Origin of the sequence: Fictibacillus sp. b24, assembly GCF_030348825.1 — a bacterium.
Taxonomy (GTDB): Bacteria; Bacillota; Bacilli; order Bacillales; family Fictibacillaceae; genus Fictibacillus.
This window is the reverse complement of the sequence record NZ_JAUCES010000005.1, coordinates 2,936,569-3,859,314: the sequence shown is the minus strand read 5'-3', so window position 1 is coordinate 3,859,314 and position 922,746 is coordinate 2,936,569. Positions and strand designations below refer to the sequence as shown.

The following is a 922,746-nucleotide window of genomic DNA, read 5'->3' as shown; positions in this document are numbered from 1 at the left end:
GAGGAGGCTCACCGCACGCCCCCCGGAAAGCGAGCACCTGGAACGGAAATCAACCACTAACTACTTTCATACTTATAGATTTTAAAAACTTCAACTTGGCAGACAAACCCGGGTTGGGAGGGAATTTATGTTACCAATCGCAGATTTTAATATATTTAATTACATCACACAAATCATTGATATTTTATTAGTGACCTACGTAATCTACAAGCTGATCATGCTGATCCGCGGAACAAAGGCGGTTCAACTTTTAAAAGGGATCAGTGTGATTATCGTTGTTTGGTTTCTAAGCAGTTCGTTCGACCTTCGTACGATGTCTTGGCTGATGGATAAGGTGATTACATATGGATTACTCGCTATCATTATTATTTTCCAGCCTGAGCTAAGACGTGCGTTAGAACAGCTTGGACGAGGAAAGTTCTTCTCTCGTACAGGTCTTCCTGAAGAGGAAGAAACGGAAAAAGCAATTGCTGCCATTGTGAAGTCAACTAACTATATGTCCAAACGGCGTATAGGGGCTATTATGTCGATCGAGCGGGAAACGGGATTGAGTGAGTACGTGGAAACAGGTATTCCAATTAAAGCCCATCTCACTTCTGAGCTTTTAACCAACATATTTGTTCCGAACACACCGCTTCATGATGGTGCTGTTATTATAAAGCAAAGTCAAGTATACGCGGCTGGCTGCTATTTACCGCTAACGGAAAGTCCGTTCGTATCGAAAGAATTGGGAACAAGACATAGAGCTGCATTAGGGATTAGTGAGGTAACAGATGCAGTAACCGTTATCGTTTCTGAGGAAACTGGTACGATTTCTCTCACGAAGAACGGAGAAATCTATCGGAATCTGGACGAAGAGTCTTTAAGAAATTTGTTAAACGCAGAATTGATTATTGCCAATAAGTCCACTTCCTCAAACCGCTGGAATTGGAGGGGAAAGAAAAATGGACAAACTCCTTAGTAGTTCATGGTTTGTAAAAATTATTGCTTTCCTCCTTGCTCTTATGATGTATACGATCGTAACGATGGAAACACAGGAAGAAGCCGCAAACCGTTCCATATTCTCAAAAATGTATACGGAAAGTGAGACCATTCAAGACGTACAGATCAGACCGTATTTTGATGACGATAAATACGTCTTGACCGATCTGCCTCCATCCGTTGACCTGACGCTAACGGGTTCGAGCCGTTTGATCACAAAAGCGACAAAAGTGGATAAGGAATTCGAAGTATATATTGATCTAACGAATATGAAGCCTGGAAACAAGCGGGTAAAAGTACAAGTACAAGGATTGCCTGACGGTGTAAAAGCGAAGATTAACCCTGATTACGTAGATGTTATTCTTCATAATAAAGTAACCAAACAAATGAACGTCAATGTGGACTTAAAGAATACGAGAAAGCTGCCAGACGGATATACAGCAGGTGACATTGAGTTCTCGCCAAAAACGGTGAACGTAACAGGACCAGAGGGAATGATCAATCAGATTTCATTTATTACGGGATTTGTTGACGTAGGCGAAGCTGATGAACCTATTCAAACTAAAGTACCTCTACGTGCATACAATCAGCAAGGGGACATAATCGATGTACAGATTAATCCGGGCGTAGTAGATGTTTCTGTACCGATTAAAAAACCTAAGAAAACGGTACCGATCTCAATTGGTACAAAAGGTGATTTAGAAGAAGGGCTGACTCTTCAATCCATCACTTCTGATCCGAGTGAGATCACTTTAACAGGAACAACAAGTTCACTTGATAAATTCGATTCATTTAAAGAAATATCAATAGATTTAAGCAAAATCAAAAAAGATACTACACTCACCGTTGATGTTCCGGTTCCAGATGGAATCGATTCTGTGTCTGTTAAAGAAGTAACGGTAAATGTAAATGTCGAAAAAACAGATGTAGGAACTGAAACAGAAGCAGAAACAGAAGCGGATCAAGAGCAAGAGACGACACGAACATTTAATGATGTGCCATTAACACTGCTCGGGGTCAATAACGAAAAGCAGGCAACCATTTTAGATCCGGCAGATGGTGTTGTAGATGTTACGGTAAAAGGCAAAAAGAGTGTGCTCGATTCACTTAAAAAGTCTGATCTGCAAGGAATTGTAGATGTGAGTACTCTTGAACAAGGAACACATGAAGTGAAAATAGATTGGAAAAATCCTGGGGATGTTGAGCTGGCAGGTACAGTTCAAGAAGCCAGCGTGGAAATTCAAACAGAGACTAGCAGTCAATAGTTGAAGGAGAGAGCAATAATGGGAAAATATTTTGGTACTGACGGAGTAAGAGGAGTTGCAAATACAGAGCTTACACCTGAACTAGCTTTTAAATTAGGGCGTTTTGGCGGATATGTTTTAACAAAAGACACAGATAAACCTAAAATTTTAATCGGACGCGATACGCGAATTTCCGGTCAAATGCTAGAAGGTGCTCTAGTTGCAGGCCTTTTATCTATCGGTGCAGAAGTTATGCGTTTAGGTGTGATCTCAACTCCTGGAGTTGCTTTTCTAACAAAAGCACTTGGCGCACAAGCTGGAGTTATGATCTCAGCATCACATAACCCAGTTGCGGATAACGGAATTAAATTCTTTGGAGCTGACGGATTTAAACTGTTAGATGAGCAAGAAGCAGAAATCGAAGCTCTTTTAGATAAAGATACAGATGAACTGCCTCGTCCTGTAGGCGGTGACCTAGGATCTGTCAGCGATTATTTTGAAGGCGGACAGAAATACATGCAATATTTGAAGCAAACGATTCCTGGAGACTTCTCAGGACTTCATATTGCGCTTGATTGTGCTCATGGTGCGACATCTTCTCATGCACCTCACTTGTTTGCTGATCTTGAAGCAGATATCTCAACGATGGGAACAAGCCCAAATGGCTTAAATATCAACGAAGGTGTCGGAAGCACACACCCTGAAAAGCTGGCAGAACTCGTAAAAGAAAAAGGCTGTGACATGGGGCTTGCTTTTGATGGAGACGGAGACCGTTTGATCGCGATCGACGAAAAAGGAAATATCGTCGATGGTGACCAGATCATGTTCATCTGTGCGAAGCATCTTAAAGAACAAGGCCGTTTAAAGCAGGATACAGTCGTATCAACGGTTATGAGTAACTTAGGATTCTATAAAGCGGTTGAAGCAAATAACATGCAATCTGCACAAACAGCTGTAGGTGACCGTTATGTAATGGAAGAAATGCGTAAGAACGACTTTAACCTTGGAGGTGAACAGTCTGGGCATATCATCTTCCTAGATTACACAACAACAGGTGATGGACTTCTTTCTGGAATCCAGCTTGCATCCATTTTAAAAGCTACAGGCAAACCGTTATCAGAACTTGCTGGCGAGATGGCAAAATTCCCTCAGCTTTTAATCAATGTAAAAGTAGCCGACAAGTCTAAGCTAAATGGCAATGAAGCGATTAAAGCAGCGATCGACAAAGTAGAAACAGAACTTGAAGGAAACGGCCGTGTGCTTGTTCGTCCTTCTGGAACTGAGCCGCTTGTACGTGTAATGGTCGAAGCTCCGACAGAAGAACTTTGCCAAAAGCATGCAGATGAGATCGTGAACGTTGTAAAAACAGAGCTTGTCTAAAAAAGGGCTAAAAAGTCCCTCATAAAATAAAAAAGGGCACGAAACATATGCATATGCGGCTCACACAACGGGCTGTCTATGCATATTTTTTTATTATGGAACTTTATGTTTCAAGTTTTTCTAAAAACGGGAAAGAATAAGAATTGACGGTTTTGAAAAACCCGTGTATGATTATTTTTGTTTACTTCAAATAAAAGGAAGGAGTTTACAGCTAATCATTCATCCAAAGCGCCTGAACTGCTGACCGGAAAAAAGCAGTTGACGAGGAAGAGGTTCATCGATATTTCGGCGGATGCCTCTCGGAACATCACTTCCGTAAGCTTTTGTTCAAACCAGGTAAGGTAACTTCCTGTACAAAGACGAAAGCAAGTGAAAAAAATAAAAATAGAGAACATAGGTGGGGTTGTGAGCCCCGCTCACGGCCCCCCTTATGAAAGCCGTCAGCAGAGTGTGATGGCTTTAAGGAGGACGTTTATTTATGTGTGGAATCGTTGGATATATTGGAAATAATGATGCAAAAGAAATTCTATTGCGCGGATTGGAAAAATTAGAATACCGCGGATATGACTCAGCAGGAATTGCAGTACTAAACGAAAGCGGCGTTCATGTATTCAAAGAAAAAGGCCGTATTGCAAATCTGCGTGAAAATGTTGATCTAGGTGTAGAAGCATCCGTTGGAATCGGACATACACGCTGGGCAACACACGGAGTTCCAAGCAAAGTGAATTCACATCCACACCAAAGTTCAACAGAGCGTTTTACACTTGTACACAACGGTGTAATCGAAAACTATGAACAGGTGAAGAAACAATACATTTCAGGTGTTGAACTATTGTCTGAAACAGATACAGAAGTTATCGTTCAGTTAGTAGAGTACTTTGTTAATCAAGGCATGGAAGTGGAAGAAGCATTCCGCAACACATTGTCTGAGTTAAAAGGTTCTTATGCGATAGGATTAATCGACAACCAAAACCCTGAAACCATCTATGTTGGTAAAAACAAAAGCCCGTTATTGGTAGGTAAAGGTGAAGGCTTCAACGTTATTGCAAGTGACGCGATGGCAATGCTTTCTCAAACAGATCAATACGTTGAATTAATGGATAAAGAAATCGTAATCGTGACACGTGACAGCTATACGATCAAGACTCTTGATGGTGAAGTGGTGGAACGTGCACCTTACACAGCAGAACTTGATGCAAGCGACATCGAAAAAGGCACGTATCCTCATTTCATGTTAAAAGAAATCGACGAGCAGCCTTTCGTAATGCGTAACATCATTAATCAATACCAAAACGAAAATGGAAATCTTAAGCTTGATGACGATATTCGTGCTGCGATGAAAGACGCAGACCGCGTTTATATCATCGCTTGCGGAACGAGCTACCATGCTGGCCTTGTTGGTAAACAGCTGATTGAAAACATTGCAAACATTCCTGTTGAAGCACACATTGCGAGTGAGTTTGTTTACAACATGCCGCTTTTATCTGAAAAGCCGTTGTTCATCTTCATCTCACAATCTGGTGAGACTGCAGATAGCCGTGCTGTTCTTGTTGAGATTAAAAAGCTTGGCCACAAAGCATTAACAATCACAAACGTTCCGGGATCAACGCTTTCTCGTGAAGCAAATTACACGCTTAACTTGTATGCTGGTCCAGAAATCGCAGTAGCATCAACGAAAGCTTACACGGCACAAATCGCAGTGCTTGCGATTCTGGCTGTTGACTCTGCTCGTGCAAAAGGAATCGAGTTAGACTTCAACCCGCTTCAAGAGCTTGCGATCGTTGCAAACGCTATGGAAGTACTTTGTGACCAAAAGGAAGAGATGGAGAAGATCGCACGTGAGTTCTTAGCTGTAACACGTAACGCATTCTTCATCGGGCGTGCTGCTGACTTCTACGTATGTTTAGAAGCTGCACTAAAATTAAAAGAAATCTCTTACATCCAAGCAGAAGGTTTTGCTGGAGGAGAATTGAAGCACGGTACGATTGCATTGATCGAGGACGGTACGCCAGTTATCGCTCTTGCAACACAAGAGCATGTTAACTTAAGCATCCGTGGTAATGTAAAAGAAGTAGCGGCACGTGGAGCATACACATGCGTGATCTCTATGGATGGACTGCAAGAAGAAGGCGATCGCATCGTTCTTCCGAAGATCCACCCATACTTGACTCCGCTTGTATCTGTACTTCCAATGCAGCTGATCTCTTACTACGCAGCGCTTCACCGCGACTGTGACGTAGATAAGCCGCGTAACCTGGCTAAGTCAGTAACAGTAGAATAATCTATATTTCACTAAAAACATCATCTCCAATTTTGGAGATGATGTTTTTTTATCTAGAAATTTAATACACGAACAGAACGAGCAATGAATGAATATTATGGATATGTTAGCGAAGAGGAGGATGGTATATGGGTTTTGCCAAAATTCTAAAATGGAAAGAGCTTGCATCATTTAGGAATGAGCTAGGATTATCTATTCCTGTCAACGTCAGGATTGGAGGTTCAAAAGCCTCTATTGAACTTACCTCATTCGAGTCCGTACAGCTATCTGTTAAAGATGATCAGGAGGTTTTATATGATTGGACTTATCATCAAGGAAAATTAAATGAATTCATCAATGCATATGACAACTTTAAAATACAATGGGATATAGATTATACAGAAGAAGAATTAAAAAAATTACTCATAAAATACAATGAACTTAGAAAATCTCTGTTCTCTGGGAAAATGGATACCGATAAACCTGATTATTCATTTTTTCATTTTGCGTGGGATCTGGATAAACATATTAAAAAGCATATCTGGGATAGTGAAGAATTTAAAGATCATATAGGTGTAGGTTCCGGAATTAGGAATGATTCGTTCCAGATAAGATACTATGTAACCAGGGACAGCTACACTCTAAATGTAGATTTTGACGATAACGGTATATACATTGTAACAATGGAACCACCATATGAATTCCCGACATATTTGCGTCATAAGCCAGAAAAAGACCCTGAACTCGTAAAGGCTCAAGAAAGAGATAAAGCTATTTTAATGAACTTAACTCATTTTCTAAAGCCATTGCTGGATAACTATCAGTGGGTAAAGCAAGAAGATGAGGATGAATCATATATCATAGACCTCGAAGATGAATCATCTATTTCAGAAAGCAGCACATATTAGGTTTGAGTTAAACCAGCGTATCTATTATCGGCTAAGTAATAATAAGAAAGAATCAAAAAACTCATCTGCATCAAAGATGAGTTTTTTATATATTTTTACATTCTTCGTTCGTTTGAAAGCTTGTTTAATTCTTTTGAAAGCTGACCGAATAAAATGAGCCGATACATACGAAAATCAGCACGCAATGACCAGAATGGATGGCCAAAGGTAGCGGGTTTGTTTCCTTCAATAAAAAAATGGCTAAACCATGCGATCCCGTATGCGACAACTGGTGCTGCCAGCAGAAACCATGGACTTTTCCAAACGGCGAGTATGATGAAAATAAATACAAATGAAGTGCCGACAAAGTGCCATGCTCTCGTGGAAGCTTTGCTGTGCTGTGAAAGATAAAACGGCCAGAACTCCTCATAATTGTTAAACCCCATATTTAAAACCTCCCTTGTTCGTTAATATTCTTCTGACTGAAAGAAAAACCCTTTATTCAAAAAGGGATAAACATTATCTTGAGGAAGAATATAGTTAGACGAAAAAAAGATTGACCATGTGGTGCACAACACGGTTTATGATGGAATGGCAGGTGGTGGATGATGATGTATCGAGTAAGTGAGTTTTCAGAAATGACGGGATTGAGTAAAGAAACGCTTAGGTATTATGCAGAAGTGAAGCTGCTTGAACCAGTATATATCGATCCTAATAATAAGTATCGCTATTACGATAATGGTTCCTACTTAATTGCGATGATACTAGTCAGTCTAAGAAAATTCAATTTTACTATTCAAGAGATGCTAACCGTCATTGAAGATGAATCCTTTGAAAACTTAGAGCACATCCTGAATCAAAAAAAGAAAGACATTCAAAAGAAAATCGAGAATCTATACAGCACAATAGATGAAATTGATCAATTTCTAAAATGGGGAAAAGAGGGCGATGACAATGCTGACATGGAAAGAAGAGAAGACGATACCAGCAAACATTGAAAAAGTTTGGGAACTATTTTCAGATGAGAATCTGCAAAGAATCATGCCGAACGTTGTGGAGCATACACCGATCGAAAAGAAAGAAGGTGTGGTGGGATCTACGTACAGACAGTCTTACAAAGAAGGTCGTAGAATAGAAACGTACACTGTTGAAACGTTAGGGTACGAAGATAAGGAGAATGAAAAGCACTTAGCCATTGGTTTTAACTTGGCAAAAGCCTTTGAAATCCAAACTGCGTTTACTCTCATCAAAATAGACGAATCGAAAACTCGTTTTATCTATGAAGGATCTAACAAGGGCATCAACTTTTTAGGGAAAGTGATGCTTAAAATCGCAGGTGACAAAAACAATAACAAAGTCGTGCAAGATTTTATGGATAAAGTTGAAAGAGAAAGCCTGGCGAATGCCACTGCTTAAATTAAAGTGTAATGCATAACATAATGTTTTATATTCCATCCTAAAAGGTAGATATAATAGAGCCTAACTTTAAGGAGTGGATGACATGGATAAAGAGCAGATAAAAAATAAAGTGTTTGATGTACTAGAAAAAAAACAAACGGGCGTGCTGGCAACAGTTAAGAACAACAAGCCGCATTCCAGATATATGACTTTTTTTCATGATGGCCTGACATTCTACACGCCTACGAGTATTGATACCCATAAAGCTGAAGAAATTCAAGATAACCCGAATGTTCACGTACTAGTCGGTTATGAAGGCGAAGGGTATAATGATCCGTATCTAGAGATTGAAGGCACTGCTACTATAAGAGACGATCAAGGTTTGAAAGAAAAATTTTGGAACGATCAGATGAAACATTATTTTGAAGGACCCAATGATCCAAACTATATTCTGCTTGAAATTAAACCAAGTCTTATTCGATTAATGAATGCAGGAGAACATGAACCACAAATTTTAGAGTTATAAAAAGTCGGCCTCTCTTTGAATAAAAGGGAGGCCTTTGTTCGTCTGATTTAATAAGGACTTTCCCTACCATAGCCATACAACATATAATTTTCCTATTATTGTAAAAACAAAGCAGGTTGATTATACTTTAAACAGACTGAATATTCTATATTATTCAAACGAGGGGGAGTTTAAATGAAAAAGATATGGGGTGCGATTGGTCTTCTAGCACTTTTAATCGGCTGCTCTGAAAAGGATATTGATCAAGAACCTAAATTCACAGTGAAAGATGCCATTAATAAAAATCATGTGGTGATTCAGAACCTGTCTGATAAAGAACATGAACTTATGACAGGGGCGACGAAAGCAGAACACCTTGTTCCCATGTTCGCTTTTTTAGACGATGTGAAAGCAAATAAAGAGAGTACACTGCAGATAACGGTTTTTCCGAAGAGCGGTGAGCCTACAACAAGCGAATTGCATTTCATTAGCAAAGATAAAACCGTTTTTACAAATAATAATAAAACCTTTGCGATGCCCATTGGTGAGATTGAATGTATGAATATTATGGACTCCAACAGAAATTTAGCAGTAGATGGATGCAACGGGGAATATAGTAACGTTTTAGTTATTCCATTTGGTTCAAGAGAATACAATCTAGCAAAAGTAGAGTACAAAAAGATAAGCAACAAATAGGGGGATGTTATGCCATACATTTTAAGAGATAGCATGCTTTCTTTGATTCTATCTGTAATTGGAATCATACTGCTTGGCGCGGTTCCATTCATGTTCACTGGGATGACCTTTAATACGAGCGGTTATTTGAATGGAATAGCAGAATTGTTTAAGACCATGATAAGTCCAGGAGAGATTATGTATTTTACGCAGAGTGGTCCATACCCGCTTTTTCCTAACATGTGGGGAATATACGGCTACTCATTGACCATTCTGTTTTCTGCATTTTTCATAGCCCTCCTTGTAGCACTTGTATTTGCGCTCATCATTTTTATGCTGCCATCACGTTTAAAAGATAAAATACGTGTTTTTTCCTTTGTTTTTGAATCAATACCTGATGTGTTAATAGCGATAGGTATTCAGTTTTTTATTATCTGGTTTTTCAAAAAGACAAATATTCTTTTGTTTCAAATTGTCACACTTTATGATCAAAAAACCTATGCTATTCCCATTTTTTGTTTAACGGTATTGCCGACTCTTCTAATCTTAAGAATACTGCTGTTTAATATGGAAGAAGAACTCAAAAAACAATATATTGATACAGCGAAAAGTAAGGGGATCGGGGGTTTCCGCATTCTATGGCGTCATGTTTTACCAAACACACTGCTTAGTGTGTTTCATCAATCTCGTAATATCCTTTGGTTTATGCTGTCCAATCTATTAATGGTTGAATATCTGTTTAATATATACGGAATTACAACTTTAGTAAGAGAAATGGGAAATCCGGCAATCTTTACGATCTCCATGCTTTTATTGTTTATACCCATGTTTCTATTCTTTACGGTTCTCAGGATGATTACATATAAATGGGTGGGTGAAAAATGATGAAAACACTATGGAAGCAGCCTTTCTTTCTAGCGGGTTTTCTATTTGTCTTTTCATTGCTCGCCTTTAGCTTGTATCACCATTTTGTGATGGGAAATGAAATCTATGAAAATCAGATTGTCTATGAGGGTATTAATCCTGTTGATAAAGCACCTTTTGAGCCATCACGTGAGTATTGGTTTGGCAGCGATCGGATGGGGGCGGACCTGTTTTATCAAATCATATCAGGTGCAAAATACACATTGGGTATTGCTTTTGTTGCTAGTTTACTACGAATCATCCTTTCGTATTTTGGCGGAATACTATTATTGAGTGCGGGAAAAGCCCTTCCGTTCATTAAGGGCTTAGGACAATCGTTTTATTATATCCCTTCAGCCCTCCTCATCTTTGTAATCGTCGCGCCAATCATTGCCGCAGATCAGTTCACATTCTGGGAGAAAGTATATTTTGAGATGCTTTTAATCGTATTAATTGCCGTACCGAACACGGCGATCTTAATAAAAGAAGAAATTAGCCTGATTCAGCGCGAAGAATTTATAACGAGTGCAAAATTGATGGGCGGAAGTAAGCTTCGAATTTTGTTTAAACACGTTATGCCTCACTTATGGCCAAAACTCGTTCTTATGTACGTGCAGCAGGTTATTGCCGTATTGCTTTTGCTTGCGCATCTTGGCATATTAGGTTTGTTTTTTGGAGGTACGATTTATCGGGAATTCTCACAAGAGTTTGAAATCCCCGTATCGGTTTCTAACGAATGGTCAGGCCTTTTAGGTGGCTATTATTATCAGCTTAGACTTGCACCATGGCTTGTGTTTTTTCCTGTAATGAGTTTTGCTGCTGTGATAATGGCATTTAATTTTATGGCTGAAGGTATTAAGCGAGCGGGAGATCAACTTCCTGGTGGCAAAAAGATGATGAAGAACGAAGAAAGACATGTCCAACATGGATCAGAAAATTTCTCCTTTGTTTTTCTGGATGAACGAAAAACAAGTTAAATAAAAAGACAAGAGCAGCAACTCTTGCCTTTTAAAAAATACTATCTCAACGTCGCACCGATGATGATGAGAAGGATAAAAAGCACTACAATTAAAGCGAACACTCCGCCGCCACCGTATCCCTTATAGCCGTAGCCACATGGGGTGTAGCAACCGTATCCGTATCCAGGGTAACCCCAGTTACGCTGTTGTTGTCTCTTTCCAAACATGCTGTAATTCCTCCTTCTTTCTTGTGCCTTATGCTTTCAACATAGTGTATGTCCCAGGGGGAGGAGTGACATGGACAAAATCCTAATAATAACGAAAAAGTTTTTTATATAAAGGAGGTCAAACTAATGTGTGAAGTGTTAAGTGAATATAGAAGTTTTGTAAACTATCTGGAACAGCTAAAAGGCTTGCCGGAAGAATTTTGGCTTCAACCAATAAAGGAAGAAAAGTGGTCGACAGGTGAAATTATAGCTCATATCAAAGCATGGGATATCTTTGTATGGGATGAAAGATTTGCGTATTTTGTAGGTCGATCGAACCTGCCGCCCAAAAAAGTTGATGTAGAAGAGATTAACAGAAATGCTGCAAACGAAGCTAGGTCAGGAATCTCTAAGAATCAGCTTATTAATGAAGTGATCGAGTGTCGCCTTGTACTCTCTAAAAAGCTTGAAGAGTTGCCAAATGAGATTTGGGAAGAGAAAATCCAAATGGAAAATAGCACAATTACACTATGCGAATATATCAAGGGTATGGTGGAGCATGATCATCATCACAAGATTCAAATCGATAAATTCCTTATATCTAAAGGGTTTGAGCTCAATGGACAGATTGTGTAGACACTTAGGAAATAACGTCGAATTTCCCCGGAAATTATCTTAGGAAATAATGGTAATTATACTAAGAGCTTCTGCCAAGACAGAAGCTCTTTTTTTCGTTAACATAAAGGAAGGGTGTTTTTGTAGTTTCTTTTCTAAATGTACTTTTCTAATAGATTGTTGCTTTCTAATATTATCTTCTATGATCGTTGATTGGAGTGTAAGATGCGAGACTCCTGCCGGACAGGCGGGCAGGTGAGACACTTAAGAGTGAAACGTACGAATGTGGCTCACCGCCTGCCCCGCGGAAAGCGAGCAGTCTGGAACGGAAATCAACCACTTCCAAAGCTAGAAACAATCTCTTAAAAAACATCCTAATAATAACAAATTAAAGAGGACATATGGATACAGTTACTCACACATTATTTGGTTTAACGTTGTATGGTGCAGCTAATAAAATGAATATGGATAAGTCTCATAAACGGGCTTTGTTATTTACAACGGTTGTCGGGAGTCAGATTCCTGATATTGATGTTGTCGTTAACCTTACTGAAACGGGACGTATCATGCAGCAGATGTGGCATAGAGGATTAACGCACTCTTTTTTCCTTATTCCTGTTTGGGGCATGATTATCTATCTACTAAGCAGGCTGTTATTCAAAGTAAAGGATCGAAGGATTTTTTACTGGGCTATACTCGCAGTGTTTATTCATGACACGAGTGATCTGTTCAACACATGGGGAACGGGATATATTGAGCCTTTCTCGAGTTACCGTGTAACGTTTGGTACGATCTCGATCGTTGATTTTGTATTCTGGTTTCTTATGCTTGCTGGATTTATCGTGTCTCGGAAAAAAGAAGCAGACAGTCGCTATAAAGTGTTTAGAGTGGTATGGCTTCTAATGATTGCTCACGTTGCTGTTCAATCACTTCAAGGTTATGTCATTTATAATGAGGCAAAAGATAAGTATGAAGATGTCGCTTTAGCAGCTGGTTTTGTTCCTACACAATTTCAAGTGATCGGAAAAAAAGGCAATGAAGTTGAAATCGTAAAAGATAGTATTTTTATCAAACCGCAGTTGGAACATCGCTTAGTTTCAAGTGATGAAGCGGACTTAGAACCGCTTTTTGAAGAAAATCCTCGGGCCAAGACACTTTACGAATGGTCGCCGTTTGTAGTCGTAGTTGAAGAAGACGAGAAACTAGGAATTTACGATCCTAGATTTTATCGTAATGGAGAATCTTTTTTATATGAGTTCATAGAAAAGTAACCCGCTATAAGAGACGGGTTACTTTTTCGTTTACTCTGTTGTCTGTGTACTTGTTGCTCCTGCTGTTCCAGCCTCTGTCCCAGTCGTATCACCCTCAGGCGGGGGATCCGTTGCAGGAGGTTCAGTAGGTGGAGGTTCAGTTGGCGGCGGATCAGCAGGAGGTGGCTCGGTTGGCGGTGGCGGCTCCGTTGGAGGATCCTTTGGTTCAGGATCTGTTCCTGTTCCAGGCTCATCTTGTGGCGGAGGTGGATCTGCCTTATCATCTTTTGGCTTCGCCGGAGGAGGTTCTGGTTTTTTTTCTTCCTCCTTCTTTTTCTCTTCTTCTTGCTTTTTCTCTTTTTTCTTTTCCTCATTTTTCTTCTTATCTTTATCTTTGTCATTATCATTTGACTTAGAATCTTGTTTCTTTGGTGCTTTTTTTGGTTTAGGTGGAGCTGTCATTTCTTTTAGTGATGTACCTTTAACGATAAGCTCTTTTACGGTGTTAGGACCATTTCCGCTTTTGGTGATATACCCCGTGTCTTTATTGATATAAACTTCCTCAACAGACTTTGGTTTTGTAAACCCAGCTGTCTTTTTATCTTTTGAAACTTCTGAAACAATGGATTTAAAGATATACTTTGCAATCTTTTGGTCTTCTGGCGTTAAATAGGTTTCTGCAGTGGTTTTGTCATAGCCAGTCCAAACGGCTGCTGTGTAATTTGTTGTATAGCCCGCAAACCAAGAATCACTTGAACCTTTTTCATTATTAATTTCTTCAGGCAAGTTTGTCGTTCCTGTTTTTCCTGCTACTTCTAAACCAGGGATGGCAGCCAGTGTTCCAGTCCCGCGCGTAACCGCATCTTTTAACATATCGGTAATCATATATGCAGTGTAATCGTGCATAGCTGCTACAGGCTTAGATTCGTACTTAGCTTCATAGCCGTCAGGATATTTTACTTTGCGCAGAGTCGTAGGCTTATGGTAAACACCTTGATTACCGAATGCTGTATAAGCTCCAGCTAGTTCCAGAGGGGAAGGACCATTTCCAAACCCGCCGATTGCATATGCTGGATAAGCTTGTTTAATCGGTATGCCTAACTGCTGAGCAAATTTTACGGCATCCTCTGAACCGACCTCCATAAAGGTTTTTATCGCAGGGATGTTGTAAGACTTTACGAGTGCTTCACGCATGGAAACATCACCATGAAACTCGTCATCCCAGTTTCCTGCTTCCCAACCATCAATTTCTAATTCCTCGTCTTTTATCTGTTTATACGTAGACCACTTAAACTTTTCTATCGCAGGGCCATAATCCAATATCGGTTTTATGGTAGAACCCGGCTGGCGTTTAGTATCAGTTGCATAATTGAATCCTTTTTCAACATTCTGTTCACCGCTTGTTCGATTTCCACCTAACGCACGGATTACGCCAGTCTTTGTGTCTAAGAGAGCAACCCCAGCTTTGAACTTATCGCTCGGGTATTTTACAAATTCTTCTGTTGATAATACTTTCTCGGTATGAGCTTGTGCTTTTGGATCAAGGGTTGTATAGATCTTTAACCCGCCTTCATAGATGGCGCGTTCAGAAATCCCTTTTTCCTTCAATTCTTTTATAACTTGCTGAATAAAAGCGTCATACTTTAATCGCTGCGCTTTTTCTTTTGCAAGTGAATCGGTTACAGAAGTGCTTACGGCTTCTTCTTTTTGCTGTTTTGTTATTGCACCATTTTTGTACATAAGCTGCAAGACGGTATTGCGCCTTTCTTCCGCAACTTCAGGGTGGAGAAAGGGATCATAGCTGCTCGGTCGTTGAGGCAATCCTGCGAGTAGAGCTGCTTCGGCTGGTGTTAGATCTTTTAAAGGTTTGTTGAAGTACGTCTTAGAAGCAGTCGCAACACCATAAGCTCCGCTGCCAAAGTAAATCTTGTTTAAATACATTTCTAGAATTTCATCTTTTGTGTACTTGCGTTCGAGTTGAATAGCAAGGTAAGCTTCTTGTACTTTTCGTTCGATCGTTTTGTCTGAGGATAATACACTGTTCTTAACGACTTGTTGAGTAATCGTGCTGGCACCTTCTGCACCAAAGCCATCTTGAACATTGGCTACGGCAGCTCCTACAATTCGCTTTACATCGATTCCCATGTGTTCTTTAAACCGGACATCTTCTGTTGAAATGAAAGCTTGTTGGACCAGTTCTGGAATATCATTGATCTTTGCATATTCCCTTCGTTCAGCGCTTGTTACATACGTAATAAATTCATCATTCATGTCATAGATCATGGATGATTTCGGATCTTGCAAGTCTTCTTCTGTCAGTTTCGGAGTGCCGTTTACGTAAGCGTAAATCATGGCGCCGCCGAATGTTACGCTGGATAAGAAAAAAAGTAAAGTAATGATAGCAGTTCGTCGAATCCAAAGCGAGCGTTTCTTTTTCTGACGAAGCTCTGTTCTTTTCGCCACAGCCCTCTTCCTTTCTTTAGGGTACTATCCTTGATTTACCCAATACTTGTATAAATAAAACAGTTTATAAAATGATTGGAGGGGAATCGGATAAAGGAGAGGTGATCTTATGAAAACACAGACAAAAGAGAGAGCGCAGATTATTTACTCCATGTTGGAAGAAATTCAACGAAACAAGACTATAAGTGAAGAACAGATTAATAAGTTAACAGAAGTAGCACAACTATTAAAAGAAGATGTAGAAATAGGCAAAAAGACATCGGGAGTATTAGATGATCTGACTCAATTTGGAGAGAAAGCTTTGCAATTATCATCTGATCAACAACTGAATGACTATTATCAACAAGAAGAACAAAAAATAGAAGAGTATTACGAGCATTTTAAGATGCTGTTTGAATGAGCAGAAAAAAACTGATTCATAAGGTACGTTAAGTCCTTTTGAATCAGTTTTTTTTATATGGAATAATGTATTTTCCATGTTATTACGAGCTGTGAGTGAAACCGTAAAATTATAGCAAAGTTTTGTCGAACGAATATGTTGGTCAATCTTGGATTCTTTTAATAAAATTTAATAAAACGACCAGTCGTTTTTAAAAGTTAATAGTTGAGGAGTGATCGCAGTGTTAGTCATCAAACGGTTTAGTGAGTTATCTTTCAATGAAGCAATCTCGTTATGGAATGAATCATGGAAACACTATTACTCTGATATGACGATGGATCTTAATCGTTTTTTGCAGAAGGTAGCGGGAGAAGGCATTTCCTTAGAAAAATCGGTTGTAGCGGTTTATGATGGTAAACTTGCAGGTTTCGTGCTAAACAGTTTCCGAACGATTAATGGAAAACGTTATGTGTGGAACGGCGGCACAGCGATCGCTCCTGATTTTAGAGGAATGGGAATTGGCAAAAAGTTAATCACCGTTTGTCTAAATATATATGAAGAAGAAAATGTAGATATAGCGAGGCTTGAAGCGATTAAACAAAATGAAGCAGCAATTAAGCTATATAAGCAAATGGGTTATCAAATTTTTGAAGAATTAATTTTTCTGCAGCATGAAGGTTCGGTTTTAAGCTTAAAAGAGAGAAATACGGATATACACGTAAGAGAGGCAAGCATGCAGGAAATCCAATCGTTATCATTTTATAAACCTGTTACAGCATGGCAGACGCAGTTTCCTAGTCTAAAAGATTTTACAGGCTTGCTGGCGATTAAAGGTGATACTCCGTTAGGTTATGCAGTTTATAAAAAGGGATACAAAGAGACTGGAGAGCTTGGAGGCATCGTACTTTATCAGTGTGAGACCGACTTGCAGCATCCAAACGAACAAGAAATCGTTGCTTCTCTTGTTCAAAATGCATTCGCTCCACTAGATGCATCTGTTAAAAGAATCACCATGAACATCCCTAAAAAAGATAACGCATTAAACCGTATGTTAACAGAATCAGGATTCACTGCTTTAGTTGAACAAGTGCATATGGAACGTCCTATAAAAGCAAAGAGTGAAGCGAAGGGAGTAAAAACTTTTTCCGAAATAGACTGAAAACTCTGTTATACTTATTTAGGAAGACGTGTCATAAATGGAGGAAGCATCATGCCTAAAGTTTCAGCTCAGTATAAAGCAGAGAAACGCAATCAGATTCTTGAGAGCGCCTTGAAATGCTTCGGTGAAAAAGGGTATCAAGCTACGATTATTGATGATATTGTAAAAGACTCAAACATTAGCAAAGGTGCAATCTATAACTATTTTGCTAGCAAAGAGGAGATCTACCTGCAGCTATTAAAGCAGCGTACAGATCGTTTTTTTGAAGATATGGAACAAGAGAACGCTTCTCTTACAAGTGCTAACGCAAAACTTGCGAATTTGTTCAAACGCTTTAAAAAGCAAGAGTTAAAAGAAGATGATCAGCAGACTATGAGAGTATACATCGAATTCTGGCTCTATGGTTCAAGGCAAGATGATTTAAAGTCCATTCTTGCGGAAAGATACAATAGATTCATTGATTACATCGTCAACATTATCATTGAGGGCCAGGAAGCTGGAGAGATCAATGCAAAATTAGATCCACAAAATATTTCACGCATCTTTTGGGCTGTTCGTGATGGAAATGTTCTTCACTATTCATTTTTAGGTGAAGAAGAACAGTATCGCAACGCCTGGGATACCATTGAAGAAATGTTTTTAAGCTATGTAAAAAATAAATAATAGAGAGCTGTTTTCGTAAGCTTTGGTGCTTTTGGAAGTAGTTGATTTCCGTTCCAGGTGCTCGCTTTCCGCGGGGCAGGCGGTGAGCCACATTTGTACGTTTCACTCTTAAGTGTCTCACCTGCCCGCCTGTCCCGCAGGAGTCTCACACCCTCCACTCCAATCAACTTTTCAATGATGAATAGAAACAAAATGCATCAACAGCAATTATTTAGAAAATAGCATAAATAAAAAGACACCTATACCTGGTGTCTTTTTTGATTGGTGGCTGGTTTTGTCTAAGCAGAACCTCTTTTGTTGGTAATTATCGACAAATTGGTCCTATCGAGATACGCAAAATAAGAGTAGACTTAGAAGTAACATGTTTGTAATGTAACTTTTTATGAGTAAATACGACTACATAATTACATAGAGACAGGGGGCCATCTGAAGTGAAAGAAACGTTCGACCGGTTGTATGACGAGTATCATGCAGCTCTATTTCAATTTCTTTTTTATATGGTACGAAACCGTGAATCTGCAGAAGACCTTGTACAAGAAGTTTATATCCGGGTATTAAACGCATACGAAAGTTTTGAAGGCAAGAGTTCAGAAAAAACATGGTTGTATTCCATCGCCAGGCACGTGGCCATTGACTGGCTGAGAAAACAATCAAGACGCAATAAACGATTTCTATTTTTTGATATTAAAGAGAGTGAAAATGTGCTGCGAGACCAGGATCCCCTTCCAGAAGAGTTAATTGCCAAGAAAGAGTCTTATCGTGATTTATACAAAATGATGAAATGCTGTTCACTTGATCAGCAGCAAGTGCTTGTACTTCGGTACATTCAGTCATTATCGATCTCAGAAACTGCGCAAATTTTAAGTTGGACCGAAAGTAAAGTGAAGACCACCCAGCACCGGGCTATAAAAGAATTGCGCAAATGGCTGGATCAGCAACCGGGCCTGGAGGAGGAATTGAAAGATGGAACAAATTAAGTGGAACGATGAAATTATTGAACAGCATCTTAAGTCGATGCCCCCTATAAAAGATCGTCAATCCAAGCAAGAGCTCTTTCTTAAGGTTCAGGCAAAGGTTGAATATAAGCATCAAAAAGGAAAAAAACTTCCTACATGGAGCCTTCCTGCACTTGCCACAGCATGTGCGCTCGTATTATTTGGTATCTTTGTTCCAGAAATAATGAAGAACGGCGGACAAAAGATGGAGAATTCCAAAATGGCGCAACACGATGGAGATATGGAAGGAAAATCCGCTTATGATTCTGCTGGAGGTAATGATCAAAGTAATGCAGGTATCATGAAATCAGAAACACCTGTTGCCTATCACGCTCCTCTATTGAAAAAAGACATTGAATCATCAAACAAAGACTGGGTAACGGTAGGTTATCTGGATGAGCAGGCGCAGCTTGTGATACCGGTGAGTTTTTTAACAGATAAAGATTATTACTTAAATAAGGTCAATGATCAGCTTCAAAAGTTTAACCCAAGCGATGCTGGTTTAGAGAGTAGTCCTTTAATAAAAGCTAAAATAACTGAAGAGGAAGAAACAGTAGTTGTTGATTTCCAGTCAGGATCGGTTAATGAAGCAGAAGAGCCACTGATGAAGGCATTAATTTCAATGACTTTTGCAAACAACGGGGAGAAAGCAAAGGTGGAATTAAGAACAGATGGGCAGCCGGGTTATGAATTCCCGCGTTTTGGTTCAGTTAAAGAGTGGGATCTCGCCGTTCCTGGAGCTCCTCACTACCGTTACGATGCACCGTCAAGTGATGCTTTTATCGTTAGTCTGTTCTCAACAGGTCAAGACGCGGAAACAATGCCAAAGGAGTTTGAGGACGCTCTTGAAATGATGGATGATGAACAAGAGCGCGGACTTAAACCGCTTTTGCCTAAGGACATTGCACTTGCAGTAAAAGAAATCAACAAGGATTATGTTGAGATTACTTTCCCAGATACGATGAAGCTCTCAGCAGATAATACCGAGGATCTCATGATGATTGATGCCATCCTCTTAACGGCTGAAAGTTACGGTTATGAGTCTGTGAAGTTTACAAATACAAAACTAGATACAATAGGTCCCTATCACCTAAATAAACCCATTGTAGAAGTAACCGGAACCAACTTTTATCATTATCAATAGATTGTCGAAAAAGGCTGCAATTTGCAGTCTTTTTCTTTTGGAAAGATAGTAACTTTGCGTCTCAGCCCATCGACTAATGAAGTGAAAGAGCTAATATAAGAGAGGATGTTAAACATGAAACGTATTCTAGTAGCATTTGTTTCATTAGGGCTCGCAGCCATGTTGATCTTAGGCGGTGTATCAGCAGCTAAAGCATCTCCATCCTATGACCAAGAAGTAACAGAGACAGCCAAACTCTATAAAGGCACTCCATTTAAATGGGGAGGAACAACACCTAAAGGGTTTGATGCCTCAGGTTTTACAAAATATATATACAAAACAACTGTGGTTAACAAGAACTTGCCGCGAACGTCAGCTGAACAATACAAAGGCGGAAAAGCCGTTGCAAAAGGAAAAGAAAAACTAGGTGATCTCGTTTTCTTTAAAACGAATGGAAAAAGTGTTTCATTTGTAGGAATCTATATGGGGAATAAAGAGTTTATTGCGGCCACTTCTAAAGGTGTCCGGGTTCAGTCTCTTAACACGAAATATTGGAAAGATAATTATATGGGAGCTAAGAGATATCTGCCGTAAATTCAGTGTCTGAAGCCCTTAACTAAAAGATTGTAGCTCAATGCTAATTGTATTCATACTCATCCTTGATAGGGTGATTGGAGTGGAAGGTGAGAGACTCCTGCGGGACAGGCGGGCAGGTGAGACACTTAAGAGTGAAGCGTCCAAATGTGGCTCACCGCCTGCCCCGCGGAAAGCGAAGCACCTGGAACGGAAATCAACCAGCTTAAATAGATTTTATGAACTGTCCTCGACGTTGAGGGCAGTTTTTTGTAGGAAATCTTCTAATTTTGTATATTTGGTAAATATTTTAAAATGTTACTTGTTTTTCCTTTTGTACCATACTACAATAACCAAGTATTGTATTAAAAGCAGGCCTTATTTACTAATAAAGGCAGCAGGGGATGGAGGAAGGGAAATGTTGAAACTGACCTGGTTTTCTTTAAAAAATCGCTCGGCCATCGTGATTATGTGTTTGTTGATTTCTGCATTAGGGGTTTATGCAGGACAGCGCTTACCGATGGAGTTTTTGCCGAGCATTGATAATCCGATGGTTACGGTCACAACCTTAGCAGATGGAATGGATTCAGAAACGATGACTGACACCATTACAGAACCGATGGAACAAGACCTTCGTAACATAAAAGGTGTTGATACGGTTACATCTGTTTCTGGGCAAGGAATTTCAAAGATCGATCTAACGTTTGATATGAATTCGGATATGAAAGAAGCAGCTAGAGAGGTAGAACGAAAGACAAACAACTTCCCACTTCCAGAAGGGGTTAACAAACCTTATGTTATTCAGTTAAATACGTCCATGATTCCGATTATGGATTTAACACTTAATAAAGATGGAGCATTTACAACCCAAGATTATAAGCTGATTGAAGAAGAAGTCATTCCACAGCTTGAAAGTGTTGAAGGTGTTTCCGATGTAGCGTTATACGGAAAAGCTACTCGTGAAATAACCTTGCAGCTCGACAGCACTAAGCTTCTTGAGAAAAAAGTAGCAGCGCCGCAGATCTTGGCTGCACTTCAAGGAAAAGATGTTTCACTTCCAGCTGGAGATGTGACCCTTGAAAACAAAACAAACACGCTCCGAGTAGTGGGTGAGATGAAAGACTTGGAAGCATGGAAAAACATCGCTGTTGCTCCAGGTGTTTTATTGAAAGATGTAGCAGAACTAAAGGATGAACAACGCTTAGAGTCCTTTACACATGTTGATGGAAAAGACGCTATGTATATGTCTGTTACGAAAGAAGCAAGCGCAAACGCTGTTCAAATCGGCGATGATGTACGGGATAAGATGGAAGAAATCAATAAGCAGTACGGTGATTCGTTCAAACTGAATGTTTTTTACGCAACATCAGATTCCGTATATGATTCTGTAATGAGCATGGCGAAAGAAGTTGCATTAGGAGCACTGTTTGCATCCATAGTTATCTTGCTTTTCCTTCGACACTTTAAATCAACGGTCATTGCCGTTATTAGTATTCCGCTTTCTATTTGTCTAACGCTCTTTTTGCTGCACCAATCAGGCATCACTCTGAACATATTAACGCTTGGTGGTCTAGCGGTTGCAGTTGGAAGATTAGTAGATGATAGTATCGTAGTTATCGAGAATATTTTCCGGCGCTTACAAACGGGTGAGCGATCGAAAGAACTAATAGTAGATTCGGTGAGAGAAGTGGCAAAAGCAATCACTTCCTCGACAATTACAACGATCGCTGTATTTTTACCAGTTGGACTTGTTGAAGGAGCACTTGGCGTATTCTTCCTGCCTTTTGCACTAACGATGGTATATTCACTTCTAGCATCGTTACTCGTAGCCCTGACAGTTGTTCCTTTAATGAGCTACAAAATGCTTAAAAATGTAAAAGAGCATACGCCAAAACCACCAAGACGCTACCTTAATATCTTGAATTGGTCATTGAACCATAAATGGATCGTAAGCGGGATTTGTGTTCTGCTTTTCGCAGGATCTATTGCACTTTATGTAGTAATGCCTGCAGGATCAATGGCATCTGCTGATGAGAGTATGGTGAACGTAAGCATTGAATATCCTGAAGACACGTCGCTCGATACTGTAAAATCGGGCACATATAAACTGGAAGAATATATCAATAACTCTGATGATGTGACAGCAAGCTACTCTCAAGTTGGGGTTTCAAGTGAAATGGCACAATGGGGAGCGGCTCAAGGGAACAATATTGCAAGACTTGTTGCCAAGATGAAAAAAGGGGCAGACACCGAAAAGTTTGTAGAAGAAATTAAAGCATTAGAGAAAGAATATGCACCAGCTACCATTTCAGCGGGTATGGCAAGCATGATGGGTGGAAGCTCAGATGCCATTAGCTTGAACATCACAGCTGAAAAACAAGCAGATCTTGCTCCAATGGCTGAAAAGCTTACGGCAGAACTTAAGAACGTAAAAGGTCTTGAAAATGTTCAATCTAACAATGAAGATCTGAAGAATGAGTGGATTTTAAATGTTGATCAAAGTAAAGCACAGGCAGCAGGCTTAACACCAGCTGAAGTCGCACAGCAAGTTAGAGGATTAACAGGAAAGAGTCCAGTTGGACAGATCACAATCGATGATATCAAACTTCCCGTAATGATGAGTTACGATTTAAGCAGCGTGACTAATCGGGACGATTTATTGAAAACGACAATTCTATCACCTGTAAAAGGACCTTTGCTATTAAAAGATGTAGCAGATTTAGAGCTTCGACCTGCAAAATCACAAATTTTCCGTAAAGACAGTAAAGAATATTTGCAAGTTACAGGAATCATCACTGATAAAAACGTTAAGAAAGTAAATGCGGATGTTGCCGCTATTCTAAAGGAACTTGAAAAACCAGCGGGTGTTTCAGTTGCATTAGGCGGAGTGGGTGAAGAGATGAATGAACAGTTTATGGACCTATTCTTAACGATGGGTGCTGCTATTCTGATCGTTTACTTAATCATGGTTATCACATTCGGCCAGGCACGCGCACCGTTTGCGATCCTTTTCTCGCTACCATTCGCGGCAGTTGGTGCCGTTTTAGCACTTGTTATTACACGTATTCCAGTCGACATCTCCTCTCTGATTGGTGCTCTAATGCTGATCGGTATCGTTGTAACAAATGCGATCGTGTTCATTGACCGCGTTCAGCAGCAGCGTGAAAAAGGATTAAGTGTGAGAGAATCCATTTTAGAAGCGGGATCAACCCGCTTGCGTCCTATATTGATGACAGCAGTTGCAACGATTTGTGCGATGCTTCCATTGATGTTTGGCGAAGAAAGCGGCAGTCTTGTATCAAAGAGCTTGGCGATCGTGGTTATCGGCGGTTTGTCGGTATCGACACTTCTAACACTCGTTGTTGTGCCTGTAATCTATGAAATGCTAGCTAACATTGGAAATCTATTTAGACGTAAAAAGAGAAAGCAGGCTGAGAAAGCAGCTTAATAAGTTTACAATGAGACCACCTAAAGTGCTGAAACATGGCATTTAGGTGGTTTTTTATTGGTCTGGTTTGGTTAGATTCCACCTCAAAAGGGTCATACTGTTAACGATGAAAAAGAGGTGTAACAGATGACCATTATTAAACTTGGATTTGTAGCGATGAGTATGGAACTGCAAAATGCTTCTCCATCAAAAACGATGACGTATAAACAATTCAGCCAGCTTCAAAATAGAGAGGCGGGTTTAAGAAAACTAGAGCGCATATCGCTTGCCAATATAACCAATACAATCAGGGTTTTAAAGCATGCAGTGGCAAATGATGTTACCTTTTACCGCATGACATCCCGCATCATTCCACTGGCGAATCATAGTGAACTGCTGGATTGGGATTATATTAGTCCTTTAACGGATGCACTTCATGAAATGGGAAAGTACGCAAAACAGCATAACATGAGACTGGATTTTCATCCCGACCATTTCGTACTGATCAATTCTCCGAAAAAAGAGGTTCTAAAAAACTCGCTCAAAACTTTGCAGCTTCACTATAAACTATTAAAAAATATGGGCATCGACACAGAACATCGATGCGTGATGCACGTTGGCGGAAATTATAAGGAAACAGATGTAGCCCTTGAAAGGTTTGTGCAGAATTGGGGAAGTGTCCCTTTACCCATTCAAAAAATGATCATGCTTGAGAATGATGATACGTCTTTTTCAATGGCTGACGCTCTATATCTTTGTGAAAAGCTCCAAATTCCACTTGTATTTGATTACCATCATCATTTGGCTTTTCATCAGGATGAAAACTGGGTACAGCACTGGCCTCGTGTAGTGGATACATGGAAACGTTCACCACTTTCGTTAAAGATGCATATATCCAGTCCAAAGAATGAGAAACAATTTAGAAATCACGCAGACTTTGTGGATGTGGAAATGTTCTTTGATTTTTTAAAAGAAGTAAAAGGCAGTGTTGACGAGATGCACTGCATGATCGAATCAAAGAAAAAGGATTTAGCTCTTTTTCAACTCATGAGAGAAATAAAGAAAAGATCAGATGTCGAAATAATAGATGGAGCGTCGTTTCGACTAAAGTAAACCTTTGCTGAGGCAGAGGTTTTTTATTTTCCGGGAAATTTGTCGAAAAATTTGTGAAACAAAGAGATTGACTAAACAAATTTCTTGAAACTATAATTAAGATACTTAGTAAACAAAAATGTATAAAAAGTATATGATAAAGAATAATGGATGATTTCGAGGAGGAACAAACATGAAAAAAGTAGCAATGATTACAGGAGCATCAAAAGGTTTAGGGAAAGCCCTTACACACTATTTTGCACGTGAAGGATATAACTTAGCGATTTGTTCAAGAAATGAAGAGGCCATCGGTAAAATAAAAAAAGAAGCGGAGAAGCTGGGGGCGGATGTATTAGCAATACGAGCAGATATGTCTAAAGCAAAAGATGTAGAGCGGTTTGTTGCACTGACAGAAGAGTATTTTGGCAAAATAGATGTTTTGATCAATAATGCTTCAATTCTAGGACCTAGCCCTATGCCTTACTTACTCGATTATCCAGAGCAGGACTTTGAAGAAGTTCTCCGCGTAAACACGATCGGGCCGTTTCTCGTGACAAGAAGAGTGCTTCCAATCATGCTTCAAAAACAGAAAGGCAGCATCATCAATATCACCTCAGAAGCTGGGGCTACAGGATATGCGGGGTGGGGTGCTTACGGCATCTCAAAATTTGCACTTGAAGGACTAACAGAAACGTGGGCAGACGAAGTGGGTGAGTCAGGCGTTCGTGTCAATATGGTCGATCCTGGAGAAATGGATACTGATATGCATAGGCTTGCTGTACCAGACTGCGATTACGAGCTTGCAAAGCCAGAAGAGATTACAGCAGTATTTGGCTACTTAGCATCAGACGCATCATCTCATATTACAGGGAAGCGTTTTGAGGCACAGTCCTTTCAATTAGAGGGGAGTGAATTCTAATGCAATCTGCCATGAAGTTTGAACTTCCTGATGAACTAAATGCAAAGCAGCCGCCAGAAAGACGTGGGTTACGCAGAGATTATGTGAAAATGATGGTGCTCAACAAAACAACAGGCCAAACCAATCACACGCAGTTTTATCAGTTGGATCGTTTTTTGAAGAAAGGGGACCTGCTTGTCCTTAATGCAAGCCGCACCGTTCCAGCGGTTTTAAAAAGTAAGAAAGAACTGGACGGAACAGAGGTCGAGATTAGACTTGCTCACAGGAAAAATGAATCCATATGGGAAGCGCTCCCGGTAAGCGGAAACGTAAAGAAGGATGACGTGATTCGCTTTTCGCCGACTCTAACAGCGACTATTATTGAGCAGTCCGATGATACACCTTTTGTTTCACTAGCCTTTAATCTATGCTGCTCCTCACTTTTTGACCAGATATATGATTTAGGAGAGCCGGTAAGATACGAGTACATTCAGGAACCTTGGAATCTAGATTACTATCAAACGGTTTTTGCCACAATACCAGGTTCAGTGGAGATGCCTTCTGCTGGTCGCGCATTTAGCTGGGAGCTTCTGTTCCGTCTGCAGAAAAAGGGAGTGAAGATTGCATACATTACGCTTCACACGGGACTTAGTTACCTGCTAGATGACAAGTGGCATAAAGGACCTGATAAGAACTTTGAAAACTATGAAGTGCCAAAAGAAACAGCTGAGCTTATTCTAGAAACGAAGAATGCAGGTGGCAGGATCATCGCAGTAGGCACAACGGTCGTAAGGACTTTAGAAACCGTCGCTATTGAAAAAGGAATGCTGCAGGCAGCAAGTGGTTGGACCAACCTATATATTACTGAAAACACGAAACTACAAGTGTGTGATGGCTTGATTACTGGCATGCATGAACCAGAAGCGAGTCATCTTCAGCTGCTGTCGGCATTTGTGGATCGTGAAAAACTGTATAGCGCTTATACCGATGCCATTCATCAACGCTATCTCTGGCACGAGTTTGGCGATATGAATCTCATTTTGTAGGAACTTGTTATGTTGCATCATGTGGGAATATACGTAAGTGACATGAAGCGGTCTAGTGAATTTTATGAGTTGATCTTACCCGTTACAGCAAAAGAAAAGCTGACCTGGAATGATACGGAGCTGCTCTTTTTAAAAGGAGAAGGATTTCAGATTGAACTCATACATGCAGCGTTTGATCATGCTGCAACGCATATCGCATTTAGCGTTACCTCTGTAACAGAAAAAATCAATGAGCTGAAACAAGCAGGAGTAACGCCAATAGAAGGACCTTATGAACTTCCGAACGGATGGAGTACGGTTTTTTATGAAGGTCCGGATGATGAAGAAATAGAATTTATATGTACTACTAAACCCTCGATTCGCTAAAATGAGGGTTTTTATTATGAAAAGGGTTCTGGATAGAAATATAGAATTGGAAGGTAGAAGAATTATTTGGGGAGGGTGAAAAATGATTGTTTACGAAACGGAAAAAGAGATTGAGTTACTAGAAAAAGAAATTTTTGAGAAAAAGGCTAAACTGATAGAGCTAAAGAAAACCGTACCTCAACAGCAGGTGGAAAATTATCATTTCTTGAATTCAAACAACTCAACCGTAACGCTGCTGGACTTGTTTGGGGAAAGTGACGAATTAATGATTATTCATAACATGGGACAGAGCTGTTCTTATTGTACGATGTGGGCAGATGGTTTTAGCGGTGTATACCATCACATTAAGCGAAAAGCCCCATTCTATCTCTCTTCTCCAGACGTTCCGGAAGTGCAAACTCGTGTTGCTATGGAGCGAGGATGGACATTCCCTATGATTTCAACAAAAGAGAATACGTTCAAAAAAGATTTAGGATTTGAGAAAGATGGAGTAAAGTACCCTGGCGTTTCAACATTTAGAAAAGATAGTCAGAATAACATCTATCATGTGGCAAAAAGTATTTTTGGTCCAGGAGACGATTTTTGTTCAGTGTGGCCGCTAATCGAACTTCTTCCTTCGGGTTCAGAAGGATATAAGCCGGTAAAAGATCTCTAACTATGAAAAGCTTTTATTAAAAACGGGCCATCGGGCACTTGTAGCGAGCGATATGCTATAAGCAGGTTTGTACGATTGTAAGGTACAGATTTATACTCAATATAAAGGGTATCACCAGCTGCATAAACAAGCGCATAACGAGCTTCAGCCTGCGCATTACATCCTAAAGCCCCAGGATTCACAAAATGTGTTTGATCAATTTTAAAATCATGAACGATATGATGGTGCCCAAATCCTATAAAGTCATAGGGAAGCGAGTGCCCAAAAAGAGCATGCATAGATTTAGTATCGGGTTGGCTAATAATTGGCATAAAGGGATCTTCGGAAATGGGAGATTCCTTTTTTCCACTTTTAAAAGGATAATGGGTAATAAGAAACCGAATATTCTCCTGCTCAAACTTCAGTTCACGAGGAAGTTTGTGCAGTTTGTTAGCATATCTATCTTCAAGATGATTTGCAATCCACTGATGATGTTTCTTAGCATGGAAATGGCTTTCTGGATAAGGAAGACCAAACTTCAATGAAAGAACCGCCTCGTCATGATTACCTGTAACCATATCAACAGAGGGAAGGTTAAACAAAAGCTCTAACACCTCGTTCGTAAAAGGTCCAATTCCTATCATATCGCCTCCACAAATAAAGCGTCTTGCACCAATTTTAATAGCATCATCAACCACCGCTTGTAAGGCATCTATATTTCCGTGAATATCGGTAAAGTATGCAAAAAGAAGCTTCAAGATATTCCCACCTTTGTATTCTTATGAATTATTATAAAAGAGGGTTAACATTTGAACAACAGTTTTGAGGTGAGGTAAACGATGAAAAGAAAGGTAGTGTTTATTTTTGACATACTGCTTTTCCTGGCAGCCTTCTTAGGTCTGGTGTATTGTGTTTTCTATAGAAATGAATGGCTGAGCATTCAATTTGCCACTTTTTTAATTGTTGCAATCAGCAGTGCAATTAGAATAACAACAGATATAAAGGATGGATTTTATTAAAAATAAAAAGTCGGTACCAGGGGATTGCCATTCATAATCATAAAAATAAATAATACTTCTTGCAGGAAATGATTAATAGAGAGCGTAAAAGAATTCTTATAAACATTTTAACCATAGCAAAGTGTTTAGCGTTTGATAGATTTAATAAATAGTAGGAGAAAAGAAGAAATGACAACCCCAGAAGGAATTCATCATATAGAAATAAATGTTCATAATTTGACAGAGACAAGAGCCTTTTATGATTGGCTTATGCCAGAATTGAATTATTCTCTTTTTCAGCAATGGGAAAAAGGCTTTAGTTACAAAAACGGAACTGCCTATCTCGTATTTACACAAACAGAGGACCATTATAAAGAAATACCTTTTCATCGGAAGCGTTCAGGACTTAATCACCTGGCCTTTTGGGCTAAATCACGTGCCCAAATAGAGCAACTTCGTGTACAATTGAAGAAGAGAAATATTTCCTTTTTATATGAAGACAAGTTCCCTTTTGCAGGGGGAGAAAGTCATTACGCATTATTCTTTGAAGATCCAGATCGAATAAAAATTGAAATCGTGTCGCCGAGGTGAATAAAGATATGATTGAACAGGAAAAAGAAACAAAGCAGAAAAGTGAATGGATTAGTTGGTTCAAAGCCATCGGGTTTGCATTAGTCTTTGTTTTTGTTACAAAAGCCTATTTCTTTGCCCCGTACATGGTAGAAGGAGCTTCCATGTCACCTACATTGCACGATCAGGAAAAGTTATACGTTAATAAAATCGTTTACGCCTTCTCTGAACCGAAAAAGGGTGAGATCGTCATAATAAAAGGTGACGATAAACGTTATGTGAAACGGATAATCGGAGTTGAAGGAGATATTATTCAAATGAAGAGTGACGATCTCTACGTAAACGATAAAAAAGTACAAGAATCGTACCTGCAGGAAAATAAGTCGGAAGCGAAAAACCTGGGAGTGTACTTAACGGAAGATTTTGGTCCGATAAAAGTGCCAAAAGGCAAAGCGTTCGTAATGGGTGATAATCGCCTAAACAGTATGGATTCGCGAAACGGTCTAGGTTTGATTGAATTAAATTCAATTGAAGGACGTTCAGAAGTAGTCATTTACCCGTTTTCTGAAATGCGGGCTACTCAATAAAAAAGTGCAGCCCCGCTGCGCTTTTTATTATTTTATAAAGGAGTATGTTCAATGAACCGATGCAAGTGGAGTGAAGAGAGTGAGATGCTGCAGCAGTACCATGATAACGAATGGGGTAAATGGGTTGTCGGGGACAATGAGCTTTTCGAATGCTTAACGTTAGAGTTGTTTCAGTCCGGTTTAAGCTGGAAAACAATTCTTCACAAACGGGAGAATTTCAGAAAAGCATTCTTAGAGTTTGAAATAAAAAAGGTAATGCTGTTTGAAGAAGAGGATATAAAGCAATTACTAGCAGACGCAGGAATCGTTAGGCATAGAAAAAAGATTGAAGCGACGATTGAGAATGCTAAAAGGGTAAACGACATAGTTAAGAAGTTTGGCAGCTTTGAGGTATTTTTAAACGAACTGCCTGATGGGAAAGAAGATAAACAAAAAACACTGCAGAAGACGTTTAAGCATGTAGGATTAACAACAGCGGAAAGCTTCCTTGAGGCAACCGGGAGAATACCTGCGTCACATAGTGAACATTGTTTCGTTACAATCAAATAAGAGGCATTTCTTACTTGTCCTGCATAAGCTAAAGCGGGAGGTATGACGATGCCTTATGAAATCTATATTTCAACAGCAAGAAAAAGACTCGCCCTCGTAAAAGATGGGAAAGTCATTAAACGCTATCCCATTGGAGTGGGGAAATTGCTGACACCTACACCGACTGGAACATATACCATTATCAATAAAGCGCCTAATCCAGGTGGCCCATTTGGAGTGATGTGGATGGGGCTCTCACGGCCGCACTATGGCATACATGGCACAGACAACCCATCGTCCATAGGCAAAAACGTATCCAAAGGTTGTGTGCGCATGCATAACAACCACGTATTGGAACTATCTAAAATTGTGCCGATTGGAACGAAGGTAGTGATAAGGGCATAGAAAAACCCCCAGTTCAAAATTGAACTGGGGGTTTTCTAACAAGTGATTTTATAAAGAATTTATATATTTAGCGCTTCTAATTGTAGGACTATCGTCAAATGCTAAATTAGAACTACTTCTAATAGTAGGTGAATCATCAAAGGCTAGTTTGGAAAATTTTCTAATAGTAGGTGAATCATCAAAAGCTAATTTAGAAAATTTTCTAATAGTAGGTGAATCATCAAAAGCTAGTTTGGAAGATTTTCTAATAGTGGGTGAATCATCAAAAGATAATTGTACCTTATTAATTTTAGGTGAATCGTCAAAAGTAAAAGATGAACTCATGTTTGATGAGAGAACTAAACCTAGTGCAAGAGTAAGAACCACTAGTTTCTTCATTTTTTTTCCTCCTAGTATTATACTATATTTTTCCTTGCGTTATTTGCAATTCGATAATATGTGCTAGCTTTTTTATAGAGTGCTTGGTCAAAATAAACATCAGCTAGCAATTCTGAATACTTCGCTACATATTCCCAGTTACTTCTGTTTTCAAAAAAACTAATAACGTCTTTACTAATTAAAGATTCGAACTTCGCATCGTAGTTTTCATTTATTTGGTATTGAAGAACCTTTAGATGATAATATACTTCTAAATCGTTATTAGAATATTTATATCCTTCTTCTACATATTCTTCAGCTCGTTTATAATCTTTAAGTTTTAAGTATTCAGTAGCAAGCAAAAATAATGTTAATGCTTTTCTTTTCTTGGTTTGACTGTTTCGATATTCAAGACTTTTTTTAAAGTAATCTATCGCCTTAAGGTGTTCATTTTTGCACGATGTTACATAACCTAAATTATGGTAGATAACACCACTCATAAATTCATCTTTAAATGACTTGGAGTACTTAAGAGCATTGTTTAAATGGTATTCTGCTAAATCGTAATTTTTAGCTCGTCTATAACTAATAGCTAATAGTACCTGGCAGTCGGCACTTCTGCTGTAATTATATTCCTTGTCAAATATTGAAATAGCTTTAAAAGCATAAGTAGTAACCGAATTTATTCTCATTAAAAAATTATAAGTAAGTGCTAATAAGTAATATAAAATTGCTATCTCGGTTTCTATAATATTTAAACTTTTACCCAACTCTCCTTCAGCTAATTTTAGAAATTGAAGTGCGTCATTATATTTCTCGCTATAATTATAGTGCATACCTTGTAGTAAGAAATAATTAAATTTTTGATCTTGAGTCAGTTGGTCAAAAACCTTTTTCACTTTTTCTAAAGCTAAATTTGCTTTTTCTAATTCGGGTAAATCTTTTACCATATAATACTTTGCTAAATATAGATTAAAAGTAATCATTATCTCAGGATGTGTAACATGATCAATTTTACTTTCAACTTTAGGAAAAAAATTTATCGCCTCGTCAAACTGCCTATTAACCATCATCATATTCCACTCATTCAACATTTCGAGGATCTTACTCTCATCCACTTCCTCGGGCGAAATACCCAGACGTTCACAAAGCATGTTAATGACTTCTTCGCTTGATTTGGCGTCCCCTTTCTCAATTTTACTCAAGTATGAGACAGAGCAAATTCCCTGTGCCAGCTCTTCTTGGGTTAGGCCCTTGGTTTTCCTATAATATCTTATTCGTTGACCGACCATAAAATCCCCCTTTCAGAACTTGGGAAAATTGTCATGCAAGACCCCTAATAAACAAGTAACTATCCTACCATTTTTCCCAATACAGAATAAACGCATTGTTTGATAAGATAAATATAACAGAAAATACAAAGTTTTTGCTAGAAATTGATAATTTTGAAAAAACGTTTTACATAAATCCTATGTCAGCATGGGGCCGGCGTCAAATATGAAGGGAGAGAGTACAATGGCTAAAATGTATAAATTATCATCACGAGCTGCAGAGAAGAATGAATCGCTGTACGTCTCACGTGATCCTGAACAGGCCGGAAGTGTAGTAAGAAATGAGGAAGGTGCTTTTACCTACTCCGATGTATTCATGGACAAACAGAAAAATTACTGGTTCTCCAAAAAGGTAGAAGATCAATCCAAGGATCATAAGCTCTTCATTTTTGACTATAAGAACGGCTGCTTAAAATCTCAGATCGTTAAGGGGCAACCTAACTTTTATGAATTTGAATCGTGTGTCGTTGTAGCTTGTGAGGGTGATGGTTCAAAAGGCTCAGTATTAATTTTTTCTAAAAATGAACCTGAACTCTTGAAAGAATGGAAAGTGAACGGGTACCTGTGGGAAGTTGAGATGAACCAAGATGTTCTGTACATTTCCTCTTATATAGTAGAAGAAGATCAAGCGGTTCTTTATATCATCCGCAACGGCAAGAAAAAACGCATCAACCTTGGTAGCAACATGGCACCGACTGATATTTTATGTCATGAGAATCTTGTCTACGTTTCCGGTGCACCTGTACTAAACGGAGATCCTAAGAAAATCATGGTGTTAAATGAAAAGGATAAAGTCGTTACAGAATATAAATTATCTATCTCACCTCGTGCACTATACCAGGTAGATGACCACCTGCTTGTTTATGAGCTGGACCTGGCAACGGGTAAGAGTGAGCGAATCGTATATATTGATATGAAGACAGGAGAACAGAAGGAACATGAAATTCCTCATTCAAAGATCGTTGAATGCACAAATGATTCTCTGTCACTTTTAGAACAAAACAGCAAAACGCTATATATTTGGGACCATTGTAACCGCAGAATCATTAATACCCAAAAAGTAGCAGATCAGTCTAAAGTCATATAATTGTTGAAAAATCCTGTGTTGCTGCACAGGATTTTTTTATTACCTTAAGAAAGTAACATGAAAAGGGGGAGATTAGATGAAGTGGCAAGGTGCAAGCTGTATTTGTGTGCATGATGGGAAGCTGTTAATGGTCCTGCAAGGATTACCTCAAGAGGAAAAAAGGTGGAGCGTTCCGTCTGGCGGAAGAGAAGGAAACGAAAGTCTTGAGGCATGCTGTATTCGTGAAGTGTGGGAAGAGACGGGTTATGTGGTGAAGATTATCCAGAAACTACATAGTAAAGAGGGTATTTCACAAGGCATCCATTACAATGTGCAATACTTTTCTGCTGAAATGATCAGCGGATCCCCGGCAATTCAAGATCCAGATGGTTTAATCTACGATATAAGATGGGTATCCTTGGAGGAGTTAGACACCCTTACTTTGTCGTTTCCAGAAGACCGGGTATTGTTGTGCAGTTACTTGTCTCAGTCTGAGAATCTAACTTAAGGTTTACCTTGTTATCGAAAGGGAAATCTATTTTGGAGGAGGATTGAAGTGAAACCAGTTTTCGCTACAAAAGAGAATCTTCAAAGTTTACTTGATTGGTGTAAAGACGCACCTGAATATCAAAAATCTCTTTCTACCTATATAGAAGATCGTGACGACACGGCTGTAGTGATTTTAAAAGATGGTACAGAATTAGCTGCAATTGGCTTATTAAAGGTAATGACAACGGAAAAAACAGGGTCGATTTGGTTGTATACGAAGAATCCTAAGCAAAACCATCCGGAAATGATGCAGTTTTCACTGAAATGGTTGAGGCAGAAAGGCGCAAAGGATTATACGGTTGTATAAATATATAAAAAATATAGATAAAATAAAGGATGGATCAAGAAATGGAACAGACAAGTGTATATGATTGGAAATGGTACCGTCATGATTGCCATAATGATACCATTCATCAACTAATATCGAACAACAAAGGCTGTAAGAATTGGCTTGAGAATATCCAGAATGAAAAAGTTAATTATTTACGCATTGAAAAAGAGGACAATGGCGAGCCGATAGTTAGAGGTTCTTTAACATACAAACAAGACCCTGAGAATCAATCTGACTTCGAAATCTTTCACTTTTATATAAGACGACAATCTCTTATCACGGTAGGACTGGACCTTGCTCGAATTGAGGGTGATTACAGGGAGTCATGTAATCATTTGATTTTAGAGGAAAAGACACCAGTAGAAGGTTTTTTAATTTTGTTAGGTGAGTTGATAAACCATTTCCTGGACGGTATAGACGAATTAGAGTTCAAACTAAAGGAACTCCAAAGAGATGTTCAGCAAAATAACCATACAACATTATTGAACAGTATTTACGATCGCCGAATTGAACTGATTAACTGGAGTGACTTAACGCTTCCTGTTCATGAAACACAGCTGGCCATAAAAGAAGCATTTCTTGATGAAATCACGGAAACGACGGCTTACAAGAGGATTGAAACAAGAATTGATCGTACAACAACGCTTCTATCTCATTACAGGCAGGATATCGACACTTTATTAAACTTAGAAGAGGTTCTCTCCTCACATCGCGGTAATGAGATCATGAAGACGCTGACGGTGTTTACTGTCATATTCACCCCTGCGATGGCGATCGGGGCAATTTGGGGAATGAACTTTAAAAACATGCCAGAGCTTGAGTGGAAACTAGGCTATCTGTATGCCATGATTCTAATTGTAGCATCTACACTAGCTATTTATCTGTGGTTACGTATGAAGGGCTGGACTGGAGATTTATTAACAGGAAAGAAAAACAAGAAGCATTTTGACTAAAAAAACTGTGGAAATGTACGATAAATAAGAGGAAACAGGCGAATTTTGTCGAACGGTATCAATTGATAAAAACGCCTGTTTTTTTATGGCGACAATTAATGTATTTCATTTTGATTTCAACCACAAAAGAAAACATAAATCATACGAAGAGTTATGGAGATTAAATGACTAACGGGAGCGGAAAGAAATGAAAAAAATAAGCCTTTTTCTTGTTCTTTCACTTGTTATGCTGATGCAGACTCAGTTTGTACAAGCGGCGGGTGAGAACACACCAGAAATAAAAAGCGAAAGCGCCGTAATGATTGATGCTAAAACAGGAGATATTTTATATCAAAAAAATAGCTCAGAACAAATGTATCCAGCGAGTATTACAAAAATCGTTACAGGCATTCTGGCTATAGAATCAGGCAACTTAGATGATTCCGTTATTGTTAGCAGTGAGGCAGTTAAAGCTGATGGAACGCGAGTATATCTTCTTGAAGGAGAACACGTGCCATTAAAGAAACTTGTGCAAGGATTGCTGATCAACTCAGGAAACGACGCAGCAATTGCGATTGCGGAATATGTAGCTGGTGATGTAGCTTCGTTTGCAGATGAAATGAATGAATTTGCTAAAAAAGTAGGAGCAGATAACACTCATTTTGTTAATCCAAATGGACTGTTTGATGTAGAACATTATACGACAGCTGAAGATATGGCGAAGATTACTCAGTATGCGATGAAAAATGATGTCTTTCGTGAAATCGTAGCTACAAAAGAATTGCCTTGGGTAGGTGAAGGATGGGACACGACTTTACGAAACCACCACCAATTATTGTGGGACTATCCAGGAACAGTAGGTGTAAAGAATGGGTATGTTGATGAATCCAAGCATACTCTTGTTACAGCTGTTTCTCGTGATAACTTAGATGTAATCATCGTCACGCTAAAAGCTCCCTCAAGCCGCGCTGCTTATTGGGATACAATGGCGATCGGCGACTACGGATTTGCAAACTTCGAAAGACAAACCCTTTCTGCTGGAAAAAAGATTGAAGCGGAAAACGGAAAAACATATGAACTAAAAGACGATTTAACCGTTACTTTGCCTAAGGGGGAAAAACCGATTCAGAACGTTACTGCTGATGGTGAACTGCAACTGAAGGATTCGAGCGGAAACTTGCTGCTGACTCACACGCTTTTTAAGGAAAAGAAAAAAGAAGCGCCGGCAGCAGCTGAGACGGAAGCGGTTGAGGAAGTAGACTCATCATTTATGCAGAAGATTGTTAAAGCAAGCATATTCTTATATTCTGGATTACTTCTGCTTCTGGCCTTTCTTGTGATCTTACGCATGCGCAGCCAAAAACAAAAACATAGAAAAATGAGACATGTAGCTCGCAGTTACGTGAAATAAACCGTCATTAGGCGGTTTTTTTATTTGCTTGAATGAGTTGAATTTACTGAACAATAGTGTTATCGGCATGAACGAGAGAAAAATCAACAAAGTTTAATGAATATCAACCAAGTTCAGATGTATATCAACAATATCACAGTAAATATCAACAAAAGATAGGACAACGACCATTTATAGTATATAATTACATTAAATTACAAAATTCGACAGTCGGAGTTTCATACATGATACGTAATATAAAACTAGCTCAACTATTTATTATTGGGAGTGCCTTCATTCAGGCTCTCCATCATTTTTTTATAGAACGAATGGAGCACTTTTTTATTTTTATTTTCTTATTTCTTATCGGATATCTACCAGCATGGGGCATTAATCAATTGCAGGAACAATGGACTAAATTAGTCTTTGTTCTGTGCAGTGTCTATATCGTTGCACTGTCGTATTTCTTTGTGTCTTATCCAATTGTGCAAGCGGCGTATTTCTTTTTGCCCGTCTCTGCCCTTTTATTAAATGATAAAAGACTGTACTATGTTTCAAGTATTGGCGGGTTGTTGACGTATCTGCTGCTAGCGAAAGAATCGCTAAGTGACTATCTTGCTTTCATATCGATTTACATCGTCTTTTGCCTTCTTCTATTTATGGCCCAGAAAGTCGTCTATCAGTCTGTAGCAGAAAAAGAGGCGATTCAGCAAGGGGTAAAAGCATTTTCTTTAGCAGTTGAAGCAAAGGACGTATATACCCAAGGACATTCTAAAAGGGTAGCTCTTTATTCAATGATTCTTGCTAAACACGGGTCTTTTAAAGAAGTTGATCTTAACGAACTGGAATTAACCGCGCTGATTCATGATATCGGAAAGATCTCAACGCCTGATGCTGTACTTATGAAAAACGGTAAGCTTACAGAAGAAGAATACGAAATCATGAAAAAGCATCCTGTTGACGGTATGCTGCTAGCTAGGTCGTTCGGTTATTCTGAACGGGTGCTGACGGGAATTCTACATCATCATGAAAGGTACGATGGTCGTGGTTATCCGTATCAAATAGCAGGACAAGATATACCCATTTACTCTCGAATTTTGGCAGTTGCCGATTCTTTTGATGCAATGACAAGCAACCGTGCTTACCGCAGAGGGATGACCCCATGGGAAGCAAAAAAAGAGATCGAGAATCAATCAGGGAAAATGTATGACCCTTTTATAGTAAAAGTCTTTATGAGTGCTTATTATGATATGCTTCTGATCTGTGAAGAGAACACAGAAGCCTCTTTAACTGACATTTCGGCACAAAAAGAGATATCTGCTGGATTATTCGAAGGAAAAAACAGTTAAGCTGAAGAAACATAATAGATGAAGTGATTATACATAACAGGAGGAAGAAGAAATGAATGCGACTGTTTCTTTAACTGAGACTTTATTGGAAGAACTATATGTTGTTGTACGAACGACGAATGGTCTATTAAAGAAAGCGAATCCTTCTGTTTATGATTTTCGTCCGGCTGAAAATATGCGCTCTTTCTTAGAACTTGCTAACCACTTAGTTCAGATCCCGCATATAGATCTAGCCATTCTGCAAGAGAAAACAGAAGATGAAGTTCGTCAGCTGGAAAAAAAGTTATCTGCTGGAAATGTAGCCGAACTGACGCATGTTTTAGAGGAAGGGTACCATTTAGTTAAATCGTACTTTTTATCACTTTCAGAAGAGGATTTTCTGCGAAAAGAAACAAAAGCGTTTTATGCAGAAAAAGGCGCCACACAGGCAAAGTGGCTCGTGGAAATTGTAACGCATGCTTTTCATCATAGAGCACAGTTGTTTACCTATTTAAAACAGACAAAACACGAAGTGAATATGTTTGACTTGTATTAGAAGCACTGGTGTTCCTGCCGGTGTTTTTTTCTTTAAGCTCGACTTCCAATGATTCTTCCTGTAGTATGGGTGGTTCAATTAAAAGATGCTGCTTAGCAGATTTACTAGCAGGAAAAAAGAAATCGTTATTGAATCTTTTATGAGATAAATAATTGGTATTGTTAAAATACATCTAAGAGGTGATGTTTCGTGTACACCGTTTTTTCAACATTTGATGTTCCAAATGATAAAGCAGAAGAAGTAATCAATATATATAAAAACCGCTCAAGATCTGTTGACGAAGCAGATGGCTTTGTAGACTTCTTATTATTGCAAAATGATAAAAGAGCGGGTGAGCTTACCGTGCAGCTCATATTTTCTACAAAAGAAGATTATTTGAAATGGGTAAGAAGTGAAGAATTCAAAAAGATTCATGATCTAGAGAAGAAATATCCAGATAAAGAATTGGCGGCTGTCGTACCAACTGTAAAACAATATAAGGTGGTTGCCAAATGACGGAATTTGACATAAATGCTATGGTAGAAAGAGTAACTGAGAAAATTTACGAAAAAGATCCTACACTTGTTGAACGATATGGTGATAAAGGCAGAGCGAAATGCATTGAAGATAATCATCACCACTTCAAGCATCTAGAAACAGCATACGAATTGGACAACAGTACTTTCTTTACAGAGTACGCTGTTTGGTTGAACGGTATTTTGCAAAAGTTCGGGATGAGTGTAGAACTACTAATGGATAATTTCAACTTTATTATAGATGTTTTGCGAGATGAACAGCAAAAACATACGCAAGAAAATACCCGTATTGGTATTTATATTGACTATTTAAATCAAGCGAATCATGTTCTGAGTGAAAAATCAGCAGCGCATTAGACAAAGGAGAGGGTCCAACCATGGCTATTTCAGAAGCGGAAAAACTGGCTCGGCTGTTTTTAGAAGGCAATCATGCTGAAGCATTGCGTTTCATTAAACAGCAGCCTGATCAAAATCGCATGGTTTTATTTCGAGACCTGTTTACTCCTGCAATGTACATGATTGGAGACCTCTGGGAAAATAATGAGATTTCTGTTGCAGATGAACATTTAGCAACAGGAGTTTGTGATTTTGTTCTTTCCAGGCTCTTTCAAGTGTCAGCGGATGAAACAAAACGCGAAAAAAAAGCGATGTTTCTGTGCTTGCAAGGTGAACAGCATTATCTTGGAATTAAAATGATAAATAGTATCTTCGAAGAAAAGGGCTGGGAAACAAAATACTACGGAGCAAGCCTTCCTCTAGAATATGCACTGAAATCTGCTCTGCAATGGAAACCAGAAGTCATCGGACTCTCGGTATCCATTGTATACAATCTGCCTGTGCTTAAAAACTATGTTAGAACCCTGTCAGCTCTTCCTAATAAGCCGGCCATTTTAGTAGGTGGAAGACTTACGGAAAAGTATGATTTAGATCCATATGTTAACAACCAAGGAATCATAATAAAAAACCTCCAACAGGCAGAACAATGGCTGGATGAGTATATAGAAGAGAGGATCAACGCCTAAAGATGAGCTGTGGATTACCAGTACCTTACGTAAAAATGAATAAAGATGGCGTTATTCTTATCAAATCTTCAAGAGCCGCTGACCTGTTAGGTATGCAAGTAGATACTATTCGTGATTGTTTTGATGAAGAGAGTCATAACAAACTAATGAAGTTTATGATGCCTTTTAGCGGTGAAAAAACATTTGAAGCCAATATTAAGGCCAAGGATCAGCCTTTTCTTCTATGTGATGTTTCTATTTCGTGGGAAGCAGAATTTGCACACGTTGTATTTATACCAACAGGCAAACATGTTCAAGGACTTGAAGAAAAGCTGCTGGAATTAAGAATGCGGCTATCCTCGACTGACTTTGAACTTTTTGAGAAAAAAGAAGCGTTAGAAGATGCGATGAAACGTCTTGATGAGTTATCAGGTCCATTTATTCCTATTTCTGAAAAGATGGCATTTGTGCCGTTATTCGGAGACATAACAGAAAGTAAGATGATCACTGTTACAGGGAATGCCCTAAAAACTGCTTATGAAGGTCAGTTTGAGGAAATCTTTTTTGACTTGTCAGCCACTGGCGAAATGGATGAAAGCGGCGTACAGAAATTAAGCGAGCTATTCCGGATGCTTCATTACATGAATGGGAAACCCGTTAAGATTATTGGCGTTAAGCCTAAACACGCTAGGCAGCTGAATTCACTGGATGTGGATTGGCCAGTATATTTTGAAACTTCATTAAAAGAGGTTTTGATCGAACATCTCCAAATAGATAAATAAAAGGCTGTTTTTGCAAACGTTGTTGCTTTTGGAAGTAAATGATTTCCGTTCCAGGCTGCTCGCTTTCCGCGGGGCAGGCGGTGAGCCACATTTGGACGTTTCACTCTTAAGTGTCTCACCTGCCCGCCTGTCCCGCAGGAGTCTCGCACCTTGCACTACAATCATTGAACATAGAAGACAACATTTGAAAGCAACAATCTTTTAGAAAAGAGCGAAATATAAAAGCACCTCGACGCTACGAGGTGCTTTTTTACATGGACAGAAAGTATAATTTGTTAGCCGGTTCGAAAGCCCAGCTAATTATAAAGGCTTGGAAAGAGACCTGTTCTCTTATCTACCATCTTTTTTCTTTCTGTGAAGTGAGGCTAGGATGATGGGTGCGAGAGCGGCTCCGCCAATCAATCCGAAGATGTGGCCCATAACATTAATCCGTGCGTTTAAAAAAGTAGTAACTAAGCTGATCCCAAGGACAACTAAAAGAATTTGCGTATTCGCTCGATCAATATACTGCCTGTGGTTATATAGCATATAAACATAAATACCGAACAGTCCAAAAATCGCTCCTGATGCACCAATATGAGCATATGAAAGCGGCAGAAGCAAAAGTGTAGCGATGTTTGCGATTAAACCAGCACCTACATACCCGATAATAAACCGTACCTTGCCTAAAATGCCTTCGAGTGCAGGGCCGAACAAAACAAGGGAAAACGAATTGAAGATTAAGTGGCCAGCAGCTTCATGTGTAATGATAGGTGTGAACAAGCGCCAGTACTCTCCAGCAGAGATGTAATAATTTGACCCGACCATAAAATGATACAAAGAGGTGCTAAAAGGGGTAAAATTAATAAATAGAAACACAATAATATGGGCGGCGATTAAGAAAGTTACGACTGGATAGCGCCTGGTAAAGGTTTGAAAGCTTTCATCTCTTATAAACATGTAAGAATATCACCCTTTTTTATATGAAGTGTTTACATACCGATTCGTCTTATTTCAGTTTACCATGTACAAGGAATTAGGGCGAAAGATATAGCTGCAGAGGAGTATTTAACAATGATTGTTGGAACAGGCATCGATATGATTGAATTAAAAAGAATTAAGCGGGTTGTTTCTCATCAGCCTCGGTTTCTAGAGCGTGTATTAACACCGTTTGAACAAAAACGGTTTCAATCTTTAAATGGAAACAGAAGGTATGAATACTTGGCCGGCAGGTTTGCAGCTAAAGAAGCGATGGCTAAAGCACTTGGAGTGGGTATTGGTGCAGAACTTTCATGGCATGACATGGAGATTAAGTCGGACGAAAAAGGGAAACCGTTTTTGACATCCCCTTATCCTTATTTATGCCACTTATCCATTTCTCATACGAAGGAACATGCAGTGGCGCAAGTGATTTTAGAAAGCTCGTCAAGCTAGTCTGCATATTGTCCAGGGTTGTCTCATATATTGTAATGCGGTAGAAGGGGTAGTCCTTTGCAAGATGCAGAGTTAGTCCCCCTTCAATGTCGAAATTACTTTGGGACAAAGGGGATGGCAAAAAATGAAGAAAACACTGTCAATGATTTTGACGGCGTTCATGATCTTACTGGTTCTGTCAGCATGCGGTGAACAAAGCCAGAGTGATGTTCTGGATTCTTTGGAAGAGAGAATGGAATCCATGACAGGCTACAAAGCTGAAGCCAAGATGACGTTAAGCACAGGTGAAAAGCCACTAACGTACGATTTAGAGATTTGGCATAAAAAGCCGGATTTTTACCGTGTCAGCTTAAAAAATGCTGAAAAAGATCAAAGTCAGATGATTCTGCGCAACAAAGACGGAGTATTCGTGCTAACACCAGCTCTAAATAAAAGCTTCCGATTCCAAAGCGACTGGCCAGAAAACAATAGCCAAGTGTATTTGTTCCAATCACTTATTTCAGATATCCTAAACGACACGGACAGAGGATTTAAGACGAAAGAAAAAAGCTATGTTTTTCATACAAAAACAAATTACCAAAACAAAAACTTGTATCAGCAAGAAATCACACTTAACAAAGAGCTAGATCCAAAACAGGTCCGCATCATGGATCAAGACCAAAAAGAGCTTGTGAGACTGGATTTCTCTAAAGTTCAGTTTAACGCTAAGTTTGATAAAAACTCTTTTGATATGGAATCCAATATGTCGAGCGCGCAGTTCGAGATCCCAACTTTTTCAGGTGCTGGAGAAGAATTTGAAGTGCTGTATCCGACTTACACAGCTAACTTAAACATCGTTAACGAGCGAGAAGTCGTTCAAGGTGAAGATGATTCTAAAGTGGTATTAAACTATGCAGATGCAGAAGAAAATAAATCTTTTACATTGATGCAGCAGAAAAATAACGCTGTGGAAACAGCATCGCGACTAACGATGTCAAGCGGTGAACCGGTTGATTTAGGGTTTACAGTAGGAGCGATGACGGACCAGTCGATCACTTGGAATTATAATGGTGTTGATTATTTCCTTGCTTCCAATAATTTAGGCCAAGAAGAGCTAATGGCTATTGCACGATCTGTATATGGAGAGGCTATTAAATAATTCCTACATTATTATAGTACGATATGAAACAGGCTGGCGAAGACGCTAGCCTGTTTTTGCTTTGTTGTGAGGGGTATATGAGGACAGCAGTTTGAGCAAAAATTGTCGAGGTTTGTACACTCGTGGATATATGTCCAAAACTTTTGGATTGAGGAGCAAAACTCGTGGATAAACTCTTAAAACTTTTGGATTCCGCACATGAATTTTGAATTAATGCAGCTAAATACCCTTTAGGTATCAATGTTTTTAATGAAAAACCGCTTAAGATAACCGTCATATACTTACATAAAATGGCCTTTGAGGGTAAAATAGAAGGCAACAATCAAGAATTAGCAGGGAGGCAATCATATGGATCAACATCATTTTTATCGAGATACGTGGGCAGAAATAGATTTGGATAAAATCAGCCGAAATATAAAATCATTTAAGAAGCATCTCCCTGACCAAAAAATAATGGCTGTTGTTAAAGCAAACGGATATGGACATGGCGCTTATCAGATCGCACGAGAAGCGTTAGAGTCAGGAGCAGAATGGCTCGCTGTAGCGATGCTTGATGAAGCGTTAGCTTTAAGAAAACAAGGTTTAACTGCACCGATTTTAGTTATGAACCGGGTCCGTCCCGAATATGTTAATCTTGCGGCAGAAAATGAGATCTCTTTAACAGTCTTTCAGAAAGATTGGCTGGTTGAAGCAGAACCGTATTTAAAGGATACGAACCACCAGCCTTTGAAAATTCATATTAAGATTGATACGGGTATGGGCCGTGTAGGAATATGTGATGAAAGCGAGCTTCATGAAATTTCTCATTATACGAATCGCTCTGCGAAATTTCATCTTGATGGTGTTTTTACACATTTTGCTACAGCAGATGAATGGGAATCCGATCTTTTTGAGGAACAAAGAAAGAAGTTCATTAAATATATAGACTTGCTTCAAGAGTGGGGAATGAAGCCAGCCCTCATTCATAGTGCGAATAGCGCTGCAGCTTTGCGAAAAGTAGAAGGTCCTTTTAATCTCGTTCGTCTTGGCATCAGCATGTATGGATTAGCACCTTCTGGAGAATTAAAGAAAGACTTGCCGTTCTCATTAGAAGAAGCGTTTAGCCTTCACTCACAGCTCATTCATGTTAAAAAACTGATGCCTGGAGATACTGTAAGTTATGGAGCTACTTATACAGCAAAAGAGGAAGAGTGGGTAGGCACCCTTCCGATCGGTTATGCTGACGGGTGGCAAAGAAGACTTTCACCGGGTGCATCTGTTCTGATTAAAGGCGAGCGTATGCCGATAATTGGCCGAATCTGCATGGATCAGTGCATAGTAAGGCTTCCAGAAAGAATGATTGTTGGTGAAGTTGCTACATTAATAGGCAGTCAAAAAGATGAGAGAATAGAGATTGATGAGGTAGCGGGGATAGCGAAAACAATAAATTATGAAATTCCGTGTCTCATTTCTGCTCGAGTGCCGAGAGTTTATGTGAAAAATGGTCGAATTTCAGAAAATATGAATGTAATTCTAAATTTTTAGCAGAATATTAGAAGGACTATTAAAAATTTTGTAGAATAAATAACTTGAAATCGCTTTGCAAATGGAATATTGAAGTGATAAGATTATATGTGGTTAAAAGGAATTTGATCGTAGTATAGCTTTGCGCTGGAGGTGTATGTTGTGTCCGAATTGAACACAAAACGAATAGTGATTAGTCTTCCTCAGAAATTATTAAGTGAGGTTGATCGTGTCATTAAAAAAGAAAATTTGGACCGCAGCGAATTTATCCATCAAGCTACTGAGATGTTTCTTCGCGAGCGGAAGAATAAGCGTCAGTTTCGTGATGAGATGAGACAAGGTTACATGGAAATGGCTAAGATCAATCTAACGATTGCCTCAGAAGCATTTATGTTAGAGGAGGAAGCCGATCATACCTTGGACCGCTTAGTTAGCGGGGTGTAGTCCTTGATAGTCAAACGCGGAGACGTTTACTTTGCAGATCTTTCACCGGTAGTTGGTTCAGAACAAGGCGGAATTCGCCCTGTACTGATAATCCAGAACGATATCGGAAACCGTTTTAGCCCTACTGTAATAGTTGCTGCAATCACAGCCCAAATTCAGAAAGCAAAACTACCAACACACGTTGAAATAGATTCTAAAAAATACGGCTTTGAACGGGATTCAGTTATTTTGCTTGAACAGATCAGGACGATTGACAAGCAAAGATTAACAGATAAAATAACACAACTGGATGAAGACATGATGCGCAGGGTAGACGACGCATTGCAGATCAGCACAGGTCTGGTTGATTTTTAAATCTCATATCACAATTTAGGAAACTGTCTGACAGAATGTCTGGCGGTTTTTTATTTTATCTACTGTTTATTACAAAAGTGAATTTATAACATGGATTACGCTTTCATTTTTACAGTTTTTTGTATTGCAGCTTTTGGTATATTTTGTTCACTTTCTTCACTGACAAGTTGATTGTAGTGGAAGATGCGAGACTCCTGCGGGACGAGCGGTCAGGTGAGACCCCTAAAGTCGCAAAGCGGCAGGGGGCTCACCGCACGCCCCGCGGAAAGCGAGCATCTGTAACGGAAATCAACCACTTTCAATAGCACGAAGCATAAGCAAAAAGCTATAAAAAACAACTGGAAAAAAATACATGTTTAACAATTGTCATCTTGGGTTATATATCCAAAGTTAGAAAAAGAGTAAACATTGCACAATATATACAGAAGTGAAATAATAGATATTGATACTAAAAGTAGTGGGGGTGCAAGAAAAATTGGACAACTTGATTGTACAGATGGTCAATGAGAATCAAGAGACCCTAAAAAATAATTGGCTAAAAGAAGTCAACCTCTTTAAAGAAAAGGAACTAGCTGGGACTACACTTAAATTTAGTGATGAGACCGATCAGCAGTTTTTTAAAATGTTAATTAAACACATTAATTATCATGATATATCTAAAGATGGAACACTTGATGAGTTTTTTGACCAAGTGCTTCATACAGGCTTACCTTTGAGCTATATAACACAAGGACTTCAAGCTGCACGCCGTGTTATCGTCAACTTTTTAGTTCAGACAGATATGGACAAAGAAAAGCTTGCGTCCGTATATAGAGAAATCGACAGATGGTTAGATCCTATTCTTAACCAAGTGGTGGAAAATTCATCTCAAATTTGGGAAAGAACCGTTTCTATCCAAAAAACAGCATTATTAGAACTTTCCGCTCCGCTTATCCCGGTTTTCAACAACATCAGCGTCATGCCTCTGATTGGTTCCATTGATACGGAACGTGCAAAGCTGATCATGGAAAACCTTTTAAACGGAGTGATTAAATATCGCTCAGAAGTTGTGCTGATTGATATTACAGGTGTTCCAGTCGTGGATACGATGGTAGCCCATCATATTATTCAAGCGGCAGATGCTGTGCGTTTATTAGGATCAACATGTATCCTAGTAGGAATACGACCTGAAATTGCACAGACTATTGTAAGCCTGGGTATTGATTTAAGTCTATTCCCTACGAAGAGTACTCTTCAAAAAGGCATGGAAAACGCACTGGAGATCACAAATCAGCAGTTAATTAGCAATAAATAGGGAGTGAGGGAAAAAAAAATGAGGATTCCTATTTTAAAATTGCACGAATATTTATTGATCACCATTCAAGTAGAAATGGACGATCAAACAGCCCTTCAATTTCAAGAGGATTTGCTTAACAAGATTCATGATACAGGGGCAAAGGGAGTTGTTATTGACTTAACGTCAGTAGACATGATTGACTCCTTTATTGCAAAAGTTCTTGGAGATGTGGTGAGGATGTCAAAGTTAATGGGAGCTCAAGTTGTATTGACAGGAATACAGCCCGCAGTTGCTATTACTTTAATTGACCTTGGAATTTCAATGAGGGAAGTTTCGACAGCACTTGACTTAGAACAGGGGCTTGATAAATTGCGTCTGGAACTGGAGGGATGATTATGGACATCCAATCCTGTGTTGAAGTACGCAATGAGTGGGACATCGTAAGTGCCCGTCAACTTGGAAGAAACATGGCTAAAGAGCTTGGTTTCGGAAATGTTGATCAAGCCAGAATCACAACAGCGATTTCCGAACTTGCACGTAATATCTATTTATATGCCGGTCGAGGAAAGATTTGCATCGAACCGATCAATCAATTAGGAAAAAAAGGACTGCGAATCGTAGCCTTAGATAATGGTCCTGGAATCCGAGAAATCCGAAAAGTTATGGAAGATGGCTATACGACTTCCGGCGGATTAGGAGCTGGATTGCCAGGCGTGAAGCGTTTAATGGATGAATTCTCGATAGAGTCCACGGTTGACGTGGGAACGGAGATATCTGCTACTAAATGGCTTCGTTAGGAGGAGAGCTCTTGACTGCAAAGGACGCACTAACTGAACGTTACCAAGATTTATTATCAGTCTATCTAAAAGCCAAAACCGAGACGACACTCTATAAAGCCCAGCAATTTAGCAGGAAACTGCTGGAGCAGCAGATATCACCCGAGGATTTAGTGAGCTTACACATTCAAGTAATGGACGAGCTTTTCCCGGATATGTCGGAAGAGATGAGAGACTCTTTTGACTTTCTGCTTGAATCTATGATTGGCTATGGCTTCGCTTACCGCGAACATCAAAGTTTGCGGGATAAACAGCAACAGTTGGAATCTGAAATTGAAGTTGCCGCAAGCATGCAGCAAACATTGCTGCTTAGCGATGTACCTGAATTTGACGAGTTGGACATTGGGGTTGTAAGTGTTCCGGCTAAAAAAATGAATGGTGATTATTATAATTTTGTTAAAAGCGGCAACAGTCTCAGTGTCGCTGTAGCTGACATCATTGGCAAAGGCATACCCGCTGCACTCTGTATGTCTATGATTAAATACGCGATGGACAGCTTGCCTGAAGAACAGATGAAACCTCATCTTCTGCTGGAAAATTTAAACCGTGTTGTTGAACAAAATGTTCATAGCAACATGTTTATTACGATGTTTCATGGTGTATATGAACCGGAAAGTCATAAATTCTACTATGCCGGTGCCGGTCATGAACCAGGATTTATTTACAATGCAAAAGAAGATAAGTTTCATGATCTTATTGCTAAAGGCCTTGTTCTCGGGGTTTCTCGCACAACAACCTATCATCCGTATGAAAAGGAGATAGAAGTTGGAGATATGGTCATCCTGCTTTCAGATGGAGTGACTGAGTGCAGGACGAGTAAAGGGTTTATCGAAAGAGAAGAAATTGTTTCTCTCATTCGTAAATATATGGATCTACCCTCTCAAAAAATTGTTGAGAATGTATTTCAGGAGTTGGATCGGCTTCAAGGATTCGAGCTCAGAGATGATTTTACTTTAATTATTTTAAAAAGACTGGTTTAAACAGTATTCAATTAGGGTAAAGGTACCGTATGGTTCCATACAAAGCTTGGGGGGAAAACAATGAATTTACAAATTAATCAAGGCCAAATAAATGAAACATATGAATTAAAACTTACCGGGGAAGTAGACGCATATACGGCTCCGAAACTTAAAGAAGTTATGCTTCCGTTAACCGAAAAAGAAGGAAACGTCGTAATCGTAGACCTTTCTGGTATCGAATATATGGACAGCACAGGATTGGGTATTTTTGTAGGAGCTTTAAAGTCTTCTAAAGCCAACAATAGCTTTTTAAAGCTTAGAGGCATGACTGAACGTGTAAAACGCATCTTTGAAATTACTGGTTTAACTGAGGTAATGGACATCGAAAGCGGAGTAAAGGGGGAGGCGCTATGAGAACAGCGTCCGACTATATTGAAATGAACGTTCCGGCAAAGCCGGATTATGTGGGAGTAGTCAGATTAACGATTTCTGGTCTGGCAAACCGCATGGGTTTTGCGTTTGATGAAATTGAAGATATTAAAATTGCAGTTTCAGAAGCCGTAACGAATGTTGTAAATCATGCTTACACTGAAGGAGATCATGGCCAAGTTCGCATTGGCTGCAATATACATGATGACCGTATGGAAATTACGGTTGTCGATCAAGGAAAAAGTTTCGACGTTGAATCTATCTCAAAAGATCTTGGCCCTGTAGATGGTAAATCAGTTGATCAACTGCATGAGGGAGGTTTAGGCCTCTTTCTGATAGATACACTAATGGACAAGGTAGAAATAAGCAGTGAAGCCGGTGTCGTTGTAATGATGACAAAGTATCTTCACAGAGATGAGGTGGAGGAACATGTCGACAGAATCTCACCAGCGCCTTCACAGTAAAGAACAGGTCTATGCATGGATTGATGAACTGCAGCAAGATCCTAAAAATGAAGAAATTCAAACAAATCTTGTTTTGCAGTACCAAGACTTAGTACATTCTCTTGCACGAAAGTTTTCTAAAGGGAAAAGCATCCATGACGATTTAGTTCAAGTCGGCATGATTGGTTTGCTTGCAGCTTTTAGAAGATACGACAAAACGTTTGGCAGATCTTTTGAATCATTTGCCGTTCCAACAATTGTTGGGGAAATTAAACGTTTTATTCGTGATAAAACATGGAGTGTGCATGTACCGCGTCGTATTAAAGAATTAGGTCCGAGAATCAAGAAAGCCGTTGAAGAACTAACGACTCGCTTGCAAAGATCACCTAAGATCTTTGAGATCGCTGAGTTCCTGGAAGTTTCAGAGGAAGAAGTTCTAGAGACGATGGAAATGGGTAAAAGTTATCAAGCTCTATCCGTGGATAGCTCTATTGAAGCGGATCAGGAGGGAAGTACGGTTACACTTCTCGACTTAGTGGGATCCAACGATGATGGTTTTGATCAAATCGATAAAAGGCTGCTTTTGCAGAAAGCATTTGCTGTTCTTTCTGAACGTGAACGTGAAATCTTACAGTGTACGTATTTTGAGAACCTAAGCCAAAAGGAAACGGGAGAACGTTTAGACATATCCCAGATGCATGTTTCTCGACTGCAAAGAAGAGCATTAGAAAAGTTAAAAGAAGCGTTGCGAGTATCGCCTTCGGAGGCACTTAGATGATCGAACACTATCAATTTAGCAGAGCATCTGTTTCCTCTTATCAGAAACCTAAAAAGGGAAATGATCTTTGCGGAGATAGTTTTTACGTGAAAGAAACGGAAGATTATTTGATTTGCGCCGTTGCAGATGGTTTAGGGAGCGGCAAAATGGCGAAAGAGGCTTCAGGAGCTGCTACTGACATTATTGATCAGCATCATCATGAATCAGTGGAACAGCTGATGCATCTTTGCAATGAGGGGTTAAGACATACTCGTGGTGCTGTAATCGCAATTGTTAAAGTCGATTATAAAAATCACACAGCCACTTATTCAGGTGTAGGTAACATCCGTTTTATGATCTCTGCTGAAAGACAAAGAGCCATACACCCTTTAACGAAAGCGGGTTTTCTTGTAGGAAAGCCTGAACGATTTAAAGTACAGGACTTCAAGTTTGAAAAAGAGTTAACGTTAATGCTTTATTCCGATGGTATGGATATTCATACTCAAAGCCGTTCACTGTTAACGAAAATGATCTCGCCGAAAGAGTCCGTCATTTTTATAAGTGGATTGCCTCAGGATATTAACGATGATGCTACATGCATCGTAGGACAAATAAATATTAGTTAGCTAAACATCATCCATATCAAGATTTTAGGATGGTGTTTTTTGTTTTTAAATTTTTTCTTAAGGTCCTTTTCAAAATATGCTGCTCGGAAAATTTGTTCTGAGTTCTTCTTTGATAAGGTGATTGTAGTGGAAGGTGCGAGACTCCTGCGGGATAAGCGGTCAGGTGAGACCCTTAAGTCGCGAAGCGGCAAGGGGCTCACCGGCTGCCCCGCGGAAAGCGAGCAACCTGAAACGGAAATCAACATCATACAAAAGTATCAATGGAATTTTTACGGAGCAACTTCATTGGTTTATACTAGTACTAATTGATTGAAAAAGGAGTGTTCTTATTGGGACAACCTATTAGTGAACAAGCATTGAGAACAATGGAACAAGAATTAAGTGTAAAGGGCAAACAAATTAATCAAGTTATTGCTCTTTTAGAAGAAGGAAATACAGTTCCATTCATCGCACGTTACCGAAAAGAATTAACAGGCGGTCTGGATGAAGTACAGATTAAAGACATCATGGATCGATGGACGTATTTGCAAAACTTAGCGACTCGAAAAGAAGAAATTATTCGTCTTATCGATGAACAAGGAAAACTTACTGAAGAATTAACAGCTGCCATTTCGAAAGCTCAAAAGCTTCAGGATCTAGAAGATATTTACCGTCCTTATAAACAAAAAAGAAGAACTAAGGCAACGATAGCCAAAGAAAAAGGACTGGAACCACTAGCGCATTGGCTGTTGGAACAAAACAATGATAATCCACTAACAAAAGCTGCAGCATACATAAACGAAGAAAAAGAAGTGCTTTCAGCTGAGGATGCTTTAACAGGTGCAAAAGATATCATTGCTGAAATGCTGTCTGATGATGCAGATATGCGAAAATGGATCCGCGAAGATACATTTTCAAAAGGTGAAATCAAAACGGACGGTAAAAATACCGAAAATGATGAGAAAAAAGTATTTGAAATGTACTACGAATACCAAGAACCGATTCGAAAAATCGTTCCACATCGAGTTTTGGCGGTTAACCGAGGCGAGAAAGAAAATATTTTGAGAGTAAGTATCGTAACTCCATCAGAATTGATTCTTTCTAAGATGGAGAGAAAAACAATCAAGCGTTCCAGTTCGCCAGCTGCAGTTTATATCCGTGAAGCGATGGAAGACGCATATAAGCGGTTGATTGCTCCTTCCATTGAACGTGAAATCCGGACCGCGCTTACTGAACAAGCTGAGGAACGCGCGATTCATATTTTTTCTGAAAATGTGAGAAGCCTTTTGCTGCAAGCTCCGCTGAAGGGGAAGGTAGTTCTTGGCGTCGATCCTGCATATCGAACAGGATGCAAACTAGGTGTAGTAGATGAAACGGGAAAAGTCCTGCACATTCAAACCATTTATCCTACACCGCCGCGGTCAGAGGTTGAAAAATCTGCTGCCATTGTGAAAAAGTTGATCGAACAATACGATATTGAAATTGCTGCGATTGGAAATGGTACAGCATCACGTGAAACAGAACAGTTTATTGCTGAAACACTTAAAGACCTAGAGAAGTCAGTGGCCTACGTAATTGTAAACGAAGCGGGTGCGAGTGTTTATTCGGCATCAAGTGTAGCGCGTGAAGAATTCCCTGACCTTCAAGTTGAGGAAAGAAGCGCTGTATCTATTGCACGAAGACTTCAAGATCCGTTAGCTGAACTTGTAAAGATCGACCCTAAGTCAATTGGGGTTGGTCAGTATCAGCATGATGTTTCCCAAAAAAGACTAGGGGAAGAAATCTCATTTGTGGTTGAGACTGCCGTTAACCAAGTAGGTGTTAACGTAAACACAGCATCTTCTTCATTGCTTCAATATGTTTCAGGTTTGTCCAAAACAGTCGCACAGAACATTATCTTAAAACGGAATGAAGTCGGGAAATTCAAAAACAGAACAGAACTTAAGAAGATTCCGCGTCTCGGTGCGAAAACGTATGAGCAATGTATTGGGTTTCTGCGAGTGGTTGATGGGAATCAGCCGCTTGATCAAACGGGCATACACCCAGAAAGCTATCCAGCGACTAAAGCATTATTAAAGGAACTTGGTTTTACCCCGGCTGATATTGGATCAGAGGCTCTGGCGGAAAAATTAAATTCCCTATCACTAGATCAGACATCTGAAAAACTGGATATTGGAGTACCAACTTTAAAAGATATTATCGAAGGTCTCACTAAACCAGGAAGAGATCCACGTGATGCTTTTTCGGGACCAGTGCTTAAAACAGATGTTCTTAAGATGGAAGACTTATCACAAGGGATGGAACTGCAAGGTACCGTTCGTAACGTCGTTGATTTTGGAGCGTTTGTAGATATCGGTGTTAAACAAGATGGGCTTGTGCACATCTCTAAGTTAACCAATCGTTTTATTAAGAACCCAATGGATGTTGTAAGTGTAGGACAAGTTGTAACCGTATGGGTAGATTCTGTAGATGTAGCTAAACAACGAATCGCCTTAACGATGATTGCTCCTAAATAAGACAACGTGTGGAAAAGCAACAACAAGATAAAGCACTTCTCCAGTAAATTACTCTTCACTGGAGGAGTGTTTTTTGTTATAAAAGAACCAGCACTGATTAAGTAAGCGGATTTGGTAACGATCTTTTTGGTAATAAGCACGACGGAGCTGTCTTTTAAACCATGTTGGCATATAGAGAACCTCCTTGAACTTCCCAATCCGTTATTTGTGTATTAGTCTATGTATAGTAGCTTGTTGATGTGAACTTGAAATATAAGGAGCTTGACCATGACTGACGCGGAATTACAAAAACTTACCGAAGAAATCTCCCTTCAGTTCTTCGATAAACCGTTTCGCCACAGAGCCAGATTTAATAAAAGGCTGCGAACAACAGGAGGACGATATCTTCTAAGATCTCATGACATAGAAATGAACCCGCATCTTTACAAGGCATTCGGCATGGAAGAATTGATCGGGGTTATTAAACATGAGCTCGTGCACTACCATATGCATATAGAAGGCAAGGGATATAAACATGGTGATTACGATTTTAAGTATTGGCTGAATAGAGTAGGCGGCTCTCGCTTCTGTCAGTCCATCCCTGAAAAAAGAAGAGCAGAGAGTTATAAATATCAATATATATGCGCAGACTGTATGCAGTCTTATAAAAGAAAGAGAAGAATTGATACGAAAAAGTATGTATGCGGAAAGTGCCGTGGAAAATTAAAACAGGTTTCTTTAAAATAGAGTATTGACTTCGATTATAGGTATGTGGTAATTTAATTAAGTCGCTGTTAGACATACCTTTTACATAGCTTTCTTAACAAGGTCGTTAAGGTAGCTAAAGCGATAAATGCTCAGAAAAAAACTTCTAAAACAGGTTGACATCTGACGCTGAAACAATTATGATATTAATTGTCCTTAAAAGACATTCCACAGTAGCTCAGTGGTAGAGCTATCGGCTGTTAACCGATCGGTCGTAGGTTCGAGTCCTACCTGTGGAGCCATACAGAGAAGTACCCAAGTGGCTCAAGGGGCTCCCCTGCTAAGGGAGTAGATCGCTAACGCGGTGCGAGGGTTCGAATCCCTTCTTCTCTGCCATGTGGCCCGTTGGTCAAGCGGTTAAGACACCGCCCTTTCACGGCGGTAACACGGGTTCGAATCCCGTACGGGTCACCACTTTATAACATAATAAAGTATACCTATAGATAGATGGACTCGTGGTGTAGTGGTTAACATGCCTGCCTGTCACGCAGGAGATCGCCGGTTCGACCCCGGTCGGGTCCGCCATTTTTTCTAAGGTGTTGGGCTATAGCCAAGCGGTAAGGCATCGCACTTTGACTGCGACATGCGTTGGTTCGAATCCAGCTAGCCCAGCCATTTTTTCTTTTTAAGATAAGTGTTTAAAATATAAACACTAAACCTTATTAACAATAAGAGCCATTAGCTCAGTCGGTAGAGCATCTGACTTTTAATCAGAGGGTCGAAGGTTCGAGTCCTTCATGGCTCACCATTTTCAAATTAATATGCGGGTGTGGCGGAATTGGCAGACGCGCTAGACTTAGGATCTAGTGTCTTTGACGTGGGGGTTCGAGTCCCTTCACCCGCACCATATTAATTTCTTAAATAAGTTGCAGTGCTCATGCGCTGGCATCTAGCCGCGCGGTCGTGGCGGAATGGCAGACGCGCTAGCTTGAGGGGCTAGTGGGGGTATCCCCGTGGAGGTTCGAGTCCTCTCGACCGCACCAACTTTTACAAATAACATATAATGCATTAAAATAGGCGCCCTTAGCTCAGCTGGATAGAGTGTTTGACTACGAATCAAAAGGTCGGGAGTTCGAATCTCTCAGGGCGCGCCATATGTCGGGAAGTGGCTCAGCTTGGTAGAGCACCTGGTTTGGGACCAGGGGGTCGCAGGTTCAAATCCTGTCTTCCCGACCATTCTTTATGCGGGTGTAGTTTAGTGGTAAAACAAGAGCCTTCCAAGCTCTGGTCGTGAGTTCGATTCTCATCACCCGCTCCATTTTTTACGGGCCTATAGCTCAGCTGGTTAGAGCGCACGCCTGATAAGCGTGAGGTCGATGGTTCGAGTCCATTTAGGCCCACCATATGATCGTAAAAATGATCAAAAAAGATTTTAAAAAAGTGCTTGACTTTATAACTTCGATTCGGTAAGATGATAAAGCTGTCTCGAAAAAAGACAAGCCAAACAAGTTCTTTGAAAACTGAACAAAAGAAATAGGTAAGGAATTAAGAATTAATTCCGTCAGTTTTAAATCGAGCAAGACAAACACTTTTATGGAGAGTTTGATCCTGGCTCAGGATGAACGCTGGCGGCGTGCCTAATACATGCAAGTCGAGCGAATGAAGAGGAGCTTGCTCCTCTGATTTAGCGGCGGACGGGTGAGTAACACGTGGGTAATCTGCCTGTAAGACGGGGATAACTCCGGGAAACCGGGGCTAATACCGGATAACAAGAGAAGAAGCATTTCTTCTTTTTGAAAGTCGGTTTCGGCTGACACTTACAGATGAGCCCGCGGCGCATTAGCTAGTTGGTGAGGTAACGGCTCACCAAGGCGACGATGCGTAGCCGACCTGAGAGGGTGATCGGCCACACTGGGACTGAGACACGGCCCAGACTCCTACGGGAGGCAGCAGTAGGGAATCTTCGGCAATGGGCGAAAGCCTGACCGAGCAACGCCGCGTGAGCGATGAAGGCCTTCGGGTCGTAAAGCTCTGTTGTTAGAGAAGAACAAGTACGAGAGTAACTGCTCGTACCTTGACGGTACCTAACCAGAAAGCCACGGCTAACTACGTGCCAGCAGCCGCGGTAATACGTAGGTGGCAAGCGTTATCCGGAATTATTGGGCGTAAAGCGCGCGCAGGCGGTCTCTTAAGTCTGATGTGAAAGCCCACGGCTCAACCGTGGAGGGTCATTGGAAACTGGGAGACTTGAGTGCAGGAGAGAAAAGTGGAATTCCACGTGTAGCGGTGAAATGCGTAGAGATGTGGAGGAACACCAGTGGCGAAGGCGGCTTTTTGGCCTGTAACTGACGCTGAGGCGCGAAAGCGTGGGGAGCAAACAGGATTAGATACCCTGGTAGTCCACGCCGTAAACGATGAGTGCTAGGTGTTGGGGGGTTCCACCCTCAGTGCTGAAGTTAACACATTAAGCACTCCGCCTGGGGAGTACGACCGCAAGGTTGAAACTCAAAGGAATTGACGGGGGCCCGCACAAGCAGTGGAGCATGTGGTTTAATTCGAAGCAACGCGAAGAACCTTACCAGGTCTTGACATCCTTTGACCACTCTAGAGATAGAGCTTTCCCCTTCGGGGGACAAAGTGACAGGTGGTGCATGGTTGTCGTCAGCTCGTGTCGTGAGATGTTGGGTTAAGTCCCGCAACGAGCGCAACCCTTGACCTTAGTTGCCAGCATTCAGTTGGGCACTCTAAGGTGACTGCCGGTGACAAACCGGAGGAAGGTGGGGATGACGTCAAATCATCATGCCCCTTATGACCTGGGCTACACACGTGCTACAATGGATGATACAAAGGGTTGCGAAGCCGCGAGGCCAAGCCAATCCCAAAAAGTCATTCTCAGTTCGGATTGTAGGCTGCAACTCGCCTACATGAAGCCGGAATTGCTAGTAATCGCGGATCAGCATGCCGCGGTGAATACGTTCCCGGGCCTTGTACACACCGCCCGTCACACCACGAGAGTTTGTAACACCCGAAGTCGGTGGGGTAACCCTTTTGGGAGCCAGCCGCCGAAGGTGGGACAGATGATTGGGGTGAAGTCGTAACAAGGTAGCCGTATCGGAAGGTGCGGCTGGATCACCTCCTTTCTATGGAGATTATGAAACAGCTTCGACTGTTTCGTAAGTACACCTATTCTTCTTTTGTTCAGTTTTGAGAGAACTAAATCTCTCTACTTTATATGTTCTTTGAAAACTAGATATCGACATCCAAACAATATGCAAGGCAGATATATTATTTATCTGCGCCAAGCAAGATCTTGATGTGTAAACATCATATAAGGTTAAGCTAGAAAGGGCGCACGGTGGATGCCTTGGCACTAGGAGCCGAAGAAGGACGGGACGAACACCGATATGCCTCGGGGAGCTGTAAGTAAGCATTGATCCGGGGATTTCCGAATGGGGGAACCCACCATCCGTAATGGGATGGTATCCATATCTGAATACATAGGGTATGAGAAGGCAGACCCGGGGAACTGAAACATCTAAGTACCCGGAGGAAGAGAAAGCAAATGCGATTTCCTGAGTAGCGGCGAGCGAAACGGAAACAGCCCAAACCAGAGGGCTTGCCCTCTGGGGTTGTAGGACACTCTACATGGAGTTACAAAGGAACGAAGTAGGTGAAGCGGTCTGGAAAGGCCAGCCAAAGAAGGTAACAGCCCTGTAGCTGAAACTTCGTTCTCTCCTGAGTGGATCCTGAGTACGGCGGGACACGTGAAACCCCGTCGGAATCCGGGAGGACCATCTCCCAAGGCTAAATACTCCCTAGTGACCGATAGTGAACCAGTACCGTGAGGGAAAGGTGAAAAGCACCCCGGAAGGGGAGTGAAATAGATCCTGAAACCGTGTGCCTACAAGTAGTCGGAGCCCATTAACGGGTGACGGCGTGCCTTTTGTAGAATGAACCGGCGAGTTACGATCCCGTGCAAGGTTAAGTTGATAAGACGGAGCCGCAGCGAAAGCGAGTCTGAATAGGGCGACATAGTACGTGGTCGTAGACCCGAAACCGTGTGATCTACCCATGTCCAGGGTGAAGTTCAGGTAACACTGAATGGAGGCCCGAACCCACGCACGTTGAAAAGTGCGGGGATGAGGTGTGGGTAGGGGTGAAATGCCAATCGAACACGGAGATAGCTGGTTCTCCCCGAAATAGCTTTAGGGCTAGCCTCGCGGCAAGATTCCTGGAGGTAGAGCACTGATTGGACTAGGGGCCCCCACAGGGTTACCGAATTCAGTCAAACTCCGAATGCCAGAGAATTATCCGCGGGAGTCAGACTGCGAGTGATAAGATCCGTAGTCAAAAGGGAAACAGCCCAGACCATCAGCTAAGGTCCCAAAGTATACGTTAAGTGGCAAAGGATGTGGAGTTGCCCAGACAACCAGGATGTTGGCTTAGAAGCAGCCACCATTTAAAGAGTGCGTAATAGCTCACTGGTCGAGTGACTCTGCGCCGAAAATGTAACGGGGCTAAACGTATCACCGAAGCTATGGCTTGTACCGTATGGTACAGGGGTAGGGGAGCGTTCGAAGTGCAGCGAAGTCAGACCGGAAGGACTGGTGGAGCGCTTTGAAGTGAGAATGCCGGTATGAGTAGCGAAAGACAAGTGAGAATCTTGTCCATCGAAAGCCTAAGGTTTCCTGAGGAAGGCTCGTCCGCTCAGGGTTAGTCGGGGCCTAAGCCGAGGCTGAAAAGCGTAGGCGATGGATAACAGGTTGATATTCCTGTACCACCTCCTTTCCGTTTGAACAATGGGGGGACGCAGTAAGGTAGGGTGAGCGCACTGATGGAATAGTGCGTCTAAGCAGTTAGGCTGTTGGGTAGGCAAATCCGCCCAACGTGAAGGCTGAGCTGTGATGGCGAGGGAAATTTTAGTACCGAAGTCCCTGATCCTACACTGCCAAGAAAAGCCTCTAGTGAGGAAAGAGGTGCCCGTACCGCAAACCGACACAGGTAGGCGAGGAGAGAATCCTAAGATGATCGGGAGAACTCTCGTTAAGGAACTCGGCAAAATGACCCCGTAACTTCGGGAGAAGGGGTGCTCTGATAGGGTTTATCGCCCGAGAGAGCCGCAGTGAATAGATCCAAGCGACTGTTTAGCAAAAACACAGGTCTCTGCGAAACCGCAAGGTGAAGTATAGGGGCTGACACCTGCCCGGTGCTGGAAGGTTAAGAGGAGGGGTTATCCTTACGGAGAAGCTCTGAATTGAAGCCCCAGTAAACGGCGGCCGTAACTATAACGGTCCTAAGGTAGCGAAATTCCTTGTCGGGTAAGTTCCGACCCGCACGAAAGGTGTAACGACTTGGATACTGTCTCAACGAGAGACCCGGTGAAATTATAGTACCTGTGAAGATGCAGGTTACCCGCGACAGGACGGAAAGACCCCATGGAGCTTTACTGCAGCTTGATATTGGATTTTGGTACAGCTTGTACAGGATAGGTAGGAGCCTGAGAAGCCGGAGCGCCAGCTTCGGTGGAGGCGTCGGTGGGATACTACCCTGGCTGTATTGAAATTCTAACCTTGAACCGTGATCCGGTTCGGAGACAGTGTCAGGCGGGCAGTTTGACTGGGGCGGTCGCCTCCTAAACAGTAACGGAGGCGCCCAAAGGTTCCCTCAGAATGGTTGGAAATCATTCGCAGAGTGTAAAGGCACAAGGGAGCTTGACTGCGAGACCTACAAGTCGAGCAGGGACGAAAGTCGGGCTTAGTGATCCGGTGGTTCCGCATGGAAGGGCCATCGCTCAACGGATAAAAGCTACCCTGGGGATAACAGGCTTATCTCCCCCAAGAGTCCACATCGACGGGGAGGTTTGGCACCTCGATGTCGGCTCATCGCATCCTGGGGCTGAAGTAGGTCCCAAGGGTTGGGCTGTTCGCCCATTAAAGCGGTACGCGAGCTGGGTTCAGAACGTCGTGAGACAGTTCGGTCCCTATCCGTCGCGGGCGCAGGAAATTTGAGAGGAGCTGTCCTTAGTACGAGAGGACCGGGATGGACACACCGCTGGTGTACCAGTTGTTCCGCCAGGGGCATAGCTGGGTAGCTACGTGTGGACGGGATAAGTGCTGAAAGCATCTAAGCATGAAGCCCCCCTCAAGATGAGATTTCCCATCACGTTAAGTGAGTAAGACCCCTTAGAGATGATGAGGTTGATAGGTCTGGTGTGGAAGCGTGGTGACACGTGGAGCTGACAGATACTAATCGGTCGAGGGCTTATCCTTAAAATGCATAACGTTTGGAAACGTCGTATCTAGTTTTGAGAGAACATACTCTCTAAACTTAATAAATCATGGTTAACGTCATGATAAGGTCTAGTGATGATGGCGAAGAGGTCACACCCGTTCCCATACCGAACACGGAAGTTAAGCTCTTCAGCGCCGATGGTAGTTGGGGGTCTCCCCCTGTTAGAGTAGGACGTCGCTAGGCAAATGAGGAAGATGGATGAAAATCCATCTTCTTTTTTTGTGTTATGAAAGATTGAGGGATCTAGAAAGAGAAAAAGGAAGAAGATGGCCGCAACCATCTTCCAGCACGCTATATTCTTCAGCATAAGCTCCCAAAATCCAACCAAAAGCAACACTTCAGCTCTTACAACGACCATCCAAGCATCAATCTCACCAAAACAATCCTGATTTCGCCCTCAAAACCTCTCCACATCAACCCGACCAAACATAATTTCACGGTAATCATCTATATTTTCACGGATAAGTGTCATAATTTCACGTATAAAAATTATTATCCGATTTTCGACACCAATTGCTATTAAATACCGAGCACGTTACCAACTGGACTCCTATTAACTAAACTCCTCCACTACAATTAGAGTACAAGCAAATCCCCACACCTTATTTCCACAAAGATTTATGCTACACTAGAAACTAAAAACAATGGGGAGGCCATATATAATGAAAAACGTTCATTTTGATACTTCCAGTGTACATGCTAGTGGTCATAAAAGTGTAAAGTCGGTAAGTAAAATCAATCCGATCTACCAGACATCGGCTTTTTCTTTTACGGACTTAGATGATTTAGAGGATTATTTTAGAGGAAAGAACGATTACTTATATACAAGAATGAACAATCCCAACCAGAATGATTTTGCGAATGGTGTGGCTCAGCTGGAACAAGCTCCTGCGGGGGTCGTGACTTCATCGGGTATGTCAGCCATTTTAGTCGGCATCTTATCCGTTGTTCAAAGCGGTGATCATATCTTAGCATGTGATGATCTCTATGGAGGAACATATCAGCTTCTCTCTGATGATTTAAGGAGCTTTGGAATCGAGACGACATTCGTTTCCTTTAAAGATACCGATGAAATAAAAAGAAATATTCAATACAATACAAAACTGATCTATTCTGAATCCATAACAAATCCTCTGTTGCGTGTAGAAGATCTAGAGTCACTTGTTGCAATTGCTAAAGAACATAATCTTACAACGATGATTGATAACACTTTTGCAACGCCTTATGTGTTACAGCCGTTCACGAAGGGTGTAGATTTAGTTGTTCACAGTGCAACCAAATATCTGAATGGGCATAGTGATGTTACAGCTGGAGTTGTTGTCGGCAGGGAAGATCTCGTTGTAAAAGCACAAGCAAAAATGATTCATCTTGGCTGTAATCTTGGACCGTTTGATGCGTGGCTGGCTTCAAGAGGATTAAAGACGTTAAGCGTGCGTATGGAGCGTCATATCTCTAACGCAACCGAATTAGCACGTGAGCTAAAAGAAACAGCAGGAATTAAAACAGTATACTATCCTGAGTTTGTGAGCGAAACCGGGAATTCATCCATTGTTACAATCGAACTTGACGAACAAAGTGATGTGCATACATTCTTTAAATCTTTGGATTGGGTTCATATTGTTCCAACTCTAGCGGGTGTTGAAACAACTGTATCCTATCCATTAGGGACGTCTCACCGTTCATTGCCAGCAGAGACGTCTGAGAAGCTTGGAATAAACAAAAATGTAATCCGTATATCAGTTGGAATTGAAAACATTGATGATATTTGTGAGGTATTCAAAAACGCTGCTGAAAAAGCCCTAAAGGTATAGTACTTTAGGGCTTTAAATTGTAATAAAAACGAATTGTCCAACTTTGTCGAATTATGATATGATATCCGAGTGAAAGCGCTTCATCATATACATCAAGGGAGGCATAAAAATGAAGCCGAAACAAGAATTACATCGAGGGCTCGAGGAAAGACATATTACGCTTATGTCACTCGGAGCTGCTATTGGGGTTGGCTTATTTTTAGGTTCAGCTTCAGCGATTGAAATGGCGGGGCCAGCAATTTTACTTGCTTATGCACTCGGTGGATCCGTAATGTTCATCATTATGCGAGCACTAGGGGAGATGGCGATTCATCAGCCTGTTGCAGGGTCTTTTAGCCGATATGCAAAAAACTATATTGGACCACTGGCTGGTTATTTAACTGGCTGGAATTATTGGTTCTTATGGATCGTAACATGTATGGCGGAAATAACAGCTGTAGGTATTTATATGAAGATGTGGTACCCAGATGTGCCAACATGGATTTGGGCGTTAGCCGCATTGGTCATCATGGCCAGCGTTAACCTTCTTGCGATTAAAGCGTATGGAGAGTTTGAGTTCTGGTTTGCTTTAATTAAGATCGTTGCCATCGTATTGATGATTGTTACAGGTTTAGGCATGATTTTATTTGGTTTTGGTAACGGTGGCGTTGCGACAGGAATCAGTAACCTTTGGGAGAATGGCGGATTTGCTCCGAATGGAGTGCAGGGAATCCTCATGTCCATGCAAATGGTTATGTTTGCATTCTTAGGGATTGAGATGATCGGTGTAACAGCAGGAGAGGTAAAGAATCCTGAAAAATCGATTGCTAGAGCCGTAAACACTGTTTTCTGGCGTATCCTTTTATTTTACGTTGGGGCATTATTTGTTATCATGTCCATCTATCCGTGGGATCAGATCGGAACGCAAGGAAGTCCGTTTGTACTTACATTTGAAAAAATCGGTATCGGACAAGCTGCTGGTATCATTAACTTTGTTGTTCTAACAGCAGCATTATCAAGCTGTAACAGTGGGATTTTCAGTACAGGTCGGATGCTGTTCAACCTGGCAGAACAAAAACAAGCACCAGCAGGCCTTCATAAAGTAAGTAAAACAGGTGTACCGTCTGTAGCCGTATTAGTTTCTGCTGCAGCACTTTTAATTGGTGTAATCCTGAATTACTTAGTTCCTGAAAAAGTATTCGTTTGGGTGACAAGTATTTCAACGTTCGGAGCGATTTGGACGTGGTCCATTATCCTCGTCTCACAACTTAAGTTCCGTAAAGGTTTAAGTGCAGAGGAAAAGAAAGCATTGAAATTTAAAGTGCCGTTCTTCCCTTATGGATCATATATCGCACTAACTATTCTTATTTTCGTGGTGGGAATCATGGCATACTTCCCAGATACACGAATTGCATTGATTGTTGGGCCGTTCTGGTTAATATTACTAACAGTTATCTATTATGCAAAAGGGTTTAACAAACGCCCTGAAAACAACAATAAAGCAGCATAAACAGTAGGCACTGGAAATAAATAAAATTTCCGGTGCCTAATATTTTTAAAACACTTGCATCATACTAATAAACGTGATATATTAATAAATGTCCGAAACAGTTGTTATCTAAAACCAGAAAAACAACATTTTATAACGTCGCGGGGTGGAGCAGTCTGGTAGCTCGTCGGGCTCATAACCCGAAGGTCGCAGGTTCAAATCCTGTCCCCGCAACCAATTTTTATTAAATTTTATTAAAACAATAACTACATCAATTACATACAAGCTGGACCCGTGGTGTAGTGGTTAACATGCCTGCCTGTCACGCAGGAGATCGCCGGTTCGACCCCGGTCGGGTCCGCCACTTTCAAAAAACGAAACAAGGTTTCGTGTTTTTTTATGTCCAAAAGTAAGTTAAACTAAAAATATACTACTGTCACCTTAGGAGTTTTATTATGATCCTAAGGCTTTTTTATAATTTGATTTGGCTATAGGCTATAGGTTGTAATTATAAGATTTCAAGTTTTTGATTTGTTTTATTACTTTTCTTCATTGATCTGTTGATTGAAGTGAAGGGTGTGAGACTCCTGCGGGACGAGTGGGACAGGTGAGACCCTTAGAGGCGCAAAGCGGCAAGTGGCTCACCGCCCGCCCCGCGGAAAGCGAGCACCTGTAACGAAAATCAACCACTTCCAAAAACAACAAAGTTAAGGCCAGAGAGAGGAGCTCATCTATGATTAAAGATGAATTTGACTGGATTAAAAGCATCACACCTCAGCACTTCTTTCAAAAAGAACTAGTGGCAGGCATTGGTGATGATGCTGCTCTTTTCTCTGTGAGCGAACACATGGACCAAGTAGTATGTGTCGATACAATGGTTGAAGATGTCCATTTTACAAGAAATACGTTATCACCCTATCAAGTGGGTTTCAAAGCGCTTGCTGTGAACGTAAGTGATATTGCAGCGATGGGCGGTATTCCTCAGTTCTATTTAGTCTCTATTGCTATTTCTCCAGACTGGAACGAAAAAGAGCTGCAAGAGATCTATGAAGGAATGGACGAACTAGCGAAGACATTTAATATAGATCTCATTGGCGGAGATACCGTTTCAACAAAAGGACCTCTTGTATTAACGGTGACGGTTATTGGAAAAGTAGAAAAAGGAAGACATCTTTTCCGAAGCAATGCAAAGCCGGGTGATTCCGTATTTTTAACAGGCACAACAGGTGAATCTGCTGCAGGGCTCAACCTATTACTCGAGAAAACAAGGCATTCCGTTTTTACAGATAACGAGAAACAGTGGGTTCAGCAGCATCAAATGCCTACTCCTCATATTCAGCAAGGAAGAATTCTCGCTAAGAGTGGTTTTCGAGTATCACTGAACGATGTTAGTGATGGAATTGCAAGTGAACTAAATGAGATTGCAGAATCAAGCGGTATCACGATACATATCCAGAGTGACAAACTGCCCGGCAGTCCATCTTTCGCTGAATTACAAGAAAATAATAGGCTTACCCACCAATTATATGGGGGAGAAGATTATGTGCTGGTTGGAACGGCTGCTAAAGAAGACTTTGTGAAACTGGCTGCAGCATTCCAAAAACATTCCCTTCCCCTATATGAAATTGGGAAAGTTGGAGAAGCTGGTAAGACAGCCGTTTATCTGCATAAAAAGAATGAGGAGCCAGAACTTCTCGAGAAAAAAGGTTTTAATCATTTTAGGGAAAGGTAAGGAGAAGGCATGATTACATATCATTACAAAACGAAGTCAGCGGAAGAAACGATGTCTTTTGCGGAAAAGCTAGGCTCTATTCTTCAAAAAGGAGATGTGCTTACTCTTGCTGGAGATCTTGGAGCAGGTAAGACGACTTTCACAAAAGGACTCGCAAAAGGACTCGGGATTACGCGCACAGTGAACTCTCCTACTTTTACTATCATTAAAGAATACAAAGGCCGGTTGCCGTTATATCATATGGACGTGTATCGTTTAGAAGACTCTGATGAAGATCTAGGCTTTGAAGAGTATTTCTCAGGTGACGGAGTCTGTGTGGTTGAGTGGGCAGTTTTTATAGAAGAGTATTTGCCAGAGGAGAGATTGGAGCTCGTGATATCAAATAAAGGCGATGAAGAGCGCGAGATACAAGTAACACCTATCGGCAACAGATACGAAGAACGTGTTAAGGAGATTATGTAATGAAAGTTCTTGCAATAGATACATCCAATCTTGTGATGGGGATCTCTGTATTGGATGAAGGAAAAGTGCACGGTGAGTATATTACAAATTTAAAAAAGAATCATTCGATACGAGTCATGCCAGCAATTGAAGAAGTGCTTAAAGAGACAGGCGTAAAACCTGCTGATCTGGGTCGAATCGTGGTTGCCAAAGGACCAGGATCTTACACAGGAGTTCGAATCGGCGTAACAATCGCAAAGACACTCGCTTGGACGCTGAAAAAAGACCTTGTAGGTGTCTCGAGTTTAGAAGTCTTAGCTCAAAGCGGTAAATATTTTGACGGGTTTGTGGTGCCGCTATTTGATGCGCGCCGTACGCAATTATTTACAGGGCTTTACGGCCAAGATGAATCAGGAGAATTTCAAAATCTTTGGGAGGACCGGATCATTTTATTAAGTGATTGGCTGGAAAAGCTGAAAACATTAGATAAGAGAATTTTATTTGTTGGAAACGATCTTCCACTGCATCAGGATACGATAAAAGAAGTGTTAGGAGATCAAGCAGTACTTGGGACTGTATCGGATCATAATCCGCGGCCGAGTGAACTAGGCCGTATCGGAATGTTGAGAGATCCGGATGATATCCATTCATTTACTCCAAGCTATCTTCAGTTGGCTGAAGCAGAAGTGAACTGGCTGAAGTCACAGGGGAAGTAGGGATAACTGATGGGAGAGGCTTATACATTCAGGTTGGCAAAAGTAAGTGATATTGATGATATTTTAGGGATTGAGCAAGCGTCGTTTACCGTTCCTTGGTCCAGAGAAGCTTTTTATAGAGAGATTGTTGAGAACCAATTCGCCTATTACCTCGTGATTGAAGATTCCTTTCAGCCGATCGGTTATTGTGGAATCTGGCTTGTTATGGACGAAGCACACGTAACGAATATTGCGATTCTGCCGTCGTACAGAGGGAGACGGCTTGGGGAAATGCTCATGAAAGAAGCCATTAAGCTTGCGAAAGCACAGGGTGCTCGAACGATGACGCTAGAAGCGCGCGTAAGCAATCATGTTGCGCAGAAATTATATAAAAAGCTTGGATTTGAAGCAGGCGGTATTCGAAAAAACTATTATAGCGATAATGGTGAAGATGCTTTAGTAATGTGGGTGGAATTATGATAAAAAATGAATTGATATTAGCGATAGAAACAAGCTGTGACGAAACAGCTGTTGCGATTCTAAAGAACGGCACAGAGGTGCTCGCAAACGTTGTTGCCTCTCAAATAGAGAGTCATAAACGATTCGGCGGTGTCGTTCCTGAGGTGGCGTCACGCCATCATGTGGAACAAATTACGATCGTGATCGAAGAAGCCTTGAATCAAGCGGAAATTGAGCCTTCGGATTTAACAGCAGTCGCTGTAACAGAAGGTCCTGGGTTAGTCGGCGCGCTGTTGATCGGTGTTAATGCTGCTAAAGCATTTGCCTTTGCACACGGCTTGCCGCTCGTTCCTGTGCATCATATTGCAGGACACATCTATGCAAACCGACTTGTAAAAGAGATGACTTTTCCATTGCTGTCCCTAATCGTTTCTGGCGGACATACCGAGCTTGTTTTAATGGAGGAGCACGGAACATTTAAAGTAATCGGTGAAACGAGGGACGATGCAGCAGGGGAAGCGTATGACAAAGTGGCGCGAACGCTGAACATGCCGTACCCAGGCGGTCCTCATATCGATAAGCTGGCGCAAGAAGGGGAACCGAACATTGACTTGCCTCGAGCTTGGCTAGAACCTGATTCACTTGATTTTAGCTTTAGCGGGTTGAAGTCTGCAGTAATCAACACGGTTCACAATGCAGCGCAGCGCGGTGAAGTGATTAAACCAGAAGACTTAGCAGCAAGCTTTCAAGCGAGCGTTGTGGAAGTGCTTGTGGAAAAAACGTACCGTGCTGCAGAGCAATATAACGTGAAGCAAGTATTGCTAGCTGGTGGAGTAGCAGCAAACAAAGGTCTTCGCCAAACGTTAGAGAAGCGGTTTGCAGGAACACAGTATGACCTAGTGATTCCACCGCTGCACTTATGCACAGATAATGCGGCTATGATTGCAGCAGCGGGCAGTGTTGCGTATCAAAAGGATACGCGAGGAGACATGTCATTAAACGGTGTACCAGGACTTGATTTAGAAGCACAATAAAAAGGTAAGCTCTTTTCCTAATGGGGAAAGAGCTTTTTTATTTATCGACCGAAGTAGACCCCATTCGACACAATACCCCTTATTTTTTGTGGAAAAGTTATACACAGGATTGTGGATAATGTGGACAGCGCTTTTGAAACATTTGAAATAAAGGGTTTATGTTATACACAATTCACATAAAGTATACACATGTTCGTGTGGATAAAGTGGATAACTTTAATTTAACAATGAAATCCACAAGTCGAACTGTGGATAAATGAAAAAGCTGACATGCCTCACAACTTTGTGAGGATGCCAGCCTTTAGTTTATGCGTTCTGCAGTTCTTCCCATTCTTCCATTAAGGATTCCATTTCTTCGTTCAACTTATCTAGCTGTGATTGGAACTCTTGTGTTTTTTCGTAGTCTTGGAATACTTCTGGTTTACAAAGCTCGCCCTCTGCGTAAGTTATCTTGCTTTCGAGCCCTTCTAAAAGACCTTCGATTTCCTCAATGCGGCGCTGGCGTTTTCGATCTTGTTTTTTCGCTTCTTTATCGATCGAGTTTTTTGCACCGTTCACCTGGTTTGAGGAAGGTGTGTTTACTGCGTTTTCTGCTTTCTGACGCTCAGCAATTTCTTCCCGGGCTTTCATCTCGTTCTTTTTCTCTGTGTAATAGTCGTAGTCACCCAAATATTCGGTCATACCGGTTGGTGCGAGTTCAACGACCTTCGTTGCGATGCGGTTTATAAAATAACGGTCATGCGACACGAATAGGATCGTACCTGGATAAGAAATTAGTGCTTGTTCTAGAATTTCTTTGCTATCCAAATCCAAATGGTTCGTCGGCTCGTCCAGAAGAAGGAGGTTCCCTTTTTCCATCATAAGCTTTGCAAGTGCAAGCCGTGCTTTCTGACCACCGCTTAACTCCGTAACAAGCTTCAGCACATCGTCACCGCTAAACAGGAACTGTCCGAGTATGGAACGAATCTCTTTTTCCGTTTTTTCCGGATAGTCATCCCACAGTTCGTTTAAAAGTGTTTTGCGTGAATGGAGGTCCGCCTGTTCTTGGTCATAGTGAGAGATCTTCAGCCCGCTGCCATAGCGTATATCGCCCGATATGAGCGGCAATTTTTTTCGAATGACTTTTAGCAGAGTCGATTTGCCGATTCCGTTCGGTCCGACAATCGCGACGCTATCCTGGCGGTTAACTGCTAATTGAACGTTTTTAAATAACGGTTCATCGTCTTCATAACCCGTGCTCACATTCTCCAGTTTCAGCACGTCATTGCCGCTTTGTTTTTCAATATCAAACGAGAACGAAGCAGACTTTTCAGCACCAGCGGGACGCTCTTTCAGCTCCATCTTCTCAAGCTGCTTACGACGGCTTTGAGCTCGTTTCGTTGTAGAAGCACGCACAATGTTACGCTGAATAAAATCTTCTAACTTCGCCACTTGATCTTGCTGCTTCTCAAACTCTTTCATCTCTTGAGCAAATCGCTCTGCTTTTTGCTCGAGATAGCTAGAATAATTTCCTACGAATCGGAATGATCGCTTTCTCGATACTTCATAAACAGTCGTTACAATCTTATCAAGGAAATAACGGTCATGGGAAACGATCAATATACCGCCTGGATAACTCTGCAAATACTGCTCAAGCCACGTTAGTGTTTTGATGTCTAAGTGGTTGGTCGGCTCATCAAGAATAAGAAGATCCGGCTTCGTTAAAAGGAGCTTTGCCAGCGCAAGGCGTGTTTTTTGGCCTCCGCTCAGCGTATTGATCTTCGTATCGCGATCAAAATCGGCAAATTGAAAGCCGTGCAGCACCGTGCGGATCTCAGCTTCGTACTGATAGCCGCCTTCATCTTTAAACGTGACTTGCAGTGCGTCGTAGTCTTTAAGGAGGCGTTCGTATTCAACTTCATTTTCGATGACTTCCGGATCGCCCATACGCGCTTCCATCTCACGCAGCTTTTTCTCTTTTTTACGAAGATCTTCAAAAACAGAAAGCATCTCGTTCCAGATTGTTTCATCAGAGTCCAGCCCGGCGTCTTGCGCAAGGTACCCTGTCTTAACGTCTTTAGGAATCATGATATGACCAGAATCATAGGAATACTCACCAGTTATTACACGAAGAAGCGTAGACTTGCCAGCACCGTTTCTTCCAACTAAAGCAATGCGCTCACCTTTTTGAACCTCTAATTTTATATTCGATAAAATGACGTCCGCACCAAAAGACTTCGTAACGTCCTGAACTTGTAAAATAATCATTTCATTCACCTCTGTAAAAACGGGTGGTTTTACTTAAAGACTCTGTTTCAAAAGATTGTTTTACTTAAAAATGCAGTAAAAATACTTCTTTGAAAAGTTGGTTGTAGCGCAAGGTGCGAGACTCCTGCGGGACAAGCGGTCAGGTGAGACCCTTAATGGCGCAAAGCGGCAAGGGGCTCACCGCCTGCCCCGCGGAAAGCGAAGCGCCTGAAGCGGAAATCAACTACTTTCAACATGCAATCAGTCTTTAAATAACAATCAAACCCTGTCTACTTAGTAGTTTAGCGTAGTTTGGAGATTCGCGCCAACAAAGGGAATGTTCAACATTTTGCAATAATTACAAGTAAAATCATAACGACAATAAAAGCGGTTTCGTGTATATTCATCATGAGGAGGGGTTTTATGACAGAGTTTACCCATTTTAACGAAGAAGGCCGTGCTCGAATGGTCGATATTTCGGAAAAAGAAACATCTCACCGAACAGCGATAGCGGTAAGCGGGGTAACCGTTTCAGAAGAAGTCTTCCTTAAAATTAAAGATAATGGATTTAAAAAAGGGGACGTTCTAGCCGTAGCGCAGGTCGCTGGAATCATGGCTGCCAAAAAGACCTCTGACTGGATTCCGATGTGCCACCCACTATCACTTACAGGTGTTGATCTATCCTTTCACTGGGATGAATTGGAGAACCGCAACTATAAATTAAATATACAAGCTGAAGTTAAAACAAAAGGAAGCACCGGCGTTGAGATGGAAGCATTAACTGCGGCTTCTGCTGGAGCTCTTACCGTCTATGACATGTGTAAAGCGGCAGATAAAGGAATGGTGATCGGGCCTACATACCTTGTGTCCAAAACAGGAGGAAAGAATGGTGACTTTCTACGTTCTTCAAGCCCTGACAAAGTATGATACAATAGGAATAGATAAGCTTTCTACACATGGAGGGCTCCATATATGAACCAAGAACAGTTAAAAATACCACATGCAACAGCAAAAAGGCTGCCCTTGTATTATCGTTTTTTGAAAAACTTATCATCTTCCGGTAAACAAAGGGTATCTTCAGCTGAATTAAGTGAAGCGGTTAAAGTAGATTCTGCAACGATTCGCAGAGATTTTTCCTACTTTGGCGCATTAGGTAAAAAGGGTTATGGCTACAATGTAAATTATCTGCTGTCGTTTTTCGCGAAAACATTGAACCAAGACGAAACAACAACAGTGGCGTTAATTGGAGTAGGTAACTTAGGCACTGCCTTTTTGCACTACAATTTCACCAAAAATAATAATACAAAGATAGAAATCGCATTTGATGTAGATACAGCAAAAATCGGTACAGAGATAGCGGGAGTACCCATCTACCACACGGAAGACATCGAGCAAGAACTGCAGAAGCGGAACATCGATGTTGCCATTCTCACAGTACCAGTAGGAGCGGCTCAGCCGATCGCGGATCAGCTCGAGCGCGCAGGTGTAACGGGGATATTGAACTTTACACCAGCCCGGTTAACGGTCTCGCCAAAAATTCGTGTGCATCATATTGATTTAGCCGTTGAATTACAATCGCTAGTTTATTTTATGAAAAATTACTCTTAAACCAAGGAGGTAATCGTTATGTTAGGACCAGGAAGTATCGCAGTAATCGGACTTGCAGCGCTTGTTATGTTTGGGCCAAAGAAGCTGCCTGAGCTAGGGAAAGCTGCAGGGAAAACGCTTCGCGAGTTCAAGAATGCTACAAAAGGCATGATGGACGAAGAAGATGACAACAAAAAGGAAAGCGAACAACTGAAGAAGTAAGGATGTTTTTCTATGACCTCTGAAAAAAATATGTCGCTATACGGTCACATTGGCGAATTAAGAAAGCGTATCATGTGGGCAATTCTAGCCTTCTTTTTGTTCTTGATCGCAGGATTTTTCTTAGCAAAGCCCGTAATCGTATATCTGCAAAGTGATCCAATTGCAAAGAACATTCAGATGAACGCTTTTCATCTAACTGATCCACTGAATGTCTACATGACGTTCGCCTTCTTTATCGGGCTCGTCTTATCAGCACCAGTGGTCTTATATCAGCTTTGGGCATTCATCAGCCCTGGGCTTTACGAGAACGAAAGAAAAGTAACGTTGATGTACATCCCGATCGCGTTTGTACTCTTCTTAACAGGACTTGCCTTTTCTTACTTTATTCTCTTTCCGTTCGTCGTAAGCTTTATGGGAAATGTCGCTGAGGCCTTAAGTGTTGAAGGAGAATACGGAATTCAGGAATACTTCTCATTCCTATTCAACATCACACTGCCGTTCGGACTGTTGTTTCAATTTCCGGTATTGATCATGTTTTTAACAAGGCTCGGTATCGTAACACCTGATTTGTTAAAGAGCATCCGGAAGGTAGCCTACTTTGGTATCTTAGTAGTAGCCGGTCTCATCACACCGCCAGAACTGTTGTCACACTTGATGGTCACATTTCCGCTTATACTTTTATATGAGATTAGCATTATCATATCGAGAACAGCGTACAAAAAAAGAATGAAAGCAGAAGTCGAAGCCCTCGTGAAGGAACGAGAAGCTGAGGCGGAATCCGCTTTTCATGATTAAAAAAGAGGATTGCTCCAACGTGGAGGATCCTCTTTTTTTGTGAAAAATTAAAGTGGACAGTAAAACGAGCAGAGTGGACAGTAAATTTACAAAAGTGGACAGTAAATCAGCGAAAGTCGACAGTAAGCTCTGTAGAGGAGGCTGTGCATGGGAGCCATTTTCTGTTGATGACGGTAATCTGTCCAATTGAAGAGAGAAGCTGTCCAATTCAGCCAATAATCTGTCCAATTCAAAATTCACCACCATCACACAAAAAAACTGCCTCCATCAAGGGGCAGTTTTTGCTATTATTTCTTCTTCCGTTTTCTTTTTAAGTGGTTGTTTAACGCGAAATAGCGGATGGCATTGGCAAAATCAAAGGTTGCTACGACCATCGTAATGATCGTCCAGAAGCTCGTCATGCCGTACTCGTTAGAGTAGTGGACCGCCAAGTATGTAAAGACAAGTCCGATCCCTAAATATAAAAATGCCATAAACAGTGGTGATGTCTTCATAATAGTCCTCCAATAATCAATTGCGCTGTTTCTAGCTGCTTTTCCATCTTCTGAATCTCGTCAGCAAAGAATACTTGAACGATCAAAACGAGCGTATTCATGGCAACGTGTGCCGCGATTGGAACAATGAGGCGTTTTGTGCGAACATACAGGTATGCGAACGTGAAGCCCATTGCCGTATAGATTAACAAGTGTGTAAAGTCCGCATGAACAGCAGCAAAGATTAGAGAACTGATCAAAGCAGAAATAAAGAAATTAAAGCGTTTATGAAGAGAGCCGAAAATAATCTTTCGGAAGATAATCTCTTCTAGTATTGGCCCAACGATGGCCGTTACAATCATAAAATATTTAACGTTTTTCACGATTTCAACAAGGTTTTTCGTATTTTCAGATCCTGGCTGAATGCCAAACAGATTCATTTCGATCATGCTAGCGATAATCTGTGCGGCATAAGCCATAAAAATTCCGATGATCGACCATAGGACAGCAGAACCTCTTGATACGCGCTCAGAGTCTCTGTGCCTGCTTTTCATTTCAGGAATCAGCATGTAAAGGATGATAATAAGAGCGGCAATGAAACTGATCGTTCCCCACATTCCAAATAGTTGTTTTCTAGGAACACCAAGTTCGTTTAGAAGAGGAACTCCGATGTAGCCTGAGAATTGCATAGCGATATATATGAAGATGATCCACCAATATTTTTTCTTCAAATTACCTTCTCCTTTACTTCCGCACCCAAGAATTTAAGTCTGATACCTCTTTATATGCTTACCCATTTTAACATAGAATAGGCAGGGCTCGCGAGGATATCGAATTTAAGAAGAATTCAGATTAAATTTTAAATTTCCCGCTTGCAAAATTTTTTAGTTTTATTTATTATTAGAAATGGAGTTAGCACTCACTAACTAAGAGTGCTAATAAGAAATTCTTTTAACTATTTAAGGAGGGTGTTTCACTTGTTAAAGCCATTAGGTGACCGTATTATTATTGAGCTTGTAGAAGGTGAAGAAAAAACTGCAAGCGGCATTGTATTGCCAGATTCAGCAAAAGAAAAGCCTCAAGAAGGAAAAGTTGTTGCTGTAGGTACGGGCCGTGTGACGGATAACGGCGAGCGTATCTCTTTAGAAGTTTCTGAAGGAAACACGATTATTTTCTCAAAATACGCTGGTACAGAAGTAAAGTACCAAGGTAAAGAATACTTGATTCTTCGTGAGTCTGACGTATTAGCGATCGTAGGCTAATCGTTAGGTAACTTGGAAGCTTCAATATTTTGAAGCTACATAAATAAAGCATATGTAAGTCACTAACTTATAAAATTAATGGGAGGGTTTTTACATGGCTAAAGATATTAAATTTAGTGAAGACGCACGCCGCTCAATGCTTCGTGGTGTTGATGCGCTAGCGAACGCTGTAAAAGTAACACTTGGACCAAAAGGACGCAACGTTGTGCTTGAGAAGAAATTCGGTTCTCCTCTAATCACAAATGACGGTGTGACAATCGCAAAAGAAATCGAACTTGAAGATGCATTCGAAAACATGGGTGCTAAGCTTGTAGCTGAAGTTGCGAGCAAAACGAACGACGTAGCAGGGGACGGAACAACAACTGCAACCGTTCTTGCTCAAGCGATGATCCGCGAAGGATTAAAGAACGTAACTAGCGGAGCAAACCCAATGGTACTTCGCAAAGGGATCGAAAAAGCGACAGCTGCTGCTGTTCAAGAATTAAAAGCGATCTCTAAACCAATCGAAGGCAAAGAGTCTATCGCGCAAGTTGCGGCGATCTCTGCAGCTGACGAAGAAGTAGGACAATTGATTGCTGAAGCGATGGAGCGCGTTGGAAACGACGGCGTTATCACAATCGAAGAATCTAAAGGATTCACAACAGAGCTTGAAGTGGTTGAAGGTATGCAGTTCGACCGCGGATACGCATCTCCATACATGGTAACAAACTCTGACAAGATGGAAGCAGAGCTTGAGAACCCGTACATCCTTATCACAGATAAGAAGATTACGAACATCCAAGAAATCCTTCCAGTTCTTGAGCAAGTGGTACAACAAGGGAAATCTCTATTGTTGATTGCTGAAGACGTTGAAGGTGAAGCACTTGCTACATTAGTAGTTAACAAGCTTCGCGGAACATTCAATGCAGTAGCTGTTAAAGCTCCTGGATTCGGTGACCGCCGTAAAGCAATGCTAGAAGACATCGCAGTACTAACTGGCGGTGAAGTAATCACAGAAGAGCTAGGTCTTGACCTTAAGACTGCGAACATCACGCAGCTTGGTACAGCTTCTAAAGTTGTTGTTACAAAAGAGAACACAACAATCGTTGAAGGTGCTGGAGACTCTTCTAAGATCGCAGCTCGTGTTAACCAAATCAAAGCACAACTCGAAGAAACAACTTCTGAGTTTGATAAAGAAAAATTACAAGAGCGCTTAGCGAAATTAGCTGGTGGAGTAGCAGTAATCAAAGTTGGTGCAGCTACAGAAACTGAACTAAAAGAGCGTAAACTTCGTATCGAAGACGCACTAAACTCAACGCGTGCAGCGGTTGAAGAGGGTATCGTATCCGGTGGTGGTACAGCTCTAGTTAACGTGCTAAAAGCGATCGCTCAAGTAGAAGCGACAGGCGACGAGTTAACAGGTGTGAAACTAGTACTTCGTGCACTAGAAGAGCCAGTTCGCCAAATCGCACACAACGCAGGTCTTGAAGGATCTGTAGTGGTTGAGCGTCTGAAGAACGAAGAAATCGGAGTTGGATTTAACGCTGCTACTGGCGAGTGGGTAAACATGTTCGAATCCGGAATCGTTGACCCAACAAAAGTTACACGTTCAGCTCTACAAAACGCAGCATCCGTATCTGCTATGTTCTTAACAACAGAAGCAGTAATCGCGGATAAGCCAGAAGAAAACGCTGGCGGCGGAATGCCTGACATGTCCGGCATGGGCATGGGTGGAATGGGCGGTATGATGTAATTTACCCCTTAAACCCTTGATATATTGGGGTTTTATAATAGAGAAAGTTAAATGCTAACAGGTTGCTAACATTTCTCTTTTAATCAGATGCTTCTCATAAGTTGAGCAAACTTGTGGGAAGCTTCTTTTTTCATTTCTTTAGTAACATGCAAGTAGACATTTTTTGTTGTCTCATCATCACAGTGACCAAGTCGATCCATAATTTCCTCTAACCCTACCTTGGCCTCAGCTAATAATGAGGTGTGAGTATGGCGTAAAGAATGGGGGAGTTAGTTCTTGATTTAAGCCAGCTAACTTCAGTAATCGTGCCATTCTGTTTTCTACAGTCTTAATAAAGACTGGATAGCCTAGCTGTCTCTCTTTCTTAGCAAGAATAAATCCTTCATCATGATATGCTTCACCACATTTCAACCTAACTTTCTTTTGTGATAACATATGCTTCTTAAGAGCGCTGATAACCTCTTATTCTACTACTATGATTCGTCTTGATTTTCTGGTCTTAGGTGTTACTACCTGTATATTCCAGTGTGTTATTTGTTGGATTGTAATAGGTTTTCGTAATACTAATGGTGTTTTTTCAAATTCAATATCTCTCCATTTAAGTGCTACTAATTCGCCAACACGCATTCCTGTATAAGAAAGAGTAAGAAAGATTAAATAATCTAAATCTAATCCTTGATTAGCTGATGTTTGCAACAGTTTTGCTAACTCTTCCTTTTCCATATACTTTGGAATTTCTTGCTCTTCTAATTCCTCAATATTTTTTCTATCTTTTTTTACATAAGCGAATACTGTTGGATCATTTTTAATCAATCGCATTTCAATGGCCTTCTTGAAAATCTTTCTGCCAGTTCGATGTACACCATCCAATGTGTTGTCAGCATATCCTTTTTCTTTTAAGTCATTTAAAGCATCTTGATATCTTTTAGGTGTAATATCCTTTAGCTTTAAAAGAGAAAAGTAAGGCAATAATTTATTGATTTCATGCTGTCTAATACGAATAGTCTCAGGTTTTTCGTATTTTTTTCGCTATACATTGGAAGCCATTCGCTTGCGAAATCTTTAAATAAGGTGTTTTGCTCTTCTACATACAAACCTTGATTGATCTCATACAGAAGTTCATTAGCATCTTCTTCAGCTTCTGGTCTAGTACGAAAACCACCTTTTGTTTTTTGTTTTCTTTTACCTGTGACTGGGTCTCTCCCGATATCGATTACGAAATGCCAGGTAGAACCGCACGTGCACCGTTTTTTGTTGCAAGTACAGCCTCTACGAAAAATGCTTCCTTTCATGTTCCATACCTCTTTTCTTAGTGTAGTGTTTTTCAATGGTTATCTATTATTTCCACTGTTAATGAAGTGAATACTTTTGTCCATGTACTTAAATTGCGGGAACAGAGAAATAAGCAAGTGGTTATATTAGGAAATAAAAGAAGATGTGTGATGAAAACAGAACATATCTTGATTTTTTGATATAATAAGACTGTAAATAATTTGTAAATTGCACTTGAAAAGGAGATATATAAATGGCGGTTATAGGATTTGAGGAAAAGCTATGGGCAGCAGCAGATAAGTTAAGAAATAATATGGATTCAGGAGAGTACAAGCACGTCGTATTAGGTTTAATCTTTTTAAAATATGTATCTGATTCTTTTAATGAGAAATGGCAAGAATTAATGGATTTAGATCCTGATTTCGCAGAAGATCGTGATGCATATATGGCAGAAGGTATTTTTTGGGTACCATCCAATGCGCGCTGGTCTTTTATCGCAGAATATGCAAAAACACCTGAAATTGGCAAAGTCGTTGACAACGCTTTAGATGCAATAGAGAAAGAAAACGATACTTTGAAGGGAGTATTGCCAAAAAGCTATGCACGTCCTGAATTAGACAAGCGTATTTTAGGTGAAATTATTGATTTATTTACAAATATGAATGTTGGTGGTAGTGAGGCTAAGGAAAAGGACGTTCTAGGTCGTGTTTATGAGTACTTCCTAGGGAAATTTGCAGCGAATGAAGGAAAAGGTGGAGGAGAGTTTTATACTCCTAAAAGCGTTGTTAAATTAATGGTTGAAATGTTACAACCATATAAAGGCTATGTATATGATCCTGCTTGTGGAAGTGGTGGAATGTTCGTTCAATCGTTAAAATTTGTAGAAGAACATAGTGGTAGTAAATTTGATATTTCTGTTTATGGGCAAGAGTCAAATCCAACAACATGGAAACTCGCAAAGATGAACTTAGCTATACGTGGAATAGAAAGTAATTTAGGTTCGAAAAATGCAGACACTTTTCACAATGACTTACATAAGACATTAAAGGCGGATTATGTATTGGCTAATCCCCCTTTTAATGACAGTGATTGGGGACAACCTAGCTTATTAGATGATCCTCGCTGGAGGTATGGAACACCACCTGCTGGAAATGCAAACTATGCGTGGTTGGAACATATGATTGATAAATTAGGTCAAAATGGTAAAGCTGCAATTGTTTTATCAAATGGTTCCCTTTCATCCAACACTTCAAGTGAAGGGGAAATTCGAAAGAATATAATCGCCGCAGACATTGTTGAAGCAATAGTGGGTTTACCCGATAGATTATTTTACACCACTGGTATACCTGTTAGTGTTTGGATATTAAATCGTAATAAGAAACATAAAGGTAAAACATTATTCATTGATGGTCGAAAGCTTGGTACTATGGTTAGTCGTAGTTTGCGTGAATTAACAGATGAAGACATTAGAAAGATTGCTGATACATTTATAAATTGGCAGAATGATATGACATACGAAGACCAACAAGGTTTTTGCAAAGAAGCAACAATAGAAGAAATACAAGCTTTTGATTATTACTTAACTCCAGGACGTTATGTAGGCTATAGTGAAGAAGACGATGATGGTGAGGTTTTTGAAGAAAAGATGCAGAGGTTAACGTCTATGCTTTCACAACATTTTGAGGAATCAACGGAGTTAGAAAAAGAGATTCGAAAGCAATTGGCGGTGATAGGTTATGACATGGACTAAAGTGAAATTAGGGAATTATATTGATGTGTTCACTGGTTACCCTTTTAAAAGTAAGGAATTTAATATAGATGGTTTAGGGATGAGGTTAGTTCGTGGGAAAAATGTAACTAAAGGGAATTTGAGGTGGGGAGACGATACTAGGTATTGGGAAGATATAGATGAAAATACAAAAAAATATCTATTAAAGGAAGATGATGTAGTTATTGGAATGGATGGTTCTTTAGTTGGTCAGAATTATACAAGGATAAAAAAAGGTGACTTGCCATTATTACTTGTACAACGAGTAGCAGCATTACGTGCTAAAAAAGATATTAATCAAAAATATATTTATTACTTAATTGATAATACCAACTTTATTAATTATGTTAGTTCTATTAAGACAGGAACATCAATTCCACATATTAGTGCAAAACAGATAAAGGAATTTGAATTTTTCTTACCACCCTATCAAGAACAAATTAGGATAGTAGAATTATTAGAACCGCTCTATCAAAAAATTGAGGTAAATAATAATATTTCTAAATCCTTAAATGATATAGCAAATGCTATTTTTAAAAATTGGTTTTTAGATTTTGATGTCCTAGATGTTGATGGTTTATCTTTTAAAACAAGCAATGATAAGCTAGTTGATAGTGAATTAGGATTGATTCCTAAGGGATGGGAAATAAAAAAAATAGGTGATTTTATTAATATTACTGATTATGTTGCCAATGGAAGTTTTGCTTCATTAAAAGAAAATGTCAATACATCTGATGCAAATGGTTATGCAATTTTAATTAGACTTGTAGATTATAAAAGAAATTTTAAAGGTCCCTTCGTATATGTAGATGAAAAAGGATATAACTTCTTGAAAAAATCAAAGTTAAATGGTGGAGAGATTATTATCTCTAACGTTGGTGCAAATGCTGGAACAGTATTCAAAGCACCTAAGCTGGAAAAACCAATGACTCTTGGACCTAACAGTATTATGTTAGAAGACAATAAATATAATAATTTTATTTATTATTATCTTACAAGCCATAATGGACAAGAAAGTATTAAGGGGATCCTAGGTGGTAGTGCACAACCTAAATTTAATAAAACCGATTTTAGGAATTTAAAGATAATTCTACCTTCAGATACTATAATTGAAAATTTTAATAAGATAATGGACCCAGTTGTGAGTAGGCTTCAGACAGTTTCCCAAGAAAATAATAAAATAAAAACATTGAGAGATAGCCTTTTGACCAAATTAATAGCAGGTGAAATACGTATCCCAAAAGCTGAAGAGGAGGTTGAGGAATGTTTACAGAAGAGCAATTAGAAAATGTTGTTTTAGAATATTTTCAAGAGCTCGGATATGAATACCTCCATGGTAGTAGGCTACCAAGAGACATTAAAGAAGTATTATTGTTTGACCGTTTGGAAGCAGCACTAATGAAGTTGAACGAAGGGTTATCTACAGATGTTATTCGTGAAGCGATCCGTAAAATTCGGACGTTCGATACGAATGATGTGTTTACTAACAACAAAGTGTTTGCGAAATATTTAACAGAAACTGTTGAAGTATCTGAATTTGTTAATGGGGAAACGATTTATCATCGTGTTTCTCTAGTTGACTGGGATAGCATTGATAATAATGATTTTCTAGTAGTAAATCAATTAGAAGTTCTTGAAAAAGGTGGTTCGAAAATACCTGATGTAGTTGTGTATGTTAATGGTATGCCTTTAGTTGTGGTTGAAATAAAAAGTGCATCTCGAGAAGAGGTAACAATTGAAGATGCCTTTAAACAATTAAAAAACTATATGAATGTACACATTCCTTCACTATTTTATTATAATGCCTTTCTAATGATAAGTGATGGTATCGACACAGAAGCAGGTACAATTACAGCTTCTTTTGATCGTTTTTCTGCATGGAAAAAGATAAATACAGAAGATGCGATACTTGAAAATCGTCCACTAGATACGATGATGTATGGACTGTTTGAGAAACGAAGAATGCTAGGTGTAATTAAAAATTTTATTCTTTTTACTAATGACGCTAAAATAATGGCTGCATATCATCAATATTATGGTATGAGTAAGGCTATTGCTTCTACAGTTCGAGCAACACAGACAGATAGACGTGCTGGAGTAATATGGCATACGCAAGGTAGTGGCAAAAGTTATTCCATGGTGTTTCTATCAGGGAATTTAGTTAAGCATGAAGGGTTGAAGAATCCTACTATAGTTATTATTACTGATAGAAATGATTTAGATGGACAGTTATTTTTAACTTTTTCTGGTGCTTCTGACTTCTTAAGACAGTCTCCACTTCAAGCAGACAGTAGAAGTCATATTAAAGACCTCCTTGAGAATAGAAAAACTGGTGGAATTATTTTTTCTACAATACAAAAGTTTGAGGAAGAAACAGGACTTCTATCAGACCGTGAAAATATAATCGTTATGGTTGACGAAGCCCATCGTACACAATATGGAATTGATGCAAAGTATGACCTTACGACAGGCGAGCAGAAATATGGATATGCGAAGTATTTACGAGATTCATTACCAAACGCTACATTCATTGCTTTTACAGGAACACCGATAGAAACTACTGATAAATCAACAACAGGATTATTTGGCGAAGTAATAGATGTTTATGATATGACTCAAGCTGTTCAAGATGGTGCAACAGTTAAGATATATTATGAATCTAGGTTAGCGAAAGTTAAACTAGATGAAACACAGATGAGTGAAGTGGATAAGGAATATTGGCGTATGCAAGTAAATGAAGGTGTAGAAGACTACGTCATTGAAGAAAGCCAAAAACACTTATCAAGAATGGAATTAATAATTGGTGATAGAGACCGAATTAAACAAGTTGCAACTGATATTATTAGCCATTATGAAGATAGAAAAGATCTTGTGGCAGGTAAGGCTATGATAGTTGCTTACTCTCGCAAAACAGCTTTCACTATGTATCAAGAATTAACCGAACAAAGACCTGACTGGGTAGATAAAGTTAAGATTGTCATGACTGCAAATAATCAAGACCCAGAGGAGCTTGCAAAACTAGTCGGGAGCAAGCAAACAAGAAAAGACCGAGAATTAGAGTTTAAGGATGTTACTAGTCCTTTTAAGATTGTTATAGTTGTAGATATGTGGCTAACAGGTTTTGATGTGCCTTCCTTAGACACTATGTATGTAGATAAACCAATGAAAGCTCATAACTTGATGCAGGCTATTGCTCGTGTTAACCGAGTTTATCCAGGTAAAACTGGAGGACTCGTTGTAGATTACATTGGCTTGAAGCGTAACTTAATGGAAGCTTTGAAAACTTACACAAGTCGTGACCAAGATAAAGTACAGGAAAATGAGCAGGCAAAAGTTATTGCGCTGAATATCTTAGAAGTTCTACGTAATCATTTTCATAAATTTAATTATAATGCGTTTTTTGGAGAGAGTGATAAAAAGCGCTATGAAGTTATTCGAGATGGTGCGGAATATTCTCAGGTTACAGAAAAAAGAAAACAACTATTTTTAACGGAAACCAAGAAATTAAAAGATGTTTATAAAATATGTACAGGTTTGTTATCCAAAGAAATTAAAGAAGAAATTGCTTACTTTATTGCAGTTCGTTCCTTTATTATGAAATCATCTAATAAAGGTACACCAGACTTAAAAGAAGTAAATGAACGTATTTCAAAAATATTAGAAAATGCGATACTTGAAGATGGTGTTATGGTATTAACCGAAGCTACATCAAATGAAAGTTTTGATCTTTTAAATGAAGAAAACATAGCAAAACTTCAAGCAATTCCACAAAAGAACATAGCAACAAACATCTTAATGAGGGTAATGAAAGAAAAACTCAAAGATGTAAAGAAGAAAAATATGACGGTAAGCAAAAGTTTTTCTGAACGCTTTAAGAAGATAATCGAGAAATACCACAATAGAAACGACCATTTAGACGTCTATGAAGTGTTTGAAGAGCTTCTAAGGTTTAAAGAAGAACTAGAAGATGCAATAAATGAAGGTACACAGTTAGGTCTATCTTACGAAGAAAAAGCATTCTTTGATGTACTAGGCTCTGATCCAGATATAAAATCTTTGCTTCAAGATGAGACGTTATTGAATATTGCTAAAGATTTAGCAAAGACAGTAATGGAACATCGTTCACATGATTGGGATAAGAAAGAAAGTGCACAAGCAAGAATGAGATTATACATTAAAAAGGTTCTTCGTAAATGGGATTATCCACCTAACAAAGAACCTAAAGCTGTTGAGGATGTATTAGAGCAAGCTAAGTTGCAGGCTGCTAATATGTAGGTATCATATATGTTTTGATTTAGGCACTCATTTCGGGTGTCTTTTTCATTATCAGTACACTTGGTAGGATGAAGGTCTCTCGGGATGTGCACTTTTTAGGGGTAGCGGGTTATGACTATGAAAAATACCCACCCCCGTCTCAGGAATCAAAGAGATTCTAGGACAGAGGAAGTAGTTTTCAAAGGGTGTAACACTTTTAGTGCAAAGCTGGGAACCCGATGATGCTGCTGTTTAATACCTGAATCTCTTCAACTTGTCATTTGCTATAAAAGCATATGTAGTTTCGCCCACATATATCGTGACAAGCACCATTGGTCGTAACCAATCGAAACTCCAACCGAACCGTTACTGCAAGAAGTCGTTCCCACTTCTCTAAGTCTAGCAATCCAGTCATAAACAGCAGAAAGACCTTGCCTAATGATTGCTACGTTGATTTTCTGCATCGGCTCAACTCACCTTACCTCTTTTTTATCGTGATTTAAGGGCATTCCCACGTAAAACAATATGTAATTATAGTAGTTTTTTCATGTCGACTCTACTAAAACGACAGCGTTTTGACAGAGGGTGCAGCTCTGACCTAAGTAGGATTTTTCTTTGTGAGTATAATAAAACCTTTTGATTTTAAATAAACAAGTTTTAACTACAGGGATTTTTATGTCGAATTATTGGTAAATATAGGTTTTAGGGTATAATGAGATTTGAATGGGTCTCTTCTGTATTGAATAATCTATTAAAATATGAAAACTTTAATTAGAGAGGTGATAATACATGACAGAGGAAGAATATTTATTTTCACTTAAGCAATATCTACAACATGATAATCAGCTTGAGCTTTTACAATTATTAGCTAGCTCAGAAATAACTTTTGATAAAACCAGCTCATTTACAACTAAGTCATGGCAGTGTAAGGAGTATGTTGATATAAGAGTACCAATTACTTTAAAGAAGGAGGTTCAAAAGTATGAGAGTTATTTAAGGGATGTTTATGCGGAAATTTATATTGAGACTCCAGAGTACGATTTTTTTGGTATTAATATCAAGGTACTTCCGTATAGAAGTACAAATAGTGAATTAGATAGCTTTGAGAAAAAAATTAAAAATCCTAATATTATATATGATAATTGGCTTTCTTAAAAATGGAGAAGGGTCTGCTACGGAAATTGTGAATTTTGAAAAGAACGTAGTAAACGTAGATAAAGCTCATAGACGCTTGGATGGGCTATACAAATACACTCGAAATAAAGAGAAACTATTTGAAGGGTTTGGCTTTGAGAAATCTAACTTACATTTTGCTTTTTTGGATATTATTAGGCAAGTTATGATTCTGGCCACCCTACAGGAAATTATGTTTTAGATTTGGATTTAAATACTATATTTTCACAATATCAATTGTTGTATGAAAAGTTACATAAGTTGATACAACAACTACAAAGTAATAGATAAATTAGATGGCTTTATGATAGATAGTTAAATCTCTCATAAGAACTATACGGGATAAAAGATAAAGGGGATGTATATAGTTTGATAGAATTTAAAAGGAAAATTGGTTGGTTTTTTATAGCTTTTTTGTTTTTTTATTTTATAGTACTTTTGGTGATTACCCCTAAGGAATATCTGACATTTTCATATGTTACTGACTTTACTAAACATGGGGTCATACATATTCTGGCTATTTCTTTGGCCATTGGTTTTCTGGTAGTATTTTCAATAGCTAAGAGGTACGATAATATTCTAGGGGCAAAGGAACATAAAAGGTATATTGGGCGACTATTTCTTAACAACCCTCTTAATAGGAGGGCTACATACATAATAACGGCTATGATCTTAGGAGCAATTATACAAGTTATTTTTACCATAATAAACATTAAACTTATGCATTCAGGTTATAGTCTGGGAATATGGGCTTTGTTGCTGTTTTGGGCTATTGCATATACATTTAGTAAAGATATTTCATCAATGCTATCACCTAAATTTAGAAACTTTACTTTTTGTGCTTTAATAGTTATGTTTAGTGCTTTATTTTTATCAATATTGTGGAACAAAGAGGCGCAAACAATCTTTTACAATTTAACTGCTTATTTTTCAATATTTTGGTTTATTGTGCTTATGTTTAAGAAGTAACATCTAATCTACTTTCCTTACTTCATTTGTATTAATAAGCGAAATAGATTTTAACTCACCAACACCCTTGTGTTGCCACATACACTCTGGACATATTGAAGCGATGCACAATAAATGTGCATCGCTTTTTATATCGTCAAATTACATATATCTCGTTACTTGCTAACAACATGCTAACATTTCGCTAACGAAATACAGTAAATCGAACTAATCCAAGTTAAAGATGTTACAGTTCTTACTTGTCAAAAGCTGATATTACGAGCTTGTCCTCTACTATGGTTAAACATATTACACCATGAAACTTAATGGGCGGCATGATGTAATAACGCCAAAGCCCTTGGTAAGCTTTATTTGAAATTTTAAAGCCTCTCGATTTATGAGAGGCTTTTTTTGTGATTAGCTTTATAGATTAGATACATAAGTATTAATCCAATATTAAATCTTTACCTTGTTCACGTAATTTTTTCAATGATGTAAGCATATGATCTATTTGCTCATCCGAATGTCTCTCCCATGAGCCTATTTCAGCTATTATTTTCAAAGGGGACATAGACCGATAAGAGCGAGTTGGGTTTTCAGGGAATTTTTTGTCAGTCAAGTTCGGATCATTTTCAAATTCACCTAATCGCTCTACAATGTATATTCTTTCTTTTGATGTTGAAGTTACTAATTCAGCACCCCATTTAGCCGCATCTAATGTTGCCGTGAAATAGATATAGTTTGATTTTTTGTCTTGGTAATTAGATAAGTGATGTGGTTCTAAAAGATCTCCAATTGCAAGTTCCGCTTTCGTACCGTGATAGAATGGACCTTTATCTAGGAAATCTTTTTTATCGTTCATACCGATACACCTCTCATTATTAGACTTGTAATTAACAGTTTAGGGCAGGAACGTTGGAAAAAACAGCCTATAAATCCCTTGATATTCATAATATAATGAAAGTAAAGAGAATGGTTTCGAACGAAATAACCTTACTTAAATAAAAAAGGCTTCTCACAGTTCAAAACAACTTGTGAGAAGCTTTTTCAACTATTTGTAATGCTATTTCTCAACCTTCTCCCCAAAAGCCTCCGGAATCATCGTAAACCCTTCAATCACCGTATCTTCTTCCACTTCAATCATAAGGTAACGTTTACCGCTAAGCTGCACTTGTTTCACATACCTTAAATCTTGTGGACTAATTGAAATTTTAGCTACCTTTGTGTCAATCTTAATAGACTTTGAGTTGTATTTAGGCACCACACTGCTAGCTTTAATTTCATATTTATCATCATCAATCACTTTTTGGAAAGCTGATTCAACCTTTTCCACACTAATGTCTTCAACACCGCTTGCTTTCAAAACGCGCTCAACGTCCTTGGAGTCTAGTCGTGGGTGTTCTTCCTCTTCATTTTCTTCGATCATCCGATTAATCTCTTCATACACATTGGAGAGAGTGGATGTATTTAATTGATCTCGCGTTACGTCTTTAATAATTTCTTCAAACACGATCTTATCGTCTTTCGCCGTCATGATTTCTTCGCCATTTAAAACGTCCACTATGAATTCATAATCGGGCTCATGAACTTTGCCTGCTGAATACAGGATATGGTTCACGTCTGCCGCATTATCACTGAAACAAGGGAAGAGAAATCCTCCGATCGGCGCATTAAGATTAATAACAGGATCTACCACGAAATTGTACTTAAACTCTTTTTCCACATAATCAAAGAGCAGTTCTTTCTTCGGTTCTTGAGTATTGTTTATGCTGCACAAAATAAAGGGGAAGGAATAGACCGCATCTCGTTCACTAATCTCCGCCTCATCATTTTTGCGCTTTGTCGGCTTATAGTATTCTCCCTTAATAAAGGTAATAACAATATCCTTTTCATATTGCCTGTTTAAAAGCATTTTCCCCACCATTTGAAGCATGCGCTCTTTCCAGTCTTCCGTATCACTTGCAAGCAGTCCTTGATGCAGAATGAGCTGGCTGTTATTTTCAGCATCCCTTTTGAATTTAAGTTCAAAGAGCTTTTCATCGAGATTTCCACCAAGCAATTTTTTAAAGTTATTGAAAAAGAGTTCTTGCTGCTCAGCATCTAGCATCTCAAAAGGCTGACTCACGTGATGATAGATCTCGCTTGATTCTTTCGTGATATACACATTAAATATGCTGGAGATTTTGAGCAAATCATTTTCTTTTTTGAACTGTTTTCGTATTTGAGCGATATCTTTTTTATTCATGCTTCTATACACTCCTAAGAATTTATAAGTAGTCTTTTGATTTAGGCACATTCATTTCTCTAAACAAAGTGTATCAACAAAAAACACCCCGTTAAAGTAGTCTTTTTTTCTAAGTACTACTTTACAGGGTGCAATGAATTCTTTCTAAAATAAAATTCTTTTCTTAATACGAGCTACAAGCGGAACTACGATAAGTCCAGCGAATCCAACTTGCAAAACGTTTCCTGGAATGGATCCGAAAGGCTGAACCCAGTTGCTATAAAGCACAACTTCCGCAAAATAATAGCCTACCACTTTAATGAGCATAGCTACGACAACTGCCATGGAATAGACGATTACTCGTTTGCCAGGTACTTTTTCAGAGATAAGACCAGCTACATAGCCCATTGCTCCAACGATGATGAACGTGAACGGAGCCCAAATCGTCCAGCCGGATAGAAGGTCAAATAATCCCATCCCGAAAGCCCCAGCAATAGCACCTGTTCTTCTGCCGAAGACGAATGCTGCTACGAATAGAGGAATGTTTCCTAAGTGGATAAGACCGCCGTTTCCTGCAATCGGAAGCTTTATGTTGATGAACATCGTTGCAACAAGAGTCAGTGCAACGAAAAGTGCATTAATCACTAATGTCTTTGTTTTAGTAGATTCTATTGATGAGTATGTTGTATTCACATCATTACCTCTTTCTTTTTTATAGTTATTACACAGCTTCAAGAGAAGTGTATTTTAATCTAGTCATCCATATCGATGGAATTTTCCCACTTATCCATTATATCTATCTCTTACTGTTAAGAAAATAGCTATTTTTTTGGTAGTTTTAAATAAAATATTTTTATTATGGTGTTTAAGAAGGGGCAGAGATAAAAATGAAGAACTCTAAGTAACATAGACGTATCGATGGTGTTCACTTCGAACTTCTATAATAGACTGCTTAACCGCTTATTAAAGGTGTATCGCATGGCGATACACCAGCAAATAGATATGTATGAAAAAGGAGGCCCGATATGCGACGTGATATACAAGTGAATGAACGAGCGTTTTCTTCCAAGGAAGTGGCAGAAGAAGTGGGGATCGCCACTCCTACAGTTCGGAAGTATGGCCAAATCTTAGAACGGAACGGATACGAGTTTTTGAAGGATGGAGATCGCCGTATCTTTGTTCAATCTGATATTGAAGCGCTTATATCGTTACGCGATACAGACAAGCCATTAGATGATACAGCGAAGGATCTTGTGCGTGACCAAAACGAAAGATTACAAGAAACCAGCACAACAGACGTAGCGCTACCCGATACATACCAAAATCTACCACAAGACCCCCATCAGTTAAGAGAGGTCTTAATGGTGTTAGCTAATGAACTGGCAGCTACAAGGGAAATGAACGTCCAACTTACAAACGATATGTCACAGCTTAAACTTACAGTGTCGAGACTCCAGCAAGATCACCATGTTATAAGTTCTACTGTTGGAAATGCAGCACAAAAGACCAATGCTAAGATTGAAACATTAACGAGACAGCAAAAAGAGCATTACGAAACATTGCTCGAACAAGAACAACAAAAAAGTGAACTTCTACAAAAAGAAATACAAAATATGAGAGAAGAACAGACAAGAGAGTGGCGTTCTCAAAATGATTTTAATAAGCGTTTAGAAGAAGCGATAGAAAAACCAAGAGACAAATGGGGAGGATTTCTTTCCTTATTTCGCAAGTAGATTTTTATGTATCGCCTAGCGATATGAGCTATGGGTTAATAGTGGAACTCCATGTATTTGCGAAATGCTTCTTATAAAAGTAACAGGAGATAAGGATGAATCACATAGCATAAGACGATATGGAAGCTTAAGGAGATGAAAACCATATCAAGCTTATAGCGTCATGCGATATGGATCTTCTTTACTAAAGTGTTATAGATAGTTATGTAGTTAAATATAGATAGCATATCGCTACCCGATATGCAGAAAAAACCCTTGTGGTCACAAGTTTACAGTCATTTCCCGAGAAATATCTACAAATTTTGCGTTCTTATCGACAAATTGTAAAAAGAGTTCCTAGCAGTTATTGCTGCTAGGAACTCTTTTGTTTTATTTAATGAAAATCTTCACATGATCATACTGTTATCAGAGAATGAAGTGATTCCGCAATGTTTTTTTACTTATACATCTGTTCGAAATTATATTCATTATTACAATCTCCCGAATTTTCTCTTTTTTTGTAAAAAAAACAAGGAATACCACTTCTGTGATGCGAATTATTAAAGGAAGAAAAAATATATCTAATAGAGAGACAGAAATGTTAGAGGGGAGTCTATCATGAACGCTAGAAATGAAAAGACATACGAATATCATCCTCAACTTAGAGAAGTAATCGCAAACGTAGAAAAAGTTATGGTAGGTAAAAAGCAGGTTACAGAGTTAACACTTGTTTCGTTATTAGCAGGCGGCCATGTATTACTTGAAGATGTACCAGGAGTAGGGAAGACGATGATGGTTCGTTCCATCGCAAAATCGCTTGGACTTACCTTTAACCGTATCCAGTTTACACCTGACCTATTGCCGTCGGACATGACGGGGGTTTCGATATATAACCAAAAAGATATGAGCTTTGAATTCAGACCAGGTCCACTAGTTGGAAACGTAATTTTAGCGGATGAGATCAATCGTACTTCTCCTAAAACACAGTCCGCACTATTAGAATCTATGGAAGAAATGAGCATGACCGTTGACGGCCAGACGCACATTTTGCCCGATCCGTTTTTAGTAATGGCTACACAAAATCCGATTGAATATGAAGGAACATATCCGCTTCCTGAAGCACAGCTTGACCGATTCTTAATGAAGCTTACGATGGGGTATCCGACACCAGAAGAAGAGTTTAATGTCCTAAACGTGATTGGAAACGAACACCCGATTCACCTTCTTAAACCAGTCATCTCATCAGAAGAGATCACAGAATTGAAGGCAGCGGTCAAAAATATTTATGTATCGGATTCGATCAAGCGATATATCGTCGATATGATCAACCGCACGCGTAATCATAAATCAATTGCTCTAGGAGTAAGTCCGCGTGGATCACTCGCTTTATTAAAAGCGGCACAGGCATTTGCACTTCTCATGAACCGTGACTTTGTCATCCCTGATGATGTGAAATATTTGGCACCGTTTATTCTTGTACACCGTGTGCTTTTAAAACCTGAAGCCCATTTTGAAGGTATAACCGCCCAAGAAGTGATCAAAGATCTTTTGGCACGCGTTCCTGCACCAATCCATAAGGAACAACACGCGTAATGAAAGCATTTCTCAAAAAAATTTGGGAACGTTATAAAACACCAATTGGGTTTTCAGGGATTATATTCTTACTGCTAGTTACGTTTTCTTTTGCCATGTTTCAGGGAGGATTCGTCAGCTGGTTTTTATTTTACAGCGTTCTTCCTCTCGTTCTTTATTCCATTACTATGGCGTTCTATCCCATTCAGAGGCTGAAGATTGAGCGCTATATTTCAAAAAGCAAGCTGATGGCAGGAGAAGAAGTGGAAGTGACGATCGTCGTTAAGCGGCGCAGCAATTTTCCGCTCTTTTATGTCGTGTTAGAAGATGTTCTGCCAGAGATTTTGCTGCGTGAAACACGATACGAAGGCAATACGCATCAAGTTCAGTCCCGCATCCTAATGTTTCCGTTGTTCCGAAAACATATGGAATATTCGTATACGATCAATCCTGCGCCACGCGGGTTATTTAAGTTCGACCACATTCAAGTGAGCACCGGCGATATCTTTGGATTTGTATTAAAAAGCACAACTGTATCCGTCAAAGATCAAATCTTTGTGTATCCTCAATATCAAGAAATTGAGCGGTGGGAAACGGGCAAGATGCTTCAAACGGGTATGAAAAAGGTAGGTAAACGTTCGTTTACAGATTACACGTCTACTGTAAGCGTTCGTGATTATGTAGCGGGTGACAGAATGAACTGGCTGCATTGGAAGGCGAGTGCAAGGTCGAATAAGCTGCTGACAAAAGTGTTTGAGCAGCAGCGGAATGATGATTTTGTAATCGTTTTAGACCATTGTGAAAAAAGTTATGACACAAACGATTGGCTATTTGAACGAGGTGTTTCACTTGCTGCGTCACTTGTTCATTACTCGATCTCTAAAGGTGGTTCAATCGGATATCATCCTTTACAAGGAAAAGAAATCTCGATGAACATTGGGGTTGAGCAAGAGTGGAGAATTTTTCACGAACTTGCAAAAGTGAAAGCAAATGTGACGGATCATTTTGAAGAACGTCTAAAGCAGAAATACATGGTAGGGCATATGGAAGGAAAAACGGCTCTCATTATTTCGCCAAATCTTTCCGAGTACACGATGAAAACATTGGAACTCTTAGCATCCAGACAGCAAACGAATGTTATTTTCTTTTATTTAGCGCTGGACCAGAAGCTTAATAGCCAAGATCTCACGTATATTTCAAGGATCAGGCAGTTTGGTGTTCCAATAACACCGATCACAGGGTCTGACTTTAACGAATCGCTGAAGGCAGGTGGTATGTATGCCTCAATCTAATCAGCAGCAGGCTTCAAATCTGCATGTTTTAGTTCTTTACGGATTAGGATTTCTTCTTTTATGGGAATGGTTGAGACCGCTTAAAGAAATTACAACAACGAGCGATATCCAAATATTTGTGATGTACACGTTCTTTTTGTTTATTGTGACGTATTTTCAGCTGCCATTCTGGATCTCTTTTCCGGTGAAATTGGGTGCTCTGTTGTACGCCCTCCACTCTCTTTACTTTTTTGATGTGTTTTTATCCTTTAAGTGGGTTCCGTTTTTGATAGAGGATATTCAATACAACTTGGGTCTATTTTCGGAGCGAAACTGGAACGATATGACGTCACTGACCCGAAGTTTGTTATTTTTTGTACTGCTGTGGCTCGTGAGTTATTTGATGCATTATTGGCTTGTCCAAACGCGCCGTATCTTTGTGTTCTTCTTGATTACCGTAATCTATATTTCCATTCTCGATACATTTACAGTCTATGATGGGAAATTCGCGATCATCCGTACCGTGTTTATCGGCCTGATTCTTATCGGCATCTTAAGAATGATGAAGATTATTGAAACGCAAGGCTTTTCCCTATTGAAAGGGAAGTTTCCGATTCTATGGGTGGCACCCCTCTCAGGGGTCATCGCCTTGTCATCCGTTCTAGGATATGTGGCACCAAAAGCGTCACCGATCTGGCCAGACCCTGTTCCGTTCATTCAGAATATGTCTGGTAAAGAAGATGGAGAAGGATTAGGAAAAGGTTCGGGAATCGCTAAAATTGGTTATGGGGAAAATGACAGCCAGCTCGGAGGTCCTTTTCAATTCGACTATACGCCAATCTTTAAAACGTTCGATAACGGAAGGCATTATTGGCGAATTGAAACGAAAGAATTCTACACGGGAAAAGGGTGGGAGAATAAGATACCAACCCAGGCTGTAGCTGTTGAACCTGGTCTTCCTGACGCAGATACGGATTACACACGAATCTGGGAAGACGGACTTCAGATGGAGGACCACAAAGCACGAATCGAAGCTGAAAAAGGAAAAGAATACTCTTTTCTTATGATTCCTGGAAAGCTGAAAAGCATTAAGGGAGGTTCAGAAACGAACTTTCAGTTAGATGGTGTGAGTGGAAAGATTTCTACGTTTCGAGCAGGAAAAGAAGAAAAGCTTTCTACTTACGAAATGGATTATCAGCTGCCCGTCTTAAAGGAAGAACAGCTAAAAGCTTCAACGAATCAATATCCAGAGTATGTAACATCCAATTACTTGCAGCTGCCAGAATCGCTACCGCAAAGGGTTAAAGATCTTGCCCAAAACGTAACTGCGAGTCAACCGACCATTTACGATAAAGTCAAAACGGTTGAAGGGTATTTTGCAAAAAATGGGTATGGTTATAACACGATTGAAGTAGCTGTGCCAAAGGGTAATGAGGACTACGTTGATCAGTTTCTTTTTGATACAAAAAAGGGCTATTGTGATAACTTCTCAACATCCATGGTCGTCATGCTGCGATCTGTCGGCATTCCAGCACGCTGGGTGAAGGGTTTTACACCAGGTACATTTGAGGCATTGAATGATGGTCTTCGCGAATACACCGTTACAAATGCTAACGCCCACTCTTGGGTAGAGGTGTATTTTTCAGGAATAGGATGGGTGCCGTTCGAGCCGACACGCGGATTCGATAACCCGTTCCAGCCGGAAGAAGATCAGCAAAGCTCTGCACCTGCTGCAGCAGTTCCTGATCAGCCTGAAAAGCCTGAAAAAGACCTTGCGAAAGAACAGGACTCTAACTCAAGTAAGGACTCGAATTCTGGTTTCACTTTAAAATCAGCAGGAATTGGAGCAGCCATATTACTAGGAGCAGTTATGCTCATCGCTGGACTGGCTTACTTGTTCCGCAGAAAATGGCTCCGACAGTATACGATTTGGCGTTATAAACGCAAGCAAGGCTCCGAAACGTTTGAAGATGCATTTGAACGATTGCTATGGCTTTTACGCGTGTATGGCATTAAAAGAAGACCTGCATTTACACTGCGAGAGTACGCACTTTACGTGGACCGGGAGCTTGATACGAAGGACATGAGAATCCTTGCAAAAGCGTATGAAGGTGTTCAATTCAGTCCAAATAAACGAACAGATCTATGGAATGATTTTCATAGAGAATTGTGGGAAAATTTAATTAAAAGAATCCGCCCTTGACCGCTATAACAGGCATTGTTAGAATGTCTTTAAGATTATAGCGTCAGATATTATTCTCCTTCGTATATCCTCGATAATAAGGTTCGAGAGTCTCTACCGGGTTGCCGATAACGACCTGACTATGAAGGCAGGATTCTTTATAGCTACATTTTAAGGAATTCTGCCTTTGTTTTTGTATGTAGAAAACAAGGGTAGAATTCTTTTTGTTTATAAAGTTAGACAAGCTGACGGATACTATAGCTGACACTAATAGATGGGGTGAGTACATGAGCGTAACGAATGATTTGCACGTAATGAGCGAAATGGTCGTTGTGTTAGATTTCGGTGGACAATACAATCAGTTGATTGCACGTCGTATCCGTGACTTAGGAGTATACAGTGAATTGCATCCGCACACTACAACAGCGGAAGAGATAAAGAAGATGAACCCAAAAGGAATCATTTTCTCTGGTGGACCTAACTCTGTTTATGCAGAAGGAGCACCAGCTTGTGATCCAGCTATTTTTGATTTGGATATCCCAGTGCTTGGTATCTGTTATGGTATGCAGCTGATGAGCTACCACTTTGGCGGTAAAGTAGAGCGCGCGAGCCACCGTGAATACGGAAAAGCTTCCATTAATATTACGAACACAAACAAGCTTTATGAAAACCTTCCAGAACAACAAGTCGTATGGATGAGCCATAGTGACTTAGTTGTAGCGCCACCAGAAGGTTTCGTAACAGACGCAACAAGTCTTTCTTGTCCTGTAGCGGCGATGAGTGATGTGTCTCGTAAGCTTTACGGTGTTCAATTCCACCCAGAAGTACGTCATTCTGAGTACGGCATCGAGTTTCTAGATAACTTCGTAAAATCCGTTTGTGAATGTGAAGGCAACTGGACGATGGAAAACTGGATTGAAGATGAAATTCAGAAGATCCGTGACGTTGTTGGCGATAAAAAAGTAATCTGCGCAATGTCAGGTGGAGTAGACTCTTCTGTTGTAGCAGTACTTGTTCATAAAGCAATCGGTGATCAGCTGACATGTATCTTCGTTGATCATGGACTTCTTCGTAAAGATGAAGCAGATCAAGTTATGAAGACGTTCAGTGAAGGATTCAACATTAACATCATCAAAGTTGATGCAAAGGACCGTTTCCTTGGCAAACTTGAAGGTGTATCAGATCCAGAGAAGAAGCGTAAGATCATTGGTAATGAATTTATCTATGTATTTGATGAAGAAGCGTCTAACCTTCAAGGCATCGAGTTCCTTGCTCAAGGAACGCTATACACAGATATCGTAGAGAGCGGTACAGCGACAGCACAAACGATCAAGTCTCACCATAACGTTGGCGGACTTCCAGAAGACATGCAGTTCAAATTGATCGAACCTCTTAACACACTATTTAAAGACGAAGTTCGTAAAGTAGGTACAGAGCTTGGTATTCCTGAACACATCGTTTGGCGTCAGCCGTTCCCAGGACCAGGTCTAGGAATCCGTGTTCTTGGTGCAATTACGGAAGAGAAGCTCGAAATCGTTCGTGAATCAGATGCAATCCTTCGCGAAGAAATTTTGAACGCTGGATTAGATCGTGACGTGTGGCAATATTTCACGGTACTTCCTGACATCCGCAGTGTAGGTGTTATGGGTGATGCTCGTACGTACGATTACACGATCGGAATCCGTGCGGTTACGTCGATCGACGGAATGACTTCTGACTGGGCTCGTATCCCTTGGGACGTTTTAGAGAAAATCTCTACACGTATCGTTAACGAAGTAGATCACATCAACCGCGTCGTTTATGATATTACTTCAAAACCACCTGCAACAATCGAGTGGGAGTAGATCTAAAATGCGAAAACACGAACGATTATTGTAAAATAACATAAAATCATTCGTAAAAATGCTTGACGTACGACAAAGTTCGACCTATACTCAAGTAGTAAATAAAAACTAAATGTATTTCCTACGTATAAATTCGGGGATATGGCCCGAAAGTTTCTACCAGACTGCCGTAAATGGTCTGACTACGAAGGATTTTTGAAACCTCACGCATGTGCTCTATCTACTATTTATGTTCTTTTTGCATATGCATAGTTTCATTAACTCTTACGTATTCAGACCCAGGGGCTAGTCCCTTGGGTCTTTTTGTTTGTTTGAACTGAGCTGTTTTTGGAAGTGGTTGATTTCCGCTCCAGGTGCTTCGCTTTCCGCGGGGCGGGCGGTGAGCCCCTTGTCGCTTTGCGCCTTTAAGGGTCTCACCTGTCCCACTCGTCCCGCAGGAGTCTCGCACCTTGCGCTCCAATCAACTTGTCAATGAAGCAAAGTTCAAACACCTCGAGTCATAAGCGACTTTTGGAGTAAAGGTTTATACGTAGATCGAGTATAGGGGGATATAGAGATGGAAAAGTATTTTGGCTTTAAGGAGTTCAACACTTCTTACAAAAAAGAAGCAACAGCAGGATTAACAACTTTCCTTGCGATGGCTTACATTTTATTCGTAAATCCGATGGTCCTTGGTGACGCGGGTATGGATAAAGGTGCAGTATTCACCGCAACAGCACTCGCAGCGGCTCTCGGCACACTGTTCATGGGAATCGTAGCGAAGTATCCGATCGCACTCGCTCCAGGTATGGGACTAAACGCATTCTTTGCTTACTCTGTAGTTCTAGTAATGGATATCCCGTGGCAAACAGCACTTGCTGGGGTATTGATGTCTGGTATTATCTTTATTTTTATTACATTATTTAAAATTCGCGAAACAATCATAAACGCCATTCCGCAAGATCTTAAGTTTGCTGCAGCATCCGGTATCGGTTTGTTCATCGCATTTATCGGATTGAAGAATGCAGGAATTATCGCACCTAATAAAGCTACACTAGTTTCTCTAGGTGATTTAACGACTGGCCCAACGCTACTTGCAATCTTCGGCTTTATCGTGACAATCTTAATGATGATCCGAAACATCCGTGGAGGAATCTTCTATGGAATGGTTATCACAGCAGTAGTAGGTATTTTTGCTGGATTAATTGACAAGCCAGACAAGATTGTTGGTGCGATCCCGAGCCTTGCACCAACATTCGGACAAGCTTTCTCACATTTCGATCAAATTTTTACAATTGATATGATGATTGTCGTTTTAACATTCTTTATCGTTGATTTCTTTGATACAGCAGGTACGTTGATGGCGGTCGCGTCACAAGCGGGAATCATGAAAGACAACAAACTGCCTCGTGCAGGTAAAGCACTTCTTGCTGATTCATCAGCGATCGCAGTTGGAGCTATCCTAGGAACATCATCAACAACAGCTTACATCGAGTCAGCTTCAGGTGTAGCAGCTGGTGGACGTACAGGATTCACATCCGTTGTAACCGGCGGATTGTTCTTACTAGCACTATTCTTCTCGCCGTTATTAGTGGTCGTAACACCTTCAGTAACAGCACCTGCACTAATTATCGTCGGGGTGCTCATGGTATCCGTATTAAGCAAGATTAAGTGGGATCGCCTTGAGATTGCAGTTCCAGCATTCTTAACGTTGATCGCAATGCCGCTCACGTACAGCATCGCAACAGGTATCGCATTAGGATTTGTGATGTACCCTCTAACAATGACGGTTAAAGGACGTGTAAAAGAAGTTCACCCGATCATGTGGGTCCTCTTCATCATCTTCATCAGTTACTTCGTATTTTTAGTTGAATAGAGAAAAACATCAGAAGGAATGTCCAAAATCGGGCATTCCTTTTTTGTGTGTGGAGGAAAACAAATGAAAAAGGGAGCCGATAACTTTAAGGAAGAAGGGTGCGGAAAATACGTTTCTTCATTATAATAGTGTGCAGAATGAGCAATAAGGAGAAGTGGGGAAATGGAAATCGTATGGAGCGTTTGGTTTTTTATCTTAGGTGCAGTGCTAGCTTCATTTGGAGGAGTTATCGGATATCGATTGCCAAAAGGTATGAAGGTAATAGGTATGGAGAGATCACAGTGTGATCACTGCGAAAGACAGCTGCACTGGTATGAGCTGTTTCCGATTGTTTCTTTTCTTGCGGCACGCGGCAAATGCAAGGCATGTCAGAAGCGGATTCCGCTTTTATATACGATGGTTGAGGTTGGGACGGGTGCTCTCTATAGTTTCTCATACATAAAGTACGGTTTCTCGGTAGAATTGTTGCTAGCATGCTCGCTCGTTTTGTTATGCGCGATTATTACGGTTTCTGATCTGTTGTACTTCATCATCTCAGATAAAGTGCTGATCGTGTTTTTTGTGTGGTTTCTCGCGTTGCAAGTGATTTTCGAATATAGAGGCTGGGTGGATGCTGTAGCGGGTAGTCTGCTCGGGTTTTTGTTTTTGTTGCTGTTAGCCATCCTTTCTAAAGGTGGAATGGGGGGCGGAGATATTAAGTTGATGGGCGTGTTGGGGCTGGTGCTAGGTTTTCAGGGTGGATTTTACACATTGATGATTGCTTCTGTAATTGGTCTGATTATAGGGGTTATTGGGCTGATTATGAAGAAGTATACTAGAAAAACAGCGATCCCTTTTGGCCCTTATTTGGCATTGGGTGCTTTAATTACATTTTATTTTAACGAATACTTAAATTTTCATATATAAAATACAATAGTACTATAGTCCAGGTCCCTCTTTACTAACTTGTAAAAATTGTCCATTCTATATAGTCAATCCTTAAAATTGTGGGTTATTATGAAACAATATAAGCGTTGTACGGTATAGGAGGATAATGATGAAGGTTAAATGGTTAACATTTTGGATGTTTGCGATAGCGGTTTTACTATTACCTCTACAGCATGTTATTGCGAGTTCTGCAGTTAAAGGGGAGATTGAGTACACAAAAAATCAATTAACTCCTACACTCGAACAAGGGGCTAAAAAGAATCCTGATCCTAATGATCCGAACAATCCTAACAATAATGGGAATGGCGGCGGTGAAAAAGAGGACGGCAAAGAAGAAGATGACCGTCCTTGGTGGGAAAAAGCAGCAGATGTAGTAGTGGATAAAGTTAAAAAAGGAACAGAAACAGTAGTTGACGCTGTAACAGATGCAGGTGAATACATAAGTGATAAGACGTCTGAAATAGTAGATGCCACAACAGAGTGGTGGAATGAACGTTCTCTGCTTGAAAAATCTTTAATCATCGTCGGTGTTATTGCGACAGTGGTAACACTTGGAGCTGCAGCAGGTGTAATCTCAGCGGGTGCCGCGTTAACGATGGGCGTTATGGGTGCTGCAAACTATGCGTTGTATGCTGCGACTACGGACAATGTTAGTTTCTGGGGCGGCCTAATGTGGGGCGGACTTGGAATGGTAGGCGGAGGGATCGGACTAGCTGCAAAAGGTGCGAAATTCCTTGCCCCTGCCCGTGCAGCACTTAGCAGCGGAAAAGCAGCTGTAGCAGGAAGACTAGCTTCTTTCGTTCCTGCAGCAATTAAAGGAAGTCGTTTTTATCCAGTGATAGCTGGTGCAGCACGTGCGATCATCCCAGGTATGATGAAAGGTGCCGTGGCTGGATCGGGTCTCGCTGTATACACACATATGGCGAAATGGGCCATTACAGGTGAAACTCCAAACTGGGGTGAAGTTGGAAGAGACGCTATGATTTGGGGAGCAAGTGGTGCTGTAGCTGGGGGAATGTTCAAACCAGTCGCAAATGCGGCATCACGTTTTGTAAGTAAAGGAAAAGCAATGATTGCAGGTGCTTCTACAAGTGCCGGGTCAGAGAGCGTAGTAAGTGACTGGCTTGAAGGTAAAGGAATCGATCTGAAGAAAGCGGCAATCGCAGCATCTGCTGTTGTTGTATTGGGTGGAGCAGGCGTACTCGCAACCCAAATGACAAATAAATCGGTTAAGCAAGTAGCGACCACGACTGAGCTAGCATCGGATACGATGAAAGTTGCGAAGGCGGATGATGGAGTACAGGCTGGGCAAAATGGTAGTGCTGAAGGTAAAGTGAATTCATCGGCAAATACAGCGGATAAGACATCCGAAAGTACAACTACAAAAACAGCAGATCAGACAGGGCCTTTAGCTTTAGATTTGCAGTACTTCAGCAGTAAAACAGATTCCAAATCTATTACAGATAGTGTAATCAATACAAAAACATCACAACAATTAAAAACATTACTAAACGAAAAAGGCATTGATGATGTCTACTTCCAGAGTTTATTACATCCTGAAAGAACTCTAAATTCATCAGAAACAGCTTTAGTTAATCAAGTTCGAGAAGAATTATCTACAGTAGCTAGTGGAACGATGATGCAGAAGGTAATTCCTGAAAAAGATATATACCAATATTTATATAATAAGGATTATACAGGTACTAGAGGATTCGTTACTACAAAGGAACACGCTGATGGTCTTATAAGCTTAGAAGATATATACAAAGGTGAAAGATTAGATTATTCTAATACACCTTTTAGAATTACAGAAGAAGTTGTCGAATATCCATTTCATATTGTAAAATCTGATGGATTCTATGGAGTATTTCACTACAAAGCGGATCCTTCATTGTTATCAACTCCAAATTGGAATGCAACACCTGAAAATTATCCGTTTACAGGAAGAGGTTTCACAGGAAGTAAAACGGAAATAATTCCGGAGTATTATCAAGAAACAAAACCTTTTGAAGATGGTGATTTACTTTTGGTTAAAAATGATAAAGGTGAAGTGTTTGCAGAACTTGTATTTAAGAAAAACAAAGGTTGGGAAATAAATGAAAATAAATAAAATTAAAGAGAATGGTTTATACGCTATATATTGTAACAAGGAATATGAACTTATTATAAGAGAGAATAAGTACCTTCTTTTTAGTACAGATAATGAGGATTTTGAAAAAAACGGATTTACTTTTTATGAAGATGCTTCAGGCAATATAGATAAAGATATGTTTATTAAAAAAGTTAATAGTGAAGAAATTGATGAAGCATATAATGTTAGAATGTACGGTGTTTATAAAGGTCATGAATTTTTTATCATGAGAGAAAATAATGGTGAAGTACTAATAACAATTTCTAGTCCCAGAGAAGTTGAAATAGCTAAGGATCTAGACTTCAAGTTTGTGGAACCTTTTGTATATGATAAAAAAGTGTTAATTGACGATTTAGATGAAATTATAGAAAAACAAGAGAAAGTTTACCTCGATTAAGTTAAAAGTACAGCTTGTGATATTGATCATAAGCTGTTTTTATTATAGAGAGCGTCTTTAGCGACTGGCTTTAAGGAATAGACATTGATCTGACCAAGTTGCAAATGATTTTGAAGATGGAGATATGTTTCTTAAATTCGAGACTGTAATGGAAAGGTTCAATATACCCTCTTATTCGATGAAGAAAAGAAAGGGTGGATTTTAGTTGAATAAAAATAACATTAATAAAAAAGGCTTGTTTGCTATTTATGAAAATAAAGAATATAAACTCATAAAAAGGGGACATGAATATTATATTACTAGCCGGGATTCTTCTGATTTGAAGAAGGGTTTTGAGTATTATGTAAATGTTGCAGGTCAGATTAATACAGATATATTTATGAAAAAGGTTAATCAAAATGATATACAAGAAGCTTATAAAATTGAAATGTGGGCTAAATATAAAGGTGAAGAGTTCTATATTATGGGTGAAGATAATGGAGAAGTACTAATTACAACGAGTAATTGCGATATTGCTAAGAAATTAGATTTTAAGTTTGTAGAACCATTTGTTTATGATAAACATGTTCAAATTGAAGACCTCGATGAAATTATTGAGAAACAAGATAAAGTCTATTTAGACTAAATTTGAATAAAACAGTTCGATGATATAATTATCTCGAACTGTTTTTTTTATGTCCGACCCACTTTTATTCTTGATCAACAGTTGGTTCATTGAAAAGAAAAATATTATCAATGATATTTTCAATTTAGAAAGGTAAGAAATTAAAATGTTAGATATTCATAAAGGAAAATTAGTTATTAATAAATTACAGTTTGTAGTCGACAAAAATTTAAATAAAGAAAAATTTCTTTATTCTCCTCTCTCCAAACTAATTTTTAACAAGTTCGAATCGGCAAATTGGATAAGTTATTCGATACAGCCGCAGTATATAATGGGAAAAACATTTGGTTTAACATTTACTTTTAAGGATTCTATATTTCAAACACTTGCACTAAGTTATAGTGAAATGAAGGAAATACCTTATGATAAAGAAAATGAAGAAAAAAGGAAGGCAGTTCATGATGCGTGGTTACAAGAATTATTTGGAGAGCCACATGAATATGGCCCTTTTTGGACTAAATATAAATTTACTTGGGGTTCAATATCATCTAGTTTAGATCCTAGGGCAGGACAAAGTATAATATACTTTGCATTTGAAACAGATTAGTTTGACTCAACTATATAGAGTATATAGAGGTGTTCTATGAACGATAAAACGATGTTAATTAAACAGCTCGAAAAAGTAGTAGAATTGTTAAATCAAAAAAGAATAGAAGAACCGACAAGAATGCTAGATTTAATCGTTTCTAAATACGAAAAGGCACTAAAAATAGTAAATTCTAAAAGTGTAAGTGAAATTACATATGCAGATTTAAGCATAAACGGCAGTGTGAGGGCTTATGTAGATGCCTATAGTGATTGGTTGAATCCAATGTTAGGTGAAATGGATAAAGCAGAAAAGATGGCTGAAAAATTACTCCCTCGGAGGTAAATATGGATGTGAAGTTCGGTAATTATGTAATTTATAAATCATCAAGAGAATATAAAGCAATTAGAACGGGAGATCAAGTTGAAATTGTATCTAAAAATCCAGAAGATCAATTTGCAGGATTCGTGAAATATAGTGAAGGATACATTAAAACTTTAGATTTAAAAGATATAACAGCAGCTAACCGTGTCCAAACAATGGCAAAGTTTAAAAACAGAGATTTCTTATTACTGTCTAGTAAAATGGGATATTCCTTAATTACATCTGGAGACGTTAATGATCATCAATTACTAGACTGGGGCTTTGAACAAGTTAATAAGGGAGAGTACAGACTTGAGCACGTTAAACAAGAAAAGCTAGACAAAGTATGGGAAGTTAGAGAGCCAATCTGGCAAGATATTATAAAAAATAATAAAGATTTGTGGAAATTCTAATAGATCTAGATACTCCTCATTCTTGTATTTGTACTCTTCTAAAACCTTAAATGCATTCATGGCATTTGAGGTTTTTTGCATTTCCAGAATTTTGTTGACTTGTATTTAACCTCTTTTTTAAAAAAGGAACGATAGTACTATAAAAATTATATTAATTTACATGTTAATTATTTCCTGCGTATAACTTTGTTTATTGTAATTTAGTAGGAATTAGGCTGCATTCCTTTGATGGTTAAGGGAGAAGGGCGGGCATTACAATTTCACAAAACGAAGTATGAAGTCCTTTAAATTAATAAAGTTAGTATGAGGGTTTTGTCGAAAAAAATCGAATCTCAACAACTATAGTAAAATAGTCTCAAAAAACCTTTAGAATTGTTGTTATAAAAGCATTTTAACGCGTTGACGTGCTTAAAAAAACTGTGGTACTTTTTCGTAGTATAGAATTTGACAAAATATGCACAGAAAAGTCTGTTGATGGAGTGGAAGTTAAAAAATGATTGATGCAAAGAGAAAAGCACTCATATTTTTATCATTAGCATTTATATTAGCAATTGTTACAGCTGGACTAATACTTAACGAGATTAAACAGGCTCAAACGGCTATGGGTGAGACAGTTGAAGTGGCTTCGGCTAGTAAAGACATCGGATCAAACCGTGAGATTAGCGAAGATCAGATTGAATGGATTGAGATGCCTAAATCCAGTGTTGTGCCCTCATTTATCCAAAGAAAAAATGATCTAGATAAGAAGATTGCCCTCGTTAATATAAAGAAGGGCGATATCCTCTCCAAGAACATGTTGAGAGGGGATGTTGATATCCCGGCAGATCACCGTGTTGTAATGTTGAACCCTACGGAGAATGTGCTGATTGATGAAGAAGTTACGCCAGGTGACATTGTAGATGTCATTGTATCAACAGAGGAAAAAGAAGGTCTGAAAACACAGCGCCTCCTTAAGAATGTATCTGTCGTTCAAGCGGCAACAATGCCGACGAAAGATAATCCTGATGCAAAACAAATAAAGGTTTCTTTAACTGTTCAAGATGCAGAGCAATTGATTCATTACCAAAACAAAGCGAAACAAATTCGTGTGTTGCTTGTAAACACCATTGCTGAAGAGGCAGGCGAACCAGCGAAAGAAACAACAGCTCCTGAGAAGGCTCCTGCAAAACAGCCGGCTCAAGAAAAACCAAAAGCTCCAGCACCAACACCAGCTCCAAAGCCTGAACAACCCGCATCCAAGCCAGCGAACTAATGGATGATGTTAAGAAAGGAAGTCTAGTCATTCATGAATAAATTAAAAGCACTCATTATATCTACCAATGAAAATCTCATTACACATTTAAAAGGTTTGTGTGAAAAGCACTCAATTGATGTTGAAAGTATATCAGAATGGAAGAAGTCATTTTCCGATACGTCTACATATTCCTATTACTTTATTGATGAAGAGACCGTTACAGATGATCAAAATATTTCCGTCCATTCTTTAAGCTACCTGATTGGAATCGTGCAGAATCCTTCATTTGAAATGGTCAGGTCTTGGATGAACAAGGGTGCAAATGATGTTGTTGTACTGCCAGAAGATCGTAACCGGCTAGATGAGTTTATCCAAAATACAAAAGAAACAGCTCAAGCACGTGAAACGAACTATACCAATGCTGGAAAAATTGGTGGTAAGGTAAGTGCATTTTATAGTGCGAAGGGCGGTTCAGGCAAAACATTCCTAGCAGCTGCCATCGCACAAGCTTTGCAAGTACGACATGATCAAAAAGTAATTGTTATTGATCTGAACGCACAATTTGGTGGTTTAGAGTCCATGTTAGGGTTAGAAGTAAGCCGTTCATACGCTGACTTGCAGCCTGTAGTAAAAGAGCTTGGCATTCACCATATCGAAAATGTAGCTTTTAAGGATGAAAGAACAGGAAATCTTGTCATGCTAAGTCCAGCTAATCCAGCAAAAGCGGAAGATATTACAGAAGAGTTAATCTCCAAGCTGATTCGTATTTGCCGTCAAAGTTTTGATCATATCATTCTCGATCTTCCATCAAGTATCAATACGGTAAGTTTTACGGGACTAAATGAAGCAGCTCATATCTATTACGTTCTTACACCGGACAGCCCAGGATTAAAAGCTTATAAAACAGCTGAAGATGTATTTCAGCGATTCCAATTGGGCAATAAAGAAAACCTATCTGTCATTATTAATCGCGCGCACGCGAAGAACGAGTTAACAGAAAAAGATTTAGCTGAAGTTGTACCGCGGCCTATTATCGGTAAAGTGAGAGCTGACTTCTTTAACATTCAGCCTAATATCAACATGGGAACACCTTTTTACTTAAAAAAGAAAGAGAAGCCAGGATCTAAGGCTTTGAAAGATATTGTTCAACTCGTAGAAAAAAGCATGAAGTAGGTGATGACTGTGTCCTGGTTAAAAACAGCTGCACAACAGAATGCTACCAATGATAACTGGGATATTAATGACCAGAGTATCGACCATTGGGTGAAGCATTTTAAGTCAAGGTTAATAAAAGAAGCTAATCTTGAATCCATAACGGTGTTAACTCCTCAAGAGAGAAAACAGACGATCGAGCGTTTGATTTCTCAAATGATCCAGGAAGAACGAATCATCATTCCTCAGATGGAGATTGAGGAAATTATTGATCAGATCATCAACGAGTCTGTTGGTTATGGTCCGCTGGAAGTACTTCTGCAAGATGATTCGATTACAGAAATCATGGTAAATGGTCCGAGGGAAGTTTTCATAGAAAGAAACGGAAAACTTGAAAAAACGAATATACGGTTTAAGGATAATCAGCATGTTAGGCATATTATCGATCGTATTATTGCTCCTCTTGGCCGAAGAATAGACGAGAGTTCTCCGATGGTAGATGCAAGATTGCATGACGGCAGCCGTGTGAATGCCATTATTCCTCCAGTAAGTTTAGACGGACCATCAATGTCCATTCGTAAGTTTAATAAAAAACCTTTTACTTTACAAAACCTGTTATCGTTCGGCACGTTTTCAGAGGGGATGGGAGAATTCCTCCAAACAGCTGTAAAAGCGAAATGTAACATTTTAGTATCCGGGGGAACAGGCAGCGGTAAGACAACGTTACTTAACGTATTGTCAGATTCGATCCCACTTGGTGAACGTATCATCACCATTGAAGATATGGCTGAACTGCGATTCTCTTACAACAACTTAATTCGAATGGAAACAAGACCTCCCAATATGGAAGGAACAGGCGAAATCACGATTCGCCAACTCGTAAAGAATGCTTTGCGTATGAGACCCGATCGTATTATTGTCGGAGAGGTGCGTGGAACAGAAGCATTAGATATGCTTCAAGCGATGAATACGGGTCATGAAGGATCTCTTACAACCGTCCATGCCAACACACCAAAGGATGCACTTGGCCGATTAGAAGCGATGGTCATCATGTCAGGACTTCCGCTAACCGTAGATGTCATTCGAGGATATTTTGTAGGAGCGCTCGATCTCATCGTTCAGACAAATAGACAAACGGATGGAAAAAGAAAGATTACCAGCATAGCAGAACTAGTTGAAGTGGATGGACAAGTACATGTGAAAGATATTTTTAAATACGTACAGCAAGGTGTAAAAGAAGATGGCTCTGTTATCGGCCAATTTGAAGCAACGGGTTATGTACCTGAAGCTCTTAATAAAATTAAAGCTTTTGGTTTAGAAGTTCCAAAAAACTTGTTCGAAAAAGGGGCGATGAAATAATGGTTGCGTGGTTAGCCCTTTCCAGTACTTTTATTCTCTTCATATTAGCATTCTATTATTTCAGAGTTGCCTCAAGTAATAAAGATACAAAGAAAAGAGTTGCGACATGGTTTGAAGGAGAAAGAAAGATTGAAAGAAAAAGTGTTGTACTGCTCATCGGAGACAAGTACGACAAATCAGAGCTTGCGGAAGATCTCCAAAGAAAACTAGTGCAAGCAGATCTAAAATTAAAGCCTTCTGAATACATGGGCATCTATTTTATGACATTTGCATTTATCTGGTTTGTGAATCACTTTTTGCTGAAGTTAGATTTTCCTTTAGATGCAACACTAGCTTATTTCATCGTCTGGTTAGGTTCTAAAATGTTCCTGAATTCCAGACAGAATAAAAGAAGTGAAAGTTTCAATAAACAACTGCCAGAAGTGTGCCGGATGATGAGTAACGCGATCAAAGCCGGTCTAACGATACCTCAAGGAATTGAGTTAGTCGGAAGAGATATTAAAGCACCTGCTGGCCCTGAGTTTCAGATGATGGACCAGCAGCTCAGACTAGGTGACGATTTTGAAGAAGTAATGGATCGTTTTAGAGAACGGGTGCTAAGTAAAGACCTAAACATCTTTGTGAGCACCATTCTCATTCAGCGTAAAGTAGGGGGAAACCTCACTGAAGTACTTTCTCTAATGGCACAAACGCTGGAAGAACGAGCAAGAGTAAATAAAGAAGTGGATACGGTAACAGCTGAATCGAAGTTCGTTGCTTATATTCTACCGATTATGCCGCTTATGATGGCGATGATGATGAACTTGTTCATTCCAGGATTTCTAAATCCGCTGTTTACTCCTTTAGGACTTATTCTTCTAGCTGTTTTTCTAGCTATGCAAGGGTTCGCCTTCATGCTCATAAAAAAAGTTACAAAGATAAGGGTGTAGCGGTATGAATCCAAATACGAGTTCACTAGCTGTATTGGCCATCGCCTTCATATTATTATTTCTATTGATAAGCTTTATCTACATTTGGATCTTTATAGCTAAGAAATCCAATCTTCATAAAGCATTAAAAATGGAAAAGAAGAAAAAGAAGCAAAAAAGAAGCAGGTCCGGCTTGTTTATGGATCCGTTGTTAAAAGCAGCGGATTATGCTAAACCAACAGCCGTAAAATATACATTTTTTACGAATAAATCCCAGGAAGAACGATTACTGGTACTAGCTGGAAGTCCGTATGGTTTAACGCATGAACTTTTTCATAGCCTTCGTTTTGTCCTGGCTTTAGGACTTCTTATGTACTCTGTGCTTTATTTACTGCTAGGACTGCCTTTTGGTTTAATGGGAATGCTTTTCCTTCCTCTGATCGGTTACTTTGGTCCGATCGTCTGGTTGAATTTAAAAGCAAAAGACAGGCAGGAGCTCATCAGTGCGGCGATGCCAGATTTCCTTGATACCGTCAGCGTTACCTTATCAGCAGGCGTTGGAATCGATCAAGCATTGCACCAAGTTACTAAGCAATTTGACGGCCCCTTAATAGAAGAAATAGAGCAATTTAATCGAGAAGTAGATTTAGGTGTTCCTCGTAAAACAGCTTACATGAATCTTTTAGCGAGGAATAAGTCAAAGGAGCTGGAGATGCTGGTTAACTCCTTGCTTCAAGGACAAACATTGGGAGTTCCCGTTTCAACGACATTTAGACTGCAAGCGGAAGATCTGCGTGCTATGAGAGGATTTAAGGCAAAAGAAAAGGCTGCAAAAGCAAGTCCTCAGATTACACTGATCACTACATTTTTTGTAGCACCAGCCGTTTTTGTACTAATTATTGGATTGTTATTTTTAAATGTTGTGTATAATCCTGGCGCTTTCGGATTGGATATTTTATTCGATTAGCCAGATGTAAAAATAAAAAAATAGGCTGTTTTCTAAATGAATGTTGCTTTTGATCCATTTGATACCTCGTTGAGAAGTTGATTGGAGTGCAAGGTGCGAGACTCCTGGGGGAGCAGCGGGACAGGTGAGACACCCAACGTGCAAAGCATGGGGTGGCTCACCGCACGCCCCCCGGAAAGCGAGCACCTGGAACGGAAATCAACCACTTCCAAGAACAACAAAGCTTACGAAAACAAGCAAATAAATAAAACTAAGGGAGAGATTTTCATGATGAACAAATTATATGCTAAGGCACAAAACAAGATGGAAACATACAAAGGATATGTAAAGAACGAAGAAGGCGCGCAAGCACTTGAGTGGATCGCATTAGGTACTGTTGTTATCGCTGTTATGGCAGCAATCGCTACAGGTGTTTCTGGAAACGCAAGTGGTTTAGGACAGGCAATCATTAGCAAGTTGACTCAACTTATTAATGGTATTAACTAATTCCAGATGAAGCGGCTAAACTTTACAAAATACATTCAAAACCAGAAGGGATCACAGCTAATCGAATTTGTGGCTGTGTTCCCTATGGTTATATTCGCCATGCTTTTCATATGGCAGATGGCACTAGTGGCCTATACCGTTGTCGTTTCAGAAGCAGCAGCCAGGGATGGTGCTCGTGTCGCCTCTGTAGAAGGTGATTATCAAGCGACTGTTCAAAAATCAGCATCTGGACTGGATGTTCGTGCAACACATAGTTATGGAAGCAGTTCATACGGAGAAGAAGTAACCGTCACCGTTACCTCCAAAGTACCAACTGTATCTATACCTTTTGTAGGTAGAATCAATTATTCACTCAATGCGGATGCAACCATGCCGATGGAGGAGGATGAAGCGGATGAAGATTAAGTGTGTTGATAATGAAAAAGGAAGCACCCTTTTAGTTGTCATGGGGTTATTAATAGCCTCGATCTTCATTAGCTTCATCTTTTTTGATTTCTTTACGACGTTTGCGACAAAACGCGTAAGTCAAACAAGTGCTGATGCAGCAGCTCTTGCGGCCTCTAATGAAGCAAAAAAGGTTTATGATGAAGAACTGTCTAAAGAGTTGAAAGACCGCATGGAGAAATTAAAAAAAGATGCGGATAAAGAGAAAGATAAAGAAGGCAAAGAAGAGGGAGAAGAACCTCCTGTTGAAGATGATGGTTTATTAGGCGGTATCTTTGATGGAGTGGGAAAAGAAATGCCTCCCGATTTAGAGGAATGGCTTGAGGACCCAACTGTCGATGTAGATTTAAATGATGCGCTTAAATATTTGTTTGAAGAAGATGAAGTTAACGATATCGCTTGCGGTGCTATCAATGAAAATCGTAATCGTATTGAAGAAGCCGCTAGGCATTATGCAACCAAAAATAAAAGCGATGACGTTGAGGTCGAATTCTTCTATAACAACGCTTTTCAAATCTATGTGGAAGTAAAAAAAGGAGCTGAATTCGTGACTGTTGATGAAGAAGCATTAGGAGATAACAATCAGGTTAAAGCAAATGGTTCTGCAGTTATTCAGGCACCTAAAGGGATGAATATCGTTTGTAATTAAGAATCAGTCCTTTTATCTTATTTCTTTCTAAAAGGTAAAACGGGTCAAAAATTTTCGTGGAAACTCTTATTAACATCAATGTTCTCAATGATTTTTATTGCGTTATCACTTATGAAAAAGCTTATAGATTAATAACCATATAAGGAGATCACCCATGAAAACGATGCTGAAAAGCAAGCTTGCTTTAAGAATATTTCTTCTATGCTTAATTGCAGTACTTTCTGCTTGTTCTGATTCTGAATCGGCTTCTACAAAGGAAAAAGAAGAGAAGAAGACAGAAGAGAAAAAAGAAAAGATACCAGAAGCAGCTACTAAAGTGGAAGATATGATTAATGAAGGGCCAGGCTTTGCTCTTGAAAAAGAGAATGAAGAGATAAAGAAACAGCTAGAGAAATATCCTAAAAAGTTAAACGGTGAAGACGCATATAATCTAGCTGTTTTTCTTGGGGCAGCTGAACACCAAAAAGTCTTTGAACTATATGATGAATACAATCCTGGGTTTAATGATGTGGAAGGCGCGCCTGGCAGTGATGCTAAACCTCGAAATTTAGTACTTCTTCTAGATTCAAGCGGAAGCATGAATGGAAAAGTAGATGGCGGCGTTAAGATGGATTTGGCTAAACAGGCTATCTCTAATTTTGCTTCAAAAGCGAACAAAGAAGATCAGGTTATGCTTCGCGTTTACGGACATAAGGGTACAAGTAAGGACAGTGATAAGAAGCTTTCATGTGAAAGTCATGAGGTGGTTTATCCATTATCGAGCTATGATCAGGGTAATTTTTCTGATTCACTAAATAAGTTTAAGCCTGCCGGATGGACCCCGATTGCTGGATCCATTCAACAAGTGGAAAAAGATCTAGCTGGTCAGGCGAATCCAGGCATGGAAACGCTTCTTTACATAATCAGTGATGGTGTGGAAACGTGTGATGGAGATCCTGTTGAAGCGGCACGCGCGCTGCACAACTCTTCTTTAAAAGCTCAAGTGAACATCATCGGATTTGATGTTGATGATAAGGGCCAACAGCAATTGAAAGCTACCGCAGAAGCAGGCGGTGGCGAATATAAAACAGTGCGTAATGCGAGCGAGCTTAACAGTATCTTTAAAACATTAATGGAACAAGCATGGGAAGGAATCAAAAAAGACCAGTGGGCAGCGAACTCTGGTACACAAGTAAACTATGCTTATGTAGATAAATTAGAAGTATTGAACGAATTGAAATTCAGAGTATCTGATGTTGTCTCAACAGAGGCAATGGGACTAAGTAATATGATAGGTGCCATGGAACAAGAAAAGATGATTACTTTAGAAGAGGCAGAGAAAGCAAGAGCTAAGGTGAATGAACGAGAAGAAAAAATTAATACGTATAATGAAGAGAAGTTTGAAGAGCTTAAAAAGCAAACGGATGAAGAGAAAGATAAAGCTTTTAAACAAATTAATAATTCTTCACAAAACTAACGAACAACTTGAGAGATGGAAACCCCATCTCTTTTCTTTTGAATGGTTCTTTTCTAAAAGCTTGTTGCTTCCAAACCTCATTTCATCTGTGACAGTTGATTGGAGTGGAAGGTGCGAGACTCCTCGAAAATTAAACTTCAAATTTTCTTCGTGCGATGTGTCGCTGCCGAAGCCTTCCTTGTCCTGCGGGACAGGCGGGCAGGTGAGACACTTAAGAGTGAAACGTAAAGAATGTGGCTCACCGCCTGCCCCGCGGAAAGCGAGCACCTGGAGCGGAAAGCAACCACTCCCAATAACATCAAAGGTTACGAAAACGCCCTTTGAATAAACCCCGAGGAGAGTAAAGAAATGAAAACCAAGATTACGAGTTTGCTTCTAATTTCCATGGCCCTGACCCTGACCGCTTGTAGCCCTGATCAAGACTCTTCTACTAAACCATCAATAGAAGAGAAGAAGGACAAGTATACAACTCTTGCTGAGGAAGCGAACAAAGAGGAAAAGCTTGAGAAGCTAGAACTCCTTCCGTATGCAGAAGAAGTGGAAGCGACGATATCCAGCCCCAAGTACAAAGAGTTTACAACAAACTCAACCGTACTCATTAAAGGTAAGGCGAAAAAGTACAGCGGCTTTAAGTCTGACCATGTATGGATCAAGGTGAGAAGTGATGAAGATGGACCGAATGGACGGGAATTTAGTTATTACGCTCCTATAAAAGAAGGTAAGTTTGAACAGAAGGTCCAGCTGTTTAACGGAAAAGGTAATTACTCCGTTAAGGTGAGTGTGCCGAGTGATACGGCTGAAGACTATTATTACGACATTGCTTCATTTGATGTGGAAAACGTGAACCCTGAGATCAAGCGTGATGTTGCGTTTACGAAGAACGCTTATAAACACGGTTTAGTGTTAAATAATTCCATAAATGGGTATATGGAAAGAGATGGTTTCTTCGAGTTGGCTGGTGAAGTTGCGGAACTTGGTGTGGGACAGCTTATGGTGGAGCTCAAAAAAGAGAGTGAATCTACCAAGATTATGATTCCGATTAAGGATGGAAAATTCACGAAGAAAATTCCGCTTTATTATGGTGAAGGTGTTCATGAAGTTCAAATCATGACACCAAAAGAGGGAATGACAGATTTTTATTCAGAAGCGGCAAATTTGTTTGTTAAAAATCTATCAAGTGATACCTTTCAACCTATTAATTACTCCTCGGCCTATAAAGAAAAAGGATTTAACTTGGAAACCCCTGAAGTTAGCGGTGAAAAGGCAGATCTAACATATACGATCAAAGGAAGTATCGATCCTAACGGAAAAGACGCCAACAAAACGGATGTTGTCTTTGTACAAACCACAAAGGGTGACTTGAAAGCCATGTATGCCATTCCGGTCGAGAATAATGAATTTAAGGGAGAGTTCTTTCTTCGTTTTGGGCCTGGTGAGTATGAGATTTCTGTTATGGCTCCTGATTTTATGTCGACAAATGGGTATATGCAGTATTTTGTTGGTGTTGCTGGATTTACGGTAGAGAACACAAATGCTCAAGATCAGCGATTTACGCTGCCTTCAAGAGGAATTCAATCGGATGCACCTCAAATAAGAAATTTAGCATCTCAGCTGACGAAGAATAAGAAGACTGAAAAAGAAAAGGCGCTTGCTGTATACGAGTATGTCGCTAAAAACGTAAGCTATGATGTGGATAAGTTAAATAATCGTACATTCGAGTTTGATGACAGTGCATTAAAAACGCTGGATGAGAAAAAGGGCGTTTGTCAGGACTTTGCTTATTTAGCGATAGCTCTGTTACGAGCAAGTGGAATGGAAGCGCAGGTGGTAACGGGATATGCTGGCCAAAATCATGCGTGGGTAGAGACGAAAGTGGACGGACGCTGGTTGACGATGGACCCAACATGGGGATCAGGTTACTTACAGAACAACAAGTTCGTACCAAAATTCACGATGGAATACTTTGATCCAAAACCAGCAGAGTTTCAAAAAACACATAAAAAGGAAGAAGTGGAGTTCTAATTAAATATCTGAGGTGCCTGTTATGTCTAAAAAAGAAAAGCGATGGAGACGAGTCTATTTATTTCTTTACATCTTAATTTACGGAATGGTTGCACCGTTAAGTTTAATTCTCTTTTTTATAGGAGAAGAATCATTTCCGTTTTTTATCATTCCAGTCGTACTGGCACTACCAGCTATGAAGCACAATCATATCCAGAAGATTAGAGAAAAAGAGATGGGTGCTTAGTCATTCATTGAGGTAGAGGAGAGAAAAATGAATCGGTCTACAAATTTTGTGCTAGCCCAAATTTTATTTGTCATTCTTCTATTAACAGCATGCTCAACCGAAAAAACAGCATCGGACTCAGAACCAAAGAAAAAAGAGCCTAAAAAAGAGACAGTTGAAAAAGCGCCGACTGAACCTGAAGAGATGGTTAAACAGGGTGCTGGTGAGCATTACGAAAAGGTAAAGGATCTTGAAGGTGATGATTTAGATAAAGAAATTAAAGAACTTACGAAAGACTTCCCAAAAGATATGAAAAGTGAGGATGCCTATAATCGAATCATTGCAGCATTCGCGGCGGATCATCAGCTAGCTTTTCAGGAGTTAGAGGACTTTGACATTACGTTTGAAGAAGTAGAGGCGTACGAGAAGTATAGTGAAGAAGATGGAGAGGAAAAGAAAGAGGGTCCTCTTAATGTAGTTATCCTTTTAGATGCCAGTGGTAGTATGGCAGGAAAAGTTTCAGGAACGGACAAAATGACAGCGGCGAAAGAAGCCCTAAAGAAGTTTGCAGGTGGCTTGCCTAAGGACGCAAACGTTTTGCTTCGTGTTTATGGCCATAAAGGAAGTAATGATGATAAGGACAAGAAGTTATCATGTGAGAGTACAGAAGTCATGTACCCTCTAGGAGCTTATGATGCAGGTGCTTTCCAACAATCTCTTTCTAAGTTCAAGCCAACCGGCTGGACGCCGCTCGCAGCATCCATTGAAGCGGCAGAAAAAGACCTTCAAGGCAAAGAAGGAAACAACGTAGTTTATATTGTGAGTGATGGAATCGAGACATGTGACGGTAATCCGATAGAAGCGGCGAAAAAACTGCACAAATCGAACATTCAAGCAAAAGTAAACATCATTGGGTTTGATGTAGATAACGAAGGACAACAGCAACTAAAGGCGGTAGCCGAAGCGGGTGGCGGCGAATTCCAATCCGTTTCATCGCAAAAAGAACTTTTCGATGAAGTAGAGTCGAACTGGTCAAAGGCGATGCATGATGCAAGAATCAATTGGAGCTTGTCTATGGATTCATCTAGCGTGAATTGGAGCAGTTCGGGTAAAGGTCATTCCATGAGAAAAGTGTATTCAAAAATGTTGGATAGCATCTCTGATGAATTTGAGTTGCTCCGAAGCGTAAAGATGGAATTATATAACCAAAAAAAGATGACTAATGAAGAATTGGACAAGTTAGATAAACTCATTTTTAGCAGATATGAAAAACTTAGAGAATACAGCACTAACAAACATGATGCTAAGCAAGCTGCTCTAGATAAAGAAACGGATAGAGTACTAAAATTAATAGATGAAAACGCAGAAAATGCCAGAGTAGAATAGGGGGCTGTATCTTGAATAAACTGAAGTTTTTAGCAATGGCTATAAGTATAGGGATAATTGTCACTGGGTGCAGTAGCAACGAATCAGCTAGTAATAAAGAAGTTCAAAAACAGGAGAGTAAAAGAGATAAAGAATCTGTCAAAGTTACAGATAAAAAAGCCCAAGCTCCTAAAGACCAGGGTGATTATGAAGTATGGTACGAAGGAGAAGCCGATCGTAAAGGGAAACTGATAACGGTTAAAGGGCAAACAAACCTCATTCCGGAATCCAATCTATTAATAGTGATGGATAGTGTGGAAGATACCCTTATTGGTGGTACAGATAAAGTGCAGGTTAAAGATGATGGTACTTTTGAAACCGAACTAAAAATTCCAAAAAGCTCAGAAGGTTTAATAGAAGTAAAAATAAAGTTTGATCCTCATACGGATAATCAACCGATTAAAGATCATTATGGCGAGAATGGTGAAAAGCTTAAAGGGCCGTTTATTAGATTAAATGAAGAATCAGAAATGCAGCGTAATATAACGCTTTTAACATTAGAAATCCCTCAGGATGAATCAAACGCATCCGCTAAAATAGAGAAGCCTGAGTGGGACAAGCCTGAAGATTACGGCTCTCCAACAGTACGAATAGATGAACCGGACATTCAAAAGGATGATAAATATCTCTATATAGAAGGGAAATCAAATTTGTTAGAGGGGACGAGATTAAAAGGGAGCTTGGATATCCCTAATTATATTGTCTCCGGATTAGCGGATGTGGCTGATGTTAACCCAGACGGATCATACAAATTAGTCATTGAAAAACCTTCAAGCATAAACAAATTAAAGGATATTAAGGAATACGAAGTGGTTCTTAATGTCGATCCTTCCTTTAGTCAGTGGAAATCAAACTTAGAAACTTACGGCGTAAATGGCGAGAAGTTTCTAGGTGATTATGTTGTCGACCGTAATGGAAAAAAAGAGATTGAAAAGCGGCTTTCAATCTCAGAATAATTAGTTGCCCGATGACTTCTTGGTTACCGGGCTTTTTAATATGTTTAACAACTGTACAATTAGAGAAAAATGAAACAAGAGAAAGGCGGGATTCATACATGAGCTATGAAGATTTAGCATTACATACAGATAAGTATCAGATTAATATGATGTACGCCCATTGGAAAAATGGAACGCATAATAACATTCGAGTATTTGAAGCCTTTTTCCGAAAAAATCCGTTTAAGAGCGGGTACGCCGTTTTTGCGGGGCTAGAGCGAATTATTCGCTATTTGGAGCACCTTCATTTTACTGAGGAAGACATCGAATACTTAAGAACACAAGAAGAGCAATATGAGGAAGATTTTTTGGGGGAATTAAAAAACTTCAACTTTACAGGTGAGCTATTCTCTGTAAAAGAAGGAACAGTTGTTTTTCCGAATGAGCCGTTGATCCGTATTAAGTGCCGGGTGTTTGAAGCACATCTTTTAGAGACAGCCCTTCTAAATTTCATGAACTACCAAACTCTGATTGCTACGAAAGCTGCCCGGATTCGTCATGTAACCCCGGATGATCAATTGATGGAGTTTGGAACACGTCGTGCTCAGGAAGCAGATGCAGCGATTTGGGGTGCACGTGCTGCATACATTGCTGGTTTTGATGCAACTTCAAACATGCGTGCTGGTAAGCTCTTCGGAATTCCTACGAAAGGAACACATGCGCATGCTTGGGTTCAAGACCACGATACGGAAGAGGAAGCTTTCGAACGGTTCGCTGAGGCACTGCCTGATCAAAGTATTTTGCTAGTGGATACGTATAATACTTTAAAAAGCGGAGTACCTAACGCAATAAAGGTCGGCTTAAAGATGAAGGAAGCGGGTAAATCGCTAAAAGGCATCCGGTTGGACAGCGGTGATTTGGCTTATCTTTCAATCCAGGCACGCAAAATGTTAGATAAAGCGGGTCTTACCGATGTAGTAATCGTAGCAAGCAATGACTTAGATGACGATGTGATTACAGACTTAAAGGCACAAGGTGCTAAAATCACATCATGGGGAGTTGGAACACAGCTAATTACAGCAGCCGACCAGCCTGCACTTGGCGGTGTTTACAAAGTGGTAGCAAAATATGAAGATGGAGAGTACGTTCCAACCATTAAGATTTCATCTAATGTAGAGAAAATAACTACACCTGGCTATAAAAAGGTATACCGTATTATTAATGCGAAAGGAAAAGCGGAAGCAGATTACATCGCAATGGATGATGAGGTGCTTCCTGAAAAAGATATTAAGCTTTTCGATCCGGTGCACACCTATAAAAGCAAGATCGTGTCTTCTTTTACAGCAGAAGAACTGCTTCAGCCTGTTTATATAGAAGGAAAACTTGTATATGAGCTTCCTAAATTAGAAGAAATCCGCCGTTATCATCAGGAACAGCTTCAATTGTTCTGGCCTCAGCATTTAAGGAGACTGAATCCGCAAGAATACTATGTCGATCTTTCTGTAGACGTGTGGAGAACGAAAAACGACCTTTTAGAGAAGTATTCTTTATAAGTAATGAGCCTCTTTTCGACATGAAAAGAGGTTTTTTAATAAAATCTTTAAAAAAGCGTTGACGGTCGGCCATATCGCTGATATAGTAATAAACGTTGTTGCTTTTCTTACATAACTTCGACAAAAACAAACATAAACTTTTAAAAAAGTTGTTGCTTCGCAAGAAGATATGTGTTAAGATAGTTTTTGTCGCTGCTTTAAGAGAGTGACGCGATAAAGAAAAAAGTTCTTTGAAAACTGAACAAAAGAAATAGGTAAGGAATTAAATTTAATTCCGTCAGTTTTAAAATCGAGCAAGACAAACACTTTTATGGAGAGTTTGATCCTGGCTCAGGATGAACGCTGGCGGCGTGCCTAATACATGCAAGTCGAGCGAATGAAGAGGAGCTTGCTCCTCTGATTTAGCGGCGGACGGGTGAGTAACACGTGGGTAATCTGCCTGTAAGACGGGGATAACTCCGGGAAACCGGGGCTAATACCGGATAACAAGAGAAGAAGCATTTCTTCTTTTTGAAAGTCGGTTTCGGCTGACACTTACAGATGAGCCCGCGGCGCATTAGCTAGTTGGTGAGGTAACGGCTCACCAAGGCGACGATGCGTAGCCGACCTGAGAGGGTGATCGGCCACACTGGGACTGAGACACGGCCCAGACTCCTACGGGAGGCAGCAGTAGGGAATCTTCGGCAATGGGCGAAAGCCTGACCGAGCAACGCCGCGTGAGCGATGAAGGCCTTCGGGTCGTAAAGCTCTGTTGTTAGAGAAGAACAAGTACGAGAGTAACTGCTCGTACCTTGACGGTACCTAACCAGAAAGCCACGGCTAACTACGTGCCAGCAGCCGCGGTAATACGTAGGTGGCAAGCGTTATCCGGAATTATTGGGCGTAAAGCGCGCGCAGGCGGTCTCTTAAGTCTGATGTGAAAGCCCACGGCTCAACCGTGGAGGGTCATTGGAAACTGGGAGACTTGAGTGCAGGAGAGAAAAGTGGAATTCCACGTGTAGCGGTGAAATGCGTAGAGATGTGGAGGAACACCAGTGGCGAAGGCGGCTTTTTGGCCTGTAACTGACGCTGAGGCGCGAAAGCGTGGGGAGCAAACAGGATTAGATACCCTGGTAGTCCACGCCGTAAACGATGAGTGCTAGGTGTTGGGGGGTTCCACCCTCAGTGCTGAAGTTAACACATTAAGCACTCCGCCTGGGGAGTACGACCGCAAGGTTGAAACTCAAAGGAATTGACGGGGGCCCGCACAAGCAGTGGAGCATGTGGTTTAATTCGAAGCAACGCGAAGAACCTTACCAGGTCTTGACATCCTTTGACCACTCTAGAGATAGAGCTTTCCCCTTCGGGGGACAAAGTGACAGGTGGTGCATGGTTGTCGTCAGCTCGTGTCGTGAGATGTTGGGTTAAGTCCCGCAACGAGCGCAACCCTTGACCTTAGTTGCCAGCATTCAGTTGGGCACTCTAAGGTGACTGCCGGTGACAAACCGGAGGAAGGTGGGGATGACGTCAAATCATCATGCCCCTTATGACCTGGGCTACACACGTGCTACAATGGATGATACAAAGGGTTGCGAAGCCGCGAGGCCAAGCCAATCCCAAAAAGTCATTCTCAGTTCGGATTGTAGGCTGCAACTCGCCTACATGAAGCCGGAATTGCTAGTAATCGCGGATCAGCATGCCGCGGTGAATACGTTCCCGGGCCTTGTACACACCGCCCGTCACACCACGAGAGTTTGTAACACCCGAAGTCGGTGGGGTAACCCTTTTGGGAGCCAGCCGCCGAAGGTGGGACAGATGATTGGGGTGAAGTCGTAACAAGGTAGCCGTATCGGAAGGTGCGGCTGGATCACCTCCTTTCTATGGAGATTATGAAACAGCTTCGACTGTTTCGTAAGTACACCTATTCTTCTTTTGTTCAGTTTTGAAGGAACTTAACTTCCTTTAGGGGCCTATAGCTCAGCTGGTTAGAGCGCACGCCTGATAAGCGTGAGGTCGATGGTTCGAGTCCATTTAGGCCCACCATTTTCATAATTTCATTATCCCATTAAGGGGCTTTAGCTCAGCTGGGAGAGCGCCTGCCTTGCACGCAGGAGGTCAGCGGTTCGATCCCGCTAAGCTCCACCATTGCACATCTTACGATGATGCATTTTTAAATTGTGTTCTTTGAAAACTAGATATCGACATCCAAACAATATGCAAGGCAGATAGATATTTATCTGCGCCAAGCAAGATCTTGATGTGTAAACATCATATAAGGTTAAGCTAGAAAGGGCGCACGGTGGATGCCTTGGCACTAGGAGCCGAAGAAGGACGGGACGAACACCGATATGCCTCGGGGAGCTGTAAGTAAGCATTGATCCGGGGATTTCCGAATGGGGGAACCCACCATCCGTAATGGGATGGTATCCATATCTGAATACATAGGGTATGAGAAGGCAGACCCGGGGAACTGAAACATCTAAGTACCCGGAGGAAGAGAAAGCAAATGCGATTTCCTGAGTAGCGGCGAGCGAAACGGAAACAGCCCAAACCAGAGGGCTTGCCCTCTGGGGTTGTAGGACACTCTACATGGAGTTACAAAGGAACGAAGTAGGTGAAGCGGTCTGGAAAGGCCAGCCAAAGAAGGTAACAGCCCTGTAGCTGAAACTTCGTTCTCTCCTGAGTGGATCCTGAGTACGGCGGGACACGTGAAACCCCGTCGGAATCCGGGAGGACCATCTCCCAAGGCTAAATACTCCCTAGTGACCGATAGTGAACCAGTACCGTGAGGGAAAGGTGAAAAGCACCCCGGAAGGGGAGTGAAATAGATCCTGAAACCGTGTGCCTACAAGTAGTCGGAGCCCATTAACGGGTGACGGCGTGCCTTTTGTAGAATGAACCGGCGAGTTACGATCCCGTGCAAGGTTAAGTTGATAAGACGGAGCCGCAGCGAAAGCGAGTCTGAATAGGGCGACATAGTACGTGGTCGTAGACCCGAAACCGTGTGATCTACCCATGTCCAGGGTGAAGTTCAGGTAACACTGAATGGAGGCCCGAACCCACGCACGTTGAAAAGTGCGGGGATGAGGTGTGGGTAGGGGTGAAATGCCAATCGAACACGGAGATAGCTGGTTCTCCCCGAAATAGCTTTAGGGCTAGCCTCGCGGCAAGATTCCTGGAGGTAGAGCACTGATTGGACTAGGGGCCCCCACAGGGTTACCGAATTCAGTCAAACTCCGAATGCCAGAGAATTATCCGCGGGAGTCAGACTGCGAGTGATAAGATCCGTAGTCAAAAGGGAAACAGCCCAGACCATCAGCTAAGGTCCCAAAGTATACGTTAAGTGGCAAAGGATGTGGAGTTGCCCAGACAACCAGGATGTTGGCTTAGAAGCAGCCACCATTTAAAGAGTGCGTAATAGCTCACTGGTCGAGTGACTCTGCGCCGAAAATGTAACGGGGCTAAACGTATCACCGAAGCTATGGCTTGTACCGTATGGTACAGGGGTAGGGGAGCGTTCGAAGTGCAGCGAAGTCAGACCGGAAGGACTGGTGGAGCGCTTTGAAGTGAGAATGCCGGTATGAGTAGCGAAAGACAAGTGAGAATCTTGTCCATCGAAAGCCTAAGGTTTCCTGAGGAAGGCTCGTCCGCTCAGGGTTAGTCGGGGCCTAAGCCGAGGCTGAAAAGCGTAGGCGATGGATAACAGGTTGATATTCCTGTACCACCTCCTTTCCGTTTGAACAATGGGGGGACGCAGTAAGGTAGGGTGAGCGCACTGATGGAATAGTGCGTCTAAGCAGTTAGGCTGTTGGGTAGGCAAATCCGCCCAACGTGAAGGCTGAGCTGTGATGGCGAGGGAAATTTTAGTACCGAAGTCCCTGATCCTACACTGCCAAGAAAAGCCTCTAGTGAGGAAAGAGGTGCCCGTACCGCAAACCGACACAGGTAGGCGAGGAGAGAATCCTAAGATGATCGGGAGAACTCTCGTTAAGGAACTCGGCAAAATGACCCCGTAACTTCGGGAGAAGGGGTGCTCTGATAGGGTTTATCGCCCGAGAGAGCCGCAGTGAATAGATCCAAGCGACTGTTTAGCAAAAACACAGGTCTCTGCGAAACCGCAAGGTGAAGTATAGGGGCTGACACCTGCCCGGTGCTGGAAGGTTAAGAGGAGGGGTTATCCTTACGGAGAAGCTCTGAATTGAAGCCCCAGTAAACGGCGGCCGTAACTATAACGGTCCTAAGGTAGCGAAATTCCTTGTCGGGTAAGTTCCGACCCGCACGAAAGGTGTAACGACTTGGATACTGTCTCAACGAGAGACCCGGTGAAATTATAGTACCTGTGAAGATGCAGGTTACCCGCGACAGGACGGAAAGACCCCATGGAGCTTTACTGCAGCTTGATATTGGATTTTGGTACAGCTTGTACAGGATAGGTAGGAGCCTGAGAAGCCGGAGCGCCAGCTTCGGTGGAGGCGTCGGTGGGATACTACCCTGGCTGTATTGAAATTCTAACCTTGAACCGTGATCCGGTTCGGAGACAGTGTCAGGCGGGCAGTTTGACTGGGGCGGTCGCCTCCTAAACAGTAACGGAGGCGCCCAAAGGTTCCCTCAGAATGGTTGGAAATCATTCGCAGAGTGTAAAGGCACAAGGGAGCTTGACTGCGAGACCTACAAGTCGAGCAGGGACGAAAGTCGGGCTTAGTGATCCGGTGGTTCCGCATGGAAGGGCCATCGCTCAACGGATAAAAGCTACCCTGGGGATAACAGGCTTATCTCCCCCAAGAGTCCACATCGACGGGGAGGTTTGGCACCTCGATGTCGGCTCATCGCATCCTGGGGCTGAAGTAGGTCCCAAGGGTTGGGCTGTTCGCCCATTAAAGCGGTACGCGAGCTGGGTTCAGAACGTCGTGAGACAGTTCGGTCCCTATCCGTCGCGGGCGCAGGAAATTTGAGAGGAGCTGTCCTTAGTACGAGAGGACCGGGATGGACACACCGCTGGTGTACCAGTTGTTCCGCCAGGGGCATAGCTGGGTAGCTACGTGTGGACGGGATAAGTGCTGAAAGCATCTAAGCATGAAGCCCCCCTCAAGATGAGATTTCCCATCACGTTAAGTGAGTAAGACCCCTTAGAGATGATGAGGTTGATAGGTCTGGTGTGGAAGCGTGGTGACACGTGGAGCTGACAGATACTAATCGGTCGAGGGCTTATCCTTAAAATGCATAACGTTTGGAAACGTCGTATCTAGTTTTGAGAGAACATACTCTCTAAACTTAATAAATCATGGTTAACGTCATGATAAGGTCTAGTGATGATGGCGAAGAGGTCACACCCGTTCCCATACCGAACACGGAAGTTAAGCTCTTCAGCGCCGATGGTAGTTGGGGGTCTCCCCCTGTTAGAGTAGGACGTCGCTAGGCAAAGAAGGTGGGACGAACTTTATGTTCGTTCCATCTTTTTTTGTTTTAAAAAGGCTGCTTTCCTTTACCTTTTTATTATTAAATAGCTAGAAATATAAACTTTAGAATCATTGGAAAGTTGAAAACAGTACATTCGGGATATAAATAACGAGTTTTTATGAAAGCAAAAAAGTCTAAATTACTTGTCTCAACATTTATAAGTCCTCAAATGAATTTATAAGTCTTCAAAAAATTTTATAAGTCTTCACCAAAGTTTATAAGTCCTCAAAAATATTTATAAGTCTTCACCATATTCCTACCTCAACCCCTGAGATTAAAACCATCTAAAAGGAAACTTGGCATCTGCCAAGCTTTAATTTAATCTATAAAGTAACCTCGTTGAACCTCGTATTCAAACCCAGAATGGAAACTTTGGCATTGGCCAAACTTCCTACTAAACTCCCCTAAAAACGTCAACTGTTTTTGCATCTATTCTCCAGTTTCCAACTTGTCCAAAAAGTGTTATTCTTAACGAAGTATTTTTCACCTTGGGAGGCTTGCCATCATGTTGGATAACGCATTTGTTATGGTTGGGATCATATTATTGATCAATATTGTGTACGTTTCGTTTTTTACGATCAGGATGATCCTGACGCTTAAAGGACAAAGGTACCTGGCTGCTTTTATTAGTGTGTTCGAGGTAATTATCTATGTGGTTGGGCTCGGGCTTGTATTAGATAACTTAAATGAGATTCAAAATCTGATTGCGTATGCGGTTGGTTATGGAATTGGTGTTTTAGTAGGAATGAAGATTGAAGAAAAGCTGGCACTTGGATATACTACGGTTAACGTTATTACAACTGATCTTGCAGGCGGACTGCCGAACGAGCTTCGCAACAAAGGATATGGTGTTACAAACTGGCTTGCAGAAGGTCGTGAAGGACAGCGTTTGATGATGGAGATCTTAACATCGCGAAAATCAGAAATGAACCTATATAATACAGTAAAAGATTTGGACCCGAAGGCATTTATTATTTCACATGAGCCGAAAGCGTTTCATGGCGGATTTTGGGTCAAGGGCATCAGGAGGTAACAGATGGATAAGAAACCTTCTAAGAAGAAGTTTTCTGTTGAAGCAGGAGAAACCATTTCCGATTGTCTGGATCGTATGGCCAATGAGGGCTATACGCCAGTACGCCGTATGGAAGAGCCTGTTTTTCATGAAGTGAAGCGTAATGGAAGAATGGAACCAGAAGTAAAGGAACAAAGGATTGTTTTTGAAGGTAAACTCATCAAATAAGAGCAAAACACGAACATTAAGTATTTTATGATACATAATGTTCGATTTTTGTTGACAAAACAAAACGTCCATTGCTACAATAAAACCAGAAGAATAAAGCCCTCATATAATTTCGGGAATATGGCCCGTAAGTCTCTACCTGATGACCGTTATTTCATCAGACTATGAGGGAAAGCATCTTTCTGTCTATTTTTATCGGATACGTATGTCCAGTTGGCTGCTTTCTCTCATATTTAGGGAGAAGCATACTAACTGGACTTTTTTATTTTTTCTGACAATAAGGAGGCTGCCATGGCTAAAGTTGGCGTGATCATGGGAAGTGTTTCAGATTGGGAAACAATGAAAGAAGCGTGTGACATTCTAGATGAACTCGAAGTAGCTTACGAGAAAAAAGTGGTTTCTGCACACCGTACACCAGATCTCATGTTCCAATACGCAGAAGAGGCGGAACAGAGAGGTATTGAGGTAATCGTAGCTGGAGCAGGCGGTGCAGCTCACTTGCCAGGAATGGTTGCAGCAAAAACGATTCTGCCTGTTATCGGTGTACCGGTTCAATCCAAAGCGCTTAACGGTATGGATTCACTTTTATCCATCGTTCAGATGCCAAAAGGCGTTCCTGTTGCAACGGTAGCCATCGGCAAAGCCGGAGCAGCGAATGCAGGACTTCTAGCTGCTCAGATGGTAGCGGTACATGATGAAGGAATAAAACAGCGGTTAAAACAACGCCGTGCTACAGCACAACAAATGGCGATTGAAAGTAGTGAGCAGCTTGTATAAAACAATACGACCACAACAAACAATCGGAATATTAGGCGGAGGACAGCTCGGCCGCATGATGGCATTAAGTGCAAGAGAAATGGGCTTGAATGTTGTTGTTTTAGAGCCAGGTGAGAATTCACCATGCGGTCAGGTCGCGGATCAGCAGATTGCCGCGGCTTATGACGATCGCGAAGGCATCAAAGAGCTTGCAGAACGAAGCGATGTTGTCACATACGAGTTTGAAAACATAGATGCAGTTAGTGCGAACTGGCTGGAAGAGAATGCGAACTTACCACAAGGAAGCCGACTCTTGGCAGTCACGCAGCACCGTTTAAAAGAAAAAGAAACGCTTCAAAAAGCAGGTGTACCTGTCGCACCGTATCGTCCAGTAACAGATTTCAGCTCGTTACAAAGTGCAATTAAAGATTTAGGTTACCCTTCTGTACTCAAAACGTGCAGAGGCGGTTATGACGGGAAAGGGCAGTTTGTGATCAAGCAGGAAAGTGACCTTGAGATTGCAGCAACACTTTTAGAGAAAGAGACAGATTGTGTGCTGGAAGCCTGGGTTAATTTTGAAAAAGAAATATCTGTGATCATCACAAGAAGTGTGAGCGGTGAGGTTAAATCGTTTCCAATCGCAGAGAATATACACAAAGATAATATCCTGCATAAAACAATCGCACCGGCACGCATCACAATCGAAACTGCGGATCAAGCAAAGCTCTTAGCGGGGTCAATCGCAACGGAACTAGAGCTTGTTGGAACGCTTGCCGTAGAGATGTTCGTCGCAAAAGACGGTACGATCTATGTAAACGAACTGGCGCCGCGTCCGCATAACTCCGGGCATTATACAATCGAAGCGTGTGAAACTTCACAATTCGATCAGCACGTGCGCGCAGTATGCAACTGGCCGCTCGGCAACACGGATTTAATAAAACCAGCCGTGATGATCAACATTTTAGGAGAACATCATGAGACTGTGTTACGCGAGATCGAAAAATTAGGAGAAGCGAAACTGCATCTGTACGGAAAGAAAGAAGCGAAAGCGAAACGTAAGATGGGGCACATCACGGTTTTAGGTGATACGATTGAACAGGCACTTGAAAAAGCTGAAAAAGTGTCCGCACTATTTTTAAGTGATAACAAAACGGAGGTAACACAATGATTGAACGCTATACACGCCCTGAAATGGGAGCGATTTGGACAGATGAAAACAAGTACCAAGCATGGCTTGAAGTAGAGATTTTGGCTTGTGAGGCTTGGGCTGAGCTAGGCGACATTCCAAAAGAAGACGTAAAGAAGCTTCGCGAAAATGCATCATTTGATATTAACCGTATCTTAGAGATTGAAGAAGAAACACGCCACGATGTTGTTGCATTTACACGAGCGGTATCTGAAACACTTGGGGAAGAGCGCAAATGGGTGCATTACGGACTGACTTCAACAGACGTAGTTGATACAGCACTATCTTACCTTTTGAAACAAGCAAACGATATTTTAGCAAAAGATCTTGATCGTTTTGTCGAGATTCTCGCTGAGAAAGCGAAAGAACATAAATATACCGTTATGATGGGTCGTACGCACGGGGTTCATGCTGAGCCAACAACGTTCGGATTGAAGCTTGCTCTATGGTACGAAGAGATGAAACGCAACGTAGAACGCTTTAAGCAAGCGTCTGACACGGTTCGTTTCGGTAAAATCTCTGGAGCGGTTGGAACGTATGCCAACATCGATCCTTTCGTTGAAAAATATGTGTGTGAAAAGCTAGGTCTAGAAGCTTCACCGATCTCAACTCAAACATTGCAACGTGACCGTCACGCACACTACATGTCAACGTTGGCGCTTATCGCAACGAGCATTGAAAAGTTTGCAACAGAAGTTCGCGGCCTTCAAAAGAGTGAGACGCGTGAAGTAGAAGAGTTCTTTGCAAAAGGTCAAAAAGGATCATCTGCTATGCCGCATAAACGCAACCCGATCGGATCAGAAAACATGACAGGATTGGCTCGTGTGATCCGTGGTTACATGATGACAGCGTATGAGAACGTATCACTATGGCATGAGCGTGATATCTCACATTCATCAGCTGAGCGTGTAATCTTACCTGATGCAACGATCGCATTGAACTACATGCTGAACCGTTTTGGAAACATCATCAAGAACCTAACCGTGTTCCCAGAAAACATGAAGCGCAACATGGATCGCACATACGGATTGATCTACTCACAGCGTGTACTTCTCAAGCTTATCGATAAAGGCATGGCACGTGAAGAAGCATACGACACAGTACAGCCAAAAGCGATGCAAGCATGGGAAGAAGGCGTACAGTTCAGAACATTAGTAGAAGCTGAACAAAAAATTACCGAAAAACTAACACCTGAAGAAATCTCTGAATGCTTTGATTACAGTTACCATCTGTCACACGTAGATACGATCTTCGACAGATTAGGACTTTAAAGGGATTTATAAGAAGGATCTTTAAAGATTGTTGTTTTAGGAACGCTTCATTGACAAGTTGATTGGAGTGCAAGGTGCGAGACTCCTGCGGGATCAGTGGGACAGGTGAGACCCTCAAAGGCGCATAGCGGCGAGGGGCTCACCGCCCGCCCCGCGGAAAGCGAGCATCTGGAACGGAAATCAACCTCTCTCAAAGACAACAATGTCATACTAAAAAAGCTTTTAAGAAGTACTTCAACTAAAAAGAGAGTGATATTTTGAACTCTCTTTCTCTTTGCCTTTTTTAAAAGATCGAATATTAGGAATCTTCATATAACGGAGGGGTCAGGATGGAGAAGCTAGAGCAGCTATACGAAGGAAAAGCGAAACGCATCTACCGCACAACAGATGAAGAAGTAGTGTGGGTAAGCTACAAAGACTCAGCAACAGCATTCAACGGTGAAAAGAAAGCAGAAATCGCAGGAAAAGGCAGACTGAACAACGAGATCTCTTCCATACTATTTGAACTGCTGAAAGACAAAGGCATTCAGTCTCACTTTGTAAAACGCATTTCAGAAACAGAGCAGCTCGTTAAGAAGGTAACCATCATTCCCTTAGAAGTGGTTGTTCGCAACATCGCAGCAGGTTCTTTATCAAAGCGCACTGGGATTCCTGAGGGACAAATCCTTCCGCGAACAATCATCGAATTTTACTACAAAAATGATGATCTTGGAGATCCACTTATTACAGAAGAGCACATCGACATCATGAATTTGGCTGCGAAAGAACAGCTCGATCAGATTTCAGAACAAGCCATTCAAATCAACGAAGTGCTAACATCTTATTTTGCTCAGGAAAACGTAAAGCTCGTTGATTTCAAGTTGGAGTTCGGAACAGATGCAAACGGAAACTTAATGCTCGCTGACGAAATTTCTCCCGACACATGCCGTTTATGGGATGCAGAAACGAACGAGAAGCTCGATAAAGATGTATTCCGCCGTGAATTAGGAAGTTTAACAGATGCTTATGAAAAAATACTACAACGTCTAGGAGGCCTATCATGTACAAAGTAAAAGTGTATGTAACGTTAAGAGAGAGTGTATTAGATCCACAAGGCAAGGCAGTGATGAGCTCGCTTCATAAAATGGGACAGTCAGAAGTTGAAGATGTACGTATTGGTAAGTATCTGGAGTTAACACTTCAAAAAGGCGACTACGATCTAGATGAGAAAATCGTTAACATGTGTTCTAAACTTTTATCCAACCCGGTTATTGAAGACTACCGGTATGAGGTGGAGGAGGTTGTCGCACAGTGAAGTTTGCTGTAATCGTTTTTCCAGGATCAAACTGTGACACAGATATGTATCATGCTGTAAAAGACGAGCTCGGCGCAGAAGTTGAGTACGTTTGGCATGATGCAACGAACTTAAGCCAATTTGACGGTATTTTATTGCCAGGCGGTTTCTCTTACGGAGATTACCTCCGCACTGGCGCCATCGCGCAATTTTCAAACGTAATGACGGAAGTTGTAAAAGCAGCTAAAGAAGGAAAACCAGTTCTTGGCGTTTGTAACGGATTTCAGATTTTATTGGAAACAGGACTTTTACCAGGAGCGATGCGCCGCAACGAATCATTGAAATTCATCTGCCAGCCGGAAGAGCTAGTCGTTGAGAACACATCGACGATCTTCACGACTCAGTACGAAAAAGGAGAAGTGATCTCCGTTCCTGTGGCGCACGGTGAAGGCAACTATTATTGCGATGAAGAGACGCTGCAACAGCTAAAGGCAAACAATCAGATCGTATTCACGTATAAAAATAATCCGAACGGATCGGTTGAAAACATTGCGGGTATCACGAACAAAGAGGGCAATGTACTCGGTATGATGCCGCATCCGGAACGCGCGGTCGATGAGCTTTTAGGAAGCAAAGATGGTCTTAAATTATTTCAATCTATTGTGAAGAGCTGGAGGGAACGTTATGTCGCTGCAACATGAACCAACAAGTTCACAAATTAAAGAGCAAAAATTATACCGTGAGATGGGTTTAAGTGATTCAGAGTTTGAACTCGTAGAAAAGATTATCGGCAGATCTCCTAACTGGACAGAAACAGGACTGTTTTCTGTTATGTGGAGTGAGCACTGTTCTTATAAAAATTCAAAGCCTGTTCTAAGCAAGTTCCCTACGAAAGGTGAGCGCGTACTTCAAGGTCCTGGTGAAGGTGCTGGAATTGTGGATATCGGTGACGGTCAAGCGGTTGTTTTCAAGATCGAATCTCATAACCATCCTTCAGCAATCGAGCCTTACCAAGGAGCTGCAACAGGTGTCGGCGGAATCATCCGTGACGTTTTCTCGATGGGAGCGCGTCCGATCGCGATGCTGAACTCGCTTCGTTTTGGAGAGCTAGAATCACCGCGCGTGAAGTATTTGTTCGAGCAAGTGGTAGCGGGGATCGCAGGTTACGGCAACTGTATCGGAATTCCGACGGTTGGAGGAGAAGTTCAATTTGACCCGTCATATGAAGGCAATCCGCTCGTGAACGCGATGTGTGTGGGTCTGATCGATCATAAGGATATTAAAAAGGGTCAAGCGAAGGGTGCTGGCAACTCTGTGATGTACGTTGGGGCGAAAACTGGCCGTGACGGAATCCACGGTGCAACGTTTGCATCTGAAGAGCTTTCTGAAGCATCAGAAGAAAAGCGTCCGGCTGTTCAAGTTGGAGATCCTTTTATGGAGAAACTTGTTATGGAAGCATGTCTAGAGCTGATTCACAATTGTGATGCACTTGTTGGGATTCAAGATATGGGTGCGGCAGGCCTTACAAGTTCGTCTGCTGAGATGGCCAGTAAAGCGGGTATGGGAATCGAGATGAACCTTGATCTTATTCCACAGCGCGAAACAGGAATGACAGCATACGAGATGATGCTATCAGAATCTCAAGAGCGCATGCTGTTAGTTGTTGAAAAAGGCCGCGAACATGAAGTAGAAAAGATCTTCGCAAAATGGGATTTGGACTGTGTAACAGTTGGAACGGTTATCGAGGAACAAGTACTGCGCCTCACTCATCAAGGTGAGATCGTAGCAGATGTACCGGTAGATGCTCTTGCAGAAGACGCACCAGTTTATCATAAGCCATCAAAAGAGCCGGCTTATTATGCTGAGTTTCAAGCGCAAGAAGATTATATCCCAGAGATTACTAGCTTCAAGTCTACATTGCTATCTCTTCTGAAGCAGCCGACAATCGCTAGCAAAGAGTGGGTTTACAACCAGTACGATTATATGGTGCGAACGAATACCGTTGTTGCACCTGGATCGGATGCGGCCGTTGTAAGAATTCGAGGAACGAAGAAAGCTTTAGCGATGACAACAGATTGTAACTCTCGCTATCTATATCTTGATCCTGAAGTTGGCGGTAAGATTGCTGTTGCTGAGGCAGCTCGTAATCTCGTATGTTCTGGTGCACAGCCGCTTGCTGTTACAGACTGCTTAAACTACGGAAATCCTGAAAAGCCAGAGATCTTTTGGCAGCTTGAAAAGTCGGCTGACGGTATGAGCGCCGCTTGCAACAAGCTTGCAACGCCAGTGATCGGCGGAAACGTATCACTATATAACGAAACAAACGGTGTAGCCGTTTACCCAACGCCAGTTATTGGAATGGTTGGTTTGATTGAAGATACGAAACATATTGTGACGCAAGATTTTAAAGAAGCGGGAGACATCATCTACCTAATCGGTGAGAGCAAAGCAGAGTTCGGCGGAAGTGAGCTTCAAAAGATGAAAGAAGGACGCATTTTCGGTAAAGCGCCTCACATCGATCTAGAAGTGGAAGAAACAAGACAGCGTGATCTTTTAGCGGCGATTCAAAAAGGACTGATCGCGTCAGCTCATGACGTTGCAGAAGGTGGATTGTCTGTAGCACTTGCTGAGTCTGTGATGGACGGTAAAGTAGGAGCGAGCGTTACGTTAACAGATGAGCCGATCGGCAGCCTTTTCGGTGAATCTCAATCCCGTTTCTTAGTCACTGTAAAACCAGAAAATCAAGATGAGTTCCAACAGCTTGTAAAAGACGCAAAAATCATAGGTTTTGTACGTTCTGAGAGCGGTCTAGCGATTGATAATGAGCAGGGTGAAGAGCTGTTATCCTGTACGCTCCAGGAGATGCAAGACGCCTGGAAAGGAGCTATTCCATGCTTGCTGACATCAAAGGCTTAAACGAAGAATGTGGTGTTTTCGGTATTTGGGGTCACCCGGATGCTGCGCAACTAACGTATTACGGTCTGCACAGCCTGCAGCACCGCGGACAAGAAGGAGCGGGAATCGTTGTAACAGACGGTGAACGTTTACGCATTCATAAAGGAAGCGGCTTAGTAAACGATGTGTTCAGCAAAGGCGAACTAGAAGGATTGATCGGACATGGTGCAATCGGTCATGTCCGGTATTCCACGGCAGGCGGCAATGAGCTTGCCAACGTTCAGCCATTATTGTTCCGTTCGCAAACGAGCTCACTTGCTCTTGCACATAACGGAAACTTGGTGAATGCCAATGCGCTAAAGCATCAGCTGGAATCACAAGGCAGCATTTTTCAGACAACATCGGATACAGAAGTTCTTGCTCATCTGATTAAGCGAAGTGGTTACTTTACACTAAAAGAAAAAGTGCAAAACGCATTAACGATGCTAAAAGGCGCGTATGCATTCTTAGTCATGACAGAAAACGAAATGATGGTAGCACTGGACCCGAACGGACTGCGTCCATTGTCTCTAGGCATGCTTGGTGATGCGTATGTAGTCGCTTCTGAAACGTGTGCGTTTGACGTAGTTGGAGCAACATACGTGCGTGACGTGCAGCCAGGAGAACTTCTTATCATTAATGAAGATGGGTTAACGGTTGATACGTTCTCAACATCTGTTCAGCGCTCCATGTGTTCAATGGAATATATTTATTTTTCAAGACCAGACAGCAACATTGAAGGAATCAACGTTCATGCGGCGCGTAAAAGCCTTGGGAAAAAGATGTTTGAGGAAGCACCGATCGAAGCGGATGTTGTAACAGGTGTGCCTGATTCCAGTATTTCAGCTGCAATCGGTTATGCAGAGGCATCAGGCATTCCGTATGAGATCGGTTTGATCAAAAACCGCTATGTTGGCCGAACATTCATACAGCCTTCTCAAGAGCTTCGTGAACTTGGTGTAAAGATGAAGCTTTCACCGGTTCGAGGTATCGTAGAAGGCAAGCGTGTCGTGATGGTCGATGACTCAATCGTACGCGGAACGACGAGCCGCCGTATTGTGAAGATGCTGCGTGCCGCGGGCGCGACAGAGGTTCATGTGCGGATTACCGCACCGCCGATTGCTCATCCATGCTATTACGGCATCGATACGTCAGAGCGTGCAGAACTCATCGCTTCTAAGCATTCCGTTGATGAGATTCGTGAAATTATCGGAGCGGATTCATTAGCTTTTATTTCGGTTGAAGGGTTGATGGAGGGCATCGGACGCTCGAATGCAGAGCCGAACTGCGGGCAATGTTTAGCGTGTTTTACAGGACGATATCCGACAGAAATTTACCCAGATACGGTTTTACCATATGAAAAAGAGCTTGTTTAAAGGGGGAGAAGACGATGGCAGAAGCATATAAGCAAGCAGGAGTGAACATCGAAGCAGGTTATGAAGCGGTGAATCGCATCAAAAAGCATGCGCTCAGAACAAAGCGCCCAGAAGTGCTGGCAGGACTAGGCGGATTTGGTGCAATGTTCGATCTATCAGGCTTCTCGCATAAAGAGCCTGTGCTCGTTTCAGGAACAGATGGTGTAGGGACAAAATTGATGCTCGCATTTGCTGCTGATAAGCATGACACGATTGGTGTTGATGCTGTTGCCATGTGTGTGAACGACATTGTAGCGCAAGGCGCTGAACCGCTGTATTTCCTGGACTATATTGCTTGCGGCACACTTCACCCTGAGAAAATTGAGCAGATTGTAAAAGGAATTGCAGATGGCTGCGAGCAGGCAGGATGCGCACTCATCGGTGGTGAAACAGCGGAAATGCCTGGCATGTATAACAGTGAAGAGTATGATCTTGCTGGGTTTACTGTTGGAATTGCAGAGAAATCAAAGCTTATAAACGGATCTTCAATCAGTGAGAACGATGTATTGATAGGGCTTGCTTCAAACGGGCTTCATTCCAATGGTTTTTCGCTCGTTCGTAAAGTTTTATTAGAAAAAGCTGGTCTTGATTTGAACGAGCAGATTGAAGGCTTTTCTAAAACGCTTGGTGAAGAGCTTTTAACACCGACGCGAATTTATGTTAAATCATTGCTCGAAGTATTTAACCAGTTTGAAGTAAACGGTGTTGCCCATATTACAGGCGGTGGTTTTATTGAAAACATTCCGCGTATGCTGCCTGAAGGTCTTGCTGCAGAAGTGGACTATGGCTCATGGCCGGTTCCTGCAATCTTTGATCTGATCGAGGAAAAAGGGAACTTGACACGTAAAGAGATGTTTACGACGTTTAACATGGGAATTGGTATGGTGCTCTCGGTTTCAGAAGAAAATATGCTTCCAATCATCCGTCTTTTAGAAGAAACAGGTGAAAAACCTTACATCATCGGGCGCGTTAAACAAGGTGAAGGTGTGATCTTTGGCGGAGGAAGTATCGAATGAGAAAAATAGCTGTATTTGCTTCTGGAAGCGGAAGTAACTTTCAAGCGATCATAGATGCGGTTGTTGCAGGAGAGCTTCAGGCGGACATTCAGCTTTTAGTGTGCGATAAGCCAGGAGCAAAAGTGGTGGACCGTGCACGAAAGCAAGGTATTCCTATTTTTACGTTCATGCCAAAAACCTTTGCAACAAAAGCTGACTTTGAAAAAGAAATCGTAAGTGAGCTGCAAGCGTACGGAGTGGAATTCATCATTTTGGCAGGTTATATGCGACTGATCGGCGAGGTTCTATTAGGCGCTTACGAAGGCAGGATCGTCAATATCCACCCATCCTATTTGCCTGCTTTTCCTGGTAAAAATGCTGTCGGACAGGCGCTGGAAGCGAATGTTGCAGAAACAGGTGTAACCGTTCATTATGTAGACAGTGGGATGGACACTGGACCGATCATTGAACAAGTAAGAATCCCCGTATTGCCTGGCGATACAGAGATTACGCTGCAGGAGCGTATACAGAAAGCAGAACACCAATTGTACCCAGCCATCATCAACAAACTATTACAAAAAGACACCGTAGGAGGCATCGTACGATGAGCATCAAACGAGCACTCATTTCAGTATCAAACAAAGAAGGATTACTTCCCTTTGCAGAAAAACTAGCCAGTCACGGCGTAGAGATCATCTCTACAGGCGGAACGAAAAAAGCGCTACAAGACGCGGGTATCCCTGTAATCGGGATTTCTGAAGTGACTGGTTTTCCTGAGATCATGGACGGACGTGTAAAAACACTTCATCCTAAAATTCACGGCGGCCTTCTTGCTGTCCGTGACAATGATACACATAAAAAAGCGATGCAAGAAAACGAGATTTCGCCGATTGATCTTGTTGTCGTGAGCTTATATCCATTTAAAGAAACGATCGCGAAAGAGGGGACAACTTTTTCTGATGCGATTGAAAACATCGATATCGGCGGACCGAGTATGCTTCGTTCTGCAGCGAAGAACCATGCATACGTAACGGTGGTTGTAGACCCGAAAGATTATGGTACAGTTGCGGGTGAACTTGAGAGTGCAGGGGCGGTAAGTGAAGAAACGCGCCGCAGACTTGCAGCGAAGACGTTCCGTCACACAGCAGCATATGATGCGCTAATTGCTGAATATTTAACAACTGCTGTAGAAGAAGAGCATCCAGAATCGTTTACAGTAACTTATGAAAAGAAACAGGATCTTCGTTATGGCGAGAATCCTCATCAGAAAGCAGCTTTTTATGCAACACCTTTGAGTTCAACGCTTTCTTTAACAGATGCTGAACAGCTTCACGGTAAAGAGCTTTCATATAACAACATCAACGACGCAGATGCAGCGCTTTCTATTGTAAAAGAGTTCACTGATCCTGCAGTTGTTGCCGTTAAGCATATGAATCCATGTGGAGTGGGAACAGGTGCGACCATTCTTGAAGCATATACAAGAGCTTTTGAAGCGGACCCTGTTTCAATCTTCGGAGGAATCATTGCAGCTAACACTGAAGTGGACGCTGAAACAGCTCAGAAGTTAAGTGAGATCTTTCTAGAAATCATTATTGCTCCTTCGTTTACAGATGAGGCGTTACAGATTCTAACGAAAAAGAAGAACATCCGTTTATTAAAATTAGATTTTACAGAGAGAAATGGTATCGTGAAAAAAATCACAACCGTTTCTGGCGGAATGCTCGTTCAAGATGAAGATGTATTCGGATTAGATGATGCGAACGTCACGATTCCTACAAAACGTCAGCCGACTGAGCAAGAGTGGAAAGATTTGAAGCTTGCGTGGAAAGTTGTAAAGCATGTTAAATCAAACGCGATCGTTTTAGCTAAAGATGAAATGACGGTAGGCGTTGGTGCAGGTCAGATGAACCGTGTTGGCGCAGCTAAGATTGCCATTGAACAAGCAGGCGATCGTGCACAAGGCTCAGCATTAGGATCAGATGCTTTCTTCCCGATGGATGACACGGTAGAAGCAGCGGCACGCGCTGGCGTAACAGCAATCATCCAGCCAGGCGGATCCATCAAGGATGAGGATTCTATCAAAAAAGCAGACGAACACGGAATTACGATGGTATTCACAGGAGTAAGGCACTTTAAGCATTAATCCTTTTCAGAAGGTTGTTTAGCTGAAAGTAGTTGATTTCCGCTCCTGCGTCTACAAATTTATGCTAACGAAGTGACTTCCTCGTCGCATGCCTTGCGAGAAGCTTCTCATGTGGCAGGCAACCTTACGCTACAATCAACTTGCTAGAAGAAGAAAAGAAAACGTCTTAAAAGCAACAATCTTATAGAAAAGGGTCTTTCCTTTTCTTCTAAGATGGGTTGATAGGAGTGCAAGGTGCGAGACTCCTGCGGGACAGGCGGGCGGGTGAGACACTTATACGTGAAACGTACGAATGTGGCTCACCGCCTGCCCCGCGGAAAGCGAGTACCTGAAACGGAGATCAACAGCTTTCAAAAACTTCGAAGCTAATAAAGGAGGTAGCATCCATGAACGTTCTTGTAATTGGGAAAGGTGGACGTGAACATGCACTCGTGTGGAAGTTTGCGAATAGCCCGAGTGTTACACAAGTGTTTGCTGCACCAGGAAACCCAGGTATGGCGGAACAAGCAACGTGTGTTTCCATAAAAGAAAACAACATTGATGAGCTTGTGTCTTTTGCAAAATCTGAAGAGATTGCTCTGACGTTTGTAGGTCCTGAAGTACCTCTTCTAGACGGGATCGTAAATCGTTTTAAAGAAGAAGGACTTGTGATTTTCGGTCCTTCAAGAGAAGCTGCACAGATTGAAGGCTCAAAATCGTTTGCAAAAAACCTTATGAAAAAGTACGGTATTCCAACGGCATCTTCTGAAACGTTTACGGATTACGATAAGGCACTTTCTTATGTACGAGAGAATGGGGCGCCGATCGTATTAAAAGCGGATGGACTTGCTGCGGGCAAAGGCGTTATTGTAGCTGCAACACTAGAAGAAGCTGAAGAAGGACTTTACGAATTGATGGTAGACAAGCGTTTTGGGGCGGCGAGTGAAAAAGTCGTCGTTGAAGAATTTCTTGAAGGTGAAGAGTTTTCATTAATGTCATTCGTACATGATGAGATCGTACTTCCGATGGAAATTGCGCAAGATCATAAACGTGCCTATGACGGTGATAAAGGTCCAAACACAGGGGGAATGGGGGCATATTCTCCTGTGCCGCAAATTCCAGCATCCGCTGTTCAAAAAGCGATTCAAGAAATTGTACAGCCAACGGTTTTAGCCATGAAACAAGAAGGAACACCTTTTACTGGAATTCTATATGCAGGCTTGATTTTAACATCAGAAGGTCCAAAGGTGATCGAGTTTAACGCGCGTTTTGGTGATCCTGAAACACAGGTTATCCTGCCTCGGCTGGAAAACGATCTATCAGAGCTGTTATTATCTCTGTTAGACAGTAAAAAGCCGGAGCTTCAATGGTCTGAAGAATCCGTACTTGGCGTTGTTCTAGCTTCTGATGGATATCCTGTTTCATCCTCTGAACCTCAAGTGATCGAAGGACTTCAAAATATAAAGAACGAAACGAGTGTGTTTCATGCAGGTACGAAATCTGCGGATAATTCTCTTAAAACAGATGGCGGCAGAGTGCTATTAGTTGCTTCTAAAGGAAAATCGCTAAGTGAAGCACAAGAAAAGGTGTACGCTGAAATGAGGAAGATTACGTGCGAAGGATCATTTTACCGTAAAGATATCGGGTTTAAAGCTATTTCACACGTTTCTTCTTAATAAAAACATACGAGATGGCGATAATTCCGCCGATGAGCAGGATATATAGAAATGCGGTGTCCATTAAGTATTCTGAGCTCATGGTTCTGTTGACCTCCTTTTTAAAGTTTTTGGCTGACTGACAGCGGACTTCATTCTCCGCTCGTTCGTCAGCCTTCTTCTATTGGATTAGGATGTGATGTTGCTGAATCTGTGTTGGGTGCTGCTGTCTGTGTCAGTTTAGGCGGTTGGATGATGGACAATGGTTTCCAGCGACGCAGCAGCTGCATGCCAACGAAGATTCCAATACCAGCTGCAGCATAAGTTACATAAGGTACTGCACTTTGACCGCCATCAGCAAATTCAAACAATCTGCCTCCTAAAGAGTTTCCGATCGCTTCACCTATACCAGTAAAAACACTTGCTAATCCAAAGAACATTCCAAGAAACTTTGCCGCTGCAAGCTGAGATATAGAAGTATCCAATGTCGGCATGATCAACATCTCACCTGTAATAAAGATAAGCCCGGCAAACACGAAGAAAAACAGCGTATTCGCAAAGTACAAGCTTCCAAGTGATAAACCGATGCAGATCGTTCCTAAACCTACAGCAGTTAAGGGGTGGATGTTGCGGATGATATTTTTGGTGATAAGTGTCTGCACTAAGATAACCGTGATGCTATTAATGGTCCAAATAATGCTGATATCTTTTCCGTTGGCCAACACATTTTCAGCACGAAGCGGAAGCACTAAAGCGAACTGAACGTAAAGTGCCCAAACAAAGATCGTAGCGATAACAAACATGAGAAAGGGAATGTTTTTTAACGCTTGCCTGTACTCACTCCATTTCACCTCACCGCAATTCTCATCCCCGCACCCTGGCGGCAAGAAGAACCAGCTGATCATGCTCGCGCCTAAATAAATGACAGCAGCCGTAATAAAAATTAGCCTCGAATTATTTGTAAACAAGGCAAACACCATTAACCCCGCAATTGCCATACCGATATTTGCGAAAATACCACGAAGTGAAAACGCAGTAGACCTCATGTCATCTTTCACGAGTGAAGAAATAAATGCTTTCGTTGAAGGTGCGTTTAGCCCTAGACCTAATCCGCTAACTGCTGCTGTTAACAGAATGAGAGAATAGGTTGAAAAATAAGCGAAACCAATTAGCCCTCCAGCTCGTATAAGAGCACCTAATGCAATAATAAAACGCCTGCCTGTCCGGTCAGCAAATACGCCGCCGACCACACTTCCGACCTGCATAAAAACGGAAATGACAGCTAGCGTAAACCCAATCTGTGCTGCCGTTAAACCTGTTTCCACCTTTAAAAGGATGGGCAATACAGGCAGAACAAGATAAGAACCTAGATGAGTAATAAAGACAACGACCAATAAACTAAAAAGCGGTTTGTTGCCTTTTAAAATAGAATGAGTCGGCATGATGTTCCCCCTTCGGATTAAGAAGGATTAAAAGGTGAACCTTCCTTTGCGATATTACCTAGATCCATGTCGTTCATTTCTTTGCTTTTGTGAAGCAGATCCGTCATTGGGCAGTAGCGAACGATTCCTTCTGCCACTTTCATTGCCGCCATTAGTATCATTAAAATATACGATTCTTTGTATGGCTTGCGTGTAAGTTTTGCCGTATAAACCGATAGCAGTGTTAAGCCGGCAATAATCCGAATCATGCTGTTAACTAAACCAATATTTTGTCTCATAAAGATACTCCCTTCGATTTCACCAATTTGCTTGATGAATATGGTATTCTTGAAAAAACGAAATTTTCAGAGAAGACAGGTGATCCAACATGAACCAACACATCGCGTTTTGGACAAAAGCGCAAATGCGCAAACAAGTGGCTGTCATCCAAGGTGAATCGGCACCGTCACTTGTCTTAAAAAACGCTGTTTATTTAAACACAGCCTTAAAAAAATGGGTAAAGGCAAATATTTGGATACTTCAAGACCGTATTATCTATGTGGGCGACAAGCTGCCTGCAAAAGACTCCGGAACGGAATTTACGGATCTCGAAGGTAAGTTTGTTGTGCCTGGATATATTGAACCGCATTGTCATCCGTTTCAACTTTATAATCCCCAGTCGCTCTCCCGATATGCATTGCAACGCGGGACGTCTGTATTTTTAGCCGATAACTTTATGCTGCTTTTTGAAATGAGTATTTCGAAAGCGCTTTCTTTTATGGAAGACGTGAACGATCTGCCGTCTAATTTCTTTTGGTGGTGCCGATATGACGCGCAAACCGAGCTTTTAGAAGAAGAGAATTATTTCTCTGAAAAATCGGTTAGACAGCTGCTTGAAAGCCCGTATGTTCTTCAAGGCGGAGAATTAACAAGCTGGCCGCGCGTACTGCAAGGTGATGATACATTGCTTCACTGGATGCTGAAGACGAAGAAAGCGGGTAAGAAGATCGAAGGCCATCTGCCAGGTGCATCAGAAAAAACGTTAACGGCGATGACATTGCTCGGGGTAGATTGTGATCATGAGGCAATGACTGGTACGGAAGTGATGGACCGATTGAACGCTGGGCTCCAAGTATCTCTTCGTTATTCATCGATCCGTCCAGATCTGCCTAAGCTTTTACGCCAGATGAAAGAAGAAGGCATCACGAACTATGAGCGAATCTTTTTTACAACGGACGGTTCAACACCAGCGTTTTATGAAGAAGGTGTGACTGATAAAATGCTTGAGATCGCGCTTGAAGCTGGAATCGATCCAGTTGATGCGTATATGATGGTTTCCTATAATGTGGCGAGATATTATGGCCTGGATCACCTTTTTGGAATGGTGGCTCCTGGACGTGTGGCGCATTTGAACATTTTAGATGATATTTCGAATCCTCTACCTGTTTCTGTTTTGGCTAAAGGAAAATGGATGAAGCGTGATGGTGAGGATGTTAGTGAAGACAAAGACTTTGCGTTTGATTGGGAAGGGCACGGTATACGAAAAAGAGAGATCAATTGGGATCTTCACGACGAAGACTTTCAGTTTTCTGGTCTCGTTGGAATAGAAATGTACAATAGTGTCATTACTCGGCCATATAATGTATCGATCAATCCTTTTTCTGAAGAAATTAACGAAGAATCGGATGAGTGCTTCTTAATGCTGATTGATAAAGATGGCAAGTGGAGAACGAACACCATCGTGAAAGGTTTTGCCAAGAATCTGTATGGCTTTGCGAGCTCCTATTCCAACACCGGAGATCTGCTCATAATCGGTAAGAGCAAAAAAGATATGGCAGTGGCGTTCGAGCGATTGAAAGAGGTCGGCGGTGGCATCGTGCTTGCTGAAAAAGGCGAGATCGTTGCTGAAATAAAACTTCCGTTAGCGGGAGGAATGTCGAATCTTGGTATAGAAGAACTAGTACAAGAAGAAAAAAGGCTGACGAATGCCCTAAGAGAGCGCGGGTATCAGTACGAAGATCCAATCTATTCTCTTCTGTTCTTTTCTTCCACACACTTGCCATACATCCGCATTACGCAAAGAGGCATTTACGATGTAAAAAAGAAAGGGTTACTCTTTCCTTCGATTATGCGTTAATATAGAAAAGGATTGGGCAAAATAATACGATACAAAGGTAGTGAGCCCAATGAAAAAGTGGTACATCATCTTGATGGCGATCATCACAGTATTAACGCTGTCTGCATGTAAAGACGCAAGAGATAAAGTATTAGAAGACGGTAAAGTAGATAAAGCTGAAGCATCTGATTCAAAGAAAGATAAAAAAGAAGAGACCTACGCTTCTGTATTTCCGCTGACTGGCTTAGGAACGAATGATGAGGTCGACCACCGGGCGGTTGCTGTTATGGTAAACAACCACTCGAAAGCAAGACCTCAATCAGGACTTCATAAAGCAGACATTGTGTACGAAGTATTAGCTGAGGGGGAACTTACTCGTTTTCTAGCGATTTTCCAAAGTGAAATGCCGGACGTGGTAGGCCCAGTTCGGAGCGCAAGAGACTATTATATTGAACTCTCAGAAGGCTACAACTCGTTATTCGTAGCACATGGCTTCAGTCCAGAAGCGAAAGAGATTCTCTATAGCGGCAGAGTCGATCATTTGAACGGAATGGACTATGACGGCAGTCTTTTTAAACGAGCTGATTTTAGAAAAGCACCTCACAACTCTTACATCACCTATGAAAATATTGAAAAAGGGATGAAGAAAATCGGAGCTGAAGACTCGGATGATCTAGACATGCTTCCGTTTCTTACGAGTAAGGGTGCTTCAGATATAGAGGGAACACCAGCGGATGAAGTTACGATTTCGTATAAAGGTGGAGATACGGTAGGTTTTACGTACTCTGATAAAAAGAAGACGTACGCGAGAAGCAGCAACAATGAACCGACTATAGACCGCGAAACCGAAACGCCAGTCACTGTAAAAAATGTATTCATTGTTGAAGCGGCCCACCGTGTAATCGATGATGCCGGCAGACGTGAGATCAACTTAACGTCAGGCGGAGATGCTATTCTAATACAGAACGGTGTCGCACAAAACATTTCGTGGAAAAACGATAACGGAAGAATCGTTCCGGACGGCGGGGCGTTTGTTCCGGGTAAAACATGGATTAACATTGTACCGAGTGGCATGGCAGATTCGGTTAAGATGCATTAAAAAAGGAGTGCATGTTACATGCAAATTGATAAACTGCGAGGAAAAGCGCTAGATCAGCTGTTTGAATCAGTTCTATCGCTAAAAGATATGGAAGAATGCTATCGTTTCTTTGATGATCTTTGTACGATGAACGAGATTCAATCTCTGGCGCAAAGACTTGAAGTAGCGCGCATGCTGCGTGAAGGAAAGACATATCACAAGATCGAGAGTGAAACGGGTGCGAGTACTGCGACGATTTCACGCGTAAAACGCTGTTTGAATTTCGGAAACGACGCTTATGCGATGGTGCTTGACCGCGTTCATGAAGAGGAAGAAGCGAAATAACCTGCCAATTTGGTGGGTTTTTTTGTTAGTGCTTGGAGGCGGGAGAGTGGAGTTAATTGTTGTGTATGCGGTCGTATTATGATGGATTTTGTAGACTCGCCGATATATGGCCGAAATTCGCCGGATTAACTCAAAAACTCGCCGTATTATAGGCGAAACTCGCCGGAATAATGCCAGAATTTCTAGTATTATGTTCAATTGCCGAGCCAAAACATCTTTTTATTGACAAAATGTAATACACTTATTATATTTGTATGTACAAACAACATAAAAATGTAAAAGAGGTGCTTCAAATGCCCGAAAAGTATCTAGAAAACTGTCTGTATTTTACCGTGAACAAGCTTTCTCGCGTTATTACAAAAATGGCAGAGGAATCGTTCAGGCCGACTGGCATTTCTCCAACGCATGGTTTTCTCATGATGCTTGTGAACAACAAGCCTGGGATTTCACAATCAGAATTGGCGGAAGAACTTCATATGACACCAAGTACGATTACGCGATTTGTTGATAAGCTTGTCGCTAAAGGACTTGCAGAACGCAAAGTGCAAGGGAAGATGTCGCACATCCATCCAACACAAGCTGGCATCGAGATTCAAACCGAACTCGAAAAAGCGTGGAAGGACTTATTCCGAAACTACTCTGATATTTTAGGAGAAGAAGAAGGAAAAGCACTAACAAAAGCTACGCATCTTGCAGCAGGGCAGCTCGATTCTTAAATGAGCTCTCTTTTACAATAATAGTTGTTTGTACAACCAAATGAAAATAAAAAATAGTGCTCTTTTCAAACAGATTGTTGCTTTTAATTTTTTGTTCACTTTCTTCACTGACAAGTTGATTGGAGTGGAAGGTGCGAGACTCCTGCGGGACAGGTGGGCAGGTGAGACACTTAAGAGTGAAACGTACGAATGTGGCTCACCGCCTGCCCCGCGGAAAGCGAGCAGCCTGGAGCGGAGATCAACTACTTTCACAAGCATCAATGTATACGAAAACAGCCTAATACAAAGGAGAGCTATAAATGAAAAAAACATTAGTCATCATCGCGCATCCCAATCTACAAACATCTACCGTAAACAAAAGATGGGCTGAAGAAATTGAAAAGCAAGACCATGTAACGGTACGCAAGCTTTACGATCTATACCCGGATGGAAAAGTAAACGTTGAAGATGAACAGCGCATGCTGCTGGAGCACGATCGCATCGTACTCCAATTTCCGTTCTATTGGTACAGCTCGCCGTCACTGTTAAAAGAATGGCAAGATGCTGTGCTTTTATATGGATGGGCATATGGACCTGGTGGAGATTCACTTCATGGAAAAGAGTTAGTGATTGCGATTTCAACAGGAGGTCCGCAAGTTTCTTATCAAGCAGGAGGCTACAACCACTATTCGATTAGTGAACTGCTGAGACCGTTCCAAGCGACTTCTAATTTAATCGGAACTCGTTACATTGCGCCATTCGTATTCCATAGTGCGATTCGTGCATCAGAGGAATCGGTTGAACAAAGCGCAGCAGAATACGTCTCTTACGTTTTAAATCCTGAAATATAATTTAGTTAAATTCATTTTTCATCAAGCTCATCTGGACTTGGTCGCGGCAATTTCCGCGGATCCATTCAGCCTGCCGGACAATGCCTTCTGCCTGAAAGCCGAGCCGGCGGGCGAGCTTGATGCTTTTTTCATTTTGAACCGCGGCGCGAAGCTCAACACGGTTCAGCATTAACGTATAATACGCATACATAAGCATTCCTCTTACCGCGCGATGAGCGATTCCGCGGCCCTCAAATCCTGTACCAACCCAATAACCGAGCATGCCGGACTGGTTGTGCCATTTTAAATCATACAAAGCGACAGAACCTGCAACTTGTCCGCGATACCAAATAAACAGAACGATATCGGTCTGTTCTTTCATCTTTTTATTTACTGTTTTAATAAACTGTTTCATTTCACCGTTTGACTGTGTATAATCCACCCAGCTGATCCACGGGCCTAGGTGCCGCCGTGAATGCTCGAGCAATCTGTAAATGGCATCTGATTCTTTAACGTCTGCTTGCTTTAGCATGATTTCATCGTCAATATGCCACATAAGCACAGGCATTCCTCCTAAAAACGAGTATGAACTTCACAATCTTTCCACATGATGAATCATAGAGTGAGAACTTTATTTTTGATATAATGCAGAAGTACAGAATCGGCCTGTTGTAAATAGCAGGCACGGGTTGTTTTAAATAGGAAAGGAAGAACACAATGTTTGATTATCGTAAATGGAAGCATGTGTTTAAGCTTGACCCAGATAAAGAGATCAGCGAAAGCGACCTTGAATTGATTTGTGAGAGCGGAACGGATGCTGTTATCGTTGGCGGATCTCTTGGGGTTACGCTTGATAATACATTGGACCTTATGTCGCGCATCCGCAGATATGCGGTTCCTTGTGTGCTTGAAGTATCCAACATTGAATCACTAACACCAGGATTCGATTTTTACTATATACCTACCGTATTAAATGCGAAGGATGCTAACTTTATAACAGGTCTTCACACAGAAGCTTTAAAAGAGTTCGGTGACATCATGAACTGGGACGAGATTATTACAGAAGGTTATTGCATCTTAAACCCGGATTGTACGGCAGCTGAGCGATCGAGTGCTGACACAAGTCTCTCGGAAGATGATGTTGTAGCATATGCCCGCATGGCCGAGAAAATGTTCAAGCTTCCGATCTTTTATTTGGAATACAGCGGTACGTATGGTGATGTTAATATCGTAAAAAAAGTGAAGAACGTGCTTGAAGATGCTGTTTTATATTATGGAGGCGGAATCACATCAGCTGAACAAGCGGGTGAAATGGCAGAATTCGCTGACACGGTAGTAGTCGGGAATATCATCTATGACGATCTAAACGCAGCTATTGAAACGGTTAAAGCCGTTAAGGGTAAAAGTTGATAAAATCTCAAAAATGAGTGAAAATAAATAAAATAAGAATATATGTTCGGGCGGTGAAGTGAAAATGAGTATGCATCAAATGATTGAAAAGCTATTAACAGGACTGAATCCTGAGCAAAAAGCAGCGGTAAAACATACAGACGGGCCATTGTTGCTGATGGCTGGTGCGGGAAGCGGCAAGACGAGAGTGTTAACTCATCGTATCGCTTATTTAATGATGGAAAAAGAAGTGGCACCGTGGAACATCTTGGCGATCACATTTACGAATAAAGCAGCAAGAGAGATGAAGGAAAGGGTCGCTAAGATCACTGGACCAGTAGCAGAAGAAATCTGGATTTCTACGTTCCACTCTATGTGTGTTCGTATTTTACGCCGCGACATCGATCGAATCGGAATTAATCGTAACTTTACGATTTTAGATGCGACAGATCAATTGTCTGTTGTAAAAGCGGTATTGAAAGATTTGAATTATGATCCGAAAAAGTACGAGCCTCGCGGAATCTTAAGTGCCATTTCATCCTTAAAAAATGAACTGAAAACGTCAGCGGATTTTGCAAAGGTGGCGAACGGCCATTTTGAAGGTGTTGTGAGTGAAGTTTATGAAGGCTATGAAAAGCGTCTAAGAAAAAATCAAGCCTTGGATTTTGACGACCTAATCATGACGACGATCCACCTTTTTGCGAAGGTTCCTGAAGTGCTCGAGTTTTACCAGCGCAAGTTTCAATATATTCACGTGGATGAGTATCAAGATACGAACCGCGCGCAATATATGCTCGTTAAGATGCTTGCAGACCGATTCCGCAACCTTTGTGTTGTAGGTGACTCCGATCAGTCGATCTACGGCTGGCGCGGTGCGGATATCGCGAACATTCTATCCTTTGAAAAAGACTACAATGATGCTGAAGTCATTTTATTAGAGCAAAACTATCGTTCTACGAAAAAGATTCTTCAAGCTGCAAACAAAGTAATCGAAAACAACATGAATCGTAAGCCGAAGAATCTTTGGACAGACAATACGGATGGCGCTAGCATCACGTATTACCAAGGTGACGATGAGCAAGGCGAGAGCTACTATGTAACAGGCAAGATTCGTGAAGCTGTAACTTCTGGCAAACGTTCTTATAATGACATCGCGATCCTGTATCGAACGAATGCCCAGTCCCGTGTTATCGAGGAAGTTTTGATCAAGTCGAACATTCCTTACAACATCGTCGGCGGCACAAAGTTCTATGACAGAAAAGAGATCAAAGACATCCTTGCATACCTGCGTCTTATTTCGAATCCTGACGATGACATTTCACTTCAGCGTATCGTGAATGTACCAAAACGCGGAATCGGTGCTTCATCCATGGATAAAGTGGTGCAATATGCAGCGAACAATGACCTATCCATGTATCAAGCTCTCCAAGAAGTTGAGCAGATCGGTCTAAGTGCCCGTGCAACGAACTCTTTAAGAGAGTTTTCTGAGTTTGTAACGAACTGGACGCGCCAGCAGGAATATCTTTCTGTGACAGAACTCACGGAAGAAGTGTTAACGAAGACAGGTTATCGCGACGCACTTAAAGCGGAGAAAACGATTGAAGCACAAAGCCGTTTAGAGAATATCGATGAATTTATTTCCGTAACGCAAGACTTTGAAAAGAAGCAGGAAGACAAATCGCTGATCGCTTTCTTAACAGACTTAGCACTTGTTGCGGATATCGATAAGCTTGATGAAGATGCAGCAGATGATAAGCCGAAGGAATCGGTTGTGCTTATGACGCTTCACTCTGCAAAAGGTTTGGAGTTCCCGGTTGTTTTCTTAATGGGGCTTGAAGAAGGCGTGTTCCCGCATAGCCGTGCTCTTTTTGAAGAAAACGAGATGGAAGAAGAGCGCCGTCTGGCATACGTTGGAATCACGCGTGCAGAAGAAGAGCTTTTCTTAACAAATGCTAGAATGCGTACTCTTTATGGCCGCACAACGACGAATCCGGAATCGCGTTTTATCGCTGAGATCCCTGCTGATCTGATTGAAACGGAAGTAAAAGAAAAACCTTCTGTTCCTTGGGGCGGTGGTGCTCGTTCAGGTGGAGGAGCAACGCCAACATTCATGGCACCGAAAAAGAAAATGGTTACACCTGTCTATCAATCTTCTGGCGGGGAAAAACTGGAGTGGAGAGTAGGCGACAAAGTCAAACACCGTAAATGGGAAACAGGAACGGTTGTGAGCATGCGTGGTGAAGGTGATTCACTGGAACTTGATATCGCATTTCCTCAACCAGTTGGTGTAAAAAGACTGCTTGCTAAATTTGCCCCGATCGAAAAAGCGTAACGAAAGAAGGAGTGGAACGGGTTGAACGAAGAACATGCGAAAAAACGCATCCTGGAACTCCGGGACATGCTAGAAAAATATAATTACGAATATCACGTACTCGATAAACCTTCTGTACCTGATGCTGAATATGATCAGCTGATGAAAGAGCTGATTGAACTTGAAAACAATCATCCAGAACTCCATGACGAGCATTCGCCTACATCACGTGTAGGCGGTGCTGTTTTGGACTTTTTTGAAAAAGTCGAGCACACTGTACCGATGCTGAGTCTCGGCAATGCCTTTAATGATCAAGATCTGCGTGATTTTGACCGTCGTGTACGAGATGGTGTTGGTTCTAATGTTTCGTATGTGGCTGAATTGAAGATTGATGGATTGGCCGTGTCCCTTACTTATGAAGATGGCCGTTTCATTCGAGGCGCTACGCGCGGTGACGGCACAATCGGTGAGGACATTACGAATAATTTAAAAACGATTCGCTCTATCCCGTTTAAGCTGAAAGAACCTGTTATGCTCGAAGTGCGCGGTGAAGCGTTCATGCCGAAAAAATCTTTTCAAAAGCTGAATGCCCACAGAGAAGAAGAAGGACAAGAGCTTTTTGCGAACCCAAGAAATGCAGCAGCGGGTTCATTGCGTCAGCTTGATCCGAAAATTGCTGCAAGCCGTAACCTTGATCTTTTCCTTTATGGTGTTGGAAAGCTTGATGGCCATACGGTCGATTCGCATGACGAAAGCTTAACGTACTTAAGTCACTTAGGTTTTAAAACAAATCCTGAGTGGAAAAAGTGCGGGAATATAGAAGAAGTCATTGAGTATGTGAACAGCTGGCAAGAGAAACGCCCAGATCTTCCATATGAGATCGATGGAATTGTGATTAAGGTAAATTCATTGTATCAGCAAGAAGAGCTAGGGTTTACAGCGAAGAACCCGCGCTGGGCGATCGCATATAAGTTTCCTGCTGAAGAAGTGGTAACAAAGCTTGAAGGAATCGAGTTGAATGTCGGCCGAACAGGTGTAGTGACACCGACGGCATTGCTGCAGCCCGTTTTAGTAGCGGGTACGACTGTAAAGCGTGCTTCCTTACATAATGAAGACTTGATTCGGGAAAAAGATATCAAGATTGGTGATTATGTAGTTGTGAAAAAAGCAGGTGACATCATTCCGGAAGTCGTAAATGTGATTACTGAACGCCGCACGGGTGATGAAACCGATTTTAATATGCCGACAGAGTGTCCAGAATGCGAAAGCAAACTTGAGCGATTAGACGGTGAAGTAGCATTGCGATGCTTAAATCCGCAGTGTCCCGCACAGATCCGTGAAGGGTTTATCCACTTCGTTTCCCGCAATGCGATGAACATTGACGGACTTGGCGAAAAGGTAGTCGCACAGCTTTTCAAGGAAAAATTAATTGAGAACTTTGCAGATTTATTCAAGCTAGAGCGCGAGAAACTGTTAGAATTAGAACGTATGGGTGTGAAGTCAGCAGACAATCTGCTTGCTGCGATTGAAAAATCAAAGGAAAACTCTTTAGAGCGTCTTCTTTTCGGTCTAGGAATCCGTCATGTCGGGGCAAAAGCCGCAAAGACGGTCGCGCAGCGTTTTGAAACGATGGATGGCTTGATGAGTTCTTCTAAAGAAGAACTTTTAGCTGTAGAAGAGATCGGTGAAAAGATGGCTGACTCGATTCAGCTTTACTTTTCAAAGCCTGAAGTAAAAGAACTGATGGAAGAATTGAAAAATCTCGGCATGAACATGGAGTATAAAGGGCCGAAGCTTGTAAAGGTTGAGGATCTAGATACGCCGTTTGCTGGAAAAACCGTTGTGTTAACGGGTAAGCTTTCAATCTTAACGCGTAATGATGCGAAGGAACAACTTGAGCGTTTAGGAGCGAAGGTGACCGGAAGCGTAAGTAAGAATACAGATATGCTGATCGCGGGTGAAGATGCAGGCTCTAAGCTTGATAAAGCGAAGACGCTTGGCATTGAAATATGGAATGAGCAAAAATTGGTGGACGAGCTTAACAAATAAGATTGGCGAGAGCTAACCAACAATATTAGAGGAGTGTCCGTAATGATGAAACGGGTTGGACTCCTTTTCTTAAGCACTGTACTTGTTTTGACCGGCTGTTTGGGGAATGATGAGCTGGAAAAAGAAGAAAAGGTCGTGCAAGAAAAGGGGAAAAAGGAAGAAAAAGCGATTATTACAGGGGAGATTAACACTGGTGAAAAGTACTATCGAAGCATTTTTCCGTTCGAACCAGGTGGAGCCCGTGGTGTAATCCGTTTTGGTGTTGATAACCGTCTAGATATTAACGAGTTTGAAATGGGCTTAATGCGTATCGCACAAGACACGTTCAACACGGACAAATATTTTTTCCAAGAAGGACAGTTTCTCAATGAGCCAACGGTAACAAACTGGCTAAGAAGAGCTGATGAAGAACCAGGAAAAAGCAAGAGTGAGTTTGACCAAACTGGTCTGAACCCTAAATTAGGTGCAAAAGTAGCCCAAAGTGATAGTGGATATGTTGATAAGATACTTGAAGCAAACAAGAACAACCCTAAGTACCTTTCCTATGTACTTGAGCATAACTACCTTGTTCAAAGCGGTGACGGCAAAGTAAAACTTGGCGGTGTTGTAATCGGATTGTCTTTTAACTCAACGTATTATTACAATGTGAACAAAGATAGCCTAATCTATCCAGGTGAAGTTAAGCTTGACCGTGCCAGGGTAAAACAAGAGGCTCAGAAAATTGCCGGACAAGTGGCGAGCCGTTTGCGTACGGATCCAAAACTAAAGGATGTACCGATCGTTTTTGCTCTTTATCAAGAAGAAGAGCGCGACTCTGTAACTCCAGGAAACTTTTTTGCGTCAGGTGTTGTAAAAAAAGGAAGCAATTCGATCAGCTCTTGGGAAGACGTGGATGAAGACTACCTATTGTTCCCATCAGATACAGCATCTAAAAAGAAACGCAGCGACTACGAGAAGTTCACGACTTTTAAATCAAAGGTTCAAGAATATTTCCCGAACTTTATCGGTGTAATCGGAAAAGGGTTTTATAAGGACGGAAACTTAGAGCGTATCACGATTGAAATACCCGTTCAGTTCCGCGGTAAAGCAGAAATCATCTCCTTTACTCAGTTTGTTGCGACTTCCGCGCTGGGAGAACTGCCGAATGTGCCAGTAGAAGTGTATATTGGCTCAGCCGTTGATCAGCCAGAAGCGCTTATCGTAAAAGACGAAACAACGCAAGAAGAACCGTTTGTGCATATTTACCGTAAATAGAGATTTTCAAAACCCGCTGACTTTAAGGTTAGCGGGTTTCTTTGATGTTTTATACAATTGTTGTTTGTTAGTGGAGGGGAGGGGTATTGAGAGAGGTGTAGTTAGTCGAATTATGTCATCTCGCGGATATATGAGCAAAACTCGCGGAAATAAAGCTGAAACTCGCGGGATTAAACCAAAAATTTCAGGAATTATGACTCGAATTTCTTGAATTAATGCCTTGAATACCCTGAGTGGTATGTACACTAGCCGCACTTTTCCTAAATAAATCGAGTATTCTGGAGCGGAAATTAACCATTTTCAATGTTGTAAAATTAACCTTGGAAAAATATGCTTCTTAAATAACAAAATTCATAATTATTCGGACATTCATCCCAAATTTCACCTCAAACCATACAAAAACATACTAATCATTCATCATAAAGAAAAAAGATGCATAAAGGGGCTTCATCCCTTGAAAATAAAGAATTCTGACTATTTTCTGTTTGTTTGAACAAAACGTAATGTTCATGTAGAATGAACGTGGGAAACCCAATAATGAAAACGCTTTAATAGGAGGGGAATTTATTATGACACGTGAATACCGTCATGAACCATTTATGGACTTTTCAGTTCCTGCAAACAAGGAAGCTTACGAAGCAGGCTTGAAACTTATTAACTCAAAGCTTGGTACAGAGTTTCCGCTTGTTATCGGCAGTGAAAAAATCACGACAGACGAGAAGATTGTTTCTATAAATCCAGCTAACAAAGAAGAAGTGATTGGATCTGTTTCTAAAGCGACTCAAGATCATGCTGAGCAAGCGATGCAAGCTGCATTAACAGCTTTCGAATCTTGGAAAAAGTGGGATCCTGAGCACCGCGCGAACATCTTGTTCCGTGCAGCAGCGATCATCCGCCGCCGTAAATATGAATTCTCCGCTATGCTTACAAAAGAAGCAGGTAAGCCATGGAAAGAAGCAGATGCTGACACAGCTGAAGCTATCGACTTTTTAGAATACTATGCACGCCAAGCGATCAAACTTAAAGCTGGACAACCAGTAGTAAGCCGCGAAGGCGAAATCAATAAATTTAACTATATTCCACTTGGAGTAGGTATCGTTATCTCTCCATTTAACTTCCCGTTTGCGATCATGGCAGGTACTGCAGCAGCTGCGTTCGTTTCTGGTAACACGGTATTGTTGAAGCCAGCGAACTCAACTCCAGTTATTGCAGCGATGTTCGTTCAAGTGATGGAAGAAGCAGGACTTCCTGCAGGCGTACTTAACTTTGTTCCTGGAAGTGGAGCAGAAATCGGTGACTACCTAGTAGACCACCCGAAAACACGTTTCGTATCCTTCACAGGTTCTCGTGAAGTTGGCTGCCGCATCTATGAGCGCGCAGCAAAAGTACACCCTGGCCAAATTTGGTTAAAGCGTGTAATTGCTGAAATGGGCGGAAAAGATACTGTTGTTGTTGACCGTGACGCTGATCTTGAATTAGCAGCTAGCTCAATCGTTTACTCTGCATTCGGATTCTCTGGACAAAAATGTTCTGCTGGATCTCGTGCTGTTATCCACCAAGACGTGTATGATGAAGTTTTAGAAAAAGCTGTAGCTCTTACTAAGACTTTAACAATGGGCAACCCTGAAGAAGTTGGAACTTATATGGGGCCTGTAATCGACCAAGCTTCTTTCAACAAAATCATGAAGTACATTGAAATTGGTAAAGAAGAAGGCCGTCTGATGACTGGTGGAGAAGGCGACGACTCTAAAGGTTACTTCATCCAGCCAACAATCTTTGCTGATGTAGATGAAAAAGCTCGCTTGATGCAAGAAGAAATCTTTGGACCAGTTGTAGCTGTATGTAAAGCTCGTGACTTCGATCACATGATGGAAATCGCAAACAACACAGATTACGGTCTTACAGGTGCACTTCTTTCTAACAACCGTGAGCACATCGAGCGCGCGCGCGAAGAGTTCCATGTAGGTAACTTCTACATCAACCGGGGATGTACAGGTGCAATCGTTGGATACCAGCCGTTCGGCGGATTCAACATGTCTGGAACTGACTCAAAAGCAGGCGGACCAGACTACCTAACACTTCACATGCAAGCAAAAACAACTTCTGAAACACTATAATTTCGAAATTGTAACCCTTTCTCGCCTGAGAAAGGGTTTTTTTTCTGTGGGGAATTTCCTTTATAAGTCTTCAAAAAAATTCATAAGTCTTTACACAATCTGCAAACAAAAATGGATTATACATGCCGCTTCAGGAGAAGTTAATCGTATAACGATATGGAAGCAGGTGTGAAAATGTCAAAAGATAAAGAGCAAAAGAAGAGTCTTCCTGAAGTCGATCTAGATGAAACGATGCCGCACCAGATCAGTTCTCCAGACTTCAAGGAAACAGGTATGAAGATGCAAGCGCCATTTGTAAACGAACATGGCGTAGTAATCGGAGATAGCTTTTACGATTCGTCCAATTCTCCTCTCAACAACTGGAGTACGGACACGGATCCTGAAGTTATGGCAGGAGAAGAGTGGGTGCATCCTACGAACGATATCGGTTGGAACACAAATATGAACCGCGATCTCATCGAAAAGAAGTCACCGCCAAAAGAAGGCATGCTCCGGCATCCGACAAAAGATTCGAGCTACGGAAAAGACTAAAAACATTCGGTAAAGCAACCGGGTGTTTTTCTTTTGGTGTTCAACACTATGTAGTAAGATGAACATAACAAATAAGGAGGTTACAAACATGGCATATTTCGCAGCAATTTTACATATGGAAAAACCGGAACTCAACCAAGAATTCCGTCAGGCGCACCTTGATTACCTAGCAGAACTTGTGGCACAGGATAAGGTTCATTTAAAAGGACCATTCTTGGATGGAGCAGGCGGTATGGTGGTTTACAAAGCAGAGTCACTAGACGAAGCTCAAAACTTAGCGCAAGAAGATCCTTACGTAAAAGAAGGAGTGCGCCGCTTAGAACTTCATGAGTGGGGAATTTAAGTTTATTTTAGAAGATTTGAATACAAATATGGAAGAATCTACGTTAGAGTAGATTCTTTTTTCTATTCGAGGGAATTTCGGTGCTGTTTTTACTGCGCGAGCGCTGTCCTCAGGTGGTGACGGTGCAATCTCAGGTGGTCACGCTCGTCTTAGCGGTGTTTAAAGCCCTTTTACAGGTGGTAACAACCGATTTAGCGGCGAACGCGTAATAAAATATAAAAACACGTACCGTAAAACGAGCGCAATCCTGAAACCAGCTACAAATCCAACAAAAACCCTCGAAAATAACTCAATTCCGTGAATCTTCCCTCCTCAAGTTGCTTACAGGGCAAGCTTTTTGTTATCATCAGAATAATACTTTTCGTATAAGAAGTCTTGGAGGTGGCATGCTTGTCTCGAATTTCGAAAGAACAAGTGAAACACGTGGCGCATTTAGCCAGGTTAGCCGTTACGGAAGAAGAAGCCGAACTGCTTACTGAACAATTAGATAAAATTATCGGGTTTGCGGAAGAATTGAACGAACTTGACACAGATAACGTGGAGCCGACTACACACGTATTGGAACTGAAGAATGTCCTTCGTGAAGATGAAGTGAGAAATTCTGTATCAGTAGATGAGGCGATGAAAAATGCGCCAGCACAAAAGGACGGCCAGTTTAAAGTTCCGAACATTTTGGAGTAGGAGGAAAGACCACGTATGTCGATTTTAGATAAAAAGATCTCAGAACTGCATCAGTTATTACATACAAAAGAATTGAGTGTAACTGACATTGTGGATGCGACGTTTGACCGTATTCATCAAGTAGATGATAAGGTAAAAGCATTTTTAACATTAAATGAAGAATACAGCCGCATTAAGGCTAAACAATTAGATGAGAAACTTGTTTCCGGTGCTGACAGAGGACTGTTATTTGGTATGCCGATCGGAATCAAGGATAACATCGTAACAAAAGGGATTCGTACAACATGTGCGTCTCGAATTCTAGAAAACTTTGAACCGATCTATGATGCGACCGTTGTTGAACGCTTAAATCAAGCAGACACGATCACGATCGGAAAATTGAACATGGATGAGTTTGCGATGGGGTCATCGAACGAAAACTCAGGATTCCACCCTACACACAATCCGTGGGACCTATCATGTGTGCCAGGCGGTTCTTCAGGTGCGTCTGCGGCGTCCGTTTCAGCAGGAGAAGTTCTTTTCTCGCTAGGCTCTGATACGGGCGGATCGATCCGTCAGCCAGCCGCATTCTGTGGTGTTGTTGGATTAAAGCCAACGTACGGCTTGGTTTCACGATATGGTTTAGTCGCGTTTGCATCTTCACTAGACCAAATCGGACCTGTAACACGTAACGTTGAAGACAATGCATACTTGCTGCAAGCGATCGCAGGAAACGACCCGATGGATTCTACTTCTGCAAAAGTAAATATCCCTGATTATCTTGCCTCTTTCACAGGTGATGTAAGAGGGCTTAAGATTGCTGTGCCAAAAGAATATCTTGGTGAAGGTGTAGAACCGGGCGTTAAAGAACGCATTATGGAAGCGTTGAAGGTGCTTGAGAGACTTGGAGCAACTTGGGAAGAAGTATCTCTGCCGCATTCTCGTTATGCTCTTGCAACGTACTACTTGCTGTCATCATCTGAGGCATCTGCTAACCTTTCACGCTTTGATGGTGTTCGTTACGGACTGCGTTCAGATAACAGTGACAACTTGATCGAAATGTACAAGCAGTCCAGAAGTGAAGGGTTTGGTGAGGAAGTAAAACGCCGCATCATGCTTGGAACGTTCGCGTTAAGCTCTGGCTACTATGATGCTTATTATAAAAAGGCTCAAAAAGTACGTACGCTGATTAAAGAAGACTTTACGAACATTTTCGAAAAATACGATGTGATCATCGGGCCGACAACGCCATCTGCATCGTTTAAATGCGGTTCTATGACGAAAGATCCGTTAACGATGTACATGAACGATATCTTAACGATTCCGGTTAACTTAGCTGGTGTGCCTGCGATTTCTGTACCTTGTGGATTCTCAGATGGACTGCCGATCGGACTTCAAATTATCGGTAAGCATTTTGACGAGAGCACGATTTACCGCGTAGCACATGCGTTTGAGCAGGCAACAGATCATCATACAGAAAAGCCGAAGCTGTAGGGGGTGCAGAAGATGAGTGAATTTGAAACGATAATTGGATTAGAAGTACACGTAGAATTAAAAACAAACTCTAAGATTTTCTGCGGCTGTTCTACAAACTTTGGTGCTCCGCCGAACACGAATGTTTGTCCAATCTGCTTAGGACACCCTGGCGTGCTGCCTGTTGTGAACCATCAAGCCGTAGATTTTGCGATGCGTGCAGCACTTGCGCTAAACTGCGAAATCAATAGAGAAACAAAATTTGACCGCAAGAACTACTTTTATCCAGACAATCCGAAAGCGTATCAAGTGTCACAGTTTGATAAACCGATCGGTGAGCACGGCTGGATTGAGATTGAAGTTGGCGGAAATAAAAAGAAGATCGGTATTACACGCATCCATATGGAAGAGGATGCTGGAAAGCTGACGCATACAGCAGACGGCTCCCTTGTTGACTTGAACCGTCAAGGAACGCCACTTGTTGAGATCGTATCGGAGCCCGATATTCGTACGCCTGAAGAAGCATATGCCTATTTAGAAAAGTTAAAAGCCATCATTCAATACACGGGTGTATCGGATTGTAAAATGGAAGAAGGTTCGCTGCGCTGTGACGCGAACATCTCTATCCGTCCAGTTGGTCAAGAAAAGTTCGGAACAAAGGCAGAGCTTAAGAACTTAAACTCGTTTGCTTTCGTTCAAAAAGGACTGGAACACGAAGAGAAGCGCCAGCGTGAAGTGGTTTCAGCAGGAGGAGAAATCCTTCAAGAGACGCGCCGCTATGATGAAGCGTCAAAAACGACAATTCTTATGCGTGTAAAAGAAGGATCTGACGACTATCGCTATTTCCCTGAGCCTGATCTTGTGTCCATTTTTATTGATGAAGAATGGATGGATCGTGTGAAGTCTGACATTCCAGAACTTCCAGATGCGCGCCAAAAGCGTTATGTAGGTGACTTCGGACTTCCAGAGTACGATGCGAAGGTTCTTACGATGACAAAAGAGATGGCAGATTTCTTTGAAGCGACACTCACGGCTGGTGCAGATGCGAAGCAGGCATCTAACTGGATCATGGGTGAAGTGAGTGCTTATTTAAATAACGAAGGCAGAGAGCTCGATCAAACAGCTCTAACAGCTGAAGGTCTTGCTGGCATGATCAAGCTGATTGCAAACGGGACGATCTCGAATAAAATTGCTAAGACTGTTTTCAAAGAGTTGATTGAAAACGGTGGCGATGCAGAGAAAATTGTTAAAGAAAAAGGTCTTGTGCAGATCTCAGATGAAGGCGCAATCCGCGAAATCGTCGTGAAGATCCTCGATGCGAACGAACAGTCTGTTGCCGACTACAAAGACGGCAAAGAAAAAGCGGTTGGATTCCTTGTTGGACAAGTGATGAAAGAAACAAAAGGGAAAGCAAACCCTCCGCTTGTAAACAAGCTGATTGTGGAAGAACTGAAAAAGAGATAAAACAACAAAAATCCTCCTTTAAAGGGAGGATTTTTTTCTTTAATACAAAAAGAGCATAAGTACACTTGTAACTATACCAACCCAAATGCAAAGGATAAAGCAGTATCCCATGATGTCTTTTATCTTCAAACCAAGTACTCCTAAAAGAGGGAGAGCCCAGAACGGTTGAATTAAATTTGTCCATGCATCTCCCCAACCCACAGCCATAGCTACCGTAGCTGGATCTACCCCAAGTTCTAAACCAGCTGGGATCTGGAGAGGACCTTGAAGTGCCCATTGACCACCACCAGAAGGAGCGAGCAAGTTCACTAATCCAGCTGACCAATATGTGAAAATATCAAAGGTTTCTTTAGATGCTATTGATGACATCCATTCAATAATACCTGCTCCTAAACCAGAACTACCAAGCACCGCAATTATCCCTGCATAAAAAGGGAACTGCAGTATTATTGGTGAAATCGATTGGGTTGCTTCTGTAAACCCCTGAGCAAAATTGTTTAGTGAACCATGTAAAAGTAAACCAAGGGATAAAAAGAAAATATTAATTATATTTAAGTCCAGACTCCGGCCATTAAAAAACTCGTATGCGCAATAGAAAATTCCAATTGTACCAAGGGTAATACCTAAAAAAGGTGTCCATTCAAGTTTTTCAGCAAGTGTTAAGTTTTGTTTAGAGGGTTTATCAATTGTTTCATTGGTAAAGTGACTTGGATTAAAACTTACAATGTTTTTCTTGGGAGCCATAAGTACGATTATAATAGGTAATGTAATTAGGAGTGATAAAAAAATAATGATGGTGGACGTACTGAATATTGTTTCAGAGGTAGGAATAACACCCATAACATCAGCAAGGAAGTGATCTTCTGTAGCTATGGTTAACCCGATTGAACTTGAAAGACCAGCGCTATATAAAGCAGTAGGAGCATAGGCGGCAGCTACTAGAAGAGGGAAATGAGCTTTAGAATTCTTCTTTGCAACTTCTTTAGCCATAATTGCACCTACAACAACAGCTAAACCCCAGTTTATGTAATAAGCTAGTGCACTGATAAGGAACGTTAGAATATATGCTTTTTGTGGGGAATTAGCTAATTTAGCGATGGATTGTAAAGTCCTATTCATGAAAGGAACACTTGCCAGAGTCATACCGGTAACCATTAATAATACCATCTGCATGGTAAAGGCTAAATAAGTCCAGAATCCATCTCCCCATGATTTAACAATCTCTTGGGGTTTAGTAGGATTAATGAAAAATGCTATAAGAAATACGAACAATGTAAGTAATACTGCAATAACAAATGCGTCAGGTACATACTTTTGAGACCAAGTAGATAAATAGTCAGCACTTTTAGTAAGGAATGTTTCATCTTTCCGAAACTTTTCTTTTTTAAAATTGAGTTCCGTGTTATTCATAATAGACAGCCTCCTTTCAAATTTATATATATAATTCTTCCTTTTACAAAATTATCCTTTTAAATTAAAAAAATCGCAGCGCTTTCGCTACGATTTAAATGTGATATGAACTGCGGACGAAAGTTTATGCTATAACTCCAGATAATTCCGAAGTACATAAGAGATTTGCTTACATTTGGGGTGGTCTTTGAGGTTTGACAGCAGCCCTTTTACTATAGCTGGACTTAGGCTTGGCTCTTGAACGTGCTGTTTCAGCAGAATTAAGGATTCACTCTCAGTAGACTCTTCAACTTCTTCTATTTTTTGTTCAATAATTTCGATGAGTTGCTCCTTCGTACCTTCTTCTTTCGGCATTTCGTTAAATGATTGGTAAAGCTCTTCAGAAATAAAAGTTGTCTCAGAATGCCTCGCAAGCAAACAGGTCTTTTCTGCAAGTGACCCGCTTAATAAATTCAGGTCCAATGGTACGTTAAAGAATAAAAATAGATGTGAATAGGTATGCAAGAAGCCTTTTACACAATAAATGAGATCATATTTTGTATGTCTGACTTCCTCGCCGTATAAACGCTCCAACATCCCTAAAATAATTTTATCGATTAGTTTGTCATAGTGATGCATTTTAGTAATGAGTTCTTCGTTAACGGTTTGCGATTGTTCTTTTATAAAAATTTTGGCAAAATCAGAATGCCTTTGAAAGGAATGAAACGCAGCTTTGTAAAATTCGTTTAATAGATTTTTGTCGTTATTATGATTTTTGACTACATGGTCAATACCTGAGATGAATTCCAGCATAAAGTGATCTATCAGTGCAATGATCAATTCGTCCTTTGACTTGAAAGATAAGTAAAAAGCACCTTTGGAAATACCGGCATGTTCGGTTATCTGCTGTACAGAAGTTGCTTCGAAACCTTGTTTTGCAAAGAGTTCAAGGGCACTTTCCATAATTAATTGTTTTTTACTCATTTCATCGCTCCTAATATATTTCATTGACAAATGACCGACCAGTCATTAGTATAAGTAATTGAGTTTGATAAGTCAATTAGGGGTTGGTGGACTAATGAAAGGTTTAGTTAATTTCGTCCTGATGAATAAATTAGCCGTATGGCTGCTTACCATCATTATAACAGTTTCGGGTATCTACTCAGGCACACGAATGAATATGGAAACAATTCCGGATGTTTCGATTCCTTATTTAATGGTGATGGACGTCTATCCTGGGGCAACTCCAGAGAAAGTAATGGAAGACGTTTCCATGCCAATAGAGAAAGCGGTTGAAGGTCTTGAAGATGTAAAAGCCGTTTATTCGAATTCATATTCAAACATGTCAAATATTCAAGTGGAATATGAATACGGGATAGATATGGATGAGGCAAAACGCGAATTGCAATCTGCGCTTGATGCGGTCGAATTGCCGGAGACAGCACAAGAGCCGACCGTTACAGCGATCAGCATGAATATGATGCCAGTAGCTGCGCTCAGTGTAAGCAGTACGAAAGAAGATATTGTTGAATTAACTTCAACAGTTGAAGAGATTGTTCTTCCAAAGATCGAGAAGATCGATGGAGTTGCATCAGCTAAAATTACAGGTCAACATATTGAAGAAGTAGACCTTACATATAAAAAAGATAAGATGTCTGAGTATGGTCTAACAGAAGATAAAGTGAAAGAAATGATTCAAGCAAGCAACATGGCGGTCTCTCTAGGACTGTATGAGTTTGAAAAAGGTGAAGAAGCGGTTGCGGTAGATGGTAAGTTCATGACTTCAGATGAATTGAAAAATATGATGATTCCAGTCACACCATCTGCAACAAATCCAACTCCATTTGTAAAACTTAGTGAAATTGCAGATATCAAAACAGTCGGAAAAGTAGAGTCAGTTTCCCGAACAAACGGAGATGACGCTATCGCGATTCAGATTGTTAAAGAACAACAAGCCAACACGGTTGATGTTGTAGACAGTGTCAAAAAGTTAATTAAAGAAGAAAAATCAAAAATAGATGGTCTTGTGATTGATGTATCTCTTGACCAAGGTAAACCGATAGAAGAATCCGTAACAACCATGATTGAAAAAGCAGTATTCGGAGGATTAATCGCGGTATTAATTATCTTACTGTTCTTGCGTGATTTTAAATCAACGATTATTTCAATTATTTCTATTCCAGTTTCGATTTTCATGGCATTATTGATTCTTAATTGGATGGAGATTACGCTGAACATCATGACGCTTGGTGCGATAACAGTCGCAATCGGCCGTGTAATCGATGACTCCATCGTAGTAGTAGAAAATATTTACCGACGTCTTCATTTGAAAGATGAGAGGTTAACAGGACGTGCGCTGATTCGTGAAGCAACTGTTGAAATGTTTAAGCCGATCCTGTCATCAACACTCGTAACCGTTGCTGTATTCGCTCCGCTTATTTTTGTTGGAGGTATGGTTGGCGAGCTGTTCGCACCATTCGCGTTAACCATGACGTTTGCGCTAGGTGCTTCCCTGATTGTGGCCATTACGATCGTACCTGCATTATCCCACTTCTTATTCAAAAAGAAGTTATATAGTGAAAAGACAGAAGGCAACCATAAAGAAGCTGGTAAGCTATCAAATTGGTACAAAGGAATTCTTAACAAATCACTTAACCATAAAATTATTACTTCACTTTTAGCCGTAATTTTATTAGCGGGAAGCTTAGCATTAACACCAATTATCGGCTTCAGCTTCATGGGCAGTGAAGAAGATAAAGTTATGTATTTAACATACACACCTGAAGCTGGTGAGCTTAAGGATGAAACACTAGCAAACGTTGAAGAATTAGAAGAAGAAATGCTTAAGCGTGATTATATCGATATTGTTCAAATCTCTGTTACGGAAAACGCTGATCCGATGATGGCTATGGCGGGCGGCGGAGCAGGCGGTGCATTAATGTACCTCATCTTTGACCCGGAAATGGATAACTTTCCAGAAGTTCGTGAAGAGATAGAAAACTATGTAGCAGACATCGGGCAATCAGGAGAATGGAAGAGTCAGAACTTCGCTGCATCGACAGGTCCTGAGAATGAAGTCAGCTATACGTTTTACAGTGAAGATTTGAATAAGCTTAATAAAGCGGTAAAGATGGCAGAAGATGCCATGAAAAAGAACAATCAATTGGAGGATGTTACTTCAAGCGCGAAGGATGCGTTTGTTGAGCACACTTTTAACGTCGACCAAAATGAAATTCTAAAATATGGACTGACAACAGGTCAGATTGTAATGATGCTGAATCCTGTAAAAACGGATGATGTATTGACGACGATTGAAAAGGACGGTGATACGCTAGATGTTATCGTTCAGCAGGAGCAAACAAAACAGCCTAAATCGGTGGATGATATTTTGGCAAGGCAAGTACCGACAGCGCTTGGTACAACAATGCCGTTATCTGAGCTTGTAACAGTTGAAAAAGGAACAACGCTTAATACACTTGCCCGAAGCAAAGGGGAATACTACGCAACGGTTTCAGGTAAAGCAATAGGCGATGATATATCCAAAGCCTCTTCGGAAGTCCAAAAAGACATCGATAAACTGGATATGCCTAAAGGGGTTACAGTTGGAGTAGCCGGTGTGCAGGCAGATATGACGGAAACATTTACACAGCTTGGAGCAGCAATGCTTGCGGCAATTGCGATCGTATACTTCATTCTTGTCGTAACATTCCGTGAAGGCGTTGCACCATTTGCAATCCTGTTCTCACTGCCATTTGCTGTGATTGGTTCATTTGTCGGTCTATTGATTGCAGGTGAAACCATCTCCGTATCTGTTATGATGGGACTGTTAATGTTAATCGGTATTGTAGTGACAAATGCTATCGTTCTTGTAGACCGCATCATTCATATGGAACGCGAAGGAATGAGTATGCGTGAAGCGATTCTCGAGGCGGGAGCAACGCGTCTTCGTCCAATCTTAATGACAGCCATCGCAACAATCGGAGCGTTGATTCCGTTAGCAGTCGGTTCAGGCGGTGGCGGGCTAATTTCAAAAGGCCTTGGTATCACCGTAATCGGAGGATTAGCAAGTTCTACGTTATTGACGCTAATCATCGTACCAATCGTGTATGAAGTTTTATCCAAAATATTTAAAAAGAACCGTAAAGAAGTAGAAGAAAATTAATGAATAAGCCCTGCAAGTTGACAGTCAACTTGCAGGGCTTGTTGTTTTTATGTGTTCCAAAATTCTAACTCGAACAAAGGAAAAGCCAACTTTAATAAATTTTAATCGAATCTTTTTGTACTCTAACTACTTCCGCAACCGCCTCCGCAACTGCTTCCACAGCTGCTGTCACTGCCGCTGCTGTCATGACTGCCGCTATCATCACGGTGATTGCCGCAACCACTTCCGCACGCTGTCGTGTTGCCAGAGTAATAGCTGGATGCTGGACTTAATTTTCCCATGTACATCTCGTATTGTTCTGAATGGTGATAAGAATAATAAAGCATCGCCCCAGCTAGTATAGGTGCACTATCAATGGAATGAGGGGACACTTTCAATCCTTTGTAGGGATCGTGTGCTTTAGAGATGCGTTTAATATCGCCTTTGATCTTCGTCAAGAGCGAATGAACCGTATCCTGATCTGCGTTTTCTCTAAAATACCTTTTTCCTAGCTCCTCAACAGATAATGTGTGCAGTTCCTGTAAAAGGCCTTGGTGGAGAGGATGTTGGAAGAAAGTACCCCATGCGATATGAGTGAAATCGGTAAACGTAAAAAGTTTAGCGTACAGAAGGTCAAACCATGCTCTTCCGTGCGGATCTGGTTCCACTGCATCATTAGGAGCATGATGAATGTGCTCTCCGCAAAGATCAGACGAAAACTTTTCGTATTCTTTCGTATACATCAGCATCTCGTGCCAGATCTCATCGACCTTTTTACTGAACATCGGTACATTATTTAAAAGCGAGCACATGATAAAAAACCGTTGAAGTTCGTAAAAGGTGGCTTCAAAATAAGCTTCTGTAGCCTTTGAACTTTCAGCTAAATATCTTCGCTTAATTTTTTCTTTAAACTCATGAGGAAGAGCTCGCTCCATTTTTCGAACTGTTTTTTGCAGTGACAGGTCATCTCGAATTCCTAGTTGAGGCGGCAGCACCGTCATTTCTGCAACCTTTTGATAGTTCGGTTTTGTTGTGTATTTCAGCACAAGCGGAGCAATTACGGCAATCGCTATAAATAAAAGTATCAGTTCAAACATCGTTGGCGCCTCCTTTAACTTCTCCTATCAAACAGCTATATTCTTAATCTCTCTTTTCATGATAATATAAGATGTAAAAATTGTAAAAAAGTGGGTGTTTTTTAATGACTATCATTTTGTTAGCAGGAATTGTGTTCACCATTATTCTTTTAACAAAACAAAGAGAGTTTGCTTCAGCAGGTATTGTAACGAACATTAGCGATAAGTTACAGAGAAGCAGCTTAAGTAAAAATTATTTGTTTGCCGGTGCAGCCTTGTTTGCAGCAAATGCCGCTTTGTTTGCCATTGCATTTGTAATCCTTTTTTTCATACCATACGGTTCAACTTTTGGTTTACTGTTGTGCATACCATTAAGCTTAATTACATGGCTTGTTTTTTCTGAAATTTGGAGTGGGTCTTTGAAAGACAAAATTAAGATGGCTGGAATAGGAAACTCTTTTTTTCTTTTCTTTATTGGCTGGATTATGTGGTATTACACAACGCTTGAACCTGCCTATCCAGGAGATGACCTATTTATGGCATGGATAGGTGCAGTAATTGCGGTAATTGGAAGTTTGGGTGCTATGTCGGTGAGTACGTTTGTGCTGTTAAAGAACAGCTCTTGAAAGTAGTAGATTTCCGCAAGTACAAAAAAGGCCAGCCCGCGCCAGCCATCCACTTTTAAATAAAACTCACCTGTTTTTCAGTATTCTCAATCTCAAAATCTTTAATGTTGATCATATTTGCTGATACATAATGATCGTTCCCGACGTGTACCAGCTGAGGCGGATATAGCGGCTTCTCAGGCAATATGATCGGCTCACGATATGGGTTTCGCCGCTCTGGATCGGCTACAGGGATAGAAGCGAGCAGTGATTTTGTATAGGGATGTATCGGGTTGCGATACAACTCCTCTTTTGGAGCTAATTCGATTAAATGGCCCAGATACATAACGGCAACACGATCACTCATATAATGAACCACACTTAAGTCGTGCGAGATGAACAAGCAAGTTAGATTCATCTCTGTCTGCAGATCTTTTAATAGATTGAGAACTTGAGCTTGAACGGAGACATCTAGAGCGGACACAGGCTCATCTGCAATTATAAACTTTGGCTCTAGCATCAGGGCTCGTGCAATGCCCACCCTTTGACGCTGACCTCCTGAAAATTCGTGAATTCTTTTTTTATACGAAGATTTTGGAAGGCCTACTTTTTCAAGCATGCTGAGTGCTTTATCGGTTCGTTCTTTTTTGGACCCCATCTTTTGAATGAATAAAGGCTCCTCAAGAATTTCTCCCACCGTCATTCGGGGGCTTAACGATTCATATGGATTTTGAAAAATCATCTGAATTTCTTTACGGTAAGGTCGAAGCTTTCCTTCATTCAGCCTAGTGATCTCTTTGTCTTCAAACCATATTTGTCCATGCTCTGGTTTATATAGACGCATTATTGTACGGCCAAGCGTTGTCTTGCCAGAACCAGATTCACCTACAACCCCAAGCGTTTCTCCTCTATGAATGTTTAGTGAAACACCATCCAATGCCTTATGAACACCAGAGTTGTCTATAAAATATTTTGATAGATTCTGCACTCTTAACAATAGGTTATCCAATGGCAACTACCTTCCTTTCTGAATCGTAGAAACGGACATAATGCAGCGGCTCTACTTCAACTAGGGAGGAGGGAGTGTTAAAAGAACTGCTTTCGTAAGTATACGTTTCAGGCGCAAACCTTCGGCCGTTATAGCCTGTATCTTCAAACGTATAATCCTGGATGCTCTTTAAGCGCTCCTGGCCATTTTCGGGATTAGGAATACTACCGATTAGTGCCTTTGTGTAGGGATGTACAGGATTTTTAAATATTGTATACACATCTGCTGACTCCACTATATGACCGCCTAACATTACATAAACCCAGTCAGCGTACTCTGCCACCACGCCGAAATCATGGGTAATCAAGAGAACAGAGGCATCAAGGTTCGTTTTGTAACGATCGATTAGGTCAAGAACTTGCCTTTGAATCGTAACATCGAGTGAGGTAGTAGGCTCATCAGCAATAATGAGTTTCGGTTTACACGAGATTGCCATCGCGATAAGAATACGCTGTTTCATACCGCCTGAAAGCTGCTCGGGGTATTGGTTATAAACATGGGCAGGATTTTGAAAACCTACCTGTTCTAGCAAGTGAAGAGCTTCTGCCTTAAGGTCAGCTTTTGGCAGCAGCTTGTGGTATTTGAGTCCTTCTGTAATCTGTACGCCGACCTTCATGCCAGGATTAAGGGAGGCGATGGCATCCTGAAAAATCATAGAGATCTCATTTCCTCTGATTTTCCGCATCTGTTTTTCTGATTGCTTCAGAAGGTCTTTACCGTTAAAAATGATGGATCCATTTTCAACGCTGCCGTTAACAGGCAAAAGGTTTAATACCGAAAGAGAGGTGATACTCTTTCCAGATCCAGACTCTCCAATTAGTGCAACGGTCTGCCCTTTTTCTATTTGAAGACTAACGCCATTTACCGCTATAATCTTTTCTTTTTTCTTTTTGAAAGAAACTTGCAGGTTCTCAATTTGTAAGATATGTTGATCCATTTCTTGCACCTCCTTATAACTTGTTTGTTTCCTCAACACCGTTTTGAATGCCTTGAATGATTAAATTAAGAGCTAAAATCGTAACCGCAAAGCATGAAAGAGGGATTAAGATCACCCACGGTGCAGCTTGCAATTTCATAAATGACATTCCGATAATGCCAGACCATTCACCAGCTAAAGGAATATCTACAAGCTGCACGTTTAAGGGATCTCCCAACGCCAATGTTTCAGCTCCTCCAATAAAAATAGCCAATACACCTAAATGAGCCAACAGAATTAACACTTGAATCATTTGCTGAGCAAACAATAGAACCAATCGTGTAGAAAGCTCAGGGAGTAAGTGTTTGTAATACACGTAAGGTTTCTTAGCTCCGATAGCAAACGTGTTATTTATATAATCTTTATTGAGAATGTCCTGAATTTCTCGTGAAAAAGTTGAAATCAGTGTAGGTACACCGATACAGATTAAAACAAGGCACTGCATCACAAGCAATTCTGTAAAACTTTTACGCTCCATTGCATGCTTCATCAATAATGAACTCATAAATATGTAAGCTAGAATTGTTGTTGGAATGGTAAGTGTTGCTGATACAAGATCGTTAAGAAAGGCATAATTAGCTTTTGGATTAATTAACGTAATGCCAACGGCTGCTACAATTCTAAAAAATGCGATAACAAACGCAATTAATATCGTGTACTTTGCACCATCTACAATTTGATAAAAAAGTTGTTTGCCATATAAATCTGTACCAAACGGTGGAGCTTCTGATGGTGAATAGGGAATGAAATCAATAATACTTCCATTTTCATCATATTTAAAATCCATTAGTTTCATAGCTTCTGATCTTTTGACATCCAATATGTCGGTCCAAAAAAAACTGAAAATCAGTAAACTCATTATAAATAAAAGTCCGATTAAAAATTGAGGCTGTTTTGCCAGTTTTATAATCATGCAGCGATCTCCTTTTTTTGTGTCTTATTTACCGATGCATTGTAATTATCCGCGAATTCAAACAGTACCGAAAAAGGGATAGCAATAAATAGTGCCGTTATTAAAAACGCTGCGCCCTTCGTATTCATTAATAGATACATAATTCCGTTTAAATTGTATACATACTCTACGATAAATAAGTTAGAGAGCATGAAAACAAAGATTGTCTTTGAATATTGCAAGAGGCTTCTTAAAATATTTCTAAAAATATGTTTTAATGTAATGTAAAAACGGCTGAGTCCCATAGCCCTTGCAACCGTTACATAAGGTCTGTACTGTTCTTCTTTCATTAATAGCAGCGTAATTTTAAACAACTGAATGGCTGGGACAATGGATAGAACAATAATAGGAAGCAAGTAAATGGGATTATTGTAGTCATTATAAAAATAGATGACAATTCCCGTCTTTTTGTATAGATATACGATAAAAACCTGCAATGCAGCTACGATAAATAAATCTGGCAAGGATTCTAATATGGTTAAAGAACCATAAACGATTCGCTGAAGAAATCTTGGAAGCATTGTTGTGATGAAGGTAAGGACTAGTGCTGCAAATAAACCTAGAAGAAGAGCGGCAAAGAAAATTTTCATAGAGTAGAAAAACTGATCATAAATTTCAGGAAACATGTCACGGGTAACGGTTAAACCCTTCATAGAATAGACATAGACCTCTTGATGCAGCTGGGTGTTAATACCGAAAATAAGTGCAGGAAGAATACTAATAATCAGAATGCCTAATACGGTTGACCTCAGCCGCCTCAAATAACTATGGACTGAAAAATACATATCACACCTCAGTTCGAAAAAAATATTTACTGTACTGCACTTTTTGTTAAGCTGCATTTTCACCCATATGTTTTTTTACAGATGCATTATAGGAATCTGCTATCTCAAACAGCACTGAAAAAGGAAGGGCAATAAATAGGGCAGTCACTAAAAAAACAACACCTTTTGTATACAGCAGTAAGGTCAAAATTCCGTTTAAATTGTATACGTATTCCACGATAAACAGATTGGAAAGCATGAAAACAATAATGGGTTTAGCATACTGGACGAGACTCGTCAGGATGTTTCTAAAAACATGCTTTAATAGGATGTATAACGTGCTTAACCCCATAGAGCGAGCAACTGTTACATAAATCTTGTGCTGCTCTTCACTCATTAATAATAAAGTGAGCTTAAATAACTGAATCGTAGGAACGATAGACAGCACGAGAACAGGAAGAAGATAAATTGGATCATTAAAACCATTGTAAAAATGAATTAAAATACCTGTCTGTTTGTAGATATAGACTATACATACTTGTAAAACAACGACGATAAACAAATCTGGAAAGGATTCTAACGTAGTTAAAACACCATAAATAATCCGCTGAATAAATCTTGGGAGCATCGTCGTAATGAAGGTTAAAATCAAGGCAATCAGCAAACCGATAAATAAGGCTAAAAAGAAGATCGTCATTGAGTAAAAGAACTTGTTAAAGATTTCAGGAAATACATCACGATTTACCGCCTGACCTTTATACGAATATGTGGTATAAATCCATACCTTTTCTTGCAGATGAAAGTTAACTCCAAACAAAATAGATGGAAGAGCACTGATGACAAGGATACCTAGAACAGTTGAGATAAATCGTTTGGAATAACTGCGGAAAGAAAAATTCATTCTACACCTCCTATTGATAAATAATTGCAACAATAAATTACCAAAAAATTCCTCGTTAGTTATTTGACGAATAACTTACCGCGATTAATTCAAAAAAAATACTGGATATTCTCCAGTATTTTAAAAGTTTATGAAACTAGTTTAATGATAGGCAGCAACACTAACTGTGTAACGATATGCACCATCATGTGTGCAATCATGGCGTACTCCAATCCCCTTTTCCAATAAAGGTAACCGAACAGCACAGCTAGAACACCGTTTAAAATAAATGCACGTGCAATAAGGAGTGAAGTAAGCTCTCCAAAAAATCCTTGTGTTGCCGGCAAGTGTCCAGCAGAGAAGAGAAGTGCAGCAAGTATGATTCCGGTCCAATAAAAAGATGATGGAATGGTATCTCTACTTTTCTTAAATAAGAAAGATAATAGCCAAACAATAAGTGTCATAAGGAAAAGACGCATTAGAATTTCTTCGACGATCCCTCCGTAAAGGACACCGGCAATTGTTGCTTTCCACCATACAGCGCTTTCTCCTGAGCCGAGTTTTGGAACATGAGGCTGAAAAACAAACAAGTCAGTTAACACCATAAATACAGCACCAATCGCTCCCCCAATAAGTGCAAGTTTTAAGGAGCCGTGATTCAGAACAGGTTTCTTTTTTTCAACAATCCAAGTCTGCAAGAGCGGAAGTGAAAGCCCTGTACGATTCGTCAGCTTTAAACCGATCCAGGCTAAGACAGTGGATAGAATGCCGATTTGTAGAGCAGCGAGCATGATACCTATTGGGGCCGGAATTCCAGTTGCTTCTATAATTTTTTCGTATTCTGCTTCACCTAAAGTATTTCTTAACATTTCCATTTGAAAAGGAACGACAAATGCCCCTGCAATCAATCCGAGTAAACCAAGAAAAAGAGCTAATCTAAAATACTTCACCTCAACAACCCCCAATCATCTTTTGCATTATTAAACTTATGTTAACCGTGAAAAAAGACAGGATACTATGATCCCATCTTTTACAAACCACCGTTGCCTCCAGAATGATGATTTTGCTGTGAAGAGTTCCAGGCAACTGCATTATTGATTTTATTGTTACCGCTCAAATGCTGCTCTGCTACATAATGCTGGTTATATCTTTTGTAACGCTGTTTTGTTCTCCAATGTACAATAGCGGTTAGAAGGAGAACAGCTCCGAGAGGTACAAAAATATACAGCCAAATCATAAACAATACTCCAACTAAAATGTAAAGTACTGTAGTAAGCGTATGAACGAATCAGTTAGATATGCTTATAAAGCAGTAAATCGTCTACAAACTGACCATTTAAATGAAATTCTCCAACAAGTCGTCCTTGCTCTAAATAGCCGCATTTTTTGTAAAAGCGTATTGCCTTTTCATTCGTTGATAAAACCCGTAGTGACAGCTTTGTTTTACCATTATCTTTTGCTGATTTTTCAACAGCCAGCATAAGCTCTGTTCCGATGTTCTGGCCATGAAAATCGGGATGAACAGCAAGCGCCACGTCTGCTACATGCAGATTGGACGGGATGGGGAATACATCTTTGTAAAAGATATAGCCGCACACTCTTCCGCTGCAGCGTGCAACAATTTGACTGCCCGCAGGAAACTGCCGTCCGTAATCCTGTGGAGAATCCCATCGGATATTAGGAGCAGGTGTGGTCTGTTCATTCCAAACAAGATGATCGATTTCGACCAGGCCTTCATAATCATCTGGGGTTGATAGTGAAATTTCTAACGTGAGTTTTTCCATCGTACACTCTCCTCTAGATAGAAAGTTCCCTATTGAGATGAGAAATTCCTTTAAGGGGTCTGTCCCGGGTCTGTCCCGGGGACAGACCCGGGACAGACCCCCTACAATTTAGACACAATTTTAACACATACTGGCATATTCCTTCTTTGCAATTTCAGACACGTATTACTATAATATAAGAGGAATCGGCAGAAGCAGTCCAAGTACGGGCTGTTTTTTGTGGTTATACAGGAGATAGATTTAGGTTAAAACGTTATAGAGAAGTCACATAATGAAGGTGAAAGATATGAAACGAGCAAGACTGATATATAATCCAAGTTCCGGAAGAGAAACAGTTAAGAAACAGCTTCCATATATACTCGACAGACTAGAAAATGCAGGCTATGAAACATCTTGTCATGCAACAACACCAGAAGATGGATGCGCTACACGTGCGGCGCGCTCAGCAGGGGAAAGAGGTTTTGACCTCGTTATTGCAGCTGGTGGAGACGGCACAATCTATGAAGTGGTAAACGGACTTGCAGGTCTTGAACAACGTCCGATGCTTGGAATTATTCCAGCAGGTACAACAAATGACTTCGCGCGTGCAGTAGGCGTTCCACGTACCATTGAAGGCGCATGTGACGTTCTTTGCGGAGGAGTCCATATGCCGGTAGATATCGGTAAAGTAAATGAGAAGTTCTTCATTAACATCGCGGGTGGCGGACGTATTACAGAGCTTACCTATGAAGTTCCTAGCAAGCTTAAAACGATGATTGGTCAACTGGCTTATTTCTTAAAAGGGATTGAGATGCTTCCATCAATTCGTCCTACATATGTAGAGATTGAGTTTGATGATAAAGAGAAATATGAAGGTGAGATCATGCTTTTCTTAGTAGCAAACACAAATTCTGTTGGGGGCTTTGAAAAGCTTGCACCATCATCTGAATTCCATGACGGTCTTTTTGATGTTATCATTTTAAAGAAAACAAACTTGGCCGAGTTTGTCCGAATTGCATCCCTTGCGATAAGAGGCGAGCACATTCACGATGACCACGTGATTTATAAAAAAGCGAAGCGTGTTAAAGTAACGCCTCGCGAAAAGATGCAGATCAACTTAGATGGAGAATTAGGCGGCATCTTGCCTGGTGAGTTTGAAAACTTGCACCATCACTTTGAATTATTAGTTCCTAAAGATCGAATCAAACCAGAATAAATGCAAACGAGATCGAACACCTAAGGCAATGAAAAGCTGAAGGTGTTCTTTTTTTATGGGGGGAATACAGGTGAAGAACAGTACAAACGTTACGAAATATAAGGTGCTTGCACCACTTTATGACATGTTAATGGGTAACCGCTTATTTCGAAAAGCACGTCAGCAAGCTTTTTCAGAAATTCGTATAAATAGAGGAGACTCGCTTCTTTTAGTAGGGGTTGGTACAGGAGAGGATTTTGCTTTCCTTCCACACCATGCTTCAATAACCGGTATCGATCTTTCTCCTGATATGTTAAGAATAGCCGAAACGAAAAAGGGGCAACTGGACATAAATCTTCTGCAAATGAATGCAGAAACGATGGATTTCTCTACCCAAAAGTTTAATGTTATCGTCTTAAACTTAATCTTAAGTGTTGTTGAGCATCCTGAAAAAGTACTAGAGAAAAGCTTGAAGTATTTAGAGCATGGAGGAACACTTTTAATATTTGATAAATTCGTAGAATCCAATAAAAAGCCAAACTTGCTAAGAAGGGGATTAAACATAGTTACATCAGCGATCGGTACCGACATTAATCGCGATTTTAATGCAATAAAAAATGGCCTGCCTATTGAAATACATAAACAGTATCAAACGGTATATGGGCTGTATACAATCATAGTGGCACGTGAAAAGTATACAACTAACGATATATCAGAATAGTCCTTTAACAGTACCTTGGATTTATCCCTTTGCAGGATTGTCTTATCCTTTATTATGTTAGAAAATTAAAACAATTCATAATTTAGGAAGCGGAGGGGTTTGGGTCATGAAAAAATTTCTATCAATGTGTTTAACGGTGATGCTTGCCGCTGCATTTTTTTTACCGCAGCAAAATGCTAAAGCCGCTGCTGGCTTAGAGGTAGATCAAGAGCTTACTAAGGTACTTGGCGATCTTACATCTAATGCGCTCGTCGAAGCGGTTGTTTCGTACGATACGCTTCCAAGTTCGAGTGATGTATTAGCGTTAAAAAATCTTGGGCTTGAAACAAAAACGTTCAGCAAACTGCCGATGGTTGCTGTTAAAGGGACGAAGCTGGAGTTAACTTCTCTTTTATCAAGCAGCTTAAATGCGAAATCGGTCTACTACAACAAAGATTTAAACTTCTTAATGAAAGACAGCCGAAAGTTAATTGGGGCAGAACGTGTATGGGAAGAGTTAGGATACACAGGTAAAGGAACAACAGTTGCTGTCATTGACAGCGGTATTGATGCAACTCAGGCTGATCTCCCTTTTGGTGAAGAAAAAGTTATTCAAAATGTAAAGTTTCTAGCAGGAGATTTGTTCTCAAATGAGCCATTGTATCTTGAAAATGTTCAAAATACAGATACTTCGTCAGGCCATGGTACACATGTTGCTGGTACCATTGCAGGACTCGGAACAGCGAGTGAAGGTTTATACAAAGGTATTGCACCAGATGCAAAGCTCGTTGGCCTTAGTACAGGAGAAGGAATCAATATCTTCTGGGCACTTGAAGCATTCAACTATGTGCTAGAAAATCATGAGAAATACGGAATTAATGTTATATCAAACAGCTGGGGAACAACAGGCGACTACTCAGAGAACGATCCGATCAATGTTGCAAGTAAAGCGGCGCATGACGCTGGAATGGTCGTAACGTTTGCGGCAGGTAATGAAGGACCGGACGATAACACATTAAATCCATACTCAGCAGCACCTTGGGTTATATCAGTTGCTGCAGGTACGAAAGATAAGCAGCTAGCAGACTTTTCATCCCGCGGGGTAGAAGGTGATAATTTGCTTCACCCGGATATTACAGCACCAGGAGTGGACATCGTTTCAACAAAATCAAAAACTGGCGTGGTTATGAACGCACTTGGTTCAGTAACAGATGCAGAATATATTGCGCCGGAACACCTTGCAAATTACACAACTGCAAGCGGTACAAGCATGGCTACCCCTCACATTTCGGGTGTTGCAGCACTAATGCTTGAAGCGAACTCGAACTTAACACCGGATCAAGTTCTACAAATATTAGAATCAACAGCTGATCCGATGGCAGGATATAAGCTTCATGAAGTTGGAGCAGGATACGTGAACGCGTATGAAGCGGTAAAGGCAGCAGGTAACTAAATAGATACTAAGAACAAGAACAGGCCTACTACCTAGGTCTGTTCTTTTTACATATTGCCATTTGGTGTCCACTAACAGTTATGCTACAATCAGTAAAGCATAAGTGACAAAAAGGGACGATGACAATGACAAAGGCTGATTTGCCTGTTCATAAAAATGAGAGTTATGAAGTAGATATTGTAGATTTAACCCATGAGGGAGCGGGAGTAGCTCGTGTAAATGGGTTTACTTTGTTTGTGCCAAATACACTACCTGGAGAGCGAGCGAAGATTAAGGTTGTTGGGGTGAAAAAAGGATTTGGTTTTGGACGTTTAGAAGAATTGATTGAAGAAAGCACCGAACGTGTTGAACCGCCTTGCCCAATCTATAAATGGTGTGGAGGCTGTCAGCTGCAGCACTTATCATACGATGGCCAGTTAGAATACAAACGCAAGCAAGTAGAAGATGTGCTCACAAGAATCGGAAAACTGGAGGGAGTACCCGTGCTGCCAACACTTGGCATGGGCGACGAACCTTGGCGCTATCGCAACAAAGCGCAAGTACCTGTTGGTGAACGTAACGGACGAATCATTACAGGGTTTTACCAAAAGCGAAGCCATGAGATTGTAGAGATGGATAGCTGCATCATTACAGGTGATACGAACGATGATGCCGTTCAAGCTGTAAAAGAAATCGTAAACAAGTACAGTATAACTGCGTATGACGAAGAAAAACATAAAGGCATCTTGCGTCATATTATCGCTCGATACGGTAAAACGACAGGCGATTTGATGATTGTACTTGTAACAAACGGAAAAGATATGCCACAGCGTAAAAAGATTATTGAAGATATTCGTGAAGCACTGCCAGAGATAAAATCAATCGTGCAGAACGTCAACTCAAAACGCACGAACGTGATTTTTGGTGAAGAAACAAGAGTACTCTGGGGGGCGGAGTACATCTATGACTTTATTGGTGACATCAAGTTCGCCATATCAGCGCGCTCGTTTTATCAGATTAATCCTGATCAAACGAAAGTGCTTTACGATCAAGCGTTACAATACGCTGAGCTGAATGGAGACGAAACAGTCATTGATGCGTATTGCGGAATTGGAACGATCTCACTTTTCCTCGCTCAGCAAGCAAAGAAAGTGTATGGTGTTGAAATCGTTCCGGAAGCGATAGAAGATGCGCGACGCAATGCCGAGCTGAACAACATTACAAACGCTGAGTTTGCCGTTGGAAAATCAGAAGACGTAATTCCTGAGTGGAAGAAACAAGGTATCACGCCAGATGTAATCGTCGTCGATCCACCGCGAAAAGGCTGTGATGAGGAGCTATTAAAAACCATCATTGAAATGAAGCCAAAGCGTGTTGTGTATGTGAGCTGCAACCCTGCAACACTGGCACGTGATCTGCGCATTTTAGAAGATGGCGGATTCAAAACGCAGAAAGTTCAGCCGGTTGATATGTTTCCGCAGACGACACATGTGGAAGCAGTTGCGCTGCTCGAGTTAGAATAACCCGCTTTTTCATATTGAAAATCCGAATGCGGAGGTTTGTTATATGGATGCAAATAAAAAATGGCTCTCTATTCCCAAAGATATTAGAAGCCAGCTTATAAAAAATGTATTCTGTGCAAATTGTATGGATGAAGTTACTATCGTTGGTTTTACAATTGAAGATGATAAACATGGAATTGTCTTAAATGGAAAGTGTCAGCAGTGTGGGCATCAAGTGACAAGATTTATTGAATCTGAGTAGTGATAATAAAAGTGAGTGAGCCTTCATGAGGGGGCTCACTTCATTTTTTTATTTTAAGTTTATTATATGTATCCTTAGTGGTGGCCTGTGGATACTCACGAAGTAAGTGTGTCTCCAGTTAGGTTTGAATGAAATCTGCCATTGTGGCGCAAGTTGTGTTGTGATAGTAACACAATAGTTTAAGAAGAAGTAGGTCACCGATAAGGGAGGAACCTACTTCTATTTCTTTTGTTGGAGTTCTTCTTCCTTCGATTCATCAAATGATGTGAGATTTTTTCTGAGGGGTTGTTCAATTTACTGAGAATGTAAGTGGTGACGAGAAAAGTAACTTAGAAGGGAGGATACCGAATTTTAACAGTTGGCCAGTTATTGTTTTTCAAAAGGCGATATGCTAGAATCATGCTTGGGAATGATAATTATTATCAATAAGAGTTTTTTAGAATTTTTTAAAATGTAATAATAATCGTGTCTCGATGTAAATTTGATGTACTGGTTGAAAGTTGCCCATTTTAACTTCTGCAAGCCAGACTCTATGACTACTTAAGAAGACAAGCTAAAGTTAGTATTTTTGACAGTAAAACCATAATCTCCGAAGAGACTGGAAGATTGTTAGATATATAGAAATTGTTTCTTCCCAAAATGCAGAGTCAGTCATTATGGAAAGGGTGTAAATGATGAGAAACATCGAAAAATATAGAAATGCTTTTATTAATGTGTTGGAACTAGAGGAAGATGAAGTAGTTGAGAATTTAGAATTAGCAGAATCAGCAGAATGGGATTCAATTGCCCATATGGGGCTAATTTGTGAGATTGAGGATGTATTTGATGTCTCATTAGACTCAGAATGGATGACTGAATTCAATTCTTACCAGTCGGGAATTGAGCTATTGGAACGTTTGGGAGTGGACTTTATTAATGAATAGCTTCAAAAAAATGGAGCAGTTTGGAAACCGCACCGCTGTATATGCTGACCGAGAATATTCTTACTCTGAAATGGTAGAAATATCTGATGCAATCTGCGGTGATGTGGGTGAAAGAACGCTCGTTTTTTGTTTGTGTTCAAATAATAAAGAGTCTTTATTTGGCTACGTGGGCTTTATTAGAGGTGGCGTTGTGCCCGTGCTTTTGGATGCATCCATTCATATGGATCGGTTACGCAGACTGATTCACCTTTATAAGCCTGCATACATCTGGGCGAGTAGTGAGAATCAAGACCTTTTAAAGACTATGGATTCTTCATTTGTATATGGAGATTACACATTATTTAAATGTCCAGCCTATTTCCAACATGATCTTTATGAACATCTTGCCCTCCTCTTAACGACCTCTGGAAGTACGGGGAGCCCCAAATTTGTTCGTTTAAGCTATGAAAATATTTTTGAAAACGCTGAATCAATAGCAAAGTACCTTGATATCAATGAAAGCGATAAACCGATCACTACACTACCAATGAATTACTCCTACGGGCTTTCTATTATTAACAGTCATTTCATATGTGGAGCCACCGTCGTTGTAACGGGGGCATCTATCATGAGTAAGGAGTTTTGGAATTTATGTAAGGAACAGCAAGTCACAACTTTTGGTGGAGTTCCTTTTGTGTATGAGATGCTTGACAGGCTGAAATTTGAAGAACTTAATCTTCCAAGTTTAAAAAAACTAACTCAGGCTGGTGGGAAATTGAGCGAAACTCTATCCCGCAAATTTGCTAATGTGTGCAATCAGAAGGGGATCCAGTTTATTACAATGTACGGTCAAACTGAGGCGACAGCGCGGATGACCTATTTACCATTTGAAAAGAATTATGAAAAAGCCGGAAGTATTGGTATCGCTATTCCAGGTGGAGAGCTGATGCTTCAAGATGACAAGGGAAACAAAATTACAGCACCTCATTTGATAGGCGAATTGATATACAGAGGGCCGAATGTTTCCTTAGGGTATGCTGAGTCATTATTCGATCTTTCGAAAAAAGATGAGAATAACGGTGTTTTGCATACAGGGGATATGGCTTACTTTGATGAGGATGGGTATTTCTTTATATCGGGACGCATCAAAAGAATGATTAAAGTGTATGGAAACCGTATCAGCCTTGATGATGTAGAAGCGTTTTTACATGAGCATGGCCACAATTGTATCTGTGCTGGAACGGATGACCAAATGTATATCTACACATTAAGAGAAGATTATGTTCAGATAAAAAAAATAGTCAAAGAAAAATTAAGCTTAAAGGGTTTTAAGATTATGAGAATTGAGGAAATTCCACGTAATCATTTCGGAAAAATTCTCTATTCAAACCTTCCTAAACTTGGCTAATTTATAGTCGGTAATCTCTAAGACCGACCAACATCTGTTCAACGCGTTGCAATGCCACTTGTGCATGATTTCTAGTTCGATTTAACAGAAAAATTATATGTTGATTTATTATCAGGTGATTGGATGACTTTTATATCAATTGAGTTTCTTCTATTTCTCGCAATAACCGTTTTGTTGAATTATTTAATCCCCCATCGATTGAGATGGGTTCTTTTATTGGTTGCAAGTTATGTTTTTTACGCTAGTTTAAGTATTCAATTTATACTTTTACTCTTAATTAGCACAGCTTTTACTTATTTTACTGGAATCTTCATTGAAAAACAGGAGACAAAAAAACAGAAGAAAAAAGCCATGGTCGTTGGTATTTCTGTATTGTTGTTTTTTCTTGGTTGGTTTAAATATTTAAATTTTGTGAATGAATCGCTTCGGTCGATGGCAACTTTCATGGGTTGGAATTATTCGATACCCTACCAAGAGATTGTTCTGCCATTAGCCATTTCATTTTATACATTTCAGGCTGTAAGTTATCTTGTGGATATTTTCTATGGAAAGCAAAAAGCTGAAAGACATTACGGGTATTTTTCGGTCTATTTTGCATTTTTTCCACAACTGGTTGCAGGGCCGATTGAACGTGCCAAAAAATTAATTCCACAATTGAAAGTCGAACAGCGTTTAAACTATGAAAATTTAGTCTATGGAATGAAAAGAATTGCATGGGGTTTCTTTAAAAAGACATTAATTGCAGATCGACTAGCTCCAATTGTTTCAAGTGTTTACGATAGTCCTAACCCGTCTGGTTCAGAAATCGTACTAGCTACTATATTATTCTCGATACAGTTATACGCTGATTTTTCAGCCTGCAGTGACATTGCCATCGGTAGTGCAAGAATGCTGGGAATCAATTTAACTGAAAACTTTAAGCAGCCGCACTTTGCCGTTTCGATTTCAGATTTTTGGAGCAGATGGCATATAACGCTCTCCACATGGCTTAGGGATTATATTTTTTTCCCGTTATGTAAGAGGAAAAAGAAGAGAAGTGAAATTTATTTTGCCATTGTGATTACGTTTTTAGTAAGCGGCATATGGCACGGAGCCGCTTGGACTTTTGTATTATGGGGTCTCATTCATGGGTTTTATCGTGTGTTTGGAGATGCAACAAAATCTTATCGTGAAAGTATGGCTTCGTTTATTCGATTGGATAGAAGCCCAGTGCTCCATAGGTGGTTGAAAATTACAATAACCTTCCTGCTCGTTTGCTTTTCCAGAGTTTTTTTTCGATCGGATACCGTAGCTCAAGCATTTGATCATGCAAAACTTTTCTTAAGCATCAGCTCTTGGAGCCCGGTGGGTATGATTAAAGCTTTTGAGATTTTTCCGTTATTTGATCTGCTACTTTTCATTTTTTTCTTTATTATTCTACAACTGTTTCAATATATAGAAAGAAATAATGGTTCGACATGGGAATTTCTATCAAAGCGCTCCACATTTACTAGGTTGGCATTTTATATTTTTCTTATTTTTTCAGTTCTTGTATTAGGTGTTACAGGTGATGGATTTGTTTATGGTGGATTTTGATACAAATACAACTTCCATGTGTAGTTTAGGTGAAGATTTGATAAAAGAAACACGGTGTTGAAAGGATTTGCTATGGTACGATTATTCATCAAGTTAACAATTATCATCGGTGTTGTTATCCTGCTTTTTATGCCTATCAATCAATTTGTTAAGGATTCATATGATTACAATATTGACCATGAAATACTGGCATTTAAGAAACAACCACATCCCGTTGATATCATCAATCTAGGTGCATCTCATTCGATGTATGGTTATTATTTTAAGCCTACTGGTTTGTCCCATCTGGACTTAGCACTACCTTCTCAGACCATTCAATACGACTCTAAATTGTTGAAAGAGTATGGTGAGCATCTTAAACCTGGTGGTGTCGTTCTCGTTTCCATCTCTCAAATGACTTTCGCCAATTCTGAGGCTAAGAACATTGGGAACTATTATAGGGTTTTGGATCGAAGTGATATTGAACCATATAATATGATTGATTATTACACTTACTCGTACTTACCTGGGACAAATACTGGGAGTCTTAGCTCTGCAATCACGGGTAAATTAAAAGACTTAAGATGGAATTCTCATCAACCTTGGTCAAATAATGGTAAAGATTATTCGGGAAGAAAGTATGAAAAAATAGAAGAACAGTACCGGGAAGCAATAGAAAACAATAACATTGAACCAAATGTAAAGCAGTTAAGAGAAATTGTAGATTATTGCAGCAAGAAAGGCTACAAAGTAGTATTGACCATTGAGCCAGTACATCAGTCTTACCTTGAATATTTCGATGAAAAAGTAATGAATAGACTTGTTTTTCAACATTTAGAAGCTCTTAATTTAGAGGTTCCATTATTAAATTATATGAGTGATCCAAGGTTCGTAGACAAAAAAGAATATTTTATAGATTCCGATCATTTAAACAGAGAGGGAAGAAAAAAGTATTCTTGGATCGTGTACGAGGAACTGAAGAGAATGGGTTATTTATCATAACCACTGAGAAGCTTTTAGCGTAATGCATTAACTCGTCGTGGGTTGGCGTCAACAATGATTTGTTTATTCAAAACTATCCTAAGAGCCTTATTCCATGTGATGAGGCTTTTTTGGTGCTTTAACAATTTTCCATAAATTATACATGTACAGTGATTGATATTGAGTTAACAATCATGATATAAGTGTAAAAGAATATTTATTTAACCGGGATTTTGAAATTGCACTATAGTGAGAGGAATTGAGTTTGAAATGATAGATAATTTTTGGCGGGATTTACCGCGTCCATTTTTTGTACTTGCACCAATGGAAGATGTGACAGATGTTGTTTTTCGTCATGTCGTAAGTAAAGCTGGCCGGCCAGATGTGTTTTTCACAGAGTTTACAAACTCCGATAGCTATTGTCATCCTGAAGGGTTGAAAAGTGTCCGTGGTCGTTTGACATTTACCGAAGATGAACAGCCGATGGTGGCACATATTTGGGGCGATAATCCAGAATACTTCCGCCAAATGAGCATTGGTATGAAAGAGATGGGATTTAAAGGCATTGATATAAATATGGGTTGCCCTGTACCGAACGTTGCTTCAAGAGGAAAAGGGAGCGGGCTTATTCTGCGTCCGGAAGTAGCGGCAGAACTGATTCAGGCGGCAAAAGCAGGCGGATTGCCTGTTAGCGTGAAAACACGACTTGGTTTTAAAGAGATCAATGAGTGGGAAGCGTGGCTTACGCATATTTTAGAGCAGGATATTGCTAACCTTTCTATCCATTTACGTACAAGAGAGGAAATGAGTCTTGTAGATGCTCATTGGGAGCTTATTCCTAAAATCAAAAAGTTACGTGACCGAATTGCACCGGATACACTGTTAACCATTAATGGAGACATTCCAGATCGGCAAGTCGGGCTGGAGCTTGCTGAAAAATACGGTATTGATGGCGTAATGATCGGGCGTGGAATCTTTAAAAATCCTTTTGCTTTTGAAAAAGAGCCAAGAGAGCATAGCAGCAAGGAATATCTAGATCTTTTAAGACTTCAGCTTGACCTTCAGGATCAATATGCGGAAGAAGTCCCGCGTTCCATCACAGGGCTTCATCGCTTTTTCAAAATCTATGTAAAAGGATTCCCTGGAGCTGCTGAATTGAGAAATCAGTTGATGAACACGAAATCAACAGATGAAGTGAGAGCGTTGCTTGATAACTTAGATCATTGATAACTACTAAAGAATATAGAGAATACAGTGTAAAACAGTATGTAACTTCACGAGTTACATACTGTTTTTTATTTTTTTCTTCAAGTCTAGAGTCTGAGGCCATGAAAGGTGACTAAAACGTATAGGAATAGAGGGAAGACGATACCCCCTGCAGAATAGAATATGCAATATTGTTAAAGCAAGGAGGGTTACGTTATGAAATTACTGCTCACATCTGCAGGCGTGAATAACAAAACCATACATGACGCGTTGATTGATATGCTCGACAAGCCGATTGCTGACTGCAACGCCCTGTGTATACCTACCGCAATGTACGGACACCCCTGGGTGGGACCTGGCGTGAAAACCTGGGAATTCATCAGCGGTAAAGAAGAAAATCCTATGGTTAATCTAGGCTGGAAGTCCGTAGGTATACTGGAGCTCACAGCGCTGCCAAGCATTGACAAAGATCGCTGGGTGCCGCTGGTACAGGATACGGACGTTCTGTTGGTTTCAGGAGGAGATGCTCTCTATTTGTACCACTGGATGCAACAGTCCGGCCTTGCAGAGCTCTTGCCGTCACTTCGCTCAGTATATGTGGGAATGAGCGCAGGAAGCATGGTGATGGCACCTCAAATTGGAGAATTCTTCATTGGCTGGACTCCATCAGGAGGTGAGGATAAAACACTCGGGTTTGTCGATTTTGCAATGTTTCCACACCTCAATAACAAGATGCTGCCTGGGAACACCATGGCAGCCGCAGAGCGATGGGCAGCCGAGATGCAGGGGCCAGCGTATGCCATTGATGATGAAACTGCCATTAAAGTGATCGATGGAGCGGTCGAAGTTGTATCCGAAGGGCATTGGAAACTGTTTACGCCTTGATTTAACTTTAGCGCTAGTATTTTAGATTAACCTTGAATGTGCCGAGAAAAAATCACGTAAAATTTCTAGTTTTTTGGGATTTAGTGATGGTTGCAAAGTTAGTTCTAAAGTAATGTAGCTCATAATTCACACTTATTAAAACTAAAATCAGAATAAAGATTCGAGATCAGAAGAAGGAGAAAGCTGGATAAAAACCTGCTAACTCCTTCTTTTTAATGGGTTAAAGGCTAATGAAAGTTTTCTATTATAAATTACTAAGCAGTGATTTTCCATTTTTTATTTGGTAGATTCTACCTACACAACCCTAATATAATCGGCGACAATTATATTTTCGTAAAATTAAGATAATTCTTATTGTTCATTCGAAACTTTTTCTTCTCATCTATAATGAAAACTATCCAATTAATAGGAGGTATTACATAGTGAAGAAAAAGCTTTTAGCACCTGTACTTTTGTCGTCAGCGCTGTTGGTAGGCTCAATTCCCGTAAACGTCCTTGCACAACCTATTAACTCTAGTGAAGTTAATGTACAAGCTTCTAAGGCGTGGAATAAAAAAGCGAGTGTTCCTTTTTTTGTGAAGGAGCTTTCTGCGGAAAAGTTCTCTTCTAGCAGTTCTTCTAATGCCTTAAATTATTTGAAGAAAAATCAAGATAAGATCGGGATCATCAATCCTGACAAAAATTTAAAAGTGAAAAGTGTACAAAAAGATGAACTGGGTATGACTCATGTCCGCTTTAATCAGGAAATTAATGGAATTCCTGTAGAAGGATCTGAAGTCATTGCCCATTTTAATAAGAACGATGAAGTAGTATCTGTGAACGGAAGAACAAATCAGACTCTTGCAATTGAGGCAGTGGATACAACTGCTTCTATCAGCAGGGAAGCAGCACTTCAAGCAGCATTATCGTCTGTTAACGCTCCAAGAGAACTGACATATGACCCAACTTCTGAGCTTGTTGTCTACCCTTTTGAAAAGAAAAATCATACCGCGTATAAAGTGAATGTTAACTTCATGGGTGATGAGCCAGGAAACTGGTTTGTGTTTGTTGATGCTAAGTCTGGGAAAGTAATTGATAAGTATAATGGCTTGATGCATGTGGATGAAAATAAAACACAAACAGGCTCTGGAAAAGGTGTACATGGAGAGCACAGAAAATTACATATCACCCGAGTGAAGGAACCGAATTCAGGAACAAAGTTTGCTTTAGCAGACTACTCACATGAGAATCTTGAAGGAATCTTCACTTATGATGCTACAGCTGATTGGGATTCCAGCAATGACGCACTATATACAGGGAATTCTGCGTCCTTCATTAGCGACTATGATCGTGCTGCAGTTGATGCTCATTATAATTCTGAGAAGGTTTATGAGTATTATCTAAACGAACATGGCCGTAATTCTCTAGATGGAGAAGGAATGGCAATTAATTCTTATGTACACATGGGTGTCGATTACAATAATGCATTCTGGAATGGGCGTTATATGGCCTATGGAGATGGCGACGGTGAGTTTTTCATTCCATTATCAGCAGGTCTTGACGTTGCGGCCCATGAAATGACTCATGGTGTGATTTCCCATACTGCGAATTTGGCTTACCGTAATCAATCTGGAGCACTTAACGAATCATTCGCTGACGTTTTTGGTGCACTTGTTGACGACAGTGATTGGGAAATGGGCGAGGACATTATGGCGCCAGCTGCAAAAGCGGATGGTGTAACAAGACTGCGCAGCTTAAGTGATCCAAACAGTGTTGTCGTAAGTAATCCGCAAAGAGCAGCTTACGGAAGCGGAGTTTATCCAGCTCATATGGATGAATATTATAACATGCCGCTTAATGTAGATAATGGCGGTGTTCATGTTAACTCTTCTATTACAAACCACGCTGCATACTTGATTGGCCAAGAGCTTGGAAGGGAAAAGTTAGGTAAGATCTATTATCGTGCTTTATCTGTTTATTTAACTTCAAATTCTAATTTTAGCGACGCTCGCCAGGCTCTCGTTCAGTCAGCTAACGATCTTTATGGTGAAGGAAGTGCCGAAGAGACTGCTGTTAATGCAGGATTTGATGCGGTGGGAATTTACTAAAAATATTTAAAATCCGAATTTTTTATCACATATGCACCTCAAGAGAACTTCTTGAGGTGTTTTAATAATATTCAAATAATTACAACTTTTATAAATAAATTGTAATCTATCGAAATACCCACTATAATACTATTTATTAGGAAGACAGTTGTCTTTTTCAGGTGGAATATATTAGGCGTGCATTTATTTATTGTCCCTTGTAAAAGACTTTAGTTTATCGCAGGTTTTTGAGATTAAACAGCTTTACAATTCTAACTAGATTGGTGATGACATCTATGAAACGTATACTGAAAAAGTGGAATCAGATAAGTCTTGTTAAACAGATCATTATAGGATTGATTGTTGGTATTATCCTAGCTGTAACGATTCCGCAAGCAGCAAAACCTGTTGTTATTTTTGGCTCATTATTTGTAGGTGCTCTAAAAGCCATTGCACCTGTGCTTGTATTATTTTTGGTCATGTCGGCTATCGCTCAGCATAAGGCGGGCCATCAGACGAACATGAAAGCAATTATTTTATTTTATCTTTTAGGAACATTTCTAGCTGGATTAACAGCTGTTCTTGCAAGTTTTATTTTCCCTGTAGGTCTGACACTTGGTAAGGGCGCAGAAGGTGTAACCCCTCCAGGTGGTGTTGTCGAAGTACTCAAAACGTTGTTGTTGAACGTTGTTGATAATCCATTCAACGCTTTAGTTAACGCAAATTATATTGGCATATTAGCATGGGCAGTACTATTAGGACTTGCCTTAAGAAGTGCTCAGGAAACGACAAAGACAATGATCGCTAATGTTTCTGATGCTATCTCTAAAATTGTTACTTGGGTCATTAAGTTTGCACCACTAGGTATCTTAGGATTGGTGTTTGAATCCATTACTGCAAACGGAATAGATTCTTTATTGAGTTATGGTAAATTGCTAGGACTTTTAATTGGTTGTATGGTATTTGTTGCGTTGGTTGTGAACCCACTTATTGTTTTTGCAGCAATAAGAAAAAATCCTTATCCTCTTGTTTTCAAATGTTTGAAAGAAAGCGGAATAACAGCATTCTTCACACGCAGCTCAGCTTCTAATATTCCTGTAAACATGAAGTTATGCGAGAAGCTTGGTTTGGACAAAGATAATTACTCAGTATCGATTCCATTAGGAGCGACGATTAATATGGCAGGTGCTGCGGTTACGATATCTGTTTTAACCCTGGCAGCGGTTCATACACTAAACATTCAGGTTGATCTTGGAACTGCTATTCTTCTAAGTGTCCTATCCGCTGTATGTGCTTGTGGCGCTTCTGGGGTTGCTGGCGGATCGCTGTTATTGATTCCTCTTGCGTGTAGTTTGTTCGGTATCCCGGGTGATGTTGCGATGCAAGTAGTTGGTGTTGGTTTTATCATTGGTGTTTTACAAGATTCTTTTGAAACAGCACTAAATTCATCAACAGATGTACTGTTTACAGCAGCAGCCGAGTACAAAGAGTGGCGTAAAGAAGGAAAAGAGATTAACATTCAAAAAGCAGCATAATAGATAGATGGCACCTGAAACGTTGTTTATGCGTTTATGGTGCCTTTTTTGTTTGCGTAATTTTCTTGTTTTAAAGGAATTATGACGATTTGTATGGAATAACATGAGTGGATTTATTTTTAAAAATCAGGAGGTTACTCATGGGAAGATTAGTTCATTTCGAAATCCATGTGGATGATATGGAGCGGGCAATGAAGTTTTATGGAGAGGTGTTCGGCTGGTCGTTTCAAGATTGGAGTGAATATGCCGGAATGCCTTACTACGGTGCAGTGACAGGTGATGATAAAGAAATGGGAATTAACGGAGCTTTGATGAAAAGGCAGGGCCCGCCGCCTGAACCGAATCAAGCTTTAAACGGATTTTCTTGTACGATGGGTGTTGCAAGTTACGACGAAACGGAAACGAAAATTCTGGAGCAAGGCGGAAAAGTTGCGATGCCGAAGTACGCGCTCCCAGGAATGGCGTGGCAAGGATACTACATAGATACAGAAGGCAACATTTTCGGCATTCATCAGCCTGATGAGAATGCGAAATAATGGAAAAACAGACAGCACCTTTAAATACGGGTGCTGTTTTTTCTTGTTTGTCAGAGATCATGCTAAATCATGGTAGTAGTGAGTGATTGCTGTCAGACACTTGAAAACATGCTAACGAGAAATTATTGGGATTAACGTGAAATTATCGAAATTAATGTGAAATTATTGAAATTAACGTGAATATAATTCATTTACCGTGAATATATTTTTGCACGTTTTCCCCGAACACACATTTACATAAAAATGTCCTTCTCAGGAGCACTTCCACAGATCATCTTCTTTATTTCCTGAAATAATACCCAAAGTGCCTCCCCTAGTTTAAAAAAGTACAGATAATGTTAAAAGAGTGCTAATGATAGCGCTTTCAAACCCTCTTTTTCCGTAGCTATAATTAACTTGTAAGTATTTAAAAGAGGGGGAACGAAATATGAAGAAAAGTAAATTAGTATCTCTAATGCTAGCGGTAATCATGCTTATGCTTGTTGCAGCTGGCTGCAGTGACAGCAATAGCAAAGTAAGCGTTGGTATCGTATTGCCTACAAAAGATGAGCCGAGATGGGTTCAGGATGAACAGCGCTTTAAAGATGCGCTTAAAGGTACAGAATATACGACTGAAATTCTGTTCAGCCAAGGGTCTTCTGCCAAGGAAAAAGAAAACGTTGAAACGTTGATCAACAAAGGCATCGATGTACTTATTATCTGTCCTCAAGATGGCGATGCTGCAGCAGCTGCAGTAGAAGCTGCGAAGAAGGATGACATTACGGTTATCTCTTATGACCGCCTTATTACAAATACAGATGCAGTTGATTATTATGTAACATTCGACAGCCTTGCAGTAGGTGCAGCGCAAGGGCAGTACTTAATCGATAATGCAAAAGGTTCTAACACACCGCTTTACCTTTATGCTGGGGCTGCTTCTGATAACAACGCATTTCTGTTCTTCGAAGGCGCTTGGAAAGTTCTTCAGCCTAAGATTGCTGATGGCACATTCAAAATCGCTAACTCTAGTGAAGCTGAGGCTTTAAAAGACAAAGCTGAACTTTCTCGCGATGAGCTAAGTAAGATCATCGGTCAGGTTACAACGAACTGGGATGCAAACGAAGCAAAAAACAAAGCACAAACTCACTTGACTGCGGCTAAAGCAGACATGAAGGGCGATGTTGCCATCCTTGCTCCAAACGATGGAACAGCACGTTCAATCGCTGATGTGTTTGGATCTGACAGCGCGGTTTCTAGCTACCTCGTAACTGGACAGGATGCAGAGAAAGCTTCTATTCAATACGTGATTGATGGTAAACAATCTATGACTGTGTTCAAGGATGTTCGTACACTTGTAAAGGATGCAATGGGAATGGCTGTTGATATCCTTGATGATAAGAAGCCTGAAACAACTGGTTCTTATGACAATGGAAATGTAGAAGTTAAAGCAAAGCAAACAAACGTTATCGTTGTTAACAAAGAGAACGTGAAGAAGGAACTTATCGATTCTGATTACTACAAAGCTGACGATTTTACAGGGCTTGAATAAGAAAATAGAAGGACGAAGAATAGTGATAGATCCTGCGTCTATCACTATTTTTCACAATTAAGTCAACGGTTTGGCTAATGGAGGGATCATGATGAGCGGATATATTTTGGAGATGAACGAGATCTCCAAATCGTTTACAGGAGTGAAAGCGCTCAGTAATGTAAATTTTAAAGTGAGAAAAGGTGAGATACACTGCTTGATCGGAGAAAATGGAGCAGGGAAATCAACGCTGATGAAGGTGCTTAGCGGTGTATATCCTTATGGAACGTATGAAGGAGACATCGTGTTTGAAGGAAGTGTTCAGCAGTTCAATAAGATCAGTGATAGTGTTCAGACCGGCATCGTCATCATCTATCAAGAGCTTGCTTTATTTCCCGATCTCACGGTTTATGAAAATATTTTTGTAGGCAACGAGGTTAAGCGTGGAAACCTAGTCGACTGGAACCAGACGATCGCAGAGGCAAAGAAAATGCTGAAGCGGGTGGGGCTCGATGTTAATCCTGAAACACTCGTGAAGGACTTGAGTGTAGGAAAGCAGCAGTTGGTCGAAATTGCTAAAGCATTAAGCAAAGATGTTAAGCTGCTTATTTTGGATGAACCGACTGCCGCGCTGAATGAGGATGACAGCGAGAATCTCTTAAAACTTCTAGGTGAACTGAAAAAACAGGGCATTACGAGTATTATGATTTCTCACAAGCTGAAAGAAGTTATATCTATTGCGGATCAGGCGACGGTCCTGCGTGATGGGAAAACGATCTGTACACTGGATGCTTCTAATGGAGAAATCTCAGAAAACATGATTATCAAAAACATGGTCGGGCGCGATATTGATGATATTTATCCGAAGAGACCAGATAAGAAGATCGGTGAAACGATACTCGAGCTTAACAATTGGTCCGCTTATAGTACCGAGCTTGGCAGACATGTCTTAAAGGATATCGACTTTCATGTAAAAAAGGGAGAAATCGTCGGGATCGCTGGGCTTATGGGCTCTGGACGAACAGAGCTTGCACTGAGTGTGTTTGGCAATCCGAAAAATTACAAATTAGAAGGTCAGCTAAAAGTATCAGGTGTGGAAAAAACGTTCAAACATACGAGTGATGCGATTAAGTCTGGTATTGCTTATGTTACAGAAGATCGAAAAGGTGACGGGCTGTTTCTTATTCAGGATATTAAGAACAACATTACAGCTGCAAACCTCAACGAAGTCGCTGATAAGGGAATCATTAACGAGAATGAAGAGGTAAAAAGAGCAACGGAATACAAACGATCGATGTATATTAAGGCATCTTCTTTAGAGCAGACGGTTGGTAACTTGAGTGGAGGAAATCAGCAGAAAGTATCACTAGGAAAGTGGCTGTTTGTTGGGCCAAAGCTGTTGATTTTGGATGAGCCGACACGAGGTATCGATGTAGGCGCCAAATTTGAGATCTATACCATAATGAATAAATTAATCAGCGAGGGTATGAGTATTATCATGATTTCTTCTGAACTGGGTGAAGTGCTGGGAATGAGTGATCGTGTTTATGTTATGGCGGAAGGAAGAATGAAAGGTGAGCTGCCGATTGAAGAAGCCAATCAAGAAAACATTATGCAGCTTGCTACGCAATAGGGGGTTAACACATGGAATTTATCAATGAAGCAAGATCGTTAGTGAAAGAGAATATCCGTGATTATGGGATGTATATTGCCTTGTTTGTAATTATGCTTACTTTCTCCATCATGACGGATGGGCTGTTTATGTCTTCTCGTAATATTAGTAATCTATTAGATTCCACGGGTTACATTGCTGTACTAGCAGTGGGAATGACGCTTGTCATCGTTATCCGTCATATTGATTTATCTGTTGGGTTTGCAGCTGGATTTCTAGGTGCAATCGCCGCTATTCTTTTAACAAAGATGGGGCTGCCTGTTTATGTGACCATTCCAGTAATCCTTGTGTTTGGAATCTTTATCGGTCTGTTTAATGGTTTACTGATTGCAAAATACGCCATTCCTTCGTTCGTAGCTACACTTGCAGGTATGCTTATTTTCCGCGGTGCGCTATTGCAAGTAACAGAGAAAACGGGGACGATCATTATTAAAGACGATGCGTTTAACGCAATCGGAAACGGATTTATTCCTTCTCTTATGATTGTAAATGGCCTGCATCTCTTATCTCTTATTCTAGGTTTACTATCAATCTTATTCTATATTTACAGCGAGATCTCTACGCGCCGTAACAAGATTAAATATCAGTTTGATGTTGTTTCCAAAGGGATTTTTACTTTCAAACTAGTCTTTGTTTCAGCAATCATTGCTTATGTTACTTGGATTTTAGCGGGTTATAACGGGTTCTCCTGGACGGTTGTCATCATGCTGCTTGTCGTTGTGGTGTATCATTTTTTAACAACGAAAACGGTGTTGGGACGTCACATTTACGCGGTCGGAAGCAACCCGGAAGCTGCGCACTTAAGTGGAATTAACGTTAATAAAATCACTTATATGGTATTTGGTTCTATGGGTATGCTTGCTGCGCTCTCAGGTATTCTCTTTACATCACGACTTCAGTCGGCTACGACAACAGCAGGAACTCTTTTTGAGCTTGATGCCATCGCAGCGGCTTATGTTGGTGGTGTATCTTCTGCAGGTGGCGTAGGGAAAGTAACAGGTGCCATCATTGGTGCCATTGTTATGGCTTCTTTATCAAGCGGTATGAACCTTCTTGGAGTTGGGGTTTCTATGCAGTACATGATTAGAGGCGGCGTGTTGGTCGCAGCCGTACTTTTTGATGTGATGACACGTAAAAAGAGAGGATAGCCAAAATCGCAACAAATTTTGGGAAGAAAGTGGAGACATCATGCTAGAAGATGTCTTCACTTTTTTAACGCTTAAACACCTATCATATACCTATAATTGGTAAATGAATGAGCATTCTCATCAAGTTCATTATGATAAAATAAGATTAGTAAATTATCGGAAAAAAAGGGGATACTTCACTTGCGCAAAGCTGGATTAATCTTTCTGAGTCTTATATGTATCTTCCTAAGTTATTTAACGTTTACAACGGCACAAAAAGCGTTTCAGTCTGATTGGAAACTGCCTGCTGCCTCATCTCAGAAAGAGGACCGTTTTCGTATTGTACTCATCACTCAAGAACTGGAAACACCGTTTTGGGATAAGGTTGGAAAAGGTGCTGCACAACAAGCTGAAAAGGACGGAGCTAGCCTTGAAGTATGGGGAAGCTACGGCAAGAACGAGGATGATTTTCTGAAAAAGCTGGAGATTGCCATTCAGTCGAAAGTGGACGGCATTATCGTACAAGGTCTGGATACCGATAGATTTAAAGAATTGACCAAAGTTAAAGCCGCGTTTTATGGCATTCCTATCATTACGGTTGCGAATGACGTACCAAAGGCAGAAAGTTTCAGAAAAACGTACGTTGGCTCGGATCAGCACTTGGCTGGAAGAATGATTGCGAAGCTCATGCTATCAGACATGGGACAGGAAGGAAATCTCATCTTATTAAGTGATAGCCAACAAGAGTATTATCAGGAGCAAAGGCTTACAGGCATTAAAGAGGTGCTTCAAAGCTTTCCTAATGTAAAAACGGTATATGCAGAAACACCTGAGGCGAGAGAGCAAGTCATCGCAAAAACAAGAGATCTGTTGAATCAGTACCCGGATGCGGACAGTTTTATTGCCGTGAACGCTAATATTGCTGGAGCTATGATTCAAGAGATCGGCAGACGCGGACAGGTAGAGCCCTATTTTATTTATTCTTTTGATGATGGATCTGAATCGATCACACTGCTTAACCAAAAAAAGTTGGATGGTGTGATTGAGCAGTCACCAGAGATGATGGGGAAAAAAAGCGTAGATGTTTTAATGCAATGGTTGGAGAATGAGACGGTTCCTCTTGATGCGGATGGGTATTTAAGCGAAATTCGAATGATAAAGGCGATGGATGAGAAATGAACAGAATTCAGAAGAAAATATGGATGCTCGCATCAGTCGTTCTGATCATCATGGCCGTAATTTGGATAGCGCTTACCTACTATAATCAAAAAACGCAAAATCAATACAATGATATTTTACAGCGATATTTGAGCATGAATTCAGTGACGAGCAGCAGTCAACAAATGGTCACCGATCTTAATAACTTCTTGCTTGAACCGTCTGAAGATAATTTGGATAACCTTAATCATAGCAAAGAAAAACTTAACGAGGCAAAAATGGAAATTGGGAAACTAAGAAATTCAGAAAACGAATTTGCTCTCATAAACTACATGAACCTTGTTGACAGTTTGATTGAAACTACAGACCGTTCGCTTATGTTCTATGCTGAGTCCGACACCGAGACCTCAAACAAAGAGTTCACAGAAGCAACGCGTCTCTCAAAGTACATATCAGAAATGACGCTTACGTTAATTGACACAGAGCTGAAGACTTACGAGCGATTTTACAGAGGAATTATTGATCAATCTGCTGAATTTAAGAAGCTGGGAATTTGGCTTATGCTTCTCATAACACTTCTGTTGCTGGTGATTACATATTGGTTTAGTTTAAGTATCACGAGACCGGTGCAGCAGCTGACTCTTGCGGCGAATGAGCTGTCTGCAGGACGATTTGACAAAGAGATCAAGGTTGAGTCAAACGATGAAATCTCATTTCTTGCTCAAACCTTTAACCGAATGCGGATCAATATAAATAACCTATTTCAGGAAATACAGCAGAAGGCGCAGCTTGAGCATGAACTGCAGCAAAGCAAGCTTCTGTTGCAGGAGAGCCAGCTTAAGAATCTTCAAAGTCAGATCAATCCTCACTTTTTATTTAACACGCTAAATACGCTCTCGAAGAAGGCTTATTTGGAAGGATCAGAAGAAACAAGTGACTTGCTTGTAAGTGTGGCCGGTCTCTTAAGATACAACTTAAAATGGCTAGATAAATCCGTTACGCTTCAGGATGAAGTCATGGTGATTCAGCAATACATGAACATCCAAAAAGCAAGGTTTACTGACCGGCTCACATTGCACCTCGATATTGATCAATCATGTTTAGACGTTCAGATTCCAGGCCTGACTCTGCAGCCTATTATTGAAAACGCTGTGATCTATGCGGTTGAGCCAAGAGAAGATGGCGGGCAGGTCTGGCTTCGAATCAAAGATGATGATGACATGGTGATCATTGAAGTGGAGGACGATGGACCTGGCATTCCTGAGAATATAAGAATACAGATTTTAAAGGGTGAGCTTGTCGAGACGAATAGTACTTCAACAGGAATAGGGTTTACCAATGTTGTGAAGAGGCTTCAACTTTTTTATGGGATGGAAAACCTGATGGATATTCAAAGTGAGATGGGTGCAGGTACGAATGTGTTAATAAGAATTCCAAAAACGAGGGGGATTGAACAGCATGCTCAAACTCTTGATCGTTGATGACGAGCAGATTGAACGGGAAGGGCTGCAGGTCATTCTGCAAAAGGCGTTTCCTGATATCGAGATTCATCAAGCGAAAAATGGAAAAATCGCTGTGCAAGCAGCAGCTGAATTAAATCCTGACTTAGTAATGATGGACATTCAGATGCCAGGAATGAACGGTCTTGAAGCCATTCAGCAGATTACATCTACTAATCCTTTCATTAAGTTTGTGATGATTACGGCTTTTGATATGTTTGATTATGCTCGCCAGGCAATCAAGCTAGGTGTGAAGGATTACTTATTGAAGCCGAGCAGAGTGAGCGAGATTGAGGAGACGGTCGGAAAGGTGTTGAAGGAGATCACTGAAGAGCGCAGATCTCTTGAAGTTTTAGAAAAAACGCTGCCGCTTGTCGAAACGGATGTCGTAACTCAGCTTTTGTTCGATCATGTACATGAAGTGCACTTGGATATGCTCGTTGATATGCTCGACATTTCTTCAACCGATGAACCGTTTGTAATGAGTATTCTGCTTCCAAAAGGCGGGGAAAACCTTTATTCGTTGGTCAAAGAAAAGGTTAGGAAATCAACGAGTGGGTGGGTTGGTGCATTGTATGGCCGACAGCTACCCATAATCGTTTTTCGAAAACCAGGCTGTTCTTTCCGTTCACAAGCGATTTCCCTTGCAAAAGATATTCTCTCTCTGAAAAAAGTAAGTTCAGGCGAGGTATGGTTCATAGGAATTGGAAACGTGTGTCATTCTTTAAATCAAGTTCGCCAGTCTTACCAGGAATCTTTAATTGCCACAATGGATACCTCACTGCCTGTGAAATACCGATTTTATCATGATGTTCCAGTGCTTGAGAGTACAGAAGACAAACATCAATCCAAACAGCGTGAAAAACAGTTTTTCGATGAGATCCGATTAGGAAAGTGGGATGAGGTTCATAAGAATGTGATGGATTTAATTCAACGTTGCTCGAATGAAGGAGCAGATTTGCTCCAAACGCAACAGCGTGTCCTTGAATTATTTTGGGTAGCGGCAAGAGTGATGAGCGAAATGGGAGTGGAAACTGAAACACCTCTTTTTTCCTATCAATCTCAGGACTACCGTCAACTTCGGTCCGAATCAGAGCATCTCTTAAAACAAGTGAGAACTTCGTACGAAGAACATTATGAACAGCTTGAGGCGGATACGATTCATCAGATCAAACAATATATTGTAAAACACTCACATGAAGATATATCTCTTGAGGCATTAGGAAGAAAAGTGGGCTTAAGTCCAATTTATATCAGCAAGATGTTCAAAGAAAAGCTAGGGATCAACTATATTGATTTTCTGACAGAATGCCGAATTGAAAAGGCAAAGAAATTGATGGCAGATCCAGAAAAAAGCTTAAAAGAAATTACGTTTGAGGTTGGGTATCACGAACCAAATTATTTTAGCAAGGTGTTCAAAAAAATGGTTGCGCTTTCACCTACAGAATATCGCAGGGCTGTTCTTGGCAGAAAAGGATGAAGGCACGTAAAAAGGAGCATCATCAATGGGTAGAATCGTAAATCGTGTAAGCCTCATCCTATTGTTCATAGTATTGATTTGCGCAGGTTTAGCCTGCGAAAAAGACAGTACGAGTAATGGCACACTTGGAAAAGCGATCCCTTCTAAAACTGAAAAGATAAACAGCAAATCAATGATAGAAGAAAAAATTAAGATTGGCTTTTCTATGGATACACTATTGGAAGAACGCTGGCTTAAGGACAAAGATCTCTTTAAAAAAGCCGTAGAGAATCTTGGGGCAGAAGTAGAAATTTTAGCAGCGAATGGGGATGATTCCGTGCAGATTGCTCAAGCTGAAACACTCATTCAAAATGGAGTCGATCTGCTTGTTGTCGTTCCTCATAATGCTGAAGCAATGGCGGCGATCGTCAAAAAAGCCCATTCAGCTGGAATTAAAGTGATGGCTTACGACCGCCTTGTCAAAAATGCTGACCTCGACATGTACGTATCTTTTGACAACGAAAAGGTAGGAGAGCTTCAAGCAAGAGCGATAACAAAGCTAGTTCCGAATGGAAAGTACGTGTATATAGGCGGGGCCGAAACGGATAATAATGCTCATCTATTCAAAAAAGGAGTATTTCGAGTCTTACAGCCGTTAATTGATAAAGGAGTTATTACGGTTGTATACGATCAGTGGTCCAAAGATTGGACACCTGCTAATGCCTTTAAAAATATGGAGTCTGCACTGAAAGCTAATGGAAATGAGATCAATGCCGTAATTGCGGCGAACGATGCCACAGCCGGCGGTGTCATACAAGCGCTTGAAGCACAAGGGCTTGCAGGGAAAATTCCCGTAGCTGGACAAGATGCGGAGCTTGCGGGAGTGCAGAGAATCGTTACAGGTACTCAAGTAATGACGGTTTATAAACCCATTCAGGCATTATCAGAAAAAGCTGCAGAATTGGCCGTTGAAATGGCAAAAGGGATACCTATCAAAACAGAGCGAAAGATAAATAACGGAAAAATTGAGGTCCCATCTGTTTTGCTGTCTCCGATCGCCGTCGATAAAGGAAATCTTGACGAGACGATCATCGCGGACGGATTTCATTCTAGAGATGATGTATATGAGAGCCAGGATAAATAATCCTTGTTGCAGCTGTTGAGTAATCTTCAGTGGCGGCGAGGATTTGTTTTATTTTATTCAAGTTAAATTTAAATACGGCTGTGTCAATCACATCAGGTGCCCATAACATGTTAGTAAACTTCATCTAACAAGGAGCATGTTATGTATAACCACTATAATTATAGAGTTACTCCAAGTGTTGTTGCTTTTGCTAAGGGAGATGTTACAGGAGATCGTGTGCCAGATGATGTCTTTTTAACGGGTACTAAGAGTCAGGACAGTCCATTTATTGAGAACATTACGCTTCATGTGAAGGACGGAAGAACAGGGGCGCAAACAAGAGTGCCTCTATCTGAAAATGCGGGCTACAATCCAACTCTGTTTCTTGGTGATTTTACAGGTAACGGTGTTTCAGATGTGTTAATCAGCATTAATTCTGGCGGCAGCGGAGGATTCATGTATCATTATGTATACTCGTTTATCGGAAACAACCCTCAAGAGATGTTTAATTTCAACGTATACAATGCCACTTTTGAATATGATGTAATCTATGAGGACAACTACAAAGTCAGAGTTGTCAGTAAGAGTAATGGGAAAACCTATATAATTGATATTTCGAAACGAGATTCAGAATATCTAAACGAAATATATGATAAAAATGGCAAGCTGAAGAAACCGATCACTGGCTTTGTGAATCCTTTGAGCGGATTATATCCCATCGACTTCAATTATGATGGGGTATACGAACTTTCCGCATATCAAAAGATAGCAGGGTTATATAACGCAGACGCACTAGGTTATGTGGTGAACACGTTAGGATGGAAGGACAATCGGTTTGTTCTACAGAATCAATATGTAGCGATTTCAGGAACATAATAAAAGAGATCTAGCCTTCTGAAAAGGTTAGATCTCTTTTTGGTATAGACATTTTTGTTTATGCATTCATGCTGTAGATCGTCCAGGATAAGTAGGTAGCAAATGAACTCCAGAGAAGATACGGAATAAGCAGCCATCCTGAGACTTTTCTTAAACGACTTGCATAAATGACTAAAAGCAAAGTGGTCACAGCGATCAAAAATGCATCAAAGGTAGCTAATAACAAATCTTTTTGTGTGAACTGAAAATAACTGAAAGCCTGATTCAATACATAATTGACTACAAAAAGAATCCAAAAACTAATTGGTTTAAAACCATATTGATTGTAAATAAGAGTAGCGGATAAGGCGATTAAAGTAAACAATACAGTCCAGATCATGCCGATTGTTTGCCCTGATGGAGTCCATGATGGCTTATTTAGTGCGTCATACCACTCCTTGTCGATGGGAAACAGAATACTGGAAACATAGAACGAGGCAAAGATAATAATAAACACGGCTATACTGGATTTTTTCATGATTACCTCCTGAGTTGTAGTGTAAATAGAGCAGGCAGTAGACTGCATTTCTTAGAATTATACTTTTCCCTTAATAAATTATTATTAAAACAGAAGCGTAACTTTTGCTTTTCTGAATTGTGGGTATTAATATAATAGTTACTTTAAAAAAGAAAGTTATTAAGTGATTAAATAAAGAGGTGGAAAGCAGCATGATGAACGAAAAATACGCACCATTATTTAAAACATTTAGCTTTAAAAATGGTGTAGAACTTAAAAACCGAGTTGTGATGGCACCCATGACAAACTTCTCATCCAATCCTGATGGAACAGTAACTAACGAAGAAATCCAATATTATGAGCGCCGTTCTGAAGGTGTTGGCATGGTGATCACAGCTTGTACAAATGTAACAGCCAATGGTAAAGGATTTCCGGGAGAGTTTGCAGGAGATACGGATGACATGATTCCGAGTCTTCGCCGTTTAGCTTCTGCTATTCAAGCAAAAGGTTCAAAAGCAATTCTTCAGATTTTTCACGGCGGCCGTGAAGTACCGCCTGAGCTAGTTCCAAACGGCGATGTGGTAAGTGCAAGTGATATTCCTTCAGCTGAAGGCAAACCAGTGCCTCGCCCGTTAACTTCTGATGAGGTAGCTTCGGTCATACGTGATTTTGGAGAAGCGACAAGGCGCGCTATTGAAGCTGGTTTTGACGGTGTTGAAATTCATGGAGCGAATGGTTACTTGATTCAGCAGTTCTTTTCTCCGCATGCTAATCGTCGCGAGGATCAGTGGGGAGGTTCATTAGAAAAGCGTATGGCGTTTCCACTTGCTGTAGTAGATTCTGTTAAAAAAGCAGTGGCAGAACACGCTGATGATACATTCATCGTGGGCTACCGCTTCTCACCAGAAGAGCCGGAAACACCTGGAATCACGATGGCAGACACATTAGCACTTGTTGATGCATTAAGCGTAAAGAATCTAGATTACCTGCACGTTTCTTTGATGGATTTCTGGTCAGAGCCTAGACGCGGTGTAGAAGATACACGTCCTCGTATTGAAATCATTAAAGAAAGAGCAGGAGACCGTGTTCCAGTAATCGGTGTCGGATCAATCTACACGGCAGATGATGCTATAAAAGCGCTTGAGACAGGTGTTCCGCTAATCGCCCTTGGCCGTGAACTGATTATCGATCCAGACTGGGTACAGAAGATAAAACAAGGCCGAGAATCAGAAATCGTAACAAAGATTGATAAAACGAAACAAAAAGAATTGGTTGTTCCAGATCCATTATGGAACGCAATCATAAATTCACCAGGATGGTTTCCTGGAGTTGAATAAGTAGAAAAGAAGCAGGAGATGATCCTGCTTCTTTTTTTAAGTTTTTTCTCCAATGTGGAGTTGGAAGTTTTGTTACAATAGACGAAAAGAAATAGTTTTAGCAAATTGCTAGTACCGAACTATTTATAAAGGGTTGATGTAAATGGAGAATTTAAAGAGTATTTTTGAAAAAAATGAGTTTAAGTTAACGAAAGAAACGAGCAAAGCATTTGAATACGAAAACATACATACAAAAGATGTAATTTATTTGTTGCCAAATAAAGAGATTAGTATCGTATTACATCCAGAAACGGTTGAACAAAATAACGGTTTAAGACATATAAGTCATGGTGTTTTTAATAGCACAGCTCTTAGTCTCTTTCCTAAAAGGGTCAATACAGGTCAAAAACCTATAACATTTGGGTATTCATTTAAATTTAAGACTGAAAGTGAGCTTGAATCTTTTTTAGCAGCAATAAATCTTGTTGTTTTTCATGCATAAACTTGTTTAATTTCCACTTAGAAAAATACAAACCATTCGCTCCCTTTCATAGGGAGCATTTATTTTAATATTAATCATATAATAGGTGACGTATAATTTGAATTGAATGGAAGATTTTTCTTTTTAAGGAGATATTCAATGATTATTGATTGCCATTTTCATGTGGATGAAAAAATGTTAACTTTAGAAAAAATGATAGAAGGAATGGATAGAAACAATGTTGATAAAACAGTTTTAATTCCACCTATGAATGAGACAATGTTTGAAATTGATAGTATTTTCCAACATAATTTACAGCGCTTATTTCGTTCTTTAATATTAAATGTTCCTCAAATTGGGCTTAAAATTTATGATGGTCTTGTAAAGGATGGACGGTTAAAACTTTATGGAAATTCATATGAAATTTTTTCTATGCCCAATAACGAAATAGTCGCTTCTGCAATTGATAGATTCCCAGACCGTTTCCTCGGCTGGGCAGCAGTAAATCCAAAGGTGCCTTCATCATTAGAAAAACTGGAAAACTATCTTAGTAACTCTAGATTTATCGGTGTGAAAGCTCATCCTTTCATGCACAGTTATAGTATTAAAGAACTTGATAGGGTTGCAGCTATGTGTGAAGAAATGAGAAAACCTATAATTATACATCTATCATCAGAAAAGGAATCCTATAAATATCTTCCTGAGAGATATCCACAACTTAAAATTTTATATGCACACGCAGGTCTACCGTATTGGAAGAAACTATGGAAATTCATTAAGGATAAGCCTAATGTGTATGTTGATACCTCAAGTGATTATTTAACTCCATCTATAGTGAAGATGGCAGTGGAATATTTGGGATATAAAAAAGTATTATATGGATGTGATGGACCGTATGGAATGAAAGAATTTAACAAATATGATTACTCTCATAAAAAATCATGGATTGAATCACTTGAGATTCCTGATACTCAAATTAAGTGTATCCTTGGGGGGAACTTTTTAGAGTTAGTTAAATAGGTTAGACTTAGTTGTAAAGAGTTTTCAACTCGATAAAATACAGTCAGAAGTTAAAAGGTGTTAATATATGAAAAAAATCATTGTCATTGGTGCAGGGATTCTAGGAGCATCTACTGCTTATCACTTAGCCAAATCCGGTGCTGAAGTGATAGTGGTGGATCGGCAAGATAGAGGACAGGCAACGGATGCAGCCGCTGGAATCGTATGTCCTTGGCTTTCGCAGCGCCGAAACAAAGCGTGGTACAAATTAGCAAAAGGTGGTGCGCGTTATTATCCTGAACTCATTCAGCAACTTGAAGCTGATGGTGAAACGGATACGGGGTATAAACGAGTAGGTACACTCAGTTTGCATGCAGACTCAGAAAAACTTGAAAAAATGGCAGAACGAGCAATGAAACGAAGAGAAGATGCGCCTGAAATTGGGGAGATTACGATCCTTTCACCTGAAGAAACAAAGAAGCGTTTTCCTCCTCTATCTGAAGAATACGGCTCTGTTTTTGTAAGTGGTGGAGCTCGCGTGAATGGCCGAGCGATGCGGAATGCGTTAGTGCGTGCAGCGGCTAATAATGGTGCGACATTCTTAAATGGCAACGCAACTCTAATCCATAAAAATAATGTTGTTGTTGGAGTTACCATTGAGGGTAAAGAAATACTGGCAGATGAGGTTGTAGTCACAGCCGGTGCATGGTCAAACGAGATCCTGCAGCCGCTCGGAATCACCTTCAAAGTAACTCCGCAAAAAGCACAGATTATTCATCTGCAGCTGCCTCAAACAGAAACTGATTCTTGGCCTGTCGTAATGCCGCCGACAAACCAGTACATCTTAACATTTGATGACAGAGTGGTTGTTGGCGCAACACACGAAGATGAAGAAGGTTTTGATGATCGGGTAACTGCTGGTGGTGTACATGAAATTCTTACAAAAGCATTAGCTGTTGCACCAGGTCTGTCAGACGGAACCATCCTTGAGACCAGGGTAGGATTTCGTCCGTTCACACCAGGATTTTTACCTGTTATCGGACCTTTGCCTACCTATAAAAAGATATGGATTGCAAATGGACTTGGAGCATCAGGCTTAACGAGCGGACCTTATCTTGGTGCAGAACTCGCAAAGCTTGCATTAGGAAAACCATCCGAGCTTGATTTATCAGATTATGATGTTGCAGGTGCAATAGAATAAAAAATGCAGAAAGACAACTTCACTGTGAGAGGTTGTCTTTTTATATGGAACTTCCTATAGGCGTTAGACTGAAATGAACAAGATACTCATTAACTTCAAACCTATCATAAATTTTTTTGTTGATGCAAAATCTGAAGATTAAATCGTTCGTATCACTGTCAGATAACGAATAGCCTGCTGTTTCTAAAAGTTCTTCTGTATTCTCTTCGTTCAACTCCAAAGCCAAAGCTAGCGCAAGGATCGTATTTTTCTTTGGCCGGTAATCTGATTTTGAGCGTATTTTTGAAAAATGCTTTCGGTCTAAACCAGCCTTTTTGTAAACCTCTGTGTCCAAAACATCTTTCTGATCAATAAGTTGAAAAAGTTTTTCCTGAAGTGTGGGCTTCCGATTTTTATGAATAAATTCGTCCAATTCAAAACGCAGGCTGTTTTCTTCTAGACTTTCTTCCATGATTTCGGAGGACTTGCAAACTTCTAATTCCATTATTAAGCGTTCATTAAGATACGTTTCTAATTCTAATAAAAGCTTTTGATCAAGCATAGAGACATCCTCCTTAAATGTCGCTTTAAAGGCGACCATGAGCTGGATAATTCTAGCTATTATTATAGCATGACAAATCATTAGGAGATGGTTAAGGATGAATAAGAAGTTAACAGAGATCGTGTTTTTGCTGGATCGAAGCGGTTCTATGTCAGGGCTGGAGAAGGATACAATTGGCGGGTTTAACTCATTTGTGAAAAGACAATGTGAGCTTGATGGAGAAACAGTTCTTACTGCGGTTCTTTTTGATGATCAGTATGAAGTTCTTTGTAGCGGTGCGCCTGCAAAAAGCGTTCATTTAACCAGTAATGAGTATTATGTCAGGGGAACTACAGCTCTTTTAGATGCTGTAGGCAAAACAATATTGGATGTGGGTTACAGGCTTTCACAGGTAAATGAAGAGGATAGACCCGGAAAGATAATCTTTGTTATTACGACTGATGGTATGGAAAATGCGAGTCATGAATTTTCATATGAAAAAGTAAAGGATCTGATCCGTCACCAGCAAGAGAAGTACAGCTGGGAGTTTATCTTTATGGGCGCTAACATTGATGTGGCGAAAGAAGCGGAAAGCATAGGGATTAAAGAGGAAAATGCTTTTCACTTTGAAGCCACCAATGATGGAGTAGAGAATATGTACACGATTATGAGCGAGCAAGTAACGGAAAGAAGAAAATAATGGTTTGGTATTAGGCAGTTTCCTCGGTAAAGGGAGCTGTCTTTTTAATTGTAATCAAAAACAATTTATTGCATATATTGGTAATATATAGTACATTACATATGTAATGTACTATAGTGGTAAGTTGGAGGTGAAGTACAATTGCTGCTGAATGCTGACAGTATGAAACCGATTTACGTTCAGATCGCTGAATGGCTTGAAAATGAAATCTTAAATGAAACGATTCAAGCAGATGAAAAGGTCTATTCACAATATCAATTAGCTGAGATGTTTAATGTAAATCCAGCCACAGCAGGGAAAGGCATAAACCTGTTGGCTGACGATAACGTTCTTTATAAGAAGAGGGGACTAGGTATGTTTGTAGCAGCAGATGCACGAAAGATCATCCTCAGAAAAAGAAAGAATTCCAAGTTGAACACACTGGTGAACGAACTAGCGAGAGAAGCTGTTCAATTACAAGTGGAGGTCGATGAGCTTGTGACGATGATTAAAGATACACACCAAAAGATAAAGGAGGAGCAAGCATGAATGTAGTGGTATGTAATGATCTGACAAAGCAATATGGGAAATCAAAAGTGATTAACTCTATGACCTTTCGATTAGCGGAGAATAAGATTACAGGTTTAATTGGACGCAATGGAGCAGGAAAGACAACGCTATTAAAAATCATTGCAGGTTATCTTCATCATTCTTCTGGTGACATTCAAGTCTTCTCAGAGAATCCATTTAATAATCTAAAAGTTTCTGCTAATACCATTTTTATAGATAACGAAATGAGTTTTTCTCAAGGATTAACGTTAAAAGAGCTGCTTGAAACTGCGGGGAACTTTTATCCGAACTGGGATCACGATTTAGCTTTGCGGCTATTTGATTATTTTGCTTTGAATCCAGGACAGTATCATGGAAATCTCTCAAAAGGGATGAAAAGTACTTTTAATATGATCATCGGATTAGCAGCGCGCTGCCCACTCACGATTATGGATGAACCTACGAGCGGTATGGATTCAGGTACAAGAAAAGACTTTTATCGAGCACTGCTAAAAGAGTACATTTCTCACCCGCGAACCATTATTTTATCAAGCCATTTACTAGATGAAGTAGAAGATTTGTTAGAAGATGTATTGCTTATTAAGTCAGGTGAAAAATGTCTTCATCTGTCCATTGATGCGCTAAGGGACTATGCGATTGGTGTTCGCGGTAAAACAGAAAAGGTACAGGAGTGGATCGATAGAATTGAAACCATTCATGTACAGGATATTGGCGCTAATCTCTCATACGCGGTTGTTAAAAATGATCGTTCCATAAAAGAGCTTGAGGATGCCAGAGGCTTAGGGCTAGAAATCACGCAGGTTTCTGCAGAAGATATTTGCAGTTATTTAACAAGTAAAACAAAGGGTGGGATCGATCATGTATTTAACAGAGGTTAAAACTTGGGACATTGTGAAGAAGCAATACCGCTATAAGTTGAAGTCATACTTTGGGGTTTTTACTTCTTTAATTATGATTCAGTTACTCGCGATTTTTTTCTCCTTTAATGGAAATGGTATGAGCGGTAGTACATCCAATTCTATATCTTACGAAGTCAATTATTATTCAGGTGACATTATATTAGTGTTTATGATGATTTGGGCGTTTATTACAGCGATCATTATAACGACCAAAGCTTATCGCTACGATGATTTTTCATTTATTACAAACCGTAGGATCAGCCACTTTTCGAACATTCTTTTTCTACTATCTGCCAGTATATTTGCAGGATTATCCGTTTACTTTTCTACCCACCTTTTTCAAGTTCTTGCATTTTACTTAAAAGACAATTTCTCAATTATCATGGATACGCTTCCCTTTTTGACATGGGTTACGGGGATCAGTGCATCTGTCCTTTATATCTTTCTTTTTGCTAGTGCGGGTTATTTTATTGGAATTTTAATTCAATTGCACCGAGGTTTTCTCTTCATTATTCCAACCTTTGCTTTTGGTGGTTTAATCATGGATGGTCTTGGTGGAAACCCTACGTTATTCATGAATGTAAGTAAGTTTTTTGGAGCTGAAACTTCATTTGCCCTGTTTGCCGTAAAAGTGTTGGTAGTATCTATCGTCTTATTGCTCTCTAGCATAGGGATCTCTAACCGAATGGAGGTAAGGAAATGAGTATTATTGTATTGCTGATACCGATTATATTTTTTGTGCTGATTACTTTTGGAATAGGCACTTACATGTTCAATAAGAGAAGAGGCGGACTTCGCAAAATAAAGTGGCTGCTTGGAGGGTATACGGTCGTATTGTTGCTAGCGACTGCTATTTCTTTTACGCTGCTGCCTCAAAATGTTACAGAAGGAAAGATGGTAACAAGAAGTGAGATGGACAAAGTTCAAGAGGCTCAAAGTAAAGTACTAGAGCGTGCCTTTAATGGTAAGCTCGAAAACTTCAAAGGTACTTTTTTAGAAAAAGAAAACTGGTCGTTCCCCACTAAAGAAAACACATTAGATGTAAATATGATTGATAAAGAAATGTATGGAATCATGGTGTTTGTTGAAAAAAAGAAGAATAATGACGGTGTTATAGAAGCTGCCCATTATTACGGAAAATCCTATATTGATGGCATGGATTTTACAGATAAATTAGAATCTCCTTCTCTAGAGTTTGATGGAAAGACGCTCTCTATAAAAGCTCCTAAGATGTTGGAAGTTAGTTTTACTAAATTCTCTCAAGGTTTTGCATTTAGTCAGTTTTCTGGTACTGGTAATGCATTTGAGGATCGTCATACATCTGTAATGGGGAATGACTTTATACTTTTAAGTGTACCCCGTGATTTGAAAATCAATGGTGATGTGAATTATGTGAATAAATAGGAGGAGATTTTGGGTTGGAAAACAAAAACGTATTATTTGAAGCCTATCAACATGCTAAGTATCAGGTGACGGGTCATGGGAAAAGAGATATATCCGTCTTGGTAGATGCATTAGACGCAGTTTCAAAAAAACAAGAAAGTGATATGTACGGGAAAGGGCATATTATTGAAGATTTTCAAAAGAAGTTGGCTGCCTATCTAGGCAAAGAATCTGCCGTGTTCTTTCCGAGTGGAACGATGGCTCAGCAAATCGCGATGCGCATATGGTGTGACCAAAAGGGGATGAAAAGAGTAGCTTATCATCCGTTATGTCACTTAGAGATTCATGAAGAAGATGGTTTGAAAGAGTTGCATCATATCGAACCAGTGCTTCTAGCTGATGAAAATAGAATCATTAAGCTGGATGACGTGGTTAATATGAAAGAAGAGGTGTCTTGTTTACTGCTTGAACTTCCTCAGCGGGAAATAGGCGGACAGCTACCAACATACAAAACACTTCAGGCGATTTCAGATTACTGCCGTAATAAAGGAATTAAGCTTCATCTAGATGGAGCGAGACTTATTGAAATTCTTCCATACTACGCTAAGACTGCAGCTGAAGTTTGTTCTCTTTTTGATAGTGTTTATATTTCGTTCTACAAAGGGCTCGGAGGCATTGCAGGAGCGATATTAGCGGGACCACAAGACTTTACTGAGGAATCAAAGGTTTGGAAAAGACGCCATGGCGGTGATCTAATCAGTCTTTATCCTTATATCATAAGTGCTGATTTCTATTTTGATCAACGCATTGATAAAATGGATAGTTATTTTAGTGGCGCAAAGGAATTGGCTGATCTTTATAACACTTGTGAAGGCGTACGTACACTGCCAATAAAGCCTGTATCTAATATGTTTCACGTCCACTTTCATGCATCGAAGGATGATGTAGAAACTATTTTAGCAGAAACCATTGATGAAACAGGGATTGGTTTAACGGGACACCTTAGAGAAAATAGTGAGAAAAGCTGCTTTTTTGAAGTAAGTATTGGTGATAACTATTCAAAAATTCCTAAGAACGATTTAAAACAAGCATTTATATTACTCAATAAGAAGCTGAGAGAAAGAATGATAGCGTAATTGGAAGAAGTTGATCTGTTTGGAAAGTGAATTGTCCAAACAGATCAACTTATTTGTTGCTGTAAAAGCCTGCTGCGTGAAAAAGAATCATAGGTGATCGGGAATTGAAGGGAACTGCGAGTAAAGTTCAGCAGCCTGAGTGGAATTAGCTAAACTTGCGCGCAGACGAGATTCAACTGCGCGAACGTGTAATAAATAAAGACACTTTTTAAAGAGATGGTTGCTTTCAAACCTAATTTCTTCTATGACAGTTGATTGTAGTGTAAGGTGCGTGCCTGCCACATGAGAAGCTTCTTGCAAGGCATGCGACGAGGAAGCTCACTGCGATAGCATTAACTTGTAGACGCAGGAGCAAGGGACTTTTTTATAAGGGGGCAGGTGAGACACTTAAGAGTGGAACGTACGAATGTGGCTCACCGCCTGCCCCGCGGAAAGCGAGCAGCCTGAAACGGAAATCAACCCTTTCAAGAGCAACTAAGCCTGCTCCTAACAAAAAGAACTGCTCTAACAGCAGTTCTTCATTATCAAATATTTAGTTATTCTCTGGATCTGTATCGTCGTTATAAGCGCCAGGTGCTTGTTTTGCATTGAACGTCCAATCTACTTGGAGCTTATCTCCTTGGAATTGGTTTTGATCTTCGCCATTATCAACGAACTGGAATAATACGAACATTTTTTCTTTCTCGCCTGGAGGAATTCCGTCAGGACGCTGTGTGGTACCTACAAACTCATCAATTGCTGTTAGATCAGGCTGTTGTTCTTTAAGTTGGGCTAGAGTCGTCTCAACGACAGGTACAGTTGCACTGCTCGTGTTGTACATGATTGTTACTTTAATGTGGTTTGCAAGATCATCTGTATTATCAGCTTTTGCATCTTCAACTGTATATTTCGTATCCAGCAATACTTGATAGATGTCTAGAGAACCTTTGTTTTCAAACGTAAATTCACGGTACACTTCATCGCCAGGTTTAATGTTGTCAATGTTAACAACGGCGTTTGGATTTATGGAAAGATCCAATGTACCTGATGCGAATGTGTTTTTTGTCTCAAACGTGTCACTAAAGTAAGCGAACGTTCCTCCGCCCATTAATGATAGACCAAGTGCTGCTGTCATTACCCCTTTACTTACTGTCTTTGTAAAACCCATTTTCTCAACCTCCAATAGTAGTATGTAATCAGATTTATTAAACTCGTATGTATGTTAGATACATAGAGAGCTAACCTAAATTTATGCTTTTTCCACATCTAATTTTCTAGCTGCATTCACAATAGAAAAGACAGCTGAACCGAATAGAAAAAGCCCTGGAATAAATAATAATAGAGCAGAAGCTTCCTTAGATTGAGTCACATTTAACGCATAGCCTGCGTAGGGAATTGTAAATCCCGTATAGCTCCCGATTACATCATTTGAAGGCACGGACCACATATCGGCCCCGTCATTGTTATCCCCTTTAGTATCATAAGAAACTTGTCCATTTTTATGATGAACACCAACGATTCTGTGAGTGATCAGCTTGTCTTCCATTTGAAAGGTTATGATTTCTCCTTTTTTAAAGGAGTCAGGGTTTTCTGCTTGTTTAATAGAAATGATAGATCCTGTTTGAAAGATAGGTTCCATTGACCCAGATAATACAGCTTTTATCTGATAGCCGAAAACGGAAGGTTCAGCTCCTGAAACGCGTGAAGATAGAATCATAAAAGCGAGCAAACAAATGACAACAACGAAGGCACTACTCATTAGTTTCATTGTTATTTTTAAGACTTTTTTCATCATGTTCTGGCACTCCTTCGTTTTGGTCTAAGATCTCTGTCTTATTTGCAGAGGGTGTTGCCTCTGGAGCTTCTCCAAGCTCTTCGGAAGATTGAGTACTTGCCGCATCTTCCAATTTTTTAATGCGTAACTCAATAGAGAAACGATATTTTTCCATGTATTGAAAATCAATTGTTTGCTTAATTTGCTTGGCTTTCCCATCTATTTCATTCCAACCCTCTAGGACAAATCGGTATGTATTCTGATCTAGTTTTCTAACTTGTTTATGATAGGCAGCTAGCTCATTGTACTCGTTTTCAAATCTAAATAATAAAGACCGCAGTTCCCGTTCCTTTACTGTGAGGTCAGCTAATGCTTCCTTTAACTCTTGTAAAGTTGAATCATCTGATACTTGCGGAATGCTTTCGTAAACAGAGAGCATGTCCACATGTATTTGTTTAGCGCTTCGGGTCAGCTTTTGAATGGTGGACGGGAAAACGATGGCAGCTGAAACTTCAATCGGTTTTAGCAGGGCATTACTTGAAAATGCTGCTTCTGTTTGGCCGGCAATTTGTGCTCCGCAATAAAAGGAAACAGAGCATAATCCTATTAGAACCAGCCCATTATGGAATTTGCCCATCACATTCAGCCCCCCTCATCTCGTTGGTTAGACCCTATTATTACAGAATTATTGGAAGATTGTTATTGGGTTAATCGCATGAAAAAACATAGAGATTTTTTGTCGAATGTGGACACAAAATCTATAAAAGCCCGAAAAACCGTACGAAATTTAACCCAATTGACCACTTTTACAATCTTCTTAATAATTGGAATTATTCCGGAAGCACATTATGAAGAAGAGGTGAATGGGTTGAAGAAGAAAAAACAAAAAAGCTTAAACAAGAAAGTGGTCATTCCAGCCGTTTTAGCATTATCGGTTACACTTGGTGGTTTTTCAGTACCTGGATCCAGTGCAAGCGCAAATACGTCATCCGTGTTATTCCAAGCACCTGAAGGATTGAGCAAAGCTGAGATCGTAAAAGCTTATTTGCAATCACAAGTGGTTTCAGAGGTTGGTGCAAGATCAACATCTTCAATTGGTGATCAGTTTAAGATTGTAAGTGAGTTTGCAGATAGTGCGACAAATACATACCACGTTCGTACTGTTGAGCAGTATAATGGCATTCCGATCTATGGCAGTGGACAAACTGTTGCTCTGGATGCAGATAACAACGTGTATGCTTCTTTTGGTAAGGTAACTCAAACATTAGCGAGATCCATTATTCCTACTGAACCTTCTATTACAAAGGAAGACGCAGAAGGAACAGCTAAAGAGCAAGTGGTATCGCAAATAGGAGAAGTTAAGAATTATGACGGAGTAGAAACAGAACTAACGATCTACCCGCATGAAGGAAGAAACTACTTAACGTATTTAGTAAAAGTTTCAACTTCTGTTCCTGCGCCAGGCTACTATCATTATTTTATTGATGCAACTACTGGTGAGATCATTGACCATTTTAATGCAGTCCATGAAGCTGATGCGCCAGCGGTTACACCAATTACTGGTCGAGGGTTAGATGTTTTTGGTAAGATTCAGAACTTTATTGCTGTAAAAGACAATGTTTCAGGTAAAAGCTATCTTCATGGTGCAGCAATTGCTGGCGGAACTACAACGAATCCGAACATCGTACCGGTTCATACTTTTAAAGCGAATCGAATGGGAGAGACTGTTTACCTTCTTTTATCTGGACTTTTTGGATTTACCGGTTTTGAAGTTGAAACAGGAACATCTTTCTTTGCTGACCCTGCGGCGGTTTCTGCACATTCAAACTCAATCAAAGTAAATAATTACTACCAAAGTATTCATAAACGTAACAGTATTGATGGAAAGGGAATGCCGATCATTAGTACTGTACACATTGGATCAAAATGGAATAATGCTGCTTGGAACGGAAAGCAGATGCTCTACGGTGATGGGGACGGTATTCTTTTCAGCTCACTAGCAGGAGCGATGGACGTTGCGGGGCATGAGATGACACATGGTGTAATCTCCAAGACTGCAAACCTGACATACCAAGGAGAATCCGGTGCGATCAATGAATCCTTGGCTGATATCTTTGGTGCCTTGTCTGAAATGCATTCACATGGATTAACGAGTCCATCTGAATGGGAAATGGGTGAAGATATTTTCACACCGAACGTCCCAGGTGATGGAGGATTACGTTCAATGAGTAATCCAAAATCTAAGAAACTTTCTTCTGTTTATGGGTTAAAAGACAATGCTTATCCAGATCATTATGAAGACCGTTACTTAGGTGAGTTAGATAAAGGCGGCGTTCATATTAACAGCTCTATCAACAATAAAGCGGCTTACCTGATCTCAGAAGGCGGCGAGCATCGTGGAGTTAAAGTTACGGGTATTACGCGTTCGAAAACAGAGAAGATCTTCTACCGTGCTTTAACAAACTATCTTGTACCGTCTTCAGGGTTTAAAGAGATGCGTGCTGCAGCAATCCAGTCAGCTCGTGACCTTTATCCAGATCGTAACGGTGCTCCGTCAAATGAAACGAAAGCAGTTATCGCCGCATACGATGCGATTGGCGTGCCAGCACAATAAAACACTACAAATCCACGAGAGAGTAATCTTTCGTGGATTTTTTATGGGAAAATAGTAGGTATTAAGACTTAAAAATATGACCTTAGAAGGGAGAAAACCTATTTGCAAAGAAACTTTTATTATTAAACATTTGTTCATGAGGAGAGACATCTATGATTGAGGGAGAAATTATAAAGTTTTATCGTAAAAAAAGAGGACTTTCTCAAGAACAACTAGGAAAAGACATTTGTACAACAACACATGTCAGTAAAATTGAGCGAGGACAGACGAAGTACTCAACAGAAATTATTGCTTTATTTTCAGAGCGCCTGGATATCGATATACATAAGGAGATCGAGTTCTTTCAAAGCATGGAAAAGAAACTCCACCAGTGGCATAATTCTATCATCATGCAAAGGATGAAAGAGGTAGAGAGAACCAAAAACGAATTGGATCAATTTCCAATCATTCAGTTCTCAAAACATGCAGCACTATATCAATTGGTCTTGGCTCGATATTACCTGTTGAAAAAAGAGATTCCAAAAGTAGTTAATATCATAAACAAATTAAATAATGAGCACCTGAGTCCTTATGAGGAAAATATGCATAAGCATGTAACAGGTATTTATTACTTACAGAAATGCAACGATTTCCTTATAGAAAATCGTAAAAAAGCTGTGGAGATCTTAACGACGATAAACATGGACGTCTATGGAAATGAAGAATGCTGCTATCATTTAGCAATGGCTTATCAATGGGTTGAATCCAAAACAATGGCATATATAAATGCCAAAAAAGCGGTGGACTATTTTAAGAGAAACAATAACTTCTCTAGAGCCATTCAAGCAGAATCGTTAATGCTGCTTCAAATAGAAAGTGCTACGATACATGATTTTGAACAAAAAGTAAGCCGATACCATCAATTGATACAAGATAGCGATACCTTAAACGAGATCGGTATTATAGGCATGCTGCTGCATAATCTTGGACTCGAATATTTTAAAAGAAAAGACTATAAGAATGCTCATATCTATTATCAAAAAGCACTAAAGATGGCTAACAAGAAAACAGCGATTTACTTAAACCGTCTATATAATTTTTTGGATAACAGCATCGATGGGGAATTGCAATCACGAAAACAACAATTGAAGAGCGCAGAAGAGGGGTTTACGGCTTCCAAAATTATGAAGCACTATTTATACCTCCATTTATTTCAGCTTCATCTATTCTTAATAAAGGGAGAGATGAAATCTTATTTTGATTACTTAGAAAACATAGCACTTCCATTCTTTCAATCTGAAAATCAATTTAGTAGAGTCGAAAAGTTTGGAAAGCAATTATATCATCATTATGCGGACACGAAGCAGTATGAAAAAGCAGTGAAGATTGCAAGCTTGTTTCTAAATCGAGATTAATAGACTACTTTCAAGATGGGAAGGGAATGCTTCCTGTCTTTTTTTTATAAATTTTATATTGAAACTTATCATTTGAAGGAGTATAATTTCAAATAACGAAAGCGCTTTCGATAAAGAGGAGATAACTAATGGCTACAATCTATGACATTGCAAAAAAAACGGGATTTTCAACGACTACCGTTTCAAAAGCACTTAATAATTACTCAGATGTGAGCGAAAAGACGAAAAAGAAGATATTGCAAGCAGTTGAAGACATGGGTTATCTGCCAAATGCTCACGCGCAATCTCTTTCGACGAAAAAGTCTTGGACAATCGGTGTGATGTTTTCGGAAGCTAATGAGGTTGGAATGAAGCACCCGTTCTTTAGTGCGATAATAGAAAGTTTCAGAAAACAAGCAGAACGGGAAGGATATGATTTAATTTTTGCTTCCCGAAATCTGCGTAATCGAGATATAAGCTACTTAGAACACTTTTCTTATCGAGCTGTGGATGGAATTGTTGTGATTTGTTCTGATCCACAAGATCCGCAAGTACAAGAGATGATTAACAGCGCCATTCCTATTGTCGTTATTGATATGAATAATCAAAACTGCAGTTTAGTGTTTTCGGACAATATTGAAGGCGGCAAGCTAGCTGTAAATTACTTAAACTCACTGGGTCATACGAAGATTGCACACATATCGGGGGACCCATCTACAGATGCCGGTACAGAGCGGATCAAAGGGTACAAGAAAGCAATGAGTGACTTAAAGCTTCCGATACTTGAAGGTTATTTGATAAATGGCGGTTTGTTTTCCATCGAGGAAGGTCGAGCAGCCATGGAAAAACTTCTATCTTTAAAGGATATGCCTACAGCTGTATTTGTAGCTGGAGACCATATGGCAATCGGAGCCATAGAAGCGATCAAGGAAAAAGGGTTGAGAGTGCCAGAGGATATTTCAATTGTTGGGTATGATGACATTGAAATGGCAGCATACATTACCCCTAAATTAACAACAATCAAGCAAGATACTGATTTAATAGGTTTTCAAGCAGCAAAGTTGCTGATGGAACAAATTTCTCAAAAGAAAAAGCTGATCACATCTAAATGTTTGCCAGTAGAACTGGTCATCCGAGAGTCTTGTTCGCAAAAAAAATAAAGAAAATTTTTTTCGGGCTTTTCGAAAGCGGTTTCGAATATTTTTTTAAACGGAAACGAAACCGCTTTCGCAAAAATAAAAATAATGCAAGGGGAAGGGGTATTTGAATGAAAAAGAAGTTAAGTATGTTTTTAGCTTTAATGCTGGTAGTAGGGTTATTTGCAGGTTGTTCTAGCGATTCAAAAACATCAGGCAACGGAAAGAAAGACGTTGATTTAAGAATTTGGTCATTTACAGATGAGCTTAAGAAGCCTATTAAAACGTTTGAAGAAAAAAATGGCGTAAAAGTAGAATTAACGATTGTGCCAATTGCAGACTATCCAACAAAGTTAAAGCCAGTATTGGAAAGTGGAGTTGGAGCACCTGACGTATTCACAGGTGAGATTGCCTTTTTAAAACAATGGGTTGATGCAGGTTACTGGGAAAACTTATCAGAAAAACCGTACAACGCAGATGAGTTATCTGATAAATACGTACCATATGTATTCGATCTAGGAAAAGATAAAGATGGCGATGTACGTGCATTATCTTGGCAAACAACTCCAGGAGGAATTTATTATAAGCGCAGCATTGCGAAGGAAGTATTAGGGACAGACGATCCAGCTCAAGTTGGAGAAATGATGAGCTCTATGGATAAAGTATTTGAAGTAGCTGAAAAAATGAAAGAAAAAGGCTATAGCATGTTCCCAGACGAAGGTTCAATTCGCTGGTTCGCACAAGGTGACAACCCACAGCCATGGGTGAACGATAAGAATGAATTGCAGCTGACGGAAGAAAAAATTGAGTACATGGATTATTCTAAAAAGCTTCGTGATAACAGCTACACAGCTCTTGCTCCTGAATGGTCTCCATCATGGTTCGAAGGAATGGATAAGCCTGTTAAGGTAAAAGAGGGTGGAAAAGAGAAAGAAACTCAAGTATTCTCTTATGTTCTTCCAACATGGGGCCTTCATAGCGTTTTAAAAACAAACGTAAAAGAGTCTGTTGGAGATTGGGCTGTAACAAGCGGTCCGACACCATATTTCTGGGGTGGAACATGGCTTGGAGTTTACAACAAGTCTGACAATAAAGAACTTGCTTATAAATTTGTAAAAATGATGACTCAAGATGATGAATTCTTAACTTCTTGGAGTAAAGAAACTGGAGACGTCTTATCTTACCTTCCTGTTACAAATGCCATTAAAGATGACTTTAGCGATAAGTTCTTAGGTGGACAAAACAACTATCAATTCTTCTTGGAGCAGTCAAAAGAGATTACTCCTGGAATCGTAACAAAGTATGATCAGCAGTTAGATACGCTCTACGGAAATGCTGTTCAGCAGTATGTAACTGGTAAAAAATCAAAAGAAGCTGCGATTAAAGAATTTTATCAAAAAGCACAAAATGCTTACCCTGACTTAAAAGTACCTAAGAAATAAGAAAATTTTTAAGTGTGTGAGTGGCGGAGAAACTACTCTGCCACCGCACAACTATTGAAAGGAGGAGGGGAGATGAAGAATCTAAACAGATACGGCTATTATTTTATTGCCCCATTTTGGATCATCTTCTTAGTGTTCAGCATCTATCCAGTCGCATTAACGTTTTATTACAGCTTTACGAATTATACAGGCAGCGGTGAAGCCCAAATTGTGGGACTCGCTAACTATAAACGCCTGCTGACGGATACGTATTTTGTAGAAGCCTTCTTTAATACGTGGAAAATCTGGGGTGTGAACTTTGCCCTTCAAATCGGCCTGGCTCTCATTCTAGCTATGATCTTTTCAGATATGAGATTGAAGTTAAAAGGAATTGCATTTTTTAGATCCATCTTTTATCTTCCTAACTTAATTACAATCAGTTCGGTGGCTCTATTATTTGGTATTTTACTAGATTGGCAACATGGTTCACTTAATATGATGCTGTTGAAACTCGGCGTTATTTCGGATCCGATCAACTGGCTGAACGAACCAACAAGCGCCCAGCTTTCTGTATCGCTTATCTTGACGTGGATGTGGTTTGGTCACTCATTTATTGTTGTAATGGCAGGGGTATCGGGTATATCCAAAGACTATTACGAAGCAGCATTAATTGATGGTGCGAATCGCTGGCAGACGTTTACAAAGATTACGATTCCGCTATTAAAGCCTATCCTGCTTTATATCATGATTACCTCGCTTATTGGAGGTCTTCAATTGTTTGATCTGCCAATGCTTTTAACAGATGGAATAGGATCACCTGACGGATCGCTTAATACGATGGTGCTCTATTTATACAATCAAGCCTTTAAATATAACAACTATGGATATGCTGCTGCTGTAGCGTATGGCTTATTTGTTATTACTCTCATATTCTCTGCGTTCATCTTTAAAGGGATGTATGGGAAAGAACGTAAACAACCAAGGCAGGTGTAAAGCATGATAGGAAAAACTGCGGTAGACAAAACCTTTTCTAACGAAGTGAAAAAAAAGAGTGTAACTGAAACAAAACCGAAACCAAAAAGAAGCATACCTAAACTAATTCTATACATCGTACTTAGTTTGATGGCTATTGTTTGCTTCATTCCGTTCTTAATGATGCTTGTCAATGCGACTCGCTCAAATGAGGCGATTTTATCCGGTTTTACTTTAATACCAGGAAGTTCATTAGTTGAAAACTATCAAACGATGATGAGCTACATCAATATTTGGGCGGGTTTTAAGAATAGCTTAATTATTTCTGTGCTAGTTACGTTATTATCTGGATACTTTTCAGCGTTAACGGCTTATGGCTTTGCTTTTTATATTTTCAAAGGCAAGAATGCGATGTTTATTTTCATGCTAGTGATGATGATGGTTCCTGGTCAGCTGGGGTTGATCGGTTTTTATGAGTTAAGTAAAAATTTAGGGATTCTTGATACGTATATACCGTTAATCGTACCCGCAGTGGCGAGTCCTTTTGTCGTGTTCTTTCTTCGCCAGTATATTACAACGACACTTCATCCGAGTTTGATTGAAGCGGCACGAATTGATGGCGCAAGTGAATTTAAGATTTTTCACACGATCGCAATTCCCATCATGATGCCAGCAATCGCAACAATGTCGATCTTCACTTTTATTGGTTCTTGGAACAATTACATCTTGCCATTAGTTGTTCTATTTTCACCGGAAAAGTTTACATTGCCAGTTTTAATGGGATTCCTAAAGGGATCACAAGTGGCTCAAAACCTTGGATCCATGTATTTAGGAATTGCCATATCAGTTGTACCAATCATGGTTGCTTTTCTATTTTTATCAAAATATATCGTCAACAGCATTTCAGCAGGTTCTATAAAAGAATAGAGGAGAGAAACAAATATGCACTTTAAAGATTCGTTCGTTTTCGGAACAGCTACATCATCTTATCAGATTGAGGGAGCTCGTCTTGAAGGAGGCAGAACATTTTCAATCTGGGATACGTTCTGTGATGTACCAGGAAAAGTATACAAACAGCATAACGGAGGCGTAGCGTGTGATCACTACCACCGCTTTGAAGAAGATATTCAGCAGATCAAGAAACTTGGTGTAGAAACTTACCGCTTTTCTGTTTCCTGGCCACGTATTTTCCCTGAAAAGGGAGTATATAATCCAGAGGGAATGGCGTTTTATAAAAAATTAACGCAGCGTTTGCATGAAGAAGGAATCAAACCTGCCATTACCCTTTACCACTGGGACCTTCCTGTATGGGCTCATGAGGAAGGCGGATGGGTGAACCGTGAATCGGTAGAATGGTTCATGGACTTAGCAAAAGTATGCTTTCAAGAGCTTGATGCTGAAGTTGACTCATGGATTACGCATAACGAACCGTGGTGTGCTGGTTTCTTAGGCTATCATCAAGGATTTCATGCACCGGGCCATACAAACATGGATGAAGCCGTTCGAGCTGTTCACCACATGCTTCTTTCACACGGAAAAGCAGTTCAATGGCTAAAGAATGAAATGCAGTCCAAAACACCGATCGGGATTACGCTGAATCTATCACCGATGTATGCTAAATCGGATTCTGCAAACGATCAGCTTGCTGCTAATAATGCAGACGGCTACTCAAATAGATGGTTTTTAGATCCTGTATTCAAAGGGCAGTACCCGGTTGACATGATGAATCTGTTTTCCAAGTATGTTCACTCCTATGACTTTATTCAGAGTGGTGACATGGAAATCATCGCAACTGATTGTGATTTCTTTGGCATTAACTATTACAGCCGAGGCTATGTGGAATTTTCAGCAGCAAATGACTTCTTGCATAAAGGAGCTCATTCTGATTATGAAAAGACAGGCATGGGCTGGGATATCGCTCCGGAAGAATTTAAAGATCTGATCAGAAGACTTCGCCAAGAATACACGGACCTTCCTATTTACATTACTGAAAACGGTGCAGCTTTTGATGACACTCTTGAGAATGGAAGAGTGCATGATAAAGATCGTGTAGATTATATCGAGAAGCATCTGCAAGCTGTTTCAGACCTAAACGACGAAGGAATGAATATTGAAGGATATTACCTATGGTCACTAATGGATAATTTCGAGTGGAGCTTCGGTTATGACAAGCGCTTCGGAATCATCTACGTAGACTTCGATACTCAGGAGAGAATCTGGAAAGACAGTGCGTACCGATATGCGGAGATTGTAAAAAACAGAGGCAATCATAACAGCAGCAAAGATACCGATGCTGTAACGGTTAGCTAATTCTTTAAATTATATCTGATTCACTGATGAGCCCCTGACTTTGGTTAGGGGCTTTTTTATTCTGTGTAGAATTTTCCTGTGTGGGGAAGATAAATAAACATAGGAGGGATATTGATGAAGGATGATAAAGAAGAAAGAATCGATCAAGAAACATCAGCCGGGTTGAATGAGCTTGTTGAGATCATAAATGCAAAAGGCGATGCGGGTGAACTGAAAGAAATCGTTGATAAATACAAAACCGAAAACGAACATTCACCTTTATGCAACGATGACTTTTTCTATGCCGATCTAAGAGCGATTGCAGAAGATGGTGCTAAGGAAGATTAATTTTACTGAATTTCGAAAGTATATTGTTTCTTATAAGTTTTATTAAAAAAGCTGGCTTAAAAGGCATAAAAATGACCTTTGAAGTCAGCTTTCATTTTGAGGATGTATATCTGGCTGAAATAAAAATCAGTGAGGCTAATATATAGTGATATGCGTGAAACGAGGGCATTCTTGAGCGTAACAGGGTCTAAATTGAGTTAGAGAATATACCAAAGCATAACGTGAACTAGTTGGCGTAAAACATAAGCAATTATGCGTAAAACTAAAGACTTATTTTAAGAATATTCAGAATAAATTATTGAATCTTACATAATCGCCACCTATACTAATGAATAACATTTTATAGGAGGGGTGTCATTTGAGAGGAAATTGGATTAAAATCACATTTTTCTGCTTGTTAGGAATCCTCGTGGTTGCAGGGTTAAATTTCAATCTTGCGGGAGCACAAAAGGAAGGAACGATTAATTGGAACGGTAAAAATTTATCAACCGTTGAAATGAATGGTAAGAATTATGTTTCTGTCGAACAGGCTGCTGAAGCATCTGGTTATAAAAAAGGTGTAAAATCAAACAAATTCTATATGCAATCTAGGCTTGATTACATCCAAAAGAAAGGAATAATCAGGGTAGGTACGACAGGAGATTATAAACCTTTTACATACTACAACGAGGAAACCAAACAGTATGAAGGATATGACATCGAAGCAGCTAAGTTAATGGCTAAAGACCTTGGTGTAGATATTAAATTTGTCAGAACATCATGGCCAACACTAATGAGTGATCTATTGGATAACAAATTTGATATTGCTGTTGGCGGGATTAGCCGAAATACAGAACGACAAAAAGATGCACACTTTACTCAACCGTATTTGAATGATGGTAAAGCTCCATTAATTCGGAAAGAAGATCAGGAACGTTTTAAAAGTTTAGAAGATATTGATCGTCCAGATGTAACGATTGGTGTGAATCCAGGAGGAACAAATCAGAAGTTTGTTGATGCTCACATTAAACAAGCTAAAGTAGTTGTCATAAATAATAATCTCGATATTCCGCCAATGGTCGCTAAAGGTGAGGTAGATGTCATGATTACAGATAGTGTAGAAGCTATTTATTATGCGGGGAAAGATTCGAGACTTTATGCTGCTCTTACTGATAATACCTTCACTAAAAGTCAAAAAGGTTATTTAATGCACCAAAACGATGCAGTTTTCCAAAACTGGGTTAACTTATGGATGGATGAGATGGAGCTTCAGGGAGAATTTGACCGTTTAAAATCAGAGTGGATTTACGGTAAATAAGAATAACTGAAATTTAAAACTCAAAGCTCCTATGCTTTGAGTTTTTGATAGCCTTGTAAAGCGTGATGAACAATTTTTTGAGAAGAAACGGGCTGGTGGATACACTTTAGAGCAGTTTTCATGCCCGCTAGCAGTTGTTTGTTATGAAACAACCTTTGTACGCAATGAGCAATCTCATCTGTTGATTCTGCAATTAGTGCAGCTCCATGTGATTGAAAATGTTTTGCATTTTCACTTTCCTGGCCTGGCACTGGCTTATATAAGATAAGGGGCAGGTTAAGGGCTGCGGCTTCTGTTATGGTGATACCACCTGGTTTTGTAATCAAACAATGGGACAGTTTTAAGATTTCATGAAGCTCTTCTACATATCCAAACAATCGGAAAGTTTCGGGATATTGAACTGCGGTTGGCAAGAGTTTTTCATATAAATCATTATTCTTACCGCAAATCACTATGATTGTTAGGGAAGGGTCCTGAAGCAAACGCTCAGCCAATTGCTTTACATTCTTAAGGACACCCTGTGCGCCAGCAAGAATGGTAACTACATGGCTGCTGTGAGAGACTTCATATTTATTTAAGATCACTTCTTTATTTATAAATTGGTAGAAACCAGACCGAATCGGAATGCCGCTTACAGTAATTTTATTTTCATCCACTTGATGTTTCATCAAACCTTGTTTAACTGAATCAGACGCCACAAAATAGTGGTCGATGGAAGGATTAATCCAAAAAGGATGAGCGAAATAATCCGTAATTACGGTATAGATCGGAATGTTATAGCGTGATTTTTTTAGTAAAAAAGGAGCAGCATGAAGCGGAAAAGTGGTTATGACGAAACGAGGGTGATGTTTCTCGATCAGTTCAATGAAACGCTTGCGGCCTAAGTAACGGGAAAACTGGGTAATCGTCGTTGCGTTCAGCTTGTTCGTTCCATAATAGAACCATTTATAAAAAGAAGAGCCATGAGAGAAGCTTTTGATAAAAAGAGACTGTGTAATCTGAGCCATGATTGGATGAGCCTCTCCGAATAAATCTGAAATGATAGGTTCGTACCCTTTACTCTTAAGCTCTTCGGCGAGAACATTTGCGACCTGAACATGCCCGCTTCCATAGTTTGCGGTTAGAATTAATGCATTTGGACGTATCAATCAGAAAACCTCCCCATTCTTTTGAAATAAGAATAACAGGGGTTTTTAAACGCAATATGAAGGAGATAAGAATGTTTTGTAAAAAGTAAAAATGATTAATGATACAATAAGGGAGATTTATAATTCAATAAGATCCAGTAATCATGGTGTCTGTTGCAGACTTAATAGGGAATCTGGTGAGAATCCAGAGCTGTTCCCGCAACTGTAAGTGCTGACGAAATAAGCAAATCCACTGTTTAACGATGGGAAGGGCTTAGAGTAGGCATAAGGCACGAGTCAGGAGACCTGCCGTGATTATGTCGTTGATCTTCTTCGGGAGTTGGGAAGATAAGACGTAGGGTATTTTAATAGATTTGTTTTGTGGTCTGTTTATTATGCTGCGTGTTAATCCATCCTTTGTGATGGATTTTTATTTGCGTCTAATCTGTTTTTAAACCAACTCCCTCTACTAAACTAGGAGTGTTCAAACTCCAGAAAAGAGGTATGGTATGGAACAGCAGTTGTCAGCAAACGTTTCACGAACAATTCAAACAAAGTTGGTTTTACCCCCTGATACCAATCACATGGGAACGATCTTTGGCGGTACCGTTTTATCATACATTGATGAAATTGCAGCCATAACAGCAATGAAGCATAGCAAGAAAGTGGTTGTAACAGCATCCATTGATAATGTAAACTTTTTATCGTCAGCTAAAGTCGGCGACATCCTCATTTTAGAGGGAGTTGTGATCTCAACGGGAAGAACTTCAATGGAAGTCTACGTAAAAGTAGAGTGCCAGAATTTAGAGACGGGAAACAGAACGTTAAACACAACGTCTATCTTAACAATGGTAGCAATCAATCAAGATGGAAAGCCATCGCCCGTACCAAGCGTGATACCAGAAACAGAAGAAGAGGCTGCTTTTTTTGACAGTGCTCCATTAAGAAAGGAGCGGCGTCTGTTGTATAAAAACGCAAACGCCTAACAAGAAACGCCTGAAGAGAGGGAGAATTCCAATGAAAGTGAAGAATATTATATTTGTGATATTGGGATTCTTTTTCCTTAGTTTAGGAATGGTAGGGATTGTATTGCCATTGATTCCAACAACGCCATTTCTACTTCTGGCATCGTATTTCTTTGTAAAGGGGTCTAAGAGATTTGAAGTGTGGTTTAAAGGCACCACTATATATAAACAGCACCTCGAAGAGTTTATCAAGGAACGCTCTTTGACGCTCAGAAAAAAGATTATGATTAACCTGTTCGCAGACTCCATGATTGCGATTGCCTTTATAATGGCTGAGAGTACCATGGTAAGAGTTATTTTGGTTCTTATTGTATTGTATAAGTACTATTATTTCATTTTTAAAATTAAAACGGCCTAAAGTTAATGAGTCTGACCCAACAGTAGTACCATCTCTGGGGTTTAGGCTCTTTTTTTAATGGAGAATAATGGTGGCAGATGTATAAGGATGAAGTACCTGTGCTGGAAGAGACGCTGAAGAGAACGGTTTGCCTATAAAAGACATCCATAAAAATATTAACGTTAATATCAATCTTCACAAAATAAAAATGACCCACAAAGGCTCAGTCCTCACCTTTATAAGTCATTTCCATCTCTAAGATAATGGTTTTGAACATAGCCACCAATCGTAACACTGAATTTCTCCAGATTGCGCTTGATCGGCACGCTTTTTGGCTTCTTGAACGGTACTAGCCGGTGGTACAATTAAGCGGTCTCCGATAAGTTCATTTTTTGGCCAGTTTGCAGGTGTTGCAGCCTTATTGGCATCAGCAGTTTGCAAAGCTTTAACCGCTCGCAATATCTCATTAATGTTACGCCCGACATTCTCGGGATACGTAAGAATCATTCTAATTTTTCCTGTGGGGTCCACGATATAAACACTTCGAACCGTTCTTGTGCCCATCGTAGGATGAATCATCCCAAGTCTCATCGCCAATTTGCCTAGACTGTCCGCGATAATAGGAAAGGTGATCTCAACTTTTAAATTTTGCTGAATCCACTCGATCCACTTAAGGTGAGAGTACACCTGCTCTACAGATAAACCGATTAAGTATGTGTTGAGCTTATTAAATTCAGGCATAAGTTTTTGGAAGGCAACAAACTCTGTTGTACATACAGGGGTAAAGTCACCAGGATGGCTAAAGAGGACAAACCAATGACCTTGATAGCTTGTTGGGAGGACAAGTTCCCCAAGGGTGGTATGAACTGTCGTCTCCGGAAATTGATCTCCAATAAAAGGCTTTGTAAATGCTTGTGCAGAATCCATTTCGCTCCCTCCTTATCTTTGTTGGTTTCCCATCATCTTGCTCTTTTTTAGCAGCTGAGACTCTCCTGTTTTCTCCCACTCTTCAACTTGCTCGATGGCTTGCTCTGGTGTGAACCCTTGACCAACCAGGACACCAGATAAAATAAACTCCTGATATAAGTGAGTAAGGTTAATCCCTTCTTCCGTTTCTTTTAAAGCTCTTTTTACAAGAGGATCAATATAGGTCACCCATTTATCTGCGACACTCTGAGTTTGAGGCGCCGGTGCGCTAACTGTTTGAGGAAGACGGGATGAACCTGGCTGACTGTTAAAGGTATATAAGTAGTTGTACTTAGCACTGTGCTTAATTTCGTCTGTAATAATGTTGAACAGAATGTCTCGATAGTATTGATTAGGAAGTCCTTGCCTGATTACACGGTACTTTTCCACAGCTCGAAGTTCTCCAAAAAGTGCTCTAACAAGTCCATCTTTATACGATTTAGGCTTTTGAAACTCTTCACCATTGGCAGGTGGCACTTCTTGACCTGTGATATCTTTATAAATCATTTTGAAAAGCTTGTTATGCCTTTTCTCATCATCACGTATAGATGCAATAATTAATTTCTCTTCATTTGTCGGTGCTTGTGAAATTAAATACTCATAAAACAGCTGATCTTCTCTTTCTCCTGCAACAGCCTCTTTAATAAGCTGAAGAGATAGTTGCAGAGCCTGCTGCTGACTGGTGCCTTGCTGTTGCTGCTGTTCTGGATTCATATAGCTCATGTGTATACCCTCCAAAAAATAAAGTCGCCATAGTCTATGCAAATGCCCAACATTTGTTGTTTGTTCGATTGTTTTCATTTGCGGAAACAGCCTTGAAAATCGATTCATGCAACTTAGTAATAAGAAAACGCAGCTTAGTTCGGAAGAGATTTACTGGCGGAATTCGCTGACATATACTGAATCCACAAGGTAAAAAATAGCCGAGGGAGGGTGGAGGATGAAGATTACCATCATAGAAAATGACGATGCACAAGAGCTTGAAATTGTCTTGAAATGTAAAGAGATGAACGAGGAAGTAATCAAAATTTTAACGTCACTTAGATCGTTTGAACGCAAAATAATGGGTTCCATAAATGAAAAAACCTATTTGCTTTCACCAGATGATATCTATTACTTTGAATCTGTAGATAAGAAAAATTTTGCTTATACGAAAGAGCGCGTATATGAAGTTTCGATGAGACTTTATCATGTAGAAGAAATGTTCGGTGATGGTCATCTTTTTAGGGCTACTAAATCGACTATCATAAACCTGGATAAAGTCAAAACCATTACACCTCGATTCGGGGGCAAGGTAGAAGTGATGCTTGAAAATGGAGAGAATATGATCGTATCCAGACAATATGTACCTAAGCTGAAAGAAAAATTAGGATTTTAGGAGGCGCTGAGTATGTGGAAAAAAGTAATGGAGTTTATGGTCGATTTTAAAATGATGATGAGTTTGTTCTTCTCAGCAGGGATCATTATATATGTAATTTTTGGTTCCATAATGGGAGTGAGGGAAATTCCTTTTGAACTCATCGTGCAAATCTTTTTCTTAAGCATTCTTGTCACGGTGTTTCAGTATTTGTTTTGGAATGAGAAAAGTGCAATCAAGCTGTCAGGTGCTACTAAAGTATTTATTCAATATATATTGCTTGGCCTTGTGTTATTCGGCATGTCACAAATGTTTCATTGGTTTAGCGTAGGATCAGCAACTTTCTATAACATGCTGATTCTGTATCATGTCATCTATCTTGGCGCGATCTTTGGGTTTTCGATTTACTTTAAAGTACTTGGTATGAAATTTAATCAAAAGATACTTAGCTTTAGAGAAGAAAATCAAGGTAAGTAACGCTGAAAATAAGAAAGAGGATGACCGCAAAGGGCCATCCTCTTGCTATTGTGCGTCTTTACGCAACTTTATCCACTTTTTCCGCTTTCTCATCAAAAAGATAATTCTTAACAGCGTTTGTGGATGACTTCGCTTTTTTTACAAACAGCGGATTCAATACTGCAACAGCAGCAAAGTTAGCCATTAATCCCCAGAAACCTTCATAGATTCCTAGAGAAGTTCCCGTTGAATAGACGGTAAACGTAACCGCTAGTCCAACAAGCAAACCGATGATTGTTGCTTCTCTTGATTGATTTTTCCAAAACAAGCTGATCACGATCGCAGGGAAGATCTGTACCATTCCGGATACGCCAAGCAACTGCAAGGAAACGAGAGCCTGCGGAAACACAAGACCAAATAATAAAGCGAGTCCAATAACAACGAAAACCATGCCGCGTGTTATCATCGTCAATTTTGCACCCTTTACTTTCGGATTGATAAGATCACGGTAAATGTTGTTCGCAAAAAGGTTAGATGCACCGATTGCCATGATGGAACATGGAATGAGTGATGCAAGAGCGATCGTCGAATACGCTAAGCCTTGACCGATACCGCCGTAAGACGTTTGAATAAGTGCCAGCAATGCAAAGCGCGGATCTGTACCGTCCGGCAAAACTAGGAATGCGATAAAACCAAGGAAAACAACAAGGATTAAAACGATATTGTACAGAGGCAGAAACAGTGCATTTTTTCGTATAGCATCAGCACTTCTTGCTGTAAATACGCCTGTAGCTGCATGTGCCCACATAAAGAGAGCGAGTGATGAAACGAAAGCCGCTGTAATGAACCAAGGTATACCTTTTGGTCCTTCCGTAGGAATCGTTAAAAGCTGAGGAGCTTCAGTGACGATCTTATCAACCATAGGGTTCCAGCCGCCAAAGTGCATGATTGGTAATGATACAACCATAAACAGCATGATCGCCCAAACGAGAACATCTTTAATGATTGCTGTATAAGTCGGTCCTTTAATACCGCTGAAGAACGTATAAAGAGCAACGAGCAAGAACGAAGTGATCACGACCACTTTTACATTGATAAAACCTGTTCCAGCAACTTGCAGCGTATCTTGAATACCGCTCAGTTGCAGACAGATATATGGAATAAGCATAAGTACGCCGACAATGGCAATTAAAGAAGAAAGGAGCTTTGAATCAAAACGCTCACGTGCATAATCTGCTAATGTCGTAAGTTTATGTTCATTCGCCACTTTCCATAGTTTCGGAAGGAAAAAATACGAGATAAAGTAAGCAAGAACAGAATAGGGAATCGCAAAGAATGCGAGACTTCCCGCCGTATATGCAGTACTCGTCAATCCTAGAAATGTATAGGCTGTGTAAAGGTCAGCCCCGACAAGAAACCAGACAAGTAAACCGCCGAAACGTCTTCCTCCGACAGACCATTCCTCAACAGAGCTGCGGGTAGCTTTGTCTCTGCCTGCAATAAACCCGATCAGAACGACTGTTAAGATGATAAACATTGTGATAGACAGTGCTGTAAGATTACCTTGCTGCATTTAGTCCAAGCCTCCTTGTGATTTCTGTAGTTGATAGATGCCAAAGGTGCATAAAGGAGTTAAAACAATCCATAAAAACAGCCAAAACTGAAGAAACGGAAGTCCTAGAACAATAGGATCAATTCGGTTAGCGAACGGTAAAACGACCAGCTGCGCGATAAATGGAGCAGTAATGAATAAAATCATTAATAATTTCTTCATGATGCACTTGTCCCTTCTCTGTGGTGTTTTTAGAAATATAATGTTCACAATCATAACAGCTTAGAATGGAGGGGACAAGAGGAATTATATAAATTTTTAAAATATTTAATATTATTTGATAATGAAAGGGTTTACAGAGTGAAATGAAGACAAAATGGAGCAGTTTCGGCAGGTTAAACGTGTTGTAATTTATACAGGGAGGGGTATCCTGACAGTTAATACGAGAGATTTTTGAATTAATTCCTCAAATTTCGATGTTAATCCAGCGAGTTTAGGCAATAATACGGCGAGTTTTAGGTATATATCGGCGAGTCGGCATAGATCGACAAACTCGATCGCTCCTATACCCCTCTAACTCCAATCCACAAATTCCGAACCACCATCGACAAAATTTTTCGGATGGGTTTTATTCTTCTACAAGCCACAGTGCTTGAGAAAGCATCCAAAGAAAAAAGCCGGCCCTCCATCAAAAGGCCAGCTTACCCCAAAATCAATTTCACCACCACAAATATGGCTTTACAACCATAAACCACAGCATGATCATCAATAATGCGATATATATCCAAACGGCTCGCTGCAGCTTATCTGACAGCTCATTCTTATCCATCCCGTCATCATGAAACTTACGAAGCGTAGGCGAAAAGGCACGCGCCAAAAAGAACAGTGAGCAGAAGAGGATAATCAATGTTATTAAAATCCACGGTGTATCCCACGTCCACGGTCCCGATAGAACGAGAAATGCGCCTGATAAAACCAAAACGTGACCCGCATGTTTGGCGAGCCAAACGACAAAACGAAATGTGCCAAGGTGAGCGTTCATCTCATCACCTGCAGCTGTTCGCAGTTTTTTTATCAATGGAAATAGGATAAAAAACGGCCCGATTGAAATGATTACGCTTAAAATATGGATATATAATAAAACCCGATACAAAAAATCCATTGCGTTAAATATTAGCCTTTAACAGGACTGAATTCGTGAACCCAAACTTGCATATGCGGCAGCCAAGGCATGCCTGGGTGATACGAAAGAATAGCATTTTTATACTCTTCTACCGATTCAAATCCTTCATGCTGGGCGTGCTCATCTGTTAATTCACCAAGTGATTGACGGTACACATTGTTCACTACAAACTTATGACCTTGTAATTCCATAATTTCACCAACATCTGCATATCTTCCGTTACGGCGTGTTGCAGTCTTCTTGCCTTCGATTACTTTTGCAACATCCTCAGGCATCGTTACAAGTCTTTCAATAGAACATGTTTTTGGCGGCAAATTGTTGTTTTCAAGATTTGTCATATGTAAAAACTCCTTTTCTATTTTCTCCATTTCCTAATGTATCACACTTCATGAATAAGTCTGTCTATTTTTTCAAATAAGAAAACGGTAAGAAGTGTCTTTGCTATGTGGAGAGCGTACCTTTATAATCAAGAGATAACGAAACTTGAGGGAGGCCACAAACGTTTTGACACAGGTTTTAATAGAAAGAGCAAAACAATTGTTAGAGTTGCATTACGGCTATTCTTCTTTTCGGACAGGACAGGAACAAGCGATTCAATCGGTTCTTTCAGGTGAAGATACCCTATGTGTCATGCCGACAGGTGGAGGAAAGTCGATCTGCTACCAAATTCCTGCACTCGTTTTCGAAGGAACAACTATTGTAATCTCACCCTTAATCTCTTTAATGAAAGATCAAGTAGATACATTGCTTCAGTTAGATATTTCCGCAGCTTTTATCAACAGTTCGCTGACAGCCGCAGAAACGAGAGACACAATTGAGAAGGCGAAACGCGGAGAATATAAGCTCTTGTATATTGCGCCAGAACGGCTAGAGTCTTATGACTTTATGAATCACTTAAGACAGTTAGATATTCCTTTAATAGCAGTAGATGAAGCTCACTGTATCTCGCAATGGGGACATGATTTTCGTCCAAGCTATCAGCGCATTCAGCGGATGATCGGAAATCTGCCGAACCGTCCAGTCGTCTTAGCATTAACGGCTACAGCAACACCTAGAGTTCGTCAGGATATTTGCTGGTCGCTTGATATTGATGAAAGCAAAACGGTATTAACCGGATTTGAACGGGAAAACCTTTCATTTTCTGTTATTAAGGGACAAGACCGGCTTTCATACTTAAAAGAATTTATTAAAAAGAACGAAAAAGAAGCGGGTATTATTTACGCCGCAACCCGAAAGACAGTAGACCAGCTCTATGAACAACTGAAAAAGAGTGGCATCAACGTTTCACGCTATCATGCAGGTATGATTGATCAAGAACGGATGGGCCAGCAAGAGCAGTTTCTCCAGGATGAATCGTCTGTTATGGTGGCAACCTCAGCGTTTGGAATGGGAATCGACAAATCGAACATTCGCTATGTGATTCACTTTCAGCTTCCGAAAAATATGGAAAGCTATTATCAAGAAGCAGGCCGTGCCGGGCGTGATGGATTACCGAGTGAGTGCATTCTGCTGTATTCTTCCCAAGATGTTCAAGTGCAGCGTTTCCTGATCGATCAATCCAGTGAACAAGATCGAATGGCACAAGAGCTCGAAAAGCTTCAGCTTATGGTTGATTACTGCCATACGGAAAACTGTTTGCAGCAGTCTATCGTCCGATATTTTAGTGATGAAGAAATACCAGCGTGCGGCCGCTGCGGCAACTGTACGGATGCGCGTGAGAGTATTGATGTGACGCGAGAAGCTCAGATCGTGCTGTCATGCATCGTAAGGATGGGGCAAAAGAGATTCGGCAAAACATTGATTGCGCAGGTTTTAACGGGATCCAAAAATAAAAAAGTGCTAGATTTTCAATTTCATAAGCTTCCGACTTACGGGATGATGAAAGAAAAAAGCAGTAAAGAAGTAACGGATCTCATTGAGTTTTTCATTTCACAAGAGATCATTGCCGTTGAACATGGGACATTCCCGACTCTTTACATAAAAGAAAAGGGAAAAGAAATACTGATGGGCAAAGAACAAATTATGCGTAAAGAAGCGGTCATAACAAAACAAGTGGCTGTGGATGATCCGTTATTTGAAGAGCTGCGAAACGTTCGTAAGGCGATTGCTGAACAGGAGAATGTTCCGCCGTTCGTTATTTTTGCGGATACAGCTTTAAAAGATATGTGTGTGAAACTACCTGAATCGAGAGCGGAGTTTTTAAATGTAACAGGTGTTGGCCAAAGTAAGTTAGAGAAATATGGCGAACGGTTTATCACTAAGATCTCTGAATATTTGGCTGAGAATCCAGATCGAAGAGAAAGTGCGGATAAAAGCACTGTTGCGACGCTACCTGCCAAAAAGGCAACTACAGACTCTCATCTAGAAACATACACCTTTTATAAAGATGAAATGTCAGTAGAGGAAATTGCGGACCATCGTAAATTAGCTGTGAGTACGGTAGAAAATCACTTAGTGCAATGCATGCAAGAAGGGATGGACGTTCATATGGAACATTTGATTCCAGATGAATATGTCTCAGAAATTGAACAAGCCGTGGAGCAAGCTGGCGGAGAAAAGCTAAAGCCAATAAAAGAATTACTTCCTGAAGAGGTAAGTTACTTTATGATTAAAGTGTACTTGCTGCAAAACGAAATGAAGAAACGGGTGACATGATGAAGAAGAACGTCCGATTAAAAGTAAAACCTTCCTATGTAAAGGGTCTTAAAACTGGCTATCCACTGATTACAGAGGATGCTGTACAAAATATTAGCAGCGTAAAAGAAGAAGGAACAATTATAGAACTTTTTGATGAAAAGAATGCCTTCCTTGGAAAAGGATATTACGGCAAGCAAAATAAAGGCCGAGGGTGGGTTCTCACACAAAACTCACAAGAACTGATTGATCAGAGCTTTTTTGAAAAGAAGCTGAAAAAAGCAATAGATAACCGACAAGACCTTTTCAACAATTATGAAACGACTGCTTTTCGTGTATTTAACGGTGAGGGAGACGGAATCGGCGGACTGACGATCGATCACTACAACGGATTCTATGTTCTAACTTGGTACAGTGAAGGCATCTATACATTTAAAGATGAAGTCGTTGCCTCTCTTAAAGAACATGTAAAAGTAAAGGGCATTTACGAGAAGAAACGTTTTGCGGTAAAAGGAAAATATATTGAGGATGACGATTTTGTTGAAGGTGAACGCGCACCAAGCCCGTTAATCGTACGTGAAAATAACATCCACTTTGCGGTTTACCTAAATGAAGGTGCAATGGTTGGCGTTTTCCTGGATCAGCGTGATGTGCGAAAGACGATACGTGATCAGTACGCAAAAGGAAAAACGGTTTTAAATACATTCTCTTATACGGGTGCTTTTTCTGTTGCTGCTGCACTCGGAGGTGCTGTTAAAACGACAAGCGTAGATCTGGCCAACAGGAGCCGCAGCAAAACGCAGGAACAATTCAGCGTAAATGGTCTGAATTATGAGGATCACGATATTATTGTAGAAGACGTGTTTAACTATTTTAAATATGCAGTTCGAAAGCAGTTATCTTTTGATCTTGTTATCCTTGATCCCCCTAGCTTTGCCCGTTCTAAGAAACATACGTTCAGTGCAGGAAAGGATTATCCAGAGCTGTTGGCGCAAGCGATTCAGATTACAGAGGATAACGGTGTAATTGTTGCGTCTTCTAACTGTGCAACGTTTGGTATGAAAAGATTTAAAGAAATGATCTCTGCAGCTTTTAAGCAAACAGAGGGTAATTATAAAATTTTAGAAGAATTCAAGCTTCCGCAAGACTTTAAAACGCATAAAGAGTTCAAAGAAGGAAACTACTTAAAAGTTGTGTTCATACAAAAATTAAGTTAACAGGCGAAAGGGGATCTCGATATCGATGAATAACGATCGCCGTATACTCATTATGACTTCCGTATCAGCAGAGAGGGACGCTATTTTAAGAGGGTTGGGGACAGATGCGAGAATTGATGTAGTCTTAGCTGGTGTCGGACCGATCTCAGCTGGCATTCAGACAACGAAAGCATTGCTGACGAATGACTATGACTTAGTAATTAATATGGGAATTGCTGGAGGATTTCGTGGTAAAGCGGAAGTCGGTTCACTCGTAATTGCTGATGAGATCGTATCCGCTGATCTTGGAGCCGAATCTCCTGATGGATTCATCACTTTAGACGAACTCGGTTTTGGTGCTTCAACTCGTATTAAAGCAGACAGTGAAATGGTGATGCTTTTATTAACGTCATTAAAGCTTTCAGGAGCAGCTGTTCAACTTGGCAATGTTCTTACGTTGTCTACGGTGACAGGTACTTCCGATACAACTGCAGAGCTCCTTAGACGTGAACCGAATGCAGTGGCAGAAGCGATGGAAGGATACGGAGTCGCATTAGCCGCACAGGAATTTGGAAAACCTGTACTTGAGATTCGTTCCATATCAAATCCAATCGGTCCGCGAGATCGTTCTGCTTGGCGTATGAAGGAAGCGTTCGATACACTAGAGAGAGTCAGTAAAGTTATCGCGGAGGTTTTGTTATGAGTAAAATGAGTATTGCTTTTTCACCTTGTCCGAACGACACGTTTGTTTTTCATGCATTGGTTCATGGCCTCATTCCTGGGGCTCCTGAATTTGATGTTACATATGCAGACATTAATATTACGAACGAGTTAGCTGCTGAATCAGACGAACTTGATATATTGAAAATCTCTTATGCCGCGCTTCCATATGTGTTGGACAAATATGCTTTAATACCATGTGGCGGTGCCCTTGGACGAGGCTGTGGTCCATTGGTTCTTGTTAATGAGCCAGGTGATGTTACCCCTGACATGCTATCAGGAGCAAAAGTGGCTGTTCCGAGTGAACGTTCAACAGCGTATATGCTGTTCCGTTTATGGGCGGCTCAAAATGTTCCAGGTGGAGTAGGCGAGATTATCGTAATGCCTTTTAATGAGATCATGCCCGCTGTAAAAGAAGGACGCATCGACGCAGGTCTTGTGATCCATGAAGCACGCTTTACGTACCAAAATTACGGGCTGAACCTGTTAGCTGATATGGGAAGCTGGTGGGAAGAAGATACAGGTCTGCCAATTCCATTAGGAGCCATTATCGCACGCCGTTCGCTAGATTTAGAGTCTATTAGTGAGTGGATTCGCAAATCGGTAGAGTACGCGTGGCAAAATCCTGAGGCATCAAAAGCCTACGTGATGCAGCACGCCAGTGAGCTTTCAGAAGACGTAGCGAAATCCCACATCGATCTGTATGTGAATGATTTTACCGCTGACCTTGGGGATAAAGGCTTCGAGGCGATCACGACACTCCTGAACCGTGCAAGTGAAGAAGGCATTGTGCCTAAGAAGGATTATACGGAACTACTGAAAATTTAAGAGTGGACAAATTAATTCTTAGATTGGACAAATTAGTTAATAAAACAAGAGTTAACCACTCGCGGCACCTGAGCATACCTTATAACGAGAAGAAAAATCTGTTATAAGGAGGCGCAATATGTCTAATACAAACGTATTAACACTCATTGGGGCTTTATTAGCTGGGTATTTTCTGCTTGCACTTCCACTAGGCGGTACATTTTTAGCTGCGTTCGGTCCAGCAATTAAAATTATTGCTATTCTAACTGTTCTTGTTTTTGGATTTGTTTTAATCTATTTAGGACTTCGGGATATATTAAGAAAATAGATGATATTACAAAACCCGCTGATAAGTTAGCGGGTTTTGTTTTCTTATTTTGGAAGCAATTTTTTTAGTTCATCAGTAAACTTCTCCACAAGCTCAGGCCGTCCATGAAATTGTGCAGGTGTGTTTTGGAATAGCTTAATGAACCAGCCTGTTTCTTTTTTAACTGCAACAACGGTATGATGTGTATTCAGCTCTGGAGAAAGCTCGGTTTTTCCCATAGGAATCATTCCTGCAATTGCCCTAAGGATGACCGCATCTTCGCTTAAAAAGGAAACGTTCTTCACTTTTGCATAATAAGGAGGGGTAGGGAAGCTGCTGAAAATCGGCTCCAAATGTGAATATACTTCATCAGGACCGAACGCCTGGCTTCCATCATAACCGATCATCTCACCGTCTTCTGTAAAATGATCAGCCATACCACGTGCGTTTCGCTCATTCCAAGCGTTCAAAAACTGTTGATACAAATTTCGAATTTCCTGTGTTGCCTCTATGTTCATAGCCAGTCCTCCATATGTAAATTAGTTTTAATCATCATAACAAAAAAACAGCCACCAACAAAAATGGTGACTGAATCAAATGTCATTTTTGCCTTGCAGTGGCTAGTCGATCAATTTCTTGGTCAAGCCTGCTTTGAATAGCATCTAATTTTGTAAAATCCATAGCTGCAACATAAATCTTCTCGAGATCATCATGCTTATTTTTTGCATCTGCTAAAAAGCTTATGGCTTCCTTCATTTTCTGTGTATAGCGGCCGCTGATTTCTTTAAGGCTATCAAAATATTTTTCATCAGTACCAGGTTTAATGGTCTTTGCATACATATCAACAATTGTATCTCCTTTGCGTTCAGGGAAATACTCGTGAGGAGCAGTGCTGTCAAAAATCGCAAATCCTAGCTCTCTTACTATAATCATATCGAGACTATTAGGATCGAATCCGCAATGATAAATCTCCACATCATATCCCGAAGCTTCAGCATTGGCTGCTAATTTCTTTAATAGCGTGGATTTACCTGATCCTGGCCGGCCCTTTATAAGGTACCGTTTATTCAATCCCTCTGTCAGGTTTGGAACAAAGTCTACAGCTCCCTTAGGAGTAGCGGCTCCTAAGAAACGGTGATATACGTTTGCTTGTTTATTAACTTTTTTAGAAAAAAACTTATGCATTAATTCATCGGTAAGTTTATTTGCTTTGTTATAATCCATGTTCATAATATAAATTTCTTCCCATTCATCATGAATGAGGAGTGCTTCATGAAAAGTTTCATACGCTTTTAGGAAATCAGCAGAGATTGACTCTGATAGCTGAAGAATTTCTTTTTTACTCTTTGCAAGCTTTTTTGAATCCCAAGCTTCCCCTAAGTTTACGTATTCTTCAATTGCGCCTGGAGCTTTAGGTTCAATAACGTGAGGCGCCGTGCCGTCAACGATTCCAATACTTAGTTCCCGAAGGATAACTCCGTCAATTGACCCGTTGTCAGAAGCGCAATGAATGTATTCTACATCATAGCCCTCTTCGTTCCACCTTTTGCCGATCGATTTCATTAACGTAGATTTGCCTGTACCGGGGCCGCCTTTAAGGATAAAAAGACGATCAAGACCACTAAGATTGGATGAAAATAAGTTGTGAAAACCTCTTGCCGTATTGCCGCCAGCATAATAGTTTAGAATTTTTCCAGTCAATGTTCAAAACACTCCTCTTATGTGTAGTTGTGTTTCTACAAGCATGTTATGTAAGGAGGAAAGAATAGGTGATAGCCTAAAAAAACACATTTATTATTTAAATTGTTGAAATATGATGAAATAAAAAGAAATTTTACGAATGAAGGAGTATGATTAGCAAAAGAGTAATAAATTCACCGTAAATCACATAAAATTGATTATTCTGAATATTTAAATAAAATTTAGAATGAGTTAATATGTAATTAACAAAGAAACACCACCTTTACAAAAGGAAGGCGTGATTCCAATGAAATAAGTTAGCGAAGCATATCAAATCACATCCAGATAGAAATCAGCCTGTGAAAACTGATTTCGAGATGTGTGGATATGTGGGAACGCGCAAATACACATTACGAAAGAGGTTGATTCCAATGACGTATGTGAGCGAAGCATGCTAAGATCGTGTTGCAGATGGAAATAGCCGGTGAAAACTATTTTCGCAGCATGTGGGCATGTGGGAAATTACCGAGGTAAAGGAAAAAGTAAAAAGGAAAAATAAGATCTAATGCAAGGCAATTGATTGAACGAACAATTAATTGAAGTCTAGTTATGGGACAAATAACTAGCATTTGTGTATTAGGAAGAAAGGAAAGAACGTTTAAGTGAATAAAGTGAGTTTAAGTTAAAGGCGCTGTTTATGTGATGTATACATATTCAGCGTCTTTGTTTTGTGAAACAATAGAAATATAAAGCATGATATTTATATCGTTATGGAAGATGAGGGGTTATTTTTTATGGAAACTTTACTTATTTATAAGGATGGTTCTTCTAATAAGTTTTGGAAAATAAACCAGACAGGAAACTCTTATGTCGTTACCTACGGAAAAGTGGGGACTATTGGAGCCATAAAAACAAAAACATTCGACTCCGAAGAGAAATGCCGTAAAGAAGCTGATAAACTTATCCGATCTAAGATAAAGAAAGGGTACGTCCACGCAGAATCAAGCGATTCAGTATTAAAAGATTCAACCATGACAGAAACTCTGTTTTGGGAGCTGATCGATAAATGTAAAGAAAAAGGCGATGATTCCGATGAGCAAATGGAATGGCTGATGTATCAGCTCTCAAAAAGACCTGTAAAAGACATCATCATGTTTGATGTTATATTGAATACATACTATACAAAGTCATACACATCTGATTTATGGGCTGCAGCATACATCATAATGGGAGGATGTTCTGATGATTGTTTTGATTATTTTAGAGCTTTTCTGCTATACCTCGGAAAAGAAGCTTACGAGGCTGCTATAAAGAATCCTGAGTCACTGCTGCCTTATTTAAAACTAATAGAAGAGCAAGAAGAAATACCGCAGCTTGAAGAGCTATTGTCTGTTGCGTGTGAAGCATATGAAGAAAAAACTGGCCAAGATTTTGAAGAGTACCAAGACTTATATGACAAGTTAACCAACGAAAATCAAAGCGAACCACCAGAAATTGAATTTGATTGGGATGAAGATGATGAAGAAGGACTAAGAAAAAAGTTTCCCCTTTTATGGGAAGCTTTTGGAGAAAGGCCAATTGAGTACTAATTCAATCACATAAAAATCAAAACTCACCATCAATTTTAGAAGGTGAGTTTTTTTATAAATGATACTTTTCTAAAAGGTTGTAGGTTATGAAATTTTTTCCTTCACTGCAAGTTGATTGTAGTGGATGATGCGAGACTCATGCGGGACAAGCGGTCAGGTGAGACACTTATACGTTAAACGTACGAATGTGGCTCACCGCCTGCCCCGCGGAAAGCGAGCATCTGGAACGGAAATCAACTACTAACAAGTGCATACGAAAACAGCTTTTTAAAAAAATACGCCTCAAGTCCTAGAACACATTACTTCTCGAAGCCATGGTGATTTTAGGAAGGTTTCGATAAGGTAATAATAGAAACATATTATATATGAACAATTTTTATTTAAAACGAAACTCTCAAACTTGTACGAACGTATGAATAAAAAAGAGTTTATGTCAGGAGTCGATTACAATGAACGGATTTTTAGCCTTTTTTATCCGCATGTTTGTTGCCATTCCAGCTTCAGCAGGAGTATGGCTGGCTAGTATTATCGGATATGACCAGACTTACCTCATGTCGTCAGGAATTGCAGTAGCCGGTGGCGCTGCCGCATACACAGCAACGGGACTTCTTCAAAAGCAGCGATTCCTCAGTGAACATCAATTATCGAGAAGAGAATATAAATACATCAGAAAAAATTTAGACGAAGCGAAGCCTAAGATCTATCGGCTGCAAAAAGCATTGCTTTCTGTCCGAGACCTTCCCACATTAAAACAAAGAGCCGATCTTGTTCGTGTAGTAAGGAAGATACAAAGCTTAACTCAGAAAGAACCACGACGTTTTTATTTAGCGGAACAGTTTTATTTTTCACATTTGGATTCAGCGGTTGAACTCACTGAAAAGTATATGTTTTTATCATCACAGCCGCGAAAGACGAAGGAGTTAACCCAATCGTTAGTGGAGACAAAAAGAACGCTCGACGAACTGAAAGAGTATATCGAAAAGGATTTATACCAGGTTTTGTCAAATGATATAGATGACCTGCATTATGAAATCGATGTGGCGAAGTACTCCATTAAGTCTCTGAAAGATTCACAATCCATAAAAAAGGCAGGAGATATAAATGAAAGAAAATAATGCACCGCGCATTTATAATACAGATGAACCAGCAAATCTAATGGATGACTTGCTGGCAAATCCTTTTGGTGATAAGCAAGAATCTGCAGTTCCAGCGAGTGAGAATAAGCAGGTTCGGTTAATAGATGTGCTACCAGAAGAAAACAAGGAAAAAGCTTATCAGTTAGCAAAACAGATTGACCCTACTAATCACCAGACGATGATTACGTATGGTGCACCGGCTCAGGCAAAGCTGCATTCCTTTTCAAATACGATGCTCGAGCACGTGAAAAAGAAAGATACAGGACAGATCGGTGAAATCATTGGAGATTTGATGAGAAAGCTTCAAGATGTTAATCCTGAAGAACTAAAGTCAAACAAACCAACGTTAATCGGACGCATGTTCGGAAAGCTTTCAGGCTCTGTTCAAGAAGTTCTTTCGAAGTATCAAAAAACAGGCGCTCAGATTGACCGCATTTCTGTTAAGCTGGACGGAAGCAAAAATGTGCTCATGTCTGATATCGTCATGCTTGAAAAGCTGTACGATAATAATAAAGAGTACTTCCAGGCACTGAATGTCTACATCGCAGCTGGGGAATTAAAGTTAGATGAGCTTAATCAAGTTACGATTCCTGAGATGAGAAAAGTAGCAGAACAGACGAACGATCAAATGAAGTTTCAGGAAGTTAACGATATGGTACAGTTTGCTGACCGCTTAGATAAGCGAGTTCATGACTTGAAACTAAGCCGTGAAATCACGATTCAGAGTGCACCGCAGATTCGACTCATTCAAAACACGAATCAAGCACTTGTTGAAAAAATACAGTCATCAATCATGACGGCGATTCCGCTATGGAAAAACCAAGTAGCCATTGCTCTGACGTTGATCAGACAGCGAAATGCTGTAGAGGCTCAAAAACAGGTATCCAAAACGACGAACGAGCTTTTACTAAAAAATGCAGAGATGCTAAAAACGAATACGATTGAAACCGCTAAAGAAAACGAACGAGGCTTAATTGATATTGAGACGCTGAAGAAGACGCAAGAAAATCTTCTTTCAACACTCGAGGAAACCCTTCGTATACAAGAAGAAGGGCGTATGAAGAGACGTCTTGCTGAAGAAGAGCTGGCAACGATGGAGATTGGGTTAAGACAGAAGCTGCTAGAAATTAAAGGTGAATAATTAAAGAAGGAGCTAATTCCATTTTATGCGGATTAGCTCCTTCGTTTTGTTATGCTGTGAAAATTTATGAAGCCTTCACTTCAACCTCATCTAATGCTGAATGTGTACGGCTTAAGCTGCTTAAAGCCATTCCGACTGCCGTACCAACTAAAGCTGGAAGAATCCACTGTAACCCCATAGAAGATAGAGGGAGGATGTCTTTCATCACTTGTACTGGACCTAGATCTACTCCGAATGCAGCCAAACCGTCCATCAAGGCGAATACTCCTGTAAATAGAACCGCACTGCCGTACACTTTTTTTGGATTTTTAAAGAAACGATTAAAAAACGTAAGTGCAATTAATACGATCGTTAATGGATAGGCTGTGACCAAAAACGGTACCGACACTTTAAGAATTTGGTTCAGTCCTAGATTTGATAGAGTAAAACTTACTAGTGTAACGAGTAAGACTACCGTTTTGTAGCTGACACTTGGAATTAATTTTGAAAAGTACTGACCGCATGCTGTCGTTAAACCAACAACTGTAGTAAAGCAAGCTAATGTAAAAATAAAGCCAAGCAGAGCTGTTCCGCTTTTACCTAGTAAAAGAGTGGAAGCTGCAGAAAGAATGTCCGTACCATTTTCAAAAGTACCGGCTGCAGCCATCTTTCCGCCGATTAATCCTAAGCTGACATAAACAAGTGTTAGCAACGTACCCGCAATCAAACCTGCTTTTAGTGTGTAGTTGGTTAATTGCTTTCGATCCTGAACGCCTCTTTGCTGAATCGCCGTAAGTATAACAATACCAAAAGCGAGAGCAGCAAGAGCATCCATTGTGTTGTACCCTTCAATGAAACCTTTTGAAAAAGCTCCGGATTGATAGTTAGCAGATGGTGATTGAAGTGGAGCATCAAGTTTAAAAAACCCTACCGTACAAAGAACAACCATCGATAAGAGAAGAGTTGGTGTAATCCAGCGTCCCATATATTTCTCCATTTTTGATGGATTAAGGCTGACTGCATAAACCAGTGCGAAAAAAGTAACCGTGAATAATAAAAGAATAAGTGCTGCATTCGAATTATTGCTCAAGAACGGTTTAAGCCCCATTTCATAAGCAACGTTTGCATTTCTCGGAATGGCTAGGAATGGCCCGATACTTAAGTAGATGACTACCATAAAGACGGTGCTGAAAACGGGATGTACGCGATTGCCTATCGTTTGAACGCCTCCTTTTACAAGGGAAACGGCAAATAATACGGCAAAAGGAAGTCCGACTCCTGTCAGAATAAAGCCTGCCATCGCAAGCCAGTATGAGGATCCTGCCTCAGCTCCCAAAAATGGAGGGAAGATGAGATTTCCTGCTCCAAAAAACATTGAAAATAACATAAGTCCAATAAAAACGGTGTCCATCTTTCTCATAAGTAATCTCTCCTTTTATTGTTTTAAAACATAAAAAAACCCGCCCCTATAGAAGGGACGAGTTATCGCTCGCGTTACCACCCTAATTCCGCAGCTCATGAAAAGCTTACGGCACTCAGTCAACGTACAAACATACGTGTTCCCTTGTAACGGCGGACGGCCCGTCAAAGCTTACATGTCAGCTTTGCATCTCAGAGATGATTTTCGGATAAGAACTGAACATCGGCTTTCACCAAGCGCCGATTCTCTGGGGAACAGTGATCAAATCTTACTCTTTCTCGTCATTGATTTTAATATTAATTGTAAATTTATCACCCTAAAAGAAGAAAGTCAACAACAAATTCAGAAAACATTGAAAAGTTGAAACAGTCAGTGTCAATTCCATCTGCTTCTACACAATGACCCAGCGTAAGATAATAATTTATAAAAATAAGCCCATCACAACGGTGTTATGATATGTTCCTCTAATAAAATTATCCTTCTTCAACAAACCTTCCTTCTCAAAACCCAGCTTCTTATAAAGATCAATCGCCTTCGTATTATTTTCATTCGTTACGAGACTAATTTTCTTTGTAATTCCATTTTGTCTTGCCCACATCACAAACTCATTCATTAAAGCTGTTCCCAATCCCATGCCTGTGTATTTTTTTGAAACTACAATACCAAGTGTTCCTACATGTTTGGTTCGTTCTTTTTGTGAGGAGTTAATGGTTGCAATGCCAATAATTTTAGAATCGATCGTAGCAAGCAGCATGATAGAATTCGGTTCCTGTGAAGTGGCTGTGATGTAGTCTTTATAATCTTTAAGCTCTCGTTTAAATTCATTTGCTCCAAAGGATAGATAATCACTTTCACCGCCAACCACGTTATAAAAGTCAATCATGTTTTGAGCATCATCACTCGTGGCTTTGCGTATATAGACGTTATTAAGGTTGCGCATAATTTCAGCTTCTTTCTTCTATGTATAAATTAAATATAACCTACTATTCTATTCGTGATACAAGCTAAAGATCCATGATTTTTTGATTAAATTTTTTAACAAAGTTGTAATGCAACTCCTGTTCCCTTGCATAGAATATGAGGATTTGTTATTTCACTAAAGAACAGGAGAGAAAGAATGAAAACGAAAAAGATATGGATTGGATTACTCATGTTTTGTTTTATGTTCTTACTAGTGCAACCAGCAAAAGCAGCAGCGTCATCTTTAATTATCATAAACAAATCGACAAACCAGCTAGCGTATTTCGAGAATAATAAATTATCAAAGGTATTTAAAGTAGCAACAGGTAAACTGCCATCTTATACACCAGAAGGAAAGTTCAAAATCGTAAACAAAATCACAAACCGGCCTTATTATACAGGTAACATCCCAGGGGGAGATCCTCGAAATCCGTTAGGCAATAGATGGCTCGGATTAAACGCTAGAGGAACTTGGGGAACAACTTATGCGATCCATGGGAACAACAACGCGAATTCGATTGGTAAATATGTAAGCGCAGGCTGTATTCGCATGTACAATAATGAGGTTCAATGGCTGTATGCCAGAATAACCGTAAATACACCAGTGGTCATTACGACTTCAGGCAAAACATTTCCTGCGCTGGCTGCAGCAAATGGATACAAAATTACGAACGGTTCAACTGTACCTGTTGTTTCAGTGGTAAATTTGAAAAAGGGTAGCCGTGGCGCAGAAGTTATGGAGCTTCAACGCAGACTTACTAGCTTAGGATACAATACAAAAGGAATTGACGGCGTATTTGGAGCAAATACAGATGCGGCTGTGCGTCAGTTTCAGAAAGCTAAGAAGCTAACAGTAGATGGAATTGTAGGACCAGCGACTAAAAAGGCATTGGGGATGTTTTAAATATTAATTAAGATCAGCCTTTAGTAAAAGGCTGATTTTTTTGTGACAAGTTTAAATATTCCGTTGACACCTTTAGAAATATCCAATAAAATGAGAAACGATATTGATAATCATTTTCAATTAAATGATACGCTTTAAATAAATTATTAAACAACTGTTTAAAGGAGGGCGAAACAAGTGTCTAGACTATATGCTGAACATTTACAAATATCATATGGTGAACGAGACATAGTAAAAGATCTTAACATTTCCATTCCAGACGGGAAGATAACGACAATCATCGGACCGAATGGCTGCGGAAAATCGACGGTTTTGAAAACGTTGTCGCGTATACTTAACCCAAAATCAGGTGTTGTTTATCTGGATGGTAAAGCCGTTAGCAAAGAATCTACGAAAAAAATCGCGCAAAAGATGGCCATATTGCCACAGTCACCTGATTCTCCAGAAGGGCTTACGGTTGGAGAACTTGTTTCTTACGGAAGGTTTCCTTATCAAAAAGGTTTTGGCAAGCTTTCCAAACGTGATTTTGAAGTCATTGACTGGGCTTTAGAAGTTACAGGAGTTTTAGAATTCAAAGAGCGCGCAGTAGATGCTCTTTCAGGTGGTCAGCGCCAACGTGTATGGATTGCGATGGCATTAGCTCAAGAAACGGATATTATCTTACTTGATGAACCGACTACATATTTGGATCTATCTCATCAGCTAGAAGTTCTTGAGTTGTTGCACCAGTTGAATCGAGATGAGAATAGAACCATCGTAATGGTTATTCATGATTTGAACCATGCAGCTCGTTTTGCTCACCATATGGTCGCAATGAAAGACGGATCCATCTTAAAAGAAGATACGGCTGAAGAGGTAATGACCCGTACGGTCCTGCGAAATGTCTTTAACATTGATGCTGAAATTGGCTTAGATCCAAGAACGAGAAAGCCTGTATGTTTAACGTATGATCTCATCAAGAATGTTAAATTGGTTGAAAACTTGGCGTAAGTATTCGCCTTTCTTTTTTACAGTTAATTGAGAATGATTTTTATTTAACAAATATAGGGGGATAACAAAATGAAAAGAACAACAAAACAATTACTCGTTAGCTTTATGACATTACTTTTGGTGTTTGTACTAGCAGCATGCGGTAATAAATCAGAAGAAGGTGCAAGTTCAGGGGAGAAGGATTCTCCAAAGAATGAAACAAGAATCTATAAAGACGAGAAAGGTAAAGAAATAGAAGTGCCAGCTGAACCGAAACGTGTTGCAATGCTGGCTGCTACATATGCTGGTAATTTGCTAGATTTAGGCATTACTCCGGTTGCTGTTAATGAATATCCAAAACAAAATAAATTCTTCGGTAACAAACTAGACAAAGCTGAAGTGGTTACAGCTGATTCTTATGAAAAATTATTAGAATTAGATCCTGACTTGATCATCACGTATTCTGATGATAAAAACATCAAGAAATACGAAGAAATTGCTCCAACCGTAACAATGACATATGACAAGTATGATTACATGGAACAGCATGTTGAAATCGGTAAAATGGTTAATAAAGAAAAAGAAGCAAAGACTTGGGTTGAAGAGTGGAAGAAGAAAGCAGCTGACGCTCGTGAAAAAGTAAAGTCAGCAATCGGTGAAGACAAGACGTTCATGGTTATGGAAGCATACGGTAAAGATATGTATGTTTACGGTAAGAACTGGGGTCGTGGAACAGAAGTTATCTATCAAGCTCTTGAACTTAAAGCTCCTAAAAAATTAGAAGAAGATGTTTTCGGTCCAGGATGGAAAGCTATTTCTACAGAAGTAATCCCTACTTACGCTGGAGACTATATTTTTGTTGGATCAGGTGCTGGTAATCCAGACAATTCATTCATGGAGTCAGATGTGTGGAAAGAGCTACCGGCAGTTAAGAATGGTAACGCAATTAAGTTTGATTCAGAATCTTTTTATTTTAATGATCCAATTTCTCTAGAAAAAGAATTAGACATTATTGTTGAAGAGTTAACGAAAAAGAAATAAAAAGCTTTTAAAAAAGGGAAAACGCCATGTTCAAAACAAAAATCAAGCTCATAAAAGATAATAAAGTGTATTCGAGACCAGCAGTGGGTTCAGCGATTCTTTTGATGGGGTTCGCTCTACTCTTGTTAAGTATTGGGCTTGCGATATCAGTTGGCGCAGCCAAGATCAACTTTCTTACGGTTTGGAATTCTATCCTAAACTATGATCCTACGAGGGAAGCTGACCGTATCATTGTAAGTCTCCGATTACCAAGGGAGCTTGGTGCAGCAATTGTTGGTGCTGGGTTTGCAGTAAGTGGGGCAATTATGCAAGGGATGACCCGAAATCCGTTAGCAGATCCTGGTTTGCTTGGTTTGAACGCGGGTGCAAGTTTAGCACTTGCATGTGTATTTGCTTTTAACACAGGAGCAAACTATCTTACGGTCATGGTTATTTCCTTTATAGGTGCAGGAATTGGTGCAGCGATGGTATTTGGATTAGGTTCAATGAGCCGAGGTGGATTAACGCCGATTCGAATTACGCTTGCTGGTGCCGCCGTTTCTGCACTGCTTTCTTCGTTGGGAGAAGGGATTGCTTTATACTTTAAGCTTTCTCAAGACCTTGCTTTTTGGACAGCCGGCGGGGTATCCGGAACCAACTGGGAACAGTTAAAAATCATTGTACCTGTTGTCATTGTTGGGATTGCGGTTGCTGTTATGTTCTCAAGGCAGCTAACGATTCTGAGCTTTGGTGAAGAAGTGGCAAAAGGTTTAGGTCAGCGGACTTTATTAACAAAATGTATTCTGATGACTGTCGTATTAATCCTAGCCGGCGCGGCAGTTTCCCTTGTTGGTGCCATCGCCTTTGTCGGTCTGATGGTCCCTCATATTGTGCGATTTTTAGTGGGAACCGATTATCGCTGGATCATTCCTTGTTCTGCGATCTTTGGAAGTGTGCTGATGGTTTTAGCGGATACATTTGCTAGAACGGTAAACGCTCCATATGAAACACCAGTTGGTGCAGTAGTTGCCATGATCGGTGTTCCTTTCTTCCTTTACCTTGCAAGAAAGGGAGGGAGAAAACTGTCATGATGAATGCGCGTCAGATTAAGAGAGTAAGAGTAGCAACGTTTGCAGCGATTTCTTTGTTGATAGCCATTTTTATTGTAAGTGTGGCAACTGGTTTTGCTTCATTAACTCCTTCAGAACTATTCCGAACGATTATTGGACAAGGAACACCGAGAGAGAATCTAATTCTTTTTGAGTTTAGGTTACCACGCATATTTGTTGCAATCCTTGCGGGGATGGGGCTCGCAGTGTCTGGTGCTATCCTGCAAAGTATTACGAAGAACCCGCTTTCAGATCCTGGTATTTTAGGAATTAATGCTGGTTCTGGTCTGATGGTTGTGGTGTACATCATGTTTTTTACGGTAGAATCATCGAGTTTTCTATACGTGTTGCCGCTATTTGCTTTAGCAGGCGGATTGGCAACAGCTGCTGTCATTTATGTGATGTCTTATAAAAAAGGCGAAGGTGTTGAACCAACGAGGCTAGTTTTAGTCGGTGTTGGATTGGCTGCAGCGCTATATGGGGCAACATTAACGTTATCAACACGATTAGATATGGAAGACTACTCATTCATGGCGAACTGGATGGCGGGTAGAATATGGGGTGATGATTGGATATTTGTTCTGTCGTTGCTGCCATGGATACTGTTGCTCGTTCCATATACGATGTTTAAGTCCAATGTGCTAAACACATTGAACCTGCATGAGAATGTTTCAGTTGGTGTTGGCGTGAATGTAGGAAGAGAAAGAATTCTTCTGATCATGGTTGCGGTAGCGCTTGCTTCAGCATCAGTAGCGGTTAGTGGCGGAATTGCTTTTGTAGGACTCATGTCTCCTCATATCGCCAGATCACTCGTTGGTCCGCGTCATCAAGCGTTCCTTCCTGTTGCAGCGTTAATAGGAGCTATTCTTTTGCTTGCAGCAGACACGATAGGAAGAGTCATCTTAGATCCAAGCGGCATCCCTGCTGGAATCATCGTAACCATCATTGGTGCACCGTACTTTATGTACCTTTTGGCAAAAAAATAAGAAGTGAAAATCAGTCCTTCATTATAGGGCTGATTTTTTTATTTTTTTAAAAACTTTTTCCACGCCCCACGGTCTAATATATAGGTAAGGGGTTAGGAGGCGAGAAGTTGGAGACAGAAAATTTAGTGAAGAAAGCCATTAAAGGGAATGATGAGGCGTTTTTGCAGTTAATTCAGACCTATAAAGTAGATTTATATAAAACAGCAATATCTTTTCTGCGTAATGAAGGTGATGCACTCGAAGCTATTCAAGAAGTCACATACAGGGCGTATAAAGGGATCAGGAAGTTAAAGAAATCTTCCTATTTTAAGACTTGGCTCATGCGAATTATGATTAATTATTGCAATGATCAGTTGAAAAGCAAAAAACGGATTGTAAAAAATGATGAGATGTTGAACTCATTAGGAGTCTCAGAGAATCATACGGAGATTGAATTAAGGGATGCCATGCTTGGCCTCGACGAAAGGTCACGTGAAATTCTCACGTTAAAATATTTTCATGATTTGAAAATTAAAGACATTGCGGATACGCTGCAATGTCCGGAAGGTACTGTGAAAACATGGCTCAATAAAGCGTTAAGATCGCTGCGGGAAAAGCTTGAAGAGAAAGGAGGTAATCTAGATGTTTGAAAAAGAAGAAGAAAAATTGAGCGACTTAAAGAAAGAATTTGATGACATCCCCATTTCACTAAATTCTATCGATAACGCCATTATGGCAGGGTTTCAAAAGGCAAAATCCGAAGAACGAAAATACAGCCGAAAGAAAAGAAACATTTATAGTTTCATAGCAGCAGCACTATTACTAATAGGAATATTTTCTTCCATTCGTATATCTCCTGCATTTGCAAGCTACATGGCAGAGATTCCGGGTATGGAAAGGATCGTGAATATGATTCGCGATGATAAAGGAAGAATGGCAGCTGTTGAACATAAGTACTATCAGGAACAAGGTGCTTCTGATAAAAAGGATGGTTTAAAAGTTACCATTGATGGAACGATATCAGACGAAATGGGTATTGTACTGTTTTACACCATTGAATCAAAAGAAAAGTTGAAAGAAATTATGTTTGATAACGTTAAGATTAGAGCGAAAGACGGAATGGTTTTGGATGAAGCGTTTAATACTTTAGGTGATTTCCACTCATCTGATAAAGGAGAGAATACTTTTAGCGGTGAAATTGAATATTTCTTTGAAGTTCCCATTGCTCCAACAGAATACATTGTTGATCTTGAGATAAAAAACAAAAAATTTTCTATTCCGTTTTCGTTAAAAGAGTTTAAAGAAAAGAAGGAATACGCTGTACATCAAACGATGGAACTAGAGGGGCAAAAGATTAACATTGAAAAAGTAACGATATATCCGCTAAGAGCTGCAGTAAAGCTAAAAATGGATCCTAGCAATAAAAAACAAATTCTTCAGCTTGAGGATTTGCGAATTGTTGATGAGAACAATGAAGTGTGGGGAGGAATTACGAATGGAATTACTGCATCGGGTGATAAAGATTCAGAGCAAGAAATCTACCTCCAAAGTAACTATTTTAAAGAACCGAAAGAATTATATCTAGTTTTAAATACAGCTCAAGCAATTGACAAAGACAATGCAGTCGTCGTGGTAGATACAGAAAAGATGAAGATCTTAAAACAGCCTGCTGGAAACAAACTTAGTAACGCCAGAAAAGAAAACGGGCAACTTGTTTTTGATCTTTCTGTTAAGAAGAGCAAAAATTATTCAGTGATGGGCTTCGGTACGATTAGAGATTCAAAAGGGCAGGAGATCCAATCACATGCCCAATCTATGAGTGCTGATGAAGAATCAAATACGAAGCAAGTTGGAATAGAACTTCCGATTATAAAGGCTGAACAAAATCCAATAACAATAGAACTAGATTTTTATCCTTTGTGGATTAAAGGCAACGAGAAGATAAAAGTTAAATGATCTATTACAGGTGGCCTTTACTAAAGGCTGCCTTTTTTGCGTTAACTCTCTCAACGCTCTATAATTCAAGTCAGTAGTTCAAGAAGAGGTGATTGTAATGAGACTGGATCATACAGGAATTGCGGTAAGAAGAATAGATGAAGCGATAGAATTTTATACAAACGTTTTAGGCGGTAAGCTGACGGAACGATACACGAGTGAAAAGCCTGGTGTTGAGACGCATATCGCCGTGATTGAGCTTGAGAATCAAGTCATCGAACTGCTTGAGCCAACAAGTAAAACTTCACCGATTGAGCGTTTTATACGCCAAAAGGGAAAAGGAGTTCATCATCTCGCTTATGAGGTGGATGATCTGCTTCAAACGATTGAAGAGTTTGAGAGCAGGGGCTATACCTTTTTAAAAGATACGTTTCGTACCAATCCTTATGGCAGACGATTAATATATATGAATCCCGCGTATTCGCAGGGGCAAATTATTGAACTGTGTGATTATCCAGAAAAGAAGAAGGAGAGCTAACTTGAAAAAGTCAGTTCTCTTTTTGCCTTTTCATGTGAACCAAATTTCTTTACAATGAATTATAAGAATATTCTGTAAAGGGTGATGATATGAAATGGACTGCTGATCTGGAACAATTTCCGTACCCGTTTAAGGGCTCAACCTACCGCTATTCCAACAACTCCATCCCGATGCATAAACCCATTAGCGTTGAGGTCACCTCAGATTATAAAAAAGAAATGCTTCTAAAGAGGAATCTTTTAACTTATCATCCTGAACGCTGCTATCAATCACTTCCGCATACCATGACAGGACAGTGGGAAATCGTTGAACTTGTTATTGACCATCTCGCAGCACATTATCCGAATCAATTTTCAGTAGAGAAAAGGAATACAATTTGGATTTTTTCTAATAAGATTTTGGACGATAAAATAGAATTCGTCTTTGGTGATGAAAAGTCACTGCCGTGTGAGCCGTTAGCTTTTATAAGCCATCATGTGCAAGAGGATTTAATTCTAATGATGCAGCGTGACGGTGACTTGTATCTAGATGCAGGGCAGCTTTGTTTTCCTGCGAACTGGTCGCTTGCCTTTAACTTAGGTATGAAGTTCAAAAGCATCCACCATCCCATTCCAGGCTTCAAAGAAGAAGGATTGGACGATCGGATTTTACAGTTTCTAATGAGATTAGAAGCAGGGAACCCATGGGAACGGAAAAATTGGTCACTGATGGCAGGTGACAGGCTGGATACTTCACTAGAAACCTTTGATCAATGGGGTCAGCTTCGTAAACAAGTTACAAAAGAAAATGCAGGAAAGCTTGTTCATATTCGAGTAGAAGTTCAGAAGTTATTCAGATTGCCGCGAACTAACAGCATACTTTTTACCATTCACACGCATTTACTGCCTTTAGAACAGCTGGCTGCAAATTCGGAGTGGCTGCAGCAGTTTTATGATATTCTTTCTGAACTTCCTTCACACATTGCTGATTACAAAGGTATTTCCCTTTATAAAGATGCGGTGTTGGATTACTTGGAAAAACAGCTGGAACGAGTGAGAGCCACATGAAAAATGAAGCTGTTTTTATCAATGGAAAAAGAAAGTATATTTTTTGTGGAGATGATCAAGGTTTAAAACTGTTAAGCAGCGTGATGGAAAAGGTAAATGAAGAAGGGCTGACTCATGAACGGTTTCTTCTCTCAGATTTTAAAATGTCCTTGTTGGAAGATTTCTTGAAATCTCAAAAGATGGGCACCTTTCTCTACGTGGCATTACCATCTTCAGAGCTTCAGCAATTTCTTAAAGCTGTAGAGGATATCGGTTTTTCAGATGAAGACGTGCAATACATTGGATATGGGGAGGAAAAATTTTCTGTGTTTTGCTGCCGTTGTCATGAAATCAACACGTCCAATAATGAGCAGAAAAGGCTGTATTGTCATCGCTGTGGTTTAGAACTTGAAGTTTCAGACCATTATTCTGCCATGCACGACGCATTCCTAGGCTATGTTGCAAAACTATAGGAGGTGGGCTTAATTGTATAAAGAGGCTACATTATCAGTTCAAATCACCTCTATTGTGCAAGAGACGGAGCATGTTAAGAAGTATATCCTAGCTCCGGCAAAGGGAAATAAACTTCCACGATTTAGTGGTGGTTCGCATATCTCAACTTACCTTGAAACAGCAAATGGATTAGTAGTTCGGCAATATTCGCTAACTAGTCATCCCGACGAAACTTCACAATATGAGATAGCCGTTCGTTTGAGTGAGGATTCTAAAGGGGGATCACGTTTCTGGCATCAATCAATGAAAGTTGGAGACAGTCTGCACATCAGTTATCCAAAAAATCATTTTCCGCTCAGTTTTAAAGCAAGGCATCATGTTTTTTATGCGGCTGGAATAGGAATTACTCCATTTCTATCAATGATGCATGAACTTATGACCAAAGGATTCTCTTTCGAACTTCATTACGCTTCCAAATCAAAACAAAATTGTCCGTTTTATGAGTTTTTAACGAAGCATTATTCTGGGCAATGTCATTTTTATTTCTCAGAAGAAAACCACCGTATGTCTACTTCATCTCTAGAAAATCACCCCATCGGCACTCATGTGTATTTTTGTGGTCCTGAATCTTTTATAGAACAATTTTTAAAAGCGGCCAGAGATTTAGGCTATCCTAAAAAGTCTGTACACCAAGAAAGATTTTCACCACCTCAGCTTAAACGTGTAAAGCCCTTTAAGATTTCACTCAAAAGTGGAAAAGAAATACGGGTAGATAAAAAGCAAACATTATTAGATGCTCTACTGCAGCAGGGTTTGAATGTTCCTTATTCATGTAGAGTTGGACGATGCGGAACGTGTGAACTGCCGGTCTCAGAAGGGGAAATCGATCATTATGATTTCTTTCTTAGTGAGGATCAACAAAATGCCCAGAATTGTATTTTAGCCTGTGTTTCACGAGCAAGGTCAGATAAACTAGTGATTGAGATTGAATAAGTTAGTGTTAGAGAGGTTCTATGTAAGGGAAAAATGGGGAGTAATCAATTGATCATGAAACAAAGATTGGTAGATTAGCTTTAATCGTGTAATTTTAGGGTATATTGAATCCATACCGTTCTTGCTGTAAGCTTATATTAAACAAAAGTTAGACAGGATGTATGAATGATGTACCTTACGATAAAAGAAACGGCTGAATACTTGTCAATGCCAGAGGCGGTCGTAGAGAGTCTTATTCAACAGAATAAGATTCGTGCTATTTTTGACGGGAATCAGCATCTTATTAATAAAGAGCAGTTCAATACACATTTTGAGCAGCTTGAAAAATATAAGAAGATGGTTGAGGAATACTTGAGTGAACCCATTCCTGAAGATTGGGATGCAAAAGACGAAGACTAAATTTACGATAAAAAAGGGTAGATGGGGAGAGTGGGAAAGAAATGCATAGAGATAAGGCGCTGCATTCTTTTTTAATTGAAAAAACATGGCAGCTGACGGAAGATTGGTACCGATCAATTGATAAATCACAGGCCACAGGGGTATATGCTTCCACTAATCCCGAAACAATTAAAACGCTTAAAGAGCAAAATCATGAATTTCATGTACATTTTTGTGAGGTATTTGTAACAGAAGAAAATAAATTCCTAAAAGATTTTGAAAAATGGGTGCTTATGATTGCTCAAGATGATGAGCACTTGAACACACCCGTTACAGTTATCATGAAAGAATTTTTCAATGTCCAAAAACAATACCTTCTTCTAATAAAAGAATTCGTTAGCCTTCATAAAGGAGAATACTCTCAAACCACTATTGATGCTTGGAACAACATTACCATAGAAACTTTTAATAAAATCGTCACGTGGTTTGTTGAGGAAAACCAAAAATACAGTCAGGAAAAATTAATTGCACAGCAAGAAATGATTCACGAATTAAGTTCACCAGTTATTGCACTTAATAATCATATGGGGCTGTTGCCGTTAATTGGGATCATTGATACGCAAAGAGCAAAGCTGATCGTGGAAAATACACTAGAACAGTGCACGGAAAAAGAAATTACGCATCTGTTCATCGATCTTTCTGGTGTCTTGATTATTGATACGATGGTGGCTCAGCAAATCTTCTCACTTATCGAAACACTAGGCCTAATTGGAGTGAAGTGTACGTTATCTGGAATTCGACCAGAAATTGCTTTAACTGCAGTTCAGCTAGGTCTATCCTTTGAAAAAGTTTCAATTAAATCGAGTTTGGCTCAAGCGATTGGTTCACAACAATAAAAAATGAATGTCAAAAAACCAGGGAAACCTGGTTTTTTGTATTGTTTGGCATGTGTTCAAGCTTCCTTCTCATAAACTGCAGTGTATGTCAGTTACTTAAGAGGGTGTTGAAGTTGGATAACTTTAAAGGATTAACGGGGGAAATTGTCTTACCGGGTGACGAAAAGTATGAAGAAGCACGGCAAGAGTGGAACAGAGCAATTCAAAAGTTCCCCAGTATTATTGTTTATTGTTGTAGTTATGAGGATGTTAGCAATGCGATAAAGTGGGCGCAAAAGCACAGTGCTGATATTCGAATTCGTTCTGGCGGACATCATTACGAAGGATACTCAATTGGTAATGGTGTGTTAGTCATTGATATAAGTCGTTTAAATGCTGTGATTGTTGATGAAAAACGAAATCTAGTAACAATGCAGGCAGGAATTCAAAACAAAGATTTGTACGATGCTGTCGGATCAAAAGGCTATCCGTTTCCTGGAGGGACGTGTCCAACTGTAGGGGTTAGCGGTTTTGTTCTTGGAGCAGGATGGGGATTCTCTAGCAGGTTATATGGTTTAGGCTGTGATAGCTTGGTGGAACTTGAGATGATCAATTATAAAGGTGAACGATTAAAAGTGAACAATAAAGAAAACAGCGATCTATTTTGGGCGTGCAAAGGAGCAGGTGGAGGGAATTTTGGAGTAATGGTTTCTATGACATTTAAGCTCCCGCCAAAGGTAGATCAAGTAACGTTGTTCCAGTTATACAAACCAAATGCCACAACAAAAGAACAAAGGGAATTTTTAAGAATATGGCAAAAGTGGCTGGTCAATTTAGATAATCGAATGACACTCAATACGAGCTTGTACAACTCTTCTTCTGAAGGTCTAGCTATTTATGGCAGAGGATTTTTTTATGGAACAAAGGAACAGACAGAAAAGCTTCTGAAGGTATATAAAAAGATAGAAGGCTTACAAATCTCAGCAAAGTCTTTAACTTTCTTAGAAGCTGTTCGGGAAATAGAGTCAACGTATCCTCCTTATGAAAAATTTAAATCAACAGGCCGTTTTGTTTATAAAGAGTATGACAGAGAAGAATTAGAGGCAATCGTAAGTCTTGTGAGAAAGCCTGCTAAAGGTTCAGTTTATGCAGCACTTACTGTGTATTCAATGGGTGGCCAGATTCGGAAGGTGAGCAAAACAGATACCGCTTTTTATTATCGAAAAGCCCGTTATATATTAGGTATCCAATCCGTATGGGAAGATCCGCTCGTTGCCAAAGAAAATAAAAAATGGGTAGAAAAAAGATTTAACTATTTAGAGACAATCACAAAAGGTTCTTTTGTAAACTTTCCATATCGCGATCTAAAAAATTATCAAAAAGCGTATTTTGGGAGAAATGTTGAGAGACTTCAAAGAATAAATAAAAAGTATGACCCGAGAAGCGTGTTTTCTTTTCCACAATCCATTCGTTGAGATAAACTAGAAGTAGAGATTTGTATAAAAAGGAGTTTTTTTTTTGAAGATATTGAAGTTTCTATTCTTCATTGCTGTACTTGCTTCTATCTATTATTTAATAACATTGGAATGGAAAAAGAGAAATACACCATTGCCGACAGAACTGCATCCTATTGTTGCTGAAAATAGAGATATCCTTATTCAAAGAGCTGCTTCAAAAGGAATTAACATTGTGATTACTGATGATTTTCGTTCTGCAGAAGAGCAGGATCGATTATATGCGCAAGGACGATCAAAAGAAGGGACAATCGTTACCCATGTAGAGGGTGGAGAATCTTATCATAATTATGGTTTAGCCATAGATTTCGCCTTAAAGTTGGATGACGGTACCGTTGTTTGGGACCTAGAACGCGATGGTAATCAAAATGGGAAATCGGATTGGATGGAAGTGGTTCAAATTGCAAAGGAAAGAGGCTTCGAGTGGGGTGGAGATTGGAGTGGTTTCAAGGATTATCCACATTTGGAGATGGACTTTGGGTTGAGTATTCGGGAGTTGCAATACGGAGAAAGACCACCTAAAACAAAAGAATAAAATATCAGGAGACTTAGGCTAAGCTTAAGTCTTTTTTTAGTGCAAAAGTATCGTTAAAGGAACACAATGATAGATTAATATTAGTTTATTTTTGGTAAATAAGGGTATTAAGAATGTGGAAAAAACTTACTAATTTATTAGGTACTCCTACTTAGATGTTATTAAGATGTTAGGACTAAAGTAAGTAAAACAGCTTATGGAGGTACAGGTCATGAGTTTTTCAGACACGTTAAATGACATTTACCGCAGTTTGGCAAGCAGCTCTGCTGATATAGATGAAAAAATAGCAAGGCTGCAGCGAGCTAAAAGTGAAATTGTTCAAGAACAAAATATAAGTCAGCAGGAGATACGCCGAATTCTTGAGCCTGAGCTTGGAACTTTGTGGACGGGAAACAGAGCAAGAGCGTTTGACGACTCTAGGGAAGAAGCTCACCGTACAATGCAGGGAATTGTAAATGAAGATTATAGTGATTACCAACAATCGATTGATATGAAAATTACCCTCCTTCGTGCGGAGAGAAGCGCACTAGATGGGTTAAGCCATATGGCAAATGAAGCGAGTGAACTGTTGAATAAGGGAGAAGAAGCTTTTGAAGAGTTAGGAAATAAACTTGATGATCTGAAAAGGAGGTTATTCTAGTGCAGACAATTAAACTCCAATTTGAAGACGTAATTCAGCAGTTATCAAATGCTCAGCGTGCCTTGGATGCTCTTACCCTGCCAAATCCTTCTGCAGCAGCACTGGGAAAGAATGAGCTACAGTTTACAAACGAATGGTTAGAGCGAGAAGGCAATCTTCATAACATGATTCTTGAGTATATGAACGTTGTAACGAAAAATATTGAAGATACGAAAGCGAATGTTGAAATATTGAAGAATCAGGACCAAGCAATTTTTAGGAATAAGTAAAGAGAGGGCATTGGTGATAATGGTAAGTAAAGTATTTGAAGCAGCCACATTACAATCTGCAACTACAGAACGAGCCCAACAATACGAGAGTCTAAAAGAGCAGTTTTTAACACTAAAAAAAGAGTTTGGTAACATTGTAGATAATCATGATTTCGAAGGACATGGAGCAGAGGCAATAAAAGGGTTCTATCAAGGGCAGATGGATGTAGTCGATGCCTGGATTCGTTTTCTTGATACGAGCGTTAGCTTTTTTAAAGGGATACCAGGAGATACTGAGGATGTTGATCTTTCTGGGGATACCTTAGTGCAAGTTCCATTTTTGGATGACAATGTGGAACGAGCTGGGAAAGTGGCTAAAGAAATGGTGGCAGAGCAACAAGATGCACTGCAGCGTATTTTTAATGGTATCAGTGATTTGGTGTCTCTTTCTGTTTTTTCAAAGGATAATTTCGATGATCAGATGGATCAAAGTGAAAAGAAACGTTCAGAAACGGTAGAGAAAGTAAACGAACTCGATCAAAGGTTAAGTCAAGAATATGCTTACTCTCAAAATCAGGAGCAGCACATTTACGGCCTGTTTGCTCAGCTAATGGAAGCGACCAGGCGGGGTGAAAACATCTCTCCGCTCTACTTCAATGCTGAGGCGTACCGTTCGAGTGAAGTGTATAAGGGAATCAGCCAAGCTGAACAAGATACGTCTGCATATCTAGCATCTAAAAAGAAACAGCAAGAAGATAGAGAGATTGCTAAGAAAATAGAAGAGATGGAAAATAGACCATGGCATGAAAAAGCATGGGATACGGTTTGTACCTTTACGGGTGAAGTAACCGGTTATTATGATACAATTCGAGCTTCAACAGGCGTTGATCCGGTAACCGGACGCAAGCTATCTGAGGCAGAGAGGATTACAGCAGGTGCGATGGCCGCAGCTGGATTTATCCCTGTCATCGGTTGGGCAGGGCGGGCAGCTAAGGGTGGAAGTGCCATCTACAAAACGGTGAGAGCTGTAAATACTGCAGATCACATGTTGGATTCCTACAAAACAGCGCAAGGGCTAAGCAGGCTTCAAAAAGCAGAATACGGAATTTATGGACTCGTGTCTGCAAATGGCTTTGGTGAATATTTTACAGGGAAAGACATGTTCGGAAACGAATTAACCGAAGAGCAAAGAAACCAGAGTCTTTTTAATGCATTTGCTATTGCTGGTGTGGGCAGTGCAGGGTATGCGTTGGATGATGTAGCTTTAAGAAATAAAAATTATAATACTCCTCCAGTTGCAGCAGATTTAACTGAGGTTCCGCGAGGTAGATATGCAGATCGTTTAGACTATTTGAGAAGTAAATACGGTAGCTTAACTAAAGAGGAACTACATGCTCGAATAAATAAACCTGGAATTAGGAGGATGTTAAATAATTATAGTCCGTCCCAAAAAGCACAAGAGTGGCAAGGTGTATTTCCTTATGTGGGTACAGATGAATATATTGATAAAGTATATAAAAAAGGAACTATACTATATGCTGGGGAGCCTTATCCCACTGGTTATTTTTCCACTAAGGAAGCAATCGAGGCAACTGGTAAAGATGCTAAGGTGATTTTTGAAGGATTGCAAGTTAAACCATACTGGCAAAAGGGAATGGATCACGCCATTTATAGAGGGCAAATGGGCGCTTATAAACTTAACATAGATTTAATAGGAGCAAATGGAATTGCCAAAAGTAATCCGCAGTTTGGACAGGGTGGCATGGAACAAATTTTTATGTCAGACTTTAATGAGTTAGTTCATAATAAGTATATTACTAGAGTGGATAATGCTGAAATACAACTTCATAATGTAAAGATTACCTATGAAGAGTATGAATTGATGTTAAATAAAATTCAATAATAAAAAAAGGTGATAATCTTGTCTACTAATACTTTTAAGATAGATATTCATGGAGTAACCATTGATAACAATACTATGAAACAAGAATTTATTAATAAATTTGCGAGTTATTTATTAAGTACAAATATCAACTCTAAAATGTTTGTATTTAAGGATCCTGTTTTAATTAATGAATTGAATTTATGGATAGTTGTACATTTTAAAAATAATTCTGTTTCCATCATTGAATTGGAGAATGCTGATGAGTCTTTAAAAAATAATTACGGCAACTGGTCTAATTATAATGTTGAAAAAAAGAAAGAGAGTCATGATCTATGGTTGAAAAAGAACTTTGGTGAACCTTCCGATAGAAAAGGAAATTCTATTATTTATTACTTCCCTTTTTGCCAGATCATCTCATACATAGATGAGAAGAGTGGAGAAGTAGGAATAGCTATTGAATACAAGTAATAGGGTTTAGATAGCTCCATAACACAGATGCGATTTATTATGGAGCTGTGGTTTTGCCAGTATATTTGAACGAAGAAGAAGGGAAACAGGTTTTCCCCGAGGATCATTGTTTGCCTCTTAGCTGGCATGATATCGTTGTGAACTGTAAAAAATTCAATGCTGAATCCGCTTTTCTACAAATGAGTCATGAAGAGCAAGTTGGTCTTGGATATCCTTATTTGAAACAGTTAGAAGGTAAGAGTTGGCCGCATGCCGCTGCAAGTTGGGCTTTAAAGATTTGGTTTGCTGGGGCTTTTTTAGGACTTTTTATTACTTACGCGATAGGTAGTCTCAATGAATGGCTGATTGCAATTTATGTTTGGCTAGGCATTATTATTTTTATTACTGGAAAAGGGAGGGTCCCCAATGTAGGAACTCTCCCTTTTATAATTAAAGCTTAAACGAACTCTTCAGTGATACAATCTCGTTAAACACAATTTTGTCGTCAGTCGTATGCTTTGGATCTACGTTGAAGTAGCCGTGGCGGAAGAACTGGAACTTGTCTTGAGGTTTCGCGTCCTTCATGTTCGCTTCAATAAATCCTTGTTTTACAATAAGTGAATCTTTGTTCACGTAATCCAAGAACGTTTTGCCTTCGCTATCTTCTTCATTTTCCATATCTGCATCTGAAATGAGCGGCTGGTACATACGGAACTCAGCTGGTACGGCTTGTGTCGCTTCAACCCAGTGAAGTGTTCCTTTTACTTTACGGCCTGTAAATCCAGTGCCTGACTTTGTTTCTACATCGTACGTGCAATGAAGTTCAACCACATTGCCGTTTTCATCTTTTATAAAATCTTCGCATTTAATGAAGTATGCATGCTTTAAGCGAACTTCGTTGCCAGGGAAGAGTCGGAAGTACTTTTTCGGAGGATCCTCCATAAAGTCTTCACGCTCGATATAAATTTCACGAGAAAATGGAATCTGACGTGAGCCCATTTCTGGATTCTCTGGATTGATCTCAGCATCCAGCATCTCAACTTGTCCTTCAGGATAGTTTGTGATCACTACTTTTAACGGATCAACAATTCCCATCGTACGAGGTGCTTTCACTTTTAGATCTTCACGGATAAAATGCTCAAGCATCGCCGTGTCGGTTACACCAGAACCTTTTGAAACACCAGCTGCTTTTACAAACTCAACGATTGAGTCAGGCGTATAGCCTTTACGGCGTAAACCAGAGATCGTCGGCATGCGTGGATCATCCCATCCGTCCACATATCCTTCGTCTACAAGCTGCTTTAGTTTACGTTTGCTCATTACCGTGTTCGTTAGTCCTAGGCGGCCGAACTCAATTTGCTGCGGCTGGCTGTCCATCTCACATTCTTCAACAACCCAGTTGTATAGAGGACGCTGATCTTCAAATTCAGTTGTACAAAGCGAATGTGTTACGCCCTCAATCGCATCCTCGATCGGGTGAGCGAATGCATACATCGGATAGATGCACCACGTGTCACCGGTATTGTGATGGGTAGCATGAGAGACACGATAAATGACTGGGTCACGTAAGTTAATATTAGGTGAGCTCATGTCGATCTTTGCACGAAGTACTTTTTGTCCGTTCTCGAACTCGCCTTTACGCATGCGGTCAAAAAGATCCAAGTTCTCTTCAACAGAGCGGTTGCGGTAAGGACTTTCTTTGCCTGGTTCTGTCAGTGTTCCGCGGTATTCACGAATCTCGTCTGCAGTCAGGTCATCCACATACGCTTTTTCTTTTTTAATTAAAAGAACGGCACGAGCGTACATTTCTTCAAAATAATCAGAAGCAAAGCGTAGGTTCTCCCATTCAAATCCTAGCCACTCAACGTCTTTTTTAATTGCATCAACGTACTCTTGATCTTCCTTCAATGGGTTAGTATCATCAAAGCGCAGATTGGTTTCTCCGCCAAACTCATCCGCAAGTCCGAAGTTGATTACGATTGATTTTGCATGTCCAATATGAAGATATCCATTAGGTTCTGGAGGGAAACGAGTAACGATTTTCTTGTGTTTTCCGGATTCCAGATCGTTTTGGATGATTGTTTTAATAAAATTAGAAGAACTATTCTCCATCCCGTATCAAGCCTTTCCTTATATGTAAACTAAGATATACTTTACATTATAACAAAAATAAATTTCAACTAAACGTATTCTTTTGGGGTTAAGGAGATTATTTAACAAAGAAATGGTGGGATCAACATGAATGTCATTGACTTGCATTGCGATGCATTATTAAAACTATGGGAAACGGACGGTAAGCTGCGTTATGCAGATGCACCACAGCTTGCTACAAATAAAGAGCGACTAAAAAAGGGAAAAGTGAACGTTCAGTTTTTCGCTATTTTTATAGAGCCGTTTATTCCGAGTGATCAAAAATTTCAGTCTGCTCTTCAGCAAGTGGATTGTTTTTATAAGGAAGTCCTCGGTAAAAACCCAGAGATGAAGCATTTGAAAAATTGGTCTGATTTTCATACCTTAAAAGATGGAGAAATCGGGGCGGTGTTAACGCTTGAAGGAGTGGACGCAATTGGTGATGATCTTACAAAGTTAAGCATATTGCACCAACTTGGCGTCCTCTTGATTGGACTTACATGGAATCACGCGAATCTCGCGGCAGACGGGGCACAGGAACCTCGTGGAGCAGGACTTACGGTGTTTGGTAAAGAGGTTGTTAAGTTCAATAACAAGCATCAAATTCTAACAGATGTTTCCCATTTATGTGATCGTGCCTTCTGGGACGTTATGGACATTGCCAAATATCCTTTAGCAAGCCATTCTAATTCACGTGCTCTATGTGATCATCCGAGGAACTTAACGGATGAAATGGCGAAAGAGATGTTCGGTAAAGGAGGAGTGGTGCATGTTGTTTATAACCCTCCATTTACTAAAAGCGAGGGCTCGTCCAGCATCTCTGATCTCATTAAACACATCGACCATTTTTGTGGACTTGGTGGTGTGAAGCAGATTGGTCTAGGTTCGGATTTTGATGGAATCTCGCAACTTATTACGGACTTAGAAGACGCATCCAAAACCCAAAACTTAATAAATGAACTGTTGAAACATTATTCAGAGGAAGAAGTACGAGGATTTGCTCACCAAAACTTCTTAAACTATCTTCCAAAACCAACAGATAAATAACAAGAGAAAGCATTTGACGCAAACGTGTCAGATGCTTTTTCTTCTTTTTATATAGGTGTACGCATAGCTTTTATGGAATAGAAAAGTGAAGGGGGATTCTTGCGTGTATTACCCTGGATATCAAAATACCATGAGTGAACATTTGTATCGGCAAGCGAAGACAAACCGCATGACTGTAACAGGTGAAGGAACTGTGTCAGCAACACCTGATCAAGCCATCATTACAATAGGAGTCATTAATGAAGGTCAAAATCTAAGTGCAGCGCAAAAAGAGAATGCAGATAAAACAGCTGCTGTCATACAAGGGATGCTGTCCCTCGGCATTTCTCAAAGTGACATTCAAACGTCTAGTTATCGTATCGACCCTCAATATAACTATGAAAATGGCCAGCAAATATTTAGAGGCTATCGTGTAGAGCATCAACTGCAGGTAACAGTAAAAGATATTCGTAAGACAGGTCAGGTGATTGACACAGCTGTTGCAAGCGGTGCTAATTCAGTTTCTTCTATACAGTTCACCGTTTCCAACCCCGACGCTTTTTATAACCAAGCGTTAACATTGGCGATACAAAATGCTCAGCAAAAAGCAATTACGATGGCAAGAACATTGGGTGTCACACTGCAGCCTGTTCCGGTTGTGGTACAAGAAATATCTCAACAGCTTCCGCCTAGACCAATTCCATTTCAAGCGGCTATGCTGGCACAAAGTGCTGAAACTCCCATACAGCCGGGTGAGAATAGAATTACTGCCACTGTGAAAGTCGAATATACGTATAGCTAGGACAGGTATAAATTGACAGATATGTGAGGTGGGATTTATACTTAACCAAATGGTTAAATATAAATCCGATAATTTAAATGATGTATTTTCTGTTCTGTCTGATCCTACGAGAAGAAGTATCATCGAGCAGCTATCAATTGGGGAGAGGAGTGTTCAAGAGTTAGCGGAACCTTTTGATATGTCGCTGCCTGCCATCTCTAAGCATTTAAAAGTATTAGAGAGTGCAGGTCTTGTCACGCACCGAAAAGATGGGCGTTATCGCTACTATTCGATACAGCCAGAGGCAATGGACGGAGCCTGTGAATGGATGGAGACACTTAAACAGCTATGGACAAAATTTGAAGGTATGTTTTGTTGCAGCAAAAATAAAAAGCAGTGAAGTGTATGTTTGGAGAGTGAAAAATGGAAACCCAGCAAGAAATTATAAAGGTTGAAAGACTTGTGAAACGATATGGAGACTTTACTGCAGTAGATGGCAGTGAGTTTTCCGTACATAATGGTGAAGTATTCGGACTGCTCGGACCTAATGGAGCGGGGAAAACGACTACGCTTGAGATGCTGGTTGGACTACGGAAGCCTGATGAAGGAACAGCGATCGTTGGTGGTTTTGATATTACAAGAGAGCTTGATCAAGTGAAAGAAGTCATTGGCGTACAGCTTCAATCTACCACTCTTTTTGAGCTGTTAACGGTTGACGAAATTCTTCATCTCTACGGAAGTTTTTACCGTGAACATATCTCAATTCCTGAATTAATTGATGACATGCTTTTAACAGAAAAAAAGAATAGCAGAATCAAAGGGTTGTCTGGAGGACAGAAACAGCGGCTGGCCATTGCACTTGCACTTGTGCACGATCCGCAAATCATATTCTTAGACGAACCGACAACTGGGCTTGATCCACAGGCACGCCGTACTTTGTGGGATATTATTTTGCGCTTGAAAGACAGAGGGAAAACGGTTGTGCTGACGACTCATTACATGGATGAAGCACATGTGCTATGTGACCGCATCGCAATCATGGATCAAGGAAAGCTTATTGCGCTGGACACGCCTAGTGAACTCGTTAAAAATCTCCAGTCGGATAGTGCTGTTGAATTCCGGTTTAACGAAGATGAAGTGGATGTGAATTTGTTAGAGGTTGACGGGGTGAAGCAAGTGGGGAGTCAGAAAGATGTTCATGTTTTGTATACGGATGACTTGCAGAAGACGTTAACAAGTTTAATAGCTTTAGCTTCTGAAAAAGAACTTAAACTCGTAGACTTACAAACGAGAACAGCAACTCTTGAAGATGTATTTATCCATATGACAGGAAGAAGGTTAAGAGAAGGATGAGATCATACTATTTACTAACACTGGCTCAGCTTCGAATCTTCCTCAGAAACCGTCAAGTCCTGTTCTGGACACTCGCTTTTCCTATCGTTTTGATGGTGATGTTAGGTTCGTTCTTGGGAAATGGCAGCGGTGTATCAATCACGGCAGCTGTTGTAGATCAAGACCAAAGTGAACAGTCCAAGAACTTGATAGAAGAATTTAAAAAGACTGAAGTTGTGTCGCTAGAAGATAATTTTAATGAAAAAGACGCATTAGATAAGCTGAAAAAAGGGGATTTAACGTTAGTTATTACCATTCCAAAAGGTTATGGAGAAAGTCTTTCGGCTGAAAATAAGGCAGAACCATTTAAACTGCCAATCTATTATAATGAAACGAACATGGCAATGTCACAGGTCGGACTTCAGCTCGTTAATAATACGGTTGATTCAATCAGTAAAAAACAGGTGAATTATCAGCCGGTTGTGGTTACAGAATCTAAAGGCGTAGAAGCGCTAAATCTGCGTTACATCGACTTCCTTGTACCTGGTATTGTGGCAATGATGATCATGAGCAATAACATGAACGGTGTTGCAGGTCAGATATCTTCTTGGCGTGAACGGGGGATCCTCCGCCGAATGCAAGGTACGACGCTTAAAGCATCTACATTTATTGCCGCACAGATTACAGCTCGTTTCATGCTGAACGGTTTACAGGCGATGATTGTACTCGCTGTAGCCTGGCTTGCATTTGGCATTGAAGTCAGAGGTTCATGGCTTACCATTATCGCGTTCGTTACGCTGGGAACGTTAGCGTTTATGGCGATCGGATTTATTATTGCCGGTATTGCAAAAACGCCTGAGAGTGCAGGACCAATCGCGGGATTCTTGTCTTTCCCAATGCTGTTTCTAGGTGGCGTATTCTTTCCGATAAGAGACATGCCTGAATTCCTGCAGCCAATCGTACAGATTTTGCCGATTGCTCATTTAAGCCATGCATTGCGTGAAACCATGAACGTTGGAGCTTCTTTACTGGATCTTGGCATGGAAGCAATGATTCTAGGAGGATGGCTGATCGGAGCGTTTATTGTAGCAAGCTTTACGTTTAAGTGGGAGTAAATTGCTGAAAAGAAAGAGGAGAACTATATGAACACACAAAATTATAAAAATCATGCACGTATGCATCCAATCTATCACTATGTATTGTCATTGCTAGTGCTTGGGGGATTAATTGCGAGTATTGTTTATTTGTTTAAAGCGGAGGATATGTTCTTAGCCGTAATTTTATTGGTCATGTCATGCAGTCTGCTAGTTACGTTTGCTTTATTGCGACTGTACCCGCTAAAAGCTCAGGATCGTGCTATTCGTGCAGAAGAGAACCTGCGTTATTACGTGCTGACAGGGAAACTTCTACATGCAGGTCTTACACCCGGGCAGATTGTGGCGCTGCGTTTTGCACCTGATGAGGAATTTCCGAGCTTAGCTGAAAAAGCAGCGGCAGAGAACATGAAGCCAAAAGAGATCAAACAAGCAATTACGAACTGGAAAGCGGATCATAATAGAATTTAATTGGAAGCCTGCAGATTTTTGGGATCTGCAGGCTTTTGTGTAGGGTAAGCGTTTAGGTAAGTGAGTTTATTGGTTTGAAAGGAAGATGAATTATGGCTAAGAAAAAAATATTAGTGAGAGATACTGATCCAGTCATCTACAGGATAACAGGGTATCTACCGATTATTGTGATTATAATTGGTTGGCTGTTTTTTCTCTACGACAAACGTAAAGTAAATGAATATCTTAACGATTTATTTCTAAGTTGGGAAGAGATCATCATCTACACGATGTACATACTAGAAATGCTAGGAATGGCCATAACGCTGTACTTTATTATTATGCTTATATTTAAAAGTAGAAATATGCTTTACTTCAGTCCTGTTCCATTTTCTCTATTAATTCTTTCATTACTTACTCTTCCAAGTCTCCTGCTTTCAGCTGTTATCTATAGTTTTATCATGGATGACGCAAAAGTAATCTGGATCCTTTTGTTAACCATTCTACCGATTTTAATGATATTTATATACAAAAAAATGCCGGCCTTAATCTGGTTAATTATTGCTGCCTTAACGGGATTTATTATAATGACCCTGCCTTTATTTATACGGGAAACACTCGCATACCACATAACTGATTATCGACCATATAGAAATCTCCTAGCATCTAATTGCATGTTCTATTTCAGTTTGTTGATATCTTTTTTTGTGATAAGGGAGTACGTTGAGAAAAAATGAAGTAAGCCTAGTGGAGAGGAGAATAGAAAGCGCATGGGATTATCCATGCGCTTTATTTTATATAGGCTGTATTCGCAAACAAAATAAACAGTCTATGAAAAAACAAAAAGACTGCAGACTTAGGAATAAAGGATGAGATGTTCTTAATAAATCTTTTAAAAACATTTTCAGTAAGCAAAAAGTATCGTAAATTTTCAAATTTATGGTTTCGTAATTTCCATAAAAGGGCAAATATAGGTGTATTTATCCAAATGGACTTTCGGGACAACCGACCTTTATAGGTCGTTGTTTATAAAAATAAAATCACAAGGGAGAGAAGAAGATGTCAGGTATTATTCGCGTTACACCCGCAGAGCTTGTCGATATGTCAGGCCGATATTCAAATGAAAGCAGTCAGGTGGGAGATCAGATTTCAAGATTGAATGCCATGATTAGTCAATTAGAAGGAATGTGGGAAGGGGAGGCAAGCAGAGCTTTCAGCCAGCAATACGAATCATTAAAGCCATCGTTTCTTCAAATGCAACAGCTTCTCGAAGACATCTCTACACAATTAAACAATACTTCTAGAGCTCTTGAAGACGCTGATAACCAAATCGCAAGCCAAATTAGAGGGTAGCTTCACTATTTAAGTCATGTTTTATAGGAGCGCCTTCAACACTATAGGCGCTCTTCACTTTTTGAGGTGATTATTTTATGTACATTGAAGTTACGGTGGATCTAAAAAATTATACGGGAGAAACGTTTGATCTTCGTTTATCAAACTTTCATTCTGTCAAAAAAGTAGTTGATATTGTATGGCAGACAAAACAGATTCATGTTCCGCCTAGAGATGGCTTCTGGGTGCGTGTCCCAAATAAAAATATAGTGCTTTCCGGCAATCAAAAGCTGCTGGAGCACGGAATAATGACAGGTGACCGGTTTGAAATCCTTTGAGGGGGGCTAAGCAATGACTGAAAAAAATCAAACCTACTTGGAACAAAGTTTAGAATCCCAGATAAGCAGAGATGAGGATTCTATTACTTTTGCGTTTCAAAAAGAAAAAATAAAACTAGATGATGTTATAGAAATTGATTTGTTGAAGGAACTTGATTCTGACATTCAAAGGTCTATTTTATTAGAAGATGATGAACTAAAAATCAAAATTCACCCTCATGCCCGTTATCGATTTTTTCCCGAGTTAAAAAGTAAAAATGAAAGAAGTAAATGGATGTTTGCTTTTCAGCTCGTTAAAAAAGTAAAGGAACATGCGCTAACGCGTTTGCACCTTGTGGTATGTCCAGAAAACATCGTCTTTGATCAAAGTTTAACACCTTCCTTTCTTCATTATGGAGTAAAAGAGAGCATACCTCCTTATGAGGCCGACTATGAGAGAGTTTGGAAAGAACTGAAAGCAACTGTTGCCTTCGTAGTTGATGGTAAATTTGCATTTCAGGATTATCTAAAGCTTCATGAAACGATAGAGTTATCTTCTGTCGCTAAAGAAGTTATAGAAGCCGAAAATATTGATGCACTTATACAACTGATTCAGAAGAAATTAGACGAACTAGATGAGAAAGATAAATTGATTTTAACTATTCCTCAGAAGAAGTGGAGAATCACTCGATATGCAGCGTTAGGTTTATTAATCTGCTTTATCCCTGCTCTCATCTATACTCTGTACTCCTTGTTTTTTCTACAGCCAAGACAGGAAGCGTTTGTTAGCAGCAATGAACATTTTCTTGGGAAGGAATACAGTGATGTCGTTGAGGTCATGTCCGATTATGAAGTAGAAGATATGCCTAATGTCGTTCAATATCAGCTTGCCTCATCTTACATAATTAATGAATCGCTGACTGAAGAGCAAAAAGGAAATATACAGAACACTGTTACTTTACAATCTGATCCTTTTTATTTTCAATACTGGATTCATATTGGAAGAGGAAACGCTAAGGAAGCACTGGATATCGCTCGGTCGTTAGAGGATCAAGATCTTATTATGTTCGCTCTCATTAAATATCGTGAAGAATTAAAGTCTGATGATGAATTGAGCAGTGAAGAAAAACAGCAAAAAATAAAAGAAGTACAAGCAGAGATCGATGAATATCTTCAGGAACAAGAAGCGCTGAAAGAAGAAGAAGCTCGAGTAGAAGAGGAAGAAAGACTGGCGCAAGAGCAGGAAGAAAAAGAGCAAGAAGCTGAAGAGCAAAAGGCAAAAGAGGAAGCAGCCTCTGCTGAAAAGGAGAAGAATCCTGCAGCTGCGCCTAAACCAGCAACTGCAAACTAGAGGGGGTGAAGTATGAACAAACTATGGGTATTTCATGATAAGACTTACCAACACATACATCTAAAAAAAGACTCTTTTCGTTCACTGACAATTGGCCCTGCCATTCAAGATACTGTCACAGTTTTAAACTTTCCTTTTAGTAAAGGATCTTTAACGATAAAGCAAGATGGAGAGAAACTCGAAATTCTTCAAAGCGGCATAAATATCGGTTACGTTACAGAGAACGCTTCATACGATTTATCTGATGGCACCCAAACATTATCACTTTATTTGACACCGGATATTGAACACCAAGAAACCTTTTATCTTGGGTTTAACAAAGAATATACGTTCGCAGCGACAAATAATGCACACGTTATTCATCATTCAAAGGATCTTGTATCAGAAGAAGAATCTTTTGTATTAATAAGAGCGAGAGAAAGATGGATGATCTCGCCTAAGAGTGATCAAGTGTATTTGAATGGTCATAAAATAACAGGATTGACTTCTTTTGAGGTGGGAGATCTATTATTCTGGCCATTTATGTCTCTTAAATTAATAGAAAAAGATTTGCTGCAGATCTCAAGTCAGGAAGAATTCACTTCAAAACTGCCCATTGCCAACAAACCTGTTTCTGAAATGAGCAAGAAATATCCCAACTACCGAAGAACGCCCAGGATGGTATTTGAACTTCCAAAGGATAAGGTCACGTTGTCTTTTCCATCACAGGAAGGAGAAAATCCAAATAAGGGACTTTGGTTAATTATCATGCCTCCTCTTTTAATGATGATTGTTATGGGGATTGTAGCCATCATACAGCCGAGAGGAATCTTTATCATCATTTCGATGGTGATGTTTGCTACTACACTTGTCACTTCTTCGGTGCAGTATTTTAAAGAGCGAGGGAATTTTAAAAAACGAAAAATCAAACGTAAAAAAGTATACAGCTTATATCTAGATAATAAACGGAAAGAACTAGAAGAATTAGCAGATAAGCAAAGAAAAGTACTTCACTATCATTATCCCCCTTTTGAGCAGATGAAATATTATACAGAGCAGATTTCAGATCGTATTTGGGAGCGAACATCAGAAAGTCATGACTTTCTCCAGATTAGAATTGGAACGGGTAACGTTCCTTCAAGCTATACTCTTTCTTTAAACAGTGGAGATATGGCGAACAGGGAAATCGATCATTTATTAGAACAGTCGCAAAAAATGGAAAAGGTTTATAAAGAAGTTAAGAACGTCCCAATCACTGTTAATTTATCAACTGGTGCTATGGGACTTATTGGAAAAGAATCGATTATGAAAAGTGAACTTCATCAGCTCATAGGGCAATTAGCTTTTTTCCATAGCTATCATGACGTTCGTTTTATTTTCATTTTTAATGAAAAAGATTATAGCGATTGGGAGTGGCTGAAATGGCTTCCACATTTTCAACTTCCAAATTCACATGCTAAAGGGCTTATTTATAACGAGCAGACAAGGGACCAATTATTGTCCTCTGTTTATGAAATAATCCGAGAACGTGACTTAGAAGCAGGTGATGGAAAAGAGAAAATAAGATTTTCACCTCATTTGGTATTTATCATTTTAGATCAGCAGATAATGACTGAGCACGTATTGCTCGAATATTTAGAAGGAGAATTCTCGCATCTGGGTATATCGGTGATTTTTGCTGCTGAAACAAAAGAGAGCCTGAGTGACAACATACACACTCTTGTCCGATATATAAATGACTCAACTGGCGACATCTTGATTGAGGACAAGAAAGCAGTTCAAATTCCGTTTAAACTTGATCATCATAATGGGGAAGGAAACGAAAAATACGCTCGAACCTTAAGAACATTAAATCATCTTGTAGGAATGACAAACTCTATTCCAAACAGTGTATCTTTTTTAGAACTTTTTGGAGCTAATGAAGTAGTCGATCTTCCAATTGAACATAATTGGACGACCAGAGAGTCTTCTAAATCATTAGCCGTACCGATCGGGTTAAAAGGCAAAGAGGATATTGTAGAGCTGAATCTGCACGAAAAAGCTCATGGACCACATGGACTGTTAGCAGGTACGACGGGATCTGGTAAAAGTGAGTTCTTACAAACGTACATTTTGTCTCTAGCTGTAAATTTCCATCCCTATGAAGTCGCCTTCTTACTCATTGACTATAAAGGTGGGGGAATGGCCCAACCATTTAAAAACATGCCTCATCTTTTAGGTACGATTACGAATATTGAAGGAAGCCGTAACTTTACTGCAAGAGCACTAGCTTCTATAAAAAGTGAATTGAAAAGAAGACAGCGGCTTTTTGACAAATATCAAGTCAATCACATAAATGAATATACAAGCCTTTATAAGCGCGGAGAATCAAATGAGCCAATGCCGCATTTATTCCTGATTTCTGATGAGTTTGCCGAGTTGAAAAGTGAAGAACCGGAATTCATTAAAGAATTGGTAAGTGCTGCAAGGATCGGAAGAAGTTTAGGTGTTCATCTTATACTTGCTACACAAAAACCTGGTGGAGTAATCGATGACCAAATTTGGAGTAATGCCCGTTTCAAGATTGCACTGAAGGTTCAAGATGCGGCCGACAGCAGAGAAATTATAAAAAATGCTGATGCTTCTTCTATTACTATAACAGGCAGAGGATATCTCCAAGTTGGTAACAATGAAGTATACGAATTATTCCAATCTGCATGGAGCGGTGCACCATATTTGGAGGAAACAATCGAAAATGAAGATGAAGTAGCACTTGTAACAGATTTAGGTCTTATTCCCTTATCGGAAGTAACGTCAAACGCTAAAAATAAAAAAGAAACTGAAGCAGAGATTGACGTTATCGTCGACCGGATTGAAGAATTGCAGAAAACACTGGGAATTAAAAAGCTAAATAGTCCGTGGCTCCCTCCATTAAACAGTCGTTTAATCCATCTAAACGAGTTTGAAGAAAAAGATCACGAAGTCTATTTAGGAATGGTAGATGAACCAGAAAAACAGTCACAAACACCTTACATATACCGCTTAATGGATGATGGAAACATCGGTATCTTCGGTTCATCTGGCTATGGAAAGTCACATTCCGTTATGACGCTCTTATTATCAATGGCATCTAAGTTAAGTCCGGAAGAGATTCACTATTATCTTTTTGATTTTGGTAACGGGTCTCTATTGCCGCTAAGGCAGCTTCCTCATACGGCTGATTATTTTTTAATGGATGAAGAGAGAAAAATTGAGAAGTTTATGAGGTTCTTAAAAGATGAGATTGCCGATCGAAAACAACAATTCCAAAAAAGCGAAGTAAGCAGCATTAAGATGTATAACTCTCTTAATAAAGAGAAACTGCCAATTCTTTTTATTACAATCGATAACTTCGATCTTGTAAAAGAAGAGATGCAGGACCTGGAGATGCAGATGACACAATTTGCACGTGATGGACAAGCGTTAGGAATCTATATGATTTTCACTGCTACAAGGATTAACGCGATCAGGCAGTCTCTAATGAATAACCTGAAGACGAAAATTGTGCATTATTTAATGGACCAATCAGAATCTTACACTGTACTTGGAAAGGTTCCTTTTTCACCAGAGCCCATACCAGGAAGAGCAATCATTAAACGAGAAGAAGCTTATTTCTCACAAATTTACTTGCCCGCTCGTGGAGAAGACGATTACGAACTACTAGAAAATATGAAAAAAGATATTCAAGGAATCGCTGATAAGTATTCAGCTAGTGCAACTCCTCAACCGATTCCAATGCTCCCTTCTGAACTAACGATGGTGAACTTCACTCAATATACAAAAGGGAACCAAAGGTCAGGTATACTACCAATCGGGCTTGATGAAGAGTTTGTGCAGCCTGTTCATATGAACTTTCTTAAAAATAAACATTGCGTCATTGTAGGACAGACTCAAAAAGGAAAAACAAATGCGTTAAGAGTCATGTTAAATACCATTCTTCTTCAAGAAACTGAAAGAATAGGTATGTTTGATTCAGTTGACCGCGGCCTTTCTAATTATGCTGGAGAAGAAAAAGTAGATTATCTTGAAACGAAAGAACATATTTCAGCGTGGCTTGATGAATCTGAAGAGATATTTAAACAAAGAGAGCGCGAGTACTTAGATGCATTATCAAGAGGAACCCTATCGGAACAGCCGTTTACACCATTATATTTTGTGATTGATGGCTATTCTAGGTTCATTCAAACAACTGATAGTATGATTCAGGACCGCTTATCGAAATACATGAAAAATTATAGCCATCTTGGATTTAATGTCATTGTCTCAGGTAATAACAATGAAATTACAAAAGGATTTGATCTGTTTACAAACGAGGTAAAACAAATACGCCAAGCGCTCGTGTTGATGAAGAAATCTGAACAAAGTCTATATACCTTGCCTTATAACAGAAAAGAAGAAGATATTCATGCAGGTTTCGGTTATTACGTAGAAAATGGCAAAGAAACAAAAATACAAATTCCTCTAAGTGTCATTGAAAGGAAGATATACACATGACGAACTCATGGAAATATGGGATAAAGATGTTTCTTGCGATAGCTATTATTCTAGTGTTTCCCCAGCTCTTTATGCACTTCATTGGGGATAATCCCATGCAGGCAAAAGCAAACGGCACCCGATCAATAGCCATTGTAAACGAAGATCTTGGTTCAGAAGAGGAAGAGAATCCACTTCAATTAGGCAGGGAAGTACCTGCTATTTTGGAAGATGGATCAGAGTATAAGTGGACCGTAATCAGCAGAAGTGCGGCAGATAGCGGCTTAAAAAGTAATAAATATGATGCCGTTGTCTACATTCCATCTAACTTTACATCTAATATTCTAACCTATAATGAGGCTCAGCCGACTAAAGCTGACTTTCAATATACGGTTCAATCACAGCTTACTGCAGTTAATAAAGAAAAGATATTACGAGAGTTGGACTTTGCGGGTAATCGGTTAAACAAACAGATGACATCATTATATTGGAACTACGTTTCTCAAGACATGGAGGATGTCAGAAAAGAATTTGATCGTATTCTTGAGAAAGAGATTGAATTTCAAACGACGATGATTAGTTTTTATAAGCCTAGTTCTGGTGAACTTGCTGCGGAACTTCAAAGACAGAAAGATATGCTTGTGCAGCTTCAGTCTAGTATGAAGCAGGCGGATGAGACATCCCCAAAACGAGCAGGGAATTTAGAACAGTTTGAACAAACGCTCTCATCTTTTGTTCAATATGTTGAAGTATATAAAGAGTACCAGGGGAATCAGCAAAAATTACTAAGTGAAGCACAACAGCAAAATCTAATGTTCATTAATACAGGTAAAGAGAGTTTTGCAGCTAGACAAAGTGAATCTAGACAAGTTTTTAGTGAGCAGGGCGATAAATTTATAGCTAATATGTCGGGGATTAACGAATTGTTGGAAGGGAACAACCAATCTATTTCAATTTTAAATGATGAACGTTATAAACAAGTAGATCGGCAAAAAAGTGAAATGGCCACCATTCATAATGACATCATAGATGCTTATATTCAGCAACAGCAACAAACAGAACTCCTTCAGTTAGAAGGAGAAATCAGTAGAGTACGTGCAGGAATAGGTGGGGGAGGATCGGGTGAAGGTGGAGAATCAGAAAATCCAGGGAATCCAACAAACCCAGATATACCTATAGATACAGGAACCCCAATATCACCAAGCTTTGAAGAGGAACTAAATAAGCTTACTGAAATTAGTGAGCAATTTCTTCAAATTATTAATGTACTACAATCACTTCCAGAACCTAGAGATCCAATAATAACTAAATCTATTGAAGATTTAACAAATCTATCCAATCGATTAAATGAAGTAAAAGAAAGAATAAAAAATAAAGGGAATCAGGATGGCTGGAAAATAGAATATGATAAATTACTTCAGGCCTATGAATCTCTATTATTAAACCGGAATGAGATTTTAGAGGTGAATAAGAAACTAGTAGAATCAAACAACAATCTAATGAATGCAAATAAAAAATTAAAAGAAAACAACTCCAAATTATTTGAAGAAATTCGTGCTAAGGAGTTGGTTCTTTTAGATCTTAATAAGAATTTAAATCCTGCAATATTTACTCCTGCTTTAGTAGACGGGAAGTTAGACGGTGTACTTTCTTATTATGGGTTATTAACCGAATACGAGTCTGTACTTAAGAGATCTGGTGCTTCAACGAAAGAAACAGTACTTGGAAATGCTGATCTAAACAATCGAGTACAACAAGCATTAAATGTGAGTGAGGATGAAAAAGAAAAATGGGATGAACTTCAAACTAAGTTTCCTGTTACTCAACAAGAAATGAAGGGTCTAGGGAATTCTTTTTCTACTTTTAAACAAGATTATCAAATAAGCCTAGATGAGCAGCAGCAAGAGTTGATGGGCAACATTTATTCAATTGAAGAAAGTGCAAACAATGTTTTAATGAAGCTTCAGGAATTACAATCTAATGAACCATTACCAACTGGTGAAGGTTCACAATTAATTACAAATCAGCAAAGCATTAATCAAGAGGTAGCAATGATTAATGATCTAATGGCATCAATAGGGGAAAGACAAGCGTCTGTTGTAAATTACACAGGTGAACTACAAGGAAGAGTTAACAGTGTTCAAAAAGATGCAACCGTGTTAAATGAAAAATGGACCACAAATGTTGCATCTACAAAACTAGTACGAGATGATGTATTCAATGTACTCGGGAACACGTATTTAGATGGTCAGAGTAACGGTTACGTTTATGAATATCTAGCGAATCCGTTAAAAGTGACGGGTAATAATCCACAGCTGGAATCTGAAGCTGTGAAAGCTGTTCCGCCAGTGGTAATTCTGATCGTAATCTTAATTAGTGGTTTACTAATCGGCTATTTTAGTCATTATTTCAGTCCACTCCCGTTTTTAGTGAAAAACTCTATTTTCGGACTATTAAACTTAATCGTGGGACTAGTTATTAGTTTGTTTGGATTAGAAATATACTCTTTATCTAATACAGACTCCATACAGTTTTCCATCTTTACTATTCTGTTGTTAACGGCTGCATCAACACTTGTACGGTCAACCTTTAATATAGGATCATTTGTTGGATGGATGGCTAGTATTGGTCTAATTTTATTCTTTGTCAGCCCTTTACTTGCGTTAGCCGCACCTAACTTCCAATATGAGGATCCAATGTCTGCGATCTACATGTCCATTCAATATGGAGCGGATAATGATTATCGGATAGGTTGTTTCTTCTTAATAGGCCTCATTGCTATTCTGTCATTGATTCCGTATGCTGTTCAATTATGGAGAAAGCCTCCTAAGAAAAATAATACGGATCAGGCACATGAAGCTTATTAAGCAGATTTTAATAATGTCAGTTGTTTCCCTGATCTTCTTAGGACCTAACTCTGCTTTTGCCGGTAAAAGTATTAATGAACTAACTCCAAATCAGTATGAAAAAAACAATAATAAAGAAGATGCTGTTTTGAAGGAGTCACTAACAGATATAAAACAACGATTGCCAGAAGAACAAAAAGGTTTAACGTTTACCAAGGACGCGGAAAACAAGTTTGAAGATGTAAAAGATGGACTTTTCTCTCAAACAGTCACGTCCATCAATAATAGCATTACTTCTAAAGCTAAAAAGATGGGTCTTTTTTCTAAAGAGAAAGAAGATGTCCTATCCATATCCGCAGACAATGAGAATAAACAAAGCTTGAGTGATTCCGTTATATCAATATCTATGATTTATATGATATTAATTGTGCTTGGTATCCTAGTAATGGTGGTATTACTCATGACTGGAACAAGAAGAAACTCAAGAAATGAAGGAAACCTTCTTCAATAACAAAAAGCTAGTTCTTAAGGTTTTATAACCTTTAAAGAACTAGCTTTTTTATTAGACTGTCTTTCTTTCAATCAAACGCACCTGTATTTCCTCATGTGAAACTTCATCGCCGTTTAATGCTTGATTAAAGAGCTTCTCTCCTACAAGTGTAAGAGGGACTTCTAATGTTGTGATGTGCATCACTTTTGAAATGGGCTGGTTGTCAAAGCTCATAATGGCAAGCTCTTGTGGAACCAGTATGTTTTGATCTCTGCAGCTTGCTAAGATTCCTGCAGCTACTTGGTCACTTGTAACAAGTAAGGCAGTGGGACGGTACTTCATCTGTAATAACTCTTCTACAATCTTATATCCATCTTCAACGTTAAAACTGCCTGAAAAAACAAAACTAGGTTCATAAAGTAATTCGTGTTTTGCTAAAAAACCTTTATACGCAGCATCTCTTTGGCTGCTGTTCGTTCCTGATTGACGTCCTATCGTGTAACCAATCTTTTTATGCCCTTTCCCGTACAGGTAATCAAGGGCTATATTGAAGCTTTTATAATGATCAACAAATGTGGAAGAAACATTTTTATTCCTTGAATCTTCACATAAAATAATGGGGCCATATTCTGAATACTCCTCAATGACTTTCCACTCACAAATTCTTGAACAGATGACTAGTGCATCAATTAGTTTATCTTCTAGCATCTTTAAGGCTTCTATCTCTTTATTTTTTTCATAGTTAGTCTGAATCAAAACGAGTTTGTAGTTGTGAGCCAAAGCTGCGTTTGCTATTCCCTCTATTAAAAGTCCAAAGTATGGGTGGTTTGAAAAAGGAACAACTACTCCGACTAAAAATGTTTTCCCTGTACTTAAATGAACGGCATTGATGTTTCGATGATAGTTGTATTTCTTCATTGCTTCTTTAACAGCCGAGACTTTTTCAGCACTAACATATGGCTGGTTGTTGATCACACGGGACACGGTGGTAACGGAAACTCCAGCCATTTTAGCAATATCTCTTATATTAGCCATGCGTTCACCTGCTTCTGAAAAAGTTTTTCTTGCTTTGAAACGCGTTTCATACCATACGCTTTGCGTAAGAAGATAAGGAGGGAAAAGTATGTTGATTTTTTCAGGAATTATAAGTCTGATCGTTATGTGCCTCTCTATAGTCATTTTTTCTTCGTTTCCCGTTTCTTTGCATGAAAAAAGCGGATCTAAAAAATTGAGGACAGAAAAAAAGGATCCATTCAGTTACTTATTTGAGGTTTATGGTGACTAATCCATAGCTCAATTGTAGTAACATCTGTAAACTTGTTCAACTCCATTGCCGAAAATAGATACAATCAGTTAAACTGTAAAAATATTAACTATCCGTTTTTGGATAGAATGATGGTAAGTAATTAATTGGAGAGTATGCTTAATGGAAATGGAGAACCAAGAAACTTATGACATAATGGCCGTTTGTCTATTAGCGGGCAAGATTATGCTGCAAAGTGGAGCGGAGACATATCGTGTAGAAGATACAATGATGCGCATTGCGGCTTCTTTTGGTGCTTATCAATCGCATCCTTATGTAACACCAACAGGTATACTTTTTTCAGTCGAAGGTTCAGAGCCTACAAAAACAAAGCTTATTCGAATTGTGGAACGTACAACAGACTTAGAGAAAGTAGCCCAGGTTAACGGAATATCGCGAAAAATAAGTGCTGGGGAATACACAATCGAAGAAGCGTACAAAGAACTTAAGAAAATTAGTGAATCAGGATCTCCTTATTCACTCTGGATTCATGTGTTAGCTGCAGCCATTTCTTCAGGGTGTTTCTTAATCATGTTTCAGGGGGATTGGGGAGACTTTGTCCCTGCTTTTATTACAGGGGGATTAGGTTTCTTATCTCTTTTGTATTTTCATCAGCTCGTTCCTATTAAATTTTTCTCAGAGTTTTCTGCTTCACTATTAATTGGCCTGCAGGCACACTTGTTTGTCTCAACAGGAATTGGCGAAGAACTTGATAAAATCATTATAGGTTCAGTAATGCCGCTTGTCCCTGGATTGCTCATAACAAATGCTGTTCGTGATTTGATGGCTGGACACCTGATCTCGGGACTGGCTAAAGGCGCAGATGCGTTTTTAACAGCTTTTGCAATTGGAGCAGGAATCGCAGTTATGTTTTCATTTTTTTAAGGAGGAGCGTTTTCGATGACGATTGTTGAACAAATTATTACAAGTTTTATCGCGTCGGCGGCTTTTGTTATTATTTTTAACGGGCCTAAACGCTCACTATTTCATTGCGGACTAGTTGGTATGATTGGTTGGATCTTTTATTTTCTCTTAGAATCAAATGGGGTGGACATGGTATTAGCAACCGTTATTGCGGCGTTTTCAATAGCCATAGCTTCACAATATTTTGCAAAAAAATATAAAACACCTGTCATCATTTATAGCGTAGCAGGAATAATACCACTTGTTCCAGGGGGTATAGCCTATAATGCGATGCGAAACTTTGTGCAGAATGATTATAACTTAGCCATTAATTTAGCAGCAAAGGCTTTTATGATATCAGGCTCTATTGCCATAGGACTCGTTTTTTCGGAGGTTATTAATCAGATCATACGAAAATCAAAGCTGAAGACGATTGTAAACAAATCACAGTAAACGTGTAATGAATGTTGATAGGCTAAACCATCTGATAACCGGATGGTTTTTTTGTTGCCTGCTAAAAAGCAAAGAGTTTGTCTGTGAAATATGATAAGGCTTTTGCGTAAGTTAATTAGATTTGGCTGGGATTGGGATAGTTGGATTTTGTCGAAATTTATCAACTCGCCGATATATGGACAAAACTCGCTGGATTATAGTTAAATCTCGCCGGATTATGTCTGATATTTCTAGAATTAAATCAAATATTTCTTGAATTAGTTATAATTATACCAGCCAGGGTATAAGGGGAACCCGTTCTGAGAGCCTTAGCTACACCTATTTTGGTTCTTGCGCATACAACTCTTTAATTTAAGGAACAAAAACGGTAATTTTCGTGCTGAAATTAGATGGATTTACATCGAAACGCATGAATTATAAGACCCTTTCACTTTACTGCTTACATTCTACTATTAATTTGTTGGATTCTGGGATTCAACTAGTAACTTGTACACGACTAAAGATACAAATGTCCATACTGGAAAGAATTTTATCTTGTTTTCTTACCAAGGCTAACGTCATAATAAGATAATAAAATTGTTCATATATTGTCACAATTTGTAATCATATATGATTTATTTTATAATTAAAAATAGATAAAATTTTCAGTCAAATACAAGGGGGTAAAGTTTTTGAGCAACTTTGAAACGTTTGTAGGAGATGCAGTCGCGATTCTTTGGAGTCAGCCGATGATTTATTTTTGTTTAGGTGTAGGGCTATTATTTTCAATTTTAACTAGATTTTTGCAAGTGCGGCACTTTAAAGAAATGATCAAACTTATGATGGAAGGTAAAAGTTCGAAAGCTGGTGTTTCCTCTTTCCAGGCTTTAGCGATCGCGCTTTCTGGCCGTGTAGGAACAGGTAACATTGCGGGAACAGCAACAGCGATTGGCTTTGGTGGACCTGGTGCAGTATTCTGGATGTGGATGATTGCATTTATTGGTGCGTCCAGTGCATTTGTTGAATCAGCACTTGCTCAAGTATATAAAGTAAAGCAGGATGGAGAGTATCGTGGTGGACCTGCTTACTATATTGAAAAAGGAATCGGCTGGAAGTGGTACGGTATCATTTTCGCCATTTCAGCATTAGCTGCTATGGCATTACTAATGCCTGGAATTCAGTCAAACTCCATTGCTGCAGGGCTTGATAATGCTTTTAACATCAATCCATCTGTGACGGGTATTTTCTTAGTTATCATTTTAGCGGCTATTATTTTTGGTGGTGTTAAACGTATTGCAAATGTTGCACAATACGTAGTTCCATTCATGGCAATCGGCTATGTATTAGTATCGTTAATTATCGTTGCTTTTCATATTCCGCAGGTTCCAGAGGTGCTTTCTCTTATTTTCAGAAGTGCATTCTCATTTGATTCTGCATTTGGCGGAATTGTTGGTTCAGCTATTATGTGGGGAGTTAAGCGCGGTATTTATTCCAACGAAGCAGGACAAGGTACTGGTCCTCATCCAGCTGCAGCTGCAGAGGTGTCACACCCTGCGAAACAAGGTTTAGTTCAAGCATTTTCTGTATATATTGATACATGGCTTGTATGTACAGCTACGGCATTCATGATTCTTTTTACAGGTATGTACAATGTTCAAAATGAAGCAGATAAAACGTTTATTGTTGAGAATATTCCTAACGTTGAAGCAGGTACTGCATTTACACAAGAAGCGATTGAATCTGTACTACCTGGTTTCGGTTCTGGCTTTGTTGCTGTATCACTATTTTTCTTTGCGTTTACAACAATTATGGCTTACTACTATATTGCAGAAACGAATATTGCTTACCTCATGCGAGGCCGGAATAACAGAATTCCGATGTTCTTGCTGAAGATTGTACTGTTGGGAACAACGTATTATGGAGCTGTAAAGACGGCAGACCTTGCTTGGGCACTAGGAGATCTAGGTCTTGGTATCATGGTTTGGCTGAACTTGATCGCCATCTTAATTTTGGCAAAGCCAGCACTTCGTGTATTAAAAGATTACGAAGAGCAGAGAAAAGCTGGACTCGATCCGGTCTTCGATTCTACAAAACTTGGCATAAAGAATGCTGAGTATTGGGAAGGCGGATATAAAGAACCTGCTAGCCATTCAAAAGAAAAAGTATCATAAATGACGTTAAAACAGGCTGTTTTTTACAGCCTGTTTTCTTTATGGGTTTAAATTACCTTCATTACAGGAATTCTTATAGAAAAGACATAACAGGAGTGGAGGCAGACCTTTGATCAATCTACTTAAAAAAGGAAATAAGTCGTCTGGAATTGCCGCATTAGGAAACACCGTACTCGCTATCGCTAAAGGAATTGCTGCCGCAGTTAGTGGAAGTGGTGCCATGTTTGCGACAACACTGCATTCAGCTGCAGATGCCTTAAACCAGGGATTCGTCTTTTTCGGAAGTGCTCTTTCTGAAAAAGAACCGACCAAGAAATTTCCGTCAGGCTTCGGCCGTGTTGTTAATCTTTTCGTACTGGTTGCTGTGATCGTCGTTTCAATCATGGCTTACGAAACGATATTAAAAGGGTGGAAGCTCATACAAGATCCGCATCCTTCTACAAATCTATTATTAAATATTGGAATCATGGTATTAGCCATCTTGGTAGACGGATTTATTTTAATAAAAGCAATGAAGGAAATCGTACATGAAACACGAAGTGATGCGACAGGGTTAGGAATCGTAAAAGAATCCTTTAAAAATGTTGCCCTGGCTGCACCGCCAACCCGCTTAGTATTTTACGAAGATTTAATTGCCACATCAGGTGCATTGCTTGCTCTGATTTCAATCGTACTTGCAGACTTAACGGGTGCTTATATTCTGGACGGAATCGGAACACTGTTAATTGGTATATTGCTTGTAGTTGTAGCGTTTAAACTTGGCATCGAAAACACTCGAGGGTTAATCGGTGTCGCTGCACCAAAAGTGGTGGAAGATCGAATTGCAGAGACGATTCTTTCAGATAAGGACGTTGTAGATATTAAGGAACTGCGTATTCTGCAAGAAGGGCGAAGATATCATGTTGAGAGCTACATCGAGCTAAAAGAAGGATTTACGCTGGCTGATGCTGATGATATAAAATTCCGTGTAAGAGATACGCTGCTAGAAGACCCTGATATCGGTGACGTTACAATGGGAATTCTGGAAACGGACCATGTGAAAACGTGGCCGAAAGAAGCTGACATTGAAGTGAATGGAGAAGAAGATGTGACCGAGAAAACCCGCTAGCATACTAGCGGGTTTTCGTTTGCAAAGTCTCTTTTCTAAAGATTGTTGCTAGAGGCATTTTGTTCAATTCTCTCCTTTGACAAGTTGATTGGAGTGCAAGGTGCGTACCTACCACCTGAAAGACTTCTCGCTAGGTATGCGACGAGGAAGCTTACTACGGTAGCATTACTTGTAGACGCAGGAGCAAGAATACTTTCTTGACTCGGCAGGTGAGACACTTAAGGGCGCAAAGCGGCAAGTGGCTCACCGCACGCCCCGCGGAAAGCGAGCATCCTGGAACGGAAATCAACAACACTCATCTTCATTAATGATCAAGAGAAGTCGAAATAGTTAATTATTTTCATAAAAAAGGATAAAATAGTAGTAGATTGTTAAGTTTGTTAAACATCGGTGACGTTCGGGGGCTAACTTATGTGGAGAGTGTTTTCTTATTTAAAAACGTACCGGTTCGCGATCGGAGCAGCTCTTTTTTTGACTCTAATGGAACTAGGAGTTGAATTACTGCAGCCATTAATAATGGCAAAGATCATTGATGACGGTATTTTAAAAAGCGATTTGAGTGTAGTTAAGTTTTGGGGAACAATGATGTTTGGTCTTGCATTAGTTGCTTTTGCAGCAGGAATTGCGAACTCGTTTTTCTCAGCTCATGTCAGTCAAAACTACGGTTTTGATATAAGGCGGCTCGTGTTTGAAAAGGTGCAGTCTTTTTCGTTTGTGAATTTTAATAAATTTCCTGCTTCATCTTTAATCACTAGGATGACGAATGATGTGACACAGCTTCAGAATACCGTATTTATGAGTTTGCGGATCATGCTGAGAGCACCGCTTTTATTAGCAGGTGGAGTGATCATGTCTCTTATCGTCAATTGGAAGCTGGCTATGGTGTTAGTAGTGGCATTGCCGTTTCTATTGTTTTTTCTAAAATGGGTTCTTGGAACTGCCGGCAGCATGTTTCGGGATGTGCAAGATAAACTGGATGGCGTGAATCGTGTTATGCGTGAAAACTTAATGGGAATGCGGTTAATTAAGGCTTTTTTGAGAAGAGACTTTGAAAAAGACCGCTTTGAACAGGCGAGCGACGATTTAAAAGTACGTACCGTTTCATCTCTTAGATTAATAGAAGTTTCAATTCCAGTCTTGTTGTTCGTTATGAATATTGGGATTTTGTTCATCCTTTGGTTTGGTAGCCGACAGGTGAACTTTGGCACGATTGAGGTAGGGGAAGTTGTTGCGATCGTAAACTACTCTTTCAGAATTTCATCCGTTCTGACGATCATTTCTTTTATTATTATGGCTTTTTCTCGTGCAAAAGCGTCAGCTCAACGTATTGGGGAGGTACTAGATACGGAAGTGGATCTGATCGAAGCCGCAGATACTGACCAGTCACTATCATTGAAACAAGGAGCAGTGGAATTTAAGAATGTTTCTTTTTGCTATCCGGAAAGTGATGTACCTGTTTTGCAAAATTTATCTTTTTCAGTAAAGCCAGGAGAGACGTTAGCGATCCTTGGTTCAACGGGTTCTGGAAAAACCTCGCTTTTTCAGCTGGTGCCTAGACTTTATGATGTTACAGCTGGTGAAGTGCTGGTTGACGGTAATAATGTAAAGGATTATCCGATTGAGACACTCCGAAAAGGAATTGGTGTTGTTCCACAGGAAGCAGTGCTATTTACAGGTTCAATTTCTGAAAACATCGGCTGGGGAAAAGAAGGAGCAAGTCAAAATGAAATTATTATCGCAGCTAAAGATGCTCAAATTCATGAGACAGTAGAAAAACTGCCAAATCAATATGATACAAGAGTAGGACAACGGGGTGTTAACCTTTCTGGCGGGCAAAAACAAAGATTGTCCATTGCCAGAGCGTTAGTCCGCAAACCGAAAATTTTAATGCTGGATGATAGTACAAGTGCACTGGATCTTAAGACAGAAGCAAAGCTGTTAAAAGCGTTAAGAACCTATTCATGTACAACGTTTATTATTACGCAAAAAATAAGTACAGCAATGGAAGCCGATCATATTCTGCTTTTAGATGATGGTGCCGTAGAGGCCTGGGGAACACATGAAGAACTCCTTAAAACATCACAGCTGTATGTCAGAATCGTGCAATCTCAGTTTGGGGAGGAGGACTTTCAGCATGTCAAAGGGTTCAAACAGACCTCATCCACATAATCATTTATTTGGAGAGAAAGTAAAACCGAAAAACTGGGCAAGTACAATAAGGCGTATTGGAAGCTATTTTTCTAGTCAGAAATGGCTGTTAAGTTTGGTGCTGCTTATGGTGATCATAAGCTCTGCATTAAGCTTGCTCGGACCTTTTTTAATCGGAATGGCCATTGATTCTTATATTGTAAAAGAGAATATGGACGGATTAAATAAATTGCTGATCGGCCTTGTTTTTGTCTTTGTCGGCCAATCTCTTTCCATCTGGCTGCAAAACTATTGGATGATTGGAATTGCACAGGATACCGTATTAAAAATGAGAAATGATTTATTTAATCAATTTCATCGGCTCTCGATTTCATTTTTCGATAAACGGCAGCACGGTGAATTGATGAGCCGGATTACAAACGATATTGAAAATGTCAGTTCAACATTAAATAGTTCCTTCATTCAAGTGTTCTCCAGCATCCTCACGCTGATTGGAACTGTTGGTGTAATGATTTATTTAAGTCCTATTCTAACGCTCATCTCCCTATCAATCGTCCCCTTGATGTTCTTTGGATTAAAGTGGATTACAAAAAGAACAGGTGCAAGGTTTAAAGAACAGCAAAGAAATTTGGGTGAGATCAACGGTTATATTGAAGAAATCACTTCTGGACAGCGCATTGTAAAATCTTTTTCACAGGAAAAGAGAGTCATTGAAGAATTTATGGTAAAAAATGAACGCTTGAAAGAGTCGGGGTATTGGGCTCAGACGTTCTCGGGTTTTATTCCTAAATTGATGAACGTTCTAAACAATGGAAGCTTTGCTTTAATCGCGGGGATCGGGGGAGTTCTTGCTCTGAATGGAAAAGTATCCATCGGTGTAATCGTCATATTTGTTGAGTATTCGAGACAGTTCACACGGCCTCTTAATGATCTGGCGAACCAGTTTAATACGCTTTTGTCAGCTGTTGCAGGGGCAGAAAGGGTTTTTGAGATTCTAGATGAATCACAAGAAGAAATGGATGAGACAGGTGCTATTGAGCTGTCTTCTGTAAAAGGAAAAGTAGATTTTATTGACGTTGCTTTTTCCTATGAAAAAGATGAGAACACGGTAAGCGGATTGAGTTTTTCTGTAAAAGAAGGAGAAACAGTTGCCCTAGTTGGTCCGACTGGTGCGGGTAAGACGACTATTGTGAACCTGCTTTCACGGTTTTATGATGCAGATTCTGGTCAGATCCTGATCGATGGGAACGATATAAAGAAAGTAAAACGCAGCTCACTTCGAAGTCATATGGGATTTGTACTGCAAGATTCCTTTTTGTTTGAAGGAACGATAATTGAAAATATACGGTACGGAAGATTAAATGCTACAGACGAGGAAGTTATTGCAGCTGCTAAACTGGCTAATGCTCATTCGTTTATTACAAAACTGCCAAAGAGCTACAAAACGGTATTGAACCAAGAGGGAAGCGGCATCAGTCAAGGCCAAAAACAGCTCTTATCAATTGCACGAGCCATTTTAGCAGATCCTTCTCTTCTTATTTTAGATGAAGCAACAAGCTCTATAGATACGATTACAGAGATGAAAATACAAGAAGCCTTGCAGCGCTTGATGCAGGGGAGAACGAGTTTTGTTATTGCACACAGATTGAACACGATACAGCAAGCCGATCAGATTCTTGTTCTCCAGGACGGGGGCATATTTGAAAAAGGAACTCATGAAGAATTGTTGAATAATAAAAAGTTCTATTATTCTTTGTATCATAGCCAGCTGAAGCAAGATGCTTAACGCTGTCGATAATTACTACTTAAGTCTTATAAAAACAATGCTTTAGTCATAAAAAAAGGGAGATTCTTGGAGGAATCACCCTTTTTTTGTCGTATTCTTTAGACAAGCCATTTGAACTGGGGAGTAGACGATGATTGTAGAAAAGCTGCTTTTACATGTATTAATTGTACTTGTACCAGTATTAATCTATAGCTTAATGATCGAAAATCGAAAAATTGGAAAATCCCCATACTTTTTAGGTTTCTTATACGGAGCATCGGCATCTCTTAGTATGTACTTTGCTTATTATGATGCATCGCTATACTGGGATTTGCGTTATGTTCCAGTCGTTTTGGCTTTCTTTTACGGTGGTCCGATCTCTGGGATAATCACGATCACTGCGCTTATGATAACAAGAACATCGATGGGCGGGGAAACACTCTTTTTAGCTTACATAACGGCAGTGCTTTCATGTGCGGTCCCATACTTAATGTATAATTATTTTTGGAAATCCCCACCGAAAAAAAGAATCTCTCTCTCTATTATCATAGGGTCTTGGCCAGCTTTTGTTCAGCTTATCATCCTCTTGATTTACCTTTACTTTAATAAAGGGTTCGTCGAACTTAATCAAAAATTGCTTTTATACATAACCGTTTTTGGCATGATACAAATAATAACTGTTGTTCTTACCGCTATTTTAAATGAAGCTGTGATTGAGCGTAATCTGATGAAAGATGAGATCAGGCGCTCTGAAAAGCAGCACACGCTCGGTGAACTTGCAGCCTCAATCGCTCATGAAGTTCGAAATCCTTTAACGGTTGTCAAAGGCTTTCTACAGTTAATGGAAGGTGAGGACGAACGGCATAAGAATTATTATCCCCTCATTTTAAGTGAGCTGGGAAGAGCGGAGAACATTATAAGTGATTATTTGAATTTTGCTAAACCAGAATTTAAGAAGATTGAATCGTTTTCTCTTCCGCTTCTTGTTATGGAATTAAGTATTCTATTAAATCCTTATGCTCTAAAAGAAGGGATATCGCTGACTCATACCATAGAATCAGATGCTGTTATTACCACGGATCGTAATCAATTAAAACAAGCGCTGATCAATATTTTGAAAAATGCTGTTGAAGCAACTCCAAAAGAAGGGCGAGTTTCGATTAAGCTCATTGAAGATGGAGAACATGTAAAGATGATCATAAGGGATACGGGGAAAGGAATGACAAAGGAACAGCTTTCGCGTGTAGGTTCTCTGTTTTTTTCAACAAAAGAAAAAGGCACTGGATTAGGCACCATGGTGTCTGCTCGCATCATTGAGTCTATGGGGGGAAGAGTGGATTATACGAGCAAGCTGGGCAAGGGAACAAAAGTAAGTGTAACCATACCTTTAAAAATGATGTTTGATGAACAGCCGGTTTAAAATTGGTTATAAAGGGGAAAATGCTGAGAAGAGGTGAAGCAGCATGGATAACTTTATGTCTGATCTTTTTCGGTTTTTAGGCGGCTTCTTAAATGTCAGCTTATTATTAGTAGTCATTATTGTTATACTGATCGTTCGAAAAGCTAGAAAGAAAAAGCCGAAAAATGAAGAAGAAGACTATCTTAATCATAAAGAAAGACATTCAAAAGAATAATATTCGAAAAGCCTGCAGAATCTGCAGGTTTTTTTTAATTTGTCGAGTTTTATGTTTTATGTTTAAAGTTTATTTCATTTAAATATTTGAGAAGGTTTTCCATCTTTTTCGTCGAAACTACTTACATACCATATGTGAATTCGCACACATCAAGAGAACTTGTTTTTGAGTGTGTTTTTTATATCTTTTAAATTTGCCAATCGTTGAACACTCATCGTATAATTTTTGTATAATGCTATGTATATATTTTGTAAAGTTAGAAGGAAGGTATGTAAACATGAAATCTGTAGCTGTAATTGGTGCGGGACCTGGTGGGTTGACGGCAGGGATGCTTTTAGCCAGCAAAGGTTATCAAGTAACAGTATACGAGAAGCAACCGTTTATCGGAGGACGTACTTCTGCTTTACATAAAGATGGTTATACGTTTGATCGAGGTCCTACTTTTCTGAACATGCCTCACATCTTGGAGGAAATGTTTCACCTAGCCGGCCGGCGATTAGAAGATTATATAGAATTAAAAAAGCTTGAGCCTATGTATCAGCTTAAATTTAAAGATGCCGTAATAGATGCTACGACAGATCAATCGGTTATGTATCAAAACATTGAAGAAGCTTTTCCGGGTAATGGCGAAGGTTACAGATGTTTCATGAAGAAAGAAAAAGAAAAATTTGAAGCGTTAATGCCTATTTTGCAAAACAAGCATGATTCGCTTTTGGATTATCTGCAGCTTAAATTTATAAAAGCATTACCAAAGCTAACGATTACGGATTCTCTGCATGATCAGCTCTCCACTTATTTCTCAGACGAAAGACTGCGTCTTGCTTTCACGTTTCAGGCGAAATATTTAGGTATGTCACCGTGGGAATGTCCTGGTGCGTTTACGATTTTATCTTATATGGAACACGCATATGGGGTATATCATCCTGTCGGCGGTGTTAATAAGATCACAGAAGCAATGGCAAACGTCATCAAAGAGTATGGCGGAAAAGTCATTACGTCATGTGGAGTGAAAGAGCTGGCTATTGAAAAAGGGAAAGTTAAGGGGCTTCAGCTGGATTCAGGTGAAACGGTGTATGCCGATGAAGTGATCGTTAATGCAGACTTTGCACACGCCATGGAAAAGTTGATGCCTAAAGGTTCTACGAAGAAGTATACGAGCGACAAATTAATGAAGAAGAGCTATTCTTGCTCGGCGTTTATGCTGTATGTTGGCGTGAATAAAAAATACGATCTGCCTCATCATACTATTGTTTTTTCAGAAGACTATAGAAAAAACGTCGAAGAGATTACGAAGAAAAAAATCTTATCTCAAGACCCATCCATTTATATTCATAATCCTTCTGTTACAGATCCAACGCTTGCTCCTGAAGGGAAGTCGGCTCTATACATCTTAGCACCAGTTCCTAATAACTTCAGTATGATTGACTGGGAACAGCACAAGCATAAGTTTAGAAAACTGGTTCTTCAGCAGCTTCAGGAACGAACAGAGTTTAAAGATTTGGAGAAGCATATTGAAACAGAGCATTTGTTCACTCCGCTTGATTGGGAAACGCAGCTTCAAGTTTATAAGGGAGCAACGTTTAACCTTGGGCATCAATTAACTCAAATGATGTACTTGCGACCGCACAATAAACAAAAAGAGGTAGAAGGGCTGTGGCTCGTAGGTGGAGGAACACACCCCGGCAGCGGTTTGCCTACCATTATGGAATCGGCTCGGATTACGACAAGAATGATGACAGAAAAACATAGTGCTATGGAGGTTAAATCAGTATGAATGCTGGGATAGTTGGCGGAGGGATAGGCGGCTTAATTACGGCACTCTACTTAAAAAAGCAAGGTAAGGAAGTTACGATCTATGAGAAAAGCTCTAGCCTAGGGGGCAGGCTGAACTTTTTTAAAAAAGAGGGATACAGAATTGATAGTGGACCAACCATCGTTCTGCTGCCTGAGATGATTTATGAAATCTTAGGTGAGATTGGCATTGGGCGTGAAGAATTAGAATTAATTCCTTGCAACCCTATGTACAAGTTGAACTATCCAGATGGATCTCACTTTTATAAAAGAAGTGATCTTCCTGGACAGTTGAATGAAATTACTAGAATGTATCCTGGTGAAGAACAAGGTTTTTTGAAATATGTAACGGATATGTATGAACGATTCCATCAAGGAAAAACAGCATTCTTGGACCGTTCCTTTGTGAACAAGAGGGATTTTTGGACACCTAAAAATCTGCATACACTTACAAAACTGAAAGCCTATCAATCCGTTAAAAAACTAGCAGAAGCTTATTTTAACCACCCTAGAATGCAGGAGGCTTTTTCGTTTCAGACACTGTATATTGGCGGATCACCTGAAAATTCCCCTGCTATGTACTCGCTCGTGCCGTTCAGCGAGCATGCTCATGGCATCTGGTATGTAAAAGGCGGATATGCAAGTATCGTAGATTTATTACAAAAAAGACTTGATGAACAAGGTGTGCATATTAAAGTGAATACTCCTGTGAAATCCTTATCTTTAAAAGGAAATGCATGTAACGGTGTGGTCACAAAGGAAGGCACTCAATTGCACGATATGGTTATTTACAATGGTGACTTTCCAGGAATTCATAATCTCATTCCAGGTCCTAAGCCAATTAAAAAAACCTTCGAATCTTCTTCCGGATGCTTTCTGTTGTACCTAGGGCTTGATCAGACATATGACGAAGCAGATGTTCATCAGTTCTTTATGACTGATTTCTTTGACGAACATATGCAAGAAGTCTTTGTGCGTAAAAATCTGCCGCGAGATCCCGCAATCTATACGTTTTATCCTTCTAAGATAGATCCTTCTCTTGCTCCAGAAGGAAAAAGTGTACTTTACGTGCTTGTTCCTGTTCCATCAGGAGATACAGTGGATTGGGAGTCTGAAAAGCAAGCTTACGCTGATTTTATATTGAAGCGATTGGAAGGCAGAGGATATCCAGGGTTAAAGGAAGCTATTGTTTGGAAAGAGATTCGAACACCAAATGACGCACTCACAGATGGGTTATACCAAGGAGGCAGCTTCGGTATTGCTCCAACGTTAAAACAATCTGGTGTGTTTCGGCCTCAGATTAAACCTCTGCCATATGAAAATTTGTATGCAGTTGGTGCATCCATACATCCTGGTGGAGGTGTACCAATCGTAATGCAGAGTGCAAAACATCTCGCAAAATATCTTGAAAGGGCGTGAAACAATTGGTAACGGTTCAGGAATCTTATTCTTATTGTGAAGAAGTCATTAAAATTCATTCTAAAACATTCTATAAAGCATTTTCATTTTTGCCTGAAGAGAAGAGACGTGCCGTTTGGGCCGTTTACTCATTTTGCAGAACTGTAGATGATATTGTAGATGAAGGTGAGCGGCCCCTAGAAGAGCTTGCTATTTTCAAAGTACAGTTTCAGCAGTTCCTAAAAGGGGAAATTCCTGCATCCAAACCAATGTGGATCGCACTGCAGCATGTTTTTCAGCAGTTCGAGATGGATGAACAAGCGTTTCTGGATATGATCAAAGGACAAGAAATGGATCTATACAAGACGCATTATGAAACCATAGAAGAGTTGGAATACTACTCTTACCATGTGGCTAGCACGGTTGGCTTGATGCTGCTGCCAATTCTTGCTCCTGAACATAAAGATGTCCTTCGGGAAGGTGCTATTTCTCTTGGGATTGGGATGCAGTTTACAAATGTACTGCGTGATGTTAGAGAAGACTTAGATCGCGGCCGATTGTATTTGCCTTTAAGCGTAATGGATGAACATGGCTATACAGAAGATGACTTGAAAAAAGAAGTGGTCGATAATCGATTTATTGCTGCATGGGAAAGCATAGCGCTTCGTGCGGAGGTGTTTTATGAGAAGTTTAACGAAACACTGGAGCATTATCCGATTGATGCAAGGATGCCTGTTCAGCTGGCGGCCATTTATTATCGGGAGATTTTAAACAAAGTCCGCAAGCAAAATTATAAAGTGTTTAGCAGCAGAGCATTTGTATCGAGTGAGGAAAAAGGAGATCTTTTAAAGAAGATTGCTGTGAAATGATTATTTAGTTTTGTTATTTTAGGAAGCTCTTGAAAGAGTTGATTTCTGCTCCAGGATGCTCGCTTTCCGGGGGGCGTGCGGTGAGCCTCCTAGCGCTTTGCGCTGTTAGGAGTCTCACCTGTCCCGCTGATCCCCCAGGAGTCTCGCACCTTGCGCTCCAATCAACTTGTCAATGAAGAGAAGGGCAAAAACTCTTCAGTTAACAGATATAGGAAACACAAGAAACACAACATAAAAAGAGCTGGAAAACAGGTTCAGGGGAGCTGTTTTTCAGCTTTTTTGTTATTTCTGTGTATCTATACTTTTTAAAGCGCTCTTTTCTATTGCTTTCAAATGTTGTCTTCTATGATTGTTGATTGAAGTGGAAGGTGCGAGACTCCTGCGGGACAGGCGGCAGGTGAGACACTTAAGAGTGAAACGTACAAATGTGGCTCACCGCCTGCCCCGCGGAAAGCGAGCACCTAGAATGGAAATGAACTACTTTCAAAAACAACACTGAAAAGCAAAAGCTGCCTACTTATTATTCAATACTAAAGAAACAACACCATATGTTCTTCGTCTATAAACTGACCATCCACTTTTAGTGCTTTTTCTTCGTATCCATATGTTTTAAAACCTAGTGCGGTATAGAGGTTTTTTGCTTTTTCATTATCAGCTGCTACGGTTAGATTTAATTTTTCAATAACAGGAATGCTTTTTGCATGCTCGATGGCAGCTTTCATGAGAGCCTTTCCTGCTCCTGCTTTACGGTTCTCGGTACTTACATACATGGCATAAATGTTGCCTCTATGCTGCATCTTTAACACTTTTTCTTGAACTAAGGTAACGTTGCCGATGAGTTTCCCTTTAACAAACATACCAAATGTGTAGCTTCCCTCTTCTTGTAATCTTTCTGCTACTTGCTTTATTGGTTCTTTTCTTTGCAATGCTTCTTCATAGCTTGAAGAGAAAGCTTCGGGGCTTAATTTCAGTGCCTCTAGGCGAAGCTCCCAGTAGGCTTCTGCGTCTTCGGGTTTTAACAGTCGAACTTCCATGTTCCATCCCCCAATATAGTTTTAGAAAATAGTGTACCACAAAATGGAAAGTGTATGAAAGAAGTAATGAAAAATGAGCAAACGCCAGAGGGCGTTTGCTCATTTTTGAGGATTTATGATAATTGTGTGGGGTCAGACCCCTTTTAGCACTTCACGGGCGACATTGCGGCCGCTGATGATTACCATCGGAGAGCCGCCGCCAGGATGTGTCGTACCCCCAGCAAAAAACAAGTTGTTAATATCCTTAGAACGGTTAGAAGGGCGCAAAAATGTGTTTTTTCGTTTATTAGCGGATATACCGTATAATGCCCCTCGAAACGCTCCGAATTTACACTGAATATCATGCGGAGTGATCATTCTTTCCTGAACGATATGTGGTCTGATGTTCAGACCGAACGATTCTAAGCGATCATATACAAGGTTTTTGTAACGTTCATATTCAAGATTATTCTCTTGTTGGTTATTACGAATGGGTGGCGCGTTAACCAAAATAAACAGATTGTCCCCGTCAGGTGAAACGGAGGGGTCTGTTACGGAGGAATTTGAGATATAAATCGTTGGATCTTCTGGATACTTGCCATTAAACAAAGTCTCAAATTCTTGTCTGTAGTCTTTTGAAAAATACACTTGATGGTGAAGCATTTTATCCAGCCTTTTGTTTAGACCTGCTAACAGCACAAAGGCAGAGATTGAAGGAGAGTAACTCTCTACTTTCTTATTCGTCATAGAAGGTCTATAGTGCTCTTCTACGAGCTTGGGATACGCTTCTAATAGATCACCGTTCATTACAACGGCATCAAATTCAACTTCATCACCATTCGATAGTATAAGTGTTTTAGCGTGATTGTTCTTCACGTGAATTTTTTTAACCTCAACACCTGAATACAGATGAACACCGCGTTTTTCTGCTAATTGCGCCATACTTTCAGCGATTTTTACATTGCCTCCTTTAACGTAATATACACCTTGAATCATCTCTAGGTATGCAATTAATGCAAACGTCGCAGGAGCATGGAAAGGTGACGAACCAATATAGGTCGCATAACGGTTAAAGGTTTGGAGAAGCAGGGGGTGCTTAAAATACGCATTGTGGAAGCTATCCATATTTTGCATCGGCCTTACCTTCATAAAAGCGCGAAAAAGAGAAGGAGACAGGTAGTCTTTCATACTTGTAAATGTTCTTGGGAAAAATTCTTTTTCAGCTAAATGATACAAACGCGTTACCTCATCAAGGTAATCAGGATATTTTTGTGCAGCATATGAATCAAGTTTATGAAGCTGACTCACCACTTCATCGAGGTCAGTAGACATATCAAACACTTCACCGCTGCTGCTTATGTTCCGAGTATGTGTTTTTAATGGTATCCATTCAAAATAGTCTCTAGGATTTTCACCAGCATCTACAAATACTTGGTCAAAAACTTGAGGCATCGTGATTGTGTTAGGTCCAAAGTCAAACGTGTGGGTACCTAAAGTAACAGGCATCAATTTTCCGCCAAAATGATCGTTTTTTTCATAAACATGAACTTCGCAATTCTGCAAAGCAAGTGAAATAGCGGCTGACAAACCGCCGAGACCGCCTCCGATAACTGCAATTTTTTTCATTGATAAAGACGCCCCTTCCATTCGTAGCCTTGTTTTTTTAGCCCGCGCCACATAGAGGCGTTCATAAGAACCACCAATCCTATTGCTGATAACGGCATGAGCAAGGAAAGGAATGGTCTTTGTCCCGTCAATAAGTCCACATATGCCTTTTGCATTACGGTGAGCAGGTACGGCATGACCCATAACAGTTGATGAGTGACGATGCCGTAAATCGATAACAGTAGTGGTGCTATGTAAAAGACGCTATAAAAGAGAGATAAAAATATAACGAGTAAGATAGATCGCCCTAACCCTGGAAAAAGATTCTTCGTAAATCCGTTCCATACTTCTTTATTGCTGCGGTACATATAACAAGAAACGTACTCCGTAACGTTTGCAAGCACAACACGGTAATTTGATCGTTTCATTGCTTTTGCTAAGTCTACGTCATCTACGAGCGAACTTTTTATCACAGCATGACCGCCTATACCGTGATATGCCTCACTTTTAAACAGCATAAACGCTCCGTGTGCGGCTGTTGCTGGAGGCCACTTCATTAAATTTGCAAGAAAGAGAGGCAGATGAAACAGTATTACGAAATGCTGCAGTGGAACAATAAGTTTCTCGAAAAACAAGGAAACAGGGAATCTTGGAAAACCTGAAAGCAGACTGGCTTTGCGTTTTTTTAATAATGTGAGTGAAGCTTGAATCGTTTGGGGATGCAGCCGAACATCTGCATCTACAAACAGCAGGTAATCGCTTGAATCTGATTGACTAAGCTGGTGGCATGCATGAACTTTTCCAGCCCAACCAGAGGGGAGCGGCTTACCTTGTATAACCGTAAAACGCTCGTCACCATCAATTTGCTCAAGAAGCTTCTTATATGTTCCATCATCAGAGTGATCATCTAAAATTGAAAACGAAATGTTACGATACGTCAGTCCTTTAAGTGTAGAGACAAGTCCGGCGACATTTCCCTCTTCATTACGCATCGGTACAAAAACAGCAACCCTCTCTGAATGATCAGCCCTTGGTGAGGGCTTTTTTAGAGAGGGTAAAAAGAAACTATTTATGATTGTTGCTGCCAAAAAGGTTAAGGAAAGCGCAATAAAGAAGACTATCAAGAATATCACCTTTTTCCAGGACTGTATGCTGTGTTGTTATGAAGCTCTAATGGTTTATTTTTTAATCGATACAAACTCAATATGGCTAAACTTAATACCGTCACACCGATAGATGCTAAATAAAGTTGTGATGTGAATCCTAACAAAATAAACATGCTCATGACCATGATGAAAACAGCTAGAGTGCGAGAATGCCAGTATGGATGAGTGCTTGTTGTGGTTTTCTTTGCAGCATACAAACCAATCACTAATAGGACATGAAACAAGCTAGCTAAAAGAAACCAGCCAACAAAGTTTTGAAAAGGAATTCCATAATAAACCCCGGAGCCATCCCAAAACCAGTATCCTTTCACAAGATAAGCTACTGGATCAATGATACCGTCCATCACAACCGCAATGAGCGCACCCGTTATGATATAGAGTGGCAGCCGTATTGCTTCTTGAGCCTGAAACGGCTTTACAATACCACCAGCGAGTGCGTGAGAGACTGCTAATATCATCACCCACGCAAAGCCGATAGCTATCGGAACACTTAACCAGTTTAATCCCAGTTTGTCGCTATAATCATAGTGGCCGAAAATTACACCCGTTTTTACCCCGATACTTTCTGCTACAATACTTCCGATCAGAACAATGACCGTGAAAATGGCACCGAAAACACCATATGTCCGATAAAAATAAAGGCCTCCTAAAATGCCGCATAATATCAAGAACACACTGTTTGCCCACTCCAAAGATGGAGGGAGAATATCAAAAACGAGAAGTATTAACCCTACGCTGTACCAAAAGATAAAGAACCGGAAGAGTGCTTTATCTAAGGTGCCATGATGTGCTGTTTGCAATATTACCCGATCTCCTTTGAAACTGTTTTTAAATCTTCTCCAATTAAATCTGCTGTCAGCTGACCCGATAGCGTTACCATTGGTACACCACCGCCAGGGTGTGTAGATCCTCCGACAAAATATAGGTTTGTAAATTGATTGCTTCGGCTAGGAATCTTAAATCCACCATTCATCTTCCGGTCTGTTCGAATGCCATAGATGGAACCGCCATTCGGTCCGTACAGCTCTTTTAACGTGTCAGGTGTAAATGTATATTCCCACTCCACATGCTGTCTTAGATCAGTCGCTCCCATTCTTTCGAGCTTGTTCAGCACGAGTTCACGGTAGCTTTCAAGGTTGCTTTCCCATGTTTCTCCTTCTTTTAAAGGCGGAACATGTGTAAGGACGAACCAGTTATCTTTCCCTTCAGGAGCTTGGCTAGGGTCAGATTTTGAAGAAATACCTACATACACTGTAGGGTCATCAGCTAGAATACCAGTGTTAAAGATCTGATCGAATTCTCTCTCCTGACTTTGGGAGAAGAAGAAGTTATGATGAGCAAACTCATCGTACTTTTTATCGACACCAAGCAGCAATACTAATCCAGAAACGGTAGGTTCAAACTTGCTAAGATCTTCCGCCGCCTTTTTAGCCTGCGGGTGGTTGGAGAGAAGCGTCTTATAAGCTGGAATAGCTTCTAAGTTAGATACAACGATATCTGCATAAAGCTCATCTCCGTTCTCAAGCTTCACGCCTTTAGCCGTCGTGCCTTCCGTTAGAATGCCAGCCACTTTATGGTTCGTTCGAACATCAACGTTGAGTTCTTGTAGAACACTCTTAATAGATTCGGCGATTTTATACATGCCGCCTTCAACATAATAAATGCCAAGGCCTAATTGAACATGAATCAGCTGTGAGAGAACAGCTGGAGCTTGGTATGGGGAGGAACCGATATACATGATGAAGAAATTAAACAGTTGTTGCAGATGCTTGTCTTTAATAAACTTCTTCGTTGCCTGATCCATAGATTTAACGGGATCCATGGCGAGAAGTTCTTTGAAACTATGAAGAGCACGCAGGTCGTTCAATCCGGATAAGCTTTTCTTATAAAAGCTCTTCATGCTTAGCTCGTACATCTGGCTGCAATAATCGAGATATTTGAAAAATGAGGCCGCATCTTGCGGGTTTACTTTGCCAATTTCTTTTAGCATCTGAGGCAGATCGCTCGTCACATCAATAACGGTGCCATCTTCAAAAAAAGTTCTCCATTGTGGTTCGATGCGCTGGATGTTTATGTAGTCGTGGATGTTCTTTCCAGCAGATTCAAAAAGCTGTTCAAGCACCCAAGGCATCGTTAAGATCGAAGGCCCTGTATCAAACGTGTACCCTTTACCAGATCGCTGATTAAGTTTACCGCCAATACGCTCATTTTTCTCGAGTACAGTTACCTCGTGTCCATCAGCTGCTAAACGAAGAGCTGCTGATAATCCTCCAAGTCCGCCGCCTACAACTAAAACTTTTTTCTTCATCAAACTCCTCCTCGGTATTGGTTATAAAAAGTTACTAGTGTTTCTTAGCTGTTGCTGTACGACTGTTCATCTGTATTGTATAGTTTATGTACAACGGTTGTAAAATTATTGGACACTTAATAAGCACATCATGTAAAAATTCCTTTAGTTTTCAGTTCTTGACTGAAGTTGGATATTCCTCTTTTTTCAAGAATTGTTTGAAAAAAGAATACAAAGCCCAAGCTGTAAATAAAAGGTTTAAAAAAGGAGACAGTCGACATGTTTTCAACCATTATATATTTGTCAATCATGTGGCTTTGTGGGTGGTGCATGCTTATGAATATCCGTGTCCTAACCTTAAGTACTCCCAGACGATCCCAGTCTGTTTCGGTTATTATTCCCGCTCGGAATGAGGAGGCAAACTTGAGAAATTTATTGCCTTCTTTATTGAACCAAAGTGTGAAGCTTCATGAAATTATTGTTGTTAATGATGATTCTGAAGATAGGACAGAAGAGGTTGCACGAGAGTCGGGAGTAACTGTAGTAAAGCCTGATTTTCTTCCGAGTGGGTGGCTAGGTAAACCTTGGGCTTGCTGGAACGGAGCAAACCATTCATCTGGAGATCTTTTGTTATTTTTAGATGCGGATCTTACACTGGAAAAAGACGCAATAGAACGTTTATGCAGCGAATGGGAATCAAGAGGCGGCATTATTAGTGTTCAGCCTTATCACCAAATGAACTCTGCTTCAGAAAGACTTTCTTCTCTCTTTAACATGATCGTGATGGCGGCTATGCAAAGCTTTACATTGTTTCGTAAAAAACCTGCTGGTGCGTTTGGCCCTTGTCTCCTGATTGATCGAGAAACCTACACGAAAATTGGAGGGCACGAAGGAATTAAACATCAGGTTCTTGAACATATGGAAATGGGAAGGGTTGCTTTGTCACAGCAGGTTAAGGTTACTTGTTTTGCAGGGTATGATGCTGTTTATTTTCGAATGTATCCAGAAGGGCTGAAATCCTTGTTTTATGGATGGTGTAAAAGTTTTGCGCTAGGTTCATCTAAAACGCCTTTGATGCCTCTGATATTGTCTGTAGCTTGGATCACGGGAGGAATCAGTTTAACTCTTCAGCTGCCATTTTTAGTTTTTCAAGAATTTAGTGAAGTCGTTGTTTGGTGCATCTTTTATATACTCTATATGATTCAAATTAAGCTATTGATGCGGAGAGTGGGTACGTTTACATTTCTGACGGCATTATGGCACCCTGTACACTTTTTATTCTTTTCGATGGTGTACGTTTGGTCTTTTGTTTTGAGTGCGATAAAAAAAGAAGTAAAGTGGAAGGGAAGAGAAATTTCCGTTTCAGAAAAAGGAGATGTGTAGATGCTGGTTGAACTTTCGCCGTTTTGGACGATTGTGATTAATATTTTTGCCTGGCTAGTTCTTCATTTAAGTGTGGCATATATCATACACAAAATCCCGTTTTCCTATTTAACAATAGAGCGGAAATGGGACTCACCTTTTAAATGGGAAAGAAACGGACAAAAGTATGAAACGTTAGGAATACGCAAATGGAAAACCATCCTGCCAGATGGTGGTGATTTTTATCGTGGAGGTTTTGCAAAGAAAACCCTAGAGAAGGATTCTGCTGAATATTTATCTCAATTTTTAGCGGAAACTCGTCGTGCTGAATTGACGCACTGGCTTTCCATGCCGCCTGCCTTATTATTTTTCTTATGGAATCCTGTGTGGATTGGAAACATCATGATTGTCTATGCGATTTTGTTTAACCTTCCATTTATATTTATCCAGAGATACAACAGGTTTAGATTGATTCGGATCCTAACCTTGAAATATAGATCGCTTGAACGAAAAAGGAGGAGAGGTGTTGGATAAGTTGGATCATTCGAAGGACCTTACAGAAAAGCGAAAAACAGAACATATTCATATTAGTTTAAATGAAGACGTTGAAGGCAAAAACATTACAACTGGTTTAGAGGAATATCGCTTTGTTTCGAATGCATTGCCTGAACTTTCTTTTGACGAGATTTCTCTTTCGGCTGCCTTTTTAGATAAAAAGCTGCGTACACCTTTCTTAATCAGTTCGATGACAGGCGGAACTGAAACTGCCTATAAGATCAATCGGAATCTAGCAATGGCTGCTCAAGAAAAAGGGTGGGCAATCGGCCTAGGTTCAATGAGAGCTGCAGTGGAGAATGAGGATCTTGGCTTTACGTTTCAAGTTCGCAAATGGGCGCCTGATGTACCAATTATCGCGAATATTGGTGCTGTTCAGCTCAATTATGACTTTGGATTAGCACAGTGTAAAAAAGCAGTCGAGATGGCGGAAGCCGATTTTCTTGTATTGCACTTGAATACCTTGCAGGAAGTTTTCCAGCCAGAAGGAGATACGAACTTCTCCAATCTGCTTTCTAAAATAGAAAAAATCTCGCGTTCTTTACATGTACCGGTTGGTGTAAAAGAAGTAGGAATGGGAATTGATCAAGAAACTGCTGAGAGACTTATATCAGCTGGGGTTCAGTTTATTGATGTTGCTGGAGCAGGCGGAACATCATGGATCCAAGTGGAGAGTTTCCGTTCAAAAGATGACATAAGAAAAGAAGCAGCAAAGGCCTTTTTGGATTGGGGCATTCCAACTGCCGAAAGTATTGTTGCCGTTCGGAATGAGAATAAGAATATTCCGCTGGTCGCGAGCGGTGGATTAAAGCACGGTGTTGATGCGGCAAAATCAATTGCATTAGGGGCAAATCTTGCAGGGTTTGGGCGATTGCTCTTACATTCAGCAGTAGAAAAAGACGCTGATGCATTGCTCGTGCAATTGGAACGAATTGAATTTGAGTTCAAAGCTGCCATGTTTGGGATTGGTGCTGAGAGTATTGAAGAACTTGCTAAAACAAAACGGCTGGTTAAGAAATCATAAAAAAGCGCTCCTGTTTTTGCAGGAACGCTTTTTGTTTTCCTTATTTTAAATCATCTAATGTTTCTTCCATGTCATCAAATTGGTTTTGTACTTTTCTAGAAGGATTTTTCGTCAGTAAGCTTACGATAATAATTGCAATTAAGCTTAAGAAGAATCCTGGAATCATTTCGTATACTTGTTCTTTTAAGTCAGGGAACTGTACCCAAGTTAGTACTGTAACAGCACCAACGACGATACCTGCTAGAGCTCCCCACTTCGTCATCTTCTTCCAGAACAGACTTAGCAGAACGAGTGGTCCAAATGCCGAACCGAATCCAGCCCAAGCATAACCAACTAGGCTAAGGATTGTGTCACTAGGGTTTAATGATAATAATACGGCGATAACAGCTACCACTAAAACGGCGACTCGGCCAATCATCACTAGTTCCTTTTGAGATGCATCTTTCTTAAGGAATTGCTTATAAAAGTCTTCTGTTACAGAAGAAGAAGTAACCAACAGCTGAGATGAGATCGTACTCATGATTGCAGCTAGTATCGCAGCTAATAAGAAACCAGTAATTAACGGGTGGAATAACAGATTCGCAAATTCGATAAATACTGTTTCAGGATCAGCAAGTTCTCTTCCTTCTCTAGCAAACCAAGCTACACCAATCAATCCTGTTAGAGATGCACCGATAAGAGAGATAATCATCCAACTCATACCGATTCTTCTTGCTGTTTTAATATCTTTAACAGATGTAATCGCCATAAAACGAACGATAATGTGCGGCTGACCGAAATATCCTAATCCCCAAGCAAGTAAGGAGATAAGTCCAAGAGTTGTAAGCCCTTTTGTTACTTGTAGAAGTGAAGGATCAACTCCGCGAACCGTATCAATTAACGTTTGTGTGTCACCAATGTCAGTAAAGGCAACAACGGGTACTAAAATTAAAGCGATGAACATGATACAGCCTTGAACAAAATCTGTCCAACTCACTGCCAAGAATCCACCAAACAGTGTATAAGCTACAACTACCCCAACTGTAATAAGCATACCTGTTAGATAAGTTGTACCGAATGCACTTTCAAATAGTTTTCCGCCTGATACTAGTCCAGCGGATGCATAGAGAGTAAAGAAGATAATGATAACGAGCCCTGATACGATACGTAAGATTTTCTGCGTATCGTTAAATCGGTTTTCGAGATAGTCAGGAATTGTGATCGAATCATCAGCTACTTCCGTATACGTTCGAAGGCGAGGGGCTACTAAAATATAGTTTAAGTAAGCACCAACAGTTAATCCGACAGCGATCCAGATACTGCTGATCCCATCAGTAAACATCGCACCCGGGATACCCATCATCATCCAGCCACTCATATCAGAGGCACCAGCTGATAGTGCGGTTACAGCGGGACCAAGTCCTCTGCCGCCTAACATGTAATCATTCAAATCAGATGTTTTTTTGTAAGCCCAGTAGCCTATGTAAAGCATACCGGCCATGTAAATAACTAAAGAAATAATAACTCCTGTTTGCATGTAAAAATTTCTCTCCTTTTCTTTTTTCATGAAATGGGTCATGTTAGTTTGCTCAACGGATGACTTGTTTATGAAAAAGTTGGCAGGTTGAAAAAACTTGAGCTTTTTTGTGCAAAAAAGAGCTTGCGTGGAAAAACTTGAAGTCAAAAGCGCGGTAGAAATACGCAATAAAATCTTACTGGGTGTTTTGCTTATCCAGTATCAACAACAAGAAAAAAGCAAAGCCGATTAATTAATTGAAAATAGCGGCATCCGTTTTGAGCAAAAACGTGCCCACTCCTTTTCAGAACATGTTTATCACTATAACAAAAATGAAGAAAAAACCCAAATGATATGGGAAAGATGCTATTCTGACAGGGTTAAGCTACAATAGAAATAAAGACTTTGACCTAAGGAATGATATTGTTTTGAGTATCTTATTAGTAGAAAATTTATATAAAACATACGGTGAAAAAACACTTTTTGATAATATTTCTTTTTCAATCAATGACAAACAAAGAATCGGTTTGATCGGACCGAACGGAACGGGCAAGTCGTCATTATTAAAAGCTTTAGCAGAAATCGAACCAGCTGAACGCGGAACGCTCTCTCATGCCAATACGTTTCAGATTGAGTATGTGGCACAGGAGCCTGAATTAAATGAAGAGCTTTCTGTATTAGAGCAGATCTATTATGGAGATTCACTCATTATGAAAACGATGCGTGAATACGAGCAAGCCCTTATTGATTTGGAATCAGATCCATCAAATGAAAAGAAGCTGAAGCGTTTGATGAACAGCCAGCAAAAAATGGATGGGAATGAGGCATGGGAAGCCAATACTGTTGCAAAAACGGTGTTAACAAAGCTTGGTCTGCGTAATTTTTCACGGCAAGTTAAGCATTTAAGCGGTGGGCAAAAGAAACGGGTTGCTATTGCAAAAGCACTGATTCAGCCGGCAGATCTGCTGATTTTGGACGAGCCGACGAACCATCTGGATAATGAGACGGTCGAATGGCTGGAAACATTCTTAGGAAACTACAAAGGTGCGCTACTAATGGTTACCCATGACCGTTATTTCCTAAACCGCGTAACGAACCACATTTTTGAACTCGATAACGGTAAGCTCTATGTCTATGAAGGCAACTACGAAACATATTTAGAGAAAAAGGCTGAACGCGAAGAGATTGCCCTGCAGAATGAAGATAAAAGGCAGAACACGCTTCGACGAGAGTTAGCTTGGCTCCGCCGTGGTGCAAAAGCACGAACGACAAAGCAAAAAGCTAGAATTCAGCGCGTGGAAAGTCTGCAAGAAGAAACAGGACCAGCAGCAAAAGGGTCTGTAGAATTTGCGATCGGTTCACAGCGTCTTGGGAAAAAAGTGATAGAAGTTGACGGACTGAGTAAGAGCTTAGACGGAAAAGAGCTTGTTAGGAATCTGGATTATTTGATTGTTCCTGGTGAACGTCTTGGGATTATTGGACCGAACGGAAGCGGAAAAACTACATTATTGAATATGTTAGCTGGAAGAACGACACCAGACGCAGGTTCAGTCGAAGTCGGGGAAACGGTTAAGATCGGCTATTACACACAAGATCATGAAGAGCTGGACGGAAATCTACGAGTTGTCGATTATATAAAAGAAACAGCACAGATCATCACAACCGTTGATGGACAGACGATTACAGCCGAACAGATGCTAGAACGCTTCCTTTTCCCACGCTATATGCAATATACGTATATCCGCAAACTTTCGGGTGGAGAAAAGCGCCGTCTGTATATGCTAAAAGTTTTAATGGAAGAGCCGAATGTTCTGTTTTTGGACGAGCCAACGAACGACCTGGATATTCAAACTTTGGGCATTCTTGAAGAATACTTAGAAAATTTCCCTGGAGTCGTGTTGACAGTTTCCCATGACCGCTATTTTTTAGATCGCGTCGTAGATCACCTGCTTGCTTTTGAAGGGGCTGGAAAAGTTGTCAGGTTTCAAGGAAGCTATTCGGATTATATGGAAGAGAAAAAAGAGCGGGATGAAGAGGCGGCGGCTGTGAAGAAAGAAGCAGCTGTAGTGGATGATGCCCCTTTATCACCGCGCAAAGAAAAGAAGAAAAAGCTTTCGTATAAAGAGCAGCAAGATTGGGATACGATTGAAGACCGCATCATGACCTTAGAAGAGAAAAAAGAACAGATTGAAGCTGCAATTGTTGCAGCAGGCAGTGATTTCGGCAAGATCAGCGAACTTATGGAAGAGCAGAAAAAAATAGAGAGCGAGCTGGAAGCTGCGATGGAGCGGTGGGAAGAGCTTTCGCTTTTGGTTGAAGAGTTGAATAGTTGATTTTGTTAGTGTAGTTGGTTAAGTGGACACCTCTTGCTTGAAGGCGAGGGGTGTTTTTTATGAGGAAACTCGGCCGTGGCCGAGTAACTCTCAACCTGAATGCAGTCCCCTTTGTCGAAAGACTCAATAAATCTCATTTAGACTCAATAAATTAAAAATAGACTCAATAACTTCAGAATAGACTCAATAATCTCATATCAGACTCAATCCACTCTATAAATAGATAAAAAAGTTTTTAGCGACAAACAGGAATATTGTGGAATTATGGCGAAAGCATAGTAAATTGTTATTCATACCAAAAGAGGTGATTAATTGATTATTAAAAATCGTTCCAAATCGCTAAAACTGCTAAAACTTGAGGTATTGCTAGAGAGGACATCTTTAAGTCATAAAAGGCGGCAGGATTTTGAAGCAGAATATGCAAAGAATTTTGCGGGCTATAAAGGTGAGGCCTCCTTGGATTACTACCTTAATGGTCTTGTGGGAAAAGACTATCATATTTTTCATGATATTCGTCTCCCTAGGGATGAACATCATAAATACTTTTTTCAAATCGATTGTTTGGTAGTGCATCCTAATTTTTTTGTGCTCTTAGAAGTGAAGAACTTAATTGGCAACCTTTACTTTGATCACCAGTTTGATCAAATTATTCGAACAAAAGATGGTGTGGACGATACTTTCTCTGATCCTGTAAACCAGGTCGAATTACAAAAACTGCACTTTTCAAAATGGTTGGTACAATATAAGTTTCCGAAAGTCCCCATTCAAACCTTCGTAGTTGTTACAAACCCAAAATCTTTCATTAGAATTTCACCCAAATACGGAACAAAAGCGAATAAGATTATTCGAGGAAATGAATTAGCTAAAAAATTGAATGAGTACTCCAATCATTCAGCTGATTTTACATTATTTAAAAAAGACGTAAAAAAATTATCAAAACAAATTATGAAAGACCATACTCCGAACAATGTAGACATTTTGAAATCCTTCAAAATACAAAAAAACGAAATAATTACAGGCGTTGAGTGTCCGTTATGCAAAAAATTCGCTATGATACGAACGCATGGAAATTGGTTCTGTACATCTTGTCAGAATAAATCAAAAGGTGCTCATATAAAAGCGATACAAGATTATGCACTTTTATTTGGCGAGACCGCAAAGAATAAAGAATTAAGAGAATTTCTGCATATTGATTCGAGAACAAGTTTAAAAAAATTGATGATTTCTATGGATATTCCTCCAATTGGTACTACTAAGGCTGCCACATACACCTTACCGCTTCCCAAATAAAAACCCCCACCAAATAGTGAGGGTCTCAGAATTAAAACACCTTAGTCGTCCAGCTTTCACAATTCCAGACGTCGTTAGCTACTTCTTTATAAAATTCAGGTTCATGGGAGATCAAAAGGACGCTGCCTTTGAATGCTTTCAACGCGCGCATTAACTCATCTTTTGCCTCAACGTCCAAGTGGTTCGTCGGCTCATCCAGTACTAATACGTTATTTTCATGGTTGATCAGCTTACATAAACGAACCTTCGCTTTTTCTCCACCGCTAAGCACTTCAACTTTACTCTCGATGTGTTTTGTCGTTAGACCGCACTTCGCGAGAGCAGCGCGTACTTCATGATGAGAGAATCCAGGAAACTCACTCCAAATTTCTTCAATACATGTGTTATAGTTTGCAGATTTCACTTCTTGCTCGAAGTATCCGATCTCCAGGTTTTCGCCGCGCTCAACCGATCCCGAAACGGGCTTGATTTCACCTAGGATGCTGCGGAGCAATGTTGTTTTACCGATACCGTTCGCACCGACTAAAGCAATTTTTTGACCGCGCTCCATGCGCAAGTTCAGCGGTTTTGACAATGGCTCATCATAACCGATAATGAGATCTTTTGTTTCAAAGATCAGCTTGCTTGGAGTACGCGCTTCTTTGAAGTTGAACTCTGGCTTTGGTTTTTCTTTAGCAAGTTCAATAACATCCATTTTATCAAGTTTCTTTTGTCGAGACATCGCCATGTTTCGAGTGGAAACACGTGCTTTATTACGTGCAACGAAATCCTTCAACCCAGCAATTTCTTGCTGCTGGCGTTTAAACGCTGCTTCCAGTTGAGACTTTTTCATCTCATGTACGGATTTGAAGTGATCATAGTCACCGACATAGCGGTTCAGCTCTTGATTTTCCATGTGGTAGATCAAGTTAATAACGCTGTTTAAGAATGGAATATCATGCGAGATCAAAATAAACGCATTTTCGTATTCTTGGAGATAGCGTTTCAGCCACTCGATATGCTGTTCATCCAAATAGTTTGTTGGCTCATCCAGCAATAGAATTTCTGGCTTTTCTAATAAAAGCTTAGCGAGCAAGACCTTTGTTCGCTGTCCACCGCTCAGGTCGTGAACGTCACGGTCTAAACCGATATCATCAAGACCTAGTCCGCGTGCAATTTCTTCAACTTTCGCATCAATTACGTAAAAGTCATTGTTTGTTAGTGTATCTTGAATTACACCAACGTCTTCAAGCAGCTTTTCAAGCTCTTCAGGTGTTACTTCACCCATTTTTTCGTACATGCTGTTCATCTCAGTTTCCATGTCGAGCAAGTATTGAAACGCGCTCTTTAACACGTCACGAATAGACATTCCTTTTTGGAGGACCGTGTGCTGATCCAAGTATCCTACACGCACTTTTTTAGCCCACTCAACTTTACCCTCATCAGGCTTTAATTTTCCTGTAATTATATTCATAAAGGTTGATTTACCTTCACCATTCGCACCGATTAAACCGATGTGTTCTCCTTTTAAAAGACGGAAAGACACATCATTAAAGATCGCTCTGTCGCCAAAACCATGGCTCAAGCCTTGTACCGTTAGAATACTCATCTATATAACACCTTTTCTGTCAGTAATTTGTACCCTCTTGATTATAGTATTGAATGGGGAAGGAACTCAATAGGTGCGTGCCGAATCGGAAAAAGAAAAAGCACCCATGGAAGATTTTCCAAGAGTGCTGTGCAAATTATTTATTCCTGCTCACCAGTTCGGTTTTTAAATGCTTCTTTTGTAGCAAGATTTACTGAATCTGTTTCGTCGCTTTTCGCAACGAGTCTGTTTTGCAGTGTATTATCAGGAAATCTTCCTGGATGTCCTTGTTTTTTGTGTTCAAAGGATTTTCCGCGTGCCATGTTTTTCACTCCTCATCTCTTTACACCATATTGTGTCCAAGAGAAGAGCTGATTATGAAGATTAAAAAGGTTTTACCACCATTAAAATAATAAGTAAGACAGCTAAACCGTGCAAAGAATATACGTAAGGATCGAGTTGCTTATCGACCGAACGATATGAATCTGGAAGATCATCACCTTCATGAGAACCAAGAATTTCACTCATCTGCTTTTGTTTCTTAGGAATAATACCAATAACAAGAACTTGTGCTAATACATAAATAACCAATGAAGCGATGTACCATACTTCGCTAAATAATGAAGTATTTAAATAACCTAATAAAAGTCCAGTCGCAAGAAGTGTTAAGCTGCCAATCTTCGGCAATGTTTCAATCTTAGTGTTTACCTCGAGTGCATAGCGTGCCTGACTGGCCGTTTTAGCAAATTTTGTAACGACTGGCATGGCAAAGCTTGCACCTAAGCCGACAATGGCGGCCAAGACATGCAGCAATACGAGTGCGCCATAAAGAGTCATCCATTTTCCCCCTTTTAATATGTATGAATAAATACCTACCTTCAATTTATTACGCTATACAGGAAAATAGTCCTTCTTTTAAGTAGTGACTTTTATCCTGATTATAAAAGGAGTTCATTAAATGGAAACAAAACATGAAATCAGGCAAAAAGTGTGGAATAAGCTGACTGAAGAAAAATTAGGAAGATTTCCGTTTCCCTTAACGAATCGTATACCTAATTTTAAAGGGGCAGAGGCGGCTGCGAGGTATATAACAGAAATGAAACTGTATAAAGAAGCAAATGTGATCAAGGTGAATCCAGATTCGCCGCAGCTGCCACTTCGAGCGCAAATTTTAAAAGACGGAAAAATGCTTCTCGTTCCAACCCCTCGTTTAAAAGACGGCTTCATTCAAGTAAAACCAGAGTGGGTTCCGAAAGGGGAGGAAAGAAAAGCAGCGAGTCTTTCGAGCATTTTGAATTATGGAAGAGTTTTGCCTCTATCGCAAATGCCAGAAATTGATTTGATTGTTGTCGGTTCGGTGGTGATTCATCGTGATGGCAGACGGCTTGGAAAGGGAGAAGGATACGCTGACAGGGAGTATGCAATCATTCGGGAGCTCGGCAATAAAGAAGTGCCAGTGATCACTTCGATTCAAAGTGCACAGCTCGTGGAAGATGAAATCCCTGTTGATGTTTTTGATTTAACAGTCGACTGGATTGCTACGGAAAAAGGGTTGATCGAAACGTGTTCTCCTTATCCTAAGCCAACAGGGATCGTTTGGGATGAAGTGAGTGAGGAAGACATGAACATCATGCCTGTTTTAAAAGAAATTAAGGATCTGACAGCAAATAAGCGTTAGAACATTGTTGGCACTTTAAAATATTCAAGCGGATTCTCTGTGCCGGCAGGAAAAACGTTAAGCTGGCGTAAAACTTCTTCAGCGAATTGGATATAGTTTGAACCTGTTGCTGTGATTACATTTTGGTCAAGCACGAGATGTTCTTCACATTTATTGCTCCAGTTCATAACAGATGTATAGCGTGAGTCATCTTCAGTAAGAGAAGCTGTATATTGGATATGATTTAGAATACCAGCTGCACCTAGCAGGGCAGGTCCTCCACAGATTGCGCCAATCAGCTTGCCTTTATCAAAAAAAGCACGGATCATTTCTGTAACCATCGAATTTTCGAGAAAAGGAAATGGTGTACCTCCAGGGATAATCAGAGCGGAATAATCATCTGTTTTGACTTCGTTTACCGTTAGATCAGGTTTGATTTTAAGCTTTCCTGCTGATGTGACTGTATGGATGGAAGAGTTAGGAGAGCATGTAACAAGTTCATATTCTGATCCGCTCAAGCACGTATTTAAAATAGCTACTTCAAATTCTGCAAAAGAATCATAGACAAACAATAGAACCTTTTTCATATGAGTTACCTCCAGTTTTAAATAACCTATATCCAAATTTTAGCACCTGCTCATAGGAATTTGCTACAAAAACAAGCATAAATTGATTTGAAGGTGAATATATCTAATCACAACTAAATATTTCTTCTTGTGAACCGAGCATAAACACACTAATGACTTGCTTATTTTATTTGAAAGCTTGTCTTTTTTTTGTGTGAGGAGGTGGAGGCTAAAAGTAATCCCGCAGTAATTCCTACTTGACATATAGGTTTTATTGTATTAATTTATTTTAGTTAACTAAAGGGGGGACTTGTAGGTGACTACTTACTTAGTTTTATCGAACATTGCTATTATGCTTATTCTTTTAGGTGTTTTGTATTACATGCAAAAAAAGCACGTTTCTTTCTCAAAACGTGTGTTTACGGGTCTTGGATTAGGGATACTTTTTGGCCTTGGACTTCAGTACGGTTATGGAGCTGATTCAGAGGTAGCTGCTAAATCTACTGACTGGTTCAACTTAGTTGGTGGAGGGTATGTAACGTTCTTAAAAATGATCGTAATGCCGCTTGTGTTTATCTCGATCCTTTCAGCGTTCACACGATTGAACTTAAAAGGGAACATCGGAAAACTTAGCGGATTGATTATCGCAATCTTAATCGGAACAACAGCTATTGCGGCAGTTGTCGGTATTGCTACATCCGTTGCTTTTGATCTGGAAGCTGTTCAGATTGAACAAGGTGATGCGGAAACAGCACGTGGTGAACAAATGGAAGGTACTTTTGCAGAAGTAAAAGACTTAACGCTTCCGCAGCAGATTCTTTCATTATTACCAGCGAATCCGTTTTTAGATTTTACAGGAGCTCGTCCGACATCAACGATTGCAGTCGTAATCTTTGCAGCATTCCTTGGAGTTGCATATTTAGGGGTAAAGCGTAAACAAGAAGAACATGCAGAATTGTTTGCTAAGATTGTTGATGCCTTCTATTCTGTAATTATGCGTGTTGTAACATTGATTCTTCGTTTAACACCATACGGAGTACTTGCATTAATGACGAAAACGGTAGCACTTAGTGATATGGGTGCGATCGCCAAGCTTGGTAAATTCGTTATCGCCTCATATGTCGCGCTATTGATCATGTTCGGAATTCACTTATTATTAATAACGTTCGCTGGTTTAAGTCCAGTAACGTATATGAAAAAGGCATTCCCAGTTCTATCGTTTGCCTTTACTTCTCGTACTAGTGCCGGGGCACTTCCATTAAACATCCGTACACAAAAGAGCATGGGTGTACCTGATGGAATCGCAAACTTCTCAGGTTCGTTCGGCCTTTCAATCGGTCAAAACGGGTGTGCTGGAATCTATCCTGCGATGCTTGCGGTTATGATTGCACCGACTGTTGGAATCGATCCATTGTCACCATCATTCTTATTGACGCTCGTTGTAGTTGTGGCGCTTAGTTCATTTGGTGTTGCTGGTGTTGGGGGCGGAGCTACGTTTGCAGCAATCCTCGTGTTGTCTGCGATGGATCTTCCAATTGCCTTAGCAGGTCTTTTGATCTCTGTTGAACCGCTTATCGATATGGGCCGTACTGCAGTTAACGTAAGTGGTGCGATGACGTCAGGTCTTTTAACAAGTAAAGTTCAGAAGCAATTAGACACAGACGTTTACAACGACAGCGAAAACCAAGTCGAAGTAAGTGCTTAGCCAGTAAATGAAACGATCTTGCCTCTCTGGCAGGGTCGTTTTTTATTTGTAAATTTTTCATATGAAGGTGTGAATTGGAGGTTTTAAGGGTAAAAATTAAAAACTGAACTTTCAAATAGCACAAGATTCTTTTCCAGCTCATGAAGGCTCTTCCATATTAGTGAACATTCTATGGCAAAACTGTGATAAAGTTGTGAGCTTTATTTGAAGTAATCGTGACATTTGTTAGGGAGCCGGTCACATTTACTAGGTTTCTGGTACTATGAGGGCAAAGGTTTTCTGTCATTTTGATTTTGCCTATGATATCCATTGTGATTTAATTCACAATCCATTATAATCACTTTTGGTTCGTTTTTATTAGGCAAATTAAATGCTTGTAAATAGAGAAAGGAAGGTGGACCTGGTGATGCGACGGTTGAAGCCGTTTTTACCATTCGGGTTAATGATGGCCGTGTTTATGCTAAGCGGCTGCAGCGATATGATTGTTTTAGATCCAAAAGGACCTGTAGGAGAAGAACAGAAGGATCTCATCATGTATTCTATCTGGTTTATGTTATTTATCCTGCTAGTTGTTTACGCACTTACTGCTTTTATTGTTTATAAATATCGTGATCGTAAAAATCATAAAGGCTATGATCCTGATAACGAAGGAAGTCATCTTCTTGAAACGATTTGGTGGATCATTCCGATTATTATCGTTATTGCATTATCGATTCCGACGGTTAAGAGTATCTACTCTCTAGAAGGACCTCCTGAGGAGTCGAAAGATCAAAAGCCATTGGTGATTCATGCAACATCTGTAAACTGGAAATGGGTATTCACATATCCAGAGCAAGATATTGAAACAGTTAACTATCTTCATATTCCTGAAGATCGGCCTGTTTTGTTCAAACTGACTTCTGCAGATTCTATGGCATCTTTTTGGGTTCCTCAATTAGGTGGCCAAAAGTATGCGATGGCTGGCATGGAGACAGAGCTTTATCTGCAAGCTGACGAGCAAGGCACGTATGAAGGACGTAACTCCAACTTTACAGGAGAAGGGTTCACTGATCATACGTTTGATGTTATGGCTATGTCTGATGCAGAGTTTGAAAAATGGGCGAGTGAAACAAAAGCTGAAGCTCCAGAACTTACAAAGGGCCAGTACGACAAGCTGATGCTTCCTGGTCACGTGAAAGAAATGACTTTCTCTTCAACTCATCTAGATTGGGTAGACCACTCTAAAAATGCAGAATACGCGTTAGATGCTCGCGAACGTTTAGGTTATGAAGAGAAGATTCCTCACTCAAGAGCAGCGAAGGAAGAAAAGAAAAAGCGTGAAGAAGAGATGAAGAAGCAAGAAGAATCAGAGTCTCATGGGGATTCTCATGCCCATTAACAGAGGAGGCATTTCAATATGAAATGGGATGAATTTTTCGTAACAGGCGACCCGATGATTTATGGTGCTGACGTATCCATCGTACTAACGATGGTGGGTATCCTGTTCTATCTTACTAAATATAAAAAGTGGAAATGGTTGTGGGACGAATGGCTAACAACGGTTGACCACAAAAAACTCGGTATTATGTATATCGTTTCCGCTGTGCTTATGTTGTTCCGTGGTGGTGTCGATGCACTATTAATGCGTACGCAGCTCGCGGTTCCAGAGGCGAAGTTCCTCGATTCACAGCACTATAACGAAATCTTTACAACACACGGTACGATCATGATTATCTTCATGGCGATGCCGTTCTTGATTGGTTTGATTAACGTCGTTGTTCCATTACAGATCGGGGCACGTGACGTAGCTTATCCTTATTTAAACGCAGTTAGTTTCTGGACGTTCTTTATCGGTGCGATGTTATTTAACATCTCATTCGTTATCGGTGGTTCTCCATCAGCAGGCTGGACGAGTTACATGCCGCTTGCGAGTAACGAGTTGAGCCCAGGGCCAGGACAGAACTACTATCTGCTCGGTCTGCAGATTGCAGGTATCGGTACACTCTTAACGGGTATTAACTTCTTAGTTACGATCCTTAAGATGCGTGCACCGGGAATGACATTGTTCCGTATGCCAATGTTTACTTGGTCATCACTTGTAACAATGGTTATCATTATCTTCGCTTTCCCGATTCTTACTGTTGCACTAGCACTTATGACATTTGACCGTTTATTCGGAAGCCATTTCTTCACTCTGCAAGGAGCAGGAATGGATATGCTTTGGGCGAACCTTTTCTGGCTATGGGGTCACCCAGAGGTATATATCGTAATACTTCCGGCGTTCGGTATGTTCTCTGAGATTATTTCTACGTTCTCTAGAAAAACGTTATTCGGTTACAAAGCCATGATCTGGTCTATGCTTTTAATCGCAGGATACAGCTTCTTGGTTTGGGTCCATCACTTCTTTACGATGGGTTCAGGAGCACTTGTTAACTCTGTATTCTCTATCACTACGATGGCGATCGGTATTCCGACAGGGGTTAAAATATTTAACTGGCTGTTCACAATGTACAGAGGTAAGATTCAATTTACGACACCGATGCTTTGGTCACTCGGATTTATCGTGAACTTCGTAATCGGTGGGGTTACAGGTGTCATGCTTGCCATGGCAGCTGCTGACTATCAGTACCACAACACATACTTCCTAGTATCTCACTTCCACTATGTGTTGATCGCTGGTACAGTATTTGCTTGTTTCGCTGGTTTAATCTACTGGTATCCGAAAATGTTTGGCTACAAGCTGAACGAACGTATCGGTAAATGGGTATTCTGGATTTTCACAATCGGATTTAACGTATGTTTCTTCCCGCAATACTTCCTTGGTCTAGACGGTATGCCACGTCGTGTTTACACGTACAGTGAAGAGTCTGGCTGGGGCCCATTAAACATGGTATCTACAATCGGTGGATTCATGATGGGTATTGCCTTCTTAGTTCTTGTTTACAACATGTACTACAGCTTCCGTTTTGCGAAGCGTGAATTAACTGGAGACGCTTGGGATGGCCGTACGCTTGAATGGTCTACTCCATCAGCAATGCCTCCTTTCTATAACTTTGCTAAAATCCCGGAGGTAACAGGTCTTGACCACTTCTGGAGACAAAAGCAAGCAGGAAAAGTTGAGAAGTTAACAGCTAATGAACTTAAACCGATTCATATGCCTAGCAACTCTGGTGTACCGTTCATCATGGCATCATTCTTCTTCGTTGCCGGATTCGGTATGGTATTCGACTGGATGTGGATGGCGATCGTTGGATTGATCGGTGTATTCGGAACATTGATCTACCGTTCATTCGAGTATGATGACGGGTATTATGTAAGTGTTGAAGAGATTATTGAAACAGAAAAGATTTCTAAATAAGGAGGCGTGAAAAAATGGCACATGCAGAAACACACGACCCCAACACGCCTTTAGAGTATCGTTCGGAGATTGGGCGTCTAAACATTCTCGGTTTCTGGATTTTCCTAGGGGCAGAAATTGCGTTATTTGCAACATTATTTGCAACGTATATGGTTTTAACACATCGTATCGCAGACGGACCTGCTCTAGGTGAACTATTTGAAGTGAAGAGTTTGTTGATTCAGACGTTTTTGCTTCTAACAAGTAGTTTCACTTGCGGACTTGCGGTTCATGAGATGCGCCGTCACAATGTTAAAGGTTTGATCACGTGGATGGCCGTAACACTCGGACTTGGTCTCGGGTTCCTTTATTTCGAGATTCAAGAGTTCTTACACTTCATTCATGAAGGTGCAAACATTGGTACGAGTGCAGCATGGTCAGGATTCTTCGTTCTTGTAGGTACTCACGGTGCTCACGTAACGTTCGGTATCTTCTGGGTAACGATGGTCTTGATTCAAGTAGCTAAGCGTGGTCTTACGCCAGCTACTTCTGCAAAAGTTTTCATCACCAGTCTTTACTGGCACTTCCTAGACGTAGTGTGGATCTTTATCTTCACAGCCGTTTATCTGATGGGGATGGTGACGCATCATGGCTAATAAAACTGCAGCAAATGAACACCACGGTTTTCCGTGGAAACACTTAATCGGATTCGTGCTGTCCATCGTGCTTACACTTTTCGCATTATGGATCGCACTTGAAACTGATTTATCATTGACTTGGATTCTCATTATTATTTTTGGGTTTGCATTTCTACAGGCTGCCCTGCAGCTGTTAATGTTCATGCACGTAACAGAGAACTCGACAAAGAGTAATCTCACAAGCCGCGTGCAGATCGGTAACATATTGTTCGCAGCGTTCGTTGCGATCGTTATCGTGATCGGTTCTGTCTGGGTAATGACAGCAGGCCACGCAAAGCACGATAAAGATCAGCATGCCCCGAAGACTGAGAACCATGAAAATCACGGTTCTCATGGTGGCGGAAGTGAACATGATTCTGGTGAACATGGAAGTCATGAATAAGATATGATTTGAAAAACCTCTTGCTGGATTGATGGCAGGAGGTTTTTTTGTTTGAAAATGAGGCTCTCGTCGCACGAGAGCCTTCATTATTTTGTCAGTTAGATTTAGAATTAGGGTTTACGAGCGATTTTTAAGGTTTACGAGCGATTCCAGAGGTTTACGAGCGATTCTTGAGGTTTACGAGCGATTCTTGAGGTTTACGAGCGATTCTTGAGGTTTACGAGCGATTCTTGAGGTTTACGAGCAATTTTTAAGGTTTACGAGCGATTCCAGAGGTTTACGAGTGATTCCTGAAATTTAAGTGTGTTTCGGAAATTTTGTGAACGTAATATTATTTTCAGGTGGGATATGGCAGTGTGTAAACTCTTCCTTTATAGCCTCCAGTATGAGTTAAATTCATATTATCAAGCAGCCTCTTGGCCGTATGCCTGGATGAAAGACAAAGAAAATCACAAAATTGCTTATTAGTGATGCTTTGACCATATAAAAGAGCATAATCTGAAAGCGTATTTAGGTGAAGATCTTTAGACTTATATGAACATTTAGGACAATGCCAAGTAGCCTTCTTCCTCACCACAGGCATATAAAAGCACTCAGTACAATAAACGCCTTTGATAATATCTTCTTCTTCAATCTGATACCTTTTTAGTAAGTCAGGGTTTTCTGGAGTATGATGTCGAACGAGCATCTTTGACAGTTTGCCAACCTCTTTTTTCGTTAACTTTTCCTCTCCATACATCTTATCTATGACTTTAATTCTTTCCTGCAAATAAGGACTATGCGTAATATATTGAGGGACTTCTTTATTCGAAGGAGGGGCCTTAATGATGGTTCTAGGATTGCTCATCACAACTAGAGAACGGACGGGAATGGGAGGTATACGATTCTTCGCCATCCATTCGATCAAATGGGATTGCTGGCGTTTCACTTGAAAGATAGGATTTTTAAAAGCTTCTTCAGTGCCGTCATCCTTCAATCGGATGACCTGGTTGAGGTGGTCAAAAACTAATGTTCCGGTAATGTACTTAACTTCGAGGTTCACGAGGTAACGAGGGGAGAGGAGCAAGGTGTCAATTTGAAAATAACTATCGTGCGCTGACAGCCTTAAATCATGGACAACGGAAAATTCCCGGAAAGGTTTCAGAAAATAATCATTCGATTGCTCACCGAAGTGTCCGGCTAATCTGCCACTCAACTCATCTTCTATCGATAAATACCTTTGGTGATGCCTAATAATTCTACGCTGCATAACCTCGAGCTTTTTAATCCTAACAGATTTCGTACGATTTTTAATTAACATAAACGACCTCCTTTATATAAAAAAATTCTTCCACATTAGCTAATTTACCTGCACCGTTTCTACAAAAATATACAAAAAAAGACAGCCCCAAAAGGGACTGCCTACTAACTCATTACCTAACCTGTCCATCACCAGTCATTCTATACTTAATCGTCGTTAATGCTGGTAATCCCATCGGTCCGCGGGCATGCAGTTTCTGTGTAGAGATTCCGATCTCAGCTCCAAATCCGAGCGCTGAGCCGTCTGTAAAACGGGTCGAGGCATTATGGTATACAGCTGCTGCATCCACAAGATTTAAGAAATGCACAGCGTTCTCTGCATTCTCAGTCACAATCGCTTCTGAGTGCTTGGTGCCATAACGCTCGATATGAGAGATAGCCTCTTCAACAGAACTTACCACTTTAACAGCAACTGCTAAGCTTAAATACTCTTCTGCCCAGTCTTTTTCGTTAGCCGGCACCACATCCGGCAATACCTCTGCAGCTTTTTCATCACCATGTATTTCAATACCGTGCTTTTCAAAAAGTTCCTGAACTCTAGCAGCATTCTTCACCAGCCAAGCTTCATGGAAAATAAACGTCTCTGCAGCATTACAAACTGCTGGTCGGTCGGTTTTAGCGTTTTCCATGATTGCCAGCGCCTTTTCCACGTCTGCAAACTGATCCACATAAACGTGACAGTTACCCACACCTGTCTCAAGAACAGGAACTGTTGCATTTTCGACCACTGTCTTGATGAGCGCACCTCCGCCACGAGGAATCAGCACGTCAATATGTTCTTTCATCGTAAACAATTGTCCCGCCGCTTCTCGATCGGTAGAAGCGATAAATTGTACAGCTGCTTCAGGAATCTTTGTTGCGGACAATGCCTTATGAATAACAGACACAATTGCGGAATTAGAGTGAATCGCGTTCGATCCGCCTTTCAGAACGATCGCATTACCTGATTTCAATGCTAAACCCGTTGCGTCTACTGTTACATTCGGACGAGCCTCGTAGATCATTCCGATAACGCCTAGCGGAACGCGTACTTGTTCAACTTTTAGTCCGTTATCCAGTGTCCAGTCTGATAAAATCTCGCCAACAGGATCCTTTAGCTCAACAACCTCACGCAAGCCATCTGCAAATTCTTTCACACGCTTTTCGGTTAATCGCAAACGATCCATCAAGGCTTCAGAAAAGCCTTTATCCTCGCCGTTATCCAAATCTTTTTTGTTTTCTTTTAAGATAAAATCAGATTCTTTTTCTAAAATATCTGCAATCGTTAATAATGCTTCGTTCTTTTCTTTTTCACTTAACAGCGCTAGCTTTTTAGAAGCTTGCTGTGCTAATTTTGCTTGATCCTTAACGTTAATTTGTTTGGTTGTACTATTAAAAGTACTCATCCAACGCCTCCTTGAATTTTTAAATCATTCCATTTTAGTTTCTCAAACTTAATGAATAGGAACTGCCAAACGAGTGTGGCAGACTAGATCGTTATTGTTGATCGCCTCTTCAGGACCAACATCGTTCAATTCATGGCTTGAAATTCCTTTAATCTTAATCAGCTGCTTAGACGAATAGTTGGAAACGCCAAGACCAACTTCATTTCCATCCAAGTCCTTAATGCGAACGACAGAACCTTTTTTGAAATGGCCGCTCACATAACGAATGCCAGTAGGGTAAAGGCTTTTAAGTTCATCAATGCCTTGTTTGGCTTTATTTGAGACAACAATCTCGCCTTCTGGACCTGAGTGAAAGGCAATCCATTGGCGCTTAGTATCAAGGTTGAACTCGTTTTTATCAGGTACAAAATAAGTACCACGAGCATTACCTTCGACCGCCTCGTGAATAATGCCTGTTGAAGTAGCATTGCCAAGGAATGACGAGATACCCGATGCCATGGCAATCTTTACAGCATCGATTTTAGAACGCATACCGCCAGTTCCCACTTCACTGCCTGGTTCACCTGCTGATTCTTCAATTTCTGGTGTGATTTCATTCACTCTCGTTAGTAACTTCGCTTCTGGATTTTTTCGAGGGTCTTCTGTATACAGACCGTCAATATCAGATAGAATAATGAGCTGGTCTGCATCAACAAGACCTGCAACTTTTGCTGAAAGCGTATCGTTGTCACCAAACTTCAAGCGTTCAACGGTAACAGTGTCATTTTCGTTTACGATCGGAATGATACCACGGTCTAAAAGTACATTTATTGTGTTACGAGCATTGTGATAGCGGTCACGATCGGAAAAATCACTTCTTGTAATCAAAATCTGTGATGCGGTATATCCGTGCGAAACAAATCGTTCAGAATAAGCTTCCATTAAAAGACCTTGTCCTATAGAAGCTGCTGCTTGTTTTTCTGCTAAAGAAGTTGGTCGATTTAGACAGCCTAATCGTCTATAACCAGCAGCAACTGCACCAGATGATACAAGTAACACTTCATGACCATCATCTTTTAATTTCACAACTTCATCCACTAGTCGTTCAAGTTTTCGTCTGCTGATATCTCCAAGTCTGCTAGTTAAAGAACTAGATCCAATTTTAATTACAATACGTTTATTCATTGAATTATTTAAATCCATATCTAGTTAAAATCACTCCTGTTTTGTTAAGTGTTAAATTTGTTTTCCGGTCAAAAATACAACGGTAACGAGTATAACATGGTGAAATTTAAACACAACAGGGTTTGATGAGATAGTGTAGAAAACGGGCAAAAAGTGAAGAAAACGGAAGAAAAGAGGGTTATTTATAACATAGGGTGTGAGAGGGTGACAGAAAGGTGCAAAGCCATGTATACGAAGAAATTTCAAGAGATAATTTTTCCATAAAATGCAAAAACCCCTCTGAAAAAGAGGGGATTAACGTTAATAATTAATATTTAGCTTTTTCCATTTTACGTTTCGCCAGATATGGACGACCCCATACGATGTATGCTGCGTAATGAGCAAATACGACGTTTGCAATGAAGACTGTGATGAAGAAACTATGAACGAATAAGCTTAAGCTGTCATTAGCCATAAATAACACAACGTAAGTCCATAACAGGGCGATGAACGGCGTTTGCCATAAGGCTAACTTACGACTATCATTCCACAAAAATAGCGGTGTGGCAGTCGCTACGAATAAGTAAACCATAAAAACATCCATTACTAATCAACCCCTTGAAGTATTGTTTGCGCTTACAATTTTGACGAAATAGCGTCTAAAATGTGAACGATTTGTTACAATTAGTATACCACAATAGGAGAAAAATGCCACATGGATTTGTACATTTTTTGAAAATTCAAGTATCTGTACTAAAAAAAGAACTCAAAGCCTTGGGAGGACATCGAGTTCTTATAAGATGAAATTATAATGGATAACGCCAAAATCTTTCGTTTTTTACCCATTCTAGCATAGCAGGATCTTTTTCTACGCTATCAACGAGCCATTGGGTTTGTGATCTATGCGCTTTAATGCAATTCATTTTTTCCTCAAATACATCAGAGATATCCGTTACGATGTGTGGAGCACCTAGTTCCGCCTCAGAATTTTTTGCGAAAGCCACGCATAAAAGTTCAGGACGTTCCAGCTCCGGCATGCTCTTAACGGCACGAACGACAGCTCTTGCTGTAGCTTCGTGATCAGGGTGAACACTGTACCCCGGATAAAAAGTGATAAGTCTTGCTGGTTTCACTTCTTCTATAACGGATAAAAATTGGTCCGCTAAGAACTTTTCATCTTCAAATTCTACCGTCTTATCCCGTAATCCGAACTGCCGCAGATCTTCAATTCCTACTGCCGCACAAGCATCTTCCAGTTCTTTTTGACGAATAAGAGGGAGGGATTCACGTGTGGCAAACGGGGGATTTCCCATGTTTCTTCCCATTTGACCAAGGGTTAAGCAGATGTAGGTAACGGGTAATCCTTTTTTTGTATGTTGAGCAATCGTTCCCGACACCCCGAAAGCTTCATCGTCTGGATGAGGGAAGATCACTAATAAATGATCGTTCATCATGTAACCTCCTTATACATCAAATGGGGTAGAGCTAAGCTGAAGAGCTACTGCCAGACGGCCTTCTTGATCATGGCCAGCCATCAGCAACCTTCCTTCAGAATCAATTTCCCAGTGTGTTAATCCTTCTGCATAAATCCATCCCAGTTCGATTTTTAAGCCGACTCTAAAGGGACCGTTGCCCATGATTTTTCCTGACAAGGGGGTCACTTTTCCATTTCGGATATATGCGTTAACTGTAAGGACACTATCGTTATTGTGATTGGCATAAGCACCATTTGTTGTTTCTAAATGTAGATAAAGTTCTTTTCCAATAAGCTGATCCAGCGTGTTCTGGACTTCATTGGCTTGTATGAGCTGCATACCTTCACACTCCTGTGCAGAATAGATGTACTTATTATAATTCAAAACTCAAAATAACGTGTATGATATGCCTATGTTTTGTTTATTCTCTGTTGTTTGAAAGTAGTTGATTTCCACTCCAGGTGCTCGCTTTCCGCGGGGCAAGCGGTGAGCCACATTCGAACGTTTCACTCTAAGTGTCTCACCTGCCCGCTTGTCCCGCAGGAGTCTCGCACCTTGCGCTCCAATCAACTTGTCAATGAAGTAAAGTAAAACCAATTTTTACACCATTAGAGGCTTACCCATCTATTGCTTCTAATTTGTAGTGTATGTATCTTCCTACTACAAAAATAAAAAAGAGACTAATCAACAAGATCAGTCTCTCCATAAATTATTTGTTTAATTTCTCGCGGTAAGCGCCATGCCAAGTTGGTCCTACGTATTTGTTTAATTCAAAACCTGCTGCGATCGCTTCTGTGATGAAGTCTTTAGCAGTGAGGATCGCCTCGCGTGCAGGTTTTCCTTTTGCAAGCTCAGCAGTAATGGCTGCTGAGAATGTGCAGCCGGCACCGTGCGTCCACGTTGTTTCAATTCTATCAGATTCTAGTACTTCGAATTCTTCTCCATCATATAAAACGTCAACGGCACTTTCATGGTCTAATTTTCCGCCGCCTTTGACGATTACATATTTCGCTCCATTTGCTTGAATCTTTTGAGCAGCTTCCATCATTTGTTCAACCGTTGTGATTGGTGCCATTCCAGCAAGCTGTGCTGCTTCAAAAAGGTTTGGCGTAACAACTGTTGCTTTAGGAACGAGTACATTTTGAAGTGTGCTCGCAAGTTCTGGGTGAAGAGGCTCAGCACCTTTACAAACCATAACCGGATCAACCACTACATTTTGAAGATTATGCTTCTCAATTAATTCAGCCGTTGTTTGGATCACTTCAACAGAAGCAAGCATACCTGTTTTAAGTGCATCAACACCAATTCCGGATACGACTGTTTCTAATTGTGCTTTAAAAAGATCGAGTGGAAGCATGAATACTTCATGAAACCATTCACGGTGCGGGTCTTGAGCGACCACGACATTTAAAGCGGTCATCCCGTAAACGCCTAGCTCCTGGAACGTTTTTAAATCGGCTTGAATACCAGCGCCGCCGCTTGTATCCGAACCTGCAATTGTAAGTGCTTTATTAGGTGCCATCATTAAAATCTCCTTTATTCTCGTTTCTCTACCTGTAACAGATTATAGCAAAAGATAAAGGGAAAAGGAAAAGTTGAGGATTACCCAATACAGGTAAATCGCACCAGTGAAAACGTATCCATTGACTTATTTGTATATACAGGTTAAATTGATTTCAAGATATGTATATACAAGTTAAGTGTTTTATGTAAACGCTTGTACACATTTGATTAAAGAACTAGTTTTCATCAAATGATAAATAAGGGTACAGAGGTATAAGACTTTTTTTATCACGTTGTATGGAAACGGTTTCTAGGAGGGAACATTATGAGCAAAATTCGCGAATCAGCTGAACAAATCGTCGAAGCTCTTGGCGGTAAAGAAAATATATCAGCAGCAACGCACTGTGTTACTCGCCTGCGTCTCGCGCTAAAAGATGAAGGGAAAGTGGACGAGAAAGCGTTGGAGGAAATTGATCTAGTAAAAGGATCTTTCTTCACAAACGGCCAATATCAAGTCGTAATCGGTCAGGGTACGGTTGATAAAGTGTACAACGAGTTTATCGATATCACAGGAACCGGCCGAGCTTCTAAAGAAGACATTAAAGACGAAGCGAGTAAGAAGCTTAATCCGCTTCAACGAGCGATCAAAGCTCTTGCAGATATTTTTATCCCGATTCTTCCTGCCATCGTCACTGCAGGTCTATTGATGGGTATCAACAACATCCTTACAGGTCCAGGAATTTTTTATGATGAGAAATCATTTATAGATGTTCATAAAAACTGGGCAGATCTAGCTGGAATTATTAATTTAATCGCGAACACCGCATTTGTATTTTTGCCAGGACTGATCGGCTGGTCAGCGGTTAAGAAATTTGGCGGAAGTCCATTACTTGGTATCGTTCTTGGATTGATGCTTGTCCACCCAGACCTTTTAAATGCATGGGACTATGGTAAGACGAAAGACATTCCAACATGGAATCTATTCGGACTTCCGATTGAAAAAGTCGGTTACCAAGGTCAAGTTCTGCCAGTATTAATCGCATCTTATGTTCTTGCAAAAATAGAGCTTTTCTTGAAAAAGCGAATTCCTGATGCATTGCAGCTTTTATTAGTAGCGCCGATTACACTATTAGTTACAGGATTTTTAGCATTTATCGTTATCGGGCCGATCACGTTCTCAATCGGTAATGCTGTTACGGACTTTTTCGTATCCATTTTTGATAACTTTGCTTGGTTAGGCGGATTGATCTATGGCGGTTTCTATTCATTGCTCGTTGTAACAGGAATGCACCATACGTTCTTAGCGGTCGATCTGCAGCTTATTTCAAACACAGGCGGCACATTCTTATGGCCGATGCTTGCACTATCTAATATCGCTCAAGGTTCGGCTGCACTTGCTATGTTTGTCGCATCACGTGACGAAAAGCTTAAGGGACTAGCTGGAACTTCAGCATTATCCGCTTACCTTGGAATTACAGAACCAGCGATGTTCGGGGTGAACTTACGCTTCCGTTATCCGTTCATTTTCGCAATGATCGGTTCTGCAATTGCAGGTATCGTGATTACGATTGCCGGAGTCCGCGCATCATCTATTGGTGTCGGCGGTATTCCAGGATTCCTATCAATTCTGCCAGGCAGCTGGGGATCATTCTTTATCGGGATGGGGATCGCACTCGTCGTACCATTTGTACTAACATACATTTATGCAAAAGTTAAAAAAGCCAAGTAAAACAAATTAACAGGAACAACCGGGAGAGCAGCACGTATTTCCGGTTGTTTTCATGACTACTACAATTTTATGGCGGTGGAAAATATGAAGAATGAACCATGGTGGAAGCGCTCGGTCGTTTATCAAATCTATCCAAAAAGTTTTAATGACACGACAGGTAACGGAACAGGAGATATACAAGGAATTATAGACAAGCTTGATTACCTTAAGAATCTAGGAGTAGACGTATTATGGCTGACTCCTATCTATGACTCTCCTCAGCGCGACAACGGCTATGATATTCGTGATTATTATAAAATCTTTGAAGATTACGGCACGATGGAAGACTTTGATCGTTTACTGGCGGAAACTCATAAGCGAGATTTAAAAATCATTATGGACATCGTTGTGAATCATACAAGTACAGAACATGAATGGTTTCAAGCTTCACGACTATCAAAAAATAATCCTTACCGTGACTTTTATATTTGGAAAGACCCTGTTGAAGATGGAGAGCCTACGAACTGGATATCGAAGTTTGGAGGATCTGCTTGGAAACTTGATGAGGAAACAGGTCAATATTATCTCCATCTCTTTGACGTAACTCAAGCAGATTTAAATTGGGAAAACACTGAAGTTCGTCAAAAGGTATATGAAATGATGAACTATTGGTTTGAAAAAGGGGTAGATGGATTCCGTCTGGATGTGATCAATCTCATTTCAAAAAATCAAGAATTTCCAAACGACGATGGATCGGTACCTCCTGGTGATGGACGTAAATTCTACACAGATGGACCGCGAGTACACGAATATATGCAAGAGATGAACCGTGAAGTTTTCTCAAAATATGACGTACTTACTGTAGGGGAAATGTCATCAACCACAATCGATAACTGTGTAAAATATACAAACCCCAATCGGAACGAATTAAGCATGACTTTCAACTTCCACCATTTAAAAGTGGATTATCCAAACGGTGAGAAGTGGAGTGTCGCTGATTTTGACTTTTTAAAGCTTAAAGAAATCTTGTCAACGTGGCAAGTTGAAATGCATAAAGGCGGCGGTTGGAACGCTCTATTTTGGTGTAATCACGATCAGCCGCGAATCGTTTCCCGTTATGGTGATGACGGGAAGTATCGAGTTGAATCAGCGAAAATGCTCGCAACAACCATCCACATGATGCAGGGGACACCTTATATCTATCAAGGTGAAGAATTCGGGATGATAAATCCAAAGTTTGAGTCTATCGACCAATACCGTGATGTTGAGTCGTTAAACATGTTCAACCTATTGAAAGAAGAAGGACGCAGTGAAGACGAGATATTAGAAATCCTAAAACATAAATCACGAGATAATTCGCGTACGCCTGTTCAATGGGATAACAGTGACAATGCCGGTTTCACGTCAGGTGAACCTTGGATTCCAGTAGCCCAGAACTATAAAGAAATTAATGCAGAAGCTGCAGTTAACGATCAAAATTCAATTTTTTATCATTACAAAAAATTAAATCAGCTTAGAAAAGAAGTGGACATAATAACATACGGCGATTACGAGCTGATTTTAGAGAATCACCCTGAGATCTTTGCATATGTTCGTAACGCAGAGAATGGGGAGAAACTGCTGGTCATTAATAACTTCTATGGAAAAGAAGCAGACTTTAATCTTCCTGAAGATATCGATGTTTCAGGTCTAAATTCAAATGTGTTGATCAGCAATTACGAGTCTCTGCCAAAAAATATATCTTCATTTACATTAAGACCGTATGAATCTGTCGTTTTTCACTTAAGCTGATTTTAAGATTGTTGAATTTTATTTGACTTCATTGAAGGTTGATTGTAGTGCAAGGTGTGAGACTCCTGCGGGACAGGTGGGCAGGTGAGACACTTAAGAGTGAAACGTTAAGAATGTGGCTCACCGCCTGCCCCGCGGAAAGCGAGCACCTGGAACGAAAATCAACTACAATCATTTAAAAATAATGCTACAATATTCATGGTGAATAATGATGCGAAAAAATAAATTTCAAGAAATCTATCAAGAACTATCAACTCAAATACAAGAAGGTGAGCTGCGTGCGAATACGCAGCTTCCTTCAGAACATGACCTTGCTGACCGTTACGATACGTCGAGAGAAACGGTCAGAAAAGCACTCAACCTCTTATCCCAAAACGGATTTATTCAAAAGATTCGTGGTAAAGGCTCAATCGTCTTAGAAACAAACAAGCTCAGCTTTCCTATTTCTGGTCTAGTCAGCTTTCAAGAGCTTTCAGAAACGATGGGGAAAAGCAGTGTAACGACCGTTCATGATTTCGGACTGATCGAGCCAGACCAATTTTTACAGCAGCAGCTGCAGACAGATTCAGACGAGCTGATATGGAAAGTTCTTCGTTCGAGACAAATTGATGGTGAGACCATCATTTTGGACAAAGATTATTTTTTAAAAAAATATGTTCCAAAGCTTTCGAAGGAAATTGCAGCTAGATCCATTTACGATTATTTGGAGAATGAGTTAGGATTGAAGATCAGTTTTGCAAAAAAAGAAATCGTGGTTGTAGATTGTACGGAAGAAGATAAGAGATTGCTGGATCTAGGCGGCTTCAAACATATCGTAGTCGTGAAAAACTATGTGTACCTGGATGATGCCAGCCTTTTTCAATACACAGAGTCACGCCACCGATTAGATAAGTTCCGATTCGTTGATTTTGCGAGACGGGGAAGATAGATAGAAAAGGAGCAGGTAATGAAGCCTGCTCTTTTTTGTCTTTAATAACTCGCTTGATTGTTATGTCTTGTACTAATTGATGTCACCAACATAGGTTTGTCCTATGTATTTACTATCATTAATCTGCTGAATCATAGGAATTAGTTCTTTCGGAAAGAAATTAAACTCAGATAGTTTAGAAATAGGCAGCCAAACAATACCGAGTTGAGTTGAATCGGGTTCATTGGGTGAAAACTCGTCAAGAATTCCTTCATCAATCTTCACATCAAAAATATGCTCAACGATGTGTGCTTGGTTATTTTCTTGCTGCTCGATGATGTGGTTTTTACTAATGAATTCTCGAACCCATAAGAGGGGACCTACTCTTACCTCCACACCTATTTCCTCAATGCATTCTCGCATAACTGCATCTGGCAGTGTTTCATGAAATTCCTGACCACCACCCGGTATAACATATTTGCTGCTGCCCTTAATTCCTTTTTCTATCGTTAACACGTGGTTATCTTTAATAATCAATGCTTTTACAGAACTTCGAATTTTGTACAATACCAATCAGCCTCCGTTCAAATTCTCTTCTTTAATTTACCATGCTGGTGATGTTGACAGCTTCTATAAAGTCCGTTATCATGAGAAACAGTTACACACACACTTCAACGCATAAAAGCGTTTAAGTGCAATAGTGAATTAATCTTTTGATTAATACGAACGGAGAGATTCATCATGAAAAGACAAATGACATTGCCAGTGGCACTCGTTTTATTTGCAGCGATCTTTGCTGTTATGTTTACGAGTCTTGTATATATAAAAGTAGAACCTCATATCCCGTTATTAGCCTGTTTAGTATTGCTCGGAGCTGTAGGTGCAGCGTTCGGAGCTCCGTGGAAAACGATTGAGAAAGGAATACTAAACGGCATCATATCAGGATTGCAGCCGATTATGATCTTATTGACGGTCGGACTTGTCATTGCCAGCTGGATGTTAAGCGGAACAGTCCCGACACTTTTGTTTTACGGAATGGATATCATACAACCAGAGTGGTTCGCAGTAAGTGCGCTGTTCATTACGGTGATTGTCTCTACATTTACTGGAAGTTCTTTCACCACAGTTGGTACGGTGGGTGTAGCACTGATGGCAATCAGCCACGTACTGGGCGTTAATCCTGCATTAGCAGCGGGTGCCATTGTATCTGGTGCATGCTTTGGAGATAAGATGTCACCACTATCTGATTCAACGAACTTTGCACCTGGGGTTGTGGGAGTAAATATGTTTGAACACATCCGTCATATGATGTGGACGACTGTTCCTGCATTTATTTTAACAGCTATCGCTTTCTTTTTTCTCGGAGGAAATGGAGGCAGCGCAAATCTTCAAGAAATCAAAGAAATTCAATCCGTGCTTTCAAGTGAATTTCCAATTCATGCCTTAACACTTGTGTCACCGATCGTTGTTTTGGTTTTAGCATTCCGCAAACTGCCGATCATACCTATCTTGTTAACCGGAGTAATTGTTTCAATTGCAGTAGGATTTTTCTTAGTGCCTGATCTGACATTGCAAAAAGTGATCAATGTGATGCAGAACGGATTACAGGCTGAAACAGGGAACGCGACAGTAGATAGCATAGTCAACAAAGGTGGACTGATGGCTATGATGTGGTCGATCTCACTTGTTTTAGTAGCTCTAGCATTAGGTGGAGTCATTCAAGCTCTTGGAATGTTCGATCTGTTATTTGGAGCAGTAAAAGACACAACACAAAAAGCTGGTAAATTGATTGCGACAACACTAGCTTCTTCTGTTGGGATCAATTTGCTTGCAGGTGAAATGTATCTTTCAATCCTTTTACCGGGCCAGGCGTTAAAAGATGCTTATGTAAAATCGGGAGTTCCATTAAAAAACTTATCTCGAACAGTAGAAGATGGTGGAACACTTGTTAATCCGCTCGTACCTTGGAGTGTAAGTGGTGCATTCTTCGCTTCAACCTTAGGGGTATCCGTTGTTGAATATATCCCATTTGCTTTATTCCTATGGCTATCACCAATGTTTACGTTATTATTAGCGTTCACAGGTTGGAGTATCGGTCAAAGTAAAAGTGATGAAAAAAATAATGAACATGCAGCAGCATGAAGCTGAAGAAGCGTCCTATTGACAGGACGCTTTTTTTGTTGACAATATTAACAATTATTATTATCATTATCGATAACAATAACAAAAGGATGGTTTTATGAATCAAAAAAGTAAAGCGGATTTAATTTTACATCCTGTTCGCATGAAGATCATACAGCACCTTGCAAAAGGTTCAGCTACCGTTTCGGAATTAAGGGGATGGATATCAGATGTCCCGCAAGCCACACTATATCGACATTTAAACGTACTTAATAAGAACGAGATCATATATGTAACAGACGAGAGAAAGGTCCGTGGTGCTGTTGAACGGACTTATGCGCTTGAACAGGATACGGCATACATTTCAGCTGAGGAAGCAGCTAATCTTTCAAAAGAAGAACACATGAAGATGTTTATGACGTTTATATCCAATATTACTGGAGACGTTGAAGCTTATTTAAATGGTGATACAAATCTAAATACAGACATATTTGGGTATAATCAATTAGATCTTTATTTAGATGGAGAAGAGTGGGAAGAATTGAGCCGTGGTATGCAGGAGCTAATCAGTAAATATGTTCCTAACAGGCCTACTAAACGAAATAAAAAGGTTACGCTCGTGCAGATGTTAGTGCCAGAACCAAAAGAGAAACAATAAAGGCAATAGAAAGGCTGATATATTTTGCAGAATGATTTATACTTTGCATATAAGCAATTTCCAACATCAGGAACCGTTATCGATAATGATAACATTCATTTAAATAAAGCAGGTGATAGTAGATGAATATGACACGATTTTATAGAAATTTGTTTGAATTGAACGGTCATCCCGTTATAGCACGTTCATTAAAAAGATTTGCTCAGTCCAAAGTAAGTAAACCTTTAATCCCGCATTTTGTTAAATTGTACAAAATCAATATTAACGAGGCGACCCGTCAACTTCATGAATATAGCTCACTTCATGACGTTTTTGTACGTGATTTAAAGCCAGATGCGCGCCCGATTACATTAGAAACTAATGCGTTTGTGAGTCCGTGCGACGGCGTTTTATCCGTTGTTGATGAGCTTACAGAAGAAAGCCGTTTTACTGTAAAAGGACAAGAATATACAGTTGCTGAACTTTTAGGTTCTGAAACAGAAGCTAGGAAGTATTCTGGAGGACAAGTATTTGTTTTTTATTTAAGTCCTACAGATTATCACCAAGTACATGTTCCAGTGGATGCTGAAGTTGAGTCGGTATATACACTTGGACGAGAGGCTGCACCAGTTAATGAACTAGGTTTACGCCATGGCATTCGGCCGTTGACCCGCAATTACAGGCTGGTTTCCAAACTCAATGCGGCTGGTCAACCACTTGCACATGTTATGGTAGGTGCGTTGAATGTTAATACGATTGAACGCACGAATCATGAGCCTGTTGTTAAAAGAGGAGATTCGTATGGATATTTCTCATTTGGTTCAACAGTTGTACTATGTATTCCAAAAGGAGCGTTAAACTTCACTGGCAAAAAGGGCTCAGTCAAAATGGGTGAGATCCTAGGACAATGGATTCCAAAGGGAATATAAACAGCACACAAAAAAAGAACACGCTTAAGCAGCGAGTTCTTTTTTGTCTTCTTGTACTTCTTTCTTCAAGCCACCAGCAATTAGAGCAGTCACGATAGAACCGATTAGAATCGCTAATACATAAAGCAAAGGGTTTCCATTTACGATCGGAATGACGAACGCTCCTCCGTGCGGGGCCGGAAGTCCGATTCCAAACACCATTGAAAGCGCACCAGCTATAGCTGAACCTGCAATTGCAGCAGGGATTACACGGCCTGGATCGGCTGCTGCGAATGGTATTGCACCTTCCGTAATGAACGAACCTCCCATAATGTAATTTGTTTTGCCTGCTTCTCTTTCAGCTTTTGTATATTTCTTTTTAAAAATGGTAGTGGATAAAGCGAGCCCTAGCGGCGGAACCATTCCACCAGCCATGATCGCAGCATGTGGAGCAAAGTTGCCAGCATCAATCATCGCAATTCCAAACGTGAAAGCTGCTTTATTGATAGGGCCACCCATATCGACCGCCATCATTCCGCCTAAAATCAAACCAAGCAAGACAAGATTGCCAGTGCCCATTCCTTTCAACCAAACGGTTAATGCGTCGTTCAATGCTTTTACAGGTTCAATTACAATGAACATCATAATAAGACCGGTTAAGAGAATGCCGAATAGTGGATATAAAAGGACAGGTTTGATGCCTTCTAACGAGTTAGGCAAATTGCTGAAAAGCTTCTTTAACCCGATTACAAGATAACCAGCTAAGAAACCAGCGATCAATCCGCCTAAGAAACCAGCACCACCAGTTGCTGCCATAAATCCTCCAATCATACCTGGTGCGAATCCAGGTCTATCCGCTATACTCATCGCGATAAATCCAGCCAGCACTGGAATCATAAGAGCAAAAGCGTTGCCTCCACCAATTGTACTTAGTGCTTCAGCGATCGGGTGATAAGAAGGGTCTTTAGGGTCGGCTGCATTAATGCCAAAGATAAATGAGATAGCGATTAAGATCCCGCCTCCAACGACAAAGGGAAGCATGTTGGAGACGCCGCTCATCAAGTGTTTATAAAATCCGCTCCTTCCAGGACGAGCAGTCTTCGAATCTTCGTCAGACGAAGATTTCCCAGTACTTTTGTATATAGGTGCATCTTGCTTCAGTGCTTTTTGGATAAGCTCTTGTGGCTTTCTAATACCTTGTGCAACGGGAACTTGAATGACATGTTTACCATTGAAACGTTCCATATCCACCTGCTTATCTGCCGCGACAATGATTGCATCTGCTTCTTCAATGTCCTTTTTAGTAAGCTCATTCTTCACTCCGCTGGACCCATTTGTTTCAACTTTAAGGAAAACATCCATTTCCTTTGCTTTTGCTTTTAAAGCATCAGCGGCCATATACGTATGAGCGATTCCAGTTGGACATGCCGTAACAGCAAGGATTTTTTGTTTAGAAGAGGAAACGATGAGATCGTCGTCTTTCTCCATCTCTTTTTCTTTTGCATCAATTGCTTGTAAGATTTCTTCAGCTGAGCTCGCAGAGTCAAGTCTAGATCGGAATTCAGCATCCATTAGGAAGCTGGAAAGCCGTGAGAGAGTCGCTAGATGATCATTGTTAGCGCCTTCATAAGCGGCAATCATAAAGAATAAATGCGCGTTCTGACCATCTAGAGATTCATAGTCAATCCCGTTTTGTGAGCGGCCGAAAGCGATGGCAGGCTCCTTGACCGCATTTGTTTTTGCATGGGGAATTGCAATTCCCTCACCAATACCCGTCGTGCTCTGACTTTCTCTTGCTAGAATCGCCTTTTTATATTCATCTTTGTCATTGAGTTTGCCAGCAGAGTCCAGTTTTTCAATAAGTTCGTCAATGACGGCTTCCTTGGATTGTGCTTCTAAAGATAGTAAAATTGTACTTTTTGTTAGTAAATCAGTGATTTTCATAATAACTCCTCCCTGAAGTTAGCAGTTAGCTCTTCAATAAGAATCTGTTTTCGCAAAATTTCAGCCTGTTTTTTTGTGCAAAGGTCTTCTGAAAATGCAGTAGCACTCCCAGCAGCAACTCCGTATTGAAACGCTGCTCTCATTTCACTTTCTTGAATGATTTGAGAAAGGAATCCTGCTACGACAGAATCTCCAGCACCAACAGAGTTTTTTACCGACCCGACAGGCACGTTAGCAAAAAGTACGTCATCTTTACTTATGAAAAGTGCACCTTCTCCTGCCATAGAGACAATTACATGCTGAACGCCTTCTTTAAGCAATTTTTTGCCATAAATAATGGCATCTTCTTTATTTTCAATCGTGACTTGAAAAAGATCACCGAGTTCATGATGATTCGGCTTGATTAAGAAAGGTTTATGTTTAAACGTTTTTCTTAAAGCTTCTCCAGATGTGTCGATAACTGCTTTAATCCCTTTTTGATTACATTTTTCCGTGATGTGTGCGTAAAAATTATCCGAGATGGAGGGTGGGATACTTCCTGCTAAAACGAGAATATCGCCTCTGTTCATCTCATCAAGTTTTTGAAATAAGGAATTTTGCTCTTTTTCCGTGATCAAAGGCCCCTGCCCGTTAATCTCTGTTTCTTGCTGAGCCTTGAGTTTCACATTAATTCTTGTAACTTCTGAAACATCGATAAAATCGTGCAGAATTTCCTCATTTGTTAAAAAGTCTTTAATGAAGGCACCTGTAAAGCCGCCTGTGTAGCCAAGTGCCGTACTCTCGATGCCTAAACGTTTAAGCACTCTTGAAACATTTATTCCTTTTCCGCCGGGATATATGTGTGCGCTTTTAGTTCGGTTTAATTGGCCTTCTTTGAAATCTTCTACGCTTGCTACATAATCGATGGATGGATTGAGTGTGCAGGTGTAAATCATGGTGTCACAACCCTTATGTCTGTTTTGTCTTGATAATCGTAAGCAATTTCTTCGTCAATTTCATTAGTGATAATGATAGCTTCGTTTAATTCGGCTACTTTTGAAAAAGATGCTTCGTTAAATTTTGTATGGTCAGCTAGTACGAAAGCTTTTTGTGAAAGCGATATAGCTAGTTGTTTAACCGCAGCTTCTTCTGGATCTGGTGTAGTAAATCCGGCATGAAGATGAATGCCGTTTATTCCAAGAAACACTTTATCGAATCGGTACGAACTTAAGCTATTTATGGCTGCACTTCCAACGAGTGCTTTTGTTTTAGATTTTACGAGACCACCTGTTAAATAGGTTTTAATCTCGTAATCGGTCAAAGCTTCAAGATGGGAGATCGCATTTGTTACGACAGTTACTTCTTTATCTTGTAAAAACGGAATCATCTTCAGCGTTGTAGTACCTGCATCAAGGTAGATGCAATCTCCGTTGTCAATTAAGTCAGAGGCAAATTGTGCGATTTTTTCTTTTTCTGAAGAATTTCTCGCAGATTTTTCTACTACACTCAACTCTTCGCTTTTTTGATGAAGAAGAGAAGCACCGCCGTGTACGCGTTTTAATTTTCTTTCTTTTTGAAGCTGGCTTAAATCTCTTCGTATCGTAGATTCAGAGGACGCTGTTGCATCAACTAATTCTTGTATGGTTACGACTTGTTTTTCTCCTAATACTTCAATGATTTTACGATGTCTTTCAGGTGTTAGCATCCTGACACCTCCATAGGTTCAGTTTCGTTGACACCATTGTAACGTAAGCCCTTACATTTTTCAATCAAAATCAATCATAAATAATCAAAATCAATCAATAATAATCATATCCAAAAGTATCCATCCACTTTGCTATAATAATGGAAATGTCGTAAAAATAGAGAAAGTAGTGAGTGGAATGACAGATATAGAATTAAACACAGATTATCCGAAAACAAAAGTTTCATTAGCAGATGATCTTCGGAAATTGGGATTGAAGAAGGGGATGACGGTTATCGTCCATTCAAGCTTAAAGTCTTTAGGGTGGGTGATCGGCGGTCCTGTTGCCGTCATTCAGGCTTTAATGGACGTCCTAACTGAAGAAGGTACATTAGTCATGCCAACACATACTGCTCATTATTCAGATCCTGCAGGATGGCAGAACCCGCCAGTACCAAAAGAGTGGTGGCCAGTGATTCGAGAGGAAATGCCAGCTTTTGATCCTGAGATCACTCCGACCTATTTTATGGGAGCTATTGTTGAAGCATTTAGAACGTTTCCAGGTGTGTTAAGAAGCAATCATCCGACAGAATCGTTTGCTGCTTGGGGAAAGAATAAAGAAACAATCATAAACGGTCATACATTAGATTTTGGTTTGGGTGAACAATCACCGCTTGGAAAAATGTACAAAATGGATGGTTTTACATTGTTATTAGGTGTTGGTTATGATTCGAACACAACAATGCACCTTGCTGAACACCGTATACCGAATCTCAAAACAGAAGAAAATGCAGGCCCATTTTATAAAGAGGGAAAAAGAGTTTGGGAGACGTTCACTCAGGTAATTTATCGAGAAGAACTATTTGAGGAGATCGGAATGGCATACGAAAAAGCTGATTATCCCGTAAGTATAGGGAAAGCTGGGCTCGCGGAATGCAAGTTGATTCCGCAAAAAGAAATAGTGGATTTTACTATGAATTGGCTGCTACAGCATGATAAGAGCAGCAAGCCTATTAATCACGCATAATGTTGATTGAATGAGGGTATGTTTATAAGCAAATCCAATGAAATGAGGGAATTGCTATGAGACGTTCCGTACCCGCTACAATTATTTCATTTATTGTTGGTATCATTCAGCTTATCTTAATTTTACGATTCATTTTTCAACTGTTTAATGCAAATGAAGGAGCCGCATTCGCACAGCTTATTTACGGACTTAGTCAACCGCTGCTCTTGCCGTTTGCAGCCATTTTCCCTAACATAGAGCTTGCCAACGGCTTTGTGGTTGAACTGTCCACGATCATTGCAATTATTGTATATGGTGTAGTCGGCATGCTTCTGAAACGACTTTTCTCTGTTAGAAAAGAGCCTGTTCATAAGGAGACCGTAATTCGAGAAGAACCTAGAATTCAAGACGACCCGAATGTACGTGAAAAAAGAATCATTAGAGAAAGAAGATAACTAGCAAAAAGCGCACATCGCGAAAGTGAGATGTGCGCTTTTTCTTTGACTTTCTTAAGGCTATTCTCTAAAGGATTGCTGCACTTTGGAATTTCTCTCTTCCTATGCAAGTTGGTTGTAGCGCAAGGTGCGAGACTCCTACGGGACGAGCGGTCAGGTGGAGACTCCTAATGGCGCAAAGCGGCAGGAGGCTCACCGCACGCCCCGTGGAAAGCGAGCAACCTGGAGCGGAAATCAACTACTAACAACAAAAGCAACCTTGTATACGAAAAGAGCATTTTCTCCCAATACTATGTATTACGCAATCGTAATGACCTCGTACTTCGCAGAAAGCTCTACAAAATGTGCCATTCCAGAAATTTCTCCGGCAGCAAGTTCCTTTTCCACGTTATAATGGTCAACACATGTTTTGCAACCGAACACTTTTACGCCTTTATCTTCCATTTCCTTAAGATGCAACGAACAAAGAGATTGTTCTGTGAGACAGTAAACGCCACGGTTCATAAAAAAGATAGCAGCTGGCAAGTCCGATTGTTGCTTTAATACCGTAAAATACGTTTCCATCACGTTTTCACCAAGAGCAGAGTCGTTACCAGTACCAAATGAATCTGTCGTTACAAGAATGATTTTATTTTGCATTTAAATCACACCTCTCTATTAAACTTTTGGCGTTAGCCAAGGCTCATTATGTGAATTATACCATGCTTTGTTTACGCAAAGTCACACTTTGGTATGCTAATAAGAGGAGGGTGATCTATGTGAATGAATCTCTTTTTACTGTAATTGAAAAAGAAGAAGGGCGTCGCGCAACCTTTGAAGTCCTCGAATATAAACAATTGCCCGTTACTAGTGCGGGATCAAGTTCTTCGTATTATGCAAAAGAAACAGGAATTACGTTAAAACAAGTCCGGATTACGTTACGACAAGGAGCTGTGCAGGCTGAAGCGGGGGCACTGCAGTTTATGAAAGGTGACCTTGGGCTGAAAAGCAATGCTGGCGGAGTAGGCGGATTTATGAAGAAGATGGCATCCAACATCTTAACAGAAGAATCTCTATTTAAACCCCTATACGAAGGAACAGGCGAGATCTACCTGGAACCTTCTTACGGCCACTATTTATTATTGAATTTAAACGACGAAGAAGTGGTGGCAGATCGGGGAATGTTTTATGCTGCGGAGCCTTCTGTCCAATTAGGCGTGGCAAGGCAAAAGCTCACTTCCTCTATAAAAGGTGACGAAGGGCTGTTTCAAACCAAACTGAAAGGATCAGGCTTTTGTGTTCTCCAAAGTCCAGTACCACTGCAGCAAGTTATGAAGGTACAGCTTCATAACGAAAAACTCCAAGTGGATGGCAGCTTCGCGCTCTTAAGAAAAGGGGATATTGATTTTTCAGTAAAACGAGCTTCCTCTTCTATTATTGGGTCTGCTACTAGTGGTGAAGGATATCTTCATGTTTTTGAAGGAACGGGTGAGGTTTGGCTGGCGCCAACATTAGGCAAATAGAAAAAGAGCTCCTTTTCTCTAAAAGGAGCTCTTCATTTTTGTTTACTAACCAAATTTCTGCTGTTGTTGCCGTTACTTTTTACAGGCGTTTCAGCCATCATCGCTAGGAACATCAGCAGTACCATTGCTGCCATTGCTGTTCATACGATTACTGCCTTTATCGCTGTTTTGGTCCATGACTTGAATCGGAACGGTTGGATTCATCACTTCCCCGCCGTTTTTGTTGACGGCTATCGTGAGAATTCCATTCGTATATTGAGCTTTAACATCTTCATTTCGAAACATAAAAGGCAGCTGAACGAACCGCTCAGTTCGTTTCATAGCTTTTCTTTCTTGAAAATGCCCCGTTCTCTTATTTTTCATCGACCGAATTTCTTCTCTTTGGGCTTTGATTTGAAGTCCTTGGTTGAGAACTTCAATCTGAATATCTTCTGGGTTATATTCTTTTAAGTTTGCATAAACTCGATAATCTTCCGCTGTTTCTTCTGTATCAACCTCAAAAGACATTTGTTCCGCATATTGCTCGAATTGGGACAACCCTTTACTTACGAACTGCTCAAAAGATTTTAGCCAGTCATCCATAGAACGGTTATTAAAAAAAGGCATCAATGGACCTTTGTCAAACATCCGTATTCCCCCTACGCATTGCCGGCATTGTTGGAATCAAAAACATCAGGATCCAGCGTATTTGTAGCACTGACCACATTTATTGTTTGTATAAAGTTCCCTGTATTTCCTCCGCCAGAACCACTGTATCCCTTGCCTGTCGTTTTTGGATTGATTACTAATGTATCACCGAAATTCACAACCCCTTCTGCTGCATTAATGTTAATAGGAGCAACAATTAAACAGGGCACTTCAGCACCCCCCTTATTTTTATTTACGAGTGTGACGTCGTCCTTTACAGATAAGTTATGTAGGTAGAAGCCTAAAGGTGAATGTTAAGTACAGGAACAGAAAGATGGGCGAATGCATACGATGTGGGGAGTACTTGAAAGTGGGGATGAACGTATATGCCAGCTATAGTGGGATCTATATCAGTAAACTCCATATCCAGCGGCAGTATCCTTCATGTAGGCGATGTCCAGACGATCTGCCCTGTTAGTTATGCAAAAACGTATGCAGGAGCGGGTTCCTTTAACACGGGTGATAATCTTCGTGTGCACAATGGCTACAACGTGACGTATACGCAAGATCCTGATGTGAATGACAACACTGCAGCAGCAAATTTTTAAACGACAAGCAAATTCCTTAGGAAGAGGGCATACATCTTACTAAGGAGCTGATCGTATGAACGAAGAAAGTAACTATTATCTTAGTAAGCTTCAGCAGATGATACAAGATCAAAATGACAAGATCAGAGGTATGGAGCTTCAGATTCAAAAGCTGCAAAAACAAATGAAAGAACTTTCTTCAAAACCTCAAACGGTAGAATATAAGTTTGATCAGTTAAAAGTCGAGAAGCTCGAAGGGACACTTCATATCGGTCTTGGGCATTCTGCGGAAAGCAAAGACTTGATCGAACAGTTCAATATTGGCCAGAATACAGTTCAAATGCCGGGAGAAATGAAGCGAAGTTCGATCGAAAATCCAAACTACCGTGAGATGATCCAAGTAATGGATGGCTTTTTCGAAAAAGAAGCTCCTGTTTATTTAAAATCTCTTGAAAATAAAATGAATGTTCCGTTAGATGAGAACTATCGGATCTTCATACTCGAAGATGTGCAGCGTCAAGTACCAGGGCGGATCAAACACTACCTTACAAAATATGAACCTAAAGATGAAAGAGGCAGAAAAGATATCATTCAAAAAACCAAAGAGGACATCTATCGCGGAATCGAAACATTTATCGTTCATTTAAGAGATTCCAAATCTAATGGAGGTGACGAGAATGAAATTTTGCGTAACCAACCATGAGTTGTATGTCGGAGAAATCAGCATCATTGGTGTGGGTTTATCGTCGGTTGTATTAATTGGAGACTCAGATTGCATCAGTCTTGGTTCAGCTTTTGACACACCGCCTGAATCACTTGTTTTAGGAACATCACTCGTGCCGCTATAGAGGTGTGCTATGTACAGAACATCAATTGTCGATTGTGTTAACCTTAATTCACTTGCTTCATCTTCCGTTTTTCAGACGGGAGATTCAGATAAGATCAATTGTTATTCTGCCGCACTTGCCATACAAAGGGAAAGTACAAAGTTTGGTACTTTTAATGTTCCTTACAGTAAATACAAAGTTTTTTCACAGCCTGTTTTAGTGCCTATATGTCCGCCATACAAGATCAAAGAAACGTATAACGCGAACTCTTTTATTAGAGTGGGGAAAGTTGATATTCTTGGGGTGTCTAGTTCAGCGCTGCTCCATATCGGCTCAGTCAATGACATAAAGCTGCAATCTCGAGTAAAGCATGTTCGTAACTTCTTAACCAATCCTTATCCGGAAAATGAGGAGGAGGAAGAATGAATCTTTTTGTTAGTCAGACGATCGTCATCCAGCAAATTAGAGTCGATGGTATACAAAATTCATCTGTACTCCAAATAGGGAGTGCAGGAGTGATTCAGCCGATTTCGCAATTATTTAACACAGGCGGTTTTACAGGTCCTGCCCCTCAGATTCCGGATCCAGATAATCCTTCTGTTCCTTTAGGGCCGCCTTCTTAAGAGGTGATTGAATTGGACACTTGGAAGCAAATGATGGACTGGAAAAGGATGGCTGAAGAATATTTTGGGGATCAGTTTTTTACCCCTAACCAAGGTACGAACACCGATGCAAGAAATGAGAGCCCTCTTTGCAACATTTACGAAACCCCTCAGGAAATATGCTGTGTATTGGCTCTTCCTGGTTTGAATCGTACAGAAGATGTTGAGGTCATGGTCGATCCATTCAAACTGACTGTTCAAGGGAAATTGTCATTGACGATGGATTCCTATAGACTCAATGCCGAAGAATTTCAGCTTGGTGAATTTAAACGTGAGGTCACACTCCCTGTAAGAGTACTGCAGGAACCTGTTCAGGCTTTTTATCGGAAGGGGCTATTATTTATTCGTTTATTAAAAGACTCTCGGCCTGGAGCGAACCAGCGAAAGGTAAATCTGAATTGGGTGCAGGAATGATGCGAGGATGCTTGACTGATTCATAGGATATCGCTTACAATTTAGAAAAATAACGGAAGGAACAGGTGTATACGTCCAATGCGCAATTAATCTTATTTTAGCCATTTACTTGAATAAAAAAGTAGAATGCTAGATAGGATTTCTCTGCCCATTTTTAGGACTTTACAACAGCCTGTTTTTTGTTGCGAAAAACGTGTAATCACGTTTTTTAGTGATATAATTTCGGCTTGGGCAGACCTCTCTAGTCATAATGGGAGGTTTTTTTTATGCTTTTATTAGAAGCTAACAGACTAGAAAAGTCATATAAAGGAAGATTGATCTTAAGACAAACTGAGCCATTGCAGCTTTTTTCTGAAGATCGTATCGGTTTGGTCGGAATGAACGGAACAGGAAAATCCACTTTCTTAAAGCTGCTGACAAGAATGGAGGATGCAGAAGCAGGATCTGTACGTCATTACGGGTCATTTGCTGTTGTGAGCCAGTTCGATGACGTGGAGAAGGCGATAACCGCCAAAAGTGAAGGAGTTTGGGACCTTAACGGGAAAAAGTATGAGACGATGAGCGGCGGTGAAAAAACACGTACTCAGATTGCTGCTGCACTTGAACTAAATCCTGATATCCTCATACTTGATGAACCCACTTCCCACCTGGATGTGGAGGGAATGGATCAACTAGCAAAAGTTCTTAATCACTTCAAGGGTGCAGTGTTACTCGTTTCTCATGACAGAGTGTTTCTCGATATGGTGTGCACAAAGATTATCGAGCTAGATCAGCAAACGTTCACAGCTTATACAGGCAATTATTCAGAATATCTAATCCAAAAAGAACAAAAAAATGAGCGCCAGCAGTTCGAATATGAACAGTATATAAAAGAAAAAGCAAGGCTTGAGAAAACGGCGAAAGAAAAAGCGTCAAAAGCAAAAGGTATGAAAGATAAACCCGCACGCATGTCCTACAGTGAAGCGAAGTTAGGAAAGGGTAAGCTTCAGGGGGCGAAACGGTCACTTGAAAAAAAGTCAAAGGTAATCGAAAAAAGAATAGAGATGCTCGATAAAAAAGAAAAACCAGTGGAGCAGCAAAAAGTTGAATTTAATATACAGCGCTTCTCCGTTATTCATGGTAAACAGGCAATCTCAGTAAAGGAACTCTCAGTCGGGTTTGATCACCGACAGCTATTTCAAAATCTATCGTTTACAATAAAACCAGGGATGAAGGTTGTTTTAACAGGAAAGAATGGAACAGGAAAATCAACACTGCTCAAAGAGATCTACAGAGGCAATGAAAATATTATAAAATCTAAACAACTTAAAATCGGTTATTTTCATCAGCATCTAGATCTATTAAATCCTGCCAAAACCATTCTTGAGAACGTCATGGAAAACAGTTTATACGATGAGAAATGGGTAAGGACTATACTGGCCAGAATGCTATTCAAACGTGATGATGTATTTAAAAAAGTCGAAGTGTTAAGCGGTGGAGAAAAGATGAAGACGGCATTAGCAAAGCTGTTTTTGAGTGATTATAACTTGTTATTGCTGGATGAACCTACGAACTATCTGGATCTTTTCACACGAGAAGCGCTGGAAGATGTCTTGATGGCTTACCCGGGAACTTTTATTCTTGCTACTCATGATAGAAGGTTGATCGAAAAGACGGCAACACATATCTTGGAGTTGCAGCCCCCAAAAGCAATATGGTTTGAGGGGGATTATAACGAATTTAAAAGAGCGGGTGTTAAGCAGGTAACAAATGAATCTGCTCAAGAAGAAGTGATGCTTAAACTGCAGTTGGAGAAGACTGAGCTAATCAGCCAGCTTTCCATCTGTACGAATGAAAGTGAGAAGGTTAAGCTGGATCATCGATACGAAGAGGTTCTTAGTGAATTAAGGAAGCTGAAGTCATAAGAAAGAGCCGTTCCAAAGGAGCGGCTCTACTTATTTTTATCTGCTTTTACAGGTGGTTCTTCTTGATCAGTGATTCCTGAATCATAGCTGATCTGTCTTAAATCTTCTTCGTCGGCAACCGTACCTCCAGCCATTCCTTCGTTTATCATCCTGTCGATGTCCAAATAAAGATCTTTTTTGCCTTCATATTCTTTATCTTTTTCATTCATGTTCTTCCCAGCCTTTCTTTTATAGTACATCTCTAGGTTGTCCTGTTTTGAAACTTTCTTGCGTACCAATCCGTATGAGAAGGTAAGGTGACATGAGGAACGAGTAGAGTAGATTATGAAATTAAAAAGAAATGAGGAGATCGTATGAAGAAAACATTAATTGCTGTTCTTTTATCGTTCAGTGTTTTAACAGGTTGTTCAGCAGTAGAAGACGTGACAAACGGTATTAATTATGTTCCAGCAGCAACTGAATATATAAATGATGTACAACAATTTTCAAAAGACATCCCTGGCTTAGCTGAAAAGGCAATATCTGATCAAAATGCCCGTGTTGAACTAGAAAAAGCGCTTCAAGATATGAATGCAGATATAAAAGAATTTAACGGACTGACACCTCCGTCCGTTTTTGAAGATGTTCATAACCAGGTGATGGACCATAATCAGACGTTGCAAGATGGAATTGATAATTATTTAACTGCCGTAAAGAACGGAGAATTAAGTCCGGATTTCTTGAAGGAAAGTGGTTTGTTAGATGACATAGCGGTTTACACCGACTTGTTAAATGATATTAAGAAGCTCGGGGAGTAATACTTTCTTCTCAAGTTACTCACTTTAATCACTAATTTTTTTAAAATTTCATGTTACATTTCGACTAATTTCGGGAATATGACAATGAGATAATTGGTGAGGGTGGGTAAATATAATGGATGACTATCATATGAAGATTGAAGATTACATGCAGTTGTTGAAGAAAAGATACAAAAAAGGCAGGATTCAAGCGAAACAATATCGCAAACGGTTGGAGCTTATACACCTATGGCACGTACGGGGCGTTGTTAAAGTGCCAAAGGAATAATTAACAAAAGACATATCTTTGACGATAAATGTATAAACACGACTAGTCTTGGCAGGTGCAGCATGTTTCCAATAAATACTACATTCGTAAAGCTTGAGCATACAAAATATGATTATATGTTTCATATTGCGTTTGCCGTTCTTTTCTGTTTATATAGTTTTTTACTTCTTTTTTCCAGCAAACTGCTGGGTTTTTTGTTTTTTATTTATGGTTTAGTTTTGTTAGGCTTCACCGTCTGGAAAGGGATAAGAATTATATACTCGATTCCCGGAGTACTGCTGGGCTTAACCATATTATTTTTCAGCAGATTGTTTTGGATCGGCGCATTTCAAATCCTGCCAGTGTTCTTTTATGAGATCTTTCAAGTTGTATTTTTTCTTGGATTCGGTTTCGGAATCGCCTTGTTGTACAGCTTGACATGTAAGGCAGCTCCGTTTTCAAATAGAATTCAAAGACACGTGGTTCATGGAACGTACTTTGCTACAGGAATTTTGCTTCTTCCATATACGTGGATCTTTAGCTATGGAGCGATAATGCAAAGTAACTATAACAGTCTAGTGTGGGCAGTGCTTATCCTCATCTTGTGGGGGATTTTATATGTGGTACAGTTAATCACATTTCCAAACAAAGCAATGGGTATGGCGCTTTACGCTGTTAATATTGGCGTTGGATGCTGGACGGTTTATAGATGGATAGCGATTTTAACATAAGAAAAGAGAAGCCATAATCGGCTTCTTTTTTTTTACACGATCAGAAAGTATAACTTGTTAACACGATGATTTTTGACGTGGCAACAAGTTTAGGATCTCGGTATAAGCGCAACTATGGCTGACGCGATAAAGGCTAGGCGTCAGCCAAGTTTTCTTTAACGGCTTCTTAATTTAGCGAGCAAGTGCAAGATCTCAAAATACAGCCAGATCAAAGTGACCATAAGCCCGAATGCTCCGTACCACTCCATATACTTAGGTGCACCTCGATCTGCACCATATTCAATAAAGTCAAAATCAAGTACAAGATTCAGTGCGGCAATAACGACAATGAATAAGCTAATTCCTATTCCGATCGGACCTGTACTGTGAAGGTAAGGTACACTCATTCCGAAAAAGCCTAAGATAAAGCTAGTAATGTAAACAAGCATAATTCCCATTGTTGCTGAGAATACAATCAATCGAAAGTTATGAGTAACTTTAATGATCCTAAACATATAGGCAAGCAGTAAGGCAAACAAAGTTCCGAATGTTAAAGCTACAACTTGCAATGTAATTCCGTTAAATTGCGACTCGAAGCTTGCTGATATTCCTCCAACAGCCAGGCCTTCCAACGCTGCGTAAACGGGTGCAAGCAAAGGAGCGGTTTTAGGAACGAAAGCAACGATTAAAGCTGTAACGAGTCCTCCAACCATACCGATAACAATATAATGACCAACAGGATTTCCTAAACGATATTGGTACCATGTAAATATCGCTGTTGCCATCAATACAATCAGCAAAGCAAACGTCTTATAGACGGTTCCTGACAATGTCATTCTATCACTAAAAGACGTTCCTCTAAATTTATCAAAAGTTGAACCTTTTAAAGCAGGATTAGCACTTCTCATATAAAGACCTCCTTAGCCTCTCTAAATGAAATATACGATATTTTATCATTAAAGTTTCATGTACAGTTTTGGAAATCTTAGTTGCTCTTGGCAGTGGTTGTTTTTTGTAATAGAATGCTCGCTTTCCAAGGATGTGCAAAACATTTTTAAGACAAAGTTCCTCTTGCTTTTAATTGAAATATTGGCTTGATTAGGAAGGATTAACTATTTTGGACAAAGACCGACAAATATTTCATGAAATGGATGTAATATATAGATGAAAGAAGGGAGGTGAATTTATGCGAATACCAAACCTCATTATGCAGAGTTTGATCGCGGGTGCCGTCCTTTTTATACCTGCAGAAGTTTTTGCTGAAAAGGAAACTACAGCGAAACAGAATCCAGCTGCTGAACAAAATGCTCAATCAGCTGTCCAACCAGAAAAAGCAAAAGAACAAACTTCAGAACGAACGGCAAAACAACCAGAGAAGAAATCGAAAACACAGCCTTCTGACGTAAATAGTAAGAAAGCTGATGTGAATAGACCTGACTCTAAAGGTTCTGAAAGAAGTTCCGAAGTTAGGCAAGCAAATCCAGCTGGTGTTTCAAAACAGAAAACTGTTCAGCATACAAAGAACTCAAGCGGGATAAAAAAATCAGTTCCTCAAAGACAATCTGAAAAGAATGTTCCAATAAAGCAGCCTCAAATTAAAAAGGCTGAAACAACAAAAGTCATACATAGAAAATCACCTTTAATCAAAAAAGAATTGTCTAAAGAAACAGTTAAGGAACAAAGTAAGAATGGCGTTTTAAAGAATGAGAAAGTTAAACAGAAAAAGGCTGTGTCTAAACTTCCTCAGAATCTGCCATTTAAACCAGTTCCAAAACATCAAGACTCTAAGGCGATTCCTGCGACCTCAGGACAAGGATCGTCCCATTCATCCACTAACACGGATGGCGGGACAGGGACAGCGTCTTTAGCTAATGTAAAAGCTAATTTAGTTCTGCCGTTGATCTTTGCTGAAAGTGAAAAGGTTTCTGTGTATTTTAACAGAATGGACCTCTTGAGAAGTCAATGGGTGAACGCACCGCCATCGAAACCACCGGAAAAAAGCTCTTTAATTTTTCAAAAAGATTGTGTGATGTAAAACAACTATCTGAAAATTTAAGGAGCGAATTATAATGAAAAAAGTCAACCGTACATTTGTAAAATCTTTAGTATTTGCTGGAACATTAACTCTTGCAGCTGTTGTAGGAACTGGTGCTGCTGAAGCGGCTGGTCATAAATCTGAGAAAGCAATTGCTGTTCAGAACGCAAAAGCATCTCAAGGGAATGTACAAGCTAAAGATGAGAACTTTGCAAAACCTGCTAAGGTAACAGTAAAGGTTCAAAAGCCAGCTAAAGCTGAAAAACCAGTTAAAACTGTAAAAAAGGCTAAACCAGTAAAAGCTGAAAAGCCTGTACAAGACAAGAGTCATTCTCAAGCAGCTGAACATGCAAGTGAAACTGCAAAGAAAAACGCTGCTCCAAACTCAGCTGTTCATGCTGTACCTACTAAAACAGAAGAGCCAGTTGTAACAGAACCTGTAACTGAAGAGCCAACAGAAGAAGTTGTAGTGCCTGTTGAGGAAGAAGTAATTGAAATTGAAATTCCTGAAACAGATACTGAAGAAGGTAAAACAGAAGATACAGTGACTGAAGAAGAGGATGCTACTCGCAACGAAGATTCTGATGTTGACTCTGACGAAAAAGTTATTAAAGAAGATGATGAAGACGAAGACTCAGAAGATAAAGCTGTTCAAGAGGAAAATGAAGATAATCCAGTTAAAAAAGAAGATCAACCAGATGTAATTGCTGACGAAGATGCAGTGAAAGAGGATGACGATTCTGACGAAGAAGATTCTGAAGATGTTGAAGAAGTAAAAGAAAACAAATCTCTTCAAAACAAAATGAACTCTAATGCATTTGAGCGTTCAAGTGAAAACGCAAAATTGCATGCTGCACCAAACGCTGCTGTACATGCTGAGACAACAGAGGAAGTACCAGCAGAAGAAGAAACAACTGAAGAAGCTCCAGCAACTGAAGAGACTGTGACTGAGGAAGAAGGAACGGAAGAAGCTCCGGCAACTGAAGAGACAACGACTGAGGAAGAAGTAACGGAGGAAGCTCCAGCAACTGAAGAGACTACGACTGAAGAAGAAGTAACTGAGGAAACAACGACTGAAGAAGAACCAGAAGTAAAAGAAAACAAATCTATTCAAAACAAAATCAATTCTAATGCATTCGAGCGTTCAAGTGATAACGCAAAATTGCATGCTGCACCAAAAGCTGCTGTACATGCTGAGGCAACAGAAGAAGTAACTGAAGAAGCTCCGGCAACTGAAGAGACAACGACTGAGGAAGAAGTAACTGAAGAAGCTCCGGCAACTGAAGAGACAACGACTGAGGAAGAAGTAACGGAAGAAGCTCCGGCAACTGAAGAGACTACGACTGAAGAAGAAGTAACGGAAGAAGCACCAGCAACTGAAGAGACTGCGACTGAAGAAGAAGTAACTGAGGAAGCACCAGCAACTGAAGAGACTACGACTGAAGAAGAAGTAACTGAGGAAGCACCAGCAACCGAAGAAACAACAACTGAGGAAGAAGTTTCTGCACTTTTGAACAAGATTCGTTCATTAGCATCTGAGCACGCTTCTGAAAATGCAAAGCTTCATGCAGCAATCAACGCGGCAATTTTAGCAGTTGAAGATGTTATAGAAGAAAATGCTCCTGAAGTGGTTGAAATTCCAGCTACTGAAGAAGATACAACTGAAGAAACAGTTAAAATTGTATTAGAAACGGAAACAAAATAGTAAAAATGAGGTCAGGGATTCGCGGTCCCTGGCTTTTTTGTACTGAAATTTTCTTTTATAAGTCTTCAGAAAATTTTATAAGTCCTCAAAATTTTTTATAAGCCCTCAAAAAAATTTATAGGTCTTGAAGTTGAATTTATAAGTCTACCGCTTTAATTCAGCTTTCTAGCCAACATCATGCAGTTACTAAATATTCCAACGTTTTCTTTTATGTAATCGGGGAAGTATATTCTTATGATGCAAGGAGGTGGGTTGATTGTTAAAAAAGGGTGACCGTGCACCAGAATTCACATTGCCATCCACATTGAAAAAAGATATTTCGTTATCAGACTTTAAAGGGAAGAAAAATGTCCTTGTGGCTTTTTATCCCTTGGACTTCACACCTGGCTGAATAAAGGAAATAACCTCTTGGAAAGAGGATTACCAACGTTTTAAAGATGCCAATACAGAAGTGCTAGCGATCAGTGTTGATCATATTTATTCACATAATGTTTTTGCTGCAGCACTTGGAACCCTTCCGTACCCACTTTTAGCAGACTGGCATAAGAAAGTTACAAAACAGTTTGATGTATTAAACGAAGAAAATGGTACTGCCATTCGATCCTGCTTTGTTATTGACCAGAATGGAGTTGTTCAATTCTGCAACTACACATTCGATGCCAATGAAACACTTCAATATGAAGAAGTATTTAAAGCTTGTGAAACATGTGGAAAGGAAGAGTAGCTATGGACCGCGAACGAAAAAATAGCAAACCATATGAAGATCCAACTGCTCATGCAGAACAGGAGATCAATGCCTATTTTTATGATGAAAATCAAGAAACGGATGGACATCCTACTGATTACATGAATAGTGAGATGCCAGCTGTTAATATAGCAAAACCAGATGACGAAAAATAAGGCTGCTTGAATAGCAGCTTTATTTTTTTGCTATATCCTGCATATCTCATGAAACCGGCAACATAGCAGTGATGTTGTGTTACTATATAGAAGAAGTATGCTGATATAGGAATAGGAAGGAACGGCTTAATGAATATTTTTCTTACCGGAGCAACTGGTTTTTTAGGTGGTCGCTTAATTCAAAACTTGGCACGTGAAGGTCATACTCTTTATGTGTTGGCGCGAAACTTACAAAAAGCTGAACAGCTTCTTTTGAAGACGGCTGATTTGAACGGCGATATTCATATTATTCAAGGGGACATTACACTCCCTCATTTAGGTATGACTCAAGATACAGAACAAGAGCTTGTTGGTAAAATTGATGCTTTTTATCATATGGCTGCTCTTGTGAAGTTTGATTTAGATCTTAAAGATGAACTTTTTCAAATAAATTATACAGGTACACGCCATGCACTCCATGCAGCAAAGAAAATGGGCGTTTCCCAATTTTATTATGTAAGTACAGCTTATACACTTGGAAAGGACGAGTATGCAAAAGAAGAATTGCATGACTTGGGCAACAACTTTAACAACCCGTACGAAGAGAGTAAATGTAAAGCAGAACACCTATGTATGGAGTATAAAGACTGCTTTAATGTAACGATTTTAAGACCAGCAATCATTATCGGGGACTCAGAGACAGGGGAAGCAGATTCCAAATTCACGTTGTACGGTTTGCTTAGAAGTCTTGAAGTATTTAAAAAGAGATTTCAGCGTAAAGGTATGGGCGACCGTGTGTTTCACTTGCTTTGTGAAAAAGGTAGTACACAAAATCTTGTACCGGTTGATTATGTGGCAGATGTTTTGTCAGGTGTCTTGAAAAAAGGCAGGGAAAATAACATATACCATATTACAAACAGCAATCCGCCATTAAGTGCTGATGTTTTTCAGATCATGAGAGACAAAGCAGGTCTCGAACTCTTTAAACTTGCTCCGTATGATTATGAACCATTCTTGAACGAAGAGGAAAAGCTGTTAAACAGTGTCATAGATGTATATAAAAATTATCTGAATCGAAACATTACATTTGATGACGCAAACACGCAGGAATTACTAAAAGAGATAGAAGCTAAACCCTTAAATATGGATATGGCCATGATTAAACGAATCATTACCGGATACAAAGGAGATTCTGTTTCAAAATAAAAAATATGCATCTATTTACAAATTATGCATATACTGCTATAGTTGAGAAGTAAAGTAATTCTAATGAAACCCAAGGAGGGATGTATGATGAGACAACTTAATGGATTGACGTCAGAGAGTGTATTTCATGTACAGCCTATTGGGACAATGAAGAAACGCAAATAGTTTTTTGCGTTCTTAAATCTTCGTTTAAATTTGTCATCTAACCATGGGCTGTACATACAGTGCCATGGTTTTTTATATGAAGAAGGGGTATTTGTGAACCCATCTTTCTGTAAAGAACCTAAGTAGATAGGTTCTTTTTCTTTTATAAAAAAATTGACAACATTTATTCGGAGGGTATTACATTGAATTTAAAATCACTAGGTTGGAATCAAACATTTGAAGAATCATTTAAAGCATATGAAGATCATAATCTTGTTCCAGGTAGAATTAGTGTGGAACATAAAGGGCTGTACACCGTTCTTACCGAACACGGTGAAATGCTAGGAGAAATTACTGGGAAAATCCGTTTCAACGCCACAGGAAGACATGACTTCCCAGCGGTTGGAGACTGGGTTGCAGTTCAGGCCAATCCGCAAGAAGGGAAAGCATATGTACACGGAATCCTGCCGCGAAAGAGCAAGTTTTCTCGAAAAGCAGCTGGACTCACCACAGATGAGCAGATTGTAGCGACTAATGTAGATACTGTTTTCTTAGTAAATGCACTAAACCAAGACTTTAACCTGCGCAGACTCGAACGCTATCTATTGATGGCTTGGGAAAGCGGTGCAACTCCTGTTATCGTACTGAGTAAAGCGGATATTTGTGATGACATACAGAAATATATAGATGAAGTAGAAACGATTGCTTTTGGTGTTCCGACATTTGCGGTAAGTGCGGAAACAGGAGCAGGATTAGATGCTCTTTCTTCCTATATCACGGAAGGAGAAACAGTTGCCCTCTTAGGTTCTTCTGGTGTTGGTAAATCAACGCTTGCGAACAAACTATTTGGATCAGAGGTATTAAAAACAAATGTTATTCGCGAAGAAGATGGCAAAGGGAAGCATACAACGACTCACCGCGAACTGCTCGTACTTGATAGCGGAGGGATTTTAATTGATACGCCGGGAATGAGAGAACTGCAGCTGTGGGAAGGCGATAACAGCTTAAGTCATAGCTTTCAGGACGTTGAAGGATTTGCAGAACAATGCCGTTTCCGTGATTGTACTCATCAAAATGAACCGGGATGCAGAGTGCAGGAAGCGATTGAAACGGGTGAGCTTAGCGAAGACCGCTATAACAGTTATGTGAAATTACAACGTGAGTTAGCATACTTTGCGCGAAAAGAAGATCAAAAGTTAGCGCTTGCTGAACGGGCGAAGTGGAAAAAAATCGCAGGTGACCGTACGCGTGTTCACCGGAAATAGAAGGTATTGAAAAGGAATGACTCCACTAGTGGGTCATTCCTCTTTTTTTGCTTCAAAAATATGTTTCTGTACACTTGAAAAGAACAAAACGCAATTTTGAAAATCTGATTCGAACATTTAAAATTATTAAATGAAACATATTCACGTTAGCACCCATATATCAATAGATTTATAATTTTAAAAAGGATTTTCATACCGAGCTATCAAATAAAGAAGATAGAGGAGGGATGAAATTGTCTCAAGTTTTTACGATCCAAACGCATCAAAGAGATGAAATGTATGAAATTACGAGTACACTGCAGGCCTATCTTGAAGAGCAGCGGGTGAACGATGGTGTTATGTACATATATTGTCCGCATACAACAGCAGGGATTACAATCAATGAAAATGCAGATCCCGATGTTGTGTCAGATATGCTCATGCGACTGGACGAAGTGTATCCGTGGGAACATCCAAAGTATCGTCATGCAGAAGGAAATTCAGCTTCTCATTTAAAGGCAAGTACAGTTGGTTCATCGCAAGTTGTATTCATCCAGAACGGCAAGCTTCTCTTAGGAACGTGGCAAGGTGTTTACTTTTGTGAGTTCGACGGACCTCGTAAACGAAAGTATCATGTGAAAATTCTTGTAAATAAATAAACTTGCTCAAGATTCACTGAACATCTCAGTGGATCTTTTTTAAGCGCTCTTTTCTAAAAGATTGTTGTTTTCAAATGTTGTTTTCAATGATTAATGATTGAAGTGCAAGGCGCGAGACTCCTCGAAAATTAAACTTCAAATTTTCTTCGTGCGATGTGTCGCTGCCGAAGCCTTCCTTGTCCTGCGGGACAGGCGGGCAGGTGAGACACTTAAGAGTGAAACGTTAAGAATGTGGCTTACCGCCTGCACCAAGGAAAGCGAGCAGCCTGGAACGGAAATCATTCACATCCTTCCTACTTTAGTTGTAGACCTATCAAACAACAAAGAAATATGTTGAATATTAGGGAAAACTTTTAAATTTAATATAAATAATCTATTTTTTCTAAAATTTAGTTGTCTATTCTCTCATATTCATGTACTATTTTTTTAAATAGTAGCAATAATCAAAATATTTATACAAGGGGGATTTTAGGTGGGGATTAAGAGAGGGTTAAAAGTATTAGCAGCTTCTGCATTATCACTAGGACTTTTGGCAGGCTGTAATGCTTCTGGAGGATCAGAAGGCGGCAGTGGGGGAGGAAGCGGAAAAGTAATTAAAATCGCAACGCAAACTCCTTTATCTGGTGGAAGTGCAACACTTGGTGAATCTATTAAGCTAGGCGCACAACTTGCATTGGAAGAGAATAAGAAGAAGTTTGAAGACTTAGGGTACAAGCTTCAGCTTCAGCCGTATGATGATCAAGCAGACCCTAAAAAAGGTGTTGCCAACGCACAGCTTATCGGATCAGATAAATCAATCCTTGGAGTAGTTGGACACTTGAATTCAGGCGTATCCATCCCGTCATCTGAAGTTTATGAAAAGTATAAAGTGCCGATGGTTTCTCCAGCGAATACCGCAACGGAGGTAACAGATCGTGGTCTTAAAACCGTAAACCGTATCGTAGCACGTGATGATTTCCAAGGTCCTGCAGGTGCAGACTTTGCGATTAATAAATTAGGAGCTAAAAAAATCTTCGTTATCCAGGACAAAACAGCTTATGGAACAGGACTTGCAGATGCGTTCAAAAAGGCAGCTGAAGATGCTGGAGCTGAAATACTTGGTTACGAAGGAATCACTGTTGGTGAAAAAGACTTTAATGGTGTACTTACACAAGTATTGTCAAAGAAACCTGACTTAGTATTCTTTGGCGGACTGTACACGGAAGGCGGTCAGTTGATCCGACAAGCTCGTGACAAAGGAATTGATATTCCATTCATGGGCGGAGACGGAATGGATTCTTCCACGCTTGTTGAAATCGCAGGCGACGCTGTACAAAACGTATACTACACATCTGTTGCAGCTGACGCTAGCAAATCTTCAGATGGCCAAGCATTCTCTTCTAAATACAAAGAGAAGTTCAACAAGAACGTAGAATCCTACTCAGCTTACGGCTATGATTCTATGAGCGTTCTCTTAAAAGGTTTAGAGGCAGCGATCGAAGGAAGTGACGGAGATCTTCCATCCCGTGAGAAGGTTGCAGAAGAAGTTCGTAAGATTCAAGACTTCCAAGGTGTTGTTACAAAAGTCGGCTTTGATGATATCGGTGACAACAAGTTCGCAAAAGTTTACATCTACAAATTCAGTGAAGCTAAATATCCAGGAGTTCAAGAAGGCGAAATCAGTAAGTAAACCTATGTTTACAAGAGAGGGAATGACCCTAAAGGCCATATCCCTCTTCTTTTTTACACATATACTCCCTAGTTGTGAAAGAGAGGAATATTTATGTTAGCTGAAATTTTACAAAGTCTGCCTCAAGTACTTGTAGACGGAATAGCTCTAGGTGCCATTTACGCTGTAATTGCTCTTGGTTATACGATGGTTTATGGAATATTAGAACTTATCAATTTTGCACACGGTGAGATTTTTATGACAGGTGCTTTTATAGGGGTAGCTATGCTTATCCTGATGACAGGAATGGGCTGGTTGGCCGCTATGCCTGCCATTCTCGCCTTAATCCTCGTGCTTGTTGTTACATCGATTCTCACTGGTTTCATGGGTGTTGGCATTGAGCGGATGGCGTACAGGCCACTTAGAAATTCGCCTAAACTTATTACGCTGATCTCAGCAATCGGTGTTTCGTTTTTGCTGCAGGATCTCGTACGTTTCATTACAGAATACAAAAGAGGAAACTATATTTTAACAGGGCCCTCCATGTTCAATGAGAAATTTTCTATTAAATTTTCTAGTATCTCGTCATCCTTCAGTGATGCATTCTTTAAAACATCAACATTAATCCTGATCATTGCTGTTGTCATTATGATGATTGGATTAGACTTTTTCGTTAATAAAACGAAATGGGGCATGGCGATGCGGGCAGTAGCTCAAGATCGTGAAACGGCATCTCTCATGTCTATTAATGTGAACAAAGTCATTTCTCTTACCTTTTTTATCGGTTCAGCATTAGGCGGAGCGACAGGCGTTCTGTTTGCTGTTCAGTACGGAACCATCGACCCGTATATCGGCTTTATATTAGGATTAAAAGCATTTACGGCCGCTGTACTCGGAGGGATTGGAAATATTCGTGGTGCTATGGCTGGCGGACTTATGTTAGGTATTTTAGAAATGTTTGCAGCAGCAAATCTGCAGATATTAACAGGCGGCATCTTTGGGGCTGAGTATAAAGATGTATTTGCATTTGCAATCTTAATTATCGTATTGATTTTTAAACCAGAAGGACTGTTTGGCAAAGCAGTTACTGAGAAAGTGTAGGTGAAGAGCCATGCAAAAGCTGACAAGTAAATTAAAAGGCAACAAGCTGGCACAAATTATTCTGCTCGTCCTTTATGTATTGGTAACTTCGTTGAGCCTGTATCTTGCTCAAGCCTCAGTTACAGCTTTTCTTTTGCTTCTATTCTCATTATTGATTCTGTACTATACAGAATTGCCAGACCGCCTAAAATGGCTGATCGCCGGGATTGTACTGATTGGAGTCATTCCCTTTGTTTCTAGTACAGGACCAGGCTATCAATCTTACATGGAAGTTGCTACAGTAGTTGGAATTTATGTGGCGATGGCCTTGGGACTTAACATTGTAGTCGGATTAGCAGGTTTGTTGGATCTCGGATTCGTCGCTTTCTTTGCGATTGGAGCTTATACGTATGGGATTTTCGCAACAGGACAAGCTGCTAACTTTATGCCTTTCGGAACGTTTCCTTTATCAGGTGAAAGCTTTTGGATCTTTATATTAATAGGATGTTTTGTCGCTGCACTTTTCGGAGTCTTACTAGGAATACCTGTACTTCGTGTAAAAGGAGACTATCTGGCTATCGTTACGCTTGGTTTTGGAGAGATTATCAGAATCGTTTTCAACAACCTTGATAAGCCTGTAAATATTACAAACGGAGCAATGGGCTTAGCGTCTGTTAAACCGCCAGAAATATTCGGGTATCAGTTTGTTTATCCAAATCAATTCTACTATATCGTTCTTGCCATCTTGTTCTTCGTCATTTTGGCTGTTAGAAGATTTGAGTTTTCTAAAATCGGCCGTTCTTGGAAAGCGGTAAGAGAGAACGAAATTGCTGCCCAATCAGTGGGCATACATCTCGTGCGGACGAAGCTATTAGCATTTGCAATAGGGGCATCTTTTTCAGGAATGATGGGGGTTGTGTTTGCGGCGAAGCAGACGTTTGTTGACCCTACAAGCTTCACATTGCTAGAGTCCATCACCATCCTTGTAATGGTTATTTTAGGAGGAATGGGCAGTGTACCAGGTGTCATCCTAGGTGCGGCTGTAATTACGATACTCAATCTGCAGGTGCTTACTGAAGTAACAAATTATTTAAATCAATTGAGTCTGGATGGTGTTATCAGTTTCCCTGAGGCACTAGCTCCAGCCAAAATGCAGCGATTTATCTTTGGTGCGATTCTAATTATATTTGCTATCTATCGCCCTCAAGGATTAATCCCTGCTAAAAACCCTGTGTTTGATGAGGAATCACTTAAAGAGGGTTCGAAAAAGCATAGAAAAGAAAAGATCACGGTGGAACCTGACAAAGGTTTTCAGGCTTAAGGGGGCGATATAAACATGTCAATCTTAACGGTTAGCAATCTTACAAAACAATTTGGCGGTCTTGTCGCCGTAAATTCAGTGGATATGACAGTTGAAAAAGGCGCCATTACAGCAGTAATCGGTCCTAACGGGGCGGGTAAAACTACCTTTTTCAACTTGATAACAGGGGTTTATCAGCCTGATAAAGGGAATGTGCAACTCGGGTCAACTTCTTTGGTCGGATTAAAACCGCATGAGATTTCGAGACACGGAATTGCCCGGACCTTCCAAAACATTCGTCTTTTTTCAAATATTACAGTTTTAGAAAATGTGATGGTAGGTTTGCATAAGCAATTTAAAGCAGGAGTTGTCGGGACGTTATTCCAAACAAAAAAAGTTCGAGAAGAAGAGCAGCTGGCACAGGAAGAGGCTTACCATTGGCTTGAATATGTCGGTCTGGCTCAGCATTTAAATGAAGATGCTCAAAATTTATCTTATGGGGCACAGCGCAGGCTGGAAATTGCACGAGCGCTTGCTACAAAACCAAAGCTGCTTCTTCTAGATGAACCAGCAGCTGGAATGAACCCTAGAGAAACACGCGAACTAACAGAGTTTATTCACCGCATGAGGGAAGATCTAGATGTAACGATCGTATTAATCGAGCATGATATGAAACTTGTTATGGAGATCTCTGAACAAATCTTTGTATTAGATCACGGTGAAAAGATTGCTGAAGGAAAGCCTGCCGAAATCCGCAATAATGTAAAAGTGATTGAAGCTTATCTTGGAAAAAGTGCCGTAACACCAGCGTAAGGAGGAAAACGATGAGTATTCTGCAATTAAAAGATGTAAACACATTTTACGGTGGTATTCATGCGCTAAAGGGAATTAGCATCTCTGTTGAAAAAGGGGAAATCGTTACATTAATCGGGTCTAACGGTGCAGGGAAATCCACAACATTAAAAACAATCAGCGGTCAGGTTCTGCCAAAAACAGGTTCAGTGATCTATGAAGGAAAAGACATCTCTAAACAGCCTGCTCATATTACGGCTCAAACGGGAATTGCCCACGTTCCTGAAGGCAGAAGAATTTTTCCGAGGTTAACGGTAAAAGAAAATCTTGAGATGGGTGCTTTTATTGTAAAAGATAAGAAAGTCATTAAAGAACGAATGGAACAGGTCTTTGATTACTTTCCAAGATTAAAAGAGCGTTTAACTCAAAAGGGAGGAACAATGAGCGGTGGTGAGCAGCAGATGCTTGCGATGGGCAGGGCGCTCATGTCCAAGCCTCGTCTCTTGTTGCTAGATGAACCTTCAATGGGCTTAGCGCCTGTAATTGTGGAACAAATCTTTGATATTATCAGTGACTTAAATAAAGAAGGCATGACGATTCTTTTAGTGGAACAGAATGCGTTCCAGGCTTTGCAGATCGCTCATCGTGGATATGTTCTCCAAACTGGTGAAATCGTGATGGCAGGTCAAGGAAATGAACTCATTACAAATGAGTCTGTTCGAGAAGCTTATCTGGCTTAATTTCAAAAGGCTGTTTTCGTATTCTTTGTTGCTTTAGAAAGTAGTTGATTTCCGTTCCAGATGCTCGCTTTCCGCGGGGCAGGCGGTGAGCCACATTCGTACGTTTCACTCTTAAGTGTCTCACCTGCCCGCCTGTCCCGCAGGAGTCTCGCATCTTGCACTCCAATCAACTTGTCAGTGAAGTGAAAAAGCAGAGGGTTGAAAAGACTACATATAAAGCCCATAAAGCCCATACCAAAGTAAGCAGTGATTTCATTTAATCATAGGATGCTGACTATTCGAGTGAATTTTACCTTTATTAAAACAATGTATTAATACCAAAACTGCATAATTAAAGAACAAATAAAACCGGGTATGGTCAGGCCCGGTTTTCTTAATGTGTATATTGTCCCTTTATTATTGGATGAAATTGTTATACCTTTAAAGGTAAGACGAAAGGGGTATGATTGATGATTAAAGTACTCTTTGTTTGCTTGGGCAACATATGTCGCTCTCCGATGGCAGAAGCTGTTTTTCGAGATATTGTAAAAAGAGAAGGACTATCTGAATTCATTTCAATCGACTCTGCCGGAACAGGAAACTGGCATGTTGGTGAACCACCTCATGAAGGAACAAGGAACATTTTAAAAGAAAACCAGATCTCATATGAAGGTCAAACAGCTCGTCAGGTTAAAACAAATGATCTTACTCAATATGATTATATTATCGGTATGGACGCTGAAAACATTGGCAATATGCATAAGATGGCTGGCCAATCAAAGACAGGGATGATCGCTAGGCTCTTGGATTTTGTACCTGAAAATGAGTATGAAGATGTTCCAGATCCATATTTTACGGGTAACTTTCAAGAAGTTTATGACCTCGTAACAGCAGGTTGTGAAAGGTTATTAATCGAAATAAAAAATAGAGAGTCATTATAAAAGGAGAAATGAAATGGGAGAGATCAGGCAGTTATCACTAGAACACGAAGTGCGTGAGGCGTTTCCTGTAATGAGCCAGCTTCGAACACATCTTTCAGAGGACTTATTTTATGAGTTGTTTCTTCAAATGCAAAAAGAAGGCTATACGTTATTTGCAAATTTTAATGAAGGTAAGGTTGTTGCATTGGCTGGATTTGCGATTCTTACAAATCTCTATGATGGAAAACATGTTTATTTGTATGATCTCATTACAGATTCAGAAGAACGATCAAAAGGGTATGGAGAAGAACTGCTGGCATTTTTAGAGTCATACGCTCTTCAAAATAATTGCAACTGTGTTGCTTTAAGTTCTAATGTCAACCGCTTGGACGCTCATCGTTTTTATGAAGAAAAAATGCATTATGAGAAACCGAGTTATGTGTTTAAAAAGAGATTCTAAAATAATAAAAAAGCTGGTTCAGGAAGATCATATTATGATCAACTTGAACCAGCTTTTCTTTACGTAATGACTATGTGTTAGTGATTCTTATTATGCACGGCTACGCATGCTGCGCATGATAAAGCTTACGATAAGTACGACTACGATTGCACCGATAATAGCTGGAATAATCGCAAATCCTGCTACCATTGGTCCCCAATCTCCTAACAATAATCCACCTAACCATGCACCAACAAAACCTGCGATGATGTTACCGATGATTCCGCCTGGTACGTCACGTCCTGTTAAAAGACCTGCTAACCAACCGATGATTCCTCCAATTATAAGTGCCCATAATAAACTCATGTAAAATTCCTCCTTTTTTTTGTGTGTTGTAATATGGAATTATTCTTAAGTTACCCATTATAAAAAATTATAAACTTATCCTAAAAAAAGTTTTTATCACCCTTATGAAAGGGAATGATAAAGGGACTATACAAATACGTTAGGGGTGAGAAGAACATTGACATTATGGCACATACTTAAAAACATGAAAGCTAAATCGTTTGGAATCGAGTTCATGCATGGTTTCAAAAGAGGAGATGTAACAGGGCTTGCAGCACAGCTTGCTTATTATTTTCTGCTCTCCCTTTTTCCTTTTCTAATCTTCTTATTAACATTAGGTGCTTTCTTTATTGAACCTGCTGAAGCGCTTGATCTGCTTGAACATTTTGTACCAGCAGAAGCCATGGACTCTGTAAGGGAAAATTTACTTGCCGTATTAGAAGGAAGAAGCGGCGGCCTTTTATCGATTGGTATCTTAGCTACCATTTGGTCTGCGTCTAATGCCATTAACGCCGTCATTAAAACGCTTAATGAAGCATATGGGGTAGAAGAATGCCGAAGCTTTATTAAAACAAGACTGTTAGCTATCTTTTTAACTTTTGGAGTAATTTTTGCTTTTATTATTGCATTGGTTTTCCCGGTTTTCGGTAAGATGCTCGGCAATGCTACTTTTTCTTATTTAGGTTTAAGCGATGAATTTTTACAGATATGGGGAGTATTGAGATGGTTGATTAGTTTCCTCATTATTTCTACAGTTGTTTCTATTCTTTATTATCTTGCTCCATGCAAAAAACTGAAATATAGTGAAATTTGGTACGGTTCTCTTGTTGCAACTTTCTTATGGCAGATCGTATCATTCGGATTCGCTTTTTATGTTGATCATTTTGGTAATTATTCAGCTACTTATGGAAGTATCGGTGCCATTATTGTTTTAATGCTGTGGTTTTATTTGACGGGTATCGTCTTATTGTCTGGTGGTGTCCTTAATGCAACCTTTCACAAATATAAGATTGATTTTGCCAAGAAAAGGGGCTTGTTAAAGGCTGAATCCTAGGAAAAGCTAATAGTACCTTATCGTAAGGAGGTATTATTGATATGGGAAAAAGCAATAAACAGACCCACAACAATAAGAACAACAAAAATGACAGTCAGCATAAAACGAGCAAATCTTCGAACAAAAAGAATGACTTTCATTAATCTAAGCGATTAGTCAAAAAGCTGTCCTATAATGGGCGGCTTTTTTTACATAGATGCGCCAAAGAACACCTTCAGAACGGTGAATCCACTAGTTTAGACCTTAAATCCACGAGTTGTGCCCCCTGAATCCTAAAAGTTTTGCCTTTAATCCAGAAATTTTGGCCATATATCCACGAGTCTGAAATCCTCGACATGAGATTACGTCTTATCAAGATAAAAACAAAAAGCACAAGTTTTTGAACGGTTTTACGAAATGTTTATTGGGCATTGATACATGTGTTATAATGATTCTCGTTATGCTTGAATAGAAAGGGAGGGCGATAAGGATGGAAGAACTTATTCTCTCATTTATTGAGTTTTTAAAACAATTCTCGTATTTAGGACTAATTGTTGCACTTACATTTGAATTTGTCCCAGCAGAGCTTGTATTGCCGCTTGCAGGGTTTTGGGTATATGAAGGTGATATGAATTATTGGCTCGCCGTCCTGGCAGGAACGGTTGGTGGCACATTTGGCCCGCTCACGCTTTATGCTTTAGGCAGATATGGCGGCAGACCGTTTTTGATTAAATATGGTAAATATGTGTTTATTAAAGAAAAGGAAATTGATGCTGCAGACCGCTTTTTTGATAAATATGGTGCAGGGGTAGCCTTTTTTGGACGTTTTCTCCCAGGCGTCAGAACAACGGTCTCCGTTCCATGTGGCATGACTAAGATGAATGTATGGGTCTTTTCGATCTACACGTTTATTGCGATGTTTCCAATTACAGCGTTCTACATCTATCTTGGGAAACAGTTTGGACCTCAGTGGAAAGATGTTGGAGCAAAGGCAGAAGAATACATGCTGCCAGTAGCTGGAGTTATTGTTGTAGCCACCATTTTATTTTTTGTTGTAAAAAAGACACGTAAAAAAACGACAGCTTAAAATGTAGAAAATTACTGGAGAAAAGTTTGTGTCTTTTACCTGTATCTCCTTAAGAGCTTTGCGTGTTACACTAAAAAGGCACTTATGGGAATTTCTTTGAAAAAGGCAGGAGAAAGGCAGTATGAAAAAAGTCAGAGTGATATTTAGTATTTTAGGGGCACTTCTTTTTATCGTGTACTTTGCCGTTCTTATTAAGGCCACGCTTTTTTCGTTTAACGAATATGTGTATGGAAAATCAGCCAATCTTGTTTTATTCGATAGCATTAGGCTGATGTGGAGAAGCCACGATTATTGGCTTATTTTTAAGAACATCATCGGTAATGTAATACTGTTTTTGCCTTTTGGTCTGTTGCTGCCTTTAATATTCCGGGTGTTTAATTCATGGCGATTCATGTTTGTACTCGGTTTCGGTACGAGCTTTTTGATCGAAATACTGCAGTATGAGTATGCAAAACGCATCTTTGATATTGACGACATTCTTTTAAACGGAATAGGCGCAATGACAGGGCTATTTGTTTATAAGTTTTTAGCGTTATTGTTTCGTTTTATTGAACGAGCTTTCAAATAAAAATATTAGATCCAAAATAAAAACCGGGCATCTAGACTGACTTAGTCATTTGGGACAATAATAAAACACCTGTTAGGCTGCCATACTACCAATTTCAATCGGGGTGTGGTAGCCTAATTTTTCTTGAATTCGCTCTTCATTATAATATTTCATGTATTGATCTACTTTTTCCTTCACTTTATCTACGGTTATAGAATTAAACTTCACATATTGGAATTCTTCAGATTTTAGATTTGAATGGAAAGATTCAATAACGGCGTTATCCCAACAATTTCCCCTTCTGGACATACTGCTAATTAATTTACTTTCTTTTATTAACTGCTGATACGCATAAGATGTATACACACTTCCTTGATCACTGTGAATAATAACCCCTTTGGGGTTTCCTCGTGATTCTAAGGCAGCTTTTAAAGTATCTGTCACCAGAGGTGCTTGTTGATGCGTATAGAGCTTGTACGCCACAATTTGATTATTGAATAGATCCATAATAGTTGAAAGATACAATGTGCTTGAACCATATTGAATATACGTAATATCGGTTACCCATTTTTGATTGGGCAAAATGGCTGAAAAATCTCTCTGTAAAAGATTTGGTGCGACAATGATGGCTTGTCCTTGAGATTTCCATTTTCTCTTTGGCTTTACACGGCACTGTAGATGATGCTTTTGCATAATGCGTTGGACAGAATTTCGATTCAAACTCATTTGATATCGACGCTTTAGTAGATGCTTAATTTTCCTATGACCATACCGGTATTTCGTCTCTTCACAAAGAGAGATAATAGCCTTCTCGGATTCAGATAACCCTTTAGATGGAGCTGCTAACCATCGATAGTAGGTTGATTTTGGAACATTTAAAGCAGATAGAATAGCTCTAACGGTGTATTTTTTTCTTAATTTCTTTACCAAACGGAGAACTACTTCTTTTTCAGCTCCTTTTCGATCTCCAAATACTTTTTTAATATTTCATTCTCCTGTTTGTAGTGATTAAATTGACGTTCTTTCTTTTCCTCTTCACTAAGGGAGTTAGGTCCAAGACCATAAGAGTATTGCTTACCGATAGGTTGATCGAACCGATGTACTTCATTATCTCGATACCATCTCATCCACGTATTAATTTGGGACACATTTTTGATTCCATACTTATCCATGATTTCTTCGTTGGAAAATTGCCCACTCATTTTATCTTTAACAACAGCCCACTTTGTTTCTTTTGAATAAACGTTTTTGCCCATGCAAAAACACCTCCGATTTTTCACTTTTAATAAGTGTATCATTTCGAAGGTGTTTTATTGTGTCCCATCTACCTAGGTTAGTCTAATCCGCCCGGTTTTTTGCATGCTTATTTTGTTTCTTTTCCTAACACACGGTTAACACGCTTTGTAAGCATCTTCATTCCGTCTCCACCAGCTTGATAGTGACGAAGCTTTCCTTCTGCATCAAAAACGTAATAAGCTGGAACATACTCGTTTTCGAATGCATCTGTTAAAGCATGGTCGTTATCAACAAAGATCGGCTGTGTAATGTCGTGTTCTGCTGCTACTTCTTTAATTTGGTTGATATCCAAGTCTTTTTCAGAACGAGGCATGTGAACAGCGATAACATTCAGCTCATCTTTGTAGTCATCACGAAATTGATTGATGTTAGGCATCGCTTCCTTACATAATCCGCAGCTTACCGACCAAAAGTGAATTAGAGTCGGCTTATCTCCAATTAGATCGCTTTTAGAAACTTCTCCATTGATCCATTCTGTTGCACCGCTAAGTTCAGGCATATCTGAACGTAATCTCATCATACAAATCTACTCCTTATTTTGAATCGTCTAATTCTAGTTTAAAGAATGTTTAACTAAAGTCAAAATTCCTGCTTTTATTATATGGAGTAAAAAGAAAAAAATATGTTTTAAGCAGATTTAGACGCTAAAGAAGATTGTGGCTTATTTTTCATGAAAAGAATAGGTAAACAAAGAATAAATAACATTCCGCAGATGGCAAACACAAAAGCCCCGCCTTTAAACAAGCTGATAAAACTTCCACCGATTAACGGACCTGCCATACTACCTATGCTGAAACTGATTCCTGCTAAAATATTTCCTGCAGGAAGGTGATATTTAGGCAGCAAATCACTCATGTAGGCTATACCGAGTGAGAACATGGAGCCAACGAACATTCCTGATAAAAAGAACAATGAGATAAGGATCCAAAAATTGTTCATGCTCCAGTAGGTTGCTAAAAACGAGAAAAAACCGGATACAAAAGAAAAGATTAGAATCGGCTTTCGTCCCCATTTGTCACTTAATATGCCTAAAGGCAGTTGAAATACGAGGCTTCCTAGCACGAATGCCGGCAAGAGTACGGCTACCCAATCCAGGCTGATTCCGTTTCGAAGAGCAAAGACTGGGAAAGAGCCGTGCAGTGTTGCTTCTAAAAAACCGTAAGCAAATGGCGGAAGCAAAGAAACCCAAGCGATTTTTAACACATCTTTATAACGGTCAATTGCTGTTACACCAGCAGTACGTGCTGATTCCGTCTCTGGTCTTTCATTCCGAATCGTGGTCATTAGGATAAAGGAAATCAAACAAAGACCAGCTGCGAGCCAAAAAGGAAGGTTCTCGTTGATCTCTAACATTTTTGTCATAAGGGGCCCGATTCCAAACCCAGCACCAAATGCGATGCCATACAAGGAAATGTTGCGACCCCTCTTATTCTCTGGACTGTTTGATGTAATCCATGTTTGGGTAGAAAAGTGGAGCATATGATCTCCAATGCCAATCAGGAGTCTTAACACAAACCAAAACCAAAAGACTTTCCAAACCGGAAACATAGCAAAACAAAGAATTACGGCTAGAAGACCTGCTAGGATGAGGGGCTTATAGCCAAATCTTCTAAGCGGCTTCTCAATAAAGGGAGAAGCGATCAGAATACCAATATAAAGAGCGGTTGCATGGAAGCCGTTTAACGAAGCAGACGTTCCATCTTGTTCAAAAATAACCGCGATCAAAGGAAGTAGCATTCCTTGTGCGAAACCGGAAATAAAAACGATGCTGACTAAGACTGAGAATCTATACGTTGAAAGCTGCATGAGCATCTCCTTTTCAAAACAAACTAAAACCATTGTACAATGGAACTTGTAAAAAGTTGAGTATAAACTTAAATAGAGGAGATGCGTAATTTTGGAATTTAAAATGACCGAAAAAGGCTTTGAGACTTCTGTAGATTATGGAACGCTTCAGATCAGCGGTGATGCGGAGTATGGATACAGACCGTTTCAATTACTTGTTTCTTCTGTAGCTGTTTGCAGCGGTGGAGTTTTACGGAAAGTTCTAGAGCGCATGAGAATGACTTATGAAGATATCAGAGTACAAGCTAAAGTGACACGAGTGGAAGACGAAGCAAACAGAGTTTCTGATATCCATCTTCACTTTGTGATTAAGGGAAGCGAACTTTCTCAAGAAAAAGTTGAAAAAGCGTTAATAGTAACAAGAAAAAACTGTTCCATGGTTCAATCTGTTAAAGATAGTATAAACGTTACAGAAAGCTTTGAGATTGTAGCATAAATGAAAAGCACGAGCACCTCGGTTCTTAATGGATCGGGGTGTTTTATTTTCCAACAATACCCGAAGTAATCCAGAGGTCCAGCATGGATAAATTTTGAGGGATAGAAAAAAATAGGGTAAAGGAGGATGTTATGAAAAGAAGAATTTTTATTATTATATTTGTTATGCTTTTTGTATTGACGAATACAGCAATTGCAGCAGAGAAAACAAAACAGCAGCCAGAACAAAAGCCGGCAGAAAAAACAGAGAAGATAGAAAAAGCTGCTCCAAAAGCAGATATAAAGATGCCTAGCTCTGTTCTTAGCATATCTAAAGAGAACACGTATCCAAACTCTGCACAAGATCTTCCGTACTTGGAGCCGAGCAAGCTAGCTAAAGCGATGCTTAAAACTTCGGATGTACCGATCACAAATCCAGATTTGATCCGATTGCTTAATGAGTCGAGCATCAATGCTTCAAAAGTAGCTTTTTGGTACCGCGCAAAAATTTACTTAGGACAATGGCCGTTGTCTTATCAGTCCACGGAGACTACGGTGAACTGGGAACATCAAAAGATCAACACGAATCGTTTAGATAACAGAGGAGCAAAATCAGTTGCTAAATTATATTTCAACCAAACCGCACATAAAAAAGTAAGCGGCGGTTTGACAGCTTCTATTCCTAACAGTGAAGCGGTTCAAAAGATGATGCTGATCTCAGCGGCAGAAAAGTCAAAGCTTCCGTTGTCGTTCCAAACAGCTGTTGGAGCAGGAACAAAGAAATCTAATGTGTACCATGTATCACCTAAACAAGTGGGGTACTTACACAGTTACGTTCCAGCGGTAAATGAAAGAGGACGTGTTACGTATGGTGAAGTGTATATCGTTTTAAAAGGCGGCAAAAGAGAGATCGTCATTCAAAACGTAACGCAGCAAGGAATTGGTGCTTGGATCCCTGTTCAAGACCACGTATCGTTTAGCTTCCATACAAGCAATATGTAAAAAGGACAACCTCTGATGGCTGTCCTTTCTTTTTTTGCCTTTGTTATCTTTCGAAAGTGTCTGATTTCTGCTCCAGGTTGCTCACTTCAAACAACTTGTTAAAGGCAGAATCCAAAAGCAACAATCTTTTAGAAAAGAGTCAGTGCAAAAAAAGGAGGCACAGCTGCCCCCTTCATTAAAAAAGCTTAACAATGGTCAACCCATTGTTCACTCCAGTCTTGTATCGCATTGATGATTGATTTTAAAGAATTTCCTTTATCCGTTAGTGAATACTCAATTCGCACAGGTGTCTCAGGGTAAACATTGCGTTTTACAATTCCCACAGACTCTAATTCCTTCATGCGCTCAGTAAGCATACGATCACTCATCTCAGGAATTTGGGACTTAATATCTTTAAATCGTTTAGGTCCATCCATCAAAACGCGAATGATGAGTCCTGTCCACTTTTTACCGATAATATCCATGGCTACTTCGTATTTCGGACACATAGTGCTATAATCCATTATCATTCACCTCTATTAGTACAAAGCTAAAACTTCAGTATATAATTTCCTATTATTATACGATTTAAACTTACTTTTGTAAAGTTTATAACTTTTTAACGCTTTAAAGCTTAGACGTGTTCAACATAAAGTCGGTGTCCTTGTAGTAAGAGTGTTTAACGAGTACGTTTGGTCCCAAACATTGAACCGCAGGACAGTGGCAGCTAAGCTCTTTTGCAAGCGCTGAATCACTCCAGGTTTTATAAGCGTCGAGCAAGTTTGTATCTTTAATGTTCCCGAGTGCCGGAGCATCTCCGAAATCAGTCACAATGATATTGCCATCAAACAAGTTAATGTTTAGTCTTGAACGTCCGTCGGGATCGTTACGTACTGTAACATTTTCTTCTGATCGGAGCCTTTTGATGAGTTCTAGATCTTCTTGATTATTTGAACATGAATAAAAAGGAAGAGTTCCAAAGAGCATCCAAGTTTCTTTATCCCGAACATCAAGCAGATGATGAATACTTTCACGCATTTCATCTAGTGAAAGGGTCTCCAGTGCACTCGCAAAGTCACTAGGGTACATCGGGTGAATTTCATGGCGCTGACAGCCCATCTCGAGAACATGTTTATGTATGTCTTCTAAATAGGGAAGAGTCTTTTTGTTGAGCATTGTTTCAGCCGATACCAAAACACCTGCTTTAGTCAGTGCTTTAGCATTTTCAACAAGGCGGATAAAATAAGCTTTACGTTGTTCGACAGAAGGTTTCTTATCCATCATCGCAAAGCCCGTGTCAGAAAACTCCTCCAGCGTTCCCCAGTTATGGGAAATGTGAAGTACATCTAAGTAAGGAATAATTTTTTCATAACGCGCTAAATCTAAAGTTAAATTTGAGTTAATCTGTGTGCGTGCACCTCGTTCTTTAGCGTACTTTAATAGGGGCACAACATAGTTTTTAACCGATTTTAATGACATCATCGGTTCGCCGCCAGTGATACTGAACGCTCTTAACTGAGGGATCTCATCAAGTCTTTTGATGACAAGGTCCAACGGAAGAGGTTCAGGATCCTTGGTTTGTAAAGTGTAACCGACAGCACAATGAGCACAGCGCATGTTGCAAAGAGTCGTTGTTGTAATTTCGATATTGGATAGCTGCAATCTTTGGTGCTCACTCATATCTAAATAAGCTTCCCACGGATCATAATCTGGGGTTATCGCTTTTAAATTCGTTTTTAATACCATTTAACTATTCTCCTTCACGACCAAAATGGACAATTTCTATCTTAACTGAACGTACGTTAAAGAAAAAGGCTAAACTTATGTTGGCAAATGCTTAATTCTGTATTGGCAAAATCGGCTGGCCTTGTTAAAGTAGAGTGGATGGAAAGGAGAGATCAACATGGGTAACTCTATTCAGGATAAATCCTCTCAAAAAGAATATATTAAAAATCGTATTGATTTATTAGTTGATGTTTTAGATTCTATAGATGCTGAAACAGCTGGAATTGAAGAGATCGACAGAATTATTGGAATGCTTGATGACTTAGAAGAAAAGTGCAAACAATTCCGTCACGATTGGGAAGAAAAATAAGCTGAAATCCGTTTCTTTACTAAAGAGACGGTTTTTTTTGTTATAATGGACTCATTAATAATTTTGATTACGCTTACAATAGCAAGTCATAAAGGGGTAGTGAAGAGATGGAGAAATTTCAAGAAAGCATGTACAAGCTGATTGTTGAAACATCAACTAAATTGCCAAAAGACGTTCGCCGTGCGATTCTTGCTGCAAAGCTTAAAGAAAATGCAGGTACACGCGCTGCGATGTCCTTAGATACGATTACAGATAACATTTTAAAAGCAGATGAAAATGTATCGCCGATCTGTCAGGACACAGGACTTCCTACTTTTAAAATTAAAGTTCCTGTAGGAGCAAATCAGATTAAGATGAAAAAAGCAATTCGCCAAGCGATTGCAGACGCAACCAAAGATACGAAGCTGCGCCCGAACTCTGTTGACTCTATCACAGGTGATAACAGCGGGGACAACCTTGGTGATGGTACGCCTGTTATTAAGTTTGAGCAATGGGAAGAAGACTATATTGATGCACGATTGATCTTAAAAGGCGGAGGTTGTGAGAATAAGAATATTCAATACAGTCTCCCTGCTGAGTTAGAAGGATTGGGCCGTGCCGGAAGAGACTTAGATGGTATTCGTAAATGTATCATGCATTCTGTTTATCAAGCACAAGGCCAAGGTTGCAGTGCCGGATTTATCGGCGTAGGCATCGGTGGAGACCGTACTTCTGGATATGAGCTAGCTAAAGAAATGCTGTTCCGTTCAGTAGATGATGTTAATCCGAATGAAAACCTTCGCAAGCTTGAAGAGTATGTGATGGAGAATGCCAATAAGCTTGGAATCGGTACGATGGGCTTTGGCGGCGAGACAACGCTATTAGGCTGTAAAGTTGGCGTAATTAATCGTATTCCTGCAAGTTTCTTCGTTTCTGTAGCATACAACTGCTGGGCTTATCGCCGCTTAGGAGTGAAATTGAACGCTGAAACAGGCGAGATCCAGGAATGGCTGTATCAAGAAGGCGAAGAAGTAGATTTCAATAAAGCTGAAGAAGAAGCAGCTGCAGCTTTAGAACAACAAGAAGAAAAAACAAGAAGCGTAACGTTGGAAGCGCCGATTACAGAAGAGCAAATCCGCGAGCTGAAAGTAGGAGACGTAGTTACGATCAATGGTATGATGCATACTGGCCGTGATGCGATCCACAAGCACCTTATGGATAATCCCGCACCGATTGATCTTAACGGACAGATCATCTACCACTGTGGTCCGGTAATGGCGAAAGACGCTGAAGGCAACTGGGTCGTAAAAGCAGCAGGACCAACAACAAGTATTCGTGAAGAACCTTATCAAGGGGATATCATGAAAAAGTTTGGTATCCGCGCAGTAATCGGTAAAGGCGGAATGGGTCCAAAAACGCTTGCTGCTCTTAAGGAATATGGCGGTGTTTATCTAAACGCAATCGGCGGTGCAGCGCAATATTATGCGGAGTGTATGGAAAAAGTTGAAGGTGTTGATCTGATGGAATTCGGTGTTCCAGAAGCAATGTGGCACATTCGTGTAAATGGATTTACAGCAGTTGTAACAATGGATTCCCACGGAAACAGTCTTCATGAACATGTTGAAAAGTCATCTTTACAGAAGCTCGAGCAGTTTAAAGATCCAGTATTTAAATAAATTTGTTTTGAAAGCCACAGTTCGTGGCTTTTTTCTTTTTTTCAGCAATGGAAACTTCAAGTCAGTTAATACATGCTCGTCCAGCGGCACATAGTGCACGCTGGATGAGCGATTCTCAAGATTTATGAGCGATTCTCAAGATTTATGAGCGATTCTCAAGATTTATGAGCGATTCTCAAGATTTATGAGCGATTCTCAAGATTTATGAGCGATTCTCAAGATTTATGAGCGATTCTCAAGATTTATGAGCGATTCTCAAGATTTATGAGCGATTCTCAAGATTTATGAGCGATTCTCAAGATTTATGAGCGATTCTCAAGATTTATGAGCGATTCTCAAGATTTATGAGCGATTCTCAAGATTTATGAGCGATTCTCAAGATTTATGAGCGATTCTCAAGATTTACGAGCGCTATGTCACATTCGAATTCATACTTAATATTACTTCCTTTATATCCCTAGCATGCTTTTCTTTATTTACTGCAAAATAAAGGTATAGGCTGTCGTTTGAAGGAGGATGTATTATGAGAATCAACCGGCTCCTGTACCTAATATTGGTTTCTATTTTATTTTTTGCACAAACACATGTTATTTATGCTCAACGAGGAGTATCTAATCAAAAGCTTGAATGGTACTTTGAGAAAAAGGGGGAAGAAAAGCCTCCTGTTACTGACGCAAGATTTATGGAGCTCATTCAAAAATACGATAGTCTTTTTATCGGGGATCCTGCTAAGAAAGACATCTATTTAACATTTGATAACGGATATGAAAACGGTTATACCGATGATGTTTTGGATGTATTGAAGAGAAAGAAAGTACCTGCTGCCTTCTTTGTAACCGGACAATTTATGAAGACTCACCCTCACCTAATAAAACGAATGGCTGAAGAAGGGCATATTGTAGGGAACCACTCATACCACCATCCAGACCTTACCCAAGTATCCGATGCTCGATTGAAAAATGAGCTTGAAAAAGTAAAATTAAGATACACTGAGCTGACTGGCAGAACGGATATGCACTATATACGTCCTCCAAGAGGTGTATTTAGTGAAAGAACGATCATGCTTGCAAAACAAGAAGGCTATACACATGTGTTCTGGTCACTTGCTTTTCTGGATTGGGAAACCGATAAACAGCGTGGTTGGGAATATTCGTACAACCAAATCATGAAGCAGATTCACCCTGGCAGTATTATGCTGCTTCATACTGTTTCAAAAGATAACGCTGATGCGTTAGAGACAACGATAGAAGCTCTTCAAAAAAGAGGCTATACGTTTAAGAGCCTTGATGATTTGCAAACAAATAAATCTGCGCCGCCTTTATTGTTTCAATGATTTGTGCCTTTGTTTTAAGACAAAGGTTCTTTTTTTTGAAGCTCTTTTCTAAAGGATTGTTACTTTTAAAGTTAGTTGTTGTGCAGGCGTATAAAAAAACGCTCAAAATCTGACTCGACTTTGTAGGCGAGAATAGAATTTAAGCGTCTTTAAATGAATTTATTTTACTGCTTTCAACTCCACATTATCTAAAAAGATCGTGTGTGTCCCTATTGGGGATTGAGTACTTTTCCCAAGAAGGAATTTAAGTGACATCGTATCTGTTGCTGAAGGAGTAAAGGTATAAGTATAGTTTTTTTCTTCAGCTCCTACTTGTACTTTTTCATTAAAATATCTGTTATATTGTGCGTTTTCGAGCGTCACCTCTATGTCACGAGCAATTTCTGAGCGTGCTGTAAAACGTAACTCATACTGAAGTCCTTCAACTAATGCAAGATTGGCTTGCTCTAGAAGGACACTCCAAGTTTCATTTCCTTCGTTGACAATGCTGATTTTAGCTTGTTCATTTTCACTCTCTACACTCGCAGTTGCATCAAAATGGACATAGTTGCTCCAGTTAGACAGACCAGAACTAAAATCTCCATTTTGCAAAGGATTCATATCCACCTCTGTTTTTAAAACAATATCATCCAAATAAACATCTGCAGAGTCTCCGCCTAAATAGAAGATCAACTGGCTGTTAGAGTCTGTTTCCCCAGTATGCTTGAACTTCATTTCGAATTGATTACTTTTTTTGTTTAAGTCCATCTCCTGAGGAGTTATATACGATATATTGCCATCCTCATTCAATAGCGCGATCTTAATTTCCCGGTCTTTATCTGCTCTGCCTTTGAAGGATAAAACATACTCATTGTCTTTAATCAGTTGAATCCCTTTTTGGACAAGGTATTTATCTGTTGCCTTAGAAGGATGTCCTTTTAGTTTCGCATGAAATTCACGTGATTCCTCACTTACAGTCGCTTTATCTTTCTTGTTATTTGATTCAAAACTCCAATATGTCAAACGATCCATACTGCCCTGATCGAAGGTTCCGTTATATACATGATTGCCGTCTTTAAGAGGGGTTTTTGAAGCAGCCTCATCAATCGGCTCGTTTGTAACTTCTTCTACACGTACGTTACCAATCCACACAGGAGCCGTTCCGTTATTTCCAAGATTGAATTCAAGTCGAGCAGCTATATCCGTTTCAGCGAGCATATCAAAAGTAAAAGCATAAGATTGAAGGCTGTCACTTAGCTTGATGGATTCTTCGTTGGAATATTTGCTCCAGCCTCGATCAGCTCCACCTCCTGCTTTCACAACCATTTGTCGATCAGCCGTTGACTTTGCATCAAAACTGACTTTATATTTTCCGCTTTTACCAAGTGATACATTTTGGATGGCTTGGACAGAGTGTAGAAAGGAGCCTGGTGTAGCAGTTGAAATTTTAGCGAAATTCTTGTCATTGATTGGCTCAATGTCTACAGATGCTTCACCGCCAAAGTCGGGAAGAGTAACAAGATTCCAGTACAAGTTATCTAATGTCTGCTCATTCTGTGTGATGAATGTAAAAGGCTTTTCAAAGTTCCCATCATAGATTAAATTTCCGTCAGCTAATGGTTGTTTCGCATCTGCAGGCAATTCTACAGGCTGTGGTGTTGGCTCTACTGGATCACGGTAGTCACCATTTTTTAAATCATAAACACGGACGTAATCGATCTCCATTTGTTGTGGAAAGGTAGTCGTTTCATCGGGGTCTCCATCAAAATGGCCACCAACTGCAAGATTCATGATTAAATAAAAGTTTTGATCAAATGGAGCTGGGTATGAAAAATTTATAGGATTGTTTTGATTTTTTGCGTACCATGCATTTTGAGTTTGATACAGCACTCCATCTACGTACCATCTGATCTCACCTGGTTCCCACTCTACAGCATATGTATGCCACGTATTAATTCCTTGTCCTTCAGGCAGCACATATTCTTTTCCTGTATAGCGATTGTTTGGCCACGTTTCCCCATAATGAATGGTGCCCGCTACTACATTTGGTCTGCTGCCCCAGGCTTCCATGATGTCGATTTCTCCTGAGGCGGCCCATCCGCCGTATTTATCTTTTTCAGGAAGCATCCAAAGAGCAGGCCAAAAGCCTTTTCCAGTAGGTAATTTAGCACGGAGCTCATATCTTCCATAAGTTTGGCTAAATAACCCTTTTGTTTTTAGTTTAGCAGACGTGTAATCATATGTTCCTGTATCATCAGTGGTGGTTTCTTTTTGAGCACGAATGACTAATTTACCATCTTTCACAAAAGAGTTGTCTTTAGAATTCGTATAATATTGTTTTTCATCGTTACCCCATCCAGGGGCCACATTATTACCATCTTCATCTTTGATCCAATTTCCAATGTCGTGCGTCCATTTATTAGGATCAATGTGAGGTTTGTTGAATTCATCCGACCAGGTAAGAGACCATTTTGGTTTATGCTGCGTTTTATTTTTCACAGAATCAGCACCTTCTTTCGGAGTTGCAGAAACACCGTTAGGTATAACTAATAAAGCACTCAATAAAAATGCACAAGTTTTCTTCAAAGAATTTTCATCCTCCTTATAAAATTGAATTCATCTTAAATCGAAAGCGGTTTCGAAAATAAACGAAAGCGCTTTCGTTTATTTATTATACAAGGTAATAACAATGATTCAATCTGACTTTAGATTTATTTTTGATTTTCTAAAAATAAAACTGTGTTTTTTAAATGAATTGAAGTTGGTAGAAGCGAGCGGTTTCGTCTACAATAAGAAAAGCCACTTTAGCTAAGAAACGAGTGATAAAGATATGAAAAATACGAAGAAAGAAAGTCCCATAATGAAAGTTGGTCAGACAGTACCCATTTCCATTAAACGTATGGGTATTAATGGTGAGGGAATTGGATTCTATAATAGGCAGGTTGTCTTTGTGCCAGGTGGGATTCCGGGTGAAGAGATTTCTGTTATCATTACAAAAGTTTTTCCTAATCGAGCAGAAGGAAAAATTAAAAAAGTATTTAAAAAATCCAAGAACAGAGTAACACCACCATGTCCGATCTATGAAACGTGCGGTGGATGTCAGATTCAGCATATGACCTACTCAACACAGCTTAAAGAAAAACGAGATATTGTTGTACAAGCTTTCGAAAGATACACGAAGATTTCGAAAGATAAGCTGAATGTGAGTAAAACGATTGGAATGGACGAGCCTTGGTCCTATCGAAATAAGTCTCAATTCCAAGTAGCTAAAATCGATGATACCGTTATTGCCGGACTGTACAGCAGCAATTCACACAAGTTGATTAACATAGATCATTGTCTTGTACAGCATGAAGATACGAATATCGTGACAAATAAAGTGAAACAAATTATTCGTGATCTAAACCTATCTGTATATGACGAAAGAAAACGAACAGGAAGCATTCGTACGATAGTTGTGAGAACCGCTTTTCGTACTGATGAGATTCAGCTGGTCATCGTAACGGCAACAAATGAACTTCCGAAAAAAGACCTTTTTGTTTCTGAGATTAAGAAAAGACTTCCTCAGGTTACATCCTTTGTTCAGAATGTTAATGAAGAAAAAACATCGCTCATCTTTGGAGAACTGACAGAAGGGATCTATGGAAAGGAAACAATTACAGAACACTTAGGTGACATGAGTTTTGAACTTTCTGCACGTGCCTTTTTTCAATTAAATCCAGAGCAAACCGTCAAGCTGTATAACGAAGTGAAAAAACAAGCGAAACTTACGGGAGAAGAAAGAGTCGTTGATGCCTATTGCGGTTCAGGAACAATCGGTATGTGGCTTGCAAACGAAGCAAAAGAGATTAGAGGGATGGACATTATAAAAGAATCCATCTTGAATGCAAAAGAAAATGCAGAGAAGCATCATATAACAAATGCACATTATGAGGCCGGAAAAGCTGAGAAATTGCTGCCAAAATGGTTAAAAGAGGGTTGGCAGCCTGATGTTGTAGTGGTAGATCCTCCAAGAACCGGGTGTGATCTTGCATTCTTAGAAACGGTTGTAAAAATTAAACCGAAAAGAATGGTTTACGTTTCATGTAATCCATCAACATTAGCAAAAGATGTCCACATGTTGATAAGTAACGGATTTGAAGTTGAACAAATCACACCTGTGGATATGTTTCCGCAAACTGCTCAAGTAGAGGCAGTTTGTACATTAGTACGTAAATAAAGTATGTAGATTTAAGTAAACCGTTGTTGCTCTTGAAAGTGTTGATTTCCGTTACAGGTTGCTCGCTTTCCGGGGGGCGTCCGGTGAGCCACCTCGGCGCTTTGCGCCCTTAGGTGTCTCACCTGTCCCGCTGATCCCCCCCCCAGGAGTCTCGCACCTTGCACTCCAATCAACTTATCGAGGAAGAATATGAACAAAATTAACAAAAACATCATTTTTAAACAACATTCTAGTATACAACTTGAGAGGAGAGTACTTCGTGAAAACTGAAAAAGAAAAGATGTTAGATGGCGAGATGTACCGGCCAGACGATCAGCAGCTTATGGATGAGCGTACTCGTGCAAGGAGACTTACTAGAGAATACAATATGACCACAGAAGAAGAATTGGATAAGCGAAGTGAACTAATAAAAGAGCTTTTCGGTTCAACAGGTAAGAATATAGGAATCGAACCAAACTTCAGATGCGATTATGGCTATAACATACATGCTGGTGAAAACTTCTTTGCTAACTTTGACTGCACCATTCTAGATGTTTGCGAAGTAAGGTTTGGGGATAATTGTATGCTCGCACCAGGCGTTCATATTTATACGGCTACTCATCCATTAGATCCAGTTGAACGAAATTCAGGCGCTGAATTCGGCAAGCCTGTGGAAATAGGCAATAATGTTTGGCTTGGTGGAGGTGCGATTATCAATCCAGGAGTGAAGATTGGGGATAACGTAGTCGTTGCATCTGGAGCGGTTGTAACTAAAAATGTTCCTTCCAATGCAGTAGTTGGGGGAAACCCTGCGAAAATTATTAAAACACTCGAAATTAAATAATAAATTTAAAGCTTTAAAAATTCAGAAATATACACACTATCCACATGCTTTTCCACAGAAAATGTGTATAACTTATATGATTTGCACATATTTGCACAATAATGTTTCATCATACTAAGCAATTATTCACAATATCCACAAACCTGTGTATAACTTTATCCACAACATAAAAAATGTATAAGATTTCTATATTAAAAAAAGACCTGCTATCCCAGCAGGTCTTTTCGCACTTAGCGACGGCCGTTTTTTTGGCGTCGGTCAGCGGCTTGTGCACGTGCTTGTGCTTCAAGATCGTTTTGATCTGCCAATTCACTTGAGTACTCGACGTCAAGTCCTTTGGCTTGAGAAGCTTTAGCATTGTTGTGCGATGGGGACTTTCGGTTACGTTTTTCCACACAAATACCTCCTTAAAGATATCACGATGTTTGAAACGTAAAACAAAAGCTAGTGAGGAACTTGTCCTCACATATAGAATGTGCAGTTTTTAGGATTTTATTAAAGGAATTATCATCCTTTTTACGAATAATCCTCGTTCGTCATTTCTTTTTGTTCTGCAGTTGATTCTGCAGATTTTATTTCTTCCTTGTATAGGATTTCTTGTGTTTTGGTTAAATCGTTATTTCTCTCTTTTGCTTCTTGTTTGCTGCTTTTCATGATCATACCTCCTAATTAAAATAACACCACCTTCAAAAAGTGAAGGTGGTGTTAGTATGTGCAGAGCACGCCGTCATGTTACCTGTATTAAGCTTCCTTTAACTGTTCTTCAACAATTTCAAGAGGCTGTGTCTGTGTGCGAAGCTGATGCATGAGGTAGTTATCTTTTTCAATCTGATATAAGTTGTAAATATCTTGGCCTTGGTTGAGCTGATCGTAAACGTCTTTTCTTGTTTCGTTTGCAAGGGTAACGTAAGGAATTTTCTCGGCTGCCTTTTGTGACCGGACATTAACTTTACGAATACGCATAAAAACAGTGTGGATATCCTTCTCATAAAACAACTCAGAAAAGAAGGCTTCTTTTGCTAAAGAATTATAACCTTTTCCAAAATAAGGCTGACCAATCCATGTTCCAAGGAAGCCATAGCCATCTTGGACATCGAATAGATTAATGGTGCCGATTGGATTTTGCCACTCATCCAATATCGTTCTGGAGATAATCTTTCCTTGTTCTTCTTCCTCTAGCGTTTGCTTCGTCAGGAACATAAACTCCTCAAAAGAAGCAGCTTTTTGGCGTACAAAAGGGAAGACTTCTGGGTGCACCATTAAATTGTAAAGAACATGACTCTCCGTTAAATCACGCTTTTTCAACAATTTAATCCCTCCTAGAGGGCAGAAGTATCCCCCACCCTCGAATTAAGAATAAAAATTAATTCGGGGTGGGAATCGAACCCACTAGGACCAGTCAAAGCTGGTGGCGCACCAATTGCCTTCCCTTGCTCAATATTTAATTTATAAAAATAATTTTTACTTTAGCTATTAGAGCGACTTTTAAATTTTCCCGGATTCGATAATCCGCATGTTGCTCTTCTTGTATCATAAGACATTTTTTTAAAAAAGAAAATAGTTATTTTGTAGATTTTTTGTAAATTATTTCTCCGTCAATCATGGTCATTACAGGGTTTGCAGAAAAGTGGAAAGGATGCTCGGTCCAAAGGGATAAATCAGCATCTTTTCCTGGCTCAATACTTCCTACACGATTATCAATTCCAAGGTTTCTTGCGGGTGCAATCGTAATCCCTTCAAGTGCTTTCTTTTCACTTAGACCTTCCCGTACAGCAATGGCTGCACAAACATTTAGATATTGAATAGGAACGTAAGGATGATCGGTCGTAATCGAAACTTCAACATTATTTTCAGATAGTATGCGATATGTGTCCCATGTCTTGTTTTTTAGTTCGATTTTTGATTTTCGAGTTAAAGTTGGTCCAACACTCACTTTTAAGTTTAGATCCTTGAAAGCATCAGCAATCAAATGGCCTTCTGTACAATGTTCAATTCGAAAATCAAGGTTGAATTCTTCCGCAAAACGAATAGCAGACAGAATATCGTCAGAGCGGTGCGCATGAATTCGAACGGGTATTTCACGGTTTAATGCAGCTGCGATCGGTGCGACACGCAGATTATCTTGGTATGCTGAGTCTTTCGCTTGATAAAAAGCCTCACGAAGCATACCCATGATACCCATGCGGGTGATGGAATCATTATGACGGCCGCTGTGAATGCGTTTTGGATTTTCTCCAAGCGCTATTTTCAGACCGGCTGTTTCTTTAATGATCATTTTTCGAATGTCATTACCATGCGTTTTGATAACAGAAGTCGTTCCACCAATCACATTAGCACTTCCTGGCATAATATGCGCGGTAGTGACTCCAAAACGAACAGCATCTTTAAAGGCAATATCTAACGGATGACAGCCATCAATGGCGCGGATATGAGGGGTAAGCACTTCATGGGTTTCATTTGCATCATTACCAGCCCAGCCAGTACCTTCATCATAAAGTCCCAAGTGAGTATGGACATCAATAAATCCGGGGAGAAGATGAAGGTTTTCAGCTGAAATAACATCCATTTCAGATGTAGGTTCTATATGCTTTTCCACAGCTAGGATCTTGCCGTTCTCTACAAGAACATCTCCTTTTTGCAATTCATTGCTCGTAATAGGATAGACTTTTGCTTTTTGGATTAATATTTTCATTATGTGTCACCTGATAAATTATTTTTATTATCATTGTAACAAATCATGTAAAGCCCCCTTTAGATGAGGATAAGTAAATTGAAAACCATTGTTCAGTGCTTTATCGGGAAGCACCTGCTGCCCTTTTAAAATCAGCATGCTCATTTCACCGAATAGAAGCTTAAACGCGATCGAAGGAGCAGGAAGCCAATGTGGGCGATGCATGACGTCACCTGTTACTTGACCAAACTCTTTCATCGTAACAGGGTGTGGAGCAGTCACATTCACGGGACCTGAATATTGCTCGTTTTCGATTGCTGCTTTTATAAGGTTTGCCAGATCTTCAACATGAACCCACGATACCCATTGCTCACCTGAACCAACAGTTCCTCCAGCAAAAAATCGATAGGGAAGACTTAGCTGTGGAAGTACTCCGCCATCCCTGCCTAAAACGAGCCCAAATCTTGTATATATTGTTCTGCAGCCAAGACTTTCTGCACCTTTTGCTTTTGTTTCCCACGCTTTAACCACTTCAGCTAAAAAATCCGTCCCATGAGTTTCCGTGTCTTCTGTAAATACTTCTGTTTCAGATGTTCCGTAGTATCCGATCGCAGATGCGTTCACCCAAACAGAAGGAGGCTCTGGTAATTTTTCAGCGAGATTCAATAGCGATTCTGTTGCTTTTAAACGGCTGTTTAAAATAGTTTGTTTCTTTTCATCTGTCCATCTGCCATTGATGGATTCGCCAGCAAGGTTGATAACAGCATCGATTCTAGGAAGCTCTTTTTCGGGCGTGCTGTGAGGAGTCAGCCACTCTATATACGTGACATTCTTTTGTTTCGGTTTGTTTTCTGGATTACGAGTAAGAATGAAGATTTTATAAGTACTTTGCATCAATTGAGTGATATGTTTTCCAATGAATCCTGTGCCGCCAGAGACCAAAATGTTTTTCATATTAAACTCCTCTCAACTTTATCTTTATTAATAATTATCTTTTCTTATTCGATTCCCTTGTTTACCGGTCTCTAAAAGGGGTATTTTTTCAAACTGTACAAGCAATTATGTTAAACTAGAGTGTGAAAGAAGGTGGGTAGATGGTTGTCATAACAAGGATTTCTGCTCAGCAAAAAAACGATGAACGATTTAATATTTTTGTACAAAAAGGAACTAAGGAAGAGTTTGCATTTAGCGTAGACGCTGATGTACTAATAAAGTTTCAGCTGCAAAAAGGGATGCAGATCGATGAAAAAGAATGGGAAGAGATCATTGAGGAAGATCAATATCGAAAAGCCTTTAACAAAGCTTTGCATTATTTATCTTTCCGAATGAGGACCGCTCATGAGATTGAAGAATTTTTAGAAAAGAAAGAAGTACCGCAGCCGACGATTAAGAGGGTCCTGCAGAAACTGTCTGAATACGATTTTGTAAACGATAAGACCTTTGCGAATGCTCTTGTTAAAAGCCGCATGAATACATCATTTAAAGGGCCGGGTATGATTCGGCAAGAGCTTAAGAAAAAAGGAATCAGTGAAAGTCATACAGAAGAGGCGCTGAATCAGTTCAGTTTTGATGAACAGCTTGATGCGAGTATAAAGTTTATTCAAAAACAATTTTCAAGCAGAGCTAAGCGTTCTGAAAAGGAACAGAAACAAAGAATTGCTCAGCAGCTTCAGCAAAAAGGATTCATGTGGGAAGTGATCGAAATGGCGTTTCAAGAAGCTAAGATCAGTCAATCTGCTGAAGATGAAAAAGAAGCCTTGCTCACTCATGCTCGAAAAGCTCATCTTAAATATAAAAAGTATAGCGGATATGAGTACGAGTCTCGCATGAAGCGTTTTTTATACAGCAAGGGCTTCGATTCTGATGTTATTTCTGAGCTGCTAAGCGGGGACGAGCTTAACGATCTATAAAGATCTCACTTCGATTGTCGTCTTGTTCAATAATTAGTTCTGCAATTTTTTCAGGGGATTTTAAACGTGATCGGTCACTGATATGATCGGAACCGTCCCAAAACGGAGTATCCATTCCTCCCATATAGACAGCGGTTGGATAAATGCCAGTGCCATCCCATTCTTTAACAAGGCTCTCCGTAAATCCTCTAACAGCAAACTTAGACGCACAATAAACAGATTCGTTTACTTTACCGCGTAAACCAGCTGTAGAGATAATGTTCATTACCTTGCCATATCCCTGCTTTTTGAAAAGGGGAAAAGCCGCCTTTGTTGGATAAATCGAACCATACACGTTGGTCTCCATCATTTGACGGATGTCGCTTTCAGATAATTCGTTAAAAGGCTGAAAAATACCCGTACCAGCGTTGTTGATTAATAAGTAGACGTCTTCATTGTGAAAAATGGACCCAAGCACCGATTGCACCTGTTCATAATGTGTTACATCACAGACTTTATACGATACGGTATTTTCGCTGCTAGTTGAAAAGGTCTGTACAGCTTGTTTTAATTTTGCTTCTGTGCGGCCAATCAGGCACACGTTGAAATCTTTATAATATTGATGGGCTAAAGCAAGACCGAGACCTGAACCGCCGCCCGTTATAATTACAGTTTTGTTCAAAATTATCACTCCTATGTAGTTAAATCTCAAGCATTTATAGGGTACAGAAAAGAAAGGAAGTATTCAAATGGAAAAAAGGTTCAGTGAGATGACAGAAGCTGAAATTAAAGCCGAGATTGCTTCGCTTCGTGCAAAAGCACAAAAAGCAGAACAAATGGGCATGGTAAGTGAGTACGCTGTTCATGAACGAAAGATCGCGATGGCAAAATGCTATCTGATGGATCCTTCATCAATCGAAAGCGGAAAAGAATACAGCATTCAGGGAGACCCTGGCTCAACCTTTTCTGTATTGTATCTTAATGGTATTTTTGCCTGGGGCTACAAAAATAAACAGAGTATACTTGAAGCATTGCCAATTTCGGTACTTGAGGCTTAAATGTGCCATATTGCTTTAGAAAGCAGTTGATTTCCGCTCCAGGATGCACGCTTTCCGCGGGGCAGACGGTGAGCCCCTTGCCGCTTTGCGCCGTTAAGGGTCTCACCTGACCGCTTGTCCCGCAGGAGTCTCGCATCCTTACGCTCCAATCAACTTGCAAAGAGGAATCCTGATTTCTGTTACAGGATGCTTGCTTTCAACAGTCTGTGTAGGTGTATTTGTAAATTAAAGGCCACAACATCAGTTTACTAAAAAACATAAATAAAGAAGCGATATCAAGACCGCTTCTTTATTCGTCACTATGAACGCTTACGTGTTTGAATTTCAAGCACATAGTTATTTAATGCTTGCTGGGTCTCCCCGTTCACTTGATTATACGCATGCTTCGAGTTGGCACGCGGTGAGTGAAAGGGGTCAGAATACTTACCGTTAAATCGCGTTGATGAGAAGTAATCTTTCTTGTTCAACTGATTCACCCCCCAGAATGAAATTCATAACCGCAAGAGTTACTGATCATCTCGGTGTTGATTGGATAAAAACATTCGCTCCTGTGGATGGTCACGAATGGATCCATCTGGCCGTTTAGAAGAGAACTCTTCTTTTGATCTCGGCTCACCTGAGAAGGAGATCCGATTAGGGAAGTTTTTCGATTTGTTTCGCATGTGTATTACCTCCTTTATATCGGTTCTCAACTAGTATGAAACGTGACAGAACCCTTTATGTGACGGGACTTTCTTTAAAAATTGGATAAGGAGGGAGAATAATGGAAGAGCGTTTTGACAGATTGGCTAAACAACTGCAAAAAATGAACCCTACCCTTAGTTATCAGGAAGCAAGGGAATGGGTGGAAGGTTTATGGGAAGATTTTGAGTCCACACGTGCAAAAGCGGGATGGGAGTATGAAGGGCAAGAGGTAACCGAGAAAATGGTAACACAGCTTATTACTTCCTATGGACATAAACTGCATGAGTATTTTTCCAGCAATCCAAAATTTCAGCGATTCATTAAAAAAGACGGGCCTATTCATTAAGCCCGTCTCTTTCCTTATTCGTTGTTGTTAATTAGGTCGAGCGGAGAAAACTCCATCTTCTTTTTTAGGCGGTCCTCAGAATACACCCAACCTGTAAAAGAAGTAATGATGTTTAGGTTCTCATCCAGTTGAACCATTGCGACAAAAGGATAATGACCTTTGCTTCTATATCGTAAGTCTATAAACTGAACCAAATGACCATGATCGTTCTTTTCGACTTCCCATCTGTGTACTGGAGAAAAGGAAAGAAAGGCAGATATGTTTTTATCTTTTTTAGCCGCGTCAATCAGTTTTGATTTTGGAACGGGCAGACGGTCAAATGTATCCCAAACGGTAATTTTTCCGTTTTTTAGACCAGCTACAAAAAATTCGTGCTTGGATTTGATGGCCAGATGATATTGTCCCCATCGAATGGTCGGACTGGCGTAAATTTCTTCTGCTTCTGGAATTTTTTTAAGAACGATCGTGTTTACGCGCTGTCGGGCAATGATTCGTATGATGTAGTAAAAAACGAGTATCACGTAAACGGTAAGAAACGTGTAGCCAGGATTAACTCCAATATACCAGAGCAGCAGCCCGGCTATATGCAGGAAGAAGATAAAGGGATCAAAGATGCTGATCACACCGAGAGCAATCCATTTCTTTGAAACAGGATACAACGCTTGAGTGCCGTAAGCATTGAATATATCGACAAACACATGCAGGAAAACAGCAATTGCTGTCCATAATAAAAGCTTTCCGTTATCTGCTTCTGGGACAAATAAAGAGATTCCGCTAAACAGCAGAAGAGGCCAGATAACGAGCGCAGGCAGTGAGTGTGTAAGACCTCTATGGTTGCGGATATAAACCGCATTATTTTTTAATTTTAATACCGTGTCAAAGTCTGGAGCTTGAGAGCCGATTAGTGTCCCGGCAAGAATGGCTTGGGATGTCGCTGGATCATTTGCAATTGCAGGGTCGAGCATTGCCAATCCGCCTAATCCCAGCCCCATCACAATATGTGTGCCTGTATCCAAGGCGATCACCTCCTATGTAGGAATGGAGTGAAATAGAATGTTAACTGTTTTTATGGAGTATAAAGTAAGTCCGGATTCCATTCAATTTTATGAGACACAAATGCCTTTTGTGATAAAAGAGCTTAAGGTGTGCGGTGCATCAAATATTCAGTGGTATAGGGCGGCAGACCAGCCTTCACTGTATGTTGAATGTTTCCAAGTCAAGAATCGAACCACGTATGATACCATTAAGAAAAATCGAACGGCCCTAGAGCATCCTGTTTTTTCAAAACTAAACGAATGTGTGACAGGTGGAGTAGAGAAAATCCATTGCTGGGCGTTTGAAAAGCTGAACACAAAGGAAGATTTATAAATTGAACACAACAAGTAATAGTTTATTTTCCCTCGATGCTTCATATGTGAAACAATTTCAAGATCATTTATTAACATGGTACAACGATAACAAGAGATCTTTGCCTTGGAGAGAAAATCAGGATCCGTACCGTGTCTGGGTTTCGGAGATCATGCTGCAGCAAACAAGAGTAGATACGGTAATTCCTTACTTCGAGCGATTCACTGAATTGTTCCCAACCCTTCAAGACCTTGCTTATGCAGACGAAGAAAAAGTTTTGAAAGCGTGGGAGGGTCTAGGTTATTATTCCCGAGTTCGAAACTTACAAACCGCCGTAAAAGAAGTATGCGAAAGTTATGGTGGAAAAGTACCGAATACACCTAAAGAAATCGCCGGATTAAAGGGAGTCGGCCCTTATACAGCAGGAGCGGTTTTAAGCATAGCGTATGGTGTACCAGAACCTGCTGTTGACGGAAATGTTATGCGTGTTTTATCACGAATTTTGCTCATTGAAGAAGATATCAGCAAACCAAAAACCCGTGTGACTTTCGAAAAAGCAGTGAGAGAGTTGATATCACACGAAGATCCTTCTTCTTTTAACCAAGGTTTAATGGAGCTTGGCGCTATAATTTGTACTCCAAAATCTCCAGCATGTTTGCTGTGTCCGATGAGAGAATTGTGCCGAGGCTTCGAGAGCGGAAGACAAAGAGAACTTCCGGTTAAGCTAGGAAAAACAAAAGTAAGAAAAGCGAAGATGATAGCTGGGGTGTTGGTGAATGACGACGGCCGTTTGTTGATTCATAAGAGACCGGCTGAAGGGCTTCTCGCCAACATGTGGGAATTTCCGAATACAGAGTATGTTGGTGAAAACAAACAAGCAGAGATTTCTGCTTTGGAAAGCTATGTGGAAGAACAGTTAAATTATGAAGTGACAGCAGAAGAAAAAGCAGGCTACATTGAGCATGTTTTTTCACATCTGAAGTGGGAAATTCAAATTTGGCAAGGGAAGGTTAAGTGTAGGGAAGAAGACAGAACTCTGCCTGCTGATTGGAAATGGGTCAGTGTGGACGAGCTGGATGCGTACCCGTTCCCTGTCTCTCACCAAAAAATTATTCGGCTCATAAAGGAGGCGTTAATTGTATGAATTTAGAACTTGAAGGAAAAACGGTACTAGTTACAGGCGGTTCAAAAGGAATCGGTCAAGGAATTGCTTATGCTTTTTTGAGTGAAGGAGCAAAAGTAGGGATCGTTGGGCGTAACTTGGCAGATTTGGAAGCGGCGCAAAAAGAGGGTATTGAGATTTTTCAAGGTGACGTAACGAACGCTGGGGATCGTGAGCGAGTGATGAATGAGTTTTTAGGTAAGTTTGGCACGATCGACATTTTAGTTAATAATGCAGGCGGAAGCAACGGATCTTCAGTTATGGAAACGAGCATGGAACAGTTTGAAGAAGCTATGCACTTGAATTTTTTATCGGCTGTAGATTTGAGCAAGAAAGCTGCAGCGATAATGAGCGGGAATTCAGACGGTGGAGCTATTATTAACATTTCGTCTATTTTTGGACGGGAGTCTGGCGGCAAACCTACTTACAATGCGAGTAAGGCCGCAATGATTTCCTTTACGAAATCTTTTGGTGACGAGATGATTAAGAAGGGCATACGTGTGAATGGCGTAGCTCCAGGATCTATTTTGCATGAAACAGGAAACTGGAAAAAAAGATTGGAACAAGATCCATACAAGATCAATTCGTTTGTGGAAGAGCATATTTCCGCTGGACGATTTGGAACAGTGGAAGAAGTGGCCAATGTAGTTGTTTTCTTGGCATCTAAGAAGGCATCCTGGGTCGTTGGGAGCACGTTGAACGTGGATGGCGGCCAGTCATATAGCAATTTTTAATGGATATGAAAGAAAGCAAGCCCCAGCGATGCGCTGGGGCTTGCTTTTATGCTCGCTCGGGAAGTTTTGTGCTCGTCCAGCGGCATATTCATGCACGCTGGACGAGCGATTCCCAAGGTTTACGAGCGATTCCCAAGGTTTACGAGCGATTCCCAAGGTTTACGAGCGATTCCCAAGGTTTACGAGCGATTCCCAAGGTTTACGAGCGATTCCCAAGGTTTACGAGCGATTCCCAAGGTTTACGAGCGATTCCCAAGGTTTACGAGCGATTCCCAAGGTTTACGAGCGATTCCCAAGATTTATGAACGACAACACAACAACAATAACCTGGCGCTCTCAGTATATAAGATCAGTCGTACTTAACCTCAGTACCATGCGTCCAATCAGCTTCGTTACGCTTCAATCCCCCGCGAGCTTCTATTTCCTTGATGATCTCTCTGTGCATGCTTGTTCCTTCCTCGTTTAAATAAGGAGCCATCTGCTGCAAGGAGTGGTGGAAATACGCGAGTTCTTCATCTTTCCAGTCGTTCTTGCCAGTCATACTTAGTTCGGTCATATCTCTTCCTACATACATCGTGCTGTCCCTCCTTAAAATAGTGTAATCATTCATTTATCCCCCATATTTATAGGTTTTAATACTGGAAATATATAATAAAAAAATCACTTATAAAATTTGATTAGCCCGGGTAAATTATATTTCGTGGAGGTGAAAAACATGGACAAACAACAACAACAAAAACAACAACAGCAACAACAAGCTCGTCAAAAGCAACAAAACGCTCAACAACAAGCTGGTCAATCTTACGGGACTGAGTATGCTAGTGAAACTGACGCACAACACGTTCGTCAGCAAAACCAACAGTCTCAACAAGGTAAGAACCAACAACAAAAATAACCTCTATCCAGGAATGCTCCCTAGTCACTAGGGAGCATTTTTTGGTTTTTCATCATTTTCATCCACATTTTATTACATACGTTTTCTATACATAACCTATGGGAATACTAGTGACGAGTGAATTATCTGAAAAAAGGCGCTTATTTTTTTAAAAACAGGGACAAGTACATTTCCAAACTATTCTTAAAACGATATAATAAAGAAGAGAAAAAAAAGCGTGTGTTTTGAAAGAAAGTAATGATCGGGAATAAAAACGTGAAAAAAATTGAAGAACGAGGTTTATGAATGAAGCTGGTGAATTACCGACAAATGGTTATAAAGAAAGGAGATTTAACAACTCAATAGGTAACATTAGCTTCCGGAACTCGGGCAGAAAGGAGAGAGAGATGAGTTTTCCTGCAACCGGAAGTATAATCAATATTCAAAGCTACAAACATAACGGCTATCTACATCGGAATTGGGAAGATACTGTTATTTTAAAAGGTACTCCTAGTCAGGTGATATGCGGTAACGACCGGATCCTTGTTACTGAATCTGACGGACGTCAGTGGCGGACGAGAGAACCTGCAATTTGCTATTTTAACGCGAAGCAATGGTTTAATGTGATCGGTATGATTAGAGAAGACGGTATCTATTATTACTGTAACTTGGGATCCCCATTTATGTGGGACAAGGAAGCATTAAAATATATTGATTATGATCTTGATATTAAAGTTTTTCCAGATGGGACTTATATCTTATTAGATGAGGACGAGTATGAACTTCACAAAAGAATGATGAGGTATCCGAGTCAGCTTGATACAATTATTAAAAAAAATCTTCAAGAATTAATCTTGATGGTTACCCAAAAAAAGGGCCCATTTGAACCAGGATTTGTTGAACAATGGTATGAAAGATATTTAGAATTCCGATAAAAAGGAAAACCTGTTGAAGAGTCAGCAGGTTGTCCTTTTTTTAAATAAGGTTAACTTGGCGCTTTGCCAAGTTTTCTTTTTATGATGGAAAGAATGGTGTGATGAAATGGATAGTATTAAACGTTATTTAATTTTTGTAAAACCTTACAAATGGCAAATTTTCTGGACCATCTTAATTGGGCTCGCTAAGTTTGGTATTCCTTTATTAACACCGCTTATTTTAAAATACGTGGTAGATGATATCATCCAGGTATCAATACCCATGGATGAAAAGCTAAACAAACTGTACTGGCTGATGGGAGGAGCAGCACTCATATTCGTTGTGATGCGGCCTCCTATTGAATATTGGAGACAATACTATGCGCAATGGGTTGGTACAAAGGTTTTATATGACATTCGAGACAAGATGTTCGATCACATTCAGCGCTTAAGCCTGCGTTTTTACTCTAATAACAAATCTGGTGAAATTATCTCAAGAGTGATTCATGATGTAGAGCAAACAAAGACATTTGTCATTACGGGTCTTATGAATGTTTGGCTGGATATGGCTACCATAATTATCGCGGTAGCAATCATGTTTTCTATGGATTTTTGGCTGACGATCGTGGCATTATCCATGCTGCCGGTCTATGCGTTTTCAGTAAAGTTTTTCTATGCACGTCTTCGTCAATTAACAAAGGATCGTTCCCAGGCACTTGCTGAAGTGCAAGGTCACCTGCATGAGCGTGTTCAAGGAATGTCTGTTATTCGAAGTTTTGCACTCGAAGATCATGAGCAGATTCAATTTGATAAGCGAAACCGAAATTTTTTAAATCGGGCGATGGATCATACGAAATGGAACGCAAAAACGTTTTCTGTTGTAAACACTGTAACCGATATTGCTCCGCTGCTTGTTATTGGATTTGCGGCGTACCAAGGAATACAAGGAAATATTACAATAGGGGCTCTGGTTGCGTTCGTTGCCTATATGGACAGGTTGTACAATCCGCTTAGACGGCTCGTCAACTCATCTACGACACTTACACAATCGATCGCTTCTATGGACAGGATGTTCGAGTTTTTAGATGAGTCGTATGATATTGAGGACTCACCAAATGCGAAACCGTTAAAGTCGGTAAAAGGTGCGTTAGAATTTGAAGATGTTTCATTCACCTACAATGAGGAAGAAGCAGATGTGTTACATAATGTTTCCTTATCAGTAACGCCAGGTGAAACAATCGCTTTAGTTGGCATGAGCGGAGGCGGTAAGTCTTCGTTGATCAGTTTGATTCCGCGTTTTTATGATGTTACGGAAGGAAGTATTAAGCTCGATGGAACGGATATTCGCGACTATCAGGTTCGAACGCTAAGAGATAATATAGGTATGGTACTTCAAGATAATATTCTTTTTAGTGAATCAGTTCGAGCAAATATTCTTATGGGGAATCCAGAGGCCTCAGATGAACAGATGATTGCAGCTGCCAAAGCGGCAAATGCACATGAATTCATAATGAGTCTGCCTGAAGGCTATGACACAAAAATTGGAGAGCGTGGCGTTAAGCTTTCTGGAGGTCAGAAACAGCGCGTTGCGATATCACGTGTCTTCTTAAAAAATCCGCCGATTCTAATTTTAGACGAAGCGACGTCAGCATTGGATCTTGAAAGTGAACATCTGATTCAAGAAGCTTTAGAAAAACTTGCAAAGGATCGGACGACTTTCATTGTGGCGCATCGCCTTTCTACTATTACTCACGCTGATCGCATTATCGTTATCGATCACGGCAGAATTGTTGAGATCGGAAAACATAAAGAATTGATGGAAAAACAAGGACCGTACTACGATTTGTTTACGGTACAGCAACTGGTATAAATAAAGCAGAAAAGGTCGGCAGATGCCGGTCTTTTTTTATTTGTTTAAAAATGATCCTTGAGAGCGTAAATTATAGCAAAATCTTAAAGCAAACATCCTAAATTTCGCACTACACCTAAGATTTAGCCTTACAGCCATGCGCAGAATTCCATTCGATATCGAAAAATGCCTATATTGTTTGGTGATGCGTGAAAATCGCCATGATGTGCGCGTAAAGGGTTGGTTTGTGCGCGTAAATGAAGCTCAGCTGAGCGTAAATCCCATTCAACTGCGCGGATGTGTAAAAATAACAAAAAACAAGTGTAACGAAAAGAGAAAAACTCTCTTTTTTTATTGGCTATGACCATTTCACCCATAAACATCCTTTGAGCGAAAGTGATGTATAAGACCTACAACAGAAGATGTAATTGTCGAACATTCTGAAAATTTAATATTGTCAAAATGTCAGAGTAGTGTCATAATTCTCAACAGAGAAGTAATATTCTAGGAAATTTGACAGCTTAGAGAAAGGAGTGAGATCTCATGGGAAATCCTGTTTTAGAAGTTAAGAACTTAAGAACTTCTTTCCTTACAGATGATGGAGCAATTCCAGCCGTTGACGGTGTCGATTTCCACGTCAATCCTGGTGAAGTACTAGGTATTGTGGGGGAGTCCGGCTGTGGAAAAAGTGTTACGTCACTATCTGTAATGGGACTAGTACCTACCCCGCCTGGGAAGATCGAAGGAGAAATTCTCTTTAAAGGTGAAAATCTTGCTTCTGCACCAGAAAAAAGAATGCGGCAAATAAGAGGCAATGAGATTGGAATGATATTTCAGGAGCCGATGACAAGTCTGAATCCGGTTATAACAATCGGAGACCAGCTTATTGAATCACTGCGCATACATAGAAAATGGTCAAAAAAAGAAGCGATGGGTAAAGCCATTGAAATGCTTAAGCTAGTAGGGCTTCCACGGGCAGAAGAGCTTGTAAGAGAATATCCGCATCAGTTATCAGGAGGTATGCGTCAGCGTGTCATGATTGCGATGGCCATGATCTGCGACCCAAAACTTCTAATAGCGGACGAGCCTACTACCGCTCTGGATGTTACGATTCAAGCTCAAATTTTAGATCTGATGAAACGATTAAACAAAGAAACTGACACCGCAATCATGATGATTACTCATGATTTGGGGGTTGTTGCTGAAATGTGTGAACGCGTCGTGGTTATGTATGCCGGAAAAGTAGTAGAAGAGGGAGCGGTTAAAACCATCTTCCAAAATCCGAAGCATCCATACACGGTTGGATTGATTAAATCAGTACCAGACATGAGAGAGAAGGTAGGAAGATTATATTCCATACCTGGAAACGTACCGAAACCAGGCTCGATTACAACAGGATGTTCTTTTGCACCGCGTTGTGAACATGCCGGAACACGGTGTATTGCCGAAACTCCTCAACTGAATACTCAAGAAGGCAGTCATCAAGTAAGATGCTGGCTTTACGAGGATGGGAAAGGAGTGAACCTGCATGAGTCAGACACAGCCATTAGTTAAAGTAGAAAATTTAAAGATGCACTTTCCGATCAAAGGCGGAATATTGAGCAAAACAGTCGGTGAAGTAAAGGCGGTAGATGGAATCTCTTTTCACATAAAAAAAGGAGAGACACTTGGCCTTGTAGGAGAAAGCGGATGCGGCAAGTCCACTACTGGACGGATGCTGTTAAGACTTTTAGAACCTACAGAAGGAAAGATCTACTTCGAGGGCGAAGATATTACGAAATTATCTACAAGTGAAATGAGGAAGAAACGCCGTGAGATGCAGATGGTGTTTCAGGACCCATTCGCATCGCTTAACCCGCGTCATACGGTTGAGAAGATTTTAGAAGAGCCTTTAATCGTTCATGGTGTAAAAGATAAAGCAGAACGAAAAAGACGAGTAAAAGAACTGCTTGAAGTAGTAGGACTCTCAAGCTGGCACGCGAAGCGATATCCTCACCAGTTTTCTGGGGGACAAAGACAGCGTATCGGAATTGCACGTGCACTTGCGGTGAATCCGAAACTTATTATCGCGGATGAACCTGTATCAGCTTTAGATGTTTCCATACAATCTCAAGTGCTGAACCTTTTACAAGATCTGCAGAAAGAATTTGATCTTACGTATCTGTTTATCGCACATGATCTTGGTGTAGTACGCCATATCAGTGACCGAGTGGGAGTTATGTATTTGGGTCATATAGTAGAGCTTGCTGATAGTGAAAAGCTGTACGATGATCCAAAACATCCATATACACAAGCTTTACTGTCAGCTGTTCCAATTCCTGATGTTGAGCATCGAAAGGACCGTGTCATCCTGCAAGGGGATGTTCCGAGTCCATCAAATCCGCCTGCTGGCTGCCCGTTTCATACACGGTGTCCTGCAGCGATGGAGCATTGCGGGTCAGTTAAACCGGTATTAAAAGAAGTTGCTGAAGGCCACTACGCTGCTTGCCATTTATACGAATAAGGCAAGCGCGTACATATAAAAAAAGGCACTACTAAAATGAGAACTGGGGGAAAGAAGATGAAGAAAAGTTTATGGACTTTATTTGCTTTAATGCTAGCTTTATCTCTTGCGTTGGCAGGGTGTTCATCATCAGGCGGAGACAGCAGCAAGGGTGGAGACGACGGTAAAGTCGATCCTAACAATGTAATGATCTACGGACGCGGCGGGGACTCTGTTGCACTTGATCCGGCAGTAGTTACAGACGGTGAATCTTTCATCGTAACAGAACAAATTTATGAGCCGCTAGTAAACTACGGAAAAGATAACACAGATATCGTTCCTGGTCTTGCAAAAGAGTGGGATATCTCAGAAGATGGATTAACTTACACGTTCACTCTTGAAGAAGGCGTTAAGTTCCATGATGGCGAGAAGTTCAACGCTGATGCAGTTGTAAAGAACTTTGACCGCTGGGCACAAAGTAAAGACGGAGAGAAATTTGCATACTACGGATCTATGTTTGGTGGATTTGAAGGTGACGAAGGCCACGTAATTAAAGATGTGAAAGCTGATGGAGACTACAAAGTAGTTATTACATTGAGCAAACCTCAAGCTCCATTCTTAAAGAACGTTGCTATGAGCCCGTTCGCAATCGCGAGCCCTAAATCATTAGATGGCGACAAGCTAAGCAAAGAGCCAGTTGGTACTGGACCTTTCAAATTCAAGAGCTGGAAGCCAAACGATACGATCGTTCTTGAAAAGAACGCAGACTATTGGGTAAAAGATATGCCGAAACTTGATGGCGTAACTTTTAAAGTAATCAAAGACAACTCTTCTCGTTTGAATGCACTAACAAAGGGCGAGATCGACTTAATGGATGCTCTTAATCCATCTGATATGAAAAAAGTTTCTGACAACGGAAAGCTACAGTTGTTCGAGCGTCCTTCAATGAACGTTGGTTACCTAGGATTTAACGTTGAAAAAGCACCGTTTGATAAAAAAGAAGTACGTCAGGCGATAAGCCACTTGATCGACAAGCAAGCGATCATCGACAACTTCTACGAAGGAACAGCTGAGCCGGCTAAAAACCCAATGCCTCCTTCAATCGCTGGATACAACGATGAAATTCAAGACCGTGAGTATGACGAAGCAAAAGCAAAAGAACTTTTAGCTAAAGCTGGTTTAGAAAAAGGCTTTGAGATGGATCTTTGGGCAATGCCTGTAGCACGTCCATACATGCCGAACGGCCAAAAAGTAGCTGAAGCGATTCAAGCAAAACTTGCAAAAGTGAATATCAAAGCGAACATCGTTACATTTGAGTGGGGTACTTACCTTGAGAAAGTTCAAAAAGGTGAAGCACCAATGTTCATGTTAGGTTGGACTGGTGACAATGGAGATGCGGATAACTTCCTTTATACGCTTCTTGATAAAGACACGATCGATTCTAACAACTACTCTCGTTATGCGAACGAAGACGTTCATAAGCTTTTAGTTGAAGCTCAAACGACAGCTGATGAAGCAAAGCGTGAAGAGCTTTACAAACAAGCACAAGTTATTATCCATGAAGATGCACCATGGGTACCACTTGTTCACTCTAAGCCGCAATTAGCTGGAGCAAGCAAGATCAAAGGATTCGTACCACATCCTACTGGTTCTCAATCTTTCGCGGATGTATCTTTCGAATAATGTATGGCGAGGAGTATGGCCTAATATAGCCAGCTCCTCTTTTTTTGGAAAACAACTCGTAACCTAACATACTTGTAATTCTTCTTAAGAAAGAGGTGACCCTATGTTTGCCTATACGATCAGACGGTTAGCAACGCTCGTTCCTGTATTGCTTGGAATGACATTTATCGTGTTCATGATGATTCGTGCTATCCCGGGTAATCCAGCACAATTAATATTAGGGCAACAGGCCACAAAAGAAGCCGTTGCATCTTTAACGAAGCGACTTGGGTTAGACCAACCTTGGTACACGCAATTTATAGATTATTTAACAGGTCTTTTTACAGGAGATCTAGGTGTTTCTCTTAAAACAAATGTTGCGATCTCGGAGGAGATCTGGCCGTATTTAGCTGCAACGATTGAACTGGCTTTTGTAGCGATGGTCATTGCCATTGTAATTGGTGTTAATGCAGGGATCATTTCTGCTTGGTTCCAAAATTCTTGGTTTGACTATACAGCGATGGTTCTTGCACTAATTGGTGTATCCATGCCGATCTTCTGGCTTGGCTTGATGGAGCAATATGTATTTTCTATCCATTTTGATCTATTGCCAACAACTGGCCGTGACAACATTCGTGTTCCGGTGGATCCGATCACACACTTGTATTTAATTGATACATTGATTCAAGGAAGAATGGATCAGTTCGGTGAAGTGGTTAAGCATCTTATCTTGCCGGGTGTTGCACTTGGTACGATTCCGATGGCGATAATTGCACGTATGACACGATCAAGCATGCTTGAAGTAATGCGTTCAGATTATATTCGTACAGCTCGTGCTAAAGGGATGAAAATGTTCTGGGTAGTGTACAAGCATTCATTGAAAAATGCTCTAATTCCAGTAGTGACTGTCATCGGACTGCAGACAGGACTGCTTTTGGGCGGAGCGATCCTGACGGAAACGATTTTCGGATGGCCAGGGATTGGGACATATATTTACGATGCCATCTCGTATCGTGATTATCCTGTTATCCAATCAGGAATCCTAGTTGTCGCTACAATCTTTGTATTAATTAATCTACTCGTTGATTTGCTGTATGCAGCAATTGACCCGAGAATTAAATTCAAGTAGGAGGGATTAGAGAATGTCAGAACTATCAAGATCAACACCTCCCGTAGTCCCGCAGCCACAGCATATGCCTGTGGAACCTGTGGAAGACAAAGTAATCTCTCCTTGGAAAGATGCATGGAGAAGCTTTAAAAAGAATAAAATCGCTCTTGTTGGATTATCCATCGTATCCTTGTTCATCGTGGTGGCGATATTTGCCGATCTGCTAGCACCTTATAACTATAGTGATGTTGAACTAAAGGATAAACATATTGCGCCATCTGCTGAACATTGGTTCGGGACAGACGAATTTGGCCGTGATATCTTAAGCCGCGTGATCCACGGAGCCCGTATCTCCTTATGGGTAGGTTTCTTCTCGGTAGCCGGATCCGTAATCATAGGTTCCTTGCTTGGAATTGTGGCAGGTTATTATGGAAAATGGATTGACGGCATCATATCTAGAATTTTTGATATTTTGCTAGCGTTCCCGAGTATCCTGCTTGCTATCGCAGTAGTTTCTGTACTTGGACCATCACTGAAAAACGCTTTGATCGCGATTGCTATTATTAACATTCCGACGTTCGGACGCTTGTTGCGCTCCAGAGTGCTTAGTGTAAAAGAAGAGGAATATATAACAGCAGCGCGAGCGATCGGTATGAGTGATTTTAGAATTCTGATTCATCACATTCTGCCGAACAGTTTAGCTCCAATTATTGTTCAAGGCACGCTTGCCATCGCAACGGCAATAATTGAAGCAGCTGCGCTTGGATTCTTAGGAATGGGAGCTCAGCCGCCAACTCCTGAGTGGGGGAAAATGCTCGCAGATTCAAAAGATTTTATTATTCAAGCACCATGGACAGTTCTTTTCCCTGGTCTTGCGATCATGTTAACGGTACTCGGATTTAACCTGATGGGTGACGGTTTGCGTGATGCACTCGATCCAAGAATGAAGAGCTAGTATGATGGATTAGAGAGGAGGCTTGGCATTGGCCAGGCTTCTTTTTTTATGTGGTTTTTTCTAGGAGGGGTTCTAGGTTGTATTTGCGAGATTTTGTGGAACCTGTTGTAGGGAGCTTAAGAGATCGAAGCAGATGGTTAGTTTGGTCACTAGTTTTTAAGTGTAAATATTTCATACAATCTCGGTTAGATATTTGAGTAGAAAATAAATAAGCATAATCCTGCAGAGCTTTAATATGGGCAGTTTTTGAAGAGTAATTACAGGGGAGACAATGCCAAGTTCCCCTTTTATAATTCATAATAGATTGATCACATAACGGACATAGCACACCAGTTAATAAGTCTTTTTTATCGATTTGAAAAAATTCACATATATCTGGATCAAATGATGAATTTACTTTTATAAAAAACTTAGATAGTTTTTTAATTTGTTTCGGTAAAAAAATAGTTTGAGGGTGCTTTTGACTGAACTCATGGAATTTTTGTTGAAGGCTTGTGCTCTTAATTACTTTTTCATAAGTTTCTTTATATGTAGGAGAAGCTTCGATGATTGCATGTGGATGAGTCATAACAACGAGTGATTCAATGGGGATAGGAGAATATTTTTGTTGAAGAAGAATTTCTTTTAGGTGATAACTTTGGCGTTTAACCTGTTCAATTGGATTAGAGAAGGCTTCTTTTTGTCCATTATATGTTCTGATAAGCTGTGAAAATTTATCGTCAAAGTATAAGTGTCCGGCTAAGTTTTTTATTTCTAAAATTGTAATGAAGTTTGGAGTCAAAATTAAAGTATCCATTTGAAAGTAATAATGGTCATGGAGAATTCGGATTCCGTGGAGTAAATTCATGTTGGTTTTTGGTAAGTAGCGATAAAAATAGTCTAATGATTTTTCACCGGTGTGGCCAGAGGAGTAATTTCGTAATTGTTCTTGAAGTAACTTTTGCTTAATATGATTTTGTGGAATTCTTCTAATTAATTTGGATAATTTGGTTACAATAGGTGGGGTTTTTAAAGCATTTTTAATAAAAAACGCTCCTTTCATTCTTCACAATATTTTACAACATTAGTTTGTTGCACTTTAAGAATATGTGCAAATCCTAATATTCTTTATTTAAAGCATAAATCTAAATAATCCCTGAAATTTCATCTATAATCCCGCGAGAAATGAGGTTAATTCCGCGAGTTTTTTCCAAAATCCCGCGAGTTTTTAACGTATTCCCGCGAGTCTATATTCTACAGCATTACCGCATGCTTGATCCGGGCCTCCCAGTACATAACACAAACAAAAAGCCAGCCCTATAAAAAGGACTGGCTCAACGATCAATCCATATTCATCTAATCTTCCAATCGCTGATCCAGCTGTACTTCGCTGTCGTCCTGGTGGTAATTTTTAAAGCTTTCCACCAAGGTGTTCAGGTGCTCAAGCTGATCAGCGTAATCAATAATTAATGCAAATACCGGGAACAGTTCAATCCACTCTTCGTTCTCCGGGTTTTTGTAATAGCTCATGATGCATTTCATGAGGGCTTTCTTATTGATGGCGTCATCCATATCATACGTATGCTGTGCCCGAATTTTATCTGTATACTTTAACAGCAGCTGTTCATGGAAGTTCGTTAATCCATCAAGCTTGATTTGAATCAATTCTTGAAGAGGTTCGGGCATATTGTGCAATTCGTTTTCATGACGGTGAAGACTCTTCAACAGTTCTAGTGCTTTGTTTGTTGTTTGAATCATCTGTCTGTACAGAACAAGCTTGCGTGTCTTCGAATACTTGTTGCTTCTAAAATACGTACGTTCCTCTTTGTACAGTAGATAATACTGATCCATTTTAAAACGGTTTTCCTTTAAATGAGTGAGATCCTCTTTGATGGCAATATGTTCTGAAGCATGCCGGGTGATCATGCGGATCCATTTTATGATCTCGTCGGTATGATCTGAGATTTTATAATACAATTTTGTTTCATATTTAGGTGGCATAAATACCAGGTTCACTAAGAATGCTGATAGGACACCAAGCATAATGAGCAAAAAGCGATCAATCGCAAAACCGATAAAGTTTTCCGTATGGCTTTCCATGATTACGATCACGGTAACGATTGATAACGGAATGGTTTTTTCAATCTTCATTTTTAAGTTCGCTGCAATAACGAGTACAACAACGAATCCGATAACAAAAGGGTTGTTGCCTAATAATAAAACAAAAATAATGGCAAATATGGCACCAACGAGGTTACCTTGAACTTGTTCTAGAATGGTTTGATAAGACCTGTAGATGGATGGCTGAATCGCAAATGTTGCAGCAATGGCTGCATAGACGGGCTGATCCAATTGAAACAGCATCGCTAGGTATATCGATAAAGATATGGCTAAACCCGTTTTGATCATTCGGGCTCCTAATTTCATAACTGCGATAATTCCTTTCTCATAAAAAATGTTAATAATCTCAAACACTATAAACTGTTTCTAATGTTTAATCAAGTGAAAGTGTGTTAACACATTGTGAAAGTTACAGACTTACATACCGTATGAAAAATAAAGCTCTATTATTACAGGTTTTCCCTTAAAGCAAAAAAAGAATCCGTACGATGACGGATTCTTTCAAAACTTAAAGACGGCTGAATGCTTTTCCTGCTGCTTCAATCGTAGCAAGAACGTCTTCCTCTGTATGTGCTGTTGTTAAGAACATCGCTTCATATTTAGAAGGAGCCAGGTTGATACCTTCGTTAAGCATATGTTTGAAGTACCTGCCGAAAATCTCTCCGTCTGTCGCTTCTGCCTGAACATAGTTCTCAATTGTTTCATCAGTAAAATAGAGGGTCAATGCGCCTTTCAAACGGTTGATGGTAACAGATACGTTATATTTCGCAGCCTGTTCTAGCAATCCTTTTTCCAAAATCGCGCCTAAGCGGTCCATTTCTTCGTAAACACCTTCTTGTTGAAGAACTTCTAAACATGCGATTCCAGCTGAGATCGATGCCGGATTTCCAGCCATTGTTCCTGCTTGATAAGCAGGTCCGAGCGGTGCCACTTTTTCCATGATTTCTTTTTTACCGCCGTATGCTCCAATCGGAAGGCCACCACCGATAATTTTCCCGAGTGCTGTCATGTCTGGTTTCACACCGAGTAAATCTTGAGCACCACCATACATAAAACGGAATGCAGTAATCACTTCATCATAAATGACAAGTGCGCCATGCTCGTGGGTAATATCGTTAACTGCTTGTAAGAATCCTTCTTTCGGTTCCACAATTCCAAAATTCCCGACGATCGGCTCAACTAAAACAGCAGCAATTTGGTCACCCCATTTTTCCATTGCGGCACGGTAGGCTTCAACATCGTTGAACGGAACGGTAATCACTTCTTGAGCAATTGATTTTGGTACACCTGCTGAGTCTGGAGTTCCAAGTGTAGATGGGCCGGATCCAGCGGCAACTAGTACTAGATCAGAATGGCCGTGATAACAGCCTGCGAACTTGATAATTTTATCGCGCCCAGTATACGCACGCGCAACACGGATGGTGGTCATTACCGCTTCTGTTCCAGAGTTTACGAATCGGACTTTATCCATAGCAGGCATAGCTTCTTTCAGCATTTTAGCGAACTTCACTTCAAGGGAAGTAGGAGTTCCGTATAGTACGCCGTTTTCAGCCGCTTTAACGATCGCCTTTGTGATATGAGGATGAGCATGTCCGGTAATAATAGGACCATATGCAGCAAGATAATCAATGTAACGGTTGCCGTCCTCATCCCAAAAATAAGCACCTTGTGCGCGCTCCATAAAAACGGGTGCGCCGCCGCCAACTGCTTTAAAGGATCTGGATGGGCTGTTAACCCCGCCGACAATATGTAGAAGTGCTTCATCATATAAAGCTTCAGATTTTGTGTGATTCATATCTATATATACCTCCTGTAAACGATATCTATTAAGTTCAATAAGTATTGTAGCATGAATAATCATCATAAACAGGGATGGAAAACTCTGCATAATAGTCTCAACTATTTGAGTTTAGGAAGACGATTAGAGTAAACTTATCGAGTGCTTGAGTTTCTATTACGGAAACTCCATATTTTGCATTAGCAAAATTGGGAGCTTAACAGTCAAATGAGTTGGTATTTGTTAAAGCTCTTTTCTAAAAGATTGTTGCTTTTGGGTCTGTTCATTTTCTTCAATGACTAGTTGATTGGAGCGCAAGGTGCGAGACTCCTGCGGGACAAGCGGTCAGGTGAGACACTTAAAAGTGAAACGTTACGAATGTGGCTCGCCGCCTGCCCCGCGGAAAGCGAAGCACCTGGAACGGAAATCAGCACATTCAAACAGAGACAGCGAAAAAAATTACGGAGGCATTTTTATGCAGAACATTATAGATGTACAGGGTTTAAGGAAAGAGTTTAAGTCCTTTTCGAGCCGTTCTGGTTTGAAGGGGGCGTTTCGTGATCTTTTTACACGAAACTATACGATTAAAACAGCTGTAGATGATATCTCTTTTACGATTAAAAAGGGAGAGATGGTCGGTTATATCGGAGAGAACGGTGCTGGTAAATCTACATCTATTAAAATGTTGACGGGCATTCTTACACCGACTGATGGGAAGATTGTCGTGAATGGCATGAATCCCCATAAAGAGCGGGAGAAGTTCGTGAAAACGATTGGTGTTGTTTTCGGCCAAAGATCACAGCTCTGGTGGGATATCGCCGTTCAGGAGTCGTTCAGGCTGTTAAAGAAGATATACAATGTTCCAGATCAGCAGTACGAAGAGCATATGAAGGATGTCATTGAAACGCTTGATATCGGGCCGTTGCTCGACAAGCCAGTACGAAAGCTATCACTCGGGCAAAGAATGCGCTGTGAATTAGCTGCAGCTCTCATTCATAATCCACCGCTTCTTTTCTTGGATGAGCCAACGATCGGACTCGATGTTCTTGTTAAACTTAAGATTCGTGAGTTTCTAAAAAGAATTAATGAAAAGTACGGTACGACGATTCTGCTAACGACACACGACCTTTCCGATATTGAAGCGCTTTGTGAGCGGGTAGTAATGCTCGATGAAGGCAAAATCATTTATGATGGGCCGTTAAAAGAGCTTCGTGAAAACTGGGCAGAAGGAAAGCAGATTCAGTTTCAGTTCAGTGAAGAAACAACATTGGAAGAATTACAGCTACTCACACAAGAACATCTAGTTGTTTGGGAAAAAGGAGAGAGCGATCTCGTTTGGGTAGCCTCAGTTGATAGCGATGAGACGGTGATCTCAGGAGTAATAGGTAAAGTGACGGCTTCTAAAAAGATTGCGGACTTAAAGATTCTCGAGATCTCGACAGAAGAGATTATTCGAAATATTTATGTTGAAGGTGCTGTTCGTCATGGGTAAGTATATCGAGATGATTCGCATCCGCTTTTTAATGATGCTTGCATACCGGACAAACTACTACAGCGGAATTTTAATTTACAGCATCAATATTGGTGCGTATTACTTTTTATGGAGTGCCATCTATGGCGGGAAAGAGAACATTCAAGGTCTGTCCATCACACAGATGACAACGTATATTGCAGTTGCGTGGATGGCGCGTGCGTTCTACTTTAATAATATCGACCGAGAAATTGCGATGGAGATTAAAGAAGGAAAAGTAGCAGTCGAGATGGTTCGACCTTATCCCTATTTAAATATGAAGATGATGCAAGGTCTGGGAGAGGGGATCTTCAGACTTTTATTCTTCTCAGTCCCTGGAATGGTAATCGTAGCTCTCGTGTTCCCAGTGGAATTGTCAACGAACATGAGTACATGGTTATTCTTTTTCCTGTCGATTATTTTTAGTTTTATCATTAATACGCAAATTAACTTGCTTGCCGGAATCGCCACTTTCTTCTTATTTAATAATGATGGTCTGATTCGTGCAAAACGTGTAGTGATTGACCTCTTTTCTGGACTTATCCTGCCGTTAAGCTTTTATCCGATGTGGGCACAGAACGTGATGAGCTACTTGCCGTTTCAAGGAATCAGCTATATACCAAGCATGATTTTTACAGAAGGATTTAAAGGGTCGCAAATATATGAAGCCCTGATTAATCAAGCTGTTTGGTCACTGCTTCTTATCATACCTGTGTATGGGTTATGGATTTTAGCGAAGCGGCAGCTTGTGGTTCAAGGGGGTTAGAAGCAGATGGACTATATTTCGATCTTTTTTCAGTACGTTGCACAATATTTAAAAACAAGACTGACTTATCGCGCGGACATGGTGGTAGAGATTTTTTCGGATCTGTTGTTCCAAGCAGTTAATCTCGTGTTTATCCTTGTTGTTTTCGGACATACGAGTCTTCTTGCGGGCTGGAGCAAGGATGAGATGATCTTTATTTATGGATTTTTCCTTGTACCATTTTCGATCTTTGCCTCTTTCTTTAATATTTGGGATTTCACGGATAGATATATTGTTAAAGGTGAGATGGACCGTATACTTACTAGGCCGGTTCACAGCTTGTTCCAGATCGTGTTAGAACGAATGGAACTGGAATCGCTTTTTGGTGTGATAACAGGATTAGTGGTTATGTTTTATGCGGGCGATAAGCTAGGTTTAGAGCTCAGCTGGTATGATCCGTTTATTTTTATCCTGCTTGTTATTGGCGGTGCGCTCGTATATGCAGGGATCTTTATCGCCCTGGCAACAATCGGGTTTTGGTCAGACTCAAGAACTGACATTATGCCGATGATGTACAACATCGGAAACTATGGAAGATATCCTGTTGATATTTACAACAAAGTAATCAAGTACGTGTTAACGTGGATTCTTCCGTTCGCATTCGTCGGTGTTTATCCTTCTTCCTATTTTTTAAAAAGGGAAGAGTGGTACACGTATGCCTTTTTAACACCTGTAGTTGGACTAGTCTTTTTCTTAATAGCTGTAACGTTATGGAACGTTGGGGTAACAAAGTACAGAGGTGCAGGAAACTAAAGAAAACCGTTCTCCAAAAATGGGGAACGGCTTTTTTTAATAGATTGTTTGTTGATCAAATCTTTTTTCAAGGCTTTTAGTCATGATATTAACACATAAGATTAACAAGGTATAAGCAACCACAGGAATCATAACAATAAAAGGTTCAAGCATCAGTTCCCGGTGATACATGCTGATTAGCCCAGTCCATTCGTTCGAAACAGTAGAATAGTTGTTAAATTGATCATGCTCTTGTCCTGACGTAATCTTAACCCCTCCAATAAATAAATGATAGATAGCCAAGTGGAGCATTAAGGTAAGGACTTGCGAAAATTGCCTGCCGGCGAGGACGAATAGTCGAGGCCATAAATGTGGCAGAACATGGCGCTTGGTAATTTGTAAAGAGGATGATCCCATGTGTTTTGCGCAAGTAACATAATCATTTTGGGTTAATGAGTCAGCTATTTCTGCAATTATTTTAGCTAGTGGGAAGATGCCTACTGCAACAAGAACAACCAATTGGATAACCAAAGTTTCTGTGAAGTTGAGAACCGACTGTGTTCTAAGCTCATAAAAAAGAAGCGGAGATAAAACAAGCAGTATGATTAATGATTGAGGGACATAATGAAAGCCCTGCAACAGGCCGCTTACCCAGTTGTTTTTAAACAAACGTTTAAAAATAAGTCCACCAATAAATGAAAGCAGCATTCTTAAAAGTGTAATAACAAGAGCGAAAAATACCGTATATTTAGCCCCATCTACTATCGCATAAAATAAATCTTTGCCATTTCGGTCTGTACCGAACCAATTATCTGCAGATGGACTGAACGGTGGAATATCGAGTGATCTTTGATTAAAATTGTAACGAAATTTCTCGGCAGACGGTTCGGGCATTAGAGTTGGAACAACAATACTTATAATGATAATGGTAGTCAGGAGAACTGTTCCTAAAGAAAAAGCATTTATTTTACGCAGCATTTGAAATCCTCTCTTTCTTAATAAACATCCTTACCCCTTTTACCGCTGCAAAAAGAGGAAATGCGATAAGCATCAGCAGCATAGCCCTCGTTTCCGCTGGCTGCTCACTAAGCAAAATTTGTATAATTCCATTCATGTTAAAGAGATATTCTAGTATGATCAAATGGCTAAAAAGCAGGAGCATGATATACGGTAGATGTATAGAAAGTTCTCGAAGTGTATTTTTTAAAAGATGATGAAAGACAATTTGTGAATTAGCCAGTCCCTTTGAACGTGCGAAGGTAATATAGTCTTTTTCAATTTCAGCTTGCGATAGTGTTAACTGCATTCTGAACAAATAAATAGCCGGTACAATGCTCAGTGTTATAACCGGTAATAGAAATGAAGGTTCTTTGCTAGATGTGAAAGGATTTGCTGCAAGGAATCCAGTTTTTTTATAAATCCAAACAACAGCCAATTGGATGCAAAATACAAAAAATAAATCCGGAAATGCTTCGAGAATCTCACTAATTCGTAAAGCAGCTGTCTTGAATGAAGCCGGAAGCAGTTCTGCTATCCACCCCAGAAAAACAGCGATGATGAATGCAGCTGCAAAGCTAATCAGCAGCATGCTTAATGTATAAAAAACGATATTCCAAATCTCAGGAAACAAAGGTTTTTCATAGATTTCATTAACAAATTTGTATGAAATATTTACGGGCATTGGCTCTAATATCATATTTTGAGAATGGATATACAAAGTAAGAGAGTCTGGTCTTATGAGAGTTGTAAGTACCTCCAAAACAGACTCTACGTATCTCAAAATACTAAAATTAATGCGGTTTTGGTCAGCAATGAAAGAAGGAACTGTGGCAATAAGAATAATACTTATACTTAGTAAAAATAGTTGTTGAAGATCTAAAATTATCTTCCTCATATAACAGCTCCCCTTTTCAAGTGAGATCAGGTATAAAGATATATTCATCTAAAACAGGCTGCTGCATAAATTGAGCAACATCTGTACGAAGTGATTCTAGTCTGTCTCGTTTACCGGTGTAGAACACGTAGTAGCCTTTTCTTTGTGTAACGGCTAAACCGCATGAAAGCAATTGCTTTAAATGATTCGATACGGTAGCTTCAGTAAGATTGTATTTATGAGCTAGCTGTTTTGTGCTGTATGGATGGTGAAGCAAGTCTTGTAGGATCTTAAGTCTTGTTGGTTCACTGAGTGCCTTTAATAAGGTAATTAAGTCTTCAGGTGGTTCATGGTTTTTTTCAGAATCGGGTACAGCAACATGAAGGGCAATAGCGACACGATCTTGGTTGCAGCAAAGCATGACGTGTGGCGTAGCAAATGTAGATGGCTGAATTACGAGTTTGGGAAACTCTTCAAACGAAAACGTGTAAACGTCATTCTTCTTAATTTTTATAGAATCAGAAGTAACAGTTACATCTGGATGTATGCTGTTTAAACTTTCGATTTTGGAGTCATTCAGTTCTTTCTTAAAATTTTCAGATGCTCTTGCAATCCAAGGAGTAATTCTGAAAAGCTCTTCAGCAAATAAGTAACGGTTGTATTCATAAAAAAAATCACAGAACTTTCTTTTCCAGTCCGCAGCATGTAAGAGTATGTCTTTTTCAATTGAATGAAGAGGTGCTGATGCAGGGTTGTTTTTCCACTTTAACAAAGAGTCGCTGCCATATCTCTCACCTAGCATGAGATAGGAAAACGTTAGGTCTGGTAGGAGAGCTAGACGTTCGATGGCTTCTTCAACTGTTGATTCAAAAAATTGAAATTCATTTCGAATGTTAACAAAATACATCCAGTCATAAAAATGCGGTCCCCATTCTTTGACTAAAAGTAAAAGATCTTGTGGTAATTTCTTTTCTGCTTTTTCAGCCCATGCAAGCCGATAAGGGTGGTGAGCAGGATTTTGAATAACATGAAGACTCATTATCATCTCGTTAAAAGGAGAAAAATCAATCGATACAAGTGCCACTTAAATCGTCCTCTCATAATGCTATTTTTTTCATTTGATTAGTTCAATACCTAATTAGTTTTTTAAAACTCCAAAATTACAAATAATTTACATTCTAATGGGTAATAAGTCAATGATTATTTTTCTGGACTTAAGACCTGATTTTCAACAAATCAAACCTAATTGCTACAAAGTATCCTTAGAAATCTTGTAAGATATGAACATACTTACATTGCATAGCAGAAATGAGGAAGATATAAATGAAAATCATGGTTATAGCAGGGAGCCCAACAGCAGAATCCAGAACAAGAGGAATTGCACAATATGCGGCTGAAGTTCTAAGGGAGTTGAATGTTGAAGTTTTATATTTTGATGTAGGAATCGATAAATTGCCTCTATTCACAGGGGATGCATCATCAGCTCAGAACGATACCGTCAAAAAGCTGGCTGAGTATGCTGAGCAAGCAGATGGATTCTTCGTAACGAGTCCTGAGTATCATAGCGGAATTAGCGGGGCTTTAAAAAATGCTCTAGATTTCTTAGGAGGCAAACATTTTAAAAACAAACCTTCAGCTATTGCTGTTGCAGCAGGCGGCGGGAAAGGCGGAATAAATGCACTTGCCAATTTGCGCACGGTGCTTCGTGGTGTTTACAGTCTCGTGCTGCCCGATCAATATGTGGCAGATCCGGTGAACTTTGATGAAGGCAATGTGTTAGTGGATGAGCTGGCTCAAACACGCGTCCGTGAACTGGCAACTCAGTTAAAAGAACTGACAGAGGTCGTCTCTGTTAATAAAGCAAAATCTTAAAAGCGGAAGACGGTGTTTGTAATTCTCCCTTGGAAGTGGTTGATTTCTGTTTCAGATGCTCGCTTTCCGCGGGGCAGGCGGTGAGCCTCTCACCTGACCGCTTGTCCTAGCCGAGAGTCTCACACTTGCACTCCAATCAACTTATCAAGGAAGCGGATCGAACCAAAATGCCTCTTAAGCAACAATCTTTTTAAAGAGAGAAAGACAGCCAGCATAAGCGGGTTGTCTTTTTTTGCTTATAAGGCTGTCCTATTACATCCAACCTTTTCATATGATGAAATGAGGTGGACTGAATGGAAAAAGCCGTTTTAATAATCTTACTTATAACAACTTCAGCTCTTATTGTCCGGAGTATTTGGATGCTTTTTAAACATCCCGGGATAAAAGAACATCTGATGCCGGTGAGTCATCTGCTGATTCTGTTTATCGTATATGGAACGATCATTTCGGGATTTGGACTTATATATGCACTCATATCATTAATGGGATATCCCGTCATAAAATTAGAACTGAATCAAAGTGATTTTTTTTCTTTTATAGAAGCTTGCATCTATTTTAGCAGCACGACGATACTTTCGGTTGGATATGGAGACATTGTTCCCGTCGGGGCAGGAAGGTGGATAGCTGCTCTTCAAGCACTGATCGGATATTTGCTGCCCATCGCCTTTGTACTATCTTCGGTTGTTCACCACAACAAAATGGCAAAATAGTTGTTTGAAAACAAAGAAATAGGCTACCCTTTAAGAAGAATGATTAAGGAGGGCCAAATAATGACAATAGAAACAGGAAGTAAAGCACCAGACTTCAAATTGCCAGCAAGCAGCGGGCAAGACGTTCAATTATCAGACTTTAAAGGAAAAAATGTCGTTTTATATTTTTATCCAAAAGACATGACACCAGGATGTACAACACAAGCGTGTGACTTCAGAGATCGTCATGCTGATTTCGAAAAGCAGAACACCGTTATTATCGGGGTTAGTCCAGATCCTTTAGCGCGCCATGATAAATTTATCGAAAAGCATGGTTTGCCATTTATTCTATTGGCAGATGAAGAGAACAAGGTTGCAGAGCTTTATGAAGTATGGAAGCTGAAGAAGAACTTTGGTAAGGAATACATGGGCATTGAACGCTCTACTTTTATTATCGATGGCGATGGGAATATCGTGAAAGAGTATCGAAAAGTAAAAGTGAAGGATCATGTAGAAGATGCACTGGAATTTATAAAAGAAAACCTGTCATAGAAAAAAGCCCTCGAGAAATCGGGGCTTTTTAACTTTCCTGAAGTTCGTTTACTGGTATGTCCATTTCATTATCTGGCTGTTCTCTCGTATAAGCTCTTGCTGTTTGATTGTTTTCGTCTACTGATTGAAGCCATACTGGTGTTCCATTGTGCAGGACTTCTATTTCTTTTTCCGATTCAATGATCTGCTGAGCGCGTGAAATATTCATGTGTTGATTCACCTCCACGCTTGTTATTATGCAGCAGGGGCTAACACTCTATGCTTTTCATTCATAATAAATAGGCATAACGGATTATGAGTGATAAAATAAAATAGTGCGAATTTTATAACATATATTGTCGGGGGTATACATAATGAGAGATGAACGTTTAACGACGTTAGCAAGAACTTTGCTGACACATTCACTTAAGGTTGAAAAAGGGCAAAAAGTACTGATTACCTCTTTTACAGCTGGCAAGCCGCTTGTAAAAGAACTCGTTCAAGAAACATACAAGATGGGAGCTTATCCTTACGTACAGCTTGCTGACGAAGAGATTTCCCGTGCTTTGATGCTGGGTTCAACAAAAGAGCATACGGAAGCGCAAGTGAAATGGGATCTAGCTCGCATGGAAGATATTGATGCTTATATCTCTATTCAATGTAAAAATAATGATTCTGAGTTCTCTGAAGTTCCTAGCGACATCTTTCAGATGAAAGCAGAGCTGAATAAGCCTGTACAAAACTTGATCATCAATGACCGCCAATGGGTATTGCTGAACTATCCTACAACAGGTCTCGCTCAAATGGCTAAAATGAGCTTAGAAAAGTTCACTGATTTTGTACTTGATGTGTGCAACGTAGATTATAAGGCGATGGCGGAAGCGCAAAAACCGCTTCACGCTTTAATGGAACGTACGGATAAAGTTCGCATCACGGCTCCAGGTACAGATCTAACTTTTTCAATTAAAGGAATTCCAGCTGTCATGTGTGCGGGTGAGAACAACATTCCTGATGGAGAAGTGTTTACAGCACCAGTAAAAGATAGTGTCAATGGAACCATTACATACAACACGCCTTGTCCTTACCATGGCACAACTTTCAATAATGTAAGTCTTACGTTTAGAGATGGGAAAATTGTTGAAGCCACTTCTGATAATACAGAGAAATTAAACGAAATCTTTAATACGGATGAAGGCGCTCGTTATGTTGGTGAGTTTGCGATTGGTGTGAATCCGTTAATTCAGCATCCAATGGGAGATATTTTATTCGATGAAAAGATCGGCGGAAGCATTCACTTCACACCTGGAAGAGCTTATCAAGATGCATACAACGGAAACGAATCAGGCATCCATTGGGATATGGTGTTGATTCAGCGCCCAGAGTACGGTGGAGGAGAAATCTATTTTGATGATGTATTAATCAGAAAAGATGGCTTGTTCGTTCTGCCAGAACTTTTAGGACTTAATCCAGAGAATCTTAAATAAACACTCTTTTCCAAAAGATTGTTGCTTTCAAATCTTGTCTTCTATGATCGATGATTGGAGTGTAAGGTGCGAGACTCCTGCGGGACAGGCGGGCAGGTGAGACACTTAAGAGTGAAACGTACGAATGTGGCTCACCGCCTGCCCCGCGGAAAGCGAGCATCCTGGAACGGAGATCAACCACTATCTAAAACAACAAAGCGTTTCAAAACAAAACAGCAACAATTTAAAAAAAGCGGGGAGCACGTTCCCGCTTTTTCTAATCCATTAAAAGAAGGTGTTTCTCATGATTCTTTCAAGTGCAAGATTAAGAGAAGAGATAAAAGACGAGATAAAGAAGCGTTTTCCTGAAGAAGAGTTCCGCTTTTACAACAACATGAAAGAAGCTAAGGCATATCTTGAACAAGCCGAAATCCTACTATCATACGGAGAAGATTTGACAGATGAATTGGTTGCTGAGGCGAAATCCCTTAGATGGATCATGGTCATTTCAGCAGGTCTTGATAAAATGCCTTTTGAAGCCCTGGAAAAACAAGATGTTCTCATCACGAATGCAAGAGGCATCCATAAAACACCAATGGCAGAATATACGATTTCGATGATGCTTCAAGTGTCACGCAAGGCGAGTCTGCTTTTAGAAAATCAAAAACAGCATACATGGGATCGGAAAGTCCCGATGACTGAGATTTCTGGAAAGACTCTCGGTATCCTAGGTACTGGTGCAATCGGCTGTGAAATAGCGAGGCTTGCAAAAGCGTTCAATATGAGAACAATAGGCTTTAATAGAAGCGGACATCCTGCTGAAAACTTGGACTTAATCGTAGATAAAGAAGGAATCAATAAGCTGTATGAAGAAAGTGATTTTATCGTAAATGTTCTTCCATCTACACAACAAACTCATCAATTTGTAGGAGAAAGAGCGTTTTCCCTCATGAAAGAGAGTGCAATATTCATCAACATTGGCAGAGGGACGACAGTAAATGAAGAAGAGCTTATTCAAGCACTGCGAGAAAAGGAGATCAGCCACTCTGTACTCGATGTGTTTGAAAAAGAACCATTACCAGAAGAAAGCCCGCTTTGGGATATGGAGAACGTAACGGTTACTCCACACTTATCAGGGATTTCTCCACAATATCAAGAAAGAGCCATTGAAATCTTTTGTGATAATCTTACTTCTTTTAGAAAAGATAAAAGTGAAGAGATGGTCAATATCATTCCATATGACCGGGGGTATTAATATGAAAATATACACAAAAACTGGAGATAAAGGAACGACTTCATTAATTTATGGAGAACGCGTTTCTAAAAATGATGTGCGTGTAGACGCATATGGAACGTGTGATGAGGCAAACAGCATGATCGGCTTTGGTGTCAGCCTAATGCCCAAGGAGGATTGGGCGGAGAAAGCAACGGTAACTATGCAAAAAGTACAAACCGTTCTTTTCCATGTTGGTGCAGAACTGGCAACACCTGCAGGGAAAGAAGTAGCGTGGAAGTTGAAAGAAGAGGATATCCGTTTTCTTGAAGAAACCATCGACGAATGGCAAGCGGGACTTAAACCTCTTAAACAGTTTATACTTCCAGGAGGTTCACCATCAGCAAGTGCTTTTCATACAGCCCGTACGATTGCGAGACGAGCCGAGCGAATTGCTGTTGGAATAGATGGCGTTAATCCATTAGTGATGTCTTACTTAAACAGACTGTCTGACTTTTTGTTTATTGCAGCAAGATATGTAAACGAAAAGATGAAGGTGAACGAGCCTGTTCTGCACGAAGATCATTCATAAAACTGCGCTTCAATTGACAAAACCTGTAGGTAGCAGTAGACTAATTATAACGATTACAAAGTAAGAATTCTTAAAGAAATGGGGTGCATGACGATGTCTAGCGCAAAAATCAGTGCGGCAATTGACAACTTAAAATCAGCAGGTGTTCGTATAACGCCTCAGCGTCATGCTATCTTAGAGCATCTTATCCAATCAATGTCCCATCCAACAGCTGATGAGATCTACAAGGCGCTGGAAGGGAAATTTCCTAATATGAGTGTTGCAACAGTCTACAACAACCTTAGAGTTTTTAAAGAGGCGGGTCTTGTTAAAGAACTGACTTACGGAGACTCATCAAGCCGATTTGATTGTGTAACAACAGATCACTACCATATCATCTGTGATTCGTGCGGTAAGATTGTGGATTTTCATTATCCTGGTCTAGACGAGGTTGAGAGTCTCGCAGAATCTGTAACAGGCTTTGATGTAGGACGTCACCGTATGGAAATTTACGGAGTATGCCCAGATTGCAAAAGAAAACATTAAAAAAAAGCTGACTTCCCATACGGTGAGTCAGCTTTATCTATTTTCTTTGCGCATTTGGCGTTTAGAATTATATTTTTCATCAAAATCTTCGCCTTCAAGACTTTTATCCATCGTAAGCGGCTGATTACAGGACATGCAAGCATCTACACGACCTAATACTTTTGTGACCTTACCACAGTTCGGACAAACCACCTGTACAGCTTGGGTAGAGATCATTCCGATCCAGAAGTAAACACCAGCGCTGGCGATTGTTGCGATAAACCCAACCACCATAAAAATTGACATAACGACAAAACTTGTCTTGAAAAACAGGCCAGCATACATGATGATAATACCTATAAACACTAGGCTTAAGGCAAACGTACGTATTTTATTAATTTTGCTCGTATACTTTATCATACCTGTCCCTCCTCCGTTCATTAGTATAACATATGAACTCTCTAGAAAAGAAAAAGGATTTCTTTATTTGATGTTGAAAGATAACAAACAGGATTTTGTTAAAATGGGAGATGACCTTCATGGAAGATATTTTACGCCCGCTATATCAAGAGAGAGCAAGCAACGAAAACACACTAGGTGTTCTTTTCGTTGAAAAAAACAAAACATTCAGCCCTGGAACCGATCACTTTGACTGCGTTCTTCTTATAATAGTAAAAGAATCAGATCAACCTTGGATGATTAAACACTATGAATTCGAATCAGGATCGGCTGCTCTGCATGTTGTAACAGAAGGCCTTCTTAATTCCTGGCTGATGCTAGGATCTAATAGAAGAGCTGTAGACTGGGTAATGAACGGCAAAGTTCTATTTAACCGTAACGAATACATAACGAGATTGCGTGACCGGCTGCACGAGTTTCCGGCAGAAGAAAGAACACATAAGATTGGCCTTGAGTTTGCAAAGCTGCTCCGTCGTTATAATGATGGAAAAGAACTATTTCACTCAGGTCATTATTTAGATGCATTTAACAACATCATGCATGCTCTTCATCACCTTGCTCGGTTATCGGTTATTGAACATGGATACTATCCTGAAGTTACGGTATGGAATCAGGTTAAAGTGATACAACCGGAAATCTTCAAGTTATATGAAGAACTCGTCACAGGTGAAGAATCCATTGATAAACGAATTGAACTTCTATTACTTGCATCTGAGTTCTCGCTCTCTTCAAAAACCAAATTAGGTGCCAATCACTTGTTAGGTGTTATTAAACAAAAAGAAGAGTGGGCTTATCATGAATTAATGGAACATAGTGAGGTTCAGGACTATGCTATTGATCTTCCGATGATTCTTAATCACTTAAAAGACAAAGGTTATATTAAGACGGTTAAACGAGAAACAAAGAGCAAGAACCTGTACCATCGCTACTACGCAATAAAAGAATAAACTTTTTTATAAAAAGGTGTTGACCTGTTTATCTATATCGTGCTATATTATTTCTTGTCGCTGCGACACACAGAAACAATGTTGCAGACGGGAAACACGATAAAAAAACAGGTTGACATCTTCTTTTTAAGATGCTATCCTAATAAAGTCGCCAAAACGAGCGACAAGCTAAAAACACACAGTTCTTTGAAAACTGAACAAAAGAAATAGGTAAGGAATTAAGAATTAATTCCGTCAGTTTTAAAATCGAGCAAGACAAACACTTTTATGGAGAGTTTGATCCTGGCTCAGGATGAACGCTGGCGGCGTGCCTAATACATGCAAGTCGAGCGAATGAAGAGGAGCTTGCTCCTCTGATTTAGCGGCGGACGGGTGAGTAACACGTGGGTAATCTGCCTGTAAGACGGGGATAACTCCGGGAAACCGGGGCTAATACCGGATAATAAGAGAAGAAGCATTTCTTCTTTTTGAAAGTCGGTTTCGGCTGACACTTACAGATGAGCCCGCGGCGCATTAGCTAGTTGGTGAGGTAACGGCTCACCAAGGCGACGATGCGTAGCCGACCTGAGAGGGTGATCGGCCACACTGGGACTGAGACACGGCCCAGACTCCTACGGGAGGCAGCAGTAGGGAATCTTCGGCAATGGGCGAAAGCCTGACCGAGCAACGCCGCGTGAGCGATGAAGGCCTTCGGGTCGTAAAGCTCTGTTGTTAGAGAAGAACAAGTACGAGAGTAACTGCTCGTACCTTGACGGTACCTAACCAGAAAGCCACGGCTAACTACGTGCCAGCAGCCGCGGTAATACGTAGGTGGCAAGCGTTATCCGGAATTATTGGGCGTAAAGCGCGCGCAGGCGGTCTCTTAAGTCTGATGTGAAAGCCCACGGCTCAACCGTGGAGGGTCATTGGAAACTGGGAGACTTGAGTGCAGGAGAGAAAAGTGGAATTCCACGTGTAGCGGTGAAATGCGTAGAGATGTGGAGGAACACCAGTGGCGAAGGCGGCTTTTTGGCCTGTAACTGACGCTGAGGCGCGAAAGCGTGGGGAGCAAACAGGATTAGATACCCTGGTAGTCCACGCCGTAAACGATGAGTGCTAGGTGTTGGGGGGTTCCACCCTCAGTGCTGAAGTTAACACATTAAGCACTCCGCCTGGGGAGTACGACCGCAAGGTTGAAACTCAAAGGAATTGACGGGGGCCCGCACAAGCAGTGGAGCATGTGGTTTAATTCGAAGCAACGCGAAGAACCTTACCAGGTCTTGACATCCTTTGACCACTCTAGAGATAGAGCTTTCCCCTTCGGGGGACAAAGTGACAGGTGGTGCATGGTTGTCGTCAGCTCGTGTCGTGAGATGTTGGGTTAAGTCCCGCAACGAGCGCAACCCTTGACCTTAGTTGCCAGCATTCAGTTGGGCACTCTAAGGTGACTGCCGGTGACAAACCGGAGGAAGGTGGGGATGACGTCAAATCATCATGCCCCTTATGACCTGGGCTACACACGTGCTACAATGGATGATACAAAGGGTTGCGAAGCCGCGAGGCCAAGCCAATCCCAAAAAGTCATTCTCAGTTCGGATTGTAGGCTGCAACTCGCCTACATGAAGCCGGAATTGCTAGTAATCGCGGATCAGCATGCCGCGGTGAATACGTTCCCGGGCCTTGTACACACCGCCCGTCACACCACGAGAGTTTGTAACACCCGAAGTCGGTGGGGTAACCCTTTTGGGAGCCAGCCGCCGAAGGTGGGACAGATGATTGGGGTGAAGTCGTAACAAGGTAGCCGTATCGGAAGGTGCGGCTGGATCACCTCCTTTCTATGGAGATTATGAAACAGCTTCGACTGTTTCGTAAGTACACCTATTCTTCTTTTGTTCAGTTTTGAGAGAACTAAATCTCTCTACTTTATATGTTCTTTGAAAACTAGATATCGACATCCAAACAATATGCAAGGCAGATATATTATTTATCTGCGCCAAGCAAGATCTTGATGTGTAAACATCATATAAGGTTAAGCTAGAAAGGGCGCACGGTGGATGCCTTGGCACTAGGAGCCGAAGAAGGACGGGACGAACACCGATATGCCTCGGGGAGCTGTAAGTAAGCATTGATCCGGGGATTTCCGAATGGGGGAACCCACCATCCGTAATGGGATGGTATCCATATCTGAATACATAGGGTATGAGAAGGCAGACCCGGGGAACTGAAACATCTAAGTACCCGGAGGAAGAGAAAGCAAATGCGATTTCCTGAGTAGCGGCGAGCGAAACGGAAACAGCCCAAACCAGAGGGCTTGCCCTCTGGGGTTGTAGGACACTCTACATGGAGTTACAAAGGAACGAAGTAGGTGAAGCGGTCTGGAAAGGCCAGCCAAAGAAGGTAACAGCCCTGTAGCTGAAACTTCGTTCTCTCCTGAGTGGATCCTGAGTACGGCGGGACACGTGAAACCCCGTCGGAATCCGGGAGGACCATCTCCCAAGGCTAAATACTCCCTAGTGACCGATAGTGAACCAGTACCGTGAGGGAAAGGTGAAAAGCACCCCGGAAGGGGAGTGAAATAGATCCTGAAACCGTGTGCCTACAAGTAGTCGGAGCCCATTAACGGGTGACGGCGTGCCTTTTGTAGAATGAACCGGCGAGTTACGATCCCGTGCAAGGTTAAGTTGATAAGACGGAGCCGCAGCGAAAGCGAGTCTGAATAGGGCGACATAGTACGTGGTCGTAGACCCGAAACCGTGTGATCTACCCATGTCCAGGGTGAAGTTCAGGTAACACTGAATGGAGGCCCGAACCCACGCACGTTGAAAAGTGCGGGGATGAGGTGTGGGTAGGGGTGAAATGCCAATCGAACACGGAGATAGCTGGTTCTCCCCGAAATAGCTTTAGGGCTAGCCTCGCGGCAAGATTCCTGGAGGTAGAGCACTGATTGGACTAGGGGCCCCCACAGGGTTACCGAATTCAGTCAAACTCCGAATGCCAGAGAATTATCCGCGGGAGTCAGACTGCGAGTGATAAGATCCGTAGTCAAAAGGGAAACAGCCCAGACCATCAGCTAAGGTCCCAAAGTATACGTTAAGTGGCAAAGGATGTGGAGTTGCCCAGACAACCAGGATGTTGGCTTAGAAGCAGCCACCATTTAAAGAGTGCGTAATAGCTCACTGGTCGAGTGACTCTGCGCCGAAAATGTAACGGGGCTAAACGTATCACCGAAGCTATGGCTTGTACCGTATGGTACAGGGGTAGGGGAGCGTTCGAAGTGCAGCGAAGTCAGACCGGAAGGACTGGTGGAGCGCTTTGAAGTGAGAATGCCGGTATGAGTAGCGAAAGACAAGTGAGAATCTTGTCCATCGAAAGCCTAAGGTTTCCTGAGGAAGGCTCGTCCGCTCAGGGTTAGTCGGGGCCTAAGCCGAGGCTGAAAAGCGTAGGCGATGGATAACAGGTTGATATTCCTGTACCACCTCCTTTCCGTTTGAACAATGGGGGGACGCAGTAAGGTAGGGTGAGCGCACTGATGGAATAGTGCGTCTAAGCAGTTAGGCTGTTGGGTAGGCAAATCCGCCCAACGTGAAGGCTGAGCTGTGATGGCGAGGGAAATTTTAGTACCGAAGTCCCTGATCCTACACTGCCAAGAAAAGCCTCTAGTGAGGAAAGAGGTGCCCGTACCGCAAACCGACACAGGTAGGCGAGGAGAGAATCCTAAGATGATCGGGAGAACTCTCGTTAAGGAACTCGGCAAAATGACCCCGTAACTTCGGGAGAAGGGGTGCTCTGATAGGGTTTATCGCCCGAGAGAGCCGCAGTGAATAGATCCAAGCGACTGTTTAGCAAAAACACAGGTCTCTGCGAAACCGCAAGGTGAAGTATAGGGGCTGACACCTGCCCGGTGCTGGAAGGTTAAGAGGAGGGGTTATCCTTACGGAGAAGCTCTGAATTGAAGCCCCAGTAAACGGCGGCCGTAACTATAACGGTCCTAAGGTAGCGAAATTCCTTGTCGGGTAAGTTCCGACCCGCACGAAAGGTGTAACGACTTGGATACTGTCTCAACGAGAGACCCGGTGAAATTATAGTACCTGTGAAGATGCAGGTTACCCGCGACAGGACGGAAAGACCCCATGGAGCTTTACTGCAGCTTGATATTGGATTTTGGTACAGCTTGTACAGGATAGGTAGGAGCCTGAGAAGCCGGAGCGCCAGCTTCGGTGGAGGCGTCGGTGGGATACTACCCTGGCTGTATTGAAATTCTAACCTTGAACCGTGATCCGGTTCGGAGACAGTGTCAGGCGGGCAGTTTGACTGGGGCGGTCGCCTCCTAAACAGTAACGGAGGCGCCCAAAGGTTCCCTCAGAATGGTTGGAAATCATTCGCAGAGTGTAAAGGCACAAGGGAGCTTGACTGCGAGACCTACAAGTCGAGCAGGGACGAAAGTCGGGCTTAGTGATCCGGTGGTTCCGCATGGAAGGGCCATCGCTCAACGGATAAAAGCTACCCTGGGGATAACAGGCTTATCTCCCCCAAGAGTCCACATCGACGGGGAGGTTTGGCACCTCGATGTCGGCTCATCGCATCCTGGGGCTGAAGTAGGTCCCAAGGGTTGGGCTGTTCGCCCATTAAAGCGGTACGCGAGCTGGGTTCAGAACGTCGTGAGACAGTTCGGTCCCTATCCGTCGCGGGCGCAGGAAATTTGAGAGGAGCTGTCCTTAGTACGAGAGGACCGGGATGGACACACCGCTGGTGTACCAGTTGTTCCGCCAGGGGCATAGCTGGGTAGCTACGTGTGGACGGGATAAGTGCTGAAAGCATCTAAGCATGAAGCCCCCCTCAAGATGAGATTTCCCATCACGTTAAGTGAGTAAGACCCCTTAGAGATGATGAGGTTGATAGGTCTGGTGTGGAAGCGTGGTGACACGTGGAGCTGACAGATACTAATCGGTCGAGGGCTTATCCTTAAAATGCATAACGTTTGGAAACGTCGTATCTAGTTTTGAGAGAACATACTCTCAATATAATTGGTTCAGTGATGATGGCGAAGAGGTCACACCCGTTCCCATACCGAACACGGAAGTTAAGCTCTTCAGCGCCGATGGTAGTTGGGGGTCTCCCCCTGTTAGAGTAGGACGTCGCTGAGCCATACATATTCCACAGTAGCTCAGTGGTAGAGCTATCGGCTGTTAACCGATCGGTCGTAGGTTCGAGTCCTACCTGTGGAGCCATATTGGAGAGCTGTCCGAGAGGTCGAAGGAGCACGATTGGAAATCGTGTATACGGTCAACCCCGTATCAAGGGTTCGAATCCCTTGCTCTCCGCCAGATACATACTCTCTAGCTCAAACAACTGGCCCGTTGGTCAAGCGGTTAAGACACCGCCCTTTCACGGCGGTAACACGGGTTCGAATCCCGTACGGGTCACCATTTTATACATAACCAACTTAAAATATGGAGGATTAGCTCAGCTGGGAGAGCACCTGCCTTACAAGCAGGGGGTCGGCGGTTCGAACCCGTCATCCTCCACCATTTAAACTTTAGTATCATATTTATATCATCGCGGGGTGGAGCAGTCTGGTAGCTCGTCGGGCTCATAACCCGAAGGTCGCAGGTTCAAATCCTGTCCCCGCAACCAATTGGACTCGTGGTGTAGTGGTTAACATGCCTGCCTGTCACGCAGGAGATCGCCGGTTCGACCCCGGTCGGGTCCGCCATTTTTATCAAAACGGTGGTTTTAAAACACCAAGAATTTTATTCTTGGCTCGATAGCTCAGTCGGTAGAGCAGAGGACTGAAAATCCTCGTGTCGGCGGTTCGATTCCGTCTCGAGCCACCATTTTTTTTGCCGGTTTAGCTCAATTGGTAGAGCAACTGACTTGTAATCAGTAGGTTGGGGGTTCAAGTCCTCTAGCCGGCACCAGTTTTTTCTTCCTTAATTGGAATAAAAAACGTATTGAAAAACAGGGTGTTTATGTTTTATAATAAAACCTGTCTTCATTTTGTGGAGGGGTAGCGAAGTGGCTAAACGCGGCGGACTGTAAATCCGCTCCCTCCGGGTTCGGCGGTTCGAATCCGTCCCCCTCCACCATCTTTTAAATCCTTATACAGGGGCATAGTTTAAAGGTAGAACGAAGGTCTCCAAAACCTTTGGTGTGGGTTCGATTCCTACTGCCCCTGCCAATTATATACTGTGGCGGTCGTGGCGAAGTGGTTAACGCATCGGATTGTGGTTCCGACATTCGGGGGTTCGATTCCCCTCGTCCGCCCCATTAATATTTAAAGTGTTGGGCTATAGCCAAGCGGTAAGGCAACGGACTTTGACTCCGTCATGCGTTGGTTCGAATCCAGCTAGCCCAGCCATTTTTATTTTTATAACATAAGATACCTTTAACAGCATATTATAAGTTAATTAAAAAAGTTAATTAAATGTTTGCGGAAGTAGTTCAGTGGTAGAATACAACCTTGCCAAGGTTGGGGTCGCGGGTTCGAATCCCGTCTTCCGCTCCATTTTTATATTCTGGCGGCATAGCCAAGTGGTAAGGCACGGGTCTGCAAAACCCTTATCCCCCGGTTCGAATCCGGGTGCCGCCTCCATAATTCCAATTCAAAAAAGATTCAAATGCCGGTGTGGCGGAATTGGCAGACGCGCACGACTCAAAATCGTGTTCCTTCTGGAGTGTCGGTTCGACCCCGACCACCGGTACCATTTTACTTAACTTAACATTTAAACTTAAAACTTCTCACGTTTGTGGGGAGTTTTTTTATTGTTGTTTGTGGGCGGAACTGAAGCTCTACTGCACGTAAATGTCATTCAGCTGCGCGCAAATGCCGGGTAGCTGCGCGAACTAAAAAATACGACTAGGAAAACCAGGAGTGCTGTCACAGTTATTTATAAATCAAAATGATCAAAAGGAGGACTGAACGATGGAAGATTTCTTCGCTGAGATGAAAAATGATTTAGGAATATCCTTAAATGCTGTTCAAAAAAAAGCGGTCTTACAGACGGATGGGCCTCTTCTATTACTAGCATCGCCAGGATCAGGGAAAACAACTACTATCATCATGCGTATTGGTTATTTAATTAAGCAAAAAGGGATAAATCCAAATCGTATAAAAGCTGTTACATTCAGTAAAGCCTCGGCAAATGATATGAAAGATCGATTCATGCGGTTTTATCCGGATCTTCAGCCAGCAGACTTTTCAACCATACATAGCTTTGCTTTTGAAGTAGTTAGAAATTATTACAGAGGGATGGGGACTTCTTTTCGAATTATTGAAGGTGAGCAAGAGTTAGGCGAGAGTGCAGCGCGGGATGAAAACATTCAGTTGAATAAAAAGTTAATATTGAGAAACTTATTTAAGTCAACAGTAGGTGAGAACATAACAGAGGACCAAATGGAGGAGCTCGTCACCTATATCAGCTACGTTAAAAATAAAATGCTGCCTAAAGATAAATGGTCAACCGTATCGTGTGATGTTCCTAAAGCAGAACAAATTATTATTCAATACGAAGAATTTAAGCGTGCAGACCGAAATCAAATTTTATTGGATTTTGATGATATGCTTACAGTTTGTAATGAGGTATTAGGAAATAATGAGAAATTGCTGAGTCTATATCAGCAAAGATATGATTATATTTTAACGGATGAAAGTCAGGATACGTCGCTGGTGCAGCATTCCATAATAGAAAAGTTAGTATCAATTCATAAAAATTTATGTGTTGTAGCCGATGATGATCAATCGATTTATAGCTGGAGAGGTGCTGAGCCTTCCTATTTGCTTGAATTTAAGAAGGTGTATCCTGAAGCAGTTATACTTTTTATGGAACAGAATTACCGCTCTACACAAGACATCGTGAATGTTTCTAATCAGTTTATTAAACGAAATAAGAATAGATACGAAAAGAATATGTTTACAGAAAATCCTCCGAATAAACCTATTGAAATAAGAAAACTTATCAATTTTAATGAACAATCCAAATACTTGGTTAAGGAACTTAAAGATGAAGATGATTTAAAAGAGATCGCCATTTTATACCGTAACAATTCCTCATCCATTGGCTTAATGAATGATTTTGACCGTGCAGGGATTGCATTTTATATGAAGGATGCTGATAATCGTTTCTTTTCACACTGGGTCGTTCAGGATATATTGAATTTTATGCGCATGGCTTTTACCGATAAGAGGCCAGATATTTTAGAAAAGATACATTTAAAATTTAATGGCTATATCAGTAAACAGCAGATGAGTGCTTTAAAGCAATTGAATACGAACGATTCTGTATTTGATAATTTGCTGAAGCATGTAAAATTACAGGATTACCAAGTTAAGCTATTGAAAGCAAGCCAAGAAACATTTAAAGAAATGAAAGAGATGAAGCCGCTTCAGGCTATTCGGGTAATCAGGGATCGGTTAGGTTACGATAAGGCTCTGGAGAAGATATGTAAAAGTCTTGGGTTTCGTATTGATTATTTAATTGGCATTTTAGATACTCTTGAAGAGATTGCGGCAGATCTAAAGAGTCTTGAGGATTTCGCAAAAAGACTAAAGCATCTGGAAGCTGTTTTAAAGACAGCCAAAAGGAAAAAGGGACAAAATGCTGTTACGCTCTCAACATTTCATAGCTCAAAGGGTCTTGAGTTTGAGAAGGTATATATGATTGACTTAGTACATGGAATCATTCCTTCTAGTGAAGACCAAACTGACAGCGGTTTGATGGAAGAATCGGCTCGCCTTTTTTATGTAGGAATGACGAGGGTGAAAAAACAATTAAAACTTATTACTTATGGTTACCGGGACGGGAAAAAGGCAGAAGAATCCTTATTTGTTGCTGATGTTAAGAACATTATCAATCCTCCTGATCTATCTGCATCTAAAGAAGCTATAACCCAGAAGAACATAAGAATAAGAAGAGAAGTTGGATCAAGTAATCGAGAAAAGATAAATGGAGTTCCTTACAATCCTAATGCTATTCGAGAAAAGGAAGCATTACGTACAGGTATTACGGTTGTACATAGGGTATTCGGAACTGGAGAAATTACAAATGTGGATGAGGAATATATTCATATGAAATTTCCCTCCAAAGAAAAAAAGCTATCTATTAAAGCTTGCTTAGATATGGGGTTATTAGAGCCCATGATAAAAGAAATTTAGTGAAGCGAATGCTGTTTTCTGCAGCGTTCGCTTTTTTCACACAAAATAGATCATAACTCCCATAAATATTTTAATATTTTACAATTTTCTGATTAGTAAGAAGGATTTATCCTTGTTTATTAGAATTATACATTCTAGTAGATGTGAATACTCATTCACTTCTATCAAAAAATGTTTTTATTTTGTATAAACGGGGGGAAAGGGATGAGTGTCTTTCGCTTATTTTTGGCTGAAATGGCAAAGCTGGCAGCAAAAAAAGGGGTACTGATTTCAGTGATTGCTGCTTTGCTCGTACCGGTCGTCTATGGTGGTATTCTTTTATCACCGACATGGGGACCGTACGATAATTTGTCGAACTTGCCAGTTGCAGTGGTCAACAAGGACAAAGGTGCACTGTCTAATGATGAGCCGATCAATGTAGGACAAGATTTGGTCGCAGATTTAAAGAAAGGCCAGGATCTTGGATGGGACTTTGTTAGTTCTGCTGAAGCTAAAAAGGGTCTTGATAGCCTGAAGTATTACATGGTTATTGAAATTCCTGAAGACTTCTCACAGAGAGTAACTACAGTTTTAGAAGATAATCCGCAAAAACTTGAGTTAAGGTACATTCAAAATGAAGGTTTAAACTTCATGGCGGCGCAGGTAACGAGAAGTGCGACAGAAAAGTTAAGAGAAAAACTTGGGGATAAGATTACAGAGAAGTATGCGAGCAACATGTTTGCAAGTCTCGGAGATGTTTCTGACGGATTTCAAAAAGCAGCAGACGGATCGGGGAAACTAAATACAGGTATTACTGATCTTCATGACGGAACGAGCTTACTTTTGGAATCGCTTACAAATAAGGCGACTGATATTTCGAAATTAGCCAATGGCGCAAAAGAGCTTCAAAATGGAACTGGACAAATGGTTAATTCTTTATCAGCTAAGCAAGCGGATATCAGCAAACTCGCGAATGGATCTCAACAGCTAAGTGCTGGGACTGCAGAAATGCTTCAATCTCTGCAAGCAAAATCAGGCGATATTTCAAAGCTAGCTGCTGGTTCTGAAGCAGCAAATGAAGGTACTGGATTATTATTGCAAGGGTTGAAGGACAAGCAATCAGGCATTAAAGATCTAGCCGCTGGAGCGAAGCAGCTTGGAGATAATATTCCTCAATTAAAACAGGGTACATCTGGAGTTCTTACAGGATTAAAAGGGGTTCAAAGTGCGATAAAGAGTGAACTCGCACCTGGGACACAAGCTGTTTCTGCAGGAGTGAATACGGTAGTAGATGAATCTAAACAACTGGGAGCTGGTCTCCAAGTTTTATCAGCTGATCTTCAGGCTTTCTTAAAGCAGCACCCAGAACTGCAGACAGATCCTGCTTTTATGAAGATATTTGGTACGAGCCAAGCGTTAGCTCAAAAGACTGCTGATCCAGCTAAAGGACAACAGCTGGCTGCTCTTCAACAAGGAGCAGCATCAATCGCTGCTGCGTTCACAGCGAATGAAGTACCTAATCCAAAATCTTTGGCAGACGGTGTAAATCAACTCGTGGCTGGTCAAACTCTAGTTGATAACGGAGTAACAACGCTAAGCGAAAAAGTTCCTCTTCTTCAGCAAGGAACGGCTTCTGTTGAAAGCGGTTGGAACACGATGGTCGGTAAGGTTGGCGAGCTACACGCAGGAACTTCCCAAATCGCTGCAGGAAACCAATCGGTTAATACGGGCTGGACAGCGTTAACGACAGGGGTTACTCAGTTAAATGATGGGGCAAAGCAAATCTCAGCGGGTAACTCTACAGTTGAAAAAGGCTGGCGCGATCTGACAGCCGGTGCAACGAAAATTAACTCTGGGATGTTACAGGTGAAGGATGGAAACACTTCGGTTGAAAAAGGCTGGGGTGAATTGACTGACGGAGTAACGAAGCTAAATGATGGTGCGGGACAATTAAATGATGGAAGCAACGAGCTCTCAACAGGTCTTAAGGATGGAGCAGAAAAAACGAGCGCGATTAAAGCGGCTACCGATAAAAATTTAAGCATGTTCTCATCACCGGTAGAACTGAAAAGTGAAACGGTAAACAAGTATCCGCTATATCGTGATTCGACGGCACCATATGTGCTTTCACTCGCATTATTTGTGGGGATTTTGATTATGTCACTGTTCATCAACTTTAAGAAGCCTGAAGGTATTTCAGCAATCTCATGGTTCGGAGCTAAGTTCATGAACCTTGGCGCACTTGCGATTGTACAGGCATTGCTTCTATCTACTGTCGTTCTGCTTTTCTTACATGTAAAAGTTCAGAACCCAGTTGGATTTATAGCTTTTGCTGTTTTTGTGAGCATCGTGTTTACAGGCATCGTATTATTCTTTGCTTCATTTGGTAACATTGGACGCTTTATCGCATTTGCCCTTGTGATTCTACAGCTTTCAACAACAGGAGCGAACTTGCCGATCGCTATGCTTCCAGAGAACTTGCGTGCATTAAGTGAGTTTTTACCTTTCACCTATTCGATCGCTGGTTTTAAAGCGCTCATTACGTTGAATCATACAAGCTCTGCTTTTGCGAACATGAGTGTCTTGCTTATCTATCTACTTGCATTCAGTCTTTTGTCGATAGCAGTATTCATGTTTACAAAAACGAAAAGTCAGCCACAAAAACTGGATTTAGCGAGCTGATCACAAACTGTATAATACGAATAAAAAGTTCCTGGCTCTCAGCCAGGAACTTTTTTTGAATCTTCTTCTTGTACCCTGAATATGTAGGTGTAAAGGAGGTCATCTAAGGTATGTATAGAGATCGGCGTGCAACGATTTGTCTGATACTAATTACTATCTCCTTGGTTTCCATAACTTTTATTTCGGCAGATATCTTTCACTATATGCATATGATAAATGGCTTGTTGATAAGAATATTCCAATCTTTAAGGCTGCTTGTTGTCATGTTTATTCTTTTAGTGTTTTCTATCCTTGTATTATTTCGATATTTATAGAGATGTTCACACGCCCCTTATTTAAGGGGTTTTTATTTTGTGAGAAAAGCATAATGCTTTATTAATAAAATAAAGTAAAGATAAAGCACTACATACTTTTGGCTCAATAGGGGGTAAGAGAATGAAGGTTGATTTATCTGTGTTTAATAAGAAGTGGCTGTTATATATCTTAATCTCTCTTTTGTTAGTGATTGTTAGTTCTTTATGTGCGCACTCGATCGGGTATAACAAGGCTTCAATACTGCTTCAAGGTAAAAAGGTCATAGCAGATGAAATTGACGGTGAAATCAAAGAGTTGAGAAGTGAGCTAAGAAGTATGGAAGAAAATGTGGAAGCGATGATGGAAGAGGAAAGCAATAAACAAGTTGAATTGGATGATCTGCAAATGAAGTATGAAGAAGTTTCAGAGTTGGTTAGTCAAAAGGAAAACATTCAAAAAGAAGTGGATACGTTAGTGAGTCAAGTCGAAGAAAAGAATGGTGAATTAAACAAGATCAGCGGTGAGATTGCAAATAAGAAAAGTGAGCTTGATAAATTAAATAAAGGCATATTAGCAAAAAAGAAGGAACCCAGAACTTTGGTTGCCGGCGTCTTTTTAGCCGGAAAAGATATTCCTCCAGGACGGTATAAAGTAGAGCCGGTGAACGGATTTGGTAACTACTTTGTAAATGGCGGTAGTAAAGTAAATATCATCTTAGGAAGAGGAGACGATCTGTTCCTTCCTGAATATGTGTTTGAACTGGATGAAGGAGACGAAATTGAAGCCACTCTGTCTGTAAAATATACGCTTGTTGAGTAAAAAGGGCTTGGCTGTAACAAAAATTCAAATTTGTTTAAAAGAACTTGTCATAAATGTCCTATATGCTGCTTATATATAGAACAAGTTAGTTGTAGGTTTTAATGCAGGGCTTCGTTGATCCAATGAAGCCCTGCATTTTTTTGTTTTTCATGTTGATGAGCAATGAATACGGCGAGTTTAAGCAATAATCCGGCGAGATTACATAATAATACAGCGAGTTTAAACAATAATCCGGCGAGTTTTCATCGTATATCAGCGAATCGACAACTTTCACCATTAATCGACCGCAGGCAGAAGCTCCATAGAATAGAACTTGTAATTGAGTTACCTAAATGATTTTGATCTCAGCACTTCCGCCATTCACTTGAGTAAACATCTTAGCCATTGACTCCAATAATTGGCGAGCTTCATTCTTATCCATAGAGGGCTGCAAATAAACGATATGTAGCGCGTTACGTACCGTTTCGTCTACCATCGTACGCTTAGAGTCTACAATCGGACTTCCAAAAGCCCCAGCGGAGTCAGCGGACAGCAGTTTGCCTTCCATGTTCATCTCACGTCCGTTCAAGCCCTCATACGAATCTTCAGCAACACCAATACGAATCTCCACATCACCCTGAATCTGATCAAGATTGTATAGACCGATCGGAATGGCAAAACGAATGGAGAAAAAATTATTCACGTCGACCCCAGAATTGATCGGGGGAAGATCCTTACCGCCTAAAACGCGTCGCAACAATGCTTCTGAAGCAGGCCGGTATCTTGATGGATCAGTGCCTAGCGTTTTAAAAACAGAGCGATATTCAGCGACACCAGGGTAGTCTGCAGCGGTCTTTTCTTCGAGACGCATCGATTCTGTGAAAAGTTGGAATCTTCCCTTTATCATTTGCGGTGACTCGCTAATCGCGATATCATGGTATGTAATTGTGCCTATTTTAAAATTCGGGACAAGTTCGTTTATTTTTGGAGAAATTGTAATCATCATCGAACCCCGTTTCAGTTTTATATATAATTGTAGTTTATCATAAGTGTGAAAAATAAATGTAAAGGAGGGATATGCGTGACAGGTGCCCAGTTGAAGGAAGAGATTGTTGCATATAGTAAAGAAATCGGAATTGACAAAATTGGCTTCGCACAAGCGGATGTTTTTGTTGAGCTAAAAGAACGTCTCCGATTACAGCAAGACCTTGGCTATCAATCAGGATTTGAAGAAAGTGATATTGAAAAAAGAACAGAGCCTGAACGACTGCTTTCGGGTGCTTCAAGCATCATTTCTATCGCTCTAGCATATCCTTCCAAAATGAAAAACGCCCCGAGAAGCATTAAGGGAGAACGAAGAGGTATTTTTTGCAGAGCATCATGGGGGAAAGATTACCACCATATATTAAGAGAAAAGCTCTCATTGCTGGAGGCTTTTATTATAGAAAAAGTTCCAGAAGCGAATGTGAAATCAATGGTAGATACAGGTGAACTGTCAGACCGGGCTGTTGCTGAGAGAGCCGGGATCGGATGGAGTGCTAAAAACTGTGCGATCATGTCTCCAGAGTTTGGTTCATATATGTATCTCGGAGAAATGGTTACAAATATAGCACTTCCACCAGACACGCCAATGGAAGATCAATGCGGTTCATGTAATAAATGTGTTGAGGCATGTCCGACAGGTGCACTCGTGCAGGGAGGACAGCTCGATTCGTCTAAGTGTATTGCATTTTTAACCCAAACAAAAGATTTTTTACCTGACCGATATAGAGACAAATTAGGCAATCGGCTTTATGGCTGTGATACATGTCAGACGGTATGTCCTGAGAACAAGGGAAAAGATTTTCACCACCACGTTGAGATGGAACCTGACCCAGAGATTGCAAAGCCACTATTAAAGCCCTTATTGTCTATGAGTAATAGAGAGTTCAAAGAAAAATTCGGGTATGTTTCAGGCAGCTGGAGAGGGAAGAAACCGATTCAGCGCAATGCGATTATTGCTTTAGCTCATTTTAAAGATGAAACTGCTGTACCAGATCTTGTAAACTTATTAACCCATGATCCTCGGCCTGTCATAAGAGGGACTGCAGCATGGGCCATCGGTAAGATAGGTGGAATGGATGCAGAATTGGAACTATTGTCTGCAAAAGAGCGTGAAAAAGACGATTTGGTAAAGCTAGAGATAGAAAAGGGACTGAAAATGGTTCGAAATCAAGAAATTTCGTAATCGCATATGTTCGAAGTGTCCGATATAGTAAGGTCAAGTAATGAAAAGAAGGGATAATTATGTGTCAGATTAAAACGTTACTCTATTACGAAGAAATGGAAAGCGTAATCGGACCGTTAACAATCATTGCAACGGAGAACGGAATCTGCCGTCTCGATTTTGGTTCAATGGAGGATAACCTTCCATCTTTACGTTCATGGATGGCTAAACATTTTATTAAAGGAGAACTTATACACTCTCCTGTGTATTTGGAAGATGCCATTCAACAATTACATGCATACTTTGCAGGCAACCTGCATGAGTTTAGCGTGAACTATGATTTATTTGGTACCGTTTTTCAAAAAAAGGTATGGAACCAGCTTTCGAGTATTCCTTATGGTGCCACTTGTTCATACAAGGAAGTTGCTCAAGGCATTGGTGCAGCTAAGGCCGTTCGTGCTGTAGGAAGCGCGAATAACCAGAATCCTGTACCAGTATTTATTCCGTGTCATCGCGTCATTGGAAGCAATGGAGCACTTGTAGGATACGGCGGAGGATTAGACAAGAAAGAAATATTATTATCAATTGAACAGAATAGCTGTAAGAAGACATCCTAGAGCCCTTAAAGGGTTCTTTTTTTTGATATCCCACTCATATGTTAGTAGAAGCAGGAGGGATGTCTGATGTGGATGGAAACACTTAAAGCTTATATTCAAAACCAATCGCAGTGGATGATTCATGCAGATGCAGATGGAAGAGGCTTCTTTTTACGAGAAGAACAAGAAAGTTTTATACGTAAAAAACAAATGTACACCGATAGAAATGCGTATATCGTGAACAATCAAACGAACGGAAGTGTTTTGCGAACGACAGAAACAGAAGGCAAAGTTCAGGTAGATTATTTGGTTCATTATAGTTTCTTGATTAAGCATGGCTTTGACTTTTATGTAGAAGAGATGTCTCAAGAACGGCGAGCCATTTTTGAAGATGGTGACATGAAAAGTGATGAACCGGTTAACGTTGAAGGGAATTATCGTGAACTGCCAAAAATAGAACGTGAAAATGAATCGATCGCACCAACGAAAGGCGGATATGACAGACTTGCTGCGGTAAGATATGCAGAGCGATGGTGGAATACGTTTAATCCTGCTTATAAATCATTTGAGAACGATTGCACGAATTATATTTCACAAAGCCTTCATGCCGGCGGAATTCCGATGACATCTCAATCCATTAAGTCTAAAGGCTGGTGGATGCGAAACAATTCCTGGAGCTATAGCTGGTCGGTGGCTAATGCACTTAGGTGGTATTTGAGCGGATCAAAATCTAGTCTTCAAGCGCAAGAAAAGTCTGCAGCTCACTTGTTATTGCCGGGAGATGTAATCTGCTATGACTTTGATGGTGACGGGCATTATCAGCATACGACGATTGTTGTTGCAAAGGACCCTTCAGGTGAACCACTCGTAAATGCACATACGACAAACAGCAGAATGCGGTATTGGGGCTATGAAGATTCAACGGCGTACACAAAGCGCATTCAATATAAATTTTTTCATATTCTATAAGGGGAAAGCTTGCCTTCTAAAGAGTGATATTCCTAAAAAAGTGCTATAATAAGTACTTGTTGGAATATTGTTTTTGAGGTGAGCTTTTTGGCTATACATGTTGTATTATTTGAACCGTTAATTCCTGCAAATACAGGAAATATTGCACGTACATGTGCTGGGACCGGCGTACACTTGCATTTGATTCATCCACTCGGTTTTTCTTTGGAAGACAAATACTTAAAGCGTGCCGGACTTGATTATTGGGAGCATGTAAAATTGTTTCATCATGATTCTTTGGATGCCTTTTATAGTGAATATCCAGACGGTGAGTTTTATTATATAACCAAATTTGGTGAACAAACATACTCAGATTTTGATTACTCAGATTCAGAGAAGGATGTCTTTTTTGTTTTTGGAAAAGAAACGAAGGGACTTCCTAGAGAAGTGATTGATGCGAACATGGAAAGATGTTTGCGCATTCCAATGAATGAACATATTCGTTCATTAAACTTATCGAATACAGCAGCGATCTTAATCTATGAAGCTCTGCGCCAGCAAAGTTTTGGAGAGTTGAAATAAAAGAGCTGTGGAATTATTTTGTAAACCGTGTTGCTTTTGAAAGTAGTTGACTTCCGTTCCAGGTGTTCGCTTTCCGCGGGGCAGGTGGTGAGCCACATTTGTACGTTTCACTCTTAAGTGTCTCACCTGCCCGCCTGTCCCGCAGGAGTCTCACACCTTGCACTCCTGTCAACTTTTCAATGAAGAGAATGAACAAACACAATGAGCGACAACAGTATTCTTTTCGAAAAAGAACAAAATAAAAAAACGTCCTTGTATGAAAAGGGACGTTTTTACTTCCATATGTACATGGATTAGTTTTTTCCAGGACGATCGTTGTAGCCTGCTGTAAAGATGGCAGTCAGGAAGGCGAGCATCACGAGTAGGATGAGGATAAAATCCATTTGAACTCCTCCTTTGAAAGTAGTCTTATTCTTTCCATTCTCTCTACTCATTATAAATGAAAACGGTTTTCATGGGAATGCATTTCTGCGAAGATTTAACATTTTGAGGGGATTCGTGTTGCGCTAATGAAGAAAAACGTTTATATGACAGGGTATCTTCCTCTGTTTTCTATTATCCTGTTCAGCTCTAGTTTTGCCATTTATTTTGAAAGACTTTTAATCGATAAGCTAAAATACTTTGGGGTTTATCAAGGAATGCAGGAGCTGTTTAAAGATCATGTGATTCACCTATCTGTCGGCTTTTGCTTATTTTTATTGTTCTTTATGGGGTTTGCCGCTCTGAAACTATTATCCGATACATTGACTCACTTAAGTTTGTTCTTTTTTTCGAGTGATTCGGAAGGGACTCTTCTTCAGCAAGGAAAGGGCGGGGGATGGTTCTTTTTTGCTGGCGGTATGCTTGCCATTATTTTGAACCACTCTGTGCTGCTTATATGTATCGTGTTTGTTGCAGCATCACTAGTGTACTTCTTTTATCTTTTATTGAGAATCGGCGGGAGTTTAACCACAGTGGGCATCATCGGCATGGTATTTATGCATTTGTTCTTTTGGACAGGCTTCATTCTGCTCGTTGTTTATACGGTGATGCGTCTTTATAATGCATTCGTTGCGGCGATTACATAGCCCCGAATTGTCCTATTGGCAGACTCGCGGGTATATCATAAAAACTCGCGGGATTATTGCTATTTTTCGCGGTATTTACTCAAGATCTCGCGGAATTAATTTGGAAACTCGCGGGATTACCCTAGATTTCTTTAATTTGCCGTATAATAAGTACCCAAGTACCAGCTAAAAACCCTGTCGCTCAATAAGTGACAGGGTTCTTCATTCATTTCTGATGTGCTTTTATCATAATATCTCGCCAAATCATCACTTCCGGTGACAATCCCTCAATAAATCGAAGGCTGCTCGGTTTATCCCGGCCCACCCAAACTCCAGCCGTATATCGATCTGTCAGCCCTACAAACCAAAGATCTTTCACATCGTTTGTAGTGCCTGTCTTTCCGCCAATATAGGCTGAACCTGAAAAACGAGCATCCCTTGCTGTTCCAGAAAGCGTAACTCCTTCAAGCATCTCCCGCATAACGGTGTTTGTCTTCTCACTCCACACTATAACAGGCTGATCGTCCCATTTATACAAAACCTCTCCGCTCTTATCCTTAACAGAAGTTATCAATCTAGGTTTAATATAAGTTCCGTTAGAACCGAAAGTCGTATATGCACTAGTCAGTTCGAGCGGGGAAAAGCCACTGGTAAAACCGCCGAGTGCACTTGCAAGCTGATGATCTTCTCGCATAACAGACGAAAATCCAAAGGAATCTAAATAAGAAAAAGCTTTTTCAACACCTGTTTTCTTTAGTGCTCGGACAGCTGCTGTATTTATTGAACTTGCCATCGCTTTTTTTAATGAGACAGTCCCGTAAGAAGCCCCGCCGTAGTTGTTTGGACAATAATTACCTTCACAGATCTTCGCTGCAGAAATAAGTGAATGCGGTTTTGCGCCAAACACATCAACATAAGGCCCATAGGCGAGGAGTGGCTTTATGGAAGATCCAGGCTGACGCTTCGCTTGATAGGTGCGGTTAAATTCTTCTAACCCGACATTCTTTCCCCCAATCATGGCAACAATTTGTTTTGAAGCATGATCCACAACAACGGCGGATCCTTCCACTCCTTTAAAAGGCAAACGGCTATTAACAGCCTGCAAAGCTTCTTTTTGCAGTCTGGAATCTAATGACGTTTCAACAACAACACCGCTTCGCAACAGTTCATCTCGTTTACGGACAAGGGCATCCGCTGTTAATCCCTTATTACTTGGAGCTCCAGCCAGCAAGCTTAGCAGTTCCTCTTTTACGTAACCAACTACTTCAGGGAAGGGAGCAACCTGCTGTGAAACATTTATTTTAATCGGTTGTTTAACAGCTGCACCATGCAATTCTTCATCAATAAACTTTTGTTCTTTCATTTTATCTAAAATCCATTTTTGCCGTTTCTGTGTGTTGTTGAGCTTTGTTAGGGGATTATATAGTTCCGGATTATTTGGAATTGCTGCAAGCAGTGCGGATTCCCCTAATGTAAGCTTCCCAGCAGGTTTACTAAAGTAATAACGGCTCGCTTTCTCAATACCGTACACACCGTTTTGAAAATAGATGGTATTTATATAAAGCTCGAGGATCTCCTCTTTTGTTAGCTGTTGTTCAATTCGGTAAGAGATTAGTAATTCTTTTAGTTTCCTGTCATATGTACGTTCATGTGTTAAAAAGAGATTGCGGGATAGCTGCTGTGTAATCGTGCTGCCGCCTTGCTGGATGCCGCCGTCTGTTGAGTTGGCTATAAATGCGCGAGCAATCGCTTTCCCGTCTATACCGTGATGCTGTAAGAAGTATTGATCTTCTGTAGCGATAAACGCTTGGCGGATATATTCGGGAATTTGTTTATAAGACAAATAAATACGGCTTTCTTCACCTCTGAATTCGAAAAGAAGGTTTCCGTTTTGGTCGAGAAGACGACTGTTCTCATCAAGGTTAATACTTTCTACCTTAGCGAGCGTTTGAACAGCTTTTTGAAACGGAATATAGTTTTCGAATTCATTTCTTAAACCAACAAATGAAAAGAACACGACACTTAGTAAAAAGAGCACCGCGACAAGGCCAAGCTTTTGGTTCATAATACTTTCTCCGTTTCAAATCACAATGATAAACATATTTTACCATGAAAGGGATAATAGAATTTCTTCGTTTTTAAAATAAAAAATCACTATTCAAACAGAATGATTACGGACATCCCCGCATAGAGTAGATTAACACTTGATGGAGCCAATACAATCAAGGAGGTACTCATGGATATTTTATCGAGAATCCAACTGCATCGTGAAGAAGAACAGCGTTTAGCCTGGGAAGGTACCTTCGCTGAATACCTTGATATTTTACGAGATCGGCCATTTGTTGCCCAGTCTGCGCATTCAAGAGTATACAACATGATCAAAGATGCTGGAATTTCAGAAAAGAATGGTCAAAAGGTGTATCATTTTTTCAGCGATCAAATTTTTGGTTTAGAAGAATCGATTGAAAGACTTGTTGAAGAGTATTTTCATCCTGCCGCTAAACGCCTTGATGTCCGTAAACGTATATTGTTGTTAATGGGGCCAGTATCCGGTGGTAAATCCACTTTAGTTACGATGTTAAAAAGAGGATTGGAGCAATACACAAAAACTCCTGCGGGAGCGGTTTATGCGATCAAAGGTTGTCCGATGCATGAAGATCCGCTTCATCTCATTCCGCAGCACCTGAGAAAAGAGTTTTATAATGATTATGGCATTCGTGTTGAAGGAAGCTTGTCACCGTTAAATACGATGAGGCTTGAACATGAGTATGATAATCGCATTGAAGATGTAATGGTAGAGCGCGTCTTTTTCTCTGAAGACAAGCGAACTGGAATCGGAACGTTCAGTCCATCTGATCCGAAGTCACAGGATATCGCTGATTTAACGGGAAGTATCGACTTCTCAACGATTGCTGAATATGGATCTGAATCTGATCCTCGTGCTTATCGTTTCGATGGTGAGCTGAACAAAGCGAACCGAGGGATGATGGAGTTTCAAGAAATGCTGAAGTGTGATGAGAAGTTCTTATGGCACCTTCTTTCACTCACACAAGAAGGTAACTTTAAGGCGGGTCGTTTCGCACTGATTTCGGCTGATGAGCTTATCGTAGCTCATACCAATGAATCGGAGTACAGATCCTTTATCGCTAACAAGAAAAATGAGGCGCTGCATTCCAGAATTATCGTGATGGGTGTTCCATATAATTTAAAAGTTTCAGAAGAAGAAAAGATTTATGCAAAAATGATCTCTGAGAGTGACATGTCGCATGTTCACATTGCACCTCACGCGTTAAGGGTAGCAGCGACCTTCTCAGTATTGACGCGATTAAAAGATTCAAAGAAACAAGGAATGGATCTGTTGAAGAAGATGAGATTGTATGATGGGGAAATAGTTGAAGGGTTCAATCATGTGGATCTTGAAGAATTGAAGAAAGAATTTTCGGATGAAGGCATGTCAGGTATCGATCCAAGGTATGTGATTAACCGTATTTCTTCAGCCATTATTCGTAAAGAGTCACCTTCTATCAACGCGTTAGATGTTCTGCGTTCATTAAAAGACGGGCTTGATCATCATGCATCCATATCGAAGGAAGATAAAGAGAGGTTTATTAACTTTATCTCGGCAGCTCGTAAAGAGTACGATGATATTGCGAAGAAGGAAGTACAAAAAGCGTTTGTTTACTCGTATGAAGAGTCTGCAAAAACGCTTATGGACAATTACCTCGATAACGTTGAGGCGTATTGCAATAAAAATAAGCTTCGTGATCCGCTTACTGGTGAAGAGATGAGTCCTGATGAAAAGTTAATGAGATCGATTGAAGAACAGATCGGGATTTCAGAGAATGCCAAAAAAGCGTTCCGAGAAGAAATACTTATTCGAATTTCGGCATATGCAAGAAAAGGAAAGAAATTCGACTATAATTCTCATGAGCGCCTAAGAGAAGCGATTCAGAAGAAATTATTTGCTGATCTTAAAGATGTTGTAAAAATTACAACATCGTCTAAAACGCCTGATGAGTCACAACTGAAAAAGATTAATGAAGTTATCGCACGGTTGGTTGATGAGCATGGCTACAATTCAACTAGTGCCAATGAACTACTAAGATATGTAGGAAGTTTGTTGAACCGATAAAATAGCAAAACACACCCTGGACACGATAAAAGGTTGTCAGGGTGTGTTTTTTTACAAAAAAATGGGGAAAACTAAACAAATTCTCAAAGGAAATTGACCATCATGTTTATGATAAAAATAATTGAACTTGTATTTACTTATTTAAAAATGGTAAATTGATACTAATAAGCTAACTAAAGGAAGTGAGCTGTATGAGCTCGGCTCGAAAAGAAAGAAACGGATTAGTAGATTGGATTAAAGCAATTGGAGTTGCACTTATTCTTGCTATTATTATAAAAAAGTTTCTAATTGAACAATATGTTGTATACGGTGAGTCGATGATGCCTACGATTCAAAATGGAAATCGGCTGATCATCAATAAGATTGGCTATGAAATCGGAAATCCAGAACGGTTCGACCTTATTGTGTTTAAGGCAAACCCGAAAGAGGATTATATAAAACGAGTAATCGGTCTGCCCGGAGATCATATTGCGTATAAAGATGACAAACTGTATATCAACAACAAGGCAGTAGCTGAACCTTACTTGCAAGAATTTAAACGGTTTGCTGGCAATCGGACATTGACTGGGAACTTCACACTCGAAGAAATTACAGGACATGACACTGTTCCAAAAGGCAAGATCTTCGTACTGGGCGATAACAGGCTGCATAGTATCGACAGCCGCCATATTGGCTTTGTGGAAATGAAAGATATTGTAGGCGAAGCAAATATCCGTTATTGGCCAGTTGATGAGATGAAAGTTTTTAATGGTTTTAAAAAGGAATAAATGGGGAAAATTTTCTTTAAGAGGTGAATCCCTATGACAAAACAAAATAATGAACCAAAACGAAAAAATAGTTCAATGGCTTCTAACTTTGAAGAAATGAAGGAACATGGCAAAGTAATGGAACATGTTTCAACGAACGAAGAAGTGCGTAAGAGCGGGAAAACGCCAGATCCCCAGCAGCACGACAAAAAGGAATACAACAAATAACAAAACAGGCCATCTTTTCTTTTATAGAAAAGAGGGCTTTTTTTATCGTGAAAGTTTAGCAATTATAAGGAGTACGTGCATATGATAGAGTAACCAACCCTTTTTTTCTGATAAAAGCTGATTCATAAATACAGGATATGTCCTGGGTTGATCAAGAAAAAGCAGCATTGCATCTTGCTGCTCTAGAGGGGGATTAGCAATGAGTGAACCGGATAAGAACAATTTTGTTGTGTCTCAGGAAAACTGGTCCCTCCACCGAAAAGGATATCAAGATCATCAAAGGCATATGGAAAAAGTGCAGGAAGCCATTAAAAACAACTTGCCGGATTTGATAAGCGAAGAGAATATCATTTTATCCAACGGACGTGATGTTATTAAGATTCCAATCCGTTCAATGGATGAATACAAAATCCGATACAACTACGACAAAAACAAGCACGTAGGCCAAGGTGACGGAGATAGCCAGGTGGGGGATGTAGTAGCCAGAGATGGACGTGCCGGACAAAGCGGGGCTGGAAAAGGAAAAGGACCAGCAGGCGATAAACCAGGTGTAGATTATGCAGAAGCAGAGGTCTCGATATTAGAATTGGAAGAGATGCTTTTTAAAGAATTAGAACTGCCGGACCTTAAACAAAAAGAACAAGATCAAATCGTGTTAGAAAAGATCGAGTTTAACGATGTTCGAAAAAAAGGACTTATGGGTAACGTAGACAAAAAGAGGACCATCTTAACTGCGTTTAAACGAAATGCGTTAGTCGGTAAGCCGAGTGTAGCACCTATTCATAATGACGATCTTCGTTTTAAAACATGGAACGAAGTCATAAAACCCGAATCCAAGGCTGTTGTATTGGCTATGATGGATACATCTGGATCGATGGGAATTTGGGAGAAGTATATGGCACGAAGTTTCTTTTTCTGGATGACACGTTTTCTGCGTTCGAAGTATGAAAAAGTAGAGATTGAGTTTATCGCTCACCATACAGAAGCAAAAGTTGTTTCTGAAGAGGACTTCTTTAATAAAGGAGAAAGCGGGGGAACGATTTGTTCTTCTGCATATCGGAAAGCTCTTGAACTCATCGAGACGAAATATTCTTCAAGCCGTTATAATATCTATCCGTTTCACTTTTCGGATGGTGATAACTTAACGAGTGATAACGCAAGGTGTGTGAAGCTCGTTCAGCAGATTATGGAACATTCCAACATGTTTGGTTATGGGGAAGTAAATGCATATAACCGCCACTCCACTTTGATGAGTGTGTATAAGAATATGGATAATCCGAAGTTTAGCCATTATATTTTAAAAGAGAAAGCCGATGTTTATCATGCCATGAAGAGCTTTTTTAAGAAGAATGAAGTGGGTGTTTAATTAGTACCACTGTCGGTGATGAAGGTAGTTGATCTCCGTTTCAGATGCTCGCTTTCCGCGGGGCAGGCGGTGAGCCACATTCGGACGTTTCACTCTTAAGTGTCTCACCTGCCCGCCTGTCCCGCAGGAGTCTCGCATCTTACACTCCGATCAACTTTTCAATGAAGAAATAATCAAAAAGGGCTCAATAGCAGCCATCTTTTAGAAGAGAGCTCTCAGGTAGCATTCTAAGAAACATTCTAAAAAGAGCTTTTGAAATCAAAACAAAACACCCGCATCCATGTATTGGATAGCGGGTTTTGTTGTTGAAACCAGCAGAATTACATATAACTAAGGATATGTTTTATGGACGAAAAATAAATTTTAAGGGGTGTGAGATTTGAAAATAACTACAAGGTTAGCAGCGTTCTGTTTAAGCGTGCTGCTGATATTGGTGGCAGTGCCGCAAAAGGCTCATGCAGACTGGTTTGATCCGCTAACCATCCACTTTTTAGATGTAGGGCAAGCTGATTGTATACTGATTCAAGCTCCCAATGGCCAAACCATGCTGATCGATGGTGGAGATGAACATGATGCGGAAAAGATTATCACGTACTTAAAGAGGGAAGGTGTGACTCACCTTGATATTGTTGTCGCAACTCATCCTCATCATGACCATATCGGATCATTGGATGATGTCATTCGCGAGTTCCCAGTCAGTGTTTTGTACATGCCGAACCTTCCGTACGATACAAAATATTACCATGATCTTTTTCGAGTGATAAACGAAAAACAAATTCCTGTTGATCGAGCGAAAGCAGGAGTTAATTTCAAGATGGGTTTTTCTGTGAAAGTTGAAATGTTGGCACCAAAAGGCTCGTATTACAAACACATCAATGATTACTCAGCGGTGATAAAAATTAAGCATGGCAAAAAGAATTTTCTATTGATGGCAGATGCAGGAGCTGAGGAAGAAAGAGAGATCCTAAGCCGGGGCGGCTATAAAGCGGATGTTATCAAATTAGGACACCATGGGGCTAATACAGGTACAACCATGGAATTTTTGAAAAAAGTAAAAGCTAAAACAGCAGTTATATCGGTCGGACGTAATAACCCCTATCAATTTCCATCAAAAGAAGTGTTGTATCGGTTAGATAACCGGAACATGACGGTATATCGCACTGATCAGCTTGGTGCCATAATCGCAACAAGCAATGGAAAAAAGATTATGTTTAGAACAAATGTGCTTCACTAATGGAGACTTCATTGATAGTAGTAGGTCATAACAGCCTTAAGAAACCAGTTTTCTTGCGTCTTTATGAAAAGTTTAAGAAAATAGGATAAAACGCATAAAGATGGGATGGGGTTACCGTGATCAAAGCACTTGTATTTGATTTTGATGGAACAATCCTTGATACAGAAACTCAGCATTACAATGCTTTTCAAGAAATGTATCAAGAACATGGAAGCGACCTGCCTTTAGAAGTTTGGGGAGAGTGTATCGGTACCCATTCTGAATTTAATCCGTACGAATATTTAGAGAGGCAGATCAACAAGAAGTTAGATCATGACAAGCTAAGAGCAAAGAAAACAGAACGGGCTCTGACCCTAATCTCAGAGCAAAAGCCTTTGCCAGGTATAGAGGATTATCTTGAAGCTGCAAAAGAGCTTGGATTAAAGATTGGACTTGCCTCTAGTTCAACAAGAAAATGGGTAGAAGAGCATCTTGGGAGAAGTGGTTTAATGCATCATTTTGAAGTGATTAAAACGGCAGATGATGTTGCCCACGTTAAACCTGACCCTGCCCTTTATATTGAGGCAGTTAAAGCGTTAGGCGTACAACCAAATGAAGCCATCGCTTTTGAAGACTCTGTAAATGGATCAGTTGCTGCTAAAAAAGCGGGACTTTATTGCGTGGCGATTCCAAATCCCGTAACAAAGCATATGACCTTTAGCGAAGTGGATCATCAGATGGAATCTATTGCAGAGATGAAACTGACAGTACTTATTGAGCAAGCTGAGAAAACAGATAAGTAATATGATCGAAGTATGTGGAATTAACCATATTACCTTAAGGGTTTCAGACTTACTGAAATCTGTTGAATTTTATAGAGGTATTTTAGGTGCTAAAATCATTCATAAAGGGAATACAGATGTATACTTGGATTTCTGCGGAACGTGGATATGTTTACTTGAAATCAAAAATGCAAAACCTATGAATAAAGATCAAACCGGTGTAGATCATGTTGCTTTTTCAATTAAAGAAGAGAAGTTCCCAAGAGCAGTAAAACAGCTTAAAGAAAACAAAGTACACATCACAAGAGGGCCTTTAGAAAGAGGCGGAGGAATGACGGTCAGCTTCACAGATCCTGATGGCAATGAGCTTGAATTATTTACAGGCTCACTCTATGAACGGATGAAAAGTTGGAAGTAATGATTAGAAGCAGGTTAGAGGAGTGGATAGCATGAGTGAGATTGATGTATCAAAATTTGAGAAAAAGATAGAACTGCGAAACATTGAGTTTGAGGATATAGATGAGATTTTAAAGCTTCAGCAAATTTGTTTTCCTAATAATATGGAGCCTTGGGAACGCGATCAATTAGAGAGTCATCTTCGTATTTTCCCAGAGGGCCAGTTTTGCGTAACGTATGAAGGAAAGATTGTTGGGAGCTGCTCAAGCTTAATGCTGAACTTCGATGAGTATGATGATAAGCATACGTGGGACGAGATTACAGACAAGGGCTACATTACAAATCACGATCCTGAAGGTTTTAATTTATATGGCATTGAAGTTATGGTTCATCCTGAATATCGGCGAATGAAGATTGGTGCTCGTCTATATGAGGCACGAAAAGAGCTGGCAGAACAAAAAAATCTTAAAAGTATCATTCTTGGTGGAAGAATTCCAAACTACCATAAGCATTCTAAGGAAATGACACCGAGAGAATATGTGAGAGAAGTCATTCAACATAACATTTACGACCCTGTATTAACCTTTCAGCTAATGAATGGCTTCACCGTTATGCGTTTGAATAAAAGCTATCTTCCAGATGACAAACAATCTAACGCATATGCAACGCTTATGGAATGGAACAACGTTGATTATATTCCTAATAAAACGAAGAAGCACTTTAAGACGAGTGAACCGGTTCGAATTACGACCATTCAGTACATGATGAAGACCATCGAATCATTTGAGGATTTTGCTACCCAAGTAGAATATTATACAGATGTTGCTTCAGATCAAGGGTCAGATTTTGCGGTTTTCCCTGAACTCCTTACAACACAACTGCTATCGTTCTGTGAAGAAAAGAGTCCTAGCTTAGCGATTCGAAAGCTGACAGAGTTTACAGAGCAGTACATTGAACTATTTACGAACCTTGCAGTACGGTACAACGTAAATATTATCGGGGGATCCCATTTCGTTGAAGAAGATGGAGATATCTACAATGTTGCTTACTTGTTCAGACGTGATGGTACGATTGATAAGCAGTATAAAATTCATATAACACCAAACGAACGTAAATGGTGGGGAATAACGGCAGGAGATAAAGTTCAAGTATTTGATACAGATTGCGGTAAGGTTGCAATTTTGATCTGCTATGATATCGAATTCCCAGAGCTTTCACGTATCGTGACAGATCAAGGGGCAAAGATCATCTTTACACCTTTCTGTACAGAAGATCGCCAAGGATACCTCCGTGTCCGCTATTGTTCGCAAGCCCGTGCGATTGAAAATGAAATTTATACTGCAATTGCAGGAACAGTAGGTAACTTATCACAAGTGGAGAACATGGACATTCAGTATGCCCAGTCAGGTATCTTCACACCGTCCGATTTCTCATTCCCAAGAGACGGAATCGTAGGGGAATGTCATCCGAACATTGAAACGGTTGTAGTAGGCGATGTTGACCTAGAGATTTTAAGAAGACAGCGTAAAACAGGTAGTGTAACTCTTCTCAGAGATAGACGATTAGATCTGTATAGTGTTGTTCAAAAAGATAAAAGTAAATAATAAAAGGAAAGCGGTAAAGCAAATGATGCTTGCCGCTTTTTTTCTATTTCTCGGGAAATATCGTGAATCATGTCAAATAAACGTAAGCTGATCTCGGCAGGTTTTATTTTTATGCTGAAAGCGGTATAATAAAGGCCGTATTTAATAGATATGGCAGGAATAACTCGATTCATATCGAAACTAAATAAAAATCAACATACATAATTTTTATAAACTAGAAGGAGGCAGTACTATGTCCTGGGAGACAACTTATGAAAAGTGGATACAAAATGAAAAACTGGAACAGCCATTACAAACTGCATTAGAAGGAATGAAAGAAAACAGGACTGCACTTGAAGACTGCTTTTATAAAAACCTAGAGTTTGGCACTGGTGGTATGCGCGGGGAAATCGGACCAGGTACAAACAGAATGAACACATATACAGTTCGAAAAGCATCATTAGGACTCGCTCACTTTATCGAAGAGCAAGGGGAGAAAGCAAAAAAGCGCGGAGTTGTAATCGCTTATGATTCGAGACATCAATCCCCTGAATTCGCTATGGAAGCTGCTAAGACATTTGCATCACAAGGAATTCAAGCTTATGTATTTGAAAGCTTAAGACCAACTCCTGAATTATCTTTTGCTGTTAGATATTTAAAAGCGTATAGCGGTATTGTTGTTACAGCAAGCCACAACCCTCCGGAATATAACGGTTACAAAGTATATGGTCCAGACGGAGGACAGCTGCCTCCAAAAGAGGCTGATGAAGTTATTGAAAAGGTAAACGCTGTTGAAGATGAGCTATCTATACAAGTTAAGCCAGAAGAAGAGCTAAAGAACATCGGCTTGATCCAAGTTGTTGGTGAAGAGATCGACAAAGCATACATGGAACAGCTAACAAAAATCAGCTTGAACCGTGAAGTGATCAAAGAAATGAACGACTTGAGCATTGTTTTTACGCCACTTCATGGGACGGCAAACATACCTGTAAGAAAAGGTTTGGAGCAGTTAGGATTTACAAACGTAACGGTAGTAAAAGAACAGGAACAGCCAGATCCAAACTTCACTACAGTTAAATCTCCAAACCCTGAAGAGCATGCTGCATTTGAACTAGCTATTAAGTATGGGAAAGAAGTTAATGCTGATATCTTGATGGCTACAGATCCAGATGCAGACAGAGTAGGGATTGCGGCAAAAAACAGTTCTGGTGAGTATGAGATTTTAACGGGGAATCAGACTGGTGCACTTATGATTGAGTACATTCTTTCTCAACGTAATGAGAAAGGCAGTCTTTGTTCCAAGGGAATCGTCTTCAAAACAATCGTAACTTCCGAACTAGGGCGAGTGATTGCTGAATCTTACGGATTAACGTGTGAAGATACCCTGACAGGTTTTAAATTTATTGGTGAAAAAATTAAAGAATACGAAAAGAACGGAAAACATACTTTTATTTTCGGATATGAAGAAAGTTATGGTTCTTTAATCGGAGACTTCGTGCGCGACAAGGACGCTGTTCAAGCATGTTTAATGGGAGCAGAAATGGCTGCTTATTACAAAAAACAAGGGAAAACACTTTTTGATGCGTTAACAGATGTTTATGAAAAGCACGGATTCTACAAAGAGGATCTTGAGTCTCTCACATTAAAAGGTAAGTCTGGTGCAGAACAAATCGAGGGTCTACTGGCAGGCTTCAGAGCTGACATGCCACTTGAGATCAATGGCCAGAAATTAGTGATTTCAGAGGATTACAAAGCAAGCATTCAATATAATGTAGAGAAGAATGAAAGTAATGACATTCATCTTCCGAAATCCAATGTACTTAAATATCAATTGTCAGATGGTTCTTGGTTCTGCGTAAGGCCGTCAGGGACAGAGCCGAAAGTGAAGTTTTATTTTGGTGTTCAAGCCGATACGAATGAAAAAGCTAACAATACCTTATTGAACTTGAAAAAAGCCGTTATGGATTTGGTTCATGAAAGAATGCAAAAAGTGGCACAATAAAAAGGACGAATGGCTGAAAGGCAAATGTCTCTCAGCCTTTTTTTCTCCTAGTTGACAAGTTATTAAAACAGGTGTAGTATACCCCTATAGGTATTTCATGAAGAGGAGGTGCTGATTTGGAATACACACAAGAAATGAAAAATCGTCTAAAAAGAATTGAGGGTCAAATACGCGGAGTGCTGCGTATGTTAGAAGAAGAGCAAGATTGTAAAGCCGTTATTACACAGCTTTCTGCTTCACGAACTGCTATTGATCGTACGATTGGATTAATTGTCGGCACGAATCTTGAACAATGCTTGCGTGATCAAATGGAAAGCGGAGAAGAAATGAACTCCGATCTGGTTAAAGAAGCCGTTCAGCTTCTTGTAAAGAGCCGCTAATATCTGTCATAAGCATCGTCTGTTGACAGATTCTCTTTTGTCGTTTAATATACCCCTATGGGTATTTATGAAGTGGAGGTGACAGTTTGAATATTACGGAAAAAGCAATTGAGTACATTCATGGAAAATCTGTTGCTCCATATAGAGTAAGAATATTTAAGGCTGGCTTTGGCTGAGGCGGACCCCGAATAGGTGTTGCCCTGGATGGGTCACATAAACAAGATATTGTCATTATGTTAAATGATATTGAAATAGCTATTGATCCAGTTATAGAACCATTCATGAAAGATGCAATCATTGATTTAAACCAAATATTTTTTATCAAGCAACTGTGTGTTAGAAGTAATAATATTGGATCGTGCTAAATTTTTTTAGTTTTTAATATACCTGTACGGGTATAAGTATTACGTATCATACATTCTTTAAGAGAGGGGATAATAAACGGTGTCTTTTAAAACAATTGAACCACAAGAAGTAAAACGTTTAATGAAAGAAGGAAATCAGTTAAACATCATTGATGTTCGTGAAAACGATGAAGTTGCACAAGGCATGATCCCAGATGCTAAGCATATACCGCTTGGGGAGATTCCTTATCGATTGAACGAATTGGATGCAGCAAAAGAATACATTATGGTTTGCCGCTCTGGAAAACGAAGCGAGAAAGCTTGCAGTGTTCTAACTGCTAACAATTTTAGAGTCATTAACATGACTGGCGGCATGCTTAGTTGGAACAACGAAACAAAATAAAGACTATGTGGAGGTTTGAATAAATGAGTATTAAAGTAGATCAAGTTTTAGATTGTAAGGGATTATCTTGTCCATTGCCAATCGTACGTACGAAGAAAGCAATGGACCAGCTTGAAGCAGGTCAGGTCATTGAAGTTCAGGCAACAGATAAAGGTTCATTGGCTGATATTCAAGGGTGGGCTAGAAACACAGGAAACCAATATCTAGGTACAAAAGAAGATGGGGATGTTCTTAAGCATTATTTAAGAAAAGCGAACCCTGGTGAAGTAAAAGAAGCAGCTAAGTTTGAGCATACGATTCAAAACGATGAATTAGAAAAAGCTTTGGCTGAGAATAAAGAAGACATGATTCTGCTTGATGTTAGAGAACCTGCAGAATATGAGTTCAAACGTATACCTGGGGCAGTATCTATTCCTTTAGGAGAACTTGAAAGCAAATTAGACACACTTGATAAAAACAAAGAAATCCATGTGATTTGCCGTACTGGCTCAAGAAGTGATATGGCTGCTCAAGTTTTATCTGAAAAAGGTTTTGAGCGTGTGAAAAATGTATTGCCAGGAATGTCAGAATGGACTGGAACAACTGAAGGAGGAAATCAATAATGGCTAACAAAACTGCAATTATCGCAAGTAACGGAAGTGCTTTTGATGCATACAAGGTATTCAACATCGCAACAGCTGCCGCATCTGCAGATTATGAAGTAACGATTTTCTTCACATTTGAAGGTCTGAACTTAATTCATAAAGAGGGCTATAAAAACTTGCCGCTGCCAGCAGGAAAAGAAAATATTGCTGAAGGATTTAAAGCAGCAAATGTTCCTTCAATCCCGGAACTGGTTGAAATGGCTGTAGAAATGGGCGTTAAGATCATCGCTTGTCAAATGACGATGGATGTTATGAATCTGAAAAAAGAAGACTTTATCGACGGAATTGATGTTGGCGGAGCAATGATGTTCTTAGATTTCGCAAAAGATGCAAACATGACATTAACATTTTAATTCTAATTAAAAATTTTAAAACAAATTATACCTGGGGAGGTATTTAAATGGTTAAAGCATTATCAGCTAAAGAAGTAGCAAAACGTGTTGTAGAAGGCAAAATGTTTATTCTAGACGTTCGTAATGAAAGTGATTTTAAAGACTGGAAAATCGAAGGAAAAGGAATTGAGTCGATCAACCGTCCTTATTTCGATCTAATTGATGGTGTAGAAGATGTATTAGAACACCTTCCAAAAGAAGAAGTATTAGTTGTCTGTGCGAAAGAAGGATCTTCTGTAATGGTAGCAGAGATGCTTGATGAAGCAGGTATTAAAGATGTGTATTACCTTGAAGGCGGTATGAAAGCCTGGAGCGAATACTTGATGCCTGTGAAGATCGGCGACTTAAAGGATGGAGGCTCTATCTATCAATTCAACCGAATCGGTAAAGGCTGCCTTTCATATCTCGTAGAATCAAACGGTGAAGCGGCAATCATTGATTCCGCTCGTACGATTGAAGCTTACGAAGATTTTACTAAAGAACATAATATTGAAGTTAAGCACATGATTGATACTCACCTTCATGCTGACCACATTTCTGGCGGACGCCGTCTTGCGGAAAAAACGAACGCAACGTACTGGCTGCCTCCAAAAGATGCTGAAGAAGTAACGTTCTCTTATGAAGCATTAGAAGAAGGCAAAGACATTTCGATCGGTAATACAAAGATTGAAATTCAACCGCTATATACACCAGGTCATACGATTGGAAGTACGTCTATGATCGTTGACGGACAATACTTGCTATCTGGAGATATTCTATTTGTGGATTCAATCGGACGTCCAGACCTTGCTGGTAAAGCTGAGGACTGGGTGAGTGATCTGCGTGATTCTTTATACAACAAATACAACAATCTTTCAAAAGATCTAGTGGTATTGCCAGCTCACTTTGGTAAAATCAGCGAACTTGATGAAAAGGGTGCTGTTCAAGCTCCTCTAGGAGAGCTATTTGAAAAGAACGAAGGATTAAACATTAAGAGTGAAGATGAGTTCCGTAAGGCTGTAACAGAAAACTTACCGCCTCAGCCAAACGCATATCAAGAAATTCGTGAAACGAACATGGGTAAAATCGATCCATCAACTGATGAACAGCGCGATATGGAAATTGGTCCAAACCGCTGTGCGATCACTGAATAAATAAAACTTAAATTACTAGGAGGTTCTTCAAATGAACGTAAAACAAACTTTAGATACAAAAGGGTTATCTTGCCCAATGCCAATCGTAAAAACAAAAAAAGCTATGGATACTATTTCTAGCGGAGATATCTTGGAAGTACTTGCAACTGATAAAGGTGCAGTAAACGACTTATCAGCTTGGTCAAAATCATCTGGTCATGAATTGTTAGAACACAAAGAAGAAGACGGCGTATTCAAATTCTATATTCAAAAAGGTTAATCATGCATGAGGGGGTATGTTCACATGCCTCCTTATGACATGTAAATCTAGGGGTTAATTATGAGGAGGAGATTTTATAATGGAACAACAAACACAAGATAAATCAACAATGGTCGTATTCAGCGGTGACCTTGATAAAGCGATGGCAAGTTTTATTATCGCAACAGGAGCAGCTGCTATGGGGAAACAAGTAACAATGTTCTTCACTTTCTGGGGATTAAACATCTTAAGAAAAGAAGAATACGTAAATGTGAAGAAAACATTCATGGATAAAATGTTTGCAAAAATGATGCCAAGAGGACCTGAAAAGCTTGGTATTTCTAAAATGAACTATGGCGGTCTAGGCGGAAAGATGATGAAGTATACGATGAAAAAGAAAAACATCGTGACGTTAAAAGAATTAATTGAAATGGCTCAAGACCTGGATGTGAAAATGGTTGCTTGTACAATGTCAATGGATGTTATGGGGATTACGCAAGATGAACTTATCGATGGTTTAGACTATGCAGGTGTAGCTTCATATCTTGCTGATGCAGATGAATCAAAAATCAACTTATTTATCTAATCAAAACAGTCATGGGGAGGTGAAGTCATGGAAATAGGATTCATAATAACGATTTTTCTTATTGGCTTTATAGGTTCTTTTATATCCGGGATGGTAGGAATCGGCGGATCAATTATCAAGTATCCAATGCTTCTATATATTCCAGCAATGTTAGGCTTCACAGCATATACGGCTCATGAAGTTTCAGGTATAAGTGCTGTTCAAGTATTCTTTGCTACGATAGGTGGAGTTTGGGCTTATCGTAAAGGAGGCTATTTGAACAAAACGCTCATTATTTATATGGGTGGAGCTATTCTGTTGGGGAGTTTCATCGGCGGATATGGATCACAGGGTATGTCAGAGGGGCAAATTAATATTGTGTATGCAGTATTGGCAACATTAGCTGCTGTGATGATGCTCATTCCGAAGAAGGGCATCGATGAAATTCCGTTAGATCAAGTTACGTTTAATAAATGGCTTGCAGCGGTACTGGCATTTATCGTAGGGGTAGCAGCAGGTATCGTAGGAGCAGCGGGAGCATTTATACTTGTACCGATTATGCTCGTTGTTCTTAAAATACCAACTCGCATGACGATTGCTACATCACTTGCTATTACATTTATTTCTTCTATTGGTGCGACAATCGGTAAGATTACCACTGGGCAAGTATTGTTATGGCCGGCTATCATCATGGTTGTAGCAAGCTTGATTGCGTCTCCGCTTGGAGCTCAATTCGGTAAAAAAATAAATACGAAAATCCTTCAATTTATTTTAGCAGCACTTATTATCGCAACGTCCATTAAGATTTGGTTAGATATTTTAGGATAATTGCAAAGAAAAAATCCGTCTTATATTCAGGCGGATTTTTTCTATATCTTTATTAAATCTTAATGTTTGTAGTGTGTAATGGATCACAGAGGTGAGAGTATATGGATATTATTCAAATTGGAAACATGCCTGTATCTATACAGACGCTTTCCTTCTTTTTAAGCTTGGGAACTGCTTTAATAGGCTTGCTGCTGATCAGCCATTATTTAATTGCTGGAAATTACAAACCGGCATATAAGTGGTTATTTTCAGGTGTTATTAACTCGTTATGGATTTGGAAACTCAGTCCTATTTTATTTCAGCCTTTAGAGACTATTAAACATCCGTTTACACTTTTATATTTTACAGGTGGAACGAAAGGCGTTCTGCTGGCTTGTTTGTTTTTTATTGGGGATAGCATATGGAAAATTTATAAACAGCCACAATTTATTATTTCTTTTATATCACAAACCGTATTGTTATGGATGATTGGAAGCGGTGTGTATTTAATTTGGAATCATACTCTTGGATCTTCAAATGAGGGTACTGAAGTTTTTCTGATTCTGATGATTGTAATGGTTGTGTGGTACTTGATTACAAGCAAGAATATCTTGTTGATTGGGACGTTTTATGGGCTCTCGGGTGGTGTTCTTTCTTTGCTTTATGACTATGCTCCCGAACTATATTTCATTTCTGGCAGCTTCTTTTTTGTTCTATATCTTTTACCTTTATCAAATCTTAACAAAAGGGAAGCACAATATAGTCAGGAGGTGGTGAAATGGAGAATGTAACCGTTATTTTTGCTTTAACAGCAGGCGTACTTTCCTTTTTTTCTCCATGTATTTTTCCTTTGATTCCCGCTTATACAGCTCATTTAACTGGCGGAACAATCAATGGGGGCAAAGTTTTAGTTGATAAACAGACAGTTATGATTCGTTCACTATTTTTCATTCTAGGTTTTAGTGTGATCTTTGTACTTATGGGAGCTTCTGCAAGCTGGATTGGACAGCTGATTGCCTCGTATCGTGAAACGGTTGAGAGAGTAAGCGGATTATTAATAATAATTTTCGGATTACAAATGCTAGGTTGGCTTCAATTGAATTTTCTAATGAAGACGAAAAGCTTCAACTCTTCTTCAAAACCGAGTGCAAATCCGTTTAGTTCATTCTTGATTGGCTTAGCCTTTGGATCAGGATGGACGCCTTGTGTCGGATTGGCTTTATCATCCATTCTGCTAATGGCAGGTTCTACAGAGACTGTATACTCTGGGATGTTTATGCTCTGGATCTACTCTTTAGGCTTAGGGATACCTTTTTTAATTATCTCGTTTACACTTACTTATTCGTTTAAAACAGTAAAATCAATCAGCAAAATTTTACCCAAGCTTTCAAAAATTAATGGAGTTATCTTATTAGGAATGGGACTGCTGTTGTTCACAGGACAGATGCAAATAATCAGTTCATGGCTTTCAAGCTGGTCATGGGCACCGTAAGAGGGGAGATCATCCATGTTTAAGAAAAATATTTTTGCCATAATTGTTATCTTAGGTTTAGCGGGATATACCTTTTATGATTTACAATTAAAAGAAGATAAAAAAAGTGCTGAAGCTGAAAAGACTGCACAACAGCAGGAAACTTCATCAGAAGCATCATCAGAAACACAGGAACCTGAACAAGGGACAGCAGAACCATCAGGGGAAACAGGTGTGAATGAAGGAGATATCGCTCCAGATTTTACGATGAATACGCTTGATGGAAAAGAGGTCAAGCTATCGGACTATAAAGGAAAAAAAGTAGTATTGAATTTATGGGCAAGCTGGTGCCCGCCTTGTAAGGCTGAAATGCCTCACATGCAAAAGTATTATGAAAAAAATAAGGATAAGATGAATGTCGAGATTTTGGCTGTTAATTTAACAACTATGGAAAAAGACCAGTCAAACATTCAAACTTTTGTTGATGATTATGGCTTAACATTCCCTATACCCCTTGATGAAACGGGAGATATAGGTGTAACGTATCAAGCGTTTTCGATTCCGACGACGTATATGATTGATACAACAGGAGTTATTCAGAAAAAGATTGTAGGTCCGATGAATGAGGAATTCTTATCTGATATGGTAACACGTTTAAAATAAAGGGTGTTTTGTGATGGAACTTAAGGGAAAGTCGATTATGATCGTAGAAGATGATCCTAATATTCGAAACTTGATAAAAATATACCTTGAGAATTCAGGTTATGAAACATATGAGGCGAGTGACGGCAGCGAAGCCATGGATACTTTCTTAAAGATAGATCCATGCTTTTTAGTCGTGGACTTAATGCTTCCTTCTGTTAGTGGAGAAGAATTAACGGAATGGATCAGAAAGGAACAAAAGAGCGAGATACCCATTATCATGGTAACGGCGAAAACGGCTGAACAGGATAGAATTAGCGGCCTAAAAGCAGGTGCAGACGATTATGTAACTAAACCATTCAGTCCTGCAGAACTTGTAGCACGTGTAGAAGCGGTCTTAAGAAGAACGGCTCATAGATGCAACAAGATTTCTTTCAACGGGCTGACGCTAAAACCTTTTAAAGGAGAAGCAAATTTTTCAGGTGAAAAACTCTCCCTGACGCCTCACGAGTTTCGCCTTTTGTATATGTTCATGCGCCACTCAAACCAAGTGCTTTCGAGGGAACAGCTTTTGAACGAACTATATCCGAAGCAGGAAAAGGCAGTGGTAGACCGAACAATTGATGTTCATGTCGCAAATTTACGAGAAAAGCTGCGCAAAGTATCAGGCAAACCATTTATCACAACGGTGCGAGGAATGGGGTACCAATTTGTGGCGTACTAAATTCACTCAAATGAGTCTTTTTGTAAAGCTTGCTTTAATTAACGCAATGGCTTTAGGTGCAGTAGTGTTATGGTCAGGTTCAGCGATTAAAGACTATGCATGCTTACTTGTGAATGATTATGAAATTAACGGCCCGATTTTAAATAGCGAACTGCACATTTATTTTTTGCAGATCAGTATTATCGCTTTTTCAATTGTCTTCCTTTTGTATTTTTTATTCTTAAAACGTTTAATCGATCCATTAAAGAATTTGACTCAACATGCAGCTTTTATTAAAAAGGGCGTCTTTCCTGAACCATTGCCTGTTACCAGTCAAGACGAGTTAGGAAAGCTTTCAGAAGCATTTAACAATATGGCACAAACTCTTAAAAAGAATGATGAAAAAAGAGATCAGATGCTCAAGGATATCTCTCATGAATTAAGAACACCTTTAACAAACTTGAACGGATATTTAGAAGGACTTCAAACAGGAATTATAGAACCTACACCTGCTCTTTATGGAATATTGCTGAAAGAGTCTAAAAGATTAACTCGTATGGCTGAACAAATTAATCAGCTAGAAGGCTGGACTAATTTCCATCAAGAAAGCCAGATGCTCCCCGTTCAAAAAGTCATAGAAGATGCTCTGGACAGCTTCAATCTTTCATTTGAAAAAGCAGGAATATCCGTTGATTCCAACATCGAGAAAGGAAACGTTTATGCAAGTGAAGATGCCTTGAAACAAGTGATGTCCATCATGTTAGAAAATGTATGTTTTTATGATGAAGGAAGTTGGGTAAAGATAATAGGGGCGGTACGAGGGAAGATGTATCGAATTGAATGGCATAATAAAGGGCAGTTCATTGACCCTGACCATTCGGAAAAAGTGTTTGAACGGTTCTATCGAGCTGATTTTTCTAGAACCTTGAAGACGGGAGGATCTGGCCTTGGATTATCGATTGCAAAAGAAATCATAACCATGGCGGGCGGCAGAATAGGTCTTCAAACGGACGGAACTGAACACTGTTTTTGGGCAGAGATCCCTTTATCTGATAAGGAGGAATTTTAATGTTTCATTATACAGTCGAAACTGCAATGACAATGGATGAAGCGGCTCTAAAATTAGAGGAAAATTTAAAAGAAGACCAGTTTGGTGTTTTGTGGCAGTTTGATGTAAAAGAAAAGCTTCAGGAAAAAGGGTTAGATTTTAATGATGATTTTCTTATCTTTGAAGTGTGTAACCCAAAAGAAGCAAAAGAAGTATTGGCAGAGAATAAACTAATGGGTTATTTTCTTCCTTGTAAGATCGTACTTTACACAGAGAAAGATAAGACAAAGATCGGGATGCCTAAGCCGACTGAGTTTGTAAAATTGTTGAATGATAAAAATCTCGAACAAAAAGCAATTGAGATTGAAAACCGATTGGTTACATGTATGGATAAAACAGTTTCATGAAAAAGAAGCCTTAAAAAGGGCTTTTTTTTATATGCTTTTATAGAAGTTAATCGAGCGGATGAGGGTCATTGTCATCGTTGCAAAGCCTACAGAAAGAATCGTCACAAGCGAATAGAATAGAATTCCTTCTCCCATTACATAAAGTCCTGCTATGATGACCGCAGCATCAATCAAAAAGATGACCATGCCCACATTAATTGAAAACCAGCGGGATAAAAAGAGCGCGATTAAGTCGGTTCCACCCGTACTCGTTTCATGTCTCAGCATCCAGCCAATACCTGTTCCGATGAAAAGTCCTCCAATAATGGACCCTTCCATTATAGAAACAGAAAACACACCTCTTAAAGGTGACAGAAAATCTATAATGAAGGACGACACTAATAATCCATGTACACTATTTATAAAATAGCGGCGTTCCAGTTTCCACGCTAAAAGATAGATGGGAATACTTAAAATGATAATCGTAAGCCCTACTTTATATCCCCATACATATTTAACGAGAAGACTGATGCCAATCATCCCGCCATCCAAGAGATGAAAAGGGACAATGAAACCATTTATGCCAATACCAAGCAACACACTGCCAAGGAAAATAGCTACTGTTCGTTTAATCATGGCACTCATCCCTGTCTATGATTATTTCTACATAATATGCGTGATTGTCCAAGAATAGTCATGTGCACAGGGTGTTTGTCCGTGTCTCTTTTTCTCTTTTTGCATGTAATAGTATAGAAAGCCCCTTGTTTGCAGTGCAAAATAGGGAAGGTGAGTGTTGTGAAGGACTTCAGAAGAGCTGCAAAACGTCTTTTGGAGAGACAGGTCGTGGTGGATACAGCGAATCAATCTTACGAAGGCAGACTAAGAGCAGTTGAAAGAGACTATATTACGTTATGTGTAATGAGCTGTGATCAAAAATATAGTGACCAGATTATTATTCGCATTGCAGAAATTGTTGCCTTATCCACCCTTTAATCAAAAAAAATCCCTTGCATATTTATTATGCAGAGGGATTTTTTTGCTATTTTTTTGTGAAACCTAGCGTAACCGGTTGAGTTTGTTGAGGGGGTGCACAGCATAGTGATAGATCTCGTGCATCTCCTGCTGATTCAAATTCTGAGTCTTCTTTTGTATAGAAGATCTCCCATGCGTTGCCGTCTGGGTCGTATACCCATACTTTGTCTTGAACAGCATAACAGCACGTTGTGTTCATCTCATCTATTAAGAGCAGTCCTGCTTCTCGAAGTCTTTCGCCCATGGCAAGAACATCTTCTGTGTTGTTTACTTGGAATCCTAGATGGTTGAGTACACCATCTTTTGCAAAAGGGCGTACATTTAGAGAAAAATGAAGAGCAGGCTGATCAAGCTCGAATTTTGCATAATTGTCTTTTACTTTTGTAGGTTCAGTGCCAAAAAAGCTTTTGTAGAATTCAAGGGATTTTTCTAAATCTGAACAGTTAACAGCGACATGCATGCGTTGTATCATAATGTGAACTCTCCTTTTTTATGAAAGTCTGTGCTTCTGAAAGTAGTTGATTTCCGCTCCAGGATGCTCGCTTTCCACGGGGCGTACGGTGAGCCTCCTGCCGCTTTGCGCCATTAGGAGTCTCCACCTGACCGCTCGTCCCGTAGGAGTCTCGCACCTTGCGCTCCAATCAACTTGTCAAAGAAGCGATTGAACAAAAAGATCTAAAAGCAACAATTCTTTAAAATAGCCTTTTTGAAAGACTGTATAAAGAACCTTAGTATGATTTGTTACTCTAAAAGTGATTGATTTCCGTTTCAGGTGCTCGCTTTCCGTGGGCGACCCCCTTGCTACTGCGTCTCCAAGTAGACTCTGCCGATAGCTTCCTCCTATGCCTTGCAAGCAATCAACTTGTCATGAAGAAAGTCATTGTTACTGACCCAAAAGCAAAGCATCTTTTAGTTCGCAGTCTATGAAATAATCATTAACCATAAATAGAGGCCGGTTAATGTGATGAAAAGTGTTGGTATGGTTAAGATGATCCCAATCTTGAAATAATAGCCCCAAGTGATTTTTACACCTTTTTTTGATAACACGTGCAGCCATAGAAGTGTGGCTAGCGACCCGATCGGTGTAATTTTAGGTCCTAAGTCTGAACCGATAACATTTGCGTAAATCAAGGCTTCACGAACAACACCAGATGTTTCCGTTCCTTGAATAGCTAGAGCATCGATCATAACAGTAGGCATGTTGTTCATAACAGATGATAATACAGCCGCTAAAAAGCCCATCCCTATTGTAGCAGCGAATAATCCTTGATCGGCAATGACTTGAATCCAGCTGCCGAGCATGTCAGTTAGTCCTGCATTACGCAGTCCATAAACGACTACATACATACCGATAGAAAAGACAACGACAGTCCATGGTGCGTCTTTTACCACTTTTTTCGTTTGAATAGCTGGACTTTTACGAGCAACAATTATAAAGAAGAGTGCTGCTGCACCAGCAATAAAGGAAACGGGAACGCCGATAAACTCACTCGTTAAATATCCGACTAGAAGTACAGCAAGAATTACCCAAGATAACTTGAAGAGCTTTTCATCACGGATGGCTTCTTTCGGTTGTTTGAGCTGTGAAAGATCATAATTTTTTGGAATATCTTTTCCGAAAAAGATAAGTAAAACAATCATACTTGCAAATAAAGAAAAGAAGTTCGGCACAATCATGCGGCTTGCGTATTCAACGAACCCGATGTTAAAGAAATCAGCGGATACGATATTTACTAAGTTTGAAACAACAAGTGGCAGTGAAGTTGTGTCTGCGATAAATCCACTCGCCATAATAAATGGGAGCACCATGGATTCTTTAAAATTGAGTGCTCGAACTTGAGCGAGTACGATTGGTGTCAGAATTAGTGCTGCACCGTCATTCGCAAAGAATGCCGATACTGCAGCTCCGAGTAAGATGACATACGTAAACATCTTCTTTCCGTTTCCGCCTGCTAACCTCGCCATATGTAAGGCGGACCATTCGAAGAAACCAATTTCATCTAAAATAATTGAGATGAGGATGATCGCAACAAATGCTAATGTAGCGTTCCAAACGATGCCGGTAACGGTCCAAACGTCAGCGAATGAAACCACTCCAAGAAGAAGTGCTATAATGGCACCTGCTGTAGCAGACCAGCCGATCGATAGACCCTTTGGCTGCCAGATAACAAAAATAATCGTAACTAAAAATACAGCGAAGGCCATAATCGCCATGCTGTCCATATAAATTCCCCCAATTTCTCAAGTGATACTAAGTTAACAGCAAACTTTTCCGCCTGACGCTTTTAATTGCTCTATTTTTTCTGACATGTCAGGAAGGGCTTCTAAGTTGCCTTTAATAAAAGGATAGATTTCTCCATCAATGGAGTAGAAAATCCATTGGCTGTTGCGTCTTTCCTTAACGAGTTTAGCTTGCTTTAATTTTCGTAAATGCTGTGAAATACTAGGTTGTGTCATTTTTAAAATATCAACTAACTCACATACACATAATTCTTCGTGGCGCAGTAATGCTAAGATATTCAAGCGCGTTTTATCTGCCATAGCTTTATAACATTCTGTTAACTGATCCAGTTCCATATCGATCTCACCTCATTAGTATATAACCATATGTTTATATAAAATGTCAAAGAATATATAAATAAATATTGATATAAGGATATACTTATATTATGATGGTCTCGAAAGAAGTTCTTTTACTACAGGAGGTTTTTTAAAATGGCTAAACCAATCATCTATTTCCTTTGCACAGGAAACTCTTGCCGTTCTCAAATGGCTGAAGGATTCGGACATCACTATCTTGGAGATAAATATGACGTATATTCCGCTGGGATTGAAGCGCATGGAGTAAATCCAAACGCAATCAAGGCGATGAAAGAAGTAGACATCGATATTACGAATCAAACTTCAGATGTAATTGATAAAGAAATCTTAGAAAAAGCAGATCTAGTTGTTACACTTTGTGGTCATGCAAACGATGTATGTCCAGCAACACCACCACACAAAACACGTGAACATTGGGGATTTGACGATCCAGCAGGGAAAGAGTGGAGCGAATTCCAGCGTGTACGTGACGAAATAGCGGCACGTATCAAGCGTTTTGCTGAAACAGGAAAATAACATTGGACAAGCTCAGGACAAATTAGTTCCTGAGCTTTTTGTATGAAATTCCTCATTTCGTTCATGTTACTAATGAGGTGATTCATGTGATGCGTTGTATTCTTTTCTTATTAAGTTTTGTTTTAATAATGATCAATCAGCCGCAATTAGCAGAAGCTGCTGATGATAAAGCAGCCTTCGTTCGGAAAGATGGCCTTTGGCTAAAAGAAGGTGAGATGGAGCGTAGGATTGTTCAAGAACCGAACGTTTCCCATCCACGTTTTTCAAGTAACGGGACATATATCAGCTATGTCTCAGGGAATCACAAGGAGTTATGGGTGTATAACCGTGTTACTCGATTAAATAGAAAAGTGTTTGATGGAGATGTGAGTTTAACGAGGTGGTCTCCCTTCGAATCAAAGCTCGCATGGAAAAGCGGGAGTGTATTAAACGTAATTGACCTCTCAAAGCCTTCTTCATCTTTTCAAAATGTCATTCTAGGAGCAGGCAATTATAGTTGGGCACCTGATGGTAAAGGATTTGTTGTATCGTCATCTGCTAATTTAGAACCAGATGGATGGAGTCCGGTTCGACTATTCTATGTTCCAGTGAATGCAAATGGTGATTTAAAAAAAGTGCAGAACATTACTACGCTGCCAAAGATGAGTCAGACTTTCTTTGCGATTGGTACGACTGAATTCAAGTGGGGATTGGATAATCAATGGTTTGCATTTATCGCATGTCCGACAGCTTCCATGTCAGCTGACAGCAATACATTAATGGTTGTCTCATTAGATGGTTCCCGAACGAAAATCATTGGGAATATGTTAGATCAGCCGAATTGGTTTCATTGGTCTCCAAATAAAAAGAAGTTGGCATTTATTAAAGGAATCGGCCGGCTAACATCTGAAAATAAACGGTTAACCCTGTGGGATGCTAAAAGCGGCAGGGAAACAAACCTTGGATTTGATGGATATGCCGATGGTGATTTCACTTGGAGAAACGATAAGGAGATAGTAGTGAGCAGACAGATCGAATGGGGCTGGGATGTACCTGAAGAAAAAAGATCAAAGCCGTTTTTAGCAAGTGTAAATGTTGGAGATGGAAGTGCAAAGAAGTTAACGAAACCCGGTCTTTTTGAGGCAGATGTTTATCCGAAAACGCTCGTAAGCGGTGATCTTGCTTGGGTAAGAACAAGTATTCATACTGCAGAAGCAAAAGTGATGATAAAAACTGCTAGCGCCCAAAAAGAAAAAGTATGGATTGAAAAGCTGCGTACACCTCAAGATTGTTCAGGCTGGGCGTGTATGATAGATATTTATCAAGCAAGATAAAGAATAAAGGCGAATTCCAAGTGGGGAGTTCGCCTTAATTATTTGTACCCGTCCGATTTTTCCGTGCTGTTTTCTCATGAATGCCTGTTTTCTTTCATACAGTTAGAAGTAAGGAAATAGCAGGAGGGGGAAAATATGAACTGGGAACTGCAAAATAAAGAGCTTGAAAAAGCAATTGCTGAAATTACGGAGATCGCTGACCACTTTGGCCTTGATTTTTATCCAATGCGGTATGAAATATGTCCTGCAGATATTATCTATACATTTGGTGCATACGGGATGCCAACGCGTTTTTCTCATTGGAGTTTCGGAAAACAGTTTCACAAAATGAAACTTCAATATGATTTAGGGCTAAGCAAAATTTATGAGCTTGTTATTAACTCAGATCCTTGTTACGCGTTCTTGCTTGATACCAATTCGCTCATTCAGAACAAATTAATTATCGCCCACGTTCTCGCGCATTGTGATTTCTTTAAAAACAATGTTCGCTTCTCAAATACAAGAAGAGATATGGTCGAGTGTATGACTTCGACGGCCGAACGTGTGGCTATGTACGAACATTTGTATGGCAAAAAAGAAGTGGAAGAGTTCTTGGATGCCGTTCTTGCTATACAAGAACATATAGACCCTTCGCTCGTAAGAAACAAATTAAGTTATGTATTTGAAGACGAAGAAGATCTTACGCCGAAGAAAGAAACACCTTACGACGATCTATGGAAGCTAGATGATAAAAAAGGTCCGAAACCAGTACTTAAAAAGAAAAAATCATTCCCACCGCAGCCTGAAAAGGACATATTGCTTTTTATTGAACAATACAGCCGTGAACTTGAAGAATGGCAGCGTGATATTTTATCCATGATGAGAGAGGAAATGCTATATTTCTGGCCTCAGCTTGAAACGAAAATCATGAACGAAGGCTGGGCTAGCTATTGGCACGCCAAAATCCTGCAAGAGATGGATTTGACCTCACACGAGACAATAGAATTCGCGAAACTAAACGCGGGTGTTGTGCAACCTTCAAAGACTTCGATCAACCCGTATTATTTAGGGCTACAGATCTTCAAAGACATCGAAGAACGCTACAACAATCCAAACGAGGAATTGTTGAGACAAGGCGTGAAACCAGGTTCAGGGCGTGAAAAGATGTTTGAAGTGCGTGAACTTGAATCTGACATGTCCTTCATCCGAAACTATCTCACTAAGGATCTCGCTCAGCGGGAAGACATGTACTTGTTCCAAAAGCAGGGTAAAGAATACAAGGTAGTCGATAAGCAGTGGGAAGAAGTCCGAGATCAGCTCGTGAGTATGCGGGTAAACGGTGGATTCCCATACATTACGGTTAATGACGCAGATTATATGAAGAATGGAGAGCTCTACCTCAATCATAGCTTTGAAGATATGGAGCTGGATGTGAAGTATCTTGAAAAAGTGCTTCCTCATCTTCATTATCTCTGGGGGCGACCTGTTCACATGGAAACGAGAATTGAGCAGAAGCCTGTATTGTTTACGTATGATGGGAAAACGGTGCATCGAAAGTATTTATAATGAAATAAGCACGCAGCCGCGTGCTTATTTTTATTTGAGCCTATAAATCTTAAGTATTTGATGAATTATCAATAAAGTATTTTGAAAATATTATTAGGGAATTACATCTGAGTTAAATTGCACCTGGGGGCATAATATACGATATAAATAAAATGAGGTGAATAAAAATGGCTAATATAAAGTTATTTAGAGCTATTTATATTCCAGAGACACCGTTTGTAAATGGAGTATTAAAGCCTAAAAAGGCAAGGAAATATAAATTTGAATTATTGAAAAGTGAAAAAGTAGTAAACAATCTATATCATCTTATTTTTAAAAAGGATGAGAAACTAATTCACAGTTATTATTTTGAGAATATAGAAGATGAGTTGGAAAGATACTTGTTTGTGGAGAATAATGAATTATATGATGACTTTATTTCACAGTTTTGGGGCGGCGGACAAAGGTACTGGGAAAGTGGAATGGACGTTTATTTAGATTTAAATCGTCCTGAAGAGGTATTTGAACAGTTAACTCATGTATATAACAATAGTTTTTATGAGGAGGATGAGCCTACGCCATTAAGCCATATTTTCGGTCAACAAATGTGGCATAGCAACGCCTATCTTATTGCCAATCGAACAGCTTTATTGGAACTAAAAGAGGCGATTGATGTTGCCTTAAAGTATAAAGAAACACGATTAGGCTTAATGCCTTCTGATGGTGAAGGATATGATTTATTTATAAAATGTGTTGAAGATGATTTTAAATGGGAAGAGTTAGAAATGCCTTATCATGATAGAGAATGTTATGTACCTGATGAAAAAGTAGAGCTACCTCCGCATAAGATTTTTAAAAATTATAAACTTTAGACGGTAATATATCTTCTGATAAAGTAATGATCTTTATTCAACAAACGTAGCAGGTTTGTTGAATAAGGAATAGATAAGTATTTAAGATTAAACTTAAGTTAGGGGTAGAATTGTGGATGACAAACTTATGGAAATGCCTTTTCCAGAACTTATCTCAAAATTAGCAGTATCACCTTTATTCATTGTAGTGGTACTAGTGGCTATTTTAAATGTAATTCTTAATAGAAAAGATAAGGGATGTTTTAATTTTTTATCGATAATAGGTTCTTGGATATATATTTTTATGTATGTATTAGCACTGTATTTCTTCTTCGTTAGAAACAAATAGATATTCAACATACGGGTGCGATAGTTGAAGATTCAGAGAACTGCTCACGCAGCTCTTTTTTACTTAACTAACAGCAGTTTAGTTTAAGAACATATTTGATAAACTTAAAGAAAAAGAAGCTAGGTTGAGATAAGAAAAATGTATGATTTTAAACACGAGTCCGAAAGAAAAGAAAAAAAGTTTAAGATATACCTTTATTTATTTTCTATCACTGTTTTAATAAATACATTCATTGATTTTTTTGACTTGGGAATTGAAAAAGTTTCTGAATTTCGTGTAGTTATTAGTCTCTTAATTTATGTTGTTATCCTTTATTTTGGATTGCGTAGGAAGTTATGGGCTGAGGTTATAATTAAATTTTTTGTCTGGCTAAATATCATTTTATTGTTAATCATTATAAATGCTAAGGTTTTAGGATTATAGTTCAAAATAATGCTAATTGTTCTTCCAGAAATGGGTGCGATTATTGAATAAGCTATCTAAATAATGAGTTCGACCTGAGATCCTTAGGAGAAGGAAGGCTGGGCTAGCTACTGGCACGCCAAAATCCTGCAAGAAATGGATTTAACCTCTCATGAGACGATCGAGTTTGCGAAACTGAACGCTGGAGTTGTCCAGCCATCAAAGACATCGATCAACCCGTATTATTTAGGCTTACAGATTTTTAAAGACATTGAAGATCGCTACAACAACCCCAACGAAGAGCTCATCAGACAAGGTGTAAAACCTGGTTCTGGTCGTGAAAAAATGTTTGAGGTTCGTGAACTAGAGTCTGATATGTCGTTTATCCGAAATTACCTAACCAAAGATCTCGCTCAGCGGGAAGATATGTATCTATTCCAAAAGCAGGGCAAAGAATACAAGGTAGTCGATAAGCAGTGGGAAGAAGTCCGAGATCAGCTCGTAAGTATGCGAGTAAATGGGGGATTCCCATACATTACAGTTAACGATGCAGATTATATGAAGAACGGAGAACTATACCTCGTTCATAGCTATGAAGATATGGAACTCGATGTGAAGTATCTGGAAAAAGTACTGCCGCATCTTCATCATCTCTGGGGAAGACCTGTTCACATGGAGACAAGAATCGAGCAGAAGCCTGTGCTGTTTACGTTTGACGGGAAAACGGTGCATCGGAAGTACCTCTAAAATTAAACAAGTGTTTAATAAGAACGATAAAAAGCACGCTTTTGGCGTGTTTTTTATTTTGGAAACATCGAATATACACAGCTTTACTTGTTCGTTCTAAACACTATATAACAACTCCATTGGAGGTTTCAATTTAAACTTGCGCTATTATTAACCTGCAAGGAGTTTGGTACGTTTGATTAGATGCAACTCTGGAATAGTATAAAAAGAATTTGAACTAATAAATACTACTATGAGAGCTGCAAGTTGATATAATTAGTGCAAAAAAGGGTGCTTGAAGGAGTTCGTCTATTCTTAGTAACTCTTGATGTTCAGACCAGTTGTAAATCTACACACCTCTGTTGGAACGGACAGGCTATCCTTTAAATTTGGGTCCTAGAAGTACAAAGAGTGAGATTTTGAAGGAATAAGCAGACGTGAAGAGGTGATTAAGAATGGCTAATGTAAAGTTATTTAGAGCTATTTATATTCCAGAGACACCGTTTGTAAATGGAGTATTAAAGCCTAAAAAGGCTAAGAAATATAAATATGTATTATTGAAAAGTGAAAAAGTAGTAAATAATTTATATCATCTTATTTTTAAAAGGGAAGAGAAAGTAATTCACAGTTATTATTTTGAGAATATAGAAGATGAGTTGGAAAGATACTTGTTTGTGGAGAATAATGAATTATATGATGACTTTATTTCGCAGTTTTGGGGCGGCGGACAAAGGTACTGGGAAAGTGGAATGGACGTTTATATAGATATAGATCGTCCTGAAGAGGTATTTGAACAGTTAACTCATGTATATAACAATAGTTTTTATGAGGAGGATGAACCTACGCCTATAAGCCATGTTTTTGGTCAACAAATGTGGCATAGCAACGCCTATCTTATTGCCAATCGAACAGCTTTGTTAGAACTGAAAGAGGCGATTGATGTTGCCTTAAAGTATGAAGAAACAAGATTAGGCTTAATGCCTTCTGATGGTGAAGGATATGATTTATTTATAAAATGTGTTGAAGATGATTTTAAATGGGAAGAGTTAGAAATGCCTTATCATGATAGAGAATATTATGTACCCGATGAAAAAGCAGAGCTTCCACCGCATAAAATTTTTAAGAAATATAAACTTTAGAGGGGAGTTGTCACGAACAGGTTCAATTATTGAACAAGTTACCTTTATTAGATGATTTAGATGTGAGATTCCTTGAATAACGAACGCTGTACTAGCTATTCGACGCAAAAATTCTCTATGCACCAGCTGCACCTGGTAGGAGTCTGTTTTTTTATGAATTACCTGGGGGGATAGTATGAACTATTTGTTTATTGGCTTCGGTGGTATTGTAGGAGCCCTGTTGCGTTATTATGTTGGACTGATGGTCGTACATAAATCTTTAGCGGGGTTTCCAATCTCTACATTGGCAGCAAATTTACTCGGTTGTTTTGCTTTAGGATGGTTCACTACTAGAGTCGCTAATCATAAGATAATGCGTCCAGAAATCATTTCTGGATTGGGGACAGGATTAATCGGATCATTTACAACTTTTTCTACTTTTAGTGCAGATACGATGCTATTAATACAAGATAACCGTTTAGGCACAGCCTTTTTATATGTATTTATTAGTTTGTTTGGGGGCTTGTTATTATCCTGGGCAGGTCACCGTTTAGGAGAAGTGAGACATAACAGCAAAATGAAGGGGGATGTATCATGATTTCTAGTGTCCTTGTTGCGACGGGCGGTTTTTTTGGTGCCATTTCCAGAGCTGCTGCGTCTAAAAAGATTAATCAATATAACAAAAGGGAATTGCCATTAGGCACTTTACTAGTTAACTTGGCAGGATCATTTCTTTTAGGAATCTTAATAGGAATCAACATTAACCATTCTTTATTTTTGCTTTTTGGAACAGGTTTTCTTGGTGCGTTCACAACTTTTTCAACATTCAAGCTAGAAAACATTCAGCTTCATATTAAAAAGAAATGGAAAACATTTTTTCTCTATATAGGCCTCAGTTACAGTTTGGGAATTCTTTTAGCGTTTGCAGGTTTAAAGATAGGTTATTCTCTATAAAATAGAGATTCCTCTGGCAGTAAAATATTATGATTCTTCGTTACTTGCAATTGTTCCTGTCATCGTGGGTGCTAAACTTATATTTGTGTAGACTGACCTGTAAGTTGAGGAATACATAAGAAGGTTCATAACGTGTAGAAGGTGAATGGTGTAATGAGGCAAATAGTAGATAAAATAAAACACTGGGCAAAAGAGATAAAAAGACAGCTCTATGTCTTATATTTAGTCTCCCGACACCAGGACGTTCCGATTTATGCGAAAGCATTGGCAATCACTATTGTTGCATATGCATTAAGTCCTATCGATTTAATTCCTGATTTCATTCCGTTATTAGGCTTTTTGGATGATATTCTTCTTCTTCCTTTAGGAATCGTCATCGTATTTCGATGGATTTCTCCATCGGTTCTAGAAGAATGCAAGAAGCGGGCTGCTGACCAAAACAAGAGGCTTCCGAAGAATTGGATAGCAGGCGGAGTGATTTTAACCATATGGGTGACTGTTTTAATTTTACTAGTAAAAAAAGCAGCAGAGTTATAATCATAGTCATTGTGTCTTAACATAAGATGTATCATTTTTTTACCTGGCTAAAAATTGTTACTATTAAATAGACACAATTGTTTATATTGGATAGGCACACAATCTATTAAGTAAATGAGGAATAAAAAAATGGATATCCAAAAAGATAGTCAGACTGTAGATTCCAAATTTATTCAACAGCACCTTGCGAACGAAAGAACGTATTTAGCATGGATTCGGACTGCAATAGCAATAATAGGAGTTGGTTTTGTTATTGTAAATCTTCATTTTACATTGCAGGATAAAATCTCTCATACGGCTGATCTAGTGGCAGTATTCCTTGGGGGATTAGCCTTTTTATTAGGAACAGCTACAATCCTGTTATCTTCCTTTGAATATACGAAAAAAAGAAAATCCATTAACCAGCAGACGTTTAAAGCTTCGCATAATTTAATCATGATTCTATCCAGTTCATTAGTTGTTTGCTTAATCGTAATGGGCGTTCTATATATCATTTATGTCATAAATAAAATGTACTAAAGAGCTTGAGGTACCACAGCTGAAACCACAAGCCTATTAGGTGCACTAATATTGAAGACTTATAAATTTGTATGATGACCTATACTACCCTAAACAATGATAAAGACCACTCTGATCTGAGTGGTCTTATTCTATTGTAAAATTTTACAATATTGTGAAACCTGCTGGTTATCGATTCTATTACATGTAAAAAAATGTATAATTAAATTAGAACAATCGTTCAATTTTAGAGAGGAGCTTTCGATTCATTGAGCAAACGTCGTTACAACAGTGAAACTGCAAAACAGGAAATCATGGAAAAAGCCTTTTTGATCTTTTCTCAAAAAGGATATACACAAACTTCTGTGGCAGATATCTCTAAAGCTTCTGGTTATAGCAAGGGACACATTTATTATCACTTTGAAAATAAAGAAAAGCTGTTTGTATTATTAGCCCAAAGAACGATGAAGGATTGGTACACAAAATGGATGACAAAGGAACCAGCGTTTTCTTCGGCTATTGAGAAGTTGTATGGGATGGCTATGCATGTTCTCTACAATTATCAGACACCTTTGTTAAAAGGTGGGCAAGAGCTTGCTTCTAATTCTGATTCAAGTCCTGAATCTATCAAGCAGCTGTACGAATTGGCAGTCATTCCTATGGGAGCTTATCGTGCCATTCTTTTAGAAGGTATAGAAAATGGAGAATTTAAGAATGGCAATGTAGATCAGTGGACGGTGTTAATCGGCACGTGGCTTGGAGGACTCTGTCAGCTTACCAACACGCAAGAACTTCATAGTCTTGAACCACTTTTTTATCAAGCTGTTTCAATATTTTTAGAGTCTATCAGTAATTGAGAGATGTGAAATAAAATTGATGTATAGGGGCGATTGATGTGATGGAGAATAGAAAAATTGCGATCGTAACGGGTGGAGCTTCGGGTATCGGCCATGCGCTTTGTAAGGAACTTGTGTCACAAAACGTTTTTGTAATTATTACAGACATCAATCAAGTAAAAGGAAAACAGGTTGAAGAAGAGCTAAATAAAGAATCGATAAATGCTAGATATCAGTACTTAGACGTAAGAGATGCTGAAAGTGTAGAAAGTGTAATTACAGCTATATTCAAAGAGTTTAGCAGGCTAGACTACCTTTTTAACAATGCGGGAATTGCTATGTACGGTGAATTATATGATATGACTTTTGAAGACTGGAGAAAGGTTATGGACGTTAATCTTTGGGGAGTCATTCATGGTACGCAAATTGGATATAACATAATGAAAAAACAGGGTTTTGGTCATATTGTAAACACTGCATCTGCTGCAGGACTTGGACCATCACCCGTATCCTCAGCTTATGGAACTACAAAACACGCTGTCGTTGGCTTAACTACATCGCTCCATTACGAAGCAGAGGAATTCGGAATAAAGGTAAGTGCACTTTGTCCTACGTTCGTGGACACCCCGATTTTAGAAGAGGCGAGAGCAATTAACATCAATAAAGCGGTTATTATGGAGCAATTTAAAAAGCAAAAGATGATGGCGCCAGAGAAGCTGGCAAAAATCACATTAGACGGCATACATAAAAACAAACCTATTATATGCCCAATGCCGATGCGCAAAGCGATGGATATCTTTTTCACACTCGTTCCCTCAGCACACAGAGGACTTATGCGGATCGTTTGCAGAGTGAGTAGAAAAGCTAGAATATCATAAAGAAGTTATAGTCAAGAACTGCACTCGCTAATGAGTCAGTTCTTATTTTTATTTCGTCACCCAATCATCCGTTATAATACAAGTACTAAACCTTTTGGGGGAGTTATTGTGAAAACCATTTTAATTGTGGAAGATGAACCAAAGTTATCGGAGGTTGTCTCTTCTTATTTGAAGACGGAAGGGTTTAATACACTTGAAGCTCTAAATGCAAATGATGCATTAAAACAAATTAAAAATCATTCTATTGATTTTGTGGTTCTTGATCTTATGCTCCCAGATATGAGTGGAGAAGAACTTTGTCAAAGAATCAGGCAGAAACATACATTACCCATTCTAATGTTGACTGCAAAAGTTAAGGAAGAAGAGCGTATAAACGGCCTGGCTCTCGGTGCTGATGATTACATGGCGAAACCTTTTAGCCCGCGTGAACTTGTGATGCGTATTAAGACGATTTTACGCCGTTCAGGAAATGGGGAATTACTTGCTGAGCAGATTACATATAACGGAGGAGAACTAAAAATTGATGCTAGTAAACAAGAGGTGTTCGTAAAGGGAGAACCAGTAAATCTTACGCCTAATGAATACAAGTTGTTGCTTACTTTTGGCAGGCATCCTAATCGTGTTTTTTCTAGGGAAGAGTTGGTGGAGAAAATTTTGGGTTTTGATTTTGAAGGAGATAGCAGGACCATTGATCAGCACGTGAAAAATCTTAGGTATAAGCTGGAGATCGACCCTAAAAACCCTAACTATATTGTTACTGTGTTTGGTGTAGGTTACAAGTTTACAGGAGGCGGTCATGTTTAGAGGACTGCATGCAAGATTAACCGTTATATTTATTTTGGCCGCGTCATCTATACTCGTAATTGCCGGCCTTATTATCATGTATGAGGTTCATTACCACATCACGATGTTTCAAAGAGATGTGCCAGAATTTCAAAGTATTCAGCCCTTAACCCATCATTTTGAAAAGGCCTTATTAAGTTCTGTTCTCTGGACTTCGATAGGTGCCATTATTCTGGTTTGTATTATAAGTTATTTTGTGGCGAGAAACTTATCAAGACCACTGGTGGAGATGAGAAAAGCGGCTGAAAAGATGTCAAAAGGTGAGCTCGAAGTAAGGATAGAAACGCTAGGAAATGATGAACTCAATGAACTTGGAAATTCCCTAAACCTGCTAGCTTCTAAACTTCAATTACAGGAAACATCTCGAAAAAATATGACATCCGATATCGCTCATGAACTAAGGACACCTTTAGCCACTATTAAAAGTCACTTAGAGGCCTTTGAAGATGGTGTTTTCCTACCAACCTCAGATCGAATACATTCTCTTAAAGAAGAAATTGAACGCCTTATTTCTTTAGTTCAAGATCTAGAGCATTTAACAGCCATGGAATCGCCAGAATTCTCATTAAATAAGAAACAGGAAAAACTGAATTCTATCATTAATAAAAGTATGGATGCCGTTGCAGGAGCGTTTGTGCAAAAGGAGGTAACACTTCATTCAGAATTGCAGCCTAACATAGAACTAAATATAGATGCAAAACGATTTGCACAAGTATTAATAAACTTGTTAAGTAATGCTCTTAGATATACACCGGCTGGAGGAATGGTGATTATTTCTACTCATACAGATAAGGACTCTGTTTTCCTTTCAGTTAAAGATACTGGAATCGGTATTCCAAAAGAAGAGATTAAACAAGTGTTTGAACGTTTTTATCGTGGAGAAAAATCCAGGAGCAGAGAACACGGCGGAAGTGGGATAGGCTTAACCATTGTAAAAAGGATTGTCGAAGCACATGATGGGCAAATTTGGATCAACAGTGGGTCTGGAAAAGGGACAGAAGTTAATATGAAGTTTAATAGGGAAAAGGCTGGCATTTAACTTTAAAGTGCCAGCCTTTTGGGCAATTGCGTTTACGTTTGGGAGCAAAGGTGCTGCCTCTGTTTTTTGTCGAAAAGCCTATAAAATTTTTTAAGGGCCTAAAAACGCTTTTGAAGGCCCATAAATTTTTTTCAAGGACTATAAATAGGTTTAACAGCCTTGCCTTATACAGCTTATTCAGCTGATAGCTCGCTTTCGGTAACCCACTTATGATTGGTTACTTTTTCACCACCGGTAGTAGGAGTATAATCTACCATGTAGACTGTGGTTTGTTCCGCAGAATCAATAACTGCCTTTGCCCCTTTCATACCTTTCATATGGTCTGCGTTAAGGACGGCTTCGGTGCCAGCAGCTAGAGGTTTATCTCCTGCATCTTTAATTTCCTCATGAATCACCCACTTGTGGTTTGTCACCTTTTTACCGCCTGTTGTTGGTGTGTAGCTTACCGTGTAAACCGTTGTATCATAAGCTCCTACAATTGTCGCTTCCGCACCATCCATGCCTTCCATATGATTAGCTTTAATTATGGCTTTGCTGTCCACTTTAAAGGTAGGATTATCTGCATTTTTCAATCCTTCTGGAACTTCACCAGATCCAGAGTGATTCATGTCTCCATGATCCATACCACCGTGGTTTTCTTCGCTTTCTTGTGGTTTTTCTTTTGTTTGATCATTACCACACGCCGAAAGTACGAGTGAGAATGCGAGCAGTAGGATGGCAATTAAGTTCTTTGTAATCTTCATTTTGTATCCTCCTTTTACAATAGGGTTTCCTTGACTTCAAAAAAATACCAGGTTATTACATTCATATATTGAGCATAACAACTAGTTGTGAAGAAGTTGTGAAGAGTAATATCAAATTATTTTGATTTAATGGTTGCAAATTAGAAAATAAAGGATATACTGTAATTACATCAAAAGTATTTGATGTTAGGAGATGATGATGTGAAAAAGGAAATACCTTTAATAAACAATATGAATTTTTCTAAAAATGACCTTGAGAAATACGAACAAAAGTTTAAGGCACTTGCCGATCAACAGCGATTGCAAATTATTAATATTTTAGCTTTGAAAGAGAGTGTTTGTGTGTGTGATTTGACACCGATTATCGATATGCCACAATCCAAACTTTCTTATCACTTAAAAATTCTGTTAGAAGCTGACTTGATAAAGAAAGAAAAAAGGGGAACCTGGAATTATTATTCGTTGAATGTTAGTGAGCTTAAGGGACTATTATCAAATCAGTTATGCTGCGTATTTCTACCATCTTGTTGTTAAGAGAAGTACTACAATTTGTAGTACTTCATTTATGAATAAAGCATCAATTTTTTTTGATATATAGATCAAATTTTTTTAATGTAACAGGAGGAGATTTTAATATGAATACTTACTATCTTGAAAAGATGATGGAGATAAAACAAAGAGAAATGGAGCAATTAGCAGCAAAAGAAAGCTCGAGATCTCATTTCACTAAAAAGAAAAATTTAGCTCTATTTGCTACTTCACTTTTTTCAAAGAAGGAGACAAAACAATCGAATCAAGTTTGCTGCGCTTGATAACAAAGGAGAAGACAAGTCATGTGGATGGAAACATTTAGAAGTTTTTTGAGTATCGCATTAGAACTAACCGTTCTGTTTGTTGCTATTTCTTTTATCATCAACCTGCTTCAATCGTATATCCCTTATGAAAAAGTGGAGAAACATCTAAGTGGTAAAAATAAAGGTTTAGCTGCACTCTTCGCCTTGATTTTTGCCTTTGTCACACCATTTTGTTCATGCTCAACTATCCCTGTCATTGTTAACATGCTAAAAAAGAAGATGCCTTTTTCAATAGTTATGATCTTTCTATTTGCATCACCTGTACTAGATCCAACAATTATTACCATCATGGGAGTCATACTTGGCTGGAAAGTAACAGTGCTCTACACGATCATTACAGCTATCTTCTCTGTAATCATCGGCTTCTTATTGGACGCACTTGGCTTTGAGAAATCGGTGAAGAATGTGGTGATGACTGGGTATGAAGAGGAAACGAAAAAACTCAATGTAAAAAGAGCTCTTTTTGAAACCTTTAACTTGATGAAAAGTGTTTATCCCTACCTGATTGCAGGTGCTGCAATTGGAGCGGTCATTCATGGTATTGTGCCAACTGATTGGATTGCAAGTACTTTCGGAAGTGATAAATGGTGGATCATCCCCCTTGCTGCGGTTATAGGCATTCCTTTATACATCAGATTATCTAGTATGATTCCAATCTCTCAAGTTTTGATCGCGAAAGGAATGGCTTTAGGACCTGTAATGGCCCTTATGATTAGTTCTGCGGGTGCTAGCTTACCAGAGCTCGTACTTTTAAAGTCAATTTTCAAAAAGGAGCTTGTCATTACTTTTGTTATCTCGGTCATTACTATGTCTACGGTATCAGGATTTATTTTCTACATCATTTAAAAAAGTAGATGAGAGGAGGTGAGCAAAGATGAATTTTATCATTAAACTGATGGGCAGTAAAAAGGAAAAAGATAGTGGATGCTGCAAAATTGAGATTAAAGAGATCGATGTAGTAGCAAATGAATGCTGCAGCAATGATCGTGAAGAGGAAAAGTGTTGTGAGTAAATATGTTGCTTGTAAATAGAAAGAAACTGCCATGAATAGCAGTTTCTTTCTCAGTTTTTAAACAATTGTTTAAAAAAGCGACATCAACAACCCTCCGACTGCTCCTGTAACAACGATTACCCAAGGAGGCAGTTTCCAATAAACAAGCATGCTAAATAGGATAGCTGCGAATGCAAAGTCGATTGGTTTTAAGATAGTGCTCGTCCAGATCGGTTTATAGAAGGCAGAGATTAATATTCCGACTACGGCGGCATTTACGCCCATCAGCGCACCTTTTATCTTCGGATTGCGTCGCAGCATGTTCCAAAACGGAAGGGAACCTAAGATTAATAGGAACGCAGGTAAAAATATCGCAAACGTTGCGAGTAGTCCGCCTTGCCAGCCGTTCATCACAGCTCCAATATAAGCCGCAAATGTAAACAATGGACCAGGTACTGCCTGTGCAGCTCCGTAACCAGCTAGGAAAGCTTCCTCACTTATCCAACCAGTTGGAACAAATTCACGCTCTAGTAATGGAAGTACAACATGACCGCCTCCAAATACTAAAGAACCTGAACGATAAAAGCTATCGAAAATAGCAATCCAGCTGATGGATGTGCTCTCTCTTAGAATTGGCAATATAATGAGCAGCGCAAAGAATAACGTTAAGCAAATAACAGCGAACTTCTTTGAAATAGGAAACTCGTACTTCGTATCATCGCTTTCGTTCTGCTCTCGATATAAAAGAAATCCTAAAATTCCAGCAACAAGAATGACACCAACTTGTGAAAAAGCAGTTTGCCATAGCAACGTTCCAACTAACGCAAATAAAGCGATCGTTTTTCTTTTTAGATCTGGTGTTAATTTTTCAGCCATTCCTAAAATGGCATGTGCTACTACCGCAACAGCTACAAGTTTCAAGCCGTGAATCCAGCTTAGGTCGGCTACATTCAAACCTTGAAGGATAAGCGCGAATAAAACAAGTGCAATAACAGAAGGGAGGGTAAAACCGATAAAGGATACGATTCCGCCTAGGACGCCTCCTCGCATAACACCAATTCCTATCCCTACCTGACTGCTTGCTGGTCCGGGCAGAAATTGACATAGAGCAACAAGGTCTGCGTAGCCTTTTTCATCCAGCCATTTTCTTTTTCTAACATATTCTTCATGAAAGTACCCTAAATGTGCGATGGGTCCCCCAAAAGAAGTCAAACCAAGTCTAGTTGAAACGAAAAGGATTTCTAACAATGTTTTTAAACGATTATTGTCACGCTTCAATGTATTTCACCTCTTAATCCTTAATTTCTTTAAATAACTCATATGCTTTTGTTCTGGCTTCAGATAAAACGATTTTGCCTTTTTCAGTAGCGGTATAATATTTTCTTATTTTCCCTTCTACCTTTTTGTCTTCTCTGATTAAAAGGCCGTCTGCCTCCATGGAGTGAAGAATTGGATAGAGAGTACCAGTACTTATGTTGTAGCCGTGTTCTTTAAGTTCTTCTAACATCCAAACGCCATAGATGGGGTGTTCCAGTGCATGGTGCAGGATGTGAATTTGAATAAAACCAAGAAACAGTTTTCGCAAAACTTTTTCTTCCATAGAATCACCGCCTAAGTAGAATTACAATATCGAATACCTATATCGGTTTTCGAAATCATGGTAACATGAGGATCTTTGTCTTTCAAGTGAGTACCTTTAATGTTTACATAGTCTTAATATTTATCTTTATCTTTATATTTCTTGGTCAAAAGGATGTTCTGTTAAAGAATGTTGTTTACGTTTGTATCTTCTCTTCTTTGACAAGTTGATTGGAGTGTAAGGTGTGAGACTCCTGCAGGACAGGCTGGCAGTCCGAAAAGTGGAAGTGGCTCGTTCAGCCCCGACAAGCAAAAGGTGAATGAGCTAGGAAGGCGCACTTTGCCTTCTGGATCATTTAGCTTTTGACCTCGAGGGGCTAGACACTGCAACTAGACAGGTGAGACACTTAAGAGTGAAACGTACAAATGTGGCTCACCGCCTGCCCTGCGGAAAGCGAAGCACCTGAATCGCAAATCAACTCCTTAAGAGACCTTCGTTATTCATTATTTTATTATTTTCACAGCTTAGCCATTTACTGGTTTTTTAATGATACAATCATTAAAGGTACGACATTAAAACTATATTTTTTGAGATGGAGTGAAGCAAATTGAAATCAACATTAACGGTTGCTCATTATCTAAAAGAAAATGCTGAACTTCTAGCTAATAAAATCGTTGATGATATTATTAAAAAGTTTGGCTTTCAGGTAAGTGAGGAAGACATCAATCAAGCAATCATAGTGTATGCTGAATTTTTATCGTTTTTAAGTGAATCTATTGATTGTGAAGAGGGTTCAGTACCTGAGCAACTCCTGAAATGGAGCAGGGAGAACGGGGAAAAAACAGCCGCCAAACATCACAGAATTTCAGATATATTAATTCGTTATCCTGACACGCGTATGGTGTTTGCAGACTTTATTCTAAATGTTAGTGCAGAATTTGGGCTGTCTACAGAAGATGTGATTTTAATTCTTAAGCGTGTTCATCATATGCTTGATGTGAGCATCAACGAAACGGTTCTTGCCTTTGAGCGAAAGTCAGAAGAGATTTTAGAGAAAACAAAGACAGAGCTCCGGGAACTATCTACACCTGTCGTTCCGATCGAGAATGGACTGGCTGTCTTGCCATTGATCGGCACCATTGACGCTGATCGAACAGAGCATCTTATGAATAATGTGCTCCCTAAAATCCCTGATCTTCAAATTGAACGTTTAATAATGGACTTCTCAGGAATCGTCGATATCGATTCTGAAGTAGCTTCTCATATTTTTAATATATACCGTGTATTAGGTTTATTAGGGATAGATGTACTGGTGACGGGTTTGCGTCCTGAGCTAGCGATTAGTGCGGTTTCTGAAGGAATCGATTTTTCATCTATAAAAACTTTTGCAAATGTAAAACAAGCGATTAGTGCATTAAACAAATAAACTAGCATGCTAAGCGTGCTAGTTTATTCTTTATACTTTTGGCTTCCAGCATGAACGATCTGAACAGAAACTTTTACGGAATCTAATGAATCGCTCTCTAACGCATACTTTTTAACTAAAGACGGTGATTTCCGATAAGTAGAACGAGTTAGATTGTAAAGGTCGCTATTGATAGAAACACCGTTTAAGTATGTTTGCTGGATTTCTGTCTTTATTTCTTGCACAATTTTTTTCTCAAGTGCCTTACGTGGGACAATATCTAAATTCTCATCGATTGTTGCTTTAGCTTTCACTTCAACTGTGTATTTCAGCTCTTTTTGAACAGGTTCTTTTAAACGAATTTTGTATTTTTTAACTTCAACCTCTACAACAGTGCCCCCTAGCGCAACTTCTAACTTGTTTTCTTTTTCTTGAGGTGTTAACCACTCCAATCCGAAAAGTTCCTTATGATTTAGCTTTCCTTTAAAATTCATTTTATTAAGCACATAGCCTCCGTTAATAGTAGGCAACATCGGTTTATCTTTATCTTCACGCCATTTTCCTTTTACTAATTTTACATTAGGAATAATCGCTGACCCGAACGGTTCGCTGCCATCCCGTAACAGCATCTGCATAGATAGTGGGTTAACAGAGTGGTTTCTTTTCAACATATTTTCTGGATGAAACAATACTTTGTAAGTGGGTGCTTGCTTAAAAAAAGACTTCGCTTTCAATACATCGTGTATTTCTTCGGACGTACCGTAAACCCATGATGTAAATCGAATGAGAGGATCATGCCCAAGGTGAGAAATAACGTCTTTCAGCTTTTCGTTTATAACCCTCTCGCTAAACAGAATCACTTGCACATGTCCATAATATAGTGGATATTGAGAAGATTTCTCTAACTTTCTAAAAGCCATAGTGAGAGTGTCGCCTTCTTCTCTCCCTACTAAAACAGGAGAGTCAGCTGTCTGGGCACCGCCGCCTTCTTGTTTAGCTATAGACGAAAAGATTGCCGATTCTGTATAAACGATATACTTTCCATCTTTGTAATCCACACCTAAAGCCTCTATATAGAGCTGTTCATTGATTCCTCTAGAGCCCCAACAACCTGTAAGCAATAGACATAATAGAGACAAAACGAACGACATCTTTGTTTTAATTCTCATTGCTATCACCTTGGCGAGTAGAGTCTTTTGGATACAGGTACGAAGATCTTTTCTTCATGAAAGTAAAAGGAGCTTTGAAAAATGTTTTAAACGTATCAGCCGCATTTGGTGCAGCTAAGGATTCAATATATGGATAGTCAAAGGAACGAAGGGAACTTACCAACAAGAATATGCTAAGCATAGCGATGAAAAATCCAAACAGTCCAAACGTTGCACACATAATAAGGGTATATATACGCAAAAAAAGCAGATTCCCACTCAATGATTGATTAACGAAGGTGTAACTGGCAATCATCGTTATAGCTACAACAACAAGTGTTGTAGGAGAGGTTAACCCTGCCCGGATTGCCGCATCCCCAACGATTAAACCTCCTAAAACGGCAACTGTCTGACCAACAGCCCTAGGAAGTCTTGCGCCTGCTTCTTTAAACAATTCAAACAAAACGACCATGATCATCATTTCAAGTGGTAACGATAACGGTAATCCTGTTCGAGAGAGTGTTAATGTCGCTAGGAGAGGATAAGGCAGCTGATCTGGATGAAAGGTTGTCAATGCAACCCAAAGCCCAGGTAAAGTAACGGTTGTGAAAAGCCCTGTGAATCGAAGAAACCTTTCAAATGAAACCATGTAAAAACTTGCATGTGCGTCTTCTGGAGATTTCAATGTAATCGCAAGAGAAGAAGGTCCGATCAGTACTGTAGGCGAACCGTCTACAAGAATAACAAATCTTCCTTGAATGAGTGATTGGACTGCAAAATCCGGACGACCTGTATTATCAAGCAGGGGGAAAATAGAAAATACTGAATCAGATAATGCCTCTTCTAGTTCACTGCTTGATACGAGTGCGTCTACATCGATCTTAGAGAGACGCTGTTCGACACGTGTCACGAGATCAGGGTCGATGATGTCTTCAATAAATAGTAGAGAAACAGCCGTTTGGCTCCTTTTCCCAATCGTAAAAGACTTGCTGTTGAGTGAAGAAGTTTTTAAACGTTTACGGATTAACGCAAAATTAATTTCTATATCTTCAATAAAACCGTCTCTTGCACCACGTATTGAGATTTCCGTATTCGATTCTTCTGGTGTTCTCTTTGGTGTATTTGCAAGATTGATGGCATATAGAGAATTGTTTTCAGAACCGATTAATAATACTTGTCCTGAAAATAAGCTATGCTCAATCTTTAGTTTGTTTGCTGCATCAATTTTGATTTCGTGAACCACAAACCGATTTTCTAAAGAACGAAAAAGATTTGCATCACCTTGCTCAAATACGTCATTTAAGAAGGGGAGCAGGATTTTTTCTAAAAGAGGGACATCCACTAGCCCTTTACAGAACATCAGGGTGTAATCAGTGGATTTCGCTTTTTCTGCAAACAAATCTTTTTTTACTACAACATCTGTTGAATGTGTAAACCAGCTAAGAAGTTCAGTAATTTTTGTATTTTCTTTACGGTGGATAAACTTCATCACAGATACCTCATTTCTTAACGAGAACATAGAGACAGATAATCGAAATAATGGGCAGCATCACATAGAGCTGTATCGGAAAGAAGTAATGATACAAAAAGTTAAAAATAGAAATGTTTGAAATAGGAGCAAGGGTATAAGCAACTGCAAGCAGATATAGGGAAGCAACTACCCATATCCTGTGTTTCTTTACATCAATCAGTTTTGTAACTAAAAACATCAATAAACTCACTCTGATAAAAGCACCAGAAATCCATTGGAAGATGGAAAGGAAGTCCATCCTTGTGATCTCTTTACTGATCGTTAGAAGCTTCCATTGCTCAAAAGCAGGATATCTTAATTTATTGGCTTCATAAGGGCCAAACTCTGCTATGGCTGCCATAGTTGGTCCTAACATTAGTCCCATTAAAACAAAACTCACAAAAAAGATGTGTTTCCATTTCAGAGTTTTATGTGTGTGATGTACAAGGAATAAAAGCGTACTTAACTCTGTCAATCCCGATAAAACATACACTCCACCTTTTAACACAGGAGACCAGCCATTTTCTGCAATGGGCAATAACATCGAATAGTCTTTATGCTGAATGTTTCCAATTGCAATAAAGAAACCGAATGTTACAACTAACGGTAAGGCAATCAAAGCTACCATGCTTAATTCTTGAAGTCCTTTATAAGTCCCGAAAAAGCAGAGCAATCCTAACAAAATACAAAGAGCAAGAGGAGGGCTATCCATTAAATAATTTGTTTTAGTCCATGTGATGGTATCTCGGAAAGTGATCGTTGCATTTAAGAAAAAGTAAAGGATAAACACACCGCAAAGCAGATAGAAAGGGAGAGGACCTAGTCGTTTTTTTATAAAATCTATAAAATTTTGATTTCCTAATTTTTTTAAAACGGAACCGATAAGCAGAATAAAAAGGATGTAAGGAACAAGAGAAAGAAGAATACTTACCCAAGCATCTCTTCCTGAAGCTGATAATATGACGGGTATGATCAGAACATGATTTACCAGGCCGGATGAAAGAATTAATAGAACATAAATATGTAATGGAGTTACTCCAGATTGAATTCTCATACGTTCCTCCGGTCACTTAAATATGAGTTAGTATTGTATTAATTTAAGGGCATTATTCTATGGTGAAAATATAAATGGGGAAAAGGTGCTTAATCTCAATCACAATTGGAATCCCGCAAATTCATATGTTTTTTCCGCGAGTTTAGGCTAGATTTCCGTAAATTTACAACTTAATCCCGCGAGTTTACTTTAAATTTCCGCGAGTTGCTAAAAAGACTAGATTCGCCATTGCTCTTGGCCAACAAAAAAACTCAAACAAAAGATCGGTCTTTTGTTTGAGTCATTACTTCGCTTTATCTGTTATGTAGCGTATGTAACCTTCACGATGTCCGCCTTGATCAATAATCTTTCGTACATAATAGGGATCTTTTAATAAACCGTTCTGTTTATCAAGTTCAATCCACTTCTTGATTTCAGGGTCCTCGTTCAATTCTTTAAACCATTCTTCATTTTCTAACTCTGCCCATAACTCATGGATATCTGGGTCTTTTATCTTCAACACATGCTTTTGGATAATCTCAATAAAAAAACCAACAGTCAATAAACAAAGAAATAAAAAAAGTAACATATATAATCTCAGCCTCCACTCTTAACATACCAAAATGATCCCATAAAAAATAGCACGCTGATTCAGCGTACTATTTCTTGTCGTTATGTTTTTTAATAATTTCTTTTAACTCTGACCAATCGGTTAAACGTGGCATGTCCAAGTGTTTATTATAGTTCTGGTGCCTTACGTATAGCTGAACAGATTCACCAGTCAGAGTATTTAATACGTTCGGCTTATCATCAAAGTAAAAATCGAGATTTAAGTCTTTAATCGTGTGAATCTTTTCTTCATCTTTCATTCCGCAGAAGAATCGTCCTGCTTGTACAGGGAATCCGGCATTTTCAACCCATTTTTTCGTTTGCTCGCAATGCTTTGCAGGTCTTGCTGTAATGTAGTAGATTTCGTGTCCTTGTTTGTCGAGCTCTTGCAGAACTTCTATCGCTTCAGGGTAGGCAGGACAGTCTGTAAAATAGATTTCTTCCATAGAATCGATCCATAGCTGATTGCCTTCTTTTGTAGAAAGACCAAACGGCTCATGAATCTCAAGCGTTTCAATCGTATGAAAAACATCCAAAGGAATATCTTGCTTCAGTTTTTTATTGTAGATATGAAAAGCATGCTGACGTAAGTTGATTAACGTATCATCAATATCAAAGCCAAATCTCATTATCATTACCTCTTATTCGTATTTAGGATAACTGGTGAACTTAAAGTCTGGTCCTATTTGTGTTACCGTCATATTTTGCAGCTGAATGGCATCCGCCATCTTTTCAATTCCTGTACCACCGAAAAACGAAGGGGAACTTTGGCCGCCGATTAACTTGGGTGCGATGTAGAATACAGCTTTATCAACGAGCTTGTCTTCTAGAAAAGCAGCATTGATGGTTCCACCGCCCTCAATTAAGAGTGAAGAAATTAGGTTGTCACCTAGAATTTTCAAAACCTGCATTGGACTTACACGATCCTCACCTGAAACAAATACTTTTACACCATAAGCTTCAAGCTGTAGTTTTTTTTGTGCATCGTAATTTTCTGAAGTGAAAACCCATGTTTCTGCTTGACGGTCAGTTACAACTTTTGAATCCAACGGAATTTTAAGTGTTGAATCCATAATAACCCGTATAGGGTTACGTCCGTTCGGAATTCTTGTAGTAAGCTCAGGATCATCATGTATTACGGTATTTACTCCAACAAGTATAGCCTGATTTTCGTTTCTAAGCCTGTGCACATCCAAGCGAGCTTCAGGTGACGTAATCCACTTGCTGTTATTTGTATGACTCGCGATTTTTCCATCGAGTGTAATACCTGACTTCAACGTTACAAATGGAATTTTTTTAACGATAAATTTGTTGAACACTTCATTCATCTTTTCTGATTCCTCTTGAAGAACGCCTGTCTCCACTTCAATTCCAGAATCTTTTAAGATCTGAACGCCTTTGCCTGAAACGAGAGGGTTAGGATCGAGTGCAGCAATGACCACTTTCTTAATTCCGGCTTCAACGACTGCTGCAGCACATGGCCCAGTTCTGCCATGATGGGAGCAGGGCTCTAGTGTAACATAGATCGTTCCGCCTTTCGCTTTTTCACCAGCCATTCGAAGGGCGTGAATTTCAGCATGAGGTTCGCCAGCTTTAAGGTGCGTACCGACACCGACGATCTCATTATGATTAACAATAACAGATCCAACTAACGGGTTTGGGTCTGTTTGTCCTTTCATCGCCTGAGCATTGTTTAGGGCAAGCTTCATATAAAATTCATGGCTACTCATTCGTGAATACTCCTTCGTCTAAATGACCAGATCGGTTGATCTTCGTTTGTAAGTATTTCTCGTTGTATTCAGAAACATCCCCCCAAATCGGAGCTCTTGCAGAAACTGAGAGTCCAGCATTATGAAGCGCTTCTAATTTTTTCGGATTGTTGGTAATGAGAGTTACCGGCTTTGAACGTAAGGCCTTCAGTACTTCAATAGCATCTTCATAGTTACGGGAATCGTCCACAAATCCAAGACTTTCATTGGCTTCCACTGTGTCTTGTCCATTTTCCTGCAGAAGATAAGCCATAGCCTTACTAAATAGACCAATACCGCGGCCTTCATGGTTTGCTAAATAAAAGAGGGCTCCAGTTCCGTGTTCTACGATCATTTTCATGGACTGTTTTAGTTGATAGCCACAGTCACATCGCTTGCTGCCAAAAATATCTCCGGTGTGACAGATCGAGTGCATGCGAATGAGCGCTTCTTCGTTGTATTCAAAGTCTCCATAAACTAAAACGCTGGACTGCTGATATTCAGCCAAATTTGCCGAAGAGAGCTTGTCGATCACTTCTTCAAAGTTATCCGTTTGTTCACAGCCTTCTAGCCAGCAATACCAGTTGAACACAACAGTTTCTCCATATAAATTAACAGGCAGTCGGATAGGCCCTACTAGATAGATTGCGCCTTCGTCTTTTTTTATAATTTGTATTTTATCTTCAAGGATGGAAAGAACTTTTTCCTTTACGTTTTTGCTTTGTATCATCATAAGTACCCCTTTGTAGAACATACGATTTTTTTTTGGTTATTTCAGTGAATACGTATATTTTATACTAGATAAATGAATGGAAAGTAGTGTTTTGCTCTCATTGGAAAAAAAAAGCATTGAAACCATTATGATTATGGTCCAAGACTCTAGGATTTGTGTCATTTAAAAATATAGCAGTGTACTAGTCCTTCATCCTATGTAAACCACTTGTAAATGACTGTATGTTTGACTAGCAAGATGAAAAAGACACCTATTCTAATAGATCCTATATAACTAGATTCTTGATTTTCCACTAAGTACCTGTTCAGTCCGCTGCATGCAGCATGTACCCTAGAAATGTAGAGAAAAAGGGTAAACTGGAGGGGAACTTTGTATAAATTCACTTTAATTATTGCAGCATTATTTGCAAGTCTCTGTCATTCTAAACAGGCAGACGGAGCTGAACCCGTTTCAGTTGGTACGGTTTCAGCGTCAAAAACGGCTGCTTTCACGTCATCAGAATTACATTCACCGATCGTAACAACGTTGGTACGAGGTGAAGAATTTCCTATCCTAAAGAGGAAAGAGGCAATAGATTCAGAGCTTATTCATACGGTTGCAACAGGGGATACGCTTTATCTAGTTGCCAAGCAGTATGGAGTAAGTGTGAACCAAATGAAAAGAGCTAATAGGATTATTGGTTCACGGCTATATGTAGGTCAGCGTCTAATCATACCGATTGATTTAGTTAATCATCAGATAAAAAAGAAAGATTCACTGTGGAAAATCGCAAGGACGTATAACGTTTCTATAGATCGTCTTATTAAGAATAACGATTTAGATGCTGTTGTACTTCAGCCAGGAACTGAATTAAAAATTCCTGAAGGATTTTATCAGGTGCAGCTATTAGGCGGCAAAACTGGCTGGGTTCAGCAATCAGCTGTTAAAGAGAGTAAGCTGAATCGTTTCAATCTTGGCTGGAAGTATAATGGTAAGCAAGATTCGTATCAAAAACAACTCCACATCGATGGGTTAGATGTGGTATCACCTAGGTGGTATACACTGAGTTATGAGAACTTAATCAGCTTAAATGAGGATGACAATTATGCAGTTTCTGCTGCTAAAGCAGGAAAACATGTATGGCCTCTATTTGGTAACAGGTTTGATCCAGAGCTTACCGACTTTATTCTTTCTGACGCCGAAAACCGCCAGAAGGTTATTACTGCATTAAAAAAATCTTTAGTGAAAACAAAGAGTCAAGGAATTAATGTGGATTTTGAAAACATTGATCCTAAGAATAAGAAGGATTATGTTACTTTTATTCAGGAATTAAAAAAGGAACTTAGTCCAAATGGAATTGAAGTCTCAGTAGATGTTAGCCGAGAAAATGATGATCCGTTCTGGTCAGGCAGCCTGGATCGGGCAGGGCTAGGTAAAGCAGCGGATTATATCGTGTTGATGGGCTATGACGAACATTGGGGAAGTTCTCCAAAAGCAGGTTCGGTTGCATCCCTTCCTTGGACAGATGAAGGGATTAAGTTGCTGTTGCGCGAAGTGCCTGCACATAAGATTCTTCTTGGCGTCCCTTTTTACACGAGAGAATGGATCACAGACAAAAGTGGAAAAGTCAGAAGTGTAGATAGAACCATCACGGAAACAGAAAAGTTGATTCACGAAAAGGGATTAACAAAAAAGTGGGATCAAAGCACATCGCAAAACTATGTAGAGTTTATGGAAAATGGCGAGAAACATCAGATTTGGGTTGAAGACGAAACTTCAATGAAGCTTCGTTATGACCTTGTGAAGAAGTATCATTTGCGTGGAACTGCAGCCTGGTATGTTGGCGGTGGACCAGAGGGAATCTGGGATGTGTTGAAATAGAGGAACACAAAAGAGCTAGCCGCATTGGGCTAGCTCTTTTTCATAGAAGTTTGCTTAAAAGTATAGTGAGTATTCCTAAAAAGGCTAAACTATAATTATGAACCATGTTGTTCTCTTCCAACTTGTCTACTTCAGGACTGAATAGCTCATCATAGGCTTTTTTACGGAATTCTGTTTCATGGATAATCATGATACTTCGCTTCCTTTCCTATTGAAATCGCTCTTCATATACTCATTATACAAATTTTCCGCTTCATAATCAAAATATTCTAACAATTACAAGAGGTAAAAAGGATACACGTTGAAGTGTATCCTTTTGTTGCTTATTTTAATGAGCTGTCACCTTAGAATCTGCTTTATCATGCACAGCTAATTTTTTTACTAGTGCTGAACTATCATTATTAAGTCCAGTTATCTCAACGTCAACATCGTTCTGGCGATACTTTAGTACAACTTTATCGATAGCACCAACCGCAGAATCATCCCAAAGGTGAGACTGTGATAAATCAATCACAACATGCTCCACATTTTCTGAAAAATCAAAGTGCGAAACAAAGTCTGTTACGGATGCAAAGAACAATTGTCCTTTAACGATGTAGGTTTTGCTGTTGTTTTGAAGCGTCGATTCAATCTCAACTTTTGAGATTTTAGCTGCAAAGAACAGAGCACTTAAAATAACACCAGCTAAAACACCTTTTGATAGATCGTGAGTTAAAACAACCGTCACAACCGTAACAATCATAACTGCAGCATCTGACTTAGGCATCACATGCAGTTTTGTCAGGGAAGACCAATCAAATGTACCAATCGAGACCATTATCATAACCCCGACTAGTGCAGCCATCGGAATCATAGATAGCAAGTCGTTAAGGAGGATGATAAGTATCATCAGGAATGCACCAGCTACAAATGTAGAAAGTCTTCCGCGTCCGCCAGATTTAACGTTGATAACGGATTGTCCGATCATCGCACAACCAGCCATACCGCCGAAGAAACCAGCAACGATGTTAGCAATCCCTTGACCTTTAGCTTCACGGTTCTTATCACTACCTGTATCAGTCATATCATCAACGATTTGAGCGGTCAGTAAGGATTCCAATAAACCAACAAGAGCTAGAGCAAATGAATAAGGGAAAATAATTTGTAATGTCTCAAACGTTAACGGAATGTCAGGGATTAAGAACATTGGTAGAGCTTGCGTTAATTCACCCATATCTCCAACAGTTCGTACAGTGGAACCAGACATAACCGCAATAATCGTAATCACAATAATAGCAATTAATGGAGAAGGAACAGCCTTCGTCACTCTTGGTAATAAATAGATGATCGCTAAAGCACCAGCTACCATCGCATACATCACCCAAGATTCTCCCACAAAGTGAGGAAGTTGTGCTGTGAAAATCAAAATGGCTAAGGCATTCACAAATCCAACCATTACGGAGCGAGGAACAAATTTCATATACTTACCGAGCTTTAATACACCGATCAAAATTTGAATAACACCCGTCAGTACGGTTGCAGCTAATAAATATTGCAAACCGTGTTCGGCGACAAGGGTAACCATTACTAGTGCCATCGCTCCTGTTGCGGCTGAAATCATCCCGGGCCTGCCGCCTAAAAAAGCAATTACAACGGCAATACAAAATGACGCATATAATCCTACCATCGGGTCTACACCTGCAATGATGGAGAACGCAATGGCTTCTGGAATAAGCGCCAGTCCTACTACAAGTCCAGCAAGAACATCTCCGCGAATGTTCCCGAGCCACTCTTTTTTAATTGTCTGTAAATCCAAAAAATACACCTCTCTCTTTTAAATGAAAACTGTTTTTGACTTTCAACTCTCATGAAAGTCGGGCCGATGTCAACGCGTTCGATTATAACACGATTTGTAAGAACGTAATAACGAAATGTAAGCGAATAAATTCCACATTTTCTTCAATTAACAAGGATTTTCTTGCGTTATCATAGTAATAGTAGAAAAATACAATTATGCGAGTTGAGTTGAAGAAAATGATGAGAGGATGGAGTACATTCATGACAGAAGCATACAAATACGCGGATTATTACAAAACGTATGTGAAGCTAGTGCCAGAAGGGGACATTGCTCAAATACTTGGTGATCAAATGCGTGAAACGGTTGGAATAGTAAGCTTGTTGAGTGAAGAAAGATGTGAATATCGATATGAAGCGGGCAAGTGGAGTATAAAAGAGGTGATAGGTCATGTAGTGGATACAGAAAGAATCATGAGCTACAGACTGCTGTCCATTGCGCGGGGCGAAAAGGTTTCACTGCCTGGATATGATGAAAATGCCTATGTGGAGATAGCGGATTTTGATAGCAGTTCAATGAAAACTTTGTTAGAAAACTTTGTTGCCGTTCGCCAAGCAACGATTCAACTGATCAAAAGTTTGAGTGAAGAGTCTTTAACGAGAACTGGAACAGCAAATGGTCATGAAGTTTCAGTTTCAGCGCTTATGATGATTATTGCAGGGCATGAACTGCACCATCGAAATATCATTTTGGAGCGATATGTCGCCAAAAATTAAACAAGTGTTTAAGCAAAGAGCCGGAAAATAGGTCACCGGCTCTTCTTTATGCATTAGGGAATCTGATGGGTATGTGTGTCTTATTATGGAAGACATGATAGTGAATTGTTTGTTTCAAGCGAACACGGAAATTTATATCCACGTTAATTTCAATAATTCCACGTTATTTCCAATATATCCACGTTAATTTTAATAATTCCACGTAAATACCAATATATCCACGATAATAGCATTCAGCTGATTTACCGCCGAATCAGGACTTCGATATACCTTTAATCGCAGCTGCCACAAGCTCTTTTTCAGCCTCCATTCATCTCAAACGCTGCCCGTATTCCTGACTCTACCGCGCCTTCAACCCAACCATGCTTTAGGGTTGTATGTTCACCCGCAAAATGCAATCTTCCTTCAGGCGTTTTAATCGGTTCATATAACTCTAACTCCTGGTAGGGTTTATACATCGTAAAACAGCCTCCAGCATTCGGATCGGTAGACCAATCATGGCTAGAGCCCGTAACAAAATGCTGATAAACTTGTTCACCGTGAAATTGTGCGAGATATTTTAGCGTTTCTTTAATCTTCATCTCGTTCGATGAGCTTCTCCAAGGGAACGTATCATCTTCCCACGTATAACTTCCTATTACCACGCCTGAGGATGTATCTTGTCTGCTTCGGCTTGGAAAATGGGTGAAGCGTGTCGCTAGATCTGTAACCGTTTTACCGCCTGTCAGTCCGTTTTTTTCCCAAAATCGATGTTTAAACTCGAGCCCAATTTTAATAGAAGGGACGTAATGAAGTTCTCGTATTGCTTTTCGTTTGAAATAGGAAAGAGAGTTAAAAGGTTCAATTTGAACAAAATTTAATACGGAAAAAGGGAGGGTTAGTAACACTTTGTCGGCTTCAAAAGAGAAACGATGCAACGTTTGAGGACTTTCTGTGTATAGTTTCACTTTCGACTGATCCTGCACAATTCTCGTTAATTTTTTACCAAAGTATATGTGATGCCGTAAATCCCTCAGAAAAGCTCTAGGCAAAAGATCGTACCCGCCTGTAATTTCATAATATTTAATCTCGGGTTTAAAGATAATGAGTATGTCACGCAGCACCTCTAAAAAAGAAAGTTCTGGAAGGCCTTCAAGGGATAACAGAACTTTGATGCTATCAATAGCACTAAGAGATAACGACCTTCCAAACGGATTATTCCGCAAATAATTGTCTAGTGAATACTGCTGAAAATTTTGAATGACGATCGGCCAGTTTTTATCCGGATCTTGTTCAATGAAATCCGAAATGGGCTGGACAGCATATTGGATAAGCTGTTCTGCGGTTTTGCCTTTTTCACTTTCCAAAACAGGAAAACTGAGAATATCAGGATTTTTCTCGTATGCGCTATTAGTTGTACGAATGCCATTTACAAAAAGAAGGTCATGAGGATTGCTGTTTATAAATTCATTTGTAGTCAGGTTAAATTTATTGATATATGCCAATACGAGTTTGTGCATTTCAGGAATGCGCATAGCACCTGCTTCAAAATAATTTCCGTGGGTAAATGGGGCTCTGACTGTATTAATGCGCCCTCCGACTCGATGAGTAGATTCTAAAAGGATAACATCGTGGCCTGCATTTTTTAAAAGGGAAGCTGCGACAAGACCTGCCATACCTGCTCCTACAATAATAATTCTTTGAGGAGAGAGGGTCTTCTGTAAACCGTTCTTAATAGCATTCAGCATATCTTCATCTGATAGACGGTTCATGTTCATGCCAGTTCCCCCTGTGATAACATTAACGTTTTCTAATAATGTATTAACTTAAATTTAAGAATATTATTTTGCTGATAAAACTAAAAAAGACAGCCGTTGTGGCTGTCCTTTTCAGTATCTATACCTGTTCTAGTTCTTCAGTCTGAACCAAAACTTCTTCTTTATTTGGGTAAGTCTTCTCAATATGCTGCTCGCCCCAGGCGCAAAGTGAGTCTAAAATCCCTTTAAGTGACCAACCATAATCGGTTAGAGAATATTCAACACGCGGAGGTACTTGATTATATACTTCGCGAAGGATTACGCCGTCTTCTTCCAGCTCGCGAAGCTGCTGTGTTAACATTTTTTGAGTGATTCCGGGCATCAATCTTTTTAATTCACCGGTTCTTCGCTTGTCTTTAATAAGGTGGCATAAAATCACCACTTTCCACTTTCCGCCGATTACTTCAAGTGCAGCTTCCACAGGTATGTTGTATTTTTTCATGATTAAACACCTCCACCATTCAATTGTTACTTAAAAGTGCCTACATTACTTTAAAGTGCGTACTTACTTTAAGTTTGTGTATGTTCCATAATAACATCGAGTCATCCAAATGACTAGTGCATGACTTACTCAAAATCAATGGAGGGATTTATAGATGAATTCAACAGCAGTTAAAGTGGGAACCGCGTCGAAATCAAAAGGTGGCTTTCCCGCACTATTAGCATTAGCGATCTCCGCTTTTGGCATCGGGACAACAGAATTTGTACCCGTTGGACTTTTATCATCACTAGCATCTGATTTAAATATATCCATTACGTTAGCTGGTCTGCTTATATCTGGGTATGCCATGGGTGTTGCCTTTGGAGCACCAGTTCTTACCGCTTTAACGAATAAAATGAACAGAAAGACGTTGTTACTTCTGTTAATGGTAATATTTATAGCTGGAAACAGTGTTGCAGCTCTTTCATCAAGTTTCACCTTATTGTTGATCGCACGATTCATTACAGCTTTTTCACATGGCGTATTCTTTTCAATTGGTGCGACAATTGCAGCTGATCTCGTTCCTGAGCATAAGCGTGCTAGTGCAATTGCCTTTATGTTTACTGGTTTAACAGTCGCAACCGTAACAGGTGTGCCTTTAGGGACATTTATCGGACAATCCTTTGGCTGGAGAGCTACATTCTGGGCAGTTGCATTATTAGGTGTAGTTGCAATCATCGCAAGTGCCATCTTAGTTCCAAAGAATTTGAAAGAAGCACCGCCTTCTAGTCTAAAAGATCAATTGAAGATTATCAAAAACGGACGTCTATTATTGGCTTTTTCAATTACAGCTCTAGGATATGGTGGAACATTTGTAGCTTTTACGTATCTCGCACCTATATTAGAAGATGTAACTGGCTACGCGCCTAAAGCAGTTAGCTGGATTCTCTTAGGATACGGAATTGCGGTTGCCATCGGTAATACCGTTGGAGGAAAAGCCGCAGATAAAAATCCGATCAAAGCATTGTTCTGGATGTTCGTTGTTCAAGCAATCATTCTTGTTATATTAACGTTCACAGCCCCATTTAAAATAGCTGGGACCATTACGATTTTCTTGTTAGGATTATTAGCATTTATGAATGTTCCAGGTCTACAAGTTTATGTTGTGAAACTTGCCGAAAGATATGTACCGTCTGCGGTAAATGTTGCATCTGCCATCAATATCGCTGCGTTTAACTTAGGTATCGCGATTGGTGCATTTGTTGGAGGTATCATTGTGGATTCAATCGGTATCATTCATACACCGTGGATTGGCGGAGTTATGGTATTCGGCGCAGTACTTTTAACAGCATGGAGTGCTTCGCTTGAAAAAAGAGCAGTATAAAGAAAAAAGAAGGCAGCCTGCTCTGAGTCCACTGAAAAAGTCCTAAATAAAAGGTTTGGTGCGGTGATCTCCGCTCCAGGGTACATGCTTTCCGCGGGGCGGGCGGTGAGCCCCATGCCGCTACGCGCCTTTATGGGTCTCACCTGTCCCACTCGTCCCGCAGGAGTCAGCACCCTTCCGCTCCAATCACTACATGTTTGCATCAAAACCCAAAAGGAAGGATCAATTCAACTCGCATTAGTCAGTCCAAAAATAAGGGGGCTTCGCATGATAATCACATGCGAGGCCCTTGTTTTTTCTGTTTAAAAAGAATAACTTTTGAATTTCAACCTGTTTTTCAGTGCACTCTCTCGCTCTTAATTATTTACTTAAATGGAAAACAGGTTTAAGATTGATTCTTTTTAGAAAAATGATTCCTGTTAATCCTACACCGATTATGATGGCTGAAAAAATAAACATAACAACCGAAATCGGCAACAGCTGATAGAAGAAGCTTGCCAGGAACGTACCTAAAGAAAGGCCAAGTCCGCCTATTAGAGCCCGGAAGCTATAGATCTTTCCAATATGAGTTTCAGGAAAATCTGTCTGAATCATTGTAAGCAAAAGAATATCTCCCATCGGACTGCCGAATGCAGCAATAACAGCTCCGAGAAGTGCGACCCATAGGGTATCCGCTGAAGCGATAACGATAAATCCAACACCCAAGATAAGGTGCCCGATATACATATAAATCATGTTTCTTTTTATGTTGCCTACAACAAATAAGCTGACGATATTACCTACACCATAAGCGCCTCCAATAAGTCCAAAAGCAGCTACACTTTCTTTTAGGACTTTTTCAGTAAAAAGGGGAACGCCGACCATGTAAACGGCACCCCAGCACAAGTTCACGAGCCCCAAACTAATCAACGCCCATACAAGAAGTTTATGATTATGAAGTAAATGGTAAGCTTGGGTTAGATCTTTCAATGGCGTCTGCCTCTTTTGAGAAGGATTGCTTTGTATGTACCTAGTCTTCATAAATGATTTCCGAATAAACGTTAGAGCAATAGCAGAAACCACAAATGTAAAAGAATCTAATGAAAAGAAGTGCGGCAATGGAAGAAATAAAAGAAAAACGCCTGTTAAACCTGGCCCGAATATTCTTGCCAAACGGTGTGTTGTATCCATTAAGGCGTTTGTTTGCTGTAATAATCTCGGGTCTTTGCAAAGGGAAGGTAAGCTTGATTGAAGAGAAGGATTAAAAAAAGTACCTAAACCAGATACAGCTACACTAATTAGGACGAGATGCCATATATGAATCTCTGACACCAATTCTATAAGGGGAATAAGTGCAACAAATAAAGCTCTAAGTAGATCTGTCCCAATCATGATATTAAAACGATTCCAACGATCAGCATATACGCCACCTAACAAGCCGAAGAATAAAGAAGAAAATGTTCCTGAACCAATTACATACGCTGCAGAGGAACCTAGCTCTTGAATTGCAATCCACGTAATCGCTACCACATACAAATGATCTCCAATCGCTGAAAACAACTGACTGATCCATAAAACAACTAGATGAGGAAATTTAAAGACATTTTGAACAGACAATTTCGTACACCCTTTCTTTTTCTTAATATGAAAAAGTGTATTTGAATGCTGTTCATTTAACAATATAATAGAAACTATAGTCATTATTAAAAATATTAATAACAAGATGGTGAAAGAATGGATATCAATCAATTACAAGCATTTGACCAAGTGGTCCGTCACGGCAGTTTCAGCAAGGCCGCACGAATGATGGATATTTCTCAGCCAGCTATAAGTATACGGATAAAAAATCTTGAAGAAGAAATAGGAGGAGAGCTATTCAAAAGGGGAGGTAACAAGCTCGAAATAACTGTCTTGGGGAGAACCTTTCTGCCTTTTGCCCAGCAGGCACTAGCCACTCTTTATAAAGGAATGGAACAATCCAGACTTGCCCAGGAGGGAAAAGGGGGAACGCTTGCGATTGGAACACTCCCTACACTTGCGACCCATTATTTTTCTGCCACACTTACAACTTTACAGAGAAAGTATCCAAATTTAGGGATCATTATTCATACAGGTCATAACCAGGAACTTTTAGAAATGTTATATGAGGGCTACGTGAAGCTGTGTCTCATGACGTATCCGTTTTTCAACGCTGAATTAAGAAGTCTGGTGCATATAAAAGAACCTTTAGTTTTTGTGACTCACTGTAACCATCCATTAGCGAAAAAGGGAAGTCTGGAGTTAGCAGAATTAAAGCGTGCAGAACCTTACTTACTGGTGGACTGGAGTCTCGAAACAAAAAGAAGACAAAAGGAATTAATCCCATTTCATAATCTTGAAGTGCCTCCACAAACAGCTCTTGACATGATCAAAAACGGAGTAGGCGTATCACTTTTGACTGAAACAATGGTATCTAGTGAAATAGAAGGTGGGGAACTTGTAAGATTAACGATAAAAGACTTTCCTATGCTCTACAGAGAATGCGCATTGGTTCAGTTGAAGAGAGATACAGACATTTCATTATCACAACAGACTTTTATCCAAACACTGAGTGATACCATTCGAAAAAAATACCAAAGCTGTGAGATTAAAGTAATTACTACAAAATAAATGTTCACGAAGTAGCCTGATGTCCTTTTATGTTTTTAACTTTAGCCACAATCGCAACTACTAAAAGAGGAAGAAATCCAAAAGAAAACGTTACAGCTGATTGCATGATAGACCCTGATTCACCTAGTTCGATCTCGTTTTTATACATAGTGAGAGAAAGAAACAGAACGATCGTCGCAATGATATAAATAAATTGGGAAGCTTTCACTTTTAACAGAGTTGATATGGCTTGATCTAGGATAAACAGCAATAACGCAATTTTCATATAAGATCCCAGGATTAAGGCTATTCCAAAGATCGCTTCAACACGTTCGACAATCTCACCAATACTGATTAACTGGGCGAGGACATGAAGCGGAAATTTTTTTAGAAACACTAATGGACCAAGTCCCATGATCGAACAGAGTATCGTTAGTGCAAGAATGATACCATTGATAAACAATCCTAGATACAGCCATTTATTGATGGTTTGTCCTTGTTTAGGCTTTACAAAATAAAGAATCATAGCAAAAAAGAGGATATCCATATAAGGAAATCCGAACCCTACATAGACTCCATGTAAGATTGATTTAAAACCCATGGGTGCAAGGGGGAGTAAATTGCCTAATTCGTATACGTTATAAGGCAGGATGAGCATGATTACGACGATAAATAACAAAACATACATAAGCAGATGAAACATACGAGCCATCACTTCTATCCCTGCTTTGGCCGTTAACCCTGCAGTTATTAATATGAGACAATGAAAGATGAAAAGTGGGGTTTCTCTCATCATAGAAGTGGTAAAATATTGGCCCATCCCGTATACGATGTTTGAGTTAATATATAAGATCACGAGGATAAGAGGGATGATGGTGATATAAGTCCATCCGCTTCCTAATGTGATGCGAACTTGATTTACATAGCACTCATTTGGAAACTGATTGTGCAGCGTAAGCACAAGAAATAAGATGAAAAACCCAGCTATGTTTGCAAGAAGCAAGGAGATCCATGCACCATTCTGGGCAGCAGCTAATAAAGGTCCCTGAATATTGATCAAGGCAGACCCTGTTATATACACTTGAAATAAGACAGCCATTTGCCAATAACTGATTTTACCTGCATGCATAGTAGTTACCCCTTGTTATTTTACTTGCAGCCATGAGAGAACGGCTTCAGCAGCTGGACCGAGAATGAAATAAAATATCTCGTCTAAGTTTGGTAAGTTCATCCCAGTAATATATGAAAAAAGCAAATAAACAGCTGGGATCGAAATAATCAAATAAACTTTTTTTGATTTTTTATCTTGTTTTACAGTTTTGAAATCGAAATAAAGCAGTGCAACCAAGATGAAAATAATCAGTTTTTCTGTCATCGTGATTCCTCGTCATTCTAATTCTTTTTGTGAAAAGCTCTTCCTATATCAGTGCCTGTGTTCGTAACATTCATAGTCGCATCTACATGAAAAACCGCATTTTTATAATAAGGTATTTTTTCTTTTTTTATCTTTGCCCATTCTTGAGGGTTTGATCTGTAGATATAGTTGCCTAAACCGATGATATCTAGATTTTTCTTTTGAGAATGTTTTAATAAGGCGGTTAGGTTAGCGTTAATTTGCTTTTCAATCTTCTCGTTAAGCTCTTCTACTTGAGACCCTTTTTTTATCGTTGTACATTCTAACTCTCCCATACTTGCCTGTAGTTTTGGCTTAATGTAGTAATGTATGGCCTCTTTTTTTATGGAAACGGATGTTTTAGTATGAGATTCAGTCACTTCGAACGTTTCTCGCAGCTTATTCCCTTTACAAGAAACTTCAATAATACCGAATTGAAATTCATTAGTGGCTAACATTAGGGATTTCGTGTCTTTGTTCGATAATATAGTTTTCAATTTTCCTTTTTGAAAAATCGCAAGGCCATCTACAAAAATACTGTTCTCTTTCGCTTTTTGTTTCTTTAGAAAGGGAGCGTATGTTGTATCCACTTCGCTATGAAGCTGCTTTCCAATTGTAAATAAATTAGCAGGATATGTTTTTGCGCTAAACTTACTTCCCGTTTTAGTAGCTTCATTCAATTGCTCACTCACGGTATTTTCTACATGTGGCTTTTCTTTTAAATAGTCAGCTGCAACACCTTCTGTTACAGCAATACCTGTTAAAAGCCTTGGTTCATGATCACGATAGAAGAAATCCAGAGCCGAGCCAAGATTAAGTTTTTTAGCAACATCTTCACTAATAACGATAAATCGAACGTGTCCCCAGTTTGCTTTTCTTCCTACATGGATGGTCACATCTCGAATAGCATCAAAAACTGATTTTGCTTCGGTCTCAATATTGAAATAAGATTCACCACCGCTACCAGCTGAAGAAATTTTTGGTGCAGGTTTATAAAATTGGGTCGTGATTTTTATAGTGCCATCTTTATTTTGATCAATCGCAAGTGATTGGACAAAAACATATTCAGTAAGTTCCGCGTGATCCCAACAGCCTGATAAAAAAAGAAGGGAGGAAGCAACGATGTATTTAATTAACTTCTTCATCTTAATCCCGCCTTTTCTTATTTCGTGCATTAGATTCCTTTTCCAGTGCTTCGATGACGGAGCAATTTTTTCAATGACAAGCGAATGAAGCCATCTTTTAATAATGAAGTGCTGTTAAGTGTGAATGTACCTAGGTACGGTTCGTTAAGTACTTTTAATTTGGACAGATGGAGGAATATCAGTATAAACCCGATGAAAAGACCGAATCCTCCCATAACAGCTGCAAGAAACATTAAAGGTATCCGCAATAATCGTGCTGCGAATCCAAAATCGTAATAAGGAATGGAAAAAGAAGCAATTCCTGTAAGTCCAATTACCACAATCATGATGGGAGAAGCGAGCCCTGCATTAATGGATGCTTCACCGATGATTAATGCTCCAACAATACTGACGGTTGATCCAATCGGTTTTGGCAGTCTTACACCAGCTTCTTGTAAAAGTTCAAAGAAAAAGAGCATGATCAATGCTTCAATTATCGCTGGAAAGGGTATCCCTTCCCTCGTATCTAATAACGCTATAAGAAGCACTGTTGGTATTAGCTCTGAGTGAAATGTCGTTAATGCAATATAGATGCTCGGTAACGCCAAACTTAAAATAAATCCAACAAACCTTACCATCCTGATAATCGATGAAAATATCGACCGTTGATAATAGTCTGAAGCAGATTGAAAGAACTCATTAAACAATCCTGGACAAATAACAATAGTACCTGTCCCTTCCATTAAGATGATGATTTTGCCTTCTAATAGAGATGCAGCAGCAACGTCCGGTCTTTCTGTAAATCGATATTGAGGAAAGGGGGTAATAGTTGAGTCTTCTATTAGTTCAGCGATATAGGAAGTTTCAAGGATTTCCTCTTTATTTATTTTGTTAATTCTCGATTCAAATTCCTCTAGCATTTCCTTTTTTACGGTTCCGTTTAAATAGCCATAAACAAATTTAGTATTCGATTTACTTTCTGTTTGTTTAAATACAAATTTCAAGTCTGGTGATTTCAGCCTGGAGCGAATCAAACCAAGATTTTTCTGGAGGTTCTCAATGGTTCCTTCTCTTGGTCCGACTACAACTACCTCGTTTTGAGGTTCTGCAACACTTCTTTTTTCAACAGATGAAGCATCAATGGTTATCGCCAGATCCCACTTATCAAAGAGTAAAACGATATGTCCATTCACAATATTCGCATTCAATTCGTTATAGTTTTTCACGAGGATTACAGGTCTTGATGAAACACCTTTATTCTCGAAAAAGTTTTTGATTTGTTGAACGGAAACAGAAAGCGAAAGAGCAGCCTCAAAGTCAGGCATATCTTTAATAATTTGATATAGCAGGTTTGATTTTTCTTCTTGTACAAGAGAATCGCAGTGTACTACCAAAGCTTCTTGTTTGTAGTTCTCACCGAATTGGAAATGCCTGATCTTAATATCATCACAGTTTTTATAAAGATTTCGTATGTATTCATCATTTGCTTGGAGATCTTTGTAGATGGGAACACCCACTTTTAGTGTATCCACGACTGTCTTCACCTGCCTTTATCCTTTAATGTTTGATGAAGAAGAAGAATCTATACATTATTTACCATGAGGGGAAATGAAATTAGAGTAGTTTCTTGACACGAATTACACTTTTTTCGATAATATAGACAGAAAGCTTTCTAGGGTTCCGTAGTGAGATTCACTAGACTGGTCCGAGAGAAAGCGCACGGTGGATACACTGTGTACACGGAAGGATAAAAGCCTGGGAGGATATAGATACTATATCTTCCCGGGCTTTATTTATTTTAGGAGGTTGTTAGAATGGCGTGGGTCTATTTATTTATTGCAGGTATTTTTGAGATTGTGTGGGCAATTGGACTAAAATATACGAATGGCTTTACTCGACTTTGGCCTTCGGTAGTAACCGTTATTGGAATGATTGTAAGTTTTTATTATTTGTCACAAGCTACAAAAGTGCTGCCGATCGGAACGGCGTATACCATCTGGACAGGAATTGGTGCAGCTGGTGCAGTTATCTTAGGAATCATACTTTTTGGAGAGCCGAAAACGTTGCTTCGTTTTGTATTTTTAGCGTTTGTTATTACGGGGATCATCGGTTTGAAGGTAACGGCAGGAAGTCAGTGAGTAGAGATTAGAACTGAAAATGGATGAGGAAATGGGAAAGCTGCCCTAAACAGGTGTTTAACAAGACCTGTGAAGGGCAGCTTTTGTGAAGTTTAAAATTTTTTTAGGAAAGCAGAGAAATACGAGCGCTCGCTAATTCCGCATCTGAATTCAAATCTTTTCCTGTGCATCAACTTTTGCGCTTTCATCGACTTCAAGGCTCGTTTTGTATTCGATTCTCTTTATTACACACCCAGGACCAATTTCGATGGTGTTTCCACGCACTATTTCAGCGTGTGTGTATTCCAGGTAAAGTTGATCGCCTTCAATCACTTCTGCTGTTAGTTGATCATTATGATTATTCATAAAAAATTTGATCAGTTTTTTAAAGCCTGAGGAATCTCTTGTTTTTTTCACTGTTATATTTTCGCCGCCAATTTCCTTTGCTTCACAATGGCGTAGAAGTTCCACATCAATCGTACCTGCATTTAAGAGACCATCAATTTTAAAATTGCCGCGCGCATCAAACGATTCGGCTTCGCAATCACCTTTAATCTTCACTTGCCCTTTTACATCTACCTCATCACCCGATAGATTTCCTTGAACAGAAGCTGAACCGCGTACAATGATTTCTTTACCTTTCAAATCTCCTTTAACAGAAGATGAGCCTTGCACCTTTAATTCCTGACAAGAAAGGTTTCCGTCAATGTCGGTACTGCCGTTGATCGTCATCTCTTTCGCTTCTACATCACCTTCAATATGAGTTGAGCCGTTGATTTTTGCAGTTCCTGTAGTAATGTTCCCTTCAATATGAGCACTGCCATTGCATTTGAATTCTTCACATTTAAGATCACCATTGATATGAGCTGATCCGTTCACTTTTACTTGGTTATACTCGCCGCCAGAAGAAGTTCCTGATCCAGAAATACTAATGTTTTTAGCCGCTGTTTTCTCCATTTTTTAATTCCTCCTCCACGTTTAGGAAAGTTTTAATTTTAGTTCTTCTGTAAACTGATTGAGTTTATAATGAGCGATGATTTTTGCTTGAGATTCTACGAACAGCTTAGCGGGTTCAGGTGTAAGGATAAAAAAGGAAACACCCATTTTGCGAATAAAGATCAGTTCACTTTCATTGCTTTTCAGATTCTTTGAATTTTCATCAAGCACTTTTAATAAATCCATACCTTCAGAACGATTTACTTCGCCAGTTTGTAGCAATGTGTCTAGAACATATAAAGTTAATAATTGATTGAAGGTATAAGAAGTTGTGGTTCCATGGTGATTAATGTACATGTCTAACGATGTATTTGAAACAATGTTACGTTTGGTGAGTTCTTCCACTGATAATGAAGTTAGGGTGGGGGAGGGAGAAAACATATCAGCCAGTTCATCGAGTGATAAATCATCTTTTAACGATTTGATTTTTTCAATTCGCAGTAACATATCATCTTTAGGAAAGAAAGTTTCTTGACCTGTAAACGTAGATTTTCGAATGAACCAGTTTTCAGGAATTAAGTTCTTTCTTTTCCAACGGTACAGTTGACCGTAAGAGATATTAGCTGCTTCAAGCAGATCTTTTTTTGAGATTAGATTTTCCATGATTAACCTCCTTGATAACAATGTAACATAACACTGTTACGTTGTGCAAATAAAATATTTTCTAACAAGGAAAAGTCTAATGGAATTTTGAATATCAATAAATAAAAGATGGAGGGGATAAATGGAGAGTTGGTTTGGTCCAGGTACTTCGGGATTTAATATGTTTGGCTCGGAGCATGTATTTATACTAATACTGATAGTCATGGTGAGTGTAATCATGTATGTCCTTCGTTCTAGGTTAATGGGAAAGGGTGGGGTAAAGAGGATTCTGCTTGCCGGCTTGTTGCTCTCTGAAATCTCTTATCACTTATGGGCGGTCTATAACAATATATGGACCATGAAGTTTTTCCTGCCATTGCAGCTTTGCAGTCTAAATATTCTACTAAGTATCGTTTTATTGTTAACAGATAATAGAAAGCTGTTTGCGTTTGTTTATCTTTTTGGTTTAACAGGCGCTATTCAAGGGTTGCTGACACCTGAGTTATACCAAGAGCCTTGGCATTTTCGATTTCTTCAATATTTTATAGCACATGCATTTATCGTTTGGACAGCATTATATTACGGTATCGTAAAAACCTTTAAAATAAGCTGGGCTCAGTTTTTTATGTCCTTTCTTTGGCTGAATGTTTACGCACTCGGAGTATACTTGATAAACACCGCGATAGGCGCAAATTATCTATTTTTGATGAAAAAACCAGACAATGCTTCTTTAATGGATTATTTAGGACCGCATCCGTGGTATATTCTCGCTCTTGAACTAGTAGCTTTGTGTCTTTGTCTGCTTGTTTTTATCCCAGTAAAAGAAAAGTCTCACGTAACTAGAAAAGGCCACCCGCTGTTTAAAGCGTAGTGGCCTTATTTTATTGAAGTTTTTGTGACTTTATATGGAATTATAAGAATTAATTGGAATTTAATGTATACTAAAGGTGAGGAGGGATTTTATGAATGAAACACTAATCAAACCTATAAGATGGGTACCTTTTCTTGTACTAAGTTTCTTAGTGATCGGAAGCAACGTAATTTTGTACCAGACTTCATACTTCCAACCTGTTCCGGATGCCATAGTAATTGGCTCTATAATTGACTTTCTTCTCGTAATCCCGCTGCTTACCTATTATTTTATCATCCGTAAAAGATATTCTTGGAAACTGACATTACTTGTTGCGCTTATAAGCTATGGTTTCGCTTCGTACATCATTCCTGATTTTTTATTGGATAACTTTTCTGCAGTTCCAAAAGCGCTATTGCTTTTAGAAGCGGGCTTTATCTCAATTGAACTCTATTTATTAATAGTGGTGAGTAAAAAGTTCCCTAAAGTTAAAAAGACATATATGGAACAGCCAGCCGAGATCCCATTTTTAATTAAAATAAGACAGGCGGTTAGCGTTCACTTTGTTCAAAGCAGGTTGATTGAAGCTGTGGTTAGTGAAGTTACGATGCTATATTATGCTCTGTTTTCCTGGCGTATAGCACCTATGACTGGTACTTACACATTTACCTACCATAAGAATACGAGCTATGTTGCTCTTCAACTGATGCTCATCCATGCACTTATCATAGAATCTATAGGGCTTCACTACTTCTTCAGTCAGATCAATCATACGGTCTCACTTATCTTACTTTTCCTTAACATCTATTCAATTCTTTTTCTTATCGCTCAGATGCAGGCAGTTAAGAAAGTGCCACTTATCGTTTCAGATCAATCGGTGATTATGAATATAGGGTTTATGAAAGGATTAGAGCTCCCGTTTAGCGTGATACAGGAATTGAGAACATATGAAGGACCAGATGAGATTCCTGCATCTGAAAAGAAATATACATTTGAAGCAAGAGTAAGTGACTTTATTCCTGAAAAGCCAGTGATCGAGCTATTGTTGAAAGAAACGGTGAAAGCAGATATCATCTATGGATTTAAAAAGAATGTTACAAGAGTCGTTATAAAAGTGGATGATTCTGTTGAATTGATGAGATTAATTGAAAAGAGAATGAATTCTAAAAATGAGCTTGATTAAAAGTTCTGCAGTCTTTTTTTAACAAATGTTCAATTTCACCTTGTTAAATGGAAATGCTATTGTTAAGATTTCAGAAGGTTACAGAAAAATTCCCTCGACAGGTGAAAAAATATATGTTTAAAAATACAGCAACAACACAACAAAAAAAGACTTTTTTAACTTCTGTTCAGCTTATCGTTATTTTTTATTTATTGTCTGTTTTAGTAGCGACCATTTTACTAAGTTTGCCGGTCGGACATAACAAGGGAGTAGAACTCAAGTTTATTGATGCTTTATTTACCGCAGTAAGCGCTGTAAGTGTTACGGGTTTAACCTCTGTTAATATTTCTGAAACGTTCAATCAAGTAGGTGTTATTCTCCTGGCCATTGTCGTACAGATCGGTGGTATAGGTGTTATGACACTTGGTACTGCAATATGGCTATTGATAGGTAAGCGAATTGGGATGAGAGAACGCCAATTGATTATGACAGACCAAAACCAATCCACGCTTGCAGGGCTTGTACAGCTGATGAAGCAAATCTTAACACTCATAATAGGGATTGAGATTGTAGGAACGGTATTATTCTTTATCCTGTTTCAACCCTATTACGATACAGAAGTAGAAGTGTTGTATCACGCATTCTTCGCATCTGTTACAGCAACGACGAATGCTGGATTCGATATTACGGGAAGCTCGCTGATCCCGTTCCGCAACGATTATCTTGTTCAAATCGTTACGATGTGCTTGATTACAGCAGGTGCCATTGGATTTCCTGTTTTAGTAGAAATCAATAACTTTATCAAAGAAAGAAAGTATTTAGAGCGCTATACGTTTACCCTCTTCACGAAGGTTACTACGACTACCTTTGCATTATTGGTTGTTACTGGCGCAATCGGAATTTATGTTTTGGAGATGAATGCTTTTTTTGAGGGTAAATCTTGGCATGAAACGTTGTTTTATTCTTTATTCCAGTCCGTTACAACACGAAGCGGCGGTTTATCCACCATGGATGTCTCTGAATTCACAGTACCTACACTTCTTTTCTTAGGCGTAATGATGTTTATTGGAGCATCACCAAGCTCGGTGGGTGGAGGAATCCGCACAACGACATTTGCGGTAGCACTTTTGGCGATTCTCTTTTACGCTAAAGGTAGGAACACAATTAAGATCTTTAAGCGTGAAATTTATCCGGAAGATATACAAAAGTCGTTTATTGTTATTATCGTGGCTATGGTGCTTTGTACGACTTCTACAATTATCCTAGCAATTACAGATCCGATGCCGATTGAGTATCTCTTTTTTGAAGTGTGCTCTGCATTCGGAACAACAGGGCTCTCAACTGGAATTACTGGTGATTTGAGCTCGATCGGAAAAGTTATTCTTATGCTGTTGATGTTTATAGGAAGAATTGGCGTACTGTCATTCCTCTTTATCATCCGAGGGAAAGTAGTGACAGAACACATTCATTATCCGAAAGAAAAATTAATTATTGGCCAATAAAAGCAATCATGTTTGAATTCAGTCTATTGTTTACTTATAATGAACATAAGTAAATAGTGTCCTTCGGGGTCGGGTGAAATTCCCAACCGGCGGTGATGAGGCTATAGCCTCTTAGTCCGTGACCCGGTTTTGCGATTCGTGAAAACGGTGGATTCGGTGCAATTCCGAAGCCGACAGTATAGTCTGGATGGGAGAAGGAACGTGAACGCTTTTAATTGCCTGTATTTTAAAAAAGGTAGATTAAAGGTTTATTTCGTTATACTTTTAACACAAACCCCGGAAGCAATCTGTTTCCGGGGTTATTTGTATATACGCAATTAAGACTCCCGCTTTTCATATTTACGACGAAGTATTTTCTAAAAAACTCTTTTCTGAAGGCCGTTTTCTAAAGGGTTGTTGCTTTTAAATCTTTTTGTTCTTTGCTTCATTGACAAGTTGATTGGAGTGGAAGGTGCGAGACTCCTGCGGGACAGGCGGGCAGGTGAGACACTTAAAAGTGAAACGTAACGAATGTGGCTCACCGCCTGCCCCGCGGAAAGCGAGCACCTGGAACGGAAATCAAGTACTACCAAAAACAACAATGGGAGGGAAAGTTCTTTGTTTACAGGCATCATTGAGGAAAAAGGAACGATTAAGGCAATTTCAAAAGGCGATGAAACAATCATACTTACTATTTCCGCAGAAGAGGTGTTGAAAGACGTGCACCTTGGAGACAGTATTGCGGTAAACGGCGTATGTCTAACCGTTACTTCTTTCGGCAAAAATCAGTTTACAGTAGATGTGATGCCAGAAACGTTCAAATCTTCAACTTTGAAACTTTTAAACAATCGGGACAAAGTAAATTTGGAACGTGCTATGGCAGCAGGAGGAAGGTTTGGCGGACACTTTGTTTCTGGGCATGTTGATGGTACAGGAGACATTGTAGAGAAGCGACCCGAGAAAAATGCGATCTATTACAAGATTGCTCTGCCAGATCACATGATGCGCTACTTTATGCTAAAGGGATCTGTTTGTGTAGATGGAACAAGCCTTACTGTATTTGACGTTACTCAAAATACAATTACGGTCTCGTTGATTCCACATACTGCAGATCATACGATATTAGGTGCAAAAGGAGCAGGTGACGTTGTGAATATTGAATGTGATATGCTCGCAAAATACGTTTACAGAATGTTGGCTCCTGAAAAAGAAGAACAAAAACAAAAGTCGAAACTGTCTCTTGATTTCTTACAAGAGCACGGATTTTAGGAGGAGAGTTCATGTTTCACTCCATAGAAGAAGCAGTTGCAGATTTAAGAGAAGGAAAAATTGTTATCGTTGTGGATGATGAAGATCGTGAAAACGAAGGAGATTTTGTTGCGTTAGCTGAAGGAATTACACCTGAAGCTATCAATTTTATGGTGACTCACGGACGTGGTCTCGTTTGTACACCGATCTCTGAGGAAATCGCGATGAAGCTGGATCTTTCACCGATGGTAGCAGCCAATACTGATTCGCACGGCACCGCTTTTACGATTAGCGTCGATCACAAATCAACAACAACCGGGATTTCTGCTCAAGAACGAGCAGCTACTGTTCGGGAGCTTGTAAATAGTGATTCTGTGCCATCTGATTTTAAGCGTCCTGGCCATATCTTTCCGTTGATCGGAAAAAAAGGTGGCGTGTTGAGAAGAGCGGGGCATACAGAAGCCGCAATTGACCTAGCGAAAATGGCTGGCAGTCAATCTGCTGGTGTAATCTGCGAAATTATGAAAGAGGATGGAACGATGGCTCGTGTTCCTGAACTCGTTGAACTAGCAAAACAGCACAACATGAAGTTGATTACGATCAAAGATCTGATCACGTACCGAAACAAAACAGAACAGATGGTGAAGCGTGAAGTCGAAATCAATCTTCCAACAGAGTTTGGTGATTTTAAAGCGATTGGCTTCTCAAATGTGCTGGATGAGAAAGAACATGTTGCCCTTGTAAAAGGGGAAATCAATAACGAAGAACCTGTGTTAGTTCGTGTTCACTCTGAATGCTTGACCGGTGACGTGTTTGGATCAGCGCGCTGTGATTGCGGTCCGCAGCTTCATGCGGCTCTATCTCAGATTGAAAAAGAAGGCTCTGGCGTTTTATTGTACATGAGACAAGAAGGACGTGGCATCGGTCTTATTAATAAAATGAAAGCTTATAAGCTTCAAGAAGAAGGACTCGATACAGTTGAAGCCAATGAGCAGCTAGGATTCGCACCAGATTTGCGTGATTACGGTATCGGTGCTCAGATTCTTAAAGAGCTTGGCATCAGCAAAATGAAACTTTTAACGAATAACCCAAGAAAGATCGCGGGATTAAAAGGCTATGACTTGGAAGTAACAGACCGTGTGGCACTTCAGATGCCTCATAACGAAAACAACGAAGAGTATTTAAAAACAAAAAAGAGCAAATTGGGGCACATGCTTCATTTCTAATACAGGAGGAACGTTAAATGGCAAAATTATTTGAAGGACATTTAGTTGGTACAGGATTAAAAGTAGGAATCGTTGCAGGACGTTTTAATGATTTTATTTCGGATAAGTTAGTATCTGGGGCACAGGATGCATTTAAAAGACACGGAATTTCAGAAGATGATGTAGATATCGCGTGGGTTCCAGGTGCATTTGAGATTCCATTAATCGCTAAAAAGATGGCTGACAGCGGGAACTATGACGCTGTGATCACGCTTGGAGCGGTTATCCGGGGATCCACTCCGCACTTTGATTACGTTTGTAATGAAGCTGCTAAAGGAGTTGCGCAAGCATCAATGACAAGCGGCGTTCCGGTAATCTTTGGGGTGCTAACAGTAGATTCTATCGAGCAAGCGATCGAGCGTGCTGGAACAAAAGCAGGAAACAAAGGCTGGGAAGCAGCAGTATCAGCGATTGAAATGGCAAATCTGACTCGTCAGTTAGGATAAATAAGCTAGTGTGTGGAAGCCCGTCACTTTTTGTGGCGGGTTTTTGTTGTGGATGGGAAGCGAGGGATAGGATGACAAGCGTCGATAATTGTCGACTCGCCGCTATATGATGGAAATTCGCCGGATTATTGCAGAACTCGCCGTATTATAGGCGAAACTCGCCGGAATAAGTGGGAAATTTATAGAATTATTAGGTTGTGCACATCTCGCTAGCACAAACAATGCGCTTTATTAGTAGGAATTGCTGCACATCTCTGTTTTAAAGAAATCTACTTATTCCGAGTGAATAATGTTAGTAGAATTTCCTATTGGCAGCTAACTCCTACGATTTGTGATTAAATTTTAAATCGTATAGACTAATGGTGCTTACAACTATTGGATGGAATAATCCATATTATATGTAATGGATAATTAAACGGATAAAAGTATAGGAGTATTTAATAATGAATAATATTCTAATTGTCGATGATGATATCAATATACTAAAGCTTGTAGATGTTCATTTAACTGAAGCAGGATATAAAGTGTTTCAAGCACAAGACGGTTTAGAAGCTTTAAACATCCTTCGTAATAAGAATTGTGATTTGGCAGTTGTGGACGTGATGATGCCTTATATGGACGGTTATCTATTAACAAGAGAGATACGAAAAAATTATGACATTCCTATTGTCTTATTAACAGCGAAAAATCAAATTGAGGATAAGGAAAAGGGCTTTTTATCTGGAACAGATGATTATCTGGTTAAACCTTTTGAAACGAAAGAATTACTCTTTCGAATTAAAGCTTTACTAAGGCGATATGATAGACAATTAGATGAATCCATTGTTTGTTTAGGACGAACGGTTATAAACAAAAAGAGCTATGAAGTTCACATCGGTGATCAAACTATACTTTTACCTTTAAAGGAATTTGAATTGTTGTATTTTTTTATTTCAAACCCTATGCAAGTGTTTACTCGAGACCATTTAATTGAACAGATTTGGGGTCTGGATTATGAAGGAGATGAACGAACTGTAGATGTTCATGTAAAGCGATTAAGGGAACGTTTTTCTAAATTGACAGATGATTTTCAAATTAAAACAGTACGTGGGGTCGGGTATTTACTGGAGGCAAAACGATGAAGTCTCTTTACGTAAAATTTGTAGTCATTACTATAGGGATCATGATTTTAAGTGGTATATTAGCTTTCTTCATCTCAAATACATACTATCAGCAAAAATTAAAACCCTATAATGATCAAAAAAACACAAAAATCGCACTAGAAATGGTGTCTTTTGTTGAAGAACACCCCAGTATCAATTTAAAGGAGTATTTTGAAAACCTTTCTGCGATTGGCTATCAAATATACTTAGTAGAGGATTCTGGAGATGAATCCTATTTCGGAGCATCCTTTCGAAACAAAATGCTACCTGCGTCAACTAAAGAAAATGTATTAAACGGTGATATTTATCATGGTATTCTTCATTTTCCGAAAGAAACATTTGTGACAGGCTTTTTTGCAAATGAATTAAAGAACACGATCGGTGTGCCGTTGAAGCATGGTGGAAAAAGCTATGCTCTTTTTATGAGACCTGATATCAAGCTCCTTTTTAATGAAATGCATATTCTGTTCGGTTGGCTGTTTGCCTTAATGATCACGTTAAGCATTGTGATGGTAGTGGTCAGCGCAAAATATTTAGTGAAGCCAATCTCTAAATTAACCGTTGCCACGAAATCACTCTCAAAAGGGAACTTTAACGTTGAACTTGATATTAACCGTGGTGATGAATTAGGGGAGTTATCTCATAGCTTTTTACAGATGTCGCGGAAATTAGAACAATCGGACGAGATGAGAAAAGAATTTATATCCAACATCTCTCATGACATACAATCACCCTTATCAAATATAAAAGGATACACAAATCTGCTGGAAAAAGAATCATTGAGTTCAAAAGAAAAAACACAATATATATCTGTAATAAATGGTGAAATTAACAGGCTTTCAACACTAACTAAACAATTATTACTTCTTGCCTCACTTGATCGCAATGAAGAAATTTTAAAGAAGAAACCATTTAATATAGCACAACAAATTAAAGAACTGGTTCGAAATTATCAATGGCTTATAAATGAGAAGGGGATTATGCTGCGCTATTCTCTTCCTGATACAGAATTTATCGGTGACCCTTCTTTGTTGAATACCGTATGGGATAATCTGTTAACAAATGCCATTAAGTATAATAAACCTAATGGCAGTATTGAAATATCGATTGAAGAAAGAGAAAAATCGTTATTCATCACTTTTGAAGATACAGGGATAGGAATGAATAATATGGAATTAGAAAGGATTTTTGATCGCTTTTATCGTGCAGATATCGCAAGGTCGAGAACTGTGGAAGGGACCGGACTTGGTCTATCAATCGTTGCTACCATTGTTGAATTGCATGGTGGTCATACGGATGTGAATAGTAAAGAAAATCAAGGGACTACCTTTGTTGTTGAATTACCTATTGGTTAGAAAATACTATTAAAAGTGTCAGGCATTGCCCATGGTATCCATTGGTGATGAATGACATTTTTTTGTGGAATTCTTTCCTCCAAATGATTTGTAACTTGTTATTCATCGTCTGTTCATATTCGACCAATAGACTAAGAATATAACAAGAGATGGAGGAGATGTTATGAGCATTGCTTGGAAAGAAATATTAAAGAATAAAGTTAGGTTCCTAATATTAGGTTCGATCATTTTTCTAGTTAGTTTATTAACTTTTATTATTTCTGGTTTAGCAAATGGATTATCACAAGATAATGCTGCATTAATAAAAGACTTGCCGAGCGGACAATTTTACATGAATCAAGAAGCAGAAGAAACCTATAATTTATCGAGGATAGACAATAGTATGCAAGAAAAAATAATAAACCAACAAAAAGATGCCGTTGCACTATCCATCCAGATGGGCTTTTTGAACGATAAGAGTGGGAAACAACGAAGCGTCGCTTTTGTCACATCTACCGACTCAAAATTATTTAAAAATGTAAATCGCGGGGAAATTGTACTTGACCGTTCATTAGAGAATAAGGGAATAAAAGTCGGAGATACCTTAACTCATAATCAATCTAGTGAAAAGTTTACTGTAAAAGGTTTCGTGGACCAAAAGAAATTTAGCCATGCACCTGTAGCTTATCTAAGTATGGAGAATTATAAAGAGATTTACCGTGCTGAAGAAATGCAGCTAGTCTTTATACCAGAAGGAGAATCATCTCAACAATTTAATGGGCTACAATCTTTTTCGAATAGTGATTTTCTAAAAACAATTCCTAGCTACAGTGCAGAACAAACGTCTTTAAATATGATTGTATGGTTCTTGGTTGTGATTAGTGGAATGCTGTTCGGTATCTTTTTCTACATGATGAACGTTCAAAAAACAGGGTTATTTGGAATTTTAAAAGCAATTGGGGTAAAAACAAGTGATTTGTTTAAAATGATGTGGACTCAAATGTTGTTTATTACCATTATTGCACTTTCACTATCTGTTACTTGTAGTCAATTTTTTAATAGGGTTGCACCTAAGGACATGCCTTTTAGTTTAACTACTGAAACCATCGTGCAATTGTCTATTGTCTTCCTAATCATTGGATTTATTGGAGCTACGCTATCCGGTTTACAAATAAAAAGAGTAGAACCATTACAAGCGATTCAACAAGGGGAGGTCTAATAGGGAAATGTTCACAATTGATAACGTTAGAAAAACATTTACTAATGGTGACGTGAAGGAAGAAATATTAAAAGGAATCAACCTATCTCTTAAAGAAGGTGAGATAACGGCTTTAGTAGGTCCATCAGGGTCGGGTAAGAGTACACTTCTTACAATAGCTGCAGGACTTCAACCCGCATCAGATGGACACGTAATATTTGAAGGCAAAAACATGTCCACTATGAGTTCTGAACAAGTACGGAATATACGAGCAAGTAAGTTTGGTTTTGTTTTTCAATTTGCACATCTTGTTCCTTTTCTCACAGTAGAAGAACAACTGATACTAATGCTCGATGTTGCTGAATCTAAAATTAAGAAACATGAACAACAACAAGAAATTGACAACATTCTAAAGTTAGTTGGATTACAACATCGTAAAAATGCTTATCCTTCTTCATTGTCTGGTGGGGAAAAACAAAGGGTTGCAATTGCTCGTGCAATCATTCATAAACCTAAAGTTCTCTTTGCAGATGAACCAACTGCAAGTTTAGATTCAAAAAAGTCAAAAGAGGTTATGTCGTTAATACGAGATTTAACAAAAAGATTGAATATTACTACCCTAATGGTTACCCATGACGAGGAAATGCTTTGTTATGTTGATCATATAATCAAAATGAGTGATGGAAAGGTTTTGTAGACTAAAGCAGCCGTCTAGTGATGGCTGCTTTTTTAGTGATTAGCTTGACTCAAGAATTTGGACACACCACTCTCCATCAAAAGGCATATATTAAACAGCAAATTAAATTTTTTATGCATATCGAAAAGCAATTGACATAGTTATTAGAATAGTGTTAAGATTACCAAAGTTACAAACTACAAAATTATGGAAAGGATGGTTGTGTCATGGTGAAAGTAATGATTGTTACTCAGATTGCGGTCTCTATTGTATTGGATAACTACTCTACAACTTCATATCATGGCCTGCCGGAAGAGATGTATTAAGATTCCTTTCTATTTATTTTTCGTCTCTACATACATATTCGTACGCAGGTCACCCCAGTCGTGACGTGTGTTTTTTTATGGTTATTAAAGCATATCGCCTTTCGAGTGGTATGCTTTTTTATTTTGTTTGCTTAGAAGAAATCACTCTTCTTTTGCAATAGATCACTAACAATTAGGAGGAAAACAGATGAAAAAAGAAATGCTGAACGTGTGGTTAGAACGCAAGGATCATACACTTTTTGGGTAGCTCGGTTAAACGATTGTTTAAAAGTAACAGAGATCGAGAGGAGAGACATTTATGTTTTCAGTTTTAGGTAAGTTAGCTTGGTTTTTTAAGAAGCATTGGATTCGGTACACAATTGCAGTAGTGCTGCTCACTGGAGTAGGAATCATCGAGATCATCCCTCCAAAGCTTATTGGGAATATCATTGATTCCATTCATATGGGTACGATCACAAGAGAAGATATGATGAAGACGCTCGGAATCTTTGTTGCAGTTCTAATTTCGATGTACGTCACGATGTATATCTGGATGTACCAGCTTTTTGGAGGCGCTTTTATTATTGAACGTACCATGCGTTCTAGCTTCATGCGCCACTTGTTAAAGATGACTCCTACTTTTTTTGAAAAAAATAGAACAGGAGATTTGATGGCTCGAGCAACGAATGATCTGAAGGCGATCTCAATGACTGCAGGATTCGGAATATTAACGCTCGTTGATTCAAGTTTGTTCATGCTGACGATTTTGTTCGTTATGGGGTTCATGATCAGCTGGAAATTGACGTTTGCAGCACTTATTCCACTGCCAGTTATCGCGTTTATCATTAAAAAGTACGGTAAAAAAGTACATCAGCGTTTTACCGTTGCACAAGATGCCTTTGGTGAGATGAACGATTCTGTCTTAGAAAGCGTTCAAGGTGTGCGTGTAATCCGTGCTTACGTTCAGGAAGAAGCAGATGTAGAGCGCTTCAATAAAGTAACAGATGATGTGTTTGAAAAGAACTTGGCTGTTTCCAGAATAGACGCACTTTTTGAACCGACCATTAAAGTCTTAGTAGGAATGAGTTACTTGATCGGCTTAGGTTACGGTGCTTACATGGTGTTTCATAAAACAATAACACTCGGGGAACTCGTAACGTTTAACGTGTATCTCGGTATGCTGATCTGGCCGATGATTGCGATCGGGGAACTGATTAATATTATGGAACGCGGAAGTGCGTCACTCGATCGAGTAAACGAGACGCTGTCATATGAACCAGACGTTAAGAATGCAGAAGATCTTGTTCCGCTAAAAGATCCAGGCACGATTGCATTTGAAAATGTAACGTTCCGATATCCGTCTTCTGAAGTTGATAACTTAAAGAACATCAATGTTACGGTCAAAAAAGGGGGAACCCTTGGAATTGTCGGTCGTACGGGAAGCGGGAAAACGACTTTGCTCAAGCAGCTTCTAAGGGAATATCCAGCTGGAGAAGGGAAGATCTCGTTCTCAGGTGTTGGGATTGAAGACATTGCACTAGAAAATCTTCAAGGATGGATTGGCTATGTGCCGCAGGACGCTATTCTATTTTCCAAAACGGTTCAAGAAAACATTCTTTTCGGCAACAGTTTAGCAGATGAGGATAAGCTGAACCATGTGATGGAGATGGCTTCTTTTAGAAAAGACGTTCAATATCTGCCAGAAGGATTGAACACACTTGTAGGTGAAAAAGGTGTGGCATTATCAGGCGGACAGAAGCAGCGTGTATCCATTGCACGAGCGCTGTGCGTAGATCCTGAAATCTTAATTTTAGACGATGCGCTTTCTGCTGTTGATGCGAAAACGGAGACGGCGATTATCGGAAATATTCGTAAAGAACGTGCCGGAAAGACGACATTTATTACAACACACCGATTGTCAGCTGTTGAACACGCAGACTGGATCATCGTTATTGATGATGGAGCGATTGTAGACGAAGGAAGACATGAGGACTTAATAGCAAGAGATGGCTGGTATAAAGAGCAGCACGAACGCCAGCAAATCGAACAAAACTTAAATGATAATAAGGCGGTGTAGCCATGAACGTTGGAAAGCGCCTGTTTCAATACGCACTTCACTTTAAAAAGAACTTTATTCTAGGACTCTTGATGCTGACCGTTGCAATCGGAGCGGAGCTGACAGGACCATTTATCGCAAAGACCATGATCGATGACCATATTCTTGGGATTGAAAGACCGTGGTACCAAGTGGATAAAGAAGAAAAAGCAGCAGTGAATTACGATGGGAACTGGTATAAACGAAGCGATCATTTTGATTCAGGAGAAAATAAAGGAAAAGAAATAAGAGTCATTCAAGTAAAACGAGATTATTACGTTGTTCCACAGCCAATTTCATTTGACGGGGAACGAACAGCGAAAAACGGAGAAGTAACGATTTCGTTTAAAGGGAAATCAGAAACGTATCCAGCAGATGAATTAAGTACAAATGAGACATTTGCTTTTTATAAGCCAGAAATTGCAGGAATCATGAAGCTGACAATGATTTATTTAGGACTGCTGGTATTTGCATCATTCTTTCAATACGGACAGCGCTATATGCTGCAGCGTTCTTCTAATCTAGTCATTAAAAAGATTCGTCAAGATGTGTTCGCTCACGTACAGCGTGTAGCCATCACCTATTTTGATAATCAGCCAGCAGGTAAGATCGTATCTCGAATAACGAATGATACAGAAGCGATTAAAGAGCTCTTTATCAACGTACTAGCAAACTTCTTTACAGGAATCATCTATTTGACGGGTATTTTTATTGCGTTGTTCTTGCTTGATGTAAAGCTGGCAACGATCTGTCTCATTCTTGTACCGATCCTTGTTGTATGGATCATCGTATATCGTAAGTTTGCATCCAAATACAATCATAAAATTCGTTCCACTTTAAGTGATATAAACGGAATGATCAACGAATCGATTAACGGTATGACGATTATTCAAGCATTCAAGAGACAAAAAGAAACAACTGAAGAATTTGAAACGATGAACAAAGAATACTTTACCTTTCAAAATAAGCTGTTAAGCCTGAACGCGATGACAGGGCACAACCTTGTACTGTTTTTGAAAAACCTCGCATTTATGGCATTCATCTGGCACTTTGGAGGTCAGGCACTGGGAGTAGGTTCTGTCATTTCTATTGGTGTTCTTTATGCCTTTGTAGATTATTTGAACCGTATGTTCCACCCTGTAACAGGTATGGTCAACCAGCTTGCACAGCTTGAACAGGCACTCGTATCAGCTGAAAGAGTATTCGTGCTGATGGATGAGCCAGGACAGACAGTTACAAAAACAGAGATCGAACGTTACAAAGGAAATGTAGAGTTTCAGGATGTTACCTTCAGCTACGTAGAAGGAGAGCCTGTGTTAAAGAATATTTCATTTGAAGCGAACCAAGGAGAAACCGTGGCCCTTGTCGGACATACGGGTTCAGGGAAAAGCTCAATCATGAACTTGCTATTCCGATTCTATGATATTAAGCAAGGCAAGATCGTCATTGACGGAAAAGATATTATGGAACTTTCTAAACAGGAATTGCGTCAGCATATGGGAATCGTTCTGCAAGATCCATTCTTGTTTTCAGGAACGATCGCATCCAATGTTAGCCTAGATAATCCTGAGATCACGAGAGAACAAGTTGAAAAGGCACTTACAGATGTAGGAGCCATGCCTTTTATTAATAACTTGCCAAAAGGATTGGATGAACCGGTTATTGAAAAAGGAAGCACACTTTCATCCGGCCAGCGACAATTGATTTCTTTTGCAAGAGCGCTTGCTTATAACCCAGCAATCCTGATTCTGGACGAAGCAACGGCGAGTATCGATACAGAAACAGAAGCAGTGATTCAAGACGCACTGGATGTATTGAAACGCGGAAGAACTACTTTCATTATCGCGCACAGACTTTCTACGATTAAGAGTGCTGATCAGATTCTCGTACTTGATCGCGGTGTAATCGTTGAACGCGGAAGTCATGAGGAATTAATGGAGACAAAAGGACGTTACTTCCAGATGTATCAGCTTCAACAAGGAAAGACCGAAACACGAGCAGTAAGCTAAACGAAGAAAAGGAGCCGATTGGCTCCTTTTTTCATTAGTTGTATTTCAGTCTGGGTTTTCCAGCTTTACCGAATAGACTGGTGTTTCAGTATTCGTATTAACCTTCTTCTTTATTTTTCTCATCCATTTCGTCATTTTGTTGACCGTCATCAACGCCGTTGTCTTGGTCTACGCCGTCACCGCAAGCAGTTAATCCACCTAATGTTAACATTGCTGCTAATGTTCCAGCTGCCCATCTCTTTTTCCACATGTGAACCACTCCTCGTATCATTTTTTTTGAATTTATTTTGGTTTAGTGAAAGATTCCCTTAATAACGTCGATAAAACATATGAGTATGCAAAATGTGAGTAAAGTCGCATGTAATTGCATCATTTTGGATGGAAAACAAGTGAAAAAACAGGAAGAAGGAAACCAACATGGCTTCGATTTTAAGTATTCTTACGAAAAAGAGTAATGCAACTGCTGTTCAGAACCCAGCAGACCAGTATAAAGATGAGGTTAAGATTTTATTGTCACCAAATAGTGAGTGGCAGAAACAGCTGGATATGATTTCTTTAACGACGGATGATTTGGCAATTATTCGTTCTTTAAAACCGTTGATCTTTGAGAACATAGCGAAAATCGTAGATCAATTTTATAGAAACATTGAACATGTACCAGGGTTGATGGATATCATCCAGAAGCACAGCTCGGTTAAGCGGCTGCAAGTTACGTTAATCAAACATATACAAGAAATGTTCGATGGAGTCATTGATTTGGAATACATTGAACAAAGAAGAGTGATTGCGCATATCCATTTTAAAATTGGTTTACAGCCTAAATGGTATATTTGCTCGTTTCAGGACATGCTGCTTTCATTTTTGTCTATATTGGATCAACATATTGAAAACCGAAATGACTATCAGCTAGCTGTTAAAGCAGTTACGAAGCTATTGAATTTTGAGCAGCAGATCGTGCTCGAAGCGTTTGAGTTAGAGCAGATTAAAGAAAGAGCTAAACATGAAGAACAAAAACAGCAGATTGCTTTATCTGTTGGCGATTCAGTAGAAGAATTGGCAAGCATCTCAGAACAAACGAGTGCTGCACTCCAAGAATTAACGTCTAAAGCAGATGAAGTAGTCGTTTTTGCAAAAGATACAGCAGAGTCAGCAGCGGATGTTTCCAAAAACTCTTTAGCAGGTAAGAGCAAACTGGATGGCCATCAGAATATGATACTAAAAGTAAAAGAGCAATCACAGCAAATCTCTGCAGAGTTAATTAACTTGGAACAAGCTACTGTGAAGATTAATGATGTAGTAGATATCGTAACGGCAATCGCTGAACAAACAAATCTTTTGTCTCTAAATGCGGCAATTGAGGCGGCTAGAGCTGGTGAAGCAGGGAAGGGATTCTCAGTCGTTGCTCATGAAGTTCGAAAGTTAGCGGATCAAACGAAGACGTCTGTTTCAGGCGTTTCGGAACTTGTAAAGAACACACATAAGAGAATAGAGGCCGTTTCACAATCTGTTGAAAGTATTCATCACTACATTAATGACAGTGTATCAGAGGCAACTGAAATTTCGGATTTCTTTGTTGCTATTCTTTCGAAAATGGATGAGAGTACGGACAGAAGCGGTAAGCTGGAAAAAGAAGTAGAAGTGATGGCTGAAGTAATTGAAGAATTGAGTCATGCCGTAGGTCAGATTGCGATATCAGCTGATTCACTAACCGACGTGACGAAAAGCATGCAGCAATAAAAAGGAACTGATCCAATTGGATCAGTTCTTTTATTTATTAATTACATATTGAGCTCTGCTTGTTTCAAAGGAAACAATATTGTCATCTGTCCGAATGTCTTTGATGCCCTCGATTGGAATCTCATACGTAACTGTAGGAAGTTCGACTTGGGCGCCATCTTCAGCTGCATAGGCTGTTCCGTGCAAAAACAATATGTGATCTCCTAAATAGTCATCGTGTGCGTCTCTTTGTTCAAAGGTTGCTTCTGTAAGTGAGATTCTGATTTGATCAATATCGCCTGTTTCTTCTTTGCGAATGGAGATCTGGCTGCCAGTCCACCCGTTGAGTACATCTTTTAGATCGATAATTTTTGTGTCAGACATAGTTTTCACCTCATTATCAATCTTCCCGTAATCGGTAAACTTAAACCGAAGAAAAATGATTGCTATTTAATAAAGGCTGTTTTCTTATTCATTGTTGATTTTGAAAGTCGCTTCCTTAATCTTTAGAAGGTAGGATGTGCATTTGGAAAAGACGTTTTTTTACATTGTCCATATGGGTGGTGCACGAAAATATTTATACGAGGTAATCATAGTTTTTTACGAGGTAATCATCCTTTTATACGAGGTAATCCACGATAATTCCGTGTATAAAATTATTTATCCGATTTTCGACATAATTCAACATTCTCATCTCAGAACTCCAAAAAAAGACTCACAAAGACTTTTCAGTACTTTGTGAGTCTCCTCATTTTATGGGTTTAATTCTACGATCTTATGAGCTCCCCAAGGGGCAACACTTATAATAGCATCCATATCATTGGCTTGCGCCTCAAGTTCCTTACCGGTATTTTCTTGAACATAATAGCGCTCAAATCCATAAGTAAGCTCAATCTGATCAATGGAATTTTCACCCCAGATCTTTTCAGCTTTTGCTGTTAAGACAACCTCGTTATCCTTTACTTCAGGTTTTTCTGGATACACTTTCTTTACAGCATAATATCCTTCTTTACCAGGTTGAAGTACAACATATGCATGCCGTTCTCCACGGTCAAGTTCAGTAAAATCACCCTTGTAGCTTGAGAGGGGAACCCTGCTGATTTCAAAGCGGAGCGTTACATAATCTCCATATAAAATATCTCTTGGATCGACAGGTACGGTTTTAATTTTTATATCTTTTCCAAAATAATCAATGCTGTAATAACTCCCAGCAATAAACACAAGAAACAAAACTTGTAGAAGGGCAGCAATCATCCAGCCTCGTTTTTTAGTCATGATGCGGTCCTCCGTTCTTCAAAATCTGCATTTTCTTACGCTGAAGAAACGCATTAAGAATAAATAACAGAATTCCACCGAGTAAGAAGAAAACGGATTTTGGCATGAATGACCAGGCTAGGTTAAAGTATCCCATTAGACAAACAAGCAAGAACAATACAATTCCAAAATTGATCTGTGATCTGTTCTCGTTTCGATAACCTTCAGCCAGCTTGAAACCGGAATAGACAAACATAACAATCAAATAAACGAGACCTACCACTAGTGGATCCGCTACTTTTACAAGATAGAAAAATGGAACGAAAATTAGTAGTTCCCATGCGTGCATGTAAAGGTTCTCCTTGCGTTTACCTATGATCGAAAGGGCTAGTATCACAATCAATAACGGAAGAAACACATAAGGAGCGGGCAGTTCAAAATCAGATGAGAAGTCATTTGTTAGCATGAAATATAAAATGTAAGCAAAACCGAAACCAATGAGTGTCCCAAAGCGATTAAACGGCTGTTTAAATACTTTCTTTTCAACCCATAACCCGGCAGTAAATAATGCGAAGCCGAATAGGAAGAACCAGAGGAAATTGAGATCCTCAACCATAATTAACAATAGGGCTTGAATACTTAACCCGACGGTAAAAATCCATGACTTTTGATTAGTAGGGTAAAGGAAAACAAAACCGCCAACAGCAAAAAGAAAAATCACAAATAAAAGATAACTAAAGCTATGGAATTCACTTAAGCTATAAAGCTGTCCACCGACTGTTAACACAGAAAGGAGGAAGAAATATAGTTTGTTGCGATCTCTAAACAAATAATATACGGCAGGTAAGCTCCAAAAAACAAATAAACGGGCATCAACGGCATTTAGATGAAACGTCTGGCCAAGTAAAATGATGCTGGAACCAAAAGTAATGATACCGAGAATGTTAAGAGATGTCCCCAAAGTTTCGTTGCCGGCTTTTAAGCTGCGATCACCTGTGTAGTAAAAACCGAGCATAATTACGATGAGCAATGACAGTCTGGCAAGAGGGGGAATTTCACCCCAGTTAGATGCAATGAAAGATAAGATGCCAATTCCAATCAAAATACTAGCTAAAACGGGTAAGATGCCTGTTATTCTTCGTTTGTCATTTGTATCAGGATAACGTGCAACAATTAAATTAAGCTGATCATCCGTGATGATATTGTCTTCAACCCACTTTTGTCCTTCGCTTCTCATCCATTTTTTGTTCATTTTATCCCACCTCAATTCATGTATATGTAGGGTTAATGAAAAACAGGTCCTTTTAATCATATTCTCTTTAAGTGTAATATTACACTTTGGTTATTTCTATATCAAGCAATAAAATGAATTTTATATTCGAAACCTTTGTCATATGAAAAAGGAACAGCTTGTAGAGCTGTTCCCTCAATATTTCTATATTATTTTTTATCTTGTACATAGTGTACGACTTTCAAGACGGTCTTTCGAGGCAAGAAACGAACGATGTTAGCTAGAGCTTTGTTTTTAAATCCAGGAACGTCTACAGCTTTTTCTTTCATTAGTGCATTATATCCAGATAAGGCTACATCATGGGCATTCATTGCGCCTGATTGAAACAATCGAGATGACTCAAGGCTTGCTCTTTTTTCAAAATTAGTCGCTGTTGCTCCAGGGCAGAGCGCTGTTACGCTGACGTTCGTATGGCTAAGTTCGTAATCAATCGCCTCTGAGAAAGAGAGTACGTATGCTTTCGTTGCATAATAGACGGCCATTAACGGACCTGGCTGAAAAGCTGCTGTTGAGGCTACGTTTAAAATCTTACCTCTGTTGCGCTTAATCATGCCTGGCAGAAGCTGTTTTGTTAAAGTAGTTAAAGCTGTAATGTTCACTTGGATCATATCTTTTTCGTCTTTCCATGATGTTTCGTCAAATGGTCCATATGCTGCGAACCCGGCATTGTTGATTAAGATATCAACCTCTATACCTTTTGCCAAAATTTCTGCAGTCAGTTCTTCGGCAGCATCAGTCAGACTTAAATCTTTTGCTAAAACAGTTACGTCAACACCATGTTTCGCTTTTAGCTCGTTGGCAATCTCGCTAAGTCTTTTCTCATTTCTTGCAGTCAGTACGACATGATAACCGTCTTTTGCGAGCAGGTTCGCAAACTCTAATCCTATTCCGCTTGAAGCTCCAGTGATTAGTGCTGTTTTTAAAGCTGAATTGTTATTTATCATAAGGAAAACGTCCCTTCATATATCGTGTTTATATGTTTAAGAATATCAACATGATAACACATCCGAAAAAATAAATAAACAACATTTGCGTAAAAAAAGGTATGATGAAAGATATATGAATATTTAGAAAAATGAGGTGCGCACCATGAAAAATGTATTAGTGGCCAAGCATCCAGCAACAGGTGAAACGATCGATCAGTGGCTGGAGACAGAAGAAATGCAGGTCCCGGAAATGTACGAAAAATCGTCAGCTGCGTTTCAATTTTGGTCCACTCGCTCATTGGAAACACGACTGTCTTTTATAAAGAAAATTAAGCAACACCTTTTAGAAAACATGGACGAGATCGTGGATGAAATATGTTCAGCGACAGGTAAGGTTAAAACGGAAGCTCTGACTGCTGATTTAATGCCCGTTATTGATATCATCCAGCATTATGAGAAGCGCGCACCAAAAATATTAAAGCGCAAAAGAGTGTCAACACCGCTTCTGTTTGTCGGGAAATCTTCTTATGTGGATTATTTTCCTCTAGGAACGGTGTTAGTTATCTCGCCATGGAACTACCCATTTCAGCTTTCGATGACACCTGTTATCTCAGCTTTAATCGCGGGTAACTCAGTCATTTTAAAGCCGTCTGAAGTAACCCCGACAATAGGGCTTTTAATTGAAAAAATTGCGAGGGAAGTTAATCTTCCTAAGAATGTTCTGCAGGTGGCCCATGGCGGAAAAGAGTTGGGACAGGCACTTGTTTCAGGGACACCTGACAGCATATTCTTTACAGGATCTGTTGAGACAGGGCGTAAGATCGGAGTAGAAGCGAGCAAGCGGTTTATTCCATATACGCTAGAACTAGGCGGCAAGGACCCTATGATCGTATTTGAAGATGCCGCAATAAAACGGGCGGTAAACGGCGCAGTTTGGGGTGCGTTTACGAATGCTGGGCAGGTTTGTATGTCTCTTGAACGGGTATATGTGCAGCAAGGCATTTCAGGAGAATTTATTGACAGACTTGTTGAAGAAACGAAGAAACTCAAAATGGGTGAAGACATAGGTTCTTTAACCTTTCCGCATCAAAAAGAGATCATTAGAAATCATGTGTTAGATGCGCTTGAAAAAGGTGCTCTATTGCTAACCGGGAAGCATCCTGATCATTGGGGAGATAGCATGTATATCGAGCCAATGATTCTAACGAATATCACTGAAGATATGAAGGTTGTGACTGAAGAAACCTTTGGCCCTGTTATGCCAGTGATCACATTCTTAAAAGAAGAAGAGGTAATTGAAAAAGCGAACTCCACAGAGTTTGGTTTGAATGCGAGTGTTTGGACGAAGGATTCAGCAAAAGCTAATCGAGTAACATCAAAACTGGTTACAGGCAGTGCGGTCATCAATGATGTATTAGTATCTGTTGCAAATCCACACTTGCCGTTTGGCGGGGTGAAAAGCAGTGGAACAGGCAGATATCATGGGGATGAAGGGCTTTACACATTTTCGCGTCAAATGTCAGTAATGAAGGATACAGGAATTAAGCAACGAGAAATCAATTGGTATCCGTATGAGCATAAATACGGGAAAGTAAGAACGCTAATTAAAGCATACTTTTCAAATAAAAAACAGTTAGCTGCCCTTATGCGTTCACGTATAAAGCAGCTTGGGAAAAAATAAAAGCGGTTCAGCTAATGCTGAATCGCTTTTTTCGTAATAGGGATTTAAATACGTGATGATTGCTATCCTAATTGTAACGAAATAACTGCTATATAATAAGTCTCTTTGCTAAAGGATTGTTGCTTTTACTTTTTATTATTTCTCTTCATTGAAAAGTTGATTGAAGCGCAAGGTGGCGAGACTCCTACGGGACGAGCGGTCAGGTGGAGACTTCTAATGGCGCAAAGCGTCAGAAGGCTCACCGTACGCCCCGTGGAAAGCGAGCCACCTGGAGCGGAAATCAACTACTTTTAAAAGCAACAATGTATAAGAAAAAAGCCTTAACTAAAGAATACATTCATCTTCAATAATGCTGATCAACTGTTTAAGCTGTACAACGGTTTGATCAAGCGTTAAAAAATAAAAGATCTCTTTGCCTTTTTTTTCAGTTCCAACTAGTCCTGCTTCACGCAAAATTTTTAGATGGTGGGAAACTGTTGGACGGGACATAGGAGATTGACTAGCTATGTCTGTGACATTCATTTTATCTGTTTCAGCTAACAGCAAAACAAGATCTTGCCGGACAGGGTCACCTAGTGCTTGAAACAAAGGGATTGTTTTTCTAAACATTTCTACGGCATATTCGTTTGACATCATTTCACCAACTTCTTCAATATCATCCGTTTTATTTTCTTTACTATAAATCAGTATAAACTATTGGTCCAATTATTTTTAAATTTTGAGTGGGAACAACGCTATAAATTGCCAGGATTCAAAGCGCATATAGAAACCTCTGAGATACAAAATAGGTATAAGGGGGTGAAACACATGGCAAGAAGAAACAAATTGGTAGTCCCAGGAGCGCAGCAGGCAATCGATCAAATGAAATATGAGATCGCATCTGAGTTCGGTGTTACACTTGGCCCAGATACGACTGCACGTGCGAATGGCTCGGTTGGCGGGGAAATGACAAAACGTTTGGTAGCGATGGGACAGCAGCAATTAAGCAGCGGAAATCGCTAAACCAAGTCAAAAGATGGTTAAAGGGGTGGAGTAATCCACTCCTTTTTAAAGATTTTAGGAGCTGATAAATGATGGCGATGTGTCCGATATGCAATAACTTTCAAACGATAAACGTTCGATGTCCCGAATGCGGGAGGGCTGTTCAAGATCAAGGAAAAGTAAGTGATTTTTTTGATGATTATAGCCCATATATGGAAGTAGATGAACTTAAACTGGAAGATGGATATCCTACAGATTTTAAAGATAGTCAGTGCCCGCATGTCTTTTATTGTGATTCGTGTCATCAAGAGGTGCTTTTCTTTATTGGTGAATGGGAATAAAAAACTTCATATCCTTGTAGAAGGACATGAAGTTTATTGGCTCAATCTGATTCGTTTTTCAATTAATACCCTAAGACCGTCAAGTAAAGAGGTTAAAATCCAGTACAGGACTGCGGCTTCTAATAAAACGGGTAGGACGATCAGCTGTGAAGCACTTATCTGGTCGGCCATCAATGTCAGTTCTGGTACGGTAATGACAGAAGCTAATGACGATGCTTTTACAATATCGATCAGTGAGTTCCAAACAGATGGAATCGAAATTCTCCATGCTTGAGGAAGTATTACTTCTTTATACGTAAGATACTTGTTCATTCCTAAAGAAAAAGCAGCTTCCCATTGTCCTTTTTCAATCGATTGAATAGCTCCTCGATAAGATTCTGCGATATAAGCGCTAAAATGAAGAATGAGTCCAGCGAGAGCGGCCTGCCATCCTTCTGGTACATAAATAAAAGTAAAACCGTTATAAAGGATCAATAATTGAATTAATAATGGCGTACCTCTAAAGAAAGATATATACCCCTTTGCAAACCCCGATAAAAATTTATTCGATGACATTCTGCATAGCGCAATAACCAGTCCGAAAATTAGCGCTCCTAATATAGAAACAAGGCTGATAACAACAGTAAAAACAGCTCCCTCCAAAAGATAGGGGAGGGAGTTGATCAGTATTTCTGATAAGTTATTCACTTACGTCTTCTCCAAAGTATTTTTCAGAGAGTTTTTTCAACGTGCCGTCTTTTTTCATTTCTTCAAGCGCTTTGTCTACGTCTTCTCTAAGTTTCTTATCATCTTTTCGGAATGCGAATGCCATTTCGTTTTTGTTGAAAGGTTCGCCAACTGCTTTAACGTTGTAGTCTGTTTTCTTTAACTCAGTAAGAATAAAAAGCTGATCGTTCATAGCAGCATCAACGCGGTTCACATCAAGGTCTGTTAAAACTTGTGCAGCCCCTTTATAGAACTTTGTTTTTGCACCGGCTTTTTCAGCTTCGGCCGCATAGTTGCTTCCTTGTGTAGTACCAACAACTTTGCCTTTAAGGTCTTCAATACCTTTTATGTCTTTATTGTCTTTATTAACGATTACTTGTCCGCCAGAAACAGTGTAAGGCGTTGAAAAATCGTACTTTTGTTTTCTTTCATCTGTAACGGTTACTTGGTTTGCTACTAGATCAAAGCGTTTAGAATCAAGTGAAGTAAACATGTTTTTCCATTCGGTAGCTACGAACTTAGGTTTCATATCAAGACGTTTCGCTACTTCTTTCGCAACTTCTACGTCATAACCCGTGATTTCATTTGTTTTTTTATCACGGTATGAGAATGGGGGATATGTAGCTTCCGTACCGATTGTTAGTTCTTTTTTATCTGCATCTGAACCTGTATTTTGAGATTGATCAGATGTTCCGCAAGCGGATAGCAGAACAGCCGATAGGGCGAGTGCTGACAGAAATTTAAATGTCTTTTTCAAATGAAGTCCTCCTAATCGAGATAATCCCGACAATTTTTATAGAATTAATTGTATAAACCAGTTGCTGTTTCGTCAATCATTTAACATTTTTCCCGATAAAGTAAAAATTAACAGGGGATTTTTAGGTGTGTATACACGATCACATAATTTTGAAGCATTATCATATAAAAATCACGAGTTATCACATAAAAATATCAATGTATCACATAAAAAAAGCTCTGCCTATTAGGGCAGAGCTTAACATAAGAATTAGCGAATGCGAATTTCAGTTTCTTTGTCGAAGAAATGTGATTTGTTCATGTCAAAAGCAAGAGAGATGCTTTGTCCGTTTTGAATATCAGTACGAGAATCAACACGCGCGATGAAATCTTGTCCGCTCACTGTAGAGTATAGGAACGTTTCAGCACCCATCAATTCAGCAACGTCAATCTTTGCTTCAATTTTTGTGTTAGAAGAAGACTCTAAGAATAGAGGCTCATCATGGATGTCTTCAGGACGGATACCAAGAACAACTTCTTTGTTGTTATAGCCTTTTTCTTGTAAAATCTTCATTTTTCCGCCAGGAACTGCAATCTTCGTGTCTCCCACTTTAAAGAAGCCATCTTCAAGCGTTCCGTTCAAGAAGTTCATTGCTGGGCTACCGATAAATCCACCAACGAAAATGTTTTCTGGAGTGTCGTATACTTCTTTTGGAGATCCTACTTGCTGGATATGTCCGTCTTTCATAACAACGATACGAGTTGCCATTGTCATCGCTTCTGTTTGGTCATGCGTTACGTAGATTGTAGTCGTTTGCAGACGTTGGTGAAGCTTTGTAATCTCTGCACGCATTTGAACACGAAGTTTTGCATCAAGGTTGGATAACGGCTCATCCATCAAGAATACTTTTGCATCACGAACAATCGCACGTCCTAGTGCAACACGCTGACGCTGACCACCTGAAAGAGCTTTTGGTTTACGGTCTAAGTATTGCTCAAGGCCAAGAATACGAGCAGCCTCTTTCACACGCTTATCAATTTCTTCTTTGCTGAATTTACGAAGCTTAAGTCCGAACGCCATGTTGTCATATACGTTCATGTGAGGGTAAAGCGCATAGTTTTGGAAAACCATTGCAATGTCGCGATCTTTTGGAGCAACATCGTTTACAACGCGGTCGTCGATTACAAGTTCGCCTTCAGAGATTTCTTCAAGACCAGCGATCATACGAAGAGTCGTAGATTTACCGCAACCTGATGGACCTACGAATACGATAAATTCTTTATCCGAAATATCAAGGTTGAAATCATGTACAGCTGTTACTTTGTTATCATATCGTTTTACGATGTTATTTAATTTAATTTCTGCCATTGTAAAATCCCCTTCCGATGTAAACGTTTTCTTAATGTTTTAAGTTTACGCTTTCATAACCACAATCGTAAATGGACGACATGACTAAAATAAAAACACCTCTTTATGCAATGTGCACAAAGAGGGCTGTTTATAAATTTTTATGGTGTTCATAAGACAATATCGCCATATAAACAGTCAGTGCATTTTTAAACTGTTTAACATCAATTCCTGTTTTTTCATAAAACTTGTCCACTCGGTATTGCAAACTATTCCTGTGAATATATAGCTTTTTCGCTGCTAACGAAACATTCATGTTGCATTCTGCAAACACTTTAATGCTTTTTAATGTTTCTTGATCTTCCTCATCCCACTCTGCTAATAAAGCATGTAAGGTTTTCTCTGCTACGGGGTTTGCGGATTGAAGAAGCAATTGAGGGACCACATCCGCTACCGTATACACCGATTTTGGAAGCAGCTGGTTTTTTACTTCTATAAATTGCTGCTGTTCACGCTCGAAGGATTCTTTCGCATGAGCTAACTGGTGATGATAGGAACCTATATATACGGAAATATCGATATAAAAGTCAGTTGAAAGCATGTCTTTAAGCGCTTCATAAGGCGTGTCGGTAAACTCCTGCTTGGACGTTTCAATAATGACTCCGCCTTTGTGGTCTTTATTTAACAGGAGGACGGCATCTTCAGGAAAAAGTCCGTTAACCGCTTCAGAAAAAGAAATGAAATCGGTTATAGGCTGCTTGCTAAAAAAGTGCACAAAACGGTAGAAACTTTCTTCATCAGTTGATTCGTTTCCGAGTAAGATAGATTCCCATTTTAACTGTGCAGAAGAATAAGCAGGTGTGATCGTATCATTTTCATATATATTAAACATGGACCGAAGTAAACGGCTCTCTGAATCGGAAATGGCAGATTGAGAAATGCCAAATGGTGCTCCATCATCTGTAATGAACCAGAGAAAGCCTGACTGCTGAGAGGTGTCCGTTGTTATAGAATTTCTGTAATGTTTCTTTAACTTATCGAGCATCCTTTTTCATATCCTTTCAAGGAAAAGCTTGCTATCATTATAGCAATGTTAAGTGGTTTACTAAACAAACAGATTCACAAAAGGGAGGAGACACCATGAAAAAGTGTCCTTGAGTAACTTCTTCTACGGTCGTGTACGACTGGAATAACAAAGAAATCTGGACGAATCAAGAGAACTGGGCTAATCAACGTTCAAATTCTCTTATCCTAACATTTGATGATGGACCGTCTTCGGTACTCATTCCCTTGCTAGATATTTTGAAGAAACATGATGTGCAGGCGATGTTCTTTTGGCAGTCACGGTTGCTGCACAAAAACCGGCCATGGAAACGGGTGTTAGAAGAAGGGCATATGATAGGCGGCCATTCACTGCGTCATCGAGACCTTACGAGACTTAGCCGTTATGACCAGCAGCATGATATTGAAACGAATATAAAACATATCGAGAGCTTAACCGGACAAAAGATAAAATACTTTCGTCCGCCATTCGGCCAGTTTAACGAAGATACATTGCACGTTCTAAAAGAACTAGATGTGGTTCCTTTTTTATGGGAGGTAGCTGGACTGGATTGGGAACTTAAGAACAACCCGAATCAAATTGTTCATAACATCGTGAATCATGCAGAAGATGGGTCAGTAATTTTGCTTCACGAGCTAAAGCAAACTCTTATGATTTTGGATGACTTAATATATGAACTTAAAAAAGAAGGCTATCAGTTTATACTGCCTCCTAAATAAGGATGAGGTTGGAGGAAAAGGATGAGGAAAAGAATTGTTGTATCTTTTAGTGGAGGAAAAGATTCCATTTTAGCTCTGCATAGATTGCAAACATCAGGAAAATGGGAGATCGATTCTCTGCTCACGACTTTAACCGAAGATTATGAGCGAACGACGATGCATGGTGTTCGACATGAATTATTGGAGCTGCAAGCTGAATCTTTAGGCATTCCGCTTCGAGAAGTATGGATTCCTAGAGATTGCCCGAATGAAGTTTATCAGGAAAGAATGCAGAAAGAGGTCAATGGCATTGTTGCTGACGGCATCGGGCACATCATGTTCGGCGATATTTTTTTAGAAGATGTAAAAACGTACCGAGAAAAAATGCTAGAGGGAACAGGACTGACTCCGATTTTTCCTATTTGGGGAGAAAAAACAGACGCCATTATAGCAGAGTTCTTAAAGAAGGGGTTTAAAACGGTTGTTTGCTGCTCCGATACAGAAAGTATAGATGCATCATTTACAGGAAGAGTCTTGGACGCACAATTTATTGAAGATTATCCGGCCGAACATGATCTTTGTGGAGAGAACGGAGAATTCCACACCTTTGTATTTGATGGACCGAACTTTTCTTTTCCTGTTGCGTATAAGTTAGGAGAGAACCGGTTGGCAAAAGATATGATAACGAACAAAGACCGTTTTTATTACGTAGACTTGCTCCCAGCGAAGTAAAAGCGTAGTGAGGGTTATGTCCAAATTGCTTGAGACTTTCGAAATGACGTATACTAGGGAAATAGAATATGCATTAATTGGAGAGAAACATTATGGATATGTGGATTACAATAATCATCATGATCGTTATAGGTGCATTAATTGGAGGGTTAACAAATTTAATAGCCATTAAAATGTTATTCCGCCCATTTAACACCTTATATATTGGGAAATTCAGAGTGCCATTTACTCCTGGACTCATTCCAAAACGAAGAAAGCAGCTAGCTGTCCAGCTTGGTGAAACGGTAACGAAGCATTTGCTGACAGCTGAAGGTGTTCAGGCAAAGATTAACGACACAGGATTTCGTACAGAAATGACGGAACTTGTTCAAGGTGAAGTAAAACGCTTTTTGAAAAGCGACATGACAATCAGTGAATTGTTGCAAAAAGATTTTGGTGCCGCTGATATTCAAACTCGTATTCAAACGACGACTGAAGCATGGCTTGCCAACCGAATGAAAATAATGCTTGAGAGTTCAAATGGCAAGGAAATGAAAGAGGTTTTGCCAGAAAAGTTCGTTGCTGCTGGTGAAGAAAAACTTCCTGAAGTAGTAGACTGGCTTTTAAACAAAGGCATCGTTTACTTAGAAAGTGATGAAGGCAGAAAGTCATTAGCTAGCGGAATTGATGCGTTTTTAATGGATAAAGGAATGCTCGTTAACATGGTGTCTATGTTCTTCGGCAATGTGAGTATCGCTGAAAAAGTGCAGCCTGAACTGATTAAGTTTATGAAGCATGAAAACACACGTGACACATTGCTTCAGCTTCTTCAACAAGAATATCGAAATTTTATGGATAAAAAAATGGACGAAGCACTTGAGTTGTTCGACATGCCTGAGATTACTGCAGGTCTTGCAAAAGAGATTACAGCAAGACTTCCGATTGAAGAGTATTTAAACACGCCGATCCACTCATTAGCAACAACGGTAGAAGGATGGATCGTTAACGATTTAACGCCAAAAGCGGTAGCAGCAGGCCTTGACCTGTTTGTAGCAAAACTAGAAGTACTTCTTGAAAAAATGCACCTGGCAAAGATTGTGGAAGAACAAGTCGAAGCATTTTCACTAGAGCGTTTAGAGGAAATTATTATTGCGATCGCAAAAAGTGAACTTAAGATGATTACCTGGCTAGGAGCTCTTTTAGGTGGATTGATCGGCTTATTTCAAGGTATCCTTGTACTATTTTTGTAGAGTCTGTTATAGTGGGTACCGTAGTTAATCAATAGGAGGTTTTTTACCAATGGCAAACGTATACGATGTTGCATACGACTTAGAAAAAGCATTACGCAATAGTGAAGACTTTACAGCTTTAAAACAAAGCTATGATGAAGTAAATAACAATCCGGAAACAAAAGAACTTTTCGGTAAATTCCGTGATATTCAAGTAAATCTTCAGCAAAAACAAATGAACGGCCAAGAAGTGACGCCTGAAGAGATTGAAGAAGCTCAAAAGCTGTTTGCTGATGTACAGCAGAACGAAACGATCTCTAAACTTATGGCAGCAGAACAACGCATGAGCATGATCATCAACGATCTGAATAAAGTGATCACAAAGCCTTTAGAAGAACTTTACGGTGCAATGGTTGAAGAAGAAGGACAACAACAATAATCACTTGATGATGAAACCTCTGTTCCTTAAATGAAACAGGGGTTTTTATTATGGTGTGGATTTTCTTAGGCTTGTCAGCGTTCTAAAGCATGTTTCCAGTTCATAAACTTAACTCGAGTTCTTATACTATATTTTCGCGAAATGGGGGGAGCGCATCATGGTATACCGTTTACTAGCGATTGACATCGACGGAACCCTACTGCGAAGCAATTTCCGTATCGATAGAGAAACGAAAGAAGCCATTGATTATGTGCAGCAAAAAGGGGTATATGTCACACTCGCTTCGGGCAGAAGCTTTCCATCTACACAAAAGATCGCAAAAGCGTTAAAGATCGACAGTTATCTGATCAGCCACAACGGAGGATTCATATCATCGTCCCTAGATGAGCCTTTGCAAGAAAACAGGTTGTCTGTCGAAGATACTTACAAGATTGTAGAGATCCTCGAGAATTACGAATGCCACATGCGTGTTGTTCATGAACGTTTTTCTGTAGGCAATCAGCTGAAGCAAAAGAGCCAGCTCGTGGCAAAGTTAACGTTGAGCACAGGTGATCCTTTGTTCTATCCGGTTTCGTTTACAGAAAATCTAGGAGATTACGTCCTCGCGCAAGAAGTGGCGCCGCCGAAAATGGATGTACAATTCTTTGATGAAAATGAATGCGAGTCAGCAATTAAGTATTTGAAAGAGCAAATGCCAGACTTTGAGTATTCATCTTCTACGAAGTGCCAGTTAGAGATTACGGCTAAAAAAGTAACAAAAGGAAATGCATTAAGGTTCCTTGGCGAAAAGCTTGGGATTGCACCAAACGAGATGGTGGCAATCGGGGATTCGTATAATGATTTGGATATGATTGAGTTTGCGGGTCTAGGCGTGGCAATGGCAAATGCACCTGACGAAGTGAAGAAAAAAGCGAAGTGGATCACACGTACGAACGATCAGCTTGGTGTTCCGTACATGGTAAAAGAAGTGTTTCGTAAGCAGATGCGCTTCCAGACATTGAAAAGATAGATTAGTTGTTATGAGCAGGGCTCTTTTTAGACATATTTGTCTGAGAGGAGTCTTTTTATTTTTGTATGGGAAAGCGGGGAGGTAGGGTTTAGGAGCGATCCTTATAAGTTACGAGCGATAATTTGGGTTAATGAGCGATTCTCGAGATTTACGAGCGACTCTTGAGGTTTACGAGCGATTCTTGAAGTTTACGAGCGATTCTTGGGATTTACGAGCGATTCATGAGGTTTACGAGCGATTCTCGGGATTTACGAGCGATTCTCGAGATTTACGAGCGATTCCTGAAATTCACGAGCGATTCTAGAGTCTGTGAGGAGAAAAAGAGATTTATGTTCTGCTTAAGGAAACATGTCATCTCAATCCATTCAAACAGCTTGCAGAACACCGCCTCCCTTCGACAACTGCCGTCGAATTTCGTAAAAAACGTTTCAGTTTTGTTACAAATGTAGAAAATGAAAGGGTTTTCATGAATCGTGACGAATAATATTTATGTAAGAACCACAATGCAAAGGGAGGATTCAAATGGAAAAAACATTAGACCTACAATTAAAACCAAAGGTGGCCGAGTTCCTAAATGGGACGAAAAAACATTTTATCAACGGAGAATGGGTCAGCTCAGCAAGTGGTAAAACATTTGAAACGTTAAACCCTTCAACTGGAGAAGTACTGGCAGTCGTATCTGAAGGTGGTACTGAAGATATTGACAAAGCAGTGAAGGCTGCAAGAGCAGCATTTGAAACAGGATATTGGTCAAAGATGCCTGCTTCAAAGCGTAGCTACTTAATTTACAAACTAGCAGAATTGATGGAAGAGAATAAAGAAGAATTGGCACAGCTGGATACATTGGATAACGGTAAGCCAATCCGTGAAACAATGAATGCGGATGTTCCACTTGCGATCGAACACTTCCGCTATTATGCAGGCTGGGCAACGAAAATCGTAGGGCAGACGATTCCTGTAGCAGGAAGTTTCTTCAACTATACGCGTCATGAAGCGCTTGGCGTAGTTGGACAGATTATTCCTTGGAACTTCCCATTATTGATGGCAGCTTGGAAGCTAGGTGCGGCACTTGCAACAGGATGTACAGTTGTATTGAAGCCGGCTGAGCAAACGCCTCTTTCTGCACTTTATTTGGCAAAATTAGCACAAGAAGCAGGATTCCCTGAAGGTGTGCTAAACGTTGTAACAGGTGCTGGTGAAACAGGTGCGGCATTAGTTGATCATCCAAATGTGGACAAGATCGCATTTACTGGATCAACTGAAGTAGGAAAGCTGATCATGCGCAATGCGTCTAACTCATTGAAGCGTGTAACACTTGAGCTTGGCGGTAAATCACCGAACATTATCTTGCCTGATGCTGACATGAGCCGTGCAGTTCCTGGTGCGTTAAGCGGAATCATGTTCAACCAAGGACAAGTTTGCTGTGCGGGATCACGTCTATATATCCAAAAGAAATCGTTTGATAATGTCGTGGCAGACCTTGTGTCTCATGCGAAAAAAATCAAGCAAGGCCCTGGTTTAGATCCAGACACTACAATGGGACCTCTTGTATCACAAGAACAGCATAACCGCGTACTTGGCTATATCCAAAAAGGACAAGACGAAGGTGCTGAGCTTCTTACTGGTGGAACAGCTCCTTTTGATAGAGGATATTTTGTTGAGCCGACAATCTTTGCGGATGTTGATGATAAGATGACGATCGCAAAAGAAGAAATCTTCGGACCAGTTGTGGCTGCAATGCCGTTTGAAGACTTAGATGATGTAATCTCTCGTGCGAACGACTCTGAATATGGTCTTGCTGCAGGACTTTGGACAGAGAATTTAAAAACAGCTCACTATGTATCTAACAAATTACGTGCGGGTACAGTTTGGGTGAACTGCTATAATGCATTTGATGCTGCTTCACCATTCGGCGGATACAAGCAATCTGGTATCGGACGTGAAATGGGATCTTATGCATTAAACAACTATACAGAAGTAAAGAGCGTGTGGGTTAACCTTAAATAGACAACATAGAATTACGGGGTCAAAGAATTGAACGGATAAATAGGAAAAACCGGGTGCTAGATCCAGCATCCGGTTTTTTCTTTGTTCATTGATAAGCGGCGAATCTCTTCGTCAGTTTTGTTTTCTCGGTGCTCATGTAGGAGGACTACACTCCGCTCCTCTAAAACTTCACTTCCTCGACCTTCTTGCTTCTGAATGAACAATTTATGAATTGATAGCAGCTGATTCTAAAGCATAACCTTTATAAACCGCAATCCGGTGTCATCATAATCGAGACTTCTATAAAACTCATGCGTGTCTGTTCGGTGCTTGCCGCTATTGAGTAAAATCGCTGTACAGCCCTGTTCTTTAGCCCATTCTTCTCCATGACGGACGAGCTCTTTACCGATTCCATTTCCTCTGAACTCTTCACTGACGACAAGAGCAGAAATTCGAGCGTAACAGCCGTTTTTTTCAAAATAGATTCCTTTTGTTAGTCCGATCATACCAATGACTTGGTCGTTTACACATGCCACAAAACAAGCATAAGCTGCATTTGGAAGCAGCGTTTCCAAGCGCTCTGTCATCTCTTCCGGTCGTGTAGGATAACCGAGCTCTCCCATAAGATAAGAAAGTTCATAACTGTCATCGTATCGTGCTTCGCGCAGAATCACTTCACTCACTGTTTTTCCCCTCGTTTCCATGAGTTTCATTAGCGATGGAAAAGAAGCAACTGTCCCTTTGGTGAAGTCAGACGATGCGTTTTTTCTTGCATGTTTAGTTCAGCCAAACGGGCTTCTCCCCGTTGTTTTGCTTCAGAATCATTGGATGCCTTTATGTTTTCATCCAAAATTTTTTCTCCGTTACTTTCATAAGCTGTTAAGGCGTATGTATTCATGGTGATCTAACTCCTTTCGTATCTAAAGTTCATTTCAACATTCGACGATTTTTTCCTGCTGCTAACATAAGAATTTACCTGAAACTTACCCTTTGTTCTCACGTATAAGGAATTATATGGTATATTTTACAACGGGAGGGAAGTTCATGTTAACCATTAAAGATGTTAGAAAACAGTTTGGCAGCTTTACAGCCGTTGACGGAATAACATTGGAGATTCCTAAAGGTGAGATATTTGGTCTTTTAGGTGCAAACGGTGCAGGAAAGACAACGACATTCCGAATGATTTTAGGGCTTTTAACACCATCGCAAGGAAAGATTACTTGGAACGGAAAAGAGATTTCTTATGAGACGAGTGACCTTGTTGGGTATTTACCCGAAGAACGAGGATTATATCCAAAACTAACAATTCGAGAGCAGTTGATCTATCTTGGCCAACTGCGCGGCATGTCCCGATCACACATACAAGAACAAACCGATAAATGGCTAAAGCGTTTTGGGGCAGAAGAATATTTAAATAAGAAGGTAGAAGCGCTTTCTAAAGGAAATCAGCAAAAAATACAATTCATTGCAGCTGTTCTCCATTCGCCTGAGTTGTTAATTTTAGATGAACCGTTTAGCGGTTTGGACCCAGTGAACGTTGAACTTTTAAAAAATGCTGTACATGAACTTAAAAAAGAAGGAACAACGATCGTGTTCTCCTCGCACAGAATGGAGCATGTTGAAGAATTGTGTCAGCACTTATGCATTATGCATAGAGGGAAAGCAGTCGTTCAAGGCAACTTAAAAGAAATTAAACGATCGTTTGGAAAGAAGAACGTTTCCGTGAAAGCTGATTTTGATCTAGCGTATTTAAAAGACACGAATGGCGTGGTGAAACATCGCTTAACAGCAGATGGTATTACGCTTCAAGTAGAGCGTGAAGAAGTGGCTCAAGACTTGTTTCAAGCTATACAGTCAAGAGGCTTTGTTCGAAAGTTTGAACTCGAAGAACCTTCATTAAATGATATCTTCATCGAGAAAGTAGGTGTCGCTCATGAGTAAATTTTTCACGGTTATGATGCATACATACCGTTCTAAAATTAAGTCAAAACCATTTCTGATCTCAACGCTTGTTACAATCGCTTTATTATTTGTTGTTTCAAATATGGGTGAGATTACAAAAATGTTTGGCGGGGATGAAGAGTCTAAAATTGGTGTCATTGACAATACAGGAAATACAGTTTCTGCACTTCAAGAACAGCTTAAGGCAGCTGGTGCTGACTTGAAAGCCGAAGAAGTTAATAAGTCTGAAAAAGACGCAGAAAAATCTGTGTTGAATGGAGATTTGGACGGTCTTTTAATACTTGATAAAGATGCATCAGGAATGGTAACCGGAAGCTATAAAGCGGAGGACGTAACAAATCAAGACTTGATTACGGATATTGAGATGGCACTTCAGCAGATTAAAAATAAATCGGCTGCAGAATCCATTGGTCTAAATCAAGAACAGCTAGCAGCGATCTATCTGCCGGTTTCATTTGAAAAACAATCGTTATCGGATACAGCTAAGAGTGAAGAAGAAGCTGCTCAAGTGTATATTCTTGTGTATTTTGTTTTATTCTTTATGTACGTTTCCGTGATGATGTACGGAAGCATGATAGCAGTGGAAGTGGCGACCGAGAAATCGTCACGCGTGATGGAAATCTTAATCTCATCCGTTTCACCTGTTAAACAGATGTTTGGTAAGATTTTTGGTATCGTGCTGATTGCACTTACGCAACTCGTATTGTTCGTCATCGGTGGTTTTGCCGCTGTTAAATTAAATGAAAATCTAAGCGGAAGTGAGAGCATTATACAAGAACTTAAACTGAACGAGATCCCAACGTCATTAATCGTTTATGCACTCATCTTCTTTGTTTTAGGATTTTTCCTTTATGCTACTCTATTTGCAATGCTTGGTTCATTGATTAGCAGAGTAGAAGAAGTGAACAACTTTATGACTCCTATCGTATTTGTAATTGTCGCAGCATTTATGATCGCGATGTACGGACGTGAAAATCCTGAATCTGCATTCGTGGCAGGCGCTTCTTACTTCCCATTATTCACACCGATGCTCATGCTGCTCCGGGTAGGAATGCTTTCATTGCCAGTTTGGGAAGTAGCGCTAGGTATTGGAGTGCTTATAGCTGCAATTGTTTTATTCGCAGTGATTGGGGCTAGAGTTTACCGCGGAGGCGTTTTAATGTACGGCAACGCCCCATCATTAAAACTGATCAAACAGGCTCTTTTGCTATCTAAAGAAGAAAAGAAAAATACAACAGGCGTATAATCAGGACTTAAAAAGAGAGCGAGATGGCTCTCTTTTTTATTAGGTTCTTTTTTTATAGGTTTGTAGCTTTTGAGTAATTTTTCTCATTTTCTTCTCTGACAAGTTGATTGGAGTGGAAGGTGAGAGACTCCTGCGGGACAAGCGGTCAGGTGAGACCCTTAGAGGCGCAAAGCGGCAAGGGGCTCACCGCCTGCCCCGCGGAAAGCGAAGCACCTGTAACGGAAATCAACTACTTCTAAAAGCAACAAAGCTTAACTTAATTAGCGAACGTGCTTTCGTATATATGATAAAATGAAGGGAAGAATAGTAGAAAAAGAGGATGAGCGAAATGATAAAATTCTTACATTGTGCAGACCTTCATTTAGACAGTCCATTTAAAGGACTTTCCTCATTACCAGAAGGGCTTTTTCAACGTCTTTCTGAGAGTACATTTTTATCTTTTAAAAGGCTGATCGATCTAGCAATGACAGAAAAAGTAGACTTTGTCGTTATTGCTGGTGACCTATACGACAGCGGAAACCGTAGTTTAAAAGCGCAGTCATTTTTAAAGAATTGTTTTGTAAAACTAGAAAGTTATAACATAAACGTTTATATCAGTCATGGAAACCATGATCCACTCGACGGACAATGGGTGAATCTGGATTGGCCGAGTAATGTGCACTTTTTTGAAGGAAACAGCATTCAGACTCTCCAATTTGAAAGAGAAGGGAGAAAGGTGGCGTGTCTTCACGGTTTTAGTTATGAAACAGCAGCTGTAACCGATAACCGCACATTACATTATCCTGAAAAGAAAGATGATCTGTATCATATCGGTATTTTACACGGACAGGCTGATGGATACAGTGGCCACAGCAGGTATGCTCCGTTTTTGGTTTCAGAGCTATTAAAAAAGGGCTACGACTATTGGGCGCTTGGCCACATACATAAAAAAATGGACTTGAGTACAGAACCGCCAATTCGTTATTCAGGAAACATACAAGGAAGACATAGCGGAGAAACAGGCGGTAAAGGCGGATACATTGTAACGCTGAACGGAACGGAAGTGGAAAGCGTGTTTCATGCTACGTCTGATATTGAGTGGCATGAAGGGAACGTCGATTTAACTGAAGCAGAAAGTCTTCAACAAGTGATCACTCTTTGTGAAAGAGAATTAGGTATTTATCAACAACCCCAAAAAGGTGTATTCCTCGTTCTTAAGCTGTCTGGACAAACGAATCTTTTTGAAGAGCTTTTGGATGGCGTGTTTTTAGAGGAACTGCATGAGATCTTGCTAGAAGACGATCACGCTGAATCCTTTGTGCATGTAGTTTCGATAAAAAATGAAACGAAACCCTCCATACAGGATGAAATGTCGATCAAACAGTCCGGTTTTTTCAAAGATTTACGGGTTGTTTTAAAAGATGACCTAGAACTTGAACAGGCGATTGCAGAGTTAACCACACATAAAACAGCGAGAAAGTATTTAGAGCTAGAGAATCAGGATTGGGAAGAGATTCAGAAGCAAGCAGAACGTTTACTTTTATCAGAGCTACATAAAAGCAGGTAGGTGAGAAAATGAAAATAGTGTCACTTCATATCTATCATTTCGGAGGATTGAGGGATTGTAAGATCTCGTTCGAAAAACACGGCTTACAAATGCTATATGGTGAAAATGAAGCCGGGAAAACGACATTGATGGACTTTATAAAATGCATGTTTTATGGCTTTCCTTCAAAAAATCAGTCTCAACGCCGCTATGAACCGAAGAACGGAAATAGAATGGGCGGGAAAATGACGATTGAGCATCAAAATCATGGAGTGTGGACGATTGAGAGAATAGCAGGTTCCACGGTATCAGGTGATGTATCGATTTATAATGAAACAGGTCAGCAGAAAGACGAATTGTTTCTGATTCAGTTGTTGGACAACATGGAGCAATCTTTATTTACGGGTGCCTTTTGTTTTGGACTTGATGGGCTGCAAAAACTGGACAAATTAACGTCAGAAGAACTTGGTAACTTTTTATTAAGTACAGCTCTTTCAGGTGACCGTGATCTGCTTGAAATTGAACAGTCCTTTGAGAAGAAGCAATCTGCCTTATTTAAAAAATCCGGAAAAAAACCGATAATCAACGAAAAATTAGATCAGCTTAAATCAGTCGGGAAAACGCTTGAGAGCTTAAAAAGCAAGAATGAGAGCTATCTTGCGATTAAAAACAAGCAAGAGAACCTTGAGAAGTCTTTGGAAAAAACGAAGCAAGAATTGGTTGGCGTGCAAAAAGACATGCGCTCAGTCAAGAGGTTGTTCGAACTGAAACCAGTACTGGAAAGATATAAGCAACTGAAAACGGAATGGCTTTCTTTTGACTCAACAGAAATTCATTTTCCTGAAAACGGAATCGGGAAATATGAGGATTGGCAAAAGGAATGCTCTCTTTTGAAAGGCGAACTTACATACATTGAAGACCGTCTTTCTGCTGCGGAAAAAGAGAAAAAATCATTAATAACTAATGAAAAAATAGTACGCTATGAAAATAAAATTAAACAGATGTTTAACAAACTTCCACAATATGAGCACCAATTCAATCAGCTTCAAGATGCGGAGAGAAACATTCAATCCATAGAAAAGGAAGAGACTGAGCTGTTTGATGCTATCGGAGAAACGTGGTCTGAAACAGAACTAAAAGATCTGTCGCTCTCATTATCTTCTCTTCATCATCTCGAAGATCTTATTAAACAGTCTGGACATTTAGAGGACAAGAAACGCAGATTAGAAGATGAACTTAAGGATTCGAGACTAAAGCTCGAACGTTTGGAAAAAGAAGACGCAAAACAAAAAACTTTACTGCTATCCGAAGAAGAACTGGCGAAATACGGGCGAGCAAACAGTAAGAAGCAAGCAAATGGCTTTTCTTTGTATTCAGCACTTCTTCCGCTTATTTCAGCTATTGTGCTTATATGGTCGGGCTGGTCTTCGAGTTCTTTATCCGTTATGTTAGGTGGTGCTATAGTGTTCGCTGCTGCCCTCATCTTAACCTTTATTTATATAAAAAAGGACCAGGCAAGTGGAGAAATATCACATCATACACATCACAAGATATTAGAAGATGAAGTAAACAGAAAACAGTGGATGCAGGTTGCAGCTCAGCTGTCTAACGAGAACAGCATCTATGTACAGCTTGCGAAACAACTGGATTATTTAGAAGTAGAAGAGGCTTCCGTTTTGGGACGGGCTGAACAATGGGCGAATCAAAACAGATATAAAGGAACTGTAGATCAACTTTTGGTATCTGGTTATATGAAAAGAGTTCTTCAGTTAAAGGAATTATTGAAGCAAAAAGAGACGGTAATTCAAAAGATGAGAGAGTTAAACGAACAGCTAGAAGAATATGAGCATGAAGCAGCTGACTTGTCTGCTGTATTAGAAGATGAACATAGTGGCGACACGAAAGAATGGATTGTTTCGCTTCAATCATCGCTAGAGGAACAGTTAAAAAACAGATCACGAGCTGAGCATCTTATGAAAAACTGTGAGCAGCTCATTGAACGAAAAGAAGAACTTCTGAAAAAACTAACATTTATCGAGAATCAAATGAAGAACTTATGGAAAGAAGCAAACGTCAGCAAGGAAATCGATTTCTACACAAGAGCGAAAGAGAATGATCGATTGATAAAGCTGAACGAAGAACGAGATACACTATATAATCAGCTGATTTCGCTAGGGTTTTCATCAGAAGAAATAGACGAAATGGCTCAAAAAGTAACGGTTAATTATGAGGATACGGTCCAGCTTATAGAGAATTTGGAAAAAAATGAGGAAGACATACAAAGAGAATACTCCGAGAAAGTTGAAGAAAAGGGAAGACTAGATTGGGAGTTGACGAAACTCCTTGAGGATGGCAGTTACTCAGAACATTTACATCGGTATGAACTATTAAAAGAAGAGTGGAACAGCTATGTAAAGAAGTGGGCGAGCTTACGTCTTGCACAGCACGCGCTTTCAAAAGTTAAAGAAAACTATCAAAAGACAAAGCTGCCAGCGGTTTTAGAGACTTCAAGTGTTTATTTTAGTAAAATAACAGAAAGTGAATATCAATCGATCCTGTTCACAGAACAAAACGAACTAATGGTTATAAAAGGGGACGGAACCCGTTTTTATCCGCATGAACTGAGCCGTGGAACAGCTGAACAAGTTTATTTGGCTATCCGTTTGGCTGTTGCCTCTCATGCAGGACCTGCAGACTTTCCGATTTTGATGGATGACATAGCAGTGAATTTTGATGAAAAAAGAACAAGGCGCACGCTGCAGCTCATACAAGAAGCTGCACAGGAAAGGCAGATTCTGTTCTTTACCTGTCATAAACATGTAGCTTCAATCGTTCCGTCTGTTCCTTTAATACGTTGGCCAAGCCAATCAGTAATCGCTGAAATGTAAACAAAGGAGGGGAATGACTCATGTCCAATGAGTATTCCATTTACTTAGTAGAAGATGAGCAAGACCTTGCGCAAGTGCTGAAAGCTTATATGGAAAAAGAGGGCTGGAGCGTTTCGGTTTTCCACAACGGGGAAGATGCACTTAAAACCGCTGAGGAAAACAAACCGCACCTATGGATTTTAGATATTATGCTTCCTGGTATGGATGGCTATGAAATCATTAAAGAGATTAAAAAGAATTCTGACATTCCTGTTATTTTTGTTTCCGCAAGAGACCAAGATTTAGACCGAATCGTCGGTCTTGAACTGGGCAGTGATGACTATTTAGCAAAGCCCTTTATGCCTAGAGAGCTAGTCATTCGTGTAAGAAAACTATTAACAAGAATCTATGAAACGGGTAACCGCCTTCCGCAGATTATTGAAATTACGGGGTATATGATTGATCCGATTTCTAGAAAGATTACGCGTGATGGGGAAATGATAAATTTAACAGGAAAAGAAATTGATGTTCTTCTTTATTTAATAGAAAACAAAGGGAAATCTCGTAAGCGTGAAGAGATTTTAGAGTATGTGTGGGGAGACGATTATTTCGGATCTGAACGGGCTGTAGATGATGTGATCAGACGTGTACGCAAGAAGATGCCAAGGTTAAACTTAGAGACAGTTTATGGTGCAGGCTATAGGATTATACCGTCATGATCCGGTTAAATCTAACCCAGCGCATCTGGCTTTCTTTCGGGTTATTGCTTTTTACAATAGGTTTATTAACGGCAATCATCTATCCGCTATCTATTAAAGATACGCTGACTGAGGAAACGTATCGAATCATAGAGAATGAGCAGCAGAATGTTTGGGATCCACAAAATCAAATTCCTCAAGAAGGAGAATCACCAACGGATTTTATTGAGAGAAGGAACGCTGCCCGTGATGTCGGCCATTTCCTCATTGTCGACAAATATGCTAATTCACAAGGTGACCCTGTACCGCAGGAAGTACTCGTTGAAATGGCTGAAAAAGCATACGAGCAAAAGAACGATAAGGGAAGATACGAATTAACGTATGAAGATGCGACACTCTTTTATGCGATCACAACGAAGACAAATGTGAAAGGCGAAAAGGTGTACTTAATTTCTTACATGTGGGACACGTATCGTGATCAAATGGTTAACCGGCTTTGGTTAAGACTTGTACTCATTTTGTTGTTCACCGGTATATTCTCGATCATTCCTGCGATATGGCTTGCCCGATATCTGCGATCACCGCTCATCATACTAGGAAAAAGGTTTGAGCAGATCGCCAAACGAAACTGGCAGGAACCGTTTCACTGGAAAGGGGACGATGAATTCTACGTCCTATCAAAGCAGTTTGAGGAGATGCGGCAGAATCTATTGAGGCATGATCTTGCACAGAAAACGTTCATTCAGCACGCTTCACATGAATTGAAAACACCAATTATGACGATAAAGAGTTACGCTCAATCAGTAAAAGATGGAATTATGCCGAAAGACACCACGGAAGACATGATGGATGTAATCTTAAGAGAGACAGAAAGGATGGAAAAGCGTGTTCAGAACATGTTGTATTATACAAAGCTTGATGCAATGAAGCTTGATGTAGTCACAACAGAAAACTTTAACTTTGGCGATCTGGCTGAAGATATAGTTGAGCGCTTTAGGTATCAGCGTGAAGATATTGATTTTGAGATAACAGGCAACCACTACAAGATGAATGGCGATAAAGAGCAGTGGGGTATTTTGCTGGATAACTTGGTACAAAATGCTTTGCGGTACGCACATCACACAATTCGGCTCTCTGCTTTTTATAAAGGGTCTGAATTTATTATCGAAGTGTTTAATGATGGAGAGCAGATAACGGATGTTACAGGAGAAGAAATTTTCCAGCCGTTTCGCAAAGGAAACAAAGGTCAATTTGGTCTTGGCCTTGCGATCGTAAAAAGGATTGCAGAACTTCATGGGGGCAAAGTAGTTGCAAAAAATACGAAAAACGGTGTAGCTTTTCAAATTAAGATGCAGACATCTGACCAACAAAAGAGGTGATAGATACCTCTGAAATTTTTATGAGATGAGTGCTGCAGCAAGTAGTTAAATAGAGTGATATGCTATACTAAAGCAAAGAAAGGCGGGGTGAAATATGAAAAAAGGACTTGCATTTTATAAGGTAGGAGAGATGGTTGACGGTTTTTTTCTAATCAAATCATCTGTAAAAGGAACGGCAAGCAACGGGAAGCCGTTTTTAACATTGATCCTTCAAGATCAAACAGGTGATGTGGAGGCTAAATTGTGGGATAGTTCTCCTGAGGATGAGGAGCTTTATGCAGCTCAAGCCATCGTAAAGCTATCTGGAGAGATGGGGAACTACAGAGGAAAAATGCAGCTGAAGCTGAAAGCCATTCGCCCTGCAACGGAACTTGATGGCGTTAAGATCAGTGATTTTCTTGAAACGGCTCCATTAACACAAGAGGCAATGGTAGAAACAATCACGAAATACATATTTGAGATGAAGAATCCAAATATACAGCGAATTACAAGGCACTTATTGAAGAAGCATCAAGCTGAATTCTTAGAATACCCTGCAGCGGTTAAGAACCACCACGAATTTGTATCTGGACTAGCGTTTCACGTTGTATCCATGCTGGATATGGCAAAAGCTTTCAGCAAGCTCTATCCTTCACTGGACACAGACCTTTTATATTCAGGAATTATCCTGCATGATCTTGGTAAGGTCATCGAGCTATCAGGCCCTGTAGCTGCTTCTTATACGCTTGAAGGCAAGCTTCTTGGCCATATTACGATCATGGTGAACGAAATTGGCAAGGCGGCAGACGAGTTAGAGATTGAAGGTGAAGAAGTTACCGTCCTTCAGCATCTTGTACTTAGCCACCACAGTAAGCCAGAGTGGGGAAGCCCTAAAGCACCGCTCATCCGTGAAGCTGAAATCCTTCATATGATCGATAATTTTGATGCTAGAATGAACATGATGGACAGAGCACTGGAAAAAGTACAGCCAGGCGAATTTACAGATAAGCAGTTTGCCCTTGAAAATAGATCGTTATATAAGCCTTTGTTTCAGGCGGAATTTGCGAAAAGCTAAGTTTCTCCTCTGAAGGCTGTTTTCTAAAGAATTGTTGCTTTAATCTTTTTAATGTTTTCTTCGACCAGTTGATTGGAGCATCTGAAACGGAAATCAACTACTACCAAGAGCAACAAAGCAACGACAAAAAAAACATTGTGTAAAACTGGGAATTGTGATAAATTTGGAATTGGAAGTCAAGAAAACGAATTTTTAGGAGGCAATGACTCATGGAAAGCATTGTTCAAGGTAAGGTAAGAAAGCAAGCTAAATAACGTCTAGTCCCATTTGGGAAGGCTTATTTTGTTATGCATTCTACCTACTTTTGAGCGATCTCTCCATGTGTCATCCCGAGCCTTTTCAATGAAAAGCCTATGGTATGCACATGTAAGCGTGTATACTCATGGGCTTTTTTCTGTGTGTATCTGTAAAAATCCCTTCTTATTCACTGCTTGTAAAGTGAGTGCTCAAAAGACAGGTATAGGAAACAACAGTGTCGGAATTTACTAATGGAAGAAGTGAACACAACATGAAGTGGAAAGATTGGGATGCTAATCTGAAAGTTCGTTTAATCGGAGAATTTTTTGTAAATCTATTATTTTGGATGTTCTTCCCGTTTATGGCGATCTATTTTTCGGATGAAATGGGAAAAACAACAGCGGGTATTTTATTAGTCCTGTCACAAGTAGTAGGTGTCATTACTAACCTTGTGGGTGGATATTGTGCGGATAAATACGGAAGAAAGAAGATGATGGTGATCTCGGCTTGGGGTCAGGCAGCGACGTTTATATTTTTCTGTCTCGCTAACTCGCCGTGGATGGATTCACCTATCTTAACGTTTATTGCGTTTTCAGCTTTAGGTCTTTTCGGCTCTCTTTACTGGCCGGCTAGTCACGCAATGATTGCAGACGTTGTAGAAGAGAAACATAGAAGTGAAGTGTTTGCGGTGTTTTATACATCCATCAATATATCTGTCGTTTTTGGTCCTGTATTGGGAAGCATCTTCTTTTTCTCATACCGTTTTGAACTGCTGCTTGCGTGTTTAGTGGTCAGTGTCATTTTAGCAGTCGTCCTTGCGAAGTATATCCGTGAAACGGTCCCAGTAAAGAAAGAAGTGCTCGAGAAAGTGGGAGCGGATAAAAAGTGGTACGAGGCGATGGGTGAACAGTTGAAGGATTATCGAGTAATCGCAAGTGACAAGTTATTTTTGCTTTTTATCTTAGCAGGAATTCTAGTTGCCCAAACGTTCATGCAGATGGATCTTCTGCTAGCTGTTTATACAACTGAAAAGGTACCGGAGCAATCGCTATTTGCGATTGGCAACTGGGATATATCGTTAACCGGTGAAAAAGTGTTTGGTTATTTAATCTCGCTAAACGGATTGATGGTCGCGCTTTGTACGGTTTGGATGGCCAAGTGGATGAATCGCTTTAAAGAGGGAAGAGTCTTCATTTTTTCTGCACTCTTATACGGTGTGTCGATGCTTGTGTTTGGAAGCACAACGATGATGTGGGTTCTATTCGGCGCGATGGTGATTTTTACTACGGCTGAGCTAATGGTTGTCGGAATTCAAGAAAGTTTCATTTCAAAACTTGCTCCAGAAAACATGAGGGGCCAATATTTTGCAGCAGCTGGTTTGCGCTTTACAATCGGCCGTACGATTGCTCCGATTTCGATTCCGTTAACCATGTGGATTGGATTTGAGAATACGTTTTATCTTCTCTTTGCTCTAGCTGTGATAAGTGCGGGAATCTATTACTTCATGTTCCGTGCTTTTGATAAAAAAGTTCAGTCTCAATCAAAAGTGGAAACAGAAAAAGAAACGAGTGCTGAACCTGCACTTTCGTGACATATCTGATCTTGCTCCTTCATAGACTGTATTAAAAGCTTGTCTAATAAGGGGGAGTTAATCGATGAAAGGATACGCTGCTTTATTTTTCGGTGCCATACTCATTGCTGCGTTTGTATTAAAGGAATATTCAGCAGGAGTGGGCAGTTTTTTTACTATGACTCCATGGTGGATGTATTTCGTCCTTTGCGGCATTATTTATAGCGGTTATCGGATCGTTACGCTGTTTCAGGAAGATCGTGAAATCGAGCAGAGAGTCATCGAAGAAGAAGGCAGAGTTTACATGGAGCGTATTCAGAGAGCAAAGGCTCAAGGCCCCGCTGAAGATGATGATGCGGAAGATTTAGTTGCAGCTGCTGCGGATGAAAATGATCATAATGATGGTTCAGATCGATAGTAGAATAATCTATAAAGAAAAGACCTGCGAAGAGCAGGTCTTTTTTGACTGTCTTTCTAAGGAATACAGTTTCTTGCTGATTTGATCATTTTATAGGATAATCCGTTTTTTTATGTGATGACGTGTATTTTTTATGTGATTCGAATTCCTATGTTCTTTTCAAGAGGATGTTGCAGCCAACTGGGTGCATGCTGCATCTGCATGAGCGCAAATAACCATCACAAACAAAAACCAGACCACTTCAAGGGCCTGGTTTTCATCATTTCATGCCATTATTGTTGCGGCATTTCTGGCATTTGCGGTTGTTCTGCTTTCTTTTCCATCTTTTCTTTTAGTTCTTTATCTTTTACTTTAACATCCGCTTTTTTGCGAAGGTTTTCTAGGATTTCAGTGATTGGTTTTGCTTTTTGCTGCTTCAATTCTTGTTCAATTTGTTCTTTCTTGTCTTCGAACTTGTTTTCACGCTTGTCCGTTACTTTGATGATGTGCACGCCATAATCGGACTTAACAAGGTCGCTCGTTTCACCTTTATCAAGCGTGAATGCTACTTTTTCAAATTCAGGAACCATAGCCCCTTTACCGAAGAAGCCAAGGTCTCCACCTTTAGATTTAGATCCAGGGTCTTTAGAGTACTCTTCTGCTAACTTAGCAAAGTCTCCGCCTTCGTTCAGTTTCTTTTGTACTTCTTTCGCTGTTTTCTCGTCATCAACAAGAATGTGGCTAGCTTTTACTTCTGTTTTGTATTTTTCGTCGAACGTTTTCTTCATTTCTTCGTCAGAGATCTTAACGCCTTCTGTTGCTGCTTTTTCATTTAATAGCATGGATTTTACACGTTCTCTAAGCTGCTTTTCATCAGCTAAGCCGTTTTGCTCAAGTGCTTGTTTAAAAGCATCTTCACCGCCAAGCTCTTCTTTAATCTTGTCGATTTCTTTATCGATTTCTTTGTCTGTCACTTTATATTTATCTTCAAGTACCATTTCGTCAATCATTTGGTTTAATACTTGGTCACCGTATTGTTCTTTCATTTTATTGTAAAATTGCTCTTTTGTAATATCTCCAGCTTTAGATTCAACGATGGCTTCTGAATCTGCACCACCAGCGTTATTACAAGCGGATAGTGAAATAAGTCCCGCTGTTAGCCCTACTGATAACATCCATTTTTTCATTTTTTAACACTCCTACTGTGAAGTAATAATTTAACATCTCTTACTATAGCATAAACGTTGCGGGTATTCCTATTCAATAAACGAAATATGAGAAAATTTACACATTATAAATTCAGTATTTACGGGTATTCAGAGCAATCTGGAGAAAAAAATTTAAAAAACCGGGTCATTCGTCTAATCAAAACAGGGCGCCTCACTATATGATATGGAGAAAGAAAAGGGAGGTATGATGATGGGTTATGGTTACGGTCATGATTTTGGGGGAGGATTTGCATTAATCTTAGTTCTTTTTATCCTTCTCATCATTATAGGAGCTTGTTACTGCTATTGATGGAGAATAGAATTTTTAATTGATAAAAAGGGCGAATGCCTATGCGTGCATGACTGGTCATGCATAGGATAGTGTACAGATGACTGAAGGAGGTGGCTTTCATGGGCTACGGGCATGGAAAAGGCTTCGCATTAATCGTTGTATTGTTTATCTTGTTGATCATCGTAGGTGCTGCATGTTTCTGCTAAAATAAATGCCAGTCTCGCAGGACCTTTTCTTATGAATGGGAACTGTCAGGCTTGACGTTTACAAGCAGATTCGTTAATGTGTTGTTTTATTACTCTTGATCAAAAGGTGCAATATATGTATGGAATGGTTACTCAAGGGGGAATGCAGTCTGGTTCCCCCTTTTATATTTTCTATAGAACGTTTGAAATATAGGAAGAAATGAGCAGAATGGTAATAGACACGTTAATTGTTCGATAGACAGAATCCTGCTGCTTTGAGGACAAGTTCTTTTTGTCACATAATTTATGTGTGAGCGAATTGAACACAAATAAAAATATAGGTGCTAAAAATACGAAGATATAGCCAGCCATATAAAAACCTCCAACATGAACTACTTGTTTAACTTTACCAAAATATGTGGAATATGAATAGGAAAAATACTTCACATGAGATGAGAGAGGGGAGAGAATATGAGAAACGGATGGAAAGCTGCGTTTTTTGCTTTGCTGCTGCTTCTTTTGATCATACCTGCAGCCATAGTTATACTGCTTTTGAAAGATCCGGCGGGTGGCCATTTGGATCGAAGCATGCTGAAATCAGATTTACGTGAAAATCAAAAATTGCTGAGTATACATACAGAAAAAGAGCAGGTTGAGGATCTGCTTAATAAGGAATTGCGAAAAAAGGCGCCAAACGTAAATGTATATGTGAATTTAAGGAATGATGAAGCCGTTCTTAATGGTTCTTTTGTTGCTTTTAAGCAGGAGATTCCCTATCAAATTACGTTTACACCAGAAGTCATGGATAACGGTGATTTGCTTTTAAAAGAGAAGGATATGCAAGTCGGACGTTTTCCTATACCAGGGGATGAGGTGTTTACACTGCTAAAAGATACAATTGAATTCCCGGAATGGGTGGATGTATATCCAGCCGATGAAAGCATCTTGATGAGGATAACCGAAATGCCTACAAAACCAGGTTATGCTGTTAAAGCTGAAGAGTTTGATTTAAAGAAGAACTCAATTAAATTAGGAGTCTATACGAAGAACTAGGAAAAAGCGCTTCTGTTTGCCGGTTTTGGTGAAGAAGCGTTTTTTTAATTCGCCATGAATTATTCATACCCAAATGGAGAAAGTTGGATTATAATTATCATAGACATAGATTGACTAGAAAGCAGGGTTTGTATGGAAACGGTGGAGGAAAGATTAGAAAGACTAGAATTTTATAATCAGCTTACGATTGAGAGTGTCGATCTAACTTCGTATCCGTTCTTCAGACTGGTCATGGAAAAAAAGCTCACCGAGCAAGAAGTAAAGGATATCTTCCTTCTTTGCGATGAGCTTCAGAAAAAATATGAAATGCAGAGTGAAGAAGGCTTTGTTCATTACACACCGCTGCTGCTGCATTTTGCAGGCATGTTAACGCCAAAGCTCTCACCAAGAGAAACGATTACAGCATTGCTTCAACAAGAGAAATACATTTCCTTGATGGAGAAACTGTATGAATTATCTGTTCGTTACGAATGAGAAGAGGCAATTTCCTCAGCTGCCATAACAGGCGAGGAAGTTTGTTCACCGATTGATGCTTCGATCTTTTCTTCTAGTTTGTTAAAAATCGACATAAAGTCATCACCATAAAGATTACGGATAATCGACATCAGTTCTGGAAATTCAGGGAATCTGCCAAAAAGCTCTTTAATTGGCATGGAAGCACTGAAAACACCGAATTTTGAAGGATCATACGTATTTAGTGTTTGAAGTAAAAGCTCTTCACCTTTAGGTGTTAGACAAATATATGTATTTCGCTTATCATCTTCTTTTTTAGAAAATGTTAGATAGCCTTGTTCTTCAAGCTTCTTAGAGAAGTTAAACGCTGTGGAAACGTGCATAACACCAAATTTTGCAATATCAGAGATTGATGCACCCTCAAGATGATGAGCAATCCAAAGAATATGATGTTCATTGATGTTCAAACCATAATCTTTTATCCAATTTTGCCAATCCTTTTCGACGCTTTTCCATAAAGCTTTACTAATCTGTGAAAGTTTGTGACTATAGATCATGGCTTCTTGAAAACTATATAATTGATCTTTGTTCATTTTTAAAATGCCCCTCCATCTTATAAAACACATCCTATTCCTCATTATGCCAGTATTTCCTATAATAAGAAAGTAAAATTTTTCAATATTTCCTTATTTTTTAGTAAAATAGTTTTACATCTTTTAGCAGATATACGCTTCATATTGGTATCATCATATGTTCAGCGTAAAAGAAAAAATTCTCCGAAGTTGGAGAATTTTTTTTGAGAAATTATTTGATTTCTTGTTCCATCTCTTCAGGTACTTCTTCAATTGTAGATGCAGCTGTTTCTTTTAGAGCCTCTTCTTTTTCCTTATTAGCAAATTTGATCTTTGCTCTAAGCTGAATCCCGTCACGCTTAATGCTAGAAAAAGTAGATTTCATTTTATCCATATTTTCTTTCAAGTCTTTTCTTACTTCCTTACCTGCTTTAGGTGTTGAAAGTAATGTAGCTGCTGCTGTTACTACCGTTCCTAATGCGAAACCTACTACCATGGATTTTTGTTTTGACATCTTAAATTTCCTCCCCATTCTTTTAATATCTAATTAATTCGTGAATATCTCTTATTATCCTATGAAAAATAATGACGAATATAAAAATATTTCCCGATAGATTTCGTCATGTTTGGACAAGATAGACATTGCAAATCTCTTTTGGTCGAAACATAAAAAACGATGGAGAACCAGTAGTGACGAGGAAATGAACATCGACAGCACGTTTTCGCGAAAAATGTATCAATTGTCTAAAACGGTAGATATTTGACTGTGTTTGGAGAAAAAGAAATGAAAGAATAAAAAGGACTGCTTTCTTAACCGCTTTTTGGGGGAGCTGTTCTCCGTTCGTGGATGCTCGCTTTCTGCCTTGCGAGGAGATTTTTAGGCAGGAGTCTCGCACTTTACGCTCCAATCAACTATTCAATTTTGCTGTAACAATAATCTAAAAAAGCAATAAAGAAAAAAGAATTGATAGGAATTGACGAAGAGGATAAAAAGAGGGTATACATAAATAAAAAAGGCTGGAGGGATATGGGTTGAAACAAAATACAATCGGTAACTATTTCAACAAAATGAAAGAAAAAGCGAGTGCTGTCCTTGAAAGTTCTACCCAAACAGGTGAGCTTGTATCAGAAGCGGAAAGCAAAAGTTCACAGCCGGAAAGCCAAGGGCTGAATAAATTAGGGTCACAAGTAAAAGCTCTAGTACGACTCGTAAAGTCTTATAAAAAAGGCGATTATCGTGATGTTTCTAAAAAGTCTTTAGTACTTATGGTGGCTGGACTTCTGTATTTTGTGAGTCCGATCGATGCTGTTCCAGATTTTCTTATCGGTGCAGGATTACTAGATGATGCTACCGTACTTGCTTTTATTTTTAAAACCCTATCGAGCGAAATAGATGCGTTTCAATCTTGGGAAGAAGAGAAAGAGGAAGAAGACACATACGTAAAGCCAGCTCCTTAAGGAACTGGCTTTTTATTAATATTTATTATGCTGTTAAACTTGATCGTTTAGAAAATCGTTCTGCTACTGGATATATGAAGAACATGATCAATCCGCTAACAATGCTCGTTGGAACAACAATCATTCCGATAAAACTGAATAGTGAGCCTGGCAGTCCGGCTACAAGCATTGCGACAAGAAGGAATAATGTTCCACTGATAATGGTTCCGACTACCGTTAGAAGAACGGCGCTAATTGCATTTACTTTTACTTTTTTAGCTAATAGGAACAAAGCCAAAAAGATAAAAGCAGTTATTGGTTTTTCAACGATATTTGCAATTTGTCCGCCAGCCATTCCTGTTGTTAGTGCTGATATAACACCTGCAGCCATACTTGCGATCAATACGTTTTGTTTCGTAGGGGCAAGCATGATAGCTAAAAACATCATTACGAGCAGCAAATCAGGTTTCATTCCAAAAAATAATGGCGGTACGATCGTGTGAAAAACATACCCTAATGCAATAAGTACAGAAGTTAAAGCTAGTGATTTAGTATTCATTTCTCATCTCTCCTCAGCTATTCTTTAGCCTAATTTCTCTCCAATAGTGCCCTCATGACCTATTGCGAAAGTACTTTCATGTTACCAGATGTCCATACAACTGAAAAGGGTTAAGAACTACTTTCCGTATTTTTCCTGAAATTGAACCATGAACTCTGCAAGGCTGTCGCAAGATTCTTGGGGAACGGCATTATAGATAGATGCTCTGAATCCGCCAACAGATCGGTGGCCATTTAAACCGTAGATTCCGTTTTCTTCGCTCTCTTTTATAAATTGCTGTTCTAGGTCTTGGCTGCCCAACGTAAACGTAATATTCATGTCTGAACGTGAATCACGCGTTGCGTAGCCGTTGTAAAAACCTTTGCTGCGGTCGATGGCATCATAAATGACGTTTGCTTTCTTCTGATTCCTAATTTCCATCTCGTTCACACCGCCTGACCTCTCAACCCAGCCGAGAACGAGGTTAAGAAGATAGATCGAATAGACGGGAGGGGTGTTGTATAGAGATTTGTTTTTTGCATGAACAGAATAGGACAAGATCGATGGGACGGTTTTGCTATCTTGCAAAAGATCTTTTCTAATAATGACAGCAGTTACACCAGATGGACCGAGGTTCTTTTGAGCTCCTGCATAGATCAGGCCGTATTTATCGACAGAAAAAGGTCTGCTCATAATATCACTCGACATGTCAGCTACAAGAGCAGGATGTGAAAATGCATTTAAGTCTGGCCATTGAGTGCCATAAATCGTGTTGTTAGAGGTGATGTGTAGGTAGGCATCATTTTCGCTTGGTACATAATCTATTACAGGAAGCGTACGATATCCAGAAGCCTTACCGGTTATAACGGATTCACTCGATCCGATTCTCTGTGCTTCTTGATAAGCTTTTTCAGACCAAGAGCCTGTTAGAATATACTTTGCCGTTTTTCCATCAGTGATAAGGTTCATTGGGATCATAGCGAATTGCAGACTTGCGCCGCCTTGTAAAAACAAAACATCATGTGTATCCGGGATATCGAGCAAGCTTCTCATTCGGTTCTTTGCTTGTTCATGGATGTCTTCGTAATCTTTTCCCCTATGACTGTGCTCCATGATATTTAAACCAGTGTTTTGAAAATCATCCCATTCTTCTTTCGCTTGCTGCATAACCTCTTTGGGCAGTGTTGTTGGTCCTGCTTGGAAATAAATGCGTGTCATCGTTCTCCTCCTCCAATTATAAGCTCCCATAAAATGATCCCCGCGGACTCTAGCTTAATTAAGAAATGCTCTAGATTTGAAAAAATGCTCTTTATAAAATTGTTGCTTTCGAATTTTTCTTTATCATCTTCCCTGAAAAGTTGATTGGAGTGTAAGGTGCGAGACTCCTGCGGGACAGGCGGGCAGGTGAGACACTTAAGAGTGAAACGTACGAATGTGGCTCACCGCCTGCCCCGCGGAAAGCGAGTATCCTGTAACGGAAATCAACCACTTTCAAGAGCAACAAAGATTGTGCAAAAATGAATATGAAAAAACTGCCCAGTTTAAAAAAAGGCAGTTTTAATATGTAACGCTAGTTTTTAACGTTTTCTTTAATATTTTGAGCAATTTCAGTCATTTCGTTCGCAGGGGTATCCTGCGTTTTCCAGACCGCACCAAAACCGTCACCCGATCCATATCGAGGGATAAAGTGCATGTGATAGTGGAAAACAGATTGTCCAGCTGCTTCACCGTTGTTATTTAAGATGTTCAGACCAATTGGATTAAACGTTTGTTTAATTCCTGAAGCAATTTTAGGCACGACAGAATAAAGTTTCGCTGCTGTTTCTGCAGACAGTTCAAAAATATCCTTGGAGTGCTCTTTAGGAATGATCAGCGTATGTCCTTTTGTCACTTGGCTGATGTCTAGAAAGGCCAAGACGTTCTCATCTTCATACACTTTGTAGGATGGAATTTCACCCGCAACAATTTTACAAAAAATGCAGTTTGAATCGTGGGACAAGTGGCTCACCTCATTTTTTTTACTTATCATATCACACATAACTAGCCAAAAAAATAAAGCTTTTTGTTAATTGCTCATATCAAAATGGTTTCGATCTCGGTTTTACCTTGTTCTTTATTCATCATTGAAAAGTTGATTGGAGCGGAAGGCGCGAGACTCCTGCAGGACAGGCGGGCAGTACGAAAAGTGGAAGTGGCTCGTTCAGCCCCGACAAGCAAAAGGTGAATGGGCTAGGAAGGCGCACTTTGCCTTCTGGACCATTTAGCTTTTGACCTCGAGGGGCTAGCCACTGTAACTAGGCAGGTGAGACACTTATACGTGAAACGTCCGAATGTGGCTCAACGCCTGCCCTGCGGAAAGCGAGCGCCTGCAGCGGAAATCAACCTCAACAACAAAAATAAAGAAGAAGGGTCCTATTCAATAATAGAACCCTCCTTCTTATAGAGGTTAGAGAAGAAAGGAGAACACGAAAACAAAACAATACGATTTTTTAGCCATGCACCTCGGTATTAAGAATTTGCAATTGCTCAAGCACTGAATAGTCCAAGAGAATCATCTCCTTAAAAGTTTGCATATCTGAAAAAATCTAATACCTTGCATCTTTCTCCCTGAAGAAGGGGGGATACCTTCTTCCCTCTTATCTTGTCCATGAAGTCTCTGTTGTTATACATATAAAATTGGTAAAAGAAACGTGAATTACGCTATTATAAGGAAAGAATGACAAAAAGGAGGATTCTCCGTGAAAAGAAGACAACTTGTATTAACGATGACACTTGCTGCTGGTTTTCTCATCTCAGGCTGTGGAAATCAAGGTAATGAAGATCATAAAAATCATCAAGAGAAATCACAATCAAAAAATGAAGGTTCTCATCAAGGACATGAGAATCATCTGCCGAATGGCGATATTCAAGAACTTACGGCGTCAATGGATGTGCTGCCTGGATTTTTAGATAAACAGCCTAAAGAGATTGCAGCCATCTATGCAGCAGCGCCTAAATATAAAGAACTGCTTGAATCTATGCCTTGTTATTGTGGTTGTGGAGGTTCAGCTGGGCATAAAGATAATTATGATTGCTTTGTTGCAGAGAATAAAGAAGGTGGAGAGATCGTTTGGGATGATCATGGAACAAAATGCGGCACGTGTCTTGAAATTGCGGCAGTCAGCATGAGTGAATCAGCGAATGGCAAGAGCGATCTAGAAATCAGAAAAATGATCGATGAAAAATATAAAGAAGGCTATGCAGAACCAACACCAACACCAATGCCTGCTTCATAAGGGGTAAAAGGGTAAAAAATGGCAAAGAATAAAGACATAGATAAATGAAAAAGGAGGGTATTAGATGAAGCCGATCCTTGAAGTTAACGATCTAACAGGAGGTTATCTTCCTAATCAGCCTGTTATTCATCATTTGGATTTCTCGGTAAAGGAAAATGAAATTGTAGGGCTGATCGGTCTGAACGGAGCAGGTAAAAGTACGACGATTAAGCACGTTTTAGGTCTAATGGAACCGATGTCTGGCACATCAAAAATTGATGGACAGACTTTCAGAGATGAACCGGAAATTTATCGCAGTCAATTTACGTACATACCAGAAGTTCCAATTCTTTATGAAGAGCTAACACTTTGGGAGCATCTAGAATTAACAGCAATGGCGTACGGCCTTGAAGAACAAACCTTTTTAACTCGTGTCCGTCCCTTATTGGAAGAGTTTCGAATGGACAACAAGATCAAGTGGTTTCCAAGCCAGTTCTCTAAAGGAATGAAACAAAAGGTAATGATCCTTTGCGCTCTGTTAGTAGAACCGAAGCTGTATATTGTGGATGAACCATTTGTTGGTCTTGATCCACTCGGAATTCAATCCTTTTTGGAGTATATGGTGAAGTTTAGGAACAGCGGAGCAGGTGTTTTGATGTCGACTCATATTTTATCAACGGCAGAAAGATACTGTGATCGTTTTTTAATTTTGCATGAAGGAAAGTTAGTTTTGAGCGGAACTTTAGACGAATTAAGAGTAAGAAGCGGGCTGGAAAAAGCGACATTAGACGAGATCTATCTTTATGTGGCAAGAGGTAAAGTCACATGATTGATGTGAAAAAATTATGGACAAAACGGCGCAATGCCCATTTAACGCAAACACTTAAATATTTTAGTTTAATGGCAAACAGCGGGCTCATTGTTTCCTTAATTTTGCTCATCGTTATTGGAAGTGTGTATTATGCGAAGCTGCTTCAAGCGCTGCCTAAAGATTTCCCAGCCGTCTTCGTTCTTACAATTGTTTTTTCAATCTGGTTAACGAAGAGTGCAATCCGTACGTTGTTAAAAGAAGGAGATCTTGTATTTCTGCTCCCTGTGGAATCAGGAATGAAACAATATTTCTCAAAAGCCATCTCTTCAGCTACAGCAACAGGGGCTTTTTCAACACTATTCATTTTTACTTTGCTCTGGCCGGTCGTTCAAGTTTTTATTCATGATGGCTGGAAAATGTACGTGACTTTTGGCTTCTTTTTAATTGCAGCTAAAGTATTCAACATATACGTGTCATGGGAAGAAAGAAGACTGCCCTATAAAAGTCATCAGTTGAACTATAGAATCTTGAGGTTCATTGTGAATTTTGTGTATGCTTATCTGCTCTTTAATGAAGCATACATCTTTTTAATCGCAATCTTTGCAATTATGTATGTGCTGAAAAATTTTGTTTTTGGCGTCTTTAAAAAGCAGCATGGCTATCAGTGGGAAATGCTATTAGCAGAAGAACAAGCATTAAAAATGAAGGGCTATCGACTCGTCAATTACTTTACAGATGTACCAGCACTCAAACAGACGGTTCATAAACGACCTTGGTTAAACGGTTTAGCTGCTTTTTCATTTAAAAAGAAAAACGCTTTATCTTCTCTATATACGAAAACGTTTATCCGTTCGGGTGATTATTTAGGGTTATATATCCGTTTAATCTTAGTCGGCTTCTTCTTCCTCTATTTGATTCCAGCTGGATGGTGGCAGCTCGTTGTTGTTTTTTTGTTTTTTCAAATGTTCTCACTGCAGTTGTTTACCCTTTACACGCAATACAGGTGGAATGTTATTTTCATGATCTACCCTGTTGAGCAAGCCGTGAAGGTTAAAGCTTTTCAGAAGTGGCTTAAAAACTTGTTGCTCTTACAAGGGATTTTTTATGGAGTCTTTTACGGATTCCTAACAGGCGATTGGCTGATCGCCGTGTTAATGCCTGTTGCAGCATTAGTTTACGGTTTACTTCGTTTACCTTCTATGACAAAAAAGCATGTAACATTAACTCCTTAGCCCGAATGGTTGGGGAGTTTTTTTAGTCGTATCTTTTAGTGAAATCTCTATCATTGAAATGTAAAAGTGAAATTTAAAGAAAGCAATAGCGTATATCTATTAATGAAACTTAACATGACGCGTTTACATATCGGAAAGAGAGGAGGAGCGACATGAACGAATATGAACAAAAAGTCGCTCAAGAGCTAAAACAATGGGAAATTGAGATGTGCAAAAGGCCGTCACTTTGGAATAAAGCAACAAAATCGGTTCAAACCAAGATAAACGAAAAAATTCCTCAAAAAGTGCACGACGTCATAACAGCAAGTATGAAACAAATGATTAAAGCCACTTTAATCGGCTCAAAATATACAACAAAAAGAACGATCAAATTTACAGCAGATCTTCGTGAACGTGATTACAAGTTTCAAGATCGTCTTGCTTTTTACAAGAAAACAGCTGCAGTAGAAGGAGCTGGAACAGGTGCAGGCGGTATTTTGCTCGGACTAGCAGATTTTCCTTTGCTTCTTGGTATTAAGATGAAGTTCCTTTTTGAAGCTGCAAGTATATATGGGCTGGATGTAAGGGACTACAGGGAGCGTATTTTCATTTTGCACGTATTTCGTCTCGCTTTCTCCGATCCTCATAAACGGAAAGAGGCATATGAAAAGGTTGTCCATTGGAAGGAAACCATTAAGGAGTTTCCGGAACATCCAAATTCTATTGATCAGCTGAACTGGCAGGATTTGCAGCAGGACTATCGAGATCATATCGACCTTATAAAAATGCTTCAGATGGTGCCGGGCTTAGGGGCGATTGTAGGAGCGTATGCCAATTATCACTTTCTAGATGATTTGGGCCAAGTGGCGAAGAATTGTTTTAGGTGGCGTTTGTTGACAGATGAAAAAAACAAAAAAATCATAAATAAAAAGCACCCGCTTTAAAAGGGGTGCCTCTGTTTTAATCATTTTAGAAACGGCTGTCGGTAAGTAAGCGATCCATTTCTTCTTTATGCTTCGTTTCATCAGCGATCATATCTTCCAACTGAACAACAAGCTCAGTCAATTTTAGGTTAGAAGCTTGTTCCTTGCGCTCTTCATAGCGTCTGATTGTATCTTCTTCAGCATTTCGAGCTTCTTCCAGCATTTCACGAACGCTCTCAACTTGTTTAACTGGTTTTGGTTGAGTAGTTGGTGTTCCTCCAAGTGTCTTAATCTTTTCAGCTAGGTAAAGAGCGTGTCCTTGTTCGTCAGCAATTTCACTTTGGAAAAAAGGTTTAAGAATTTGGCGGTACAACCCAGAAACCGTTGCAGCATTATGATTGTACATAATGATTGCTGAGTACTCGTTTGCAAGATCCTCGTTTAGTCCATCGATTAGTGCTTGTAAGTCTTTTTCCATTTGAATAACCTCCTGAATCTTGTTCTACAGAGATATCCTTCCCTTTTTCGAACAAACATAAACGAAAATTTAAGGATAGATTAGATTTCAAAATCAAACTGTATAAATATGTTTAAGGTGTGTTAAAAGCGGTAAAACACTAGTATGCATGAAACAAACATTGAACAAAAGTGATACAAAAAACAAAGGAGGCAACAAAAATGGATAGCAGACATATGGTTGATGAAGAACGCAATGTAGACACAAGCAAGGTGGAGGAAACAGCAAGCCGAATGAGTGAGAGCAAAAAAGACGAAATTTTATCGAACTTCGAAGAGTTTAAAAGTTACCTGCACAGCAAAGTACAGATTGGTGAAAAAATGGGGATGAGTGAAGAAACGCTTGCAAAAACAGCTGAGAAAGTAGCAGATTACTTAGCAGACCATGAGGAGCCACGCAATTCAGAAGAAAACCTTTTAAAAGAGCTGTGGAAAGTTGGGGAACAAGAAGAGCGCCATAAGCTCGCTCATATGCTAGTAAAGCTTGTAAAGTAAATGATTTTTCAAGAAAAGCTGCTTGGTAAACGAGCAGCTTTTTTTCATTAGTTTCTTTTGTGTTTGATAAGTTGATTGAGTGGATGAGAGATACTGGCACACCGGGATTGGCCGTTTTTTAGAAAATGAAAAGTGGACAGTAAAACAGAAGAAGTGGACAGTAAAGTACTGAAAGTAGACATCATAGCTGAAACCAATCACTTTCCAGACCAACAAGGTTTGTAGAAAGTGGTTTAGTACAAGTCGAAAAAGTGAAAACTTATCTTAAAACAAAGGCAGAAGATGAGGAGATCTTTATGTTACGAGAACTGGCCAATAAACTACCCTTTCCAATACTGCCGTTACTCTATATATTGGGCGGGCTAGCTCTTTCGTTTTTTTCTTTAAACGTGTTTTTCGAGTTGTCAGAAGACTTGATGGAAGATGAGCGTTTTCAGTTTGATCAAGTCATTATAGAATACGTTTCAAACATAAGAAACGATACCTTAACTGGATTTATGAAATTTATTACCTTTTTAGGATCTATTAATGTTCTTACTCTCTTATTAGTGGGAAGTCTTATTTGGCTGATCGCAAAGAGAAAGAATTATTGGGGTGCTATTTTTTATTTAGTGGCAGTAGCAGGTGGCGGCCTACTAAATCTTGGTTTAAAGCATTGGTTTGGAAGAATACGTCCTGAAAATAGTTTAATTGTGGAGCAAGGATTCAGCTATCCGAGCGGACATGCTATGGGGAGTTTGATTTATTATGGCTTTCTCGGATATTTGGTTGTGAGAAGCAGAAGAGGGAAGTCTCTTAAAGTAATACTAGCTGTTGGTTTTATTACAACCATTTTGCTGATCGGTTTTAGCCGCATTTACTTAGGGGTTCATTATCCATCCGATGTGTTAGCTGGTTTTTCAGCAGGAACGGTCTGGCTGTTCATATGTATCGGTGGCAGGGAATCGATTAGAGCGTATCAAAAAAGGACGCTTCCTTTTTTTAAAAGGAAACATCCCCAATAAGGGCGGTCAGTTGTTTTTTTAGGCATTTTACGACTGCAGGTGTTTCGTGTTCGCGCTCCCCATCACAGTCAATGAGCTGTTGGGGAGCCGTTTTTATGTGTATTTCTGAGCTTTGAAAATAATGATAACCTTGTCCTTCCTTCGATGTGTCAGACAAACGATTTTGAAGGACATCCCAAATAAATGAAATGGAGGGTTCTTCAATCAGCAAGCAATCAAGCATGCCGTCTTGAATATCCGTATCTGGAAAAAAAGGTCTTATGCCTCCAGTGAATGGGCCGTTAACCGCAAGAAACATCGCGGCATTTCCGTTAAATTGAAATTCTTTAGATTCTATTGAAATCTCGAAGGGTTCCCATGTTTGAAAGGATTTAGCAGCTGATAAATAATAAGAAAGCCTGCCGAATTTTTCTTTTGTATCAGGATCAATGGACTCTGATACGTGAGTGATCAGTCCGATTCCCCAAAAATTCGTAAAAAAATGACCGTTGAATTCACCAGCATCAATAGATTGAATTCTTTTCTCACTAAGCTGTGCCGCGGCTTTCACAGGATTTTGGTTCATCCCTAAAGCCCTTGAAAAATCATTGCATGTTCCGCCAGGCAATATTCCGAATGCTGGCGGATTTTCTTTTACCGACAATACCGCTTCAGCAATTTCATGGACAGTACCATCCCCGCCTGCTGCAATGATGAGATCTGTTTCTTGATGAAGCTGCTGGACGAATGAAGCGCCTTCTCCAGGAGCAGTCGTTTCGTAAACTTGAACATCCTCAAAACCATTTTTTAGTTCAGTAAGAACAGCATTCCACTGATTCAGAAGCCGCCCTTGACCAGCCGCTGGATTAAGGATAACGGACACTCGTTTTAATGATGAACGATTCGTATTCATTGTACGACCATGTATTCTTTTACGAATGACTTTCCACTAAAGAGTGTTTCAGGCAGGCCTTTTGAAGTGCCTCTATTTTTGTGAGCTTCTTCATAAGCTTTTGACTGCTGCCAATTCATAAAGTCAGCATGCGATTTCCAAAGCGTCAGAACGATGTATGGATCTTGATGAAGCGGGCGGAGAATTCGAATGCCGTTAAATCCAGGCTCACTTTCAACAAGCCCTGCACGGTTTTGAAACCGTTCTTCAAACAGAGCTCTGCCTTCATCTGAAACCGGAATATGGTTCATAACGACGAAACCAGCCCCCGTTAGAGATCCTCTTTGGTTAATAACTTCGTACTCATGTTTTTCCGTAAATGGATTTTCTCCGTCTGTTTCAAAAACAAGAGCGGAATTGGAATCACCTTCTAGCAGGATAGCTTGGTCATATTTTTCTTGATAGGTCGCTAAATAGTCTGTAGTCCCATATGTAATGTATATTTTCATGCGGATCCCTGCCTTTTTATTAATTTACCTATGTTTTACCCAACCGTTCAGCACATTAAACAGTGTAAGAATGTGGTTACTTGTAATATACTTTCCAACTGAGGGAAAATTATATAAAATGTACTTTTCGACCTAGAATGAAATGAGGGTTGGTTATGGTAAAGAAAAGTCTCATCGCACTCGGTGTATTAATAGGTTCGCTAATCATTGGCTTTTTTGCGTACTTATTTATTATTTTGGCTGGAGATTATGTTATAGATGAAAAAGCTCTTGTTATGGATTCTGCGACACTTCTCGTAACAGAGGACGGAGATAAAATAACAAAGATTTATGATGAGAACCGTGAAATTGTCAGTATAGAAGATATCCCTAAACATGTACAAGAAGCGTTTGTCGCCGTAGAGGATAGCCGTTTTTATAAACATAACGGCATTGATGTTAAAGCGATTTCCCGTGCGATCTATAAGGACATTTTAGCTGGAGGCAAAGTTGAGGGAGGAAGTACGATCACCCAGCAGCTTGCAAAGAACGTCTTTTTATCACACGAGAAGTCGTGGTTTCGAAAGACGAAGGAAGCTGTTATTGCTATAAATCTAGAAAGAAGATATCCAAAAGACAAAATCTTAGAGATGTATTTGAATCAAATCTATTTCGGACATGGAGCGTACGGGATCCAGCTCGCGGCGAAAACGTATTTTAATAAGGATGTAAGTGACTTAACTGTGGCTGAAGGAGCGATGCTTGCCGGACTTCCGAAAGCACCAAACTATTATTCTCCGCTCAAACATCCTAAGGAAGCAAAAGATCGCCGTGATCTTGTTCTTGCTTTAATGGAAAAACAAGATTATCTTTCACCTTCAGAAACGGTTAGGGCACAAGGGAAAACGATCGCACTTGATTTTCAGCAAGAAGAACGTAATCCCGCGTATACAACGTATATTGACATGGTAATTAAAGAAGCGAAGGATAAATATCAGCTCTCTAGAGAAGAACTGAGACAGGGAGGCTACAAAATTGTGGTACCGATGGATCCTTCAGCACAAGATGCGGTGTATAAAAGTTTTCAGAACGGCCAGTATTTTGTCGGTACGGGCCAAGAAAAACCTGAAGGCGCGATGGTTCTCATGAATGGCAAAACCGGCGGACTGATTGCCGTTCAAGGCGGACGGAATTATGTAACGGAAGGGCTGAACCGTGTAGAAGTTAATCGTCAGCCAGGCTCTACCTTTAAGCCATTATCTGTTTATGGACCAGCATTGGAATCAGAAAAATACAAACCATATTCTATGCTGCGAGATGAGGAATTAAGCTATAACGGTTATGAACCGAAAAATTATAATGACAGGTATGAAGGCGAAGTGTCGATGGTTGATGCCATATCCCATTCGGTGAATTCATCTGCTGTTTGGCTGTTAAATGAGATCGGAATCTCAGACTCGAAAACCTATTTAGACCAGCTCGGAATGCCGATTGAGGATAAGGGACTTGGAATCGCACTCGGCGGTATTGATCAAGGGGTAAGTCCTCTTCAGATGGTAAAAGGGTATCGTAGTTTTCTTCATGAAGGCAAAACGGTAGAACCTTTTGTGATCAGTAAAATTTATAATAATGAAGGCGAGCTTATCGGTAAAGCGAAGCGTGAAGAAGAGAAAGTGTGGAAAAAACAAAACGCTTGGTATATGACCCGCATGCTTCAGCAGGTGGTGAAGAACGGTACGGGATCAGATGGACCTGAAAATATGGAGATTGCAGGTAAAACAGGAACGACAAACTATCCGAACGTAAAAAAAGGAAATAAAGATACATGGTTTGTGGGCTATACTCCTGAAGTCGTTGGTGCGGTTTGGATTGGATATGACCGTACTACGAAAGACACATACTTGAACAGCGGAAGCGCCCTTCCTACGCTTTTATTTAAACAAGTGATTAATGGAATGCCGTCTCAACAGGGATTATCGTTTAAAAAGCCTGATGGGGTGAAGGACTTAGAGCCTCCGATTGAATTGATAGAGATTGGCGACCTGCGTGCAGCGTTTGGAATGGGTGATTATGGAATGCCGTCGGTTAAGCTGAACTGGACACCATCTAAAGATAAGCGACTGCAGTATAAAGTGTACGCGGTAAACGAAGGAGAAACAACGCTTTTAGATACGATAAAAGGAAAGGGAGAATACTTGGCTTCCGGTAAGAATTTGTTTACTCTTCCTGACTTTTATGTGGTGCCTTATAATCCTCTGACCAAGCAAGATGGAAAGCCTTCGAATGTTGTATCAATCTCGCTTTTCCCGGGTTTTGGTGATGATGATAAAAAAGACGCAAAGCAAAAAGGTAAGCATGGTAAAGGGAAAGAGAAGAAGAAGAAAAAGAAGAATGATTAAAATGTGGAAGATGGATGGCTTAGCGATCCGTCTTTTTTTTGAGAGCCGGTGACAGGGGGCTTATCGCAAGCACCGTGGAAGGGAGCTTTCTGGAGCGAAAAAACCACTTCCAAGAGCATCAAAGTTTGCGGAAAAAGCCTGTGTAAAAGAGTAAAAAAGATAGGCTGGTAGCCTATCTTTTTTACTTCATTTGAGGAATCTACATCAATTTCCAAAGGGACTTTTTACTTCAACTGTGAAAGGCACGTTTCCGCCTGTGTACAGTCCTGCATAAATATAGGATGTTCCGCCGGGTACGACGCCTGATTCATTCGCACCCGCTGTTGCAATACTGCCGATCAGATTAAATGCAGAGTCATAGAAATAAACATCCAGATCGTGAGCACCGCCATCAGGACCCGCGACCGTTACATTATGAAGCCCGTCACGGTATTGCTCTGGAATGCTTATTACATATCCATCCACCCCTTGTGAAGCTGGCTTAGGATTCTGAGTAGCAACGAATTCGTTTTGTGTCACACTGCCTGTGGCATTTAAGTCAGCTAAGCTTCCGATGCCTGTAGCAGGATTTCCAGAAAGTATGACACCTTCAGTTTTAAAAGGTTCTGTTACAACTGGAGGAAGTGCTGAAACCTTTGACGGTCGTTCTGCAAACACTTGTAGTTCAGCCACTTGAACAGATCCTAATGAATTATCCTGAGCACTATTGGCGATGAATTTCACGAAATTCGCTTTTACTGGTTCTGCAAGATCAAAGGTTCTATAATGCAGATCAGGTGTTGCTGGCCGAGGTTTGCCTGCTGTAAATGTTCCATCTTTTACCGTTGTCCAGTTCTCGCCGTCAAGCGATGTTTGGACGGTAAAATCTTTTAATGCCGAAAAGCGGGCTTTTGCAATGTCTTTAAAAGCACTGACTTGAACACTAGATACAGTTGCTGGCTTGTCACCAGCTAAATCTACTACTAACTCGGATCCGGTAAATCCTTCTTCTTTCGTTTGTGAAGAGAAGACCGTCGCTTCCGTATCATCGAGTGCATTTTTTGCAGGATGTGTATCCGTTTCATCGGTTACAGAAAAAATCTCAGCGCCATTTGCTGCTGAAGCAAGGTTAGGAGATAGGTTTACATTTAAAGATTCAATTTCACCGGCAGTAATCTTTACATCTTTAAATGTTGTAGAACCAAAACCTCGAGCTTGGATGGTAATATCATATGTTCCTGAAACCATTGGAAGGCTAAAACCACCTTTATCACTTGATAGAGCAACAGGACTTGTACGAGCCTCATATTGACCAATGATAATTTTGGCATCCTTTACCGGTTTATTGGTTGAAGCATTGATAATTTTTCCTGCAAGCATGCCATTTTCCCCTGAAACAGGATGGTCGTATGAAGGCGATGGATCTGTGTCATCACCTGATTGTGATTTTGCGGAAGCACCAAGTCCACGCTGTGAAAAAGCCTTCCATAGTAAATCATAATGCTCGCCGCCATAACGGTCTTGATCAGCTGCAATGATGGCTGTGCGCATGTCATCCATTGATGGGTCTGGTGCTGAAATCGGCATAGCGTCCATTACGATGTGTTCGGCAACAGCTTCTCCTTTTTCTTTACCAAGTTCGGCTATTAAGCTATCTCTTACGTGCCATAGAATAGCGGCCCATATCTCACCATCAGCGTGAACTTCAGGTCCGACGATATCAAATCCGATATCACCAAACTGCAGGGGAGCATCGTCAAGTGCCCAGCTCCGAATCCCGCGTTCTTGGTTTCCTGTAACATATGCACCAACAACAGGGTCTTTTTGAAGACCATTTTTCACAAGGTAATGCATGCCGAACCAGTCACCCCAAGCCTCCCCCATTGAGCCTGCCTGATGGCTGTTGAGAGATTCGCCTCCAGCTACATAACGATTAGAAAGGGCATGGCTGTATTCGTGATAGATGATTCCTGCATCAAAATCGCCATCTGTATATTCGCCTTCAAATGCACCTTTAATCGGTTCCCATAAAAACATTCCGCTCCAGGCAGGGATGCCATCAGGCAGTGTAAGCATATAAGCATTATCACGACCGGTATAAGTCGGTTCTCCACCTGAAGCTGCACCAGCCTGTACAAGTCCTAATATCGGGTCACCGTCCATGCCGCCTTTACCAAAATTCGCGGCTTGGAGGTTTCCTGCAGTTTCTGTCCACCCAAGTTTATAAAAGTAATCGTGGAACAGATTGTGATGGTAGAACAGATTTGTAGAAGCGCTGTCTGCATCTTCTGCATAAGAAGGCGGGAAAATCTGGCCGTGTGTCTCATTCCATGTGTTTTTAAACGCATATTTAAACTTGCCCAGGGGATTCACAGGTCTAACTAGTCCAGCTCCTTCTGGAACGAGGAAGTTGCTCCAGTTTACATAGGTGTCTGCATTATTACCGAGTGTTGTAACCCCTGCGTCATTTGCCGGTAAAAGCCAGCCTTGTGGAGAAGCAGCCGGATCACCTTTAAAGGACTTTAATACCTGGGTTCCGCCAGATGCAGCTCCCGGGTAATTTTCAAAAATCAGCCCTTCAGGATCAAGGTTTTGAACGAGAGAACGTTCGAATAGCGTCTTTCCAGTAACCCCATCTACCACTACTTCTTTACCTTTGTTCAATTGTTCAATAAATAGTACGCGGTAGGCTGGCCTTACTCCATCAGGTGTAACAAAAGATGACTTTTTCACACGCTGAACGGTTGGGAGGGATTCGCCAGCCGTATATTCTTCCCAACCATGTTTTGTACCCGTTAAAGAAGGTGCATAACTTAAATTCGGTAGATGTTCTTTTACTACAGATAAAAGAGCATCCTTGCTTGATAGTTTGTGTGCTTCATCGAGTTTGGAAGCCCTTGAAGTATTGGAGGCAACGGAGAGGATGCGTCCGTCTTTATTAACGGAAACGATGATTCGCCCTCCATTTGCTGATTCAATCCCAGAGAATGATTGCTGAAACACGACTGTCTGAAGACCGTTTCCTTGAATTTTGTGGTTTTTAATCATAGAAAGAGAATCTGTTTGTTCAGAGGTAAATCCGAAAACTTCAGCGTTCGATTTAAGCCAACTTCGCGCAATGGTTTCACTATTATAGGCCGAAGGAGAGGTTAAATACCCTTTGTTTTTCGTTATAAAAGAAGGTGTTCCAAAAGTAGAATTCCAAGAAATTTTTGTGCCTGACCCTGATGATTGAATAAGTTTATTTGCAGCTTGAATCTGTAAATCAGAAGGCATAACAGCAGCTAAATTTTTTCGAATATCGAAGGCTTCGTGCTGATGTTCATCGGCTTTATTTAACTCGTCTTCTGATAAAGCATTAACGGGAAGGGAGCTATCTCCTAGCAACTGGGAAGCGAGCAGAGCGGAACTCATCAATGTTCCAGCTAAAGTTTTTTTATTTAAGGACATTATAATCACTCCTTTATTGAATTTTCTGACTTTTATTACCGTTATTAAACAATTGAACAGAAGTCTTAGTCAATGACGCAGGAGAAAGATAGTGCTTTTCCTGATAAAGTTTAGCCCCAAGTTGTAAGCCTGGCATACAACTAAGGTTATAGTTAGGTCAATAACCTGCCATTTTGCCAAAATCATGACAATTGAGCTTATTGCCTATACTTTTATTATGAATTCCCTTACAATGTGTATGGATATTGACGTTAAAGGTTTTAAGTTTCAGTGGCTAGGAGATAACAATAGTGCTGCAAGCTTTTGGTCTTGGATAGAAAGGTGTGTACGTTTTGACAATGAATGAAGAGTTTTTAAAAGCGTGTCGTAAGGAGAAAAATTCACATATTCCTGTATGGTACATGAGACAGGCGGGCCGTTCCCAGCCGGAGTACCGTAAATTGAAAGAGAAGTATTCACTATTTGAAATCACACATAGACCAGAGATTTGCGCTGGCGTTACGAAGCTGCCGGTTGATCAGCATGGTGTTGATGCTGCGATTCTTTACAAAGATATTATGTCTCCTGTTCCTGCAATTGGCGTGGATGTAGAGATCAAATCAGGAATTGGACCAGTGATTGATAAGCCTGTTCGAACACGTGAAGACGTGGAACGTTTAGGAAAGATCAACCCTGAAAAAGACGTACCATATGTTTTGGATACAATTAAGATTTTACGTCAGCAGTTAGAAGTGCCTCTTATTACGTTTGCAGGTGCTCCTTTTACACTTGCGAGCTATATGGTTGAAGGAGGACCTTCACGCGATTATCATAAAACTAAGCAGTTGATGTACTCAGATCCTGAAAGCTGGTTCATGCTGATGGACAAGCTTGGCGATATGACGATTGCATATGCAAAAGCACAAATCGCTGCTGGCGCACAAGCTTTTCAGATTTTCGATTCATGGGTAGGTGCGTTGAATGCACAGGATTACGCAAAATACATCATGCCTGTTATGGATAGAATCTTCTCCGAACTTCGAGGAGAAGGAGTGCCTTTAATTCTTTACGGAACAGGCGCACGCCATTTAGTAATGGAGTGGAACGAGCTTCCGATTGATGTGATCGGACTCGACTGGAGACTATCACCAAGAGAAGCGCGTCAGATGGGTGTTACGAAGGCGCTTCAAGGAAACTTGGATCCTTCTATTCTATTGGCACCGTGGGAAGTAATTGAAGCACGTACGAAAGAAATTTTGGATGAAGGTATGGAAGAACCAGGATTTATCTTCAATGTGGGTAAAGGTATTTTCCCAGAAGTAAACATTGCGACATTAAAACAACTGACCACCTTTGTCCATGAATATACGTCTAATAAACTAGGGTGATGAAGAGTGAGTAATAAAAAAACAGGAATACTCGTGATGGCGTATGGCACGCCAAGAAGTCTTGATGAAGTAGAAAGCTATTATACACACATTAGACGAGGACGTAAGCCTTCTCCTGAACAGCTCCAAGAACTAACTGAACGTTACGAGCAGATCGGCGGGATTTCACCGCTTGCTAAGATTACAGAAGAGCAAGCTCAGAGAATTGAAGAAGAAGTGAACCGCCGCTTTTCTGACCGTGAGTTTAAAAGTTATCTTGGATTGAAGCATATTGATCCATTTATTGAAGATGCTGTGCACCAGATGAAAGAAGACGGTGTTGAAGAAGCAGTTACTTTAGTTCTTGCTCCTCACTATTCAACGTTCAGTGTAAAGTCATACAACGGACGTGCGGTAGAAGAGTCTGCGAAAATTGGCGGACCGTCATTTGTAACCATTGATAGCTGGTATGACGAACCAAAGTATGTTCAATATTGGGCAGACGGCATTAAACAAACGTTTAATACAATACCTGAAGATGAGCATGACAAAACAGTTGTGATCTTCTCTGCGCATAGTCTTCCAGAAAAGATTCTTCAAATGGGAGATCCGTATCCGGCGCAGCTTCAGGAAACAGCTGATCTCATTGCGAAAGAAACGAATGTTCCTCACTATACGATCGGTTGGCAGAGTGCTGGTAACACACCTGAACCGTGGATCGGACCAGACGTTCAGGATTTAACGAGAGATCTTTTTAACGAGCATGGCTATAAGCATTTCATCTATTGTCCAGTAGGTTTTGTTGCTGATCATTTAGAAGTTTTATATGACAATGACTATGAGTGTAAAGTAGTCACGGATGAGTTAGGAGTTAACTATTATCGCCCTGAAATGCCGAACGCAAGACCTGAGTTTATTGATTGTTTGGCAACGGTAATTGAAAACGCACTAGCAAAAGAAAGAATGTGACAGATATGAGCGAGCGAAAGCACGTTATTATATTGGGCGGCGGCATAACAGGTTTAGCCGCTGCCTTTTATGTTCAGAAATATGCTAATGAATCTGGGAAGCCATTAACCTTTACTTTACTTGAAGGAAGCGAACGTCTTGGCGGAAAAATCGATACGATTAGAGAAGATGGCTATGTTCTAGAACGCGGTCCGGATTCTTATCTTGCTAGAAAAACAGTTATGACAGATCTCATTAATGATGTGGGTCTAGCTGATGAACTTGTATCGAATGAAACAGGTCAGGCGTACATTTTGCATAACATGAAGCTTCATCCGATTCCAGAAGGAGCTGTGATGGGGATTCCGACAAAAGTAATGCCATTTGCGTTTACACCGCTTTTTTCCGCAGCAGGAAAAGCAAGAGCGGGATTAGATCTTGTCCTGCCTAAACGAAGTGATGCAGATCGTGATATTTCTGTGGGGCATTTCTTCAGAAGACGCCTTGGTGATGAAGTGGTTGACCGCCTGATTGAACCTTTATTATCAGGCATCTATGCTGGACGAATTGACCGCCTCAGTCTGCAATCTACTTTTCCGCAATTCGTGGAAACAGAAAAGAAGCATAGAAGTTTGATTTTAGGTATGAAAAAGTCTCAGCCTAAGATCCAGAAAACATCAGTTCCACAAAAGAAAAAAGGTGCTTTTTTAACGCTTAAAGGCGGATTGTCATCATTCATAGAAGCTCTGTCAAAAACCTTGCCTCAAGATCGCATTAAAACTGGAGCTAACGTGCAGAATGTTGTGCGTTTTGAAGATGGAACGTATTCCGTGCAGTTAGAAGACGGTTCATCGGTTATCGGTGATCATGTAATTGTGACAACTCCTTATGGAATCACAAAAAAAATATTTGATGAATCTCTTTTCCCAGCAGGTTTTCATGATACAAAGCCAACTTCTGTAGCGACGGTCGCGATGAGTTTTAATGAGGAAGATGTGGACTTTTCCTTAGACGGTACAGGTTTTGTTATTGCTAAAAGTGAAAAGACTTCTATTACCGCTTGTACGTGGACGAGCAGAAAGTGGCCGCATACGACACCTCAAGACAGTGTAGTACTTCGCTGTTATGTAGGCCGAGCCGAAGATCAGGATATTGTTCACGAAACAGATGAAGTTATTTTAGAAAAAGTATTGAATGACTTAAAAAAGATAATGGGTGTTGATGCTCGTCCGAAGTTTTATCACGTTTCCAGAATGATTGATTCGATGCCGCAATATGAGGTTGGCCATAAAGACTACGTAAAAACGCTGCGCAGCACGTTTAACGAAAAGCTTCCTGGTGTGAAACTAGCGGGAGCCCCGTACGATGGTGTCGGCCTGCCAGACTGTGTGAACTCTGCTAAAATGGCAGTGGAATCTCTTTTTAAGGGGTAAGGTTGTATGTTCTTAACAGCTTATTTCTTTGAGCTTGCAGATCCTTTTTTTAAATGCAAAAAATAAATAAAGGCTCTTTTCTTATGGTTTATCGCTTTTAAGAATTTTTTCTTATCTTCATAAGCAAGTTGATTGTAGCGTAAGGTGTGAGACTCCTGCGGGACAGGTGGGCAGGTGAGACACTTAAGAGTGAAACGTTCGAATGTGGCTCACCGCCTGCCCCGCGGAAAGCGAAGCACCTGGAGCGAAAATCAACTTACTTTCAAAATCATCATTGTATGTAAACAATTTAAATAAAGAATTAAACGGCAAATGGATATGTTTGTCGTTTTTTATATTTTCTTGTAGAATGTTTCTGCTATACTGAAGAAAGAAAAAAGGGAAGGGGAGCATTATGCAGGCATTTATTGAACCGTTATTTGTGAATATTGCAATCATTTTCTCCTTTACACATCTTCTAAATATGTTCTTTCCCCTTCATCCTGGTGTTATTCCAAGTTATAAAAACCAAGTGATTTTTGGTTTGATCAGTGGAGCAGGAGCACTGGTTTGTATGCTGTTTCCTATTGAAACTCTGCAAGATTCATATTTTGATCTAAGAAATGTACCGATCATGATTGTGACACTTTATGTAGGCTGGCTGCCGGGGGCAATTTGTTCATTGATTGTACTTGTGGCTAGAGTAGTTATGGGCGGGGATCTTGTATGGCTTGGAGTTGTATTAATATTCTTGGCTTATGTCATCTGTTTGATCTATCATGGATTTTTTGATGAAGACAAACGAAGATGGATTTCTGCGATGTATATTGCTATTGTTTATACGTTGTTTTATATGTTGTTCATTCACACGTATTTAGATTTTCTGACGATCGATTTTTATTTTGTCTATTTCTCAAGCTTTCTGATCGCATTCTTTTCTTGTATTTTTTTAATTGAAAGACTCGTTAAGATCAATATGCAGTTAAAAGAAACCGTTTATTTAGATAAACTTGCCGTTGCAGGACAGATGGCTGCTGCGATTGCACATGAAGTAAGAAATCCAATGACAACAATCAGAGGGATGATTCAGTTTCTCGGGAGTACAACGACAGATGCTAAACTGAAAGAACACTCTCCTCTTTTGATTGAAGAGCTAGACAGAACGAACAAGATTATCACAGATTATTTGTCTATGGTTAAGCCTGATGTTCCAAAGCTTGAAAGAATTACGCTTGAAAAGGTTTTAAAGGATGTTATATCACTTACGGCTCCATACGGTTCGATTAATAATGTGGAACTAACAGCCAGTGAGATCGGCGACTACAAAGTTTGTATTGATGAACCGAAGCTGAAGCAAGGCTTGATCAATATTATAAAAAATGGTGTTGAAGCAATTGAAGAGGGTGGTACGATTCATCTCTATCCTTATAAAGTTACAAAAAAGAATATTACGATTGCGATTGAAGACAATGGTAAAGGTATGACAGAAGAGGAACTTGAACAGATCGGACTTCCTTTTTACACGACAAAAGCAAAAGGTACCGGTCTCGGCATGATGGTAACGTACAAATTGATTCAAGATATGGGTGGAAAACTTCGCTATGAAAGTGCGCTTAACGAAGGAACACGTGTACTGTTAACATTGCCGCTAAGTACAAAAGTAAGTCCGTTGGATAAAGAGGGGGTGGAATAATGGATCGCAGAAAAAGTATTTTAGAAGCAGCAGAACGTTCTTTTTCTATGTTCGGTTACAAAGCAAGTACGGTAGACCAGATCGCGAAGATTGCAAACGTTGGAAAAGGAACGATCTATACTTTTTTCTCTAATAAAGAAGAGCTGTTTTCTGAAATTATTACGAACCTGGTAAAAGAAACAAAATTGGCGGCTTCTGCTGCAATTAAAGAAGACCGTCCTTTTTATGAAAATCTGCATAATGCGCTTTATGAGGTAATTGAACTTCGGAGAACGCATCAATTGGCCGTCAAACTTTCACAAGAAGTGAAAGAGTTAAACACTTCACCCGTAACAGATGCGCTGCAAAGGATAGAAAAGGCTGTCTTAAGCTTTGTTAAAAAGGAACTCGATAAAGCGGTCGAAAAAGGTGAGATCAAAGAGTGTCCTACAGACATTGTGGCATTTATGATGGTAAAACTCTATATCGCTCTCATTTTTGATTGGGAACGTGATAACGAGGCTCTTCATAAGGAGAAAATGCTAGAAGTACTTGAGATGTTTGTGATGGATGGATTAAGAAAATCCTAGTGTTGCAGAAGTTGATAAAAAGTGATATATTTACTCGTGACCAAATTTTGATTCCGGTCATTTTCTAAAAGCGGACGTAAGAGTTCTCTTTTTTTGAAGTAAAATGACCATGTGACTGATATAGTCATTTAGTATTTAGAAGGAGTGAAAAATAGTGCTAAAAAGTATCGGAGCTCAATTTAGAGCGGTTTTTTCGAACAGAAAAATCGCTGTACCGGTCTTAGCCGTTCTTTTTATACCTGTGTTATACAGCGGAATGTTCCTTTGGGCGTTCTGGGATCCGTATGACAAGATGGAAGATCTGCCGGTTGCCGTAGTCAATCAGGATGAGGGGTATAAATATAACGGAGAAAACTTAGCTGTTGGGGATGAGTTTGTTAAAAAGCTGAAAGAGAATCCTCAGTTTAAGTGGAAATTCGTAAGTGAAGAAAAAGCAAAGCAAGGACTCGAACATAATGATTATTACATGATGATCGAGATACCAGAAAACTTTTCTGAAGAAGCAACATCATTATCAGGCAGCTCGAATAAAAAACCTGAAATTATTTATACACCGAACGCAGGATTTAACTTTCTAGCAGCGCAAATTGGTGGAACTGCCGTTGATAAGATGAAAGAAAGCTTATCCAACGAACTCACCAAAACATATGCTGAGGTGATGTTTGATCAAGTCGAACAGTTAGCCGGCGGTTTGGAGAAAGCTGCAGACGGTTCGAATCAAGTAACGGATGGTCTGAAGAAAGCTTCGTCTGGAAGCGGCGAACTTGCAGCGGGTATGGAAGAGAAAACACCAAAGATCAATGAACTTAACAATGGAGCAGCGACTTTCCAATCAAAAATGACCGAGTTTGATAGCGGAATTGATAAACTGCTTGCTGCTCATAAACAGCTTGCTGCAGGTCAAGGTCAGCTTAGTAACGGTGCACAAGCTTTAAAGAGCGGTCTTAGTCAGGCGACAGCAGGATCTGAAAAAATTAAGAACGGCAGTCTTGCATTACAAGGCGGTGCTGCTAAATTATCGAATGGCGCGAGTACGCTTGCGGGTTCTGTGAACGAATGGAATGCAGGTGCACAAAAAGCGACAGCAGGATCAAAACAACTAGAACAACAAATCAACGCATTGATTCAAAACCAAGAAAACATGTCAGATGAACAGGTTGCTGCTTCTTTAAAACAGCTTGCAGCGGCAAGCAATGAAATTAATAAAGGATTAGATGGTCTAACCGCAGCAACAGGCAAGATTGCTGGAGGTGCTAACGAACTTTCAGCAGGTGCTAAAAAACTGAGTGATTCACAAACAGCTGTGGCACAAGGAGCAGAGCAGCTTCATAACGGGCAGCTTAAATTAGCTGGCGGAGTGGATCAGCTTGCAAGTGGCCAAGCAAAGGTAAATGAAGGCACGCAAACGTTCCAATCTAAATTAGGAGAAGCAGCAGCAGGTTCACAACAGTTGTTGGCTGCCAGCGGAAAGATTGCAGATGGAACGTCAACGGTTTCATCAGGATGGCAAGAGGTTACAGGTCATGTGAAGGAAATTCACAACGGTGAAAAAAAACTTCTTGATGGAAGCGGCAAGCTATCGTCTTCACTCAGTGATGCAGCAGACAAAACAGGAGAACTTGACCCAGACAGTGAAATGTTTGAGAGAATTGCGAATCCTGTATCTGTAAAAACCAAAACCTTCTCTGATGTTCCAAACTATGGAACAGGTTTTGCTCCTTATTTCTTATCACTAGGGCTTTTCGTAGGGGCATTGTTAATGTCGATCGTATTCCCGTTACGTGATAAAGCAGGAGAACCGCGTTCAGGATTCAGCTGGTTCGCTGGTAAGTTTGCTTTCTTAGCAGTAGTGGGTGTTGTTCAAGCACTTATTGCCGATGCTGTATTGTTATACGGACTGGACATTGAAGTAAGTAACTTAGGAGCATTTCTCGGACTTAGCATCATTACTAGTTTGACGTTCTTAGCTCTCGTACAATTGCTAGTAACTGTACTAGGTGACCCAGGACGATTTGTAGCGATCATTATCTTGATTCTTCAGCTTACAACAAGTGCAGGAACATTCCCGCTTGAACTGATTCCGAACGGTCTTCAAGGCTTTAACATTTGGCTTCCAATGACATATTCGGTTGCAGGCTTTAAAGCAGTGATCTCAAGTGGAGATACGAGCAGCTTCATCTTCAACCTTTGGGTTCTAGTAGGGTTCATGGCACTTTGTATGGTTGGAACATGGATCTACTTTGCAACACAGATTAGAAAAAAGAAAGACACGGAAGAAATAGCAGCAGCTTAAATAGTATGAGAACACCTGAAGGGATAAATAGCCTTCAGGTGTTTTTTTGTGCTCGTCCAGCAGCTGATAAGCAGGCTGGACGAGCGCCATACGAAAAATACGAGCGCCATACGAAAAATACGAGCGCCATACGAAAAATACGAGCGCCATACGAAAAATACGAGCGCCATACGAAAAATACGAGCGCCATACGAAAAATACGAGCGCCATACTGCAACTGACTCTCCTAAGATTTAATCTTTAACTTTTAAGCCTCTTTCTTAAAGAATGTTGCTTCCAACTCATTTTTATTTTCTTCTATGACCGTTGATTGTAGTGGAAGGTGCGAGACTCCTGCGGGACAGGCGGGCAGGTGAGACACTTAAAAGTGAAACGTCCAAATGTGGCTCACCGCCTGCCCCGCGGAAAGCGAGCACCTGGAACGGAAATCAACCACTTCCAAGAGCAACAAAGTCACGCTTTAGATGGATCCACAACAAGCTTTAAACTGACACTTTCAAAAAAGATGTTTTCAAGTTAGCAAGCAAGGGAAATATGATAATTGGACATTCTAATGGATGCAGCTTATTTTACATATGACACAAAGGAGAGAACCACACTTGATTACTTTCAAAAACGTAGGGAAAACGTTCCCTGACGGTTTTGAGGCCTTGAAGAACATAGACTTTCAAATTAAAGAAGGAGAGTTAGTTGCGTTAATCGGGCCTAGTGGTTGTGGAAAGACGACAACCATGAGAATGATAAACCGTTTAATCGAGCCGTCAAAAGGGTCGATTTTAATTAATGGAGAAGATATTGCAAACCAAAACCCCGTTGAGCTGAGAAGGAATATCGGATACGTAATCCAGCAGATTGGACTTCTGCCTCACATGACGATTGAAGACAACATTTCGCTTGTCCCGCGTTTAAAAGGGTGGGAAAAAGAAAAATATGATGGCAGAGTAGATGAATTGCTTGATTTAGTAGGCTTAGATCCTAAGACTTTCAGAAAACGTTATCCTTCTGAGCTAAGCGGCGGTCAACAGCAGCGTATTGGCGTTATTCGTGCTCTAGCTGCTGAGCCCCCGATCATCTTAATGGATGAACCATTCTCAGCACTTGATCCGATCAGCCGTGAACAGCTGCAAGATGAGCTTGTTAAGCTGCAGGATACGATTAAGAAAACAATCGTATTTGTAACACATGATATGGATGAGGCGATTAAGATTGCTGACAGAATCGCAATATTAAATAAAGGTGAGATCATTCAATTTGATACACCAGAAAGAATATTGCGCCATCCTGCAAACGATTTTGTAAAAGGATTTATTGGCGAAAATCGTTTGTCTGCAGAAGATGCTTCAATGCCTGAAGCGGTGGATCTCATGAGACCGAATCCGGTTACTGCAAGAGTAACAAGAGGACTTGCAGAAGCATTAAAGATGATGAAACGATATGGTGTAGACAGTCTTTTGATTACAGATCAGCAAAATAAACTTCTTGGGATTACGACTCTAGAGAAAATTGAGCAGCATTTTCCTGAAGAAGATAAAACAGTCGGCGACCTTATGGATAAAGAAATCATTTCGGTTGATGTATCTGCCACATACACTGAAGTCGCTGAAATTTTCGCCACAAACGGAGTGCATATGATTCCTGTACTCGAAAACGAAAAACTAGTCGGATTGATTACGAGAGCTTCAATGATGCGTGGACTTGCTGGGCTGAATATTTCCGCACAAAAACCTGTCGAGGGAGGTGCGGGACTTGAATAATTTCTTTATCACCATGAAAGATACATTCATCAACAGATGGCCTGAAATACTAACAGGGCTTCAGCAGCACTTATTCTTATCGCTCGTATCCATCTTGATTGCCGCTGTTATCGCAGTCCCGCTGGGGATATTTATTTCTAGACGGAAGCGCGTAGCTGAACCTGTTATCGGAGTTACGGCGATTTTTCAAACGATACCGAGTTTAGCACTATTCGGATTTTTGCTCCCTGTATTCGGGATCGGCAGCACGACGGCAATTATTGCTCTAACGGTTTACGCACTGCTGCCAATCTTAAGAAACACATACACAGGGATTACGGGTGTAGATAAATCTGCCGTTGAAGCGGGTAAAGGAATGGGGATGACGAATTCTCAGATTTTACGCATGATTGAACTTCCGCTCGCTTTGCCGATCATCATGGCAGGTCTCAGAACGGCAACGGTATTAACGATTGGTGTTGCGACGCTTGCAGCCTTTATCGGGGCAGGCGGACTTGGGGATCTCATCTACAGGGGTCTTTCTACTACACGAAATGAGCTTGTATTAGCAGGAGCTATTCCAGCAGCTTTACTTGCTATTGTATTTGACTTTATCCTTCGACGTATTGAATTAGCAACAGAGCCAAAGGCTTCAAAGAAGCGCGGTTCATGGAAACTGCCTGTACTTCTTGGTGTGCCAATCGCGGCGCTTATACTTTTCTTCGTACTTCGAGGTGGTGGTGACGAAGATGCTATCGTGATCACAGGTAAGAAGTGGACAGAGCAATATATCCTTCCATATGTGATTTCTGAATATGTGAAAGATAAGACAGACTATCCTGTCGTCGTTAAAGAAGCAATCGGTGAAACGCCAATCTTAACGGAAGCGATTAAGAAAGGTGACATCGATCTATACGTGGAGTATACGGGTACAGGTTATTTAACGATTTTAAAAGAGAAATATGATCCTAGCATGACGCCTGACGAGATCTATGAAGTTGTAAAAAAAGGCTATGCAAAGGAATACAACTTGAAATGGACAAAGCCGCTTGGTTTTGAGAACACGTATGCTGTAGCACTGAATCCTGAGACGGCGAAACAGGTAAATGTTAAAACAATTTCTGAATTAGCACCTAAATCAAATCAGCTTTCTTTTGGCGGTCCAACTGAGTTTTTCGAACGTGAAGATGGCTACACGCCATTTGTGGAAACGTATGATTTAAACTTCCAATCGAAGAAAAGCTTAGATCCGAATTTAATGTATTCTGCTGTAAAAGAAGGAAAAGTGGATGTGATTCCAGCTTATACGACAGATGGGAGAATCGTTCGCTTTAACTTAAAGACGTTGGAAGACGATAAAAAATTCTTCCCGCCTTATTATGCAGTTCCCATTGTAAGAGAGGATACGCTGAAGGAATATCCTAAGCTTGAGGGCGTACTCAATGATCTCGAAGGTAAAATTTCAGAGAAAGATATGGCAGAAATGAACGCAAAAGTAGATCTTGATAAAGAAGATCCGCGTAAAGTAGCCAAGGACTTCCTGAAAAACAAAGGATTAATTAAATAAAGTGAAAAACTGGACTCTTTTTAGGGGTCCAGTTTTTTTGTGGTATATGGAATGAAGTCAAAGCTCGGGGTGATTAAGTCCAAATGGTAACTAATTAAGTCTAAACATCAACCAATTAAGTCTAAAATCAAAAATAAAGGCTATTCGACATTTCTGCTATAAGAAACTTACTTCCGAACAGACTGCAAAATAAAAGCCAGCTCACCTAATACCAGTGAGCCGGCTTCCAACTATAGTACTTTACTCAAAAACGACTTCGTACGTTCATGCTGGGCATTGCCGAACAACTCAGAAGGGACGTTCTCCTCGACGATATAACCGCCATCCATAAAAATCACTCGGTCACCGACTTCGCGAGCAAAGCCCATCTCATGTGTAACAACGATCATCGTCATGCCTTCGCGAGCGAGGTCTTTCATAACCTCCAGCACTTCACCGACCATTTCAGGGTCTAAAGCGGATGTTGGTTCATCAAACAGCATGATTTTCGGATCCATCGCAAGTGCACGGGCAATAGCAACACGCTGTTTTTGGCCGCCGCTCAGCTGTGAAGGATACGCGTTTGCTTTGTCTTGGAGTCCAACTTTAGCAAGCAGTTTTAATGCTTTGTCTCGTGCAGCTTCTTTATTTGCATTTTTCACTTTAAGTGGTGCAAGCGTTACGTTTTCAAGAACCGTTTTGTGAGGAAAGAGATTAAATTGCTGAAACACCATTCCCACATCTTCACGGATTTTATTAATGTTTGTTTTCGGATCAGTAATGTCTGTTCCGTCAACCAGCACTTGTCCGCCAGTAATGTCTTCAAGTTTATTGATGCAGCGGAGAAATGTACTTTTACCTGAGCCAGAAGGGCCGATCACGCAAACAACTTCTTGTGGTTTAATTTCTGCATTGATGTCCTTAAGTACCTCAAGATCACCGAAGGACTTTTTTAAATTTTTTACTTTAATCATGGTCCGGCTCCTTTCAAAGATCAAACAAAATGTGTATGTATTTTATCATAAGTTCGTTTGAATCGGTGTATCTCCTGCTTTATTTGAAATCTTTAAATGCAAAACTTTCTGAAAAAAATGATTGACCTGTGAATATTCAGTGAACTATACTCGGATTATGAAAACGATTTCATGAATTCGATTCCACAATTGTTTTAAGAGGAGAATCTGATGGCAACCATTCAAGATGTGGCGAAAAAGGCAGGATTATCCCGCACGACCGTTTCAAGGGTGATCAATGAACATCCCTATGTGACGGAGGAGAAAAAAAGGCTTGTAACACAGGCGATGCAAGAACTGAATTACGTGCCCAATTCATCGGCAAGAAGGTTGAGAAGGCAACAGACAGAAACAATCGCTGTCTATGTTCCTCGAATCACTAACCCATTTTTCAGTCACCTTGTTGAAGTGATGGAGAAGGAAGCAGCCAAAAAAGGCTATCAGCTTATTTTGTGCCAAACCCGTTACAAAAAGGAACAGGAGCGTAACTTCTTAGAGCTTTTAAAAACGAAGCAAGTAGACGGTCTGATCTTAACTTCTATTGAGAACGATTGGAGTGAGTTCGAACCCTATTTATCGTTCGGTCCAATCGTTGTATGCAATGAGTATTCGGACACGGCTCAAGTACCTTCTGTGTACTTAAATCAGATCGAAGGAAGCTACTTAGGAACAAAGCATCTGATCGATCAAGGCTACACAAAAATTGGTTATTGTACGGGTAACCACAAAAGCTCCAGAATTTCGAAGGACAGAAAGATCGGTTTCTTGCAAGCTCTTGATGACGCTGGTATCGCGATGAAGGAAGAGTGGTTCTTTTACAATGCGTATAGTGTGCAAGACGGTTTTGACGCATTTCGAGAATTAAGTAAGCTGGATGATCCACCGCATGCTGTTTTTACGGGCAGTGATGAAGTGGCAGCGGGCATTCATAAAGCCGCACACGATGCAGGATGGAGAGTACCCGAAGATCTAGCTATAATCGGTTTTGATAATCAGCCTTTAGCCGAACTTATGGATTTGACGACGATTGAACAGCCGATTGATACCATCGCCCGTCAGGCAATGAATTTGATGGTTGAAGCCATTCAAGCGAAAAAACCACTGAGACGTAAAGAAGTGATTCTGCCTTTTCAATTAATCAAGCGGTCCTCAACTTAAAATTTTTTTCGATGAAATGTAATCGTTTACAAAACAGGAGATTTGGGGGAAATACAATGAAAAAGCTTAAGAAAATCTCAAAAGTTATTTCTACTTCACTAGCGCTGTCACTTGTACTTGCAGCATGTTCGGATAAAGAAGAAGTCAGCAGCAATAAATCCGGCGGCGATAAAGACGAAAAAGTAACAATCGTTTATGCTCGTGGTAAGGATGACACACAAGGGACAACAGCAATGGTGGAAGCTTTTGAAAAGAAATACCCTAACATTGACGTGAAGTTTAAAGAGATGCCTGCAGATACAGGAAAACAGCATGATGCTTATGTAACGGCATTCAACGCAAATTCTGATGAGATCGATGTTATTGATCTAGACGTTATCTGGCCGGCTGAATTTGCACAAGCAGGATTCTTGATGCCGCTTGACCGTTTTATGGAAAAAGACGGAATCAATCCAGACGATTATAACCAAGGAGCAATCAGTGCTGCTAAATTTAAAGGCAAGCAATGGGCGCTGCCTAAATTTATTGATGCAGGTATGCTTTTCTACCGCACTGACTTAGTTGACGAAGGTTCAGTTCCGAAAACGTGGGATGAGCTTTTAGCAAAAGCGAAAGAAACGAAAGGCCAAGGCGGAACACAGTTCGGCTACTTGATGCAAGCGAAGCAATATGAAGGTCTTGTATGTAATGCGGTTGAATTTATCGCATCATACGGTGGAGAAATCATCGACGAAAACGGTGAAGTTAAAGTGGACTCACCAGAAGCGATCAAAGGGATCTCTAAACTAGTTGAAGTAGTAAACTCTGATGTTGTACCGCAAAACATCACAACGTTTGCTGAGCCTGAGTCTCATACAGCATTCATTAATGGACAAGCTGGTCTGATCCGTAACTGGCCGTACCAATTTGCACTAGCAAACGATGAAAAGCAATCTAAAATCGTAGGTAAAGTAGGAGTAGCTCCACTTCCAGCTGGTGATGCAGGTTCTGCAGCAGCACTTGGCGGCTGGATGGCTGGTATCAACAAAAACACGAAACACCCTGAAGAAGCTTGGAAGTTCTTGAGCTTCATGGCTGGTAAAGAAGGACAAAAGATCGACGCGATCAAAGGCGGACATGCTCCAACGATTCTTTCACTGTATGACGATCAAGAGATTCTAGATGCAAACCCTTATTACAAAGATGAAGGATTTGTAAAAGCTCTTGAAGCAGCAGTATCCCGTCCGGTAGCACCGAACTACCCAGAGATCTCTGACATCATCCAAGTTCAAGTTTCTCAAGCTGTAGCGAAAAAGATCACACCTGAACAAGCAGCGAAGAACATGCAAAAAGAGATTTCAGAAAAGCTTGTAAAGTAAGGAAAGTAAATGGATCAGGGGTATGCCTTTCTGTAGGAAAGGCTCCCCTTATCTTAATAACTGGTATCGATTCCACAAAGAGTGAAATGGATGGACGTTACAGCGCCCGTCCGTCGATTGCATTCGAACAGTAAGGAGCTGAAACTTTTGAAACCAGATCTAATGCCTAACAAACAAAAGCCGATCGCAGCGACAAAGCCTCAGAAAAAGAAAAAACGTTCTGACCGTTCCATCGGCTACATGCTGATTGCTCCATCTATGATTTTAATTTTAATTATTGCGATATGGCCCGTTTTTCAGTCTTTTTATTACAGTATGTTTGATTTGCGGCTGAATAATCCAGCCAAATCCGAAGCCTATGTTTCTTATAAAGTGAATCTGCAGACGTATTTGGATAATTATCCATTTTTGATTAGTACGTTAGAAGATGAGATGGATACAGCCTCTGGCAAAACAAAGTCAGAGCTTGAGAAAATAAAAGCAAATCTAGAAAAAGTGGATGCTGAATTAATAGCAGACAGTGAGCTTAAGAGTAAATATGATCAGGTAGACGAGAAGCTAACGGTCATGGAGCCGATCAGCGAAGAGCTTGCGGTTTCAGATTTGAATAAAGAAGTAGCTTTAGAACTTGAGAAGGCTGTCAATGATTCAACAGACTCGATTCGAGATTTAAAGGGTGAACTGAAAAATCCTGAAGACTTGATCGGTTTATCTTCATCATTAGAAGACTCTGTGATTACGCCTAACTTTATCGGTTTGAAGCACTATAAAGAAAATTTAACAGATAGCCGTATGTGGAAGGCAATCCAAAATACGACCGTCTTTACACTAATCTCTGTTTTTGCAGAGCTCGTTATTGGTTTAGCCATTGCCCTGCTTATCAACAAAGCTTTCTTTGGCAGAGGATTAGTTCGAGCGACGATTCTCATTCCTTGGGCGATCCCGACAGCCGTTTCAGCATTCATGTGGAAGTACTTATATGACGGGCAGAACGGAATTGTGGCAAAAACCTTTGCTGAGATCGGGTTATTTGACCAAATGACAGATATGCTGACAACCAGCACAGGCGCTATGTTTGCCGTAATATTCGCAGACGTATGGAAAACGACTCCTTATATGGCACTCTTGCTATTAGCAGGGCTGCAGACGATACCGAGTTCTTTGTATGAAGCAGCAGCAATTGATGGCGCTAATAAATGGAAGCAGTTTTTAAAGATCACGTTGCCTTTATTAAAATCAAGCATTCTAGTCGCATTGTTATTCCGTACATTGGATGCATTCCGAGTATTCGACTTAATCTATGTTTTAACTGGCGGGGGACCAGCCAACTCTACGGAAACCATCTCCATACTTGCTTATAAAGTGATGTTCGCACAAACGAATTTTGGTGAAGGCTCGGCGCTCTCGGTTATCGTGTTTGTCTGTGTAGCGATCATCTCTATGATCTACATTAAGTTCTTAGGCCGTGACCTTTTGAATGACAAATAAAAACGGAACAGATAAAGGAGTGAATAGGAAATGAACAAAAAAGCAGGACCAATGTTTTATATATTTTTAGCATTGTTTGTCTTCCTTGTCATGTTTCCGTTTTTATGGGTACTGGCAAGTTCAATTAAACCGGTTGCCGAGTTGTTTGGTGATCGTGCGTTCATACCGTTTACGGAGAATATGACACTTGAAAATTACGAATCAGTATTTGTAAACTATCCATTCTTAAAATATCTATGGAACAGCTTAGTCGTTTCGACAATAACTACAGTTTACGCGGTCCTTGTTGCGAGCTTTGCTGCATATGCGATCGCACGTTTAAACTTTAAAGGAAAAACAGTCATTCTTGGATTGGTGCTATCTGTATCGATGTTTCCGCAGATCGCAACCATTTCGCCCATCTATATCGTATTGAAAAACCTTGGTTTAACAAACAGCTACCTTGGTTTGATCATTCCGTATACGACGTTCACATTGCCATTATCCATCTGGCTTCTTGTCACGTTCTTCCGCAAGATTCCGTTTGACCTTGAGGAAGCAGCGAAGATTGATGGAGCGTCACTTATGCAAACCTACTGGCGAGTTATTCTCCCTCTAGCGCTTCCAGGGATTTTTACAACAGCGATCCTTGTATTTATCTCAGCGTGGAACGAGTTTCTGTTTGCGTTAACGATTAATACAGATGATGAGTTTAAGACCGTTCCGGTTGGGATCGCGATGTTTGAAGGACAGTTTACGATTCCTTGGGGTGAGGTTACAGCTGCGACCGTTATCGTAACCGTTCCTCTCGTCATCATGGTTCTTCTGTTCCAGCGCAGAATTGTGTCAGGATTAACTTCAGGAGCTGTAAAAGAATAGTTTTGAATGATGTCCCTCGCTTAAATAGCGAGGGTTTTTTGTTTGTGAATTATATCAGCTGTGACAGTAGTTGATTTCCGTTACAGATGCTCGCTTTCCGCGGGGCAGGCGGTGAGCCACATTCGTACGTTTCACTCTTAAGTGTCTCACCTGACCGCTTGTCCTAGCCGAGAGTCTCGCATCTTCCACTCCAATCAATCTGTCAATGAAGAGAATGAACAACGAGCCAATAGCCACAATCTTATTTAGAGTAGAAAGCAACTTGGAGCGAAACATCAACAACTCCCTTGGTTGATTTGATATAAAAATATTTATAACAAATGATATATTTTCTAATTTGTATTATTGAAAATCAGGGTATACAATAGGTTTTGTTAGTTAAGCAACTTACTTTTAATTAGGGGGAATTTTACAATGTCTAAACATATATTAATGGTCGTTACTACGGCTGATAACATGAACAACGAACACTCAACAGGGCTTTGGCTTTCTGAGTTTGGTGAAGCGTATGTGGAGTTCGCTAATGCGGGTTACACAATTATGGTAGCAAGCCCTAAAGGCGGAAAAGCTCCAGTAGATGACCGCAGCCTTGAAGGTGAAGTGCCTCAAGAGATTTTAGATACAGCAAAACATCTTGAAAACACAGTAAAACTAGATGAGATTAAAGACATTGATGGATTTGACGCAATCTTCTTGCCAGGTGGTCATGGAACAATGTTTGACCTTCCAGAGAATACAAAACTTCAAGAAGTGATTCGTGACCTTTACGAGCAAAACAAAGTTGTTGCAGCAGTATGTCATGGTCCAGCTGGATTAGTAGGTGTTAAACTTTCTGATGGCAAACCATTGGTAGCAGGAAAGACAGTTACTGCGTTCACAGATGCAGAAGAAGTTGCAACGACACTTGATCAATACATGCCGTTCTTATTAGAAACGCGCATGCGCGAACTTGGTGCTGAGTTTGTAGCCGCTGAAAACTGGGCAAACCATGTGCAAGTGGATGGAAACTTAATTACTGGTCAAAATCCGCAATCTACAATATCTGTTGCGAAAGAAGTTCTTAAGCAGCTAGCATAAATGTGAATTCCTGCAAACCTTTATAGAGAGAATAAGGTTTGCAGGCTTTATTTATTGAGAACGGAAATTTGAGAGGGGAATAAATAATGAAAGCATTACTTTTAAAAGACAAGAATCAATGGAAAGAAATGAAGATAGAAGATATTGAAACACCAACTGCAGGTAAAGGGGAAGTTGTCGTAAAAATCCATGCTGCTGGATTAAATCCTGTTGATTATAAAACAGCAACTGGCGGTAACCCAAACTGGACATATCCTCACATTTTAGGGCTTGATGCTGCAGGTACCATTCATGAGGTTGGAGAAGATGTTACGGACTGGAAGATTGGAGACCGCGTTGTGTACCACGGAGATTTTAACAAAAAAGGGGCATACGCAGAGTATGGGGTAACAACAGCACATACGATTTCCCGTATTCCCGATTCTCTTTCTTTTGAAGATGCAGCGGCGCTTCCTACTGCAGGATACACAGCTTATCAAGCACTCTTTAGAAAACTGCCAATGTCTGCAATCGATACAATCTTGATTCATGCAGGTGCAGGTGGTGTTGGAGGATTTGCGATTCAACTTGCGAAGAATGCTGGGAAAACGGTTATCTCTACTGCTTCTTCACACAACCATGAGTATGTTCGTTCACTTGGAGCAGACCTTGTGATTGATTACAAAGAAGAAAATGTGAAGGAAAAAGTAATGGAGTTCACGAACGGCAGAGGTGTAGATGCAGTTCTAGATACAGTAAGCCGAGACAACGCAACAGCATCACTCGACTTGATTGCATACAACGGACATATTGCACACATCGCAGGTGCTCCTGATTACACACGCGTAAAACCTTTTACCAGAGTAACTTCTTTCCATGAAGTAGCGTTGAACGCGATTCATCATAATAATGACGAAGTGGCAGAACGCGACTTAGCCAAAATGGGAGACGAACTTTTAGCGCTTGTAGCTGAAAAGAAAGTTTCGCCGCTGCTAGAGCAAGTGATCTCATTAGAAGAAGTTCCAGCAACACTCGAAAAGCTCTCTCAGCGTCATGTGAAAGGGAAAATTGTTTGTAAGATTGTTTAAGGGTTATGGTTTGCTTTAAATTAAGGGGAGTAAGTCTTCATTGCAAGTTGATTGGAGTGTAAGGTGCGAGACTCCTGGGGGATTAGTGTGACAGGTGAGACACCTAAGGGCGCATAGCGCCGAGGTGGCTCACCGCACGCCCCCCGGAAAGGGAGCATCTGAAACGGAAATCAACCACAATCAAATGCAACAAAGCATTGCCAAAAAGAAACTTAAAAAAGAAGGTGATTATTTTGTCTATTACGATCAATGCCATATTAAAAGCAAAACCAGGTAATGAGGCTTCTTTGCGCGAAGAATTAGTAAAAGTTGTACAAGCATCTCAAAATGAAGAAGGATGCATCAACTATACGCTTCACGAATCAACCGAAGACTCTAAGACTTTCGTTTTTTATGAAACGTGGGCTAATGAAGATGCACTCAAATCGCACATCGAATCTGAGCATTATAGCAACTATCGGAAAAACATTGAAACACTAATCGAACAGCGTGAAGTTTATCGCTTAAACGTTATAAATCAATAGAGAAAGCTCTGCACCGTTCGGCATTTTGAGCGGTGCTGTTTTCTTGATTCCTGGAAGGGGGGATTAATCATGATTGATTTTGAATGGTACCGAAGTTTTATCAGCATTTATAAACACCGGTCTGTTTCTGCAGCAGCGAAAGCAAGAATTTTAACTCAGCCTGCGATGAGTCAGCATCTTGCTGCGTTAGAAGCAGAAATTGGCGAACCTTTGTTTATTCGGGCTCCTCGTAAAATGGTACCGACAGACAAGGGAAAAGAACTGTATACCAAGATAGTTCCTTTAATTGAGAACTTAGAAAATACGACACTTGAAATGCTTCACAGTTCATCTAGCAAAGGACTTGCCCCAGTGATTCGTATTGGCTCGCCTGCTGAATATTTTACGAAACGTGCTCTTGCAAATGTAAGAGGTTTAAATATACGTTTTTTAGCTCAGTTCGGAATGGCAGGTACTTTGCTAGAAAAGCTTGAAAAAGATGAAGTGGATCTGATTTTGACTACTCAAAAATCACAGCATCAAGGGATCGAGTACCGAAAGCTTGAAGATGAAGTTTTTGTTGCAACAGCGCCGCCTGAGTTTGAAACAGATGCGAAAAATGTTGAAGAGATTGAACAGTGGCTAATCGGTCAGAAGTGGCTAAGTTACGGGTTGGAACTTCCAATCATTAGAAGGTATTGGCGAGAACATTTTAATAAGCGGCCCGATTTTCAGCCATGCCACGTTATTCCCGATTTAAGGTCTATTTTAGAAGGTGTGGAAAATGGGCTGGGAATTAGCATCTTGCCAACCTATTTAATAGAAAAATTGGTTCAAGAGAATAAGGTTAAAGTAATGTTCCCAGAACTTAAGGCAGAGAACACGATCTATGCGGCATATAAAGTAGATCATAAAAATAACCCCATCTTGGAAAAAGTATTAGACGCCTTAAAGCGGAATAACTAGTGTAAAGCGAAGTCCTTTGTGTAAACTAGTAAGTAAAAACGGAGGACGAAATTATGAAACTGACGGTTTTAGGTTATTGGGGAGGTTACCCAGCAGCAGGTGAAGCAACATCCGGATACCTTTTGCAAAGCGACGGATTTAATCTGCTTATTGATTGCGGAAGCGGTGTGCTTTCTCAGCTGCAAAACTACATCAAGCCAGAAGAACTGGATGCTGTTATTTTGTCACACTATCATGCAGACCATGTTGCTGACATTGGTGTGCTTCAATATAGCCGCCTCATCCAGTCCTTTTTACAAAAAGGTATAAAGACACTTCCAATCTATGGGCACACAAAGGATGAAGGTGGTTTTCAGTCGCTTACACATGGGACTCATACAACGGGAATTCCGTTTAATCCTGAAGAGGAGCTAAGGATCGGGCCGTTTACGATTACGTTTCAGCTTACAAAGCATGCCGTTACATGCTATGCGATGCGTGTTACGGATGGAAATGAAACGCTTGTCTACACGGCCGATACCGCGCTGATTCCTGAACTGGTGCCATTCAGCAGGAATGCAGACTTGCTTATTGCCGAATGCAACTTTTATAAAGGTATGGATGGAAGCGGGCCAGGCCACATGACATCAGAAGATTGCGGGATGCTTGCTCAGCAGTCTGAAGCTCGTCAGTTGCTCCTCACACATCTTCCTCATTTTGGTCAGTTATCACAGCTTGTCACAGAGGCAAAAGAGGTGTATAACAATAAAGTGGAGCTTGCCTCTTCCGGCTGGACGTGGGGAGCTTAAAGATAGGGACTGAAAGAGGAGAAAACTATGCTTTTTATTGATAATGAAAATATTACAGACCCAAGAGTGAATCTGGCAATCGAAGAGTTCGCTTTAAAACATTTAGACATCAATGAAACGTATTTGCTTTTTTATATAAATGAACCATCGATTATCATCGGTAAGAATCAGAATACGGTTGAAGAAATCAACGCAGACTATGTTCGCGAAGAGGGTATTCACGTCGTTCGCCGTTTATCTGGTGGAGGTGCCGTTTATCATGATCTTGGCAATTTGAACTTCAGCTTTATCACAAAGGATGATGGAAACTCGTTTCATGATTTCAAGAAGTTTACCGATCCTGTTGTAAAAGCGCTGAAAAAACTAGGTGTGAATGCTGAATTAAGCGGTCGCAATGATATTTTAGCTGATGGAAAAAAGATTTCGGGTAACGCACAGTTTTCAACGAAGGGCCGTATGTTCAGTCATGGAACGCTGCTTTTTGATTCTGAAATCGAGAACGTGGTCTCTGCTCTAAACGTGCGTATGGATAAGATCGAGTCAAAAGGAATCAAGTCGATCCGCAGCCGGGTAACAAATATTCGTGAACACTTGAATGAAGATATGACGATGGAAGAGTTCAAACAAACGCTTCTTTCTTACCTATTTGAAGAGTTGGATTCTGTACCTAAATACGAGCTAACAGAAAAAGACTGGGAAGAAATTCGCAAGATCTCAAGAGAACGCTATGCGAACTGGGATTGGAACTATGGAAAGTCACCGAAGTTCAACGTTGAGCTTTCCAACCGATTCGCAGCAGGATCAGTTGATATCCGCCTTCATATCGTAAAAGGAATCATTCAAGAAAGTAAGATTTTCGGAGACTTCTTTGGAGTTGGCGACGTATCTGATATCGAAAATAAGCTGAACGGTGTGCGTTATGACCGTGAAGCAATCGAAACTGTGTTAGCAGATATTGATTTGAATCATTACTTTGGCAATGTATCACGCCAGGAGTTTTTAGATTTACTATATTAATTATAAAACCGCCTTTTAATGGGCGGTTTTTTTTATGTATGTGAAATGATGTTGTGCAGAAATTGATTTTAGACCCAATAAATTTTAAACAGACTCAATAATTTGCAAATAGACTCAATAATCTCCAAACAGACTCAATAAATTTGCAAACAGACTCAATAACCTTTATATGCTGGTTGCTGGTCGTGTCTGAACGGCTGTTTCAGTACTCAAACTATCTGGTTTCAGTGGCTAAAAGCTCGAGGTCGCAACCGTATCCTCGCGAAACACAAAAAGCGTGTTCGCGCTCAAAAACTTTTGCGCTTGTCGCATTTAATCGAGCCACTTCAACACTTATTTTCATTTGACAGAAAATTATTATAAGTGATAAGCTAAACACAAATAACATCACACGATAATAAGGTGACGGTACAAAAACGTCATATTTTTTTAACCTCAAATGTAATCGCTTACATATTCTAAAGGGAGATGAAAAGAAATGATCCTCCATCCACAAGTGGAATGTATGAGTCGTGATGAAAAAGAAGAGCTGCAGCTGCATCGCTTAAAGCAGACGGTAAACAACGTATACGAGAATGTCCCTTTTTATAAAAGTGCATTTGACGAAAAAGCAATACACCCCTCATCGATTGAAACATTAGAAGATCTTCAAAATCTTCCTTTTACTGTAAAGAAAGACCTTCGTGACCACTATCCTTTTGGATTATTCGCAGTACCGCAAGACCATCTTGTCCGTCTTCACGCATCATCTGGAACGAGCGGGAAGCCGACAGTAGTTGGGTATACAGAAGGGGATATCAATCGGTGGAGTGACATGGTGGCGCGGTCCATCGCTATTGCGGGCGGTGAGCCAGGAAATGTGCTTCACAACGCATATGGGTACGGACTTTTTACAGGCGGGCTAGGACTGCATAACGGTTCAGAGCGACTCGGTATGATTACTGTTCCCGTATCAGGCGGGAATACGGAGCGTCAGATTCTTTTGATTGAAGACTTCAAGCCACAGGTGATCTGCGGCACTCCTTCCTATATTTTAACAATAGCGGAAAAGATGGAGGAGCTAGGAAAGAATCCGAGAGCTACGTCATTAAAATATGGCATCTTTGGAGCAGAACCTTGGTCGGAAGAGATGCGGACAACACTTGAAGAAAAATTAGACATTAAGGCCATGGACATTTATGGATTGAGTGAAGTGATGGGTCCAGGGGTTGCAATGGAATGTCACGAAGCGCAAAACGGACTTCATATTATGGATGACCATTTTATCGCTGAAATCATTAACCCAGACACACTTGAACCGATGCCTGATGGACAGTATGGGGAACTTGTATTTACAAGTTTAACAAAGGAAGCATTTCCGGTCATCCGTTACCGTACGGGGGATATTGCATCGATCGATTGCACACCTTGCAGCTGTGGCAGAACTTCAATCAGAATGAGCCGTGTGAAAGGTCGAATCGATGACATGATCATCGTTCGCGGTGTTAATGTGTTTCCATCAGAGATAGAGAACTGCCTTTTTTCCATAGAAGATATCGTTCCGCATTATCAAGTGCATATTTTAACGGAAGGGTTAAAAGAGCATATCGAACTTCATGTGGAGATTACGGAACAACTTTATAGGGTGACAAATGGGGATGAAAATCATGAGGCAACTCGGATTTTGAAACAAACCATTTTAAAAAGAATTAAAGATACTTGTCTCGTTTCGATGGAGATTAAAGTTTTCCCGCCTAAAGGCATTCCACGCTCTGAAGGTAAGGCAATCAGGGTGGTTAGGCAAACTCAGAAAAAAATGGGTGTTTAACTATTGTTAAATCGTATGACGATAAATTATAATTACGGTAAATAAACGTAATATAATAGGAGGAGAATAGCATGACAGTTGGTATGAGTTTTAATCAGCTAAGTGAAGAAGAGAAAATGACTCATTTTCTTGACCGCATCAATGCCGGCGAGAAGATCGAACCAGATGATTGGATGCCTAATGATTACCGTTTGCAGCTGATCAGATTAATTTCGATGCATGGCATTTCGGAAATTATGGGAGCGCTTCCAGAAAAGGAGTGGGTACCTAAAGCACCTTCACTTCATAGAAAGCTTGCAATCATGGCGAAGGTTCAGGATGAGATGGGCCATGGACAGCTTTTGCTTCGTGTAGCAGAAGACTTGATGGCTCCGCTCGGCAAGACGCGCCATGACATCATGGAAGATCTTTTCTCAGGAAAATTAAAGTTCCATAACGTTTTCCACATGGACGCACCAACATGGGGAGATGCCGGAATCATCGCATGGCTTGTAGATGGAGCTGCAATTATCTCTCAAAGCATGATGCTAGATTCTTCGTATGGCCCGTACGCTCGAGCGTTAAAGCGTATTTGCGCAGAAGAAGTATTCCATGCTCAGCACGGTGAGAGCATTATTTTAGCGATGGCAGAAGGAACGCCTGAACAGCGCGAAATGCTGCAGGACGCTCTAAACCGCTGGTGGGAGTCACTTATCATGTTCTTTGGACCAAAGTCTGCTAAAGAAACAGGCAACTCGAATGCCGATAAGAACATCATGTATAAAATTCGTACAAAAACGAATGAAGACCTCAGACAAGAGTTCTTCACAAAATACATTCCGCGCATCTGGTCTCTTGGACTAACCATTCCAGACGATACCATTCGTTTTGATGAAGACAGCCAAATGTGGATCTATAAGGACGCTGATTGGAGCAACTTTAAACAGATCGTATCCGGAAACGGTCCACAATCACAGAATCGCTTAGATCTTCGCCGCCGCTCATACAAAAATAACGAGTGGGTACGCGCAGCACTCGCTGCTAAAAAGGCGATCTAACAGCGGAAGGGAGAGACAACCAACGTGAACGAACCGAAAAATGAGTTTTACAACGTTTATGAAGTTTTTAGCAAAAAAACAGATAAATCTCCGTTTCAGCATAGCTTCAGCCTTTTAGCACCGAACGCAGACATGGCGCTCATCATGGCGAAGGAAAACTTTTTCAGAAGAGAAACGGTTGCAGACATTTGGGTTGTAAAAAGAGAGAACATCAGAGGACTTAATCAGGATGAGAGAGAGATGCTCAAAAGGCTGGATAAGGAGTATAGAGAAACAAAAGGGTACGGTTATTTAAAGAAAAAATGGCGTGACTACAACCAGGAGCAGTTTACCGAACAGCACATCCTTGGCGGAAGGGGAGACAATTCATGACACAGGAAACGTTAAAACCACAAGAGAGAAAAGCTTTGATTGAGCTTCTATATCAGCTGGCAGACGATGATTTTCTTCTTTCGTTCCGCGGATCTGAATGGCTTGGTCTTGCTCCCCACATTGAAGAGGATGTTGCGTTCTCATCTATCTCTCAGGACATGATGGGGCACGCAAACCTTTACTTTCGTTTGTTAGAAGACCTTGGTGAAGGGGATGCAGACAGAATTGCTCACCTCCGATCACCTGATCAGTACCGAAACGCCATCATCCTAGAAGAAGTGAACGGACCTGGCACATATTTAAAAGAACCGGATTACGACTGGGCGTTTACCGTTGTGCGCAACTACTTTTACGCGGTGCACAAGCACATTCGTTTAGATTCGCTTCGCCACTCGGCATACGAGCCTTTGGCAGAAGCAGCTCGCAAAATCATGACAGAACAATACTATCACTTGATGCATTGGGAAATCTGGTTCAAGCAGCTGATGACGAGTACGGAGGAAGCGATCGAGCGAATGACAGCGGCGATTCAGAAGGTTTGGAAAGACTTTGGCGGTGTGCTTACACTCGGACCATATTACGAAGATATCGTGAAAGCGAACTTTATTGATGACGAAAGCGTAATGAAAAAGAGATGGAACAACAAGATTGAAGCTGTTCTTAAAGAAGTTGGAGCCCATTACCCTGGTGAGCCGCGTATGGAAAGAGGAAATGGCCGGAACGGTGTACACACTGATGACTTAAAGCAAGCGACTTCAACACTTTCAGAAGTGTATGCAACGAACCCTGCAACTGGCTGGTAAGACGATTTAGAAAGGAGATGAACCACGTGTCCGAATTGAAGAGCAGCATGACCAAAAGTGTGATGGACGCGCTTGGGAAAGTAAAAGATCCTGAAATCGCCTCTGTCAGTATATTAGATCTTGGCATGGTGCACGAAGTTGACGTAACAGGCGGAGCAGTGAAAGTGTCTGTATTGCCTACGTTCTCTGGATGCCCGGCACTGCACATCATCGAGCGAGATATAAAAAAAGCAATTGAAGAAGTAGAAGGAATTACTTCAGCAGAAGTGAATTTTGTATTTACACCATCGTGGACAACAGACCGTATCACAGCCGAGGGGCGTGAGAGATTAAAAGAGTTCGGCATCTCACCTCCACCGGCAAACCATGTGATGGGTGAGCCATGGGAAATTGATTGCCCGTATTGCGGATCCACATATGTAACGATGGAAAACATCTTTGGTCCAACAGCCTGCAGAAGTATTCTGTATTGCAAGTCTTGCAAGAACCCGTTTGAAGCAATGAAACCTGTTGCTGATATGGGATAGTAAGAGATTATGAGTTTAAAAATAGGGAGGAAACACACATGGTAAAACTAATCGCACTTTACAAAACACCTGAAAACTTAGAGCAGTTCGACGAGCACTATTTTGGACATCATACAGAAATTACGAAAAAAATCCCAGGACTTCGCAAAATGGAAGTTACAAAAATCGTTGGTTCACCAATGGGGAAAAGTGACTACCACATTCTTTGTGAAATGTACTATGACGATCATGATGCACTAAAAGCGGCGATGAAATCTGATGAAGGAAAAGCTTCTGGAAAAGACTTAATGAGCTTTGCGGCTGAACTCGTAACACTTATGATTGGTGAGGAAATCAATGAGTAATTACGAAACAATCTTAACCTCTGTTGAAGATGGGATTGCCTTGATTCAATTAAACAGGCCGCGTGTATTAAACGCGATCAACCGGCCAATGGTTACGGAACTATTAGATGCTTTTGAAAGTTTTGACCGTAATGATGAGGTAAAAGCAATTGTTTTGACTGGCAGCGAGCGTGCTTTTGCAGCAGGTGCCGACATTGATGAAATGAAAGAAGATACAGCCGTTTCTCTTGAACTATTAAATCAGTTTAAAGAATGGGACCGCTTAGCAACAATTAAAAAACCAATTATCGGTGCGGTGAACGGTTACTGCTTTGGCGGAGGCTTTGAACTGGCGTTATGTGCTGATATTCTATTTGCAGCAGAAAACGCACAGTTTGGATTTCCTGAAATCAAGCTTGGCGTCATGCCAGGTGCAGGCGGAACGGTAAAACTTACAAAGCTGATGGGACAGAAGAAGGCGCTCGAATGGCTATGGCTCGGTGACCCGATGACAGCAGATGAAGCTCTTCAATACGGGGTCATCAATCGTGTAATCGCACCAGAACTTGTAGTGGACGTGGCGAAGAAATATGCCAAAGTCGTCGCTTCAAGAGCGCCTTTATCGACTCGCTTAATTAAAGAGACTGTCTATAAATCAATCGACTATTCAACATATGAAGGCATGCAGTTTGAACGTAAAAACTTTTATCTATTATTCTCGTCACAGGACCAAAAAGAAGGCATGAAAGCTTTTGTTGAAAAACGTCCAGCCGAGTTTAAAGGGAAGTAGGGGGATAACCATGTTTGAAACGATTAGCTACGAAACAAGAGGAAAGACGGCTTGGATCACACTGAACCGTCCGGATAAGCTGAATGCTTTTACATCACTTATGCATAAAGAAATGGTTTCAGCGATAAAAGAAGCGAACAAAGACAGCAATGTAAGAGCGGTTGTAATTACAGGTGCAGGGCGTGCGTTCTGTTCAGGTCAAGACTTAACAGGCTCTGTAGATGGCACGGATTATGGTGATGTTCTTCGTAAAGGATATAACCCGATGGTGCAAGCGCTGGTCGCAATGGAGAAGCCAGTTATTGCAGCGGTTAACGGGGTAGCAGCAGGTGCAGGAATGAGTCTTGCTTTAGCTTGTGACTTCCGTATTGCAAGCGAGAAAGCGAGTTTTATAGAAGCATTCATTCATGTTGGCTTAGTGCCAGACTCAGGAAACCTCTACTTCTTGCCGCGTTTGGTCGGACACGCAAAAGCGATGGAGCTTGCGGTATTAGGTGAAAAAATCACAGCTCAAGAAGCAAAAGAGTTCGGCCTTGTAACGAAAACGGTAAGTGAAGAAGAGTTCATGCTTGAAGTGGAAACGTTCGCTGAAAAACTATCCAATATGCCTACTAAAGCAATTGGACTGATCAAACGCTATATGAACAAAAGCTGGGAAAGCGATCTGAACGAAGTGCTTGAATATGAAGCACAAGCTCAAAAGATTGCCGGAGAGTCAGCTGATCATCAAGAAGGTTTACAGTCATTTTTAGAGAAGAGAAAACCCGCATTCACAGGTAAATAGACAACGAGACTAAAGGGAGTGGAGAACTTGAGTACAGCAAAGACAGAAGTTAAAGCAGTGAAACGTGATGTGTACGAAATGGTTATTGGCGGACAAAGCGTTGGTGGATCTGAAGGAGAGTACTTTGTTACATATAACCCAGCAACCGGAGAACCGTTAGCAAAGGTCGCAAAAGCAACGAAAGCGGATGTTGATCGTGCTGTTGAGGCGGCAAGAACTGCATTTGAAACAGGAAAATGGAAGCGCTCTCCTGTAAATAAGCGTTCTCGTACGATGAACAAGATTGCTAGCATCATGCGTTCTCGTTTCAACGAGCTAGTAGAGCTTGAGATTCTAAACAGCGGAAAATCACTAAGCGCGGCACAAGGTCAAGTCATGCAAGCGATCGAAGACTTTGAGTTCTATGCAGGTGCGATCGTCAGCCACCGCGGTGCTGTAAACCCGATGCCAGGACCGTTCATGAACTATACGTTAAAAGAACCTCTAGGGGTTTGCGCGCAGATCATCCCGTGGAACTATCCGATGATGATGGCTGCTTGGAAGATCGCACCAGCAATCGCAACAGGTTGTTCCGTTATCTTGAAGCCTGCAAGCTTAACTCCACTTACGGCTATCGTTATGACGGAGATCTGCCACGAAGCTGGTGTTCCTGAAGGTGTTGTAAACATCATCACAGGTGATGGAGCTACAGTCGGTTCATACCTTGCTGAGCATGAAGGTGTCGATAAAGTAGCGTTCACTGGTGAAACAGGAACAGGTAAAGACATCATGGCAAAAGCATCTCAGACGTTAAAACGTGTAACGCTCGAGCTAGGTGGAAAATCTCCTAACTTAGTGTTTGCAGATACAGATATCGATGCTGCAGTTGATGGCTCATTATTCGGTATTTTCTATAACACAGGCCAATCTTGTGAAGCGCGTTCTCGCCTTTATATTGAAGAAAGTGTTTATGACGCCTTCATGGAAAAGTTCGTTGAAAAAGCGAAGAAACTTGTACTTGGTAATCCGCTTGATCAAGGTACACATGTTGGGGCAATCATTTCTGAGCGTCAGCTTGAAGTAATCGACGGTTACGTAAAATCTGCTGAAGAAGAAGGCGCAACAATTGCTCTTGGCGGCGGACGTGCAAAAGTGGATGGTTTTGAAAACGGACACTGGTATTTGCCGACAATCATTACGGATGTAAACGAAGACATGAAAGTGGTTAAAGAGGAAATCTTCGGGCCGGTTGTTGTTGTATCGACGTTTAAGGACGAAAAAGAGGCTGTGAAACTAGCAAACAACACGGACTTCGGTTTAGCAGCAGCGATCTGGACAAAGGACCATGCGAAAGCAACACGTGTTGCAGGCATGATCCAAGCAGGAACAATCATGATCAACTCACCGTTCTCAGCATTCCCGGGAACGCCGTTCGGAGGCTATAAGCAGTCAGGTTTTGGTCGTGAGCTTTGTATTGAAACGCTTGATCTCTATACAGAAACAAAGAGTGTCGTTTCCTATACAGGGTCTCGTCCGTTGAATCCTTTTAATTTGTAATTTAGTTGATATCTAGTTCTGTTAATTTGCGTTGATAGATCTAGTAACAGATTTGAAAAGCGGGCCATCGTGCTCGCTTTTTATACAATGTTTTTACTTGTAAACCGTTGCTTGGGGCTTTTCTATTTAGCTTCAATGACCAGTTGGTTGGAGTGCAAGGTGCGAGACTCCTGCGGGACAAGCGGTCAGGTGAGACCCTTAACGGCGCAAAGCGGCAAGGGGCTCACCGCCTGCCCCGCGGAAAGCGAGCATCCTGGAACGGAAACCAACAACTTACAAAAGCATCTAAGCATACAAAACGTTAAACACTTGTTTAAAAGAAAGGCAGGAGAGACCATGTTGCAAAATGCAGTAGTCATTGGATCTGGTGTGATGGGAAGAGGGATCGCCTATGTGAGCGCAGTTGGCGGTTTCGACGTTCAGCTTGTTGACGTAAAAGAAGACCAGCTGGAAAATGCAAAGAAAGAAATTGATTCTATTTTTTCAAAAGCGGTATCTCGCGGGAAGCTTTCGCAAAGCGATGCTGAACGAGCGCAAGAAAGACTATCATACACTGCGAATCTATCAGCAGCTGTAAGCGGTGCTGATTTAGTAATTGAGGCAGTTCCTGAAAACATAGAGATCAAGCGTGCTGTTTTTGAAGAATTAGACCGTTCTGCACCAGAGCATTGTGTGCTTGCTACAAACACGTCCACGATGAGTCCGACAGAGATCGGATCATTTACAAAGCGTCCTGAAAAAGTAATTGCGATGCACTTCTTCAACCCCGTACACAGAATGCCTCTTGTTGAGATCGTACGTGGGCATGAAACGAACGATGAAACGGTCGAGCTAGGGAAAGAAGCTGCTGTGAAGATGGGGAAAGAAACGGTGACCGTGAATGAATTCCCAGGATTCGTTACGAGCCGAATCTCGGCTATGATTGGTAATGAAGCATTCTACATGCTGCAAGAAGGTGTTGGCACGCCAGAAGACATCGACAAAGCGATTAAACTTGGTTTGAATTTTCCGATGGGACCATTTGAGCTTGGAGATTTAGTAGGGCTTGATACACGCTTAAACAACCTGAACTATCTTCATAAAACCCTAGGTGAAAAATACCGCCCGGCACCGCTTTTAGTGAAGTACGTAAAAGCAGGAAGACTTGGCCGCAAATCCGGTAAAGGGGTTTATGATTACACAGGGGAAGGCAGCGGGGTGAAGAAGTAATGAAAGAAGTTGTTATCGTTGATGCTGTCCGAACACCGATTGGCCGCTATAAAGGTGCGTTAAAGTCAGTCAGACCTGATGACCTTGGAGCAGTCGTTATTTCTGCGCTTGTAGAAAGAAACCCGGGAGTACCTGTTAAAGAGATTGAAGAAGTTATATTCGGTAATGCAAACGGTGCTGGGGAAGATAATCGAAACGTAGCTAGAATGTCTGCACTACTCGCTGGGCTTCCAGTCGAAGTAGGTGGAACAACAATCAACCGTCTTTGCGGATCAGGTATGGACGCCGTTATTTATGCAGCACGTGCCATTTTAGCAGGTGAAGGGGACATATTCATCGCAGGTGGAACCGAAAGCATGACACGTGCACCGTTTGTCATGGGCAAACCAGAAGTGGAGTATCCGCGCGGCGATATGAAAATGTTTGATACAACGATCGGATGGCGCTTTGTAAATCCGCTTATGCATGAAAAATTCGGTACAGATTCTATGCCAGAAACAGCAGAAAACGTAGCGAAGAAGTATGAGATATCACGAGAAGACCAAGACAAATTTGCTTACGACTCTCAGCAGAAAGCTAAAAAAGCGATTGAACAAAACCGATTTAATGAAGAGATCGTTCCTGTAAGATTAGTAGATCGAAAAGGAAATGAAACATGGATTACAGATGATGAGCATCCGCGTCCGGAAACATCGCTTGAAAAACTAGGCAAGCTTAAACCGTTGTTTAAAGATGGCAGTGTAACAGCAGGAAATGCGTCTGGCGTGAACGATGGAGCTTCAGCACTGCTATTGATGAGCCGTGAAAAAGCAGAGGAATTAGGATTAAAGCCTTTGGCTCGCTATGTTTCGTCAGGAGTTGCAGGTCTTGAGCCGTCCATTATGGGTGTCGGTCCGATCGAAGCTTCACGAAAAGCGTTAAAGCGTGCGGGACTTTCAGTGGGTGACTTAGACTTAATCGAACTGAACGAAGCTTTTGCGTCACAATCGTTAGCATGTATCAATGAATTAGAATTGGATCGCAGTAAAGTTAACGTAAACGGCGGAGCGATCGCGTTTGGCCATCCACTTGGGGCAAGCGGTGCACGCATTTTAACAACGCTTATTCATGAGATGAAAAAGCAAGGTTCACGGTACGGACTTGCGACGATGTGCATTGGAGTAGGTCAGGGAATTGCTTCTGTTGTTGAAGCGATCCACGAATAGGAGGAACTAAAAGTGAGTGCTATTTTATACGAGGTTAAAGATTTCGTTGCTTATGTGACATTGAATCGTCCAGAAGTATTAAACTGCTTTAACTATGCAACGCTAAAAGAGCTAGAAGAAGTGGTAGAAGACATTCATCATAACAACGATGTTCGTGTCGTTATATTTACTGGAGCAGGGGAAAAAGCTTTCAGTGCAGGAGCTGATTTAAAAGAAAGAAGAACGCTCACCGAATCAGAAGTTCGCCGTAATGTACGTAAAATCCGCGATGTGTTTTCAGCTGTAGAAGCATTGCCTCAGCCTACGATCTGTGCGATCAATGGTCATGCTTTCGGCGGAGGATTCGAACTAGCTCTTGCATGTGATCTTCGCGTTTCTGTAAGAGAAGCGTCTATGGGTCTAACAGAACTGAGCTGGGCAATCATTCCTGGTGCTGGCGGAACACAGCGTCTGCCAAGACTGATCGGTCAGGCAAAAGCGATGGAGCTCATTCTTACAGCAAAAAAGATGATGGCAGAAGAAGCTTTTTCTTACGGCATTTTAAACCAAGTTACATCAAGAGAAGAGCTGATGGCGGTCTGTGAAAACTATGCAGGATTAATAATGAAGAACGGACCTGTCGCTGTTCAGCAAGCGAAATATGCGATTAAACACGGAACGGAAGTAGATCTTCAAACAGGACTTGCGATTGAAGCAAAAGCGTATGAAGTGACAATTCCAACAAAAGACCGAATGGAAGCGCTAGTCGCTTTCGGTGAAAAAAGACCACCTGTATTTAAGGGAGAGTAACTTGTTTCTGTCTCCATTGTTCCACTATCATAGAGTATAACTTGTTTGCACGATGATTTTCGACGAGGGTACAAGTTTAGGTCGATAGTATAAGCGCAACTAAGACTGACGTGAAAGACTTGATGTCAGCTAAGTTTTCTTTATGGTAGGATTGTACAGACAATAACAGGTACAAATGAGGGTATGAACATGCAGAATAGTTTAAACACACGCTCTATGATCTTTACGCTTTACGGAGATTATATCCGGCATTATGGGAGTGAAATATGGATTGGCAGCCTGATTCGTTTGTTGGAAGAGTTTGGACACAACGAACAAGCGGTTAGAGCGGCTATCTCGAGAATGAACAAACAAGGCTGGATTGCAGCGAGAAAACAAGGAAACAAGAGTTATTATTATTTAACGGACCGTGGTAAAAAGAGAATGGATGAAGCTGCAAAAAGGATTTTTAACGTGCAGCAGGAACCGTGGAATGGCGAATGGATGATGTTCACGTATACGATTCCAGAAGAGAAAAGAAACATTCGGGATGAACTTCGAAAAGAGCTTGTCTGGAGCGGCTTCGGTCTGCTTGCGAACAGTTTCTGGATCTCACCGCACCCATCCTCTGAACAGATTCAAGCCATGATTGATAAATATGATATTAAAGACTACGTTCATTCATTTACAGCGGTCTACAACGGACCGAATGAGAATGAAAAGCTTGTTTCAGAGTGCTGGGATCTTCATGATATCAACCAAAAGTACAATGAATTTATTGTCACGTATTCAAAAAAATATGTGATCGATAAAAATAAGATCGAAAAAGGTGAAATGACAGACGGCGAGTGTTTTGTAGAGCGTACAAAGCTCGTTCATGAGTACCGTAAGTTTCTGTTCATCGATCCAGGTCTGCCACAAGAACTTCTGCATGCAGATTGGCTTGGCGACCACGCTGCTTCGCTCTTCAGTGATTATTACCGTGCACTCGCAGGACCAGCAAGCCGTTTCTTTGAAAGCATCTATTCAGATGGGAATGCGTTTAAAAAGAATACAAAACATGATGTGCTGAATCACCCGCTCATTCAGGAAAAGTAATTCTATCTTCTGCTGGTAGCGATTTTTGTATTGAGTGGAAACGTTGTTGTTCTTGAAAGTGGTTGATTTCCGCTCCAGGCTGCTCGCTTTCCACGGGGCGTGCGGTGAGCCTCCTGCCGCTTTGCGCCATTAGGAGTCTCCACCTGACCGCTCGTCCCGTAGGAGTCTCGCAACCTTACGCTTCAATCAACTTGCTAATGAAGTGAATAATAACTAGCCATTAAAAAATAGCAAAATAGAAGCACTTTCGGATTTATGAACGAAAGTGCTTCCCAATAAATTATTTTTTTAATTCAGTGGCAAACTGCTGTCCTTTTTCGTAATACGTGTCGATCGTAAGTTGGATCAGTTTCAGGTCTTCGTCGTTCAGTTCACGGATAACTTTACCGGGGGAGCCCATAACCATTACTCTTGGTGGGATTTTTTTACCTGGTGGAATGAGAGTATTTGCACCGATAAAGGCTTGTTCACCGATTTCTACACCATCAAGAATGGTAGAACCCATGCCAACGAGAGCACCTTTTTTTACAGTACAGCCGTGCAGGATCACGTTGTGTCCGATCGACACTTCATCTTCTAAGACAAGCGGGTAGCCTTCATACAAGTGAAGGGTGCAGTTGTCTTGAACGTTTGTTTTTTTACCGATGGAGATCGGTCCTTCATCACCGCGAAGAACAGAGTTAAACCAGATGCTTGCTCCTTCGCCAATTGTTACATCACCGACAACGTGTGCACCAGGAGCAATAAAAGCGCTTTCATCAACATTTGGCGTTTTACCATTAAATGTGTATTTCATAATGAGCCTCCTTAATTACAGGTATATAGGTTCAGTATAACAAAGGTAAGAATGGGAGGCGGGAAATTTGAATCTCATCTGCGAAAAATTAAACATTAAGTACCCTATCATTCAAGGTGGTATGGGGAATGTTAGCAATGCAGAGCTAGCTTCTGCTATCTCAAATGCAGGTGGATTGGGCACAATTGGGGCTGGCACGATGTCACCTGAAGAGGTAGAGAATCTGATAATTGCAACAAAGGGGATGACAGACAAGCCATTTGCTGTTAATGTACCTTTAACCGTTGCATCGAATGTAAAAGAAATCTTAAGTCTTCTGATCAAGCATAAAGTCGAAGTTGTTTCTCTTTCGGCGGGTAATCCGGCACCTTACATAGCAAAATTGAAGGAACATGGAATCAAGATTATTTGCGTTGTTGCCTCTGTCTATCATGCGCAAAAAGCAGAGGCAGCAGGAGCGGATATCCTTGTAGCTGAAGGCTATGAAGCAGCAGGTCTAAACTCTCCTTACGAGACGACAACAATGGTGCTTCTGCCTCAAGTTTCCCGAAGTGTGGCCATACCGGTCATTGCTGCTGGAGGAATTGCAGACGGAAGCGGTTTGGCTGCAGCCTTCGCGTTAGGAGCACAAGGCGTGCAGATGGGAACCCGTTTTATCGCCACAAAAGAAGCACCTTTTCACGATATCTACAAAACGTCATTAGTTGAGGCAGATGATAAAAAAACGTTAATCGTCGGCCGCTCGACTGGCAAGATCAGAAGAATTTACGATACACCTTATGCTCAAAAGCTGATTCAGCTTGAAAAAAATGGCGTCACACCTGAAGAATTTTTAACACACACCTCAGAAGAACATCATATTTTAGGAGCTGTAAAAGGGGACTTAGAGAACGGTTTTATTAATAGCGGACAGATCGCAGGGGCAATTAAAGATGTACCAAGTGTGAAAGAACTGCTTGAAACCATGATGAAAGAAGCGCAAGAAACAGTTAGTTTGTTAAACAAACGTTTAATATGAGCTAGTTGTATTTGTAACAGGGGAGGTAGTATTTAATTATGAAACAGCAAGACCAGTGGACGTCGAAATTAGCCTTTATTTTAGCTGCAGCAGGATCCGCAATCGGACTCGGAGCGATTTGGAAATTTCCTTATGTAGCGGGTACAAGTGGTGGAGGAGCTTTTTTCCTTATCTTTTTATTGTTTACGTTCTTAGTTGGTTTTCCGCTTTTGATGGCTGAATTTGTTATCGGGCGAGGAGCACAAAAAGAGGCGGTTTCCGCTTACCGGACGATCGCTCCAGGTTCTGCATGGCCTTGGCTAGGCAGAATGGGTGTAGCAACTGCATTTATCTTATTATCTTTTTACAGTGTTATTGGAGGCTGGATCGTACTTTATCTTAGCAAAAGCTTTTCAGGTGACTTCTTTAACCATGATTTTGGTGCTCTTTTTGGCGAATCGATTTCAAGTCCTTGGCCAGTATTGATCTCTCAATTCGTCTTTATGATGATTACGATCTTTGTTGTAAGCCGCGGAATTAAGAACGGTATTGAAAAAGCGAATCAGATTATGATGCCAGCACTTTTTGTGTTGTTTGCCGTATTGATCATTCGTTCACTGACACTGGATAACGCGATGGAAGGCGTTAAGTTCTTCTTGTTCCCAGACTTCTCAAAGATTGGGGCGGACGACATTCTTTTTGCGTTAGGACAATCGTTCTTCTCGTTGAGTGTGGGTATCTCCGTAATGGTTACGTACAGCTCGTACTTGAGTAAAAAAGAGAGCTTAACAAAATCTGCAACAACGATCGTTTTGCTGAACGTTTTGATTTCACTATTAGCTGGATTGGCGATCTTCCCAGGAGTGTTCTCTCTAGGTCTAGAGCCGACAGAAGGTCCTGGATTGTTGTTCGTTGTTCTTCCGGCTGTATTTGATCAAATCGTCTTTGGACAGTTTTTCTTTATCGTATTCTTGGCGCTGTTCTTGTTTGCAACGTTAACTTCAGCGTTCTCTATGCTTGAAATCATTGTGGCATCCATTACAAAGGGTGAGCTGTCAAACCGTGCAAAATGGTCTTGGATCATCGGTGTGCTTATCTTTGCTGCTGGGGTTCCATCAGCACTTTCAATGGGTGTACTATCAGATGTAACACTTTTCGGTAAAACAATTTTCGATCTATTAGACTTCTTGGTTAGTAACATCTTGCTGCCACTAGGAGCATTATTCATCGCTCTATTCGTAGGTTACCGATATCCAAAAGAAATGCTTTTGGAGGAATTCAGAGCAGGTTCTTCTGTGACAAAAAGAGGGTTCGCATTATGGCTGATGCTGATTCGCTATATCGTACCGGTCATCATCGTCATTGTATTCTTTAATACGCTAGGGTTGTTTTAATAGACTGTTTCCGCAATCTTTGATGCTCTTGAAAGCAATTGATTTCCGTTCCAGGATGCTCGCTTTCCGCGGGGCGACCGGTGAGCCCCTTGCCGCTTTGCGCCTTTAAGGGTCTCACCTGACCGCTCGTCCCGCAGGAGTCTCGCACCTTGCACTCCAATCAACTTGTCAAAGAAGTAACAAAATGAACAAAAGCAACACACTATTAATTTTAGTCTTTATTGTTAAAGAAAGACGCAGACCGAATTTGGTGCTGAGTCTTTTTCATGTTTATAATAGGGTGAAAAGTAACAAAGCTGTGAAAGGAAGGTTTTAAACATGATTAATGAAAAAATAGCGGTCGTAACAGGTGCATCTCGCGGGTGTGGAAGAGCAATCGCTGAAAAATTAGGAAGTCTAGGTGCCAAGTTAACTGTAGTTGGTTCCTCAGATGATATTTTTAAAACAGCAGAGAAATTAAAAGATAAAGGCTATGAAGTACTAGCGGTTAAAGCAGATGTAACAAAAGAAGAAGATGTTGCTGATCTCTTTAAACAAACGTTTGATAAATACGGACAAGTTGATATTTTAGTAAACAATGCAGGAGTAGGCCAATTTAAGCTGGCAGAAGAGCATTCTTTAGCTGATTTTAAACATATGTTTGAAGTTAACGTTCAAGGTGTATTCTTATGTAGTACAGCGGTTGTTCCACATATGAAAGAGCGTAAAGTAGGAACAATCATCACGATCTCATCTGATGTTGGGCGCAGAACGATTGCGAATGGCTCTGTTTATACAGCTACAAAATACGCGGTACAAGGATTTTCAGGTTCTCTTGCACAAGAGCTTAGGGAGTTTGGCGTTCGTGTAGGTACTGTGAACCCTGGTGCCATTGACACGTATTTTGCAGACTCTGAGCCTGGTCTCGATTTTAAAGAAGACTGGCTGAAGGTGGATGATATTGCAGAGGCAGTAGCTTACATGGCAAGCGCCCCAAAACATATGGTTGTGGATGAGATCATGCTTCACCCTCTTTCTCAGGAATATCCGAACGTTTAATACAAGGAGGCTATTTTGATGAATCTAGATCAACAACTGGTATCTGTTAAAAGTTCACAGTCTGTTGTCCTTCATGATTTGTTTGGAGATGACAAAACGTTCGTTGTGTTAGTCAGACACCTCGGCTGACCGTACTATCAGGAGTTCCTTGCGCAGTTGCGTGAGTCATATGAGGAGTTTGATAGATTGTCGGTAAAAGTAGTAGTTGTTTCACCGGCCGATCGTCAGCAGATTCAAGAGTTCTTGGATGTACATGGTGTGTTTCCGTTTGAAATTTACGGCGACCCTGAACTGAACGTGTACCATGAGATGGGGAACCACCACATGTCCACAGTGAAAAGTATGCTGGCTGTAGGTGCGGATCTCTTAAAAGGTGAAGTCAAAATAAGCGATATTGTGCCAAAAGAAAAGGATGAAAGAAAGCATTTCTTAAGCGCTGTTAAAAATCAGGATGTAAATGTTCAAGGAAGTTCATGGGTGTTTGATCGGAATGGTGAGATTTTGTGGAAGCATATAGATGATTCTCCTGAAGATCATGCGAAAGTGGACGAAGTATTGAAGCAACTACAGAAACGTTAAGAATAAAGCTGATATGGCATGCATGCTGTATCAGCTTTTTAATGCTTAGAGTAGGGAGCTATTCTTAATCACATAAAAAAGACTATTAATCACATAAAAATGGCGTTCGATCATATAAAAAAGAGCACCAATCACATAAAAAAGCGCTCCAATCACATAAAAAAGAATAGCAGCTCTTTATAAAACCTCTCGCACCTTACCAGGCCTGCGGTTGGCCTCGGACTTGATCCACGACCGGATTCCTCTACCAGCAAACGGCTCATCGCTAAATCGAGGTATGATGTGAAAATGTGCATGCGGAATACTTTGGCCGCCGACTGGATTGACGTTCCAGCCCGTGCTGTAACCGTCTGGTTCATACTCCATATCCAACAATTTCTTCGCTTTCTGCATCAATTCGTATGTGTCTGTCCACTCTTTTTCACTTAAATCAAATACGGTTTCTTTATGGGCCTTCGGAATAATTAAGCCCGCACCTTTCAAGATATCTTGTGCTTTCGGACTTTGCAGAAAGTAGCAGCTATCATTCTCTAACACTATTTTTTGTTTAGGAAAACTCAATGGATTACAGAATAAACACTCATTCATCAGTTAGCACACTTCCACTACCATTTTTGCACATTTTTCATATTCCTTTCAAACTGAACAATTCAGGCGATTCATTGACCGACTATCACACAAAATGATATGATTACGTTAAGAAAACGTTATATAAATTAGATGAAAGATATGAGGTGTGTGCATGAAACCAGGCATGGAGGTAGGCCAAACGGCTACCATCACAGCTACCGTTACACCCGATATGTTTGCTCAATTTGAAGGGAAGCTGGTTCATCCAGCATATTCGACTGTCAGCATGGTTTACCATATGGAGTGGGCAGCTCGACAGATCATATTGCCATATCTTGAAGAACATGAGGAAGGAATCGGCGGAGGAATAGCGGCAAAACATATGGCACCGACTCCAGAAGGCGCCGAACTTTCAGTTACAGCCACATTGAGAGAAATAAACGGGAAAGCTGTCATCTGTGATGTGACCGTCTATAACGGAAAAGCGGTTGCGGGTGAGGGAGAAGTTACGCAGTATATCTTACCGAGAGCAGCAATCGCACAGAAAATTGAAGAGATGAAAATATAATATTTTTTTGCATTTTAATGAAAGCGCTTGCACTTTAAAGCAGCAAAGTAAAAGAGAAACAAAGTGAGAAGAGACATACTAGGGGGATTTACACATGTTTGAAAAAATATCACAGCACGAGCAAGTTGTTTTTTGTAACGATCCATCGACAGGTCTCAAGGCAATCATTGCTATACATAATACAACGCTTGGACCTGCTCTTGGCGGATGCAGAATGAGGCCATATGCGTCAGTTGACGAAGCACTTGAAGATGTTCTACGCCTTTCAAAAGGAATGACGTACAAGTGTGCAGGAGCAGACGTGGACTTTGGAGGCGGAAAATCAGTCATTATCGGAGATCCCACTTCTGATAAATCACCAGAGTTGTTCCGTGCTTTCGGTCAATTCGTTGATTCGTTAAACGGAAGATTTTACACAGGAACGGACATGGGGACGACGCCTGATGATTTTGTTCATGCATTAAAAGAAACAAACTGTATCGTCGGTGTTCCAGAAGAATATGGCGGAAGCGGTGACTCTTCTGTTCCAACGGCTCAAGGGGTAATTTACGGTCTTCAAGCAACAATCCAAACGCTTGAAGGAACGGACGAATTAGCAGGCAAAGCTTATTCTATTCAAGGATTAGGAAAAGTAGGATTTAAAGTTGCTGAACAGTTACTCGCAGCAGGCGCGCAAATCTATGTAACAGACATTAATGAAAACGCGTTAAAAATGATTCAAGAAAGAGCAGAATTACTGCCTGGGAATGTGGAAGTTGTAGAAGGAAACGACATTTATGGAGTAGATGCAGATATCTTTATTCCGTGCGCACTTGGCGGAATCATTAACGACGAGACGATTGACAAGTTAAAAGTAAAAGCGATCGTAGGAAGCGCCAACAACCAGCTTCTTGAAGACAAACACGGTCTCTATCTGCAGCAGCAAGGCATTCTTTATGGACCGGATTATATCGTAAACGCTGGCGGCTTAATTCAGGTGGCTGATGAACTGTACGGGCCGAACAAGGCACGCGTTTTAACCAAAACTAGAGCGATCTATGATAGCTTGATCCAGATTTATAGTGAGAGCACGAGAAACAATATTTCAACGATGGAAGCCGCTAACCTTTTCTGTGAAGAGAAGCTTGCTGCTAGAACAAAACGCAACAGCTTTTTTGCTCATAACAGAAGACCAAAATGGCAGGTTCGAAACTAAGGAGGGACTTTAACCATGGAAAAGTTATTTCCGAAATTGCAGATCATTAATGAGAACGGCGAGTGGAATGATGAAACATACCGCGGTGAGATCACAGAGGAACTGACGAAAGAGCTTTATACGAAGATGCTTCGTTCAAGACTTTTTGACCGCAAAGGGGTAAACCTTCAGCGTCAAGGACGGATTGGTACGTACGTTCCGTTTGAGGGCCAAGAAGCGTCACAGATCGGAAGCGCCATGGCTATGGGTGAGGGTGACTGGATGTTCCCGACCTATCGTGATCATGCGGCTACAATGACTTTTGGACATTCGCTAAAAACACTCTTCCTTTATTGGAAAGGACGCCAAGAAGGGTGTATTCCGCCAGAAGGAAAGAACATATTCCCTCCAGCCGTTCCGATCGCGTCACAGCTTCTGCATGCAACGGGTGCAGCTTGGGCTGAAAAGTTAAAAGGAACAGACCGCGCTTCCATCGTCTACTTTGGTGACGGTGCAACTTCTGAAGGAGATTTTCATGAAGGATTGAACTTTGCGAGCGTGTTCAATGCACCTGTTATTTTCTTTAACCAAAACAATGGATTCGCGATTTCGGTTCCGATTGAAAAGCAGATGAAAAGTAAAACGATCGCACAGAAAGCGGTAGCTTATGAGATGGAAGGCGTTCGTCTAGACGGAAATGATGTGTTTGCTGTCTACTTCCACACGCGTACTGCAGTTGAACGCGCACGAAAAGGAGAAGGACCGACACTCATTGAGGCAGTAACGTGGCGTTATGGCGCACATACAACCGCTGATGATCCTTCTAAATATAGAAATCAAGACGAGTCAACAAGTCGCCGTGAAATGACAGATCCAATTTTACGACTAGAACGTTTTATGAAAAACGAAAACATGTGGGATGAGAAATGGGCTGCAGACCTCCAAGAATCACTAACAGCTGAGATAGAAGCAGCGGTAAAAGAAATGGAAGAGACGCCAGCACCACATTATAATGATGTGTTTGATCATGTTTTTGCGGAAAATCCTTGGCCGATTGAAAGCCAAAAGAAAGCATACGCTCATTCAAGAGGTGATCGCTAATGACAACGGCAGTTGATACGAAGAAATTAACGATGGTTCAAGCCGTAACAGACGGCATGAGAGTAATGATGAAAGAGCAGGAAAACGTAATCGTGCTTGGCGAAGACGTTGGTCAAAATGGCGGAGTGTTCCGTGCAACGGACGGCCTTGTTGCTGAATTTGGTGAAAAGCGCGTTATTGATACACCGCTTGCCGAGTCTGGCATTATCGGGACATCAATCGGACTTGCGATGAACGGATTCAAACCGATCGCTGAAATGCAATTCCTTGGGTTCATCTATCCAGCGTTTAACCAGATCATGACACATGCATCCCGAATTCGTGCGAGAACGCTTGGCGCTTTTACCGTGCCGATGGTCATTCGTGCACCTTTTGGAGCAGGCGTGCGCGCACCGGAAATCCACTCAGATTCCGTTGAAGCTCTATTTACGGGAATGCCAGGAATGAAAGTTGTTGTTCCTTCTAATCCTTACGACGCAAAAGGCATGCTGATTTCTGCGATTGAAGATCCAGACCCGGTTTTATTCTTAGAGCCGATGCGCTGTTATAGAAGTACAAAGATGGATGTTCCTGATGGCAAGTACAATGTTCCACTCGGAAAAGCAGCTCGTCTTCAGGAAGGGGACGATGTAACGGTTTTTGCATACGGTGCAATGATCGATGTCGTAATGAAAGCTGCGAAGACGGCAGAAGAAAAAGGCATTAATTGTGATGTGATCGACCTTCGTTCCCTTTATCCGTTAGATAAAGAGATGATTGCAGAGAGCGTTCAAAAAACAGGCCGTGCAGTAATTGTTCACGAAGCACCGGGAACCGGCGGACTTGGCGAGACCATCATGTCACTCATTAACGATACATCTTTCCTTTATATGAAAGCGCCAATCGAGCGCGTAACAGGGTTCGATACACCAGTACCGATGTTTGCACTGGAAGATCACTATCTGCCGAGCGCAGAACGTGTTGTGCAGGCGATTGAAAAAGTAACGCAATTTTAGGAGGTGAGTTCAGTGGTAGAAGTGAAATTGCATGATATCGGAGAAGGTATGCACGAGGGAGAAGTCATTCACTTTTTTGTTAAAACAGGCGATTCCGTAAAAATTGACCAGCCGCTAGTAGAAGTACAAACGGATAAAGTAACGGCAGAACTTCCTTCACCTGCAGCCGGAACGATTAAAGACATCAAAGTAAAAGAAGGTGATGTGGTAACAGTCGGATCGGTTATCTTAACGATCGAAGCGGCTTCAACACCAACGTCACCATCTTCAAAAGCAGAAGACAAGGTGAATGCTTCAGAACAGCCAGTCGTTGATAAAATCGTCAAAGCTCCAAGCAACACCACATTTGCAGGAGGCATCGCAACACTGAACAAGCGTGTTCTTGCAGCTCCTTTTACAAGAAAAATTGCTCGTGAGAACGGTGTGGATATTGAACAGATCACCGGCACAGGAGCTGGCGGGCGTGTAACCGATCAGGACGTGTATAACTTTATCGAGAATGGCTCAGTGCCAAAAGCAGAAGAGAAGATAGAGACTGAGGCTCCTGAAGAAGTGAATACAGCTCCATCATTTGCGACAAAAAATGCGGAAGAGATTCCGTTTAAAGGACGCAGAAAACAGATCGCCAAGAAAATGGTTCAATCTCTTGCGACGATTCCGCACGTTACCCATTTTGAAGAAATTGACGTGACGGCAGTAATGGAGCTAAAGAAACAGCTAAAAGCGATGGATCCTGAAAACAAACGCGGCATGAACGTGTCCGTTGCTGCTTTCTTTGTAAAAGCCATTCAAATCGCGCTAAAAGACTTCCCAATTTTCAACGCGAAGCTGGATGAAGAGAATGAAGTGATTCGATTAGAGAAAAACGTAAATATCGGCATCGCCACTGACTCTGATGAAGGTCTGATCGTACCGGTAATCTCTCATGTGGAACAGAGAAATGTAAGAGACATTGCGCATGACATGAAAGACAAAATCACGCGTGCTAAGACGAACAAGTTGAAGGGTTCAGATATGACGGGTGGCACGTTTACAATATCCAACGTTGGACCGCTTGGATCGATTGCAGCGACACCGATCATTAATCACCCAGAAGTGGCGCTTATGGCTTTTCATAAAACAAAGAAAACGCCAGTAGTTGTCGGCAACGAGATCGTTATCCGTTCGATGATGAACGTATCCATGTCGTTTGATCACCGTGTGGCAGACGGAGCAACGGCTGTTATGTTCACGAATCGTGTAAAAGAACTCATCGAGAATCCTTACTTCATGACACTGGAGCTGATATAGATGGTTGTAGGTGATTTTGCAACAAAACGACAGCTGGTGATTATCGGCGGCGGACCTGGCGGATACCATGCAGCGATCCGTGCGGCTCAGCTGGGAATGGAAGTCACGCTGATTGAAAAAGAAAAGCTAGGCGGTGTTTGTCTTCATAAGGGATGTATCCCTTCTAAGAGCCTGACGCAGACAGCAGCTAATTTTTCAGGATTGTCTCAATACAAACAGATGGGAATTTCGGTTCCAAACGCGAGTTTTGAGTATGATACGTTCACAAACTATTATTCTTCTGTTGTAGCTGGACTTCAAAAGGGAGTAGAAGCGCTGATTAAAGCGAACAAGATCGAGCATTTAACGGGTACGGCATCCTTTATGTCTGGTGAGAGAATCGGAATCGACTCTGGTCATCACTTTGAAATGTACGAATTCGAGCACGCTCTTATTGCTACGGGAAGTTCGCCGTTATTGCCAGATCACGCATCTCTATCTCACCGAGTGATGACACCGCATACGTTGTGGGAGCTGAACGAGGTTCCGGTAAGTCTCTTAATCTATGGTGAAGACTACTTCGCGTTAGAGGCAGCTATGGCATACAAGCAGCTTGGAAGTGATGTCAGTATAGTCGTTCCGGCTGAAGGCTTTGGTTTAGACGCTAGCATCGAAAAAGAATTGCAGCGTGTTTTGAAGAAAAACAAGATTAAAGTCTTTAAGAATCATAGTTGGGATAGCGCTGAGGAAACTGCTGATACCGTGACGGTAACGTTGACAAAAGACGGTGTTGAGAAAGTGTCGGTGGAGGCTACTCACGTATTGTATGCCGCTGGCTACTCGCCGAATGTTGATGGCCTTGGTCTTGAAGCGATTTCAATCGAACGTGACGAGAAAGGTTTTATTATCGTAAACGAACATAGCCAAAGTAGTGCAGGCAATATTTATGCAGCAGGGGACTGTACGATTGGAATGAAGTTAGCGTCAAAAGCGATTAAACAAGGAAAGACTGCAGCTGAACATATGGCAGGACTTCGTTCAGCGTTCAACTTAAGTTTGGTTCCTTATGTGGTGCACACGAATCCCCCGATAGCATCAGTCGGGCTGACAGAAAAACAGGCAATTGCTGAAGGATACGAAGTAAAAACCGGACAATTCTCTATGAGCGGCAACGGATTTGCTTCTATTCTTGGTCAAAAAGAAGGCCTGTCCAAGATGGTAATGGATGCGAAGAGCGATGTTGTGCTTGGTATTCATATGATGGGAGCGGGCGCTGTCGAGATGATCCAAGCAGGAACGTACGCACTGGAGATGGTTGCGCGTGAGGAAGATCTCGCTTATCCGGTATACGCACATCCTGCTTTGAACGAGGCATGGGTGGAAGCTGTTGAAAACGTGAGCGGAAAAGCGATCCATGTACCGCCAGCGCGTAAAAAAGAGAAAAGCTCAGTGTAAATGACGATGTGAAAAAAACGGTCTTATAGGCCGTTTTTTTGTTGGGCTTAAGGGTATATGGTTAACTGTGGTTTGTCGATGTTTGTCATCTCGCCGATATATGATCAATACTCGCCGTATTATCGCCAAAACTCGCCGGAATAAGTACGGAATTTCTAGAATTAATTCCTTGATTTCTCGAAATAGAGACACTGATACCCCAGCCTGTATCAGCAAAAACTCGTTTGATAAACTAAATGGCATCTATTCTAGGCTTTCGAAAGAATTTTTCAGTGATAATCCCTTAAACCTACAAAATAAATATCAAAAGTGTGAAACTCAATCAGAATTTACACACAATTATCACTCACATGCCATTTTCTTTTTTTGGCTACATATATTAAAATGGCGATAAGATAAAATCCGCTCTTAGCAAGCACGCGGATATAAAAGAAGTGAGGAATGCTGTTTGAAGAAATTAGTTTTAACGGGCGGTGGTTCTGCTGGACACGTAACCCCGCATCTAGCATTAATACCTAAATTAGAAAAAATGGGATGGGACCTGCATTATATCGGTTCTGTTGATGGAATAGAAAAAAGCTTGATTCAAGATGGCACAAACGTACCGTATTACGGGATTTCTAGCGGAAAACTGCGTCGCTATTTTGACTTAAAAAATATTAAAGATCCTTTTAAAGTTGCGGCAGGTGTTGCACAAGCTTATTTCAAGCTTGGCAAAATTAAGCCTGATGCTGTTTTCTCAAAAGGAGGTTTCGTAGCTGTACCAGTTGTTATTGCTGCACGGATGCGAAACATTCCTGTTTACATTCATGAATCCGATATTACACCAGGTCTTGCTAATAAAATTTCGTCTAAGTTTGCTTCAAAGATTTTTGTTACGTTTGACGAAGCCAAAAAACATTTTGCAGCAGGGCAAGCCATTGTAACTGGATCACCTATTCGCGATGAGCTTCTGCAAGGCTCTAAAGAAAAAGGACTTTCTTTCTTGGGATTCAGAAGCCATCTGCCCGTCTTAACTATTATGGGTGGAAGCTTAGGGGCGCGAAAAATTAACGAAGCACTTCGTGAAGGACTGCCTGAACTGCTTCGTTCTTATCAAATCGTACACATTTGCGGAAAAGGAAACCTGGATGAAAGCTTGCAAAACACGGAAGGATATCGTCAGTTTGAATATATTCAAAGTGAATTGCCAGATGTTGTTGCTGCGACAGACTTCGTGATTTCGCGCGCTGGATCGAACAGTATCTTTGAATGGCTGACACTCAAGATTCCGATGCTGCTAATCCCGCTTTCAAGAGCGGCGAGCCGGGGAGATCAGATTCTTAACGCTCAATCTTTTGAAAAACAAGGCTATTGTCACGTTTTGTATGAAGAAGAACTAACGAAAGCCACGCTGATTTCTTCACTAAAAGACTTAAAGGTTGATCAAGAGAATATAAAGCGAAACATGGAAAGCTTTAAAGCGTCTGATAGTGTGGATCTAATTCTTCGTACGATTACAGGCGAGAAGTAAAATAAATTGTAGGGGGTCTGTCCCGGGGACAGACCCCCTACAATTTAGACACAATTCATACCATACAAAGACGGAGATGAACAAAGATGATGCCAAGCCCTGCTTTACACAGAGAACAAACTTCTGGTCATTGGAAAAAGGGTATACAAGCGGGTTTGCCGATTGCGATCGGCTATATGCCTGTTGCGTTCACATTTGGTTTACTTGCTAAAGCTGCAGGTTTAAGTCTTTTTGAAACAGTAGGAATGAGTATTATTGTATTTGCCGGTGCTTCTCAATATATTGCTTTATCGATGATTGCTGCAGCGAGCGGAGCCGCAGAGCTGATTCTCACAACGTTCATCATGAATATCAGACATCTTCTGATGAGTGCTTCTCTTAAAGAAAGGGCGGAAGAAGACCCAAAATGGTTAAAAGCGATATATGCTTTTTTCATTACGGATGAAACCTTTTCTGTTGCTGCAACTTCACCTGAGAAAAAGATAACAGGAAGCTATTTGCTTGGTCTCGGACTTGTTGCATATAGCTGCTGGGTTGTGTTTTCAGGTGTGGGATATGTGATGGGATCAGGCTTGCCACAGTCCCTTCAAAACAGTATGGGTATAGCACTTTATGCAATGTTTATTGCACTGCTCGTACCAGCAGCCAAAAAAAGCAGGAAGGTTATTGCTCTAGCAGCAAGTGCAGCGATTTTAAACTGTTTTTTCTCACTGATTCCAGCTTTAAGCGGTGGCTGGGGTATTATTTTATCAACGATTATTGCAGCTGTATCAATTGAGTTTTTCATAAAAGGGGATGAAGAGAGTGAGTGACCAATTAATATGGGTAATTATCGGAATGGGAATCGTAACCTATATTCCAAGAATGCTCCCACTTGTCCTTTTTCACACGAACCATCTTCATCCCAGAGTGCAAGGGATCTTAAAAAACGTACCATTTGCCATATTAGGTGCTTTAATTTTCCCCGGAGTATTAACGATTAATTCAGAATCGTATCTATATGGCTTGATTGGAGCAATAGCTGCATTTATCGCAGCGTGGCTGAACTTGAATGTTATTCTCGTGGTGTTATCCTCCATCTTAGTTTTGTACGGTTATACGTTCTTGTAGTATATTGTCATAATTTACTTTGTGAATAATTAACCTTATGAATTGATTTGTGAAAAAGACGGGCGTATAATCACAAGTAAAAGGAGGAGATACGAAATGCCTCATTTAATTCGATTTTTACTTATAGGAGTATTTTCCGTCTCAGCATTATCTGTTCTGTCTTTCCAAGCAGTTGAAATTTTTCATGCCGTAACAGAAATGGTTCAATCATTTATTTATAAAGATTAATTTATTGTAAAATCGGAGAGCTATGTATAGCTCTTTTTTTTTGTTAATTGATAAGCTTCAAATAATGATTAGCACCCTTTCATTTAGGGGTAAACTTACTAATGGACTAAGCAATAAAGGATGATTAGATGAAATTAATAGCAATTGATATGGATGGAACTTTAGTTAATAAGCAGTTAAAAGTCACAAAAGAAAACAGCGAAACGATCTTAAAAGCTGTAGAAGAAGGACATCATGTTGTGATTGCAACAGGACGATCTTATGATGAAGCAAGACATGCATTAGAAGATGCTGAGCTGCATTTGCCGCTTATTTGTGTCAATGGGGCGGAAATTAGGTCTCCAGACTGGGAAATCCTTTCTTCTATCCCTCTAACTTTTGAGCAATATGAAGATATAAAGAAGATCTTGGATAAAGAAGACATTTATTATGAGTTATACACGAGTAAAGGTACGTACACGGATAATCGTGAAAAAGCGTTTGAAGTCATGAAGGATATCATTTTAACTTCTAATCCTGAAGCAACAGATGACGATGTTGAAAAAGCAGCGCTCCGCCGTTTTCGTTTGGGGCTTGTAAGTGTTGTAGGAGATTTTAATAAGCTAATGGATGAAGAAGATCTAGAAGTATATAAATTCTTAGCATTCTCTAGCGACACAGCAAAACTTCAACGAGCATTTCAGCACTTACAAGGTGTAGGTGAGCTCGCTGTCAGTTCATCTGCTGACAACAACTTAGAAATTACAAACAGTGAAGCACAAAAAGGGGTAGCTTTAAAGAAATACGCAGAATTAAAAGGGATCTCTTTAGAGAATACGATGGCAATCGGCGATAACTACAATGATGTGTCCATGCTCGAAATTGCAGGGTTTCCAGTAGCGATGGGAAATGCAGTCGATGAAATCAAAGAAATGGCTGCATTCGTAACGAAGGAAAATGACGAGAGCGGAGTAGCGTTTGCTATTAAGAGGTTTTTAGATAAACCTTATTTTTAAAAGCTGTTTGCGCATTTAATGATGTATATGTGAGTAGTTGATTTCCGTTTCAGATGCTCGCTTTCCGCGGGGCAGGCGGTGAGCCACATTTGTACGTTTCACTCTTAAGTGTCTCACCTGCCCGCCTGTCCCCCAGGAGTCTCGCATCCTACACTCCAATCAACTTGTCAGTGAAGTCTTTTATGCAACTTATAATGGCTCTTTACTATTTTGAATTTCAAGAAGCCACTTCCTTTCCACGGTGCGTGTAACGAAGTAGAGGCACGTTTCCTTGCGATTCTCAATTAACCTGCAAGTGAGGATAGAAAAGAAAATAAACTGACAAAAGCTGGTTCGAACATGACGAACTGGCTTTTTTTATATACAATATCTTTACATGCGGTTTACCCTCGTGTAAACGTACTTTTATACTCCCTTGTTAAAGTGGCATAGTAGTTCACTTATAACAAAGGGAGAGTGCAATATCGTGAAAAAAGCATTCAAAATGACTGTAGGAGCACTTGCTTTAAGTCTGAGTTTCATAGGAGCTGATCTTACTGTGGCTGACGCGAAAGAGAAAGATAAAGAGATTCTTAATGTAGCACACCGAGGAGCTTCTGGACATGCACCGGAACACACGATTACTTCTTATAAAATGGGAGAAAAAATGCATGGCGACTATATTGAAGTCGACCTCCAGATGACAAAAGACGGCGAATTGATTGCGATGCATGACGAAACACTTGACCGTACAACAAACGGAACAGGTGAGGTTAAAGATTATACGCTAAAAGAGATTAAAGAGCTTGATGCAGGCAGCTGGTTTAATGAAAAGTATCCAGAGAGAGCAAAAGCTGAGTACGAAGGTCTTCAAGTTCCAACGTTAGAAGAAGTGTTCCAAACGTTTGGTAAGAATGCGAATTATTATATCGAAACAAAATCACCAGAAGTATATCCAGGTATGGAACAAAAACTTGTAGATGTCGTAAATGAGTATGGCATTAATAAAGACAAGCTTTTAGTCCAATCGTTCAGCTCTGAAAGCTTATTGAAGATGAATCAGATCGACCCTTCTGTAAAATTAGTGCAGCTTATGTGGTACACATCTCCTGCAGGATTATCGGATGCAGAAGTACAAGCCATCAAACAATATGCCATTGGGATTGGGCCAAATAGCTCTATGATCAACAAAGAATACGTACAAAAAGCGGTACAAAACGGACTCGAGATCCATCCGTATACTGTAAACGAAAAAGAAGAAATGCAAAAGCTGATTGATTGGGGCGTAACAGGGATGTTCACAAACTTCCCAGACCTTCTGCATGAAGTGAAAAAAGGAAAATAATAATGAAGAAAGCAGCTGATTACGAAAAGTCAGCTGCCTTTTTCTTTTTCCACAAAAAACACTTCACCGTCATCCTGCAGCTGAGCAAAGAATACTTCTTTCGCATCCTGAAAACCGGCACTCTTAAGCTGGCTAATAAACCATTCATCAGAAAGATTGTATTCGTTAAAAGGCAGATCTATTTTTTCTCCGTTTGAAATCAGCATGGTAGGCAAATATAGAGGTGCTTCTGGCGGAATATTTAAATCTTCTTTTGTGACAGAATCTTTGAGCGGCTTCTTCAGGATACTCAACTGGCCGTTCGGTTCCATGATGGCATATTCCACATCTGTGATGTCAAAGACTGAGCTAATCCTAAGCAGCATCAATAGATCGTCCATCGACATCTGCATTCGTTTAAGTTCCTTTTGCATCAGCTGTCCTTTTTTTATTAAAATTGTTGGCTGGCTCTTTGTCAGTTTTGTGAGGAGAGGTGAGTGCCGGTTAAGAAATTCAATACCAAATACCGCTATCGCCCAAAAGGAGAGAGAAGCTAAACTTTCCCACACGGTGATCTCTTTATGAACGACCATATCCCCGATAATATTACCCATCGCGATTCCAGTTGCATAGTTAAAAAACGTTAGTTCACCGAGTTGCTTTTTGCCAAGCAGCCTCATTAATAAAAGTAAAAAGGCAAAGCCAAGAACGGTTCTGTAGATGGTAATTAAGATTCCTTCCAAAGTCATCCCTCATTTTAAACATGCTGTTAACAGGATGCCCAAAGAAAAAAGAGGCAAACAAAAAAGAGCGGCCAGGATTAGCCGCTCTTAAACATTACTTTCCGAATTGCATACGTATATGAATTAATTTTTTTAACATAAGGAAAGCCAGCACACCGCCAATTGTTGCGGATAAGTAATACCCTATAAGAGAAGGTGAATTGTAACCGCCAAAAATGCCGCCTCCGAGCATTCCAAATGTTAAGGCAAAACATAGTATTACACCAAAAGTAAAGAATCCTCTTCCCCTTTCAAAAACTAGTAATCTGCCATTGTTTTCGTTTTTCGTTCTGCTAAACAGATAAGTACCGATGAAAACGGAGATGACCGTGTATATTAAAGGGATGAAAAGCATAACAAATGGTATTCGGTTTACTGAATTCATCTCGTTCCCGGCTGATACGTCAACAAAATACCTGAAGTCTATTATTGACATCGGAAGCGTTAGACTAGTAATTATATCTTTGAAGGCTTGTGTGCTTTCAAGATTATTCACATTGTACAGTGACACTCCATGAAATTCTAAAAAGTTTATAATTAACATTAAAAATCCTATCGGGAAAAATAAAAATATTCCGCTAAGCAACAATTGAGAGACAAGGCTGCCTGCAATTGTTCCTATAAAAAGGCTAAATGAAAAAATGGCGATAGAAAATGGGATTACAATGGTCATAAATTCTAGAATAAAAGTAGAATTCACGACTTCTGATAATATCGTAAACTTCACGATTAGCATACATAATAACAAATTTAGAAGCAGTCCTGAAATGATATGAACGACCCCGAACATCCATTTTGATAGAAAGATATCTTTACGTTTGAATGGCAGTGAGAATGTTAGGTCAGTGGCATGAGTAGTTCTTTCACTGCCTATTAGAAGAGCAGCCAGACCTACAATTAAGAATAAAAATAAAACAATATCCGCTCCTATAAAATGAAAGTTTAAGTAATAGTTTTCAGGCGAATCAGGATACGGATTACGCTTCTCGGCTAACATGCTTTGGGCTTTACCGAAAAACGAATACGGTAAAAAGAGGAACAATGAAATGTAAATCGCCCATACTGCAGGGCTTCCGAGTTTTTGATTTCTCATCCACAATGCTTTATGAAACATGTGATTCACCTCCAAGTGATGAAATAAAAATGTCTTCAAGTGTCATAGGAAGCTCTTCTATTAATAAAGGATTTTCCTGGTGCAATTTATTAAGTGTCTCGTCAATGTTTCCTTTAATCATCAATGTATACACACGTCCTGTTTGATTCAGGATGTTCACATTATTTAGGTGAGCAACCTTTTCTGGCAGTGAGTGTTTATAAACGACTTGAATTTTTCTAAACGAAGATTTGGCATCTTCTATTGACGTGGTAGACTCAATTCGTCCTTCTTTAATCATGATCAGCAAATCTGCCATCTTTTCGACTTCTTCTAAATGGTGGGTCGAAATAAGCACGCACAATTGTCTCTCGCTTACTTCTTCTATGATAAATTGCAGAATGTTTCGTTTTACGATCGGATCGAGTCCGTTTGTCGGTTCATCTAAAATGATAAGATCGGCTTTTGTTGAAAAGGAAAGAATCATTAAGAAGAGTGCCTTCATTCCTTTTGAATATGTCCGTAGCTTTTTATTTTTCGGAAGCTTAAAACGGTCTAATAGTGAGTAAAAATACATCACATCAAAATCTTTATAGATGGCATCATAAAGCATGACAATTTCCTTAACGCTATAGCTTTTTAAAATTTCAGTTGAGTCTGGTACATACGTAATTCTCTGCTTAATCTGAGGTTCTTGATGAATATCGGTTTCGTTATAAAGTACTTTTCCTTCATCAGGATCTAAAATCCCAGCGATAACGCGAAGCAGTGTAGATTTCCCGACACCGTTTCGGCCTACTAGACCTGCAATGGTACCAGGCTCAAGTGTAATATTCACATCATTTAAAACGATATTTCCTTCTATTGTTTTACTAACATTACTTACTTTCAGCATGACCGTTTTTCCCTCCAAGCTCTTCTGAATATTTCTCTAGCCATTTTAATAACGTTTGGTTGTCGATGCCCAAATAGGAAGCTTCAATCATTAGCTGTTTGAGCTGTTGCTTAAGTTCAGTTATCTTCTGGTCATCTGCTCTTGGTATGATCGAAGCTGATACGTATGTTCCTTTTCCGCGCAACGTTTCAATAATTCCTTGGCGCTCTAATTCTTGATAGGCTTTGCTCACTGTATTTGGATTGATTAATAATGTAGCTGATAGCTCTCTTACCGAAGGCAATTTATCTTCTGGTAACAAAATTTCCTTCAATATCAGTTCCTTGATCTGATGGACAACTTGTTCCCAAATGGGAGTATTGCTTCGGGGATCTAAATTTAAAATCATATTTATCCCACCTTTATATACTATATGTGTATTACTGTGTATAGTACACTTATAACATACAAGATAAGTAAATTTCTGTCAACGTACTTTTCTTTACTTTTTGAAATGGGGAAAACTACAATAAATAGGAGGAGGGATGTACGTGAAACACATAATTGATGAAGCAAAGCTGCTCATATTCGATCTTGACGGAACTTTATATGAGGATACAGATCATTTTGATTATTACTGCCGTTTGCTGCAACAAAGGGTACCTGATGAGAAGAAGCAAGCCTTTTGGGATACATATGAGAACATGAAAAATGGTAAACACCCTGTTGCTATCGGAAAAGTGTATGATATCCAAAACGATGCGAGTGTCACGGTTGATCCTATGACGCTTCAAGTGACGAAGGTGTCGTCATTTGACGGTCAAGAGTGGCCAGATGAAAAGATCAAAAAAGAATTCTCAGGTGAACTGGTTTATGATTTTGAACGATTGATTGCAATAGGAGATGGCTGGTGGCTTCCTTATGCAACTGCGATGCACTTCGGATTAAAGCAAGCTGACACGTGGGAGTGCTACAACGCAACAAAAGAATATATGGTAACCAATCAGTTTGAACTGACGAAAACACCTGGACTCAAACAGGCATTAAAACGCTTGAGGGGCGAAAAAAAATTAGTCCTTTTAACAAACAGTGAGAAAGAAGACGTTAACCGTTTATTAAAAGAGCTGCAGCTGGATGGCCTGTTTCATCGTTTATATACAGAAGGTGAAAAACCGCTTAAGACAAAAGAAAAGATGCAAGCCATTTTAGACGAATTTGAAATACAGCCTCATGAAGCCGTATCGATTGGTGATAATTTTATTAACGAAATTGCACCAGCACTTCTCATGGGGCTAAAGGCTATTTATATTCAGCCAAACCGTATCGAGGTAGAGCATGACAACTTGCATATCGTACCAACACTTGCTAATGCTCTGTAAATTTTATGAAGTATTTTTGAAAGCTTGTTCTAATTTGGACAAATCGCCCTACACTTTATAGTAGGTATAAAAGGGGGCGTAGGCTTTGAAAAAATCGTTCGTGTTTGTACTCGGCTTTGCGATATACGCTGGATTGATGTGGTTTTATCTTTTTCAAGGAGCAGACTCAGCATTGCCTGTTCACTTGAAGGGATCTGCTGCAGATCCAGCTGTATTTATGACTGACCGGGAACTGGAGCTAAGTACAGACTTTTCAAGAATAAAAGATTTTATATACTTTATTTCCGTTCCGCTTGAGTGGTTAATTTACCTGTTTGTTCTAGGATTTGGTCTTTCTAAGTGGTTCCGCAAAGCATCTAGTGGATTAACGAAGTTTTCCATCGTTCATACAGGAATTTATGTGCTTCTTCTTTCATTTGCTAGCTGGGTACTAACTTTTCCGCTGCGCTATTATAGTTTTACAGTCTCAAAAAGCTTCAATATATCTGTGCAATCGTTCCATAGCTGGATGAGAGACGGACTTGTGGATTTCTGGATCAGCTGGCTTTTGACAACCGTGATGGTAGCAGTGATGTACTGGCTCATTAAGAAATACGAAAAAAGATGGTGGCTATACGCTTGGCTGCTATCCATTCCATTTACCGTATTTATGTACTTTATTCAGCCAGTGGTGATTGATCCGCTTTATAATAAATTTTATCCGCTGCAGGATGAAGTGTTAAAAGACAAGATTCTGGATATTGCAGAAAGAGCAGACATTCCTGCAGAGAATGTATATGAAGTGAACATGTCAGAAAAAACGAACGCTCTTAATGCCTATGTAAATGGGATCGGTTCAAATTTAAGGATCGTTCTTTGGGACACAACGCTCAATAAGTTAACCGATAACCAAGTGTTGTTTGTAATGGCCCACGAGATCGGCCATTATGTGATGAACCATCTTTATTGGAATTTGATATCGTCAATCGTCCTTTCGTTTTTAGGGCTGTGGCTTGGAAATATAATCTATCGAAAATGGATAGATAAGTATGGAAAGTCATGGGGAATAAAAGGAGCAGGGGATTTAGCTGCATTGCCCGCATTGCTTTTGATTTTTTCGTTGTTGAGTTTTGCCGTGTCTCCTGTAGAGAATGCCGTGTCTCGAAAAGCGGAACGTGATGCAGATTTGTATGCCATTCAGATGACAAACGATTCGAAAGCCGCGGTAGGTGCTTTTCAAGAACTTGCGACAGTCAGTTTAAGTGAAGTGAACCCGCCTAAAATCGTGAAGTGGTTTTTATATGGCCACCCGACCATGTTAGAGCGCATTCATTTCTTAGATAGCTATAAAACGACTAAAATGACTGAATAAAAATGAAAACTGGCTCTTCTGGGGGTGGAAGCCACCTCTGAGAGCCAGTTTTTATGTGTTTTTATAGAGTTATTTCATTCAGATGAGCAATTCTCGGACTTTATGAGCGATTCTCAGACTTTATGAGCGTAGCCAATAGAGATACCTTCCTTCTTCTACTTCACTGCTTGCAGGCTTACATTAGGCAGCACGAGTACTTCAACGCGGCGGTTCTTGCCACGGCCTTCCGCTGTTTTATTATCTGCTTTTGGACGATACTCGCCATAGCCGCTTGCGCTCACTTGGTTGGGCTTCAAACCTGGATTCTCCAATAGGACCCGCATGAAGTTGATTCCTCTGAACGCGCTCAGCTCCCAGTTGGATTGAAAGGTAGACGTACTGATCGGCACGTTGTCCGTGTGGCCTGCAATAACAATGTTTCTTGGGGGCGTGGTAACGAGGAGATCTGATAGCTTCTTGCCGATCTCCCTTGAACCAGGTTTAACGGTCGCACTTCCCGAATCGAATAAAGCATTGTCTAAAATGGTAATCAATAATCCGTTCTCTGTCAGTTTTGTTTGCAGACTGGAGGTTAGTTGATTCGCTTGGATGTAAGCATTGATTTTTTTCTCCAGTTCTTCTAAAGCTTCCAGTTCTTTTTTCGCTTCTTCAAGACGATCTTTTTCTTCCTTAGATATTACTTCTTTTAAAGCATCAGGTATCGGAGTGGAGTCAGGTGTAGGAATTGGTGCCTGTTCTTCCATGACGCCGGTACCGCTAGTAAATTCATTTCGGAATGCACTGGCCATTTGCTTAAACTTTTGAGCATCGATCTCACTCATCGCAAATAGAACAATGAATAGCGCTAATAATAACGTAAGCATGTCGGCATAAGGGATGAGCCAGGATTCGTCCACATGCTCCTCATGATGCTTTTTCTTTTTAGCCAACAGAACCACCCGCTTTGTATTGATCGCGTTCGCTAGTCGGAATATACGTTAACAGTTTTTCTTCTAAAATTTTTGGAGAAGTTCCATCTTGAATGGATAACAAACCTTCAATCATGATCTCTTTGATCATGACTTCTTTTTTTGACTTGCGCTTCAATTTATTAGCGAAAGGGTGCCATAACACGTATCCGGAAAAAATACCGAAAAGCGTTGCGATAAATGCAGCAGAAATGGCTTTACCCAGTGCAGTAATATCGGCCATGTTGCTGAGTGCTGCTACTAATCCTACTACTGCACCTAGAACACCTAGTGTTGGAGCATATGTACCAGCTTGCGTGAAAATGGTAGCGCTGCTTGCATGTCGATCTTCCATCGTTTCAAGGTCCTTCATCAGAACGTCTTTAATAAATTCTGGCGGCTGACCGTCTACGATCATTTTGATTCCTTGCTGTAAAAAAGGGTCATCCACTTCTTCTGCTTTTGGCTCTAATGCAAGTAAGCCTTCTTTACGGGCAATCGTAGCCCATTCAATAAAAATGGTGATTAGATCTTTCATATCAATAAGTTTTTGTTCTTGAAATAAAATCTTAAAAAGTGCAGGTATTTTTTTGATTTCATTCAGTGGAAATGCAATAAGTATGGTTGCAGCGGTCCCTGCAAAGATGATCAGCAATGCTGCTGGATTCAGCAGAGAAATCGGACTGACCCCTTTTAATACCATCCCGACCCCAACGGCTACAATGCCTACAATGACCCCAATTAAGCTTGTGCGATCCATAATGATGTGCCTCACTTTATCTTTAAATTCTGTATCTAAAACGCTGAGCTATATTTTCTTTTATATCGGAAAGATAAAGGGAAACTTAATGATAAAAGATGGAAAATATGTGATCTGAATCGTTTTTTAAAACGTTAGCTATATATATCCATCTTAAAAAAAGACAAGTACTGTCTCATTTTGATATGATAAAACTATTATGTGTGCAGTAAAGGAGACAAAAGATGGGTAGACCTTCTGATTACGAACTATATCAAAAGGTTCAGGAAGAAAATAAAGAAGCCCTTGAAATGCTCTATGATCGATACGAAAAGCTATTGTTTTCTTTTTCATATAAAATGTTGAAACAAAAAGAGTTAGCTGAAGAAGCGGTTCAGGACGTTTTTATGAAACTGTGGCGAAAAAATGGAATCTATTCAGAGGATAAAGGGAAGTTTTCTTCATGGATTTTAACAGTAACAAGAAATGCCTGCATCGACTTAATACGGAAACAGCAGAAAAATGAAGTTGAAATACTTGAAAAAGATTTAGATTATGAACGTACAGAAAGCATAGAAGAGACTGTAACTTGGAACGAAGAAAGAGAAGTATTGAAACAGGCCGTTTCCACCTTAACGGAAGAGCAGCAAGATATTGTAGATATGTTCTATTTTAAAGGGTATTCTCAATCAGATATCGCTGAACGAAAGAATCTTCCACTGGGAACGGTAAAAGGCAGGATACGCTTAGCGCTGAAACACTTAAAAAAGATTTATGCAGAGAGGGGGGATAAATATGGAACAGAAAATGTGCGATAATCTGCTCGATTATTATAACGGAATATTAGAAGATAAAGAGAAGGAAGCATTTGAACGCCACTTAAAAGAATGCAGTGCTTGCCAGGAAGAATGGGCTGAATGGCAAGAGCTAACAGCAGATCTTCCATATTTATCAGAAGAGGCAGACCCTCCAGTTGGTATGAAAGAACGTATATTAGCAAGTGTAACTGCGGATCAAGATTCAATGTCAAATAAGCCCAAGCCAATCATCAAGACTGATAGCTCTAGAAAGGAAATCACACCTGCTTATAACAGAAAACCACAAACATGGATGACTGGGCTTCTAGCCGCTGGACTTCTTTTATCATTAGGCACGAACGCTTATTTATATAATGAGAACAACAAAAATGAGCAAGTCATTCAAGAACAGATCAATAAAACATTCAAGACCGTACAGCTAGCTTCAGAAGAAACAAAGTCAACAGGTGTCGCTTCAATGGTACAAGAAAATGAGACCATGAAACTTGTCGTTCACACCCACAACTTAACCCAAGTTAAAGGAACTGAAACGTATCAAGTTTGGCTGATCGAAGGAGATAAACAATACAGAGCTGGAACATTTACACCTGATGAAAATGGCAATGGTGCAGTTGTTTTCCCAGTAACGTTTGAAGGTGAACATCAGTGGGATGCTGTCGCGATCTCTCATGAACCTACTCCAAACAGCAAAAAACCTAAAGGCACTATTGTAATGGCTTCTAACTTATAAATTCAAAGGGAACAACAGCTTAAACATAAGTTGTTGTTTTTTTGGTCTTTTTTAAAGGTTCATGGCACGCTCCCCGCACGTTCTTCTAAAAAATGTAGATGCCTGCAGAAATTGGCAACAATAGCTTTTTTGTTACATTACTTTGCAGTAGGATAAATAAATCCTCTATAATAAAAAAGTGAATCAACGTGAAAAGAGGATTGAACAGTGAAGATAAAATCGATTGTGATCATGCTTATATTTGCGGGATTAATCGGTCTTGCTTTTTATTCGGCTCAAGAGGAAAAGGAAGAGCCCGAAACAGTGGAAAACACAACGGATGAAGATACAGGACTTAAACCAGGAAGTAAAGCGCATGATTTTTCATTAAAAACGCTGGATGGAAAACAAATTCAATTAAACGATTACCGCGGTAAAAAGGTGATCTTAAACTTTTGGGCAACGTGGTGTCCTCCTTGCAGAGAGGAAATGCCAGAGATGCAAAAGTTTTATAGTGATTACAAGGATAAGAACGTAGAAATTCTCGCAGTAAATCTAGCGTATGCTGAAACAAAAAAAGAAAAAGTGGGCGAATTTGTCGAGAAATATGATCTTTCATTTCCGATTCCGCTTGATGAAAAGAATACGACAGGAAAACAATATCGAGCTGTTTCGATTCCGACAAGCTACTTTATCGACGAAAATGGAAACATCACAAACTTCCATATAGGTCCTATGGATTATGAATTTATGAAAGCAGAAATAATCAAGATGAATAGGTAAGTATTGTTTTAAAGCCTTTGTAGAAATTTCTCAAAGGTTTTTTATTGTTTTTAATTTCAGGTGAAAACCTTTTACTTCAGAAAGTAATTCAAAAGACCTGTATCAGCAATTTGAAAAAATGGGAAAGTCGACCAATAGGGAAAAGCTATAAATTTGTCGAAATAAAAATATTAGCGAAAAAAAGGAGAGGTTGTTTAATTGACGTAACAGCCCAAGCAAACCGATTTTGATTCTGTAAGAAGAAGGGGACTACTTAATGAACAAGCAATATGAAGAAGTTGAAATAAAACGTATTGCCGATTTTCATAACACACTTTCCCATTGCCCGATCCATCTTTTTGGACTGAAAAGAGATGGTGAAGGTGACTATAAGTTTACATATTCTGCGGGATCCATGCTTGACGGACTTGGAGTTTCGGTAAAACCCCTGCCAGGAACCAGTTTAAAAGAACTTTATTCAAAAGAATTAATCGCTGAATGGACAGATCAATTGGAAAAAGCTTTTTCAGGTAAAACACAAACCGCAGATATTAATTTAGGTGTAAGGTCAATACGTACAACCATATATCCGGTAATAGGAAAAAACCACGATGTACAGGAGGTTGTGGGTACATCTTACATGACATCAACTACTGATACAGAGATGACGCAGGACCAAAATTTGAAAAAGTTTAAACAATTGTTTAACCATGCGCTAGAAGCAATAGTTTTGTGCAGATCGAATATGGAGATCGCAGAAGTCAATGACCGTGCATGTGAGCTTCTGCAGCTTTCTAAAGAGGAACTCATCGGAAGAAGTGCTGAAGAATTTTTTGTGAGAAATGGCAGAGCAGCAATCAGAAAAAAATGGGAAGAAGTATTGCATGGAAAAAAGATTACAGGAGAGTTTCGCTATCGAACTCCTGACGGTTTTGTAAGAGAAATTGAATACTCCTGTCAAAAAGATATAGTAGACCATCTGCATGTAACTATTTTAAAAGACGTAACAGACCAAAAGCTAACAGAACAAAAATTATTAAAAGCTGAAGCGTTAAATGTTGTAGGGGAGCTCGCAGCTGGCGTAGCACATGAAATTCGCAATCCTTTGACATCGTTGAAAGGTTTTGTTCAGCTTATTCAAAATCAAACCAATGAATTTAACCAATATTTATCGATTATCTTGTCCGAAGTGGATCGAATAGAGCATATCATTAAAGAGTTTCTAGTCCTTTCAAAAAGTAATTCCCAAAACTTTAAAATGGCCTGTATTACCGATATCATTAAAGATACAGTTGATTTATTGAACACACAGGCTATTATGAAAAATATCGAAATAAAAACAGAGCTTGAGGATCAGATGCCGCTTGTTTTTTGTGACTCTATGCAGCTTAAACAAGTGTTTATAAATTTTGTAAAAAACGCGATCGAAGCATCTTCAATTGGAGATTGCGTAAAAGTAAGCATGAGGCTGTCTGATGATAAGAACAACATTCAAATTCAAGTACGTGACTATGGGTGCGGTATGGATGAAGTCGTTCTTAAAAAAATTGGGAAGCCTTTTTTTACAACAAAAGAAGAGGGTACGGGGCTTGGGATGATGGTAAGCACCAATATTATTAAGCATCATAACGGGAAGCTAGATGTGAAGAGTAAGAAGGGAAAAGGCACCACCTTTATGATTACGATTCCGGTTAAATAGAATGTTTTTGATGAAAGGCTGGTTTCCCACTCCAGGGTGCTTAGTGCCAATAAAAAAAGCTTTCCCGATTTGGGAAAGCTTTTTGTCGTTATTATCCTTTGAACAATTGAACGAACATTTTACCATATTGTCCACCGTCAACTACACCAATACCAACGTTTGTGTAGTCAGACTTAAGGATGTTTTCACGGTGACCTTGAGAGTTCATTAGGCTAGTGTGAGCACCTTCAACAGAAGAGTTTCCTGCTAGGTTTTCACCAGCTGTTTTATATTCAACACCAAATTGCTTCAACATATCAAATGGAGAACCGTATTTTGGTGAGTTGTGGTCGAAATAGTTGTTGTCGATCATGTCTTTTGCTTTAACACGTGCAACTTTTGTTAATTCTGGGTCAGCTTTTAATGCTGGTAAACCTTGTTTTTCACGCTCTTGGTTTACTAAATCAAGCATTTGTTGCTCTTGTGCAGTAAGTTCTGCACCTGCTTCAGCTTTTGGTGCTTCCTGTGCTGGAGCTTTTGTCTGCTCTTGCTGTGGAGCTGGAGCTGGAGCCGGAGCTGGAGCCGCTTGTTGTTGTTGTGGAGCTGGTGCCGGAGCAGCTTGAACTTGTTGCTGCTGTTGTGGCTGATTATTATTTGAAGAAGCGAATGGGCATGTAGATGCCGCTTCTGAGATTCCTGCGTTTGCGCCGAATAGGGAAGCGCCTAATACTGATGCTACTACTAATTTTTTCATAAGATGTTTCCCCTCCTAATAAATTATCTTACGTGTACAGGTTTCGGGACTTTTGTAGGAGGGTTGGGGGTCTGGAATTAACTACCAGTTTATTACACCCACAACTTGGATACATCTTTTAATGACACGTCAATTAGATAAACATCTGGGTTCGATAACAGCTCCCATTCTTTAAAACCAAAAGAAGGCTGGTACAAATTAATCATAAGGCTTAACAGATTTCCGTGCGTCACAATCAGTGCCGATTGATATGATTTAGATTGCAGGTCATTAATGAAGGAAGTGATTCTTTCTTTTGCTTCGTATGTGGACTCACCACCAGGGAACTTTAAATGTTCTTCTATATATGTACGTTCTAGATTTGATCGCCAATTGGGATCATTTTCACTAGAAAGGATTCGTTCAGCCAGTCGTTCATCTACCTCTATAGATCGATCATTTAATTCTGCAAATGGTTTAATGGTGTTTATAGCTCTTTTAAAAGGACTCGAGATGATACAATCAAAGTGCTGATCCTCTAAAAAGGCAGCCAATTCTCTAGCTTGCTGCTCACCTTCAGCAGTTAATGTAGCATTACGTTCCTGACCTTCCGCTTTGCAATGTCTAATTGCAGTAATCTTCATGGATTCATCCTTCTTTCTAATAGGAATTACTTAAAAGTGTGTATTTTATCTTTTAATCATTTTCTTCTTTGACAGTTGAATGAAGTAGAAGGTGGGAGACTCCTGCGGGACAGGCGGGCAGGTGAGACACTTAAAAGTGAAACGTTACGAATGTGGCTCACCGCCTGCCCCGCGGAAAGCGAGCACCTGGAACGGAATTCAACCACACCCAAAGCAACAAAGCTTACAAAAGAGCTTTTTATTTAAACAGTTGTTTAATCATTCGAGACGTTAAACCTAAAACCTTCCCGAATACTATTAATGTTGAAACTCGAAGGGAGATTGTCATGTATCCGGAATTAAATCATTTTAAACAAATGAAAAAAGAATACGATATCGATATAGCACGTGCGCAAGAAAAGTGGCAGCAACTACATAAACAAAAAGAATGGTCTTCTAATGAATATGAAGAATTGCTAAACGCTTATGGTGTTAGAAATTCAAAAATCACGATGGATGATCTGACTGAAGCAAAGAATAAGTATCTTTTAGCTATGGAAAAAGAACGAAACGCCATGGAGCATTTGGACGATTTAAAAGACAATCGTGACGACAGGTTATCCGAGTATTTAAAAACGGTCTATTCTTCCCGCGACAGAGAACTTGAGACTGCAAAAAACAGTATGGAGAAGAAAATTACTCAGCTAGAGCGGTTAAAAGCGGAATATTTGATGATGGTTCAGCAGATTCAAGAAATACATGCATACCGTCAATCCGTTGAAAAAGAAACAAATGAGGCTATTACAAGTTATCAGCAATCGTACGAACCAAAGGAGATCTTGCCTTTATATCCAGCATTGTCGCGATTAGAAATTCCACTATCAGACATTCAGTTTGTCTTTCAAAAAGGGGAGCTTCCTGAACACTTAAACAAATATTTTCAATTTAACGATGAACAAAAACGTTTTCCTAGATAAAAAAAAAGCCATAATCCTTTTGAAAGGATTATGGTAAAGAAAACCGAACGCATGATGAAGAAATGGGGGGTAGGGAATTGCTCTGCCGGCCTCTTGCCGACAGGAGAGATTTTGTATCTCACAATCCTACTATATGTCTCTAGGGGACAAATGGTATGGACAAGTGCCATGGGCATTCATGTATTTTTAGTTGAAGATGCGAAAAAAATGGAGTTTTATTCTTTCACTTGATCTTTCCATTTCTGCAGCAATTGTTTTTCTTTATCTGGATGCAGCCCAGCTCTCCACTCATCAGGTTTTAGGTTTCTAGCTTGTGACCATTTTGCTGTATCTTGGATGGTTTCTTCTACTGGACGGAAAATTAGTCCTTTGTTTATCGCCTTAGAGTCATCCGCATAATCTAACCCTCTATATTCATCACTTGCGATCCAGAGGGGGATTTCCATCCACTCGCCAACCTTTTCTTTTAATAAGTACGATTCAAAAACAGGAACAATTCTAGACTTTGCGTGATCCGTTATGCATTTTTTCACAAACTCATTAAAATTGTACCTTCCCCCAACAGCTTGAAAAGTGCCGCTCTCTTCATTTTCAGCCATCAAAACAATCCAATTCGCTAAATCGCGTACATCGATGAATCGAACTGTAGGATCTTTCATATCAGGGATCAAGATTTCTCCGCCTTGAACACCTCGATCTGGCCAATACGTAAACCGATCAGTATAATCGTTAGGCCCGACAATTAATCCAGGACGAATTACTAAAGCCTGATTCTGAAAAACTTTAATCACTTCTTGTTCACATGCTGCTTTAAGAGCTCCATAATTTTCACCAATTTCGGTTATATCCGGATTCGCAAGGGCAGCAGTCTTTGCTTCTTCCGTAAGATATCGTACGGATTGATCTTCATAAACGGAAACAGAAGAAATAAAAATGTAAGATTTCGTGTTTTTATGGAGAGCTTCAGCGGTTTTACGAACTTGTTTCGGAAAGTACCCGCAAGTATCAACAACAACATCCCAAGTGCGCTTCTGCAGTAACGACAAGTCTTCATCTCTGTCACCAATGATTTCCTGAATATTTTCCTGACTGCCTTTTTCTGCTGTGTTTCCTCTATGAAACAAAGTAACCTCATGGCTGTTGCTTTTAAAGGAATCTGCTAAATGTTTCCCTAAAAAACGTGTACCGCCAATAATTAATACCTTCATCCAATCCACCGCCTATTCCATTTTTCTTAAAGCAGGAAGTTTCCACATGATTAAAACATTTACAAGAATTAAAGAGAGTGCACCGCCAGCCATAATCTTATCGATAGTGAAACCGTATGAGATCAATATGGATGTTGCTGCGAGAGATAATGGGGCGAGACCCATACTTGCCATCGTAAGCAGTCCCATCAAACGGCCAAGCAGTTTTTTATCTACAGAAGACTGTACCGCTGAAATGAGCGGAATATTTGTAGCCGGGAATGTGATTCCAATAAAAAAGATCGCGAACATGCAAGCGTAAAGAGATGAACTTTGACTAAACAAGAAAAAGAAAACGTTCATGGTGAAAAGCGAGAGAGTTACCATAAGACCTCGCCTTTTCTTAATGTTTAAAATTCCGATGATCACTGAACTGATAAGCATGCCGGCAGCCATGGACCCTTCAATAAAGCTGAAATCCAATGCGCTGCCGTCGAGAACATTTTTTACAAAGATCGGCAGACCCATCATTAAAGGACCGACAACGAAAACATTTAGAAAAATCGTACTTAAGAATAGTGCTTTTAAAAAGGCAGAACTCTTTACCACATCAAGGCCTTCTTTAATGGATTGCCACATGCCAGACTTTTTTGAACTAGAGCTCTCCGAAGCTGGAACATTGAGCAGGAAGGCAAGAACAGCAGATAGAAGAAGCATGAATGCAGGCACCCCAAATGAAAGAAAGTAACCTCCACTGCTCGCGACAAGTAGCCCGCCAATCATCGGTCCGAGAATGAGAGAGCTCTGCTGAGTGGTTTGAATGACTGAGTTTGCACGTGTTAGCTGGGAATGATCAACGACATTAGGTAATAAAGATCCGTTCGCCGGCCAGACAAAGGCATCAAGTGCGCCAAAAAACAAACCGAAAATGATAAAAGAGAGAAGGGATAGATGTCCTGTTGCGAGCATAATCAACAATCCAACTAATAGAACAGTTCTTAAGAGATTAGAGACGAACAAAATTTTAGTTCGGCTGACTCGATCTGCTAAAACGCCTCCAATGGCCATAAATAAAATACGAGGCACGTTCGCTGCGATAAATACGATTCCGAGCGACGCTTCTTTGTCGAGAGTTTTTACGACATACCAGCTTTGTGAAAACTGAAAAATAGCGATGGAAAATGAAGAACAAATCGTGATTGCCCATATGAACAAAAAAGAACGCTGTTTAAAAAGAGATCCTTCAATATTTTTATCCTGTACCGTCAGTGCTTGTGTCATTTCAATCAAGCTCCTCTTCTGGATATGGTGTTTCTTTTAGAGGGAATGAGAGCATGAAGTAATGATAAATCTCGCCATCCTCACGTTCATTCTTTTTAAACTCTGAGATTAACTCGGAAATTTCTTTTGCTTTTTCATGAAGCTGTTTAACTTGGTCAGAAGACAGTTTCACATGCCTATATCCAAATTTAAGAGGGGAATCTGTATAGGCCAGCACTTCAGGATCCAGCTTGCGAATCATCGATTTAGTTTTTTCGAGAGATACAAGAATGTTTTCTTTTAGCGCATCAGAGAGTTCATCTTTTACTGCATTACGCTGATCAGGCAAAATTTCAGCTATTGAAAATGAATGAGCTACAGGTCTGTAGAACTTTTGTATAATGCCATTCTTTTCTTCGGTGCGTTCAACCACTATCAAGCCAACGCGTTCCATTTCTTTTAGATGATAGTGAATTTTAGGTGCAGGTACTTCTAAAAGGTCAGATAGGATTTTTCCGGTCTTTGCTTCATCTAAGATCTCCCAAAGAATTTTAATGCGAAGCGGGTCAGAAATAACCTTTAGCTGTTCTACTTCACGTATGTGGTAAATTTCTTTCATGTTCAACACTCCTGAAACGTTCAAATTTATTTGAATGTATCATAATGTAATTTTATGCCAATAGTCAACATGTTTGCACATTATTTGTAAAAAATAGTTCAAATGTTATGAAAATTCTTGTATAATGTTAGTATAATATTCGCATTTCAACTTAGAGGCTGGAGGTTCATAGTATGGGGAATAAGGATTTGAAATCCTATGTGGAGAGATTGGAAAGAGTACATTATATTGTGTCAAAGCGTTTGCACCCGGAAATTGCAATTGAAAAGGAACTAACGAAAACACAATTCGTACTTTTAAAGACATTATGCATTAGAAATAAATGGACCGTTTCAAAATTAGCTGATTATATGGGTGTTAAACCAAGTGCGATAACTGTTGGTGCGGATCGTTTGTACAAGCGTGGGTATGTAAGTCGTTACCGAAGTGACCTAGACCGTAGAATTGTGTATTTAGAGATTACGGACGAAGGACACGAAATTTTAAGAGAGGCTGAAAATGAAAGAGTCGATTCAATAAGCAGTTACCTAAATCATTTGTCACCTGAAGAGTTAGGGATTTTTATTGATATTTATGAGAAGCTTGCGAGTGGAAATCATCATACAGAAACGGATAAGCTTGTCTTCACATCACAAACCAGTTGAGTAACTGGTTTTTTTTTGCGCTTAAAAGTATTTAAACATATTAAATAAAATAAAGGGCTTCTTTTGCATTCGTTGTTGCTCTTGAAAGAGATTGATTTCCGCTCCAGGCTGCTCGCTTTCCGCGGGGCAGGCGGTGAGCCCCTTGCCGCTCTGCGCCTTTAAGGGTCTCATCTGACCGCTTGTCCCGCAGGAGTCTCGCACCTTGCACTCCAATCAACTTATCAAAGAAGAGAATTGAACCAATTGCCTCTGAAGCAACAAACTTTTAGGAAAAGAACCATTCAAAAAGATGTGTGCTCATGCGTCTCTTAAGATCCACGTAGCATGCTTTCTTATCCCATACCTCTCGATAACTTTCTTAGGTGTTAGGCACACACCTTGCACTCTCCTCTTATCTCTCAATGAGGGCAAAATAACTTATACCAACTTTTCTAATAGAGATAAATTTTAAAAGCAACGTAATCTCTATTATTTATTCATAGATTTGATTCTATTTAAATTTTTACGTGCATAGGATGTGATAGAAACGCAAACAGAAGTGGAGGGCTATACATGTTTACCCCGCAATTGAATATGAAACGGTTACCTTTATTACTTGCTGGAGCCATGCTATTTATTGTGATTGCCACTAGTTTTATCACATCTTTTGAGCACAAATACAGGTTGAGTTCTTCGACTATGCACAAATGGCTAACGGAGTTTTCTGGAGAGGCACTTGTCTATTTCATAGGCTGGGAAAACAGATACTTTACGCAAGAACTGCCGAAAGAGAGTGAACCGCCTGCATTATCGAGTGTATTGTTCGAGCTTACTACAAGCATAAAACCTGGGGACATTCGAAGCCTGCTGGGAAACGAACTGCCAGGATTTGCGCTCTACGATTCCACGATCATTGTCGCTGGGGAAGGAACGGATTATACGAACTTGGCGTACGAGTCACCGCCGCCAATGGAGCTGTTGTTAAGCGGTGAAGAAGCAGAGGTTCAAGACATGGAGCGTTTAGAAGATCCTGATCCCACTGAGCCACAAAATCCGCCAGGGCAAACGACGAGCGGTAAGAAGATCGCCTATATCTATCATTCACACAGCTGGGAGTCCTTTTTACCTCACTTGAAAGGAGTCACAAATCCAGACCATGCCATTCATTCCAAAGTAAATATTACGATGGTCGGGAAAAAATTAGGCGAGGAACTTGAGGCGAGAGGAATTGGAACAACCGTTGATTATACCAACATGACGGAACTGTTGAAGAAAAATAATACAGACTATCGAAAAAGTTACCCGATGTCACGTACGCTCGTTCAAAGTGCAATGGCGAGCAATCAGGATATAGACCTGATCTTTGATCTGCATCGTGACTCGCTAAGAGGAAAATCCACAACAACCGAAATTAATGGGAAATCTTATGCACGTACGCTGTTTGTAATCGGAACTGCTAATCCTAATTTTGAGAAAAACCAAAAAGCAGCACAGGAAATTAATGCGATTTTAGATAAGAAATATCCAGGATTAAGCCGTGGGGTAATCGGCAAAAACAAAACCACTGGCAACGGCGTCTACAATCAAGACTTATCCGAAAATGCTCTTCTCATTGAATTCGGAGGCGTCGACAACAACATGGATGAGCTATACAGAAGTGCTGAAGCTGTAGCTGATGCCGTAGCAGAGTACTATTGGAAGCAAAATGGAGCGAAAGCTGAATAAGGTTAAATGACTCCAGAGGTGGTGATAACCTTTGGAGTTTTTTTATGTGTTTCTTTTTTTGCGGAAAATTAAAGTGGACAGTAAAAATAGCAGAGTGGACAGTAAATTTATAAAAGTGGACAGTAAATCAGCGAAAGTGGACAGTAAAACTCAAAAAGTGGACAGTATTTTCGTAAAAGTCGACATTAAGTGCCATCGAGGAGTCTGTGCATGGGAGCCGTTCGAATGATCGAAACGGTACTTATTTCATAACAGTCATGATATCTGCAAATCCTAAGAAAAAATGGTATAAAAAGAGAGGTGCTTTTGTTTTATTTACAAGGGTAAGGGAATAAAAGAGGTAAAGAGAAGATTGAAAAAGGAGCTAGTGCATGAAACGAATATGGGAATTTTTCCTCACACTATTGTTACTCGTCTGTTTATACATCGTTTTTTTTGCAGAAGGATATGTAATTATTAAAGCAGCATTCGGGCTCCTTTACATTGCCGTTATTTTGTACACGATTTATTCGTTAATGCTCGAAAACAGAACAGCTCAGCACACGCTTCTATGGATTTATGTTTTGATTCTGTTCCCATTTGTAGGGTATATGTTTTACCTTTATTCGGGGCAACTTTACTTAAAAGGTCATCTGTTTAAATCGAAAAGAAAAAAAGACAGGGATGAGTGGATCAGGGTTTCTAAGCAAGAAGAGAAACCGGATTTTAGTGATTTGAAAAGGCATCAGCAATGTTTCGCTAAACATGCTCATCACATCACGCTTACTCGTATTAACAGACGCACGGATACGAAAATTTTACAGAATGGTCAAGAAACGTTTCCTGAGATCATTGCACGGTTACAAGAGGCGAAGGAATATATACACATTCAATATTATATCTTTCGCTCCGACCGGCTTGGGAAGGATATTATCGATCTTTTGATAAAAAAAGCAAACGAAGGTGTTAAAGTCAGATTTTTGTATGATGGAATAGGTAGCTTATCGCTTCAGCAGCATGATATTGATCGCATGAAAAAGGCTGGTGTTCTTGTAGAAGCATTTTTACCTGTTCGTTATGGATTTTTTAACCAAAAACTAAACTTCCGAAATCACCGTAAAATTATTGTGATTGATGGAAAAATAGGTTTTGTTGGAGGCCTCAATGTTGGTGTTGAGTATTTAGGTGAAGATCCTGATATCGGCTTTTGGCGCGATACGCATATGGTCATGGAAGGAGAAGCTGTTCAAGTTCTGCATGCTATTTTTCTAATGGATTGGGAGTATGTATGCGGTGAGGACTTATTAGAAGATGATCACCTTACGGCAGCACACTCGGCAGAAGGAGACGGCACCGTTCACGTTGTAGCGAGCGGACCAGATACGCAGCTCGGGATAATGAGTGATCTTTATTATTCTTTAATTTCCTGCGCGGAAAAATCCATCTGGATCGCAACACCATATTTCGTTCCGAATGAAGCAATCCGGACTGCTCTTCGTGTGGCTGCCAAAAAAGGAGTTCAAGTCCGGTTAATGGTTCCGGAAATTAACGATGGATTCTTAACTCAATATGCGACCCGCTCTTATTATCCAGAACTTTTACGCTCAGGAATCGAGATCTATTCGTATAAAAAAGGATTTTTGCATCAAAAGGTAATCATTATTGATGGTGATACAGCATCGATTGGTACGGCAAATATGGATATGAGAAGTTTCCATCTGAACTTTGAAGTGAACGTGTTCCTGCTGAATACGTCTTCTGTTAATGATTTGGTTCGACAGTACGAAGAAGACATGGAAGAATCTACAAAAATTCGCCCGGTTGAATTTTATAAAAGAGGGCTTTGGGAAAGAACGAAAGAGTCGTTTTCTCGTCTGTTCTCAGGCGTTCTATAAAATTTAGATTCGCCGCCTATTAGGATAGATGTTTTCTTAGAGGCAAGAAGGTCGAGGAAGTGAAGATTAGAGGAACGGATCGTATCCTTAATACGTGAGTACCGCAGAAACGAAACTGACGAAGAGATTCGCCGCCTATTAGAAAACATAGCATAGAAAACCCCTTTATAGAATAGGTTGTACGAGACCATTTATAGAGGGGGATTTTTTTATGGATTGGCTCGAGGCCCTAATATTAGGTATTGTCCAAGGCTTAACTGAATTTTTACCTGTGAGCTCGACAGGGCACTTGCTCTTAGGAAGGCAAGTATTTCAGCTGGAGGAAGCGGGACTATTCCTTGATAGTATGCTGCATATTGGTACACTGATTGCCGTTATGACCGTCTATGGAAAAGAGATTTTAGAAGTTATAAGAAGGCCGTTCAGCAAAATCGGAATTCTGCTCATTGCAGGAACGATTCCAACTGCTATAATCGGACTGGCTTTTAAAGGTTTTTTTGAAGAAATCTCTAAAACAGGGATAACCGTCGGATGGGAGTTTTTGCTGACAGGATTATTGTTATGGTGGGCTGATTCTTATAAACGGAACGGGTACAAAGGAATTGGTGACATTACAATACGCGATGCTCTAGTGATCGGAACATTTCAAGGAGCGGCTATTCTTCCGGCAGTTTCCCGGTCTGGTCTCACAATTGCAGCGGCGTTATTTTGTAAAATCGATAAAAAAGCAGCAGCGTACTTTTCATTTTTACTCTCCATCCCATCCATTGCAGGTGGGGTTGTTCTTCAGTCAAAAGATCTTTTCACGGGTGCACAGCCACCGATCTCTTTTTCAGCGCTTGCGATTGGTACGTTAGCATCAGCAATCTTCGGATATATTGCTGTGAAATGGATGATTAAACTTCTGCAAACCGGCACGCTTAAAGGGTTTGCGATCTATGTATGGATCGTTGGAATCGTAGTTTTGGTTCTTCAATTTTCAGGAAAAATGTAAAGTATTTGTTAACACTATAAAAATGGATTGACATTTAAAAGATGGAGGATTACAGTATATGTAATTCAAAATTTAGCAGGCTTTAGATCGCTGAATTTACAGTTGTTTTTATGGTAAAACTACTGTGAAACGGGGGAACCAATTTTTTGGGGTGAATTTTGCTTTACGCAAAAAGGGATACTCCAATCCCTAATCCGACAGCTAACCCCGTAAGCGTCATGTCACTGGAGAGGTCAATTTGGTGAAAAACCGGACCCGCTTTTTTGTGTGGTCTTTTTTTGCGTTTTTTTACTGATTTACAGAACCTCTTAACCAGCAAGGCTAGAGGACAACGAAGGAAAACTTCATGTAGTTAAGGGGAGAATCGTAATGAAAAAAAAACAGTTTGCCGTAATTGGACTTGGTCGCTTTGGGGGCAGCATTTGTAGAGAATTTGCCACTATGGGCTACGATGTCCTAGCAATTGATAATGATATGGAAAAAGTAAATGAATTTGCAACGATCGCAACTCAAGCGGTTCAAGCCAATTCAACAGATGAAAAGGTAATGAAATCTCTAGGCATTCGAAACTTCAACCATGTTATTGTTTCAATCGGAGAAGACATTCAAGCAAGTATTTTGACTACCTTGCTTTTAAAAGAAGCGGGCGTTAACAAAGTTTGGGTAAAAGCCCAGAATGATTATCATCATAAAGTATTGGAAAAGCTAGGTGCAGACCGCATTATCCACCCAGAGCGTGACATGGCACTCAGAGTTGCACAGCTTATTTCTTCAGAAAAAATTATTGATTTCATTGAACTATCACATGAACATAGTATTGTTGAAATTGGCGTAACGGACAAACTTGTGAACAAGACGCTTACAGATCTAGATGTGCGTGCGCGTTATGGATGTAACATTGTTGCCATTAAACGTGGAGATGAAATACATGTTTCTCCTATTGCAGATGTTTCTTTAGAGTATGGAGATATTCTGGTTGTCATTGGGAAAAATGAGGACCTAAATCGTTTCGAGGATGAAGGAGTGTAAGCTTTGGCACTGCATGTGAAAAATCGTAAGCGATTCTTGCACAATCCGATTAAATTGAGTCCTCCTCAATTTTTAGCATTGCTGTTCTTATTTCTTATTTTCGTAGGTACTTGTTTATTGAAGCTGCCCATTGCTCATGAAAAAGCCCTATCATGGATAGATGCCTTCTTTATCGCAACATCTGCTGCAACCGTAACAGGACTTGCTACGGTTGATCCAGGATCTACATTTACCTTGTTTGGTGAAATTGTAATTCTGTTTTTGATTCAAGTTGGAGGACTCGGCGTTATGTCCTTTGCTTCCTTAGTCGTCATTATGATGGGCAGGAAAATATCCATTAAGCAAAGGGTTCTTATGCAAGAGGCATTAAATCAACCGTCGATCGGCGGGGTAATTAGGTTAGTACGAAACTTATTCTTGTTTTCGATCAGTATTCAAATGGTTGCTACTATTGTTCTTTCGGTAAGACTTATACCTGATTTAGGATTTTATAAAGGAATATACTACAGCGTATTTCACGTAATATCAGCGTACAATAACGCAGGATTCTCGCTTTGGTCAGATGGGTTAATGGGATATGTGGGAGATCCGACAATGAACCTCGTTATATCGTTCCTGTTTATTACCGGTGGGATTGGTTTTACTGTGTTGGTTGATATGTGGGTAAGCCGAAGATGGAAAACCCTTTCCCTTCATACGAAAGTCATGCTGATTTCCACAGTAATCATCAATGTGATTTCTATTTTACTTTTTTACTTATTTGAGTTTAATAATCCTAAAACAATCGGAATGCTTTCAGGTATAGAGCAATTTTGGGCTTCTTACTTTCAAGGTGTTTCTCCAAGAACAGCAGGATTTAACTCTATCGATATGACTGCGATAAATCCTGATACATCTTTGTTAATGATTCTTTTAATGTTTGTTGGAGCAGGGAGTACTTCAACAGGTGGAGGAATTAAGCTGACAACATTTGTAGTTATTCTTTTTACTGTTGCAGCATTTTTGAAAGGCAAAGAAGATACAGTTATTATGAAACGAACCATTAGAAATGCAGTCGTGTATAGAGCACTTGCTATCACAACCATTTCCATTTTGTTTATTTTTGCAGCATTGTTTATTATCACATATGTCCAGAAAGACACCTCTTTTATGATGATCGTATTTGAAGTCATTTCTGCTTTTGGTACGGTAGGGTTAAGTATGGGGCTTACCCCAGATCTAACTGTTATTGGAAAAGCAGTCATCTGTGCTGTTATGGTTTTCGGAAAGTTAGGTCCATTAACATTGGCGTTTAGTCTAGCCAAACAATCAAAAGATAATATTCGTTATCCTGATGGTGAAGTATTTACAGGGTAAAAGAATGAAAGCTAACTCAGAAGGGATAATCCCTTTTCATGAGTTAGCTTTTTTGGCTATTTATGGGTTAAAGACTTTTCTGTTGGGAATGCTAAAACAAGATTTATAAGCATTTCAGCAGAAAGGACGGGAAATCGTCATGCAAAAAATTAAAGAAGCTTTTCTCGTGTCTCCCTTTCTTGTCTTTTTCCTTGTGCATTCTGAACAAGTTGGTGTTGGAGTTCTAGGTTATCAGAGAGTCATTGCAAAATATGCTGGTTATGATTCTTGGATCTCGGTCATTATCGCAGCCGCTTTTGTACATATACTTATATGGATGATCTATTATGTGCTTGACAATGGTGACGGAGATATCGTGACCATCCATAAATCTTTGTTTGGCCGGCTTCTTGGTAACATGTTTAATCTCGCTCTTTTACTTTACTTTCTATTATGGTCCATTACTGTTTTAAGAACGTATATCGAAGTGATACAAGTATGGATGTTTCCTACCTTAAGTACTTGGAAGATCGCTGTTGTCTTTCTCTTATTAACATATTACGTCGTTTCTTCAGGTTTTCGAACAGTTGCAGGAATCTGTTTCTTAGGAGTCGTCATTCCATTAGGATTAATCCTCTTGTTGGTTTATCCACTAGAGTTCACTCATTTTTCTAATCTGTTGCCTGTATTTGATGAAAACCTCAAAGATTATTTATCAGCAACGAAAAACATGATGCTCAGTTACCTCGGATTTGAGACGCTGCTCGTTTTTTATCCATTTATAAAAAACGCAAAACGTTCTCAAAAATTTGCGCATCATGCTAATATCTTTACCTTTATGATGTATTTACTGGTTACGCTGTTCTCGTTTGCTTTCTTTAGTCAGGAACAGTTGGCCAGAAATATATGGGCAACGCTTTCTATGGTGAAAATCGTACAAGTGTCATTTGTGGAGCGTTTTGACTTTGTGTTCGTATCCATGTGGTGCCTTGTGATCCTTCCCAATATTACACTTGCAATATGGTCCTCGAGCCGGGTAGCAAAACTAATGTTGAACATCCGTCAGCATGTAACGCTTATCGTTTTATTAGCTCTTGTATTAGTTGCCTGTATTTTCTTAGATACTCGATTAAAAATCAATTTGCTCAATAATTACACGAACAAAATCGGTTTTTACTTGGCGGTCAGTTATATTCCACTCATATTTATTGCAACGTTCTTCAAAAAACAGTTAAAAAAGAAAAGAAAAAATAACGAGCAAGCATCACCGACTACTTGATTTAAATAAATAAACTGCTAAACCTCTCACCTGAAGTAAAGATGAAGTGGCTTAGCAGTTTTTGCATTTATACAAAGGAGATTTAAGCTTGAAGCAGCAAGGTTAGCCGATTTTTATGTTTCTCTCGCTGGAAATCATCAGAAGTGTTATGCCAATTTTGCAGGGTTTCGTTGATCAGCTGTTTAACCATATGCTTCGCCCAAACAACATACGCGCCATATATGTCACCTTTGAAAAAACTTGTTAACATATTGTTTTCAGGGCCGAAGAAGAATCCGAGCTGATCGTGTATGAGTGTAGCTTCTTCCATTGAAAAAGGCATGATTTTATCTGAGAGCGTAAATTGGTAGGAGTTGTTTTCCTTCTTTATAAATGAGATGGCATAAAGTTGGCCATCTGGAAGAAAACCTTTGGTTGTAGGCAAGAGCAATATAGGGTTATGTCCTTTGTCATAAGCAATAAAAAAGTCATTCGCATTTTCCTCAAACTGCGGTGTTCGTGACATTGAAGCAAGTGCAATTTCTTTTTGTACGTTTAACATGTTACAACCCTCATTCCGTTATATTCTTACTTACATTCTTACCGCTAGATTGATAGATTATACATGTCTTTTTCTTTACTGTAGTGCCGTGATAAGTTGTTGAAAGGGAATTGACGGACAAATTGTAAACGCATACACTAGAGATAGTTATTAGCCGTGAGCAGAAAGAGTGGTTCATGAAATGGCATTATCGAACGAGCGATTGATTGGAAAAATGGCTATGTTAGGTGTATTAGACGAAAGCTATCTGCCTGAAATAGAAAAACAGGGCTGGAAGTATTGCGTAGGCAAAGCCGGTTCGATGGATTCTCAAAAGGTAGTAGCTGCGATTGAAACAGCAGCCAAAAATGAACAGGTGATTCAAAGCGGGATTTATCGCGAAACACATTCCCTTTACCATGCGATCATGGAAGCATTTCATGGAGTGACTAGAGGACAGGTTCAACTAGGAACGGTTCTTAGGACTGTCGGTTTACGGTTTATTGTTGTCCGCGGCAATCCTTATGAAAAGAAGGAAGAAGGGGACTGGATAGCGGTCGCTTTATACGGAACGATCGGTGCTCCTGTAAAAGGATTGGAGCATGAAGCGATCGGACTCGGTATTAATCATATTTAAATAGTGCCCATAGCAACTAGTGATGAGGGGGCGTATTCGAAAGTGTTTCTTTCGGGTGCGCTCTTTTTGTTTGTAATAAAAGCTCATGAAAGTGGTTGATTTCTCGCTTTCGGGGACCTTGCGATTGTAAAAAATGAAAAATAAGCATTAATTCCGCGAGATCTAGAATTAATCCCGCGAGTTTTAACGATAATCCCGCGAATTTCAGTCGTAATTCCGCAAGTTTTTAACATATATCCGCGAGTCAAATCGATTATAAACAGAGTCTTAGAAAATGAGGGATGAAGATGATTACATTAACAGGTAATACACTTTCCATGGAAGAAATCAAGTGGATTCTGCATGATAACGAACCCGTAGAAGCTTGCCCGGTCAGCATGAAAAAAGTTGCTGACAGCCGGAAAGCGGTTGAAGAGATTGTGGCTGAAGGTAAAGTGGTATACGGGATCACGACTGGCTTTGGGAAGTTTAGTGATGTTTTTATTTCTAGAGATGATGTTGAGACATTGCAGATCAATCTGATTCGCAGCCATGCGTGTGGGATTGGGGAACCGTTTCCTGAGACAATCAGTCGCCTTATGCTTATTTTAAGAGCAAATGCGCTGTTAAAAGGATTTTCGGGTATCCGACCTGTAGTAATTGAACGGCTGTTAGAGCTAGTGGAGAAGAGTGTCCATCCTGTTGTTCCGCAGCAAGGGTCCCTAGGAGCGAGCGGTGATCTGGCTCCACTTTCTCATTTAGCACTGGTCTTAGTAGGTGAAGGAGAGGCGTATTACAAAGGAGAGCGTCTTCCTGGTCAAGAAGCATTAAAGAGAGCTGGTATTGAACCCGTTGTGTTAACGGCTAAAGAGGGCCTTGCTTTAATTAATGGAACACAAGCCATGACAGCTCAGGGGATTGCAGCATATATAGAGGCTGAACGAATCGGGCTCATGGCAGATGCCATCGCTTCTTTAACAACTGAAAGTTTAAGAGGAATAACAGATGCATTTGATGAAGACGTGCATCTTGCAAGAGGATATAAAGAACAAGTAGAAGTGGCTGAGCGTCTTAGAGCATATTTAGAAGGCAGTCAGCTTACTACTAAGCAAGGCGAAATCAGAGTGCAAGATGCGTATTCATTAAGATGCATCCCACAAGTACACGGAGCATCTTGGCAAGTACTTGGTTATGTAAAAGAAAAGCTTGAGATTGAAATGAACGCTGCAACTGATAATCCGCTGATTTTTGATAATGGCAACAAGATTATCTCAGGCGGTAATTTTCATGGTCAGCCGATCGCCTTTGCGATGGACTTCTTGAAGCTTGCAGCAGCGGAGTGGGCGAATATTTCGGAACGCCGCATCGAGCGAATGGTCAACCCCCAGCTAAGCGACTTGCCAGGTTTTCTAAGTCCCAATCCTGGACTTGAGTCTGGTGCGATGATCATGCAATATGCAGCTGCATCGCTTGTGTCTGAAAATAAAACGCTTGCTCACCCTGCAAGCGTTGATTCGATTCCTTCATCAGCGAACCAGGAAGATCATGTAAGTATGGGGACGATTGCTTCAAGACATGCAGCGCAGATCATTGCAAATGCAAGAAGAGTGCTGGCAGTAGAATTAATCTGTGCGATGCAGGCGGCAGATTTCAGGGGACCTGAAAAACTCGCGCCAAAAACTAAAAAAGTTTACGAGCATGGAAGAATTGTTTGTCCGACAATCCAATGTGACCGTATGTTTCACAGGGACATGGAAGCTGTTGCTTCATGGATTCTTGACCAATCTTGGAATGAAATTTTAATCGGAACAAAAGCTCAAAAGTTAGCACATTAAAAAGGAGGTATTTTTACATGTCAAACGTAAAACATTCTATATCAGCTGCTAGAGGTACAAAATTATCGGCAAAAGGGTGGGTTCAAGAAGCGGCCATCCGGATGCTGATGAATAACTTAGATGGGGAAGTGGCGGAGAATCCAGATGAACTCGTTGTTTATGGCGGTATCGGAAAAGCAGCCCGCAACTGGGATTCTTATCATAAGATCATTGAAACACTTGAACGTTTAGAAAATGATGAAACCCTTCTTGTGCAATCAGGGAAACCAGTTGCTGTATTTAAGTCACATACTGATGCACCACGCGTTTTGCTTGCAAACTCTAACCTTGTTCCTGCATGGGCTAACTGGGAGACGTTCCGTGATTTAGAAAGAAGAGGTCTGATGATGTACGGCCAGATGACGGCAGGAAGCTGGATCTATATTGGAACGCAAGGCATTCTGCAAGGAACGTATGAAACGTTTGCAGAAGCGGCACGCAAGCATTTTAACGGATCCTTAAAAGGTACGATAACACTAACTGCCGGTCTTGGAGGAATGGGTGGAGCGCAGCCTCTTGCTGTAACGATGAATGATGGTGTTGTGATCGCGATAGATGTAGATGAAACAAGAATTCAGCGCCGTTTGGACACAAGATATCTAGATAAAAAGACTGAAAGCTTAGAAGAAGCATTAACGATGGCTAAAGAATATGCGGCAAAAGGTGAGCCTTTGTCCATCGGACTGTTAGGAAACGCAGCTGAACTTTTACCAAAGATGATTGAGATGGGTGAGATACCTGATCTCGTTACTGATCAGACATCTGCGCACGACCCACTGCATGGTTATTTGCCAGTTGGGTTCACGATGGAAGAAGGGGCAGAACTTCGTAAACGCAACCCGGACCAATACATTGAAAAGTCAAAGAAATCGATGGCGATTCATGTAGAGGCGATGCTAGAGATGCAAAAAAAGGGTGCTGTTGTTTTCGATTATGGCAACAACATCAGACAAGTTGCTTTCGACGAAGGAGTAAAAAATGCCTTTGATTTCCCTGGATTTGTTCCAGCGTTTATCCGTCCATTGTTCTGTGAAGGAAAAGGACCTTTTAGATGGGTAGCGTTATCGGGAGATCCGGAAGATATCAGAAAAACAGATGAAGTGATTTTACGAGAGTTTAGTGATAACGAGCACCTCTGCAAATGGATCAAGATGGCACAAGAAAAAGTTCAGTTCCAAGGCCTTCCGTCACGTATCTGCTGGCTGGGGTATGGAGAGCGCGCGAAGTTTGGAAAAATCATCAATGAAATGGTCGCTTCTGGAGAACTGTCAGCACCGATCGTGATCGGGCGAGATCACTTGGATTGCGGTTCAGTTGCTTCGCCAAACCGTGAAACAGAAGGAATGATTGATGGCAGTGATGCGGTTGCAGACTGGCCAATTTTGAACGCGATGATTAATGCAGTAAATGGTGCAAGCTGGGTGTCTGTACACCATGGCGGAGGTGTTGGGATGGGTTATTCCCTTCATGCTGGAATGGTCGTTGTGGCAGACGGAACAGAAGAAGCTGCACGCCGTTTAGAGCGTGTATTAACAAGTGACCCTGGAATGGGGATCGTAAGACATGCTGATGCAGGCTATGACTTAGCAATAGAAACAGCAAAAGAAAAAGGCGTTGACCTGCCGATGATCGAGAAATAAAAAGGAGTGTGGAAAATGCTAGATACTTTGATTTTGGCCGGACAGGTGGTTGTCCCAGAAAGTAAGGGAAGAGCGCTTCGCGGAACGGAAATGAATGAGCTTAAAATCATTGATAACGGTGCAGTTGGAATAAAAGATGGCATTATCGCTTTTATTGGAACAGCTGAAGAAGCGGAATCACTACAGGCAAAAGAAACGATTGATGCAGCAGATAAATTGTTATCACCAGGCTTAGTAGACCCTCATACACATCTTGTGTTTGGGGGATCACGTGAGCATGAGCTTGCACTAAAACAGCAAGGTGTCCCTTATTTAGAAATCTTGGCGCAAGGCGGCGGAATTCATTCCACCGTTAAAGCGACCCGTGAAACAATTGAAGAAGCTCTTTATGAAAAAGGGCTGTTCCATTTAAACAGATGTTTAACATACGGTGTCACGACCATGGAAGCAAAAAGCGGGTATGGACTCGATAAGGAAACAGAACTGAAGCAGCTGAGAGTGGCAAAGAAACTGAATGAAACGCACCCAATTGACCTTGTGTCCACATTTTTAGGCGCGCATGCAATCCCTGAAAATTATAAGGGGAGACCGGATGCATTTTTAGAAGAAATGCTCTCGATGCTAAGTGTTATTTCAAAAGAAGGTTTAGCAGAGTTCGTAGATATTTTTTGTGAGACAGGCGTATTTACGGTCGAACAATCTAAAGTGTTTTTACAAAAAGCCAAAACAGCTGGATTTGGAGTAAAGATTCATGCTGATGAGATCGACCCGCTTGGCGGAACTGAGATGGCTTGTGAGATTGGTGCTGTTTCAGCAGATCACTTAGTAGGAGCGAGTCGTGGCGGTGTTCGCATGCTTGGGGAGTCAGATACGATTGCGGTTCTTTTGCCAGGCACAACGTTTTATTTAGGAAAAGATCAGTTTGCACCAGCTCGAGACATGATCACAAGCGGTGCAGCAGTTGCTCTTTCTACCGATTTTAACCCTGGAAGTTCACCGACTGAAAACCTGCAGTTCATCATGAATCTGGCAGCATTGAAGCTGAAGATGACACCAGAAGAAATCTGGAATGCTGTAACGGTTAACGCAGCTTTTGCGATTGGACGCGGTGATGTGGCTGGCAGTTTAGAAGAAGGAAGAAAGGCAGACCTCGTATTATGGGATGTACCAAACTATAAGTATGTTCCATATCATTATGGCGTTAACCATGTGCATAAAGTCTGGAAAAAAGGAAAGCTGGTAGTTGGAAAGGGAGATGTGCATGCAAACTATACCCTTTCTAAGTAAATCAGGCTCAGCGCCATTTACCGATCGTGGCATTAAAAAAGCCGGTCAGCTTTTGCGGCCGTGGGCAGGAGAGGAAGTCAGAGGAGTAGCAATCGCAGGTGCTCCGCTCTCTAAAACATCCATCTCTCATTCAGGCGCTCATTTATCACCCCAAACGATTCGTACGATGATGCATGCGTTTTCTACTTATAGCATTGAAGAAGAAATCGATATGTGGGATCACATCATTACCGATTTTGGAGATATCGAAATGCATGTGACGGATCTGTTTGAGTCTCAATCACGTATTTATTCAGCGTTAAAAGATCTACAATATCAGCATAAGGATGCGATGGTTATTACCCTTGGCGGAGATCATTCGGTATCCGCTGGAGCGATAAAAGCCTTTCAAGAAACAAGAGGCAAGGTAGGTATCATCCAGTTCGACGCCCATTTCGATCTCCGAAATACAGAAGATGGCGGCCCATCGAACGGAACACCATTCCGCCAGCTGATTGAAAATGGTGTGATCAGTGGTAATCAGCTTATACAGATTGGAATTCGTGATTTCTCAAATGGAAGATTATATCATGATTATGCAAAAGACCAAGGAGTTACCGTAAACACGATGGGTGATATCAAAAGAGAAGGTCTTCTTTCATTGCTGCAAAAATCAGTTGACCAGTTAAAACAGACAACAGATAACATATATATTTCACTGGATATGGACGTGTTGGACCAAGCCTATGCACCAGGTTGTCCAGCAATTGGTCCAGGAGGATTAGACAGTGATTCATTAATTGAAGGGATTCAATGGCTCGCACAAGATTCATCTGTAAAAGGCATGGACATTGTAGAGATCGATCCAACCCTTGATTTTCGGAATATGACGAGCCGTTTAGCTGCTTATATCATCATGCAGTTCACGCTTTTCTATAACAAGAGAGAAGGAGGTTCAACGAAATGAGTGATTTTGGAAAATTTATTGAGATGTCGAGAAATCAAAAAGGCTTAAGTAAATCCGAGCTAGCTCGCAGACTAAGCATTACGCCGCAGTATATGGCCGATATTGAAAAAGGCAGAATGATTCCATCTGAGGAAAAGATAGAGAAGCTGGTTAAGACGCTTGAACTGAACGAAAAAGAGGCATTTAAACTTGCAGATAAACTGCCGCTGCGTGTGTTGGCAGAAGCAAAACAAGAGTATTATAAGCATGGGTCTTAAGGTTATTTTGGAAGCCTGCCATTTTTGGCGGGCTTTTCATTTTTTTGATAGAGGTTGATTTCCGTTCCAGGTGCTTCGCTTTCCGCGGGGCAGGCAGTGAGCGACATTCGGACGTTTCACTCTTAAGTGTCTCACCTGCCCGCTCGTCCCGCAGGAGTCTCACACCTTCCACTCCAATCAACTGGTCCATGGAGAAAATGAAAAAACTTATATTTGCGCAGGGGTTCCAAACCGTTAAGGTCCATTTCCGCGCAGCTTGCTCTTCGTTTCACGGAGCAGCTATTCAAATCTCCTCTAACAAGTTCTTTCCAAGTGGGATTTTTGGTTCAGCGTAGAGAAAAAAGCGCCGTATACTACTTTAGAAGTATAAAAGAGGTTAAATAAACCAAACAAACTTACTAAATAGATACCTTTTTGTCAAAAAAAGACGACATCGTACCGACTCTAAAAATCAACCCTATGCCTTATCCTCATTCATCCGATTTCTGTTTAATATGGAAGTAATCACCAACAAGTGACGAAATTTTCAGATTAAATAGGAAGTAGGAGGTTTTAGGGTGAACAAGAGTAAATTTGCAACGACGACATTTTTAGCGGCGACGATTATGCTTACACCTTTCTCGGTCATGGCAGAAAGTCCGAAACAGGTAACTGATCAAAAACTATCAGAGGCAATGGTAAATCTCAATGAAAACAAACTATTCGATAATCTTGAAAGTAAGCTGGAGCAGCTGAGTGCTGATGAAAAGGTACCCGTTATTATTCAGTTTAATGAAGAATTTGCACAAGGAAAGGCTTTCGAAAAGCTGTCTTCAAAGATTGGTGTTTTCAAAAAATCATTTGAATACAAAGTCATTAACGGGATGGCAGCAACCATGACCAAAAAGCAGGTTTTGCTTCTTGAGCATTTGCCTTTTGTAAAACAGGTTGAATACGACGCGCCAGTTCAAATGAATTTAGAAACGGCAAACAATTGGTTTGGTACCGCTAAAGCACGTGCTGATTATGGACTGACAGGTGACAGAGATGGGAATGAGCGTTCATACACTAAAAATGACAGTGTAGTAGCTGTCATTGATACTGGAATTGATGCATCACACGTTGATCTGGATGGCGGAAAAGTAATTGGCTGGAAAGACCTAGTGAACAATCGTACTGCACCTTATGATGACAATGGTCACGGGACTCACTGTGGAAGCATCGTTGCGGGTGAAGGGGATGCCAATCCTGCTAACAAAGGAGTTGCACCAGGAGCAGCTTTAGTCGGTGTAAAAGTTTTGGACAGCAACGGGTCAGGAAGCATGAGTACAGTTACAGCTGGTATTGATTGGGCTGTTCAAAATAAAGATACATACGGAATTGAGGTCATTTCCCTTAGCCTTGGTACATCTGGAAGTTCAGATGGAAAAGATGCGACTTCAGTAGCGGTAAACAATGCATCTGCTGCTGGACTTGCTGTAGCGGTTGCAGCAGGGAATTCAGGACCATCTTCATCTACAATTGGATCACCGGGAGCGGCTGATAAGGCGATCACAGTTGGAGCAGGCGCTGATCTTGGTGAAGGTGGATTTAATCTGGCATATTTCTCATCTAGAGGTCCAACGGCTGACGGCAGAGTGAAGCCAGATATATTTGCACCAGGATATAACATTACAGCAGCAAAAGCGAACTCAGGCAATCAATATATATCATATAGCGGTACAAGTATGGCAACCCCTTTTACTGCAGGGACAATTGCACTCATGCATGATGCTAATCCTTCAATCACAGAACCGCAAATAAAAAATGCTTTGTACTCTACGGCTATCGATTTTGGAAAGGCAGGTAAAGATAATGAATACGGTTATGGCAGACTAGACGGACATGCTGCAGTTAAAACAGCAGGCGGCTTAAGTGGATCAGGCCCTGCTTTACCTGATCATTTTTATAAGCGCGGCAGTTTGAGTTCAGGTGGATCCCAAACTTTCTCACTCAATGTAACGTCAACATCATATCCGGTTTCAATGACTGTTATCACTGAAAACTATAGCCCTGGATGGTTCATCTTCCCAGCATCACACAACTATACAGTATCTTTAATTGACCCAAGCGGGAAAACAGTAGTTAGTTCATCGCAAAACGAACGTCAAGATCATGCGTTCTTCAAGCCGACAACCACAGGAGTCTATCAGGTAAAAGTCTCATCAAGCAGAGGAAGCGGGGCATATGATCTAGACGTAAGTGCAGGAGCATCTAGTTTAAATTAATTGAAGTTTAAGGTGCGTGCCTGCAGCTTAAGAATCTTGCGTTGAAGATTCATGCTGCACAGTTGTTTTGGAAGCAGCTCCTTTTATGCTCTAGGATGTTTGCTTTTTAATATTACTTTCTTCTTAGATAAGTTGATTGGAGCGTAAGGTGCGAGACTCCTGCGGGATGAGTGGGGCAGGTGAGACTCCTGAAAGCGCAAAGCGCTAGGAGGCTCACCGCACCCCCCGCGGAAAGCGAGCACCTGGAGCGGATATCAACCCCTCATAAGAACTAAAAATTTAAACATACAAAAAAACCGCAGCGTTTATGCAAGCTGCGTTTTTTTCTTTGTTTAACTTTCACTCTCTCTTGGCTGAGAAGGCTTTGGTTTTAATAACTTCTTTAGCTTTGACCAGCGCAGTTCAATGAACGGCTGTGCCAGAGCAATAACAGGTTTGCTCGCTAAAAACAGTGTCACGATAACAGCTAAGAAAAGAATCATAAAGTATGCACCATTTTCTTCTATCGATGCAAATAAATCAGTTGTAAATAAATACTTCAGCACAAATCCATGCAACAAGTAGATATATAATGTCCGTTCACCAAACTCCGTGAAAAACAGTTTTCGGCGTGGCAACAGTGCTAAGAAGCTGAATGTAGCAGCAAACATCACCCCGTACATCCCTAGCCTAATAAACCCACCGTACCACGTATTATATCCAAGGATTTCAGAATATGAAGATGAGGACAACAGCCATTCTTTTGTACCATCCGGAAAAATAAAATGATATGCGATAAATAAAACAATTAGGAATGCAGCTGATACCGCTTTTGCTGTTGGCTTTAGGATCTTCTTAAAGTCTCTCTTCTCAAGCAGATGTCCCAGCAGAAATACTGGGAAGAAGACAAACGTTCGAAGCAGACTTAAAAATGTTCCGATGTCGTGAATATAACCTACAGCAACACCAATTCCAATGGCAAGTACGAGCGGATATTTCATCTTGACAAAGACTTTTAATAGTACGTTCCAAAAAACCAAACTCAACAAGAACCAAAGTGTCCAATGCGGTGAGAAAAAGTCTAATTTCACTTCACTCTTGCCATACAAATCATAATAGAAAAAGCTGTAGATTAACTGAAAAACTAAATAAGGAATAAGAACTTTTTTAAAGATTTTAGGCAGATAGCCGTCACGCCAAACTCCTTTTGTGAAAAATCCTGCGATAAGGATAAAGGCAGGCATATGGAACGTGTAAATAAAGTTATAAATCGTGTAAAGCCAATCGTTTTGACTTTTTATCGGGGAAATAAAGTGCCCGAACACGACTAGGAAAATAAGTATAAACTTTGCGTTGTCAAAGTAATAATCGCGTTCTTTTGTTGCAGTGCTCATCAAGATTCCTCCAATAATTATTCACCAAGTAAAGTATTCGTATGAATTTCGCATTTGTTTTCCTTCATTTCTATAATTCCCAACATAGTAGGTGTTTCTAACCTATTAATTAGAAAAAAACGCATTTCCTCTTAAAAGGAAACACGTTTTCATGGTTTGCTTCTTTAAAAATCAATTTTAATTTTAATAAATCCTGCACTTCTTAACGCTTCGTATATGATGACGATTGCAGGACCAACAATTAAACCAATAAAACCTAAGAGCTGGAAACCAATATAGAGCGAAACTAGTGCAGCCAGTGCAGATATCCCAAGACTTGATCCTAGTATTTTCGGTTCTATGATTCTTCGGACAATCGTAATTACACCGAACATGATTAAAAGTCCGAAAGCAAGATGATCATTATTGTTGATAAAGAAAGAGTACGCTGCCCACGGAACTAGGAACGAACCTGTACCAAGGATAGGGAGAATATCAACAATAACGATTAACAGAGCGAGTATAACCGCATACTCTACGTCTAAAATCATTAGCCCTATTAAAGCTAATAGATATGTAACGAAGCTTAAGATGATTTGTGCTCTAAAAAACCCTACGGTTGCTCTGGATAATTGACTAAAGACCAGTTCAACTTTTTCACGTGCAGATGTTGTGAACAAGTTAAGAAACTCGGCATAAAGCCGTGGGAGGTCCAGTGAAAATAAAAATACTGCGACTACGTAAATGATAAAATAGATCAGTAATCCAGGAATGGCAGTGATCAACCCTAAAATACCTGAAGTTAAATTTTTTGCTGTTTCAACCCCATAATCCTTTAAACCTACTAATCCCTCTTCAAGCGTTCTGACCACTTCAGGAGGTAATGTAGCATAAAAGTTTTCCATTTCATAAAACGTATTTTCTGCTACTTCAAACAGATGAACAGAGTAGGATGGAAGAACTGTTATAAACTCAATCACCTGTATAACAAGCGTTGTTGTTAGCCAGTAAGAAAGTATTCCGAAACCAGCAAGATACAATATAAATGTAACAGTGACGGCCAATAATCGTCTGCCTTTAAAAAGTCTAATAAACAATTTCACTACTGGTTCTAGCATTATAGCCGTAAGCAATGCGAGAAGGAGAGGTATACTGTAAAAGACAAAGATGACGATTCCGGCAAGCAAAACGAGTAATAAGATTAAGTTTTTTACAGTCATTTTCCAGCCCCAATCCCCGTAATTTTTATCCAGTCAGCATTTTGGTATCATTATCCATTATGACCGAAAAAAAAGATGTAAATTCTTCGTATATACACAATGATGTTACGATAATGTGAAAAAGTCAATTGAAGAAAGTGAAGTTTTCAAAAATCTTTTTTATTTTTCAACTGCCATTTTAAAGCCAGTATCGCATTCAACTGTCCGCCTGCAATTAAGATCATGGCAGAGATATAGAACCACACCATCAATGTTAATAATGCGCCTAAATTTCCGTATATTTGTCCGTAATCAAAAATAAGTACATATGAAGAAAAAAGATAGGAAAACAAATGCCATCCAGCCGTTGAAAAAATAGCCCCAGGCCAAACGTTGCGAAAAGTGAGTTTTACGTTTGGTGCAAATCTATACAAAGCGGAAAAGATAGAAAGCAGAACGGAAAAGCCGATCACATAACGCGCAGTCTCCCAGATATGCCAGACGGGATGTGAAAACCCTGTTCGTTCAAATATGTATACCCCGATCGTTCGTCCAAAAACAGGCAGTAAAAGAGCTGTAATAACCGCAATAACAAGCCCGAACGTTAAGAACATGCCTAAGATGAGTTCTTTAAAAAAGGGCCGGCTCTCTTCTACTTGATAGGCTTGGTTGAACACACGGATGATGGCATGTGTCCCAATAGTGGCGAGCCAGATCATAATGATTAATGATAGAGATAAAACATCGCCTCTATGTTCATCCAAAACAGCAACTAGATTATACTCTAGTAAAGTATATGCTTCTTCTGGTGCAATAGACTGGAAAAGAGAAAGAACATAAGCGGATGAGATAGGCAAAAAGCTCAGGACGGTAAAGATAAGAAAAATAAAAGGAAACAAAGAGACTAAAAAATAGTAGGCAAGCTGTGCAGACAAATCGAATACTTTATCTTCAAAAAAACGATGAAACCACTGTTTCATAAACCAGCGCATGAGGGTAGCCTCCAAAATAGATCAATTCTAAGGTTTCTATCATGCATTATTCCCGTAATGAAAAAAAAGAACGCTTTTTCTGAAACAAAACGTTCACTCATTCGTATCAATGACTTGATGTTGAAGACTCAATGCTGTTCAAGATTCATTTATCTGCGTCTTGATAAACAACAGTGCAACTGCAAAAACAACTAAAGGAGAGGTTACTTGTGTAGGTTGAGGCTGGATAATCGGACAACAACATGGAGAAAATGTCTCGACAAAATAGTGGGGCGCCACAAAACAGAACACAGGATTTGTACTTAGTAAAACAAGGCAGAACACATGCAGTGTACTCATTTTTTTAAGTGGTATGCACGCTGAGAATATTCATTTCCCTTTTCAATAGACATAGGGTTATACTATTATACAGATGTTCAACAGGGAGGATTTTTTAAATGGATTTTATTACACCAGATTTCTGGTCAGCCTTATTGGCGATCGTTGTTATCGACTTAGTCTTGGCTGGTGATAACGCTATTGTAATCGGCTTGGCTGCTAGAAATTTACCAAAAGAAAATCAAAAGAAAGTTATTATCTGGGGTACTGTCGGTGCTATCGTTATTCGTGCGGCTGCAACACTTGCTGTTGTATGGCTTCTTAAGATTCCAGGTTTGCTTCTTGCAGGTGGACTGATTCTTTTATACATTGCTTACAAACTGATGGTAGAAGAGAAAGATCATGATATTGAAGCACAAAACAGTGTTTGGGCTGCGATTAAAACAATCATTATTGCGGATGCGGTAATGGGACTTGATAACGTACTTGCAGTAGCAGGGGCGGCACACGGTGATTTCTTACTCGTAGTGATCGGCTTGTTAATCTCAGTACCTATCGTTGTTTGGGGAAGCACGTTGTTCTTAAAAGTAATTGATAAATATCCGTCCATCATCACAATCGGAGCTGGTGTTCTTGCATGGACAGCTTCTAAAATGATCGTTGGCGAAAAATTTATGAAGCCTTATTTTGAAAACGGCTTTGTAAAATATGGATTTGAAATTCTGGTGATTCTGCTTGTTCTAGGAATCGCTACCCTTAAGAAAAGAAAGATTGCTGAAGAAAGAGCATCAGCAGAGACGAACCTATCAAAAAGTGAAGCACAATAAAACCGCCTAGTGCGGTTTTTGTTTTGTAATTTAATGTGTGATTTTGCTTGAATTGTAGTGAGCTAGCCAATTGGACAGGTTATGTTGTCGAATGGCTAAATTATCATGCTGATCAGACAGATTATCGTTTGAATCAAACAGATTAACTCCAAGAATGGACAGATTAGGCCGTCAATTCAAATAACGAGACACATAAAAAAGGAAACCGGCTTCGGTTTCCTTTTTCAATTTCCTATCTTAGTAGATATCTCTTTTAGAAAACGTAACAAATGCAATGATGAACCCAGCAATACCCCAAACGGCAAGGACGCTCATCGAGAAGCCTAAAGACATTCCTTCGATCGGAGTCGCCATTCCGCTTACATAGTTTGTAAGGTTCAAGTTCACCATAAAGAAGTATTTCGCGCTTTCCCAAGAAGATACCATGTTTGCTAGAATAGCACCTGCAATGAGAGACGCGAGCATAATTCCCATAACGGCTGCTGTGCTGCGCAGGAGTACGGATAGCATGAAGGTCAGTGTACCTACGATCATACAGACGTACCATACGAGTCCAAACTCCATCAGAATATATTGCCACTGAGGAACAATGTGTACATTATCTGTTAAAAGTTCATCGCCTGAGACTGTGAAGCCTGTCAGTAAAGGCATGTTCCAGCCGCCATAGCCAAATACCACTCCAGAAATCCCGTAGGATAGGACAGCGACAGATAAGACGATAAACGAAACTGAAAGCAGCATTGCTAAATACTTGCTTAGTAGAATTCGCCATCTTTTTACAGGCCGTGTAAGCAGCAGCTTGATCGTACCGCCACTGGCTTCTGATGATACAAGATCAGCTACAATTACCATTACGAGAAGCGGAAGAAGAAGATCAATCGAGTTTTCAACAAATATTCGCATGAACGTGGGTGCCCCAGGTGCACGGGGATCAATGTCGTTCTCTAAATAATATTGCTGCTGAGAAAGTCTAATCTTCAAATACTTTCGCCATTCATCTTGAATACGGCTGGAGCTTAATCGATTCTGTGTATCAGTAATCTCTTGCTGCAGAACCGTTCGCCAATCTTGATTACCTAATTTTTCACGCTGCTCTTGAATTTCTTTAAACTGTGCATAAGTAAAAAGAGGGACAAGGAAGGCGATAATCAGGATAATGACGTATAGCCTTTTTTTCCTAAGAAGCTTTAACATTTCATTCCGGACAAGATTAATCAATACTTTCGCCTCCTGTTACTTCTAAGAACAGATCTTCTAACGAAGGAAGCTGAGTTCTCATTTCTTTAACTTTTACTCCGGCCTTTACGAGTTTTGCATTCCAATCTGGCAAAAGCGGTTCATTGTATAAAGTGATCAGTGTATCATCCGCACCTTCAGTAACTTCGGTTTCCTCAGACAGAAGCTGTTTTGCAAGTGTTAGGGGTTCCGCTTTCCAGATCACTCGTTCTTGTTCCGCTAGCAAATTTTGAACTGAATCCGTCCGAAGCACAGCCCCTTTCGAAATGATCGCGACTCTGTCACACATGAGCTGAATCTCACTCAATAAGTGAGACGAAACAAGAACGCTTAAGTTTTCCTCGCGTGCCAGCTTGCGGATGAATTCACGCATTTCGCGTATACCAGCAGGATCTAGTCCGTTTGTAGGCTCGTCCAAAATAAGAACTTTCGGTTTTCCTAATAGAGCTTGTGCAATGCCGAGGCGCTGTCTCATTCCAAGTGAGTAGGTACTCACTCTGTCGTGAATACGATTAGATAAACCAACAAGTGTAACGACTTCATCTAATCTTGATTTTGGAATAGAGTTATCCATTTTGGCAAAGTGTTCAAGGTTTTCCCAACCCGTCAGGTAGGGATACAGTTCAGGGTTTTCAACGATGCATCCTAAATGTTTCATCGCTTCAGTAAACTCTGTCCGCACATTTTTACCGCCGATTTTTATCGTTCCTGAAGTGGGGGAGATCAAGCCGACAATCATTCGGATAGTTGTCGTCTTACCCGCTCCGTTCGGCCCAAGAAAGCCAAATACCTCTCCTGGTACAAGGGTAAAAGAAACACCTTTAATGATCTGCTTGCCTTTTATTTTTTTTGTCAGATTTTCTACTTGCAGTGCTGGGACTTGGCTCATGATTTCTTTTCCTCCTGTTCAAAGTTGATCAGTGAGGCTACACGTTCTGCGATCAGCTTATAACCTTCAGTGTTAGGGTGGAATTGATCGGTATATAAATAGTTTTCAACTTGAAGCTGAAATAGATCAAAAGTAGGGACGTAGACAATATTTTCGTAGCCTGCTGCTGTATCGGCAGATTGAAAGTTCCAATCTCTTACGATTGAAGAAGTGGTACTCGCATCAGGCATATTGCTGAAAGGGTTGTACAAACCTACATGATAGATGACCGCATCTTTATTAAGCTCTCTTAGCTGCGAGTAAATCTTTTTAACATTGTTTAAATAGATCTGTTTTTTGCCGTTGATCGCGTTCATGTCTAACGACTCTAATGCGGCACCTTGCTGAAATAAGTCATTGCCGCCAATCGTCATAACAATAACTTCAGCTTGTTTGGCTTGACGCTGTATCTCACTTTGCTGAAGCTGCTTTAATAGCCCGCGTGAAGTTTCCCCTTTTATTGCGGTATTGAGAAGATTGATGTCTTGATCTGTCTTATCGTTTAATCGTTCTGTTAAGTAACCGGTGTACCCTTTGCCATCAGCATCACCCGTTCCGCGGGTTAAAGAATCTCCCAATGCAAAAATGGTGAGTGTGCCGTCTTGCTTTTTCGTTGTTGTTGATTCTGTTTTTTCTTTTGGCTGTTCCACTTTCTCATTAGCAGAAAACTGATCTTGCAACGTCCAGCCTAGACCAAAAAGCCATAACAAAGTAGCTGCAATAGAGACAATCGATACGATCGTTAACGTATATTTTTTCAAAACCGCTTTCATCCTTCCCAAAATGCATGATCTGTTCTTATTAGGATAGCAAAAAATGAATCATATTCTAACTTTTTTGCCTATTTACGGTAAAATAAACCAAAGGGAGTGGAATCATGCGAAAAAAATTGAAGTGGGGCCTATTATGAAGTTAACGCCAGTAAAAGATCATGAACGGATACAGTCCTTAGATATTATGCGCGGCATAGCCATATTTGGCATATTACTCGTAAATATGAAGTCTTTTTCCGGACCTGATTCACCAATCCGTGCATTAAGCTATGAATATTTCAATGAACCATACAACGTTTGGACAAATGTGCTGTTAGAGTTTTTCGTTCAAGGAAACTTTATTACGATGTTTTCGTTTTTGTTTGGATTTGGCATCGTTTTGATGGCAGAGAGGGCAGCAGAGAAAAATCGCAGTTTTGCACCTGTCTTCCTAAGAAGGCAGTTCGTTCTCCTGATTTTTGGTATCCTTCATGTGCTTCTTTTTTGGTACGGAGATATCTTGATTATGTATGCTGTAGTTGGTTTACTCATGCTTGTATTTTATCGATTTCCTAGAAATGTGCTGCTTATCACAGGGCTGGTTTTGATTACAGCATACAGCTTATTTATGACCACTTTAACGTATAACTATTGGACAAGTGGAACTGCACTAGCGTATCAAAGCACTCAAAATGAACTTCAAGAACAGGAGATTCAACAGTCGATTAAAATTTATAGTGAGGGTACCTTTGTTGAGATCATGCAGGAAAGAATTAGAGAATGGACAGACTTAAACCGTTATTTTCTATTCTTTATAACAGGTCTTTTACCAATGTTTTTGTTCGGTGCATTTGCCGCTAAAAAAAGAACGTTCACAAACAGAGGGTTATGGAAACTTTGGCTGCTGTCACTCATACTTGGAGCTGGGAGCAAGATCCTTCCCGTAATTTTCTTTCCTTATAAAGGAGAAGATTGGCGCTATGACACCGCGATGTCATGGGGATATGAGTTTGGCGGAGCGATGATGAGCATCTTTTATATATGCAGTATTGTACTCCTGTACCGGGGCGGTAAGTTTAAACGTTTGTTTAACTATTTTCAGTTTACAGGCCGGATGGCTTTTACCAATTACTTGACACAATCCATTATTGCGACAACGATTTTTTACAGTTATGGTTTCGGATTATACGGAGAATATGGCCCGCTTACAGGGGTATTTATCGCTGCAGCCATTTTCACACTGCAAGTGCTGTTTTCGAAGTGGTGGCTTCAAAGATACACCATGGGACCGCTTGAATGGGTGTGGAGAACATTGACCTATGGTAAAAAACCAAGATTAAAAAGAGCAGAGACAAGCAACGCTTAAAGAAGCTGTGAACGCAGCTTCTTTTTGTTTGAGATTGTTTTCGTAAAACAGTGTTGCTTTTGAGAGTAGTTGATTTCCGCTCCAGGTGGCTCGCTTTCCATGGGGCGTACGGTGAGCCTCCTGCCGCTTTGCGACATTAGGAGTCTCCACCTGACCGCTCGTCCCATAGGAGTCTCGCCACCTTCTGCTCCAATCAACTTGTCAAGGAAGAGAATGAAAAATGCCATAAGTAACAATCTTTTAGGAAGGCTTTTTTCTAGTAGATTGGTGCTTTCAAAACTCTTTTTTATTTTCCTTCTTTGACAGTTGATTGGAGTGCAAGATGCGAGACTCCTGCGGGACAGGCGGGCAGTCCGAAAAGTGGAAGTGGCTCGTTCAGCCCCGACAAGCAAAAGGTGAATGGATTTGAAGGCGCACTTTGCCTTCTGAGCCATTTAACTTTTGACCTCGAGGGGCTAGCCACTGCAACTAGACAGGTGAGACACTTATACGTGTAACGTACGAATGTGGCTCACCGCCTGCCCCGCGGAAAGCGAGCATCTGGAACGAAATCAACCACTTACAAAAGCAACAAGGACTACCGAAGCAGTATTTTACTTTGCACATTTTTCAAATATTCGTTACACTCTAAGTAACATATATGAGCATATGTTCATATAATGATTGAAAGGTGAAAATGAAAGGGTGGCTGGGATGTCTGATCAAAATAACAAATATGAACAACTTGATGAGGAAACACTATTTATCGTATCTCAAACTTTCAAAGCACTTTCAGATCCTACGCGCATCCGAGTTTTGCATCTGTTAGGAGAAAAGGAATGCAGTGTTTCAGAAATAGCAGAAGAACTCGCACTCATGCAATCCACAGTTTCTCATCAATTACGCTTTTTGAAAAATTTAAGATTAGTAAAATTTAGACGTGCAGGAACAACACTTTATTATTCAATAGATGATGAACACGTTATGACTCTCTTGCATCAAACGATACATCATGCAAGACACGACTAAAGAGAGGAGGGGAAATATGAAAGAGCATAAGATTACAGGATTATCTTGCGGTCACTGTGCCCTAAGATTACAAGAGCAGATACAGCAACTTCCTGGCGGTGAAGAGGCGAAAGTTCAATTCAACTCCAGTAAGATTGTTTTGGATGAGAAAATGGATATGAAAGCAGTTCGTTCTATTCTTTCTTCAGAAAATGTGCGCTTTGAATCAGACGGAGAGCCAACAGGACCAAACTGGCTGATGATCGGTTTATATGTTTCTGTAGCGTCTTTTATTGCAGCATTAGGCGCAGAATGGGCATTGAATTCCGCGTATATAGCCATTCTGTTGTATGCGATAGCCACAATCACTTCAGGTTATCCAACATTTATGAAAGGCCTTCGCAACCTCACAAAGTTCAAATTCGATATAAACACATTGATGACAGTCGCGCTGATAGGGGCGGTTGCGATCGGAGAATGGAAAGAAGCTGCACTTGTTGCCATTCTGTTTGGAATCAATGAACTGCTTGAATCATATGGAATGGAAAAGGCACGCCGTTCAATGGAGACTTTATTAAAGGTTGCTCCAAAAGAAGCTCTGCTTTTAAAAGATGGTAATACAGAAACCATCTCGATTGAAGAATTAAAAGTCGATGATGTGGTTCTCGTGAAAACCGGTCAAAAGATACCATCAGACGGTATTGTCGTTTATGGTAAAAGCTCAGTAAATGAAGCTGCGATAACGGGCGAATCGCTGCCTGTAGAAAAAGAGAACGGGGAACCGGTTTTTGGCGGAAGTATCAATAATGAAGGTGTTCTTTACGTGAAAATCACGAAAACGTACAATCAATCAGCACTTTCAAAAATTTTGGCTCTCGTCCAAGAAGCACAGGAATCAAAAACACCGACTGAGCTTTTTATCAACCGTTTTGCAAATTATTACACACCCATTATCATGATTATCTCTGCACTCGTCATACTGGTGCCACCGCTTTTATTAAACGAGCCGTGGGGTGAGTGGTTTTATCAAGGTCTTGCCGTATTGATCGTTGGCTGTCCTTGCGCTCTTATTCTTTCATCACCAATCGCCATTTTATCTGGTATCACGGTAAATGCACGAAACGGCATTCTGATTAAAGGCGGAGCTTATTTAGAACAACTCGGAAAAATAGAGATCATCGCGTTTGATAAAACAGGTACTCTAACCTTAGGAGAGCCGCACGTTGTGGCAGAGCAAGCGTTTCACCCTGATTTTTATAAAGTGGCATATAGCATCGAAAAATCGTCATCCCATCCGTTAGCAAAAGCGGTTATTGCGAAGTGCAGGGAACTCGGTACAGAAGAAATTGAAGCCGAGGAGATCACAACTGTTTCTGGACAGGGAATTACAGCAATTGTGAACGGAAAAACATATCGACTAGGAAACGAAAAGATAATTGGTGATATACAAACGGACGGAAACGTAGAAAGTGTAATCACTTCATTAAAAGATGAAGGAAACACAATCGTATTGGTAGCAAGTGAAAGTGAAATTCTAGGTGTGTTTGCCATAGCGGATGAGATCAGAACAGAAAGTCCAGCTATCATCCGGGCTCTTCATGAAAAAGGTGTTAGAGAGACTGTGATGCTAACGGGAGATCATCCCGCAGTAGCGGAAAAAGTAGCAAAACGTACAGGAGTTTCCGCTTTCTTTGGAGGCTTGCTGCCAGAAGAAAAGGTAGAAAAGGTAAAGTCACTAAAAGCGAGTGGAAAAGTAGCCATGATCGGTGACGGAATTAATGATGCACCTGCACTGGCAACCGCTGATTTAGGAATTGCAATGGGAAAAGGAACAGACAGTGCCATTGAGACGGCAGATATCGTTCTTATGCAAGATCATTTAGGCAAACTGCCAGATGCTGTTCAGGTATCCAGAAAAGTAAACAGAATCATCAAGTGGAACATTGGTTTATCGCTTGGACTGAAACTTTTGGCTCTGCTCCTTACCATCCCAGGGTGGTTAACGTTATGGATCGCGATTTTATCTGATATGGGCGCAACTATCCTTGTAACGCTAATCAGCTTAACCGTTTTACTTCATAACCGAAAATAAGTAAGACCAAAGCCATGCACCCGCATGGCTTTTTTAGTACGATAGATAAGATAAGGGGAAGCTTTTAGAGGAGGAACGTACATAATGTCGGAAACCGTATTAACCTTTTTTCAAGAATATAGCGAATGGGCCATTTTGATCTCTATTTTGCTTAATATTGTGATCGCGATTTTAGGCGTCGTTCCATCTGTTTTTTTAACCGGTGCCAACATTATTTTCTTTGGCTTTTGGAATGGTACCTTCATTTCATTTATCGGAGAGGCTGCAGGAGCAGCAGTTTCGTTCGCTTTATATAGAAAAGGGTTTAAACAGGCTACAAGAAAGAAGCTAAACGGGTACCCCCGGGTGGTAAGGTTGTTAGAAGCAAAAGGGAAAGATGCATTTCTTTTAATCGTATCTCTAAGGTTATTGCCATTCGTTCCATCAGGAGTAGTTACATTTGCAAGTGCGATCGGAGCTGTTTCAGCAGGGGTTTTTATTTTAGCAAGTTCGATTGGAAAAGTGCCGGCACTATTGCTTGAAGCTTATTCGGTCTATAACATTGCAGAGTGGAACATGGAAGGAAAGATAATTTTAGGGGCAGCAGCTGTAATAGGTATCTACACAATTGTTAAAAAGAATAGAACATAAGCTAATAATTTACATACCATAGGGGGGTATAGTATATTATAAAGTATAAAGCATCCCATTATGAAAGGGTGATACGCTATGGAACAAAAAACACATCGCTGCGACAGTGATAAACAAGATTTAAACAATCGTTTAAAAAAGATAGAAGGCCAGGTGCGCGGTCTTCAAAAGATGATCGAAGAAGATCGGTATTGTATTGATGTTCTCGTGCAGATATCCGCGGTAACAGCTGGTTTAAAAAGAGTCGGCTTTCAACTGATGGAAAGCCACACACAGCATTGTGTAGCAGATGCGATCAAGTCTGGGAATGGTGAAGACTCTATTGAAGAATTGATGAGAGTAATTAAACAGTTCTCCAAATCGTAAAAAGAAGGTGAAAACCATGAGCGAAAAGGAAACGAATTTTGGAATTACAGGAATGACTTGTTCAGCCTGTGCGGTCCGGATTGAAAAAGTATTGAACAAAATGGATGGTGTTGACGCAAATGTTAACTTAGCCATGGAAAAAGCTTCTGTAAAGTTTGATCCTAAAGTGACCACGATTGGAGAGATTGAACAAAAAATAGAGAAGCTAGGCTATGGGGTAACTAAAGAGAAAGTGGAGCTTGATATATCTGGTATGACATGTGCCGCTTGCTCTACGCGGATTGAAAAAAGTTTAAACCGAATGGACGGCGTTTCTGGCGCTACTGTCAATTTAACAGGAGAAACGGGGACGATAGAATACAATCCTTCTATCGTTTCGGTGGATGATCTTATAAAAAAGATTGAAAAACTAGGCTATAAAGGATCCATCCAGCAAGATAGGGAATCGAAGAAAACGAAGAAAGAAGAAGAAATCTCGACCAAGAAAAGAAAATTGATTCTCTCTATCGTTTTATCGCTGCCACTTTTATATACGATGATTGCTCATATGCCTTGGGACTTTGGCTTGCCGCTTCCTCATCTTTTGATGAACCCTTGGTTTCAGCTAGTGCTCGCTTCTATTGTACAGTTTTATATCGGTGGGCCATTTTATGTAGGGGCGTATCGAGCGCTTCGAAATAAGAGTGCAAACATGGATGTACTTGTGGCGTTAGGAACATCTGCGGCTTTCTTTTATAGTGTTGTAGAAGCGTTCAAAACAATCGGAAACCCTAACGAAATGCCACAGCTGTATTTTGAAACGAGTGCGGTTTTGATTACGTTAATTTTAGTAGGTAAATATTTTGAGACACTTGCAAAAGGAAGAACAACCGAAGCAATCTCTAAACTGCTGAATCTGCAAGCGAAGGAAGCTACAGTTATTCGTGATGGAGAAGAAGTAAAGATACCACTAGATCAAGTAGTTGCAGGTGATGAGCTTCTCGTAAAACCAGGCGAAAAAATACCTGTAGACGGCAAGGTGCTTTCAGGGAATTCTTCGATTGATGAGAGCATGATAACAGGGGAGTCTATACCAGTTGAAAAAACAGCAGGTAACTTTGTAATCGGTTCGACGATCAACAAAAATGGAACGCTGAGGGTGGAAGCACAAAGAGTTGGTAAAGAGACGGCTCTCGCTGGGATTATTAAGATTGTTGAAGAAGCACAAGGGTCGAAAGCACCTATTCAGCGAATGGCTGATTACATCTCTGGCATATTCGTTCCAATTGTTGTCGGTATAGCGGTTGCCGCTTTTATAGCATGGTATTTCTTTATGGATCCGGGCAACTTGCCTCAAGCACTTGAAGTGGCGATTGCCATCTTAGTTATTGCTTGTCCGTGTGCATTAGGTCTTGCAACACCGACATCCATTATGGTGGGGACAGGTAAAGGGGCCGAACAGGGTATTCTCTTTAAAGGAGGCGAATATCTTGAGGGTGCACACAAAATAAACGCTATTCTTTTAGATAAGACCGGAACTGTGACAAAGGGGAAGCCTGAAGTAACGGATGTGATCGAGCTAAGAGAGGGTTTTCTATCTGAAGTAATCTCAGCTGAAAAAAGTTCAGAACATCCTTTAGCTGAAGCGATTGTGGAGTACGGAAAAATTAAAGGGATTTCTTTGACAGATCCAGATTTCTTCAATGCCATTCCAGGGCATGGAATTGAAGCTTCATTGAATGGAAAAGCGGTGCTAGTTGGAACGAGAAAGCTGATGAAAGAAAAATCAGTTGATTATTTAGAGCATGAAGAAGCGCTTGAAAAGTTTGAACGTGAAGGCAAAACCGCTATGCTGGGGGCGATTGATGGTGAACTCGTATTACTTATCGCTGTTGCTGACACTGTTAAAGACTCATCAAAAAAGGCGATTACCCGGTTAACAGAAATGGGTATTGATGTGTATATGATCACTGGTGACAATGAGAGAACCGCACATGCGATTGCCGAACAAGTAGGTATTTCAGGTGTTTTTGCTGAAGTCCTTCCAGAAGAGAAAGCGCGTAAAGTGAGTGAGCTTCAGGAAAAAGGGATGATTGTTGCGATGGTGGGTGATGGGATCAATGATGCACCTGCTCTTGCAACAGCTGATATCGGAATGGCAATCGGAACTGGCACAGATGTGGCGATCGAGGCGGCAGACGTAACACTTGTTGGAGGAGATTTGAATCATATCCCAAAAGCAATCGAATTAAGCCGAAAGACGATGCGAAACATTCGGCAAAACTTGTTCTGGGCCCTATTTTATAATTCAGCAGGGATTCCAATTGCTGCATTCGGCTTGCTTGAACCGTGGGTTGCTGGTGCTGCAATGGCCTTCAGCTCTGTGTCAGTTGTCACGAATGCATTGCGATTAAAACGATTAAAACTAAATGAAAATTAGGAGGAATAAAGAATGGAAAAGAAAACATTGAAAGTAGACGGTATGACGTGCGGACATTGTAAAGCTGCGGTAACGAACGCACTTACTGAATTGGATGGAGTGAAAAATGTGGTCGTTCACTTAGAAACAGGAAACGTGGATGTGGAAGTGGATAGCTCAAAAGTAACGGATGCAGATATGCGTGAAGCGATTGAAGATCAAGGGTATGACGTGAAAGCGTAATATGAATAAGCTTTTTCATGTAGAGGGAACTGAAAAAGTCACCAAATAAAATGTTGGTGCTGTGATCTCCGCTCCAGGGTACATGCTTTCCGCGGGGCGGGCGGTGAGCCCCATGCCGCTACGCGCCTTTATGGGTCTCACCTGTCCCACTCGTCCCGCAGGAGTCAGTACCCTTCCGCTCCAACCACCCCATGGTTGCATCCTAAACCAAAAGAAAGGCTCAAATCAGCTCGCATTTACGAGGTGGTTTGAGCCTTTTTTACTGCTTGTCTCTTTTTAAAGGTTACCTTTAAGTGCTTTTGCTACTTTCGCCACTCGTTCTCCGAGGCGAGACGCCATGGTTTTTTCGGCATCTTGAGGCTGTTGGCTTCCGTCTGCTCCCGCAACCGTTGAAGCCGCATATGGAGAACCGCCAATTCCTTCTGATGTCATCTGTTCAGGATTCTCGCCGTATGGCAAGCCAACATAAATCATTCCGAAGTGCATAAGTGGTACGAATGAAGTGATAGCTGTAGATTCTTGACCGCCGTGAATCGTGTTAGAACTTGTTATCACTGCAGTGGCTTTGCCTTCTAGATCACCATTTGCCCAAAGGCCGCCTGCCGAATCAAGTAATTGTTTAATCTGAGCAGGCATCATACCGTATCGAGTTGGAATGCCCCAAACGATGCCGTCTGCCCATTTTAAATCATCTAGTGTTACTTCAGGTATATCAGCTTGAGCTTCCTGGGCTTTAACGTAAGCATCTTGCTGTGACATATATTTTTTCGTAACTTCAAATTCTGGAACTTTAACAACCTTTACCTCAGTGCCATCTACTTGCTTAACGCCTTCAGCTGCTGCGAGTGCCATTTCATAAATGTGGCCATAAGAACTATAATAAACAACCAAAATATTAGCCATGATATTACCTCCTTAAATAATCGGACTTATGTACACTTCCCGTTTTTAACCATTTGAAATCATAAAAAATCCGCCTGATTTTTTCAGGCGGCTGCTTTTAATAATAAGGATACGGGTAAGGATAAGGCGGGTAGTACGGATAGTAAGGATAGGGATACGGCGGATAATAAGGATACAGAGATAGAGCAGCAAGTGCTGCAAGCGGATAGATCTGACGATAAAAGCGGCGGTAATATGGACGACCATACGATTGTCGCTGATATCGCTGGCCGCTTTGCTGCGTTTGCTGGGCCTGTTGAGCCTGTTGGCCTATTTGCTGCTGACTCATTTGTGGACTTTCTTGTTCAACTTCTTCTGCAGGCATCATGTTTTGCGGGACCATTATATACACGTTTTTTTTGTCTAAATCAGTAATGATGCCTTCAACTTCCTGACCTTCACGGGTTTTAATCGTGACATGATAATACATATGCTGCTTGCACATCTGGTGCATACTTTCTGCGCGCATCTGTTCTTGCAGATCCTTATTTTCATTGCTCATCTATTATCACTCCTTCCCATGTTATTTTTATTTTCAATTTAGCCAAGTTATGCCTTGGTAGTCGAAAAACAGTTTGGAACAAAGGGTGTTTCTAAAAGCTCTTTGCAGGAAGCACCTGAAACGGAAATCAACTACTTTTAAAAACATCAAAGATTGCGAATCAAAAAAAAAAAGAACCGCTTTTGACAGCAGTCCTTTGTGAATTAGCTTTTTTCTGAGCTTTGAAGCTTGGTTTTGAACATTCGTTTAAAGAAGGTGGATACAGTTTCGGCTTCGAGATAATAAAATAACTTGAAGAGAATACTTCCTAATAAAATTCCGGCTACTACGTCCAGTACTACATGCTGTTTTACAAAAAGGGTTGATAAAATGATGCTGTAAGCAATGGACGACACGATAATATCTTTTTTTATGGTCCACATTTTACTATGACGGATGCCTAATACCATTAGGTAACTGCTCAACACGTGAATACTTGGAAAGCAGTTAAAGGGTTGATCGGCACCGTAAACGTATTGAACAATTTTTGTCAGCATTCCTTCTGATGCTAATTCCGGCCGCGGTACAGTGGTTTGAAAAAAGAAGTAAATGACATAACATGCCAGCATTCCTACACAAAAACTCAATAGGGTTCTGTAGTAAATGGCTCTGTCATAAATACAAAAGTAGACAAACATTAAAAAGATAAAAGCGTACCAAAGCACATAAGGAACAATAAAAATTTCAACAAATGGGATTTGATGATCTACTGCTGTAATAAGTTGTCTCGCTCCACGCTCCCCATGATTCAACACCTGATAGATGATATTCAGCAAAGGGATAGAGAGGAGGAGACATAATGCTAGAATATTTTCTTTTACGATTCGCAATACGAACTACTCCTTTGTCTATATCATCAACTTATTACCTTATTCCCGATTTATAAGGTTTTACACGTTTTCTTACACCTTATTGATATTACCATAATATGGTTAAAAGGTCATGGTAAAAGAGAATTATTTTATAAACATTTTTAGAACATTATTTTACTTTTTTAGTCTTCCCTGTAATAGGTGTAAATCGTTTTCCACTATTTGTGTCAATAAGAAATTTCTATCTGTAATAAATTTTGACTTTTCTGACAAAAAGAATATAATGAAGGTACAACCGTAAGACCTAATGCATAATTAACCTACCTCTTCGAAAGGGAGTGTTATGGATGTATGTAGGCAATACCATTAAAGTAAATCGTTTCAATGGTGAGTACTTTTTGATCAGTCAAAAGTGGTTGATGGAAGTGGTTTGGAAAAAATACAACATGCCCTTGCAGGATTTTTTATTGTCTTACGACAAATCAGACAGCGATTATATTCTTTCGATGGCTGAAAGGCAATCCATTGATTTTCAAGTAGCATATGACGAAGACTACCTGTACATCGGGTAGTTTTTTTAATTTTATCATTCTAAAAGAAAAAGTTTGTTGTTTTAAACCTCATTTTATTTTCTTCTGTGCCAGCCAAGGTGCGAAGCTCACTTCACGCCCCGTGGTAAGCGAGCAGCCTGGAGTGGAAATCAACTACTTTCAAAAGCAACAAATGAAAGCGAAAACAGTTTTTCATTAAAAGGTATGTCAAAAGCCCTCCTTCCTACATACAATGTGTTTAGGATTCAGGGGGAGGGTTCGAAAATGGCAAAGAAAAATGCAAAGAAAAACATTAAAAATAAATATGATAGTGCCGTAAACAAATATCAGCACACGCAAAAAATGGTAACGAGCGAAACATGCATTGCCTGTAAAACCCAGTGTGCTAGGGGTTTGGATTATATCGACCGCATGTCTAAACCAGGAGCGTTAGGAAAAGGGGTTCCCTGCCACCTGACAAAAGGAAGAGGACATAAATAGTATGAATTGTTTTTTTGCTGGCCCATGGAATTGTGGGTCGGTTTTTTGTGTTTATGCTCGCTCTGCAGAACATAATTAATTTGGAGGGCAAACACTGTAATTTGTGCGACATTTATACTAGTGAGTCCATTATCTTTTTGCTCATAAAAATGATGTTATGCATTGATAAGTGTACTAAATCTAACCAGAAATATGGGTTACTTAAACAAAAAAATAGTAAATATAAGATTGTTTCTATCTAATAAGTTGGGAAAACTGCATGAATTTTACTAAAAAGAAAGCACATGTTCTCCTTCAATTTTCCCAATACAAAGCTTGAATACATCCTGCTACAATAGTGATACACCCTCTTCCCAGCAAGACGGGTAGAAAAGTAACAGGAACGGGTGAATACCATTGAAGAAGAAAGTACTTGTTTATTTGTATCCTCAATTTAGAGAAGTTGAAGTAATGACGACTTTATCTATAATCGGTAAAAAATATGAAGTGCTGCCTTTCTCGCTGTTGCCAGGAACTGTTACGAGTGAATGTGGTTTGCTGATGCAGCCCACGATTAAAGTGAAAAATATAAGTCCAATGGATTATGAAATGCTGATCATCCCTGGAGGGAAACAAGCATTTACTCAAGGAAATCCAAGGCTGCTGCATTTGTTGCAAGTGTTTAACAGAGAAAATATTAAAATCGCAGCAATTGGTAACGGAGCTGTTATTTTAGGACGAGCAGGAATATTAAACGGGAGGTCCTTCACCGTTTCATTGCGCGATGATGAATTTGCTAAAGCCAATACCTGGTTAAATGGGACTTACCAGTCGAAACAAATCGTGGAAGACAAAAATCTGTTAACAGCCAAAAGTCACGCTTATATTGATTTTGGATTAACAATCGGGGACCGTTTGAAGTGTTTTGACGGCCTTGAAGAATACAACTTTTATAAAGGTACAAGTTCTTTTTAACGGAACACTAAATTTGCTCCCCTTTACGCTTTCTGGCTTTGCTGGAAAGCGTTTTTTTATTGGTAAAAAATACTAAAAAAAATTATGATAATAATTAAAAGTTCAATGCTTGACAAAAGTAAGTTAAGGTTTTATGATGTAAAGGAATCAACTTACTAAAGAGAAGTTAATCACTAAAATAGCAAAAACCAAGGGAGAGAATCAACAATGAAAGTACTTTATATTAATTCAAATCCAAAACCTATCGATCAATCATTCGGTCTTCGCTTAGGACGTCACTTTTTAAATGAGCTTTCCAATCAGGACGAAAACATCGAGATCGAGACGATTAACCTTTATGAAGAAAACATTCCCTTTATTGATGCAGATGTTCTTGATGCATGGGGGAAATTAGCTGCTGGCCAAGAGCTTTCACCATCACAAATCGAAAAAACAAGCCGTATGGGTGAGATTTTAGAGCAGTTCTTATCTGCAGATATGTACGTATTTAACACACCAATGTGGAACTTGAGCTACCCTCCAATGCTAAAGGCATACATCGATAACGTTGTAATGGCAGGGAAGACGTTCAAGTATACAGAAAATGGACCAGCTGGATTATTAGGCGGAAAAACAGCTGTGCACATTCAATCTCGCGGCGGTGTATACTCAGAAGGTCCTGCACAAGCTTTTGAATTTACGAATGGATACCTTCAAGGCGTAATGGCGTTTATCGGTATTACAGATTATCACCATGTATACACAGAAGGAATGGCTGCAGCTCCAGACCATGCAGAAGATATCTTAGCTGATGCAAGAGAAAAAGCTGCAGAACTGGCAAAGGAATTAGCAGCAGCTAAGCGCAATGCGTAATCTTTGACTGCAACTGATAACCCACTATAATTGGTGGCATAGTAAAGAGGTGTCGGCTACTACAGGCACCTCTTTATTGCGAAGTTTAGTCAACTAAGAAATTCGGAGCAAGGAGTGGAGAGAATGAACGAGACATTTAAAGTCATGGAAGAACGATCTTCTGTCCGACTGTATCAAAAAGATAAAGAGATACCGAATGAGACACTTCATAAGATTTTAGAGATGGCTGGAAAAGCGCCATCTGCCTGGAACCTTCAGCACTGGCGCTTTATTGTTGTAACGTCACAAGAGCAAAAAGAAAAGCTTTTCCCGATAGCGTATAATCAAAAGCACGTACTTGATGCCTCTGCAGTTGTTATTGTTTTAGGAGATACTGAAGCAGACAAAGTGGCCGCCGAAGTGTTTGAAAAAGCTCCTGAAGAAGCACGAAACATCTTATTAAAAAACATTAACTCTGCCTATTCACAAGGGCGTGCAATCGGAGAAAGAGAAGCGCTTAAAAACGCATCTCTTGGAGCGATGCAGCTTATGCTCGCAGCTAAAGCAGCTGGGGTTGACTCTTGTCCAATGACTGGATTTGATCATGCAGCAATCGTGCCAGCACTGGGTATTCCAGAGCGTTTTATTCCAGTCATGATGATTACGCTGGGATATGCGGACGGTCCAGCAAAACCGACTGACCGTTTTGATATCAACCGGCTCATCATGCATGAAAAGTACGAAGAAAAACGATAAACGTTAATTAAAGCAGTTGTGCCTTACTACAGGCATGACTGCTTTTTAGATGGGAAAATGTGCTATCATACAGGTGAAGTCAGTTTTAATAAAGGAGTATATAATGAGTACGTTAACCATTTCTATATTAATAACCCTTGTTATCATCATTTTTGTGATTATCATTTTCGCGGCGGCTATTACGAAAGGTTATTCTTATAAACATACTGTAGATCAGTTAGAGGATAATCCATATGTAAAAAAAGAAGAAGATAAAACAAAAGCAGACAATGAACGATCATAAGAAGGGAAGAGTAGAGGATGAAGTTTACATTAGCACCTAAACCGCCATTTGATTTTCAAAAAATGATGCAGCGATTGACGGTTACAGGTAAAACTCATGTCTTAAAGCTTAATGAGCAATTTACAAAATACGAAAAGATCATACGAATTGACGATGTATATTGTTACATAAAAGTTGTTTCGAGCGGTACTGTAAACCAACCCTTTTTAGAATGCATAATAAAACCTTTAAATGGTGAAGTGAATGAACGCGAAGTAAAAAATAAGATTCAGCAGCTTTTCTCAACCGAAATTGACCTTTCGCCTCTATATAAGCATTTCGCTGTGCATAATGAATTAGCAAATGTGCTAAATCGTTTTGAAGGCTTAAAACTTCTAACTGATACAGACTTATTCGAATCGATCGTGAAGATCATTATTGGCCAACAAGTCAATTTGACGTTTGCTGGAACACTGACCGAAAGGCTTATTGAAGCGGCTGGTGAAGAAGTGGAGATAGAAGGAGAGGTTTTTCAAGTCTTTCCAACACCAGAAGCTGTTTCAAAGCTTACTTATGAAGATCTTCGTGAGCTGCAATTCAGCCAGCGAAAAGCCGAATACATCATTGATCTTGCAAAACTCATAGCAGACGGCAAGCTACATTTGGAAAGCTTATGGACGATGACGGATGAACAAGTTATAGACACCTTGCTCCCTATAAGAGGAATCGGCAAGTGGACGATTGAATGTTTGCTTATATTTGGTATGGGACGAACGGACGTGCTTCCGGCAGCTGATATCGGATTAAGAAATGCCATTAGAAAAGTCTGGCAGTTAACGGAGCAGCCTACAGAAGAAGAAGTGAGGAAACTTGCAGAGAATTGGAAACCATGGCGTACGTACATTACCTATTATTTATGGGAGAGCTTAAATCAGACACCTGCTGTTGTCGATCATACATAAGAAAAGGTGAGGAGCCTCTTTAAGCTCTCACCTCTTTCTAGCTCTTGGGGTAGTTGATTTCCGTTTCAGGTGCTCGCTTTCCGGGGGGCGTGCGGTGAGCCACCTCGGCGCTTGTGCGCTTATGTGTCTCACCTGTCCCGCTGATCCCCCAGGAGTCTCGCACCTTACACTCCAATTAACTTGTCAACGATGTCTTTTGAGAGTAAGTCCAACAACTTCTTTTTTAGAAGAGAATATTACAGTTCATTGCCTAAGAACTCAGCTATTGCCTTCATTCCGGAAATGCCTGCTTTTTCTTCTGCATCTCGGTTGTAATTCGTATTTGTGTTCACATCATATGCGTATACTTTCCCATTTTTATCTGTAATAATTTCAATTCCAGCGAACGTGATGCCATTCGCTTTCAAAAATGCTTCGTAATTCTCCTGAAGGGGAAGTTTAAAGTCCTCTAAGATCTTAAACTTCGGCTCTGGTGTAACTGGTTGCTCGGTAATCGGGCAGAACTGATCACCGATTTGGCAGGCATCAGCTGGACAAAGTTCAAATCCTTCTGATGTATCTACGCGTACAGCATATAAAAACTTACCGCCAATAAATTCACAGCGAACAATGTAAGGTTCAGGTGCTTCGATATAGTCTTGTAAAAGGGTAATGCCATCAATTGATTCGTCAAAAACTGAAGAATTCACATATGTTTCAAGAGCCGCTTGGGTTTGAAACAACTGAACACCTAGTCCTTTGCCAGCACGGTTGTGTTTTGTGATAAAAGGACCATCAAAGCTTTTTGCTGCTTTTAATAACTCCTCTTTACCATAAGCTGCAATCGTGCGTGGAACAGGTATATCAAAAGCCTTTAAAGCAGTATATTGATTTACTTTGCTGATTTCAAGCTGAAGAGCTCTAGAGTTATTGAACACTTTCCGCCCGTAGCTTTCGAGCCAAGCTAAAACAGCGGATGTATATTCAGGTGCAAATCGATGTCCTCTTGTGTGAGAAGAAGCACTCATCCGGTTATAGAAAATGCCTTCTGGCGGAGCTTCTGTTAAGTCAATGTGACCTTTTGCCATGTGCCAATCTTCGAAGGGAAGTCCTAGTTCTTCAAAACGCTGATACAATGGAGCCGTCCATTCATTGTTTTCATGTATAACATAAATTTTTTTAGTCATAGTATCCTCCTTAACACCCTAATTCCGACTACTTCTATAACTATAGTCTATATTATGATGGATGTAATGAACAGTAAACAGATTGAAAGAAGAAGCCTTTATTTAGACTTCTTCTTCTGAAGATGATCTGACTTTTCAAGTTTTTTAATAACTTCAGCATAATGGTTGAATTCATCATTCGTAATGGTTTTTTCACCGTACCGAACTTTTTCATATGCATTTAAAACAGACTCAGCTTCGTCTCCAAACAATTTAAGCCGTTCAAACCAAAGGGCAGGGGATTCGCCTGGCAGTCTCGAAAAGCCGCGTTTATCCATTGCTTTTTCAAAGCGTAAAAATCGCTTTCGTGTCCTGTCATTAGAGTGCAGCCATCTTTTTTTAGAAAAGTAGTTGCCTTTCATGTCTGCATGACTTAAGGCAGATAAATTGTCGCTTAATAAAAGATCTTGCCTGCCGAGCAGGAGCGCTTTTTTTCTCCAAATATAAAATCCGACGATTAGAACTAGCAGGATAACAACAGACCACCACAGAATCGAAAAATCGGAAGCTGCATACTTTTCAGGCATTAGTAGGTCTTCTTCAACAGTGCCTGTATTAATTTTTACTTTTTCATCCTTTTCGAATAACTTGATTAAATATTGAATGGGAACGGCGAGAATGCTAAACAGTTTCCATAATGGAACGGCCAAAATATAGTACATCACGAATAATACCCCATCAACTAGCCAATAAATGAATTGTTTAAGCGGTCCTAAAAAGATGAGAATCACTCCACTTAAACCAGCAATGCTAATTGGAATAGAGAAATCTTTCCATAGTTTATCAGCAGATGGATTCTTAAAATAATGAACCGTCATCTTTATAAAGAGCATAAACATAAATTGGAGCCAAACAGCGCCATACATGACGGTGTATCCGTCTTTAAAAAAGAAAGACAGCAAAAGAGAAAATACTACTGATACGGCCAAAAGCAGTTCTAGATCAGCTTTTAGTGGATCCTGCCAATTTTCTGTGCTTCTCCATATGAATATAGATGACAAAATGGCTGAAAGAAGCAATGAAGATGTTAGTAGCCAGAATAAAAATACTGCCAATATCAGCGAAATGACGAGAGTCCCTTTTAATAGAGACGGCTTATAAGTGAAAAGAGAGCCGCTTAGTGAAATAATCGGAAGCAATGCTGTTATATATAACAAGAGATCTTGCCAAGTGCCTCCCTGTAAAAGCAGGACATACAACAAAAATAGAAGCATGCTATCAAAGATCATGTTCATTCCGTACAAAATAAACCGCTGACTGTTTAACATGTTGCGACCTCCTGTGCCCGATATGGCATCAGAAATGCTTCAGAATCACTATGGCTGATATAGAATAATCTTCCCCCAGCTTGTATCCATTTTTTCGTTATGAATACAGTATCAGCATCACTTGGAACATGACCTAAAAGGATTACAAACGGAATTTTGCCAGCGAAATTCCGGTTTATTTTTGTCCACATATATTGAGGCTTAACCGTTACGTTTGATCGATCTATGCGAGCAAGTCCTTCTAATACTCTACTGAGATGCTGAGTTCCGCTGTCTGTAGGGACATGATACATACCGAGCGGACCAGGAACTTTGAAATTGATGTAAACTTCAAAGGGTATTCCTTTTTCAGCCGCAAACTGACACATGAACGCCAGATAACTAATTTCGGTTTCAATTTCATCTGCTGTTCTCATATCTTTATGATCAGGCTGTATCGTATACACAAACGTCCAATGAAAGACCACCGTTTTTTCAAAAACTTTTGTTTGAAGTGTTCCAGTCCTTGCAGTTGCTTTCCAGTGAAGCTTATGAAAAGAGTCTCCATAGGCATAATCTCTGTTGCCTGCTGGAAGTGATACATTTTCAAACAGAGCAAAAGGACGCGCTGCTTCACCAGTTCCTTGATAAAAAAGGTGCTCTATTCGATGGACAGGAAGTGGTTTCGGATACACGATGATTTCAGTCGGAAACAATTCTCGAAACGTCAAGGATTGTCCACTCGTTTGAAGCGGGTCATGGATATGCAGCGCAACATTCGAGATTCTTGTCGTTCCGCGCTTAATAGCCTTAAATGGAATCATTTCTGTATATGCTGTTTTTCGATAGATAGCAAAAGGCCGTTTCACTTCTATTCTGCCTTTAGATGATGAAGCGGAATGATCCGTTTCTATTGAAGAGATAATGTTTTTATGTGTAAGAAAGATCTCTCCTCTAAAAGATGGCCAGAATCCTTTATGGAGAAGCTTTACAGAAAAGGCATCCGAGTCCCCAGGAAACAGCCGGTAGACGTGTCTAACACGATCCACATGCAAATCTTGAGCTGCAGATTTAAACTGCAGCAATGTGGCACCGTAAAAGAACAAGATAAACACTCCGAGTAGAAAGAGAAATGAAATATTGCGATAAAACCCAATGATGAAGAGTAAGGGGCTAAAAAGAACGAGCACCTTGAAAACAGGCTTAATCCATACTTGATTACTCCACTGCATGTTATTTTCCTGCCTCAGATTCTACAGGCACATCAATCGATTCCAAGATGTCACGCAGCACATGGTCTTTTGTTTTTCTCATCGTTCCTTCCATAGTCAGAACTAAGCGGTGGGCCAAAACATATGGAGCAACATATTGGATATCATCAGGTGTAACAAACGTCCTTCCTTGTATAAAAGCCGCACCTTGAGCCGCTCTCATAAAAGCAAGGGTTCCACGAGGAGAGACACCATTCTCAATAAACTCATGGTTCCGAGTAGCTTGAACGATAGAAAGCAAGTAATTTTCAACCTCATCACTCACATGAATGTGCTGTACCTCTTGCTGCATCAATAGAATATCTTCCAGTGAGAAAATGGGTTCAATCGTATCTTGCGGATTTTTTGAACGATACATATGAAGCATTTCTTTTTCTTGATTGTAATCAGGATATCCAGATGGAAGTTTCATAAAAAAGCGATCAAGCTGCGCTTCTGGAAGTGGGAATGTTCCGTGAGATTCAATCGGATTTTGAGTAGCAATAACTAAGAACGGAGACGGAAGTTTAAGCGTTTCACCATCTATCGTTACTTGTCGCTCTTCCATAACTTCCAAAAGGCTAGATTGAGCACGGGGTGTTGCACGATTAATTTCATCTGCAAGTAAAATGTTAGTCATAACTGGTCCAGGCCTCATCTCAAATTCCTGGTGTTTAGGATGAAAGAATTGAATTCCAGTGATGTCAGCAGGAAGAATATCGGGAGTGAACTGTATTCGTTTAAAATCTCCTCCGATCAAGCGCGCGAGACTTTTGGCAAGAACCGTTTTTCCAGTGCCCGGAACATCCTCTAGTAATAGGTGCCCTTTATTGACAATCGCAATCATCGTTAGTTCAACAAGTTCGTCTTTACCCGTTAGAACTTGTGCAATAGCATTTTTAACTGTAGTCATTTCATGCAGCATGTTCATATATGTACTTCCTTTCTAAATATATAATCCAACTTTACCATTATTATAATATTTAGAAAATAAAAAATGTAATATATTTGAAATTAATGTAACAAAATGATTAGCTTACCGCCTCATATAACAGCAAGAACAAAAAAAAGATGGGGTCTAATTGCCCCATCTCGTGTTAGTTTATAATTGTGATATTAACGTTTTTTCTACCCCAATTGACTGCATCTGAATAGTTCTTCATGAATACATCAATTTCATTCCCTTTAATTCCGCCACCAATATCATCAGCTACTGCATAGCCATAACCAGGAACGTAAACAACAGAACCGATTGGTATAACATTTGGATCAACCGCGACAACTTTTGCATAAGGAATTTCTTTTAAGTTTGTCCCACCATACGTTGTACCGCTGCAGCCATCACAACTTGCTGTATAAGCTGTTGAAGCAACCGTCATGGATTTTTTTTGTACGTTATTTTGAATGCTGTTAAATGTTTGTGGCCCAGCAATCCCATCTACTAATAAGCCTTTTGCTTTTTGATAGTTTGTAACCGCTTGTTTCGTAACAGGACCGTAATAGCCTGTTGTAACAGCAAAATCGTAATATCCCATCGCTTTAAGTTTTCCTTGAAGTTCATATACGTCATTGTCCCAAACACCTGGTCGGAGAGTGTGATCACCCATTGCTGCAAATCCGCTGACTGGAGCAGAAACGAGCAATCCGAATGCTAGAGCCCCTGTAATTACCCATTTTTTTATCATGATAACTCCTCCTAATATGTATAATTGGTTAAATACGCCTCGGTTGCCAATTATACTAATGAAATGTAACAAACTCATTAGGAGAAGGTAACAAGTAGATTACAATAATATATTCATATAATAATAGGTAAATAAGGTAATAAGTGGTTTTTGGTAAATAATGAGAAAGTTTAATGGGATTTCCTTTCAACTCGACAAATTTCCCAGGAAATAGACAATATTTACGTTTCGTCTACAGATTCTTGCTTAAATCCATCAAGACTATTTAATAGCTGATCTAATTCTTGACTGCAGATTACGGTTTCTCGTGCTGTAAGTCCATAAGTTTTTCCAAGACAGAGCAGTACTTCACGTTTTTCCTCAATTAATTGTAATAACATGTTTTATTCACAACTTTCATGAGAGATTTTGTCTTAAATTAATATGCAATAGATTTACGAAAAGTGAAAGGGTTTCGTCGAAAAAAGTGGTAATGTTACAAAATGCTACATAAAAATGAAAGATAATGTCGAAATGCTCTTACGTCATCTTCTGTCTGAATTGAATAGGTTTAGGGGAATATAAAGTAATGTAAGAGATAGAGAGGAGCTTGTTATGCATCACTCACTAAATATTGCTTTGGTTTTATTAGCTGTTGCTGTTGGTGTGACTGCTCTAGCAAAGAAAATTAACAAACCATATCCTATTGCTTTGGTCATTGTTGGCGGAATCATTGGTCTCGTTCCAGTTCCAGAGCTGGACCCAATAAAAGGCATTATTCAAGAAGGACAAACATTTCAATTCATTATTATCTCTTTATTGCTTCCTACTTTGCTAGGTGAGGCAAGTATAAAGCTTCCATTCAGTCATTTGCGTGATCATGCAAAACCTATAATAGCGCTTGCGATCGGCGGAACGTTTCTCACGTTTTTAATTGTCGGAGCAGGCTCTTATTATGTACTCGGTCTTGGACTTCAAACCGCTTTTGTATTCGCAGCACTAATGAGTGCAACAGATCCTGTTTCGGTGCTAAGTATCTTTAAATCACTCGGAGTGAACAGGAAACTTTCTACAATCATTGAAGGTGAGAGTTTATTTAACGATGGGTTAGCTGTTGTCCTTTTCATGATAGCTTCGATCTATCTGCCATCCTATATTGAAATGGGTGCAGGTGGTTTTGTATCAGCACTGCTGATGCTGTTAAAAGTGTCGTTTGGCGGTGTCTTTGTTGGTGGAGGATTAGGCTATATATTTTCAAAGTTTACGAGCTGGTATGATGATTATCCACTAGAGATCTTATTTTCTATTCTCTTATTTTATGGAAGTTTCTTAATAGCTGAAAGCATTCACGTTTCAGGGGTCATTGCAGTAGTTGTAGCTGGACTGACATTTGGAAACTATGGAGCGAAAATCGGAATGAGTCCTACAACAAAAATAAACATCCATTCGTTCTGGGATGTGTTAGCTTTGTTCGCCAATTCTCTCGTGTTTTTACTTGTAGGTTTAGAGATTGCCTATATTAATATAAATGATAAATGGGGACTGATTATTAGCAGCATTATCATTGTTTTAATTGCAAGAACAATCGCGGTCTACGGAACACTGTTTTCTATTAAGGGTATTCCAACAAAGTGGAAGCATGTTTTAAATTGGGGAGGACTTAAAGGTTCTTTATCCATTGCGCTTGCTCTTAGTTTACCTAATGATTTTCCTGGCAGAGAGAATATCATTATATTGGCGTTTAGTGTGGTGTTCTTTTCGTTGCTAGCACAAGGCATGACGATTTCTGCTCTTATCAGTCGATTAAATATAAAAGGTCCAAACAAGGAGAAAACAGAATATGAAGAAGTGATAACAGCTGTAAATAGATATGATCATGCCATACAGAGACTATACCAGCTGAAAAAAGAAGCGATTATTTCATCCATTGTATTCGAAAAGTGGAAAGCATTGTACGTTCATAAAAGTGAGGAGTCAAAAAAGAAATTAGATGAGATGTATGAACAGCATCCAGAGTGGAGAAAATCACAGGAATATAAGGCATCAATTGAAGCTTTATACGCAGAACATGAGGCAGTTGAAAATCTTCTTCGGAAAGATATGATATCCAGTCAGCTAGCTGAAGAGGAAGTCGAACGGATAATTAATAAGATTGAGCAGCAAAGAACAAATTATAATGAGCAAGAATAGAATGGCCGGTGATCGGCCATTTTTTATGCTTTTTGTTCTGATTTCGAGTATTGGTTCAATAACTGATCGAGCTGCTGACTTACAGTTACGAGTCTAGGATGTGTCAGTTCATAGTTAAGTTGAGAAGAAATACGATATAACTCTTCTCTTAATAACATGATGCGTTCTTGAACAGTTTTTTCTTTCATAGATATATCTCCCTTTTATAGCAGGCTTTGTTAGAAGCTTTTGTTGTTAGTATCTTTGGTATCTGCTTTAAGTATTATTGCAACTAGCTCAGATTTCACCATTAATACTAGCCTTTATATAGCGAATCGTATCCTTATTTATGGCTTTTGTTTTTGTTCTTTTCCTTTTCCTTCATTGGAAAGTTGTTTGGAGTGAAAGGTGTGAGACTCCTGCGGGGCTCACCGGTCGCCCCGCGGAAAGCGAAACACCTGGAACGGAAATCAACTACTTGCAAGAACAACAATGAAGAGACTTTCAAAAAGCTTTTATACATTGAGCATTCTTAGGTATAAATCAACGCTCTTGTTTATCTATTATCGGAAGAAAATACAACAGTTTAAATGATTAAATGTGTTTTCTTTGGTCAATTTCCGCTGTTTCCTTTAAAATAGATATGATATACATGAATGATTACTTTATGAATTCGCTATAATTGGTAATAAAAAGGAAGGGGGGAGACGGAATGAGACCAACTGAAGAACATGAAAGTGAGCAGAACGAGACTCACTATGATACACCGGAACAAAAAGTTCAAAACACACATTCTGTTCAGCTGTGGCGAGAATATTTTTCAGAGCGGTTCGAATCATTTGAGAGACGTAAAATGCAAACCGTCTCCTTTCGCGATCTTGTAGAAGGAAAAGATACGAGCTATACGTTTGTTCATATTTACCGTGATTATTATCCTGCTCTCTTGAATGCAGGACAGTTTTTTGATGAAGATATCGCTTACTTATATAAATATCATGTACAGATCGAGACACTGATCAGATTGTTTTCATTTGAAGCACAATATGGTGTAGCTACATATATGCAAGCAAACTTTGATGCAACAGTTGAGAAGCTTTCTGACCAGATGTATGTGACGTTAAAACAGATCAACAGTGAAAAATTGCTGCAAGAAAATAAAAAACTTGTAGAAGAAAGCTTACGGAATTTTCAAAGCCTATATGAAATCCCCCCTAAGTGGGGACATCTGCTTTTTTATCTTTTTCAGATCAGCTGGTCGCTGCTTTATATGGACCAAGCTTGGGTGACAAAGTATGAAAAGCAGTTAATAGAGGAAAAAGAGGGCGGGAAGACTTCTCAAATGCTAGAGCTGGCGCTAGTTCATTTTGCTTTTGCAAGTGGAAATGACGATCTCGCTTTTGAGCGGCTAAGCCAAAGTGAAAAGAAAGTCGAAATGGTTCATTATCTCGTTTGGATGAAGTTATTAGTAGACAAACAAGAATGGGACCGCCTTTTATTGTGGCTTCTAGATTTAAAGCCAAACTTTTTAGAAGGGGTCGGCACGTATTATTATCATTCAGACTCACGTGAATTTTTCCATGAGTATTTAAGCTATTTTTGGAAGTACGCTCAGCATACAGGAGACGAAGAGCAATATGAAGACATGCTGATTGAATTCTTGCCGATAACCTTTTATGAATATGGAGAATATTTGATGGTGATCGGCGAGCATGAACGGTGGGTAGAATTACAAGTTATTATGGGATATTCACCAGAATTAATTCAAAGAAAGGACCTGAAAGAGGTTGTGTCCTTTCAAAAAGAGACCGTTCTGCCAATCTATCATCAAACGATTGACAGATTGATTAATGAAAGAACGAGAAAGTCTTATCAATCAGCCATTAAACATTTAAAAACCCTTCGTTCTCTCTATTTTGATCTTGGAGAAGAAGAACGCTTTTCACAGTACATCGATAAGATTGCTGCTGTTTATGGGCGGCTCAGAGCCTTTCAAGAAGAGCTTAGGAAAGGAAAGTTTATTTCATGATCGATACAAGCAATCTTTTGCTTCACGCGAAATGGCTTCAGGGAAATATGGTTTTATGGGCCACTAAACAATCGAAAAGAGTGCATGTAAACGACTGGAAACCTCTTTTATTTACATGGCATCAGCCTTCATTTTACGGAACGATGCTCGATATTGACGATGATCAGAACATCTATTTAACTGCTGGAGAAGCCTTTATCCTTTTTAATCGGTATCCCGATTTCTTTCTCTCCGAAAACAACTGGGAAGATGTTTCGAGAACTTTTGTTAAAGAGGCAAACGACATCTTTAGCCTTTTAAAGAAAGAGAAGGTTACTCCTGATTTTGAAGCATGGAAGACAGGAAATTGGGCATGGAAAACAGGAGGAGCACCTATTGAATCTCAGTGGATAAACGAAGCTCTCTCCACATTGCCCAATGATGACTCTATTCCTTTGCCTTCACGTTTTAACAGAGAACGCATGAGGGGAATTCCTCGCCAAGTCATATCAGCCTTAAGCCATTTGGATGAGGATGAATGGCTTGTTAAGATTGGCTGGAAAGAAGACCCGAAGCCATTTGAGCTTGTTTTTGAATTGTCAGAGCCAAATGAGGATGAAGAGACCGGTAATGATGTATGGCACTTGAACGTCTTTCTTCAGGAAAAAGAGGACGGGATTCGTGTACCTTATCATGGAAAAAGCACTCTCCTGCCTGAAGAGTGGAAACCTTTTATAGAAATGCTCGAATCAGATATTGAACTTGTGTCGAAAGTCATTTCCTGGTTAAAGCTTACGAATCGGAAAGAAGTTCGCAGTGAAATATCGGAAAAAGAAGCCTGGGATTTCTTGACTCTTAAAAGCAATATGCTGAAGCAAATTGGAATGACTGTTGTTCTGCCGGAATGGTGGCAAACGGTTCAGGAACTGCAGCCTAAGGTTAAGGCGAAGATTAAGACAAAATCTCAAGTAGGTGGTGGAGCTCCTTCATTTCTTGGATTAAATGCGATTATGCAATTTGATTGGAGAATGTCTACAGGTGATGAAGAGCTTTCAGAGGAAGAATTCCGTAAGCTGGTTGATGGAAGTAGAAGGCTTGTACGCAGAAACGGTCAATGGTACAGAGTGGACCCTGAATGGATGAAGCAAGTTCGGCACTTAATCAAGAATGTTGACCGTACGGGAATTCAATTGAAAGACGTGTTAGAGCAGCATCTTCTGAATATGGAGACCAATCCAGCTGAAGATGGCCTTGAAGGAATAGATGGAGAAGGTCCCATGCTCGACATGGAATGGGATGAACCCCTGAATTTATGGATGGATCAGCTGTCTGAGATTAAGTCACTACCTGTCGAACCAAAGGCTGAGAATTTACAAGGAACGTTAAGAGAATATCAGCAAACGGGAAGCTCCTGGATGTATTTTCTTCGAGAGTTTGGACTTGGAGGCTGTCTGGCAGATGACATGGGCCTCGGAAAAACGGTACAAACGATTGATTACTTTTTAAAAGTGAAGGAAAAAGAGAAGCAGGAAGGGACTTTTTTACTTGTGTGTCCTACTTCCGTTATTGGAAACTGGCAAAAAGAGCTTGAGCATTTTTCCCCGACCCTGAAGGTTGGTCTTCACTACGGTTCAAACCGGAAAAAAGGTGAAGATTTTGCAGAATGGTACAAAAAGTATGATGTCATTATTACTTCCTATACGACATGCCAGCTCGATTTTAACGAGATGGGCGGAACGTACTGGGAAGCGATCGTGCTTGATGAGGCACAAAACATAAAGAATAGCTATACAAAACAGTCAAGAAGCATCCGTAAGCTGAACGGCCGACATAAGATTGCGTTAACAGGAACTCCTGTAGAGAACAGACTATTAGAACTATGGGCCATTTTCGATTTTCTGAATCCAGGTTATCTAGGAAGTGAACCCTCATTTCAGAAAAAATTCGTCGCGCCAGTTGAAAAAGATAATGACAGTTTGCGCTTGCAGCAGCTAAAGCAGCTTGTACAGCCTTTCTTGCTTCGCCGCACGAAAACGGATCCAGCCGTTCAGCTCAATCTGCCTGAGAAACAAGAAATTAAAGAATATTGCCCGTTATCAAAAGAGCAGGCTTCGTTATATGAGAGACTGGTTCAAGATACGTTTGAACAGCTCGAAAAAGTGACTGGCATGCAAAGGCGCGGCCTCTTGCTGGCTATGCTTGGCAAACTAAAGCAAATTTGCGATCACCCGGCTCTTTATACGAAGAACGATAAGTTAACGAAATTAGAAGATCAATCGATTAAGTTCGCAAAGACCATTGAATTGATTGATGCTATCATCGAAAAGGATGAGAAGTGTCTGATTTTCACTCAGTTTATCTTTATGGGTGAACTAATTAAGAAATATGTAGAGAAAAAGTTTGGCAGAACCGTCCTCTTTTTGCACGGAAGTCTAACGAAGCAAAAGCGAGATGAAATGATTGAAAGCTTTCAAAATGGAGAGCATCCTATTTTTATCTTATCTTTAAAAGCTGGAGGAACGGGGCTTAACCTGACAGAAGCGAACCATGTCATTCATTACGACAGATGGTGGAATCCAGCGGTAGAGAATCAAGCAACCGACCGGGCTCACCGTATCGGGCAAAAGAAATTTGTTACGGTTCATAAGATGATCACACTCGGCACGCTTGAGGAAAAGATAGATATGATGCTTGAAAGCAAGAAAGAGCTATCCGAAAAAGTGATTCAAAGTGAAAACTGGATTACTGAACTATCAACAGATGAATTGAAAGATCTATTCACGCTTAGAAAAGAATGGGTAGAGTCGTAAAGACATGGCTTATAAGTCATGTCTTTTTTTGTATTTTGAGTGGTCATTTAGAAAGGGAAATTTCTTTTTATGTGATGACCTCTAATTTTTATGTGATTAGTCGTCATTTTTATGTGATGAGTGAACATTTTTATGTGATCATAAGCTTTTTTTATATGATGCTGAATCTATCAAAATTATTTTCGTCATCTTCATCCATTTTTTTGATAAACTTATTTTAATATCCAAAAAATAGGGGTTGTGAAATTGATGCAAATTGAATCCATACTAAGCTGGGGGATGTCTGCCGTCTTTTTTTTGCTTTTGGTGCTGATCTACATAAAAAAAGCGGACCGGGAAGAACGTTTTCTAGGCTGGAAAATGGTTGGCTGTTTCTTTTTAGGAACTTTTTCATTGCGCTTAAAATCATGGATCTTACCCGTAGGAATCGGGGTATTCCTCATTTTTTTCCTGCCTAAGATAATTACGAATAAACAAGCAAAAAAGTGGGCTGCTTCGCTCGGGGTTGTATCCTTTGCTTCAAGTCTAATCATTTCGCACTCCGTTGAAGCGTATTACGAAGGAATGATACACATAAAGGCATCTGTAGCCAATGCGTATGAAATGAATTTTTTTAAAGAGTATGAGAAAGTGAAAGCAGCATTGGATGCAGATGGTGAACTTGCTATCAATAATGTGGAACTATCGTTTGAAAAAGATGGGAAGATAACGCAATTTAACTATGAAGCGAATTACATGAGAGACGACCGCAACATGAGTGCGTGGATCACCCTGTTAGATGGAAAATATCAATTAGTTACACACATTCAGAAGGACGAAACAAAAATGATGATGGATCATCAAAATTACATTTCTTCACCTAGCATCTACTTTCAGGCGCTGGATCTGCACGGTTTAAAAAAAATGGTACCAAAAGGTGATCTATATTATGTGAATTTCACAAATTCTGACGAGGTGCCTTTTGATATTGAAGATGGATCCTTTTGGGATATTGAAAAAGCAGGAGTCCAAAAACATACGGAAGCCGCTGCGACAGAAGAAAATACAAATTCAGAAGATAACAATCCTCTATTTTCCTATCAAATTAGTATAAACACCATGAATGCAATGGGGGCTGGATCTTATGAATCCGATAAACAGCAATATTTCGTCATATCCCCGGAGCTTTATAACTAAAAAAGGAGGCAACTAATATGTATTTACCGTCATTTTCATTAAAAGGCAAGACAGCGCTTGTAACGGGCGCTGGCAGAGGGATCGGACATGCGATTGCAATTGGTTATGCTGAGGCTGGAGCGGATGTTGTCATCGTTTCTAGAACACAATCAGATCTGGAAAAAACAGCTGAAATCATTGAGAATACTGGTTCAAAAGCGTACATATTTGAAGCGGATGTAACGAATAAGGATCAAATAGAGCAAATCTTTGAAACACTAGATTCGAAACAGATAAAAGTCGATATTCTTGTAAACAATGCCGGCATGAACATTCGTTCAAAAGCTCTTGATGTATCTGATGAAGAGTGGAATACAATCATGAATACAAACCTGCGTTCAGCGTTTTTGTTTTCTCAAAAAGCAGGGGAAAGAATGAAGGAAGCAGGTGGTGGGAAAATCATTACGATTTCTTCTGTTGCCGGTCATGTTGCCCTCCGAACAGGAGTAGTCTATGCATCTACGAAAGCCGCGATCATTCAAATGACGAAGAATCTTGCACTTGAATGGGGAGAGTATGGCATTAACGTAAACAGCATCGGTCCTTGGTATTTTAAGACACCACTTACGGAAAAATTACTTGCCGATCAAGAGTACTTGAATGATATTTTAGCTGTAACCCCGCAAAAAAGAGTAGGAGAACTTCCTGATCTCGTCGGACCAGCTGTATTCCTCGCAAGCGAGGCAGCAAATTATGTAAACGGACAAACATTATTTGTTGATGGCGGGATGACGATACAAGGTTTTTAAAGGTTCTTTTCTAAAAGATTGTTGCTTTCAAAAAAATTAATTTCTTCTATGACAGTTGATTGGAGTGGAAGGTGGGAGACTCCTTCGGGACAGGCTGGCAGGTGAGACACTTAAAAGTGAAACGTACGAATGTGGCTCACCGCCTGCCCCGCGGAAAGCGAGCACCTGAAATGGAAATCAACCGCTTCCAAGAACAATAAAGTTTGTGCAAATAGCCCTTTTTAACGTGTTAATTATTAAACTATATAAATATTTTTCGGAATTTTATATATTTCTGTATGAAACTCCTAATATCCGTTAATAATGTTGCTACACAAGCAGTTAATTTAATGTTTGAAGGGAGCAACTCATAATGAAAAAGATGGATTTAGTAGATGCAGTTAGAAATGCAACAAGTATGAACAAAAAAGAATCAGCGCTTGCCGTTGATGCTGTGCTAGATGCAATTACAGATGCTTTGAAAAACGGAGAGAGCGTGCAGCTTATTGGTTTCGGAACATTTGAAACAAGAAACCGTAATGCAAGAAAAGGGCGCAATCCTTTAACTGGTGAAGAAATTATGATCCAGGCAAGCAACGTTCCAGCATTCAAGCCAGGAAAATCGCTAAAAGAAGCGGTTAAAGCCGTTTAATCGTCACCAAATACAGAAGACGCTTTCCTCAAAGGAAGCGTCTTTTTGTCATATTTAGGCGAAAAACAAATTAATTTGACGTGCGAATGTTCAAAATATTTGAAGGAAACGAGACCCTTTTATTTAAATAATAAACGTTAAGAAAGTTTTAGTAAAAAGGGTGGATTGAGATGAAAGTAATAAGCCAGGACGAACTTCCTGCAGTTGCCACTTTAAAAGAGATGATTGATGTCCTGCCTGAATTTGTTTGTTTAAGATATCCGGATGGAACTTGGGCAGAAGCAAACCGGTTCGCTTTGAACATTTATGGTATATATGAAAACGATTATAAAGGAAAAAGTCTTGAAGAAATGCAGACAAGGCTTTCGGACGACGCTATCGAACGGTGCAACCTCTCTGATAAAAGAGCGTGGGAGTCAAGAAAACCAATAAAAACAGCTGAAAAGATCCAAATGAAAAGCGGCCGCGTCGTTATGCTGGAACTTATTAAGCAGCCAACTTTTACGAAGGATGGAAAGCCGCAAGTATTAGTGGTTACCGGGAGAGACATTACTTCTCATAAACAGAAAGAAGAAGAACTCAGCGTTGCCCTTGATCTTTTGGAATCCGTGTTAAAAGGGACGACTGACGCCATTCTTATTTTAAATACGAGACAAGAAGTGATTAAAGTAAATGATGCTTTTATTCAAATGTTCGGTTGGGCTGAAGAAGATTTTGCAGAAGAAAATGAGGATTACCCAGTCATAACACCGGTACATCTGCAAGGAGAATCAAAGGAAATTATTGATCTGTTGAAGCAAGGGCAATCGGTTCCACTGCATGAAACACAGCGTATCCATAAAGATGGGACAGTTTTTGATGTGTCTGCTTCTTTTTCGAACATCTGTGATATGGATGGAAAGATAATGGGATTTGTCATTGTTTACCGTGATATTACTTCTCAGAAAAAAGTAGAGCGTGCTCTAAGGGAAAGTGAGGCGAAATATCGTTTGATCGCAGAACATTCTACAGATTTAATTACTGTGATTGATCCATCAGGCATGATTCAATATGTATCTCCTTCTCATTTTACGGTGCTCGGCTACGAAGAGGGTGAGATCAAAGGCGCAATCCTGGATCTTGTTCATCCGGAAGACATGGAGAACCTATCCGATTCATTTATGAAATCACTTGTGAAGAAAGAGCCGTTTCAGACAGAGTTTAGACTACTTCACAAAAATGGCGACTGGATTTTGCTCGAGACTCGCGGTGTGCCTGTTATGACGAAAGAAGGTCATGTTGAAAGCCTAGTGACGTTTGCAAGAGACGTAACAAAAGCGAAGCAGACTGAAGAACTGATGCTGAAATCAGAGAAACTATCTGTTTTGGGGGAACTAGCTGCCGGAGTAGCACATGAGATCCGGAATCCTTTGACTTCCTTAAAAGGATTCACAAAACTATTAACAGATGCAGATGATGTGATCCGTCTAGAATATCTACGTATCATGGAGTCAGAGCTAAACCGAATCAACGACATCGTCGGGGAGTTAATGCTGGTTGCTAAGCCACAGGCGGTAAGCTTTGAACATACAAATATTCAAGAACTGATCTATAGCGTAGTAAGATTATTAGAAACTCAAGCCATTATGAGAAACATCCAGATTTGGGTGAACATTTCTGATAACATTCCACTTGTTTACGGGGTGGAAAATCAGCTCAAACAGTTGTTTATCAATCTATTGAAAAATGCTATCGAAAGCATGGAGAAGGACGGCGAGATCCATATCAAGATCGGAACCCGCAACAACTCTGTTGTTCTTGAATTAAAAGACCAAGGATGCGGTATTCCTGCAGAGCGTCTGAAAACACTTGGAGAACCCTTTTACACGACAAAGGAAAAGGGAACAGGCTTAGGGCTGATGGTTTGTTTTAAAATTATTGAAGAACACGGTGGAGCGATTCAGTTCTCATCAGTTGAGAACGAAGGAACTCGTGTGGAAATTGAACTTCCAACAGCACCTGTTTCAACAAAATAAAGGTTTATAGAGCACGAAATCCGACCACACTGTGTGTAAGGGAGTGTGGGAACGATGGATAAATACCGAATCTTTTTTGTGTATCGTGTGAAGAATTTAAGTTATATTCACGTACATGGAATGAACATGGAGAATAAGAAGTTGTTCACTGTTCTGATTTCTTCTCCAAACGATGAGATGAACCTCGCACAGCATCACGAAGAGCTTCCAAATGAATTGTTATCACTGCTGGAAGTTGAAAGCACCCGAATCAACGCAGGACTTTACGATCTTGCTCATTGGGAACCTTATACGTATAGTTAATGCTCCTTTCGTTTTTGTTGAAAGGAGTTTTTTTGTGTAAAATGTTCCTAAAAGGATAAAAGGAGATTCTTCTAACATGACACAAGATCAAATTGTGGATCTGTTAACCGGCAAGATTAAACTTGTTCGAACAGAACTTGGCTATACACAAGATAAGATGGCAGATATATTGGGTATTTCAAAAAAGACCCTCGTTCAAATAGAAAAAGAAAGAATCAAAGCGAGCTGGACCGTTATCGTTGCTTTGTGTGCATTGTTTCGGAACTCTGAAATTCTTAATAACACACTTGGTGGGGATCCGCTTGATGTTATGGAAGTCGTAGTCCACCAATATGTTGCCCGATCAAAAGAGAAAACGTGGGGCGGGCATGTTTGGTGGAAGGAGATTGATTCAAATAAAGGTTACCGGCTTCAGCAGAATATGATTAGCCAGCATTACCGAATTCTTGATCAAAACGACTATCGCGTTTATAGTTCTTTTGAAGAAAAGGAAGCAAAGAAGAGATTAAAAGAGATATAGTAAAATAACTTATTTATAAAATGTTTATATGGTTGTAACATGAAATTTACGTTGTGCTGTTACTTTCAAGATGCAAGTTATTTTGAAGGGAGAGCAGCACATGAATTGGAAAACGAAGCTAACAGCGCTTGTTATCTCGGGTGCATTAACGATACCTGCCGGACAAGCTCATGCCTTCTTATCTGGTATTGACAAACAAGATGGTGGGATTGGAAACACAGAAAACTATTTGGATAAAGTGCCTAATATAGCACTGGATACAAAAGTTGAAAATATTATATATCCGCTTATGGCAACACCTGCGATTAAAAAGAATGGTTCAGAATTAACAGTAAAGGTAGATACAAAAGGAAAAGAACCTGCAGGATGGGATGTATCTTTAAACCCTACAGAAGCAGCAAAAGTGGATGGAGCGTTTAATCTTCCTGTAAAAAGTGTTCAAAAAGGATCATCCTATTGGAAAGACAGCTCTTCCGTTTATGAAGTAACTGTAGAGATTCCTAATGATGTACCTGAAGAATTGTTTGATCTGCAAGTTTCATACACAGGAAACGGAACCCGCATCACGGATGATGAACCGAACTCAGTTAAAGTTGTAAAAGAGTTTAAAAAAGATTTTAAGTTTATGCATTTAACGGACATTCATGTAGGCTCTCCAAGAAACATTGCAGACCCTGCTAACGTAACTGAAGCAGGAATGTGGCACCCAGATGAATCAAAACGCTGGCTGTATCTTCAAAAAACAATCAATCAAGTCAATCTATTAAAGCCTGACTTTGTCGTAATGACTGGAGACTTAATGTACGGTCAGATGAATCCGCAAGAATATATTTACGAGTATGAAGAAACATACCGCATTTTGAAGAAGTTGGATGTTCCTGTCTATATCGTTCCAGGCAACCATGATTATTATGCGCAAGATGCAACGTTAGCCGATGGAGCTAAGTATTGGGAACAATATTTCGGCCCGCAGTATTTTTCATTTGATTACGGTCCGTATGCTCACATGATCGGGTACAACTCTTACGACTGGCACAAGTTTGACCGTCAAGGACATGGAACAGTTTCCGTACCAACATGGGGTGGGCAGATCCGTGACCAGCAGATGGAATGGATTAAGAAAGATTTAGCGGATAATAAGGCAACTGCCGAAGCAGGACAAGTAAAAGGCTTGTTCTCACATCACAATCCAATCTGGCGTGATCGTGACATCTGGCCATCAACAGATCCAGATGTAACGGAATACTGGAAAGAATATGATGCTAAGCATGACCCTCAAGATTTGAGCACGCTCATTAAAGGTGAGAAGCTAGGAATCGAGTACGATCAACAATGGCACGGGGAAGGTTCACATGAACTGATTGATGTAATGAAACAAAATTCAGTGGATATCTCGCTTCACGGCCATACGCACATCGATAATATTACAGAACAAGACGGAATTTTGTATTCTACAACAGCTTCAATTGAACTTTCTGCAAAGCCATGGGTTGGTTATCGATTGTTTGAAAAGAATCCAGACGATAATAAGTTCAGCTCTTACGTTTACGAAGGTCCAGACAAATCAATGCCGGTTTATGAAAATGGCAATACGTCGGCAGGTGTCGTTTCCTTTGAAAATAAGTTTGAGCTGCCTAATGATGGATCCCAAGTTACGCAAACAGCGGCGCTGACTAATCGTTTGAATAAACCAGTAACAGTAAATATTCCGTTTTATATGAAGCAAGGCAGCTATACGCCATCTTATGGTGAAGTAATTGAAACACAATTATATGGAACGAAACAGTTTGTAGAAGTGCAGATTACGATACCTGCAAACAGTGTAAAGGAAGTTGAATTAAAAAGATAACGAATTGAAACGCCTGGGCTAGAGTGCCTGGGCGTTTTTTTGGTGTGATGAGAAGTGTCGGTTTTAAGTGGAAGTCGAATTTCCACTGATTTGTGGCTAACGTGAAATTATATAAATAAATGGACGCGAGTTAGAAAATAAATCCTTTTCACTCTCTTGTAACTCTTTTACAGCCATTTTTTAAAAACTAAAACATTTTAATGATAAAACCGATAAAAAGAATGGGACTTATGAATATCGTTTAACGTCGAAATACCTAGAAAAGGAGCAAGTGAGATGTCACTTAGCACTCAAACATTAAAGATTGTTATTATTATGGCCGGCAATGAACAGTACGGCTTGCCGATCGAACATGTCGCTTCGATTGAGCGAGTTCTGGACATTACACCAATGCCGGAAATGCCGTCAGAGGTGTTGGGGGTCATCCATCTGAGAGGAAATGTCATACCGATTATTGATTTTGGCCATCTCATCGGAAAGTGTAAAACAGAAACAACAGATAAAACGAGAATCGTTATCTTGCAAAATGAGGATCGTTATTTAGGATTGTTAACAGAAGCGGCAACAGATGTTATTGATATTGAAGCAGATTCCATACAGTCACCAGGAAGCTTTAGCCCAAAAGAAAATTCATTGATACAGGGTGTTTCCAAACAGGATGAGGATCTCATCATTGTGCTCAATTGCCCTGTTATTTTTAAAAACAGAAATATATAAGAGGTGACGTATGAAACTAACGCTTAGAAAGAAGCTTGTTGGCTCATTTTTAACCGTAGCTGTTCTATTTGCAGCAACGTGTGGGGTATTCTTTTATTTTCTAAAAGACATGCAAAATACATACAGTGATTTATTAGACAGAAGAGCAGTAATCTTTCAAAATGCCAAAGAAATAGAGCTTCAGGCGACCATTCAGAACAACAGTGTTCGTGAATATTTGCTTGAGCAATCTTCTGAAAGTAAAGGGAAGTTGACAGATGCAACAAGTAGAATTGAGACACTAGTTAATGACACCATGAAAATCGTGCAAGCAGATGCGGATAAGAAAAGACTCGAAAAAATCTACTACTTAAACAACGATTATAAAAATGAGTCAAATCGAGTTCTTCAAAACTCAATGAGCAACATGGAAGCGGCAAACGAATATGCAAAAAGCACTTTATTTCCGCTAGGAAGAGAGATGCGAGATGTAACGGAAGAGATGGCGAAGAGACAAGCCAATCTGATGGATGAAGGTAAAATTATCGTTGCTGATGAAGAGAAGTTTATCGTTACTCTTGTTACAACCTTAGGAATCGTAATCGTTATTGCGGCTCTCGCAATCGGGTATACCATCTCACGTATGATTTCAAGACCTGTAATCAAAATGGCAGATATGCTAAATGATATCGCTGAAGGTGATCTTACAATGGATCCGATCTATGTAAAAAATAAGGATGAAATCGGAATGCTCGCAGACGGCATCAATCATATGGGGACAAACTTGGCTACCCTTATCAGACAGGTGAGAGCAACTGCCGAACAAGTTGCAGCGGCCTCTGAAGAGCTGACAGCTTCAGCTGAACAAACGAGTATGGCGACAGAACAAATCGCGACAACCATTGGGGAAGTAGCTGGCGGATCTCAAGAACAGGTTAGTACGGTCGAAAATATTGTTGAAGCGATGAACCAGCTTTCTGCGGGTATTCAACAAATCGCGGTAAGCATGCAGAACATGTCAGAAGCGTCCTCTCGTTCTTTACAAGTAGCAGAAGGTGGAAACGAGACGATACAGCAGACAATTTGTCAGATGGATGCCATTCATACCTCAATGAACAGCACGTCTCATGTGGTTCGAGAACTCGGTGATCAATCACAAGAAATTACTAAAATCGTGGATGTTATTACAGATATTGCTGGGCAGACGAACTTGCTTGCTCTAAACGCTGCCATTGAAGCGGCACGGGCTGGAGAACAAGGGAGAGGATTTGCAGTCGTAGCAGATGAAGTTCGAAAGTTAGCAGAACAATCATCCTCATCCGCACAGCAGATCGGTCAATTGATCACAAATATTCAAGAGCTTACTGAAAAAGCGGTAGAAGCGATGAAGAGTGGAACAGATGAAGTGACTGGTGGAAGAGAACTCGTGTATCAGTCAGGTGAAGCTTTCAGAAGTCTTTATGAAACTGTAGCAGAAGTCTCCAATCAAGTAGGAGATGTTTCGGCTGCCACTCAACAGATGACAGCTAGTACCGAACACGTTGTCGGATCGATCGATGTGATTTCATCAATGGCAGAAACAGCTGCATCTTCTACACAAGAAGTTTCTGCTTCAGCAGAAGAGCAACTTGCAAGCATGGAGGAGATTTCATCTTCATCAAATGCACTTTCTCAGCTGGCAGAAGAGATGAACGAAGCCATTAATAAATTTAAAGTTTAGAGATAAAAGCCGCGGGATAACTGGCGGCTTTTTTCTTTCGAGTGGCAAAGGAATCGGGTAGCTTTAGCTTTGTGCGCGAGCATAATTCTCTGTGAGCGAGCATAATTCCACGTGAGCGATCATAAAACCTCGTGAGCGAGCATAAATCTCCGTAAGCGAGCATAATTCCCCGTGAAAGAGCAAATCCTCATGTGGGTATCTATAAAACAAACAAAAGCTGGCTCCTCAAAGGACATCCATCCTCCTTAGAAGCCAGCTTCATTTTATTCTTCTTTATAAAAGCGATCACCTGTGTCTGGATTGTAGTAAACGCGTTCTTTTTTTCCAGAGGTTGGATCGATGGAGATTTCCTCAGTCCAGATATATCCTGAAGGGACTTTTGTTTCACTTTTTTTATAGCGCTTATCGTAATACATCCAGGAGATGATGCCCAAAACAATAAAAATGACGATGGAGATCACTTGCCAGCCGATAAGGATATTTATAATATTCATTGCTTTTCAACAATAACTGCTGTTCCGTATGCGACGATCTCGCTCATGTTATTGCCCATCTCACCAGAATCAAAACGCATCATGACAATGGCGTTCGCACCCATTTCTGTAGCGTTCTTGACCATACGATCAACAGCTTGCTTACGCGCGTCTTCAAGCATGCTCGTATATTCTTTAATCTCACCACCCATGATTCCTCGAAGTCCTGCCATGATGTCTCCTCCGATTCCGCGTGCACGAACAACAATTCCAAAAGCTGATCCTTTTACTTCTTTCACTTCATATCCTGATATGTTTTCAGTAGTAACAACGATCATAATAAAGCCCCCCTATTTTGTTATACAATTAAATACGGATGAAACAAGCTTTCCGTTTCATTTCTATACTATGATTTTACCTGGATTTAAAATGTCATTTGGGTCCAATTGTTTTTTTATAGACTTCATGATTGGGAGGGTGTCGGCATGTTCTTTTGCCAAATATTTTGCTTTGCCGATTCCGACTCCATGCTCACCTGTACACGTACCGCCTTTGCTTAATGCATAGGCCACAATACTTTCATTTACCGCGTCTGCTTTTTCACGTTCACGATCAATAGCTGCGTCATACATGAGAATGGCATGAAAATTCCCATCCCCAACATGTCCTAATACAGCGCCAGGGACACCGATTTCATCCATCTTCTCTCTTGCATGAACGATTGCTTCAGACAACTCCGAGAGAGGAAGACACACGTCCGTGAACATCATGGACTTGCCAGGATAGCCATGTTTGAAAGAATAAGCTAAGTTATGTCTGGCTTCCCATAGCTTTGCACGTGCTTTCGAATCACGCTCTTCCACCCACTCTAAGCCTCCAAAGCTTTCAAGCAATTCTTTTGTAAGTGAAGCTTCATATGTAACACTTGCCGGATTTCCTTGAAATTCTAAGAAAAGGGTCGGGGCTTCTGTATATGCTGTGTCGCTGTTGTGATTAACCTGTACGATGGACCGTTCATCCACAAGTTCCATTCTGGCGATTCCCGTGCCTGATCCGAGAACAGCAATGGCAGCTTCAACGGCAGTTTGAACTGAAGGAAATGTACATCGAGCAGCAAGAACTGATTCAGGAATGCCGTAGACTTTTAACGTGATCTCCGTAAAAACGCCAAGCGTACCTTCAGAGCCGACAAACATGGAGGTTAAGTGATAGCCAGCAGATGATTTTGCAGCGAGTCCGCCTGTTTGAATAATCTGTCCATCTGCTAAAACAACTTGAAGGTTTCTAACTTGATCCCGCATGATACCGTACTTTACGCTTGTTGTCCCGCTCGCATTTGTCGCAGCCATTCCGCCGATCGTCGCGTCTGCACCAGGATCAACAGGAAAGAACAATCCATACTTCTTAAGAGCAAGATTCAGCTGTGTTCGTGTTACACCAGGCTGAACTCTTACTAAAAAATCATCTGGACGAATCTCGAGTACTTCATTCATCTCCTGAAAGTTAATTGAAATGCCGCCTTTTACAGGAATGCAGTGGCCTTCAAGACTCGATCCAGCTCCATAAGGCACAACAGGAATTTTGTGTTCGTTTGCGAATCTTAGAATAGAAGAAATTTCTTCAGCCGATTCAGGGTATACAACAATATCAGGTGAAACAGGATGGTGGTAAGATTCATCACGGCTATGCTGCCAAAGAATGGTTTCGTTTTGTGTAGCGCGTTTTTCAGATGTCCGTTTTTGCATTTCAAACAATAAATCAGTATGTGCAATGTTCATGTAAACCCGCTCCTTAAACTTTTGAGTTATTATCTATTTTACATGAACAGAGTTAAAAATCCTTTTTAAACATGAAATTGCGTATATATGCCCAAACTAACAAGTGAGGTGATGAACGATGCAAAAACGCAGAAGAGTATGGCATGTTATACTGATCATAATATGTATTTCGATAGTCGTGACAGGCTGTGGAAACAAAGACAGCCAAAACCAATCCGAGGGGAGAGAACAACCGGTGATGGGTGATGGTAAAGGAAGCGAAAAAAAATCACGTCCTGAAGAAGGACAAGACGGGCAAGCAGGACAGAACGGACAAGGCGGGATTGTTGCGGGCAGTATTGAGCCTTCAATTAAAGTACAAGAGCAGCAGAATGCTAAGGGAATATTATTTAGATATGAGTTGAAAAATCAGACCGAAAAAGAGAAGGTTTTTCAATTTTCATCTAGTCAGAAATTTGATTATGTAATTAAAGACAAGAGCGGAAAAATCGTATACCAATACTCAAGAAATCATATGTTCATGCAAGTGTTAACTTCTTTGAAATTAAAGCAGGCTGATGTTTTCAAACAGGATATCTTAGTTAACGATCTAGAGCCAGGTGCTTATACGCTAGAAGTTTGGTTGACCCCAAGTGGCGAGACAGAAGATTACAGACAAAAAATCACTTTTAATTGGAACTAAATTGGGGAAGAGATGAGTTAAGAGCTCATCTCTTTTTGTTTTGTTTTATTCTAAAAGATTCTTAATTTTGGTTGTTTTTTATTCTCATCATTGCAAGTTGATTGGAGCGCAAGGTTGCTGACTCCTATGGGACGAGCGGCCAGGTCGAGTCTCCTAATGGCGCAAAGCAACAGGAGGCTCACCTTACACCCCGTAGAAAGCGAGCAACCTGGAGAGGAAATCAACAACTTATAAGAACAACAGAGGTTACGGTAACAGCCTTTTTATGACAGCAAAACAAAATACTTGAAAGTCAAAAAAGGTCAAAGTATAATATGCTTAAAGGTTAATGGTCAAAGAAAGTCAAAGTCAAACTAAAGACTAGCAAGACTCATGAAACCTTGAAACAAAAAAGTTGCGAAACGAAATGCATGCACGTATAATCGCTAATAATTTATACAAATTTTTAAAAATATGAACAGGGGGTTACAAGTATGCGTTGTGAACAATGTGAAGTTAATCCTGCTACGATCCAAATGAGTATCTCAATGAATAAAGATAAGAAACAATTTGTGCTTTGCTCTGATTGTTACCATAAAGTGAAACAAGAAATGAACACTGGGGGAGGAATGAATATGAACTTTTCTTCTTTCGATGATATTTTTCAACAAATGATGAATGGCCAAGCTTTTACAGATCACGCGAACGAGCATGAGAAGCAACAAACTCAAAAGGGAAAACGAGGCGGAGGCTTTTTAGATAAATTTGGCCGGAACTTAACAGATGCTGCGAAAGCGGGTATTATTGATCCGGTTATCGGTCGAGACGATGAAGTGCGCCGTGTGATTGAAATCTTAAACCGACGCACCAAGAACAACCCGGTATTAATCGGGGAACCTGGTGTCGGTAAAACAGCAATAGCTGAAGGATTAGCAACCAAAATTGTAGAAGGCAATGTTCCAGCTAAACTTTTGAAAAAAGAAGTGTATTTGCTTGATGTTGCATCACTTGTTGCAGATACCGGGGTAAGAGGTCAGTTCGAGGAACGTATGAAACAGCTGATTGCTGAGCTTCAAAAACGCAAAAATGTCATTCTGTTTGTGGATGAAGTTCATCAGATTGTGGGAGCAGGTTCCGCAGAAGGATCTATGGATGCTGGGAACATCTTAAAACCTGCACTTGCACGCGGTGAGCTGCAGATGGTCGGTGCTACAACGTTAAAAGAATACCGTCAGATTGAGAAGGATGCTGCGTTAGAGCGTCGCTTCCAACCGGTAATCGTTAACGAGCCTACACTAGATGAAGCGATTGAAATCTTGAAAGGTCTTGCACCTAGATACGAAGATTATCACCAAGTTAAATTTACGGAAGAAGCATTAAAGGCATGTGTAATGCTTTCACATCGCTACATTCAAGACCGATTTTTGCCGGATAAAGCGATTGATCTTATGGATGAAGCGGGATCTAAGAGCAACCTTCAGCATATTACGATTGAAAAATCTTCTATTGAAGAGCGTTTAGAAGAACTCGTAAAAGAAAAAGAAAAGGCAGCTGCAGATGAAAACTATGAACTGGCAGCAAAACTTCGTCAAGAAGAACTGTTGCTTGATGAAAAACTAAAAACACAAGAAGAAGATAAAAAAGCAGCGATTGTTCAAGTTGAAGACATCCAGCACATTGTAGAACATAAAACAGGTATTCCTGTTCGGAAGCTTCAGAGTGACGAACAATCGAAAATGAAAGAACTTGCTTCAAAACTTTCCGCTCAAGTTATTGGGCAGGAAGAAGCGGTTGAGAAAGTGGCAAAAGCGATCCGCAGAAGCCGTGCCGGTTTAAAAGCGAAGAAACGTCCAATCGGATCATTCTTGTTCGTAGGTCCAACAGGTGTTGGTAAAACAGAGTTAACAAAAACGCTCGCTAAAGAAATCTTTGGTGATGAAGACAGCATGATCAGACTCGACATGAGTGAGTATATGGAGAAACACGCTGTATCAAAATTGATCGGTTCACCTCCAGGGTACGTTGGGCATGAAGAAGCTGGACAACTAACAGAGCAAATTCGCAGAAAGCCATATAGCATCTTGCTGCTTGATGAAATCGAGAAGGCTCACCCAGATGTTCAGCACATGTTCCTTCAGATTATGGAAGATGGCCGATTAACAGACAGCCAAGGACGTACAGTGAGCTTTAAAGACACCGTGATCATCATGACAAGTAACGCAGGTGCTTCTGTTAAACAAACGAAGAAACTTGGATTTAACACGGTAGATGTAGAAAAAGAAACACACATCCTTGATTCATTAGGAGGCTATTTTAAACCAGAGTTTTTAAACCGTTTTGATAGCATTGTACAATTCCAGTCGTTGAAAGAAGGGCATCTTGTGAAGATTGTTGATTTGATGTTGCAAGAGCTGTCTGATCAGCTTCAAGAGCAAAATATTGAAATTACGGTAACTTCGGCTGCAAAACAAAAGCTTGCTAAACTGGGGTATCATCCATCATTCGGTGCGAGACCACTCCGCAGAATCATTCAAGAGCACATCGAAGATAAGATTGCAGATGTATTATTGGATGAAGAGGATGTCCAAAAGTTAACGGTAAACGTTGCAGACGGTCAGATTGTCGTTAAAAAAGCGTAAAACTAAAAAAAACCTTGCTAGAGAGTATCTCCGGCAAGGTTTTTGTTTTACAATGCAAAGTAAAGGTTATTCTAATACATAAGTTTTTGAAAGGTTATGTCTAAGGGACTGTGCTGCATATACATCTTTCTTCTTCATTGACAAGTTGATTGGAGCATAAGGGGGCGAGACTCCTACGGGACGAGCGGTCAGGTGGAGACTTCTAATGGCGCAATGCGGCAGAAGGCTCACCGTACGCCCCGTGGAAAGCGAGCCACCTGGAGCGGAAGTCAACTACATTCAAGGGCTCTGAAAATATCCGAAAAAATAAGCCATGCATCTGCATGGCAGAATGAAAAAATCAAAAACTCTCTGTCTTCTAGGAGTCATCTTTGGAGCGGATTATGGTAAGAACAAGCATTGAAAAACCAATCATGAGTGACATCGCTTCAAATACTGTCATCCCCATCCCTCCTTACAAATTAAGGGTAAGACTCGTACGAGAATTAGAGAAGGAAAAGTATTGTATGTTTTCCATTTTATCCCGAATCGCAAAATGAAACAAGAATCGTAATGACTATTTCTTACAACTGCAATTAGGTCAATAGGTTTATTTTACCAATATTATAATTCTGAAATTGTACACCTTGTTTTTGTATGACATTGAATTGGCTGAAAAGACCTATAAAACATACAATTTATCAAACCATAAATTTTTAAATCACAGGTGATGCAAGGAATATCGTGAAAAGGAAAATAAGGACACTAAGTAAGAGAATTAAGCATGTTCTGATCATTCTTTTCAACCCCCTTGTGTATATCAATGTATAAGAAAATAAGATTCTTAATGACAGTTATACAAGAAAAATTTTAAGGAGGATTTTAAGATTGGATACGTCTTACGTTTGGTATGTGAGTTATGGATCAAATTTAATGGAGCACCGTTTTTTGTGCTACATTCTCGGTGATCAGCCAGAAGGTTCTTCTCAAAAAGAAAGAGGCTGCAGAAATCCGGCAATGCCGCTTAAAAACGGAAAAGCTGTGCTTCCATATCCTCTTTATTTTGCAAGAGAGCGGACAAAGTGGGGTGAAGGAGGAGTTGCTTTTATCGGACATGAAAAAAGTGATCAATACAAGACTTATGGCCGAAAGTATTTAGTCACGGTTGAGCAGTTTTTAGATGTTACTGCCCAAGAAAATAGCTGTGACGAGATAGAGGCAGATTTAGAAGAAGTCATACAAAAAGGATATATTCATTTTGGACAAGGCTGGTATAGCCGAATGGTCTATCTAGGGGAGGAAGAAGGATACCCAATGGTTACGTTCACGTGTAACCTTGATATGCACGAACAGGATTTGAATCCGCCCCCTGCAACATATCTCACCACAATCGCTAAAGGGCTAAGCCAACTGGGGCTTACTTGCGGAGAGGCAGTGAAATATTTTGCCCAAACACCTGGTATTGCAGGAAGGATGAATGAGGAAGAAATTGAGCAGATCATTGGCAGTTATTTTTAAGTTTTTCTCTAAAATTATTGCTTGAGTACTTGTCCGGTTTGTTTCTGGTAATTTTTTCATTAAATTCACTTACCCTGTACACATACATGATTAGCTAGAAAGGTAGTATTGCTTTTGTTCTTTTCACATCGCTGACAAAGTTGATTGTAGTGTAAGGTGCGAGACTCCTGCGGGACAAGCGGTCAGGTGAGACTCTTAGGGCGCAAAGCGGCAAGAGGCTCACCGCCTGCCCCGCGGAAAGCGAGCACCTGAAACGGAGATCAACCGCTTCTTTGCTTTTTTTGTTTTTTACATAGCATCAAAAATTGCGAAGACATTTTAACATGACTAAAGATTGATAAGGTCTCCATTCAACTGGGGAATTACCGTTAATAGGGATGAACATAGGCCCAGCGTTATATGACTTATGGAACTTACGAAAAGGCAGAATCGATGAGATAATAAAGTCCCCTATACATATAGAGGTGCTTCTAACAAAGAAGCACCTCTTTTTTATGCATTCATCTTAATTTGCTTAATGGAGATAATTCCAGTGGGGCAATTAAATTGATCAGCTATCAACTTTTTTACTTGTTCATGGAGATTAGATTTTCCAGGTTGAATATTAGCGATAACGATATTTCCTTGGGTAACTTTTTCCTGGTCATGGCTGAGTTGAAAATCCACAAGAATTTTAGCCATCTTCTCTCTCCTTATGTTGTATGTCTTAAACTGCTTGTTGAGATATTCGACATTCTTCCGTAAATCCTGTCTTAATTTATTGAAAATAGTCAGAAAGTATCGAGGTTTTTCAATTCATTTACTTTTCTTCACTTTTTACAGGGGAAATCCGTCGTATTAGAGAATGATATTAGGAAGATTGTCAGGCAGGAGGTATATAGGTGGAGAGAGCGCTTCAGAAGAAAAGCTTTATTAAACGATTAACCTGGAAAAGAAGTTTACTCATCATTGGGATTGCACTTGTTATTATTTTATCAGCCGCAGCAGGTACAGCATATTTTCTGCTGCAAAAAAGTAAACCTCAAGTAAATGGGACTGTATCCGTAACTGGATTAACCGCAAGAGTAGATGTTTTCAGAGATCCTAACGGCGTTCCGCATATTGAAGCAAAATCGATGAAAGACCTATTTATGGCTCAAGGATTTGTTACTGCACAAGACCGTATGTTTCAAATGGACTTAAGCAGAAGGCAGGCATCTGGAATGCTTAGCGAGGTAATCGGGGAAAAGACGATACAGCGTGATAAGTTTTTTAGAACACTGGGTTTAAGAAGAGCAGCAGAAGCTTCTTACAACGAGTATTCACCTGAAATGAAGCAATATCTTGAATGGTATGCAGATGGTGTAAATGCGTATATGGAGCAGGCAAAGAAAGACAATACACTTCCAATTGAATTTATGCTTGTAGGATATGAGCCGAAAAAGTGGACGGCTGTTGATTCTCTTGTTATCGGAAAATATATGGCATTCGACTTAGGCGGACATTGGGAAGGACAAGCTTTTCGTTATTACTTAATGGAAACGTTTTCAAAAGAGAAAGCATTGGATCTATTCCCTGGATATCCAAAAGACGCGCCTGCGATATTAGAGGATTTAGAATCAGCAGGTATTGATTTTGAAAAAAGTTTTGCAGATTCTGTTATTCCAAACTTTCATAATGGCAGCAACAATTGGGTGATTGCAGGCAGTAAAACCGAGTCAGGTAAGCCCCTACTTGCAAATGATCCGCATCTCTCACTTGGTACTCCATCCATATGGTATCAGAGTCATTTGAAAGCGCCAGATTACGAAGTTTCCGGTGTTATTTTTGCAGGAATCCCCGGTATTATCGTCGGACATAACAAAACAATCGCTTGGGGAGTGACGAATGTTGGTCCGGATGTTCAGGAACTATTCGTAGAAAAAAGGAACCCAAAAAATCCTTATGAGTTTCAGTATTTAGCCAATTGGGAGAAAGCCGAAGTTATTGACGAGATCATCAAAGTCAAAGATAAAACAGACGTGAATCATGAAGTTGTTATTACAAGGCATGGACCTGTAATCTCAGAGTTTGCTCACCAGGATAAACCCGGAACGGCTCTCTCTTTAAAATGGACAGCACTTCAGCCTTCAAAAGAACTCGAAGCAGTAATTATGATGAATCGATCAAAAAACTGGAAGCAGTTTGAGAAGGCGTTGGAATCTTTCCATACTCCCGCACAAAACTTTGTTTTTGCAAGCACTGACGGAACAATCGCATATAAGGCAAACGGATTAATACCGATTAGAAAGCAAGATTACACATCAATGCCTGTCCCCGGATGGACCGATCAGTATGAGTGGCAAGGATATATCCCATGGGATGAACTCCCGACAAGAGTCAACCCGAAAAACGGATATATTGCTACAGCAAACAATAAAGTAACAACCGATTCGTATCCATATCACATCTCGGATACGTTTGCGCAGCCATACAGACAACAACGAATTGTTGAAGTTCTTGAGGGTAAAGAAAAGCTTTCGGTAAAAGATATGCAAAACTTGCAATTTGACCAAAAAAATAAACAAGCTGAGGAAATGCTGCCGATTCTAATTGAACAAGTGATGAAAGAACCTCTGGATAAAAAAGAAAAAGATGTGCTGACTGTATTAAACATTTGGAACAAAGTAGACAGTAAAGAGAGTGCGGCACCTTTAATCTTTCACATCTGGATGGATCGTTTCAGCGATGAACTATTCAAGGATGAGATCAGTGATGAGATGTTGAAGATGTTTGATGGTCGTGAGCAAGTGGTGGACGAGCTGATTCGAAAAGCGAACGCTGGTAAGCCTGGCCCGTGGATTAAAGAACATGGCGGTTTAGAAAAAGTCACTCAGAATGCATTTAAATCGATGATCTCTGTATTGAGTGATAAATATGGTGGAGATCCGTCTAAATGGAAGTGGGGAAATTTTCACAGCTTAACATTTGAACATCCTCTTGCAGCTATTAAACCATTAAACCTGTTGTTCAATCCTGAAACACAAGCAATGGGGGGAAGCCGGGTTACAGTAGGCGTTGCTGGGTGGAACCGGGAAACTGGGGATATTACACATGGTGGTGCATGGCGTATGGTGATCGATATGGATGACACCTCTAAGGCTTACCATGTCGTTGGCCCTGGTCAATCTGGTCACGTATTAAGTCCATGGTACGGTGATCAAGTGAAAGATTGGGCAACAGGTAAGTACCACGTAACAGCTTTAAACAATGAAAACAGAGGTGATCAACAGAAGCTAGTTTTACAGCCTTCCTCAGAAAAATAAAGAGGGTTAGACACTTGTCTCTGTCAAAATAATAGGTTGGACATATGGTGTAGAGAAGGCAAAAACAAGCTGGGAGGTTTACCCTTTGTCATACCACACGTATCACCTGTGCCGCCGATACTTAGGCAGATCTGTGTACATTGATTGTCATTGCGGCACGAGATATCATGGTGTTCTTAAACATGTAGATGATAAAAAAGCATACATTCTGCCATATAGTTCAGACGGCCAGGATGAGAGCAGCGACCGCTTCTTCTTTGCACCTGCACTTGTAGGACTAACACTTGGAACTATCGCAGGTCTAGCATTAGCACCAAGACCGTATCCGATCTATCCTGTTTATCCGCCATACCCTCCGTATCCTTATTATTAAGTTATAAAGAGACTGAATCCTTTTGTGATTCAGTCTTTTTTGTTAAGCGGAAAGCGAGCACCTGGAACGGAAATCAACAACTTTCAAAAAACCATATTATAATCGATAACAATCATTTTTTTTAAATCAGCAGGAAAATAAGATTGTCAGATGGAAAGTAACGTATACACAAATAGTAAGCAAATACTTAAACACATAATCAGAATTTTTTACGAGGGGGTAGTGGAATTGAAGCTCGCATTTTTGTTTCACCCAGTAAAAGATTTACAAGAATCACAACAATATTATGAAGGTCTCGGGATGACTGAAGCTTGGCGAGAAGGAAATCAAGTACTAGGTATGTCCATGAAAGATTGTGAAGTACAGCTGATGATCGAAGAGGACGAGCATGACTTGGGCCCAGGCGGCGTTTTTTTGGTAGATAGTGTCGATGACTTTTATGAAGAACACGAATCCAAACTGGACTTTGTAAAATCACCGTGTACAATTCCTCCTGGTAGATATGCGATCTATAGAGACGGAACTGGAAATCCGATTCGAATCATCGATTTTTCGAATAAAGATTAACATCACAAAAAAGCACTTTCCTAATTGATCTGAACCCAAAAAGTTAGACACTAGGATTTTAGGCAGCCTCTGAGGTATGAGTTCGGTATTGAACCGGGCTCATGCCTTTTAATTTTGCCTTAATCCGTTTGTGGTTATAGTATTGAATGTAATTCTCCAGTTCAATCTTAAAATGTTCCATACTCTCAAACTCGTTTAGATAAAGCAATTCAGATTTCAATAAGCCAAAGAAGCTCTCCATGGCTGCGTTATCCAGGCAGTTCCCCTTGCGGGACATACTTGGGGTAATCCCGTGCTCTTTCAGTGCCTGCTGGTATTCCTTCATCTGGTAATGCCACCCCTGGTCGGAATGAAGGATGGGGGATTCTTCTTCGTTCAATCGTTCAAAGGCTTTATCGAGCATTTTTGAAACCAGGGAATATACAGGGCGGTGTTCCATATTGTAGGCGATAATTTCGCCGTTGTATAAATCAAGTACCGGTGAAAAGTAAAGCTTTTCACCGTGTAAGTGGATCTCCGTCACATCCGTTGCCCATTTCTCATTAGGACTTGAGGCGAAGAAATTGCGCTTAATCTTATCAGATGCAATACGGCCTGCCTGCCCACGGTAGGAACGGTATTTCTTCAGCCGTACGAGGCTTTTTAATCCGAGCTGCCCCATGATGCGGCGGACCGTTTTGTGATTAATGCCGATCCCCCTGTTGCGCAGCTCGAGGGTGATGCGGCGATACCCGTAACGCCCTTTGTGCTCGTGGTAGATTTCCGCGATGACCTCTTTGATCTCCTTGTATTTATCCGGCCGGTCCATTTGTTTGACCCAGTAGTAATACGTGCTGCGTGGCATCCCAGCTGCTCTTATTAGATCCCTCACCTTATGCTCTTGCCTTAACTCATGGATTATTTGCGCTTTGTCCTGTTCGGTGATTTTTCTCTTTCTTGAATTAAGGCTTGTAACTTTTTTAAGTAGGCATTTTCCGCACGCAGACGCTCATTCTCAGCCTTCAATGCCTGTTCAGACCCCTCAGGTGGTGCTGAATTCTTTGGTTCTTGTGGTTTCTTTTTCATAGTCGGACGCCCCTTTTTCTTTGGTTTGAGAGCGTCCGGCCCTTCCTCCTCCACCTTCCTTTTCCATGAGAGGATGTTTTGTGGCGAAGGAATCTTAAAAACAGCTGCCGTTTGCATAAGGGACGCTCCATTGTCGTTCATGTATTGAAGTACGTCCATTTTAAATTGAATATCGTAATTTGTATAGTTGGTTAGAAGTCCTTGTTCTCCGTTTGCCCTATATTGGTTTACCCAGTTACGGAGAGAGAAGAGACTTGTATTGAACTGAGAGGCGATCTCCCTCAATGAAGCCTTTCCTTCAAGGTAAGCAAGGACAGACTGTAATTTCAACTCAAATGAATACTTAGACATGAAAAAAACTGCACCTCCAATTGTTAGTGGTGTCTAACAATTGGGGGGCAGTTCAAATTCGGAATGTGCTTTTTTATATGTTAATGATAAAAATCCAGATCCTCATTCAGTGCGGGATCATGCAGGTCTCCTACAAAATTTAAAAGACTGTCTCCTTCAAAATAATAAGGTTCGGTGTCCTCCAGCCAGCTTCGATATTCTTGAAAATCCTGATCAAAATGACCCGAAAAAAAGCGGTGTGCCACTTCATTTGTTAATGTATCAATGATGACGATGCCTCTATAACTCTGGCGATCTGGTTCGTCATAATCACATGCTACGTAATAAGCCATATAAATGCTCCTTTTAAAGTAATACACATAATGTTGCAATTTAGTGCTTTTTTCATACCATTATTTTTGATTTTCTTCATAAATTGAAACGATAAGCTATAAAACACTTACACAGCGTTTAAACGGGCTTTACATTCTGCCTGTAGGATGAAATATGAAGAGGGCTGAAAAGAGGGTAATAGGATGAAAACTTATTTTATGGTGCAAGAAAAAATAAGACCTGGATGGATTCATGAAATGGTGGTCAAAGCGAATGAATTTGAGCAATGTCAGATATTCATTGAATGCAACACCTTAAAAATCAACGCAAAAAGTCACCTTAGTATGAGTCTGCTTAATGGTATGAACGGAATCTGCTGTGTATCTGCGACTGGGGAAGATAGCAGAACGGCAGTGGACGCATTGCGGTGTCTTGGAACGGGTATGTTAGCGTAAAAAAAGAGAAAAAATCATACAGAGAGAAGCTGCATTCATGCGGCTTTTTTCATTTGTAAACGAAACGAAAAAGTTGCAACCGATCTAGATCCCATCTCTTAAAGTTTTTTACCAAAAGGCCTTGTTTTTCTTTGTGTGAGGTCTAAAATGAAGGATAGATATGACGGAGACCCTAGAAAGGATTGTTGTTTTGCATAGAATTATTTGGTTAACTATTGGAGCTTTTTTACAAGGACTAGCTATGGCGGCCTTCCTTTTCCCCCATGCAATACCTTCGGGTGGAGTGGCAGGCATCGCCATTTTAAATCATTATTTCTTCAGCTTGCCGTTGGGACTGACGCTATGGACCATTAATTTTGGACTATTGCTGCTTGCGGTTAAAAAGCTTGGGAAAAAGGCAGCGTTATGGACCATCTATTGTGTGGCAGTGACATCTATAACGGTAGATTGGATTACAACACATGTCCCGAATCCTCTAAATGGAACCCTCATTGATGTTATATACGGAGCGATTATTTTTGGTACTGGTGTCGGAATTCTGTTTCGGTTTGGAGCTTCTTCAGGTGGTATGGATATTTTAGCCCTTATTTTTGCTAAATGGTCCGGAAAGAAACCAGGGACCATCCTTTTTATGATCAACAGTTTTGTGCTAGTTATAACGTCGCTTACGATTGGTTTTGAAATTATACTCTTCGCGTTACTCTGTCAGTGGATCAGCACCCGAATCATTGATTACGTTCGAACGGCATCATTTCAAAGAAAAACAAAGCGATCTATGTAAATGTAAAAAGGGTACGGTCATGATAACCGTACCTTTTTTGGTGCGTAAAAATTAGCAGTCCTTGCCTTTGTACGCCCAAGAACAACCAACGATAATGAGAAGGACAAATAGAACTACTATGATCGCAAAACTCTTTCCATAACCTCCGCCACCACAATAACCATATCCGCCACCATACATTGGTGCGTTTGCAAGTGAAGCATTTACCGGTGAATTTGCATACATTCTAAAACTCCTCCTTAAAATTGTACTTTCGACTTCGATACAGTATATGTGAGGTACGGAAAGGGTGTATGGACAATAGTTTAGTTTTTATGGAATTAGGCGAGTGTAATAATTTTGCAAAGAAAATGTGATGTTACAAATTAGAATAAAAGGGGTAAATGTTAGCAAGGAGGCGTTATATATGCAAACTGCAACCCAAACTCAAATGAAAACAACGAACAGGTTATTTAAAACTCAATCATGGGCCTTAATCGGTCTTGGTACAGGTGCACTTGTCTGGCTTTCTTTTAAACCGAACCGTATTAAAACGAAAATGAAATTCAAAGATATGAAACGAAGAGTGCGCCCTCATCATATCGATCGTACGCAGCTGCCAATCAATAAAGCGGGGCATCCTGATCCAATGGATGTAGACGACAACAAGATGGTAGAAGAGGGAGCGATGTACTCTGTAAACTATTACAACGATAAAAAAGGTTAAAGGATGGGAGGCTCCCATCCTTTTTTCTGTCTACTATTTGCGAATCGGTCGCTTTAATGTGTAAAGATCTTCTTCTAGATTTTCCATTCTCGACTGCAGTGTGGAAATAGAGTCTTCAATGCCCTCGTTGTAAAAATAAGCCCCCATTTCAACCGTTATAAAATCTAGTACTTGCTCAGCCGCAAGATTGCCAATTTCTTCACCGCGTTCGTCTAGAAAGAATGACTGTATGCTAGTAATCATCTCTTCTTTTGTCTCTTTTGAAAGTTTTCTCAATCTCTTAAACACCCCTTTGCCGTAGAATCTTATCTTATTGAAACACAAATTCATATATTACGTTCTAAGAAAGTAGACGAATGCGGCTGAAAATTGCATAACAATGGTTGAAATATTGGGTCTTTATGACGATTTTCCATGTAAAAATATGTCCAGTTTTGTAACATTACTTCTTCTTTTGTGGAAACTATTTTCAAGTATAAAAAAAGCGGGCATAATAACTGAGAAGTACAAAATTGACATAAGAGGAGCCGATTTTCGTGGAGAAAAAAGAATGGAATAACTCTCTTCTGATGGAATGTATAAAAGAAAAAAAAGAAAAGCTGGTAGAAATTGCAGATCGAAATGGTTTAACCAGCAAGGAAACCGTAAAGTGCAGTCAAGAGCTAGACGTTCTATTGAATGTCTACCAAAGACAAGCAACGTTCTAATTATCGTTTATTGAAGATGAGTTCATCTGTTAGTTGGTCAATACGAAGCAGAATCGCCTTCTTAGTTACTAAAGGATAATTACAGTGAAACTCAGATAACAGTTCACGAATCTCCTGAATCAAAGAAATTTCTTTTTCAGGCATAGACTTAGTTGATTCACTTTTCGCTTTAAATTGAATCAGATTATCTTTCACACCAACACCCCATTTTCATATTGTGTTGGATACTACTTCCATATCATCATTTAAATACCTTCCAAAAGTCGAAATGTTTCCTTTCTACAGCAGAATGTGACAATATCTTTTTAGGGAACAAAAAACAGTTTAAAATGGGAGGCTATTAAACACATGACAGCTATTAAATCTTTGCAAGACACAACTGTGCTGAATAATGGGGTTAAGATGCCATGGTTCGGACTTGGTGTATTTAAAGTGGAAGAAGGACAAGAAGTAATCGATTCTGTTAAATGGGCGATTGAAGCAGGATATAAAAGCATCGATACAGCAGCTATCTATAAAAATGAAGAAGGTGTTGGACAAGCTATTAAAGAAGCGGGAGTACCTCGCGAAGAATTGTTCATCACAACAAAAGTATGGAACGCTGATCAAGGCTATGAGTCAACTCTAGCAGCATTTGAAACCAGCATCGAAAAGCTAGGTCTTGAATATCTTGATCTTTATTTGGTTCACTGGCCTGTTAAAGGCAAATACAAAGAAACTTGGCGTGCTCTTGAACAGCTTTATAAAGATGGAAAAGTAAAAGCGATTGGTGTCTCTAACTTCCAAGTTCACCATTTAGAAGATATCTTGGCTGATTGTGAAATCAAACCAATGGTCAACCAAGTGGAATACCATCCGCGTCTTGCACAAAAAGAGCTTCTTTTATTCTGTAAAGACAATAATATTCAACTGGAAGCATGGAGCCCTCTTATGCAGGGAGAACTGTTGGATGAGCCTGCATTAATGGAGCTAGCAGAAAAACACGGAAAATCTGTAGCTCAAATCATCCTTCGCTGGGATGTGCAAAATGGTGTAGTAACGATTCCGAAATCAGTTAAGCAGCACCGCATCGTTGAGAATGCAAATATCTTTGATTTTGAGTTATCCCTAGAAGATATGGCCAAGATTGATGCTTTAAATGAAGACCGACGCATCGGTCCTGATCCAGATAACTTCGACTTCTAAAAGGGGTCTGACCCCAAACAAATACAAAAATTCACTTTTTGTCCACGTGGAATATACATATTCCACGTGGATTTTTTCTTTTCTTTCATCTGTATCAAATTGTTTCTTACTTTCTTTCGTTACAAGCCTCTTCATATGGGGAAAGGCTAAGTAAAGCCTGAACCGTACATAATGAGAAGGGCGTACTTCACGTCTTACATACACAAGTACTACAATTATTTTCGCGAACAAATATAGTTACTTGACAAAAGTAAGTGTTATCTCATATACTAAACTTACAAAAAATAAGTAATGAAGTATGAAGGGGTGTTTAAGATATGATGATGCAAACAGATGGAATTCATCACATTACAGCTATCGTTGGCAGTCCGCAGGAGAATGTTGATTTTTATGCTGGTGTACTCGGATTGAGATTAGTCAAGAAGACGGTTAATTTCGATGATCCTGGAACATACCATCTTTATTTTGGAGATGAAGGAGGCAGCCCAGGAACGATCATGACGTTCTTTCCATGGCCAGATGCATATAGAGGAAGAGTAGGTTCTGGGCAAGTGGGTACAACTTCTTTTGTTGTTCCAGAAGGTTCGCTTTCTTTTTGGGAAGAAAGACTTTTAAAGTTCTCAGTTGAATATAAGAAAACAGTCCGCTTTGAAGAAGAGTATTTAGAATTTCTAGATCCACACGGATTGCGTATAGAGATTGTTGCAAGAAAAGAAGGAAAGAACAGCGAATGGTCATTTGGAGCAATCACTCCAGAGCATTCCATTAAAGGATTTGGCGGTGCCGTATTGCTTTCGGCAGCTCCTCAGCAAACAGAAAAAGTGCTAATGGACGTGATGGGGCTTCAAAAAGTCGGGCAAGACGGTGATTACATCAGGTTTAAAGCGAAAGGTGATATTGGAAATGTGATTGATATTAAGCTTGCACCAGAAGCAAGAGGGGTGAATGGAGTTGGAACGGTCCATCATATTGCATGGCGAGCTAACTCTTATGAACAGCATGAATTATGGCAGCAGCATGTGAAACAGAATGATTTTCAAGTGACAGAAATTATTGACCGCCAATATTTCAATGCCATCTATTTCCGTGAAGAAGGAGGCATCCTCTTTGAGATTGCAACAGACCCACCTGGATTTACACGCGACGAACCAGAAGAGGATCTTGGTAAAGAGCTGCTGCTCCCGCCATGGCTTGAGCCTCACCGAGAGCAGATAGAGAGTCACCTGCAGCCAGCTGAAGCAAGGATTTTAAAGGAGGACAAATAATGAAACACTTGTTTAACAAAGGAACAGATTCAACTAAACCGGTGCTGCTTTTATTACATGGCACAGGAGGAAATGAAGAAGATCTTCTTTCATTGGCGGAAATGATCTCACCCGAATCTTCTGTTCTAAGTGTACGAGGAAACGTATCTGAAAATGGCATGCCTCGGTTTTTCCGCCGATTGGCTGAAGGCGTATTTGATGAGGAAGATTTGATTTTTCGCACGAAAGAGCTTCATGATTTTATTGATGAAGCAGCTCAAAAGTATGAATTTCACAGAGAGCAAGTGGTTGCTGTTGGGTATTCGAACGGTGCCAATATTGCAGGAAGTTTGATTTTCCATTATAAAAACTCGCTAAAAGGAGCTATTCTTCATCACCCGATGGTACCGAGACGCGGGGTCGAATTGCCTGATTTAAGTGGGCTTCCTGTATTTATTGGTGCAGGAAAAAATGATCCGATTTGTCCGCCAGAAGAAACAGAAGAGCTCGAAAAATTACTCTCAAGTGCAGGTGCGGAGGTACATGTGAAATGGGAGAATATGGGTCATCAGCTTTCAAGAGCTGAAGTAGAAGAAGCGGCTGAATGGTTCCACAAAAATTTAGTGTCATAAAATTTAAGTAAAGAAGGTGATTTCATGAAGTCGATTGATCCTCAAAACTTATCTATAAAAGAAAATTATAAGTTCCTCACAGGGAGTATAATTCCAAGACCTATCGCTTTTGTAAGTACACTTTCCACAGATGGTGTGCTCAATGCAGCTCCCTTCAGCTATTTTAACGCGCTAACATCCAATCCTCCGTTAATCGCCATTTCAATTGGCAGGAAAGACGGGGTACAGAAGGATACTTCACGAAATGCAGAAAAAACTGGTGAATTTGTAGTCCATATCCCGGATGAAACGTACATTGAGGCTGTGAATCAAACGGCAGCGAACATTAAGCCAGATGAAAGTGAAGTTGAACTTGCGAAACTAACTACAGTTGAATCGGTAAAGGTAAAAGTTCCTGGAATTGCTGAATCCCGAATTCGTATGGAATGCGTGGTTGAGAGTATTATTCCTCTAGGAGGAACCCCTGATCATCCAGCTACAGATCTGCTTATCGGTAAAGTTGTTCAATACCACATTGCTGATGACCTGTATGATGATGGGAAAATTGATGCTGAAAAACTGAAGCCTGTTGGAAGGCTGGCAGGTTCAAACTATGTAAAATTAGGTGAAATATTTTCGTTAGAACGGCCTCAATAAAAATAGTCGGCTCTCCCTCTTACTAGTAAGAGGGATTTTTTTATTGTCAAAAACCGACATTTTTTAAAGTCTTATCATATTTAGTCACTTTACCCTACACCATTTAGACAAGGCCTATCCATCCTTTTTAGGCTATTGTGATCCTTTTTACGACAAAGCCCATAAATCATGAATAGGGAATTTGGTGGATTCTGCTTCTTTGAAGAAGATTTTGGAAATTCCACAAGGAAATAATCACAATATTAAGGGGCTGTCTTCCCATTTTTAGATGCTTCTTTTATATATTACGAAAATAAGTAGATATGTCCTGCGCCAGAAGTTTGTCTTTTGATGAAAAAGGAACCCATCCTAAAAAATGGATAATCAATAGTCACGAAATAAATTCCCAAAAATCATACAAAGGGTTTATTTTCCAGTTTCTAGTACTTTTCGCGACAAATTATTACATAATCTTACAGTTGCTTTCCGTTAACCTTTATATAACAACAAAGAATTACTATATTTTCAAAAAAAATACAGGAGGTGTGACAGGATTCTTAAGAGTAGGATCTGCTTAACAAAAAATATCAGGGAGGGAAAAGTTACATGAGTAAAAAACGAAGAAAAGTACGCTGGCTTTCCGTATTTTTAGTTTTTTTAATGATTGTTCCAATGATGTTCCCATCTCAAGCTAACGCCACAACAAAAGGAAAAGCTTCTACGTCAGCAAAAGAAGCCGCCTTAGAAGGCACGAAAAGCAAGGTTTCCAAAAAAGTAAACGAACAATTCAGCAAGAAAGATAAAGTTACATTCCTCATTAAGTTTAAAGAACAAGTAAACACAGCAGAAGTGGCTAAAAAAGCTGCTAAAGAGGCAAAATCTCAAAAACTATCTGCCAATCAAACGAAATTAATGAAACGTTCCACAGTAGTATCCTCACTTCGCGCAAAAGCGCTTGAAACTCAAAATCACACGAAAAAATACTTAGAAAAACAAGAAAAAGCAGGTAAAGCTGAAAAAATCCAATCTTTTTATGTCGTTAACGGAATGGCAGTAACGGCAACAAAAGATGTAATGGAAGAGATTGCAGCTTTCCCAGAAGTTGAAAAGGTACTACCAAATGAAACAAGACAGCTCATTCAACCTGCAAGTTCTGTAAAGCTTCCAGAGATGCCACAGCCAAAACCATCTTTAAAGGTTGAACCAAAAAACGAAACATCTTCAATAGAATGGAACATCCAACGTGTAGGAGCACCTGAAGTTTGGGGTATGGGAATTGATGGTGCCGGAACGGTTGTAGCCAATATAGACACAGGCGTTCAATGGAATCACCCAGCGTTAAAAGAAAAGTATCGCGGATTTAATCCACAGAATCCTGATGCTGCCGATCATCAATTCAGCTGGTTTGATCCTGTTGGCGGACAATCAGCACCATATGATGATGATGGACACGGTACTCATACGATGGGGACAATGGTAGGTTCAGAACCAAACGGAGGTAATCAGATCGGTGTTGCACCGGGAGCAAAATGGATCGCTGTTAAAGCATTCTCTGCATCAGGTGGAACCGATGTTGACTTACTTGAAGCAGGTGAATGGATTTTAGCACCAAAAGATGCGGAAGGGAACCCTCATCCTGAAAAAGCGCCGGACGTTGTAAATAACTCTTGGGGCGGCGGATCAGGACTTGATGAATGGTACAGAGAGATGGTACAAGCTTGGCGTGCTGCTGAGATATTCCCTGAATTCTCTGCAGGTAATACGACCATCTTTAATCCAGGTGGTCCAGGCTCTGTTGCTACTCCAGCAAACTATCCAGAATCCTTTGCAACAGGTGCAACAGACATTAACGACCGTTTAGCAAGCTTCTCACTACAAGGACCTTCTCCATATGACGAAACAAAGCCTGAAATCTCAGCACCAGGAGTAAATATCCGTTCATCGGTCCCTGGGAGTGCATATGAAGGTGGTTGGAATGGTACATCAATGGCAGGACCGCACGTTTCAGCAGTTGTTGCATTGCTCAGACAGGCTGATGCGAGTCTGACAGTTGAAGAACTTGAAGAAATTTTATTAAATTCAGCAACACCATTAACAGACGCGACTTTCCCTGAATCTCCTAACAATGGTTACGGACACGGTCTAGTAAATGCATTTACAGCCGTATCTTCCGTAGTAACCGGATTAGGCAGAATTGAAGGGACGGTAACTAAAGAAGGAGAGGATACAGAAGCTCCTTCCATCACACATGAAGGACCAAGTGAATCTTACAAAGAGATGCCATTAAATCTTGAAGCAGAAGTGTCAGACAATATTAGTGTCACTTCAGTAGTTCTAAGCTATCAAAACGAAGATGGAAGCTGGACAGACGTGACTGCAGAACGTTCAGGCGGAGATTACAAGTCTGGTACGTACAGTGCTTCTATTCCAGGATCAGCTTTAACAGGTGATTCTATTATCTACAAATGGACAGCTATTGATTTTGGTGGTAATGACATTTCTACGGATAACTACTCTGTAGCATTGTTGCCTGGAATTTCTACTGGGTACAATGAAGACTTTGAAGGTAATCCTACAGGATGGACATCTTTCGGAGCAAATAATAGCTGGGAGCATGGTGTACCAACAAGCGGACCTGGTGCGGCATTCTCTGGTGAAAAAGTATATGCTACTAACCTTGCAGGAAACTATGTAAATAGCGCTAACATGACACTCGTTATGCCGCCAGTAGATCTACCTGAAGGAAACACATACCTTCAGTTCAAACAATGGCATGATCTAGAACGCAACTATGATTATGGACACGTATTCGTTTCAACAGATATGGAAAACTGGACACAAAAGCTTCGCGTTAACTCTACTTCTGGCGGATGGATCGACGGAGAAGTAAATTTGACTGAATACGCGGGACAACGAATTTATGTAGCGTTCAATGTAACATCTGACAGTTCTGTTGTAAAAGCAGGATGGTATTTAGATGATGTGAAACTGCATGACCAGCCAATCATGCCTACACAAAAAGCAAAACTAGGCGGATCTCCAGCAGTTGAAAAAGCACCTATCGCACAGGCGAAACCAAAAGTAGATCCAACTAAAATCAAGCCGATGAAACCTTCTTCTGAAAAAGAACCTACCAAAGACGGTAATGCTGCACCACTAGCTCTTCCGATGCGTGCAGAAGTAAGCGTTCTTGAAACGGGTCGTTCCGTTTATACGAATCCTGAAGATGGTTCATATGGCTTAACGCATGCAGCAGGAACATACACGGTACAAGCTGAGGCTTATGGGTTCCGTTCACAATCACAATCCGTAACCCTTGAAGCAGATGGGACAGCAAGAGCGAACTTTACACTTGAAGAGATTCCAAGAGGAACTGTTTCAGGTACTGTAACAAACGAAGTGACAGGCGAACCGATTGCAGGAGCTACAGTAATGCTTATGGAAGATGCTGCAATTGCACCTGTTCAAACGAATGAAGATGGTACGTATGAAATCTCCGCATACGAAGGCGAGTACACGTTGAAAGTACTAGCTCCTTCTTATTATGGAGAAGAAGTATCCGTTACCATTTCCGGTGGCGGAACAACTGAGCAAGACATCGCGTTAAAACCTTTCATTGGTTACCCAGGTGAGATTGGGTATGACGATGGAACAGCAGAAAATGCACGTGCATGGAACTCTGCAGGAAACGCGTGGGCTGTTAAAATGTCATTAGCGAATGGTAATGAGAAAGCAGCTGTAACAGGAGGATTGTTCCGATTCTGGGATACAGAATGGCCAGTACCAGGTGGAACAGCATTCCAAGTAGCTGTGTATGATGCAAGTGGTCCAGATGGAACGCCTGGTACAAAACTTGCTGGACCTTTTGATGCTACAGCACTTCGTAACGGAGAATGGACACATGTTGATTTAAGTCAGCATGGAATTATGGTCGAAGGAGATTTCTACATGGTGTATATTCAAACGTTCGCAAATCCTAACACACCAGGTCTTGCGACAGATGAAAGTGGAACATGGTCTGGCCGAAGCTATCAGAGCTTAAGCGGGGCTTGGTCACAATCACCAGAAGATGAAGGAAACTACATGATTCGTGCCACAGTGAATTATGAAGTAACAGCACCTGTCATCACTTCTCCTGCAGATGGATCGTTTACAAACGAGGAAAATGTGACGGTATCCGGTACAGCTGCTCCAACGACAACAGTTGATATTTACAATAATGGAGATAAAGTAGCGAGTGCTGAGACAACGGATGAAGGAACTTTCTCGAGTCCAGTAACGCTTGGAAATGGTGCTAACACGCTGACAGCGAAAGCAGTTACAGAGCAAGGTTCCACTGATGAATCTGCTCCAGTAACCGTTACACTCGATCAAACAAAGCCTAAATTGAGCATTACAGCACCAGCGAATGGTTTGAAAACAAATCGTGAAGCTGTAACCGTAACAGGTAAAGCAGATGAAGAGAATCTTGATTGGGTAAAAGTAAACGGTCAAAAAGCTAAGGTGGATGCAGAAGGTAACTATAGCCACCGTATGCTTTTAAATGAAGGTGAAAACGTAATCAAGGTGGTAGCTCTTGATAAGGCAGGAAATCGTCAAGCGAAGACCGTTAAAGTTTATGCCAAATTCGAAGCTCCAGTTATTACAAACTTAAAGCCGGATACTGACAAAGAACTAAAGAGTGGAGAGTCTGTAAAAATTGAATTTGACAGTGAAACAGGATTGGATACGGTATTTGTTATCCATATGCCGCTCACAAATGCAGGAGGCTTGGCAAACGCAACTGAATTGCCTATGCGTGAAACAACAGAAGGACATTATGAAGGATATTACACTGCAACTTCCAACATGAAGGCAGCAGGAGCAGTTGTAGAAGTAATTGCTTCAGATGACTATGGCAACAAAACAGCAGAGAGAGCAACAGGCAAGCTTTATATCAATGAGAAAAAGAAAAAGTAAGAAATAATAAGATATCTAAACCGGTCCTGCCCTAGGGAGGACCGGTTTTTTTATGTGATTTTAGTACCTAGTCATATAATTTGTTCTTAATTCGACAAATATAGAGAATGCTAAATACAAAATATGTGTTAAGATAGTTACGATGTGAAGTTAAAGGAGACTGATTTAATGAGCGAACATTCGAAGTACGACATTCGTGAATGGAAGAAAAAATTAGCACCATTTGAACGCCCGCGTATATCAGCAAGTGTATGGCAGTTAATTAATTCAGTAGGACCATTTATTATCTTATGGGTTCTTGCTTATCTGAGTCTAAATATATCGTTTTGGTTAACCCTTCTTTGTGCTGTTCCTGCAGCAGGTTTCTTAGTTCGTACATTTATCATTTTTCATGATTGCACACACTATTCATTTTTTAAAAGTCGTAAAGCCAATCAGATCGTAGGTATATTTACAGGTTTATTCACATTTTGTTCCTATGAACAATGGAAGAATAGCCATGCAACGCACCATGCTACGAACGGAAACTTAGAAAAGCGCGGTGTTGGTGATGTTTGGACGATGACATTGCAAGAATATGCAGATGCTTCTTGGTTTAAAAGATTACAATATCGAACATATCGAAATCCGATCGTATTATTTTTAATCGGACCATTATATATTTTCTTGATCGATTACCGATTTAATGCGAAAAATGCTTCTAAAAAAGAAAAAGTGCACGTTTGGTTAACGAATGTTGCGTTAGTCGCAATTGTATTAACTGTTGGATTTGCTATCGGCTGGAAAGCATTTTTATTAGTAGAACTGCCGATCTTCTACATCGCAACATTTTCAGGAGTATGGCTGTTCTACGTGCAGCATCAGTTTGAAGATGGTTATTTTGAACATAACGAAAAATGGAACTATGTAGAAGCTGCTTTAAAAGGAAGTTCGTTCTACAAGCTTCCAAAAGTTCTGCAGTGGTTTACAGGAAACATTGGGTTCCACCATGTTCATCACTTGAACTCTCGAGTGCCAAATTATCATTTGGAGAAAGCCCATAAGAGTGATCCGCGACTACAAGATGTGCCAACGCTTACTCTTCTAACAAGCTTAAAATCCTTAACGTTTAAGCTTTGGGATGAACAGTCTAAGAAATTTATTGGCAACAGGGACATTCGTAATTTTATTAGGAAAAACAGAGCAGCATAATTATGAGTCACTCCGCACCGTGTTTCGTTTCTGAACACGGTGAGGGGTGGCTTTTTTTATAAAATTAAAAGTAAGCTGATTGTTAGAATTTTAGACGTTGTAACTGGCACCAAAAGGCTAGCCGTTAGCCAAGTTTTACTTTATAGGCACCATTTGCCCATCATCCTTCATATACTAAACACATGCCGACTCCATACGAAAAGAGGAGGATAAAAATGAAGTTGAATGTACAATATATTCCGCTGCATAAGATTAAACCGAATCTTACCATTAAGATAACAGAACATGTAAAGCAGCTTAGAAATAGAATGTGGGACTGCATGTATATGCTGGTTGTAAAAAGAGAAAAAAATAATGATTTTAGCATTATTTGCGGAAATGACCGTTATGAGTATTTAACGAAACACACAAAAAATAAATACGCGCTATGTATTATAGATGAGCAGTCAAATGAAACGGGTGTGAAATACTGGTTCAAGAATTTATATCGTGCTGAACGAAGGAAAGAAAGAAAAGAGTGGGTACGCGACAATATGAGTATTAACTCTGTATCAATCATTCGTGCTTTTATAAGAGAGGACACAAGATTTAAAGAACTTTCTCATTTTCAGCGGTTAAAAGTAATCTTATTAGCAGTTAAGTATAAGAATACAGTTATTTCATGCATGAAGTCTAAAGTAGGGGACTTGCTTAAAACACGCTAGAATAAAACAAAAAAACAGCACCCCGGGTTCATACCTGGAGTGCCTGTTTCATTTACATATCCCATAAATCACTAACCTTAATTGTTGGATCGACTCTTTTTACTGCATATAAAATTTTTCTTATGGCAATCATTCTTGGATTTTTATTTGGATTAGATGCTAATTCTTCTATTATTTTTCTTTCGATACCAGTTGTTCGAGTTAACCAGTCAGTATCTTTATTATGCTGTTCGAGCCAAAAGCCTAGCTTACTGCGTTTCTGCTCCACTTTGTACATATTCATTGATACCCCCAACTCAAATTCCTTTTCTCTATAATTCTTTGTTACCCTAATGAAGAAGTTATAAAACCTAGGGATTAGTACAATAACGAGTCTTTTGTACTAAAAATTAAAAGAATAGTAAAGGGATAACACTTCAGTGACCATTCAATAGTAATTTTACTAGTAAAAAAATACTAAAAGTTTTCAAGGATGAAGCAAGATTAAATTATTTAAATTTTCAGAGGAATCCTTTATAGTGATAACAAGGTGGTGTTTTTGTTGGAGGATGTTAGGAGTTTGTTGCAAAATTTAAGCAGGAAATATGATAGCTTACAGAAAAGCAGCTTCCGTATGGGTGAGGCAGATCTAACACTCGCACATAGTCATATCTTATATGAAATAAATAAACACGATCAGCTTTCTATGCAGCAAACTGCAGATCTTCTAGGAGTTGATATCACGACTTTCAGCAGACAAATACAAACCTTGATTAAAGCAGGGCTTGTTAAAAAGACTCCCAACCCTAACGATAAAAGAATATATTTGCTTAGCTTGACAGAAAAAGGGGTGCAGACCGCCTCCCATATAGACACGATCATAAATAGCCGTTTAACGGAAAGCTTTTCGCAGCTTTCAGATTTTGAACGTGATACAATTCTTCATTCATTGAAGATACTAACGAAGGTGATGTAACTATTAATAAAAGTGAAACAATAAGAAAGAGTACCTGATCAATCAGATACTCTTGATTAAATGAGAAATTATATGATGGCCGTATATTTATCTTTTTTAATGTTTTTCTTTCCTGACTGAAAGAAGAAAATGGACAAGCAGCTGCTGAAGTTGCTGATCTTGTATATTTTTCTTTGTGAAATGACGTTTCACTAGATGACGGATGATCACTTCACTCATTTTCTTTTCCTCCCTTCTTTGTTTCCCCATATTTCTCCTTCAATCGATAATTATCCTCTAAAATGTCGAAACAATAGTACTGCTTTCCTAGAAATCACGTGTATTTTATTCATAAAGTACATTTGAACGAGAGGACAAGTGATACAAGATTGTTGATTAAATAGTCAGAATATATTGACTAGTGTGAACGCTTTCATATATGATTTAACAGTAAGACCAGGTCATAAGGAGGGGGTTATTGAAGATGAATTCCGTTTGGTTAGCCATTATTGGGATGTTGATGTTTGCGTTTGGGTACAAGTACTACTCCAAGTTCGTAGCAGAAAAAATTTATAAACTTGACCCGAATTATGTTACACCGGCTCACAAGTACAATGATGGAGTCGACTTCGTTCCCACAAACAAATTTGTTTTATGGGGACATCATTTTTCTTCTGTAGCAGGTGCGTCACCAATTGTAGGACCTGCAATCGCACTATACTGGGGCTGGTTGCCAGCATTTTTATGGGTTATTTTCGGTACAGTGTTTGCGGCAGGTATTCATGATTTCGGTACACTTGTACTATCTGCTCGTCATAAGGGGCAATCAGTCGGATCCATTACAAGCACCATCATTGGAAAACGTGCAAAGATTATGTTCTTATTCATTATTTTAATCTTGATGTTAATGGTTAACGCCGTATTTGCATGGGTTATTTCAAATCTGTTCATTAAGTTTCCGGCAAGTGTTTTGCCAGTCTTTATCGAGATCCCATTAGCGGTATGGATTGGTTATGCGGTATACAAACGTAAAAAAGAAATGCTTATTCCGTCCATCATTGCTTTAGTAATCATGTATGGTACAGCTATTCTTTCAAGCAAGATTCCAGCACTCCAGATCGATTTAGTCAAATATTTCGGTGGTGCAGAAGCTGCAGGATTATTTGGTTTAGGTGCAGTTGGTTCTGCATTCTTAGTATGGATCGTCATACTAATGGTTTATTGTTACATATCTTCTGTTCTTCCGGTATGGAAGCTGCTTCAACCTCGTGATTACATCAATTCTCACCAATTAGTGGTTGGCTTGCTTATGCTTTATTTAGGGCTTGTTTTCCTTCAGCCGAAGATTACGGCACCAGCTGTAAACGCTGCTGCAGGAGATGTTCCATGGTTTCCGTTATTATTTATTACAATTGCTTGTGGAGCGATCTCTGGATTCCACGGACTTGTATCATCAGGGACAACTTCCAAACAGCTTGATAAAGAAACAGATGCCCGTTTTGTTGGGTATGCAGGTGCTGTAGGTGAGGGGACTCTTGCATTAATCGCAATCATTGCGGTTTCGACAGTTTTTGCTACACAAGGAGATTTCCTAGCAACGTATAATAGCTTTGCTGCAGCAAGCTCAGGCGGACTTGGTGCCTTTATCGGAGGAGCCGCTCAGCTTGCGACAGGGCTCTGGATTCCAGCTGATATCGCAGCTACAATCGTTGCCGTTATTATCGTAAGTTTTGCTGCCACATCTCTTGATACATCGTTCCGTTTAATGCGTTATATCATTTCAGAGCTTGGAGTAGAATACAAGGTTCGTTCTCTTGAAAAGAAACATGTTGCAACATCCATTGCAGCTGTTTCCTCTACAGCTCTCGTTATCCTTCCTCAAGGTCCGAACGGTTTTGGATCAGGCGGATATCTGTTATGGCCATTGTTTGGAACAAGCAATCAGCTTTTAGCGGGGATTTCCTTGCTCCTTATAACCATCTGGCTAAAACGTCTTGGCCGAAATTACATGGTTACGTTAATTCCGATGCTCTTTGTGTTCTTTATGACACTTTGGGCGATGATTCAGCAGGTTGTGTTTACATGGTCAGGTATGGGAGATAACGATGCAAACATGCTGCTCTTTATTTTCGGAAGCTTGATCTTAGGGTTTACGCTGTGGATTATTTTAGAAGCGTTAGCTACTTTTAGAAAAAAGACAACAGAACCGTTAACAACGGATATGTAATCGTGAAGTAGAGGCTAGGAAAGCTAGTCTCTACTTTCTTTTCAAGGAGGGGACAGCGAGAGATATGTCTATTTTAGAGAAATTGAAAACAGCTGTTGATCTGTACGATCAAATCTTGAAGCAGCCGCATCGTGCAGAAATCGCAAGAGAATTAAGAAATGAAGAGGATTTGTTCATGCTTTTATGTGTATCAGAAATGCTTGGAATTCCTAATCCTGCTTATTATTACACGTTAGAACTTTATCCTCTGCTTTTAGAAAAATTTCATGATTGGCATATGAGAATGGGTATGGATAAATCACCTTTAGAAGGAATTCGCTGCTGTTAGGAGAGAAATTTGATATGAAGATTTATTTTATTGGTGGAAAAGGCGGAGTCGGAAAAAGTACAACGGCTTCTGCATTTGCCGTTCTTTGCGCAAGAGAAGGAAAGAAGACGCTTCTCGTTTCAACTGACCCAGCACATAATACAGGAGATCTTTTTCAAGTGAAAAAAGTAAAAGGGAAAACGAACATTGCCCCAAACCTTGATTTAATTGAAATTGATTCTGACAAAGAAGCCCTGGCGTATATGGAACAAGTGAAGCAAAACATAAAAGGACTAGTAAAGGTGACGATGCTTGAAGAGGTGCACCGTCAGCTCGATCTTGCCGGCAAATCACCTGGCGCTGCAGAAGCGGCTGTATTTGATAAAATGACGTCCATCTTGTTAGAAGACAGCAAAAAGTATGAGACGGTCGTGTTTGATACCGCACCGACAGGGCACACATTAAGACTCTTACTTTTACCAGAATTCATGGGTGTATGGATGGATGGGCTTTTAGAAAAACGAAAGAAGGTTCAGGATAACTACACACAGCTTTTGTACGACGGTGAAACGAGAGAGGATCCAATCTATGAAGTTCTTCAGGCGAGAAGGCAGAAGTTTAGTAAAGTAAGAGAGTTAATCATTGATAAGGAAAAAACGACATATATGATGGTAGTGAATCCTGAGCGTCTGCCCATCTTAGAAACAGAGAGTGCGGTAAAAACATTAAAAGAACATGGCATCTCTGTCAGTAAGATCATCGTAAACAAAGTCATCCCTGAAGAAGTAGAAGGAACATTTATGAGGAACCGGAAAGAAGCAGAGCGGCCGTATCTCGAAGACATTAAACAAATGTTTAAAGATACTGAGAAAATATATGTTCCGATGTTCGACCATGATATCGCAACACGGGAAGGCTTGCAGGAGTATAGCGAGTTTTTAAAAACGACGGAATTGTTGAAGGCATAGAAATAACCAGCGCAGACCTTTTTAGGTGACGCTGGTTTTTCTTTTTGCAAAGTTTGTTGCCCTTGAAGGTAGTTGATTTCCGTTCCAGGTGCTCGCTTTCCTTGGTGCATGCGGTGAGCCACATTTTGGGTTTCACTCTTAAGTGTCTCACCTGCCCGCTTCAAAGGAGTATTCTTGCTCCTGCGTTATATTTTTTTAGCTAAAAACAGCGCTACAGCATGTTTTTTCGTAATCTGATCACCGTTCTTTTGAATCGCCAGCTGTATCCCTTGAAAAAGTGGGTCTTTTTGATCTGCAGGAAGCACTTGATGTCCAGAATGCGTGTTTAAGAGTCCGATATAATCTTCTGCTGAATAAACTTGATTCCATGTATATGTATGGACTTTTAAATCACGAAATTTCCCTGAAGCTAAAGTGAGATCACTGCGCTTTTCAATAAATTCTTCTAATGATGGAATGTTGCGGTCATTAAGATGTGGTGCATGCTTTTTATAAACTTCTCTAATAGATTGATAGACTGCTTCGTCGGATGCCACATGTACGAACCAAAAGAGAGCAAGCACACCGTCTTCATTTAAAAGAGAGGAAACTTTTCGAAAGCCTTCTTCATAAGGAATAAAGTGAAATGCTGTTCCCGAAAAAGCGAGATCGAATTTCTTGTGATCTGGATTAGTCCATTCTTCAAAATCAGAATGAACAATTTGTAGATTAGGATACGGAGAGAATTTCTTCTGAGTCAGCAATGCTAGATTTTCTCCATATTCAATGCAAGTAATATTCGAGTAACCACTTTTTAAGAAACCCTCAGTTGCCTTTCCCGTTCCGCTTCCAATCTCCAAAAGTGAGTCATTCCCATCTAAATCTGAGTAAGAAATAATATCTTTGAACAGATCAGCCGGATAAGCAGGACGGTATCGTTCATAAAAATCCGCGACAAAATTAAACGATTGTTTAAAAGAAGTCATCAATATCAGCCCCAATTAGTTTAAGGAAAATGATACCAAAATTTAGATCTAGTGAATAGAGGAGATTAATAAAATTAAAGGTAAAATGGTTTGTTAACCACTAAAAAACAACTGCCGTTCTAAAGTTTTTGTCCAGCTTCATAAACTTTTTAGGTAAGCATATTATTTTTGATGCGTTTTTTTAAGAAAAATTGTTGTTTTGAAGCTGCCAATATAGTTGGAAAAGGGTATGCTTGCGTGCAAAAATGCAGCGTTTGCGCGTGAAATAATCAAACATGCGCGTAAAAAAGGCGGAAGCGCGTGAAGTAAGGGAATACCGCGCGTAAAAGGCTGCACGCTGCGCGAACGTGTAATAAATATAAGAACACGTACAGCAAGCCTTATGAGGTGGCAAAAAAGTTAAGGGGGCTGAAAATGAGAGATTATTTAAGGTGGTCTGCCATTCCATACCCAGGTGAGTCATATCCCCCAACTCCAGTAACTCCTGAAGCAGGATCATGGCCGATGTTTTTTATTACGAGAAAAGGGAACGAATTTTTTGACCCATTCAGAAACCCAATCACATGGAGAATTAAAGACCCAAACACGATTGATTGGGAGAGTGAGCTTTATATTGTAAAACAAGTGCTTCAGCAGATAACGCCTGAACAGATCAGGATTGCTCAAGTTTGGGCAACTGGCGAGGTAAATAGGCAGACCATGCCCATTGTTTATAATATGATGGAAACTTACGGTCTAGCCTCAACGAAAGCGGCTAGATTTTTAGCATTCTATCAAGCTGCCATTAACGATGCATTTGTGATTACGTGGTACTTTAAATATCTTTGGGATGTTGCAAGACCTTGTCAATACGACCGGAATTTAAAAACGGTATTATACACACCTCGTTTTCCGGGTTACCCTTCTGCACATGCGGTTATGGCTGGGTGTTCTGAGGTGATCTTAAGTTACTATTTTCCACAGGAAAGCTATCGTATTCACCAGTTGATGGAAGAGTGTGCGATGTCGAGATTGTATGCGGGCGTTCATTTTAAAGTTGATAATGATGAGGGGCTGTCATTGGGAAGGCAGCTGGGCGAGATTGTTGTTCAGTTGATCAAATCACAAAATATATGAAAAAAACCGGACGCTGATGGTCCGGTTTTTAATATCCTCTAAATACATATTCTTCTTCGGGTTTTTCAATCTCTTTCCAGCTTTTCACTTTTACATATGGTATATCTGCTTTAAATGGCTGATAATACTGTGTTTCAATGGTTCCATCGACTTTGATCCACTTATCGTTTGGAAACGAGGTGCCTTCAGGAAACTCCACCATCATGCCGAATACACCAGAATCTGCTATGCAGTGAATGATTCCGAAACGAAGGAGGAACAATTCATTTTTTTTGCTCTTAGACTGATTTTCAGCATTATACGTAAACCCTGTAAACTGTACTTTTTTATCGAGGAAAATTCCTGGTTTGTAATAGATGCTTTCCATGCCTTTTAAATAATTTTTGTCGTTTAGCACGACAGTATCGCCTTTCGTAAATGGCTTAAGTTCTTTGTCCATGACCGTGTTATAACTTTCTTTGCCATAGTACACACTCGTATCCGGTTTTAAAAATTGGTGCTCCCCAAAGTCACCTTCATTTTCAAGGCCTTTAAAGTGGAACCCCTTTGTTTTTACCGTCTCGGAATCGAGAGAAGCAATAGGAAAAAACAGACCTGAGATAATCGGGAAAATGAGTATGCTGTTAACTGTGAAATTTTTAAAACGTGAAGGTTTTTTGTGATGGTCATGCCCGCAATCAGCTGTGCAAGAGTTATCATGTACATGCTCGCCGTCATCACTTTTTCCATAGATGTAGAACTGCACGAGCGTTAAAAAACCTAGAATAAATATCGCCGAAAACGAAATATACGAATATTTCATGTTGATGTATTTGCCAATATCACCGGTCGCATGCAAGTGCATGAACAAAAAAGTAAAGCCAATGAGTATCAGGATACGAATCATACGATAACACCTCCCTAAAGAAATAATGATCCGAGCAGCACAAGGACCGTAATATAGCCGATCAGACTTAACACTAATTTCTTCTTAAAAGCAGCAAGCATCATCAGCACATTCTTAATATCGAGCATCGGTCCGTATACAAGGAACGCAACGATCGATCCTATCGTAAACGTGCTCTGGAAAGAAGACGCGATAAAGGCATCGGCTTCTGAGCAAAGTGAGAGCACAAAAGCTAATCCCATCATTACGAGAGAAGAGGAAACTGCACCTTGTCCGATTTCAAGCAATGTTGAAGTTTTCACGTACGTTTGCATGCTTGCGGCAATTAACGCACCGACAACGAGGTATTTACCCACTGAAAAAAATTCTTCAACTGCGTGTACAAATGTGCCTTTGATCTTATTGTATAGAGAGATCTGAGGTGCTGAAACAGTTGCAGCTGTTTCCATGCCACCTGGTGAATTTGCAATTACACCAATCTCATTTTTCAGCACTTTTGCATTCTTAAACTGAACAGCTAGTAAAAAACCTACAAGTATCGCCACGATCATGGCAAGACCGCCTCGATAGATCATGACATCCCACTGATTGCCGAATGCGACAAAAGTAGAAAATAACACTACAGGATTAATAATAGGTCCTGTCAGCATAAAAGGGATGGCAGCAAAAGCAGGAACTCCCTTAGCAATTAACCTTCTTGTAATCGGAACAATTCCACATTCACAAGCGGGGAAAATAGCTCCTAAGAAAGCACCAAACAAAATCGCGGCCACTTTGTTCTTAGGCATGATCCGTGCCACCATTTCTTCTGTAACAAACATCTGAATCACACCAGCAATGAGCACACCGATCAGAACAAACGGAAGTGCTTCAATGAGGATGCTAATAAATACGGTATTCATCTGTAAAAAAGATTTGTCGAGCATCCAAGTATTCCTCCAAACGAATCAGCGATTAACAAACTAATTCTTATCATAAAAAATAAAATTTGTGAAATTTAATTCATCATTAACTTCACTATAACGTATCAATTGAAGGAATATAAATGGAAAATAAAGAATTAGAAGATTGTGGGAAATGGGGTCTGACCCCAAACAATTTATTTCCCGCGCTGAAATTGAGCAAGAGGGGGTACAGGATGAACCATTTTGACCTGCGTCCGAAGCGGCGTTCGGCATTTCGAATCTCGCTAGGCAAAAAGTATTATACGTTAAAAAGATACATAGAATGGTTTACCGATGATAAGAAATATGCAAAAAGTATAAGCAGCGAAAAACTTCCTTTCGTCAGTTTTTCGCATCAGACCATTCTTCTTCGGAAATTGAAAGACGTGGACATGTGGTATCAGCACAACAAAGTGAAAAATCTTCAGATCGCCATTAAACGATTAAACGGAATCGTGGTTAAGCCTGGAGAGACATTTTCCTATTGGAAGGGAATCGGAACGACAACCCGTTCGAAAGGCTACGTTGATGGAATGGTTCTGTTCTACGGAACGTTTAAAAAGGGAACGGGAGGAGGGCTTTGTCAGCTGTCCAACTTGATTTACTGGATGACGCTGCACACACCGCTGACCGTAACGGAGCGTCATCGGCATAGCTATGATGTGTTTCCTGATTCAAAGCGCACACAGCCATTCGGAAGCGGAGCAACCTGTGCTTATAATTATTTGGATCTGCAGATCAAAAACACGACCGATAAAAACTACCAGCTTCACCTTTACCTGACGGATACTCATCTTGTTGGAGAATGGCGAACTGAGCAGGAACCACTGCAATCATACCAAGTGTATGAAAAAGAACATTGGATCACACCGGCATATTGGGGTGGTTATCTCAGACACAATCTTATTCATCGCAAAGTGTTCAACAAGATGAAGCAGCAGATTGATGATGAATATGTAACAGAAAACCATGCAATCATGATGTATGAACCTCTCTTAGAAACCAGTCAAAAAGAGGCATAAAAAAACCTTGGCCGAAAAAGCGGACCAAGGTTTTACTTTGTCTGTAATTCTGTTAATCCCAAAAGTTCCAATAAAGGCTCTGGTTTCAGCTGTTTACGGCCATCAGCAGATTTTAAGGTGAAAGAAGGGAGTTCAGGGTCATAATGAATTTCGATTTTTTTACCGTTCACTTCGACAATCCCGTAATCCTTTTGAAGGGAAGCATCTTCTTTATCAATTGCTTCATCATTAACCCATTTAACAAATTGCTCAATCTTGTTAAGATCGGTTATTGTGCTGCAAGTGTCAGCTTCTTTATTAGCATAAACACAAATACTGCTCGGGATCGCCTCAATCCAATTCGTGCTGCGCATAATAGGTCTAAGGTCAAACCTAACTTCTGTTGTGTTTTCATTAGGAATCCATCCGCCGCCTATATGCAGTTCTTTACCATCCTTTTCCCAGGTCATCATAAACCCGCCCCAATCTTCAATGAATGCTTGTTTATGAACAAGTTTCCAGCCATGAAGAGGCATCTGCTTTTTATAAAACCCATAAACGTCATACCAATGATTTCCTTTGATTAAATAGTTATGTTCTTGAAATTCTAACCCTTTATAAAGCGGAAGGTCATCACGCTTTTCGGGAACAACGGTAACTGATGCGTAACGATTTTTTTCGTTCATATAACTGTAAACAGAAACACCTGAAACGAAAAAGGCGATACACACACAAGCTATTATTAATATCTTTTTCATCGTTACCTCCCGATTTTTTCTTTAATGTTATTTTAACAGAAAAAGGGAATAGTGAAGTTGATTTTTTAATCCTACTCCTGCTAATTCATTTGAAAAAGTAAATTTCATGACTTATTGTAGAAAAATACCGCATGTGAAAAGAAAAAATGTTTGAAATACGCGAAAAGAGTTAAGAAGATTATGGAAATGATAATATAAAAGAAAGCTCTTTTCTAAAGGATTGTTGTTTATCAAACATCAGCAGAGGAAAACTACTGTAAAGAGCAACATTGTATGCGAAGACAGCCTAAGAGAAAGAGAGAGGAGGTCTGCTCATGATTCGAACAATAGCGATTATTGATCAAAAAGTAATTCTCAACCCGCCATTTAGGCAATTGGCTGAAATGCAGCCGGATTGGTTCTGGGTGGATTTTAACAGTCCTACTCCTGGTGAAACAAACCTTCTTCGCTCGTTTTTTGACTTTCATCCCTTGGCAGTAGAGGACTGTGTAAATGCACTGCAGCGGCCAAAGGTAGAATTCTATGAAGAGCACTTGTTTTATGTTGTTCATGCTTTGGATCAAAAGACACTTGAAGCGACAGAAGTTGATATCTTTACTACAAAGAACAGTGTCGTAACTTTTCATAAGGCGAACGTTCCTGAGATTGATTTTGTATGGAATTATTTAAGAGGGTTAGAGACCGTTCCGTCAGAATTGGGAAAAAACGAACTTGTGCATAAGCTGATGGATAAGCTTGTAGATATGTATTTTCCGATCATGCATGAATTAGAAGAGCGCGTAATTTCCATCGAAAGCAATGAAGATGATGAAGCGCCAAAGCTGATCAATCAGATTTTTGATATTAGAGGGGATCTGCTGACATTAAGAAAAACGGTTGTACCGATGCGTGAGCTTTTATACCGTATGCTTGAGTCAAAACGAGTTGGTTTGGATGCGGATGAAAGGTCCTATTTTCATGACATCTATGACCATCTCTTGAGGTTGACTGATATGATGACTTCAGCTCGAGAGATGACGTCAGATATTCGGGATAACTATATTTCGTTAAACTCGTATCGAATGAACAATATCATGAAAACATTAACGGTCATCACAACGATCTTCATGCCATTAACGTTCATTGCGGGATTATATGGAATGAACTTTGTTAACATGCCAGAGCTTCAAACAGAGAATGGTTACTTTTACGTACTTGGCTTTATGGTTTTATTAGGTATCGTGATGTCCATTTGGTTTAAGAAAAAAGGGTGGTTCGAACAGGATTAACAGCTGTTTAAAATGTGTTTAACAGGGGAACCTACATGTAAAGAACCGTTTGGAGGGAAACCAAATGAAAAAAGATATTATCGGTACATACACAAGAGAAGAAGAAGCGGTTGGCGCGATCAAAGCACTCGTTGAAAAAGGCTATCATCCATCCGAAATTTCTATTGTTGCTAAAGACGATGAAATGATAGACAGTGTTGCTGACGAAACACATGTTAAAGAAGAAAGAGTTTTGGACGATGACGTGGATAATGCCACTTATGGAACGATTGCCGGCTTTTTAACAGGAATCGGAGGCGGTATCGCCGTTCCGGGCCTTGGGGTTCCAGGTGTTGGTCCTCTTCTCGCAGCTGGTCCTTTTGCAGCAATGTTTGATGACGGTGAAAAGGATATGAAAGAAATACTTCTAAATATGGACGTGACAAAAGATGATGCAGAACGCTACATGCAGGATCTGCAGGACGGAAAGATTCTCGTCATGGTGGAACGAAAATAATGCAATACTTAGGAAGACACCTTTTGATGAGGTGTCTTTTTTCGTATAGAAATAGGGTTCCAGGAAAAAAATAACTTCAGTATATATGATGAAGGTGTTGGGACTCTATGAAAAAAACGAAAACTTCTTCCTTATCCATTCTTGTTTTATTGATTACCGGGACGGTTTTTATCGTTTTAACAATTGTGAGAAATCAAGATCCATACCGTTCACTTGATGAAAGCTGCAGCCGGTCAATTTATGATTCAAAATTCTTTTCAAATCCATTCATGCTGTTTTTCACTAGGCTGGGATCAGGTTTTTTTACGATTCCATTAGGTATAATCTTGTTTCTAAGCTACAATAACACAGGAGATCGAGATAAAAGGAACATCATGATCTTTAACATAATTGGCATCCGGCTTTTAACCACACTTTTTAAACAGCTGTTTAAAAGAACACCTCCTGAATGGGAAAGAAGAGTCAAAGCTAGTCCGTACGGGTACCCGAGTGCTCATGCTATGAATGCAGCTGCCTTTTATAGCTTGCTGCTTAGTTTCTCCGGCTTATATAAGAACACTAAGATTATAGCAGGCTATATCGTGTTTCTATTTTTAATCGGGGTAAGCAGAGTAAAGTTAGGCGTTCATTATGTGCTGGATGTAATTGCAGGAATAGCTGGCGGAGTGTTTTACAATTCTGCAGTTATAAAAACATATCAATTGTTTGTTAGGCGCTAAGCATTTTTAGCGTCTTTTTTTATGAGTGGTTTTGAAACTTTTTCCAATATTTTTCGTATATACCTATATATGAAATGCGGGGTGTTTTACATGGGTATTTTATTAGACGTGGTATTTGGTATCTTAATTGCATCTGGAATCGGCATAGCACTTTATCACCTCTTCAAAAATTTTAAAGATAAAAAGAGAGCCGTCCCTGTTTACGGATTGTCATATAGCGGAGAATATACACAAAAGAATTTTTGGACAAATGAGATCATTATTATTGTTCTCGTCACGCAAGGATTTGGTTTTTTGAAGCTCTCCATGCCTGTGAATATTTTAATGATCTGCTTACTTGTTATACTCACACTTCTTTATTTCACTCAGTTCTTGCGAGGTGCGATCGGTAAAAAAGGTGTTGTCTCTGCTACAAAGTTTTATAACTGGAAACAGATCGATTCCGTAGATTGGATTACAGGACTTCAGGCGGAAAACCCTGGATATCCGAGCTGGGGTTTGGTTCGTTTTCATACGGGTGACAAATATGTGGAGTTCGTGATTAAGAAAAAAGAAGAGGATAACGTTCGATCATTTGTTGAGAAGCATATGAATTTAGCAAAAGCAAATTAGTTCACTCGATTAGTTTTTAGATAAAAGGTATTCTGTCTTTTTCCTAGAATAAGTTAGATGTAAAAGGGAAAAGGTGGTTTTACAATGAAACCATATGTAAAAGCCGGGTTGATTACTGCCGGAATAATCGTTCTAATTAGCACGTATCTGATCGGAACGTATGTAGAGAAATTAAATGTCCAAAGAGAAAGCCTAAATGTGGACCCGCTGAATTTTGTCAGTATTTTATTAGGTCTATCTCTAATTGTAATTGGCTTAAGAATAAAAACGAAAAAAGAGATCGATGCAGAAAACAGTGCGAAATAGGCACTGTTTTTTTAGGTGTTTTGTAGACGGTTCCAATTTTTTGTATAATACAAGAAGTTAATACATTCATTGAGTCAGAGGAGACAATCATGAAATACGAAGATTTTAAAGAAATCGTGCACGGCAGAAGAAGTGTTCGTAAGTTTACAGATGAATCAGTTGCTCAAGAAGATATTTATGAGATCATGGATTGCGCTCGCTATGCGCCGAGTGATACCAACTCTCAAACATGGGAATTCATCGTAATCCGCAACAAAGATAAAGTGAAAAAAATTGAAGAGATGACGTGGGATGCTATTCATAAATTGGCAGCCAGAGCGGAAGGCAACGGCAAAACGAAGGAAGCGAAATTACTGACTCGTTCGTTTGGTCCTTATGCAACAGCATTCTCAGGAGCTCCTGTGTTAATCATCTGTTTAGCTACTCCATACGAGTCGAAGTTCCGAGAAAAAATCTTTGATCCGATCGAGCTTGCGGAAGAATCCGTATGGGAAGAAGAAGGGATTAAGAGCAGCTGTCTCGCAATCCAGAACTTAATGCTGGCAGCACATGCGCGTGGTCTAGGTTCATGTCCGATGACAGGCCCTGTGTTATTGGCTCAAGATGCAATTCGTGAATATCTGGATATTTCGTCTGAGAAGCAGATCAATATGGTCATATCACTTGGTCATCCGCAAGATCAGCCGAAAAAACTGGCACGAAAAGCAGTAGAAGAGATCGTGACATACGTAGATTAAGACTTACAAGAAATTTTTATGGTTTGAAGCTCGTTCAGCGGCACATCGTGCACGCTGGACGAGCGCCATACGAAAAATACGAGCGCCATACGAAAAATACGAGCGCCATACGAAAAATACGAGCGCCATACGAAAAATACGAGCGCCATACGAAAAATACGAGCGCCATACGAAAAATACGAGCGCCATACGAAAAATACGAGCGCCATACGAAAAATACGAGCGCCATACGAAAAATACGAGCGCCATACGAAAAATACGAGCGCCATACGAAAAATACGAGCGCCATACGAAAAATACGAGCGCCATACGAAAAATACGAGCGCCATACGAAAAATACGAGCGCCATACGAAAAATACGAGCGCCATACGAAACGCCTCAGAACTTTGAAATCCCATCCTCTGTATCTTCCACTCATCCATCTCCCTGTGACTTCAGACCTACAAATTTTTAAATGAAAAAAGGATTTTTTTCGACAGTTACCGAATATGTGTTTCATAAAACGTATTTTCATAAAAAGAAAGAGGAACATCTTATGAAAGAGACATTTGATTTGATTGACTATGCTCTGCAAAAAAGTGGACTTGGAGAGCTTAAAGATCCAACGCAAGTGCAATACTTAGGCGAAGGGGCTTGGCATTATGCTTATCTCGTTCAGTTGCGTACGGGTGACCCGGTAGTCGTTCGGTTTCCTAAAGCAGAAGCATATGGCAGAAAAGTTGAGTTTGATGAATCGGCTTCTTACGCCGAATATGCTGGTACAAAAGCGTACTATGAACTCGCTAACTCAGTTAAGCCGGGAATCTGTCCAGAATTCTTTTACTACCATGTAGAAAAAGACAAAACGTTTACGGTTGAGTCGTATGCAGGTAAAGCCATTAAACTTGAACATTTTACATATGTAGAAGCGTTTCAAGTAGGTGCAGAATTGGGTGAGTTCTTCAGGAATATGAATGATGCTCAACATGGATTAAAAGGCTTTGGATATCTGCAATGGAACGGAAAGAACATCGAAGGTCAGCTTCAGTCGAATGTTTCTGAGTTTATGAAGAAAGAGAACGAAGAGTATATCTCTGATTTTAAAAAGTTTATAGATACTTATAACAGCTCTATACAGCCAGCAGCTCTTATTCAGCTTCAAGAATGTATGAAGAATAGAGAGATTAAACACCAAACAATAAGTTTTACAAATCAAGATACTTCAACTGAAAATTTATTGCTTCACTTAGACGGCAGAGTAAGTCTAATCGATCCAGTGCCTATTCTATATAGCGGAGATTCATTAGCTGGAAACTTAATGAATAACTACCGAACTCTGTACCCGACGTTCTTTAATGCACAACGCTATGCAAAACATGAATTTGATCGTTTTGAAGACAGATTGCACAGAATGGCAGATGGATTTTTAGAAGGATATTCTAATGGCGACCTTATTGTAAAACAGAGAGTGAAACAAGAAGAGTTCATTCAGTTGACAAGTTTAGCTGCATCGCATTGGGAACTGCTCCAGTCTGATGAATTAACGTCTGAACAAAAAATTCGTTACGGAGAAAGGGAGGCAATCGCCAACCGAATACCGGTACTTGTGAAAAGGATTGAAGAATTTCAGTGGACCGATGAAAAAAGTGGAACAAAGTTAGCATAATTGGCATAGCATGGGCATAATCTTAATTCAAAGCTGACAGTTGAACACTAAGTCTTTTGTATAACTTTTATGATTTTTCAAAAAACGGTTGACTTTTTAAAACGTCTTCCTCTATAATCCTATTCAAGAACAATACAAACATCAGCACGGTAATGTGTTAAACATAATTTAATTATCTCTTATCCAGAGAGGCGGAGGGACTAGGCCCGATGAAGCCCGGCAACCAACAAACCACATTTGGTTTGGAAAGGTGCCAATTCCTACAGATCGTTTTTGATCTGAAAGATAAGAGGAGGACCAAAACCCTCTTCTTAGGAAGGGGGTTTTTCTTTTTCCCCTTATTTTTCTTCAACATAATACTTCACACCGAAATCCATTTTCATTTAAAAGTTGCATATGAGACAAGGGAAAAGTACTAACCTTTATCCCTAGTTTTCCTATAGGTTTTATTAACTTAATTTCACAAAAAACAAGGAGAGACTAACATGACAAAATCTTTTGACGGATACGATATTGAGACATTGCTTTTACACGGAGGCCAAGCGCCCGATCCAACGACAGGTTCGCGAGCAGTGCCAGTCTATCAAACTACTTCCTATGTTTTTTCAGATACCGATCACGCACAAAGTCTATTCGCACTCGATGAGCCAGGCAACATCTATAGCCGAATTGGAAACCCGACAGTGGATGTGTTTGAAAAAAGAGTAGCTCTCTTAGAAGATGGTGTTGCAGCGGTGGCCACTTCATCAGGCATGTCAGCCATCGCCCTAGCTATTCTAAATATTGCACATGCTGGTGATGAGATCGTTGCTGCTACAAATCTGTATGGCGGAACGTACAACTTATTTTCTACTACTCTACCGAAATACGGAATCAACGTAAAATTCGTTGATGCTGAAGATCCAGAGAATTTCCGAAAGGCGGTTACACCAAATACGAAGGCTTTTTTCGCTGAAACAATCGGAAACCCGAGCCTGAATGTTCTAGATATTGAAGCAGTAGCGGACATCGCGCATGAAAATGGAGTGCCGCTGCTCATTGATAACACGTTCGCGACACCATATGTAACAAAGCCCTTAAACTGGGGAGCTGATATCGTCATCCATTCGGCTACAAAATGGATCGGCGGTCATGGAACAGCAATCGGCGGAGTGGTGGTTGATGGAGGACGATTTAATTGGAACTCAGAAAAGTACCCGGGGTTCACGGAGCCTGATAGAAGCTATAACGGACTTCGATATGCAAATGATTTTGGAACGTTGGCATTTGCTACGAAACTGCGTGTCCAGTTATTACGAGATTTTGGAGCTTGCTTAAGCCCGCATAATGCTTTTCTTCTTTTACAAGGTTTAGAGACGCTGCACTTAAGAGTAGAAAAACATGCAAAAAATGCGCAGGAAGTTGCGGAGTATCTTGAGAAACATCCAGCAGTCGATTGGGTGTCCTATCCTGGGCTAACATCTCACCGAAGTCATGAACTGGCTAAAAAGTACTTAAGAAACGGCTTCGGTTCAATCGTAAACTTTGGAATTAAAGGCGGCCGCGATGCAGGCCGCAAAGTTATAAACAACATTTCTCTATGGTCACATGTTGCAAACGTGGGAGATGCTAAATCATTAATTATCCATCCTGCTTCAACAACACATCAGCAGCTAAGCGGTGAAGAGTTGCTTGCAACAGGTGTTACAGAAGAGCTCATTCGCTTATCTATCGGACTTGAATCGGTGAAAGATCTTACGAATGATCTTGATCGCGCTATACAGGTAGCAACGGGAATTGAATCGGATAAAACAGAGATCACAATCAATGATGAAGGGGTCATTCGCTGGGCATTGCAATCATCACTATACAGATCAACAGAGAACGGCCAAGAAATTCAACGGCCAAAGACACTTGCTATAGTGGGCTTAAGTTCAAACCCAGCAAGACCTAGTCACAGACTTGCAAGAAAAATGCAGCGCCTCGGATATAAGGTTGTTCCGGTTAACCCAAGAGAAACCGAAGTGCTTGATGAAAAAGCCTATCCAGATCTGAAGTCCATCCCGTTTCCAATTGACGTTGTTCAAGTGTTTAGAAGTCCTGAAGCAGCGGTTGAACTGGCGAAAGAAGCGGCTATTACTCAGCCGAAAGTGTTCTGGCTGCAAGAAGGCGTTATTTCACCAGAAGCAGCAAGGATCGCAAAAGAAGCAGGGATTGATGTTGTTCATAACAGATGTACGTACAAAGAAGCTCAGCGTTTAAGAGGAACAATTGCAACATATGCTTGTGAATTATAAATAAGTTAAACTTTGTAGCTTTTGAATGTGGTTGATTTCCGCTCCAGGTGCTCGCTTTCCGCGGGGCAGGCGGTGAGCCCCTTGCCGCTTTGCGCCTTTAAGGGTCTCACCTGACCGCTTGTCCCGCAGGAGTCTCCCACCTTGCGCTTCAATCAACTTGTCAATGATGTAAATAACAAATGACCTCTAAATCAATGCCTATTAGAAAATTTAGAAAAAGAGAGAAAAAGTGGAGGGAAACATATTATGAAGATTTGGAAAAAGGTAGCGCTTGGTCTAGGTATCGCTGGCGCATTAATGTTAGCAGGCTGTTCAAGCTCTGCAAAAGAAGGGGAAAAACCTGAGAAAATCAGATTGGATTACGCATTCTATTCACCAACAAGCTTAGCACTCAAAAAGTTCGGCTGGGCAGAAGAAACGTTTAAAAAAGAAGGCATTGAAGTGGAATGGGTTCAGAGCCAGGGAAGCAACAAAGCACTTGAGTTCTTGAATTCAGATAGTGTTGATTTCGGATCTACTGCTGGTGCTGCTGCACTTATCGCAAAAGACAAAGGAGCACCAATTGAATCGGTTTACATCTATTCACAGCCTGAATGGACAGCACTTGTTGCTAAGGATGGTTCACCGATTAAGGATGTGAAAGACCTTAAAGGTAAAAAGGTAGCGGCAACTTTCGGAACGGATCCGCACATCTTCTTACTGCGAGCTCTTGCTGATGCTGGCCTTTCTGCAAAAGACGTACAAATCGTAAATCTGCAGCACGCAGACGGTGCCAACGCCTTACTAAAAGGGCAAGTGGATGCTTGGGCCGGCTTAGATCCGCATATGGCCAGAACAGAAGTAGAATCCGGTGCACAGTACATCTACCGTAACCCTGATTTTAATACGTATGGAACGTTAAACGTACGCTCTGAGTTTGCAAAAAACCACCCGAAGCAGGTGGAACAAGTGATTGAGCTATACGAAAAAGCAAGAAAATGGACACTGGAAAATCCTGAAGAAGCAGCAAAACTTTTATCTGAAGAGGCGGGGATTAAAGAAGATGTCGCTAAAAAACAACTCGAAAGAAATAACTTCTCGGAACCTGTTCCAGGATCACAGCACGAAAAAGCTATATCGGCTGCAGGCGAAGTTCTCCAGGCAGAAGAGATTGTCAAAAAAGATACTGACGTCCAAAAGCTTGTAAGTGAACTGATCAATCCAAAATACGCAGAGAAAATAGTCAAAAAATAAAGAGTGAGAGGAGGAAGTGTCGATGATATCTGAAACACAAAAATGGAAATTGGGACAGAGAGCTTCCCCTCAAAAGCTCTCTACTTCAAAAGGATTATTTAAGATGGGCAGAGGATTTGTTTTAGGGTCCATTCTGCCGGTCATCCTTCTCATCGCTTGGGAGATTGCTGCTAAAACAGGGCTTCTTGCGCCACACCTGCTTCCGGCACCAAGCGTTATTTTAGAGAAAATTATAAGCATGTATACAGATGGTTCACTATTTGGTCACGTGTCCATCACATTGACTCGTGTCTTACTAGGATTTGCAATCGGTACAATAGCAGCAGTTGTGATTGGTGCGGTCGTTGGTTATGCCAAAACGGCAGAACAGGTCTTAGATCCATTATTTCAAGCATTCCGTTCTATTCCTTCTCTTGCTTGGGTACCGCTTTTCATTCTTTGGATGGGGATTGGAGAACCTTCAAAGATTTCATTGATAGCAGTGGGTGTGTTCTTCCCGGTGTATTTGAATATCGTGGCAGGCATTCAAGGCGTTGACCGTAAGCTGATCGAAGTAGGAAGAATTTATCAACTCACACCCTTTCAGTTAACGAAGCGCATTATCTTGCCAGCTGCATTGCCATCGTTCATCACAGGTATGCGAAGCGGACTGGGACTTGGCTGGATGTTTGTAGTAGCAGCAGAACTGATGGGAGCTAGTGAAGGATTAGGCTATCTGCTTGTTGTCGGACAGAACACGTATTCACCGGACACGGTTATTGCGAGCATACTGCTGTTTGCCATACTCGGAAAAGGTACAGATGCGTTATTGAAATGGATTGAATATCGCTCGTTAAAATGGCAGGACAGCATAAACAATCAGGTGTAGAAGGAGGGGAATAGATGCTGAATGTAAAACGATTAAAACGAACGTTTAATAACGATCAAGCGGGGTTTCATAACATTAATTTTTCTGTAGATAAAGGAGAAATCATTGGGATTTTAGGCACGAGCGGATGTGGCAAGAGCACGTTGCTACGTGTACTATCCGGACTTGATCCACATTATGAAGGCAAGATATCAAGTAATGAAGAAAGCAATGGAGTCGGTATGATGTTTCAGGAACCTCGCCTTCTGCCATGGCTATCCGTGCGCAAAAACATTTCATTCGGCTTAAAAAAAGAAGAAAGAACTTCTAATAAATATCAAACCTATTTAGACCTTGTTGGCCTTAAGGGTTTTGAAGATCATTATCCAAAAGACTTATCTGGAGGAATGGCGCAGCGGACTGCGATTGCAAGAGCGCTCATTACAGAACCAGAAGTTCTTCTTTTAGATGAACCGTTCAGTGCTCTAGATGCTTTTACAAAAATGCAGCTGCAAGATCTTCTATTATCGATCTGGCAAAAAAAGAAAACAACAATGCTCCTCGTCACGCATGACATTGACGAAGCGCTCTATCTATGTGATCGAATACTCATTTTAAAAGGTCAGCCAGGCGAGGTTTACGCTGAAGTCCTGGTCGAGAAACCAAAGCCTAGAACACGTGGAGATGCGTATCTATCCAAACTAAAAGCGCACATCTTAAATCTACTAAACGTCGAAAAGAAAGCTGCAGGTGAACCGCAATGACAAGACTAGCCACCATACAGCCAGTCGCTGGAACACACAATATTGATACAGATAGAGTCGATGTTCCTTTCTCATGGGACTTCGTAAAAGACAAATTCAACAGAAGACTAGACGGAAAAACAAACATGGCTTACGAATGTGTGGACCGTCATGTCGAAGAGGGCAGAGGAGAAAAGACGGCTCTCCATTATATAGATGATTCTGAAGAATACCGAATTAGTTACGAAGAGCTCAAGGAATCAACGGACGAATGGGCAGCGGTTCTAAAAAAGCATGGTGTGAAGAAAGGGGATTTTGTATTCGTATTCCTGCCTAAACACCCTCATTGTCACATTGCGATGCTTGCAGCCATTAAGCTAGGAGCCATTGTTGGACCTTTATTTGAAGCATTTATGTCAGATGCAGTAAGAGATCGTATCGCAGATTGTGAAGGAACGTTTTTAATTACGGATCGTGATCTTTATAAGCGAGTACCGCGTCAAGAACTGCCAAGTCTTCACACTGTGTTTTTAACAGATGGAGAAGGTGAAAATGGAGAAATCTCATTACTAGATGAGCTAAAGAACGTTGATAACACAGATTGTCTAATTGAATGGGTAGACCCGGAACATGGGTTGAACATCCACTATACGTCAGGTTCAACTGGGAAACCTAAAGGGATTATTCATGCTCATCGTGCCATGGGACAGCAATACTTAACAGGTCGCTGGGTCTTAGATATTACAGAAGATGATGTTTATTGGTGCACGGCACATCCTGGATGGGTAACAGGAACCGTTTATGGTGTGTTCGCTCCACTGTTGAACGGAGCAACGATTGTCGTTCACGGTGGCAGATTTAAAGCGGAAACGTGGTATGAAACACTGCAAAAAACAGGAGTGACCGTATGGTATAGCGCGCCTACAGCTTTTCGGATGCTGATGGCAAAAGGAAATCAGCTGCCTCTGGACTATGATCTATCAAAGCTCCGTCACATCTTGAGTGTGGGAGAGCCGTTGAATCCTGAAGTAATTTATTGGGGAAAGAATATACTTGGAAAAAGAATTCATGATACGTGGTGGATGACTGAAACGGGTGCACAGCTGATCGTCAACCTGCCGACCGAACCGATCAAACCGGGTTCAATGGGTAAAGCATTTCCGGGCATTTCAGTTTCGGTATTGGATGAAGACGGGAAAGAATTGCCACCTTATTCAGTCGGTCATTTAGCAATTAAAGCACCATGGCCAGCCATTATGAGAGAGGTTTGGCAAAATCCTGAAAAGTATAACTCCTATTTTAGCTGGGGTGAATGGTATGTTTCAGGAGATCTTGCCTATCAGGACGAAGATGGATATATCTTTTTCCAAGGACGATCAGATGACATGATCAATTCTTCAGGAGAAAGAATCGGGCCTTTTGAAGTGGAAAGCAAATTAATTGAACATAAAGCTGTGGCAGAAGCGGGAGTCATAGGAAAACCAGATCCCATCCGCGGTGAGATCGTTAAAGCTTTTATTGTTTTAAAAGAGGGATACACACCAAGCAGTGAGCTTTTGGAAGAAATCCGCATCTTTGTCAGAGGTGAGCTTGCAGCACATGCTGCTCCTAGGGAGATCGAAGTGGTAGAAGAACTGCCAAAAACAAAGATCAGCGGAAAAATTTTGCGAAGAGAGCTGAAAGCCCGTGAGTTACAAAAACTTGCTTGAAACCACGAGAAAAATAGGTAAGGTGAGGATCGGGGAATTTGCTTTAGAGTCAGGCAAAGTTATTCGAGATGCGGAACTCGCTTATGAAAAAACAGGGAACACAAGCGGGCCTGTCATCCTGCTTTGCCACGCTTTGACGGGAAATCAGTACGCGTTTGGGTCAGAAGAAGATCCTGGCTGGTGGAGAGGATTGATTGGTCCCGATCAATACATCGATACCAATCAATTTCAAGTCATTACTTTTAATGTTCTAGGAGGATGCAGCGGTTCAACAGGTCCAAAAAAGACCAACGCTGAAACGGGAGAATCTTATGGCAAGTCGTTTCCTTTTGTAACGGTTAGAGACATGGTGCGAGCACAGCGACAAGCACTCGGAATTTTAGGAATTCCTAGGCTTCTGGCCGTGATGGGTGGATCGTTAGGAGGGATGCAAGCCTTAGAATGGGCTGTTCAGTTTCCGTATTTTTTAGAAAAAGTATTTGTTTTTGCTGCTACCCCGTATTTAAGTGATTATGGCGTGGCCTTTAATAGACTTGCACTTCACGCGATTGAGAGTGATCCAGTATATAAAAGCGGTAATTACGATGGTAGCGAAAGGTTAAAAGGATTGGAGATTGCAAGAATGGCAGGGTTATTAACGTATCGCCAGCCTAAACTATTCAACGATCGTTTTAATCGGGAAGTGAAGGATATGGATGATGAAGGAAAGCCGTTCTTCCAAGTAGATTCCTACCTTACGTATCAGGGAGAGAAGCTGACCAAACGGTTTAATATCGACAGCTATGTTGCTCTTCTATATGCCATGAACGCTCACGATATTGGGGATAGACTTGGAGGATGGGAGCGTGCAGCATCGCAAATTCAAGCTGAAGTGCATGCGTTTGGTTATGAAGGTGATCTGCTATATCCTCCAGAAGCGATTGAGGATTTTGTAAAACATACGAGATTTGGAACGTATTATTCGATTCAAACAGACTTTGGTCATGATGGATTTTTAGTTGAATTTGAAAAATGGGGACCTTATGTGAAGGAAGCATTGAGACAAGAAAGGAGGCTGCAATATGGCACCTATTAAAGCGGCGTTGCTCGGGTTTGGAACCGTCGGCCAAGGTGTATATGAAGCACTGAAAACACATAGTGAACAGCTTAAGGCAGTTTTGGGTGAAGAGGTTGTGATTGAAGGAATCCTTGTAAAAGACGGATCAAAAAAACGTGATGTGGATGAACATGTTACAGTAACAACAGACTTTGAAGAGATCCTGGCAATTGAGGGACTGCAGATCGTGTTTGAAGCGATTGTAGGAGAAGAGCCTGGCTTTACTTACTTGAGCCGTGCCCTTGAAAAAGGGTGCCATGTTATCACAGCGAACAAAGTGATGTTTGCGAGATATGGAAGGACATTGCTGGATAAGGCGGAACAGCTAGAACGCTTCGTTGGTTTTGAGGCAACAACGGCTGGTGGGACACCAATTATCCGCAGCATCGCACAGCTGCTGCAAGTAAATGAAATTCATTCCGTTGAAGCTATCCTTAATGGCACCTCCAACTATATTTTAACGAATATGAGGGAAAAGGGATTAGCATTCCATGATGTCTTGAACTCTGCACAGAAGCTCGGGTATGCAGAAGCTGACCCTGCAAGTGATGTAGAAGGTTATGATGCTTTTTATAAGTTAATGATCCTTAGCGAGTTGTCGTTTGGTGAGACGCCAGAATGGGATGACGTTGAACGTAAAGGAATAACAGAAGTAACCTCAGAGCAGATCTCAGTATTCAAGGACTGGGGCTATAAGGTAAAGCATTTGGCGCGGATCCGACGTGACCGCGACCAATTCATTTCTTCTGTCAAACCTGTATTGGTTGATGCAGCTCACCCTTTGTATGGGGTAGAAGATGTTCAAAATGCGATCATGGTTGAAACAAGTCTTGCGGGTAAAGTAACGGTTCAAGGAGCAGGGGCAGGAAAACTTCCAACGGCAAGCGCAATGGTGGAAGACTTGACCTATGTGCTTCAATCTAGTTCTTCATTCGTTAAAAAGAAAAAATCAGCCTCTATTGCAGCAGCCGTGAGCAGTGAGAATGCAGACTCTACGTTAGTTGGAGAATACGTTGTCATAGGCTCTTCTGTAGGATTTCATGGAACAGATGAAGTAGAGATCTTAAAACAAGAAGTAAAAGGTGATACCGTATATTTGCTGATTAAATGTCAAGTGAATACAGCTTCTTTGTTAGAGGGAAATCCGGACCTTGTTGTTTATGAAGTCGCAGGAAAGGTAAAGAAGGCAGAGGGAAGGGCTGAGCAGAAGGATCTGCTGTTGAAAAAAGTAATAAATTTATAGGTTGATAGAAGCAGTTTCATCAAGTGGATTAGACGAACATTGCAGAGTGGCTCCTGCGATGTTTTTTTGTGTAGGTTTCGTCGTGAGCGATCATAAAAGTTCGTGAGCGAGCAAAAACCCCGCGAACGAGCAAATAAACTATAAAGACCTGCCCTCAAATGAGTGCAGGCCTTTTTTCTCTCTCTAGTTTCTCTCTCTGTTATCATACGAGGGGTTGTTAAAGCAAAAGGTTTTAACGCAATTGATTACATGGATAGATCAGCGCTTTTATTTCCACTCAGGAAATGAACTGATTAGCACCAGCCGTGTCCGCCGCCGTAACCACCGCACCAACAGCACCCAACGATGATTAACAAGATAAATAGCACAACGATTAGAGCGAAACTGTTTCCGTACTTATATCCCATTTAACCCACCTCCTTCTTTACAATGACAGAATATTAGCGGTACAAGTTAAAGGTTTGGGCGAAATTAGCCCATTTTTTCGGGACAAGAGCGGATAGGGCATTTTAACTATGGATGTATTTACCAAATTAATAATTTCTGTATAATTACTCTAAAAGGGGAGGGAACTTTACATGTACGCTATAATCGGATATCTAGATTTTGAATCAGAAAAGAAACTATGTGATTTAAGGGAAGGGATGAAGAGCCTGGGGATTGTAGGTCATGGCATGAGACCGCACGTTACTCTCGCTACACATCCAGAGGTAGAGATCGAAACGTTTAAACGTGATTTGAAAAATTACTTTGAACATACGTCAGCTTTGCCTTTATTTTTTCCATCGTTAAGTATATTTTTGAACAGTGGAACATTATATGCCGCACCTACTAAAAATGAGGTTCTGACAGGTTTTCATCAGCGATATCATGAACAGTTTAAGAAGTATGTAGACCCTAAATCTTTGTATGCTCCTTCTAATTGGGTTCCTCATTGTACGATTGTAATGGACTTATCACATGAAGATTTAGTAGAGGCGTTTGCCTATTCTGCACGAAACCTGCAGCCTTTTCATGCTACACTTGACAGCATCGCATTAATTAAACTTCAGTATGAAGCAGATGTTTGTACGAGTGTAAAAGATATATTGACGGTAAATCTGAATAAGGGACATGATTTGATATCGGATGATGTTTGAAAGTGAATACAGTATGGTTATACATATAATAGCGAAACAGAAAGGAATTATTGTAGATGTGGAAAGAATTTAAAACATTTATTATGCGCGGCAACGTGATGGATCTAGCCATTGGAGTCATTATTGGAGCCGCGTTCAGTAAAATCGTCACTTCACTCGTTGATGATGTTATCATGCCGCCAATTGGTTTGCTGCTAGGAAAAGTGGATTTTAGCAATCTCTACATAAACTTGGGAAAAGGGGATTATTCCTCATTAGCTGATGCTCAAAAAGCTGGGGCTGCCACACTAAACTATGGCCTTTTTATCAATACACTTATCAACTTTCTGATTATTGCACTTGTTATATTTCTTGTGGTGAAGCAGATCAACCGCCTTAAGAAAAAGGAAGAAGTGAAAGAACCGGATACAAAAGAATGCAAGTTTTGCTTATCCAAAATCCCATTGAGAGCAGTGAAATGCCAAAACTGTACAGCAGATTTAAACGATAATGCCGTTCTGAAACAGTCCTCTGAGTAAGAGGGCTGTTTTTGTTATCAATTAAATCATACATCTATCATGTTTTTACCATAGACGTAATTACAATAAATGGTTATTTTAAGAAAAAAAGAATAGAGGTAGTTTCTATGGGGAATTTTCGAAAAGTTACGTGGTTATTGACAGGGTTATTTTTAGCTGTATTCTCTTTACTATTGGGACCTGACCTATGGGTGAAATTTCAAGCGAGTCAGCAAGCAACACAGTTTTTAAAGCATGCTGCAAATCAAGATTTTGAAAAAGCGTTTGATCACGTTTATTTTTATAATGGAGCTTATGATGAAGATGTAACAATTGAAGAGAACAGCGCAAGAAGCAGCTGGGTAAGCCGTAATAAAAAACTGTTTATCGAAGGGACTTACCTGAAATCATACGCTCATTTAAGTATACGAATGGATGACGGCTGGCCTAATGGGACTGTTGACATTGTTATGATGGAAAAAGGAAAAGAGAAGCACTATCCAAACGTATACATTTCTTTTAATAAAAAGAATAAGTGGCAGGTAGGCATGCTTCAATCCTTTCAAGAAAAAGATTGGGAAAAACCGTATAGCGGGCATGTTGTACAATAAAAAAAGCTAATCCAGTAGGATCAGCTTTTTTCTTCGTCTATTTTTTGATAAGTCCAATTTCAACGAGACGCTCGTATAAGAAGTCACTAGCTGTAATCGGCGGGTATTTCTCTGGGTTGTCTGCAGAAATACATGATGGAATGGTTTCGAGCAACGAGTTCGGGTAAGGGTGCACGAAGAAAGGCATAGAGTAACGAGATGTATTCTCGCCTTCAGGGTTTACCACTCGGTGTGTTGTTGCAGGAATCACTTCATTCGTAATGCGTGAAAGCATGTCACCAGCGTCAACGATAATCTGTCCTTTTTCAGCTTTAACCGGTACCCATTCTCCTTCACGTGTAAGAAGCTCAAGACCAGAAGCTGTTGATTCTACTAAAAGTGTGATCAAGTTGATGTCTTCGTGTTCACCTGCACGAATGGCACCTTTATCCATAGAATCATCAAGCGGCGGGTAGTGAATGGCACGAAGGATGCTGTTGCCGTCTTGGATCATGTCTGCGAAAAATCTCGGACGCAGATCCATTTGAATCGCTAGTGCTTCAAGCATGTTGCGAGCAACACGCTCAAGTTCACGATAGAAGTTCAACGCGTACTGGCGAAGTTCAGCAACTTCCTCAGGCCATACATTTGCAGCATAATCACTGGAAAGCGGGTGGCCGACTGGAAGCTCTTGACCCACATGGAAAAACTCTTTTAAGTCTCCAACTTTACGATTCTTCGCATGCTCTTTCCCGAAACCAGTGTATCCACGTGCACCGCCTTCAACACCCTCATACTTTGCTTTAATAGCTGTATCAAGAGTAAAGAACTTCTCCCATAGTTCATAGTTCTTTTCAATCAGATGTGTATTCACACCATGACCTTCTAAAATGATGAAGCCCGTTTCTTTTAAACCTGCTTCAAATTGAACAGCAAATTCTTTTCGCTGCTGGGATGTACCATGTGTAAAGTTTTTTAAGTTTAGTGTTTTTACGAGTGAAGCAGATAAAGTAGACATATTGTATAGCCCCCTAGACTTTTATGTAATCGCTTTCAAACTCTTTACATTTTATCATAAAAGTTTTCTATGACAATAACTATTTAGAGGAATAGTACTTATGCTTAACTAAAGTACGATGAAAATGAAAGATAATGGAAGGGGATGGCGGGATTATTTAGCTTATATGCTACAATGAAGTCATTATTTCAGGTTGTTTCTAAAGGAGTTTTTTTAAAAAATCTTTTTTTATTGTCCTCTTTGAACAGTTGGTTGTAGTGTAAGGTGTGAGACTCCTGCGGGACAGGCGGGCAGTCCGAAATGTGGAAGTGGCTCGTTCAGCCCCGACAAGCAAAAGGTGAATGGGCTAGGAAGGCGCACTTTGCCTTCATGACCATTTAGCTTTTGACCTCGAGGGGCTAGCCACTGCAACTAGACAGGTGAGACACTTATACGTAAAGCGTACGAATGTGGCTCACCGCCTGCCCCGCGGAAAGCGAGCAGCCTGAAACGGAAATCAACTACTTTCAATAGCAACAATGAATACGAACAGCCTTATTTTAAATGAAAATCGGCAGGTGATTTTATGACTTTTTCTGTGAAACTCTCTGTTCGATCGCTAGTTGAATATGTTTTTCGATCAGGGAGTATTGAATCTGGATTTAAGTCGACCTCCTCTTTAATTGAAGGGACTAAAGCCCATCAAACGATACAAAAAACATATGAAGAAGCGGATGCAGCAGAGGTGTTTCTGCAAACTAGCTATCTACATGAGGATATGGAATACATGATAGAGGGACGCTGTGACGGTCTTCTATTGCGTGATGAATCCGTTACAATCGATGAAATCAAATCAACCGCTCGGAATTTAAACGAGATTACGAGAGAATCCTATCCTGTTCACTGGGCTCAAGCGAAAGTCTATGCCTACATATACATGGAAAGAGAAGACAAAGACAAAGTAACCGTACAGCTCACATATGTTCAGGTCGATTCGGGCGAACAAAAGAGGTTTCAGGAAGATGTAACCTTTCAGGAGCTTGAGGATTTTATGCTTCAGCTTGTGAAAAGCTATGCTCCATATGCGAAGCTAAGACTGCATAATCTGCAAAAAAGAAATGACAGTATTCGGGATTTAGCTTTTCCCTTCGCTGCATACCGAAACGGACAGCGTAACTTTGCTGGTGCTGTCTATAAAACGATCGCTGATAAAAAGACACTTTTTGCGAATGCACCAACAGGTACCGGTAAGACGATTTCGACACTTTTTCCTGCCGTCAAAGCCATTGGAGAGGAAAAAGCAGAGAAAATCTTTTATTTAACAGCTAAAACGCTCAATCGTAAGAATGCTGAGGAAGCGCTATTGTTAATGAAGAAGAAAGGATTGTTTCTGCAAAGTACGACCATCACCGCAAAAGAGAAGGTGTGCTTCAAAGAGGAAACACGCTGTGAATCGGCGTATTGTGAGTTTGCTGATGGATATTATGACAGAATCAACGGCGCTGTGCTTGATATCTTGAAGAACGAGACGGTTATGGATCGCATCGTTATTTCGGACTATGCTCAAAAGCATAAAGTGTGTCCGTTCGAGTTTTCAATTGATCTTGCCTATGCTGCAGACGCTGTGATCTGTGATTATAACTACGTATTCGATCCTCGTGTCTCTTTTAAACGCTTGTTTGAAGAACAGAAAAAGCGTACCGTACTCTTGATGGACGAAGCTCATAATTTAGTGGATCGGGCGCGCGGCATGTATTCAGCCGAGATTATAAAATCTTCTTTTTTGCAGCTTTCCCGTGATTTTAAAGGAAAGCATGATGGGGTTTGGAGAACAGCTAAAGCAGTAAATGATGAACTTTTGAAATTGAAAAAAGAACATGGAGAAAAAGAAGTCGCTGTGTCTGATATGCCAGAAGAGCTAGTGGGATGTCTCGAGGCATTTATGGTCCAAGCTGAACAGCTGCTAGCCAGCGGGGATAGTGACGAGCGTTTGTTGGAAACCTTTTTTGAAGCACTTCAATGGGTGAAGATCACTCAATTTTATGATGAACGATTTGTTACGTTCATCTCTGTTTTCAAGAGTGAAGTGAGTATTCGTTTGTTCTGTATGGATCCGTCAAAGCTGCTTTTTCAAACAGGTAAGAAGTACGGTTCACGTATCTTTTTCTCGGCAACGCTCTCACCGCTTTCTTATTTTCGTGAAATGCTTGGAGGAGAGGAAGAAGATTATGTAATTCGGATGCCTTCTCCTTATGAAATGGATCAGCTTGATGTTTTCGTTCAGCCACTTTCAACACGTTATAAAGATCGTGAACAATCCATAGAGCCTATAGCAGAAATGCTTATGGATCTATCAGATAAACGGCCAGGTAACTATCTTGTCTTTTTCCCATCATACAGATATATGACGGATGTCTATGAACGGTTGTTAGAAAAGGATCCGCCATTTCATCCTATTGTTCAGCATCCAGGTATGACAGAGGAAGAACGAGAAACGTTTTTAGCTCATTTTGATTCTGTAGAGGAGAAATCTCTTGTGGGATTCGCTGTAATGGGTGGAATCTTCTCAGAAGGAATCGATTTAAAAGGGGACAAGCTCACCGGTGCAGTGATTGTAGGGGTTGGACTTCCGCAAGTTGGATTAGAACGTGATACGATGAAGAATTATTTCCAGAGTGCGGGCAAGAACGGTTATGACTTTGCGTATGTGTATCCTGGAATGAACAAAGTACTTCAAGCTGGCGGACGCGTAATCCGATCAGAAGAGGACCGGGGGACGCTCGTTCTCGTTGATGACCGATTTTTGACAAGGAAGTATGTGGAGATGCTGCCAGAGGAATGGAGTGATTTTGTGGTGTTGGATAGATAATTAGTTATGTGGAATTGTCGAAAAGCCTATAAAATATTTTGAGGGCCTATAAATAAATTTGAAGGACTATAAAATAATTTAAAGGCCCATAAAAAATTTTGAAGGACTAAAAATTCATAACAAGGGCCTATAAAAGATTTCCAACAGTTTATCGTCAGCCTAGAAAATGGGTTTATACATAAAAACACTTGGAGACCCGCTCCAAGTGTTTCTTTTTATCGTTTAAACAGCCCTGCATTTAAAAAAGGCACTCCAAATGTATCAGCAGGCTGTGTAATTTCTTTCATCTTCCGCAATTCGATCTCTGTAAACTCAGAAAAAACTTCCCGCATCCGTTCAAACGTGTAGCCAAGACCTCCTTGCATCGAGCGATCCCTATAAACATCCTTGTCAGGGATATCCAACCCCATTCCAACCGCGTCAAAGCAAGTAATGGCAAAATGTCCGCCATCTTTTAAACAGTTGTTTAATAGATTCAAATAGCTAACACGTCTATGAGGGGGAACGTGGTGAAAGCAGCCTGAATCATAGATTAAGTCATAATCATGAAGAGGCAGATCCAGCTTAAAGATGTTACCTTGTATAAAGTTCACATCCATTCCTTTTTCAGAGGCGCGTTCACGAGCCCAATCTAGACCTTCACTAGAGAGATCTACCGCATCTACTTCAAATCCCAGCTGCGCAAGAAAGATTGCATTGCGTCCGGGTCCGCAGCCGAGTTCTAATACGCGGCCAGGCTGAATCCATCCACGCTCCACATAGTTCACTAGATTTTCATCAGGTGCATCCACAAAAAAAGGAATCTTTTTATTTCGATCTTCATAAAAAGAGTTCCAGAAGGTGCCTTCATTACGCAAGAGAGAGTCTAGCATGTCGTAAATATGTTCATTTTTCGTAATCAAATCTGTCAAAACATCTTCCGCCTTTCTATTAAAAAATAGCGATCTGACTGACTGGATAGCATACCTCTATTTTACCAAAAAATAGCTTATAATAGAGGTGTTCAGACTAAAAAAAGAGGTGAGGAAATTGACAAAAACAGCGGATATTACGTTAAAAAAAGCAGGTTCTGAAGATGTTTCAGGAATTGCCAGAGTATGCCGAGAAGGATGGAGAGCAACGTACGGTTATTTAGGAGACGAAGCGTATGTAAACAAAGTGATAGAAGAGTACTATAACGAGGATCGTATCTTAAAAGAAGTGACGGAGTTCAGCGATTATTGGCACGGTTATTTTGTGGCGAAAGAAAATGATCAAGTGGTGGGAGCAATCGGCGGGGGAACGACAGGAGAAGAAACAGGAGAGATCTTTGTGTTTTACATGGATCCAAACAAGCGTAACATCGGAATAGGAAGTCAGCTTTTAAACTACTACACAGACTATCAAAAAAGTTTAGGGATAAAGAAACAGTGGCTGTCTGCTCAGAAAGATAACGAAAAAGGCATTCCATTTTATGAGGCAAAAGGATTTGTTAAACAATCAGAAAAGGTTAGCGAAGGCAGCGATAAATACATATCTATTCGATACATGCGAGAAATATAAAAAGCCCCTCAATGGAGGAGCTTTTTTTGCTTGACTATTATTGCATTGAAAGTAGTTAATTTCCGCTCCAGGTGCTTCGCTTTCCGCGGGGCAGGCGGTGAGCCACATTTGTACGTTTCACGTATAAGTGTCTGTCCCGCAGGAGTCTCGCACCTTATGCTCCAATCAACTTGTCAAAGAAGATAGTAAACAAAGCATTTTTTAGAGCAGCCTTTAAATTAACCCTCTATCCCTTTCTTCCGCAAAAGCAGAGATTGAAAGTCCAGACTTCCACCAGCTTCTGAAATGATGTGAAAGTCTAGCACCTCAAAAAGAGGAGAAACAACCTCTACTAGATCTTCATCTGTATAAAACGAAAAGAATCGCTTTGGAATATACGAATCTTCTTGCCATACGCCCTCAGAATCCTTTCCGCCGTATACGCCCATGTAGAACAAACCATCCTCTGCTAAGACAGTATGAATGTTCTTAAGTACAGCAGGCAGACTTACCTTTGGAACGTGAAGCAGCGTATTCATCGCCCATACTGCATCAAAAGATTCAGCATTAAAGTTTAATGTGTAATAATCCATTACTTCTGCTTTTAACCCTTTTGAACGGCATGTTTCTACCATATTTGGTGAGAGGTCGATGCACGTTACATCTAAGCTGTGATCTGATAAGTATTTACCATGCTGACCAGATCCTGCTCCAATATCAAGCACAGTTTGGCAGCTTTCATTAGTAAGAGCTGCAATAAAAGAATTCAGCTCACTAACCTTCCAACTTTCTATTTCTACTTTATTGCGTAAATCGGCTTGTTCGTTGTAGCTTGCTTTCAGACTTTCCTTTAACAAAAGATCCATGAAGTTCTCTCCTTTATCTTTACCTGAAAATCATCTTCAAAAGCAAAACAATGTAATCATTATAGCGGAAGATGTCGAACTGGTAAATTTTAAAATGAAAGAATATTCTGCATAGGAAAGCCCTTACATCCTGCTAATCCGTTGTTGTATCTAGTAACTAGTAAAATAGTTGTGTTCTGAATGACCCCTTGAAACTGGGGATAACAGCCTGTAGAATGTTAAGAAATTTAAATTTTTAGAAAAATCAAACGAAAGAGGGAGGATAACCATGGCACGTTCAGCAATAAAAGCAGTACCTTCACCAGAACCGTCACAGCCTGAGAACAACAATAAAAACATATTTAATCGGCTATTGGACTGGGTAGAGAAAAACGGAAATAAACTTCCGGATGTTCTTACTTTGTTTGTAATCATTACAGCGATTATTCTGTTAGGTTCGTTTGTTGCTGGAGTGACAGGCTGGAGTGCGGTAAATCCTGCTAATAACGAAAAAATTACAGCGGTAAATCTATTGAACGAAGAAGGCATTAAGAGGATGCTCACGGAACTCGTCAGCAACTTTGTAAATTTCCCGCCGCTTGGACTTGTTCTCGTTGTCATGCTTGGAGTAGGACTAGCAGAGTCAACAGGTTTGATCTCAGCCTTCATGCGCAAAGTCGTACTAGCCTCACCAAAAGCACTTATTCTGCCTATTATCATTTTTATTGGAATCGTAGGAAATGCAGCCGCCGATGCCGCCCTAATCGTGCTTCCGCCAGTAGCAGCAATGGTATTCCTCACACTTGGACGACATCCTATCGCTGGACTAGCAGCGGCTTATGCAGCAGTTGCCGGTGGATTTAGTGCAAACATTATTATTAGCATGCTTGATGTGATGCTTGCAGGATTTACAGAGTCCGCAGCACACCTTCAAGATAAAAACTATACGGCAAACCCAGCGATGAACTATTACTTCATGCTTGCTTCTACATTTGTGCTTTTACCAGTCGCGGTATGGGTAACAACAAAGATCGTCGAACCGAGGCTAGGTGAATATCAAGCCCCAGATGATCTTGAAGTGAAGAAACAAGCCCTATCTTCTGAAGAAAAAAGAGGACTGAAGTGGGCAACGATTTCTCTACTAATCTACACGATCATCATTTTACTTGTAACTGTTCCAAAAGGTGCAATGCTTCGTCATGCTAAAACAGGTGAGCTGATCGATTCACCGTTTATGGATTCACTCGTTCCGATTATGCTTCTGTTCTTCTTAATCCCTGCAATGGCTTACGGGTTTGGATCAAGAGTGTTAAGAAATGACAAAGATGTTGCCGAACATTTAACAAAGGCAATGAGCGGCATGGGATACTATATCGTGCTTGCCTTTATTGCGGCTCAAATGATCGCTTATTTTAGCTGGAGCAATTTAGGATCAATCATCGCAATTACCGGAGCTGACTTTTTAAAAGAATCAGGATTTACCGGTCTGCCTCTGCTTCTTGCCTTCATTCTATTTACAGCACTCGTGAACTTGCTGATTGCCAGTTCATCAGCTAAGTGGGCGATTTTAGGGCCGGTTTTCGTTCCGATGTTCATGGCTTTAAACTACAGTCCCGCCTTCACACAAATGGCTTATAGAATTGGAGATTCCATCACAAATACGATTACACCGATGCTTGCCTATTTTGCAATTTTGCTTACGTTTGCTAAAAAGTTCGATAAAAACATGGGGATGGGAACGCTCATATCTGCTTTACTTCCATACTCAATCGCATACACGGTCTTTTGGTGCATCTTATTTACCATCTGGTACGTGCTAGGACTTCCATTAGGACCTGGCGAATATATAAAAATGTAGATTTAATAGAAGGAGTGAGCAGGTTTGGAACAGTTATTCAGCCGATTGGCTAATTATGAAAACGAAATGGTGGAGATTCGCAGACACCTTCATCAAAACCCTGAACTTTCATTTGAAGAAGTCGAGACACCCGCCTTTATTGCTGCGTACCATGAAAAGCTAGGGTTAGAAGTTCGTACAGAAGTCGGCGGCAGGGGGGTTGTTGCAACGTTAAGAGGCGGTAAGCCAGGTAAGACTGTTGCCCTAAGAGCTGATTTTGATGCACTACCGATTCAAGAGGAAAATGATTCTCCATACAAATCGAAAGTGCCAGGTGTCATGCATGCTTGCGGCCATGACGGTCATACGGCAACATTGCTTGTATTGGCCAAAGTTTTAACAGAAATGAAGGATGGTCTCGAAGGAAATGTCGTATTTATTCACCAGCACGCTGAAGAACTTGCGCCGGGCGGAGCCATTGCGATGATTGAAGACGGATGTCTAGACGGAGTTGATGTGATTTACGGCACACACCTTTGGGCAACGATGTCAACAGGAACGATCGGTTATCGTACAGGTCCTGTAATGGCAGCCGCAGATTCCTTCACTATAAAAGTTCAAGGTAAAGGAGGACATGGTGCACAGCCGCATAAAACAAAAGACAGCATCGTGATTGGGGCACAGCTCGTTTCAAACCTGCAGCAGATCGTGAGCCGCCGAGTTAATCCATTGGACGCAGCGGTTGTATCTGTTGGCGCTTTTGAGGCAAAAAATGCATTTAACGTGATTGCAGATACGGCAAAGCTGACAGGAACGGTCCGGACGTTTAAGGAAGAAGTTCGTGTAGCAATCGAAGAGGAGATCGACCGTATCGCAAAAGGAACATGTCTTGCGTCAGATGCATCCTATGAATATGTATTCAAACGTGGTTATCCTGCCGTCGTTAACCATAAAGAAGACACAGAATTCGTTGTAGATGTAGCCAGAAAGGTTCCAGGTATAGTGGGATTAGAGGAAATCGAGCCGCAGATGGGAGGAGAAGATTACGCATATTATTTGGAAAAAATCCCTGGCACCTTCTTCTTTACGGGAGCTGAAGACACATCGTGGGAAGAGACATATCCGCACCACCATCCGAAGTTCAAGATTAACGAAGATGCTTTACTGATAGCTGCCAATCTGCTTGGTGCTGCAACACTTGCGTATTTAAAACAAAATGCCGAGAAAAGAGTAGAGTTAACAAAATAGGAAGCTAGGAAATCTGCTCTGAGGACGACTAGGAATGAGCGTGAAATCAACATTCCGCTAGTTAAGTAGTGTGAGAAATGAGGCTAATCGACTCAAATGTGTCGGTGCCTCTTTTTTTTTGTTTTTTAACAGTGTACAAAAGTTCAATCTGTCGCCTCGAACGTACAAGATAAATATATCCAAGGTAATCTAACTTTTATCCAAGGTAATCCGAATTTTTTCCGCGGTAATTCAATTTATATCCACGGTAATCCATTTTTTATCCGCGGCAATGGTTTTCTTTCGAGGTAAGACCCACGAAATGAAAGGAGTATTAAGCCGTAATTTAACTTATTTGGAAAAAATCACTTGTCACCTAATAAAGATTCATTTTATAATAATAGTGTAATATTACACTATTTGTTTTAGGTGGGGGTGCTGTAAATGAAACGGAAATTTATTGTGTTTGGAATTTCTTTATATGGCTTGGCTCTCTTTTTCAGTGTTTCTGCATACTCACAACAGCAAAAAACGATTATTGTTGAAGACGCTGGACGATTGATGCCTACAAAAATGAAGGTGGTCAAAAGCTCGGGCTCAACTCGTGATCTCCAAAAATGGGTTAAAGAAGAAGAAACAATATCCATTGCAGGTATGCAGCACAGTCAAGGTGGCCATACCCTGTATCCGAACGGAACGCTCCTAGATATGAAGAGCTACAATGAGATTCTAAACTTTAATCCTAAAGATAAAAAAATTACAGTTCAAAGCGGAGCAACTTGGGCAGACATTCAAGAAAAAATTAATCCTTATGGGTTGTCTATTAAAGTGATGCAATCGCAAAACATATTTACGGTAGGCGGGTCATTAAGTGTAAACGTACATGGGCGTGATATACGGTACGGTTCATTGATAGATACGGTTGCTTCCTTCCGGCTGCTCAAATCGAACGGTGAAATAATCAATGTTAGCCGAACAGAGAATAATGATTACTTTCCTTATGTAATCGGGGGCTACGGTCTTTTCGGAATTATTTTAGATGTAACCCTTAAATTGGCAGAGGATGAACTTTACAAGCACCGTATTGCAACAATGGATTATCAGGAATATGAAAGTTACTTTAATCAATACGTGAAGAATGATAAAGATGTGAAAATGCACGTAGCTCGATTGTCTGTTGCGCCGAACTCTTTTTTAAAAGAAATGTATGTAACCGATTATGTGCTGGTGGAGGATCAAAATGAGCTAAAAAAGTATTCGACATTAAAAGAAGAAAAAATGGTAGCACTGCCTAAATTTATGCTAGGTATGTCACGTTACAGCGGCTGGGGAAAAGACGTGTTCTGGGATACTCAGAAAAAGTACTTTGTGAAAAGCGATGGCAAGTATGAAACAAGGAACAACGTGATGAGATCGGATAGTGCGTTTATGGAATATGAAAATCCAAACCAGACAGAAGTGCTGCAAGAATATTTTGTCCCTGTAGATCAGTTCACAGATTATATCGATGATTTACGAGGTGTTTTGGAAAAAGAAGAATTAAATGTATTAAATATCACGATACGCTATGTTGAACATGATGAGGATGCTGTCCTGTCTTATGCCAAGGATGATATGTTTGCTCTCGTGCTATTAATCAACCAAGGGCGATCAAAAAAAGAGATTCAAAGAACAGAGGATGTTATTCAGAAGATGATAGATGTGACGATAGAGCATGACGGCAGTTATTACTTACCTTATTATTCCTATCCGACGAATGCACAACTTAAAAAAGCGTATCCTCACATTGAGGAGTTTTTTAATATGAAACGACAGCTCGATCCAGAAGAGCGTTTCAAAAATCTTTTTTATGAGAGGTATGGACAATGAATTATCGCACATTCGTAACAGCCCAAAGTCTATTAATGACAGCGAGTTCTATGGTATTTCCTTTTTATCTGCTGCTCATTCGCAACATAGGAGACAGCTACTCACAATTCGGATTGGCTTACGGTCTTTTTGCACTTACTGGAGCGCTGGTTCATCCGGTTATTGGTAGACTTTCTGATAAAGTGGGAGATCGTTCCTTGATCCTATTTTACACATGGGGCATGGCGGGAATGATGCTTGTTGTGCCTATCATTAAAACGGTTGCTGCTCTATACATGCTGCAGATCGCGATGGGTATTTTAGGTGCTGTACAAAAGACAACGGAAAAAACAGCGCTCGCTAGGCAAACGAAAGGTACGCAAACGGGTGAAAAAATCGGAAACTATCATCTTTGGACAAGTGTGTGGGGAGCGGTAGCAGTAATGGCAACAGGTTATTTAGTAGATTTCCTGACGATTGGAAGTTTGTTTTATATCGCGTCTTTTCTTTATATGGTTTCAGCTTTAATCCTTATGAATTCAGCTTCATTAAAAATATATACTCACAAAGAAAAGCCTGTGCAGCCATAAGCTGACAGGCTTTAGTTATACATTTTAAATAAGAACAAAGTGATGGCAAGACACTGTATGGCGAGAACGACTATTTTTTTTATGGGGTGTTTATAACCATTCCCTGAAATTCTACTAAAAATAGTCTCGAACGTAATAACGATTAAAAAAGTATAGATAAACCCAACAATTATGTCTTCCATATTAGCCACCTATTTAATCGACTCATCATTCAATTTAAATTATCTCTGTAAATAGAGTCTCTCAAGTTACATCATCATTCTTGTCTTTTTTACGCCAGTACTTTTGAATGAACTTCTTCACAATGTCTTTTCCAGCTAACAGCGCTCCAAGCCAAAAGAAGACTTCTCCGCCGATGAACAACCCACTTACGATCGCTGTTTTAAGCCCTGCACTGAACGATAAAAAGGGGATGACGGGTATTAAGATCCACAACACAAACGAGAGGACAATAAAAATAATTCCGATTTTCTTTTTCATGTTATACTCCTCCGCAATTGATTAACTGTAATACGTAAGAGTTTTACTAAAAGTTCCCTCACCACAACACATTTAAAATACAACCATTAAATAATTAATTGGTCTATATTTCCAATAAGCTGTTAGTTGAAAATGTTTCCAAGTTTGGATAATGTTAAAAGTAAACTGGTGTAAGGAGTGGGGGATTCTTGAAAAAGGAACTTGTATATCAGAGCAGAGATAAAGAGATAGAAGTGTTCGAAGATGAATTTGGAAGTATAACACTAAAAGAGATGCCACATGAAGCTGCAGTTATGGTTGCACTGGAAAACGACTCATTGATCTTAATCAGCCAATATCGGCCAGCAGTGGACGAAATCATAATCCAGCTGCCAGGCGGAGGAATGAAGGAAAAGGAAGACCCTATGAAAGCTGCAAAACGAGAGCTGCTTGAGGAAACAGGGATCGTGTGTGGGGAGGCTGTATTTTTAGGTAGTATTCAGCCGAGTGCGTGCTTAAGCAACGTCATTACACATGTTTTCTTTACAAAGGAAATTATAGAATATAAATCTCAAAGACTTGAAAAAAAGGAAGCCACAATTCAAGCGTTTCATATTCCTGTAGAACGGGCATTTCATAATATTGAACAAGGCATCTGGAAAGACAGCGAAATGGCACATGGGTTGTTGCTAGCGAGATTGAAAGGATTGATCTAGATGAGCTGTTTAGGCTGTGATCTTGCAAACGCGAAATTACCTGTACATACGATTTACGAAAATGAGCTCATAAATTGTTTTCTTGATATAGATCCTTTTAATGAAGGTCATACGCTGATCCTTCCAAAACGACATGTGAAGGAACTAACAGAATTGACAGATGAAGAAACATTGGCTGTAATGGAAGCGGCAAAGTACATATCTGAGAAATTAAACATGTGTTTAAAAACCGATGGGATTACAATTAACCAAAACGGGGGGGAATTTAGTGACTTAACGCATTTTCATATGCATGTTATTCCGCGGTATGAAAATGATGGATTTACGTGGAGTGAGTCTCTAATAAAAGATGATGCCGATCAACGGTTAGCTGAAACCGCAGACAAGCTTAGGTGAGTCTAATCTTTTTAACTACAGTAAAAAGTGTGCCACAATGTGAACAAGGAGTGATTCTTTATGACAAGCAGTATTCATGATCGTGCCGTTCTGCATAATGGTGTCCAAATGCCATGGATCGGCTTAGGAGTCTATAAAGCTGAAGATGGTGATGAAGTGATTCAGTCCATCAAATGGGCGATCGATGCAGGATATCGCAGCATTGACACAGCAAGTTTGTACGAAAATGAAGTTGGTGTTGGACAGGCAATTTCAGAATCACACGTTCCAAGAGAAGAACTGTTTATTACTACGAAAGTTTGGAACACCGATCAAGGGTATGAAAAAACACTTGAGGCCTTTGATGCAAGTTTAGAAAGACTGGGCCTTGAGTATGTAGACCTTTACCTTGTTCACTGGCCGGTACCAGGAAAATATAAAGAAACGTGGAAAGCCCTTGAAAAGATTTACAATGAAGGCCGTGCAAAAGCGATTGGTGTTAGTAACTTTAAACAGCACCATCTTGAAGATTTGATGGCAGAAGCTGAAATAAAACCTATGGTAAACCAGGTGGAGTACCATCCGCGTTTGTCTCAGGAAGATCTTTTATCGTATTGTAAAGAGCAAGGCATACAGCTAGAAGCTTGGAGACCTCTTTTAAAAGGAGAAATCTTTGGAGAGCCTACCTTAGTGGAGCTAGCGGATAAGTACAATAAGTCCGTTGCACAAATCATTTTGCGCTGGGATCTTCAAAACGGTGTTGTGACAATTCCTAAATCAGTAACAGAACACAGAATTCAAGAAAACATTGATATCTTTGATTTTGAGCTGACGAATGAGGACATGACACGCATTTCAGCACTTAATCAAGATAAGCGGAACGGTGCAGATCCGGACGATCCGGAGTTTTATAAACAGTTTGAATAAAAATAAAATATAAATTGTCCTGTGTATGGCTACAGGGCAATTTGTTTTTTATCTAGCTTTTTTGTTGTATTATGCAAAACAAAAGCTTTGTCCATAATAGGGAAATAGATAGTCTAACCATACTGTTAATTAAAAAATATCATTCAAATAAGAGAAGAGGAATAACTTGATGAAAGCTGTACAAGTAACAGGATATGGGGATGTTGATAAGTTAAAAGTAGTGGATATTCCTGTACCTGAACCAAGAGAAAATGAAGTACTTGTAAAAGTAGAAGCTTGTGCGATTAATAACACTGAAATCTGGATGAGAGAAGGCGCTTATGGAACCGATTCTAAATCGGGGTGGCGACCAGAAGGCGTACAATTTCCACGTACACCCGGCTCTGATATAACGGGAAAAATAGTGAAAGCAGGAAAGTTAGTCGATGAATCCATTATAGGGAAAGATGTTGTGTTATTTCCTTTTACATCTAGTGGTGAAGAAGGATCAGAACATATTTCTTTGGATATGTCTTTTATTGGTTCAGAATATGACGGGGGATACGCTGAATATGTGGTGTGGCCAGCTGAGCTCTGCTTTGATATGCCTCTTCCCAGTTATTCAGAGAGTGCCGTTTTTTCGGTTAGCGGGTTAACGGCTTGGCATATGGTTAAACAAATACAAGTTCAACCTGGTGAGACGGTTATGGTAACTGGAGCTAATGGTGGGGTAGGATCACTAAATGTTCAGATTGCATCAAAAGTCTTTGGTGCGAAAGTTATCGCGATCATTGGTAATTTAGATAGTGAAGAAAAAATGAGGGAGTTAGGAGCAACACATGTACTGTCCTATAAATCCGATTCTCTATCAAAAGAGATTTTAGAAGTGAATGGGGGACCAATCGACTCCGTGCTAGATGTAGTGGGAGATGCATTGTTTTCAACGTCTCTGGAGGTTCTAAAGAATGGTGGGAAGTTCTGTATCTCTGGATCTGCAGGCGGCCAGAAGACAAATCTTGATTTTAGGACGATGTATCTAAAACATATTACAATGTATGGATCCGTCTTGGGGACTCGAGCAGAGTTTAAAGAAATGCTTAATGCGATTTCAGAAGGCAAAATCAAACCAGTTATCGATAAAACCTTTCCTTTGGAAGAAGCAAAAGAAGCTCAAGTTTATTTTAAAAATAAAGGGAAGTTAGGAAAGATTTTATTACTTCCTTAGAAACAATGCCCATTTGTTTTAAATAAGTAAAATCGGGAAAAATGATAAGCGTACAGAAATGAAAGGGAGTGTAAGGATGTCAAAACGAATTCTAATCGTCGTAACAAATCATCAAAACATCGGTAACAATAAAACTGGTCTCTGGTTAGAGGAGTTTGCCGTTCCTTTCAATGAGTTCCGAGACAAAGGATATGACATTACGGTAAAGAGTATCAAAGGCGGCAGCGTACCTTTAGATCCGAACAGTTTAGAAGGTGTGGAGAAGGAAACGTATAAAGAAGCTTTGTCTATGCTTGAGAATACAGCGGCACTAAGTCCAGAAGATGCTGTAAGCTATGATGCGATCTACTTGCCGGGTGGTCATGGAACCGTTTTTGACTTCCCTAAAAGTGAAGCTCTAAAAGAAGTAGTAAGTCAGATGGCCCAAACGAACAAAGTGATCGGCAGTGTTTGTCATGGTCCAGCAGGATTAACGACAGCAACGCTTAAAGATGGTTCATCGATTGTAAAAGGAAAGACGGTTACTGCTTTTACGGATGAAGAGGAAGAAGAAATGAAGCTGACGAAAGAAGTGCCGTTCTTATTGGAAACAAAGCTTCGTGAGCTTGGAGCAGAATTCCAGCGTGCCGGAAAGTGGGAAGATTTTGCAGTAACAGATGGTAACCTCGTCACAGGGCAAAACCCGCAGTCGAGCAGAAGTGTAGCACTTCGAATGATTGATGTACTGGATAAACAATAATGTTTTTATAAGCGACCGGCTGAAGCTGGTCGTTTTTTATTGGTCATTCACCCCTTAATAAAATGTGAGTAGTTTATTAAGTAACATTTTCAAAGTGGGGGGAATGAATGTGGGATACTATATTCGAGTCGAAGAAAATGTAAGAATCTATGTGGAAGATGTGAATCCCGGCGGTAAAAAAACGATTCTATTCATACACGGATGGCCGGCCAATCATAAACTTTTTGAGTATCAGTTTAATCAGCTTCCGTCAATGGGATTTAGATGTATTGGTATTGATCTTAGAGGATTCGGCAAGTCTGATAAACCTTATACAGGATATTCATATGACCGTTTGGCGGATGATGTCTATTCCGTTGTTCAAGTGTTAAAATTAGAAAACTTTACACTCGTCGGCCACTCGGTTGGAGGAGCCATCTCGGTTCGATATATGGCTAGACATAACAACTATGGCGTTTCAAAGCTGGCTTTGCTTGGTGCTGCTGCCCCGAGCTTTACGAAACGGCAAAACTTTCCATTTGGTCTTACTAAAGAACAAGTGAATGTATTTATTTCAGATACGTTTAAAGACAGGCCGAAAATGTTGCAGGGGTTTGGGGATCTCTTTTTCTTTAAATATGTAACAGCTCCATTTTCGGATTGGTTTTTTCAATTAGGTTTAGAGGCGGCGGGGTACTCAACGGCAGCTGTTTTAGGTTCGCTACGTGATGAGAGTTTATTTGATGATCTTGGCAAAATTCAAGTTCCAACCTTAATTCTACATGGTGTTCATGATAAGGTATGTCCATTTCCGCTTGCCCTTGCCATAAATAGAGGCATCCGGAATTCTAAGCTTGTTCCCATGGAAAACAGTGGGCACGGATTGTTCTGGGAAGAGTGGGAGAAATTGAATACAGAAATTGCGGAGTTTATTGGTTGGAATTAGGGATTTACTTGTAATACATGAAGTGCAAATGTTCATGGTTATCGAGTGTTCCAAGTAAAATATCAGACAGCTTCGTATTCTGTTGTTGAAGCTGCTCTAAAAGCCATGCTTCTGTTTTTCCTGTTTTAGAGAGCTCCTTCTGATTGATTTTGCCTTCCTTAATCACAATTTGCGGATATTCAAATGGCTTTGGAGGCAAGTTAATATCTTTTTGAATAACAGTCTGATATTGAGGCTGCAAAAAGGATGTAATGGTTCCGTTAGGTTCAAATAAAGCCAGGGCAACTTCTTGAATATCTATAACCCTATGTTTACGTAATTCTGATAATAAAACATCTATGGTAATTCGAGTTTTTTTTAGATTGTGATAAAGAATTTGTCCGTTTTTTACTAATGGGATAGGTGGTGGATCAATTAACTTTCTAAGTCCAAGCCAATGGAGCCCAGCCACAGTTGTACTCACATAAAGAATTAAAAGAACGCTCATCGTAATGAGTGAGCCCTTCAGTCCAAGATGCTGATCAGAAAGTGGATGGGCGATGATGTTTCCAAAAATAAGTGCAATGATAAAATCCATTAGCCTTAGCTGTGATAATGTTCGTAGGCCCATTAACTTCACGGTTAACAGCATAAAGAAAAACGCAACAACTGCCCGGAGTACCCATTCAATCCCTATTAAATTCTCTTGAGCTTGATAAAAATCCAGCATATTTGCACCCCGTCAATTCCTTATGCATTTAGTATGGTCGTAAAAAATGACATTTTAACCAAAAATCAATTATAAAAATAATTGACTATACTCTCGTGAAGCTGGAATGTGGGCAGTTTCAACATTCAAAGATCTCGTGCAGTTAACGGCGAATCTAACTTTGGAGAAAAAGTTATACCGTCTTTATAGAAAATGCCAATTGAAAAAAGATAAGGTGCTCGTATGATATCCCTTATATAAATAACAAATAAAGTCGCGGATATCGGATATCGGGGCTTTTTTGTTTTTTCTAAAGACTTTAGTAATACATTAGGAATCTACAAGCGACATATGAATTCTACGGCGAAGCGAATTTGCCAGTGAGTAAATGAGAATATTCATCTATTAGATTTCTCAGATTCTCCTTAAAAACCCAAGGACTTAGGACCTATGTTCCACTACCAACGCTAAAAATATATGGAAACAAGTTAGGGATAAACTATCATTGACGATGATAATCATTATCATTTAAGGTTATACATGTAATCAATAATGAGAATCATTTTCAGTAACGGAACTTAACCTTTAGGAGGATTAAATATGAGCACTTTACATTTAGAAATGAACGAACTTTATCTGAAACAACAGGAGAAGAGAGAATCCAACGCAAGATCATATCCAAGACGCATTCCGATTGCGATTGAAGAAGCGGATGGAATCTATGTAAAAGATGCAGACGGAAGGAATTTTATTGATTGTCTAGCAGGAGCAGGAACTCTTGCGCTTGGACATAATCATCCGGTTGTTATAGAAGCAATTGAGAAAGTGCTTCATGACAAGCGCCCATTACATACACTGGATTTAACGACGCCAGTAAAAGAAGAATTTGTGAGTGAAGTGTTTGATAGTTTGCCAGAAGAATTTGCCAAGCGCGCGAAGATTCAATTTTGCGGACCGACTGGCGGAGATGCAATTGAAGCCGCGATCAAACTTGTAAAAACGGCTACAGGAAGAAGAAGCATCCTTTCGTTCCAAGGAGGTTACCACGGAGCAACACATGGAACGATGGCGTTATCAGGTAACTTAGGACCGAAGCAAAACGTGCAAGGCTTAATGCCAGATGTTCACTTTATGCCGTATCCATATGAATACCGCTGTCCGTTTGGAATGGGTGGGGACGACACAGGGAGAATCAGCGCTAAATATATTGAGAACCTTTTATATGATCCAGAAAGCGGGATCCTACCTCCAGCAGCGATGATTTTAGAGGTTGTTCAAGGTGAAGGCGGATCAATTCCAGCTCCGGTTGAGTGGCTGCGAGAAATTCGCCGCATTACGAAAGAGCGAAACATCCCGTTAATCATTGATGAAGTGCAAACAGGCATCGGACGAACTGGTGAACTCTTTGCGTTTCAACATGCGGGAATCGTGCCGGATGTAGTGGTTCTGTCCAAAGCGATCGGGGGAAGCTTGCCGTTATCTGTTGTGATTTATGATCGTGAACTCGATAAGTGGGGACCTGGTGCACATATTGGGACGTTCCGAGGTAACCAAATGGCTATGGCTGCTGGAACAGCAACACTTCGCTACATTAAAGAAAATAATTTATCACAGCATGCAGCGGAGATGGGAGAGAAGCTTATGCTCGAACTTTCCATCCTCCAAAATGAGATTCCTGAGATTGGGGATGTTCGTGGCCGTGGATTAATGGTAGGAGCAGAGATTGTGAATCCGCGTATTCCATCTGGTTTAAAAGGAACGTATGCAGCGAATCCAGAGCTTGCGAGCCGTATTCAAAGAGAGTGCTTTAACAGAGGCTTGATCCTAGAAGTAGGCGGACGACATGGAAGTGTTGTTCGATTCTTGCCGCCGCTTATCATTACAGAGGAACAAATGAACGAAGTAATCGCAATCTTCACAGACGCGGTAAGAGCCGCACTTAAATAGAGGTGCTACATGAACACGACCGATTTTGACCGTTTTTTTCTTAATGATAGTGAAACGGGAATACAGAGTTTCAATCATATCGTCTTGGAAGCACAACATCTGTTGAGTAATTTCTATAAAAACAATACCAATGCGTTTAACGGATCAGCTCCGAAAGAAATTGAAAAAGAAATACAGAATCTTTCGCTAACTTCCAAAGACGGTGATGACCCGTTTACCGTACTGGAAGATGTTTTGAAAAAAATCGTGAACAACAGCATCCATGTGTCTCATCAAACGAGCATGGGGCACCTCCATTGTCCCCCTCTGATTCCTGCGATTGCAGCCGAGCTGATCATCGGTGCACTTAATCAATCCATGGATTCTTGGGATCAAAGTTCAACGGCTACTTATCTGGAGGAACGCCTTATCAAATGGGTGAGTGAAAAGCTTACCCTTCCTCCAATGTCTGATGGTACGTTCACGAGTGGCGGTACGCAATCCAACTATATGGGTTTATTGTTAGCGCGAGATTGGTTTTGTGATAAGCGATGGAAATGGAACGTTAAGATACAAGGCTTGCCAACCGAATTCCATAAGCTTCGCATACTTTGTTCAGAAAGTGCTCATTTCACTGTCAAAAAGTCTGCGTTTCAATTAGGACTAGGAGAACAAGCCGTAGTTACAGTTCCAACAGACAGCAATAAAAAAATGAACACAGCTAAGTTAACGGAAGAGATCGAACGGTTAAAAACTGGAGGTCTCATACCAATGTGTGTAGTTGCAACGGCTGGAACAACAGATTTTGGAAGCATTGATCCCATTCCAGAAATTGCGGAAATTGCTGAAAAACATGAGCTTTGGCTTCATGTTGACGCCGCTTATGGCGGAGCGTTGATGCTAAGTCAGAAGCATTTTCATAAATTAGCAGGGATTGAGCAAGCAGATTCCATCACGATCGATTTTCATAAGCAATTTTATCAGCCGATCAGCTGTGGCGCATTCTTTGTGAAAAATAAGGAGAGCTTTCGTTATCTTACACATCATGCAGACTATTTGAACCCAGAGAACGATGAAGAAGACGGACTTGTTCATTTGGTAAGCAAATCTGTTCAAACGACTAGACGATTTGATGCGCTGAAGCTATTCATGTCTCTTCGTATCGTTGGTGAAAAGAACTTTGCCAACATGATCGACTACACGCTTCTTCTAGCAAGTCAGACGGCTGGTGTGATGGAACATAACGAAGATATCGAAGTTTGTAACAGAAATCCTGAAATCAACGCGATTGTTTTCCGCTATAGAGGTGGACTAACAGAAAAGCTGAATGAGCTGAACATGTTTATCTATAAAAAGATTCTTCATACAGGAACAGCTTTGGTCGCCAAAACAAAAGTAAAGGATCAAGTATTTTTGAAATTTACATTGTTGAATCCGAGAACGACAATCGTCGATATTGAAGACGTTCTTCATAGCATTTCTCAATTTGCAGCAGAGTACGAAAACAGGGAGATCACCCAATGACAAATTATAAACAACGAGCAGAAAATGCGAGCATGCAGAGTTTCTTGAACTGTTACCTGAGAGAAACTCGTAATTTTATAGAGTTTGAAGGTGACATGGAGCAGATAGTCTGGAACGGTGAAACACCAGAAAGATGGTTGAAAGTTTCACTAGCCAATCAGGATTCTGCGATTTTTGCAGCGGTAAAGCATTGGTCTTTAACAGGAAGGCATCTGTTTCATTTTCCTATACTTCATCAATCTAGTGGAAAAGTAATCTCACTCGATTACGTTTCACTTGTATCCGTTCTTTCGAAGGAATTATTGCTGAATTCAGATCGTGAAGATGCAGAAAATGAATTGATGCTTCGTACAATTCTTAGCAAAAAGAACATACAGCGCTATTTAGAAGAACGGAAAAGTGACAGTGATGCTCTAGAAAACAGTGAGTTCACGTTTATTGAAGCAGAGCAGTCTCTTCTTTTTGGGCACCTTCTTCACCCGACACCGAAAAGCAAGCAAGGCATGAGTACCGAGCAGGAGTCTCTCTATTCTCCGGAACTTAAGGGAACGTTTCAGCTGCATTTCTTTCAAGCTGACCGGTCGATTGTCGATCAGGATTCCGCTGACAAGGTGACAGCGGAAGAGGTTACATTGCAGCTGCTTGAGAAGGATGAGAATTTTATGGAACAAATAGAACGTGATGAACAATCCGTCTTTATCCCTGTGCATCCATTACAAGTACCTGTTCTATTAAATGATCTCTCTGTTCAAACATTAATTAAAGACGAAGAGTTAACATACATAGGACCTTTCGGTGAACCGTTCTCAGCGACGTCTTCCATGCGTTCTGTATACAGCCGAGATTTTAAATACATGTTTAAATTCTCTGTACCTGTGAAGATTACAAACTCTCTTCGCGTCAACTTGGAAAAGGAGCTTCATAGAGGAGTAGAAGTTTCCAGACTCATGAAATCGAGAATCGGACAAGAGCTGAAGGAGATCTTTCCATCGTTCCAAATCATTCAGGATCCTGCATTCTTAAACATCCCAACGGAAAAAGAAACGTCAGGATTTGAAGTGGTAATCAGAGAAAACCCATTTTATGAAAATGATCAAAATGCGAGTTTAGTAGCTGGTCTTTGCCAGGATCATGGATTTGGTGGACGGTCACGAATCGAAGCAATCATACAAGACTTAGCTCAAAAAGAGAATAGATCGACAGAAGAAGTGAGCAAGGATTGGTTTGGTGAATACTTATCGATCGCTCTAGATCCAATGCTTTGGCTGTATGAAACATATGGCGTGGCGCTTGAGGCCCATCAGCAGAATTCGATCGTCCAGATGGAGAACGGCTATCCAAAGCATTTTTATTACCGTGATAATCAAGGCTATTATTACAGCGAATCGAAAGCAGACTTGTTAGTGAAACAGCTGCCTGACCTTAATCGGAAGAGTGTTACCATTTGTAGTGATGAAGTCGCAATCGAACGGTTCCGATATTACTTTTTCATGAATCATCTGTTTGGTCTGATAAACGGTTTTGGAGCCGCAGACTTAATCGATGAAGAAGAGCTTATGGACATGCTCCGAAATCGTTTGATGCACCATGATACTTTAACAGAAGGAAAATCCGGGTTGTTAAGGAGTTTACTAGATTCAAAAGAACTTCCTTGTAAAGCGAACTTGCTAACACGTTTTCATGATATGGACGAACTCGTTGGCTCACTTGAAACACAATCTGTTTATACGAACATACCGAACCCATTACAAAAGGTGTTGACTTCAAATGCAGCCAGCGTTTAGTTTCTATGATTACACCATTGAAAAAACATTATCATTTGCAAAAGTAGATTTTGAGAGAGATGTGGCACTTTTACACAAGTGGCAGCAGCAGTCTTACGTAGTTCCTTACTGGAAGCTCGATATTTCGTTTGAAGACTATAAAAAGCATTTAGAGAAATTTTTAGAAGATGAACACCAAACTCTGTATTTGGGATTGATCGATGGCGTCCCGATGAGCTATTGGGAAGCATATTGGGTGAGGGGGGATGTGGTTGAGAATTGCTACGATCCGCACCCTGAGGATCAAGGAATACATCTATTAATCGGGGAAGAAGCTTTTCTAGGTAAAGGATATGCACTCCCCTTATTACGAGCAATCGTGAATTTTCAGTTTTTAAATCAAGGAACGGAGAAGGTCATTGCTGAGCCTGATATTCGAAACGAGAAGATGATCCATGTGTTTGAAAAGTGCGGTTTTGAAAAAGTGAAACCGATCGAGCTGCCTGATAAGACAGGTATGCTCATGTATTGCCATAGAGAAACGTTTGAGAGGAGATGGAAAGATGTCTTTGAAACAGCCGCAATTTGAAAAAGTGTATGACATCATTGGTGTAGGCATCGGTCCGTTCAATCTTGGACTAGCGGCTATGCTTGATGAAACAGGCGGTAAAGAGGCACTGTTTTTTGAAAAGAAAACAGAGTTCAACTGGCATAAAGGGATGCTGATCGATGGTACGACCCTGCAAGTTCCTTTCTTCGCTGATTTGGTAAGTATGGCGAATGTAAAAAGCAAGTACACGTTTTTAAACTATCTTCAAGAACACAATCGATTGTACCACTTTTATTTTCTGGAGAACTTTCATATTCCCCGCAAGGAATACAATCACTATTGCCGTTGGACAGCAAGTCAGTTGAACTCTTGCCGTTTTGGAATGGGAGTAGAGCAGATCTTGCCTGTTGAAAATGGAGACGTTCCATTATACGAAGTCATCGTAAGATCTGAGGAAACTGGAGAAACGGAAACGTATTATACGAAACATCTTGCGGTTGGCATTGGTACAAGTCCTTCTGTCCCTTCACACCTAGAGAAGAAGCTTGGCACAAAAGTCATCCACTCTTCTCAATATTTAGATCGAAAAGAAGAGCTGCTGAACGCGAGGTCGATTACGGTAGTCGGTTCAGGGCAAAGTGCAGCAGAGGTATTCTATGATCTTGCGCAGCATCAGGATAATGATTCGTATTCGTTAAACTGGTTCACGCGTTCAAAAGGATTTTTCCCGATGGAGTACTCAAAGCTTGGACTTGAATATTTTTCACCGGATTATACGGATTTCTTTTATAAACTGTCTCCATCCAAGAAGGATGATCTTCTGCAAAAGCAAGATCTCTTATATAAAGGAATAAGCATGGAGACGATTGCGGATATATATGATCTTCTTTATGAAAAATCGGTAGGCCAACAAAAACCTGATATCCATTTGCAGGCGATGACCGAACTTGTTTCTCTAGAGAAGAAAGCAGATACACACATGCTCTCACTTCGTCAAAACGTTACGGGAGATGTGTTTGAACTAGAATCTGACGTCGTTATCTTAGGAACGGGATATTCACCATCGTTTCCGCATTTCTTAATGAACATGCAGGAGAGTATCGAGTGGGATCACAAAAACCGATACCAGATTACACATGATTATCGATTGCAGACGAAAGACCTTGAGAACAACCATATCTTTATTCAGAATGGTGAGCTGCACACACATGGTGTTGGTGCTCCAGATCTTGGCCTTGGTGCACACAGAAACGCAGTGATCATCAATAAACTTTTTGAAAAAGAAATCTATTCTGTTTCTCATAAAAACGTGTTTCAGAACTTTGGATTGGAACCTTCATGGAATCCAACAACCGTTCATTAAATCTTTTTCTGTTGAGCTGTGTTTTTCTGTTTATCTGTACAGAAGTACTGTTATCGCCTTTCTACCCGCAGTTTTTTAAAAAAGTTTATGGGATAACAGATCCGAACATTACAGGGTTTTACATTATGACCTGCCGGCTCGTTGTCGTGATCTTCACACCAATTTGGGGTCTTATGGAAAACAAATGGAAAAACAGTTCTTTTCTTTTGATAATCGGTCAATGGGGAACAGGGCTATCCTGCTTTTTGATGGCAATTTCACAGACCTTTGAAATGTTTGTTGCAGCGAGTGTTCTGTTGCTGATCTTTAAGAGCAGTTATTTTCTGCTTTACACAATTTTGATGCAGGAGAACCGAAAGAGTACAACAAGTGCTGCTGCTAGTTATCATGCTGTTTTGCAGGGAGCAATCGTAATAGCAACTTTATTGTCGGGATGGGTCATTCAGATGGACAATCCTTTATTGATCTTCTGGGTGATAGGGATCATGGAATGTTTGCTAGGGTTGTTCAGTTATTTCATGTTAAAAAAAGTGAGCAAGACCAAAGTCATGGATGCAGCATTACAAGAAAACCAACGCAGCTTGTTGCCGCAATTCTTTCTTTTCGGAATTGTCGTGTTAACCCTCCATTTGGCAGTGAATATGGTTCGGCCATTTTTCACAACGTACACTGAGGCTGTGTATCACACGAGTACGTTGATGTGCAGTTTATTGTACTTAATACCAAGTCTGATGGCGATTGTATCTTTGCCTCTCATCCGAAAATACAGTGATCAATTAGGACGGAGTGGTTATATAGCGGCAACAGGCATGATGGTTGTTGGATTATTTTTTCAAGGTATCGAAACAAGCATTGCGGGTCTTGTACTGTTCCGATGCATGTTTGGAATTGGAGCAGCGTGGTGTCTGGCTAAATTGGATGTGTTACTTTTCAAGTGTAGTCAGAACACGCATGGCGATTATAGCAAGATCTCTGCGATTCAAAACGTAGGACTCTTGCTCGCACCTGTAGCAGCATCATCCATTGTAAACGAACAATCGATATCAGCTATCTTTGTTTATGCAAGTTTGTTCGTCGTTCTCCATATACTTGTTTTCCTATGGGGTACGTTCACGAGAGAAAAAAACAGAGAGAAACTTCACATACATAAGGAGGAAAAACATGTTTTATATAAATGAAACAGAATCGATTCTTAAGAAGGATACGTGGGAGACGGTAAACAAAAATTTGCTCGCGAAGATGCTTGCTGAGTATATGTATGAAGACATGATTTTTCCTGAGCAAAAAGAAGAGGGATACGTATTTACTGTTACAGAGGATCGTCAGTATCGTTTTACCGCTGAAAAACGTTTGTTTGACAGCTTTGATGTAGATCCGAAATCTATTGAAGTTTTTGAGGGAGAAGAGTGGAAGCCGGCAACAAGTGCAATTCGTTTCTTATTGGATATTCAGCCGATGATCGGTATGTCAGCAGAAACAGCAGGTCATTTGATTAAGGAATTGAACCATACGCTCATTGCGGATGCCAATCTATTAAATCACCATGTAAAAACGTCAGATGAATTAGTGGATCTTGATTATGCAGAGTTAGAGGGAGAAATGTCAGGCCATCCGTGGATCACATACAACAAAGGGCGAATCGGTTTCGGCTTTGATGATTACAGCAAGTATGCCCCTGAAAACCAGAATGAAACGAAACTGTTTTGGATTGCCGTTCACCGTGACCGCGCACAGTTTCAATCCGTTAGTGAACTCCATTATGAGAAGTTATTGATAAAAGAGCTTGATGGTGTTCTTATTCAGCGCTTTAACGAAATTTTACGTGAGAACGGAAAGCTGCCTCTCGATTATTACTTTATGCCTGTTCATGAATGGCAGTGGAAAAATGTGCTGATCCAAAACTTCCCTGAAGACTTGGCGAACGGCATGATCGTTCCGTTAGAAGAAGGAACAGATCACTATTTGCCGCAGCAGTCAGTGCGAACGTTTGTAAACCGAAGTAATCCCTTGAAGTCACATGTGAAACTTCCAATGAGTATTTTAAATACGCTCGTGTATCGAGGTCTTCCATCAGAACGAACGGTAATTGCACCGCGTGTAACAGAGCACATCAAAGGAATCTTTGACCGTGACAGCTTTTTAAGAGATGAATGTGAAGTCGTGCTGCCTGGAGAAGTAGCAAGCATCAACGTGGATCACGCTCATTACAGCAATTTGAAAGGTGCTCCATATCAATATCTGGAGATGCTCGGAACCATTTGGCGTGAAAGTATCTATACGTATTTAAAAGATGGTGAGCAGCCGATCACGCTAGCAGCTCTCCATCATGTCGATATAGATAGCAAGCCGTATGTCCAAAGTTTGATTGAAAAGTCTGGATTGAGTGCTGACGAATGGATGAAGGAATTCTTTGGTGTAGTGATGCCGCCACTGCTGCATTTTCTTTATCAATATGGAACAGTCTTCTCGCCGCACGGTCAGAACACGATTTTAATTTTAAAAGACTATAAGCCTGAGAGATTAGCTGTAAAAGATTACGTAGATGACGTGAATATCTCGGATCAGCCATTTCCTGAGTTAGAGGGAGTGACGGAAGAATTGCGGGCTGTATTGCGCAGCGAGCCGCCAGAAGGATTGACTCAGTTTATTTTCACGGGGTTGTTCATTTGCCACCTGCGCTACATGTCAAATGTCACGGTACGCAATCAGTTAATAGAAGAAACAGCATTCTGGTCACACTTAGTGGATAGTATTGAGGCATATCAGGCGAGGTTTTCACATTTAGAAGAACGTTTTAAACTGTTTGACTTCTTTAAACCTGAATTGACGAAGCTATGTCTGAACCGCAATCGAATGGTAGACTACGGCTATGGTGATGGCGAAGATCGGCCGCATGCATCTGAGTTTGGAAAAGTACGAAATGCGCTGCATGAACTCAAGGTGAACAAAATATCTCTTTAATCGAAAAAAGTCGCTTCGGCGGCTTTTTTGTTATGCGAGAAATAAATACACTAACACATGTCAAAGACTGTACATTCCGCGAACTTTAATACATAAAAGAACACGAATCGTAAAAAGCTTTTTTATAAACTGAAACTTCTGTTTTTTCTCCTTCGTATGTAATATTATGGTAAGGGAGTAGGAGGGGGTTAAGTCATGGGGAACTTTGAGGATACAGATTTTGATCATTTTGAAGAACCAGGCTTTGGTGGCAGCGGCGATTGGATGTTTGATGTTCTTCCTTTATTTGGAGGAGCTCTCTTTGTTATCGTAATCAGCATTTTCATTTTTGTTATCATAAAAGGAATTGGTGAGTGGAGCAGCAATAACAAACAGCCTAAATTAGCTGTGACTGCCGAGTTAGTTACGAAGAGAACGAAAGTAAGTGGAGGCGCAAATGACACGTCAGCTTCTACATGGTACTATGCAACGTTTGAAGTGGAAAGCGGTGATCGTATGGAGTTTCATGTGGGTTCACAAGAATACGGTATGCTGGTAGAAGGAGATAGAGGAATACTGAATTTTCAAGGATCACGTTATTTAGGATTTGAGCGGAATAGACAATCAGAATTAAGCTAAAAGGAGAATGATCTATATGACAGCAAGTCTAGAAAACTATCAAAAAAGTGTGTTGAATGCATTTTTAAATAAAGAAGGACGTCTTAAAAACATTCCTTCTCAAAAGAAGAAAAAGTTAGTGGTGCTGGAATATCTCGTTCAACAGCTGGATGATAACCATACTTATACAGAAAGGGAGATAAACGAGTTTATTAAAAAGTATCATGAAGATTTTTGTACGATTCGAAGAGAGTTTATCGTAAATGGATATATGGATCGAGAAGATGGTAATTACAAAAAAAGAGACGAATCACTTTGGACGAATTGGCAAGAGCTGAAGTAACAGAAAGAAGTGAGAGAACTGAATGAAGAATTAGAAACACAATTATTATGGGAGCACTTAAAGGAAGAAGTACAGACGCGTTTTGGTTTTCAAGTAATGAAAAGCACACAAGTTAAACGAGGTTATTTGAATCTAAAATGGAAAATAGAGACGGATCAAGGTGTTTTTTTAGTAAAACAATACAATAAAGAGCGTATTAAGAAATATGACTTGAGAACAATACATACAGCTCTTTGCACTCAAAATCGTTCATTTCTTGCTGACATCCCTTGCCCAAAACTTCTATCAAATGAAGGCAACCTTTTACATAAGTCTTCAAGTGGTGAGCTTTTTACCGTCATGCGTTTTATGAAAGGTAGTCTTATAAAACCGGGAAAAGCTTCACCAGAGCAGATGGAGTCATTGGGCCAAGAGATTGGAAAGCTTCATCGACTATTAAATGATGGTACATTGCCGGCAAAATCGAAGACTGTTTTTCAGATTCCTGCTCTTCAAGATCGTCTAGACTATTGGGAATCAGTTGCGATTCAATGCGAAGAACAAGACTTAGATCATTTAAGAACACTAATCGAACTTCAAAGAAAAGCAACAATAAACATGGGAACACTTCAACTTGAACACCTTACTCCTGGTTGGTGCCACCGTGATCTTTGGGTAGATAACCTGCTTTTCTCGGGGAAACACATAACCGCTATCCTGGATTTTGACCGATTGAACTATGATTTTATCGAGTTGGATATTGGCAGAGTCATCATCTCAACATGCTTACATAACGGCGCATTAAATGTTGAAGCTGTCCATGCATTTCTAAAGGGATACGATAATACAAATAAATTATCAATTGAAAGGTTAGTTACATCCTTAAAATTGTTATGGTACATGGAAAGCGCTTGGTGGATCAGCATTGAACCCCACGAAGGAGAGCCACCGAAACGATTTCAGCATGAGATGGTATGGTTAGCACAACATCTGAATGAGTTAGAAAAAATGCTTGGCTGGAAAAAGGAAGCAGCAATATTCATGTTTTAACAAAGTAGCTTAAGGGAAATTCCTCAATAACAGACTAGAGGAGTGGTTAAGTGGAGACGAAACAATTGTGCTTGCTGAAAAAAGAAGATATGACAAATCCAGAAAAAGTTCCAGCTTGGGTCATTGATGAGTATAAGACCTTTCACGAAACCGTAACCAACAAGACGTTTCCTTGTTATTTTGGAATGGCAGCTGAGAACAAGGGAGAGCTTCGCTATGCGTATGTGACGCATGATGATTGGTCGAATCTGCCTGAAGCAATCCGAGAGTTTAACAAGCTTTTTGATGCACCAAAATTGATTCGTCATGGATTATTTGTGTTTGTGGAGCCTGAGAAAGAGGAAAAAGACATTCCGTACTATCGGGATTACTTCTGGAAGATGCTTCAGTCTCTTCATGAGACCGATAATCAGCCTTGGCCTGAACACATTCCGAAAGATCCAGACCATCACTTGTTTGCATTTTCATTCGATAACGAGCCGTATTTTGTATTTGGAAATGCACCTGCCTACAAGCAGCGTAAAACAAGAGATCTTGGCAACAGCTTAGTTCTCGGTTTCCAGCCACGCCGTATTTTTGACGGGCTAGAAGGGACGTCACCTGGTGGCGCGATGTCTCGTGAAAAGGTTCGGGAGCGGGTGGAGAAGTGGGATAATCTTCCGAAACATCCGAACATTAGTCATTACGGTGATCCTGAACATCGTGAGTGGAAGCAATATTTTATTGGAGACGATGTTGAACCGATAACGGGAAAATGTCCGTTTCATCATAAATAAATGGAAAAAAGGACTCTAGCCGAGTCCTTTTTTTGTTAAATCAACACAAAATTGTTGAATATCAACAACAGGTTGTCGAATATCAACCAAAATTAATGAAATATCAACAACTTACCCTAAAATATCAACATTAAGGCGTTTCCATTCATGCTCTAGCATGCTGAACAACATAGAATCACGCCAGCCGTCTTTAAGAAGGATGCATTCACGCATTCTTCCTTCTAACGTCATGCCTATTTTAGATAAAACTTTTTCAGATGCTTTATTTCTTGGATCGCATGTCACAAAAATACGATGAAGCTGTAACTTTTCAAGGCCGAACTGGAGAAGCTCCTTATAAAAGAAAATATGCTAATCTTATAGTATCAATTATTTACATAAGTTAGTAGGTTCGTAAGTGATGAGAGTTATGGATACATGCCTAACTAACAAGGTGTTTTACGGGAGAGTATAAGATGAAATTAAAAGATATCGCGATAGAACTGGCCGCAATATATCAACAAAACCCTAAAGTACAAGCCGTATTATTGGCTGGCTCTGTTTCAAGGGGATGGGAGGATAAGTATTCTGACATTGAACTTAATATTTTTTGGTCGGAAAAACCTCATGATGAAGACCGGATGAATCCCATCATAGCAATAAATGGCTCTATCATTGATTTTCACCCGTATGAAGAGGAAGAATGGGCGGAGAGTTATTTGACACCTCAGAATGTTAAGCTCGAGATTAGCAGCTTTTTAACAACTACTGCAGAAAAGTGGATAGCTGAGGTTGTGGAGCAGTATGAGATCGATTATGGCAAGCAATGCATGGTTTCGTCCGTTTATTATGGACAAAGTTTATATGGTGATCATGTCATTAACGAGTTGAAAAAGAAGGTTGAAATTTATCCAGATGATCTTGCGAAAAACATGATTGAAGAAAACCTAGCTCTTTGGTATCGATGGAACAACCGTTATGCCTTATTAGACAGGAAAGATTGGATTATGTTGTATGATCTGATGAGCGGTGTACAGAAGAAGTTATTAGGAACACTTTTTGCATTAAATAAATTGTACATCCACCATCCTTCTTTTAAGTGGATGCACAAATACAGTGAGATTTTTGTGATAAAACCAGAAAATCTAAATCAGAGATTATCAGCTATTCTAACTGGTGATGTTCAAAAAAGTATACAAAAATTAGAGCAGCTGATTGAAGAAGTATTTCAACTAGTTGAGAAGCATTATCCAAATCTTCCTTTCTTAGATACAAACAAAGAAAAAATGGCTTTTGTGCGGCCCAAAAATATGATCTGATCACACAATAAGAGTATAAAAACAAAAAAATTCATACACAAAAGAAATAGCCATCCGGGTGGATTCGTCTTCTCGGGTGGTTTTTGTTTTGGCTGTTTTCGTAGTCATGAATGGTTTTAAAAATGGTTGCCCCATTGAAAAATAATCTTGTTTCATAATAGGTTTACGTGTTGACATTTTGAGGTAAATAGAATATAAATAAATTAACAATAAACATTTTGTTAATTGAAAGAGGTGGGACACCATTGTCTAATAAGCAAGCACTTGAACAATACGACATCAAAAAATATCGTACACCAGATGGTTATACTTCCGATATTTGTGTCTTTACTATCATTTCTGAAAAAAGCGAAGCATATAAACCTCCAACGATGGACCTTAAGATCATGCTAATCAAAAGAGCAGGGCTTGATACAGAGGGGAATACAAACATTGAAGCAAACAAGTGGGCTATTCCAGGAGGCTTTGTGCAAGATGATGAAACGGGTTTCGAAGCGGCAAAACGTGAACTAGAAGAAGAAACGAACATCTCAGGAATCCACATTAAACAATTTGGAGTGTACGACAAGCCGGGGCGGGATCCTAGAGGATGGATTATCTCAAATGCACATTATGCCATCGTACCTGATACGTATCTATCGCTTAGAAAAGCGCAAGACGACGCAGCGGATATAGAGCTTTTTTCAGTAAAAGAGGTTCTCAATCTCGATCTTGCTTTTGACCATAAACAGATTATAGGGGATGCCATCAAAGTCATTACAAACGACTTATTGCAGACAACAGTAGCTAAGAATTTTTTGCCAAAACATTTTACCTATTCTGAGCTGCAAGCCGTACTAAAAACGGTAACAGACGATCCAGCCATATTAAGCGATCAATCGTTCTCAAGAAAAATAAAATCACTTCCTTTTATTCAAGAAGTACAGGGGAAAACAACTACTAGAACTTCAAAAAGAGCAACAAAGCTTTACACGTTTATTGATATGGATGTCGTAAAGCCAATCTATACAGCACGATATTAACGCACTTTTTTTTAAGGTTTATAATTAACAAGTTGTTTATTGTAGTTTGATAAAACAATCATTGGGAGGAATTTATGATGAAAAAGGCTCTAATAAACATTGATTACACATTTGATTTTGTAGCAGATGAAGGTGCACTGACGTGTGGAAAACCAGCCCAAGACATTGAATCTGAAATCATCTCTATCACAGAACAATTTCTTAAGAGCGGTGACTTTGTTGTTTTTGCCATTGATCAGCATCAACTTAACGATGAATTTCATCCGGAAAACAAGCTTTTTCCCCCACATAACATTGCAGGAACTCCCGGTCGACAACTTTATGGCAACCTTCAAAAAGTCTACGAAAACAACAAAGATAAATCTAACGTTTATTGGATGGATAAAACACGATATAGCGCCTTTGCTGGAACGGACCTATTAATGAAGCTGCGTGAACGCGGTATTACAGAGATTCATATCGTAGGCGTCTGCACAGACATCTGCTGTCTTCACACCGCAATTGATGCTTACAATGCGGGACTTCAAATTGTTGTCCATGAAAAAGGTGTGGCAAGCTTCAACCAAGCTGGACATGAATGGGCATTAGGACACTTTAAAAGTTGTTTAAACGCAAAAGTTCTATAATTTTAATTTTTTGGAGGTAACCTAACGATGAATACACATTATGCTGATGATAGCTTAACGCTTCACACAGACCTTTACCAGATCAATATGGCAGAAACGTATTGGGAAGACAATATGCACAATAAAAAAGCGGTGTTTGAAGTTTTTTTCCGCAAGCTTCCTTTTGGCAACGGATATGCTGTATTTGCTGGCTTAGAAAGAATCATAGATTATCTGCAAAATTTTAAGTTTACTGCAAGTGATATTGATTATTTAAGGAATGAACTAGGTTATGAAGAAGATTATTTGGACTATTTGCAGCAAGTGAAATTTACTGGAACAGTGCGTTCAATGGTGGAGGGAGAGCTTGTATTTGCAAACGAACCCATTTTACGAATTGAAGCACCACTTGCTGAGGCACAGCTTATTGAAACGGCGATCTTGAACATCGTCAATTATCAAACACTTGTGGCGACAAAAGCCTCTCGAATCAAACAAGTCGTTGGAGAGCAACGAGCAATGGAATTTGGAACACGCAGAGCACAAGAAATGGATGCAGCGATTTGGGGAACGAGAGCAGCATTTATCGGAGGATTTGAGGCAACATCTAACGTAAGAGCAGGAAAACTCTTTGGAATACCAGTTGCCGGTACTCATGCCCATGCACTTGTACAAACGTACCGTGATGAGTATGTTGCTTTTCATAAGTATGCTCGCCGCCATAAAAACTGTGTGTTTTTAGTAGATACGTATGATACGTTGCGATCTGGTGTACCTACAGCGATAAAAGTGGCTCAAGAGTTAGGCGATAAAATCAACTTTAAAGGAATTCGTTTAGATAGCGGTGATTTGGCTTACCTCTCTAAAGAAGCTAGAAAGATGCTGGACGAAGCAGGTTTCACAGATACCCAGATTATTGCGTCAAACGATTTAGACGAGAATACGATTATTAACTTGAAATCACAAGGCGCAAAAATAGATTCATGGGGTATTGGAACAAAATTAATTACCGCGTATGACCAGCCTGCTTTAGGTGCGGTCTACAAACTCGTATCGATTGAAGACGAACATGGAAAGATGGTCGACACGATTAAGATCAGCGGCAATCCCGAGAAAGTTACGACGCCTGGTATGAAAAAAGTTTATCGAATTATTAATACACTTAATAACAAATCTGAAGGTGATTATATCGCGATGGATAGCGAAACACCTCAGGAAGAATCGAAACTAAAAATGTTTCACCCTGTTCACACGTTTATCAGTAAATTCGTCACGAACTTTGAAGCGAAAGAGCTTCATCAGGATATTTTTGTAGGTGGCAACTTAGTCTATGAAACTCCTAGTCTGACAGAAATACAGCAATATGCTAAAGAGAATCTGGAAGTGTTATGGGATGAGTACAAACGCACGATGTATCCGGAAGAATATCCAGTGGACCTCAGCCAAGTATGCTGGGATAACAAGATGAAGAACATTCAAGATGTACAGACAAAAGTCATGCAGTTGATTGGTGAAAAATAAGGAGGAAGTAAAATGGCTAAGATCGGTATCTATGGTTCATCCTTTGACCCCATAACAAATGTTCATTTATGGACTGCGAGCACGGTTGCACATCGCTGTAAACTGGATAAAGTTATCTTCCTTCCGTGTTCAAGTAAAAGAAAAGACAAAATCATGAAGACTTCTGATGAACACCGGTGGAGTATGCTGCAATTAGCGATTTCTAATAACGACAAATTTGTAGCAGATGATTACGAGATGCTTCAAGATGCCTGGGAAGTATACACGTTTTACACGATGGAACATTTTAAAAAGAAATATCCAGAAGATGAGGTTTACTTTATTATGGGAGCCGATCTTTTAGTAGATATTGCAGACGGAAAATGGAAGTACGACGAAGAATTGATCTCTAGCAACAAATTTATTGTGATGGCTAGGGATGAAATTAATATGGTGAAGACCATCTCTCGTTCACCAATCCTTAGAAACCATGACGATGGAACCAAATTTCACCTGATCGATAAAGGGCTATCTATGGAGATCAGCAGCTCCTATATTCGAGACGAGTTTTCTAAAGGCGGAGAACCAAGATACCTTTTGCCGGACTCTTGTTATGACTATATTAAAAAACACGAATTGTATACGTGATAGGAGGGGATAGCAATGTCATTGCAGCAGAAAATCATAAGTGAACTGAATACAAAGCCTGAAATTGAACCGCAAATTGAAATACAACACCGAGTGACGTTCTTAAAAGAATATTTAATAAAATCTAAAGCTAAGGGATTTGTTCTAGGAATTAGCGGTGGGCAGGACTCCACACTTGCTGGTCGATTAGCTCAGTTGGCCATAGAAGAGCTGAGGGAATCAGGTCACATCGTAAAGTTCGTTGCGATTCGCCTGCCTTATGGAACACAAAGAGATGCAGAAGATGCAGATCTCGCCATGTCTTTTATCAATGCCGACGAACGTATAACATTTGATATTCAAGAAACAGTAGATGCTTTTGCAGGAAGCTATGACACGTTTACGTCAGGACAGCTTTCCGACTTTAACAAGGGTAACGTCAAAGCTAGAGTAAGGATGATCACTCAATATGCTGTGGGTGGCCAAGCGAACTTGCTAGTGATCGGCACGGATCATGCAGCTGAAGCAGTAACGGGCTTCTTCACCAAGTACGGAGACGGCGGAGCAGATATTCTCCCGTTGTCAGGGTTGACGAAGCGTCAAGGCAAAATGTTATTAAAAGAATTAGGAGCACCTGAGAGACTTTATTTAAAGCAGCCAACTGCTGATTTATTAGATGAAAAACCGCAGCAAGCAGATGAAACGGAATTAGGAATTACGTACGATGAACTTGACGATTATTTAGAAGGTAAGAAAGTTTCTGAAGAGGCAGCCAAGAAAATTGAGGACCGTTATCTCATGACAGAACATAAGAGGCAACTTCCTGCGAGCATGCATGAAACGTGGTGGAAGTAAGGTAGTAAGGACGGGATGATCAAAACTGTTTAAATAAGGGTTTTACGGTACGTGTTTTATATTTTTTACACATTCGCACAGGAAGTTGTCCGTTGCGCGCACTCCAAGCTCTTTTACGCGCGTTTTTGGCTTCCTTGCGCTTAAGTATACGATCAGACCAATTAAATTAAAACAAAATATTAAACAGCTGACAGCAAAAGGCAACAATGGATCTCTAAGTCAGTTGTTTTTTGGTTTTGTACATTATTTTGTAAGATTTTTGCTATCAATTATTTTGTAAGATTTTTGCTATCAATTATTTTGTTTTAGCTTCATTGACAAAGTTGATTGGAGTGCAAGGTGCGAGACTCCTGCGGGACGAGCGGTCAGGTGAGACCCTTAAGGGCGCAAAGCGGCAAGGGGCTCACCGCCTGCCCCGCGGAAAGCGAGCGCATGGAACGGAAATCAACCACTTCCAATTGCATCACAGTTAATGAAACAGCCATGTTTTTTCATGAATTTCATGAATGTAACAAAAAGAAGATAACTTTTAGCCATTTTTGGAAAAAATATAAATAAACTAATGAAAGATGCAAAAAACGTTTACGGGACTATTGATTTAGGGAAGAGCCTTATAAATACCTTATGTGCGTAATGGAGGATTATAAATGGCTACCGTAATAAAAGGAGAATACAAACACGTGAATTGTGATAGTGAATATGGTGTGTTGAAAAAGGTGATCGTATGTGAACCAAGATACATGAAAATCGATGAAATTATTAATGAAACTCAGAGGCATTTTGCTAAAGATAATATCAACATGAAGCGTGCGATGAAACAGCATCAGCTCTTTGTAGAGACGATGAAAAACAATGGAGTTGACGTTTATAAGCTTCCTGCGATAGAAAGGTTTCCGGAACAAGTTTTTACTCGGGATATTGGTTTTACCATTGGTGAGACGGTGTTCGTTTCTCGAATGGGAAGCAACATTCGTGATGGTGAAGAGAAAGTCTTGCGAAACTGGCTGTTGGAACACCAGATCAATCTCTCTCTAATTGAAGGTGACCGTATTGAAGGCGGCGATGTCATCGTTCATGGAGATACCGTGTTTATCGGTGTGAGCGGAAGAACTTCTGAAGAGACGATACAGGAACTTCAGTCTCAATTGCCTCATATGAATGTTGTTTCCGTACCCTTTCATCCGAAGTATTTACATTTGGACTGTGTATTTAACATTTTATCTGAAAAAGATGCTTTGATTTATAAAGATGCCTTTGATGATAAGGAATATCAAATTCTTGCAGCGAAATTTAATATAATTGAAGTAGAGAAAGATGAACAGTTTACATTGGGGACAAATGTTTTGTCGATTGGCAACAATAAAGTCTTAAGCTTACCCGTCAATAAAAAAGTAAATGCGGCACTTCGTGAAAGAGGGTTTGACGTGCTTGAGGTGGATATATCCGAAATCATTAAATCAGGCGGATCGTTCAGATGCTGCTCGATGCCCTTGTATCGTGAAGAGATGCATTAAAAGTTTGCATTAAAAAAAGGAGCTTGGATATTCCAAGTTCCTTTTATATTTCCAAGTGTGAGATTTCTTCTTCTATAACAGCTCCGCGAATCGGAAGAACGATCGTAAAAGTAGTGATGTTATCATCTGACGAACAGCTGATTGCACCGTTATGCTTCTCGATAATCTTTTTACACACAAAAAGGCCAATACCTGTTCCTAACTCTTTCGTTGTAAAAAAAGGCTCAAAGATCGTACTGATGGTTTCAGATGGAATAGCAGGTCCATTATTTGAAATGGTAATCTGTACATTTGCGTCGTTCTCCATTTTACTAAAGATCATGATGCGCCGATTTTGCTTTTTTTGTCGCAGCGCATCGATAGAATTCATGATGAGATTGAGCAGAACTTGTTTCAGCTCGTCCTTGTGTGCCTTAAGCGTAATCGTGGGATCGATACGCGGAATCACTGTAACATCTGCATCCACTAGGCTTGGATACATAAAGTCTAGAATATCAGTAAACAAATCTTCTAATGAAAAATCCTCTGCTTCACGTTCTTGAACCCCTTTTTTGGAGGCATGAAGAAATTGAGAAATTCGAAAGTTTAGCTGTGTTAATTCATGGCTGATAATATCTATGTATTTCATGTTCGGATTCTCTTGCTGCATGAGCTTCACAAACCCCATAACAGCTGTAAGAGGATTTCTAAATTCATGTACAAAGCTTGATGACATCTGCCCTAAAATGGTCAAACGCTCTTTATGACTCTGATCGATGAACAGGGTCTTTTCTTGAATCTCCGCATCTTTTAACTGTGTATATTTCTTAACGGCATGGTACAAAAATTCATCAAAAAGAGAATTAATCGTTTCAATGACAGGCTGAAGCTGTTCGATAGATATGCCAGAGCCTGTAACAAACCGCACAATCTCACTGCGGCCCAAATTTACATTGTAAACAAATTCCCCTATGTTGATTTTCGCTTCCAACCGCTGGACGGCTACTTCATGTGCGAGGTGCATGATTTTTTGAGGGGATAGTTGTCCGCGTAAGGATAACTTGACTAGCTCAATCATATGCAAGGCATTTTCAATCACTTTTTCTTTATGTATGTCATGGTTTGAAATGACAACTCTCTGATGCCAGTCTTGTAAGTAGGTAGGCAGGTTTTCATCCATATAAGTGATAAGACTTTCAGTAATGTCCAACTCTCGCACCTCTTTCAACAATAAAATCATGGAAAGAATGAATCAATCATTTGATATATAAAAGTATTTATACTACATATAGTAATTGAAATATAGACGAATTGCCACATGCAGTTTACATTTTTTTCATGAAATTATGAAAATAGGAGGTAAATCGACAGAAGACCACGAAAACTAACATAAACCTCTAGTCCTTACTTCTTCTTTATGAATGAATATAATCCTCTAGAATTTTCTAATTATTCAAAATATATTTCTTGTAATTTCATATTATGAAATTTTGACATTGTACAAGCCGACCGTTTTCAATACGATGAACGCATATTGAAAGGGGTGGTTGCTAGCTGACTTCAACTAAATCGTATCCGTTTGAGGGGGAGAATTGGTGATTTCATCTGTTCAAAAAATTTCAAGGATATTAAATTGCTTTACGAAAGATGAACCAGCACTAGGGAACCTGCAGATTGCTGAAAAACTTAACATGAACGCGAGCACAGTTCATCACTTAGTTCGCACACTTTGCTCGGAAGGCATACTGATTCAAGACAGTCAGAAAAAATATAGATTAGGATGGAAATTGTTAGAATGGAGCAATCACGTCATGTATCAGCAAGACATAAATACGGAAGCACTGCCATTGTGCGAAGGTCTTGTCAGAAGGTTTAACACAACCGTACATATCGGAATGCTCGATCGTGGTGAAGTTCGCTTCGTTCTAAGAGTAGCTTCATCAAATTCAGTAGCTGTCCCCACTTTTATAGGAGATACAAAACCTGCCTATTGTACAAGTACAGGAAAAGTATTGCTAGCCTTTAACCCCTCTATGATTAAGCCGACCATATCAAGGGGATTGCTTCGCCGTGCTCCCAATACTATTACGTGTGTTGAAAAGTTGAAAATTGAACTTGATGATATAAGAACAAATGGTTATGCCATAAGCAACAACGAAAACGAAATGGGGTTGTATGGAATTGCTGCTCCTATTAAGTCTTATACAGGACAAATTATCGCTGCACTTAATATGGTAGGACCTGTATCGTATATGCTAGGGCAAGATACACCTTCTATGATTCATCATGTCGTTAAAACAGCAGAGTCAATCTCAAAAGAACTCGGTTATATTAGTGTTTTATGATAACGCTTACATAAATAAGGAGTTGATAGGGATGAAGAAATTAAAAATCGTAATGACTGTATTGCTGGCATTGATTCTTTTAACATCCTGCAGCAGCGGAGCCAAGGATTCCGCAAGTTCAGGGGATGCATCTTCTGATGGAAAGACATACAAGTTCAAACTAGCGCATATCACACCGCCTTCACACATGTGGCATAAAGCTGCAGAGAAATTTAAAGAAGAGTTATCTAAACGGTCAGATGGAAGGATTGAACTCGAGATCTATCCATCCTCCCAGCTTGGAAGTGAAGCGGATATGATGCAGCAAATCGAATCAGGTTCTGTTGACTTTGGTTTTATAACAGCAGCATACACAAGCTCCCGTTCACCTTCATTTGCAGCATGGTTTGCTCCATATGCTTTTGAAGATCTGGAAGCAGCACATAAGGCGAGACAGTCTGAACCAGCGAAAAAGATCCTAGCAACTCTGGATGAGCAAGGAATTACAGGATTGGATTATCTTTTTGCGGGTCAGCGCGTCATGTTGTTTAAAGATAAGGATGTTCAAAAACCTGAAGATATGAAAGGATTAAAACTTCGTGTAACACCAAGCCCTCCAATGCAGGACTTTTATAAATCAACAGGTGCTTCAACAGAAGGACTTCCTCTTCCTGAGGTTTACTCAGCTGTACAGACAGGAGTAATCGACGGAATGGACATGGACTTGGATGCAGCGATTACAAACAAGTACTATGAAGTTGCAAAATATGGAGCTGTTACAAATCATATGGTTTGGCCGGCAGTCGGAATGGTTAACAAAAAAACGTTTGAAGGCATGTCTGAAGAAGATCAGAAGATTGTACGTGAATCTTTAGAAGCTGCAGCAGATTATGCGGTTGAAACACGTTCAGGGCAAGAAGAAGAGTTTAGAAAAGAACTAGCTGACAACGGAATGAAAATCTATGATATTGACCCAGAACTATTCAAGCCATATATAGAAGAATTTGATAAAAAATACGGACCGACTGACCCTCTTATTCAAGAATTTATAGAATCAGTAAGAAAGTAGATTGAGAGATTGGTGTGGTTTAATTGAAGATTAATTACGACAGGGATATCTATCAAAGTGTAAAGCCTCCAATAAATGGGGGAAGCGGCATAATTCAGAGCCTTAGTAACGGAATTTGTCAGGTGGAAAAATTTCTTGCTGCGATTCTCATGTTCGCATTAGCAGTTATTGTCGCCGTTTCAGTGGCATTTCGCTACTTTTTGAACGCACCATTATCTTGGTCAGGTGAAGTTGCTGTATTTCTATTGATTTGGATCAGTTTTATCGGTGGTAGTCTGGGATTGAAGTACAGATCCCAGGCTGCTGTTACACTATTGCTTGATTATTGCCCGCCAAGAGTGAAAATGTGGATAGCGGTATTCAGTCAGGTGTTCATTATTATCTTTTTAGTCTTGATTCTATCGTACACGTACACGTGGATATTGTCAGACGGGGTAGCTTTTCAAAAATCCACAGCTATTCTGCTTCCAATGTGGATTCCTTACAGTGCTGTTCCAATCGGCTTAACGTTTGCATGTGTTCATGTACTGGCTCAATTGGTTCGCGTTATTAAAACAAAGGGGGCAGATCTATGACAACTGCTCTTATTATCGGGATTTTTATTCTGTTTTTGTTGATGGGAATTCCGATTTCACTTGTTTTAGGAATGATTACAGTCGTTTATTTTTTTCTGAACGGGAACACCGCTCTATTAGATTCCACACCAATGAGACTGTATTCAGGTCTTGATAATTTCGGTTTGCTTGCTATTCCATTGTTCATGCTTGCTGGAGAACTGATGAACGGCGGAGGAATCACGACTCGTCTTGTTAAGTTTGCAAAAGTGTTCGTAGGTCATGTGCGTGGAGGATTAGCATACGTGACTGTAGTTGCCAACATGTTCTTAGCCTCAATCTTAGGATCTGCAAACGCACAAGCTGCTATGATGAGTAAAATTATGGTTCCTGAGATGGAGAAGGAAGGTTACTCCAGGGAATTTTCATCATCGTTAACACTTGCTTCATCTATTATTGCACCCATTATTCCACCAAGTATGATCTTTATCATTTACGGGACGCTGTCAGGAACATCCATCGGCGGACTGTTTATGGCAGGCATTGTTCCAGGACTGATTTACGGAGTCGCGTTTGTAAGTGTTATTGCTTACATGGGCTACAAATACAATTTTCCTAAAAGTAAAAGAGCGACAGGAAAAGAAATGTGGAACAGCACAGTGAAGGTATTGCCGGCACTTTTGGTTCCATTTGTTATTATCTTTGGTATCCTGTCTGGTGCATTTACGGCAACTGAATCTGCGGCGGTAGCTTGCGTGATTGCATTCTTAGTAGGCGTTTTCTTTTATCGAGAACTAAGATGGACGTCGATTCCTCAAATCCTCATTAACACTGTAGTAAGTACAGCAACGGTTACATTCTTGATCGCAATGGCTAATATTTTTGGATGGCTGATTGCTTTTGAACAGCTTCCGCAAGTTTTTGCAGACAGCATGTTGTCCATCTCTGAAAATCCGTTCGTTTTTCTTCTTTTGGTTAATGTCATGCTGTTGATTGTCGGAATGCTGCTGGATGGGATTGCAGCTTTAATCATCTTAGTTCCTGTTTTTATGCCGCTCGTGACCTCGTTTGAGATCGATCCAATACACTTTGGTGTAATCATATGCATCAACTTAACGATTGGTTTATTAACACCGCCTGTTGGAACAGGGCTGTTTATCGTTTCATCCATTGCTGAAGTGCGTTTCGAAAAGCTAGTTAGAGCATCAGGGCCGTTCTTGGCAATTGCAATTGCCATCTTGTTCTTAATCACATATTTAGAAGATGCGGTTCTCTGGATTCCAAGAATGATCGGTCTTTAAAAGAAAAGACTGTTTTCGTATTCATTGTTGCTTTTGATAGTAGTTGATTTCCGTTCCAGGTTGCTCGCTTTCCGCGGGGCAGGCGGTGAGCCACATTCGTACGTTTCACGTATAAGTGTCTCACCTGCCCGCCTGTCCCGCAGGAGTCTCGCAACTTGCACTCCAATCAACTTGTCAAAGAAGCGAATAAACAAAAAGATTTAAAAGCAACAATCCTTTAGAAAACAGCCAAAGAAAAAGAGCCACTCTTGCATGTTGCATGAGGGCTCTATTTATTAGCAGCCTGTAGAGGAAATCAACAAAAAACAACAGTGAAGATAAAATTTTCAGATAATTTCATAATGTGAAATTACAGCATTGAGACTTGTAAGCGCTTTCTTATATAGTTGAAACAAATTAAAACAAGATTCATAGAGGAGGCATATGGTATGGGAATAAGAACTGGTGCTCAATATATACAAGCCTTAAAATCTCGTTCGCCAGAAATTTGGTTAGAGGGCAGGAGAGTAACAGATGTTGTAAACGAACCTGTTTTTAATCAGCCAATCCAAGAGATCGCTAAATTGTACGACATGCAGCACGATCCACAATATCAAGATTCCATTACACATATTTGCAAAGAGACGGGTGAGCGTGTAAACAATGCTTTTCTCCATCCGACAACCTATGATGAATTGATGGCGCGCAGCCAGCTGTTTGAGATCTACGCAAAATCTACTTTTGGACTAATGGGCCGTACTCCTGATTTTCTGAACGTTGTTGTAACAGGCATGGCGCACAATGGCTGGTTCCTTGATCAGTACAATCCTGAGTGGTCTGTAAATATAAAAAACTACTTTAACTACATAAGAGACAATGATCTGTTTTTAACACATGCGATCATTAACCCGCAGAACGACCGAAGCAAAAACTCACATGGTCAAAAAGATATGTTCACTCATCTTGGAGCGGTTGAGGAGACACCAGAAGGTTTGATTGTTCGTGGAGCAAAGATGCTTGCAACATTAGCACCTATTACAGATGAAGTCATCATCTATTCGTTCCCTGGATTCGCACCTGGTGATGAGCGTTATGCGCTTGCGTTTGCGGTGCCTGTGGACACGCCAGGACTTAAGCTTATTTGCCGTGAACCGATGCAGGACGGCAAGCGTTCACAGTTTGATCATCCACTCGCTTCAAGATTTGAAGAGATGGATGCACTGCTCGTCTTTAACGATGTACTTGTGCCTTGGGATCGTGTATTTCTCTATAACAACGTTGAAGCAGCTAACCTCTTGTATCCGAAGACAGGGATTGCACAGCAGCCTGCTCATCAGTCAGGTGTAAGAGGTTATGTAAAACTTGCTTTTGTAACAGAAGTGGCTTGTAAACTAGCAGACTCTATTGGTGTTGATGGATATCTGAATGTACAGAACGACTTGGGTGAACTCGTACAGAACGTGGAAGTAATCCGATCATTATTGCGAGTAGCTGAATATGAGTATGAAACAACAGCATCTGGTGAAGTGATGCCGAACGCGGCAGCGCTTGAGACCATTCGAGGCATGCTTCCTAAGATGTATCCTAGAGCGATCGAGGTCATCCAAATTATCGGTGCTGGCGGATTGCTCATGTCACCGACAGGAAATGACTTTAACGCTCCGGAAATTCGAAGTGAGATTGATAAGTACTATTTAGGCCGTGACGGTGTTGACTCACTTGAACGTGTGAAGCTGTTCAAGCTTGCGTGGGATCTTTGCGGTGAAGCTTTCGGGCAGCGTCTTGTACAATATGAGCGCTATTATACGGGAGATCCAATCCGTAAGCGAGCCATCTTTTATAACGGTTATAAAAGAAAAGCGAAATTCTCTATGGTTGATGAAGCACTATCCGTAACAAATGAATTTGTGAAGGACCAGCCTAAGCTGGCTAAATAAAGGGAGGTAATTGTAATGAGTACAACGACTTTGAAATCTTTTAACCTATTAAAATGGATTGATGAAAACAAAGACTTGCTCAAGCCCCCGGTCAACAACAAAGTAATTTGGCAAGATTCCGAATTTATCGCAATGATATTAGGCGGTCCAAACAAAAGACGTGATTTTCATGTGGATCCTTCTGATGAGTTTTTTTATCAGATCAAAGGCAGCTGTTATGTAGAGGTCATTAATAAACACGGCAAGCGTGAAGTGGTTGAAGTAAAAGAAGGAGACGTGTTCATGCTTCCAGCAATGGTTCCGCACTCCCCGCATCGTGTGGCGAATTCGTATGGTCTCGTGATCGAACGAAAACGTGCACAAGGTGAGCTTGAAGACTTCGTTTGGTTCTGTGACCGCTGTGATTCTGAGATGCATCGCGTGACCGTGCAATTGAGTGATATTGAAAAACAAGTTAAAGAAGCAATCCACAGCTTTAACTCGAATGAACGAGTTCGTCTATGCAAAGACTGCGGTTATCAGATGCCTGAAAACGTGGAGGAATGGAAGTGCTAAGAATCGACTTTCACACACATATCATTCCAGAGTCGTTTCCTGACTTTGCCGAAAAATATGGTGGAGAAAGGTGGCCGGTGTTAAACCGGACTTGTGCCTGCGGTGCAGCCATTATGGTAGGCGGGAAAAATTTTAGAGATGTAACTGACCAAGTATGGGATCCAAAAAAACGAATACAGGACATGGACCGTGAAGGGGTAGACATTCAAGTGCTATCCCCGATCCCTGTTACATTTTCGTACTGGGCTCCACCTGAACAAGCGGAAATGATGGCAAAAATCCAGAACGACTTTATAGCCGAAACCGTGAATGAATATCCTGACCGTTTTGCTGGTCTAGGAACGGTTCCCATGCAGGATTCAGAAACGGCGATCCGTGAGATGGACCGCTGTATGAATGAGCTTGGACTTCATGGGATTGAAATTGGAACAAATATAAATGGACAGAATCTCGATCATCCTGACTTTCTTCCGTTTTTTGAGATGGCGGAAAAGTGGGAAGTGCCGCTTTTTATTCATCCGTGGGAAACGCTCGGGAAAGAGCGTATGCCAAACCATAACTTTATGTACACGATAGGGATGCCGAGTGAAACGGCATTAGCCGCAGCTTCACTTATCTGGAGCGGTATGATGGAAAAATTCCCTAAACTGAAAATTTGTTTTGCTCATGGCGGTGGTTCGTTTCCTTACTTAATTCCGCGCCTTGATCAAGGATGGCAGGTGTGGCCGCATCTTCGCCTGACAACACATCCCCCAAGTCATTATGCAAAGCAGTTTTATTTTGATTCGTTAAATTACGATCCGATGAACATCCGCTATATGATGGAGCGATTCGGTTCAGATAAAATCTTCATGGGTTCAGATTATCCGTTTTTACTTCGCGAAGTGAATCCCGGAAAAGTCCTGGATGAAACGCTTGAGCTGACGGATGAACAGCGTAAAGCGATGTTTGGCGGAAACGCTGCTGAATTTTTAAGTCTTGGTAAAAGAAAGCGGGGTGCAGCCGTTGCAAGTCATTCAAACACCGGAGGATAAACTTGAAGCGTTAGGAATCGTGCTGCCAGAAGTGCGCAAAGCTGTAGGGAACTATGTTGGCTGTGTAAGAGTGGGTAATCTTCTTTTTACAGCCGGACAAGGTGTCGATCAATATCATGGAAAGTTAGGAGCAGACTTATCCGTAGAGGACGGGTATGCCGCTTCTCGCCAATCCATGCTGAATTTGTTGGCAGTCGTTCAAAACGAGCTTGGAAATTTAAATAAAGTAAAACGCATTGTAAAACTTCTTGGATTCGTGAATTGCACGGAGGATTTTACAGATCAGCCAAAAGTGATCAACGGTGCGTCTGATCTTTTGGTTGATGTTTTTGGCGAGAAAGGAAAGCATGCTAGATCAGCTGTAGGGATGGCACAGCTTCCAGGTGGAACGGCGATCGAAATTGAAATGGTCGTTGAAGTGGAAGAAGAGAAGGGGGACTAACACATGAAAGCAGAAACCCTCGCGCAGCAAGTAAAAGTGAATAACGCAAAATTGTTCATTGACGGAGAATATGTCGATGCACTTTCGGGTGAAACCTTTGAATCCATCAATCCAGCAACAAACGAGAGGTTAGCGCTTGTTGCAAACGGCAGTGAACAAGATGCGAAACGAGCGATCCAATCTGCCAAAAATGCTTATGATAGCGGCGTCTGGAGCAAAATGCCTGTAGAAGAACGATCCGATATTTTATGTAAAATGTCAGATCTTATTATGGAAAACGTGGATGAACTTGCGATGGTAGAGACACTCGACGTAGGAAAACCCATTAAAGAGAGCCGTGGGTTTGATATTCCGCGAGCGGCCTCCAATTTCCGTTTTTTTGCTGAGATGTCCAAGTACATGGTGAGTGAGCATTATGATAAACACAATATCATGTCGTATGCCAAATACAGTCCAGCTGGGGTTACAAGTCTAATCATCCCTTGGAATCTGCCGTTCATGCAGATGACATGGAAAGCTTCCGCAGCACTAGCGGCAGGAAACACGGTTGTCGTTAAGCCCGCATCTTACACACCGCTTTCTGCTGTCATGTTTGGGGATATCGCTAATAAAGCAGGCCTTCCGCCAGGTGTACTGAACATTATCACTGGACCAGGAAGCACGATGGGAGCAGCAATGACGACAGATCCTAACGTCCGCCGCATCTCGTTTGTGGGTGAATCGAACACTGGGAAAACGATTATGAAGAACGCTGCTGAAAATTTGATTCCAGTTTCTCTGGAATTAGGAGGAAAGTCGGCAAACATCGTTTTTGAAGACGCCGATCTTGACGAAGCGGTAAAAGGTTCTATTGATGCGATCTATCGAAATCAAGGGGAAATTTGCCTTGCCGGATCACGTCTGCTTCTGCAAGAAAGCATCTATGATCAGTTTATGGACAAGTTTGTAGAAGCTGTGAAAAAGATTAAAGTAGGTGATCCAACTCAGGAAGATACGGACTTGGGTGCACTCGTGTCAAAAAGTCACTTGGAGACCGTAGAAACGTATGTGGACATCGGGATTAAAGAAGGAGCCAAGCTTGCTTGCGGGGGTAAACGGGTTGAAGGTCTCGGAAACGGAAACTTCTATGAACCTACTGTTTTATATGACGTGAACAACAAATGGCGTGTGGCACAAGAGGAGATCTTCGGGCCGGTGCTTGTGGTCGTACCGTTTAAAACAGAAGAAGAGGCAATTACTATTGCAAATGATTCACAGTACGGGTTGGCGGGAGTTGTGTGGACGAACGATTTACGCCGCGCTCAACGTGTTTCGGCTGCTGTGGATTCTGGCCTGCTTTGGATCAACTGCTGGTACATACGAGATCTGCGTACGCCGTTTGGTGGTTCAAAGGCAAGCGGGATCGGGCGTGAAGGCGGAAGACACAGCTTTGAGTTTTATTCAGAGGCTAAGACGATAACGATGAAGTTATAGAGGGGGATTGTTCTCCGCTTTTGAAAGTAGTTGATTTCCGCTCCAGGTTGCTCGCTTTCCGCGGGGCAGGCGGTGAGCCACATTCGAACGTTTCACTCTTAAGTGTCTCACCCGCCCGCCTGTCCCGCAGGAGTCTCGCAACCTTGCGCTCCAATCAACTTGCAGATGATGAAAGAACAAAATCAACAATTCTTTAGGATAGACAATGATGCTCCTGCGTCTACAAGATATGTTGTCAGATAACAGCTCTCGTGGCATGCCTTGTAAAAAAAGGGGTTCAGGTGGTTAGCACGCACTAAATTACCTTCAACCAAGCTTTTAAAAACACTTTGAAAGTTACAATTGTGCCACCTGTTTATGTATACAGCACTTTAGTGAAACGTGATTGGACTCCAGTCGCGTTTTGCTCTTTGAAAAAGAAGGGAGGAAGTAAAGATGCAGAAACAAGTGATTTCAAGATTAACAGAAGAACTTTTAGAAGCAGAAGAAAAACTGACTCCGGTAGAGCCATTATCCAAGCGTTTCCCAGAACTGTCCGTAAAGGATTCATATGAAATTCAGCTTGAGTGGGTTGAGAGAAAGATTGAAGAAGGTCGTGTAGTGGTTGGAAAAAAGGTAGGGCTCACGAGTAAGGCGATGCAAAATATGCTTGGTGTTGATGAGCCTGATTACGGTCATCTGCTTGATTATATGAAGGTTGACTCTGGCAGTGTACTAAACAGAAGAGATTTTATTAAACCAAAAGCAGAAGCGGAGATTGGCTTTATTTTAAAAGAAGACTTAAGAGGTCCGAATGTGACATACGTGGATGTGCTGATGGCAACAGAAGCGATTGTACCTGCAATTGAAATCATTGATAGCAGGATAGAAGATTGGAAGATTCAGCTTGTGGATACGGTCGCTGACAACGGTTCATCGTCTAGAGCAGTTGTGGGGAAACCTTTTTACGAGATGGATCAGATTGATCTGCGTACACTGAGCATGACGCTTTTAAAGAATGGTGAAGTGACTGCAACAGGTGCCGGAGCTGCAGCTCTTGGGCATCCAGCACATGCCATCGCATGGCTTGCTAATAAACTAGCAGACTACAACATTTCATTAAAAGCGGGAGAGTTGATTCTGCCAGGTGCACTCTCTGCTGCGATCGACGTAGATTCAGGAGATGAAGTGACGGCCTCTTTTGGAAAACTAGGTTCAGTAACCATCTTATTTCGGGATTAAAAACTGTGCAGAAAGGACCTAATACATTGAAAAAGATAAAAGCCGCAATAATCGGCTCGGGGAATATTGGTACGGATCTGATGTACAAGCTTCAAAAAAGTGAATGTTTAGAACTAACAGCAATGATTGGAATTGATTCTGAATCTGACGGTTTAAGACGAGCAAATTCTGCAGGGTACAGAGTATTTACAAATGGTATCGATGACTTTATTGAACGTCCAGAGTTAGCTGACATCGTTTTCGATGCAACGTCAGCTAAAGCTCACTTGCGGCATGCTGAAATTTTAAAGGATATGGGAAAAACAGTGATCGATCTGACCCCTGCTGCAGTTGGACCTTTCGTATGTCCGCCAGTTAATTCAGGTGAACATATGCAATCTCAGAACATCAATATGATTACGTGTGGCGGACAAGCTACGATTCCGGTGATTCACGCAATAAATGAAGCTGCTGACGTTTCCTATGGTGAAATTGTAGCAACGATCTCATCCTTAAGTGCAGGTCCTGGTACACGTGCGAACATTGATGAATTTACGATTACAACACGGCGTGGAATCGAGGAAGTTGGAGGAGCGGATATTGGAAAAGCCATTATTATCTTAAATCCGGCTGATCCTCCGATTCTAATGAGAGCAACGGTTTATTGTGAAGTGAAACAGGTTGATGAAGAGAAAATTAGAGCGGCTATTTCAGATATGGAGAAAAAGGTAAAAAGTTATGTCCCTGGATACCGATTAAAACAAGAACCACTATTTGATGGGAACTGTATCACTGTTTTTGTCGAAGTAGAGGGAGCAGGCGATTATTTTCCGAAATATGCCGGTAATCTTGATATTATGACAGCAGCCGCGAAACAAGCTGGAGAAATGGTTGCCAAGCATCTTTTAGGACAGGAAAAAATGGACAAGGCGGTGACAGCATATGAAACGAAATAGCACGTTGCCGCTAAAGTTTACCGAAGTTTGTCTTCGTGACGGCAGTCATGTGATGGCTCATCAGTTCACAGAAAAGCAAGTGTATGATGCAGCAAAAGCACTTGATGAAGCAGGTATGCATTATATTGAAGTCAGTCACGGTGATGGTTTGGGTGGCTCTACACTTCAGTATGGAAGATCGCTTGTGGATGAGATGAAGCTGATTGAAACCGCAGCTGGTGTGTGTAAGCAGGCGAAAATTGCCGTTCTTTTGCTGCCTGGTATCGGAACGGTTCATGAGCTTAAGCAAGCGCGAAGATTAGGAGCGAGTCTTGTCCGTGTGGCAACACATGTGACTGAAGCTGATGTATCAGCTCAGCATATTCATATGGCCCGGGAACTTGGAATGGAAGTGATGGGATTCTTGATGATGGCTCATTCTGCACCTGTTGAAAAGCTAGTAGAACAAGCGAAGTTGATGGAATCTTATGGAGCACAAGGCGTGTATGTAACGGATTCGGCTGGAGCATTATTGCCCTACGAAGTAAAAGAACGCATTGCGGCTTTGCGGAGATCACTTGATATTGAAGTCGGATTTCACGCACATAACAATTTATCGGTAGCTGTTGCCAATACACTTGTTGCGATTGAAGAAGGAGCGACACGCATCGATGGAAGTGTACGCTGTTTAGGTGCAGGAGCAGGGAATACGCAAACGGAGGTATTGCTTGCCGTTCTTGACCGCATGGGAGTAGATACTGGAATAGACCTTTATAAAATGATGGATTTGGCAGAAGACGTAATCGGACCGATGCTTCCTGGATCGCAGGAAATTCGAAAAGGCAGTTTAGCGATGGGGTATGCAGGTGTTTATTCAAGCTTCCTGCTGCATGCTGAACGAGCAGGTAAACGGTTTGGCTTGGATCCGAGAGATATTTTAATCGAATTAGGAAAACGAAAAGCGGTAGGTGGGCAGGAAGATCTTATTTTGGAAGTTGCGGCTGAACTCGCAAAGCAACAAAAACTGGAGGTGTAGAGCATGACGGTTACGAACCAGTCAAAAGTGGAAGTGGTTGATTATCTTTTACGTGCTGAAAGTGATGTGCAAGAAGTTGTTAAAATAACCGATCAATATCCTGACCTATCGATTGAAGAGGCGTATGACCTCCAAAAACAGCTGATTGAAAGACGAATGGAGAAAACGAAAACAAAGCGTTTAGGAATAAAATTAGGGTTAACGAGTAAAGCGAAGCAAGAGATGATGGGCGTTCATGAGGCGATCTACGGCTATTTACTGAGTGACATGCTTGCATTGGAATGGGAGCCGCTTCAGCAGCACCGTCTTATTCATCCGAAAGCAGAACCAGAGATTGCTTTTATTATGGGTGACGATTTAAGTGGTGAACACGTAACAGCGTCCGATGTTATGAAAGCTGCAAAGTACGTTGTAGCAGCTATTGAAGTGATCGACAGCCGTTACAAAGATTTTCGCTTTACACTTCCGGATGTTGTGGCAGACAACTGTTCATCAGCGAAACTGATTTTAGGAAGCAAGATGGTAAGACCTGAGGAACTCGATTTGGCGAGCATCGGAATGGTAATGAGCAAAAACGGAGAGATGGTCACAACAGGTGCAGGATCAGCTGTTCTTGGACATCCCGCAGAAGCAGTTGCCTGGGCGGTTCAAAAACTTGCTCAGCGCGGTGAAGGGTTGGAAAAGGGAGATATTGTGTTAAGCGGTGCGTTGTCCGAAGCCGTCGCTTTTGATATGGATGACACGATTGTTGCTCAGTTTGACGGACTAGGCTCTGTCACTTTGTCATCCCGATATGTGAAATAGGTGGAGAGCTAGATGCCTATTATCCATGTACATGTGATCGAAGGGCGTAGTGATGAACAGTTGAGCCAGCTGATGGAAAAGTTAACTGTGGCTGCAGCAGAAAGTTTGGATGTAAAGATGGAACAAGTCCGCGTTTTGATTCAAGAAGTTCCCAATAAACACTGGGGTGTTGGTGGAACACCGAAGCAGAAATCATGAGACCTTTTGGAGACAAGGGGTCTTTTTTATTGACTTACAAAATCGTTATATCAGAATATTCAAAACTAACTTACAATAAAAGTATCAATAAATAAGGAGGAATTTAACATGAGAAACATGACTACTCAAACCGTAAAAACATATAAGGGTGGAACACGTTCTTAACTTATAGAAGACGGTGTGCCCCCTTATGTGTGCCTCGTAAAAAAACACAAAAAGGGGTAAATCATGCATTTTCCAATCAAACGTTTTTTCTCGTATTATAAACCGTATTTGCCGTTGTTTTTATCTGTATTAACTACTGCGTTTTTTGTTTCTGGTATTACACTTGTCCTTCCGCTGCTTGTTCGGTATATAACCAAAGAAGTTTTGGAAGGGGACTTGTCTGTTGCCCTTCATAAGGTGTACTGGATTGGCGCAATCATGTTCCTATTAGTTGTCATACAGAATCTTGGAACGTACTTTGTCGATTATAAAGGCCATGAAGTAGGGGCTCGAATGGAAAGTGATATTCGCAGCGAGTTGTTTCAGCATCTGCAGAAACTCTCTTTTAGCTTCTACGATAAAGAAAAGACGGGCCAACTCATGTCTCGGGTAACGAACGACTTATTTTTACTTGCTGAACTTTATCACCACGGTCCTGAAGATTACGTCAAATATTTCGTGAGGTTTGTAGGGGCCTTTGTGATCTTGTTTTTTATCAATGTTCCTTTAACGCTTGCCGTGTTTTTGTTTCTACCGGTCATCGGTTTTCTCTCGCTCTATTTTAATAAGAAAGAGAACCAGGCTTTGCGGCGAAATAAGGAGCGTATAGCAGATATCAATGCACAGCTTGAAGATACACTTTCAGGTATTCGGGTCGTTAAGTCATTCGCAAACGAACAAGTGGAGATTGATAAATTTAATAAAGAAAATCTCCGTTTCTTAGATAGCCGAAGAAACACGTATAAGGTAGAAGCAACCTTTTACAACAGCATACAAATCTTAATTCAACTCATCACGATTACCGTTGTTGTGTTCGGAAGCGCAAGTATCGTTAATCAAACGCTGGATTTAGCCGACCTGATTACGTTTTTGTTATATGTCGGCTATATGATGGAGCCCATACAACGTTTGACTCATATGAGCACACAGTTTCAAGAAGGCATTACAGGCTTTCAGCGATTTATGGAGATCATGAACCTGAAACCAGATATTGAAAGTAAACCAGATGCGATAAAGCTTTCCATGGTGAAAGGAGAAATTGCTTTTAAGGAAGTGAGCTTTCGGTACGAACCGCATTTGAATCCTGTGTTTACAAACTTGTCTCTTCATATACAGCCTGGAGAGTACGTTGCGTTAGTGGGTCCATCAGGTGCGGGGAAGACAACACTATGCTCCCTTATCCCTCGCTTTTATGATGTGACTGATGGAGAAGTACAGCTTGACGGGGTTAACATACAGGATTTTGATTTGAACGCATTAAGAAAACAGATTGGCATCGTTCAGCAGGACGTTTACTTGTTCGCGGGAACGGTGATGGAGAATATCCGCTACGGAAATAACGAAGCGACTGATGAAGAAGTGATTACAGCCGCAATGCAGGCAAACGCTCATGAATTTATTATGAGCTTACCAAACGGGTACCACTCTGACATCGGCCAACGAGGAGTTAAACTATCTGGAGGTCAAAAACAGAGGCTTAGTATCGCACGCGTATTTTTGAAAAATCCGTCTGTGCTGATTTTGGATGAAGCAACGAGTGCATTGGATAATGAGTCTGAACGTGTTATTAAGGAATCACTTGAGTCTTTAGCAAAAGGGCGGACAACGATTGTGATCGCTCATCGCCTCTCAACAATCCGCAACGCTGAACGGATTATAGTTTTAACGAATAAAGGTATTGTGGAGGAAGGCACGCACGATGCATTGCTTAGCCGTAATGGAGCATATGCGCAGCTTTACAATAAGCAGTTTGAAGTACAATATTAAATGATCTTTCAATAGTCGCTTCTTAAATTAAGAAGCGGCTGTTTCACCTGAATGCATCTCATCACCGGATAGAATGAAACGTTTACGATGTTTTTAAACGATTACGCGTTCGAACACATTTTCTTATTTTACACAAAAGGTTTCCAGGAGGTACGCGCGGTTTCCGTGGTTTTATGAGCGATTCTAGAACTTTATGAGCGAAACGGAGAACTTATCATTAGATAAATGCCTCGCCTCTATAAAAGTCGGAATAGTACAATCATCAAATCACATACCCTTAAACGACATGCATCGTGAGGAGGTAGCTTGATGATTAAACGCTTTAACAGGCTTGCTATTGAACTTCCGACGCCGACGAACCCTGATGCGAATGCAGCGGCGGCTGTTCAGGAATTGTTAGGCGGACGGTTTGGTGAGATGTCTACACTCAATAACTATATGTATCAGTCATTTAACTTTAGAAAAAGAGGAAAGTTGAAGCCGTTTTTTGATTTGGTTTCAAGTATAACGGCAGAAGAATTTGGCCATGTTGAACTCGTTTCCCATACGATCAACATGATGATCTATGGAACAACAAGGCCTGGTGATGTGAACTCAGCACCGATGGCAGCTGCGACTGACAAAAGAAACACACAGCATTTTATTGCTACGGCTCAAACATCATTTCCCTTCGATTCCATGGGAAAAGCGTGGAATGGTGATTATGTATTCAGCAGCGGCAACCTATTGCTGGATCTTTTGCACAACTTCTTCTTAGAGTGCGGGGCACGTACTCATAAGATGAGAGTTTATGAAATGACTAGTAATCCAGTGGCACGAGAGATGATCGGATATCTTCTCGTTCGTGGGGGCGTTCACGTTCTCGCTTATGCGAAGGCTATTGAAATGGTAACAGGTGTAGATATTAAAAAGATGCTCCCAGTTCCTGACCTAGAGAACTCAGCGTTTGAAACAACACGAAAGTTTGAGGCAGAAGGTGTTCACAGAAAGCTGTATACGTTCAGTGATACAGATTATCGGGATATTGCTTTGATCTGGGCAGGCGAGCATCCATTAGGCGGTCCGCTTGAAACGGTAATTGGTGCCCCAGAAGGTGCTCCAATGCCAGAATTGCGCTCCATCTCAGAAGAGTTCGCACCAGGCATCTCTCACGAGGATTTTATGCAAATTGCTGAAAGACTGAAAAAGAATGCGGGAATAAGCTGAGAGACCGGCGATGTGCGGTCTTTTTTTTGTGAAGTTAACTAATTTGTTAGATTTCGTAAATCCTATATTTGTTCTATAAGATATGATAGAAAAAAAGCGTGAGGGGATGAAAACGATGACCTACAAGCAAATTAAGTGGCTCATACTCTTACTTCCTACATTTTCAGTTGGTATGTGGGAATATTTGCGTCATTCCATTTTAGAAGAATATATCTCTATGAGTTCTGGAAACTGGGTTTCAGCGATCATTGTATTTTTAGTAACCTTATATTTTCTAAACATTTTGTTTGGCAAGCTTGAGGGCATGCAGCAAGAATTACAAAGAGAAAGATCAGAAAAAGCGGTATTGGAAGAAAGAGAGAAAATCGCTAAAGAACTTCATGATGGTATTGCACAGTCGTTGTTTTTTTTATCTGTACAAGTCAACAAGCTAGAAGTCGACCGTAACTCCCCAAACTATCAAAAATTAAAGAAAACACTGCAGCATATCCATGATGATACACGAAGTGCGATACAAAACTTAAGAACTGGATCAGTTACTTCAGATGTAACATGGATAAGCTCACTTCACCAGTTTTTTGATGATATCGAAAACACCCATTCTCTTAGAATTTACCGTGACTGGAAAATGGCCGACCATAGTCTATCTACTAAAGAAAAAATCGAACTGTTTGCTTGTGTAAAAGAAGCGATTATTAATGTGATTAAACATGCTGATACAGATGAAGTATGGGTGAGCGCTAGGGAAAGTGAAAACGGATGGTTTTGTGAGGTTGTGGATAAAGGTAAAGGCTTTACAGCGTCCACTCAATCAGAAGGATTTGGTCTAAAGATCGTTAAAGACAGAGCAGTATCAATGGGATGGGATTTAGAGATTCTAAGTGACCAAGAAAAAACAGCGGTACGTATTAAAGGAGAGGCTGCAGCATGACGCAATCCGTAAGAATCTTACTCGTAGATGACCATCTACTTGCCCGGGAAGGGGTAAAAGAACTTTTAGAGAATCAAAAAGAGTTTGTGATTGTTGGAGAAGCTGCTAATGGTATTCAAGCGATAGAAAAAACGAAGGAGCTTCTGCCAGATCTCGTGCTAATGGATATTTCGATGCCTAAAATGAATGGGCTTGATGCTACGAAAGCAATCAAACAGCAGTTTCCAAACATTAAAGTGGTCATGATGACCGTTTCGTATGACATCACCGATTGGTTTGAAGCATTGAAACGCGGTGCACAAGGATACTTGCTCAAGAACTTAAATACGGAAGATCTGCTGAATGGTCTAAAAGCTTATTCTTTAGATGAGATTCCGATGTCAAAAGAAATGGCGTTTCGCATCTGGAAAGAGTTTAAAAAGGATGGACAAGCTGAAGAATCATTATCAGCAAGAGAGTTGGAAGTTCTTCAGTTAGTAGCAAAAGGACATTCCAATAAAGAAATTTCTAATTCACTTAATATTTCAGAGAACACCGTGAAAACACATATGAAGAATATTTTAGGAAAACTGCAGTTGGAAAACCGTGTTCAACTCGCGAGTTATGCATACAATAACGGCATTGTTTAAATACTGGTGTCATACATTAGACACATTTTGAAATGGTAATCACCCTTTAGAGTGATTACCATTTCATGTTTGTTGATTATACTTTTCCATATCGAGTATGGAATAAGGAGAATTTAATCATGCAAGCAACTGCTTACCAACTATCAGATAAAGATGAGAATTCATTGAAAAAATCTCACAGTCTTTACCAAACATTTTGGAGATGGCATTTTTATGGCGGAATCATATTTGCACCTTTTTTAATTTTACTTGCCATTAGTGGTGCATTGTATTTGTATCAAGCAGAGATTGAGACGATGATTTATAAAGACAAGTTAATCGTTCAAAGAGGCGATCAATCACTACCGCTCTCACAGCAGATTGACACTGTAAAAGCGGAGTACCCTGAAGCAGAGATAGGTTCGATCAGACTTCCGAAAGAAGATAATCGAGCTACTTTAGTAAAAGTTATAGAAAATGATGTTGTTACACAGGTTTATGTTGACCCATACACAGCGTCTATAACAGGAACTATTCTTGATGAAGATCATTTCAAAAACGTTGTCGCTAAGCTTCACAGCGAGTGGATTGTTGGAGGAACATTCATTAATAGGTTCGTTGAACTGGCCGCATGTTGGACGATTATTATTTTAGTAACCGGGCTTTATATTTGGTGGCCAAGGAATAAAAAGACATTCATGGGGACGATTTTCCCTCGCCTGAAGAAGAATGGCCGCATGTTCTGGAGAGATCTTCACGCAGTCACAGCGTTCTGGCTGTCGCTGATGATTTTAATCCTTATCGTTACAGGTCTGCCATGGTCGGGTGTGATGGGAGAACAGATTAACAAACTGGCGACGAATGCCAATGCAGGTTATCCAACTTATGCATTCATGGCGCCAACAGCAGAAAAGACAACAGATGAGATCGCTGAAGATATTCCGTGGGCAACAGAGAACAACCCTGCTCCTGCTTCAAAAAAAGATGACGGTTCACTTTCTGTCGATCAAGTGATGTACTTAGCTCAAGAGAACAAGATTCAAAAGCCTTATACCATTTCAATGCCTGCAGGAGAAGATGGAGTATTTACTGTTGCTTCTTCACGAGATAAACCGGAAAATGAAGCGACTGTTTATTTTAACCAATATAACGGAGAAATCGTAGAGGATATAAGGTTTAGTGATTACGGTTGGATGGCTAAAGCCATTTCGATTGGTATCGCCTTGCATGAAGGTCATTATTTTGGACTTGCTAATCAGCTTTTAGGAGCAATAGCTGCTCTTGGTTTAGTAGCGATTGTCATCTTCTCACTCATCATGTGGAAGAAACGTAAACCTTCTGGAAGATTGGGAGTGCCAAAGAAATCGGACAAGAAGTTAAAACCGTGGATCATCATCCTCATGGTTATAACAGGTATTGTTATGCCACTCGCAGGTATATCTTTTATTTTCGTATTCTTGCTAGACCGTTTTGTTATACCTCGAGTAAAACCGCTTCAGGCTTGGCTATCTTAAAATATTATTAGAGGTGACCTTAAAATGAAAAAAATGATGTTGATTTTTGGACTAGTGCTGACGATGGCAATCTTGTCGGCATGCGGTTCAGGGGGATCAAAGGACGAGCACGAGAATCATAAGAACCACGAACAACATAATAGCGAAAGCAAGGAGACGTCTCAGTCATTAGACTGGGACGTTCAGTCGTTTTCTTTTAAAGACCAAAACGATGCTCAATTTGGGTTGGAAGACTTAAAGGGAAAAGTGTGGATGGCAAATTTTATCTTTACGAACTGTACGACAGTTTGCCCGCCAATGACTGCACATATGGCTAAACTTCAAGCAATGGCAAAAGAAGAGAATGTGGACGTAGAATTTGTTTCTTTCTCAATTGATCCCAAAAGAGATACTGCTGAGGCATTGACCAAATTTGGTGAAAACTATGATGCAAACTTCTCCAACTGGCACTTCCTTGGTGGCTATGAAGAGAAACAAATTGAACAGCTAGCAAGAGATTCATTCAAAACACCTGTAGTGGCTGATCCTAATTCCGATCAATTTATACATGCGTCAGCATTTTTCTTAGTTGATAAAGAAGGAACAGTCGTTTCTAGATATGATGGTGTGGAGAATACCCCATATGAAGAAATCATTAAGGACATGAAAAAAGAGTCTGGAAAATAAAATGATAGGTTAGGTGCAGTTGAAAGTGAGTAAATCCTCTAGAGAGATGGGCGAAAATGAAAGAAAAGAAAAATAGTTGGGGGTCTGACCCCAACTATTTTCTTTTCAATTGTTCACACAATAGTAAGGGTTATGAAGTCTAGATTCACCCAACTTATGATAAAACTATAGGTAGAATCGTGATATGGAGGTAATTCATTTATGAACCCGTTAAAAACGTTAAAAACAGTTGGATATCTTGAGGGTGCGTCTTTCTTGATTCTTCTGTTTATTGCAATGCCGTTAAAATACTTCTTGGATCAACCACTTGCTGTATCGATCGTTGGTGCTCTGCACGGTCTGTTGTTCGTGCTCTACATTCTAGCTATTCTTTATGTTTACAATGTAAAGAAATGGCCAATCATGCGTGCGTTTTTAGCATTAGTATCATCTGTATTGCCGTTTGGACCTTTCATCTTTGACCGAAAGTTTTTAAGAGACTGATCTATGTTTAATGGGAGGCACCTTGTTTAAGGTGCCTTCTTTCTTTTGGTTTGATTTGATGAAATAGCTGCTTTTTGTCGCAAGACCTATATTTTAGTTTTTAGACTTAATTGTGCAACGGTTAGACTTAATTTTTTTTGTTTTAGACTTAATTAGTATCGTTCTCGACTTAATCAGTATTTTAATAAAAAAATGTGTCTCTTGAGCGTGCACCTTTTCAACTTAATGTATATCTAAGAGGGACACATACTTAAATTGAATCATTTCGACCGTTGTTAACAATGATCCTACCCAATTTTTTATAAATTTCTCCAAAATACCTCAACTGAAGAATCAGCCAATTCCCTCTTCCCATCATGTTAAGAAATCATGTAGTTTGTTTTAATTTGCTAATATTCGGTTATTTATACCTTAAAATGTTCTTTAATAGGAGAGTCTATTTTAACGATCTTGCATCGCGAGCAATCGAAAGGCTTTAACGAGCTAGTGGCATGATGAACGAGCAAGGCCAATATATATTTTATATTAAGGTGGCAGATGTTGTTGTGACGAGGAGAATGTACGGCTTATCACACAAAGTTTTACGATCCCGCCGAGTTTAGATACATATTGGGTTGGTGAAGCAGGGCTAGCTCGATGCAGCACAACAAAATAATGACGTACAATCAAATTCACTTTGCTAAAGCGTTTAACAAACATCCAATTCCAACTGAAGGCAATGTGGTAAAAAGCAGCAGCTAAAAAAGGGAGGATTTTTATGGCGATTGAGCATGTAGCAGTCGAGCGGTTAAGTGAACAATTCAACAAGATTAGGTCATTATCTGAAAAACTAACGTCCAATCTTCAAAACGAAGATACAATTATTCAGGCTATGCCTGATGTTAGTCCTCCAAAGTGGCATCTTGCTCACACAACATGGTTTTTTGAACGGTTTATTTTAAAAGAAAAAAATCCCTCTTACGTCCCTTTCAATCCGCAATTTGACTATCTTTTTAACTCGTACTATGAAACCATTAGTTCGTATCACCCTAGACATTCCCGAGGTGTCCTCTCAAGACCATCAATGGATGAAGTGTATGCCTACCGTGCACATGTGAATGAAGGAATCTTAAGCATTTTAAAAGACTATGGCGAGCACGTGCCGCAAGAAATAGAAGATTTAATAGAGATCGGCCTTCAGCATGAGCAGCAGCACCAGGAACTCCTTTTAACTGATGTAAAATATAATTTCAGCTGTAATCCATTGCTGCCACAATATATGCAATCCTCATCTACCAATCAACAAGACTCTGAAGCACCATCACAAGCAACATATGTGAACATAGAAGGCGGCCTCGTGGAGATCGGTTTTACAGGTAAAGGGTTCTCGTTTGATAATGAGCGTCCTCGTCACAAAGTTTGGCTGAATTCTTATAAGTTAGCATCTCATCCGGTAACCAACGGTGAATATCTATCCTTTATTGAAGCAGGAGGATACGAGCAGCCGGAACATTGGCTGTCAGACGGTTGGGCAGCAGTCAAAAAAGAGAAGTGGAAACATCCTCTTTATTGGCGAAAAACAGAGGACGGCTGGTACACATTCACGTTAACCGGTGAAAAGAAACTAAATCTGGATGAACCGGTTTGTCATGTGAGTTTTTACGAGGCAGATGCCTTTGCAAGATGGAGCGGGAAACGCCTGCCGACTGAAGCAGAGTGGGAGCATGCGATTGCCTCCATCCCGATAGAAGGAAATTTTGTTGAAAGTGAAACGTACCATCCAGTTGTTGGTGAACCACAGTCAAAGTCACCGATTAAAAAAGCGTACGGAGATGTGTGGGAATGGACGAGTAGCCCGTACACTTCTTACCCTCAAAGCAAACCGCTTGAAGGCGCACTTGGTGAGTACAACGCCAAATTCATGTGCAATCAGATGGTTTTGCGAGGGGGATCATGTGTAACGTCCAGGTTGCATATACGTCCGACGTACCGAAACTTTTTCCAAGCGGATAAAAGATGGCAGTTTAGCGGAATCCGTCTGGCGGAGGACATGTCATGAAAACAGTAAAATCCAATGTCCATTATCACGTAGGAAACGAGCCAGAAACGGATATGTACAGTGAAGTGCTAAACGGATTACGAGCGGAGAAGAAAACCATTTCTCCTAAGTACTTTTATGATAAAAAAGGATCAGAGCTGTTTGAAGCGATTACCATGCTCGCTGAATATTATCCGACACGTACAGAGCTGTTTATTTTAAATAAATATAGAGATGAGATGGCTGCGGCAATTGGCACCGATACAGCGCTTGTTGAGTTTGGAAGCGGCAGCAGTGAAAAAGTGAGAACTCTGCTGGAGGCGATGCCTGAACTGAAAGAATATGTACCGATCGACATCTCAAAAGATTTTCTCTATCAATCAGCAAGAGCTCTTTCCATTGAGTATCCGCACTTAAATGTTCACGCTGTTTCTGCCGATTACACAGAAAAATTTGAAGTGCCAAAACTCGCGTCATCTAACAAGGCAGTGTTCTTTCCAGGTTCTACAATTGGGAACTTTGAACCTCATGAAAGGATAAACTTTTTAAAAATGACGGCTGATTTCCTAAAACCGAACGGCGGACTTTTGATCGGTGTAGACATGAAAAAAGATCATGCTGTATTAAACGCTGCTTACAATGATAGCAAAGGCATTACGAGTCAGTTTAACACCAATTTGCTGAACCGGTTAAACAGAGAACTTCTTGCAGACTTTAACCTTGAAAACTTCCATCATCATGCGTTTTATCACGCAGAAAAAGGAAGGGTTGAAATGCATCTCGTAAGTCTCAAAAATCAAACCATAACCATCGGCAGCGAACAAGTAACGTTCGCAGAAGGTGAAACCATTCACACTGAAAACTCTTATAAATTTACGATTGAGGAATTTCAAGATATTGCAGCGGGTTGCGGATTTACTCCGAAAAAGGTATGGGTAGATGAAAAGAACTGGTTCAGCATGCATTATTTGATGGTAGAATAGATTCCGGCAAAAACTCCTTTTAGAGGAGTTTTTTTCGTGCTGTAGAATGCGTAAGAAGGAGGTGCGGTTAATTGATAGCAGCTATTTTTTTGTTTATTATTGCAGGTTTAGCGGAGATCGGCGGAGGATATTTGGTCTGGCTTTGGCTCAGAGAATCTAAGCCATTTACATATGGATTAGCAGGGAGTCTTATCTTAGTTGCTTATGGCGTCATTCCAACTCTGCAAAACTTTCCGACCTTTGGGAGAGTGTATGCAGCGTACGGAGGTGTTTTTATTATTCTTGCCGTTCTATGGGGCTGGTTCGTTGACCGAAAAACGCCAGATTTATACGACTGGGTGGGGGCGGCAATCTGTTTAATTGGTGTATCAGTTATGCTTTGGGCACCTAGAAGTTAAAGCGCGTCACCATCAAACCGTTTCATTGGGCATTTTCCAAACAAAAGGAGATAATAAAAGAAAATGCATGAAAGAAGGGGTATACATGGAATTGAAAGGCATTCACCACGTTTCTGCGCTTACGGCAAATGCGCCTGAAAACTTTAAATTTTATACAGAAGTAATGGGTTTAAGGCTGATTAAGAAAACGGTGAATCAGGACGATACGAGTGTGTATCATTTGTTTTATGGTGATGAAAAAGGAAATCCAGGGACAGAACTGACGTTTTTTGAAATTCCGATGGCAGGAAGAAACCATGACGGCAATAACAGCATTTCGGCAATCTCATTACGAGTAAAAAATGATGCAGCTCTTCGCTTTTGGCAAGATCGCTTGAAGCAAAACGGCATTGAAACCGATGAACTAAAGGACCGTGCAGGACGCCAGACGCTAGCCTTCAGAGACCTTGAAGGCCAAAGGCTGATCTTGGTTTCAGATGAAAACAATAGAGGTGTTGCCGGCGGACAGCCGTGGAGTAAGAGCACAACACCAGAAGAAAACGCGATTATCGGCCTTGGCCCTGTAAGACTGACCGTTCCAGCAGCCGAACCAACTGTTCAAGTATTAACGGAACTTTTAGGTTTTCGTAAAAAAGGCACATTTGAACCTGAAGTTGGGGGACAGCCTGATATCATTGTGTTAGAAACTGGTGAAGGCGGAAGCGGTGCTGAAATTCATGTGGAAGAACGAACGGACATTCCTGGGGAACGCCTTGGTCGCGGCGGCGTGCACCATGTGGCCTTCCGCGTTGATAACGAGGATGAACTTAGAAAATGGATCGAAAAAGTAAAAACATCCAGATTTCCGAATTCGGGATTTGTGGATCGCTTCTACTTTAAATCACTGTACTTCCGAGAGCCAAACCGCATTCTTTTTGAACTTGCAACAGATGGTCCTGGATTTGATACGGATGAAGAACTTGAGCATCTCGGTGAGTCTTTGGCTTTGCCTCCATTTTTAGAGCCTCACCGTGAGGAAATTGAAGCGAAACTAAAGCCTCTTCATACAAAGCAATAGGTCAATTTTAAAAGCTGTTTTCGCATACTTTGTTGCTTTTGGAAGTGGTTGATTTCCGTTCCAGGTGCTCGTTTTCCGCGGGGCAGGCGGTGAGCCACATTCGTAACGTTTCACTTTTAAGTGTCTCACCTGCCCGCCTGTCCCGCAGGAGTCTCGCACCCTCCACTCCAATCAACAATCATAGAAGACAACATTTTAAAGTGAAAATCTTTTAGAAAAGAACTTTTTAAAAAGATTGCTGCTTGTGAATCTTTTCCTTCACTTTGTGCCAAAACTGCTAAACAAAAACGCTTGAATCATTCGTGATTCAAGCGTTTTTTCATGCAAAGATGTAATAAAAATCTCAATTTAGGAAAAAGTAAAAAACGCTAGGAATAAACAGCAGCGGAGGTTTTTCTCATGTTATTAACTTGGTTTACTGGACTTTTACTATTGGCAAATTCTCTTCAATCACCTGATTCTTTAACGGTGAACCAACAGGGAAAGATGATCGCTGAAATCAATCGTGTACAATTTGTAGCTCCCATTCCTGGGATACCTATGGTTGATGAAACGAAATTCTCTTCATTCCTTGAGCTGCTTGATAAAAGATCCTTCAAAGCTCCCATTAATGCAAAACTTAATGATTACGGCGGTATTGTCCCAGGTGAAGTAGGTTACCGGCTAAATCGCAGTGCATTTAAAGAAAAGTTTTATACCTATTTTTTTTCAACGGGATCTCAGAAGATGGATGTACCTGAAATGAACATCTATCCGAAAGTGGATACAGAAGTTCTGGCACATATAAAAACACAGCAGATCGGCCAATATGTTACATACTTCAATTCAAATAATAAAAGCAGAACGACAAACATTGAACTGGCTGCAAAAGCATTGGATAGTCATGTTGTCTTTCCGAATGAGACCTTTTCATTTAACAAAGTAGTTGGAAGAAGAACAACTGCAAAAGGGTATAAAAGTGCACCTATAATTGTAAGAGGTGAACTGTCAGAAGGAGTTGGTGGAGGAATCTGTCAGGTTTCATCTACCTTGTTTAATGCCGTTGATCGTGCAGGATTACGAATTGTTCAGCGCTATTCTCACAGCAAACGCGTTCCCTATGTTCCATCAGGCCGTGACGCAACAGTAAGCTGGTACGGACCTGATTTTCAGTTTCAAAACAAATACAACCAGCCCATCTTAATTCGAGCCAAACGTTATGGTGGCAGTTTAGTAATAAAACTGTATTCTTCTGAGATTCTTGATGAAAAAACAAGAAAAGTTCCAAATGCACCTACGAACATACCTGAAGAAATTCATATTGAACAAGATGTGCATCTTTCTAACCCTAAGAGATAATTTGAAGTACAATAATGTAAAATAAGAAGTGTTATAAATGGGGGAGATGGATGTTTTGCAGACACTCGAAAAATTAACTAACCGCTTTTGGTATCAAACGCCTGTTTCCGAAACAGATCGTCCAATTTTAGGAGCAGTAGTTGGAAATGATAGGACATTAATGATCGATGCTGGAAACTCAGAGGATCATGCACAATATTTTTTAGAAGAACTTAAAAAGAACAGTATACCAACCCCTAGCCTTATCGCTATCACTCACTGGCATTGGGATCATATCTTTGGACTTTCAGCATTGAACATACCATCTATTGCTTCTAGCAATACGAAAACAAAAATGGAGGAACTGCTTCCTTTTTCTTGGTCAGATGCAGCAATTGATGAGCGAGTGAAACAAGGGATTGAAATTGAATTCTGTGCGGAAGCGATCAAAAAAGAATTCCGAGATCACCGTAATATTACCATTAAACTGCCTACGATCACGTTTGAAGAAAAATTAGAGATCGATTTAGGCGGTGTAACATGCGTCCTTCAACACGTAGGGGGAGACCACACTTCAGACTCTATCGTAGTCTACATAAAAGAAGAGAAAATCTTGTTTTTAGCGGATTGCATGTATGCCAATATGTACGCACCGAAAAATAATTATACGGTGGAAAAAACATTGAAATTACTGGATTTAGTGGAATCTTATGACGCAGAATTTTATATTTTTTCGCATTGGAAACCTGCGAATAAGCAAGAGTTTGAAAGTGAAGCATCATTGTTAAGAAAACTTGCAACCCTCACTCAAAAACATAGAGGTAATATTGGTGACATTACAGAAGAATATAGAGTTGAAACCGGACGTGATTTAACGGAAGATGAAGTGGAAACCATCCAATTTTTTGTTAACGGCTATGAGCTAAACAACTAGACTGATAGAATAGGAGAATACGATGATTCAAGAATTCAAGGTAAAAATTGAACAGTTTGAAGGGTTAGAAAGACAGATCCGCGTGTGTTTGCCGTATGGATATGAAGAAAGTGAAGAAAGCTATCCTGTACTTTACATGCATGACGGTCAGAACCTTTTTAGGGATGAAGATGCGAGCTACGGTGTATCATGGGGACTTTCGGACTTTTTAGAAAATAGTAAAACGCCTCTCATCATCGTTGGAATTGACTGCAACCATGAAGGATTTCAGCGTTTAAATGAATATGGACCTTGGGAAAATCCGACTGTTGGACCTGAACTTTTAAAGATTGAAGGGGTATACGGTGGAAAAGGTGCAGCGTATATTGAGTATCTTCTTCATACATTGAAACCGCTAATTGATGAAAAATACAGAACAAAACCGGAAGAAACTCTAATGGCCGGCAGTTCAATGGGCGGTTTGATCTCTACATATGCAGCGTGTCGCTACCCTAACGTTTTTAGCCGGGTGGCAAGTCTCTCTTCGGCGTTTTGGTTCAATCAAAAAGAGATTGAGAGTTTTATACAAAAAAGCGATTTAAGCGGATTGAAAAAGTTTTACATGGATATTGGGACAGATGAGGATACCTCAAAAGTGGATGCGAACCATTATATCCGCTCTTCTGAAACGGTCTATGAAGTGTTGAAGGAAAAAGGAATTGACGTACGCTTTGACATTATTGAAGGTGGAAAACACCATGAATCAGCTTGGCGCGAACGAATGCCTGAAATTATCCAATATTTGATGAAGTAAAGGGAGTGATTAGGCGTTGATTACGTTTGAAAGAATGGACAACAATCAGTTCAAGGAATATCTGGAGTTCATGATGCCAGATTATATTCAAGATACTTCTGAACATTATATGATGACGAAAGAGCAAGCAACTGAAAAAGCAGAAAAGCAAATGGAAAGTCTGCTTCCAGATCAGGAGAAAACAGAAGGACAGCATTTTTTTTACATAAAAAGCGGTGAACAAGTCGCAGGCTACCTATGGTTTCATGTTTCTAAGGAAGAGAAGAGTGCTTTTCTTTATCACATCTATATTTTAGAGAGCTTTCGAAAGCAAGGTATTGCAAAAAATGCACTCCGTTTTTTTGAAAATGAATCAAAAGACGAAGAAGCAGTATATTGCGGGTTGCATGTCTTTGGCACGAATGAGAATGCGATTGAACTTTATCGAAAGCTAGGCTACAAACAAGCATCGATTTCAATGAACAAAGTTTTGTAAACGTTTTAAAAAAAGGAGAAATATCATGCGTAAAATTGGTTTACAACTATACTCTATACAATCAGAGGCTGAGAAGAATTTATTAGATACGTTATCAAAGGTAAAAATGATGGGTTATGACAGTGTTCAGTTTGCAGGGCTTTTTGGCATTTCTTCTAAAGAAGTAAAAAAGGTACTAGATGCGAACGACTTAACAGTTGCCGGCGCTCATATTCCGCTAGAACAATTTTCGGGGGACGCTTTTAAAAAGCAGATGGAAGATCAGCTAGTTTTGGGAAATGATTTGATGATCATGCCTTATTTAACGGAAGAACAAAGACAATCCATCGATGATTATAAGCGGGTTGCGGAAGTATTGAACGAAGCTGGTTACAGAAGCAAAGAGTACGGCATTCGCGTTGCCTATCATAACCATGATTTTGAATTTTATGAGCTTGATGGAAAGCTGCCGTTCGATGTGATCTACCGTGAAACCGATCCTGAACTAGTCAAAATGGAACTCGATACGTACTGGGCAAAGTATGCTGGTTATGAGCCTGAAGAGCTTCTGAATACGTATCGTTTCCGCTGTGTGTCTTTTCACCTAAAAGATATGGTTGAGAAAAACGGTCAGAAGCAGAGTACGATCGCAGGAACAGGCAAGTTGGATTTAAGCCATTTCTTAAAGTTAGCGGATGAACAAAAAGTAGACTATTGTGTTATCGAGCAGGAACATTTTGAAGGGGATTTACTAGCTGAAGTGGAAAAAGGAGTGCAGAACGTTAAGGCGCTTTTATAAGGGAGACGGCCAACATGGAAGATGTAAAGTTTGTTCCCTATAGAGAAGAACAATTTGATGCCATTCAAGAGCTGAACAAGACAGAAGGCTGGACTCAGCTCGTTGATCGCTATGAAGAAACTAAAACAGCATGGAGAAATTCGAACGTGGCATATGTCATGTTAAAGGATGAAACAGTAGTCGGATATGTTCGGGGACTAACAGATGGACATGTAACTCTGTATATTTGCGAGATGCTGATCTCGAAATCCTATAGAGGCAAGGGATTAGGGAGTAAATTATTAACGTTTATCCATGGCAAGCACCCTCGAACTCGCATGGAAATGCTTGCATCAAGCACATCGCATACTTTTTATGAATCACAAAGCTTTAGGCCATTCTATGGTTTTCGCAAAACGTTTGAAGAAATTATTTCTTAGGAGGCGTTTTCAATGAGTGAAAAAGTAACGAGTATTGCCCCGATTCAGAGCCATATAAATAATGTATTTGTTCACGTATCTGATCTGAAGAAGTCTGTAGAATGGTATGCCAAACTGTTAGGTGTAACGATTGATGCGAGTGAAGTGAAATCCCCTGTCCACAACATCCCAGTAACGGGACAAACTGGATTGACTCTTGACGACCACACGTTTGATCCATCCTTTCACCGAGCACCAGGTACAGGGCCGATGTTTAATCTATATGCCCCAGACATTGAGGCAGCTTATGCAGACATGAAGGAAAAGAAGTTGAACGTGATACGCGAGATTGAGTGGCACGGCGAAGTGGCTTGGTTCAATGTAGAGGACCCAGACGGAAACGTGGTAATGATTTGTAATTGTTAGAGTTACGGGGGGCAATTTTATGAAAGAAACATTAACCATACTTCATACAAATGATCTGCATGGTCATTATGACCTAGCTTTAAGGCAATCAGCGTACATAAAAAACAGAAAGCAAGAACTTAAAGGTAAGAACGAACATGTAATCGCTGTAGATGGCGGTGATCACCTTGATATGAGTATGAACGAATGTCTGGCAACAGGTGGATACATTCATCTTGACATGCTTGCTTCAACGGGTTATGACGCATTGTCTGTTGGGAATAATGAACTCTTACGTTTGCCTAAAGAAAAGATCAGACAGTTAAGTATAGATTCGAACGTTCCTTGGCTACTTCTCAATTTAGAAGAGGCAGATGGTTCTCAAATTGGCGGTACGAAAAAAACAATAATGCTGGAAATGGGTCAGTTAAAAATCGGTATGTTTGGTGCTACGGATCTCTTTGAAGACATATACGAAAATAAGCATGGGTTTCGTAATAGAAATACAGTGACAGTCATAAAAGAAGCTGTATCTGAACTAAGAGAAGCAGGAGCCAACCTCATTATCTTCCTCTCACATATGGGGAATAAGGTAGATGTTGAACTTGCTAAAGAGCTTTCTGGTTTGATAGATGTTATCGTTGGAGCTCATAGTCATACTGTTCTACAAAAACCAGAAGTCGTTTCAGATGTTGTGATTGTCCAAGCAGGCTGCTACGGTCAATATGTAGGAGAACTGCAGATTACGGTTGATCTGGAGAATAAAAAAGTAATTGATCATCATGGTCGATTAATTGAGATGACATTAGATGACCAGATAGATTCAGAACTAGAAATTGTGTTAAAAAAAGGAAGACTGCAAGCAGAGAAGTTCTTGTCTGAAGTAATTTATTATACAGAGGAAGATCTCTCACATGAACAAATTGTAAGGTTAGCAGCTGCTAGTTTAAAGGAACACTGGAACTCTGAAATTGGCATCATGTACGGTGGTGGCGTAACAGAGGGATTAGGTAAAGGTAATATAACAAAAGGTAGTGTAGTTAACGTCTGTAAAAGCATGCATTCACCTGTCATTATGCAGATTACAGGACAGCAACTCACCGGCCTGATTAGTGAGTCGTATAACGATGAGATCGTGAATAGACCAATCTATGGAGGCGGATTTCGGCCACACGGTATTCCAATTGGAAAGCTGCAGTTTTCAGGTGTTAGCTGGGATGGACAAGGTGAACATATTACCAACATCCTTGTAAACGGAGAAGGAATTGACTTATTGAAAACCTATACTGTTGGTACGGGAACTCCTATGTTATATGAAGATATTTCAGGCTATCAAAACGTTAAGGGAAATAAACTTATTGAGGTCGGAAAGGATATTATGGTTAAAGATGTACTTATTAACTATATGAAAAAACAGTATCTGAATTCCCAAACAATGGTGTAGTAAGTTGAGAAATCGTTGTTTAGGTCTAACATTAACGTTATTACTTTTAACCTCGTGTTCAAATTCTGAGCAGGAAAAAGAGGATAGCAGCATATCCAAAAGAGTATTAAACATCGTAAACAAAAACGACAAGAAGACTGTAAAGCTCGCGATCTCTCCAGAAGAAGTTCCGAAATTTACAGTTGCAGATCAAGATCTATATCGGATTTATGATATAGATGGCACGTATATTGTTCAAGAGTTGGAATCATTTAAGACTGATGCGAAGATTGATTATCAATATGAAATTAGCGCTTTTGAGTTTTGGATGTTATCGTTCTATTTAGACCGTAATAAGGAAGAAGAAAACTGACCAAAAAGGGTACCTGAAGTGCACCTGTGGTCAGTTTTTGCTTTGTAGGAATGCTAACTAAAAACTTTTCACCCTTCCACAAAAAAGTTATTTAAAATCTTTCCCTTCTTTGACAAGTTGATTGGAGTGCAAGGTGCTAGACTCCTGCCCCGCGGAAAGCGAGCATCCTGGAGCGCAAATCAACTCCCTCAAAGAGCAACAAGACTACAGCAACAGACTTACATAAATAACCTGCTAGTTAGTTAAACATTACATCTATCAAGCATTTTCCTATTTGTGGTAAAGTATAGGGTAGAATGACTCGGGAGGGATCGATATGAACGATCAGAAAATAGAGCTGTTAAAAAACGAGTTCGAAAATCTTGTAAGCGTTAACATAACATCGACCGAAGACTTAAAGACGTTTTTATCCCAGCAAAAGAAAGTGTATGAAAGAGAAGAAGAAAAGATGCTTAGGCATTACATTGCTTTTCAGTGCCAAAGTGATAGCGATGAAATCAGACAAGTATATGAATTCGACCAGCAGCACATCAAGCCTTTGTTTAAAAAATATCAATCTATATTGGATGAGAAAGTTTTAGAATCTCCATTTTTAGCTGAACTTCCTGATAATCAATATGGCGAGTATAAGAAGAAGCTGAGAACTCAGTTTGCACTTTTTCAAGAGGCGAACTTAGAAATTGAGAAACAAGAAGACGCTCTAGTTAACCAATATTTCGAGATAACTGGAGGATTAACAGCAAACTGGGAAGGAAAAGAAGTGACGATCAGTGAGCTGTTCGCTCACTTTAGAGACTCTAATCGTAATACACGGAAAAACGCAATCGAAGCTTTGTACGAACCGATTTTAAAGAAAGAAGAAAAGCTGCAAAGCATTCTGGACGAGCTTATTCAGCTGCGCACAAAAAAAGCAGAAAATGCAGGATTAAATGGTTTTGCAGATTATATGTTTAAGAAGTATTATCGATTTGACTACACGCCTGAAGATTGCACACAGCTTGCAGAATCCATTCGTGAACATGTCGTTCCACTTGCTCTTCAACTGCAAAAAGAGCATAAAAATGAGATCGGGCTTGACGATTACAAACCTTGGGATGTTAGAGCTGTACCAGAAAACAGAAATCCGTTAAAACCAGTAGATTCAGATGTTGAATTAATCAATAAATCTGCAAAGGTGCTGGGTGAACTCGATCCTGAATTTGGTTCACTTGTACATGAAATGAATGAGAAGAAGCTGTTTGATCTGACAAGCAGAAAAGGAAAAGCACAAGGTGGCTTTTGTGAGAACTTGCCAGAGACAGGCCTTCCATTTATATTTATGAACCTGACAAAGACTGATGGGGATTTAGTTGTTTTCATGCATGAGATGGGTCATGCCATCCATGATTTATTAAAGAGAGATCAAGAGTTATATGCGTATAAACAAATCCCGATGGAGTCGGCTGAGCTTGCTAGTATGAGTATGGAGCTTTTCACGATGAATCGCTGGAATGAGTTTTACAAAACGGAAGAAGAATTAAATCGTGCGAAGAAAGACCAACTGAAAGGAGCCATAATGAGCCTGCCTTATATTATGGTAATTGATCAGTTTCAGCATTGGCTGTATCAGCATCCAAATCATACTTGGAAAGAACGCACGAAGAAATTTGGAGAACTTAAGGATCGATACGATGCTTCCATTATAGATTGGAAGGGGTGCGAAGAATGGAAAGAAAAAGGCTGGCTGTACACCCTTCATATTTATGAAGTTCCTTTCTATTTTATTGAATACGCGATCTCTCAGCTAGGTGCTCTTCAACTATACAAAAACTATAAAGAAAATCCTGAAGAAACAGTTCGAAAGTATAAACAAGCATTAAAACTCGGCAGCTCCAAACCGCTTCCAGAGGTTTATGAAGCAGCAGGAATTAAATTGGATTTCTCATCAAAAACAATTGCTGAACTTATGGAGTTTGTCTCGAAAGAACTGGATTTGCTGACTGTAAGTTAACTAAGAAAACAAATATTTAACGAATTTAAATAATTTAAAGGTATTGAATAGACTTAGTAGAACTATAGAGATAAGGCGCACTTTATAAAAAATCTGTAGCTAATGAGATAACCAATAAAGAGGTGTCCATAAATTCTTGTCATAACCGGTTGGTGAGAGAGAAATTAATTTGCTTTGCCGACAAACCAAAATCCGATATTGAGCCGGACTCTATTCCCAGCGGACAAAGGAGATTGTATGCTGGATTCTCAATAACGAGAGTAAAATATGCACGTTTAATGGACGATTAGGATTCATTTTCCTTTCAGAGGGAAAATAGAGTTAAATGGCATATTGCATATGGGGCAATTATTCGGATAACGAGGGGTGAAAGGTATGAGAAAACCCGATGACGAGAAATTATGGGACACAGGTACATCAGAATTTGAAGAAGGCGATAGAATCACCTTTCACAATACCGAACAAGGTGTTGAGAAAACTTATATAGTTAAACGAGTGAAAGCCAATGGAGACATAGAACTTGTATATTCGGTTAAAAAACCAAGACCTCCTATGCAATAAATTTAACAGATTCAATAGAGAAAAACAGCTTGCAGCTTTGTGAGCTGTTTTTGTTTTTGATTTCAAATAAAATATAACCATTTATTCCATAAAAAGATGGTTTTAAACGAATAATTGGATAATAGTAATAGGAATGATAAATTATGGGTGTTTACATGTAATGTAATAAGGCTAAATATGAGGAAACCACTTTATTTGAGAGGAAGTATCATATGACACATAAACCATTAATAGGACTTACTAGTACGGTTATGTCCATCAACACAATTGAAACCCAAAATGAAAATGTTGATACAATCGTTGTATATAATAAATTTGCAGAAACAGTAAGAGATGCAGGAGGGATTCCTGTTGTTATTCCGATGGGTAAGCCTGAGGAAGCAGAATACTATGCCAACTTGTGTGATGGGATCATCTTTACAGGCGGTGAGGACATCAGTTCGATCACATACGGTCATGAACCGCATCCTAAAGTGAAAAAAGTAAACAAACACCGTGATGATTTTGAAATTGAATTAGTAAAAAAAGCACGTGAAAACGAAAAAGCCATCCTAGCGATGTGCAGAGGGTACCATCTATTAAATGTCAGCTATGGCGGTACAATTGTTCAAGATGTAGAGAGTGAGTTTTCCGATAGCATCAACCATTTTCAAAAATCTGCCACTCGAACAGAACCTTCTCACACAGTTACTCTGGATGAAGACAGTAAACTATATCAAATCGTAGGGGAAAAAGAAGTTGCCGTAAACAGCTTCCATCACCAAGCGATTGGGAAAGTCGGCAAAGGGTTGCGAGTAGCAGCCAGGGCTGCAGATGGTGTAATTGAAGCATTGGAGCTTGAAGACAAAGAAAAGACATTTTTGTTAGGTACTCAATGGCATCCGGAAGAATTGAGACATGAAAATAAGAACATGATGGCGATTATTACAACGTTTATTAAAGAAGCGAGTAAAAAATAAATCGTTACGAATCAAAACCTCCGTTCGCTGGAGGTTTTTTTCATGAAGAGGAAAGGGAATGTATATAGAAGGAAACTTTTTCGTATCGTAAACGTAATGTAGGATAGAAACTTTTGAGGAGGCTGTCTCATGAATGTATCGAGACTTTTAAAAATAATCTCAGGAGGTATTGAAGCATTTCTTGGCATTCCTTTTCTAGGAGGGGCTATAATCCTCGCTTCAGCTTGGGGCCCACTTCAATTCATGTTCGTCTTTCATTTAATCACACTCGTTATTTGTATCGTTCAAAAAGAAAGATTCACCGGCAGTGTTTTAGGGCTCATCACTTCCGTGGTAGGATACTTGCCGTTTATCGGAATGGCCATGCACATTGTAACAGCTATCGTACTATTATTTGATGCAGCAAGAGGCAGCCGTAAAAAGAAAAATGAGCACGTTATTGATGTGAGAAAAGGATATTAAATCGTGTAGTATAAAACGAAAAAGCTTTCAGCCAAACAAGACAGGTTGAAAGCTTTTTTAATTGGAAATAAAAGGGTTAACTAGGTGTGGATGTAGGGTATTTGTAAGAAAACATATGTTAAGAAGGGAAGAAAAAGTAGTGGAACTTGGAATGGTTTTTATAATTGAATTGCTCATAGCTTATTATTTATTTTACAGGCACCTCTTTATAACAAAGATCGGTGGTTTTGGGCGATTTTAGGTTTATTCTTTGGTATCATGACGTTAAGTATCTTTCTCATTCAAACAGATCGGAAATTGCTAGGCTGACTTCTATTAATCTTTACGGTTATCTCAAGCATACTAGGGATTTTGTTTTAATATGTTTTGATTTGGGCTGTTTTTTTCTCCAAAGGATAATGTTTTTGAGGAGGCAGGTGAGAGAAAGTGGCAAAACATCTTGTTTTTGTTTACGGAACCCTTAGAAAAGGTGGAAGCAATGATCATTTTTTAAATAAGGCAGTGTATATAGAAGAAAAATGCTTCGCGGAAGGCCAGCTCTACGATACCGGCTTTGGATACCCGGCGTTAGTAGTCGAGAGCGGGAAGTGGGTAACCGGTGAGTTATATAAAGTCACATCGGATGATTTAAAGCGTTTAGACCGACTTGAAGATTTTGAGGAAAACGGAACAAACAATCTCTACGATCGTATAATTGCTACGATTCGGACAACAGTTGGAGAGATAGAAGCGTTATTATACATAATGAAGAAAAAAGAAAAGCATTTTTTACCGATCCCAGAAAATGATTGGCTGAAGTATTTTAATAAATAACAAACAAAAAAGAGGTTGCCATTTTCATGGTCAGCCTCTTTTATTATTATAATGAGAAATCTTCTCTATTTAGCAATCAAGGTATTAATACAATGAACAGCTGAGTCGACGTCATCAAACCGCTGAAGGGAGTTTGTTTCAATCTGAATCACTTCGAACGATTGATCGTTCTTCAAATACTTAACAGAAAAAACGGCTGTGTGGTTTTCACTAAAGGTGTGCGTAATATCGGATTCAATATACTGTTTGTTCTGCAAGTTTAAAAGTATAGCTTTCACATCTGGTTGGTTCATGATACATCGTCCCCTTTCTATTATGGGGGAACTTGTTAGGAACCCAAATAATATAATATTTTCCTTTCTTAACATTTATGCTAACATAAGTATTTTGGTAAGTACAGGTAACGGAAGTCCCGTTCTTCCAAATTCACCGTTTTTTTATCGTCAAAATGGTATCTACTTCGACATTACCTTTCAATGCCCGCGAAATCATACACGAATGCTCAGCTTTTATGGCGAGTTTTTGTAAGATTGTCGAAATGTCTTTTGACGGGTCATGTTTGATCGTGACGACAGGTCTATGAATGATCTTTTGATACGTAATTACCCCGTTTGTTACATCGACAATTCCTTCAGATTCCATCGTTAAATCTATCTTTTCAATCTTACTTCGTTCCAACATGGCAGCAAGCGTTATGATATAGCAAGTGGCAGCCGCTCCAAGCAGCATCTCATCAGGATTAGTGCCGATCCCAGGCCCATCCATCTCGGGAGGAATTGATACCGTTGTTTGTAGATTCTTCGTTTCAATCGTTCCCGAATCATTTCTGCCACCTGGCCAATGTGCTTTTAAATGAAAAACATGTTGAGCCATTTACCATTCACCTCTTTTTGTTCTTATCTCTAGTGTAAAGGATAGAGAATTATTCGTCACATTTCCTGTTTATATGAAAAATATCAAAAAAACGGCTTTTATGGTTATCCAAATCGAAAGCTTAGGAAATAAAGTACTATTTCAATCATTGAAAAACGAAACACTGCATTTTTGCAGTAAGAAATGCAGAAAACACCCTATGCAAATAAAGAGATTTAGCAAAGGAAATAAATTGTTGGGGGACTGTCCCTCAAGAAGTCCCTCATGTATACTTAATCTTATTAAGTATACATGAGGGTGTAAGGTTAGGAGATGGCGCGATGGTGCATAAAGAAAAGAATTTAAAATTGGTAGTCGCGGGCTTGTTGCTCGGTATACTAATGGCGGCAATGGACAACACCATTGTTGCAACTGCGATGGGAACCATTGTGGCGGATCTTGGAGGATTTGATAAGTTCGTTTGGGTTACAGGGTCTTACATGGTCGCCGTAATGGCAGGGATGCCGATCTACGGAAAGCTATCCGATATGTATGGAAGAAAGCGTTTCTTCATCTTTGGTCTTGTTGTATTCTTGATTGGTTCAGCGCTTTGCGGTCTCGCTCAAAGCATGGAGCAGCTGATTGCGTTTCGAGCTATACAAGGTATTGGCGGGGGAGCACTGATGCCGATTGCGTTCACCATTGTTTTTGATATCTTTCCACCTGAAAAGAGAGGAAAGATGACAGGTCTTCTTGGAGCGGTTTTTGGAACGTCGAGTGTTCTTGGTCCATTGCTGGGAGCGTTCATTACTGATGCGATCAGCTGGCACTGGGTTTTTTATATAAACGTACCGATTGGTATAGCTTCTTTCTATTTAATCTTCCGCTATTATAAGGAAACACTTGAGCACCGGGAGCAGAAAATTGATTGGTGGGGAGCCATTACACTTGTTATCGCTGTCGTAAGTTTGATGTTCGCACTTGAATTAGGCGGGAAAACATATGCGTGGGATTCCACACAGATCGTTGCGCTGTTTACTATTTTCACCGTTTTTTTCATTGTTTTTTTTGCTGTAGAGCAAAAAGCATCAGAGCCGATCATTTCCTTTTGGATGTTTAAGAAGCGTCTTTTTGCCACATCACAGCTTTTAGGATTTCTGTACGGCAGCACGTTTATCATCTTAGCCGTCTTTATTCCCATATTTGTTCAGGCTGTATACGGTGGCTCTGCAACAAGTGCAGGAATGGTTCTAACGCCAATGATGCTAGGTTCAGTTGCGGGAAGTATGATCGGTGGTATCTTTCAAACGAAGACCAACTTCCGTAACTTGATGATCATATCGGTTATCGCTTATTTCAGCGGAATGTATATGCTAAGCGGGATGACACCAGACACATCTAGAATAATGCTTACATTTTTTATGGTGACTGTTGGATTTGGAATGGGGTTCTCGTTCTCGTTATTACCAGCAGCTACAATTAATAAGATGGAGTTTCGCTACCGAGGCTCAGCAAACTCAACAAATGCCTTTCTGCGGTCACTAGGTATGACGCTTGGTGTAACGATATTTGGTGCACTTCAAAACCGCATTTTTTATGAAAAGCTAAAGGAAAACCTAAAAGGCTTCGGCGGGGAAGGTTCAGAGGCTTTTACGAACATAGATCCACAAAAGGTGTTTCAAGCGGAGGAACGCACGAAGATCCCTACTAATATCTTAGACGGTATAACTGCATCAATGTCTGAATCCATTACAACAGTTTTCACATATGCACTGATTCCGATCGTTATTTCTGCGGTTGTCATTTTGTTTATGGGAAATGAAAGAGTAGAAACTTCAAGAAAACCGGAGACAAAGCCAGAATAGAAAGAGAGCTTGGGAAGGAATGATCCCAAGCTTTTTTTTTACTTAACCATTCTTGTATTTACATAGCCGAGCAGAACCACATAACCGATCACTAGAACAGGAAATAACACTTCTGTGTCAAGCTGTCGAATGAAAGCGCCTGCTAACATGACAATTCCCATAATGAAAGTGTAGGAGCCTACAAGTCTGGCTAGTTTATCTTGATTACTGACGCGTTGCTGATTAAATCCAGTTAATAGCCAAGTTTGTTTTTTCACTCCGATAAGGTAAGCCATAAAAAACAAAATAACCGCTGTGATTATTAAGGTGCTATTCATATTGCTTTCCCCCTTGTTTAACGTTTTCTTACAATGGAAGGACCAATGAAAAAGCTTATAATAAATGTGATGGATAAATAAAGAATGAGATAGTTTGACTGGATGTGCTGTTGATTAAAAAATAGCTGAGAGATTAATAAATAAATGAGTAGAAGTAATTGAGAAAAAGCGAAAGATTGAAGGGTGAACGTTCTAAGATTATCATTTACACGTTCGTCATACTCAATTTCATCGTTAGCTTCTCTTTTTCGAATGCGAAGAAATTTCAAACCGCCAATCAGTATCAAAAGCCCCGATAATGCGCCCCACTGCAATTCATTAGTTAATACATAAACAAAAGCTAAACTAACTAAACTGCCAATAACGATAAGTAAGAAGTTGATTTGCATATTGCACCTCTTTTCTTTATTCTTCTATCCAGAATAACTCATCTAATGGTGTTTCTAGGTACTTGCTAATGAGTAAGCATACACGAATAGTGGGGTTGTACTTTTGTGCTTCAATTAAATTCATAGTTTGCCTTGTTACTCCAACCAACTTTGCAAAGTCACCTTGAGTTAAGTTTCCTTTTGCAATACGAACAATTTTAACTTTGTTCATAATTATTGATTCTGCCATGGAAACGTCAACTCCTTACATAATATACCTTTAATTGTAATATATATATTAAAAATGTCAAATATATGTTACAAGTTATACGAAAAAATACACCCTTCATGAGGATGTATGAACTAGACTGCATGTGAAGCCTTTTTTTCCTTTTTTGGAGCAACTGTATATGACATAGCGATTATCAGATCAATAGCAAGGATAATAGTCCATACCCTTGTAATGTTATTGGCTGTGTCACTTTTGTAAAACAGCTCAGTTTGTTTTTGATCATACCACTCTGCAAATAGCGTATCTATTTGTAGGCTGGAAACCGAGTCAGAGAGACCAAACATGACTACAAACAAACACTGAACGGCAATAAAGGCAATCAGGTGTTTATAAAAGTTTCTTCTTTCTTGTTTAGCATGCTCCATTCCGTATAGTGGTTTGGTTGAAGTAAGTTCAGGTGCAGGCAATCCGCGCCATTTTGCCACTTTTCGTTGAATAAAAGCATCAAGCTTTTGAAAATCACTTTTTCCATAAATGAAAGCATAGGCGATAACAACCAGAATAATAATCTGATAAGCAGAGAATTCGCCAGTTCTCAAATAATCAAAATATCCCATTGTAGCAATCCATAAATCATTAACGAGAAAAAGAATGAAAAAAGCTACACTTAATCTCTTTAAATTGAACCAATACCTTACTAACAAAAAGGATAGGGTGGATAGCCAAAATACAACCTCTGCCAGAATAAGAAATACCCATTTATTCTCTAATACAAATTCCACAGTCCGTAATCGCCCCTTCTATAACATTTTTCTCTTTTCTAAAGACAATAATAACACGTATAATTGGATAAGTATTCCATAAATAGAACCAAATTTATTTAATAATGTAGTTTAATTTGCGATATTTTTAGTTGGGGAAATCGTGATTGGGGGATTGTAAAGTGCATTCAGAAACATCAAATGAGCTGCGCAGAATTCGTAAAACGTTAATCTTTATTGCTATTTTTCTATTGTTCATAGGAGGAAAGGGCGGCGAGGTTACGGTAGATCATATATATAATGACACAGCTAATTCAACTCGCTTCAATAAGAACCTTGTACCACTAGGAAATGGGTATTTTGGTCTGTACAGCGGTAATACTGAATCTGATGAAGATAACCGTATGAACATTTATTACTACGATGAAAAAGAAAACAAACTTGTCCTAAAAAAGGAGCAAAACCTGGATACCGTGGAAATAGCAGAATAAAGTCTTGGGATTAGATTCTCGCTCCAACAAAATTAAGAAACAATAAATTCTGTTAAAAATAGGGGATAAGAGGTTTTTTAAGTAAGTTCTGCATTTCTATGATATACTTTTCTAAATTAATAAAATTTAAAACACTTAGGAGGTGACAACTTATATTCCAGAACATTTGGGGTATAAGGAGTCTTTTTGGACAGTTTGACCTTATTGAAATTACTTGCAGTAGCCGTATTAATTCTACTCACAGCTTTTTTCGTAGCAGCAGAATTTGCGATTGTTAAGATTCGTAAAACACGAATTGATCAGCTTGCGGAAGAGGGTAACAAACGAGCAATTGCAGCACAAAAGGTTATCTCAAACCTTGACGGATCACTCTCAGCCTGTCAGCTTGGTATTACGATTACTGCGCTGGGATTAGGTTGGTTAGGTGAACCTACAGTCGAAGCAATTCTTGGTCCAGTTTTTGAGAGAATGGAATTAAGTCCGGCGATTGTTCATACGTTGTCATTTGCGATTGCGTTTGCATCCATTACTTTTTTACATGTTGTACTTGGTGAGCTTGCACCAAAAACGGTAGCTATTCAAAAAGCAGAAACAATTAGTTTATGGTTATCACCTGCATTGATTGGATTCTACAGAGTGATGTATCCGTTCATTTGGTTCTTAAACGGAAGCGCTCAGCTTTTAGTAAGAATGTTCGGATTGAAGCCTGCATCGGAGCATGATATGGCGCATACCGAAGAAGAGCTTCGTCTAATATTGAGCGAAAGCTACAAAAGTGGTGAAATCAACAAATCTGAGTTCAGTTATGTAGAAAAAGTATTTGAATTTGATGACAGAACTGCAAAAGAGATCATGGTCCCCCGTACTGAAATGGTTTGTCTATATGAAGACAATACTGTTGCAGAAAATATTAATATAATTGCTGAAGAAAAATATACACGTTACCCTGTTGTAGGGGAAGATAAAGATAATGTGCTTGGTATGGTCAATGCGAAAGAAGTGTTCTTTGACTTGATCAAAGGTAAGGAATATCCGCTTGAACATTATATACGGCCAACACTAAGCGTTTTTGAAAATACACCAATAAAAGAAACATTACTAAAGCTTCAGAAAAAAGGTTTTCATATGGCGGTCCTTGTTGATGAATATGGTGGAACAGCAGGAATTGTAACCATTGAGGATATTTTGGAAGAGCTAGTTGGTGAAATTCGAGATGAATTTGATGAAGATGAATCACCAATGATTCAAGCAGTAAGTCCAAATGTAAAGCACTTTGACGGTAAAGTACTGATCGCTGAAGTGAACGACATTTACGGACTTCAAATCGATGACAGTGAACTCGATACAATTGGTGGATGGGTTTTATCTCAGAACTCTGAAATTCAAGAACATCAAGTTATTGCGTATGAAGGTTATGACTTCAAAGTGATTGAAATAGATGGACATCAAGTGAAAAAGATTGAAATTACTAAGAGGGAAGTAGAGATTAAAGATAACTCTATACCCGCTGATTCTGAACAACAACTAGTTGAAAAAGAAGCTTAAAGATATGTGAGGCCGGTCTTAATTAGACTGGCCTTTTTATTTTTTCGTTTACTTATGGTTCGATTTGCAAAGCGTGTAGCTCTAGTAATTGGATAAATTACAGTTCAATGTAGTGTGCGATGAGCCTTCTGCATGAAGCGCCTTTTCTTAATAACTCAACGGAATAAAAAATAATAGCATTTAATAAATCTGTACTATTTTCCAACCTACAACTAATTTCCCAGGAAATCGACTTTAATTGACAGAATATATTGACAAATTATTAGGAGTTATTTACTATTTAAATAACAAAACTTTTATGACCAAAGTATAATTACTTAAAAGATTAAGGGGGTCATGGAGATGAGAAGTTCCCCGAAATACCGTTTTTTTCGAGTAATGATTGGAGGTGAATTGGTAGATGTAGATATTTTTCAATACAGTCATAAAACAACCGTTGTTATGAGCATGCTCTATTACAATCAAGAACAGATCATCATGGCCTCCGTAACTGCCCCAGAAAGAAAAATAGCCATAAAAGGTGCAGCTCTTTTGTTTCAAGAAACACAATCTGACTTTTTAAAAAGGCAGATACTTCTTTAATTCAGGACAACTTAGCTCACTTTATGAACTTTTCAATATTATGAATAATCGTGAAAAATATCTTTATTTACGAAGAACTCTATGTTTATAATTTAGTTAATTACAAACGAAACGTTTTGATTAACGTTTGCATGGAGGGTGGATATGAAAATTTCAGATGGTCAACCCGCAGCAGATCGTCTTGTCATTAATCAAATTAAAAATTATGCCAGCCAATTTGAACATTCTGAGACTCCTTTTCTTATCCAAAAAGATAGAAAATGGGTATATGTTAATCCTGCTGCTAGAAAAATTCTCGAAGCGGAAGAAGACATCATCGGCAAGCCAATCTGGAATAACCTTTCTACAGAAGTGCATGACATAGTGGAGGAACGCATCCAGTCATGCGGCAATGGAATTGCACCGAAGCCTAGTGAACAAACATGGATTACCCAAAAAGGTAATTATATTCAATTAGAAGTTATTGGATTTCCGCTCATGTTTTCATCCCATGCTACACAGATTATCATTCGGAATTTAACGCAGCAGCACATTGAAAAGCAGGAAACGTTAGAGCATTTGAAACTCATTACTGAAAATATGATTGATATTATAGGGGTTGTTAATATGGAAGGTGTTTTTACTTCTCTGACTCCTTCTTATAGCCTGGTAACCGGTTACCCACAAGAAGAGGCTATTGGCTCAACACCTTTTGATCTCGTTCACCCAGAAGACCGAGTCCATGTTATTTCAGAATTTACTAGGATGATTGCTGAACAAATACCACTAACTGTTGAGTATAGATATTTAACAAAAGATGGTTCTTATATCTGGCTTGAATCGAAAGGTAAACCGATTTATCAAAAAGACAATCATGCTGCAATTGTTGCATCTCGAGATATCACCAAAAGAAAGAAAGCAGAAGCTGCGCTAAAGCAGAACGAGTTTAAGCATAGAATTATTCTCGATCACAGCAATGATTTGATTTGCTTAGTAGATGCAGAAGGGAAATATTTATATGCTTCTCTTTCCTATAAGAGTGTGTTAGGAATCGATCCGCAAACTCTCCTTGGTACAAACTCTTTGAATTGCATTCATGTTGAAGACCATGAATTAGTAAAGAACTATATAAACCTAGTGTCATCATCAAAGAATCCAATGCCACTTGTTTATCGAAAAATGCATGCTTCAGGTCACCCGATCCTTTTAGAGGGAAAAGGGATGCCCATGGTTTCTGATGAAGGTGAAATTGAAGGAATCGTATTTATTTCTAGAGACATTACTGAAAAGAAAAAAGCAGATGAATATATACGGAACAGTGAAAAGCTTGCAGTCTTAGGAGAACTGGCAGCAGGAGTTGCTCATGAGATTCGCAACCCGTTGACATCTATAAAAGGCTTGTTTTCCTTAATGAAAAATGGTGATTATGATCGGGAGAAAATCTATCTATACAATGAAGTGATTTGCGATGAGCTTCATCGAATAGAATCGATCGTTAACGAGTTTATGGCACTGGCTAAACCTGATGCAACTCAAATTAAGAAAGACGTAAATATTATTCAACTGCTGCAAGATACGGTAATGCTGTTAACATCAGAAGCAAACTTATACAACGTAGAGATCCGCCTTCTATTTAAAGAGAAGAAATTGTATGTCTTTTGTGAAAAAAATCAAATTAAACAAGTTTTTATTAATGTAATAAAGAATGCGATCGAAGCGATGAACGAAGGCGGAATACTAACGATAGCTATTGAAGAAACAGACAAAAAGGTGAAACTTCTATTTGTGGACAATGGTATTGGAATTGAGGAGGAACGTTTAAAAAGTATTGGGGTACCGTTTTTTACAAATAAAGAAAAAGGGATTGGCCTTGGCCTCACCATCAGCAATAAAATCATTACGGAGCACAAAGGTGACCTAAAAGTTCAGAGCCGAGCAGGACAAGGGACAACGGTATCTATAACACTGCAAAAATCAAACTAATAAGCAACTCTCTATTATGAGAGTTGTTTTTTTATATACCATCGAAAAGCCTGAATATGCCCTTTCCAAGTATACGAATCAACCAAATTAAAATCTCGGGTATAAAAAACAGAACATCACATAAAAAGTCAAACCACGAATAGTGCTCTCCGTATTGTTTTTTCTTCTTTTTCCGCCTTAGTGCCACTTGTCATCACCGAATCTTTCTTATGTTTTTATGAACATCTCTTAAAGATAGTATGAAGAAAAACAGGCCATATGAATGATTCGTTATTTTATTCAATCGTTGTCGAACCTTGATGGTAAACACATATGGACTTTGATCAGTCTTAATTTAGTAATAATTTCCTAAGGGTACATGTTTATACGTTTACATTAGGAAATGGTTTCTTAACATTCCCAATTTATAATGAGCATTGTAAAAATTCATTTTAAAGGGGTTGCATCAATGATGGATGAAAGACCGATGGACGAATGGATTAAGAAGCTTACAGACGACAGCTTAAAAAAAAACAAACTGAATCGAAGAACATTCCTCACAGGTGCCGGAAAAATTGCAGGTATTTCACTGGGACTCACAATTGCCCAATCCCTAGGCAGCAACGAAGTGAACGCAGCACCCGAGTTTAGAAACTACCCTTTTACATTAGGTGTGGCATCAGGCGATCCGTTATCTAATAGTGTTGTGTTATGGACAAGATTAGCACCCGACCCACTGAATGGAGGGGGGATGCCAGACGAAGCGGTATCTGTTAAATGGGAAATTGCTGAAGATGAAAGGTTTAAGAAAATCGTGCAAAAGGGAACGGAATTTGCGCGGCCTAATCTAGCTCATTCTGTTCACGTTGATGTAGAGGGACTAAAGCCAGATCATGTGTACTTTTATCGTTTTAAAAGTGGTCATGAATTAAGTCCTGTCGGCAGAACAAAGACACTTCCTAAAAAGGATGCTCACGTGAAAAACATGACATTTGCATTTGCTTCTTGTCAGCAATATGAGCATGGTTTCTTTACAGCGTATCAGCATATGTCTGAAGAAAATTTAGATTTCGTCGTTCACCTTGGGGATTATATTTATGAATACGGACCAAATGAATACGTATCTCCATCTGGAAATGTTCGCACTCATAGCGGACCTGAGATTATGACACTAGGAGACTACCGAAATAGACATGCACAATACCGCTCAGATGGAAATCTTAAGGCTGCACATGCAGCGTTTCCGTGGATCGTTACTTGGGATGATCATGAAGTTGAGAATAACTATGCCAACATGATCCCTGAAAAAGATCAGTCAGTAGAAGCATTTGTAAAGCGACGAGCTGCAGCTTATCAAGCTTATTATGAACACATGCCATTGCGTCGCTCCTCCCTTCCGCATGGAGCGGACATGTTGTTGTACCGTGACTTTTCTTACGGTAACCTGGCTGCATTCAATGTGATGGATACGCGTCAATATCGTGATGATCAAGCAAATGGAGATGGAAGCAAACCCCCATCACCCGAATCACAAGATCCGAACCGAACGTTGATGGGGAAAGAGCAGGAAAGTTGGCTGCTACAGAATCTAGGAAACTCAAAAGCTCACTGGAACGTTCTTGCTCAACAAGTGTTCTTTGCTCAGCGAAACTATGGGTCAAGTACTGCACCTCGACTAAGCATGGATGCATGGGACGGTTACACAGCGTCACGTCAGCGCATTACTGATTTTATTGAGTCTAAGAATTTAAATAATCTAGTCGTTTTAACAGGAGATGTACATGCCAGCTGGGCGTGTGATTTGAGAACGAACTATGATGATTCAGCTTCAAAAGTGATTGGTGCTGAATTTGTAGGAACATCCATTACTTCTGGAGGAAATGGTGCGGATAAACGAGCAGATACGGATAAAATTTTGGGATTGAATCCGCATATCAAATTTTTTAACGATTACCGAGGGTATGTACGATGTACGGTAACGCCAGAAGAGTGGCGTACCGACTATCGTGTTGTGCCGTTTGTTACGTCTCCAGGTGCAGCTATATCAACAAGAGCATCCTTCGTTTATCAAAAAGATCAAAACGGTTTACAGCAAGTCTCTTCAACAAGCGTAGCTGAAGGGGTAAAAATGTCGCGTGAGGTGGAAGAAGATAGAAACCGAGCTCATGGAAAAGCGCATGAGAAGCAAATGGAGAAAAAGTCAGCTGGAGTAGGGCAGTAAACAACGTAAAGAGGGTGAATCAAAGACTTGATTTCATCCTCTTTATATTTTTTGATATGGACAATCGTCGTAATTGCGTATATAAAAAAATGCCACAAAATCTATTCACGTAATTTTTAGTACTAACAATATAAGAGTGAGCTATTTGTTGCTTTTGAATACTCACAAATTCCAATATATAAACTTAACAATCATTAACCCTTCTGTAATCAAGGTTTTATATTTCAACCATATAATTCTCGGTGTAACATGACATCTTGATGGGAGAGAAGATAAACATGACAAATTCAATTGATAATCAGCCTTCAGACCAAAAGTCTAAGATTACACGCAGGTCATTTATTGAACGCACAACAAAGGTTGCAGGGCTTTCACTGGGGTTAACGTTCTTAGATCCAATTAACTCATTAGAAGTACTTGCTGACGGTGGGAAGGTTAGCAGCCGCCGCAAACCAACACTAGTCTTTCCTGTGATAAGTGATATACATATGAATGAAAAGTCAGACCAAACGTTTAATAAATTTCAAACAACATTAAAACAATTGAATCAACTCGCTCCTAAACAAGATGCGTTTGCTATTGTAGGTGATTTAACAGATAATGGGCTGCTTCCAGAATATGAGAAGTATAAATCTACCTATGAAACGCATAAACAGGCAAAGGCAGTTTCATTAATTGCAATTGGGAACCATGATTATTGGAACGGATTGTCTGAGGCGGATGCTCAAAAACGCTTTTTAGATGTCACAAAAATGCCTTCCATCTACTTTCACCAGGTTATAAAAGGCTACCATTTTATTGTGCTAGGGACAGAAGATGGGGTAACGGAAGGAACGTTTTCCGTATCACAAATTGAATGGCTGTCTGATCAATTAAAACAAGCACAAGCTGATGATCCTAAAAAGCCAATCTTTGTATTTCACCATCAGCCGATTAAAGATACGATGTATGGAAGCGAATGGGGGTTTAATGTTAATAGAGATTTATTTTACGATACATTGAAAAAATACCCGCAAGTTATTACTTTCTCAGGGCATACCCACTATCCGTTAGATGATCCGAGGATTATATATCAAGAAGATTTTACTACAATTGGGACTTCAACAGGTGCCTATCTGTGGCTAGACGCAGGGCGAATTCAGGGTGAAGTTCCTGAGGGAGCAGATATCCTTAACCAAGCTTTAATTGTTGAAGTGTATGAGAATAAAGTGTTAATTAACCGCCGTGATATTCATAACAATGATTGGACAGGGGAACCGTTTGAAATAAATTTACCTGCTAATAAGAACACTTTTAAATACACAGATGCTAGAAAAGATAAAAAGCCACCATTCTTTACGAAAGACGCCATGCTTTCCATTGCAAACGATATGACGACAGCTACAAGTCTTGCAATCATGTTCACACAAGCAAAAGATAATTTGCTCGTTCATGATTACAAGGTAATTGTTACAAATACTGAGACAAAACAAGTAGCAAAAGAATACTTAGGTTTCTCGGAATTTTATAAAGATCCTGTTCCTAATCCCCTCATTCTTAATCTTGAAGGATTAGCACCATCTACAACTTATGATATAGAAGTGTTTGCACTCGATGCATATAGAAATATCAGTACGAATTCAATCAAGGCCATAGGCAGAACAAAGAAAGGTGAGCCGATAAAAATAACATTATCAAAAGAGAAAGTAAACGGTATAGAGGATACATTAGATGTGGTTGTGGAAGGTGTTAGAGCTCCTAAAAGTGACTGGGTGGGTTTGTATGAAGTAAACGAAAATCCAGGTGAGGTGGAATCGATTTGGTGGCAGTACACAGAGGTTAGTGGCGGAACATGTAAATTTATGTATAATCCGAAAAACAATGTAAATGCAACACGTTACAAACAAGGATCCACATATAAAATAGTTTATTTCTATGGAAGCGGTTATGATGCAGTGGCATCTGCAACATTTAAGGTTGAGTAAAGATTGAGTATGAAGAGCGTACTTAGAAATTGGACAGATTAATCGTTTGATCGGACAGATAAACGCTAGAATCAGACAGATTCGTTATGCAATCGGACAAATAAACGGTTGAAGCGTACAAATTCAATTCCCCTAAACTAAAGAAAGCTGACTTCATCAGGTCTAAACAGCATTAACATGCTATTTTTCGGCCGCAGAAGTCAGCTTTTTATCTATTTTTTATCTTTCATAGCTGCCTTTAATGCATCAGCTAAACTATTCCCAAAGCCTTCGTCCTCTTTGTTGTTTGCGCTGTATTTTTTGAGCAGCTGCCGTTCTTCTCGCTTCGTAACCTTCTTTTTCTTATCGTCTGCTTTTTCCACCACATTACATGGCTTGCATTGAAAGTATGTGCCGGCTTTTCCGTTGTGAAGCTCCATTTTCTTATGGCACTGCGGACAGCGTCGGTTCGATAGCTTCGGATCTTTTCGGCGGCGGTATGAACACTCGCGATCGGAGCAGACAAGCACTTTGCCGTCACGGCCCTTTACTTCCTTTAATAGCTCTCCGCACTCTGGACACTTGGAGCCTGTTAGGTTATGAGCACGGTATTCCTGCGAACTTGTTTTGATTTCCATCACAAGCTGCTTTGTCTGCTTGCGGATGTTTTCTAGAAACTCTTTTGGATTTCCTTTTCCGCGTGCAATGGCCTCTAGATCTTGCTCCCATTTAGCTGTTAATTCAGGTGACTTCAACTCATCATTCACAAGATCAATCAGCTGTTTTCCTTTTGGCGTAGGATGCAGCTTGTTGTTTTTACGATCGAGCACTTCAGATCCTAAGAGTCTTTCAATGATATCTGCCCGCGTTGCAGGTGTTCCAAGACTGTATTTTTCCATACGAGATAATAGGTCGGCCTCTGTAAAACGGGAAGGTGGTTCAGTAAGCTTTTTCTCCGCATTCACCTCTTTAACAGAAAGTGTTTGCCCTTCCTTTAGATTAGCAAGTGCACGAGGGCTTTCTTCTTCTTTACCAGACAGCACTTTAAAACCAGGGTCTAACACCAATGTTTCACGTGCCATGAACGTCTCGCCTGCAACATTCATTGCAGCGGTCAGCGTCTCCGTTCGATACGCAGGATAGAACAGAGCAAGGAATCGGCGTGCGATTAAATCATAAAGTTTACGCTCATCGTTATCGAGATCACCTAAGTGCAACGGTTCATCCGTCGGAATGATCGCATGATGATCGGTCACTTTGCTGTCATTGAATACTTTCTTTGCGACAACATTTCCTTTTTGTTTTAAAAGGGGCTGCACTTCTTCACGATAGCCAGATGACATCCCCTGAAGGCGATCATACATCGTGTTTTCCATATCTTTTGTTAAGTAGCGGGAATCTGTTCTTGGATACGTAACTAGCTTATATTGCTCATAAAGCTTTTGAAGAACAGACGATGTTTTCTTAGCAGAGAACCCGAAACGGCGGTTCGCGTCACGCTGCAGTTCAGTAAGATCGTAAGGCATCGGATGTGCCTCTGTTTTTTCTTTCTTTTGAAGAGAAGAAACAGTTGCTTGCTGTCCCTTAACTTTGCTAACGATGTCTGCCGCTTTTTTCTCTTCAAAAAGACGCTTCTCGCCGTTGCGTTCCCAAGATGCTTTTAACATCCCGATCGTCGCATCAATCGTCCAAAAGTCTTTTGGCTGAAACGAGTTAATTTCTTGCTCACGTTCTAAAATCATAGCAAGTGTCGGTGTCTGTACACGGCCAGCAGAAAGCGGATCATTGTATTTCGTTGTTAGTGCACGTGTCACGTTTAGTCCGATCAGCCAATCTGCTTCAGAACGGCAAACAGCAGATTGATATAGGTTGTCATATTGCTTAGCGGGTTTGAGCTGGTTGAATCCATCACGTATTGCTTTATCGGTTTGAGATGAAATCCATAGTCGCTTCACAGGTTTTTGCCATCTCACTTTTTCCATGATCCAGCGCGCAACCAGTTCACCTTCACGTCCAGCATCGGTCGCAATTACAAGCTCACCGATTTCTTTCCGTTTAGCGAGCTGTTCAATCGCACGGAATTGATGACTGACTTGGCGGATCACTTTTAATCCCATATGTTTTGGAATGATGGGGAGATCTTCTAAGCGCCATTGTTTATATTGCTTGTCATAGTCTTCAGGCATTTTTAGTTCAACTAAGTGACCAAGTGCCCACGTTACAATGTGCTTTGAACCTTCAATATAGCTTTTATTTTGTTGCTTGCAGCCTAGGACACGGGCAAGGTCGCGTGCCACACTCGGCTTTTCAGCAAGGATTAATTGTTTCATAATGTACCCCTTTCGAACTTCTACTGTAGTCATTATAACAGAGTGTAAAAATAAGAAAAAAATGAAGATTTATTTCTCCTTCACAGTTTCTAAATACTGTATACTGAATAATGAGTCTATTTTACTTTGTTAAGTAATTTTTTGATAAACATAGATGTACTGTTTCGGTGTGACTGAAAGGGGAAAGAGAACATGTGGAGAAACCGGAATTTTTTAATTTTAATGTTTGGTCTTGCTGTATCAAGTACTGGACTTTGGGTAGGAATAATTGGGAACCTTGAATTTTTGCAGATGAATGTAGAGTCATCCTTTCTGCAGGCACTTATTATTTTAGCAGGTTTTCTTGTTGGTATATTCTTGGCACCGATGGCCGGACGAATTATAGATCGCAGCAACAAGAAAAAGATATTAATATATGCGGGATTTGCTCGCTGTGCAGCGGTCTTTTTTATGTACTTAGCGATCGCTTACAACAATGTTTGGTGGATGGTTGTTTATACGCTCGTCATCGGAATTTCCGGAACGTTTTCACAGCCTGCCATGCAGACCATGCTGCCGTTAATCGTAAAAAAGGAAGAACTTCTTGATGCGAACGGCGTCAACATGAACATCTTTACAGCTTCTCGAATTGTTGGAACAGCACTCGGCGGTGTGATGCTTGTCGGCATGTCTCTATTTTCTTTGTATACGGTAACGCTTGTTTCATATGTAATTCTACTTATTTCTACGTTCTTTTTAAATGTGGAAGAGAAGCCGAAAGAAGTAGATAAGTCTGGCAGAAAAGAAAACTTCTTCAGAACGCTAGCTGAGCTCTATCCTATGGTTAAAAAACAGCCGAAAGTGGTTTATGGTATCTTCTTGTTGATTCCAGCTTACTTATTTTTATCCGGCTTCAATTTAATGGTGATCGAGATCAGCGAGCTTCAAGATAATGCGGGTATTAAAGGGATCCTGTATACAACAGAAGGGGTTTGTGTATTCATTGGTACGTTTTTATCCAAAAGGTTTTTTAGAGACAATCCGAAATTATCTTACATGTTTGCAATCACGTTCATTATTGCTACCGCACATACCTCTTTATTTTTAGCAGATCATCCGATCATGTCTGTTCTCTCGTTCGGACTGTTTGGTCTAGCAGCGGGCACATTATTCCCGGTTGTCACGACCATCTTTCAAACGGATGTGCCATCTGATTATCACGGAAGATTTTTCTCCATTAAGGGGATGGTTGATAACATCATCTTCCAAGTGTTGATGCTGTTAACGGGTTTGTTTTTGGATACGATTGGATTCTTTAACATGGTGATTGGCTTTGGAATTACATCTTTTGTCATCGCTGCAGTCATACTTTATCAATACAAAACAAGTGGCACCCGAAAAAAGAATGGCCGTGTTGCGGCTGTGAAATAATTACAAAGGAAAGAGAGTGGCTATTTGTCACTCTCTTTTTATTTTACACAGACCATAACAGCAAGATTGAGGACGACTTTAAGATTTTTGCTTGATAAAATAAAGAAAAGATGATGGGTGGAGGGATAAACAGTGAGTTGCGTACATATGTCATTTGACGAGAAGTGGGATAAAATTATGGAATGCGATCGGTCTTATGACGGTTTGTTTTATACGGCAGTTAAGACAACGAAAATTTTTTGCCGTCCGTCCTGTCGATCACGAAAGCCCAAAAAGAAGAATGTCGTGTTTTATGATACGATCATGCAATGTGAAGAGGCGGGATACCGTGCATGTAAGAGGTGCCAGCCTGAGGTCGAACATTGTCCACAGATTGATTTAATAAGAAAAGCAACGAGTTACTTAGTGAACAACCATCACAAGCGCATTCTTTTGCAAGATGTAGCAGATTACGCAGGTGTGAGTTCCTTTTATTTAGAGCGGCTGTTTAAAGAAGAGATGAACGAAACGCCACGTGAATATGTGGAGAAGATTCGCATAGATAAAGCGGCATTCCTGCTGTTAAATTCATCAAAAACAAATCTTGAAATCTGTTATGAAGCTGGCTTTCATAGTCCTTCAAATTTTTATAAAACGTTTCGTCAGATCAAAAACTGTTCTCCAAGTGACTATCGAAAATCTAAAAAGGAGGCAGGATATGCAGTGGACAGATTGCGGTGATCATCTAGAAATACACTTGCCAAACGAATTCAGCTTTTCTGAATGTCTCACATTCCTCGGAAGATCACAGCTGGAAGTGATGCATGACATACAGGAAGATACACTTTATAAACTAATAAAAGTCGATAATGATAGAATTTTGATGAAAATAAACTGCAAAGATCAAAAGTTAATCGTAAAGTTTCTAGATAAAAAAACAAAACAAAAAGAAATAGTGGTTGGGTATATTACGGAATGGTTTGATTTGGAGCGAGATCTTTCTGTTTTTTATGAAGCTGCTTCTGAAGACCCCATCCTTCATCCACTTACACAAAGGTATTACGGTTTACGGATCATTGGAATTCCTGATTTGTTTGAAGCTTTGACTTGGGCAATCATGGGACAGCAAATCAACTTAAAGTTTGCTTATACGCTAAAACGAAGGTTTGTTGAGAACTTTGGTGAGAAGCTGAATTGCAATGGAAAGTTGTTCTGGTTACACCCAACGCCGGAAGTAATCGCAAATCTTAAAACCGATGACTTACGAAAGCTTCAATTTACTGAGAGGAAAGCAGAGTACGTGATTGGTGTGGCAAAAGAGATGAGTTCTGGCCAACTGTCAAAGAAAGCATTGAAAGAGTCTAAAAATCCTGCTCAACAACTGATTTCCATAAGAGGAATCGGAGCTTGGACAGCAGACTATTGTTTAATGAAATGTCTGTTAAAGCCCAATGCATATCCGATAGCTGATGTAGGACTACACAACGCGGTAATGAAACAGTTGGAACAGGATCGTAAACCAACAATCGATGAATTAAAGAAATTCGCGGAAAATTGGAGTGGATGGGAAGGGTACGCCACTTTTTATCTTTGGAGGTCTTTGTATGAGTAAACTGTTCAAATTGGACTACGAATCTCCTATAGGTGTTCTTGAGATGGTGAGCAGCGAAGATACGGTCTACTCAATAATGTTCGTTGATAGATTGTCAGCAATTGAGCACCAGAGAGAAATACCAGCTGTTCTACAAGATTGCTGCACACAACTTCATGAATACTTTTTAGGAAAGCGCAAAACATTTACTTTTGCCTATAAATTGAATGGAACACCATTTCAACAGGCTGTTTGGGATTCGCTTTTACAGATCCCTTTTGCTAAAACCGCATCATACCGTGATATTGCAAACATGCTTCAAAATGAAAAAGCGGTCAGGGCTGTAGGAAGTGCAAACGGGAGGAACAAATTAAGCATTATTATTCCGTGTCATAGAATCATTGGGACGAATGGGAAGCTTACTGGTTATGCAGGGGGTCTTTGGAGAAAAGAATGGCTCTTAAATCATGAGAAAAGTTTAAAGGAGTTAATAGTTTAGTATAGTGTTATAACTTTTATATTAAAAGGATTAGGAATTAAAATTATAAAAATAGTTTGATAATTCAATCATATTAAGGCTTGAGTATTATTTTTTTTGAAAAAAGAGAAAACGGATACATTTTGATTTACAATAGTAAGAAAAAGTATTAAAATGAGAAAGTTCCAAAAAATAGAAATATATACAGGGGGCTATCTCGATGAAAAAATTTTTAGCGGTAACTGCAGCTGCTTTACTTGCGCTTAGCGTAGGGTGCAGCAAGGAAGAAGAGAAACCAAAAGAAGAAGCAAAGCCAGCAGCGGCTGAGAAGAAAGTAGACGGAAATGCTGAAAAGATTACACTTCTTAACTTCGAAGGTGAGCTTGTAAACAAACTTCGCGGATACCATGCACCATTTAATGCATATGCTGCAGGTCTTGAAAAAGAGGGCGAAGAAGCACTTGCTCAAGCAGATCTCGATAAATTAAAAGCTGATGCAAAAGCAGCTGGTGAAAAGGCTGTAGCTGAAATTCCATCTATTGAAGTACCGTCAGATCTATCAAAAGAAAACCAAGAAGCTGTAAAAGGTTCTCTTGAAGAACTGAAGAAATCTTACGAAGCTCGCGTGGCTGGATTAGAAGATGAAGCAAAAGCAACTGAAGCTGACGAATTATTCACAGCTTTTGAAGAAAAATTAAACACAGTTCACGAAACGTTAAAATTGGTACCAGGTCAATTTGCAGCTGAACTTCAATAGCATGAACAACTGCTGTCTCTATAGTGAGGCGGCAGTTTTTTTATGTTGTTGGGTATCATTCAAAGAAGATATAGTGAATATATAAGATTTGGAAAGGAAAGTTCATATGATAAAAATCAGAATTGAAAAGGAAGCAGATTACATTGTCATCGATGAAATTAACTCTTCTGCTTTTAACGGTGAAGGTGAAAGTAAGCTAATAAGAGCTATACGTGATTCAGAGTGGTTCGTGCCAGAACTATCTTTAATAGCTGAAAAGGATGAAGAAGTTGTTGGTCACATTCTGTTCAGTGAAGTGACGATTCAGACAGAGAACGAACAAGTACCTACACTAGCGCTTGCCCCAATGGCTGTTTCTCCTCAGCATCAAAAGCAGGGAATAGGAACTCTTTTAGTACAAACCGGTTTAGAAAAAGCACAACAATTAGGTTATGAGCATGTGGTCGTATTGGGACATCCTGACTTTTATCCGAAGTTTGGATTCGTTTCTTCTGTTGCAAAAGGAATACATTCACCATTTCCAGTTCCAGAAGAAGTATTTATGGTACTTGAGCTAAAAAAGGGATCGTTGGAAGGGATAAAAGGGAAGGTTGAATATCCTCCTGCGTTTTCAGCAGTTACATAAAAAGTGAAACAAAAAAAGAAGCCTAGGCTTCTTTTTTTATTTGCTTATAGAAATAAACCGGCTATGGCAGCGGATAAAATACTTACTAATGTTGCACCGTAGAGAAGTTTTAAACCAAAGCGGGCAACAGTGTTTCCTTGCTCTTCGTGAAGCCCCTTAACTGCTCCAGTGATAATACCGATTGAAGAGAAGTTGGCAAACGATACGAGGAACACGGATACAATACCGATTGTACGGTCGGACATATTCTTTGCATACTTGGCCAAATCCATCATAGCGACAAATTCGTTGGAAACAAGTTTTGTTGCCATGATTGTACCAGCTGAAACGGCTTCTGCCCATGGAATCCCGACAAGGAATGCAACAGGTGCGAACACATATCCAAGCATCGTTTGGAAGGTAATGCCGAACACCATATCAAACACGTCATTGATTAACGCAATCAACGCAACAAATCCTAAAAGCATGGCTCCCACGATAACAGCTACTTTAAATCCATCCATAATGTACTCACCGAGCATCTCAAAAAACGTTTGTTTTTCTTCTTCGATCTCAATGATGTCATCATCAGCAGTTACTTCATACGGATTTATGATGTTTGCGATAATGAATCCACCAAACAAGTTAAGCACCAAGGCCGTTACAACGTACTTTGGATCGATCATCGTCATGTATGCCCCTAAGATTGAGGCCGAAACAGTAGACATAGCTGATGTACAAAGTGTATATAGCCGATGCTTCGGCATATGACCTAACAGTTTTTTTACGGAGATAAATACTTCGGACTGACCAAAAACCGCAGATGCCACGGCATTATAAGATTCTAGTCTTCCTAAACCATTCACTTTACTTAAGGCAAATCCAACCCATTTAATAATAAACGGCAAAATCCTGAAGTGTTGAGCAATACCGATCAAAACTGAAATAAATACGATTGGCAGCAATACGTTTAAAAAGAACGGCATGGCTGCTTCATTTGCAAGTCCACCAAACACGAAATCGATCCCAGCTCCTGCATAGCCTAATAACTTTTCAAACAGTTTAGAAATACCTTTTATAATAACGAGGCCAACACCTGTATTTAATAGAAAGTATGTAAGAATTAACTGCAACCCAAGCATGGTTAAGATGGGTCTGTATTTAATTTTTTTGCGATCATTGCTGACAAGGTAGGCTAACAAGAAAACCGCTGCCACTCCAGCAAGAAAGATGATGTACTTCATTTCCTTTTCCTCCTAAATCTTTTACGAATAGAACTTTTCTATTATTCGTTAATTTAAATTTTTTCGCAACGATAAAATATAACTGCTTTGTTAGTATTAACCAATTTAAAAAATTTGTTCAAAAAAAAGATATATGAATTCTATGTCGAAATTAAATTTGGAAGGAAAAAATGATTCAAGAGGAGCGGATAAGTTGAAGCAAGCTCTAATTGTAATTGATGCGCAAAAGGATTTGATAGACGGTAATGAAAAAGAGAAGGAGGTTTTTAACAAAGGCAGTCTGTTAAGCAACATCAACACAGTGATCGATAAAGCGGAAGAAGCAGATGCTTCTATCATTTTTATCCGAGATCTTGACGTTGCAGAGGGAAATGGAGCTGGATTTGAGGTTCATCCTGATATTGCAGTTCCAGAGCATGCAGAAATTTTTAATAAAAAAGCAACCAGCTCTTTTTATGGAACACCTTTACTAGAATATTTAAATAAGAAGGAAATTCGTCACCTGGTCGTTATGGGATGTAAGACAGAACATTGCATCGATACGGCAGTTAGAATGGCAACGGTCTCAGGTTTTGATGTGACACTAGTTGGAGATGGTCATTCCACCACAGATTCAGAGGTGTTGACTGCTGAACAAATCATAAGCCATCACAATAAAATTCTGCATGGTCACTATAACGTTGACCACTTTTCGGCGGTAAGGAACACTACTGAAGATCTATTTCAGCCTATACACGATCACTATCGTTAAGGGACGTATTATTGAGGAAGCAGCGATAGGGTTTGTATAATGGTCGGTATGATCGTTTTTTTAAAATAAAGGAGGAGTATGAATGAGTACTTTAACAATTCAAAACTTTGAACTTTCACGAGCTTTTTTTCTAAATCACCTGGAAGCTATGAACGCAGAACTTGCAGATGTCCAGCCTGAAGGGTTCAACAACAATATTCGCTGGCATGCAGGTCATGTCCTTACTACCGCTGAGTATTTTATGTTTGATTTTCCGAAAAAATCTTCAAACTTACCAAAACACTATATTGAGTTATTTAACAGAGGAACTAGCCCGGCCGATTGGAAAGGAGAAGTACCAACATTAAAAGAACTTCAACAGCAGCTGTCCGATCAACTAGTAAGAATAAAAGAAATACCAGAAGATAGACTGCAAGAAAAATTGGAGAAAGAAATTTTCAACTTTAAAACCTTTGGTGAACTTGTAAACTTTACAGTATTCCACGAAACGTATCATCTTGGCCAAATGCATGCAATCAAGAGAGTTATAGAGAATCAGTCGGTCAAGCAGGTGTAACTTCACAAAAAAACAGTGAACCCCCCATGTGGAGGTTCACTGTTTTTTACGGTAAATCTTCTATGTACATTTTGCACAGAAATATGCTATTATAGAAAAGACGCACTTCTTAAATAAATTAGGTTATAATAACTCCTAATTATATTATACGATGAAATGGAAGTGTGTGTCAACTATAAATTTTGTAGTAGGGAGAGATCGGATGACTACTTGGAATCGAGAACAACAAAATGAACAAAAACGAGTAGGAAAAGTGATTCATAAACTTTCTGATGCTACGGCCAAACTGGAGAATCATCTTGGTGGAAAGCTAGCTGATGTTGTGCAGATTAGAAAAAACTTTTGGTCAGATGTTACAGTTAACTTAGATGATGTTGACGATGCTATCGAAACAGCAGCAAGCATTAAACAGCAATCAGAACTTTTATCCGAAATCGAACGAAGTCACACATCAGCAAAAGCTCGTCTCAAGACGTATGAAAAACTAAAAAGGTCACCCTATTTTGGACGGATTGATTTTAAAGAAGTGGATGAAGCTGAGACCGAGAACGTATACATCGGGATTGCTTCTTATTATGATGAACTCACAAGCTCTTTTCTTGTTCATGATTGGCGTGCACCGATCTCTAGTTTGTATTATGATCATTCTCTTGGTACCGCGGATTTTCGTGCGCCGAGCGGAATCATCACAGGTGAATTAGAGCTGAAAAGACAGTTTATTATAAAAAACGGTGAAATTAAAGGCATGTTTGACACAGGAGAAGCAATCGGGGACGATCTTCTTCAGCAAGTATTAGGCAATCAAGCGAATACTCAAATGAAAAGCATAGTCGCTACAATTCAGAAAGAACAAAATGCGATAATTCGAAACACATCAAGCGATTTACTTGTCGTGCAAGGAGCGGCCGGCTGCGGTAAAACATCAGCAGCCCTTCAGCGTGTTGCGTACTTATTGTACCGGGACCGTGAAACACTGCAATCTCACCATATTGTTTTATTTTCGCCAAACAACATGTTCAACAGTTATGTAGCGAACGTGCTACCCGAGCTTGGTGAAGAAAACATGGAGCAAACTACTTTCCAGGCTTATATCGACCATCATTTAGCACAAGATTTCTCCGTGGAAACGCCATTTGAACAGATGGAGGATCTGCTTTCAGGAAGTGGTGAGTCGAGTCGCATCAATGGAATAAAGTTTAAAGCTTCTGTTGATTTTTTAGATGAGATTCATCGATATGTAGATAAACTGAGTACATCAGGCATGCAGTTTTTAGATATAAGATTCCGGGATCGTGTTGTTATTCGAGCAAAACAGATCAGTGAATTCTTTTATTCACTAGATCAGCGTGAAACCGTACCTTATCGAATGAAAAAAACGTCTGCTTGGATTTTAGAAGAACTGAAGAAAATTGAGCGTCGAGAACGAAAGAAACCTTGGGTAGAAAAAGAGATTCAGCTTCTCGATAAGAATGTGTATACAAAGCTTTATGAGAAATTACAGGAACGAAATCAATACGGAGCAGATTCGTTCAATGATTTGGAAAGTGAGCAAAAAGTATTATCGGCTTATGTAACGAGGATTGCTTTTAAACCGGTGCGAGAAAAAGTTGAGCAGTTTGCCTTCCTGGACGTTAAGTCACTTTATGCGAAACTGTTTCAAAAAAATAATAAGCTGATAGACAATCTGGATACGTGGATCGACATTTGCAATCAAACGCTGTTTAACTTAAAACAAAATCACCTCGCGAATGAAGATGCCACACCATTTTTATATGTGAAAGAGTTATTGATCGGTTTTCAAAGTAATGCAGCAGTGCGACATGTTTTTATTGATGAGGCACAGGACTTTTCACTATTTCAATTCGCGTTCATTCAGCGGATATTTCCGAGAGCAAATCTAACCGTGCTCGGAGATTTGAACCAGTCCATTTACGCCCATGCATCCGATGAATCGTTCAGCAGGCTGAAGAAATTATTGGATAAGAAAAAGCCTGAAACGATCACGCTCTCTAGAAGTTACCGTTCGACTAAAGAAATCGTAGAGTTTACGAAAAGTCTTTTACATGATGGAAGCACGATTATTCCATTTAATCGTTCTGGAGAGAAACCATCTGTCGTTGCGGTTGAAAGTGATAAAAGTCATGTCGATCAAGTTCAAAAGCTCGTTAGTCGCTGGTTAAATGAAGGACATGAAACGGTTGCTGTAATCTGTCGTTCTGCTAAAGAAAGTAAAAAAGTGTACGAATCGCTAAAGGGAACAATGGATGTAAGGCTTATGATCGACGAAGATGCTGCTTTCCAAAGAGGAGTAATCGTTATACCTTCATATTTAGCAAAAGGCATCGAGTTTGATGCTGTTGCTATATTTGATGCATCAGGTTATCAAAATGAACGTGAACGAAAACTGTTCTATACGGTGTGTACACGTGCGATGCATGAGCTGACCGTGTTTTATAGCGGAAAGCCATGTCCTTTTATAGAAGAAGCTTCAGAAAGTTTATATGTAACTGTTTAATAAGTATGAGATCCGTTGTTCTTAAGTGAACAGCGGATTTTTTATTGATCGTTAATAAAAACTAAATCTGTTACGACAAAAACATCGCTTGAAAAATGCGAATAAAAACTCATAAGAGACAGGAAAACACGTTCGGAATTTTTGATTTCGCTCAATTAGGGTAACGATAAAAAAAGGAGGGAATTCAATGGCTTTTGACTACGAACTTGATTTTGAGAAAATAGATTTTCGGAAACATCCTGAAAAGTATCGTGTTGGACGCGGGGAACAAGGCGTTCTCTTAGTTGAACCTTATAAAAGTGAGATCCTTCCTCATTGGCGTTTCAAGACACCGGAAGAAGCTGAAAAGTCTTCAAAGAAAATTTATGAACAGTTTCTAGAGTATAAGAAAAACAAAGATTTTGTCGGAGCTGATATGGCGAGGAAGTTCCTGCAGATGGGGTATACACGTGCACGACGTTACACGAACTACAAAGGCGGGAGGAAATACAAAGAAAACGGGGAGGTGAATGAACGAAAAATCGACCCTGTAAAAGCGAAGTCAGCAGCGATTTTTGAAGAGAAGTGGAAGCTGGCTAGAACAGATGAAGAATATTTGAAAATGAAAAAAGCGCATCAAAAAGAATTCGGGTAAGCATCTCATCTATTAAAGGAGATGCTTTTTCTATTCGCCGCCACCTGTATACCGATTGTCTCCCATCTGATAATTCGTGCTATCCCCAGGCTTAGCACCTGAGTAAGTAGAACTGTGCGGATTATTGTTATTTCTTTTCCGACGCCAGTCTATAAAAAGTGCAAAAAGTAACATGCCTCCGATGAAAACCCAAAACCAAGTCATATTGTTAGCCTCCTTCTTTACATAAAAATATGTTTAACATTCACAAGTATTCAAATTAAAAACAGCAAAGACCCTATTCTTTGTCTAGGTACCTTTACTGTCTGTTAGCTCTCTCAATTTCAGTTTCAACTCTTAACACTCTTTTATTCAATGCCTGAGAAGTATCATCAAAGTGATGAATGATCTTATCTGTATAATCTCCCATACTTGTGATGATGTTTTTATTTAATGCTTTAGAAGTATCTTCAAAATGATGGATAATCTTATCGGTATAATCTCCTATACTTGAAATAATGTTAAAATTCATTCTATCAAGTTTGTTCTCAATGCGATCCTGTCCAGTTTTCAGTTCTGGAATGAGTTTGTTTTCAATGCGGTCCTGTCCAGTTTTTAGTTCAGGAATGAGTGTGTTTTCAATGCGATCCTGTCCAGTTTTTAGTTCAGGGATGAGAGTGTTCTCAATGCGGTCCTGTCCAGTTTTCAGTTCAGAAATGAGTGTATTCTCAATGCGGTCCTGTCCGGTTTTCAGTTCAGGTATAAGTGTGTTCTCAATGCGGTCCTGTCCAGTTTTCAGTTCTGGGATGAGTGTGTTCTCGATGCGGTCCTGTCCAGTTTTCAGTTCTGGAATAAGTGTGTTCTCAATGCGGTCCTGTCCAGTTTTCAGTTCAGGGATGAGAGTGTTCTCGATGCGGTCCTGTCCAGTTTTCAGTTCAGGAATGAGTTTGTTCTCGATGCGGTCCTGTCCAGTTTTCAGTTCAGGAATGAGTTTGTTCTCAATGCGATCCTGTCCAGTTTTCAGTTCAGGAATGAGTTTGTTCTCAATGCGATCCTGTCCAGTCTTTAGTTCAGGAATGAGAGTGTTCTCAATGCGGTCCTGTCCAGTTTTTAGTTCAGGAATGAGTGTATTCTCAATGCGGTCCTGTCCAGTCTTTAGTTCAGGAATGAGTGTGTTCTCAATGCGGTCCTGTCCAGTCTTTAGTTCAGGAATGAGTGTGTTCTCAATGCGGTCCTGTCCAGTCTTTAGTTCAGGAATGAGTGTGTTCTCAATGCGGTCCTGTCCAGTCTTTAGTTCAGGAATGAGTGTGTTCTCAATGCGATCTTGTCCAGTTTTCAGTTCTGGAATAAGTTTGTTCTCAATGCGGTCCTGTCCAGTTTTCAGTTCTGGAATAAGTTTGTTCTCGATGCGGTCCTGTCCAATTTTTAGTTCAGGAATGAGTGTATTCTCAATGCGGTCCTGTCCGGTCTTTAGTTCTGGAATGAATGTGTTTTCAATGCGGTCCTGTCCAGTTTTTAAATCGACGATGTCACTTCGCATTTCGGTCATCTCTCCACGAATGCCACTGACTTCATAAAGAATTTTATTTAAAATATCGTCCACTTACAGAACCTCCTTCACAATAATTTTAACCATATTATAACTCTTTAAGCGATAATATTAGAGTTCTAATATGCTGAAAAAATATACCTTGGAAGTAAGGTTTTAATAAAAGATCTTACGGTTTTGAACAAAAATGATTGTGGATTTGTCTTTTAATAGACATACTCATTTATTTTAAACTGTCACCACTTCTTGTCCGGAAACAAACTCCCCAAAAACTAATTTCTCAAGTGGAGCAACATGAACAACAAATTCGTTCAATAGTTCATTTACTTCGGAATCTCGGTCAAAATCCTCCATCGTTATTCGCGCGTGTTCTTCAGATTGAAAGCGAAGCAGACCGATCCAGAGCTCCTCATCTTCCTCGACATGCAGTTTTTCTGAAATGGAGGAAATGCCATAGTTCTTAGGGGAAGTGGATAACTTAAAGATTTGTTCGGTCACTCCGCCATATTCCTGAAACTTTTTATTGGTTTGAGCGGAAATCTCGAGAAACTTTTCCTTCACTTCTGGTTTCAATTTGTAAAAATACACGAGCAAGTGTGCCATCTTTTAACCTCCTACTTTTGTTAGCCATTTGGCTTGAATTTCTTCTACTACCACCTCTGGTCTGTCCCAGTGCAATAAATGGGTCGTATTCGGTAATACCTTTACATGACCATGGGTATTTTGTTTGAACACATTAGAGGTTTGTAGTCTGATTTCAGATAAACGCTCAGGAAGTGTGGCGACTAGCAGCGTGATCCCCTTTGGAAGAAGGTGATATATATCTTCTGTTTCATGCAGATGCATGCCACGAATGATGTGCCGAGCAGTTTCACCTTTTGCATGCCAGCAAACTTTGCCGTCCCGTTCTACACCTAAGTCTTTAACAGCAATTTCTTTTAAAGGGCTCCACGTTAAATAATTTTCTTTTTCTGCTTGATAAAAAGCATCCCAAGAACCAAAAACATATTCATCAAAATCTTTTTCATAATGATCCATTTCTTCTTCTAGTGATGAAGACCAAACGCGTTTTGTTTGATAGCCGCCATCGATTAGGATGGTGTCGATTACTTGATTCGAATACTTGGCCAAGTAATGAAGAGATAAGAAACTTCCCCAAGAATGGGTCAGGAAATAGAAATCGCTTACATTTAGCTGCTGCAGCAAACCATGAAGCCATTCTACAAGTCTAGGCATCTCATATTCTTCAGCAGAATCAAATCTGTCCGATTTTCCGTGTCCAGGAGCATCAAACGCTATCAGTCTGAAATCATTTTTCAAACGTTCAGCTATCTCCAAAAAGCTGAGGCTTGTACTGCCTAGTCCATGTAAGCATATGATTGTTGGTTTATGTTCTTCCCCCCATTCCGTTAGGTGGACTTTTTTATTGTTATATTTAAGAAAGGATCTTTTCAACGATCTTTCAACTCCTCGCAGCATCCTTCTATTATCATATTTCTTCACTAAGTTAAGTTTTGTGTTACTCAATTTTATCATATTATTTTAAAGTCGTTTGAATAGTTTGAAAGAATAGAACTTTTATAACCCATAAAATGGTAAAATAGTTGTGAAAATCATAGTTGAGGGGGATACAGTATGCAGGCAATTCAATATGTAAAAAGAAGTTCGTACCTTCTGCTCGTTGTCATTCCAATTTCATTAATGGGTTATTTTTTTGCAGTTAATCACGAAAACCTGTTCTTTCTTTATGAATGGGCGCTAATGCTCATTATTTTTGGAGCGGGAGTCTTCGCATTAATCGGTGCTCTCAAAACAAAAGGTAAGGAAAAGTGGATTCTATTTTCTATTCTCATGTTTTGCGTTCAGTTTGCTGTATTAGGCTTGTTCTTAGGGCCATTTTCAGTGTACCCAATGTTTTATGTTTATTATGGTGCAGCAGCTATCTCGTTTGGAATAATCATCTACACGATTTTCCGAGTGGACCTATATCGCTTTATTCCAGTTTCATTGCTGATTGTTTCCGTACTTATTACATTTTACATGAATTTTCTTCAAATGCTGTGGGGCAAAGATTTGTCTTAAGAAAGTGGGGAAGTGAATGCAATCTGGATTTATAAGAATGCTTTTGATTATCCTTTTATTAACAGGATGCAACGCGATGGATCGGTCTTCAGCTGTTGAAGTGACTTCTGAAATGAACGAGGCAATTTCAGACTATATTATTCATTATTATGAAAAAGCTTATATGAAAACGGAAGAACAGTTTGAAGTCCACAAAATCTATGGTGCCAAGAAAATAGGGAACGTAACAACCGTCTATTTGTATTCGTTATACAGTGGTTTTAATAAGGAAACAAAAACGGAAGGACAGTCTGGACATTCCGTTCCTGCTGTCATCAAGCTCAAAGATGAGAATGGGAAATATGTCGTTTCCTATTACAAAGAGCCTAGTGATGGAGATGACTTTAAAAACACGCTATACAAGATTTTTCCGCGAAAGTATGCCGCGCAAGCTTTGAATGATACAGGGAATTTGGCAGGTCTCCAAGACGAATTGCAGCAGAAAGCAGAAGCATGGCTAAGTAATTAGCTCTATTTAAGTTCACAAAACGTCCAAAGGAAAAGTGATTAAAATCACATATACCCTTTTGTATTTCTTTTACGATAGAGTTGTAAAAAGAACTCAAGGGGGAATTGACATGTTACAAGCAAGAACGATTGAAATCATTAAGTCAACCGTACCTGTATTGAAAGTACACGGAGAAGCGATCACTTCCCGTTTTTATGAAATGCTATTTCAGAAGCATCCCGAACTGTTAAATATCTTTAACCATGCTAACCAGAAAAAAGGCCTCCAGCAAGCAGCACTGGCGAACACCGTTTATGCAGCTGCAGCTAACATCGATAAGCTTGAAACGATCATTCCAGTCGTTAAGCAGATCGCACACAAGCATAGAAGTTTAGGTGTGAAACCTGAACATTATCCTGTTGTTGGTGAAAACTTATTGCTCGCAATTAAAGACGTTCTTGGTGACGCGGCAACGGACGACATCATTAACGCATGGGCTGAAGCATACGGTGTTATTGCTGATGTCTTTATTGGGGTCGAACGTAACATGTATGAAGAAGCGGGATGGGAAGGTTTCAAACCATTTGAAGTAGTAAGAAAAGTAGAAGAGAGCAGTGTCATTACATCCTTTTATTTAAAACCACAAGATGGAGGGCGACTTAGCGATTTTCAACCTGGCCAGTATCTGAGTGTCAGAATGGATATTCCTGGTGAAAGAAACACACATATTCGCCAGTACAGTCTTTCAGATGCAAAAGGAAAAGAGCACTACCGTATTTCTGTAAAAAAAGAATCAGGTATGCATACAAAGGATGGAATCGTGTCTGTATACCTGCACGAAGGAGTTAAAGAAGGTGACATTCTTTACTTAAGTGCACCAGCAGGTGACTTTTACTTAGATACAAACAGTGAAAAACCTGTGGTACTGATCAGTGGAGGTGTTGGTTTAACACCGATGGTAAGCATGTTGAAAACTTCAGCTGAAAAACAGCCAAAACGTGAAGTTACCTTTATTCATGCAGCTATTAACGGACAAACGCATGCTTTAAAGAAAGAAGTGTTAGAAGCTGCAGCAGATTCTAATAACATCACTATCCATTTCGTGTATGAAAAGCCGCAAGAAGAGGATTTTGGTTATGCGAAAACAGGTTATATCGATCGAGAATGGCTGAAAGAAGTATTGCCGCTTAAAGAAGAAACAGCATACTACTTCTGTGGACCGGTTCCTTTTATGAAAGCCATTAACTCAGCTTTACAAGAGTTGAACGTACCGCAAGAAAATATTCATTTTGAATTCTTTGGACCAGCAAGTGACCTAGAAAAAGAAAGAGTAAAAGCTTAATAAGTTAAAACACCTTCCTCTAATGCGGGAAGGTGTTTTTTAGGCGGGCCACTTACAGTGAAATGTTTGTAACATGGATTTTCGTTTGATAAGAAGCAAGGCTAAAAGGATAGAAAGGCTGAATGAAGTAATCCAGGCACCAAGATAGATTCCGCCAAGTGTAAAGGCTCTCGAGACCTTAACCGAAAAGAATATCCAGCCAACGATGCCAACGGCTCCAACACATAAATTAATCATTAAGCTGACAAAAAAGTGAGGAAGTACCATTCCTGTATGTGTGACGGTAAACTTTGCATATTTATAGCTGATCGGCAATCCTAGCAGAAGGTAAAGTGTGTAAAAAATCACGTTGTAATCTGCTTCACTCAAAAACGCTCACTCCTTCTAGCGGTCTATTCTCTATATTCCTCTATTCCACGTAAAGCAGAAACATTCCTTTGTTTTTTATTAGGCTGTTTTTGCAAACATTGTTGTTCTTGAAAGTGGTAGACTTCCCTTTCAGATGCTCGCTTTTCGGCGGCGTGCGGTGGAAGAGTACATTAAGAGTAGGTGTGCGTTCTACACGAACACCTCCAATGTGATAGGCGCAATTTCCGCGGTAACTCGAGATAATTCCGCGGTAATTAAAAATAATTCCGCGTATAAACCGATTATATCCGCGCATAAAAATTTTTATCCGATTTTCGACATCTCCCCCTAAATGCCCGCAACAAAAAAGACTCGCACAGGCCAACTTTCACCTTCACGAGTCTTATTAAATGCTTAACCGTCAGTCCCCGTTTTCATTATTCTTTCAAACTGCTCTTGAGATAATTTTTTCATCTGTACAGGAGTTTTACCTTTACGAACACGACGGCTTTTCTTCTTATAAGCACCTTGTTCAAGGTATTGGCGTTTCATCGCTTCTACCATGAAGTTCAGTGCAAGGATCGTTACGGCAAATCCTGCAAGTGGAGCGAAAACAATCCAACGGTCACCACGGATCTGATAGTAGTTTGCACCGATCATGCTCGACCACTCGTTGATCATCGCTACAGGTACAGTATTGTTTTCTAACGGATCAAGTGTAATAAAGTCCGTTCCACCAATAAACACTTGTAAAATTCCAAGATGCGCGGCCAGTAAAAGAGTAGCAATCAGCTGCTGACTATACAAAATTCCTAAACGCGGCCGTAAGTAAGGCAAAACGTGTTTACGAAGTGTGTGGAACCTGCCTCCTCCCAGTACTTTTACTGACGAGATAAACTCATTTTCTAAAAACTTGGAAGTCTCGCTCGCCACTGTAACCATAACGGGTGGAATCGCGATAATTACCAATAGGATGATAGCAAATATCGTCTGTGCTTCTCGTGTTACTGCCCATGTGAAAATCTGAAGTACAGGAAACAGAAGCAAATAGGCAATAATAGTTGCAGGCGCATAATAAAACGATTCAAAGAGTTTACTCATAGATTTTAGAATGAACTTCGGCATCTGGCTAATTAACAGGCCTAAGATCGTTCCGAAGAATAATCTAGCAAATGCAATGAAAAATGCAATGCCGAGCGTGTATTTAGCGCCATCCAGCACTTTATGCAAAATACTAACGCCGAAACGATCCGTTCCAAATGGCATATCTTTATGAGGTGCAATTGGTGCTCCATCGATGATATTTCTATTTTCATCGTACCGAATCTGCATTACGGGCTGCTTATCATTTGGAACGTAATGAGAGTAAATGATGCTTCCCAAAAAGAGCGAAACAATAACCAAAAAACCAGTCAAAAAGAGTGGGCTTTTCCAAACGGACATCTTAAGCCGCCTCCTCTTCTGTACGTCCTAATTTAAGTTCAAGAACAAAAGAGGTGACTGTAAATAATAAATAGAATGGCACAAACATTAACAAAATACTTACCGTGATGACCTCAGGCGTTGTTGGTCCATTGTCAAGCATGAAATCTGTAATGCCTGGTACCGCCATAATTGTTTCAACCATAAAGAGGGTAGAAATAAGAAGCCAATATACAGTCTTAGAATAATAGAAAAGACTGAGAAGTGAGTTTCTAAGCATGTGAATATAAAGAACAAGAGCATATCTTAGCCCCTTTGCACGTGCAAACTCAACATATGTTTTTGAATCCTCATCATCTAGCAAAAATAAAAGTGTTCTTGTTAAGAACAAAGTTGGAATTATGGCCAAACAAAAAATGGGAATGAAATAACTGGGATTTTGGTTGCTGTGAACGATCGGAAATAAGAGATGCCCCGTATTTCGTAAATATAAAATCATACCGTATTGAATCATCACGACAAGAAAGATGTCTGGCAGTGATTCTAATGAAAAGAAGAGAAAACGAAATGCTTTTTGTATTTTATTAGGTAGTATTTTTACAATTAATGCAAAAATTAAGGAGGATGCTATAGCTAGCAAAAATGCCCCGATTACTAGCCTAAAAGAATAATAGAAAGGAGTTAGTATGGTAGGAAACAGAAGTTTGACCTGCTGATACTCATAATACTCCACATTTGAGAATGTGATTAATCTCATCATTAACGAACCGATATTGTCTAGATAAGGACCGAAAAACAGCCCAAGATCTTGATTTAAAAATAAAGCATTTTGTATTGCACCAGATTCAAGTAAACGTGCAACTGCCTCAATACCTTTAACGTTGCTGAAAAAAAGATAGGGCAGTGCCCCGATAAAAAACACACCAACAATAGGCAGCAAGAAATAAACCGTCCGCCGAACAGCAAGAAGTAACATGAAATTTTTCCCCCTATAACTCTTAATCTCTCTTTTTTTATCTAATAAAGTTAAATACATTCGCCTTAAACCATAATTTCCCTTTTTTTATAAAAAAAAATACGTTCCCGACAGGAAACGTTTTACTTTAATATGCTTAAATAAGCTTTCCACGGACCAACATCATCTTGATATCGTTTAGCGAACACTCTCGTAATCTGGTTCAAGTGAGTCAAATCATGCACAACCCATGTTGAAAGCAGCTGTTTTAATGTAACAGACCCAAACTCAGGGTGAAGTCCCGTTTTTTCAAAATCAGAGTTACTTGTAAGAATAGTGTTTAATTGTAGTAGACTCTCCTGTCGGCACTGCTTAAACTCTAATAAAAGTTTATCCAACTTCATGTCCATTCCTAAGTGGGAAAACCGGTTAAAAGGAGGGAGGGCTTGAATTTCATTACTTGAAAGAATGGTAGATACACGAGGAATCCAATTATTCTTCTCGCATTCAATCAGATGAGCAACCACTTCAAGTGAATTCCACGACTCATCGCCTTCGTTGCCAGTTAACCAGTCATGTGACAAACCAGATAACAAGTGTGTCAAAATCTCTGGTGTGCGTTCCAAAATTTCGAGAGCTTCTTTACGTTGAAAGTTCATCTAATGCACCTCATTCTTCCATATGTATGAATCTATTAAAAATTATTTATACTTTGTATAGCACTTTTAACGCTGTCCATGGACTTAAAGATATCATTGTCTACCTCAAGTGCATGATTAACACCTGTAGGGATAACATACTCCACATTTTTGTTTCTCATTAACTGCTCTATTTTCTCTGAATCGTAGAATGGATCTTTGTCTCCAATGATACAAAGTCCTTTTTGACTGCTAGTCATCATGGCATGCATAACTGTTTCGTCTTTTAAATTTGGTGTTAACCACACAGTCTTCGCGTTTTGAAGCTGCTCAAACTCTAAAGCAGTTGACATGGCTAGCGTACCAAATGATTTTCCTAACAAGTAATAAGAGCTGTAGTCCATAGAAGTTAAAACGTCATTTAAAATAGATGTTACATCTTGTAGTAAGGCAGTCTTAAGTTCATCGATAGTGAATGCATCATATTCCTCGGTATAATATAGATAATTAATGTGCAAAACATCATATCCTCTATTTAAAAAGGATCCTGATGAAAAGTGAAGTAGCGGGTTTCTCATTGTATAACCAATGCCGGGCAGGAAGATGGCCAATCCTTTTGGTGATTCTGCTTTGCTTTGTATTAGATAAGGTACTTTCATATTTTTGTACCCTAAGACGTGTCCAGATTTTACTTGCATAGGAATAGCCTCCAATTTTTATCCTTTTAATAATTCTTCTATAAAAACGATTCTTATCCTTTATTTTCCTAAAACTACACTTCAGCTTCCTGTTATTATCATTTTTCTCGTACCTTTATACTGTTATCTATGAAAACGCATACAACTTATGGCCGAAAATGATGAAAAACCTTATTTCATTATGGTAAAAGTGATAAAATGTTAGTGAAACGTTTCGAAAGAATATTTCATTAAAAACAGAGAGGAGCAGCACCCCATGAAAGCAGCCAAGATTATAAGCTTTTTGCTAATGTTTAGTCTCTTTGCAAACTTGTGGGTAACACCTACTGCATCAGCAACTGATTTAGGCAAAGACATAGCTTTTAACGCAGAATTGAAAGCGATTGCAGCAAAAACATATACGTTTTATCAAGATCATACAGATCCAAAAACTGGAATGACATATGATGAAACGAGATATACAGCAGAGGGTAAGAAAGACGCAACTCACACATCTCCAACGAACATCGGGATGTATATGATGAGTACAGTATCTGCTCAACAGTTAGGAATCATCACGAAAAATGAAGCGGTTAAACGCATCCAAGTCACACTAAATACAGTAGAAAAGCTGGAAAAATGGAACGGTCTTTTTTATAACTGGTACAACACGAACGACGGCTCAATTAAGAAAGACTGGGGGCAATTTATCTCTCAAGTTGATAACGGATGGCTGTCTGCAGGCTTGATCGTAGTTGGACAAGCTTATGATGAGTTGAATCCTCAAACAAGTAAGTTGGTAGAAAACATGAACTACACGACATTATATGATCCTGAAGTCGGTCAATTCCGCGGAGGATATGATGTTGCTCAAGGCAAATTAACCGATCATCATTACGGATTGTTTAATACAGAACCTCGTGTAGCGAGTTACATCTCGATTGGAAAAGGTGATGTACCGAGCGATCACTGGTGGAAGATGTACCGAACAATGCCAAAAGAGTGGGACTGGCAAGGTCAAATTCCGCAAGGTGAAACACATGAATATGATGGAGTGTCCGTTTTTGAAGGTCACTATGAATACAATGGCGTAAAGTTTGTTCCAAGCTGGGGCGGCAGCATGTTTGAAAGCCTTATGCCAGGAATTGTTCTAAAAGAGAAAGATCTAGGCAAGAACGCGCTTGGGCTTAACAATAAACGCCACGTTGAATTACAGCAAGCATTTGCAAGAGAAAAAGGATACCCAGCGTGGGGCTTCTCACCTGCGGCTACTCCTGATGGTTACAGCGAATTTGCAGCAACACCGCTAGGAACGTCTGGATACAAAGATGGTGCAACCGTTACTGCGCATGCCTCATTCCTAGCATTAGATTACGATCCTGAAGCAGTTCGAACAAACATTAAAGCATTAAAAGAGCTAAACACGTACAGCAAGTATGGATTCTATGATTCTGTTAACGTCGAGACTGGCGAGATCGCTAAAGCGTACCTAGCACTCGATCAGGGAATGATCATGGTTTCCATCGCCAACTATTTAAAAGATGGCGTGATTCGAGACTACTTCCACCAAGACCCAATCGGTAAAAAACCTGAAGAATTGCTTGAAAAAGAAGTGTTTTCCATTCAATAAAGTATTTCAGCACCCAAAATCCTTGTGGATGAGGGTGTTTTTTTATGTGTCAAAGTGCTGTCTATCATACTAGGCATCTATGGGTGAACGGCTAACAATTTACAAAAAGGGTTCACTCTCGTTATGTCGAACTAACAACTGTAAGATTTTACATAATATGAGGAAGTGGTTTCAAAATGTGTACAAGCTTTGTTTTACACAGGAAAAAAACATACATCGGAATGAACTTTGATATATCAACACGCCCCATTAAGATGTCGTTAGCAGGTGAGGGTCAGCTTATCATCTCACAAAAGGAAAATGGACGGTTTTTGCCTGCTTTCGGTCTAAACAAAAAGGGTACGTTTATGAATCTGCAAATGGTAGACCCAAATGAGGAGGGCAGATATAGAAGAGGGAAGAAATGTGTACATATAATGAGGCTATTTGAGGAAGTGCTATCAGGAAAAGTAGATGCCTCAGCACTTCCAGCTTATCTTCGGGAAAAAGAGATTGTCAATGTACCAGACTATAGCGTTCATAGTTTAATAGCTGCTCCGAATCAGATGTCTTATATTGTTGAGCCCGGCAGACAATTTTTAGACTCAAATGATGCAAAAACTGATTGTATGGTCCTCACTAACTTTTCAGTGATAGATCATTTGGATCAAAATCTCGAAACATTGGATGGGCCAGGAAGTGAGCGTTATAAAAAGATTTATTCAGAAATTCAGAACAGTGACGCTGAATTTTCAGCAGAAGAAGGATTAAACATACTTAGAAAAACAGCTCAAAAGGAAGGGAATTACCCTACTCAGCTCTCTCTTATTTTTTGTTCGGAAGAAAATACTGTTTATTTTACAATCAAAAGAGATTTTAATAAAAAATTCCAATTTTCATTTTTAGAAAATAAAATAAAATTGATGTTAGGTTTTGAGAAAGAAAGTGAAATTCTGTTAACTAAAAAGGGCATATTATTGTCCGAACTGGAGCAGTTTTAAATCCCCAAAAAAGGAGTGGATATGTATGAACATTGCTTCCCAAGATCATGTTGTAAAAGGGAAGAACCCCTATACGTTTGATGCGTTTTTGCTTAAGCGCGATAACCTGGATTGGTACCGAGATGAACACTTTCTGCAAAAGGCGGTTAAAAGGTTTACCGGCACAAATTTTGACTACATACATAACGCCATCCTTTCTTTTTCCCCTGTCGTTTCTTCTAAGTGGAACAATCTGGCGGAGCAGAACGCAAGACCGGAAGTACGTCCATATATGCTTCATTATGACGCGTTCAATAATCGCATTGATCGGATTGTCCGCCCGCAGGAAATGCACCTCCTAGAGAAAGAAGTGTTTGGAGAAGGACTCTTTTCGAATAAAATGGCACCTTGGGAAAGCTTTGTTAAAAGAATGTTAATTCACCAATTAGGTGAGGCGGGAGTTGCTTGCCCGTTAACATGCACGATTGGATTGATCGCACTGCTCGAGCAATATCCAAATGGAGATCACCCTGAACTCCAGCAAATTTTACAACATACAAAAGAAGGGATAGACGGGGATTTTGCGATTGGTGCACAATTCATGTCAGAAATCCAAGGCGGATCAGACCTTCCGGCGAATGTTCTTGAAGCTGTTCCTGACGAAAAGAACTACCGTTTGTATGGAAACAAGTTCTTCTGTTCTGTTGCGCATGCTGATTATTCGGTCGTAACAGCGAAAATCACAGGATCAGATAAGGTATCTACATTCATTGTTCCGTCATGGCTGCCTGGTAACAAAGTAAAGGAAAAAAGAAACAGCTATCAAATCAACAGAATTAAATGGAAGATGGGAACAGCAGAACTTCCAACAGGTGAAATTCAGTATGATGGCGCACTCGCGTATCCTGTAGGACCTGCCGGGAAAGGTGTTGCCGTTGCAGCGGGTATTGTGCTGACATTATCAAGGCTAGAGATCGGTATTGCTTGTGCGGGTTTTATGCTGCGAGCAGCTAGAGAAGCGAAACTTTACGGTGATTTCCGAACGGTTTTTGGTAAGAAGGTTAAAGACTATCCGCTTTCGGCAAGAACATTACTAAGATTAGAGAATGCAGCCGAACGCACAACGGCAGGAGCGTTTAAAATATACGACATTTTCCTCAGTTTACATCAACCGCTGAATGCAGGTATTCCAAAGGATCAGCCTGAAGAGCTTCGTAAAAAGCTTTTTAACTTAAGAGAGCTTATTTTGCTGCAAAAGATTTGTGTAACCAATGAGGGTGCAGACATATTACGTGATGCTATTTCTGTGTTCGGCGGTCACGGGGTGATGGAGGAGTTCTCATCACTGCCTCGCATTTTTCGTGATGTTGTCGTTAACGAGCAATGGGAAGGACCACGCAATCTTTTGTTAACTCAAATTTACCGTGACATCGAGCGAGTAACAGATTGGTATCCGCCTGCTGAATTTGTTAGAAATGTTCTCCAAGGTGCTACAGATGAAACAATCAGCAAGTTTTCGGATCAATTGACCGATCTATTGCAAAGACCTGTATGCGGGGAAGTGAGTGAGGAATCTATACAGGCTGCAGAGGAATGGGATGCGTTTTGCGATTCGTTTTTTAAAGCTTTTCAGACGGTTGCAAGGGAAAAAGTGCTTCAAGGAGCTTTATAATGTCCGCATTTTGTTTTTATGGGCCCTAGTTTAACTTTTATAGGCCCTCAGAAATATTTATAGGCCTTTAAAAAAATTTATAGTCCTTCAAAAAAAATTATAGTCCCTCAAATCTTTTTATAGGCTTTTCGACAAAAATCCACATTCCCTAACGAGCATTCTAAAAAAAGAAGCAGACCTAGAGTATAGGTCTGCTCCTCTTTTTTTACTTCATTCCTGAAATTGTATAGCCTTCGATAATGTGCTTTTGGAAGATGATAAAGATAATCACAATCGGTACGACCATGAAGGTAGAACCAGCCATCTGCAGTGCGAAGTTTCCTCCGTATTGCCCTTTCAATAGGGATAAACCAACAGATAACGTATATAAACTCTCATCATTTGCGATAATCAATGGCCATAAGAAACTGTTCCAACCAGCAATAAAAGTTAATATTCCTTGAACGGCCATGATCGGTTTTGAGATCGGCAGGACTAGCTGCATAAAAACGCGGAACTCGCTAGCGCCGTCAAGCCGAGCCGCTTCAAGCAGTTCATCTGGGATCGTGGACATAAACTGTCGGAATAAGAAGATGCTGAATGCACCAACTAAACCAGGCAGCACAATCCCCGCCATTGTGTTCGTTAACCCCATCTGGTTCAGAATTAAGTACACGGGTATCATTGTTACTTGTCCAGGAATCATCATAGTCGCAAGTACGAGATAGAAAAGTTTCTCTCTGCCCTTAAACTTGTACTTAGCGAACGCATATCCAGCCATCGCATTAAAGAACAGGCCGACGAAAGAACAGAGGACAATGATGATCGTATTGCGCAAATAAACAGCAAAGTTCATGTTTTCAAACAGATAGATGAAGTTATCCGCTGTAAAGGTTTCAGGCCACAGTGTTGGAGTGAGCTGAAGTACTTCACTTTCAGGTTTGAACGCAGAAAGAATCATCCAGATAAACGGGATGGCAACTAACAGTCCACCAAGCGTTAATATGATTCCTGCGATCCACTGCTGAATTCTGTATGCTTTTTTTGCATCAGATGCTTTTGTTTTCATGTTCTCACCTCACGTCTTAAATGTCGGTATCTTTCTTTTGCAATCGGAACTGAATCATCGTAATGATAATAATGGTAACAAACAGAACGAACGATCCTGCAGCTGCATAACCGAAGTTGCTTAACTGGAATCCGTTTCTGTAGATAAATAATGCAACAGATGTCGTACTATCCAGCGGTCCGCCGTTTGTCATAACAAATGGTTCCTCGAAGAACTGAACCCATCCGATCATCGTTGTGATCGATACGAAGAAAATCGCGTAACGAAGAAGTGGGATCGTAATCTTCGTTAGCTGTTTCCAGTTATTTGCTCCATCGAGCTGAGCTGCTTCATAATACGTTTTCGGTATACCTTGCAGCGCAGCTAAGAAAATAATCATGTTCACACCGATTGCACGCCAAACGGCTAATGCGATCAGAGAACCTTTTGCAATTGTTGGATCCTGCAGCCAAGGGATAGCAGGAATGCCAACTAAGCCTAACAGATAATTAAACAAACCGAACTGCGGGTTATAGAGGTATGTCCACACGACAGCTACCGCAACAACGTTCGTAATGGAAGGCATATAAAATACAAGTCGAAAAGCCTTAAAGATGCGAGCTGTACCAAAGTTAATTAAAAGTGCGATACCAAGTGAACATGCGATAACTAGCGGAACACCAAACACGACATAAAAGATGGTATTCCCAATTGATTTTAAGAAAATAGGATCTTGAAAGATATTTATATAGTTCTCGATGCCAATAAAGCTAATATTTGAATAGTCTGCCAGTCCAGCTAGATCAATATCAGTAAAACTAATCACCAATGCAAGAACAATGGGGAAAAGAGAAAATAACGCCAATAAAGCAAGAGCTGGTCCAATGAAGAGGTAAGGAGTTGTTTTTGAATAGCTTTTCATGTTTTTCACATCCTTCAACATTACCCAATTGACAATAAAAAGGTAACGAGCAGGATGAACTGCTCGTTAAACCTTCGTCAACCAGATGTTATTTCTTTAAAATCTCTTCAGCTTTTTTATCGAAATTGTCCAATTCTTTTTGAACATCTGCTCCGCCGCGGTAGATTTTCTCAAAGCTCTTTAAATACGTTTGAGCGATTTCTTCCCATTGCTTAATAACTGGCATTGGCTGTGAAGATTTCATTTGTTCACCGAAAGCTTTGTAATATTCGTTACCAGTAAGTGACTCATCTTCCCAAGCTTTTTGTGTTGCAGGGAGGGAGTTCGTCATTTCCATCCACTTTAACTGTGTTTCAGGTTTACTCATGTACGCTGCAAACTTCAATGCTTCTTTTTCATGCTTAGTGTGCTCGAATACAGAAAGGTTCGATCCGCCAAGCGCTGAGATGTTGTTTTCTTTTGCTGGAAGTACAGCCGTTGCCCATTTGCCTTCTAAATCAGGTGCTTGGTCGTTGATCAGCTTGATCATCCAAGGGCCACTGATGAACATTGGAAGAATTCCTTCTCCACGGAAACCTTGAATGATATCCATTCCTAGTTCTTCCTTAGGTGCAGCTCCGCTTTCGTAGAAGCTGTTTAGGTATTCTACTGCTTCAACAAACTTAGGATCGTTAAAGTTCGGCTCGTTATTTGGTCCTAATAGTTCAGCACCATTTTGGCGAGCGAACATAAAGGATAGACTTTGTTCTTTAGCGTCAATCGAGATACCATATTTACCTTTGCCGCGGTCAGCCAATTTGTCAGCCGCTTCTTTCAGCTCGTCCCAAGTCTTGGGAGCTTCTTTATAGCCTGCTTTTTCAAGCAGATCTGTGCGGTAGTATAATAAACGTGTGTCAACGTACCACGGTACGCCAACCATTTTGTCTTCAAACTTAGTCGTTTCAACAGAACCTTCAAAGAAATGCTTTGGATCAAGTTCCGGGTAATCTTTTACATGAGGTGTTAAGTCTTTTAATGCGCCAGCTGCTGCGAATTCCGGAATCCATGTTGTTCCCATTTGAAGAACATCAGGACCTTTTTTAGAAGCAACTGCTGTTAATAGTTTGTCATGCGCTTGATCCCAAGGAAGTGCTTGTACTTTAACATCAATCTTTGGATTTTCTTTTTCGAACTCCTCTGCGATTTTAGGAAGTGATTTTGCTTCTTCTCCCATACCCCAAACCGTAATCGTTGTCTTGCCGTCTTCGCCAGAACCTGAAGAGCATCCTGCCAGTACTCCCGAAAGGACTAGAGCACCAACCATTGACGTTACCATCGATTTTTTAAACCAACGTTTTTTCATGTGAGTTCCCCCTATGATTTGCTTTTATAAGCAATTCCATTTTTAATATTCCCGAATTTTCTTTGAAATTATTGTTGAAACGTTTCGATAAGCACATTATAATTCAAGTTGTAATCGTTTTCAACATGGAATTGCAAAAAAGTTATAGGCTTCCATTATTTGTTGAAAACAAAGGGTTTTATTGGGTTTTCTTTTTATATAGAGAGAATCAAGTAAAATTGACACATTGTAAAATACACCTTATAATCGCCTTGGATTTGATTGAAACGTTTCGATAAAATGTTATTTCTTTTAACAAGGTTGAGAAACTTCTTGGGAGGATATGCAACGAGAAGCTTGCGTCGGTAACAGATGCTATGGCAACAGCCGTGACGTGAAAACTGCAGCATTCAAACTTACGATACAGAATTGAGGGGTAAACAATGACAACGATAACAAAAGGTAACTTTGATATTAAAGCTGGTGACTATACATTTACGTTTTTAAGCAGTGGTGATGTTTTCGAGGCTTCATATAACGATACGATGATCAATCAATGGATGAGTAACCCGATCGATGGGTCATTAAACAATCTATATTTACGCCTATTTAAAGAGGATGGTATTCAAGCGGTTCCTCTTTTAGGTTCAAAATCAGAAAGCACGGTTTCTCATAATAACAGCTCAGTGTTTTGGGAAGGCACGTATCAAGACGTTTCTTATAAAGTCACGTTTACGCTAAGTGAAAGTGGCATTTGGTTTTGGATTGTGGAGCTAAACGGATCTGACGTTAAAGCAGATATTATCTATGGTCAGGACGTGGGTCTAGCACATAGAGGGGCAGTACGAACGAATGAGGCGTTTACTGCGCAATATGTCGACCACAAAGTGTTTGAAGATGATGCGCTCGGATTCGTAGTATGTTCGCGCCAAAACCAGCCGAACGGAAAAGCTTTTCCATATCTGCAGCAAGGATCTCTCACAAAAGCTAGAGGTTACGTGACAGATGGTTTTCAGTTTTTCGGAACATCTTATAAAGAAACGGATACGCCTGAGGCTCTTTATCAAGAAAACATGCCGAACGAAGTGTATCAATATGAGTTTGCATACATTGCTCTTCAATCAGAAATTATTGAGTTAGATGGAAAACAGCAATTCGTATTTTATGGCTGCTTTAAAGAAGACCATCCAGAAGCTGTCTCTTCAGTAGAATTTCGTACTGAAATTGAAGAAGCTTGGAATAAAGTTCAAAACCATACGAACAAAGAAACGACTAAGCTTGAGAAAGTAAAACGTAATGACGAATTTGATGGAACGTTACAAACAGCGGATCTTTCTTTAGAAGAAGTGAAGAGTCTATTCCCAGAAAGAATTTTGGAAGAGTACGAAGGCGACACACTTCTCTCATTCTTCACCCCCACATACGAGCACATCGTATTAAAAGAAAAAGAAAGAATCGTAGAACGGCCGCATGGACACATTCTCGTAACGGGGAACAACGTGAAGTTAAAAGAAGAGACGATTACAACAACTTCGTATATGTACGGAATCTTCAATTCACAGTTAGTTGTCGGAAATACTTCGTTTCATAAGATGCTCACAAACGCTCGTAACGCACTGAATGTGATGAAAACATCTGGTCAGCGAATCTATGTTGAGCTTCAAGGGAAGCTGCAGCTATTAACGATGCCTTCTCTTTTCGAGATGGGCTTTAACTACACTCGCTGGTACTATAAAACAGAAGATGAAATGTTCATCATTACAAACTTCACGACCATTGATACGCCAGAAATTGAGCTTCAAGTTAGAGCTGTAAGTGGAAAACAATATCGTTTTGTCGTAACCAATCAAGTATCCATGAACAACCAGGAATATGAAGTAGCATATAAAATGGAAAAAGAGGATAACATTCTTTCGTTCTTTGCGGATGACTCATCAGACAGCTCAAAAACATACGAAAATTTAAGCTACCGCATGAAAGTGGCGGGCACTGAGATGACTGTCAAAGACGAAACGATTTTTGGAGAAAATATTGATTCAGGATCTGCATCACTTGTCGTTTGTGATTTAGCTCCAGCAACTGAATGGACATTAACTGTTCAAGGGCTGATCGACGGAAAAGAGCTGCCGTTTACAGAAAAAAATGCTGAAACAGAAATTGAGCGTTATCGTGAATTTATACGTCATACGAACCGCAATTTCCGTTTAACAAAAGACGGAAAAGAAACGCATGATCTTCAAAAAATGAACGCCTTAGCACATTGGTACACGCACAACATGCTGATTCACTATTCTGTTCCGCATGGTTTAGAGCAATACGGAGGAGCAGCGTGGGGAACTCGTGACGTTTGTCAGGGACCCGCAGAATATTTCTTAGCAACACAGCATTATGATGCGGTAAAAGAGATCCTCTTTACCGTGTACTCTCATCAATATGAAGAGACAGGCAACTGGCCGCAATGGTTTATGTTTGATCAGTATTTTAAGATTCAGCAAGAAGAATCACATGGTGATATCATTGTCTGGCCGCTAAAAGCAGTAACGGATTATCTCGCAGCAACAAACGACTTTGATATTTTAAAAGAGAAATTACCATACACAACAAACTGTGATTTTGGATTTACTGAGAAAAAAGCAACGTTGCTAGAGCATATAGAGAAGCAGATTGACTATATGAAAGCGAACTTCTTGCACGATACACACCTTTCTTCTTATGGTGATGGAGACTGGGATGACACGCTGCAACCAGCAAATCCGCAGCTCAAGAAATTTATGGTGAGCTCATGGACGGTTGCTCTAACCTATCAAGTGATGACGCAGTTCTCGAGCCTATTAAAAAAGGTGGACAAAGATCAAGCTGCAGAACTAGGCTCTTTGGCTGAAAACATCAAGTCTGATTATCAGAAGTACATGCTGAGTACAGATGTAATTCCTGGGTTCGTTTATATGGAGAATGCGGATGAGCCAAAACTGATGCTTCATCCAAGTGATAACACAACAGGCATCAACTACCGACTGCTTCCGATGACAAGAAGTATGATTGCTGAACTGTTAACACCAGAGCAGGCTGAAGCGCATTTGAATCTTATCATGGATACGTTTTATTGCCCGGATGGTGTTCGATTGATGGACAAGCCAGCTCACTACAAAGGCGGTGTAAGCACGCACTTTAAACGCGCAGAACAGGCATCTAACTTTGGACGTGAGATTGGCCTTCAATATGTACACGCACATATTCGTTTTGTTGAAGCGATGGCGAAGCTCGGAAAGTCGGAAGAAGTCTGGAGCGGGTTAGAAAAAATAAACCCAGTCATGATCCAAGAAAAAGTTCCAAATGCAGAGCGTCGTCAAAGTAATGCCTACTTCTCTAGTTCCGACGGTGATTTTAAAACTCGCTATGAAGCCCAGGATCGTTTTGGGGAATTAAAAGACGGAAAAGCAAAAGTAAAAGGCGGCTGGCGCATCTATTCATCTGGTCCTGGAATTTACTTCAATCAGTTGATCTCAAACTGTTTAGGAATTCGTCCACATGGTGAACAGCTGATCATCGACCCTGTGTTATCAGAAGATATGCACGGATTAGAGATGCAGTATATGCTTGATGAAAAGCCTGTAACTTTTGTTTTCCATAAACGTAGTAAGGAAACAAAGAGTCTTTTCGTTAACGGACAAGAAGTGGAGTCTGAAATGTACGAAAACCTTTACCGTGATGGTGGAGTGGTTGTAAATCGATCTGAGTTTGTAAAAAAATTGTCAGCAGATGTGAATACCGTCGAGATTTATTCATAGCCATTCGGTATAATAAAGGAAACGTTTGCAACAAGAGAGATAGGGGAGAATTTCGTTGGTAAGTATAAAAGACATTGCAAAACAAGCAGGTGTTTCCATTTCCACGGTCTCCTATGCCTTAAACGGAAGTCCGAAAGTAACAAAGGAAACATCAGCACGTATTTTAGCTATAGCTAAAGAGCTAAATTATATTCCGAGTGCAGCTGCCCGTTCATTGAAAAAAAGAGAAACAAAAATCATTGGCATTTATTTAACAGATTATAGCGGTGCTTTTTATGGCCAGCTTCTTCAAGGTATGATGGAAACGTTAAGCGAGAACGGTTATGAGCTTATCGTGTGCAGCGGGAAGGAGTCGCACCGTTTTCTGCCTGAACGTATGATCGATGGGGCGATCATCTTAGATGCAACATACAAAACAGAAGAGCTGTTAAGTCATGCCGAACGCGGGCATAAACTAGTTGTGATGGATCGAAGAATGGATCATCCGAACATCTCGCAAGTACTGCTCGATAACAAAGCTGGTGCAACACTTGCCATTGATTATCTAGCGGAAAAGGGTCACCAAAAGATCTATGTTGTGAAGGGACCTGATATTTCGTTCGATGCGATGCAGCGACTGGAGGCCGTGCAAAAAGCGGTTCAACGTTATTCACAAATTGAGTACATCGAATTACAAGGTGATTTTAACAAGTCATCAGGTGAAGAGTCTGCGAAACAGATTCATCAAGAATTTTCAGAGCCAGTAGGCGTGTTCTGTTTGAATGATGAGATGGCAATCGGTATGTATAACTACTTCAGCCGAACGAATTTACGAGTTGGCGAAGATGTTCATATTATCGGTTTTGATAACATTGAGGTGTCTCAATATATCCAGCCGAGACTAGCGACCATTAATTATTCCAAGCACAAGTGGGGAGCGCTCGCGTCAGAGCTGCTGCTGAATTTAATTAAAAAACAAAAAAACGAACATGAGCGTATCAATGTCAGCCTGATTGAAGGGGATTCAGTTCGAAAACGTTAAACAAGAGAGAGGAGCCAGCTTTAGGCTCCTCTTTTTTCTTACAGTTATTCAGATTGAGATAGCGGTGATTTTTCTTTTGAGAAGAACCAGCCACCCGCTGCAATCAAGATCAGTACAATATAGAAGGTGATTTTCCATTCAGGTGATTTTGCGAAACCTTCAGAAAGGATAGCTAAGTCTGGATGTGCAAGCGTATAAACAGCTAATTTTACACCTACCCAGCCCACGATTAAAAAGGCTGCAATTTCAAGACCAGGCTTTGAGTGTAAGAGTTTAACAAAAAAGTTAGCAGCAAATCGCATGATGATGAGCCCAATTAACCCTCCAGCAAAGATTACCATAAACTTTCCTCCGTCTAGTCCACCGATAGGAGGAAGACCCGTATCAGGAAGTGCTACTGCAAGTGCTACAGCAGCTAATATAGAGTCGACCGCAAACGCGATGTCAGCTAGTTCAACTTTTAATACTGTGGTCCAGAACCCAGATTTTTTCTTATCAGATTTTTGCTTGGTCATAGCGTCATCTGCCTTTTTAACTATAACCTTTCTAAAGATATGATTAATTGCGATGAACAGAAGGTACACAGCTCCAATCGCTTGGACCTGCCACACATTGACCAAGAATGAAATCGCAAAGAGCGATGCAAAACGGAAAAAGAAAGCACCAACTAAACCGTAAAACAAGGCTTTTTTTCGTTGTTCTTCTGGTAAGTGTTTCACCATGATCGCTAACACGAGTGCATTATCTGCAGCTAATAAACCTTCTAATGCGATCAACACTAATAAAATCCAACCATACTCTAACAAGATAGACAAATCCATGTTAGTTCCTCCTTAATCGTTAATGATTTTGTTTAAAAACATAAAAAAGACCTTTACCCATAGCAGGCAAAGGTCTTACATAAAAAGAGACCTTTACCAGCCGAACGGTAAAGGTCTTGCTAACAACAGTAAAGTTGCCAATATAGCCGAGAGCACGAAGCTCCGAAATGACGACCATATTGTAAAAGCTACTCCCCTTTAGGAGTTATGAAGTTACTATTATCATATGATGCTGTGCTCGATTTTGTCAATTTTTTTTATCCATATTGTGTGTGGAATTAATATGACTAGGTTGTTGTTGTATCCTTATATAAATAAGGCTCTTTTCTAAAAGAGTGTTGCTTTCAAATTTTCTCTTTTATGATTGTTGATTGGAGTGTAAGATGCGAGACTCCTGCGGGACAGGCTGGCAGTCCGAAAAGTGGAAGTGGCTCGTCCAGCCCCGACAAGCAAAAGGTGAATGAGCTAGGAAGGCGCACTTTGCCTTCTGGATCATTTAGCTTTTGACCTAGAGGGGCTAGCCACTGCAACTAGAAAGGTGAGACACTTAAGAGTGGAACGTACGAATGTGGCTCACCGCCTGCCCCGCGGAAAGCGAGCAGTCTGGAAAGGAGATCAACCACTTTCAAAAGCAACATAGTTTGCAAAATCAGCCGTAAATAAAGAGAAAAGAGTGGATGAACAGTTTGGATCAGCAACAATACATAATTGATATTATTGAAAAAGATGACTGGATGATGAGTGTTTTACGAGCTGCCAAAACACTAAAATTACCAGACTGGTGGATTTGTGCAGGGTTTGTTCGTTCTAAAGTATGGGACACGCTGCATGATTTTGAAGAAAGAACATCATTAGGTGATATTGATGTCGTATATTTTGATCGCAATAACATTCAGAAAGAGAATGAAAAAGTTTACGAAGACATGCTTCATAGAGCGATGCCGGAATTACCATGGTCTGTTAAAAATGAAGCAAGAATGCATCTCGTAAATCATGATTTTGAGCCTTATACCTCAACAGTTGATGCGATTTCTAAGTTTCCTGAAACCGTGACGGCTCTCGGGGTTACACTGGGTGACAAGGATGAAGTGATCTTAGCTGCACCGTGTGGACTGCATGATGTTTTACATATGGAAGTGAGACCAACTGACATGTATAAACAAACAGAAGAAAGAAGAAACAAGTATCGAGAACGTGTTAAAAACAAGAATTGGGAATCAACTTGGCACAAAGTAAAAATTGCAGAATGCTAAAAAGCTTGAACAGATGTCTCAAGCTTTTTTCTGGGATCTCATATATTCTTCGTGAAAATTTATTAAGAGCTGGAAATTAGAAATATAATGTACATGCAGGTTACGAAGCTGTCGGTCTAGTGTTTTTCGTGTATTCATATTAGATTGTTGAACGGTCTGAATCTCTTCTTCGAGTGACAGCGTCTGGTTTAACAGCATTTTTAAGTAGGATTTGGTGCTCATATTGTAATTAGCTTCAAAAGCCAGGAGAAGGATTATTTCTCTCGACTCTTTTGTTTCAGCTAACATTCGATCTAGCGAGTCTTTTGAAATAGCTGTATCTCCTTTGCTTAACAGCCATGGTTGTTCGTACACAGAAAGAATAAATGGAATACGGTTGAAAGTGGAATCATCCTTAGTTGTTGAAGTTTCAGATTCATAATCTTTCTTAAACTGCTTCAGCTCTTTCTGATAATCATCGACGATTATGTTATCAGCATTGTACACCAAGGTTTTATTTGAACTAATTGATGAAAATGGATAAAACCAATTTGAAACCAACAATAAAACTAAGATAATAACAGAACATACTACTGCTATTCTCCTCATCCCCATAGCTCCTTTAATTAAACCGTACTTTTACTTCTGTATCTTCTAGGACCTGATGGATCAGTAGGCTCTTTAGGTTCCTTTGGTTCTCTTCTTTTTCTAGGTTTAAACAAAGCGTAACTCAAACAAAATCCAATTGAACAAGTGATTCCATATCCAAAGACGGCAAACGTATTGAGTCCTTCAAACTTTGCCCAATAGAAAATGGTGAAACGATAGATGAGCAGAAAAATGACACTAAGTGCAATATATAAAAGCAAGTGAAATCGGAATTTTAATCTCATTTTATCTTTGGATGATTCGATAATAAAGGCTACGGGAAGTGTGCAAAAAAGAAAAAAAGGAAGTGCTGTAATAATTCCAAAAAATAGACCGAATAACACACTTTGCGTTCTAAGTTCTAGTGGGTTTCCACCAGGAATAGCAAAAAAGAATAATGCGCCAAAAAGCACGGATATTACGGATGAAACGATGACTCTCATAAATCTATCTCCTTACTGCCTGTTGAAGCTTTTCATACGTAGCTTCTTCATCTTTGTATTCAAACAATCCTAAGCGGTTTCCCCAAGGATCTGAAAAAGTAGCCCATCTTACAGGAACTTCATCGCGTTCAAAAATCTCAAAGTGTTCAATGTTTAAATTCTTAATCAAACGTGTACGTTCACCATCAAGATCCATAACACCTAAACGAATCGGTCCGTTTCCTTCTGTGGGAGTTCCTTCTGCTACCTGCAGCCAGCAGTTAGGAAGCAGTTCCCATTCTGCGAATCCATCATGTGGATTGAAGTCTGGTGGACGGTTCAGCAGCGTTTCATAATATCGCTGTCCTTCAGTCATGTTAGCAACACGAACTTGAACAGTCATTTCATATATCATATGTAATTCTCCTTTACTTAATATTATTGTCTTCTAGAAACGTTCTTAGTGACTCAGAAGTTTCATAACAGACTTTTTTATTTTCAGTACAGATTATTTCTTTTTCAGCATTGTAAAGAAGTGTTGCATATGTTTGTTCTCTGCTGAATTCCTCAGATTCCTTTGAGGTCTTGAGGAAAAACGAATAATCGGGTTTGAGAGAGTGTGTATCAATCTTTTTCATTTTACCTAGGCTGTTTGAGAAAAGTTCAGGATTCAATACGGTTACGGTTTCTTTTTTCTTAAGATCTTTTATAATTACCTGGTCAATCAATCCAAATTTTGTTCCGAATACTTGGTTGATTTGTACCTCTATATTTGATCGTAATGGAGATGGATCGCTACAGCCGGTTGTTAACAACAAAAGAAGCATCAGCAAATATTTATTTTTCAAAAGCCTTCATCCTTTAAGTAAGTTTGAACAATAGAAACTAACTTCTTTTTTTCGTGGTGTGGAAGCTTTTCACTCAACCTTGCTGCAGCAATAGGGACCATCCACTTGTTCAACGATTCTGCTGAAAAAGCGTAATGTCTATTATAGCTATTTTTATAGTACTTTGCTAAAAATTTACGTACATATAAAATCGTTCTTAAATTTATTGAAGATATATCCTCGGATAGACCGCCGAAACGTAAGATGAGCAGAGTGCGAGCTAAATCAGCCATTCTGTTTCCTCTTGTAGCGTCAGCCCAGTCGATTATGATAGGGCCTTTTTTAGGGAGCAGGATATTGTCTGGATGAAAATCACCGTGACATAAAGATTCACCATCGGGCAGTTTTTCTAGGTGCTGATATATTTTTCTTTTATCATCGTTATTCAGTTCATGAACAGATTCAATCTTTCTTAATAAAACCTCTCGTTGAACGGGTAGGGAAGAAAGCTTTTTTTCATGAACACCTACTTGAAGTTTTGCCATTCGTCTCATAAGGTGTATGGCCTGCCAGGGGTGACTGCCGAAGTAACTCGTCATTGTAAAACCATTAATTCTTTCATAAATGAGCGCTCTTTTTTCTATGATATGTTCGATTTGATATACAAAAGGTACCGGAAGTCCTGTGTCGCTGATCCTTTTACCGATCATGTATTCATGTTCAATAGCATGATCTGGTACGTGATCATAAAAGAGTTTTGCCACTTTTTCGGGTGAAAGGGCGACGATCTGCGCAGTACTTCCTTCACCAATTACATGTAATTGTTTCACGTATTCTGAACTCCTCTAGTTCATTTCTATATATGGATAATTTTAGCACATATTCCAAGTGGTGAAGGTATAAAAATTTTGTTTGACTGACTGGTCATAAACGGAGTATACTAGCGTATGTTATTGAATGACTAGTCGGTCAAAGAGGTGAAGGATGAAAAAAGATAAGCGAGTTGAAATCATAGAGAAAGCCATTGAGATGTTTGCTGAAAAAGGATTTCATGCAACTACAGTGCAAGAGATCGCAACGGCACTTAATATTTCAAAAGGTGGATTTTATACGTATTTTCCATCTAAGGATGAGTTAATAATAGAGATTTTTGATTATTATAGTGAGAAAATGCGTTCTGGCATGCAGCAAGTAAGTGAAGATTTATGCCCGAAAGAACGGATGGAAAAGCAGTTGAAGGTGCAGCTTGAAAATTATATGGCACACAAACCGTTTATGCAGATGCATTTTCGTGAGCAGAATGCATCCATTATTAAAGGCATTCAGCTTTTTATCCGCAAGAATTTCTTTGAGATGTCCAAGTGGTATGAGAACCACTTTTTACAAATTTATGGTGTGGAGATCAAACCATACTTAGCGGATATCATCACGATCTGTGAAGGGATGAAGCAGTCTTTTATCCGTGCATTTATGTTCAATGAAGAGCCTGTTGATCTGGAGAATTTTGCTCCTTATCTTATGGAAAGGTTTGACGATGTCATTACGGGGATTCAACAAACGAAAAGAGCTCCTATCATTGACAAACAAGTCATGGATCGAAAGTTAAAGCCATGGACAGAAAAAGAAGTCATTGAAGAAGAAGTGAAAGAATTACTTAACAATATGAAGGATTTAATAGATCAAGAATTAATCGCCGAAGATTTGAGAAATGATTATTTTCAAGTTCTTGATTTCATCGCGCAAGAAATAAAGAAAGAGCAGCCGCAAAAGATGCTCATTCAAGGCATGCTTGCCAATTTACGAGAAATCAAACGAATTGAAAAAGAGCGTGAACGAATCGCAAAAGTCTTGAACGTTCAGCTTTTATAAGGAGAGTATATATGGAAACAGCACAAAAACCGTTAAACACAAAACTCATATTAGCGGGTCTGATCATCGGGATGTTCTTTAGTGCACTTGAACAAACCATTGTTGGTACTGCAATGCCGACGATTATTGCCGATTTGAACGGATTTTCGATCTTTGCTTGGGTGACGACCGCATACTTGATTACATCTACAACTGTCGTTCCAATCGTAGGGAAACTTTCTGACCTTTACGGACGAAGAAAACTTTATTTGCTTGGAAACTTCATTTTTATATTAGGCTCTGCACTATGTGGAACAGCAAATACAATGGAAGAACTGATTATTTATCGTGGTCTTCAAGGGATTGGTGGAGGAATGATCATGCCTCTATCACAAACGATCATTGGAGACATTTTTACAGCTGAACAGCGTGCGAAATGGCAAGGAGTGTTCGGTGCAATCTACGGATTAAGTTCTGTAATCGGTCCTTTTATCGGTGGACTTATGGTTGATCATATCAGCTGGCACTGGATCTTCTTAATCAACGTACCATTTGGAATGATATCTACAGCTATGATCGTAATCGGAATGAAGAACGAAACAGTTAGAGCTGCAAAAGGAAAAGTGAACATTGATTACTTTGGTATTTTCACGCTGATTCCAGCAGTTGTCTTGCTGCTCTTAGGTCTTACCTTTGGCGGAGATAAATTTGAATGGCAGTCAACAACAAGCTACCTGTTATTCAGCGGATTTATTGTCCTTCTCGCGTTGTTTATCATTATTGAAAAACGAGCAGTTGAACCAATCTTAAATCTTTCACTCTTTAAAAATCGGGTCTTTGCAACAACGAACATCTTAGGATTTTTACTTGGTCTAGGTATGTTTGGTGCCATCATGTTCGTACCGATGTACATGCAAGGAATCTTAGGCGTTAGCCCGACAAAAGCAGGATCAACAATGACGCCGATGATGATTGCGCTTATCACAGCAAGTATTATCGGTGGCAGGCTACTATTAAAACTTAAGTTCAGAACAGTACTCACAGCAGGTATGGTGATTACAGCCGTTGGATTCTTCCTTATGAGCACAATGGGTGTGGACTCGAATGAGTATACAGCATACGCGTACATGGTTGTTCTAGGATTCGGTATGGGTCTTGTTATGCCAACACTGATGATCGCTGTGCAAAACGAGTTTCCAAAATCCCAGCTTGGGGAAGTAACATCCGCATCAACGTTCTTCCGTTCGATCGGTGGTACGATAGGGATTACGATTCTAAATGCAGTAATGAACCACTCGCTTACAGATAAAATGAGTGATGCAGCAAACAGCGCATCTAATCCGATTCTTGGGAACGCACTCCAAGAAATCGGGAAAAAGACAGACGCGATGTTCGGGATCTTGATCAACCCAGGATTATTACCATTACCTGATGAGCTAAAAACACCTGTAATAGCAGCAATCAAAGACGTGTGGTCAACATCTTTTTCAAGTGTGTTCTTAACTGGGCTGATCTTTATTGCGATTGGAATTGTTGTGGCGTTATCGGTAGGGAAGAGCCGCATCGTAAAAGAAAAGTCTGTTGATTTTGAAGAACAAGGCAATGAGGATGAGCAACCATCATCTAATAAGTTAGCAACTGAATAAAATGAGAAAGAGCTGATCGCGATGATCAGCTCTTTTTTTTCCGATTGTTGATATATGTTCTAAGTTTGTTGATATCCGACAAATTTAAGTTGATATCCTACAAGATATTGTTGATATCATACTACTTTGTGTTGATTTTTCACTTTATTTCAAATTTTTAGCGCTGTTTGTTCACCATCATATCTAACAGCACAGAATCCGTTGTACTCGAAGTTTCATTCCCAAGCCTGCAGAAGTTCTCAATCGTCTGTTCCACATCTTCTTCGATAAAACCGTTCGTGGATGGAATACATAACCCGTTTGACGCAAGGATAGCGGATTGAACGGCAGCGCTCGAACATGTCGCCACCTTCATGGCGCAGCCAGCTTTCGCTCCGTCACACACCATTCCACTCACATTGCCTAACGTGTTTTGAATCGCAGCTTTCATTTTATCTAGGTTATCATCCAGCAAGTAGGTGATGGCAGCTGAGGCACTCGCACCCGCAACTGTCACGCCACAAAGCGCAGATAATCGTCCGAATTTTGACTTCATATAGATCGATAAAAGATGACTTAAGGTCACAGCGCGCAACATTTTTTCTTCTGTTGCACCTAATTTTTCAGCAGCCGCTACAACAGGCATGGTAACAGCAATCCCTTGATTACCGCTGCCGGAGTTCGCCATTACAGGCATCGTGGAGCCAGCCATTCTCGCGTCAGAACCAGCAGCTGACAGAGCCATGCTATACGTGGCAATATCGTCGGAGAGAATGCCTTTTTTTGTTTGATCGTATAGTGTTTTTCCGACTTTTAATCCATATTCGTTAGCAAGGCCTTCTTCACAAATCGCTCGGTTTAACTCCACGCTTCTTTTAACAAGATCCAATCGGTATAGAGGAACGGCGATGATAAAGTCATATAAGTCTTCAATGGATAGCTCAGGAAAAGAATCTTTGGTTGTCGTAGAAGAGGGACTTTGTTTTGATTGATCAACCAGTACCTGCCCGTTATGAGAAATGTAGCTTACATTTGTATGATCGCCTGATATGATTACAACAACTTGATCGGACGATGATTTCAGTTCAACTTCTATATATAATTTTTCAGTTCCTGCAGCTGTTGAAACCGATACAATACCTCCCTGGACAAGCGCCACAGCGTAATCTTCCTCTTTCTTCGTCACGCCTTCCAGTACGCGTAACTCTTTCGCCGGGTCGCCTGCAATCACACCAAGAGCGGCTGTAAAATCGATTCCGGTATGATTCATGCCGGGAATACCTACAGATAAAGCATTCTTTATTACGTTTCCGCTCGCTTTTACTGAGATCCCAGTTACTTCACCACCAATGTATTGTTTAGCAGTTGCAGAAGCAAGTGCGATCGCAACTGGCTCTGTACAGCCGAGCGCCACAACGAGTTCTTTTTCCAAAAGGTCGTATATCTTTTCCGTTATCATGATTTTCAACCCCATCCCCTATAATCTCTTTCTTAAGAATAACGGTTCGTTGCAGTGAAAAGAAGAGGAAAGTCTTATCAATTTTCAATTCATCCACTATCTACTAAAACAGACCAGGAATGCAGGTATTTAGACGCTAGTTTTACTTAAGCAATCCCTATATAACACCACCCTTTTTCCTAATTCATATCATGAATGCCTGTGATGTAAGACAAAAGAACAAGGACAATCCATGAATATGACATGGTTTTGTTTAAAAGTTCTTTTGATGTAAAGGTATAGTGGGAGAAAAGGAACTTTTTTGAAAATCTGTACGAAATCACTAGTCACCGACATAAATTAAAATTATTATAAATAAGTATCATCTAACACCTTTGTAGGGAGTTTTTATATGGATTCCAAATTATCAAAATATCAGTTAATGCTTGAAAAAAAGATCAAGCAACAAATACATGAATGGAAACAGGCGCAGAGCATCGTAACAAACGAGGAGCTTCATCAATTCTTGCATACGATCACAGGGACGGCGGGTACGATCTCTCTTCAAGAGATATCGAACGCAGCTGCTCAATTGATGAACAAAATAAATGAAGCGGAACAAAAAAGCTGGAGTTCTGATGATGCTGTTCACTTTTTGAGTCCTGTTACGAACTTGTTTGCTCCGAGTAAGGTCTTAACCGTACCTACTGAACATACTCCGCTTTCAGAACAAAATAAGCCTCTTCTTTTAATTGTTGATCAAGACATTCCCTATCTGATTCATAGTAAAGAAAAATTAGAGAACAACGGCTGGGCGGTTGTCGTTTCACCGACGATTGAAAAAGCACTGTCGATGTTTTATGACTTACATCCCGATTGTATGATTGTGAGTAATTCTACTGAGTTCGGTGGTGATGAACTGATCAGACAAGTGAGAGAAACGCTTGCTCATGAGTTAATACCCGTGATCGTCATCAGCTCGTCTAACGATAAAGCACAACGTATTGAAGCTTATAAACTTGGTGCTGACGATTTTATGGAAAAGACAATGGAATGGGACGAGTTCGCTGCCAGAATAGAGCGGCAGTTGAAGAGAAGTAAAAGCGTAAAAGAGTCTCTTATGAAAGATGAGCTGACGAAAGTTTATAATCGGAAATTTCTAAATGATGTGTATCAAAGAATCTCTTCTGAACATACAAGGCACAAAGAAAGTTTTTCGCTCATCATGATCGATATCGATTTTTTTAAGAAAATCAATGATACATATGGTCATACTGCGGGTGATCACGTGTTGGTGAAATTTGCAGATTTTGTACAGTCAAACCTTCGAGGTCAGGATGTGGTTGTCAGATACGGTGGAGAGGAATTTCTAGTCCTCATGCCTTATACAAAACTTATGGAAGCGAAAGATACGGCTTGTCGATTGTTAGAAAAATTAAGTCAAAACGTATTTACTTTTCAAGAACATTCCTTCTTCGTATCGTTTTCGGCAGGTGTTTATGAGGTCAGCAGCCCCATTTCTTTATCGGAAGCGGTAAGAACTGCCGACAGCGCTCTATATGCAGCAAAAGAAAACGGTCGTGGCAGAGTAGAAACTGCAATTGAACAAACGGAGAAAAAACGCCGGCTTAAAGTTGCGATCATCGATGATTCTGAAGTGATCCGTAAAATGCTAGAGAGTTTCTTTAAAGAGCTCGAAGTAGAGAAGTATGAACTTGAGGTATATACGTATCAAGATGGTGTTTCATTCTTTGAAGATGAGTGGCATCACACCAACGACGAGTACTTGATCATACTCGATGGCGTTTTGCCGAAGATGGATGGTATCGAAATTCTTACAAAGCTGCGTCAATATCCAGACAGCAGCCGATATACGATTCTAATGCTAACCGCTCGAAAGGCGGAAGGCGATATCGTACGCGCACTTAACCTAGGTGCAGACGATTATTTAACAAAACCTTTCAGTGTCCGTGAACTAGAAGCACGCGTTAAAGTTTTAGTGCAGAGGGTGAAATGATGCTTTCACAAGAGATTTTGCTCCTAGTATGGATGGCCATTGCTTTATTAAGTGCTTTAACCGGTATGTTTTTATATTTGGTAATCAAAAAGGCATTTGAGATTTCTCAAGAAAAAGAGATAAAAAACTACATGGAGCAAATCCATAAGACGGTCTATGCTTATTTATATCAGCAACAGAACTCTCGTCACCTTGTGCCAGATTCAAGTATTAAATATATCGCAATTGAACGACTATTAACCGAATATTCAACCGTAATTGAAGGAGACGGAAAAGAGCGCATCTCACAATTAGCCGATGAACTCTTTCACGACCGATATAAAGTGGTCCTTCATCAGAATAAATGGAGCAGCAGGATGAACGTTTTATATAAAATTGATGGATTTAGGATGAGAGCGTTATCGGAAGTGCTGAAACAAATGTTAAGTGATGAAAAGACAACAAAAGAAGAAAAGCTGATTATCTTTCGTTGTTTGTCTAACAATCAAGATGATGCATTATCTGAGCTGTTCCAATCCGTAGCTGTTCCGTTGTCCGTTTTAGAATACAGAAGCATCTTAAATCGGATGAACGAAAAGACGTTCATTAGAATTGTCGATGATTATCTGTTGTATCCTGACCGCTTGAAGCTTGCCATCATCGATATGATCGGCATTCAAAAGAAACTAGATTTTGTTCTGTTCTTAGAAAGTCAGTTGAGTGATGAAAGCTTTGAGATTCGTATCCGCTCTATGAAGGCGATCGGAGAGGTTGGGTACCTGTCCGATTCAGATGTCGTTGAACAATTCGCCCGATCTGATCAGTGGGAAGAGCGATTGATGGCAGCGAAAGTAATCGGCAAGACACGGGTTGTAAACGGTCTTGATGTTCTGGATACCCTTATTCGAGATTCATCTTGGATGGTGCGTGCTCAAGCCGCAAAAGCTTTTTTAAGTTATACAGATGGACTTGAACGATTATATGATATTCGCTTTACGAGTGACGATACGTTTGCCCGTGATATGGCTTCTGAATGGATCGAGAGAGGAATAGATGATGGTTACAGTTATTAGTCAGTTATGGCTCGAACTGCTTCGGGTCTTTGGCTGGTTTATTTTGTTTTATATGTCAGGGGTTGTTCTCTTTTATGGTCTGCTTTTTGTTCTTGCCGCTTTCCAGTTGAAGCGTGAGGAGAAGATCGACTCATTCGAGCGGTATGAAGATTACATGGATGCGAGCTACACGAAACCCGTTTCAATTATCGTGCCTGCGTATAACGAAGAACTCGGAATCAAAGGAAGCGTCCGTTCGCTCTTAAGCATTAACTATCCGGAGTTTGAAGTAATCGTTGTGAACGATGGTTCTAATGACCGAACGGTTGAAACGGTGATCGAACACTTTCAGATGAAAAAGGTGAAAAAGGTCATTCAGACAAGACTCGAGACCATGACCATAAAAGGGGTCTATCAATCTGTTATCTATCCGAATCTATGGCTAGTAGATAAGTTGAACGGCGGAAAAGCGGATGCACTGAACGCTGGTCTTAATGTCTCGAGCTATCCGTATTTTTGTTCGTTGGATGGTGATTCTGTACTTGAACGTGATGCCTTTCTAAAAGTGATGAAACCGATCATTGATTCAGATGAGACGGTGATCGCGTCTGGCGGAAGTATCCGAATCGCAAACGGATGCGATATCCATGAGGGGCAAGTAGAGAGCATCGGTCTGTCAAGAAATCCGATTGTCATCATGCAGGTGATTGAATATTTGCGTGCATTCTTGATGGGACGCATCGGCCTCAGCCGGTATAACTGGCTTTTGATCATCTCTGGTGCCTTTGGCGTGTTTTCGAAAAAATGGGTGATCGAAGCAGGCGGTTATAAGCGTGATACGGTCGGAGAAGACATGGAGCTTGTCGTTCGTCTTCAGAAGCTGATCAAAGATAAAAAAGAAAATAAAAAGATCGTTTATGTGCCAGATCCAGTCTGCTGGACAGAGGCTCCAGAAGAGCTGAAGTATTTGCACAGACAGAGAAACCGCTGGCATAGAGGATTGTTCGATAGTCTATGGATTCATAAGAAGATGCTTTTTAACCCTAAATACGGTTCAATCGGGATGGTCTCACTTCCATACTTTTGGCTGATTGAACTGGCTGGCCCTGTTGTAGAACTATGTGGTTACCTGTTTGTCATCCTCTCCTTTTTTCTAGGAGGAATCTATATCGAAATGGCTTTGCTATTTTTCCTGTTATCCGTTCTGATAGGTTCACTTTCGTCAATGGGAGCAGTCATTTTAGAAGAGTGGAGTCTAAGAAAATATCCAAAAATCTCAGACATTGTAAAATTGTTCGGCTACTCTCTAACGGAAACGCTTTGGTATCGTCCGTTAACCGTTGTTTGGCGCTGCCAGGGGTTGATCCAAGCGATCAGAGGTAAGAAGTCATGGGGAGAAATGAAGCGAAAAGGGATATCCGGGGGAATTTCACAATGAATACACAGCAGAAATCAAGGAAACGTTTCTTTTTGCTCTTTATTTTTCTCGTTATCGCACTCATAACTTCGCCGTTTTGGGTGTGGTGGTTGAAACAAGAAAAAGAAATGAACGTCGCGATCGTGGATAAAACCGTGAAAGAAGAGACGTACCGTGAGCATAGTGGGTTAGTATGGGCGTTAAACCATATGAAGGTTCAGAACATGTATGGAGAAGCGTACGATGAGACGAAACATTTTAGCCGCTCTGTACCACCGTTTCATAAGGAAGAGAAGCCTAAAATCCTTTATATAGCGGACAGTTATGGCGTGGAATGGATTGATCAAGATAACAAACCGAGTGTCGACGGCGGTTTGACCAATAAAGAAGTCGAGAACATCAGAAGTGCTGTGATGTCAGGAAAAACAGACCTGATCGCCGAATTTAACACATTCGCGAGTCCGACAGGAAAAGAAGCGCGTGAAGGGATCTCCGAGTTGTTAAACGTGGAATGGTCCGGCTGGATCGGCAGATATTTCAAAGATTTAAACGGCAAAGAAGTTCCGTCATGGGTGAAGAAGAACTACGAAGAACGATATGACGAGTGGACATTCAAAGATGGCGGCATGCTGTTTGTTCATGAAAGAGGCGAGATGGTTGTTTTAGAAGATCGTGACATGAAGGAAAAAGGTGCATCGTTCTTCTTTACGAAGAATGGAGAGAAAACGTACGGTTTAGATGTTTCTGTTCCTTATCATTATTGGTTTGATATCGTAAAATCATTTTCTGAAGAAGAAGTCATGGCCAAGTACGAACTAAAGTTAAGTGATTCAGGGAAAGAAAAGCTTCAGAAATACCAGATTCCTGCCGTGTTCCCAGCAATCATTCATCATCAAAACGCTGCGTATCAAGCTACTTATTTTGCTGGAGATTACGCTGATCAAGCGGAGCTTCCAGAACTGTATCAAACATGGGGAATCAGTTGGATTAAACAAAAGTTTGCGCTGGATGACGGCCAGGGAAGTACGTTCTATTGGAAAGTGTATTTGCCTTTAATGAAGTCGATCTTACAGAATGACCGGCCTGTTAATGGAAGCAAGCAAAGTGTTGAGGTTGAAGAAAAGAATGACATTAAGATCAACGCAAGAGCAGAAGGGGATTATCTTCAAGTTCTTCAGAATGGAAAATGGGAAGACATACTGATAAAAGGGGTGAACATGGGAATTGCCCAACCTGGCAGTTTCCCAGGAGAGACAGCAATCTCTAAGAGTGAATACTTCCGGTGGTTCAAACGGATTGGTGAGATGAACGCGAATGCTATCCGAGTTTATACGATCCACCCGCCAGGCTTTTATGAGGCTTTTTATGAGTACAACAAGATTGCCAAAAAACCGTTGTTCCTTTTTCATGGCGTGTGGGTAAATGAGGATCAGTTGTTGGTTAAACAAGATGTCTATGCACCTGAAGTTACCGATACGTTCAAGAAGGAAATCAAGAATGTCGTGGATATTGTTAACGGAAATGCTTCTATCCCAAAAGTACCAGGGCATGCTGGCGGCGAATATCGAAACAATATCTCACAATATGTTCTAGGATATATCCTTGGTGTGGAATGGGACCCTGAAGTCGTCGTTTCAACCAATGAGAAACATCAGGAAAACATCAGCTATAGTGGAGACTATTTTTCAAGTGCTAACGCTTCTCCATTTGAAAGCTGGCTGGCGTCCATGCTGAATTATACGACAAAGTATGAGACGGACACGTATAACTGGCAGCACGCTGTGAGTCATGTGAACTGGGTAACGACAGATACGCTAAAGCATCCTGCTGAACCTTTTGATAAAGAAGATATGGTCTCAGTGGATCCGAACGTGATTAAGCCACAGAATTCTTTTAAATCAGGGTATTTTGCATCTTATCATGTCTATCCGTATTATCCTGACTTTTTAAACTACGAGAAAAAGTATCTGGAGTATGTGGATCATCGCGGAAAGAAAAACAACTACGCAGGGTATTTAAACGATTTGAGAAAGATACATGAGATGCCAGTCGTTGTTGCGGAATTTGGGGTTCCAAGCTCGAGAGGCATTACGCATGAGAACGCATTTGGTTGGAACCAAGGTCACCATTCCGAAAAAGAGCAGGGCAAGATTGATACGAGGCTGTTTGAAGACATCGTGGAAGAGAAGATGGCGGGCGGTATGGTATTCACGTGGCAGGATGAATGGTTTAAGCGTACGTGGAACACGATGGACTTTGACAATCCAGACAGACGACCGTTCTGGTCGAACGCTCAAACGAATGAACAGCAGTTCGGGCTGCTTTCGTTTGATCCAGAGTCCCACATCAAGGTTGACGGTGAAGTTGAGGACTGGGTAGGCATAGCGCCATATCAAAAAAACGCTTCTGTAAATAAGAACTTAAAGTCTTTATATGTAACGAGTGACAACCGATATGTATATATGCGGGTTGATTATAACGGAATAATAGATTCAGAGAAATTAAATACAACGATTTTAGTAGATACGATTCCTGATCAAGGACAGATGTCCTCGCCAAATGGGTCAGTCCAAACGGATGCTGGGGCTGAATTTGCAATCAACCTCGTGAATACAAAGGAATCTAGAATACTTATTGACAGTTATTATGATGCTAACTATTACTTATATGGTCATGAGCTTAACATGATTGAACACAAAGATTATGCGAGCAAGAAGAATAATGGCGTCTATCATCCCATCATAATGGCTTTAAATAAAGAGCTTACGATTCCGAGTACGAAGGAAGTAATACCATTCCAGTCGTTTGAAACAGGGAAACTGCATTTCGTAAATGGAAACCCAGCTCTTAAAAACTATGATTCTCTTACAGATATAAGTGTGAATGAAAAAGAAGGAATCGTAGAACTTCGGATTCCATGGCTACTGTTAAACGTGAAAGATCCTAGTCTGCATGAAGTGATGGGAGACATGTGGAAAGGAACGTTAAGTGCAAGTGAAAAAACAGATGGTTTTGCGATTGCTGCATTCACTTACAAAGAGGCTGGGAAAAAGGTCGGTGACTCTCTTCCAGTCGCGGAAGATGGTGTTATTCCCCTTCAAAAAACAAAGAAATATCGTTGGGATGAGTGGAACGAACCTCTGTATCATGAACGGCTGAAACAGTCTTATTATGAATTGCAGAAAACGTATGAAAAAGTGAAGGGATCGGAGGAATGATCCATGGCGAGAATTCTTTTGGCAGAGGATGAAGAAATTTTACGCATGCTCGTTCTTGATACGCTAGAAGACGAAGGATATGAGATTGATGAGGCAGCAGACGGTCAGGAAGCGTATGAAAGACTGTCAGAGAACGACTACGATCTTGTCATATTGGATTATATGATGCCGCGTATGACAGGGCTTGAGGTTGTTGAGAAAACGAGGACGGTATTAAAAAAGAAAGAGATTAAGATGATGATTCTTTCAGCAAAAAATCAACAATCGGACCGGGAACGGATGAAGGAAGCGGGGGCTGATTACTTCATGTCAAAGCCGTTCAGTCCGCAGCAGCTCATTGAAACGATAGGGGAGATCTTAGGTGAGTAATTATTTTAGACGAAGCTTGGGCAGGCAAGTAATTATCATCAACTTAGTGTTTGTGTTTTTGCTTCTTGCTGGAATGGTATCGCTGAGGCTTTACCATGTAAACTTAACGAACTCCCTTGATCACGCGATTTCGGCAAAACAAGAGAAATTAAATTTTGTATCAAACATGAAAGAGAACTTAAACTCGATCATGTTTGACTCGAGAGGCTATTTTGCGTTTGGATCCGAAGCATTTATTGAGCAGATCGGAAAGAAGGAAGAACAGATCAAGGCAGATCTTGTGACGTTTGAAAAGAAATACAACTCTGATAAAGACGAAGAAATTTTAGCCGAAGTAAGGCTGTTCACGGACAGTTATTTCAATGAGTTGCTGCCAAAAGCCATCGAATTCAGAAGAAACGGACAGATCGATGAAATTGTTAAAATGTCTCAACAAGATGGCGGGACACAGAAAGTAAATAATGTGCTCTCATCCTTAGAAAATTACAAAGTTGATATTCAGGAAGATATTGACGAGACATACAGTAAGAAAGATCAAAAAACAAGTGTGAGTCAGCTTATTTATTTTTCGTTTCTAATCTTTATGGTCCTCGCCTTTTTAGGGCTAATCCGTATGATGGTGAAACGATTTGGAAGTCCGTTGCGTGAGATCGCAAATGTTTCATCCCAAATCACAAAGGGTGATCATATAGACAAAATTCCTTACACCGACCGGCTCGATGAAATCGGTGTGCTCTCTCAAGCATTTGAAAAAATGATTAGAGGCATACAAAATAATGAACAAGAACTGATCGCACAGAACGAAGAACTGGCTGCTCAGCAGGACGAACTAAACGAACAGCAAGAAAAGCTTCGAGAAGCACTATCGACAACGGAACAGAATGAAAAGATGCTTCTCCGAATGAACTCTTTTATTCACTCCATTTCCAATACACTTGATAAGCATCAGCTTTTAAAGAGCATCGTCAATAACATGGTGGAGATCACTTATTCAAGTAAAGGATTAATTTGGTTGATTGATGGCAGCGAAACAGCTACTGTAGGGCTGTCAGATAGTGAGCGAATTCAGTTTTTAGAACACTTTCCTGAGTCTGGAATGTTAGTCAGGCTAAAGGAAAGCACCTTATCGTATCAAGTGATGAGAGATACATCACGATCAGAAAAAGGATATATTGAATCACCGTTTAAGTCAGGTGATTTATATATTCCTATTTTCTCAGGGAAACGTGAAATCTTGGCTGTTATCGTTCTTACACGTATAGGTTCATCCTATTCGTGTGATGAGGTAACAGAATACCAAGGTCTAGCCCGTCAAGTTGCTCTTTCACTAGAGAAACTGAAGCTGTATGAAGATAGTGAGAAACAGCGTGTTACCATGAAAAATGTAATGAACAGCATTCATGAGGGAATTCAACTTATTGATAACGACGGGAATATCATCTCTTCTAATCAAAAGTTTTGTGAGTTTATGAATTGCGATAACCCGGAACAATTAACGAGCATGGGCTTTGAGGAGTGGACCAACCGTTTGAAAGGGAGGGTTCATGGAGCTCATAAACTTCTATCATTTATTGAGAACGCGGTTCACGAAAAGAACGACATCGGCATCTCATACGTGTTTGAACTAGAAGGTGAAGTAAAGAGAGTCATTCAAATCTATTCAGAAAGTCTTATTCAAAATGATACGAAGCTCGGTACGGTCATTGTGTACCGTGATATCACAAAAGAATATGAAGTCGATCAAATGAAGTCAGAGTTCGTAACGACTGTCAGCCACGAACTCCGCACGCCTTTGTCGAGCGTACTTGGATTTACAGAATTGATGCTGACACGTGAGTTAAAACCAGAGCGGCAGAAGAAATACTTAACGACCATTCACCAAGAGGCTTTCAGGCTTACGTCTCTGATAAACGATTTTCTTGACGTTCAGAAAATGGAGAGCGGTAATCAAGAGTTCGATAAGAAGTATCACTCTATCTTACCGATTATTGAAGACGTAATTGATGTTCAGAAGGTGAATAGCGAAAAGCACGTGTTTGACATTGATGTCCAAACGGAAAAGCTATCGGTATTCGGTGACCGAGACAAGCTTTCTCAAGTGTTCATGAACTTGATCTCTAACGCTGTAAAATATTCACCTGAAGGCGGAAAAGTTCTGGTCACCTTACGCAATAATGAAAATCATCTGATCATAGATATAAAAGATGAGGGTCTTGGAATTCCTAAGTCTGCGATTGGTAATCTGTTTACGAAATTCTACAGAGTGGATAACTCTGACCGCAGGAAGATCGGCGGTACAGGACTTGGTCTTGCCATCGTTAAAGAGATCGTTAAAGTACACCAAGGTCATATCTCTGTTGAATCCAACTTAGGTGAAGGAAGTACGTTTACCGTAGTGTTCCCGGTCATTGATGATGTGTATGTGAATGCCTCACTAACTCAGACGAAGGGGCAGAAGGTGGATATCATTATCATTGAGGATGACAGGCACCTCGCAGGACTGATAACGGAAGAGTTAATGGAGCACGGATTTCATATCGCGCAGTTCAACAATGGTGAAGATGCAGTGAAGATGGTTGAAGAAACGAAGCCAGAAGCGATCGTTCTTGATATTTTACTAGAAGGTAAAATGGATGGCTGGCAAGTAATCCAATCGCTAAAAAGTAATCCGGTCACTAAGGACATTCCAATCTTTATTTCCTCAGCACTTGATGAAAAGCAAAGAGGACTTAATTTAGGTGCAGCAGGGTACTTGATCAAACCGTATCAGCCAAGCCAGTTGACGTCATCTATTTTGCAAGTGATGTTGAACAAAGAGAAAAACGGACATATTCTCATACCAGAAGAACCAAGTCAAACAAAAGATTAATGCGAAAGCCTGCAGATGAAGTACTGCAGGCTTTTTTATATGAACATTTTTTGTGCTCATTTTATACGTGTTATTTAGAAAGATAATAAGCTTCTCTTTCAACAAACCCTTGTTTTACATTCTTCCAATCTTCTTTTGTAATCGAATAGAGAACAGCATTTCTAATATATCCATCTGATAGAATTCGTTCGTTCCTCATCACGCCTTCTTTAGTTGCACCTAATCGCTCAATAGCTTTTTGTGAACGAATATTTCTTTCGTCCGTTTTGAATTGTACGCGTACAAAATCTAAGCTTTCAAAGCAATATGTAAGCAGCAGTTGCTTGCATGATGAGTTTACAAAAGTACGCTGAAAATCTTTTCCGTACCAAGTAGAACCTAACTCACATGACCGTTGAGCAGTATTTATCTCGTAAAGACGTGTAGTGCCAACGATTTGGTTGGTTTTCTTTAGAACAACGGTAAATGGTAAGGCATGCCCTTTTTCACGCAGTTCGATGGCATTTGTTACCCAATGGTCCATATCTTGTTGTGATTGGATAACACTAAGCATGAATTTCCAATTGTCTGTGTGATTGATTTTATAAAGTGGAACGGAGTGCTCGTACTCCATAGGAATCAACTGTATGACTTCATTTTCTAAAATAGTCGGTGTGGCGAATAAAGTATAATTCATGTTTTTACTCCTCCATACAAAGTAATTGGATATTTATGTTAATATTTAAATATAAAAATGAAGAGGTGAATCAATGGAATTTTTTATTTTGATCATATTAATGGTGTTTTTGTTTGACGCAGCGAAATTCAGGAAGCAAAATGAAACAATTATTTTGCAAAACGAGAAAATGATTTCTCTTCTTGAAGAGATAAAAAATAAGTAGAACTTACTATTCCTTATAAAGATTAAAAAACTGATAATGATCTTTTCCTGTAATCTTTAAAACGAGTTTCTGGTTTTCTGTGCGAATCCCACTCTTTCCATCAAAAGTAACGGAGAACTGGTTAGGAAAACTCTTAAAGGACAATTTGTAAGTTCCAATCTCCACTTTCTTTTTTGATTGTTCGTATGCTGTACTTAGTGTGAAGGTAAGTTCTTGCGGTAGTTTGTTATCACTTGCTATATGTGTAAGCATCAATTGGTTTTGGGATTTTTTCATAGAGAACGCCGCTTTCCAAAAATCGTTTTCTCCTGAATAAACGATTGTGTCACTTTTCTCATTTATTGGAATTTCATTCGAAGTTGGAACCGTCTCTTTGGAGAAGATTGATAAAACAGAAACAAAACCTATGAATAAGATAAATGCCAAAAAAATTTTCTTTTTCATCCTCACCAAACCTCTCATCAACTTCATAACAGTTTATTCTTTGTTTTACATAGAAATCCTTGTTGATTTTGAGAAAGGAGGGATAATGATTGATAGTCAGAATGTATGAGAACAGAGATCGCAGAGCAGCTCTTCAATACTCCTTACCAGCTGAGCAAGCCCTATATACCTCCATGCCTGAAGAGGTACTTGAAGTTTTTCAAGATGATGTCTTTAATCAGCCATTTGTTATCTGTTCCGGAGAGGGCCTCGTAGGCTGGTTTGCTCTGTATACCGATTCATCAGGAAATATCTACACAAACAATAAGCATGCCATTCTTTTAAAATCGTTCTCAATTGATGTACGTTATCAAAAAAGAGGGTTTGCTCTTGAGGCATTGCGAATGCTCCCACAAATCGTGAAGAAGCAATACGAAGATAAGAATGAAATTATTCTAACCGTCCATGGCACGAATGGTGCTGCTATATCGCTCTACAAAAAAGCCGGTTTCATACATAATGGCCAAAATTATGATGGGGAATATGGCATAGAGATGATTTTTCATATGGGTCTTTAGGCCTTTACAAACTCTTTACATAACCTTAACACCACTCCTTAGTAAATATTGTCATAATTTCTATACATAGACAAAAGGGGTGGCCAGTTTGAAAAAGGGTTTATTTCAGAATAAAAGATTACAAGTTTTTGAGAACATAAAGCTTCCTATGAAATTTAAGGTCAGGCTTAACTTACAAACTAAGCTGTTAATGATGATGCTTTCACTTGTTGTTTTAACCATTTCCATCGTTGGAATCTTCAGCTATAACAAAGCATCAGATACAACACGCACCATTATTGAAAACCGGTTAGAACGAGAAACCGAAACAACGTATGACATTGCGAAAAATCTTAAGTTCAGCTTCATACGAGATGAAGACATGTTCAATAAGCGTTTGGGTGAGAGCATCAATACACAATACGTCGGTCTTCAGCAAGACGATATGAAAGCGAATATCTTTTTAATAGATAACAGTAAAGTAACTTCATATAAGACCAGTGGAAAAGATGGAATTACTTTGTCCTCAGCTAGTAAAAAACAAATTGTTGAGCTTGAAAATGGTGTGCTGCACACAGAAATCGGGGGCAAGGAATATACTCTAGCGTTTAAACAAATTCAAGAGTTGAACGGAATCTATGTGATCGCTGTCGAAACCGAAAGTTACATGCAGCCGATCTATGAGTTAAGAAACTTTATCGCTGTTGCCGTAATCGCGAGCATCCTTTTAACAGCAGCGGTCATCATATTCTTGATCAGGAGTATTACATCGCCGCTATCTGCACTAAGCCGGGTCATGAAATCTGTACAACAAGGTGACTTTCAGCATAATGTGCACTATCAATCCAGACACATTGAGATTCAAAGATTAATTGAGAGCTTCAACCAGATGATGACGTTTATCAGAAACGTGCATGCTCAGATTCAGCATATTTCTAGTGAACTAACGGCTCAAGGAGTTGAGCTCGAACATACATACAGTGAGGCGAATGATTATAATAAACAACTTCTAAAAAGGATCGAGAACGTGAGAATTGGCGCAAAAGAAACAGCCATCAGCTCTGAGTATAGCGTACAACTTTTTACAGATATGCAAGTAAAAGTGAGTGAGCTGAACCATACGGTAATGACAGTTATGGAGGAGTTTTCTTCTATGAATCAAAATGCTGTCTCCGGTCAAGTAAAAGTGGAAAATCTAGTGGAAGAGATTCATAACAACCATGATCGTTTTACCCATTTGAATCAAATCATTGATAAGATGGGCAATTATTCGAACCATTCTCAAAACGTGATCTCGACCATAAAGGATATTTCCGAACAGACCAAACTGCTTGCATTAAACGCTCGGATTGAAGCGGCTAGAGCAGGTGATGCGGGAAGAGGTTTTGCGGTAGTTGCAGATGAAGTTGGAAAGTTAGCCGATCAATCGAGCAAAGCAGCGGCTGATATTATTGCAACTGTTAATCAAATGAATGAGACAGCTTTACAAGCAATCGAAGAATCACGCATTCTTAGTGAGACGAACCAATCTCATCTACAACAAGTTAAGAATACTACTGGGTTTATTCAATACTTGATGAAGTCTGTAGTAGAGAACAATGAGCGAATGAGTGATATGAGTGTCGCTCTAAAAGAACTAAAAGTGGCTCTGCCTGAAATAGAAACAGCTGCCGTCCAGTTCTCTAGCATTTCTCAAGAAACACTGGCGAGTTCAGAAGAGATGTCTGTTACATCTATCAAACAAAATGAGAAAATCAAACAAGCTTATCTTGTTGGGGCAACACTATCCAGTTTGTCTCACCAGTTAACGAAGGAAAGTCAGTTTAAAAGTATGGAACGGGTGAGGGAAACCGCATAAGAGAATAATTTCGGAAAGTGACGGGGGTATCCGCCACTTTTCTTTGAATTTCAGGAATTAAACGGTGTCGGGTGCTCACCATAAAGTAAAATATCTCTAATTTCCATCACATCTGAAACAATAGCAAAGGGTTTATGTTCTGTTAACGGTTTACTTCCACGTGCATTGATCCAGATTGCATCCATGCCAAAATCAATAGGTCCAGCAATGTCATGCGTCCAGGAATCTCCAATAAAAAGAGTTTGTTCTGGACGATGGCCAAATTGCTCCAATGGTGCATAATAAAGTTCTCGATCAGGCTTTCTTAATCCTAGTTCATCCCCATGGAAAATGGATTCAGGCGAAAACACCTCTGAAAGCCCCATTTGCTGTACCTTTTGACGCGGATCATAAAGTGCATTTGTTACAATAGCAAGTTCAAAGTGCGCTTTTAATTCATGAAGCATTGTAATGAGAGTTGGAGATTGTTCAATACACAATAACCCTGTTTTTACAAAGAGTGTATCTAGTTCATCAATTTGTTTATCATCTACTGTTAGTCCAAAATGTGAAAAGGCATGACGCCACCTGGCTCTTCGGAAATTTAATGGTGTGATCAAACGCTTTTTCAACAGCGCAATTAAGTGACTTGAAACTTGAAGTTTCTGTGCTAGAAAAAGAGAAGCATCTAAGTCTTTGGTGATTGGATGTATGCCAAGTGTTTGAATGAGTCCAATCTTAAACCAATCTGAATTTAAAAGTGTATCGTCTAAATCAAATAAAAGAAGCTTGTATTTTTTCACAGCTACCACCTTCCATTAATTCTTTAATATGATTGTGTATGATGAATCATGGCATGTCTATGGCTGTATGATGATTATTAAATGCTATAATGATATTAATAATTTTTCCGATTATAGAATTGAACTTATTCATACAACTACGGATTAAGGAGGTCATCATGTTTAATAGTGAAGCAGAACTAATTATCCCCGCAAAAGCTATTTTAGGAGAAGGGCCATGCTGGGACTCAGATCATGGAGTCCTATATTGGGTTAACATTCTTGATAAAAAAGTAAATGTTTACGATCCGCGCATTCATAAAAATAGAGAGATTCAGCTGGATCAGATGGTTGGAACAGTTGCGCCAAGACAGTCGGATGGATTAGTCGTAGCTCTACAAAAGGGATTTTATTTCTTAGATCTTGAGACTGAAGAACTCACCCCCATTGTTGATCCAGAAAGTCATCTGCCTGAAAATCGTTTTAACGACGGAAAGTGTGATCCGTCCGGACGCTTTTGGGCAGGAACGATGAGTTTAAGTGAAGAAAAAGAAGCGGGCTCTTTATATTGTCTAAGTACAGAGTTAGAGGTTGAAAAAAAACAGGACAACCTTACTATTTCAAATGGTTTGGCGTGGTCTCCTGATCAAACGTTTATGTATCTCATTGACACTCCAACAAAAAAGGTTACTAGATTTGATTATGACCTACAAACAGGTCACATTGAGAACCCGACTGAAGTAATCGCTTTTCCAGAAGGTGTCGGAGCTCCTGATGGCATGACGATTGATGAAGACGGTATGCTCTGGATTGCTCATTGGGGCGGCGCGCAAATATCTCGCTGGGATCCAGCTACAGGCGAACAACTTTTATCCATACCTATTCCATCTTTAAACGTTACCTCATGTACGTTTGGAGGAGAAAATCTGGATGAACTGTATGTGACAACTGCAAGAAAGAACACAAGTGCAGAAAACCTAGATCGTTTTCCAGAAGCAGGCGGGGTATTCAAAGTAAAGCCAGGCGTGAAGGGAATGCCAGCGTATAGGTTTCGTGGTTAATTCAGTTTAGAACAGCGTTTAATTAACGCTGTTCTTTTTTATGAAATTTTTTCTTTTTAACAAAAACTTGCAATTACACTGAGTCGTCTAATAATAAGAGAGGGGGGAAACGTATGGAAGAAATGATAGCAGGCGTGTTGCATACAGAAAACAGAGAAGACATTTTGGTTGAAGCCATGAATGAGCATGGACAAGATTTATTGCAGCTCGTCTACTCATACGTAAACAACAAGGCCGTTGCCGAAGACTTAACACAAGATATATTTGTTAAGTGCTACAACGCGCTAGATACATATAACGGAAAATCAAAGTTTAAAACGTGGTTGTGGCGAATCGCGATTAACCATTGTAAGGACTTTTTAAAAAGCTGGTACAACAATAAAGTTGTTATCACTGAAGAGGAGCCAGAGAATCACCGAACTCAAAAGGACTTAGTGGAACATGAGGTAATTCAAAAAGAAGATGATGGTGAACTGATAGATGCGATCATGCAGCTTCCAATCAAGTATAGAGAAGTCATTTATCTCTTTTATTATGAAGAGCTGCCGATCAAGGAAATTGCTTTGATGACAGAGGTTAATGATAATACGGTAAAAACGAGATTACGACGATCAAAAGAACTGTTAAAAATACGTTTGGAGGGTTAAGTATGGAGAACCGTTTGAAAGGTTTAAAAAAGATCATGAACGAGAAGACGTTTTCTCAAGTGAAATTTACTGAAAAACATCGCCAAACAATACAAAACAAAATACATAACCAAGGAAATAAGGAAGATATCATCTTAAGCATCTTACAACTTTTAAGCCAAGAAAAAACGGGCTATCAGCTAACAAACTTATTAAGCGGACGTGGAATCAGACACTTTGACGATAACGAAGGAGCTCTCTATATCTTGCTGCACAGTTTAGAGAATAAAGGAGTCCTACAATCAAGCTGGATAGCAAAAGAGGAAGCAAAATATTATCAACTGACGAACAAAGGGAAAAAGCTTTTGAAGCAATCCGAGAAAAAGGAAAGCCGTTCGCATGTCATACTTCGGCAATTGGTAGGGGGAGTGGAATGGAAAATCGCAGAAAGTCATTCTTAAAAGAGGTTACGAACCAGATTCGTTCAAAGGAAGCAAAGAAGCATGTTTCTGATGAGCTGAACCATCATGTAAAAGAAGCGAAGAAAGTTTGGCTAAACAAAGGTCTTTCAGAAAAAGAAGCAGAGCAAAAAGCGATCGAGCAGATGGGAAGCCCTGTTACACTAGGTCTCCAGTTAAATAAGATTCATCGTCCGCGAGTTGATTGGCTGTTGCTTGCCTTGATTGGTGCGATTCTTTTGCTGGGATTTTTGCCTCTAGTCATCCCTGGCTATTGGAATAATGCACATTTCCTAACCCGCAAGGTAATATTCATATTGCTTGGTATTTCTTTTACAATGGGGATCATGTTTGTTGATTATCGAAAATATTTAAATAGGGGATGGATCTTTTATGGATTAGGAGCATTTCTGCTACTAAGTTTACGCTTTTTCTCCAACAAGATGATCAACGGTAATCCTATGTTAAGTATCGGTCCGGTAACGTTAGAAAGTTTATTTGCATTACCTTTCTTTATGGTGGCTTGGGCTTGTTTTTTTAACCGAAATTCCTTTAAAGTCTGGCATTTCGTAATTTTATTCTTACTTTCATTGTTATTGTTCATACAAATACCCAGTATATCTACCACTTATTTATATTTTGCTATGGTGCTGTCTATGCTGTGGTGGAGTAAGTTTTCAACTTCTCAGAAAGCCGTTGTGTCAAGCGTTACAATCGTTGCACTCATCTTAACCGGTATCCTCACATGGCAATATCAATCGTATTATATAAAAGAGAGAATACTAGGATTTCTGCAGCCTGAAAAAGTAGCTGATGGAGCCGGTTATCAGGTACTTCAAATACAGGAGTTTATGTCTAGTGCAGGATGGATTGGTGGGAATAAAAGCATTCGGGAGTTTATCCCTGGAGCACATACAGACCTTGTGTTTGTAAGTATAACTCATCATTTTGGCTGGATGATATCAATAATCATTGCTCTTATTCTTTCACTAATCCTTGCAAGAATGATCATGGTTACACAGCAAGTAAAAGGTCACTTCGGAAAATTGCTTATAATTGGCGGAGTAGCATTATTATTGTTCCAAATGGTCAGTAACATCGGAATGGCATTAGGTTTTTTTCCTCTTACAAGCATGTCGTTGCCATTTATCAGTTATGGATTGATGCCAATCTTACTCAACTCCATTTTGATGGGTGTTGTGCTTAGCGTGTATCGCAGAAAAAATATTACTTCGACAATAGAATAAATTTTCCGAAAATTATATTTACTTTTATATCCATCTGTTTTACAATGATGGAGGTAAGGAAAAAATTACAAGTGAAGGAGGCGTTGGACATGATTAAATTTTTTGAAACTGCGAATACAATTTCATATTGTCCAATACACAACCTTCTTTATGGGATCTCAATCTAACTATTTGATATGTGAACCAGAGCCTCAGGATGTGTATGCATTCTGGGGCCTTTTTGTGCTATTTAGCATATTTATGAAAAGTCACCCAGGAATTTCGGGTGGCTTTTTTACATTTAAAAGGGGTGTTAAACATGATTCAATTTAGAAAATCACGCAAAAAAAGGTGGAGTAACTAGCGGGAAGAATTCTTAAAAATCGACTGGAGGCAAGAGAAATGGAAGTATTAAATACAAAAACGACCGATCAAATTACGATTGTAGAATACGATTCGAGCTATGCTGCTCGAGTGGCTGAAATGTGGAATAAGAGCCAAGACGGATGGGGCGGCGGCAACACAATCATGACAGCTGAGCAAGTTCTGAAACAGGAAGCTAACTCAACGAACCTCCATTTATATTTAGCCCTCGATGGCGACAAAGTAGTAGGCTATTGCAGTCTGGGTGAATACCGGGAAGATGAAGGAGCACTCTACATTCCATTATTGAACGTTAGAGGCGACTATCATGGTAAGAAGATAGGCAAGAAGCTCGTACTAAAGGCACTTCAAAAGGCGATTGAAATGAAGTGGCCGCGTTTGGATCTTTATACATGGCCAGGAAATACGAAGGCAGTTCCACTTTATAAAAAATGCGGATTCTTCTGGGAAGACCGAGATGATACGACTCATTTGATGAATTTTATGCCATCTGTTTTACAGACTGAAGTTGTTCAAGATTATTTTGCTGATGAACGCTGGTATGAAAACAGCACTAGAAAGATTGAGACTGTTCCAGATGGCAACAAAGAAAACGAATTTCATTTTTATGAGTATTCGTGGAAACATGATACCCTTGGAAATTTAAAAATGGAGTTTGAGCGCTTCGGTAGAGGTCTTCGTTCCATCGAAACTGACGATTATAAAATCACAGCTACGGTAGAGAACTTCAATTTGGTGTTTGGATCAGATTATACGGTTCAATACCACATCAAAAATAAATCGGGTAAGCCATTAACAGTTGAAATTGAAGGCATGAATGACAAAAATATTCAATTTGAATCTTCAACAAAAGTAAGCGTTCAACAAGAAGAAAGTATTGAAATTCCTTTTAAAGTGAACCCGATTACAGAAGAACAAAGTGTGTGGAGAACGCATCCAGCGGTCACTTCCTTACTCACAATCAACGGTAAAAAAGCGCAATTTAAAGTAGGAATTCGACCTAAGTATCCTGTTAAATTGGATTCTTCGTTACCTGATAACCTTAGTTTTATCGGGAAATCTTCTACGCTATATTTGAATTTAGAAAACAACTTTAATGAAGAAGTGTCGTTTAGCTTTGAACTGCCACCATCAGAGTTGGTTCACATCGAGAATCGCGGTATAAGTGTTACGTTAGCACCAAAAGCAAAACAGTCTGTACCTGTACCATTCACCTTATTGAAACACGGATTTTATGAGGCAGATCTACCGATAATAGCAACAAAAAGGGATGGTAGTGCTGTTCATTTTACGAAAAAGATAGGCATTGCACTAAAAGGGATCGGAGCAAAACTAACAGGTGAGTGTGACGCTTATTATCACGTGTACAATGGGCAATATCAATTAATACTTGATAAGTTCAACAATTGGATTATGCCAGGTAAAGGCGATGTAGATTATAAGATGGCGTTTATGGTGCCAAAGCTCGGTAAGCCTTTTTCAGAAGAAATCTCTCGTATTCGTCCGGAGAAGATCGAACCGCTGATGCATGAAGGATATGCAGGATTTAGAGCAACCTTTCAGTCACAGGCGTTTCCAGGTCTGCAGCTAGCAACTATCGTTAAGCTATATAGCGAAGGTCTAGTTGAACAGCATTATGAGATTACAAATACGGGTGAAGCGGAATCTACCGATGAAGTTTGGTTAAATTCTCCGATCATGTGCCGTATGCTTGATCGAGCTGTTCTGCCGTATGAAGGAAAATATATCGAGCTTAACGACTCAATGGGTTCCTTCTTAACCTATTGGAACAACAATAAGTTAACTGAGAACTGGATCTTCTTACGAGGGCAGAAAAACCCAAGAGGAATTTCATGGCCAATTGAAGAAAAGGTACAATTCTCAAACTGGTTTATGTACTTTGAACATAATTTTGGAAAGCTTGCTCCTCATCAAAAGGTAGCAACAAAACCAGTAACGTTAACGATTGGCGCTTTCCAAGAATGGCAGTCTTTCAGAGAATATGCGACGCAAAAGAATGATAAGCCATCACTCAGTTTAACAAATCATATGACACTATCTGTTAATAACGGTAATCCTTTTGTAAGTGGCAATCAGATCAAGGCTGTAGCGCAAGATTACAAGTCTTCCTTTTTTAACGGATTTATTGAAATGAAACTGAATGACGAGATTCTTCAAAGTCACCTGTTTGCGTCCGACGAAGAAATGAGAAGTGCTGAATTTGATATACAAGTGCCAAACGATAAAGGCGTTCATGTTTTAACGTCAAAAATGAATCTAGATTCTATTGACATTACGAGGCAATCAGCGGCTTTCGTCATGAAGGATCTGCCGGTTCAGTTTGAGAAGACGGTGAAAAATGACCTCGAAGTGCTAAGTGTGAATAATGGCGAAATTGCCATTTCTGCTTCTGCACAGTTCGCGCCAACATTATTCTCTCTTCAGTACAAAAATCACGAGTGGATGGATTCACCTTTTCCAAAGCCTGCACCAAAATCTTGGTGGAATCCGTGGTTTGGCGGAATCGCCGGTCTTGTGGAAGGCACAAGTCTTAATTCTCTACTAAAAGAGAAGACTACGGTTGAATTTGTAGAAAAAGAGGACGATAAAGGCAACGTATGGAAGGGTATAAAAGTATCCACTTTATATGAAAAGCATGAGACGTTCAAAGGGCTCGAAATTCATAAGTATTTCTTATTGCTGCCAGGAGTTCCGGTTTTGTGTCATACGACGGAAATTGTTCAAAATATGGGAAGCTACCTGCAAGGAAAGAACTTTTACACTGGCTGTTTCTTAAATCCTGGACTGGAGCTTACGAAGAGCTGGGGAAGTTTTCAAAGTAAAAATGGTGAGTGGGCGATGGTTTATGGCGGGAAAGGCGAGCAGGAGATGTCAATTGACCGCAGTGTTGTTTTTGGTTCAGATGATCATGAGAACCTGATGCAGATTGTGGCAAATCAAAACGCGACGTTTCTAGATTCATATATCAACTTGGAAGTAATTGAGCTTGGATATGCGGAAAAGCTTAACCTTGAACACGGCGCAACTCATGTTACGTCTCCAGTGTTTTATGTTTTTAACGACAAAGTGATCCCAGATACAGCATTAGAAGATTTAAAGAAGATCAAATTCTGCTAGGAAGGAAGAGTCCATGAAAATCATTGATGCGCATATGCATTTTTCAAACATTGAAAGCTTTAAACATACAGCAACGAACCTGTCCAAACTGGACTATTCTTATGACGGAATTGTAAAAGAGTATGAGGAATCGGGAGTTGTGCTAGGCATTGCGATGGGGCTAACGGAAAAAGAGGTAGAGGGTTTCCCGGACCCTCTAGCCCCAACGCCAATGGGTATCGATCTAGGTTCGCAGATTCCTGAAAATGTCGTGTATTGTGCAGGAATCAACCCATATCATCTCGGTGAAAAAGAATTAGCGAAACTTGAGGAAACGGTACAAAAGCCAGAGGTTGTCGGCATCAAAATCTACCTCGGATATTATCCGTATTACGCGTATGATGAAGTGTATCAGCCTGTTTACAAGCTAGCTGCCAAGTATGAATTGCCAGTTGTCTTTCACACAGGAGATACGTATTCTGAGAGAGGGTTGTTGAAGTACTCACATCCGTTGACGCTAGATGAAGTAGCGGTCATGCACCGTGATGTGAATTTTATGATGGCTCATTTCGGTGATCCGTGGACTTTGGACGGAGCAGAAGTTGTTTACAAGAATCGCAACATGTATGCCGATCTTTCAGGTCTTGTCGTTGGAACACGGGAAGATATTGCGAGATACAAAGATTCACCTCGCTTCTTCAACCATTTGCGACACGCGTTAACGTTTACGGATAACTATAAAAAGTTTTTGTTTGGAACGGATTGGCCGCTTGTGCCTGTTCAGCCTTACATTGATTTTGTAAAAGAAATCATACCTGAGGAACATCATGAGGATGTATTTTACAATACGGCTGTTAAGATTTTTCCAAAGATCAGACCTTTTCTAAAATAATAGAGTAATAGTGAGAGGTATGCGGGAACCATCACATAATTTCTTGAAAGGTGTGATTGAGTGGCGAAGTTAATCTATCATATTGCAGTTACAGTGGATCACTTTATTGCGGATATCGATGGAAAAGCGGATGATTCGATCTTTTTGTATAGTGGCGATCATGTAACGGACTTTTTGGAAGACGTTAAGGCGTACGATGCTGTTCTTATGGGCGGGAAGACGTATGAATACGGATTTCAATTTGGTCTGAAACCAGGGGAGCCAAGTGCTTTTAAAGACTTAAAGCATTACATCTTTTCTAGCTCTATGCAGTTTAAATCCAATGAAAAGGTGGAGCTAGTGAAAGGTGATGCTGTTGATTTTGTTAAGAACCTTATAGAAAAGGAATTGGGTAAACTGTGGCTTTGCGGTGGTGGCATGCTGGCAGGTTCGTTGTTGAATGAAAGATTGATAGATCAGGTAGTTTTGAAAGTGAATCCAGTGATGATTGGTGAAGGGTTGCCATTGTTTGGTGAAGTGAAACCACATATTAAGCTGGAACTTACAGACTTGAAACACTTTGACAACGGAGTTATTAAACCAACGTATAATGTGAATTATTCTTAAAACAAGGTGAGCTATCAGTGCTCACCTTGTACATTGTAGACTAGAGAAAGCAATGGAGTGAGAAATATCAATGAATGATTTTTATTGTGAAGAAGTGTTGAGTGGAAAGACTACGGTAGAAAAAGTGTTAGAAACGAAAAATGTCTTGGCTTATTATCATACCAGTCCCTTTTACCCGATACATATTGTAACGATACCAAAGAAACACATTACATCTCTTCTTGATCTTAAAGAAGAGGATAACGAACTGATACTCGAAATGATAAAAGTGATTAAAGAAGTAACAGCTATAGTGACGAAAGAACATGGAGCTTGTAAAGTAATTACCAACATAGGAAATTACCAAGACTCTAAACATCTTCATTGGCATATTGTGTCGGGAAAGCCAAAGGTATAGACTTGTAAACATTTTATCCATCATGAAACTTAAAAATGATGGCGATCGACTAATTCATAAAGGGGGATTGGTTGAAAATGAAAAAGTCTATAGCGGTTATTTTATTAGGAATGTTTTTATCCATGATGTTAATAAACACTCAAGCTCATGCAACAAGCTGGGCGGAAGTTGAACCTGAGGAAGTTCATAAAAGAGCTGATGTGATTGTAATGGGACAGTATGATTTTACGAGTAAACCACAAGGGAGAAATATGGTTTTTACGAGTTATGAATTCAATGTCCAAAAGGTGTTTAAAGGAGATGTGACCCAAAAAATAAGGGCAGGCATTGATGGATATGACGTAGGTTGGGCGGATGAGTTTCAAAAAGATGGCGGAGAGTTTTTGCTCTTTCTTGATAAAAATAAGGAATTTAGCTTCTTAACACCGGTCGGGGGACCTAATGGAATGATCCAGATTTCCGATGGTAAAGTGCAACATCATAACGTTACAAGCAGAGCGTATTATGAGGAGTTTCTCAAAAAACAATCAGAAAAGCCTGTTGTGAAAACGAGTAATGAAGCAGTTCAAAATGACGATAACGATTATACGTATTTGTATGTTGGCTTATTAGTTTTCTCTGTCTGTATAGGAATCTTTCTTATTTTGAGATTCAGAAAAACAAATAAAAAATTGTTTTGACAACTACCATAAAACTGCTTATACTAATAAAAATTTAACAATTTATGGCTATGAAGAGAAAAGTAATTAAGACATATTATTTTCAGAGAGCTCTTGGTTGGTGAGAAAGAGCAATAAGCATCTTAATGAAAAAAAGACTCCGAGCTTTGTACGGATGCAAAATTATCTTTGCTGATACTACAACGGGATCTCCCGTTATAGAGATAGGGTATTCGCAAGTGATTGTTGTTCATTGCCGTACCTGAAGAGGTTGATATGGCGACATGTTAACAAATTGAGGTGGTACCGCGAATGCTAAATAAGCTCTCGTCCTCAAGATGAATAATCTTGGGGGTGAGGGCTTTTTTTGTTTTTCTTTTTAATAAAAATGGAGGAGTGATCCAATTATGCATTGGGCATATCGAATAGCAGAAGAATTAATTAGAAAAAATCCAGATCGTGAGACTTTTGTTTGTGCGTCGGGCATTAGCCCATCCGGTTCCGTTCATATCGGGAATTTTCGTGAAGTGGTTACCACTTATTTTGTGGTGAGAGCATTGCAAAAGCTGGGAAAGAAAACACGTTTCATTTTTTCATGGGACGATTTTGATCGATTTCGTAAAGTACCTAAGAACGTGGACGCGTATTTTGAGAAATATATAGGCATGCCATACTCTGAGATTCCATGCCCGTTTGGATGCCACAATTCGTACGCAGAGCATTTTGAAAAAGAATTCGAGCAGTCATTGGGTCAGTTCGGCATCGTTCCTGAGTTTATCTACCAAAGCGAGGAGTACCAATCAAGAAGATACAATGCACAAATTGTCCACACTCTTCACAATCGCAAGCAAATATATGATATTCTCACGGCATTTAAAACAGGTGAACCGAGTGTTGAAGAGCGAGAGAGCTTTTATCCAATAAATGTGTATTGTGAAATTTGCAGAAAAGATACGGTATACGTTAAAGATTTTCAGAATGAAACACTGAAATATACATGTTCATGTGGTCATTCAAATTCTATTGAAGTCTCTGCTGCTACAAACATCAAGCTGAATTGGAAAGTGGATTGGCCGATGAGATGGATGACAGAGAACGTGGTGTTTGAACCAGGTGGGAGGGACCATTCCTCCGCTACTGGAAGTTACAGAGTTTCAAAGGAAATTGTTTCTGATATCTTTAACCATCATGCGCCAGAGTATGAACCGTATGATTTTATCAGCATTAAAGGCACCGGTGCTAAAATGTCGAGTTCTTCGGGAAACAATATCACGCCCGGAGAACTGTTGAAAATTTATACACCCGAAGTCATTCTTTTCATGTTTGCAAAATATCAGCCGAACTCTTCTTTTCATATCGGATTGGATGAAGATGTGATCCGAAACTATACGGAATATGAGAGGTATAGCCATGCTGAAGTAGGGCTGCTGAAAGAAGAGATAGGAGCTGCTCTGGAGTTGTCATCTATGACTTCTGTAACACGACGAGCGCCAAGGTTTAGTCATGTTGCGAGCATCTTACCGCTTGTAAATTTTGAAGCATCATTAGTGCGTGACGTATTGAGAAGAACAGGTGAGGAGTATACGTTGGAAGAGGTAAAAGAAGTTTGTGTCCGGGCGGAGTATTGGCTGAGAAACTGGTGTCCTGAGAGAGTGCTTCATGTTAATGAAGAAAAGAATTCAGAATACTTTGGTTCACTGACTGATACGGAGAAAGGGTGGCTTGAAGGATTTGTGAATGTTTTGCAAGATGAAGCTGGACTGCCAGATGACGAGCTGATGAGGAAAATATACGATGTTTGTCATGTGGATGATCAAAAAATGAAGAAAAACAACCAAAAAAGGTTGTTCAGCATTATCTATCAGCTTGTTTTGAACAGCAGCAGCGGTCCGCGCATACCGTTACTTCTTCATTCAGTAGGGAAAGAGCGGTTGATTGCTTTATTACGACAATGAATTAATGGTTCGAAATTATAATTTGTCCAATTCAAGTAATAATTTGTCCATTCTCTTCCATAATCTGTCCAATCTTGAGTGTAATCTGTCCAATCTCAAAATAGATTAAGGTGACGCCCCACCGGGAGCGTCACCTTTCCTCATGATTACTTCTTCAATTCTTGGCCCATGCCTTTCAAAAAGTGAAGACCAAAGCCAATCGCCCGGTTAATATCAGGGTCTTTCAGCGACTTCACAAGATCAAATGCTCCGATCTTTTTATCGCTCTCCACAAAATTTTCTCCTGATTTAACGCCAGTAACGACACTATCAAGCATCTTAGCCGTCACTTCAGGATCCATCTTCGTCAAAACGCCAGCAGCACCCATCAGGTTGTTGATCATATTCGTCACAGGTTCACGGGTTGCTTGGCCAAGTGCGATACTTGCAATCTTGTCTTTGGCGACAAGCATGGAGTTCGCCGCTTCCAATGCGCCGATCTTATCAAGCTCCCCTATAAAATCGAGCGCCTTTGTGAGCGCTGCATCTTTTTCTGCCAACGCTCTTTGCAGATCGGCGAGCTTTTCCTGCTGAATCTGTTCTTCGGTTTTTAGGTTCTTTTTTACAACGGTTGTTGGTTGTGCCATATGAAATTCGCCCCCTTACACTTCATCCGTCAGGTGAACATAGCCTGGACGGTTCCATTTTCTCTGAACTTCTACACCGTTCTGCGGATAACGTTTTTTATTTCTCGGATTGTTGCCAGGAAGCTTCACTTCACCTTCACGGCTGATGATCTCCATCCGTACTTTCGTCTGCTTGTAAGCTGGTGTATGTGTTCGGTGATCAACTGCTGGACCTGTTAAAAAGTTAATGGCAGTTTCGTTGTTTACCGAGTTCATCGGCAGATACAGCTCGTTGTTTTTCACACGATCGGTTACGAGTGCGTTCAACTTCACGGCTCCAAATGGTGATATCAATCGAACAACCGATCCGTCGATCACACCACGTTCTTCTGCAAGAGCAGGTGATACTTCAACAAACACATCTGGAACCTTGTGCTGAATCCCTTTTGATTTGTTCGTTAAGTTTCCTTCATGAAAATGTTCGAGCATGCGTCCGTTGTTGATATGAAGATCGAACTCTTCCGGAAACTCCGCTGGATGCATCCAGTCAGATAGTGCGAAACGAGCTTTTTTATCAGGGAAGTTAAAGCCTTCTGTGTAAAGAAGCGGTGTACTCTTTCCGCTAAAATCACCCCAAAGGAAGCTGCCCCAGCCTTCCAACACATCATAGTTTGCTTCACCAAAAAGTGGAGCCAGCCCAGCCATCTCTTCAAAAATTTCACTTGGATGACTGTAGTTCCAATCAGCACCCATTCTGATTGCGATGGCCTGAATGATCTCCCAGTCAGGTCGCGATCCGCCTGTTGTTGGCAGTGCTTGATACAAGCGTTGAACGCGGCGTTCTGTATTCGTAAACGTTCCTTCTTTTTCAAGAGAAGGAGCAGCTGGCAAGACAACGTCTGCGTACTGAGCGGTTTTCGTTAAAAAGATATCTTGAACAACGAAGAATTCAAGCTGACTCAGCATTTCATGAACGTGATTGGAGTTGGAATCCACTAAGGCCATATCTTCACCGACCAAGTACATCGATTTGATCTCGCCAGTACCGATTCCTTCGACCATTTGAATGTTGTCCTTACCAGGTTTGCTGTCAATCGTTACGCCATACGCTTTTTCAAACTTCGCACGAGCAATGTCATCGGTAATATGCTGATAACCTGGCAACCAAGCAGGAAGAGTTCCCATATCACATGCCCCTTGAACGTTGTTGTGGCCGCGTAATGGATAAGCGCCAGCACCAGGACGGCGATAGTTTCCGGTTGCTAATAGTAAGTTTGAGATGGCAGCAGACGTATCACTTCCGCCAGTGTTTTGCGTAACACCCATGCCCCAAAGGACACATGTGCCGTCGGCGTCACGAATCATTTTCGCTACATCAATGATCGTTTCTTGTGATAGACCTGTAATTTCTTCTGCGTATTCAAGTGTATATTTATCAAGTACTTCTTTAAATTCTTCTAAATAATGAACGTTCTCTTCAATAAATTTCTGATCATGCCAGCCTTTATCGATCATATACTTCGTAACGGCCATCAGCCAAACTTGATCTGTTCCTTGCTTCGGACTCATGAAAATATCAGAGCGTTCAGCAAGTTCGTGTTTGCGAAGATCAGCTACGATCAACTTTTGTCCATGAAGCTTATGCGCACGCTTCACGCGAGTGGCTAGAACGGGATGACCTTCTGTCGGGTTCGCACCAACAACGATCACGAGGCCTGCTTCCGCGATATCTTGAATCGTACCAGCATCACCACCCATACCAACCGTGCGGAACAATCCATCCGTTGCAGGAGACTGGCAATAACGGGAGCAGTTGTCCACGTTGTTCGTTCCAATGACTTGACGGGCAAACTTTTGCATCAAATAGTTTTCTTCGTTTGTAATTTTAGATGAAGAAACAAAACCAAGTGCGTTGCTGCCGTGCTTTTCTTTTATCGATGTCATCTTATCAGCAATCACGTTTAACGCTTCGTCCCAAGTAGATTCCACAAACACGCCGTCTTTTCGAATAAGCGGGGTAGTGAGTCGCTCTTCGCTATTTACAAAATCCCAGCCGAACTTTCCTTTTACACAAGTGGAGATCGCGTTTACAGGACCTTCACTTGGTTCCACTTTTAAAATCTTTCTGCCTTTTGTCCATACTTCGAACGAACAGCCAACACCACAGAATGTACAAACGGTCTTTGTCTTTTTCGTACGTGTTTCACGCATTGCTGCTTCCACTTCAGAGATAGCAAAAATACCACTATAGCCAGGTTCGACTTCTTTTACAAGTTCAACCATTGGCTCAAGCAGATCTTCTTTTAATCCCGTCATAAACCCAGCTTCACCAAGCATCGATTTTTCCATCAGGGCGTTACACGGACAAACCGTCACACACTGTCCGCAGCTGACACATGAGGAATCGTCGATACTCGATCCAGCATCCCAGATCACGCGAGGGCGTTCTCGTTCCCAGTCTATTGAAAGGGTTTCGTTCACCTGCAAATTTTGACACACCTCCACACACTGACCGCATGTGATACATTGATTTGCATCATATCTATAAAACGGGTGAGACATGTCAATATCAACCGGCTCTTCTTTTGGCGAGTAGGGAACTGATTGATGTTCAATTTCCATCAGCTCAGCTGTGTTGTGCAGCTTACAATTACCGTTGTTGTTATCGCAGACCGTGCAATAGAGAAGGTGGTTTTCGAGTAAGCGATCCATCGCCTGATTTTGCGCATCTTTCGCTCGTGTTGATGCTCGTTCGATACTCATGCCATCGAGCGCCATCGTAGAACAAGACCGCATCAGCTTGCCATTCACCTCAACGATACACGTATCACACGTTTCAATCGGATCCACTTGTGGTGTATAGCAGATTTGAGGATGAGAGAGTTCGTTTTTATTGATGATATCGAGAATGGACGTACCAAATGGGGCTTCATATGTTTTTCCGTCTATTGAAATTTGAATCATTTTATTCATATTGAATCTTCCTTTCGTTTGAAGATATAAAAAAAATCCACCACGAAAGCACAAATTCTATACACGTACAGAAAATGCGAGTTCATGGTGGAATAGTTTAATAGCAGAGCATGTTAAAGCTGACTATTTTGCCAATCCATCAAATTATGTAATTCGGTAAGAGAGAAGAAAAACAGCAACAACTAGATTTCTTCCAACTTTTCTCTTCTTATTATAGCGTTTACAATGTGAAAGGACAATAAGACTTGTAAACTCTCATTCGATTTTAATCACGTGCGAAAAGGAAGTGCATCATGTATGATTAGTAAAAAATGGAGAAACTGTGGTGATGATTCAAATGTCTAAGAAAGTGCATGATTTCAATGATATTATCCGTAAACTGCGAAAGAATCTGTTAGGAAAAGGACCTGAAAAAATTCATACAGTCTTTGTAGAAAACATGGCGATCTCAACCATGTACGGCAATCTAACGCCTACGGAAAAATTTATTGCCAGAACGGCAGAGGGCAAGGAAATGGTGCATGCTGCAAGAACACGCCTCATTCAAGACGTTTACGCAAAAGCACCGCCAGATGGGTTAGAAGATGTAACAGGAGCAAAGTTTGTTCATCTGTTTTCTGACTTTAAAGTGGATGAAGACATGGCCGTTTCCGTGTTTGTATTTGATAAACCGATTGCATAGAGTGGAGGTGATCTCATCATGAAGCCTGTTGTAACAAAGCGCAAAATTCTGCAGTTCAAGAATGGGGAGGCGTCCAGTGCGGAAGATACGATTGTAACCGAACTTCCGGTAACCATTAAGATCAATGGAGAAGAGTTCGTAACGATGGTGTGCAGCCCGGAATACATTGAGGACATGGTGGTTGGTTACCTCGCATCAGAAGGTATTATCCGAAACTATAAAGATATTAAAGACATATGGGTGCAAGAGGACGGAAGCTATGTTCATGTGACGACCGATCGGCTGAATCCTCTCTTTCGAAATCTGCAGAATAAAAGATACATAACGTCATGTTGCGGAATGAGCCGGCAAGGATTTGTATTCGCCAGTGACGCGCTGACGGCAAAATCGATGAATGATGTCCGAGTTAAGGTAACACCTCAGGACTGTTTCCGATTGATGCGAGAGATGCAGAGTGGAGCAGGTGTTTTTCAAGAAACAGGCGGTGTGCATAACGCTGCACTTTGTGATGTTAACGGAATCGTGCTGAGCCGAATGGACATCGGTCGGCATAATGCGCTCGATAAAATATACGGATACTGTTTAAGAAATAATATTTTCATAGGGAATAAGATTATAGTGTTTAGCGGCCGGATATCGTCGGAGATCTTGTTGAAGGTAGCGAAAATTGGCTGTGAGATCGTGCTGTCAAAATCCGCTCCAACGGAATTTGCGCTGCAATCGGCCGAAGAGCTTGGAATTACGACGGTTGGGTTTATCCGTGGGGGTTCTATGAATGTGTATACACGGCCTGAGAGGATTATTACGGAGTGAAGCTGCTGTTGTGCTATATCGATGGTTACATTGTTGAAGAATGCTAAAATCACATTTAGTCTTAGAGGTAACAGAATATAAAGAGAAGAGCAGTTCTGTAATCTCAGGGCTGTTTTTTTGCATTTTAAAAAGTTTATTTCTTAGTTCACACATTTAAAGGGAATATGGTATTTATGAAGAATTATCCAATTTAGCTGATATATTTTAACTAAGTTAGGAGCTAAACACATGGAGTCTATTACTAAAGCCAATGTTTCAGATGCTCCAGAAATCCACTCGTTGCAAAGATTAGCTTATATAAGTGAAGCCGAACTGTATGATAATTTCGAGATAGAACCACTTAAACAATCTGTTGGGGATGTAGAAAAAGCATTTGAACACAATATTGTTTTAAAATACATATATCACGGAAAAATTGTCGGTTCAGTGAGGGCGTATGAAAACGAAGGAATTTGTTATATAGGAAGATTAATGGTCCATCCAGATTTCCAAAACAGAGGGATTGGAAAAAAGTTAATGAAAGAAGTAGAGCTTATGTTTGCTCATTGTCGCTATGAATTGTTTACCGGCAGTAAAAGTGTGAAAAACATCTCTTTTTATGAGAAGTTAGGCTACAAGGGTTTTAAAACTCAAAAGTTAGATCGGGAAGAAACCGTCTTTTTATTCATGGAAAAGCAAGAATAGGTTATGATTGCGGGTTACAACAAGCCGAAAGAGACAAAAACTAGGCACAGAAGGCAGTTCTTTTTCTAAAGAACTGCTCTTCTGCTTCCTAATTATGTACTTGAAGTTTGTTTCCGCTAGGATCAAAAAAGTGAAAATAGAGATGTCCATTGTCTTCCTTTATCTCATCGACCTGTATTCCTTGTTCTTTGAAAGAGGAGTGAAGCTGTTGGATGTCAGAGGTGGTAAATGCCACAGAAAATTCACTCTGTCCGTTTACCGTAAAATGTCCTCGAGAGTTTTGGTCTGCTTTTACTAAGATTAATAGAGGACCTGATTGTAATTCTACAACGGCCAAGTCCTCGCTACGATGTTTTAATTGAAATCCTAAATGTTCGGTGTACCATTTAACAGATTCCTGGAGTTCTGTAACGGGCATTCTAAAATAATGCATTTCTTGAATAAGTGGCTGATTCATCTAAAATTCCTCCAAATGTTTCTTACCCGTTCATTCTCTATAAACCCGTAAAAACCTTCTAAAAGACCATTAGAATTAATAAAAGACTACCAGCTGCGTGCCTCCCATTGGTTTTCTTCTACGGCTAACGGTTTCATCTCACCGCTAGAATCTGTGCCATATACATCATCCACATACCACCCTCTGCCGTTTACAGATGCATCGGTTTGATAGAGGAAGCGAACCAACTTTGTTCCTTCAGGCAATTCTACTTTCTCATGAGTCCAGCTTTCTTCTTTTCCGGTAAAAGTGTCTGGCAGAGTCGTCCACGTTTCACCATCACTAGAAACCTGAAGAAGTCCTTTATCGCTGCCATCCTCGATGCTGAACCAGTTATTAAAATGAAGCGCACGCTGCTCTTCACCTACAGCAAACGTTAACCTTTTTTTCAAATTGTCACCATATCCAGCGAACCATGCGTTATCCTTACGCTCCAATGGTACAGAGATCGCATCACCAGTCAGCTGTGCAACTTTGCGTCGGATTGGATTCATGGAAACTGTGGCACGGGAAGGATGGACGCGGTTCGTTAATGTCAGAACAATCGTTTGATTTTTTGGTGACACGACCATGGATGTACCGGTATAGCCTGTGTGACCAAGTGTTTCTTCATTTCCAAGAGAATCCATGTACCAGCCTTGGTTCAATTCCCAGCCCAGTCCGTGAGAGTTGCTTGGGAACTGGGGAAGCTGATTTTCAGTTAACAAGCGAACTGTTTCAGGCTTCAAAATCTCCGTGCCGCCATATTTTCCTTTTTTTAGAATCATGTGGCCGAAAACTGCGAGATCACGAGCGGTTGAAAAAACGCCAGCGTGTCCAGCAACTCCATCGAGACTCCAGGCATTTTCATCGTGAACGCTTCCCCAAACCATGCCGCGGCCAATGTTTGGCTGATACTCTGTTGCTGCGACACGTTCACGAAGCTCAGCAGGAGGATTGTACATCGTGTCATTCATCCCAAGTGGTTCTGTAATGTTTTCTTTTACATACTCATCAAGACGCTGTCCAGTGAGACGTTCAACTAAAACGCCAAGTGTGATTAAGTTAAGGTCACTGTATGTATATGTCGTGCCAGGCTGTTTATTGAGTTTGTACTTAAGTGCGATCTGCAGGCGATTTTCACGGTTCGTTCCCATGTTATATAGCGGGATCCAAGCGACAAAGCCAGAAGTGTGCGTCATGATCTGTCTAATCGTTACATTCTCTTTTCCGTTTTCGTTGAACTCCGGAATGTATTTGCCTACAGGATCATCTAATTCAAACATTCCTTGTTCATACAGCTGCATTGCGGCGGTAGTGGTAAAGAGTTTGGAGATGGATGCGATGTCAAAGATCGTATCCTTCTTCATTTCAACAGGGTTGTCCATCTCGGTAAATTTGTCATCGGTGTAACGAGCTGAAAAGCCATATGCATCATGTTTTGCAATACTCCCGCTGCGCGCAACGAGTACAACAGCACCAGGCATCGTGCGTTTTTCCATCTCTTGTAAGATGAAATCATCAATCTGTTTAAGCGGCTCTCTTTTTAATGAAGCGCTTTCAGCGGTGCCCGGATGAAGAACAGCTGAAGAGGGAACAGGACGGTTCCAATCACCTGGTCTCACTTGGTTTTCTTTTGAAGAACCTTCAGCAAAAATGACTGGCGTTATACTGGATAATAGCATGGCAGTGCTTAGCATGGTACAAACTAAAACGCGTTTTCCTTTCATATGTCCGTCTCCTTATTCTGAAAATTCTTACACTTTATAACAGTAGCAATCCCAAAAAGGAGTGTCTATCACACAGAAGTCCTAAAAGGAAGTTATTACTTTATACACAGATAAGCAAATTGTTGGTAGTTTATTTGCAATTTTGATACCTTCTTTAAAAAGGAGGTTACGCAAAAATGACATCATTACAAAGTGAAATTGAAGCATATAAAGAAGTATTCAAATTAAAAGCACCTGAGGAAAAGCAAAGAATTATGCAGCAAGCAACAGATGAACTTGAAAAGTCAGGTATTGCTCAAGGCTTAACTGCAGGCGAGGTTGCTCCCGACTTTACATTGCCAGATTCGACAGGAAAAGAAGTGTCACTATCTGATCAATTGAAAAAAGGGCCTGTTATTCTAACATTTTATCGAGGTGGATGGTGTCCTTACTGCAATCTGGAATTAAAAGCCTACCAAAGAGAATTAACGTCGATCAAAAATGCAGGTGCTGCTCTTATTGCCGTTAGCCCTGAACTTCCAGATGCATCCTTAAGTACGAAAGAAAAAAACGAGCTGGAATTTATCGTTTTAAGTGACGAAAAGAATAAAGTAGCCAATCAATATAACCTAGTATTTAAACTGTCTGATGAATTGATAGAAGTATACAAAGATTCAGGTCTAGATATTCCAGGCCACAATGGAAATAATGATTGGGAGCTTCCGAAACCGGCAACCTTTGTTATTGATCCTTCAGGCAAGATTTTGTTTGCCGAAGTGGACTCCGATTACCGAAACCGAACAGAACCTTCAAAAGTGGTTGAAGTGGTAAAAAATTTTAAAGCATAAAGAAGCGAGAGAGACCGTTCTATTGTTGAGCGGTCTCTTTTATATGGATGATTAGAGGAACATTTTATCTTTTATCGAATGATTACAGTGGACAATATAGAAGGGAGACGACCATTTTGCTTTTACAGCTAACACCAGCATTTATTACCTTCCTCTTAACCGTTTTTATAGCACCACTGTTAATTTATACACTAAAAAAGTTAAAGCTTACACAACCCATTCGAGTGGAGCTTCCCTCCGATCATCAAGAAAAAAAGGGAACACCTTTAATGTTAGGAAGTGTGTTTTTTGTAGGAATTTTCGTGGCGCTTTATTATTACACGACAAGTCCAGTGATGCTCTTTCTTGTGGCAACGTTTATACTGTTTAGTTTTATTGGGTTCTTAGATGATTTTTGGAAAGCTTCAAAACAAGATCCTGGCGGGGTTTCAGGAAAGACAAAACTTAAATTTCAGTTTGCGTTCACCATTCTACTCTTATATATAGGCATCGACCTTTTTGAAATTGATACAAGCATACGGGTGACGGAATCACTGAACATTGTTCTTCCTTATATCATTTACCTTATTCTGATCACGCTGTTTATTGTAGGGACGGCGAACGCGATTAATTTTACCGATGGTATGGACGGGCTTCTTGGCATGGTGTCAATTCCTACATACTTCTTTTTCTTTGTAATCAGTGAGAATACGGAAGTGAAAGTCTTTTGTTTGGTGATGATTGCTACGATTCTAGGATTCTTAATCTATAACTTGTATCCGGCAAAAGCATTCATGGGGGATACGGGATCACTCGCTATTGGAGGAACCTTATCATTTCTTGCCATCATCGAAAACGTAGAAATTTTAATCCCAATTCTATTTATCATCTATCTTGCAGAACAGCTATCAGTCATCATTCAAGTGGCATATTTTAAACGAACGAAAAAGAAGCTGTTCCGTTTTACACCCATTCATTATCATTACGGCATTAAGTACGGATGGTCGGAAAACATGATCGTAACCGTATTCGCCATGATTTCTTGGGCAGCATGCGGCATTTGTTTAGTGTATTACGAGGTATTTATGTAGAAAGAGTGGCACATATCGTGTGTCACTCTCTTTTTTTAGTTTGTGTGTGTTTCTGGAGGGGATTACAGGCTTTTATGTAGTCTTAGAAAAGACACGGCTTCATCTATTTATAGAGTTGCTCCATATATTCACGTTAGCAAGCAACAATTTCACATTAATTTAAATAATTTCACATTAATTCATTTAATTTCACGTTAAATGAA

General features: G+C 40.1%; 950 protein-coding genes, 31 tRNA genes, 9 rRNA genes, 2 pseudogenes, 8 riboswitches and 2 other annotated features. Of the genes and pseudogenes, 729 read left to right on the top strand and 263 right to left on the bottom strand.

The genetic code is table 11. The features are described from left to right. Nucleotides 1–127: 127 nt before the first annotated feature. The 5 genes from cdaA (at nucleotide 128) to QUF49_RS20295 (ending at nucleotide 6,773) form a co-directional block, all read left to right on the top strand. A complete protein-coding gene (cdaA, locus tag QUF49_RS20315) occupies nucleotides 128–961 on the top strand; it encodes a diadenylate cyclase CdaA (protein ID WP_289497492.1) in 834 nt (277 codons plus the stop codon). Continuing rightward, nucleotides 945–2,246 carry a CdaR family protein gene (locus tag QUF49_RS20310; RefSeq protein WP_289497491.1) on the top strand — a complete coding sequence of 434 codons (1,302 nt, stop codon included), beginning with the start codon at nucleotides 945–947 and terminating at the stop codon, nucleotides 2,244–2,246. The genes cdaA and QUF49_RS20310 overlap by 17 nt, the downstream gene beginning before the upstream one ends. Nucleotides 2,247–2,264: 18 nt before the next feature. After that, nucleotides 2,265–3,605: a phosphoglucosamine mutase gene (gene glmM / locus QUF49_RS20305; RefSeq protein WP_289497490.1), complete on the top strand. Its 1,341-nt coding sequence runs from the start codon at nucleotides 2,265–2,267 to the stop codon at nucleotides 3,603–3,605. 478 nt (nucleotides 3,606–4,083) lie between these two features. After that, on the top strand, nucleotides 4,084–5,886 hold the full coding sequence (gene glmS / locus QUF49_RS20300) for a glutamine--fructose-6-phosphate transaminase (isomerizing) (RefSeq protein WP_289497489.1): 1,803 nt from the start codon (nucleotides 4,084–4,086) through the stop codon (nucleotides 5,884–5,886). 128 nt (nucleotides 5,887–6,014) lie between these two features. Beyond that, on the top strand, nucleotides 6,015–6,773 hold the full coding sequence (locus QUF49_RS20295; protein ID WP_289497488.1) for a hypothetical protein: 759 nt from the start codon (nucleotides 6,015–6,017) through the stop codon (nucleotides 6,771–6,773). A 95-nt stretch (nucleotides 6,774–6,868) separates the two neighbouring features. Here the strand turns inward: QUF49_RS20295 and QUF49_RS20290 are convergent, their stop codons facing one another. After that, the gene (locus QUF49_RS20290) at nucleotides 6,869–7,198 is read right to left on the bottom strand and encodes a DUF962 domain-containing protein (RefSeq protein WP_289497487.1); all 330 of its coding nucleotides are present in this window, start codon (nucleotides 7,196–7,198) and stop codon (nucleotides 6,869–6,871) included. A 159-nt stretch (nucleotides 7,199–7,357) separates the two neighbouring features. Here QUF49_RS20290 and QUF49_RS20285 point away from each other — a divergent pair, with 159 nt between their 5' ends. From QUF49_RS20285 to QUF49_RS20260, 6 genes are all read left to right on the top strand, one after another. Further along, complete coding sequence (locus tag QUF49_RS20285) at nucleotides 7,358–7,750, top strand: MerR family transcriptional regulator (RefSeq protein ID WP_289497486.1); 393 nt, start codon at nucleotides 7,358–7,360, stop codon at nucleotides 7,748–7,750. Next, nucleotides 7,707–8,168, top strand: coding sequence for an SRPBCC family protein (locus QUF49_RS20280; protein WP_289497485.1), 462 nt, complete (start codon nucleotides 7,707–7,709; stop codon nucleotides 8,166–8,168). The genes QUF49_RS20285 and QUF49_RS20280 overlap by 44 nt, the downstream gene beginning before the upstream one ends. Before the next feature lie 85 nt (nucleotides 8,169–8,253). Beyond that, nucleotides 8,254–8,676, top strand: a complete 423-nt coding sequence (locus QUF49_RS20275) for a pyridoxamine 5'-phosphate oxidase family protein (protein WP_289497484.1) — start codon at nucleotides 8,254–8,256, stop codon at nucleotides 8,674–8,676. Nucleotides 8,677–8,850: 174 nt separating this feature from the next. Then, on the top strand, nucleotides 8,851–9,351 hold the full coding sequence (locus QUF49_RS20270) for a hypothetical protein (protein WP_289497483.1): 501 nt from the start codon (nucleotides 8,851–8,853) through the stop codon (nucleotides 9,349–9,351). A 9-nt stretch (nucleotides 9,352–9,360) separates the two neighbouring features. Further along, nucleotides 9,361–10,215: an ABC transporter permease subunit gene (locus tag QUF49_RS20265; RefSeq protein ID WP_289497482.1), complete on the top strand. Its 855-nt coding sequence runs from the start codon at nucleotides 9,361–9,363 to the stop codon at nucleotides 10,213–10,215. Further along, nucleotides 10,212–11,210, top strand: coding sequence for an ABC transporter permease (locus QUF49_RS20260; protein WP_289497481.1), 999 nt, complete (start codon nucleotides 10,212–10,214; stop codon nucleotides 11,208–11,210). The genes QUF49_RS20265 and QUF49_RS20260 overlap by 4 nt, the downstream gene beginning before the upstream one ends. A 41-nt stretch (nucleotides 11,211–11,251) precedes the next feature. On the opposite strand, the gene QUF49_RS20255 is transcribed toward QUF49_RS20260, so the two are convergent. Then, nucleotides 11,252–11,419 (bottom strand): YjcZ family sporulation protein, encoded by a 168-nt coding sequence (locus QUF49_RS20255; protein ID WP_289497480.1) that lies wholly within the window; start codon nucleotides 11,417–11,419, stop codon nucleotides 11,252–11,254. 126 nt (nucleotides 11,420–11,545) lie between these two features. Here QUF49_RS20255 and QUF49_RS20250 point away from each other — a divergent pair, with 126 nt between their 5' ends. From QUF49_RS20250 to QUF49_RS20240, 3 genes are all read left to right on the top strand, one after another. Continuing rightward, nucleotides 11,546–12,034, top strand: coding sequence for a DinB family protein (locus QUF49_RS20250; protein WP_289497479.1), 489 nt, complete (start codon nucleotides 11,546–11,548; stop codon nucleotides 12,032–12,034). A 204-nt stretch (nucleotides 12,035–12,238) separates the two neighbouring features. After that, nucleotides 12,239–12,379: a hypothetical protein gene (locus QUF49_RS20245; RefSeq protein ID WP_289497478.1), complete on the top strand. Its 141-nt coding sequence runs from the start codon at nucleotides 12,239–12,241 to the stop codon at nucleotides 12,377–12,379. A gap of 35 nt (nucleotides 12,380–12,414) precedes the next feature. Beyond that, nucleotides 12,415–13,284: a metal-dependent hydrolase gene (locus QUF49_RS20240; protein WP_289497477.1), complete on the top strand. Its 870-nt coding sequence runs from the start codon at nucleotides 12,415–12,417 to the stop codon at nucleotides 13,282–13,284. A 30-nt stretch (nucleotides 13,285–13,314) separates the two neighbouring features. Here the strand turns inward: QUF49_RS20240 and QUF49_RS20235 are convergent, their stop codons facing one another. Beyond that, nucleotides 13,315–15,726 carry a transglycosylase domain-containing protein gene (locus QUF49_RS20235; RefSeq protein WP_289497476.1) on the bottom strand — a complete coding sequence of 804 codons (2,412 nt, stop codon included), beginning with the start codon at nucleotides 15,724–15,726 and terminating at the stop codon, nucleotides 13,315–13,317. Between the two features lie 109 nt (nucleotides 15,727–15,835). On the opposite strand from QUF49_RS20235, the gene QUF49_RS20230 reads away from it, so the two are divergent. The 3 genes from QUF49_RS20230 (at nucleotide 15,836) to QUF49_RS20220 (ending at nucleotide 17,927) form a co-directional block, all read left to right on the top strand. Then, a complete protein-coding gene (locus QUF49_RS20230) occupies nucleotides 15,836–16,126 on the top strand; it encodes a hypothetical protein (RefSeq protein ID WP_289497475.1) in 291 nt (96 codons plus the stop codon). A 220-nt stretch (nucleotides 16,127–16,346) separates the two neighbouring features. Next, nucleotides 16,347–17,264 (top strand): GNAT family N-acetyltransferase, encoded by a 918-nt coding sequence (locus QUF49_RS20225; protein WP_289497474.1) that lies wholly within the window; start codon nucleotides 16,347–16,349, stop codon nucleotides 17,262–17,264. 51 nt (nucleotides 17,265–17,315) lie between these two features. Further along, on the top strand, nucleotides 17,316–17,927 hold the full coding sequence (locus tag QUF49_RS20220; protein WP_289497473.1) for a TetR/AcrR family transcriptional regulator: 612 nt from the start codon (nucleotides 17,316–17,318) through the stop codon (nucleotides 17,925–17,927). On the opposite strand, the gene QUF49_RS20215 is transcribed toward QUF49_RS20220, so the two are convergent. Next, on the bottom strand, nucleotides 17,909–18,094 hold the full coding sequence (locus QUF49_RS20215) for a hypothetical protein (RefSeq protein WP_289497472.1): 186 nt from the start codon (nucleotides 18,092–18,094) through the stop codon (nucleotides 17,909–17,911). The genes QUF49_RS20220 and QUF49_RS20215 overlap by 19 nt on opposite strands. A gap of 264 nt (nucleotides 18,095–18,358) precedes the next feature. On the opposite strand from QUF49_RS20215, the gene QUF49_RS20210 reads away from it, so the two are divergent. The 9 genes from QUF49_RS20210 to QUF49_RS20170 all read left to right on the top strand — a co-directional run bounded on the left by QUF49_RS20210 (nucleotide 18,359) and on the right by QUF49_RS20170 (nucleotide 28,102). Further along, nucleotides 18,359–18,904, top strand: a complete 546-nt coding sequence (locus QUF49_RS20210; protein ID WP_289497471.1) for an RNA polymerase sigma factor SigX — start codon at nucleotides 18,359–18,361, stop codon at nucleotides 18,902–18,904. Next, entirely contained in the window at nucleotides 18,891–20,066 is a 1,176-nt protein-coding gene (locus QUF49_RS20205; protein WP_289497470.1) for a hypothetical protein, read from the top strand. Before QUF49_RS20210 ends, QUF49_RS20205 begins: the two co-directional genes overlap by 14 nt. Before the next feature lie 114 nt (nucleotides 20,067–20,180). After that, a complete protein-coding gene (locus tag QUF49_RS20200; RefSeq protein ID WP_289497469.1) occupies nucleotides 20,181–20,639 on the top strand; it encodes a C40 family peptidase in 459 nt (152 codons plus the stop codon). A gap of 397 nt (nucleotides 20,640–21,036) precedes the next feature. Then, nucleotides 21,037–24,066 carry an efflux RND transporter permease subunit gene (locus QUF49_RS20195; protein WP_289497468.1) on the top strand — a complete coding sequence of 1,010 codons (3,030 nt, stop codon included), beginning with the start codon at nucleotides 21,037–21,039 and terminating at the stop codon, nucleotides 24,064–24,066. A 126-nt stretch (nucleotides 24,067–24,192) separates the two neighbouring features. Continuing rightward, entirely contained in the window at nucleotides 24,193–25,158 is a 966-nt protein-coding gene (uvsE, locus tag QUF49_RS20190; RefSeq protein WP_289497467.1) for a UV DNA damage repair endonuclease UvsE, read from the top strand. A 172-nt stretch (nucleotides 25,159–25,330) separates the two neighbouring features. Further along, on the top strand, nucleotides 25,331–26,056 hold the full coding sequence (locus QUF49_RS20185) for an SDR family NAD(P)-dependent oxidoreductase (protein WP_289497466.1): 726 nt from the start codon (nucleotides 25,331–25,333) through the stop codon (nucleotides 26,054–26,056). Next, on the top strand, nucleotides 26,056–27,081 hold the full coding sequence (locus QUF49_RS20180) for an S-adenosylmethionine:tRNA ribosyltransferase-isomerase (protein WP_289497465.1): 1,026 nt from the start codon (nucleotides 26,056–26,058) through the stop codon (nucleotides 27,079–27,081). Before QUF49_RS20185 ends, QUF49_RS20180 begins: the two co-directional genes overlap by 1 nt. A gap of 9 nt (nucleotides 27,082–27,090) precedes the next feature. Then, on the top strand, nucleotides 27,091–27,447 hold the full coding sequence (locus QUF49_RS20175) for a VOC family protein (RefSeq protein WP_289497464.1): 357 nt from the start codon (nucleotides 27,091–27,093) through the stop codon (nucleotides 27,445–27,447). 82 nt (nucleotides 27,448–27,529) lie between these two features. Then, on the top strand, nucleotides 27,530–28,102 hold the full coding sequence (locus QUF49_RS20170; RefSeq protein ID WP_289497463.1) for a DUF899 family protein: 573 nt from the start codon (nucleotides 27,530–27,532) through the stop codon (nucleotides 28,100–28,102). Here the strand turns inward: QUF49_RS20170 and QUF49_RS20165 are convergent. Further along, on the bottom strand, nucleotides 28,099–28,839 hold the full coding sequence (locus tag QUF49_RS20165; RefSeq protein WP_289497462.1) for a metallophosphoesterase family protein: 741 nt from the start codon (nucleotides 28,837–28,839) through the stop codon (nucleotides 28,099–28,101). The two genes, QUF49_RS20170 and QUF49_RS20165, sit on opposite strands and share 4 nt — an antisense overlap. A gap of 81 nt (nucleotides 28,840–28,920) precedes the next feature. Here QUF49_RS20165 and QUF49_RS20160 point away from each other — a divergent pair, with 81 nt between their 5' ends. From QUF49_RS20160 to QUF49_RS20140, 5 genes are all read left to right on the top strand, one after another. Beyond that, nucleotides 28,921–29,100 (top strand): hypothetical protein, encoded by a 180-nt coding sequence (locus tag QUF49_RS20160; RefSeq protein ID WP_289497461.1) that lies wholly within the window; start codon nucleotides 28,921–28,923, stop codon nucleotides 29,098–29,100. A gap of 168 nt (nucleotides 29,101–29,268) precedes the next feature. Further along, the gene (locus QUF49_RS20155) at nucleotides 29,269–29,670 is read left to right on the top strand and encodes a VOC family protein (protein WP_289497459.1); all 402 of its coding nucleotides are present in this window, start codon (nucleotides 29,269–29,271) and stop codon (nucleotides 29,668–29,670) included. A gap of 8 nt (nucleotides 29,671–29,678) precedes the next feature. Next, the gene (gene lepB, locus QUF49_RS20150) at nucleotides 29,679–30,236 is read left to right on the top strand and encodes a signal peptidase I (protein ID WP_289497458.1); all 558 of its coding nucleotides are present in this window, start codon (nucleotides 29,679–29,681) and stop codon (nucleotides 30,234–30,236) included. Between the two features lie 51 nt (nucleotides 30,237–30,287). Beyond that, the gene (locus QUF49_RS20145) at nucleotides 30,288–30,785 is read left to right on the top strand and encodes a DNA-3-methyladenine glycosylase I (protein WP_289497457.1); all 498 of its coding nucleotides are present in this window, start codon (nucleotides 30,288–30,290) and stop codon (nucleotides 30,783–30,785) included. A 48-nt stretch (nucleotides 30,786–30,833) separates the two neighbouring features. After that, complete coding sequence (locus QUF49_RS20140; protein ID WP_289497456.1) at nucleotides 30,834–31,169, top strand: L,D-transpeptidase; 336 nt, start codon at nucleotides 30,834–30,836, stop codon at nucleotides 31,167–31,169. 48 nt (nucleotides 31,170–31,217) lie between these two features. Here the strand turns inward: QUF49_RS20140 and QUF49_RS20135 are convergent, their stop codons facing one another. Both QUF49_RS20135 and QUF49_RS20130 read right to left on the bottom strand, forming a co-directional pair. Further along, a complete protein-coding gene (locus QUF49_RS20135; RefSeq protein WP_289497454.1) occupies nucleotides 31,218–31,547 on the bottom strand; it encodes a hypothetical protein in 330 nt (109 codons plus the stop codon). Nucleotides 31,548–31,564: 17 nt separating this feature from the next. Then, complete coding sequence (locus QUF49_RS20130; RefSeq protein ID WP_289497453.1) at nucleotides 31,565–32,818, bottom strand: tetratricopeptide repeat protein; 1,254 nt, start codon at nucleotides 32,816–32,818, stop codon at nucleotides 31,565–31,567. A 223-nt stretch (nucleotides 32,819–33,041) separates the two neighbouring features. On the opposite strand from QUF49_RS20130, the gene QUF49_RS20125 reads away from it, so the two are divergent. The 11 genes from QUF49_RS20125 (at nucleotide 33,042) to QUF49_RS20075 (ending at nucleotide 41,307) form a co-directional block, all read left to right on the top strand. After that, nucleotides 33,042–33,944, top strand: coding sequence for a hypothetical protein (locus QUF49_RS20125; RefSeq protein WP_289497452.1), 903 nt, complete (start codon nucleotides 33,042–33,044; stop codon nucleotides 33,942–33,944). A gap of 76 nt (nucleotides 33,945–34,020) precedes the next feature. Beyond that, nucleotides 34,021–34,431: an NUDIX hydrolase gene (locus QUF49_RS20120; protein ID WP_289497451.1), complete on the top strand. Its 411-nt coding sequence runs from the start codon at nucleotides 34,021–34,023 to the stop codon at nucleotides 34,429–34,431. Nucleotides 34,432–34,479: 48 nt separating this feature from the next. After that, nucleotides 34,480–34,779 carry a hypothetical protein gene (locus QUF49_RS20115; protein WP_289497450.1) on the top strand — a complete coding sequence of 100 codons (300 nt, stop codon included), beginning with the start codon at nucleotides 34,480–34,482 and terminating at the stop codon, nucleotides 34,777–34,779. Nucleotides 34,780–34,820: 41 nt separating this feature from the next. After that, nucleotides 34,821–35,756 (top strand): magnesium transporter CorA family protein, encoded by a 936-nt coding sequence (locus QUF49_RS20110; protein WP_289497449.1) that lies wholly within the window; start codon nucleotides 34,821–34,823, stop codon nucleotides 35,754–35,756. 187 nt (nucleotides 35,757–35,943) lie between these two features. Further along, nucleotides 35,944–37,146 (top strand): D-alanyl-D-alanine carboxypeptidase family protein, encoded by a 1,203-nt coding sequence (locus QUF49_RS20105; protein ID WP_289497448.1) that lies wholly within the window; start codon nucleotides 35,944–35,946, stop codon nucleotides 37,144–37,146. Between the two features lie 224 nt (nucleotides 37,147–37,370). Next, complete coding sequence (locus QUF49_RS20100) at nucleotides 37,371–38,474, top strand: HD-GYP domain-containing protein (RefSeq protein WP_289497447.1); 1,104 nt, start codon at nucleotides 37,371–37,373, stop codon at nucleotides 38,472–38,474. A gap of 52 nt (nucleotides 38,475–38,526) precedes the next feature. Beyond that, nucleotides 38,527–39,009: a DinB family protein gene (locus tag QUF49_RS20095; protein WP_289497445.1), complete on the top strand. Its 483-nt coding sequence runs from the start codon at nucleotides 38,527–38,529 to the stop codon at nucleotides 39,007–39,009. 189 nt (nucleotides 39,010–39,198) lie between these two features. Further along, entirely contained in the window at nucleotides 39,199–39,504 is a 306-nt protein-coding gene (locus QUF49_RS20090; RefSeq protein WP_289497444.1) for an antibiotic biosynthesis monooxygenase family protein, read from the top strand. Further along, nucleotides 39,501–39,881 (top strand): hypothetical protein, encoded by a 381-nt coding sequence (locus tag QUF49_RS20085; protein ID WP_289497443.1) that lies wholly within the window; start codon nucleotides 39,501–39,503, stop codon nucleotides 39,879–39,881. Before QUF49_RS20090 ends, QUF49_RS20085 begins: the two co-directional genes overlap by 4 nt. A gap of 20 nt (nucleotides 39,882–39,901) precedes the next feature. Then, nucleotides 39,902–40,546 (top strand): cobalamin B12-binding domain-containing protein, encoded by a 645-nt coding sequence (locus QUF49_RS20080; RefSeq protein ID WP_289497442.1) that lies wholly within the window; start codon nucleotides 39,902–39,904, stop codon nucleotides 40,544–40,546. Between the two features lie 2 nt (nucleotides 40,547–40,548). Then, entirely contained in the window at nucleotides 40,549–41,307 is a 759-nt protein-coding gene (locus QUF49_RS20075) for a Stressosome protein rsbRB (RefSeq protein WP_289497441.1), read from the top strand. Here QUF49_RS20075 and QUF49_RS20070 read toward each other — a convergent pair. Together QUF49_RS20070 and QUF49_RS20065 are read right to left on the bottom strand one after the other, a co-directional pair. Next, nucleotides 41,266–41,472: a hypothetical protein gene (locus QUF49_RS20070; RefSeq protein WP_289497440.1), complete on the bottom strand. Its 207-nt coding sequence runs from the start codon at nucleotides 41,470–41,472 to the stop codon at nucleotides 41,266–41,268. The two genes, QUF49_RS20075 and QUF49_RS20070, sit on opposite strands and share 42 nt — an antisense overlap. Before the next feature lie 165 nt (nucleotides 41,473–41,637). Next, the gene (locus tag QUF49_RS20065; protein ID WP_289497439.1) at nucleotides 41,638–42,246 is read right to left on the bottom strand and encodes a rhomboid family intramembrane serine protease; all 609 of its coding nucleotides are present in this window, start codon (nucleotides 42,244–42,246) and stop codon (nucleotides 41,638–41,640) included. A gap of 114 nt (nucleotides 42,247–42,360) precedes the next feature. Here QUF49_RS20065 and acpS point away from each other — a divergent pair, with 114 nt between their 5' ends. The 16 genes from acpS to QUF49_RS19985 all read left to right on the top strand — a co-directional run bounded on the left by acpS (nucleotide 42,361) and on the right by QUF49_RS19985 (nucleotide 53,980). Next, complete coding sequence (gene acpS, locus QUF49_RS20060) at nucleotides 42,361–42,720, top strand: holo-ACP synthase (RefSeq protein WP_289497438.1); 360 nt, start codon at nucleotides 42,361–42,363, stop codon at nucleotides 42,718–42,720. Nucleotides 42,721–42,844: 124 nt separating this feature from the next. Beyond that, entirely contained in the window at nucleotides 42,845–43,858 is a 1,014-nt protein-coding gene (locus QUF49_RS20055) for a LolA family protein (RefSeq protein ID WP_289497437.1), read from the top strand. A 348-nt stretch (nucleotides 43,859–44,206) separates the two neighbouring features. After that, nucleotides 44,207–45,382: an alanine racemase gene (gene alr / locus QUF49_RS20050; RefSeq protein ID WP_289497436.1), complete on the top strand. Its 1,176-nt coding sequence runs from the start codon at nucleotides 44,207–44,209 to the stop codon at nucleotides 45,380–45,382. A gap of 141 nt (nucleotides 45,383–45,523) precedes the next feature. Then, nucleotides 45,524–45,805, top strand: a complete 282-nt coding sequence (locus QUF49_RS20045) for a CopG family ribbon-helix-helix protein (RefSeq protein ID WP_066239448.1) — start codon at nucleotides 45,524–45,526, stop codon at nucleotides 45,803–45,805. 3 nt (nucleotides 45,806–45,808) lie between these two features. After that, nucleotides 45,809–46,159, top strand: a complete 351-nt coding sequence (locus QUF49_RS20040; protein ID WP_066239453.1) for a type II toxin-antitoxin system PemK/MazF family toxin — start codon at nucleotides 45,809–45,811, stop codon at nucleotides 46,157–46,159. A 167-nt stretch (nucleotides 46,160–46,326) separates the two neighbouring features. Further along, a complete protein-coding gene (locus QUF49_RS20035; RefSeq protein WP_289497434.1) occupies nucleotides 46,327–46,464 on the top strand; it encodes a hypothetical protein in 138 nt (45 codons plus the stop codon). Nucleotides 46,465–46,634: 170 nt separating this feature from the next. After that, on the top strand, nucleotides 46,635–47,453 hold the full coding sequence (locus tag QUF49_RS20030; protein WP_289497433.1) for an STAS domain-containing protein: 819 nt from the start codon (nucleotides 46,635–46,637) through the stop codon (nucleotides 47,451–47,453). An 18-nt stretch (nucleotides 47,454–47,471) separates the two neighbouring features. Continuing rightward, nucleotides 47,472–47,828: an STAS domain-containing protein gene (locus tag QUF49_RS20025; RefSeq protein ID WP_066239455.1), complete on the top strand. Its 357-nt coding sequence runs from the start codon at nucleotides 47,472–47,474 to the stop codon at nucleotides 47,826–47,828. A 2-nt stretch (nucleotides 47,829–47,830) separates the two neighbouring features. Then, entirely contained in the window at nucleotides 47,831–48,232 is a 402-nt protein-coding gene (locus tag QUF49_RS20020) for an anti-sigma regulatory factor (RefSeq protein WP_066239458.1), read from the top strand. Between the two features lie 11 nt (nucleotides 48,233–48,243). Continuing rightward, nucleotides 48,244–49,251 (top strand): PP2C family protein-serine/threonine phosphatase, encoded by a 1,008-nt coding sequence (locus QUF49_RS20015; protein ID WP_289497431.1) that lies wholly within the window; start codon nucleotides 48,244–48,246, stop codon nucleotides 49,249–49,251. Nucleotides 49,252–49,311: 60 nt separating this feature from the next. Further along, nucleotides 49,312–49,644: an STAS domain-containing protein gene (locus QUF49_RS20010; RefSeq protein WP_289497429.1), complete on the top strand. Its 333-nt coding sequence runs from the start codon at nucleotides 49,312–49,314 to the stop codon at nucleotides 49,642–49,644. After that, nucleotides 49,641–50,123: an anti-sigma B factor RsbW gene (gene rsbW, locus QUF49_RS20005; protein WP_289497428.1), complete on the top strand. Its 483-nt coding sequence runs from the start codon at nucleotides 49,641–49,643 to the stop codon at nucleotides 50,121–50,123. The genes QUF49_RS20010 and rsbW overlap by 4 nt, the downstream gene beginning before the upstream one ends. Then, a complete protein-coding gene (gene sigB / locus QUF49_RS20000; RefSeq protein ID WP_289497427.1) occupies nucleotides 50,089–50,880 on the top strand; it encodes an RNA polymerase sigma factor SigB in 792 nt (263 codons plus the stop codon). The genes rsbW and sigB overlap by 35 nt, the downstream gene beginning before the upstream one ends. Further along, nucleotides 50,877–51,485, top strand: coding sequence for a PP2C family serine/threonine-protein phosphatase (locus QUF49_RS19995; RefSeq protein WP_289497426.1), 609 nt, complete (start codon nucleotides 50,877–50,879; stop codon nucleotides 51,483–51,485). The genes sigB and QUF49_RS19995 overlap by 4 nt, the downstream gene beginning before the upstream one ends. Before the next feature lie 117 nt (nucleotides 51,486–51,602). Further along, nucleotides 51,603–51,794 carry a hypothetical protein gene (locus QUF49_RS19990; protein ID WP_289497425.1) on the top strand — a complete coding sequence of 64 codons (192 nt, stop codon included), beginning with the start codon at nucleotides 51,603–51,605 and terminating at the stop codon, nucleotides 51,792–51,794. A 56-nt stretch (nucleotides 51,795–51,850) separates the two neighbouring features. Then, nucleotides 51,851–53,980 (top strand): Tex family protein, encoded by a 2,130-nt coding sequence (locus tag QUF49_RS19985; RefSeq protein ID WP_289497717.1) that lies wholly within the window; start codon nucleotides 51,851–51,853, stop codon nucleotides 53,978–53,980. A 48-nt stretch (nucleotides 53,981–54,028) separates the two neighbouring features. On the opposite strand, the gene cmpA is transcribed toward QUF49_RS19985, so the two are convergent. Continuing rightward, nucleotides 54,029–54,151, bottom strand: a complete 123-nt coding sequence (gene cmpA, locus QUF49_RS19980; RefSeq protein ID WP_137792088.1) for a cortex morphogenetic protein CmpA — start codon at nucleotides 54,149–54,151, stop codon at nucleotides 54,029–54,031. Nucleotides 54,152–54,247: 96 nt separating this feature from the next. On the opposite strand from cmpA, the gene QUF49_RS19975 reads away from it, so the two are divergent. The 25 genes from QUF49_RS19975 to tsaD all read left to right on the top strand — a co-directional run bounded on the left by QUF49_RS19975 (nucleotide 54,248) and on the right by tsaD (nucleotide 68,595). Continuing rightward, the gene (locus QUF49_RS19975) at nucleotides 54,248–54,706 is read left to right on the top strand and encodes a SprT family protein (RefSeq protein WP_289497424.1); all 459 of its coding nucleotides are present in this window, start codon (nucleotides 54,248–54,250) and stop codon (nucleotides 54,704–54,706) included. A gap of 185 nt (nucleotides 54,707–54,891) precedes the next feature. Continuing rightward, nucleotides 54,892–54,966, top strand: a tRNA-Asn gene (locus QUF49_RS19970). Between the two features lie 3 nt (nucleotides 54,967–54,969). Next, nucleotides 54,970–55,060 (top strand) — tRNA-Ser (locus QUF49_RS19965). 3 nt (nucleotides 55,061–55,063) lie between these two features. After that, nucleotides 55,064–55,138: transfer RNA gene (locus tag QUF49_RS19960), tRNA-Glu, on the top strand. Between the two features lie 35 nt (nucleotides 55,139–55,173). Next, a tRNA-Asp gene (locus tag QUF49_RS19955) sits at nucleotides 55,174–55,249 on the top strand. Nucleotides 55,250–55,264: 15 nt separating this feature from the next. Next, nucleotides 55,265–55,339 (top strand) — tRNA-Gln (locus tag QUF49_RS19950). A 57-nt stretch (nucleotides 55,340–55,396) separates the two neighbouring features. Beyond that, nucleotides 55,397–55,472 (top strand) — tRNA-Lys (locus QUF49_RS19945). 15 nt (nucleotides 55,473–55,487) lie between these two features. Next, a tRNA-Leu gene (locus QUF49_RS19940) sits at nucleotides 55,488–55,571 on the top strand. A 50-nt stretch (nucleotides 55,572–55,621) separates the two neighbouring features. Beyond that, a tRNA-Leu gene (locus tag QUF49_RS19935) sits at nucleotides 55,622–55,707 on the top strand. A 34-nt stretch (nucleotides 55,708–55,741) separates the two neighbouring features. Continuing rightward, nucleotides 55,742–55,818: transfer RNA gene (locus QUF49_RS19930), tRNA-Arg, on the top strand. A 5-nt stretch (nucleotides 55,819–55,823) separates the two neighbouring features. After that, nucleotides 55,824–55,900, top strand: a tRNA-Pro gene (locus tag QUF49_RS19925). Nucleotides 55,901–55,908: 8 nt separating this feature from the next. Continuing rightward, nucleotides 55,909–55,982: transfer RNA gene (locus QUF49_RS19920), tRNA-Gly, on the top strand. 8 nt (nucleotides 55,983–55,990) lie between these two features. After that, nucleotides 55,991–56,067 (top strand) — tRNA-Ile (locus tag QUF49_RS19915). Nucleotides 56,068–56,254: 187 nt separating this feature from the next. Next, nucleotides 56,255–57,804: ribosomal RNA gene (locus QUF49_RS19910) — 16S ribosomal RNA — on the top strand. Between the two features lie 192 nt (nucleotides 57,805–57,996). Further along, nucleotides 57,997–60,933, top strand: a 23S ribosomal RNA gene (locus QUF49_RS19905). Between the two features lie 89 nt (nucleotides 60,934–61,022). Then, nucleotides 61,023–61,138: ribosomal RNA gene (rrf, locus tag QUF49_RS19900) — 5S ribosomal RNA — on the top strand. Together the 16S, 23S and 5S rRNA genes with 12 tRNA genes alongside form the textbook arrangement of a ribosomal RNA operon. Nucleotides 61,139–61,617: 479 nt before the next feature. Then, nucleotides 61,618–62,766 carry a trans-sulfuration enzyme family protein gene (locus tag QUF49_RS19895; RefSeq protein ID WP_289497423.1) on the top strand — a complete coding sequence of 383 codons (1,149 nt, stop codon included), beginning with the start codon at nucleotides 61,618–61,620 and terminating at the stop codon, nucleotides 62,764–62,766. 109 nt (nucleotides 62,767–62,875) lie between these two features. Then, complete coding sequence (locus tag QUF49_RS19890; protein WP_289497422.1) at nucleotides 62,876–64,255, top strand: amino acid permease; 1,380 nt, start codon at nucleotides 62,876–62,878, stop codon at nucleotides 64,253–64,255. A gap of 139 nt (nucleotides 64,256–64,394) precedes the next feature. Further along, nucleotides 64,395–64,471: transfer RNA gene (locus QUF49_RS19885), tRNA-Met, on the top strand. A gap of 51 nt (nucleotides 64,472–64,522) precedes the next feature. Then, nucleotides 64,523–64,598, top strand: a tRNA-Asp gene (locus QUF49_RS19880). A 369-nt stretch (nucleotides 64,599–64,967) separates the two neighbouring features. After that, entirely contained in the window at nucleotides 64,968–65,966 is a 999-nt protein-coding gene (thiL, locus tag QUF49_RS19875; protein WP_353958324.1) for a thiamine-phosphate kinase, read from the top strand. Nucleotides 65,967–65,975: 9 nt separating this feature from the next. Then, the gene (tsaE, locus tag QUF49_RS19870) at nucleotides 65,976–66,428 is read left to right on the top strand and encodes a tRNA (adenosine(37)-N6)-threonylcarbamoyltransferase complex ATPase subunit type 1 TsaE (RefSeq protein WP_289497421.1); all 453 of its coding nucleotides are present in this window, start codon (nucleotides 65,976–65,978) and stop codon (nucleotides 66,426–66,428) included. Next, the gene (gene tsaB, locus QUF49_RS19865; protein WP_289497420.1) at nucleotides 66,428–67,123 is read left to right on the top strand and encodes a tRNA (adenosine(37)-N6)-threonylcarbamoyltransferase complex dimerization subunit type 1 TsaB; all 696 of its coding nucleotides are present in this window, start codon (nucleotides 66,428–66,430) and stop codon (nucleotides 67,121–67,123) included. The genes tsaE and tsaB overlap by 1 nt, the downstream gene beginning before the upstream one ends. A gap of 9 nt (nucleotides 67,124–67,132) precedes the next feature. Continuing rightward, nucleotides 67,133–67,582, top strand: a complete 450-nt coding sequence (gene rimI, locus QUF49_RS19860) for a ribosomal protein S18-alanine N-acetyltransferase (RefSeq protein WP_289497419.1) — start codon at nucleotides 67,133–67,135, stop codon at nucleotides 67,580–67,582. Continuing rightward, nucleotides 67,579–68,595, top strand: a complete 1,017-nt coding sequence (gene tsaD, locus QUF49_RS19855) for a tRNA (adenosine(37)-N6)-threonylcarbamoyltransferase complex transferase subunit TsaD (protein WP_289497418.1) — start codon at nucleotides 67,579–67,581, stop codon at nucleotides 68,593–68,595. The genes rimI and tsaD overlap by 4 nt, the downstream gene beginning before the upstream one ends. Before the next feature lie 306 nt (nucleotides 68,596–68,901). Here tsaD and QUF49_RS19850 read toward each other — a convergent pair whose 3' ends face one another. After that, complete coding sequence (locus QUF49_RS19850) at nucleotides 68,902–70,842, bottom strand: ABC-F family ATP-binding cassette domain-containing protein (RefSeq protein ID WP_289497417.1); 1,941 nt, start codon at nucleotides 70,840–70,842, stop codon at nucleotides 68,902–68,904. A 402-nt stretch (nucleotides 70,843–71,244) separates the two neighbouring features. Here QUF49_RS19850 and moaC point away from each other — a divergent pair, with 402 nt between their 5' ends. From moaC to tatC, 4 genes are read left to right on the top strand one after another with little or no spacing between them, the layout of a single operon-like run. Beyond that, on the top strand, nucleotides 71,245–71,748 hold the full coding sequence (gene moaC / locus QUF49_RS19845) for a cyclic pyranopterin monophosphate synthase MoaC (protein WP_289497416.1): 504 nt from the start codon (nucleotides 71,245–71,247) through the stop codon (nucleotides 71,746–71,748). A 45-nt stretch (nucleotides 71,749–71,793) separates the two neighbouring features. Further along, entirely contained in the window at nucleotides 71,794–72,429 is a 636-nt protein-coding gene (locus QUF49_RS19840; RefSeq protein WP_289497415.1) for a redox-sensing transcriptional repressor Rex, read from the top strand. An 18-nt stretch (nucleotides 72,430–72,447) separates the two neighbouring features. Further along, a complete protein-coding gene (locus tag QUF49_RS19835; protein ID WP_066242562.1) occupies nucleotides 72,448–72,630 on the top strand; it encodes a twin-arginine translocase TatA/TatE family subunit in 183 nt (60 codons plus the stop codon). A gap of 12 nt (nucleotides 72,631–72,642) precedes the next feature. Next, nucleotides 72,643–73,425, top strand: coding sequence for a twin-arginine translocase subunit TatC (gene tatC, locus QUF49_RS19830; RefSeq protein WP_289497413.1), 783 nt, complete (start codon nucleotides 72,643–72,645; stop codon nucleotides 73,423–73,425). A gap of 287 nt (nucleotides 73,426–73,712) precedes the next feature. On the opposite strand, the gene QUF49_RS19825 is transcribed toward tatC, so the two are convergent. Beyond that, nucleotides 73,713–73,919, bottom strand: coding sequence for a YdiK family protein (locus QUF49_RS19825; RefSeq protein WP_289497412.1), 207 nt, complete (start codon nucleotides 73,917–73,919; stop codon nucleotides 73,713–73,715). Then, nucleotides 73,916–74,629, bottom strand: a complete 714-nt coding sequence (locus tag QUF49_RS19820) for a CPBP family intramembrane glutamic endopeptidase (RefSeq protein WP_289497411.1) — start codon at nucleotides 74,627–74,629, stop codon at nucleotides 73,916–73,918. Before QUF49_RS19820 ends, QUF49_RS19825 begins: the two co-directional genes overlap by 4 nt. A 246-nt stretch (nucleotides 74,630–74,875) precedes the next feature. Here QUF49_RS19820 and groES point away from each other — a divergent pair, with 246 nt between their 5' ends. Further along, on the top strand, nucleotides 74,876–75,160 hold the full coding sequence (groES, locus tag QUF49_RS19815) for a co-chaperone GroES (RefSeq protein WP_066242572.1): 285 nt from the start codon (nucleotides 74,876–74,878) through the stop codon (nucleotides 75,158–75,160). 94 nt (nucleotides 75,161–75,254) lie between these two features. Further along, nucleotides 75,255–76,892, top strand: coding sequence for a chaperonin GroEL (groL, locus tag QUF49_RS19810; RefSeq protein WP_066242575.1), 1,638 nt, complete (start codon nucleotides 75,255–75,257; stop codon nucleotides 76,890–76,892). 83 nt (nucleotides 76,893–76,975) lie between these two features. Here groL and QUF49_RS19805 read toward each other — a convergent pair. Continuing rightward, a pseudogene (locus tag QUF49_RS19805) lies at nucleotides 76,976–78,184 on the bottom strand (tyrosine-type recombinase/integrase). A 233-nt stretch (nucleotides 78,185–78,417) separates the two neighbouring features. On the opposite strand from QUF49_RS19805, the gene QUF49_RS19800 reads away from it, so the two are divergent. From QUF49_RS19800 to QUF49_RS19790, 3 genes are read left to right on the top strand one after another with little or no spacing between them, the layout of a single operon-like run. Beyond that, a complete protein-coding gene (locus tag QUF49_RS19800) occupies nucleotides 78,418–79,914 on the top strand; it encodes a type I restriction-modification system subunit M (RefSeq protein WP_289497410.1) in 1,497 nt (498 codons plus the stop codon). Continuing rightward, the gene (locus tag QUF49_RS19795; RefSeq protein WP_289497409.1) at nucleotides 79,901–81,217 is read left to right on the top strand and encodes a restriction endonuclease subunit S; all 1,317 of its coding nucleotides are present in this window, start codon (nucleotides 79,901–79,903) and stop codon (nucleotides 81,215–81,217) included. The genes QUF49_RS19800 and QUF49_RS19795 overlap by 14 nt, the downstream gene beginning before the upstream one ends. Next, nucleotides 81,196–84,207, top strand: coding sequence for a type I restriction endonuclease subunit R (locus QUF49_RS19790; RefSeq protein WP_289497407.1), 3,012 nt, complete (start codon nucleotides 81,196–81,198; stop codon nucleotides 84,205–84,207). The genes QUF49_RS19795 and QUF49_RS19790 overlap by 22 nt, the downstream gene beginning before the upstream one ends. A gap of 263 nt (nucleotides 84,208–84,470) precedes the next feature. Here the strand turns inward: QUF49_RS19790 and QUF49_RS19785 are convergent, their stop codons facing one another. Continuing rightward, the gene (locus QUF49_RS19785; protein ID WP_289497406.1) at nucleotides 84,471–84,650 is read right to left on the bottom strand and encodes a hypothetical protein; all 180 of its coding nucleotides are present in this window, start codon (nucleotides 84,648–84,650) and stop codon (nucleotides 84,471–84,473) included. Between the two features lie 325 nt (nucleotides 84,651–84,975). Between QUF49_RS19785 and QUF49_RS19780 the strand changes: the two genes are divergently transcribed. Both QUF49_RS19780 and QUF49_RS19775 read left to right on the top strand, forming a co-directional pair. Beyond that, nucleotides 84,976–85,341, top strand: coding sequence for a hypothetical protein (locus QUF49_RS19780; protein WP_289497405.1), 366 nt, complete (start codon nucleotides 84,976–84,978; stop codon nucleotides 85,339–85,341). 387 nt (nucleotides 85,342–85,728) lie between these two features. Next, entirely contained in the window at nucleotides 85,729–86,328 is a 600-nt protein-coding gene (locus QUF49_RS19775) for a hypothetical protein (RefSeq protein WP_289497404.1), read from the top strand. A 424-nt stretch (nucleotides 86,329–86,752) separates the two neighbouring features. Here QUF49_RS19775 and arr read toward each other — a convergent pair whose 3' ends face one another. The 3 genes from arr to QUF49_RS19760 all read right to left on the bottom strand — a co-directional run bounded on the left by arr (nucleotide 86,753) and on the right by QUF49_RS19760 (nucleotide 89,224). Next, nucleotides 86,753–87,169 (bottom strand): NAD(+)--rifampin ADP-ribosyltransferase, encoded by a 417-nt coding sequence (gene arr / locus QUF49_RS19770; RefSeq protein WP_289497402.1) that lies wholly within the window; start codon nucleotides 87,167–87,169, stop codon nucleotides 86,753–86,755. A 201-nt stretch (nucleotides 87,170–87,370) separates the two neighbouring features. Continuing rightward, complete coding sequence (locus QUF49_RS19765; protein WP_289497401.1) at nucleotides 87,371–88,552, bottom strand: DUF4317 domain-containing protein; 1,182 nt, start codon at nucleotides 88,550–88,552, stop codon at nucleotides 87,371–87,373. 144 nt (nucleotides 88,553–88,696) lie between these two features. Further along, nucleotides 88,697–89,224, bottom strand: a complete 528-nt coding sequence (locus tag QUF49_RS19760; RefSeq protein WP_289497400.1) for an ECF transporter S component — start codon at nucleotides 89,222–89,224, stop codon at nucleotides 88,697–88,699. A gap of 332 nt (nucleotides 89,225–89,556) precedes the next feature. Here QUF49_RS19760 and QUF49_RS19755 point away from each other — a divergent pair, with 332 nt between their 5' ends. From QUF49_RS19755 to guaA, 5 genes are all read left to right on the top strand, one after another. Further along, complete coding sequence (locus QUF49_RS19755) at nucleotides 89,557–90,264, top strand: hypothetical protein (protein ID WP_289497399.1); 708 nt, start codon at nucleotides 89,557–89,559, stop codon at nucleotides 90,262–90,264. Between the two features lie 597 nt (nucleotides 90,265–90,861). After that, nucleotides 90,862–91,836, top strand: coding sequence for an AAA family ATPase (locus tag QUF49_RS19750; protein WP_289497398.1), 975 nt, complete (start codon nucleotides 90,862–90,864; stop codon nucleotides 91,834–91,836). After that, complete coding sequence (locus QUF49_RS19745) at nucleotides 91,836–93,107, top strand: DUF58 domain-containing protein (protein WP_289497397.1); 1,272 nt, start codon at nucleotides 91,836–91,838, stop codon at nucleotides 93,105–93,107. The genes QUF49_RS19750 and QUF49_RS19745 overlap by 1 nt, the downstream gene beginning before the upstream one ends. Beyond that, nucleotides 93,094–95,289 carry a DUF4129 domain-containing transglutaminase family protein gene (locus QUF49_RS19740; protein ID WP_289497396.1) on the top strand — a complete coding sequence of 732 codons (2,196 nt, stop codon included), beginning with the start codon at nucleotides 93,094–93,096 and terminating at the stop codon, nucleotides 95,287–95,289. The genes QUF49_RS19745 and QUF49_RS19740 overlap by 14 nt, the downstream gene beginning before the upstream one ends. Nucleotides 95,290–95,329: 40 nt before the next feature. Then, nucleotides 95,330–95,431, top strand: a riboswitch (purine riboswitch). A 151-nt stretch (nucleotides 95,432–95,582) separates the two neighbouring features. Next, complete coding sequence (gene guaA, locus QUF49_RS19735; RefSeq protein WP_394605829.1) at nucleotides 95,583–97,112, top strand: glutamine-hydrolyzing GMP synthase; 1,530 nt, start codon at nucleotides 95,583–95,585, stop codon at nucleotides 97,110–97,112. 103 nt (nucleotides 97,113–97,215) lie between these two features. Next, nucleotides 97,216–97,317: riboswitch (purine riboswitch) on the top strand. An 18-nt stretch (nucleotides 97,318–97,335) separates the two neighbouring features. Here the strand turns inward: guaA and QUF49_RS19730 are convergent. Continuing rightward, nucleotides 97,336–97,560: a hypothetical protein gene (locus tag QUF49_RS19730; RefSeq protein ID WP_289497394.1), complete on the bottom strand. Its 225-nt coding sequence runs from the start codon at nucleotides 97,558–97,560 to the stop codon at nucleotides 97,336–97,338. 108 nt (nucleotides 97,561–97,668) lie between these two features. Here QUF49_RS19730 and QUF49_RS19725 point away from each other — a divergent pair, with 108 nt between their 5' ends. The 43 genes from QUF49_RS19725 to purD all read left to right on the top strand — a co-directional run bounded on the left by QUF49_RS19725 (nucleotide 97,669) and on the right by purD (nucleotide 139,487). Then, nucleotides 97,669–98,967 (top strand): NCS2 family permease, encoded by a 1,299-nt coding sequence (locus QUF49_RS19725; RefSeq protein WP_289497393.1) that lies wholly within the window; start codon nucleotides 97,669–97,671, stop codon nucleotides 98,965–98,967. 162 nt (nucleotides 98,968–99,129) lie between these two features. Further along, on the top strand, nucleotides 99,130–99,873 hold the full coding sequence (locus QUF49_RS19720; RefSeq protein WP_289497392.1) for a prepilin peptidase: 744 nt from the start codon (nucleotides 99,130–99,132) through the stop codon (nucleotides 99,871–99,873). A 130-nt stretch (nucleotides 99,874–100,003) separates the two neighbouring features. Continuing rightward, nucleotides 100,004–102,004, top strand: a complete 2,001-nt coding sequence (locus QUF49_RS19715) for a hypothetical protein (protein ID WP_289497390.1) — start codon at nucleotides 100,004–100,006, stop codon at nucleotides 102,002–102,004. Next, entirely contained in the window at nucleotides 101,991–102,422 is a 432-nt protein-coding gene (locus QUF49_RS19710) for a hypothetical protein (RefSeq protein ID WP_289497388.1), read from the top strand. Before QUF49_RS19715 ends, QUF49_RS19710 begins: the two co-directional genes overlap by 14 nt. 205 nt (nucleotides 102,423–102,627) lie before the next feature. Next, nucleotides 102,628–103,047, top strand: a complete 420-nt coding sequence (locus tag QUF49_RS19705; protein WP_289497386.1) for a hypothetical protein — start codon at nucleotides 102,628–102,630, stop codon at nucleotides 103,045–103,047. A gap of 145 nt (nucleotides 103,048–103,192) precedes the next feature. Beyond that, a complete protein-coding gene (locus tag QUF49_RS19700; protein WP_289497385.1) occupies nucleotides 103,193–103,633 on the top strand; it encodes a hypothetical protein in 441 nt (146 codons plus the stop codon). Nucleotides 103,634–103,669: 36 nt separating this feature from the next. After that, nucleotides 103,670–103,957 (top strand): hypothetical protein, encoded by a 288-nt coding sequence (locus QUF49_RS19695; protein ID WP_289497384.1) that lies wholly within the window; start codon nucleotides 103,670–103,672, stop codon nucleotides 103,955–103,957. Between the two features lie 2 nt (nucleotides 103,958–103,959). Further along, entirely contained in the window at nucleotides 103,960–104,388 is a 429-nt protein-coding gene (locus QUF49_RS19690) for a hypothetical protein (protein ID WP_289497383.1), read from the top strand. A 493-nt stretch (nucleotides 104,389–104,881) separates the two neighbouring features. Then, a complete protein-coding gene (cpaB, locus tag QUF49_RS19685) occupies nucleotides 104,882–105,640 on the top strand; it encodes a Flp pilus assembly protein CpaB (RefSeq protein ID WP_289497382.1) in 759 nt (252 codons plus the stop codon). A gap of 33 nt (nucleotides 105,641–105,673) precedes the next feature. After that, on the top strand, nucleotides 105,674–106,795 hold the full coding sequence (locus QUF49_RS19680) for an AAA family ATPase (RefSeq protein ID WP_289497381.1): 1,122 nt from the start codon (nucleotides 105,674–105,676) through the stop codon (nucleotides 106,793–106,795). Between the two features lie 3 nt (nucleotides 106,796–106,798). Continuing rightward, a complete protein-coding gene (locus QUF49_RS19675) occupies nucleotides 106,799–108,133 on the top strand; it encodes a CpaF family protein (protein ID WP_289497380.1) in 1,335 nt (444 codons plus the stop codon). Then, complete coding sequence (locus tag QUF49_RS19670; protein ID WP_289497379.1) at nucleotides 108,133–109,062, top strand: type II secretion system F family protein; 930 nt, start codon at nucleotides 108,133–108,135, stop codon at nucleotides 109,060–109,062. The genes QUF49_RS19675 and QUF49_RS19670 overlap by 1 nt, the downstream gene beginning before the upstream one ends. 4 nt (nucleotides 109,063–109,066) lie before the next feature. After that, on the top strand, nucleotides 109,067–110,008 hold the full coding sequence (locus QUF49_RS19665; protein ID WP_289497378.1) for a type II secretion system F family protein: 942 nt from the start codon (nucleotides 109,067–109,069) through the stop codon (nucleotides 110,006–110,008). Nucleotides 110,009–110,101: 93 nt separating this feature from the next. Next, nucleotides 110,102–110,494 (top strand): Flp family type IVb pilin, encoded by a 393-nt coding sequence (locus QUF49_RS19660; protein WP_289497377.1) that lies wholly within the window; start codon nucleotides 110,102–110,104, stop codon nucleotides 110,492–110,494. A 6-nt stretch (nucleotides 110,495–110,500) separates the two neighbouring features. Further along, nucleotides 110,501–110,899: a TadE/TadG family type IV pilus assembly protein gene (locus QUF49_RS19655; protein ID WP_289497376.1), complete on the top strand. Its 399-nt coding sequence runs from the start codon at nucleotides 110,501–110,503 to the stop codon at nucleotides 110,897–110,899. Beyond that, nucleotides 110,889–111,587, top strand: coding sequence for a pilus assembly protein TadG-related protein (locus QUF49_RS19650; RefSeq protein WP_289497375.1), 699 nt, complete (start codon nucleotides 110,889–110,891; stop codon nucleotides 111,585–111,587). The genes QUF49_RS19655 and QUF49_RS19650 overlap by 11 nt, the downstream gene beginning before the upstream one ends. Nucleotides 111,588–111,741: 154 nt before the next feature. Next, the gene (locus tag QUF49_RS19645; RefSeq protein WP_289497374.1) at nucleotides 111,742–113,043 is read left to right on the top strand and encodes a vWA domain-containing protein; all 1,302 of its coding nucleotides are present in this window, start codon (nucleotides 111,742–111,744) and stop codon (nucleotides 113,041–113,043) included. A gap of 202 nt (nucleotides 113,044–113,245) precedes the next feature. Beyond that, on the top strand, nucleotides 113,246–113,371 hold the full coding sequence (locus QUF49_RS19640; RefSeq protein WP_289497373.1) for a hypothetical protein: 126 nt from the start codon (nucleotides 113,246–113,248) through the stop codon (nucleotides 113,369–113,371). A 20-nt stretch (nucleotides 113,372–113,391) separates the two neighbouring features. After that, nucleotides 113,392–115,065 carry a transglutaminase domain-containing protein gene (locus QUF49_RS19635; protein ID WP_289497372.1) on the top strand — a complete coding sequence of 558 codons (1,674 nt, stop codon included), beginning with the start codon at nucleotides 113,392–113,394 and terminating at the stop codon, nucleotides 115,063–115,065. 22 nt (nucleotides 115,066–115,087) lie between these two features. After that, nucleotides 115,088–115,291: a hypothetical protein gene (locus tag QUF49_RS19630; RefSeq protein WP_289497371.1), complete on the top strand. Its 204-nt coding sequence runs from the start codon at nucleotides 115,088–115,090 to the stop codon at nucleotides 115,289–115,291. Between the two features lie 27 nt (nucleotides 115,292–115,318). Beyond that, the gene (locus QUF49_RS19625; RefSeq protein WP_289497370.1) at nucleotides 115,319–116,656 is read left to right on the top strand and encodes a vWA domain-containing protein; all 1,338 of its coding nucleotides are present in this window, start codon (nucleotides 115,319–115,321) and stop codon (nucleotides 116,654–116,656) included. A gap of 11 nt (nucleotides 116,657–116,667) precedes the next feature. Next, complete coding sequence (locus QUF49_RS19620; protein WP_289497369.1) at nucleotides 116,668–117,651, top strand: hypothetical protein; 984 nt, start codon at nucleotides 116,668–116,670, stop codon at nucleotides 117,649–117,651. Nucleotides 117,652–117,749: 98 nt separating this feature from the next. Beyond that, a complete protein-coding gene (locus QUF49_RS19615) occupies nucleotides 117,750–119,183 on the top strand; it encodes a nicotinate phosphoribosyltransferase (RefSeq protein ID WP_289497368.1) in 1,434 nt (477 codons plus the stop codon). Nucleotides 119,184–119,490: 307 nt separating this feature from the next. Continuing rightward, nucleotides 119,491–121,040: ribosomal RNA gene (locus QUF49_RS19610) — 16S ribosomal RNA — on the top strand. Nucleotides 121,041–121,128: 88 nt separating this feature from the next. Then, nucleotides 121,129–121,205, top strand: a tRNA-Ile gene (locus tag QUF49_RS19605). A gap of 26 nt (nucleotides 121,206–121,231) precedes the next feature. Continuing rightward, nucleotides 121,232–121,307 (top strand) — tRNA-Ala (locus QUF49_RS19600). A gap of 131 nt (nucleotides 121,308–121,438) precedes the next feature. Then, nucleotides 121,439–124,375 (top strand): 23S ribosomal RNA (locus QUF49_RS19595). Between the two features lie 89 nt (nucleotides 124,376–124,464). After that, nucleotides 124,465–124,580 (top strand): 5S ribosomal RNA (gene rrf / locus QUF49_RS19590). A gap of 544 nt (nucleotides 124,581–125,124) precedes the next feature. Then, nucleotides 125,125–125,652 (top strand): DUF2179 domain-containing protein, encoded by a 528-nt coding sequence (locus QUF49_RS19585; RefSeq protein ID WP_066242783.1) that lies wholly within the window; start codon nucleotides 125,125–125,127, stop codon nucleotides 125,650–125,652. A gap of 3 nt (nucleotides 125,653–125,655) precedes the next feature. After that, nucleotides 125,656–125,859 (top strand): NETI motif-containing protein, encoded by a 204-nt coding sequence (locus QUF49_RS19580; protein ID WP_289497367.1) that lies wholly within the window; start codon nucleotides 125,656–125,658, stop codon nucleotides 125,857–125,859. A gap of 82 nt (nucleotides 125,860–125,941) precedes the next feature. After that, nucleotides 125,942–126,044, top strand: a riboswitch (purine riboswitch). A 106-nt stretch (nucleotides 126,045–126,150) separates the two neighbouring features. After that, the gene (gene purE, locus QUF49_RS19575) at nucleotides 126,151–126,636 is read left to right on the top strand and encodes a 5-(carboxyamino)imidazole ribonucleotide mutase (RefSeq protein WP_289497366.1); all 486 of its coding nucleotides are present in this window, start codon (nucleotides 126,151–126,153) and stop codon (nucleotides 126,634–126,636) included. Continuing rightward, complete coding sequence (gene purK, locus QUF49_RS19570) at nucleotides 126,629–127,783, top strand: 5-(carboxyamino)imidazole ribonucleotide synthase (RefSeq protein WP_289497364.1); 1,155 nt, start codon at nucleotides 126,629–126,631, stop codon at nucleotides 127,781–127,783. Before purE ends, purK begins: the two co-directional genes overlap by 8 nt. Further along, complete coding sequence (gene purB / locus QUF49_RS19565) at nucleotides 127,780–129,072, top strand: adenylosuccinate lyase (RefSeq protein WP_153236641.1); 1,293 nt, start codon at nucleotides 127,780–127,782, stop codon at nucleotides 129,070–129,072. Before purK ends, purB begins: the two co-directional genes overlap by 4 nt. A 329-nt stretch (nucleotides 129,073–129,401) precedes the next feature. Continuing rightward, complete coding sequence (gene purC, locus QUF49_RS19560; protein ID WP_289497362.1) at nucleotides 129,402–130,124, top strand: phosphoribosylaminoimidazolesuccinocarboxamide synthase; 723 nt, start codon at nucleotides 129,402–129,404, stop codon at nucleotides 130,122–130,124. Next, nucleotides 130,112–130,366 (top strand): phosphoribosylformylglycinamidine synthase subunit PurS, encoded by a 255-nt coding sequence (gene purS, locus QUF49_RS19555; protein WP_137791366.1) that lies wholly within the window; start codon nucleotides 130,112–130,114, stop codon nucleotides 130,364–130,366. The genes purC and purS overlap by 13 nt, the downstream gene beginning before the upstream one ends. Further along, a complete protein-coding gene (gene purQ, locus QUF49_RS19550) occupies nucleotides 130,363–131,046 on the top strand; it encodes a phosphoribosylformylglycinamidine synthase subunit PurQ (protein WP_289497361.1) in 684 nt (227 codons plus the stop codon). Before purS ends, purQ begins: the two co-directional genes overlap by 4 nt. Further along, nucleotides 131,030–133,261 carry a phosphoribosylformylglycinamidine synthase subunit PurL gene (gene purL, locus QUF49_RS19545; RefSeq protein WP_289497360.1) on the top strand — a complete coding sequence of 744 codons (2,232 nt, stop codon included), beginning with the start codon at nucleotides 131,030–131,032 and terminating at the stop codon, nucleotides 133,259–133,261. Before purQ ends, purL begins: the two co-directional genes overlap by 17 nt. Continuing rightward, nucleotides 133,237–134,655, top strand: a complete 1,419-nt coding sequence (gene purF, locus QUF49_RS19540; protein WP_289497359.1) for an amidophosphoribosyltransferase — start codon at nucleotides 133,237–133,239, stop codon at nucleotides 134,653–134,655. Before purL ends, purF begins: the two co-directional genes overlap by 25 nt. Before the next feature lie 14 nt (nucleotides 134,656–134,669). Next, nucleotides 134,670–135,710, top strand: a complete 1,041-nt coding sequence (purM, locus tag QUF49_RS19535; protein ID WP_289497358.1) for a phosphoribosylformylglycinamidine cyclo-ligase — start codon at nucleotides 134,670–134,672, stop codon at nucleotides 135,708–135,710. After that, nucleotides 135,707–136,297 (top strand): phosphoribosylglycinamide formyltransferase, encoded by a 591-nt coding sequence (purN, locus tag QUF49_RS19530; RefSeq protein WP_289497357.1) that lies wholly within the window; start codon nucleotides 135,707–135,709, stop codon nucleotides 136,295–136,297. The genes purM and purN overlap by 4 nt, the downstream gene beginning before the upstream one ends. Beyond that, the gene (purH, locus tag QUF49_RS19525; RefSeq protein WP_289497356.1) at nucleotides 136,294–137,832 is read left to right on the top strand and encodes a bifunctional phosphoribosylaminoimidazolecarboxamide formyltransferase/IMP cyclohydrolase; all 1,539 of its coding nucleotides are present in this window, start codon (nucleotides 136,294–136,296) and stop codon (nucleotides 137,830–137,832) included. The genes purN and purH overlap by 4 nt, the downstream gene beginning before the upstream one ends. Nucleotides 137,833–138,066: 234 nt before the next feature. Further along, nucleotides 138,067–138,201 carry a hypothetical protein gene (locus QUF49_RS19520; protein ID WP_289497355.1) on the top strand — a complete coding sequence of 45 codons (135 nt, stop codon included), beginning with the start codon at nucleotides 138,067–138,069 and terminating at the stop codon, nucleotides 138,199–138,201. A 17-nt stretch (nucleotides 138,202–138,218) separates the two neighbouring features. Then, on the top strand, nucleotides 138,219–139,487 hold the full coding sequence (gene purD / locus QUF49_RS19515; RefSeq protein WP_289497354.1) for a phosphoribosylamine--glycine ligase: 1,269 nt from the start codon (nucleotides 138,219–138,221) through the stop codon (nucleotides 139,485–139,487). Here purD and QUF49_RS20830 read toward each other — a convergent pair. The 3 genes from QUF49_RS20830 to QUF49_RS19505 all read right to left on the bottom strand — a co-directional run bounded on the left by QUF49_RS20830 (nucleotide 139,465) and on the right by QUF49_RS19505 (nucleotide 141,186). Beyond that, nucleotides 139,465–139,569, bottom strand: coding sequence for an EYxxD motif small membrane protein (locus QUF49_RS20830; RefSeq protein WP_353958323.1), 105 nt, complete (start codon nucleotides 139,567–139,569; stop codon nucleotides 139,465–139,467). The two genes, purD and QUF49_RS20830, sit on opposite strands and share 23 nt — an antisense overlap. A gap of 67 nt (nucleotides 139,570–139,636) precedes the next feature. After that, complete coding sequence (locus QUF49_RS19510) at nucleotides 139,637–140,908, bottom strand: MFS transporter (protein ID WP_289497352.1); 1,272 nt, start codon at nucleotides 140,906–140,908, stop codon at nucleotides 139,637–139,639. A gap of 17 nt (nucleotides 140,909–140,925) precedes the next feature. Next, complete coding sequence (locus QUF49_RS19505; RefSeq protein ID WP_066242825.1) at nucleotides 140,926–141,186, bottom strand: YgaP family membrane protein; 261 nt, start codon at nucleotides 141,184–141,186, stop codon at nucleotides 140,926–140,928. A gap of 89 nt (nucleotides 141,187–141,275) precedes the next feature. Between QUF49_RS19505 and QUF49_RS19500 the strand changes: the two genes are divergently transcribed. The 6 genes from QUF49_RS19500 to QUF49_RS19475 all read left to right on the top strand — a co-directional run bounded on the left by QUF49_RS19500 (nucleotide 141,276) and on the right by QUF49_RS19475 (nucleotide 145,972). Then, complete coding sequence (locus QUF49_RS19500; RefSeq protein ID WP_289497351.1) at nucleotides 141,276–143,024, top strand: adenine deaminase C-terminal domain-containing protein; 1,749 nt, start codon at nucleotides 141,276–141,278, stop codon at nucleotides 143,022–143,024. Between the two features lie 49 nt (nucleotides 143,025–143,073). Continuing rightward, on the top strand, nucleotides 143,074–144,102 hold the full coding sequence (locus tag QUF49_RS19495; protein WP_289497350.1) for a DUF3048 domain-containing protein: 1,029 nt from the start codon (nucleotides 143,074–143,076) through the stop codon (nucleotides 144,100–144,102). Nucleotides 144,103–144,120: 18 nt separating this feature from the next. Next, nucleotides 144,121–144,426: a YerC/YecD family TrpR-related protein gene (locus tag QUF49_RS19490; protein WP_066242834.1), complete on the top strand. Its 306-nt coding sequence runs from the start codon at nucleotides 144,121–144,123 to the stop codon at nucleotides 144,424–144,426. A 254-nt stretch (nucleotides 144,427–144,680) separates the two neighbouring features. After that, nucleotides 144,681–145,142, top strand: a complete 462-nt coding sequence (locus QUF49_RS19485; protein ID WP_289497349.1) for a MarR family winged helix-turn-helix transcriptional regulator — start codon at nucleotides 144,681–144,683, stop codon at nucleotides 145,140–145,142. Between the two features lie 131 nt (nucleotides 145,143–145,273). After that, nucleotides 145,274–145,423, top strand: coding sequence for a hypothetical protein (locus tag QUF49_RS19480; RefSeq protein ID WP_289497348.1), 150 nt, complete (start codon nucleotides 145,274–145,276; stop codon nucleotides 145,421–145,423). An 18-nt stretch (nucleotides 145,424–145,441) separates the two neighbouring features. Then, the gene (locus QUF49_RS19475) at nucleotides 145,442–145,972 is read left to right on the top strand and encodes an NAD(P)H-dependent oxidoreductase (protein WP_289497347.1); all 531 of its coding nucleotides are present in this window, start codon (nucleotides 145,442–145,444) and stop codon (nucleotides 145,970–145,972) included. A gap of 1 nt (nucleotide 145,973) precedes the next feature. Here the strand turns inward: QUF49_RS19475 and QUF49_RS19470 are convergent, their stop codons facing one another. Next, complete coding sequence (locus tag QUF49_RS19470; RefSeq protein WP_289497715.1) at nucleotides 145,974–146,507, bottom strand: GNAT family N-acetyltransferase; 534 nt, start codon at nucleotides 146,505–146,507, stop codon at nucleotides 145,974–145,976. Between the two features lie 161 nt (nucleotides 146,508–146,668). Here QUF49_RS19470 and QUF49_RS19465 point away from each other — a divergent pair, with 161 nt between their 5' ends. The 10 genes from QUF49_RS19465 to gatB all read left to right on the top strand — a co-directional run bounded on the left by QUF49_RS19465 (nucleotide 146,669) and on the right by gatB (nucleotide 159,542). After that, nucleotides 146,669–147,361, top strand: coding sequence for a heptaprenylglyceryl phosphate synthase (locus tag QUF49_RS19465; RefSeq protein WP_289497346.1), 693 nt, complete (start codon nucleotides 146,669–146,671; stop codon nucleotides 147,359–147,361). A gap of 70 nt (nucleotides 147,362–147,431) precedes the next feature. Then, on the top strand, nucleotides 147,432–149,672 hold the full coding sequence (gene pcrA / locus QUF49_RS19460) for a DNA helicase PcrA (protein WP_289497714.1): 2,241 nt from the start codon (nucleotides 147,432–147,434) through the stop codon (nucleotides 149,670–149,672). 21 nt (nucleotides 149,673–149,693) lie between these two features. Then, nucleotides 149,694–151,700 (top strand): NAD-dependent DNA ligase LigA, encoded by a 2,007-nt coding sequence (gene ligA, locus QUF49_RS19455; RefSeq protein ID WP_289497345.1) that lies wholly within the window; start codon nucleotides 149,694–149,696, stop codon nucleotides 151,698–151,700. A gap of 42 nt (nucleotides 151,701–151,742) precedes the next feature. Then, nucleotides 151,743–152,954: a CamS family sex pheromone protein gene (locus QUF49_RS19450; RefSeq protein WP_289497343.1), complete on the top strand. Its 1,212-nt coding sequence runs from the start codon at nucleotides 151,743–151,745 to the stop codon at nucleotides 152,952–152,954. A gap of 569 nt (nucleotides 152,955–153,523) precedes the next feature. Then, nucleotides 153,524–155,071, top strand: a complete 1,548-nt coding sequence (gene pruA, locus QUF49_RS19445) for an L-glutamate gamma-semialdehyde dehydrogenase (RefSeq protein WP_289497342.1) — start codon at nucleotides 153,524–153,526, stop codon at nucleotides 155,069–155,071. 174 nt (nucleotides 155,072–155,245) lie between these two features. Continuing rightward, a complete protein-coding gene (locus QUF49_RS19440; protein ID WP_289497340.1) occupies nucleotides 155,246–155,602 on the top strand; it encodes a DUF3905 domain-containing protein in 357 nt (118 codons plus the stop codon). An 88-nt stretch (nucleotides 155,603–155,690) separates the two neighbouring features. Beyond that, nucleotides 155,691–155,945 carry a YciI family protein gene (locus tag QUF49_RS19435; RefSeq protein WP_289497339.1) on the top strand — a complete coding sequence of 85 codons (255 nt, stop codon included), beginning with the start codon at nucleotides 155,691–155,693 and terminating at the stop codon, nucleotides 155,943–155,945. A gap of 390 nt (nucleotides 155,946–156,335) precedes the next feature. Next, nucleotides 156,336–156,626: an Asp-tRNA(Asn)/Glu-tRNA(Gln) amidotransferase subunit GatC gene (gene gatC, locus QUF49_RS19430; RefSeq protein WP_066242870.1), complete on the top strand. Its 291-nt coding sequence runs from the start codon at nucleotides 156,336–156,338 to the stop codon at nucleotides 156,624–156,626. A gap of 15 nt (nucleotides 156,627–156,641) precedes the next feature. Then, on the top strand, nucleotides 156,642–158,099 hold the full coding sequence (gene gatA, locus QUF49_RS19425; protein WP_289497338.1) for an Asp-tRNA(Asn)/Glu-tRNA(Gln) amidotransferase subunit GatA: 1,458 nt from the start codon (nucleotides 156,642–156,644) through the stop codon (nucleotides 158,097–158,099). Nucleotides 158,100–158,111: 12 nt separating this feature from the next. Next, the gene (gene gatB, locus QUF49_RS19420; RefSeq protein WP_289497336.1) at nucleotides 158,112–159,542 is read left to right on the top strand and encodes an Asp-tRNA(Asn)/Glu-tRNA(Gln) amidotransferase subunit GatB; all 1,431 of its coding nucleotides are present in this window, start codon (nucleotides 158,112–158,114) and stop codon (nucleotides 159,540–159,542) included. Nucleotides 159,543–159,581: 39 nt separating this feature from the next. Here the strand turns inward: gatB and QUF49_RS19415 are convergent, their stop codons facing one another. Next, nucleotides 159,582–160,952, bottom strand: a complete 1,371-nt coding sequence (locus QUF49_RS19415; protein WP_289497335.1) for a short-chain fatty acid transporter — start codon at nucleotides 160,950–160,952, stop codon at nucleotides 159,582–159,584. A gap of 129 nt (nucleotides 160,953–161,081) precedes the next feature. After that, on the bottom strand, nucleotides 161,082–161,915 hold the full coding sequence (locus QUF49_RS19410; RefSeq protein ID WP_289497334.1) for a TetR/AcrR family transcriptional regulator: 834 nt from the start codon (nucleotides 161,913–161,915) through the stop codon (nucleotides 161,082–161,084). 94 nt (nucleotides 161,916–162,009) lie between these two features. Between QUF49_RS19410 and QUF49_RS19405 the strand changes: the two genes are divergently transcribed. After that, the gene (locus QUF49_RS19405) at nucleotides 162,010–165,093 is read left to right on the top strand and encodes an efflux RND transporter permease subunit (RefSeq protein ID WP_289497333.1); all 3,084 of its coding nucleotides are present in this window, start codon (nucleotides 162,010–162,012) and stop codon (nucleotides 165,091–165,093) included. Nucleotides 165,094–165,215: 122 nt separating this feature from the next. Here QUF49_RS19405 and QUF49_RS19400 read toward each other — a convergent pair whose 3' ends face one another. Next, nucleotides 165,216–166,169 carry a hypothetical protein gene (locus QUF49_RS19400; RefSeq protein ID WP_289497332.1) on the bottom strand — a complete coding sequence of 318 codons (954 nt, stop codon included), beginning with the start codon at nucleotides 166,167–166,169 and terminating at the stop codon, nucleotides 165,216–165,218. A 104-nt stretch (nucleotides 166,170–166,273) separates the two neighbouring features. Here QUF49_RS19400 and QUF49_RS19395 point away from each other — a divergent pair, with 104 nt between their 5' ends. Continuing rightward, nucleotides 166,274–166,774, top strand: a complete 501-nt coding sequence (locus QUF49_RS19395; RefSeq protein ID WP_289497331.1) for a hypothetical protein — start codon at nucleotides 166,274–166,276, stop codon at nucleotides 166,772–166,774. Nucleotides 166,775–166,829: 55 nt separating this feature from the next. Here the strand turns inward: QUF49_RS19395 and QUF49_RS19390 are convergent, their stop codons facing one another. The 8 genes from QUF49_RS19390 to QUF49_RS19355 form a co-directional block, all read right to left on the bottom strand. Next, complete coding sequence (locus tag QUF49_RS19390; protein ID WP_289497329.1) at nucleotides 166,830–167,762, bottom strand: ABC transporter ATP-binding protein; 933 nt, start codon at nucleotides 167,760–167,762, stop codon at nucleotides 166,830–166,832. After that, nucleotides 167,755–168,738, bottom strand: coding sequence for an ABC transporter ATP-binding protein (locus QUF49_RS19385; protein ID WP_289497327.1), 984 nt, complete (start codon nucleotides 168,736–168,738; stop codon nucleotides 167,755–167,757). Before QUF49_RS19385 ends, QUF49_RS19390 begins: the two co-directional genes overlap by 8 nt. Nucleotides 168,739–168,751: 13 nt before the next feature. Next, a complete protein-coding gene (locus tag QUF49_RS19380; RefSeq protein ID WP_289497326.1) occupies nucleotides 168,752–169,690 on the bottom strand; it encodes a hypothetical protein in 939 nt (312 codons plus the stop codon). Further along, nucleotides 169,687–170,514 (bottom strand): ABC transporter permease subunit, encoded by an 828-nt coding sequence (locus QUF49_RS19375; protein WP_289497325.1) that lies wholly within the window; start codon nucleotides 170,512–170,514, stop codon nucleotides 169,687–169,689. The genes QUF49_RS19380 and QUF49_RS19375 overlap by 4 nt, the downstream gene beginning before the upstream one ends. Nucleotides 170,515–170,560: 46 nt before the next feature. Then, nucleotides 170,561–171,394, bottom strand: coding sequence for an ABC transporter permease subunit (locus QUF49_RS19370; RefSeq protein ID WP_289497324.1), 834 nt, complete (start codon nucleotides 171,392–171,394; stop codon nucleotides 170,561–170,563). 128 nt (nucleotides 171,395–171,522) lie between these two features. Continuing rightward, the gene (locus tag QUF49_RS19365; RefSeq protein ID WP_289497323.1) at nucleotides 171,523–172,323 is read right to left on the bottom strand and encodes a CPBP family intramembrane glutamic endopeptidase; all 801 of its coding nucleotides are present in this window, start codon (nucleotides 172,321–172,323) and stop codon (nucleotides 171,523–171,525) included. 80 nt (nucleotides 172,324–172,403) lie between these two features. Continuing rightward, nucleotides 172,404–172,610 (bottom strand): hypothetical protein, encoded by a 207-nt coding sequence (locus tag QUF49_RS19360; RefSeq protein ID WP_289497322.1) that lies wholly within the window; start codon nucleotides 172,608–172,610, stop codon nucleotides 172,404–172,406. Between the two features lie 55 nt (nucleotides 172,611–172,665). Continuing rightward, nucleotides 172,666–173,157 (bottom strand): GNAT family N-acetyltransferase, encoded by a 492-nt coding sequence (locus QUF49_RS19355; RefSeq protein WP_289497321.1) that lies wholly within the window; start codon nucleotides 173,155–173,157, stop codon nucleotides 172,666–172,668. 286 nt (nucleotides 173,158–173,443) lie between these two features. Here QUF49_RS19355 and QUF49_RS19350 point away from each other — a divergent pair, with 286 nt between their 5' ends. The 22 genes from QUF49_RS19350 to QUF49_RS19245 all read left to right on the top strand — a co-directional run bounded on the left by QUF49_RS19350 (nucleotide 173,444) and on the right by QUF49_RS19245 (nucleotide 199,721). Beyond that, nucleotides 173,444–174,352 (top strand): diacylglycerol kinase, encoded by a 909-nt coding sequence (locus QUF49_RS19350; RefSeq protein ID WP_289497320.1) that lies wholly within the window; start codon nucleotides 173,444–173,446, stop codon nucleotides 174,350–174,352. A 70-nt stretch (nucleotides 174,353–174,422) separates the two neighbouring features. Continuing rightward, nucleotides 174,423–175,052, top strand: a complete 630-nt coding sequence (locus QUF49_RS19345; RefSeq protein ID WP_289497319.1) for a class I SAM-dependent methyltransferase — start codon at nucleotides 174,423–174,425, stop codon at nucleotides 175,050–175,052. Between the two features lie 106 nt (nucleotides 175,053–175,158). Further along, on the top strand, nucleotides 175,159–176,484 hold the full coding sequence (locus QUF49_RS19340; protein ID WP_289497318.1) for a S8 family serine peptidase: 1,326 nt from the start codon (nucleotides 175,159–175,161) through the stop codon (nucleotides 176,482–176,484). A 125-nt stretch (nucleotides 176,485–176,609) separates the two neighbouring features. Then, on the top strand, nucleotides 176,610–177,986 hold the full coding sequence (gene rlmD / locus QUF49_RS19335; RefSeq protein WP_289497317.1) for a 23S rRNA (uracil(1939)-C(5))-methyltransferase RlmD: 1,377 nt from the start codon (nucleotides 176,610–176,612) through the stop codon (nucleotides 177,984–177,986). Nucleotides 177,987–178,029: 43 nt separating this feature from the next. Then, on the top strand, nucleotides 178,030–178,227 hold the full coding sequence (locus QUF49_RS19330) for a hypothetical protein (RefSeq protein ID WP_289497315.1): 198 nt from the start codon (nucleotides 178,030–178,032) through the stop codon (nucleotides 178,225–178,227). A gap of 674 nt (nucleotides 178,228–178,901) precedes the next feature. After that, entirely contained in the window at nucleotides 178,902–179,150 is a 249-nt protein-coding gene (locus QUF49_RS19325) for an acyl carrier protein (RefSeq protein WP_289497314.1), read from the top strand. After that, nucleotides 179,143–180,537: an AMP-binding protein gene (locus QUF49_RS19320; protein WP_289497313.1), complete on the top strand. Its 1,395-nt coding sequence runs from the start codon at nucleotides 179,143–179,145 to the stop codon at nucleotides 180,535–180,537. Before QUF49_RS19325 ends, QUF49_RS19320 begins: the two co-directional genes overlap by 8 nt. A gap of 123 nt (nucleotides 180,538–180,660) precedes the next feature. Next, on the top strand, nucleotides 180,661–182,112 hold the full coding sequence (locus QUF49_RS19315; RefSeq protein WP_289497312.1) for an MBOAT family O-acyltransferase: 1,452 nt from the start codon (nucleotides 180,661–180,663) through the stop codon (nucleotides 182,110–182,112). 72 nt (nucleotides 182,113–182,184) lie between these two features. Then, a complete protein-coding gene (locus QUF49_RS19310; protein ID WP_289497311.1) occupies nucleotides 182,185–183,093 on the top strand; it encodes a hypothetical protein in 909 nt (302 codons plus the stop codon). A gap of 249 nt (nucleotides 183,094–183,342) precedes the next feature. After that, entirely contained in the window at nucleotides 183,343–184,299 is a 957-nt protein-coding gene (locus tag QUF49_RS19305; RefSeq protein WP_289497310.1) for a tRNA dihydrouridine synthase, read from the top strand. Nucleotides 184,300–184,494: 195 nt separating this feature from the next. Then, complete coding sequence (locus QUF49_RS19300; RefSeq protein WP_289497309.1) at nucleotides 184,495–185,163, top strand: Type 1 glutamine amidotransferase-like domain-containing protein; 669 nt, start codon at nucleotides 184,495–184,497, stop codon at nucleotides 185,161–185,163. 422 nt (nucleotides 185,164–185,585) lie between these two features. Beyond that, nucleotides 185,586–187,250, top strand: a complete 1,665-nt coding sequence (locus tag QUF49_RS19295; protein WP_289497308.1) for a M4 family metallopeptidase — start codon at nucleotides 185,586–185,588, stop codon at nucleotides 187,248–187,250. A gap of 275 nt (nucleotides 187,251–187,525) precedes the next feature. Beyond that, nucleotides 187,526–188,764: a serine/threonine transporter SstT gene (gene sstT, locus QUF49_RS19290; RefSeq protein WP_289497307.1), complete on the top strand. Its 1,239-nt coding sequence runs from the start codon at nucleotides 187,526–187,528 to the stop codon at nucleotides 188,762–188,764. 140 nt (nucleotides 188,765–188,904) lie between these two features. Next, nucleotides 188,905–189,300 (top strand): VOC family protein, encoded by a 396-nt coding sequence (locus QUF49_RS19285; RefSeq protein WP_289497306.1) that lies wholly within the window; start codon nucleotides 188,905–188,907, stop codon nucleotides 189,298–189,300. A gap of 427 nt (nucleotides 189,301–189,727) precedes the next feature. Further along, entirely contained in the window at nucleotides 189,728–190,828 is a 1,101-nt protein-coding gene (locus QUF49_RS19280) for a sugar ABC transporter substrate-binding protein (RefSeq protein WP_289497305.1), read from the top strand. 91 nt (nucleotides 190,829–190,919) lie between these two features. Beyond that, nucleotides 190,920–192,440 carry a sugar ABC transporter ATP-binding protein gene (locus QUF49_RS19275; RefSeq protein ID WP_289497304.1) on the top strand — a complete coding sequence of 507 codons (1,521 nt, stop codon included), beginning with the start codon at nucleotides 190,920–190,922 and terminating at the stop codon, nucleotides 192,438–192,440. Between the two features lie 11 nt (nucleotides 192,441–192,451). Next, entirely contained in the window at nucleotides 192,452–193,627 is a 1,176-nt protein-coding gene (locus QUF49_RS19270) for a sugar ABC transporter permease (protein ID WP_289497303.1), read from the top strand. Between the two features lie 180 nt (nucleotides 193,628–193,807). Beyond that, entirely contained in the window at nucleotides 193,808–194,785 is a 978-nt protein-coding gene (locus QUF49_RS19265; protein ID WP_289497302.1) for a sugar ABC transporter substrate-binding protein, read from the top strand. Beyond that, entirely contained in the window at nucleotides 194,782–196,245 is a 1,464-nt protein-coding gene (locus tag QUF49_RS19260) for a sensor histidine kinase (protein ID WP_289497301.1), read from the top strand. Before QUF49_RS19265 ends, QUF49_RS19260 begins: the two co-directional genes overlap by 4 nt. Then, nucleotides 196,223–197,743 (top strand): response regulator, encoded by a 1,521-nt coding sequence (locus QUF49_RS19255; protein ID WP_289497300.1) that lies wholly within the window; start codon nucleotides 196,223–196,225, stop codon nucleotides 197,741–197,743. The genes QUF49_RS19260 and QUF49_RS19255 overlap by 23 nt, the downstream gene beginning before the upstream one ends. A gap of 25 nt (nucleotides 197,744–197,768) precedes the next feature. Further along, nucleotides 197,769–198,866 (top strand): D-xylose ABC transporter substrate-binding protein, encoded by a 1,098-nt coding sequence (gene xylF / locus QUF49_RS19250; protein WP_289497299.1) that lies wholly within the window; start codon nucleotides 197,769–197,771, stop codon nucleotides 198,864–198,866. 141 nt (nucleotides 198,867–199,007) lie between these two features. Then, entirely contained in the window at nucleotides 199,008–199,721 is a 714-nt protein-coding gene (locus tag QUF49_RS19245; protein WP_289497298.1) for a VCBS repeat-containing protein, read from the top strand. 58 nt (nucleotides 199,722–199,779) lie between these two features. On the opposite strand, the gene QUF49_RS19240 is transcribed toward QUF49_RS19245, so the two are convergent. Then, nucleotides 199,780–200,238 carry a TspO/MBR family protein gene (locus QUF49_RS19240; RefSeq protein ID WP_289497297.1) on the bottom strand — a complete coding sequence of 153 codons (459 nt, stop codon included), beginning with the start codon at nucleotides 200,236–200,238 and terminating at the stop codon, nucleotides 199,780–199,782. Between the two features lie 191 nt (nucleotides 200,239–200,429). Here QUF49_RS19240 and QUF49_RS19235 point away from each other — a divergent pair, with 191 nt between their 5' ends. From QUF49_RS19235 to QUF49_RS19220, 4 genes are all read left to right on the top strand, one after another. After that, nucleotides 200,430–201,554 (top strand): NADH-dependent flavin oxidoreductase, encoded by a 1,125-nt coding sequence (locus QUF49_RS19235; RefSeq protein WP_289497296.1) that lies wholly within the window; start codon nucleotides 200,430–200,432, stop codon nucleotides 201,552–201,554. A 142-nt stretch (nucleotides 201,555–201,696) separates the two neighbouring features. Beyond that, entirely contained in the window at nucleotides 201,697–202,035 is a 339-nt protein-coding gene (locus tag QUF49_RS19230; RefSeq protein ID WP_289497295.1) for a hypothetical protein, read from the top strand. A 138-nt stretch (nucleotides 202,036–202,173) separates the two neighbouring features. Then, nucleotides 202,174–203,034: an amidohydrolase family protein gene (locus QUF49_RS19225; protein ID WP_289497294.1), complete on the top strand. Its 861-nt coding sequence runs from the start codon at nucleotides 202,174–202,176 to the stop codon at nucleotides 203,032–203,034. A gap of 67 nt (nucleotides 203,035–203,101) precedes the next feature. After that, nucleotides 203,102–204,214, top strand: a complete 1,113-nt coding sequence (locus tag QUF49_RS19220) for an NAD(P)/FAD-dependent oxidoreductase (RefSeq protein WP_289497293.1) — start codon at nucleotides 203,102–203,104, stop codon at nucleotides 204,212–204,214. A gap of 40 nt (nucleotides 204,215–204,254) precedes the next feature. On the opposite strand, the gene QUF49_RS19215 is transcribed toward QUF49_RS19220, so the two are convergent. After that, entirely contained in the window at nucleotides 204,255–204,755 is a 501-nt protein-coding gene (locus QUF49_RS19215) for a hypothetical protein (protein WP_289497292.1), read from the bottom strand. A gap of 97 nt (nucleotides 204,756–204,852) precedes the next feature. Here QUF49_RS19215 and QUF49_RS19210 point away from each other — a divergent pair, with 97 nt between their 5' ends. The 6 genes from QUF49_RS19210 to QUF49_RS19185 all read left to right on the top strand — a co-directional run bounded on the left by QUF49_RS19210 (nucleotide 204,853) and on the right by QUF49_RS19185 (nucleotide 209,401). Then, nucleotides 204,853–205,434: a vWA domain-containing protein gene (locus QUF49_RS19210; protein WP_289497291.1), complete on the top strand. Its 582-nt coding sequence runs from the start codon at nucleotides 204,853–204,855 to the stop codon at nucleotides 205,432–205,434. Nucleotides 205,435–205,575: 141 nt separating this feature from the next. Then, nucleotides 205,576–205,962: a GntR family transcriptional regulator gene (locus QUF49_RS19205; protein ID WP_289497290.1), complete on the top strand. Its 387-nt coding sequence runs from the start codon at nucleotides 205,576–205,578 to the stop codon at nucleotides 205,960–205,962. After that, nucleotides 205,959–206,861 carry an ATP-binding cassette domain-containing protein gene (locus QUF49_RS19200; protein WP_289497289.1) on the top strand — a complete coding sequence of 301 codons (903 nt, stop codon included), beginning with the start codon at nucleotides 205,959–205,961 and terminating at the stop codon, nucleotides 206,859–206,861. The genes QUF49_RS19205 and QUF49_RS19200 overlap by 4 nt, the downstream gene beginning before the upstream one ends. Continuing rightward, nucleotides 206,842–207,585: a hypothetical protein gene (locus QUF49_RS19195; RefSeq protein ID WP_289497288.1), complete on the top strand. Its 744-nt coding sequence runs from the start codon at nucleotides 206,842–206,844 to the stop codon at nucleotides 207,583–207,585. Before QUF49_RS19200 ends, QUF49_RS19195 begins: the two co-directional genes overlap by 20 nt. After that, nucleotides 207,582–208,286: a hypothetical protein gene (locus tag QUF49_RS19190; RefSeq protein WP_289497287.1), complete on the top strand. Its 705-nt coding sequence runs from the start codon at nucleotides 207,582–207,584 to the stop codon at nucleotides 208,284–208,286. The genes QUF49_RS19195 and QUF49_RS19190 overlap by 4 nt, the downstream gene beginning before the upstream one ends. Nucleotides 208,287–208,300: 14 nt before the next feature. Next, nucleotides 208,301–209,401, top strand: a complete 1,101-nt coding sequence (locus tag QUF49_RS19185) for a threonine aldolase family protein (protein ID WP_289497286.1) — start codon at nucleotides 208,301–208,303, stop codon at nucleotides 209,399–209,401. Between the two features lie 532 nt (nucleotides 209,402–209,933). On the opposite strand, the gene QUF49_RS19180 is transcribed toward QUF49_RS19185, so the two are convergent. The 3 genes from QUF49_RS19180 to QUF49_RS19170 all read right to left on the bottom strand — a co-directional run bounded on the left by QUF49_RS19180 (nucleotide 209,934) and on the right by QUF49_RS19170 (nucleotide 211,791). Next, nucleotides 209,934–210,548: a TasA family protein gene (locus QUF49_RS19180; protein WP_289497285.1), complete on the bottom strand. Its 615-nt coding sequence runs from the start codon at nucleotides 210,546–210,548 to the stop codon at nucleotides 209,934–209,936. An 81-nt stretch (nucleotides 210,549–210,629) separates the two neighbouring features. Then, nucleotides 210,630–211,175, bottom strand: a complete 546-nt coding sequence (sipW, locus tag QUF49_RS19175) for a signal peptidase I SipW (protein ID WP_425590484.1) — start codon at nucleotides 211,173–211,175, stop codon at nucleotides 210,630–210,632. Then, nucleotides 211,132–211,791: a DUF4047 domain-containing protein gene (locus QUF49_RS19170; protein ID WP_289497284.1), complete on the bottom strand. Its 660-nt coding sequence runs from the start codon at nucleotides 211,789–211,791 to the stop codon at nucleotides 211,132–211,134. The genes sipW and QUF49_RS19170 overlap by 44 nt, the downstream gene beginning before the upstream one ends. 78 nt (nucleotides 211,792–211,869) lie before the next feature. On the opposite strand from QUF49_RS19170, the gene QUF49_RS19165 reads away from it, so the two are divergent. The 9 genes from QUF49_RS19165 (at nucleotide 211,870) to QUF49_RS19125 (ending at nucleotide 222,604) form a co-directional block, all read left to right on the top strand. Then, entirely contained in the window at nucleotides 211,870–213,768 is a 1,899-nt protein-coding gene (locus QUF49_RS19165; RefSeq protein ID WP_289497283.1) for a M4 family metallopeptidase, read from the top strand. Between the two features lie 152 nt (nucleotides 213,769–213,920). Then, nucleotides 213,921–215,162, top strand: coding sequence for a helix-turn-helix domain-containing protein (locus tag QUF49_RS19160; protein WP_289497282.1), 1,242 nt, complete (start codon nucleotides 213,921–213,923; stop codon nucleotides 215,160–215,162). Between the two features lie 128 nt (nucleotides 215,163–215,290). Continuing rightward, complete coding sequence (locus tag QUF49_RS19155; protein WP_289497281.1) at nucleotides 215,291–216,301, top strand: LacI family DNA-binding transcriptional regulator; 1,011 nt, start codon at nucleotides 215,291–215,293, stop codon at nucleotides 216,299–216,301. Nucleotides 216,302–216,408: 107 nt separating this feature from the next. Further along, nucleotides 216,409–217,719, top strand: a complete 1,311-nt coding sequence (locus QUF49_RS19150) for an ABC transporter substrate-binding protein (protein WP_289497280.1) — start codon at nucleotides 216,409–216,411, stop codon at nucleotides 217,717–217,719. Nucleotides 217,720–217,791: 72 nt separating this feature from the next. Then, nucleotides 217,792–218,691 (top strand): carbohydrate ABC transporter permease, encoded by a 900-nt coding sequence (locus tag QUF49_RS19145; protein WP_289497279.1) that lies wholly within the window; start codon nucleotides 217,792–217,794, stop codon nucleotides 218,689–218,691. A gap of 129 nt (nucleotides 218,692–218,820) precedes the next feature. Further along, nucleotides 218,821–219,597: a carbohydrate ABC transporter permease gene (locus tag QUF49_RS19140; protein WP_289497712.1), complete on the top strand. Its 777-nt coding sequence runs from the start codon at nucleotides 218,821–218,823 to the stop codon at nucleotides 219,595–219,597. A 15-nt stretch (nucleotides 219,598–219,612) separates the two neighbouring features. Next, a complete protein-coding gene (locus QUF49_RS19135; RefSeq protein ID WP_289497278.1) occupies nucleotides 219,613–220,980 on the top strand; it encodes a GH1 family beta-glucosidase in 1,368 nt (455 codons plus the stop codon). A gap of 114 nt (nucleotides 220,981–221,094) precedes the next feature. Continuing rightward, entirely contained in the window at nucleotides 221,095–221,307 is a 213-nt protein-coding gene (locus QUF49_RS19130; protein WP_289497277.1) for a hypothetical protein, read from the top strand. A gap of 358 nt (nucleotides 221,308–221,665) precedes the next feature. Then, nucleotides 221,666–222,604 carry a transporter substrate-binding domain-containing protein gene (locus QUF49_RS19125; RefSeq protein ID WP_289497276.1) on the top strand — a complete coding sequence of 313 codons (939 nt, stop codon included), beginning with the start codon at nucleotides 221,666–221,668 and terminating at the stop codon, nucleotides 222,602–222,604. A 29-nt stretch (nucleotides 222,605–222,633) separates the two neighbouring features. On the opposite strand, the gene QUF49_RS19120 is transcribed toward QUF49_RS19125, so the two are convergent. Next, complete coding sequence (locus tag QUF49_RS19120; RefSeq protein WP_289497275.1) at nucleotides 222,634–223,752, bottom strand: MGDG synthase family glycosyltransferase; 1,119 nt, start codon at nucleotides 223,750–223,752, stop codon at nucleotides 222,634–222,636. A 127-nt stretch (nucleotides 223,753–223,879) separates the two neighbouring features. Continuing rightward, nucleotides 223,880–224,059: riboswitch (cobalamin riboswitch) on the top strand. Nucleotides 224,060–224,240: 181 nt separating this feature from the next. Here QUF49_RS19120 and QUF49_RS19115 point away from each other — a divergent pair. Both QUF49_RS19115 and QUF49_RS19110 read left to right on the top strand, forming a co-directional pair. Continuing rightward, nucleotides 224,241–224,717, top strand: a complete 477-nt coding sequence (locus QUF49_RS19115; RefSeq protein WP_289497273.1) for an acyl-CoA thioesterase — start codon at nucleotides 224,241–224,243, stop codon at nucleotides 224,715–224,717. 37 nt (nucleotides 224,718–224,754) lie between these two features. Then, nucleotides 224,755–225,114 (top strand): YbaN family protein, encoded by a 360-nt coding sequence (locus QUF49_RS19110; protein WP_289497272.1) that lies wholly within the window; start codon nucleotides 224,755–224,757, stop codon nucleotides 225,112–225,114. 234 nt (nucleotides 225,115–225,348) lie between these two features. Here QUF49_RS19110 and QUF49_RS19105 read toward each other — a convergent pair whose 3' ends face one another. Both QUF49_RS19105 and QUF49_RS19100 read right to left on the bottom strand, forming a co-directional pair. Continuing rightward, a complete protein-coding gene (locus QUF49_RS19105; RefSeq protein WP_289497271.1) occupies nucleotides 225,349–226,020 on the bottom strand; it encodes a peroxiredoxin in 672 nt (223 codons plus the stop codon). Nucleotides 226,021–226,032: 12 nt separating this feature from the next. Then, nucleotides 226,033–226,782 carry a ferritin-like domain-containing protein gene (locus QUF49_RS19100; protein WP_289497270.1) on the bottom strand — a complete coding sequence of 250 codons (750 nt, stop codon included), beginning with the start codon at nucleotides 226,780–226,782 and terminating at the stop codon, nucleotides 226,033–226,035. 217 nt (nucleotides 226,783–226,999) lie between these two features. Here QUF49_RS19100 and QUF49_RS19095 point away from each other — a divergent pair, with 217 nt between their 5' ends. Beyond that, nucleotides 227,000–227,437, top strand: a complete 438-nt coding sequence (locus QUF49_RS19095; protein ID WP_289497269.1) for a LytTR family DNA-binding domain-containing protein — start codon at nucleotides 227,000–227,002, stop codon at nucleotides 227,435–227,437. Between the two features lie 12 nt (nucleotides 227,438–227,449). Continuing rightward, on the top strand, nucleotides 227,450–227,893 hold the full coding sequence (locus QUF49_RS19090) for a hypothetical protein (protein ID WP_289497268.1): 444 nt from the start codon (nucleotides 227,450–227,452) through the stop codon (nucleotides 227,891–227,893). Between the two features lie 58 nt (nucleotides 227,894–227,951). On the opposite strand, the gene QUF49_RS19085 is transcribed toward QUF49_RS19090, so the two are convergent. The 4 genes from QUF49_RS19085 to QUF49_RS19070 form a co-directional block, all read right to left on the bottom strand. Further along, the gene (locus QUF49_RS19085; protein ID WP_289497267.1) at nucleotides 227,952–229,445 is read right to left on the bottom strand and encodes a sodium:solute symporter family protein; all 1,494 of its coding nucleotides are present in this window, start codon (nucleotides 229,443–229,445) and stop codon (nucleotides 227,952–227,954) included. Next, nucleotides 229,446–229,649: a DUF3311 domain-containing protein gene (locus tag QUF49_RS19080; RefSeq protein ID WP_289497711.1), complete on the bottom strand. Its 204-nt coding sequence runs from the start codon at nucleotides 229,647–229,649 to the stop codon at nucleotides 229,446–229,448. A gap of 493 nt (nucleotides 229,650–230,142) precedes the next feature. Then, nucleotides 230,143–230,586 (bottom strand): hypothetical protein, encoded by a 444-nt coding sequence (locus QUF49_RS19075; RefSeq protein ID WP_289497265.1) that lies wholly within the window; start codon nucleotides 230,584–230,586, stop codon nucleotides 230,143–230,145. 11 nt (nucleotides 230,587–230,597) lie between these two features. After that, nucleotides 230,598–230,945, bottom strand: a complete 348-nt coding sequence (locus QUF49_RS19070) for an ASCH domain-containing protein (RefSeq protein ID WP_289497264.1) — start codon at nucleotides 230,943–230,945, stop codon at nucleotides 230,598–230,600. Between the two features lie 166 nt (nucleotides 230,946–231,111). Here QUF49_RS19070 and recQ point away from each other — a divergent pair, with 166 nt between their 5' ends. From recQ to QUF49_RS19045, 5 genes are all read left to right on the top strand, one after another. After that, nucleotides 231,112–233,262, top strand: a complete 2,151-nt coding sequence (recQ, locus tag QUF49_RS19065) for a DNA helicase RecQ (protein ID WP_289497263.1) — start codon at nucleotides 231,112–231,114, stop codon at nucleotides 233,260–233,262. Continuing rightward, nucleotides 233,262–234,458: a class I SAM-dependent rRNA methyltransferase gene (locus QUF49_RS19060; protein ID WP_289497710.1), complete on the top strand. Its 1,197-nt coding sequence runs from the start codon at nucleotides 233,262–233,264 to the stop codon at nucleotides 234,456–234,458. The genes recQ and QUF49_RS19060 overlap by 1 nt, the downstream gene beginning before the upstream one ends. Before the next feature lie 25 nt (nucleotides 234,459–234,483). Next, nucleotides 234,484–235,140 (top strand): futalosine hydrolase, encoded by a 657-nt coding sequence (locus QUF49_RS19055; protein WP_289497262.1) that lies wholly within the window; start codon nucleotides 234,484–234,486, stop codon nucleotides 235,138–235,140. A gap of 5 nt (nucleotides 235,141–235,145) precedes the next feature. Continuing rightward, nucleotides 235,146–235,985 (top strand): 1,4-dihydroxy-6-naphthoate synthase, encoded by an 840-nt coding sequence (locus QUF49_RS19050; protein WP_289497709.1) that lies wholly within the window; start codon nucleotides 235,146–235,148, stop codon nucleotides 235,983–235,985. Between the two features lie 118 nt (nucleotides 235,986–236,103). After that, the gene (locus tag QUF49_RS19045; RefSeq protein WP_289497261.1) at nucleotides 236,104–236,292 is read left to right on the top strand and encodes a hypothetical protein; all 189 of its coding nucleotides are present in this window, start codon (nucleotides 236,104–236,106) and stop codon (nucleotides 236,290–236,292) included. A gap of 44 nt (nucleotides 236,293–236,336) precedes the next feature. Here the strand turns inward: QUF49_RS19045 and QUF49_RS19040 are convergent, their stop codons facing one another. Then, nucleotides 236,337–236,789: an SgcJ/EcaC family oxidoreductase gene (locus tag QUF49_RS19040; protein WP_289497260.1), complete on the bottom strand. Its 453-nt coding sequence runs from the start codon at nucleotides 236,787–236,789 to the stop codon at nucleotides 236,337–236,339. Between the two features lie 82 nt (nucleotides 236,790–236,871). Continuing rightward, a complete protein-coding gene (locus QUF49_RS19035; RefSeq protein ID WP_289497259.1) occupies nucleotides 236,872–237,972 on the bottom strand; it encodes a PRK06851 family protein in 1,101 nt (366 codons plus the stop codon). Nucleotides 237,973–238,745: 773 nt separating this feature from the next. Here QUF49_RS19035 and QUF49_RS19030 point away from each other — a divergent pair. The 3 genes from QUF49_RS19030 (at nucleotide 238,746) to QUF49_RS19020 (ending at nucleotide 241,817) form a co-directional block, all read left to right on the top strand. Continuing rightward, the gene (locus QUF49_RS19030) at nucleotides 238,746–239,540 is read left to right on the top strand and encodes a DUF4240 domain-containing protein (RefSeq protein ID WP_289497258.1); all 795 of its coding nucleotides are present in this window, start codon (nucleotides 238,746–238,748) and stop codon (nucleotides 239,538–239,540) included. Nucleotides 239,541–239,989: 449 nt separating this feature from the next. Next, nucleotides 239,990–240,655 (top strand): 5-bromo-4-chloroindolyl phosphate hydrolysis family protein, encoded by a 666-nt coding sequence (locus tag QUF49_RS19025; RefSeq protein ID WP_289497257.1) that lies wholly within the window; start codon nucleotides 239,990–239,992, stop codon nucleotides 240,653–240,655. Continuing rightward, nucleotides 240,642–241,817 (top strand): toxic anion resistance protein, encoded by a 1,176-nt coding sequence (locus tag QUF49_RS19020; protein WP_289497255.1) that lies wholly within the window; start codon nucleotides 240,642–240,644, stop codon nucleotides 241,815–241,817. Before QUF49_RS19025 ends, QUF49_RS19020 begins: the two co-directional genes overlap by 14 nt. 64 nt (nucleotides 241,818–241,881) lie before the next feature. Here QUF49_RS19020 and brnQ read toward each other — a convergent pair whose 3' ends face one another. Both brnQ and QUF49_RS19010 read right to left on the bottom strand, forming a co-directional pair. Beyond that, the gene (gene brnQ / locus QUF49_RS19015; RefSeq protein ID WP_289497254.1) at nucleotides 241,882–243,216 is read right to left on the bottom strand and encodes a branched-chain amino acid transport system II carrier protein; all 1,335 of its coding nucleotides are present in this window, start codon (nucleotides 243,214–243,216) and stop codon (nucleotides 241,882–241,884) included. Between the two features lie 50 nt (nucleotides 243,217–243,266). Beyond that, nucleotides 243,267–243,510 (bottom strand) — a binding site (T-box leader). 127 nt (nucleotides 243,511–243,637) lie between these two features. Continuing rightward, nucleotides 243,638–244,156 (bottom strand): GNAT family N-acetyltransferase, encoded by a 519-nt coding sequence (locus QUF49_RS19010; RefSeq protein WP_289497253.1) that lies wholly within the window; start codon nucleotides 244,154–244,156, stop codon nucleotides 243,638–243,640. Nucleotides 244,157–244,333: 177 nt separating this feature from the next. Here QUF49_RS19010 and QUF49_RS19005 point away from each other — a divergent pair, with 177 nt between their 5' ends. The 20 genes from QUF49_RS19005 to QUF49_RS18910 all read left to right on the top strand — a co-directional run bounded on the left by QUF49_RS19005 (nucleotide 244,334) and on the right by QUF49_RS18910 (nucleotide 261,070). Then, nucleotides 244,334–245,080, top strand: coding sequence for a L,D-transpeptidase family protein (locus QUF49_RS19005; protein WP_425590483.1), 747 nt, complete (start codon nucleotides 244,334–244,336; stop codon nucleotides 245,078–245,080). Between the two features lie 177 nt (nucleotides 245,081–245,257). Next, nucleotides 245,258–246,070, top strand: a complete 813-nt coding sequence (locus QUF49_RS19000; protein WP_289497252.1) for an ABC transporter ATP-binding protein — start codon at nucleotides 245,258–245,260, stop codon at nucleotides 246,068–246,070. Nucleotides 246,071–246,139: 69 nt separating this feature from the next. After that, nucleotides 246,140–247,090 (top strand): iron-hydroxamate ABC transporter substrate-binding protein, encoded by a 951-nt coding sequence (locus tag QUF49_RS18995; RefSeq protein ID WP_289497251.1) that lies wholly within the window; start codon nucleotides 246,140–246,142, stop codon nucleotides 247,088–247,090. Nucleotides 247,091–247,116: 26 nt separating this feature from the next. Further along, nucleotides 247,117–248,160: a FecCD family ABC transporter permease gene (locus tag QUF49_RS18990; protein WP_289497250.1), complete on the top strand. Its 1,044-nt coding sequence runs from the start codon at nucleotides 247,117–247,119 to the stop codon at nucleotides 248,158–248,160. Then, nucleotides 248,157–249,164, top strand: a complete 1,008-nt coding sequence (locus QUF49_RS18985) for a FecCD family ABC transporter permease (RefSeq protein WP_289497248.1) — start codon at nucleotides 248,157–248,159, stop codon at nucleotides 249,162–249,164. Before QUF49_RS18990 ends, QUF49_RS18985 begins: the two co-directional genes overlap by 4 nt. A gap of 107 nt (nucleotides 249,165–249,271) precedes the next feature. Next, nucleotides 249,272–249,793 carry a sigma-70 family RNA polymerase sigma factor gene (locus QUF49_RS18980; RefSeq protein ID WP_289497247.1) on the top strand — a complete coding sequence of 174 codons (522 nt, stop codon included), beginning with the start codon at nucleotides 249,272–249,274 and terminating at the stop codon, nucleotides 249,791–249,793. Then, nucleotides 249,786–251,099: a DUF4179 domain-containing protein gene (locus QUF49_RS18975; RefSeq protein ID WP_289497246.1), complete on the top strand. Its 1,314-nt coding sequence runs from the start codon at nucleotides 249,786–249,788 to the stop codon at nucleotides 251,097–251,099. Before QUF49_RS18980 ends, QUF49_RS18975 begins: the two co-directional genes overlap by 8 nt. A 97-nt stretch (nucleotides 251,100–251,196) precedes the next feature. Continuing rightward, on the top strand, nucleotides 251,197–251,616 hold the full coding sequence (locus tag QUF49_RS18970) for a VOC family protein (protein WP_289497245.1): 420 nt from the start codon (nucleotides 251,197–251,199) through the stop codon (nucleotides 251,614–251,616). A gap of 89 nt (nucleotides 251,617–251,705) precedes the next feature. After that, a complete protein-coding gene (locus tag QUF49_RS18965) occupies nucleotides 251,706–252,662 on the top strand; it encodes a heme-dependent oxidative N-demethylase family protein (RefSeq protein ID WP_289497244.1) in 957 nt (318 codons plus the stop codon). Beyond that, complete coding sequence (locus tag QUF49_RS18960) at nucleotides 252,659–253,114, top strand: dimethylamine monooxygenase subunit DmmA family protein (protein WP_289497243.1); 456 nt, start codon at nucleotides 252,659–252,661, stop codon at nucleotides 253,112–253,114. The genes QUF49_RS18965 and QUF49_RS18960 overlap by 4 nt, the downstream gene beginning before the upstream one ends. 13 nt (nucleotides 253,115–253,127) lie before the next feature. Continuing rightward, the gene (locus QUF49_RS18955; protein WP_289497242.1) at nucleotides 253,128–254,087 is read left to right on the top strand and encodes a PDR/VanB family oxidoreductase; all 960 of its coding nucleotides are present in this window, start codon (nucleotides 253,128–253,130) and stop codon (nucleotides 254,085–254,087) included. A gap of 168 nt (nucleotides 254,088–254,255) precedes the next feature. Then, the gene (locus QUF49_RS18950; RefSeq protein WP_289497241.1) at nucleotides 254,256–254,486 is read left to right on the top strand and encodes an excisionase family DNA-binding protein; all 231 of its coding nucleotides are present in this window, start codon (nucleotides 254,256–254,258) and stop codon (nucleotides 254,484–254,486) included. Between the two features lie 41 nt (nucleotides 254,487–254,527). Continuing rightward, nucleotides 254,528–255,361, top strand: coding sequence for an STAS domain-containing protein (locus tag QUF49_RS18945; RefSeq protein WP_289497240.1), 834 nt, complete (start codon nucleotides 254,528–254,530; stop codon nucleotides 255,359–255,361). 107 nt (nucleotides 255,362–255,468) lie between these two features. Beyond that, on the top strand, nucleotides 255,469–256,815 hold the full coding sequence (locus tag QUF49_RS18940; RefSeq protein ID WP_425590508.1) for an FAD-dependent oxidoreductase: 1,347 nt from the start codon (nucleotides 255,469–255,471) through the stop codon (nucleotides 256,813–256,815). Nucleotides 256,816–256,858: 43 nt separating this feature from the next. Continuing rightward, nucleotides 256,859–257,389, top strand: coding sequence for a M15 family metallopeptidase (locus QUF49_RS18935; protein WP_425590482.1), 531 nt, complete (start codon nucleotides 256,859–256,861; stop codon nucleotides 257,387–257,389). 211 nt (nucleotides 257,390–257,600) lie between these two features. Beyond that, nucleotides 257,601–258,029, top strand: coding sequence for a YwqH-like family protein (locus tag QUF49_RS18930; protein WP_289497238.1), 429 nt, complete (start codon nucleotides 257,601–257,603; stop codon nucleotides 258,027–258,029). After that, nucleotides 258,029–258,298 (top strand): YwqI/YxiC family protein, encoded by a 270-nt coding sequence (locus tag QUF49_RS18925; RefSeq protein ID WP_289497237.1) that lies wholly within the window; start codon nucleotides 258,029–258,031, stop codon nucleotides 258,296–258,298. The genes QUF49_RS18930 and QUF49_RS18925 overlap by 1 nt, the downstream gene beginning before the upstream one ends. Nucleotides 258,299–258,317: 19 nt before the next feature. Beyond that, nucleotides 258,318–260,180 (top strand): ribonuclease YeeF family protein, encoded by a 1,863-nt coding sequence (locus tag QUF49_RS18920; protein WP_289497706.1) that lies wholly within the window; start codon nucleotides 258,318–258,320, stop codon nucleotides 260,178–260,180. An 18-nt stretch (nucleotides 260,181–260,198) separates the two neighbouring features. Then, a complete protein-coding gene (locus QUF49_RS18915) occupies nucleotides 260,199–260,630 on the top strand; it encodes a hypothetical protein (protein WP_289497236.1) in 432 nt (143 codons plus the stop codon). A 53-nt stretch (nucleotides 260,631–260,683) separates the two neighbouring features. Beyond that, the gene (locus QUF49_RS18910) at nucleotides 260,684–261,070 is read left to right on the top strand and encodes a hypothetical protein (protein ID WP_289497235.1); all 387 of its coding nucleotides are present in this window, start codon (nucleotides 260,684–260,686) and stop codon (nucleotides 261,068–261,070) included. Here the strand turns inward: QUF49_RS18910 and QUF49_RS18905 are convergent. Then, on the bottom strand, nucleotides 261,060–262,721 hold the full coding sequence (locus tag QUF49_RS18905; RefSeq protein ID WP_289497234.1) for a glutamine--tRNA ligase/YqeY domain fusion protein: 1,662 nt from the start codon (nucleotides 262,719–262,721) through the stop codon (nucleotides 261,060–261,062). The genes QUF49_RS18910 and QUF49_RS18905 overlap by 11 nt on opposite strands. Before the next feature lie 126 nt (nucleotides 262,722–262,847). Between QUF49_RS18905 and QUF49_RS18900 the strand changes: the two genes are divergently transcribed. From QUF49_RS18900 to essA, 13 genes are all read left to right on the top strand, one after another. After that, nucleotides 262,848–263,786 carry a dipeptidase gene (locus QUF49_RS18900; RefSeq protein ID WP_289497233.1) on the top strand — a complete coding sequence of 313 codons (939 nt, stop codon included), beginning with the start codon at nucleotides 262,848–262,850 and terminating at the stop codon, nucleotides 263,784–263,786. 103 nt (nucleotides 263,787–263,889) lie between these two features. Continuing rightward, nucleotides 263,890–264,567, top strand: a complete 678-nt coding sequence (locus QUF49_RS18895; protein ID WP_289497231.1) for an SIMPL domain-containing protein — start codon at nucleotides 263,890–263,892, stop codon at nucleotides 264,565–264,567. 49 nt (nucleotides 264,568–264,616) lie between these two features. Next, nucleotides 264,617–264,946, top strand: coding sequence for an ArsR/SmtB family transcription factor (locus tag QUF49_RS18890; RefSeq protein ID WP_289497230.1), 330 nt, complete (start codon nucleotides 264,617–264,619; stop codon nucleotides 264,944–264,946). Between the two features lie 23 nt (nucleotides 264,947–264,969). Then, nucleotides 264,970–265,899, top strand: a complete 930-nt coding sequence (locus QUF49_RS18885; RefSeq protein ID WP_289497229.1) for an ABC transporter ATP-binding protein — start codon at nucleotides 264,970–264,972, stop codon at nucleotides 265,897–265,899. Beyond that, the gene (locus QUF49_RS18880; RefSeq protein ID WP_289497228.1) at nucleotides 265,896–266,993 is read left to right on the top strand and encodes an ABC transporter permease; all 1,098 of its coding nucleotides are present in this window, start codon (nucleotides 265,896–265,898) and stop codon (nucleotides 266,991–266,993) included. The genes QUF49_RS18885 and QUF49_RS18880 overlap by 4 nt, the downstream gene beginning before the upstream one ends. Before the next feature lie 27 nt (nucleotides 266,994–267,020). After that, complete coding sequence (locus QUF49_RS18875) at nucleotides 267,021–267,443, top strand: DUF6526 family protein (RefSeq protein WP_289497227.1); 423 nt, start codon at nucleotides 267,021–267,023, stop codon at nucleotides 267,441–267,443. 167 nt (nucleotides 267,444–267,610) lie between these two features. Then, nucleotides 267,611–268,159 carry a hypothetical protein gene (locus QUF49_RS18870; protein WP_289497226.1) on the top strand — a complete coding sequence of 183 codons (549 nt, stop codon included), beginning with the start codon at nucleotides 267,611–267,613 and terminating at the stop codon, nucleotides 268,157–268,159. A 322-nt stretch (nucleotides 268,160–268,481) separates the two neighbouring features. Beyond that, entirely contained in the window at nucleotides 268,482–268,775 is a 294-nt protein-coding gene (locus QUF49_RS18865) for a WXG100 family type VII secretion target (protein WP_289497225.1), read from the top strand. A gap of 77 nt (nucleotides 268,776–268,852) precedes the next feature. Further along, entirely contained in the window at nucleotides 268,853–269,092 is a 240-nt protein-coding gene (locus QUF49_RS18860; RefSeq protein ID WP_289497224.1) for an EsaB/YukD family protein, read from the top strand. A 13-nt stretch (nucleotides 269,093–269,105) separates the two neighbouring features. Beyond that, complete coding sequence (gene essB, locus QUF49_RS18855) at nucleotides 269,106–270,422, top strand: type VII secretion protein EssB (protein ID WP_289497223.1); 1,317 nt, start codon at nucleotides 269,106–269,108, stop codon at nucleotides 270,420–270,422. 12 nt (nucleotides 270,423–270,434) lie between these two features. Further along, nucleotides 270,435–274,913, top strand: coding sequence for a type VII secretion protein EssC (gene essC / locus QUF49_RS18850; RefSeq protein WP_289497222.1), 4,479 nt, complete (start codon nucleotides 270,435–270,437; stop codon nucleotides 274,911–274,913). Next, complete coding sequence (gene esaA, locus QUF49_RS18845; RefSeq protein WP_289497220.1) at nucleotides 274,910–277,759, top strand: type VII secretion protein EsaA; 2,850 nt, start codon at nucleotides 274,910–274,912, stop codon at nucleotides 277,757–277,759. Before essC ends, esaA begins: the two co-directional genes overlap by 4 nt. Further along, nucleotides 277,746–278,249 (top strand): type VII secretion protein EssA, encoded by a 504-nt coding sequence (gene essA, locus QUF49_RS18840; RefSeq protein WP_289497219.1) that lies wholly within the window; start codon nucleotides 277,746–277,748, stop codon nucleotides 278,247–278,249. The genes esaA and essA overlap by 14 nt, the downstream gene beginning before the upstream one ends. 51 nt (nucleotides 278,250–278,300) lie before the next feature. Here the strand turns inward: essA and QUF49_RS18835 are convergent, their stop codons facing one another. Then, nucleotides 278,301–279,263, bottom strand: coding sequence for a LacI family DNA-binding transcriptional regulator (locus tag QUF49_RS18835; protein WP_289497218.1), 963 nt, complete (start codon nucleotides 279,261–279,263; stop codon nucleotides 278,301–278,303). 391 nt (nucleotides 279,264–279,654) lie between these two features. Here QUF49_RS18835 and QUF49_RS18830 point away from each other — a divergent pair, with 391 nt between their 5' ends. From QUF49_RS18830 to QUF49_RS18775, 12 genes are all read left to right on the top strand, one after another. Further along, a complete protein-coding gene (locus QUF49_RS18830; RefSeq protein ID WP_289497217.1) occupies nucleotides 279,655–280,416 on the top strand; it encodes a threonine/serine exporter family protein in 762 nt (253 codons plus the stop codon). 15 nt (nucleotides 280,417–280,431) lie between these two features. Beyond that, nucleotides 280,432–280,887, top strand: coding sequence for a threonine/serine exporter family protein (locus QUF49_RS18825; protein ID WP_289497216.1), 456 nt, complete (start codon nucleotides 280,432–280,434; stop codon nucleotides 280,885–280,887). Nucleotides 280,888–281,558: 671 nt separating this feature from the next. Next, a complete protein-coding gene (locus QUF49_RS18820) occupies nucleotides 281,559–283,037 on the top strand; it encodes an alanine/glycine:cation symporter family protein (protein WP_425590481.1) in 1,479 nt (492 codons plus the stop codon). A gap of 109 nt (nucleotides 283,038–283,146) precedes the next feature. Next, a complete protein-coding gene (locus QUF49_RS18815) occupies nucleotides 283,147–284,145 on the top strand; it encodes a cation diffusion facilitator family transporter (protein WP_289497215.1) in 999 nt (332 codons plus the stop codon). A gap of 411 nt (nucleotides 284,146–284,556) precedes the next feature. After that, complete coding sequence (locus tag QUF49_RS18810; RefSeq protein ID WP_289497213.1) at nucleotides 284,557–286,314, top strand: ABC transporter ATP-binding protein; 1,758 nt, start codon at nucleotides 284,557–284,559, stop codon at nucleotides 286,312–286,314. Continuing rightward, nucleotides 286,280–288,079, top strand: a complete 1,800-nt coding sequence (locus QUF49_RS18805) for an ABC transporter ATP-binding protein (protein WP_289497212.1) — start codon at nucleotides 286,280–286,282, stop codon at nucleotides 288,077–288,079. Before QUF49_RS18810 ends, QUF49_RS18805 begins: the two co-directional genes overlap by 35 nt. A gap of 130 nt (nucleotides 288,080–288,209) precedes the next feature. Then, nucleotides 288,210–289,478 carry an ATP-binding protein gene (locus QUF49_RS18800; protein ID WP_289497211.1) on the top strand — a complete coding sequence of 423 codons (1,269 nt, stop codon included), beginning with the start codon at nucleotides 288,210–288,212 and terminating at the stop codon, nucleotides 289,476–289,478. A gap of 43 nt (nucleotides 289,479–289,521) precedes the next feature. After that, nucleotides 289,522–289,692: a hypothetical protein gene (locus tag QUF49_RS18795; RefSeq protein ID WP_289497210.1), complete on the top strand. Its 171-nt coding sequence runs from the start codon at nucleotides 289,522–289,524 to the stop codon at nucleotides 289,690–289,692. A 277-nt stretch (nucleotides 289,693–289,969) separates the two neighbouring features. After that, the gene (locus QUF49_RS18790) at nucleotides 289,970–291,466 is read left to right on the top strand and encodes a phytoene desaturase family protein (RefSeq protein WP_289497209.1); all 1,497 of its coding nucleotides are present in this window, start codon (nucleotides 289,970–289,972) and stop codon (nucleotides 291,464–291,466) included. Next, nucleotides 291,463–292,902 (top strand): phytoene desaturase family protein, encoded by a 1,440-nt coding sequence (locus tag QUF49_RS18785; RefSeq protein ID WP_289497208.1) that lies wholly within the window; start codon nucleotides 291,463–291,465, stop codon nucleotides 292,900–292,902. Before QUF49_RS18790 ends, QUF49_RS18785 begins: the two co-directional genes overlap by 4 nt. Nucleotides 292,903–292,907: 5 nt before the next feature. Continuing rightward, nucleotides 292,908–293,750: a phytoene/squalene synthase family protein gene (locus tag QUF49_RS18780; RefSeq protein ID WP_289497704.1), complete on the top strand. Its 843-nt coding sequence runs from the start codon at nucleotides 292,908–292,910 to the stop codon at nucleotides 293,748–293,750. Nucleotides 293,751–294,102: 352 nt separating this feature from the next. Continuing rightward, entirely contained in the window at nucleotides 294,103–294,249 is a 147-nt protein-coding gene (locus QUF49_RS18775; protein WP_289497207.1) for a hypothetical protein, read from the top strand. 31 nt (nucleotides 294,250–294,280) lie between these two features. Here the strand turns inward: QUF49_RS18775 and QUF49_RS18770 are convergent, their stop codons facing one another. From QUF49_RS18770 to QUF49_RS18750, 5 genes are all read right to left on the bottom strand, one after another. After that, a complete protein-coding gene (locus QUF49_RS18770) occupies nucleotides 294,281–294,784 on the bottom strand; it encodes a GNAT family N-acetyltransferase (RefSeq protein ID WP_289497206.1) in 504 nt (167 codons plus the stop codon). 132 nt (nucleotides 294,785–294,916) lie between these two features. Continuing rightward, complete coding sequence (locus tag QUF49_RS18765) at nucleotides 294,917–296,389, bottom strand: phytoene desaturase family protein (protein WP_289497205.1); 1,473 nt, start codon at nucleotides 296,387–296,389, stop codon at nucleotides 294,917–294,919. After that, entirely contained in the window at nucleotides 296,386–297,501 is a 1,116-nt protein-coding gene (locus QUF49_RS18760) for a glycosyltransferase (RefSeq protein ID WP_353958322.1), read from the bottom strand. The genes QUF49_RS18765 and QUF49_RS18760 overlap by 4 nt, the downstream gene beginning before the upstream one ends. Then, nucleotides 297,498–298,334 (bottom strand): carotenoid biosynthesis protein, encoded by an 837-nt coding sequence (locus tag QUF49_RS18755; protein WP_289497204.1) that lies wholly within the window; start codon nucleotides 298,332–298,334, stop codon nucleotides 297,498–297,500. Before QUF49_RS18755 ends, QUF49_RS18760 begins: the two co-directional genes overlap by 4 nt. Before the next feature lie 2 nt (nucleotides 298,335–298,336). Continuing rightward, a complete protein-coding gene (locus tag QUF49_RS18750) occupies nucleotides 298,337–299,842 on the bottom strand; it encodes a phytoene desaturase family protein (protein WP_289497203.1) in 1,506 nt (501 codons plus the stop codon). Nucleotides 299,843–300,100: 258 nt separating this feature from the next. Here QUF49_RS18750 and QUF49_RS18745 point away from each other — a divergent pair, with 258 nt between their 5' ends. From QUF49_RS18745 to fni, 3 genes are read left to right on the top strand one after another with little or no spacing between them, the layout of a single operon-like run. Next, nucleotides 300,101–301,204 (top strand): glycosyltransferase, encoded by a 1,104-nt coding sequence (locus tag QUF49_RS18745; protein ID WP_353958321.1) that lies wholly within the window; start codon nucleotides 300,101–300,103, stop codon nucleotides 301,202–301,204. Continuing rightward, a complete protein-coding gene (locus QUF49_RS18740; protein ID WP_289497201.1) occupies nucleotides 301,205–301,717 on the top strand; it encodes a glycosyl-4,4'-diaponeurosporenoate acyltransferase in 513 nt (170 codons plus the stop codon). It abuts the gene before it with no gap. After that, nucleotides 301,707–302,762: a type 2 isopentenyl-diphosphate Delta-isomerase gene (fni, locus tag QUF49_RS18735; RefSeq protein WP_425590480.1), complete on the top strand. Its 1,056-nt coding sequence runs from the start codon at nucleotides 301,707–301,709 to the stop codon at nucleotides 302,760–302,762. The genes QUF49_RS18740 and fni overlap by 11 nt, the downstream gene beginning before the upstream one ends. 40 nt (nucleotides 302,763–302,802) lie before the next feature. Here fni and putP read toward each other — a convergent pair whose 3' ends face one another. After that, nucleotides 302,803–304,278, bottom strand: coding sequence for a sodium/proline symporter PutP (gene putP, locus QUF49_RS18730; RefSeq protein WP_289497198.1), 1,476 nt, complete (start codon nucleotides 304,276–304,278; stop codon nucleotides 302,803–302,805). Between the two features lie 407 nt (nucleotides 304,279–304,685). Here putP and QUF49_RS18725 point away from each other — a divergent pair, with 407 nt between their 5' ends. Together QUF49_RS18725 and QUF49_RS18720 are read left to right on the top strand one after the other, a co-directional pair. After that, on the top strand, nucleotides 304,686–306,590 hold the full coding sequence (locus tag QUF49_RS18725; RefSeq protein WP_289497197.1) for an ABC-F family ATP-binding cassette domain-containing protein: 1,905 nt from the start codon (nucleotides 304,686–304,688) through the stop codon (nucleotides 306,588–306,590). Nucleotides 306,591–306,902: 312 nt separating this feature from the next. After that, on the top strand, nucleotides 306,903–307,880 hold the full coding sequence (locus QUF49_RS18720) for a nuclease-related domain-containing protein (RefSeq protein ID WP_289497196.1): 978 nt from the start codon (nucleotides 306,903–306,905) through the stop codon (nucleotides 307,878–307,880). A gap of 31 nt (nucleotides 307,881–307,911) precedes the next feature. Here the strand turns inward: QUF49_RS18720 and QUF49_RS18715 are convergent, their stop codons facing one another. The 3 genes from QUF49_RS18715 to QUF49_RS18705 all read right to left on the bottom strand — a co-directional run bounded on the left by QUF49_RS18715 (nucleotide 307,912) and on the right by QUF49_RS18705 (nucleotide 310,284). Beyond that, nucleotides 307,912–309,468 carry an ABC-F family ATP-binding cassette domain-containing protein gene (locus QUF49_RS18715; RefSeq protein WP_289497195.1) on the bottom strand — a complete coding sequence of 519 codons (1,557 nt, stop codon included), beginning with the start codon at nucleotides 309,466–309,468 and terminating at the stop codon, nucleotides 307,912–307,914. 140 nt (nucleotides 309,469–309,608) lie between these two features. Continuing rightward, the gene (locus QUF49_RS18710) at nucleotides 309,609–309,770 is read right to left on the bottom strand and encodes a hypothetical protein (RefSeq protein ID WP_289497194.1); all 162 of its coding nucleotides are present in this window, start codon (nucleotides 309,768–309,770) and stop codon (nucleotides 309,609–309,611) included. Between the two features lie 61 nt (nucleotides 309,771–309,831). Further along, complete coding sequence (locus QUF49_RS18705) at nucleotides 309,832–310,284, bottom strand: DUF2269 family protein (protein WP_289497193.1); 453 nt, start codon at nucleotides 310,282–310,284, stop codon at nucleotides 309,832–309,834. 121 nt (nucleotides 310,285–310,405) lie between these two features. Between QUF49_RS18705 and QUF49_RS18700 the strand changes: the two genes are divergently transcribed. Further along, nucleotides 310,406–311,125, top strand: a complete 720-nt coding sequence (locus QUF49_RS18700) for a 5-formyltetrahydrofolate cyclo-ligase (RefSeq protein WP_289497192.1) — start codon at nucleotides 310,406–310,408, stop codon at nucleotides 311,123–311,125. On the opposite strand, the gene QUF49_RS18695 is transcribed toward QUF49_RS18700, so the two are convergent. Beyond that, a complete protein-coding gene (locus QUF49_RS18695) occupies nucleotides 311,122–311,691 on the bottom strand; it encodes a DJ-1/PfpI family protein (RefSeq protein WP_289497191.1) in 570 nt (189 codons plus the stop codon). The two genes, QUF49_RS18700 and QUF49_RS18695, sit on opposite strands and share 4 nt — an antisense overlap. Before the next feature lie 331 nt (nucleotides 311,692–312,022). On the opposite strand from QUF49_RS18695, the gene QUF49_RS18690 reads away from it, so the two are divergent. From QUF49_RS18690 to qoxD, 5 genes are all read left to right on the top strand, one after another. Next, a complete protein-coding gene (locus QUF49_RS18690; protein ID WP_289497702.1) occupies nucleotides 312,023–313,375 on the top strand; it encodes an L-cystine transporter in 1,353 nt (450 codons plus the stop codon). Nucleotides 313,376–313,778: 403 nt separating this feature from the next. Continuing rightward, on the top strand, nucleotides 313,779–314,753 hold the full coding sequence (qoxA, locus tag QUF49_RS18685; protein ID WP_289497190.1) for a cytochrome aa3 quinol oxidase subunit II: 975 nt from the start codon (nucleotides 313,779–313,781) through the stop codon (nucleotides 314,751–314,753). Between the two features lie 18 nt (nucleotides 314,754–314,771). Continuing rightward, the gene (gene qoxB / locus QUF49_RS18680) at nucleotides 314,772–316,712 is read left to right on the top strand and encodes a cytochrome aa3 quinol oxidase subunit I (protein WP_289497189.1); all 1,941 of its coding nucleotides are present in this window, start codon (nucleotides 314,772–314,774) and stop codon (nucleotides 316,710–316,712) included. A gap of 14 nt (nucleotides 316,713–316,726) precedes the next feature. Then, a complete protein-coding gene (gene qoxC / locus QUF49_RS18675) occupies nucleotides 316,727–317,347 on the top strand; it encodes a cytochrome aa3 quinol oxidase subunit III (protein ID WP_289497188.1) in 621 nt (206 codons plus the stop codon). Beyond that, nucleotides 317,340–317,771, top strand: coding sequence for a cytochrome aa3 quinol oxidase subunit IV (gene qoxD / locus QUF49_RS18670; RefSeq protein ID WP_289497187.1), 432 nt, complete (start codon nucleotides 317,340–317,342; stop codon nucleotides 317,769–317,771). Before qoxC ends, qoxD begins: the two co-directional genes overlap by 8 nt. A gap of 337 nt (nucleotides 317,772–318,108) precedes the next feature. On the opposite strand, the gene QUF49_RS18665 is transcribed toward qoxD, so the two are convergent. The 8 genes from QUF49_RS18665 to pdxK form a co-directional block, all read right to left on the bottom strand. Further along, nucleotides 318,109–319,071: a nuclease-related domain-containing protein gene (locus tag QUF49_RS18665; RefSeq protein WP_289497186.1), complete on the bottom strand. Its 963-nt coding sequence runs from the start codon at nucleotides 319,069–319,071 to the stop codon at nucleotides 318,109–318,111. A gap of 112 nt (nucleotides 319,072–319,183) precedes the next feature. After that, nucleotides 319,184–320,455, bottom strand: coding sequence for a glutamate-5-semialdehyde dehydrogenase (locus tag QUF49_RS18660; RefSeq protein WP_289497184.1), 1,272 nt, complete (start codon nucleotides 320,453–320,455; stop codon nucleotides 319,184–319,186). A gap of 48 nt (nucleotides 320,456–320,503) precedes the next feature. Next, nucleotides 320,504–321,637 carry a glutamate 5-kinase gene (proB, locus tag QUF49_RS18655; RefSeq protein WP_425590479.1) on the bottom strand — a complete coding sequence of 378 codons (1,134 nt, stop codon included), beginning with the start codon at nucleotides 321,635–321,637 and terminating at the stop codon, nucleotides 320,504–320,506. Nucleotides 321,638–321,926: 289 nt separating this feature from the next. Continuing rightward, nucleotides 321,927–322,202: a spore morphogenesis/germination protein YwcE gene (locus QUF49_RS18650; protein ID WP_066243203.1), complete on the bottom strand. Its 276-nt coding sequence runs from the start codon at nucleotides 322,200–322,202 to the stop codon at nucleotides 321,927–321,929. A 202-nt stretch (nucleotides 322,203–322,404) separates the two neighbouring features. Next, entirely contained in the window at nucleotides 322,405–323,052 is a 648-nt protein-coding gene (gene bshB2, locus QUF49_RS18645; protein WP_289497182.1) for a bacillithiol biosynthesis deacetylase BshB2, read from the bottom strand. A gap of 9 nt (nucleotides 323,053–323,061) precedes the next feature. After that, entirely contained in the window at nucleotides 323,062–323,412 is a 351-nt protein-coding gene (locus tag QUF49_RS18640; RefSeq protein ID WP_289497181.1) for a YojF family protein, read from the bottom strand. A gap of 48 nt (nucleotides 323,413–323,460) precedes the next feature. Then, on the bottom strand, nucleotides 323,461–323,643 hold the full coding sequence (locus tag QUF49_RS18635) for a hypothetical protein (RefSeq protein ID WP_289497180.1): 183 nt from the start codon (nucleotides 323,641–323,643) through the stop codon (nucleotides 323,461–323,463). Nucleotides 323,644–323,782: 139 nt separating this feature from the next. Beyond that, nucleotides 323,783–324,595: a pyridoxine/pyridoxal/pyridoxamine kinase gene (gene pdxK / locus QUF49_RS18630; RefSeq protein WP_289497701.1), complete on the bottom strand. Its 813-nt coding sequence runs from the start codon at nucleotides 324,593–324,595 to the stop codon at nucleotides 323,783–323,785. 306 nt (nucleotides 324,596–324,901) lie between these two features. Between pdxK and treP the strand changes: the two genes are divergently transcribed. The 4 genes from treP to treR all read left to right on the top strand — a co-directional run bounded on the left by treP (nucleotide 324,902) and on the right by treR (nucleotide 329,003). Next, complete coding sequence (treP, locus tag QUF49_RS18625) at nucleotides 324,902–326,305, top strand: PTS system trehalose-specific EIIBC component (RefSeq protein WP_289497179.1); 1,404 nt, start codon at nucleotides 324,902–324,904, stop codon at nucleotides 326,303–326,305. Between the two features lie 84 nt (nucleotides 326,306–326,389). Continuing rightward, a complete protein-coding gene (treC, locus tag QUF49_RS18620; RefSeq protein WP_289497177.1) occupies nucleotides 326,390–328,075 on the top strand; it encodes an alpha,alpha-phosphotrehalase in 1,686 nt (561 codons plus the stop codon). Nucleotides 328,076–328,113: 38 nt separating this feature from the next. Continuing rightward, nucleotides 328,114–328,254, top strand: coding sequence for a hypothetical protein (locus QUF49_RS18615; RefSeq protein ID WP_289497176.1), 141 nt, complete (start codon nucleotides 328,114–328,116; stop codon nucleotides 328,252–328,254). Nucleotides 328,255–328,286: 32 nt separating this feature from the next. Continuing rightward, the gene (treR, locus tag QUF49_RS18610; RefSeq protein ID WP_289497175.1) at nucleotides 328,287–329,003 is read left to right on the top strand and encodes a trehalose operon repressor; all 717 of its coding nucleotides are present in this window, start codon (nucleotides 328,287–328,289) and stop codon (nucleotides 329,001–329,003) included. A gap of 72 nt (nucleotides 329,004–329,075) precedes the next feature. Here the strand turns inward: treR and QUF49_RS18605 are convergent, their stop codons facing one another. Continuing rightward, a complete protein-coding gene (locus QUF49_RS18605) occupies nucleotides 329,076–329,549 on the bottom strand; it encodes an NUDIX domain-containing protein (RefSeq protein WP_289497174.1) in 474 nt (157 codons plus the stop codon). A gap of 174 nt (nucleotides 329,550–329,723) precedes the next feature. On the opposite strand from QUF49_RS18605, the gene nhaC reads away from it, so the two are divergent. From nhaC to QUF49_RS18590, 3 genes are all read left to right on the top strand, one after another. Then, entirely contained in the window at nucleotides 329,724–331,124 is a 1,401-nt protein-coding gene (nhaC, locus tag QUF49_RS18600) for a Na+/H+ antiporter NhaC (RefSeq protein WP_289497173.1), read from the top strand. A gap of 97 nt (nucleotides 331,125–331,221) precedes the next feature. Continuing rightward, nucleotides 331,222–331,761, top strand: coding sequence for a helix-turn-helix domain-containing protein (locus tag QUF49_RS18595; RefSeq protein ID WP_289497171.1), 540 nt, complete (start codon nucleotides 331,222–331,224; stop codon nucleotides 331,759–331,761). Between the two features lie 122 nt (nucleotides 331,762–331,883). After that, complete coding sequence (locus QUF49_RS18590; protein WP_289497170.1) at nucleotides 331,884–332,669, top strand: phosphatidylserine decarboxylase; 786 nt, start codon at nucleotides 331,884–331,886, stop codon at nucleotides 332,667–332,669. 24 nt (nucleotides 332,670–332,693) lie between these two features. Here the strand turns inward: QUF49_RS18590 and QUF49_RS18585 are convergent, their stop codons facing one another. From QUF49_RS18585 to QUF49_RS18575, 3 genes are read right to left on the bottom strand one after another with little or no spacing between them, the layout of a single operon-like run. Next, nucleotides 332,694–334,592 carry a PTS fructose transporter subunit IIABC gene (locus QUF49_RS18585; RefSeq protein ID WP_289497169.1) on the bottom strand — a complete coding sequence of 633 codons (1,899 nt, stop codon included), beginning with the start codon at nucleotides 334,590–334,592 and terminating at the stop codon, nucleotides 332,694–332,696. Next, a complete protein-coding gene (pfkB, locus tag QUF49_RS18580) occupies nucleotides 334,589–335,527 on the bottom strand; it encodes a 1-phosphofructokinase (protein WP_289497168.1) in 939 nt (312 codons plus the stop codon). Before pfkB ends, QUF49_RS18585 begins: the two co-directional genes overlap by 4 nt. After that, the gene (locus QUF49_RS18575) at nucleotides 335,524–336,276 is read right to left on the bottom strand and encodes a DeoR/GlpR family DNA-binding transcription regulator (protein WP_289497167.1); all 753 of its coding nucleotides are present in this window, start codon (nucleotides 336,274–336,276) and stop codon (nucleotides 335,524–335,526) included. Before QUF49_RS18575 ends, pfkB begins: the two co-directional genes overlap by 4 nt. A 178-nt stretch (nucleotides 336,277–336,454) precedes the next feature. Between QUF49_RS18575 and QUF49_RS18570 the strand changes: the two genes are divergently transcribed. Both QUF49_RS18570 and QUF49_RS18565 read left to right on the top strand, forming a co-directional pair. Beyond that, nucleotides 336,455–337,282: an aminoglycoside N(3)-acetyltransferase gene (locus tag QUF49_RS18570; RefSeq protein WP_289497700.1), complete on the top strand. Its 828-nt coding sequence runs from the start codon at nucleotides 336,455–336,457 to the stop codon at nucleotides 337,280–337,282. A 56-nt stretch (nucleotides 337,283–337,338) separates the two neighbouring features. Then, complete coding sequence (locus QUF49_RS18565; RefSeq protein ID WP_289497166.1) at nucleotides 337,339–337,716, top strand: YggT family protein; 378 nt, start codon at nucleotides 337,339–337,341, stop codon at nucleotides 337,714–337,716. 297 nt (nucleotides 337,717–338,013) lie between these two features. On the opposite strand, the gene QUF49_RS18560 is transcribed toward QUF49_RS18565, so the two are convergent. Further along, the gene (locus QUF49_RS18560) at nucleotides 338,014–338,355 is read right to left on the bottom strand and encodes a DsrE family protein (RefSeq protein WP_066243245.1); all 342 of its coding nucleotides are present in this window, start codon (nucleotides 338,353–338,355) and stop codon (nucleotides 338,014–338,016) included. 119 nt (nucleotides 338,356–338,474) lie between these two features. Between QUF49_RS18560 and QUF49_RS18555 the strand changes: the two genes are divergently transcribed. Then, the gene (locus QUF49_RS18555; protein ID WP_289497165.1) at nucleotides 338,475–339,218 is read left to right on the top strand and encodes an AIM24 family protein; all 744 of its coding nucleotides are present in this window, start codon (nucleotides 338,475–338,477) and stop codon (nucleotides 339,216–339,218) included. Nucleotides 339,219–339,308: 90 nt separating this feature from the next. On the opposite strand, the gene QUF49_RS18550 is transcribed toward QUF49_RS18555, so the two are convergent. Together QUF49_RS18550 and QUF49_RS18545 are read right to left on the bottom strand one after the other, a co-directional pair. Beyond that, nucleotides 339,309–339,845, bottom strand: coding sequence for an Hsp20/alpha crystallin family protein (locus QUF49_RS18550; protein WP_289497164.1), 537 nt, complete (start codon nucleotides 339,843–339,845; stop codon nucleotides 339,309–339,311). Between the two features lie 11 nt (nucleotides 339,846–339,856). Beyond that, nucleotides 339,857–340,075 (bottom strand): spore germination protein, encoded by a 219-nt coding sequence (locus tag QUF49_RS18545; RefSeq protein ID WP_251323247.1) that lies wholly within the window; start codon nucleotides 340,073–340,075, stop codon nucleotides 339,857–339,859. A 156-nt stretch (nucleotides 340,076–340,231) separates the two neighbouring features. On the opposite strand from QUF49_RS18545, the gene QUF49_RS18540 reads away from it, so the two are divergent. From QUF49_RS18540 to abc-f, 7 genes are all read left to right on the top strand, one after another. Next, on the top strand, nucleotides 340,232–340,453 hold the full coding sequence (locus tag QUF49_RS18540) for a spore germination protein (RefSeq protein ID WP_289497163.1): 222 nt from the start codon (nucleotides 340,232–340,234) through the stop codon (nucleotides 340,451–340,453). Between the two features lie 55 nt (nucleotides 340,454–340,508). Beyond that, the gene (gene gerPC / locus QUF49_RS18535; protein ID WP_289497162.1) at nucleotides 340,509–341,135 is read left to right on the top strand and encodes a spore germination protein GerPC; all 627 of its coding nucleotides are present in this window, start codon (nucleotides 340,509–340,511) and stop codon (nucleotides 341,133–341,135) included. Next, nucleotides 341,110–341,280, top strand: coding sequence for a spore gernimation protein GerPD (locus QUF49_RS18530; protein ID WP_289497161.1), 171 nt, complete (start codon nucleotides 341,110–341,112; stop codon nucleotides 341,278–341,280). The genes gerPC and QUF49_RS18530 overlap by 26 nt, the downstream gene beginning before the upstream one ends. A 9-nt stretch (nucleotides 341,281–341,289) precedes the next feature. Beyond that, nucleotides 341,290–341,685, top strand: a complete 396-nt coding sequence (locus QUF49_RS18525) for a spore germination protein GerPE (protein WP_289497160.1) — start codon at nucleotides 341,290–341,292, stop codon at nucleotides 341,683–341,685. Continuing rightward, nucleotides 341,682–341,882 (top strand): spore germination protein GerPB, encoded by a 201-nt coding sequence (locus QUF49_RS18520; protein WP_289497159.1) that lies wholly within the window; start codon nucleotides 341,682–341,684, stop codon nucleotides 341,880–341,882. The genes QUF49_RS18525 and QUF49_RS18520 overlap by 4 nt, the downstream gene beginning before the upstream one ends. A gap of 12 nt (nucleotides 341,883–341,894) precedes the next feature. After that, complete coding sequence (locus tag QUF49_RS18515; protein ID WP_289497158.1) at nucleotides 341,895–342,335, top strand: Hsp20/alpha crystallin family protein; 441 nt, start codon at nucleotides 341,895–341,897, stop codon at nucleotides 342,333–342,335. Nucleotides 342,336–342,601: 266 nt separating this feature from the next. Further along, a complete protein-coding gene (abc-f, locus tag QUF49_RS18510) occupies nucleotides 342,602–344,239 on the top strand; it encodes a ribosomal protection-like ABC-F family protein (RefSeq protein WP_289497157.1) in 1,638 nt (545 codons plus the stop codon). Nucleotides 344,240–344,265: 26 nt separating this feature from the next. On the opposite strand, the gene QUF49_RS18505 is transcribed toward abc-f, so the two are convergent. Next, nucleotides 344,266–344,517, bottom strand: a complete 252-nt coding sequence (locus tag QUF49_RS18505) for a hypothetical protein (protein WP_289497156.1) — start codon at nucleotides 344,515–344,517, stop codon at nucleotides 344,266–344,268. A gap of 75 nt (nucleotides 344,518–344,592) precedes the next feature. Here QUF49_RS18505 and QUF49_RS18500 point away from each other — a divergent pair, with 75 nt between their 5' ends. The 3 genes from QUF49_RS18500 (at nucleotide 344,593) to QUF49_RS18490 (ending at nucleotide 346,014) form a co-directional block, all read left to right on the top strand. Beyond that, entirely contained in the window at nucleotides 344,593–345,036 is a 444-nt protein-coding gene (locus tag QUF49_RS18500; protein WP_289497155.1) for a DUF6376 family protein, read from the top strand. Between the two features lie 115 nt (nucleotides 345,037–345,151). Beyond that, nucleotides 345,152–345,304: a hypothetical protein gene (locus QUF49_RS18495; RefSeq protein WP_289497154.1), complete on the top strand. Its 153-nt coding sequence runs from the start codon at nucleotides 345,152–345,154 to the stop codon at nucleotides 345,302–345,304. 308 nt (nucleotides 345,305–345,612) lie between these two features. Next, a complete protein-coding gene (locus QUF49_RS18490) occupies nucleotides 345,613–346,014 on the top strand; it encodes a hypothetical protein (protein WP_289497152.1) in 402 nt (133 codons plus the stop codon). A 155-nt stretch (nucleotides 346,015–346,169) separates the two neighbouring features. Here the strand turns inward: QUF49_RS18490 and QUF49_RS18485 are convergent, their stop codons facing one another. Beyond that, nucleotides 346,170–346,901 (bottom strand): Bax inhibitor-1/YccA family protein, encoded by a 732-nt coding sequence (locus QUF49_RS18485; RefSeq protein ID WP_289497151.1) that lies wholly within the window; start codon nucleotides 346,899–346,901, stop codon nucleotides 346,170–346,172. Nucleotides 346,902–347,179: 278 nt separating this feature from the next. Between QUF49_RS18485 and QUF49_RS18480 the strand changes: the two genes are divergently transcribed. The 13 genes from QUF49_RS18480 to QUF49_RS18420 all read left to right on the top strand — a co-directional run bounded on the left by QUF49_RS18480 (nucleotide 347,180) and on the right by QUF49_RS18420 (nucleotide 359,425). Further along, nucleotides 347,180–348,028, top strand: coding sequence for a hypothetical protein (locus QUF49_RS18480; RefSeq protein ID WP_289497150.1), 849 nt, complete (start codon nucleotides 347,180–347,182; stop codon nucleotides 348,026–348,028). Between the two features lie 34 nt (nucleotides 348,029–348,062). After that, nucleotides 348,063–349,733 carry a hypothetical protein gene (locus QUF49_RS18475; RefSeq protein WP_289497149.1) on the top strand — a complete coding sequence of 557 codons (1,671 nt, stop codon included), beginning with the start codon at nucleotides 348,063–348,065 and terminating at the stop codon, nucleotides 349,731–349,733. A gap of 256 nt (nucleotides 349,734–349,989) precedes the next feature. Next, nucleotides 349,990–350,457, top strand: coding sequence for a redoxin domain-containing protein (locus tag QUF49_RS18470; protein ID WP_289497148.1), 468 nt, complete (start codon nucleotides 349,990–349,992; stop codon nucleotides 350,455–350,457). Further along, nucleotides 350,439–350,633: a hypothetical protein gene (locus tag QUF49_RS18465; RefSeq protein WP_289497147.1), complete on the top strand. Its 195-nt coding sequence runs from the start codon at nucleotides 350,439–350,441 to the stop codon at nucleotides 350,631–350,633. Before QUF49_RS18470 ends, QUF49_RS18465 begins: the two co-directional genes overlap by 19 nt. A 129-nt stretch (nucleotides 350,634–350,762) precedes the next feature. Then, a complete protein-coding gene (locus QUF49_RS18460; RefSeq protein WP_289497145.1) occupies nucleotides 350,763–351,818 on the top strand; it encodes an SDR family oxidoreductase in 1,056 nt (351 codons plus the stop codon). A gap of 347 nt (nucleotides 351,819–352,165) precedes the next feature. Continuing rightward, the gene (rsgA, locus tag QUF49_RS18455; RefSeq protein ID WP_289497143.1) at nucleotides 352,166–353,227 is read left to right on the top strand and encodes a ribosome small subunit-dependent GTPase A; all 1,062 of its coding nucleotides are present in this window, start codon (nucleotides 352,166–352,168) and stop codon (nucleotides 353,225–353,227) included. 227 nt (nucleotides 353,228–353,454) lie between these two features. After that, nucleotides 353,455–353,865 carry a secondary thiamine-phosphate synthase enzyme YjbQ gene (locus QUF49_RS18450; RefSeq protein WP_289497141.1) on the top strand — a complete coding sequence of 137 codons (411 nt, stop codon included), beginning with the start codon at nucleotides 353,455–353,457 and terminating at the stop codon, nucleotides 353,863–353,865. Between the two features lie 148 nt (nucleotides 353,866–354,013). Continuing rightward, nucleotides 354,014–354,202 carry a hypothetical protein gene (locus QUF49_RS18445; protein ID WP_289497140.1) on the top strand — a complete coding sequence of 63 codons (189 nt, stop codon included), beginning with the start codon at nucleotides 354,014–354,016 and terminating at the stop codon, nucleotides 354,200–354,202. Nucleotides 354,203–354,337: 135 nt separating this feature from the next. After that, nucleotides 354,338–355,534, top strand: coding sequence for a branched-chain amino acid ABC transporter substrate-binding protein (locus tag QUF49_RS18440; RefSeq protein WP_289497139.1), 1,197 nt, complete (start codon nucleotides 354,338–354,340; stop codon nucleotides 355,532–355,534). A gap of 93 nt (nucleotides 355,535–355,627) precedes the next feature. Continuing rightward, complete coding sequence (locus QUF49_RS18435; protein WP_289497138.1) at nucleotides 355,628–356,614, top strand: branched-chain amino acid ABC transporter permease; 987 nt, start codon at nucleotides 355,628–355,630, stop codon at nucleotides 356,612–356,614. A gap of 10 nt (nucleotides 356,615–356,624) precedes the next feature. Then, nucleotides 356,625–357,914 carry a branched-chain amino acid ABC transporter permease gene (locus QUF49_RS18430; protein WP_289497137.1) on the top strand — a complete coding sequence of 430 codons (1,290 nt, stop codon included), beginning with the start codon at nucleotides 356,625–356,627 and terminating at the stop codon, nucleotides 357,912–357,914. Between the two features lie 15 nt (nucleotides 357,915–357,929). Further along, nucleotides 357,930–358,706, top strand: a complete 777-nt coding sequence (locus QUF49_RS18425; RefSeq protein WP_289497136.1) for an ABC transporter ATP-binding protein — start codon at nucleotides 357,930–357,932, stop codon at nucleotides 358,704–358,706. An 11-nt stretch (nucleotides 358,707–358,717) separates the two neighbouring features. After that, on the top strand, nucleotides 358,718–359,425 hold the full coding sequence (locus QUF49_RS18420) for an ABC transporter ATP-binding protein (protein ID WP_289497135.1): 708 nt from the start codon (nucleotides 358,718–358,720) through the stop codon (nucleotides 359,423–359,425). Here QUF49_RS18420 and QUF49_RS18415 read toward each other — a convergent pair. Beyond that, nucleotides 359,388–359,579 carry a hypothetical protein gene (locus QUF49_RS18415; protein ID WP_289497134.1) on the bottom strand — a complete coding sequence of 64 codons (192 nt, stop codon included), beginning with the start codon at nucleotides 359,577–359,579 and terminating at the stop codon, nucleotides 359,388–359,390. The genes QUF49_RS18420 and QUF49_RS18415 overlap by 38 nt on opposite strands. A gap of 295 nt (nucleotides 359,580–359,874) precedes the next feature. Here QUF49_RS18415 and QUF49_RS18410 point away from each other — a divergent pair, with 295 nt between their 5' ends. Beyond that, nucleotides 359,875–360,345: a low molecular weight protein-tyrosine-phosphatase gene (locus tag QUF49_RS18410; protein ID WP_289497133.1), complete on the top strand. Its 471-nt coding sequence runs from the start codon at nucleotides 359,875–359,877 to the stop codon at nucleotides 360,343–360,345. A gap of 13 nt (nucleotides 360,346–360,358) precedes the next feature. Continuing rightward, nucleotides 360,359–360,784: a GNAT family N-acetyltransferase gene (locus tag QUF49_RS18405; RefSeq protein ID WP_289497131.1), complete on the top strand. Its 426-nt coding sequence runs from the start codon at nucleotides 360,359–360,361 to the stop codon at nucleotides 360,782–360,784. Nucleotides 360,785–360,874: 90 nt separating this feature from the next. Here the strand turns inward: QUF49_RS18405 and QUF49_RS18400 are convergent, their stop codons facing one another. Next, nucleotides 360,875–361,129, bottom strand: a complete 255-nt coding sequence (locus QUF49_RS18400) for a GlsB/YeaQ/YmgE family stress response membrane protein (protein WP_289497129.1) — start codon at nucleotides 361,127–361,129, stop codon at nucleotides 360,875–360,877. A 184-nt stretch (nucleotides 361,130–361,313) separates the two neighbouring features. On the opposite strand from QUF49_RS18400, the gene QUF49_RS18395 reads away from it, so the two are divergent. The 3 genes from QUF49_RS18395 (at nucleotide 361,314) to QUF49_RS18385 (ending at nucleotide 363,796) form a co-directional block, all read left to right on the top strand. Further along, nucleotides 361,314–362,162, top strand: a complete 849-nt coding sequence (locus tag QUF49_RS18395; RefSeq protein ID WP_289497128.1) for a YihY/virulence factor BrkB family protein — start codon at nucleotides 361,314–361,316, stop codon at nucleotides 362,160–362,162. 469 nt (nucleotides 362,163–362,631) lie between these two features. Next, nucleotides 362,632–363,228, top strand: coding sequence for a DedA family protein (locus tag QUF49_RS18390; RefSeq protein ID WP_289497126.1), 597 nt, complete (start codon nucleotides 362,632–362,634; stop codon nucleotides 363,226–363,228). A gap of 121 nt (nucleotides 363,229–363,349) precedes the next feature. Beyond that, the gene (locus QUF49_RS18385; RefSeq protein ID WP_289497124.1) at nucleotides 363,350–363,796 is read left to right on the top strand and encodes a VanZ family protein; all 447 of its coding nucleotides are present in this window, start codon (nucleotides 363,350–363,352) and stop codon (nucleotides 363,794–363,796) included. A 72-nt stretch (nucleotides 363,797–363,868) separates the two neighbouring features. On the opposite strand, the gene QUF49_RS18380 is transcribed toward QUF49_RS18385, so the two are convergent. The 3 genes from QUF49_RS18380 to QUF49_RS18370 form a co-directional block, all read right to left on the bottom strand. Continuing rightward, a protein-coding gene (locus tag QUF49_RS18380) for an IS3 family transposase (protein ID WP_289497122.1) occupies nucleotides 363,869–365,031 on the bottom strand; the annotation gives its coding sequence in 2 pieces (ribosomal slippage) (nucleotides 363,869–364,755 and nucleotides 364,755–365,031; 1,164 coding nt in all). Between the two features lie 107 nt (nucleotides 365,032–365,138). Continuing rightward, nucleotides 365,139–365,588, bottom strand: a complete 450-nt coding sequence (locus tag QUF49_RS18375; RefSeq protein ID WP_289497699.1) for a TlpA disulfide reductase family protein — start codon at nucleotides 365,586–365,588, stop codon at nucleotides 365,139–365,141. A gap of 110 nt (nucleotides 365,589–365,698) precedes the next feature. Then, entirely contained in the window at nucleotides 365,699–366,877 is a 1,179-nt protein-coding gene (locus QUF49_RS18370; RefSeq protein WP_353958320.1) for an MFS transporter, read from the bottom strand. Between the two features lie 91 nt (nucleotides 366,878–366,968). On the opposite strand from QUF49_RS18370, the gene QUF49_RS18365 reads away from it, so the two are divergent. Both QUF49_RS18365 and QUF49_RS18360 read left to right on the top strand, forming a co-directional pair. Further along, the gene (locus QUF49_RS18365) at nucleotides 366,969–367,352 is read left to right on the top strand and encodes an OsmC family protein (protein ID WP_289497120.1); all 384 of its coding nucleotides are present in this window, start codon (nucleotides 366,969–366,971) and stop codon (nucleotides 367,350–367,352) included. A 131-nt stretch (nucleotides 367,353–367,483) separates the two neighbouring features. After that, nucleotides 367,484–368,332, top strand: a complete 849-nt coding sequence (locus QUF49_RS18360; protein WP_289497118.1) for a YfkD famly protein — start codon at nucleotides 367,484–367,486, stop codon at nucleotides 368,330–368,332. A 185-nt stretch (nucleotides 368,333–368,517) separates the two neighbouring features. Here QUF49_RS18360 and QUF49_RS18355 read toward each other — a convergent pair whose 3' ends face one another. Continuing rightward, a complete protein-coding gene (locus tag QUF49_RS18355; protein ID WP_077364763.1) occupies nucleotides 368,518–368,835 on the bottom strand; it encodes a winged helix-turn-helix transcriptional regulator in 318 nt (105 codons plus the stop codon). A 103-nt stretch (nucleotides 368,836–368,938) separates the two neighbouring features. Next, nucleotides 368,939–370,057, bottom strand: a complete 1,119-nt coding sequence (gene yfkAB, locus QUF49_RS18350) for a radical SAM/CxCxxxxC motif protein YfkAB (RefSeq protein ID WP_289497116.1) — start codon at nucleotides 370,055–370,057, stop codon at nucleotides 368,939–368,941. Nucleotides 370,058–370,214: 157 nt separating this feature from the next. Between yfkAB and QUF49_RS18345 the strand changes: the two genes are divergently transcribed. From QUF49_RS18345 to pdaA, 3 genes are all read left to right on the top strand, one after another. Beyond that, nucleotides 370,215–370,406, top strand: coding sequence for an SE1561 family protein (locus QUF49_RS18345; protein ID WP_066243343.1), 192 nt, complete (start codon nucleotides 370,215–370,217; stop codon nucleotides 370,404–370,406). Nucleotides 370,407–370,513: 107 nt separating this feature from the next. Beyond that, nucleotides 370,514–372,061, top strand: a complete 1,548-nt coding sequence (locus QUF49_RS18340) for a fumarate hydratase (RefSeq protein ID WP_289497115.1) — start codon at nucleotides 370,514–370,516, stop codon at nucleotides 372,059–372,061. 523 nt (nucleotides 372,062–372,584) lie between these two features. Continuing rightward, a complete protein-coding gene (gene pdaA, locus QUF49_RS18335; RefSeq protein WP_289497114.1) occupies nucleotides 372,585–373,394 on the top strand; it encodes a delta-lactam-biosynthetic de-N-acetylase in 810 nt (269 codons plus the stop codon). 159 nt (nucleotides 373,395–373,553) lie between these two features. On the opposite strand, the gene QUF49_RS18330 is transcribed toward pdaA, so the two are convergent. After that, the gene (locus QUF49_RS18330) at nucleotides 373,554–375,935 is read right to left on the bottom strand and encodes a carbohydrate binding domain-containing protein (RefSeq protein WP_289497113.1); all 2,382 of its coding nucleotides are present in this window, start codon (nucleotides 375,933–375,935) and stop codon (nucleotides 373,554–373,556) included. A 268-nt stretch (nucleotides 375,936–376,203) separates the two neighbouring features. Between QUF49_RS18330 and rlmD (QUF49_RS18325) the strand changes: the two genes are divergently transcribed. Further along, nucleotides 376,204–377,592 (top strand): 23S rRNA (uracil(1939)-C(5))-methyltransferase RlmD, encoded by a 1,389-nt coding sequence (gene rlmD, locus QUF49_RS18325; protein WP_289497112.1) that lies wholly within the window; start codon nucleotides 376,204–376,206, stop codon nucleotides 377,590–377,592. 11 nt (nucleotides 377,593–377,603) lie between these two features. Here the strand turns inward: rlmD (QUF49_RS18325) and QUF49_RS18320 are convergent, their stop codons facing one another. Continuing rightward, nucleotides 377,604–377,765, bottom strand: a complete 162-nt coding sequence (locus QUF49_RS18320; protein ID WP_289497111.1) for a hypothetical protein — start codon at nucleotides 377,763–377,765, stop codon at nucleotides 377,604–377,606. Between the two features lie 86 nt (nucleotides 377,766–377,851). Here QUF49_RS18320 and QUF49_RS18315 point away from each other — a divergent pair, with 86 nt between their 5' ends. Beyond that, complete coding sequence (locus QUF49_RS18315) at nucleotides 377,852–378,415, top strand: maltose acetyltransferase domain-containing protein (protein ID WP_289497110.1); 564 nt, start codon at nucleotides 377,852–377,854, stop codon at nucleotides 378,413–378,415. Between the two features lie 230 nt (nucleotides 378,416–378,645). Here the strand turns inward: QUF49_RS18315 and QUF49_RS18310 are convergent, their stop codons facing one another. The 5 genes from QUF49_RS18310 to QUF49_RS18290 all read right to left on the bottom strand — a co-directional run bounded on the left by QUF49_RS18310 (nucleotide 378,646) and on the right by QUF49_RS18290 (nucleotide 382,040). Continuing rightward, nucleotides 378,646–378,810 (bottom strand): YfhD family protein, encoded by a 165-nt coding sequence (locus QUF49_RS18310; RefSeq protein WP_289497109.1) that lies wholly within the window; start codon nucleotides 378,808–378,810, stop codon nucleotides 378,646–378,648. 121 nt (nucleotides 378,811–378,931) lie between these two features. Continuing rightward, nucleotides 378,932–379,069 carry a hypothetical protein gene (locus tag QUF49_RS18305; RefSeq protein ID WP_289497108.1) on the bottom strand — a complete coding sequence of 46 codons (138 nt, stop codon included), beginning with the start codon at nucleotides 379,067–379,069 and terminating at the stop codon, nucleotides 378,932–378,934. Nucleotides 379,070–379,156: 87 nt separating this feature from the next. Then, nucleotides 379,157–379,723, bottom strand: a complete 567-nt coding sequence (locus QUF49_RS18300; RefSeq protein ID WP_289497107.1) for a GNAT family N-acetyltransferase — start codon at nucleotides 379,721–379,723, stop codon at nucleotides 379,157–379,159. Nucleotides 379,724–379,976: 253 nt separating this feature from the next. After that, the gene (locus QUF49_RS18295; protein WP_289497106.1) at nucleotides 379,977–381,107 is read right to left on the bottom strand and encodes an amidohydrolase; all 1,131 of its coding nucleotides are present in this window, start codon (nucleotides 381,105–381,107) and stop codon (nucleotides 379,977–379,979) included. 30 nt (nucleotides 381,108–381,137) lie between these two features. Continuing rightward, a complete protein-coding gene (locus QUF49_RS18290) occupies nucleotides 381,138–382,040 on the bottom strand; it encodes a TIGR01777 family oxidoreductase (RefSeq protein WP_289497105.1) in 903 nt (300 codons plus the stop codon). A 140-nt stretch (nucleotides 382,041–382,180) separates the two neighbouring features. On the opposite strand from QUF49_RS18290, the gene recX reads away from it, so the two are divergent. Next, nucleotides 382,181–382,996 carry a recombination regulator RecX gene (gene recX, locus QUF49_RS18285; RefSeq protein WP_289497104.1) on the top strand — a complete coding sequence of 272 codons (816 nt, stop codon included), beginning with the start codon at nucleotides 382,181–382,183 and terminating at the stop codon, nucleotides 382,994–382,996. On the opposite strand, the gene QUF49_RS18280 is transcribed toward recX, so the two are convergent. After that, complete coding sequence (locus QUF49_RS18280) at nucleotides 382,983–383,666, bottom strand: SDR family NAD(P)-dependent oxidoreductase (protein WP_353958319.1); 684 nt, start codon at nucleotides 383,664–383,666, stop codon at nucleotides 382,983–382,985. The genes recX and QUF49_RS18280 overlap by 14 nt on opposite strands. Nucleotides 383,667–383,724: 58 nt before the next feature. On the opposite strand from QUF49_RS18280, the gene QUF49_RS18275 reads away from it, so the two are divergent. Further along, nucleotides 383,725–384,033 carry a YfhH family protein gene (locus tag QUF49_RS18275; RefSeq protein WP_289497102.1) on the top strand — a complete coding sequence of 103 codons (309 nt, stop codon included), beginning with the start codon at nucleotides 383,725–383,727 and terminating at the stop codon, nucleotides 384,031–384,033. On the opposite strand, the gene QUF49_RS18270 is transcribed toward QUF49_RS18275, so the two are convergent. From QUF49_RS18270 to sspK, 3 genes are all read right to left on the bottom strand, one after another. Next, complete coding sequence (locus tag QUF49_RS18270) at nucleotides 384,030–384,182, bottom strand: hypothetical protein (protein WP_289497101.1); 153 nt, start codon at nucleotides 384,180–384,182, stop codon at nucleotides 384,030–384,032. The genes QUF49_RS18275 and QUF49_RS18270 overlap by 4 nt on opposite strands. A 150-nt stretch (nucleotides 384,183–384,332) precedes the next feature. Further along, nucleotides 384,333–384,500: a YpzG family protein gene (locus QUF49_RS18265; RefSeq protein WP_077364736.1), complete on the bottom strand. Its 168-nt coding sequence runs from the start codon at nucleotides 384,498–384,500 to the stop codon at nucleotides 384,333–384,335. 39 nt (nucleotides 384,501–384,539) lie between these two features. Further along, entirely contained in the window at nucleotides 384,540–384,695 is a 156-nt protein-coding gene (gene sspK / locus QUF49_RS18260; RefSeq protein WP_066242730.1) for a small, acid-soluble spore protein K, read from the bottom strand. Nucleotides 384,696–384,796: 101 nt separating this feature from the next. On the opposite strand from sspK, the gene QUF49_RS18255 reads away from it, so the two are divergent. Beyond that, entirely contained in the window at nucleotides 384,797–385,063 is a 267-nt protein-coding gene (locus QUF49_RS18255) for a YfhJ family protein (RefSeq protein ID WP_289497100.1), read from the top strand. 14 nt (nucleotides 385,064–385,077) lie between these two features. Here QUF49_RS18255 and QUF49_RS18250 read toward each other — a convergent pair whose 3' ends face one another. Beyond that, nucleotides 385,078–386,079, bottom strand: a complete 1,002-nt coding sequence (locus QUF49_RS18250) for a metal-dependent hydrolase (RefSeq protein ID WP_289497099.1) — start codon at nucleotides 386,077–386,079, stop codon at nucleotides 385,078–385,080. 37 nt (nucleotides 386,080–386,116) lie between these two features. Between QUF49_RS18250 and QUF49_RS18245 the strand changes: the two genes are divergently transcribed. From QUF49_RS18245 to QUF49_RS18235, 3 genes are read left to right on the top strand one after another with little or no spacing between them, the layout of a single operon-like run. Continuing rightward, on the top strand, nucleotides 386,117–386,431 hold the full coding sequence (locus QUF49_RS18245) for a hypothetical protein (RefSeq protein ID WP_289497098.1): 315 nt from the start codon (nucleotides 386,117–386,119) through the stop codon (nucleotides 386,429–386,431). 1 nt (nucleotide 386,432) lies between these two features. Next, on the top strand, nucleotides 386,433–387,554 hold the full coding sequence (gene mutY / locus QUF49_RS18240; protein WP_289497097.1) for an A/G-specific adenine glycosylase: 1,122 nt from the start codon (nucleotides 386,433–386,435) through the stop codon (nucleotides 387,552–387,554). Then, complete coding sequence (locus QUF49_RS18235; RefSeq protein WP_289497095.1) at nucleotides 387,551–388,306, top strand: SDR family NAD(P)-dependent oxidoreductase; 756 nt, start codon at nucleotides 387,551–387,553, stop codon at nucleotides 388,304–388,306. The genes mutY and QUF49_RS18235 overlap by 4 nt, the downstream gene beginning before the upstream one ends. A 349-nt stretch (nucleotides 388,307–388,655) precedes the next feature. Here the strand turns inward: QUF49_RS18235 and QUF49_RS18230 are convergent, their stop codons facing one another. Beyond that, complete coding sequence (locus QUF49_RS18230) at nucleotides 388,656–388,880, bottom strand: hypothetical protein (protein ID WP_289497094.1); 225 nt, start codon at nucleotides 388,878–388,880, stop codon at nucleotides 388,656–388,658. 141 nt (nucleotides 388,881–389,021) lie between these two features. Here QUF49_RS18230 and QUF49_RS18225 point away from each other — a divergent pair, with 141 nt between their 5' ends. The 8 genes from QUF49_RS18225 (at nucleotide 389,022) to QUF49_RS18190 (ending at nucleotide 398,150) form a co-directional block, all read left to right on the top strand. Next, a complete protein-coding gene (locus tag QUF49_RS18225; RefSeq protein WP_289497093.1) occupies nucleotides 389,022–389,201 on the top strand; it encodes a gamma-type small acid-soluble spore protein in 180 nt (59 codons plus the stop codon). A 386-nt stretch (nucleotides 389,202–389,587) separates the two neighbouring features. After that, complete coding sequence (gene ntdP / locus QUF49_RS18220) at nucleotides 389,588–390,115, top strand: nucleoside tri-diphosphate phosphatase (RefSeq protein WP_066242704.1); 528 nt, start codon at nucleotides 389,588–389,590, stop codon at nucleotides 390,113–390,115. A 106-nt stretch (nucleotides 390,116–390,221) separates the two neighbouring features. After that, complete coding sequence (locus tag QUF49_RS18215; protein ID WP_289497091.1) at nucleotides 390,222–391,964, top strand: ABC transporter ATP-binding protein; 1,743 nt, start codon at nucleotides 390,222–390,224, stop codon at nucleotides 391,962–391,964. Nucleotides 391,965–392,486: 522 nt separating this feature from the next. Next, a complete protein-coding gene (locus tag QUF49_RS18210; RefSeq protein ID WP_289497090.1) occupies nucleotides 392,487–393,497 on the top strand; it encodes an ABC transporter ATP-binding protein in 1,011 nt (336 codons plus the stop codon). Beyond that, on the top strand, nucleotides 393,472–394,446 hold the full coding sequence (locus QUF49_RS18205) for an ABC transporter ATP-binding protein (protein WP_289497089.1): 975 nt from the start codon (nucleotides 393,472–393,474) through the stop codon (nucleotides 394,444–394,446). The genes QUF49_RS18210 and QUF49_RS18205 overlap by 26 nt, the downstream gene beginning before the upstream one ends. A gap of 57 nt (nucleotides 394,447–394,503) precedes the next feature. Further along, on the top strand, nucleotides 394,504–396,108 hold the full coding sequence (locus QUF49_RS18200) for an ABC transporter substrate-binding protein (protein ID WP_289497088.1): 1,605 nt from the start codon (nucleotides 394,504–394,506) through the stop codon (nucleotides 396,106–396,108). Nucleotides 396,109–396,211: 103 nt separating this feature from the next. Continuing rightward, nucleotides 396,212–397,216: an ABC transporter permease gene (locus QUF49_RS18195; protein ID WP_289497087.1), complete on the top strand. Its 1,005-nt coding sequence runs from the start codon at nucleotides 396,212–396,214 to the stop codon at nucleotides 397,214–397,216. Nucleotides 397,217–397,229: 13 nt separating this feature from the next. Continuing rightward, nucleotides 397,230–398,150: an ABC transporter permease gene (locus QUF49_RS18190; RefSeq protein WP_289497086.1), complete on the top strand. Its 921-nt coding sequence runs from the start codon at nucleotides 397,230–397,232 to the stop codon at nucleotides 398,148–398,150. Nucleotides 398,151–398,196: 46 nt separating this feature from the next. Here QUF49_RS18190 and QUF49_RS18185 read toward each other — a convergent pair whose 3' ends face one another. From QUF49_RS18185 to QUF49_RS18175, 3 genes are all read right to left on the bottom strand, one after another. Next, on the bottom strand, nucleotides 398,197–399,192 hold the full coding sequence (locus tag QUF49_RS18185) for a nuclease-related domain-containing protein (RefSeq protein ID WP_289497085.1): 996 nt from the start codon (nucleotides 399,190–399,192) through the stop codon (nucleotides 398,197–398,199). A 293-nt stretch (nucleotides 399,193–399,485) separates the two neighbouring features. Then, a complete protein-coding gene (locus QUF49_RS18180; protein ID WP_289497083.1) occupies nucleotides 399,486–400,556 on the bottom strand; it encodes an FUSC family protein in 1,071 nt (356 codons plus the stop codon). Nucleotides 400,557–400,758: 202 nt separating this feature from the next. After that, on the bottom strand, nucleotides 400,759–402,045 hold the full coding sequence (locus QUF49_RS18175; RefSeq protein ID WP_289497081.1) for a glutamate-1-semialdehyde 2,1-aminomutase: 1,287 nt from the start codon (nucleotides 402,043–402,045) through the stop codon (nucleotides 400,759–400,761). A 457-nt stretch (nucleotides 402,046–402,502) separates the two neighbouring features. On the opposite strand from QUF49_RS18175, the gene QUF49_RS18170 reads away from it, so the two are divergent. From QUF49_RS18170 to QUF49_RS18160, 3 genes are read left to right on the top strand one after another with little or no spacing between them, the layout of a single operon-like run. After that, nucleotides 402,503–403,519, top strand: a complete 1,017-nt coding sequence (locus tag QUF49_RS18170) for an ABC transporter ATP-binding protein (protein WP_289497697.1) — start codon at nucleotides 402,503–402,505, stop codon at nucleotides 403,517–403,519. Then, nucleotides 403,512–404,303, top strand: coding sequence for an ABC transporter permease (locus QUF49_RS18165; protein WP_066246047.1), 792 nt, complete (start codon nucleotides 403,512–403,514; stop codon nucleotides 404,301–404,303). Before QUF49_RS18170 ends, QUF49_RS18165 begins: the two co-directional genes overlap by 8 nt. A gap of 6 nt (nucleotides 404,304–404,309) precedes the next feature. Next, nucleotides 404,310–405,095, top strand: coding sequence for an ABC transporter permease (locus QUF49_RS18160; protein WP_289497080.1), 786 nt, complete (start codon nucleotides 404,310–404,312; stop codon nucleotides 405,093–405,095). A 36-nt stretch (nucleotides 405,096–405,131) separates the two neighbouring features. Here QUF49_RS18160 and QUF49_RS18155 read toward each other — a convergent pair whose 3' ends face one another. From QUF49_RS18155 to QUF49_RS18145, 3 genes are read right to left on the bottom strand one after another with little or no spacing between them, the layout of a single operon-like run. Then, entirely contained in the window at nucleotides 405,132–406,052 is a 921-nt protein-coding gene (locus QUF49_RS18155) for an ABC transporter permease (protein WP_289497078.1), read from the bottom strand. After that, nucleotides 406,042–406,968, bottom strand: a complete 927-nt coding sequence (locus tag QUF49_RS18150) for an ABC transporter permease subunit (protein ID WP_289497076.1) — start codon at nucleotides 406,966–406,968, stop codon at nucleotides 406,042–406,044. Before QUF49_RS18150 ends, QUF49_RS18155 begins: the two co-directional genes overlap by 11 nt. A 16-nt stretch (nucleotides 406,969–406,984) precedes the next feature. Beyond that, complete coding sequence (locus tag QUF49_RS18145) at nucleotides 406,985–408,031, bottom strand: ArsR/SmtB family transcription factor (RefSeq protein WP_289497075.1); 1,047 nt, start codon at nucleotides 408,029–408,031, stop codon at nucleotides 406,985–406,987. A 239-nt stretch (nucleotides 408,032–408,270) separates the two neighbouring features. On the opposite strand from QUF49_RS18145, the gene QUF49_RS18140 reads away from it, so the two are divergent. The 3 genes from QUF49_RS18140 to bcp all read left to right on the top strand — a co-directional run bounded on the left by QUF49_RS18140 (nucleotide 408,271) and on the right by bcp (nucleotide 410,060). Continuing rightward, on the top strand, nucleotides 408,271–408,819 hold the full coding sequence (locus QUF49_RS18140; RefSeq protein ID WP_289497074.1) for an NADPH-dependent FMN reductase: 549 nt from the start codon (nucleotides 408,271–408,273) through the stop codon (nucleotides 408,817–408,819). 359 nt (nucleotides 408,820–409,178) lie between these two features. Then, nucleotides 409,179–409,529, top strand: a complete 351-nt coding sequence (locus QUF49_RS18135; RefSeq protein ID WP_289497073.1) for a potassium channel family protein — start codon at nucleotides 409,179–409,181, stop codon at nucleotides 409,527–409,529. A 60-nt stretch (nucleotides 409,530–409,589) separates the two neighbouring features. Continuing rightward, a complete protein-coding gene (bcp, locus tag QUF49_RS18130; protein ID WP_289497071.1) occupies nucleotides 409,590–410,060 on the top strand; it encodes a thioredoxin-dependent thiol peroxidase in 471 nt (156 codons plus the stop codon). 28 nt (nucleotides 410,061–410,088) lie between these two features. Here the strand turns inward: bcp and QUF49_RS18125 are convergent, their stop codons facing one another. Further along, nucleotides 410,089–410,268: an H-type small acid-soluble spore protein gene (locus tag QUF49_RS18125; RefSeq protein ID WP_289497070.1), complete on the bottom strand. Its 180-nt coding sequence runs from the start codon at nucleotides 410,266–410,268 to the stop codon at nucleotides 410,089–410,091. A 145-nt stretch (nucleotides 410,269–410,413) separates the two neighbouring features. On the opposite strand from QUF49_RS18125, the gene QUF49_RS18120 reads away from it, so the two are divergent. The 5 genes from QUF49_RS18120 to perR all read left to right on the top strand — a co-directional run bounded on the left by QUF49_RS18120 (nucleotide 410,414) and on the right by perR (nucleotide 413,832). After that, nucleotides 410,414–411,523, top strand: coding sequence for an aminopeptidase (locus QUF49_RS18120; protein WP_289497068.1), 1,110 nt, complete (start codon nucleotides 410,414–410,416; stop codon nucleotides 411,521–411,523). A gap of 66 nt (nucleotides 411,524–411,589) precedes the next feature. Beyond that, entirely contained in the window at nucleotides 411,590–411,871 is a 282-nt protein-coding gene (locus tag QUF49_RS18115; protein WP_289497066.1) for a hypothetical protein, read from the top strand. Next, on the top strand, nucleotides 411,807–412,757 hold the full coding sequence (locus QUF49_RS18110; RefSeq protein ID WP_289497065.1) for a D-2-hydroxyacid dehydrogenase: 951 nt from the start codon (nucleotides 411,807–411,809) through the stop codon (nucleotides 412,755–412,757). Before QUF49_RS18115 ends, QUF49_RS18110 begins: the two co-directional genes overlap by 65 nt. 1 nt (nucleotide 412,758) lies before the next feature. Next, entirely contained in the window at nucleotides 412,759–413,307 is a 549-nt protein-coding gene (locus QUF49_RS18105; RefSeq protein ID WP_289497064.1) for a cob(I)yrinic acid a,c-diamide adenosyltransferase, read from the top strand. Between the two features lie 93 nt (nucleotides 413,308–413,400). Continuing rightward, the gene (gene perR / locus QUF49_RS18100) at nucleotides 413,401–413,832 is read left to right on the top strand and encodes a peroxide-responsive transcriptional repressor PerR (RefSeq protein ID WP_289497063.1); all 432 of its coding nucleotides are present in this window, start codon (nucleotides 413,401–413,403) and stop codon (nucleotides 413,830–413,832) included. A 33-nt stretch (nucleotides 413,833–413,865) separates the two neighbouring features. Here the strand turns inward: perR and QUF49_RS18095 are convergent, their stop codons facing one another. Beyond that, entirely contained in the window at nucleotides 413,866–414,231 is a 366-nt protein-coding gene (locus tag QUF49_RS18095; protein WP_289497062.1) for a YgzB family protein, read from the bottom strand. Nucleotides 414,232–414,350: 119 nt separating this feature from the next. On the opposite strand from QUF49_RS18095, the gene QUF49_RS18090 reads away from it, so the two are divergent. The 22 genes from QUF49_RS18090 (at nucleotide 414,351) to QUF49_RS17985 (ending at nucleotide 428,121) form a co-directional block, all read left to right on the top strand. After that, complete coding sequence (locus QUF49_RS18090) at nucleotides 414,351–415,217, top strand: nucleotidyltransferase-like protein (RefSeq protein WP_289497060.1); 867 nt, start codon at nucleotides 414,351–414,353, stop codon at nucleotides 415,215–415,217. Nucleotides 415,218–415,481: 264 nt separating this feature from the next. Beyond that, a 16S ribosomal RNA gene (locus tag QUF49_RS18085) occupies nucleotides 415,482–417,031 on the top strand. Nucleotides 417,032–417,223: 192 nt separating this feature from the next. Next, nucleotides 417,224–420,160 (top strand): 23S ribosomal RNA (locus QUF49_RS18080). A gap of 64 nt (nucleotides 420,161–420,224) precedes the next feature. Next, nucleotides 420,225–420,340, top strand: a 5S ribosomal RNA gene (gene rrf / locus QUF49_RS18075). Nucleotides 420,341–420,349: 9 nt separating this feature from the next. Next, nucleotides 420,350–420,424 (top strand) — tRNA-Asn (locus QUF49_RS18070). 4 nt (nucleotides 420,425–420,428) lie between these two features. Then, nucleotides 420,429–420,520, top strand: a tRNA-Ser gene (locus QUF49_RS18065). Between the two features lie 27 nt (nucleotides 420,521–420,547). Next, nucleotides 420,548–420,622 (top strand) — tRNA-Glu (locus QUF49_RS18060). Between the two features lie 26 nt (nucleotides 420,623–420,648). Further along, a tRNA-Val gene (locus QUF49_RS18055) sits at nucleotides 420,649–420,724 on the top strand. A gap of 29 nt (nucleotides 420,725–420,753) precedes the next feature. Next, nucleotides 420,754–420,830: transfer RNA gene (locus tag QUF49_RS18050), tRNA-Met, on the top strand. Nucleotides 420,831–420,833: 3 nt separating this feature from the next. Continuing rightward, a tRNA-Asp gene (locus QUF49_RS18045) sits at nucleotides 420,834–420,909 on the top strand. Between the two features lie 45 nt (nucleotides 420,910–420,954). Next, nucleotides 420,955–421,030: transfer RNA gene (locus QUF49_RS18040), tRNA-Phe, on the top strand. Nucleotides 421,031–421,038: 8 nt separating this feature from the next. Continuing rightward, nucleotides 421,039–421,114: transfer RNA gene (locus QUF49_RS18035), tRNA-Thr, on the top strand. Between the two features lie 83 nt (nucleotides 421,115–421,197). Then, nucleotides 421,198–421,282 (top strand) — tRNA-Tyr (locus QUF49_RS18030). Nucleotides 421,283–421,300: 18 nt separating this feature from the next. Beyond that, nucleotides 421,301–421,374: transfer RNA gene (locus QUF49_RS18025), tRNA-Trp, on the top strand. Nucleotides 421,375–421,387: 13 nt separating this feature from the next. Further along, nucleotides 421,388–421,463 (top strand) — tRNA-His (locus tag QUF49_RS18020). A gap of 16 nt (nucleotides 421,464–421,479) precedes the next feature. Beyond that, a tRNA-Gln gene (locus tag QUF49_RS18015) sits at nucleotides 421,480–421,554 on the top strand. A gap of 72 nt (nucleotides 421,555–421,626) precedes the next feature. Next, nucleotides 421,627–421,701, top strand: a tRNA-Gly gene (locus tag QUF49_RS18010). A 12-nt stretch (nucleotides 421,702–421,713) separates the two neighbouring features. After that, nucleotides 421,714–421,788 (top strand) — tRNA-Cys (locus QUF49_RS18005). A gap of 27 nt (nucleotides 421,789–421,815) precedes the next feature. Next, nucleotides 421,816–421,900 (top strand) — tRNA-Leu (locus QUF49_RS18000). 218 nt (nucleotides 421,901–422,118) lie between these two features. Beyond that, on the top strand, nucleotides 422,119–424,347 hold the full coding sequence (locus QUF49_RS17995) for an ATP-dependent helicase (protein WP_289497059.1): 2,229 nt from the start codon (nucleotides 422,119–422,121) through the stop codon (nucleotides 424,345–424,347). A gap of 204 nt (nucleotides 424,348–424,551) precedes the next feature. After that, complete coding sequence (locus QUF49_RS17990; protein WP_289497058.1) at nucleotides 424,552–427,008, top strand: YhgE/Pip family protein; 2,457 nt, start codon at nucleotides 424,552–424,554, stop codon at nucleotides 427,006–427,008. A gap of 435 nt (nucleotides 427,009–427,443) precedes the next feature. Beyond that, complete coding sequence (locus tag QUF49_RS17985; protein ID WP_289497057.1) at nucleotides 427,444–428,121, top strand: coiled-coil domain-containing protein; 678 nt, start codon at nucleotides 427,444–427,446, stop codon at nucleotides 428,119–428,121. Between the two features lie 328 nt (nucleotides 428,122–428,449). Here QUF49_RS17985 and QUF49_RS17980 read toward each other — a convergent pair whose 3' ends face one another. Then, nucleotides 428,450–429,103, bottom strand: a complete 654-nt coding sequence (locus tag QUF49_RS17980) for a B3/B4 domain-containing protein (RefSeq protein ID WP_353958318.1) — start codon at nucleotides 429,101–429,103, stop codon at nucleotides 428,450–428,452. 78 nt (nucleotides 429,104–429,181) lie between these two features. Here QUF49_RS17980 and queG point away from each other — a divergent pair, with 78 nt between their 5' ends. The 4 genes from queG (at nucleotide 429,182) to trmL (ending at nucleotide 432,432) form a co-directional block, all read left to right on the top strand. Beyond that, nucleotides 429,182–430,327, top strand: a complete 1,146-nt coding sequence (gene queG / locus QUF49_RS17975) for a tRNA epoxyqueuosine(34) reductase QueG (RefSeq protein ID WP_289497054.1) — start codon at nucleotides 429,182–429,184, stop codon at nucleotides 430,325–430,327. 59 nt (nucleotides 430,328–430,386) lie between these two features. Beyond that, entirely contained in the window at nucleotides 430,387–430,923 is a 537-nt protein-coding gene (locus QUF49_RS17970; RefSeq protein WP_289497053.1) for a methylated-DNA--[protein]-cysteine S-methyltransferase, read from the top strand. A gap of 66 nt (nucleotides 430,924–430,989) precedes the next feature. Then, a complete protein-coding gene (locus QUF49_RS17965; RefSeq protein WP_289497051.1) occupies nucleotides 430,990–431,871 on the top strand; it encodes an amidase domain-containing protein in 882 nt (293 codons plus the stop codon). Between the two features lie 87 nt (nucleotides 431,872–431,958). Continuing rightward, nucleotides 431,959–432,432: a tRNA (uridine(34)/cytosine(34)/5-carboxymethylaminomethyluridine(34)-2'-O)-methyltransferase TrmL gene (gene trmL / locus QUF49_RS17960; RefSeq protein ID WP_289497050.1), complete on the top strand. Its 474-nt coding sequence runs from the start codon at nucleotides 431,959–431,961 to the stop codon at nucleotides 432,430–432,432. Between the two features lie 13 nt (nucleotides 432,433–432,445). Here trmL and QUF49_RS17955 read toward each other — a convergent pair whose 3' ends face one another. Continuing rightward, nucleotides 432,446–432,604 carry a hypothetical protein gene (locus QUF49_RS17955; RefSeq protein WP_289497049.1) on the bottom strand — a complete coding sequence of 53 codons (159 nt, stop codon included), beginning with the start codon at nucleotides 432,602–432,604 and terminating at the stop codon, nucleotides 432,446–432,448. 337 nt (nucleotides 432,605–432,941) lie between these two features. Here QUF49_RS17955 and QUF49_RS17950 point away from each other — a divergent pair, with 337 nt between their 5' ends. Continuing rightward, nucleotides 432,942–433,499 (top strand): DUF5366 family protein, encoded by a 558-nt coding sequence (locus QUF49_RS17950; RefSeq protein ID WP_289497048.1) that lies wholly within the window; start codon nucleotides 432,942–432,944, stop codon nucleotides 433,497–433,499. Between the two features lie 205 nt (nucleotides 433,500–433,704). On the opposite strand, the gene QUF49_RS17945 is transcribed toward QUF49_RS17950, so the two are convergent. Further along, nucleotides 433,705–435,543 (bottom strand): transglycosylase domain-containing protein, encoded by a 1,839-nt coding sequence (locus QUF49_RS17945; protein WP_289497047.1) that lies wholly within the window; start codon nucleotides 435,541–435,543, stop codon nucleotides 433,705–433,707. A gap of 171 nt (nucleotides 435,544–435,714) precedes the next feature. Here QUF49_RS17945 and QUF49_RS17940 point away from each other — a divergent pair, with 171 nt between their 5' ends. From QUF49_RS17940 to yhbH, 4 genes are all read left to right on the top strand, one after another. Next, nucleotides 435,715–437,610, top strand: a complete 1,896-nt coding sequence (locus tag QUF49_RS17940) for a PrkA family serine protein kinase (protein ID WP_289497046.1) — start codon at nucleotides 435,715–435,717, stop codon at nucleotides 437,608–437,610. A 191-nt stretch (nucleotides 437,611–437,801) separates the two neighbouring features. Further along, nucleotides 437,802–438,377, top strand: a complete 576-nt coding sequence (gene lepB / locus QUF49_RS17935; protein WP_289497045.1) for a signal peptidase I — start codon at nucleotides 437,802–437,804, stop codon at nucleotides 438,375–438,377. Between the two features lie 33 nt (nucleotides 438,378–438,410). Further along, the gene (locus QUF49_RS17930; RefSeq protein ID WP_197126785.1) at nucleotides 438,411–438,584 is read left to right on the top strand and encodes a hypothetical protein; all 174 of its coding nucleotides are present in this window, start codon (nucleotides 438,411–438,413) and stop codon (nucleotides 438,582–438,584) included. 199 nt (nucleotides 438,585–438,783) lie between these two features. After that, nucleotides 438,784–439,950: a sporulation protein YhbH gene (gene yhbH / locus QUF49_RS17925; protein ID WP_289497044.1), complete on the top strand. Its 1,167-nt coding sequence runs from the start codon at nucleotides 438,784–438,786 to the stop codon at nucleotides 439,948–439,950. On the opposite strand, the gene QUF49_RS17920 is transcribed toward yhbH, so the two are convergent. Then, nucleotides 439,951–440,088: a hypothetical protein gene (locus QUF49_RS17920; RefSeq protein ID WP_289497043.1), complete on the bottom strand. Its 138-nt coding sequence runs from the start codon at nucleotides 440,086–440,088 to the stop codon at nucleotides 439,951–439,953. It abuts the gene before it with no gap. A 241-nt stretch (nucleotides 440,089–440,329) separates the two neighbouring features. Here QUF49_RS17920 and QUF49_RS17915 point away from each other — a divergent pair, with 241 nt between their 5' ends. The 19 genes from QUF49_RS17915 (at nucleotide 440,330) to QUF49_RS17825 (ending at nucleotide 455,103) form a co-directional block, all read left to right on the top strand. Then, the gene (locus tag QUF49_RS17915) at nucleotides 440,330–441,184 is read left to right on the top strand and encodes a ComEC/Rec2 family competence protein (RefSeq protein ID WP_289497041.1); all 855 of its coding nucleotides are present in this window, start codon (nucleotides 440,330–440,332) and stop codon (nucleotides 441,182–441,184) included. A 116-nt stretch (nucleotides 441,185–441,300) separates the two neighbouring features. Beyond that, nucleotides 441,301–441,966, top strand: a complete 666-nt coding sequence (locus tag QUF49_RS17910; RefSeq protein WP_289497040.1) for an HAD family hydrolase — start codon at nucleotides 441,301–441,303, stop codon at nucleotides 441,964–441,966. 4 nt (nucleotides 441,967–441,970) lie between these two features. Next, nucleotides 441,971–442,363 (top strand): VOC family protein, encoded by a 393-nt coding sequence (locus QUF49_RS17905; protein WP_289497696.1) that lies wholly within the window; start codon nucleotides 441,971–441,973, stop codon nucleotides 442,361–442,363. 31 nt (nucleotides 442,364–442,394) lie between these two features. After that, nucleotides 442,395–443,945, top strand: a complete 1,551-nt coding sequence (locus QUF49_RS17900; RefSeq protein WP_289497039.1) for a bifunctional GNAT family N-acetyltransferase/carbon-nitrogen hydrolase family protein — start codon at nucleotides 442,395–442,397, stop codon at nucleotides 443,943–443,945. Between the two features lie 232 nt (nucleotides 443,946–444,177). After that, the gene (locus tag QUF49_RS17895) at nucleotides 444,178–445,926 is read left to right on the top strand and encodes a phospho-sugar mutase (protein ID WP_289497038.1); all 1,749 of its coding nucleotides are present in this window, start codon (nucleotides 444,178–444,180) and stop codon (nucleotides 445,924–445,926) included. A gap of 116 nt (nucleotides 445,927–446,042) precedes the next feature. After that, on the top strand, nucleotides 446,043–446,306 hold the full coding sequence (locus tag QUF49_RS17890; RefSeq protein ID WP_289497037.1) for a metal-sensitive transcriptional regulator: 264 nt from the start codon (nucleotides 446,043–446,045) through the stop codon (nucleotides 446,304–446,306). A gap of 444 nt (nucleotides 446,307–446,750) precedes the next feature. Then, entirely contained in the window at nucleotides 446,751–447,053 is a 303-nt protein-coding gene (locus QUF49_RS17885; RefSeq protein WP_289497036.1) for a rhodanese-like domain-containing protein, read from the top strand. A 23-nt stretch (nucleotides 447,054–447,076) separates the two neighbouring features. Then, a complete protein-coding gene (locus tag QUF49_RS17880; RefSeq protein WP_289497035.1) occupies nucleotides 447,077–447,655 on the top strand; it encodes a sulfurtransferase TusA family protein in 579 nt (192 codons plus the stop codon). Then, nucleotides 447,655–448,050: a DsrE/DsrF/DrsH-like family protein gene (locus tag QUF49_RS17875; RefSeq protein ID WP_289497033.1), complete on the top strand. Its 396-nt coding sequence runs from the start codon at nucleotides 447,655–447,657 to the stop codon at nucleotides 448,048–448,050. Before QUF49_RS17880 ends, QUF49_RS17875 begins: the two co-directional genes overlap by 1 nt. 47 nt (nucleotides 448,051–448,097) lie before the next feature. After that, nucleotides 448,098–449,222 (top strand): MBL fold metallo-hydrolase, encoded by a 1,125-nt coding sequence (locus QUF49_RS17870; RefSeq protein ID WP_289497032.1) that lies wholly within the window; start codon nucleotides 448,098–448,100, stop codon nucleotides 449,220–449,222. A gap of 31 nt (nucleotides 449,223–449,253) precedes the next feature. Continuing rightward, nucleotides 449,254–449,481 (top strand): sulfurtransferase TusA family protein, encoded by a 228-nt coding sequence (locus tag QUF49_RS17865; RefSeq protein WP_289497031.1) that lies wholly within the window; start codon nucleotides 449,254–449,256, stop codon nucleotides 449,479–449,481. Nucleotides 449,482–449,560: 79 nt separating this feature from the next. After that, nucleotides 449,561–450,046: a DsrE/DsrF/DrsH-like family protein gene (locus QUF49_RS17860; RefSeq protein WP_130296836.1), complete on the top strand. Its 486-nt coding sequence runs from the start codon at nucleotides 449,561–449,563 to the stop codon at nucleotides 450,044–450,046. Between the two features lie 27 nt (nucleotides 450,047–450,073). Then, complete coding sequence (locus tag QUF49_RS17855) at nucleotides 450,074–450,853, top strand: sulfite exporter TauE/SafE family protein (RefSeq protein ID WP_289497030.1); 780 nt, start codon at nucleotides 450,074–450,076, stop codon at nucleotides 450,851–450,853. Between the two features lie 101 nt (nucleotides 450,854–450,954). Beyond that, nucleotides 450,955–451,623, top strand: coding sequence for a hypothetical protein (locus QUF49_RS17850; protein ID WP_289497029.1), 669 nt, complete (start codon nucleotides 450,955–450,957; stop codon nucleotides 451,621–451,623). Continuing rightward, complete coding sequence (locus tag QUF49_RS17845; RefSeq protein ID WP_289497027.1) at nucleotides 451,611–452,324, top strand: cytochrome c biogenesis CcdA family protein; 714 nt, start codon at nucleotides 451,611–451,613, stop codon at nucleotides 452,322–452,324. Before QUF49_RS17850 ends, QUF49_RS17845 begins: the two co-directional genes overlap by 13 nt. A gap of 15 nt (nucleotides 452,325–452,339) precedes the next feature. Next, the gene (locus QUF49_RS17840) at nucleotides 452,340–452,966 is read left to right on the top strand and encodes a peroxiredoxin family protein (RefSeq protein WP_289497026.1); all 627 of its coding nucleotides are present in this window, start codon (nucleotides 452,340–452,342) and stop codon (nucleotides 452,964–452,966) included. A 13-nt stretch (nucleotides 452,967–452,979) separates the two neighbouring features. Beyond that, nucleotides 452,980–453,669: a response regulator transcription factor gene (locus QUF49_RS17835; RefSeq protein WP_289497025.1), complete on the top strand. Its 690-nt coding sequence runs from the start codon at nucleotides 452,980–452,982 to the stop codon at nucleotides 453,667–453,669. Continuing rightward, the gene (locus tag QUF49_RS17830) at nucleotides 453,569–454,717 is read left to right on the top strand and encodes a sensor histidine kinase (RefSeq protein WP_425590507.1); all 1,149 of its coding nucleotides are present in this window, start codon (nucleotides 453,569–453,571) and stop codon (nucleotides 454,715–454,717) included. The genes QUF49_RS17835 and QUF49_RS17830 overlap by 101 nt, the downstream gene beginning before the upstream one ends. Next, entirely contained in the window at nucleotides 454,717–455,103 is a 387-nt protein-coding gene (locus tag QUF49_RS17825; RefSeq protein WP_289497023.1) for a DUF302 domain-containing protein, read from the top strand. The genes QUF49_RS17830 and QUF49_RS17825 overlap by 1 nt, the downstream gene beginning before the upstream one ends. Nucleotides 455,104–455,130: 27 nt before the next feature. Here QUF49_RS17825 and QUF49_RS17820 read toward each other — a convergent pair whose 3' ends face one another. Continuing rightward, nucleotides 455,131–455,718, bottom strand: a complete 588-nt coding sequence (locus QUF49_RS17820) for a YitT family protein (protein ID WP_289497695.1) — start codon at nucleotides 455,716–455,718, stop codon at nucleotides 455,131–455,133. Between the two features lie 159 nt (nucleotides 455,719–455,877). On the opposite strand from QUF49_RS17820, the gene QUF49_RS17815 reads away from it, so the two are divergent. After that, nucleotides 455,878–456,075, top strand: a complete 198-nt coding sequence (locus tag QUF49_RS17815; protein WP_289497022.1) for a DUF2642 domain-containing protein — start codon at nucleotides 455,878–455,880, stop codon at nucleotides 456,073–456,075. A gap of 46 nt (nucleotides 456,076–456,121) precedes the next feature. Here QUF49_RS17815 and QUF49_RS17810 read toward each other — a convergent pair whose 3' ends face one another. The 4 genes from QUF49_RS17810 to QUF49_RS17795 form a co-directional block, all read right to left on the bottom strand. Then, a complete protein-coding gene (locus QUF49_RS17810; RefSeq protein WP_425590506.1) occupies nucleotides 456,122–456,583 on the bottom strand; it encodes an ArsI/CadI family heavy metal resistance metalloenzyme in 462 nt (153 codons plus the stop codon). Further along, on the bottom strand, nucleotides 456,558–456,743 hold the full coding sequence (locus QUF49_RS17805) for a hypothetical protein (protein ID WP_289497020.1): 186 nt from the start codon (nucleotides 456,741–456,743) through the stop codon (nucleotides 456,558–456,560). Before QUF49_RS17805 ends, QUF49_RS17810 begins: the two co-directional genes overlap by 26 nt. A 292-nt stretch (nucleotides 456,744–457,035) precedes the next feature. Next, a complete protein-coding gene (locus QUF49_RS17800) occupies nucleotides 457,036–458,328 on the bottom strand; it encodes an arsenic transporter (RefSeq protein WP_425590505.1) in 1,293 nt (430 codons plus the stop codon). A 42-nt stretch (nucleotides 458,329–458,370) separates the two neighbouring features. Beyond that, nucleotides 458,371–458,691 carry an ArsR/SmtB family transcription factor gene (locus QUF49_RS17795; RefSeq protein WP_289497018.1) on the bottom strand — a complete coding sequence of 107 codons (321 nt, stop codon included), beginning with the start codon at nucleotides 458,689–458,691 and terminating at the stop codon, nucleotides 458,371–458,373. Nucleotides 458,692–458,829: 138 nt separating this feature from the next. Between QUF49_RS17795 and arsC the strand changes: the two genes are divergently transcribed. From arsC to QUF49_RS17725, 14 genes and pseudogenes are all read left to right on the top strand, one after another. Continuing rightward, nucleotides 458,830–459,231: an arsenate reductase (thioredoxin) gene (arsC, locus tag QUF49_RS17790; RefSeq protein ID WP_289497016.1), complete on the top strand. Its 402-nt coding sequence runs from the start codon at nucleotides 458,830–458,832 to the stop codon at nucleotides 459,229–459,231. Between the two features lie 89 nt (nucleotides 459,232–459,320). After that, the gene (locus tag QUF49_RS17785) at nucleotides 459,321–460,544 is read left to right on the top strand and encodes a TolB family protein (RefSeq protein WP_289497015.1); all 1,224 of its coding nucleotides are present in this window, start codon (nucleotides 459,321–459,323) and stop codon (nucleotides 460,542–460,544) included. 135 nt (nucleotides 460,545–460,679) lie between these two features. Continuing rightward, a complete protein-coding gene (locus tag QUF49_RS17780; RefSeq protein WP_289497014.1) occupies nucleotides 460,680–462,089 on the top strand; it encodes a SpoVR family protein in 1,410 nt (469 codons plus the stop codon). Nucleotides 462,090–462,256: 167 nt separating this feature from the next. Then, nucleotides 462,257–462,940: a hypothetical protein gene (locus tag QUF49_RS17775; protein ID WP_289497013.1), complete on the top strand. Its 684-nt coding sequence runs from the start codon at nucleotides 462,257–462,259 to the stop codon at nucleotides 462,938–462,940. An 844-nt stretch (nucleotides 462,941–463,784) separates the two neighbouring features. After that, nucleotides 463,785–464,417, top strand: a pseudogene (locus QUF49_RS17770) (SpoVR family protein); the annotation flags it as partial. A 434-nt stretch (nucleotides 464,418–464,851) separates the two neighbouring features. Further along, entirely contained in the window at nucleotides 464,852–465,535 is a 684-nt protein-coding gene (locus tag QUF49_RS17765; RefSeq protein WP_289497012.1) for a hypothetical protein, read from the top strand. Between the two features lie 175 nt (nucleotides 465,536–465,710). After that, nucleotides 465,711–466,112, top strand: a complete 402-nt coding sequence (crcB, locus tag QUF49_RS17760) for a fluoride efflux transporter CrcB (protein ID WP_289497011.1) — start codon at nucleotides 465,711–465,713, stop codon at nucleotides 466,110–466,112. After that, nucleotides 466,109–466,468: a fluoride efflux transporter CrcB gene (gene crcB, locus QUF49_RS17755; RefSeq protein ID WP_289497010.1), complete on the top strand. Its 360-nt coding sequence runs from the start codon at nucleotides 466,109–466,111 to the stop codon at nucleotides 466,466–466,468. The genes crcB (QUF49_RS17760) and crcB (QUF49_RS17755) overlap by 4 nt, the downstream gene beginning before the upstream one ends. A gap of 153 nt (nucleotides 466,469–466,621) precedes the next feature. Continuing rightward, entirely contained in the window at nucleotides 466,622–467,005 is a 384-nt protein-coding gene (locus QUF49_RS17750; RefSeq protein ID WP_289497009.1) for a YkvA family protein, read from the top strand. Between the two features lie 129 nt (nucleotides 467,006–467,134). After that, nucleotides 467,135–467,524, top strand: coding sequence for a YidH family protein (locus tag QUF49_RS17745; RefSeq protein ID WP_289497008.1), 390 nt, complete (start codon nucleotides 467,135–467,137; stop codon nucleotides 467,522–467,524). 248 nt (nucleotides 467,525–467,772) lie between these two features. Further along, nucleotides 467,773–468,360, top strand: a complete 588-nt coding sequence (locus QUF49_RS17740) for a TetR/AcrR family transcriptional regulator (RefSeq protein WP_289497007.1) — start codon at nucleotides 467,773–467,775, stop codon at nucleotides 468,358–468,360. 41 nt (nucleotides 468,361–468,401) lie between these two features. Beyond that, nucleotides 468,402–469,217 carry an SDR family NAD(P)-dependent oxidoreductase gene (locus QUF49_RS17735; protein WP_289497006.1) on the top strand — a complete coding sequence of 272 codons (816 nt, stop codon included), beginning with the start codon at nucleotides 468,402–468,404 and terminating at the stop codon, nucleotides 469,215–469,217. A gap of 108 nt (nucleotides 469,218–469,325) precedes the next feature. Then, nucleotides 469,326–470,021 carry a response regulator transcription factor gene (locus tag QUF49_RS17730; RefSeq protein WP_289497005.1) on the top strand — a complete coding sequence of 232 codons (696 nt, stop codon included), beginning with the start codon at nucleotides 469,326–469,328 and terminating at the stop codon, nucleotides 470,019–470,021. Continuing rightward, nucleotides 470,014–471,099, top strand: a complete 1,086-nt coding sequence (locus QUF49_RS17725) for a sensor histidine kinase (RefSeq protein WP_289497004.1) — start codon at nucleotides 470,014–470,016, stop codon at nucleotides 471,097–471,099. The genes QUF49_RS17730 and QUF49_RS17725 overlap by 8 nt, the downstream gene beginning before the upstream one ends. Nucleotides 471,100–471,272: 173 nt before the next feature. Here the strand turns inward: QUF49_RS17725 and QUF49_RS17720 are convergent, their stop codons facing one another. Beyond that, entirely contained in the window at nucleotides 471,273–471,842 is a 570-nt protein-coding gene (locus QUF49_RS17720) for a YdhK family protein (RefSeq protein ID WP_289497003.1), read from the bottom strand. Between the two features lie 231 nt (nucleotides 471,843–472,073). Between QUF49_RS17720 and QUF49_RS17715 the strand changes: the two genes are divergently transcribed. The 4 genes from QUF49_RS17715 to QUF49_RS17700 all read left to right on the top strand — a co-directional run bounded on the left by QUF49_RS17715 (nucleotide 472,074) and on the right by QUF49_RS17700 (nucleotide 473,708). Next, nucleotides 472,074–472,376 carry an ArsR/SmtB family transcription factor gene (locus QUF49_RS17715; protein ID WP_289497694.1) on the top strand — a complete coding sequence of 101 codons (303 nt, stop codon included), beginning with the start codon at nucleotides 472,074–472,076 and terminating at the stop codon, nucleotides 472,374–472,376. A 101-nt stretch (nucleotides 472,377–472,477) separates the two neighbouring features. Then, nucleotides 472,478–472,654, top strand: coding sequence for a hypothetical protein (locus QUF49_RS17710; protein WP_289497001.1), 177 nt, complete (start codon nucleotides 472,478–472,480; stop codon nucleotides 472,652–472,654). 21 nt (nucleotides 472,655–472,675) lie between these two features. Further along, nucleotides 472,676–473,542, top strand: a complete 867-nt coding sequence (locus QUF49_RS17705; RefSeq protein ID WP_289497000.1) for a permease — start codon at nucleotides 472,676–472,678, stop codon at nucleotides 473,540–473,542. A gap of 28 nt (nucleotides 473,543–473,570) precedes the next feature. Continuing rightward, nucleotides 473,571–473,708: a hypothetical protein gene (locus QUF49_RS17700; RefSeq protein ID WP_289496999.1), complete on the top strand. Its 138-nt coding sequence runs from the start codon at nucleotides 473,571–473,573 to the stop codon at nucleotides 473,706–473,708. 69 nt (nucleotides 473,709–473,777) lie between these two features. Here QUF49_RS17700 and QUF49_RS17695 read toward each other — a convergent pair whose 3' ends face one another. Beyond that, the gene (locus tag QUF49_RS17695) at nucleotides 473,778–474,965 is read right to left on the bottom strand and encodes a chromate transporter (RefSeq protein ID WP_289496998.1); all 1,188 of its coding nucleotides are present in this window, start codon (nucleotides 474,963–474,965) and stop codon (nucleotides 473,778–473,780) included. Nucleotides 474,966–474,978: 13 nt separating this feature from the next. Next, entirely contained in the window at nucleotides 474,979–475,287 is a 309-nt protein-coding gene (locus QUF49_RS17690; RefSeq protein ID WP_289496997.1) for a PadR family transcriptional regulator, read from the bottom strand. A 586-nt stretch (nucleotides 475,288–475,873) separates the two neighbouring features. On the opposite strand from QUF49_RS17690, the gene QUF49_RS17685 reads away from it, so the two are divergent. After that, entirely contained in the window at nucleotides 475,874–476,692 is an 819-nt protein-coding gene (locus QUF49_RS17685) for an STAS domain-containing protein (RefSeq protein WP_289496996.1), read from the top strand. Between the two features lie 23 nt (nucleotides 476,693–476,715). On the opposite strand, the gene QUF49_RS17680 is transcribed toward QUF49_RS17685, so the two are convergent. The 7 genes from QUF49_RS17680 to QUF49_RS17650 form a co-directional block, all read right to left on the bottom strand. Beyond that, the gene (locus tag QUF49_RS17680) at nucleotides 476,716–477,840 is read right to left on the bottom strand and encodes a Ger(x)C family spore germination protein (protein ID WP_289496994.1); all 1,125 of its coding nucleotides are present in this window, start codon (nucleotides 477,838–477,840) and stop codon (nucleotides 476,716–476,718) included. Continuing rightward, a complete protein-coding gene (locus QUF49_RS17675) occupies nucleotides 477,830–479,308 on the bottom strand; it encodes a spore germination protein (RefSeq protein WP_289496993.1) in 1,479 nt (492 codons plus the stop codon). Before QUF49_RS17675 ends, QUF49_RS17680 begins: the two co-directional genes overlap by 11 nt. A gap of 10 nt (nucleotides 479,309–479,318) precedes the next feature. Beyond that, on the bottom strand, nucleotides 479,319–480,383 hold the full coding sequence (locus QUF49_RS17670; protein ID WP_289496992.1) for a GerAB/ArcD/ProY family transporter: 1,065 nt from the start codon (nucleotides 480,381–480,383) through the stop codon (nucleotides 479,319–479,321). A gap of 283 nt (nucleotides 480,384–480,666) precedes the next feature. After that, nucleotides 480,667–480,951: a hypothetical protein gene (locus tag QUF49_RS17665; RefSeq protein ID WP_289496991.1), complete on the bottom strand. Its 285-nt coding sequence runs from the start codon at nucleotides 480,949–480,951 to the stop codon at nucleotides 480,667–480,669. A gap of 70 nt (nucleotides 480,952–481,021) precedes the next feature. Then, nucleotides 481,022–481,600 (bottom strand): 5' nucleotidase, NT5C type, encoded by a 579-nt coding sequence (locus QUF49_RS17660; protein WP_289496990.1) that lies wholly within the window; start codon nucleotides 481,598–481,600, stop codon nucleotides 481,022–481,024. 12 nt (nucleotides 481,601–481,612) lie between these two features. Then, entirely contained in the window at nucleotides 481,613–482,701 is a 1,089-nt protein-coding gene (gene ribD, locus QUF49_RS17655; RefSeq protein WP_289496989.1) for a bifunctional diaminohydroxyphosphoribosylaminopyrimidine deaminase/5-amino-6-(5-phosphoribosylamino)uracil reductase RibD, read from the bottom strand. Beyond that, complete coding sequence (locus tag QUF49_RS17650; protein WP_289496988.1) at nucleotides 482,694–483,449, bottom strand: GTP cyclohydrolase II; 756 nt, start codon at nucleotides 483,447–483,449, stop codon at nucleotides 482,694–482,696. Before QUF49_RS17650 ends, ribD begins: the two co-directional genes overlap by 8 nt. 372 nt (nucleotides 483,450–483,821) lie before the next feature. Between QUF49_RS17650 and QUF49_RS17645 the strand changes: the two genes are divergently transcribed. Further along, on the top strand, nucleotides 483,822–485,312 hold the full coding sequence (locus QUF49_RS17645; RefSeq protein WP_289496987.1) for a LysM peptidoglycan-binding domain-containing protein: 1,491 nt from the start codon (nucleotides 483,822–483,824) through the stop codon (nucleotides 485,310–485,312). 40 nt (nucleotides 485,313–485,352) lie between these two features. Here the strand turns inward: QUF49_RS17645 and QUF49_RS17640 are convergent, their stop codons facing one another. Both QUF49_RS17640 and QUF49_RS17635 read right to left on the bottom strand, forming a co-directional pair. Beyond that, a complete protein-coding gene (locus tag QUF49_RS17640; protein ID WP_289496986.1) occupies nucleotides 485,353–485,502 on the bottom strand; it encodes a hypothetical protein in 150 nt (49 codons plus the stop codon). 138 nt (nucleotides 485,503–485,640) lie between these two features. Beyond that, nucleotides 485,641–487,107 carry a SulP family inorganic anion transporter gene (locus QUF49_RS17635; protein ID WP_289496985.1) on the bottom strand — a complete coding sequence of 489 codons (1,467 nt, stop codon included), beginning with the start codon at nucleotides 487,105–487,107 and terminating at the stop codon, nucleotides 485,641–485,643. A gap of 242 nt (nucleotides 487,108–487,349) precedes the next feature. Here QUF49_RS17635 and QUF49_RS17630 point away from each other — a divergent pair, with 242 nt between their 5' ends. Then, nucleotides 487,350–487,862, top strand: a complete 513-nt coding sequence (locus tag QUF49_RS17630) for a DinB family protein (RefSeq protein ID WP_289496984.1) — start codon at nucleotides 487,350–487,352, stop codon at nucleotides 487,860–487,862. A gap of 299 nt (nucleotides 487,863–488,161) precedes the next feature. Here QUF49_RS17630 and QUF49_RS17625 read toward each other — a convergent pair whose 3' ends face one another. Continuing rightward, nucleotides 488,162–489,619, bottom strand: a complete 1,458-nt coding sequence (locus tag QUF49_RS17625; protein ID WP_289496983.1) for a flavin monoamine oxidase family protein — start codon at nucleotides 489,617–489,619, stop codon at nucleotides 488,162–488,164. A gap of 118 nt (nucleotides 489,620–489,737) precedes the next feature. After that, nucleotides 489,738–490,100: a winged helix-turn-helix transcriptional regulator gene (locus QUF49_RS17620; RefSeq protein ID WP_289496982.1), complete on the bottom strand. Its 363-nt coding sequence runs from the start codon at nucleotides 490,098–490,100 to the stop codon at nucleotides 489,738–489,740. A 154-nt stretch (nucleotides 490,101–490,254) separates the two neighbouring features. Here QUF49_RS17620 and QUF49_RS17615 point away from each other — a divergent pair, with 154 nt between their 5' ends. After that, the gene (locus QUF49_RS17615; RefSeq protein WP_289496981.1) at nucleotides 490,255–491,463 is read left to right on the top strand and encodes an MFS transporter; all 1,209 of its coding nucleotides are present in this window, start codon (nucleotides 490,255–490,257) and stop codon (nucleotides 491,461–491,463) included. A 360-nt stretch (nucleotides 491,464–491,823) separates the two neighbouring features. Here QUF49_RS17615 and QUF49_RS17610 read toward each other — a convergent pair whose 3' ends face one another. Continuing rightward, complete coding sequence (locus QUF49_RS17610) at nucleotides 491,824–493,059, bottom strand: MFS transporter (RefSeq protein WP_289496980.1); 1,236 nt, start codon at nucleotides 493,057–493,059, stop codon at nucleotides 491,824–491,826. Nucleotides 493,060–493,176: 117 nt separating this feature from the next. On the opposite strand from QUF49_RS17610, the gene QUF49_RS17605 reads away from it, so the two are divergent. Continuing rightward, nucleotides 493,177–494,091, top strand: a complete 915-nt coding sequence (locus QUF49_RS17605) for a LysR family transcriptional regulator (protein ID WP_289496978.1) — start codon at nucleotides 493,177–493,179, stop codon at nucleotides 494,089–494,091. 4 nt (nucleotides 494,092–494,095) lie between these two features. Here the strand turns inward: QUF49_RS17605 and QUF49_RS17600 are convergent, their stop codons facing one another. Genes QUF49_RS17600 through QUF49_RS17585 form a run of 4 tightly spaced genes read right to left on the bottom strand, consistent with a single transcriptional unit; the run spans nucleotide 494,096 to nucleotide 498,131 of the window. Continuing rightward, on the bottom strand, nucleotides 494,096–495,199 hold the full coding sequence (locus QUF49_RS17600) for a GerAB/ArcD/ProY family transporter (protein ID WP_289496977.1): 1,104 nt from the start codon (nucleotides 495,197–495,199) through the stop codon (nucleotides 494,096–494,098). A gap of 15 nt (nucleotides 495,200–495,214) precedes the next feature. Beyond that, nucleotides 495,215–495,445, bottom strand: coding sequence for a hypothetical protein (locus QUF49_RS17595; protein ID WP_289496976.1), 231 nt, complete (start codon nucleotides 495,443–495,445; stop codon nucleotides 495,215–495,217). A 17-nt stretch (nucleotides 495,446–495,462) separates the two neighbouring features. Beyond that, a complete protein-coding gene (locus tag QUF49_RS17590) occupies nucleotides 495,463–496,608 on the bottom strand; it encodes a Ger(x)C family spore germination protein (protein ID WP_289496975.1) in 1,146 nt (381 codons plus the stop codon). Nucleotides 496,609–496,637: 29 nt separating this feature from the next. Further along, nucleotides 496,638–498,131 (bottom strand): spore germination protein, encoded by a 1,494-nt coding sequence (locus tag QUF49_RS17585; protein ID WP_289496974.1) that lies wholly within the window; start codon nucleotides 498,129–498,131, stop codon nucleotides 496,638–496,640. A 117-nt stretch (nucleotides 498,132–498,248) separates the two neighbouring features. Further along, a riboswitch (guanidine-I (ykkC/yxkD leader) is annotated at nucleotides 498,249–498,351 on the top strand. A 50-nt stretch (nucleotides 498,352–498,401) separates the two neighbouring features. Between QUF49_RS17585 and sugE the strand changes: the two genes are divergently transcribed. After that, the gene (gene sugE / locus QUF49_RS17580; RefSeq protein WP_289496973.1) at nucleotides 498,402–498,725 is read left to right on the top strand and encodes a quaternary ammonium compound efflux SMR transporter SugE; all 324 of its coding nucleotides are present in this window, start codon (nucleotides 498,402–498,404) and stop codon (nucleotides 498,723–498,725) included. A 150-nt stretch (nucleotides 498,726–498,875) separates the two neighbouring features. Here the strand turns inward: sugE and QUF49_RS17575 are convergent, their stop codons facing one another. Both QUF49_RS17575 and QUF49_RS17570 read right to left on the bottom strand, forming a co-directional pair. Beyond that, nucleotides 498,876–499,661, bottom strand: a complete 786-nt coding sequence (locus tag QUF49_RS17575) for a polymer-forming cytoskeletal protein (protein WP_289496972.1) — start codon at nucleotides 499,659–499,661, stop codon at nucleotides 498,876–498,878. 21 nt (nucleotides 499,662–499,682) lie between these two features. Continuing rightward, a complete protein-coding gene (locus QUF49_RS17570) occupies nucleotides 499,683–500,303 on the bottom strand; it encodes a YhbD family protein (RefSeq protein WP_353958316.1) in 621 nt (206 codons plus the stop codon). 121 nt (nucleotides 500,304–500,424) lie between these two features. Between QUF49_RS17570 and QUF49_RS17565 the strand changes: the two genes are divergently transcribed. The 13 genes from QUF49_RS17565 to QUF49_RS17505 all read left to right on the top strand — a co-directional run bounded on the left by QUF49_RS17565 (nucleotide 500,425) and on the right by QUF49_RS17505 (nucleotide 515,493). Beyond that, on the top strand, nucleotides 500,425–501,153 hold the full coding sequence (locus QUF49_RS17565) for a TIGR02206 family membrane protein (RefSeq protein WP_289496971.1): 729 nt from the start codon (nucleotides 500,425–500,427) through the stop codon (nucleotides 501,151–501,153). A 91-nt stretch (nucleotides 501,154–501,244) separates the two neighbouring features. Beyond that, the gene (locus QUF49_RS17560; RefSeq protein ID WP_289496970.1) at nucleotides 501,245–502,315 is read left to right on the top strand and encodes a hypothetical protein; all 1,071 of its coding nucleotides are present in this window, start codon (nucleotides 501,245–501,247) and stop codon (nucleotides 502,313–502,315) included. 113 nt (nucleotides 502,316–502,428) lie between these two features. Continuing rightward, on the top strand, nucleotides 502,429–503,796 hold the full coding sequence (locus tag QUF49_RS17555; RefSeq protein ID WP_289496969.1) for a TrkH family potassium uptake protein: 1,368 nt from the start codon (nucleotides 502,429–502,431) through the stop codon (nucleotides 503,794–503,796). Between the two features lie 55 nt (nucleotides 503,797–503,851). Further along, a riboswitch (FMN riboswitch) is annotated at nucleotides 503,852–503,999 on the top strand. A gap of 248 nt (nucleotides 504,000–504,247) precedes the next feature. Next, nucleotides 504,248–504,490, top strand: a complete 243-nt coding sequence (locus tag QUF49_RS17550) for a hypothetical protein (RefSeq protein ID WP_289496968.1) — start codon at nucleotides 504,248–504,250, stop codon at nucleotides 504,488–504,490. After that, nucleotides 504,394–505,044, top strand: a complete 651-nt coding sequence (gene ribE, locus QUF49_RS17545; RefSeq protein WP_289496967.1) for a riboflavin synthase — start codon at nucleotides 504,394–504,396, stop codon at nucleotides 505,042–505,044. The genes QUF49_RS17550 and ribE overlap by 97 nt, the downstream gene beginning before the upstream one ends. Nucleotides 505,045–505,055: 11 nt before the next feature. Next, nucleotides 505,056–506,249 carry a bifunctional 3,4-dihydroxy-2-butanone-4-phosphate synthase/GTP cyclohydrolase II gene (locus QUF49_RS17540; RefSeq protein ID WP_289496966.1) on the top strand — a complete coding sequence of 398 codons (1,194 nt, stop codon included), beginning with the start codon at nucleotides 505,056–505,058 and terminating at the stop codon, nucleotides 506,247–506,249. Nucleotides 506,250–506,266: 17 nt separating this feature from the next. Next, the gene (gene ribH, locus QUF49_RS17535; RefSeq protein ID WP_066239884.1) at nucleotides 506,267–506,734 is read left to right on the top strand and encodes a 6,7-dimethyl-8-ribityllumazine synthase; all 468 of its coding nucleotides are present in this window, start codon (nucleotides 506,267–506,269) and stop codon (nucleotides 506,732–506,734) included. A gap of 443 nt (nucleotides 506,735–507,177) precedes the next feature. Beyond that, nucleotides 507,178–507,855, top strand: a complete 678-nt coding sequence (locus tag QUF49_RS17530; RefSeq protein ID WP_289496965.1) for a response regulator transcription factor — start codon at nucleotides 507,178–507,180, stop codon at nucleotides 507,853–507,855. Then, on the top strand, nucleotides 507,852–509,231 hold the full coding sequence (locus QUF49_RS17525) for a sensor histidine kinase (protein WP_289496964.1): 1,380 nt from the start codon (nucleotides 507,852–507,854) through the stop codon (nucleotides 509,229–509,231). The genes QUF49_RS17530 and QUF49_RS17525 overlap by 4 nt, the downstream gene beginning before the upstream one ends. 163 nt (nucleotides 509,232–509,394) lie before the next feature. Beyond that, nucleotides 509,395–510,429 carry an ABC transporter permease gene (locus QUF49_RS17520; RefSeq protein WP_289496963.1) on the top strand — a complete coding sequence of 345 codons (1,035 nt, stop codon included), beginning with the start codon at nucleotides 509,395–509,397 and terminating at the stop codon, nucleotides 510,427–510,429. Between the two features lie 7 nt (nucleotides 510,430–510,436). Beyond that, nucleotides 510,437–511,105, top strand: a complete 669-nt coding sequence (locus QUF49_RS17515; protein WP_289496962.1) for an ABC transporter ATP-binding protein — start codon at nucleotides 510,437–510,439, stop codon at nucleotides 511,103–511,105. 603 nt (nucleotides 511,106–511,708) lie between these two features. Continuing rightward, complete coding sequence (locus tag QUF49_RS17510) at nucleotides 511,709–513,466, top strand: ABC transporter ATP-binding protein (RefSeq protein WP_289496961.1); 1,758 nt, start codon at nucleotides 511,709–511,711, stop codon at nucleotides 513,464–513,466. 2 nt (nucleotides 513,467–513,468) lie between these two features. After that, on the top strand, nucleotides 513,469–515,493 hold the full coding sequence (locus tag QUF49_RS17505) for an ABC transporter ATP-binding protein (protein WP_289496959.1): 2,025 nt from the start codon (nucleotides 513,469–513,471) through the stop codon (nucleotides 515,491–515,493). A gap of 97 nt (nucleotides 515,494–515,590) precedes the next feature. Here QUF49_RS17505 and QUF49_RS17500 read toward each other — a convergent pair whose 3' ends face one another. Continuing rightward, the gene (locus tag QUF49_RS17500) at nucleotides 515,591–515,743 is read right to left on the bottom strand and encodes a hypothetical protein (protein ID WP_197468147.1); all 153 of its coding nucleotides are present in this window, start codon (nucleotides 515,741–515,743) and stop codon (nucleotides 515,591–515,593) included. 167 nt (nucleotides 515,744–515,910) lie between these two features. Between QUF49_RS17500 and QUF49_RS17495 the strand changes: the two genes are divergently transcribed. Further along, nucleotides 515,911–517,230, top strand: a complete 1,320-nt coding sequence (locus tag QUF49_RS17495) for a globin-coupled sensor protein (RefSeq protein WP_289496958.1) — start codon at nucleotides 515,911–515,913, stop codon at nucleotides 517,228–517,230. Between the two features lie 30 nt (nucleotides 517,231–517,260). Here the strand turns inward: QUF49_RS17495 and QUF49_RS17490 are convergent, their stop codons facing one another. From QUF49_RS17490 to QUF49_RS17475, 4 genes are all read right to left on the bottom strand, one after another. Beyond that, nucleotides 517,261–517,593 (bottom strand): hypothetical protein, encoded by a 333-nt coding sequence (locus QUF49_RS17490; RefSeq protein ID WP_289496957.1) that lies wholly within the window; start codon nucleotides 517,591–517,593, stop codon nucleotides 517,261–517,263. Between the two features lie 369 nt (nucleotides 517,594–517,962). Beyond that, nucleotides 517,963–518,484, bottom strand: a complete 522-nt coding sequence (locus QUF49_RS17485) for a GDYXXLXY domain-containing protein (protein WP_289496956.1) — start codon at nucleotides 518,482–518,484, stop codon at nucleotides 517,963–517,965. Continuing rightward, nucleotides 518,477–519,715 (bottom strand): DUF2157 domain-containing protein, encoded by a 1,239-nt coding sequence (locus QUF49_RS17480; protein WP_289496955.1) that lies wholly within the window; start codon nucleotides 519,713–519,715, stop codon nucleotides 518,477–518,479. Before QUF49_RS17480 ends, QUF49_RS17485 begins: the two co-directional genes overlap by 8 nt. A 188-nt stretch (nucleotides 519,716–519,903) precedes the next feature. Next, nucleotides 519,904–520,698 carry an SDR family NAD(P)-dependent oxidoreductase gene (locus tag QUF49_RS17475; protein WP_289496954.1) on the bottom strand — a complete coding sequence of 265 codons (795 nt, stop codon included), beginning with the start codon at nucleotides 520,696–520,698 and terminating at the stop codon, nucleotides 519,904–519,906. 145 nt (nucleotides 520,699–520,843) lie between these two features. Between QUF49_RS17475 and QUF49_RS17470 the strand changes: the two genes are divergently transcribed. Both QUF49_RS17470 and QUF49_RS17465 read left to right on the top strand, forming a co-directional pair. After that, complete coding sequence (locus tag QUF49_RS17470) at nucleotides 520,844–522,361, top strand: aldehyde dehydrogenase family protein (RefSeq protein WP_289496953.1); 1,518 nt, start codon at nucleotides 520,844–520,846, stop codon at nucleotides 522,359–522,361. Between the two features lie 203 nt (nucleotides 522,362–522,564). Further along, nucleotides 522,565–522,711: a hypothetical protein gene (locus tag QUF49_RS17465; RefSeq protein ID WP_289496952.1), complete on the top strand. Its 147-nt coding sequence runs from the start codon at nucleotides 522,565–522,567 to the stop codon at nucleotides 522,709–522,711. On the opposite strand, the gene QUF49_RS17460 is transcribed toward QUF49_RS17465, so the two are convergent. Beyond that, nucleotides 522,686–522,997, bottom strand: coding sequence for an ArsR/SmtB family transcription factor (locus QUF49_RS17460; RefSeq protein WP_289496951.1), 312 nt, complete (start codon nucleotides 522,995–522,997; stop codon nucleotides 522,686–522,688). The two genes, QUF49_RS17465 and QUF49_RS17460, sit on opposite strands and share 26 nt — an antisense overlap. A 171-nt stretch (nucleotides 522,998–523,168) precedes the next feature. On the opposite strand from QUF49_RS17460, the gene QUF49_RS17455 reads away from it, so the two are divergent. Together QUF49_RS17455 and QUF49_RS17450 are read left to right on the top strand one after the other, a co-directional pair. Next, the gene (locus tag QUF49_RS17455; protein WP_198770259.1) at nucleotides 523,169–523,363 is read left to right on the top strand and encodes an alpha/beta-type small acid-soluble spore protein; all 195 of its coding nucleotides are present in this window, start codon (nucleotides 523,169–523,171) and stop codon (nucleotides 523,361–523,363) included. Nucleotides 523,364–523,431: 68 nt separating this feature from the next. Then, entirely contained in the window at nucleotides 523,432–523,683 is a 252-nt protein-coding gene (locus QUF49_RS17450) for a hypothetical protein (RefSeq protein ID WP_289496950.1), read from the top strand. Between the two features lie 33 nt (nucleotides 523,684–523,716). Here the strand turns inward: QUF49_RS17450 and QUF49_RS17445 are convergent, their stop codons facing one another. The 4 genes from QUF49_RS17445 to QUF49_RS17430 all read right to left on the bottom strand — a co-directional run bounded on the left by QUF49_RS17445 (nucleotide 523,717) and on the right by QUF49_RS17430 (nucleotide 527,516). Further along, nucleotides 523,717–524,370, bottom strand: coding sequence for an amino acid ABC transporter permease (locus QUF49_RS17445; protein WP_289496949.1), 654 nt, complete (start codon nucleotides 524,368–524,370; stop codon nucleotides 523,717–523,719). Beyond that, nucleotides 524,363–525,145: a transporter substrate-binding domain-containing protein gene (locus QUF49_RS17440; protein ID WP_289496948.1), complete on the bottom strand. Its 783-nt coding sequence runs from the start codon at nucleotides 525,143–525,145 to the stop codon at nucleotides 524,363–524,365. The genes QUF49_RS17445 and QUF49_RS17440 overlap by 8 nt, the downstream gene beginning before the upstream one ends. Nucleotides 525,146–525,394: 249 nt before the next feature. Then, complete coding sequence (locus tag QUF49_RS17435) at nucleotides 525,395–526,492, bottom strand: ABC transporter ATP-binding protein (RefSeq protein ID WP_289496947.1); 1,098 nt, start codon at nucleotides 526,490–526,492, stop codon at nucleotides 525,395–525,397. A gap of 130 nt (nucleotides 526,493–526,622) precedes the next feature. After that, entirely contained in the window at nucleotides 526,623–527,516 is an 894-nt protein-coding gene (locus QUF49_RS17430; protein ID WP_289496946.1) for a PucR family transcriptional regulator, read from the bottom strand. A gap of 131 nt (nucleotides 527,517–527,647) precedes the next feature. Here QUF49_RS17430 and QUF49_RS17425 point away from each other — a divergent pair, with 131 nt between their 5' ends. From QUF49_RS17425 to QUF49_RS17395, 7 genes are all read left to right on the top strand, one after another. Continuing rightward, a complete protein-coding gene (locus QUF49_RS17425) occupies nucleotides 527,648–528,253 on the top strand; it encodes a polysaccharide deacetylase family protein (RefSeq protein ID WP_289496945.1) in 606 nt (201 codons plus the stop codon). Nucleotides 528,254–528,274: 21 nt separating this feature from the next. Then, complete coding sequence (locus QUF49_RS17420; RefSeq protein ID WP_289496944.1) at nucleotides 528,275–528,964, top strand: diphthine--ammonia ligase; 690 nt, start codon at nucleotides 528,275–528,277, stop codon at nucleotides 528,962–528,964. Between the two features lie 92 nt (nucleotides 528,965–529,056). Further along, entirely contained in the window at nucleotides 529,057–530,193 is a 1,137-nt protein-coding gene (locus QUF49_RS17415; protein ID WP_289496943.1) for a DUF445 domain-containing protein, read from the top strand. Between the two features lie 49 nt (nucleotides 530,194–530,242). Next, on the top strand, nucleotides 530,243–530,611 hold the full coding sequence (locus QUF49_RS17410; protein ID WP_289496942.1) for a YlbF family regulator: 369 nt from the start codon (nucleotides 530,243–530,245) through the stop codon (nucleotides 530,609–530,611). A gap of 157 nt (nucleotides 530,612–530,768) precedes the next feature. Further along, the gene (locus QUF49_RS17405; RefSeq protein ID WP_289496941.1) at nucleotides 530,769–531,620 is read left to right on the top strand and encodes a Cof-type HAD-IIB family hydrolase; all 852 of its coding nucleotides are present in this window, start codon (nucleotides 530,769–530,771) and stop codon (nucleotides 531,618–531,620) included. 130 nt (nucleotides 531,621–531,750) lie between these two features. Then, on the top strand, nucleotides 531,751–531,924 hold the full coding sequence (locus QUF49_RS17400) for a hypothetical protein (protein ID WP_289496940.1): 174 nt from the start codon (nucleotides 531,751–531,753) through the stop codon (nucleotides 531,922–531,924). A 218-nt stretch (nucleotides 531,925–532,142) separates the two neighbouring features. After that, nucleotides 532,143–533,627, top strand: coding sequence for an aldehyde dehydrogenase family protein (locus tag QUF49_RS17395; RefSeq protein ID WP_289496939.1), 1,485 nt, complete (start codon nucleotides 532,143–532,145; stop codon nucleotides 533,625–533,627). A 227-nt stretch (nucleotides 533,628–533,854) separates the two neighbouring features. On the opposite strand, the gene QUF49_RS17390 is transcribed toward QUF49_RS17395, so the two are convergent. Together QUF49_RS17390 and QUF49_RS17385 are read right to left on the bottom strand one after the other, a co-directional pair. Then, nucleotides 533,855–534,319 carry a GNAT family N-acetyltransferase gene (locus QUF49_RS17390; protein WP_289496937.1) on the bottom strand — a complete coding sequence of 155 codons (465 nt, stop codon included), beginning with the start codon at nucleotides 534,317–534,319 and terminating at the stop codon, nucleotides 533,855–533,857. Then, the gene (locus QUF49_RS17385) at nucleotides 534,319–534,504 is read right to left on the bottom strand and encodes a YhzD family protein (protein WP_289496936.1); all 186 of its coding nucleotides are present in this window, start codon (nucleotides 534,502–534,504) and stop codon (nucleotides 534,319–534,321) included. The genes QUF49_RS17390 and QUF49_RS17385 overlap by 1 nt, the downstream gene beginning before the upstream one ends. A gap of 146 nt (nucleotides 534,505–534,650) precedes the next feature. Between QUF49_RS17385 and QUF49_RS17380 the strand changes: the two genes are divergently transcribed. From QUF49_RS17380 to QUF49_RS17335, 10 genes are all read left to right on the top strand, one after another. Then, complete coding sequence (locus tag QUF49_RS17380; protein WP_289496935.1) at nucleotides 534,651–535,547, top strand: ABC transporter ATP-binding protein; 897 nt, start codon at nucleotides 534,651–534,653, stop codon at nucleotides 535,545–535,547. After that, nucleotides 535,540–536,814 (top strand): ABC transporter permease, encoded by a 1,275-nt coding sequence (locus QUF49_RS17375; RefSeq protein WP_289496934.1) that lies wholly within the window; start codon nucleotides 535,540–535,542, stop codon nucleotides 536,812–536,814. Before QUF49_RS17380 ends, QUF49_RS17375 begins: the two co-directional genes overlap by 8 nt. Before the next feature lie 103 nt (nucleotides 536,815–536,917). Continuing rightward, nucleotides 536,918–537,109 carry a hypothetical protein gene (locus QUF49_RS17370; RefSeq protein ID WP_289496933.1) on the top strand — a complete coding sequence of 64 codons (192 nt, stop codon included), beginning with the start codon at nucleotides 536,918–536,920 and terminating at the stop codon, nucleotides 537,107–537,109. Nucleotides 537,110–537,142: 33 nt separating this feature from the next. Beyond that, the gene (locus QUF49_RS17365) at nucleotides 537,143–538,360 is read left to right on the top strand and encodes a metallophosphoesterase family protein (protein WP_289496932.1); all 1,218 of its coding nucleotides are present in this window, start codon (nucleotides 537,143–537,145) and stop codon (nucleotides 538,358–538,360) included. Between the two features lie 8 nt (nucleotides 538,361–538,368). After that, complete coding sequence (locus QUF49_RS17360) at nucleotides 538,369–541,227, top strand: ATP-binding protein (RefSeq protein WP_289496931.1); 2,859 nt, start codon at nucleotides 538,369–538,371, stop codon at nucleotides 541,225–541,227. 20 nt (nucleotides 541,228–541,247) lie between these two features. After that, the gene (locus QUF49_RS17355) at nucleotides 541,248–541,925 is read left to right on the top strand and encodes a response regulator transcription factor (RefSeq protein ID WP_289496930.1); all 678 of its coding nucleotides are present in this window, start codon (nucleotides 541,248–541,250) and stop codon (nucleotides 541,923–541,925) included. Continuing rightward, nucleotides 541,922–543,283: a sensor histidine kinase gene (locus QUF49_RS17350; protein WP_289496929.1), complete on the top strand. Its 1,362-nt coding sequence runs from the start codon at nucleotides 541,922–541,924 to the stop codon at nucleotides 543,281–543,283. The genes QUF49_RS17355 and QUF49_RS17350 overlap by 4 nt, the downstream gene beginning before the upstream one ends. Nucleotides 543,284–543,377: 94 nt before the next feature. Continuing rightward, the gene (gene yhaM, locus QUF49_RS17345) at nucleotides 543,378–544,337 is read left to right on the top strand and encodes a 3'-5' exoribonuclease YhaM (protein ID WP_289496928.1); all 960 of its coding nucleotides are present in this window, start codon (nucleotides 543,378–543,380) and stop codon (nucleotides 544,335–544,337) included. A 508-nt stretch (nucleotides 544,338–544,845) separates the two neighbouring features. Continuing rightward, entirely contained in the window at nucleotides 544,846–546,165 is a 1,320-nt protein-coding gene (locus tag QUF49_RS17340; RefSeq protein WP_289496927.1) for an MDR family MFS transporter, read from the top strand. Between the two features lie 64 nt (nucleotides 546,166–546,229). Next, complete coding sequence (locus tag QUF49_RS17335; RefSeq protein WP_289496926.1) at nucleotides 546,230–546,562, top strand: sporulation YhaL family protein; 333 nt, start codon at nucleotides 546,230–546,232, stop codon at nucleotides 546,560–546,562. 272 nt (nucleotides 546,563–546,834) lie between these two features. On the opposite strand, the gene QUF49_RS17330 is transcribed toward QUF49_RS17335, so the two are convergent. Then, the gene (locus tag QUF49_RS17330) at nucleotides 546,835–547,728 is read right to left on the bottom strand and encodes a peptidylprolyl isomerase (protein WP_289496925.1); all 894 of its coding nucleotides are present in this window, start codon (nucleotides 547,726–547,728) and stop codon (nucleotides 546,835–546,837) included. A gap of 205 nt (nucleotides 547,729–547,933) precedes the next feature. Here QUF49_RS17330 and QUF49_RS17325 point away from each other — a divergent pair, with 205 nt between their 5' ends. Both QUF49_RS17325 and QUF49_RS17320 read left to right on the top strand, forming a co-directional pair. After that, a complete protein-coding gene (locus tag QUF49_RS17325) occupies nucleotides 547,934–548,059 on the top strand; it encodes a YjcZ family sporulation protein (protein WP_394605073.1) in 126 nt (41 codons plus the stop codon). 101 nt (nucleotides 548,060–548,160) lie between these two features. After that, a complete protein-coding gene (locus QUF49_RS17320) occupies nucleotides 548,161–548,247 on the top strand; it encodes a YjcZ family sporulation protein (protein WP_130297031.1) in 87 nt (28 codons plus the stop codon). A 171-nt stretch (nucleotides 548,248–548,418) separates the two neighbouring features. On the opposite strand, the gene QUF49_RS17315 is transcribed toward QUF49_RS17320, so the two are convergent. Then, nucleotides 548,419–548,598, bottom strand: a complete 180-nt coding sequence (locus QUF49_RS17315) for a hypothetical protein (protein ID WP_066239985.1) — start codon at nucleotides 548,596–548,598, stop codon at nucleotides 548,419–548,421. 99 nt (nucleotides 548,599–548,697) lie between these two features. On the opposite strand from QUF49_RS17315, the gene QUF49_RS17310 reads away from it, so the two are divergent. Both QUF49_RS17310 and QUF49_RS17305 read left to right on the top strand, forming a co-directional pair. Beyond that, complete coding sequence (locus QUF49_RS17310) at nucleotides 548,698–549,279, top strand: YpmS family protein (protein ID WP_289496923.1); 582 nt, start codon at nucleotides 548,698–548,700, stop codon at nucleotides 549,277–549,279. A 132-nt stretch (nucleotides 549,280–549,411) separates the two neighbouring features. Beyond that, nucleotides 549,412–549,753, top strand: coding sequence for a DUF1878 family protein (locus tag QUF49_RS17305; RefSeq protein ID WP_289496922.1), 342 nt, complete (start codon nucleotides 549,412–549,414; stop codon nucleotides 549,751–549,753). Here the strand turns inward: QUF49_RS17305 and QUF49_RS17300 are convergent. The 3 genes from QUF49_RS17300 to QUF49_RS17290 form a co-directional block, all read right to left on the bottom strand. Beyond that, complete coding sequence (locus QUF49_RS17300) at nucleotides 549,744–550,325, bottom strand: HTH-type transcriptional regulator Hpr (protein ID WP_289496921.1); 582 nt, start codon at nucleotides 550,323–550,325, stop codon at nucleotides 549,744–549,746. The two genes, QUF49_RS17305 and QUF49_RS17300, sit on opposite strands and share 10 nt — an antisense overlap. A 211-nt stretch (nucleotides 550,326–550,536) precedes the next feature. Beyond that, complete coding sequence (locus QUF49_RS17295; RefSeq protein WP_289496920.1) at nucleotides 550,537–550,818, bottom strand: YtxH domain-containing protein; 282 nt, start codon at nucleotides 550,816–550,818, stop codon at nucleotides 550,537–550,539. A 106-nt stretch (nucleotides 550,819–550,924) separates the two neighbouring features. After that, nucleotides 550,925–551,200 (bottom strand): hypothetical protein, encoded by a 276-nt coding sequence (locus QUF49_RS17290; RefSeq protein WP_289496919.1) that lies wholly within the window; start codon nucleotides 551,198–551,200, stop codon nucleotides 550,925–550,927. A 136-nt stretch (nucleotides 551,201–551,336) separates the two neighbouring features. On the opposite strand from QUF49_RS17290, the gene QUF49_RS17285 reads away from it, so the two are divergent. Then, nucleotides 551,337–551,762, top strand: coding sequence for a YkvA family protein (locus tag QUF49_RS17285; RefSeq protein WP_289496918.1), 426 nt, complete (start codon nucleotides 551,337–551,339; stop codon nucleotides 551,760–551,762). A gap of 25 nt (nucleotides 551,763–551,787) precedes the next feature. Here QUF49_RS17285 and QUF49_RS17280 read toward each other — a convergent pair whose 3' ends face one another. Continuing rightward, a complete protein-coding gene (locus QUF49_RS17280) occupies nucleotides 551,788–552,300 on the bottom strand; it encodes a tryptophan transporter (RefSeq protein WP_289496917.1) in 513 nt (170 codons plus the stop codon). Between the two features lie 117 nt (nucleotides 552,301–552,417). Continuing rightward, a complete protein-coding gene (gene serC / locus QUF49_RS17275) occupies nucleotides 552,418–553,497 on the bottom strand; it encodes a 3-phosphoserine/phosphohydroxythreonine transaminase (RefSeq protein ID WP_289496916.1) in 1,080 nt (359 codons plus the stop codon). A 156-nt stretch (nucleotides 553,498–553,653) separates the two neighbouring features. On the opposite strand from serC, the gene QUF49_RS17270 reads away from it, so the two are divergent. Then, nucleotides 553,654–553,800 (top strand): hypothetical protein, encoded by a 147-nt coding sequence (locus QUF49_RS17270; RefSeq protein ID WP_289496915.1) that lies wholly within the window; start codon nucleotides 553,654–553,656, stop codon nucleotides 553,798–553,800. Between the two features lie 49 nt (nucleotides 553,801–553,849). On the opposite strand, the gene QUF49_RS17265 is transcribed toward QUF49_RS17270, so the two are convergent. Continuing rightward, complete coding sequence (locus QUF49_RS17265; RefSeq protein WP_425590478.1) at nucleotides 553,850–554,308, bottom strand: HIT family protein; 459 nt, start codon at nucleotides 554,306–554,308, stop codon at nucleotides 553,850–553,852. Between the two features lie 273 nt (nucleotides 554,309–554,581). Between QUF49_RS17265 and QUF49_RS17260 the strand changes: the two genes are divergently transcribed. The 5 genes from QUF49_RS17260 to QUF49_RS17240 all read left to right on the top strand — a co-directional run bounded on the left by QUF49_RS17260 (nucleotide 554,582) and on the right by QUF49_RS17240 (nucleotide 558,499). Next, nucleotides 554,582–554,722 carry a hypothetical protein gene (locus tag QUF49_RS17260; RefSeq protein WP_289496913.1) on the top strand — a complete coding sequence of 47 codons (141 nt, stop codon included), beginning with the start codon at nucleotides 554,582–554,584 and terminating at the stop codon, nucleotides 554,720–554,722. 295 nt (nucleotides 554,723–555,017) lie between these two features. Further along, nucleotides 555,018–555,554, top strand: a complete 537-nt coding sequence (locus QUF49_RS17255; RefSeq protein WP_289496912.1) for a PCYCGC motif-containing (lipo)protein — start codon at nucleotides 555,018–555,020, stop codon at nucleotides 555,552–555,554. Between the two features lie 64 nt (nucleotides 555,555–555,618). Next, complete coding sequence (locus QUF49_RS17250) at nucleotides 555,619–556,362, top strand: ABC transporter ATP-binding protein (protein WP_289496911.1); 744 nt, start codon at nucleotides 555,619–555,621, stop codon at nucleotides 556,360–556,362. Next, complete coding sequence (locus QUF49_RS17245) at nucleotides 556,359–557,576, top strand: ABC transporter permease (RefSeq protein WP_289496910.1); 1,218 nt, start codon at nucleotides 556,359–556,361, stop codon at nucleotides 557,574–557,576. Before QUF49_RS17250 ends, QUF49_RS17245 begins: the two co-directional genes overlap by 4 nt. 152 nt (nucleotides 557,577–557,728) lie before the next feature. Next, a complete protein-coding gene (locus tag QUF49_RS17240) occupies nucleotides 557,729–558,499 on the top strand; it encodes an EcsC family protein (RefSeq protein ID WP_289496909.1) in 771 nt (256 codons plus the stop codon). A gap of 25 nt (nucleotides 558,500–558,524) precedes the next feature. On the opposite strand, the gene QUF49_RS17235 is transcribed toward QUF49_RS17240, so the two are convergent. Then, a complete protein-coding gene (locus QUF49_RS17235) occupies nucleotides 558,525–558,956 on the bottom strand; it encodes a ferritin-like domain-containing protein (protein ID WP_289496908.1) in 432 nt (143 codons plus the stop codon). A 215-nt stretch (nucleotides 558,957–559,171) separates the two neighbouring features. On the opposite strand from QUF49_RS17235, the gene QUF49_RS17230 reads away from it, so the two are divergent. Both QUF49_RS17230 and QUF49_RS17225 read left to right on the top strand, forming a co-directional pair. Beyond that, entirely contained in the window at nucleotides 559,172–559,489 is a 318-nt protein-coding gene (locus QUF49_RS17230; protein ID WP_425590504.1) for a DUF3243 domain-containing protein, read from the top strand. 296 nt (nucleotides 559,490–559,785) lie between these two features. Then, complete coding sequence (locus QUF49_RS17225) at nucleotides 559,786–560,493, top strand: phosphatase PAP2 family protein (protein WP_289496905.1); 708 nt, start codon at nucleotides 559,786–559,788, stop codon at nucleotides 560,491–560,493. Here the strand turns inward: QUF49_RS17225 and QUF49_RS17220 are convergent. Next, the gene (locus tag QUF49_RS17220; protein WP_289496904.1) at nucleotides 560,471–561,355 is read right to left on the bottom strand and encodes a diacylglycerol/lipid kinase family protein; all 885 of its coding nucleotides are present in this window, start codon (nucleotides 561,353–561,355) and stop codon (nucleotides 560,471–560,473) included. The two genes, QUF49_RS17225 and QUF49_RS17220, sit on opposite strands and share 23 nt — an antisense overlap. A gap of 26 nt (nucleotides 561,356–561,381) precedes the next feature. After that, nucleotides 561,382–561,873 carry an antibiotic biosynthesis monooxygenase family protein gene (locus tag QUF49_RS17215; protein WP_289496903.1) on the bottom strand — a complete coding sequence of 164 codons (492 nt, stop codon included), beginning with the start codon at nucleotides 561,871–561,873 and terminating at the stop codon, nucleotides 561,382–561,384. Between the two features lie 155 nt (nucleotides 561,874–562,028). On the opposite strand from QUF49_RS17215, the gene QUF49_RS17210 reads away from it, so the two are divergent. After that, nucleotides 562,029–564,251 (top strand): transglycosylase domain-containing protein, encoded by a 2,223-nt coding sequence (locus QUF49_RS17210; protein WP_289496902.1) that lies wholly within the window; start codon nucleotides 562,029–562,031, stop codon nucleotides 564,249–564,251. A 204-nt stretch (nucleotides 564,252–564,455) separates the two neighbouring features. On the opposite strand, the gene QUF49_RS17205 is transcribed toward QUF49_RS17210, so the two are convergent. Then, complete coding sequence (locus QUF49_RS17205) at nucleotides 564,456–567,680, bottom strand: M36 family metallopeptidase (protein WP_289496901.1); 3,225 nt, start codon at nucleotides 567,678–567,680, stop codon at nucleotides 564,456–564,458. Nucleotides 567,681–568,018: 338 nt separating this feature from the next. Here QUF49_RS17205 and hemE point away from each other — a divergent pair, with 338 nt between their 5' ends. The 11 genes from hemE to QUF49_RS17150 all read left to right on the top strand — a co-directional run bounded on the left by hemE (nucleotide 568,019) and on the right by QUF49_RS17150 (nucleotide 579,241). Beyond that, nucleotides 568,019–569,047, top strand: coding sequence for a uroporphyrinogen decarboxylase (gene hemE, locus QUF49_RS17200; protein ID WP_289497692.1), 1,029 nt, complete (start codon nucleotides 568,019–568,021; stop codon nucleotides 569,045–569,047). A 6-nt stretch (nucleotides 569,048–569,053) separates the two neighbouring features. Further along, entirely contained in the window at nucleotides 569,054–569,995 is a 942-nt protein-coding gene (gene hemH, locus QUF49_RS17195; RefSeq protein WP_289496900.1) for a ferrochelatase, read from the top strand. A gap of 5 nt (nucleotides 569,996–570,000) precedes the next feature. After that, on the top strand, nucleotides 570,001–571,407 hold the full coding sequence (gene hemY / locus QUF49_RS17190; protein WP_289496899.1) for a protoporphyrinogen oxidase: 1,407 nt from the start codon (nucleotides 570,001–570,003) through the stop codon (nucleotides 571,405–571,407). 174 nt (nucleotides 571,408–571,581) lie between these two features. Then, nucleotides 571,582–571,704: a hypothetical protein gene (locus tag QUF49_RS17185; protein ID WP_289496898.1), complete on the top strand. Its 123-nt coding sequence runs from the start codon at nucleotides 571,582–571,584 to the stop codon at nucleotides 571,702–571,704. Between the two features lie 97 nt (nucleotides 571,705–571,801). Further along, entirely contained in the window at nucleotides 571,802–573,079 is a 1,278-nt protein-coding gene (locus QUF49_RS17180; RefSeq protein ID WP_289496897.1) for an ATP-binding protein, read from the top strand. Beyond that, nucleotides 573,079–573,648: a TetR/AcrR family transcriptional regulator gene (locus QUF49_RS17175; protein ID WP_289496896.1), complete on the top strand. Its 570-nt coding sequence runs from the start codon at nucleotides 573,079–573,081 to the stop codon at nucleotides 573,646–573,648. Before QUF49_RS17180 ends, QUF49_RS17175 begins: the two co-directional genes overlap by 1 nt. A 154-nt stretch (nucleotides 573,649–573,802) precedes the next feature. After that, the gene (locus tag QUF49_RS17170) at nucleotides 573,803–575,941 is read left to right on the top strand and encodes a YhgE/Pip domain-containing protein (RefSeq protein WP_289496895.1); all 2,139 of its coding nucleotides are present in this window, start codon (nucleotides 573,803–573,805) and stop codon (nucleotides 575,939–575,941) included. A 48-nt stretch (nucleotides 575,942–575,989) separates the two neighbouring features. Beyond that, a complete protein-coding gene (locus QUF49_RS17165; protein WP_289496893.1) occupies nucleotides 575,990–576,178 on the top strand; it encodes a hypothetical protein in 189 nt (62 codons plus the stop codon). A gap of 85 nt (nucleotides 576,179–576,263) precedes the next feature. Then, entirely contained in the window at nucleotides 576,264–576,461 is a 198-nt protein-coding gene (locus QUF49_RS17160; RefSeq protein ID WP_289496892.1) for a hypothetical protein, read from the top strand. Between the two features lie 79 nt (nucleotides 576,462–576,540). Further along, nucleotides 576,541–577,695, top strand: coding sequence for an ABC transporter ATP-binding protein (locus tag QUF49_RS17155; RefSeq protein ID WP_289496891.1), 1,155 nt, complete (start codon nucleotides 576,541–576,543; stop codon nucleotides 577,693–577,695). After that, a complete protein-coding gene (locus QUF49_RS17150) occupies nucleotides 577,679–579,241 on the top strand; it encodes a glycine betaine ABC transporter substrate-binding protein (RefSeq protein ID WP_425590477.1) in 1,563 nt (520 codons plus the stop codon). The genes QUF49_RS17155 and QUF49_RS17150 overlap by 17 nt, the downstream gene beginning before the upstream one ends. Before the next feature lie 230 nt (nucleotides 579,242–579,471). Here QUF49_RS17150 and QUF49_RS17145 read toward each other — a convergent pair whose 3' ends face one another. Then, nucleotides 579,472–580,194, bottom strand: a complete 723-nt coding sequence (locus QUF49_RS17145; protein WP_289496889.1) for an amino acid ABC transporter ATP-binding protein — start codon at nucleotides 580,192–580,194, stop codon at nucleotides 579,472–579,474. Nucleotides 580,195–580,404: 210 nt separating this feature from the next. On the opposite strand from QUF49_RS17145, the gene QUF49_RS17140 reads away from it, so the two are divergent. The 4 genes from QUF49_RS17140 to QUF49_RS17125 all read left to right on the top strand — a co-directional run bounded on the left by QUF49_RS17140 (nucleotide 580,405) and on the right by QUF49_RS17125 (nucleotide 585,095). After that, nucleotides 580,405–581,391 (top strand): LacI family DNA-binding transcriptional regulator, encoded by a 987-nt coding sequence (locus QUF49_RS17140; protein ID WP_289496888.1) that lies wholly within the window; start codon nucleotides 580,405–580,407, stop codon nucleotides 581,389–581,391. 56 nt (nucleotides 581,392–581,447) lie between these two features. Further along, on the top strand, nucleotides 581,448–582,749 hold the full coding sequence (locus QUF49_RS17135) for an ABC transporter substrate-binding protein (RefSeq protein WP_289496887.1): 1,302 nt from the start codon (nucleotides 581,448–581,450) through the stop codon (nucleotides 582,747–582,749). Between the two features lie 162 nt (nucleotides 582,750–582,911). After that, nucleotides 582,912–584,237, top strand: coding sequence for a carbohydrate ABC transporter permease (locus QUF49_RS17130; protein ID WP_289497690.1), 1,326 nt, complete (start codon nucleotides 582,912–582,914; stop codon nucleotides 584,235–584,237). 30 nt (nucleotides 584,238–584,267) lie between these two features. Beyond that, complete coding sequence (locus QUF49_RS17125; RefSeq protein ID WP_289496886.1) at nucleotides 584,268–585,095, top strand: carbohydrate ABC transporter permease; 828 nt, start codon at nucleotides 584,268–584,270, stop codon at nucleotides 585,093–585,095. A 54-nt stretch (nucleotides 585,096–585,149) separates the two neighbouring features. Here the strand turns inward: QUF49_RS17125 and QUF49_RS17120 are convergent, their stop codons facing one another. Further along, nucleotides 585,150–585,293, bottom strand: a complete 144-nt coding sequence (locus QUF49_RS17120) for a hypothetical protein (RefSeq protein WP_289496885.1) — start codon at nucleotides 585,291–585,293, stop codon at nucleotides 585,150–585,152. 216 nt (nucleotides 585,294–585,509) lie between these two features. Here QUF49_RS17120 and QUF49_RS17115 point away from each other — a divergent pair, with 216 nt between their 5' ends. From QUF49_RS17115 to paaX, 20 genes are all read left to right on the top strand, one after another. After that, a complete protein-coding gene (locus QUF49_RS17115) occupies nucleotides 585,510–586,172 on the top strand; it encodes a type 1 glutamine amidotransferase domain-containing protein (RefSeq protein WP_289496884.1) in 663 nt (220 codons plus the stop codon). An 86-nt stretch (nucleotides 586,173–586,258) separates the two neighbouring features. Continuing rightward, nucleotides 586,259–587,239, top strand: a complete 981-nt coding sequence (locus QUF49_RS17110; protein WP_289496883.1) for a zinc-binding dehydrogenase — start codon at nucleotides 586,259–586,261, stop codon at nucleotides 587,237–587,239. Nucleotides 587,240–587,463: 224 nt separating this feature from the next. After that, nucleotides 587,464–587,763 carry a putative quinol monooxygenase gene (locus QUF49_RS17105; RefSeq protein ID WP_353958329.1) on the top strand — a complete coding sequence of 100 codons (300 nt, stop codon included), beginning with the start codon at nucleotides 587,464–587,466 and terminating at the stop codon, nucleotides 587,761–587,763. A 69-nt stretch (nucleotides 587,764–587,832) separates the two neighbouring features. Further along, on the top strand, nucleotides 587,833–588,708 hold the full coding sequence (locus QUF49_RS17100) for a LysR family transcriptional regulator (RefSeq protein WP_289496882.1): 876 nt from the start codon (nucleotides 587,833–587,835) through the stop codon (nucleotides 588,706–588,708). Nucleotides 588,709–588,761: 53 nt separating this feature from the next. Then, entirely contained in the window at nucleotides 588,762–589,496 is a 735-nt protein-coding gene (locus QUF49_RS17095) for an MBL fold metallo-hydrolase (protein WP_289496881.1), read from the top strand. A 27-nt stretch (nucleotides 589,497–589,523) separates the two neighbouring features. Continuing rightward, nucleotides 589,524–590,513, top strand: coding sequence for a lipoate--protein ligase (locus QUF49_RS17090; protein WP_289496880.1), 990 nt, complete (start codon nucleotides 589,524–589,526; stop codon nucleotides 590,511–590,513). Between the two features lie 478 nt (nucleotides 590,514–590,991). Then, the gene (locus QUF49_RS17085) at nucleotides 590,992–592,320 is read left to right on the top strand and encodes a phenylacetate--CoA ligase family protein (RefSeq protein WP_289496879.1); all 1,329 of its coding nucleotides are present in this window, start codon (nucleotides 590,992–590,994) and stop codon (nucleotides 592,318–592,320) included. Nucleotides 592,321–592,391: 71 nt separating this feature from the next. Next, nucleotides 592,392–593,357: a 1,2-phenylacetyl-CoA epoxidase subunit PaaA gene (paaA, locus tag QUF49_RS17080; protein ID WP_289496878.1), complete on the top strand. Its 966-nt coding sequence runs from the start codon at nucleotides 592,392–592,394 to the stop codon at nucleotides 593,355–593,357. A 24-nt stretch (nucleotides 593,358–593,381) separates the two neighbouring features. Beyond that, entirely contained in the window at nucleotides 593,382–593,729 is a 348-nt protein-coding gene (paaB, locus tag QUF49_RS17075) for a 1,2-phenylacetyl-CoA epoxidase subunit PaaB (RefSeq protein ID WP_289496877.1), read from the top strand. Continuing rightward, nucleotides 593,726–594,532, top strand: coding sequence for a 1,2-phenylacetyl-CoA epoxidase subunit PaaC (gene paaC / locus QUF49_RS17070; protein ID WP_289496875.1), 807 nt, complete (start codon nucleotides 593,726–593,728; stop codon nucleotides 594,530–594,532). The genes paaB and paaC overlap by 4 nt, the downstream gene beginning before the upstream one ends. A 26-nt stretch (nucleotides 594,533–594,558) precedes the next feature. Next, entirely contained in the window at nucleotides 594,559–595,059 is a 501-nt protein-coding gene (gene paaD / locus QUF49_RS17065) for a 1,2-phenylacetyl-CoA epoxidase subunit PaaD (RefSeq protein ID WP_425590476.1), read from the top strand. A gap of 38 nt (nucleotides 595,060–595,097) precedes the next feature. Then, nucleotides 595,098–595,403, top strand: coding sequence for an EthD family reductase (locus tag QUF49_RS17060; RefSeq protein ID WP_066235887.1), 306 nt, complete (start codon nucleotides 595,098–595,100; stop codon nucleotides 595,401–595,403). Then, nucleotides 595,396–596,172, top strand: a complete 777-nt coding sequence (locus tag QUF49_RS17055; protein ID WP_289496873.1) for an enoyl-CoA hydratase/isomerase family protein — start codon at nucleotides 595,396–595,398, stop codon at nucleotides 596,170–596,172. The genes QUF49_RS17060 and QUF49_RS17055 overlap by 8 nt, the downstream gene beginning before the upstream one ends. A gap of 10 nt (nucleotides 596,173–596,182) precedes the next feature. Beyond that, nucleotides 596,183–596,956, top strand: a complete 774-nt coding sequence (locus QUF49_RS17050; RefSeq protein WP_289496872.1) for an enoyl-CoA hydratase-related protein — start codon at nucleotides 596,183–596,185, stop codon at nucleotides 596,954–596,956. A gap of 78 nt (nucleotides 596,957–597,034) precedes the next feature. Further along, nucleotides 597,035–598,492 (top strand): aldehyde dehydrogenase family protein, encoded by a 1,458-nt coding sequence (locus tag QUF49_RS17045; protein ID WP_289497688.1) that lies wholly within the window; start codon nucleotides 597,035–597,037, stop codon nucleotides 598,490–598,492. A gap of 143 nt (nucleotides 598,493–598,635) precedes the next feature. Then, on the top strand, nucleotides 598,636–598,797 hold the full coding sequence (locus QUF49_RS17040; protein WP_289496871.1) for a hypothetical protein: 162 nt from the start codon (nucleotides 598,636–598,638) through the stop codon (nucleotides 598,795–598,797). A gap of 31 nt (nucleotides 598,798–598,828) precedes the next feature. After that, complete coding sequence (locus QUF49_RS17035; RefSeq protein WP_289496870.1) at nucleotides 598,829–599,701, top strand: 3-hydroxyacyl-CoA dehydrogenase; 873 nt, start codon at nucleotides 598,829–598,831, stop codon at nucleotides 599,699–599,701. After that, nucleotides 599,701–600,906, top strand: a complete 1,206-nt coding sequence (locus tag QUF49_RS17030) for a 3-oxoadipyl-CoA thiolase (protein WP_289496869.1) — start codon at nucleotides 599,701–599,703, stop codon at nucleotides 600,904–600,906. Before QUF49_RS17035 ends, QUF49_RS17030 begins: the two co-directional genes overlap by 1 nt. A gap of 12 nt (nucleotides 600,907–600,918) precedes the next feature. Continuing rightward, nucleotides 600,919–601,695, top strand: coding sequence for an enoyl-CoA hydratase-related protein (locus QUF49_RS17025; RefSeq protein ID WP_289496868.1), 777 nt, complete (start codon nucleotides 600,919–600,921; stop codon nucleotides 601,693–601,695). A gap of 189 nt (nucleotides 601,696–601,884) precedes the next feature. Then, nucleotides 601,885–602,772 (top strand): phenylacetic acid degradation operon negative regulatory protein PaaX, encoded by an 888-nt coding sequence (gene paaX, locus QUF49_RS17020; RefSeq protein ID WP_289496867.1) that lies wholly within the window; start codon nucleotides 601,885–601,887, stop codon nucleotides 602,770–602,772. 2 nt (nucleotides 602,773–602,774) lie between these two features. Here paaX and QUF49_RS17015 read toward each other — a convergent pair whose 3' ends face one another. Both QUF49_RS17015 and QUF49_RS17010 read right to left on the bottom strand, forming a co-directional pair. Continuing rightward, the gene (locus tag QUF49_RS17015; RefSeq protein ID WP_289496866.1) at nucleotides 602,775–602,945 is read right to left on the bottom strand and encodes a hypothetical protein; all 171 of its coding nucleotides are present in this window, start codon (nucleotides 602,943–602,945) and stop codon (nucleotides 602,775–602,777) included. A gap of 107 nt (nucleotides 602,946–603,052) precedes the next feature. Continuing rightward, nucleotides 603,053–603,568: a gamma carbonic anhydrase family protein gene (locus tag QUF49_RS17010; protein ID WP_289496865.1), complete on the bottom strand. Its 516-nt coding sequence runs from the start codon at nucleotides 603,566–603,568 to the stop codon at nucleotides 603,053–603,055. 67 nt (nucleotides 603,569–603,635) lie between these two features. On the opposite strand from QUF49_RS17010, the gene QUF49_RS17005 reads away from it, so the two are divergent. Next, complete coding sequence (locus tag QUF49_RS17005) at nucleotides 603,636–604,586, top strand: NAD(P)H-dependent flavin oxidoreductase (RefSeq protein WP_289496864.1); 951 nt, start codon at nucleotides 603,636–603,638, stop codon at nucleotides 604,584–604,586. Nucleotides 604,587–604,624: 38 nt separating this feature from the next. After that, nucleotides 604,625–605,959, top strand: a complete 1,335-nt coding sequence (locus QUF49_RS17000) for a sodium-dependent transporter (RefSeq protein ID WP_289496863.1) — start codon at nucleotides 604,625–604,627, stop codon at nucleotides 605,957–605,959. On the opposite strand, the gene QUF49_RS16995 is transcribed toward QUF49_RS17000, so the two are convergent. Next, nucleotides 605,956–606,123: a hypothetical protein gene (locus tag QUF49_RS16995; protein WP_289497724.1), complete on the bottom strand. Its 168-nt coding sequence runs from the start codon at nucleotides 606,121–606,123 to the stop codon at nucleotides 605,956–605,958. The two genes, QUF49_RS17000 and QUF49_RS16995, sit on opposite strands and share 4 nt — an antisense overlap. A 154-nt stretch (nucleotides 606,124–606,277) precedes the next feature. Between QUF49_RS16995 and QUF49_RS16990 the strand changes: the two genes are divergently transcribed. Then, complete coding sequence (locus tag QUF49_RS16990) at nucleotides 606,278–606,997, top strand: SDR family oxidoreductase (RefSeq protein WP_289496862.1); 720 nt, start codon at nucleotides 606,278–606,280, stop codon at nucleotides 606,995–606,997. A 156-nt stretch (nucleotides 606,998–607,153) separates the two neighbouring features. Continuing rightward, nucleotides 607,154–607,576 carry a peroxiredoxin-like family protein gene (locus QUF49_RS16985; RefSeq protein WP_353958314.1) on the top strand — a complete coding sequence of 141 codons (423 nt, stop codon included), beginning with the start codon at nucleotides 607,154–607,156 and terminating at the stop codon, nucleotides 607,574–607,576. Nucleotides 607,577–607,753: 177 nt separating this feature from the next. Here the strand turns inward: QUF49_RS16985 and QUF49_RS16980 are convergent, their stop codons facing one another. Then, nucleotides 607,754–608,113 (bottom strand): HIT family protein, encoded by a 360-nt coding sequence (locus QUF49_RS16980; protein WP_353958313.1) that lies wholly within the window; start codon nucleotides 608,111–608,113, stop codon nucleotides 607,754–607,756. Between the two features lie 205 nt (nucleotides 608,114–608,318). Here QUF49_RS16980 and QUF49_RS16975 point away from each other — a divergent pair, with 205 nt between their 5' ends. The 11 genes from QUF49_RS16975 (at nucleotide 608,319) to QUF49_RS16925 (ending at nucleotide 618,554) form a co-directional block, all read left to right on the top strand. Further along, on the top strand, nucleotides 608,319–608,714 hold the full coding sequence (locus tag QUF49_RS16975; RefSeq protein ID WP_289496860.1) for a thioesterase family protein: 396 nt from the start codon (nucleotides 608,319–608,321) through the stop codon (nucleotides 608,712–608,714). A 94-nt stretch (nucleotides 608,715–608,808) separates the two neighbouring features. Further along, nucleotides 608,809–609,909, top strand: a complete 1,101-nt coding sequence (locus tag QUF49_RS16970; RefSeq protein WP_289496858.1) for a Leu/Phe/Val dehydrogenase — start codon at nucleotides 608,809–608,811, stop codon at nucleotides 609,907–609,909. A gap of 15 nt (nucleotides 609,910–609,924) precedes the next feature. After that, nucleotides 609,925–610,989 (top strand): pyruvate dehydrogenase (acetyl-transferring) E1 component subunit alpha, encoded by a 1,065-nt coding sequence (gene pdhA, locus QUF49_RS16965; RefSeq protein ID WP_289496857.1) that lies wholly within the window; start codon nucleotides 609,925–609,927, stop codon nucleotides 610,987–610,989. Next, a complete protein-coding gene (locus QUF49_RS16960) occupies nucleotides 610,989–611,984 on the top strand; it encodes an alpha-ketoacid dehydrogenase subunit beta (protein ID WP_289496856.1) in 996 nt (331 codons plus the stop codon). Before pdhA ends, QUF49_RS16960 begins: the two co-directional genes overlap by 1 nt. Nucleotides 611,985–611,996: 12 nt before the next feature. Further along, complete coding sequence (locus QUF49_RS16955; protein WP_289496854.1) at nucleotides 611,997–613,274, top strand: dihydrolipoamide acetyltransferase family protein; 1,278 nt, start codon at nucleotides 611,997–611,999, stop codon at nucleotides 613,272–613,274. After that, a complete protein-coding gene (gene lpdA, locus QUF49_RS16950; protein ID WP_289496853.1) occupies nucleotides 613,275–614,708 on the top strand; it encodes a dihydrolipoyl dehydrogenase in 1,434 nt (477 codons plus the stop codon). A 448-nt stretch (nucleotides 614,709–615,156) separates the two neighbouring features. Beyond that, nucleotides 615,157–616,221 (top strand): undecaprenyldiphospho-muramoylpentapeptide beta-N-acetylglucosaminyltransferase, encoded by a 1,065-nt coding sequence (locus tag QUF49_RS16945; RefSeq protein WP_289496852.1) that lies wholly within the window; start codon nucleotides 615,157–615,159, stop codon nucleotides 616,219–616,221. 89 nt (nucleotides 616,222–616,310) lie between these two features. After that, a complete protein-coding gene (locus QUF49_RS16940) occupies nucleotides 616,311–617,033 on the top strand; it encodes an AzlC family ABC transporter permease (protein ID WP_289497687.1) in 723 nt (240 codons plus the stop codon). Next, a complete protein-coding gene (locus QUF49_RS16935) occupies nucleotides 617,026–617,331 on the top strand; it encodes an AzlD domain-containing protein (protein ID WP_289496851.1) in 306 nt (101 codons plus the stop codon). Before QUF49_RS16940 ends, QUF49_RS16935 begins: the two co-directional genes overlap by 8 nt. Nucleotides 617,332–617,427: 96 nt before the next feature. Further along, on the top strand, nucleotides 617,428–617,559 hold the full coding sequence (locus QUF49_RS16930) for a hypothetical protein (protein WP_289496850.1): 132 nt from the start codon (nucleotides 617,428–617,430) through the stop codon (nucleotides 617,557–617,559). 128 nt (nucleotides 617,560–617,687) lie between these two features. After that, nucleotides 617,688–618,554 (top strand): Cof-type HAD-IIB family hydrolase, encoded by an 867-nt coding sequence (locus QUF49_RS16925; protein WP_289496849.1) that lies wholly within the window; start codon nucleotides 617,688–617,690, stop codon nucleotides 618,552–618,554. Between the two features lie 15 nt (nucleotides 618,555–618,569). Here the strand turns inward: QUF49_RS16925 and QUF49_RS16920 are convergent, their stop codons facing one another. Further along, nucleotides 618,570–618,701, bottom strand: coding sequence for a hypothetical protein (locus tag QUF49_RS16920; protein ID WP_289496848.1), 132 nt, complete (start codon nucleotides 618,699–618,701; stop codon nucleotides 618,570–618,572). Between the two features lie 337 nt (nucleotides 618,702–619,038). Between QUF49_RS16920 and QUF49_RS16915 the strand changes: the two genes are divergently transcribed. Beyond that, nucleotides 619,039–619,878 carry a glycerophosphodiester phosphodiesterase gene (locus QUF49_RS16915; protein ID WP_425590503.1) on the top strand — a complete coding sequence of 280 codons (840 nt, stop codon included), beginning with the start codon at nucleotides 619,039–619,041 and terminating at the stop codon, nucleotides 619,876–619,878. Between the two features lie 29 nt (nucleotides 619,879–619,907). Here QUF49_RS16915 and QUF49_RS16910 read toward each other — a convergent pair whose 3' ends face one another. The 4 genes from QUF49_RS16910 to QUF49_RS16895 form a co-directional block, all read right to left on the bottom strand. Continuing rightward, nucleotides 619,908–620,600, bottom strand: a complete 693-nt coding sequence (locus tag QUF49_RS16910) for a DUF421 domain-containing protein (protein ID WP_289496846.1) — start codon at nucleotides 620,598–620,600, stop codon at nucleotides 619,908–619,910. 94 nt (nucleotides 620,601–620,694) lie between these two features. Beyond that, complete coding sequence (locus QUF49_RS16905; protein WP_289496845.1) at nucleotides 620,695–621,753, bottom strand: hypothetical protein; 1,059 nt, start codon at nucleotides 621,751–621,753, stop codon at nucleotides 620,695–620,697. Continuing rightward, nucleotides 621,743–622,627: an ABC transporter ATP-binding protein gene (locus QUF49_RS16900; RefSeq protein ID WP_289496844.1), complete on the bottom strand. Its 885-nt coding sequence runs from the start codon at nucleotides 622,625–622,627 to the stop codon at nucleotides 621,743–621,745. The genes QUF49_RS16905 and QUF49_RS16900 overlap by 11 nt, the downstream gene beginning before the upstream one ends. Further along, nucleotides 622,611–623,015, bottom strand: a complete 405-nt coding sequence (locus QUF49_RS16895) for a GntR family transcriptional regulator (protein ID WP_289496843.1) — start codon at nucleotides 623,013–623,015, stop codon at nucleotides 622,611–622,613. Before QUF49_RS16895 ends, QUF49_RS16900 begins: the two co-directional genes overlap by 17 nt. A 142-nt stretch (nucleotides 623,016–623,157) precedes the next feature. Between QUF49_RS16895 and QUF49_RS16890 the strand changes: the two genes are divergently transcribed. Next, a complete protein-coding gene (locus tag QUF49_RS16890) occupies nucleotides 623,158–623,985 on the top strand; it encodes an HAD family hydrolase (protein ID WP_289496842.1) in 828 nt (275 codons plus the stop codon). Nucleotides 623,986–624,070: 85 nt separating this feature from the next. Continuing rightward, nucleotides 624,071–625,336, top strand: coding sequence for a M48 family metallopeptidase (locus QUF49_RS16885; RefSeq protein ID WP_289496841.1), 1,266 nt, complete (start codon nucleotides 624,071–624,073; stop codon nucleotides 625,334–625,336). Nucleotides 625,337–625,491: 155 nt separating this feature from the next. On the opposite strand, the gene motB is transcribed toward QUF49_RS16885, so the two are convergent. Next, a complete protein-coding gene (gene motB, locus QUF49_RS16880; protein ID WP_289496839.1) occupies nucleotides 625,492–626,265 on the bottom strand; it encodes a flagellar motor protein MotB in 774 nt (257 codons plus the stop codon). Next, nucleotides 626,258–627,043: a flagellar motor stator protein MotA gene (gene motA / locus QUF49_RS16875; RefSeq protein WP_289496838.1), complete on the bottom strand. Its 786-nt coding sequence runs from the start codon at nucleotides 627,041–627,043 to the stop codon at nucleotides 626,258–626,260. The genes motB and motA overlap by 8 nt, the downstream gene beginning before the upstream one ends. 224 nt (nucleotides 627,044–627,267) lie before the next feature. Here motA and QUF49_RS16870 point away from each other — a divergent pair, with 224 nt between their 5' ends. The 4 genes from QUF49_RS16870 (at nucleotide 627,268) to QUF49_RS16855 (ending at nucleotide 631,010) form a co-directional block, all read left to right on the top strand. Then, complete coding sequence (locus QUF49_RS16870) at nucleotides 627,268–627,840, top strand: RNA polymerase sigma factor (protein WP_289496837.1); 573 nt, start codon at nucleotides 627,268–627,270, stop codon at nucleotides 627,838–627,840. Further along, on the top strand, nucleotides 627,818–628,570 hold the full coding sequence (locus QUF49_RS16865; protein ID WP_289496836.1) for an anti-sigma factor domain-containing protein: 753 nt from the start codon (nucleotides 627,818–627,820) through the stop codon (nucleotides 628,568–628,570). Before QUF49_RS16870 ends, QUF49_RS16865 begins: the two co-directional genes overlap by 23 nt. Nucleotides 628,571–628,777: 207 nt before the next feature. Next, nucleotides 628,778–629,332 carry a TlpA disulfide reductase family protein gene (locus QUF49_RS16860; protein WP_289496835.1) on the top strand — a complete coding sequence of 185 codons (555 nt, stop codon included), beginning with the start codon at nucleotides 628,778–628,780 and terminating at the stop codon, nucleotides 629,330–629,332. A 256-nt stretch (nucleotides 629,333–629,588) separates the two neighbouring features. Then, a complete protein-coding gene (locus QUF49_RS16855) occupies nucleotides 629,589–631,010 on the top strand; it encodes an ATP-binding protein (RefSeq protein WP_289496834.1) in 1,422 nt (473 codons plus the stop codon). A 91-nt stretch (nucleotides 631,011–631,101) separates the two neighbouring features. Here QUF49_RS16855 and QUF49_RS16850 read toward each other — a convergent pair whose 3' ends face one another. Together QUF49_RS16850 and QUF49_RS16845 are read right to left on the bottom strand one after the other, a co-directional pair. After that, complete coding sequence (locus QUF49_RS16850) at nucleotides 631,102–631,743, bottom strand: CAP domain-containing protein (RefSeq protein ID WP_289496833.1); 642 nt, start codon at nucleotides 631,741–631,743, stop codon at nucleotides 631,102–631,104. A gap of 92 nt (nucleotides 631,744–631,835) precedes the next feature. After that, entirely contained in the window at nucleotides 631,836–632,366 is a 531-nt protein-coding gene (locus QUF49_RS16845) for a histidine phosphatase family protein (RefSeq protein ID WP_289496831.1), read from the bottom strand. Between the two features lie 91 nt (nucleotides 632,367–632,457). Here QUF49_RS16845 and QUF49_RS16840 point away from each other — a divergent pair, with 91 nt between their 5' ends. After that, complete coding sequence (locus tag QUF49_RS16840; protein ID WP_289496830.1) at nucleotides 632,458–632,640, top strand: hypothetical protein; 183 nt, start codon at nucleotides 632,458–632,460, stop codon at nucleotides 632,638–632,640. Nucleotides 632,641–632,692: 52 nt separating this feature from the next. Beyond that, the gene (locus QUF49_RS16835; protein ID WP_289496829.1) at nucleotides 632,693–633,322 is read left to right on the top strand and encodes a hypothetical protein; all 630 of its coding nucleotides are present in this window, start codon (nucleotides 632,693–632,695) and stop codon (nucleotides 633,320–633,322) included. Nucleotides 633,323–633,537: 215 nt separating this feature from the next. On the opposite strand, the gene QUF49_RS16830 is transcribed toward QUF49_RS16835, so the two are convergent. The 3 genes from QUF49_RS16830 to QUF49_RS16820 are packed head-to-tail and all read right to left on the bottom strand — an operon-like array spanning nucleotide 633,538 to nucleotide 636,388. Beyond that, nucleotides 633,538–634,530, bottom strand: coding sequence for an NAD-dependent epimerase/dehydratase family protein (locus tag QUF49_RS16830; protein WP_289496828.1), 993 nt, complete (start codon nucleotides 634,528–634,530; stop codon nucleotides 633,538–633,540). Between the two features lie 12 nt (nucleotides 634,531–634,542). Beyond that, a complete protein-coding gene (locus QUF49_RS16825) occupies nucleotides 634,543–635,790 on the bottom strand; it encodes an MFS transporter (RefSeq protein WP_289496827.1) in 1,248 nt (415 codons plus the stop codon). 1 nt (nucleotide 635,791) lies between these two features. Then, nucleotides 635,792–636,388 carry an ArsR/SmtB family transcription factor gene (locus QUF49_RS16820; RefSeq protein ID WP_289496826.1) on the bottom strand — a complete coding sequence of 199 codons (597 nt, stop codon included), beginning with the start codon at nucleotides 636,386–636,388 and terminating at the stop codon, nucleotides 635,792–635,794. Nucleotides 636,389–636,561: 173 nt separating this feature from the next. Between QUF49_RS16820 and QUF49_RS16815 the strand changes: the two genes are divergently transcribed. After that, nucleotides 636,562–637,032, top strand: a complete 471-nt coding sequence (locus tag QUF49_RS16815; protein WP_289496825.1) for a MarR family winged helix-turn-helix transcriptional regulator — start codon at nucleotides 636,562–636,564, stop codon at nucleotides 637,030–637,032. A gap of 40 nt (nucleotides 637,033–637,072) precedes the next feature. Here the strand turns inward: QUF49_RS16815 and QUF49_RS16810 are convergent, their stop codons facing one another. Further along, nucleotides 637,073–637,249: a hypothetical protein gene (locus QUF49_RS16810; RefSeq protein ID WP_289496824.1), complete on the bottom strand. Its 177-nt coding sequence runs from the start codon at nucleotides 637,247–637,249 to the stop codon at nucleotides 637,073–637,075. Nucleotides 637,250–637,584: 335 nt separating this feature from the next. Here QUF49_RS16810 and spoIIP point away from each other — a divergent pair, with 335 nt between their 5' ends. From spoIIP to QUF49_RS16780, 6 genes are all read left to right on the top strand, one after another. After that, a complete protein-coding gene (spoIIP, locus tag QUF49_RS16805) occupies nucleotides 637,585–638,736 on the top strand; it encodes a stage II sporulation protein P (RefSeq protein WP_289496823.1) in 1,152 nt (383 codons plus the stop codon). Nucleotides 638,737–639,107: 371 nt separating this feature from the next. Beyond that, a complete protein-coding gene (cls, locus tag QUF49_RS16800) occupies nucleotides 639,108–640,610 on the top strand; it encodes a cardiolipin synthase (RefSeq protein ID WP_289496822.1) in 1,503 nt (500 codons plus the stop codon). 211 nt (nucleotides 640,611–640,821) lie between these two features. Further along, nucleotides 640,822–641,604: an undecaprenyl-diphosphate phosphatase gene (locus tag QUF49_RS16795; RefSeq protein ID WP_289496821.1), complete on the top strand. Its 783-nt coding sequence runs from the start codon at nucleotides 640,822–640,824 to the stop codon at nucleotides 641,602–641,604. A gap of 78 nt (nucleotides 641,605–641,682) precedes the next feature. Beyond that, a riboswitch (cyclic di-AMP (ydaO/yuaA leader) is annotated at nucleotides 641,683–641,836 on the top strand. Nucleotides 641,837–641,973: 137 nt separating this feature from the next. Continuing rightward, nucleotides 641,974–642,633: a potassium channel family protein gene (locus tag QUF49_RS16790; protein WP_066235965.1), complete on the top strand. Its 660-nt coding sequence runs from the start codon at nucleotides 641,974–641,976 to the stop codon at nucleotides 642,631–642,633. Nucleotides 642,634–642,636: 3 nt separating this feature from the next. Further along, nucleotides 642,637–643,989: a TrkH family potassium uptake protein gene (locus tag QUF49_RS16785; RefSeq protein WP_289496820.1), complete on the top strand. Its 1,353-nt coding sequence runs from the start codon at nucleotides 642,637–642,639 to the stop codon at nucleotides 643,987–643,989. Nucleotides 643,990–644,128: 139 nt separating this feature from the next. Continuing rightward, nucleotides 644,129–645,247 (top strand): GerAB/ArcD/ProY family transporter, encoded by a 1,119-nt coding sequence (locus QUF49_RS16780; RefSeq protein WP_289496818.1) that lies wholly within the window; start codon nucleotides 644,129–644,131, stop codon nucleotides 645,245–645,247. A gap of 82 nt (nucleotides 645,248–645,329) precedes the next feature. Here the strand turns inward: QUF49_RS16780 and QUF49_RS16775 are convergent, their stop codons facing one another. Next, a complete protein-coding gene (locus tag QUF49_RS16775) occupies nucleotides 645,330–645,788 on the bottom strand; it encodes a hypothetical protein (RefSeq protein WP_289496816.1) in 459 nt (152 codons plus the stop codon). A gap of 181 nt (nucleotides 645,789–645,969) precedes the next feature. Between QUF49_RS16775 and hutP the strand changes: the two genes are divergently transcribed. The 7 genes from hutP to QUF49_RS16740 all read left to right on the top strand — a co-directional run bounded on the left by hutP (nucleotide 645,970) and on the right by QUF49_RS16740 (nucleotide 654,633). Further along, complete coding sequence (hutP, locus tag QUF49_RS16770; RefSeq protein ID WP_066235971.1) at nucleotides 645,970–646,404, top strand: hut operon transcriptional regulator HutP; 435 nt, start codon at nucleotides 645,970–645,972, stop codon at nucleotides 646,402–646,404. A gap of 287 nt (nucleotides 646,405–646,691) precedes the next feature. Beyond that, nucleotides 646,692–648,218, top strand: a complete 1,527-nt coding sequence (gene hutH / locus QUF49_RS16765) for a histidine ammonia-lyase (protein ID WP_289496815.1) — start codon at nucleotides 646,692–646,694, stop codon at nucleotides 648,216–648,218. 17 nt (nucleotides 648,219–648,235) lie between these two features. Beyond that, complete coding sequence (gene hutU, locus QUF49_RS16760; RefSeq protein WP_289496814.1) at nucleotides 648,236–649,897, top strand: urocanate hydratase; 1,662 nt, start codon at nucleotides 648,236–648,238, stop codon at nucleotides 649,895–649,897. 15 nt (nucleotides 649,898–649,912) lie between these two features. Beyond that, on the top strand, nucleotides 649,913–651,184 hold the full coding sequence (gene hutI, locus QUF49_RS16755; protein WP_289496813.1) for an imidazolonepropionase: 1,272 nt from the start codon (nucleotides 649,913–649,915) through the stop codon (nucleotides 651,182–651,184). Further along, a complete protein-coding gene (hutG, locus tag QUF49_RS16750) occupies nucleotides 651,159–652,130 on the top strand; it encodes a formimidoylglutamase (protein ID WP_289496812.1) in 972 nt (323 codons plus the stop codon). Before hutI ends, hutG begins: the two co-directional genes overlap by 26 nt. Then, nucleotides 652,127–652,387, top strand: a complete 261-nt coding sequence (locus tag QUF49_RS16745; protein ID WP_289496811.1) for a helix-turn-helix domain-containing protein — start codon at nucleotides 652,127–652,129, stop codon at nucleotides 652,385–652,387. The genes hutG and QUF49_RS16745 overlap by 4 nt, the downstream gene beginning before the upstream one ends. A gap of 557 nt (nucleotides 652,388–652,944) precedes the next feature. Further along, a complete protein-coding gene (locus QUF49_RS16740; protein WP_289496810.1) occupies nucleotides 652,945–654,633 on the top strand; it encodes a S8 family serine peptidase in 1,689 nt (562 codons plus the stop codon). Nucleotides 654,634–654,965: 332 nt separating this feature from the next. Here the strand turns inward: QUF49_RS16740 and QUF49_RS16735 are convergent, their stop codons facing one another. The 3 genes from QUF49_RS16735 to QUF49_RS16725 all read right to left on the bottom strand — a co-directional run bounded on the left by QUF49_RS16735 (nucleotide 654,966) and on the right by QUF49_RS16725 (nucleotide 658,176). Beyond that, nucleotides 654,966–656,006, bottom strand: a complete 1,041-nt coding sequence (locus tag QUF49_RS16735; RefSeq protein WP_289496809.1) for an acyltransferase family protein — start codon at nucleotides 656,004–656,006, stop codon at nucleotides 654,966–654,968. Between the two features lie 164 nt (nucleotides 656,007–656,170). Then, complete coding sequence (gene ytvI / locus QUF49_RS16730; protein WP_066235986.1) at nucleotides 656,171–657,205, bottom strand: sporulation integral membrane protein YtvI; 1,035 nt, start codon at nucleotides 657,203–657,205, stop codon at nucleotides 656,171–656,173. Nucleotides 657,206–657,351: 146 nt separating this feature from the next. Beyond that, a complete protein-coding gene (locus QUF49_RS16725) occupies nucleotides 657,352–658,176 on the bottom strand; it encodes a YihY/virulence factor BrkB family protein (RefSeq protein WP_289496808.1) in 825 nt (274 codons plus the stop codon). Between the two features lie 57 nt (nucleotides 658,177–658,233). Between QUF49_RS16725 and QUF49_RS16720 the strand changes: the two genes are divergently transcribed. Together QUF49_RS16720 and QUF49_RS16715 are read left to right on the top strand one after the other, a co-directional pair. Further along, on the top strand, nucleotides 658,234–658,371 hold the full coding sequence (locus QUF49_RS16720; RefSeq protein WP_289496807.1) for a hypothetical protein: 138 nt from the start codon (nucleotides 658,234–658,236) through the stop codon (nucleotides 658,369–658,371). Between the two features lie 242 nt (nucleotides 658,372–658,613). Next, on the top strand, nucleotides 658,614–659,321 hold the full coding sequence (locus QUF49_RS16715; protein WP_289496806.1) for a TerC family protein: 708 nt from the start codon (nucleotides 658,614–658,616) through the stop codon (nucleotides 659,319–659,321). A 237-nt stretch (nucleotides 659,322–659,558) separates the two neighbouring features. Here QUF49_RS16715 and QUF49_RS16710 read toward each other — a convergent pair whose 3' ends face one another. Genes QUF49_RS16710 through QUF49_RS16700 form a run of 3 tightly spaced genes read right to left on the bottom strand, consistent with a single transcriptional unit; the run spans nucleotide 659,559 to nucleotide 662,246 of the window. After that, nucleotides 659,559–660,539, bottom strand: coding sequence for an ABC transporter permease (locus tag QUF49_RS16710; protein ID WP_289496805.1), 981 nt, complete (start codon nucleotides 660,537–660,539; stop codon nucleotides 659,559–659,561). Continuing rightward, entirely contained in the window at nucleotides 660,532–661,446 is a 915-nt protein-coding gene (locus tag QUF49_RS16705; protein WP_289496804.1) for an ABC transporter ATP-binding protein, read from the bottom strand. Before QUF49_RS16705 ends, QUF49_RS16710 begins: the two co-directional genes overlap by 8 nt. Further along, nucleotides 661,443–662,246: an SGNH/GDSL hydrolase family protein gene (locus QUF49_RS16700; protein ID WP_289496803.1), complete on the bottom strand. Its 804-nt coding sequence runs from the start codon at nucleotides 662,244–662,246 to the stop codon at nucleotides 661,443–661,445. The genes QUF49_RS16705 and QUF49_RS16700 overlap by 4 nt, the downstream gene beginning before the upstream one ends. A 145-nt stretch (nucleotides 662,247–662,391) precedes the next feature. Between QUF49_RS16700 and QUF49_RS16695 the strand changes: the two genes are divergently transcribed. Beyond that, nucleotides 662,392–663,603 (top strand): DUF418 domain-containing protein, encoded by a 1,212-nt coding sequence (locus tag QUF49_RS16695; protein ID WP_289496802.1) that lies wholly within the window; start codon nucleotides 662,392–662,394, stop codon nucleotides 663,601–663,603. Here QUF49_RS16695 and QUF49_RS16690 read toward each other — a convergent pair. Beyond that, nucleotides 663,600–663,800 carry a multidrug transporter gene (locus tag QUF49_RS16690; protein WP_289496801.1) on the bottom strand — a complete coding sequence of 67 codons (201 nt, stop codon included), beginning with the start codon at nucleotides 663,798–663,800 and terminating at the stop codon, nucleotides 663,600–663,602. The genes QUF49_RS16695 and QUF49_RS16690 overlap by 4 nt on opposite strands. A gap of 496 nt (nucleotides 663,801–664,296) precedes the next feature. Between QUF49_RS16690 and QUF49_RS16685 the strand changes: the two genes are divergently transcribed. The 6 genes from QUF49_RS16685 (at nucleotide 664,297) to copZ (ending at nucleotide 670,319) form a co-directional block, all read left to right on the top strand. Further along, complete coding sequence (locus QUF49_RS16685; RefSeq protein ID WP_289496800.1) at nucleotides 664,297–664,611, top strand: ArsR/SmtB family transcription factor; 315 nt, start codon at nucleotides 664,297–664,299, stop codon at nucleotides 664,609–664,611. A gap of 16 nt (nucleotides 664,612–664,627) precedes the next feature. Further along, nucleotides 664,628–666,682: a heavy metal translocating P-type ATPase gene (locus QUF49_RS16680; protein WP_289496799.1), complete on the top strand. Its 2,055-nt coding sequence runs from the start codon at nucleotides 664,628–664,630 to the stop codon at nucleotides 666,680–666,682. An 84-nt stretch (nucleotides 666,683–666,766) separates the two neighbouring features. Further along, complete coding sequence (locus QUF49_RS16675; RefSeq protein ID WP_289496798.1) at nucleotides 666,767–667,312, top strand: TVP38/TMEM64 family protein; 546 nt, start codon at nucleotides 666,767–666,769, stop codon at nucleotides 667,310–667,312. Between the two features lie 78 nt (nucleotides 667,313–667,390). Then, nucleotides 667,391–667,678 (top strand): metal-sensing transcriptional repressor, encoded by a 288-nt coding sequence (locus QUF49_RS16670; protein WP_066236004.1) that lies wholly within the window; start codon nucleotides 667,391–667,393, stop codon nucleotides 667,676–667,678. Nucleotides 667,679–667,694: 16 nt separating this feature from the next. Then, the gene (locus QUF49_RS16665) at nucleotides 667,695–670,097 is read left to right on the top strand and encodes a heavy metal translocating P-type ATPase (protein ID WP_289496797.1); all 2,403 of its coding nucleotides are present in this window, start codon (nucleotides 667,695–667,697) and stop codon (nucleotides 670,095–670,097) included. 12 nt (nucleotides 670,098–670,109) lie between these two features. Continuing rightward, nucleotides 670,110–670,319, top strand: coding sequence for a copper chaperone CopZ (gene copZ / locus QUF49_RS16660; protein WP_289496796.1), 210 nt, complete (start codon nucleotides 670,110–670,112; stop codon nucleotides 670,317–670,319). 276 nt (nucleotides 670,320–670,595) lie between these two features. Here copZ and wrbA read toward each other — a convergent pair whose 3' ends face one another. From wrbA to QUF49_RS16645, 3 genes are all read right to left on the bottom strand, one after another. Beyond that, entirely contained in the window at nucleotides 670,596–671,222 is a 627-nt protein-coding gene (gene wrbA, locus QUF49_RS16655; RefSeq protein WP_289496795.1) for an NAD(P)H:quinone oxidoreductase, read from the bottom strand. A 97-nt stretch (nucleotides 671,223–671,319) separates the two neighbouring features. Beyond that, the gene (locus QUF49_RS16650; RefSeq protein WP_289496794.1) at nucleotides 671,320–671,763 is read right to left on the bottom strand and encodes a hypothetical protein; all 444 of its coding nucleotides are present in this window, start codon (nucleotides 671,761–671,763) and stop codon (nucleotides 671,320–671,322) included. Nucleotides 671,764–671,966: 203 nt separating this feature from the next. Then, nucleotides 671,967–672,632: a phosphatase PAP2 family protein gene (locus QUF49_RS16645; RefSeq protein WP_289496793.1), complete on the bottom strand. Its 666-nt coding sequence runs from the start codon at nucleotides 672,630–672,632 to the stop codon at nucleotides 671,967–671,969. A 329-nt stretch (nucleotides 672,633–672,961) separates the two neighbouring features. Here QUF49_RS16645 and QUF49_RS16640 point away from each other — a divergent pair, with 329 nt between their 5' ends. From QUF49_RS16640 to QUF49_RS16610, 7 genes are all read left to right on the top strand, one after another. Further along, nucleotides 672,962–673,186 (top strand): hypothetical protein, encoded by a 225-nt coding sequence (locus QUF49_RS16640; RefSeq protein WP_289496792.1) that lies wholly within the window; start codon nucleotides 672,962–672,964, stop codon nucleotides 673,184–673,186. A 243-nt stretch (nucleotides 673,187–673,429) separates the two neighbouring features. Further along, entirely contained in the window at nucleotides 673,430–673,645 is a 216-nt protein-coding gene (locus QUF49_RS16635) for a hypothetical protein (RefSeq protein WP_289496791.1), read from the top strand. A 396-nt stretch (nucleotides 673,646–674,041) separates the two neighbouring features. Beyond that, nucleotides 674,042–674,599 carry a DJ-1/PfpI family protein gene (locus tag QUF49_RS16630; protein WP_289496790.1) on the top strand — a complete coding sequence of 186 codons (558 nt, stop codon included), beginning with the start codon at nucleotides 674,042–674,044 and terminating at the stop codon, nucleotides 674,597–674,599. A 207-nt stretch (nucleotides 674,600–674,806) separates the two neighbouring features. Beyond that, the gene (locus QUF49_RS16625) at nucleotides 674,807–675,451 is read left to right on the top strand and encodes an FMN-dependent NADH-azoreductase (protein ID WP_289496789.1); all 645 of its coding nucleotides are present in this window, start codon (nucleotides 674,807–674,809) and stop codon (nucleotides 675,449–675,451) included. Nucleotides 675,452–675,574: 123 nt separating this feature from the next. After that, nucleotides 675,575–676,186: a nitroreductase family protein gene (locus tag QUF49_RS16620; RefSeq protein ID WP_289496788.1), complete on the top strand. Its 612-nt coding sequence runs from the start codon at nucleotides 675,575–675,577 to the stop codon at nucleotides 676,184–676,186. A gap of 103 nt (nucleotides 676,187–676,289) precedes the next feature. Continuing rightward, complete coding sequence (gene ytzI, locus QUF49_RS16615) at nucleotides 676,290–676,469, top strand: YtzI protein (RefSeq protein ID WP_289496787.1); 180 nt, start codon at nucleotides 676,290–676,292, stop codon at nucleotides 676,467–676,469. Between the two features lie 17 nt (nucleotides 676,470–676,486). Further along, the gene (locus QUF49_RS16610) at nucleotides 676,487–677,410 is read left to right on the top strand and encodes a DNA-3-methyladenine glycosylase family protein (protein WP_289496786.1); all 924 of its coding nucleotides are present in this window, start codon (nucleotides 676,487–676,489) and stop codon (nucleotides 677,408–677,410) included. 37 nt (nucleotides 677,411–677,447) lie between these two features. Here the strand turns inward: QUF49_RS16610 and QUF49_RS16605 are convergent, their stop codons facing one another. From QUF49_RS16605 to QUF49_RS16570, 7 genes are all read right to left on the bottom strand, one after another. Beyond that, entirely contained in the window at nucleotides 677,448–677,573 is a 126-nt protein-coding gene (locus QUF49_RS16605; RefSeq protein WP_289496785.1) for a hypothetical protein, read from the bottom strand. Nucleotides 677,574–677,646: 73 nt separating this feature from the next. Then, nucleotides 677,647–678,576 carry an ATP-grasp domain-containing protein gene (locus QUF49_RS16600; protein ID WP_289496783.1) on the bottom strand — a complete coding sequence of 310 codons (930 nt, stop codon included), beginning with the start codon at nucleotides 678,574–678,576 and terminating at the stop codon, nucleotides 677,647–677,649. Between the two features lie 98 nt (nucleotides 678,577–678,674). Next, the gene (locus QUF49_RS16595) at nucleotides 678,675–679,883 is read right to left on the bottom strand and encodes a DUF4129 domain-containing protein (protein WP_289496782.1); all 1,209 of its coding nucleotides are present in this window, start codon (nucleotides 679,881–679,883) and stop codon (nucleotides 678,675–678,677) included. Then, nucleotides 679,877–681,094: a DUF58 domain-containing protein gene (locus QUF49_RS16590; RefSeq protein ID WP_289496781.1), complete on the bottom strand. Its 1,218-nt coding sequence runs from the start codon at nucleotides 681,092–681,094 to the stop codon at nucleotides 679,877–679,879. Before QUF49_RS16590 ends, QUF49_RS16595 begins: the two co-directional genes overlap by 7 nt. A 1-nt stretch (nucleotide 681,095) precedes the next feature. Beyond that, nucleotides 681,096–682,037: an AAA family ATPase gene (locus QUF49_RS16585; protein ID WP_289497686.1), complete on the bottom strand. Its 942-nt coding sequence runs from the start codon at nucleotides 682,035–682,037 to the stop codon at nucleotides 681,096–681,098. A 172-nt stretch (nucleotides 682,038–682,209) separates the two neighbouring features. Next, a complete protein-coding gene (locus tag QUF49_RS20850; RefSeq protein WP_394605248.1) occupies nucleotides 682,210–682,797 on the bottom strand; it encodes a 3D domain-containing protein in 588 nt (195 codons plus the stop codon). 221 nt (nucleotides 682,798–683,018) lie between these two features. After that, a complete protein-coding gene (locus QUF49_RS16570; protein WP_289496780.1) occupies nucleotides 683,019–683,177 on the bottom strand; it encodes an aspartyl-phosphate phosphatase Spo0E family protein in 159 nt (52 codons plus the stop codon). Nucleotides 683,178–683,391: 214 nt separating this feature from the next. On the opposite strand from QUF49_RS16570, the gene QUF49_RS16565 reads away from it, so the two are divergent. Then, nucleotides 683,392–684,966, top strand: coding sequence for a cation:proton antiporter (locus tag QUF49_RS16565; protein ID WP_289496779.1), 1,575 nt, complete (start codon nucleotides 683,392–683,394; stop codon nucleotides 684,964–684,966). Nucleotides 684,967–684,989: 23 nt separating this feature from the next. Here QUF49_RS16565 and QUF49_RS16560 read toward each other — a convergent pair whose 3' ends face one another. Continuing rightward, nucleotides 684,990–685,154, bottom strand: a complete 165-nt coding sequence (locus QUF49_RS16560) for an aspartyl-phosphate phosphatase Spo0E family protein (RefSeq protein ID WP_289496778.1) — start codon at nucleotides 685,152–685,154, stop codon at nucleotides 684,990–684,992. 183 nt (nucleotides 685,155–685,337) lie between these two features. Here QUF49_RS16560 and QUF49_RS16555 point away from each other — a divergent pair, with 183 nt between their 5' ends. The 13 genes from QUF49_RS16555 to QUF49_RS16495 all read left to right on the top strand — a co-directional run bounded on the left by QUF49_RS16555 (nucleotide 685,338) and on the right by QUF49_RS16495 (nucleotide 699,458). Next, nucleotides 685,338–685,481, top strand: coding sequence for a hypothetical protein (locus QUF49_RS16555; RefSeq protein WP_289496776.1), 144 nt, complete (start codon nucleotides 685,338–685,340; stop codon nucleotides 685,479–685,481). 176 nt (nucleotides 685,482–685,657) lie between these two features. Next, complete coding sequence (locus tag QUF49_RS16550) at nucleotides 685,658–686,971, top strand: hypothetical protein (RefSeq protein ID WP_289496775.1); 1,314 nt, start codon at nucleotides 685,658–685,660, stop codon at nucleotides 686,969–686,971. Beyond that, nucleotides 686,968–689,760, top strand: coding sequence for a DEAD/DEAH box helicase (locus tag QUF49_RS16545; protein ID WP_289496774.1), 2,793 nt, complete (start codon nucleotides 686,968–686,970; stop codon nucleotides 689,758–689,760). Before QUF49_RS16550 ends, QUF49_RS16545 begins: the two co-directional genes overlap by 4 nt. A 246-nt stretch (nucleotides 689,761–690,006) precedes the next feature. Then, nucleotides 690,007–690,936 (top strand): hypothetical protein, encoded by a 930-nt coding sequence (locus QUF49_RS16540; protein WP_289496773.1) that lies wholly within the window; start codon nucleotides 690,007–690,009, stop codon nucleotides 690,934–690,936. Between the two features lie 17 nt (nucleotides 690,937–690,953). Then, nucleotides 690,954–691,724: an SDR family NAD(P)-dependent oxidoreductase gene (locus QUF49_RS16535; RefSeq protein WP_289496772.1), complete on the top strand. Its 771-nt coding sequence runs from the start codon at nucleotides 690,954–690,956 to the stop codon at nucleotides 691,722–691,724. A gap of 71 nt (nucleotides 691,725–691,795) precedes the next feature. Next, nucleotides 691,796–691,924 (top strand): hypothetical protein, encoded by a 129-nt coding sequence (locus tag QUF49_RS16530; RefSeq protein WP_289496771.1) that lies wholly within the window; start codon nucleotides 691,796–691,798, stop codon nucleotides 691,922–691,924. Between the two features lie 152 nt (nucleotides 691,925–692,076). Further along, complete coding sequence (locus QUF49_RS16525) at nucleotides 692,077–692,355, top strand: HU family DNA-binding protein (RefSeq protein ID WP_066236049.1); 279 nt, start codon at nucleotides 692,077–692,079, stop codon at nucleotides 692,353–692,355. A 170-nt stretch (nucleotides 692,356–692,525) separates the two neighbouring features. After that, on the top strand, nucleotides 692,526–694,370 hold the full coding sequence (locus QUF49_RS16520; RefSeq protein WP_289496770.1) for a PAS domain-containing sensor histidine kinase: 1,845 nt from the start codon (nucleotides 692,526–692,528) through the stop codon (nucleotides 694,368–694,370). 54 nt (nucleotides 694,371–694,424) lie between these two features. Further along, entirely contained in the window at nucleotides 694,425–694,673 is a 249-nt protein-coding gene (locus QUF49_RS16515; protein WP_289496769.1) for a hypothetical protein, read from the top strand. 76 nt (nucleotides 694,674–694,749) lie between these two features. Next, entirely contained in the window at nucleotides 694,750–695,193 is a 444-nt protein-coding gene (locus tag QUF49_RS16510) for a helix-turn-helix transcriptional regulator (protein WP_289496768.1), read from the top strand. Nucleotides 695,194–695,293: 100 nt separating this feature from the next. Then, on the top strand, nucleotides 695,294–697,042 hold the full coding sequence (locus QUF49_RS16505) for a metallophosphoesterase family protein (protein WP_289496767.1): 1,749 nt from the start codon (nucleotides 695,294–695,296) through the stop codon (nucleotides 697,040–697,042). Between the two features lie 276 nt (nucleotides 697,043–697,318). Next, nucleotides 697,319–697,759, top strand: a complete 441-nt coding sequence (locus QUF49_RS16500) for a chemotaxis protein CheW (protein WP_289496766.1) — start codon at nucleotides 697,319–697,321, stop codon at nucleotides 697,757–697,759. A 10-nt stretch (nucleotides 697,760–697,769) separates the two neighbouring features. Further along, nucleotides 697,770–699,458, top strand: coding sequence for a methyl-accepting chemotaxis protein (locus QUF49_RS16495; RefSeq protein WP_289496765.1), 1,689 nt, complete (start codon nucleotides 697,770–697,772; stop codon nucleotides 699,456–699,458). A gap of 263 nt (nucleotides 699,459–699,721) precedes the next feature. Here the strand turns inward: QUF49_RS16495 and QUF49_RS16490 are convergent, their stop codons facing one another. From QUF49_RS16490 to QUF49_RS16480, 3 genes are all read right to left on the bottom strand, one after another. Then, a complete protein-coding gene (locus QUF49_RS16490; RefSeq protein ID WP_289496764.1) occupies nucleotides 699,722–699,952 on the bottom strand; it encodes a hypothetical protein in 231 nt (76 codons plus the stop codon). After that, entirely contained in the window at nucleotides 699,949–700,269 is a 321-nt protein-coding gene (locus QUF49_RS16485) for a YbjQ family protein (RefSeq protein WP_289496763.1), read from the bottom strand. Before QUF49_RS16485 ends, QUF49_RS16490 begins: the two co-directional genes overlap by 4 nt. Before the next feature lie 63 nt (nucleotides 700,270–700,332). Beyond that, the gene (locus QUF49_RS16480; protein WP_289496761.1) at nucleotides 700,333–701,709 is read right to left on the bottom strand and encodes an FAD-binding oxidoreductase; all 1,377 of its coding nucleotides are present in this window, start codon (nucleotides 701,707–701,709) and stop codon (nucleotides 700,333–700,335) included. A gap of 118 nt (nucleotides 701,710–701,827) precedes the next feature. Between QUF49_RS16480 and QUF49_RS16475 the strand changes: the two genes are divergently transcribed. The 3 genes from QUF49_RS16475 (at nucleotide 701,828) to QUF49_RS16465 (ending at nucleotide 705,009) form a co-directional block, all read left to right on the top strand. Beyond that, nucleotides 701,828–702,391 (top strand): BsuPI-related putative proteinase inhibitor, encoded by a 564-nt coding sequence (locus QUF49_RS16475; RefSeq protein WP_289496760.1) that lies wholly within the window; start codon nucleotides 701,828–701,830, stop codon nucleotides 702,389–702,391. A gap of 101 nt (nucleotides 702,392–702,492) precedes the next feature. Next, nucleotides 702,493–702,660 carry a hypothetical protein gene (locus QUF49_RS16470; protein WP_289496759.1) on the top strand — a complete coding sequence of 56 codons (168 nt, stop codon included), beginning with the start codon at nucleotides 702,493–702,495 and terminating at the stop codon, nucleotides 702,658–702,660. A 204-nt stretch (nucleotides 702,661–702,864) separates the two neighbouring features. Beyond that, nucleotides 702,865–705,009 carry an ATP-dependent Clp protease ATP-binding subunit gene (locus QUF49_RS16465; protein ID WP_289496758.1) on the top strand — a complete coding sequence of 715 codons (2,145 nt, stop codon included), beginning with the start codon at nucleotides 702,865–702,867 and terminating at the stop codon, nucleotides 705,007–705,009. A gap of 358 nt (nucleotides 705,010–705,367) precedes the next feature. Here the strand turns inward: QUF49_RS16465 and QUF49_RS20825 are convergent, their stop codons facing one another. Next, nucleotides 705,368–705,424, bottom strand: a complete 57-nt coding sequence (locus QUF49_RS20825) for a hypothetical protein (RefSeq protein ID WP_353958328.1) — start codon at nucleotides 705,422–705,424, stop codon at nucleotides 705,368–705,370. A gap of 452 nt (nucleotides 705,425–705,876) precedes the next feature. On the opposite strand from QUF49_RS20825, the gene QUF49_RS16455 reads away from it, so the two are divergent. Further along, nucleotides 705,877–706,506, top strand: coding sequence for a hypothetical protein (locus tag QUF49_RS16455; RefSeq protein WP_289496756.1), 630 nt, complete (start codon nucleotides 705,877–705,879; stop codon nucleotides 706,504–706,506). Between the two features lie 492 nt (nucleotides 706,507–706,998). Here QUF49_RS16455 and QUF49_RS16450 read toward each other — a convergent pair whose 3' ends face one another. Next, a complete protein-coding gene (locus QUF49_RS16450; protein WP_289496755.1) occupies nucleotides 706,999–707,187 on the bottom strand; it encodes a hypothetical protein in 189 nt (62 codons plus the stop codon). A gap of 200 nt (nucleotides 707,188–707,387) precedes the next feature. On the opposite strand from QUF49_RS16450, the gene QUF49_RS16445 reads away from it, so the two are divergent. From QUF49_RS16445 to QUF49_RS16435, 3 genes are all read left to right on the top strand, one after another. Continuing rightward, nucleotides 707,388–709,790 carry a penicillin acylase family protein gene (locus tag QUF49_RS16445; RefSeq protein ID WP_289496754.1) on the top strand — a complete coding sequence of 801 codons (2,403 nt, stop codon included), beginning with the start codon at nucleotides 707,388–707,390 and terminating at the stop codon, nucleotides 709,788–709,790. Between the two features lie 85 nt (nucleotides 709,791–709,875). Beyond that, nucleotides 709,876–710,163 carry a hypothetical protein gene (locus QUF49_RS16440; RefSeq protein ID WP_289496753.1) on the top strand — a complete coding sequence of 96 codons (288 nt, stop codon included), beginning with the start codon at nucleotides 709,876–709,878 and terminating at the stop codon, nucleotides 710,161–710,163. A gap of 228 nt (nucleotides 710,164–710,391) precedes the next feature. Beyond that, complete coding sequence (locus QUF49_RS16435; protein WP_289496751.1) at nucleotides 710,392–710,730, top strand: VOC family protein; 339 nt, start codon at nucleotides 710,392–710,394, stop codon at nucleotides 710,728–710,730. 58 nt (nucleotides 710,731–710,788) lie between these two features. Here the strand turns inward: QUF49_RS16435 and QUF49_RS16430 are convergent. Then, a protein-coding gene (locus QUF49_RS16430; protein WP_289495501.1) for an IS3 family transposase occupies nucleotides 710,789–712,146 on the bottom strand; the annotation gives its coding sequence in 2 pieces (ribosomal slippage) (nucleotides 710,789–711,678 and nucleotides 711,678–712,146; 1,359 coding nt in all). Between the two features lie 80 nt (nucleotides 712,147–712,226). Continuing rightward, complete coding sequence (locus QUF49_RS16425; RefSeq protein ID WP_289496750.1) at nucleotides 712,227–712,478, bottom strand: hypothetical protein; 252 nt, start codon at nucleotides 712,476–712,478, stop codon at nucleotides 712,227–712,229. Between the two features lie 183 nt (nucleotides 712,479–712,661). Here QUF49_RS16425 and QUF49_RS16420 point away from each other — a divergent pair, with 183 nt between their 5' ends. Then, complete coding sequence (locus tag QUF49_RS16420) at nucleotides 712,662–712,913, top strand: HPr family phosphocarrier protein (protein WP_289496749.1); 252 nt, start codon at nucleotides 712,662–712,664, stop codon at nucleotides 712,911–712,913. Between the two features lie 190 nt (nucleotides 712,914–713,103). Next, a complete protein-coding gene (locus QUF49_RS16415; RefSeq protein WP_289496748.1) occupies nucleotides 713,104–713,694 on the top strand; it encodes a YitT family protein in 591 nt (196 codons plus the stop codon). A gap of 51 nt (nucleotides 713,695–713,745) precedes the next feature. On the opposite strand, the gene QUF49_RS16410 is transcribed toward QUF49_RS16415, so the two are convergent. Next, the gene (locus tag QUF49_RS16410; RefSeq protein WP_289496746.1) at nucleotides 713,746–713,919 is read right to left on the bottom strand and encodes a YjcZ family sporulation protein; all 174 of its coding nucleotides are present in this window, start codon (nucleotides 713,917–713,919) and stop codon (nucleotides 713,746–713,748) included. A gap of 181 nt (nucleotides 713,920–714,100) precedes the next feature. Between QUF49_RS16410 and QUF49_RS16405 the strand changes: the two genes are divergently transcribed. Beyond that, complete coding sequence (locus tag QUF49_RS16405) at nucleotides 714,101–714,400, top strand: hypothetical protein (RefSeq protein WP_289496745.1); 300 nt, start codon at nucleotides 714,101–714,103, stop codon at nucleotides 714,398–714,400. Nucleotides 714,401–714,433: 33 nt separating this feature from the next. Here QUF49_RS16405 and QUF49_RS16400 read toward each other — a convergent pair whose 3' ends face one another. Then, on the bottom strand, nucleotides 714,434–714,676 hold the full coding sequence (locus QUF49_RS16400; protein WP_289496744.1) for a DUF2164 domain-containing protein: 243 nt from the start codon (nucleotides 714,674–714,676) through the stop codon (nucleotides 714,434–714,436). Nucleotides 714,677–714,936: 260 nt separating this feature from the next. On the opposite strand from QUF49_RS16400, the gene QUF49_RS16395 reads away from it, so the two are divergent. Then, complete coding sequence (locus QUF49_RS16395; protein WP_231868343.1) at nucleotides 714,937–715,107, top strand: aspartyl-phosphate phosphatase Spo0E family protein; 171 nt, start codon at nucleotides 714,937–714,939, stop codon at nucleotides 715,105–715,107. Here the strand turns inward: QUF49_RS16395 and QUF49_RS16390 are convergent, their stop codons facing one another. Next, nucleotides 715,108–715,302, bottom strand: a complete 195-nt coding sequence (locus QUF49_RS16390; protein ID WP_289496743.1) for a hypothetical protein — start codon at nucleotides 715,300–715,302, stop codon at nucleotides 715,108–715,110. A gap of 153 nt (nucleotides 715,303–715,455) precedes the next feature. Here QUF49_RS16390 and QUF49_RS16385 point away from each other — a divergent pair, with 153 nt between their 5' ends. The 7 genes from QUF49_RS16385 (at nucleotide 715,456) to QUF49_RS16355 (ending at nucleotide 725,637) form a co-directional block, all read left to right on the top strand. After that, complete coding sequence (locus QUF49_RS16385; RefSeq protein ID WP_289496742.1) at nucleotides 715,456–716,292, top strand: aldo/keto reductase; 837 nt, start codon at nucleotides 715,456–715,458, stop codon at nucleotides 716,290–716,292. A 317-nt stretch (nucleotides 716,293–716,609) separates the two neighbouring features. Then, nucleotides 716,610–717,557, top strand: coding sequence for a ring-cleaving dioxygenase (locus tag QUF49_RS16380; protein WP_289496741.1), 948 nt, complete (start codon nucleotides 716,610–716,612; stop codon nucleotides 717,555–717,557). Then, entirely contained in the window at nucleotides 717,554–718,168 is a 615-nt protein-coding gene (locus tag QUF49_RS16375; protein ID WP_425590502.1) for an alpha/beta hydrolase, read from the top strand. The genes QUF49_RS16380 and QUF49_RS16375 overlap by 4 nt, the downstream gene beginning before the upstream one ends. A 24-nt stretch (nucleotides 718,169–718,192) precedes the next feature. Beyond that, the gene (locus QUF49_RS16370) at nucleotides 718,193–718,804 is read left to right on the top strand and encodes a flavin reductase family protein (RefSeq protein ID WP_289496738.1); all 612 of its coding nucleotides are present in this window, start codon (nucleotides 718,193–718,195) and stop codon (nucleotides 718,802–718,804) included. Nucleotides 718,805–719,389: 585 nt separating this feature from the next. Further along, on the top strand, nucleotides 719,390–723,742 hold the full coding sequence (locus QUF49_RS16365; protein ID WP_289496737.1) for a S8 family peptidase: 4,353 nt from the start codon (nucleotides 719,390–719,392) through the stop codon (nucleotides 723,740–723,742). 168 nt (nucleotides 723,743–723,910) lie between these two features. Next, the gene (locus tag QUF49_RS16360) at nucleotides 723,911–724,933 is read left to right on the top strand and encodes a fatty acid desaturase (protein ID WP_289496736.1); all 1,023 of its coding nucleotides are present in this window, start codon (nucleotides 723,911–723,913) and stop codon (nucleotides 724,931–724,933) included. Nucleotides 724,934–725,148: 215 nt separating this feature from the next. Next, the gene (locus QUF49_RS16355) at nucleotides 725,149–725,637 is read left to right on the top strand and encodes a hypothetical protein (RefSeq protein ID WP_289496735.1); all 489 of its coding nucleotides are present in this window, start codon (nucleotides 725,149–725,151) and stop codon (nucleotides 725,635–725,637) included. 52 nt (nucleotides 725,638–725,689) lie between these two features. Here the strand turns inward: QUF49_RS16355 and QUF49_RS16350 are convergent, their stop codons facing one another. Beyond that, nucleotides 725,690–725,920 carry a hypothetical protein gene (locus QUF49_RS16350; protein WP_289496734.1) on the bottom strand — a complete coding sequence of 77 codons (231 nt, stop codon included), beginning with the start codon at nucleotides 725,918–725,920 and terminating at the stop codon, nucleotides 725,690–725,692. A 276-nt stretch (nucleotides 725,921–726,196) separates the two neighbouring features. Here QUF49_RS16350 and QUF49_RS16345 point away from each other — a divergent pair, with 276 nt between their 5' ends. Next, the gene (locus QUF49_RS16345; RefSeq protein WP_353958312.1) at nucleotides 726,197–726,592 is read left to right on the top strand and encodes a MarR family winged helix-turn-helix transcriptional regulator; all 396 of its coding nucleotides are present in this window, start codon (nucleotides 726,197–726,199) and stop codon (nucleotides 726,590–726,592) included. A 96-nt stretch (nucleotides 726,593–726,688) separates the two neighbouring features. On the opposite strand, the gene QUF49_RS16340 is transcribed toward QUF49_RS16345, so the two are convergent. Continuing rightward, nucleotides 726,689–726,811 (bottom strand): hypothetical protein, encoded by a 123-nt coding sequence (locus tag QUF49_RS16340; RefSeq protein ID WP_289496732.1) that lies wholly within the window; start codon nucleotides 726,809–726,811, stop codon nucleotides 726,689–726,691. A gap of 244 nt (nucleotides 726,812–727,055) precedes the next feature. Between QUF49_RS16340 and QUF49_RS16335 the strand changes: the two genes are divergently transcribed. From QUF49_RS16335 to QUF49_RS16325, 3 genes are all read left to right on the top strand, one after another. After that, nucleotides 727,056–728,798, top strand: a complete 1,743-nt coding sequence (locus QUF49_RS16335) for a carbon starvation CstA family protein (protein WP_289496731.1) — start codon at nucleotides 727,056–727,058, stop codon at nucleotides 728,796–728,798. A gap of 64 nt (nucleotides 728,799–728,862) precedes the next feature. Then, nucleotides 728,863–729,126 carry a cory-CC-star protein gene (locus QUF49_RS16330; RefSeq protein WP_289496730.1) on the top strand — a complete coding sequence of 88 codons (264 nt, stop codon included), beginning with the start codon at nucleotides 728,863–728,865 and terminating at the stop codon, nucleotides 729,124–729,126. Between the two features lie 14 nt (nucleotides 729,127–729,140). Next, complete coding sequence (locus tag QUF49_RS16325) at nucleotides 729,141–730,073, top strand: ArsA family ATPase (RefSeq protein ID WP_289496729.1); 933 nt, start codon at nucleotides 729,141–729,143, stop codon at nucleotides 730,071–730,073. Between the two features lie 185 nt (nucleotides 730,074–730,258). On the opposite strand, the gene QUF49_RS16320 is transcribed toward QUF49_RS16325, so the two are convergent. After that, on the bottom strand, nucleotides 730,259–731,038 hold the full coding sequence (locus QUF49_RS16320) for an rRNA adenine N-6-methyltransferase family protein (RefSeq protein WP_289496728.1): 780 nt from the start codon (nucleotides 731,036–731,038) through the stop codon (nucleotides 730,259–730,261). Between the two features lie 414 nt (nucleotides 731,039–731,452). On the opposite strand from QUF49_RS16320, the gene QUF49_RS16315 reads away from it, so the two are divergent. Then, nucleotides 731,453–732,154, top strand: a complete 702-nt coding sequence (locus tag QUF49_RS16315) for a vanadium-dependent haloperoxidase (protein WP_289496727.1) — start codon at nucleotides 731,453–731,455, stop codon at nucleotides 732,152–732,154. A gap of 28 nt (nucleotides 732,155–732,182) precedes the next feature. On the opposite strand, the gene QUF49_RS16310 is transcribed toward QUF49_RS16315, so the two are convergent. Together QUF49_RS16310 and QUF49_RS16305 are read right to left on the bottom strand one after the other, a co-directional pair. Beyond that, nucleotides 732,183–733,040, bottom strand: a complete 858-nt coding sequence (locus tag QUF49_RS16310) for a TIGR03943 family putative permease subunit (protein WP_289496725.1) — start codon at nucleotides 733,038–733,040, stop codon at nucleotides 732,183–732,185. Nucleotides 733,041–733,054: 14 nt separating this feature from the next. Further along, entirely contained in the window at nucleotides 733,055–733,966 is a 912-nt protein-coding gene (locus QUF49_RS16305) for a permease (RefSeq protein ID WP_289496724.1), read from the bottom strand. A 212-nt stretch (nucleotides 733,967–734,178) separates the two neighbouring features. Here QUF49_RS16305 and QUF49_RS16300 point away from each other — a divergent pair, with 212 nt between their 5' ends. Further along, complete coding sequence (locus QUF49_RS16300) at nucleotides 734,179–735,006, top strand: VanW family protein (protein ID WP_289496723.1); 828 nt, start codon at nucleotides 734,179–734,181, stop codon at nucleotides 735,004–735,006. A gap of 32 nt (nucleotides 735,007–735,038) precedes the next feature. Here QUF49_RS16300 and QUF49_RS16295 read toward each other — a convergent pair whose 3' ends face one another. After that, a complete protein-coding gene (locus QUF49_RS16295; protein ID WP_289496721.1) occupies nucleotides 735,039–735,743 on the bottom strand; it encodes a hypothetical protein in 705 nt (234 codons plus the stop codon). 314 nt (nucleotides 735,744–736,057) lie between these two features. Between QUF49_RS16295 and corA the strand changes: the two genes are divergently transcribed. The 6 genes from corA (at nucleotide 736,058) to QUF49_RS16265 (ending at nucleotide 739,881) form a co-directional block, all read left to right on the top strand. Further along, the gene (gene corA, locus QUF49_RS16290; protein ID WP_289496720.1) at nucleotides 736,058–737,011 is read left to right on the top strand and encodes a magnesium/cobalt transporter CorA; all 954 of its coding nucleotides are present in this window, start codon (nucleotides 736,058–736,060) and stop codon (nucleotides 737,009–737,011) included. A gap of 64 nt (nucleotides 737,012–737,075) precedes the next feature. Beyond that, nucleotides 737,076–737,507 (top strand): general stress protein, encoded by a 432-nt coding sequence (locus tag QUF49_RS16285; protein WP_289496719.1) that lies wholly within the window; start codon nucleotides 737,076–737,078, stop codon nucleotides 737,505–737,507. 107 nt (nucleotides 737,508–737,614) lie between these two features. Further along, entirely contained in the window at nucleotides 737,615–738,226 is a 612-nt protein-coding gene (locus QUF49_RS16280; RefSeq protein ID WP_289496718.1) for a phosphatase PAP2 family protein, read from the top strand. A 90-nt stretch (nucleotides 738,227–738,316) separates the two neighbouring features. After that, a complete protein-coding gene (locus QUF49_RS16275) occupies nucleotides 738,317–738,838 on the top strand; it encodes a hypothetical protein (RefSeq protein ID WP_289496716.1) in 522 nt (173 codons plus the stop codon). Nucleotides 738,839–738,922: 84 nt separating this feature from the next. Next, a complete protein-coding gene (locus QUF49_RS16270; protein WP_289496715.1) occupies nucleotides 738,923–739,144 on the top strand; it encodes a hypothetical protein in 222 nt (73 codons plus the stop codon). Nucleotides 739,145–739,233: 89 nt separating this feature from the next. Next, nucleotides 739,234–739,881, top strand: a complete 648-nt coding sequence (locus QUF49_RS16265; protein ID WP_289496714.1) for a nitroreductase family protein — start codon at nucleotides 739,234–739,236, stop codon at nucleotides 739,879–739,881. A gap of 3 nt (nucleotides 739,882–739,884) precedes the next feature. Here QUF49_RS16265 and QUF49_RS16260 read toward each other — a convergent pair whose 3' ends face one another. Continuing rightward, nucleotides 739,885–740,280, bottom strand: coding sequence for a hypothetical protein (locus tag QUF49_RS16260; RefSeq protein WP_289496713.1), 396 nt, complete (start codon nucleotides 740,278–740,280; stop codon nucleotides 739,885–739,887). Between the two features lie 137 nt (nucleotides 740,281–740,417). Between QUF49_RS16260 and QUF49_RS16255 the strand changes: the two genes are divergently transcribed. Then, nucleotides 740,418–741,527, top strand: coding sequence for a hypothetical protein (locus QUF49_RS16255; protein ID WP_289496712.1), 1,110 nt, complete (start codon nucleotides 740,418–740,420; stop codon nucleotides 741,525–741,527). Nucleotides 741,528–741,703: 176 nt separating this feature from the next. After that, nucleotides 741,704–741,819, top strand: a riboswitch (SAM riboswitch). Between the two features lie 193 nt (nucleotides 741,820–742,012). Next, nucleotides 742,013–743,803 (top strand): PLP-dependent aspartate aminotransferase family protein, encoded by a 1,791-nt coding sequence (locus QUF49_RS16250; protein ID WP_289496710.1) that lies wholly within the window; start codon nucleotides 742,013–742,015, stop codon nucleotides 743,801–743,803. On the opposite strand, the gene QUF49_RS16245 is transcribed toward QUF49_RS16250, so the two are convergent. Further along, nucleotides 743,798–743,959 carry a hypothetical protein gene (locus QUF49_RS16245; protein WP_289496709.1) on the bottom strand — a complete coding sequence of 54 codons (162 nt, stop codon included), beginning with the start codon at nucleotides 743,957–743,959 and terminating at the stop codon, nucleotides 743,798–743,800. The genes QUF49_RS16250 and QUF49_RS16245 overlap by 6 nt on opposite strands. Before the next feature lie 90 nt (nucleotides 743,960–744,049). Between QUF49_RS16245 and QUF49_RS16240 the strand changes: the two genes are divergently transcribed. Genes QUF49_RS16240 through QUF49_RS16215 form a run of 6 tightly spaced genes read left to right on the top strand, consistent with a single transcriptional unit; the run spans nucleotide 744,050 to nucleotide 750,674 of the window. Continuing rightward, nucleotides 744,050–745,036 carry an aliphatic sulfonate ABC transporter substrate-binding protein gene (locus tag QUF49_RS16240; RefSeq protein WP_289496708.1) on the top strand — a complete coding sequence of 329 codons (987 nt, stop codon included), beginning with the start codon at nucleotides 744,050–744,052 and terminating at the stop codon, nucleotides 745,034–745,036. A gap of 22 nt (nucleotides 745,037–745,058) precedes the next feature. Continuing rightward, a complete protein-coding gene (locus QUF49_RS16235; RefSeq protein WP_425590475.1) occupies nucleotides 745,059–745,904 on the top strand; it encodes an ABC transporter permease in 846 nt (281 codons plus the stop codon). A 14-nt stretch (nucleotides 745,905–745,918) separates the two neighbouring features. Next, nucleotides 745,919–746,647 carry an ABC transporter ATP-binding protein gene (locus QUF49_RS16230; protein ID WP_289496707.1) on the top strand — a complete coding sequence of 243 codons (729 nt, stop codon included), beginning with the start codon at nucleotides 745,919–745,921 and terminating at the stop codon, nucleotides 746,645–746,647. After that, complete coding sequence (gene acsA, locus QUF49_RS16225; protein WP_289496706.1) at nucleotides 746,644–748,335, top strand: acetate--CoA ligase; 1,692 nt, start codon at nucleotides 746,644–746,646, stop codon at nucleotides 748,333–748,335. The genes QUF49_RS16230 and acsA overlap by 4 nt, the downstream gene beginning before the upstream one ends. Before the next feature lie 22 nt (nucleotides 748,336–748,357). After that, nucleotides 748,358–749,410 carry a homoserine O-acetyltransferase MetX gene (gene metX, locus QUF49_RS16220; protein WP_289496705.1) on the top strand — a complete coding sequence of 351 codons (1,053 nt, stop codon included), beginning with the start codon at nucleotides 748,358–748,360 and terminating at the stop codon, nucleotides 749,408–749,410. Further along, nucleotides 749,397–750,674 (top strand): homoserine dehydrogenase, encoded by a 1,278-nt coding sequence (locus QUF49_RS16215; RefSeq protein ID WP_289496704.1) that lies wholly within the window; start codon nucleotides 749,397–749,399, stop codon nucleotides 750,672–750,674. Before metX ends, QUF49_RS16215 begins: the two co-directional genes overlap by 14 nt. A gap of 293 nt (nucleotides 750,675–750,967) precedes the next feature. On the opposite strand, the gene QUF49_RS16210 is transcribed toward QUF49_RS16215, so the two are convergent. Further along, nucleotides 750,968–751,081, bottom strand: coding sequence for a YjcZ family sporulation protein (locus QUF49_RS16210; RefSeq protein WP_289496703.1), 114 nt, complete (start codon nucleotides 751,079–751,081; stop codon nucleotides 750,968–750,970). 171 nt (nucleotides 751,082–751,252) lie between these two features. Between QUF49_RS16210 and QUF49_RS16205 the strand changes: the two genes are divergently transcribed. From QUF49_RS16205 to QUF49_RS16195, 3 genes are all read left to right on the top strand, one after another. Continuing rightward, nucleotides 751,253–751,813, top strand: coding sequence for a 2'-5' RNA ligase family protein (locus QUF49_RS16205; RefSeq protein ID WP_289496702.1), 561 nt, complete (start codon nucleotides 751,253–751,255; stop codon nucleotides 751,811–751,813). Nucleotides 751,814–751,869: 56 nt separating this feature from the next. Then, nucleotides 751,870–752,331 carry a large conductance mechanosensitive channel protein MscL gene (gene mscL, locus QUF49_RS16200; RefSeq protein ID WP_289496701.1) on the top strand — a complete coding sequence of 154 codons (462 nt, stop codon included), beginning with the start codon at nucleotides 751,870–751,872 and terminating at the stop codon, nucleotides 752,329–752,331. A 107-nt stretch (nucleotides 752,332–752,438) separates the two neighbouring features. Continuing rightward, nucleotides 752,439–752,921: a hypothetical protein gene (locus QUF49_RS16195; protein ID WP_289496700.1), complete on the top strand. Its 483-nt coding sequence runs from the start codon at nucleotides 752,439–752,441 to the stop codon at nucleotides 752,919–752,921. A 37-nt stretch (nucleotides 752,922–752,958) separates the two neighbouring features. On the opposite strand, the gene QUF49_RS16190 is transcribed toward QUF49_RS16195, so the two are convergent. Then, nucleotides 752,959–753,918, bottom strand: a complete 960-nt coding sequence (locus QUF49_RS16190; RefSeq protein WP_289496698.1) for an isopenicillin N synthase family dioxygenase — start codon at nucleotides 753,916–753,918, stop codon at nucleotides 752,959–752,961. A gap of 565 nt (nucleotides 753,919–754,483) precedes the next feature. On the opposite strand from QUF49_RS16190, the gene QUF49_RS16185 reads away from it, so the two are divergent. Continuing rightward, nucleotides 754,484–756,766 carry an ATP-dependent DNA helicase gene (locus tag QUF49_RS16185; protein ID WP_289496696.1) on the top strand — a complete coding sequence of 761 codons (2,283 nt, stop codon included), beginning with the start codon at nucleotides 754,484–754,486 and terminating at the stop codon, nucleotides 756,764–756,766. A gap of 215 nt (nucleotides 756,767–756,981) precedes the next feature. Here QUF49_RS16185 and QUF49_RS16180 read toward each other — a convergent pair whose 3' ends face one another. Continuing rightward, entirely contained in the window at nucleotides 756,982–757,677 is a 696-nt protein-coding gene (locus QUF49_RS16180; RefSeq protein WP_425590474.1) for a class I SAM-dependent methyltransferase, read from the bottom strand. 118 nt (nucleotides 757,678–757,795) lie between these two features. Between QUF49_RS16180 and QUF49_RS16175 the strand changes: the two genes are divergently transcribed. After that, complete coding sequence (locus QUF49_RS16175; protein WP_289496695.1) at nucleotides 757,796–758,308, top strand: GNAT family N-acetyltransferase; 513 nt, start codon at nucleotides 757,796–757,798, stop codon at nucleotides 758,306–758,308. 218 nt (nucleotides 758,309–758,526) lie between these two features. On the opposite strand, the gene QUF49_RS16170 is transcribed toward QUF49_RS16175, so the two are convergent. Beyond that, complete coding sequence (locus QUF49_RS16170) at nucleotides 758,527–759,153, bottom strand: class I SAM-dependent methyltransferase (protein WP_353958311.1); 627 nt, start codon at nucleotides 759,151–759,153, stop codon at nucleotides 758,527–758,529. Between the two features lie 268 nt (nucleotides 759,154–759,421). On the opposite strand from QUF49_RS16170, the gene QUF49_RS16165 reads away from it, so the two are divergent. The 4 genes from QUF49_RS16165 to QUF49_RS16150 all read left to right on the top strand — a co-directional run bounded on the left by QUF49_RS16165 (nucleotide 759,422) and on the right by QUF49_RS16150 (nucleotide 764,634). After that, nucleotides 759,422–760,990 (top strand): AbgT family transporter, encoded by a 1,569-nt coding sequence (locus QUF49_RS16165; RefSeq protein WP_289496694.1) that lies wholly within the window; start codon nucleotides 759,422–759,424, stop codon nucleotides 760,988–760,990. 24 nt (nucleotides 760,991–761,014) lie between these two features. Continuing rightward, a complete protein-coding gene (locus QUF49_RS16160; protein WP_289496693.1) occupies nucleotides 761,015–762,217 on the top strand; it encodes a M20 family metallopeptidase in 1,203 nt (400 codons plus the stop codon). 423 nt (nucleotides 762,218–762,640) lie between these two features. After that, on the top strand, nucleotides 762,641–764,065 hold the full coding sequence (locus QUF49_RS16155; RefSeq protein ID WP_289496692.1) for an FAD-binding oxidoreductase: 1,425 nt from the start codon (nucleotides 762,641–762,643) through the stop codon (nucleotides 764,063–764,065). Then, nucleotides 764,062–764,634 carry an MFS transporter gene (locus tag QUF49_RS16150; protein WP_289496691.1) on the top strand — a complete coding sequence of 191 codons (573 nt, stop codon included), beginning with the start codon at nucleotides 764,062–764,064 and terminating at the stop codon, nucleotides 764,632–764,634. The genes QUF49_RS16155 and QUF49_RS16150 overlap by 4 nt, the downstream gene beginning before the upstream one ends. A 243-nt stretch (nucleotides 764,635–764,877) precedes the next feature. Here QUF49_RS16150 and QUF49_RS16145 read toward each other — a convergent pair whose 3' ends face one another. Further along, nucleotides 764,878–765,114, bottom strand: coding sequence for a transporter suffix domain-containing protein (locus tag QUF49_RS16145; protein ID WP_289496690.1), 237 nt, complete (start codon nucleotides 765,112–765,114; stop codon nucleotides 764,878–764,880). A 188-nt stretch (nucleotides 765,115–765,302) separates the two neighbouring features. On the opposite strand from QUF49_RS16145, the gene QUF49_RS16140 reads away from it, so the two are divergent. From QUF49_RS16140 to QUF49_RS16115, 6 genes are all read left to right on the top strand, one after another. Beyond that, a complete protein-coding gene (locus tag QUF49_RS16140) occupies nucleotides 765,303–765,809 on the top strand; it encodes an NUDIX hydrolase (protein ID WP_289496689.1) in 507 nt (168 codons plus the stop codon). After that, nucleotides 765,810–766,205, top strand: a complete 396-nt coding sequence (locus QUF49_RS16135; RefSeq protein ID WP_289496688.1) for an HIT family protein — start codon at nucleotides 765,810–765,812, stop codon at nucleotides 766,203–766,205. Nucleotides 766,206–766,265: 60 nt separating this feature from the next. Further along, nucleotides 766,266–767,111 carry an aldo/keto reductase gene (locus QUF49_RS16130; protein ID WP_289496687.1) on the top strand — a complete coding sequence of 282 codons (846 nt, stop codon included), beginning with the start codon at nucleotides 766,266–766,268 and terminating at the stop codon, nucleotides 767,109–767,111. A 169-nt stretch (nucleotides 767,112–767,280) separates the two neighbouring features. Then, the gene (locus QUF49_RS16125; protein ID WP_289497683.1) at nucleotides 767,281–768,315 is read left to right on the top strand and encodes a zinc-binding dehydrogenase; all 1,035 of its coding nucleotides are present in this window, start codon (nucleotides 767,281–767,283) and stop codon (nucleotides 768,313–768,315) included. A 76-nt stretch (nucleotides 768,316–768,391) separates the two neighbouring features. Next, the gene (locus tag QUF49_RS16120) at nucleotides 768,392–769,054 is read left to right on the top strand and encodes a type 1 glutamine amidotransferase domain-containing protein (RefSeq protein ID WP_289496686.1); all 663 of its coding nucleotides are present in this window, start codon (nucleotides 768,392–768,394) and stop codon (nucleotides 769,052–769,054) included. Nucleotides 769,055–769,163: 109 nt separating this feature from the next. After that, nucleotides 769,164–769,979 carry an alpha/beta fold hydrolase gene (locus QUF49_RS16115; RefSeq protein WP_289496685.1) on the top strand — a complete coding sequence of 272 codons (816 nt, stop codon included), beginning with the start codon at nucleotides 769,164–769,166 and terminating at the stop codon, nucleotides 769,977–769,979. A gap of 4 nt (nucleotides 769,980–769,983) precedes the next feature. Here QUF49_RS16115 and QUF49_RS16110 read toward each other — a convergent pair whose 3' ends face one another. Then, on the bottom strand, nucleotides 769,984–770,688 hold the full coding sequence (locus QUF49_RS16110) for a DUF421 domain-containing protein (RefSeq protein WP_289496683.1): 705 nt from the start codon (nucleotides 770,686–770,688) through the stop codon (nucleotides 769,984–769,986). A gap of 579 nt (nucleotides 770,689–771,267) precedes the next feature. On the opposite strand from QUF49_RS16110, the gene QUF49_RS16105 reads away from it, so the two are divergent. From QUF49_RS16105 to QUF49_RS16055, 11 genes are all read left to right on the top strand, one after another. Continuing rightward, on the top strand, nucleotides 771,268–772,614 hold the full coding sequence (locus QUF49_RS16105) for an aspartate aminotransferase family protein (RefSeq protein WP_289496682.1): 1,347 nt from the start codon (nucleotides 771,268–771,270) through the stop codon (nucleotides 772,612–772,614). A 9-nt stretch (nucleotides 772,615–772,623) separates the two neighbouring features. Next, nucleotides 772,624–774,117: a pyridoxal phosphate-dependent decarboxylase family protein gene (locus QUF49_RS16100; RefSeq protein WP_289496680.1), complete on the top strand. Its 1,494-nt coding sequence runs from the start codon at nucleotides 772,624–772,626 to the stop codon at nucleotides 774,115–774,117. After that, the gene (locus tag QUF49_RS16095; protein WP_289496679.1) at nucleotides 774,114–775,901 is read left to right on the top strand and encodes an IucA/IucC family protein; all 1,788 of its coding nucleotides are present in this window, start codon (nucleotides 774,114–774,116) and stop codon (nucleotides 775,899–775,901) included. Before QUF49_RS16100 ends, QUF49_RS16095 begins: the two co-directional genes overlap by 4 nt. Beyond that, nucleotides 775,885–776,469, top strand: a complete 585-nt coding sequence (locus QUF49_RS16090; protein WP_425590473.1) for a GNAT family N-acetyltransferase — start codon at nucleotides 775,885–775,887, stop codon at nucleotides 776,467–776,469. The genes QUF49_RS16095 and QUF49_RS16090 overlap by 17 nt, the downstream gene beginning before the upstream one ends. Then, nucleotides 776,444–777,793, top strand: a complete 1,350-nt coding sequence (locus QUF49_RS16085; protein WP_289496678.1) for a lysine N(6)-hydroxylase/L-ornithine N(5)-oxygenase family protein — start codon at nucleotides 776,444–776,446, stop codon at nucleotides 777,791–777,793. The genes QUF49_RS16090 and QUF49_RS16085 overlap by 26 nt, the downstream gene beginning before the upstream one ends. Continuing rightward, nucleotides 777,769–778,971: an MFS transporter gene (locus QUF49_RS16080; protein ID WP_289496676.1), complete on the top strand. Its 1,203-nt coding sequence runs from the start codon at nucleotides 777,769–777,771 to the stop codon at nucleotides 778,969–778,971. Before QUF49_RS16085 ends, QUF49_RS16080 begins: the two co-directional genes overlap by 25 nt. Beyond that, nucleotides 778,955–780,754, top strand: a complete 1,800-nt coding sequence (locus QUF49_RS16075; RefSeq protein WP_289496675.1) for an IucA/IucC family protein — start codon at nucleotides 778,955–778,957, stop codon at nucleotides 780,752–780,754. The genes QUF49_RS16080 and QUF49_RS16075 overlap by 17 nt, the downstream gene beginning before the upstream one ends. Before the next feature lie 195 nt (nucleotides 780,755–780,949). Then, entirely contained in the window at nucleotides 780,950–781,372 is a 423-nt protein-coding gene (locus tag QUF49_RS16070) for a DUF2500 domain-containing protein (protein ID WP_289496674.1), read from the top strand. A 16-nt stretch (nucleotides 781,373–781,388) separates the two neighbouring features. Continuing rightward, nucleotides 781,389–781,694 (top strand): DUF2087 domain-containing protein, encoded by a 306-nt coding sequence (locus QUF49_RS16065; protein WP_289496672.1) that lies wholly within the window; start codon nucleotides 781,389–781,391, stop codon nucleotides 781,692–781,694. Nucleotides 781,695–781,703: 9 nt separating this feature from the next. Next, the gene (locus tag QUF49_RS16060) at nucleotides 781,704–782,723 is read left to right on the top strand and encodes a phosphotransferase (protein WP_289496671.1); all 1,020 of its coding nucleotides are present in this window, start codon (nucleotides 781,704–781,706) and stop codon (nucleotides 782,721–782,723) included. Between the two features lie 89 nt (nucleotides 782,724–782,812). Next, nucleotides 782,813–783,499, top strand: a complete 687-nt coding sequence (locus QUF49_RS16055; protein WP_289497681.1) for a YqcI/YcgG family protein — start codon at nucleotides 782,813–782,815, stop codon at nucleotides 783,497–783,499. A gap of 111 nt (nucleotides 783,500–783,610) precedes the next feature. Here the strand turns inward: QUF49_RS16055 and QUF49_RS16050 are convergent, their stop codons facing one another. Beyond that, the gene (locus tag QUF49_RS16050; RefSeq protein WP_353958327.1) at nucleotides 783,611–783,847 is read right to left on the bottom strand and encodes a GNAT family N-acetyltransferase; all 237 of its coding nucleotides are present in this window, start codon (nucleotides 783,845–783,847) and stop codon (nucleotides 783,611–783,613) included. Nucleotides 783,848–783,954: 107 nt separating this feature from the next. On the opposite strand from QUF49_RS16050, the gene QUF49_RS16045 reads away from it, so the two are divergent. The 8 genes from QUF49_RS16045 to QUF49_RS16010 all read left to right on the top strand — a co-directional run bounded on the left by QUF49_RS16045 (nucleotide 783,955) and on the right by QUF49_RS16010 (nucleotide 790,920). Then, complete coding sequence (locus QUF49_RS16045; protein ID WP_289496670.1) at nucleotides 783,955–784,797, top strand: DUF4037 domain-containing protein; 843 nt, start codon at nucleotides 783,955–783,957, stop codon at nucleotides 784,795–784,797. A 245-nt stretch (nucleotides 784,798–785,042) separates the two neighbouring features. Then, nucleotides 785,043–785,819: an NUDIX hydrolase gene (locus QUF49_RS16040; RefSeq protein WP_289496669.1), complete on the top strand. Its 777-nt coding sequence runs from the start codon at nucleotides 785,043–785,045 to the stop codon at nucleotides 785,817–785,819. A 77-nt stretch (nucleotides 785,820–785,896) separates the two neighbouring features. After that, on the top strand, nucleotides 785,897–786,445 hold the full coding sequence (locus tag QUF49_RS16035) for a cysteine hydrolase family protein (protein WP_289497680.1): 549 nt from the start codon (nucleotides 785,897–785,899) through the stop codon (nucleotides 786,443–786,445). A gap of 27 nt (nucleotides 786,446–786,472) precedes the next feature. Continuing rightward, a complete protein-coding gene (locus tag QUF49_RS16030) occupies nucleotides 786,473–787,945 on the top strand; it encodes a nicotinate phosphoribosyltransferase (RefSeq protein ID WP_289496668.1) in 1,473 nt (490 codons plus the stop codon). 12 nt (nucleotides 787,946–787,957) lie between these two features. Then, a complete protein-coding gene (gene nadD, locus QUF49_RS16025) occupies nucleotides 787,958–788,572 on the top strand; it encodes a nicotinate (nicotinamide) nucleotide adenylyltransferase (protein ID WP_289496666.1) in 615 nt (204 codons plus the stop codon). 15 nt (nucleotides 788,573–788,587) lie between these two features. Continuing rightward, complete coding sequence (nadE, locus tag QUF49_RS16020) at nucleotides 788,588–789,406, top strand: ammonia-dependent NAD(+) synthetase (RefSeq protein ID WP_289496664.1); 819 nt, start codon at nucleotides 788,588–788,590, stop codon at nucleotides 789,404–789,406. A gap of 323 nt (nucleotides 789,407–789,729) precedes the next feature. Next, a complete protein-coding gene (locus tag QUF49_RS16015) occupies nucleotides 789,730–789,879 on the top strand; it encodes a hypothetical protein (protein WP_289496663.1) in 150 nt (49 codons plus the stop codon). Between the two features lie 174 nt (nucleotides 789,880–790,053). Beyond that, complete coding sequence (locus tag QUF49_RS16010) at nucleotides 790,054–790,920, top strand: dimethylarginine dimethylaminohydrolase family protein (RefSeq protein ID WP_289496662.1); 867 nt, start codon at nucleotides 790,054–790,056, stop codon at nucleotides 790,918–790,920. 43 nt (nucleotides 790,921–790,963) lie between these two features. Here the strand turns inward: QUF49_RS16010 and QUF49_RS16005 are convergent, their stop codons facing one another. Further along, the gene (locus tag QUF49_RS16005) at nucleotides 790,964–792,109 is read right to left on the bottom strand and encodes a histidine kinase N-terminal domain-containing protein (protein WP_289496660.1); all 1,146 of its coding nucleotides are present in this window, start codon (nucleotides 792,107–792,109) and stop codon (nucleotides 790,964–790,966) included. A 385-nt stretch (nucleotides 792,110–792,494) separates the two neighbouring features. Between QUF49_RS16005 and QUF49_RS16000 the strand changes: the two genes are divergently transcribed. The 4 genes from QUF49_RS16000 (at nucleotide 792,495) to QUF49_RS15985 (ending at nucleotide 796,147) form a co-directional block, all read left to right on the top strand. Further along, a complete protein-coding gene (locus tag QUF49_RS16000; protein ID WP_289496659.1) occupies nucleotides 792,495–793,244 on the top strand; it encodes an IclR family transcriptional regulator in 750 nt (249 codons plus the stop codon). A 31-nt stretch (nucleotides 793,245–793,275) separates the two neighbouring features. Next, nucleotides 793,276–794,292, top strand: a complete 1,017-nt coding sequence (locus tag QUF49_RS15995) for a TRAP transporter substrate-binding protein (protein WP_289496658.1) — start codon at nucleotides 793,276–793,278, stop codon at nucleotides 794,290–794,292. A gap of 122 nt (nucleotides 794,293–794,414) precedes the next feature. After that, nucleotides 794,415–794,867 (top strand): TRAP transporter small permease, encoded by a 453-nt coding sequence (locus QUF49_RS15990; RefSeq protein WP_289496657.1) that lies wholly within the window; start codon nucleotides 794,415–794,417, stop codon nucleotides 794,865–794,867. Next, nucleotides 794,864–796,147 carry a TRAP transporter large permease gene (locus tag QUF49_RS15985; RefSeq protein WP_289496656.1) on the top strand — a complete coding sequence of 428 codons (1,284 nt, stop codon included), beginning with the start codon at nucleotides 794,864–794,866 and terminating at the stop codon, nucleotides 796,145–796,147. Before QUF49_RS15990 ends, QUF49_RS15985 begins: the two co-directional genes overlap by 4 nt. On the opposite strand, the gene QUF49_RS15980 is transcribed toward QUF49_RS15985, so the two are convergent. Then, nucleotides 796,095–796,301, bottom strand: a complete 207-nt coding sequence (locus QUF49_RS15980) for a hypothetical protein (protein WP_289496655.1) — start codon at nucleotides 796,299–796,301, stop codon at nucleotides 796,095–796,097. The two genes, QUF49_RS15985 and QUF49_RS15980, sit on opposite strands and share 53 nt — an antisense overlap. Nucleotides 796,302–796,575: 274 nt before the next feature. On the opposite strand from QUF49_RS15980, the gene QUF49_RS15975 reads away from it, so the two are divergent. From QUF49_RS15975 to QUF49_RS15955, 5 genes are read left to right on the top strand one after another with little or no spacing between them, the layout of a single operon-like run. After that, nucleotides 796,576–798,063, top strand: a complete 1,488-nt coding sequence (locus tag QUF49_RS15975; protein ID WP_289497679.1) for a 4-hydroxyphenylacetate 3-hydroxylase family protein — start codon at nucleotides 796,576–796,578, stop codon at nucleotides 798,061–798,063. 15 nt (nucleotides 798,064–798,078) lie between these two features. After that, nucleotides 798,079–798,618, top strand: coding sequence for a 3-hydroxyanthranilate 3,4-dioxygenase (gene nbaC / locus QUF49_RS15970; RefSeq protein ID WP_289496653.1), 540 nt, complete (start codon nucleotides 798,079–798,081; stop codon nucleotides 798,616–798,618). Further along, nucleotides 798,606–799,652, top strand: a complete 1,047-nt coding sequence (locus QUF49_RS15965) for an amidohydrolase family protein (protein ID WP_289496652.1) — start codon at nucleotides 798,606–798,608, stop codon at nucleotides 799,650–799,652. Before nbaC ends, QUF49_RS15965 begins: the two co-directional genes overlap by 13 nt. Beyond that, entirely contained in the window at nucleotides 799,624–800,094 is a 471-nt protein-coding gene (locus QUF49_RS15960) for a RidA family protein (RefSeq protein ID WP_289496651.1), read from the top strand. Before QUF49_RS15965 ends, QUF49_RS15960 begins: the two co-directional genes overlap by 29 nt. Nucleotides 800,095–800,097: 3 nt before the next feature. Beyond that, nucleotides 800,098–801,567 (top strand): aldehyde dehydrogenase, encoded by a 1,470-nt coding sequence (locus tag QUF49_RS15955; protein ID WP_289496650.1) that lies wholly within the window; start codon nucleotides 800,098–800,100, stop codon nucleotides 801,565–801,567. Here QUF49_RS15955 and QUF49_RS15950 read toward each other — a convergent pair. Continuing rightward, a complete protein-coding gene (locus tag QUF49_RS15950) occupies nucleotides 801,562–801,708 on the bottom strand; it encodes a hypothetical protein (RefSeq protein WP_289496649.1) in 147 nt (48 codons plus the stop codon). The genes QUF49_RS15955 and QUF49_RS15950 overlap by 6 nt on opposite strands. Nucleotides 801,709–802,002: 294 nt before the next feature. Between QUF49_RS15950 and QUF49_RS15945 the strand changes: the two genes are divergently transcribed. From QUF49_RS15945 to QUF49_RS15870, 16 genes are all read left to right on the top strand, one after another. Continuing rightward, on the top strand, nucleotides 802,003–802,788 hold the full coding sequence (locus QUF49_RS15945) for a 2-keto-4-pentenoate hydratase (protein WP_289496648.1): 786 nt from the start codon (nucleotides 802,003–802,005) through the stop codon (nucleotides 802,786–802,788). Between the two features lie 26 nt (nucleotides 802,789–802,814). Then, entirely contained in the window at nucleotides 802,815–803,723 is a 909-nt protein-coding gene (locus QUF49_RS15940; RefSeq protein WP_289497678.1) for an acetaldehyde dehydrogenase (acetylating), read from the top strand. Beyond that, nucleotides 803,710–804,738 (top strand): 4-hydroxy-2-oxovalerate aldolase, encoded by a 1,029-nt coding sequence (gene dmpG / locus QUF49_RS15935; protein WP_289496647.1) that lies wholly within the window; start codon nucleotides 803,710–803,712, stop codon nucleotides 804,736–804,738. The genes QUF49_RS15940 and dmpG overlap by 14 nt, the downstream gene beginning before the upstream one ends. A 3-nt stretch (nucleotides 804,739–804,741) precedes the next feature. Continuing rightward, a complete protein-coding gene (locus QUF49_RS15930) occupies nucleotides 804,742–805,542 on the top strand; it encodes a 2-keto-4-pentenoate hydratase (protein WP_289496646.1) in 801 nt (266 codons plus the stop codon). Nucleotides 805,543–805,554: 12 nt separating this feature from the next. Next, the gene (locus tag QUF49_RS15925; RefSeq protein WP_289496645.1) at nucleotides 805,555–805,740 is read left to right on the top strand and encodes a 4-oxalocrotonate tautomerase; all 186 of its coding nucleotides are present in this window, start codon (nucleotides 805,555–805,557) and stop codon (nucleotides 805,738–805,740) included. Nucleotides 805,741–805,968: 228 nt separating this feature from the next. Continuing rightward, nucleotides 805,969–807,711: an ABC transporter ATP-binding protein gene (locus QUF49_RS15920; RefSeq protein ID WP_289496644.1), complete on the top strand. Its 1,743-nt coding sequence runs from the start codon at nucleotides 805,969–805,971 to the stop codon at nucleotides 807,709–807,711. A 309-nt stretch (nucleotides 807,712–808,020) separates the two neighbouring features. After that, nucleotides 808,021–808,917: a manganese catalase family protein gene (locus QUF49_RS15915; protein ID WP_289496643.1), complete on the top strand. Its 897-nt coding sequence runs from the start codon at nucleotides 808,021–808,023 to the stop codon at nucleotides 808,915–808,917. A 115-nt stretch (nucleotides 808,918–809,032) separates the two neighbouring features. After that, nucleotides 809,033–809,848 (top strand): sensor histidine kinase, encoded by an 816-nt coding sequence (locus QUF49_RS15910; protein ID WP_289496641.1) that lies wholly within the window; start codon nucleotides 809,033–809,035, stop codon nucleotides 809,846–809,848. Further along, the gene (locus tag QUF49_RS15905; protein ID WP_289496640.1) at nucleotides 809,845–810,477 is read left to right on the top strand and encodes a response regulator; all 633 of its coding nucleotides are present in this window, start codon (nucleotides 809,845–809,847) and stop codon (nucleotides 810,475–810,477) included. The genes QUF49_RS15910 and QUF49_RS15905 overlap by 4 nt, the downstream gene beginning before the upstream one ends. A 119-nt stretch (nucleotides 810,478–810,596) precedes the next feature. Then, the gene (locus QUF49_RS15900) at nucleotides 810,597–811,970 is read left to right on the top strand and encodes a PepSY-associated TM helix domain-containing protein (protein WP_289496639.1); all 1,374 of its coding nucleotides are present in this window, start codon (nucleotides 810,597–810,599) and stop codon (nucleotides 811,968–811,970) included. Nucleotides 811,971–811,994: 24 nt separating this feature from the next. After that, entirely contained in the window at nucleotides 811,995–812,636 is a 642-nt protein-coding gene (locus tag QUF49_RS15895; RefSeq protein ID WP_289496637.1) for an SCO family protein, read from the top strand. Between the two features lie 201 nt (nucleotides 812,637–812,837). After that, a complete protein-coding gene (locus QUF49_RS15890) occupies nucleotides 812,838–813,119 on the top strand; it encodes a DUF3817 domain-containing protein (protein WP_289496636.1) in 282 nt (93 codons plus the stop codon). Between the two features lie 757 nt (nucleotides 813,120–813,876). Further along, a complete protein-coding gene (gene egtB / locus QUF49_RS15885) occupies nucleotides 813,877–815,157 on the top strand; it encodes an ergothioneine biosynthesis protein EgtB (RefSeq protein ID WP_289496635.1) in 1,281 nt (426 codons plus the stop codon). Continuing rightward, nucleotides 815,154–816,119, top strand: a complete 966-nt coding sequence (egtD, locus tag QUF49_RS15880) for an L-histidine N(alpha)-methyltransferase (RefSeq protein WP_289496634.1) — start codon at nucleotides 815,154–815,156, stop codon at nucleotides 816,117–816,119. The genes egtB and egtD overlap by 4 nt, the downstream gene beginning before the upstream one ends. A gap of 71 nt (nucleotides 816,120–816,190) precedes the next feature. Next, complete coding sequence (locus tag QUF49_RS15875; protein ID WP_289496633.1) at nucleotides 816,191–816,517, top strand: YnfA family protein; 327 nt, start codon at nucleotides 816,191–816,193, stop codon at nucleotides 816,515–816,517. Nucleotides 816,518–816,602: 85 nt separating this feature from the next. Continuing rightward, nucleotides 816,603–817,574, top strand: coding sequence for a ring-cleaving dioxygenase (locus QUF49_RS15870; protein ID WP_289496632.1), 972 nt, complete (start codon nucleotides 816,603–816,605; stop codon nucleotides 817,572–817,574). Here QUF49_RS15870 and QUF49_RS15865 read toward each other — a convergent pair. Continuing rightward, complete coding sequence (locus QUF49_RS15865) at nucleotides 817,548–817,733, bottom strand: hypothetical protein (RefSeq protein WP_289496631.1); 186 nt, start codon at nucleotides 817,731–817,733, stop codon at nucleotides 817,548–817,550. The two genes, QUF49_RS15870 and QUF49_RS15865, sit on opposite strands and share 27 nt — an antisense overlap. A gap of 240 nt (nucleotides 817,734–817,973) precedes the next feature. On the opposite strand from QUF49_RS15865, the gene QUF49_RS15860 reads away from it, so the two are divergent. From QUF49_RS15860 to QUF49_RS15790, 15 genes are all read left to right on the top strand, one after another. Continuing rightward, nucleotides 817,974–818,912 carry a VanW family protein gene (locus tag QUF49_RS15860; protein WP_289496630.1) on the top strand — a complete coding sequence of 313 codons (939 nt, stop codon included), beginning with the start codon at nucleotides 817,974–817,976 and terminating at the stop codon, nucleotides 818,910–818,912. Between the two features lie 55 nt (nucleotides 818,913–818,967). Beyond that, nucleotides 818,968–819,825 (top strand): MBL fold metallo-hydrolase, encoded by an 858-nt coding sequence (locus QUF49_RS15855; RefSeq protein WP_289496629.1) that lies wholly within the window; start codon nucleotides 818,968–818,970, stop codon nucleotides 819,823–819,825. A gap of 22 nt (nucleotides 819,826–819,847) precedes the next feature. Continuing rightward, nucleotides 819,848–820,618: an alpha/beta hydrolase gene (locus QUF49_RS15850; RefSeq protein WP_289496628.1), complete on the top strand. Its 771-nt coding sequence runs from the start codon at nucleotides 819,848–819,850 to the stop codon at nucleotides 820,616–820,618. Nucleotides 820,619–820,634: 16 nt separating this feature from the next. Next, entirely contained in the window at nucleotides 820,635–821,093 is a 459-nt protein-coding gene (locus tag QUF49_RS15845; protein WP_289496627.1) for a GNAT family N-acetyltransferase, read from the top strand. A 25-nt stretch (nucleotides 821,094–821,118) separates the two neighbouring features. Continuing rightward, nucleotides 821,119–821,871, top strand: coding sequence for a sugar phosphate isomerase/epimerase family protein (locus QUF49_RS15840; RefSeq protein ID WP_289496626.1), 753 nt, complete (start codon nucleotides 821,119–821,121; stop codon nucleotides 821,869–821,871). A gap of 14 nt (nucleotides 821,872–821,885) precedes the next feature. Continuing rightward, entirely contained in the window at nucleotides 821,886–822,290 is a 405-nt protein-coding gene (locus QUF49_RS15835; protein ID WP_289496625.1) for a GNAT family N-acetyltransferase, read from the top strand. Between the two features lie 12 nt (nucleotides 822,291–822,302). Then, on the top strand, nucleotides 822,303–822,695 hold the full coding sequence (locus QUF49_RS15830; protein ID WP_289496623.1) for a VOC family protein: 393 nt from the start codon (nucleotides 822,303–822,305) through the stop codon (nucleotides 822,693–822,695). 19 nt (nucleotides 822,696–822,714) lie between these two features. After that, the gene (locus QUF49_RS15825) at nucleotides 822,715–824,118 is read left to right on the top strand and encodes a bifunctional metallophosphatase/5'-nucleotidase (RefSeq protein WP_289496622.1); all 1,404 of its coding nucleotides are present in this window, start codon (nucleotides 822,715–822,717) and stop codon (nucleotides 824,116–824,118) included. Nucleotides 824,119–824,122: 4 nt separating this feature from the next. After that, nucleotides 824,123–824,470 (top strand): hypothetical protein, encoded by a 348-nt coding sequence (locus tag QUF49_RS15820; RefSeq protein ID WP_289496620.1) that lies wholly within the window; start codon nucleotides 824,123–824,125, stop codon nucleotides 824,468–824,470. 117 nt (nucleotides 824,471–824,587) lie between these two features. Further along, nucleotides 824,588–824,716 (top strand): hypothetical protein, encoded by a 129-nt coding sequence (locus tag QUF49_RS15815; protein ID WP_289496619.1) that lies wholly within the window; start codon nucleotides 824,588–824,590, stop codon nucleotides 824,714–824,716. A gap of 70 nt (nucleotides 824,717–824,786) precedes the next feature. Then, a complete protein-coding gene (locus tag QUF49_RS15810) occupies nucleotides 824,787–826,460 on the top strand; it encodes a M3 family oligoendopeptidase (protein WP_289496618.1) in 1,674 nt (557 codons plus the stop codon). 375 nt (nucleotides 826,461–826,835) lie between these two features. After that, on the top strand, nucleotides 826,836–827,021 hold the full coding sequence (locus QUF49_RS15805) for a hypothetical protein (RefSeq protein WP_289496617.1): 186 nt from the start codon (nucleotides 826,836–826,838) through the stop codon (nucleotides 827,019–827,021). A gap of 212 nt (nucleotides 827,022–827,233) precedes the next feature. Next, nucleotides 827,234–827,980, top strand: a complete 747-nt coding sequence (locus QUF49_RS15800) for a gamma-glutamyl-gamma-aminobutyrate hydrolase family protein (protein ID WP_289496616.1) — start codon at nucleotides 827,234–827,236, stop codon at nucleotides 827,978–827,980. A 129-nt stretch (nucleotides 827,981–828,109) separates the two neighbouring features. Further along, complete coding sequence (locus tag QUF49_RS15795; protein ID WP_289496615.1) at nucleotides 828,110–828,442, top strand: hypothetical protein; 333 nt, start codon at nucleotides 828,110–828,112, stop codon at nucleotides 828,440–828,442. Nucleotides 828,443–828,868: 426 nt separating this feature from the next. Continuing rightward, the gene (locus QUF49_RS15790) at nucleotides 828,869–829,255 is read left to right on the top strand and encodes a gamma-glutamylcyclotransferase family protein (RefSeq protein ID WP_289496614.1); all 387 of its coding nucleotides are present in this window, start codon (nucleotides 828,869–828,871) and stop codon (nucleotides 829,253–829,255) included. 65 nt (nucleotides 829,256–829,320) lie between these two features. Here the strand turns inward: QUF49_RS15790 and QUF49_RS15785 are convergent, their stop codons facing one another. Both QUF49_RS15785 and QUF49_RS15780 read right to left on the bottom strand, forming a co-directional pair. Next, the gene (locus tag QUF49_RS15785) at nucleotides 829,321–829,548 is read right to left on the bottom strand and encodes a DUF1797 family protein (protein ID WP_289496613.1); all 228 of its coding nucleotides are present in this window, start codon (nucleotides 829,546–829,548) and stop codon (nucleotides 829,321–829,323) included. A gap of 133 nt (nucleotides 829,549–829,681) precedes the next feature. Continuing rightward, the gene (locus tag QUF49_RS15780; RefSeq protein ID WP_289496611.1) at nucleotides 829,682–830,128 is read right to left on the bottom strand and encodes an OsmC family protein; all 447 of its coding nucleotides are present in this window, start codon (nucleotides 830,126–830,128) and stop codon (nucleotides 829,682–829,684) included. Nucleotides 830,129–830,448: 320 nt separating this feature from the next. Between QUF49_RS15780 and QUF49_RS15775 the strand changes: the two genes are divergently transcribed. Further along, the gene (locus QUF49_RS15775; RefSeq protein ID WP_289496610.1) at nucleotides 830,449–831,972 is read left to right on the top strand and encodes an MDR family MFS transporter; all 1,524 of its coding nucleotides are present in this window, start codon (nucleotides 830,449–830,451) and stop codon (nucleotides 831,970–831,972) included. Between the two features lie 38 nt (nucleotides 831,973–832,010). Here QUF49_RS15775 and QUF49_RS15770 read toward each other — a convergent pair whose 3' ends face one another. The 4 genes from QUF49_RS15770 to QUF49_RS15755 all read right to left on the bottom strand — a co-directional run bounded on the left by QUF49_RS15770 (nucleotide 832,011) and on the right by QUF49_RS15755 (nucleotide 833,671). Then, complete coding sequence (locus QUF49_RS15770; RefSeq protein ID WP_289496609.1) at nucleotides 832,011–832,289, bottom strand: DUF3784 domain-containing protein; 279 nt, start codon at nucleotides 832,287–832,289, stop codon at nucleotides 832,011–832,013. Nucleotides 832,290–832,306: 17 nt separating this feature from the next. Next, complete coding sequence (locus tag QUF49_RS15765) at nucleotides 832,307–832,678, bottom strand: hypothetical protein (RefSeq protein ID WP_289496608.1); 372 nt, start codon at nucleotides 832,676–832,678, stop codon at nucleotides 832,307–832,309. Nucleotides 832,679–832,694: 16 nt separating this feature from the next. Next, entirely contained in the window at nucleotides 832,695–832,907 is a 213-nt protein-coding gene (locus QUF49_RS15760; RefSeq protein ID WP_289496607.1) for a helix-turn-helix transcriptional regulator, read from the bottom strand. Nucleotides 832,908–833,020: 113 nt separating this feature from the next. Next, on the bottom strand, nucleotides 833,021–833,671 hold the full coding sequence (locus tag QUF49_RS15755) for a hypothetical protein (RefSeq protein ID WP_289496606.1): 651 nt from the start codon (nucleotides 833,669–833,671) through the stop codon (nucleotides 833,021–833,023). A 161-nt stretch (nucleotides 833,672–833,832) separates the two neighbouring features. On the opposite strand from QUF49_RS15755, the gene QUF49_RS15750 reads away from it, so the two are divergent. The 6 genes from QUF49_RS15750 to QUF49_RS15725 all read left to right on the top strand — a co-directional run bounded on the left by QUF49_RS15750 (nucleotide 833,833) and on the right by QUF49_RS15725 (nucleotide 842,394). Continuing rightward, the gene (locus QUF49_RS15750; RefSeq protein WP_289496604.1) at nucleotides 833,833–834,141 is read left to right on the top strand and encodes a hypothetical protein; all 309 of its coding nucleotides are present in this window, start codon (nucleotides 833,833–833,835) and stop codon (nucleotides 834,139–834,141) included. Between the two features lie 195 nt (nucleotides 834,142–834,336). After that, a complete protein-coding gene (locus QUF49_RS15745) occupies nucleotides 834,337–835,686 on the top strand; it encodes a hemolysin family protein (RefSeq protein WP_289496603.1) in 1,350 nt (449 codons plus the stop codon). A gap of 378 nt (nucleotides 835,687–836,064) precedes the next feature. After that, nucleotides 836,065–836,268, top strand: a complete 204-nt coding sequence (locus QUF49_RS15740) for a hypothetical protein (RefSeq protein WP_289496602.1) — start codon at nucleotides 836,065–836,067, stop codon at nucleotides 836,266–836,268. Nucleotides 836,269–836,412: 144 nt separating this feature from the next. Beyond that, nucleotides 836,413–838,230, top strand: a complete 1,818-nt coding sequence (locus QUF49_RS15735) for a PAS domain S-box protein (protein ID WP_289496601.1) — start codon at nucleotides 836,413–836,415, stop codon at nucleotides 838,228–838,230. A 448-nt stretch (nucleotides 838,231–838,678) separates the two neighbouring features. Beyond that, on the top strand, nucleotides 838,679–840,430 hold the full coding sequence (locus QUF49_RS15730; protein WP_289496600.1) for an alkaline phosphatase D family protein: 1,752 nt from the start codon (nucleotides 838,679–838,681) through the stop codon (nucleotides 840,428–840,430). Nucleotides 840,431–840,708: 278 nt separating this feature from the next. Beyond that, the gene (locus tag QUF49_RS15725; protein WP_289496598.1) at nucleotides 840,709–842,394 is read left to right on the top strand and encodes a metallophosphoesterase family protein; all 1,686 of its coding nucleotides are present in this window, start codon (nucleotides 840,709–840,711) and stop codon (nucleotides 842,392–842,394) included. Between the two features lie 212 nt (nucleotides 842,395–842,606). Here the strand turns inward: QUF49_RS15725 and QUF49_RS15720 are convergent, their stop codons facing one another. Next, nucleotides 842,607–844,703: a DNA topoisomerase III gene (locus QUF49_RS15720; protein ID WP_289496597.1), complete on the bottom strand. Its 2,097-nt coding sequence runs from the start codon at nucleotides 844,701–844,703 to the stop codon at nucleotides 842,607–842,609. 192 nt (nucleotides 844,704–844,895) lie between these two features. On the opposite strand from QUF49_RS15720, the gene QUF49_RS15715 reads away from it, so the two are divergent. From QUF49_RS15715 to QUF49_RS15690, 6 genes are all read left to right on the top strand, one after another. Then, nucleotides 844,896–846,113 (top strand): MFS transporter, encoded by a 1,218-nt coding sequence (locus QUF49_RS15715; RefSeq protein WP_289496596.1) that lies wholly within the window; start codon nucleotides 844,896–844,898, stop codon nucleotides 846,111–846,113. Nucleotides 846,114–846,260: 147 nt separating this feature from the next. Further along, complete coding sequence (locus QUF49_RS15710; protein ID WP_425590501.1) at nucleotides 846,261–846,833, top strand: bifunctional transcriptional activator/DNA repair enzyme AdaA; 573 nt, start codon at nucleotides 846,261–846,263, stop codon at nucleotides 846,831–846,833. Beyond that, nucleotides 846,811–847,704: a DNA-3-methyladenine glycosylase family protein gene (locus tag QUF49_RS15705; protein WP_289496594.1), complete on the top strand. Its 894-nt coding sequence runs from the start codon at nucleotides 846,811–846,813 to the stop codon at nucleotides 847,702–847,704. The genes QUF49_RS15710 and QUF49_RS15705 overlap by 23 nt, the downstream gene beginning before the upstream one ends. Next, nucleotides 847,697–848,182, top strand: coding sequence for a methylated-DNA--[protein]-cysteine S-methyltransferase (locus QUF49_RS15700; protein ID WP_289496593.1), 486 nt, complete (start codon nucleotides 847,697–847,699; stop codon nucleotides 848,180–848,182). The genes QUF49_RS15705 and QUF49_RS15700 overlap by 8 nt, the downstream gene beginning before the upstream one ends. A gap of 199 nt (nucleotides 848,183–848,381) precedes the next feature. After that, nucleotides 848,382–848,918, top strand: coding sequence for a hypothetical protein (locus tag QUF49_RS15695; protein WP_289496592.1), 537 nt, complete (start codon nucleotides 848,382–848,384; stop codon nucleotides 848,916–848,918). A 106-nt stretch (nucleotides 848,919–849,024) separates the two neighbouring features. Next, nucleotides 849,025–849,543 carry a GNAT family N-acetyltransferase gene (locus QUF49_RS15690; protein ID WP_289496591.1) on the top strand — a complete coding sequence of 173 codons (519 nt, stop codon included), beginning with the start codon at nucleotides 849,025–849,027 and terminating at the stop codon, nucleotides 849,541–849,543. 44 nt (nucleotides 849,544–849,587) lie between these two features. On the opposite strand, the gene QUF49_RS15685 is transcribed toward QUF49_RS15690, so the two are convergent. Beyond that, on the bottom strand, nucleotides 849,588–850,766 hold the full coding sequence (locus QUF49_RS15685; RefSeq protein ID WP_289496589.1) for a NupC/NupG family nucleoside CNT transporter: 1,179 nt from the start codon (nucleotides 850,764–850,766) through the stop codon (nucleotides 849,588–849,590). Nucleotides 850,767–850,959: 193 nt separating this feature from the next. On the opposite strand from QUF49_RS15685, the gene QUF49_RS15680 reads away from it, so the two are divergent. The 4 genes from QUF49_RS15680 to QUF49_RS15665 all read left to right on the top strand — a co-directional run bounded on the left by QUF49_RS15680 (nucleotide 850,960) and on the right by QUF49_RS15665 (nucleotide 855,222). After that, nucleotides 850,960–851,517 carry a cysteine hydrolase family protein gene (locus QUF49_RS15680; RefSeq protein WP_289496588.1) on the top strand — a complete coding sequence of 186 codons (558 nt, stop codon included), beginning with the start codon at nucleotides 850,960–850,962 and terminating at the stop codon, nucleotides 851,515–851,517. 82 nt (nucleotides 851,518–851,599) lie between these two features. Further along, nucleotides 851,600–852,073 carry a DinB family protein gene (locus QUF49_RS15675; RefSeq protein ID WP_289496587.1) on the top strand — a complete coding sequence of 158 codons (474 nt, stop codon included), beginning with the start codon at nucleotides 851,600–851,602 and terminating at the stop codon, nucleotides 852,071–852,073. 202 nt (nucleotides 852,074–852,275) lie between these two features. Then, nucleotides 852,276–854,588, top strand: a complete 2,313-nt coding sequence (helD, locus tag QUF49_RS15670) for an RNA polymerase recycling motor HelD (RefSeq protein WP_289496586.1) — start codon at nucleotides 852,276–852,278, stop codon at nucleotides 854,586–854,588. A 187-nt stretch (nucleotides 854,589–854,775) separates the two neighbouring features. Next, nucleotides 854,776–855,222, top strand: coding sequence for a DUF4385 domain-containing protein (locus QUF49_RS15665; protein ID WP_289496585.1), 447 nt, complete (start codon nucleotides 854,776–854,778; stop codon nucleotides 855,220–855,222). 30 nt (nucleotides 855,223–855,252) lie between these two features. Here QUF49_RS15665 and QUF49_RS15660 read toward each other — a convergent pair whose 3' ends face one another. The 4 genes from QUF49_RS15660 to QUF49_RS15645 all read right to left on the bottom strand — a co-directional run bounded on the left by QUF49_RS15660 (nucleotide 855,253) and on the right by QUF49_RS15645 (nucleotide 858,205). Continuing rightward, complete coding sequence (locus tag QUF49_RS15660) at nucleotides 855,253–855,426, bottom strand: hypothetical protein (protein WP_289496584.1); 174 nt, start codon at nucleotides 855,424–855,426, stop codon at nucleotides 855,253–855,255. 94 nt (nucleotides 855,427–855,520) lie between these two features. Continuing rightward, on the bottom strand, nucleotides 855,521–856,804 hold the full coding sequence (locus QUF49_RS15655) for a hypothetical protein (RefSeq protein WP_289496583.1): 1,284 nt from the start codon (nucleotides 856,802–856,804) through the stop codon (nucleotides 855,521–855,523). A gap of 174 nt (nucleotides 856,805–856,978) precedes the next feature. Beyond that, on the bottom strand, nucleotides 856,979–857,353 hold the full coding sequence (locus QUF49_RS15650; RefSeq protein ID WP_289496582.1) for a hypothetical protein: 375 nt from the start codon (nucleotides 857,351–857,353) through the stop codon (nucleotides 856,979–856,981). A 3-nt stretch (nucleotides 857,354–857,356) separates the two neighbouring features. Beyond that, on the bottom strand, nucleotides 857,357–858,205 hold the full coding sequence (locus QUF49_RS15645) for an alpha/beta fold hydrolase (RefSeq protein ID WP_289496581.1): 849 nt from the start codon (nucleotides 858,203–858,205) through the stop codon (nucleotides 857,357–857,359). A gap of 180 nt (nucleotides 858,206–858,385) precedes the next feature. Here QUF49_RS15645 and QUF49_RS15640 point away from each other — a divergent pair, with 180 nt between their 5' ends. From QUF49_RS15640 to hmpA, 3 genes are all read left to right on the top strand, one after another. Continuing rightward, nucleotides 858,386–858,832, top strand: a complete 447-nt coding sequence (locus QUF49_RS15640; protein WP_289496580.1) for a hypothetical protein — start codon at nucleotides 858,386–858,388, stop codon at nucleotides 858,830–858,832. Nucleotides 858,833–858,869: 37 nt separating this feature from the next. Further along, entirely contained in the window at nucleotides 858,870–859,340 is a 471-nt protein-coding gene (locus tag QUF49_RS15635) for a hypothetical protein (RefSeq protein ID WP_289496578.1), read from the top strand. Between the two features lie 109 nt (nucleotides 859,341–859,449). Next, on the top strand, nucleotides 859,450–860,661 hold the full coding sequence (gene hmpA / locus QUF49_RS15630; protein ID WP_289496577.1) for an NO-inducible flavohemoprotein: 1,212 nt from the start codon (nucleotides 859,450–859,452) through the stop codon (nucleotides 860,659–860,661). Between the two features lie 39 nt (nucleotides 860,662–860,700). On the opposite strand, the gene QUF49_RS15625 is transcribed toward hmpA, so the two are convergent. The 5 genes from QUF49_RS15625 to QUF49_RS15605 all read right to left on the bottom strand — a co-directional run bounded on the left by QUF49_RS15625 (nucleotide 860,701) and on the right by QUF49_RS15605 (nucleotide 864,722). After that, nucleotides 860,701–861,030, bottom strand: coding sequence for a hypothetical protein (locus QUF49_RS15625; protein ID WP_289496576.1), 330 nt, complete (start codon nucleotides 861,028–861,030; stop codon nucleotides 860,701–860,703). Between the two features lie 393 nt (nucleotides 861,031–861,423). After that, nucleotides 861,424–862,452 carry an ABC transporter permease subunit gene (locus tag QUF49_RS15620; RefSeq protein ID WP_289496575.1) on the bottom strand — a complete coding sequence of 343 codons (1,029 nt, stop codon included), beginning with the start codon at nucleotides 862,450–862,452 and terminating at the stop codon, nucleotides 861,424–861,426. Between the two features lies 1 nt (nucleotide 862,453). Beyond that, nucleotides 862,454–863,407, bottom strand: coding sequence for a hypothetical protein (locus QUF49_RS15615; RefSeq protein ID WP_289496574.1), 954 nt, complete (start codon nucleotides 863,405–863,407; stop codon nucleotides 862,454–862,456). Between the two features lie 122 nt (nucleotides 863,408–863,529). Further along, nucleotides 863,530–864,045, bottom strand: a complete 516-nt coding sequence (locus QUF49_RS15610; RefSeq protein WP_289496573.1) for a DinB family protein — start codon at nucleotides 864,043–864,045, stop codon at nucleotides 863,530–863,532. Nucleotides 864,046–864,080: 35 nt separating this feature from the next. Beyond that, nucleotides 864,081–864,722 carry an alpha/beta family hydrolase gene (locus QUF49_RS15605; protein WP_289496572.1) on the bottom strand — a complete coding sequence of 214 codons (642 nt, stop codon included), beginning with the start codon at nucleotides 864,720–864,722 and terminating at the stop codon, nucleotides 864,081–864,083. Between the two features lie 256 nt (nucleotides 864,723–864,978). On the opposite strand from QUF49_RS15605, the gene QUF49_RS15600 reads away from it, so the two are divergent. From QUF49_RS15600 to QUF49_RS15590, 3 genes are all read left to right on the top strand, one after another. Further along, nucleotides 864,979–866,331 carry a glucoamylase family protein gene (locus QUF49_RS15600; protein WP_289496571.1) on the top strand — a complete coding sequence of 451 codons (1,353 nt, stop codon included), beginning with the start codon at nucleotides 864,979–864,981 and terminating at the stop codon, nucleotides 866,329–866,331. A 347-nt stretch (nucleotides 866,332–866,678) separates the two neighbouring features. Further along, nucleotides 866,679–867,311, top strand: a complete 633-nt coding sequence (locus QUF49_RS15595; RefSeq protein WP_289496570.1) for a hypothetical protein — start codon at nucleotides 866,679–866,681, stop codon at nucleotides 867,309–867,311. Nucleotides 867,312–867,336: 25 nt separating this feature from the next. Further along, nucleotides 867,337–868,962 carry an acyl-CoA dehydrogenase family protein gene (locus tag QUF49_RS15590; RefSeq protein ID WP_289496569.1) on the top strand — a complete coding sequence of 542 codons (1,626 nt, stop codon included), beginning with the start codon at nucleotides 867,337–867,339 and terminating at the stop codon, nucleotides 868,960–868,962. Between the two features lie 205 nt (nucleotides 868,963–869,167). Here QUF49_RS15590 and QUF49_RS15585 read toward each other — a convergent pair whose 3' ends face one another. From QUF49_RS15585 to QUF49_RS15575, 3 genes are all read right to left on the bottom strand, one after another. Next, on the bottom strand, nucleotides 869,168–870,010 hold the full coding sequence (locus QUF49_RS15585; RefSeq protein ID WP_289496568.1) for a carbohydrate ABC transporter permease: 843 nt from the start codon (nucleotides 870,008–870,010) through the stop codon (nucleotides 869,168–869,170). A gap of 16 nt (nucleotides 870,011–870,026) precedes the next feature. Further along, the gene (locus QUF49_RS15580; RefSeq protein WP_066236285.1) at nucleotides 870,027–870,911 is read right to left on the bottom strand and encodes a carbohydrate ABC transporter permease; all 885 of its coding nucleotides are present in this window, start codon (nucleotides 870,909–870,911) and stop codon (nucleotides 870,027–870,029) included. An 88-nt stretch (nucleotides 870,912–870,999) separates the two neighbouring features. Beyond that, complete coding sequence (locus QUF49_RS15575) at nucleotides 871,000–872,253, bottom strand: sugar ABC transporter substrate-binding protein (RefSeq protein ID WP_289496567.1); 1,254 nt, start codon at nucleotides 872,251–872,253, stop codon at nucleotides 871,000–871,002. Nucleotides 872,254–872,675: 422 nt separating this feature from the next. Here QUF49_RS15575 and QUF49_RS15570 point away from each other — a divergent pair, with 422 nt between their 5' ends. Continuing rightward, complete coding sequence (locus QUF49_RS15570; protein WP_289496566.1) at nucleotides 872,676–876,020, top strand: GH36-type glycosyl hydrolase domain-containing protein; 3,345 nt, start codon at nucleotides 872,676–872,678, stop codon at nucleotides 876,018–876,020. 55 nt (nucleotides 876,021–876,075) lie between these two features. After that, nucleotides 876,076–877,041 carry a LacI family DNA-binding transcriptional regulator gene (locus tag QUF49_RS15565; protein ID WP_289496565.1) on the top strand — a complete coding sequence of 322 codons (966 nt, stop codon included), beginning with the start codon at nucleotides 876,076–876,078 and terminating at the stop codon, nucleotides 877,039–877,041. A 44-nt stretch (nucleotides 877,042–877,085) separates the two neighbouring features. Here the strand turns inward: QUF49_RS15565 and QUF49_RS15560 are convergent, their stop codons facing one another. Next, nucleotides 877,086–877,862 (bottom strand): TerC family protein, encoded by a 777-nt coding sequence (locus tag QUF49_RS15560; RefSeq protein ID WP_289496564.1) that lies wholly within the window; start codon nucleotides 877,860–877,862, stop codon nucleotides 877,086–877,088. Between the two features lie 19 nt (nucleotides 877,863–877,881). After that, nucleotides 877,882–878,040 (bottom strand): hypothetical protein, encoded by a 159-nt coding sequence (locus tag QUF49_RS15555; RefSeq protein WP_289496563.1) that lies wholly within the window; start codon nucleotides 878,038–878,040, stop codon nucleotides 877,882–877,884. Between the two features lie 499 nt (nucleotides 878,041–878,539). Between QUF49_RS15555 and QUF49_RS15550 the strand changes: the two genes are divergently transcribed. Next, nucleotides 878,540–879,115, top strand: a complete 576-nt coding sequence (locus QUF49_RS15550; RefSeq protein WP_289496562.1) for a nucleotidyltransferase family protein — start codon at nucleotides 878,540–878,542, stop codon at nucleotides 879,113–879,115. 18 nt (nucleotides 879,116–879,133) lie between these two features. On the opposite strand, the gene QUF49_RS15545 is transcribed toward QUF49_RS15550, so the two are convergent. Genes QUF49_RS15545 through QUF49_RS15525 form a run of 5 tightly spaced genes read right to left on the bottom strand, consistent with a single transcriptional unit; the run spans nucleotide 879,134 to nucleotide 881,821 of the window. Then, nucleotides 879,134–879,703 carry a hypothetical protein gene (locus QUF49_RS15545; RefSeq protein WP_289496561.1) on the bottom strand — a complete coding sequence of 190 codons (570 nt, stop codon included), beginning with the start codon at nucleotides 879,701–879,703 and terminating at the stop codon, nucleotides 879,134–879,136. A gap of 17 nt (nucleotides 879,704–879,720) precedes the next feature. Then, nucleotides 879,721–880,185, bottom strand: a complete 465-nt coding sequence (locus QUF49_RS15540) for a hypothetical protein (protein WP_289496560.1) — start codon at nucleotides 880,183–880,185, stop codon at nucleotides 879,721–879,723. A gap of 4 nt (nucleotides 880,186–880,189) precedes the next feature. Next, nucleotides 880,190–880,579 (bottom strand): VOC family protein, encoded by a 390-nt coding sequence (locus QUF49_RS15535; protein ID WP_289496559.1) that lies wholly within the window; start codon nucleotides 880,577–880,579, stop codon nucleotides 880,190–880,192. Between the two features lie 13 nt (nucleotides 880,580–880,592). Then, a complete protein-coding gene (locus QUF49_RS15530; RefSeq protein WP_289496558.1) occupies nucleotides 880,593–881,012 on the bottom strand; it encodes a hypothetical protein in 420 nt (139 codons plus the stop codon). Next, nucleotides 881,009–881,821, bottom strand: a complete 813-nt coding sequence (locus tag QUF49_RS15525) for a phosphotransferase family protein (RefSeq protein ID WP_289496557.1) — start codon at nucleotides 881,819–881,821, stop codon at nucleotides 881,009–881,011. Before QUF49_RS15525 ends, QUF49_RS15530 begins: the two co-directional genes overlap by 4 nt. A 154-nt stretch (nucleotides 881,822–881,975) precedes the next feature. Here QUF49_RS15525 and QUF49_RS15520 point away from each other — a divergent pair, with 154 nt between their 5' ends. Together QUF49_RS15520 and QUF49_RS15515 are read left to right on the top strand one after the other, a co-directional pair. After that, complete coding sequence (locus tag QUF49_RS15520) at nucleotides 881,976–882,860, top strand: TetR/AcrR family transcriptional regulator (RefSeq protein WP_289496556.1); 885 nt, start codon at nucleotides 881,976–881,978, stop codon at nucleotides 882,858–882,860. Nucleotides 882,861–882,871: 11 nt separating this feature from the next. Continuing rightward, on the top strand, nucleotides 882,872–884,485 hold the full coding sequence (locus tag QUF49_RS15515; protein ID WP_289496555.1) for an MDR family MFS transporter: 1,614 nt from the start codon (nucleotides 882,872–882,874) through the stop codon (nucleotides 884,483–884,485). A gap of 157 nt (nucleotides 884,486–884,642) precedes the next feature. On the opposite strand, the gene QUF49_RS15510 is transcribed toward QUF49_RS15515, so the two are convergent. After that, a complete protein-coding gene (locus QUF49_RS15510; RefSeq protein WP_289496554.1) occupies nucleotides 884,643–885,923 on the bottom strand; it encodes a serine dehydratase subunit alpha family protein in 1,281 nt (426 codons plus the stop codon). A gap of 391 nt (nucleotides 885,924–886,314) precedes the next feature. Here QUF49_RS15510 and QUF49_RS15505 point away from each other — a divergent pair, with 391 nt between their 5' ends. From QUF49_RS15505 to QUF49_RS15480, 6 genes are read left to right on the top strand one after another with little or no spacing between them, the layout of a single operon-like run. Next, a complete protein-coding gene (locus QUF49_RS15505) occupies nucleotides 886,315–887,919 on the top strand; it encodes a GGDEF domain-containing response regulator (protein WP_289496553.1) in 1,605 nt (534 codons plus the stop codon). Further along, entirely contained in the window at nucleotides 887,916–888,971 is a 1,056-nt protein-coding gene (locus QUF49_RS15500; protein ID WP_289496552.1) for a HEAT repeat domain-containing protein, read from the top strand. The genes QUF49_RS15505 and QUF49_RS15500 overlap by 4 nt, the downstream gene beginning before the upstream one ends. Further along, the gene (locus tag QUF49_RS15495) at nucleotides 888,955–890,388 is read left to right on the top strand and encodes a glycosyltransferase family 2 protein (RefSeq protein ID WP_289497677.1); all 1,434 of its coding nucleotides are present in this window, start codon (nucleotides 888,955–888,957) and stop codon (nucleotides 890,386–890,388) included. Before QUF49_RS15500 ends, QUF49_RS15495 begins: the two co-directional genes overlap by 17 nt. Continuing rightward, nucleotides 890,385–893,585, top strand: coding sequence for a hypothetical protein (locus QUF49_RS15490; protein WP_289496551.1), 3,201 nt, complete (start codon nucleotides 890,385–890,387; stop codon nucleotides 893,583–893,585). Before QUF49_RS15495 ends, QUF49_RS15490 begins: the two co-directional genes overlap by 4 nt. A 3-nt stretch (nucleotides 893,586–893,588) precedes the next feature. Then, entirely contained in the window at nucleotides 893,589–893,954 is a 366-nt protein-coding gene (locus QUF49_RS15485; protein ID WP_289496549.1) for a response regulator, read from the top strand. Then, entirely contained in the window at nucleotides 893,947–896,823 is a 2,877-nt protein-coding gene (locus QUF49_RS15480; protein ID WP_289496548.1) for an ATP-binding protein, read from the top strand. Before QUF49_RS15485 ends, QUF49_RS15480 begins: the two co-directional genes overlap by 8 nt. Nucleotides 896,824–896,893: 70 nt before the next feature. On the opposite strand, the gene QUF49_RS15475 is transcribed toward QUF49_RS15480, so the two are convergent. Then, nucleotides 896,894–897,499: a GNAT family N-acetyltransferase gene (locus tag QUF49_RS15475; protein WP_289496547.1), complete on the bottom strand. Its 606-nt coding sequence runs from the start codon at nucleotides 897,497–897,499 to the stop codon at nucleotides 896,894–896,896. A gap of 211 nt (nucleotides 897,500–897,710) precedes the next feature. Next, nucleotides 897,711–898,148: a hypothetical protein gene (locus tag QUF49_RS15470; protein WP_289496546.1), complete on the bottom strand. Its 438-nt coding sequence runs from the start codon at nucleotides 898,146–898,148 to the stop codon at nucleotides 897,711–897,713. Nucleotides 898,149–898,237: 89 nt separating this feature from the next. Here QUF49_RS15470 and QUF49_RS15465 point away from each other — a divergent pair, with 89 nt between their 5' ends. Both QUF49_RS15465 and QUF49_RS15460 read left to right on the top strand, forming a co-directional pair. Further along, complete coding sequence (locus QUF49_RS15465) at nucleotides 898,238–898,705, top strand: GNAT family N-acetyltransferase (RefSeq protein ID WP_289496545.1); 468 nt, start codon at nucleotides 898,238–898,240, stop codon at nucleotides 898,703–898,705. 88 nt (nucleotides 898,706–898,793) lie between these two features. Then, nucleotides 898,794–900,542 carry a methyl-accepting chemotaxis protein gene (locus QUF49_RS15460; protein WP_289496543.1) on the top strand — a complete coding sequence of 583 codons (1,749 nt, stop codon included), beginning with the start codon at nucleotides 898,794–898,796 and terminating at the stop codon, nucleotides 900,540–900,542. 50 nt (nucleotides 900,543–900,592) lie between these two features. Here the strand turns inward: QUF49_RS15460 and QUF49_RS15455 are convergent, their stop codons facing one another. Continuing rightward, a complete protein-coding gene (locus QUF49_RS15455) occupies nucleotides 900,593–901,324 on the bottom strand; it encodes an HAD family hydrolase (protein ID WP_289496542.1) in 732 nt (243 codons plus the stop codon). Nucleotides 901,325–901,482: 158 nt separating this feature from the next. Between QUF49_RS15455 and QUF49_RS15450 the strand changes: the two genes are divergently transcribed. The 10 genes from QUF49_RS15450 (at nucleotide 901,483) to lysS (ending at nucleotide 912,684) form a co-directional block, all read left to right on the top strand. Next, entirely contained in the window at nucleotides 901,483–902,364 is an 882-nt protein-coding gene (locus tag QUF49_RS15450; protein WP_289496541.1) for an SMP-30/gluconolactonase/LRE family protein, read from the top strand. Nucleotides 902,365–902,477: 113 nt separating this feature from the next. Then, nucleotides 902,478–903,011, top strand: a complete 534-nt coding sequence (locus tag QUF49_RS15445) for a sigma-70 family RNA polymerase sigma factor (RefSeq protein ID WP_289496540.1) — start codon at nucleotides 902,478–902,480, stop codon at nucleotides 903,009–903,011. Nucleotides 903,012–903,013: 2 nt separating this feature from the next. Further along, complete coding sequence (locus QUF49_RS15440) at nucleotides 903,014–903,451, top strand: PadR family transcriptional regulator (protein WP_289496539.1); 438 nt, start codon at nucleotides 903,014–903,016, stop codon at nucleotides 903,449–903,451. Further along, complete coding sequence (locus QUF49_RS15435) at nucleotides 903,424–904,695, top strand: FtsW/RodA/SpoVE family cell cycle protein (RefSeq protein ID WP_289496538.1); 1,272 nt, start codon at nucleotides 903,424–903,426, stop codon at nucleotides 904,693–904,695. Before QUF49_RS15440 ends, QUF49_RS15435 begins: the two co-directional genes overlap by 28 nt. 381 nt (nucleotides 904,696–905,076) lie before the next feature. Continuing rightward, nucleotides 905,077–908,196 (top strand): GNAT family N-acetyltransferase, encoded by a 3,120-nt coding sequence (locus QUF49_RS15430; RefSeq protein ID WP_289496537.1) that lies wholly within the window; start codon nucleotides 905,077–905,079, stop codon nucleotides 908,194–908,196. A 13-nt stretch (nucleotides 908,197–908,209) separates the two neighbouring features. Then, on the top strand, nucleotides 908,210–909,067 hold the full coding sequence (locus QUF49_RS15425) for an amidohydrolase family protein (RefSeq protein WP_289496536.1): 858 nt from the start codon (nucleotides 908,210–908,212) through the stop codon (nucleotides 909,065–909,067). 60 nt (nucleotides 909,068–909,127) lie between these two features. After that, nucleotides 909,128–909,673 (top strand): dihydrofolate reductase family protein, encoded by a 546-nt coding sequence (locus tag QUF49_RS15420; protein ID WP_289496535.1) that lies wholly within the window; start codon nucleotides 909,128–909,130, stop codon nucleotides 909,671–909,673. Nucleotides 909,674–909,743: 70 nt separating this feature from the next. Further along, nucleotides 909,744–910,070 (top strand): HIT domain-containing protein, encoded by a 327-nt coding sequence (locus tag QUF49_RS15415; RefSeq protein ID WP_289496534.1) that lies wholly within the window; start codon nucleotides 909,744–909,746, stop codon nucleotides 910,068–910,070. A gap of 71 nt (nucleotides 910,071–910,141) precedes the next feature. Continuing rightward, complete coding sequence (locus QUF49_RS15410) at nucleotides 910,142–910,750, top strand: hypothetical protein (protein WP_289496533.1); 609 nt, start codon at nucleotides 910,142–910,144, stop codon at nucleotides 910,748–910,750. 41 nt (nucleotides 910,751–910,791) lie between these two features. Continuing rightward, nucleotides 910,792–911,067 (top strand) — a binding site (T-box leader). A gap of 69 nt (nucleotides 911,068–911,136) precedes the next feature. Beyond that, entirely contained in the window at nucleotides 911,137–912,684 is a 1,548-nt protein-coding gene (gene lysS / locus QUF49_RS15405) for a lysine--tRNA ligase (protein WP_289496532.1), read from the top strand. Nucleotides 912,685–912,830: 146 nt separating this feature from the next. On the opposite strand, the gene QUF49_RS15400 is transcribed toward lysS, so the two are convergent. Next, nucleotides 912,831–913,310, bottom strand: a complete 480-nt coding sequence (locus QUF49_RS15400; RefSeq protein WP_289496530.1) for a DUF1641 domain-containing protein — start codon at nucleotides 913,308–913,310, stop codon at nucleotides 912,831–912,833. Nucleotides 913,311–913,325: 15 nt separating this feature from the next. Next, nucleotides 913,326–916,253, bottom strand: a complete 2,928-nt coding sequence (gene fdhF, locus QUF49_RS15395; protein ID WP_289497676.1) for a formate dehydrogenase subunit alpha — start codon at nucleotides 916,251–916,253, stop codon at nucleotides 913,326–913,328. Nucleotides 916,254–916,599: 346 nt separating this feature from the next. Between fdhF and QUF49_RS15390 the strand changes: the two genes are divergently transcribed. From QUF49_RS15390 to QUF49_RS15380, 3 genes are all read left to right on the top strand, one after another. Then, on the top strand, nucleotides 916,600–916,944 hold the full coding sequence (locus QUF49_RS15390) for a DUF2294 domain-containing protein (protein WP_289497675.1): 345 nt from the start codon (nucleotides 916,600–916,602) through the stop codon (nucleotides 916,942–916,944). 18 nt (nucleotides 916,945–916,962) lie between these two features. Further along, nucleotides 916,963–917,757 (top strand): formate dehydrogenase accessory sulfurtransferase FdhD, encoded by a 795-nt coding sequence (fdhD, locus tag QUF49_RS15385; protein ID WP_289496529.1) that lies wholly within the window; start codon nucleotides 916,963–916,965, stop codon nucleotides 917,755–917,757. Between the two features lie 228 nt (nucleotides 917,758–917,985). Further along, a complete protein-coding gene (locus QUF49_RS15380; RefSeq protein ID WP_289496528.1) occupies nucleotides 917,986–918,441 on the top strand; it encodes a GNAT family N-acetyltransferase in 456 nt (151 codons plus the stop codon). An 88-nt stretch (nucleotides 918,442–918,529) separates the two neighbouring features. Here the strand turns inward: QUF49_RS15380 and QUF49_RS15375 are convergent, their stop codons facing one another. Together QUF49_RS15375 and QUF49_RS15370 are read right to left on the bottom strand one after the other, a co-directional pair. After that, complete coding sequence (locus tag QUF49_RS15375; RefSeq protein ID WP_289496527.1) at nucleotides 918,530–918,898, bottom strand: VOC family protein; 369 nt, start codon at nucleotides 918,896–918,898, stop codon at nucleotides 918,530–918,532. Nucleotides 918,899–918,984: 86 nt separating this feature from the next. Then, nucleotides 918,985–920,646 carry a serine hydrolase domain-containing protein gene (locus tag QUF49_RS15370; protein ID WP_289496526.1) on the bottom strand — a complete coding sequence of 554 codons (1,662 nt, stop codon included), beginning with the start codon at nucleotides 920,644–920,646 and terminating at the stop codon, nucleotides 918,985–918,987. Between the two features lie 176 nt (nucleotides 920,647–920,822). Here QUF49_RS15370 and QUF49_RS15365 point away from each other — a divergent pair, with 176 nt between their 5' ends. Next, nucleotides 920,823–921,473 (top strand): peroxiredoxin-like family protein, encoded by a 651-nt coding sequence (locus QUF49_RS15365; protein ID WP_289496525.1) that lies wholly within the window; start codon nucleotides 920,823–920,825, stop codon nucleotides 921,471–921,473. 47 nt (nucleotides 921,474–921,520) lie between these two features. Continuing rightward, on the top strand, nucleotides 921,521–922,543 hold the full coding sequence (gene mraY / locus QUF49_RS15360; RefSeq protein WP_289496524.1) for a phospho-N-acetylmuramoyl-pentapeptide-transferase: 1,023 nt from the start codon (nucleotides 921,521–921,523) through the stop codon (nucleotides 922,541–922,543). Nucleotides 922,544–922,746 lie beyond the last annotated feature (203 nt).

Bases quoted from the DNA above. Each gene is read 5' to 3' on its own strand.
- QUF49_RS19415 (WP_289497335.1), bottom strand. From the start codon at position 160,952: ATGAATAACACGGAACTCAATTTTAAAAAAGAAAAGTTTCGGAAAGAT.
- QUF49_RS16570 (WP_289496780.1), bottom strand. From the start codon at position 683,177: ATGTTATTACAATTAATTGAGGAAAAACGTGAAGTACTGCTCTGTCTT.
- bcp (WP_289497071.1), top strand. From the start codon at position 409,590: ATGACAATAGAAACAGGAAGTAAAGCACCAGACTTCAAATTGCCAGCA.
- QUF49_RS16420 (WP_289496749.1), top strand. From the start codon at position 712,662: ATGAAAACTTATTTTATGGTGCAAGAAAAAATAAGACCTGGATGGATT.
- QUF49_RS16130 (WP_289496687.1), top strand. From the start codon at position 766,266: ATGACAAGCAGTATTCATGATCGTGCCGTTCTGCATAATGGTGTCCAA.
- QUF49_RS18765 (WP_289497205.1), bottom strand. From the start codon at position 296,389: ATGAAAAAAATTGCAGTTATCGGAGGCGGTCTCGGCGGTTTGTCAGCC.
- QUF49_RS18120 (WP_289497068.1), top strand. From the start codon at position 410,414: ATGAGAGATGAACGTTTAACGACGTTAGCAAGAACTTTGCTGACACAT.
- cpaB (WP_289497382.1), top strand. From the start codon at position 104,882: ATGATTGATGCAAAGAGAAAAGCACTCATATTTTTATCATTAGCATTT.
- QUF49_RS18705 (WP_289497193.1), bottom strand. From the start codon at position 310,284: ATGACTCTTTATGGCGCACTCGTATTGCTGCATGTCTTGGCCGCCATT.
- QUF49_RS17745 (WP_289497008.1), top strand. From the start codon at position 467,135: ATGGATATCCAAAAAGATAGTCAGACTGTAGATTCCAAATTTATTCAA.
- QUF49_RS16820 (WP_289496826.1), bottom strand. From the start codon at position 636,388: ATGAAAGAAATTTACCACATACGTGAAGTAGAACAGCTAAAGGTTATT.
- QUF49_RS15440 (WP_289496539.1), top strand. From the start codon at position 903,014: ATGGAGAACCGTTTGAAAGGTTTAAAAAAGATCATGAACGAGAAGACG.
- QUF49_RS18970 (WP_289497245.1), top strand. From the start codon at position 251,197: ATGAGACTGGATCATACAGGAATTGCGGTAAGAAGAATAGATGAAGCG.
- QUF49_RS18410 (WP_289497133.1), top strand. From the start codon at position 359,875: ATGATTAAAGTACTCTTTGTTTGCTTGGGCAACATATGTCGCTCTCCG.
- QUF49_RS16100 (WP_289496680.1), top strand. From the start codon at position 772,624: ATGAACACGACCGATTTTGACCGTTTTTTTCTTAATGATAGTGAAACG.
- QUF49_RS20255 (WP_289497480.1), bottom strand. From the start codon at position 11,419: ATGTTTGGAAAGAGACAACAACAGCGTAACTGGGGTTACCCTGGATAC.
- QUF49_RS15520 (WP_289496556.1), top strand. From the start codon at position 881,976: ATGAAAAAAGATAAGCGAGTTGAAATCATAGAGAAAGCCATTGAGATG.
- QUF49_RS16790 (WP_066235965.1), top strand. From the start codon at position 641,974: ATGAAAAAAAAACAGTTTGCCGTAATTGGACTTGGTCGCTTTGGGGGC.
- QUF49_RS19405 (WP_289497333.1), top strand. From the start codon at position 162,010: ATGAAAGGTTTAGTTAATTTCGTCCTGATGAATAAATTAGCCGTATGG.
- QUF49_RS17650 (WP_289496988.1), bottom strand. From the start codon at position 483,449: ATGATACAAAGCAAAAACGTAAAGGAAAAAGTTCTTTCCATCCTTGAA.
- glmS (WP_289497489.1), top strand. From the start codon at position 4,084: ATGTGTGGAATCGTTGGATATATTGGAAATAATGATGCAAAAGAAATT.
- glmM (WP_289497490.1), top strand. From the start codon at position 2,265: ATGGGAAAATATTTTGGTACTGACGGAGTAAGAGGAGTTGCAAATACA.
- QUF49_RS16545 (WP_289496774.1), top strand. From the start codon at position 686,968: ATGATCGATACAAGCAATCTTTTGCTTCACGCGAAATGGCTTCAGGGA.
- QUF49_RS17575 (WP_289496972.1), bottom strand. From the start codon at position 499,661: ATGGAGAAAACAGCGGCTAAAAACATTAGTATTTCTGGATCAGGAACT.
- QUF49_RS16295 (WP_289496721.1), bottom strand. From the start codon at position 735,743: ATGAAAAAGATATTAATAATAGCTTGTGTGTGTATCGCCTTTTTCGTT.
- QUF49_RS18140 (WP_289497074.1), top strand. From the start codon at position 408,271: ATGAAAATCATGGTTATAGCAGGGAGCCCAACAGCAGAATCCAGAACA.
- QUF49_RS17680 (WP_289496994.1), bottom strand. From the start codon at position 477,840: ATGAGAATTAAAACAAAGATGTCGTTCGTTTTGTCTCTATTATGTCTA.
- QUF49_RS18875 (WP_289497227.1), top strand. From the start codon at position 267,021: ATGAACACACAAAATTATAAAAATCATGCACGTATGCATCCAATCTAT.
- QUF49_RS16495 (WP_289496765.1), top strand. From the start codon at position 697,770: ATGAAACTAACGCTTAGAAAGAAGCTTGTTGGCTCATTTTTAACCGTA.
- QUF49_RS19060 (WP_289497710.1), top strand. From the start codon at position 233,262: ATGAAGAAGAACGTCCGATTAAAAGTAAAACCTTCCTATGTAAAGGGT.
- QUF49_RS15495 (WP_289497677.1), top strand. From the start codon at position 888,955: ATGGTTACAGTTATTAGTCAGTTATGGCTCGAACTGCTTCGGGTCTTT.
- QUF49_RS19370 (WP_289497324.1), bottom strand. From the start codon at position 171,394: ATGAATTTTTCTTTCCGCAGTTATTCCAAACGATTTATCTCAACTGTT.
- QUF49_RS17555 (WP_289496969.1), top strand. From the start codon at position 502,429: ATGTTTAAAAATACAGCAACAACACAACAAAAAAAGACTTTTTTAACT.
- QUF49_RS16320 (WP_289496728.1), bottom strand. From the start codon at position 731,038: ATGACTTCTTTTAAACAATCGTTTAATTTTGTCGCGGATTTTTATGAA.
- QUF49_RS17920 (WP_289497043.1), bottom strand. From the start codon at position 440,088: ATGCGAGACTCCTGCGGGACAGGCGGGCAGGTGAGACACTTAAGAGTG.
- QUF49_RS16280 (WP_289496718.1), top strand. From the start codon at position 737,615: ATGAAAAAAACGAAAACTTCTTCCTTATCCATTCTTGTTTTATTGATT.
- QUF49_RS18595 (WP_289497171.1), top strand. From the start codon at position 331,222: ATGAATCAAAAAAGTAAAGCGGATTTAATTTTACATCCTGTTCGCATG.
- QUF49_RS18525 (WP_289497160.1), top strand. From the start codon at position 341,290: ATGTACAGAACATCAATTGTCGATTGTGTTAACCTTAATTCACTTGCT.
- guaA (WP_394605829.1), top strand. From the start codon at position 95,583: ATGAGCGAAATGGTCGTTGTGTTAGATTTCGGTGGACAATACAATCAG.
- tsaD (WP_289497418.1), top strand. From the start codon at position 67,579: ATGATAAAAAATGAATTGATATTAGCGATAGAAACAAGCTGTGACGAA.
- QUF49_RS20260 (WP_289497481.1), top strand. From the start codon at position 10,212: ATGATGAAAACACTATGGAAGCAGCCTTTCTTTCTAGCGGGTTTTCTA.
- QUF49_RS17090 (WP_289496880.1), top strand. From the start codon at position 589,524: ATGCTTTTTATTGATAATGAAAATATTACAGACCCAAGAGTGAATCTG.
- QUF49_RS17280 (WP_289496917.1), bottom strand. From the start codon at position 552,300: ATGAATACTAAATCACTAGCTTTAACTTCTGTACTTATTGCATTAGGG.
- QUF49_RS17780 (WP_289497014.1), top strand. From the start codon at position 460,680: ATGAACTGGGAACTGCAAAATAAAGAGCTTGAAAAAGCAATTGCTGAA.
- QUF49_RS18995 (WP_289497251.1), top strand. From the start codon at position 246,140: ATGAAAAGAACAACAAAACAATTACTCGTTAGCTTTATGACATTACTT.
- QUF49_RS17820 (WP_289497695.1), bottom strand. From the start codon at position 455,718: ATGATTAAACGAACAGTAGCTATTTTCCTTGGCAGTGTGTTGCTTGGT.
- uvsE (WP_289497467.1), top strand. From the start codon at position 24,193: ATGACCATTATTAAACTTGGATTTGTAGCGATGAGTATGGAACTGCAA.
- QUF49_RS20075 (WP_289497441.1), top strand. From the start codon at position 40,549: ATGAGCTGTGGATTACCAGTACCTTACGTAAAAATGAATAAAGATGGC.
- gatB (WP_289497336.1), top strand. From the start codon at position 158,112: ATGAGTGAATTTGAAACGATAATTGGATTAGAAGTACACGTAGAATTA.
- QUF49_RS17245 (WP_289496910.1), top strand. From the start codon at position 556,359: ATGATTGATGTGAAAAAATTATGGACAAAACGGCGCAATGCCCATTTA.
- rimI (WP_289497419.1), top strand. From the start codon at position 67,133: ATGGGAGAGGCTTATACATTCAGGTTGGCAAAAGTAAGTGATATTGAT.
- QUF49_RS17085 (WP_289496879.1), top strand. From the start codon at position 590,992: ATGATCCTCCATCCACAAGTGGAATGTATGAGTCGTGATGAAAAAGAA.
- QUF49_RS18690 (WP_289497702.1), top strand. From the start codon at position 312,023: ATGCTTATTCTTTTAGGTGTTTTGTATTACATGCAAAAAAAGCACGTT.
- QUF49_RS17000 (WP_289496863.1), top strand. From the start codon at position 604,625: ATGAAACAGCAAGACCAGTGGACGTCGAAATTAGCCTTTATTTTAGCT.
- QUF49_RS18495 (WP_289497154.1), top strand. From the start codon at position 345,152: ATGGATGACTATCATATGAAGATTGAAGATTACATGCAGTTGTTGAAG.
- QUF49_RS17965 (WP_289497051.1), top strand. From the start codon at position 430,990: ATGTGGATGGAAACACTTAAAGCTTATATTCAAAACCAATCGCAGTGG.
- fdhD (WP_289496529.1), top strand. From the start codon at position 916,963: ATGAAGCCTGTTGTAACAAAGCGCAAAATTCTGCAGTTCAAGAATGGG.
- QUF49_RS16975 (WP_289496860.1), top strand. From the start codon at position 608,319: ATGAAACCAGGCATGGAGGTAGGCCAAACGGCTACCATCACAGCTACC.
- QUF49_RS19005 (WP_425590483.1), top strand. From the start codon at position 244,334: ATGAAAACGAAAAAGATATGGATTGGATTACTCATGTTTTGTTTTATG.
- QUF49_RS16695 (WP_289496802.1), top strand. From the start codon at position 662,392: ATGAAGTTAACGCCAGTAAAAGATCATGAACGGATACAGTCCTTAGAT.
- QUF49_RS15445 (WP_289496540.1), top strand. From the start codon at position 902,478: ATGGAAGAAATGATAGCAGGCGTGTTGCATACAGAAAACAGAGAAGAC.
- QUF49_RS19020 (WP_289497255.1), top strand. From the start codon at position 240,642: ATGAAAGAAAATAATGCACCGCGCATTTATAATACAGATGAACCAGCA.
- pdhA (WP_289496857.1), top strand. From the start codon at position 609,925: ATGGAAAAGTTATTTCCGAAATTGCAGATCATTAATGAGAACGGCGAG.
- QUF49_RS20185 (WP_289497466.1), top strand. From the start codon at position 25,331: ATGAAAAAAGTAGCAATGATTACAGGAGCATCAAAAGGTTTAGGGAAA.
- QUF49_RS20280 (WP_289497485.1), top strand. From the start codon at position 7,707: ATGCTGACATGGAAAGAAGAGAAGACGATACCAGCAAACATTGAAAAA.
- QUF49_RS19170 (WP_289497284.1), bottom strand. From the start codon at position 211,791: ATGGGCAAATTCCATAATGGGCTGGTTCTAATAGGATTATGCTCTGTT.
- QUF49_RS17940 (WP_289497046.1), top strand. From the start codon at position 435,715: ATGGATATTTTATCGAGAATCCAACTGCATCGTGAAGAAGAACAGCGT.
- QUF49_RS19465 (WP_289497346.1), top strand. From the start codon at position 146,669: ATGTTTGATTATCGTAAATGGAAGCATGTGTTTAAGCTTGACCCAGAT.
- QUF49_RS17520 (WP_289496963.1), top strand. From the start codon at position 509,395: ATGAGCATTGCTTGGAAAGAAATATTAAAGAATAAAGTTAGGTTCCTA.
- QUF49_RS18295 (WP_289497106.1), bottom strand. From the start codon at position 381,107: ATGAAAATATTAATCCAAAAAGCAAAAGTCTATCCTATTACGAGCAAT.
- QUF49_RS19655 (WP_289497376.1), top strand. From the start codon at position 110,501: ATGAAGCGGCTAAACTTTACAAAATACATTCAAAACCAGAAGGGATCA.
- QUF49_RS18830 (WP_289497217.1), top strand. From the start codon at position 279,655: ATGGAAATGGAGAACCAAGAAACTTATGACATAATGGCCGTTTGTCTA.
- QUF49_RS20245 (WP_289497478.1), top strand. From the start codon at position 12,239: ATGCGAGACTCCTGCCGGACAGGCGGGCAGGTGAGACACTTAAGAGTG.
- QUF49_RS15915 (WP_289496643.1), top strand. From the start codon at position 808,021: ATGATTAAACGCTTTAACAGGCTTGCTATTGAACTTCCGACGCCGACG.
- rlmD (WP_289497317.1), top strand. From the start codon at position 176,610: ATGACAAAGGCTGATTTGCCTGTTCATAAAAATGAGAGTTATGAAGTA.
- QUF49_RS17945 (WP_289497047.1), bottom strand. From the start codon at position 435,543: ATGAACCAAAAGCTTGGCCTTGTCGCGGTGCTCTTTTTACTAAGTGTC.
- acpS (WP_289497438.1), top strand. From the start codon at position 42,361: ATGATTGTTGGAACAGGCATCGATATGATTGAATTAAAAAGAATTAAG.
- QUF49_RS15450 (WP_289496541.1), top strand. From the start codon at position 901,483: ATGTTTAATAGTGAAGCAGAACTAATTATCCCCGCAAAAGCTATTTTA.
- QUF49_RS16185 (WP_289496696.1), top strand. From the start codon at position 754,484: ATGACTTTTTCTGTGAAACTCTCTGTTCGATCGCTAGTTGAATATGTT.
- QUF49_RS19050 (WP_289497709.1), top strand. From the start codon at position 235,146: ATGAGTATTGCTTTTTCACCTTGTCCGAACGACACGTTTGTTTTTCAT.
- QUF49_RS17485 (WP_289496956.1), bottom strand. From the start codon at position 518,484: ATGACTAAAAAACGAGGCTGGATGATTGCTGCCCTTCTACAAGTTTTG.
- QUF49_RS16305 (WP_289496724.1), bottom strand. From the start codon at position 733,966: ATGCTCGACAAATCTTTTTTACAGATGAATACCGTATTTATTAGCATC.
- QUF49_RS16775 (WP_289496816.1), bottom strand. From the start codon at position 645,788: ATGTTAAACGTACAAAAAGAAATTGCACTTGCTTCAATGTCACGAACA.
- QUF49_RS17825 (WP_289497023.1), top strand. From the start codon at position 454,717: ATGTTTCATTATACAGTCGAAACTGCAATGACAATGGATGAAGCGGCT.
- QUF49_RS19085 (WP_289497267.1), bottom strand. From the start codon at position 229,445: ATGCAGCAAGGTAATCTTACAGCACTGTCTATCACAATGTTTATCATC.
- QUF49_RS18960 (WP_289497243.1), top strand. From the start codon at position 252,659: ATGAAAAATGAAGCTGTTTTTATCAATGGAAAAAGAAAGTATATTTTT.
- QUF49_RS16335 (WP_289496731.1), top strand. From the start codon at position 727,056: ATGAATTCCGTTTGGTTAGCCATTATTGGGATGTTGATGTTTGCGTTT.
- ntdP (WP_066242704.1), top strand. From the start codon at position 389,588: ATGAGTTTTCCTGCAACCGGAAGTATAATCAATATTCAAAGCTACAAA.
- QUF49_RS15390 (WP_289497675.1), top strand. From the start codon at position 916,600: ATGTCTAAGAAAGTGCATGATTTCAATGATATTATCCGTAAACTGCGA.
- QUF49_RS19825 (WP_289497412.1), bottom strand. From the start codon at position 73,919: ATGAAGACATCACCACTGTTTATGGCATTTTTATATTTAGGGATCGGA.
- QUF49_RS15600 (WP_289496571.1), top strand. From the start codon at position 864,979: ATGAAAGCAGCCAAGATTATAAGCTTTTTGCTAATGTTTAGTCTCTTT.
- QUF49_RS18395 (WP_289497128.1), top strand. From the start codon at position 361,314: ATGAAAGCTAAATCGTTTGGAATCGAGTTCATGCATGGTTTCAAAAGA.
- mraY (WP_289496524.1), top strand. From the start codon at position 921,521: ATGATTAGAGGAACATTTTATCTTTTATCGAATGATTACAGTGGACAA.
- QUF49_RS20145 (WP_289497457.1), top strand. From the start codon at position 30,288: ATGAACCGATGCAAGTGGAGTGAAGAGAGTGAGATGCTGCAGCAGTAC.
- paaX (WP_289496867.1), top strand. From the start codon at position 601,885: ATGCAGAATAGTTTAAACACACGCTCTATGATCTTTACGCTTTACGGA.
- QUF49_RS16425 (WP_289496750.1), bottom strand. From the start codon at position 712,478: ATGGCTTATTACGTAGCATGTGATTATGACGAACCAGATCGCCAGAGT.
- QUF49_RS19580 (WP_289497367.1), top strand. From the start codon at position 125,656: ATGGATAAGAAACCTTCTAAGAAGAAGTTTTCTGTTGAAGCAGGAGAA.
- QUF49_RS19505 (WP_066242825.1), bottom strand. From the start codon at position 141,186: ATGAGACAAAATATTGGTTTAGTTAACAGCATGATTCGGATTATTGCC.
- QUF49_RS17660 (WP_289496990.1), bottom strand. From the start codon at position 481,600: ATGAGATTTGGCTTTGATATTGATGATACGTTAATCAACTTACGTCAG.
- QUF49_RS17305 (WP_289496922.1), top strand. From the start codon at position 549,412: ATGGAAACGGTGGAGGAAAGATTAGAAAGACTAGAATTTTATAATCAG.
- QUF49_RS15910 (WP_289496641.1), top strand. From the start codon at position 809,033: ATGACCTACAAGCAAATTAAGTGGCTCATACTCTTACTTCCTACATTT.
- QUF49_RS20025 (WP_066239455.1), top strand. From the start codon at position 47,472: ATGAGGATTCCTATTTTAAAATTGCACGAATATTTATTGATCACCATT.
- QUF49_RS18355 (WP_077364763.1), bottom strand. From the start codon at position 368,835: ATGGATTATAGCACTATGTGTCCGAAATACGAAGTAGCCATGGATATT.
- QUF49_RS18290 (WP_289497105.1), bottom strand. From the start codon at position 382,040: ATGAAAAACATTTTGGTCTCTGGCGGCACAGGATTCATTGGAAAACAT.
- QUF49_RS17870 (WP_289497032.1), top strand. From the start codon at position 448,098: ATGGTTAAAGCATTATCAGCTAAAGAAGTAGCAAAACGTGTTGTAGAA.
- QUF49_RS17315 (WP_066239985.1), bottom strand. From the start codon at position 548,598: ATGGCTGGCTATATCTTCGTATTTTTAGCACCTATATTTTTATTTGTG.
- QUF49_RS19115 (WP_289497273.1), top strand. From the start codon at position 224,241: ATGGAACAGCAGTTGTCAGCAAACGTTTCACGAACAATTCAAACAAAG.
- QUF49_RS20270 (WP_289497483.1), top strand. From the start codon at position 8,851: ATGAAAAAGATATGGGGTGCGATTGGTCTTCTAGCACTTTTAATCGGC.
- QUF49_RS18200 (WP_289497088.1), top strand. From the start codon at position 394,504: ATGAAGAAAAGTTTATGGACTTTATTTGCTTTAATGCTAGCTTTATCT.
- QUF49_RS18190 (WP_289497086.1), top strand. From the start codon at position 397,230: ATGTCAGAACTATCAAGATCAACACCTCCCGTAGTCCCGCAGCCACAG.
- QUF49_RS16030 (WP_289496668.1), top strand. From the start codon at position 786,473: ATGAATACACATTATGCTGATGATAGCTTAACGCTTCACACAGACCTT.
- lpdA (WP_289496853.1), top strand. From the start codon at position 613,275: ATGGTTGTAGGTGATTTTGCAACAAAACGACAGCTGGTGATTATCGGC.
- QUF49_RS15425 (WP_289496536.1), top strand. From the start codon at position 908,210: ATGAAAATCATTGATGCGCATATGCATTTTTCAAACATTGAAAGCTTT.
- QUF49_RS18275 (WP_289497102.1), top strand. From the start codon at position 383,725: ATGGAAAAAAGGTTCAGTGAGATGACAGAAGCTGAAATTAAAGCCGAG.
- QUF49_RS16720 (WP_289496807.1), top strand. From the start codon at position 658,234: ATGAAAAAAAAGAACGCTTTTTCTGAAACAAAACGTTCACTCATTCGT.
- QUF49_RS18945 (WP_289497240.1), top strand. From the start codon at position 254,528: ATGCATAGAGATAAGGCGCTGCATTCTTTTTTAATTGAAAAAACATGG.
- motA (WP_289496838.1), bottom strand. From the start codon at position 627,043: ATGGATCGCACAAGCTTAATTGGGGTCATTGTAGGCATTGTAGCCGTT.
- QUF49_RS18520 (WP_289497159.1), top strand. From the start codon at position 341,682: ATGAATCTTTTTGTTAGTCAGACGATCGTCATCCAGCAAATTAGAGTC.
- QUF49_RS15735 (WP_289496601.1), top strand. From the start codon at position 836,413: ATGAAAATTTCAGATGGTCAACCCGCAGCAGATCGTCTTGTCATTAAT.
- QUF49_RS17325 (WP_394605073.1), top strand. From the start codon at position 547,934: ATGGAGAAAGAAAAGGGAGGTATGATGATGGGTTATGGTTACGGTCAT.
- QUF49_RS18400 (WP_289497129.1), bottom strand. From the start codon at position 361,129: ATGAGTTTATTATGGGCACTTATAATTGGAGGAATCATCGGTTGGTTA.
- QUF49_RS18465 (WP_289497147.1), top strand. From the start codon at position 350,439: ATGTGGAAAGGAAGAGTAGCTATGGACCGCGAACGAAAAAATAGCAAA.
- QUF49_RS17510 (WP_289496961.1), top strand. From the start codon at position 511,709: ATGTTTTCAGTTTTAGGTAAGTTAGCTTGGTTTTTTAAGAAGCATTGG.
- QUF49_RS17530 (WP_289496965.1), top strand. From the start codon at position 507,178: ATGAATAATATTCTAATTGTCGATGATGATATCAATATACTAAAGCTT.
- QUF49_RS15795 (WP_289496615.1), top strand. From the start codon at position 828,110: ATGAATGTATCGAGACTTTTAAAAATAATCTCAGGAGGTATTGAAGCA.
- QUF49_RS19145 (WP_289497279.1), top strand. From the start codon at position 217,792: ATGAAGAATCTAAACAGATACGGCTATTATTTTATTGCCCCATTTTGG.
- QUF49_RS18205 (WP_289497089.1), top strand. From the start codon at position 393,472: ATGAGTCAGACACAGCCATTAGTTAAAGTAGAAAATTTAAAGATGCAC.
- QUF49_RS16485 (WP_289496763.1), bottom strand. From the start codon at position 700,269: ATGATCGTTGTTACTACTGAAAACATATCAGGATATGAAGTGAAAGAA.
- QUF49_RS19210 (WP_289497291.1), top strand. From the start codon at position 204,853: ATGAATAAGAAGTTAACAGAGATCGTGTTTTTGCTGGATCGAAGCGGT.
- QUF49_RS18560 (WP_066243245.1), bottom strand. From the start codon at position 338,355: ATGCAAAATAAAATCATTCTTGTAACGACAGATTCATTTGGTACTGGT.
- QUF49_RS15710 (WP_425590501.1), top strand. From the start codon at position 846,261: ATGTCATTTGACGAGAAGTGGGATAAAATTATGGAATGCGATCGGTCT.
- QUF49_RS16715 (WP_289496806.1), top strand. From the start codon at position 658,614: ATGGATTTTATTACACCAGATTTCTGGTCAGCCTTATTGGCGATCGTT.
- QUF49_RS19375 (WP_289497325.1), bottom strand. From the start codon at position 170,514: ATGTATTTTTCAGTCCATAGTTATTTGAGGCGGCTGAGGTCAACCGTA.
- QUF49_RS18800 (WP_289497211.1), top strand. From the start codon at position 288,210: ATGATTGTAGAAAAGCTGCTTTTACATGTATTAATTGTACTTGTACCA.
- purH (WP_289497356.1), top strand. From the start codon at position 136,294: ATGAGCATCAAACGAGCACTCATTTCAGTATCAAACAAAGAAGGATTA.
- QUF49_RS15850 (WP_289496628.1), top strand. From the start codon at position 819,848: ATGATTCAAGAATTCAAGGTAAAAATTGAACAGTTTGAAGGGTTAGAA.
- QUF49_RS19325 (WP_289497314.1), top strand. From the start codon at position 178,902: ATGAGAAACATCGAAAAATATAGAAATGCTTTTATTAATGTGTTGGAA.
- QUF49_RS20250 (WP_289497479.1), top strand. From the start codon at position 11,546: ATGTGTGAAGTGTTAAGTGAATATAGAAGTTTTGTAAACTATCTGGAA.
- QUF49_RS15720 (WP_289496597.1), bottom strand. From the start codon at position 844,703: ATGAAACAATTAATCCTTGCTGAAAAGCCGAGTGTGGCACGCGACCTT.
- hutP (WP_066235971.1), top strand. From the start codon at position 645,970: ATGGCATTATCGAACGAGCGATTGATTGGAAAAATGGCTATGTTAGGT.
- QUF49_RS19475 (WP_289497347.1), top strand. From the start codon at position 145,442: ATGAAAAAAACATTAGTCATCATCGCGCATCCCAATCTACAAACATCT.
- QUF49_RS16825 (WP_289496827.1), bottom strand. From the start codon at position 635,790: ATGACACAAGCACTGACGGTACAGGATAAAAATATTGAAGGATCTCTT.
- QUF49_RS19745 (WP_289497397.1), top strand. From the start codon at position 91,836: ATGAAAGCATTTCTCAAAAAAATTTGGGAACGTTATAAAACACCAATT.
- yfkAB (WP_289497116.1), bottom strand. From the start codon at position 370,057: ATGGTATTAAAAACGAATTTAAAAGCGATAACCCCAGATTATGATCCG.
- QUF49_RS18340 (WP_289497115.1), top strand. From the start codon at position 370,514: ATGGAGAAATTTCAAGAAAGCATGTACAAGCTGATTGTTGAAACATCA.
- QUF49_RS17395 (WP_289496939.1), top strand. From the start codon at position 532,143: ATGGAAAAAACATTAGACCTACAATTAAAACCAAAGGTGGCCGAGTTC.
- QUF49_RS20155 (WP_289497459.1), top strand. From the start codon at position 29,269: ATGACAACCCCAGAAGGAATTCATCATATAGAAATAAATGTTCATAAT.
- QUF49_RS16925 (WP_289496849.1), top strand. From the start codon at position 617,688: ATGAAATTAATAGCAATTGATATGGATGGAACTTTAGTTAATAAGCAG.
- QUF49_RS19750 (WP_289497398.1), top strand. From the start codon at position 90,862: ATGAACGCTAGAAATGAAAAGACATACGAATATCATCCTCAACTTAGA.
- QUF49_RS16845 (WP_289496831.1), bottom strand. From the start codon at position 632,366: ATGAAGATTACTGCAATTAGACATTGCAAAGCGGAAGGTCAGGAACGT.
- QUF49_RS15635 (WP_289496578.1), top strand. From the start codon at position 858,870: ATGCTTTTGATTATCCTTTTATTAACAGGATGCAACGCGATGGATCGG.
- QUF49_RS17360 (WP_289496931.1), top strand. From the start codon at position 538,369: ATGAAAATAGTGTCACTTCATATCTATCATTTCGGAGGATTGAGGGAT.
- sstT (WP_289497307.1), top strand. From the start codon at position 187,526: ATGAAACGTATACTGAAAAAGTGGAATCAGATAAGTCTTGTTAAACAG.
- QUF49_RS17595 (WP_289496976.1), bottom strand. From the start codon at position 495,445: ATGACAGAAAAACTGATTATTTTCATCTTGGTTGCACTGCTTTATTTC.
- QUF49_RS16850 (WP_289496833.1), bottom strand. From the start codon at position 631,743: ATGAAAAAATTAGTAGTAGCATCAGTATTAGGCGCTTCCCTATTCGGC.
- QUF49_RS15515 (WP_289496555.1), top strand. From the start codon at position 882,872: ATGGAAACAGCACAAAAACCGTTAAACACAAAACTCATATTAGCGGGT.
- QUF49_RS17145 (WP_289496889.1), bottom strand. From the start codon at position 580,194: ATGATTAAAGTAAAAAATTTAAAAAAGTCCTTCGGTGATCTTGAGGTA.
- QUF49_RS18700 (WP_289497192.1), top strand. From the start codon at position 310,406: ATGGAAACAAAACATGAAATCAGGCAAAAAGTGTGGAATAAGCTGACT.
- QUF49_RS20230 (WP_289497475.1), top strand. From the start codon at position 15,836: ATGAAAACACAGACAAAAGAGAGAGCGCAGATTATTTACTCCATGTTG.
- QUF49_RS18640 (WP_289497181.1), bottom strand. From the start codon at position 323,412: ATGCAGCTCATACAAGCCAATGAAGTCCAGAACACGCTGGATCAGCTT.
- QUF49_RS16505 (WP_289496767.1), top strand. From the start codon at position 695,294: ATGAATTGGAAAACGAAGCTAACAGCGCTTGTTATCTCGGGTGCATTA.
- QUF49_RS19665 (WP_289497378.1), top strand. From the start codon at position 109,067: ATGAATCCAAATACGAGTTCACTAGCTGTATTGGCCATCGCCTTCATA.
- QUF49_RS15785 (WP_289496613.1), bottom strand. From the start codon at position 829,548: ATGAACCAACCAGATGTGAAAGCTATACTTTTAAACTTGCAGAACAAA.
- QUF49_RS19055 (WP_289497262.1), top strand. From the start codon at position 234,484: ATGAATAACGATCGCCGTATACTCATTATGACTTCCGTATCAGCAGAG.
- QUF49_RS19310 (WP_289497311.1), top strand. From the start codon at position 182,185: ATGGTACGATTATTCATCAAGTTAACAATTATCATCGGTGTTGTTATC.
- QUF49_RS19440 (WP_289497340.1), top strand. From the start codon at position 155,246: ATGTCAAAAGATAAAGAGCAAAAGAAGAGTCTTCCTGAAGTCGATCTA.
- QUF49_RS18155 (WP_289497078.1), bottom strand. From the start codon at position 406,052: ATGCTGCGTAAAATAAATGCTTTTTCTTTAGGAACAGTTCTCCTGACT.
- QUF49_RS16865 (WP_289496836.1), top strand. From the start codon at position 627,818: ATGGAACAGAAAATGTGCGATAATCTGCTCGATTATTATAACGGAATA.
- QUF49_RS17035 (WP_289496870.1), top strand. From the start codon at position 598,829: ATGTTGCAAAATGCAGTAGTCATTGGATCTGGTGTGATGGGAAGAGGG.
- yhaM (WP_289496928.1), top strand. From the start codon at position 543,378: ATGAAAAAAGGACTTGCATTTTATAAGGTAGGAGAGATGGTTGACGGT.
- QUF49_RS15780 (WP_289496611.1), bottom strand. From the start codon at position 830,128: ATGGCTCAACATGTTTTTCATTTAAAAGCACATTGGCCAGGTGGCAGA.
- QUF49_RS19695 (WP_289497384.1), top strand. From the start codon at position 103,670: ATGAACGATAAAACGATGTTAATTAAACAGCTCGAAAAAGTAGTAGAA.
- QUF49_RS20310 (WP_289497491.1), top strand. From the start codon at position 945: ATGGACAAACTCCTTAGTAGTTCATGGTTTGTAAAAATTATTGCTTTC.
- QUF49_RS15695 (WP_289496592.1), top strand. From the start codon at position 848,382: ATGAAAAAATTTTTAGCGGTAACTGCAGCTGCTTTACTTGCGCTTAGC.
- QUF49_RS17750 (WP_289497009.1), top strand. From the start codon at position 466,622: ATGAGGCAAATAGTAGATAAAATAAAACACTGGGCAAAAGAGATAAAA.
- QUF49_RS15800 (WP_289496616.1), top strand. From the start codon at position 827,234: ATGACACATAAACCATTAATAGGACTTACTAGTACGGTTATGTCCATC.
- QUF49_RS18990 (WP_289497250.1), top strand. From the start codon at position 247,117: ATGTTCAAAACAAAAATCAAGCTCATAAAAGATAATAAAGTGTATTCG.
- purD (WP_289497354.1), top strand. From the start codon at position 138,219: ATGAACGTTCTTGTAATTGGGAAAGGTGGACGTGAACATGCACTCGTG.
- QUF49_RS20080 (WP_289497442.1), top strand. From the start codon at position 39,902: ATGGCTATTTCAGAAGCGGAAAAACTGGCTCGGCTGTTTTTAGAAGGC.
- QUF49_RS18985 (WP_289497248.1), top strand. From the start codon at position 248,157: ATGATGAATGCGCGTCAGATTAAGAGAGTAAGAGTAGCAACGTTTGCA.
- proB (WP_425590479.1), bottom strand. From the start codon at position 321,637: ATGGATTTAAATAATTCAATGAATAAACGTATTGTAATTAAAATTGGA.
- QUF49_RS20120 (WP_289497451.1), top strand. From the start codon at position 34,021: ATGAAGTGGCAAGGTGCAAGCTGTATTTGTGTGCATGATGGGAAGCTG.
- QUF49_RS18195 (WP_289497087.1), top strand. From the start codon at position 396,212: ATGTTTGCCTATACGATCAGACGGTTAGCAACGCTCGTTCCTGTATTG.
- QUF49_RS15605 (WP_289496572.1), bottom strand. From the start codon at position 864,722: ATGCAAGTAAAATCTGGACACGTCTTAGGGTACAAAAATATGAAAGTA.
- QUF49_RS16900 (WP_289496844.1), bottom strand. From the start codon at position 622,627: ATGCTGAAAGTAAGTAATGTTAGTAAAACAATAGAAGGAAATATCGTT.
- QUF49_RS15675 (WP_289496587.1), top strand. From the start codon at position 851,600: ATGAGTACTTTAACAATTCAAAACTTTGAACTTTCACGAGCTTTTTTT.
- pfkB (WP_289497168.1), bottom strand. From the start codon at position 335,527: ATGATTTACACCTGCACACTCAATCCATCCATCGATTATGTAGCAAGC.
- QUF49_RS15775 (WP_289496610.1), top strand. From the start codon at position 830,449: ATGGTGCATAAAGAAAAGAATTTAAAATTGGTAGTCGCGGGCTTGTTG.
- QUF49_RS17300 (WP_289496921.1), bottom strand. From the start codon at position 550,325: ATGAACAAAGATCAATTATATAGTTTTCAAGAAGCCATGATCTATAGT.
- QUF49_RS17045 (WP_289497688.1), top strand. From the start codon at position 597,035: ATGGTTATTGGCGGACAAAGCGTTGGTGGATCTGAAGGAGAGTACTTT.
- QUF49_RS16275 (WP_289496716.1), top strand. From the start codon at position 738,317: ATGGGTATTTTATTAGACGTGGTATTTGGTATCTTAATTGCATCTGGA.
- QUF49_RS17050 (WP_289496872.1), top strand. From the start codon at position 596,183: ATGTTTGAAACGATTAGCTACGAAACAAGAGGAAAGACGGCTTGGATC.
- QUF49_RS16080 (WP_289496676.1), top strand. From the start codon at position 777,769: ATGGAATCCAACAACCGTTCATTAAATCTTTTTCTGTTGAGCTGTGTT.
- QUF49_RS17600 (WP_289496977.1), bottom strand. From the start codon at position 495,199: ATGCATGCAGGTAAAATCAGTTATTGGCAAATGGCTGTCTTATTTCAA.
- QUF49_RS18795 (WP_289497210.1), top strand. From the start codon at position 289,522: ATGGATAACTTTATGTCTGATCTTTTTCGGTTTTTAGGCGGCTTCTTA.
- QUF49_RS16410 (WP_289496746.1), bottom strand. From the start codon at position 713,919: ATGTATGCAAATTCACCGGTAAATGCTTCACTTGCAAACGCACCAATG.
- QUF49_RS17470 (WP_289496953.1), top strand. From the start codon at position 520,844: ATGAAAAATGTATTAGTGGCCAAGCATCCAGCAACAGGTGAAACGATC.
- QUF49_RS18900 (WP_289497233.1), top strand. From the start codon at position 262,848: ATGAATGTCATTGACTTGCATTGCGATGCATTATTAAAACTATGGGAA.
- QUF49_RS19840 (WP_289497415.1), top strand. From the start codon at position 71,794: ATGAACCAAGAACAGTTAAAAATACCACATGCAACAGCAAAAAGGCTG.
- QUF49_RS17030 (WP_289496869.1), top strand. From the start codon at position 599,701: ATGAAAGAAGTTGTTATCGTTGATGCTGTCCGAACACCGATTGGCCGC.
- groL (WP_066242575.1), top strand. From the start codon at position 75,255: ATGGCTAAAGATATTAAATTTAGTGAAGACGCACGCCGCTCAATGCTT.
- QUF49_RS17665 (WP_289496991.1), bottom strand. From the start codon at position 480,951: ATGTTACTTTTTTTATTTCTTTGTTTATTGACTGTTGGTTTTTTTATT.
- pdxK (WP_289497701.1), bottom strand. From the start codon at position 324,595: ATGGCACCTAATAAAGCACTTACAATTGCAGGTTCGGATACAAGCGGC.
- QUF49_RS16285 (WP_289496719.1), top strand. From the start codon at position 737,076: ATGAAAAAAGATATTATCGGTACATACACAAGAGAAGAAGAAGCGGTT.
- QUF49_RS17995 (WP_289497059.1), top strand. From the start codon at position 422,119: ATGGAAGATTTCTTCGCTGAGATGAAAAATGATTTAGGAATATCCTTA.
- QUF49_RS18540 (WP_289497163.1), top strand. From the start codon at position 340,232: ATGCCAGCTATAGTGGGATCTATATCAGTAAACTCCATATCCAGCGGC.
- QUF49_RS18590 (WP_289497170.1), top strand. From the start codon at position 331,884: ATGAATATGACACGATTTTATAGAAATTTGTTTGAATTGAACGGTCAT.
- QUF49_RS16535 (WP_289496772.1), top strand. From the start codon at position 690,954: ATGTATTTACCGTCATTTTCATTAAAAGGCAAGACAGCGCTTGTAACG.
- QUF49_RS16090 (WP_425590473.1), top strand. From the start codon at position 775,885: ATGCAGCCAGCGTTTAGTTTCTATGATTACACCATTGAAAAAACATTA.
- hutG (WP_289496812.1), top strand. From the start codon at position 651,159: ATGCAAACTATACCCTTTCTAAGTAAATCAGGCTCAGCGCCATTTACC.
- QUF49_RS18090 (WP_289497060.1), top strand. From the start codon at position 414,351: ATGGAAGATATTTTACGCCCGCTATATCAAGAGAGAGCAAGCAACGAA.
- QUF49_RS20100 (WP_289497447.1), top strand. From the start codon at position 37,371: ATGATACGTAATATAAAACTAGCTCAACTATTTATTATTGGGAGTGCC.
- QUF49_RS19040 (WP_289497260.1), bottom strand. From the start codon at position 236,789: ATGAACATAGAGGCAACACAGGAAATTCGAAATTTGTATCAACAGTTT.
- QUF49_RS15740 (WP_289496602.1), top strand. From the start codon at position 836,065: ATGATTGGAGGTGAATTGGTAGATGTAGATATTTTTCAATACAGTCAT.
- QUF49_RS17860 (WP_130296836.1), top strand. From the start codon at position 449,561: ATGGAACAACAAACACAAGATAAATCAACAATGGTCGTATTCAGCGGT.
- QUF49_RS18710 (WP_289497194.1), bottom strand. From the start codon at position 309,770: ATGGCACGCGGAAAATCCTTTGAACACAAAAAACAAGGACATCCAGGA.
- QUF49_RS17415 (WP_289496943.1), top strand. From the start codon at position 529,057: ATGGATATGTGGATTACAATAATCATCATGATCGTTATAGGTGCATTA.
- QUF49_RS18805 (WP_289497212.1), top strand. From the start codon at position 286,280: ATGTCAAAGGGTTCAAACAGACCTCATCCACATAATCATTTATTTGGA.
- QUF49_RS20125 (WP_289497452.1), top strand. From the start codon at position 33,042: ATGGCTAAAATGTATAAATTATCATCACGAGCTGCAGAGAAGAATGAA.
- QUF49_RS16235 (WP_425590475.1), top strand. From the start codon at position 745,059: ATGATATCTGAAACACAAAAATGGAAATTGGGACAGAGAGCTTCCCCT.
- QUF49_RS19630 (WP_289497371.1), top strand. From the start codon at position 115,088: ATGTCTAAAAAAGAAAAGCGATGGAGACGAGTCTATTTATTTCTTTAC.
- QUF49_RS19450 (WP_289497343.1), top strand. From the start codon at position 151,743: ATGATGAAACGGGTTGGACTCCTTTTCTTAAGCACTGTACTTGTTTTG.
- QUF49_RS17785 (WP_289497015.1), top strand. From the start codon at position 459,321: ATGCGTTGTATTCTTTTCTTATTAAGTTTTGTTTTAATAATGATCAAT.
- QUF49_RS17490 (WP_289496957.1), bottom strand. From the start codon at position 517,593: ATGTCTGACACAAAAATTATCGATCTAAAAGATGTACTCAACGGGTGG.
- QUF49_RS16010 (WP_289496662.1), top strand. From the start codon at position 790,054: ATGGCTACCGTAATAAAAGGAGAATACAAACACGTGAATTGTGATAGT.
- QUF49_RS18530 (WP_289497161.1), top strand. From the start codon at position 341,110: ATGAAATTTTGCGTAACCAACCATGAGTTGTATGTCGGAGAAATCAGC.
- QUF49_RS15580 (WP_066236285.1), bottom strand. From the start codon at position 870,911: ATGAAAAGCTATTCAAAAACAACTCCTTACCTCTTCATTGGACCAGCT.
- QUF49_RS17830 (WP_425590507.1), top strand. From the start codon at position 453,569: ATGTTCATGTCGCAAATTTACGAGAAAAGCTGCGCAAAGTATCAGGCA.
- QUF49_RS18695 (WP_289497191.1), bottom strand. From the start codon at position 311,691: ATGAAAAAGGTTCTATTGTTTGTCTATGATTCTTTTGCAGAATTTGAA.
- QUF49_RS16195 (WP_289496700.1), top strand. From the start codon at position 752,439: ATGGGGAATTTTCGAAAAGTTACGTGGTTATTGACAGGGTTATTTTTA.
- QUF49_RS18575 (WP_289497167.1), bottom strand. From the start codon at position 336,276: ATGCTAACACCTGAAAGACATCGTAAAATCATTGAAGTATTAGGAGAA.
- QUF49_RS19045 (WP_289497261.1), top strand. From the start codon at position 236,104: ATGTCTAATACAAACGTATTAACACTCATTGGGGCTTTATTAGCTGGG.
- QUF49_RS19200 (WP_289497289.1), top strand. From the start codon at position 205,959: ATGAATGTAGTGGTATGTAATGATCTGACAAAGCAATATGGGAAATCA.
- QUF49_RS17715 (WP_289497694.1), top strand. From the start codon at position 472,074: ATGAATTTTTCTAAAAATGACCTTGAGAAATACGAACAAAAGTTTAAG.
- QUF49_RS19355 (WP_289497321.1), bottom strand. From the start codon at position 173,157: ATGGAAAAACTCACGTTAGAAATTTCACTATCAACCCCAGATGATTAT.
- QUF49_RS16265 (WP_289496714.1), top strand. From the start codon at position 739,234: ATGAAATACGAAGATTTTAAAGAAATCGTGCACGGCAGAAGAAGTGTT.
- bshB2 (WP_289497182.1), bottom strand. From the start codon at position 323,052: ATGATGAACGATCATTTATTAGTGATCTTCCCTCATCCAGACGATGAA.
- QUF49_RS17115 (WP_289496884.1), top strand. From the start codon at position 585,510: ATGTCTAAACATATATTAATGGTCGTTACTACGGCTGATAACATGAAC.
- purN (WP_289497357.1), top strand. From the start codon at position 135,707: ATGAGAAAAATAGCTGTATTTGCTTCTGGAAGCGGAAGTAACTTTCAA.
- QUF49_RS17250 (WP_289496911.1), top strand. From the start codon at position 555,619: ATGAAGCCGATCCTTGAAGTTAACGATCTAACAGGAGGTTATCTTCCT.
- cdaA (WP_289497492.1), top strand. From the start codon at position 128: ATGTTACCAATCGCAGATTTTAATATATTTAATTACATCACACAAATC.
- QUF49_RS17100 (WP_289496882.1), top strand. From the start codon at position 587,833: ATGATTGATTTTGAATGGTACCGAAGTTTTATCAGCATTTATAAACAC.
- QUF49_RS15805 (WP_289496617.1), top strand. From the start codon at position 826,836: ATGAGAAAACCCGATGACGAGAAATTATGGGACACAGGTACATCAGAA.
- QUF49_RS19360 (WP_289497322.1), bottom strand. From the start codon at position 172,610: ATGATTTGGCTGTATATTTTTGTACCTCTCGGAGCTGTTCTCCTTCTA.
- QUF49_RS19010 (WP_289497253.1), bottom strand. From the start codon at position 244,156: ATGCGCAACCTTAATAACGTCTATATACGCAAAGCCACGAGTGATGAT.
- essB (WP_289497223.1), top strand. From the start codon at position 269,106: ATGACTGAAAAAAATCAAACCTACTTGGAACAAAGTTTAGAATCCCAG.
- QUF49_RS15545 (WP_289496561.1), bottom strand. From the start codon at position 879,703: ATGAGGAGAATAGCAGTAGTATGTTCTGTTATTATCTTAGTTTTATTG.
- QUF49_RS15620 (WP_289496575.1), bottom strand. From the start codon at position 862,452: ATGTCCGTTTGGAAAAGCCCACTCTTTTTGACTGGTTTTTTGGTTATT.
- hemE (WP_289497692.1), top strand. From the start codon at position 568,019: ATGAATGAAGAGTTTTTAAAAGCGTGTCGTAAGGAGAAAAATTCACAT.
- QUF49_RS16075 (WP_289496675.1), top strand. From the start codon at position 778,955: ATGTTTTATATAAATGAAACAGAATCGATTCTTAAGAAGGATACGTGG.
- QUF49_RS19160 (WP_289497282.1), top strand. From the start codon at position 213,921: ATGATTGAGGGAGAAATTATAAAGTTTTATCGTAAAAAAAGAGGACTT.
- QUF49_RS16960 (WP_289496856.1), top strand. From the start codon at position 610,989: ATGACAACGGCAGTTGATACGAAGAAATTAACGATGGTTCAAGCCGTA.
- sugE (WP_289496973.1), top strand. From the start codon at position 498,402: ATGGCGTGGGTCTATTTATTTATTGCAGGTATTTTTGAGATTGTGTGG.
- QUF49_RS18745 (WP_353958321.1), top strand. From the start codon at position 300,101: ATGTTTTCAACCATTATATATTTGTCAATCATGTGGCTTTGTGGGTGG.
- QUF49_RS19700 (WP_289497385.1), top strand. From the start codon at position 103,193: ATGTTAGATATTCATAAAGGAAAATTAGTTATTAATAAATTACAGTTT.
- QUF49_RS18660 (WP_289497184.1), bottom strand. From the start codon at position 320,455: ATGAGTACTTTTAATAGTACAACCAAACAAATTAACGTTAAGGATCAA.
- crcB (WP_289497010.1), top strand. From the start codon at position 466,109: ATGATTTCTAGTGTCCTTGTTGCGACGGGCGGTTTTTTTGGTGCCATT.
- QUF49_RS16370 (WP_289496738.1), top strand. From the start codon at position 718,193: ATGAAGTCGATTGATCCTCAAAACTTATCTATAAAAGAAAATTATAAG.
- QUF49_RS17180 (WP_289496897.1), top strand. From the start codon at position 571,802: ATGCAGGCATTTATTGAACCGTTATTTGTGAATATTGCAATCATTTTC.
- QUF49_RS15375 (WP_289496527.1), bottom strand. From the start codon at position 918,898: ATGAATCAGCCACTTATTCAAGAAATGCATTATTTTAGAATGCCCGTT.
- QUF49_RS17330 (WP_289496925.1), bottom strand. From the start codon at position 547,728: ATGAAAAAATGGATGTTATCAGTAGGGCTAACAGCGGGACTTATTTCA.
- QUF49_RS18550 (WP_289497164.1), bottom strand. From the start codon at position 339,845: ATGTTTGACAAAGGTCCATTGATGCCTTTTTTTAATAACCGTTCTATG.
- QUF49_RS16170 (WP_353958311.1), bottom strand. From the start codon at position 759,153: ATGGATCTTTTGTTAAAGGAAAGTCTGAAAGCAAGCTACAACGAACAA.
- QUF49_RS19330 (WP_289497315.1), top strand. From the start codon at position 178,030: ATGGATGCAAATAAAAAATGGCTCTCTATTCCCAAAGATATTAGAAGC.
- QUF49_RS19615 (WP_289497368.1), top strand. From the start codon at position 117,750: ATGAGCTATGAAGATTTAGCATTACATACAGATAAGTATCAGATTAAT.
- QUF49_RS20850 (WP_394605248.1), bottom strand. From the start codon at position 682,797: ATGATAAAAAAATGGGTAATTACAGGGGCTCTAGCATTCGGATTGCTC.
- QUF49_RS16830 (WP_289496828.1), bottom strand. From the start codon at position 634,530: ATGAAGGTATTAATTATTGGCGGTACACGTTTTTTAGGGAAACATTTA.
- QUF49_RS17625 (WP_289496983.1), bottom strand. From the start codon at position 489,619: ATGAACATGAACCGTCTATCAGATGAAGATATGCTGAATGCTATTAAG.
- QUF49_RS16350 (WP_289496734.1), bottom strand. From the start codon at position 725,920: ATGAATATGTACAAAGTGGAGCAGAAACGCAGTAAGCTAGGCTTTTGG.
- QUF49_RS18135 (WP_289497073.1), top strand. From the start codon at position 409,179: ATGCTTTTTAAACATCCCGGGATAAAAGAACATCTGATGCCGGTGAGT.
- QUF49_RS20240 (WP_289497477.1), top strand. From the start codon at position 12,415: ATGGATACAGTTACTCACACATTATTTGGTTTAACGTTGTATGGTGCA.
- QUF49_RS16360 (WP_289496736.1), top strand. From the start codon at position 723,911: ATGAGCGAACATTCGAAGTACGACATTCGTGAATGGAAGAAAAAATTA.
- QUF49_RS18570 (WP_289497700.1), top strand. From the start codon at position 336,455: ATGACAGATATAGAATTAAACACAGATTATCCGAAAACAAAAGTTTCA.
- QUF49_RS17855 (WP_289497030.1), top strand. From the start codon at position 450,074: ATGGAAATAGGATTCATAATAACGATTTTTCTTATTGGCTTTATAGGT.
- QUF49_RS17495 (WP_289496958.1), top strand. From the start codon at position 515,911: ATGGCTTCGATTTTAAGTATTCTTACGAAAAAGAGTAATGCAACTGCT.
- essC (WP_289497222.1), top strand. From the start codon at position 270,435: ATGAACAAACTATGGGTATTTCATGATAAGACTTACCAACACATACAT.
- sigB (WP_289497427.1), top strand. From the start codon at position 50,089: ATGTCGACAGAATCTCACCAGCGCCTTCACAGTAAAGAACAGGTCTAT.
- QUF49_RS18480 (WP_289497150.1), top strand. From the start codon at position 347,180: ATGCGAATACCAAACCTCATTATGCAGAGTTTGATCGCGGGTGCCGTC.
- QUF49_RS19305 (WP_289497310.1), top strand. From the start codon at position 183,343: ATGATAGATAATTTTTGGCGGGATTTACCGCGTCCATTTTTTGTACTT.
- QUF49_RS15550 (WP_289496562.1), top strand. From the start codon at position 878,540: ATGAACAGTTTGGATCAGCAACAATACATAATTGATATTATTGAAAAA.
- QUF49_RS20265 (WP_289497482.1), top strand. From the start codon at position 9,361: ATGCCATACATTTTAAGAGATAGCATGCTTTCTTTGATTCTATCTGTA.
- QUF49_RS17350 (WP_289496929.1), top strand. From the start codon at position 541,922: ATGATCCGGTTAAATCTAACCCAGCGCATCTGGCTTTCTTTCGGGTTA.
- QUF49_RS15370 (WP_289496526.1), bottom strand. From the start codon at position 920,646: ATGAAAGGAAAACGCGTTTTAGTTTGTACCATGCTAAGCACTGCCATG.
- QUF49_RS15895 (WP_289496637.1), top strand. From the start codon at position 811,995: ATGAAAAAAATGATGTTGATTTTTGGACTAGTGCTGACGATGGCAATC.
- QUF49_RS17215 (WP_289496903.1), bottom strand. From the start codon at position 561,873: ATGAAAATATACATTACATATGGGACTACAGACTATTTAGCGACCTAT.
- QUF49_RS20055 (WP_289497437.1), top strand. From the start codon at position 42,845: ATGAAGAAAACACTGTCAATGATTTTGACGGCGTTCATGATCTTACTG.
- QUF49_RS16625 (WP_289496789.1), top strand. From the start codon at position 674,807: ATGAAAGTACTTTATATTAATTCAAATCCAAAACCTATCGATCAATCA.
- yhbH (WP_289497044.1), top strand. From the start codon at position 438,784: ATGAGTGAACCGGATAAGAACAATTTTGTTGTGTCTCAGGAAAACTGG.
- QUF49_RS19675 (WP_289497380.1), top strand. From the start codon at position 106,799: ATGACTGTGTCCTGGTTAAAAACAGCTGCACAACAGAATGCTACCAAT.
- lysS (WP_289496532.1), top strand. From the start codon at position 911,137: ATGCATTGGGCATATCGAATAGCAGAAGAATTAATTAGAAAAAATCCA.
- QUF49_RS19645 (WP_289497374.1), top strand. From the start codon at position 111,742: ATGAAAACGATGCTGAAAAGCAAGCTTGCTTTAAGAATATTTCTTCTA.
- hemY (WP_289496899.1), top strand. From the start codon at position 570,001: ATGAGCGAGCGAAAGCACGTTATTATATTGGGCGGCGGCATAACAGGT.
- QUF49_RS15925 (WP_289496645.1), top strand. From the start codon at position 805,555: ATGCCTATTATCCATGTACATGTGATCGAAGGGCGTAGTGATGAACAG.
- cls (WP_289496822.1), top strand. From the start codon at position 639,108: ATGAAACGAATATGGGAATTTTTCCTCACACTATTGTTACTCGTCTGT.
- QUF49_RS16920 (WP_289496848.1), bottom strand. From the start codon at position 618,701: ATGCGAGACTCCTGGGGGACAGGCGGGCAGGTGAGACACTTAAGAGTG.
- QUF49_RS16475 (WP_289496760.1), top strand. From the start codon at position 701,828: ATGCAAAAACGCAGAAGAGTATGGCATGTTATACTGATCATAATATGT.
- QUF49_RS16870 (WP_289496837.1), top strand. From the start codon at position 627,268: ATGGGTAGACCTTCTGATTACGAACTATATCAAAAGGTTCAGGAAGAA.
- QUF49_RS17590 (WP_289496975.1), bottom strand. From the start codon at position 496,608: ATGAAGAAGTTAATTAAATACATCGTTGCTTCCTCCCTTCTTTTTTTA.
- moaC (WP_289497416.1), top strand. From the start codon at position 71,245: ATGACAGAGTTTACCCATTTTAACGAAGAAGGCCGTGCTCGAATGGTC.
- QUF49_RS16815 (WP_289496825.1), top strand. From the start codon at position 636,562: ATGGGGAATAAGGATTTGAAATCCTATGTGGAGAGATTGGAAAGAGTA.
- QUF49_RS18405 (WP_289497131.1), top strand. From the start codon at position 360,359: ATGGGAGAGATCAGGCAGTTATCACTAGAACACGAAGTGCGTGAGGCG.
- QUF49_RS15905 (WP_289496640.1), top strand. From the start codon at position 809,845: ATGACGCAATCCGTAAGAATCTTACTCGTAGATGACCATCTACTTGCC.
- QUF49_RS19490 (WP_066242834.1), top strand. From the start codon at position 144,121: ATGCAAATTGATAAACTGCGAGGAAAAGCGCTAGATCAGCTGTTTGAA.
- QUF49_RS19030 (WP_289497258.1), top strand. From the start codon at position 238,746: ATGGAAACTTTACTTATTTATAAGGATGGTTCTTCTAATAAGTTTTGG.
- QUF49_RS16670 (WP_066236004.1), top strand. From the start codon at position 667,391: ATGGAACAAAAAACACATCGCTGCGACAGTGATAAACAAGATTTAAAC.
- QUF49_RS18230 (WP_289497094.1), bottom strand. From the start codon at position 388,880: ATGTATGTAGGAAGAGATATGACCGAACTAAGTATGACTGGCAAGAAC.
- QUF49_RS16330 (WP_289496730.1), top strand. From the start codon at position 728,863: ATGTCTATTTTAGAGAAATTGAAAACAGCTGTTGATCTGTACGATCAA.
- QUF49_RS17410 (WP_289496942.1), top strand. From the start codon at position 530,243: ATGGCAAACGTATACGATGTTGCATACGACTTAGAAAAAGCATTACGC.
- QUF49_RS19835 (WP_066242562.1), top strand. From the start codon at position 72,448: ATGTTAGGACCAGGAAGTATCGCAGTAATCGGACTTGCAGCGCTTGTT.
- QUF49_RS17060 (WP_066235887.1), top strand. From the start codon at position 595,098: ATGGTAAAACTAATCGCACTTTACAAAACACCTGAAAACTTAGAGCAG.
- QUF49_RS16705 (WP_289496804.1), bottom strand. From the start codon at position 661,446: ATGAGCCAAGTCCCAGCACTGCAAGTAGAAAATCTGACAAAAAAAATA.
- QUF49_RS17460 (WP_289496951.1), bottom strand. From the start codon at position 522,997: ATGATGTCAAACGAATATGCCGTAGAAATGTTTAGAAAAACAATCCCT.
- QUF49_RS19285 (WP_289497306.1), top strand. From the start codon at position 188,905: ATGGGAAGATTAGTTCATTTCGAAATCCATGTGGATGATATGGAGCGG.
- QUF49_RS15715 (WP_289496596.1), top strand. From the start codon at position 844,896: ATGTGGAGAAACCGGAATTTTTTAATTTTAATGTTTGGTCTTGCTGTA.
- QUF49_RS16940 (WP_289497687.1), top strand. From the start codon at position 616,311: ATGCCAAGCCCTGCTTTACACAGAGAACAAACTTCTGGTCATTGGAAA.
- QUF49_RS18125 (WP_289497070.1), bottom strand. From the start codon at position 410,268: ATGAATATTTCACGCGCTCAGCAGATCATTGAATCGGAAAAAGAAATA.
- QUF49_RS18255 (WP_289497100.1), top strand. From the start codon at position 384,797: ATGGAAGAGCGTTTTGACAGATTGGCTAAACAACTGCAAAAAATGAAC.
- QUF49_RS17450 (WP_289496950.1), top strand. From the start codon at position 523,432: ATGATGGCGATGTGTCCGATATGCAATAACTTTCAAACGATAAACGTT.
- QUF49_RS20085 (WP_289497443.1), top strand. From the start codon at position 39,501: ATGACGGAATTTGACATAAATGCTATGGTAGAAAGAGTAACTGAGAAA.
- QUF49_RS17735 (WP_289497006.1), top strand. From the start codon at position 468,402: ATGGAGAATAGAAAAATTGCGATCGTAACGGGTGGAGCTTCGGGTATC.
- QUF49_RS16610 (WP_289496786.1), top strand. From the start codon at position 676,487: ATGAAGTTTACATTAGCACCTAAACCGCCATTTGATTTTCAAAAAATG.
- QUF49_RS16230 (WP_289496707.1), top strand. From the start codon at position 745,919: ATGCTGAATGTAAAACGATTAAAACGAACGTTTAATAACGATCAAGCG.
- QUF49_RS17205 (WP_289496901.1), bottom strand. From the start codon at position 567,680: ATGTCCTTAAATAAAAAAACTTTAGCTGGAACATTGATGAGTTCCGCT.
- QUF49_RS15430 (WP_289496537.1), top strand. From the start codon at position 905,077: ATGGAAGTATTAAATACAAAAACGACCGATCAAATTACGATTGTAGAA.
- QUF49_RS17990 (WP_289497058.1), top strand. From the start codon at position 424,552: ATGAGTGTCTTTCGCTTATTTTTGGCTGAAATGGCAAAGCTGGCAGCA.
- QUF49_RS19485 (WP_289497349.1), top strand. From the start codon at position 144,681: ATGTACAAACAACATAAAAATGTAAAAGAGGTGCTTCAAATGCCCGAA.
- QUF49_RS15690 (WP_289496591.1), top strand. From the start codon at position 849,025: ATGATAAAAATCAGAATTGAAAAGGAAGCAGATTACATTGTCATCGAT.
- alr (WP_289497436.1), top strand. From the start codon at position 44,207: ATGGATCAACATCATTTTTATCGAGATACGTGGGCAGAAATAGATTTG.
- QUF49_RS20180 (WP_289497465.1), top strand. From the start codon at position 26,056: ATGCAATCTGCCATGAAGTTTGAACTTCCTGATGAACTAAATGCAAAG.
- QUF49_RS17800 (WP_425590505.1), bottom strand. From the start codon at position 458,328: ATGGCGATTATGGCCTTCGCTGTATTTTTAGTTACGATTATTTTTGTT.
- QUF49_RS16450 (WP_289496755.1), bottom strand. From the start codon at position 707,187: ATGGCTAAAATTCTTGTGGATTTTCAACTCAGCCATGACCAGGAAAAA.
- QUF49_RS16745 (WP_289496811.1), top strand. From the start codon at position 652,127: ATGAGTGATTTTGGAAAATTTATTGAGATGTCGAGAAATCAAAAAGGC.
- ytzI (WP_289496787.1), top strand. From the start codon at position 676,290: ATGAGTACGTTAACCATTTCTATATTAATAACCCTTGTTATCATCATT.
- purM (WP_289497358.1), top strand. From the start codon at position 134,670: ATGGCAGAAGCATATAAGCAAGCAGGAGTGAACATCGAAGCAGGTTAT.
- QUF49_RS17605 (WP_289496978.1), top strand. From the start codon at position 493,177: ATGGATATCAATCAATTACAAGCATTTGACCAAGTGGTCCGTCACGGC.
- spoIIP (WP_289496823.1), top strand. From the start codon at position 637,585: ATGTTTACCCCGCAATTGAATATGAAACGGTTACCTTTATTACTTGCT.
- QUF49_RS15810 (WP_289496618.1), top strand. From the start codon at position 824,787: ATGAACGATCAGAAAATAGAGCTGTTAAAAAACGAGTTCGAAAATCTT.
- QUF49_RS16780 (WP_289496818.1), top strand. From the start codon at position 644,129: ATGCAAAAAATTAAAGAAGCTTTTCTCGTGTCTCCCTTTCTTGTCTTT.
- QUF49_RS16480 (WP_289496761.1), bottom strand. From the start codon at position 701,709: ATGAACATTGCACATACTGATTTATTGTTTGAAATGCAAAAACGGACA.
- QUF49_RS19235 (WP_289497296.1), top strand. From the start codon at position 200,430: ATGATGAACGAAAAATACGCACCATTATTTAAAACATTTAGCTTTAAA.
- QUF49_RS17265 (WP_425590478.1), bottom strand. From the start codon at position 554,308: ATGATAAGTAAAAAAAATGAGGTGAGCCACTTGTCCCACGATTCAAAC.
- QUF49_RS15660 (WP_289496584.1), bottom strand. From the start codon at position 855,426: ATGACTTGGTTTTGGGTTTTCATCGGAGGCATGTTACTTTTTGCACTT.
- QUF49_RS16650 (WP_289496794.1), bottom strand. From the start codon at position 671,763: ATGAGCAATGAAAATAAGGATCTGCAAGAACAGATGCGCGCAGAAAGT.
- QUF49_RS15485 (WP_289496549.1), top strand. From the start codon at position 893,589: ATGGCGAGAATTCTTTTGGCAGAGGATGAAGAAATTTTACGCATGCTC.
- QUF49_RS19130 (WP_289497277.1), top strand. From the start codon at position 221,095: ATGAAGGATGATAAAGAAGAAAGAATCGATCAAGAAACATCAGCCGGG.
- QUF49_RS17565 (WP_289496971.1), top strand. From the start codon at position 500,425: ATGGAGAGTTGGTTTGGTCCAGGTACTTCGGGATTTAATATGTTTGGC.
- QUF49_RS17405 (WP_289496941.1), top strand. From the start codon at position 530,769: ATGGTATACCGTTTACTAGCGATTGACATCGACGGAACCCTACTGCGA.
- QUF49_RS15730 (WP_289496600.1), top strand. From the start codon at position 838,679: ATGATGGATGAAAGACCGATGGACGAATGGATTAAGAAGCTTACAGAC.
- QUF49_RS19975 (WP_289497424.1), top strand. From the start codon at position 54,248: ATGACTGACGCGGAATTACAAAAACTTACCGAAGAAATCTCCCTTCAG.
- treP (WP_289497179.1), top strand. From the start codon at position 324,902: ATGAGCAAAATTCGCGAATCAGCTGAACAAATCGTCGAAGCTCTTGGC.
- QUF49_RS17175 (WP_289496896.1), top strand. From the start codon at position 573,079: ATGGATCGCAGAAAAAGTATTTTAGAAGCAGCAGAACGTTCTTTTTCT.
- QUF49_RS18170 (WP_289497697.1), top strand. From the start codon at position 402,503: ATGCAGAACATTATAGATGTACAGGGTTTAAGGAAAGAGTTTAAGTCC.
- QUF49_RS18905 (WP_289497234.1), bottom strand. From the start codon at position 262,721: ATGGAGAATAGTTCTTCTAATTTTATTAAAACAATCATCCAAAACGAT.
- QUF49_RS17765 (WP_289497012.1), top strand. From the start codon at position 464,852: ATGGCTAATGTAAAGTTATTTAGAGCTATTTATATTCCAGAGACACCG.
- QUF49_RS16500 (WP_289496766.1), top strand. From the start codon at position 697,319: ATGTCACTTAGCACTCAAACATTAAAGATTGTTATTATTATGGCCGGC.
- QUF49_RS15725 (WP_289496598.1), top strand. From the start codon at position 840,709: ATGACAAATTCAATTGATAATCAGCCTTCAGACCAAAAGTCTAAGATT.
- ribD (WP_289496989.1), bottom strand. From the start codon at position 482,701: ATGAGTAGCCATGAATTTTATATGAAGCTTGCCCTAAACAATGCTCAG.
- wrbA (WP_289496795.1), bottom strand. From the start codon at position 671,222: ATGGCTAATATTTTGGTTGTTTATTATAGTTCTTATGGCCACATTTAT.
- QUF49_RS18665 (WP_289497186.1), bottom strand. From the start codon at position 319,071: ATGTTAATTAAAAATCGTACGAAATCTGTTAGGATTAAAAAGCTCGAG.
- QUF49_RS20175 (WP_289497464.1), top strand. From the start codon at position 27,091: ATGTTGCATCATGTGGGAATATACGTAAGTGACATGAAGCGGTCTAGT.
- QUF49_RS17480 (WP_289496955.1), bottom strand. From the start codon at position 519,715: ATGAACAAAAAATGGATGAGAAGCGAAGGACAAAAGTGGGTTGAAGAC.
- tsaB (WP_289497420.1), top strand. From the start codon at position 66,428: ATGAAAGTTCTTGCAATAGATACATCCAATCTTGTGATGGGGATCTCT.
- QUF49_RS16915 (WP_425590503.1), top strand. From the start codon at position 619,039: ATGACTGTAGGAGCACTTGCTTTAAGTCTGAGTTTCATAGGAGCTGAT.
- QUF49_RS16385 (WP_289496742.1), top strand. From the start codon at position 715,456: ATGACAGCTATTAAATCTTTGCAAGACACAACTGTGCTGAATAATGGG.
- QUF49_RS15505 (WP_289496553.1), top strand. From the start codon at position 886,315: ATGGATTCCAAATTATCAAAATATCAGTTAATGCTTGAAAAAAAGATC.
- QUF49_RS16675 (WP_289496798.1), top strand. From the start codon at position 666,767: ATGTCGGAAACCGTATTAACCTTTTTTCAAGAATATAGCGAATGGGCC.
- QUF49_RS16045 (WP_289496670.1), top strand. From the start codon at position 783,955: ATGAAATTAAAAGATATCGCGATAGAACTGGCCGCAATATATCAACAA.
- QUF49_RS16380 (WP_289496741.1), top strand. From the start codon at position 716,610: ATGATGATGCAAACAGATGGAATTCATCACATTACAGCTATCGTTGGC.
- QUF49_RS17720 (WP_289497003.1), bottom strand. From the start codon at position 471,842: ATGAAGATTACAAAGAACTTAATTGCCATCCTACTGCTCGCATTCTCA.
- QUF49_RS20220 (WP_289497473.1), top strand. From the start codon at position 17,316: ATGCCTAAAGTTTCAGCTCAGTATAAAGCAGAGAAACGCAATCAGATT.
- QUF49_RS19410 (WP_289497334.1), bottom strand. From the start codon at position 161,915: ATGAGTAAAAAACAATTAATTATGGAAAGTGCCCTTGAACTCTTTGCA.
- QUF49_RS19495 (WP_289497350.1), top strand. From the start codon at position 143,074: ATGAAAAAGTGGTACATCATCTTGATGGCGATCATCACAGTATTAACG.
- QUF49_RS19100 (WP_289497270.1), bottom strand. From the start codon at position 226,782: ATGAGCTATATGAATCCAGAACAGCAGCAACAGCAAGGCACCAGTCAG.
- ribH (WP_066239884.1), top strand. From the start codon at position 506,267: ATGGCAAAATTATTTGAAGGACATTTAGTTGGTACAGGATTAAAAGTA.
- QUF49_RS19165 (WP_289497283.1), top strand. From the start codon at position 211,870: ATGAAAAAACATAGAGATTTTTTGTCGAATGTGGACACAAAATCTATA.
- QUF49_RS18785 (WP_289497208.1), top strand. From the start codon at position 291,463: ATGAATGCTGGGATAGTTGGCGGAGGGATAGGCGGCTTAATTACGGCA.
- QUF49_RS18475 (WP_289497149.1), top strand. From the start codon at position 348,063: ATGAAAAAAGTCAACCGTACATTTGTAAAATCTTTAGTATTTGCTGGA.
- QUF49_RS16585 (WP_289497686.1), bottom strand. From the start codon at position 682,037: ATGCTGCATGAAATGACTACAGTTAAAAATGCTATTGCACAAGTTCTA.
- QUF49_RS16055 (WP_289497681.1), top strand. From the start codon at position 782,813: ATGACAAATCCAGAAAAAGTTCCAGCTTGGGTCATTGATGAGTATAAG.
- QUF49_RS16510 (WP_289496768.1), top strand. From the start codon at position 694,750: ATGACACAAGATCAAATTGTGGATCTGTTAACCGGCAAGATTAAACTT.
- hutU (WP_289496814.1), top strand. From the start codon at position 648,236: ATGTCAAACGTAAAACATTCTATATCAGCTGCTAGAGGTACAAAATTA.
- QUF49_RS15590 (WP_289496569.1), top strand. From the start codon at position 867,337: ATGAACATTGCTTCCCAAGATCATGTTGTAAAAGGGAAGAACCCCTAT.
- QUF49_RS18485 (WP_289497151.1), bottom strand. From the start codon at position 346,901: ATGAGAAGTGCTAATCCTGCTTTAAAAGGTTCAACTTTTGATAAATTT.
- QUF49_RS19190 (WP_289497287.1), top strand. From the start codon at position 207,582: ATGAGTATTATTGTATTGCTGATACCGATTATATTTTTTGTGCTGATT.
- QUF49_RS18390 (WP_289497126.1), top strand. From the start codon at position 362,632: ATGGAAGAACTTATTCTCTCATTTATTGAGTTTTTAAAACAATTCTCG.
- QUF49_RS18770 (WP_289497206.1), bottom strand. From the start codon at position 294,784: ATGGAAGTTCGACTGTTAAAACCCGAAGACGCAGAAGCCTACTGGGAG.
- hutI (WP_289496813.1), top strand. From the start codon at position 649,913: ATGCTAGATACTTTGATTTTGGCCGGACAGGTGGTTGTCCCAGAAAGT.
- QUF49_RS18885 (WP_289497229.1), top strand. From the start codon at position 264,970: ATGGAAACCCAGCAAGAAATTATAAAGGTTGAAAGACTTGTGAAACGA.
- QUF49_RS19995 (WP_289497426.1), top strand. From the start codon at position 50,877: ATGATCGAACACTATCAATTTAGCAGAGCATCTGTTTCCTCTTATCAG.
- QUF49_RS15665 (WP_289496585.1), top strand. From the start codon at position 854,776: ATGGCTTTTGACTACGAACTTGATTTTGAGAAAATAGATTTTCGGAAA.
- QUF49_RS17845 (WP_289497027.1), top strand. From the start codon at position 451,611: ATGGAGAATGTAACCGTTATTTTTGCTTTAACAGCAGGCGTACTTTCC.
- brnQ (WP_289497254.1), bottom strand. From the start codon at position 243,216: ATGAGAAAGATGGACACCGTTTTTATTGGACTTATGTTATTTTCAATG.
- QUF49_RS17380 (WP_289496935.1), top strand. From the start codon at position 534,651: ATGTTAACCATTAAAGATGTTAGAAAACAGTTTGGCAGCTTTACAGCC.
- QUF49_RS20105 (WP_289497448.1), top strand. From the start codon at position 35,944: ATGAAAAAAATAAGCCTTTTTCTTGTTCTTTCACTTGTTATGCTGATG.
- QUF49_RS15955 (WP_289496650.1), top strand. From the start codon at position 800,098: ATGAAAGCAGAAACCCTCGCGCAGCAAGTAAAAGTGAATAACGCAAAA.
- QUF49_RS18105 (WP_289497064.1), top strand. From the start codon at position 412,759: ATGAAAATATACACAAAAACTGGAGATAAAGGAACGACTTCATTAATT.
- QUF49_RS17110 (WP_289496883.1), top strand. From the start codon at position 586,259: ATGAAAGCATTACTTTTAAAAGACAAGAATCAATGGAAAGAAATGAAG.
- QUF49_RS18920 (WP_289497706.1), top strand. From the start codon at position 258,318: ATGGTAAGTAAAGTATTTGAAGCAGCCACATTACAATCTGCAACTACA.
- QUF49_RS17725 (WP_289497004.1), top strand. From the start codon at position 470,014: ATGTTTAGAGGACTGCATGCAAGATTAACCGTTATATTTATTTTGGCC.
- QUF49_RS17570 (WP_353958316.1), bottom strand. From the start codon at position 500,303: ATGGAAAATCTAATCTCAAAAAAAGATCTGCTTGAAGCAGCTAATATC.
- QUF49_RS19985 (WP_289497717.1), top strand. From the start codon at position 51,851: ATGGAACAAGAATTAAGTGTAAAGGGCAAACAAATTAATCAAGTTATT.
- QUF49_RS16515 (WP_289496769.1), top strand. From the start codon at position 694,425: ATGGATAAATACCGAATCTTTTTTGTGTATCGTGTGAAGAATTTAAGT.
- QUF49_RS18865 (WP_289497225.1), top strand. From the start codon at position 268,482: ATGTCAGGTATTATTCGCGTTACACCCGCAGAGCTTGTCGATATGTCA.
- QUF49_RS17125 (WP_289496886.1), top strand. From the start codon at position 584,268: ATGAACAAAAAAGCAGGACCAATGTTTTATATATTTTTAGCATTGTTT.
- QUF49_RS19585 (WP_066242783.1), top strand. From the start codon at position 125,125: ATGTTGGATAACGCATTTGTTATGGTTGGGATCATATTATTGATCAAT.
- arr (WP_289497402.1), bottom strand. From the start codon at position 87,169: ATGAACGATAAAAAAGATTTCCTAGATAAAGGTCCATTCTATCACGGT.
- QUF49_RS16155 (WP_289496692.1), top strand. From the start codon at position 762,641: ATGAAACGGAAATTTATTGTGTTTGGAATTTCTTTATATGGCTTGGCT.
- QUF49_RS17540 (WP_289496966.1), top strand. From the start codon at position 505,056: ATGTTTCACTCCATAGAAGAAGCAGTTGCAGATTTAAGAGAAGGAAAA.
- QUF49_RS20290 (WP_289497487.1), bottom strand. From the start codon at position 7,198: ATGGGGTTTAACAATTATGAGGAGTTCTGGCCGTTTTATCTTTCACAG.
- QUF49_RS16250 (WP_289496710.1), top strand. From the start codon at position 742,013: ATGACAAAATCTTTTGACGGATACGATATTGAGACATTGCTTTTACAC.
- QUF49_RS15825 (WP_289496622.1), top strand. From the start codon at position 822,715: ATGAAAGAAACATTAACCATACTTCATACAAATGATCTGCATGGTCAT.
- QUF49_RS16120 (WP_289496686.1), top strand. From the start codon at position 768,392: ATGTCAAAACGAATTCTAATCGTCGTAACAAATCATCAAAACATCGGT.
- QUF49_RS17630 (WP_289496984.1), top strand. From the start codon at position 487,350: ATGACAGAAGCATACAAATACGCGGATTATTACAAAACGTATGTGAAG.
- QUF49_RS20160 (WP_289497461.1), top strand. From the start codon at position 28,921: ATGAAAAGAAAGGTAGTGTTTATTTTTGACATACTGCTTTTCCTGGCA.
- QUF49_RS20135 (WP_289497454.1), bottom strand. From the start codon at position 31,547: ATGAAGAAACTAGTGGTTCTTACTCTTGCACTAGGTTTAGTTCTCTCA.
- QUF49_RS17865 (WP_289497031.1), top strand. From the start codon at position 449,254: ATGAACGTAAAACAAACTTTAGATACAAAAGGGTTATCTTGCCCAATG.
- QUF49_RS15570 (WP_289496566.1), top strand. From the start codon at position 872,676: ATGACAACGATAACAAAAGGTAACTTTGATATTAAAGCTGGTGACTAT.
- QUF49_RS18215 (WP_289497091.1), top strand. From the start codon at position 390,222: ATGGATAGTATTAAACGTTATTTAATTTTTGTAAAACCTTACAAATGG.
- QUF49_RS19650 (WP_289497375.1), top strand. From the start codon at position 110,889: ATGAAGATTAAGTGTGTTGATAATGAAAAAGGAAGCACCCTTTTAGTT.
- QUF49_RS19690 (WP_289497383.1), top strand. From the start codon at position 103,960: ATGGATGTGAAGTTCGGTAATTATGTAATTTATAAATCATCAAGAGAA.
- QUF49_RS19315 (WP_289497312.1), top strand. From the start codon at position 180,661: ATGACTTTTATATCAATTGAGTTTCTTCTATTTCTCGCAATAACCGTT.
- QUF49_RS17670 (WP_289496992.1), bottom strand. From the start codon at position 480,383: ATGAGAATTCAATCTGGAGTAACTCCATTACATATTTATGTTCTATTA.
- QUF49_RS17875 (WP_289497033.1), top strand. From the start codon at position 447,655: ATGGCTAACAAAACTGCAATTATCGCAAGTAACGGAAGTGCTTTTGAT.
- esaA (WP_289497220.1), top strand. From the start codon at position 274,910: ATGACGAACTCATGGAAATATGGGATAAAGATGTTTCTTGCGATAGCT.
- QUF49_RS18305 (WP_289497108.1), bottom strand. From the start codon at position 379,069: ATGAAAAGCAGCAAACAAGAAGCAAAAGAGAGAAATAACGATTTAACC.
- QUF49_RS16240 (WP_289496708.1), top strand. From the start codon at position 744,050: ATGAAGATTTGGAAAAAGGTAGCGCTTGGTCTAGGTATCGCTGGCGCA.
- QUF49_RS19740 (WP_289497396.1), top strand. From the start codon at position 93,094: ATGCCTCAATCTAATCAGCAGCAGGCTTCAAATCTGCATGTTTTAGTT.
- QUF49_RS15870 (WP_289496632.1), top strand. From the start codon at position 816,603: ATGGAATTGAAAGGCATTCACCACGTTTCTGCGCTTACGGCAAATGCG.
- QUF49_RS17895 (WP_289497038.1), top strand. From the start codon at position 444,178: ATGTCCTGGGAGACAACTTATGAAAAGTGGATACAAAATGAAAAACTG.
- QUF49_RS16490 (WP_289496764.1), bottom strand. From the start codon at position 699,952: ATGAATATTATAAATATCCTTATCGGCTGGCAAGTGATCTCCATCGTC.
- QUF49_RS15965 (WP_289496652.1), top strand. From the start codon at position 798,606: ATGGAAGTGCTAAGAATCGACTTTCACACACATATCATTCCAGAGTCG.
- QUF49_RS16665 (WP_289496797.1), top strand. From the start codon at position 667,695: ATGAGCGAAAAGGAAACGAATTTTGGAATTACAGGAATGACTTGTTCA.
- QUF49_RS15920 (WP_289496644.1), top strand. From the start codon at position 805,969: ATGCATTTTCCAATCAAACGTTTTTTCTCGTATTATAAACCGTATTTG.
- QUF49_RS19140 (WP_289497712.1), top strand. From the start codon at position 218,821: ATGGCTATTGTTTGCTTCATTCCGTTCTTAATGATGCTTGTCAATGCG.
- helD (WP_289496586.1), top strand. From the start codon at position 852,276: ATGACTACTTGGAATCGAGAACAACAAAATGAACAAAAACGAGTAGGA.
- QUF49_RS17515 (WP_289496962.1), top strand. From the start codon at position 510,437: ATGTTCACAATTGATAACGTTAGAAAAACATTTACTAATGGTGACGTG.
- QUF49_RS17505 (WP_289496959.1), top strand. From the start codon at position 513,469: ATGAACGTTGGAAAGCGCCTGTTTCAATACGCACTTCACTTTAAAAAG.
- QUF49_RS16135 (WP_289496688.1), top strand. From the start codon at position 765,810: ATGAGCTGTTTAGGCTGTGATCTTGCAAACGCGAAATTACCTGTACAT.
- QUF49_RS15640 (WP_289496580.1), top strand. From the start codon at position 858,386: ATGCAGGCAATTCAATATGTAAAAAGAAGTTCGTACCTTCTGCTCGTT.
- corA (WP_289496720.1), top strand. From the start codon at position 736,058: ATGATTCGAACAATAGCGATTATTGATCAAAAAGTAATTCTCAACCCG.
- QUF49_RS17970 (WP_289497053.1), top strand. From the start codon at position 430,387: ATGTGTCAGATTAAAACGTTACTCTATTACGAAGAAATGGAAAGCGTA.
- QUF49_RS18965 (WP_289497244.1), top strand. From the start codon at position 251,706: ATGAAATGGACTGCTGATCTGGAACAATTTCCGTACCCGTTTAAGGGC.
- QUF49_RS19225 (WP_289497294.1), top strand. From the start codon at position 202,174: ATGATTATTGATTGCCATTTTCATGTGGATGAAAAAATGTTAACTTTA.
- QUF49_RS17900 (WP_289497039.1), top strand. From the start codon at position 442,395: ATGAGTGAGATTGATGTATCAAAATTTGAGAAAAAGATAGAACTGCGA.
- QUF49_RS20830 (WP_353958323.1), bottom strand. From the start codon at position 139,569: ATGAGCTCAGAATACTTAATGGACACCGCATTTCTATATATCCTGCTC.
- treC (WP_289497177.1), top strand. From the start codon at position 326,390: ATGAAGAATGAACCATGGTGGAAGCGCTCGGTCGTTTATCAAATCTAT.
- QUF49_RS20065 (WP_289497439.1), bottom strand. From the start codon at position 42,246: ATGTTTATAAGAGATGAAAGCTTTCAAACCTTTACCAGGCGCTATCCA.
- QUF49_RS20070 (WP_289497440.1), bottom strand. From the start codon at position 41,472: ATGATTGTAGTGCAAGGTGCGAGACTCCTGCGGGACAGGCGGGCAGGT.
- QUF49_RS18165 (WP_066246047.1), top strand. From the start codon at position 403,512: ATGGGTAAGTATATCGAGATGATTCGCATCCGCTTTTTAATGATGCTT.
- QUF49_RS19025 (WP_289497257.1), top strand. From the start codon at position 239,990: ATGAACGGATTTTTAGCCTTTTTTATCCGCATGTTTGTTGCCATTCCA.
- QUF49_RS19780 (WP_289497405.1), top strand. From the start codon at position 84,976: ATGACAGAGGAAGAATATTTATTTTCACTTAAGCAATATCTACAACAT.
- QUF49_RS17690 (WP_289496997.1), bottom strand. From the start codon at position 475,287: ATGGAAGAAAAAGTTTTGCGAAAACTGTTTCTTGGTTTTATTCAAATT.
- QUF49_RS20205 (WP_289497470.1), top strand. From the start codon at position 18,891: ATGGAACAAATTAAGTGGAACGATGAAATTATTGAACAGCATCTTAAG.
- QUF49_RS19350 (WP_289497320.1), top strand. From the start codon at position 173,444: ATGAAACGAGCAAGACTGATATATAATCCAAGTTCCGGAAGAGAAACA.
- QUF49_RS19800 (WP_289497410.1), top strand. From the start codon at position 78,418: ATGGCGGTTATAGGATTTGAGGAAAAGCTATGGGCAGCAGCAGATAAG.
- QUF49_RS19155 (WP_289497281.1), top strand. From the start codon at position 215,291: ATGGCTACAATCTATGACATTGCAAAAAAAACGGGATTTTCAACGACT.
- QUF49_RS19500 (WP_289497351.1), top strand. From the start codon at position 141,276: ATGAACCAACACATCGCGTTTTGGACAAAAGCGCAAATGCGCAAACAA.
- QUF49_RS19680 (WP_289497381.1), top strand. From the start codon at position 105,674: ATGAATAAATTAAAAGCACTCATTATATCTACCAATGAAAATCTCATT.
- QUF49_RS19270 (WP_289497303.1), top strand. From the start codon at position 192,452: ATGGAATTTATCAATGAAGCAAGATCGTTAGTGAAAGAGAATATCCGT.
- QUF49_RS19245 (WP_289497298.1), top strand. From the start codon at position 199,008: ATGTATAACCACTATAATTATAGAGTTACTCCAAGTGTTGTTGCTTTT.
- QUF49_RS18585 (WP_289497169.1), bottom strand. From the start codon at position 334,592: ATGAAAATCACTGATTTACTAACAAAAAGTACAATTTTACTATCTTTA.
- QUF49_RS15490 (WP_289496551.1), top strand. From the start codon at position 890,385: ATGAATACACAGCAGAAATCAAGGAAACGTTTCTTTTTGCTCTTTATT.
- QUF49_RS17775 (WP_289497013.1), top strand. From the start codon at position 462,257: ATGGCTAATATAAAGTTATTTAGAGCTATTTATATTCCAGAGACACCG.
- QUF49_RS16970 (WP_289496858.1), top strand. From the start codon at position 608,809: ATGTTTGAAAAAATATCACAGCACGAGCAAGTTGTTTTTTGTAACGAT.
- QUF49_RS17475 (WP_289496954.1), bottom strand. From the start codon at position 520,698: ATGATAAATAACAATTCAGCTTTAAAAACAGCACTAATCACTGGAGCT.
- QUF49_RS19895 (WP_289497423.1), top strand. From the start codon at position 61,618: ATGAAAAACGTTCATTTTGATACTTCCAGTGTACATGCTAGTGGTCAT.
- qoxB (WP_289497189.1), top strand. From the start codon at position 314,772: ATGAAATGGGATGAATTTTTCGTAACAGGCGACCCGATGATTTATGGT.
- QUF49_RS16525 (WP_066236049.1), top strand. From the start codon at position 692,077: ATGAAAAAGATGGATTTAGTAGATGCAGTTAGAAATGCAACAAGTATG.
- QUF49_RS18790 (WP_289497209.1), top strand. From the start codon at position 289,970: ATGAAATCTGTAGCTGTAATTGGTGCGGGACCTGGTGGGTTGACGGCA.
- putP (WP_289497198.1), bottom strand. From the start codon at position 304,278: ATGCAAACAGGAGTTATTATTTCTTTAGTTATTTACATGGCCGGTATG.
- QUF49_RS16405 (WP_289496745.1), top strand. From the start codon at position 714,101: ATGCAAACTGCAACCCAAACTCAAATGAAAACAACGAACAGGTTATTT.
- xylF (WP_289497299.1), top strand. From the start codon at position 197,769: ATGGGTAGAATCGTAAATCGTGTAAGCCTCATCCTATTGTTCATAGTA.
- QUF49_RS17210 (WP_289496902.1), top strand. From the start codon at position 562,029: ATGGTAAAGAAAAGTCTCATCGCACTCGGTGTATTAATAGGTTCGCTA.
- QUF49_RS20130 (WP_289497453.1), bottom strand. From the start codon at position 32,818: ATGGTCGGTCAACGAATAAGATATTATAGGAAAACCAAGGGCCTAACC.
- QUF49_RS19220 (WP_289497293.1), top strand. From the start codon at position 203,102: ATGAAAAAAATCATTGTCATTGGTGCAGGGATTCTAGGAGCATCTACT.
- QUF49_RS16105 (WP_289496682.1), top strand. From the start codon at position 771,268: ATGAGCACTTTACATTTAGAAATGAACGAACTTTATCTGAAACAACAG.
- QUF49_RS19150 (WP_289497280.1), top strand. From the start codon at position 216,409: ATGAAAAAGAAGTTAAGTATGTTTTTAGCTTTAATGCTGGTAGTAGGG.
- QUF49_RS19435 (WP_289497339.1), top strand. From the start codon at position 155,691: ATGGCATATTTCGCAGCAATTTTACATATGGAAAAACCGGAACTCAAC.
- QUF49_RS17230 (WP_425590504.1), top strand. From the start codon at position 559,172: ATGGTTGATGAAGAACGCAATGTAGACACAAGCAAGGTGGAGGAAACA.
- QUF49_RS16795 (WP_289496821.1), top strand. From the start codon at position 640,822: ATGGATTGGCTCGAGGCCCTAATATTAGGTATTGTCCAAGGCTTAACT.
- QUF49_RS19320 (WP_289497313.1), top strand. From the start codon at position 179,143: ATGAATAGCTTCAAAAAAATGGAGCAGTTTGGAAACCGCACCGCTGTA.
- QUF49_RS16315 (WP_289496727.1), top strand. From the start codon at position 731,453: ATGAGAGATTATTTAAGGTGGTCTGCCATTCCATACCCAGGTGAGTCA.
- QUF49_RS17225 (WP_289496905.1), top strand. From the start codon at position 559,786: ATGTTACGAGAACTGGCCAATAAACTACCCTTTCCAATACTGCCGTTA.
- essA (WP_289497219.1), top strand. From the start codon at position 277,746: ATGAAGCTTATTAAGCAGATTTTAATAATGTCAGTTGTTTCCCTGATC.
- tatC (WP_289497413.1), top strand. From the start codon at position 72,643: ATGACCTCTGAAAAAAATATGTCGCTATACGGTCACATTGGCGAATTA.
- QUF49_RS19710 (WP_289497388.1), top strand. From the start codon at position 101,991: ATGAAAATAAATAAAATTAAAGAGAATGGTTTATACGCTATATATTGT.
- QUF49_RS18360 (WP_289497118.1), top strand. From the start codon at position 367,484: ATGAAAAGAAGAATTTTTATTATTATATTTGTTATGCTTTTTGTATTG.
- QUF49_RS16595 (WP_289496782.1), bottom strand. From the start codon at position 679,883: ATGTTAAACAGTCAGCGGTTTATTTTGTACGGAATGAACATGATCTTT.
- QUF49_RS16165 (WP_289496694.1), top strand. From the start codon at position 759,422: ATGGCACGTTCAGCAATAAAAGCAGTACCTTCACCAGAACCGTCACAG.
- QUF49_RS18180 (WP_289497083.1), bottom strand. From the start codon at position 400,556: ATGAAATTAGGAGCCCGAATGATCAAAACGGGTTTAGCCATATCTTTA.
- QUF49_RS17435 (WP_289496947.1), bottom strand. From the start codon at position 526,492: ATGGCAGAAATTAAATTAAATAACATCGTAAAACGATATGATAACAAA.
- QUF49_RS17335 (WP_289496926.1), top strand. From the start codon at position 546,230: ATGAAAGGATACGCTGCTTTATTTTTCGGTGCCATACTCATTGCTGCG.
- QUF49_RS16270 (WP_289496715.1), top strand. From the start codon at position 738,923: ATGAAACCATATGTAAAAGCCGGGTTGATTACTGCCGGAATAATCGTT.
- QUF49_RS17880 (WP_289497035.1), top strand. From the start codon at position 447,077: ATGAGTATTAAAGTAGATCAAGTTTTAGATTGTAAGGGATTATCTTGT.
- QUF49_RS16070 (WP_289496674.1), top strand. From the start codon at position 780,950: ATGGGGAACTTTGAGGATACAGATTTTGATCATTTTGAAGAACCAGGC.
- abc-f (WP_289497157.1), top strand. From the start codon at position 342,602: ATGCTTTTATTAGAAGCTAACAGACTAGAAAAGTCATATAAAGGAAGA.
- QUF49_RS19755 (WP_289497399.1), top strand. From the start codon at position 89,557: ATGCGACGTGATATACAAGTGAATGAACGAGCGTTTTCTTCCAAGGAA.
- QUF49_RS16520 (WP_289496770.1), top strand. From the start codon at position 692,526: ATGAAAGTAATAAGCCAGGACGAACTTCCTGCAGTTGCCACTTTAAAA.
- QUF49_RS16205 (WP_289496702.1), top strand. From the start codon at position 751,253: ATGTACGCTATAATCGGATATCTAGATTTTGAATCAGAAAAGAAACTA.
- QUF49_RS18825 (WP_289497216.1), top strand. From the start codon at position 280,432: ATGACGATTGTTGAACAAATTATTACAAGTTTTATCGCGTCGGCGGCT.
- QUF49_RS15700 (WP_289496593.1), top strand. From the start codon at position 847,697: ATGAGTAAACTGTTCAAATTGGACTACGAATCTCCTATAGGTGTTCTT.
- QUF49_RS17295 (WP_289496920.1), bottom strand. From the start codon at position 550,818: ATGTCAAAACAAAAATCCATGGTAGTAGGTTTCGCATTAGGAACGGTA.
- QUF49_RS18430 (WP_289497137.1), top strand. From the start codon at position 356,625: ATGCAAAAGCTGACAAGTAAATTAAAAGGCAACAAGCTGGCACAAATT.
- QUF49_RS18370 (WP_353958320.1), bottom strand. From the start codon at position 366,877: ATGCAGCTTTCAACGTATAGATTCTCAGTCTTAGTCAGCATCGTTTTT.
- QUF49_RS17240 (WP_289496909.1), top strand. From the start codon at position 557,729: ATGAACGAATATGAACAAAAAGTCGCTCAAGAGCTAAAACAATGGGAA.
- QUF49_RS18450 (WP_289497141.1), top strand. From the start codon at position 353,455: ATGAAATTGTCTCAAGTTTTTACGATCCAAACGCATCAAAGAGATGAA.
- QUF49_RS16310 (WP_289496725.1), bottom strand. From the start codon at position 733,040: ATGATTCGTATCCTGATACTCATTGGCTTTACTTTTTTGTTCATGCAC.
- nadE (WP_289496664.1), top strand. From the start codon at position 788,588: ATGTCATTGCAGCAGAAAATCATAAGTGAACTGAATACAAAGCCTGAA.
- QUF49_RS16095 (WP_289496679.1), top strand. From the start codon at position 774,114: ATGACAAATTATAAACAACGAGCAGAAAATGCGAGCATGCAGAGTTTC.
- QUF49_RS16035 (WP_289497680.1), top strand. From the start codon at position 785,897: ATGAAAAAGGCTCTAATAAACATTGATTACACATTTGATTTTGTAGCA.
- QUF49_RS16835 (WP_289496829.1), top strand. From the start codon at position 632,693: ATGTATCCGGAATTAAATCATTTTAAACAAATGAAAAAAGAATACGAT.
- QUF49_RS18425 (WP_289497136.1), top strand. From the start codon at position 357,930: ATGTCAATCTTAACGGTTAGCAATCTTACAAAACAATTTGGCGGTCTT.
- dmpG (WP_289496647.1), top strand. From the start codon at position 803,710: ATGAAACGAAATAGCACGTTGCCGCTAAAGTTTACCGAAGTTTGTCTT.
- QUF49_RS19255 (WP_289497300.1), top strand. From the start codon at position 196,223: ATGCTCAAACTCTTGATCGTTGATGACGAGCAGATTGAACGGGAAGGG.
- hmpA (WP_289496577.1), top strand. From the start codon at position 859,450: ATGTTACAAGCAAGAACGATTGAAATCATTAAGTCAACCGTACCTGTA.
- QUF49_RS19720 (WP_289497392.1), top strand. From the start codon at position 99,130: ATGGAAATCGTATGGAGCGTTTGGTTTTTTATCTTAGGTGCAGTGCTA.
- QUF49_RS18160 (WP_289497080.1), top strand. From the start codon at position 404,310: ATGGACTATATTTCGATCTTTTTTCAGTACGTTGCACAATATTTAAAA.
- purS (WP_137791366.1), top strand. From the start codon at position 130,112: ATGTACAAAGTAAAAGTGTATGTAACGTTAAGAGAGAGTGTATTAGAT.
- QUF49_RS16150 (WP_289496691.1), top strand. From the start codon at position 764,062: ATGAATTATCGCACATTCGTAACAGCCCAAAGTCTATTAATGACAGCG.
- QUF49_RS17525 (WP_289496964.1), top strand. From the start codon at position 507,852: ATGAAGTCTCTTTACGTAAAATTTGTAGTCATTACTATAGGGATCATG.
- QUF49_RS16930 (WP_289496850.1), top strand. From the start codon at position 617,428: ATGCCTCATTTAATTCGATTTTTACTTATAGGAGTATTTTCCGTCTCA.
- QUF49_RS19240 (WP_289497297.1), bottom strand. From the start codon at position 200,238: ATGAAAAAATCCAGTATAGCCGTGTTTATTATTATCTTTGCCTCGTTC.
- QUF49_RS17055 (WP_289496873.1), top strand. From the start codon at position 595,396: ATGAGTAATTACGAAACAATCTTAACCTCTGTTGAAGATGGGATTGCC.
- paaA (WP_289496878.1), top strand. From the start codon at position 592,392: ATGACAGTTGGTATGAGTTTTAATCAGCTAAGTGAAGAAGAGAAAATG.
- purE (WP_289497366.1), top strand. From the start codon at position 126,151: ATGGCTAAAGTTGGCGTGATCATGGGAAGTGTTTCAGATTGGGAAACA.
- QUF49_RS15500 (WP_289496552.1), top strand. From the start codon at position 887,916: ATGATGCTTTCACAAGAGATTTTGCTCCTAGTATGGATGGCCATTGCT.
- QUF49_RS17310 (WP_289496923.1), top strand. From the start codon at position 548,698: ATGAGAAACGGATGGAAAGCTGCGTTTTTTGCTTTGCTGCTGCTTCTT.
- QUF49_RS18880 (WP_289497228.1), top strand. From the start codon at position 265,896: ATGAGATCATACTATTTACTAACACTGGCTCAGCTTCGAATCTTCCTC.
- QUF49_RS20010 (WP_289497429.1), top strand. From the start codon at position 49,312: ATGAATTTACAAATTAATCAAGGCCAAATAAATGAAACATATGAATTA.
- QUF49_RS17140 (WP_289496888.1), top strand. From the start codon at position 580,405: ATGGCAACCATTCAAGATGTGGCGAAAAAGGCAGGATTATCCCGCACG.
- QUF49_RS18740 (WP_289497201.1), top strand. From the start codon at position 301,205: ATGCTGGTTGAACTTTCGCCGTTTTGGACGATTGTGATTAATATTTTT.
- QUF49_RS16125 (WP_289497683.1), top strand. From the start codon at position 767,281: ATGAAAGCTGTACAAGTAACAGGATATGGGGATGTTGATAAGTTAAAA.
- treR (WP_289497175.1), top strand. From the start codon at position 328,287: ATGCGAAAAAATAAATTTCAAGAAATCTATCAAGAACTATCAACTCAA.
- egtD (WP_289496634.1), top strand. From the start codon at position 815,154: ATGAAAACAGTAAAATCCAATGTCCATTATCACGTAGGAAACGAGCCA.
- nhaC (WP_289497173.1), top strand. From the start codon at position 329,724: ATGAAAAGACAAATGACATTGCCAGTGGCACTCGTTTTATTTGCAGCG.
- mscL (WP_289496701.1), top strand. From the start codon at position 751,870: ATGTGGAAAGAATTTAAAACATTTATTATGCGCGGCAACGTGATGGAT.
- perR (WP_289497063.1), top strand. From the start codon at position 413,401: ATGTCTAGCGCAAAAATCAGTGCGGCAATTGACAACTTAAAATCAGCA.
- QUF49_RS17390 (WP_289496937.1), bottom strand. From the start codon at position 534,319: ATGAAACTCATGGAAACGAGGGGAAAAACAGTGAGTGAAGTGATTCTG.
- QUF49_RS18650 (WP_066243203.1), bottom strand. From the start codon at position 322,202: ATGGATGTTTTTATGGTTTACTTATTCGTAGCGACTGCCACACCGCTA.
- QUF49_RS18460 (WP_289497145.1), top strand. From the start codon at position 350,763: ATGAATATTTTTCTTACCGGAGCAACTGGTTTTTTAGGTGGTCGCTTA.
- QUF49_RS17985 (WP_289497057.1), top strand. From the start codon at position 427,444: ATGAAGGTTGATTTATCTGTGTTTAATAAGAAGTGGCTGTTATATATC.
- QUF49_RS16990 (WP_289496862.1), top strand. From the start codon at position 606,278: ATGATTAATGAAAAAATAGCGGTCGTAACAGGTGCATCTCGCGGGTGT.
- QUF49_RS18715 (WP_289497195.1), bottom strand. From the start codon at position 309,468: ATGAGTATTCTAACGGTACAAGGCTTGAGCCATGGTTTTGGCGACAGA.
- QUF49_RS15435 (WP_289496538.1), top strand. From the start codon at position 903,424: ATGGAAAATCGCAGAAAGTCATTCTTAAAAGAGGTTACGAACCAGATT.
- QUF49_RS18210 (WP_289497090.1), top strand. From the start codon at position 392,487: ATGGGAAATCCTGTTTTAGAAGTTAAGAACTTAAGAACTTCTTTCCTT.
- crcB (WP_289497011.1), top strand. From the start codon at position 465,711: ATGAACTATTTGTTTATTGGCTTCGGTGGTATTGTAGGAGCCCTGTTG.
- QUF49_RS15835 (WP_289496625.1), top strand. From the start codon at position 821,886: ATGGAAGATGTAAAGTTTGTTCCCTATAGAGAAGAACAATTTGATGCC.
- QUF49_RS19385 (WP_289497327.1), bottom strand. From the start codon at position 168,738: ATGGATCAACATATCTTACAAATTGAGAACCTGCAAGTTTCTTTCAAA.
- recX (WP_289497104.1), top strand. From the start codon at position 382,181: ATGGTTGTCATAACAAGGATTTCTGCTCAGCAAAAAAACGATGAACGA.
- serC (WP_289496916.1), bottom strand. From the start codon at position 553,497: ATGACACGCATTTATTTCCAAGCAGGACCAACAACACTGCCCAAAGAG.
- QUF49_RS15705 (WP_289496594.1), top strand. From the start codon at position 846,811: ATGCAGTGGACAGATTGCGGTGATCATCTAGAAATACACTTGCCAAAC.
- hutH (WP_289496815.1), top strand. From the start codon at position 646,692: ATGATTACATTAACAGGTAATACACTTTCCATGGAAGAAATCAAGTGG.
- copZ (WP_289496796.1), top strand. From the start codon at position 670,110: ATGGAAAAGAAAACATTGAAAGTAGACGGTATGACGTGCGGACATTGT.
- purB (WP_153236641.1), top strand. From the start codon at position 127,780: ATGATTGAACGCTATACACGCCCTGAAATGGGAGCGATTTGGACAGAT.
- QUF49_RS17795 (WP_289497018.1), bottom strand. From the start codon at position 458,691: ATGGAACTGGATCAGTTAACAGAATGTTATAAAGCTATGGCAGATAAA.
- QUF49_RS17320 (WP_130297031.1), top strand. From the start codon at position 548,161: ATGGGCTACGGGCATGGAAAAGGCTTCGCATTAATCGTTGTATTGTTT.
- QUF49_RS19795 (WP_289497409.1), top strand. From the start codon at position 79,901: ATGACATGGACTAAAGTGAAATTAGGGAATTATATTGATGTGTTCACT.
- QUF49_RS19510 (WP_289497352.1), bottom strand. From the start codon at position 140,908: ATGCCGACTCATTCTATTTTAAAAGGCAACAAACCGCTTTTTAGTTTA.
- nadD (WP_289496666.1), top strand. From the start codon at position 787,958: ATGGCTAAGATCGGTATCTATGGTTCATCCTTTGACCCCATAACAAAT.
- QUF49_RS15995 (WP_289496658.1), top strand. From the start codon at position 793,276: ATGAAGAAATTAAAAATCGTAATGACTGTATTGCTGGCATTGATTCTT.
- QUF49_RS20110 (WP_289497449.1), top strand. From the start codon at position 34,821: ATGGAACAGACAAGTGTATATGATTGGAAATGGTACCGTCATGATTGC.
- QUF49_RS15770 (WP_289496609.1), bottom strand. From the start codon at position 832,289: ATGAATAGCACCTTAATAATCACAGCGGTTATTTTGTTTTTTATGGCT.
- qoxC (WP_289497188.1), top strand. From the start codon at position 316,727: ATGGCACATGCAGAAACACACGACCCCAACACGCCTTTAGAGTATCGT.
- QUF49_RS19400 (WP_289497332.1), bottom strand. From the start codon at position 166,169: ATGTTTGAACTGATACTTTTATTTATAGCGATTGCCGTAATTGCTCCG.
- QUF49_RS16685 (WP_289496800.1), top strand. From the start codon at position 664,297: ATGTCTGATCAAAATAACAAATATGAACAACTTGATGAGGAAACACTA.
- QUF49_RS15985 (WP_289496656.1), top strand. From the start codon at position 794,864: ATGACAACTGCTCTTATTATCGGGATTTTTATTCTGTTTTTGTTGATG.
- QUF49_RS20195 (WP_289497468.1), top strand. From the start codon at position 21,037: ATGTTGAAACTGACCTGGTTTTCTTTAAAAAATCGCTCGGCCATCGTG.
- QUF49_RS19215 (WP_289497292.1), bottom strand. From the start codon at position 204,755: ATGCTTGATCAAAAGCTTTTATTAGAATTAGAAACGTATCTTAATGAA.
- arsC (WP_289497016.1), top strand. From the start codon at position 458,830: ATGGCTAAACCAATCATCTATTTCCTTTGCACAGGAAACTCTTGCCGT.
- QUF49_RS18095 (WP_289497062.1), bottom strand. From the start codon at position 414,231: ATGATAAAGTATACGAGCAAAATTAATAAAATACGTACGTTTGCCTTA.
- QUF49_RS19785 (WP_289497406.1), bottom strand. From the start codon at position 84,650: ATGCAGAAAATCAACGTAGCAATCATTAGGCAAGGTCTTTCTGCTGTT.
- QUF49_RS17095 (WP_289496881.1), top strand. From the start codon at position 588,762: ATGAAACTGACGGTTTTAGGTTATTGGGGAGGTTACCCAGCAGCAGGT.
- gatA (WP_289497338.1), top strand. From the start codon at position 156,642: ATGTCGATTTTAGATAAAAAGATCTCAGAACTGCATCAGTTATTACAT.
- QUF49_RS15840 (WP_289496626.1), top strand. From the start codon at position 821,119: ATGCGTAAAATTGGTTTACAACTATACTCTATACAATCAGAGGCTGAG.
- QUF49_RS19070 (WP_289497264.1), bottom strand. From the start codon at position 230,945: ATGACAAATCTTGAAAACAACAATTTGCCGCCAAAAACATGTTCTATT.
- QUF49_RS19380 (WP_289497326.1), bottom strand. From the start codon at position 169,690: ATGATTATAAAACTGGCAAAACAGCCTCAATTTTTAATCGGACTTTTA.
- QUF49_RS18750 (WP_289497203.1), bottom strand. From the start codon at position 299,842: ATGAAGAAAAAAGTTTTAGTTGTAGGCGGCGGACTTGGAGGATTATCA.
- QUF49_RS19340 (WP_289497318.1), top strand. From the start codon at position 175,159: ATGAAAAAATTTCTATCAATGTGTTTAACGGTGATGCTTGCCGCTGCA.
- QUF49_RS15765 (WP_289496608.1), bottom strand. From the start codon at position 832,678: ATGCAAATCAACTTCTTACTTATCGTTATTGGCAGTTTAGTTAGTTTA.
- QUF49_RS19790 (WP_289497407.1), top strand. From the start codon at position 81,196: ATGTTTACAGAAGAGCAATTAGAAAATGTTGTTTTAGAATATTTTCAA.
- QUF49_RS18185 (WP_289497085.1), bottom strand. From the start codon at position 399,192: ATGAAAGGAGCGTTTTTTATTAAAAATGCTTTAAAAACCCCACCTATT.
- thiL (WP_353958324.1), top strand. From the start codon at position 64,968: ATGATTAAAGATGAATTTGACTGGATTAAAAGCATCACACCTCAGCAC.
- QUF49_RS19635 (WP_289497372.1), top strand. From the start codon at position 113,392: ATGAAAACCAAGATTACGAGTTTGCTTCTAATTTCCATGGCCCTGACC.
- QUF49_RS19135 (WP_289497278.1), top strand. From the start codon at position 219,613: ATGCACTTTAAAGATTCGTTCGTTTTCGGAACAGCTACATCATCTTAT.
- QUF49_RS20170 (WP_289497463.1), top strand. From the start codon at position 27,530: ATGATTGTTTACGAAACGGAAAAAGAGATTGAGTTACTAGAAAAAGAA.
- QUF49_RS17010 (WP_289496865.1), bottom strand. From the start codon at position 603,568: ATGAAATACACATTTAATGGTAAAACGCCAAATGTTGATGAAAGCGCT.
- QUF49_RS19715 (WP_289497390.1), top strand. From the start codon at position 100,004: ATGAAGGTTAAATGGTTAACATTTTGGATGTTTGCGATAGCGGTTTTA.
- QUF49_RS17850 (WP_289497029.1), top strand. From the start codon at position 450,955: ATGGATATTATTCAAATTGGAAACATGCCTGTATCTATACAGACGCTT.
- QUF49_RS16340 (WP_289496732.1), bottom strand. From the start codon at position 726,811: ATGAGTGAAGTGATCATCCGTCATCTAGTGAAACGTCATTTCACAAAG.
- purF (WP_289497359.1), top strand. From the start codon at position 133,237: ATGCTTGCTGACATCAAAGGCTTAAACGAAGAATGTGGTGTTTTCGGT.
- QUF49_RS18385 (WP_289497124.1), top strand. From the start codon at position 363,350: ATGAAAAAAGTCAGAGTGATATTTAGTATTTTAGGGGCACTTCTTTTT.
- QUF49_RS16085 (WP_289496678.1), top strand. From the start codon at position 776,444: ATGTCTTTGAAACAGCCGCAATTTGAAAAAGTGTATGACATCATTGGT.
- QUF49_RS16565 (WP_289496779.1), top strand. From the start codon at position 683,392: ATGCATCACTCACTAAATATTGCTTTGGTTTTATTAGCTGTTGCTGTT.
- QUF49_RS17385 (WP_289496936.1), bottom strand. From the start codon at position 534,504: ATGAATACATACGCCTTAACAGCTTATGAAAGTAACGGAGAAAAAATT.
- QUF49_RS15365 (WP_289496525.1), top strand. From the start codon at position 920,823: ATGACATCATTACAAAGTGAAATTGAAGCATATAAAGAAGTATTCAAA.
- QUF49_RS19765 (WP_289497401.1), bottom strand. From the start codon at position 88,552: ATGAATAAAAAAGATATCGCTCAAATACGAAAACAGTTCAAAAAAGAA.
- QUF49_RS16210 (WP_289496703.1), bottom strand. From the start codon at position 751,081: ATGGGATATAAGTACGGAAACAGTTTCGCTCTAATCGTTGTGCTATTT.
- QUF49_RS17355 (WP_289496930.1), top strand. From the start codon at position 541,248: ATGTCCAATGAGTATTCCATTTACTTAGTAGAAGATGAGCAAGACCTT.
- QUF49_RS19725 (WP_289497393.1), top strand. From the start codon at position 97,669: ATGGAAAAGTATTTTGGCTTTAAGGAGTTCAACACTTCTTACAAAAAA.
- QUF49_RS15615 (WP_289496574.1), bottom strand. From the start codon at position 863,407: ATGTTACTTCTTGCTGTTCGGCGGACGGTTTATTTCTTGCTGCCTATT.
- egtB (WP_289496635.1), top strand. From the start codon at position 813,877: ATGGCGATTGAGCATGTAGCAGTCGAGCGGTTAAGTGAACAATTCAAC.
- QUF49_RS16300 (WP_289496723.1), top strand. From the start codon at position 734,179: ATGAACCATTTTGACCTGCGTCCGAAGCGGCGTTCGGCATTTCGAATC.
- QUF49_RS18175 (WP_289497081.1), bottom strand. From the start codon at position 402,045: ATGAATCACACAAAATCTGAAGCTTTATATGATGAAGCACTTCTACAT.
- QUF49_RS19275 (WP_289497304.1), top strand. From the start codon at position 190,920: ATGAGCGGATATATTTTGGAGATGAACGAGATCTCCAAATCGTTTACA.
- QUF49_RS15930 (WP_289496646.1), top strand. From the start codon at position 804,742: ATGACGGTTACGAACCAGTCAAAAGTGGAAGTGGTTGATTATCTTTTA.
- QUF49_RS17340 (WP_289496927.1), top strand. From the start codon at position 544,846: ATGAAGTGGAAAGATTGGGATGCTAATCTGAAAGTTCGTTTAATCGGA.
- QUF49_RS17700 (WP_289496999.1), top strand. From the start codon at position 473,571: ATGAATTTTATCATTAAACTGATGGGCAGTAAAAAGGAAAAAGATAGT.
- QUF49_RS17430 (WP_289496946.1), bottom strand. From the start codon at position 527,516: ATGCTCGATAAGTTAAAGAAACATTACAGAAATTCTATAACAACGGAC.
- QUF49_RS15560 (WP_289496564.1), bottom strand. From the start codon at position 877,862: ATGGATTTGTCTATCTTGTTAGAGTATGGTTGGATTTTATTAGTGTTG.
- QUF49_RS15860 (WP_289496630.1), top strand. From the start codon at position 817,974: ATGTTATTAACTTGGTTTACTGGACTTTTACTATTGGCAAATTCTCTT.
- QUF49_RS15510 (WP_289496554.1), bottom strand. From the start codon at position 885,923: ATGATAACGGAAAAGATATACGACCTTTTGGAAAAAGAACTCGTTGTG.
- QUF49_RS19300 (WP_289497309.1), top strand. From the start codon at position 184,495: ATGAAATTACTGCTCACATCTGCAGGCGTGAATAACAAAACCATACAT.
- QUF49_RS18930 (WP_289497238.1), top strand. From the start codon at position 257,601: ATGAGTTTTTCAGACACGTTAAATGACATTTACCGCAGTTTGGCAAGC.
- QUF49_RS16600 (WP_289496783.1), bottom strand. From the start codon at position 678,576: ATGACTAAAAAAATTTATGTTATACATGAAAACAATGAATGGACGGCT.
- purL (WP_289497360.1), top strand. From the start codon at position 131,030: ATGTCGCTGCAACATGAACCAACAAGTTCACAAATTAAAGAGCAAAAA.
- QUF49_RS18225 (WP_289497093.1), top strand. From the start codon at position 389,022: ATGGACAAACAACAACAACAAAAACAACAACAGCAACAACAAGCTCGT.
- QUF49_RS19260 (WP_289497301.1), top strand. From the start codon at position 194,782: ATGAACAGAATTCAGAAGAAAATATGGATGCTCGCATCAGTCGTTCTG.
- QUF49_RS17640 (WP_289496986.1), bottom strand. From the start codon at position 485,502: ATGATTATCCATGAAACAGAATTCCGTAAAAAAGCCTATGATGAGCTA.
- QUF49_RS18950 (WP_289497241.1), top strand. From the start codon at position 254,256: ATGTACCTTACGATAAAAGAAACGGCTGAATACTTGTCAATGCCAGAG.
- QUF49_RS17375 (WP_289496934.1), top strand. From the start codon at position 535,540: ATGAGTAAATTTTTCACGGTTATGATGCATACATACCGTTCTAAAATT.
- QUF49_RS17835 (WP_289497025.1), top strand. From the start codon at position 452,980: ATGGAACTTAAGGGAAAGTCGATTATGATCGTAGAAGATGATCCTAAT.
- lepB (WP_289497045.1), top strand. From the start codon at position 437,802: ATGAGCTCGGCTCGAAAAGAAAGAAACGGATTAGTAGATTGGATTAAA.
- QUF49_RS15475 (WP_289496547.1), bottom strand. From the start codon at position 897,499: ATGAATTATACTTTATTCGCCACACCGACTATTTTAGAAAATGAAGTC.
- QUF49_RS18810 (WP_289497213.1), top strand. From the start codon at position 284,557: ATGTGGAGAGTGTTTTCTTATTTAAAAACGTACCGGTTCGCGATCGGA.
- QUF49_RS19075 (WP_289497265.1), bottom strand. From the start codon at position 230,586: ATGGATTTTTTGTATCGGGTTTTATTATATATCCATATTTTAAGCGTA.
- QUF49_RS17675 (WP_289496993.1), bottom strand. From the start codon at position 479,308: ATGAAGTTTATCCACCGTAAAGAAAATACAAAAATTACTGAACTTCTT.
- QUF49_RS18975 (WP_289497246.1), top strand. From the start codon at position 249,786: ATGTTTGAAAAAGAAGAAGAAAAATTGAGCGACTTAAAGAAAGAATTT.
- qoxD (WP_289497187.1), top strand. From the start codon at position 317,340: ATGGCTAATAAAACTGCAGCAAATGAACACCACGGTTTTCCGTGGAAA.
- QUF49_RS15650 (WP_289496582.1), bottom strand. From the start codon at position 857,353: ATGGCACACTTGCTCGTGTATTTTTACAAATTGAAACCAGAAGTGAAG.
- QUF49_RS17615 (WP_289496981.1), top strand. From the start codon at position 490,255: ATGAATTCAACAGCAGTTAAAGTGGGAACCGCGTCGAAATCAAAAGGT.
- QUF49_RS16065 (WP_289496672.1), top strand. From the start codon at position 781,389: ATGACAGCAAGTCTAGAAAACTATCAAAAAAGTGTGTTGAATGCATTT.
- QUF49_RS20020 (WP_066239458.1), top strand. From the start codon at position 47,831: ATGGACATCCAATCCTGTGTTGAAGTACGCAATGAGTGGGACATCGTA.
- QUF49_RS15415 (WP_289496534.1), top strand. From the start codon at position 909,744: ATGAATGATTTTTATTGTGAAGAAGTGTTGAGTGGAAAGACTACGGTA.
- QUF49_RS19230 (WP_289497295.1), top strand. From the start codon at position 201,697: ATGGAGAATTTAAAGAGTATTTTTGAAAAAAATGAGTTTAAGTTAACG.
- QUF49_RS17950 (WP_289497048.1), top strand. From the start codon at position 432,942: ATGAAGAAAAACGTTTATATGACAGGGTATCTTCCTCTGTTTTCTATT.
- QUF49_RS18835 (WP_289497218.1), bottom strand. From the start codon at position 279,263: ATGGCTAATATAAGAGATATTGCTAAAATGGCTGGAGTTTCCGTTACC.
- QUF49_RS16680 (WP_289496799.1), top strand. From the start codon at position 664,628: ATGAAAGAGCATAAGATTACAGGATTATCTTGCGGTCACTGTGCCCTA.
- QUF49_RS18245 (WP_289497098.1), top strand. From the start codon at position 386,117: ATGTTAACTGTTTTTATGGAGTATAAAGTAAGTCCGGATTCCATTCAA.
- QUF49_RS18435 (WP_289497138.1), top strand. From the start codon at position 355,628: ATGTTAGCTGAAATTTTACAAAGTCTGCCTCAAGTACTTGTAGACGGA.
- QUF49_RS17235 (WP_289496908.1), bottom strand. From the start codon at position 558,956: ATGGAAAAAGACTTACAAGCACTAATCGATGGACTAAACGAGGATCTT.
- nbaC (WP_289496653.1), top strand. From the start codon at position 798,079: ATGAGTACAACGACTTTGAAATCTTTTAACCTATTAAAATGGATTGAT.
- QUF49_RS16260 (WP_289496713.1), bottom strand. From the start codon at position 740,280: ATGGGATTTCAAAGTTCTGAGGCGTTTCGTATGGCGCTCGTATTTTTC.
- acsA (WP_289496706.1), top strand. From the start codon at position 746,644: ATGACAAGACTAGCCACCATACAGCCAGTCGCTGGAACACACAATATT.
- QUF49_RS16640 (WP_289496792.1), top strand. From the start codon at position 672,962: ATGTATGTAGGCAATACCATTAAAGTAAATCGTTTCAATGGTGAGTAC.
- QUF49_RS15945 (WP_289496648.1), top strand. From the start codon at position 802,003: ATGCAGAAACAAGTGATTTCAAGATTAACAGAAGAACTTTTAGAAGCA.
- QUF49_RS18890 (WP_289497230.1), top strand. From the start codon at position 264,617: ATGGTTAAATATAAATCCGATAATTTAAATGATGTATTTTCTGTTCTG.
- QUF49_RS16215 (WP_289496704.1), top strand. From the start codon at position 749,397: ATGGCACCTATTAAAGCGGCGTTGCTCGGGTTTGGAACCGTCGGCCAA.
- cmpA (WP_137792088.1), bottom strand. From the start codon at position 54,151: ATGCCAACATGGTTTAAAAGACAGCTCCGTCGTGCTTATTACCAAAAA.
- QUF49_RS17455 (WP_198770259.1), top strand. From the start codon at position 523,169: ATGGCAAGAAGAAACAAATTGGTAGTCCCAGGAGCGCAGCAGGCAATC.
- QUF49_RS16725 (WP_289496808.1), bottom strand. From the start codon at position 658,176: ATGCGCTGGTTTATGAAACAGTGGTTTCATCGTTTTTTTGAAGATAAA.
- QUF49_RS19105 (WP_289497271.1), bottom strand. From the start codon at position 226,020: ATGGATTCTGCACAAGCATTTACAAAGCCTTTTATTGGAGATCAATTT.
- ytvI (WP_066235986.1), bottom strand. From the start codon at position 657,205: ATGACTGTAAAAAACTTAATCTTATTACTCGTTTTGCTTGCCGGAATC.
- QUF49_RS18110 (WP_289497065.1), top strand. From the start codon at position 411,807: ATGATTCTTTCAAGTGCAAGATTAAGAGAAGAGATAAAAGACGAGATA.
- fdhF (WP_289497676.1), bottom strand. From the start codon at position 916,253: ATGATTCAAATTTCAATAGACGGAAAAACATATGAAGCCCCATTTGGT.
- QUF49_RS20295 (WP_289497488.1), top strand. From the start codon at position 6,015: ATGGGTTTTGCCAAAATTCTAAAATGGAAAGAGCTTGCATCATTTAGG.
- gerPC (WP_289497162.1), top strand. From the start codon at position 340,509: ATGAACGAAGAAAGTAACTATTATCTTAGTAAGCTTCAGCAGATGATA.
- QUF49_RS18860 (WP_289497224.1), top strand. From the start codon at position 268,853: ATGTACATTGAAGTTACGGTGGATCTAAAAAATTATACGGGAGAAACG.
- rlmD (WP_289497112.1), top strand. From the start codon at position 376,204: ATGAAAAATACGAAGAAAGAAAGTCCCATAATGAAAGTTGGTCAGACA.
- QUF49_RS15595 (WP_289496570.1), top strand. From the start codon at position 866,679: ATGAATCTGCAAATGGTAGACCCAAATGAGGAGGGCAGATATAGAAGA.
- QUF49_RS15575 (WP_289496567.1), bottom strand. From the start codon at position 872,253: ATGAAAAAACGTTGGTTTAAAAAATCGATGGTAACGTCAATGGTTGGT.
- QUF49_RS15610 (WP_289496573.1), bottom strand. From the start codon at position 864,045: ATGAACTTTCAACGTAAAGAAGCTCTCGAAATTTTGGAACGCACACCA.
- QUF49_RS20200 (WP_289497469.1), top strand. From the start codon at position 20,181: ATGAAACGTATTCTAGTAGCATTTGTTTCATTAGGGCTCGCAGCCATG.
- lepB (WP_289497458.1), top strand. From the start codon at position 29,679: ATGATTGAACAGGAAAAAGAAACAAAGCAGAAAAGTGAATGGATTAGT.
- QUF49_RS15685 (WP_289496589.1), bottom strand. From the start codon at position 850,766: ATGAAGTACATCATCTTTCTTGCTGGAGTGGCAGCGGTTTTCTTGTTA.
- QUF49_RS17710 (WP_289497001.1), top strand. From the start codon at position 472,478: ATGAATACTTACTATCTTGAAAAGATGATGGAGATAAAACAAAGAGAA.
- QUF49_RS15540 (WP_289496560.1), bottom strand. From the start codon at position 880,185: ATGAGAGTCATCGTTTCATCCGTAATATCCGTGCTTTTTGGCGCATTA.
- QUF49_RS15470 (WP_289496546.1), bottom strand. From the start codon at position 898,148: ATGAAAAAGAAAATTTTTTTGGCATTTATCTTATTCATAGGTTTTGTT.
- QUF49_RS16620 (WP_289496788.1), top strand. From the start codon at position 675,575: ATGAACGAGACATTTAAAGTCATGGAAGAACGATCTTCTGTCCGACTG.
- QUF49_RS19395 (WP_289497331.1), top strand. From the start codon at position 166,274: ATGACTATCATTTTGTTAGCAGGAATTGTGTTCACCATTATTCTTTTA.
- QUF49_RS15380 (WP_289496528.1), top strand. From the start codon at position 917,986: ATGGAGTCTATTACTAAAGCCAATGTTTCAGATGCTCCAGAAATCCAC.
- purC (WP_289497362.1), top strand. From the start codon at position 129,402: ATGGAGAAGCTAGAGCAGCTATACGAAGGAAAAGCGAAACGCATCTAC.
- QUF49_RS15535 (WP_289496559.1), bottom strand. From the start codon at position 880,579: ATGATATATGAAATGACTGTTCAAGTTCGTGTTGCTAACATGACTGAA.
- QUF49_RS20095 (WP_289497445.1), top strand. From the start codon at position 38,527: ATGAATGCGACTGTTTCTTTAACTGAGACTTTATTGGAAGAACTATAT.
- QUF49_RS19195 (WP_289497288.1), top strand. From the start codon at position 206,842: ATGTATTTAACAGAGGTTAAAACTTGGGACATTGTGAAGAAGCAATAC.
- QUF49_RS16365 (WP_289496737.1), top strand. From the start codon at position 719,390: ATGAGTAAAAAACGAAGAAAAGTACGCTGGCTTTCCGTATTTTTAGTT.
- QUF49_RS15830 (WP_289496623.1), top strand. From the start codon at position 822,303: ATGAGTGAAAAAGTAACGAGTATTGCCCCGATTCAGAGCCATATAAAT.
- QUF49_RS17420 (WP_289496944.1), top strand. From the start codon at position 528,275: ATGAGGAAAAGAATTGTTGTATCTTTTAGTGGAGGAAAAGATTCCATT.
- QUF49_RS16145 (WP_289496690.1), bottom strand. From the start codon at position 765,114: ATGAAAAAGAAAATCGGAATTATTTTTATTGTCCTCTCGTTTGTGTTG.
- QUF49_RS19280 (WP_289497305.1), top strand. From the start codon at position 189,728: ATGAAGAAAAGTAAATTAGTATCTCTAATGCTAGCGGTAATCATGCTT.
- QUF49_RS16895 (WP_289496843.1), bottom strand. From the start codon at position 623,015: ATGATTTTAAATTTAGATCCCCGAAGCAATACTCCCATTTGGGAACAA.
- QUF49_RS16855 (WP_289496834.1), top strand. From the start codon at position 629,589: ATGAACAAGCAATATGAAGAAGTTGAAATAAAACGTATTGCCGATTTT.
- QUF49_RS17705 (WP_289497000.1), top strand. From the start codon at position 472,676: ATGTGGATGGAAACATTTAGAAGTTTTTTGAGTATCGCATTAGAACTA.
- QUF49_RS17930 (WP_197126785.1), top strand. From the start codon at position 438,411: ATGACAAAACAAAATAATGAACCAAAACGAAAAAATAGTTCAATGGCT.
- QUF49_RS19180 (WP_289497285.1), bottom strand. From the start codon at position 210,548: ATGGGTTTTACAAAGACAGTAAGTAAAGGGGTAATGACAGCAGCACTT.
- QUF49_RS18415 (WP_289497134.1), bottom strand. From the start codon at position 359,579: ATGCGAGACTCCTGCGGGACAGGCGGGCAGGTGAGACACTTAAGAGTG.
- QUF49_RS16465 (WP_289496758.1), top strand. From the start codon at position 702,865: ATGCGTTGTGAACAATGTGAAGTTAATCCTGCTACGATCCAAATGAGT.
- QUF49_RS15890 (WP_289496636.1), top strand. From the start codon at position 812,838: ATGAACCCGTTAAAAACGTTAAAAACAGTTGGATATCTTGAGGGTGCG.
- QUF49_RS17560 (WP_289496970.1), top strand. From the start codon at position 501,245: ATGAATGAAACACTAATCAAACCTATAAGATGGGTACCTTTTCTTGTA.
- sspK (WP_066242730.1), bottom strand. From the start codon at position 384,695: ATGCGAAACAAATCGAAAAACTTCCCTAATCGGATCTCCTTCTCAGGT.
- QUF49_RS16590 (WP_289496781.1), bottom strand. From the start codon at position 681,094: ATGCAGTGGAGTAATCAAGTATGGATTAAGCCTGTTTTCAAGGTGCTC.
- QUF49_RS20275 (WP_289497484.1), top strand. From the start codon at position 8,254: ATGGATAAAGAGCAGATAAAAAATAAAGTGTTTGATGTACTAGAAAAA.
- pruA (WP_289497342.1), top strand. From the start codon at position 153,524: ATGACACGTGAATACCGTCATGAACCATTTATGGACTTTTCAGTTCCT.
- QUF49_RS17980 (WP_353958318.1), bottom strand. From the start codon at position 429,103: ATGATTACAATTTCTCCAAAAATAAACGAACTTGTCCCGAATTTTAAA.
- pcrA (WP_289497714.1), top strand. From the start codon at position 147,432: ATGCATCAAATGATTGAAAAGCTATTAACAGGACTGAATCCTGAGCAA.
- QUF49_RS17500 (WP_197468147.1), bottom strand. From the start codon at position 515,743: ATGTGGAAAAAGAGATGGGCAGCTGGAACATTAGCAGCAATGTTAACA.
- QUF49_RS15900 (WP_289496639.1), top strand. From the start codon at position 810,597: ATGCAAGCAACTGCTTACCAACTATCAGATAAAGATGAGAATTCATTG.
- QUF49_RS16355 (WP_289496735.1), top strand. From the start codon at position 725,149: ATGAAGTTGAATGTACAATATATTCCGCTGCATAAGATTAAACCGAAT.
- QUF49_RS20140 (WP_289497456.1), top strand. From the start codon at position 30,834: ATGCCTTATGAAATCTATATTTCAACAGCAAGAAAAAGACTCGCCCTC.
- QUF49_RS19625 (WP_289497370.1), top strand. From the start codon at position 115,319: ATGAATCGGTCTACAAATTTTGTGCTAGCCCAAATTTTATTTGTCATT.
- QUF49_RS19670 (WP_289497379.1), top strand. From the start codon at position 108,133: ATGGTTGCGTGGTTAGCCCTTTCCAGTACTTTTATTCTCTTCATATTA.
- QUF49_RS19470 (WP_289497715.1), bottom strand. From the start codon at position 146,507: ATGTGGCATATTGACGATGAAATCATGCTAAAGCAAGCAGACGTTAAA.
- QUF49_RS17620 (WP_289496982.1), bottom strand. From the start codon at position 490,100: ATGAAAAAATACAACATACCTGTGGAAGCTGCACTTGAAGTAATCGGC.
- rsbW (WP_289497428.1), top strand. From the start codon at position 49,641: ATGAGAACAGCGTCCGACTATATTGAAATGAACGTTCCGGCAAAGCCG.
- QUF49_RS18420 (WP_289497135.1), top strand. From the start codon at position 358,718: ATGAGTATTCTGCAATTAAAAGATGTAAACACATTTTACGGTGGTATT.
- sipW (WP_425590484.1), bottom strand. From the start codon at position 211,175: ATGATGAAAAAAGTCTTAAAAATAACAATGAAACTAATGAGTAGTGCC.
- QUF49_RS16635 (WP_289496791.1), top strand. From the start codon at position 673,430: ATGGCAAAGAAAAATGCAAAGAAAAACATTAAAAATAAATATGATAGT.
- QUF49_RS15975 (WP_289497679.1), top strand. From the start codon at position 796,576: ATGGGAATAAGAACTGGTGCTCAATATATACAAGCCTTAAAATCTCGT.
- QUF49_RS15555 (WP_289496563.1), bottom strand. From the start codon at position 878,040: ATGGTCGTCATTTCGGAGCTTCGTGCTCTCGGCTATATTGGCAACTTT.
- QUF49_RS19095 (WP_289497269.1), top strand. From the start codon at position 227,000: ATGAAGATTACCATCATAGAAAATGACGATGCACAAGAGCTTGAAATT.
- QUF49_RS18375 (WP_289497699.1), bottom strand. From the start codon at position 365,588: ATGAGATTACGTTCAGATATGCCTGAACTTAGCGGTGCAACAGAATGG.
- QUF49_RS17400 (WP_289496940.1), top strand. From the start codon at position 531,751: ATGAGCGATTCTCGAGATTTACGAGCGACTCTTGAGGTTTACGAGCGA.
- QUF49_RS18150 (WP_289497076.1), bottom strand. From the start codon at position 406,968: ATGAGGAAGATAATTTTAGATCTTCAACAACTATTTTTACTAAGTATA.
- QUF49_RS20285 (WP_289497486.1), top strand. From the start codon at position 7,358: ATGATGATGTATCGAGTAAGTGAGTTTTCAGAAATGACGGGATTGAGT.
- QUF49_RS19890 (WP_289497422.1), top strand. From the start codon at position 62,876: ATGAAGCCGAAACAAGAATTACATCGAGGGCTCGAGGAAAGACATATT.
- QUF49_RS15585 (WP_289496568.1), bottom strand. From the start codon at position 870,010: ATGAAAACAAAAGCATCTGATGCAAAAAAAGCATACAGAATTCAGCAG.
- QUF49_RS16255 (WP_289496712.1), top strand. From the start codon at position 740,418: ATGAAAGAGACATTTGATTTGATTGACTATGCTCTGCAAAAAAGTGGA.
- QUF49_RS16190 (WP_289496698.1), bottom strand. From the start codon at position 753,918: ATGTCTACTTTATCTGCTTCACTCGTAAAAACACTAAACTTAAAAAAC.
- QUF49_RS16560 (WP_289496778.1), bottom strand. From the start codon at position 685,154: ATGAAAGAAAAAACTGTTCAAGAACGCATCATGTTATTAAGAGAAGAG.
- paaC (WP_289496875.1), top strand. From the start codon at position 593,726: ATGACACAGGAAACGTTAAAACCACAAGAGAGAAAAGCTTTGATTGAG.
- QUF49_RS17840 (WP_289497026.1), top strand. From the start codon at position 452,340: ATGTTTAAGAAAAATATTTTTGCCATAATTGTTATCTTAGGTTTAGCG.
- QUF49_RS19090 (WP_289497268.1), top strand. From the start codon at position 227,450: ATGTGGAAAAAAGTAATGGAGTTTATGGTCGATTTTAAAATGATGATG.
- QUF49_RS16735 (WP_289496809.1), bottom strand. From the start codon at position 656,006: ATGAGCACTGCAACAAAAGAACGCGATTATTACTTTGACAACGCAAAG.
- QUF49_RS16550 (WP_289496775.1), top strand. From the start codon at position 685,658: ATGAGACCAACTGAAGAACATGAAAGTGAGCAGAACGAGACTCACTAT.
- QUF49_RS17130 (WP_289497690.1), top strand. From the start codon at position 582,912: ATGCCTAACAAACAAAAGCCGATCGCAGCGACAAAGCCTCAGAAAAAG.
- tsaE (WP_289497421.1), top strand. From the start codon at position 65,976: ATGATTACATATCATTACAAAACGAAGTCAGCGGAAGAAACGATGTCT.
- QUF49_RS15400 (WP_289496530.1), bottom strand. From the start codon at position 913,310: ATGGCACAACCAACAACCGTTGTAAAAAAGAACCTAAAAACCGAAGAA.
- QUF49_RS15760 (WP_289496607.1), bottom strand. From the start codon at position 832,907: ATGGCAGAATCAATAATTATGAACAAAGTTAAAATTGTTCGTATTGCA.
- QUF49_RS17365 (WP_289496932.1), top strand. From the start codon at position 537,143: ATGATAAAATTCTTACATTGTGCAGACCTTCATTTAGACAGTCCATTT.
- QUF49_RS18500 (WP_289497155.1), top strand. From the start codon at position 344,593: ATGAAGAAAACATTAATTGCTGTTCTTTTATCGTTCAGTGTTTTAACA.
- QUF49_RS16110 (WP_289496683.1), bottom strand. From the start codon at position 770,688: ATGCTGGATTTTTATCAAGCTCAAGAGAATTTAATAGGGATTGAATGG.
- QUF49_RS16325 (WP_289496729.1), top strand. From the start codon at position 729,141: ATGAAGATTTATTTTATTGGTGGAAAAGGCGGAGTCGGAAAAAGTACA.
- QUF49_RS18235 (WP_289497095.1), top strand. From the start codon at position 387,551: ATGAATTTAGAACTTGAAGGAAAAACGGTACTAGTTACAGGCGGTTCA.
- QUF49_RS19850 (WP_289497417.1), bottom strand. From the start codon at position 70,842: ATGATTATTTTACAAGTTCAGGACGTTACGAAGTCTTTTGGTGCGGAC.
- QUF49_RS18345 (WP_066243343.1), top strand. From the start codon at position 370,215: ATGGGTAACTCTATTCAGGATAAATCCTCTCAAAAAGAATATATTAAA.
- QUF49_RS16905 (WP_289496845.1), bottom strand. From the start codon at position 621,753: ATGTTTCATAAAGCATTGTGGATGAGAAATCAAAAACTCGGAAGCCCT.
- QUF49_RS17135 (WP_289496887.1), top strand. From the start codon at position 581,448: ATGAAAAAGCTTAAGAAAATCTCAAAAGTTATTTCTACTTCACTAGCG.
- QUF49_RS18565 (WP_289497166.1), top strand. From the start codon at position 337,339: ATGAGACGTTCCGTACCCGCTACAATTATTTCATTTATTGTTGGTATC.
- pdaA (WP_289497114.1), top strand. From the start codon at position 372,585: ATGAGAATCAACCGGCTCCTGTACCTAATATTGGTTTCTATTTTATTT.